Genomic DNA, 836,006 nt, shown 5'->3' with positions numbered 1-836,006 from the left:
GTATTATCCGGTATTAGCCCCGGTTTCCCGGGGTTATCCCAGTCTTACAGGTAGGTTGCCCACGTGTTACTCACCCGTCCGCCGCTCGTTCCACGAACTTCCTCCCGAAGGATTCCGTTCGCTTCCCGCGCTCGACTTGCATGTATTAGGCACGCCGCCAGCGTTCGTCCTGAGCCAAGATCAAACTCTCAATAAAGTTGTCTTGCGCACAGTTTATCAAACTGGCTTGTTTCATGTTTCTATCATACTGGTTGTTTTGTTCAGTTTTCAAAGATCAATACGCCGTTTTTTGGCGACCTCTTAAATATATCATTTCCACATATATAAGTCAATACTTTTTGTGAAAATATTTATAGAAGTTTGTTGCTTTTTGAAGCGACCTAAAAAGAATAACATGTTATTGATGTAACATGCAATAGTTTTTTAAAAGAAATGTTTTCCAAGGGGATCTCTTCTTATAAAAAAGACCTCCCCCGAAAACAATACTTTCACTAAACTTGTACCCAGGTGTACTTCACGCCCCAACTCTCTTTTGCTAAACTTTCTACCTTCTCAATGTGTTGATTATCAACTGCATATGCATCCCCTTGTTCATAAGGATTATAATGAAACGCATATAATCTAGAAACAAATTCATGAAAGGGCAATGAGGATTCACCTGGTATTTCTCCGTGATCTTTAACGGTTGGTGTAATTCCTTGTCCCCAAACTTGTGCACTATCATTATTAGGATTATAGAAGTAGATGCGAAATTTACCTTTCGAATCTCTAGCTACACGCTGGATGGAGACAGCGTGTAAACCTAACAAGTTGCCAAATGAATTGGTAATAAAAATTCCTACAGGATTTGGATAGATCAATTCATAGCCATTATTATATTCTGGGTGATGCGTTGCATAAAAAAGGCGAACAAATCCTGGATAATCCGCAACAGAACCTGTTAATGGATCAATGGTAGAACTAAAACCTCTAGAAATCCAATCACCGTAAAAGGCTGGATTCACCCACTTATGGACATCATCCCCTCTAAATTCAGAACGTCTTACAAGTTCTCCATAAAGTCGATCAAGATGTGGTACTAAAATAAGAGAAACTGGATCTAACTCCTCATGTAGATTATCAACTAAACCTTCTTGTAAATGCTTGGAATGAATCATCTGCCCTTCGAATTGAATGTCAATATCACCATCCCGTGCAGCACGTGGAATTAATTCTAATAAATAACCAGGTGCATGTAGAGACCACAAACTAATCCCTCGAGCGGTTTGACATGTAGGATTCATTCCTTGTCCAATCCCTAACGGTTGACCAAGGACACTGATGACTCCTGCCAACATAATATCATTTGCAGTAATTCCTTCATTATGATTAATAGAATTCAATAAAATTTTTCTAATATCAGGCTGAAGGTCGAGTTCAATCAGACGTTTCAATCCTGGAATTACCGGAGTAGATGATAAAACACCTCGTTCTAACATACAGGCAAGTCCATACAAAGCTTGTCTCATTGGAGGGTGAATGGCTACCGTAATCAAATCGCTTATTATATCTATATGTTCTTCCAAGTTCGCATTACCTTTCTTATTCAACTGTAATGCTTCTCGGATCAGTTTTTGATTATTTCGATTTAAGTAACGAAGTAATACAACATGATGTTTGCTAACCAAACCAGTTTCTCGCATACTTTTTGCTAAGGTTTTTGCCTCTTCTTCTAATTCCTGATCAGACATTTCTTTTAATTGTTTACGATAGTCACACAGTTCGGGGTACTTCTTACTTTTTTTAGATGGACCGGATAAGGCACTAACATAACGTTTAATTGCTCGTTTATCTTTTTCATCAATTGTTTTTTTTAGTAACTTTTTGGCATCTTGAATCATATTCATAATACGATTCACCATTATAGGACGTTGGGCAACCAAGTCATCTATTTCTTTTAGCAATGTACTTGAAATGGATGCTAACGATAATTCCTCTGCTAAAAATTGAAACAGCTTTTCGGCACGATTCTTTTCCTTTTGTTTGCCTTCAATCCTTGCTGCCTCCGTTTCTTCTGGAAAAAGAATATCTACATTTAACGCGAGCACTTCATCCAGGAAATTTTTCGCTTCATCCTTTGTTACGTGTTCGTGTTTGTATTTACCCTTAGCTATCGCTACCATCCGTAATTCGCTAAGGATTTCAACGATAGATGTCATACCACTGTCCATCAACGAGCCTGTTACCAAGCGCGGTTCCAGTTTAGCCGGCTCTGCCCACGGTCCCCCTTCAAATACACCAGCTTTATCAAATCGATTTGCTTCTTGATATAACAACGACATTCCATCCTGACTATCCATCACACGTGCAGCTGCCTGAAAAAGGTCTGCTTGATACATTTTTTTTGCGTATGGCACAGCCTCCTCCAAAACATCTAAGGCTTGACGGAAAGACTGACTCTGATTTACCTCTACCTCTGTACTCATATTATATATGCTCCTTTACATAAAAAAATCATGTTCTACATAGTCAGTTAATGGTTGTTTAACATGTTGATAATCTTCATGATGGAAAAACACTGTGCCAAAATGATTTCCATAGCCTTCCTGATCTTGGACTTTTTGCTGCATTGGTTTGAATAATGTATGTTTATCAAAGCCTGGATGATCTTCTAAATCATCAGGAATATTAACACCTTGTACTAAGTTTTTCTTCGGATAGACTAAAAAACTTCCAGCATGGCCATTTGTCTTATTTTCTTTTGGAAAGAAATCCTTCAACTCTTCCTCCGTAGTATTCGGATCACAGCATAAGATATGCCCCTCATATGGATTAAAATTATATGTTTTTTTCATTAAATCAAAAATATGTCCTCCCGGAATTCGGTACGCTACCTCACCAAAATATACTTCTTCATCCTCTGTAATAAAAAATTCCGGATGAATGATACCATACTCTATATCAAATGCATGCACTAACCTTTCCACTTCTTTACGAATTACAGAACGATACTTCTCGATTTCTGGTGAAGGGGGGACCATCATCGAATAACCAAAAACAACATATTCCGTGATATTTAGAAATAATAATTCTCCCTGATGGATAAATGCTTCACATGAAACTTCTACACCCTCTAAATGACTTTCCATTATACAAGGGAAATTGTCATCATTAATCTTTTCATCAATATCCGCTTCCGAACGGATCATACGGTGACCAGCTGCACCAGCCTTATTCAATGCCTTTACGTGTATGGGATCTGGTTCTGTTTCATGATGTCGTAACAATGATGCATTTACTTTTCTAAAAAACTGACGAACTTGTTCTTTATTATTTGCCTCTTCAAACACTCCAACCTTTAAGCCACCAATATGTGCTCTTCGTTTCATCATTGCTTTATCACGGAATAGGACAGAATGATGGAAAAGTTTTGGATCATTTCTGAAATAAGCATTCAATGCCCCTGCCCACTCTACTGTTTCTTCAAAAAGTGGTATAGCTTGATCTACATCCAGCTTTTGTAATGCTTTAGATAAATCTTCAGCCTTCTTAAATACTTGCTCGTAATCACTATCTTTATCAAATTGCCACGCAAAAAAAGGAATGTCATGCTCAGTAGCATATTCTTGAAAATCAGGAAGACTTACCACAACATATGGTCGACCTATGCGATCCATTGCTTCCATTGTTGGAATACTCCAACCGATTAAAGCCATTTTCTTTCCTTTTGCTGGTTTTTGATGTTGCAACTTTATCGGTCCTGTTTGTTGTTGCTGGATCATTTTACGATCACTTTGATCATTTACTTTGAATGTTGTATCTTGGAGTGGTAAATCAAATGTCATTTATTATTCTTCCCTTTCCTTGATGTTGTGATCTGTTAAGTATCTTGTACCAAATATTCATATTTTCAAAATTACCGGAAATGTTGCTGTTTCGAATCATTTTTCCACCATAGTGAAAACCGTGTTTTGCATTCACTAAATTCATTCCCATCGAAATGGCTCGTGAATAAGAAAACAATACGTTAATGCCCATTTGTTGGACCTTCGGAATTAATTGAAATACTTGATAAGATAGCAATTGTTTACCTCTATGCTCAGGGTATGTGGCACAATCGGAAAGTTCTGCAGCCTGATATTCAGGTAAGATATCAGCAGAGCATGCACTTACAACGGAACCTTCCTTTTCAATTAATGAGAAATAAACATGGTCTTCCATCATCTCTTTAATAAATTCAGGGTCATTCATCGGTGTAGGATAGGATTTAAAAACGGTTTTATATAATAGTGCCATTTCAAAAACATCTTTTTTCTCTGCCCATCGCATTGTATATCCATCTGGCAGTACAAATGCTGAAATCGTCTTGTTTCGCTGTTGAACAATGTCTAATACTTGGTTCTCTTCTTCAGAAAATTCTATTCGATCCTCTTTTGAGGTTAAGAAAATGGCATATATATAAGCTGTTTCTCCATTAAAAAAACCCTGAATCATCCCTTCATATTCTGCATGATAGGAGTGCATTATTTCTCTTTGGTCAGGTAGCACATAAAAAATTAACTTGTCACATTCCGTTTCATTTGCCAACCTTTCCAATCGGATCATAAAATCTTCTAGTTCCAATTCCTGTGGAAGTTGATACACTTTCACTCTTTTACTAATTGGTTCTACCGTGATATTGGAGCCAAAGAAAGATAGACCATATGATGATTTTTGTATCATTTTCATTCACTAGTACACTCCTTTTAAGTTTGTCTTACTCATTGAAACCTAAAACTTAGTGTATTTATTTCGGAAATAGATATACGCACAAAGTCATTTTTTATAAAAGAAAGTATCAATTATAAAAAAATGACCGAGACACAATCATCATCTACCTCACTAAAATGAACAAAATACTAGATGTGCAAAAGAATGAAAGTACGACATAACATGGTGGCAGTTTTGACATGATATATATGTGTAGTATCCGCTTTGGCTTGCCCACTTCGCTTTCCGGGGGCGCGTCTTCAACTAACTTTTTAAAGCGCACTTTTCTTTAAATAGTTAGCTGAGATGAAAAAACTGCGGAAAGGCCGGAGCGGTTTTTATGCAGTTGTAATATCTCATAATTACCACCGTAGTTATGTCATATAATCCTTCTTTTATACACAAAGAAAATCCAAACGATATCGAAATGTAATCGATAAATCGTTTGGATTTAAGTAGTGACAAGATACTTCTATGCAAGTCTATATATATTTGATTATACGATGAAGACGCTTATTGCTGTTAAACAAGCAATACCTGGAATTCCTAATAGGCCAACTATCATGGCAGTAAATGCATTGATCGGGATGTGTAAACCAAAAGATGCACCAAACAAATTAAAGAAAAATAAGAATAAAATACCTATTGTAACCTTCATTACAATTTGTCCACTACTTTTGACGACATTTACCGGAATTCCTTTTATTAATAACACAGCAATTAACAATATGATCCCTGCAATAATCCACCAGTCCATAATACTTGTCCCCTTTAACATATAAGAGTCTTACTCTATTTATATGTGTAAGGGAAAAAAATAGACTATTTAATAGCTGATAAGTTTCTGATTTTTGCTTCTCTTATAAGATAGAAGTATTTTGCTTTTGTAACAGCTAGATCAAATTGGCCCGACTCACTTGGTTCAACACTCCGATCCAAAATACCTTCTAAATAAGACCATTCTTTTCTTAAATGAAATATAGTATCTAATATCTCTTTATCAAATACATCTTTTTTTATCTTTTTGGAACGAAACATCTCTTTCACCTACTATTATACTTCTCGTCTACCTTCTAGTGCTTTTGATAGTGTTACTTCATCTGCATATTCTAAATCTCCACCCATTGGTAGACCGTGAGCAATTCTTGTTGTTTTAATTCCAGAAGGCTTAACAAGTCGGGAGATATACATAGCAGTTGCTTCGCCTTCGATGTTTGGATTTGTTGCTAATATTAACTCTGTGATTTCTTCATCCTTCAACCTGTTAATCAGGGATGGTACATTAATATCTTCAGGACCTATGCCATCCATTGGTGAAATGGCACCATGTAATACATGATATTTTCCATTAAATTCTTTCATTTTTTCCATGGCAATTACGTCTTTAGGATCTTGAACAACGCAAATCAATGCTTGATCACGCATGTCATCTTGACAAATAGCACAAGGATCCTGATCGGTAATATGCCCACAAACACTGCAATGTGTCAACTCTCGTTTTGCATTAGCCAGAGCTTTAGCAAAATCCAGCACATCGTCTTCTTTCATATTTAAGACAAAAAAGGCCAGGCGCACGGCAGTCTTGGGACCGATTCCTGGCAATTTTGTAAAGCTGTCAATAAGCTTTGATATCGGTTCAGGATAATACATGAGACGCCTCCTAGAACATGCCTCCAGGTAAATTTAGTCCTTTAGTGAATTTACCCATTGTATCATTTGTTTTTTCTTCTACTTCTTTTAAAACTTCATTTGTTGCAGCCAAAATTAAATCTTGTAGCATTTCAATGTCATCAGGATCTACAACTTCTTCGTTAATTTCTATGTCTGTAAGTTCCTTTTTACCATTAGCCACTACTTTTACCATTCCACCACCAGCAGTTGCTTCAAACGTCATTTCCTGTAATTCATCTTGAGCTTTCATCATATCTTTTTGCATTTTTTGCATTTGTTTCATCATTTTATTCATATTTCCTCCACCACGCATGGTAAATCCCTCCTATAAATAGATAACATTAATCATGTATTTCTAATATTTCATCGCCAACTAATTTTCTTGCTTCTTCCACCATCGGATCTTCTTCCTTAACATCTGCTTCTGAAGATGCTTCCGGATCTTGCTCTTGTTGCCGCTGTTTACGAACATACTCTTCACGCAAACTACTCCATTCCGCTTCTGGAATCGGAATAAACGACATATTTTGTCCAGTAGCCTCCGATAACATTAATTCTATCGTTTGTTTATGCTCTAATGCAAGTGAACAGTGAATTTCATATCGAAAAGCGATAATGACAACCTCTTCAGATGCTGCGCTTGGCTTACTATTTTGTATCGTAGCATGTGCTGGGGCACTTTGTTTCTTCAGTGCCTCCATAAATGTTGGCCATTGGGAACGCACTTTCTGAATTGCTGGCTTTGATGCATCATTCATTACATTTCGTATTCGGTCAAACGGAACTTTATAACTGTTTCGATTGGCTGATACATTTCTTTTTGGCGCACTTGTTGGTTGGGTAGATTGATTCGTTTGACTCGTTTGATTTTTCATTTGCTGCAGTTGCGTTTCTAATTGATTGATTTTTTCATTTAATTGTTCTACTGCAGGAATGGAAACATCTTCAACATGTGTGTTCTTCTGATGACTACAAATTTTTAATATAGCAACCTCGATAAACACTTTCGGGCTATTCGTCCACTTTATTTCTTGCTGGCATTGATTGAGCTCTCTAATCGCCATTTGAATCCAATCAGCATCTAATTTCTGAGCCATTTCTTTAAACGTCTCATCCACAATAGCTCTTTCTAATACATTTTCTAAGGACGGTGCTGTTTGATATAATAAAAGGTCACGTAAATAATAGATAAGATCAAAGACGAACCTTCCAGGATCTTTTCCTTCTTGTATGATTTGATCGATTTCTAACAGTGCCGCTTTCACTTCATTTATATGCATATCATCTACGACTTTTGCAAGCCTTGATTGTGACACTGAGCCTGTAACAGCTAGCACATCATCAATGGTTACTTGATCTTCACTATAGGAGATAGCTTGATCTAATAAACTTAAAGCATCTCGCATTCCACCTTCAGCAGATAGAGCGACTGCTTCTAACGCTTCTTTTGTCACATCGATTTCTTCTGCTTCAATTATTTTTTGCATTCGGTCGACCATAGCGGATTGGGCAATTCGTTTAAAGTCAAAACGCTGGCACCTTGAAATTATTGTTAATGGTATTTTGTGTGGTTCCGTTGTCGCCAAAACAAAAATAACGTGTTTTGGTGGTTCTTCTAAAGTTTTCAAAAGTGCATTGAAGGCACCAATTGATAACATATGAACCTCATCAATTATATATACTTTATACGTAACAGCACTTGGTGCATATTTGACCTTATCACGAATATCTCTAATTTGTTCAACCCCATTATTGGAGGCTGCATCGATTTCTACAACATCTGAAATAGAATTGTCCATGATACCTAGACAGGCATCACACTCATTACAAGGCTCTAACGATGGCCCATTTTGACAGTTTACTGCTTTTGCAAATATTTTAGCAGCACTTGTTTTACCCGTACCTCGGGGACCTGAAAAAAGGTACGCATGGGTAAACTTATCTTGCATAATAGCATTTTGCAATGTGCGTGTAATATGCGCTTGCCCAACGACATCCTCAAAATTCTTCGGACGCCAGACACGATATAATGCTTGATAGCCCATAACCGATCCCCTTTACTAATAGTTTAACATGATATTCCTCATTTTATTGTAGCAAATCCAACGTTAAAAAACGAGTCTAAAGTTAGTGAACAAACGCAGGATTATGCGACATAACTCTGGTGGTAATTATGAGATTTGAGAACTGCGTAACAACCGCTTCGGCTTGTCGGCTTCCCTTTCCGCGGGTTTTTCTCCTCAGCTAACTTTTTAAGCAAAGTGCGCTTAAAAAGTGGATCTTCAGATAAAAACATCCCGCAGGAGTGGAAGCCGACGCCTGCGCTTTTTTATACTCTACAACTAAAGCAAGAGAAATCATTTTTGCTATAATAACTAGCTTTTGTGGTAAATAATTTTAGAGATAATCCAAAATATTAGCATTTGCAAAAAATGTAGAATTTCATTGAGCGTAGGCGTCCACTTCGACTCCTAGGGGATCAGCGTGATCTGAAGATCCACTTTTGTAAAACGAACTTCTTTACAAAAGGTAGCTGAAGACACGCCCCCTGGAAAGCGAAGTGGGCAAGCCGAAGCGAATACTTACCACATAGATCATCTCAAAATGACCACAAGAGTTATGTCGTATTGTCCTCCTTATGTTCATCTACTCCGTTCCTTTATTGTGCTTTTCTTTATTTATAAAAAAACCTCTTGTAATCCAATACAAGAGGTTTAATAGTTATATGTAACGCCGTGCACCAAGCTTCGATGACGCTACATTAAGCGTTACTTAAGTTGATAGCTCGACCCAGGCTTCCCCGCGGCACACAGAAAATTTCGCTTAATGCTGCTTCCTTCCGGACCTGACATGGTTCACGAGTTTCTGTTGCGCGGGACCCGAGCGTCAACACTACTCCCTTAAGGCAGACCTTAACGTAGCGGCACCTCAGCAAGGTATTCAGTCTCGCTATAGCGGATTGCGAGTACAGGGCACCGCTACCTCCCCACCTAGCACGGCAAGTTTACTAATATATTCAGTTGCGCAATTAAAGCGCATTTATTAGTATAACCTTTTTTATATAAAAATGCAATTGTTAATCCACTTTATTGCTATCCATTTTTTCCCGTTTTTTCTTCAATCGTAATTGTTTAAAAAACGAAGTTAACAATTGACTGGACTCCTCTTCTAACACCCCTGAAGTTACCTGCACTTGATGATTAAAACGCTCATCTTCCAACAAATTGAATAAAGTACCTGCACAACCAGCCTTTTCATCTTTTGCCCCATAAACAACTCGAGAGATTCTAGATTGCAAAATTGCTCCAGCACACATTGGGCATGGTTCGAGGGTTACGTATAAGCTACAATCCTCCAAACGCCAACTACCTATTACTTCATTCGCCTTATCAATGGCTAACATCTCAGCATGTGAAGTAGTTGTTTGCAGCTTCTCTCTTAAATTAAAAGCAGTAGCAATCACTTCATCTTGATAGACAATAACCGCGCCAATCGGTACCTCACCTAATACTTCCGCTTTTTTTGCTTCATCGATTGCGATTTGCATATATTCTTGGTCTGTCATGTTTATCCCACACTTTTTTAAAAACGTTTAATTATATAGTGAACAAAAAATCCATTTAGTTCAAGTAATTGATGCATGATTTGAGAAATTATAGGGTATCTTGTCAACAGAGACAAAAATGAGGTGAAGAATATGAAAAAAACGGCTCTTTTAATGATTGATATAATTAATGACTTTAATTTTCATGAAGGGGACCTACTTTTAGATAATACGAAAGAAATATTACCGAACTTATCCAAGCTCAAAAAATATGCTAAAAAAAATAATTGTCCGATTATTTATATTAACGATCATTACGATACATGGGATACAGACTACAAACAAATTGCTCAAACATGTTTATCTCCTAAAAATGAAGACATCATTGAACATGGTATACCAGGAAAAGAAGATTATTTTATTATGAAACCACAAATGTCTGGTTTCTTTCGTACTCCCTTGCGATCGTTATTAGAACAACTAGAAATTCAACATCTCATATTAGCTGGAGTAGCAGGAAATATCTGCGTTCTTTTCACTGCTAATGACGCTCATATGCGAGGCTATAGCCTTCATGTACCCGAAAATTGTGTAGCTTCCAATACAGATAGACATAACCATGAGGCATTAAAATTAATGGCGGAAGTATTTAATGCTGACACAAAAGCGATTTAGCTTGCTTTTTCCTCTCTTCTCAGCCCTTTTATAGCCTATGAGTACGATCTATTCGTTCTAATTTTTGCTGGCTATCATATGGTAAATAGAGATAATCTTTTTGAGAGGAAAGGGGAACCATTCGTGCAAATTTATATCGTCAAACAAGGGGACAGTTTATATTCGATCGCCAATCAATATGGGACGTCCTTTGAAGCTATTGCAAATGCAAATGAATTAGATCCACAACTTCCTTTAGTTGTAGGGCAAGCACTCGTTATTCCAATATACGGACAGTTTTATACCGTCACAGCTGGAGATAGCTTATATACGATCGGACAGAAATTCGGTATTTCGGCAGCAGAACTTGCCAATGTTAATCAAATTAATATCTATCAGCCACTTTCGATTGGAATGAGGCTATACATTCCCGAGTCAGCCAAAACGGAAATTGTCACAAATGCCTACATTGAACCGACTGGTGGTCAAGTCTCTGAAACATTAGAAAATGCTGCCAGAAAGCACGCAAATAAACTAACGTACCTTGCTCCTTTCTCGTACCAATTTGATCGACAAGGAAACTTGATTGCCCCACCTTTAAATCAATTTGCCACCATCGCCAATGAAAATAATGCCACCTTAATGCTTGTTATCACAAATCTTGAAGAAGGCTCCTTCAGTGCCGATTTAGGTCAAGCGCTCCTCACAAATGAAGAGGCTCAAAATAATTTACTAAACCAAATTATCCAAACCGCTCAAGAAATAGGCTTTGGAGATATCCATTTTGATTTTGAATTTTTACCACCAGAAAATCGAGAGGATTATCGTGCCTTCTTAGTCAAAGCTACCGATCGTCTACATCAAGAAGGATTATTAGTATCTACTGCCCTTGCACCCAAAACAAGCGCTGACCAACAAGGAGAATGGTATGAAGCACATGATTACAAGGCACATGGTGAGATCGTTGATTTTGTTGTTTTGATGACATATGAATGGGGATATAGCGGTGGCCCTCCAATGGCTGTATCACCAATCGGACCAGTCCGGGATGTTGTCAATTACGCCTTAACGGAAATGCCCGCACAGAAAATTTTATTAGGACAAAATTTATATGGATATGATTGGACATTACCGTATGAGCCTGGTGGTGAATTTGCCAAAGCTATAAGTCCACAACAGGCGATTCAAATAGCGCGGGAAAATAATCAAGCCATTCTTTTTGATGAAGAGGCGCAAGCTCCCTATTTCTTCTATGAAGATGAAGATGGCGCGCAACATGAAGTATGGTTTGAAGATGCTAGATCGATACAAGCTAAATTTGATCTAATAAGAGAAAAGAATTTAAGAGGGATCAGCTACTGGAAACTCGGATTATCATTCCCGCAAAACTGGTTACTATTAGAGGACCAATTCACAATAAGAAAAAGTGAAGCTACTTAAAATGGACATTTGATTTTAAACAGAGGGGAAGCTCGTTTAGGTATTCTCCTCTGTTATTTGCATCAATTCTCTTAAATCATCTTTATTTTCGATTAAATCTGCTAGTGTATATTGATTCAACACCTGAAAGAATGCCTTCATCGCCTCACCTACTACAGTTCGCAACTTACAAGCAGGGGTAATCACACATTTATTATGTTCCCCATCAAAACATTCTACCAAATAAAAATCATTTTCCATTAGACGAATAACTGCACCAATATTGATGTCATTTGGTTCTTTTGCCAAAATGATTCCACCATTTCTGCCTCGTGTCGTTTGGATGTACCCATTCACACTTAATTGATGGACCACTTTTCTAATGTGTTCGGTTGATATATAAAAAGTATCAGAAATTTCTTTAATACTCACTTTTCGTTCCGTCGTACCCGTATATATTAGCACGCGCAATGCAAAATCCGTATATTTTTTTAGCCGCATGGTCATTCTCCTTCCTTCATACATTCTACAGAAAATCCATTACAATCGCTAGAAAGCTTTTAACAATATTGTCATATATTCCGTTGATATGCTATTGAAATGACTTCTAAATCTTTTGTACAATTAAACATGTATTAAAAATACATGTTTAATAGGAGTGTTATTATGACAACCACAACGCAACTTGATGTTAAAACAATTGAGACAGTTAAAGCAACGGTTCCCGTATTAGCAGAGCATGGTACGGCTATTACCTCAAGATTTTATCAATTACTATTTACGAACCATCCAGAATTAAAAAATATTTTTAATCAGTCCAATCAAAAGAAAGGAAAGCAACCAGAGGCATTAGCAAATGCTGTATATGCAGCAGCCGCTAATATTGATCAATTAGAAAATATCTTACCTGTCGTGAAGCAAATTGCCCATAAACACAGAAGCCTTAATATTAAGCCAGAGCATTACCCTATTGTTGGTGAAAATTTATTAAAAGCGATGCAAGATGTATTAAAAGAGGCAGCTACAGATGAAATTATTTCGGCTTGGGCAAAAGCATATGGAATAATTGCAGATGTTTTTATTGACGTTGAAAAAGAGATGTATCAACAAACTGAAAATGCTTTAGGTGGGTGGATTGGTTATCGTAATTTTAACGTGATTCAAAAAGTAAAAGAAAGTGACGTGATTACCTCTTTCTACTTAAAGCCGACCGACAATAAACCAATTCCGACGTATCAAGCTGGACAATACGTAACAGTAAAAGTGGATATTCCTTCCATTCCTTACACTTGTCAACGCCAATATAGTTTATCCTGTAAGCCAAATAGTGAATATTTCCGTATTAGTGTAAAAAAGGAAGAAGGGGTAGCTAACCATCCTGATGGAGTTGTTTCGACCTACCTACATGAATCAGTAGAAGAAGGGGATCGTATTGCCCTTAGTGCACCAGCGGGAGATTTTGTTTTAAATGATGAAAAGAAACCTTTAGTTTTATTAAGTGGTGGGGTTGGTTTGACTCCTTTAACAAGTATGTTAGAAACAGTGGTGGAACAACAACCTAATCGCGAAGTTTATTATATCCATGCTGCGCAAAATAAGGAGGTTCATGGATTAAAGGATGCTGTAAAACAGGTAGCAGATCAACATGACAATGTGCGTTCCTTCATTGTTTATGAGAATTGTGATGATCAAGGTGCCTGTGACAAAGTCGGTTTTGTAGACTTGCCTTGGTTACAATCGGTATTACCATCAAACGAAGCATCTTTCTACTTCTGTGGCCCTGAACCATTTATGAAGGCAATAAACAAGGCATTAAAAGAATGGAATGTAAAAGACGAGGACATTCATTACGAATTCTTCGGCCCACAAGGCGACCTAAACTAATCTAAAATGAACACATTAGACACAAACTACGAACTTGTTACGATTATTATAAAGAATTTAGATGAGTGTAAATCCAACGCTACGGAAAAACACTCCCTTTCCGGGGGCACGGCTTCAGCTAACTTTGGAAAGAAAACCACTTTCCAAAGTGGATCTTCAGCTCGCGCTTTTCCCCCAGGAGTGTCGCATTTTTCCTCCGCTTTGTGCAGATGTCTGTTCAAGTACGATGAAATATGAAATGACATCAATAGTCTAGCACTTACTTTATTTATTGAACATTACTAAAGCGTAGTCCATTTACGTAGACTCTTGCGGGATCAGCGTCTTCCGAAGACCCCGCAGGAAAAGCGCCCTTTGCTTTTCTGAGGAGGCTGAGGTGACGCCCGCAGAAAGCGAAGTAAATGGACGGAGCTTTTGCATGCCCCTCATCATAATTTCAAAGTGAGCAGGGATTTTACTTCGCAGTTTAGATAAATTGCGAACTTCTAGTAACCGAAGATAATGACAAGAGGCTAGCACGTTTACATGTGCTAGCCTCTTTTTATTACTCCTCTAATGTAGATGTATCACCTGTTGGTAGTCCTAATTCCCAAGATTTTAGTAGTCTACGCATAATTTTACCACTACGCGTTTTTGGAATACTGTCCTTTATTTCAATTTCTCGAGGGGCAGCATGTGCACTTAAACCTGTTTTGACAAACTGACGAATATCTTCTAATAACTCATCAGAGCTTTCATAGCCAGGATTTAAAGTAATAAATGCCTTAATAATTTCCCCACGTTCTGGATCTGGCTTACCTATGACACCAGCTTCTGCCACTGCTTTATGCTCAATCAATTTGCTCTCCACTTCAAATGGTCCAACACGTTCTCCAGAAGTGTTAATGACATCATCCAAGCGACCTTGGAACCAGAAATAACCATCTTCATCCATATAGGCACTATCACCAGATACATACCAGCCATTGATAAAGTAGCTCTCGAATTTACCTGGATTTTTCCATATCGTGCGCATCATTGATGGCCAACCTTTTTTTATCGCTAAATTCCCCATTTGATTTGGAGGCAATTCATTTCCTTCATTATCTACAATAGCAGCGTCTACCCCTGGTATTGGTCTGCCCATCGAACCAGGACGAATTTCCATGCTTGGTAAATTAACAATTAACATCGCACCGGTTTCCGTCATCCACCACGTATCATGAATGCGCAAGTCTAACACTCTTAAACCCCATGTAATCACTTCTGGATTCAGTGGTTCCCCAACACTCATTACATGACGTAGACTCGATAGATCATACTGTTTGACTATTTCTTCACCAGCACTTACAAATTTACGGAGAGCTGTCGGCGCTGTATACCAAATCGTTACATTATGTTTATCTAACGTTTCATACCATGACTCAGGTGAAAAACGACCACCTCTAATTACATTTGTTACCCCATTTAACCATGGTGCAAATATCCCGTAACTTGTACCTGTTACCCATCCTGGGTCAGCCGTACACCAATAGACATCATCGTCTTTAAAGTCAATGACCCACTTACCTGTGGCATAATGTTGAATCATGGCATTGTGTACATGATAAACACCCTTTGGTTTACCAGTAGAACCTGACGTATAATGAATCAGCATACCATCTTCTAAATCTACCCACTCTATCTCAAATTGATCGGATGCCTGTTCCATTTCTTTATTAAAATCAATATACCCGTCACCCTTAACATCATCAGCACCTACTAATACAATTTGTTTTAGATTTGGCAAATCATCGACAGGCACACGTTCTAACAATTCTGGTGTTGTAATCAGCATTGTCGCTTCACTATCCTCTAAACGATCGCGAACTGCTTGCTCCATAAATGCCTCGAATAACGGTCCAGCAATTGCACCGACTTTAAGAATGCCAAAGAAATTTGCATAAAACTCTGGGCTCCTCGGCATAAATAAAAAGACACGATCCCCTTTTTCTATACCATATTTTTTAAATATATTTGCAGTTTTATTACTCTGTTTACTTAACTGTTCAAAAGTGACGCTCTCTTCTCGATCTGGAGCTGAATACAATAATGCCACTTGGTCTTTTTTAGCAGGATCTTCTGCATGTCTGTCAATTGCTTCGTATGCAGCATTTACCTTTCCTGTTTGATACCAACTAAAGTTTTTCTTTATTTCTTCCCAATCAAAACCTTTTCGTAATGTATCAAGATCCTTTACATTAGGCTTTTCGGATCTCGCCGGCACTTTTGTCATATCCATTTTATCACCTCTTAAATAATTGTTGGCGCTTTCAATTTTATTAACTTATTTTGTAATCCCTTACATTAATATTGTAACGAATTCAGAAAAGAAAGCAAGTCATTTAATGTGCGGTTTTGTTCAACTAAGGCTTATAGTCCTGCTGATTGTTAGCAAAACTTTGGAAGTACATAATTATACGAATCCTGTATATATTAACAACTAGAAACTATGAATGAGGTGCTTGTATGGTTCGCTTTTTTAAAAAATCGTCCGAATCTCCTTCTTCTATCGAACAAAAGAAAGTTTCCAATTCTCTTGAAAGCAATATTCAAGAAATGAAGTATCTCTTTTCTTATAAACACAACAAAGATTTTTCGATGAGGTCAATCAAGATACAGTTCAATAATAAAGAAGGCTGTCTTTTTTATTACAGTTCAATAGTGGATGGCTCGAAAATTAATATGCATGTGATTAAGCCATTACTAGAAAATGAAGGCAGTACTGTTGCGAATGTTGTTTCCATTGAAAATATTAAAGAAACAAAAGAGTTTAGTAAAGTAATACAAAACATGAATAGTGGAAAAGTTATTCTTTTTATCGAAGAAGATGCTTCAGCCTATGCGATGGACGTTGCTGATTTTCAACACCGCTCTATTTTTAAATCAGAAAATGAACCTACTGTTAAAGGCCCACAAGATGCCTTTACAGAATCATTAAATACCAACCTATCTTTAATTCGAAAACAACTTCATAATAACCAATTAATAAACGAAGGAATTCAAATTGGTGAACGTTCCATCAATGAAGTAAACATGGTTTATATTAAAGATTTGGTCAATAATGACATTTTGGAGCAAGTTAGAGAGAAACTTAAGGATATTTCGGTTGATAGTATCCGTAATGTAGAAATTTTGGAGCAATACATCGAAGAACGACCATATTCCGTTATTCCGACCGTTCTATATACAGAGAGGCCTGATAAAGCTACCGCTTATTTAGAAGACGGTTTTATTGTGCTATTAATGGACAGTTCCTCAGCTTGTCTGATTGTTCCGGTTACTTTTTGGTCTTTTTTTCATTCACCAGAGGACCGTTATTTACGGTTTTTATACGGGAATTTCACTCGCGCGATTCGTTTGCTTTGTTTCTATTTAACGTTACTGATTTCTGCTTCCTATGTAGCTATATCGAATTTTCATAGTGAAATGATTCCCCCTGACTTATTGCTAGCAATCACAGCATCACGAGAACGTGTTCCATTTCCACTAATATTTGAAGTGTTAATTATGGAAATAGCCTTTGAGTTAATTAGGGAGGCAGGTCTCAGAATACCAAATCCTTTGGGGCCTACGATTGGTATTGTTGGTGCATTGATTTTAGGCCAAGCTGCAGTGGAAGCAAATATTATCAGCCCTATTATTGTTATAGTTGCCGCTTTATCTGGTTTATCTTCTTTTGCTTTAGCAGATCTGAATATAAACTTTATGGTTCGCTTAATGCGCTTTGTATTTATTCTAGCAGCGGGAGCATATGGAATGCTTGCCTTAACAGGGGTATTTTTATTGTTTTTTATGTATGCTGCTTCTGTTAAATCGTTCGGTGTTCCTTTCTTCTCACCGATGTCACCACATTTTCTTTCTCCAGAAGATACGGTGTTTCGCAAACCTGTAAAAAAAGAGCTTTTTCGTCCAGGTTATTTATATCCAAAAGATATTCAAAAGAAGTCTAAATCCTAAGGTATGGGGTGAAGCATCATGCAAAACAATGGATATTTACGAATAAAAGAAATAGCAGCAATGACGCTTCTTTTAGTTGGCATTAAATTATCTGACTCTACGCCGTCTTTATTAGCACAAGAAGCACAAAATGGTTTCTGGCTGATTCCACTGTTATCTTTTATTTGTATGTTTCCAGGTTTTTTAATTATGCTTTATCTACTAAAAAAATACCGCGATAAAAATCTCGTAGAATTAATGGAAGCCATTACCGGGAAATGGATAGGTAAAATATTAGGGTTATTCATTTTTTTATTCGCCTTTTTCACTATCACGTTGGATAGCCGTAATTATATCGAACAAATAAAACTGCTGTATTTCCCTAAATCTCCTACAATAGTTATATTTTTCATATTCATCGGCATCGTATTTTTTGGGGCTAAGAAAGGCATAGAGGTAATTGGAGAAACGTCATGGATTTTCTTAACCGTTATAAAAATTTCTGCTTCATTGGTCATCCTACTTTCATTAGGAGAGATCGTTATGCAACGAGTATTCCCTATTTTTGGATCAGGACTTTTCAATATCGTAACGGAAGGCGTAAAGAAAGCATCTCTTTTTGCCGAATTGTTCTTCTTATTAATCGCCTATAAAGTAACAAAGTCGTCCTCGATGTTCTCTAAAGGCATCATCATTGCTAGTATCATTACTATTTTTGAAATTACTTTATTTTACTTTGTCTACATCACCGTCTTTGATTATAATTCTATTGGAAAAATCGCATTTCCTTTTCATGATTTAACACAATTTTTAAATTTTGGCCGCTTTTTCACCAATATTGAAACACTTTTTATGGTATTTTGGTTGTTCGCTGCTTTCTTAAAATTTATCATTTTTATTTATCTTGCCACATGGATATTCGGCGAGCTATTTGCGATTCGTAATTTTGAACCACTCTTGCTACCTTTTAGTTTTCTGGTCATAATGCTCGGTCTATTACCCTTTAATGCGGTAATCAATGAATTAATCCTTCGTGAAACATTGCTAACGATTATGTCACCCTTTTTTATTGTTCTTCCATATTTGTTATGGGGGATTGCCTGGGGAAAGGGAGATTTAAAATGAGAAGAATAATCGTTTTTTTTATATTTACTTTGCTTTTATCAGGATGTTTTGACCGTATTGAATTAGAACAGCAATCCTATGTCATAGCAATTGGTATTGACAGTACAGAGCAAAAAGGGGTTTATTCATTTACTTATCAAATTGCAAATCCTGAAGTAGGGTCTGCTTCTGTGCAAAGTGGACCCGATGAACCTCCGACAGAAATTGTTACAGTCAATGGCGCTGACATCTTAAGTGCAACCTATACGGCTAATTCTTTTGTATCTAAAAAAATTACCTTGGATCACACGAAAATCATTGTCATCTCAGAAGAATTAGCTCAATCAGAAGATTTCATGCGAGTGATTCAATCTGCCTCTAGAACACCACAAATAAGACGTAGTGTACAAATGTTGGTTTCAAAAGAAAAGGCAACTGATTTTATCAACAATAACAAACCGATCATGGAAAAACGACCACATAAATATTATCAATTCATGCTGAATAGAGCGGTACAAACAGGAATTATCCCAGAAGCCACCATACACCGTTTCTTTCAAATTACGGAGGGGGACGCTGATTTATTTTTAGCTATTTATGCAACAACAGAACAATCCGACCAAAAAAAGAATACAGAGGGATTTGAGGATAAATATATTGCAGGTGAGATTCCGCAAATAGGTGGGTCACCTACACAATTTATGGGTTCTGCTGTATTTAAAGAAGGACAGATGATTGATATTATTAATGGAGAAGAAACAAGATTAGCCCAAATGTTGGATCGAACGTTAGATATGGAGGATTATGTGGCAACTATTCCAGACCCTAAAATGCCTGAATATCGTATTTCCTATGATTATTCTCAAAAAAAGGAACCTATTATTAAGATGAATTATTACAAGAATAAACCAACTGAGATTGACGTGAACATTTCCTTTCAAGTAGAAGTTATTGCTATTCCGAGTTTAATAAAGTACTCACAGAATCAAGAAGATCAACAAGCATTGGAGGAAGCAATTGTACAAAGGTTGGAGGAAAAAACGAATGCATTAATTAAGAAAACACAGGAAATTTATAAATCTGATGCTTTTTACTGGTCTTTATATGTTAGAAAACATTTCAAAGACATAAAAGAATACGAAGATGCAGACTGGCATAAAAATATTTATCCAAATGCTAAAATCAACGTTACGTATGAGATGGACAAGTTGGAATTCGGAAAAATGATTAATGATTCAAACTTAGGTGATGTGAGGGATTAAGATGCCGCTTATTCTTATAATAATTATCATGTTATTTGTAATCTATCGAAATATCGTACATGGTTTAGAAACGTTAAAAGAAGGAAATAAAACAGGTAGTATAGCTATATTTTCCGTAATTCCTTTTGTCTTATTTATTTTTGTATGCTTTTATATATGGAGATAATCACAATTGGGTGGACCTATTAAAAAGGAGGTAGTCACTTATGAGTCTCAAGTCTAAAATATACAGGCTACTTAGAGTTTATAATGATGTAAATGCCGTTCGAAAAGGTAGAGTAAAACATCGAACGGGAAGACGTGTAGGGGGGAAGATCACTGGGAGATTGCTTAGGAAACTGTTTAAGTAATGCTTCCAGCAAATAATTCAAGAACTTATTCAATTTAAAACGGCCCTAGCAGGATTCGAACCTGCGACGCATAGTTTAGGAAACTAACGCTCTATCCCCTGAGCTATAGGGCCTTAATAACGCTACAAAAGATATTATGAAAGAAACGAAAAGAAAAAGCAAGACTTTGGTGTTATTTTTCAAATAATTCACGTAGTTCTTTCGATCTCTCTGTTGCTTGATTTAAACATGCTTTAATTGTTTGCTGGAAGTGATGATCCGCCAAGGTTTGCACACCTGCTTCTGTTGTGCCACCAGGACTGGTGATTTTTTCACGCAACGTTTGTGGAGAATCTTCTGAAACGTCCAGCATTTTTGCGACACCTTTAATCGTTTGTACCATTAATGGTTTGGCAATTTCCTGATCAAGTCCTTTTTCATCTGCAAATTGCTCGATCGCTTCTACCATAAAATAATAGAAAGCTGGGCCACTACCCGCTAAAGCAGTAAAAGCGTCCATATCCTCTTCATTAATTACCGTTGTCGTACCGATAGCTGTCATTAACTCTTCGATCATGTGGACTTGTTCCTTGCTTGCATGCAATCCAGCAGCAATCGTTGTTGCAGATTCTCCGATCATTGCAGAGGTATTCGGCATAACACGTATCACCGGATTTTTTGTTTCTAATTGTTGTTCAATAAATGAAGTCGAGATACCTGCTAACAGCGAAACAATAATTTTATCCTCGGTTAGTAATGGTTTTAACTCTGTTGTAGCTACTTTAATATCCTTCGGTTTCATCGCTAAAATAAGGACATCACTTTGCTCAATCACTTCTTTTCTGTCTTGTGATGTTCTAATCTGGTACATCTTTGCTAATTCTGATAGTCTGCTCTTGTTGGAGTGATTCGTTGCCACTATTTGCTGAGCTGGTACAATTTTATTAGATGTCATGCCAGCAATGATTGCTTCAGCCATCGATCCAGCACCAAGAAATGCTACGCTTTTTTCCATTATAAATCATCCTTTATTTATGTATAGTGGTTATGAGTACATTATAGATAATAAAAAAATCGTTATCCAGTGATAACGATTTTTGTTATATATAATCTCCAATTTTGTGTTCAGATAAATGGAGGAGGAAGAGGGATTCGAACCCCCGCGGGCTTTGACACCCCTGTCGGTTTTCAAGACCGATCCCTTCAGCCAGACTTGGGTATTCCTCCTTGATTGCTAACGACAAGTAATAATATAGCATACACATTAAAAAGAGTCAATGGAATTCTCGCGATTATCTGAATTTTTTTTGATAATCGCGAAAATATTTATCAGAGTGCTAATGATCGTTGAGTCTCACTCTATTTGATTACTGTTTTCCCACCCATGTAAGGAACTAATACTTCTGGTATTTTAATGGTACCATCTACTTGTTGGTAATTTTCAAGAATCGCAGAAACAGTTCTACCAATCGCTAAACCTGAACCATTTAAGGTATGGACAAATTCTGGTTTTCCTTTTTCCTCACGACGGAAGCGAATACCTGCACGTCTTGCTTGAAAATCTTCAAAATTAGAACAAGAAGAAATCTCACGGTAGGTCTCATTACTTGGCATCCATACTTCAATATCGTATTTCTTGGCAGCTGTAAATCCTAAATCACCTGTACACATACTCATCACGCGATAAGGTAAGTTTAATAATTGTAACACTTTCTCCGCATGACCTGTTAACTCTTCTAATACATCATAAGAATCCTCTGGTTTCACAAATTGAACAAGCTCTACTTTATTAAATTGATGCTGACGAATTAATCCTCGTGTATCTCTTCCTGCAGAACCTGCTTCTGAACGGAAACTCCCACTAAATGCAGTGAACTTTTGAGGCAACACTTCTGCTTTTAGAATTTCTTCACGATAATAGTTGGTTACAGGCACCTCTGCTGTTGGTACCAAGAAATAGTCCCAGTCCTCTAGTTTAAAAGCATCTTCTTCAAATTTAGGTAATTGTCCTGTTCCTGTCATGCTTGTGCGATTCACCATATACGGTGGCAGCATCTCTTGATAGCCATGTTCATCGGCATGTAAGTCCATCATAAAATTCATGAGCGCACGTTCTAATCTAGCACCTAATCCTTTGTAGAAAACAAAACGGCTTCCGGTTACTTTTGCTGCTCTTTCAAAATCTAAGATGTCTAATTCTGTTGCTAAATCCCAATGCGCTTTTTCTTCAAAGTTAACGTTTGGAACTTCTCCCCATTTTCGTACTTCTACATTATCATCCTCTGTTTCACCAATTGGTGTTGATTCATGTGGAATATTTGGGATTGATAACATAAGTACTTCTAATTCGTCTTCTACCTGTTTAAGTTCCTGATCAATGGTTTTTATGCGATCCCCAACTTCACGCATTTCTGTGATCATACCATCGGCATCTTTCTTTTCCTTTTTTAGCTGTGAAATTTTTTGGGATACTTCATTTCGTTTCGCTTTTAGTTGCTCAGTTTCTGCGATTAATTCCCTTCTTTTCGCATCTAAGTCACCAAAGCGATCTAAATCACTTAAGTTCTCCCCTCTATGCGCCAACTTCTCTTTCACCTCAGCAAAATTCTTACGTAACATTTTCATATCTAACATATAAAAAACCTCCTTTAGTATATTAACATCGTAATGAAACTAAACTGCGAAGTACCTGTACTGCTCACTTTGAAATTTTGATGAGTGGAATGAAAAAGCTCCGTCCATTTACTTCGCTTTAGTAATGTTCTACAAATAAAGTAATTGCTAGAATATTGATATGAATGCTTATTTCATCTTACCTGAACAGAGATCTTTACAAAGCGGAGGAAAAATGTGACACTCCTGGGGGAACAGCACGAGCTGAAGATCCACTTTGAAAAGTGTCTTTCTTTTCAAAGTTAGCTGAGGCCGTGCCCCCGGAAAGGGAGTGTTTTTCCGTAGCGCTGGTAATCCACTCATCATTATTCTTTACATGACAAAGTTTTCATTACTTCGCAGTTTGTGTCTACTTACTGCTTCAAAATCATTACTGAATATAAAAAACCCCCATCCTTACTAATATTATTAGTAGGGACGAGAGTTTTCCCGCGATACCACCCTGATTGGAGAATAGACTTCTCCCGGCTTCGTTTTGGATAACGGTTTGTCACCGAATATACGTACTTGATTTTTCCGTATACTACTCAAGGATGGATTCACTTATTTTTTATACCGATTCACACCAGCCACCGGCTCTCTTGAATAAAAAGAATAAGTTACTGTTTCCTTTCATCGCTTTACATTATATTGTTATTAATATCTTATTAGTTTTTCACCATCTTGACAAAATATTCAGTTAGACGATGATCATCTGTTAATTCTGGATGGAAGGCACTACATAAGTAATGACCTTGTCGTGCTGCTACAATGTTATCATTATAAGTAGCTAACACTTCCACTTCTGGACCTACCTCTGCAATATATGGGGCACGGATAAAGACTGCTTCAAAATCGTCAGCTACACCTTTTATCTCAAGTTCTGTTTCAAACGATTCTTTTTGTCGTCCAAACGCATTTCGTTCAACTTTGATATCCATTAAAGCAAGATGATTCGTTTCTTGTCCAACAATTTGATTAGCAAGTAAAATTAATCCTGCACATGTTCCAAAAATAGGCTTGCCATTTTTGCCGAAATCTACTAAAGCATCAAAAAAGTCATATTTATCGATTAAGCGTCTCATCGTTGTACTTTCGCCGCCAGGGATGATCAATCCATCTATTTCGTCTAATTGTTCTTTATGTTTGATAACCATAGCTTGTGCGCCTGTTGCTTCCACAGAACGAACATGCTCTGGAATAGCCCCTTGTAAGCCTAATACTCCTATTTTAACCATTACCTTTTACTCCTCACTACTTACCAACCACGATCTTGCATACGTTCTTCGGGAGCAATTGTGCCGATTTCTAAACCTTTCATCGCTGTACCAATTCCTTTTGATACTTTTGCAATTAATTCGTAGTCTTCATAATGTGTTGTTGCTTCTACAATCGCTCTTGCGAAGTTGGCAGGATTATCTGATTTAAAGATACCAGATCCGACAAATACACCATCAGCACCTAGTTGCATCATTAATGCAGCATCTGCTGGTGTTGCAATACCACCTGCAGCAAAGTTAACAACAGGCAAGCGACCATTTTCTTTAATATCTAATAAAACTTCATATGGTGCACCTAATTCTTTAGCATATGTCATCACTTCATCTACTGACATATTTACGAGTTGGCGAACTTGTCCATTTACTTCACGCATATGACGAACTGCTTCCACGATGTTTCCTGTACCTGGCTCACCTTTTGTACGTAACATCGAAGTACCTTCACCAATACGGCGAGCTGCTTCACCTAGATTTCGACAACCACACACAAATGGAACCGTGAAATCTCTTTTATTTAAATGGTATACTTCATCAGCAGGTGTTAGTACTTCACTCTCATCTAAATAATCGACACCCATTGATTCTAGTACACGCGCTTCTACAATATGACCAATACGAGCTTTTGCCATTACTGGAATAGACACGGCATTCATTACTTCTTCAACAATAGTTGGGTCTGCCATACGAGCAACTCCACCTGCTGCACGAATATCTGATGGTACTCGTTCTAATGCCATAACGGCTACTGCGCCTGCTTCTTCAGCGATTTTTGCTTGTTCTGCATTAACAACGTCCATAATGACGCCGCCTTTTTGCATTTCTGCCATACCTCTTTTTACTCGATCTGTACCTATTTTAGACATTCTTTTGTTCCTCCTAAATGATCTCTACTCTATATAAATACGTTGTATTCCTAATACATTATATAACAAATATTTCTCAAATGCCAACTGCTTCCATAGGATTTATATTAAGCAAATAGACCTTTAAAGAAATCTACTACAGTTGAGAAAATAGAACTAAAAAAGTCACCGATAGCTCCTAAGGATAACATAAACCAATTGGATTTCTCTACGGCACTTGTAGTAACTAAATCAACTCTTTGCTCGCTGCCATCTCCTTCTACATAACCGTTATCTACATCACCGGAATACTGAAGAATGGCCTCTCCAATTTTCTCACCAGATTCAATTGGTGCGATTAAGCTTCCGTCTTCATCTAGCTTGTCCTCATCAATTTGATAATTAATCGTATATTGCTCTTCTTCTCCACTTTTAATCATTGTTTCTAAAGGTTCAGCAGTTGCTATTTCTACTTCTTTTTCTTTACCTTTTGCAACAGGTAGAATAGACTCTTCTTCCAGTTGATAGCCTGCTGGAAATAATTCTGTTGTTTCGAATTGCGTAAAACCATATTCCATTAATTTTTGAGTTTGTACAAAGCGAGAACCTTCTGAATCAGCTTTCATCACCACTGTAATTAAGCGACGATCGCCTTGTTGCGCTGTTCCTGTAAAACAGTAACCAGCCGCATCCGTATGACCTGTTTTTAATCCGTCTATACCTTCATAATAATATTGCGTAAAGTTGTTATCTTCCCAAGGTAGCATCCAGTTCAGATTCTGCAATTCTCTATTGTCCAATTCAGATCGCATCGTACTTGAAAAATCCAAAGCTTCTGGATAATCTTGGACTAGGTGATATGCTAACAAAGCGGCAGATCTTGCTGAAAGTAAGTTGTCTGCATTTGGCTCTGTTCCTTCAGGATGATATTCACCTAAATCTGGATTAGATAACCCTGTAGAGTTAACAAATTTATATTCCTGAAGTCCCATTTCTTCTGCTTTTTCATTCATCATTTTAACAAATTCGCCTTCCGATCCTACCACTAACTCTGCTAAAGCAACCGTTGTAGCATTATCGGAAATAATCGCCATTCCTTCATACAGCTGGCGAACGGTATAGTTTTTATCTTGAATTAACCCAATACCGGAAAAACTAGTATTGGATGATAGCCAATACGCATAATCACTAATTTGAGTAGTTGTTTCCCAGCTGATTTGACCTTCATTAATTGCTTCTAATACTAAGTATTCTGTCATCATTTTCGTCATACTAGCTGGAGGTAATTTTAAATCAGATTGTTTCTCATATAAAATCTTACCTGTTTTGGCATCCACTATAATAGCAGATTCCGCCTCTACTTCAATAGTCTCTGCAGCCTGTACTGAAATGTTAGTCATTGAATATGTAGTAAGCATTAATAATGTAATCATTATCAAAACACTTACTTTTTTAAAAAAATCCTTCACTCTCTCCTACCTCCACCTATTTTTTTGCATGCAATTATTTTATCACAACTAAACCAAATAGAAAATAACGCTTTATGACTATTATGCGTCAATTAGGAGGAAAAAGGTCGGAACATAAAAAAGATGCAATTTGTATTGTTGCGTAATATAAGGATACTGCGCAACAAATGATGTGGTAATTTTGAGATGAAGTTTGTGCTTAAAACCGCTGCGGCTTGTCCGCTTCTCTTTCCACGGACACTTCTTTAGCTAACTTTGGTAAGCAAAGGTCGCTTACCAAAGTGGATCTTCGGATAAAAACATCCCGTTGGAGTAGAAGCGGACGTCTACGCTAATTTGATATTTTACAACGCTAGTATGAGGTAACATTATGCTATTCCTCTCATGTAAAAAATTCGTTGATTGGAGTAACAGCTCAAAATGCTAATTGTTACAACAATTGTAGAATATTTTTATAGTGCAGGCCGTCCACTTTCACTCCTGTGGTAACTTTTTACCTGAAGATCCACTTTTTCGAGCGACCTTTGCTTGAAAAAGTTAGCTGAAGGTAACAAACCACTGCATAGAAAACACTACGAAAGCTTGCTTGAGTAGATGTTGCACTTGTGCCCGTGGTAAAAGGGAAGTCGGCAGCCGGAGCGGATGTTAACCAGTTTAAACTATTTCAAAATTACCAAACAGTTTATCGCATAGTATCTTCCTTGTATGAATAAAAATCCAAACGATCTATTTGTATCGTTTGGATTTTTGTGATTTTAAGATATAGAATAGTTTGGTGATTCTTTTGTAATTTGAACATCATGTGGGTGACTTTCTCTTAGTCCTGCTCCCGTCATGCGGATAAAGACTGCATCATTTCGTAATCCATCTATATCTGCAGCACCACAATAGCCCATTCCAGATCGCAATCCACCTAGCAATTGATGAACAGTGTCCGCTAATGGTCCTTTATAAGCTACTCGACCTTCAATTCCTTCCGGTACTAATTTCTTCGCATCTTGAGAATCTTGGAAATAGCGATCTTTAGACCCAGACTTCATTGAAGTTACAGATCCCATGCCGCGGTAAACTTTATATCTTCTACCTTGGAAAATCTCTGTTTCTCCAGGACTTTCTGTAACACCTGCAAACAGACTTCCAAGCATAACTGCATGGGCACCTGCTGCAATTGCCTTAGCAATATCACCAGAATATTTAATGCCACCATCGGCAATAACAGGAATATTATGCTTTTGTGCTTCCATCGCACAGTCATTAACTGCAGTAATTTGAGGAACACCAACACCTGCAACCACTCTTGTCGTACAGATAGATCCTGGTCCAATACCGACTTTGATAATATTAGCACCAGCTTCTATTAATGCTTTGGTAGCTTCAGCTGTGGCCACATTACCTGCAATAATATCAATATCTGGGTATTTATTTCTGACTCGTTGAACTTGTTCAATAACGCCTTTGGAATGTCCATGTGCCGTATCGATAACAAGCACATCAACACCTGCTTCCACTAGTTTATCAATACGCACCATTGAATCTGCAGTAACACCAACTGCAGCACCTGCTAATAACCGTCCTTGTTTATCTTTTGCAGAGTGAGGGAATTCGATCACTTTTTCAATATCTTTAATGGTGATAAGGCCCTTGAGAACTTTGTTGCCATCTACTAATGGGAGCTTTTCAATTTTATGCTCTTGTAAAATCTTACTAGCTTCTTCCAAAGTGGTGCCTACTGGTGCCGTTACTAAGTTTTCACTTGTCATTACATCCGATATTTTAATCGAGTAATCCTCAATAAAACGCAAATCACGATTGGTTAAGATTCCTACTAGTTTTTGCTCTTCTTCATTATTGACAATCGGCACACCAGAAATACGGAATTTTCCCATTAAATGTTCAGCATCAAATACTTGATGATCCGGCAATAGGAAAAATGGATTGGTTATTACCCCACTTTCAGAACGTTTTACACGATCGACTTGTTCCGCTTGTTCTTCAATAGACATATTTTTGTGTATAACGCCAATACCACCTTGTCTGGCAATTGAAATAGCTAGTTTGGCTTCAGTTACAGTATCCATCCCTGCACTAATGAATGGAATATTTAGTGTAATATTTTCTGATAATTTTGTTTTTACAGATACATCTCTTGGCAATACATTAGATTCTGCAGGTAATAAAAGTACATCATCAAACGTTAATCCTTCTTTACTAAATTTGTCTGTTCTCATCGGTGAGCCTCCTTGAATATTTATATTGAATAATTATTGAAGAAAAAAGTGGAATTTAAGTCTCTATCACAAGCATTTTCTCTTTATATTAGGGCTTATCTACTTAACTATTGTTAATTACAATACGATATGTTTCATTGTTTTTCAACCTTTTTTTTTGCGTATTCAAATTACTATATTTCATAATATTATTAAATCAATGATGTAAGAGTTTACATGATCCAAAAAAGAAATTTCACACAAACAAACCTCAAATTAATCAGCCAGCTAAAATATAAAAAATGAAACACGAGAACCGTCCCCGTGTTTCAGTGTTAATCAGTTATAATACTGTCGATAAATATTGCTGGTTTATCTTTTAATTCGATTATTTCTGTGCTGTCCATTAGGCGCACCATTGGTCTTGTTGGGGCGTTTTGATCAATAAATACAATAAATGCTTCTTTTCCAGTTGAAAGCTTTACGCGTGTTCCTATCGTATAATTCATTAACGTATCCACAAATTTTTGAAGCACTGGATAGTCAAATTTTTGATATTTCATCTTTAACATTTCCTCGACAACTTTAAATGGAGATTGCTTTTTTCGATAGACTCGTTCTGAAGTCATCGCATGATATGTGTCACTGACAGCAATTATTTTAGCAAAGGTATGGATTTTTTCCTCTTTCACACCTATAGGATATCCACTTCCATCGATTCTCTCATGGTGTTGAAGTATAGCAAGCTTCATCTCTTTCGTTACAGATGGAATATCTTCTACCATTCGATAAGACAATGTTGGGTGTTTTTTAATTTCCTCATATTCTGCAATAGTAAGTCTGGATTCTTTCAATAACCAATTTTCACTAAGCTTAGCCATCCCGCTATCAGCCAAAATCCCAGCGATACCAACTTGAGTCCATTCTTTTTCATAGCCCATTTTTTTGGCTAGATGTGCGGATAATAAGGATACTGCTACTCCATGATGATAAAAATAATCCTCTTTGGTAGCAAATTTATGTAATAAAAATAAATCTAAACTAATATCCTTTAAATATTCAAATAAGGGCATCATAATTTTGCGTACCAAATAAATATCGACTGACCCTCCACCTTGCCATTTTTTAAACATTGATTTGTAATCGGAAACCGCTTGGAGGTATAAAGTATCAAAGGAAGTTTGTGACTCCCTTTGTACTTTACTTTCATTAAGGTCATTCTCATCATAGGATTTTGGTATATAGTCACTGCCTGATTGTAATTTGGCCGAAACTTCTACCATATCAATGTTAAAGTGTTCCAATGCCTTGATATGCTTTTCTTCCACTACTGTATTTTTTTCGATGATCGGATGTTTGGATTTGCCTATAACGGCTTTAGTAATTATACACCCAGTTATTAATTGTTGTGGATGCACCTGCAATCGGATCACACCCCTATATTATTTTTCTGTTTCTTCTGCTTCCTCAATAATTTCTTCTATTTCATCCTCAGGATCGACTTTTGCAACAGTTGCGACTCTTTCTTCTTCCTGTAAACGAATCAGACGGACACCTTGCGTATTTCTTCCTGTCGTGGAGATACCTTCTACTTGCATCCTGATTAAAACACCTGAAATCGTCATAATCATAATATCTTCATCTTCTGTTACAGTTTTCACTGCGACAACCCTACCTGTTTTTTCGGTAATATTACATGTAAAAATACCTTTTCCACCACGGTTTGTTCTTCGGTAATCCTCAACAATAGTTCGTTTTCCATAACCATGCTCGGTTACGTTTAGAACATATTGATTTTCTTCAATAATTTCCATGGAGACTACTTCATCATCTGCACGCAAGGAGATACCTTTTACACCTGCAGCCGTTCTTCCCATTGAGCGAATTTGACTCTCTTCGAATCGGATGACATAGCCATTTTTTGTACCGATTAAGATATCTTTATTTCCATCCGTCAATCTTACAGAAATTAATTCATCTTCATCCCGTAAATTGAGTGCAATAAGTCCACCTTTACGAATATTTGCAAATTGAGGAAGTGCAGTTCGTTTGGAAATTCCATGTTTGGTTGTGAAGAATAAATACCAGTCTTCCTTGTATTCCTTCACTGTAATTACCGCATTAATCCACTCGCCTTGTTCTACTTCTAACAAGTTAATAATTGGAATACCTTTTGCTGTACGGTTGAATTCAGGAATTTCATAACCTTTTGCTCGATATACCTTCCCTTTATTCGAGAAAAATAACACTGTATCATGGGTAGAACACGATACTAAATGTTCCACAAAGTCATCATCGTTTGTGCCCATTCCTTGTACACCACGTCCTCCACGACGTTGTGCTCTATAAGTAGAGGCTGGCAGTCGTTTGATGTAACCTCGGTGTGTCAAGGTGACGACAATGTTTTCCTCTGGAATTAAATCCTCATCTTCAATAAGGTCTACTCCACCTGAAATGATTTCTGTTCTTCTCTCATCATTAAACTTTTCTTTAATTTCTAATAATTCTTCACGGATAATTTCTAAAATCTTTTCTTCATCAGCTAAAATAGCTTTTAACTCTTCAATTAATTCCATGATTTGATTATACTCTTCTTCAATCTTATCTCGTTCTAATCCAGTTAAACGTTGCAAACGCATATCTAAAATAGCTTGTGCTTGTTTTTCGGATAACTTAAACTGATTCATTAAGCCTTCACGGGCAATTTCAGTAGTTTGTGAACCACGAATCAATGTTATAATCTCATCAATATGGTCTAATGCGATACGTAAACCTTCTAATATGTGGGCACGAGCTTCGGCTTTATTTAACTCATATTGTGTTCTTCTTGTAATAATCTCTTTTTGATGTGCTAAATAATACTCTAAACATTGCTTTAAATTTAATACTTTTGGTTGCCCATCGACTAAGGCGAGCATATTAATACCAAAAGAGGTTTGCAGCGATGTTTGCTTATATAAATTATTTAAAACGACATTTGGATTGGCATCTCTGCGTAATTCAATCACAATCCGCATACCATTACGATCCGATTCATCTCGTAAATCTGTAATTCCTTCAATACGCTTATCTCGTGCTAAATCAGCAATTTTTTCAATCAATTTTGCTTTATTGACTTGATAAGGAAGTTCAGACACTAGTATTCGTGACTTGCCATTGGCTTGTTCTTCTATTTCTGTTTTAGAGCGGATCGTAACTGATCCTTTACCAGTTTCAAAAGCTCTGCGAATACCACTTCTACCTAATATTTGTCCAGCAGTTGGAAAATCAGGTCCAAATATATATTCTTCCATCAATTCTGTAATAGAAATTTCAGGATTTTCACTGATAGCTAGAATAGCGTCAATCGTTTCACCTAAATGATGTGGTGGAATATTTGTTGCCATCCCTACTGCTATACCAGATGCACCATTTACTAAAAGATTGGGAAACTTTGCTGGTAACACTTTTGGTTCTCTTTCTGAACCATCATAATTATCGGTATAATCAATGGTATCTTTACTGATGTCTCTTAACATTTCCATTGAAATTTTAGACATTCTTGCTTCGGTATAACGCATTGCTGCTGGTGGATCACCATCAACTGAACCAAAATTACCGTGACCATCTACAAGCATATAACGATAACTGAAATCCTGAGCCATTCTTACCATGGCTTCATAAACAGCAGAGTCACCGTGTGGGTGGTATTTACCGATTACATCACCGACAATACGCGCCGATTTTTTGTATGCCTTATCTGCATGCATACCTTGATCATTTAATGCATATAATATTCGACGATGCACAGGTTTCATACCATCTCTAACATCTGGCAAGGCACGAGCGACAATAACACTCATGGCATAATCTAAAAAAGATGTACGCATTTCTTGCCCTAAACTAATTTCTTGCACTTGTGGACGATTATGATCCACCATATTTAATTACCTCCTATTTCACTGCAGGAAGACGTGAACTTTCGCTAGTGATTCTATCTATTGTTTAAATATCTAAATTTTTCACATAAACGGCATTATCCTGGATAAAGTTTCGTCTCGGCTCCACTTTGTCCCCCATTAACATGTCAAAAACGAGATCCGCTTCCATCGCATCTTCTAAACTAACTTGTAACAATGTTCGTTGGTCAGGGTCCATTGTTGTTTCCCAAAGTTGGGTTGCATTCATTTCCCCTAAACCTTTGTAACGCTGTAAGCCAGGTCTTGGTTGTTTAGGTAATTCCGCTAATAAAAGATCCAATTCTTTATCTGAGTAAGTATAATGGACCGCTTTTCCTTGCTTCACTTGATAAAGAGGCGGCTGTGCAATATAGACATAACCATAATCAATTAACGGTCTCATAAAACGAAAGAAAAAGGTTAACAGTAACGTTCTGATATGTGCTCCGTCTACATCGGCATCTGTCATGATCACAATTTTATGGTAACGTGCCTTTGATATATCAAATTCTTCACCAATGCCTGTTCCAAGCGCTGTAATCATCGAACGAATCTCATTATTAGACAAAATCTTATCTAACCTTGCCTTTTCTACATTCAGAATTTTACCTCTAAGTGGCAGAATCGCCTGGAAATGACGATCTCTACCCTGTTTGGCAGAACCACCAGCAGAGTCACCCTCTACGATATATAACTCACTAATCTTCGCATCTCGTGAAGAACAATCTGCTAATTTACCAGGAAGGTTGGATATCTCAAGAGCTCCTTTTCTTCTGGTTAATTCTCTCGCTTTCTTAGCTGCAATTCGAGCTCGAGAAGCCATTAAACCTTTATCGACAATAATTCGGGCAGTATCTGGATTCTCAAAAAGGAATTTCGAGAATAACTCACTAAAAGCTGAATCCGTAATAGTTCGTGCCTCGCTATTTCCTAATTTTGTTTTGGTTTGTCCCTCAAATTGAGGATCAGGGTGCTTAACGGAAATGATCGCAGTTAGACCTTCTCTGACATCATCCCCTGTTAAATTAGGATCATTTTCTTTAAATAAGTTCTTCTTTCGAGCATAATCATTGATCACACGTGTTAAACCTGTTTTAAACCCAGATTCGTGCGTCCCACCTTCATGAGTACTGATGTTATTTGCGAACGAATAAATATTGCTTGCAAAACCATCATTATATTGTAAAGCAACTTCCACTTGAATATTATCTTCTTCTTTCTCTGCGTAAAACGGTTCATGTAAAACCTCTTTTGATCGATTTAAATGTTCTACATATGAACCAATTCCACCTTCGTAGTGAAAGGTTTCTAATTCTCTGTCTTCTCGTTTATCTTGAATGGAGATCGATAAACCTTTATTTAAAAAGGCAAGTTCTCGTAACCTGGTAGCTAAAATATCATACTGGAACTCAATGGTTTCAGTGAAAATATCCGGATCTGGCTTAAAATGAGTTTTGGTACCAGAGATATCTGTTTCACCGATTACTTGTAAGTCATTATTTGGCTTACCTCTGTTAAAACTCAAATGATGTAATTGTCCATCACGATGAACATAGACTTCTAATTCACTTGATAGGGCATTTACAACCGAAGCCCCTACACCGTGCAGCCCACCAGATACTTTATAACCACCGCCACCGAATTTACCCCCAGCGTGTAATACAGTCATAATTACTTCTACAGCAGGTCGTCCTGTCTTTTCATGTGTACTAACAGGAATCCCACGACCATTGTCGGTAACCGTTATACTATTGTCCTCTTCAATAAAAACTTGAATATGATCACAATATCCTGCTAATGCCTCATCGATACTATTATCGACAATCTCCCAGACTAGATGATGTAACCCTCTTTCATTAGTAGACCCGATATACATACCTGGTCTTTTTCGTACTGCTTCTAAGCCTTCTAATACTTGTATTTGGTCCGCATCATAGGCTTGCTCTATTGGTAAATTTTCTTCCATTGTCATTTAAAATCACCTGCATTTTCTCTTTGATTATCTATTCTTCGTCACTTGCTTCTGAGTAATCCTCTAACCGACTAATTGTTGAAATCATACTTGCTCGTTTCTTCAATGTTAAAACAGATAAAGGACTGTAATAAACTTGATCAGCAGTTATCACTACTGCCTTTGTAAGCTCTTCATCAGACACAACGACTTGCTCTTTTGCTTTTAATTGTTCAAGCATTTCCTCATTTATCGTTGAGGACGTTACTAAACTATAATCAATGATTCCAATCACATCTTTAGATTGGATGACATGGTCATCTCCAATGTGAATAAACATGATATCCCTACTTTTTACTCAATTATTTTTCCTTTATCTATTTTAAAAATCTCTGCCTTTTCTAGTGTTTGATGATCAATACCGTCCACACTAGTTGTGGAGACAAAGGTTTGAACTTTCCCTTCAATCGTATCTAATAAATGAGATTGCCTAAAATCATCCAATTCGCTTAACACATCATCTAAAAGCAAAATCGGATAGTCATTTATTTCTTGGTAAATAAGTTCAATTTCTGCCAGTTTTAAAGATAGTGCTGTTGTTCTTTGTTGGCCCTGTGACCCATATGTTTGCACGTTTTTATCGTTCACATAGAATAGCAGATCATCTCGATGTGGGCCTATTAACGTTGTTCCGCGTTCCACTTCTTTATGCTCAATTGTAGTAAATGTTTCTTGCAACACTTCTATTATTTTTTCCTTATTGTCATCCTCTGATACATCAATGGTAGCAGCATATTGAAGATTCAGTTCTTCTATGCCTCTACTAATCCCTTTATGTATTTCAAATGCCCATGATCGTAAACGTTTCATAAATAGGAAACGTTTTTCTAAAATAATAGCGGCATGTTCGATCATTTGGTCTGTTAAAACCCGTAGCATTGTTACATCATTGTTTTTTCGTTTTTGTAACTGTTTAAGCAAATGATTTCTTTGTTTTAAGATTTTGATATATTGTCCAAGGTGATAAATATAAATGGGTTGAATTTGTCCAATTTCCATATCAATAAAACGCCTTCTGATTTGAGGACTACCTTTGACAAGGTTAAGATCTTCAGGAGCAAACATAACAATGTTTAATGCACCAATGTAGTCACTAAGGCGTTTCTGTTCGAGATGATTTAATTTAGCTTTCTTACCTTTGTTATTAATTTGTATCTCTAATGGGAATTTTTGTTGTCTCTTAAATATACTACCTTCTATTTTAGCATAGTTTTGCTCCCACTGAATTAATTCTTTATCTTTTGTTGTACGATGTGATTTTGAGAAACCTAATACATAGATCGCTTCCATGAGGTTTGTTTTACCTTGAGCATTTTCCCCAATAAAGACATTTATTTTATCATCAAAATCAACAGATAATTGAGGATAATTACGATAATTGGTTAAACTTAATTGTTGTATATGCATTCGAATTTCCTTTCGAATTTAACCTTATTGCGCACTTTTTGATACCACGAACGTACCAACATCTTCGACAAAGACTGTATCCCCCGGATAAAGTTTTTTACCTCGTCTTGTTTCTAATTCATCGTTTACATAGACACCATTTTCTTGTAAAAAAACTTTAATCATGCCACCAGATTCTAAAATGTTTGCTAATTTTAGAAGTTGACCGAGTTGGATATACTCTGTTGATATTTCAATGTTTTCTTTCATTTTTCCACCTACTTTTAGTTAACAAAGATATTGATAATTAGTATAGCCCTTCTATCTATTTTACTAAACATTTGTCAATTAGAAAAGTAAACCTACTAATTTTCTATTTTTATTCTTTTTAAACAGTAGAAAGAGGAACAAATGGTTTGTTCCTCTTTCTTGTTAAAACGTTCGTACAGGTAAAATTAATTGTAATATTTGATCATGATCAATCGGTTTGATAATAAATGGCCTCATTGCTCCAGTAAATTCTATTTTCACTTGATCGCTCTCCATAATCTTTAACGCATCGATCATATATTTTGAACTAAATGAAATTTTAAGTTCTTCCCCATCAATTTTAGCTACAGTTATTTCTTCTTCTACTTTTCCGATTTCTGGAGAGTTACTAGATATTTCAACCGTTTGGTTATCTTTTGTTTGTAATCTAATCACATTATTATGGTTATCTTTGGCTAATAATGATGCACGATCAACTGCTTGAAGCAGTGTTTTCGTGTCCGCATGAATGACGGTTTTACTTTCTTCAGGAATTAAACGAGATGTTTCCGGATATTTTCCGTCCAATAGTCGAGAAAGAAAATATAAATGGTTCGTTTGAAATGCTATTTGGTTTTCTGAAATACTTATTTGAAGTTTATCTTCTGTGTCATCTAATATTTTGCTTAATTCAGTTAAACTTTTCCCAGGGATCACAACTTGATCAAAAGGAAACTCACCGATTGTATCATTCAAGGGTAATTTGTTTGCTGCTAAACGATGGCTATCTGTTGCTATAAAATGCAAGTGATCGCCTTCTACTTTTATATTCACCCCTGTTAAGATTGGCCTTGTTTCAGAAGTTGAAACCGCAAATACCGTTTGTTTAATCATATCTTTAATTAAATTGATTGGTAATTCAAAATTTGTTTCTGTCTGTATCTGAGAAATTTGCGGGTATTCATCTGCATCCTGTCCATTTAAATGAAATTCAGCATGTCCTGATTGAATAGTGACCTGTAAGTTTTCATCTGCATTAATTTCTACAGTTGATGAAGGTAGCTTACGGATAATCTCAGGGAAATACTTAGCATGAACAATGATCTCACCTTGTTCGATTTCATCAATAAATTGAATGCCTTCTTCCTCTATAGGTATAAAGGATTCAATCGTAATATCTGAGTTGCTTCCAGTTAAAGTAATACCATTAGCAGTTGCTTGTACTTTTAATCCAGCTAAAATCGGAATCGCCGTTTTAGAGGAAATCGCTTTTGTTACATGTTGAATACTTTCTATTAATTTATCTCGATTAATTACAATTTTCATTCTTATCCTCCTTGAGGAATATATTTATTTATTATTAATATAATACCGTAATAATAGTAATAGGGCCTGTGATTATGTGGATAAGTGGATAAGTGTGATGGAAGGCAAGTTATTAAGATGTGGATAAAATGTTTGCGCCTTTGCATTAATTATCCACAATTCACACAACCAATGTTAGCTCACTATTAATTACATTGACTTCAATTGTTCCTTTATTTCTTCTATCTCTTTACTTAATAATTGATCGCTTCCCATAAGTTTTGTAATTTTTTCATGGGCATGAATAACAGTAGTGTGATCTCTCCCACCAAACTCTTCTCCGATCTTAGGTAAGGAAAAATCCGTTAATTCTCTAGATAAATACATAGCAATTTGCCTTGGAAATGCAATCGACTTTGTTCGCTTTTTCGCCGTAAATTCCTCAAGTTTTACGTTATACCTTTTACCAATCTCCTCTTGTATATGTTGAATAGTGATCACTTTAGGTCTTGATGAAGGTATAATATCTTTTAAGGCTTCAGCAGCTAAAGAAGCATCAATATCCTGATTAATTAGTGAAGAATAAGCGACAACGCGTATAAGAGCCCCTTCTAATTCTCGAATATTCGTATCGATTTGATTTGCAATGTATAACATGACTTCATTAGGAATATCCAGTCCTTCAGCTTTTGCTTTTTTTCTAAGTATTGCAATTCTAGTTTCCAAATCCGGAGGGGTTATATCAGTAATTAATCCCCATTCAAAACGCGAACGTAATCGATCCTCTAATGTAGGTATTTCTTTCGGCGGTCGATCACTAGAAATAATAATTTGTTTATTTTCTTCATGTAATGTATTAAAGGTATGGAAAAATTCCTCTTGTGTTTGTTCTTTTCCTGCTAGGAATTGAATATCATCTATTAGTAGGACATCTACATTTCGATATTTATTTCGAAAATTGACAGCTTTATTATCACGGATCGAGTTAATAAACTCATTGGTGAATTTTTCAGATGACAAATATACCACTTTTGCTGTTGGATTATGATCCAATACATAATGGCCAATTGCATGCATTAAGTGTGTTTTTCCTAAACCAACACCACCATATATAAATAGAGGATTGTAGGCTTTTGCAGGTGCTTCTGCTACAGCTAATGAGGCAGCATGAGCAAATCGGTTTCCAGATCCGATAACAAATGTTTCAAATGTGTATTTATCATTTAACATCGATTTTGGTGACGATTCATTGTTTTGGCTTGGAACGGTTTTTTTCTTTTTCATTTGAGTAAATTCTTCTGTTGTTTCATCTAGACTTTCTGGAATTACAAATTTAACGGTTAATTTAGCTCCTGTTAATTCATATAAAGCTTCGGCAATAATAATAGTATAGCGAGATTCTAACCAGTCTCTAGTAAATTCATTTGGAGCGGAAATAATAACAGTGTCTTCTTTTAATTGATCTACTGAAGTATTTTTTAACCACGTGTCATAACTGGGTTTGCTAACTTTTTCTTTAATAATTTCAAGTGTATTTCTCCATAAATCTTCTATGTTTTCCACGAAATTACCTCCTTTCAACTGCTGGAAATACAAGCACTACATGTATAATAACATGTGGATAGAATGACACTGATAAAAAAGCGGAAAACCTAAAAATTAAGTTTTCCACATGGATGTGTATAAACTAATATACAAGCTGTGAACTTTTGTCCACACATTATCCACAGACTGTGGATAAGAGTTACTTTGAATTATATTATTAACAAACTAAAACACAAATATAATATCAAATTCAGACAAGAATTGCAATGATTTATGAAGAGTTATCCACAAGTTAGACAACATGTGCACTTTTTTCCTACACATGTTCTTATTTTGTGGGTAAATTGTCGACAGAGGGAAGATTAAGTCGGTTTATGCTTTCAATGTTATCCACAGTTATGTGTTATAGTACAATTTTCGTGATGAACTGTTATGGTACAGAGGGCGATAGTTTAAAATGGAGATTATGTATAAGAAAGATAATTCGCTTAGTAACTAAACTGCGAATTACCTGTACTGCTCACTTTGAAATTTTGATGAGTGGATGCAAAAGCTCCGTCCATTTACTTCGCTTTCCGCGGGCACGTCGGTCTGCTTCCTCAGAAAAGCAAAGAACGCTTTTCCTGCGGGATCTTCAGCTCGCGCTGTTCCCGCTGGAGTCTTCGTAAATGGACTACACTTAAGTAAAGTGCGACAAAGTTAATAACAGCTATAATATAGTTAATAAAGGTTATTTCATCATATTTGAACAGAAATCTGTACAAAGCGGAGGAAAAATGCGACACTCCTGGGGGAACAGCACGAGCTGAAGATCCACTTTGGAAAGTGATTTTCTTTCCGAAGTTAGCTGAAGCCGTGCCCCCGGAAAGGGAGTGTTTTTCCGTAGCGGTGGTAGTTCACTCATCATTATTCTTTATGTGATGAAGTTTTCATTACTTCGTAGTTTGTAGATCGTTATTTTTTATGTTGTAGGCATTGACATTTGAGTTTATTTATCAGTATAATGAGTAAGACTGTCTAATCGATTATGATTTTTAAATTCCTCAGGGAGGTGCAATATATAATGAAACGTACATTTCAACCAAATAATCGTAAACGTAAAAAAGTTCATGGATTCCGTACTCGTATGAGCACGAAAAATGGACGTAAAGTACTTGCTCGTCGTCGTAAGAAGGGTAGAAAAGTATTGTCTGCATAGGCCACTGATACACTCAGTGGTCTTTTTCCATGTAAGGCATTATTGGGAATTTAGTATGTTTGCTTTAATGGAGGCGCACGAAAATGAAGAAAGCATGGAGAATTAAAAAAAATAGTGAATTTCAAGAGGTCTTTAAGAAGGGCGCTTCTTTTGCTAATCGACAATTAGTGATCTACTATTTACATAAAAGTGAGCAGAATCATTATCGAGTAGGTTTATCTGTTAGTAAAAAAATCGGTAATGCGGTAGTGCGTAACCAAGTAAAGCGCTATATTAGACAAGTTTTTATCGAATTAGATCTAAATATAAAAAAAAGTTATGATATAATCATTATTGCAAGGAAACCGACAAAAGAAATGGACTTTCACCAAACAAAAAAAAGTGTGAACCATTTATTATATAAAACGAATCTTTTAGAAAAGAAATGAACATTTTGTTAATTGATAAGTAGTTTATTTATTTTTATTCTATTATTGCTAGCTTGTTGTTAGCAAGTAGTGGTAAAATGTAAAACTATAAATAACGTGTATGTAAAGGAATTAAGGAGGATAAAGATGCGTAAGAAGCTCCTATTATTATTGGGTTTAGTTGGTGTAATACTTTTATTGTCCGGTTGTACTGAAATCGACCAGGACATTACACCAGAAAGTGAAGGGATTTGGAATAAATACTTTGTATACCCTTTATCATGGTTAATTGTAAATGTAGCCGAATTTTTTAATGCTGAATATGGCTATGGCTTATCCATTGTACTGGTAACTCTTTTAATTCGTTTCATTTTATTACCACTTAATATAAAACAATTGAAAAGTTCAAAAGCAATGCAAGCAATTCAGCCCGAATTACAAAAGGTAAGAGAAAAATACAGTTCTAAAGATCAACAAACACAACAAAAGTTACAACAGGAAACAATGGAACTGTTTCAGAAGAATGGTGTTAATCCACTAGCAGGTTGTTTACCAATTATTGTACAAATGCCGATTTTAATTGCTTTCTATCATGCAATTATGCGGACAGGAGCACTGGACGGCCATGTGTTTTTATGGTTCCGATTAGATTCACCAGATCCTTACTATATATTACCTGTTTTAACAGCAGGTTTTACTTATTTACAACAAAAGTTAATGATGGCTGGTACAACAGCAACACAAAATTCTATGATGCCTCAAATGACAATGATGCTTTACTTGATGCCGATTATGATCGGGGTATTTGCAATTTTCTTCCCATCAGCATTGGCACTGTATTGGGTTGTAGGTAATATCTTTATGGTATTGCAAACATTGTTGATTAAAAACCCAATGATGAAACGTGATGAGGCGGATGCAGGAGGCACAAAATAGTGAGACAACTAACTGCTACTGGACAAACAGTTGAAGAAGCGGTCCAATCAGCTTTAAGGCAGTTAAACATCACAGAGGACCAAGCTAAAGTCGAAGTCATTGATGAAGGTAAAAAAGGTATCTTTGGTCTATTTGGATCAAAACGAGCAATTGTGAAAGTATCAAAAGATGAAGATCCAGTCGAAAAACTTCAGAAATATATAGAATCGATTATTTCTGAATTTAATGTGGATGTTAAAATCACGATAAAGGTGGAGCAAAATGTCGTAACCTTCCAATTAACTGGTGAAAGAATAGCATTATTGATAGGAAAACGAGGACAAACGTTAAATGCTATTCAATATCTAGCACAATTGGCGATGCATCAATATGCTGATAAATATTATACGGTAGTAGTCGATGCAGAAGGATATCGTGAAAGAAGAAAAGAGACATTAATTTCGCTAGCAGAGCGTCTAGCTGAACGAGCATCTCGAACGAATAGAGATGTTAAGATCGAACCGATGCCATCCTACGAGCGTAAAGTGATTCATACGGCATTGCAGCAAAATAATGCAGTAGAAACAGATTCACAAGGTACCGAACCAAATCGGTATGTGGTGATCAAACCTAAATAAGAAGAAAAAGCACGAGTAATTATTAATGATTACTCGTGCTTTTTTTGTACGTTAGGAAAGCATAAAATTTTAGCGACGAAGTAGTTCGGCGAAGAAAAACTTGAAGTTGTGAATGTTTTTGGTTTTTAAAAGTTATTCACATGTGGATAAAATATTTTGAAAGAAAAAGTAGAAACTAAGTGTGGATATCTTTTCAATTGGTATAGTTTTGTGCTATTCTAATAAGTTAGTGACACTAAACGATAAAAATGAGTGATTAATATAGAGAGACTTAAAAAATGGAGGTGAAAATATGGAGAAAGATACGATAGCAGCGATTTCTACGCCAATTGGAGAAGGAGCGATAGCCATTGTTCGATTGAGTGGGGAAGAAGCTGTAACAATAAGTAATAAACTTTTTGAGGGTAAAGACCTAGAGCAGGTGGAATCACATACGATTCATTATGGCAAGATGATTGATCGACAAACAGGTGAAATGATGGAGGAAGTAATGGTCACGGTAATGCGTGCACCCAAAACCTTTACCAAAGAAGATGTGGTAGAGATCAATTGTCACGGCGGTCTGGCATCTGTTAATCGCTTGTTAGAACATGTATTGTTGCATGGGGCACGTCTTGCAGAACCTGGTGAATTTACCAAACGTGCTTTTTTGAATGGTAGAATTGATTTGTCACAAGCAGAAGCTGTCATGGACTTGATTCGTGCTAAAACAGATAAAGCGATGAACATTGCACTTAAACAATTAGATGGTAAATTATCAAAACTGGTACATCAATTACGACAAACATTAATAGAAACTGTTGCACATGTGGAAGTTAATATCGATTACCCAGAATATGATGATGTCGAAGAGATGTCCCATCAGATGTTGAGAGAGCGAACTCAAGAAGTATATCAAGAAGTTGAAAAACTTCTAAGCATGGCGAAACAAGGGAAGATTTTACGTGAAGGAATTGCCACGGCAATCATTGGCCGCCCGAATGTTGGAAAATCCTCCTTGTTAAATGCGTTTGTTCAAGAGACAAAAGCAATCGTTACCGATATTCCAGGTACCACAAGGGATGTTATTGAGGAATATGTCAATGTTCGCGGGATTCCGCTTAGATTAGTGGACACTGCAGGTATTCGAGAAACGGAAGATATTGTAGAAAGAATTGGTGTCGAACGTTCGCGTCAAGCTTTAAAAGAATCGGATTTAATTTTGTTAGTGTTAAACTATGGGGAAGAACTTACAGAGGAAGATCGTAATCTTTTTAAGGCAGTCGAAGGATTAGAATATATTGTGATTGTGAATAAAACCGATCTTGAAGCGAAACTGGATGTAGCGGAAGTAAAACAGCTCGCAGCTGATCAAAAAGTAATCACTACTGCCTTAATTGAAGATAAAGGGATGGACGATCTAGAAGAAGCGATTGCAGATACTTTTTTTGAAGGAGAATTAGATGCTGGTGATCTCTCCTATGTATCCAATGTTCGCCATATTCAACTGTTGCAACAAACGTTAACAGCTTTAACGGATGCAGCAGAGGCAATGGATGCAGATATGCCGATTGATTTAGTGCAGATTGATGTAACAAGGGCTTGGGAATTGTTAGGTGAAATTGTTGGAGATACAATGCAGGATAGTTTAATTGATCAATTGTTCTCCCAATTTTGTTTAGGAAAATAAGAAAATTAAAGGAGGATCAGCAATGTCAACTTATGAAGCTGGTCAGTATGATGTGATCGTAATCGGTGCAGGACACGCAGGGGTAGAAGCTGCTTATGCTGCTGCCAAAAGAGGTGCGAAAACATTAATTTTAACATTAAATTTAGACATGATTGCCTTTATGCCATGTAATCCATCAATTGGTGGCCCTGCAAAAGGGATTGTTGTGCGTGAAATAGATGCGTTAGGCGGTTTAATGGGCAAAGTGATAGATAAGACCTATATTCAAATGAGGATGCTTAATACTGGTAAGGGACCCGCAGTAAGAGCGTTACGAGCACAAGCAGATAAACCATTATATATTCAAGAAATGAAAAAGACGTTAGAACAAGAAAAGAATTTGACGCTTCGTCAGGGAATGGTGGAAGAACTGCTTGTTGAAGATGGTGAGTGTAAAGGTGTTATCACAGAAACGAAAGCACTGTATCGTGCTAAATCTGTCATTATTACGACAGGTACTTTTATGCGTGGACGTGTCATTACTGGTGATATTTCTTATGAAAGTGGTCCGAATAACCAACGTGCCAGTGTGAAATTAGCAGAAAATCTTGAGAAAATCGGTTTTGATCTGGTTCGTTTTAAGACGGGAACGCCACCAAGGGTGAATAATCATACGATAGATTATTCGAAAACAGAAATTCAGCCAGGGGATGACAATCCACAACATTTTTCCTATGAAACTACAGAAGAAATTGTCGATCAAATTCCTTGCTGGTTAACGTACACTAATGAAAACACCCATGCAATTATTAATGACAACTTAGGATTATCTGCGATGTATTCAGGGATGATTAAAGGCACAGGACCTCGATATTGTCCATCAATTGAAGATAAAATTGTTCGCTTTCACGATAAACCACGTCATCAAATTTTCTTAGAGCCTGAAGGACGGAACACAGATGAAGTGTATGTCCAAGGGTTATCTACTTCATTACCAGAGTATGTTCAACGAGAAATTTTACGAAGTATACCTGGTTTAGAAGAAGCGGAAATCATGCGTGGTGGTTATGCGATTGAGTATGATTCAGTAGTACCAACTCAATTATGGCCTACATTAGAAGTTAAAAATGTCGAAGGACTTTATACAGCTGGACAAATTAATGGAACATCGGGTTATGAGGAAGCAGCAGGGCAAGGTCTGATGGCCGGTATCAATGCAGCAGCAAAGGCTTTAGATGCAGAGACGTTAATTTTAGATCGTTCTCAGGCTTATATTGGTGTGTTAATTGACGATCTTGTAACAAAAGGTACAAATGAACCATATCGACTATTAACATCTCGTGCCGAATATCGTTTGTTATTACGCCATGATAATGCGGATTTACGACTAACAGAAATTGGTCATCGTATCGGTCTGATTTCGGAAGAACGTTTTAATCGATTTGAAGAAAAGAAACAACTTATAGAAGAAGAAAAAGAGCGATTAAGTAACATCCGATTAAAACCGACAGAACAATTACAGCAATTAATGGAATCGATTGGTGGTACAAGGTTGAAAGATGGTATTTTAGCGTATGATTTATTAAAAAGACCTGAAGTTACCTATGATGTAATTCAGCAGGTGGCTCCTTCTGAGAAAGAGTTAGCGTATGATGTGAAAGAGCAAGTCGAGATTCAAATTAAGTATCAAGGGTATATTTCAAAATCAAATCAACAGGTAGCGCGAATGAAAAAAATGGAGAATAAAGTGATACCTGATAACATTAATTACGATGATATTAGCGGATTAGCAACAGAGGCACGAGAGAAACTAAAACAAGTGCGACCGTTATCAGTCGCGCAAGCTTCAAGAATTTCAGGTGTAAATCCTGCAGATGTATCGATTTTATTAGTTTATATTGAACAAGGGAATGTAGCTAAAGTATCGAATGAATAAAAGAGGAGTGGAAGAATGAATCTCCAGTCTTTCCAAGCATATTTAAAGAAAGAAGGCTTCACGCTTTCCGATCAACAATTACAACAATTTGACACATATTTCCATACATTAGTTGAGTGGAATGAAAAAATGAATTTAACAGCTATAACAGAACGAGAAGAAGTATATGCTAAACACTTTTTCGATTCATTAACAGCAGCATTTTATTTTGATTTCTCGAATGAATTACATGTATGCGATGTGGGGGCTGGGGCAGGTTTTCCCAGTATCCCCTTAAAAATATTGTTTCCAAATTTAAAGGTGACGATTGTTGACTCATTAAAGAAACGAATTACTTTTTTAAATCACTTGGCCTCAGAATTAGAATTGGAAGGTGTGTCCTTCTATCATGACCGTGCTGAATTGTTTGGCATTAATGATAAATTCAGACATAAATTTGATGTAGTGTTGGCCCGTGCAGTTGCAAGAACATCAGTTCTGTCTGAATTATGTTTACCTTTACTCCGAACCAATGGAACGTTTATTGCGATGAAAGGTTCTAATATTGAAGAGGAATTAAATGATGCGGAAGATGCTATTGAGTTACTTGGTGGCAAAATAAATAAAGTCGAACATTTTATTCTACCGGAAAATAATGGGGAACGAAATATATTAATTATCGATAAAAAGAGAAAAACACCTAAGAAATTTCCGCGGAAACCAGGTGTTCCGAATAAAAATCCTTTATAATACCCCGTGACAAATGTTAATTTTTAAAAATAATTTATATTTTTTATCGCTTTTTGTATTTTTGTGATAAAATGATAGTAACAGATTACTAGTTATGTTCCACGTGAAACATTTTGGAATATAAAACGGCTTCAATGACTTGCTTAAATCCCTGTTTTAAGCAAGTTTTCCCATTTTATACTTTAATATATATTAATTGTGCAGGTAAAATAGTTTTTTATTTTTATAAATTAGGTGAAGAAAAAAAAGGTGGTGTTGATTATGTTACACCCATTTGGTCGTATTTTTGGTATTGGTGACAAAGTAGAAGAGGACTTTATAGAAGATACAGAGAGTTTACAAGATGAAGTATTATTCTTGAAGATTGACTCAATTGAAGCAAATCGTTACCAACCAAGATCAATATTTAATGAAGAAAAGATCAAAGAATTAGCACAAACGTTACATACACATGGTATGATTCAACCGATTGTCGTTCGCCCAATCGAAAATGAAATAGACAAATATGAAATTATTGCAGGTGAAAGACGTTGGCGTGCAGCAAAAAGTCTTGATTGGGAAAAGATACCTGCCATTATTCGTGAAATGACGGATAAGGAGACCGCATCGGTTGCATTAATAGAAAACCTGCAACGTGAGGAACTGACAGTAATCGAAGAAGCTATTGCCTATGATAAATTAATCGAAATGCACGAATTAACACAAGAAGCACTTGCACAACGGTTAGGGAAAAGTCAATCTACGATAGCGAATAAAATGAGACTGCTAAAATTACCTGATGAGGTGCAACAGGCAATTTTACAAAAAGTGATTACAGAAAGACATGCACGAGCGTTAATCGGTTTAAAAAGCGAAGAGCTTCAATTAAAAGTATTACAGCAAATCATCGATAGAGATTTAAATGTGAAGCAAACAGAAGCACAAATTGATCGATTAATGGCAGATAAAAAGAAGCCTAAAAAACCGCGTCTTAAAGGAATCAATAAAGATATGCGTATCGCTATGAATACAATCAGGCAATCCTTAGACATGGTGTCTGATACAGGTGTTGATTTGGAAACAGATGAACAAGATCATGAGGACTTTTATCAAATAACTATTAAAATCCCTAAGAAAAAATGATGTTAGAACAGACCCATCTTTAAGAAATCACAAAGATGGGTTGTTTTATGATAACAATAGGATCTAGTAGTTATCGTTTTTGAATCAATAGAACTATTTATTAACTTTTTATAAAAACAATTATTTATTTGTTTGAATTAGTGATAAAATAAAAGGAAATGAAGCAAGAGGTAGGTGGCATCATGGGAAAAGTAATAGCCGTTGCAAACCAAAAGGGTGGCGTCGGCAAAACAACTTCTTCAGTTAACTTGAGTGCAGGATTAGCACATTTCGATAAAAAAATATTATTAGTAGATATCGATCCGCAAGGAAATGCTACTAGCGGTGTAGGGGTTAATAAAGCAGATGTTAGCCACTGTATTTATGATGTATTAGTAGATGATATAGAAACTAGTAAAGTGTGCATACATACGGAAATTCCTAATTTGGATATTATTCCTGCTACCATTCAGTTAGCTGGAGCGGAAATTGAACTAGTATCGACAATTTCACGTGAAGTGCGATTAAAAAAAGCAATTGATAATATAAGAGATCAATATGATTTTATTATTATAGATTGTCCTCCTTCACTAGGGTTATTGACCATCAATGCGTTAACCGCATCTGATACTGTCTTAATACCTGTGCAATGTGAATATTATGCATTAGAAGGTCTTAGTCAATTGCTAAACACCATTCGTTTAGTACAAAAGCATTTAAACAAAGAATTAATGATTGAAGGTGTTCTACTAACAATGTTAGATGCCAGAACGAATTTAGGTTTACAGGTAATAGAAGAAGTAAAGAAATACTTCCAGGATAAAGTCTATCAAACTGTAATACCAAGAAATGTTCGCTTAGGAGAGGCACCAAGTCATGGGCAACCAATAATAACATATGATTCTAAGTCGAGAGGTGCAGAAGTATACCTTGATTTAGCGAAGGAAGTGATTGCGGATGGCTAGAGGATTAGGGAAAGGATTAGATGCCTTTTTCCCTGAAATAGAGGAAAAAGAGTCCGATAATATTGAAGAGGTTGAATTAAAAAAATGTCGACCAAATCCATATCAACCTAGAAAAGTCTTTGAAGCTGATGCAATTGAGGAATTAAAGGAATCTATTATTCAGCATGGTATATTGCAACCACTTATTGTCAGAAAAAGTATTCGAGGTTACGAAATCGTTGTTGGCGAAAGACGATTCCGAGCAGCAAAAGAAGCTAATTTAGAAGTTATTCCTGTTGTTGTCAAAGATTTAACAGATGAGCAAATGATGGAATTAGCGCTATTAGAAAATATTCAACGTGAGGATTTATCACCAATTGAAGAAGCGACAGCATATGATCGTCTCATTAATGAATTAGGGACAACCCAGGATGAATTGGCTAAACGGCTGGGGAAGAGTAGGTCACATATTGCGAATCTAGTACGCTTGCTAAGTTTGCCTGAAGATATTATTGCTCAAATAAGTCATGGTGAATTATCGATGGGACATGGGAGAGCACTTTTAGGCTTAAAAGATAAGCAAAAAATCAAACCTGTGGCAAAGCGAATAACAACAGAGAAATTAAACGTTCGTCAAGTTGAAGCGCTAATCAATGAGTTAAATAATCAACCCGTGAAGCAAAAGAAAAAGAAAGAGATAAAAGACGTTTTTATTGTGGAAAGAGAAAATCATTTAAAAGACTTCTTTGGGACAAACGTTAAAATAAACAAAGGCAAACGCAAAGGAAAAATAGAAATCGAATTTTTCTCGGATGATGATTTAAATCGTATTCTGGATAAAATGGATTAAGTAATGGTCTGATTGTTTGCTAAACACAAATAATCAGACCTTTTCATTATAGTGGAAGAAGGTGAAAAGAGTGTGGCATTATTAGGAACATTAATCAATGGGTTATGTATTATTATAGGAACTGTTTTAGGACTTGTTTTTACAAATATACCAGAAAGAATGAAAACAACTGCATTGCAAGGCATAGGGTTAGTAGTTTCGTTAATAGGAATACAAATGGCGATTCAAGCTGAAAATATTGTCTTGATTCTATTAAGTCTATTAATTGGAGCAGTAATCGGATCCGGTATTCATCTCGAAGATAAGTTAAATATCATCGGTGAAAAAATAGAACGAACAGTGAATAAAAAAGGAAAAAGTAATTTAACAGAAGGTTTTATTACGGCTAGCTTAATATTTGTTGTCGGTGCTATGGCTATTGTAGGAGCGCTTGATGGTGGATTAAGAGGAGACCATGAGGTACTAATCACCAAAGCTTTTTTAGACGGCTTTATGGCAATGGTATTAACGACAACATTAGGTTATGGTGTGATTTTCTCGGTAATTCCTGTAGTACTTTATCAGGGCTCTATCGCTTTGTTAGCAGTACAAATTAATAAATGGCTACCCCAACAAGTCTTAGATGGCTTTATTAACGAAGTGACGGCTATTGGTGGCTTATTAATACTAGTAATCGGCTTAAACATTCTAAATATCACAAAAATCAAAATAGGAGACTTCCTGCCAGCTATATTTATTTTTATCCTATTTTATTTTAGCTATTCTTTTCTCATTTAAGTTAAAAATTTATCACATACCTTTGTCCTCTGTCGCATATTTTTAATATATCTAAAGCTTTTTGGAGGCAAAGGTATGTGGAAATCAGGCTTGAAATGGATGTTCTTAATCATCGGAACAATGGTAGGGGCAGGATATGCGTCAGGAAGGGAGTTATGGCAGTTTTTTGGACATGAAAGTGGACTAGCTATCCTATTGTTTACCATATTATTCATCTGTTCCGTTACGATTACAATGATGGTTAGTTATCAGAATAAAACTGAAAATTATTATAACTTATTAGAAATTATATTAGGAAACAAAGTAGCTAGATTTTATGACGTTCTCATTTTCTTTTATTTAATGTCTACTACTGTAGTTATGATCGCTGGCAGTGGAGCAACATTTGAAGCGATTTTCCTTTCCAAATGGGTTGGAATTCTATTTATTGTTGTTTTTATCATCATCCTATTTGTAAAAGGTATCAATGGTATACTTACTTTCAATGTTGTCATTTTACCTTTGTTGATTGTTGGTTTGTTATCTATTCTATTAATTTATACGTTTGATCAAAAATTAACCTTTTTATTAGCGCTTGATCATCAAGCAAATTGGACGGCTGCATTTACTTTCACTGCATTAAATATTTTATCTATTTTGGCTGTGATAGGGGCAGTAGGAGACAAGATAAAATCAAAAGGGGAAATCTTCATCGCCAGTATTGGTAGTGGTCTCATACTTGGCCTTACTTCGTATTTATACAACAATAGTTTAATTCAAATATCCGAAATCATTATATTATATGAAATTCCATTGTTTGCGATATTAAAAAATTACCCTAACTATACGTACATCATCATGACAATTTTATTATGGTTTGCCATTTTCACAACAGCGATATCTAGTATGTTAGGACTTGTTACAAGATTGGCTCGATTTCTTAAATATAAAATGTGGCATATTGCCCTTGTTGTATTAGTTCTATTAACACCTTTAACAAAAATCGGGTTTTCAACTTTAATTGCATTGTTATATCCGATATACGGAATCGTGAATTTATATTTACTTTGCGCTATCTTACTATTTCCATTTTATAAAAAAATCTAATATAATAGGGGATGAATAACATGGGCGTTGAAGAGGTGATAAGATGGAACGAAAAGAATTTCAGTTACATGATATAGTAGAAATGAAAAAACCTCATCCATGCGGTGAAAATCGCTGGAAGGTGATTCGCATGGGGATGGATATCCGGGTGAAATGTGAAGGTTGTGGACATAGTGTCATGATCCCACGCAAACGATTTGAACAAAAAATGAAAAAAGTACTTGTACATGCGGAATAAAAAATGTTTCACGTGAAACAAATTCTCTTTTTCTACTAGTTGTTTTTATACAAAATTGCTTTTTTATATAAAAGAAAGTTAAAAATCAAGGGGCTAAAACCCTTGATTTTCGTTTATTAATAACTTGTCAATTAGAGAAAGTATCACTATAATTGGTATGACTGATACGTTCATATGGACGGAATCCTTAAGGAGTGAAAGTTACATGGCATTAACAGCAGGAATTGTTGGTTTACCTAACGTGGGTAAATCAACGTTATTTAACGCAATAACACAAGCAGGTGCAGAATCAGCAAATTATCCATTCTGTACGATTGATCCCAATGTTGGGATTGTAGAAGTTCCAGATGAAAGACTGCAAAAATTAACAGAACTAGTAAAACCGAAAAAGACCATTCCAACTGCATTTGAATTCACAGATATTGCTGGGATCGTCAAGGGTGCGAGTAAAGGGGAAGGACTTGGTAATCAGTTCCTTTCACATATTCGTCAGGTTGATGCGATTTGTCATGTTGTTCGTTGTTTTCAAGATGACAATATTACCCATGTGTCTGGAAAAGTAGATCCTATTTCAGATATCGAAACCATTAATTTAGAGTTGATCCTAGCTGATTTAGAAACAGTATCAAAAAGAATTCAACGTGTCGAAAAAATGGCAAGACAAAAAGACAAAGAAGCAATGGCCGAATTAGAAGTCCTTACTAAATTAAGAGACGGATTTGAAGAGGAGATCCCCGCTCGTGCAGTAGAGTTTAATGAGGAACAACAAAAATTGGTGAAGGGACTCCATTTACTAACAAGTAAACCTGTCATGTATGTAGCCAATGTAGGTGAAGATGAATTATTAGAAGTGGACAACAATCAATATGTACAGCTAGTGAAAGATTTTGCTAGGAAAGACGAAGCAGAAGTTATTGTTGTTAGCGCAAAAGTAGAATCGGAAATTGCTGAATTAGATGGTGAAGAGAAAGAAGAGTTCTTAGAAGAGTTAGGTATAGCGGAATCAGGATTAGATCAATTGATTAAAGCTACCTATCAATTGTTGGGATTAGCAACATACTTTACAGCAGGTGTGCAAGAGGTACGAGCATGGACCTTTAAAAAAGGTATCAAAGCACCACAGGCAGCAGGTATTATCCATAGTGACTTTGAAAAAGGCTTTATTCGTGCAGAAACGGTATCTTACGATGACTTGGTTGAAGCTGGGTCCGAACAAGCTGCCAAAGAAAAAGGGAAAGTACGATTAGAAGGTAAGGATTATTTAGTAAAAGACGGAGACGTTATGCACTTCCGTTTCAACGTATAACAGGATCACTTTCGACAAGTTAACTTAATTAATATTTGCATTGATTAAGAAAAATTGGTATAATATCTTATTGTGAGTAATGAGACTATTACTCCTTGCTCTATTTACCAAAATAGAGCCGCCAAGACCAAAAGGAGGTGTAAACGGATGAATAAATACGAAATCATGTACATCATCCGCCCAAATATCGAGGAGGAAGCTCAAACAGCTTTAATAGAGCGTTTCAGTGGTTACCTTACGAACAATGGAGCGGAAATTGAGAAAGTTGAAGAAGTAGGTAAGAAACGTCTTGCTTATGAAATCAACGATCACCGTGATGGATATTATGTAATTATTAACTTTAAAGGTGACGAAACAGCAATTAACGAATTTAATCGTCAAGCGAAATTCTCTGATGACATTTTACGTTACATGGCAATTCGCGAAGACGAACAATAATAAGGAGTGGTTCTGATGTTAAATCGTGTCGTGCTTGTCGGCAGGTTAACGAAAGATCCTGATTTACGTTATACACCAAATGGCGTAGCCGTAGCTAATTTCACAGTAGCTTGTAACAGACCTTTCTCTAATCAACAAGGTGAGCGAGAAGCAGACTTTATCAACTGTGTAACATGGAGAAGGCAAGCGGAAAATCTTGCAAACTACATGGGTAAAGGAAGCTTAATCGGTGTAGACGGTCGAATTCAAACTCGTAGCTTTGATAATCAGGAAGGTCAGCGAGTCTTCATGACAGAAGTAGTAGCAGATTCAATCCAGTTCTTAGAATCAAGAGGTGGATCTGGTGGTGGACAACCTAATACACAGGGATCTCAAGGATATAATCAAAATCCGAATCAGAACCAACCGAGTCAAGCAAACCAGAATCAATTTAATCAGAATAATAACAATCAAAACAATAACCAAAATAATCAAGGAAATAATAGTGGCGACAATCCATTCCAAGATAGTGGAGAGCCGGTAGATATTTCTGATGATGATTTACCATTTTAATTTAAAGGAGGTTTTTGATTATGGCAGCTCGTCGTGGACGCGCAAAGCGTCGTAAGGTGTGTTTCTTTACAGCGAACGGTATTACACACATCGACTACAAAGATGTTGATCTATTAAGAAGATTCGTTTCAGAACGTGGGAAGATTCTTCCTCGTCGTGTAACAGGAACTTCTGCAAAATATCAACGTAAATTGACAAGAGCAATTAAACGTGCTCGTCAAATGGCTTTATTACCTTACGTTAATGACTGATATTGAAGAAGAAGCACTATAGAGATCTCTCTATAGTGCCTTTTTTATAATAAGCAAGGAAAGTATATGATCCGCGATATCAACGTATTTTCAATGTAGCCATTTTGAATTGTAGCGTATATGAAGCCACCACTACGGCTGTCCACTTCCCTTTCCACGGGATTTTCGACTAAGCTAACTTTAGTAAGCACAGATCGCTTTCTAAAGTGGATCTTAGGCGAAAATCATCCCGTAGGAGTGGAAGAGGACGGCCTACGCTATAATGAGCTTTTCCCGGTTTTTCTTAAAAATTTAAATATCAATGTAGAATTGGAAATTGGAACAGGTGCAAGTAAAAGGTTCTTCTTTGAGAGCTTTGAAAAATATCTATGCAATTATATTTAAGCATATGATTGATCAAGTGGATCATTTTTTAAAGTAGTACTCATTTTCCGTACGTAGAGCTCTGCTACAAGAAGATTCGGTACCCAACATAACCAAGATATGATTGTATAGCTTGTTTCATAGTTTTCGATCCCAGCGGTTAATACGAATAAAGGAAGCCATAGCCTAAGTGTGACCGCAGCAAAGGTTAATAAGTAATTCCGAATCATCCATTTACGGTGCTGCTGGACTTTTCGTTGTTTGATCTTATAAAAAGCCATACCACCAGTTAAAAGCCAGAAAAATGCTAGGAAGCCAAATCCTAAAGTAGATATTAGGCCACCTGTTGCTTCAAAGGATAAATAAAAACCAGTCATTCCCCCAAATAATATACAAGTTAAATACACTTTTCCAAAAAGTTTATGTCTTTCTCTATTTTTATTTCTTATTTTCCTAGATAAAAGAAAAGGTCCTAATGCTAAAGCAAGTAAACTTGAGAATGCATGAATGTATAACATAATGTACCAAAATTGGTTTAATACGTCGCCCATTTGAATTTTTGACATAACAAATCCAGACTTACTAGGTCCTAATACAAAATACTGAACTAAAGAATACCCAGAAATGCAAAGAGCAAGAATCGTACCTATAATCCAAATTGCATTTTTCAATTTATTCCCACCTTTTATTTAATAATTCCATTCAGATAAGTATTGATATGAAAAGAAATAAGATCTTGCTTTTGTTTCCAAGGAAATGTCTGGAATGAAATTAATAAAGATGCTATCCCATGTAAATGAGCCCAAATCGATTGACTTATGATTACTGCGTCCTTTTCATTTATCCAACCTTCCTTTATACAATCTTCCACTTGATCAACTAAAAGTTGAAACCCTCTTAAACGATCACTTTCCATTAAAGATATATGATGCTGATTTTCAAGATTTTGAACAAAAATTAATTCGTAATATTCAGGGGAGTCTATGCTAAATTGAATATATGCATGTAGGAGTTTTTTTAATCTGATAGGTGTGTCCTCATCCTCTTGAATAGGGGCCTTTAGAGCTGAATAAAATAATTGATAGCCATCTTGTAGTAGATGGAAAACAAGTTCATCTTTATTTTGAAAGTAATTATAAATATTTGTTGGAGAGTACCCAACGGTGTTTGCAATTTTTCGCATAGATACTTGGTGGTAGCCTTCTGAGATAAATAAAGAGCGGGCAGCATCTATGATTTTTTGTTTAGCTTCTTCACCATTTGACTTCTTCATTATTAACCTCCTTTTATATTAACGGTGTTAACTTAACAGTGTTAATATACCAAAAATATACAAAACTGTCAATTTTAATTTAGAAATAATTGCAAATGAATGGAGCTAAAGATATGCATAATTTGTAAGTTTAAAGGCTTATATATGGTTAGAGACAAGAGCAATTAAACGTGCTCGTCAAATTGTGCTTTTACCTTATGTAAATGATAAATATAAAAAATGCTGCTATCTAAACAGCAACATTTTTTAAGTGTTATTGGATTTTAACTCGGCATATACCACGAGTCTGTCAACTCTTCCTTGGATTTCTTCGTCAAACCGCCCTTCACATGTAATCAAATTCAGCATACTACGATAAGTGAAACCAAACACTTCTTCTAATGGAGCATCTTCTCTAGGATATACTTCATTCCTTTGAACGACAAAAGTTATTCTAGCGCCCTTATCATTTTCTAAATAAATTTCGTCACCTTCAGATAGTTTATTTAGATCATAGAAAACGGCAGGATTAACTGTATCATCGACATGGCCCGCAATGACTGCATTACCAGGGCTTCCTGGGAGGGTTCCATCTTTATACCATGCAACATTATCTGGACCATCGGGTACACCCATTTTGCCATTTTCCAGTAATCCTACATATTCAATAGAGGCATCAACTTCAATAGCGGGAATAATAATTCGTGTTGGTTTCATACCTGTTCTTTTATCTTTTATGATCGGTTTCGGATCTAGATTAGCAGTTTGATTGCTATCTTTTGATGGAGTAGGAGTTTCCATTTCGTTGGCATTTTCTACTTGTTTGGTATTTGAGGGGTTCGCACTAGCTGTTTTATCTGATTCTGTAGTGGAACATCCTACTAATATTGCTGTGATCAAGAGAAAATAGATGATTTTTTCCATAAGGTTCACCAACTTTTTATAAGAATATCCGGTTAAGTCGTCTAACTTAACCGGATTTTTCTTACTATTTTTCTGCATTTCTTCTATTGTAGTAATATCCTCCACCTGCAACTAAAACTAGTAATCCAGCGATTGTCCATAATGCTGTGAAATTGTTGGTTTCAGTCGGTGCAAGTCCAGTTTTAGGCATTTCAGAAGGCATGTTATCTTTAAAGTTTTCAGGGAATTGATCGACAAAAGCTCCTGATAATCCTTTTGCTGGTATAAACATATGAGCATAAGCTTCACGAACATGATCGTAAGCTTCCTGATAGTTACCTTCTACATAGTTATCAAAAGCGCCGATTAATTGCTCAACATGCATTTGAAGTCCTTCTGCTAAACCATCTGCCGCAACACGACCTTCAGTAGCCGTATCGATAAACTGTGAAAATTCCTGTCGGTAATCAGCTAAAGCGTCTAATGCAGCTTGTTGTGCCTCTTCATCTTCTGCACCGGTAGCTTCTACATAGTCTACAAAGTTGCCGATGTGTGCTGCCCACATTTCTTTGAACTGTTGTCCAGCTTCGTCTCCATAGACAGAGGCAATCGCGTCAGCTAAATCTTCGGTATTGGAATTTAACGCATTCGCGGATGCATCAAAATCGGGAGCACCGTCAATACCATTTTGCATTGCAATTACTGCTAGTCCAGCATGTTCTGATAACAAGTAATTGAGTTCACTTCGTAAGTCATTTGCAGGTGTTACAGCTTTTGTTTCATCGAATTTTTCAGGGAATTGATCTGTAATGGCATCAGATAGGCCTTTACTTACCATATACATATGATGCATTGCTTCTCTTTCATATTCGTAAGCTTTTTCGTAATCTTCCATCACATAGGCTTCAAAAGCACCTACTAATTGATCCACGTGCATTTGAAGTCCTTCTGCAAGGGCATCCGCTTCTAATCTTTCTCCAGTAGCACTTTCTAAGAAGTTAGAAAATTCTTCTTGGTATTGAGAAAGGTTATCTAGTGCTTCTTCTTTACCAGCTTCATCTTCTTCACCAGTAGCTACGACATAGTCGACAAAGAAGCCGATATGGTTGGACCACATCTCGTTAAATTGCTGCCCAGCTTCATCTCCATAGACAGAAGCAATCGCATTTGATAAATCATCCGTGTTTTCATTTAATGCATTGGTGGAAGCGTCAAAGTCTTCAGCACCCTCAGCACCTTTTCTCATTGCTTCAATCGCTAGGTAAACGTGTTCACTTAATAAATGATCTAAGTCTGAACGTAATTCACTGGCTGGTGTATCTACTGTCGGCGACGGATGGTCCTCAGCATGAACAGCTCCAACCAATCCAATCCAAATAAGTAAAACAACAGACGTTAGCGTTAGTGATTTTTTCCAAAACATGTTATAACACACTCCTTTAAATTTTTATTTCACCAAGCATACGGAAGAAAAAATCATTTGGATCACAAAAAAATAAAATTTTCTAATTTTTTTGGTAAGTAGAAGTATATAACCGTTGGTATTACAGCATTTTGGTATCCAATTCCCGTTTTAAATATGAAACAAAGTAAGATATAGTTGATTAGTTATGTTATTTATTATGAGAGTTATCGTGTGCAAGGAAATCGCTCCGGCTGTCCACTTCCCTTTTACCACGGGCACAAGTGCAACATCTACTCAAGCAAGCTTTCGTAGTGTTTTCTATGCAGTGGCGTTTTCCCTTCAGCTAACTTTTTCGAGCACAAACCGCTCAAAAAAGTGGATCTTCAGGGAAAACGGATGCCACAGGAGTGGAAGCGGACGGCCTACGCTATAAAGTGGTTCTACAACGTTTGTGACAGCTAACTTGTCGAGGTTTATAAATAAAAGTCGCCATATCACTACTTACACCCATTGTAGCGCATTATGTAGCGCAGGCGGCCACTTCGACTCCTAAGGGATCAGCGTGATCTTCTTTACAAAGTTAGCTGAAGACACGCCCCTTGGATAGCGAAGTGGGCAAGCCGTAGCGGGTGTTAAATCTATTATCCATTTCAAAATTACTACTAAAAGGACCGGGGGGCTTCCCGGTTTTTCTTAAAAAAAGTGAGGTTTTTAATCAGTGGGATATCGAAGACGTTTTGCGTTGTAATAAAAACAGAGGCTACCACGTATGGTAACCTCTGTTTCTTATCCTTCTATACCAGCGGCTAATATAATATCGCCTTCAGGTGTTTGATTATTGGGGTTAGGTTCAAGTGTGATCGCAATTGTATCCCAATTGACGTCAGCTTCCTCTAAATCTGTTAGTGAGAATGCTACAGCACCATTTCCGTTATCATTTGGTACAAAGGTACCTGCTCGATGAGGTGTTTCGCCTTCTAACAACCATACCTGATAAGCTTCTTCCTTATCGATGTCACTCAAGTTTTCTGCGTGAACTACTAATAGTTTCTCCTCTCCATTTTGAATGAAGGAGGCTTGACCTGATGCATCCATGATCTCTGTATCTTGTAAGGAAACAACATTTAAGATTTGATCAATCGCTTCCTCTTGTTCTGTAGAAGTTCCATTAGGCTGATTGAGAAGATAGATATTCCCTATTAAAGAGAGTACCAAAGCAGCAGCCAGACCATTTTGGATAAAAGAGGAATATTTTCTCTTGAATTTCGACTTGTTTGTTTCTTCTGCTAGTGGCTTTTCTAAGACAGTTTTTGCATCTGTTTCCTCTTTCGTATTTTTTTCCGCTTCTTCTTGTGGTTGAGTTACCACGTTATTTAAAACTCTATTTTTCATACCTTGATTGGGTGTAATAGGTTCAGATATAAATGGTAAGTCTTCTGTTAATGATTGTAATTCAAGTAATTCCTGTTGACAGGTCTCACATGATTCTAAATGTTCTTCAAATCTCTGTTGTTCATCTATATCTAATTGATGATTAAAATAATCAATTAATTGTTCACATTGCTTATTCATTTATATCCCCCCTTTGATCCAAGGCTATGATATGCTTTTTCATATGTTGGAGTGCTAGCCTGACTCGACCTTTCACAGTTCCTAATGGTATATTTAACTGTTCTGCAATTTTTTGTTGAGACAACGCCTTGAAATAAAATAAGGTAATCACTTTCTGCTGATCCTCATTTAATTGTTGCATCGCCTTCTTTATATTTTGACTTTCTTCTTTCCATTCTAATTCTTCTTCCAAGGAAGGCGCCTCATTTTGTAATGCATCTCTTTCTTCTATAGAGTAATGGCTTGTTTTCTTTTTTCTCATTATATCGATAGCAGCATAGCGTGAGATTGTCAGGAGCCAAGAAGAGAATTTCCCTTTAGAAGAGTCGTACATCCCTTTTTTTGTCCAAACCTTTAGAAAGACTTCTTGGATAACCTCTTCGGTTATTTCACGATTATTGGTTATTTTAAAAATAAAAGAAAATAATAACTTTTCGTACTTATCATATAAGGATTCTAGTGCAGTTTGATCCCCATGCTGAATGTTTTCGTATAATTTTACGTCTTGTTCATTCATGGCCTTCTCCTTTGCTGTAAGTTTTATCTATTATAAAAGAGAAAAAGAGCAAGAACAAATATTTATATAGCTAACGGAAAATTTACACTTTTGGATGTGATATTTTTTCTAAAAGCAAGCAAGGAATATATATAGACGAAATATAGACTAGAAATTTTAGTGAATGTTCGTAATTTGATCAAAAAAAGCATCGATATTAATAATAAAGATCATTAAAAACAACTAAACACGATTAATGCCCTTGACATTATCACGAATTTTGCTATGATTGAAGGATAAATTGAGTAGTAATAGAGGAAATAAAAGTGCTATAATAGATGGAAATGGATAGTAGATAACTTTTTTAGTGAAAATATTCACGAATTAAATGTTATAATTTAAATAAGTGAATATCAAAAAGAAATTACCATTAATAATGGAGGGGACAACCATGGCTTTTAAAGTATTAATCAGTGATCCGTTAAGTGAAGATGGAATCCAACCGTTACGTGAGGCAGACAATATTGAAGTGGACGTTCAGACAAGTTTATCAGCTGATGAATTAGCAGAAAAAATTGGTAACTATGATGCATTACTTGTACGTAGTCAAACCAAAGTGACTAGAGATATTATTAGTCAAGCATCTAATCTTAAAATCATTGGTCGTGCAGGTGTAGGTGTTGATAACATTGATTTAAGTGCAGCAACTGAATATGGTGTAATCGTAGTAAATGCACCAGATGGTAATACCAATTCTGCTGCAGAGCATACGGTTGCGATGTTGATGTCATTAGCACGTAAAATCCCTCAAGCCTTTTTAGCATTAAAGAATGGAAAGTGGGATCGTAAAACACATGTAGGGGTCGAATTGAAAGGTAAAACATTAGGTGTTATTGGTATGGGGAGAATTGGCGCAGAAGTAGCTGCACGAGCGAAAGGCCAACGCATGAACATTATTGCGTATGATCCTTTTTTAACAAAAGAAAGAGCGGATAAACTTGGAGTAGACTTTGGCTCAGTAGAAGATGTCATAGTAGCTGCAGATTTTATCACAGTACATACGCCTTTGATTAAAGAAACAAAACACTTATTAAATAAAGAAGCGTTTGAAAAAATGAAGGATGGAGTACGCCTTATTAACTGTGCTCGTGGTGGGATTATCGATGAGGATGCTTTATATGAAGCAATTAAATCAGGAAAAGTAGCAGGAGCGGCATTAGACGTATTTGAAGAAGAGCCTGCAACAGACCATCGCCTGTTAGAATTGCCAGAAGTAATCGCAACACCACACTTAGGTGCAAGTACGGTAGAAGCACAGGAAAATGTAGCGATCGATGTTAGCCATGATGTGGTACGTTACTTAACAGAAGGAGTAGCGAAAAACCCTGTTAATTTACCTGCAGTGCCAAAAGAAATCATGAACAAGATTGAACCATATTTCCATCTATCTGAGAAATTAGGTACTTTCTTAACATACTTAACGAGCGGTGTAATCGAAGAGATTAACATTTCTTATTCTGGTGAATTAACGGAAATGGAAGTAGCACCACTAACCCGTAATACAATTAAAGGTTTACTAAAACGTCATCTTGGTGACCATGTTAATGATGTTAATGCTTCTTATTTAGCAGAAAAACGTGGCATTCAAGTCAATGAAAATAAATCTTCTACACCAAAAGGATTCACCAATCTACTTAAAGTAGAAGTGAAAACCAAAAATGTCACACGTTCTATTTCTGGTACATTACTGAATGGTTTAGGACCAAGAATTGTACAAGTAGATGCATATAGTGTTGATGTTGTACCCGAGGGTAACCTTGTTGTCATTAAGCACAATGACCGACCAGGTGTAATTGGTAAAGTTGGTAGTATGTTTGCAGAAAAAGGGATCAACATTGGCGCCATGCAAGTAGGACGTTCAGATGTAGGTGGAGAAGCTATCATGATCTTGACTGTAGATAAATACCTTGAAGAAGATGAAATTAAAGCTTTACAAGAAATAGACGAAATCGAAAAACTAACAGCAATGGAATTATAAACTGCAACAAAATAATTCGATAATTATAAAAATCCAAACGATGTGACTTCGTTTGGATTTTTATGCGTAGTAGGGACATATTACGCTATGCATTGTAGTAATTTTGAAACCAATAGTGTGCTAACATAGCGCTCCGGCCGCTATATTATGCAACAAAAAATATAGCATCATTCGAGTTTAATAAAGTAATAAGTATGTCTCAGTCTCTTTTTGCATCAAAATCTGCCCAATAGTAATTAATATACTAAGTATTGTTTATAGCAATGCGAATAGTTCTTCTAGGTGTTTGATTTCGTATGTTGGCTCTACTTCATTCTTCTCTTTATCCTCGCGATTAATCCAGACACTTTTAATTCCGGTACGATTCGCTCCTAATATGTCTGTCATTAAATTATCGCCAACCATCAACGCTTCTTCATTTGAAACCTCTGCAACCTCTAATACATGCTCAAAAATACTAGGGTCAGGCTTCCCTTTACCAAATCCACCTGAAATAATAATATGATCAAAATAATCATTAAGTTCAGGGGTGATCGTTAACTTAGTATTTTGCAGATCAGGAGATCCATTTGTTAACATAATTAATTGATAGTTCTTTTGTAATTTCTCTAATATCGAAAAAGTTTCCTCGTACACAAACGGACTGTTTTTACGATGAATGGGAAACTGTTCCGCTAAATAAGCACCAAATTCCTTATCTTCAATACCTAGCTGCTGTAAACCCTGTGTCCAGGCATCTCTGCGATAGTTAGGCACAATTTCAGCCATTTTCTTAAAATAGGTATGGTCATCTAAGAAATTCCCCCATAATCCTTCAAACGGATTAATGCCAATCATTTGCGTGAATTCATATGTTTCATAACCTTGATATAGAGTTCGAGCTTGTTCACGAACAGCTTCTTCTAACTTGTCAGGATCGACACCATATTTTTCTTTCGCTAATTGGCAGGTTGTTTCAAATGCTGTTTTCACACTTTTTTTATCCCATAATAAAGTATCATCAAGATCAAAAATTATAGTATTAATCATTTAGTCTACCTCCTCATTTGATTCCATACTTATTATACTGGAAACAAGGTAGAATCGTATATCATTTTCACATAAAAGCTTTAATTTGTCGCTACTACATAGTTCGTATATAATTAGAATAGAAATCAATGGTATGGAGGAAAAGCACAGCGCTTTCTTGCTGTGCTTTTTCGATCAAATAGAGCAAGTCAAAGGTGGTTTAAGCGATGAATCAACAACCGATTAAAAAAGATTTTTTCATCTATATAGGGGTTTTCTTCTTACTTATATTATTAACGGTACTAGCACCGTTTTTAGCGGGCATATTTTTATTTTTATTACCTATTCCGATTATTTTATTAATGAAGGAATACCCTCTAAAATGGACAGCGCTAGCAATAGGGATCATGTTTCTTTTTTCTTTATTGGTGTTTCCTTTCCTATCCGTTCCTTTAACAATCATAGCATTTATTAGTGGAGGGATGATTGGCTGGTCGATTACCAAACAACAACATCCATATGAAATATGGGCAAAAGGGACAGCTGGTTTTGTTTTAGGATTGGTTTTTGTTTACGCTTATATTGAAGTGGTACTTCAATTTTCGATTATGGAGAATTTCGAGAAAACCATTGATGAATCATTAAAGATGACCGAGGGTTTATTTCAAAGTGTGGGGATGGGCCAGCAAGATTTCGAAATTATACGAGAGCAGATGATGAATACGTTACAATTGATGCCGGTAATTTTGGTAGTTGTATCGATGGCGTTAGCAATCTTAACTCAGTGGTTATCTTTTAAAGTGATGAATAAATGGTATAAAGAGAAGTTTTATTTCCCTGCTTTTCGTAAACTACAATTGCCGAAAATTATATTATGGATCTATTTCTTTACGTTAATTATTTCGCTTTTTGTAGCGGATGATTATTCCACGCTTGCATCTGTTGTAGTATGGAACATCTATCATTTGGCAGGAATCCTGATCGCTTTACAAGGTTTATCCTTTATCTTTTTTTACAGTCATACAAAAGGTCAGTCAATGGCATTACCTATTATTAGTGTTCTGTTTGTAGTATTTTTTCCGCTAATAGGTCTTTATTTGATTAGAATCTTAGGTATAATTGATTTAGGGTTTGAATTAAGAAAAAGAATGGCAAAGTAAAGAGGTACTTTAGTTAGGAGCTGACAACAATGCCAAAATTTACAGATAAATCAGTTGTAATGGGACGGCATATAATAGGTATTTATCTATTATCCTTTCTGTTACTTATATTTCTGTTTTATTATCACTGGGTCCTTGGGATCATCATGGCGATATTCTTTACTGTGTCATTATATTACAGTATTAACCGTGAACGAAAACTGGTAGATCAAACAGAGGCATACATCTCGACACTTTCTTATCGGGTTAAAAAAGTTGGTGAAGAGGCTTTATTAGAAATGCCAATTGGAATCATGTTATATAGTGATGATTTTCAAATTGAGTGGGCAAACCCCTATTTGAATGAATTTACCAAGGCAGAAACCATAGTTGGCGAGAATTTAGAAGTTTTATCAGATAAAATCGTTTCATATTTGAAAGATAATAAGGAGTCCTTTTGGTTAACGATTGATGATTACGATTTCCAGGTCTACAATAAGAAAGAAGAGCGACTACTCTATTTGTTTGATCGAACAAAACAGACCGAGTTACATCAGATGTATCAAAATGAAAAAACGGTGTTAGGTATCATCTTTTTAGATAATTATGAAGAGATCACCCAAAACATGGACGATACGGCAAAAAGTCAAATAAACTCTCAGGTGACAGCAACGCTTAACAAATGGTCGCAGGAACATGGTATTTATTTGAAACGTACGTCACAGGAACGCTTCATGGCTGTGATGAATCAAAATATATTAGGGCACTTGGAAAAAATAAAATTTGAAATACTAGATGAAGTTAGGGAATTGATTACCGACAAAAATGTTCCATTGACATTAAGCATTGGCATCGGGTTGGGTAGCGAGTCGTTACCAGAATTAGGGGAGTTAACGCAATCAAGCTTGGACTTAGCGTTAGGACGAGGTGGAGATCAAGTCGTCATAAAAGATGATGAATCAGGTAAAGTTCGTTTTTATGGTGGTAAGACAAATCCAATGGAAAAACGAACAAGAGTTAGAGCCCGTGTTATCTCCCATGCCTTAAAGGAATTAGTGAAAGAAAGCGATCAAGTCTTGGTAATGGGGCACAAGGCTCCAGATATGGATTCAATTGGTTCCTCAATTGGCGTATTAAAGATTGCACAAGCAAATGATATTGAGGCATATATAGTACTGGATGAAAACGATATTGATACAGGCGTGCAGCGACTAGTAGAGGAAATGAAGGAGAAAGAGGAGCTATGGTCGCATTTCATTGACCCTGATTCGGCATTAGATATCGTCTCAAAAGACACCTTGTTGGTCATTGTCGATACGCATAAACCATCCTTGGTACAAGAGGAAAAATTAATTCATAAAACAGACCATGTGGTGGTTATTGATCACCATCGCCGAGGCGAAGAGTTTATAGATCATCCAACCTTAGTTTATATGGAACCATATGCCTCCTCAACTGCGGAGTTAGTGACAGAATTATTAGAATATCAACCAAGCAAGCTCACCTTAAATATGTTAGAATCTACAGCATTATTAGCAGGTATTATTGTTGATACCAAAAGTTTCACATTAAGGACGGGTTCTCGTACCTTTGACGCAGCTTCCTATTTGCGCTCAAAAGGGGCTGACACGGTACTTGTGCAAAAATTCTTAAAAGAGGACTTAGATATATATGTGAAACGGAGCAGGCTGATAGAGAACACGAATATTTATCGAGGCAATATCGCAATCTCTGTAGGGAATTCGCGCGAAGCCTATGGTCCTGTCGTGATCGCACAAGCTGCCGATACACTTTTAACGATGACAGGTGTCGAAGCATCCTTTGTTATTTCGGAAAGAAAGGATGGTCGTATCGGAATTAGTGCGAGATCTTTAGGGGATATAAACGTCCAAGTGCTTATGGAAAAAATGAATGGTGGTGGCCACTTAACCAATGCTGCTACCCAATTAGATGATATGGCTGTTATCGATGCCTATGAATGGTTAAAAGATATTATTGATGAATATTATGAAGGAGGAGATTCAGAATGAAAGTGATTTTTACCAAAGATGTGAAAAATACAGGAAAAAAAGGGGAAGTAAAAAACGTATCGGACGGATATGCACGTAATTTCCTGCTGAAAAATAATCTAGCGATTGAAGCTAATCAAGCAAATATGAAAGCATTAGATGCGAAGAAAAATAAAGAGAAACAACTAGAAAAAGAAGAAGTAAACGAAGCAAAACAGCTAAAAGAAAAGTTAGCGAATTTAGAAGTGAAATTAACTGCAAAATCAGGTGAAGCAGGCCGGTTATTCGGTTCGATTACAAGTAAACAAATCGCTGAAACGTTAAAGAAAGAACATAACATCAAAATGGACAAGCGTAAAATCGAACTTGATCAGCCAATTCGTACGTTAGGATATACGAATGTTCCAGTGAAAATCCATCCTGAAGTAACAGGAACAATAAAAGTACATGTTGTTGAAGTATAAGAGATAGGGGAAGGCTTATTGCTTCCCTTTTTCTGTAAGAGGGTTTAAGGCGTAAGAAGGGGTGCAAGGATATGACAGATGCAATTCAAGGACGGACACCACCACATAATATGGAAGCAGAGCAAGCGGTACTCGGAGCCATCTTTCTGGAGCCAGATGCAATCTCGAGTGCTTCTGAGATATTAATTCCAGAGGATTTTTATCGTGCAAGTCACCAGCAGATATTCCGCGTGATGTTAGAGCTTGCTGACAAAGGTGAACCGATAGATATTGTGACCGTAACGACATCTTTGGCTAATACACAACAATTAGATGACGTTGGTGGTGTTTCTTATTTAAGTGATTTAGCAAGTGCCGTACCGACTGCTGCCAATATGGTTTATTATTGTAAGATCGTCGAGGAGAAATCGATCCTTAGAAGGTTAATCCGGACTGCTACGGATATTGTGACAGACAGTTTTTCCAAAGAAGATGAAGTTGAAGAAGTACTGAATGAATCAGAGAAACGTATTTTAGAAGTATCCAATCGCAAAAACGCTTCTGCTTTTAAAAATATTAAAGATGTTTTGATGGATGTTTATGATAATATCGATCAATTACATAAGAATAAGGGCGAAGTGACGGGAATTGCCTCTGGATTCCGTGATTTGGATCGCATCACCTCAGGGTTCCAGCGCAATGACCTGATTATCGTTGCCGCCCGTCCTTCTGTAGGTAAAACCGCATTTGCTTTGAATATTGCCCAAAATGTAGCAATCAAGACAGAAGAAAATGTCGCGATCTTTAGTTTGGAGATGGGAGCAGACCAGTTGGTTTCCCGTATGTTATGTGCAGAAGGAAACATTGATGCCCAGCGCTTAAGAACCGGTGCTTTGGAAGAAGAAGACTGGGGACGTTTATCAATGGCAATGGGGAGCTTGTCTAATGCGGGAATTTTTATCGATGATACACCAGGTATCAGAGTAAGTGAGATTCGTTCAAAGTGCCGCCGTTTAAAGCAAGAGCATGGTCTTGGAATGATATTAATTGACTATTTGCAACTGATTCAAGGTAGTGTTAATTCAAAAGAGAACAGACAACAGGAAGTATCGGAAATTTCCAGGTCCTTAAAGGGCTTAGCAAGGGAATTGAATGTGCCACTTATTGCGTTATCACAGCTATCGCGTGGCGTGGAATCTCGTCAGGATAAACGACCAATGATGTCCGACTTACGTGAATCAGGAAGTATTGAGCAAGACGCAGACATTGTCGGCTTCCTCTATCGTGATGACTACTATGATCAAGAATCAGAAAAGCAAAACATAATCGAAATCATCATCGCAAAACAACGTAACGGCCCCGTCGGCACAGTCGACCTCGCCTTCGTAAAAGAATACAACAAATTCGTCGACCTAGACCACCGCTACCAAGGCAGCGACGTACCACCAGGATGAATGAGTGAAACACGGGGACGGTTCTCGTGTTTCATTTTTTTATAGGGAAAGTATATAAGCCTTGTCATGTCTAGCTCCGAGCAACCCAGAAACTAGGCGACTTCACGAATCGCCTTACGATAAAGAAGACTTGCCGATTGGTGAAACCAGAGGCTTAGTCGCACTTATGCCTTCAGGTGAAAGTCATCATCGGCTCGTAAATTCACCGTGATTCCTTTATCTCAGTTGATGCCGAAGTCGCTACGTTTCTAAGTGGGTGCTCTGGACTTTTCTTATATTGCGTTAATCGGTCCATTCCTTTCTAAAAATGTTAATTGTTTCGCCATATAGTGTGGGGAATAGGTCATTCCAGTTTGTACCCAGTATTTGATTAACCCAATACTTGCGGCTGCTACATAATGAACAACAATTTCTCGTGGAACCTTGGCGTTACTTTCATTTGGAGCCAGCTGTGCTAACGTATCGGATACAAACTGCTGGATACTAGTCGTCATTCGATTATGAAATAAAGTGACGCCATTTTCACCTAGCATTGTTTTAAAAAAAGATTGATGCTCGTACACGAACTGAAAAAGTTGTAAGTAAACATTGTTCGTTTCATCTTTGTCTGTAACTAATTCTTCCCGTTTATTTGGTGCAACTGCTTCAATAAAATCCCTTAGCATAGTTTCAATTGTTTGTTCTAGCAATTCATATTTATCATGGTAATGTTGATAAAAAGTGACCCGGTTTATTTCTGCTTTCTCCGCGAGATTTCCAACTGTTATTGCTTCAAATCCCTTCACCTCGATTAAATCTATTAAGGCCTCTTCCAAAAACTTTCGTGTTTTTTTTACCCTTGGATCCATTTTTTTCATTACAATTTCCCCCTAATTGTTAAATATTGCAGACAAAATTCACACTACCTTTCATTGTGTTGTTTTTACTACAATATGCAGATAATCATCTATTGTACGATCGTTATGGTCTATTTATAATTAAATTATACAACATGTTGTAGTAAAAATATACACAGTGTAAATTTCATTAAAAGGAAAAGAGGAGAATATACCATGAAGAAAGTACAAACAGATGTGATTGTAATTGGAGCCGGTCCGTCAGGTTTGATGGCAGCGAATCAATTGAGGCATTATAAAATCGACTATGTTTGTATCGAAAAGCAAAAGAATCGCTCCGTATTTTCAAAAGCAATGGGCATTCATGCTAGGACATTGGAAATGCTAGATTTACTTGGAATGGCTGAGCCCTTTATCGAACGTGGTTATCCAGCACATGGTGCTAAACTGTATATGGGCGAACAAAAGCAATCCATATTAGCTTTGCATCACATTGAAAGCAGGTTTCCCTATATGCTTGCTATCCCTCAAACAGAAACAGAAGAGATACTTGAAAACCATCTTAATAATAACGGTGGAACGATTAATAGAGGTGAAGAACTAATAGATGTGACAAATAGTGATGAAGGTGTTCGTGTAACGGTAGAAAAAGATGGTGAGACAATCGAGTATCATGGCCAATATTTACTAGCTTGTGATGGTGCCCATAGTAAAGTACGAGAGCAATTAGCGGTTGAATTTATCGGGGAAAAGGAAGGCAAGACATTTTTTCTTGGAGATATAGCAACATCTACAGTAGATCATTCCATGATTACTGGCTTTATTAATGAAAGAGGTGCAATTGTCTTTTTTCCATATCTGAATGGAACATTTCGATTAGTAGGCCTAGATCTTTCCATACAAGGGAAGAGACAACATCAGGATAAACTTTCATTACAAAAATTAAATCAACGTATTGATCATGTAACAAATAAATCAATTGATATCACGGATGCAAATTGGCTCACTTATTTTGGAACCGCACATAAGCAAGTGAAAAATTATCAGTATGGTCGAGTATTTTTTGTTGGAGATGCAGCACATATTCACAACCCGCTCGGAGGACAAGGAATGAATTTGGGTTTACAAGATGCAGCGAACATCTGCTGGAAACTTGCAACTGTCATTAAAGGTTATGCAAAAGCAAAGATACTTGAAACCTATGATCAAGAACGACGCCCGATAGCAAAGGATATTTTACAACAGACCAGTCGCTTACTAAGGTTTATATCGACAAAAGCAACAGTTGGAAAGGTTCGAAATTATGTGACAAAAGGGTTGTTAACCAGTTCCAAAATTCAATATCGTATTGCCAATAATTTATCCCATATTAAATACCATTATGATACCTCACCTTTTAATAAGAAATTGTCAGACTCCCGCTTAAAAAAGGATAGTTTACAAGCTGGTGAAAGAATTCCAGATGTTTCGTTTTTATATAAAGAGATACCAGATCGAAGGTTATATCAGTTGCTGCAAACACAGCCATTTCTATGTTTAGTCTATATGGAAGAACAAACAAAAGAAATCATTCAGTATGCCAACCTTTTGGCAGAGCAAATAACCAGTAAATACGGTGACTTGGTAAAAACTTTACTTGTAGTCAAAGGAGGAATTCCAAATATGGAAGGCAATCAACTACCGGTTATTTATGATGTATATAGGGAGTTTGAACAGAAATTCACGCTAAGTAATGGTCATACCATGTTGATCCGTCCTGATGCACATGTAGGATTTCACACAAAAGCACAGAACAATGAAGCCCTCATCGCTCACATAAACACATTTTTTAATAAGGCCTGAAACAACGAAACACGGGGACGGTTCTCGTGTTTCTTTTTTATTGTCAAAGTATAAATGAAACAGCAGAACCGTCCGGGATCAGTGAAAAAGTAATGTTTTTTATTGGAGATAGTAAAGAAGGGATTCTAAACAAAGCCAAAAATTGTTTTTGTATGAATTTTCGGTAATTTTTTAGGGGTATTTGAGGCTATTAGGCGGATGCTATTGCTGCTATCCGCTTAATGTTTGTTGCTATTGCTGCTAACTTTGATTGTTGAGACACGCTGAATAGACCATATCCCCTTGCTCGAGCTAGGCCATGGAATCGTTTAAGCTCCGCATTTTTCCCTTCAATAGAAGCTCTTTTTTTATATTTTTCTTTAAATTCTTCTCTCTTTTGATATTGAGATATGTCGTAGAACTCTGCCGTATTTAAACCAACTGTTAGAATTCTACGTGCTGCTTTTTTAGCGCACAAATCATGTAACGGACATGCTTTACACTGCTCGATATCAAAATAATACTTATATCCTTGCCTTTCCCCGTCCTTGTTTTTTGATGTGAAATATTTCTTTTTGACCGTGGTATTACCTTGGCTACAGGACCATTCATCCGAATCTTTGTTATAAGTAAAATTAGATTCATCTATACGATATACGGTAGAACTAACTGGAATAAAAGGTTGTGCCTCTATGGCTTCAATTGCTTCTAATATTGGTTTTCTAAAGTAAGCTTTGTCTCCATATACTTCTTCGATAGTCATTCCGCTTTTAAGTGTTAATTCCAATATCTCGTTCATGAAGCTACCATCCAAATAAGCACCGTGTCCCGTACGAACGGCCGTAATAATGCGTTCCACAGTAGTCATCATAAATTCTGCTTTAAATCCATAAAACGATTCTGTTTTACTTTTGCGACCTACCCTTGCATCTTCATCCACAATGGAGCGAACCCCTTTTTGATTTATAAATTTAGGGTCATAAAGAATGTCCTTCGCCTTCTGAATCCAGGAGCTGGTAAGCTCATGATCGGTTTTCTTAATTGTATTTGCCATAATGTGCGTGGCATCTATGCTCACACTACTCCCTTGTAATATGCCGTTTTCCACACATTGACGTACCATTTCTGTGAGGATACCATCAAGTGTATCCTCTCCAAGACGATGTGTTCTAAATTTGGAAAGAAGACTCTTGTCGGGTAATTCATCTTCAGGATTAATGCCTATAAAGTACATGAAAGCTAAATTTAAACGAGCTTCTACTTGTACTTTTTCGTCCGATAAATTGTATAAGTGTTGAAGAAAAAGTAGCTTACACATCATTTCCGGTTCTTTTGCTGGACGCCCAAAATCTTTACAATAGGTGTCTTCTAGCAATATATTAATAAAGCTAAAATCAATGACAGAAGAAATGACTTTTAGTATATGATTTTCTGGAATTTTATCGTATAATACAGAGTGAAAACTAGATTGCTTTGAATGATTTCGAAGCATGAAGAAAAACCCCCTAATGGTTTGGTATTTGGACGTACTAATTATACCATTTAGGGGGTTTTTATAGTGACATATCTTATTAAAATGTCACAAAAATCTATTATTTAATGACTTTTTTAAAATACAGGGGAATTCGGTGACTTTTTCACTGGTCCCGAACCGTCCCTGTGTTTCATTTTTCACGAACGATAATAATAATAACTACTGAAATTGTTCGTATATAAAATTGACATTGGTCTTTATCGGTGGTAAAATTAGTTTGGAATCCTGAGTTTTACAGTGGAATTAGACAAAAACACCCCTTCATCCCTTGGCGCACAAAGGAAGAAGGGGTATCTTATTTTTCAACTTTTCATCGTGAAATAGACCCTTTTTTCGTCTTCCCTAAAATTTTTTTAATTTCTCCTAATTTCCTATACCTTTTCGAGAAATCGATGTGAAATTTGGTTCCTAATTCTTCTAGAATGTCATCATAATAATCAAATAAATAATAATTCTGAGTGAGTTCCGTGCATTCCGCCTGACGTAAACTATCCAATAAATTGGCGACGCTATGCTTGCCGTCTGATTCTACCTGTAAAATACGCGCAAGCACAAGGGAGACAAAGCACGTAAGAAAATGGGCTTCAATGTGTTCTTTTCTGGATACGTAAACCGGTCGTGCTTCTAAGTCACTTTTGGTAATACGAAACGTTTCTTCAATTTGCCACAATCCCCGATACATATCAATAATCGCATCATCAGCTTCCCTGTATTCGCTTGTAATCAGCACATAGTACCCATCTAATGCTTCTTGTTCTTGTATTTTCTTCTCATTGAGGTGCAGTTGTTTCTTAGGTGTTAAGATTTCTCCTGTCGTTTTGTCGAACGCAATATCTTTAATATAGTTGCTTGCTCCAACGGATGTGGCTCTCTTATAAGCGCCAGGATTCTCCATTAATGCTTTCGCTTTTTGAATGACTTTCTCTCGTTCATATTTGGCTTTTTTGGCATATTTCGCACTCCAAAATACCACTTGTTTTTCATGTACTTGCTTTTTCATTTTGGATCCATTTTTCGCTGTTACCAGAATATCTCTTGGGTACAATCGGGACTTTCGCTTGTATTCCTTTCCAACCCATTGATAGTCTGCTTCGTTTTTGACATATTCTTTTAATTCTTTATTGGCACCACGTACCGACATACTGAATACATAGCCGTCTTTTGCTGATAAGGTAAACCAGATATTATCCCCCGTTGTCATTCCCTTGTCCGCCACAACTACGGCTCGTTTTATACCATAATCCAGTTTCAATTTTTTTAAGTTGGGACGATACGTCATACAATCATTGGTGTTGCCAGGGAATAGTTGATAAGTGATCGGTATTCCCTGGTTATCCATAAACAATCCCATCTGCACAATCGGATTCGGTCGATGCTCTTTCGACACTCCTTTACGCCGCATGTCTGTTTCATCGATCGTATCGGACTCAAAATAATAATTGGTCACATCATAAAAAACACGAGTGGTATCCCGTCCATATTGACTAGTCACTTGGTTATGTAGCCATTTCAACAAGTCATCCTTTTTTTCATGAAAGAAGGTGAGTGCGCGGTATACATCCGCCAATTCAAAAGTGTTTCGTTCAAAAAATAAAGAACGAGAGGCAAACGACTTCGCCTTGGAACCGGGATACAATAATCGCGTAAAAATTAATAATTTGAAAATAATATTAGGGTCAAAGGCAAAGGAGCGACGTCTGGCACGATTTTTCCAAAAGGTATCTAGCTGTAACTGATGATAAAGTTGGCTCAGGATCACGTGTCCAAAATTTTTGCGATAGTCCTTCTTCTTTTTTATCTTTTCGTTCGGAGAAAGTTCTAGTTGTATCGGTTCTTTTTGTGCTGCTTTCGCTTTCTTTAATTCCTCTACTCGTTTTTTAAAATGAGCAATCGGGTCGTCGTATTCTTTTTCTAATTCATCCAGATATCCCAAACTTTCTATGGTTACCTGACGATCATATTTTTTCTCTTTATCATAATAAGAATCCACAATCGATAAATGGATACGGCCTTTTTTGTTTTTCGTTTTTTTCAGATACACGTTATCACCTGTTTCGTTACTCGTTTTTATACTTATTATATCATGTTCCGTCATAAAACGCTATTAAAATATGACGAAAAATAAAATAAAAAAATAGCGCTCTAGGTTGTTAGAGCTACTTTTGCGCGACTTGTATGTGAAAGAGTACTGTAAAACTACCGTGTTTCATTTTTCACGAACGATAATAATAATAACTACTGAAATTGTTCGTATATAAAATTGACATTGGTCTTTATCGTTGGTAAAATTAGTTTGGAATGAATGAAATGAATAAATTGATAAGGCGGAGGTGCCGTTTATGTCTTCAGTAGTCGTTGTTGGAACACAATGGGGAGACGAAGGAAAAGGTAAGATTACTGATTTTCTTTCACAAAACGCAGAGGTAGTAGCACGTTATCAAGGTGGAAATAATGCAGGACACACTATAAAATTTGATGGTATTACATATAAACTACACTTAATTCCTTCAGGGATCTTTTTTGAAGATAAAGTGTGTGTACTTGGAAATGGAATGGTTATTGATCCCAAGGCAATGGTCGAAGAATTAAAATACTTACATGACAAAGACGTGAGCACAGATAATTTACGAATTAGTAACCGTGCCCATGTCATATTACCTTACCATTTAAAACTTGATATTTTACAAGAAGAAGATAAAGGTGTAAACAAAATAGGAACAACACGCAAAGGTATCGGTCCTGCCTACATGGACAAAGCGGCTCGTGTTGGAATTCGTATCGCAGATCTATTAGATAAAGAAGCATTTCGTGAAAAATTAGAAAGCAATCTAAAAGAAAAGAATCGTCTGTTTGAAAAAGTATATGAAACAGAACAAATTCAAGTAGAAGACATTCTAGAAGAATATTATGAATATGGACAGCAATTGAAAAAATATGTAGTAGATACATCTGTTGTGTTAAATGATGCATTAGATGATGGACGCCGAGTTCTATTTGAAGGTGCACAAGGTGTTATGTTGGATATTGACCAAGGTACCTATCCTTTTGTTACTTCGTCAAACCCGATTGCAGGTGGCGTAACGATTGGATCTGGCGTAGGCCCTTCTAAAATTGATCATGTCGTAGGTGTATCAAAAGCATATACAACTCGTGTTGGCGATGGACCTTTCCCAACAGAATTGCATGATGAAGTAGGCGATCAAATCCGCGAAGTAGGTAATGAATATGGCACAACAACAGGCCGAGCTCGTCGTGTTGGTTGGTTTGATAGTGTCGTTGTACGCCATGCTCGCCGTGTAAGTGGTATTACCGATCTTTCACTAAATTCTATTGACGTCCTAACGGGAATTGAGAAGTTAAAAATCTGTACTGCCTATAAATATAAAGGCGAAATTATGGAAGAATTTCCAGCAAGCTTAAAAATCCTAGCAGAATGTGAACCTGTTTACGAAGAATTACCAGGTTGGAAAGAAGACATTACAGGAGTAAAAAGTTTGCATGAGTTACCAGAGAATGCCCGTCATTACTTAGAACGTATCTCACAATTAACAGGTATTCCGCTGTCGATTTTCTCAGTAGGACCAGATCGTTCACAAACGAATATTGTAAGAAGTGTTTATAGTTAAATATTAGAAAAACCAGGCATTCGCCTATATAAATCAAAAGTCACTCAAATTAAAATTGAGTGACTTTTTTTACGGTCATTGTAAAATTATGGCTTTTATTATACAGTTTTGTTACATTACGATTAAAATTATTTTATCATAGTTTAATATATGATAGATTAGGTAAGGTAGAAAAACTCGAATTAAAGATAATATAAAGAAATGTTTTGGGGTTATAGGAGGAAGTAGGTATGCGAAGTAATGTAAAAGGGTTAGTCAAGCGGTTAACGATCGCTGGCGTGGTTGCAGCAGGTCTAACATCACAAGTTGTCTTGGCTGATGAGGCAGACTTAAGAAATGTCTATCATGTTTATGTAGATAATGAACATGTTGGGATGGTCGACAACAAAAGAGTCGTGGAAAGTTATATCACGGATAAACTCTCTGAACATCAAGAAGATAATGATTATACATATACAATAAATGAAGAGATTACCTATGTTACGGAACAAGTATTTTCTTCAAAAGCAGACAACCAAGAAGTATTGGATTATCTAGAAAATGACATAACAGTTGGTGTAGAAGCAAAAGCCTTAAAAATAGGCGACGAAGTAATTGGTTATTTTGAAGAAGAAGAAAAGGCAGACCAAGTTATTCAAGCCTATAAAGAAAAATTCGTTAGTGCTGATGTTCTCGAAACATTAGATAGTGATACAGAAGAAACAGAACCATTATCTGTAGGTGATTCTAATATTATAGACGTATCACTAACAGAAGAAGTTACACTTGAAGAAGAAAAAGTTTCAGAAGATAAAATTTTATCTGTCGAGGAAGGCATTACTTTATTAGAAAAAGGAACGTTAGAAGACAAAAAACATGTTGTCGATGCGGGTGATGTATTAGGCTCGATTGCAAGTGAATACGAACTATCATTAGATGAATTACTAGAACTGAATCCAGATTTAAATGAAGACTCTTTGATCCAAATCGGTGATGAGCTTCAGGTCACTTCCTATGAACCATTTGTAAAAGTAGTAGTTGTAGAAGAAAAGTTAGAAGAAGATGAAATTGCATATGAAACAAAAGTAGAAGAGTCTGAAGAAATGTATAAAGGTGAAGAAGAGGTAAAACAAGAAGGTGAAAATGGTACTGTTGAAACTCATTACCGAATTGAAAAAGTTAATGGTAAAAGTGTAGATATGGAAATCGTTGAAGAAAATATAACGAAAGAACCTACTAAAAAGATAGTTGTCAAAGGAACTAAAGTCGTTCCATCACGTGGTTCAGGCCAATTTGTGCGGCCGGCAGTTGGTGGTTATATTTCAAGTCATGTTGGCGAACGTTGGGGTTCTTACCACAAAGGAATCGATATTGCTGGTGTAAGTGATCGCTCTATTTTAGCAGCAGATAACGGTACAGTCACCTCGGCTGGATGGGACGATGGCGGTTATGGCAATAAAATTGTTATCAATCACAACAATGGCTATCGTACAATTTATGCTCACTTAGCATCGATTAACGTTTCATCAGGTCAAGTAGTAGAAGCAGGACAAAAAATTGGTGTTATGGGTACTACTGGCTTCTCTACAGGTATTCATTTACACTTTGAAGTTTATAAAGATGGTTCACTCGTAAATCCAGCTAATTTATTTTAACTCTATATAAGATATACCCAAAACTAAATATATTAAAACCCTTGTTACAAAATAAAATGGACCCTGTAAAACAGACACTGATAAAAAACTACCTATCAGTTCTGTTTTGCAGGGTTCTTTGTCGTATAATTATTTTATAATCATAAGTGAGGTTGATAATATGGGTGTGCATTATTTCTCGGATAAGCAAGCTGAAGAATTGAGAAAAAATCCTTATGTTGATAAGGTTTCGAACAAAGCTATTACTTATTCAGACGTCTTCAAACAACATTTCAAGAATGAACTAGATCTTGGTAAATTTCCTACGCAAATCTTTAGAGAAGCTGGATTTGATACGAAGGTGGTGGGGCAAGAAAGAATTAAATCGTTTTCTCATAGAGTGCGGAAAATGGCAGAGAGAGAAGCTGGTTTTACAGATTTACGTGCCCATCATTCTGGCCGAGTTTCAACGAAAGAGCGCACACCTGACGAGGAAATCGCCTATCTTAAACATCAAGTAACTATACAAAAACAACAAATTGAAGCTTTAAAAAAAATGAATTTTATCGATCGCAAAGCAGCCAAAGCTTTGCACAAGAAAAATATCAACTTATCCAAACATTAACGGAACGAGATCATAACCTCTTAAATATCAAGTGGCTATGTGAGATTGCACACGTTTCTCGCTCAGGTTATTATGCGTGGTTTAAGAATGAAGAAAGACGTAATGAGCGAGAAAGGCAAGATCGTGCTGCTTTTGAATCCATTCTGGAAGCGTACCAACATCGTGGATATAATAAGGGCTCAAGAGGTATTCATATGCGTTTGCTACAAACAGGAATCGTGATGAATCGTAAGAAGATTCGACGATTGATGAATAAATATCATTTGATATGTCCGATTAGAAAACCCAATCCATACAAACAAATGGCAAAGGCAAAACAAGAAAACATGACAAAGCCTAACCATTTGAATCGTCAATTTAAAGCTCACGGTCCCAAAATAGTTCTACTTACAGATATTACATATTTGTTCTTTGGACAAGGCAATAAAGCTTATTTAGTAACGATTAAAGATGCTTACACCAACCAAATTCTTTCGTATGTGCCGAGTGAATCGTTGGAAGTAGACTTTGTTTTGACTTGTATGGAACAATTGGTAGAAAACCATTCTATTCCTAAAAGCCAAAAAACCTTGATCCATTCCGATCAAGGCATACACTATACAAGTATGAAATTTCAATCTCTACTAAATGACAAAGAATTACGTCAATCGATGTCACGGCGTGGGAACTGTTGGGACAATGCACCGCAAGAATCTTTCTTTGGTCACATGAAAGATGATTTGGGAAGTCTGAAAAACGTCAATACGTTTAAGGAACTTTGTGTAAAAATGGATGACTATATGGATTACTACAACAATGACCGTTATCAGTGGAATCTCGCAAAATTATCCCCAAACCAATATGCGGAATTTATTCAAACGGGAGATTATCCTCTTGCTCATCTAGTGAAGACACCGGAGGTTCCAACGGTTCAAAAACAGAACTGAAATCTTCTTTAAATCGTTGCCCATATTTTTTATGCAGTTCATCAAATCGCCCTGATTGAAAAACATCATTTACAGAAAAATCAGGGTCCAACATTGCCTGTACATATAGGTCGTACTCTAATTCAATGGATGAATGTTTCAAGATCCATTTTAACTGATCAATGAAGTACGATGTAGAAATCATTTGGTAGGTTACCTGTCGATATTCTAAAAAGTATTGCCATTGTTCTTTTTCTGAAAGGATTTCAAAATATCTTACCATCCAATTTGGATAGGTTCCTAACCTGTGCTCTTCTTGGAAAACGGAAAACTCTAGTGTGATTAAACTTTTAGAATAATTCATCATCATATTGGATGACAAAAGCACACGCTCTCGGTTTTGAGCGTGTGCTTTGACATGTCATCGCTCCTCCTATGGAACAAGTATAAGAGGTATGAGTGATGAAAGTTAGTGGTTTTTTTCAAAGTGTCCTTGACATAGGGTCCACTTTAAAAAGTAGCAAGGGTTTTTTTCACACTTTAGTAAAAATAGTGATTGGAACAGCTTCAGCACTAACTAAAGGCTAAGCGAATGCAAGGTTTTCTTAATAAAAACCAACATATCGCCCAAACCAAGCGGAGAAGAGGCAGTCTAATGTCCGATAAACCAATATATCGCCCAAACCAAGCGGAGAAGAGGCAGTCTAATGTCCGATAAACCAATATATCGCCCAAACCAAGCGGAGAAGAGGCAGTCTAATGTCCGATAAACCAACATATCGCCCAAAACAAACGGAGAAGAAGCACTCTTCTGTCTGATAAACCAATATATCATCTAAAACAAAGAAACTAGCGCTTCGTTTTTCAAATAAACAGCGTACAATACGATAAGACATTTTTGCTATTTTCGGTTAGAATAGAACATGAAGGAAAATTTAATTTTAAAAAGGACGTGCTTTTATGAGTCAAAAAATATTAGTTGTAGATGACGAAAAGCCTATTGCAGATATATTAAAATTCAATTTAGAAAAAGAAGGTTACGAAGTTTTATGTGCCTATGACGGTGACGAGGCAATTGAATTAGCAACTACTAAAGATCCAGATTTAATTCTGTTAGATATTATGTTACCAAATAAAGACGGCAATGAAGTATGCCGTGAAGTAAGAAAAACGCATAGTATGCCTATCATTATGTTAACAGCGAAAGACGCTGAGATCGATAAAGTGTTAGGACTAGAATTAGGTGCAGATGACTATGTAACAAAGCCTTTTAGTAACAGAGAGTTAGTGGCAAGAGTGAAGGCGAATCTGAGACGACTACAAGTAGAGCCAGCCAATCAAAAAAGGGATACAAAAGATATTTCGATCGGAACATTGGTTATTCATCCAGATGCCTATACCGTTACCAAAGATGGCGAATACATCGAATTAACCCATCGTGAATTTGAATTACTTCATTATCTAGCACGTCATATTGGACAAGTCATGACAAGAGAACATTTGCTAGAAACTGTTTGGGGTTATGATTATTATGGAGATGTGCGAACGGTAGATGTCACCGTTAGAAGGCTCCGAGAGAAAATTGAAGACAATCCGAGTAATCCTTTATGGATCGTTACTAGAAGAGGTGTCGGCTATTATTTGCGTAATCCTGAACAGGAGTAATGTCTTATGAAAAGAGTTAGCTTTTTTCAGTCGATTCGGCTAAAAATTATTGTTATTCTCACTTTATTTTTGTTATTAGCAATTCAAGTAATTGGTACCTATTTTGCACAAAAATTAGAGGATAGTTTATATAACAACCATTATCAGAATGTTGAGGAAAGATTAAATGTATTGGAAAGCAATTTAGAGGAGGCCTTTCTAAAAGAACGATCAGATGATGAAGAGAGTCTAACCTTACAAGAAGAAGTACGGAATATAACCTCAAGGTATTCTGGATCAACATATTCTGGTGAGATTTTTTCTGATTTAAAAGTGATCGATTCTCAATTTCGTGTACTTGGTGCCAATCGCCTTGATATGATAGGCAAAAAAATATCGGGTAATACAAGTATTCGTTTAGCTGTCGTTCATGGACAACAAAAAGAGGATATAAAAAGGAATGCCAAGGATCGAGTTTTAGTTCGGACGATACCTATCATGGATGGAGATGTTCCGGTTGGTGCTATCTATACCGAATCCTCCATTGAAGAGGTATATACGCAACTAGAAGAAATTAATCGTATTTTTCTTAATGGCACGATTCTAGCAACATTCGTATCTATCATTTTAGGGGTTTTGGTAGCTCGCACCATTACCAAACCTATAACCGAGATGCGAAAACAGGCAATGGTAATGGCAAGAGGAGATTTCACAAAAAAGGTAAATGTTTATGGGCAAGATGAAATTGGCCAATTGGCAATTACATTTAATGATATGAATGATCGTTTAAAATTAGCAAATCAAACAACAGAAGAAGAACGAAGAAAGTTAAGTTCCGTCCTTTCTAATATGTCTGATGGTGTGATCGCAACTGATGAACATGGAAGGATTACGTTAATGAATGATCCTGCTACCCATCTCATTGGTATGACACTCCATGAAGCTAAGGGACAACCGATCGTGGAAATTCTGCAGATAGAAGATAAAGTAATTAATGTACAGGAATTAGAAGAAACAGGTTCTTTGACAATTGATTTTAGTGATGAGGATCAATTATTTTTAATGAAAGCAAACTTTTCCATCGTACAAGATGAAGAAGGCAACTTTTCGGGATTAATTACGGTGATCAGTGATGTTACCGAACAAGAGAAAGTGGATCGCGAACGGAAAGAATTTGTTTCCAATGTTTCACATGAATTAAGAACACCATTAACCACAATGAGAAGTTATTTAGAAGCGCTGACAGATGGTGGTGCATTGGAAGATAAAGAATTAGCACCACAATTTATACAAGTAACTCAAAATGAAACGGAAAGAATGATTCGGTTAGTTAACGATTTATTACAATTATCTAAAATGGATCATAAGGAAAGTGCAATTTTCAAAGAAAAAATCGATATTGTCCCTGTCTTACACCATATTCTAGATCGATTTGAAATGAATAAGACAGAACTAATTGATTTTGAACGTAAAATCCCGAATGAACGGATATTTGTTTGGGTTGATCAAGATAAAATAACACAAGTAACAGACAATATTCTATCGAATGCGATTAAATATTCACCAGAAGGCGGAAAAATTTCCTTCCAAGCTGTAAAAGAACAAAATCGATTACGAATCAGTATTAGTGATCAAGGGTTAGGGATAGCCCGTGAAAAATTAGATAAAATATTTGAACGTTTTTATCGTGTAGATAAGGCAAGATCACGTGAACTTGGAGGAACTGGTTTAGGGCTAGCTATTTCCAAGGAAATAATTGACGTACACCACGGAAAAATTTGGGCAACTAGTAAAGAAGGACAAGGAACGACTATTAATTTTACACTACCGCTCATGAACAGAAAGCGAGGTAGTAGAAGATGAAAATAGAACTGCTAAAAACGGTGTTGCTCGTCTTTTTAGTTTCATTAAGTTTGTTATTAACGTTAGGTATATGGAATTACCAGGGGAATTATGAAAATTCTAGAAGAGATCAAGCAGCAGATGCTCAATTAAATGGTGCTGAATTAACAAAAAACGACTTGATTCAACCCTCTCAAATTGTTATACATGATAGAGATTCTTTAATGGGTTTTACGGAAAAAGAAACCGAATTATCTGTGTTTAACGATATTTCAGAATGGTCTCTTTATGATTTTGAAATGATTTCAGAGGAAGAGGAGTTTAATAAAGAGGAAACGGAAAAGATGATTGAAATTATTTTCCCAACCTCGCTTCCTTCTTCCCAAATAAATGAAGTATTTTCAACAGATGATAGTATGGTGATCGATAGTAAATTCAAAAAGGTTTATTTGGTTGTAGATGAAGATGTGACAAATCAGCAAATCGTTTTTGATAATAGTGAATCGGATGGAATTGATATTCGAGCTAATGTTCAAAATATGTCTGAAGTTGCAGAGTATTTTAATCGTCTCCATTTAGTTCATGATTTTACTCCTTATCTAGAAGTAGAGTTAACTAATAATATAGTCTATATTCCAACAGAACCGAATATTATGGGGCGTAAGTTTCGTTATGAGACAATTAACCCTGATTCGCTAAATTTCCTAGAGATCTTTTTCCCGAATACTTCTAATGTTGCAAGCTCACCAAACTATGAAGGCGGTGAGGTATACAGTGATGGCTACAGAGAGCTAGCTGTAAAGGGACATGCCATGGAATTCACAGATCCGACTACATCGGAAAATTTGCAAGACCAAGGCATGCAACAACAGAATGGAAATAGTAATATTGCTGATTATCTTCTTTCCAATTCGATTGAGTATATTAATGCTCATAATGGTTGGCTAGTAGATCAAAGTATTCAATATCGCTTGTATAATTTAAATGAAATCAGCAATTGGATTGAATATCGAATGGTTTATGACAACTATCCGATTTTCTCTAATCAAGGTTTCGCATCAATGTCTGTGGAGTATCGAAACCTAAGTGAATATCAATATGCGCGCCCTCTCATGCAATTAACGTTTTCTTATGATCGTACACCTACTTCTTTAATGCAAGGGGAAGAATTAATTAAGTACTTAGAGCGAAGTGAGGATATTTCCTATAATCAGATTTTAGATATTCAACTAGGTTATCGGATTGAACAAGGAGGGCAAGTTTTCGATTTAATCCCAACTTGGATTATTGAAACACATGCTGGATGGGAATATGTAACCAGTGATGCTACTTCTGCTAGTCAAGGAGGGAATACAAATGCAATGGGGACAAATTAAAACACTTTTCATTCTTTGTTTTCTTATCCTAAATATATTTTTGTTAAATCATTTTTTAGAAAATTTAACAGGTGATTTACCTTTAATAGAAGATATGTCAAGAGAAGAAAATGTCAGAAATAATGTGAATGGTTTAGATCATATTCCCGAGGAACCTCCAGCAGAGGAAGCAATGTTATATGCTCAACGTAAGGAATTTACCGAAGAAGAAACGAAAGAAATAATGGAGTTGCCCGATCAAAATAATATAGTTATTGATAATCATTTGATTATTTCACAAATGGAATCTCCCTTAGCAATAAGTGTCGAAGAAAATACAGAAGCATTGAGCGAACATATTTGGAATTTCGACAGCTATCAGTATTTTGGAAAAGATGAAAAGACGAATACGCACATATTTTTCCAAACAATTGATCGTCCAATCTATTTTAATTTGAGCGGTGTCTTGTTAATTCAGGAAAATGAACAAAATGAAGTGGTTCATTATGTACAAACAATGTTGGAAAAAGCGGACGAGGAAACCGAACAAGAGGAAATTAATAAACCATTTGATGCACTTACTGGATTGTATTTTAGTGAAGGTAATATTGTATCAGGTGATGAAATTACCAAAGAAGTAAGGCTTGGTTATCACAACTTATTACCATTACCAAATGGTGTGCAAATGCTAGCTCCTACCTGGGAGTTTGAAGTAAATAATGACGAACATTTCTATGTGAATGCTGTTGAAAGTCATTATACAATCAGAGAGAAGAATGAATTTATCATCGAAATGAAGGATCAGATAGCAGAATATTTTGTTGAAGGAAGTTCAGCTGTCATCGAAGCAAGCAATGAAGATTGGGAAGAAGAAGATTTAGAACAACTTTTAGAAAGACTACTAGACAATATAGAGTTAACAAACGGAGTGGAGTAAGAAATGACTTTTCATTTTAGTGTATTAGCATCCGGTAGTACGGGGAATGCTTTTTATATCGGGACCGAGAAAGAAAAGATATTAGTGGATGCGGGATTAAGTGGTAAGGAAATGACTCGTTTATTTTCAGAAATTAATGTAGATCCAAATAGTTTGTCGAAAATATTAGTAACACACGAACATAGTGACCATATTAAGGGTCTGGGCATATTTGCAAGAAAGTATAATTTGCCGATATATGCCAACGAAAAGACGTGGAAGGCAATGGATCATGCAATCGGAAAAATTGAATTGGATCAAAAGTTTGTCTTTAACATGGAAGAAACGAAAACATTTGGTGATATCGATGTAGAATCCTTTGCTGTTTCGCACGATGCGGCAGAGCCAATGTTTTATACCTTCCATCATAATGGAAAGAAAGTGGCCCTTGTAACGGATTTAGGGTATGTATCGGAAAGAATCAAAAAAACCGTACAAGGAGCAGACGCGCTTATTTTCGAAGCAAACCATGATGTAGGAATGCTGAGAATGGGGCGCTATCCTTGGAGCGTCAAACGACGTATCTTGGGCGATAGTGGTCATGTTTCAAACGAAGACTGTGCGATCGCATTAAAGGATATCATTGAAAATGAAACTAAACGTATTTATTTGGCCCATTTAAGCAAAGATAATAACATGAAGGATTTAGCAAGAATGTCAGTGGAAAATGGTTTAACGGACTATGGTTTTGCACTTGGCGATCAATTATCACTACATGATACAGATCCAAAAGTACCAACGCCGATCTATGAAGTAGTGTAATTTAGTAAAGAAGGTGAAGTAATGGGCTACTATGATGACCATTATTTGTCCAGACAAAAACAAAAGAAAAATAAATGGCTGATGCCTTTTATCATTGGTGTTGTATTAGGGGCGTTTTTATTTGCGGTACTGTTACCGTCTTTGGTCACCAACAACCTCCTGCCATACCAAGTAATTATCGGCAGTGATCCTACAGAGTCATCGTACAGTAGTGAAATAGAGGGTAACACCCCGTCACCAACAAGTGTGACAAATGTAGCAGTGGATATATCGACTAGAATCTCAGAAATTGTCGCAGAAGTATCTCCAGCAGTGGTTGGCGTTACCAATATTCAAAATCAATTAGATTTCTGGCAACAGGAAGAGTCTGGCGAAGAAGGAACTGGATCTGGTGTCATTTATAAAATCGAAGGCGATCGTGCGTTTATTGTGACCAATTATCATGTCATACAAGAAGCTGATCAAATTGAGGTTGTCCTCTCAGATGAAGAAAAGGTAGAAGCAACAGTTGTCGGTAGTGATTTATACACGGATTTAGCCGTGATTGAAATGGATGCTAGTTATGTAACGAAAGCAATCGAATTAGGTAATTCCGCAAACGTTCATGTTGGCGAACCAGCAATCGCGATCGGAAATCCGCTTGGAATGCATTTATCTGGTTCGGTAACGCAAGGTATTATTAGCGGAAAACAACGTGCTATCCCACAAGATTTTAATATGGATGGTAGAGCGGATTGGCAAGCGGAAGTTATTCAGACAGACGCAGCGATTAATCCTGGTAATAGTGGTGGGGCGTTATTAAATATGGAAGGGCAATTAATTGGGATCAATTCAATGAAAATTGCACAATCTGCCGTTGAAGGTATTGGTTTTGCCATACCAATTGATGACGCCATACCTATTATTGAGGAACTTGAAAAAGATGGAGAAGTTAATCGTGCTTATTTAGGGGTAGAAGCCTATTCGTTAAACGACATCGCACAAGTAGAGTGGGAACGTAGCTTAAATCTGCCTGAGAGTGTAGAGGGTGGCATTTATATTAGAAGTGTTGAGCCGATGTCACCGGCTGACAAAGGTGGACTTGAAGCCTATGATGTAATAACCAACCTTGACGGCGAAGCCATTGAAAATATTGTCGATTTAAGAAAACATCTCTATTCAGAAAAAACAATAGGTGATAACTTAACGATTACCTATTATCGTGATGGAGAGCAACGTGAAACAACAGTAGCATTATCATCTTTATCGTATTAATAATGTGTGGATAACAATTTTAAAAGTTGTTATCCACATTTTTTATGAGTTATTCACATCTTGTGGATTGTGTTTTGGGTTAAATTCTATATATGGTGGAGAACATAAATTCCGATACGATATATACGAAAAAAATGTGAGTATGTGTATAAGTTTGTGGATAAGCCTATGATTTTGCTGTAGATCTGTTAATAACTGTTGATTTTCGTGCATTGGGAACAAAAATGTGGATAAAGTAATAGATATAAATTGATTTTACATATAGAAGGTAGTATCTTTTTAGTAAGATAGAACAGAAACGATAAGGGAGAGTCTATTTATGTATCAAGAACCAATTTTTCTGCAACCGAACTTTCAGGAACGGATTTGGGGTGGACAAAAGCTACATACAGAGTTTCAATACACCATTCCCTATCAAAGAACTGGTGAGGCATGGGCGATCTCAGCACATGAAAACGGACCAAGTAAAATCGTAAATGGTGAATTAAAAGGCAAAACGTTATTAGATGCATGGAAAAACCACGGGGAACTATTCAATAAGGCTGTGGATAACACCGAAGCTTATCCACTGTTAATAAAAATATTAGACGCAAATGATAATTTATCAGTGCAAGTACACCCAAATGATCAATATGCAAGAGAAGTAGCAAATGAAGCATACGGAAAAACAGAATGCTGGTATGTATTAAGTGCTGAAGATGATGCAGAATTAATCATCGGTCATCATGCCCAATCAAGACAAGAATTAACCGAAATGATTGATCAAGGGAAGTGGGATCAGTTATTACGAAAAGTAAAAGTAAAGAAAGGCGATTTTGTTTATGTACCAAGTGGAACGATTCACGCTATTGGTAAAGGAATTGTCATCCTAGAAACACAGCAAAGCTCAGACATAACCTACCGAGTATATGATTATGATCGAACCGATTCAGAAGGAAACACAAGAGAATTACACTTAAAGCAAGCAAAAGAAGTAACCACTGTTCCACATGAAACGCCGGAACTAACGCAAACCATTGAAGAAAAACAAGGCTTAACGGAAAAGAAATTAGTTGAAGAGAAATACTTTACAGTCTATCATTGGGATCTTAACGGTTCTGTAGAATTAGTAAGAGAAGCTGATTTCTTACAGGTGAGTTTGGTAGAGGGTGAAGCAACGATAACAGTCAATAACCAATCGTTTGATATTAAAAAAGGTGATCACTTTATCGTACCAGCTACTATTCAAGATTATCGTCTGGAAGGAAAAGCAGAATTTCTTGTTTCGCATACATCTTAAGCAACTGTTTTTAAGCAATACAAGTGTAAAACTTGTATTGCTTATTTTTGTTGGAACAATTGATTTCTTACGGACACAATTTTAAAAAAAGAAAATTTTTGTCCGTAACAAGCGATCTTATGGACAAAAATACGCTGATCAGTCAATTATTGTCCATAAGAATTAATCTTACGGACATAAAATCAAAATTTAGAGATCTTTTGTCCGTAAGAAAGGATCTAAGGGACAAAAAATTAATATCTTTCATATTCTGTCCGTAAGATTTGTTGCGGGTTTAATGAATTTAGTTAATAGAGCACGAGCGATTGGACCAACAATCAGTAACTGTGTTGGAAGTGCTACAATAAAGTTTAAACCAACTAATTTTAAGTAAACTGTTAAAAGCGATCCTTCAATTCCTATCGTTAGTGCCGTTATAATAAGGCCATACACTGACATAATCAAAACCATTAGTGGAACCATACAAAAACCAATTGCGACAATAATGTTGATCTCTTTCGTTTTGTCATATGGTAGTGATAGTGCTAGTTTACGCGCGTGTGGTTCAACTAACGATTCTGCGATAAAAGCAATTATAAATGTTACAGCAAATTGGATAAGTACACTAGTTACTGTAAGTGATGAAAATCCATGCAAAGCTAGATTGTAGACCGACATGATCGTAACCATTCCAATACACATAAAAACTCCGAAAATAATACCCTCTTTTTTATTACTTGGCAAATTAAAAACTTCCTTTCTTTTTAAACAGATACGTGTAATTATATAGAAAATGAAATTGCTTCATAAGTGACAATTTTGTGAACAAATATTTTGTTTCATGTGAAACAGAGATAACGTTTTATCACCAATTTTGTTATGATAGTATCAGAAGTAAATAAGGAGAAATCGATATGTTTAATAAAAAAATTCCAGGGGAAGTTCATCCCGATTTTAAAAAGAAAGAAATCATGATAAAAGAATCTGGAGAAAAATTGATGAATGTAAAAGACTACAAATCACAACGTATTATAGAAGAACCGATGTATAGCCATTTAAACATCACAGGAGCCTTGTCACATTGTTATCTAAGAGAGTCTGTTCTAGATTTATTAGAAAAAGCGGCACAAAAATTGCCCTCCGGTTATCAATTTGTGATTTGGGATGGCTTTAGACCATATCATGTTCAAAAAGCAATATATGATCAATTTTTTGAACAAATCAAAAGAGAAAACCCACATGCTTCAAAAAAAGAATGGTCGGAGAAAACCGAAAATTTTGTTTCATGGCCTTCCATTGATAAAAACGCGCCTGCTCCACATACAACAGGCGGAGCAGTTGATCTGACGATTATTAATGAATTTGGAGAATATCTAGATTTTGGCACGGAATTTGATGATTTTTCCGAAATGGCTAATACCGCTTATTTTGAAAAGAAAGCAACAATACAGAAACTAACATTGCGAGAACAAAATATTTTAGAGAATCGTCGTTTGTTGTATCATTCCTTAATCGAAGTTGGATTTAGCAATTATCATCAGGAATGGTGGCATTTTGATTATGGGAATCCTTGGTGGGCTCAAAATAAAGAACAGAGTACGGCTATCTATGGTGTTGCGGATTTAGAGGGGGAAGCATAAGAATGAAAAAGGAAGACAGGACATTATTAAATCGCTCTTTTAAAAATGTAAGTATTTTATTCTTTTTTGTCGTATTGTTATTATTATTTGTTGTAATATTAATCAATGTTCTATTAGGCATTTATTCGTGGGATCGTTTGTACATTGATATGATTAATGCATTAGTAGGGGTGATGATCCCGCTTGTACTGTTTAATTTCCTGTATGACTATTTTACTCAAAAGCAAAAAGACCGCGAGTTGTCGGAAAAGATGACCGAAACGATGATGCTGGATCAACAAATTATTGATAATTTTTCAACAGAATCAAAAAAGAATTTTATTCAAAAGTCGACAGAATCCATTTTAGGAAAAACAGTAGGCAGCATGTTGTATGAAACACTGATAAAGTCCTATTTAACCAAATCCTATCAATATCGTCATCGTTTTAAATATTATATATCGTACATGGACACAAAAAAAGAGCCGATCTATCAAGTGAATGACAACAAACGATTTGAATTTGATCAAGACACGTATTATTTTGTGCGCCAAGACTTATCATTTGAACGCGACTTAATTAATTATAAACAAAGTGAAGACGTTCGGATCGGCTTTTCTTATAAAGAAAGTACCTTGGATGGATTATACCAAAGGGCAGAATTTTTGTTTCGTGAAAATTTATGGGTGAGTGACATACATAATGAATTATTAAAACAATTAACAGACCAGGAATTAGAACAATTCGTTCAAGACTTCTTGCAGTTCTCGATTGAAATTAACGGCCAGGCATTACCATATAAAGTAGTAAATAATCAAGGGCATGAAGGATTTCATTTATTATTAGATATACCAAACGATATACCTGAAGGCGAGCTATCCAAGGTTCATATACGTTTCCAAATGCCACAATTAAAAAGTCAGAAAAAGTTTATTGTGATGATTTCTGAACCAACCGAAGATGTAGAAATTATGTTTATGCATTTAGAAGACAAGATGGAAGTCGAAGCGATTCCTTTCCTCAATGAAGCAGAATCAATTACACGATTGCCAAATGATACGATTAAAATTGATATTCATGATTGGATTTTACCAAGGGCTGGTGTCGTGTTTGTTTGGAATGACAGAGGGGAAAAGAAAGAATTAAAAAGCCCGAGCTAGCACTTGGGCTTTTTAAGTTAATTCAATATATCATCAATTGCATGTAGTTCTTCTTGAGAAAAGGTGGCGTTATTCAAAGCACTTACATTTTCTTCAATTTGGCTCACTCTGCTTGCTCCAATTAAAGCAGATACCACAGATTTTTGCTGTAATACCCATACTAACGCCATTTGAGCTAAGGTCTGGCCACGTTCTAAGGCAATCTCATTCAAGCTTTTTATTTTTTGCATTTTATCAGAGGAAATATCTCGTTCATTTAAGAAAGGTATGAACTCTTTCGCGGCCCTTGACTCTTTTGGAATACCGTTTAAATATTTACTGGTTAACAGACCTTGTGCTAACGGTACATAGGCAATACAGCCAATGCCATGATCCTCTAGGATATCTGTTAAACCATTTTCAATTGTTCGATCTAACATTGAATATGCGGCTTGGTGAATGATAAAAGGTGTGTTTTGTTTTTTAAGAATTTCAACAGCCTGTTGTGTTTGTTCCGCATTATAATTGGAGATACCGACATAAAGTGCTTTTCCTTGTCGGACGATTTGGTCAAGTGCGGCCATTGTTTCTTCAAGAGGTGTCTCTGGGTCTGGACGGTGGTGATAGAAAATATCTACATAGTCGAGGTCCATTCGTTGTAAGCTTTGGTCAAGACTTGAGATTAAATATTTCTTGGATCCCCAATCACCGTAAGGCCCGTCCCACATTCTAAATCCTGCTTTTGTAGAAATAATCATTTCATCACGGTAATTTGAGAAGTCTTCTTTGAGGATACGCCCAAAGTTTTTTTCAGCAGCTCCTACCGGTGGTCCATAATTATTGGCAAGGTCAAAATGGGTAATACCTAAATCAAAAGCTTTCATGAGCATTCTTCGTTGATTTTCTAGTGTGTCTTCCCCTCCGAAATTGTTCCATAAACCAAAAGAGATAGCCGGAAGCTTAATTCCTGAGTTGCCACACCGGTAGTACGGAATTTCGTGATAACGCTTGGCATTCGCTATAAACGTCAATTAACATTCCTCCCCATATACTTTTTTAATAACCTACTTCTACAGCTGCATTGACAATGTACATCAGGTCATTTTTATCTTCTTTATCTTCTAAAATAATCCCTGATGTGGTTGCCATGCCCCCATTGATAACTTCTACCGTTACTGTTCCATATGGAATCTCTTGTTTAACAAGTTCGATGTCGACTTGTTCTTGATCCATTGGCACAGCAAGTTTTACATTAACTTGCATGTTGTTAAGATCTTGTTCCGGTAGATACTCTCTTATACCAGGCATTGAATTATAGTGGATCGCGTTTTCTACAGCGCGAAGGCAGGCTTTGGTCACATTTTGTCCGTGAACATCAATCCCAGTTCCTGTTTCAATAAAGATGATTCGTTCCATGTTAACGCCTCCAATGAAAGTGGGCTGATTAAAAAAATTATCCCTACTGCTAAGGTTAAGTTATAATGGAAATAAAATCAATATTGAATAGTCCTTGCGTTTTCTAAACGCTTTTGTAGAATGATAAAAAGAGAAGTAAGTGGAAGGATGAAGAAATCTTGAAAATAACCATAATAGCGGTCGGAAAATTAAAGGAGAAATATTTAAAACAGGGTATACAAGAGTATATGAAAAGATTAGGCGCTTATGCTAATATGGAAATAATAGAAGTAGCAGACGAAAAAGCACCAGAGAATATGAGTGAAGCGGAACAAGTAGAAGTGAAGCGGAAAGAAGGAGAAAAAATCCTGTCGAAAATTTCCCCAGATGCATACGTTATTTCCCTGGAAATAATCGGTCAAATGATCACCTCTGAGAAATTTGCCGAAAAAATCGAGCAGTTAATGATTCATGGTAAAAGTAAAATCGTTTTTGTTATTGGTGGATCGTTAGGGTTGAGTAAAGAAGTCAGCGATCGCAGTGATTATGCCTTGTCTTTTTCGAAGATGACATTTCCCCATCAGCTGATGCGGTTGGTTTTGTTGGAGCAGGTTTATCGGGGGTTTCGGATAATGAAGGGGGAACCGTACCATAAATAGAGGCATAAGCAAGGAGTATGATTGGATTTCAGAGTAGAAACCTTCTGGTAAATGTACAGTACCAAACCAATGTAGAATGTGGGGAATCTACTGCTTTTTACAGTTTATGGAGCAAGGTAATTGCTATTATTAAGTCAACGTGGACAAGTCTTTCAATAGGAGGTATCGCTACTTTGCTGTAGGCTGTTTAAACACTTCTTTCTGCCACATTTGATACAGATAGATGATAATTGCAAAACCAACCATCATAGCAACAATCGCTATTGTAGGCAAAGTCGATTCACTCGAAACAAGCCCAATCCGTTGCCATATCGGGTAAACGATGTACATAAATAACCCATCTAAAAGTACATTGACAGTCAAATACATCCAAAATTTCCCGAAAGTAAAGTGGAATACCCAAATAACAATAACTAAATATGCTCCATACACCCAAGGAATTGGGACGACTTTATCCCACCCGAACAGACTGGAACCTGTCTCTTTCCACCATCCGTAATGATATGCCGCTTGATATGCCAAGGTATGAATAACGGTCATAAATAGAGCGACCGGCATGTACCTGCGTACAGTATCCATTTTCAAAAAAAACAAGGCCGCCCAAGGCAATATCAAGAGTGACCAGAGAATAATCTGTTTCATGTCATTAATACCCCCACATTAGTTATATGGATAGTGTTAGTCTCGGTTCATATATTTATTCAATGTATCCAATAAAAGAAGCAAGGGGACAAAGGGACCTGTCCCTATGTCCCCCAAAAATGTTATTATAAAAGTGAAAAAATTAAACAAAATACATAGAGACATTAATCAGGGGAATGCTAGAATGAGATATCAAACACTTAAACTATTAATATGTACTTCTATTCTTATATCCATCTCTACTATCCCCCTCGGACCTCAACAATTAATCCCTTTTTTTTGAATGAAAATATAGTAAACCACTCTAGAGGATTAGAGGTAGGCTAAATGTCCATCAGCTTAGTAAAGTTTCTCTTGCGTCGGTAATAGTTCCACCTTCATCCTAATGAAAGGAGCAGAAGTATGTACAGGATTGCCATATGTGATGATGATGGCAGGCAGAGGGAACAGGTAAAACAGATGCTGCTAGCCTTATCGATCAAGTCCGGGATCGATTTCGAGGTTGCAGAGTTTGATTCGGGAGAAAATTTAATTGAACACTATGTGACTCAAAAGGATGCTTTTCATATACTTATCCTTGATATTGAAATGACTGGATTGGATGGAATTCAGACCGCTCGGAAATTGAGAGAGATGAAGCGACATCACGAACAAATTATATTTTTGACGAGTTATACCGCGTATATGTTGGATAGCTTTGATGTGGTTACTTTTCAGTATTTAATCAAACCAGTGCGAGCGGAGGTTTTTGAGGCGAAACTGCTAAAGTTGTGCAGGTATTTTGAGGAGACTAAGCAAGACATTCTAATTATTAAATCAGCATATGATGAAATTGTGCTTTGGAAAAGGGATATTGTAGCCATTGAGGCGGCGAAAAGTCCGACAGTGAAGAGCAAACTGAAAATTACAACAGTCGATGCCATATATGACGGCAAGGGATTGATTTCAAGTTATGCATCGACATTAAAGAAGAGTTATTTTTTACAAATTCATCGATCCATTCTCATTAACCTACATCACGTTCTTAAATTTTCCGGTAGTAAAGTTGTCATGTCCAATGGAATAGAACTACCAATCGGACGGTCCAAGATCAAGGAAGTCAAGGATACTTGTACAAAATTTATGATTATGAAGGCGGATTGAAGCAATGGATCTTTGGTTACTGTTGTTGAATGTGGGTATCGCATTAGTCATGGTTGTACAAGTAAACTTCTATTTCAATTCTGTTTTTGGCAAGGAAAACAGCAAATCGAGGAAATGGATATATTGGATTGTATTCTTTTCGATAGATTTTGTGTATTTGACAGTAAGTCTTTCACCTATCTGGTCTTCACTGCTTGCACTGGCAGTTATTTTCTGCCTGTCGCTAGGGTATGAAACGGATTTTCGGTTGAGGGTTATGTTTTCTATCCTGTATACGGTACTACTGACGCTTATGAATACCTTTTGCGTATTTCTAATTGATTCTTCCGCTTCCGTAACTGTAGACGTCTCTAATTTATCAAAAGAAATGGAACAACTACTCTTTCTGATTAGCTGTATAGCCATGTTTGTAGTTGTCCTAATCATAGGGTATGTCACCAAGGGTAGAAGATATACTCTGAATTACCGATATTATTTATTGTTTCTCAGTGTACCGATCATTAGCATTTATCAGGTGACTGTACTCTTGACCTATGGTGAGAAAAATATTCATTATTTCGTGCCTGTGTTCGGTTTTATCATTTTGAACGTCCTTGTCGTCTATGTTCTCGATACGGTGTTTGCCAGATATCAACTTCAGCATGAGAACGCCCAGTTGCAAAAGCAGATGGATTACCAGGAAGCCAACTACGAAAAAACGGTACACAGCTTTACAAAAATTAAAAGCATTATTCACGACACGAACCAGCAGTTTCTGTATGTGGCGGAATGTATCGATCGGAATAAGATAGATGAGGCAAACGAGCATATTAGCATTACATTGAACAAGATTGAAGAAGCTTATCACAAGATAAACACTGGAAATCTGGTGATTGACGCGTTGGTGACAAATGCACTGAATATCGGACAGGCCAATGGGATCCGAATGGATACGGAGCTGAATATGTTTGACCGTGTGTTTCCAATTGAGCGCTATGACCTGTGCGTGGTACTTGGAAACATGTTGGACAATGCGATCGAGGCTTCGAAAAGAGTAAAGATTGCAGATGATCGACATATTAGTGTTCACATCCGTTCAAGTGAAACTGCGATATTTATACGAATTCGTAATCATACGGATAGAGAAGTAACGGATTTGCATAGTAGAAAAAACAATGCTGATTATCATGGTTTTGGACTTATGAACATCAAGCGGATCTGTGAAAAATATGGGGGACATATGACGATTGAAACGGCATCTCAAACCTTTGATAATATGGTCGTTCTTCCGTTTGGTGTAGATGAAGAATCCTAAGCTTCATGCAGTTCAGGGATTCTTTTTTTCGTTTCGGGGTCTTTTTTTATTTTCTCCCACTATAAATTATATGATGAGGTAAGTAAGTATGAAAACTATTTTTGGAGGGATTAATAATGGCAAAAGTTAAGGTTGGAAATGAAAATGGAAATTCAATTGAGCTTCATTATGAGGATGTAGGTTCAGGTAAACCAGTTGTGTTGATTCACGGGTGGCCATTAAGTGGTAGATCTTGGGAGAAACAGGTATCAGCATTGGTGGAAGATGGATATCGAGTAATCACTTATGATCGTCGTGGGTTTGGACAGTCTTCTCAACCGTGGAATGGTTATGACTATGATACGTTAGCAGCCGATTTACATAAGCTTATTTTACATTTAGGTCTTAGCGACGTAACACTCGTTGGCTTCTCAATGGGTGGCGGCGAGGTTGCCCGTTACATCGGCACCTACGGAACGGAGCGAATTGCCAAAGCAGTACTTGCCGGTGCGATTCCACCTTACCTGTACAAATCCGATGAAAACCCAGATGGAGGGCTTGACGATGCGACAATTAAAGGGTTTCAAGAAGGAGTGAAGGAGGATCGCTTGGCGTTTCTTGATTCATTTACTACCACTTTTTTCGCCTCGGGTGACAGAACTGATTTGGTTAGTGAAGCGTTCCGTTTGTATAATCGGGATATTGCAGCTTTTGCATCGCCAAAAGGTACGCTTGATTGCATCTCGGCGTTCAGCTATACAGATTTCCGTGAGGATTTAACGAAATTTAACGTGCCCACACTTATCCTCCATGGTGATGCTGATGCGATTGTACCGGTAGAAGTAAGTGGTCAAAAGGCACATGAGCAAATTGCCGGTAGCAAACTTGTAGTGATAGAAGGCGGTCCGCACGGTTTTAATGCGACACATGCAGAGGAATTTAATGAAGCTTTGTTACAGTTTTTGAAAGCCTAATTTCTATAACATAAATTAATGAGAATAAAAGAAATTAGGAGGAGAAATAAATGAGGACCACAAAAATACTGAATAATCAAATTGCTAATTTGAACGTAATGTATGTCAAATTGCATCATTACCATTGGTATGTCACAGGTGAACAGTTCTTCACGTTACATAACAAATTTGAGGAACTTTTTGGCGAAGCGGCTATACACATTGACGAGTTGGCTGAACGATCACTTGCTTTAGGTGAAAAGCCGGTAGCAACCATGTCAGGTTATCTCGAATTAGCGTCTGTTCAAGAGGCTAAAGGAGACGAATCGGCTAGAAGTATGGTGGAAATCGTCTCAAATGACTATGCTCAAATTATCTCGGAACTGAAACAAGGAATGTTAGCGGCAGAGTCGGTGAACGATGAGACCACCGGAGATATACTATTAGCAATTCACTCCAGTCTAGAAAAGCACGTTTGGATGTTAAACGCCTTCTTAGAATAGGGACAAAGGGACAGGTTCCTTGTCCCTTTTTTCTTATGATAATACATTTTTAATTTCCTGAAAAAAATCAATATCTTGGCAGGTTTCTAGAAGTTTTTGTCGAATAATAATTATATAAAGTCCTCTCTTACATTTTTAATTCATATCTTTTTTCTTCGATATCTTTAGTATGTATGCTAAGGTATCTATTTTCTCTAATTGCCACCTTTTTTTCAACCATATCCCTATAAATCCAATTTTTTCTTCAACCATTGTGAGGTGATAATCATTGCCAAGAAAAGCAAGAACAAAAAGTAGTACAGGTGTCTACCATATAATACTTAGAGGAATTAATAAACAAACCATTTTTGAAGATGAGGAGGACAAGAGAAAGTTTATTAAGACACTGGCGAAATATAAAGAAATAAGCGGTTTTGAATTGTACGGGTATTGTTTAATGGATAATCATGTCCACCTGCTATTGAAAGAAATAAGAGAGTCCTTAGCCACTATATTAAAGAGAATAAGTTCTAGTTATGTTTATTGGTACAACGAAAAATATGAGAGAATTGGTCATTTGTTTCAGGATAGGTATAAGAGTGAAAATGTTGAAAATGATACTTATTTTCTAACAGTATTAAGGTATATACATCAAAATCCGTTAAAAGCAGGATTAGTGAAAAGTGTTTGGGATAGTAATTGGACAAGTATTCATGAATATGTGCATAACATAGAATTTGTAAATATTGATAAGGGTTTTCTTTTATTTTCTACTAACCGAAAAACGGCATTGGTAAAATTTATCGTTTATATGCAGGAAACTAATGATGATCTATGTCTGGATCTAGAGAAAAGAGCAAAACTTTCTGATGATCAGCTTAGAGAATGTCTGTTTGAGGCCGGCGTTACGCACAATAGTATGCTTCAGCAGATGGACCGGAGAAACAGGAATGTTGTGTTAGCTAATCTTAAAAATCTGGAGGGTGTATCTATCCGGCAAATTTCAAGAGTTACCGGAATCTCAAAAAGTGTGATTGATCGAATTAAGTGAAGGAATTTCAATGAGTGGGAGAGGGAGGGACAAGGGACCTGTCCCTATGTCCCTAGTTAGTGTTTTCATCACTTCTGTATTCTAAGATATCTCCGGGTTGACATTCTAATGCCTTACAAATTGCATCTAAAGTTGATAATCGAATGGCTTTTGCCTTTCCATTTTTCAATATAGAAAGGTTTGCCATCGTTATTCCGACTCGTTCCGAAAGTTCAGTTACGCTCATTTTCCTTTTAGCCAACATCACATCAATATTGATTATAATCGCCATTATTTTCACCTCAGACCGTTAAATCATTTTCTGATTTTATATTAATAGCTTCTTGTAAAAGCCTTTGGAGAACAGCAGCAAATACAGCGATAACCATGGAAGCACCAACGATAACCATTCCGATTAATATCAGACCAGGTGCATCATCCCACTCTGCTATAATGTAGACGAGCGGTAAGGATACTACATACAAGCCGCTGATTATGATGGCACATTTTTTAATTTTATTTAGAGACCTAACAGATAATTGTGAGAAAGCTTGGTTCTCGTCTATATACTTTAAAAGTCTAAATGCTTGATACAATGCAAAATAAAAGGGAATAGTTGATCCGTACATTATAATTAACATGCCAAATACAACATAAGCCAACTCGGCCCCGTTTTTTGCTTGCTCAATAGCTTCCATCGCTATCTTAGGTAACAATAATATACACAAAGCTAGAACTGGGATTCCAATAAGAATAATAGCTATTTTTAAAAACAGTGTTGATCCTCGTTTCATCAAAAACACCTCACTAATTTATTTTCGATTTGAGTTTAGCACAAAATTTATCGATTAACAATAAATTTTTATTAAATAGTATAATTTTTTTATTGTATGTATTAGGGACAAAGGGACAGGTCCCTTGTCCCTTTTATCTATCCATCGAATCTCTAGAGTTACTGGGATATTGAAAAGTGTGATTGATCAAACCGAACTAAGTGACGGAATTTGAAGGAGAATGTGGGACAAGGAACCTGTCCCTGTGTCCCAAATTTGAAATGAATATTAGCAAGCGTAAGAAACACCAACAATAATTAACAAAATGAACAATACTACGATTAGCACGAAATTACTGCCATAACTAGAACCACCATGACTCATTAATATCCACCTCCTCTAATTCAGTTAATATATACTACTCAACTTGTTAGTTATTTGTTTATGATAAATGCCTAAATTTTCAGGATCGTTAAAAAGTGCTAGTGTTGGCTTAGAAAATAAAAATAACTTTAAATATTATAAAGGATAAGTGGTTAATTCCGTTCCATTACTGCGAAATAATTATCTTCATTATCTGCAATGTTAAACACTCTGCCGGTAGGTGTCGTGACAAGCTATCCAACTGCTACTTGGTTGTCTGAAAGGTTTTGATATAAGTGATCAAGGTCTTCTGTACAGAACATTAATGAAGGGGTATCAAGATTCATTTCAGGCTCCATTTTAGCTATGAGCTCTTGATTATGAAGGACAATGCTCGTTTCTGCATCTTCTGTTGGAGCAATTTCAAACCACTTCATATCCCCATTGCTTCCATCTGTAATGAGATAAAAACCCACTTTCTCTGTCCAAAATTTCAATGACTCTTGATTATTTACATACAATATAACTTGACAAAGATTTTTAATCATTTTCATTTCTCCTTCGCAGGATTATCAAGATTGTTGAACATTAGTTTCATCCATAAGGAATACTTCCCAAATATGGCCGTCAAGGTCTTCAAAGCTTGGCTGATACATAAAGCCATGATCTCTTGGATCTGAAGCAGGACGAGCACCAGCTTCATGAGCTTTCTTAATTAATTAATCGACTTGTATCCTGCTTTCCACCGCAAAGGCAACTAATACTTCTGTACTATTAGAAGCATCCGCAACCGTTTTTTAAGTGAAATTTTTAAAATGGTCCTTTGTTAAGAGCATTGCATAGGTTTGATCGTTAATAACCATGCATGCTGCAGTGTCATCAGTAAATTGCAAATTGAAGGAAAAACCGATGTGTTTGAAGAATGTGATTGCCTTTTGTAAGTCTTTGGTGGACAGATTAATAAAGGTTTTGATTGGATTGACATTCATACTTAATCCCCTTCCAAATTATTAATTAACTTTACAAGAGTAAAATTATAACTGAATAAGATTAGCGAGTGGCTCTTCAAACAAGACTGATTGGGACAAGGAATCTGTCCCTATGTCCCATTATATCTGATGACCAGGTTAGAGAATATATGTGCGATTTAGGTGTTACAAACAATAGTATGGTTCAGCAGATGGACAGGGAACACAGGAATATGGTTTTAGCTAATCTTAAGAATATGGAGGGTGTATCTATCCGGCAAATCTCAAGAGTTACCGGAATTTCAAAAAGTGTGATTGCTCGAATTAAGTGAAGGGAATTCAATGAGAAGGAAAGGGAGGGACAAGGGACCGATGTCCCAAAGGAAGTAGATTGATTATTAAAGCCGGCTATGCATATAGGTTGTATCTATCATTTAAAATAACCATAAATAGAGTTTCTAGATCTAAAAAAGTAGAACTTTCTGATGATCAGGTTAGAGAATATCTGTATGAAGCCGGCGTTATGCACAGTAGTATGCTTTAGCAGATGGACAGGAAAAACCGGAATGTTGTTTTAGCAAATCTCAAAAAGCTAAAGGGTTTATCTATCTGTCAAATTTTAAGAGTTACTGGAATATCAAAAAGTGTGGTTGTTCGAACTTAGTGAAGGAATTTTAATGAGAGGAAAGGGGGAGGGACAAGGGACCTGTCCCTATGTCCCATACACGACTGACTCATATGGTCGAAGTGTTATTTTTCCTGGACCTTTCTCTGAATCTTCATAATTTGAGATTAGTATTTCAGCGTGTTCTATTGGAAGTTCAATAGAAACTTCTTCACCATAAAAGTTATTCACGACCATTAATTTTTCGTTCTTCCATTCTCGTGTATATGCAAAAATTTGTGGGTGATCTGCTAAAAGAAGTTGATAATCCCCATAAGTAATGATATCGTATTTTGTCCTTAACTCAATTAGCTTTTGATAATGACGGAAGATCGAGCTGGGATCTTGACGTTCTTTTTCTGCGTTAATGTGATAGTAATTTGGAGCTGGTTCTATCCAAGGTTTCCCGGTAGTAAAACCAGCATTCTCTTCATCCGACCACTGCATTGGTGTTCTTGCATTATCACGTGACTTTTGTTGTAAAATTTCAAGGATTTCCTGCTCTGGCTTTCCTTGTTGTTTCAGATTTTCATATGCATTCAATGATTCGACATCACGATATTGCTCAATCGATGTGAAACCTGGATTTGTCATACCAAACTCTTCGCCTTGATAAATATATGGTGTTCCCTGCATCATGTGGATCGTCGTTGCCAGCATTTTGGCTGATTCCTTATGATACGTTTTGTCATCACCAAATCGGGAGACGACACGTGGTTGGTCATGGTTACACCAGAACAAGGCATTCCAGCCGCCACCTTCATACATTCCAGCCTGCCAATGAGATAGAATTTTCTTCAGTTCTACGAAATTAAACGGTGCTTTTGTCCACTTTTCCCCATCAGGGTAATCAACCTTTAAATGGTGAAATTGGAAGGTCATATCTAATTCATTTCGTTCTGGCTGTGTATAAAGAATACAATTTTCTAAATTAGTCGATGACATTTCCCCAACGGTCATCATGTTATAGGGCGCAAAAGCTTTTTGATTTATTTCATGTAAGTATTCATGTACACGTGGGCCATCGGTATAAAATTTTCTTCCATCACCAGTGGAATCGTTCGGAAAACGTTGATCCTTGGAAATGAGATTAATGACATCCAGTCGAAACCCATCGATGCCTTTTTCCGCCCAAAATCGAGTCACTTCTGCTAACTTCTCTCTAAGCTCAGGATTTTCCCAATTGAGATCAGCCTGAGTGACATCAAATAAATGTAAGTAATATTGTCCAGTTTCTTCATCAAACTGCCAGGCAGAACCGCCAAACTTCGACTGCCAATTGTTCGGTTCCTTGCCATCAATAGGGTCTTTCCAAATATAATAATCACGATACGGATTGTCTTTTGAGGCTGCTGCTTGTTTGAACCATTCGTGTTCTGTTGAAGTATGGTTGATCACTAAGTCCATGATTAATTTCATCCCACGCTTATGGGTTTCATCTAACAATTGCTGAAAATCATCCATTGTCCCATAAGTAGGTTCAATATCAAAATAATCACTTATGTCATAGCCATTGTCCTTTTGTGGTGACTTGTAGACAGGTGTCAACCATATGACGTCAACACCTAGTTCCTTCAAGTAATCAAGCTTTTCAATAATTCCTTGTATATCACCCATGCCGTTTCCTGTTGTATCGTTAAAGCTCTTAGGATATATTTGATAGATTGTTGACTTTCTCCACCATGCTTCACTCATTGCGTTCACTCCTAGATTGTTTTGGTTCTTCTTGAATCCATCCTATAACTTTCGTTTTGCAATAAGATACGTAATGATAAAAGGTATAACGATAACAATCAGCATTCCAATTAAGAAAGAAATCCAACCTGCTGGCTCAATCGATAATGGAGCTGGAATACCACCAACACCAATGGAAGTTGCTTGTACGCCTTGGAAGGTAATAAAAGCACCTGCAATTGACGTACCAATCACTGCAGCAATGAACGGATATTTATAGCGTAAATTGACCCCAAACATCGCTGGCTCTGTAATTCCAAGCCATGCAGAAATACCTGATGTACCTGCTAACCCTTTTAGTTTTTCATCTCTGGTAACGAGCATCATTGCAAAAACTGCTGCACCCTGTGCAATGTTTGATAGTGCCAGAATTGGCCATAAGAACGTCGATCCAGTACTGCCAATCAGTTGTAAATCTACTGCAAGGAACGTGTGGTGCATTCCTGTAATAACAAGCGGAGCATATATCGCACCATACAGTAGCCCACCAATTACTGGTAAGGTCTCAAATATCGTAACTAATCCGTCAGTAATCCAGTTGGCAATCGTAAAGGTAATTGGTCCAATGATAATAAAAGAAAGAAAGCCTGTTACAAGTAATGCAACGGGAGCAACTACCAATAGCTGCAGGGAATCATGGACTCGTTTACGCAGGAAAATATCTATTTTTGCCAATACCCATGAAGCAACTAGTACGGGTAGCACTTGTCCCTGGTAACCTATTTTTTCTACTTCCAAACCAAATATGTTCCAGACTGGAATATCCCCTTCATTTACAGCGCTACTGTAATCCCATGCATTCATTAATGCGGGATGTACAAGTATTAAACCAAGGACAATACCTAATAACTCACTTCCGCCAAACCTCTTGACCGCAGACCAGCCAATTAGTCCAGGCAAGAACGTAAAGGCTGTATTTGCGATGATATTAATCATATCCGCAATACCAGCCCATTGTGGGTATGTTTCTATAAGTGCAGGTGCTCCTCTACCGAAGATTCCTTCGTTCGCTAAAATATTATTAATACCCATTAGTAAACCGGCTGTTACAATCGCAGGTAAGATCGGAATAAAAATATCTGCTAATGTTTTAATACCTCTCTGTAGGGCATTTTGTTTTTGTCCGCCAGCAGCTTTAACGTCATCCTTGGATGCTTCCTCAATACCTGTTTCCGCAACCATCGCTTTATAGACTTTGTCAACGGTACCTTGACCAATAACGATTTGATATTGACCATTTACTGCAAAGGATCCTTTGACAATGCTCATTTCTTCTAATGCTGCCTGGTTTACTTTGTCTTCATCATTTAGTGCAAAACGCAAACGGGTCACACAATGTGTCGCGGCATTGATATTTTCTACCCCACCAATTGCAGCAACAATGTCTAATGCTTCCTCCCCATATTGCAGTCCGCTTGAAGATGTTTGTGCTTCTTCTTTTTGCTCTGGTTCACCTGTTTCTGACGTTTGAGCTTTAATTTTTGTACCTAAAAGAACGGAATCTAAAGCAATGACTTCCTTTTCTTCTGTTTTCTTTAATGGTTCAAACTGATCTCCATTTGTCACAATGATTGGAGTGATATGACTTTCTGCTTTTTTCTTAACAAAATCCACATCAAATGTTACTAATGGATCTCCAACCTTTACCTTATCACCTTGTTGGACATAGGCTTCAAAACCTTCTCCATCAAGTTTCACAGTATCAATCCCAATATGGATTAAAAGTTCCATTCCAGAATCAGTGACAAGCCCAATTGCATGCTTCGTTGGAAAAAGTTGAACCACTTCCCCGTCAACTGGCGCGACTACTTTTCCATCGATAGCGTCAATCGCAATCCCGTCACCCATCATTTTTTGAGAAAACGTAGGATCTGGGACCTTATCCAAAGGCACAACCTTACCACTCATAGGAGCATAAATTAATATTTCATTTTCTGTATTAACCATGAAATAAACCTCCTTATCTTCATTTGGCGACACCAATATCATTATTTCCTGTATATACCCTTATATACCCAGAGTTTTGCAGTTGAAACAAGGGACGGAGGGACAGGTCCCTTGTCCCCGTCCTTTTCTCAAAAAAGGGAATGATACCATTGCAGAATGAAACTAATGTTCTAATCTATCAAAAGAAGATGGAGACACAAGAATAGATGTTAGATTGGAGAATGAAGCGTAAGTTACGCATTTCTCTCAACCGATCATCATCCATTGCAAAACCTTTGACATCACGTTCAACCTCTCTTACCTTTAAAATTGAACTATTCGGCTTTTCCGAATAGTTTTCGATTCTAGAAGTTCTCCATCTTTAAATATATTTCTTAATGTGCTCATTAATTGTATTTACATCTTTTTGGTACAGCTCTGCTATTGCCTTTTGGGTCTTGCCACAATCATGGAATAAAATGGATTTGATTTTCTAGTAAAATAGTGATAAGTTATTTTCAATAAAATAAAATTTAAAAGCATAGATAGAGAAGAGTAAATATTTAGGAAACTGAAGAGAGCTGGTGGTTGGTGAGAACCAGTGTGGAATAAATATGGAATGGGCTCTTGAGCAGTAACCTGAATGTCATAAGTAGGGTTGACGTGAAATCCACACGTTACAAATACCAAACGTCGTATAATAGTATACGGCTAAAGAGTGATTTAATATATGATAAACATATTAAATAAATATGGGTGGTACCGCGGTCCAATCGTCCCTTTTCTAAGAGGCGATTGGACTTTTTACATATTTGTAATCAAATAAGATCCTAGAAAACACTCTTCAGATAGAATTTTCAGAATTATGAAAAAAGTAAATAGTCTGAACGATAATAAGGAACAGGAGGCAGTTTTATGGATGACAAATTTACACTTTATAACTTAAAAGTAGAGGTAATCGCTACGGACAAGCCAATGGTATGCAATCATAAGGAGGGTTCTTATTTCTTAGTGGAAGGAGAGGACATTATCTTCCCAGAACATAATGCCTTTTCCATGTATGCATTAAGCGCGATTTTACCATTAATTCCTGCAAAACAGCGGGTTCTGCATAAAAATGATTGGATGTTGTCTGACAGTCTCATTGCCTGCCCGGACCCAAACTGTGGGGCAAGATTTAAAATTACTAGAACCGAGACAAAAGAATTCAGCCATGCGGATTGTACAATAGAACCTATACATAAAGGAGATACGGAAAATGGCAGAGAGATTTGAACTAGCAAAAGACTATACAATTAGTAGAGTGATCAATGGCTGCTGGCAGTTATCTGAAGGACATAGCTTAAAATCAAAAATAGATAATAAAGATGTCATGAAGGCTTTTCATATGCTTGCGGAAAAAGGTTTTACGACATTTGATTGTGCAGACATTTATACAGGAACGGAAGAATTACTTGGTGAATTTCAAACAGAACTAAAGTCAGGAAGCACACTGTCGCCACATGATATCCAAATACATACTAAATATGTTCCAGATATCAATTTGCTTGATAAGGTTGATTATAGTTACACCGAAAAAATCATCGATCGAAGTCTCAAGCGTCAAAAACGAGATGTATTGGATCTTGTCCAGTTTCATTGGTGGGATTACAGTGTGCCCGGTTATGTGGAGACAGCTTACGATCTCTTGAAACTTAAAGAAAAAGGAAAGATTCGTAATCTTGCAGTTACAAATTTTGATACGAAACATTTATCCGAAATGGTCGATGCAGGAATACCGATCGTGTCTTGTCAAAATCAATATTCGGTTTTTGACAGACGTGTAGAAAAAGAATTATTACCATACTGTAAAAGTAACGGAATCCATTTATTATGCTATGGTACATTATCAGGCGGGTTATTAGCTGAGAAATGGATCGGTAAAAAACAGATTGATCCTGATAATCGTTCACAAGTTAAATACATACAGGTAATGGAAGAAACGCTAGGATGGGAAGGCTATCAAGAATTGTTAGTCATGCTTGAACGAATGGCACAAAAGTATTCGGTCTCACTTGCTCATATCGCGACCAAATATATATTAAGTCAAGAAGGTGTAGGTGCTTCTATTATTGGGGTTAGAAATAGCAAACATGTAGAAGCCAATTCACAGATTTTTTCTTTTGAACTTGATCAATCGGATATCGATGAAATTACACAATTTCTAAGTAACTTTACGACATTGGAAGGGGAACCTTTTGAATTAGAACGTACCGAGGGTTCGAAGTTTCGAAATATTATGAAAATGAATTTAAATGAGAATTAAGTAAGTCGATTTGATAGAAGGATCGACATTTAATTGAGAGATGGAGGGTTTACGATGAATCAAAAGCTTGAATTTAGGGGTGGTTGGGGAACTGCGTTTGTCCCTGTTGCAATTTTTCTATTTTTCTGTGTATTATATTTTATTGTTTTTAAAGCGTTCGAAATGCATGCACTAGGCATGGGTGCTTTAGTTGCTTTAATCATCGGTGCTATTTTTGTCAAAAAAGGGAACTATGAGCGTTATTGGAATTCGGTATATGACGGAGTACGAGAGGCTGTGCCTATTATCGTCCTCTTGCTCGTTATTGGAATGTTCGCCGAGTTGATTAAAACGACGAATATTTCAGGTGGGTTTGTATGGATTGCTAATTTGCTGAATGTCGATGGTGGATTGTTCACTGCGTTAACGTTCTTAGCCGTATGTATCATTGCAACGGCTACCGGATCATCAATTGGAACGATGTTTACTTGTTTTCCGATCTTCTACCCAGCAGGCGTATTATTGGGATGTGATCCCGCCCTGCTTGCAGGTGCCATTGTTAGTGGTTCTATTTTTGGTGATAACTTAGCACCTATTTCGGATACTACGATAATCTCAGCAGGAACACAATATTATACGAAGAAAAAGGGTATTGCTGAATTGGGTGGTATTGTTGCCTCACGATTCAAATATTCCTTCGTTGCAGGTATTATTTCTTTTATTCTGTTTTGGATTTTAGGAGGTTCTGGAACGGTGAGTGGGAATGCAACGGAATTTCTTGTTGAAAATACAAACCCAATGACTCTGGTGATGCTCATCCCTGTAGCGGTCATGTTAATCGTTGCCGTCAAATTCCGGAATATGTATATAGCGATTACCGTTGGGCTTGTTTTAGGTACGGTTACTGGTTTAGTAGCTAACCTGTTAACGTTAGATGATATTATTTCTGTGGCCGATGGTGTACCTGCAGGATACTTAGCAGGTGGTATTAGTTATATGATGGGAACTGTAACATTAGTACTTAGCGTTTATGGGATCATGGGAGTACTTAATGGTGCGGGTGTAATTGAAAAAGTAACCAGTGGTATCCTCAATAGTAAATTGTGCAGATCGGTCCGTGGTGCTGAAATAGCTATGATGTTAGGCATTTCATTCACTACGTTGAGCTTTGGTGGTGTAACAAGTGCTTCCATGGCGACATTTGGAAAAGTACAGAATGAGATTGGCAAACGTGTAGGGCTGCATCCATACCGTCGTGCGAATTTATTAGATGGTTTTGCTAATTCACTTGTGTTAGTTGTCCCATTCCTAAGTGTATTTGTTTTCATTGGTGCTTTATTGACACAAGGATATGATTTTGTAGAACCACTCTTATTAACAGAAGTCAGTAGTGGATTAATTTATTGTATGATTCTGTTCCTCGTTCTATTATTCTCGGTAATAACAGGCTGGGGTCGTGAATATGAAGGTCCAGATGGAAAGCCAGTCAGTCAACCTGTGGAAAAGTAAAGATAAAAAGATCAGGCTCTTATCCTATGATGAGAGCCTTTTGACTGATATTTAGATTTTTAGATGAAAAATGATGAAAATGTACTTTCTTATAATCAACTCAGTAAGATAACGTCAATACCTTTAATTTTCAAACTAAAGCCTATACCTTTTTTAGTTTTTTATAAACGCAAGTCTGCTAAAATTTAGTCGACAGAAAAGTAAGCGTTTTCTGAGTGGAGGAACTTAATTTAGAAGGTGGAGGTATTAGAATGGGACAAACAAATAATTTGGCACATAGAATGGCGAGCAAAAGTATTAAACTCGTTGATCCATCAGGGAATCCTATAGTAGGAAAGAACGTTGAGATAAAGCAGACGAACCATCAATTTTTATTTGGTGCCGGGATCTTTGACGCCCTCGATGTAGCGAACAAAAATGTACCAGCAGACAGACTTGCATTTCAAGAGGAAAAACTGGATAAATTTTTAGATATATTTAACGCCGGTACATTACCCTTTTATTGGGGGAGATTTGAACCGGAACAAGGAAAACCGCAAACAAAAGAATTACAAAGAGCAGCTCAGTGGTTAAAAGAAAGAAACGTAAGTGTGAAAGGCCATCCACTTTGTTGGCATACCGTAACGGCGCCATGGCTTCTTGAAATGAGTAATGAAGAAATTCTGAAAGCACAGTTTGCGAGAATCGAACGAGATGTAACAGATTTTAAAGGGCTTGTCGACATGTGGGATGTCATTAATGAAGTAGTGATCATGCCGATTTTTGACAAATATGATAATGGTATTACCAGAATAAGTAAAGATCTTGGTCGTGTCGGAATTATAAAAGAAATGTTTGCCAAGACTCGTGAATTTAATCCAGATGCAACCTTATTATTGAATGACTTTAATACATCGATTAATTATGAAATATTAATTGATGGATGCTTAAATGCAGGTGTCGAAATCGATGCGATTGGTATTCAGTCACATCAGCATCAAGGATATTGGGGACGAGAAAAGTTAGAAGAAGTGTTAGAGAGATTCTCCCATTTTGGAATTCCTATTCATTTTACAGAAAACACATTAACTTCTGGACACACTATGCCGCCTGAAATAGAGGATTTAAATGATTATCAGATTCCGGAATGGCCATCCACACCAGAATTCGAAGAACGGCAGGCAAAAGAAGTTGAAGAAATGTATTCTATTTTGTTTGAACATCCTCTTGTAGAAGCGATTACGACATGGTCCTTCAGTGATGATGGTGCATGGCTGGGAGCTCCAGCAGGATTTGTAAGGAAAGATAATAGCACAAAACCATCCTATGATGTATTAAAGAAACTAATTAAAGGGGATTGGTCTACAAATAAACAAGCACAAACTGATGCTAACGGTTTGTTAACGTTTGAAGGATTTCTTGGCGAGTATGAGCTTTTATGCGATGGTAAAAAGGTAAGTTTTTCATTAGAAAAGAGCGAAGGAACGATAAAATTGGTACTGTGAGTCGGAGGAATAGTTTTTTCAATACTTCCTGCTAGTTTTCAATTGTTTGTATGTTACAAGCAAGCAGGAAGAAGTTCAAAAATACGGAAATACCTTTTGGAAGTCAATACTAAAAACAAGAAGGGACAAGGGACCTGTCCCTATGTCCCAAATTGGATTTCTAGCTCCAGTTTTTGGGCGTCTTTAGGTATATTAAAAGCGTCTGTAATAGTTTTTAATACCTCATCTTCCGTCGTGTTTTGATCAAAGGTAAAGGAAGAAAAAATACGATCGAGTTCTTCCATTGCCACTTCTCCATTTAAATCTATATCCTGTGACTTATCTTTATAAGACGCTTCCATTTCGTCATTCTGTTCATTTTCATATTCGACTTCAAGGGTATCATTGATGTCTTCAAAGTCCGCCTCAAGTTCTAATTTTGTAAAACTGTATTTAGTAGAAGGGTTTGCATCTGATGCCTTCATCGGTTCTCCAGTAATTTCATCTGTTGGTTGAACTTCGTCATTATCACCACAAGCAACAAGTAATATTAATAACTCAACTTTCGCACACTGAAATAGGCAGGTAAGCCCTGATATAGCTGGGTAAGCCTGCAATCCATTGTTGGACTTGACTTTTGATTAATTTTTGTACCTTTTTGTTGCTCATTTTCAAGGCATCTTCAAGAAGCTCGATCAACTGCTGAAGTGCCACAGCCCAATCGAGATCACTAACTTCATCACATAATTCATAAAACATGCCGCCAAGTGTTCGCTCGTCTGTGCTACATCGGTTTTGCCACGAGAGAACAATATATCGTGTGAATACGATGGTCGTATGACTAATTAAGCCGTCATACGAACGACTTTGGAACTCTTTTTGAAGTTTTAAGAGAGATTTTGTTGTTTTGAAAAAAACTTCAATGTCCCATCGCATCCCATAAATACGAATGATTTCTTGATCACTAAGTGTACAATCGGTGCTTAGAATAGCTAACCATTCACTCTTTTTATTTCGATTACGAACAAAGACAACTTTAATAGGAACGCCATTCGCTTGTGTGGTATGAATCGAACGAAGAATGCCTTTCTTTCCATCTGTTGGTTTCGCAAAACGATATAGTTCCTTTAAGCTTACACGTTGGCCATTCACAAGGTAACGCTGTTTCAAGTTCTTTACCATGCCAATGACATCGAGTCCTTGCTCTTTTATCTCCTTAACGAGAGGCTGATACGTGAACCAAGAGTCCATCAGCACATAGGAAGCATCGATACCGGCATTCATCGCGCGTTCCACCATACCTGGTATTTGCTCAGGTGCGGTTTGTAATGCTTCTACTCTGCGTTTATAACCGGAACTACGTTTATCAACTTTTGATGATATGCCATTAATTTGGCTTTTCTTCGAGCTTAATAAAGAAAAGTCCACTGGAATGAATGTGGCACCATCTGACCAACCAAGCGTAAGCATACGAAACCCTTTATAAAAGCGCATTTTTTGGGATGCATGGTCAAAACAGCGAGCTAATAATTCAACCGATTTACTGCGGTTACGATCATACGAAGAATCATCTACAATCAATACTTTGGGGCGATCATGACGCGTTAAGTTGGTTACTTTTCCAATGGTATGAGCGCTTAGAAATAATAAAAACCTTCTCCAAGCAAAGGTAGATTTGTTTAAAAAGCGATAGACGGCATTCTTCTCTGGACAATCATTCGCTTTGTTACTTTGAAGTACTTGATACCAGTTCTTATTTTCAAAGATCAAACAAAAAATCAATTGAAAAAGATAGGCACAAGTAAAGCCGACAGACTTTGTAATACCAGCTTTTCTAAGATGCTTATACACGTTTAATTCTTTAAAGATGGAAGAAAGTTCATTTGGTAGTTGATTATTTTGGTCATTATTCGCTATCATATAGGAGACACCTCTTCTGTATTGGTAGTGTTTTCTAGTCAATTACACTATACCAAAAGTTGAGGTGTTTTTTTATACCTATTTCGATTGTCAATGACCATATTTAAACAGTGACATGCTTTACAGCTAGTTATATTTAATGCTTTTTTCTAGCTGCGAAAGTTGAGTTAATAATAAACTTCCCATCCAAATAATTCTTTTGGTCATTTAAACATCGCTCCTTTATCCTTGGTAGGTATATTCTTTCCCAAAATGAAAGGACTAATCATTTTTATGAAAACATTCAAGTAGCAATTATAATGTTATACTATGGTAAATGATTACATCGATTTTACAGTGAAAAAGGAGTTAGCAAGATGACGAGTTATAAATTAAATTATGAAACTGTGAAAAGTGAAATACTACCACCGATTTCGCTTCACTTGCATGATTCACATACCACTGCAATATACAGTGATACAGATATGCAGGCAGAGTTAATAGATAAAATCCTTCGTAATGGGGATATAACCATCTTTGACCGCAAGGATGGATTATATGAGCGGTTAACCGTAGGCGATAATGTGACGTTCTACCATAAATGGTTTGGCTGTACAATTCCGTTGCCTGAAATTTTGGTAATGTTCGAGTTGCATACATGCACTAAAAAACCTTTAAGGAAATGCACCCATTCTGAACTTGCTCGTGTATATTATGCAAGATACTTTATGACGAATACGTATCCTAAGGTATTTCAAGAGCCTATTCAAGGTGTCGATATCAAAACGATCAATATTTTTCTTAACATGCTGCAAAAGCTAACAGAAAATAAGACGCCAACACTTATTTTAGTATCCAATATGGAACATGCACTGTTACTAAGTGATGTTGCCTATCGCTTGCAGGACAAAGGTCTGCTGAAAATTGAAGTGGATGCGGAGGAGAAGGAAGAGGATACAGATGAGGAAGAACCAGCGCCAGCATTATCCACTGCAAAGTTATTCAAGGTTCCTGCAAAGATCGAGGATAAAGTGATTTTGTTCGACCCAACGGAAATTGATTATATTGAAAGCCAGGATGGTAAGGCAATGATTGTTGTTAATCACGAATCCTTTTCACTGGACTCAACACTTACTGAAATAGAAAAGACATTAGAAGTATATGGATTTTACCGCTGTCACCGATCCTACATCGTAAATCTGCAAAAAGTACGTGAAATTATTACCTGGTCAAAAAATACATACTCACTAAGGATCGATAACCAGGAAAAATCAACGATTCCGTTAGCTCGTACAAAAATTCAAGGAATCCAGGATATGTTCAACCTGAAATAAGTACAGTTCAACTTTTTTATGAAAAGGGGAGCCTTTTTTTAACGATAAAAGAGTACAATTGAACTTCTCTTTAGTACATCTCACCTTGATATTACTGCATTCAGAGGCAATCCGTTATACGATAGGTTCAGATCAGCAAAGGAGGAGTTCAATTGGAACACGCAATTAAAGTTACACAGCTTAGAAAGGTATTCAGTCAACATACAGCTATTGAAGATATCAGTTTCGCTGTGAAGCCAGGAGAAATTTTTGGATTATTAGGACCAAGCGGATCTGGCAAAACAACGACGATAAAGATCTTGACAGGTGAGCTTGGACAAACAGCAGGAGAGGTAAACGTATTAGATACAAATGCTAGGTCATTTGGTACAGCTGCATTTAAATCGAGAATCGGAATACTATCTGATAATAGTTCATTATATGAAAGGCTCACTGTCGATGATAATTTGAGGTTATTTTGTAAGTTATATGATGCGCCATTAGACCAAATTGACGTGATGCTGGATGAAGTGAATTTGAAAGACGCACGCAACAAAGTCGTATCCAAATTATCGAAAGGGATGAAGCAGCGAGTTTTGTTGGCAAAAGCACTAATTCATCGTCCTGAACTCATCTTTTTAGATGAACCTACTTCCGCTTTGGATCCTGGCAATATGGCACATATCCATCGTGGGTTGCAGAAATTAAATGAAGCAGGAACAACGATTTTTATAACCACACATGATATGGAGGAAGCAACAGAATTGTGTCACCGTGTGGCCTTTTTGAACAACGGTAGTATACAGGAATTAGGAAGCCCAGAGGATCTGCGTTATAAATATTCGACACATGCTTTTCACATTGAAACGTTCGATGGTGAGCGTTTGGTAATTGAAAATGAGGCCGAGAATGCGAATGAAATAAGAGATCTAGTTGCAAGCGGTCAAGTAAAAGCGATCCATTCAGACAATCCGACACTTGGTCAGATCTTCTTAAAAGTAACCGGGAAGGAGCTGGTATAATGAATACACAACGTATAGGTGCCATTTTTGAAAAAGATTTAAAAGATTTCATGAAGAATATGATGCTTTTGACGATGCCAATCATCCCTATTATCTTAGCGTTAATTTACAGTCGATTGGGTGATGGAGAAGGTCTTCCGATCCCGATGTTATATTTAATTGTCGGTGTCACCTTTTCTTCTGTAACAGCGAGCTCGATGATGACGATGATGGCGGAGGAAAATGAGAAGAAGACATTACGAGGGCTGATGCTGTCACCAGCTTCATTTATGGATATCATCATTGGTAAAAGTCTAGTAGTCGGACTCATGACGTTGATAGCATTAATGATCTCTCTAGTACTTGTCGGCATTGATCCATTCTTGAATGTACAGGCAATCATCGGGTTAATCCTATTATTTCTATTCTTTTTATTCTTGGGAATTGGAATCGGATTATTCACAAATTCCATTGCTGCCACATCTGCCTATTTAATGCCGGTTATGTTTTTATTTGGATTCACACCGATGATTGATTTTCTCGGTCTCGGCGAAGACAATATCGCCATCACAATAGCGAATTACTTTCCAATCATGCAGTTAATCGACATGCACGACACGAATTCATGGACACCGATAGGAATTGTAGCGATATGGACGCTTGCTGCCGCGATATTTACTTATATCTGTTTTAAAAAAGAACGAATGGATGACTAAGTGAAAAGGTAAATTTACTACTGGCAGGCAGACATATTCTGTATAAGTGAATACGTCTGCCGTTTTTTGGTCAGAAAAGAAGATAGGTAACGGATATAAATCTTTCATTATTCGCCACTCCTGGTCAGATATTAGATTTTACAGTTTAGTAGATGAGAGGCTCCATTTTGCTTAATGATTAAGAACTAAATAGCTTATCAGGATTCATAGTGATGTAAATTTCATTAATAGTTTCATCCTGAATATAAAAGTTGATGATACTCTGCAACTTGCCATACATATAAATTAAAATGGCTGGCTGTTGATTGACGGTCTTTACATGGAACTGAAAATCTGCCGGTGCTTTTTTGGAGATGCCAAACAGAAAAGCGAGCACATTGGAGAAGGATTCAATAGGACGTACAGCAGCATGAACCTTTCCACCCCCATCAGAAAACAGTGTAACCTTTTCTGAAATGAGCTCTAATAACACATTGGTATTCTGTTTTTGAAATGCTTCAATAAAACGGTTAACAAGATTCTTATTCCTTTCGTAATCCAAACTTTCTCCTTCTACTGCTGAGATTTTTTGCTTAGCCCTACTAAAGATTTTTCTGCAGTTTTCCTCTTTCTTTTCGATGGTGTTTGCAATTTCTGCATATGGGAAATCAAAAACCTCCCTTAAAAGCAGGACTGCTCGTTCATCAGGTTTTAGATGCTCCATCATCCTTAGATAAGCAACACTTAATCCTTCCTTCTGCAGTAATAATTCAGATGGATCAATCGCATGTAAGTGATCCAGCATTAATGGTTCAGGGTTCCAGGGACCAATATAATCATTTCGTCGTGAACTGGACTTCAAAAGATCAAGACAGCGGTTCGTCATCATTTTGCAAAGATATGCTTTTTTGTTTTCTATGTTTTCTTCATTGATTAAGGAAGCTTTTAAAAACGTTTCCTGTAACATATCTTCTGTCTCCACAACGGAACCTAGTAACCTGTAACCTAAAGAAAATAACAATGGTTTGTAATGCTGATATTCTTCATTACTAATTAGCACGTTTTTCCCTCTTTTCATTTAAAATAAGTTCCTCTGCAGCTTGTTTTCCGCTGCTGACTGCTCCTTCTGCCAATATCGAGTCAGAAGAAGCCCAATCTCCTGCTAGATATATGCGTGGAAGGGAAGATTTAAGAGCTGACAATTTCTGTTTATCTCCTAATTGTGGCAGGCGTTGATTGACTGTTATATGAGGGAGAAAACGTTTTGTTATCAAATATTGCTTCCACCCTGGCTGCAGTTTATCTAAAAATTGCTCTAGTAATATATTATCATGGGTACTATCAATCTGCTCATCTGGATGGTGATATTTAAATACATGGAGAACGACATTATTGGAATTTTCAGAGAGTCTGGCATAGGCAGAGTGCACCGCATAATAGAGTGGATCAGAAATATCCATTGCAAAGAGCTTCTTTGGAATAGGAAGCTGAGATAATGCAACATCTAATGCCGCACCTTTTATTGCGGTCATTTCGTTGAGAAAGCTGATATTCTTATCGAGGAACATTCCTTCGAGTTCTTGTGGACCAGCTGTCCAAATCACATTTCCCGCTATAATTTCTTCGTTCGAGGAGGTAACCAATTTGACTTGATCCTCCTCTTTCAGCAGTTCTATTTGTCTGACGGCTGTTTGGGTCTGAACCTGAACACCTGATAGAATTGCTTTGTTGTGAAGCTGGTCAATGATTGTTTGCCAACCACCATCCAGATAAAGTACCCCCTTTGTAGCTATTTTAATATGGGAGATCATTACTTTAGCACTCATTTTTTCTGGCGCATGACTGTATGTGGCGAGTCTGCCAAGCGTGTATAATAATTGCTCCACCTTTTTAGAATGAGTAACATCACTCACCCACTGGGAATAGGTTTTCTTTTCCAGTTTGTCCGGGTTTACGCTCATTATCTTTAATAAAAGTCTCATCCATTCAATACGTTCTTTCCCATTTAAAAGCTTTGTTGTAAAAAGATTCAGAGGTGTAAATGGAGCAGGGTATTCAAGGTTATTCTCTATTAGGTTGCCATCTAATTTAGGTGATTGACCATGAAGCGTGATGTTTAATTCTTTAAGAATAGTACTTGCCTTTCCATTTTTATAAAGCGCATGCGGTCCTAAGTTTAAATATTGCTGCTTTACCTTATTTGTCCTGGCTCTACCACCCACTACTTTTCCCTTCTCTAAGAGCAATACAGATAAGTCTGTTCTTGCTGCATAATTAGCTGCCACATAACCAGATAATCCACCACCGACAATAACAACATCCCAATTATGATTCATAAGAAAACCTCCTAAAGATAAATTCATCAAACAAGACGATAAAGTTTAATATTTGTGACACATGGGGACGGTTCTACTGTTTCATTCATGATAAGGAATATCCACACGTTAACCGAACAAGAAGCGACTGATTTTCAATACCAACGCAAACGCTTTGCCAAACACGCACGCAAAAAAGTAATGACAACAGATAAATGGTTGCATCATGCCTACTTCCAAGATCATGAGCCAGCAGTTATTGATCGCTTAGGGCAGACAGAGCAGCTGGATTTGTTTTAGTGACTAGAAAAGATAGCTTTTGATCGATAGCTGTCCTTAACATGTCTGTCCCATTGTACAACCTGTGCTATACTTGAAAGAAAAGATATTAATGGGGTTTTATGATGCAAAAACGACTATCTGATAGTGTAGCAGATGACTTAATGTCAATGATTACAATAGAGAAAAGGTTTCTTCCAGGTGATAAGCTTCCGAATGAAAATGAATTATCAGAAGAACTAAATATCAGCAGAACAACACTTCGCGAAGCGATTCGCATATTAGTTACCAATGGTGTAGTGGAGATTAGAAGAGGGAAAGGCACCTATATAAAAGATGATATTGATCCGGAAAATTTAGAATCTTTAAGCTTTCTTACCGATGCTAAAATTAATGCGAAGGACTTATACGAGATGCGCTTAATTTTTGAACCAGAGGCAGCTTATTATGCAACAATTCGAGCGAGCGATATGGAATTAAAGCGTATTTTAGAGTATGGAAAACAAATAGAGCAAAGAATTAAACGGAAAGAAGATCGGACCGACGTAGAACAAAATTTTCATAAATCGATCGTAAAGGCAACGCATAATGAGTTTATGGAAAAGTTAATGCCCGTTATTTATCAAGCGATCGATAAGGGCGTGATTCTCTCTCAAAAAAAAGAGCTCGCTATTAAAGATACGATAAACGATCACAAGATGATTATGGAATTTATGAAAAATCGCAACCCAGAAGGGGCAAGAAGTGCAATGAAAATTCATATATTGCATGCGATGGATGAATTAGGAATTGAATAAGAGTTAAATGGAGACATCTTGGTAATTGCCAAGGTGTCTTTTTTAGATCATACAACTAATTTGACAGCAGACAACATACAATATAAAATACATTATACAACGAAGAGAGGTGTGAGTAAAAATGAGAAGAAGTGATACGATTAAAATGGGGGTAGATCGTGCTCCTCATCGTAGTCTTTTGTATGCTACGGGGAAAGTGAAAACCAAGGATTTAGGTAAACCGTTTATCGGTGTTTGTAACTCTTATATTGATATTATTCCTGGTCATGTCCATTTACGTGAATTTGCCGAGGTCGTAAAAGAAGCGATCATTGAAGCAGGTGGTATTCCATTTGAGTTCAATACGATTGGGGTGGATGATGGCATTGCGATGGGACATATCGGTATGCGCTATTCCTTACCAAGTCGGGAACTAATTGCCGATAGTGCAGAAACCGTAATAAATGCACATTGGTTTGACGGAGTATTTTACATTCCAAACTGTGACAAAATCACACCTGGTATGTTAATGGCCGCTGCCCGTACAAATGTACCTTCTGTATTTGTTTCAGGTGGACCAATGGAAGCTGGTACAAGCTCTAGCGGTAAACAACTATCCTTGTCATCCGTTTTTGAAGGTGTTGGTGCCTATAAATCGGGTAAGATGACAGAAGAGGAATTTAAAGATATTGAGAACAATGCTTGTCCCACTTGTGGATCCTGCTCGGGAATGTTCACTGCCAATTCGATGAACTGTTTAATGGAAATGTTGGGCTTAGCATTACCTGGAAACGGTTCTGTAGTTGCTACAAGTGAAAAACGTAAAGAATTGATTTTCGAAGCTGCGAAACATCTTGTTCGCATGGTGGAAGAAGATGTAAAACCAAGAGATATCATCACAAAAGAAGCGATCGATGATGCATTTGCATTGGATATGGCGATGGGAGGATCTACTAATACCGTACTGCACACACTAGCCATTGCTAAAGAGGCAGGGATTGACTATAATCTCTCGGAAATAAACAATATTGCAGAACGTGTTCCTTATCTTGCAAAAATTATGCCTGCATCTGATATCTCCATGGATGATATAAATAAAGCTGGTGGTGTGAGTGCCATTATTAATGAGCTAACTAGGATTCCAGAAGCCATTCACCCAGACCGGTTAACGATTACTGGAAAGACAATGGGTGAGCTTGTTAGCGAGTATAAAATTACCAATAATCAAGTTATTCGCTCGAAAGATAACCCATACAGTCCTGTGGGCGGATTATCTATTTTATACGGAAATATTGCACCAGAAGGAGCGGTTATTAAAGTAGGTGCTGTTGATCCTAATATTAGTGTGTTTGAAGGAGAAGCAATCGTCTTTGAGTCTCAAGAGCAAGCACAAGAAGCGATAGATAATGGAGCTGTACGAGAAGGACATGTGTTAATTATCCGTTATGAAGGGCCAAAAGGCGGACCAGGAATGCCAGAGATGTTAGCACCTACATCAGCTATTATGGGACGTGGTTTAGGCAGTAGTGTAGCACTTTTAACAGATGGCCGTTTCTCAGGTGCTTCCCGTGGTATTTCAATTGGACATATCTCACCCGAAGCAGCAGAAGGTGGACCGATTGCGTTAATTGAAAATGGCGATAAAATTAGCATTAATTTGCCAAAAAGAACATTGCATGTAAACCTATCAGATCAAGAATTAGAAAAACGAAGAAAACAACTAAAACCTTTTGAACCAAAAATAAAAAACGGCTGGTTAGGCAGATACTCCAAACTAGTAACAAACGCATCCAATGGCGGCGTGATGGACTGAAACATGGGGACGGTTCTACTGTTTCACAAAGCTGAAGACATAACAGTCTTCAGCTTTGTTCATTGTTTAAAAATACTATTTCCATATATTCATATACTTTTTTCTGTATTTTTGGTCGTCAACTGTCTCAATTAGATTTAGGGCAGTTTGTTTGATGGTTTCATCATTAGAATAGTCATAGATATTTTTCATATTTTGCATGATGTCATTACGAATTAATGTATAGTTTTTTGCCTCTGTACCGTTTTCAAAACGATCCACCATATATTCCATCACCATTTCCTGTTGGGGCGTTCCAGCAATTCCGACTTTCCATATCGATTGAAGGCTGTGTCTGGCGGTGACAAACTTTTCATCTTTTGTTACTTCCCACAACTTCGAAAAATCCTTCATCATCCTCATGTCTGGATCATTTTTAGCCAAATTAGCTAAATATTGGGCGGCACGAGAGCGCTGATGGTTATCTTTATGTGACAAGTCTTCTAGTAGCTGGTCCCACACCTCATATGCCCAATCCACTTTTTGATCTGTTGCTTTTAAAATAGTTTGATAAGCTTGAAAACGTTCCTCTTTGTCACCTGTTTTAGATTTTTCGAATTCTATTTTCATTTGATTATCCAATTAACATCACCTCATGTTTTATAGATTTGTGAGTAAATCTGTAATCTCAATCTATCCTACAAGTATAACATTCAGAATAAAACGATTCATTCACATTTTTTATTGTAAAAGTAACCGCAATAGATTACATATACATTACCGTATACATGTAAACAAAGTAGCACACACTGCTTGCATAAAAGGTTTACAAGTACACAAAACCGTAAACATGTTGAGATGAAAGAATGTATACAAATATTGCATACATCTGATGCAAAAATGTATACAAATTCGCTACTTTTCAAAAAGATTACGATTATCTTTCTTTTCAACGAAAGGCATTGATGAAAGCCTTGATATCACATATCCTTTTTCTAAGACTTTTATTATAAATAGAAGTCTGAATGTAAAAGGTAGAAAGGATGGAAACATATGAGTCAATCAAGAATAGCAGCAATTGATGTGGGAAATGATTCCGTTAAGGCGATATTTGGAGAAATGGAAAGAGAGTTCAATCTGCCAAATATTATGGCTAGAGATACGGAAGACCGTCCTGTAATCGGAATAGAAGAATTAGACCAAAAGGATCCTATAGAAGGGTTACATATTCGTATACATTCACCTGCATTGAAAGAAAACAATGCGATTTATCGGGTAGGACATTTAGCGGCAAAAGCAAGCAATTCAACAGAGCTTGATCCAGGTAGCAGTAAATCCCAGGAAGACCAAACATTAGTCATGCTTTTTGCGACGATAGCATTAGATGCAGTAAATGCCTTTAAACTAAATAGTAATCAAGTGATTGATGCCAATTATACGTTGGGAACAGGTTTGCCTTTGCGTGAAGTAAAAGAAGGAAAAGATGCAGGGTATCGCTCCAAGCTGATCGGTTCTGTTCATCAGGTCGAATTTTTAGTTACTCCCCAACACCAAGGTAAAAAAGTGAACATAAAGTTTGATGAAGCGAAAGTATATCCGGAAGGGTTTGCCGCGTTTATCAATCTTGTGATGGATCAGGATTTAAAAATTATCAATAAGAAATTGATTGACAAACAAATCTTAATTCAAGATATTGGTGGTTTATCAACAGATATAGCAGTAATTAAAAATAGAACCGTTGATGATGATAAAGCCCAAGGGTTTAATCTTGGTGTGTCCGAGTCGCTTGAGCTTATCCGGGAAGAAATATTCTCAAAACATGGTGTCGAATTAGACAGTCGTCGTGACGTCGTGGACATTATTACTAGAAAAAATGACCGTAATCATATAATGGTAAAAGGGAGCAGAACGAACGTCCATGAATCCACAGATCGAATTTTATTAGAATTAGCGAAGAAACAATACCGATTGTTGCGAAATGTATGGCAAAAAAATTCACAAACAGAAATTTGTTATTTTGTGGGTGGTGGATCGAATGTATTAAAAGAATACTTGAAAACATTAAACAATAATTTAGACGGATATAACATTGAATTTTTTGAAGATGAAAAGGAAAGCATATGGATGATGGCAAATGCTTATTATAAACTGATTGCGGAACATATCAAGAAGTCTGGTAAGAAGGAAGAGAAAAAAGTCTCACAACAATCATAAGGTGATTATATGAAGAAAAATAACCAAGTCAATAGAGGTCAAACAATATCATTTCGGATACCATCAGATACACCTGATTATATTCTAAAGGAATTGCAGCGTTTAAAAGAAATAGAGCGTCGTAACTTTTCCAGTAAAATAGCTGAGTTTGTCATAAAAGGTGTCAACGAGGGAACTTCGAAAGAGCAGGAAACCATTACAGTGCCTATTCCTAAACGTTTAACCAAAGCACAACGTAATTGGATTAAACATGAACATTCTGAAGCGTTGTTAGGAAGTATCATGTACCAGCTCCTGAATGATCCGGTTCGTTCCACTTCCTTGTTAGCGTCACTAAACAGCAATGCAACAGATATCGATGAAGCACTCTATCTACAGGAAGAACCTCCAGAGGAAGCAGATAGGCAAGAACCTTTGGAAGATGAAAACAAGGAAATCCCTTCAAGTAACCAAGAACCAGAAGATGATTTAGATTCAATTGATTGGAATCAAGCATTAAATCAAAACCGCGACACCAACGAACCCGAAGAAACCGAAGACGAAGACCTCGATGATCTGTTAGGAGACTTTTTGGATAAAATGAATAAATGAAACATGGGGACGGTTCTCGTGTTTCATATGAATAGAATATAACTAAAACTAGGTAGAAGGAAAAGCTTCTACCTAGTTTTTTAATAAACATCGAAAGTCCCCCAGTTTTCTTGTCTTGCAAACTGTGGGTAGGCGGATATAAAGTTAACGATGATGAAAGATTGATTTAAGTGTGGGTGTTTGTTGAATAAAGCTCTATCTCCGTATCGAATAGCGGTTAAGGCAAGTGGTAATTCACGTACAAATATTTCATTACGTTTTGTGGCTGCATTTATGTCATATTCGCCTTGATCAATATAGAGGTGAACACAATAATAAAAGGTATTTCCACTCTTGTGTCTCCATTCACCTAAGACTTCATCTCTCATTTCATTTATATTTTCCCAGGCATACTGAATGCCAATCGTTAAAAAAAGCTCTCCGGTAACATCAGAGTGTGTAAGGGTGTATTTTCTAGGAATAACTGGTGTGGTAGCTGTGACATCACCAGTGTAGATAACAAATAATTTTTCGGGGTTAAAATCACTCAAGTAATCAACTCCTATCTGTTAATTACTTAATAAATATGATCATTTTCATTTTTTCATACTTAAAAAGTAAAGGTGGGTTAATCAAACGATTGAGCAGACAACTTCTTCATGTTTAATCCAGGGTGAAAGTGGAAAATGATTCATATAGCTTCATAATTGAAGGAGGAATTAATAGATGATGACATTAGAGCAAGCGCTTAATCATAAAGTAGGTTACGGCACAGCACCATTAGGTAATATGTTCAGAGACGTGCCAGAAGAGGAAGCACAGAAAACGATACAAACCGCATGGGATCAGGGGATTCGTTATTTTGATACTGCCCCTTTTTATGGAGCAGGCTTAGCAGAAATGCGATTAGGCGAGGCGTTGTCAAAATATGATCGGGATGACTATTTAATAGGCACAAAAGTGGGACGTTATATGACGGATGAAAAAGAAGAAAAGGAAGGCATTTTCCAATATGGTCGACAAAATAAAATAATTACGGACTATTCAGAGGAAGCTACCCTAAAATCGATTGAGCAAAGTCTAGAACGGTTAAATACAGACCGCTTGGATATAGTTTATGTGCATGATATTTCCCCGGATTTTCATGGCGATGAATGGCTTGCCAAATTTGAAGAGGCTAGAAATGGTGCCTTTCGTGTCTTGAGTCGTCTGCGTGAAGAAGGGGTGATTCAATCCTGGGGAGTTGGTGTCAATACAACCGAACCCATTGAACTGGTGATGGACTTGGAGGAAGCTCAGCCTGATGTCTGTTTATCTGCCACGCAATACACGCTTTTACAGCATGAGCATTCCTTAGAGCGCATGATGCCAAAAGCGGAGGAAAAAGGAGTAGACATCATTGTAGGAAGTCCATTTAATTCTGGTGTGTTGCTTGGAGGAGATCATTTTAATTATGCAAAAGCTGATGCTGAGATATTGAATAAAGTGAAACAGCTAAAAGAAATTGCTGAAAGCCATGACGTAAGCTTAAAAGCAGCAGCATTACAATTTTCAACGGCACATCCTGCAGTAAAAGCAGTCATTCCTGGCTCTACTCGCCCAGAACATAATGCACAAGATGTCGAAATGATTAAAAAAGAGATCCCACAATCTTTTTGGAGAGAATTAGTGGATAAAGGATTTATATCAGCTCAAGCGCCATTACCGACTAAATGAAACATGGGGACGGTTCTACTGTTTCATAAAGCTGAAGATTTTTATGGCTTCAGCTTGCTTTATATATATTGGGATTATTTCCATATTTTTTCGACAGGTGCCTGGCACCTGTCGAAGTTAAAATAACCATTATGCTTTTTTATTAACTTGATAAGAAGAAGTGAAATTCACTGTATTTTCAATCGTATCTCCTACAGGGCAATGAGCTTCAAGGAACTTCACAAACTCCGCTACTTTTTCCTCAGAGGCACTGGTTTTAATAAAGTAAGTTGCTCGAATATCTGAGTAACCTGGACGTACATCTGCTTTATCAAAGAAACCATCTAAATTGATATCACCTTCTAATTCTACTTTAAAATCTATTAGATCAATATCAAATTTTTCTGCATAGGTACGTGCCACAATCGATTGGCAAGATCCTAAGGCAGAGAGTAAAAGTTCTACTGGGTTCATTGCTTCGTCCTTACCGCCTAGTGAAGCAGGCTCATCAACTAGAACGCGATGTTGCCGTGCAGAATTCTCCACTAAATAATTTTCCTTTAACTGTGAACTTGCTTTAAATGTTTGAATTGACATGTGATTCTCTCCCTTTTCAATCAATAGTTTTTTTATCACAACTCAATCCATAATAAAACCCCTTCTCACAAAGAACGAGAAGGGGTTGCTTATTCGGATGCAACGTATCTTCTCATCTTTAAGCATATCTATGCTTCTGAAATTGGCACCTTGCTTATAATAAGCGGTTGCCGAGAGTTCTTAGGGTCAGTCCCTCCCTCTCTCTGGATGAGTTGTAATCAATATGAAATTTAAGCAAATATACCATGTAGAGGATAAACTGTCAAACTACTATTTCACAGTTTACAAAAAAGCAAGCACAATAAATTATTGAAATGACATAATCGCCCCGTCATACAATAATGAAATTAATTTCGAGCTAGCCCTCTTTCAAATGCTGCTAAATGGTTTAAGGAAGCATTGCGAAGTTGAGTAAAAACAGTTCTTACATCATTAGAAATATTTAATGATAAGAACCTTTCATACATAGCTATGTTATCTATTTCTCCTTGAACACCAGCAGCATATGCAGCCTTAAGGTTTTCCGGAGTTGTCACAAAGGATGCCGAAATATCATTTGGTAAGGATACTTGATAACGTTCAAAAAGTGGTAATAATGCACTGATATGTCTTAATTCAGCTTCCCTAATTTGTACAAACGTTGGAATGTTACCAAATGTTCCGATAATGTTATTGTATCTCGCCTGAGCCAAGTACTCATCTTGAAGAGCGTAGGTTAACATTTGAGATAAAGATAATGAAGGAGCATTTAAAGCACCAATCGCCCCATAATCCTCGATTTGCCTTTGAACAGGTTGTATTGACGGATTATTTGATTGAAAAAATAAAAACCATACCGCATGATTTTGTTCATCCGATGCCGCACGCCGGAATCGATCTTTAATAGTGGGATGCTCTGCTCTATCAGAGATGTTCAAATAAAAATCAACCGTCTCTTGTTCATCTTTAAAAGCGAACTCAATACCTGTCTTGTAATTGTCAGGACATTGCTCGCTGATTTGATAAGATGGAGATTTCCCTGTCACTTGATAAAAAATGCTGCTAAATTCTTCGAGATGTCGTTTTTCATCATTCTGTATTTCTCGTATTTTGTCCCTTTCATCTTGTGTAGGTGCCATCTTCGCTAACTTCTCGTAACAAGCAATGGCACTATACTCAGCATTAATGGCTTGCTGGATATCTGTTATTAGCTGGGTATCCGATACACTTCGATAAAAATCATGATCATATGGTGGATTGGAATACATTGTTATCCTCCCTAAGTGGAATAGTCTATATATCTTATGACTGAAACATGGGGACGGTTCTACTGTTTCATAAATCTGAAGAATTTTGTGTCTTCAGCTTACTTTATATTAGTGTATAGTTTTTTCCTCCATACAATTTTCAAAGCGACATCATCATTTCCTGTTGGGACACTCAGGCAATTGTGACTTTCCTAATAGATTGCAAGCTGCCGCTAGCTGTAATGAATGTTTCATCTTTTGTTACTTCCCGCAGTTTAGGTGAATTATTGATCATTCACATTTCTGGGGATAAATCATCTATTTGTTGATCCCTACCTCATACGTCCAACCTACTTTTTCCTCCGTGGATTATAAAATGGTTTGAAAGGCTACATAAGGTTCATCTTTATTGCCTGATCTTTTTGAATTCTAACTTCATTTGATAATTCATTTAATTCTTCTCATTTTCTAAAAATTTACTAGTAAAAAGTTAAGATTTCATCATGAAGAGTGAAACACAAGAACCGTCCCCTGTGTTTCATGAATTTTTAAAAAAAGATTGAATTTTTTAAAATAATAGTTTAATATCATTAGTGAAACCGTTTTCCTTTGTGTTAACTGTTTTTTTGTTACCTATTTACTAACGCGTGTTAGTTAATTGTTAACAGCTGTTATGAAATGTTAGGTGAAAACTTTCAAAAACATCAACAATGTATAAACAAGCTCTGAGAACTCAAAAATTCTAGCCTTTTTCCAATTCCACTAATCGAATGGCCAAAATTGTGCACAATCGTTCCCCATTAAAGGAGGTGGTGTGTGTAAGCGCAATCTATATCAAAAAACCTTAAAAAAATTATTAGGAGGATAGGTTAATGATGAAGTTTAAAAAAATCAGCATTGTTTTACTAGCGGTTATTCTTATTGTTTCTAATTTTAGCTTTATCGGTAGTGTTTCCGCTAATGAAAATAATTCAGACGATTGGAAATTACGTTGGTCTGACGAATTTGATGGCAACGAAATAAATATGGATAACTGGAGTTATGATGTACCTACAAACGGCAGATGGAATGGTGAAATACAATCATATACGGAAAATAACGCTTTTATTGAAGATGGATCTCTTATTCTTGAAGCAAGAGACGAAGAGATTACGGAGGACGATGGGCAAACATATGACTACTCTTCTGCTAAGCTCATTACAAAAGGGAAACAAAACTGGACGTATGGGAAAGTGGAAGTAAGAGCAAAAATGCCTACTGGACAAGGGATTTGGCCAGCCATTTGGATGATGCCTGAAGATGAACCGTTTTATGGCACCTGGCCGGTAAGTGGAGAAATCGATATTATGGAATTGTTAGGACATGAACCGGACACCATCCATGGAACAGTACACTTTGGAGAACCACATCAGCAAATTCAAGGTACGTATCAGTTACCTGAAGGCCAAAGTTTTGGTGACGATTACCATGTATATAGCATAGAGTGGGAGCCAGGTGAAATTAGATGGTATATCGATGGTGAATTATATCATACAGCAAATGACTGGTTTACGAAACACAATGACAATGCAGATGAATACACATACCCAGCTCCGTTTGATCAAGATTTCTTCTTAATTATGAATATTTCCGTTGGTGGGGGATGGCCAGGAAATCCAGATGAAACAACCGTCTTTCCACAACAAATGGCTGTTGATTATGTGAGGGTTTATGAGAAAGATGAATACCCGATCCATGAAAAGCCTATTAGTGAAGAGGAAGACCAAGTGAGAGAACCTCTTGAAGATGGAAATTATGTTTATAATGGGAGTTTTGACACGGATGACCCTGCTGTAGACGGCGTAGAAGGGGTTCCGAATACGGATTATTGGACATTCTCAAAAGCTGGAGGGGCTGAAGCTAGCCTTGCCGTGGATAATGATGTGTTGGATGTAAAGATAGAATCAGGTGGCAACGTTGAACATGGCGTACAGTTACTTCAAGACCCGATACACCTTGTTAAAGGAGCGAAGTATAAAGCCTCTTTCAAAGCAAAAGCAGACGCAGAAAGACCGTTAAAGGTGAAAATCGGTGCAGACGGTGATCGCAGTTGGGTCGATTATGCGGGTAAAGATCCGTTCACGATCACGTCAACTTGGGAAGAATATGAGTTTGAGTTTACGATGGAACATGCAACAGATGTGAAAGCCCGCTATGAATTTAATATGGGACTTAACGACAGCAGTATCTCACTTAATGATGTCAGGCTAGAAAAAATCGCGGATCCAGATCCAGTTGATCCTTCAGAAATAGTAAGGGAACCCCTCCCAACAGGAAACTACATCTATAATGGTACGTTTGATCAAGGTGCTGGAAGAATGGGATATTGGGAATTCAATACCGATGAAACCGCCGAGGCAACCAAATATATTGGAAGTGCAGTAGATGAACGAAGATTTGAGACACGCATTACCGATGGTGGTGACAATGCTGATTCTGTGCAGTTAAGACAAAGTGATTTCAGATTAGAAAAAGATAGACAGTATCAGCTAACGTTTGACGCAAGTTCAGAAACGGAAAGAGATATTCAAGTAGCCATTAAAAACACTGAATCGGAAGTAGTTTATGAAGAGACGATCCAATTAACAGAGACTACCAATGAATATACGGTCGATTTTGCGATGGAAGCTGAAAGCGATAATAATTCCCAGCTGCAGTTTAATATTGGCGGCAATGAGAACGATGTCTACATTGATAATGTATTTTTGAAAAAACAGCCATTAGAACAGGTAGAGGGAAACCTTATTAAAAACGGTATCTTTGACGGACTAGAAAGCTGGAGAGCAGAAGCATTTAACCCAGGTAAGGCAAATTTTGAAATAAATGAAGAGGGACAAGCAAAAGCAGCTATTACAGATATAGGAAGTGCTGATTGGAATATACAGTTATTTCAAAATGGAGTAGAAATCGAACAAGATGCTACCTATGAAGTATCGTTTGATGCAAAATCAACGGTTGATCGACCATTACGTTTACAAATTCAACATAATGGAGAAGAAGATGACGATTGGACAGGCTACTTTGATCAAACGGTTTCCTTAACAGACACAATGGAAACGTACACGTTCACATTTGATATGACAGAACCATCTGACCTTGCGGCTAAATTCGGTTTTGCTTTAGGAAAAGATGCGGAGGGATTGACTCCATCAGAAGCACATGATGTCGTTATTGACAATGTTTTATTGAAAAAGGTAGAAGATGAAGAAGAAGATACAGACGAACCAAATCCAGAGAAATCCGTAATTACCGATGTGAATGACTTAGAATTAGTTGATCATGTGTACAAAACAAATACAGCAACAAAAACGACAGTGGTAAACAAAGAAGTCATCGATCAATTGGATGAAAATGCTGCGGTTGCATTTACGTATCAAGGAGTTACAGCTACTGTTCCAGTAAGTGTGTTACAAACTGGGGAGGATATCACATTCGAATTTGGTGATGTATCGGAAGAAGTGAAAGAGAAAAATTCCGATGCAGTCAGTGAATTGTATGATTTCCGATTAACTTCAAATGGAGAAGCAATTGATTTTGATGAACCGATTACACTTACATTCACAGTGGATTCATCTAAGATAACGAATTGGGATGACTTACGAGTAATCTATATTAATGATGATGGTGAGAAAACAGACGAGGTCATTCAACCTGCTTCCTATGACAAAGACAACAAAAGAGTAGTTGCTGAAGTATCACACTTTAGTATTTATGGAGTATTTGAAGTGGAAGATACAGAGGAGCCGGTTACAGAAGATCCAGAAGCAGAGAACCCAGGCACAGAGGACCCAGTAACTGAAGATCCAGAGACAGATACAGATAACCCGAGTAACGACGGGACAGAAACAGACGAAGATAGTGAAGAAACAGAAGCTGGAGACAATCAAGGTTCTAATGATAATGACAGTGAAACCTTACCAGATACAGCGACTTCGCTATATAACTATCTATTAATTGGTCTATTAGTGCTTGCAGCTGGTATTTTCTTTTACGTTAGATCAAGAAAAAAAGTAACAGATAAATAGTAGCAAGATCATTCAAATCTTAATTAGGAGTGATGACAATTAGAGTGAAAAGTATGATTCGACTGGTAATACTGACGCTATTAATGATGTCTTTTACAATGGTGACTTTTGCGCAAACCGCATTAGCAGAGTATCATTCCTTCGACAGTCATGATGGGCAAAACTGGCAGATGTCAGATGGCTGGAAGAATGATGACCCTTTTTTCGGATGTCACTGGAGTGCAAACAGAGTTAATTTTAATGGTGGTGAAATGGAATTATCACTTCGTACCAATTATTCGTACGAAGCACCGTATAACTATGAGTGTGCAGAGTATGCGACAAGTGATTTCTATGGGTATGGTTTGTACGAAGTATCGATGAAGCCAGCAAATATATCGGGCGTAATCTCTTCTTTCTTCACGTACACCGGTCCATCTTACGGGGATCCTTGGGATGAGATTGATATTGAATTTCTCGGAAATGACACGTCCAAGGTTCAATTCAATTACTACACGAACGGTGTCGGAGGAAATGAAATAGTGCACGATTTAGGATTTAATGCTGCGGATAGCTTTAATACCTATGCTTTTGATTGGCAGGAGGACTATATTAGCTGGTATGTTAACGGTCAATTGGTTGCTACTGCTACTGAAAATATTCCGACTAACCCGAGTAAAATCATGATGAATGTATGGAATACGTATGGGATTGATGAATGGGCAGGCCCCTATTATGGAGAAGACGCCAATGCTTCTTATGAATGGGTTCGATATACACCGAATAGCGGAAACCAGTCTCCTTCACCAGCTTCAGATTTTCAATTACAGGCATGTAATTTTTCTGATTCAAGCGGGATAACATCATGGGAATGTGGCGTAGGATCTTTTCACTCTGGTAATTGGATTAAATTTGATGATGTCGATTTAGCTACAGGATATAATGCTTTCGCGGTCAGCTATGCATCGCCGGAAGGTGGCAGTTTTGATATTAGAATTGGCAGTCCGAATGGGCAAACTATTGGAACGGTAGACTACCCAGCAACTGGTGATTGGTCCACCTATCAGTGGAGCGGCACTCCCTCATTAGATGCTTCAGCACAGGGAACACAAGATATATTTATGGTGTCCACCAGCGGTGCTGCAAATCTTGGAGAATTCTGGTTTAAAAACGAATAAGTAATGTTAGCTACATGTTATATAAAAATAAAAACGGAGGCTGTCCAAGGGTTTTGGACAGCCTCTTTTTATAAGAAAATTGATGAATAACACTCTCTTTTTGATATAATGGGATAAATAGTAATGATTAGGTGGAGAATGTATGCGCAGTGAAGACTTAGCGAAGCTTCTGGGCTTATCCAGAAGTACCATATCAAGAGTAATTAATAATTATCCAGATATACCCCAGGCAACTAGAGACAAGGTGTGGAAAGCCATCGAAGAACACAACTATGCTCCCAATGCTTCCGCACGTAATTTAGCTGGTGTAAAAAATAAAATGATTGCTATCATTCTGTTAGATATAAACGATAATGAGGAGCCTCATCATGTGAAAACCACAGAGGATACGATCATCCATGACAACCCATTTTTTTCTCCAGTTGTGAACGCTGTCAGTGACCAGGCGAATAAAATGGATTATTATGTCCTTGTTTCAATCGCCTACTCGAAAAAGGATTTAAAAAAAGTACAAAATATTTTTCATCAAAAAATAATAGACGGTGCCATTTTTGTCGGGACACAGGAAGCAGAATATGAGCTGATATTTAATCTAATTGAACAAAATCATAAAATTGCAATGATTGACACGAGTGAAGTGTATGACACCGACCACGATGCGATCTATATTAATGCGGATAACTATGAAGGTAGTGTGAAGGCGGTATCGTACTTATTGGAGCTCGGACATACTTCTATCGGTATTATCACTGGGAACTTAAATAAATTGTCTGCTATCGAAAGATTGAAAGGCTTTGAAGAAACGCTCACACAGCACGGAATCGAAAGGCATAATGATGCTATTTACCATGGTGATTTCACCGAGGACAGTGGATACGCCGGGGCAAAACATATATTGAGTGGGCCCAATCCACCGACAGCTATTTTTGTGAGTAATGACACAATGGCCATTGGAGCCTATAAAGCAATAAATGAACTAGGACTTCGCATTCCGGAAGATATATCGATTATTGGATTTGATAATTCCTTTTTTTCACCTTATCTAAATCCAGCTTTAACAACCATAGAGATTTCCTTTTCAGATATAGCAAAAAGAGCCACCACACTTCTGATTGAATCGATTGAACAGGAACAACAGCGCAGGATTGTGGAAAAAGTAAATGCTACTCTTATTAAAAGGGAGTCTTGTAAGGCTATAAAGTCTAAGGAATCAGGATGCATTTAATAGGCATTTACACACATTCCAACCCCCAAGAATACAATGAGTAAAAACAGGAGGGGATGGATGATGATGCCTTATACATTTCCGGTCGATATAGAAACGCATAAAATCAGCGACGGTTACAATAAAACCGTTTATTACCCCCAAGTGGCTGCATTAAAAAATCAGCAATTGGAAAGGTTAATTAATCACGCGATTATAGAACAAACTCAACAACTGATAAACGAACAAATTGGAAATATGCCAACAGCAGTGGAAGAAATGATTGGATTATATGAAGTAAAAAACAATCAGCGTCAAGTACTTAGTTTGTCACTTTCCAATTATACGTATCACTACCAGGCGGCACATGGGATGACATATATCAAATCGCTAACATTTGATTTGGAAAAAGGAAAGAAGTGTGAGCTGAGTGAGTTATTCAAGCCAGGGAGTAATTATGTGGAGAGACTCTCAAATCTAGTAGCTCAACAAATAAAGCAGCGGGATATCCCACTGTTAGGTGAATTTACAGGTATTCGACCTGATCAAGACTTTTACATTGCCGACAAAACGCTTGTGATCTACTTCCAACTATATGAAATTACTCCCTATTATTTCGGATTCCCGATGTTTCCAATTTCAGTATATGATCTACAGGATATAATCGTTGAAAATGGACCACTTGGACGACTGTCTGTAAACAATTAATCATGAAACATGGGGGACGGTTCTACTGTTTCATAAAGTTGAAAATATTTAAATACTCTTTTCTTTAAAAATGGAAGCATCCATGAAGAGTGAAACACTAGAACCGTCCGGGGCCAGTGAAAAGTAAAGGAGATAAAATGTCTCACTACCTTCCAAACGTTGTTTAGAAACGATCCTAGAGCCTTGTTTTTTCTGTGTAAAATTTTGTTTAAGTAAACCGGACTTTTTCACCGGTCTCAACCCCCCTATGTCTCCATATATTCAGCTAGAATTTCTTTCATATATGCATTTATGTTTTGATTGATTTTCATGCGTTCAATAAAGTTAAATCCTTCGGTAAAGAGGATTAGCTCGACTTTTTTTCCGTTGTTGTCTTCTACGTATAAGGCTTGGTTTATAATGAATGCTGTTGAGCCACCTTTTGCTCCAAAATGGGCATACTTTTCACGATTGGATTGGTGCATTTCCATTGGCCATTCCATTATATCACGAAGGATGTCTTCTCCTTCTGGCACTGTTGCTGTATTGTTTGAGATAGCTTGCATGACTTTCCCATAATCGTCAACCGTTGCATTCGGTAAGCGATCAGACCAAACTTTCTGCAAATCCATAGGGACAGAAACCGTTTCATCAAAGAAATCAGGTTCACCTTGTTTCAACTCATCGTGAATCTGCCAAACCAATTCTCGGTATTCTTCTAGTGACATTGCCTGAAGCATATCCTCTAATTCTTGATCACTTAGATTTTCATCATGTTGATGATTTAAGTACACAGATGTCAATAGAGCGGACACCAGTGGGTATACGGGATCATGATTGTCTAAGTCCAAGGTTTCTATAACACGGTTAATAGATTCGACGCCTAACTTTTCTATTAAAAAATCAGTATTGGCATTGGAACTGTAATGAATCATTCCTTTGGCCACTTGATGGAGAGGAACCTCATCGTTTACGATTTGTTCATTAGCTTTCATGTCGTCTAACCACGCTGGATGTGCCCCTCCATCGGTATTTTCCAGGTAATATTTTCCTAGTTCGGATAATGGTATTTGCTGATCAGGATCGATTTTACCTTCTGTCACCTGATTGGCATATTCTATTGCTATGACAGTCTTTACTACACTTGCAAGAGGTCGTTTTACGTTAGCTTGTTGGCTGACAACCGTTTCTCCATTAACATTAATCTGTATGGAAGCTTGTTCAGGGTTGTTATCGATATATTTCTGAACGTAATCAGGATCATCGTGAAATAAATAATAAGCTCCCGCAGCAAGAAGAAGTAAGACTACTCCAGTGATAATAAGCCCAGCTTTCGTATAAGTTGATTTGTCAGTAAGAAAGCTAACGATCACAACTAGGATGAGCGGTACTAATGGAGGAATTTGTAATAGTTCGATTGCTAATATGACAAGAATAACGGTAGCTGTTACCACAACCGCTTGAGTAATTTTCCACTTTGTTCTATTTTTCGAGGATAAAAGTGGTAATGTTGATAATAATATAAATCCGGCAAAAACAATCCATAAAAAAAGATACATCTGTACAATTCCTTTCTAAATTTAAAAATAAATAGAGTGTAGGAGCATGAAAAAACGAGTTAGAGAGTGTTAATGAATTCTATTTTCAGAACTCTGTCATTCTATTACGTTATGACACTGGGAGGCTGATGATTGGTCATCATTCCCAAGTTATAACCTGGATTTTGGAACCTAACAATAAATTAATTAGCTCTCATCTAAAGTCATAATTTATCTTTTGACTCTTTTCTATCAACAGGCAACAAAATCCGAATTGTCGTCCCTTTCCCAGGCTTACTCTGCACGCTGATCGATCCATTGTGGAGTTCAATCAATTGTTTGGAAATTGCCAATCCCAGCCCTGTTCCGTTATCTGAATCTGTTGTATTAGTGCCTCGATAATAACGTGTGAATAGGTGCTGTACGGTAGCTTTATCCATTCCGACACCATTATCTGTAACTTTTATGACAATTAAATGTTGTTCGATCAGTTCGGTCGAGACCGTAATAATGGTGTTTGGCGGATTATATTTCAGAGCATTTGCGATCAAGTTATCCATAACCCGTTGAAACCATTTTGGATCAAACGATGTAATAAGTTCGGTTTCTGTAGGTTGGAATCGAAGCTCTTTGTCACTATAAATGGATTCATTGAAAAAGTGGAGAAAGCTTCTGCGAATACATTCATTGATATCGAAAAGCTCTTTTACCATAGATAATTCCTGGTTCTTCAACTGATAGGTTAGGTTCAAGTCATGAATTAGATCTTTCAAGTATGTTGATTTTTCACCAATAATAGTGGCGAAACTTCTAATTTCTTCTTCGCTCCAGGAATAAGTATCCGATTCCATCATATTTGCATACCCTTGAATGGAAGCGAGTGGTGTTTTTAAATCATGTGAAATGCCACTGATCCATTCTTCTCTTGATTGAGAAGTTCGCTTACGCTCGAATTCACTTTCTTTCAAGATCGTTGTCAATTGTTTCAAAGTAAATATTAAATCCTGATAGAGATGATAATTTCTTTTTAATTTTCCATTTTTATTTAACAAAACAGATTGTCCTGTTTTTGGATTTACTGGCTGTTCATAGATACCTTGTCTTAGGTTTTTCAGCCACTTCATAAAGGTAATTAATGGAGAGCTGAACTTATGGGCATACCAAAGCGTAGCTAATAGTAAAAATAAAATGACGAGTATAGAAATGACAATAACACTATTATTGATCGAGCCCTGAACATTGGTTGCCAAGCTGGAAGGCACAGGTGTTTTTCCTACAATTAATCTAAGCTGGGAAGCTTGATGGAAATAGCTTGTTGTATTCGTTCTGTGTTGACTGGAGTTGGTGGCTAGCAAATCTTCCGTATCATAAGCAGAAGGAGCTTCTATTCCAAAGCTATCTAGTACGGTTCCTGAGCGATCAACAAGGATCGTCCAACCTTCATAATTATTTAAGTCCTCTTTTTCAGATAATGAAAGCCCTAACTTCTGATTCTCCCAATTTACATTTTTCTGTATAGATTGCAGGCTGTTTTCTTGCCAGTCATGTGTACCAAATATGACATAATAGGTAGAATCAGTGAGCTCCTGCAACTTCCAATAAGTAATAATATCGGACTGATTCTGAGACAAAAAAGTCTGTAAATCGTCTGCTTCTAGATTTTCCTGAGCTTGAAAGCTGCTAATAATTTCCCCTTTGTCCGATACAACAGCAAGCCACCCATCCTGTTCCTCTACTAGTACTTTTAAATCGTGATCATAGTTTGCCGTTTCCCCCGCTATTTCTACTCTAGATTCAATATATGAGTCACTAGCCTTTGTTAGATCGTCGAACGTTTCCGTTTGTTCTAAAAAATAGCCAATTAACGCAAAAATAGTTCCTGTTAATACAAAGAAAAAGAACAAGAGTACAAGTAGTTGAACGAGGAATTGCATGACAAACCGTTTATGTGTTTTCATGCAAATCACCGTCTGGTACAAATTTATAACCAAGTCCTCTAACCGTCACGATATAGTTAGGCTTGCTTGGATTTACCTCTATTTGCTCTCTAAGTTTGCGTATGTGAACCATTACTGTATTGTCTTCTCCTAAGTATTGATCTTTCCATACTTGCTCATATAGCTGACTTTTACTAAATACTTGATTAGGATGTTCGCAAAAAAATACTAACAGATTGTAGACTTGCGCTTGCAGCATCACTTTTTTTCCATTAATCGTAACCTCTGCCGTTAACGTATTCAGGTGTAAGTCGTGATATTTAAAATAGGTTGTTTGTTGCTGGGGAATTCTTTCATGATTTCGTCGTAAATGTGCTTTCATCCGGGCCACAACTTCTAGTGGATTAAATGGTTTGGTAATATAATCATCCGCTCCTACGGCAAACCCAGATAATTTATCCAAATCTGTTGTACGAGCTGTTAAAAAGAAAATAGTGGCATTGGAGGTAGCCCTTATTTTGGGACATGCATCGAACCCATCCTCACCAGGAAGCATGACATCTAATAAAATGATGGCGTACTGCTTGTGTTTACAAAGTTCTAATGCTTCCTCGGCGGTCGTAGCTGTATCAATCTGTGTAAAACCTTCTTTATTTAATATGGTTTGAAGCATTTGTAAGATTGCTTGTTCATCATCAACAATTAATATAGGTGACTGTTGCATAGTGGCACTCCTAAATGTAGTATTCTATATGATTATCATACCACTTCTTAAAAAAATGAGTGGCTAATTAAGGAAAAATTAAGGTAGCATTTCTTCGATGTTAAGGAAGTGACTATATAATAGAATTAGAAAAGAAAGAGGAGGAAGTGAAATGCTTGCCATTTGTAAACGAGAATTTATTCAATCATTTAAAGGGATTAAATCGATTATTGTGATCGCGATCTTTTTAATAACAGCGTATTATTCAGCTGATTTTTCAAATTTGTTTCTATCATTAAGTAATGATTTTACTAGTGAGGAAAAGGAAGTTATTCATACCATTGGAATTTCTATTCTGATTATGTTTTTTGGGATGCTGTTTGTGATGGGACTTTCACACGATACAGTGAATCGGGAAATCCATGAGCGGACAATTAGATTTTTAGTTACACGTACATCACGTGCATCGATTATTTTCGGGAAATTTCTAGGGATCGCGCTATTTTGGTTTGTTTGCCTACTGACTTCATTTGTGATCATCAGTATATTCGTCCGAGATTTTGATTTAATTATCTTTTTCCAATCTACAAGCTTGGCAGTCTATTATAGTGCATTTACAGTGTTAATGTCTGTACTGTTGCCAAAGCCAAGTCTAACCATGTTTTTAAGTATTGTTATTGGTTTAGCGTTCCCTATTTTTACCGGCTGGGTCTCGTTAACTTCTAATGTATGGATAAGCTGGCTAAAGTATGTATTACCATTTTATTATACAGAAGATCAAAACTTTGAATTTCTTGTCATTCTATTATTAGCCGGAGTTATGATATATATCGCATTACTTGTATTCAGAAGGAGGGAATGCTAAATGTTGGCTATTGAAACAAAGCAATTATCGAAATCATTTTGGAGAAATAAAGTCGTAGATAATATCGATCTAGAAGTTGAAACAGGAGAAATATTAGGCTTTTTAGGGCGCAATGGAGCGGGGAAGTCGACATTTATTAATATGTTAACAGGAATTATCCAACCTAGCTCAGGTTCTTATACCTTATTAGGGGTGAAAGGGCCTAATGATTCTATTAAAAAGGAGCTAGGCGTTATGCCTGATTACTCCTCCTTATACGGGTCAATGTCAGCGATAAAGCATCTTCATTATCTAGCAGATGTCTCAGGTAAGCCGGTAACTCGTCAGCGTTGTCTCGATGTGTTAAAGCATGTCGGACTTGAAGCACATGCAAATAAAAAAACAGCAAAATTTTCATTCGGTATGAAAAAGAAGCTCGCAATTGCTCAGGCAGTTATCCATGACCCGCAATTAATTTTCTTAGATGAACCGACCTCAGGGTTAGATGCAGAATCGGTTATTCATATTCATCAATTGATTCGACAGTTACATCAACAGGGAAAAACAATTTTTATGACCTCGCATAATTTAGATGAAGTAGAGAAGGTGTGTTCTCGGATTGCTATTATGAAAGATGGAAAAATTAGAAAGATGGGTTCAATGGAAGAACTCCGAGCATATTACCAATCAACCATTACGGTTACAATTAAACACGCACCGATTCGATCTGCAGACTTGGATACGATGCAACAATGGCTTCAGCAAGCAGGGAACCAATTAGATATGAAAGACGCTCAGTTCACACTCCAAGTAGAAAGCGAGCAAAAAATTGCCGAAATCATACGCGCCCTAGGTACATATAAAATAGATATATACCGAGTCGACGTCGAAGAACCTTCATTAGAGGAGATTTTTTTAGAGGAATGAAACACGGGGACGGTTCTCGTGTTTCAAAACAATTTTTTGGACGAACAGACTTTACAAAAATAAGGTATTACGCATAAGAAAACCACTATCCTTTCTGATCAGATTGGGTAGTGGTTTTCTTCAATTAATTGACGTAAGTCTTGCATCTATTAATATATATTACTTTGCAAATCGTGATTATTACGAATCAAAATTTAAGTGCTAATTTTGTTTTTGCTTTAGGGATAGATGAGGAAGGATGAGGTGGTTATTAAAAATGTTTTTTTCATACTTTAGGTTTAACTGTGATCGACAACGAAAAAATTGCTATAATGAGACTAGGTGATGAGGATGGATAATAAAAAGTTCTTATCCTCGTTATACAAAAAATCCATGGAATATTATGTCGTTCATCGCACATTTAATTCAATACATATAACGACATGCATATAAACGAACCTATCTAAGAAATTAGGTGATTATTGAATGCGCTCTTCAAATAACAATAAATACTTTGCAAATAAAGAGAATAAAAAACAGTTGTTAGAGAAAGTCCGTAAACAACAAGAAACTCAGCCGACAAGTATGAATGAAGAGACTGCCGTTGATTACAAACAACTGTATCGAAAAACAAAAAGACGGCTAAATAAATTAGAAACAAATCAAAACAAACACACGAAAGAAACTATTCATAGCCGCGAAATAATTAGAAAAAAAGATATAGAAAACATGCAATTAAAGCAAAAACTTCATGATTTAAGTGCGAATAACAGCGAGCTTAAACAAAAAAACACGCTACTAGAGCAAAAGCTCAACATAAACCAACATAAATATAGTGAGCTATCAGAAAACGTTTATCAAAAAGAACGAGAATTGGAATTGATGTCAGTCACCGTCAATAAATTACAAAAGAAGCTCGCAAACACGCATAATACAGTAAAGAATCAGCGGGACCAACTCTATCATCTTACTAAAGATCATCATGAGAAATATACAAAAAATATAGAAACTCTAGAGCGGAAAAATAAGGAGTTAATGAGCCAACTGCAAAACCTCAAAGATACCCACCAACAGCTAAAACAGACCGTCTACTCGTATGAAACATTTGACCCAAAATCACTATTAAATATGCTGTATGACAAGCTAACCTTATCTAATTATCGATCCTTCCATTTTGTTAATCTATTAAACCGTAAATATGTGTTAACGAAAAAGAATGCTGAAAACCGTAGGAAGCAAGTTGCAGAGGAGGAAATAGGGTTATATGGGTGGATTGGTGACAACCAGACTATCTTTGTGGATACAGAAGGCAATGAGTATCTCATCAATAAATATCCGAAAGTAAAGGTGAAATCTAAGGATGCTGTTGCGGCCATTTTAAATGATGATCAAACAGTTGATATCTATTGGGTGTATGAAACAGAACAGATGATGAATATAGATAAAAGAATAAGCAAACAAAGCAAACCTCTAGATTTAAGTCAAGATGTCCAAAAGTTCGATGATTTAGGCGATTACAAAGTGTTAATTATTACGGCAAATGACGGCAATAAATACAAGCAATTGTTACGCAAACATGGGTTAAAAGCATATTGGCTCGACCCCTTTGAAAAATCACCTGTACATGCAGAACAGCTAATGGAATCCCATGACATAGTGCTCATCTGTCTCGATAGCATCCCTCATCATATCACTAAATTAATTGGACAAGCTCCAGGTTCTAAATATCAATATCTTACACATCATAATGAAGAGATTATATATAATAGAGTACGGCTTGTTATTAAGCAATATGAAACACGGTGACTGTTCAAACTTAATTTCTAACCTAATTTGGAAATGCGCGATTAAACCTAACAAAAAGTAAGGCTCGTCTCTTAATTGAATAGAAGTATAAAGCGCAATGATTAAAAATAAATTGTACAATAGAGGTGTAAGTAATGATAAATAATACAGTTGCGAAAATATTACAGATCCGACAACCAATTATACAGGCCCCTATGGCAGGTGGCGTAACAACATCTGAGTTGGTAGCTGAGGTTTCTAACTGTGGAGGCCTTGGAATGATTGGAGCAGGCTATATGACACCAAATCAAATGGAAGAGCAAATTAGAGAAATAAAAAAATTAACGCAGAACTTTTTTGGTGTGAATCTTTTTGTTCCTAACGACTTTAAAGTAGATGATAATGAAATTAAAACAGCCAATCAACTACTAAATCCGATTCGCGCAAAATTGAATGTACAGGATGATAACACAGAAATTCCAGCAACTAAAAAAATGGTTGAGACCTTCCGTCACCAGGTGAAGGTTATTCTTGAGGAAAAGGTTCCCGTTTGTTCCTTTACATTTGGAATCCCATCAAGAGAAATAATTAATGAATTGAAACAAAATGGAACTGTAGTTATAGGCACAGCAACAACCGTTCATGAAGCAGTTGAAATCGAAAAATGCGGAATGGATATGGTAGTGGTTCAAGGAAGTGAAGCAGGTGGACACCGTGGGAATTTTTTAGAAGGTCATCAAGAAAGTCAAATAGGTTTATTTTCACTTGTACCACAAGTTGTAGACAAGGTAAGCATACCTGTGATCGCTGCTGGAGGAATTATGGATGGAAGAGGGCTACAGGCTGCGATTTGCTTAGGTGCAAAGGCGGTCCAAATGGGAACAGCCTTTTTAACTTGTATGGAGAGTGGCGCTAGTGAGATACATAAAGATGAAATTCTTCATACATCTGAGGATCAGACAGTATTTACACGCTCCTTTTCTGGGAAATGGGCAAGAGGAATAAAGAATCGTTTTATTTCAGAGCTGGAAAATAGGGGAGAATCCATACCCGATTTCCCCGTACAAAACAAACTCACTAAAGAAATTAGAAAAGCTGCCACCCAACAAAATAATCGCGAATACATGTCACTCTGGTCAGGACAAAGCCCAAGACTAGCCAAAAAGCAAACAGTTAAATCACTTATCGAAAGCATAATGAAGTGAAACACGGGGACGGTTCTCGTGTTTCATCCAGAATAGTTTAAGGAGGATTTATTCATGCAGACAATCGTAATTACTGGAGCAAGTGATGGTATTGGTGCGGCATCTGCTCGCCAGTTAAAAGCTAAAGGTTACAATGTTGTAATTATAGGTCGTTCCAGAGAAAAAACCGAAAAGCTTGCAAAAGAACTTGATGCTCCATCTCATGTAGCTGATTACTCACGGTTAGCCGACGTTAAACGACTTGCTTCGGAGTTAAAACAATATCATCATATTAACGTATTGGTAAACAATGCAGGCGGGGTAATGGGAGATAGAGAATTGACCGAGGATGGGTTCGAAAAAACATTTCAGGTGAACCATCTTGCTCCATTTCTGTTGACGAAACTACTAATGGAGCAATTGATTGAAAGCCAGGCAAAAATCATCCAAACTTCCAGTGCTGCCGCAAATGCGTTCGGAAAGAATTTTGACGTAGAGGATCTTAATAACGAAAAGAATTATGCCCCGCTTAAAGCCTACGGTTATGGCAAACTAGAAAACATCCTATTCACCCGTGAACTCGACCGACGCTACCAGAAAAACGGCATCTCAACCGTAGCCTTCCACCCAGGGGTGGTACGTTCCAATTTTGCTAGTGAGACCAATCACTTTATGCGGTTTTTCTATCACACACCGTTAAAGTATTTGATCACTATAAGTCCGGAAAAAAGTGCCCGTATGCTAACAGCGCTAGTAGAGGGAAAACCGGGTACCGATTGGAAATCAGGAGAAGTCTACTCCAAAGGCAAGCCAATGTCCGTCGCATTTAAAGATGATGGTACAGTGGCTCGTGAACTATGGGAGCGTAGTGAAGAGTTAGTGAATACAGTTCTATAATGTGTCTATGCTTGAACATTGGCTTGAAAGGCTCTTTCCCTGTTAGGCTTAATTAGCAACTCTAATCCTATCTATACTTATGAATCAAAAAGCCCCAAGTAATAGGTAAATACTCGGGGCTTTATCATGTTAGTAAATTCTTTAATTTCTTATCAGAAGTATATATTTCATAGCCTTTCACCTTACGATATGCATATAACAAAGTATCAACAAAGTCTAAACGTCTTCTACTAAATAACAAAAAAGCTTCTTCGATAACTTCTATATCGTCTACAATAATATTGGTAAACTTAATAAGATCCAGAAGCGTGTCACATATCTCATCACTTTTTACTTTATATACTTTTTCAAGTACGTATACAATTTCTGCAATTACTTCATTGGGCAATAGTACTTCATTGTCTTCAATAATCTTGTTTGCTTGATCAGACAACACTTCATGGTCATTAAGCAAATATCTAAGAATGATATTTGCATCTGCTATTTTCGTATTTCTCCTCCACTGCTTTAGACCAAGCGTTATTTTCCTTTACTTGAAGCTGTTCGTTTTTGTACTTTGATAAAGCTCCTCTCAAGCTCTTCTTTTCGGTTTCAGCTATTTCTAAATTATCTTGATAAGGAAGAATAATTACTTCTACTTTTCTCCTTCTTAATTCTTCAGGTATATCGAGGAAGTCTACAAGATCCTCACTGTTTTTTACTAATCGTAAGAAATCCATATACTTTTTCTCCTTTCAGTTAAAGTATATATTTATCTAATTGCATTATATCATGCAACCAATATTTGGTGTAACACGGGGACGGTTCCACCGTTTCACAAAGCTGAAGACTTTTGTATCTTCAGCTTCTTTTTTTGTGTTTATCTTTATCAACTGTATCTATTAAATATAGAGCGATTAGGTTAAAGATCACATTGCTTTTCATGTTTTGAAGGATGTCATTATGAATTAATGTATTGTTTTTTTATCTCTTTCATCCATAACAATACTTTATGTTCTATAAATCTTTGAGGAAAGCTGTAATCTTAAACCATGAAGAATGAAACACTGGAACCGTCCCTGTGTTTCATAGTTTAAACCGTAACGGTCATTTTTAGTAAACGATTTGCAGAATCTTTCACTTCTTCCATGCCTGCTGTAATGATTTCTTGCGCTTTATCAGGCATTGCATTGTGACCTTCTATAATCACCTCATCGATAATTTCCATACCGAAGATGCCACCAAATACGTTACGCATATAGTTAACCGCCATTTCCATTGGAGCCGCTTCTGGTGCGGAATAAACTCCACCACGAGCATTTAGAAAAATGGCTTTTTTATCGGTCATTAATTGAATCAGATTGCCTTCAGGGTCATATTTAAATGCAAATCCTGCAGCATAAACATAATCGATGAATGTTTGTAATTTAGCCGGGATTGTTAAGTTCCATAATGGGAATGCGAATACGACGACATCTGCAGCTGATATTGCATCCATTGCTTTTTGTTTTGCGGCTAAAAGTCTTGATTCAACATCAGTTAATTCTTCACCATTTTGTACCTTGCCAAAAGCGTTAAAAGCATCTTGACCGAAGAAAGGTGTATCTTCTTCATACACATCATACGTTGTTACGTTTACGTCTTTACCTTCTAATTCAGCCATGAACGTTTCATACATTTTACTAGAGATTGCCTCTGTGGAAGGGCGATTATTTGCTTTAACTATTAAGATATTCATATATAAAGAACGCTCCTTTTATGTCTATTTGTTTAATTGCGAACCTTCAGTATAAATTAATAAAACTCTCGTTAAAAGTAGGCACTTAAAAGTGGTTTAGTATCTTTAAGGATACTATTTAGGCTGGATATTGGAAAAATTCAAATGTACTAAGACACATTCTAGTAAAATGATCGTAGAAGTTTGATTTTTCCAACAAATGTAACCTATGATAAACTGAGATTATTAGAATACACCCAATAGTAAAATAATCCCTTTTATACACTAATAGAGAGGAGGAAGCGATGTTGAGCAAAGCTGGAGAAGGAAATAGAAAGTTTAAGGTGGTTTTCCATTCTATCATTCTGCTTTTTGGTATAACACTTATTGTAGCTTATACATTTGGTATGGATGAATTGGAAAGAGGATTACTTTATTTAATATTAGGAATTTTATTAACTATAGAAAGCATATTCGTTTTATATAAATATTTTAAGCTGAAAAACTTTAAGTAAATCGATCTATAATTAAGTGGTTCTGAAAAACAATATTCCATAGTTTGGAGGGATGAAAGTGAATGAAATATTAAAGAAATATATGTCTCGGTTTACCACGCTTCAAGAAGCAGAACAGCAAGCAATTATTGATAGTTTAGATATAGCTGAGGTGAAGAAGGGAACAGATCTGCTTAGACAGGGGGATACGCCCACCAAGTGTTATTTTGTTTTGCAGGGGTGTATAAGACAATATTCACTTGACGAAATGGGAAAAGAAACGACATCCAATTTCTACACAGAGGAACAGGCTATTTCTCTGTTCAATCACGATAAAGAGGCAACCTTTTCTGCCTACACTTTTACAAGTTTAGAAGATTCTATTCTGGTAGTTGGCGATTTAGATCAAGAAGAAGAAATGTATAACAAGCACAATCAGTTAGAGACGATGACACGAAAAATGATGGAGGAAGCATTTGGTCAAGCTCAGGATAATTTTGCAACCTTCATCTCTTTGTCACCAGAAGAGCGCTATCAATCAGTGTTAGTGAAGCAGCCTACATTAATTCATCGGGTGCCCCAACATCAATTGGCAAGTTATCTCGGCATGACACCCGAATCTTTAAGTAGAATTAAAAAGCGTGTCGATAATCGTACTAGTTAGGACCTAATAAAGACTTTCCCTCCTTTGAATAATAACCATAATCCGAAGCCTAATTCACCAGCAATCATGGGCAGAATAAATATAAATTCTAGAATGGAAAGGAACCCATCCCATTCTGGAAAAAAGGTTATGCACAACTGGATAACGATATAACCTACGGAAGCAAGAAGTAATAGAATGCTAATAATTTTTGGTATGACAGACGATTGAAATGCAATGTAACCAACGATTAATAAATGAATTCCAAAAATGATCAACCCAAAATTCCACACGGCATCAAAAGTCTGTAAATAGAACATGGTGTGGAGTGGTGTTTGCTCAGTACCTATTAACCCTTCCGTACTTGTTAAAAGCAGTACCATTAATAAATGCAGGATAGCAATGGCTAATATAGCTGTATATAGTAATCTGAACCATGCACCAAGTAAGGACAGGGATTTATTAATGGGTCTTAGTACAATATAAAATCCCCAGGAAACCACTATATCTGTAATAAGGATAACGAGCCAACAAGCAATTCCAATTTTAAAAAGTACTTGGGAAGTTACGATATGTTGATAGGTCGTATGAGGATCCCCTTGTACAATAAGTCTTTCATTTACCACCCCCGTAGCGAAAAATGCAGCAAAAGCCATCATTAATAAAGATAATCCGATAATAAGCGTTACTATCCGTTGGTTTCTTAATTCCTTTGTAACCATTTTTTACATCCCCCTTCTTTTTTTATATTTTATTTGTTTCAAAAGAATCACGCATTGACTTAAGTCAATGACCATCCATAAAAATAATGGTAAAACATAGGAAACCGTTTGTGTGTGGAGGGGGACAGAATAATATGAAAGCAATTGTTTATGAAAAGTATGGATCAACAGATGTCCTGAAGCTGAGAGAGGTGGATAATCCGGTAATTGAAGATCATCAAGTACAGGTTAGAATACATGCTGCATCGCTGAATTATGGTAATCTATTAATGGTAAAAGGAAAACCGTTGGTGGCTAGACTATCATATGGTTTATTAAAACCTAGGCATGTCATACCTGGCGGTGATATTGCGGGAGAGGTGGAAGCGGTAGGTAAGGCAGTGAAACAATTTCGTGCAGGTGATAAGGTGTTTGGAGATTTAGCGAATTTTGGTTGGGGCGGCTTTGCTGAATATGTATCTGTTTCTGAACATGCATTATCCATAAAACCTAGCAATCTATCATATGAAGAAGCGGCAGCTATACCAACAGCGGGAGTAACTGCCTTACAAGCCTTACGGGATAAGGGTAATATTCAAGCAGATCAAAAGGTGCTGATCTATGGGGCGTCTGGCGGAGTAGGATCCTTCGCTGTACAAATTTCCAAATTATTTGGAGCAGAGGTAACAGGAGTTTGTAGTACTAGGAATACAGGCTTGTTAAAAAAACTTGGAGCAGACCATGTGATCGATTATAAGAAGGAGAGTTTTCACTCTTATAAACACAAATATGATCGGATTCTTGCCGTTAATGGTTACCAGCCACTTTCCAGATATCTACATGCTCTAAGTCCCAAAGGTATCTTTGTGCACGTGGGAGGATCAGGGGGACAGATGGTACAGGCTATGATGCTTGGACCGATTATTTCCAGATTCACCACCAAAAAAGTGAAAAGCCATATCCAACAACAGAGTCAAACAGATCTCATCTTCTTAAAAGACCTTGCAGAGGCAGGGAAGATAAATTTATTTATAGATAAACATTATTCATTAGCTGAAGTTCCAGAAGCCTTTCATTATTATGAGCAAGGCCATGCTCAAGGGAAAATAGTGATTAAGATGTAGTATATAATTAGAGGAAAGCAGAGATTTCCCGGGGAATAATTTAGAAGCAATGCTTTTGGCTGTCAGTTTGAAACAAAGGAAAATCTGAATTTCTAGAAAGAGAACTAGATGTACTTAGAATATCTTACTGGATGTAAGATTCAAATCTAACCTTGTCAGAATTTTCATATGGTTACCACTTTCAATTGAAAATGTGATAAGATTACACCGAATTAGCTAAATGTAAACGCTAAAATAATATTGAGAAAATGCCGATAGGGGAAATTTAATGTGAAGCCGAAAATTTCAGATGTTGCGAAAGTTGCTGGTGTATCACCTACAACTGTTTCTAGAGTGTTAAATAATCGAGGTTATATAGGAGAAGAGACCAGAAAGAAAGTAAATGATGCGATGAAACATCTTAATTATTTTCCTAATGATGTTGCCAGATCGTTGTTTATCAAGAAAACATTCTTAATTGGTGTTGTTTTTCCTACGACATCGAATCCATTTTATGGACAACTTATTTTCCATATCGAAAATATCGCAGCCTCTCTAGGATATAAGATTTTATTGTGCAATAGTCAAGGGCAAGAAGATAAAGAGAGAAGTTATTTGAGGATGCTTCAAAGAAATCAAGTGGATGGAATCATAGCCGGGGCTCATAATCGGGGAGTGAAGGAATACGATATACCAACCCTCCCAGTTGTTGGAGTCGACCGTTACTTGTCGAAAAATATTCCAGTAGTTTCAAGTGATAATTATGATGGTGGAAGACAAGCTACCCAATTATTAATAAACAAAGGCTGTCGTAACATTATTCATATAAATGGTCCGAGTTATTTAGAAACGCCAGCCAATCTAAGAAGAAAAGCATATGAAGATGTGATGAAGGAAAATCAATTGACTCCGATCACCTATGAAACAGCGGGAGATAATCAAGCGGTCATACAACAATTATTCGATGAAAACCCACTCGTTGACAGTATTTTTGCCAGTGATGATCTGATCGCTTCAGCAGTAATAAGAGAGGCAAAGTTGAGAAAAAGAAATATACCTTCTGATTTTAAAGTTATCGGCTATGATGGGACAGAGACAACGAGATTATTACTACCTGAATTAAGTACGATCCAACAGCCAATACGTGAAATTGCCCAAAAAACAATTGATATTTTAATTAAAGAAATAAATGAGGAAGAAAATCATAGTGAGATGGAAACCATCTTACCTGTTAGATTGATAGAAAGCGAGACAACCTAACAGTAAGGTGGTCTATTTTTTAAAATTATATGTCATCCGGTTGACATATGAAACCGGATGACATATAATTTCGTTGTACACGGTTACATATTATTTTTAGGAGGTTATTTGAAATGAAAAGGATTATGATTTTATCGGTTCTAATGTTGATGGCAATTATAGTTACAGCTTGTGGTGGAGATGGTGAATCATCAAGCGCTAGTGATAATGAAGTATCTCTTTGGGTCCACACTTCAGACGAAACTCCTGAAGGCGAAGCAATGCAAAGTATTATTGATCGATTTAATGAAGAGAGTGAAGGAACGTATACCGCTAAGATTGAGTTTATTCCGAGAAGTGGAGCTGGCGGCGGATACGAAGATAAAATTAATGCCGCTTTAACAACAGATACATTACCAGATGTTTTAACATTGGATGGACCTAATACAGCGGCATATGCAGAAGCAGGAATGATTGCACCAGTCGGTGATTATATAACAAATAAAGATGACTTATTACCAAGTATTATTCAACAAGGTACTTATAACGATCAATTATATGCGGTTGGGTATTCAGAATCTGGGGTTGGAATTTTCTATAATAAACAGATGTTTGAAGATGCAGGTATTGACTTATCTACGTTACCAACTGTGGAAGAACCTTGGGATTGGAATCAATTTATGGAGCTTAGTGAAACGTTAGTTAATACGTATGATACGGCAGCAATTGATATGGGCTTTGATGATAAAAGTGAATGGTTAATGTATGCCTTCTCGCCATTCTTATGGTCGCAAGGTGGAAATTTAGTATCAGAAGATGGTTCAACTGCAGAAGGTCATTTTAATGACGAAAATTCAGTCAAAACATTTAGCTTTATTCAGGAAATGGTCAAAAAGGGATACACGACAATTACGCCAGTTGAAAAAGGATTCCATACTGGAGAGTATGCAATGAAATTCGGTGGTTCATGGACAATTGCTGAAATGGAGGATTATCCAGATGTGGAATATGGTGTTATGCCATACCCGACATCTCCAGATACAAAGGAGTTAGTTTCTCCTTCAGGTAGCTGGCAATATGCGATGGCTGCTTCATCTGAAAAACAGGAAGCTGCTGGTGCATTGATTGATTTTATGACGTCGACAGAATCCTTAACGGAAATTACTTTAGCAAATAGTGTACTTCCGGCAGCACATTCTGTTGTGGAAGAGGTGCAAGATCAAGTTTCAGATCCAATGAATGTTTTAATTCAGCAGAACCAAAACTCAGCACATGCTAGACCCGTTTTACCTAACTATCCACAAGTAAGCAGAGTTTTCCAACAAACAGTCAGTGATGCTGCTTATTATGAAGAAAATAGTGATGTACAGCAATTATTAGATGAAAAAACCGAACAAATGGAAAAAGCGTTGAAATAAGATAGGTTACTCCGACTTGGTTAATCCAAGTCGGAATCTTTAAAAGGAGTTTTGACCGATGAACATTAATAAAAGGGAGAATCTATCAGCATATTTATTTTTAACACCTGCTCTAGTATTATTAGGAGCTTTCCTGGTTATACCTGCCTTAATGGCTATTTATTATGCATTTACGGATTATTATTTATTAACACCGGATCAGCGACAATTTATTGGATTGCAAAATTTCATTGAAATCTTTAAAGATCCGATTTTTATTCAAAGTTTAAAAAATATCGTCCTGTTTGTTGTTTTCGTTATTCCAATCCAAATAGGTGCAGCCTTAGGATTAGCGTTGTTAATTAATAAACCAAGAAAAGGAAATATGTTCTTTAAGGTTGCCTACTTTTCTCCGGTAGTCTTGTCATTGGTAGTTATATCAGTCCTGTGGTTGTATCTATTAAATCCATCTGAAGGTTTGATTAATAGCGTACTAACCAATATCGGAATCGATGCTCAGCCATTCTTAAGCAGTCCAAAGCAAGCAATGATCACGATTGTGTTTGTTTCCGCTTGGCAGGGTGCAGGTTATCAAATGTTAATTTTCTTAGCGGGGCTTCAAAATATCCCAGCTACTGTATATGAAGCAGGTAAAATTGATGGGGTTAACAAATGGCAGAACTTTATTCATATTACGTTGCCTTTGTTAAAGCCGACTTCTGTTTTAATTATGATTACAACGTTAATCTCCGCATTTAAATTAATCATCCAGCCAATGGTTATGACACAAGGTGGACCAATGAATTCTACGATGACACCGGTTTATTATATTTACCAAGCAGGGTTTTCAGATCGAATGATTGGATACGCGAGTGCAATGACGGTTATTTTTGGTATCATCATTGGAATTATAACATTGCTGCAAAGCAGGTTAACGAAGGAGGATGACATGTAATGAACAAGAAACTTAAGATATCAATTGAATATTTTTTCCTTATTCTGTTAGCTTGTATATTCCTTTTTCCGATGTTATGGATGGTCGTTTCCTCCATGAAACCTGAAGGCGAGATCTATCTTGATATGGACAACATCCAGGCCTTACTTCCATCACTTGATGTTTCACAGTGGTTTTTAACCTATAAAGAATTATTCTCTAGATTTAGTATCCCACAATATGTGATCAATAGTGTTATCTATGCAGTAACGATTACGATAGGTTCTATTATAGTGAATGCGATGGCAGGATTTGCTTTTGCAAAATTTGAATTTAGAGGTAAAAAGCTGTTATTCGGTTTATTGCTAGTTCTGTTAATTGTGCCGGTGGAAACCATCATTATTACCCAGTTTACAGTTGCACATACATTAGGCATTCTTAATTCACGAATAGCGGTTGTATTACCGATGATTGGGAACATGTTTTTCATATACTTATTTAGAAACTTTTTCAAGGCAGTACCAGAAGAAATTATTGAATCGGTCAAACTAGATGGGGCAAACAATTGGACTATTTTTTGGAAGATTGTATTACCAATGTCTAAACCTGCAGTGGCTACGGTCGGAACACTATCCTTTATCGCTAGTTGGAATGACTACTTATGGCCGTTAATGGTATTAACAGATACAGAAAAGTTTCCACTCCAGGTAGCTATTACAAATATCAATACAACCGAGCCTGTTTATACCAATCAGGTAATGGCTATCCTTACGATTTCAACAATACCACTAATTATCGTTTATATAGTTGCTCAGAAATATATACTTCAGGGACTTGGTGGCTCTGGAACTGGAATTAAATAGAGAAAATTAAAAGGGGGATTATAATGTACACACTACAACAAGCAAACAACTATATTGAGGAAAATAGAACAAGTGTGATAGCTGACTATAGAAATGACTATCATGTAATGGCACCGATTGGATGGATTAATGATCCAAACGGATTTATATACTATAAAGGTGAATATCATTTATTTTATCAATATTATCCGTATAAAGCGGTATGGGGACCGATGCACTGGGGTCACGCAAAAAGTAAAGATTTAGTCACATGGGAAACAGTTCCGGTCGCACTAGCCCCTGATCAGCCCTATGATAAAGATGGTTGTTTTTCGGGAACAGCGATCGAAAAGGATGGCAAACTCTATTTGATGTACACGGGCCACATTGAAGGTGAGTCAGAAGAAGATTTAAGGCAAGTGCAATGTATCGCTGTGTCCTCTGATGGCATTCACTTTGAGAAAGTGAAACAAAATCCAGTTATAACGGAAGCGGATTTGCCGGAAAATGCAAAACCACAAGACTTTAGAGATCCGAAAGTAGTGAAAAAGGGCGATTTCTACTATTCTCTAATTGCTTCCAAGCAGGAAGAAGGTGGCGGACAAATTCTTTTGTATAAATCGAAGGATTTACTGGATTGGGAGTTTGTTTCTGTCATGTTAAAAGGGGATAAAGAGGAAGGTCCAATGTGGGAGTGCCCTGATCTATTCGAATTAGACGGTAAGGATGTTCTGCTGTTTTCCGTTGAAGGATTACCTAAAAAAGAAAATAATTTCCTCAATACCCACTCTGTTCTCGCTATGATAGGAGAAATGGATTGGCAAAAAGGAATTTTTCATAAAGAAACGGTGGAAGAGTTGGATTATGGTCTTGATTTCTATGCGCCACAAACGATTGAAGATGACAAAAATAGAAGAATCATGATTTCCTGGATGCAAATGTGGGGAAGAAACATTCCAACCGATACGGAACAACATGGTTGGGCAGGTTCGATGACATTACCAAGGGAACTTTTTATAAAAAACAATCACGTCTATCAGCGACCTGTTGCTGAAATCAAAAAATACTATACCAATAAACAAAGCTACAAGACGATTAAAGTATCTGATGAAACAAAAGCGCTTGAGGGATTATCAGCTGAAGTGAGTGCGATCGAAGTAGTAGTAGATGTAACAGCTGGGAAACGAATTGACCTAGAAGTTCGTTCCAATCAGGTGGAGAAAACACTAGTAAGCTATGATTGTGAAACAGGTTTGCTAGAATTAAATCGGATAAACAGTGGTATCGAGCTTGTAGGTAATGAAGAGGAACATGTATATAAACGCTCTGTTTATTGTGAACCCGAAAATCATAAAATCGAATTAGAGATTTTCCTTGACCGGTCCTCCATAGAAGTATTTGCAAATCAAGGAAAATACACATTAACGTCTACTATTTATCCAACCAAAAAGGCGGATCAAATATTAATCAGCGCTGAAGGTGACATAGAGATTGATCGTTTAGATAAATGGGATATCGAGGTTTAATCATGAAAAAGGTATATACAATTGGAGAGGCTTTAATCGATTTTATTCCTCATGAAGTAGACGTGCCGATGAGTGAGGTCGAAAGTTTTAAAAAAGTACCTGGAGGCGCACCTGCTAATGTTGCAGCTACCATTGCAAAATTGGGAGGCAAGAGTGCTTTTATTGGTCAAGTTGGTGAAGATATGTTTGGCTACTACTTAAAAAATGTATTAGCTGAGAATAGCGTAGATGTGACCCACATGCTACACACGAATAAAGCCAACACAGCATTAGCATTTGTTGCGTTAAAAAAGGGCGGCGAGCGAGAATTTGCTTTTTATCGGAAACCTAGTGCTGATATGCTTCTAGATAGAAAGTATATAGAAACGATTCCCTTTACGGATAATGATATTTTACATTTTTGCTCTGTCAGTTTGATTGAAAGCGAAGTGAAATATGCGCATATCGAAGCTATTAAAAAAGTAAAGGAAGAAGGCGGATTAGTAGTTTTTGATCCTAATGTAAGAAAAAATCTTTGGGAGGATCAAGTAGTATATGCGCAAACGATTCAAGAATTCATTCCATATGCGGACATTTTAAAAGTAAGTGATGATGAGCTAAGGTTTATTACAGGAGCAGATACAGAAGAAGAAGCAATTAATCACCTATTGTCTCAACCGATTCAGTTATTAATTCTAACAAAAGGTAAAGAGGGAGTGACGTTTTTTATAGGTGACAAGAAAATAAATGTGCCAGGATTTGATGTGCCATCCATTGATACAACAGGCGCAGGGGATTCTTTTATCGGAGCCTTTTTATATCAATTTTCATTAATGGATAAAAAGCTTATCGACTTAACACCAGATGAATTAGGTGCTATGGGGAGATTTGCTAATGCTGTAGCAGCAATGGTTACAACGAAGCATGGTGCGATTAGTGCTTTGCCAACGACGGAGGAAGTGGAAATTTTTATGACTGAAAGTAAGAGATAATAATAAGGCCAGGAACTATCTTAGACAAATGTCTTTTGTGGTTCCTGGTTTTTTATTGATGGCAAGCTGATTCTGATGAGTAGTTTATTTAAAAGGAATTAATTGACTATCGTGCTTTTCCTAATTGCTGAATTCACGGGTGTGACCTCCTAATACGCCAACTTATACGTTAACTCTTTAAGAATGCTCACCATTAAATTCCACTTGATCCAAGAAAAACAATGTTGGGAACTTGCTAAGGAAAAATATAAGAACAGGTAGATCCGTCAAAATTAAATGGATTTACCTGTTCGGTTTAATTAGTAATATTGATAGGCATCTCTTTAACATTTCCTAACTCAAAATCGTGATCATGCTTCAGATAGTTATTGAAAAATTCTAATTCAATACCAGTGATACGATGGAAAAATGAAGTTTCCACCATCCAATCTTTATCCATCATTTCACGTATGTCAACTAATCCTTTATTAACAACTAAATCAATAATAGATTTTATCTTTTGAGGCTTTTGGATCGCTAGAGATTCATCTAATGGTTCCCTCTCTAAATACCCTTTTCGATGAAGAGCTGCATAAAAGTTCCGATGTTTTTTTGCATCTAATACACCTAAATGAGCAGCTCGATAACCTAAAACCTGAAGAGAAACTTTCCATTTTTTCTTTAAATCTATATATGCATCAGGATTTGTAGGGTAAGCAATAGTTTGCATATCCTCTAAAAACGTCTCTTCAGGTAATAAAAAGGCACCAGCAAAGAGGTTGGCTTCATTCTCTATAGCCTTGTGCTCTTTTCGATTCAGGTTTGTAAATTCCACTTTATAATGGAGTAATAAATGAGCGAGTTCATGTGCAATATCAAAGTTTCTGCGCACTGCTGAACATTTCATGTTACCTAATATAATAAAAGGTCGATCTTGTTTTGTCCATAAACTATAGGCATCTATTTCTTCACCAATAGCCTTTTCAAAAATAAACACACCACTTTTTTCTATTAAAAACATTAAATCTTCATTTGAGTCAGTTTGAAAGCTCAGTTTTTGTCGCGCGAGCTTAGCAACAATGTTAATTTGCTTGTTTCTTTCGTCTGTTGAGGAGTTCAGGTAATTAACTACTTCGTCTCTTAATTGAATAATTTTTAGTGTGGGAAGATTTAATTGAGCTGTTGTATAGTTAACAAAACTATCTAAATATTCAACGTGTTTCGCTTCAGTTTGTGTTTTTGAGATAACATTGATTACTTTTGAACGATATGCAATATTCATAAAAGGAATATTTTCCGATGTGAAATAACGATTTAGAACATCCTTATTGTAAAAGTATTTACTTTTCACATGAAAGATTGATTTTAAATCATTCACAATTTGCATTTTAGGAGTTGTGTAATTATTTTCATATTGCCAAATCGCTTGTTCCGTTAGATTTAACTTTTCAGAGAGCTGCTTACGTGAATATCCATGCATGATACGAAGATTAGTTAAATTTTCACCAATAAACATAACGCGCCCCCTTATCTAAATTTTACTCTAATTGCTTTCTTCATCCTCATCCTCGAGAATGCCGATATCAAAAGCTGCAGGATCTATTATACCACTGTCTTGTTCTGGTGCAATAATTTCCCGTTCTTCATCTGTTAACTCTGAACCAGAAATATATTCGGAAAGATCTTCAATTCTATATGCTATATTGTTCTCTGGGTTAGGTAAAAAATGCATAATCTCAGAAATTTGACGTGCATCATCAATTTTGTAGGTAAGAATGTGAAATTCGCTATAAGTATCTTGAAATTGTTCCAATTCATCTTTTATCTGCTTTTCAGGCACAAAAAGGGAGAGTTGTTCGCCTTGTCGACCAGAATTTGAAAATTGCAATGGATTATCACATGTAAATTCGAGATCTTGATTTATCTTAGACAGTTCATGTAAGTATGTTCGATCTCGGCCTTTACTTTTCTTTTTATTTGGTAATAATGCTTGAGAGAAACAATCTTCATTGAAATAGGCTGCATTCTTGATAAGAAAAAGTTTCTTCGTATCTCCATGAATGAATTGTAAGTAATCCCAAGTTAGTCCGGCTTTGGCTGTTTTATAAGTTAAATTAAGTGTAGGGCTCATTTCTGCAATTTTACTCTCTATGAAGTTTCCTTTAGTCCATGCGAAGGCAGAGCTAATAGTCATCTTTTCATAGCGGTCTTTCCGGTGTTCAACATAATCACGGTATCCATCCACAATAGCATTTACAATCGTTTCACTAACTTTAGGCTCAAATTTATATTGTTCCATATCTACCACCCCTTTTAACTTCTTGGTATTATTATACATTAAATAGCATGTAAGATATATGATTTTTTTTAATATTTTTAAAGTTTTAATGATAAAGTCATTTACCATTAAAGTTTTATCAAAGAAGCAGAATGGTTACCAGAACACACATTCCGTTTGTTTGGGCTTGCTAGTTTAGGAGTGATTACACAGATATTATTCAATGGAGAAATGCAAGGAGAAAATGTTTTGGCCAATAATGGAAGTGTCTGTGCGACTACAGAATTCACTTGCTTAATATCCGTGTTTAGTTCGAGAAGGAGACACGGGTAATGCTGTTCAGCAAATCCAACAAAAACTAAAAGACCGCGGTTATTCTTTAGGAACAGTTGACGGTATATTTGGCCCTATGACCAGTCGTGCAGTGGAAGCATATCAACATGATATGGGGCTAGATGTAGACGGTATCGTAGGGAGTATGACATGGAATTCCTTATTTTCCACTTCTCATCCTGGAAATAGTGGAGGATCTGGGGGAGGCTCGGCCCCTGCGGGTAAATTAAAGAAAATAATTATTGACGCTGGACATGGTGGGCACGATCCAGGTGCAGTAGGACATGGTCTCAGAGAAAAAGATTTAGTTCTACAAATTTCAAAACGTCAACAAGAATTGCTGTTTGAAGAAGGTTATATCGTTGGAGTAACTCGAGCTGAGGATAATTTTATATCCTTATCAGATAGAACAAGAGCAGCAAATAATTGGGGAGCAGAGTTATATATATCCAACCATATTAATGCTGGTGGAGGAAGAGGCGCAGAAGTGTTTCATAGTATATATGGAGGACCTAGTAAGACACTAGCAGAAGAAATTATGAAAAACCTATCCAATATTTTTGTAAGTAGAGGGACCAAATCGAGACAGGGTGAAAATGGAGATTATTATCATGTTATTCGAGAAGCAAACATGCCATCGGTATTAATTGAACATGGTTTTATTGATAACTCTATAGATGCGAATATTTTAAAAGACCAAGATAAAATTGAAGAAATGGCAAGGGCGACAGTAGATGCAATTAAAGCCATTTTTCCACCTGAGAATGAAGAAGTTAAAATTAAACCTAGTTCTTTTATCTCTAGAGCTTTTAATGTTGTAGATGAGCTATCTGAGTCTAATCCTATCTTGCCAGGAATCGAATCGCCTTTTGAAGTTGGTGGGGTAAAGTTTAAATACCAGGCTCACTTAGAGAAAGAGGGAAGTGTCAATTGGAATTTAAAATCATTTCAAGGCTTTACTCCAGAGGATTTATTTGACTCATTTGCAGCAAAAGGATTAGACAAAATGATGGAATTTTATACGTCTGCTGCAGATAAAGATGAAGTTGCTGCGATGTCGGACACATTCCTAAAATTAACAGATAATATCGAGGAAATACGTGTTTCAGTATTAGAAATCAGTCCGAAATTAAGTGGTTTTGTAATTAAACCTTTTGAAATGGAGTTTTTAACAGACACAGGACATGGAGAGTGGAAGATAAGGGAAATAATCACCTTAGAACATGAAATGCATATTACCAAAGAAACTCTAGATGCTCTTGAAAATGCTGCATTTACTTTCGTGGCTGTAATAGTTATTGCTGCGTTATGTTACGCTGTTCTTGTCTTTGGAGCAGCATTGTTAGGTGCTTTAGGATTTGCAGCAGCGTTTATAATAGGTTATACATTGGGGAGAGAGGTTATTTCTCCAGTAACATCTTAGTCAAGGGTTAATACTGATATTAATAAGTGCACCACATCTTAATGATGTAGTGCACTTTTCTTATTCGTTCCAAAAGTGTGAGAATTTTTATAGCAATTATTATAAAGAGTGGATATTGAAATTTTATTTTTTAAGATTTATTTTATTAGAATTTTCAGAAATGAGTTTTTTGAAAGAACTAATATCGTCGTTCGACTCGAAATATCTTTTGGGTAATAGGATCGCTTTCATATTTGATATATACAGGCAAAACATATCGTTATGTTCATATCCTTTTATAATGTTTTCCCATTCAATATAAACATGGGATCTTCCTGATTGATAGTTTATTCCCTGACTATTAATTGTATATCTTATTTCTTTTGTTGCAAGGTGATCGCTATAGAACTCTCTATAGGATCGTTTTTGTATAGTTTTGTATAACAGAATAGTAAATAGCCCTGAGGCAAAAAGAGAGATACTTATATAAAAAACCAAAGGTAAGTTTTGTATTTGCTTTACGAGCAAGCAGAAGCATATTTCTAACAAAAATGTAATGAAAAAGAAGCCAATCAATAATCTCCTTTGATGGTACATATTGTGTTTTTTAAACTCGTTATAAGTTATCGTTCCTATAGCTGTTATGTCCTTAGTTTGATTCAAATAATAACCTCCCAGGGATTTAATATGATATTTTCTGTACCTTCTTTTGTGTATTTTTAAAGTCTCAACATTTTAGATAGCTTGAAAGGTTGTATCCAAGCTTTGTTTTTACACAGGCAGAGCATGTGGTTTGAAGACGTAATAAAAAAATATAGTCAAGGAGGTAACACCCATTCGACTATAGTACAACTCAGTGTATTAGGCAAAAATTTTGAAATTTATGTCTGGGTCTATTTATAATCACATATCATGTTGACTAATCATTCTCAAGGACCCGCACCAGGTTCAAGGGCGCTTACAAATTTGCTGATATTATTCATTCCGTTTTCGTAAAATAAAATAGCTTCTTCTCGCTCATCATTAAGTAAGTGTTTAGCTTTTTCAAAATAACCTATGGTTGAAGTCATCCAATTCATAATTGGTTCATATGGATGGTTGTAATTTTTTAATCTATTTAATACATCTAGTTTATGATTAATGTCATTTGGATAATCAATTCCAAAAGGCTCTTTTGTCCCTATCGGTTTATCTTTTAATTCTTCAATATCTCCTTTTATTGCAGCTAAGGTTTGATCACTAGTTGGATTGATTGACTCTCCTTCCTTGTCAACTGGCCAATGGGCTATAGACTTTGTATCTTGTACAATTGAAATACCATTATTGTAGTAAATGACACCATACTCCTCATCTATATAATCTACTTCTTCTCCTTCCATTGGTGGCTCATAATTTTGATAAATCTCTACGATTTCTTGGTATTGTTCTTCTTTGAAATCAACTATCGTCTCTTGCTCTTCATACTCATTAACTACCTCCTCATTTCCTTCTCTCGCATTGCTATCTGTATCTGATGCATTATTCATCTCTTGATCAGTTAGGGATAGGATAATGATCGTAAATAATAACAAGGTAGTGATACCGGCAATACCTGTAGTAATTTTCTTCCTCAATATTTGTTTGGGCTTATTATTTTCGTTTTTTCCTGCAATGTTCATTAGATGATCATGCATTAGCTTTTGGTTTTTATTATTAATACTCGGAGTGGGAAGTGACTTTATTTCATCAATTAATTCTTTAAAACGCTCGTTCTCTTGCATCATGCAGCTCCTCCCTTTTTTTCGCTAATTTCTTTAATGCGCGATGGTAAGTGATACGCACTTTGTTTTCACTACAGTTTAAAATACCAGCTGTTTCTGAAACAGATATTTCCTTAATAGCACGAAGAATAATTACCTCTCTGTAATTAGTTTTTAAGGAGAGTATCACTTGGTATAGATGCAGCTTATTTTCTTCTAAGTAGAGAATTTCCTCGGGTGTTTTCTCGTCTCTAGGTTCATGATTTGTTATAGCTATTTTATTCTTAATAAGTTCTCTCTTTCTTTTTCTTATTTCATCTATTCCAACGTTTCTGGCAATAGAAAGAAGCCATGTTTTTGGACTTGAATCTTCTCTATAGCTATTTAGTCCTTTAATTGCTCGTATAAATACTTCTTGAACTAAATCTTCTATGTCACCAGAACCAACATAATAAAGTAACTCAACTTTCGCACACTGAAATAGGCAGGTAAGCCCTGATATAGCTGGGTAAGCCTGCAATCCATTGTTGGACTTGACTTTTGATTAATTTTTGTACCTTTTTGTTGCTCATTTTCAAGGCATCTTCAAGAAGCTCGATCAACTGCTGAAGTGCCACAGCCCAATCGAGATCACTAACTTCATCACATAATTCATAAAACATGCCGCCAAGTGTTCGCTCGTCTGTGCTACATCGGTTTTGCCACGAGAGAACAATATATCGTGTGAATACGATGGTCGTATGACTAATTAAGCCGTCATACGAACGACTTTGGAACTCTTTTTGAAGTTTTAAGAGAGATTTTGTTGTTTTGAAAAAAACTTCAATGTCCCATCGCATCCCATAAATACGAATGATTTCTTGATCACTAAGTGTACAATCGGTGCTTAGAATAGCTAACCATTCACTCTTTTTATTTCGATTACGAACAAAGACAACTTTAATAGGAACGCCATTCGCTTGTGTGGTATGAATCGAACGAAGAATGCCTTTCTTTCCATCTGTTGGTTTCGCAAAACGATATAGTTCCTTTAAGCTTACACGTTGGCCATTCACAAGGTAACGCTGTTTCAAGTTCTTTACCATGCCAATGACATCGAGTCCTTGCTCTTTTATCTCCTTAACGAGAGGCTGATACGTGAACCAAGAGTCCATCAGCACATAGGAAGCATCGATACCGGCATTCATCGCGCGTTCCACCATACCTGGTATTTGCTCAGGTGCGGTTTGTAATGCTTCTACTCTGCGTTTATAACCGGAACTACGTTTATCAACTTTTGATGATATGCCATTAATTTGGCTTTTCTTCGAGCTTAATAAAGAAAAGTCCACTGGAATGAATGTGGCACCATCTGACCAACCAAGCGTAAGCATACGAAACCCTTTATAAAAGCGCATTTTTTGGGATGCATGGTCAAAACAGCGAGCTAATAATTCAACCGATTTACTGCGGTTACGATCATACGAAGAATCATCTACAATCAATACTTTGGGGCGATCATGACGCGTTAAGTTGGTTACTTTTCCAATGGTATGAGCGCTTAGAAATAATAAAAACCTTCTCCAAGCAAAGGTAGATTTGTTTAAAAAGCGATAGACGGCATTCTTCTCTGGACAATCATTCGCTTTGTTACTTTGAAGTACTTGATACCAGTTCTTATTTTCAAAGATCAAACAAAAAATCAATTGAAAAAGATAGGCACAAGTAAAGCCGACAGACTTTGTAATACCAGCTTTTCTAAGATGCTTATACACGTTTAATTCTTTAAAGATGGAAGAAAGTTCATTTGGTAGTTGATTATTTTGGTCATTATTCGCTATCATATAGGAGACACCTCTTCTGTATTGGTAGTGTTTTCTAGTCAATTACACTATACCAAAAGTTGAGGTGTTTTTTTATACCTATTTCGATTGTCAATGACCATATTTAAACAGTGACATGCTTTACAGCTAGTTATATTTAATGCTTTTTTCTAGCTGCGAAAGTTGAGAAAGTAAGAAATGATAAATATCTTTGTTATAATTATAAAACCAATGGGACATCTTACTACGCGTCCTCATATTCTCTTTCCTCCCTTATTAATTAGTCGATTTTCAACTTAAATATATTTCACTTTTAATTCAATTTTTTATAACAGATACAGATGCTTACTTGGAAAGAATGGTAATTTATTATAATTGTCACGTTTGGGAAAAATAAATTACGTTATATAATAGTGAGGTGGTGCTATAATTAAGGTATTAGGAGGTGTGTGACATGAATAAGTTATATTCAGTCATTTTAGATCTATATGGATACGATGAGCCTGTATTTACGAAGGATCTAAAAAAGCGTGTAAACATGTCGGATGAATCCATACGTCAAAACATAAAGAGACTGTCTGATAATGGATATATAATTAAAGTGAAAAATGGCATATATTACATCCCAAAAGCTAACAGTGTGCTAAACAAACAACGGGTAAACATAGATAAATTAATAGGAAGAAAATATATTAAACCGATTGATAAAAAGGTCATTGGATATATTACGGGAACGAACTTTGCAAATCAACTTGGCTTAACAACACAAACAGCATGTATACTAACCATTGTAACGAATGAAGCAGGTAGACTTGAACGTGAGGTAACAATTGGAAATAGAGTTGTTAAATTAAAGAAGCCAAGAGTTAAAGTGAATGATCAGAATTATAAGCTGTTACAAGTATTGGACCTATTAAATGATTACGATCGAGTAAGTGAAATCCCATTAGAAAAAGGGTCAAGGTTGATAAAAAAGTATTTACAAAATTCCGATATCACCATCAGTGAATTAAATCAGTATCTAAAAAAATATCCTAGAAAAACATTGGAAAATGTAATAGAAATGGAGCGTTACAACGAACTTGCACGAAAATAAGAAGGTATTCGGGGAAGTCGTTGAAGCAGCAGCTGATGAGTTTATGTTTCACTATTATTGTCAGGTGCCTGGTACCTAACGATAATGTGACCTCTATAGCGACGCCCAACGATTAATTAAAAAACTATATAATGTCCCCAACCTCACCTTTATAAACTTCCTTCACATGCCAATAAATAAATTCCTCTTTTGGAAAATAGCTCTGTTGTAATGGCTTGTGCAGGGCTTGCTTATCATACCGCTTCACATAATCATAAAAAGTCCCATTTCCAACTGCTTGATCTGACACATGTATTTGATGATCATGCGAAATAGCAAATACACCTCTGTCGAATAATTTATGATGCAAAGCGCATAACGCTAATCCATTTTCTTCTCGATCAGGACCGCCAATGTTGTGCCACTTGATATGAGCCGCCTCAAGACCAATCACTTGTTGATTAAGTTTTACTTGAAATCCGCATATCGCACATTGATGCTGATAGGCGCTTAGAACTCTTTCCCTAAATTCAGGATCTCTTTTTCTTCTTCGATAATACGTTAATTGTAAACTGACTGCTTGTAAAATCTCATTATGTAATGTTTCAGGGAAATGTAACTCTAATAATAGATTAGCAACTTGATCAATCAGAGCACCATCTGTTTCTAGAAGTTGATACACTTCTGGTGTAAACCCTCCTGATACATGATAGTCAATCAACGCCTTATTAAAAGAACTACTCATCAGAATCGGTTTATCCAATTCCCAAATGCCATCGCGCTCTAATCGAACAAAAGGCTGTTCAGGGTGATATGATTTCCGTTTCGGACCATATTCGATTAGTAATTCCACTAATTTCGGTCTAGCATTTGCATATAAGAAACGCTGCTGACGAGTTAACTGCCATTGACCTAATGCATATAAAATCAGCAATGGTTTATGTGGTGCTCGTTGATCTCCTTTTTTCCAAACTGCCAAATGTGATATGCGCTCTAATAATTCAGCTTTATTCACAGGTGAGACCTCCTATTACTCCTACTTAGAACTTTCACTATCCCAAAGCTCCCATTATCAAATTCAACCTGATCTAAACACAATATTCCTTGAACCGTTACATCACTATTCAATAAGTACCTTCCTTTTCGATCCTTCACCAAATAAAGATACTCCACCAGTTCTTCTAATCCTGTAGTTGCATACTCAACCCTTGACGTATTCTTTACTTCACCAATGGTCAGCTTCGTTAATTTATTGGTAGTTTGATCATACGATTCGATAAGGAAATCTGGTCTTCCTCGCCATAAATGACTAGTAACATTACGTCCAAATATGCTTTGTGCTAAATCTTTGGTTGCTTCTAAAGATTGAACTTTTTGCTTTAGATAGGCATGCCCACTACCTTCAATTTCACTGGTTGGAATATGAAAAATAACAGAATCAGAGCCACTTGAATCGTGGTACAGGTGATGGATATGAGAATCATCCTCCCATGTTGCTACTTTATTCTGTCCACCGTCCATTAGATGTAATTGACTCTTTTCCGTATTTTGCTTCATGATCTGAATAATCCAATATAGTTCAAATAAGACATCTTGATTTTCTGGAGCAATAAAGGTTTCACGGAGTAAAATTTTTAAATCCTCTTCGTTGTACTGACCTTTTATTATTTTGCGATAGGATACTAATAATTGGGCCGCTTCACGATATAATCGATTTCTGTGACTCTGTGTTTTTTGAACGGTGCGGTCACTGACATGTGCTGAATGGACTCGCTGTAAATATATATTCTGCTTAAATGCGTATTCTATATTAGATTTTAACTCTTGCCATTCTGAGAACCATGCAGCCTTTTCAAATCCCTTCAGATAGGAATCATGAAAAAGAAGTCTGTAAAGTATCCCTAGTAATTCCTTTAATACTAGATTTTCTGGTGTGTCATATGATCGAACATTTTCATTCGTCGAAAATATTGTCCGATCTTTATGATTTCTAGCCAAACGACGCTTCGTGGTTTCTGCCCAATCAATTTCTCCTCGTACTTCCCCGATGTTTGTTTCTGTACGTGTAGCTGTTGTGGTTTTAAAACGCTTGAGTAAAAAAGGTAATCTTTGAACAAAAGTCTTTGTTTCCTTTAATAACAGAAAACGTATCGTTAATAATTGCTGCAGATTAGAGATGTTCACATTCGTTTTGGATAAAAAGGAGTTAATTCTTACATTTCCTGATTTCAAATAACCATGTAGAAACCCAGAAATCTCCTCTAAAATGGCCTCTTCTTTTTCACTCATTCCAGTCCACCAGCTTCAAAAAAGTCATTCACAAAGTCAGTGAGATATTCTTTATCAATGATGGCGTCTGTTTGTTCATCAAGTTTGGTGATAAATTCATTCATTTTGTATATAGGTAACCCTTCAAACTGTGGCAACACATATAAGATAATCGCTGACGTAAAATCATCATTGAACTGTGTATGCTTCGCAATGTCTGAAACGATAGCCGGTCCAATTTTTCGATAGTTATTAATTAATTTCCATATACTCGTTAAGGTATCAACATTTGGATAGGTATCCATGTTCCAAGCATCTAAATACTGTTGAACTAAATTCGGCGTAATATTTTTCGGTAGGGTAACGGGAATAAAAGCGAAACGACGCATAAAAGCATAACTCATTTCATATAAAGACGCTTTATCAACCGTATTCATCGTTGCGATAATCCGCCAGTCATTAGGAATGACATAAGTATAATCATTTGTTTCGAAATCGTTTTCCTTACCCTGTGGTTTCATCACGATAGAATCACCACTTTCTGACTCAAAGGGAAGTGTTATTTCATCCCCTGTTAAAACAGAAAATAAAGAACCAAACGCTTTATCGATATCGGCTCGATTAATCTCATCAATAATCAACCATTTATTTGTGGGCTGATTGGTAGTTGTATCCTTGACACACTTTAAGAAGATTCCTTCATTAAAATGTAAGTTTCCGTCTTTGTCTGGCATATATCCACCAATCGTTTCATAGGTTGACCAATTAGACGATGCCGTTACCATCGATGATTGAACCTGATACATGTCGCAAATTTTGCTCGCTAGCTTCGACTTCCCTGTGCCTGGAGGACCTGTTAGAATGATATGTTTTCCATTCTGAATGGAAGTCATTACTTGATTAAGTAGAAGGTCCACATTTTCAAATACTAATCCTTCTAGTTCCTTTTCAATAGACCCTATATTCAAAGGATCATCAATTTCCTGCTTCTTCATATCATTGCCCTTATTTTTGGTTGGGTCTGGTTTAGTTTTTTCCTCTTGCCAAACCTCCGCAATTTCAGGTGTTTTATAAAAATTGATTTGATCATCAGGAGATTGCTCTTGAAGTGTTTCTCTGATCATTAGAAGCTGTTCATCGGTATCTTCAACGGAAGAATCTGTTATATATGAAGAAAATGCTTTTACAATTTTCCCTTTATGTCCCCAACTAGCAATCGATTCAAAGTATTCAGGTAGCAACAAGTGCAAAAATATATGTAGTGTTTGTACGCGCTTACCAAGTCTTTGCCGGATATCATCTGCATGTCGTTTCAATTGTTTTGGATCATGTAAAATTTCTTTTCGAATATCTAATGAGAGTCCTTTTAGCTTTTCTACAGCTAAAAATAGAAAGGATATTTCGAAATATTTGCTAGTATTATAGAAAGTCCCAGTAGCCCCAAGTCCGTCTTTTAATGCCTCAAACACTTCTAAAGAAGGATCAAGTTTTATTCTTCCCCATGAAGCGATCATTTCCAGTTTTTCCATCTTCGTTTTATAACTCACTGATCCTCTATAAGGAAACAAATAATAGATAAACATTATTTCGATCGCAAATTTATACACGCTTTCGGACTCATTTTCTAGCTGTTTTTTTAACTTGTCATCGAAACTGTTACCTGAAGCGTCTGGGTTTTCTATAAAGATAACTCGAAAGCGGTTCATGTTTTGCTCTGTCCAAATGTGTTCTCCGTCCCAAATGATCGACTTATTATTTAATAGACACTCATTCTTCCACTTTTCTGCTATGTTATAGATTATTTTTCTGTCGTCTGTATGCTTTTCGAAATATATAGCCAATTTTTTCACCCTTTTTGTCTGAATATAAGTTTGTGATATTCATAATTGTACCATTAATAAAGGGCGTATTCTTTACTCAGATATCTGTATGGTTTGAATTTTCACTATACCAAAAGCTGAGGTGTTTTTTATATCTATTTCAATTTTTATTAACCATATTTAAATAGTGGCAGAATTTACAGCTTATTATCTTGAACGCTTTTCTCTATTTGCGAAAGTTGAGTAAATAATAAAATAAAATCGAAAAATATTTGTAAGAGTCCTTCTCACTAGCATTGTTAAAATTATATAGATGTGTATCAATAAAAGATCTCTTAGAAAAAAAGGAAAAATAGTATTTTTGTCGAATTTATATTATATAAGGCTCTTATTCAAATATTATTTATGTGCTTCAATTCAAATAGCTATCAAATTATTTTAAAGAAAGCTTTAATTGATGGTTAAGTGAATTTATTGTCTGAACTAGTGTTTAATGGATAGGTGATGTTAATGAGCAAATTAGATGAAGCGAAACAAAATATTAACTATAATAAACTTACCGATGAAGAATTAATAGATTTGATTCATAATGGTGAAAGTACGGCGCTTGATTACCTGATTTATAAATACCAGCCGTTTGTGAATGCAAAAATTAGGTCTTACTATATGATTGGAGCTGAGCGGGAGGATCTTTTACAAGAAGGAATGATCGGTTTATTTAAAGCTATAAAAAATTTCAATAAAGATAAAACAACCATTTTCAAGTCATTTGCTGAACTCTGTATAAAAAGACATATTATAACCGTTATAAAAACAACTACTAGACAAAAACATACTCCTTTAAATTCATATATATCTTTAGATAAATCAATATATACAGAAGATTCGAATACTACACTTATGGATATTATAATAAATTCGAAAGTATTAGATCCAGAAGAAGCGTGTATTAACAAGGAAGCTTCACTTGATTTGCTTGTTAAGATATCTGGGTTGTTCAGCCCTCTTGAGCGACAAGTTCTTCCTTTATACTTAGAAGGTAACTCTTATCAAGAAATTTCTTCAAAATTAGGTCGATCTATTAAAGCTGTTGATAATTCAATAACTCGTATAAAAAGGAAACTAGAAAGGTATACCGAAGTTATGAAAACACATTTAATTGAAAAATAGTGATTTAAATTTAACCACTTTTATCTTCGTTCTCTTTTCGCTATAATCTGTTTCTATACAGTTCAATTCTATCCTCCAACAAGTAATTCTAAATAAATCATTATAAATATATTAAAAGCACTCGTCTTTTCTGTGTCAGAGTGCCTTTTTGTGCGAACTTATATTCTAATCACCCAATGTTTTTATTGAAAAATTAGTATTATATCAATATAATTTAAAGGTAAGTTAATTAGAATAGTTAAGCAAGACGCAAAAAACAAAGGAAGTAAATGTAAAAAAATAATGTAAGAAAGTTGAAGATAAAATGACACATAAAATAAAAGAGAAACACCATAATTCCAATTTTAGAGAAAATAAGATAGGAAATGTTGATTTAGGAATGGAGAAATTACTCGACGTTTTAGATATAAACAATAATAATAGGTTTACTGTATTAGATCTATTTTCTGGTGCTGGAGGATTATCAAAAGGATTTCTCGATGCGGGGTATGATGTATTACTGGGTGTGGATTTTGATGACAAGGCTTTAGAATCCTTTGAGAAAAATCATGGCAATGCAAAAGCTATGAAATTAGATTTGTTTAATCATGATAATATAAAGTATATTGAACGTTTTGTTAAAGAAGAAAATGTATCGATAGATGTATTGGTAGGTGGTCCACCTTGCCAAGGTTTCTCTCTTGCTGGACCACGAGATGTGGATGATGAAAGAAATACGCTGTATACAGCGATGGTAAAAGTTGCCGATAAATTAAAACCTAAGGCCGTTATATTAGAAAATGTTCCTGGGCTTTTAAAACTTTATAATGGTAAGGCAGCAAAGCGAATAATTGAAGATTTTAGTAATATAGGTTATAAAATTAAACCTCAGATTTTATATGCGCCGGAATATGGAGTTCCTCAGATCAGGAAACGTGTATTCTTTATTGGGTTATTAGATTCTGAGGAGTTTTTTGAGTTTCCAAAACCAATTTACTCTAAGCAAGATTTTATTACATGTGAACAAGCTATCTCTGATTTGCCAGCTTTAGAGGGTATATACGGTGATGAAATACAAGAATACCCCATAAAACCGCAAACACCGTATCAAGAACTGATGAGATTACAGTCATCTAATATTCTTAACCATATTGGTACAATTCATAGTGATAAAACAGTTAAACTAATTTCTATGGTTCCTGAAGGAAAAAATTATAAATCATTACCAGAAAAATATAGGTCTCAATTTAAGTATAACGAAGCGTTAACTCGGTACCATAGTAAAAAGCCTTCACTGACAATAAATACAGGACATAGATCTCATTTTCATTATAAGTACAATCGGATACCAACAGTTCGAGAGAGTGCCAGGTTGCAGAGTTTTCCTGATGATTTTATATTTTTTGGAACTAAAACCCAACAATATAAGCAAGTTGGTAATGCTGTACCTCCGATTCTAGGTTATCACATTGCCAAGAAATTAAAGAAATACTTAGAAAAGGTGAGGGAAAATGGGGAAATTCAATATAATTGATTTGTTCGCTGGATGTGGTGGATTGATGGAAGGATTTTTGCAAACTGGTAAATATAATGATGTTGCATCTGTTGAATGGTTAAAACCACAAGTAAATACTTTAATTAATCGACTAGAGACCAAATGGGGAGTAGAGGATGCAAAAGACAGAGTTTTACATTTTGACTTACAACGTGACGTAGAATTATTTAAAGGTTGGTATAATGACGATAAATATGGGAGTAGTAAGGGTCTTGATCATTTTGTGGAATTGGCTGGAAAGGTCGATATAATAATTGGAGGACCACCATGTCAGGCGTATTCAGTTGCTGGTAGAATCCGAGATGAACACAATATGAAAAACGATTATCGAAATTACTTGTTTGAGTGTTACTTAAAAGTAGTAGAGCGTTATCAACCTACGTTATTTGTATTTGAAAATGTTCCAGGTATGTTGAGCTCCATGCCTGATGGAACACCTATTACAAAATTAATAAAAGAAGGGTTTAACAGTATTGGTTATGAAATTGTAGATAACATTAATAAACATGCACTTATTAATGTTAGTGATTATGGCGTTCCACAAAATAGAAAAAGAGTTATTTTAGTTGGTATAAATAAAAAATGCAATATTAATATTCAGAAAATCTTAAAATATTTTTATGAAGTAATTTTACCTGAGAAACAATCAAAAAGAAAAGTAACTCTAGAAGAAGCAATAGGAGATCTACCACCCTGTAACCCAATAATAAATGAAGATGCAAAGCTACAAAAGAGAATTTCTCATCAAACACCAGTATGCGATATTTCATGGCATAAACCACGTTATCATAATGCCCGAGATATGAAAATATTTCACATGCTGGCAGAAGATTTACAGTCAGGGAAATGTGAGTTTACTGATAGTAAAAAACTAAGCGAACTTTACGAAAAGGAAATAGGTTCTAAGTCTCCAATTCACCGATATCATGTTCTCAGACCAGATAAACCAAGCACAACTATTATTGCCCATCTTTATAAAGATGGATTGCGGTATATTCACTATGATCCAACACAAGCTAGGAGTATTACAGTTCGGGAGGCAGCGAGAGTTCAATCATTTGATGATGATTTTAACTTTATAGGATCGCAAGGTCATGCCTATCAAATGATTGGAAATGCTGTTCCACCTTTGTTTGCTAAGAAGCTGGCTGAAGCTATTGATGAATTAATGGATATAGTTAATAAGGGTGCCAGGATCGTAAAAGAAGGATAATGTATAAAGAGTCGGATTTTTCATTGTGCAATCTCAAAAATTATGGTCTATCCGTGTAATATTCAACTTTTACTTAATACTACGCATAATAATTATAAAGATAAAATCTAAGTACTTATGGAAGGTGTAATTTTATGTATCGCTATTTATTTACAAATGATCTCCGTATATCGGGATTAACTGAAAAGATGAAGGAAACTGCCAAATTATTTCTTGATGATGATGTGCCTAAGGCAGATGAAAATAAATCAGCAAATAATAATGCGAATACTCTGGGTTTTTTTTTCAATTTAAATAATTGTGGTGCTTGTACACAAGAAGCTGCAGAAGGTAATGTAAGAAAAGTAGTTTTAAATTTCATAAGGAAATTTCAGTATCCAAATCCTAGAACTAAAGAAAGCTATTACAAGAGTGTCGAGGATGGGGTTAAAATTGCACCTCTAAGAAGTATCTTGAAGCTACTCTTTGTGGCAAGAATGACTGATGGAATTGAAGGGTTTTTAACAAAAAAAGAAATATTAGAGTTTATTTTCTTTAACGATAGTGTAGCTAAATGTGACAACGTAAACTACAATAAAATCTATTCTCAGATTATTAAATTTAGAGATACTAATGGTAAAGAAATTCCGTCTTCGATCGCACCTATAGAAAAACGTGAATGGAAGCAACAAGATAGACAGGTGAAAGAAATGCTTAGGGTCCTTTCTTGGTCTGGTTTTGTAGAGGAAAAAAATAGAGATGAGCTTACTTTGAAAACAAATCAAGATTCTAATGAAAGTGAAAAAGCAGAATTGATGGATATTATAATGGAAGAGGTTTTTTTTGAATGGACGGGAGACAATTTCGATCAATGTAAGGAACTGTATTCTAATTTCATGGATGAAGGAGTTAGCGAGAAGAGGATACCTGATTATAAATCCATCACTACTATCAATGAAAATAATAAAAATAAAAGGAATGAAAATTTACAAACTATTTATTATGGACCACCTGGAACCGGTAAGAGTTATAAGGCGACAGAAACTATTAGAGAAAGTTATTCAACTTATGGTGGTTTTAATGATGATTCCCCATTTGTTTTTAGAACTACTATTTACCCAGATTATTCTTACAATGACTTTATCGGGAATATAATGCCTAAAATTGATAAAGAGAAAGATAACTCAATTACCTATGAATTTATGCCGGGAATATTTACTTTAGCATTATCAACTGCTTTCAATAACCTGGATAAAGATATTTATTTAGTTATAGAGGAGATGTCGAGAGGAAACATAGCAGCTATTTTTGGTGATATATTCCAATTGCTTGATAGAGATTCATATGGGAAGAGTGAATATATGATAAAAAATGAGCTTATCGGCAAATTATTAACTGAAGAAAAGGTTAATGTTGTTAAAAATAATAATATTTATTTACCGGAAAATTTTCATATAGTGGGTACAGTAAATACAAGTGATCAAAACGTATTTGTAATGGATACTGCATTTAAGAGAAGATTCGAATTTGAGTATGTTGATCTTGAACCACGAACAGATTCAAATAGTAACAATTTAAACAATTATAACTTTAAGCTTGGGGAATATGAAGTGAATTGGATAGACTTTTATCAGGAATTAAATAAATTTATTGTTAAAGAATTAGAGCTTCCAGAAGATAAACAAATAGGACAATTCTTTCTAAAATTTGATAGATCGGACGAAAATGCAAATTTTAGACAAATACTTAATAAACTTTTGCAATACTTGTGGCATGATGTACAATCAGTAAGCATAGCAGATGAAAAATTGTTTAAAAGTGAACTTAACTCTTTTGCGGAAGCATACAAAGCATTGAAAAATAGGGAAAACATATTCAATGAGATACTTATGAAGCCTTTTTTAGATCAGGAAAAAAAACCTAAAACAATGTACAATTTAAATGGTGATGAGTAAATGAACTCTGATTTTATGGTATTAAGAGATGGTGGAGTTATCGATTCAGAAATAGTGAAAAAATATCAATTAGAGAACTTTTGTACTGATCGAAATGGTGAGTGGACAGTATCTTTTGTTGGTTTTATTTTATTGAATAAAATAAATATCGCCGCTTTTCCAAAACATTATTATGAACATCAAAATGAGATTAGTAAAGATGATTTTAGATTATTATCAAAAGTCTTAAGATTAAAGACGAAATTATATGGAGTGAACGAGCAAGTAAATCATAGCACTAACTTTCCTCTGAAATCATATTTAGGTATTTGTGATTATTATATCAAATATGGAATTTATAACAAAAATGAGACTTACAAAGCCAGAGGTTATTCTGGTAAGGTCAATTGGACTGAAACAATAAAAAAAAGTAATAAGGTTATTTCTGCAAAAAATTTGGTGTTTTTACCTTTTTACATTACAAAAAAGCAAACTAAAAATGTTTTTATATCTGAATGTATGTCTTTTATCTTAAATGATGGTTATGAACGTTTTGGAAAGGTGTTTAATCTAGGTGTTAAGTATAAACACGCAAATAATAATCCCATTTTTGATCGAGAAGATCTTGTTATAAAACAGCTTAATAACATTAAAAGAAATTATTTTAAAGATTCTGAAAGGATCTTAATAAATAATATAATAGATTACTTTAAATGGAAATCTTCAACTTCTAACAAAACACTATTTGTCACAAAGAATTTTGAACAATATTGGGAAAAGGGAATTGAAAAATATTTAAATAATAATTTATACTACATAGATGATAATGACAAAATGTTTTTCTCTAAAGGATGCAATAAATTTAAATTCAGAATTCACTCAGAGCATCTAGAAAGTAATAAAATTCGTAAGGATAACAAAACTAGGCAGTTTAGTGTTATTTACGATCATTTAGATAATGATGAAAACATTACTTATCTATTGGATTCTAAGTATTACTTTAGCGTGAGTGAGTTAAACTATAAACAAATGGCTTATTATTATATCTTAATTTCAAGATTAAAATATAATAAAAAAATAATTAACGGCCTTATGTTGCCCACTTACGGAAAATACAAAACAAAACTCCACATAGACAGGAGAGATATTGATGGATTATATATAGTTGAGCATTATTTAAATGTGAAGGAAGTTTTAATGAACTTTGTGAACTAGTAATTAACAATTGATACACATTATTCGTCAATGCATTCAAAAAGTTTTCAAGCAACAAAGAATGATTTTGATAAAGATGCATTAGTTATCTTTTTGTTTGTTGCGCATCTAAAAGAGATATTAACACACGCATTGGAAACTTTTCGTCATATTCTTATGGATTTCAATTTCGGAGAATTATTACTTGGTGCGGGGCACTATTCAATCGTGTTAAGCTTTTATTTGCGGTATTTAGAGGATGGGGAAGTACGTAATCAAGAAGAGCAAGCTATGCTCAATATGTTATATTACACTATTTACCGTAAAAGTCCTGAAAAATTGGAAGTTGCTTCGATTGCAGAAGGTTTACACGAGGTATTAAGAATTAGTGAGATGAAGAAAGAAATCCAAGCCATCTTCACGTATAATTACCGTCATTTAGAACTAGTGGAAAAATCTCATGATCTATCTTTCACTACGCCATTACGTGTTCATTCTAGTTATTCCACCGATCAAGTTTTGGCTGCTTTAGGTTATTATAATGAAGAGCGACGTCCTGAGTTTCGAGAAGGTGCCATCCATTTGAAGGATAAAAATGCAGATGTCTTTTTCATCACGTTAAAAAAATCGGATAAAGATTTTTCGCCTTCTACGATGTATGATGATTATGCAATGAATGAGTGGTTATTTCATTGGCAATCCCAAAGCAGAACATCGGTTACCTCTGAAACGGCCAAGCGCTATATTCATCATCGCGAGCGCAATCATTAAATCCTGTTGTTTGTGCGAGAATATCGACAAGAAAACGGATATGCGGTTCCATTTACTTTCTTAGGAACTGCTGAATATGTAAGGCATTCTGGAAGTAAACCGGTTAGTTTTGTTTGGAAGCTACATGAAAAAATGCCAGCAAAGCTTATTGTTCATGCTAATAAGCATATCTTATAAATGACGACTTGATTAGTGGCGTTGGTATACGTCTGATAATCATTATATTCGCTGTAATAAAAAGGTCTTCCTCGTGCTATGAGGAAGACCTTTTATCTTCCATGATTTTTTCTACAGCAGGAATATCTGCCGGTGCCCAAATAATCGAATCAAGGTTCTCTTTTGGTAACCAAATTAATTTGGCATGCTCAGTTGCAACAGGCGTTCCGGCGACAATATTTGCTTCCAATGCAATTAAATTAATAATAAAGCTGTCATATTCATGTGTATGATCATAAATCACATTACCCGCTTTAATATTACATTTTAATTCTTCCTGAATCTCACGCTCTAAAGCCTCCTGCAAATTCTCGCCTTCTTCTACCTTTCCACCAGGAAACTCCCATTTGTTTGGGATAGACATATCATGGGCTCTTAATGCGCAGAGCACTTCTTCTTGATCGTTTTCTATTACAGCAGCTACTACTTTTACTTTCTTTTTCATAGGAAACCTCCAACATTAATGGTATTTATTTAATTTTAGCATGGACTGGGTAGATCGACTAGAAACCTGGAATCCTCTTTGAATTGATTTAATAACATTCAATCCCCTACCCAAAAAACCCTCAACTTTTCACCAACAAAACGACACCTTTCCCACTCTCAAACTGATTATAAAGATGAACAGAAAATTGGACCAATCTAAGTCCCATTTATCATCTTTATAAGGAGAGGATTACCAATGAATTATATGAAAGAACTAAATGCGTTTCGAGAGTATGTATTAAGGTTCCACCTTCCCACCAGTGCGGTTGTTTTATGGTATACGTTGATGCAGGTTAACAATTCAACCGGATGGAAACCTCGGTTTGAAGCATCGAATTCCATCGTCAATCAGTTATGCGGCTTATCGAAGCAAAGTGTTGCGAACGCTCGGACGATTTTGATTGAGAAAGGGCTGATTGATTATACGCCAGGTAAAAAAGGAGTCGCTCCGATTTATCAAATGTTATCGGTAGTGGACCAATTACCTTACGCAACGAAAGATGCCTACACTAGTTCTAATGCTGAGCAAGCCCAAGAACATAACACAAATCCCACCACAACCAATGACCCATCCTTTGACCAATGTGAGGACGAAAAGTGGAACAAACCTAAAGAAATACCTAAACAAAAAGAAAGAAGAAAAGAAAGTAAGAGTGAAGAAGATGCTTTTATCGTCTATGAAGCGAATTTTGGTATGCTCAGTCCAATTGCTAGAGAGAGTTTGCAAGAGTGGATTGCCGACATGGGAGATGCGATGGTTATTGCTGCGATGAAACTTGCGATCAAAAGTGGTGGGCAGACGTTTCGTTATCTCGAGAAAATTTTGCAAGAATGGTCGCGGGCGAAACTGGAAACCGTTGAGCAGTTAAAAGTGTATCAACAGCGGAAAGAGCAACATAGAGCAAGAGGTTCTTCGTCTCAAGCTAAGGCAGATCAAAAAGGTGCCGTATTTGCGAAATTGCGAAAGGGGTCAGCACATGACGAGAGATGAAGCAATCGATGTATTGGAAAGTATTGCGGCCCTCTATCCGAACTTTGAAATGACAGAACGGAAAGGGAATTTACTTATTCCCGTGCTTTTGAAAATGGACTATCAAGGTGTGCTCAAGCAGCTTTCTGACTATGCGGCAAGTAACCCTTTCCCTCCCACGGTTGCTGCTATTGCTGCCTATCCACCTGAAGACAATGTGTATTTAACAAGAATCAAGCAATGGAAAGAAGAAGCTGGCAACGTACCACGAGAGGTAAAGCAACGATTTCGAGCCCAGATGCAGACGCTGATCAAGGAGAAGGCGAAATCATGACTGTTCTTGTCAATTATGAAGCAGAGGTTGCCGTGCTTGGTGCTGTCTTAGTCGACGGGACATTGATCAAAGATTTGGAGTTAGAAGTTAAGCATTTTTATCATAAGAACCATCAACTGATTTACCGGTGTATGCAAAAGGCGTCAGAGCAACAGGAGTTTATCGATATCCCTGTGCTGACGACACATTTAGGCAAGGCGATACACCAGGTCGGGGAAGTTTCCTATTTGGTGAAAATGGTAGAGTCTGTAGCAACGACAGTCAATATTAAACATCATGAACGTTTGATTAAAGATGCCTATCGGATTCGCAAAGGACGGGAAGCGGCACTGAAATATACATCAAATCCTTCGGAGGAAGGGATGGATGCGCTCATCAAGAATTTACAACATTTCCGCGAAGAAGGGGCGAACAAAGAGGAGAAGACGACCTATGATTACTTAATCGAATTAAGCGAGGATATGTATGCAAGCGACGGACCGACTGGATTTATGTCCACCTATCAGGAATTAGATGATATGACAGGTGGCTGGCAAAAAGGGGATTTAATTATTGTTGCTGCCAGACCATCTGTTGGGAAGACTGCCTTTGCTTTAAATCTGGCAGCGAGCCATTGCAAGAACGGTGATGCAGCAACGATTATTAGTTTGGAAATGGGCAGTAAACAGCTGTTACAACGAATGATTTCTGCTGAGGCGCGTGTGAACGGACAGAAGTGGAGAACGTCTTCCTTTTCCGAACAAGATTATCAGCACGCAAGTCTTGCGGTGGGTGAAATATCTAATTGGGATCTGACTATTTTTGATAAGAAGCGGACGATTAGTGAAATACGTTATGCGATAAGGAGGCAAATCCATCAGAATCCTGATGCTAAACACATTATCATTGTTGATTATCTGCAAATGATCATACCAGCAAAGCAATATGATCGAGAGGATATTTCAATTGGTGAAATGACGCGTGAATTAAAGCTGTTAGCGATTGAAATGGAGGTGCCGATCCTGTTACTATCGCAATTATCAAGGGGCGTAGAGGCAAGGCATAACAAACGGCCGCTCATGTCGGACTTAAGAGGATCTGGCAATATTGAACAGGATGCCGATTTGATTATGTTTTTATATCGTGAAGATTATTATCAGAAGGAAACAGATAAGGCGGATGTCATGGAAGTGATTCTTCAAAAGCATCGGAATGGACCAGTTGGTACTGTCGAATTGGGGTTTTTTAAGGAATATGGGCAGTTTGTTGGGAGGGGGTGAGGTTTTTACATACGAACAATAGGTAGGGCCAATTTCTGTATCTGGCAGCTACCCTAAGGATGAAGAAAGCAAAATATGGGAGTCAATAGCTGAGCAAGTATTTTTAATATAATGTTGTCGTTCCTTTTATTAACTTGGTACCTGCTTGATTGCATTATCTACATGAATCGTTTCCTTGACCAATTTTTAAATATTCATAACCTTTTTCACGTATTTTGGTAAGTATATGTTTACCCGTTGTTCCTGCTAAAGCTTGAGCTCTAGTTAAGTACTAGCCAGGAAGCTCATGTTTATGATGTCGCCAAATGACGATTAAGTATAGATTGAGAGGCGAATTTTCCTTTTTTAAAGTTTGTGTTGTAGCTTATTTTCATATTTATTATAGTGCAATGTCTGAATATGTCGAACATTTCATACTATTAGCCCATATAAATTTATGGGAATGTTTGGTGGTTTGGTGGTGAAAACACCTTTTATTTCTTTTTACGGAAATAAAAACTAATTTTATTAGGAGGAGTTCTCATGAGTTATTTTAAGAATCAATTGTTTGGAAAGGGTTTTGTGTTGTTAATCAGTTTTGCAATGATATTTACACTAATAGGACCTTCCGTAAGTGCTTCAACTTCTGCAACAGAAAAACCAAATGAAGAATTGAAAGAATTTAATCTCAGTGATATTGAGTTAAGTCAAAGTGAAGAAAAATTTCTCAATAAAGTTAATTCGGTTGGGGAGTTTTTTAAGCCTAACAAAAAAGACGACACATTAGGAATTAGCTTGACAAAGGAAGAATTAATTAATGACTACAACTTTTCTGAAGAAGAGTAACAAAAGTTAAATGACGATGTTTTAAATTATAAATTACCTCAAAGCTCAGAAGGAACAGTGACACCTCAATTTCATGTAAATAATGGAGCTTTATATATTAGTCATACTGATTTAGTAGGAGGAGCGTTTGGTTTAGTTACGGCAGCTCAAGCCGGTCCTTATGCATTACAGGCAGCTTTAGTCGCTCTTGGAACTGCAACATCTGGTCCTGTGGGCACAGTTATCACTACAATTCTGGGGATTCTTTCAGTACCATCTTTGACTACTTTATCTGGAATGATTATTTGGGCACTAGGAAGTGGACAGGGAGTATATATTAAGCCAGTTTTTAGTTATCCACCTTTAGAACTTGGATATTGGTAAAGATGGGAGAACTATTTCTCTATAAATAAAAGAGATCCCTAAGGGGTCTCTTTTATTTAACAAGTGTTTATTTCATTGAATAAACGTTCACTTCTACTATGTTAGTATATAAATACTAAGGATTGGAGGGAGATTTGTATGGGGAAATATGTACTTAAAAAAAACAAAAGATCATTACACATAAATTCTTGGCTCGGTTATGTGTTGGTCGCAGCTAGCACAGCTGGTTATTTTGGGTACTATCTACCAAATGAAGATGCGTTTATATGGCAGTGGATAATATTAGCGTTAGTAGGTGTTTTTTTCTTGGGTTATAAAAATACCAAACTTGAAAAAAATAAATTTAGAACAATAGTTTTAGACTTATTATATATGATTGTTTTGCCATTAATTGCTAGCATCCCATGGCCAAGGGGACTATCAATACTTCTAATGATTCTTGTGGCTGGCCTCTTAGTTCCTGCTTTAATGCATCTTGCATTTCAGCCATGGTCAAAAAAAACTGATATAAAGTAATTAATTTAAATCTTTTGGTTTATCTAATCAAAATCGTCCTTAAATGTTATTAAGAACGATTTTGATCCTTTTTAACTTAGGTGGAACATATATGCGCCATTCACTAATAAAATTCCAACTGTAAAGAATGCTAACTTTATTATTCAAAACTGCTTAATATGGACTCCTCCCTTTATATTCCTAACCAGCACTTAGTATTGATACGACTTAAAGTGAAGATCAGTAATAAGTGATTCGTAAACCATTCGATTCCGGTGATTACCTATATCTAATTCACCATTTTCATAATGCTTTTAATCACTTTTTCTGTATAATCTCGAAGGGTGAACTCATCCTTAGTTGCTAACTTTGAACCTGATATGGCACCACGAATGATCACCGCAATCACCTTTGGATCGAAATTGCCAAACTCTTTCGCTTTTTCCCGTTGTGAAGAATTTCATTTAACAGTTCACTTAACACATCTTATTCGTCAATATATGATCTCATATTAAGTTCTTAATAGAAAATTTTTTGAAAGTAAATCTTGTATCTTCTAACAAAATGTTTTACAATAAAAAAAGAACATACGTTCGCGCGAAGTCATCATTTTTCTAAGAAAGTAGTTGATTATGATGACCATTCAAAATCCGCATGATAAGTTTTTTAAGGAAACTTTCTCAAATGTGGATGTATCTAAAGATTTTTTTCTCAATTATTTACCTCCGCCTATTGTTAACCTCATAGATTTGGAAAGTATTGAACTACAGAAAGACAGCTTCATTTCAAAGGATTTACGAGAATATTTTTCCGATTTGCTTTTTCACCTACAACTTAATGAAACTGAAGGTTATTTGTATGTATTACTGGAGCACAAAAGTTATCCCAGTAAAATGGTCGCTGTTCAATTATTACGATATATGGTTGAAATATGGGAAGCAAAATTAAATAAGGAACATGCTCCAAAGCTGCCGATTGTTATACCTGTTGTTATTTTTCATAGTGAAAGGGAATGGAGTGCTTCCAAATCTTTAGGAGAGATGCTTCAAGGCTTTGACCACTTGCCTGAAAATATTCAACAATATGTCCCAGATTTTGAATACATTTTAATTGATGTGTCAAAATATAGTGATGAGGAAATAAAAGGCATTGCACAACTGAAAGTAATACTTACCATTTATCGAGATTTAACAACGAAAAGTGAAAAGAATTTACGTAAAGCTTTGAAACGATCGTTATATTATTTACAGCAACTAGAAGATCAGGAAACAGCTATACAGTATTTAGAGACCTTGATACACTACATTTTCCACCTAGATCGCCAGCTTACAAAAAAAGACTTTCATGATATTATAGAATATGTAGAAGGTACTTACTTTGAAAGGAGTGAAATGGTAATGAGCTTAGCGGAATTATTTCGGGATGAAGGAAGGCAAGAAGGAAGACAAGAAGGCAAGTTAGAAGGCAAAACGGAAGCATTAGCTAATACCACGATTCGCTTAATCACAAAGTTCGTCGCTCCTGTACCAGCTGAACTACAACAAGCCATATACGAGCAAGACAGTAAAACATTAGAATCGATTATTGATCAGATAGATAAATTTACCACGATCGATCAAGTAAAGCAACATCTAAAATAATAGCCATACATTACGGTTTAATTTGTAAATGGAATAGGTCGATTAGATATAGTATTAATGGGGAATTTCATCGTAAAAAGGTTGTGAAAAAGCATCTCTATTTTTTGTACCACGGAGGGATTGTCTGTGGTATTTTTTATTTATAGTATGTAGAAGGTACTTACTTTGAAAGGAGTGAAATGGTAATGAGCTTAGCGGAATTATTTCGGGATGAAGGAAGGCAAGAAGGAAGACAAGAAGGAAGGAAGCAAGGCAGGCAAGAAGGCAAATTAGAAGGCAAAACGGAAGCATTAGCTAATACCACCATTCGCTTAATCACAAAGTTCGTCGCTCCTGTACCAGAAGATCTACAACAAGCTATATATGAGCAAGACAATGAAACATTAGAATCGATTATTGATCAGATCGATAAATTTAACACGATCGATCAAATTAAACAGTATATGAAATAAAAAGCCACGAAGTCGTTTTCGTGGCCTTTTCAGGTTTAAAGCGGGACAAGGAACCTGTCCCATTGTCCCTAAGCTTTACAAACTTTAACATTTGAGATCATTCTTCCGTCTACTTCTTCTATCTTGAAAATGAGTTCTTCAAATTCAATGGAGTCGGTGTCTCCTACGGAGGGAATACGGCCGATCTGACCAATGATAAATCCGCTTAATGTTTCATATTCTTCAATAGGGAGTGCTACGTTGAAGTATTCGACTACTTCATCCAAATCGATGCTTCCGTTGACGAAGAACGTGTTGTCATCTATTCTTGTGATATCTGTAATAACCTCATCATCTTCATCAAAGATTTCTCCGACAATTTCTTCTAATAGATCTTCAAGGGTAACAATACCAGCTGTTCCTCCGAATTCATCTATGATAATGGCAATATGAATTTTGTTTGTTTGAAAATCTTTGAATAATTCATCCAGTGTTTTAAACTCAGGTGCGATATATGGTTTCCTGCAGAAGTCCATTACATTAAAATCTTCTGGATTATTAGAAGCATTTAGGTATTGGATAAGATCTTTAGCATGTAATATTCCAACTACATTATCTATACTGTCTTCATAAACAGGTACTCTTGAAAATTTTTCTTCATCGACAACAGAAACTACTTCCTTTAATGTTGCTTCAGAAGAAAGGGCAATAATCTCGGTTCGATGAGTCATCACTTCACTTACCTTGACAGCCCAACGTTTAATAGTGCCTTGGATGATTTTATTCTCATCTTCTTCAAAAACACCTTCTTTTGTACCTACATCTGCCAACATAGCTAACTCTTCTCTACTTGTAGTTGTTTGACCATCAGAATTCTTGGATATTATTTTTGTAATGTATTCCGATACGATCACTAATGGATATGTAAGATAAATTAAGTAATGAATAATTTGTCCAGATCCTAAAGCCATACTCTTCCAGTATCTGGCACCAAGTGTTTTTGGAATGATTTCTGAAACGACAAGGATAAGTATGGTTAATATAGCTGATACCACTCCAAAATACGCCTCACCAAAAACTTTGGTTGCTTGGGCCCCGACACCGGACGCACCAATCGTATGGGCGATCGTATTAAGTGTCAGGATTGCGGAAAGGGGTCGATCCACATTTTCTTTCATATTAAGAAATAACTTGGCGCGTTTTTTCCCGTTCTCTGCTTGTACATTCAAATACGAAGGGGTTGTCGAAAGAAAGACTGCCTCAAGAATGGAGCAAAGAAAGGACACACCTAATGCCAAGAATAGGTAAAAAAACAGAAGTACCATATGATTAGTTTAACCTCTTTCTGCTTAGTAATTATCTACTAGAATTTTTTATCACATTATTATTTAGTATATCAAAATAAATTATTAATTAATATATATTCATATCTTAACCTATACAGCGACTTATACTGTAACGTACCCTGTCATGAAAAAATAAAACTTACTCAGAAATAGAGAGAGGTAGGCATTATTATCGATGTTCGTCCTGGAATTTAGTAAAATTAAATAAAACAGGTATGAAAGCGTTTTACAGGAAAAGAAGGACGAGGAGGAGAAATAATGCTAAAAAGAAAAATCGGTAAAATGGATTACGATGGATCTGTTGTTATGTTTGGTGCTGCTAGTTTAGGAAACGTAACACAGGAGGAAGCGAATCAGTCGATTAGACATGCTTTAGCTCATGGTGTAAATCATTTTGATGTTGCTGCGGATTATGGAGATGCAGAACTCAGGCTCGCTCCCATTATCAGCGAAGTAAGAAACGATATATTTTTAGCGACAAAAACAGGCCAGCGTAGAAAAGATAAAGCAAAAACAGAAATTTATCGCTCATTGGAACGAATGAAGGTGGATTCAGTTGATTTGTTACAACTACATGCTGTGGGAACAATAGACGAATTAGATAAATGTACTGCGAAGGACGGAGTGCTTGAGGCAGCGATCGAAGCGAAAGAAGAAGGGATAATTGGTGAAATTGGGATTACTGGTCATGGACACCAGGCACCAGCGACTCATTTAGAGGCTTTAAGAAGATATCCTTTCGCAACGGTCTTGTTACCACTTAATTATTATATGTACTCCATACCAGAATATCGTGCTGATTTTGACGCATTGATGGAGGAGGCAAAAAAACAGGAAGTGGCGGTTCGAGTAATTAAAGCAATTGCAAAAAAACCATGGGAAGAAGATCAGCAACGAGATTATGCCACCTGGTATGAACCATTTGATCAACAGGAAATCATTGATGCTTGTGTGCATTTTGTTCTATCTTTTCCTGGTCTTGCTGGCTTTGCGAGTGCTGGTGATATCCATCTATTCCCGAAAATTGTGGATGCAGTGGAGCGTTTTGGCAGTATGAATGACGAAGAAGCAGAACAAATCCTTCAAGCTATCAATGGTTATACAACGGTTTTTGGAGCGAAAACGTCTATTGATTGATATGAATGTAGAAGAACTCGGTCCAACAGAGTACTTAGTGTATGTGATATGATCCGATTTAACAACAGCTTTGTTTTGTAAATAGGAAAATCTTAACGAACTTATATGTAAATATTATCGTAATAGGTAGGTACTGTTGACATAATAGGTGAAATAATTCAAATTAGGGTATAAGGGAGGAATTAAATTGAAAGGGAATGGCGCGATGAGCGGTATATACGCTTTTAGTGTATGGATTATGAGGTTTTCCTCAATTAATATACTTTGGTTTTTGATTAATTTACCTATAGTATTTATTTTAATTAACATTCTTTATTTAAAACAAATGGAATATCTGATTGTATTACTAATTCCGTTAATTGTGTTACTTCCAGGGCTCTTTTTTCCAGCAACAACGGCTATGTTTGCATCTACTAGGAGTTGGGTGATTAACGAGGACGAGCAATCACTTATTAAGCCTTATCTAAGATATTTTAAAGAAAATTTTAAAAATAGTTTTTTAGGAGGCATTCTAGTAACGGGATTATGGTTTATACTGGGTATTGACTTTTACTATTTTAGTGAAATAAATAGTGTTTTAATGTATAGTTTTATCTTATTCGGGGTTCTGTTGTACGTATTTACCATTAATTTTTTCTCAACACTGGTTCATTATAATATGAAATTGCTGAGTATATTAAAATACACTTTACTAGCAACAATAGGAAGTCCTCTTTTGTCTTTTAGCGTACTGATTAGTAATGGTGCTATTATATACATAAGTGTAACAAATTTTTCATTTTTAATTCCATTCTTTACTGGATCATTAATCGCATTTCTATCGTTTTCTGCTTTTTATAGAATGTTTCTAAATTCAATAAAAAAACAGAGTCAAGACGCTGATAAGTGAGGGTGTATAATAGAAAAAGAGACCGGTTACAAAAAAACTATTGAAATTAAAAATACATCATGCTAAACTTGTAACATAAGTTACGAGTTTAGCATGTGAAGTAAACAAGGAGATAGTAAACATGGTAATCAAATCAATTGAAAGTGAAAATAAAGTGGATCAAGTTTTCTACCAAATGAAGAGGAAAATTTTGGACGATTCATGGGGTTTAGGAGATAAGATTCCATCGGAAAAAGAATTATGTGATATGTTTGGCGTGAGTAGAGTGAGTGTTCGAAGTGCTATTCAAAAGTTAAGATCTGTAGGACTAATAGACACATTTCAAGGTAGAGGTTCATTTGTTACTAAAAAAATAGATATTACGAATAGTGTTTTTCCTAAGATGACAATAGATGAAAAAGACTTTAAGGACATTATTGAATTTCGGGAGTTGATTGAATATAAAAGTATTGAATTAGCTGTTGAAAATGCGGACGAAGAAGATATTAGGAATATGGAAGATGCATTAAATCGAATGTTGAGTAATAAAAACGATTATGAAAAATATTCTATTGCAGATTATGAATTTCACTTTGCTATTGTGAAGGCTTCAAAAAATAAAATTTTTTATACAGTGATGGAAAGTATCAGTAGTATCTTTCAATACTATCTTCAAGAATTAAATAGAGTCTTTGGAATTAACGAAAAAAGTACTCAAGGACACAAGAATCTACTAGAATCTATTAAGAACAAAGACGCAGATACAGCAAAGAAAATAATTGAAGAAGGTATTGAAGATAATTTTTTAAAATTAAATAGATAAGGATCTATTTATCTTTATGCCAACTTGTATCATATGTTACAAGTTACTCCAATAAAATTAAAGAAATGAGATGACCCTGAAATGATCACAATTCAAAATGTTAAAACAATCCTAACAGCTCCAGATGGGGCTAATCTAGTAGTTGTAAAAGTGGAAACTTCTGAACCAGGTTTATATGGTCTAGGATGTGCTACTTTTACCCAACGCCACCTAACAGTATATTCTGCGATTGAAGATTACTTAAAGCCATTTTTAATTGGCAAAGATGTTCACCGTATAGAGGATATATGGCAGTCAGCAATGGTAAGTGCTTATTGGCGTAATGGCCCTGTGCTTAATAACGCAATATCTGGCGTTGATATGGCTTTGTGGGATATTAAAGCTAAACTTGCCAATATGCCTCTATATCAATTGTTAGGAGGCAAGGCCCGCGATGGTGCATCAGTCTATGTACATGCTGATGGAAGAGATAAATATGAAGTAGAAGAAAATGTTAGTTTGTTAATGGAAAAAGGCTATCGTTACATACGAGCGCAACTAGGAGTGTATGGTGGACAGAATCATCAAATGATAAAACCGGAAAATGCACAAGAGGGTTCTTATTATAATCCCAAATTATACATGAGGGATACTGTGGAACTTTTTGACCATTTAAGAAGTACTTTAGGCTATGAATTAGAGTTGATTCATGATGTTCACGAAAGATTAACACCGACAGATGCAATTACATTTGCAAAACAGTTAGAGCGATATCAACTTTTCTTTCTTGAAGACGCTTTACCGCCTGAACAAATAGAATGGTTTAATATGATTCGAAACCAAACAGTTACACCAATAGCAGTTGGAGAGTTGTTTAACAATCCTAATGAATGGATTAATCTCATAAAAGATAGATTGATAGATTATATCCGAATTCACACAAGTCAAATCGGCGGAATAACGCCAGCGAAAAAATTAGTGTCTTTCTGTGAAACCTTTGGTGTTCGCACTGCTTGGCATGGACCAAAAGATGTTTCGCCTGTTGGACACGCTGCCAATCTCCACCTAGATATTAGTAGTCACAACTTTGGTATTCAGGAATTTAGCGGGTTTAACGAAGCTATTCAAGAGGTATTCCCAGGCTGCCCAGAAGTGAAAAATGGCTACATGTACCCTAATGACAAACCTGGATTAGGTATCGATATTAATGAAGAATTAGCAGCAAAATACGAATGCAAAGAAAAGTTACCTAGTTGGATGATGGCAAGGATTCCTGATGGGACAGCGGTTAGGCCATGAAGTGTTGAATATTCACTTTTAGGAGGTGATTGTTAAAACTAGAGATAATTAAATTAGTAAGTATTGTTTTTATATTTTTTTAAAAAATAGTATTAAATTTTTTATAAAGGAGAATAAAAATGAAAAATAAAAAAGGGTACTTAAAATTGCTTCTTTCTATACTGATTTCAGGAGCAATATTAGTTGGATGTTCATCAGCTGACGAAGGTGAGGGAGATACTTCTGCGACAGAAGATCAAGTAACGATTGATGTATTTAATTATAAGGTTGAAATGAAGGATCAATTCCAAACACTTGTAGATCAGTATACAGATGAAAATCCTGATGTGGAAATAAATGTTAAGACTGTAGGTGGGGGAACTAATTGGGAATCGACGTTAAAAACCACTTTTGCCTCCGGAGAAGAACCTGATGTATTTCCTGTAGGAGGTCCATCTCAAGTTGCTGAATATCGTGATTCATTAGCAGATGTATCAGATACAGCTGCCGCCGAAGCGGCTCTAGATGGAACTTTAAAAAGTGTCATTGATGGGGAGGAAGTTCTAGGACTCCCATTTAACCAAGAAGGATTTGGAATCATTTATAATAAGTCAATTTTTGAAGCAGCAGGCGTTAATGCCGAGGAATTACTGACATTTGAAGACTTTGAGAATGCTTTTAAGAAAATTGATAGTCAAAAATCAGATTTAGGTATAGATGCAGTCTTTGCGTTTCCTGGAAAAGAAAAGTGGATTATGGGAAATCATATAGCAAATGCTTACTTGTCTCCTGAATTTGAGGGAAATATTGTAAACGCTTATAATGCAGATACAGTAGCATTCGAAAAAGGCGATGAATTAAAAAGGTTTCTTGATTTAAAAAATGAATACGCTGTTCAGCCAGTACTTAGTTTGGATTATTCGCAACAAGTAGAAGAATATTTCTCATTAGGACGAGTTGCGATGATTACACAAGGGAACTGGGTATACCCTACAATCAATGAAATGGATTCAGAGTTTGCAGAAAATGAAATTGGCATACTTCCACTTCCTATGGAAGGTTTTGAAGGAAAAATACCTATTGATGTTCCGATGTATTGGGGAATTAATAAAAACAGTGAAGATGATGTAGTTCAGGCTTCAAAGGATTTCTTTGATTGGATGTACACATCAGAAGAAGGGAAACAACTAGTATTAGAAGAACTTAAATTTATGCCTGCTTATGAAGGATACGATGTTTCAAAGATATCCGATCCTATTTCACAGGAGTTATATGAATATTCAACAGAGGGTAATACTATTGGTTGGGTATATAGAGGAGCTCCACAAGGATGGCACGAAGAGACATTAGGTGCAAATATGCAAAAGTACCTAAGTGGTGAAATGTCATGGGAAGAATTAGAAGAAAAGTCTAGAAAGGAATGGGAAAATGCAAGACAATAAATTTCATTAAAAACTATGCAGCTAATAAATTATTTACATTAATTTATTAGCTGTAAGTTAAATAACCGTTTTAAACTCAGAACACAGATAAAAATACCTTAATATAAATCGGATTGGAGGTTTTATGATGCGAAATCGAGATATATCTTTTTGGTTTTTTCTAGCACCAGTTTTTATAGCTTTAGGTGCAGTATTGATTATCCCGTTTTTGTACGGGTTTGTTTTTTCCTTTACTAATTGGAATGGGCTTACCGCAACAGAGTTTATAGGTTTTAAAAATTATATTAATTTGTTTCAGGACCCTGAGTTTGGATCATCTATGTGGTTTACAATTAAAATTGCTTTTTTCTCTATTATTTTAATTAATTTTTTTGGTTTAAGCTTAGCTTTAATTGTAACTAGTAAAATTAGATCAAGTAATTTACTAAGAACCATTTTCTTTATGCCAAACTTAATTGGTGGTTTGATCTTAGGATTTATTTGGCAATTTATATTTGTTAGTGTATTTAAAGATATAGGACTAGCTTTAGGAATTGATGCACTTACAGGGTGGTTATCAACGTCGGAGACTGGATTTTGGGGGCTTATTATCCTAAACACATGGCAGTGGGCAGGGTATATAATGATTATTTATATTGCGTATTTACAAAATATACCACAAGAACTAATCGAGGCGTCGGAAATTGATGGTGCTAATAGTTTTCAAAAGTTTAAGAGTATTACTTTTCCACTCTTGGCTCCTGCTTTTACAGTAAGTTTGTTCCTCACCTTGTCTCATTCGTTTAAAATTTATGATCAAAACTTAGCATTAACAAATGGGGGACCTTTCAATTCAACTAAGATGATAGCAATGGATATTTACAATACGGCCTTTATTGAAAATCAAGTATCCTATGGCCAATCTAAAGCCGTTATATTCTTTATTTTAGTAACTTCTATTGCATTATTACAGACATATTATAATAAAAAACGAGAGGTTGAAATGTAATGAAGGAAAAAAAAAGACGCCTATTCTTAATTACAGCTATTGGTATGATACTGGGCTTATTATGGCTAACTCCCTTTTATTTAATGATTGTGAATGCATTTAAAACAAAAAAAGGAATCTTCACGGATGTATTAAGTCTCCCTCAAGAATGGACTTTCACTAACTTTAGTCAAGCTTTTATTGAGTTAGATTTCATTAGATCATTTTTCAATTCATTATTAATTACGGTATTCAGTGTGGCATTAATTATTATATTTGCCTCATTGGCTGGCTATGCATTATCGAGAAATAAAAGTAAATTAAGTAGCACTATATTTTTTGTTTGTATAGCATTAATGTTAATCCCGTTTCAATCTATTATGATTCCTTTAGTAACTATATATGGAAAGTTTGATATGTTAAATCAAGGTGGAATAATATTTATGTACTTGGGATTAGGTTGTAGCATGGCTATCTTTTTAGTCCACGGTACAATGAACAGTATTTCCGTATCACTCGACGAGGCTGCTGAAATTGATGGTGCGAACAAATTCCAAATATTTTGGCGGATTATTTTTCCTCTATTAAAACCAATAGCAGTGACTATAGGGATTTTAAATGTAATTTGGATTTGGAATGACTTCCTGCTACCTTCATTAGTATTAGGTGATCCAAGTCAACAAACAATTCCATTAAAAATGTTTTTATTTTTTGGGCAATACACAAAACAATGGCATTTAGCACTTGCAGGATTGACCATTGCTATCATTCCAGTAATAATTGGTTACTTTATAGCACAAAAGCACATTATTAAAGGAGTAGCAGATGGAGCTGTAAAATAATAAATCTAGTGAAATTAGTTAATCACGTTATCCAAAACAGATATAAATGAGGTTGGGAAATATGAAAAAAACTGAGATATTAAATCGATTAGTTCATGTAGGGATTATTGCAGTAGTTCGCGGTGAAAGTAAAAAAAGAGCTATTGAGGTTTCAAGTGCATGTATAAATGGTGGGGTTAAAGCTATTGAGATTACATATACTTTGCCGGAGGCTTCTGATGTTATAAAAAAGTTGAAAGCAAACAATGAAGACAATAATGAAGTTGTTATTGGAGCTGGGACCGTTCTAGATTCGCAAACAGCACGTTTAGCGATTTTATCGGGTGCAGAATTTATTGTTTCTCCATCCTTTGATTTTGAAACTGCTAAATTATGTAATAGATATCATATTCCTTATATTCCGGGGTGCATGTCAATAACAGAAATTGTAAAAGCTTCTGAAGCTGGGTGTGATGTTATTAAGCTATTCCCTAGCCGCTTTTTTACGCCAGCAATTGTAAATGATATTAAAGCGCCTCTTCCTAATGTTGAAGTAATGCCCTCAGGTGGTGTGAATTTAAACAATATTGAAGAATGGATTAATAAAGGTGCAATAGTTGCTGGAGTTGGTGGTCAATTAACGAATGGTACATCGAAGGAAATTATAGAAACTGCTGAGAAGTTTGTTAGAATTGTCAAGGAAGCTAGAGGTGTTCACCAATGAAAAAAGTGGTAACTTTAGGAGAGATTCTTCTACGTCTATCTCCTAATGGCCATAGCAGACTAGAGGAAGTGCATAATTTGGAAGTTAATTTCGGTGGAAGTGAGTACAATATTGCAGTAGCTTTAAGTGGTTATGGTGTGGATGTTAGTTTCATTACAAGATTACCAAATAATGATTTAGGAAAAGCCGCGAGAAAGCAAATGAATCGTTATGGTATAAACTCTTCCGATATCATTAATGGTGGCGATCGGATGGGTATTTACTTTTTAGAAAATGGATATTCTATAAGACCAACGAAGGTTGTTTATGATAGAAAGGACACTTCCATGGCAACCTTGAACATATCTGAATTTGATATAGATTCTATATTAGAAGGGGCAGATATTTTTCATGTATCAGGTATTACTTTAGGAATTAGTGAACAGGCAGCAGAATTGGCAAAGATATTTATGATGAAAGCAAAAGAAAAAGATATAAAAGTTAGTTTTGATTTTAATTATCGCAGTAAAATATGGACGTTAAAAGAAGCAACAGTAAAATATAAGATGGTACTTCCTTATGTAGATATTTTGTTTGGGAATCATCTGGATTTTTGCAATTTACTAGAAAAGAAGCCAGAAAATTTAAACGAAGTAAATATTAAATCGTATTATCAAAACTTGTACATTAAAATGGAGCAAACTTATAATATTCCGCATTTAGTTACATCGATTAGAGATGTCAAGACGGCTTCTAATAATGATTATCAAGGAATTCTTTATTATAATAACCAAATATATTGTTCAAAAAAATACTCAATCGATATCATTGATCGGGTTGGTACAGGTGATGCCTTTTCAGCTGGTTATTTATATAGTTACTTAGCAAATAAGAAAGCAGAAGAAACAATTGAATTTGCAGTGGCTTCTTCAGTTTTTAAACACACCATACCTGGTGATGTGACCATAGCAAACGTAAAGGAAATTGAAGATATAGTAAACAACCAATCTTTTGGTGTTCAAAGATAGTAAGATGGGGATAATATCCCTGCCTCCGTGCAGACAGGCACTTTTCCTATATACAGGTTTCAAGTGGACAATGGGACTGTCCGAGACCAGTGAAAAAGTCCGGTTTTCTTAAAACGAAAATTCATACAGAAAAAACAAGGCTCTAGGATCGTTTCTAAGCAACGTTTGGAAGATAGAGAGACATTTATGACCCCCTAAAAATCGTCACTTTTCAAAAACAACTACTTTTTCACTGATCCCGGACTGTCCAACTGTTTCAGAAGCCTTGCAGGCATATGGACCACACCCTGCACACCAAGCGTTTGTACAATAGCTTGATAGCATCATTGATGACGTGATCGTGGTTGATTATGCGATTTGATTTCTAGATGAAAAAAGAAGAAACATGGGGAGTAGTTTAACCATCCCCATGTTTCCTATTATTTCGGTAACCATTCGCCATATTGAGGTAGCGATACTTTTTGTGTATACTGGTCCACTTTTTGAAGAGATTGTACGACATCAGGCATATTCAATGCATCGACAATGTCGTTGATCACTTTGACACCAGCTTCCGCTAATTGTACTCGATGTTCTTCAGACTTAATCAATGGTGAATAGGTGTGATCGAGTGCTTCATCGAAGTAATAACCGACTGCACCAGATTGAAATGCGAATTTTCCTAAAGGTGTAGCTGGATGTTCTTGATTTTTCTTCATTACTTTTTCGATATCATAGCTAACGGAATTGTTTTCCTCCATTTGTAAAGGTACATCCTCTAAACGGTCTAGAATCGCATATCCGCCAACTAACATATTATTGAATTCTTCCAACAAATCATAGGACAGGTTCGCAGCTTCAATCGATTTAACCATATCCATATATAAAATAGGTGCCTTGGTTCGATCAAAGAAGTCACGAATCATCGGACTGACGGTCAAATAAGCAGGGCCGTGAGAGGTGATGTAAACCTGACGGCGAAAGCCTTGATTTAATAAGGATTGTGCCAACCTGTCCAAATAGGCCATCCCGTCTTTAATACTCATTTGCACTGTGCCACGTCCAATAGGAGTTGCACCTGCGAAAAAGTAAGGTAAATTGTGAAGTACGAGTCCATTTGTTTTTTCTGCTATTTTTAGTGCAAATGCTTCCGCCAGTACGGTTTCACAATCCAGTGGTAAGGCACCATGTGTTTCTGTCACACCAACAGGAATAAAAATCAAATCATTTTGTTCCAGATAACTCTCTACTTCCGCATTGGTTAATTTAGATAAAAATCTTGTTCTCATTATAATTCCTCCCTGATTAAACTCTTTTAGCTTCCAGTTCTGCGTACATGTTGTCTGTTCGTTTTCTATTTAAATGATAGATGGCACCGACCCCAATAATGATCAACATAAAAGCAATCACAGGGATTCCTGTATATAGACGATACATATTGGTTGCCACTTGTTCTGACTGAGAGTCAGCTCCAGATACAAACCCTACCCAGCCTAAAGCATAACTACCAATGGCTGAACTAACACCCATTCCTACTTTACGGGAGAAGGAATAAATTGCGAAAAGCGTCCCATCATAACGTCTGCCTTCTTTTAATTCCGTATAATCCAGGCTGTCAGTGACAAGTGCCCAGACGACCATCACAAACATCATTAAACCGAAAGTTGCAATATTATATAGTACAATAAATACATAGACATTACTGATTGTAACAAGTGTTAAAATAGCGGTTGCTATCAGGCTGAACGTAGAAGTAGCGATTACTAGATTACGTTTTTCGAATCTTTTTACTAATTTCGGCAAAGATATAAACACGAATATCGTGATTACCATTTGTGCGATTGCATTAATCGAAAACGCATCTGGCTGGTTATAAAACTCAGCAAATACCATTGGTGCTAATTGATAGACCCCATTAATAATGATCAGGGAACCAATTGAGGCAACCATCATGCCGATTAGTGGACGATTCTTGAAAGCTGCTTTTAAGGCATCTTTAAATTGATAGTCAATCTGATTATTTTTAGTATCTTCATCTCGTACACGTTCTGTTGTCATTTTTACAAGGCCAGTGTAGGCAAGTAAACATAGAATGCTAAAAACGATTGCAACGTTCATAAATCCTTGTGGGATCACATTACCAGCATCATCATAGATAAACATAGGTACAAGTGAGATTGCACCGATTCCGACAATCATGCCGCCAATGGCACGGGCTCTTGATAATTTTGTCCGTTCAATTGGATCCTGAGTAATTACAGCTGCAAGTGAACCATATGGAATGGAATCCGCTGTATAGGCAACACCGTAGAATAAATAGACAGCTACCACCCAGATATGCACGATTGTTGAGTTAAAACTCGATACATCGGCAAAAGAGAGCAGTACAGAGGCTGCTAAAAACCATTTTGCAATACTGATATAGGGTAGAAACTTATCGCCGCTCTTCCCGATTTTCCAGCGATCAGGAATTTGACCCATAATAATATCTGTAAAGGCATCCACAAACCGCGCGACAAGGAAAAGTGTCCCCATGAAAAAAGCGCTTACGCCTAATACATACGTAGCAAATACTAGAAAAAAGGAACCTATATATAAGTTGACGAAACTTCCGCCAATATCTCCGAGTGCATAGCCGACTTGGTCTTTGACACCGAATTTTTTCTGTTTCATTGTAAACCCTCCTGGTTGTATATTGTTTTATTAGCTTAAGTATATGGTAACGTATTCATGATAGAAAAAATTGATGTAAAATGACATATTTTTATACTATAATTGCATTTGGAGGGATGGTTATGAATGAAAATCAAATGAAGGAGCAAGAAATTGTCAACCAACATCAAGAACGCGAACGGCTTTTGGAAGCGATTAGACTAGGAAATCGCGAGGATCTTGAAATTTTTGAAAAAAAGTTGTTAGAGATGGTCCAACAGGATAAGTTACAGATATTCAAGCGTATTCCTGATAATAAGCTGCGTTCTTATAAAAATTTTTTGTTATCCCATAATACATTATACAGCTATAGTGCGGAAAAAGGTGGCTTACACCCAGCCTTGTCTCATTATTTATCAGAAAAATATGCAATAATGATTGAACATACACATCAGATGGATAAATTAGATGAAATACATGTGGCAATGATTGAACAGTATGGTGATCTATCCTTACGGTATCACAAAAAAACACATCCATCTTTAGTTAACAGAATCGAAGAATATATTGATATTCATTTTTCAGAAGATAGTACTATCGCGGGAATTGCTAAAAAATTGCATGCGCATCCCTCCCATTTAATGCGAACATTCAAGAAGGAGAAGAACATGACGATTAGCCAATTCCGTAATGAAAGAAGGTTAAAAGAAGCAAAAGAATTGATTATGCATTCCCACCTAACCATTACAGAAATTGCATTAATGGTAGGCTTTAGCAATGTGCAATATTTTACAAAATTATTCAAAGAAAAAGAAGGAAAGACGCCTAAAAGTTTTCGATAATATCATAGATTTTTATAATTAATTGAACTGAAAATGTTTGAAAAATGGTAATAAAGGTATTGTAAGGATGTGAAGTTAATTAAACGAAAAGTAGAAAGGAGAATGAATAATGAAAAATTTAAATATCATTGCTTTAATATTATTAATTGTCGGGGGATTAAACTGGCTTTTAGTTGGACTATTTCAATTTGATCTTGTTGCAGCAATCTTCGGTGGAGAAGATGCAATTCTCGCAAGAATTATTTATATCGTTGTAGGTCTATGTGCGATATACGCCCTGACGTTTATTGCAAAAGTTAAGTCTAATTAAGTATGACAGTGGATAAAATAGAAATACACAAAAAAGCCATCAAATCGATGGCTTTTTTGTTCGTTTGATTAACTTTAAACACATAGACTCAAACAGCATTACGAGACGAAAAAAGGAGACGGTAACGGAATGAAACAGTAGAACCGTCCCCCTGTTTCATTTTCCTTTGGTTCTGAGTTGCAGCCGCATCCGTCGTCACCGGCGGCTTTTGCGTTTGCGTCCTCGACACAGCATGCGTCTGCGTCCGTTGGGGCTGGACCTCCACAGCAACCTTCTGTATCGTTTGTTTGGAATGTTTTTTCTAATTCTTTGCTCATATTGATTCCCTCCATTCGTTTTTGTAGGATGTTACACCTTATAAGACGATGGATTTTAAAAAGGACGCATGAGGAAGCTAATGACATTCACAGGTTTTCTCTGAACCACAAATATCCTTACTATGATCAACCTTTTGATAATCGATAATATTCCCGTAACAATCAGCCTCAATGTGACAACAAGCGGTAAGTAACTCTTTTAATTTCTGCCGACCACGTTGGACTCTCGATTTTGCTCCAGAAAAGGACATATTAAGCTGTGTACTTAATTGTTTTTGGGTCATCCCTTCTAATTCGGTTAATTTAATAGCTTCTCTGTAGATGTCAGGTAATTGCTCGATCATCGACTTGAAACAGGACGTTAATTCATGGGATAAGTCTTGCTCTTCCTCTTTATCGTATATTTGTAAATTTTCAGGGAGTTCAACGGTAGGCTTTTGTTTTCGATAGTAGTCAATAATCGTATGTCGGGTAATTTGGTAGATCCACGGGCGTACTTTTTGTGAATCCTTCAGTCGAGAAATATTGGTATCTATTTTAATAAAGACATTTTGTAAAATGTCGTCAACGTCAGCTGGATTATTCACGCGTTTAGCGACAAAACTTTTTAGTGGGTGGTAAAATTCCTCCCAAATATGCTCAATATTCATAAGAAGATTCCTCCATAACTGTTTGTTATATACAGGACGTATCCATTTAGAAAAGGACGCAATTTAATCACAGATTGCGTCCTTTTTATTATACCATCGTCCTCTCATACGAACACTCAAAAAAGCGCTAGGAGGAAAATATATGTCACGTTCATTTCCAATTGTCATTATTGGTGGAGGTCCAGTCGGCATGGCGGCTGCGGCACACTTAGTTAAAAGAAATAAAAGCTTTATTTTAATTGAAAAAGGGGAACAGGTTGGATCTAGTCTTCTGCAATGGAAGCATGTACGACTTTTTTCACCTTGGGAATATACGATTGATCGCACCGCTGAAGAACTGCTTATCTCACATGGCTGGACGTCACCGCCAAAGGAAGAACTACCTACAGGAGGGGATATGGTTAGGGATTATTTACAACCACTTGCGCAATTGCCAGAAATCAATCACCATATCATCACTGAAGGTCGCGTGATTGCGATCCAACGTTATGGCATTGATAAGATCAAAACAAGAGGAAGAGAAACATTTCCATTCGAAGTGATTTATCAAAAAGAAGGGGAGATTCATCAGGTATTTGCTTCAGGTGTTATAGATGCAACGGGCACGTGGGAATCACCGAATCCTGCAGGTGCAAGTGGAAATGTCGCGATCGGAGAAAAAAATAATCAAGCACATATCTATTATGGAATTCCCGAGGCAACGGGGCAGCATCGCTCACGATACGCCGGTAAAGTCGTAGCTGTTGTAGGAAGTGGTCATTCCGCTATTAATTCTTTGCTGGAGTTGGATCGTTTAAAAGAGGAAGTGCCAGAAACGAAAATTTTATGGGTATTGCGTAAAAAAACAGCGAAGGAAGCGTACGGTGGAGGGGAAGATGATGCACTTCCAGCCAGGGGTGCTTTGGGGACAAAGGCGCGATTACTGGTCAAAGCAGGTCGTGTTCACGTTCATTCCCCTTTTCGTATCGATGGGATTAAATCAAAAGGTGACAAACTTCAGATAAAAGGGTTGACAGGTCATCAAAGGGCACTGATTGAAGATGTAGATGAAATCATTGTTAATACCGGGGCTAGACCTGATTTCTCCTATCTTCGCGAACTTCGCTATCAGGCGGATCAGGCCTTGGAAAGTGTACCTGCTCTAGCTGAATTAATTGATCCGAATGTCCACAGTTGTGGGACCGTTAGAGCACACGGTGAAGCGGAACTGAGACAGCCTGAGAAGAATTTTTATATTGTGGGGTCTAAGAGTTATGGGCGCGCACCTACCTTTTTAATGGCAACCGGATACGAACAGGTTAGAAGTATTGCAGCGGCTTTTGCAGGTGATTGGGAAGCTTCCCGTAAGGTAGAGTTACATCTGCCGGAAACAGGGGTGTGCGGTGTCCCTGAGCGCTAAAAGGGAGGATCATATCGTATCAAAGACCCACATTAAGTTGATTGCTTTTGTTTCAGCGGTGAGTTTATTGGGGGATTCCATGCTTTATGTCGTCCTTCCGATCTTCCCTGAGCAATTCGGATTGAATTCGCTTTGGGAGGTTGGGGTTTTGCTTGCGGTAAACCGATTCGTCCGTATTCCCATTCATCCTTTTGTCAAAATGTTTTATCAGAATTTTACGATCCGACAAGGCTTGTTTATTGGATTGATCTTATCCATCTTTACCACACTCTCCTATGGTTTGTTGGAGACTTTCCACTGGCTATTAGTCTCAAGAATCATATGGGGAATTGCTTGGTCCTTCCTCAAGCAAGGAGGACAGCTATCTGTGGTGAGTGCTGTTGGAGCATCCGATCAGCAATTAGCCTCAGGTCAGTTGACAGGACTCTATAATGGTATATCAAGAACCGGCAGTTTGGCAGGCATGCTGCTTGGTGGAATTGGGGCAGGCTTGTTTAGCCCCGAAACACTATTTTTTGTTTTTGCGAGCCTGGCAACCGGTTTAGTACCATTTTTAATAAGAGACATGCGCAACGAACAGGACCTCGTTTTTGAAAAAACAGAAAGCCACCAACCGATTGTTGTCGAGCAGACGATAAGAAATCGCACATTCTTCTTTTTACTGACAATGGGTTTGCTATTATCCATGATCTATCAAGGGGTGTTAACCTCAACATTAGGCTACTGGATTGTTTTTCAGGAAGATTTAACAACTGTCTTCTTAGGTGGTTTGGGCGCAGCTGCTTGGACAGGGATATTACAAGGTTTCAGGTGGGGATTAGAACCGGTGATAGCACCCTGGATTGGACGAAAGGCAGATAAAATAGGGTCTAAGTTGATCCTTCTAATACCAACACTGGTAGTGGCGTCTCGTTTGTTTTTATTACTCCCTATCTCTTCCATTCCAACCCTAGTGTGGTTATTTGCTGTCATTATTCTGTTAGTCACAGCTACTTTCGTATCGACGTTGTTGGACGCTTTCGTTACAGATTACACCGTACATTTTAAAAAAAATGCCATCATCTCTCATTATTTAACAGCGTCAGATCTTGGAGCAGCATTAGGACCTGCTTTGGGCTTTCTATTAATCGAAATGGCTGGGGAATATTCTGTCGTTATTGGCGGAGCGGTGATTCTCATGTTTACAGCAGTACTTGCCAGCTGGGAATATTGGTATACGATAAAGAACAAATAAATCGGAGCGTTATAAAGGATCAGTTTTTATTGTGATCCTTTTTTTGTTGCAAATGGAATAAATATAATGTAAAGTAAACATAAACATTTTTGTTGTATTTGCAACAAAAAAGAGGAGGACGATATGAGTGAAATACTGCGCGAGATTGGAATGATTGCGAGGGCATTAGATTCAATCAGTAATATAGAATTTAAAGAATATGAGCTTGCGAAGGGGCAATATTTGTACCTGGTGCGAATTTGCGAAAATCCAGGCATCATACAGGAAAAGGTAGCGGAAATGATAAAAGTAGACCGAACAACAGCAGCTCGATCGATAAAAAAGCTTGAAATTAAAGGTTTTATTGAAAAGAAAGAGGATCAGCATAACAGAAAAATAAAGAAGCTCTTTCCTACAGAAAAAGGAAAACAGATCTATCCTTTTATAAAGAGAGAAAATGATTATTCCAATACTGTTGCATTAGAAGGATTATCCGAAAAAGAAATAGAAACCGTATCAAATCTCCTTCAAAGAGTAAGAAAAAATATAGAAAAAGACTGGGAATATGTAAAAAAAGGGAACAAGAGAAATTATTGATGGTAAGGAGCGACTGGTAGAAATGACGATGAAAATAAGAAAGTGCACTCTTGAAGATTCTATCCCACTTCAGAAAATTAGCTGTGATGTTTTTAGTGAAACATTTAAGCATCAGAATTCTCCTGAAAACATGGAGGCTTATTTAAATAGTGCGTTCAACTTAAAACAGGTAGAAAAAGAACTGTCCACGATTTGTTCTCAATTCTTTTTTGTTTATTTTGATAATGAGATCGCAGGCTATTTAAAGGTCAATACCGATGGTGCTCAGTCGGAAGATATGGGTAAAGACGCACTTGAAATTGAACGAATTTATATCAAGAAAAAATTCCAAAAAAACGGAATAGGTAAATTGCTACTAAATAAAGCTACAGAAATTGCAATACAGCATAATAAAAAGAAAATCTGGCTAGGTGTATGGGAAAAAAATGAAAACGCCATAGCCTTTTACAAGAAAATGGGATTTATCCAAACTGGAAAACACCCATTTTATTTAGGAGACGAAGAACAAACAGACCTCATTATGGTGAAACATGGGGACGGTTCTCCTGTTTCATTCAGCCTTGAATAAATAGAAGCACCCAATGTTAAACTATCCTTTAGATGTAAGAGCACCTAGTTGTTTTTAAGTTTAACCCGAAATTATCACAAGAAAAACAACAAATACTTATCAATCAGTTGAAATCTTTAAAAGATGCAATTCTTGGCAATATCGAACTAACAACAGGACATAATGTAACAGAAGAAATTGATCGTGCCAATGGTTATTCCATGGACCGCACCCTGCACATCAAGAGTTTGTTCAGCAGCTGCACGGCATCATTCATGATGTGATCCTGGTTGATTGTGCGATTTGAGGATTAGCAAAAACAAGAAGAAACATAGGACCGGTCGCAGTACTAAATGAAACAGCAGAACCGTCCGGGATCAGTGAAAAAGTAATGTTTTTTATTGGAGATAGTAAAGAAGGGATTCTAAACAAAGCCAAAAATTGTTTTTGTATGAATTTTCGGTAATTTTTTAGGGGTATTTGAGGCTATTAGGCGGATGCTATTGCTGCTATCCGCTTAATGTTTGTTGCTATTGCTGCTAACTTTGATTGTTGAGACACGCTGAATAGACCATATCCCCTTGCTCGAGATAGGCCATGGAATCGTTTAAGCTCCGCATTTTTCCCTTCAATAGAAGCTCTTTTTTTATATTTTTCTTTAAATTCTTCTCTCTTTTGATATTGAGATATGTCGTAGAACTCTGCCGTATTTAAACCAACTGTTAGAATTCTACGTGCTGCTTTTTTAGCGCACAAATCATGTAACGGACATGCTTTACACTGCTCGATATCAAAATAATACTTATATCCTTGCCTTTCCCCGTCCTTGTTTTTTGATGTGAAATATTTCTTTTTGACCGTGGTATTACCTTGGCTACAGGACCATTCATCCGAATCTTTGTTATAAGTAAAATTAGATTCATCTATACGATATACGGTAGAACTAACTGGAATAAAAGGTTGTGCCTCTATGGCTTCAATTGCTTCTAATATTGGTTTTCTAAAGTAAGCTTTGTCTCCATATACTTCTTCGATAGTCATTCCGCTTTTAAGTGTTAATTCCAATATCTCGTTCATGAAGCTACCATCCAAATAAGCACCGTGTCCCGTACGAACGGCCGTAATAATGCGTTCCACAGTAGTCATCATAAATTCTGCTTTAAATCCATAAAACGATTCTGTTTTACTTTTGCGACCTACCCTTGCATCTTCATCCACAATGGAGCGAACCCCTTTTTGATTTATAAATTTAGGGTCATAAAGAATGTCCTTCGCCTTCTGAATCCAGGAGCTGGTAAGCTCATGATCGGTTTTCTTAATTGTATTTGCCATAATGTGCGTGGCATCTATGCTCACACTACTCCCTTGTAATATGCCGTTTTCCACACATTGACGTACCATTTCTGTGAGGATACCATCAAGTGTATCCTCTCCAAGACGATGTGTTCTAAATTTGGAAAGAAGACTCTTGTCGGGTAATTCATCTTCAGGATTAATGCCTATAAAGTACATGAAAGCTAAATTTAAACGAGCTTCTACTTGTACTTTTTCGTCCGATAAATTGTATAAGTGTTGAAGAAAAAGTAGCTTACACATCATTTCCGGTTCTTTTGCTGGACGCCCAAAATCTTTACAATAGGTGTCTTCTAGCAATATATTAATAAAGCTAAAATCAATGACAGAAGAAATGACTTTTAGTATATGNNCGGGATCAGTGAAAAAGTAATGTTTTTTATTGGAGATAGTAAAGAAGGGATTCTAAACAAAGCCAAAAATTGTTTTTGTATGAATTTTCGGTAATTTTTTAGGGGTATTTGAGGCTATTAGGCGGATGCTATTGCTGCTATCCGCTTAATGTTTGTTGCTATTGCTGCTAACTTTGATTGTTGAGACACGCTGAATAGACCATATCCCCTTGCTCGAGATAGGCCATGGAATCGTTTAAGCTCCGCATTTTTCCCTTCAATAGAAGCTCTTTTTTTATATTTTTCTTTAAATTCTTCTCTCTTTTGATATTGAGATATGTCGTAGAACTCTGCCGTATTTAAACCAACTGTTAGAATTCTACGTGCTGCTTTTTTAGCGCACAAATCATGTAACGGACATGCTTTACACTGCTCGATATCAAAATAATACTTATATCCTTGCCTTTCCCCGTCCTTGTTTTTTGATGTGAAATATTTCTTTTTGACCGTGGTATTACCTTGGCTACAGGACCATTCATCCGAATCTTTGTTATAAGTAAAATTAGATTCATCTATACGATATACGGTAGAACTAACTGGAATAAAAGGTTGTGCCTCTATGGCTTCAATTGCTTCTAATATTGGTTTTCTAAAGTAAGCTTTGTCTCCATATACTTCTTCGATAGTCATTCCGCTTTTAAGTGTTAATTCCAATATCTCGTTCATGAAGCTACCATCCAAATAAGCACCGTGTCCCGTACGAACGGCCGTAATAATGCGTTCCACAGTAGTCATCATAAATTCTGCTTTAAATCCATAAAACGATTCTGTTTTACTTTTGCGACCTACCCTTGCATCTTCATCCACAATGGAGCGAACCCCTTTTTGATTTATAAATTTAGGGTCATAAAGAATGTCCTTCGCCTTCTGAATCCAGGAGCTGGTAAGCTCATGATCGTCTGTCATTTGCTTTTCCACATGATCGATCACTTCTTCCAAGTAAGATTTCATACGTGCTTTTGCTTCTCGGTGATCGGATAATTCTTCATAATTTGGTATTTCAGGTAAACCATCAATTTGTTTTCCTGTTTCTGTTTCATATGCATGAACAATCATTCGTGCTAAATGCTTCATTAAACGCTCAGGCGTTTTCTTAATTGTATTTGCCATAATGTGCGTGGCATCTATGCTCACACTACTCCCTTGTAATATGCCGTTTTCCACACATTGACGTACCATTTCTGTGAGGATACCATCAAGTGTATCCTCTCCAAGACGATGTGTTCTAAATTTGGAAAGAAGACTCTTGTCGGGTAATTCATCTTCAGGATTAATGCCTATAAAGTACATGAAAGCTAAATTTAAACGAGCTTCTACTTGTACTTTTTCGTCCGATAAATTGTATAAGTGTTGAAGAAAAAGTAGCTTACACATCATTTCCGGTTCTTTTGCTGGACGCCCAAAATCTTTACAATAGGTGTCTTCTAGCAATATATTAATAAAGCTAAAATCAATGACAGAAGAAATGACTTTTAGTATATGATTTTCTGGAATTTTATCGTATAATACAGAGTGAAAACTAGATTGCTTTGAATGATTTCGAAGCATGAAGAAAAACCCCCTAATGGTTTGGTATTTGGACGTACTAATTATACCATTTAGGGGGTTTTTATAGTGACATATCTTATTAAAATGTCACAAAAATCTATTATTTAATGACTTTTTTAAAATACAGGGGAATTCGGTGACTTTTTCACTGGTCCCGAACCGTCCCCATGTTTCATTCCTTGATCCTCCGTACTATCCTTAAATTAGCTAATAGGATGAGGAATAGGATGGGATATAATACGGCGGAATACCAAAGTTTCCATGTGGTGTAATAGAAGAAGCTGGTCTGTAATGAGATCCATTCAAAAACAACAGAAAATACAGACCACGCAACGATGTAAAGTGTTTTTGCTGTTGTATTTTTAGTGAATGGAAAGTAATTTAAGAATAAAATGTTAATAGAAGGGTAAATCAGAAGTTGTGCCATAACTCCTAAATAAGAAACTCCTTCTGTCAAAAAGCCATACATGTTGGATTTGAAATCCAAAAGTATATCAACAACAAATCCGAAGCAAGTGGCAAAAAGTGCCGTAGCATAGATCTCAATTTTTGTTAATCGCTTAGGCATAAAAAACGCAATTATGTTAAATAAAATTAAACAACCAAATATTAAAATCATTCATTATCCCACCTTATATTCGATTACTTCATATTCGTTATTTTTATATCAAAAATAACGAATAGAGAGAGTATAACTACAATTGAGAGTGACCAAGCTAGGAGAGGGCGTTTGTGGTGTATCGGTAAAATGACAAAAATAACCCCTGTAAATAAGCAAGACCACACAAAATTCCATCCATTATGATAGGTGATAAATCCTAATATATTATTTATGAATTCAATGATGATATAAATCCCAGACCACAATAAGAACCATAGAAAACGTTTTTTCCACCCTTGAGGAAATCTTCCAAGATAAATCAAAACGGTTGCGGAATAAGAAACAAACATAGATAAGATGGTAATAAAGGTATGATTAGGTAATATTGCATCATGAAAAACCCACATGGAGTCATTATAAAGTATGAAATTATATAGAAAATCGCCAATGATGAAGAATAAGATAGTTGGATAGTACTTTTTCCAGTTTTTCCAATCTCCCCATAAATAACCAGCTATTATATAAAGAAAATTAATGAGAATGTACATTTAATCACTCCACCGGATTCAAGTAGTACTATCTTTCTCAAATTAAATAAAAATAATCGGTTTAAATTCATAATATAAGCAAACCATAAGCCTAAAAAGGAGTTGGATGCATGACAAACATTGGTGAATCACTTACAAATATCCTGAAGACCGTTACGGATGATGTACCTAAAAACCCATTACATGTAGGGGAAGTAATGAATTTGTGGACGTATTTAACGTTACTGGAGGAGGCAAATCGTTTTGCCGAAATTGGTTTAAATACAACATCTGATGACGAATTACGAGAAGCGATAAAACATAGTTGGGATGATTGTGACAAGCAAGCCAAAAAAATTAAAGAGTTATTTAGGGAGGAAGGCATTAGTTTACCGCCAACAACTGAACCAAAAACGAATTCAGATCCTAAGGATATTCCGTTAGGTGTTAAATTGACGGATGATGAAATTGCGAATGGGGTGGTGATGAAATTAACAACGGCGATTTCAATATGTGGAGTTGGCCTAAGTCAATCTTTACGAACGGATATTGGTGCAATGTGGTATGACTTTTTAAAAACCCGAGTAAAGTTTAGTGCCTACTATATGCCAATTATGCGAAAAAGAGGTTGGATTAAAGTCCCTCCCTATTATGTTCCTAATGGGCATCCTAACCAGTAGGCTTTGTTAAAACTGACTCGAAAAGAAGAGTCGGTTTTTCTTTTTGAAAATCAATAGAATGTATGTTCTTATTTTATGTTATACTATTTAAGGAAAGCTTTAAGGAAAAGAGGTGTCAAATGAACACACAAGTAAAAGAAACAAATGCTAAGAAAATATTAACAGAGGCAAAAGGATATTTAGATGTCGGGTTTACTCATTCGCTAAATCCCTATAGTGGCTGCGGTTTTTCATGTCTGTACTGCTATGTGAGAGAAATGCCGATCCAACGATTCAAGGATCTTCCTTGGGGAGAATGGGTCGATATTAAAACAAACGCTGCAGATAATTATATAAATGAAATTCAGAAGTTGCGGAAAAAATCGAAGCCGGTAAATATTTTTATGTCGTCGGCCACAGATCCATATCAGCCGATTGAACGAAAGGCGGAGATTACGCGCGGATTACTAGAGGCGATAATTGATTATCCGCCAGATTTTCTCCAAATTCAAACAAGAGGTCCGTTGATCAAAAGGGATCTGGACCTACTAATTAAGTTGAAAGAGAAATGCAAACTCCTTATATCGATGACAATTGAAACAGACAGAGAAGATATAAAAAGGATATTTGCTCCCTATGCACCAGGAATTAAAATACGTTTAAATGTGATGCAGGAACTTCATGATGCCGGCTTGGAAACGCAAGCGTCGATTTCTCCAGTTTTACCATTCACACCAGACTTTCCAAACGTATTAAAAGGAAAGGCTGACCATATTTGGATTGATACTTTAAGCATAGGAGACGGATCGATGGGAAAGCGGTCAGCACGATTAGGTATGCCTAAGTTATTTCAAGAAAATAACTTAGAAAAATGGTACCAGAAAGATTTGCATATTAAGGTTGAAAAGTATTTTAAGAAGTATTTCTCTGACGAAATGATAAGAGTCTCTAAAGAAGAGGCATTTCCCCGATAAAATCTGTAAGGGGGAAAGCCTTACTTCCGCAAAATCTTCTCCATCGCTTTACCTTTTGCCAATTCATCGATAAGCTTATCCAAATAGCGGATCTCTTGCATGGTAGGTTCTTCGATATCCTCGACTCGGACGCCACAGACTACCCCTTTGATCAATTGCCGTGCAGGATTCAACTGGGGAGCTTCCGCAAAGAACGTCTCAAAGTCTGTCTCATTTTCGAGCTGAGTTTCGAACGCTTCCTGACTATATCCAGTTAACCAACGGATAATTTCATCAACTTCCGCTTTTGTTCGTCCCTTTTTCTCTGCTTTTGTGACATAATGAGGATAGACTTTTGCTACACTCATTGTATAAATCTTATGTTTGGGCATGATAGAGCCTCCTTTAAAGAGATATATTCCTATTATACACGAGAACCTGCCTGGCATTAAATTGAATCAACTGTTACCTTTAAAGCTGATTGGGTATAGGTAAAGAGAGAAAGTGATGAAGGAGGATGAAAATGAGCGTATATACAATAGGGCATTACAATCATTCAAAAGAAAAGTTTCTATCATTACTACATTCTAAAGAGATTGATTGTGTAGTGGATGTTCGTTCAATGCCGGGAAGTAATAGAAATCCTCATTTCAATAAAGATCAGATAAAAGAGTGGTTGGCGAAGGCGTCTATTAAGTATTCACACATTCCGAATCTTGGTGGCCGAAGAAGTAGGTCAGGTGAAGTTGGTAAAGTGTTAAACGCAGGGTGGAATAATCAATCTTTTCATAATTATGCAGATTACACATTAACAAAGGACTTTCAACGGGCAATAGAAGGGCTGAAGTCACTAATAAAAAGTTATCGTGTTGTGATAATGTGCTCAGAGCGCCATCCTTCAAGATGTCATCGATTAATCATAAGTAATTACCTGAAAGCAAATAGTTATCCTGTTATTCATATCATTCCTGATGCAGAAGCGAATCCTGAATACGTGGAACACCAATTAGGACAGTGGGGAGCCATGCCTGTCATAGAAGAGGATGGAACGGTTGTTTATCCAGATTTATATTAATATCATATACGAGGAGAGTTGAACATGTCAGAGCCGATCACGAATATCCCGATTCCTGCTATTTTAGAGATAAATAAAGGTGCTATTTTTCAAATAGAGAAAATACTGCAAAAACATGGCTTTCAGCGTGTTGCTGTTTTATTTGACGATTTTACTTATGAACATTATCAACCTACCGTTAAAACATCCACCTCACAACTTAAACTGGAAATGATTAAAATGCCATCTGATCTAGATATTCAAGCTTTAATTGCACAGGCATTTGATATGGAACAATATGATGTAATTGTTGCAATTGGAGGTGGTTCGTTAATAGATTATGGAAAGTATATCGCTTATTCCCGACGTGTCCCATTTATCAGCTTTCCAACTTCTGCTTCCAATGACGGGTTTGCTAGCAGTAATTGTTCATTAATCGTCAATAATAAAAAAACAACCGTGCCAGCAAAGGTTCCCTACGGTATTATCGTGGATTTAGATATCATTCAACAAGCACCAGCAAAGTTTATTTTAGCAGGTATTGGCGATTTAATGTCAAATATTACAGCTTTATATGATTGGAGTTTTGAAGAAAAGAACCAATCTGTCACAGTCAATCACTTTGCTGCCATGTTAAGTAAAAAAGCAGTCAATAGTTTTATCCGTACCCCGATGGAAGATATCCAACAGCCTATTTTTATAAAAGAGCTAGTGAGCTCCTTAACGATGGGCGGAATTGCTACCGTCATTAGTGGAAATAGTTCTCCTATAAGCGGATCTGAGCATTTAATTTCACATGCGTTAGATAAAATAGCAGAGGTACCTGCTATGCATGGTATTCAAGTAGGAATAGCTACATACATTATGTCCAATGTTCAAAACCACCGTGCAGAAAGAATGCACAAAGTCTTTACACGTACAGGCTTTTTTGATTATGTGAAAAAAGCAGGTTTACAGAAACGAGAATTCCAACAAGCTGTAGAGTATGCACCTCAAATTAAGCCAAATCGTTATACCTATTTGCATGAGCAAAAATATCGCCAACAAGCATTGGAATTTATCGACAGTGATCCGATACTGCAAGAGCTCCTTCAGTGAATGTTTCGTTTAACAACCCGTTTAAAAACAATGACGAACACAACGACAACAATAGAGCATCCCAATATTACTGCTGCCAACATCCCTAAACCAATGCCATACCAAGCATCAATTGTTATGGCTACAATAATACTTGCGATAAATGTTAACACGGCAATCGCAAAGCTAATAATCGAGGCTAAATACGTTTTTTTAGGATAATAATACAGGAAAAATACACTTAATAATCCCAGCAAAACAATATATAGAGCAGCAATCGTGAATCCGTTGATGGACATATCGATCCATTGCATTACCCATTTTTTACCTGTTGGATCGGTAGTGTCTAATGCAATTGTTTCAAGGTTTTGAGTAGATAAATCAATCGTCATCAACTCATATTCTGCGGGATCTTTTGCCCAGTTTGTGTTTGCTAAGAAAGCAATTGTATGCTGATTATGAAAAAAAGTAGGTGAAGAAATCGATTTTTGCAAGTCTGTTAATTTTTCAATAGATTGTTCCTTTATATCTAGCAAAAATAATTCGTATTCAAATGTTGTGCTCTCTTCTTCATTCGCAACTTCCGTAAAAGCCAACAGATTGCCATCTGAAGACAAATGAGGGTTATAAAAAGATTGGTTTGCTAATAACTTTTCAGGAATTAGATTCGGTTTCTCATGTGTTGTTTCTTCATTAAGAGAGTAAGAATAAATCCGTTCTTCCTCTCCATCAAATTCACTAAAGAAAATCTCTTGTCCATCTGATGAAAGAAACAAATGATTCATCGAAAAATGATCAGCATCTGTTAATTGCTTTATAGTGGTCCCATCTAAATCAGTGATAAACAAGTCAAATCCTTCTCTAGATTGTTCACCTTTTTTAAATTCTGCAGATTCCATCGCAATGAAATAAGTGTTTTTTCCATCCTGTGAAAAAATGGCGTCCGTAACATGCAAATCATTATTCGTAAGTGTTGTTTCTTCGCTGCCATCATGATTGATGACTCGAAGCGATTGAATGTTTTCTTTATTTTCACTCATATAAACAAGTTTTGATCCATCTGGTGAATAAGATGGATTTCGATCTCGCATATTCATATTGTTCGTTAATTCTTTAACATTATCCCCATTCGGATTTACCGTATAAATCGATTCTTCGCCTTCGGTAAAATAGGAAAAAGCTATTTCTGAATCATCTGGAGCTATACTAATCTCTGAACCAAGCCCAGTGAAATATTGGTATTGATCATTATCGGATAACATCGCATAGGAAATGGCACCTCCTAATAATAAAAATGCCAGTCCAATCGCTATCAAAAAAGTAGATTTCCGCTTCAAAGTCTATCATTCCTTTTCAAAACTTATTTCTTACGGACAAAACGTGAGATAATTATAAATTTTGTCCGTAAGAATGGATCTTACGGACACTTTTAATGGATTTAGTTTTTTTTGTCTATAAGAATCAATCTTACGGACAGAATTTTTAGTTTTGTGAGATTTTGTCCATAAGAATGAATCTAACGGACAAAATATAGGGATATCTCACTTTTTGTCCATAAGAATAGAGCTCCTTAAATTATTCTGCTATATATTCTTGAACTAACTCATAACACCTTTCTTTAGTTAGCTCTGCAAGCATTGTTACATATTCTAATTGTTCCATTGTCCCGCCTTCATATTTTAAAGAGGCTTGTTTAGCAGTTTCATCTCTGACTATTATCCATTCACGCTGCTTTTCTCTCAATTTGGCCATTTCTGCATCCGATAGAAGGTTTTCTAAATCACCATAAATCTCATTTAACAATCCATCCCACTTATCAAACTGGTCACTTGCTACTTTTTTCAAAGCATATGTAGAGTTATCTATTGGTTGCATTGCTTCCGTTTCTGCTTTTGCTTTGTTTAATTGGTTGAGGTATTCTTTTTGTAAATTAGTAGTAGCTTTGTTTTCAGCAGAGGTATTGCTCGCATTATTCAACTCCATCATCATTTTATCTTCCTTCGAGAGATCAGTGTATGTATGTTCATTTGAGTCGCGATTCGATTGAGCAGCTGAATTCTCACAAGCTGTTAATAGAATAACGAATAGTATAAGAAATAAGGTTATCAAAAAGGTTCTGTATTTTTTCATAAAAGTGATTCCTCCGTAAGTCTAGATGTACTGTATCTTGAAAAGGTGACAATATAAAATCTAACATAATTTTCCTTTTAGTATAAGTGGAAAAAGTGATGTAATCAAAAACGAAGAGGCTTCATCAAAAGCCATGATTCCTTAATGACATACTTATTGATCAAAAATATAGCAATATAGAAAATAATGAAATTAACAAACAGACCAGGTGATACACTTGCACCTGTTATTTCTTGTGACAGAAGATTCAATATCAATAATTCCTCTCCGTCTTCCGTATATATGGTTACATATTCAAAAGGAAATCCGTAATTATAGGCATATTTTTCTGTGTGAATTTGTGAAGGAGATGGATCTGGAATAAATAAGGACGTGACCATCACAAGACCAATAGCAAACAGAAAACTGGTTAATTGGATCACACCCTGCCCCCATCTTTTCCTCCTATATAATACAAAAATAATAATCAATCCAATAATCATGGCAGTCCACAGATAGTTTTCGGCGTTGATGCTGACCATTGACAATACGAAATATGTTGGGATTAATAATAGCAGTGGAACAATAAAAAATAATAAAGCAAACCTTACTGTCTCAATCAACATGGACATTGGACCAGATCGTTGCAATTTGTTCAATGTCATTCACCTCTTAAAAAATTTTTCCTTACCATATAAGACGATACACAACATAAAAAGGTTCGCTATTTTCTAAAGAAAACGAAACTCTTCACGGATGCTACCAATCACTAAATCAATATATAGTGATATAAATCACTTAAAAACACAATATATAGTGTTATCCTATATTGAGTAAATACACGCTTTATAAAAAGGAGAGATTTGTATATGTTTAAAAACACAACAGAAATCATTAACCAATTTCTGTCACAACAAGACAATAAACAAACCGATTATCTCAAGCATGAAAACAGCAATTATGTTTATTCCTTGCCACTTTTGAGGCATAACCTCACCAATCATGCTGAAGAACAATTTCTGATGAATCACATTCTTCCACCAAAAATAAAAGAATTGTATGAGCAGGGTATTGTTTATGTCCACGACAAGCAGCTTGCCCCCTATTGTGTATCGATTAGCTGTATCGATATAGCGACAAAAGGTATCCCATCGTTGGCTAAAAATATGATCTCATCGAAACCAACGAAGCGAATGTCGACGTTGATCCGCCACTTTAGTAATGTCGTTACCTTAATATCACAGCAAGTCTCAGGTGCTGTGATGTTAGCACAGCTATCTACCATTACAGCTTCTTATTTATTTGATGAGGAAAAAAGAGGAATTACATACACAGATGAAGAACTTCAGGAACTCTTCCAAAGTCTTATTTGGGAATTAAACATGCCACTTAGGTCTGGAGCGCAAAGTAGTTTTTCTAATATTACCTTAGAGTTTGGAAAACCATCAGAGGAAATAAAAGATCAATATATCGTAATTGGAGGAGAGGGGCGAAATATTCAATATAAAGACATACCTGCCATCTGCTTTGATCGCATTAACCAGGCGATTATTGATGTGATGAAAAAGGGAACAGGAAATGATGGGATTCCCTTTACCTTCCCGCTACTAACGGTACAAATTGATGATGATTTTAATTACCAAAATCCATTATTTATCGAACTACTAGATAAAATGTATCATTGGGGTGGTGTCTATTTCGAAAACTTTAAAACCAAGCCATTTGAAGATCCGTATTATAAAGCTTTGAATCCACTCATTCAGGCAAAAGACTCTGAAGTGAGCAGAAGTCTCTGTTGCAGGTTGCAGATCAACTTAGGAACTTTATCTAAAGCAGGTGGTGGCGTGTTCGGATCGTCAACAGGATCGACTGGTGCTGTACAGGTTCTTAATCTAAACATGAATCGAGTCCTTTTAGAATTTGGAGATGATCTCGATCTAGCCAAAGAGAAGATCCGCGAATATATGGAAGTAATGCAAGAAGCACATATGGAGAAACGAAAATGGCTGGAACAGAACAAGGAATTGTATCCGACTTTCTTTGCTTTTAATAAAGACCTGAAAAACTATTTCAATGTGTTCGCTGTGACGGGAATGAATGAAGGTCTGATTAATTCAGGCTATAAAAACGGAATAAAAGATAAAGAAGGTAAAATGCTTGCACACCAATTAATGCAATATATGACCGAGATCGTCAATGATTTCATTGTTAGAGATAAGGTCGCTTGTGGAATTGAGTATGCTCCAGCTGAGAATGCTGCGATCAAGCTTGCGCGTCATGATCTAAAATGGGCAAAAGAAAATAATCGGGAAATTTTCGTCCAGGGTGAAGGCGAGAATCCATACTTGACTAGCGGCTGTATGACGCCTTTTTCAGAAGAAGACTTTCTTGACCAATTAGAAAACAGTGCAGAATTTCAAGGATATGCTACGTCAGGTAGTGTCTTACACCATTTTCTAGAGGCAAAAGTAAAACCAGAAACTTTAGCTTCGTATTTGGATAAGATTTTTGAGAAACCGATCAATTATATTACATTGACACCAACAATTACATCCTGTATGAGCTGTGGACAAAAGATTATTGCAGAAGATGCAAAGAATATTCATATGTGTCCTGTTTGTAAGTCACAAGATATTGCGACGTTCAGCAGGGTGATTGGTTACTTGAAGATGATTGCAAGAAACAATATACATGTCGATGAACAGGGGTATTATCAAGGGAAGTATAACTTCTGGTCAAAAGCGAGAAGACATGATTGGACAATACGCAAACGTTTAAAAGAAGATGTGTTACAGGAGGTTGTTCACCGTTAATGAGCGGTAAACAGATTACTATGAAGTTATACAACAACTTTATTCGCACCTTTAGTGACCTTCCCAATCATACAACATTACTTGTTCATTCATTGTCAGGCTGTCCGCTTCATTGCTACGGTTGTCTCAACTATGACGAAATCATTGCGAATACGCCAAAAGACTATAAAACGACAGAGGATTTATACGACTATTTGATCAAAAGCGGTTATTTGTTTGATGCTGTGATGTTCAGTGGAGGCGAATTTTTAATAAACCCCTTTAATGAAATTCGTGAACTTTTACAAAACGCAAAAGAAATTTTCGCTGGCAAGATTATTGTAACAACAAGTGGTATCTATTTTCGCAAAGTACGAGCGTTATATGACGAAAATCTCGTCGATGGAATCCATATTGATATGAAATTACCGTATCATATATTGGATGTGAAAGAAGATGCAAAAATTTATCAAGATATTATGGGGATCACTCCTAATAAAAAACTCGTCGAAGAATTGATTGCGAGTGTTGACGCAGTGATTGAACATAATACTCTTTTTGACCAAGTGCGCACGGTGAAATACCCATTATTAGATGAAGCGTTTTTTCAAGAGATCGAGCATTTTATTGAAAAGAGAAAAGTTTATCATCAAAGCATAGTACCCTATTTTTTAAATGAATTTGTGATTCCTAACAACTAGGATATGGAATTCAACCAATCAAGGTAGGGGCCCTTTGAGGGTTGAATACCCATTTTACGTAATATGCAATTTCAGGTTTTCTATATAATGAAACATGAAACAGTTAGGGAGAGTTAAGAGCATTCTACTCTCCAAATAATTGCTTCTACTGCAGTCATAATTTTATCAAAACACTAAATCTGCTGGAAAGATACCAACATAGTGTTTGGTCATTGTATTACATAGGCTTTTTGGTATTATTGATAAATATAACCTCTGCTGAATTCGCTCTAAAAAAATCGATTTCATTTTCCACCCTGAACGTTTCAACCATACGTGGAGTTCCACGCATGGAATCGATATTTTAAAAGAAAAGTACAGCACAGAAGCAGTAACCTAGATATAAGCACCATCTATTCCATACCAAGTAATAAGACCATTTTTTTAAGGGAGAGAATAATATGCTCATTCAGTCTACGAAAGCTTTGCAAAAGTACCTAAAAGTAAATCCAGAGCCAAGACAAGAACTTGCTGATCCATTACAAGGGTGGCATGCCCATTTTAAAAAAATTAATAGAAAAAACACCATTATTTTGGTACATGATCTCAGTCTTTATACCATAGTGTTGTATGGACTAAAAGCTAAGGATGTTCGTGATTTTGCCTCAGTAGCAAAACATGCAATTGTGGAAATGCTGAAAAAAGATGGATGTAATGATCAAGTCGTCTATCCGGAATTGCTGGGGGAAAGTGTATCCTACACAACAACAAAAGACAGGAAATCTGTTGCTAAGCTCAATCGCATTGCACAAGAGATAGAATTTTTTATGGACGAGGTGGATACGGATTCTCTTTTACAACCAGGCATAAGCGATTTGGTAAATAGAAATTTGTATAAATCAAGTTCAGGGGGTTACATGAAACCTATTAAGTCCTTATATCATCTTTTAGAAAACAAGATCGGATCTGAAGCATTTCAGCAGAGGGCGATTCAAGTTAAAATAACCTTGAAATTAGAGGGTATTCCAGTTTGGCGAAGGTTAGTTATACCAATAAATCGTACGTTTCGGAATTTTCATGATATAGTACAAATTGTCTTTAATTGGACGAATAGTCATCTTTATGAATTTAATCTGTATCATCAGAAACCGACCTTAACGGGTCATTATCTGCCAGCTGCTGATCTACTTCTTGTTGCACATCAGGAATCTTTTGCTTATCAAAAAGAAGGACAAACTATGAGATATGCTCATCAATGTACGTTAAAGGATGCATTAGACAAGTATAAAAGTATGGTTTACACGTACGACATTGGGGATGACTGGCAACACGTAATAGAATTAGAGAAATGGCTGGAGGGTTATGATGGGAGGTATCCCGTTTGTCTGGATGGTGAAGGAGCTACCCCACCGGAAGATGTAGGTGGAAGTGCAGGTTATCATCATTTTCTGGAAGTCATTAAATCAGAGGAAGATCCAGAGCGGGAGCAGATGCTAAATTGGGCAAAATCAGCAGGCTATCAACCATTTGATAAAGAAAAAGTGAATGAAGAATTAATAAGGAGAACATAAGAGGTCGTCGGCTTATGTTTCCTCTTACTTTTTGTTGTACAGTAGAAGATGACTTCCATTGATGGATAGAGTATTGGCGTCCGTGTATTCCTCACCTAGTTTTTTCGAGAACTCGAATCCTCAATTGAGGTACTGTGAATAATTACACCGTGATAAATTATTGGATATTATATTAATTTTCTTGTATTTTTAAGTTTGATATCGTGTGAGATAATCCTTTTTGTAAGCGATAACAAATGGGAGGTTATTAGATGAGAAAGCTTGTACTTTTAGGATTTGTATTTTTATTGATTGGTTTCTTAGCAGCATGTTCAGGAGATAGTGAGGAGGGATCCTCATCAGATGGTGACTCAGCTAGTGAAGATGCAGTTGAGCTAACATTTTGGAAGTCTGAAGATATTGGTCGGGCAGACTACGAGGCATTTATGGATGTGGTAGAGAAATTTAATGAAGAACATCCAGACATTGACCTTCAAGTAGATACAACACCGAATGCCGATTATCGAACACGCTTAAATACACAAGCAGCCGGTGGACAATTACCAGATGTTTTTCAGGTTTGGCCGGGAGCTGAGTTAGAACCACTTGTGGAAGGCGAAGCAGTACAACCAATTGATGATATTGTCAGTTATTGGACAGAGGAAACAGGGTTATTGGATGAAGAAGATTTCGAAGACTTTTCTGTTGATGGCAATCCATATGCGGTGCCAGCCAACACGAATCCAACACACATGATTTTTTATGATAAAGATATGTTAGCGGACGCGGGATACGAAGAATTCCCAACGACATATGATGAGTTTCTTGGGTTAGTAGATGAATTGAATGCCAATGATATTACACCAATGGCACTGGGTAACTCAGATGCATGGGTATTACAATCTGTTTATATTTCTACGATTGCCGATCGCTTTACTGGAAACGATTTCTTAGAAGGTGTTGCCAATGGCGAACGAGCATTTACAGATGATGATTTTGTCCAATCATTAGAAGTCATTGATGAATTAGTGAAAAAAGAAGCTTTTAATGATGACTTGAACACGATTGACAGTTCCCAAATGATCGATTATTTCCTACAGGGAAGAGCAGCAATGGTAATGGATGGTAACTGGGGAATTTCAGCCATCTTAGAAAATATGCCAGAGGACAAAAATGTTGGAGTTGCGATGATGCCATTGAATGACAAGAAAACAATAGCATCCGTAGCAGGAACTGGTGTTGCGATTAATAGTGATTTAGAAGGGGAAAAGCTGGATGCAGCACACACTTTTCTGAAATATGTCTATAATGAAGAACTATGGGAAGAGTTGATTAAAGTTGGTCGACCGATTATTGCCAATGTAGATGTACCAGAAGATGCAGATCTTCATCCCTTGCAGGAAGATATGCTGGAATTAATCGCAGAATCGGAACCAGCTCCAGTATATGATGCAACATTGATACCGGCAGTAAATGATCAATTAGAAAATGAGCTCCAGTCGATAACGGTCGGTGGTTCGACTCCGGAAGAAGCCGCTGAAAATATTCAACGTGTACAAGAAAGTGAACAGCAGTAGTTAATGTGAAATGCAGATTAGTAGAGTGTCTTACGAGATGCTCTACTTTTTGCGCCTGTGAAAATGGTATACTTTAAGTTAACTAACGATCACAAAATGGGAGTCATTACATATGCCACTTATACACTATATTAAAAACAGCCTAAAATGGAAATCGGTTATTATCTTTTTACTGCTTGTTACCATTCCCAGCGGTATCATTGGATCGATTGTTCTCTATCAATCTAATAAAATATTGAAAGAACAGATTATTACGACAACCCATCAAAATCTAGGGAACATGGAGTCGCAGCTTACCAATGTAATAGAGGAGATTGAGGATATTTCCAGATATATGATTTACAGTCATGAATTTCGTGATTTTATGACATCCCCTGCCATGTCTGGAGCAGATTATAACCATTTAAATCAGGTGCGTAGTAATTTAAGTGGATTTTTTGTTTTTCATCAGTCCGAGAAAGACTACTTTCATTCGGTCCAAATTGAAGGAGAAAATAAGCAAGTTCTGAACGTTGGAGAAACTGTAGAAGGAAATGAAAAGCAATGGATAGAAAGTGCGAAAGAGTTGGAAGGAGAAATGCTGTGGAGCACACCTTATCAGATGTATAACCAACGTACCGGTCAAGATGAAGAAGTGGTTAGTCTGTTTCGTGTGATTAACAATTTATATAACATTACAGAGCCGATTGGACATGTTAGGATTCGTCTTGACCTCCAAGCATTGTACCAGCAAGTGACAGACGGCTTTACCACAAATCAGCACCAGGCTTTTCTTGTGCATAACGAGGAAGAAACGATTACGTTATCTAATTCTGGACCAAATTTTAGTTATCAGGCATTTATTCGAAATATTCATAGCGAAGGCGAAAGTTTCCAGCTGGAAGAAAATGGTGACGTTTATTATGGTGTTTCGCGATATATTGAACCGATTGATATGCATTTAGTATCGGTTGTCAGTGAGACCTATATTCTCTCGGAAATGAAGGATATCCGATCGACCTTTGGCTATATGATTTTGATCGCCGTCTTGATGGGATTAATGACATTTGCAGGATTTGTTGTCTTTGTTGTCCGTCCGATTTTGGAGCTAACAAGAGAAACGAAGCGTCTTGAACATGGCGATTTCAAAGCGCAGGTACAAGTTCGTTCAAACGATGAAGTCGGTCAATTGGGCTATCGTTTCAATTCGATGGTCGAGCAGATCCAGCGATTAATTGATACTAAATATAAGCTCGAAATTCAAAATAAACATTCAGAATTGAAAGCGTTACAAAGCCAAATTAATCCCCATTTTCTATATAATACCTTAGACATGCTACGCTGGACAGCTCGGTTAGAAAATGCACCAGACACAAGTAAAAGTATTGAGGATTTATCGACACTGTTCCGAATTAATCTTAGTCAGGGCAAAGTATGGATTCCGTTAGAAGATGAATTAAAATATGTCAAAAGTTATATGGAATTACAGAAAAGACGGTTAGGTGATAGTTTTCATTATGCTATTTTTATAGAAGCAGGATTAGCAAAAAGTATTGTTCTAAAATTAATGCTGGAACCACTCGTGGAAAATAGTTTTAAGCACGGCTTTCGACAATCACAGCAAAATAAAAAGATTATGATTCGTTGTTATTTAAAAGAGAATGATATGGTAATTGATTGCTTGGACAACGGTATTGGCATCGACTTGGAAAAAGTTCAACAATTATTTGATGCTACTGAAGAACACGATAGTTATGCGTTAAAAAATGTGCAGGACCGCATTACCAATGCGTTTGGCAAATCGTATGGGATTGAAATTGTTGAAACCGAGACAGGGGCATGTGTCCGTATCAAGGTTCCTTGGATCAAGGATAAACAAATACTGAATCAGCTGATAGAAGGAGAGGACAGATGAAATGACATTAAATATGTTAATCGTAGATGATGAACCGTTAATATGCCAAGGTTTAGCGAATACGATTCCTTGGCAAGAGATGGATATCGAAGTTGTTGGGTCTGCGATCAATGGTAAGCAAGCATTGGAAATTATTCAACAAGAACCAGTGGATATTGTGATTACAGATGTCTATATGCCTGAAAAAGATGGCATCCAGTTATCAAAAGCAATCGTCGAACATTTTCCTCATGTAACCATTATTATGATCAGTGGTTACGAGGAGTTTGAGTATGCTCGACAAGCAATTAGGATTGGTGTAGAAGATTATTTATTAAAACCAGTCGATATCGATGAATTATGGGGATTGGTTGGAAAAGTAAAAGAGCAAATAGAAGAGAAAAGACGGCAGCAACAGACCCAGAATGAATCGATCCTGACCAATTATTTATCACAGCAATTATTTCATTTACCAGATTCCTACCATCTATCAGAGAAAATCAAGAGTCATCAATATGCTTTTCGCTTAATGCTAGTTGAAAAAAGAGACTATTATAAAACAAATCAGTCAGCATTAACTTATGACAGTTTGAAGGAAATGATTGATCAAATAGATGTCTCTTCTATTGGGATTGAAATGCATGAGAATCAGTTAGCGCTGTTTCTATATGATCAGGAGGGCATTTCAACTGAAAAGATACAGCTCCTTACATCGGCGATGCAGACCTATTTTAATAACGAGGTTTCATTAGCTATTTCCAGCTGCTATCGAGACATGCATCAATTAGCCAGACTGTATCAGGAGTTAAATACACGCTTAAGTTTCTACCGAGGAAAACAAAAGCAGGTGGTTACGGATGCTGAAAAGCTTCCACCTGTAAAGAATTTCGATGGCAACAAACAACAGATCGCTGATTTAGCTGATGCTGTTTTTCAACAGAATCAGTCGGAAGTACGGAAAATAGTAAATGAATTGTTTCGAGATTTTCAAGATAAGGCCTTAACCCTTCAACAAATAAAAAAGCAATGTCTTTTTCTGCTTGGATCAATCAAAGAAAGAGCACAGGAATCGATGTTCGAACAGCTTGATTTTCGATTAAATGAAGAGACGGATTTACTTGTTTTTAATAGTGTTAGTGCCCTTCAAGATTTTTTATTAGCGGATCTCGATAGCATGATTGATTTTGTAGAGCAATCGAATGATAGCCACTGGATTATTCAGCAAGCCAAGCAATATATCGAGAAAAACTATCAACAGGATATTAAAGCAGTAGAAGTAGCGGAAGCACATTATATTACACCTAATTATTTCAGCATGCTGTTTAAACAGGAAACAGGTCAAAATTATTCCGAATATCTCAATACGATACGAATTAATAAGGCAAAAGAGTTGCTCAGCGACACGTCGAACAAGGTTTTTGAGATAGCTGAGTATGTTGGTTACCGGGAATATAAATATTTTGTTCAGGTATTTAAGAATTATGTTGGGATTACACCTACACAATTTCGCAAACTCCATTCTATAGAAAAGTAGATATAATGTTAACTTTATAGGATTTCAGAAAAATGAAAGCCCTTTTATAATAGAGAAAAGTTAACAGTTGGAGGGAGTGGTCACATGCATTTACTTAAAAAGCCATGGATTATCGCAGTAGGTGTGATACCTGCATTAGTGATTTATCTGATTTTCAGCATTGTTCCGATCTTTATTTCCTTTTATTATTCGACGATGTCCTGGAATGGTTTTTCAGATATGCAGTTTGTTGGACTGGCAAATTTTCAGGAAGTATTGCAAGATAAAGTGTTTTGGTTATCGGTCAGAAATAATATATTAGTCGTTTTAGCCTCGGTATTTGGACAAATACCGATTGCCTTAGCCTTAGCGTTATTATTGAATCGAAAAATAAAAGGGGCTAAATTTTTCCGAACGATTGGTTTTATGCCGGTTGTTATCTCAACCGTTGTTATTTCGATCACATGGCGGATGATTTACAATTCCGAATATGGGATGATCAATAACTTTTTAGAAGCAATTGGATTAGGTTCTCTGCAGCAAAACTGGCTAGGGGATCCGACGTGGGCAATGGTTGCCGTATGTATTACGATTATTTGGCAGTTTGTTGGACTTTACTTTATTATTTTTCTATCCGCTTTGCAAACGGTGCCAAGTGAAATATTAGAAGCTGCGGATTTAGACGGGGCATCTGAGTGGCAGAAGACGATTCATGTTGTCTTACCATCGATTTGGAATATCATCTTAATATCGGTCGTTTTATGTATTAGTGGTAGTTTAAAAACGTTCGATTTAATTTTCGTGATGACTTCAGGTGGGCCTGCCAATTCAACAGAGGTTATGGCAACGTATATGTATGATAAAACATTTGAGGGGCTTCGTTACGGATATGGTAGTGCTATATCTGTTTTAATCTTTGTCTTTAGTATCGCCCTTATTTTAATCACAACGAAATTACTCCGCAGAAAAGAGGTGTAGGTAATGAGTGAATCAACGGTTTATTATGATAAGATTTCAAAACAGGCACGTTCGAAAAAACGAGTGAAACGCAGCACGATTTATTTGATTTTGTTTTTGTTTACGATCGTTAATGCATATCCGATTTTTTGGATGATTATGAACTCCTTTAAAACAGGTCAGGAATTTTCCTTCGATCCGTTTGGTTTGCCTAACGACTGGGTGTTTGCCAACTATGTAGAAGCATGGGTAACCGCTAATATTGGCTCCTATTTCTTTAATAGTTTATTAGTCGGGATTGTCGCGTTACTGATTTGTATCATGGTAGGTGCATTTGCCTCGTACTTTTTAGCTCGTTTTCAATTTAAAGGAAGAAATATTTTATATGGTTTTTTTGTGATCGGTTTACTAGTGCCGATTCATGCGACATTGGTTCCGATGTTTATCTTAATGCAAAAGCTAGGATTTCTTAATACGCATTTGGCATTGATTTTCCCATATGTAGCATTTAATTTGCCAATTACGATTTTCTTATTAACAAGCTTTATGAGCTCGTTTCCAAAAGAGATTGAGGAGTCGGCGATTATGGATGGCTGTGGACCATTTCGAATTTTCTGGTCGATTATTTTACCGATGAGTCGTCCCGCATTAGCGACAGCGATTATCTTAAACTTTATTAATAACTGGAATGAATTCTCGTTTGCTTTAGTATTGATTAATGATGACGCCTTAAGCACATTGCCGTTAGGGCTGGCAAACTTTGCAGGCGAGTATACGACGAATTATACGGCACAAATGGCCGGGTTAACGCTCGTATTAATTCCAACGATTCTCTTTTATTTAGTGATGGAGAAACAAATTGTAAATGGCATGACACAAGGTGCTGTTAAAGGTTAAGAGGAGGAACATCGATGACAAAAACACTACTATTTTATGATGAGCAATTTCCATATGAGGGTGCAAGACCTACGAAAGAATGGCTCGAGCAGCTTGATGATACGATTGAGGTGGTAGGTGCCAATCAACTGGAGGAGGCTTTAACTGATCCTTCTTATAGTAGCTATGTCCATTTACATGGTCCCTATTTTCCGAAAAAAGCATGGCCGAGATTGTTGGCATTCTTCAAAAAGGGCAAAGGCTTGCTTCATATCGGAGGTGCTCCATTTCGCAACCCGGTTCATCTTTCTGAGCAGGGAGAGTGGAAGATAGAACGAGCACAAACAGCTTACCATCGCCAGTTGCAGATTCATGAAGTACTACCCGTTGATCCAGCGCCAATTGTGAAGCTACAAGCGGACAAAAAGATCCCATTGCTCGATGGAAAAGAACAGTTATTCTCGGTTGAACCGACACATAATTTGATTCTACATGTAACAAAACATAAAGATCGTCCAGAGGAAAATGGTTCAAGCGGCCCAATGGATGCCCATATCTATCCGCTTTTAAAAGGAATGTCCAAGGATGAACGGGAAGTTGCTGCACCAGCCGTTTTACTGGAAAACACGAAAGGTGATTTTGCTGGTGGCAGGTGGATTATGATTAACCAAACGATAGCGGAATCTTTTTGGCAAAAAGGCGGATTGGAAGCTTTGATGGAATGGTCTGATTTTGTTAAAAAAGCTGTAACCGAAATCTGGGTCAAGCCTAATTATGCCATGTATCAGCCGGGTGACCGTGCAACGATTACGATTCAAATCGAAGAAATCCGTAAGCAGTCAGCAAACTGGCAATTTGAGTTAGTCGTTACCAAGGAAACAGAGGTTGTCTGGACGGGGCGAGAAACGATTACAGCGACAGATGACCTGCAATTTCTTCAAGTGCCAATTGATGTCGCAATTGAAAAAGGTCAGTATCTAATCGAATGTCTTGCTACTTCAGAGTCAGGAGAAAAACGAATATTCACTCAGGGATTCTGGGGAAATGATCCTCACCTTTTACAAGAAGGGACTGTGATGGAAGCGGGTAGAGATTATTTTATGAAGGATGGCAGACCTTTTCCGATCGTAGGCCAAACCTATATGACGTCAGATGTGGCACGTAAATTTATTTTTATGCCAAACGTAGCGGTATGGGATCAGGATATGGCAACGATGAAAGAGGCAGGCATTAATTTGATTCGGACCGGTCTTTGGACAGGTTGGCGTCACCAAATGTTCATCGATGGACATCCGTCAGAAGATGTACTGCGTGCCATTGATGCTTTTCTGCTTACGGCCAAAAAATACGACATCGAAGTTACTTTTAACTTCTTTGCCTTTACACCGATTGCCTATGAAGGAGAAAATCCATATTTGGATCCTCGCAGTGTAAAAGCACAGAAACGCTTCATTCGTGCGCTTGTAGCGAGACACGCTAACACGACCAATGTACAATGGGATTTAATTAACGAACCGTCGATGTTTGATCCGAATCGTATTTTTCAAGGACCACGCTCTGCCCATGATCGCTTTGAACATACGGCCTTTGTAGAATGGCTTGAAGAAAGGCATGTATCGATCTCTGCCTTGCAAGAACGCTGGGATACGACGACAGAAGAATTACCGGACTTTGCGTCAGTATCATTACCTGAACAGGAAGAGATTAATTTTGATATAGAAGATATGAAGCAACCGAAAAAAGGTTTGCGCTGGCTCGACTATACGCTATTTACGATGGACATGCATAACAAATGGGCGAAGGAATTGAGTGATACGATCAAGTCACTGAATCCGAAACAGCTTGTTACTGTTGGTCAGGATGAAGCAATGTACAGTCAGCGTCCGACACCATTTTTCTATCAGGAAGTGGTTGATTATACGACCGTGCATTCATGGTGGTTAATGGATCAGTTAGTTTGGGATGGCATTTTCACTAAGACACCATATAAGCCAAACTTGATCCAGGAAACAGGCATGATGTATGTCGAAACCGCCGACAGTAAAGCAAAACGTTCTGAAGAGGAATTGCGCAATATTTTAGAGCGGAAATATGCGTACTCCTTTTCAACAGGTGGAGCGGGTGCGGTTCAATGGTTATGGAATACCAACTTTTACATGGATAATACCAATGAATCCAATATTGGCGCCTTGCGTGCAGATGGTACGCAGAAGCCGGAAGCAGACGTCTCCTATGATTTTGGACGATTTATCGGAGCGATTCGTGATCTGTTTGACGAGCGTCAGTTAGAGGATGTCGCGGTTATTTTTCCGTACTCGAATGATTTTTCAAATCGAAAATTCGCTTTTGATGCGACCACTGCTTTAACAAGGGTGCTAGCTTATCAAATGAATGTCCCTTTCCGCGCAATGGGAGAGTATCATCTAGAAGCTTTGGAAGAACAGCCAGCTAAATTAGTGATCGTACCTAGTGCTCATAATTTTAGTAAGGAAGCAAGAGAGAAAATAGTCAATTATGTTAAAGTGTCAGGTGCTACCTTATTATGGACGGGACCGATTGGGCTTGATGCATATTGGGAACATTCGCAGCCGTTAACAGACGAACTAGGAGACTATCATTTGTCTAATGTAGTTCGCGAAGAGTTACTTACCATTGATGGTGACGAATACCCGGTGTCATTCGGTGATCGTCGAATTGGAGAAATAAATAAAGAAGTAGTTTTAGGGCAAAAGGATGGTAGTTTAATCGAGGTACAATTGGGTGAAGGAACATTACTATGGTCTCCGCTCCCAGTGGAATTAAATGAACGGACAGATGTATTAACGGATTTATATCGGAAAGCATTAAAGCATGCCGCTGTTGAAGAAGATTTGCGATGGATCGAAGGTGGTAACCTGCCAGGCATTTATGGAAGAAAGTTAAGCTTCCGTGATGGGTATCTGTATACCTTTGTTTCGGAATTTGTAAAGGATACAACGATAAAAATACAAGATGCTGCAACTGAGCAGGTTTATCAATTTACATTGAAGAAGGAGCGGTCTGTATTATTTGCGACAGATAAACAAGGTAGGGTTAAGGCGTCCTATCGTGATCAGAATATCATGATTTGACGCACTCTAGTACTGAAAAATTCCTCCATATATATTAGGAAATGAAGCATAGAAATGACTCTATGCTTCATTTTTTATTTATAATGAGGTTACTTTTATAAAAATGGTAGTTTGTTGTTGGAAAGAAAATAAAACGTTTCTTAATTAGAAAATATCGTATAAAATGAAATATATAGAAAATGTGTCGATTGTGGGGGTTTTATGTCAGAAACTGTTAGTAATACTAAACAAGCTTTAATAAATCAAGAGAAAAAAGCTACCATATTATTTTTAATTCTCTTCTATATTTTTACCTGGGGTTATGATTTTTATGATCACTACATAATGCGAGAAATGAAGGATTATGGACAAGTTGGGTTAATAGAGGGTAGCTTAGGAATTATTCCTTATCTCATTCATCTCGGTTTACTATTCGTAGCTTTATATTGTTTTAAGAAAGATAAACCGCATCTTATTAAATATATTTACATTATTGTTTATATTGTAGTTGTTATGATTAATGATGTAATGATCTTCTTATCAAGTAATGATATTAATTATAATTATCAGAGTGGAAATATTATTGAGGTTTTACTCGTCCTATTTTCCCCTATTTTTGTTAATAAGACCTATTTTTGGATTGTTTCGTTAGGAATGGTTTTTAAATATGCGTTTGCCGGAATGGTAACAGGTCAAATGGAGAATGTGTTAACACCAATCATGTTAATTATTATTCTAGCTATGGTTGCCTATTTGTTATTAACACGTACTATATCGTATATTACAGCTATTAAGAGTGCTTATGAAGAGTTGCAAAAGTCTGAAAGGTTAGCTGTGGTAGGTGAAATGGCAGCTGGTGTAGCACATGAGATAAAAAATCCATTAGCTTCTGTAAAAGGCCTTCTAGAGTTGCAACAAACGGACAAAAGTTCTGCTGGCCGATACACGCCGATAATCCTTGATGAGGTTAATAGGATAGATACGATTGTAAATGATTTAATGATTCTTGGGAAACCAAAGTCTCAGAATTTTGCTTTAGAAAATGTCCGAAATATTTTAGATTACGTTCTAGAATTATTAAAACCTTTAGCTGCAAAAAATAATATTAATCTAATCACAAAAGTTGAAGGTGACCTTCCAAATATTTATTGTGATGAAACCAAAATAAAACAAGTCTTTATCAATCTCTTAAAAAATGCAATTGAAGCGATGGAAAAAGGTGGATTCATCACTGTTGCAGCAAACCTTTTTAAGAATAACATAGTAATCGAAATAATTGATCAAGGCGGAGGAATACCAAAGGAGAAATTACCTAAGGTTGGTGAACCTTTTTATACAACGAAAGAAGCAGGAACAGGCTTAGGGTTAATGGTGAGCTTCAAAATAATTCAGGAACATGAAGGACAAATTTCAATAGATAGTGAGGTTGATAGTGGAACTAGTGTAACCGTCGTGTTACCAGCAAATTAGTTGGGCAAAGAAGAGAATTAGAAAAAAGAATATGAACTAACTTTTAACGACGCTAATTGCCTGTATAAAAAGGAACTTCCGAAACAATCGGGAGTTCCTTTTTAGCATGATAATTATATTCACTTTTCCGAGGAAAACTTCTCTCAACAGTAAACTGTAAACAAATAGTTCAGCTGAAATTTAACTTTGTATGGTTGCATTCAAAGTTTTTTCTCCCTTGCCTTGTCTGCCTCTTGTTAATGAAAAGACTGCACAAAGTAAGGAGATAATAACAAGTGCACCACCATACCAAGCAATATAGGAAACAGATCCGGTTTGACTTAATACAATGCCACCAAATCCCGATCCAAAGGAAATACCGATTTGTAAGGCAGAGTTATTAAAGCTTTGCTGAATGTCAGATGTAGCAGGATCGGTTTCAATCAAATAGCTCTGTTGCGGTGGAGCTAAACTCCAACTTAATGCTGCCCAAACCATCATAATCGGTATAAATACAATCAGTGAAAAAGTAGTGACTGGTACTAAGAATAGCACAATGGCAAATAACACAATTACCGTAAGAATGCTTTTATGCGTGCCAATCGAATCGGAAAGGGCTCCCCCGAATGCTCCGCCACTTACTGCTGCAATCCCGAATAATAAATAACAAATGCTGATCCATGCGGAATTCAGCTGAAGCTCTGTTTCTAAAAATGGAGTGAAGTATGCATAAAGTGTATAATGCCCTGCTAACATAAACATTGTTGCGAGATGGGCACTTCCTAATTTAAGACTACCTACTGCTTTTAATTGTTTGGTAAGTGGAATTGCATTTCCTCCGGGAACTAGCTCTAAATAGATAGAAATAAGAATAAAGGAACCAATCGATAAAACAGCAATCCCTAGAAAAATCACGCGCCAGCCAAATGCATCGGAGACTAAAATGCCCAGTGGCACGCCTAAAACAAGTGACGAACTAATACCCATGTAAATGAGGCCGAGTGCCTTTGCTCGGTGTTGCGGTGAAACAATCTTGGCAGCGATCGTTAATGAAAGTACAACAATAAGTGCTGTACTCATAGCGGTCAAAACCCTGGCAATCATCATAAAGGTAAAATTCGGACTGAAGTAAGTCAGGATATTCCCGATAAAGAAAATAAATAAGGAAATGAGATATAACTTTTTTCGCTCTATTTTGCTAGTGAGCACTAATAACACAGGGCCAGAGATGGCATACACAAGTGCAAAAACTGTGATCAGTTGCCCAGCAGAGCTTATTGTGATATTTAAATCATTGGCGATCGTTGGGAGTATTCCTCCGACAATTAGTTCTACGAGTCCAACGGCGACCGTTGATAATGCTAGTATAAAAACTTTTAAATTCATCGTATTTACGTCCTTTCTAAATAAAAAATCCTGATTACAAAAAATGAACAGTTCATTTTCTGTAATCAGGATTTTTTGGTTCCTGGTAGAGACCCTCAAGCCATATTCTGAGGTTATACAGGTAAGTATAAAATTTTTTTTTGAATACTTTGAATAGTTTACTAACAATCAGCGGATTTGGCAAGTGTTAAATTTTAGAAATATTATATGTACACATTTGTATCTTAATGTGCAAAAGATAATAAAAAATTAAATTTTTCATGAAAAAAAATGAAATATGTTGAAATAAAAGGTTCTCAAAAGTGAATTTTATGAAAAAAAATGAGTATATATTTAATAAAAATGAATAAAAATGAAAAAATATGATAAAAAGTGTTGATTTTCGAAAATCAACATGCTAGAATTTCATTTGAAAGCAGTTACAAATTAAATTGGTAGGGGTTGAGACAAATGAAGCTTGCATCTAGGATCAACTCGATACTTCCTTCAGTAAATGGAGATATACTAAAGGCATTAGATAAACTAGCTAATGTAGAAGGTATCACAAGTGTCGATTTGAATTACCCAGAACATTTTGAACAGTACAGTGTGAAAGAAATTGAAAGAAAAATAAAAGAACTGAATTTAGAAGTTAATGGACTCGCATTACGTTTCAGAAAACATTTTTTGAATGGTGAGTTAGGAAACAGCAATCAAAGCATATCCGAAGATGCGAAAACACTATGCCTTGAAGCGGTTGATACATGTAGAGCATTAGAGGGCAAAGTGATAACCGTATGGTTAGGTTTTGATGGTTTTGATTATCCATTTCAAATGAATTATGAACAAACATGGCAACAAGTAAAAGAATATTTGCAGCAAGTAGCAGATTATGCACCCGAACTAAAAATAAGTATCGAATATAAACCATATCAAGAAAGATCTTATGCATTAATTGATAGTATAGGTACAACAATGCTTATGGTTAAAGAGATTGATCGTAAGAACGTAGGTGTAACAGTCGATTATTGTCATATGTTAATGAAAAGGGAAAATCCTGCATACGGGATGAATATTGCTCAAGTAAGAGGAAAGTTATTTGGAGTACACCTAAATGATGGATATGGTACACATGATGATGGCCTTATGTTAGGTACAGTTTCTCTCATGCAAACACTCGAATTTCTTTATTATTTAAAGAAAGAGGATTATAAGCAAGTGATTTATTTTGATACATTCCCAATAAGAGAAGAGCCAATTGCGGAAATTACTCAAAATGTGAAGATGATTAAACAGTTAGATCGATTATTGGACAATGTAGGAATGGATTATATACAAGAAGTTATTTCTCAAAATAATGCGATTGATGTCAATGAGTTATTTTTAAAATGTCTAAAAGGGGAAGAAGTCGAGAATTTAAGAGTGTAGTATCTTAAATTCTTGAGTTGATTGAAAGCGATTTATTAAAAAAGAGGAGGCAATAAAATGGTTAAAATGAAAAGAAGTCTAATGGTATTATTTTTATTATGTATCTTTTTCACACTGGTAGCTTGTAGCAGTGCGAGTAACTCAAGTAACAGTGAAGGTGAAGAAGGATCTGGTGAAAATACTGGATTTAATCCAGATGAGGCAGATGGTCAAACTGTTGATGAGGTTCGTTCGGATTTAGGACCCGTCCCAGTTACCTCTGACAGTATTCAATTAGGAGCTGTAGCAAAAGCGTTCGAGAATGAATATTGGAGAACGTTAAAGGAAGGTATGGAAACAGGTGCAAGTAAATTTAATGAGGCAGGATTTGACTTAACAATTGATGTGAAGTCACCTCAAGGTGAAGCTGATGAGGAGGGTCAATTAGCAATTGTACGAGACATGATCAACAAGGAATATACAGCATTATTATTATCACCTATCTCTGATAGTAATTTAGTTCCAGGAGTGGAAGATGCTTTAGAAGCTGATATTCCTGTACTTAATGTGAATGACGGTATCATTGAAGAAGCACCATCTTTCGTCGGTCCAAAAGCTAGTGAAAATGGTGAAAGAGCTGCTGAATGGATTGCTGAACAAATCAATTCTGAGGGAAAAGTGGCGATTGTAGTAGGTATGCCGAAAGCTTTCGCTGCAAGACAACGTACACTTGGTTTTGAAACTTGGATTGCAGATAATGCTCCTGATATGGAGATTGCAGAAAAACAAAATGCTGATTGGGATCGATCGAAAGCAAAAGATATTGCAGAGACATGGATTAAGAAACATGATGATTTAAAAGCAATATTTGCAAACAATGATACGATGGCTCTTGGAGTTCAAGAGGCTGTGAACGCATCTGGTAAAGACATTCTAGTTGTGGGGGTAGACGGCATTGGTGAAGCGTATGATTCGATCCGAGCTGGTGAGCTTGATGCGACAATTGATTCTTTTCCATTATATAAAGGCCAAATTGCTATAGAGATGGCGTTAAGAAATTTGGGAGGGCAAGAATTACCTCGTGTTATCTGGACACCACAAGCATTAATTGATGCAACCAATGTAGATACACCAGCTGAAGAAATAATTGGTTGGTCAGAAGCAGAATTAGAATAATAGGATAAATAAACTTTCACTTGCCAAATTATTACTGTAGTCGGATCGTAAAATTGATTCGACTATAGTATCTACAAAAGGGGGAAATTCGAAAATGAGAGAACACAATGAGCCGATTATTCAATTTCAGAATGTGACGAAGGTTTTCCCTGGTGTCAAAGCGCTAGAAGAAGTAAGTTTTGAGGTAAAAAAAGGTGAGATCCATGCTCTTTTAGGGGAAAACGGTGCTGGAAAGTCAACATTATTAAACATCCTTCATGGTGTATACACAGAATATGAAGGAAGTGTCCGATTAAAAAAAAATATTGCACAATTCAAAAGTGCTAATGATGCGATTGAGCAAGGTATTTCGAAAGTGCACCAAGAAGTTAGTATTATTCCAGAAATAACAGTTGGCCAGAATATTGTACTCGGTTATGAACCAAAAAGGGGCTTTTTAATCGATTATAAGACATTGCACGAGAAAGCAAATCATATACTGTCACGATTAAACTGTAACTTCAAAAGTGAAGATATGGCTAATACTTTAAGTACGGGCGAGATGCAAATGGTCGCAATTGCAAAGGCTATATATCATAAGGCGGAAGTTATCTCTTTTGATGAGCCTACAGCATCTTTATCAACCAAAGAAACAAAGGCATTATTTAAAATTATTAATGAATTAAAAAATGATGGGATGACTATTATTTATGTGAGCCATAGATTAGAAGAAATATTTGAAATATGTGATCGTGCATCGATTTTAAGAGATGGCAAATTTGTCGATTCATTATCTGTTAGTGATATCACAAAAGAAGAATTAATTAAGAAAATGGTAGGAAGAGATGTTTCTTCTTTTGCAGTTCGTAATAAGCAAGGTTTGGTCAAAGATGATGAGGTTGTTTTAGAAGTAGAAAATTTAACGTTGTCAAACGTTTTTGAGAATATATCTTTTCAATTGAAAAAAGGCGAAATTCTAGGATTTTCTGGTTTAGTAGGATCCAAACGAACAGATGTCTTACGAACAGTCTTTGGTGCAGAGAAAAAAACAAGTGGTTCCATCAAGCTGAATGGTAAAGAAGTAAATATTGCGTCTCCAGAGAAAGCTGTGCAATTGGGGATCGGTTTAATTCCAGAGAACAGAAAGACACAAGGATTTGTTAAATACTTTGATAATGCAAATAATATAGGATTAACAAAATTAGAAAAGTTTACAAAATTTGGTCTTCTTCAGCATAACAAAAAAACTAAAAATTGTGAACATTATGTAAATGAGATTAATTTACGACCAGTTGACCCACATTATATGACCGTTAATTTAAGTGGTGGGAACCAACAGAAAGTTGTTATCTCGAAATGGTTATCGTCCGATGCAGAAGTATTGATCCTTGACGAACCAACAAAAGGTGTTGATGTTGGTGCCAAAGCGGAGATTTATAGGGTGTTGGAAGAGTTACTTGAAAAAGGAAAATCAATTATTATCATTTCTTCAGAGTTGCCGGAAGTACTCGGAATGTCGGATCGAATTATCGTGATGAGAGAAGGAAAGAAAGTAAAAGAATTAGACAACAAACAATTGACAGAAGAAGATATACTTCAATATGCTATGGGGGTAAACAATCATGAGAGCAAAATTGGCTAGTCGTGAATTATATTTGATTATTGCGATTTTATTAATGGTCGTCGTTTTTTCAATTATTGAACCAATTTATTTGAGTTCCGGAAATTTACTAGATGTTGTTGACCAAACAGTTATTAATGGTTTGCTTGCATTAGGTATCACATATGCGATTGTTACGGGTGGTATTGACTTATCAGTAGGTTCAACATTCGCAATTGTCATTGTAATTGTAGGTGATTTGTTAGTTAGAGGTGTCCATCCAGTTATTGCACTAATAGTAGGGATTGGTCTTGGGTTAATTTTGGGAATTGTCAACGGGATATTGATTACAAAATTGAACTTGCAGCCGTTTATAGTTACGCTAGGTACGATGAGTGCATATAGAGGTATTGCTTATGTGTATACAGGTGGTTGGCCGGTGCTTGATATTCCCGATAGTTTTAGAAGTATGCTATCAGGAGATATAGTTAGTGGTGTGTCGATTTCAATAGTTGTTTTACTAGCTTTTACTGTATTCGGACATATTGTGTTAAAATATACTAAATTTGGGACATATATATATTCGATTGGTGGAAATGAGGAGGCAACAAAGCTTTCTGGTGTTAATGTGGACAAAACGAAGATTTGGGCTTATGCATTATGTGGTGTAGGTGCTGCACTTGCTGGTATGGTATTATTAGCTCGTCTAGGATCAGGAGAGCCTGCAGCAGGACAAACATATGAGCTGAATGCAATTGCAGCAGCGGCAATTGGCGGTGCAAGCTTAGCTGGTGGTAAAGGGAATATGATTAGTACACTTTTAGGTGCATTGTTATTATCTACATTAAAAGTTGGACTTGTTGTTGTCGGTGTAGATACATTCTGGCAATATATCGCTACAGGGGCTATTATAGTAATTGCAGCGTATTTTGAGAATATTCAAGATAAACTAAAGAAAGTCAAAATTACTAAGAATAACAACAATGCTAAGGTGGCGAGTTAAAAATGGACCGTAGAACAGTAGTAATTGGAAGTATCAATTATGATATAATTATAAAACAAGATCGGTTACCGAAAATTGGAGAAACAATTTCTGCAAATAGTGTATCCATGTCTGGTGGGGGAAAAGGTGCCAACCAAGCTGTTCAATGTGCTAAATTAGGATTAGATACCCATATGATAGGAAAAGTTGGTAACGATCATTTCGGAGATGAGCTATTAAATGGCTTGGAGAAATATCATGTCCATACAAATTTTATTAAGAAAGCTGATACGAATTCAGGTTTAGGATTTGTCAATTCATTCCCTGATGGCAGACTACTATCTACTATTGAAAAAGGTGCTAATTACAAACTTCAGATCAAAGATATTCAAGATGCAGTATCAATAATTAAAGAGGCATCCATTGTGGTGATCCAGTTAGAAATTCCAATCAAAGTAGCGGAATATGCGATTCAATTAGGTAAAAAACATGGGTGTTATATCATTTTAAATGCTGCTCCTAGTGTTCCTATATCTGCAGATGTATTGAAACTTGTAGATTGCTTCGTCGTAAATGAAGCGGAAGCAAGCTATTATGCGGGAACAGAAATTGAAACAGCTGAGCAAGCATTAGCAGCCAGTGATCTATTGCAAAACATGGTTGCGCATCTTGTTTGCATTACATTAGGAGAAAAAGGTAGTGTTCTATTTGATGGGAAGGAAAAACAATATTTCCCTGCTGAAAAAGTAGACGTAATAGAGACGACAGGTGCTGGTGATTCCTATATAGGTGGGATAGCCTACAGCGTATTAAATAACTTCTTGATAAATGAAATGGGCAAATTCGCATCAAAAGTAAGTTCGAAAACCGTAACGAATATAGGTGCACATGAAGCAATGCCTTCATTAGAAGAAGTAATTATGTAAATCATAGTCAATGGAGAGGTTATACAATGATTCCATATATACGACAAAAGAAAATAATCGAAGCATTGGAAGAGAAAGAAATAATTTATATTGAGGAATTCTTGGATACTTTTCATGATATTTCTGAGTCGACACTTAGACGTGACCTTAAACTTCTAGAAGAAGAAGGACAAATCATTTTACTTAGAGGTGGCGGAGCAAAGCTTAAAGTAAATGCATTAGAATTACCAGTCGGCACGAAAAAATTTCTATATAAAAATGAAAAAGAAAAAATTGCTCGATTCGCTGCCTCTTTTGTCAAAAACGAAGAGGTTATATACATTGACTCTGGAACTACTTGTTTAGGGATCGCTAAATACATTAAAGCAAAGGATGTAAAAATAGTTACATCGAACATCCAAGTATTAAATGAGTTAGATAACCCCAATATTTCTGATTGTATAATTATCGGAGGAGAGGTCAATAGAGATCTTGATTCGGTCAGTGGCCCATTAACCGACGCAACTCTTAAAAATTTGTTCTTCGACAAATCATTTGTTGGTACTACAGGATTCGGAATAAGAGAAGGAATTAATACCCCTGATTTCAGAGAAGCAAGTAAAAAAACAATTATCAATAGTAATTCGAAGAAGTGCTATATAGTAGCAGATAGCTCGAAAAATAAAAAAAGTTCTCTATGTAAAGCCTTTGAATTGAATAAGTGTACGTTAATTACGGATAAAAAGATCGAAGAATTGGACGGGCAAGTTGAATATTATGTTGCAGAGTAGCTAAATTATTGCGACGATAAAAACATTTGTTGAGGTAATTACAAAAAAGATGGACAGTGTGACAGAGCTTTTTTAGATCCAGTATATTATGTTTTCAGTATACAAGTCTCTCTTATAAGTATTAGGGTTAAATTTGCTTTAAAGTAAGAGTGTGATGTCATTTTAGTTGCGTTCTTCAAAATGATAAGGCTTTAAAGGAGTGTTTGCGACAAGTAATTACGTGTGGGCTCTAACACTTTACATACTTTTATTCTCAGGGATTTAAGCTAATCTCTTCGGATGCTTTAAACTTTTCTTGTTTTGTATATATTTTCTAAATGGAATGTGTGTTTTGACAACATTTACAATAGCGAAATAATCCCTACTATTTGCTAAATAGCCTAAAGGTGTTTATTTTTGTCATTAAATTCTATTATTGCGTGATAGTATCCAATTTTTTTATGTATGATCAATAATGAGGGCGATCTTCTCATTTCTTCGGATAAAAAGATTGAAAAATGGGCAATTTCTATCCGAAGAACCAATCTAATAGACAAAATTGCAAGTATAATCCAAAACCATCCATAAGAAACGTTTCTTATGGATGGTTTTTTCATTATTGGATATTAATGTATATAACAATGAGTATTATAGGCATAAAATTAAGTATAGTCATTTTTTTGTCTGTAATTAAAACGATGTAAACTTATCCTACATTTTAGTTACATTAAATCATACACAGAATCTTCGAAATAAAGCCAGTGAAAATATTCAATCTGAGCGTCTGTCATTTGATAAATTGCCTCTTCTGTAAATTTTTCTTTCGCTAACAAATTTATTGTTTTTTCATTTCTTTCTATTAGGCTCATTGGTGATCCTCCTAAATTTATGATTGTTTAAGTAAGCGATTTCATTTGTATACCTTAATTATACATCTGTAAATGAGATGATACAAATATCAAAATGAGAACAATCCATTCAAACTTATGCAGTTGTAGAATGTATGAAGAATTAGATTAACACGATTACATAAGAATATAGATCTAAGTAAAAAGAATTAGATAAAAGTATTCAAATTCTTCAGAAAATGACGAAATATATAGTAGAGGGTATTTTATCTTGAGGGGGAAATTATGTTTACATCTTTGAAAAAGCAAACCGTTAAAAAGAAATTAATGATAACATCATTGCTGTTATTAATTCTACCATTAGTTATTTTAGGCTATTTAACATTTAATCAAAGTCAACAATCATTAAATGAACTTGGGGAAACGAACCTGAAAAATAGTGTCGTGATGACACTGGAAATGATTGATGCTTTGAATAAAGAAGTAGAACAAGGGAATTTGGAACTAGAAGAAGCGCAAGAACAAGTGAAAGAATCAATATTAGGTGAAGTACAAGAAGATGGCACAAGACCTATTAACAGGGACATCGATATCGGAGAAAATGGTTATATTTTCATTACAGACGAAGAGGCAACCATGCTTGCGCACCCTAATTTAGAGGGAGATAACTTTTGGGAAGCACAGGATTCAGAAGGAAACTACTTTACTCAGGAATATACTGAAAAAGCGTTGAATGGTGGCGGTTATACCTATTACGAGTGGCCATTACCAAATGACGAAGACCGCTTAGAAGAAAAAGTAGTCTATTCCGCATATGACGAGAATTGGGGTTGGGTGATAAATTCTAGTACCTATTTAATGGATTTTAATGCGCCTGCAACCACGATTTTATATCAAATTATTGCGCTCACCGTCTTATTTGTCGTAATTGGTATCATTCTTATCTGGATCTTTTCTAATAGTATCACTAAACCACTTACACAAGTTACCAACAGGATGCGAGAATTGGCAAATGGCAATTTATCAAATGAACCAGTTGTTGTAAAGACGAAGGACGAATTAAACACACTAGCTACAGAGATGAATCAGATGCAGGACAATTTAAATGGAATCATTGCTAATATTGCCAATGCATCTCTTTCATTAAACCAGCAAAGTGATGCACTGAATCATTCGTCAAAAGAAGTGAAAGAAGGATCTGAACAGGTTACAACAACGATGCAAGAACTGGCTTCTGGTGCCGAGATTCAGGCAGAGCATGTCAATACTTTGTCAGGCATGATGGAGAACTTTAAAGAAATCGTGTCAGAAACAAATCAAGAAGGAATAAATGTTGGGAATGCTTCGATTGAAGTGTTAGATAAAGCAGAGTCAGGCAGTAATTTGATGCAATCTTCAGCCAATCAAATGCAAAGAATTGATGAAATTGTAAAAAATGCCGTAGATAAAGTAAGAAGTTTAGATTCACAGTCACAAGAAATTGGCAGACTAGTAGCCGTTATTCATGATATATCCGAACAAACCAATCTATTAGCATTAAATGCAGCGATTGAAGCAGCAAGAGCCGGTGAGGCAGGAAAAGGGTTTGCAGTAGTAGCTGACGAAGTGCGTAAATTAGCAGAACAGGTAGGCGAATCGGTATCAGACATCACTGGAATTGTATCAAGAATTCAGACTGAATCTACAGATGTTTCGAGCTCTCTTGAGGAAGGCTATCAAGAGGTAGAAAAAGGTACTTCACAAATCCTTACTACCCAAGAGACGTTTGCAGAGATTAACCATTCGGTAAAAACGATGACAGAACGCATGAAAAATGTCTCTAATAACTTGGAAAATGTGTCTGGTCGAACCGAAGAAATGAACGAATCGATTCAGGAAATTGCATCAACTTCTCAAGAATCTGCAGCGGGAATTGAAGAAACATCAGCTTCAGCAGAGCAATCAAGTAGCTCAATGGAGGAAGTCTCCAACCAAACAATGAAATTAACGCAATTATCAGCAGAACTGCAAAAAATTGTGCAGCGATTTCAGTTGAAGAAATAAGTGTAACGGCATGGATAAAAGAAAAATCCGAATGTTTTGCAAATTCTATGTTAGAATTTGTGATCATTCGGATTTTTTAAAGGAAGAAACGTAGAGCGTAAGTTAACCACATTTCTAGTAACACAGTATTTTTAAATGTTGCTTATCATTTATTAAAGCCATGGACGGTTACTTCTACCCGACGATTTTTCTGTCTACCTTCAGGATTATCAGAACCATCACTATTTGTATTTTTTGCAATTGGTTCCGAAGCACCTTTTCCTTCAGCTGTCATACGATTCTTTTCAACACCTTTATCTGCTAGTGCATTAAGAACAGCATTCGCACGGTTTTCTGACAGTTCAAGGTTATAGCTATCCTGGCCTTTGTTGTCTGTATGGCCAACGATTGTTACATCATCTTCGGTTGTATCTATCACTTGTGCGAGTTGCTCAATCGCTTCATCTGCTTCAGGACGTAATTCGTCTGAATCAAAATCAAACAAAATATCTTCTGGTAATGTTAATTTTGCGCCATCCGCAGTACCTACTGCATTAAACTCAGTTAATGTTTCCATCACTTCTTTTTCAAAACTAGAATCCATATCAATACGGCTTATTAAAAAAATAGATCCAATAGGTATCTCCGTTATGGTAAATTCTGATTGTATATTTAGTTCTTTTATGGAGAATTCCGAATTAGGTATATTTTGTTCATTCTCTGAATCGCTTTCTTCATTATCGATCTGGTCTTCATTTGCTGAATTGTTTTCATCGTTTGATGCAATAGGATCTTTCGATGATTCCGAATTATCTTCTTCTGCATTCGTACAAGCAGATAATAATACCACACATAAAATAAGAGGGAAAAAATGAGTCATCTTTTTAAAAATGGAATGCAATGAGGATACTCCTCTCCAAAAATAAATTAAATACTACCATTCGATCTGAATATCTTCAAAAGAAAATTTCAAACTTCTATCAGGATTAAATACTAAGGTTAAGGATGTGGCATCTTCCTGAATTCTCCCCGCAAAACTAACAGTTCCAGTAACTTTTTCTTGATCTTCAAGCTCTATTCTGTCTGAGTCTTCATCAGCAATATATCGATAGTCAAAACCTGTGTCATCCTCTAATGTGATACCACCTAAATTTTGACCTTTGGCTCTTCCGGCACTTGCTAGATATTGAGAATATCCGGTGAAATTTTCGGCATTAAAATCTACGGTAATATGATCTTCTTTAAAGTTGATTTGCTCAAGCGTAAAAGTAACACCTTCCTCGTGTTGAATTTGTTCATCTATCACAATGGTTTCCGGCAGTTCTTTGTTATTTGAAGAAGCACTGTCACTAGAAGAATCTGATTGCTCATCTTCTTCATTCGTTTGATCATTTGAACTATCATCTTCATTTACAGAGTCACTTCCATCATCGTTCTGTGTGCTATCAGTATTTGTCTCATTTTCTTCGTTCTCTGAATTGTTCTCTTGATTTTCATCTTCATTTGATTGGTTTGATTCCACTTCGTTATTTTCCGCATCATTATTACTGCTTTGGTTGCTGCATGCAACAGTAATAAATAATGTGAAAACAAATGTTAAAAATAATAGAATAATATTTTTACTCATAAAAAAGTCCTCCTCAAATTTTGGATAACGCCATACTTTTTATACAATAATTTACCACTTTTGTCAAAAGTATATGTCGATCCAAAGGTAGCAGTTATTGCACTATAATAATAGAGAAGGTCGTAACAGTTAAATCGTTACGACCTTCTCAATAGTGCTAGGTTTAAAGCTAGTTTGCAAAGTAATAAGCAGGTAACCCTTTTACTCCAGGCTTCACCGAAAATAGACTACCTGACAATGGAAGGGTCTCTAATTCCTGGTCTGTCATCCCTATTCGTGCGGTTGTGATGTATAATGTATCAAGGTCTTTTCCACCAAATGTACAGGATGTAATGTTTTTCGCTGCTAGTTTAATGGTAAGTAACACTTTTCCTGTGGTAGGGTCCCATCTACTTACTTGACCAGATCCCCAGCCTCCTATCCACAACATACCCTCAGAATCGATCGTCATTCCATCAGGAGCTCCAAAATCCTCAGGGAATGAAAAGGCAACACGCTGCTGACTGATATCACCTGTTTCCTTTTTATAATCGAAGACGTAGATATTACGTGTGGGAGTATCGATGAAATACATACTACTTTTTTCAAGGTCCCACGCCATCCCATTTGATATTCGTAACCCCGACAATTTTTCTTCAATTTGATGATCTGCTGACAAGCAGTACAATGCCCCTCTTGGTTGTGTGTCATTTTTTTGCATTGTACCTGCCCAAAACCGTCCTGCAGGATCCACTTTTCCATCATTAAAACGGTTATCCAAGTTGCCTTTTTCAGGATCGCTAATCTCAACTAATTCATTGGTTGTAATATCATAATAGTAAAAACCATGTTCGGCAGCTAAAACTAATCTTCCATCCTCTGCAATAACAACTGCACCAACCATCTGACCAATCGAAAAAGTCTTGTTCTGTTTTGTTTCTGGATCAAATTGATGAATGACGTTTCCTGAAATATCGGTCCAGTACAGAAGGTTATTTCGTGTATCCCAACAGGGACCCTCGCCAAGGGATGCTTTGATCTTGTATGCCAATTCTGCCTCCATCCTATTACTCCTTTCCATAATAGATTATATGGATAATGATACCATTTCTATTAGTGAAAGTGTTGATTTTTTAATAGTTGGGGGTAAGATACAACTCTCCTAATACTTCGTTTCTTTCATACGCATTCGCATCCAGTTCCTTATCAATAAAGGATGCAAGCTCATCTTCCTGAAGATCATACAGCGCTTCTATTTCTCTAGCAAAAAGAAGTTTTTCTTTCTTTAAAATGTCTTCAAGTGATGGTAGAGTGCTAGCCTGAAGCTCCGTGTTCGCTAGCATCTTTTCCAAAGCTTGTACGAACTCTTCCAGAGAGCGATTACCGACTAGTTTAATTCCCTGGTTCTCTTCATTAATCATCACGATGGTAGGAAAGCCTCGTGCACCTAATTGTTTGGTAAGGTCAAAATTTTCCGATAATAATGTCTTGCCAATCGTTTGATTAGCTTCATCGACCATTGCTTTACCATCAAGGTTCATATTAGTAACAATTTCTGATAAGACCTCATCCTTGCCAATGTTTTTATTGAAAATGAATAGCGCTTCTCGAGCACGTCTCAGGAAATTGGAGGCAGTTTCAGCTCCATGATGTTTCTGGATGATTGCAAACACACGTGAAGAAGGATAGGATGATTCAACATGGTCAGTTTTCATCAGACTACCGTCGATTGGCATCCGGTATTGTTTTCCAACCTCTCGCCAATGTTTCACTACATCTGCTGGCTGGTAGATGCCATTAGCGGGATCAATTGGACCATCATGCCATTTTTCCAATAAGCCACCCATAACCGTATGAAAGCGGAAATAGTCTCCGTATTGTTCGGTGAAGCGTCGAAGTACCGGTTCCAATGCCCAACAATGAGAACAAATCGGATCTGTCACATAATATAAGTCAATCTTTTTTTGAGGACGCTGGAAGTTGATCAATTCGATATTATCTCCATCCGTTTCCCCACAAATCCCTGTATTTATATCACACATCATATTTTTATTGTTTGTCATTCAATTTTCCTCCTTAAACATGATTTTGGTATATTTATTTAGTTTGCTATACAATCAATAGTACAAGTACGCAACACATTTTAATACCAATAAAACCATTTGAATGTTGTATATCCAACATAAATAATAAAGTGTTGTAAAAATAGGAGGAACACCATATGTCTCAAACAGATTTCGATCCAAGAATAGTAAGAACGAGGCAGCTGATTACCGATGCGTTTATAGAGCTTTCGAGTCAGAAGGAATTTAAGCAAATTACAATCAAGGATATTACAACAAAAGCAAATATTAATCGCGCTACCTTCTATTACCATTTTCAGGATATATATGACTTATTAGAAACGGTATTAGCTGATGTTTTATTGATTAACTTAAAACAGGAAGCCTATCAGAAGAAGGGGCTGGATGAAGAGGAAATGGTACAATTGTTTATCGCTATTACCAATTTCCAGCGTTCATTATCCCAGCGTTGTCACCGTGGTTATGAAGAGACCATTGCCCGTATCATTAAGGATCAGCTTTCCATTATCTTTAGCAATAAACTAACGATTCATTATCCGACTGAATCAGAGAAAACCATTCACACGATGGCAACGATGTTAAGTTGGGGATTATATGGAGCATCAGTGGAATGGAGTAACGGCAATCAAACACTTTCTCCAGAGGAGTATATTCGAAAAAGTGTTTCCTATCTGTTGCACGGATTTGGACTAGATAAAAAATCCTCATAATGAATTATGGGGATTTTTATTTGGATAACGTATTGCTTAATCATGTCAACACTCCCTATCACTCCGATAGGCAACTCTATTTAATAGAGATCTATGTAAAAATAGTACCTTAGGAATATTTTCTCTATATTTTACCATATTAAGAGAGAATAATTGAAAAGGAGTGAAAGTTATTGAAACGATTTCAAGATAAGGTAGTCATCATTACTGGTGGGGGCTCAGGACTTGGTGCCGCCTCAGCTCTTCAAATGGCAAAAGAAGGTGCTAACCTTGTACTAGTGGACATTAATGAAGACGGTTTAGAGGAAAGTAAACAGGCAATTATGGATGTAGCACCTGATGCAACGGTGGAGCTAGTAGAAGCTAACGTAGCAAAAGAAGAAGATGTAAAAAATTATATCCAGCATACAGTGGATAAATTCGGAAAAATTGATGCCTTCTTCAATAATGCCGGTATTGAAGGGAAGCAAAACCTAACAGAAGATTATGGTGTGGATGAATTTGAGAAAGTCATCAACATCAACTTAAATGGTGTCTTTTATGGCATGAAGCATGCGCTTGCTATCATGAAGAAACAAGGATATGGCTCGATTGTGAACACCGCTTCCGTCGGAGGAATTCGTGGTGTTGGTAATCAATCAGGTTATGCAGCAAGTAAACATGGAGTTGTCGGACTAACCCGTAACTCAGGTGTTGAATATGGAGAGTTCGGTATAAGTATTAAAGCAATTGCACCAGGCGCGATTATGACACCAATGGTTGAAGGTTCTCTCAAGCAGGTCGGTGGTGATAACTGGGAAGAAGCTGGTAAAGAATTTGTCAGTGCCAATCCGATGAAACGTTTTGGTAAACCGGAAGAAGTCGGTTATTTAGTTGCCTTCTTATTATCTGATCAAGCTAGTTTCATTAATGGTGCCGTTATTCCGATTGATGGTGGCCAATCCTACAAATATTAAAGATTATAATCAAACAGTTGTAACATGCAATGCTTCTAAAGACTTACGGGCAAAAGTTGAGAAAAATAACATTTTGTCCGTAAGCATCTTTGGGATAAACAAGTTAACGTCACACGTAATAGTAAGCTATTAGAAAAAGTTCAAATAGTATATCTTAATACTCCACACCTTAACCTTCCCAATGTTATGAATCTAGACAAATAATTCTCTCAGTTGTAATTATTTAAATTGTTTCATCAATTGCTGAGCAAGTGCCGGACATAGTCTATTTAACCAATAAAGAATTTTTGTTTTATCGATTTTAGGCGAGAAGACTCCTTCCTCAAAACGCGAAGCGTTTAGGTGGGAGATGAATCGCCTTTTTTTTGAAAAATAGTCATGTTATCCTTTGTGCGAATATTTGTTCGGTGGTATAATAGAAAATAGATAAAAACGGAAGGAGTGAACAACCGATGGCTATTCAACACAAAGCATATCAATATCGTATTTTTCCGAATAAACAACAACAAACCTTCATGGTGCAGTCTTTCGGTTGTTCACGTTTCGTGTTCAATCATTTTCTCGAAAAAATCAAAAATAGAGATGAAGAAAATCAAAAAACATTACAAGTGAATGCGTTTAAGAATGAACTAAAAAGCATGAAAACAGACTATGTTTGGTTGAAGTTAGTCGATAGCATCAGCTTGCAGGCAAGCATTGAGCATTTGAACGATGCAATGGTTCGTTTTTTCAAGAAGCAAAACCAATTCCCACAATTCAAAAGTCGCAAACATCCGGTAAAAAGCTACACCACCAAGTCAGTGAATGGCAATATCAAAGTGACAGAAACACATATTAAGTTACCAAAAGTAGGATGGGTTCGATACGCTAACAGTCGCCCTATCCCGGATAGTGCGGTGATTAAACACGTAGTAGTACGTCAAAATGCAGCTGATAAGTATTTTGTATCTATTAATGTAAATGAAGAGGTTAAAAAAAGAGATAAAACTAACCAAACCATCGGTTTGGATATGGGATTAACTCATTTCGTTATTGATTCAAATGGCAACAAAATCAACAACGAACGTTATTTTCAATCTTTAGAGAAAAAGTTGGCTAAAGCTCAACGTTCTCTTTCTCGAAAACAAAAGTTTTCGAATAATTGGCACAAACAGAAGAAAAAAATAGCTACTATTCATGAGAAAGTAGTGAATAAAAGAAAAGACTTTCAACATAAACTGTCTTCTGAACTAGTCCAACAGTATGATGTCATTGCCATCGAGGACTTATCTGTTTCTGATATGTTGAAGGATAAATCATATAGCAAATCCATCCAGGATGCTTCCTGGAGTGAATTCGCTAAGATGTTAGCTTATAAATGTGATTGGTATGGCAAAGAACTTGTAAAAGTAGGGAAGCATTTCCCTTCTACGCAAATATGTTCTTCTTGTAAACAGAAGCATCCGATAACCAAGGATACTTCTATTCGAGTATGGACATGTCCGACTTGTCAAACTAATCATGATAGAGACATCAACGCAGCTGTAAATATTCTCGAAGAAGGTATGCATCTTTCAACCGTCGGTGCGACGGGGATAGCCTGATAAATTTAGAACCATTAGGTTCTATGACCCAGGAATCCCCTTCCTCAACAAGCTTTAGCTTGTAGGAGGGGGTAGTTCAAGCAGATAGACTTCCTTTTTATGGTTGATGATAGCATCGATAGTCTTCTTCGCAACCATTTCCGGTGATATCTTCTTTCGACCTCTACCAGCAGTCATAGGTGTATCTACAACAGTTGGCAAGATTTCAATGACACGTAAAGTTTGTGGGTCATATTGAATGCGTAAAGCCTTCGAGAAAATGTGCAGACCTCCCTTGGTACCACAATAAACAGCAGATTTATACTTTGGCACTAAAGCTAAACCTGATGACATATTCACTAAAACTGCTTGCTATTGTTTTGTTAGTACAGGTAGCAACCATCTTGTTAACAAAAGCGGTGCAAGAAAATTGGTATTTACCTCTGACAAAATTAATTCACTCGTAGACGTTTCTTCATCAAACCGTATATTATGTTGAATACCGGCATTATTAGTAAGCACTTGTAAATTAGGGTGATGTTGACTAACCTTTTCGGATAAACGGATTACTTCTTGAGGATTGGATAGATCACATGCGTAGACACTGTCGACCGGCTGATCCTGCTTTAATAGTTGAAGCTTTTCTTCGTTTCTGCTCACAACGATAACCTTTGCCTTTTCACGAATAAGTTCGTCCACTAACTTTAAACCAATTCCAGATGTGCCTCCCGTAATCAGTACTTTCACACCACGAAGGTTCATTGTATCTTCTCCCTTTTAGAAAATGTAGTTTACACTAGCATAAATCTAATTTTTTCCATTATCATTAACATAGGTTAATCTCTAGGGAGGTTGTAAAATGAATCTTCAAGCTATTTTCAAAAGTTTGAGTCAACTTACGGATATTCCAGAATCGGAGTGGGACTATTTAAAGTCTAAAAATAAATGGCATTCAGTGGAAAAAGGGAATTTACTCATACGTGCAGGTGATGTGAGTGATCGAATTTATTATTGCCAATCTGGTGTCTTTCGCATGTTTTATCTGAAAGAAGACGGGGATGAATTTAATAAAAGTTTTGTGAGTGAAGAACAATTTTTCACTTCCTATAGCTCTGTCATACGGTCAATTCCTTCGTATTTTGCGATTCAAGCGCGGAGAATGCTGTGGTGGCTTCCTTTACCTATAAGGTGTTGTTACACCTATATGAACGTCACCATTGTTGGGAAGTGGTGGGCAGGAAATTAATTGAGCAGCTCTATATCAAAAAGGAAACAAGGAAACGTCAGCTTTTGCTTCATTCTGCAGAAGAGCGCTATCATCTTTTTTTAGAAGAATTCCCAGGCTTAGAGGATCGTATTACACAATATCACATTGCTTCCTATTTAGGAATCAGTCCAGTTTCATTAAGTAGAATACGAGGTAAGCTATCTTGTAAAAGTTCACTATAATCGGTATAGCGTAAATTAACTGCTGTTTTGCCATTGATTGCTTGTGTTTCTATTAACAATTTACTTTGTAAAAGTCTCCTTAGGAACAATAGTCACGCATTTGGTTAACTGATATGTTAATCAAAAACGACACAATAAAAATTAGTTTGTTAATTTATTTATTTTACATCTTGTGAATTGTATTTTTTTATAGTAACATTATTTTTGAAAGCGATTTACAAACGCTGAATCTACTTATTTTAAAAGGAGGTTAGTGTCTAAATAACTAATTCAAATGTCATGGTAATAGTTAATGAAATAGTAAAATAAATCAAATATTCAGTATGAAATCCTCTGTTTTCATTAACGTTATATGTATTTAAAGTAATGTATTATTGTTCGAGATTACGCATCAAAATGGATTAAAAATAATGATTACGTTTTCATTCCGATTGGAGAGAGGGGAAGAAAAATAGTGAAATATCTAATTCAACTAGGTTTAATTGCATTTCTTGTATTACTTTTATTCATACCAAGTACCGTTTTGGGTGAGGAACAAACGGATTCCGAGCCGATAGATTTTGAACGAGTATCTGTTCATGATCCATCTATTATAAAGGCAAAGGATGGTACCTATTATGTGCATGGCTCGCACATTGCTGCAGCTAAGTCAACCGATTTAAGTAATTGGACTTCATTAGTGGAAAGTGAATACCAAACACCTGAGAATAATCCAATATACGGAAATCTATCAGAAAATCTTGCTGAGTCGTTTGAATGGGCTGGGGAAGATGATGCAGATAGTTCAGGAGGATTTGCGGTATGGGCGCCAGACATCTTCTGGAATAAAGATTTCGTCTGGGACGATGGATCAACAGGTGCGTATATGATGTATTACAGTGTTTCTTCAACTTATAATCGCTCTGCCATAGGTATTGCGGTATCAAAAGATGTGGAAGGACCATTTGAATATACAGATACGATTATGTACTCTGGTTTTACGGATCATGAAGCCTATGATAACAACAGTGATGTCAATAAGCATTGGGAAAATACCAATATATCCGATCTTATTGATGAAGGTGTATTTGATGAACCGAATCCAGACTGGTTTACAGATCGTGGAACCTTTAATAACGCCTATTATACGAACGCAATCGACGCCAATATTCTCTACGATAAAAATGGCGCCTTATATATGACTTATGGTTCCTGGTCTGGTGGTACATTTATCTTAGAATTAGATAAAGAAACAGGTACACCGATCTATCCTGGAGAAGACGGAGAAACCTCAGATGGTAGAATGATCGATCGATACTTTGGTACAAAAATTGCCGGGGGATATGGAAGATCTGGTGAAGGAACATACGCAGTTTATGATGAGGAAACGGGTTATTACTATCTTTATATCACATATGGTGGGCTTGCTTCTGATGGTGGATATCAAATGAGACAGTTTAGATCAGAAAATATTGATGGTCCTTACGTAGACGCAGCAGGAAGAGAAGCTGTTTTCCCTGAAAGCTTTTATATTGAGGGAGAGTACCCTGCTAACTTCCCTGGTAATGACGATCACAAGGAAATCGGTAATAAAATGATGGGTAATTTCTTATTTAAGAGAGATGCGGGAGAAGAAGGTACTGGGAATGGTACTGGTTATATGTCGCCCGGGCACAACTCTTATTTAATTGATGATGATGGAAAAGAGTTTATTGTGACACACGTGCGTTTTCCTGAAGGTGGAATTCATGAAGTTCGCGTACACCAAACATTTAAAAACAGTGACAAATGGCCAGTTCCAACACCATATCACTATGCTGGGGAAACAATCGAAGCTGTGTCAGAAGAGGATGTAGCTGGTAATTACAAATACATTAACCATGGTAAAGAAATTACAGCTGAATTAACAGAATCGACGTGGGTAGCCCTAAATGAAGATCATACGGTTAGTGGTGCTGTTTCAGGTACATGGGAATTATATGATGACTACCGAGTTGAATTAACGGTGGATGAAGAAACATATGATGGTGTCTTTATTCGTCAATATGATCCAACCTCCCAAAAATGGGTGATGACTTTCAGTGCAATGTCTAATGATGGAGTTGTGATCTGGGGTAGTGCAGGTGATACAAAAGATAATCAAGAAGTAGTAGATGCGGTTAAAAATGATCTGAAATCAAGTATTCCATCAAGTGTGATTACAGACATTAATTTACCTACTACAGCAGCACAGGGGACAGAGATTAAATGGGAGTCATCTGCTACTGACATTATTTCAAATGAAGGTGTGGTAGTCAGACCATCATTTGGTTCGTATGATGCAACAGTAGAATTAACAGCAACGATTACTTTAGGTGATATTACCGAAACGGAAACAATTACGGTTACTGTTCCAGCTCAATCTGAAGGTGGATTATCTGCTTTCTACGATTTCAGTGACGGATTTAAAGACCGTTCTGGAAATAGAGCTGAAGCAACTGTAACTGGTAATCGAATTGATAATACTGGCGGTGAAATTACGCTTACTGATGGCGTTGTAGGTCAGGCAGCGAAGTTTGACGGTAATTCCGGTCTATTACTAGATGAAGGTTTGATAGCAAGCAACACCTACACTGTTTCGTTATGGTTAAAACCTGAGGAACTGACAAACCATACAACTTCATTCTTCGGAGGGAAAAGCAGTTCTAGCTGGATTAGTATTTTACCTTATTCAGCTTGGGCCAATACCATGGTATGGTCAGACAATGGTGGCACCTATACGGATCTAGGAACAGATACAACGATTCCGCTTGATGAGTGGTCACATGTTGCATTAACAGTAGAGGAAGGTGAGGCAGTATTCTATATAAACGGTGAAGCAAAAGCCACGAGTGAAGACTATCCGGAGATATTTACAACACTAGATGGCACGTTTGCTTTAGGTGTAAACTACTGGGATACTCCTTACAAAGGGTTAATGGATGAGGTACGAGTTTATGATGGGGTTGCTCTTCCTGAAGAAAACGTTCAATCCCTTTACAACAATCCAGAAGAAATAACAGCACATTACAGTTTTGAAGAAAATCTAGAGGATGAATCAGGAAATAGTGAGCCGGGAACCACTACTGGTAACCTAATTGACAATACAGATGGTTCGATCACATACTCAGAAGGTATTGATGGACAAGCCGCTGAATTTGATGGTGAATCAGGTATTCGTTTACCAGACGGTTTAATCTCAAGCAATAAATATTCTGTTTCTTTATGGTTAAATCCTTCAGAAATCAATGAATTTACTACATCTTTCTTTGGCGCAGAATCTGAAGGTAGCTGGTCTAGTCTTGTACCAAATGGACACGGTGTTACAAAGATATGGTCTGGTGAAGACTGGTATGACGCATCGATAGGCGAAATTATACCGACTAACGAATGGACCCATTTAGCATATACGGTTAATGAAGGTGAAATTACTGTTTATGTTAATGGAGAAGCAGCATTTACCGGAGAAGGATTCCCGAATATTTTTACAACAACAGATGCGAAATTTGCATTAGGTGTCAATTATTGGGATGCTCCATATAAAGGTTTAATGGATGATTTGAGGATTTACGGAAATAAAGTGCTTTCTTCTACTGAAGTTAGCGATTATTTTACTAGTATCACCTCCCCGGAAACTGACCCAGGAGACGGAGATGGATCTGGAGACGAAGGTGACCCAGGAGACGGAGATGGATCTGGAGACGAGGGTGAACCGGGAGACGGAGATGGATCCGGAGATGAGGGTGACCCAGGAGACGGAGATGGATCCGGAGACGAGGGTGATCCAGGAAACGAAGATGATTCTGGAGACAAAGACAAGGACAAGGACAAAAATAACAAAGACAAAAATAAAACTAAGAAAAAACTTAAAATAAACAACTTAAATAAACTTCAATTAGAAGATAATATTTACAAAATTAAAGATACCGCCAAAAAAGTGACGCTCACCAAAAAAGTGATTGATCAACTGGATGAAAATGCTTCTATCGAGCTGGATGGTGAAAATGTAACCGTAAATATTCCAGTTTCCATTTTAAAAGATAAAGAGGACATTGAATTCGAGTTTGACGATGTAAGTGAAGACGTGGCGTCTAAAAATACGGATGCTTTAAGTAGTCTGTATGATTTTAAGCTATTATCTGAAGGAAAGGAAATTAGCTTCGACTCACCAATTACAGTAACCTTTACTATTGATCCAGATAAAGTTGAAAACTGGGATAATATAAATGTCGTTTATATTGATGATAATGGTGATAAAAAAGAAGTGATCGTTCCGAATAGTATCGTTAAAACGACAGGTGAAGTTGTTGCTGAATTATCCCACTTTAGTATATATGGTGTATTTGAGCTGGCAGACGAAGAAATAGCACAAATTGAAGATGCAGAGAATACTTTGCCAGATACTGCTACCAACCAATATAATTGGTTAATATTAGGATTAGTATTAATGGCTGTTGGAGGTAGTATTTTCTTAATTGTAAGAAACAGAAAGAATACAGTTAGATAAAGTGATACTTCAATCATTGGGAGTTTTAGGGACGATTACACCGTGATAAAATGTAAACCCTTTGCTAAGATTTTAGCAAAGGGTTTATTTTTATGGTCTTTGAAAACCCCTGGCTATGCCGGGGGTTCCATAGAGCTTATAGCGTGGGGTCAAAAAAAGCCTCTCTTCATGGTAAGATAAGGTTGGTTTCCCGACCACCAAATCTCACCAAAGAAGGAGGCATGTCCCATGCAGGACAAGAATAGTTTAGCACATACACAGTGGAGATGTAAGTTCCACATCGTATTTGCTCCAAAATATAGAAGGCAAATTATCTATGGAAAATATAAAAGAAGCATTGGAGAAATAGTAAGAGAACTTTGTGAGAGGAAAGGAGTCGAAATACACGAGGCGAATGCATGCAAAGATCATATTCATATGTTAGTAAGTATTCCACCAAAACTAAGTGTATCTCAATTCATGGGATACTTAAAAGGCAAAAGTAGTTTAATGATTTTTGATCGTCACGCTAATTTAAAGTATAGATACGGTAATCGCAAATTTTGGTGTCGAGGCTACTTTGTAGATACAGTGGGGCGAAATAAAAATCAAATTCAAGAATATATTAGAAATCAGCTTAGAGAGGACTTTATGAGCGATCAGTTAACCTTATTCGAAGAATTTGATCCGTTCACAGGAAAGAAAAATAAGAAGAAATAAGAAATTCTTTAAGAATTAGTGAGTAAGTGTGGTGCAGAAGGGAAACCCATTCAGTGGGCCTTTTAGGCCGAGGCCGGTAACAGAGGCTTTCAGCCGCAGAGCAAACCACCAGTTCACACTGGTGGTTTTGATTCGTATAAGAAGAAATATTTTGAAAGTAATCGAAAACTGTTTAACTAATGTATGAAATGGCAATTGTATAAATAGAACATAAAAACTAGGTTTAAAGAATTAGGAAACCTGTTTGGTTCTCTTATTTATTAGCCGCTCTACAAATACATAATTTTTGTAAAATGGAATAAAAATTACATGTGGTGTGGTGTGTTTTATAGACAGCAGTGTAATCCCTGATTTGTTGTATTGTATAGTGGGAACTCTACATCATTTCAATAGGATAGTAATCATTTAGATATGACTAGTCATTGACTAGTTAAAATAATAGGGAGTGAGGCATAGAATGAATTTAGCTCAAACACAAGGCATTATAAAAGAAATGTTGCAGAAATTACAAGAGGAGGAGACGTTCTTCACTGAATTGAAAGGAGAACAAAGGGAAAAAGCGTTTGAATCAGCTCAGGAGATACTTACGACTACCGATAAGATCATCAAAAGTTATATTAGAGTATCCAAAGACGATGGCAGAATTGTCAGAATCCCAGCTTATCGAATTCAGCATAATAATATTGCTGGTTTTTATAAAGGTGGAATACGCTACAGTGAAACGGTTAGTGAGGAAGAGGTTGAGAATTTGGCAGTGTTGATGACACTTAAAAATGCCCTCCACGAACTTCCTTATGGTGGTGCAAAAGGCGGCGTGGTCATTAATCCTAAAGACTATTCAGATCGAGAACTAAATTTCGTCTCAAAGAAATATGTACAACGATTTGCACCTGATCTTGGACCTACACATGACATACCTGCACCAGATATGGGTACAAATGAAAAAATAATGGATTGGATGGTGGGAGAATACAAGACGATTCATCCAGGTAAGAACTATTTGGGAGCATTTACTGGAAAAAGCATTGATAATGGCGGTGCGAAAGGTCGGAGAGAGGCAACAGGGAAAGGAACCTTTTTTAGTTATTTTTGGCTAGTTCATGAGTGGACAAAAATGCAGAATAATCTAAGTTTTAATGATGGTGATGAAATGCACAAAACGCAGTATCAGAAACTTCAATCTCTTTATAACAAGCATACTCAAAATAAAGAAATATCGATAGCGGTTCAGGGCTTTGGTAATGTAGGGTCTGTTGCTGCTTTAGAAGCGTACACAAGTGAGAAATTGAAGCATCGTGTAGTGGCTGTTAGTGATCAGAACGTGACGCTTTACAATCAAAATGGTATTAATATTCCGGAATTGGTACTTTTTCAATCAGAGAATGGGAACTTGCCTCAGTCACCAGCTGAATTAGAAAAGATTGGTGTAGAGGCAGAGATTCGAGATCGAGAAGATATCTTAACTTTGGATGTGGAAGTGTTGATTCTAGCTGCTACGGAAAGACAGATTACGAAACAGAATATGCAGGAAGTAAAAGCGGATATTCTAGTAGAAGGAGCCAACTCACCAATAACAGCTATGGCAGATGATTATCTCAATGGGCAAGGTAAAATTGTCATTCCTGATATTCTTGTCAATGCAGGGGGTGTAATGGTTTCTTATTTGGAATGGAAACAGGATAGAATTACGCAATTATATACAAACGAAGAAACATTGCATGAGATGTATGGACAAATGTCTCAAAGCTGTGAAAAGGTTTTTAATGAATACTTTGAACGTAAGCTAGAAAGCATCCGTCAAACTTGTTTTCGTTATGCTACCCAGAAATTATTTACACTTCTCTATAAGCATGGGAAATTATTCTAAAATAGGAGCATCGTGCATGATATATTGAATTAATTCTTGGTATTTAATCAAAATAAAAAAATGTGATTATAACAGGACATAAATATTGTTAGAGATGAAAGTGTTTTCTTCTTCACGGGAATTAACTCGCGCTTGACGGGAATTCAATCTCTCTTCACGGGAATTGTCTTCAGCTTCACGGGAAAAAAGCATAATTCCCGTCAAGCGAACTATGGATTCCCGTAAACAGCAACGCAATTCCCGTGAAGATATCCCTCTATAAGCAAGCACTTCACACTTTTTTGATAATAAACATAAAAATCCAAACGATTTGAAATCGTCTGGACTTATCTAATTAAAGAATTTTTGCCCCAATCACTTTTCAGAACTTATAATCGGTTTTTCTTCACATTCTCCACTCCACTTACCATCATTTCCTGTCCTGCTGCAATAGCCCCATTTCGTAGAGAAATAGCGATTTTACTCAAGAGGATAGTGGGGGACTGGTTTACACCACTTACCGCATGATTCATTTCGTCACTGATTCGATTAGCTCCAGTTACCAATGCGGAGGCAATGATAGGCTGGGATTCTGTTCGGATTTTTTTAGCGAAATTCTTAATATCCGCTTTAGTCATACTAGTCACCTCCTTTCACGGTGATTTCCCTCCCTATCTGTTATGTTGTTACATTAACTGCTGTCCTCCATTGTGAGGGTCCTCGTTAGCAGTCTTGTTAGGTTTTGTTGCCAATTGTTGAAGCTCATTTCCAACAGCACGAACTGTTTTTCTTATCAAAATGGAAGTAGGGCTATCGGTGTTTGGGATATGCACAACTGCTGGTTTTCCTTCCAATTTACCGAGTTTAAGTTCAAGTAAGTGCAGGAAATCAGGATCTTCTGTTTCATTCAACAATTTCCTCCAACATGTGGCAGCTTCTTGGTTTTGTCCTATTCGATAGTATACTTCTCCAAGTTCATAGCGAAGTTGCAAGTAATCATATTTTCCAAGGAAACTTTCTTGTTGATTGATGAGAATTTTGTAATCTTCAATGGCTGTGTCTGCGCGGTGGAAATGTTTTTCAGGAAGCATGTAGGCCGTTTTTCCTCTTAATAGACGAATCATACTATGATCAGGTGCAGCATTTACCGCTCCATCCAGAAGCTTGAGCCCGGCTTTAGACAACCTTAATTTATCTAATGGATTTGTTCTATCTCGCGCGATTAAAATCATCGTGTTGCCGTGATATGCGTCTACTAACGGAATGTCTGAATAAGTGGAACGTGCTTTCTCTAATAGTTGATCCATATCAGCGGTTGCTGTTTCATTACCTTTGACCGCTTCCTTGTGTAGTGGAATAACCTTGTCTAGTAAATTTTTGATATCTTTCTCTCTAGTACCTACCAATTTGTCATCCTCCTTTGTCTGATTCTTTGTTACACGGAGATAAGCTAGTTGTTTTTGGCATTTTGTTGGGCTGTATGAAGATCTTTTGTAATTTCCTGGACCTGATCAGTAGTAAGGTAAGTGGAATCTTTTTTATAGCGATTTAATAGATATGTGAGGTCTTCAATTGCTGTTTGTGAGCAATGAAAATAGGATTCTGGCAATCGTAAACATACTTTTGCACGCAATAAGCGAATTTCTTTATTTTTAGGATTGATAGAAACTGCTCGATTCAGTGAATCTAATCCTTCTTGCGCGTTATCTGCTTTTTCAATAGGTTCGACAGCATCACGTGCTAATAGGGTAAGTGTACTGCCGTAATAGGCTTCAATAAGTGCATTGTTTGCTTCCGCTTTTCGAAGCCCTAAGAAAATGTCATGTGCTTCTTTCACGGCTTTTTTATCCCCGTTTACACCTTTCATCATGATTCTTTTACCTTCATCGAATTGATTTGTATCCGAACGTCTTTTTCTCAAAAAATCAACCTCCTAGCAAATTAAGATTATCTAGATAGATTCCTCAAGTTCATAACATTTCTAACACTACATGCTAGTTACAATATGTGTAGTTGATAGAAACAGTTTGGATACAATCATCATTTTCAAAAAAATATATGTTTGTCCGAGTCAATACGGATTTCGTTCGCATTGGATAGAGAGTAAAGGAAGGGAGAGAAGTAGCAAATTGATAGGGAGTTATCCTATTTGTTCTCAATTGAAAGATAAATATAAACGGAATGGAGGAACATGATGAAAGTTCAAACACATAAAATGACCGTTTCCATTGATAATCAATCATCCCATTTAGAAGTATTCAAAGAATTTTATCAGCAATTAGATGAGCAAGGGAAAACGATTGAAGTACTTCCTCGTAATGAGAAGGAGGAGTATCAGTTGCAAGCAGTGAACGCCACGCTTGCTCATGTTTGGAAGCAAAATAAATACTACCGTCAAAGGCTGGAAGAGGCTGGTTTTGAAGAACCTAGAATCGATAATCTTGAACAATTGACTGCCGTGCCAATGCTTGAGAAAAACGTTATTAGAGGGGATAAAGAGAAGCTGTTATGTGTGGACTCAAAAGAAATAGGCCAAGTTCACCTCACTAGCGGGACATCTGGTAAGCCTATTTATACTGCTTATACACTAGCGGATCAATATGTATACGATTTGCTGCCGAAGTATCTGGAACTGTTTAAAGAATCAGAAAATGATGTTGCGGCGATTGCACTTCCTTATGAGTTTGCTTTACCTGGTCTAGGTTTTCAGCGCTTATTTCAATTTGCATTTGGCACAGCAGTTTTATCGCTTGGTAAAGGTGGTTATATGGCTCCGGTGGATAAATCGTTGGAGTTAATGAAGGAATATCAAGCGACCGTTCTTACGACAACCCCATCATATGCAGCACTATTAGCAGAAGAAAGTGAGAAGGTTGGTATAAAAATCGGCGAAGATATTAACCTGAAAAAAATCTGGTTAACTGGTGAAGGATGTTCTCCTGCCTTTCGAGAACGCTTGGAAAAGTGGTGGGGCTGTGAAGTCGCCTTTTTCTATGGCTCAACCGAATGCGGTGTTATCGGAGTAGAGTGCAGTAAGCATAAAGGCTATCACGTCATGGAAGGTCATGTAAAAGTGGAAATCATCGACCCGGACTCAGGAGAAGTACTGCCAGCTGGTAAAACAGGTGAAATCGTGGTAACGACACTGCTTCGTGAAGGGATGCCGATGGTGCGCTATCGAACCGGAGATCTTGGTAATTTGAAAGAATCGAATTGTGATTGCGGCACGACAATGGATGTTTTGCAACTAAGAGGCCGGATGGAACACATGCTTCGTCTAGGCAATCACGATTATTCTCCGTTTTTGATTGAGCATTTTTTGATGGAGATTCCCGAAGTTGGCCTTTGGTATCATCTTAAGTTAAATCAAGGTGTTTTAACCATCGAAGCAGAGAAATTCCGTACCACATTAAGTGACGAGCAGTTGTCAACAAAAATCAAGCAACATATGTTGGAGCGGATAGGTGTTGAATGCAACGTTGTCATTCGGGATGATATTCCTCGTACATTCGGCAAAGCGCAGCGGGTATTTACCTAAAAATATTTAACTTTTCAAAAGAAGGGAGGATCGTTATGACTGATATCAAAAAAGAGAGAGCATCAAAGTTCAACGAGATGTATCGACGAATCCTAAAGTCAACACTTTATCAGAAAAAATTAGCAGATCACCCGCAGCATGATGTCACATTAGATCAAATCGCTACACTTCCATTAACAACGAAACAAGATTTACGTGATGTCGGTATCTTTGGTCATCTTGCTGTCGATAAGGAGAAAATAGCTCAATATCATGAATCGACCGGCACGACTGGTGAGCCTTCTGCTTCCTGGTTTACGCAGGATGACTTGATTGTTGGTGGAAGACAATTAAAAGACTGCGGGGTTCAATTGACATCAGAAGATTTGGTGCTTATTCGTTTTCCTTATGCAATGGCACTACCTGCTTTTCTCATGCAACAGGCAGCCTGGCAGACTGGAGCGGGAGTGGTTCCCGCGAGCGGGCGCACAGTTGTTATGCCTTATCCTAGAGTATTAAATCTAACACAAAACCTTTCTGTAACGGTTTTAGCGGGACTTCCGCGGGAGATGGAGCTGTTGGCAGAAGCGGCTCGACTTAGTGGTTTGGATACGAGAAAAGATTTTCCATCTTTACGGGCGATATGTGTTGCAGGTGAATTAATGAGTGATCAGCGCAGGAAACATATAGAAGCTCTTTGGAATGTACCAGTTTTTAATATGTACGGTTCAACGGAAACCGCCAATATTGCCACCATGTGCGAATTTGGCACGATGCATATTGTAGAACAGGATTTTTTTGTAGAAGTATTAAATAAAGAGGCATCTCGTGCTGTAGCAAATGGTGAAAGAGGATTTGCTGCGATTACGACACTTTCCCACCAAGGATCCCCATTGCTTCGCTACTTTAATGAGGACATTATTTCTGTAGAACCTAGCGCTTGTGATTGTGGCCGGACGGGTGCAAAGCTGATTCATTACGGCAGAAGTAAGGATCGAATCGAATTTGATAACAAGGTCCTAGATGCCTTTGATATCCAAGAAGCGGTCTATTCGTTATCCCCTGTTCCAGACGCATGGGAGCTGTTTGAGCAAGAAGACAGACTGCACCTTGTAATCGATTCTCATGCTGCTGAAAAATGGTCAGAGGAAAAGATCTCATCTTTATTAACATCACTACTTCATGTTCTTGTCAGTGTGGAAATTACTTCATTACTTGATCGTGAGGAGCTTGTGAAAAATGTTCCATCCGTTAAGCCTGTATATATTAAAAAACGAAAGGACGGTTGATAATGAGTAATCAACAAGGAAAACCACGGCTTCTTGTAAGCCGAGATCATAAAAATGACGATACGATTATTAAAGTAAAGCAAGCTGTCTTTGGAGGTACATCACCTATTCTGATCGCTGGTCCCTGTTCCGTTGAATCAAGAGATCAGCTTTTAACAGTTGCTTCCGCCTTAAAGAAAAAGGGTGTAACAGTTTTACGTGGAGGTGCTTTCAAACCGAGAACATCTCCTTATGACTTCCAAGGACTAGGTGAAGACGGATTAAAAATAATGAAGCAAGTGGCAGATGAAACCGATATGGTCACCATAAGTGAAATTATGAGTCCAGATCAAATCGATATCGCATCCAACTATATCGACATATTTCAAATTGGTGCACGAAACATGCAGAACTTTGAGCTGTTAAAAGCGGTTGGCCAAAGCAAGAAGCCCGTATTATTGAAGCGAGGTGCCTCCGCTACTTTGGAAGAGTTTAAGCTCGCGGCAGAATATATTTTGGATCAAGGAAATGACCAGGTTATGCTAATCGAACGTGGTATTCGTACCTTTGAAAAGGCAACCCGTAATACACTCGATATTTCAGCTGTTCCCATTTTAAAAAAGGAGACCCATCTTCCAGTATTTGTCGATGTCAGTCACTCAACAGGAAGAAAAGATATTCTATTACCTTGTGCAAAAGCATCTCTTGCTGCTGGTGCAGATGGAGTGATGGTGGAGGTCCACCCAAATCCTCCTGCAGCTCTTTCAGACGCAAAACAGCAAATCGACATCAACGAATTCCAAAGCTTTTGGCAGGGGCTCACGGATTCCGGATTATTCCTTTTATCATCACGATGTAATGAGGGGAGGTGAGAGAATGAGTGACTCCCAATTTGAACGCGAAGTGCTGCAACGTTTATTATTCGACCTTTTATTAGTTACCGATGGCCGAACTACGGATATACTAGAAACATTATTAAATGAAAAAGTTAGAGTAGAAGTGATTCGACAAGAACAAATAGCAAATGAAGATATCAACTTGCTCGGTGAATCCTCAGGAGGACCCTATTACATTCGAGAATCCATTTTAGTTGGTGAAAAAAGTGGCTTAGTGGTGTCACACAACATTGCCCTCGTTTACTCAAAGCATGTGCCAAAAGCTCTTTATGAAAGTCTTACACATCGGCAAGAGGGGATTGGAAAAGCAATCAACTCCCTAGGTGTTCGTACTTTTCGCAAAGTGTTGGACTCGGGATTTATGAACAGAACAGACACGATAGACTTATTCCAGCGTCCCGTCACCATCAATTTTGCTAATTCTGACCAACAACTTCCTTATAAAAGATATTATATTTATTTCGGACGTTCCCCGGGAATTCAGATGCTTGAATATTATCATCCCAATCTGATCAGCCATCGTCTAGAGCAAGAGCTGAAGAAAGAGTAAGTAACTCTTGAAACGCTGGCCTGGGCAGTGACTAAACACTGGCAGGCTTTCTTATTTATCGCTTGATTTCTTCATTTTTTCAAACATATCAATAACAAAAACAATCATTTCTACACCAGCATGCTGTACCCCTTTTTGTACAGCTTTCAGGAATTTCTCTGTGACACTGTCTGTTGATGGATCACGTTCTTCTACCGCTTCGATAATATCATATTTTGCTAAATCGGCTCCTTCCTTAACGGATGTCATATAGCACAAGGTAAAGTGTCTAAAACTTTGCTTGATTTTCTGTAATATATCGGTGAAAGTTTGATTAGCTTTTGAAGACGTCTGGACGTCCTTCTCATCGTCTATAACGGGATCAGTAGCTGACTTTTTCTTTCTTCTCTTCGTCTCACTAGCTGGGACGAACAAGGCAACGATAACCCCCGCAACTACGACAAAAACAATAACACCACACAAACTCATACCGAGAATATATAGTATTTTATCTCTTAAATCTAGCTTTTTGATATCCATCCTATGTTCACCCCATCTCTACATGGTTCAGTATATGAATAAATATCCCGGGTCATATAGGTGAAGGACTATTATTTGATGAATTCCACGTACGTCCAAGAAAGAATGGTTCTGAAACATAAAGATAAGAAGAGTGACTAAAATCTTAATATAAGGGAGGTCTCTATCCATTGGAGCAGAAAAGAAGGAAAAGAAAAAGGTTCGAAATGAAGGAAGAGGAAAAGGTGCTTCCATCCACTTCAGACCAGACAGGTGATCTGGAATGGAAGGAGTTTATCCAACAAGAGTTAGAGAAGCTAAAAACCGAAGAAAAAGAGGATGGAGAAATAGATTCAAAAAGTACAAAGTCTCCTGAAACAGAGCTTACGCTTAGTTCCCTAGTAGAAAAAATACCTGTAGAAGACTTAATTGATACAGCAGTTCGTAAATTTGTTAAGAAAACAAAACCGGCAAAGAAGACAATACCAGAAAACAGAGTAAGACCGAGGAATGGTCGGAGAAATGTATACAGATATCGCGATAAATGAGATAGAAGGACTATCCGATAGCTTTGTTTCCTGTATAATGAAAGTAATTCATTTTACTAGTTTTACCGTTGTTTACTGATCAGGCGACCATACATTATAACGACAACTGCTATTATTTAATCGATACGCCTGGTCATGTTAATTTTTCACTAGAAATTACAGGAACCCAGGCGGAGGATGAAATGCACTGTCTGTAAATGTGGTGATTATTAACTTAGAGGAGGAATATTTTATGGTCTATCAAAAAGTGAATTGGGGTATTATCGGATGTGGCGATGTGACAGAAGTGAAAAGTGGACCAGCCTTTCAAAAAGTTGAAAATTCAGAGTTGGTGGCTGTTATGAGAAGAACGGGTGAACTAGCTAAAGATTATGCGAAGAGACACCATGTTCCAAAGTGGTACGATGATGCCGATGCACTTATTAACGATCCTAATGTCGACGCTGTTTATATTGCAACACCTCCTGGGTTACATAAAGAATATACGATTAAAGTTGCTAAAGCAGGCAAGCCAGTTTATGTAGAAAAGCCGATGGCACTTAACTTGGCAGAATGTAAAGAAATGATCACAGCTTGCAATGAAGCTAGTGTTCCTTTGTATGTCGCTTATTACCGTAGGGCTCAACCTCGATTTCTGAAAATAAAAGATTTGTTGGAAAACAATGAGATCGGAGAGATTCGTTTTGTATCCACCACCCAATATCAAAAAGCAACGGAAGACGTGAAGGACGCCGATCATCTCCCGTGGAGGCTACAACCTGAGTTGTCAGGGGGTGGACTGTTTTTTGATTTGGCCAGCCATACGCTGGATTTATTAGATTTCTTTTTGGGACCTATAAAGCATGCTCAAGGTTTTGCTTCCAATCAGGCAGGCCATTATCAAGCGGATGATATTGTCACGGGTAACTATCAATTCGAATCGGGAGTACATGGGGTCGGTAATTGGTGTTTTTCTGCATTTGAGGATGTAGATGTAAATGAAATTGTAGGAAGTAAAGGGAAAATCACCTTTTCTACGTTTGGAAATTCGCCAGTTATTTTGACAACGACTAGTGGAACAAAAGAATGGAATTTTGAATCACCTCAGCATGTTCATCAACCTCTCGTCGAACAGATTATATCAGAATTAACGGGAAGTGGTGTACAAGCCTCAAGCACTGGAATTACGGCTGCGAGAACCAATTGGGTCATGGATGAATTAACTAGAAGACCCCCTTTACTTTGATCAAAGAAACGAAGTGGGGGATAAACGGACGCTAGTTTCTTAATATTTTTCGTTAACAAGCAGTGGGAGTTTCAAACCCCCACTGCTTGTTATTAACCAAAGCAAGAGAGTTATTTTTTCCAAAGAATATACAGTAGCACAAGCATCACAATATCTAATCTTGCTTCAAATGCAAATTGAAATATTCCGGAAGCAAGTAGAGGTATTTTTGTTAGAATTAACGCAGTAATCATAATGATTAGTAACGGAACAACTGCTCTTTTCACATAGTAATTAAAAATGATAAATAGACCTGCTACTAATTCGGTAATACCTACAATTAAAACTGCCATTTCAGGAAAAGGAATACCCAAATTAGCAAACACACCAGTAAAATCGCTAATGACCAATTTCATGAGAGCAGAGGTGATAAAGACATATCCGACCACATATCTAATAAGTTGGTGGGACGATACAGGTTTAGTCATAATCAAGCTCCTTATTAGTTGATATTCTATATGTATGCAATCGATCGGACAAACTATGCAAAAGAGTAGATTTTTTTCAGTGAAAGCTCTCTTTTAGTTTCTTTACGTTAAACGTCAATTAATGACAGCATTTTACTGCCTAGCTTTAAATTAACCTATAACTGATATATAATAATAGTAGGTTGTTTTTTTACGTGAAAATACTACATCTAAAATGAAAACGGATAAAAAATTCTACAAATCTATTTATATAAGGAAGGTAACTATGAGTGACACACATAAGCAAACAGACGTTATTTTAATTGGTGCAGGTATTATGAGTGCGACATTAGGATCGATGTTAAAAGAACTAGCGCCAGATTGGGACATTACTGTGTTTGAAAAGCTTGGAAGTGCAGGAGAAGAAAGCTCCAATGAATGGAATAATGCTGGAACGGGTCATTCAGCGCTTTGTGAGCTCAACTACACGAAAGAATTGCCAGATGGATCGATCGATATTAGTAAAGCATTAAAAGTCAATGAAGAATTTCAGGTTTCGAAACAGTTTTGGGCACATCTCGTAAATAGCAATCTAATAAGTAATCCGCAAGACTTTATTATGCCTTTACCACATATGAGTCTTGTACAAGGACAAAAGAACGTTAATTTTCTAAAAAACCGCTTTGAAGCGTTAGTAAACAACCCATTGTTTAAAGGAATGGAATATACAGAGGATACGAAAGAGTTAACGGAATGGATGCCACTGATCATGCAGGAAAGACAGCAAGGTGTTCCGATTGCCGCAACCAAAATTGACTCTGGGACTGACGTTAATTTTGGTGCATTGACACGTAAGTTATTTGAGCATTTAGAGGAGCAAAATGTTAACGTTCAATATAAACATCAAGTGGACAATCTCACGCAGACAAGTGATGGTTCTTGGCAAGTAAAAGTACGTAATGTGGACACTGGGAACGTGGAGCAACACACTGCTAAATTTGTCTTTCTTGGAGCAGGTGGTGGTAGTCTCCATCTATTACAGAAATCTGGTATACCGGAAGGAAAACACATCGGTGGTTTTCCAGTGAGTGGTCTCTTTTTGTCATGTAACAATCCTGACGTAGTCGAGCAACACCATGCTAAAGTATATGGCAAAGCAAAAGTAGGAGCACCACCAATGTCTGTTCCTCATCTTGATACGAGATTTATTGATAACAAAAAGTCATTATTATTTGGACCATATGCTGGCTTCTCACCGAAATTCCTAAAAACAGGATCGATGATGGATTTGATTAGCTCTGTTAAACCTAATAACCTTTTTACAATGTTATCGGCGGGTGCTAAGAATATGCCATTAACAAAATATTTGGTGGAGCAAGTGATGTCTTCAAAAGAGCAGCGAATGGAAGAATTACGTGAATTTGTCCCAAATGCTAAAAGTGAAGATTGGGATATCGTAGTTGCAGGCCAACGTGTGCAAGTAATCAAAGATACCGATGATGGAAAAGGTACCCTGCAATTTGGTACCGAAGTAGTAAACTCAGAAGATGGTTCGATTGCGGCATTGTTAGGTGCTTCTCCAGGTGCATCTACCGCCGTCTCCGTCATGTTGGAAGTAATGGAGAACTGTTTCCCTGATCATATTAAAGAGTGGGAGCCTAAAATCAAAAAAATGATTCCATCTTACGGTGTAAGATTGTTAGATCATCCAGAACTTATCGAAGAAATACATGTAACAACATCTGACACATTAGGTCTAGAGCGTGAAATATAAGAAAAAAACCGAACTTCACTGTTCGGTTTTTTTGTGGTAGCTCGTTCAAATTATGCTTCACGGGATAACTACTTCGCTTCACTGGATACCACTCTCCCTTAACGGGATAATTAGACTTATCCCGTCAAACGAGCTATATATCCCGTGAAGAAAATACTATCGGTAAATAATTACCATTTTTGTACTATTGTGTTTCGAATTTAAGCTTTTCTTCTATAATAAATGAAGAATAGCAAACCTGTAAGCAGTACAACTAATCCAGCTAATAGATAATTGTAGCTGTTCGTTGCCGTGTCTGGAAGCTGATTTTGACTTTGCTCAGCTGAAGGTTGTTCTTCATCTCCCGTTTCGTCTTCACTATTCTCGATTTCAAAGACGGTAAATGTACTAAAGTGATCGGTTTCCACCGTCACAACACCATCCTGATAATTTCCGCCAACTAATTCCCATTCTTCTGTTTCAGGGTTCCAATAAAATACTTTTACATGATCAGGGTTCGTAACATTGCTTGTATCCACTTTAAATGAAAGTGTAACATTAGCATCAAACTGGCTGATTTCTTGGTTACCCTGGATAATTTTAAAGTCGTATACAGCACTTAACGCATCTTCAATGTCTTTCATTTTTTGAAGGGTGATTTCTACTGCTTCGTTACCGTTTGTAAAATTAGATGCAGCTATTTGAATACTTACATCTTGTTTGTTAATGGTAATAACAGCATTTTGCTTTTTAAGCTGCTGTACTTGATCTTTAGAGAATAAAATGGATACAGTACCATCCTCATCACTTAAGTCAATAATCAATTCACCATTTTCTTTAACTTGTTCAACTATGTCATCTTTCACCGTTGCTTGCTTATCTTTTACTGTCGGCTTTGTGATGACTGGATCTGTTGTATTTGGCCGTTCCGGATCCTTTGGTGTTTCAGGATCTTTCGGTTCTTCAGGTGTTGGTTCTGGTTGATCGGATGCCAATAGTGTTAGCTCACCAAATACGGTGGTATCTTGGTATCCCACCCCAGAAGTGTCATTCCAAGTTGCTGCGCTTTGGCGTGCTCCGTCAACGGCATCATTGATTTGTACATCAAAACCGATTGTATGATCTTTCTCAGGTGTAACGGTTTTAAATGGAATCTTCAATTCGACCGTGTAGCTACTCCCGGATTGATGTGTAGACGATTCAAAGCCTTCTGCAATTGCTTCAGGGTTAAAGGATGTTTCATTGTCAAAATTTACACGATACTGACCATCGTCGTCTTCATAAGAAGGAGTTTTTCCATTATTCTCATCGACAAAGACTTCAATGGAATCTTGTTCCCAAGGATTTTCATTGGATTTGTCAAAGCTTGAGTCGTTAACCTCCACTAAAACATATAAATTTTCTTCATCCCATAATGCTTTAGCAGTTCCTGTTGAACCTGACCATGCGGTCTGATAACGATTGACCGGAAGTTCAGCTGCCTCGCTCCATACTTCATCAATATCTCCATCAATGACAGGTGTTCCATAGGAAGCTTCACCTTGATTAACTTCTTGTTCAATTGGATCATAATTTTCAATAAACGTATCAGGGTCTACGACAGCGTAGTATGCAGGCTTTGCTTGTAAGTCTTTGTCAAATAATAATGGACTTTGCTCTGCTCGCCAACTGGTTGCATCGTTTAGTCCCCAGAAGGTGACACGAGAAATGTGATCAGCGTGTTCTTTGTATAGTTGAAATAATTGAGCATATAAATAGGCTTGTGCATTTGCTTCTTCCTCTGTCTGCTCATTATTACTTCCACCTGTGATATCAAGCTCTGTCACACCGACTTCTACACCAAGGGAAATGAATTTTTCCATGGAACTTCTTACATTCTCCGGATTTGTATTTAAGTTATAGTGTGCTTGCATACCAATTCCATCGATAAGCAGCTCACCATTGTTTTCTGCTGCATAATCTTCATTAATTTCTTTGACCATTTGATAAATGGCCTCTGCTTTGTTTTGATTATCATCATTATAATCGTTGTAATAAAGTTTAATATCCCAGCCATTTTCATCAATGACTTCTTTGGCTGCCTTGAAGGATTCTTCAATAAAGTCTGTTCCGACTGCATGATACCAGCCTGATTGACGCAGGGATGCTTTCCAGTCAGATGGATTTGGAGGGTTGTCATTCATTGCTTCATTAACTACATCCCAAGAAATCACATCATCACCGAAATGTTCTACCGTTGTTTTAATATGGTTTCGTAAGTTTGCTAGCGCTTCTTCCCTTTCTAATGGATTACCATCTTCGTCAGAGTGTAATCTTTCATTGGATTGCTGGTGCCATACCAACACATGACCATGGATGTTTAATCCTTCATTCAATGCTTTCTGTACAAGATCATCTTCTGCATCAAAATTAATTTCGCCATTTTCATCATAAGCATAGCTTGGTTTCATTGCGTTTTCGGCTGTAACCAGATTATGGTGCATGTTTAAAAGTTCGAGTCTTTTTCCTTCAAATTCACCGGCAGAAACAGCATTTCCTATCAAGAAGTCATCTTTGTAGACATCTTTAATAGGTTGTAAGTCTTTTTCGATTTCGACGACGCCTGAATCCGTTGGTTCAAAAGAAACGTCATCAATGTAAAAGGTATCCGAACTATTTGAGCTTTCTACATAAATAGTTAAGTGCTCGCCTCCAATACTGCTATAACGGTAAGTGCCTTCCAATTTAACCCAGCCATCTTCTTTGGAAACGGTTGTTCCCTGGATGTTGTTGTAGCTTGCTCCATCACCTTCTCCTACTTGTGTGGATAGTTGTAATTCTGCAGAATCAGGAGAAATCAATTTAACCCATGCAGAAATATTATATTCCTGTCCCTGATCTACGTATTCCTCCACTCGCAGTGACGGACCATGCCATGTATCCCCTCGGTCTTCCACCTTAAGTGCATAAGCACCGTTTTCTGTATGATTTGCCTCATCGGTGATCGTTAACGTTTCCTCGCCGTTTCTACCTTCAAAACCACTTAGTGCTTGGTCTTCAAAATCAATCGTGGTGAATTCCTTTGCTTCAGGTCTGTCTGGATTTGGTTCTTCTTCCTCTTCCTCTTCTTCTGTAGTACCTTCTCCTGTAATTAGGATGTTCCCGATATGAAATGGTACTTCGCTGCCTGGATCATTTGATTGAATACGAAGAGCAGAATCAACACTTGTATCAACAGTATATTGTCCTGTTAACGTAAAAGCTTGTCCAGCAACATAATCGGCAGACAGATACAAACCATTATAGCTGTCAACATTTTGTAATAAAGCTTGTGCGTCGTCAGGAACCGTTACCTCTTCATTCACATAACCATTCACAGTAATCGTGTAAGTCTTACCATTTTCCATCCCTACATCAGTAAAAGGTATATCGATCCCGTCATAGTTATTACTTCTATTCGTAACATGGACAGTTTTACCATTATCATTTCCTTCAAAAACAACGTCAGATGCAGGTTGTAATTGTGCGTTCCCTGCTTGTGTAGCTATTCCTAACCCATTTTCAAAGGTTTCATTGTAAATTACTTCACTATCATTTGGCTCGTCCTCTGGATCAGAATCCACCTCAGGCTGAGGTCCGCCGATCCAATCTGCAATCTCCTCTATGGTCGTATCTATCTTTACATAGTGACGTCCCACAGCATACTCACCATCATCTGGATATCCTACTTTAAATGCATAGGAGATACCATTTGCTTCATTGACTTCTTTGGTCACTTCATTATAGCTGCCATAAGGATATGCCATAAGAGCGGGATCTTCACCAGTAATACTTTTTAGATAAGTATTTGACTCGGAAATTTCTTGCTCGGCTTGTTCTCTTGTAATTTCACTTACTCTACTGCCATCCATGCCCCAAAGATCAGGATCATGTGATTGCGTGTGATTTTGTAGACTAACATGTTCTTTATCTACTAAACTTTTTAACTGCTCCTCAGACATACCGGCATCTCCGTCAATCCAGTCAGAGATAACAAACAAAACAGCATTCATATTATAATTCTCTAGGATAGGAAGTGCATTGGTGATAAAATCTGGAGTTGCATCATCAAAGGTTAACAAAATAGGATTTTCAGGAGCTTCCTCATTCCCTTTCATGATGCTTACATATTGTTCCGCTGTTAAGGTGTTGTAACCAGCATCATTAAGATATTTCATTGTTTTCTCAAATTTCTCAATGCTGGTATCTGTCCACTCATTGGATGGGTTTTCGACTATTTTGTGGTATAACAGTACAGGAATATCCGGTGTCTCTGCTGCTTTAGCAACTGATGGTATGATTGCTGGTTGAATAACTAACATACATACAAGAAATAATGAAACCATTTTTTTAAAATTACTATTCATTGTTTGCATTCCTCCAAATAATATATTTACTTTAATAAAGCGCTTCCAACCTCCTTCCACTTTTGATTGTAACGGTTACTTTTAGAATCTATAACCCTTAAAATAAAGGTGATTCTTTGAAAATTTAATATGTTTTGAAAAAAGTTAGGGATAATAAATAAAAAAACTAGATAGAAGTCATAACTCTACCTAGTTTTTATACTATATTGATTTTTCAATGACGAACACATTATAGAATGGCCAGAATTAAAAACTGACTAAATCTACAAATCTGCTTTTACAGCTTTATTGATAACAGCATATGCTATAACAAATCCAGAGACACCAAGAATAATAGGTACGAAAACAAAAGAAAATAGATTTGTTCCATTGTCTGTTGATGAAGATAAGATCGCGACAATAAGGATAGATGAAATGACGGTTGCGGATACGGAATGTTTTATCATTCCAAAAAGTAACGGGATCAATGACATTCCAGCACACGCTATGGAAATTACAAATATATGAATAGCTTTTTCCATTAATAGATCTTGCGTCAGTGGAGCTGAAATATAATGAAGGTTCGTATTTAGATAATAAAAGCTTAAAAACACTATAATATTAGACATACTTACAAAGAAAAAAGTGATGAAGCTTATAATCGTCAATTTTGATAAAAGTATTTTTTTGCGGTTAACCGGGTACATAAATAACACGGTAATGGTTTTATCTTTGAACTCTTCTATGATCATACTTGAGAGTAAAACAGATGCATATATGACACTAGCCGCTACTACAAACATTTCAATTAACATGAATACACTCTCATAACTTGTTAAGAATTCTGAAGCAGCTTCAGGATCAATTCCGAGTAGGAGTAGTAAGCTGATAATACCGAGATTGATACCTATAAAACTGAGTAAAACACTTCCAACCTTCATTTTTTTGATTTCCAATTTTATAAGATTAAGCATCCGTTTTACCCCCTTTAATTAATTGTAAGAAGTAGTCCTCTAGCGATTGATTCCTTTTATTAATCGAACCAATTTCTATTTCGTTTTTAACCATGGCATGAATGATATCGTTTTGAGAAACTTGGTTATCATATATATGGATTAAGCCATCTTTTTCTTTCACCTTAAAATGAGTCACATTCAATTCATGCTCTAAAACAAAAGCAGCTTTTGAATAATCCGTAATAAACAGTTCTAAGTGATCTACATGTTTTTTGCGGATCTTATCCATGGAAGACTCTTCTATTAAATTGCCGTTCCGTATAACGCCAATCGTATCTGCTACCTGTTCTATTTCACCGAGAATATGACTGGAAATTATCAGAGTGATGCCATATTGTCTGCTAAGCTTTAAAAATAAGTCGCGTAAGTCGCGTATTCCAAGAGGATCTAGTCCATTAACTGGTTCATCTAATATAAGTAACTCTGGTTTAGTAATGATTGCGCGTGCAATGGCTAATCTTTGCTTCATTCCGAGGGAAAAATCTCTAACTAATTTGCGTTCCAAGTTAACGAGATTGACTAATTCTAATGTCTCAGATATGGATGCCTTATTATAATAACCCATATATTCACAATGAAGCTCGAGGTTTTTTTGGGCTGTCAGTTTTTCATAGAATATTGGGTATTCTATAATACTCCCCATTCTTTTTAAAACTTCAAAAGAGGAAGGTAGTAACTTTTTTCCTAAGATCTCTATCTCTCCTTCCGTCGGTTTTACTAGATTTGTGATCATTTTCATAACAGTAGTTTTACCAGCACCGTTAGGTCCAAGAAATCCATAAATTTCCCCTTTTCGGACATTCATATTTACATTTGATACAACTTCGTTCCCTTGATATGTTTTCGTTAACTTGTGTGTTCTAAGAATATATTGCATACTTATTGCCTCCTTGTGGGTATGATGTAACTATATCAAAGGGAAATGTCTTTTTTCTTACATAATTCTTAAGAAATTCTTAAGCTTCCTAGGTGAATTTAAATTTTTGGAAATATAAGGGTGAAGGTCGTTTGGTGATAAGGTGTGCTAGAGAATTTAATCTCGCCATTCATTTGATCGACTAGCCGCTTGGCGATTGTAAGGCCGAGCCCACTTCCTTCCACAGAAGAATTTCTGGCATCCCCTGCTCTGTACAAGCGTTCGAAAATTTGGTGATATTCGGTTGGGTGAATACCTTTTCCGCTGTCCCAAATATCTATACATACCGAATTATCTTTTTGATACAAGGCTAAACCGATTTCTTTTCCGTCTTTTCCATATTTAATCGCATTTGATAATAAATTATTCAAGACTCTTTCTAGGGAAGATAGATCTGCCTTAATATAAAACGGCTCCTTAGGGATCTCTAGTATTACTTCAAAACCTTTGCTCGTTAAAATATCATAGTATCCGATCATTACTTTTCGGCAAGTTTCATTGATGTGAATCTGATCCATTGCTAATTTCCAGTCACCTGATTCAAGTTTTGCCAAATCGAAAAATTTATTAATTAAGCTCGCTAATTCGATCACTTTTCCATGCACCTTTTCCAATAGTGCATCACGCTCTTGAGAGGAATCGTGTTTATCATGTTGAATCGTCTCTATATATCCCAAAATTACGGTGAGCGGTGTTTTTAAGTCATGTGAAATATTAGATAACATTCGATTCATCGACATTTTTATTCGATAATTGTCAGCTATGTAAGATTGATGGTAATCAAGCAGTCGATTAATTTCTACTAATAGTTCTCTAAGTTGCATGTCGTCGGTTCTTAATAAAATCCGTTCAGATGAATGGTTGGCTTGGATAGTAGTAATCTTTTCTGAAAGATAACGTAGGTTTTCGTTGTACATTCTTTTTGCCCGAAATTGCTGATAAATTATGATAAGTAGAAAAAGGATAATACCTATTAAAATATAAATCATGAATTCAACTCCATTTTATATCCAATTCCCCAGATGGTTTTTATGTAGGTTGGTGCAGATGGGTCATCTTCAATTTTTTTTCGAAGTCTTCTAATATGCACATTGATCACATTATCATCTTCGTAATATGTATCTTTCCAGACCCTTTCAAAAAGTTGCCCTTTGGTAAACACTTGGTTTGGGTTGGTTGCTAATAAACTAAGGATTTGAAATTCCTTTGCAGTCAAATTCATTTTTTCGCCTTTCTTTAATACGTAGAAATTATCCAAGTCAATGATTAGATCAAATACTTCTACTCTGTTTGCTTGTAACTTTGACGGTGAATATTGATTGGAACGTCTTAAAGCCGCTTTAATTCGTGCTGTCATTTCAATTAATGAAAAAGGCTTTCCGATATAATCATCTGCACCGACGCCTAGTGCTAGTGCTTTATCAACATCGCTATCTTTAGCAGACATAATAAGAATTGGTATCATACTCTCTTTCCTGATTTTTTTTAAGATATCTATTCCATCGGTAGCAGGTAACATTAAATCAAGGATAACTAAATCAACTTGTTCTTGAGAGAAAAACTGAATAGCATCAAGACCATCAAATGCTGAAACAACTCGGTAGCCCTCTTTGGTTAAATGCTTAGCAACTATTTCATGAATCTGATGGTCATCTTCAACTAGTAAGATTGTATCGCTCAAATTACTTCCCCCTTGCCATTTTTCTATTAATTATATTTATTATATACTCAACTTTCGCAGCTAGAAAAAAGCATTAAATATAACTAGCTGTAAAGCATGTCACTGTTTAAATATGGTCATTGACAATCGAAATAGGTATAAAAAAACACCTCAACTTTTGGTATAGTGTAATTGACTAGAAAACACTACCAATACAGAAGAGGTGTCTCCTATATGATAGCGAATAATGACCAAAATAATCAACTACCAAATGAACTTTCTTCCATCTTTAAAGAATTAAACGTGTATAAGCATCTTAGAAAAGCTGGTATTACAAAGTCTGTCGGCTTTACTTGTGCCTATCTTTTTCAATTGATTTTTTGTTTGATCTTTGAAAATAAGAACTGGTATCAAGTACTTCAAAGTAACAAAGCGAATGATTGTCCAGAGAAGAATGCCGTCTATCGCTTTTTAAACAAATCTACCTTTGCTTGGAGAAGGTTTTTATTATTTCTAAGCGCTCATACCATTGGAAAAGTAACCAACTTAACGCGTCATGATCGCCCCAAAGTATTGATTGTAGATGATTCTTCGTATGATCGTAACCGCAGTAAATCGGTTGAATTATTAGCTCGCTGTTTTGACCATGCATCCCAAAAAATGCGCTTTTATAAAGGGTTTCGTATGCTTACGCTTGGTTGGTCAGATGGTGCCACATTCATTCCAGTGGACTTTTCTTTATTAAGCTCGAAGAAAAGCCAAATTAATGGCATATCATCAAAAGTTGATAAACGTAGTTCCGGTTATAAACGCAGAGTAGAAGCATTACAAACCGCACCTGAGCAAATACCAGGTATGGTGGAACGCGCGATGAATGCCGGTATCGATGCTTCCTATGTGCTGATGGACTCTTGGTTCACGTATCAGCCTCTCGTTAAGGAGATAAAAGAGCAAGGACTCGATGTCATTGGCATGGTAAAGAACTTGAAACAGCGTTACCTTGTGAATGGCCAACGTGTAAGCTTAAAGGAACTATATCGTTTTGCGAAACCAACAGATGGAAAGAAAGGCATTCTTCGTTCGATTCATACCACACAAGCGAATGGCGTTCCTATTAAAGTTGTCTTTGTTCGTAATCGAAATAAAAAGAGTGAATGGTTAGCTATTCTAAGCACCGATTGTACACTTAGTGATCAAGAAATCATTCGTATTTATGGGATGCGATGGGACATTGAAGTTTTTTTCAAAACAACAAAATCTCTCTTAAAACTTCAAAAAGAGTTCCAAAGTCGTTCGTATGACGGCTTAATTAGTCATACGACCATCGTATTCACACGATATATTGTTCTCTCGTGGCAAAACCGATGTAGCACAGACGAGCGAACACTTGGCGGCATGTTTTATGAATTATGTGATGAAGTTAGTGATCTCGATTGGGCTGTGGCACTTCAGCAGTTGATCGAGCTTCTTGAAGATGCCTTGAAAATGAGCAACAAAAAGGTACAAAAATTAATCAAAAGTCAAGTCCAACAATGGATTGCAGGCTTACCCAGCTATATCAGGGCTTACCTGCCTATTTCAGTGTGCGAAAGTTGAGTTATATAATAAAAACCTTTCTATTTCTTTCCATTTCGCTTATGAGATAAGGTTTGTGATTGTTAGACTTCACAGGATTGCAGTAAAAATATTCTAGCCTTATAATATAGTCGTAATTAATATCAGCGTAATACATATAAATTTTTCTTTATTAAGGAAGGGACAGGGCACATGGACATCAAATTAAATTCGAAAATCATAAAAGAATTGTGCGGAACGATCTCCTTCAAAAGAGGAAGCGCTTTTTATCGAGCAAATAAAGTAGCGATTGAAACGTATACTTCAGATAGATGTGAAGCAACGGTTGCAGCTACAGAAGATTTCCATGTCACCATTGAAAGTAAGGATGGTGGAGACTTTCGAACGGAATGTACGTGTCCGACATTGCCTTCCTTTCAAAATGATTGTCAGCATATCGCAGCTGTTTTGCTTATGATTCATGAATACCAGCGTAAAGGAATTATACCTCAAGTTGATACATCTACAAATCAAAATTTGACGGAAGGACTAATGAACATTTTTCAAAAAGGTCCTACTCGCGGGAGCGGTCAGCAGCGTCATTTCGAAAATCGTCAACAACTTAATTTAGTATTTACGTGTAAACCCATGACCATAGATAAACAACAATATCTGTTCGGAATTGAAATACATATTGGACCGATTAAAATTAAAAACATTCGGAATTTCCTGACACAAGTGAAAAAGGGACAACCATGTCAGTTATCACGGTTATTTCGTTATGATCCTGCTTCACATTATTTTCAAAAAGAAACAGATGCTGTTATTCAACAGCTAATTCATGTAATACGAGATGAGCAAATTTATCTTGATGCTCTAGAACAAGCGGATGAAGCTATCGATACAGATATTTTATTAGTGCCACCATCTTCAGGAGAACGACTAATTCCTCTTCTAACAACTGCACCACTTGTGAAATTAGAACATCAAGGCAAAACATTTGAGGGCCTTCCTATAATAAATGCGCCATTGCCATTAACGTTTAATTTTTCAGAAACGGATGAAGGGGAAGTTGAACTGAAAATAAAAGGATTGAACAAGATGGTTGTAATGAATGCATATCGTCTTGTTTTACATAATGGAAAATTAATGAAGTTGGATAAAGAACAAAACGAACAATTGTCCAATCTTAAGCAGATGCTGACTACATCAAGAACAGACCGAATTCCGATTCCGCCAGAACAAATGAATGCTTACATGGAAAAAGTTGTTCCAGGTTTGAGAAAGTTGGGAGAGGTAACATTAGCTCGTACAATAAGAGACCAATTTGAAAAAACGCCGTTAATTGCAAAGCTGTATCTCGACCGAGTCAAAAACCGTCTGCTCGCCGGTCTTGAATTTCATTACGAGTCTATTATCATTCATCCATTGGAACAGGACGAAATAACTAACGTGCCTATGCTAGTTCGCGATACAGAGAAGGAAAATGAGATATTGAAGTTGATGGATAACAGTGGCTTTGCCAAAACAGAAGGCGGTTATTTTATCCATAATGAAGAATTGGAATATGAATTCTTACAACATTTTATACCTGAATTGCAAGGTCTTGTCCAAATATATGCCACTACTGCTGTAAGAAATCGAATTTTCAGAGAGAAATCCCATCCGAAAATCAGGGTGAAATTAAGAAGAGAAAGAACAAATTGGCTTGAATTTAAGTTTGAAATGCAGGGTATTCCAGATCAGGATATTCGAGAACTGTTACAGGCGCTAGAAGAAAAGCGCAAATACTATCGATTGCGTAATGGATCGTTGATGTCTTTGGAAACAAAAGAATTTGAAGAAATTAGACGTTTTTTAAATACCGTTCCTGCTCAAGATGATGACCTGGAAAACGGCCTGCAGGTACCAATTATTAAAGGTCTAAGGTTACTAGATGTTGTCGATGATCGCAACACTTTTACAATAGAAGAAACATTCCGAACCTTTTTAGACAAACTTAAAAATCCAAACGAAGAAGCATATGAGGTCCCGGAAGGATTATCAACGGTATTGAGGGACTATCAAAAACATGGCTACAGATGGATGAAAACAATGGCGAGCTATCGATTTGGCGGGGTCCTTGCAGATGATATGGGATTAGGAAAAACCATACAAAGCATCGCATTTATTTTGTCAGAACTTGAAGATATTCGAGGGCAGCAACGTCCAGCATTAATCGTGTGTCCCTCTTCGTTGACTTATAATTGGTTCAATGAAATGAGTAGATTTGCTCCGAATCTGAATGTGATCATTATCGATGGTACGAAAGTGGAACGCAAGCTTTTACAAAATGAAATAAAGGGTATCGATGTGATTATTACTTCCTATCCACTGTTGCGTAGAGATATCGACTGGTATGCTAAGCAAACCTTTCATACTGCTATTTTTGATGAGGCACAGGCTTTTAAGAATCCGCACACCCTAACAGCAAAAGCAGTGAAGAAAATAGAAGCTGACTATCGATTTGCTTTGACGGGCACTCCAGTAGAGAATTCATTGGAAGAACTATGGTCGATCTATTATGTAGTATTACCTGAACTTTTCCTTGGATTAAAAGAATTTAGTAACTTAACAAGGTCGAAAATATCTAGAAGAGTGCGTCCTTTTATGCTGCGCAGAAAAAAAGAAGATGTACTTGAAGAACTTCCTAAGAAAATAGAATCGATAGAATCCATGGAATTACTTCCTGAACAAAAGAAATTATATGCCGCCTATTTGGCGAAATTAAGACATGATACGTTAAAGCACTTAGATAAAGATACATTACGAAAAAATCGCATTAAAATTCTTGCTGGGTTAACCCGATTACGACAGATCTGTTGTCATCCATCGCTATTTGTAGATGGATATAAAGGAGAATCGGCTAAATTTGAACAATTGAAACAAATCTTAGAAGAATCACAACTTGCAGGAAGAAGGGTACTGATTTTTTCACAATTCACCAAAATGCTGAAGTTGATTGGAAATGAATTAGCAAGACAAGGACTTTCTTTCTTTTACCTTGATGGGCAAACTCCATCAGAGGAACGAGTGGAAACGTGTCATCGGTTTAATGAAGGAGAGCGAGACTTGTTTTTAATTTCCTTGAAGGCTGGTGGTACAGGTCTTAATTTAACTGGTGCCGATACGGTAATCTTATACGATATTTGGTGGAATCCGGCAGTCGAGGCACAAGCTGCTGACCGTGCACATAGAATAGGTCAACAGAATGAGGTGCAGGTGATCAAATTAGTTGCCCATGGTACTATTGAGGAAAAAATGAATGCACTGCAAGAGAAAAAGAAACATCTCATAGAAGAGATCGTTGATACGAAAGCACACACGCTATCAACACTCACTGATGAAGATATTAAAGAGATATTAATGGTCTAAAGAGTAGCAGCCTTACAGGTTGCTACTTATTTATTTCTCTATGAGTAGATTTTTCATTTTTGTAAATGATAAGGGATGAAAAAATAGGGAGGAATCTATATGCCAATTCAAAACGGTCATGAAATCGAACAGTTAGCAAAAACATCCTTACAATTAGAAGAAGCAACACGTAACGCTCGAAATTCTGCAGACTCTCAAGTGATTGAAGAATTGCAGCAACAATTACGTGAGGTACAAGGTCAAATTCAAGATGCACGAGGAAAAGCGATAAACGGAAGTGGTACCTCGACGGAACCGCTTTTTGAAGCACAAGTTCGCGTAGAAGAATGCCAACATACTTTACAAAGAGCACTAGTGAATGTAAAAGCAGGGCAAGACAATATTTCACCGTGATAATGGTCGCGGTGAAACATTTTTGTATAATACCCCAGAAGTCTCCCGATATATATTTGAGAAAGGTGATGGTTATGAGAGATTCTAAGATAAAAGAAACCTTAGCCGTGAAAGTTAGTCATGTGTTTCCACCGGATACGAACAATCATGGAACCCTTTTTGGCGGGAAATTAATGAGTTATATTGATGATATTGCTTCTGTATCTGCGATGCGACATGCCAGAAGTCTTGTTGTTACCGCCTCAACGGACTCCGTAGATTTCTTAGCACCAATTCGCACAAATCAGTCCGTCTGTTTAGAATCATTTGTTACATGGACAGGTACCAGCTCGATGGAGGTATTTGTCAAAGTCTTGGCAGAAAATCTAATCACAGGAGAACGAACAATTGCAGCTACCGCATTTTTAACTTTTGTTGCAGTAGATGAAGACGGACAATCCGTTCCTGTTCGCAAAGTTATACCGGAAACAGAGGAGGAAAAGCATTTACATGAAACTGCTAAAATTAGGGTGGAAGAGCGAAAAAAACGAAGAAAGGCAAGCAAGGAATTAGCAAGTTTTATTCCTATGAAAAAACCCTGGGAATAAAATTTGCTGTTAGGGTTACTTTCTGTAGAATTTTCGACAAAATCGCCATCAATCAGTATACTGTAGTTAAAAAATGAATCAGGTGATAACGTGAAAAAATTAACAGAACCTGAAATTATGGCGATTTTACGAGCGGCTGATGAATTGATTGGAGAAGGCGGTCGAAATCTCCTCGCAAAAATATTAAAAGGTTCCAAGGAAAAGAAGCTTTTAGCACTTCATTTAGACAAGTGTCCAGTTTATGGTTATTTTCATAAACTAAGCCTCGCAGAAGTTATTGAAAAAATCGACTGGATGATCAAACACGATTTTTTAGAAATTCAATACTCTGGAAGGCTCCCGATGATTGTGTTTACAGATCGAGGGTGGGAGTTGGAAAGAGATCAAAGAGCGGACGAAATTTTAGCGGAATGGTATCAATGGATCGAGCAAGACGATTTCTCTCATGACATGACTTACCTTAAAGACCGTAATCGAGGTATGATTCTTATACTTTTAGATAAAATCAAGGAAACTGGAGAAAGAAGATTCATTCCCTTGTTAGAAAAGTGGGGAGAAATTGATTATAAGAAGGTTAGAAAAGAGATCCGAGCGACCATTTCACATATTGTTAAAAATAAAGCAACGGAAAGTGATGAGAACTGGCAAATTATCCGAGCAGAGCTGTTAAAAGGTAGGAACCCTAGAGATGTCGATTTGAAATGTATGAAATGCGGCAATATCTTTCCGTTTCGTACTTTTGAAAGGTATATGTATTTTACGAATCAATGGCGCTACCCAAGGCTCTGTCCTGAGTGTGATCAAGAAAACAGGTAAAAAATAGAATCCAAATAAAGATATTGCATGAATATACAAGTGGTGTTATATTAATACTTGCTGAAAAAATACGAACAACAATGATAAACGGGGAGAACAACATGAAATCAACTAAATTTACAGCAGGTCAATATACAAAGTTTTGGTTGCCATCACTTATTGGGGTATTATTATTCCTTGTTCCTATATCTGTAGATGGTAAGGTTACGATTGGTTTAGGAGTATTAGCAGATGGTTTGCAAGCCCTGCTAGAGGATTATATTCCTTTAATTATGACGATTATTTTAAGTGTGTCTGCTATTGGTAGTCTAATAACGAAGATGATAGACATCCCTTTTTTGAAGAAAAGTCCTTTTTTAGATAGTTTATTTAATATTCCATTATTATGGGTTATATTGCGTTTCTTTGGTGCACTATTTGCGATTTTAACATTAACAGAAACTGGTCCAGAATTTATTTGGTCAATGGCAACAGGTGGCACCGTTTTGCATGATTTAATTCCAGTCTTAATGGTATGGTTCTTCTTTGCCTGTCTATTTATGCCACTGTTATTACAGTTTGGTTTGATGGATTTTATTGGTACGATCGTAAGGAAAATTATGCAACCATTATTTAAATTGCCAGGACGTTCTTCGATTGATGCGTTAGCGTCATGGATGGGAAGTGGAACGGTAGGCGTATTACTTACGACCCAACAATATGAATCTGGTTATTATACAAAACGAGAAGCAGCAGTGGTAGCAACGAACTTTTCGATCGCGTCAATTGCCTTTAGTTTAGTCATTGCTAGATTTTTAAGTATTGATCACTTATTTGTCCAGTTCTATTTGACCGTTATTGTTGCAGGTGTAATTGCTGCTATTATCGTACCACGAATACCACCGTTATCACGTAAAGCGGATGTGTATTACGAAAAGGCAGGAAAACAAATAAATGAAGACGTGCCAGACGGTGTATCTAGTTTTAAATGGGGTGTCGAAAAAGCAGTAGAGAAAGCAGGTCAGGTGAAGAGCTATCGAGGTGTGATCAAAAGTGGTGTATTGAATGTTATTGATATTTGGTTTGCCTTGATCCCTCTCGTAATGGCGTTAGGAACCATAGCACTTATTATTGCAGAAAAAACTCCAATTTTTAATTATTTATCTTATCCGTTCATACCATTTTTGCAATTGTTACAGATTCCAGAGGCAGAAGCAGCGGCACCCGCGATGATTGTTGGGTTTGCCGATATGTTCTTACCCGCTGTGATTGGTAGTGGGATTGAATCGGAATTGACTCGCTTTGTGATCGGGGTTATGTCCTTAGCACAGCTTATTTATATGTCGGAGATTGGTATTCTCTTACTAAAATCTAAGATCCCGATCTCGCTTTTCCAATTGTTCATTATCTTCTTGCAAAGAACAATTATTACGTTACCAGTGGTAGCATTAATGGCACATCTTTTATTTTTTTAACGAATAGGTCATAATAAAGAGAAGCATTGGTTGATTGCCAATGCTTCTTACTGTTTAAAGGAAAGGTGAATTACAAACATGAAGATGGAAGCTTTTTATTCCAATAATATAAAAAATGCAATACAAAACGATCCACCTGGTGAATGGATGCCATATATACCAGCGGACTGTATTCGTCTAAGTTCAGGTTTCCCTGCACCAAGTCTTGTACCAGTCAAACAACTAAAAGAATCGGTTGGCCAATTACTTGATGAGGAACAAGATCTGCCACTTCATTACCTTGGCACTCCTAAAATGGACCAATTAAAACAGCAAATTATTGAACGATTAGATGAACGTGAAATGAAGTTTGCGATGGAAGAGGTACTAGTTACTGCAGGGGCTTGCCAAGCAATTGATTTGATTGCACGGATTTTTATTGATGAAGATACAGTGGTGGCAGTCGAATCACCAACCTATATGGAAGCTTTAGAAATTTTTCAAAATTATACAAATTCTTTTATGGAAATTCCGATTGATGAAGACGGATTACAAACAGAAAAACTGGAAGATCTTTTAACGGAACGACAAGGTAATGGTCTTCCACTACCAAAAGTGTTATATACAATCCCTACCTTCCATAATCCAACAGGAACAACATTGACAGCTGAACGGAGGACACATCTTTTAAAATTAGCGACTCAGTTTGATTTTCTAATTGTAGAGGATGATGCTTATGGAGATCTATACTTTGATGACCAACCTACTCCGTTAAAGGTGTTTGACAAGGATGGTCGAGTCCTTTACCTAGGGTCTTTTTCAAAAGTAGTTGCTCCAGGATTACGAATTGGCTGGGTAGCTGCAACAAAGGAAATAATCGAAACGTTATTTTGGTTTAAGAAAGATTTAGACCATCCCTTTGCACAGGCGGTTATGTCAACTTACTTAAGAGACTATCCATTAAAAAAACAATTAAGCCTGCTACATAAATCGTACAAAGAAAAGTGTGATTCGATGATCGATGCGTTAGCTAAATATATGCCAGATTCTGTATCATGGTATGTACCAAGGGGAGGCTATTTTGTATGGATGAAAGTACCTGGTGAAGATACGTCGAAGCTTCTTGAGCAGGCAACGCAGAAGGGTGTGTCGTTTTTGCCAGGCAAATACTTTTTCCTAAATCAACAAGATGGTAAGGAGTGGCTTCGTCTCTCCTTTAGTTATGAAGAACCAACAGCTATTGTAGACGGAGTAAAGAAGTTAAGCGAGATCATCTGAAAAATAAGTCAATGTGATAAAACGGAACCATCGTAATGATTTGGTTCCGTTTTGTATTTACTTTGCTTGTTTGAATCAGGCATAATAGGAAATATAATCTACGAGGAGTGTGAGTTATGGACTTGGTAATGATGGTGCTATTAAATGGAGTAGTGGGTATGTTTATCCTTTATGCTGTGATTAAAGCAGCGGTAAGGCAAGGTATAAATACGTCGGTAATCGGTCAACACTTCAAAGAGAGAAATAATTACCAAATGAAAGATTTCAGGAATGATTTAGATGATCAATAAGTAGACTATTAAAATGTGAAGGCTTGAGATAATTACGGCATAACCGTTCATCATGCCCCGATTTAAGTTTCAATTTGAGGAATAAATGGAAAGTTAAAGATATGTTTCACTTTATAAATTTGAGGGAGGACACACGATGCATATTATCATCCGTCTTGAAATGGAAAAGAAAAAAGTGAATATTGGCAAGGTTGCTACCTTAATTCATCAACATAAGGCTGACTTAGTAGCTATTGATGTCATCCAAGAAAAGCCTGATGTAACCATTCGCGATATATCGATTAAAGTTAGTGATGAATCGATACAATTGAAGGTCATTCAGGGATTGAAGGATACAGAAGGACTTACCGTCAGACATATATCGGATCGCACCTTTCTGATACATTTAGGTGGTAAATTAGACATTCGCCCCAAACTGGACCTTCAGAACCGAGAACAGCTTTCACATGTGTATACACCAGAAGTGGCAAGAGTAAGCCGTGCAATCGATGAGAAGCCAGAATTAGCACATAATTTAACGATAAAAAATAATACGATAGCGATTATATCGGATGGTACTGCGGTATTGGGATTGGGCACCGTTCGACCGGAAGCGGCCATGCCTGTTATTGAAGGGAAAGCGATGCTACATAAACGCTTTGCAAATATTAATGCCTATCCGATAAGTCTCGCTACACAAGATCCTAAAGAAATTGTACAAACCATTAAAGCAATCAGCCCAGGGTTTGGTGGAATTCATCTAGAGGATATAGCATCTCCTCAATGTTTCGAAATAGAAGACACTTTAAAAGAAGAATTAGATATTCCAGTCTATCATGATGATCAGCATGGAACAGCTATTGTTGTGTTAGCAGGTATTCTAAATGCATTAAAGTTGGTTAAGAAAAGACTAGAAGATGTAAACGTTGTCGTATGTGGTGTGGGGGCAGCGGGTATTGCCACAACCAAAATGCTTATGGCAGCGGGTGTTGGAAATATTGTAGGTGTAGATAAAGCAGGTATTATTTCATCAAATAACAATTATGATAATGCGATGTGGCAATGGTATGCAGCTAATACGAATGCCGATCAAATAGATGGACCTTTAGAAACAGCTCTAGAGGGTGCAGATATCTTTATTGGTGTATCCAGTGGTGGTGTTTTGTCAGTTGAAGGTTTGAAAAAAATGGCAGATGATGCGATTGTGTTTGCCCTTGCTAACCCTGAACCTGAAATTTCCCCGGCTCCTGCACAGGAACACGTGCGTGTGATGGCAACAGGAAGGTCTGACTATCCGAACCAAGTCAATAACCTCTTATGTTTTCCGGGAATATTCAGAGGTGCTTTAGATGCGAAGGCAACAGCAATTAATGATGAAATGAAAGTAGCAGCAGCTAAAGCAATTGCGGCAACGATTCATGAAGACGAATTAAGTGAAGATTATATTATTCCAGGTGTATTTAATGAAAAAGTGGTGAAACAAGCCCGAAATGCTGTTTATCAAGCAGCCATGGATAGTGGAGTTTCCAGGAAGATATAGCATTTGACAAATTTTTTGAATATCAATTTATGTTCATAGATACATGTGTGCTTCTTGGCGAGATAACATCTATTATCTCGCCAAAACTCAAACACCACTAAAAATATAAGCGAAGATTTTATTTAAACGCCTCTGGTATCATAGTGAATCCATCTACAACTGTGTCCTCTTCCACTTCAATCATTAAATAGCGTCGTCCATCTAATTGTACTTGTCTTACATGGCGTAAATCTTCTGGACTGACTGCGATATTGGCAACTTTCGTATTTATTTTAATAGATTTAGAGTTATACTTAGGTACAATATTCCGTGCTTTCAATTCATAGCTCGTATCGTCAATTACATTTTTAAAAGCTGTTTCCATTTTTTCAGTATCGACCTCTTCTACACCACTGGATTTCAACACACGTTCGACATCTTTATAATCTAAAGTCGGTGTTTCTTCCTCTTCGTTATCTTCTGTCATTCGGTGGATTTCTTCATATACATTAGCAAGGGTTGAAGAATTAATTTGGTGTCCTACCGCATCACGAACCACTTCTTCGAAAACTATTTTGTCTTCCTTTGCTGTCATCGTTTCTTCCGCGTTTAGGACATCTTCAACAAATCCTTCATCCGGTTCATTGGCCTTCCCTGCTGCGTAAAGTATATGGTTGACGTCTGCTGCATTATCGGTGAAACAAGGGAATAGGAATCCTCCGATTGGTGCGTTTAAATTAATCACAGGGTCGACCACCACGTTGTATTTGAATTGTTTTTCGACATAGTCAAAATGCAGTTCCTTTTTGGGATCTTGTGTTTTATTAATACTGCCAAGAATAAAAGAATGGGAATAAACCGAATCAAGTTCACTTTCTTCAGACTCTTCATTTTTACGCTTGGCCGGTTTTACGTATTCTCCGCGAATAAAAGTGATGACGATATCCATCTCATAAAGTCTGTCTTGCAACATTTTCTCTACAATTTGAAGCATTTGCTCTTTCCAATCTTCACTCTCAGCAGTAAGCAATCCTTTATGTAAAATAAGTTGGGTCGGATTATCGACGTCTGATTGGAATTTTAATTCAAACAATTTTTCATCAAGCTGACCCGTTAAGACTTTTTTAAAATTCGTCATAAATAATTCTTGCTCATCTTGATCCAGCATGCTAAAGACTTGGCTCTGTTGATGATAAATGTCACTGGATTCTTTCATAATATAGACGTTAAATATCTCATTAATTTTCATACGATCATTATCTATTTTAAATTCTTTTCGAATACTGGCTATATCTTTTTTGTTCATGCTTATTTCACTCCTACTTCCATCTTTTATATCGCTTTTCATATTTTAACATACAGATTAGCATGGTGAAGAGAAAATAATAGAGAACCGTTTCGTTTTCTGAAACTTATGACGAATAATTTAATATATAAATCATAATGAAACCGCTTTATAATATAGAGTGTGAAAAGTTTATAAAATTAATTTATAAAGAAGGAGGCTGTTTAGTATTTCTTCTCAACTAGATTGTACATCTTCAGATGAAAAGAATAAAAGGGTGAAAGGAAGGTTAAGATGAACTTTATAAAAAAGATCGGAGTATTAATAGTCGCAATAGTTCTTATTGTTAGTACTTTCTCATTTAACAATTTAATAGAAGTGGAAGCTAATGCAGAAGATAATTTAATAGTTAATGGGGGATTTGAAAGCGATTTATTTGAAGATGGCTCATGGGAAATAGATCCTATCGATTGGGACGCAGTAGCTATAAATGCAGTAAAAGCAGATGCTGCAAATTCAGGGAATTATTCATTTAATTATTTTGTAAATGAAGGATTTGGAAGCCAAACTTTTACACTTAGTCAATCATTGGACAGCTTATCAGCGGGTAGTTATCAATTATCTGTACAATCGATGGGTGGAGCAGATGAATTAGCAGGCAATATTGAATTATTTGCTGGTTCACATTCATCAGGAACTGTAGCAACAAACGGTTGGGATGATTGGCAAGAGATAAGCATTCAATTTGAAGTTGAAGAAGACTATGAAACAGTTGAGGTTGGAGTGAATGCCTCTGGAGATTCTGCTGGTTGGGGATATTTGGATAGTTTTCGTTTAATTGCCTTAGATAGTGCAGACGAAGATGAATCAGAAGAACAAGATACAGATCCAGTGGAAGCAGATATTTTTGTCGAAAAAGTACCAGGTCTTGATGATGATTTCATCAAAGGTGTGGACGTTTCCAGTATTCTAGCATTAGAAGAAAGTGGCGTTAATTTCTATAGTGAAGAAGGCGCAGAACAAGATATATTTACGACATTAGCCGATTCGGGTGTCAATTATGTTCGCGTACGTGTTTGGAATGATCCATACGATGATGATGGTAATGGTTATGGTGGTGGAAATAATGACATCGATAAAGCGATTGAAATAGGAAAACGAGCAACAGAGAATGGAATGAAAGTACTTGTTGACTTCCATTATTCCGACTTTTGGGCGGATCCAGCAAAACAGCAGGCACCAAAGGATTGGAAAGATTTAAACTTCGAAGATAAAAAATCGGCATTGTACGATTACACCAAAAACAGTTTGCAACAAATGATCGATGCAGGTATCGATATTGGTATGGTACAGGTCGGAAATGAGACAAATAGTAAATTGGCAGGAGAAGATGATTGGGATAAAATATCACAATTATTTAATGAGGGCAGCAAAGCGATAAAAGAAATAGATGACAATATATTAGTTGCCTTACATTTTACCAATCCAGAATCGGCTGGGCGCTATGAAACTCTTGCGCAAACTTTGGAGGATAATCAAGTAGATTATGATGTGTTTGCTAGTTCTTACTATCCATTCTGGCATGGAACTTTAGACAATTTAACTTCTGTATTAAAAAACGTCGCTGATAACTATGATAAGCAAGTGATGGTCGCAGAAACATCTTATACGTATACAGAAGAAGATGGGGACGGTCATGGGAATACCGCTCCACAGGATTCTGGACAAACGATCAATTATCCAGTAACTGTCCAAGGTCAAGCAACGGCTGTCCGTGATGTCTTTGAAGCAGTGGCAAATGTGGGCGATGCTGGTATCGGTGTCTTCTATTGGGAACCGGCATGGCTACCTGTAGGAAATCCAGATAATATCGATCATGACCAAAATAAGCAGATATGGGAAGAGTATGGATCTGGATGGGCAACAAGCTATGCGGCAGAATATGATCCCCATGATGCTGGTGAATGGTATGGTGGTAGTGCAGTTGATAATCAAGCGTTATTCGATTTTCGTGGTCACCCACTCCCGTCCTTAAATATATTTAAGTATGTGGATACAGGAGCTAAAGCGCCGTTAGCCATTGATCAAGTGAATAATGTCTCTTTATCGGTCACACTAGGTGAAGAAGTCAGATTACCTGAGACTGTTACGGCTATGTATAACGATGGCAGTGAAAAAGAAGTTGATGTTACTTGGAACGAAGAACAATTGGAACAAGCTATTGAAAATGGCGAAGGTTCCTATGTTATTGATGGTACGGTAGAAGGTGATCATTCGGTAAAAGTAACTCTATCTATTCAAGCCGAAAATTTCGTCCTTAATCCAAGTTTTGAAAATAGTGATACAGATATGTGGGATATTGCATTTCCAAACGGGGTATCATCACATGCGTCTGTACAGGATAATAAAGCTGATTCACGTACAGGTGATTATTCATTGCATTTTTATTCAGATTCACCAGTAGATTTTAAAGTGCAACAAACCATCACCGATTTAGAACCTGGATACTATAATCTATCCATGTTCATCCAAGGCGGAGATGCAGAAGAGTCTGATATGAAACTATTTGCCACTACCAATGACGACGAATTTAGCACAGCTACTCATGTTGATGGATGGGCAAACTGGGTGGAGAGCAAACTTGAAGAAATATTAGTTACCGATGGTACGATTACGATCGGAGCAACGATTAAAGCAAACGCAGGTGCCTGGGGAACGTTAGATGATTTTTACTTGTATAAGGTAAAAGATTATCAAGCCCCAGAAGAGCCAAAAGATGAGGATTCAGATAACAGCGATGATAATAGTTCTGATAATTCATCTGATAAAGAGAATGAAAATTCAGATTCAAATACAGACGATTCAACTGACACCGATAATGAAAAAGATAAAGAAATTGAGAATGAAGAAACGGTTGAGGTCAAAATTACTGATGCTAAGCAATTAGAAAAAGCAGCTAAGAACACTTATAAAACAACGAAGGAAGCACGTAGTACCTCGATAAGTAAAGAGGTTATTAATCAACTGGACGATGAAGCCCAAATTGAACTGACGAAAAACGATATAAAAGTAAGTCTTCCAGTTTCTATTTTAAAAGGAAAAGGTGATATTCAGTTTAGCTTTGGAAAGGTATCATCAGATATTATTTCAGCACATGCTGACAGTTTAAGTACTTTAATCGATTTTACGTTAACTGCAGGTGGCGAAACAATTAACTTTGATACGCCAGTTACCTTAACCTTTACAATAGATCCAGATAAAGTAAAGAATTGGAATAATGTAAAAGTATACTATATTGATGAAAATGGTGAAAAGAAAGAGGAAGCAACCATTGTCTCTATTGATAAAGATACTGGTGAGATTGTGTCTGAAGTCGATCATTTTAGTATATATGGAGTATTTGAAGAGGATTCAAGTGGCGATAGGCTACCAGATACAGCAACTAGCCAATATAATTGGTTAATGTTGGGCACTGCGTTTCTGTTGATTGGTTTATCAACTATTCTTTTAATCCGTAAACGAAAACAAGATTAATCAAAAACACCCTTTAGTCAGGATAATACTAAAGGGTGTTTTTACATTCTTTAAATAGGGTAAAACTAACTAAAACAACGTTTAGGAGGTAAGAGCGATGCGTGACACATTTAAAAAAGGAATGACCCTTGGCCTTGGATTGGCTACATTAAGCAAAGAACAAGCAGAAAAAGTGATTGATGAATTAATGAAAAAAGGAGAATTATCCAGGGAAGAATCAGATGGTATTTTTCAAGATTGGGAACGAAAAGGAGAAGAAAGCAAAAATTACATCGATGACATGATGAAAGAAAGAGTTAATAAGTTGTTGGAAGAGTTAGAAGTTGTGACTAAAAGAGATTTACGTGCATTAGAACAACGAATTACACAATTGGAAAACCAACTGAGAGAAAAAGAATAGGCTATCATGCCATTCATTGAAAAAAGGGGGGGATTATTATTTTCAGGAAACAAATGAGACATATTCAGCGATACAGAGAAATAGCAGTTGCATTTTCAAGAAATGGATTTGGTTATATTGTCAAAGAACTTGGGATGGATCAATTGTTTCCCCTGCCTAGAAGGTTAATAGTAAAGCGAGAACAAGAGAAGACAACGAAATCAGTTGGACAAAGAATGCGCTCCTTTTTAGAAGAATTAGGTCCAACATTTATCAAAATGGGACAAATGGCAAGTACACGTCCAGATCTTATTCCACCTGATGTTATAAAGGAATTAGAAATGCTGCAAGATCAGCTATCTCCTGTCCCTTTTGAAAAAGTACGCCTTATTATCGAAGGAGAGCTCGGTTCGCCGCTCGAAGAGTTTTTTAAAGATGTAGAGGAGAAACCTTTAGGTGTTGCCTCTATTGGACAAGTGCATAAAGCAACATTGATATCAGGAGAAAAGGTAGCGATTAAAGTCAAACGGCCCAACGTAGAGAAAGTTATACATACAGATTTGGAAATATTACATGAACTAGCTATACGAGCAGAACAGCGGCTGAAATGGGCAGAGCGATATCAAGTTTCGGATATTGCCAACGAATTCTCTAAAGCAATAAAAGAAGAATTAGACTTCGTTAATGAGGGTAGAAATGCAGACTTAATGGCAAGACAATTTAAAGATGACAAAGATGTTTCGATACCATCTATATATTGGGAATATAGTACGGATAGCATATTAACGATGGAATTTATAGAGGGTATCAAACTAAATGATTATGGCAATTTAGAAAAGAATGGATATGATACAGAAAGGTTAGCAGAGACAGTCGTACAAACTATTTTTTATCAAATTTTTAAAGATGGTTTCTTTCACGCGGATCCCCACATCGGAAATATTTTAGCAATACCTGGTGACAGAATTGCTTTGATGGATTTTGGAATGGCAGGACGCTTATCTGAAGACATGAAAAGACATTTGGCATCTTTAATCATCGCAACAGTGAAGCAAGATTCACAAGCTATGATCAGGGCTATTACCAAGATGGGTGTTGTACCAGAAGAAGTTAATAAGCATGAACTGCAAGGAGATATTGATAAGTTTATTATTAAATATTATGACATTCCATTAAGTGAAATGAGTTTAGGTGAGGCTATTACAGACTTGTTCTTCATTGCAAATGAGCACAAAATAACTATTCCCACTGATTTAACACTTGTCGGTAAAACATTATTAACGATGGAAGGGGTAGTGGAGCCCTTAGCGCCAGACCTTAGTATCATGGATGCAGCCGAACCGTTTGGTAGGGAGTTGATCAAAGAAAGGTACCATCCTAAAAAAATTGCCGAGGACATCTACGATCAATTGAATGATTACAGTGATGTATTGCATGATATGCCAGAAATCGTCCAGGAATTAACTGCTATCGTAAAGAAACGGAAATTGCCAATCGAAATCTCGATTCCTGCAGCAAACTCGTTTTTCGACAAGTTAGATCGTGTTAGTAACCGGTTATCATTTAGTATTGTATTATTAGCATTTAGTTTAATAATGGTTGGTCTGATTATAGGTTCCGCTTTAGGGAGACAATCTTCATTATTATGGGAAATACCAGCGATCGAAATCGGCTTTGTCATAGCGATGTTAATGTTCGCCTGGTTAATTTATTCGATATTTAGATCTGGTCGTTTTTGAATGTAGGAGTAAGTGGTTTACATGCCATTTACTCCTTTTTATGTAGGGAGAAAGCATATAATAAGTGGTGTATGTCTAGCTTCGAACCCTCAGAACCAGCAGTTGGTATAACTAGAGGATTAGTCGACTGGTTTTCGAGAATCCACAAGTGTAAGAATTCTAAACTGCATTTGTTTAATTTCAAATTATTAAAATTAAATGTTTTATTATGGTTAAAATGGGAAAAGGTTTCTGTAGTGAGAATTCAATCTTCACAAGGAGGAGTATAATTGAAGAAAAAACATAACGTGAATGGTGGTACTAGTAAAGAGGAACAATTAGAACAGTTTACATCTGATGATCGAGGTAAGAAGATGACAACCAATCAAGGTGTGAAAGTGGAAGAAGATGAATTTTCCTTAAAAGCTGGTGAACGTGGACCTACTCTAATGGAAGATTTCCATTTCAGAGAAAAGATGACACATTTTGATCATGAACGTATTCCCGAACGCATTGTCCATGCTAGAGGGTTTGCCGCACATGGTGAGTTTCAAGTTTATGAATCAATGAAAGAATTCACAAAAGCGGATTTTTTAAATGATCCATCTAAAACAACTCCTGTATTTGTGAGGTTCTCAACAGTAGCAGGTAGCAAAGGTTCTGGTGAATTAGCTAGAGATGCCAGAGGTTTTTCTACAAAATTTTATACGGATCAAGGAAACTATGATTTGGTAGGTAACAATATTCCAGTCTTTTTTATTCAGGATGCAATAAAATTCCCCGATTTAGTACATGCTTTAAAGCCTGAACCACATAATGAAATGCCACAGGCCGCATCAGCACATGACACTTTTTGGGATTTTATAGCTAACAATCAGGAATCCGCTCATATGGTAATGTGGGCGATGTCAGACAGGGCGATTCCACGTAGCTTTAGAATGATGGAAGGTTTCGGTGTACATACCTTTCGTTTTGTGAATGAAGAAGGCAAATCCCATTTCGTTAAATTCCATTGGAAACCTGTACTAGGTACTCATTCGGTCGTATGGGATGAAGCACAAAAAATAAATGGAAAGGATCCTGACTTCCACCGTGGGGACCTGTGGGATGCAATTGAAAATGGAGATTATCCCGAATATGAATTAGGTGTCCAATTGATTTCTGAGGAGGATGAATTCAGATTTGATTTCGATCTATTAGATCCGACAAAGCTATGGCCAGAAGAAGACGTTCCGGTAAAGATTGTAGGTAAAATGACATTAAATCGAAATGTTGATAACGTATTTGCTGAAACAGAACAAGTCGCCTTTCACCCGGGACATGTTGTGCCAGGTATTGACTTTTCCAATGATCCTTTGTTACAAGGTCGTCTCTTCTCATATACAGATACTCAATTAATACGTTTAGGTGGACCTAATTTTCACGAATTACCAATTAATCGTCCTGTTTGTCCCTTCCATAACAATCAAAGAGATGGTTATGGTAGACAGACTATCAATCGAGGTCCAGTAAGTTATCATAATAACTCACTTGCTCAGAATACACCTGAAACAACTCCTGAAGATCAAGGGGGATTCAAACATTATCAGGAGAAAGTTGAAGGACACAAAGTTCGAGCACGAAGTGAGAGTTTTAAAGATCACTTTTCTCAGGCAACCCTTTTTTGGAACAGTATGAGTGATGCTGAGAAAGAACACATTATCAATGCATTTAGTTTTGAATTGGGTAAAGTAGAGAGTAGATCTGTTCAAGAACAAATAGTTGATATGTTTACTAATGTAAGTTCTGATCTAGCAAAGAGCTTTGCTGATGCAATAGGGGTCGAACCTCCAGAACATAAAGAAAATGATATAATTAAAACCTCCCCTGCACTGAGTCAAGAAAACACAGTACACTCAGTTGCCACCCGAAAGGTAGCTGTCCTTATGGGAGGTGGATTTCAGGATGCAGAGACTGATAAGGTTATTAATCGATTGAATCAAAAAGGTATAAAAACAGAAATAGTAAGTGATAAGCTTGGAAAAGTAATAGGTATGAATGGGGCAGAATATAAAGTAAACCATACCTTTTTGACAGCAGATTCAGTTCTTTTTGATGCAGTATATGTAGTGGGCTCGAAAGAAGATAAGCCTTTTTATAAAAAAGCAGCTTTGTTTATACATGAAGCCTTTGTCCATTTTAAACCTTTAGCGGCTACCGCAGAAGGAGAAAAGCTTTTGGAAGTAGATGAGATGAAAGATAGTCCTGGCGTAGTAAGGGGGACTAAATCCGATAACTTTACTGAAGAGTTTATAGAAGCAATTGCTGCCCATAGACATTGGAACCGTAAAGTATTGTAAATAATAAATAAAGATGATCATAAGTTTATAGCACAAAAAAATCTGCAGTCATTGTTGAAAAAAGTGAGACAACTGCAGATTTTTTTGAAAATATACTAAGCTTTAGATTTTAATTTATCCAACAGACCAATTTTCCCAGTTCCTTCACATGTTGAGCAAGCTAATTCTCCTTCGCCACTACATGTTTCACATTTGTGAATTCCATAGTCAATTCCTTCGCCAGAACAGTCTGAACAACGCACTAAACCTTCTCCACTACAGCTTTTACATCTCATAATAATTCCTCCTCAAATTTTTTGGAGCAACAGATATTTAGATAAGGCTATAGGTAAGACATGGTGCAAGTTGCTTATCCTACGCAAGCTCCTTGTGCATTAATATATAGAAAAATGAATTAATGCCCTGATAATTAGAAGCGCAGCAACATAAGAACTGGGTTATTTTTACAACCTCTATCAAAAGTATACCATGTACTCCATTCTCTTTAAAGCTCTTAAGGCGCCTTTTTCATGATAACTTCTCTCATATTCTGGGTGTTAAAAAACTCTACTGATAATCTTTTATTTTACTTACAACACCATATTATGAATATGTTAATTATTAAATACCACCGATGCACGGTTTTAATCATAAAAAGCAAGAAATTAATAATTTGTAATCAAAATGTAATGTAATGGAGACTCCTGTATCGATGCAAAAAAAATTGAACTGAGCAAACCCAGTCCAATCTTGATTAGGAGGATGTCCATGATCCACCATTAATATGAATCGCTTGACCTGTCATATAGGAAGCTTCATTAGAAGCAAGCATTACATAAGGCCATGCATGTTCAGAAGGTTGTCCAGGTCTTCCCATTAAGCCATCCTGTCCAAACTTCTCTACACCATCTTCATCAAAAGAAGAAGGGATTAAAGGGGTCCAAACCGGCCCAGGCGCCACGGAATTTGCACGAATGCCTTTTTTGGCAAGACTTTGAGCAATACTACGAGTGAAGGCAGTAATTGCCCCCTTAGTCGCAGTGTAATCCATTAATATACCATTTCCTTTATAAGCGTTAATAGATGAAGTGTTTATAATACAATCACCAGCTTTCATATGCCTGCAAGCTGCTTTAGTAAGATAAAATTGAGAGAAAAAATTGGTTTGAAAGACCTCTTCAAATTGTTCATTAGATATATCCACAATATCTTCTCTTATATATTGAATTGCGGCATTGTTTACTAAAATATTTATGGCATTGAAATGGGAGACTGTTTCTTCTACTAGCTTTTCACAATGATTAGGATCTTTAATATCTCCCGGTAACAAGATACATTTGACCCCTTCTTCTTCCACTAGCTTCTTAGTTTCTTGTGCATCTTCATGTTCGTCTAAATAGGAAATAGCGACATTTGCTCCTTCTTTCGCATAGACGATTGCTACAGCTCTGCCAATACCACTATCGCCCCCAGTGATAAGGGCAGATTTCCCTTTTAATTTATCTGATCCTTTATAATTTAAGGGCTGATGTGGCAGTGGATTCATTTCAGATTCGATACCTGGTTGTCTATTTTGCTTTTGTCTAGGTGTTTTTCCATTTTGCATCTCTTGTGGTTGCATGTCTACCCTCCATTATTTTTCGGTAAGCTCTGTCACATCTACTTCAAATGTTTCTTCGGATTGTTTAGTATATCTAACAAGCGCTTTTTGGGTGTCATCATTCACATCTTCTATATAGACGTATCCTCCGTTATAAACAACATCCTGCATTACTGGATCATCTTTTATCTCTTTGGCACGCATTAAATTCATTACTTGTTACCTCCTTAAATTTTCTTATGTTATTCTCTTACCGTTCCTCACGTATCTTAAACATTTGCTTCCAAATTGAAAAGAAATTGTAAAAGTAATCGGAATTAAATTTCGATTTTTCACAAAGTAGAAAATTTTAGGTGGATAGACCTAATGATAGGTGTATAATGGTTATAACATCCTACGTATGAAACTGATAAAGGGCGGGAAGTCTATGGTAAAAACTCGACCAGAAAATTTTAATGATCAATTATGGGCAGAAAAAATATTATATATCTATTGGATTATGGTATTGATTGCTTTTGTTGGTCAGGTTATTGGGTTAATTACGACTATCATTTATTTTCCTGGATATGTAATCGAATTTATTTTTAATAAGTTATTATTACCGACAGCTATTCAACTATTTATTTTGTTATTAGCTAGCTATGTGATAAAAGTTAGAAAAATTCATAGTCCGAAATTACTAATGTTTACAGGTACAATTGCAGCCCTTGTAACTGTCGCTAACCATCCTACTGTACCTGGTTTACAAATACTTTTCTTATTAGCTATGGCGGTTATTTTAATCTTTTTTGATAAAAAGAAATTACGGTTTAGTTTGTATATTAATCTTATTGCCTTAGCTTCTCTGTATGTATTGCCTTCTGTAAGAGCGTCTGCAAATGAATATGAGTTTTTCGCATATTTCTTTGTATTATGGGCTGGTTATCGAGTTTATCTAATTGTTCTGGAAAGAGGCAATGAAGTATTGTACTTCTTGCAAAGAGCTACAGATAAAGAGAAGGAGTTAATTGTAAAAAGTGCCATGATGGAACGGTTATCTAAGGTTGATGCGTTAACGAACCTTTATAATCATAAAACATTTCATGAATATTTAGATTTTTTACATGAGCAAAGCGTCTCGTATGATATGCCTTTACAACTTGCCCTTATCGATATTGATGACTTTAAATTAATTAATGATCAATTTGGGCATAGTAATGGAGATGTTGTGTTAAAAAGAGTGGCACTAGATATAGCTGATAAATTAACAGAAAATGATGTTGTTGCAAGATACGGTGGTGAAGAGTTTGCTGTCTTACTTACAAATAAAAGTATAGATCAAGCCCTCGAAAAAATGGAAGAAGTACGGTCGCATATCGCTTATCAATACCACGAGGAGTTACATGGAAATATAACGGTAAGTATAGGATTAAAAAATCTGAATAAAAGTATGTCGAAAGAAGCGTTGTTCAAAGAAGCGGACGAATTACTTTATGCTGCTAAACGAAATGGTAAAAACCAAGTAATGTATGATGAAAGAAAAGAGGTTATCCAGTAAAAATATTAAAACAGGTTTCTATCCTAGCTTCAATCTCGATTCGACCAGGCTCAATGGGGGTGGCTACTCCACCGACCATTTCTGTGCTTGATAACAACTTATAGGGAGTCGGTGGTGGCATAGTAGATTGTTCTATTGTAGTAATAGGTGTCGGATCGAGAGATACTCTAAGTGTTTGAGAAATAGTTTCTGCCTTGCTATAAGCATTATAAAGAGCCAATTGTAAGGCTTGTTGATAATAAGCATCCGGATTGGTGACCGCAAATGAAATATCGGTCAATCTATTGATTCCATTGAATATTGCAGTATCTATCACTTCACCAATGTGATCAATGCTTGTGGTTACCGATAACATGTTGGTTACTTGGTAACCTGTGAATTGTTGGAGATTGTTGACATAGTCATATTGAGGAAAAATCGAATAATCTACAGTTTGAATATTTTCTTTTGGAATACCAATACTTTCGAGAGATTGGATCACTTGCTGTACGATCCTCGCATTTTCTTGTTGTGCGACTGTTGCCTCTATGTTTTGAGTAACCACTCCCATTCGAACTTCAACAGCATCTGGCTCAACAAGTATTTTCCCTATTCCGTACACCTTAACGTTTCTTTTGATCATTTGGTTTGCTTTAGTGTGCATTCTTTTTCTCCTTCCTTCCATAGAACATCCTTACCTTCATCAAATGCTCCACAGAAGAAAAATATGCATCTTTTCTAGCATCGAAGAAACGAATGTAGCGTGAATAGGGAATACCTGTTTCTGTTAGTAGGTTGTAAACATGGTGATTTTCTGCAATGTATAACCAACTCTTTTGACAAAGGGTAATGAATCAGCATATTTATCATAATCGTCTGTGTATATACCATCTTCGTTATTCCAAATGCGATGAAAATAGTCTTCCACATCTTTTATAATGGCTACATCATTCGAAGCAGTCACATATAAATCTGTTTCTAAATTATAATTATCGATGTTGCGTGAGGTAAAATTACCAGATCCTGCGACAATTTTACTAGCATCTTCTGTTTTAACAAAAAGAATTTTAGAATGATACTGTTCTTTGCTAGTGTTATACCATTTGACGGTAAGATTTTCTCGGTCCTCTGCTACCAATTCACTTGCAACAGGAATATTTGGTAACCCTAATTTTTGATTGCCGAATGCATTTTGATTAGGATCAAGAATGATATGAATATCGACATCTCTGTCTGCAGCTTCTTTTAGTGCGTCTACTATATCTCGATCTGCCAAATAAAACATAGCTAACCAAATTTCATCATCTTTTTTTGCAGTATCAATCGATTCTGTCGCTGCCTTTTGAATTTGTTGTTCTGTTACTAATTGCATTTTTGCAGTCTCTTCACTTGATTCTTGGGACTCTGAGTCGATAGCATTTAATTCTTGTTTATCAGGAAATGCATCAAGATTACCTCCTGAGAAAGAAGCCACTGCTTTTTCAGATTCAATAATATCTTTTTGAATATTTCCTTTTACTTTAAATCCAATATTGGAATGAAAACCACTAGCATCGTGAGGGTTAGCTGATAAGATTAAACCGTTATTTTCACTAACTACTACTTTGCGATGATTCGCTTTAATATTTAATAATTCCAAGTAAGATCTGGCTGTGACATCTGGTAATTCTGAACCAAACGGATTGGCTAACCAACCTTTTCCTTCCTGGCCAAACCATTGTAATGCCATTCGCCATATACCAGAGTATAAAGGATTAGGATCTCTTAAACGTTCTAAATCGGTATATATTACTTCAATGCCAGCATCCTCTAAAGGTTTAATATGTTTGGCAGAATGGGAAGAATAAGTCGTGTTGATTCGGTCTGTAATGAAAACTATTTTCATATCTGGAAATTTTTCTTTTTGTTGGATCAATTTCTGGCTAATTGTTTCGCTAATTTCAGGAAAATCTCGGCTCGAGCTTGAGGATTCATTCATCATAAAAAAATCAAGAATGAGGAATTGCTTTGCTTCTTCAATTGTTTGATATACTTCATCAAAAATCTGTTGATCGTATTTTTCACTTCCATCTTTTTGGTAGGTTAAATCATATAAAAACTCAATATCGTTGTTACCCACTTCATGCCAATCACCTCGATAGGAAGTGTTATCTGGTAATGGTTTGAATTGTTGATAAGCAATAACTGATGCATAAATAAGGATCAATAAAATTGCCCAATATCGTTTCTTTTTGTACCATCTTTTCATGATGTTATTCTCCTTAGCTGAGTTTAAAGTATCGTTACAATACCTTAATACCCTATTAAGAAGAAGTTAATGTTTGATTGATGGAATATTTATTACTAATTCATCATAAAGAGATATCTGTAGTTCATTTTTATAATTGATAGAGGCGAAAAAGATATCATTTACAGATGTTATTTGTTTCTGATGTAATTGTTTGTGTAGCCAGTCTTCATCGAGGTTTAAAGCATGTAATACACTGTGATCAACTTCTCCCTCGATTATCACTGGATAGGCAATAGAGGAGGGTGAATCCGTTATTTTTAAATCTTCTCTTGTTACAGGTTTCTTTTCGCTTTTTTTTAAAACACTTAATGATCCATTTGCCTCGATAATCGCGATATCTACTTCTGAAATCTCAAAGACATCTTTATCTCGTAACATTTGCAGTATATTATCAATGGAAAATCCAATCTTCTTTAGATTCTGATTCAGAAAAGTTCCGTCATAGACGACAACCGTTGGCTCAAATGTGAGAAGCTTCCCGATTTTTCGGTTCGCAATTTTCAAATGGGATACCACCTTTTGCAATAGACCAATCATAATAATCGCGACAATTGTAGGGAAATGTTGGATATCAGGATCTGCAATATCTGCTCCAACAACAGATGCTAAGGTAATGATGACGAGGAAATCAAATACAGGCAGTTCACCTATCGCTCTTTTGCCCATAAACAATGTAATAAATAAAAGTAAAGGAAGAATCGTAATAATTCTTCCTACTACAATGAGAAGGTCTGATAATAATGCCAATGTACTCACTCCCGACCGAAATAATGATCCTATTTTTCCCGGGATGTAAGCATTGATACATATAATTAGCATAGATACACAAAAATGAAAATTAGGGTTGTAAAATCACCTTAATACAATTGTCCTCTTTTCGATTAAATATATCATAACCATGTGCAGCTTTCTCAAGTGGAAGTTGATGGGTAATAATCTGAGTTGGATCTATTTCGTTATTAACGATTTGTTGATACAAGGGCTGCATATAAGTACGGGCATGAGCCTGTCCCGTTTTTAATTGAATATTTCTTGAGAAAAAGGCTCCAAGCGGAAACAGATTATAATTGCCGCCATATACGCCAGTTATTTGTACGGTTCCACATTTTTTTACTGCTTTTGTTGCTATTTGAATAGGACCTAATGTACCACCTTGTAATTTTAGTTTCTGTTCAATAAATTCCAGAGGTGATTTTTTACCGTCCATTCCGACACAATCAATCACAACATCTGCTCCACCTTTCGTTATTTCTTTAAGATATTCACCAATATCATCATGTTTGGTGAAGTCATACGTTTCTGTTTTATTGATTTTTTTTGCGTGTTCTAGTCGATAGTCAATGTAATCTACTGCAATCACACGTTCAGCACCTTGATTCCATGCAAACTGTTGCGCCATCAAACCAACCGGTCCACAGCCTAAAACAATAACGGTATCGCCTTCTTTTACTTCTGCATTCGTGACACTCCAGTAGGCAGTTGGGAGCACATCTGAAAGAAACAAAAGAGAGCTATCGTCTAGTTCACAATCTTGTGGAATGAGAAAAGGTGTATAATTACCAAAAGGAACTCGCAGGTATTCTGCTTGCCCTCCTGGATAGTTTCCGAACTTTTCTGAATAACCTAAATATCCACCAGAATCATAATGAGGATTGGCGTTATCACATTGGCTCTCATGGTGATTATCGCAATACGGGCATTTACCGCACGCCATTGTAAAGGGGATAACTACCCGATCCCCTTTCTTTAATTTTGTTACACTTGGCCCAACTTCTTCGACAATGCCCATTGGTTCATGACCAATTTGATAACCGATTGGCAATGGAAAGTTACCTTGATACAGGTGTAAGTCTGACCCGCAAATGGCAGTAGAAGTAATCTTAACAATAATATCTTCTGGGTCTTGAATAGAGGGAAAAACTACTTTATTTACGGCAATCGCATGTTTTCCTTGATAAGTAACAGCCTTCACGACATTCACTTCCTTTTAACATTTTTATCTTATTCTGCCATTAGTATGGTTTGTTATACAAAGGGATGTCATAATAAAAACCCAAACGATTATTCGAATAATCGTTTGGGATTAGTGTAAAAGGAATAAACTGTGCAACAAATTAATGATTTTTGCCAAATTCAAACATCGCTGCACTCATGAACGAGGCTAATCCTTCTCCGAATTGATCAATGTTCTTCGTAAAACGATCGTCTTGCACATACATCATCCCTAAACCTTGAAAGCTTTCAGGAGAATAGGTTGTAAAATGTTGATTCAGAAATTCATACCATTTTTGAATAGCAGTTTGTGCTTGATCAGACTTTGGATCGATATCACGTATCTCAGCCAAATCACGGTAAATTTGATTCATTTCCTCTTGAAGACCTGGAGTCATATTACCAGCGTTTTGTTTAGCCTCATCCACTTTTTGATCCCCCCAGCGTTGTCTGGCTTCTTTTTCATAAGGATTGTGGCTAAAATCAAAGCCCTTGAATTTTTCATTATTACTCATTTGATAAACTCCTTTCTCATTTTGTATCGTTTTTTGAATGGTTTCGAGCATCTCATCCAATTTCTGTCGCTGCTTTAATAATAGTTTTTCTTGCATTTCTAACGCCTCTAATTGGTTATAATGAGAGTCAGACATAATTTCTTTAATTTTCTTCAATGGAAAATCCAGTGCTCGAAAAAATAATATTTGTTGAAGAGTGGATAGATCATGATCGGTATAGATGCGATAGCCTGAATCACTGGACTTTTTCGGTGATAAAAGTCCAATTTCATCATAATGATGTAAGGTGCGCACACTTACACCACTGATAGTTGCAACCTCTTTTATCTTCATCTGTTTTCCTCCTCGTATCTAGACTAAAGTATAACGTAACGTAAGAGTCAAGAACTTTAATGAAACTTTTTGTGGTATACATTCGTATTAACATTAAATGACTTGTGAGGGAGATATACGATGAATCAATATGAACAACAAGCATACCAGGAGATGCTGAATTGGGAACGAAACATCTTAAAGAAAAAAAGCCCATTTCAGCAGCTATCAAAAAATGTGCAAAATAAAATAAATAGTTACGTTCCTGAAAAAGCACATGAAATAGTAACAGAAGCGATTAAACATATGGTGAAAACAACTTTAGTTGGTTCTGATTTTACTACGAAGAAAAACCAAACAGTTGGAATGAACTTAGAGGAAAAAGAGAAGATCGTACAACAAAAGCTTGAAAGTTATCGCAAAACAGCAACGATTGAAGGCGCGGGAACGGGGGCTGGCGGAATCTTTTTAGGATTGGCCGATTTTCCATTATTATTATCGATTAAAATGAAATTCCTATTTGAGGTAGCAAGTATTTATGGCTTCGATACGAAAAAGTATGACGAAAGGTTATTTTTATTACATGTATTCCAGCTTGCCTTTTCAAATGATGATAAACGCAGGGAAACCTTTTATTTTATTAAGCATTGGGCAGAGGAGAAAACACGCTTGACAGATATGGATTGGCGAGAATTTCAACAAGAGTATCGCGACTACATTGATTTAATAAAACTATTTCAAATGATCCCAGGACTTGGTGCAATTGTTGGAGCTTATGCAAATTATAATCTGCTAGACCAATTAGGGGAAACGGCTAAAAATGCCTATCGAACAAGAATATATGACAGTAACGAAGAAAAGCTCATCATCCCATGATTGGGAGAGATGAGCTTTTGAAGTTAGTCTTCACCATTTTCTAAGAGTTCGATCATTACTTTTAAAGGGTCTTGGGTGTCCATATAAGCATATCTGCCACCTTCATATTCGCCTTTTTGGATAAGTGGCATGTTTTTTGTTTCTAGTCTTGAGATCACTTCATTCATTCCTTTGACCACGAAGGCAATATGGTGAACACCTTCACCATGCTCTTCTAAATGTTTTCTCCATGTACTAGGATGTTCGTCTGGTTCAATTAGTTCTAATTGTAATGAACCCATATCAAAAAACGCTAATTTAGCACGTGCTTCCGTAGGCTTACCACGATATTGTGCTTGAGTCTTTTCATATGGATCTGTCGTAATAATGTTAGGTTTCTCAAGTCCGAAAAAATCCGCATAATTTCCGGAAACGCTTTCAATATCCTCTACAATAATAGCCACCTGTGTAATTACATTTGAGCCAAGCATGTTTTTACTCACATTTATTACCCCCTTAATGTTGGTTGCGATGTTACCGTTTAAAAATACCATGGCACTCTAACAAATACAAAAGATTAGCTTGGATACAAGAGGACAGACTGTTGGCTTTTAGACTATGCCTATCCCTTTTTATGTTTCCACATGATAAAACGATAGCGGATTGTGCAGCCGATGCAGTATCCAGCTAATGCTAATCCAGAAGCAAGGATGACCATGATGCCAAAGAGGTACGCTGCCCAGTGAATGCTTATACTGAAAAAGAGAATGGATAGAGCAACACAAATAGTAGCAATCCATTGATTGAATAATTGCTGTTGCTTGTCCTCTTGTCGGTAACTTTTCATTGGTTTTCTCAAAAAACGTTTGCCCAATAGTATAACAGGATTTGATTTAGTCACTAAGGTTATAATGCCTATTGTCAGTGGCAATATCAAAATATATGGAGATATTAGTAAGCCTGATAATACGGTCACTAATATAAAAAGTTGATTAAGTTGTACGAGTGGTTTCGGTATCGACATGAAAATTCCTCCTTCTTTGTATTCTGATTATACACAGTAATTTACTAGGAATAAAGAAAAAAGCACACCAAGTGTGGCATGCTCTTATATGATTTGTTCTTTCTTTGTGTAAACATAATAAATAACTAGTGCTAGCAAAGAAAGAAGGATACCTGCAACATATGGTAAATAAATGGCTAAGCCATACAGTATTCCACCGAGTGGAGGCCCGATAATTCGACCGAGTGAATCAAAAGAAGATAGTAATCCGGTCGTCTGGCCATACCCTGATTTTGCTTTTCTTGTTAGCAGTGAGGACACACTAGGGCGAATGAGGCCGTTACCTAAGCCGAAAACGGTTAAAAAGATAGCTGCGGTAAGGAAGTTGTTTACCAATAATATCAAAGCGAATCCAATTGCTGAAACAATAATCCCAATTTGAATGACATTTCCTTCGCCCCATTTTTTCGTCATTCTTCCGACAAGACCACCTTGAACCAAGGCGCCAGCTAGTCCCATTATCATAAATATATAACCGAGCTCAACGGTTCCAAGTCCGGCCCGATCAAAAGCAAAATAGGCAAAAGTAGCCTCAAGCCCTGCTAAGGATACCGAAACAAACCACTGTAGGATAAATAAATTTGCTGTTGGTTCTTTAAACGCCTGTAAAATCGATGGCCGTTTGTTTTGCTCGACTAATTCATTTGCATTAGGTAGTGATTCCTTCAAAGCAAAGGTGACTAATAAAAAAGTGATTATGGAAGATGCACCAGCTAAATAGAATGGAATCGTAAGGTTTTGTTCAGAAAACACGCCACCAATTGCTGGGCCAAAAATAAAGCCTAGACCAACTGCAGCTCCTATGATCCCCATTCCTTTTCCTCGATCTTCTTCACTCGTGATGTCAGCAACGTAGGCCATAACCGTCGGCATATTAGCAGCAAAAAAAAAACCGCCGATAATTCGAGCAGCAAAAAGCATCCATAATTGAGACGCAAATGCTAGCAAGAAGAACGACAATGCTAATCCAGCGATACCGATCATCAAAACAGGCTTTCTTCCGATGCGATCTGAAACTCTTCCCCACATCGGGGAAAAAATAAATTGCATGAGTGAATAGGTGGCCATCAATAAACCTAGTGCTAAGGGAGAGGCCCCTAACTCCTCTGCATAAAATGGTAAGACGGGTATAATGATTCCAAACCCGACCATTACTAAAAACATAACGGCAAATAAAATGCCTAAGACTTTTCTTGATTCCAAAGCGTTTCACTCCAAGTATGATAAATGACCTTCACACATCACTTATTAGATTTTTCCTTTTGTATAAAAGATTTTAATTCATCAATAATTTCTGTTGATTTTTCTTCTTCAATCAACAGTTCGATTCCGTAATAATAACCATCATGGTAATCTTCATCCTGCCAGACGATATTTCCGTTTACTACGTGTTCTGACTCTAACTCAAAAGTAAGCTGGATGATAATTTCATTTTTTTTATAGTGCAAATCAAACTCTGTTGCTATTTTAGCACCACCAGGGCTAAGGTCGTAAAAAAAAGCTTCACCAGGATTGCTTTCAACTTCTTTTTCATTTACTTTTATAATTTGAAGTGTTCCAACTAATGGTTTTTTAAACACATAACGAAATCCTTCTTCACGTTTGTATCTCATTTATGCTTCCTCCATCACATGAAAAATGGGTAATAAATCATTGGGGTTTTGAATGATATAATCGGCTTGGTAATTTGAGTCTGGCTTTTCTCTGGAGCGATGATTCATCCAGATTGCTTTCCAGCCAACCTGTTTAGCACCAACAATATCATTTTCGAAAGAATCCCCGATATATATCGTGTTGTCTTTGCTCAACTTTAATTTTTCTTCTAAATGTTCAAAAACTTTATGGCTTGGTTTAGAGTGACCAACTCCTGCAGAAACAAAAATATTTTCTTTTGGAATCCACTTTGTAATACCAAGCTGATCTACTTTCATCATCTGGTGATCGACTTCTCCGTTAGTCAAAACCGCTAATTGGTAATGATTGGATGATAAATGATTTAGTAGCACTTCTATTTCTGAAAACAGGCTAATTTGATTTTGTTCGCGTAAATAAGCTTCCTGAAAAGCCACGGCTTCCTGATAGGATAAGTTCAGACCAAAGTCCTTACACGCTTGCGTAATTCGATAGGTTTGCAATTCAAGCGCTGTGATTTCCCCGTTCATATGTTTTTCAAAAACATTATCACTATATTTTCTACTCGTTAGATATAATGATTCAACTTGTTTTTTACTGTATGAAGCGTTTAATTGCTGATGAACAGCATTACGAAATGGTTGTAATTGATCATATAATGTATCGTCGACATCAAAAATAATAGTTTCCATTGTTATCTCATTCCTTTAGTTAATCCTCTGTAATACACTGATAAGTTTCATAGGAGTATATAACTTCTAGTGATTGAATAGCTTCGTTAGACATTTTACCATACTTTGAGGTTACTATCTGTTACGAAATGGCAACTTATTTAGTTAGCGTTATGCCTTAATAAAAATTTTACAGTAATTTCGATTGAAATGTTGTTAGAATCTTGTTATAATTTTCACAAAGTTAAACGACTATGTGTAACTGGCGAGGTGCGGATCGAACCGCAAGGGAGCACATAGTGTCGATAGCCGCTCGCCTGGGCAAAAGGTAAGGATATAGTCCTTACCTCTTTCTGTTTACAAAAATTAATAGGAGTGTGGTTAGATGAAACGAGTACACAATTTCTCAGCAGGTCCGTCAATGCTTCCATTAGCAGTTTTAGAAAAAGCACAAGCAGAATTACCGAATTACAAGGATTCTGGTATGTCGGTTATGGAGCTAAGTCACCGCTCGGGTTTGTTCACGGAGATCATTACCGATGCTGAAAACTTATTACGCGAATTGATGAATATACCAGATAATTACAAAGTGTTATTTGTTCAAGGTGGTGCGTCACAACAGTTTGCGGCAGTGCCGCTAAACCTAAAGAAGAATGGTAAGGCCGATTATGTTAACACTGGTTCATGGTCGAAAAAGGCGATGAAGGAAGCTAAGAAATTTATCGAGGTAAAGGAAATTGCTTCTTCAGAAGATGAAAATTTCACATATATTCCAAATATAGATGTAAACATGATTAGTCCTGATGCTGATTATGTGCATATTACAACCAATAATACGATAGAAGGAACAGCATTTCGTGCCATCCCTAATACAGGAGATGTACCATTAGTTGCGGACATGTCTTCTAATATTTTATCTGAAGAGGTCGATGTATCTAAATTTGGTGTCATTTATGCAGGGGCACAAAAAAATATCGGGCCTGCAGGTTTAACAGTCGTGATCGTTCGCGATGATCTAATTGGAGATGCATCAGACATATGCCCAACTATGTTAGATTACCAAACGCATAGTGAAAGTGGCTCCCTATACAATACACCACCAACTTATGGGGTTTACATGGCGAAATTAGTGTTTGAATGGGTCAAAGAATTAGGCGGTTTACAAGAGATTCAAGCACGTAACGAAAAGAAGGCAGAATTGCTTTATGATTATGTGGAACAATCTGATTTCTATGCTTCTCCGGTTCAGAAAGATAGCCGTTCGATTATGAATATACCTTTTATTATTCCAGGTCATGATTTAGATGGTGACTTTGTTAAACAAGCACAAGCAGAAGGATTGGAGACATTAAAAGGCCATCGCTCTGTAGGTGGTATGCGTGCAAGCATTTATAATGCAATGCCGATTGAAGGTGTAGAGGATTTAATTAGCTTTATGGAAAAATTTGAGAACGAACATAAATAATACAAAAGAAGCTGCCTGTTATATTAGGCAGCTTCTTTTGTATCATCGTCCGCAAGTTAACTTTATCAACCAAATGGAAGCGATATAAATGCTCGTTTTGGGCGATAAATTAGTATATCACCCAAAAGAGAGTGCATGGAATCCGCTTTTTGGTAGATATATCATTATATCGCCCAAAACAAGTATTTTTAAAAGGTGTCTTTGGCAGATAAAAAGCAAAAATTATTTGCCCTCTTCTTTAGTAGGCCCCATAACACCTGGAACCGTTAAACCTGCTTGGCGCAATAATACGGTCATTTGACCACGGTGGTGTGTTTGATGATCAATTAAAGTCCGAAGCATTGCACCCCTTGTTGTCGTCATACCCATGCTATCAATCTCTTCATTTAATTTTTCGTCCGTTAATTGATTCTGAGCCTCTGTGCGGATATCATGCACTATCTTTTTATATTCTTCTACAATGGTAGAGGCATTATCAGGGATTTGTTTGGGATCTGAAGCTTTAACTTCCAGTCCTACAATACTAGCAAAAAAGGCAGGCGAAGTGGCTAAATGCCATCCGAGCCATCCTAGAGTATTGTGTCCTTCCACAATTGCCTGATCTAATGTTTCATTTGTCAGTGATTCTAAAACTTTTGTAGTTCCTTGGGCTGCATTATCCCAATCATTGATAAAGTCATTTATTTTGCGATACATTTCTGTCACTCCTATTAAAGTACTACATTATAACTGTAACAGATGTAAGCTACATTTTTCATGCAAAGTGCCTTCAGAAACAGAAAGTATTTCTTCTATTTTTGCTTGTATGTGAATGTTCGCCAAATCATTTCTATCGGTCCCATCCTATGATAATGCAACCAAAGATGACTGTATCCGATTTGGACTAAAAAGATGAGAATTGTAATGCTAAAAGATGCTATGAGATTTAATTGTCCAAATAGTCCTAGACCAAAACTATAAAAAATCAGTAGGCAGATAAAGGTTTGCATCAGATAGTTTGTGAGAGCCATACGTCCAACTGATTGTAAATAATACAATCGTTGTCGCCAAATTTTATTTTGGAGTAAAAGTAACAAGCTAGTCATATAGAAAATAGCAAAAACAGGTCCGCTAATTACCTGACTCATATATTGGATGAAATAGAATGGTGAAGTAATCGTTTCTATCTGTTCATCTGCCCAAACTGCTAAAAAAGAAAATATCATACCGGTCAATCCACTATATTTTCGGGTTTTCTGTAGTTCCCTTTTATATGTACTTATTTGTGTGATATATCCACTTTTCCATATATACATACCTAATAAGAACATTGAGAAAATAACCGGTATCATCAAAACGTAACCTTGGTAGATGTATGCGATATCTATTAGTCGTTGTTTAAATATATCAACTACTGTCCCGTTAGCATAATAATAGATAGCATGTTCATAAATACTCGCTATCTGTACCGTAAAGGTAGAAAGGATGTTATTTCGAAAAATCATCCCGAAAGTAAGCATTAGAATTGGGAGGAGAGGTAAAGAGATGATCCATTTCAGTAGCACCTTTGGTTTGGTGTCGACAAACAAGAGTAATAGAAATCCTAGTAGTGCATAAATCGTCAAGATATCACCATACCAAAAGAAGAAAAGGTGTATCAACCCAATTATAAGCAAGAAGTATAATCTTCTTTTAAATAAAGTATTAACAGAAATCCCACGTGTTTTTAATCTGGTTAGAAATAAAGAAAAGCTAACACCAAACAGTATGGAAAATAGACTGACGAATTTAAATTCAAAAAAGAAAATCGTGATCCACTTTAGCCACTTTTCTGGAAGAGTAAGACTTTCGCTCATGTGAAACATGTCAGCATACAAAGCTGGTGTAGAAAAGTAATTAATGTTCACAACTAGAATGCCAAACAGGGCTATCCCCCTGATTACATCAAGTTCCACCAGTCGGTCCTTTTTATTCGTTGGAATGATCGCTTTATTCATTATGGCCTCCTTATTGTAAAAGTTATCCTAAATGAAAAGATGCGAAATTTATCAAAGAAGGTATGTGGGATAAATGGACGCTAACTTCCTGATAAGTTTCGCTATCAATAAGTGGAAGTCTTAGCTCCCACTTATATGAAGCCTATATATAAAGAAAATTCGTATCGATTAGCTATCCCTATTAGCAATTATAAAAGCATTCTAATGAAAATATATCCCAGTATTATGGGAGAGAAGGAAAACGGAAAAGAAAACACAGAAAAAGCAAGCACTACTTTTACAGGTGCTTGCTTTAAACATTAACTCGAATATTCTCTGATAGCTTCTGTTGTTAATTCAATTCCGCCACGGGCAGTTTGATGGACAATTACTTTGACTGTAGCTGCCTCAATTGCCCACATGATATCATCGGCAATTTGTGCTGCAAGTGATTCACAAAAAGCACCATGATCACGATAAGACCAAAGATAAAACTTTAATGATTTTGATTCGATACATTTGTCGCGAGGTGTATAAGAGATTTCTACGGTTCCAAAATCAGGTTGCCCCGTTTTAGGACAGACAGCCGTGAATTCTTGTGCACGAAAAGAAACATTTTGCACATTTGGTGCATCAAAAGCCTCTTGTTTAAGTACTTCTCTACCTTGCTCAACATTTTCCGGACGCGGCATTGGTCCCGAACGTGGTAAGTAATAATTCTCAGACATCGTTAATTTCCTCCTAGTTTTGATAAAGCAGGATGGTTTCGAACTGCTTTGAAAATTTAGTATATCAAACTACAAACTGTTGTGGCAAGGCTGTTAGCTAGATTACGTCTATGGATCCCTTGTCTAACTTGTAACTTTTTTTGGTTTTTGTTACTTGTAAATGTAATTGATCAGCATTTTGTGTGAGACTAAAGATTTCTTCAATGTGATAAATTTTATGCTCGAAATTATTTTCAATTAATGCCTGTGCGACACATGTGGCAACATTTGCTGTTACAGTTGCTTCTTCTTCGCTGCTGAATGTTAAATGGTTAGACCCATTTGTATCAAGTCCTTCCACTTTTACGATACATTGCTTAGACCCGTATTTCCAATTCTTTAGAAAGGTTAAAAATAGTTTGTTTAGCAACGGGATTTTAAGTAATTGATTCATTCTACTTTTACAAAGCCAATATAATGCTGTTGTCATTATGCTAGAGTCAAAACAGACCCGTGTTGAAATGGTTGGAACCTCTAATGTTTGATAAAGTGTTTGTTGATCTGGAAAGGGAAAGCGATACGTATAATGTTTTGTAGAATTGCCATCAAAGAAAGTTGCTTTTTTATCAGAAAAAGGTGTTTTCTTTATTTTTTGCCCATTTTGATAGATGGTAAAAGGACGGTAGGTTTGCATCAACATCCATTGCAGAGCTGCTTCTCCGTGTTCATCCCCGAGTCCAAGCAAGACATCAATATCTAGCCGGTGAATAGTGGGATACTGTTGTTGTATTCTACTAGCTAGTAGATTTGAAATGCCTGGAATGAACCCGACACTTAGAATAGCTGGAGCTGTAAATGTATCATTATTAAACTTATTTGCCATCGTTAAAAAATGCCGGTTTGCTGTTATATCAACGTAAGCAACGCCATTTTTTAAGCACTGTTCCATAAATGTTGTATCCTGTTGATCGATACAAACAATCACAAGTTTGATCTCTGAAAACCAATCTTCACTAATAGCTTGTTTCATAGAAAAGACAAGCGGCTTTACTTTGTTATTCGTTTCTTGGGCGAATTTTTCAGCCTTTGCTTTACTTCTTCCAGCGGCATAAACCTTGCCAGCAAATACTTTTGCCAATCTTTGAGTAATGATGCTACCGACATTACCATATCCGCCTATCACAATGATTTTATCCCTCATTTATTTCACCGTTCCTTCTTTTAGTACGATTGCGATTAGTTGATGTATTAGTCGATGCTTTTTTAGTCATGCCAATAACCTCCCTATATGATATAATTAATAATCATTCTCAATTATAATCAAACCATTGAATAAAACTATCCCATAAATAAGGGAGGGAGTTAGATGAATGAAGCAACTGTGGTGAGAGAAAGAGTCCGACAAAAATTGTATGCTCTTTGTTCGTTTGATGCTTGCTGTATTAGAACCGTTGATCCTAATAATTTGTTAACGACAGGTGCTTTGACCGATTCCGATATTGAAGAAATACATCCGCAATTATTTGTGAATGAATACTTGGAAGGAGATATTCATTCACAAGAGGAAATGGTGGTTTCTGGCATTCCTGTTAAGGTGTTAAGTAGTTCCATCTATGTTAAGAAAAGCAAACGACTACGAATGATTTTGCAACCAGCTGGGTTTAAAGATGAAATGAGAATTGCTTTTGTAACAGGGGATACATGCCTTGGATTTGCTAGTTTATATAGAAGACATCTGGCTTTTCACCTGGATGAAGTGAAGAAGATTCAGAAAAACATTAAAAATATTGTAAACATTCTAAATGAACATCTTTTAACTGCGACACATAAAGCAGCTCCATTAGCTATTCAACCGATGTTGATTATGTCGGAAACATTTACGATAATGTATCAAAATGATGAAGCGAGAAAATGGATTCATCAGCTTTGTGAGGAAGAGTCTATTAATAACAACCAACTTCCTCGTTCAATTCGTTCCATCTCTTATCGATTACTGAAAGAACATCAGCAATACACAAAGATTATGATGAGGGATAGTATAGGATTCTTATATGCTTTAGAAGCCTCGCGATTAACAGATTATGATGGGAAAACGGTAATAGTAATTAAGAAAAGTCCGATGTCACATGAGGATTGGTTTTTATATTTAACAAAATGTTATAAATGGACAGCTAAAGAATCAGAAATTATTCGTTATCTAATCAAAGGTGACACTACCAAAGAGATTGCCAAGCAATTATCGATTTCACCATATACCGTACAAGATCACCTGAAATCAATATTTTTCAAAACAGATATCAACACTAGAAGTAAATTAATCAGTATGGTAAATGGAAATTAGGATAAGAGAATTCAAAAAAAGAAAGCGTTTTATTTGGTTGTGACAGCAGTGATTCGTTACACTAAGAACATAAGATAATCCATCTTTAGGAGGAATAGAAAAATGAGCAGACATGAAGAACTAGTCCAAACCTTTACAAATCGTCACCCCTTACCACCATTAAAACCAGAGAACATTTGGAATGAGGAATTAAGCCAAGAAATCATGTCCTTAAATGATCAAGAGGTAACAGGAACAAACAACCCTTCATCTCTAGCAGTAAGTGCTACTAGATCAGGCTTATTATTGTGGAATGATGATTTGTATGGATCGCATACTATATCACAATCGATAAAAGAACCTGTCGGTAGCTACTGGCATGGCATTATGCATCGACAAGAAGCGGATTATGGAAACGCAAAATATTGGTTTTCAAATGTTGGAGAACATGAGGTTTATTCATCGCTTTATCAAGAGGCAATAAAAATTTTACCAGAAATAAAAGAATGGGGCAGTTGGAATCCAAATCTGTTTATTGATTTGGTGGAAGAAGAAGTATCGAAGAACAACGAACAGAGTGAAAAGGCGGAAAAGTTAAGACAAATCCAAGCAGTAGAATTCGCATTATTATTAGAGTTTAGTCGTTCGATATGATAAAAAAGGCAGACCGCTGTTAGAAGATTTTTGAAGCGGTCTGCATCATATTATATTAATAAGTAAGCTAATAAAATTCCAATCCAACCAAACACAAAGGAATAGATCAGATTATAGTAGGTAATATAGTATGGACTCTGCTTTAAACTCATGGAAATAATCGTAACAACAAGTCCATATGTACCAATCGGAACCGTTGATACCCCGCCAATAATTAAAATCACCGCAAGACTCATTGGACTTAATACATCCATTAACAACGAACTTATCCCACTAAGTATCCCTATTGTTGCAACAGGGTGAACCCCAAACATACTTAAACATACAAATAATAATTGAATCATGATTAAAATAACGATCGGATAATCCGCAAACAGAATGATTGGCTCTTGAGCGATCATTAATGCAGGAGATTCATTTAAGGTATTAGTAAATAGGGCAAGCGTAACAAATAAAACGATAAAATTGTGCATATTATTCATGCTATTTTTCCAACGTGTTGTACCAATCACCCAAAAGCTTTTCCAGCGTTTCATGACTAACGCCCAGACACATGCAAAAGGAAATACTAACAATGTGACGATCAGGATAAAATCGATATCAAGCAGATTGCCTAGCAAGATTACAAAAGCAAGAAAAGAGCTTAAAGCAATCGACAATTGTATGATCTTTGACCGTTTTTGATCGTTTTGCTTACGTTTAGGTGTAGCTTCTAGTGATGGATAATCATATTTGCGAAAGAACCAGCGTCCCCACAAACTATCGAGTGCATACATCAGAATAGTAATGAAGATCATCCAAGGTAGTAAAGCTGCGTAATTAACCCCGGTTATAAAGATCGCCATTGCTAATAATACTTCCAAAGGACTCCAAGGTAAGGCCAGTGAATAACCTCTTAAGGTTGTCATCATAATAAATTTATTGGCTATATTTTTCTTGAAAGGTTTAAGGTTATCAACCAGAACATCCTGGGCAATAGTGGCGGAAGATACATTTAAAAAGGCTGTTAAAGACATCATAGCAGTAGTACTTCTTTGATAGAGCTGTCCCAAATGTTGGACATTTCCTTGCAGTAGATGCTGCATCAGCTTATCAAATCGTCCCGCAGCAACCACACTATTCATCCAAGGCAAGACGGAAAGTAGAGCTAATAAGGACAAGTTTCTACCTAACAATGGAATAACCTCTACCCAGGTTAGACCTGTAGAGAAAAACAAGATAATGCCAATGGTGATAAAACCTGTCCCTAAAATTTGAAATAATTTTGATGCACGAAGAAAGCTGGTCATAAGCATGATCAGTGCTAAAAATCCTAAAGTGTATGAAAGTAGTGGATTCGGAAAAAATACAGAAATAATATGTAACAGAAAAACAATAGAGAAAAACCAAATCGTGTGCTTCATATGTTGTCCTTCTTTCATCAGGTCATGTACCTATGATAACATATCCCGTTTTAGTAGATGATGATCAAGTTTGGTTATTTATGATCGATTGTGATTGACAATGATCGAAAACGATTGTATACTGTGTGTAAGCGATTTAAAGTTGGGCGTAGGGAGATGAAAATGATGTTAACAGCAGAACGTCATGAGAAAATTTTATCCTTATTGAAAAAGAAGGAGATTATGACGGTAAAGAAAATCTGTGAAGATACACAGGCATCTGAATCCACCATTCGAAGAGATTTAACAGAACTAGAAAAGAAGCAATTGATTAAACGAGTGCATGGCGGTGCTTCTTTGCTAAAAAAGAAACGGGATGAACCTTCGTTATTAGAAAAAACAAGCAAAAATCAGCAAGCTAAAAACGCCATTGCTAAAAGAGCAGCAAATTTAGTAGAAAATGGTGACACTATATATCTTGATGCAGGTTCATCAACGATAGAATTAATCCCTTTTCTGAAGGATAAAGCAGTAGTGGTCGTCACGAATGGTATTCCCCATGTCCAGCTGTTAATTGAATACGGTATTGAAACATATGTCATTGCAGGTAAAGCCAAGAAAGGTACGGCAGCTTTAGTAGGTACTAAGGCGGTTGATGCGATTAAAGAATATCGTTTTGACAAATGTTTTTTAGGGATAAATGGTATCCATCCAGAACACGGCTTAACAACTCCAGACCCAGAAGAAGGTAGTGTCAAGCAAATGGCGCTTCTGCAATCACAATCAAAATTTGTGTTAGCAGATCCTTCGAAGTTTGGCGAAATAGCTTTTGCTAATGTTGGCGATGTTTCTGATGTGCATATTATTACATCCGAAGGGATAGAAGATGAACTAATCCAACAGATTAAAAACTTATCAACAGTAGAGGAGGTTCAAGTATGATTTATACTGTGACACTAAACCCGGCAATCGATTACGTTGTACAAGTGGAAAAGTTCCGTGCGGGTCAAGTAAACCGAAGCAAAGCAGATTATAAAGAAGCAGGGGGAAAGGGAATTAATGTTTCTCGAGTCCTGGATCGTTTTGGCGTATCATCGACTGCTTTAGGATTTGTCGGAGGTTTCACCGGTAAGTTTATTACAGACTATCTCACCAGTATGGAGATTCGTCATCGGTTTGTCGAATTAACGGAAGATACCAGGATTAATGTAAAAATGAAATCAGAAGCTGAAGAAACGGAGATGAATGGTGTGTCTCCTACGATTGAAGACAACCATTATCAAGAATTGTTAAACCAATTAAAAGGATTATCGAGCGAGGATATCGTTGTTTTAGCTGGCAGTTTACCGCAATCACTTTCCAAAAGTGCTTATCGGGATATGGTAGCAATGCTAAATGAGAAAGGTGTTCCAACTATTTTAGACACAAGTGGTGCTCCACTTACAGAAGCTATTCAAGCAAGTCCCGCTTTTATTAAGCCGAACCATCATGAACTAGCCGATTTATTTGATGAAGAAATTAATAATGATGAGGACATTATTGCCTTAGCAAAACGTCTTCATAACGAGCAAGAAATCGAGCATGTATTAGTATCGATGGCGAAAGACGGTGCGATCTATGTTGGAAGTGCAGGTGTTTTCAAATTGAGTGCACCTAAAGGACATGCTGTTCATTCGGTTGGGGCAGGCGATTCTGCCGTAGCTGGATTTATATATAAATGGCAAGAAACAAATAATGCACGTGAAGCAGCACAATTCGCAGTAGCAGCAGGCAGTGCAACAGCTTTTTCGAAAACATTATGCACGAAAGCAGAAGTAGAGGCGTTACTGCCACAAGTAGTAGTAAAAGAAATAGAATAGTTTCCATAACAAACGCGTGCATGATGAACAGAGGGCACCTTTTAGAGAATAAAAATACATGAGAGGATGAGGAACATGAAAATAACAGAGCTTTTGCGAAAAGACATTATGTTATTGGACGTAAATGCCCAGTCAAAAGAAGCGATTATTGAAGAAATGGCAGGCCAATTGGCTAAAGGGAATTATTTAAATGATCAACAACAATTTGTTCAAGCGATCTGGGATAGAGAAAATCAAAGCAGTACAGGAGTCGGAGATAATGTAGCCATTCCCCATGCAAAAACGAATGCAGTAGCTACTCCGGCGATTGTATTTGCAAGATCTAAATCAGGTTTAGATTATGATTCATTAGACGGTAAACCGGCACATCTCTTTTTCATGATTGCAGCGAGTGAAGGTGCGAACAATGACCATTTACAAACCTTATCTCGATTATCAACATTGCTTATTGATGAAGATTTCCGTAACCAATTAATGGAAGCGGATTCTGAGGAACAAATATTACGTATTATTGATGAAAAAGAGGAAGAAAAGTTAGGAAAAGAAGAAACAGAAGCAAGCAACCAATCATCTGGACCAGAAATTCTTGCGGTAACTGGTTGTCCTACTGGTATTGCACATACCTATATGGCAGCAGATGCCTTAAAAGATAAAGCAAAAGAGTTGGGTGTCTCGATAAAGGTAGAAACAAATGGCTCAGATGGTGTCAAGAACAGACTAACAGATGCTGATATTGCCAATGCGAAGGCGATTATCATTGCAGCTGACACTAAAGTAGAGATGGACCGTTTTGATGGAAAACAAGTATTAAGAAGAGGTGTCACAGACGGAATTCGCAAGCCAGAAGAACTTATTAATACGGCACTAAGTGGAGATGCACCGATTTATGAAGGTGATGGGAGTGGCAGTTCTGGTTCAAGCGGTGAAAGAACTGGTTTTTATAAACACTTAATGAATGGTGTTTCGAACATGCTTCCATTTGTTGTCGGTGGTGGTGTTTTAATTGCAATATCATTCTTCTTTGGTATTAATTCAGCAGATCCTGAGAGCTCACAGTATAATGCCTTTGCAGCTGCTATAAATGAGATCGGTGGGCAATATGGTTTTGGTTTAATGGTTGCTGTTTTAGCAGGTTTCATCGGTATGAGTATAGCTGATCGACCAGGTTTTGCCCCAGCAATGATCGGTGGTTTTATGGCATCGACAGGCGGAGCAGGTTTCCTTGGTGGTTTAATTGCAGGTTTCTTAGGTGGTTATGTAGCTGTAGGTGTGAAGAAGCTTTTAGCAGGTATGCCGAAGTCTTTTGATGGTATTAAAACAATTTTATTTTATCCAGTTATTAATATATTTGTTACCGGCCTTATCATGTTTATCATTATTGAACCAATTGCCAATATCATGACAGGATTAGAATCATGGTTAGGTGGATTGACAGGTGCTAACGCGCTATTGTTAGGTCTGATTTTAGGTGGAATGATGGCAGTTGATATGGGAGGTCCTATCAATAAGACAGCATTTACCTTTGGTATTGCAATGATCGAAGCAGGTAATTTAGGACCACATGCAGCTGTTATGGCAGGTGGAATGGTGCCACCATTAGCATTGGCACTTGCAACTACTTTCTTCCGTAACAAATTTACGAAAGAAGAACAAGATGCAGGTAAAACCAATTATGCCTTAGGTTCCTTCTTTATTACAGAAGGTGCGATACCGTTTGCCGCAGCAGATCCGGGCAGGGTTATTCCTTCCATTATTGTCGGTTCATCGGTAGCAGGTGGTTTAGCATTATTATTTGGTGTCGGTTTACCAGCACCACATGGCGGAATTTTCGTTATTCCTACTGTAGAAGGAAGCTGGTTGATGTATATTATCGCCATCTTAATTGGTGCGATCATATCAGCGCTAATGATTGGATTTTGGAAGAAACCAATTGATAAAAAATAATAGATCAAAGCTATTTCCTTTTGGAGGAATAGCTTTTTTCTTTTTATGTAAAGTGGATGGACATAGATAAAGTATGTTTGTTATGATAACGTAAAAATAGGAATCCACTTTGAAAAGGAGCTCGTTGACGATGCCAAAAGCTAAAAATTATGAACAAGGGTACAAAAAATATACATCTAAGGCAAAAGAGTACTTTCAAAATAAAAAGAAATCAGAAAACCTTTTAAATGAAGCAGTGAATAAAGCCAATCAGAAAAAGGGGCGACTTGAAGAAGTATGGGAAAAGCTCCAATTACTTTTAGAAATGTTCCGATCATGGATCAAAGGAGAGTATAAAGAAATACCCAAAGGCTCTATTATTATGATTATTGCAACTATTTTATATTTTGTTTCTCCGATCGACTTAATACCGGACTTTATCGTTGGCTTAGGTTTCTTTGATGATGCAGCAGTTATAGGATTTGCCATCAAACAAATTTCAGAGGATATAGACAGGTACATTAATTGGAAAAATAGTAAGAAATTTATTGAGCAGGATACTGAGGAATAATTTTTAAAAAATCTGCAAGAAGAGCAGTGAGAAATGCAAGAAGGAGAGGAAATTTGCAAGAAGAGCGGTGTGAAATGCAAGAAGGAGAAGAAATCTGCAAGAAGAACAAAGTAAGATGCAAATAAGAAAAATCCGAACCCTCAGAAAGCTCGGATTTTTCTACTATTATCCACTTACAAGTAATTTCTTATCTTTAAATACTCTAGCACTTCTGCGACTGCTTCTTCCACAGACTTACTTTCCGTATCAATTACTAACTCAGGAGCGATCGGTTTCTCATAAGGCGCATCAATACCTGTGAAACCTTTAATCTCACCGGATCGTGCTTTTTGATAAAGACCTTTTGGATCGCGCGCTTCACAGCTTTCCAAACTACACTTTACATATACTTCGATGAACTCGCCATCTGGTATTATTTGTCTAACATTATCCCGGTCTTCCCTATAAGGAGAAATAAAGGCTGTTAATGTGAAAAGGCCCGCATCATTTAATAGTTTGGAGACCTCACCAATTCGTCTAATGTTCTCTTTCCGATCGTTAGGAGTGAAGCCCAGGTTAGCGTTTAATCCATGGCGAATATTATCTCCATCTAGGCGATAAGAACGAACCCCTCTTTCATGCAATGCTTTTTCCAAAGCGACTGTGAGTGTGGATTTTCCAGAGCCAGATAAACCTGTAAACCACAATACCGGACTCTGATGGTTGTTTTGTTTGATGCGATCCTGCTTGGTGATTACAGAGTCATGCCAAACGATATTTTTTGTTTCTGTCATTGCTTTGAACCCCTTTGTAATCCTTTGATTAATACTTCTGCCACCTCTGGTCTAGAGAATTGTCGCGGTAAAGACTCGCCATTACGTAACATTTCTCTCACTTTGGTTCCACTTAAATGAACGTGCTCAGACTTATCATGTGGGCAGGTTTTTTGAGAGGCCATATTCTCACATTTGTTGCAATAAAAGGCATGCTCAAACTTGAAAATCTGAATACCTAATTCATCTTGATATTTTGAGATTAATTCCTGTGCTTCATAAGTACCATAATAATTACCGACTCCTGCATGATCTCGACCTACAATAAAATGGGTACATCCATAATTTTGGCGAACAATTGCATGTAAAATTGCTTCGCGAGGTCCAGCATAGCGCATCGCAGCAGGGTAAATGACTAATCTAGTACGATCTTTCGGGTAATAATGCTTTAAAATCGTTTGATAGCTCTCCATCCGAATATCTGCTGGAATGTCATCTGACTTGGTCTCACCAACTAAAGGATTTAATAATAAGCCATCAACCGTTTCTAACGCACATTTTTGAATATATTCATGTGCGCGGTGGACAGGGTTCCTTGTTTGAAATCCGACAACTGTTTTCCAGCCTAGATCTTGAAATAATTGTCTCGTTTCAGTAGGGTCGAGATGAAAATCTTTAAATTGATCATGCTTAGGACGATTCACTAAAGCAATCGGTCCTGCTAAATAGACATTACCTTTCTCATAAAGCTTTTTAACTCCTGGGTGTGCTTGATCTGTAGTACCATATACGGAAGCTGCTTCTTTTTGTTTATCATACCTATATTTTTCCTGTAGATCTAAGGTACCATAAAGAATACCATCCTCGCCGTACAGTGCAATCGTTTCTCCAATATTTAATGAGTCTGCTTCTTTCTCTGTTACTGCTAGAGTAATAGGAATACTCCAGACGTTGCCATCTTTTAAGTGGAGGTTATTTACTACTTCTAAATAGTCTTCTTCTCCCAGGAAGCCTGTCAGTGGACTAAAGCCACCAATTCCGATCAATTCCAAATCAGAGATACTCCAGGCATTGATGGTGAGGGAGTTAAAGTTTTTCGCTTCCGATAAAAGTTTTTCTCTTTCTACCCCTGTTACTTCACGATTGACGAGACTACCACCATGTGCGGAAATCGTCTCATTTAATTTTTCCTTAATTGCTACCATTATAAAGCTCCTTTCTGCTCGCGATGAAATTGTCTACCATCATATACTTCCTCTACATATCCTTTGCGGACCACAAAATCTCCAAAGTATTCTTTCTCTAAGCGGTTTGTTGCAAAGTCGTGAAATAAATCTTTTAATAGTGAGAGAATTTCAGCTTCTCCGATATTTTCACGATATAATTGATTTAATCTGTCACCAATAAAACTACCACCTAAATAAAAGTTGTATTTTCCTGGCGCTTTACCAATAAAAGCAATTTCGGCAAGAGCAGGTCGTGAACAGCCATTGGGACAACCGGACATTCGAATCACGATTTCCTTTTCCTGGATTCCTTCTGCTGCTAAGAGCCCTTCAATTTTGTCGATTAAAGAAGGTAAATAACGTTCTGACTCTGCCATGGCCAACCCACACGTGGGTAGTGCAACACAAGCGATTGAGTTTCGGCGTAATCCAGAATAATGCTTACCATCAGTGATGCCGTACATTTCGATAATTTCCTGGATTTTTTTCTTTTTTGGTGCTGTCACATTCGCAAGCACTAAATTTTGGTTTGGTGTTAATCGGAAATCACCAGTATGAATTTGAGCAATTTCACGTAATGCTGTCATTAATTGATAGTCATCTGTATCTTTTACTCGGCCATTTTCAACAAAAAGGGTGAGGTGCCACCTGTTTTTGCCCTTTATCCAGCCATATCTGTCACCATTATGATCAAAATGATAGTTCTTCGCTTCCTCAAGTTCCCAGCTTAATCGTTCTGCCAATTCTTGTTTAAACCAATCCAGACCATAGCGATCAATCGTATATTTGAAGCGCGCATTTTTACGATTCTCACGGTTTCCATAATCACGTTGAATGGTCACTACTTTTTCGGCAACTTCAATGACGTCTTTTTTATCACAATACCCGGCGATTTTCCCTACTTGAGGATAGGTCTCCGTATTTCCATGGGTAGAGCCCATACCGCCACCGACCACGACATTGAAGCCTTTTACTTCATTGTCATCGATAATCGCGATTAATCCTAGATCTTGCGAAAAGACATCGACATCATTCGAAGGGGGAGCAGCGATTCCAATTTTGAACTTTCTAGGTAAATACGTTTTTCCGTAGATTGGCTCGGCTTCTTGTTTGGAATCTATTATTTTTTCCTGATCCAACCATATTTCATGATAGGCGCCTGTTTTTGGTGAGAGATGATCGCTGATTTTTTGTGCCCAATCCTGAATTTCCTGGTGAATCTCCGATTGATACGGATTTGGATTACACATGACATTTCGATTGACATCACCACAGGCGGCGATTGTGGTCATTAATTCATCGTTAATTGTTTTTATCGTATCTTTTAAATTCCACTTCAAAATACCGTGTAATTGAAAAGCTTGACGTGTCGTTAATTTAATTGTTCCGTCTCCATATTTTTGCGCTAACTCATCTACCGCTAACCATTGTTTAGCTGTTGAGACACCACCTGGAATGGCGACCCGCAGCATAAATTGGTAGGCTGGTTCTAACTTTTGTTTGCGTCTTTCATCCCGAATGTCGCGATCATCTTGTTGATAACTGCCGTGAAATTTCAACAGTTTTGTATCATCGTCTGAGATCGATGCGGTAATTGGATCTTGTAACCCTTCTTTAATGGTCCCCCGCAAAAACTGACTATCTTCTTTTAATATTTCAATTGGATCTAATTTTTTTGATTGATCTGCCATGAGTTTCCTATTCCCCCTTTAATACACGTCTCGTTGATATCTTTTCTCTGCTTTTAATTTATTTACAAAATCTTTTGTTGCTTGTTCGTCTAACTTACCTTCCTGTGAAATGATCATGTGTAATGTTTCATGCACATCTTTGGCCATTCTTTTTTCATCCCCACATACGTAAATATGTGCGCCTGCCTCGATCCACTCATATAATTCTTGCGCTTTCTCCAACATACGATGTTGAACATATACTTTTTCGTTACTATCACGTGAAAAGGCGACATCCATTTTGTTGAGGTATCCTTTTTTAAGCCAATTTTGCCAGTCGACCTGGTATAGGAAGTCGGAACGAAAATGTTGATCACCAAAAAAGAGCCATGTTTTTCCTTTCAACTCTAATTCTTCTCTTTCCTCGATGTAGCCTCTAAAAGGTGCAACTCCTGTACCTGGTCCAATCATAATGACAGGTGTTTCTTCATCAAAAGGAAATTTAAAGTTAGGATTTTTATGGACATAAACATTTAGTAAATCACCAGGCTTAATCCTATCAGCAATCTCTCCTGTACAAACACCACATCGATCGCGTCCGTGGGTGTGATACCTAACTGTGGCTACGGTTAAATGTACTTCATCAGGGTTTGCCTGATGACTGCTTGAAATCGAGTACTGCCTTGCGGGTATTTTTCGTAAGATTTGCATAATAGACGAAGGCTCGAGATTTTCTGGTGGATAGTCAGTAAGTAAATCTAACCAATCTCGACCCTCTAAGTATCTTTTGAGTTCGTCTGTATTTTTTATTAACTGGGATAAATGATCGTTGTTAAAAAAGTTTGCTGCTTTTTCTAATAAGCCTTTCGTCAGTCTAGTAATCTCAAAAATAGAAGTGAGCGCCTCTTGAATCGAACGAATTTCGCCTTGTTTATTAATTGGTATCGTTTGTTCAGGATTCCAGCCAAGTTTCTCAATAATTTCCTTCACTAGATTCGGATCGTTTTTGGGATAAATGGCTAAACAATCACCAGGTTCATATTGCAGATTTGAACTATCCAAGGAAATTTCAATGTGTCTCGTTTCTTTAGTCGAACCTTTGCCACTCAGTTTGATGTTATCAAGTACTTCTGCTGAAAAAGGGTTACTTTTAGAATAGATAGGCTGTTCAACAGGGCTGGTAGTTACAATTTCTTGATTCGTATCAGCACTGGACTCTTTTTGTAGAAATTGACATACACCATCGATCCATTCTTCTGCTAATTCCTCATAATCGACATCACAATCGATCCGTGGGTGAATTCTTGTTGCCCCGAGTTCTTCTAAACGTTTATCAAAGTCTTTCCCTGTTTGACAGAAATGCTCATACGATTCATCACCAAGAGAGAGGACAGAATATTGAACTTTCTCTAACTTAGGTGCTTTTCTACTGTGTAAAAACTCATGAAATAAAATGGCGTTATCTGGCGGATCCCCTTCGCCATGTGTTGCCGTTATAATAAGCAAATCTTCTGCTTCCTTCAGCTTCTTTGGTTTATAATCATCCATGCTAGAAATCGTGACAGTTCGGTCGATTGTTTTTAATTGTTGTGAGACTTTTTCAGCTAGTGATTGACTATTTCCGGTTTCTGATCCATATAGAATGGTCACTGTTCGTGTTTTTACTTTTACAGAAGTTTTTTCGAGCGGCGTATCCTGTTTTGTAGCCGCTTGTGAAGCTGCTAGATATCCTGCTAGCCAATTCTTTTGTGCATCTGTTAATGTTGGTAAGACTTGATTTAATATCTCCGTTTGCTTTTCATCAAACGGACTATTTACCACTTGTAGAGTCATTCTATTCACCTCTTTTTTTGAAAGTTTTTATTTGCATTAATCCGATAGAAATACTTAGATAAAGCAATAAAAAAAACGTTTAATTTGTAGATGAAGCTGAACTAGCGTGTAGGCCACACTCGGTTTTCTGAAAATCGGCCCATCTGCCAGCCCGTTCATCGTCATTATTTAACACTTTTGTAGTGCATGGAATACAACCAATACTTGGATAATTTTGATCGTGTAGTTTGTTATAAGGTAAGTCATTTAATTCAATGTAGTCCCAAACATCTTCCCATGTCCAATGAATGAGCGGACATATTTTGATGGATTGAAAGCGATCATCTTTGTTAATGAAGTTTGTGTTAGCTCTTGTAGGCGATTGTGCTCTTCTTAGACCTGATATCCAAGCAGTTGCCCCGGATAATGCTTCTTCAAGCGGTTTAACCTTTCGAATATAACAACATTGGTCAGGATTTCTTTTCCATAAGGCAGCACCATATTGTTCTCGTTGTTCATCTACTGTTATTGAGGGCTTTTTTAAATCAATATTTAGTAATGGATATCGTTGCTGCACTTCTTCAATTAAGTCATATGTTTCTTGAAAATGCAGGCCGGTATCTAGAAAAACTAATGCTGCATCTTTTTTAACCTTAGCAATAAGGTCAATAAGCACCATACTTTCTGCACCAAAACTGCAAGCGTAGACTAGTGAATCACCATAGTTATGATAAGCCCATTCAATAATGTTTAAAGCTCCTTTTGTGGGATCATCTACTGTTGGGGTTTCCTCATTTAATGGGCTTTCCATATAATTTTTGTACGTAATCATGTGTTTCCCCCTTTATTGTTTCACTTCATAACACAATAAAAATCCTCCTTATCGTTTTTGATAAGAAGGTAGGCATTTTTGACGTTCCTCCTTATCTTTCGGGTTTCAACATTAGTTGTCCCGCAGGATTTGGCACAGTGTTCTACTAACGAACCTGTTGCCGAGATTTCTTAGGGCCTGCCCCTCCATCTCTCTGGATAAGAATTACATTTATTAACATTTAATATAATAATAACCTTTTATTCTATAGATGTCAATGATTTCTATTGTAAATATTGTAAAAAATATTTGTGGATATCAGACTATCTATAATATGTTTTCTGAGCTCTTACTTAAAGAAATAACAGCATCCCTAACCGTATGATAGACGTGTTTTTTGGAAAGATCCATGTTAAGTAATGCAGATGACATGGCTATTTGACTTCGGATACCTGTAAAAATTATTGTGGTCCCTACTAATTCCATGGTGCTTACAGCTTTGAATAATTGTTGTAATCCCGAATCTTCGACACTTCCAATTCCCGTAAGATCCAATATGAGATATTCAATTTTTTTGTCTACTACATTATGAACGGTTTTATTCATTAAGATAGTAGCCTTTTCGGCGTCAATTTCACCAATTAAAGGACACACACCAATATGATGGTCAATTTTAATAATTGGCACTGAAAGCTCCATTAATTCTTCCGATAAATGTGTATCCACTTTTGTTTGATGAAAATGAAGATATCCACATATATAGCCTGAATTAAAATGTAAGATCATTTCGTCTATTTTTTTTAATAGTATATAGTATTCGTCGTGACTTATAATGTGATGGTCCATTTTTTCTTTTAAAATACTAGTAATTGACTGACTAACTAGAGGAAAAAGGTCCACTGTTCTTATAAAAATTTCTTGATCTAATGTCATGTTTCCGTTTTTAAAACCAGTGTTTTTAAACTCTGTTAATGCTTTTTTATTAGTGATGTTTTCCAAACTTTTACTAAGTAAATACATCAAATTTTCTATAAATATATAAATTTGTGGATACTTGTGTTGATTAGAGATTGACTTGGCAATGGTGCTGCTGTGGGTAGAGATTATTTGAGCTGCATGTTTAATATGTTTTTTTTCTAGCATTATTCTAATGTCCTCCTCAGTTTATATAAAAAAATGATACTAATTTCAGTTTATTGGATTAAGATAAGATTAAAAGAGGTATATTTATTTATACTAAGGGGAGATATATATGGACAAAGATTTGGAAAATACAAAAGTTGTGTTAGATGTAGTATGTGGAAAATGGAAAGCAGTTATTTTACTGAAGTTATTTGAAGGGACACTTCGGTTCGGAGAGATCAAAAGAAGCATTCCATTAATTAATCATCAAACATTAATAAAGCAATTAAGAGAGTTAGAAGAGGATGATCTGATCTCAAAAAAATCCTACCCAGTTGTCCCACCATGGGTGGAATATTCGTTAACCGAATATGGAAGAAGCCTTAAGCCATTATTAAATGAGATGGTGGAATGGGGAGAGAAACACAACAACAAAGACAAAGACAAAACGCCTTCATAATAAACATCATTTCTCTACAATAGTTGAATATAAGTATTTTCTCAACTTCAAACACGAACAGCGCAATATGAGGAAGGTACGACATAAATGAAGTGGTAATTTTGACATGATATAGGTGTGTGGTATCCGCTTCGGCTTGGCCACTCCCCTTTCCATGGGGTTTTTTCTTCAGCTAACTTTTCCATGCAGAAACCGCATGAAAAAGTGGATCTTCAGTAAAAACGAGTCCCATAGGAGTTGGAGTGGCCGCCTCCGCTCAATGAGATTCTACAAATCTTGCAAATGCTAGTATTTTGGTTTATTTCTACAAATGATTATCACAAAAGATAGTGATTAAAGCAAAAATGTATCCTCTTGCTTGAACTGTAGAGTATAAAAAAGCGGACAAGCCGGAGCGATTGCATAGCACATATGAAATCTCATAATTACCCCAAGGTTATGTCGTACTTTCTTTCTAATTATAATATTTTTTGTCTCAGCCTCTTTTTTGTTTGATTATGCCAGAATATCCTCTACTTTTGCTAATGTTTCTTGTGAAAGGGATATTCCTGAGGCTTTTGCATTTTCTTCGATTTGTTCGGGTCTGCTTGCACCAATTAATGCACTGGAAACATTATCTTGACGTAAGATCCATGCGATTGCTAATTGTGCTATTGATAAATTTTCGTTGGCAGCAATTCCTTTTAAAGCCTCCACTCTCTCTAAGTTCGCTTCTGTTAAAATCCGAGATAGGTCTAGGTCTTTTTGAGCAGCACGACTATCACTAGGAATCGCTTCTCCTTTTTTGTATTTACCAGTGAGTACACCCTGAGCCAAAGGGGAGAATACAACTTGCCCAACTCCATTTTTATCGCTAACCGGGATTACTTCTTTTTCAATATAACGATGGAACATACTATAGTTCGGTTGATTGACCACGATTCGGTCCAATAGCTTCTTATCAGCAATACGAACAGCTTCTGTCATTTGTTCGGCAGTCCATTCGCTAACCCCAATATATAGAATCTTACCTTGTCTAACTAAATCATCCAACGCTCTTAATGTTTCCTCAATAGGCGTGTCTGCATGATAACGGTGACAATAATAGACATCGACGTAATCTAAGCCTAACCTGTCTAAACTAGCATTACATTGCTCGATAATATGCTTTCTAGATAACCCTTGGTCGTTTGGACCATCTCCCATTTTACCGAAAACTTTCGTCGCTAACACATAAGAATTCCTTGGGTATTTACGCAAAGCTTTACCAACAATTTTTTCTGCTTCACCACGCATGTAGACATTTGCCGTATCAAAAAAGTTGATCCCTAAATCATAAGCTTTATCGATCGAAGCCTCTGCCTTTTGTTCTTCCACATAACCTCCGTAAGTTAGCCAGCTTCCTAGACTAATTTCACTAACTTTTAGACCAGTATTTCCTAAATGACGATATTGCATAAATCTGTTCCCTCCAATTGTTAAGCGTTTACATAATTATAAATGAATTAAAAATGAGAAGCGAATAATCTGTTCTGCATTGCTGTAGAAAAATATGCTATATTGTTAATAGATTACTCAGGTAAAAAGTGGGGGTGTTTATTTGCGTTTTTCTTTTTGGATTTGGTTGGTATTATGGATAGTAACTTGGGCTTTCGCTATATTAGTTGAGGTAAGTGCGAGTCCAGAACGAATTACATATTTAATCGGGATGTCCGCTTTGTTTTTCATTTGCTTTTTCTTTACCTCTATAGCTAACAAAAGTCGATCGGTACTATGGGTTTTTATTATCATTATTATCACTATTAGCTTTTTAATGCCCTTAAATAATGAAGTTAATCCTTTTACTTGGATCATGTTAGGCTTGATTCTTGCCGTTACTATCAATCACTCAGCAGGTCTAAAACTATATGGTTTGGTTTCACTTAGTATCTTGTCAGCAATTATGTTACATATTGAATTCTTGTCCCCTTTGATAGGTTGTTTCTTCTTTATTTTGTCTGTTTCTGTTCTGACTGGTACGTATTTCTACCAACATCATATCGTCAGCAACAGGGGGATGAAAGAACGTTATCAAGCATTATTACAAACCTATCGAAAGCTTAAAAGAGATACGGTGACAAATGATCAGCATACTAGACAGCAAGAGCGCATCATGATAGGTCGAGAGATCCATGATAGAGTCGGTCATACGTTGACAAACTTGTTAATGCAAATTGAGATATTAAGATTACAAGATAATAGAGCAGACTTGGATCTATTAAAGAATTTAGCTCAAGAAAGCTTGTCTGAAACAAGAAAAGCTGTAAAGGCACTTAAAGAAGATAATGTAACAGGGATTGCAGCGGTGATTCACCTGATTCGTAAACTAGAGGCTGAACAGTATGTGTCTATTTCGTTCTCAACAAGGCAAAATGCGTTATCCGTTTCCTTAAGCCCGAAACAGGCAACGGTTGTTTACCGGGCTATTCAAGAATCGTTGACCAATGTGATGCGTCACAGTAAGGGAAAGGAAGCAACCATTATATTAGAAGCGCCAGGTACGACCCATTTTCGTTTTGAGGTTATTAATCCAACAGAAGGCAACATAGAGTATAAAGATGGTTTTGGATTGATATCAATGAAAGAAAGGTTGGCACAAATAGATGGGGAATTAGATGTGCAAACATACAACAATCAATTTATCGTACGTGGGTTGTTTCCAATAGAGGGGGATAGAAATGACTGATATATTACTTGCGGAAGATCAGGCTATTGTCAGACAAGGAATTAAGATGATGTTAGAGACAGATCCTCAGTTAAAAGTAACAGGTGAGGCCAAAAATGGACGTGAAGCACTTGCTTTGCGTGAAAGAAATCATTATGATCTAGCAATATTAGATATTCGTATGCCTGAAATGGACGGTCTTGATGCAGCTAAGGAGTTATTGCGTCGTTTTCCGCAAATGAAAGTGCTTATGTTAACCACATTTAATGATGAGGAATACGCCATACGCGCACTAAAGATGGGGGTTCGCGGTTATCTATTAAAAGATGCAGAAGCAAGCCAATTGATTCATGCGATAAAGGATTGTTTAGCCGGTGGCCTGCAGTTACCAGGAGAAGTAGCAAAAAAGGTGGTGCCACATTTATTAGAAGGAAAACAAACGATCACTAAGAAGACGAACACGACAATAACCAAGCGAGAATCGGATATTTTGTGTTTGTTAGGTGAAGGGAAAAGCAATAAAGAAATAGCTGAAGTCTTGGCACTATCGGTCGGCACCGTTAAGAATCACATTACACACCTTTTAGATAAATTAGAATTAAGGGACCGGACACAGCTTGCCATTTACGCTATCCATAATGGCTATATCTGAAAAAGTGACGGAGGTCATGTTTTTAAGTAAAAGAAGTGACTAAGGGCAGTGTGCAGACTGCTCTTTTTTTATTACACTAAAGATAACATAAGTGAAACTAAAGGATGGTGACTAAATTGTTGGAAACGGAAGCTTTACGAAAGGCATTTAAAAAGCAAGTCGCAGTCGATGATGTTAATTTATATTTGAAAGAAGGTGAATCTGTAGGGTTGCTCGGACCAAATGGAGCAGGGAAATCAACATTGATCTCGATGATTTCTACCTTAGTGAAACCAACTTCAGGTATTGTTACATGGAATGGTCAGGACATCATTCAACAACCGAACCATATTAGACCGATATTAGGCGTGGTTCCCCAAGAAATAGCTTTATACAAAGAATTATCAGCATATGAAAATGTAAAGTTCTTCGGGAAAATATATCGACTTCGTGGTAAGGAATTAGAAGTAAAAATCCAGGAAGTTTTAGAATTAGTTGGATTAAAAGATAGACAAAAAGAAGTAGTTAATAATTATTCTGGTGGGATGCAGCGAAGAATTAATTTAGCAGTAGCTTTATTACACGAGCCAGAAATTCTGATTATGGATGAACCAACTGTAGGGATTGACCCCCAATCTAGAAATTACATTTTGGAAATGGTTAAAAAACTAAATGAAGAAAAGGGGATCACGGTCCTCTACACCTCACACTATATGGAAGAAGTCGAAAGATTGTGTGACCGGATCTATATAATGGATCATGGCAAAGTGATTGCAACAGGTACCAAAGATGAGTTGACAAGTATATTATCAAGTGAAGAAACGATCCAATTAGAACTCGATCAATCCTCACAAAATTTCAAGAAATTACTTTCAGAGCAAGAAAATGTTCTTAAAGTTACAGAATGGGAAAAAGGGTTAACATTAATTGTTTCTAAGAATAATCGAAAGCTTGCGCATATTTTTCAATTAGCAGAACAAGAAAAGGTCGCCATTATTAGTGTAGACGTAAAAGTTCCATCCTTAGAAGATGTGTTTTTGCATCTAACAGGCCGGAGATTAAGAGATTAGGAGGTGGGACCGTTGTTTGATTTCTTGATGAAGGATTTAAAAATACTATGGCGTGACCGTAGCGAATTACTGATTATTTTTCTTATGCCATTTGTACTTATGACCATTCTCGGGTTCGCTCTAAGTGGAGTAATGAGTGGGAGTCCAGGTGAAATTAAAATCGATGTAGCCGTTGTAGAAGAGGATCAGCCAGAAGAGGGTCTTCAACAATTCAATGAAGTTGTATCGAATCAATCGATTCCAGCTCAAGCACAAGAAGGTTTAATGCAAGCGGCACAACAATTAAATCCTAATGCTCTTATAAAAAAACTCATTAGTGAGGAATTAGCCGATATTGTCACATTAACGGAATTAACGGAGGAAGAAGCGAATCAGCAATTAAGTGAACAGGAAGTAGATACTGTGCTGCTTATTCCTGAAGATTTCAGCTACGATACATTGCAAAATATGTTGTTAGGTGAGGAAGTAACAAGTACGATAACGATTCGAAAAGGGGAACATGCTCATTTTGAAAGTGATATCTTTCAAAATATCATGGAACAGTTCACCAATACGATGACGGTAGAATCAGCTGTGGCAAAAGTTTCAGGAAGAGCGGAGTCATTAGATGTGGAGATCGAAAGTTTTGTCCAAGAAGAAACGGTGACAGATAGAGACCCAGTTAGTTCTATGGAGTATTACACAATTGGAATGGCTGTCATGTTTGCTTTTTTCATCTGCGCTACAATGGCATCTAAGGCTTATACAGAAGTGAACCAGCAAGTGGTAGATCGAATGATGTTAACAGGGATTCATCCCATTTATTTTTTATTAGGTAAAGGTGCAGCAGTTATTATCATGGCCTTTGTTCAAATAAATATATTATTTATTCTGTCTACTTTCATTTTACAATCCTTTCAACCGTTTTCTCTATCCATATGGCTTACATCATTGCTAGTTACTTTATGTTATGCAACGACAATAGGAGCGATTGGCAGCTTACTAGTAGCCTTAACGATAAGGTCCGGTTCTAACTCGATATCAGATGCGTTTGCTAGTGGGTTTGTCAGTGTCTTGGCTTTATTAGGAGGGAGTTTCATCCCGACTGATGGTTTTCCAGCTATTTTTCAAACGATTGGAAATTGGACACCAAATGGTATGGCTCTACGCTCTTATATGTTGGTAAATCAAGGTTTGCCGATCGATAGTATTGTTCCTTATCTATTCAGCCTATTATCGATTACGGTGGTTATCTTTAGTATTAGTGTACTGATCTTTCCGCAAAGGAGGTCAAAATAATGTTCCACATATTTACTTTACAATGGCAACGATTCAGAAGAAAGCCCCTAATGGTATTGGCGATGATGGCGATGACAGTTGTCTTTATCCTGTTTATTGGTGGTGCCAATAGTGAACCGAGAACAATGACGATACCAGTAAGTTTTTCCGATGAAATAGTCGATACAGAAAAGTCCGAGTGGATCAATCAGTTGAATGAATTAGATGGTTTTAAATTTGCTGATACAGACTATGAACAATCAAAAGAAAGTGTCGCATTAGGGAATGCCAGTTTTGGAGTGATTATTTCAGAACAACATTATACATTTTTAGTTGGTACAGAAACACCTAACCAGTCTATTGTCGAACAATTTATCAGTACTCTTTATTGGGAAAAGGAGCGAATTGATTTGGCGGTATCTGCCTCAGATGATGCTGAAGCACGCACGAAAATCGAGAATGGTTTAAAAAATCCACCGATCAAAGTAGAAAGTGTTATTGGTGAATCGCAAAAAGACTTCTTTATTTTCGATAATCAATTACAAGCTCTATTTGGTATGACCCTGTTCTTTGCCATTTATACCATTGTGTTCAGCTTGAGTGAAGTGGCAGAGGAAAAGCAGAGAGGAAGCTGGGATCGGCTTATTTTATCTCCTGTCCGAAAATGGCAGATTTACTTAGGTCATTTGAGTTCGGCTTTTGTAATAGGAATGGTGCAAATGACTGTGATTTTTCTAATGTTTCAAGTATTATTTGGATTTAATATAGGGGACAAATGGTTGGAAATACTGCTTATCTGTGCTTTCTATACGTTTGCGATTGTTGCCTTGGGGATGCTGATCATTGGTTTTGTTAATAAGGCTTCCCAGTTAAGTGCGATTGTTCCGATTGTTGCGGTAAGTATGGCGATGTTGGGTGGTGCTTATTGGCCAATCGAAATTGTTAGTAATAATATGGTGCTAATCGCTGCTAAAGCTGTTCCAATTACGTATGCAATGGACGCATTAAAGTCGGTTACTATCTACGGGAATGAATTAACAGCAATTACTCAACCACTAGTAGTACTCTTTTTCATGGGCGTTCTGTGCATGGGAATCGGCATCAACCTAATGGAAAGGCGCTAGCAACAAAGTAAGGCCGGTTTGATAATCAACAAACTCCAAACGATTCAAATACCATTCGTTTGGAGTTACATAAATAGAAGGAGGATAAGGTGTAATAAACTGATGTATATTTATTAGCCAAATTGGTAATTTTGATATATTTTATTTACTAAATATCCGCTCCAGCTGTCCACTTCCCTTTTACCACGGGCACAAGTGCAACATCTACTCAAGCAAAGCTTTCGTAGTGTTTTCTATGCAGTGGTTTTTTACCTTCAGCTAACTTTTTCAAGCAAATATCGCTCGAAAAAGTGGATCTTCAGGTAAAAAGTTACCACAGGAGTGAAAGTGGACGGCCTGCGCTAATATATTGGTTCTACAACTACTGTGACAGATAGCATTTTGAGCTGTTACTCCGATCAACGATTTTTTTACATGAGAGAAAGAGAAATACCATAATGCTACCTCATACTAGCGTTGTAGAATATCAAATTAGCGTAGGCGTCCGCTTCAACTCCTACGGCATGTTTTTATCCGAAGATCCACTTTGGCAAGCGGTTTTTGCTTTCCAAAGTTAGCTGAGGAGAAAAAGCCGTGGAAAGGGAAGCGGACAAGCCGTAGCGGTTCCTACGTACAAACATTATCTCAAAATTACTACATCATTTATTGCGTAGTTTCCATATAGTGTACAACACCAAGTTTTATTTCGGTCGTTTTTTAAGTGAAGAACAATAATACGTTTAGGTTCATCATTCATTATTTTTTTGTTCTAAATGTTTCACGATGAAAAAAATGATTGCAATGATAAGGAAGATGGCGGCGCTGTAGGCTGTCCATGCAACGCTTGTATACTCAGAGCTATTTTTCACACCAATACCAATGAAGGCCCAAACAAACACAAGCGCATAAAAAATATCCTTTTCTCGCCAAATAAAAAGAAGTGCTAATGCAGTAGCAACGACTATCATTACGATCGTCCAAAAGATACTGACCGCTTCATTTTCTCCAAGTCCAAGATAAACCAGGTAGTAACTTATATTAGCAATCGTTGCGACGCTTATCCAACCCAAATAAACGGAAAAAGGTAATAGCTCTAGTTTAGAAGCATTCACTTTCTTTGCTCTTAAATAGAGAGCTATCAAGGTCAATAATAAGCCAATCATGATAATGTTACTCAATAAAAATAATTGATAATGCCACGTTAAAATCCATGCCACATTTAACACAGAACTTAACCAAAACAACTCACTACATGCCTGATAAATCGGAGCATCACGGCGGATTTTGGGTAATTGCGCAAATACCCAAATTGCTAGTAATAGATAAATAAATCCCCAAATGCTGAAAACGTAACCTGCTGGAGTAAAAAGTACTTCTAATTGATTGGATATTTCACCTGTTGTCATGCCGTTAATGGGTATAATATTTGCCAAGGCATTAACAACGATAACCAATAATAAAGCAGTAAGGTTTACCCAAAAATTTCGCAACTGTTATTTCTCCCCTTTTTTCATCCTTTGGAATGCTTCTAATGCCCGTTCACGTGCAAGCTTATGCTCTACTATGGGTGCGGGATAATCTTGACCAATTTCAACATTTGCCTGTTTTAAAACTTCTTTTGGTGCTTCTGATGGTCGATATAAATGCTTGGTAGGTAAATCTTTTAATTCTGGAAGCCATTTTCGAATATAAATACCGTCTGGATCAAATTTCTCGGCCTGGTTTATCGGATTGAAAATACGAAAGAATGGCGACGAATCGAATCCAGTTCCGGCCACCCATTGCCAACCAAGTGTATTGTTGGCTATATCATGATCTACTAATTGCTTTTCAAAAAAGGCTTGTCCCTCTAACCAATGAGTTAACAAGTGTTTAACTAAGAAAGAAGCAGTTACCATCCGAACGCGATTATGCATATAGCCTGTTTCATTAAGTTCGCGCATCCCTGCATCAACCAGCGGATAGCCAGTTACGCCATTTTTCCACTTTGTAAAAAGTTCCTCCTCTTTTTTTAACCATGGAAAAGTAAGATAAGCAGGTTGTAAGGGTTGATCGATAATATGTGGGAATTCCACTAACTGGTGGTAAGCAAAATCACGCCAAGCCAATTGCTTTAAAAATGTTTCAACGCTCTCTTCATGTCTATGTGGTAACCCTTTTTCCATACCTATTATTTCAAGCATTTCTTTCGTTTCATGCCATATTAATCTTGGTGTTATTTCTCCTTGTGCTAAATGTGGTGATAACAGGGAAGTAGCATCAATTCCTGGGAAATCTCGATATTCTTTATAATCTGCTATCTGATTTTGCAAAAAATCCCGCCACTTTTTTAATGCTTCTGTTTCGCCTGCTTTCCAGTAACTTTTTAGTCTCGTGTTTGTTTCTAAATTGATTTCTTCGGTTTTGCTTTGGTACCAACTAATCGTTTCAGGTGGAAGTAGTGGTTTATTAATAGGTAAGGTCCTCATATTTTTCCAAAAGGACGTAAAGACTTTGTAGGGATTTCCTTGTTTATTTAAAATCGTACCTGGTTCAGTTAGCAAACCTGAATGGAAACGTTGAACAGGGATTTCAATGTTTTCATATATTTTTTGATCTGTCTTACTTTCGGCAGGTCCATAGGAATAATTAAAATATAATGCATCGGCATCTACTTTTTTTATAATTTCAGTTAAGATGGTTAGAGGATTCCCTTTCCGTACTAGCAATGTACCACCTTGCTGTTTGATCATTTGCTGAAAAGCTAACACAGCTTGATTATGATAAAGCTCGCTATTAGTTGGTTTATCGGTACTTGATGAAGGTTTATCTATGTAAACAGGAATAATACTTCCATCCTGAGCTGCATGGTATAGAGCAGGATTATCAAGCAAGCGAAAGTCTCGCTTAAACCAAACAACAATTTTTTGTGTCATTTTTTACACCTCGCTTTAAAAGTAGTATACCCGTTTTGAGTGGATCAAAATCTGAAATAACGAAAGGGATAGACAATGGAACTAAAAATTTATGAAACGTATAAACATATAGTCTTAGTTGAATTGGATAGCTTAAAAAAAGATGGAAGTGTAAAAGCATTAATTGCTTTCCAAACTCGTCATAAATATTTATTAATGGCGTTCCACCCGTCTAATCAAAAATCTATCGGACGTATAATTGCGAATCACAGAAATCGAGAAAGGGATCAATTATTACATAAAATAGAAGATTTACTTGAGGAAACAATCGAGGTTGCACCCTCTGATGGATCTGTAATTAATGCGTTATCTCATATGTTTGGTTATTTTCGAGGTCAATTAACTTCAATAGAAAAAGAGAAGTTTCTATTACTATTAGAAGATTTTCGGCACGGTCAGACTAGGCTGCAAGAGATACTTTTAACAATGCTAGAATGGGCGCAGTTATATAACGAACATTATATTCTGAATCAATCTATTTTAGATTTAGTAAGACATAAATAAGTGATACTTTTTGAAGAAATTTTATAATTTAAAGACCAAACGATCAGAATAGACATTTCGAGATCGTTTGGATTTTTCTGCGTAGTGGGAAGGTACTGCGACATAGCTGAAGTGGTAATCATGAGATTTTATATGTGCTTTGCAACCGCTACGGCTTGCCCGCTTTCCTTTCCGCGGGTTTTTACCCTAAGCTAACTTTTTAAGCCAAGTTCGCTAAAAAAGTGGATCTTAGGGTAAAAACACCCCGCAGGAGTGAAAGCGGATGCCTTCGCTCTAAATGGATTCTACAACTGTTGTCACAGTTATCATTTTGAAGTTTCTATAAGTATTTCGTTTACATTATGCGATAGTAGTCTTTATTTCAACTCTTGCATCTGTTGTAGAACTTTAATTAGCGCAGGCGTTCGCTTCCACTCCAATGGGACTCGTTTTACCTGAAGATCCACTTTTCCATGCGGTTTTTGCTTGGAAAAGTTAGCTGAAGGGAAAACCCCATGGAAAGGGAAGCGAACAAGCCGTAGCGGTTGTTACGCACAAATTTACTGTCAAAATGACTACATCACTTACTATGTAGTATCCGTTTATTACGCAACAATAAATACTTCATCATTTGTGTTTGTAGTTAAGCGAAATATTTTCGTTCGGTTCTCTTCATGCGCTTCTATTAATTCGATAAAGTAATGCACCAAGTAATAATCCAAAATATAATAGCAGTGCACCGAGGGTGTATAGATACATAATCGGCTGTTCTTGAACAAAACCAACGACAGGGATATTTAATATCAATAATAATGGAAAACCAAACAATAGGGCAGTTCCGCTTCCCATTACGAGATTATCTGTGGTATTGGATTTGAATTTTGGGTCGACTGCTTTTACCAACGCCATTCCAGTAGAGATTGTACCTGTTTGCATCCCATAAAAGCCAACAATATTTGGGAGTGCATCATTTGGAAATACTTTCGGAATGATCCAAACAAAAAATATAATCGTTACAAATCCACCGGCAGTCGTAATCAGTAGCACAGGAACTAAATAATCTTGTAAGGTAAAAATTGAAATAGCTGTAATGGCGGCAGCAATCATATAATCGAAAGAAAAGCCAGCAATTCTTTGTAACAAATAATTATTAGGTGTATGTTCTAACTTAATACCCTTTGTATGTAGTTTGTTAAGAATGATACGAAATAATACGGCATAAAGGCTGCCAATAATAAAATGAAATCCGATTAATAGTTGACCTAAAGTCTCACCAAATGCACCAATAGGCGTGAGGAGATCATTTAATCCAACAATAGTTAGATAGGTAATGAAATAAATCGTACCTATTAGAGCAATTTGAAATGTAAGTTTATCAATCGCGTCACCTAACGGAATCTCATCAGGCTCGATTTTTTCTGTAATCTTAACATTTTCTTTTGTGTTCTTATTGTCCGATTGAAATGTGAACTTCTTGGATAATAGGTTCATAATAATGATACCAACTACGGTAGCCCAAATAAAGCCGATGCCAGCAATTGTTAATCCAAGGTTTCCTCCTCCAATCACACCTAACTCTTCCCATTGTGTGCCAATCGAGTAGGCTTGGCCTGGACCTTGTCCAAATCCGAGAGGTAATAAAAGACCGATCCCTGGAAAAAAATCAGAATAAAATGTTTGAACCAATACTAGAAAAATACCAAAACCAACGATCCCTTGAATCACATACCCAGTAACAATTAGCATGCCCGCATTCATGATGGAAGGTCTATTTTTGATATTACGTTCCTTTAAAGAAATAGCTATAAAACCAATCGCCATAAAATGGTAAACAAGGTTACCAAGCATATCTTGGTCAAAAGGGATAATCCCTAATAATTCGGTACCGAGTAATAATCCTAAAAAGCCCGCGATCATTGAAGTTGGGATAATTAACTTGCTTAAGTACGGTATTCTTGTTTTTAAAACAGTAGCAACCGCTAAAATAATCGAGATAAAGATAAAATCCATTACAAAAGTCCATGTATCTATCAAGATGATTGCTCCTTTAAAAGGTCTTTTTCTTTTATGATTTGAATGAATTGAAGCCACATATAAGCAGAAGCTCGTGGGTTTGTGAAAATAATGCGATATAGTATATCATCAATAAAGAAATCGAGCTTATGGTGAAAGTGTATATTAATTCCTTCCATGTCAAGTAGTGAAAAGGAATAGGCTGTTCGGTCCGATTTTACAATATCTAGTTGCGAGTTCGGTAAGATGACACTACCTTCACATATTTTTTGAAAAGGCTCTTGATTGTGTGATTGATATAAAGTCACAGTTTCTTTCATATTTTGCAGTGCTTTTTTAAACCGACTTGGTTGCTTGGAGAGTTCATTCAGAAAAGATAACTGCCACATTTTCCATTCGTGTGGTGTTTTAAAATGAAGGATATCTTGTGAATGAAAATGTCCTTGTTCCGTATAGATTGCATAATATTCGCAATTAGTACATCTAAATAAATCTCCTTCAGAATGCATCGTATTAATCGATTTACAGCCAGGGCAAGTGAATAACAACCTTTCAAGAAAATGAGCTATGTTAGTTCCTTTGAAAATATAGTTGTTTATTGCTTGCCAATCGTGTTCGTTATGGGATAACGCTGCTGTTAGATGTTGGTGAATTTCGGAAACAGATAAATCTTGTAATTCACTTCCGTTCCAAATCTTTTCATAACTTATTTCTATCGTTCCTTTTCTATCACTATCTGCCCATCTCGGATGTGTTAAATAACCTCCTTTAATTTTGGCGGCAACGACAGGTGTTTTTAACAGTTTAAGAAGTTTAGCTGTCGAATAAATGATAGGTTCTGTAACACCATCCCAATTGCGGTTACCCTCAGGAAACAGCCCAATTACACGATTATGTTTTTTTGCCTTGATCAGATTTCGGATTGTACTCGTGTCATTTCTGAATTTAGTCTTTCGAATCGCACCGGTATATTGGAGTACTTTTTTTAATTGAGGATGACGAAACAGAGGTTCACCTGCTACAAATGCAATCGGTTCATCCACGAATAGGTTGATGAACAAAGGGTCCCAATTGTTCACATGATTACTGACAATTAGATAAGGCGGCTTTAGCTGTTTCGTTTCATTTTTTGTGACGATGAATGTAGTTTTTCTTTTAAGATAGAGATTAATAGCTTTCAATAATAGTCTAACGATCCAATTAGCTGGTTTTTTTTCAATACTCATGTACTTCCCCTTCTTTTATAATAGTGTGATTCAGATGAAAAAGTTCGGTTTAATGAATCAGCATGAGTTTCTTGATCTCTACCATTTCGTTTTGACTCATATAAGGCATAATCTGCTTTTGCTATGATCGAATCGGTATTATCCACATGAGAAAACGTTGCAATTCCTAAACTAATAGTTAATTCAATCGTATTCCAGGTAGCTTTTTTTACCTTGTTTCTTAATTGTTCTGCATAACTTATAGCTTGATAAGATTCTATCTCTGGCATCAAGATAACAAATTCTTCACCGCCAAATCGAGCAACTGTGAATTTATTGGAAAACATTGATACCATAGTATCTGCTAGGTTTTTAATCATATCATCGCCAACGTTATGCCCCCAATTGTCATTTACTTGTTTAAAATGATCTATATCTATTATACATAGTGAAAAAGGAACATGGTTATTATAAAAAGATTGTACATAAAGATCTAGTTGTTCGACAAATACACGACGATTATATAAATTGGTAAGTGGATCACGAGAAGCAAGCAATTGTAATTGTTCGTTTAATTCTACTAATTTGGCTTGATGTTGTTGTAATTTATCATGCAACATCGTCTTTTCCTCTAATGTTTGCGTAAGTTTCTTATTTATCTCACGAATTTCCTTTTCGTATTCAATTCGATTTTGAATCGGTATCACAATACAATCAATTAAAAATTGTGAGTCCACTTCAAACATGTTTGCGTTAAATATGATATTTATAATGGAATGATCTTTTTTCCTAAGAGTTAAATACATCTCTTGAATGGAGCCGGAGGTACGAATTTTTGGATAAAGAATAGTATGAAAGAACAATTTATTGGCATTATTGAGTAATAGTTCAATATGATTGTTCTCTAATTCTTCCTTCGTAAAGCCAACAAGATTAGAAAAGGTATTATTAATAGATATGATATGGCCTTGTAAATCGATGGTTAATAGTCCACAGGCTGCATTATCCAATCTGTCGTGCATCGCATTTACCTCCTCACAAGTGTTTTTTTAATGTATTGATCGTTTCCTCTGGGTGACTTACATGAGGATAATGTCCTTTTGCGCTCAGCACATGTAATTGACTTCTAGCAATATGTTTATTCATATAGTTGGCAACGTCTATAGGGACAAAACTATCCATAGAACACTGAAGAATAACTGTCGGTACGGTAACTTCTTTTAACATTTTTCGATAGTCAGAAAGTAATGTCGCTTGTAAAAAATCATAAGTGTAGGAAGGATCATTACTTTGAAATTGTGATTCAAGTAGTTTTGTTTTTTCTGCACCTTCGCTTTTAGGGAGAGCAACCGGTGCTAGAAAACTTGCCCATCCAATAAAATTCATTTCCATCATTTCAAGTATATCCTCTATTTCTTGGCGTTCAAATCCACCTCTATATTCAGGAAAATCATTCAAATAACGCGGGGAAGCACCGATCATTACTAACTGTTTAACAATATCAGGTCTTTTAATCGAGAGCAGTAATCCAATCATTCCTCCAACGGAGTGACCAACAAAATGTATATTTTTCCATTCAAAGTAATCGCATATTTCGACAATGTCTTCCACGTAGCCCTCAAGAGATTGATATTTATGTTTATTATAAGCACTTTTGTCTGAATTACCAGAGCCTACATAATCTAATAAAATAATAGTGTGATCGCTCTCAAAAGCAGGAGTAATCCACTTCCAAGTTGTTTGATCAGAAGCAAAACCATGGGCGAATAAAATAATAGGTTCACCTGTTCCAATGATACGGATGTTGTTTCGTTTTGTTAGTTTATCTGTCATTTGATCACTCCTATATGAGAAAGGTAAATATTCTTATCACTATAGTACTACAAAGAATAAGGAATTGAAATCTTGATGTTTAGTTGATATTTTTTGTATGCAGGACTTAAGTCATAGATAAAATTAAAGTAAAGTGATAAAATATAATTACAACTAAGAGATAAAGGGTGATTTTGGACGATGAGCTGCCGGAACTGTGTAATTGGAGAGTTAGAAATTGATGTGATGTTTGAAAATGATAATGAGGAGAGATGGATCAATCAAGTGTATCATTATTTGAATTTTCATTATCAAGTGAAAAAATCCAATAATATTTTATCAGTATCAGAAGAAGCCCTTCGAGACTTACATGATTTTTGTCAAGATCATATGAATCCGAATGAGGTGTTTTTTAGAATAGGAGATCAATCATGGAAACCGATCACAGAATTTGAGGAATTAATCAATGCACACTGGATTGATGATGTGATTAAGAATAAGCAAGTGGTATCCTACTATCAGCCGATTATATCCAGCGATAAAAAAGTGTATGCATATGAATTGTTAGCTCGATTTGTTGACAAAGAAGGAAACATCATTTTTCCAAACGAGATCTTTTCAGCAGCACGATTAAGAGGCAGGCTATATGCGCTTGATCGCTTATGCCGAATGACAGCAGTGAAGTATGCTGCGCGAATCGAGAATGCCAAAGCATTTATTAATTTTATTCCAACTTCTATTTATTCACCGGAGCATTGCCTGAAATCAACAACAATGCTAGCGCAGCAACTAAAAATAAAACAAGATACACTCGTGTTTGAAGTAGTGGAAACAGATCAGGTCGATGATGTAGAACATTTGAAATCTATCTTAAATTACTATGATAGTAAGGGTTTTTCTTATGCACTTGATGATGTTGGTGAAGGTTATAGTACAGAATCTATGCTTAAAGATTTAAATCCTCGTTATATGAAGCTAGATATGAAGTATGTTCAAGGAGTGTCACAATGTGATGAAAAGCAACAACAAGCAACTCGTCTATTGAAGGTAGCTCAAGACATAGGATCTGTTCCGTTAGCTGAAGGTGTTGAAACTAATGAGGATTTTGAATGGTTAAAAGAAAGAGGTTACCAATTGTTTCAAGGTTATCTATTTGGAAAACCTGCGCCTGAACCAAAAATGGCAGCTATTTAACAAGAAATGTTCACAAATAATAAATAAAAAATATCCCGTTTCGAAAACGGGATATTTTTGCTATATTAAATGACACCTTGTGCTACCATTGCATCTGCTACTTTAAGGAAACCAGCGATGTTGGCACCAACTACTAAGTTTCCAGGCTGACCAAATTCTTCAGCAGCTTGGACACTATTTTTATAAATATCTTCCATGATTTCTTGAAGTTTTTCGTCCACTTCTTCAAATTTCCAAGAAAGTCTTGCACTATTCTGAGCCATTTCAAGTGCAGAAACTGCAACACCACCAGCGTTAGCAGCTTTTGCTGGTCCGAATAATACTTCTTTTTCTAAGAATACATCAATTGCTTCTAATGTAGAAGGCATGTTGGCACCTTCACCAACTGCTTTTACACCGTTTTCAACTAATGTTTTTGCAGCATCTTCATTTAATTCGTTTTGTGTCGCACATGGAAGTGCAATGTCACAAGGAATATTCCAAATGCCTTCAAATCCAGCAGTATATTCAGCTTCTGGATGTTCATTAACATATTCTTTAATACGTTTTCTTTCTACCTCTTTAAGGCGTTTAACGGTTTCTAAGTTAATGCCATTTTTATCATAAATATAACCACTTGAATCACTACATGCAACAACTTTTGCACCTAATTCCGTAGCTTTTTGAATCGCGTAAGTCGAAACATTACCAGAACCTGAAACAACGACAGTTTTTCCTTTGAAGCTGTCTCCTTTACCTTTTAACATTTCTTGTACGAAATATACAGTACCAAAACCAGTTGCTTCAGTACGAGCCAAGCTTCCGCCGAAGTTAAGACCTTTACCAGTTAACACACCAGCTGGGTTTCCGCCGCGCATTTTCTTATATTGACCAAATAGGTAGCCAATTTCGCGAGCGCCAACACCGATATCACCAGCAGGAACGTCCGTATCTGGTCCGATATGTTTCGATAATTCGCTCATAAAGCTCTGGCAGAAACGCATAATTTCGCCATCAGATTTACCTTTTGGATCAAAGTCAGATCCACCTTTACCGCCACCAATTGGTTGGCCAGTTAAAGAGTTTTTGAAAATTTGTTCGAAACCTAAAAATTTAATAATACTAGCGTTTACAGAAGGGTGGAAACGAAGACCACCTTTGTAAGGTCCAATTGCACTGTTGAATTGTACACGGAAACCGCGGTTAACTTGTACTTTTCCTTCATCATCTACCCATGGTACACGGAAAGAAATGATTCGTTCTGGTTCTACCATTCTTTCTAGAATGTTTTCTTCCATATAGACTGGTTGTTTTTCGAATACAGGAACTAAAGAATCGAAAATTTCTTTTACAGCCTGATGGAATTCATTTTCACCTGGGTTACGTTTTTTGACAGTTTCGAACACGTCGTTAACATAATTTTGAGCTACTTGATTTGCATTTGTCATATCTTATTTGTTCTCTCCTTACTTTTTTTATATAGTTAAGCATAAGCGTGACACCAAAATTGTTCTATTCTTTATATCTTGTCTAATTTTTGCGAAAATTATTTCGCTAATTTCAAGTGTATTATATCAAATCGGTCTAAACAATGCTCATACGAGATGCAATTGATATCATTTTGAGATAGGTTGGGTGTATTCGTCAAGTTTTTTGTCGCTTGGTACAAAATAAAGAATAACCATACCAATCAAAAATAATACAATTAAACTAAGAATACCTGCATTCGATTTACCAGTAATTTGTGCAGTAGCACCCAATAGGAGTGGGCCTGTAATGGAAGCGAATTTACCGAAAATGTTGTAGAATCCAAAAAATTCATTGGCATTTTGCTTAGGAATTAATTTAGCGAAATAGGATCTACTTAAAGCTTGTATCCCACCTTGTGAAGAAGCAACTAACATGGCAATAATCCAAAAATCGATAGCAGTTTCTAGAAAATAGCCATATACACAAACGACCATATAGACGCTAATCCCAACATAGAGCATGACCTTAGCTGAGAATCGATTAGCTAACTTGCCGTAGATAACAGCAAATGGGGCTGCGACTACTTGAGTAACCAATAGAACCACTAATAAAACGGTAGAACTTAAACCTACATCTGTTCCGTAGGCAGTAGACATTGAAATGATAGTGCCCACCCCATCTATGTAGAAAAAATAAGCAATCAGGAAGATGGTTAGATATTTATATTGTCGAATATTTCGTAATGTTTGGAGCAGTCTTTTGAAGCTTTGTTTAATTGGTTTAGGTTCTCTTTCTATATAATGTAGTTGTTGAACGTTTTTTATAATCGGAATTGCAAAGATAGCCCACCATAAGCAGGTAATCAGGAATGCAATCTTACTTGCGGTGGTGCTGTTAATCGGTAAGAAACCTTGTTGAGCTAGTAAGATAATCGTAATACTCAAGACAAAAGGAATCGAACTACCAATATATCCAAGACCAAACCCGCGTGCTGACACACTATTCATGCGCTTGTCTTTCGTAACATCGACTAGAAATGCATCGTAGAATACATTTGCACCTGTCGATCCTAATGAGGCTAATGTAAAAAAGATTAGTAGTAAGAGCCATTGACCTTCAGGTACAAACACTAAAGCAAAGGTTGAAAAGATACCCAGTCCCATAAAGCTAATGAAAAACCTTTTCTTAAGGCCGCGATAATCTGCGATCGTACCTAAAATAGGTCCAAGCATTGCTAATATGAAAGTAAAAATCGCAATGGTATAACCTAAATATGCGGTAGAATTAGCTCCTGTTATTCCTGCTTCTGTAGCTTGTGCTTTATAGTATATTGGAAAAATGGCAGTGGTAATGATCACGGTAAATGCAGAACTTCCCCAATCATAAATCATCCAACTATTCTCTTCTTTCGTATACTTTCGCATAGGGACACCATCCTTTGATTGCAGTCTCACTTCATTGTACTTGAGCTAGACCAAAAAATCCTATAAAAAAGAATAAATCTTAACATAAGTTTAATATTAGTGAAAACGGGTACATTAAAATCAGATAATAAATTAATTGGAAAGGATGATGATCATGTATAAAGCAATTCAAGCATTCTTTAAAGAGGAAGACGACGCGGAAACGGTGAAGGCAGATTTAAATAAACTTAAGGTAAATAATATTCGAGTAGACAAGCTACCAGAAGCAGGAAGAACATTAATGTTAACGCCATTAACGTATGCTGGAAATGGCGCTACAAATTCTGGTGGGGGTGCAGGTGCTGGTATTATTGGAGCCTTCACTAGGGATAATGAGGGTGCAGGTATAAGTAAAGATAACAGTTCCCGCGAATATACAGTGGAATGTGAAGTAGAGGAAAGTGATTATCAAGAAGCCTTAAAAATCATTATGGAACAAGACGGACATATGGATAGGGATGCATTAGATGATTAAGATTTAGTACGCTAGGAAAAGTTAACTTCTTAAATGAAATGAAGAGGCATCATGGAATTTAATCGCACATTCCATGATGCCAATTTTACGGTGCACAATCTTAAACTTATCTAATGATTACTACATCCACTTATTTTTACCAGAAAAATAATGGTAAAAATGCGATAGTAGCGATGGCTCCAAGTGCGATACCAACTCCTAGTCCCCACCTGTATCCTGGTCTATATCCGTAGTATCCCATCCCGTAGCCACCCATTCCTCGGTTTTGTCCAAATGGATCTATAAATACTTGAGATTGATTAACACGTCTAATCACACCTCTATGAACTTCTCCTTGGCGAGTGACTATTTTTACAGGGCGACCAACATTCTGGCGACAAAAATTATAATGCGACATTTTAACTCTCCTTTCCATACAATGCCATACAGCATTACTACTATATAAGTTATGCGATAAACTCAGTTAGGTATGGTCAGGTGCCAACGGACATTTTCATCATTTTTAGCCTGAAGCAAGATCCGCGGCAGAAAGAAATTGTTGATTTTTAGTTTTTAATATTTCCTTTGCATGTTGTTTATTTTTTTCCATGTACCGAAGCACAATGTTATAACCAATTACATAACCGAGGTTTTTTGGGATGCCTCTATTCCCGTACATAAGCATGTCATGTTTATGGTTCGTGCGTTTTATGTTTTGATGAGGCATGATCCATCGTTCCCACAGTTCAACTAACTTCTCATCTGATAAATGTTCTATCCGTTTATTACCATAAGACTTACCTACCATCTTTCGCACGAGCCATTCTGCGATTCCTTCTAATATCACAGCATCTAATAATGTATAGTCAAATTCTTTCTTTGGGAAGTTGCGTAACCTGCAGGTGTGGCTATACTCATGGATAAACAATGCGGCGATTTCTTTGGTGCTAGCAGTAGATGATAAAAATAAAAATAATTTATCTGGATAACTTAGCCCGGCATTACTATTAAACCAAGTTTTCAATTCTCGAATGTCTTCATTTGATGGTAATATGAAAATATCTGTAGAAGGACCCTCCCACGCATCTTTGCATTTTTGATATAGCTTTTTCACTTTTGTATTGTAATCTCTTTTTAACCAACCGGTGAGGAAAGCAGCCGAAGATTCGGGAGAGAAAAGTCCGTGCCTTAAAAGATGCTCTTGGATATTTTTTTGATTAGCTTCCGAAAAAAAAGTGGACAGGGGATCACATATAGCAGAAAGATGGATTTGATATTTTTCATTATTCGTGTGATTAGCTGCTTGGTCTAAACTTTTTATGAGTTGTTCGAGCCACTTATCAGTAGCGTGGACTGTCATCTCGCATCCCTCGCTTTGTGGCAGTAATTAAATAGGCTAATAATTGTTTCTCATAATCGATATTTAATTGCAAATGCTCGTTTAAAATATCTAAACTTGTTTCATCTAGTGTTTGATCAAGCAGAACAGTTGAACTGGATTTATTTACTTGATGAAATACAATGTCCTTAAATTGATGGTCAGATAAACACTTTTTCCAATCTGTTAACGAATAAAGATTTGGTGATTGATAAAAATGTTTAATTTCATCTTGAGCTTTTGGAGAAAGATCTTCTGTGCGCACCATTTCCAATAGAATAAACTTTCCATTAGGCTTTAAACATCTTGTTATTTCAAGCATGCTTTCGTTTATTTGAGTAAAGGTAAGTACCGATTCTGCTATGATGAGGTCAAATGATGAAGCTGCAAATGGTAGTGAGGTAACATCGGCTTGTTTTAGTTTTACGTTAGGGAGATCTTTGGTATGAATTTTAGCGATATCAATCATTTCAGAAGATATATCAATGCCATAGAGGCCTGCTGAGGTTTTTGAACGCAAATGCCGAATTGTTTCACCGACACCACAACCAACTTCTAATATGGTTTTCATGTTCGATATATCCAGTTTTTCTATCCAAATTTTTGTCGTCTCCCTTCCGCCTGGATGTGCATAGGCTATCCTTAACTGGGTTAAAAGATCATGATAAGGATTCATAGGATCATTCCTTTCAGATTGTTTTGAAAGCTTTCTATTTGGGTTTAATTGTAGTATGATTAAGTATTAGTAAGTATAAATAACAGTTGTAAACAGTTTATACACAATGTCTAAAGAAGGTGAATGGATTGGAAGAAAAAGAGATTGAATTATTGAAATTATTAGAAAAAAACGGGCGAATTGATACAGATACGATAAGTAAAATGTTGGATGTACCACCGGCCATGGTGGAAGAAATGATTCAAAAGTTAGAAAAAGACCATACCATTCTGGGCTATTCCACTTTAGTAGATTGGTCCAACGTCTATGAATATGAAGGCGTAGCCGCACTTATAGATGTGAAAGTAACACCTGTAAGAGGAGTTGGCTTTGATAAGATTGCGTCTCGTATTTACAGATTTCCGGAAGTAAAAGCTGTGTATTTAATGTCAGGTGCATATGACCTTAGTGTATCTGTGGAAGGAAAAACAATGATGGAAGTTAGTCGATTTGTTTCAGATAAATTATCCACTTTAGATACCGTTTTGTCGACCACTACCCACTTTATCTTAAAAAAATACAAACACGACGGCATTATTTTTGATGAGGATGACGACGATGACAAAAGAATTATGGTGACGCCATGAGTACTTCCTATTTAGCTAAACATGTCGAAGAATTAAAACCGTCAGGAATTCGTAAGTTCTTTGATTTAGCATCAAAAATGGAAAATGTCATCTCATTAGGGGTAGGTGAACCGGACTTTGTAACACCGTGGAATGTGATCGAAGCAAGTTATCATTCTTTGGAGCAAGGTTATACAGCTTATACAGCAAATGCAGGATTGTTAGAATTAAGAGAAGAAATTAGTAAATACTTATATGACACATTTTCGTTACGTTATAATCCTGAAAATCAACTTTTGGTGACTGTTGGAGCGAGCCAAGCAATTGATTTAGCTTTAAGAGCTATTATCGATCAAGGGGATGAGGTCATCGTTGTAGAGCCATGTTTTGTCTCCTATAGTCCAGCGGTATCGTTAGCTGGCGGTGTGCCAGTTACTGTAAGTGCAACCGCAGAAAATGAATTTAAAGTACTACCAGAGCAAGTGGAAGCAGCAATTACTGCTCGCACAAAAGCAATTGTATTATGCAGTCCCAACAATCCGACCGGGACGGTATTAAGTGAGCGAGAATTAGCTGGTATCTCAGAAGTAGTGAAAAAGCATGACTTACTTGTGTTATCTGACGAGATTTATGCTGAATTATCTTATGATGAAATGGCAACGAGTATTGCAGCCGTGGAGGGCATGATAGAACGTACGGTGGTTATATCGGGTTTCTCTAAATCGTTTGCTATGACAGGATGGCGTTTAGGTTATGCAGCAGGACCTGTAGAAATTATCGAAGCAATGACCAAAATTCATCAATATACGATGATGTGTGCACCTACTATGGCACAACATGGTGCATTGGAAGCATTGCGTAATGGAAATGAAAGTGTAAGAGAAATGAAAACCAGTTATAAACAGAGACGTAATTTTGTTGTGAAGGCTTTAAATGAAATGGGATTGTCGTGCCATTTACCTGGCGGCGCCTTTTATGTGTTCCCATCGATAAAGGAAACAGGCTATAGTTCCGAAGAATTTGCGCAAAAATTACTGGAAGAAGAAAGAGTGGCAGTTGTACCTGGACACGTTTTTGGTGATAGCGGAGAAGGCTATATACGTTGCTCCTATGCTACATCGATAAAACAACTGGACGAGGCGATGAAAAGAATGAGTCGTTTTGTACAAAAGCACTGTAAATAAAAACAAGAAGCTGAAACAAACGAATGTTATCATTAAAAAAATCCAAACGAGTGGAATCGTTTGGATTTTTATGCGTGTTTGAAGGAAAGTGCAACATAACTCTGGTGGTAATTTTGAAAGGTTATATGTTTGTGATAACCGCTTCGGCTTGCCCACTTCCCGTTCCGTGGGGTTTTCCATTCAGCTAACTTTTCCAAGCAAAAACCGCATGGAAAAGTGGATCTTCATGGAAAACGGTCCCACAGGAGTGGAAGTGGCCGCCTCCGCTGAGTGAAACTCTACAACTAATGCAAATGCTAGCATTTTGGACTGTTACAAATATATGTTTATATTGCTAATAATGATATGTAATTCTAGAACCAATTTATGATCGATATGGAATAAATCCAACATTTCTATTCTGACTTCAGTTGTAAAGCAATAACAAGCGCAGGCGTCGGCTTCCACTCCTGCGGGATGTTTTTATCCGAAGATCCACTTTTTAAGCGCACTTTGCTTAAAAAGTTAGCTGAGGAGAAAAACCCGCGGAAAGGGAAGCCGACAAGCCGGAGCGATTGCAAAGCGCATATATTATCTCATAATTACCACTACAATAGTGTCGCACTTTGCCATTATTGCGCGTTAATCTTTTTTACTGGATTAAATTTTCATAAAACACAGTTGTTAGAATAAGTCGATATAATATTGGTGTAATTGTGTAGTTGTAAGTACAAGTGGTCTTGTATATAATAGAGGGATAGAAGATAGAGAGGATGTCAGCAATGGAAATAAAGCGTATACACGATGTTGAAATTACAGTATCAAAAGATGACCAAGTTGATTTACCAAAGCGTGTCAATGTTGAATTAGATGATAACGTTTCTGCTGAGTTTGATGTTAACTGGGAACAAGTTAACCAAAAAGAATTAGAGGAAAAAGGAAGTATTGAAATAGAAGGTGACATCGTTCATAAAGACTATCCAAAACCTTTTATTGAAAAACGAGCAGATCCCTATTTATATAAGCATACAGATGGATATTATTACTTTACTGGTTCCTATCCGTTGTATGATCGTGTCGTTTTAAGAAGAGCAAAAACAATTGAAGAGCTTCCTGAAGCAGAAGAAAAAGTAATTTGGTGGAAGCATGAATCAGGAATTATGTCGGAACATATCTGGGCGCCCGAAATTCATTATATTGATGGCAAATGGTATGTCCATGTAGCTGCCGGTGATAAAGATGATGTTTGGGCTATCCGACCATATGTTTTAGAGTGTGAAGCTGAAAATCCACTTGAAGGTGAGTGGGTAGAAAAGGGGCAAGTTAATACGGAATTTCAGAGTTTCTCGCTAGATGCTACCACATTTGAACATAATGACAAGCGTTATCTTGTCTGGGCGCAAAAGGTAGAAAATGATACAATCTCCAATTTGTATATTGCTGAAATGGAAAACCCATGGACAATCAAGAAACAGGTATTTCTTTCAAATCCAGAATTAGACTGGGAAGTGATTGGATTTGATGTCAATGAAGGACCTGCGATGATTAAGAATGATAAAAGGCTTTTTATTGCCTTTTCTGCAAGTGCCACAGATGAAAATTATGCAGTTGGTTTACTTCATGCTGATATTAATAGTGACTTGTTAGATCCTGATTCTTGGACGAAAGAGAAGGAGCCAGTCCTTGTTTCAAGTGACCAAACAAGTGAGTATGGACCAGGCCATAATAGTTTCAGTGTGGATGAGAATGGATATGAATTGATCATCTATCACGCTCGACCATATAAAGGATTTAATACAGAAAACCCGTTATATGATCATAATCGCCATGCACGTATCCAACGCTTGTTTTGGACGAACGACGGTTTTCCATATTTCGGTGAACCTGGATACCAATTAGATTTCACCAACTATAAAGCAAAAGCAAAGATTACATTAAAATAAAAATCAATCAAAAAGCCTAGTGTCATAAATTATGCGCTAGGCTTTTTGTGTATGGAAAGGTTGGTGTTATTCGATTATATATTCAATCTCATCGATTTTTCTTGAGTATTTAATATGGAAGTTCATATCGTTGAAGTACCATAGGTCAGATTCTTCTACAAAAAAATGTATCCCCTCTTCTGTAACCTCTGCTCCTGGATTATTTGGTTCTGTTTTTTCTAAAGCTAATGAAAACCCCTTATGTACACCGCCAAATCCGCCGTATCTAGCAAAGAAGCGGATGGAATCTTGTTCTTTTAAATCCAGCTCATTGATAAACCATTTTACTGCTGGTTTGGTTATCGACATTTTCATTTGATTCATCCCCTTTTTGTGTCTCCTTTTATAGTACCGAAAACAAGAACATGATGCTAGCAGTAAGCCTTTTATCACTGTGATAAGTCTCACTTCATAAACATTGTAAGATTATCTGACAAATGTTTGTTCAAAGTCAATTTAGAAATGTATAATTCTAGTAAGGTCATATTACAACGGTAAACGAATTTAGGTGGTGTATCATATGACAGAAGGTCCGTCATACAAGGAGAGAAAGGTTATTACGATTGGAGTTGTCAGTGAATTAACTGGTTTATCTGAACGTCAAATTCGCTATTACGAAGAGAGAAAACTTGTATATCCAGAACGATCACCAAAAGGTAATAGAAAATATTCCTTTGCAGATGTTGAACTACTCATAGATATTGCGAATAAGCGTGAAGAAGGGGTTCAAACGTTTGAAATAAGACAGGATATGATTCGAGCGGAGAAAAGAAAAGAGAAAAAAATGCGAAAACAGTTATTGCGAGGCGAAATCAACGCAAGATTTGGTATTCAAAAGGAAAGATAATCGTATGTTTTTTTATACGCTATATTTTTATTAGCGATGCTGATTATAATTTACTTAATTCAAATGAAAGAGAAGCCTAATGGAAGTCAGGCTTCTCTTCTTTTGGTTGTGGGTTATATCGAGTGAATTTGAGTGCATTTTGTTTTTCGAATTCCAGACAAAATTTTTCATAGTCGTGTACAATCTCACTGATAGGTTTGTTGTAAAGCTCTTGATCATCCTTATCCACTACACCACTTGCCACCAGCTGTTGAATCAAATAAACTTTTTGTTTCTCGACTGCTTCCCGTAAAAAAGCCATATGATTAGCCTCCTAAAAATTAAACTTGTTTTTCACTATTCATGAAAAGTATTACCATCTTTGTTATATGTTATACAAAATGACTTCATGTCAATGTAGTAAAAGTGTGTCTGAAATGTATAGATTTTGTAATATAGTCAGAAACGAATGATTTTTGAGAATTAGTAGATTGATATATAATGTAGGAATAGTAAAGGTATGGATGGGATGTAAAGTAGATTATGTCTTTACTATATGCCATCATTTTATCTTTGTCATGGCGTATGTCAATAAACTTTACATACAATTTATTGAATCTTATTGAGGTGTTTACAAATGTCACAGGAGAAAGTGTCCATTATTGTTACAACGTATAATCGAAAAGTTGCGTTAGCAGAATTATTGGCTGCCTTAGTGGAGCAAACTTATCAATACTTTGAAGTCATTATCGTTAACGATGCTGGTGAAAAAGTAGAAGATGTTATTAATTTATATCCAGAATTAAAAGTGAAATTAATCAACTTGTCAGAAAATCATTATCATGTCTATGCGAGAAACAAAGGATTAGAGAAAGCAACTGGAGACTATATTATGCTGATGGATGATGATGATTTACCTTTACCAACTCATTTAGAAAAAATGATAAACGCTATCGAAGGCTATGACCTTGTCTATTCAGATGTCGAAATCATTAATTACCATGAAACAAAAGAGAGACGGATACCTCTCGATCACCATTTATTTGCGTATACGTTTGACATAACCGCAATGCGAACGTTCTCCACCTATGTTCCGTCCGGTAGCTTATATAGAAGGTCGATACATAATGACATTGGAAAATTTGATGAAACAGTCAGAAATTATTGGGATTGGGATTTCTTTTTAAGAGTTGCAAAAAATCACCGAATCCAGCGAGTACCAATAGCAAGTGTTCTCTATGAATTTTCTGAGTCTGGAAATAATCAATCTAAGAAATTGGATCAAATGAGGTATTATTTAGATCGTTTATCGGAGAAACATCAATTAGGTCACCTGCCAACCAAGAATTTCTATTTATTATTAGAGGAGCCTGATATTAAAGAACGAGAAGCAGAAAGTGAACGACTTTGGACTGGTGACATGCCACAGTCTCGTTTACAACTATAGGGGGAGCTTTTGTTGAGAAGACAGCGTGATTTTACACAAGGAAGCATATGGAAGGATTTATTTTATTTCTCCTCACCGATTATGTTTGCGCAATTATTGCAAGTGTCCTATCAATTTATCGATAGCCTATGGGTCGGAAACTTAATAGGAGCAAATGCACTAGGATCTGTAGCAGTATCAGGAACGGTGATATTTACGATATTATCTTTTATTATCGGGATGAATAATACCACATTAACTGTGCTATCTCAACAAAAAGGTAAAGGCAATGAACAAGGAGTACAAACCTATGTAAATGCTTTTGTTGTTACTTTATCTGTTTTAGCGGTGATGATGGGGATTTTAGGGTTTTTATTTGCTCCTGCCGTGCTTGCCTTATTAGGTACACCGGAAGCAATGATGACAGATGCAGTTATTTACTTAAGGATCAATGCAGCTGGTATTATATTTTTAGTAGGCTATAACTTTATTAGCACAGCTTTACGGGCTGTAGGTGATAGTAAGACACCTCTAAAATTTGTTGCGATTGCTGTCTTATTAAATATTGTATTGGATCCATTATTCATTTCGGTTTTTGAACTTGGTGTACAAGGTGCAGCAATAGCAACTATCTTGTCACAAGGCTTTTCATTTATATATGGTATGGTTTTTGTTATTCGTAAACAACTAATTCCAATAAAGTGGCCAACATTGCCTGCTTGGAGTGAAGTGAAGTTAATATTAAATCTCGGCATCCCTTCCGGATTGCAGATGGCGGTGATTTCTGCTGGGGCTGCAGCTATCATAAGTGTCGTTACTTCACATGGGGAAGCAGCTGTAGCTGGATATAGTGCCGCCCAACGATTAGATAGCTTATTCTTATTGCCAGCGCACGCATTAGGTGCGACGGTAAACAGTATGGCAGGACAAAATATTGGTGTTGGTCAGTGGCAACGTGTTAAAAAAATAGCCACATACGGTGTGCTATATAACACGGTGGTAATGCTTGTTTTTGCGGGCCTTATAGTCTTGTTTGCCGACTTTGGCATTCAATTATTTATTCAAGAACAAGCAGCAGTACAATTCGGTGCGCAATATCTACTTATCATCGCATTCTTTTATCCGTTTCTGGGCATCAACTTTGTGTTAAATGGAATTGTCCGTGCATCAGGTGCGATGTATCAAGTGCTCATCCTAAATTTGATCTCGTTTTGGCTACTTCGTTATCCGCTGGCATATCTTTTTTCTGAGCTAATGGGTGAAGATGGAATTGCTTATGGAATTGGTGTAAGCTTTATGTTAAGTAGTGTGATAGCGTTTTTATATTATCGATATGGCAAGTGGCGTGAGAAGAAAATTTTTTCGGATTAATACGAGGGAGTGAAAGAAATGGTTAAGGTTGGTTTTATTGGAACAGGTGGATTTACCAGACATCACGTCAACATTTTAAGTGAATTGGATAATGTTCACGTGGTGGGGTTTGTTGGTTCGAGTCAAAAAAAAGCAGATGCATTTGCACAACAATATCCCGAAGCATCAGGATATGATAGTCTGGAAGTGATGATAACACGTGAACAATTAGATGCTGTATATATTTGTGTGCCACCAATGGGACATGAAAATTATGAGGAGATATTAATTGAGCACAATATTCCGTTTTTAGTGGAAAAACCTTTAGGGGTGAAGGAAGAAACTGTGCGTGAGATCAAACAGAAAGTAAAAGATACTAATCACCTGACATCTGTTGGCTATCATTTTCGTTATGCAGATATTATCGCTACATTCAAAGAATTGTTAAAAGAACAGAAAGTCGGAGCCGTTTCCGGAAAATGGATGGGGTCGATGCCTGGGGTTTATTGGTGGAAAAACCAAGAGCAATCCGGAGGACAGTTTAATGAACAGACGACACATATCGTGGATTTAATACGGTATTTATTTGGGGAGATTCAATCTGTTTATGCCCAAGAAGTAAATGCAGTAACCGCAAAAGCTGATCCTTCCGTTACCGTGGCAGACGTCGGACTATTTATTTTAACATTAGAGAATGGTCTGATTGTGCAAATAAGCAATACCTCTGTGATGCCAGATGGATTAGGAGATGTTGGCATTCAGGTTTATACAGACACAAGTATGATCGAATGGAAAATGGGTCATTTAGAAATGAAAAAGGTGGATAAAGTAGAACGTTTTATCGCAAAGAAAAATCCTTATTTAAGTGAATCAAAAGCATTTATTCATGCTGTAGAGACAGGTGATCGTTCAAAAATTCTTTCCGATTATGAGGAGGGGTGGCGCTCCTTCAAAGTAGCCCTTGCTGCAGAGAAGTCCGTTACCGAAAAAAGAGCAGTTCCTATTAGTGAAATTGTCGAATAAAAAAATCTGTTTCGTACATAGTAAGCCTACAGGAAAAAATAAATCCTAGAGGTGATACAAATGTACAAATATCTGATTTTATTTGTAATGTTTAGTTTGTTAATAGGCTGTAATGAATCCTCCTTAGAACCGGAGGATGAGAATATACAACCAGAGAATGTAAGCTTTGGTGGTGACAATAGTGGCAGGAACCAAGAGATGAGGGAAGAACGCATCCAAGTTCCGGTAAATCCAGGACGGGAACAAAATATTTTTGAAGATGCCAACCCAAATCAATGGTTCCGTCAAGGTGATGGAAATGATCAAACAAATCAACCATCAGAACAACAAAGGCAACAAGAGCAACAAGGTCAGCAACAACCTCCAAATCAACAAGACCAACAAAATCAAGAGCGTACCAACCAAGAGCAAAATAATCAAACACCATCATCTGACGGTGAGTCGTTAGATCAATTTAGACAAAAGGTTATTGAATTAACAAATGAGGCTAGAAGCGAAAATGGAGCACAGGAACTGAGTTTAGATAAGAAGTTAGCAGATGTTGCGCAGACAAAGTCGGAGGATATGGCAGAGAATAATTATTTCTCACATACTTCTCCAACATATGGCTCACCATTTGATATGTTGCAACAATTTGGAGTTGACTATACTAAGGCATCAGAAAATATTGCTGCAGGCCAACAATCGCCTGAGTCCGTTGTGCAAGGTTGGCTAAATAGTGAAGGTCACCGCAAAAACTTACTCGACGCAGACGTCACCCACATAGGTGTAGGATACACCTCAGACGGCAACTACTGGACACAACTATTTATCAAAAAATAAACAAAAAGGGATTAACCATAAAACAGGTTAATCCCTTTTCGCAATCAAATGCATCATTAAACTAAACTGCGAAGTACCATACATAGGATTATTAACAAAAGTATTGAGATGAGTGCTAATCCAACGCTACGGAAAAACACTCCCTTTCCGGGGGCACGGCTGAAGCTAACTTGGTAAAGAAAAGCACTTTACCAAGTGGATCTTCAGCTCGTGCTGTTCCCCCAGGAGTGTCGCATTTTTCCTCCGCTTTGCGAGAGATCTGTTTAAATACGAGGAAATATGCTGTGATAGCAACATTCTAGCTGTTGCTAAATTTGTAGAACACTATTGAAGCGTAGTCCATTTACGTAGACTCCAGCGGGAAAAGCGCGAGCTGAAGATCCCGCAGGAAAAGCGGTTTTTGCTTTTCTGAGGAAGCTGAAGCCGTGCCCGCGGAAAGCGAAGTAAATGGACGGAGCTTTTGCCTAGCACCCAACCAACTTTCAAGATTGTCACTAGTTCGCAGTTTTTGGCTATTGTTTAATCATACGGCTTTCTTTTCTTTCTAATAAGTTCTATAATTGAAAGTTATTAGTACAACTTGAGAAGGGAGCGAACTGAGTGGCACGTGGAGAATCGACCATACCGTTAAAGATGCTCTTATTTTGCTTTCATGGAGCCAATACAATAATCGTTAGTTTTTTACCTTTATATCTGCAATTCAAAGGTCTTACGGGAACAGAGATTGGTTGGGTTATGGCAATAGGACCATTAGTCGCTATATTTTCTCAACCATTTTGGGGATATACCAGTGATAAATATCAAACAGTAAAAAAAATACTGATGTTATGTTTAATTGGACTTATAATTAGTAGTTTAGTCTTTCTGCAGATGGATACATTACCGTTATTATTGACATTTGGAGCTACATTCTTCTTCTTTGCTGCACCAATCGGGGCGTTAGGGGACAGTTTATCACAAAGAAGAGCTGATCAATTGGGGATATCCTTTGGTTCGATAAGAACGTGGGGATCTATCGGGTTTGCGACATCATCCTTAACAGTTGGAGCTATTTTATCGAATGTAGGCATTCAATTTATCGTTTGGCCCTACTTAGTCTTAGCTGTCGCTGCCTTTATTGTCAGTACAAGATTAGTCGATGTGAAAGTGGAAACGCCGCCTATTCAATTTAAGGATATTGGTTTACTCGTTAAGAAAAAACCTTTTGTTATCTTTTTAGTACTGATAACACTTATTACAATTTCCCATCGTGCCAATGACAGTTTTATTGGTATTTATATCGCTTCACTTGGTGGATCGGAAGACTTAATTGGGTTTGCTTGGTTTGCTGGTGTTGCAAGTGAAGCGATTGTTTTTGCAACAGCAGGATTATGGTTTCGAAAGTTTCATCCGCTCATTTTTATAATTGGAGCAGGTATTTTGTACTCGATTCGCTGGTACTTCTATGCTGTTTTTGAAGACCCGATGTTGATCGTTGCCTTGCAATTTTTACACGGACTAACATTTGGTGTGTTTTATTTAACAGCCTTTCAATATGTGACTCGAATTATTCCGAAGATGTTACAATCGACCGGTCACTTAGTATTTGTCTCGACCTTTTTTGGGATCTCCGGAATTATCGGCTCTCTTATCGGTGGAGTAATTATGGACAACTTAGGAGGTTCTTCCTTATATTTATTTATGGGAATTTTAACGACCTTTGGAACGTTGATGATGTTGATTTATCATTGGCTGCCATTTGGAAAATCATAATATAAACAGGTGATATAAAATGGAATTTATCGGAGTATTGATTCCGATTTTTAGTATTTTTGCAATTGGATATATCGGAACTAAATTTTTGAAGATTGATATTAAGTCGATTTCCACGGTGACGTTGTATTTGATGTCGCCGTTTTTAGCTTTTAGAACCTTTTATGAAAATGATTTGAATACGGATTACCTTTATTTGGGCAGTTTCTTATTAATGTTATCGATGATTAGTATACTGCTTGCTTATCTGATAGGATATTTTAGAAAATGGGACCAGTCTGTAAAAAGTGGTTATATTCTGGCATCAGTATTCATGAATAATGGGAATTATGGTACGCCACTAGTTTTGTTGGTATTTGGTGAAGAGGGTTTTCACTATGCTATTATACTCATGGTGTTACAAACGTTGATCATGTGTACAGTTGGTATCTATTTTGCGGCAAAAGGTGGGTCACAAGGACGCCGTGTGCAGATTTCACCTCTTAAAGATGTTATAAGAGTACCGATTATATATGGAGCCATTTTAGGTATTATGCTTAATTTATTTGGAATTCACTTAAATGATCAAATGATGACAGCAATAGATATGGTATCGGATGCTACTATACCAACCATCATGATTGTGCTCGGCATGCAACTTGCTCAAATTAAGTTAAGTGATGTAGAAGTAGGTCGAGTATCGTTAGCGGTTAGCTTTCGGTTAATACTGGCTCCAATCATTGCGTATTTCTTAACATTACCATTACCCCTCGATGAAATGATAAAAGATATTTTAATTGTGATGGCTGCGATGCCAACTGCTGCTAATACGACAATGTATGCATTGCAGTTTGGCTCAAGGCCAGGCTATGTCTCAAGTGTCACACTGATCTCCACGCTATTAAGTATTATCACATTGCCAATATTATTATTTATATTAGTATGAGGACAAAAAAGAGAGGGATATTAATAATACCCTTTCTTTTTTTGTATCAAATAATAAAATGATAATTATACAAATTTTCAGAATTTTTTTAATATAAAAACATTAATAAAACCTATTGTAATCAGGTGCTCTGTACTATATTATAATGATTATAAAATGTATAAATATAAGTTTGGAGTGAATATTTATGAATAAATTAATAAAAGGAATAATGATTTTACTTTTAACAGTTTTAGTGGCGTGTGGGACAAGTGATGAGAAAGAGCAATCAGACGGGACAAACGGTTCGAATGATAAACCAACTTTATCTGTAGTGACAGAAGCAGGGTTTATGCCTTTTACCTATTTGGATAAAGGAGAAGTTGTGGGTTTTGATATTGATTTGTTAGCAGCAGTGATGGATGAAGCGGGTTATGATTATCAATTAGAAAATGTTGGTTGGGATGCAATGTTACTCTCTGTCGAAAAGGGAGAGGCTGACCTTGCGATTGCTGGAATTACTGTAAATGATGAGCGTAAAGAATCCTACGATTTTTCATCAGCTTACTTTGAATCAACCCATAAAGTAGTCTTCCGAGAAGGAGAAGGTATTACAAGTGGGGAAGATATTAAAGATCTTAAAGTTGGGGTCCAGTCAGGTACAACAGGTGCAGAAGCTGTAGAAAAGATTTTAGGCAAAAATCATGAAAATATCTCAAAATACGATTCCAATACATTAGCACTTATGTCCCTTCAATCAGGAGATGTAGATGCTGTAGTAACGGATAACGTAGTAGCTGATGAATATGTTGCGAACAATCCAGAGGCGAATGTTGAAATGATTACAGACCCTGATACGTTTGAATCAGAATTCTACGGTATCATGTTTCCAAAGGATAGTGACGTGAAAGAAGATATTAATGCTGCATTACAAACAGTTATTGATAATGGAACATATTCTGAAATTTATCAAGAGTGGTTTGGAGCAGAACCAGACACAGACGTGCTAACTCAGTAGATTTTAATATAGAATTTTGTACGAATTACAAAGCGTAGCGACGTCGTTACGCTTTTCGTTTTTGATCGTTTAAAAAGAATAAAATAGGGTAGCGAAAAGCAAAGTATAAGTAAGAAGGGAGAAAACAACATGGATTTTAGGTTTGATATTATTGTCGAATACTTTCCGTTCTTTATGGAAGGTATGGGGTTGACTATCTTAATGTCAGTAGTCGGGGTTTTAATGGGTTGCATACTTGGGTTCTTCATTGCGCTCGGAAAAATGTCCCCTTTGGTTTTTGTAAGGTTGCCATTTGTTTGGTACATTAATTTTTTAAGAGGTACACCTCTATTAGTGCAGTTATTTTTATTTCATTATGCGGTATTACCATCTATACTAGGGTCAACGACTCCAGTTCTTTCGGTGATGGTTACCTTATCACTGAATTCTTCTGCATATGTGGCAGAGATATTCCGTGCTGGTCTACAATCGATTGACAAAGGTCAAGCAGAAGCGGCTCATTCTTTAGGAATGAATAAAATCCAAGTTATGCGTCACGTCCTTTTACCTCAGGCTTTCAAACGCTCGATTCCACCATTAGGTAATGAATTTATCGTGTTATTAAAAGATTCCTCTTTAGGTGCGATGATTGCAGCACAAGAGCTTCTTTATTGGGGAAGAGCGGCATCTGGACAATACTTAAGAGTGTGGGAACCATATTTAATGGTCGCACTTGTCTATTTAGTACTAACACTAAGCTTAACGTACTTATTAAATTATATGGAAAGAAGGTTGGATGTAAAATGATTTCAGTTAAACATTTAAAAAAATCCTTCGGTGATTTAGAAGTATTAAAGGATATAAACGTAGAGATTGATCCAAAAGAAGTGGTTGTCGTAATTGGTCCTTCGGGATCTGGTAAGTCGACCTTTCTTAGATGCTTAAACCTTATTGAATCCGTAACAGATGGAACAGTAACAATAGACGGAGTAGAGTTAACAGATAAGAAAGTGGATATTAATAAATTGCGGGCCGAAGTTGGAATGGTTTTTCAACAATTTAATCTTTTTCCTCACAAAACGGTAATGGAAAATATCACTTTGCCAATTGTTACAGTAAAGAAATGGAATAAAGCAGAGGCTGAAAAAAAAGCAAAAGACTTATTAAAAAAAGTCGGTTTATTAGAAAAAGCAGATGCGTATCCTGAATCATTATCAGGTGGACAAAAGCAACGTGTGGCAATTGCTAGGGCGTTAGGGATGGAACCGAAAGTGATGCTCTTTGACGAACCGACTTCCGCATTGGATCCAGAAATGGTTGGCGAAGTATTAGAAGTAATGAAGCAATTAGCAGAAGAGGGAATGACAATGGTGGTTGTGACGCACGAAATGGGCTTTGCGAAAGAAGTAGGAGATCGTGTGATTTTTATGGATGAGGGGTATATTGTGGAAGAAAATGAGCCAAAACAAATATTCGATGCACCAAAACATCAGAGAACAAAAGCTTTTTTAAGTAAAGTGTTATAACATTAATTTTAGGGACTCTAAATGTTCGGGAAGCGCTTTCTGTGTTAAACTAATAGTACCGAATAAGGAGGAGATCACCTATGAAATTAGTCAATTATCGTTTGAAGTACCCTTTTGCAACAAATCGGATCGGGATCATCAATGATCAAGAAATCATCGATGTACATAAGGCACATGATTACGTAGCGAATAAAACCAATTCTAACGAGCTTGGTACATTACTCCCGGCCGCCCCAAATGAATTTTATCTAAATGCTAATGCCAATATCATGACGGTAGAGCGTTTGTTTAGTCAAATTCAGGATCTGCCTGAGAATATTGTATTCCCAAGATCAGAGGTTGTCTTGGAGACTCCGATTCCGAATCCTTCAAAAATTATCTGTATAGGTACGAATTATGCGGATCACGTTAAAGAGATGGGTGGAGAATTACCTGAGTATCCAGTTTTGTTTTCGAAATTTAATAATGCTTTGATCGGACCGGAAGATGACATCCATAAGTCAGCTGTGACGGAAAAATTAGATTACGAAGTAGAACTTACTGTTGTGATCGGTAAAAAAGCTACAAAAGTAAAAAAAGACAATGCGCTTGACTATGTCGCAGGTTACACAATAGGTAACGATATTTCTGCACGAGATTTACAAAAACGCACACCACAATGGTTACAGGGTAAATCGTTAGATCATTCAACACCTGTTGGTCCGTGGTTGGTGACCACTTCAGAAATTTCCGACCCAAGTCATTTACAGGTTCGTTCCTATGTTAACGGGGAACAAAGACAGTCCTCTAATACCGAACAATTAATTTTCGATATTCCTTTTCTAATCGAATTTATATCAAACATCATGACACTAGAACCCGGTGATATGATTTTAACAGGTACTCCCGGTGGTGTAGGCTTCGCCATGAACCCACCAGCGCTTTTAAATGACGGAGACAAAGTAACGTTGGAAATTGAAAAAATAGGAACCCTTGAAAACAAAGTGGTAAAGGCATAATTAGTTAAGATGGTGTGTCCATTAAAAGAAAAGCCTTTGTGAAACATTCGACAGCATAACATATCAAAATGTACCTTTTTTACCTACAGAATCTAAGCTGTAGGTATTTTTGTGTCTGCGATTATTTTAATGATAGGCACAAAAAGAATTATCCGACATAAATCTGGCGGTAATTATGAGATTTTAGAACTGCGTAACAACCACTCCGGCTTGTCGGATTCCCTTTCTGCGTTTGTTTCTCCTCAGCTAACTTTTTAAGCAAAGGGCGCTTAAAAAGTGGATCTTCGGATAAAAACATTCCGCAGGAGTGGAAGCCGACGCCTGCGCTTTTATATGTACTACAACTAAAGTAAGAACAGACATGTTGGCTTTAAGTACTATGGTCTACAATTTTGTGATTAGATTAGCATTTACAACCTTTGTAGAGCATCATTTAGCGCAGGCGGCCACTTCCACTCCTGTGGGATCGTTTTCCCTGAAGATCCACTTTTTCATGCGGTTTTTGCTTGGAAAAGTTAGCTGAAGGGAAAACCCCACTGCATAGAAAACACTACGAAAGCTTTGGCTTGAGTAGATGTTGCACTTGTGCCCGTGGTGAAAGGGAAGTGGGCAAGCCGAAGCGATTGTTACGCAGTTATCAGCTATCAAAATATGCTTCACAGCAAAAAGTTATGTCAGATTATCATCCTTCTCCTACAGGTTTCTCATTTTTAAAGTCATTAACTTGTCATATCAGTGGACTTTGATACAATAAAGTGAGACTTTAATCACTAGGTATTTTTGACTTCTAGTGATTGTTGGCGAAACTTATCAGGTTGTATAGTGTCCGTTTACCTCCACACTACCTTCTGTAATGAATGCTCACAACTTGGTATTGCGGACGATTACGCTGTGATACAACTAAATCAATATACTTACCTTTCAGTCGTTTTATATAAAAAAAGGGGAAATGAAGATGGACAATTTTGTCGAAAAAAAAATGCCGATAGCGATATTAATAACTCAACTGATTATGTTACCCTTATTTGCGTTAGATGATCAGGCAAACCTTATGTTGCTTTATTCGTTTGTTAGTATTTATGTTATTATTCAGTATCTAAGAGATTTTATTTTTCGAGTTAATTTGGATAATCAAATCGGTGTATATTATTTGATTGCCCAGCTTCTTTTACTAGCAGTGATCATTAGTGTCGATCAATCCTTTATTTCGCAAGTTTTTTTACTAATATTAATTGGGGAAATGGTATACCATCATTCTCTTTCTTCTAGTATTATATTTGCGAGTTTTGCATACATTAGCTTTGTATTAGGCAAATGGATAGCCTTTGATTTCCCCGCATTATCATCTATGACATTTATCATCCCAAGAATAACAGAATTTTTAGTTGTCTTTACATTCAGCTACTTAGTGAAGCTATCAATCTCACAGAAGCAACAATTACAAAAGGCATATGAGAAAATGAAAACATCCACTTTACAATTAGAAGAAAAAACAATTATGCAGGAACGAAAGCGTTTTGCCAGAGAGATGCATGATTCGATCGGTCATTCCTTCTCGACTTCCCTAATCGGGTTAAATGCTGTTAAAACCTTGATTGTTTCAGAACAGGATCAGGCAAAAGACATGCTTAATCAAGTTTATCGTAATTTAGAATTAGGATTACAGGAAGTTCGAAAATCGGTACGTGATTTACAGGAAAGCCATTTTTTTATTGATTTTTATCAAGCCGTTTCCTCATTAATACAAGAGACAATTGAACAAACTGGAGTAACGATTGATTCAGAAATAAATGTGCAAGAATATTCGATGACTCCAAAGCAAGAAATCGTGATCTTTCGGGCGTTGCAAGAAGGCTTAACCAATGGTTTGCGACATGGACAAGCAAATCAATTCTATGTGTATCTAGTAACAAATAAAGAAGGAATCTTATTTAGGCTAAGTGACAATGGTAACGTGATGGAGAACTTTGAGGAGAATCTAGGATTTGGTTTAATGGCAATGAAAGAAAGAGTGGAAGAGCTTGATGGCGTAATAACCATTCAATCAAAGAATACAACAATGGGTGGAGCGGACATTATCATTGAATTGCCTCCTCAAGAAAACAATAATGCCAAATCTCATGAAAATGCAGGGTGAATATAGATGAATACAATTAAAGTAATGATAGCCGATGATCAGAGAATTATTTGCGATGGATTAGCTGTAATGTTTCATCAACAAGCGGATATGAAAGTGGTGGCAACAGCTACAAATGGTGAAGAAGCGATAAATAAAGCAAAAACAGTGAAGCCTGATGTAATTTTAATGGATATTCGCATGCCGTTTATTGGTGGAATTACCGCAACTAAAATAATCAAACAAGATCATCCATCTATCAAAATTATTATGCTTACGACATTTTCACAAAATGAATATATATTGCAAGCATTAAAAAATGGTGCAAGTGGTTATTTGTTAAAAGATGCTGATTTACAGCAATTAGTGGATGCGATCTATCAATCTCTTAGAGGGCAGATATTAATTCCGGAATCGATTCAATCGATGTTAATGCAGCAGTTAGATGCGACATCGGACAATAAACCAGCGTCTTTTGCCTCAAGTGTCAGAGCTTTAAAGGAAAGGAACATTCAACTGACTCCCACGGAACTACATGTATTGGAACTGTTAATGGAAGGAAAATCTAATCAACAAATCGCAGAGCATATGTATCTCTCTGTCGGTACGATCAAAAATTATGTAAGTAAAATTTATCGAAAAATCGGTGTATCAGGACGTTCTGAAGCGATTTTATTCATCAAAAGTTTAGTGTAAAACTAAAATATACTTTTTCCTAAGGAGTTAACGGACACGATCCTTTTGGTGAAATCCGCTATTTCCATTTTTAATTTGATTCACTACAGGTAAACGTTTGAGAAAAGATTGAACTTCTTCTTTTGTTAATCCTTGTTGCTCGGCAATGTAGATAAGACGTAACCATTCGGCATCAAGTTGCTTGGGATGGTCATGATATGCAGACAACGTACTCACTCCAATATAAGTTAATATAAAAAGAATATCTTATTTTTTGTTCGTTATAAAGGTAACTCGCGTCATTTTTTACTTTGAAATAGTCATAAAAGTCATAAACAAAAAGTACTATTAAACAACGATCTTTTTTATAAGTAAGGAAAGCATGTAATCTGTGGTATTAAGGCATTTGTTATCAAAGTAGTCATTTTGAAATGTAGTGTATATGAATCCATCGCTCCAGCTGTCCACTTCCCTTTCCGTGGCGTTTTCCCTTCAGCTAACTTTTTCGAGCACAAACCGCTCAAAAAAGTGGATCTTCAGGGAAAACGGATGCCACAGGAGTGGAAGCGGACGGCCTACGCTATAAAGTGGCTCTACAACGTTTGTGACAGCTAACTTGATAAGGTTTATGAACAATATGAAATAAAAGTCGTTATATTACTACTTACAATCGTTGAAGCGCATTATTTAGCGTAGGCGGCCACTTCGACTCCTGGGGGATCAGCGTGATCTGAAGATCCACTTTTGTAAAGTGAACTTCTTTACAAAAGTTAGCTGAAGACACGCCCCCTGGAAAGCGAAGTGGGCAAGCCGAAGCGGGTATCACACCTATTTTCTATTTCAAAATTACCACTAAAAGGACCGAGTAGGTTTTCTCGGTTTTTCTTATTGATCGTTTGATAAAGTTAATTTTTGTTCGTGGATATTTATACATTATAATGAATAAAATAATGGATAAAGGATTAGGGTGGAAAGATCATTGTAATTTGTTGTTTCTTTCGTGTATTTAGATGAAGATTCTATGGATGTAAGAAAAGGAAAAAAGAATAATTTGAATTTTTTTATAAACAATATTGCATGAAAATACAAAATAGAGTATAATTATAAACTAATCATATACGGAAATTAGGAGGAACTGTTGTGGATGTAGCAATTATAGGTGGAACGGGTTATGGAGCGGTTGAATTAATACGATTTTTGCATAACCATCCACATGTTCAAGTGACTAAAATTATATCACATTCAAATAGTGGTACAGACTTATCGGAAGTTTATCCACATCTAGTAGATATTATCGATCTTAAAATGACGGCGTTAAATGTGGAGGAAATAGCAAAGCAAGTAGAATTAGTCTTTTTTGCCACACCATCTAACGTGAGTAAACATTATATACCTGCATTAGTGGATAAAGGGGTGCGTTGTATCGATTTATCCGGTGATTTTAGGTTGCGCGATGGTGAAATCTATCAAACTTACTATGGAGAAGAAATGGCTACGCAATTGTATATTGATCAAGCAGTATACGGATTGCCAGAAATCAATAAAGAACAAATTAAACAAGCTAGTATTCTAGCAAATCCTGGTTGTTATCCGACGGCAACTACGTTAGGTTTACTGCCTGTATTAGAAAATGATTTAGTAGAACGCAAATCGATTATTATTGATGCCAAAACAGGTACATCAGGTGCCGGTAGAGGCCTCTCATTAAATGTTCATTTTTCAGAAATGAATGAAAACTTTAAGGCATATAAACTAGGTGTGCATAAACACATTCCTGAGATTGAGCAAATGTTAACGGAACGTGCCAAAGAAGATATTCAAATAACGTTCACCCCTCATATTGTACCAATGACAAGAGGGATTATGAGTACTATATATGTTGATTTGAAAGATAAGCAGTCAACAGATTATTTAATCGACGTTTACCAAAAATATTATAAGAATCATCCGTTTGTTCGCGTCCGACAAAACGGTGCCATTCCATCAACAAGAGAAGTGTATGGTAGCAACTATTGTGATATTGGTTTATATGCAGATGAGCGGACTGGCAAGCTTATTATTGTATCGGTTATCGATAACCTGGTTAAAGGAGCATCGGGTCAAGCGGTGCAGAATATGAATATTATGTGCGGATGGGACGAAACAACTGGTATCAATCAGTTACCTATTTATCCTTAAGGAGTGAAAACAGGCATGGGAGATCAACAAGAACATTTTCAAATTATTAAAGATGGTAATATTGCCACTGCAAAGGGATTTCAAGCGGGTGGTTTACATTGTGGATTACGTAAGAAAAAAATCGATTTAGGCTGGGTCTATTCAGAGGTTCCAGCTCAAGCGGCTGGTGTTTACACAACTAATTCTTTTCAGGCAGCGCCGTTAAAAGTAACACAGGAAAGTATCGCCAAAGAAAATCAATTACAAGCAGTGATTGTGAACTCAGCTATAGCGAATGCTTGTACAGGCGAGCAAGGACTGCAAGACGCCTATGATATGCGTAAACTTTTTGCCGAAACAATCGGTGTCGAAGAACATTTAGCAGCCGTTGCGTCTACTGGTTTAATTGGTGAATTATTGCCGATGGATAAGTTGCAAAAAGGGATCAGTCAAGTAAATGATCAAACACATACTGGAGCAGAAAAGTTTGAAACAGCAATTTTAACGACAGATACCAAAGAAAAAGGAATTGCAATCGAATTAGAAATTGATGGCGAGACAGTGACAATTGGCGGAGCGGCAAAAGGTTCTGGTATGATCCATCCGAATATGGCTACAATGCTTGGTTTCGTCACAACCGATGCAACCATTTCCTCTAGCCATTTAACAGATACGTTGAAGGCTATCACTAATAAATCGTTTAACATGATTACAGTAGATGGTGATACAAGTACCAATGACATGGTTTTAGTGTTAGCAAATGGTAAAGCAGAAAACAAGGAGCTAACCCCTGACCATAAAGACTGGGAAACTTTTTATCAAGGATTGAAGTTTGTTTGTGAATATTTAGCAAAAGAGATTGCAAGAGACGGTGAAGGTGCAACTAGATTAGTAGAAGTAAATGTAGAAGGAGCCTTTACGGATGAAGCAGCAACAGGCATTGCTAAGTCAATTATTTCATCTAACTTGGTGAAAACTGCCATTCACGGTGCAGATGCAAACTGGGGACGGATCATTACAGCGATCGGCTATAGCGGAGAGTCTTTAGATCCGGATAAAGTAAGTATTTACTTAGGAGATATTTTAGTAGTAGAAAACGGTGTCCCACATCCTTTTGATGAAGAGGCTGCCAAAGAACACTTATTAGAGGACGAAGTGAAGATACTGGCGAAATTAGGGGATGCCAATGGAAGAGCTACAGCATGGGGCTGTGATTTATCGTATGAATATGTCAGAATTAATGCTTCTTATCGCACATAAGGAGGTCGTCAAATGAATTATGTCGTGATCAAATGTGGTGGTAGTGTCTTTGAACAACTGCCTCCTTCTTTTTATCAAAATATAGTCGAAATTCAAGCGCAAGGAGAATGGCAACCGATCATTGTACATGGTGGCGGGCCATTGATCTCTCAACTATTAGAACAAACAGGGGTAGAGACTACGTTTGTTGATGGATTACGTGTTACCACAAACGAAGTATTAGATGTGGTAGAAATGGCACTAAGTGGTTCTATCAATAAAGGAATTGTTCGTGAGCTTTCAAAAGCAAATGGAAATGCGATCGGTGTCAGTGGTGTAGATGGAAATTTACTAAATGCGAAACCAGTTAACGAAGATGGGCGATTAGGTTTCGTTGGCCAAGTAACAGATGTAAATACAAGCTTACTAGAGAACTTTTTTAATCAAAATCTAATTCCTGTTGTTTCTCCAATTGGAATAGACAAAACGGGGCAACGCTTCAATGTTAATGCCGATATGGCAGCTTCAGCGGTAGCGCAGGCTTTAGGTGCAAAATTGTGCTTTATTAGTGATATTCCAGGGATTTATCATGAAGTAAATGGAGAAAAGGAAGTCTTTCATCAATTAAATGAAACGAAAATAGAAGAACTTATACAACAAGAAGTTATTTTTGGTGGGATGATACCGAAAGTGCAATCAGCTTTAGCAGCCTTACACCAAGGTGTTATGGAAGTCTCGATAGTTAATGGAACACAGGAACACGGATTGTTAGAATTTATGCAAGGGAAAGAAATCGGAACAAGAATATCTTTGAATCAGGAGGTGCCACATGTCTAATCAAAGTGTAAATCCCGTGATGCATACATATGGTCGTTTCCCTATTACACTTGTAGAAGGGAAAGGAAGTTATGTGTGGGATGACCAAGGTGAGAAATATTTGGATTATTCATCAGGTATAGCGACATGTAATTTAGGTCATGTGCCAGAGGTTGTGGAAAAAGCAGTACAAGAACAATTATCGAAATTATGGCATTGCTCCAATCTTTATCATATTCCCACACAAGAAAAACTAGCGGAAGCCTTAACGACAAACAGTTGTGGAGACCAAGTGTTTTTCTGTAATAGTGGGGCAGAAGCAAACGAAGCAGCGATTAAACTAGCTAAAAAGTATGGCCATGAGGTGCTCGGTCAAGAGAATCCAACCATTATTACATTTAATAATTCATTTCATGGGAGAACAATGGCAACATTGTCTGCAACGGGTCAAACGAAAATTCAAGACGGATTTGCGCCATTAACACCTGGTTTTGATTACTTACCTTTTAACGATGATCAAGCATTAGAGGAATTAAAGAAAAAGAAACCTGTCGCCGTGCTTCTTGAATTGGTGCAAGGTGAAGGTGGAGTGATTCCTGCTGATGTGCAATGGGTAAAACAGTTAGAAAGCATTTGTAAAGAGCATGGTATTTTATTAATGATTGACGAAATTCAAACAGGGATCGGAAGAACGGGTAAATTATTCGCTTATCAGCATTATGGAATCGAGCCAGATGTGATTAGCATTGCTAAGGGGTTAGGATCAGGTTTTCCGATTGGTGCGATTATAGCAAAAGAGCATGTATCTAACGTATTCTCTCCTGGGACGCATGGAAGCACCTTTGGCGGGAACCCAATTGTCACTACTGCAGGATTGGCAACGATTAATCATCTTACTCAAACAAACGTATTAGGGGAAGCGAACGAAATTGCTGAATATATATGGGCAAAGTTAGAGCAATTAGTGTCAGATAAACCAGAAGTCAAATCAATCCGTGGAAAGGGATTGCTGATTGGTCTTGAGGTAGAAGGAAAAGCAATTGATTATGTAAATAAGGCAAGAGAAGACCACCAATTATTGATTATTGTAGCGGGGCCTCACATCGTCCGTATTTTACCACCGTTAACAACTACCAAAGAAGAAGTGGATGAATTTATTGGCAAGATCAATAAAATATTTCAATAGATCGTGTTTGATCACTTGACCCACCTCGGAAACGTGATAAAGTATTATTGAATGACACAAATAAAGAGGGATCAAGATGAAGAGTTATATACAGGAAAAGTTAGACACATTTAAGAAAATCAACAAAAATAGAGCACGTCTTTTAATCAATTGTGCTGATCAGCCAGGTATCGTTGGAGCTGTATCGCAATTTTTATTTGAGCATGATGCAAACATTCTCGAATCAAACCAATACTCAACAGACCCACATGGTGGGGAGTTTTTTATCCGTATTGAGTTTGAGATCGATAATTTAAAAGAAAAGGCAACACAGTTAGAGGAAGATTTTCAGGAAATTAAAAATAAATTTCAAATGGAAGCAACCTTTAAATTTGTTGACCAGGTAAAAAAAGTAGCGATCTTTGTATCGAAAGAGCCGCATTGTTTATTAGAGTTACTTTGGGAATGGCAAAGTGGTGATTTGATGGCTGATATCAGTCTTGTCGTAAGTAATCATGAAACGTCGAGGGAATTTGTTGAGCCATTGGGCATACCATATTATTATATTCCAGCAAATAAGGATATCCGCAAACAAGTGGAAGAACAACAGATTCAATTGTTACAAGAACACAATGTCGATGTGATTGTATTAGCACGTTATATGCAAATCTTAACACCTCATTTTGTTGAAACATTTAAAAACAAAATAATTAATATTCATCATTCGTTCTTGCCTGCCTTTATTGGGGCGAAACCATATGAGAGAGCCTATCATCGTGGTGTGAAATTAATTGGTGCAACCTCTCACTATGTGACAAATGATCTTGATGAGGGACCGATTATTGAGCAAGACATCAGTCGCGTGGACCACCGCGATAACGTTGAAGCGATGAAAAAAATAGGTCAATCCGTAGAACGTAGTGTACTGGCAAGAGCAGTGAAATGGCACCTAGAAGACCGTATTATCGTCTATGGGAACAAAACCATCGTATTTTAAGGTGAATTGTGAATATTGCTTTCTTCACGGGAATAGTGATGCGGTTGACGGGAATTATCGTTCGCTAGACGGGAATTATGTTTTTTTTCCTTTAAGCAGAAGATAATTCCTATCAAGAGAGACATAATTCCCGTCATGCGAGGATCGATTCCCGTGAAGAAATCTGAATTTTTCCTATTCATTAAGATATCAACGTGAGACCTATAAGAATGTGACAAGTTTGTGGATGATAAAGCATGCTAATCTTAAATGAAGATTGGTGTGCTTTTTTTGTTGAGAATGTCTCAATTTTGTCTTATTTCTCATATGTTAATATGAGGTGATTTCCCAAATGAAGAACTATTTTAGTATGTGGAAAAATCAAAATATTATCTACATGAAACCAAATGTAGAACTTATATATTATAAAGTCTATGAGAATAATAGATTGGTCACAAGTAATTCTGGTTCGGAGGGTAGTTATATAGCTTTACGCCAACAAAAACCTTCTACCACTATCGTAATTGAATATTACCATGACAATGCACTGGAAAGAGAGCAATACTCCTTAAGAAACTATTATGCAAACAGAAAACGTAATTTCCAGGCAGGAGACATATTAGTCGCTAGTGATAATGTGAAGTCTGAACTGACTGGTTATATGGGTCATACTGCAATTGTCATAAATGAAAATGAATTAATTGAGTCACCTGGGAGTGAACCAGCGATTGTACTAGAACCAATCCAACAATTTATAGATAAGCATCCGGTTCATGCACAATTCCGACCGGTGGACAATGATATAGGGACCAAAACGGCAAAATATGCTACAGAGTATTATGAAAAATATCAAAATAATTTAAAGAACGGTTTATCAAAACCATCCTTTTCTTTTAATCTATCACAGGCTTTAGATGACCCGTGGGATAAAATATATTGCTCGAAATTAATTTGGATTTGTTATCATTATGGTGCGGATTATACGTTTGAAAACGACTATTTATGGTTCTCGCCAGAAGATTTATATCATCAACTAATAGAAAATAAAGATTTCGAAATAGTATATCAACATGAAAATGTAGAATTTTTAATTGATTTATAATGCAAACAGTTGACCGAATCAAGAGCAAACCTAATATACTGATAAGTTTCACTAAAAAATAAGGTTGGGTCAAACGAATTTCATATAAGTATTAGGAACATCCTACGCATTAGCTGTTGTGGTAATTTTGAAATTGTTTTAACTGGTTAACATCCGCTCCGGCTGCCCACTTTCCTTTCCGTGGGGTTTTTCTCTCAGCTAACTTATTTAAGCAAAGAACGCTTAAATAAGTGGATCTTCAAGTAAAACGTTCCCACAGGAGTGAAAGTGGGCGGCCTACGCTAATATCTTTTTCTACAACTACTGTGACAGATAGCAATTTGAGCTGTTACTCCAATCAACGAATTTTTTATGTGAGAGAAATACCATTATGCTAACTCATACTAGCGTTTTAGAATATCAAATTAGCGTAGGCGTCCGCTTCAACTCCTACGGGATGTTTTTATTCGAAGATCCACTTTGGTAAGCGTTTTTTGCTTACAAAAGTTAGCTGAAGAGAAAAACCCGTGGAAAGGGAAGTGGACAAGCCGAAGCGGTTTCTAAACACACACATCATGTCATCATTTGTTGCGCAGTACCCTCATATTGCGCAACAGTACATTATGAAAAGTTTGTTTTTGGTATAAAAAAATATTATTTGCGTGCATTATTAAAGTTCCATTTATTATAATTTTTTAAGAAAAATGTGCAAAAATTTATTAAATTACTATTTATATATTGAATGTACGTACGAATTATATTATTATAAAAGTAAATATTTTTACACATACGTACAAGGAAAAAGCGGATATTTATAAGAAAGGTGGAAGACAAGCATGCTTGAAGAACTAAAACAGCAAGTATTAGAAGCAAACCTTGATCTACCTAAGTATGGTTTAGTCACATTTACTTGGGGCAATGTAAGCGGTTTCGATAAAGAATCAGGTTTGATGGTTATTAAACCAAGTGGTGTTCCGTATGAAGAATTGAAAGTAGAAGATTTGGTTGTTTTAGACTTAGATGGAAACATTGTCGAAGGTGATTTAAAACCATCTTCTGACACACCAACCCATCGTTTGCTTTATAAGAAATTCCCAGGTGTTGGTGGAATTGTTCATACCCATTCACCTTGGGCTACAAGCTGGGCGCAAGCAGGTAAAGGTATTCCGGCTCTTGGTACCACCCAAGCGGACTACTTTTATGGGAAAGTTCCCTGTACAAGACGTATGACAGAGGAAGAAGTGTCAGGTGAATATGAATGGGAAACTGGAAATGTTATTGTTGAAACTTTTAAAGATATCGACCCACTTCAAATTCCAAGTGTATTAGTGCATAGTCATGCACCTTTTAACTGGGGCAAAGATCCACATGAAGCGCTTCATAATGCAGTTGTATTAGAAGAAGTTGCAAAAATGGCATTGCATACTTATCAAATTAACCCTAACGCTGAAGACATGGATCAATTTCTATTAGATAAACACTATCTAAGAAAACATGGCGCAAATGCCTATTACGGACAAGACAAAAAGTAATACTATCTCAATGGATTAATCTCTAGATTAGTGTGATAGGGACTATATAAATTATTAAAAACAATAGGAGGAAAACATTATGTTAGAAGTACGCCCATATAAATTTTGGTTTGTTACAGGAAGTCAGCACCTTTATGGTGAAGGTCCATTAACAGAAGTAGCAAACAATTCAAAAGAAGTGGTAGCAGGATTAAATAAAGAAGGTAATTTGCCTTTTGAGGTGCAGTTTAAGGAAGTATTAACGACATCAGATGACATTCAGCGTTTGATGCAACAAGCAAATACCGATGAAAATTGTGCTGGTGTGATTACATGGATGCACACATTCTCTCCAGCAAAAATGTGGATTGCTGGGCTAAAATCCTTACAAAAACCATTATTGCATTTGCATACCCAGTATAATCGTGATATTCCATGGGAAAGTATTGATATGGACTTCATGAACTTAAACCAAGCAGCACACGGGGATCGTGAGTATGGCTTTATTGGTACACGTATGGATGTATCTCGTAAAGTAGTTGTTGGTCATTGGCAAAGTAAAGATGTGACAACAAAGATTGCGGGATGGATGAAGACTGCAGTTGCAGTTTCTGAAGGATCAAATATTCGTGTTGCTCGTTTTGGTGATAATATGCGAAATGTTGCTGTTACAGATGGAGATAAAATTGAAGCACAAATTAAATTTGGCTGGGTAGTCGATTATTACGGTATCGGTGATCTTGTGGAAGAAATGGACAAAGTATCTGAAGCAGAGATTGATGAGTTATATAAAGAGTACCAAGAATTGTATGATATACCAAATAACGAAGGTAATGTAGAAGACTCTATCCGTTATCAAGCTAAAATCGAACTAGGTTTAAAATCCTTTTTGGAAAAAGGTAATTATACAGCTTTTACAACAAACTTCGAAGATTTACATGGAATGAAGCAATTACCAGGACTTGCTGCACAGCGTCTAATGGCTGAAGGCTATGGATTCGCTGGTGAAGGGGATTGGAGAACCGCTGCGCTTACACGTTTCATGAAGATTATTGCTGATAATAAAAATACTTCTTTCATGGAAGATTACACCTATCATCTGGAACCAGGAAATGAAATGATATTAGGTTCTCATATGTTAGAAATCTGCCCGACAGTTTCTGCTACAAAACCAAAAATTGTAGTTAATCCATTAAGTATGGGAGATAAAGAAGATCCGGCACGTTTAGTTTTTGATGGCAAAGGTGGAGATGCTGTTAACGCATCCTTAGTGGAAATGGGTGGTCGCTACCGTCTAGTAATTAATGAAATTAAAGCAGAACAGCCTAAAACAGAAACGCCTAATTTACCTGTTGCTAAAGTATTGTGGAAACCACAGCCTTCTTTAAGTGAAGCAACAGAAGCGTGGATTTATGCAGGTGGGGCGCACCATACGGTTTTCTCTTTTGATGTCACGACAGAACAACTATATGACTTTGCCGATATGGCAAAAATCGAATGCGTAGTAATTGATGAAGATACCAAATTACGTCAATTCCGCAATGAATTAAAATGGAATGAAGCAATTTATCGCTAGAGTGTTAAAGCAGAGGCCTTTTCAATCAAGGGCCTCTGTCTTATTATTTTGCGGTGGTACATGGTAGGGTCACATCAGAGATTCTATGCATCGAAAAATAGCTGCTCTTGACAGTTTGTATTAATTCTATATGCTTAAATTAGGGCATTTTATAAACTAAGTAATGAATTTGTAGGATTATTGAGGTGTATATAAAGATGCAAACAAAATATAGTATAGTAAAACAAGCAATAAAATCTCAAATATTAGATGGTACTTTTCAACCTCATCAAAAAATCAGTTCTGAAAGCGAACTAATGAAACAATTTGGTGTTAGTCGACATACAGTAAGGTTAGCAATTGGCGATTTAGTGAATCAAGGCTGGTTATACCGCGAGCAAGGTGCTGGGACATTTTGTGCAGATCGTTCTAAAGAGGATAATGCTTCCTTAATACAACAAAAAAACATCGCAATTATTACCACATATATTTCAGACTACATCTTTCCATCCATTATTCGTGGAGCAGAATCCCACCTTAGTGAACAAGGGTATCAAGTTAGTCTTTTTAGTACCAATAATGATCATAATAATGAACGAAAGTTTTTAGAGAAAATATTGACGCAACATTTTGATGGCGTAATTATAGAGCCTACACGCAGTGCGATAACAAATCCGAATATTAACTATTATTTAAATTTGGAAAGGCAAAACATACCCTATCTGATGATTAACGCATTTTATGATGAACTAGAGCCTTTTCATATTGTAATGGATGATGAAAAAGGTGGAACAATTCAAACGGAGCATTTAATCGAATTAGGTCATATAAATATTTTAGGTTTCTTTAAAAACGATGATATTCAAGGAACTAAACGACTGAAGGGTTATTTAAAAGCACATCGTAAGCACCAAATTGAAATTTTGCCGAATAATATCATCACCTATAATACCGAGGAAAAAAACACAAAACCCGTCGAAGTGTTACGTAAAATGTTGCAAGAACCAAAGGAAAAAAGACCAACAGCCATTGTTTGTTACAATGATGAATTAGCAATAAAATTACTGGATGCAATTCGGGAAGCACAATTAAAAGTTCCGGAAAATATATCAATTGTCGGATTTGATGATTCTTTTATGGCTGAAGTTACAGAGGTGAAACTAACAACTGTGTCTCATCCCCAAAGTGAAATGGGAAGATTAGCTGCGAAAGTAATCTTAGACATGATTAAGCAGTTAAAATCACCTAACAAAGAACAACAAAACTTGGCGAAAGATCTTATTCGTTTTGATCCTGAGCTCGTTGTCCGAAATTCGACAGCACCAATTAAATAGCAAATCATTAAAGTAGAGCTGCTACTTGTGTTATAGGCACAGAGTGGCGGCTTTTGTTTTGAATAGATTAGTAGATGATCACAATTATGTTTAGCTAATCTGAAAGGGTTGTAAATAAGCTGAAATTTGATATACTAGTAGTACGTACAATTATATAAAAATGTAAACAATAACAACCAAAAATGAAAACGTTATCAAATTAAGGATTTAAATTGTTAATTGCGAGATTTAGCTCGACAACTTAATTAGTTTTGTTAATAAAGTAAGGAGATAGAATATTTCATGGGGGGTGTTCGGTGATGGAAGCTAAGTATAAAAAGATAAAGCAATCGATTAAATCGAAAATTTTGGAAGGACTTATTATTCCTCACGAAAAAATTAGTTCTGAAAGTGAATTGATGGAGCAATTTAGTGTTAGCCGCCATACTGTTCGGCTAGCATTAGGAGAGTTAGTAAACGAAAATTGGTTATATAGAGAACAAGGAGCGGGTACATTCTGTCAAGATCGATCAAAAATAGAGAATAATCAGCAATTTGAACAGCCAACTAAAAACATTGCGATCGTGACATCTTATATTTCAGAATATATTTTCCCTACTATTATAAGAGGGGCAGAGGCTTATTTAAGTGAGCAAGGGTATCATGTTAGTATTTTTAATACAAATAATAAATATGAACAAGAAAAGAAAATTTTAAGCAATATTTTATCAGGTAATTATGATGGTGTTATTATCGAGCCTACTAATAGTGCCTCTTCTAATCCGAATTTGAACTACTATCTTAAATTAGAAAAAGAACAGATACCTTATGTAATGATCAACGCAACTTATGAAGAGTTAGAACCACCTAGTTTTATGTTAGATGATGTAGAAGGAGGTTATTTACAAACCAAGCACTTGTTAGATCTTGGACATACATCCATAGCGTGTATGCATAAAACGGATGATGCTCAAGGTCAGAAAAGGCTTAAAGGATATATTAAAGCACATCGAGATTATAAAGTCTCCATTAATCCTAAAAATATGATTACTTATTGTACAGAAAATGAGCATACCAAACCATTTGAATCTTTAAAACAACTAATTGAAATAAAAAGTGATAGACCAACAGCTATGGTCTGCTATAATGATCAACTTGTACTTAAATTAATGGATGTCTTAAGAGAGGGGAAAATTAAAATACCAGAGGACATATCATTCGTAGGCTATGATGATTCCATGTTGGCAGAGATATCTGAAGTGAAACTAACATCGATCATCCACCCAAAAAGTCAACTCGGGTTAGATGCAGCAAAAGCAATGATAGATATGATAGATAAAAAGGGTGTACCGTTTGATAATGTATCATTATCAAAGTTATATAAGCCTGAAATAAACCGCCGGCAATCCACAACAGCTATTAAAAAAGGATTAATAATCTCATAACTTTCAAAGCAAAGTATTGATAAAGATACCTTGCTTTTTATTATTTTTGTTTCGTGAGTTTATATAAATAATAGTACATAAATATTGTATCTGAAAATGAGTATGAAAGCCTTGACAAATAGATGATAATTTCATAATCTTAATATACGTACAATTACTCAAAAACAAAGAAATACTTATGAGATGTACGATCAAGTATTTAATTATCAAAAGTTTGAAAGCGTTTGAATTTTGAGGGTAAGTCATGTGTATTGAAGATAATAGAAAGGATGATAGTAATGGCAAAAGAAACAGTGAAGGCAAAAATGGTTGTAGACAAGGAGTTTCAAATTTCGGAGATTGATCCTAGGGTTTATGGATCCTTTATAGAACACTTAGGTAGAGCTGTCTATGGTGGTATTTTCGAGCCGGATCATCCAACTGCAGATGCAAATGGCTTTAGACAAGATGTAATTGATTTAGTAAAAGAATTACAAGTACCGATTGTTAGATATCCAGGTGGTAACATGGTTTCTGCCTATAACTGGGAAGATGGAGTTGGACCAAAAGAAGAACGTCCCAAACGATTAGAGCTCGCTTGGAGAGTTACGGAAACAAATCAAGTAGGTACGAATGAGTTTGTTGATTGGGCAAAAGCGGCTAATTCAGATGTTATGATGGCGGTGAACCTCGGTACAAGAGGTATAGATGCTGCGAGAAACTTATTAGAATACTGTAACCACCCAGGTGGAACCTATTGGAGTGATTTAAGAAAATCACACGGTTATGATAATCCACACAATATAAAAACATGGTGTCTGGGAAATGAGATGGATGGGCCATGGCAAGTTGGTCAAAAAACAGCACATGAATATGGGCGTTTAGCATATGAAACAGCCAAAGCAATGCGCCTTGTGGATCCCGAGATTGAATTAGTGACTTGTGGTAGCTCTAATTCTCAGATGCCAACTTTCCCTAGTTGGGAAGCAGAGACATTAGAACATACGTATGAAGTAGCTGACTATATCTCACTTCACCAATATTATGGTAATAGAAGTGGAGATACGGCCAACTTTTTAGCGAAATCTATGGATATGGAAAATTTTATTCAGACAGTTATTGCAACATGTGATTATATTAAGGCAAAGAAACGCAGTAAGAAGGATATGTATTTAAGTTTTGACGAATGGAATGTTTGGTTCCACTCTAATCAACAGGATAAGGAAATTGAGCCTTGGACAGTAGCGCCACCACAATTAGAGGATGTTTACACATTCGAGGATGCATTGCTAGTTGGTAGTATGTTAAATACAATGTTACGTCACTCAGACCGTGTCAAAATTGCATGTATGGCACAGCTTGTAAATGTAATTGCACCAATTATGACTGAAAATGGTGGAGCAGCTTGGAAACAAACAATTTTCTATCCTTATTACTATACTTCTGTATATGGAAGAGGGGTTGCACTAAATCCAGTAGTAAGCTCGCCGAAGTATGACAGTAAAGATTTCACAGATGTACCATACTTAGACCCTTCGGTTGTATATAACGAAGAAAAAGAAGAGCTAGTAATTTTTGCAACTAACCGTCATCTAGAAAAAACGCTAGAAGTAGACATTGATGTGAGGGCTTTTGAAGGGTACGATGTTGTAGAACATGTAGTATTAGAAAATGAAGATGCAAAAGCAGTAAACATTGTTGGTCAGGAAAATGTAACACCACATTCTAATGGTGAATCATACGTAGATGATGGTAAATTAGTAGGTATCTTCCCTAAATTTTCTTGGAATATGGTTCGTTTACAAAAGAAATAATTAATTGAAATGATGTAAAAGTGGAGAAAGATCAATACGGATGCTTTCTCCACCTCTTTTATGAAAGTATAAAATTATAATGAGGTGAGAGTATGACAAATAGGGCAATTATCAATGCTGATGTAACGAAGGGAACAATTAATAAGAATATTTATGGTCATTTCGCAGAACACTTAGGACGTTGTATTTATGAAGGGTTCTGGGTTGGTGAAGACTCTGAAATACCAAATACGAATGGTATAAGAAATGATGTTGTCGAGGCATTAAAAAATATTAAGATACCAGTACTTCGTTGGCCTGGTGGGTGCTTTGCAGATGAATATCACTGGAAAGATGGTATTGGACCTAGAGAAAATAGAAAACGTATGGTTAATACCCACTGGGGTGGTGTTATTGAGAACAACCACTTCGGTACACATGAGTTTTTTATGCTTTGTGACATGTTAGAAACAGAACCATATGTATGTGGAAATGTAGGTAGTGGAACTGTTCAAGAAATGTCTGAATGGGTTGAATACATGACATTTAACGGTGAATCACCAATGGCAAATTTACGTCAAGAAAATGGTAAAGAAGAGCCTTGGGCTTTAACTTATTTTGGTGTAGGTAATGAGAATTGGGGTTGTGGTGGTAATATGCGTCCACAATATTATGCAGATCTTTATAATCGCTTCCAGACGTATGTAAGAAATTACGGTGAAAATAAAATCTACCGTATTGCTGGCGGTCCTAATGTTGATGATTATAAATGGACAGATGTGCTCATGCGTGAATCAGCTCAACACATGGATGGCCTAAGCTTGCACTATTACACGATCCCAGGTGAATTCTGGACTGGAAAAGGTGCTGCAACTAACTTCCCTGAAGATGAATGGGATGTAACCATGCAAAAAGCATACCATATCCAGGAACTAATTGAAAAACACAGTACTATTATGGATAAATATGACCCAGAAAAACGTGTCGGCCTAATTATCGATGAGTGGGGAACATGGTTTGATGTGGAAGAAGGGACAAATCCAGGGTTCCTTTACCAACAAAATACGATCCGTGATGCATTGGTTGCAGGTGTATCATTAAATATTTTTAATGATCATAGTGATCGTGTTCAAATGGCAAATATTGCTCAAACTATCAACGTGTTACAGTCTATGATTTTGACTGATAAGGAGAAGATGATCTTAACTCCAACCTATCACGTTTTTGAAATGTATAAGGTTCACCAAGATGCAGCAAAAGTAGCTTTAGATATTACCTCTGACACGTTTAAAGTTGGAGAAAAGGAAATGCCTCAAGTAACAGCTTCTGCATCTAAAGCAAACGATGGAAATCTTAATATTACGTTGTGTAATGTAGACAGAGCAAATGTAGCTGACCTTACTATTGACTTGCGCGGAATCGATGTAAACCAAATCACTGGTCGAGTATTAACTGCAAATGAAATGGACGCTCACAATACATTTGATAATCCAGACAATGTAAAACCAATTGACTTTACGGATTTCCAAATCAACGGAAATGAATTATCTATTAATTTACCATCCAAATCCGTTGTAGCATTGTCCGTAAAATAAAGTAATATTATTATTAAATATTAAAGAGACTCAAACAAAATAATTTTGAAATTAAAAAAAATCCAAATGATTATTCGAAAATAATTTCGATGTCGTTTGGATTTTCTTCATAGTAGGACCATACTGCGATATAGCTGAAGAGGCAATTATGATATTTTATATGTGCTTTGCAACCGCTCCGGCTTGCCCACTTTCCCGCAGGAGTGAAAGTGGACGCCTTCGCTTTGATATACTCGACAACTTAAGCAAGAGTATTCATGAAAGAATGCGATTGGTATCGAAAATTTAAAAAAAGTTGTATTAAAGATTTTAGAGATTATGAACTTGTTGTGTTTTACGTAATAGTTTCATATTGGAAATTGTATAGTTATATCGTATAAGCAAGAGGAATAATTAACCATAATATTCATTGTAAATACAGTTTATTAATCATTTGAGGTTATGTTTAATAGTAAAGTGAAGTTATATTCTTCCAACTAGTATATTGAAATATTTAAGTTAAGAAAAGTCTGTATTTTTTTAAGAAAATGATTGAAAAAACTTATACAGTTATATATAATAGAAACATCCAATACTTATACGTACGTTTGGTAGCGATTACTTGAAAGATGTTACTAAGCTGTATATAGTTCTAAGTAATCTTTTAGAAGACTATAATTATTGAAAGCGTATTCAGTTCGTTCAAACTTTAAGGAGGGGTTACAGTGGCAACAAATCAAACAGTAGATACAAATAAAGGTCCAAGCCCATTTATGAAATTCCTGAATTCTAAAAAAGTAGTACCTTACATTTTTGTATCACCATTCATTATTTCTTTTTTGATCTTAACCGTATACCCAGCAATTCGCGGTATCATTATGAGCTTTCAAAGTGTTCTGCCCGGGCAAGTTAATTTTATTGGGTTACAAAACTACGAAAGGGTATTCAATCCTACATTTTATACGGCGCTCATGAATACTACTATTTACGTAGTGTTAACAGTTACAATTTTAACGATATTACCTATTATTTTAGCGGTAATTTTAGATTCGAAATTTGTGAAATTGAAAACGCTATTTCGGGCTTCGTTATTTATGCCTGCACTAGCATCTACAATTGTTGCAGGTATGATCTTCAGGCTAATGTTTGGGGAAACAGATACTGCAGCAGCGAACCAAGTGTTAAATTGGCTAGGAATGAGCTCAGTAGATTGGAGATATAATGCTTGGTCAGGGATGTTCTTGATGGTTATGTTATGTGTATGGCGTTGGTTAGGGGTAAACATTCTCTACTTCTTAGCAGCCTTACAAAACGTACCTGATGAATTATATGAAGCTGCTGAAATTGACGGGGCATCTATTTTGCAAAAGTTTTGGTTTGTAACATTACCATTCTTAAAACCTGTAACTATTTTTGTTGTAACGATATCTATAATTAATGGCTTTCGAATGTTTGAGGAGAGCTTTGTATTCTGGGAAGCAGGTTCACCAGGGAACATTGGTTTAACTGTAGTAGGTTATATTTATCAACAAGGTATTCAACGAAATGATATGGGCTTTGGTGCCGCTATCGGTGTAATTCTAATGCTTATAATCTTCGTTATCAGTTTCATACAGTTAGTTCTAACAGGTGCATTCAAGCGAGGTGACGAATAATGAAAAGAGAGACTAATAGTGCAGCAAAATGGGTTATGAATATTGGAATGGTTTTAGTTTGTTTAATTGTCTTATTTCCGTTGATCATGTTACTAATATCTTCTTTTAGGCCTTCATCGGAATTGCTACGTACAGGTATCAGTTTAGCGTTTGATTGGAGTTTGCTTAACTCAGATAACTATAATTATATCTTTACACAGGCAGGAAGTTATTGGACATGGTATATGAACAGTCTTATAATTTCAGCCGTTACAATAGTGTTATCCTTGTTTTTCTCTGCAATGGTAGGTTATGCATTAGCAGTATACGACTTTAAAGGAAGAAATTTATTCTTTACATTTGTAGTATTTATTTTAATGGTACCATTTGAAATTTTAATGCTACCGTTATTCCAAATGATGATTACAGCACAGTTAGTCGATTCCTATATAGGTGTAATTTTACCAATGATTGTAGCACCAATCGCTGTGTTCTTCTTTAGACAATATGCATTAGGATTACCTGTCCAATTAATGGATGCAGCAAGAATCGATGGAGCGACAGAATATGGTATCTATTTTAAAATCATGCTACCTTTAATGGGACCATCGCTAGGTGCAATGGCAATATTACAAGGTCTTGGAAGTTGGAATAACTTCTTATGGCCATTAATTGTATTACGTTCGAATGATATGTTTACTTTACCTATCGGTTTGGCAACACTATTAACACCATATGGCAACAATTATGATGTATTGATTGCCGGATCAGTTATGACAATAGTACCAATCATTATATTGTTTATCTTCTTCCAAAGATACTTTGTAGCTGGTTTAACGACTGGTGGAGTGAAAGGATAATAGTAGGTTAACTAGGATGTGACAAAGATGTTTGGACAGCAAATAGTAGGCTCATTAGATCGCTTCTTGAGAATAATATTGCAAGTAGCATGGCTGAATTTTCTCTGGATAGGATTTACATTAGTAGGCCTCGTAGTAGGTGGGATATTCCCAGCTACTACAGCTGCAATTGCGGTAGCAAGAAAATGGGTGCAAAAAAAAGAAGAAGTCCCTATTTTTAAGACTTTTAAACAAGCTTATAAAAGGGAATTTATTAAATCGAATATCATTGGAATTATTTTAGCTGTAGTAGGCATAATGTTAGTCGTGAATTATCAAATATTACTGCAGTTAGGCGATCAAATCTCGATCATTGCTGTTTTTTTATATTACTTTGTTATATTCCTGTATGGAATACTTGTATTGTGGATTTTTCCGTTGCTAACTCATTATAATTCTAGCGTATTTCAGTATTTCAAGAATGCCATAATTATTGGTATAACTAAGTTGCCGATAACTATTTTACAAGGTTTAATAATATTTTTCATATTGTACTTCTCATTAAAATTACCAAGTATGTTAATCTTTTGCACAATAAGCTTAATTACGATAACTGTAGCTTTTTTTTCAGTGAAAGTTTTTGAAAAAATAGATACTAGTGAATGAGTCATGTACGTACTAGTTTTCTGTGATTTAATTAATATTTCAATTAACTTATATATTTAAATTTAATACCAGAAAAACTTATTGACAAATTAGAGTCAAAATGATATCTTATAGTTAACAACAACGTAAATGATAACGAAGTAACCATTTGTTGAAACTTAATCTTGTACGAACAGGTTAAAAAGCAAATAACTTCGTTTATTATTTCAAACTTGTTGAAAGCGGTTACCGTGTTTTTGAAATAATTATATTATAGGGGGTAAAAAAATGAAAAGAAAAAGTTTATTGGCTGTTTTGTTTGGTCTAGTTGCCATGTTCCTAATTGCATGTGGTGGTGGAGATGACAGTGGTGACGGTGCTAGCGGTGAAGCAGATGATGTATCAACAGTTGGCGATGATCTAGAAGATGCTACTGAAATAAGTTTGTGGACCTTTGCTGCACAACACGTTGATTTTTATATTGATGCAGCAGAAAGATGGAACGAAGAAAATTCAGACCGACCAATTCAGTTGACAGCTGAAACATATCCATTTGATCAAATGCACAATAACTTACTATTAGCATTACAATCTGGTGATGGTGCTCCAGACATTGCAGATATTGAAATTGCACGTTTTCCTAACTTTATGGAAGGTGAACCACAGTTAGAACCAATGAATGAATATGTAGAACCTGAGTTAGAAAACTTTGTCGAGTCTCGTTTTGATATTTATTCGAAAGATGGAAATTACTATGGAATGCCTACACACGTAGGTGCATCTGTAATGTATTATAATACAGAAATTATGGATGAAGCTGGAGTAGATATTGAATCTATTAAGACGTGGGATGACTTTATGGCAGCTGGTGAAGAAGTTGCAGCAAATACGGATGCGGTGATGTTTAACTCATTCCCAGGTGATTACTTACCATACTTCCAAATGGTTTCTCAGCAAGGTTCAGATTTTATTGATGAAAATGATAACATTACAATTAACAGAGAAGAAAATGTAGAAGCTTTACAGTTACTAAAAGACATGCAAGAAGCTGGTATCGCTGAAGTAGCACCAGGTAATGAACCACATGCGGAAGAGTATTATTCATACATGGGTGAAGGTGGAGCAGCAGCAATTGCAATGCCGATCTGGTATATGGGTAGATTCACAGACAGCATGCCAGACCTAGAGGGTAAAATGGTAGTACGTCCTTTGCCAGCATTTGAAGAAGGTGGAAACCGTTCAGCTGGTATGGGTGGTACAGGTACTGTTGTAACCAACCAATCGGAAAATACAGAATTAGCGAAAGAATTCTTAGCATATGCGAAGCTTTCAAAAGAATCAAATATTAAAATTTGGACAGTATTAGGATTTGACCCAGTTCGTCATGACGTATGGGATGATCCAGCTGTACTAGAAGATAATAAATACTTCCAATTCTTTGGTGATGATATTTTTGACACATTAACAGAAGTTCAAGATGAAATTAATGCAATCAATGTTTCACAATACACGCCAGACGTTGCGACGGAGCTTAACACCAATACGTTGAACAATGTTTTACGTGATGGGTCAATGTCTCCACAAGAAGCATTAGATGCAGCGCAAGAAGCAGTTGAATCACAAATAGTAGAATAATATACTATTTATTAGAAAAGCTATCGAATCAGATAGCTTTTCTTTTGTTTACTTAAATGGTAAGGAATAAATGATGAATATAAGTTATAATCAGATTATATGAAAAATTAAATTAGAATGACGGGGGACAAGTATATGAAAAGAATAATCTATCTTGATTGTTTTTCGGGTATTAGTGGGGATATGACCATTGCAGCATTACTTGATACAGGTATCTCTTTTGATTGGTTTGAATCAGAATTGGCTAAGCTTAATTTCTCTCAAGAGTATAAGCTTCAATTACATAAAAAAATCAAAAATGGAATCAATAGTAATAAATTTGATGTTATTGTTAATGAAGAATCAAATCATCATGATCACAGTCATACGCATGATCATCATCATGGTCACCATCATCATCACCACCGTACATATAAGGATATTGTAAAAATGATTGAGCAGAGTGAATTAAACGATTCGGTTAAAAAAATGTCGATAGATATGTTTACAGTGATAGGTGAGGCAGAAGCAAAGATTCATGGAATGGATTTAGAACATGTCCATTTTCATGAAGTAGGTGCGATTGATTCTATTATAGATATCGTAGGGGTAGCTATATTAATTGATCACCTTAAGGTGGATCAAATTATTGCGTCTCCAATTCCTGTAGGTTCAGGCCATATTCATATCGATCATGGTATTTACCCAGTACCTGCACCAGCTACCTTAGAAATATTAAAAGATGTACCACTTAAAAAAAGTACGATAACGGGAGAACTGACAACACCAACAGGAGCTGCAATTATTAAAACATTAGTTTCTGAATATAGCGAAATTCCGAATATGCAAGTTAAACATATCGGTTATGGAGCAGGTACGAAAACATTCCCTGATCATCCTAATGTGTTACGCGTATTAATTGGAGAATAAAAAGAAACTGGCCAAAAGGATTTTATGCGTATTAGGAAGATACTGCGCAATAACTGATGTGTTAACTTTGACAGTTATTATGAGCGTATCAACCGCTCCGGCTTGGCCACTTCGCTTTCCGAGGGGCATGCTCTTCAGCTAACTTTGAAAAGAAAAACACTTTTCAAAGTGGATCTTCAGATCATGCTAATCCCTCAGGAGTCGAAGTGGACGCCTACGCTACTTTGATATTCTACAACGCTAGTATGAGGTAGCATTATGATTTTTCTCTCATGTGATAAATTCTTTGATTGGAGTAACAGCTCAAAATACTATCTGTAACAATAGTTGTAGAACAAATATATTAGCGCAGGCCGCCCACTTTCACTCCTGTGGGATCGTTTTACCTGAAGATCCACTTTTTCAAGTGATTTTTGCTTGAAAAAGTTAGCTGAAGGTAAAACCCCACGGAAAGGGAAGTGGGCAGCCGGAGCGGGTATCTAGTAAATAATACATTTCAAAATTATCACCCCATTTGTTGCGCAGTATCCTGATTATGCGTAACAATATATATTTTATCGTGAATGTTTTACATTAGAAAAATAGTATTTATCAGCCTCTATGTTCATTTTTTATGCTTCCTTGGTTTTATATTGGGTTCTGTACTTCCCTGGTGTTATTCCTTCCATCTTTCTAAAGGAACGGATGAAATTTTGTGAGTTATTATATTTTAATTTTTCTGCTATTTCTTTTACGGACATATTGGTCGTGGTTAACCATTCTTTTGCCTTGTTTAAACGATAGCGTAACAAATAATCACTAAAAGAATACCCTGTCTCTTTTTGGAAAATACTACTCAGATAGTTAGGATTATAATGTAATTCTGCTGCAATTAAATCTAGAGAAATGTCTTTGTCATAATTATTGTGAATTATTCGGATCATCTTGTCAGAAATTTTCTTATTCTTAGAATCATCTCTAGCATCTACATTATCAATAAGCGGAAGGATAATCTGGTTACTAACCCAGTCATGTATCGCTTCAATAGATCTGAAACTTTGATAATATGTAATCATATCCGTAGATTGGAAACTCTCGACATTTGCTCCTAACAACTCTTTTAATTCGTATAATTCATATAAGAATCTTGATAATATAATTTCTAATTGCTGATGATGGATATCGTGACGATCTAAGTAATCAAAAAACTTAGTAAGTTCTATCAATGCCTGATCTTTATCACTTAATTTTATCGCATCGAAAATTTTGTTTTTAATAGCAGAAGGGTATGGAGCAACACTGGAATAACGTCGATTTAAATTTTCATAGAAAATAATAGACGATTCGCCCATCTTCAAGCGGTATTTTAACGCTTCTTTGCTTTCCCTGAATCCACTGTTAGCATCTTCTAAATCACCAAAACGTGTACTGATCCCAACACTAACAGATAAATGAAAGAGTTCTTTTACTTTTGTTTGTATGAGTTTCACTTTTTGGTTAATGGTATGTGTATAATCCGCTTCATTATCACATTCCGTAATAATTATGGTGGATTGTGTATCGTTTATCACTACTGGTGTAAATCGTTCGTTCGTTGGAATTAAGTCTTCTATTAAGTTATTAATCGCAAACAAAATAAGATCCTGATCATTGCTATTAAATCGATCTTGGTCAATCTCATCAATCTTTAATGAGAAAATAGTAATCCATGTCCAGCTTTGGCTAAAATGAAAAGATTTCAATTTAAGCGGTAATTCACTTTTAGTTACTTTTCCTTGAAGCAAGCGGATCATAAATAATTGTTTTAATTGGGTAACTTGGCTTTGCACACGTTTTTCTAACAAATGATTTTGATTCAATAATTTTTCGATATGTGTTTCAATCAAATCAAATTCATTTGTTGTTTCAGTAGGTGTGGTATGTTTTTCACCTGTTGAATAGATTACATCTTTGAGTTTTTTTACTGGTCGATACAATACCTTGCTGCCAATGAATGCGATGCATAATGAAATAATTAATAAAATAGATACGATCGACAATGTTAACCAGCCGATAGAACTTGAGCGCATATGTAAATCGCTTAATTTTACTAAAGATATATAGGTCCAATTATTATAATTTGAAGTTTGATAGGAAATCTTAAAATCTGTACCATTAATTTGATATTCAAATTGTCCTTCTAATTCTTCGCGATCAATTTCATTAAATAATGCATCTGGTATATAACCATCTTCACCCATATATTCCGTGTTACTATGAGCGATTGTTTGATTGTTCTCGTCAAGAATAATAAATGACTCACTCTCGTTACTTTGTGCCATAATTTCATTTAGTTCACAAATAGGGACAATAACAGAAATTAATCCCTCTGGCTTTGAGGATAAAATAGGTAGTTTTTTTACTAAGTTAATATAGTGTGAACAACTCTTCTTTGTTGCATTTGGTATAGGAATCTGATCTGCTTCCTCCATTAGCCAAGCGGATTTCTCCGGTATGCTTAAGTAATTAGTGTTTATTTGTTCATACGTATCCCCATCAAGATTTACAAGTCCATTGTTATTAATTAGCCATCTATTTTCGAAGCTTACTAATACAATATCTTCAATACCCGTCTCAATTGTTTGTAAATGAATAAGGTCCTTTCGTAGTTTGTGAAAATCACTGAAGGAACTGGCATTCATATCTTGATTAATAAATTCCCTCGTTTGTGCAGATCGTATGAAATAAGTTGTAGATAAATCAATATAACGGAGAACTTGTTCCACATTTGTTTGAATTTGATAAATATTTTGTTTCTTTTCATCATTCGAATAGTCAACAATAGCTTTGGATGATTGCCAATACGAAAGGCCACCCGTAATAATAACAGGAACCGTACTTAATATAATTAAAAAAGCAATAAGCTTAAAATAATGTTTTGTTGAAAATTTTTTCATAAGTATACTTCCTCATATCGATATATTTTGTGTAACTTGTATAGCGCTAGGAAGTTAAAATGGTTGTCTCTTCTATCTGTTCTTGTTGCTTCTTTAATAGCTGATTAAAACCAATATTTATAATAAACATGCTGACATAGGCACTAACACTAAAACTAAAAAACAGGGTAATACCAGGAATTTTTAGTGAAGTGTAATAAATGCCAGCTAAAACAGTTAGCGCGCAGATCGAGTAATGTAAATTAACTGCACCTATTGATACCGCATAACGAATATATTGCCAAAAACCGAGTTCATAATGGACAAATACCGGTGCAATATAAAGGATGAGTAAAACATAGAATACACTTGATAATATAAATATGCCAAAAAGTATCGGATATAAATCACTTTCACTCATCATTCCTGTATATTTTAAAAACACAGATAAAACGTACCCGATGACATAAAGAACGATACCAAATAAATTAGAACGAAAGAAGTTACGTTTGTATTCTTGAAAAAATGTTTTATGAACAGGGAAATCAACTTCTTTTAAAACCCACTTCCGAACAACTGCAAACATAGCAACCGTAGCAGGCATGATCCCAAACAAGATAAAACCAATTAAAGTAAAAATGATCCATAGTAAGTTTAACCATGCAAATCGAGTAATCCATACACTAATTCGGTAAAAACCGCCCCATATACCTGTAAATTCCATTAAACCCCACCTGCTTCTGTAAAATAAATGTTAATATATATAGAATAACTGTTTCTTGTACATCCGTAAATAGTGCAAATGAAGCGCTTTCACAAAAATAATCATCATGTTAGTTTGGAAAGTACAGATATCTCAAGGACTCTTAACCTTTTACATAATCAAAATAATCATTTTTGCAGATGATTATGAACTAGAATAAATAATGATTATTTTCAAAATAAATTAAAAAATTAGCGCTATATAGGTAAGCGTTTACAAGACGCTCTGATTAAGTGATTATATACAAAGAATTTCTAAATCCTTACTATTAATGGTGTACACGAGATTCAGTTGTACAAATCAAATAAAATTTTTGGAGGGTGGTTAATTTGAGGAATTGGAAAAAGTTAATGGGAATCATGTTTTTACTATTACTGCTAACATTAGTTGCATGTAATAGTGACAGCGCATCTGAGGATGATGGTGACAATACCACTTCAGAAGAAGATGCAACAAATGAGGAAACAAATGATGATGATTCAGAGGCAGAGGAAGCGGAAGAGCCATACGCATTCACGATTATGGCAAACTTACACACACCAGAAGTGCCTAATGAAAAAGTATTAGAAAAAATTGAAGAGGCAACAAACACAGACATTGAGATTCAATGGGTACCTGATAACAACTATGAAGATCGCCTGAATACAGCTTTTGCAACGAATTCATTGCCAGAGGCAGTCTTTCTTAAAAACCAGGCTACATTTATTCAATTCCGTGACGCAATGGAAGATGAACAATTTTGGGAAGTTGGACAATATTTAGATCAGTTCGAAAATCTATCAAAGCTTAAAAGTAATGTCCTTGATAATACACGAGTAAACGGAAATCTTTATACATTATATCAAGGTCGTCCATTATCAAGACAAGGTTTAATTTATCGTAAGGATTGGGCAGATAATCTAGGATTAGAAGCACCAACCACAACAGATGAATTCATGGAAATGGCTAGAGCCTTTACAGAAGATGATCCAGACGGAAATGGAGAAGATGATACATTTGGTGTAACAGACCGTAGTGATTTAATATACGGGGCATTTAAAACAGTTTCTTCATGGTTTGGTACTCCGAATAACTGGGGTGAAAAAGATGGCCAGCTCTTACCTGAGTTTATGTTTGATGAGTACAAAGAAACAATGAACTTCTTTAGAGAAATGCATGAAAACGGATACATCAATCAAGATTTCCCTGTAACGAGTAAACCTGATCAGCAAGAGTTCTTTAAAAATGGAACAGCTGGTATGTATGTAGGCTCCATGGGTGATGTAGGAAGTCTTAATAATGATGCAGTTGCTATTAATCCAGATGTAGAATTTGATGTCCACAATAATATCCAAGGACCAGACGGTGAATTTGGGATTTGGGCCATTCCTGGTTATGGAAGTTTAATGATGTTTCCGAAAAGTGCTGTAGAAACAGAAGAAGACCTGTTAAAAATCTTAGGATTCGTTGACCAACTAATGACACCAGAAGTGATGAACTATGCTTATTGGGGAATTGAAGGTGAGCATTACGAAGTTCAGGAAGACAGTGCACTACCAACAGATGACCAATCTTTATTTGATCGTGAGGTTAAACCATATCAAGCACTTGAAATTGGTGAGCCAGAGACAAACGGAAGATATGAAGGATTCTTCGACTATGAAGTAAAAGCAAAATCAGAAGAATTGTTTAAAGAAAATGAAAACTACCTAATCGAAGATCCAACTGTACCGTTATATTCTGAAACATATGTAAATGATGGTGCTATCTTACAAGAAGGCATTACAGATGCAACGTACCAATACATTTTAGGTCAAATTGATGAAGCAGGTTTCGATGCAGCTGTTGAGAAATGGAGAAACGAAGGTGGAGATGCAATTATTGAAGAATTCAATGCCTCAAACTAACTAAGTACAGAACGAATAGGGCTCTTAAAATATATATTTTAAGAGCCCAATCTATATCACGACAGAAAAGAAAGCATAAAAAAACTAAGATTATAAATTAAATTGATTTTTATAAAAGGGATACTACGTAATAACTTTTTGGTATTGTAGTAATTTTGAGAAAATAATACTGCGGAGCAATCGCTGCGGCTTGTCCGCTTCCCTTTCCACGGGTTTTTCTCCTCAGCTAACTTTGATAAGCCAAGATCGCTTACCAAAGTGGATCTTCGGATAAAAACATCCCGCAGGAGTGGAAGCGGACGCCTACGCTAATTTGATATTCTACAACGCTAGTATGAGGTAGCATTATGTTATTTCTATTATGTGGAAAGCTAGTTATAAAGATAATAGCTCAAAATGCTACTTGTCACAATAATTGTAGAAATATATTAGCGGAGGCCGCCCACTTTCACTCCTGTGGGAATCGTTTTTCCTGAAGATCCACTTTTCCATGCGGTTTTTGCTTGGAAAAGTTAGCTGAAGGAAAAACCCCACGGAAAGGGAAGTGGGAAGCCGGAGCGGATGTTAACCAGTTAGAAAAATTTCAAAATTACCTCGTCAATTACTGCACCGTTTCTTTATATTACGCAGGCTGTTTGCGATTGATTCTTAAGGATGTAGGTGGGAGATGATCATTATGTTATGTTAGTTGCTTATACAAACAATTACAAGCACGTAAATGTCCATATGACAGCGACTATGGCAACTCGTAAGATAATGATTATTTACGTTATATATCCTTTAACGTACGATTTGAATAAGCCAAGACAACTGAAAAGAAAATGAAGAGAAAGGATACTGCTTATGGAATCAACTACACTTACTGCAAAAGAAGAATCAAAACAAGTAAAAAGAATGAAACGATCCGAAACATGGAGAAAAGTGAAGCGTAACAAAATGATTTATTTAATGATTCTGCCTGGTTTAATTTACTTTTTAATTTACAAATATTTACCGATGTATGGTCTGATTATTTCATTTCAAGATTATAAACCATATAAAGGTATATCAGAAAGTGAATGGGTAGGATTTGAGCATTTCACAAGGTTATTTACAAGTTCTGAATTTTGGATGATTTTTAAAAACACTTTAGTATTATTTGGTCTTCAAGTATTTATCTTTTTTCCAATACCAATCATTATTTCCTTAATGTTAAATGAAGTTCGCCATAGCTTTTTTAAGAGGGGTGTACAGACGCTTATTTATATACCACATTTTATGTCATGGGTAGTTATTGTGTCGATCTCTTATGTAATGCTGACACTTGATGGTGGAATTGTAAACGCTATCGTAGATTCGTTAGGTTTTGAAAAAATCAACTTTTTACTAAACGATACTTGGTTCCGGCCAATGTATATTTTACAGGTAATATGGCGGGAAGCTGGTTGGGGTACGATTATTTTCTTAGCAGCGATAACTGCGGTCGATCCTCAATTATATGAAGCAGCACGTATGGATGGGGCAAATCGGTTCAGACAAATGTGGCATATTACAATACCAGCTATCCGAAACGTGATTATCGTCTTGTTAATTCTGAAAATTGGTGACGTTCTAGAATTAGGGTTTGAGCATGTCTATTTATTACTAAATGCTTCTAACCGTAATGTGGCAGAAATTTTTGACACCTATGTTTATGTGGCCGGTTTGCAACAAGGTCAATTTAGTTATAGTACTGCAGTCGGTTTCTTTAAAGGTATAGTCGGTTTAATGATGGTTGTTTTTGCGAACTGGCTAGCGAAGAGATTTAATGAGGAAGGCATTTACTAACAAACACAACAATAAGTGAGGTGTATACCATGGCAAAACAACAAAGAATCTCTGCAGGGAGTAGAACATTTGATTTCTTTAACTATTTTTTATTGGCACTATTAGCCTTGATAACGATCTTACCATTTATTCATGTAGTTGGTAGTTCATTTGCTACAAGTGCAGAAGTTGCCAACACTAAATTTTTATTATTTCCAACAGAATTTTCATTAAAGGCTTACGAGTATATTTTTTCAACAGATACTATATTTAGAGCTTTAGGCGTATCGGTAATAATAACGGTAGGTGGAACGTTATGGAGCATGTTCTTTTCTACTTTAACCGCATACGGATTATCAAGAAGAGATCTTGTTGGACGACGTGCGATCAACTTTATGATTGTTTTCACATTATTATTCAATGGTGGAATGATTCCAACTTTCTTGGTAGTTCAACAAACAGGTTTATTAAATACATTATGGGCACTTGTCATACCTGTTACGATTAATGCGTTTAATATGATTATATTACGAAGTTTCTTTATGAATTTACCAGCAGGTTTAGAAGAATCAGCAAAGATAGATGGTGCTAATGATTTCAGTATATTATTTCGAATCGTTATTCCAATTTCATTACCAGCGATTGCAACCATCTCTTTATTTTATGCAGTAACCTATTGGAACACCTATATGCATGCGATTTTATACTTAGCGGATGCAGATAAATGGCCCGTACAGGTGTTGCTAAGACAAATTGTGGTGTTGGCGAGTGGAATGAACTATGACGCTGAGGCTTATTCGGATGTACCGCCTCCAGAAGTAACGGTGAAAATGGCGACAATTGTAGTAGCGACTGTACCTGTACTACTTGTATATCCATTTTTACAAAAATACTTTGCGAAAGGTGCATTGTTAGGATCTGTCAAAGGTTAATGGTGTCAAGGAGAGGAAGTATCAACAATGAATTGGCGAGAACAGCAGCAATTGAAACTAGATGGTATGTTTGATGGATTATTCTATTGGCTGCAAAAGCAGTTTGATCCTGTCACAGGTGGTTTTTATTATGCAAGGAGTTCGGTAAGTGATGGCCGATTTACACCCGATATAGAATCGACAGCACAGGCGCTCAATATTTTATTGAGGTATAACCTTTTGAAAGGGATGCCTTTCGCAACTAAAAGTAAGGTTATTCAGTACTTCCAGTCGAAACAGGAGGAGCATACCGGTTATTTTTATGATAATAATCCACAAATGCCAAAAGACGAAGTAATGGTCCACCGGGCATTGAATTATGCCTATCATTCTTTGAAAAGACTTGGAGCTGAACCGTTATATAAGATGCCAGTAGAGGTAAGGAAAGCACCCGCCTATACGAAATCATTAGCGGCTTACCAGAAGAAATGGGAAAGCATTGATTTACGAAACAGTTGGCGTGGTTGTGATCTATTAGCTTCTTCCACCGTTTACATCGCTCAAATGGAGGAAAACGATCGAAAAAAATATGTGCAGGCAATGGCGAAGTTCCTAGCAGAAATACAAGATCCCAAAACAGGTTTATGGGGAAATGGTTCGTTATATGTAAAAATTTCCGGCACTTTTAAATTGCACACCTTTTACCGGAAATATAAGATACCGATGCCAAACCAGGAAAAGATTTATCAAAGTATCTTAGCATGTTTGCGAACCGAAGATGCAGTAGATATGTGCTATATTCGTAATCCGATTGATTTATTATCGTATCTTCAAAAAGAGATTACTGAGCAGGAATTAGAAGAGATTACAAGAATTACAATTAAAAATATGGAACGATTAAAAAGAAAGGATGGGGCATTTTCCAGGGAATTAAAACACTCTCCCAAAGCACCAAATGTCGCACAAGTAAAAGCGGATGATTATTATCCGAATATGCCTGAGCCTGTTGAAATAGGATTAGGTCTTTATGAAGGTGATATGAATGCAACGACTCAAGCTACATTAATTCGTCAACAGTTACATCATTTATGGGGTAAAACTCCAGATCAATTAATAAGTAATGAACTATTTTGGGAATTATGGTGAGTGCGATTTAAAAAAGCTGACAGAAAGAAGTGTAACGCTTGATTCAACAGATCAAACAGAAGCCAGAAAAAAGACTATCAGCACATGCTGTCAATATTCTAATTAATCATGCTATTTTTCAATTCGGTAGTTCATTATCGATTATATTTGTGAACTTATATTTGTGGCGCTTGACGAATAGTTTATGGGTAAATGGCTTGTATAACTTAATTGCGATTTTAATTCAAGCAGTGACCACTTTTTCGATTGGGAAAATGTCTAAGAAAAAAGGCAGAACGACGATTTACCGCTATGGCATTATGATGACAGCGCTGTTTTATTTACTTATTGTTATGGTGCAAGAAGAGATTGTTACGTATTTTTATTTGTTCGCATTACTTCGTGGTATTGCTCAGGGCTTATATTGGGTTGCTTATTTTACGATCGTCCATGAAGTGTCATCTAATGAAAATAGGCATCGTTATTTAGGTTGGAATCAGATGGTAATGGGATCGACGAATCTAATCGCCCCAGCATTAGCTGGATTTATGATCGGTCTTTTTAATGGATTGGCAGGGTATTTACTCGTTTTTTCGATAGCCTTCTTGATGTTTTTTGTGGCAACTCTTAGAAGCTTTCGAATTAAAAAGGAATCGATTCGCCATCGGAATTATTATATGAAGTATCTGGGACAAATTGTGGAACGAAATAAAGCATTTCGGAATGCATTGTTTGGCTGGTTTATTATAGGCTTTCCGCAAGGGATTCTCATGTATATACCAGCGATTTTAATATATAGTATTTTTGAAAATGAAAGTATTGTCGGTTATTTAAATGCTTTGTTTTTAGCGGTATCAATACTCGCAAGCTTTATTATTTCTCGTTTTGCCAATATTCAACAAACGAAGAAATATCTATGGATAGCAGCTACCGGTTTTTTTGCATCTGGATTATTTTTAACATGGGAGATTGCGATTGTCACAGTCATTCTTTTTATGGTAACTCAGAATATATTTAAACCGTTACAGGCAAATGCATATGCAGCCTATTATTTCGAGTGGTTAGATCGGATTCCCTTAGGAAATGAATTCCGTGTAGAGTCAGTCGTGTTGCGTGAAACGATCATTAACATCGGAAGAGGATTAGGAATTATTGTATTTATGATTTTTTCAAATGAAATTGATACAAATACAGTAGTGTATGTGATTGTACTAGCGATGTCGATTCAATTTATTTTACCGGTCATTACTAAATTGAAGGAGGAATAATAATGGCAATTAATCAGTGGGAACAGGCAGAACCAGGAGTGAAAAGAAAGATCCATACACCTGGAAAGCAAGTAATGATGATGGAAGTAGTATTTGAAAAAGGGGCAAAGGGGTCAGCCCATAGTCATCCACACGAACAATTGACGTATTGCTTAGCAGGTAAGCTTGCTTTTCATATCGATGGAAAAGAAATCGTGATCGAAAAAGGGGATTCACTTCATATCCCCTCCAATGCTGAACATGGAGTGACGGCTTTAGAAGATAGTGAGTTACTCGACGTGTTTACACCATTACGAGAGGATTTACTAAGTAACGATCAGTGAATGAAATCTCTTTAGGTAGGTGAGTGCATGAAAACATTTAAAAATCCAATTATACCAGGTTTTTATCCTGACCCCTCTATTTGTAGAGTTGGCGAGGATTATTATTTGGTAACCTCAAGTTTCGAATATTTCCCAGGTGTACCTATTTTTCATAGTAAGGACCTTGTTCACTGGCGGCAGATTGGTCATGTCCTGGATCGCCCGGAGCAGCTGAATTTAGATCAAACACCAAATTCGCGGGGAATTTATGCTCCAACCATCCGTTACCATAACGGTATCTTTTATATGATTACTACGTTTGTTGTCAGTAAGAAAGGTGCAAGACGAAACTTTTATGTAACCGCAGAAGATCCAGCAGGTACGTGGTCAGACCCAATATGGCTGGAAGGTGCTCCAGGGATTGATCCGTCGCTCTTTTTTGATGACGATGGAAAAGTTTATTATACCGGTAATCGTAAACCACCCGAAGGTCAGCGCTATCTAAAGCATAATGAGATTTGGTTACAGGAACTTGATTTAGAGAAAAAGCAATTAGTTGGACCAACGTATAGTTTATGGGATGGTGCTTTGAAAAATGCCCATGCCCAAGAAGCGCCACATCTATATAAAATAAATGGCTGGTATTATTTAATGATTGCTGAAGGTGGCACAGGGCATACACATGCAGTCACGATCGCACGAAGTCGAAATGTTACAGGCCCGTATGAAATGACAGAGAACAATCCAATCTTAACACATCGGCATTTAGGGAAAAATCACCCGATCGTAAACGTCGGTCATGCCGATATTGTCGAGACACAAAATGGAGATTGGTGGATGGTCTGCCTTGCTTCAAGACCATATGGGGGATATTACCGGAATCTCGGTCGTGAAACCTTTCTTGTTCCGTTCGTCTGGGAAGATGGCTGGCCGATTGTTAACAAAGGAAAAGGGATGATTGAGTCGAGAACAGAAATTCCGAACTTGCAAGAACATAAATGGCCGGATACTTCTTATGTCGACTCATTTGAATCAGCACAGCTGGATTACAGATGGAATTTTTTGCGAACGCCTAGAGGAGATTTCTGGTCACTTACGGAACGTCCAGGTTATGTACGATTAAAGGCTAAAAAAGAAACAATTATGGAAGAAGAAAATCCTGCCTATATCGGAAGAAGACAACAGCATATTAATTTTTTCGCACAGACCGTAATGGAATTTCAGCCAAAGACCGTAAATGAAACAGCAGGAATCGTTTTATTGCAAAACCAGGACTTTCAATTTCGTGTAGAAGTGTTATTGGAAGATCAGCAGCCAATGATTCGATTAATAAGAAGAGAAGCTGGAGTGGAACAAGTTATAGAAAAACAACCAATAGAAGCTAAGAAAATATATATGAAAGTAGAAGTAATTGGTCAAGATTATCGTTTTTATTACACAACTGAACCTTTTGTCTGGAAGAAGCTCGCTCATAATGTCGATGGGAGAATTTTAAGTACAGATGTTGCAGGTGGATTTGTTGGAGCATATATCGGCATGTATTGTTCTGGCAATGGAAAAGAAAGTGAGAATTACGCTGATTTTGATTGGTTTGAATATCATGGAATAGAGGAGTGAGAGACGGATGACGGTACAACAATTAACAGCATTAGATTGGGCTAAAGCAGCATGTGATACATTAATGAATCAGTACCAGCCAGTTAAATTACCGCCGGCAGACCGTTGGCATTATCATCAGGGTGTTTTTCTTTGTGGAATGCAGGATGTCTATACGTACACAGGTGAAGAAAAGTATTTTGATTATTATAAGGAATATGTAGATCGTTTGGTAGATGAGCAAGGTAACTTTTATTTTGCCAGAAGTGAATTGGATGCGATTCAACCAGGACTGCTACTATTACCTTTATACGAAAAAACGAAGGAAAAACGTTATAAAATTGCAGCTTCGAAACTAAGACATTTACTAAAGACCTTAAATAAAACAAAAGAAGGCGGTTTCTGGCATAAGGACAAATATCCTTATCAAATGTGGCTTGATGGTTTATATATGGCAGGTCCATTCGCTATCCAATATGGACAAATGTTTGATGAGCCTGAATTAATCGAACTTGTAATGGAACAAGAACGGTTAATGCGTACGTATACTAAGAAGAAAAATGGTCTCTATTATCATGGTTATGATGAAAGTAAACAAACACCATGGTCGACAGTAAAAGGTCATGCGCCAGAAATATGGGGAAGAGCCCTAGGCTGGTATAGCATGGTGACAACGAATTTTATCGAAATGTTACCAGTTGATCATCCAAAGCGGGAGGAATTAAAACAGGTGGTAAAAGAGTTACTCGATGCCATCATTACATTCCAGGATGAACATACAGGTTTGTGGTATCAAGTTGTGGATAAAGCAAGTGAACCGGACAATTATTTAGAAAGCTCCTGTTCTTGTTTGTTCACCTATGCAATAGCTAAGGCAGTGAATATGGGTTACATTGACAAAACGTATTGGAAAGCTGCCGAAAAGGCATACCAAGGATTAATAGAGCATAAGGTGGAAGTGGATCAGCAGGGACGGTTCCAGTTAAAAGACATTTGTATTGGCACATCTATCGGTACCTATGATTATTACGTGCAACGCGAAACAAGTACGAACGATTTACATGGAGTCGGTGCATTTGTATTAGCGAGTATTCAAATGCAAATCGGAAATGAGGATCGGTAAATGCAATTATTATTAGCTGGTGACTCGACAATGGAAACGGTTGAAGAATCAAAATATCCTAGAATGGGATGGGGGCAAGTATTGAGTCAATATTTCACCAATGATATCCAGGTGAAAAATCATGCAGCCTCTGGTCGAAGCACAAAATCATTTATAAGTGAAGGTAGATGGGATAGGTTGGAGCAAGATTTCAAAAAGGGTGATTATGTGCTGATTCAATTTGGCCACAATGATCAAAAGCAAGATCGAGAACGGGCCACAGCACCTTTTACAAGCTATCAGGATAATCTTCGTTTTTTCATCAGTCGAGCGCATAGTTTTGGAATGACGCCTATTCTTTTAACGCCCATAGCCAGAAGACATTTTGATAAAGAAGGGCACCTATTAGAAACGCATGGGGTCTATCCACAAGCTGATCGGGAACTTGCAAAAGAAGAAAATATCATATGCATTGATATGTTGGCTCGAACAAGGAAAGTATTACAACAAGCAGGTGATGATCATTCGAAAAAGTGGTTTATGAGGTTAGAGCCTGGTGAGTATACAGCATACCCTGATGGAGAAAAAGACGATACCCATTTAAGCGAAAAAGGAGCACATCAGCATTGTCACCTTTTTGTTCGTGAATTAGTACGTCTGGATCATCCACTTGCAGCATTCGCAATCGGAAATGAGGTGAGCCCATGAAAAAATTAAATGTTTTAAGTAATCTTAAAGCACAAAGAATCGTAGCAGTGATCCGGACAGATACAGTGGACCAAGCAATAAAGGCAGCAGATGCCTGTATCTCAGGTGGTATAAAAATAATAGAATTAACCTATTCCATCCCGAAAGTTGAGACGGCAGTGGAGAGCCTGCAGCAAAACTATCAAGATGATCCGCAAGTGTCGATTGGCGTAGGAACGGTGCTGGATCCATATACAGCGAGACAAGCAATTTTTGCAGGGGCGACTTTTATCGTTGGGCCATCTTTTGATAAGGAAACAGCTAAACTTTGTAATTTGTATCAAATTCCTTATATGCCCGGATGTCTAACGGTGACAGAAGTGAAGGAGGCAATGGAAGCAGGAGCAGATATCGTAAAAATATTTCCGGGAAGTAATCTAGCTCCAGCATTCTTAAAGGCGCTTCACGCACCACTTCCACAAGCAAATATGATGCCTACTGGAGGGGTGGATCTCGAAAATGTCCAAGAATGGTTGAATCATGGAGCTTTTGCAGTAGGAATTGGTGGCAATTTAATAGCTCCAGCTAAAGATGGAGATTATCAAAAAATTATCGAGTTAGCGAAAGAGTACGTCAGAAAAGCAAAAGAGGTTACGCCATGAAGGTGTTAACATTTGGCGAAATGCTACTCCGGTTATCATCAGATCCGACTGTGAAATTACCGCAAACCAATCAGTTATTCTTTTATTATGGTGGTGCTGAAGCAAATGTTGCCGTTTCTTTAGCTCATTTAGGAATACCAACAGAGTATCTGACGAAGGTTCCTGATAACAATATTGGAGAGGGCTGTAAACAATACTTATTAGCAAATCAGGTTTCAATAAATCATCTATTGTTTGGTGGCGCTCGACTTGGTCTATATTTTGTAGAATCAGGAATTGCAAATCGGGCAAGTAACGTCACGTATGACCGAAAATATTCAAGCTTTTCTAAAGTGAAAGTAGAAGAGTTTAACTGGGATACAATTTTAGCAGATGTCGACCTTTTTCATACAACAGGTATTACATTAGCATTATCGCAGGAATTACGTGATATTACGTTACATGCGATGCAAGCTGCAAAAGAAAAAGGTATAAAAGTTAGTTTCGATTTTAATTATCGTGCTAAGCTCTGGTCACAGATAGAGGCGAAAAATGCATTTGAGCAGGTTTTAGACTATGTCGATATAGCATTTTGTAATCATATGGATGCGATCTATTTATTAGGTATCACACAAGCGGAAGCAGGTTGGGAAGAAGAACAGCAATTAAACTATTATTATCAAAATATCCAAAAGAAATATCCATCTATTCGTTATCTTGCATCCACTACAAGAAAAGTAATTTCTTCTTCCAAACATTTATTACAAGGGAATCTATTTGCTAATGGCAGGTTATATCGAAGTTCAGAATATGCGATCGAGCCAGTTGTTGATCGAATTGGTGGGGGGGATGCCTATGCAGCAGGGATCATCTTTAGCTACTTAAATCAATGGCAGGAAAACAAAATGGTCTCCTTTGCAATTGCAAATGCTGTCTTAAAACATAGCATTAAAGGAGATGGTAATGTGTTCAAAGCAGAAGAAGTGGCGCAATTTATGGAAACTGTAAATCAAGAGATTAGTAGATAATCTTAATAGGAGGAATGAATCATGGAAGTACGTTATGCCAATCACCCAGAGGAAATAAAAAGATATAATACCGATGAATTAAGAGAAAAGTTTTTGGTAGATAAATTATTTGAAGCAGGCAAAGTTCATTTAACCTATACGCATGTCGATCGTATGATATTCGGTGGCGTGACACCTGCTTCAGAAGAATTAACGATTACACTCGATAAGCAACTGGGAGTAGATTATTTCCTAGAGCGGAGAGAATTAGGAATTATTAATATTGGTAATCCTGGTTACGTTGTCTTAGATGGAGAAAGGTATGAGATGAAACGTCATGACGGCTTATATGTTAGTCGTGGTACCAAAGAAGTTTGGTTTGGTTCTAACGATCCGGCAAAGCCTGCTAAATTTTACACGTTATCATCGCCCGCACACCATACTTATCCAACAGTGAAAATTGATATAAAAGACATTAAGCCGCTAGAGTTAGGAGAATCCGGAACCTTAAATGAAAGAAAAATTCATCAATATATTCATCCTAATGTATGTGAAAGCTGTCAGCTGCAAATGGGCTTAACCATGCTACAACCGGGAAGCGTCTGGAACACGATGCCTGCACATACGCATGATCGTCGTAGTGAAGTCTATCTCTATTTTGATATGGAAGAGGATACACGTGCCTTTCATTTCATGGGGGAACCAAGTGAAACAAGACATCTAATTCTCAAAAATGAACAAGCGGTCATTTCGCCAAGCTGGTCGATTCATTGTGGAACAGCAACAAGTAATTATACGTTTATTTGGGGAATGTGTGGCGAGAACATTACCTACACGGACATGGATCATATAAAAATGGAGGATTTACGTTAAGGAGGATGTTTTATGGGTGAAGAATTACAAGATTTTTCATTAGATTATTTTTCTCTAAAAGGAAAAAATGCGATTATTACGGGAGGGAATACAGGATTAGGTCAAGCCTATACCGTTGCACTTGCGAAAGCTGGAGCCAATGTATTTGTCGTAACGCACGGCAACAATTGGGAAGAAACCAATGCACTTTTACGAGATGTGGAAGCTAAAGTGGAATTCTATCAGGCAGATTTAACGGATCGTGACCAACTTCAAAGAATCGTCCCTGCATGTGTTGAGAAGTTTGGTTCTGTAGATATTCTAGTCAATAATGCCGGTACAATTCGTAGAAATTCGATATTAGAATATAAGGATGAAGATTGGGATGAGGTATTGACTTTAAATTTAGATGCGGTCTATTTATTAAGTCAGGCAGCTGCCAAAGTGATGGTTGGACAAAAAATGGGAAAAATTATTAATATAGCCTCGATGCTTTCTTTTCAAGGTGGTAAATTCATTCCACCGTATACCGCAAGCAAGCATGCTGTCGCAGGTTTAACCAAATCATTTGCCAACGAATTGGCAGAACACGGTGTTCAAGTAAATGCAATTGCACCAGGATATTTTGCCACAAAAAATACTGCCCCTATTCGAGAAGATGAGAAAAGAAATGCAGAAATTTTATCGCGCATCCCTGCAGGTTACTGGGCAGATCCAAGTGATTTAATGGGCACCGTTGTTTACTTAGCAAGCAAAGCCTCGGATTATATGAACGGCCATGTGCTTGCTGTCGATGGAGGCTGGCTGGCAAGATAAGTGTAAATGACTAGCTTTATCAGAAGCTAGTCATTTCTATATAATCATGAAAGTGCCCGGAAAGTGATTGGAAGTGCCCGAAAAACCATGAAAAGTGCCCGGAAAAAAGGAGCTGGTGTAATATGAAGCTGAACTTAGGAATTCGTGGTCATGACATCGATTATCAAGACCCCAATCAAATAGCAAAGGCAATAGCTGCAAAAGGATTAGGAGTTGCTCAACTAGCACTAGCGAAATCTTTTCCAACGATCCCAACCAATACGGGCTCGTTAAGTCCAGGATTTGCTAAATATATTAGGAATGCTTTTAGACAAAATCAGGTAGATATTGCTGTAATAGGATGTTATATTAATATGATTCATCCCGATCAAGAGAAACGTAAGCGATTACTCGATAGATTTAAAGAACATATCCGTTTTGCCAGAGATTTTGGCTGTAGTATTGTCGGATCAGAAACTGGAAACGTAAATGAAAAAATGGGATACACAGAGAATAATTTTACTGACGAAGCCTTTTGGAAAGTTGTTGACAGTGTTCGGGAATTAACTGCTGAAGCAGAGAAGTGGGGAATAATTGTTGGAATAGAAGGTGGTATTAATCATCCGATCCATACACCCGAGAAGATGAAGCGGTTATTAGATGAAGTCAATTCCAATCATCTACAAGTTATCTTTGATCCGGCTAATTTTATGTCGATGGAAAACTATCAGAATCAGGAAGAAGTATTACAAGAATCATTTCAATTATTTGGTGATCGGATTGTAGCTATCCATGCGAAAGATTTTGTCATCGAAGATAATTGGATTAAGATGGTGCCAGTAGGAAAAGGTCTTCTGCGATACGATCTACTTTTTACATGGTTAAAAAAGCATAAGCCATTTATTGAAGTGTTGCTAGAGAATACAAAGGAACCGTTCATCGATGATAGTATAGATTATTTAAATGAGCAATATCAGAAAGTGAATGATTGATCATGAAGTCATTCGCTTCTTTTGTCAATTTTGTTATAATAGACAAAAACATAAAGGAGTTACAACATGAATGGTACAAAAAGAGATAACATTACAATAGGTGCAAAAGTAAGGGTGGTCCAAAAGCAGGATCAACGCTCTGGCAAATTAACCGAAGGCACTGTATCAAAGCTACTTACCAACTCTGCAACACATCCCCACGGAATAAAAGTTAAATTAGAAGATGGTACAGTTGGCAGAGTAAAAGAAATAATAGACTAAATGAGGTGATGTAATGAGATCACACCCTCCTGATCAGGAACATACCGATGAGCACATGATAAAAGTGGAAGTGAACTTAGATGATACGCCAGGTGAATGGCTCGGGTTTGTCATGGATAAATTATTTGAAGCAGGTGCAAATGATGTATATTACACGCCTATTTATATGAAGAAAAACCGTCCAGCAGTTCAACTGCAATTATTGTGCAGTCAATCAAAATTTGAAGATATCAAACAAATTATTTTATCAGAAACAACCACTTTAGGTATTCGTTATTATCCGATTACCGTCTTTCGAATGGAAAGACGAACACGAGTGATCGAGACCGAATATGGAAACATAACCGTTAAAGAGGGCTTGCAAGATAATCAGGTAATCAAGTCATCGCCAGAATATGAAGATTGTAAGCAATTAGCAGAAAAACATCAGGTACCGTTGAAAGATGTATATGCTGCTGTGTGGCGTAAATTAAAGTAAATCAAAACAAGATATCTTTCATTGTCTTGTTTTGATTTTATTATTTCTTTTTACTAATTCGCTAATAAATTTCTGCTTGTTTTCTGGAGAAATTTTAATGCTTCCCCAAAATCCACTCTTGTAGAAAATTTCGATGCCATTTTTGGACGATAATATACGATAGCCTGTCCATATGTCGTGATTATCCGTTATCTTTGTTATATTTTCATAAGGAATTTTACTTCGAACAGGTCCCCCGATAATTAACAGATATTGTTCAGATAAGATGTACTTAATTTGTAAAAACGGCCAAAATATAAGTATTACTGATAATAGGAATGTCATCGATAAGATAATGATTGCCTCTAGTGGAACCTTTGAAATGAATAGGATCGGTACTAAGGTAACCCCTGCCAAAATAAAAATAACGACAGTTAAAAAAATCTTTACAGTACGATCCATTTTTGAGCGAAATATCAATAATTCCACCTCCCATATTCCATACGATTGTTATGAGAAATAGGTTTCGTATTATTCATACTGAGGGACAGGCCCTGCACTTTGTCGCTCTGTTAGAGAAGGTGTCAATTTTTTAACTGCTTCCCCACCCTCATCTAATTCAATTCGCTCTATAATAGCATTGACAATTTCCTCTGCTAATTCATCAACCGGGACACCGATGCATGTCATTGGGATTTCCATTGTTTCCATTTGTGGAATATTATCATAGCTAACTAATGATATTTCTTCAGGGATTTGTATGTTTTTCTCTTGCAGTGCTCGAAGAACCCCGCCACTTATATCATAACTACCCCCAATAATCGCTGTTGGACGTTTTTTACTAGTAAGTACATCAGCCACTGTACGATAGCCATCAAACCAGTTCAAGCCATCAGTATTAAAAGTTTGAGTCAGTAAATTTAACTGCTTCATCGCTTTTTGATAACCTTCTACCTTTTCGTTTTGCAAAGCATCATCGGTATCCGTTAATCCTACATAGGCAATATTACGGTGGCCGAGTTCATAAAGATACTGTACTGCAATCTCCATTGATTTTTCATGATTTGCATCAATAATTGGATAATTGACTTTACTTTTTCCTGAAACACCATAAGCAACAAATGGAATCGTATCCTGTGTAATCATTTGACTTGATTCAGCAAAGACAATCATGCCATCAACTTGGAACTTTTTAAAGGTATCCATTGCTGTTTCAACACCATCTACGGATAAAATCATGGAATAGGGTGTGGTTTCAAATGCTTTACTGATATTGGTGACCAATGTAGCTAAAACAATTCTTTCTATTGTTGGCCATAGTAAACCAATTACTTCTGTTTTTTTACGAACCAATTGTTTAGCAGCTAAATTTGGTTCATAACCCATTTCTTTAGCCACTCTTAATATTTTTTGTTTCGTTATTTCTTTTACTAAAGGACTATTATTCAAAGCTTTAGATACCGTTGAATAACTAACATTTGCTTCTTTTGCAATATCTTTAATGGTCACACTCATCTATCATCACCTAATTCTTTCTTGAAAAAAATTATATATTTGTTGTGTTCTATTTTTAAATAGTATATCATAAAAATAACAACGTTGTTATTATTTTGTTAAATAAAATGAAACCGTTCACAATAATAACGGAAAATAATTCAAAGGAGTGGAGAGTATGGAGCAATTTCAGGGAGTAGTAGCAGAGTTAGTAACAGGAAAATTACCACAGCCGACGGATAATGTCACTATTTATGAAAGTTCTTTCGAGAAAATCGAGGGATCAAACATCATTATGACTAAATCGGGAACAGAAAAGTATTTAGTCGTAGCAGGAAATGGTCCGCTTTATAATGAGCTAGAAGGAGAAAGTGTTGGAGACGGAAAAGTTTGTGCGTTAACACATCATAACAGCAAAGTATTGAATAAACACTTTGAATATACGAAGCCACAGGCATTTGGTACAGAGATTGCAACAATGGGTCTGGGGGATCGTTTAGGTGTAGCTTCACCAGGACATATTGAAACGGTAAAGAACAGAAAAGTGAAGCCGATTTTAGCACAGCAAAGTATTCGTGAACTAACATTATTAAATAGAACGATGACAGATATATTAGACGCTGCCACTTTTGCAGTGTTCCAGGAAGGGTATAAAGATGGTTATGGCGCCGATGCTGATCATATTAAGTTAGAAAAGGATATTGAATATGCATTAGGTCTTGGTTTTTCGTTTCTTACATTGGATTGCTCTGAACAGATTCGCAATGATATTGAAGGAGCAACAACAGATGATATTCATAAAGAGTTTGCTAGTCTTCCAGTAGATCGAAAAGAATATTATAAGAATCATTATTTAAATAAATCTTTTGAAGTTCAGGGATTAGAAATTAGCTATGATGAGGCAAATCTTCATAAAAATGTATTGGTTTATGGTGAAGCGATAGATTTTATGGAACACGTATATACGGAATATATTGCGAAAGCAGATAGAGCAATAGATTTTGAGATTTCCATTGATGAAACAGAAACGGTGACTGCTCCAGAAGCACACTTTTTTGTAGCAGAAGAATTACGCAGAAGAGGTGTCACCGTTCAAAGTTTGGCTCCAAGATTCTGTGGTGAATTCCAAAAAGGGATTGATTACATTGGTGACATTAATCAATTTGAAAAAGAGTTACATGAACATGCAGAGATAGCAAAATACTTTGGCTATAAATTAAGTATTCACTCTGGTAGCGACAAATTCAGTGTCTTCCCTATTATCGGTAAATACACAGAAGGTTTATTACACATTAAAACAGCAGGAACAAACTGGTTAGAAGCTATTCGAGTAATTGCGCAAGTCAATCCAGATCTTTACCGCCGCATGCATATGTATGCAGAGGAGCATTTTGAGGAAACATTGAAATATTACCATGTAACACCTGACCTGAATAGTGTCGCACCTCTTGCAGAAACAGCTGATGCTGATTTACCAAGCTATATGGATCATGATGCTTCACGTCAATTGTTCCATGTTACGTATGGTATTTTATTAACAGCGAAAAGCAGTGAATCTGGTTCAGATCTATTCCGTACCGAATTCTTCACAACCTTAATGAACAACGAAGATGCATACAGAGCATCTTTGGTAAAACATATTGGTAGACATCTGGATTTGTTAGGATTGTAATAATATGTGATAAATAAATTTCCTATAGTTATTTTCACGGGAATTGCATTGCTGTTGACGGGAATTATTGTCCGCTAGACGGGTAATATGCTTTTTTCCCGTGAAGTAGAATACAATTCCCGTCAAGAACAAGAGAATTCCAGTGAAGAGAGACTGAATTCCCATTAAGCGTGTGTAGATTCCCGTGAAGAGGAAACTTATAATCGTCATTGGTTCAAAATTGTGAAGTAACGTATGCTTTTTAATAATTAAATTTAATGAAAGTGGGGATATAATGAAGGGATTTATGGATGATAATTTTGTACTAAATAACAAAACTGCAGAGAAGTTATACCATGATTATGCAAAAGACTTACCAATTATCGATTACCACTGTCACTTAAGCCCACAGGAGATCTATGAAAATACACAGTTTGAAAATATTACAAAGGTTTGGCTATATGGTGATCATTATAAATGGAGAGCGATGAGAGCGAATGGCGTTGAGGAGAAATATGTTACTGGAGATGCCAGTGACTATGATAAGTTTCTCGCATGGTCTAAAACTGTTCCACAATTGATTGGCAATCCACTTTATCATTGGACACACTTGGAGTTAAAGCGCTACTTTGGTGTGGAAGAGCCATTAAATGAAGATACAGCACCAGCCATCTGGGAAAAAGTAAATATCCTATTAAATAGCGGGGAATGGAATGTACGCGATTTCATCGTCAAATCAGGTGTAGAAGTAGTCTGTACAACAGATGATCCGGTCGACTCTCTGGAATATCATAAAAAACTAAAAGCAGATACAGAGTTTGATGTAAAAGTCTTACCAAGTTTTCGTCCTGATAAAGGATTAGAAATCAATCGAGATGGATTCAATGACTGGGTGAATAAGTTGTCAGATGCTTCAGGAATAACGATCGATTCTTATCAATCGTTATTAGAAGCACTAGCTAATCGAATCGATTTCTTTCACGAGATAGGTGGACGCGTATCGGATCATGCGCTTGATAGCATGATGTATGAGGAAGCAACAGAGGAAGAAGTGGCAGCCATTTTCAAAAAGGCATTAAATGGCGAAAAAGTAACGATCGAAGAAGAGAAGAAATACAAGTCATTTACGCTTACCTTTTTAGGGAAAAAATATCATGAAAAAGGCTGGGCGATGCAATATCATATCAATGCCCATCGTAATAATAATGGACGAATGTTCAATCAATTAGGTCCAGACACTGGCTTTGACTCGATGAATGATGATTTAATCGCTAAGCCTTTAGTCAAATTGTTAGATTCATTGGACCGTGCAGATGCATTGCCTAAGACGATACTTTATTCATTAAATCCACGAGACAATGTAACAATTGCTACTATAATAGGCAGTTTCCAAGGCGGTGGCGTTCCTGGTAAAATGCAATTTGGTACGGCATGGTGGTTTAACGATACCAAATTAGGAATGATCAACCAAATGGAAACCTTAGCAGATATCGGTGTATTTAGTCGCTTTATCGGAATGCTCACAGATTCTAGAAGCTTTTTATCCTATACCCGTCACGAATATTTCCGACGCATCATGTGTAATTTAATCGGTGAATGGGTGGAAAATGGTGAGTATCCTAATGATGAGGAAACACTAGGTAAGATTGTTAAAGACATCTCTTACTCTAATGCAAAAGCATATTTTGATTTTTAATGATGAGCGCTCAGTATTTTGCTGAGCGCTTTTTACTTATTGTGAAACTTTTCTCCTCGAAAGGTCGTTAATACTAGTAAGAGAAAACGGATGGTATAAAAGTTAAAAAATTCAATAAAGCACTTAATGAAGTTTGTAGACGAATTGCTGATTTCTTTAGCGCCGTTTTACGAAGAACGGCGACGAGTATATAAAGGAGTGAGAAAGTGATAACAGAAGCTGTGTTGCTACAAGTGAAACAAGGGATGGAAGAAGAATATGAACAGGCATTTAAACAAGCATCAACTATAATCTCTTCCATGAAAGGGTATATCTCTCATGAATTGCAACGGTGTTTAGAAGTGAAGGGAAAATACTTGTTGATCGTCCGCTGGGAAACGTTGGAGGATCACACGATTGGGTTTAGGAAGTCCGAAGAATATCAGGAATGGAAAAAAATACTTCATCATTATTATGATCCTTTTCCAACTGTCGAGCATTTTGAGACTATCTAACTTAACTTATTAAGAGGAGAGAGAAAAGAGATGTATACGCAAAATGAATTGATAAAAATAACACAAAAACAGTTAGCATTGGATTATAATTGCGTTATTACCGATTTTGCAAAAAAGGGGAATACTATTACTAAGAACAACTTATTAAATGGAAGACGTCTATACAGTTATGATGGATGTCAACTGAAAATAGTATGCTATCGTGGTAAGGCGATTATTACGACTGATGAACAGTTACTTCCTTGGGTAGAGGAAAATCTTAAAAAAGAAGATGCGAGCTGGCTTTTCGAGTATCCGAAGCTTCGATTCATTGATAAAAAATTAAATGATTTTGGACACGAAATTGCCGATATTCATCATTACTATATTCCTGATGCTAAGGCACAGTTCTTTACACCCTTATTTGATATCAAATGGTATGAGCACCAGGATATCCATCAATTTAAAAATGACGACAGGTTTAATGAAGCCTTGGCATTTGAAGAAAACCATCCTGATATGCTAGCAGTTGCAGCTTTTGAGGGTGACCGAATTATGGGGATGGCTGGAGCGAGTGCAGATAGTAAAACAATGTGGCAAATTGGTATAGACGTGATTCCAGGATATCGAGGAAAAGGTGTTGGTGCGAACCTTACCGCGTTATTAAAGCAAGAGATCCTAAAACGAGGTAAGGTCCCTTTTTACGGGACAGTGGAGTCACATGATATCTCTAAAAATATCGCTTTTCGTGCAGGGTTTTTGCCTGCATGGTCAGAAGTCCACTCGCAAAAGAAGGAAAGTTAAGAATAATTACTAGGAAAGCTGCTAATGCAGCCTTCCCTTATCCTTCCATTACTTTTACATGAAATTTGCGATGTCGTGGTCCGTCAAACTCGCAGAAATAAATACCTTGCCATGTACCAAGTACCAACTTTCCGTTTGATAGAACTAGAGTCTGATTATGACCTACTGTGCTAACTTTCAGATGGGCAGCGGTATTTCCTTCCATGTGTCTGTCCTTTGGATGTTCCCAAGGATAAACTTCTTGCAGTCGACGTAAGAAGTCTGTCTTTACATCGGGATCGGCATTTTCATTTACCGTAATTCCAGCGGTAGTATGAAGCGAGGATACAATGACGATACCATCCTGTACATTTTGTTCGCGTAAATAACTGGCAACTTCTGAGGTAATATCAAGCATTTGATCATGGTGAGTCGTTTTTAAATTAAATGTTTTTTCCATCAGTATCATCCTTTTTAAAAAAATGTTGTTATAATTATTCTACTAAAAAACGTTTCTATGTTAAAATTTTCTGTAAGTAAAAGATTGAAAGGAAGCGATAAAATGGTAAAAGCAATACATACAGATAAAGCACCCCAGGCAATAGGCCCTTATTCTCAGGCAATTGATGTTGGAGATTTAGTATTTGTATCAGGGCAAATTCCACTGAATCCTGAAACAATGGAAGTAGTTGAAGGGGATATTGCTGTGCAAACAGAGCAAGTAATGAAAAACCTTGATGCTATATTAACAGAGGCGGGTTTAACCTTTGCCAATGTAGCTAAGTTCACAATTTATATTACCAATATGGATGACTTTGCTACAATTAACGAAGCCTATGCCAAATTCCTACAAGAACCATATCCTGCAAGAGCTACAGTAGAAGTTAGCCAGTTGCCTAAAGGTGTAGGTGTCGAAATGGATGTCATCGCAAAAAAATAATAATCTAAACTCCTAGACTAAAATAAGCTAGGGGTTTTTTATTATATAAATTCTCGCAATTATCGTTTAAGAACAACTATATAAGGAAAAAGTATAGAAAAAAGCCAAAATTTCTTCCCATATTATCAAAAAACTATCATAATATAGGAGTAAGTATAATGTGAAAGGGAGTTAATCTATGAAAAAGATAACATGGATGCTTGTTGTAGTTTTACTATTAGGACTAGCTATGGCACCGGCTGCTTTTGCAAGTAATGGTGAGGAAGAAGACGTTATTGACGAGAGATATGGCAAACCGAAAGTAGTACTCGGCGAAGCATTATCTGATTCTGATAAAGATAAGGTAAGGGAATTATTAAGTGCAACAAATCCTGATCAAGTAGAAGAATATACTGTTACAGCAGAGGATCTTGTTAATTACATTGGGGGCGATCCAAGCTCTAATATGTATTCCTCTGCGAAAATCACACGTAAAGATGAAGGACATGGTGTGGTTGTTCAAGTTGTAAATCCTGAAAATATAACGCAAGTAACAAATGAGATGTATGCGAATGCCTTATTAACGGCAGGTGTGGAGAATGCTTTGATTGAAGTGGCATCCCCGTTAAAAGTTACCGGACACTCTGCCTTAACGGGTATATACAAAGCGTTTAATGTCGATGGGGAATCGTTAGACCAAGATCGTATGGAAGTGGCGAATGAGGAACTAGATGTAGCGACAGATTTAGCGGAAGATGCAGGTATAGACCAGGAAAAAGTCAGTGAGTTATTAAGTGAAATCAAACGTGAAATTTCTGAACAAAATCCAGCGACGAAAGAAGATGTAGAACGAATTGTAAGTGAGCAATTGGAACAGTTGAATATTGAATTGAGTCCAGAGGATCGTGAAATGCTTACCAACCTTTTTGAAAAGATGCGTAATCTTGATATTGATTTCGGACAAGTTGCAGACCAGCTAGAAGGGATCGTCTCTGACATTCAAGGGAAGTTAGATGAAGTAACAGGAGAAGATGTGGAAGGATTCTGGCAAGGAGTAAAAGACTTCTTCCAAAATTTAATGAACAGCGTCAAAGGCCTATTCAACTAATTTCGGATATATACTAAATACGAAATGAATGTACCATTTAATTGCTAATTTCTCCATAATCTCAACTTTTTGGAGAACTATCTGCTGAATATAAAAGAACCGCCATCGTTTGATAAACGATGGCGGTTCTTTTTAGACTAATCTCTTTCTGATGAAACCGGATATTTGATCAATAATGGTCACGGTGATGATGATGACTAAAAGGATCATTCCGACCTCTTCCCAATTCCTGTTCATATAAGCAAAAGTAATAAGTGTACCAATACCACCTGCACCGACAATACCAAGTACAGAAGATGCCCGAACATCGATTTCAAATCGATAAATGGCATAAGATAAAAACTCCGGCAATACTTGCGGCATAATACCATAGAACAGTATTTGCATCTTATTTGCTCCACTTGCTTCCAATGTTTCAATCACATTCATATCAATCGATTCAATAACCTCAGAATATAGTTTACCAAGCATACCAGTAGAACCGATCGCAATTGCCAATACACCAGCAAATGGGTTAGGTCCAACTGCTGCAACGAAAATAATTGCTAGCACGATCTCTGGAAATGCTCGTACTGCGCCCAAAATCCACATTCCAATAGTGTTTAAAAATTTGTTCTTTACCATATTGGAAGCACATAAAAAGGCTAATGGAACAGCAATTACTGCTGCTGCCAGAGAACCTGTGTAAGCAATGAAGATGGTTTCAAACATCATTTCCAAAATGGAACCTGTTTCTTCAAAGGCAGGTTGAAAAAAACGTGGGATAATTCGATCAATATTTTCTAATGTCCGTTCACTGAAAATCGTTTCCCAACGAATGCTTATACTAGAAAAGGTCCAAATATAGATCAGTACAATTGCAATTAAAGCAATGATTCGCTTCACTAATTTGAGTTTACTTTTTGGTTTTTCTGGAAGGGTTAATGGCTGATTTGTCATTATACAAGTCCCTCCCTTAATTTACCGCTAATATAATCAATGATGACAACAACGGCAAATACAATAATAATAATCGTGCTTACAGCGGGGTAGTTCATGAAATTGATCTCTTTATTTAATAGTTGACCGATACCGCCCGCTCCAACTAGACCTAGTACTAGTGAAGCCCGTATATTAATCTCAAATACATATAAACTAAAGGAAATAAACTGTGGCAGTACTTGTGGAACAATTGCAAAACTTATCGTTTGCAGCCCATTACCTCCTGATGCCCTAATTGCTTCTGTTGGATTCATGTCAATTGTTTCGATAACTTCACTCATCAATTTCACTAGAATACCTATAGCAAAAATAATCAGTGCAATAATACCCGAAAAGGCACCAATTCCAAATAAACCAACAAACACAACTGCTAAAATAATATCTGGAATGGTTCGAGTGATATTTAATAGAAAACGCATGAATTGGTAGATCCATGTATTTGTTGTTACATTATTTGCTGTCAGTAAAGAAAATGGAATACTGATGATGACAGCAATGGTTGTAGCAATTATCGCCATATGTATTGTTTCAAATAACTTGGGCCAAACTTGATCAAGATAGCTCCAATCAGGTGGAAAGAAATCACCAATAAGTCCGATAACATTGGGAAACTTCACAAAAAAATGCCAAATAAATGATTCGGTTCTGATCGAACTAATTAAATAAAAACTAATGACAACAATCAATGATAGACTGATGATCAGTTTTGTTTTGAAAGGATAAAGCCCCTTAGGGACATAGGAAGATTGTTTATTCATCCTCCACCCCTCCTCGGCGATCCTCATCACGGATAGAACGACCATAGATCTCTTCAAACGTTTTTTCTGTTACTTCACTTGCAGGGCCATCAAATACCACCTCACCTGCGCGCATACCAATGATTCGATCTGCATACTCCATCGCCATGTCAATAAAATGCAAGTTGACAATCGTTGTAATTTTATCTTCCTGATTGATTTGTTTTAAATATTTCATGACTTGGTGTGAAGTAGGTGGATCCAAGCTTGCTACAGGTTCATCTGCTAATATTAGTTTTGGTTTTTGAGTTAATACCCGAGCAATACTTACACGTTGTTGTTGACCGCCACTTAACTCATCTGCCCGATTATATAATTTCCCCTCAATATTGACACGCTTTAAATTTTCATATGCTAATAGTTTGTCCTCTTTAGAAAAAATATTTAAGATACTCTTTAATGTACCGGTATAACCTAATCGTCCTGAAATCACATTTTTAATAACCGTTGAGCGCTTTACTAGGTTATAGCTTTGAAAAATCATACCAATTTTCGTTCTTAAGCGTCGCAGACCTTTTCCATTTAGTCGGAGGATGTCTTCATCTTGCACTAACAAGGCCCCATTTGTAGGAGTTACTAAGCGATTTATACTTCGAATGAAGGTAGATTTACCAGCACCTGATAAACCTACAATGACAACAAATTCCCCTTCATTTATTTTCACATTTATATTTTTTAATCCTTCTGTTCCATTTGGATAAACGAGTGAGACATCTTGAAATTCTATCAAAGCTTCTTGCCCCTTTCTTTATATGGAAACAGGAGAGAGCATGCTCTCTCCTGCGTAATTATTATTCATCTAGACTGATACTGTCACCGAATTTGTTATATGTGCTACGTACCACATCATATTCACTATCTTCTGCTTCGATAATGGCATCCCAGCTGTACACATCATTCATGATTTGGATCATTTCTTCATCATCATTAAAGCTAAGGAATGCATCTTTAATTGTTTGAACTAATTCATCACTTAATTCTTCTGTAACAGAAATCGTATCATTTGGAATTTCGTCTGTATAACCTAGAATTTTCGTTTTGTCCATGATGTCTGGATACTCTTCTTCAAGTTCTCCACGAACATCATCAAAGGTAGTAGCTACATCTGCACGTCCTTCATAAACTTCAATAGCAGAGTTATCATGACCACCAGTTTGGAATGCTTCAGAGAAAAACTCAGTTTCTGGGTTCTCTACTTCAAACTCATCCATGATTTGAGCAGCAGGGAATAAATAACCACTCGTTGATGTAGGATCGCCATATGCCCAAACAGCACCTTCAAGATCTGCTAACTCTTCATAATCAGAATCTGCACTAACAATATATTGCGCTTTATAAGTACCACTGCCATAACGTTCAGATTTCAAAATAACTTCTACATTATGTTTGTCATTAGCTAATACGTAAGCAAATGCAGGAATGAAACCAATTTGTACTTCATTTGTACCCATAGCTTCCACTAATGCTGTATAGTTTGTCATAACTTTACCTTCAACAGGAATACCTAATTCTTCTGACAGTTGATCAGCTAAAGGAGCAACTGTATCTGCAATGGTTTCAGAGTCTTGTGAAGGAACAAATCCCATGATGATTTCTTCTGGCATATCTGTTTCTTCACTCGCTTCTCCTTCACTTGCATCCGCTTCATCTGTATCTTCTGTTTCCTCACTTGTATTTTCTGTTTCTTCATTTTCACTATCACTTCCATTTGTATCATCGCTTGAACCACAAGCTGTAATAACAAACATCGTCAATAGTGCTACGAATAATAGAACTAATTTTTTCATTTTCTTCTTTCCCCCTTGGAAATTTTTATGTTGTGCAAGAATAGTATCTAAGGATACACTGAAAGAATCTATTAGATTGACAACAATGCTAACAGTGTATTTGATAGATGATATCTCGCATCGTCATTATCTATTTATTTTTTGGAAAAATCTATATGATTTACCGAAACAACACAATTTTATAAGTGTATTTACAAATTTTACATTGCCTTTATACAGATGAATGGAGTAAGCGTTTTAAATTAGCTATAATGAAGTAGAGATAGTAAAATAAAACGTATCAGAATAGAGCTATTAAGCCCAACTTTAAATACCGTGTATTAGTTGAAGTCTGAATTCTGGCAGACGACACCGTGATACAATGGAGGCACATAATGAAGACAATCTTTAAATATGCGGATACATATCGAAAAGCAATGGTTATTGCGCTAACTTTAATGATCGTAGAATTAATAGTGGAACTTATCCAACCGATTTTGATGGCGAAAATAATAGATGATGGTATTCTATCAGAAGATATGAGCACCATTTATATTTATGGTGCAATTTTAGTAGGTCTGACATTGTTAGCATTTACGGCTGGTATTGCAAGTTCTTTTTTTGCTGCGGAAGTGAGCCAAGGTGTTGGACATGATTTACGAAGAGATATGTTTCGCAATGTTCAAATGTTCTCTGCGATGAAAATTCAGCAATTTGCAACATCTACATTGCTGACGAGAATGACGAATGATGTGACACAGGTGCAGAATCTATTATTTGCGTTTATGCGTATTATGCTCCGAGCACCATTATTTATTATTTTTGGTATTGTGATGTCTTTTACATTGAATATACCGTTAGCATTTATCTTGTTGGCTACGATACCACTATTAATGATCGTTATGTTTTGGTTAATGATCAGAGGGATGCGACTATTCAGACAAGTTCAAGAGCGAATTGATCAAGTTAATAACGTGATCAGAGAAAATTTGTTGGCCATTAAACTTGTAAAAGCATTTCATCGGATGACATTTGAAAATAACCGATTCGCTAGTATTAATACTACTTTGAAGGATAAAAATAAACAGGCATTATGGGTGATGGAATTCGTTATGCCTATTGTAATGCTGATTATGAATATCGCGATGATCGGCTTGTTATGGTTAGGGTACATTCAATTAGATGCAGGGACCGCTCAAGCAGGTGAAGTTGTCGCCGTTATTAACTATGCAACAAGAATGCTAGCTTCGTTTGGTGTCTTTTCATTTTTATTAATGAATGTATCTCGTGGTAGAGCTTCAGCTAAAAGGATCAATGATATCTTGGATCAACCAAAAGATGACATTGTCAATCTCAATCAAAATAGGAAAATGTTAAAAGGGGATGTCCGTTTTGAAAAGGTATCCTTCCAATATCCAACAATAGAACATAATGTACTAAAAGATATTAGTTTTGACGTACGGTCAGGTGAAAAAATCGGGATTATAGGGGAAACAGGATCAGGAAAGACCACATTACTAAATCTTATTCCTTATTTATATTATCCGTCAAAAGGAGATATCTATATAGATGGTTATCCTTTGAAACAATTAGGAAATACGGTGAGGCATGATGTGACCTTAGTACCCCAAGAAGGGTTCTTATTCTCAGGTACTATTCAAGAAAACATTACATGGGGTAATGAACATTTAGCTTTTGACCAAGTCATAAAAGTTGCCAAAGAAGCACAATTACATGATTTTATTATGACGTTACCAAATGACTATCATACATTAATCGGCCAAAGAGGAGTAAATTTATCAGGAGGACAAAAGCAACGATTATCAATAGCAAGAGCCTTAGCAGATAATCCTCAAATTCTATTATTAGATGACAGTACTAGCGCACTTGATGCAACCACGGAATCACGAGTATTACGTGCGATTAGATACAGACGCTGTACAACGTTCATTGTCTCCCAGAAAATCAGTTCGGTGTTGGATGCTGATCAGATCATTGTCTTAGAAAAAGGTAACATAGCAGGAATTGGTAAACATAAACAATTAGTAGAGTCCAACTCGCTTTACCAAAAAATCTGGCGTTCACAACAAAAAGAAGAGGTGATGCTTGATGAAAACGAATAAAACAGATGTTAAAGCACCCCAACCTTCATCAAGGCATCATCCACCTATTGGAAAAAAGCCTAAAGTTAAAAATTTCAGAGCAACGATTACACGGATATGGAGCTACATCGAAACTGATAAAGCGATGTTTTGGTTAGTATTAGCAATGGTTTTTATAAGTTCTGTTTTATCGTTGTTAGGCCCGTATTTTATAGGGGTTGCAGTTGATGTAATGACAGGTTCAGAGTTTGTATTTTCTTTTACAACGATCTTAATTATTCTGGCTATGGTATTCATATTGCATTCGGTTACCTTGGCATTACAAAATTACTGGATGATCGATGTGTCCCAAAAAACCGTTTATGCGATGCGTAAAGATTTATTTGAGCATGTGTTACGGTTGCCAGTAATTCAATTTCAAAAATCGCAAAGCGGTGATTTGATGAGCCGCTTAACCAATGATATTGAAAATGTGAGTCGTACGCTCAATACTGCGGTTATTCAACTATCGACAAGTATTCTCACCTTAATTGGTACACTAGCCGTGATGCTATGGTTAAGTCCGTTACTAACATTGATGACGGTAGCGATTGTTCCATTAATGTATTTCGGTATGAAATGGATTACGAATCGTACGAGTTATTATTTTAAAGAGCAACAGAAAGAATTAGGTGACATGACAGGATTTCTTGAAGAAACCCTTTCCGGCCATTCGATGGTGAAGCTCTTCCATCAAGAACATCGAGTGATCGAGCAGTATCGTACCCGTAACGAACAATTAAGAAAAGTGGGATACTGGGCACAAGTGTATTCGGGCTTTATTCCAAAATTAATGAATAGTTTAAACAATTTCAGCTTTGCTATTATTGTCGGGCTAGGTGGTTGGATTGTCCTATCTAGCAATGCTACTTCTATTACGATTGGGATCATTGTGACGTTTACGACATATGCTCGTCAATTTACTAGACCACTAAATGATTTAGCAAACCAGTTTAACACGATTTTATCGGCAGTAGCTGGAGCAGAACGCGCGTTTGAAGTCATGGACCAGGAAGAAGAAGAACTCGATAAAGCTAAAAAAGATATTAAACAGGTAAAAGGAGACATTGTCTTTCGTAATGTAACTTTTGCATATAAAGATGAAGATGTTCTAACTGATATTTCCTTCCATGCCAAACCAGGTCAAACCGTTGCATTAGTTGGACCAACTGGTGCGGGGAAAACAACAATTATTTCATTATTAGCAAGGTTTTTTGAAGAAGTGAGCGGTGAGATCTTATTAGATGGCCAATCGATGAAAACTCTAACGAATAAAAGTATTAGAAACCACTTGGGCATGGTTTTACAAGATTCGTATTTATTTGAGACATCGATTAGAGAGAATATCCGTTATGGAAATCTCGATGCTACTGATCAAGAAGTAGAAGAGGCGTCAAGATTAGCAAATGCACATTCTTTTATTGAACAATTGCCTAAACAATATGATACATTATTAGAAGGAAACGGCCAAGGTATCAGTCAAGGGCAACGCCAGTTAATCGCTATCGCTCGCGCAATGCTTGCTAATCCAACGATACTTATATTAGATGAAGCAACGAGCAGTATCGATACGATTACGGAAATCAAAATTACAGATGCTTTAGAAAAACTAATGAAAGGCAAGACGAGCTTTGTAATTGCTCATCGCTTGAATACGATTGAGAAGGCTGATATTATTCTTGTTTTAGATGAGGGTCAAATCATTGAAAGTGGCAACCATTCGTCATTAATGAAAGAAAAAGGTTTTTATGCTAATCTAGTCTCAACACAGAAAGTGAATGAGTGACAAATCATATAGTTTTAAATTTTTGGAATATACTATATAACAACAGATAGATGTCATGGAGGTGGAATCAGTGACAGACAGTCAAGAGGATAAAGACTGGCAACACGAAAAGAAACGCGTAACAGATGTAGTACAAGAAATAACGAAAAAAATGACGGCATTAAGATCCCGGGTTAAGCATTTAAAAGAAGATGTCATTGATATTAGGCGTGACTTTTGGGAAGATGTCACCGTAAATATAGAAGAAATGGACGATAAAATAGAAACAGAAGCTAGTATAAAACAACAAGCAGAATTTCTTTCAGAACGTGAAAGAAGTCATGGACAAATTAGTGAGCGATTAGACATTTTAAATCGATTAAAAGAAAAGCCATATTTCGGAAGAATCGATTTTAAAGAAAAAAATGAATCGACGGAACAACCAATATATATTGGTTTGGCATCCGTAATGGATGAGAATGATGAAAATTTCCTTGTCTATGACTGGCGAGCACCGATTTCGAGTATGTATTACGATTTTCCACCAGGACCAGCAAGTTATGACACAATTGACGAAAATATTTCCGGGGAAATAACATTAAAACGTCAATATATGATACGAAATGGTGAATTAAAGGGAATGTTTGATACGGGCTTAACAATTGGCGACCACTTATTACAATCTGTATTAGGAAATCAAGCCAATACTAAAATGAAGAGTATCGTATCAACCATTCAAAGGGAACAAAATCAGATTATTCGTAATGAAAAAGCGAAAGTACTGATTGTTCAAGGTGTAGCTGGTAGCGGAAAAACGTCTGCAGCTTTGCAACGAGTGGCGTATTTATTATACCGTTACAGAGAAACGTTGACCTCAGAACAAATTGTGCTTTTTTCACCAAACCCGTTATTCAATAGTTACGTTGCCACAGTCCTGCCAGAACTTGGTGAGGATAACATGCAACAAATGACATTTTATCAGTATTTACACCGTCAATTAGACGATAGCTTTCGTTTGGAAACACCATTTGAGCAAATGGAATTTTATTTACAGAAACAAGATGAAAGATATCAAGCAAGAGTAGAAGCAATGCATTATAAAGCAAGTCTCGCTTATAAGGAAGTGATTGATCATTTCTTAGCTATGCTGTCTAAAAAGGGATTAGTGTTTCGTAACATCACGTTTAGAGGAAAAACGGTGATACCAAAGGAAACGATTAAGAAATATTTTTATCAAACAGAACAAAACCTATCAATCCCTGATCGGTTAGAAAAAGTGGCAAACTGGATTTTATATCAATTAAAGAAATTAGAACATATCGAAAGAGAGAAAGATTGGGTATTAGAAGAAAGTGAATTATTGGATAAGGCAGACTATGTAGATGTCCATCAGACATTGCAAGAAGAAAATCGTTTTTCGGAAGATTCCTTTAATGATTATGATCGTGAAGAAGAACTATTGCGGAAGCGGGTAGTCGCATGGCGCCTTCGTCCTTTACGGAAAAAGGTGAAGCAATTAGCATTTGTTGATCCTTTAAAAACATTTCGTCAGCTATTTTCTAATGCGAATTGGTCAGCTAATGCCAGTGAATCATTACCGAGTGAATGGGAAGAAATATGTCGAATAACGGACGAAGATTTAAAACGAAAATTTTTAACGTGGGAAGATGCGCCAGCTTATATTTATTTTGAAAAAAGTATTTTAGGATTTGATGCCCAAAGAGCGATTCAACATTTGTTTGTCGATGAAGCACAAGATTATACCCCTTTCCAGTTTTCGTTAATGAAAAAAATGTTCCCAGTCAGTCGTATGACATTATTGGGAGATATTAATCAAGCTATCTATGCGCATGCTTTAAAAGATGAAACATTATTGTCAGATAAGTGGCAAGAAAAACATGAAAAAATCGTCTTAACCAGAAGTTATCGCTCTACTAAACCGATCGTTCAATTCACAAAATCCTTTATGCCTAATGGCGAATTAATTGAACCTTTTGAAAGGGAAGGTAACCTACCAACTTTGCTAGAAGTAGAGCAACAAGAAATAGCAAATGAAAAAATTATTGAACAAATCGAATACTATCAGCAGCAAGGTCATGAAACGATTGCTCTCATAGGGAAAACACTTGGAGAATGTAAAGCAATCTATCATCAAATGAAAGATCGCTTGGAAATCGAATTAATCACACAGGAAACCCATATCTTTGGCAAAGGTATCGTGGTAATACCTGCTTACCTTGCAAAAGGAATAGAATTTGATGCGGTTATCATTGTTGATGCTTCAGACCGTAATTTTCATGATGAGTTAGAACGTAACTTATTCTATACAGCATGTACTAGAGCAATGCATGAGCTCTCATTATTTTCAATCGGGGAGCCAAGTAAGTTTATTAAAAATGCAGCCCTTTCCCAATACAAACACTATAAGATCCATCAGATTTTAATAAATCATGATTAAAATAGTAGTATTCAGGGAAAATGACATAGTACAGTAAAAGTAATCAAGGAGGAATTATTTTGGTAAACAATCTACAATCAACAACAACATTGCATAATGGCGTGAAAATGCCATGGTTCGGTCTTGGTGTTTTTCAAGTAGAAGACGGTGAAGAGGTTTATAATTCGGTTAAATGGGCCTTAGAACACGGTTATAAAAGCATTGACACGGCAGCAATTTATAAAAATGAAGAAGGTGTAGGTAAGGCGATCAAAGATTCTGGCATTCCCCGCGAGGAGTTATTTATTACCTCAAAATTATGGAATGCAGATCAAGCATATGATGATGCTCTACAAGCTCTTCAAACAAGTTTAGACAAATTAGGTTTAGAATATTTGGATCTCTATCTCATCCATTGGCCAGTTCCTGAGCAAAACAAATATAAAGAAGCATGGAAAGCGATGGAGAAGTTATATAAGGATGGTAAAATCCGTGCAATTGGTGTCAGTAACTTTAATGAACATCATATAGAAGATTTATTAAAAGAAGCTGAAGTCGTACCAATGGTGAATCAAGTAGAATACCATCCACATCTTCAGCAAGAAAGCTTACATGCGTTTTGTAAACAGCATAATATTCAACTTGAGGCATGGTCTCCATTAAAACAAGGTCAAGTCTTAGCGGATCCAACCTTAACCGATATTGCAAAACGTCATGGAAAGTCAACAGCTCAAGTCATTTTGCGTTGGGATCTCCAACAAGGTGTTGTAACGATTCCGAAGTCGGTTAAGCAGCATCGTATTCATGATAATGCAGATGTTTTTGATTTTGAATTAACGGACGAAGAAATGAAGCTGATTGCAGACATGAATAAAGATGAACGTATCGGACCTGATCCAGATACTTTTAATAAAAGGTAACAGACTAAAAGTATCTAGCATTCAGCTAGATACTTTTTAACGTCACAAAATCACTAAATCCGCTTATTCGGTTCTTCACGGGAATAGTGAAGCTGTAGACGGGAAATAGGCTGCGCTTGACGGGAATTAACCTTTTTTCCCGTCAACTACGATATAATTCCCGTCTACAGGAGGAGAATTCCCGTTAAGAGAAAGGCAATTCCCGTGAAGAATGACATATGAACACATAAGTGATCAAATACAAAATAAATTATGCTTCCTTAATAGCTATTACTTTAAATTAAACCCACCAAAATATATTATGATTAAATAATAGGCTGAAACACTTGCATTTTTTGTCGAGAATGCTTTATTCTATAAGGTAGTTCGAAACTATCTAGGGGGATATGAGAATGGCATTTGTTATAACAGAACCGTGTCAGATGGAGAAGTCTGGAGAATGTACAACGGTTTGTCCAGTAGATTGTATTGAGGAAGGTCCAGATCAATTTTATATAGATCCAGATGTATGTATCGATTGTGGTGCTTGTATGGCAGTTTGCCCGGTTGACGCAATCGAAGAAGAATATGATCTTACACCAGATCAAGAAGTATATTTGGAAAAAGCCGAAGCATTCTTTGGTAATGATTAGCAAAAAGCGACCATATCATCATGGTCGCTTTTTGTTATTTGTTCGAAACCGCTTGTTGCATGATTGAAGTATTTTTTACTCTGGATAAAATTAATAAACCAATAATTGCTCCAGTAACACTACTGACGAGAAACCCAGGTAAGAAAGCAAGAGCTCCAACAGGTGTATCCATTAAAATTTTTGCGTATGGTACGGATAATAATGCTCCAATCACACCAGTTCCAATAATTTCACCTACCCCAGCTAATGTACGCTTTTTTGTCCATTGATATAATACTCCAGCAAGAAGTGCGCCAACCATTCCTCCTGGAAAAGCTAATAATGTACCGAGTCCTAATAAATTTCGCAATAAACCAATAATAAAGGCAATAATTACAGCTGGAATTGGTCCTAGTGTTACAGCTGCCATTACATTTACAGCGTGTTGGACAGGATATGCTTTAGCAATTCCAGTCGGAAACCACAAGAACTGCGAACCAATTGTACCAATTGCAATAAAAACAGCCATTGTGGTTAATAATAATGTGCGATTCATTCTTTTTCCTCCTTTTTGAAAATAATGTGTAATCATGACCTTCGAGGAGAAAAGAAAAACCAGATCCTTTAAAAAAAGGACCTGGCTATACCATGTTAGTAGTTTAGCTACTTCCCTCCGCTGGCATAAACCAGATCAGGTCCTTAAGAGTTGAAAAGCTTTTTAGCGCTTTCCTCTCAGCCTATACTGATAGGCACCCCTAGTAGTGAATACACGTATTAACTTACAAAGATTTTACCAAATAACACGGAAAAGTCAAGAATAGTAATAGAAAGCTCTCTTTATCTTGGATTCGAGATAATCAATCGTATATAATAGAATTAACATCTTTGGTAAACGAGGAGGATAACAAATGGAGCTAAAAGGAATCCATCATGTTTCAGCTATTACAGCTAATGCACAAAAAAATTATGATTTTTATACAGATCTATTAGGGATGCGATTAGTAAAAAAAACGGTTAATCAGGATGATCCAAGTATGTATCATCTATTTTACGCAGATGAAGTCGGTCGCCCTGGTACAGACTTAACTTTTTTTGAAATTAAAGGAGCGGGCCACACATATCCAGGAAATAATAGCATTTCGTTTACATCGTTAAGAGTAGCAAATGATCAAGCACTACAGTATTGGGAGCAACGATTGGATCAATTCGATGTTGTTCACGATGGTATTTCTGACCAATTTAACCGAAAAGTATTGCCTTTTCAAGATCATGAAGGACAGCGAATGGTACTGGTTTCCGATCAATCGAATCAAGGAGTAGAGGCAGGGATGCCATGGGATAAAAGTACAGTTCCACAGGAATATGGGATTACAGGTTTAGGACCTGTACGATTAACTGTGCCAGATTTAGCGCCAACCAAACGCGTATTGCAAGATATCTTAGGTTTTCGTCAAAGCGGCTCATATCAAAGTTATGAAAAAGGACAACCAGATGTTCAAGTTTTTGAAACAGGCCAAGGTGGCACAGGTGCAGAAGTACATGTAGAAGTGCAAAAGGATGTATCAAAAGAACGACCTGGCCGAGGTAGTGTACATCATGTCGCCTTCCGTGTTGCTGATGAACAGGAACTTGCTGATTGGCGGGATAAAATTAGCAAGGAGAGACTACCTAATTCAGGTATAGTAGATCGATACTATTTTCAATCGCTCTATTTTCGTGAACCAAACGGCATTTTAATCGAATTAGCGACAGATGGACCAGGCTTCGCTACAGATGAGGACGTAAATCATCTTGGAGAGAGTGTCGCGTTACCACCATTCTTAGAAGAAAAAAGACAAGAAATTGAAGATAATTTACAACCCATTAATACATCCAAATAATAATGTCCTCAACAAGCTCACAAATTATTGTGAGCTTGTTTTTATACAGCTGCAACCATCAGTAATACTTCAACTGCTTCAATTATGACTTCATGCTATAATAGATTCTGCTAACTATTAAGGGGGACAAATACATGACTTTTTATCCTAAAGCTATTTGTTTAGATATGGATGGTACACTACTAAACAATCAGAACCAATTAACAGAACAAACATTAGATATTATTCAACAGATTCGAAAACGTGGAATTCGTATATTTATCGTAACTGGGCGTTCGTATAATGAGATCTTTGATTCTGCACCGAGAAATATAGAATTAGATGGATTTGTGACAGCGAATGGTATGATCACGTATCTGGAGGGTGAAAAATTATTAGAACATACTTTATCCACAGGACTTGTGGATAGCGTAATACAGTCTGCCAGAGAAAATAAAATTTACTATGAAGCACATCCAAATGATGGAGAAAGGCTTGCTTTAAAACAAGATCAACCCTATATGAGTCATTTGATCAGTGGTGTTAAACCTGAAGAAGTTGAGATAAGTGAATGGTTAGAAAGACAAGCTGCCATCAAGGATGATATTTTGTGGACGGAAAACTTACCAAAACAAAAGTATGCAAAAATGTATTGCTTTCATAGTGATTACCAAACAATGAAAGCATGGATTAGGATATTAGAAGAAATGAAAAAACAAAAAGATTTTACTACTTCCTCATCTTCTGCTCATAATGTAGAAGTGATGGTGGAAAATGTCAACAAATCAACAGGTATACAAGCATTATTAGATCATTATCAAATTAATCCAAAAGAAACAATGGCAATTGGAGATAGCAATAATGATATACCAATGATGAAATATGTGGGATATCCTGTTGCCATGAAAAACGCAACAGAACAAATTAAAAGTTTAGTGAAAGATCAGACAGAATACACCAATGACCAGCAAGGCGTTTACCACTATTTAGAGACCTTTTTCAGAAGTTGAGACAAAAATGATTGGATAAATCAACAACCCAAACGACAATAAAAATCAACAATAATTAGAATGTACTATTTTATGAAGTTCTTTCACATTAGGAGAATACTATGTAGTAAAACTATAGTGGTAATTTTGAAATAGTTTAAACTAGTTAACACCCGCTTTGGCTGCCCACTTCCCTTTTACCACGGGCACAAGTGCAACATCTACTCAAGCAAGCTTTCGTAGTGTTTTCTATGCAGTGGTTCTTCCCTTCAGCTAACTTTTCCAAGCAAAGATCGCTTGTAAAAGTGGATCTTCAGGTAAAAACCCGTGGAAAGGGAAGCGGACAAGCCGTAGCGGTTGCTAAACACACATATCATGTCAAAATTACCACATCAGTTATTACGCAACAATACATAGTACATCGTTCTTGTTTGTACAGAGTGAATATGTTGTGCCTCAGTTTCTTTATTTGTTTTTGTTTTTATCTGTGGTAAACTATAAACAAACACAAATAAAAACAAAACAATTATTTGTATGCGTTTCCAATCATAAAGGAGGAGATAGGTATGGCTCGTTATATGTTTATTATGGAATGTAAAGAAGGTTCGGAAGAGGAATATAAAAGACGACACCAGGCAGTCCATCCAGAATTATTGAAAGCTTTAAAAGAAGTGGGAATTAGTAATTACAGTATTTTTATGGATGGCACCAAATTATATGCTTATATGGAAGTAGATGATTACCATCGAGCAATGAAAGAGTTAGAAACAAATCCTGCCAATCGCAAATGGCAAGAATATATGAGTGATATTTTGGCAATGGATGAAAAAGGTGACCCGAAAATGTATCTAATCGATCAAGAAGTATTTCACTTAGATTAACGAATAACTTGAATTATTGCTAATTATTCCATATAGTCAGTAATAGAAATGTTTCGAATGAAGAAGGCAGGAGAATTGAATGTTAGTTGCGCAAAGACATCAACGAATTGTAGAAGTCGTCAATCAGAAAAAAAGTATTCGGGTATCAGAGCTCGCGAAATTTTTTTCAGTAACAGATGAAACCATTCGTCGAGATTTAGAGAAGCTAGAAAAGGAGAAAAAGTTAGCTCGCAGTCATGGTGGGGCAGTCAGTATTGAAGTCACTAATGACGGACCTGAAATTCCTTTTCAAGAACGCGAAGTAATGTATGTGGAGGAGAAAAGGGAGATAGCTCAAGAAGCCGTTAAACATATTGTGGAGTCAGATAAAATCTTGTTAGATGCAAGTACAACGGCATGGTATGTTGCAAAAAATTTGCCGAATATACCAATTACCGTTTTAACAAATGCTGTTAATGTTGTTTTGGAATTAAGTAAGAAGAATCAGGTAACCGTTATTTCTACAGGAGGGACACTGCTTGCTAAATCTCTTTCTTATGTGGGGCCTTTAGCAGAGCGTTCGCTTGATTTATATCATGTAAACAAAGCATTTTTGTCGAGTAAAGGAATTCATTTTGAAAAAGGGATTAGTGAGTCTAATGAACAACAAGCTAGAGTGAAACAAAAGATGATCGATATAGCAGATACTACGTATATATTAGCAAACCATCAAAAATTTCATCTCCAAGCTTTTGCCTATGTGTCTCCACTATCAAATGTGCAACGTATTATTACCGATAGTAATGTATCCGAACAAGACGTGACTGATTTAAATGAAATAGGATTAGAAGTAATAAAAGCACTACGTTAAAAAATCATTAACGTAGTGTTTTTATTTTAGCAAGAAAAGCATATAATCCGCGGTATCAAGGCATTTTTTATCAAAGTAATCATTTTGAAATGTAGTGTATAGGTATCCACCGCTCCGACTACCTAGTTCCCTTTTCGCGGCATTTTCCCTTCATCCTCCTCTGAAAGTAAAGTTCACTTTCCAGAATTGCCTATTCATAGTATAATAATACCACTACTTAGGATATCGAATAAACAAAGTACACCAAATCATGGAGTGTTAAACATGGTCAATTATATTAAAAAATGGAATACGTTACGAAACCAGTTATTGGTTGTCTATTTACTTGTGATGTTTATTGTCTTATTTATTGTAAGCACAATCACCTATATATTAGTAGAGGATTTGCTACAAGGTAATGCAGAAGAGCAAATAAAACAGACAGTAATTGAATCATCAGGACGTTATGATTCGTTATTTGAACAATTAAATATGGTTACAAAGCAAGTGTTAACAAATGAAGAAGTGCAAGATGCCTTATTAATGGAATCAAAAGGAGAGATAACCTCGTTCAATAATAGGCAGTCGTTAATAAGTACAACTAACTTAATTCAAGCAAATGCGGACGGTATTTATTCGATTGAGTTATACAATAAAGCATACCAAAGAATTATTCCGATCGATTCTACCGTTTTATTAGACCGAGTTGATCCTCGTTGGATTATTCGAGCAAATGATCAAGGCGGGCAATTAGTATGGTTGGGTGAAGACCCATTGGACCAAAACTACTTTTTGGTTGGCAGGCAAATTAATTTAATCGACGATAATTTTAGGCATGGTGGTTATATTATCGCTCGAGTCAATCGGAATTATTTCCAATTAAATCCTAACCAACAAAATGGTGAAACGGATGATATTACTATTTTAGTAGATGAAATGAATGAAAAAATTGTTAGTAATTATCATGGAGAAGATTTTGAAAAAATATTGGAAACAGAATCTGAAAAGATCGATATTAATGAACAAGAATATATGTTAGTTAAAGAAACGTCACCATTAACAGGCTGGACGATGTATAACTTGTCACCAGTCAATCAGTTGACCTCAGGTATTTCTACTGTGCAGTCAGGGATATTGATCGCTGGGCTTATTGGATTAATAATCTTTTTTATTTCGTCATTCTTTTTGTCTACGTTTATCACAAAACCGATCACGAGACTTACTAAAACGATGAGAACAGCTGGTGAAGGGGTACTTGCCCATAATCCTGTTGTGAATTCTACGAATGAAATTAATGAATTAAATCAGACTTATAATCAATTAGCAGAAGAGACAAATTATTTAGTGCAAATGGTGTATGAAAAGGAAATTATTAAAAATAGAACCGAGTTGAAAGCGTTACAGGCCCAAATTCATCCTCATTTTCTGTTTAATACGTTAGATGCATTGTACTGGTCTTTAGATGAAAAAGAGGAGGAAGAACTTGCGAATGTTGTGTTGGCAATGTCAGAGTTATTCCGATATACGATAACAAAAGAAAATCAAGATGAATGGGTAACAATTAAGGAAGAATTAGATCATATTGAACGATATATGAAGATTATGCGAATGCGTTTTGGTGACCGACTAAACTGGGAGAAAGATGTCGATCCAGAATGGTTAGATGTAAAAATACCTAAATTAATGGTACAACCTTTTGTAGAAAATGCGATCTTACATGGAGCTGGTAATGTCGTCGGTAATAGTCATATTACTGTAACGATTGAAAAAATACCTCATGTTAATAGATTAAGAATCGTAGTAGCTGATAATGGTCCAGGGATGAGCGATAAAAAATTAGCGGAAGTGAAGAAATTGATGGAGGGCGGTATGCATCAACAAAAAAAACATGGCCTAGCCTTGCAAAATGTGCAACAACGCTTAAGGATGTATTATGAGTCGGAAAGATGTCGTGAGATTACTATTACAAGTGAAGAGGGCAAAGGAACCATGATAAGTTTCGAAATTCCAGTATAAGGAGGTTGTTAATGTGAATGAAAAAGTAATTCTCGTGGTAGATGATGAACCTAGAAGTCGACAAGGTATTAAGAAAACAATTGAAAGATCTATCGAACATCAATATCAAGTCATCACGGCAGAAAATGCTGAAGCGGCATTAGATCTTATTAATCACGAAAAAATACATGTACTTATAACAGATATACGTATGCCTGAAGTTTCAGGTTTAGAGTTATTAAAGCAACTCAAAGAAAAGGCGCAAGATCCGGTAGTAATTGTTATTTCTGCCTATTCAGAATTTGAATATGCACACGAGGCACTAGAACTAGGAGTAGTCAATTATTTGTTAAAACCGATAGCGAAAGAAAAACTGATGGAAGCAATTGAGAGAGCCATGGATATTGATAAACAACGAGAGAAAACAGGTATTTTTAATAAAATAGTAGATGACAAACTCATCGAGATGCAACAGTTAAGTAAGTATAACAGGGGTGTTAAAGAAGCGATGGATTATATTGATCAGCATTTCAATCAAGAGTTAACATTAAAAAAAGTTGCTAGTGAAGTACATTTGAATGCCAGTTATTTAAGTGCTTTGTTTAAAGAAGAGTTAGAAGTGACATTTAGTGAGTATTTAACAAGAAGAAGAATACAAGAATCCAAAAAGTTACTACTTTCAACAAATCTGACAGTGTCTGAAATTGCGGAGCAGAGCGGTTATCAAACCTCCAAATATTTCATTAAACTATTTAAACAGTTTGAAAACACAACACCAAATGGGTTTAGGAAAAAGAATGTAAGCGATTCCTAAAATAAGTGGTATTTTACCTAATCGTTGTTACCTTACGAGAAAATCCCCATGGTGCTACACTTTAAGAGTACTTAAAAAACTTATTCTAAATGGGGGTATACACAAATGAAAGATCTATCGAAAAAATTATTATTTTCGTTTGCTTTAGTTTTATTGTTTGCGCTTGCAGCATGTGGTGGAGATTCTGACAGTGATCAAGAAGCGGGTGGAGAAAACACGGATTCAGAATCAACCAGTGAAGAAAATGAAAGCGATTCAAGCGGAGAAGAAAAAACAATCGAGTTTATGCACTTATGGCCTGAAGGAAGTTCAAAACAACACCATGATATCGTAAATGAGATTATCGCAGATTTTGAAGCAGAAAATGAAGGTGTTTCTGTTGAAGTAGAAATTTTAAGTAATGAACAATATAAAGAAAAATTAAAAGTATTATCGACTTCTAATGAACTACCTGATGTTGGTATGACTTGGGCAGCAGGATTCTTAGAACCATATGTAAGCGGTAATATGTTTGCTTCTTTAGATGATTTATTAGAAGGACCACTAAATGACATGTTCGTTCCTGGTACAGCAGAAGCTTATGCTTTAGACGGAACAACTTATGGTTTACCTTTAGAGCTAAACATTACACCTCTATATTACAACAAACGTATTTTTGAAGAAAATGGGGTAGAGGTACCTGAAACATTTGAAGAATTCAAAGAAGTTTCTCAAACATTAGTAGATAATGGTGTAACACCTATCGCACTTGGTAACAAAGATCGTTGGACTGGTTCGATGTGGTATATGTATCTAGCAGATCGTATTGGTGGAGCTGAATTATTAAATGATGCGATTCTAGGTGAAGCAAGTTTTGAAGATCCAGCTTTAATTGAAGCTGCAGAAGAAGTGAAAAGCTTAGTAGATATGGGAGCATTTCTAAATGGATATAACGGTTTAGGAAATGATGAAGCAAAAGGGTACTTCCTTAATGAACAAGCAGCAATGTATCTAATGGGATCATGGGATTTACCTGAATTTACAACAAGTGAAGAAAATTCACAAGAATTTAAAGATTCAATCGATTATATGAAATTCCCACTAGTAGAAGGTGGAAAAGGTGATCGAGATAGTTTTGTCGGTGGTCCTGGTGTTGGTATGTTTGTTGCTGAAAACTCGGAAGTAAAAGACGAAGCAAAAGAGTTTGTTTCATTCTTCGTACAGAAATGGGGAGAACAGTCTGTTGAAAAAGCAGGTGTTATTCCAGCAACTAAAGTGGATACAGAAAGTGTAGATTTACCACAAATGTATGTAGACGTATTAAATGATTTAAATGAATCATCTAATATCACGCTATATGCTGATGTTCAGTTAAGTGCTGCTGCAGCGGAAACGCACTTGGATATGATCCAAGCACTGTTCGGTGATGCTGTTACACCTGAAGAATTTGCACAAAATCATGAAGAAGCAATATCTTCAGGAGAATAATTAAAAGAGCGAAAAAGGACATATTTCAAGGATGAATATGTCCTTTTTCTGCCTTAAAACACTAACAAGCAGTGTGCAGTTGAATTGGAAAACGAAGGCGATATTACGACATAAAGGAGCAATAGCGATGAACAAGGTAATGTCAAATAAGGCAGTCATTGCTTTATACGTTCTGCCAGCACTTGTTTTGGTAATGGCTGTTATCTACGGGCCTATGCTAATAACAGGGTATTATGGCTTGATGGAATGGAACGGTATTGGAGAAATGACATTTATCGGATTAGAAAACTATAAAGTATTAATTCAAGATGCGAAGTTTTGGGAAAGTGCTTGGCACTCATTCTTGTTAGCAATATTTTCAACAATAAGTTTAGCAGGCTATTTAATCGTATCTTTGATATTAGCAGGTAAAATAAAAGGTTCCAATTTATTAAGAAAAATATATTTAATTCCCATGTTGCTTTCCTCCGTTGCGATCGCACAGTTATGGGTGAAAATTTATGATCCAAATAATGGGGTATTAAATAGCTTATTAACTTCATTTGGTATGGAGAATCCACCAGCTTGGTTAGCTGACACCGATTTAGTTTTATACGCAATTTTTGTTGCCATACTTTGGCAATATGCTGGTTTTTATATCATCATTTATTATGCTGCACTCAAAGGTATTCCAGAAGAACTAATCGAGGCAGCACGTATTGATGGTGCTAACCCAGTTCAAATTGCATATAAAATTAAGGTTCCTTTAATTTCTGGTGTTATAAAAGTTACCATCGTATTAGCAATAGTAGGATCATTAAAATACTTTGATTTAATCTACGTTATGACAGGTGGAGGGCCAAACGGTGCAAGTGAAGTAATTGCCTCTTACATGTATAAAAAAGCATTTGATACTTTTGATTTCGGTTATGGTAGTGCAATTGCCTTTTTCTTACTAATTATTACGTTAATTGTGACATGGATTACCCGCAAACTTACTGCGTCGGAAGATGAAGTTCAATACTAGGAAGGATGGAAGACAGATGGCTCAGATTCAAAACGGGGGGCAAAGTGAAAAAAGTATGTTGGCTAGAATCGGGATGATTCTTCTCTATATATGCTTGATCGTTGTTGCCCTTTTTCAATTATATCCATTAATATGGCTTGCAATGTTTTCATTAAAGACAAATACAGAAGTCTTTGGTTTATCACCTTTTGCTTTACCACAGGATCCTCAATGGGTGAATTACCTGAATGTTTGGGAAAATGGTAATATAAATGTCTACTTTTTTAACAGTGTATGGATTACCGTTACTTCAGTAATATTGACATTACTGTTAGCTAGTTTTGTGACATTTGCGATTACCCGTATGAATTGGAAGTTAAATAAATTGACTTTAGGTCTATTTATGGTCGGATTAATGGTGCCGATTCACTCCGCTCTAATTCCGTTATTTTCATTTTTCCTAGAGCTGAATATAGTGAACCACCCATTATCCTTAATTTTAGCTTACACAGCATTTAATTTACCATTGACGATTATGATTTTGTTAGGTTTCTATTATACCTTACCTAAAGAAATTGAAGAGGCCGCTGTTGTAGATGGTTGTTCTGTACACCGGATATTTTTCCAAATTACATTGCCGATGACTACACCTGTAATGGCAACAACAGCGATCATTAATATGATTTATAACTGGAATGAATTCGTTTTTGTTAATACCTTTATTAGTTCAGATAAATGGAAGACCTTAACGGTAGGTATTCAAAACTTTATTGGTCAGTATTCGACAGACTGGGGTGCAATTGGTGCTACACTAATGATAAGTATCATACCAGTATTAATTGCCTTTTTAGTATTAAGTGACCGTATTGTAGAGGGTATTGCGGCAGGTTCTGTAAAGGGATAGAACAAAATCAAAAATTATGTAAAAGAACGAGGCCAGAACTAAAGAATGTTATAATTAGAAAAATCCAAACGATTGAAATTGAATCGTTTGGATTTTTATGCATATTAGGAAGCTACTACGAAATAAACGGCATGGTTATTTTGAAATGAGTATTGTGCTTGCAAATCGCTCCGGCCGATTGCTGCGCTTTCCGCGGGGACGGCCTCAGGTGCGGCCGAGCATAGGTCGTAACATATAGCGGGTGGGATTCCCGCCAAGAAAGAACTAACCATTCACTTGTAGCGAGTCTTGGAGGGCAAGTGGTAACACATTGCCTTTAAGCGTAGACAGTTAGGTAACGGGCCGGAAAACCATAACGGTTGAGGGATAGAGCTCCGAAATGTCCCCAAAGATGAGAAGGTCGATGTGTTCTGAAGCATAGAAGACAACAATACGGTTCTCGTTAGAGGTGAGAGAATGCTATCTTCTCCGGAGTCGAAGACCCTGGCACGTTACACATTGATATGTTGCGGTAACTCGGGAGGTCCTTTAGGTCTTTCGGATAAAGAAAGTAATGACGAACAAGCGATAACAAAGTGAGGGCTGTCAAATGCCTAAAGGAAGTCGGATAACGGCGTAGTACTGATGAAGTTGGGTAATGCCGATGGAGGAAAGGCCGTTACCTGTCATCACCCTTGATAGGGAAACATAATCCATACCCAGAGGTGGAACGTATTATGGAAACGAAACTTAATAGGATAACAGAATTGGCGAAATCGGATAAAAAGCTTGTCTTTACCTCTCTTGTACATTTACTAAATGAAAGTAACTTGAAACAGTGCCATCACCAATTACCTAAAGGTAAAGCAACCGGTGTGAATGGCACTACCAAAGAAATGTACGAAGGGAATTTAGACCAAAATATCGAAGGCCTAGTGAAACGAATGAAGAAAATGGCTTATCGACCGGTACCGGTAAAGCGTACCTATATCGATAAGCCAGGTTCCAACAAGAAACGGCCACTAGGTATTCCCGAACATGAAGATAAAATCGTTCAAAAGGGTATTACGAAGATTTTGAATGCCATTTACGAAAATGATTTTCTCGATTGTTCCTTCGGTTTTCGTCCGAATAGAAACTGCCATGATGCATTAAAGATCTTAAATGTATACATGGAACAACGGAAAACCAATTATATAGTAGATGCGGATATCAAAGGATTCTTTGATCACGTGAGTCATGATTGGACGATGAAGAGCCTCCACGATCGTATCAACGATCCCAACTTACTTCGCATTATAGCCCGATTTCTAAAAGCTGGCTATTTGGAAGAGGGGAAATATATCGATACAGACCGAGGAACCCCGCAAGGGGGCAACATTTCACCGGTTCTAGCGAATATTTATCTTCACTATGTGTTGGATCTATGGTTTGAGAAAGTTGTAAAGAAACAATGTAGAGGTCAAGCCTATATGGTTCGCTATGCGGATGACTTTGTGTGTTGTTTCCAATACAAAGAAGATGCCAACCGATTCTACACGAATCTGATTCAAAGGTTACGTAAGTTTCATCTAGAAATTGCAGAGGATAAAACGAAGATTATCTCGTTCGGTCCTTATGCCTGGAAAGATGCAAAGCGTAACGGACAGAGGAAACCATCGACGTTCGATTTTCTTGGCTTTACGCACTATTGTAGCAAAAGCAAGAAAGGTACGTTCCGTGTGAAACGGAAAAGTAGCAAGAAGAAAATCCGTGCCAAACTTAAACAACATAAAGCTTGGCTAAAGGCAAATCGAACGAGGGATATCCAAGACATCATGCGCCGAATCACACAATCGCTAGAGGGCTACTATAATTATTATTGTATCACGGATAACTATAAAGAAGTCCTCTACTTTCTGAACAGCATTGAACAACTACTATTCAAATGGATGAATCGAAGGAGTCAACGGAAATCATTCAGTTGGGAGAAGTTTCGATTATTCCTAGAGAAATATCCGTTGCCGAAACCGGTAATTAAAATGAGCATATATGATCTGAGATATCATATATCCTATATTCTGTGAATGATGATAGGAAGAGCCGTGTGCGTGAATAGCGCATGCACGGTTCTGTGAGGAGTGAGGAATACAATTTATTTCATGCGCATTCCCGCTTACTCGACCTAATTTTTCAAAACAAAATACATTTTATTTTGAAAAATGGATCTTCGGCTCGCCCTGTTCCCGCAGGAGTCTACGCAATCGGCCTCCGCGATAAGAAATGTTCTACAATGCTTGTAACTGCAATAATTTTTAGCTGTTACTTCAAGTAAAGAATTGTTCAAATGATAGAAATACCTATAAGCTTGCTCATGCTATCGTTGTAGAACAAAAAATTAGCGAAGGCGTCCGCTTCCACTCCAACGGGATGTTTTTCTCCGAAGATCCACTTTGGTAAGCGGTTTTTGCTTATCCAAGTTAGCTGAGGAGAAAAAACCGTGGAAAGGGAAGCGGACAAGCCGAAGCGGTTTCTAAGCACACACATCATGTCAAAATTATTACATCATTCGTGTTTTCATTTGAAAAAACATTTATGTCCCAGCCTGTTTTTCTACTATTGTTTCCTTTTTTGCTGCTACTTTTCTAAATGCATGATAACAGGTCCCCATTATAATATAACCGACTAAACTAGCACCAAAAAAGAACAAAGCTCCTGGAAACGAATACATCACGTATAATACAGCACCAGCACCAACTACCATTGAGATATTGTGCAGTGGATGAATAAGCATAACAAGAAAAGCATTTTTCCAAATATCTAAGAAACGTAGTTCATAATGAACAAATGTTGGTATAATATATATCAATGTTAAAGAAATTGCTAACATAAAGATATATAATGGTACTTTAACAACGTTATAGAATCCACCTTGATAAAATTGAATGAACTGAAAATTAATATAAAAAAGTAGACTGATTACATAAAACACTAATCCTATCAAGTTGCTTTTGAGGAATTCCTTTTTATAGGTTTGCCAAAAACGGGTGAAGACAGGTTCATCTGTATTTCCCATGATCCATTGTCTGATTAAAGTAAACATTGCAACGGTTGCGGGAAAGAGTCCAAAGATACCAAGCCCTATTATAGTAAAGGCCATCCATAAAATATTGACATAAGCGAAACGGGTAATCCATTCTGTTGCGGCAAATAATGAGTTTCTCATGTTTTCTCTCCTAAAATAGTAATCTCTATTTATTTTACCATAATAAGAAGAACATCTAAACGTTGACGTTAAACTATTATAAACCTTATTATAGGAGGAACTTATAAAAACTTACGATACGCAAAAATATCTAAACAAAAGTGAGGAAGGACTCGTCCAATAATTGAAAATGATAGGAGATTATAACATGAATCGAGAACTATTAAGAAGTGTCGCACTTGGAGAAACGGAAGCAGATATTGTTATTCGCAATGGAACATTAGTAAATGTGATGACGAAAGAATTGCAAGAAAATATCGACATAGCAATAAAAGGTGAGAGGATTGCCTATATAGGTAACGCAAGTCATGTAATTGGTAATGATACGAAAATTATTGATGCGACCGATCAATATATCGCACCTGGTCTAATGGATGGACACATGCATGTAGAAAGTACCATGTTATCAGTGACAGAATTCGCAAAGGCAGCATTACTCAAAGGTACAACTGCTATTTTTATGGATCCACATGAAATAGCTAATGTATTAGGGACAGAAGGGGTTCGTTTAATGCATGAGGAGGGGCAACAATTACCTTTAAAAGTATTTACGACGTTTCCTTCTTGTGTTCCTGCAACAACTGATTTAGAAGATGCAGGGGCAGCGCTTGATGAAAAGGATATCGAAGCTGGTCTTCAATGGGATGGCGTGGTAGGACTTGGAGAAGTTATGAATTTTCCTGGTGTCGTCTATAATGACCCTAAGATGATAAAGGAAATAGAAGCCACAATGGCAGCAAGAAAAACAGTTACAGGTCATTTCCCAGATGGTCCCACTGAAATGTTACAAGCATATATTGCATCTGGAGTGGATTCTTGTCATGAAGCGGTAGCGAAGGAGCAAGCATTAGAGAAAGCTAGGCTCGGTATGCATATTATGATTCGTGAAGGGTCAGCTTGGCAGGATGTCAAAGAGGTTATTAAGATCATAACAGAGGATGGTATTGATTCTGCTAATGTTTCCCTTGTAACAGATGATATCTATCCAGAAACATTAGTAGAAAAAGGGCAAATCAATCATGTGGTTCGTCGGGCCATTGAAGAAGGTGTCGATCCAGTAACGGCGATCCAAATGGTTACCATTAATGTAGCAAGATATTTTCAAATGGACAAACAATTGGGTAGTATTACCCCGGGTAAATATGCAGATATCATTTTAATAGACGATTTGAATAAAATGGAGCCTAGTACAGTAATTACAAATGGTGAGTTGATAGTTTCTGATAATGAATTAGTCAAGATGATTCCTGAATTCCAGTATCCAGAAAGTGCTAAAAACACGGTGAATTTAAGAGATACACTCTCGGCCACCGATTTTAGATTAACAACTACTAATAAACAGAAAGTAGATATTAATGGGATTCGTGTCATTGAAAATAGTGCACGTACAGAAAAAATGACAACCACTTTAGAAGTGAAAGATGGTGTTATTAAAGCAGATTTAGAACAGGATGTTATTTTGTTAGCATGTATCGATCGTCATCATGGTACAGGTCAAATATCTTTGGGATTTGCACAAGGATTTGGGTTGAAATCTGGGGCGGTTGCTTCGACCGTTGCACATGACAGCCATAATTTGTTAGTGATGGGTGTGAATGAGGAAGATATGGCTTTAGCTGCAAACACGTTAGCTGACTATGGTGGTGGCATGGTTGTAGTAGAAAACGGTGAGATTTTAGCACACGTACCGATGGTGATTGCAGGTTTAATGTCAGATCAGCCATTGGAAATCGTGGTGGAACAAGTTAGGAAATTGGAGGCAGCATGGAAACAACTTGGTTGCAAAATTCATGCGCCTTTTATGACCTTTTCACTAATCGCCTTACCAGTTATCCCAGAAGTAAGAATTTCCAACAGAGGATTAGTAGATGTAACCAAATTCGAACTAATCGATGTAATCAAAAACTGATTGTGGGATTAATCGGCGATTCCCGTGAAACACATTGAATTCTCCATTAAAAAGGTGAAGCAGGGGTTATCCCAGCTTCACCTTTTTTTCAACCTTTTACAGAGCCCATCATACCGGCTACGAAGTGTCTTTGCATCAAGAAGAAGACAATTGCAGTTGGTAATGTAGCAATAACGATAGCTAGCATAATAACACCATAGTCAGGCGTGTAACCTGCACCTAAGTTCGAAATCAATAATGGTATCGTCTGTTTGTCAGGAGACTGTAGAACTACTAATGGCCATAAATAGTTATTCCAACTATTCATAAAGGCAATAATAGCTGCAGCTGCATAAGTCGTTTTCATCGTAGGTAAATAAATTCGGAAAAAGATACCGAGTTCACTGAGTCCATCAATACGACCCGCTTCCACAAGTTCTCTCGCAAACATTTTTGTATTTTGTCTGAAAAAGAAAATGAAGAAAGCTGTAATGATAGTTGGTAAAAACGCAGCCGCTAATGTATCTAAACCAATTAATGGCGCATCGTTTGAAATTTGACCAAATAGTCGATACAAAGGAATCATAATCGCAGCAAAAGGAATCATCATTGACAAGATTAAGATATTAAATACCGTATCTTTCATTTTAGATCGATATATTTCAAAACCGTAACCTGCTAATGAACCTATCAATAAGGTTAAGAAGGTTGTAATTACAGCAATTACAAGAGAATTCCATATTGCTAACCCTATCTGAGTTTGATCTAACAAATTTTTGAAATTCTCAATTAAGTGCGTTCCTGGTATTAAGCGGCCAGCTGTAACGTCTACCGATTTATTCGTCATACTTACAAGCATCCACAAAAATGGGAAAATCGATATGATAGCTGCAGTGCTTAAGAATAGGTAAATAAATACTCTTTTAAATTTTTTCAATCTCGATCACCTGCCACTTTAAATTGGATAAAGGATAGAACGACAACTATGATCAGAATTACATAAGAAACCGTAGCTGCATATCCGAAGTCTGGTGTATACTCAAATGATAAATTATAAATATACATTGATATTGTCATTGTTGCATTACCAGGTCCACCGCTTGTAATATTCATAACTTCATCAAATAACTGTAACGTACCTATGGTTGATACGATTGATGTAAAGAGAATAATTGGTTTCAATAGTGGAATTGTTATAAAGAAAAATTGTTGTAGGGCAGAAGCTCCATCAATTCTAGCCGCTTCATACATTGACTTATCCACGTTCTGTAATGCAGATAAATAGAAGATCATATTATAGCCAGTCCATCTCCAAGTAATAGCTAAGATGATGGTTATCTTTGCCCAAAACGAATCTGAAAGAAAGGATATTGGATCAGAAACAAGGTTTAGACTCAACAGTAAATCATTTACGATTCCGTCATTTCCAAATAAATACTTAAAAATAACTGCGTATGCTACAAGTGAAGTTACTGCAGGTAAGAATATTGCGGTACGGAAAAAACCTCTGAATTTTAATGTAGGATCATTTAATAACACGGAAAATATTAAAGCTAATACAATCATTACTGGGACTTGAATTAACAAGTACAATATTGTATTCGTTAATGCTGTAATAAATGTCGGATCATTAAATAATCTTACATAGTTGTCAAAACCAACAAATTCTAAATTAGCTCCCATCCCGGATTGAAGCGATAGAATGAAGGCTTGAACCATAGGATAAAAGTAAAAAAGGCTGATTCCCACTACTGATAATAGAATGAAAATCCAACCAATATAATTCTTTTTAAAACGTTGCATAAACGTAGGTTTGACTGTATTTGATAGTTGACTCAAGATGTTCCCCCTCCTCGTATTTCTTAATATAGAAGAGAAACCCTAATTAAAGGGTTAGCTCTTCTATTTAAGATTAAAATGCTAAATTACTTAAACTGGTTTTCAGCTTGTGTTTGTGTATCTGCTAAGACATCATCTAATTCTTTTCCATCCAAATATTGTTGAATTTCAGCAGATAAAATATCTTCGATTCCATAAGTATTCATTCCATAATCAACTTGTGGTATTTCTTCCATCCATTGAGAAATTTCATAAATAACTTGTTGTCCACCGAAAAATTCGTTTTCGTATTGATATGCATCACCTTCAGAAGCTGGTTTATACGTACCAATTGCCCCTACTTCTGTAAGTAATTCCTGGTAGAAGTCAGAATTAGAACCAAATGTGCTTCCAAGAAATTCTGCTGCTGCTTCTTTTCCATCGATATTCAATACATACCAAGAACTACCGCCTTGGTTGGATGCATTTGCAGCACCTTCCATGTCTAAACGAGGAGTTGGAGCAACTCTCCATTGACCTGATTGAGACTCTTCTGCTTCAATACTTGGAGCGATCCAATTACCAGCAGGAACAGATGCTACATCACCACTGTTAAAAGCTGCTAGATATTGACTCCAGTCAGAAACTAATTTCACTAAGTCATTGTCCATAAGTGTTTTGTAATGTTCTAAAGCTACTTTTAGCGGTTCATTATTTTCGATATTGATCTCACCATCTTCAGTTGTATACCATGTACCAGTTGTTTGCATCATAACTCGTAGAATTCCTAAATCATTAGGGTCAAGTGCAAGCATTGGATTACCTGTTTGACCTTTAACATCTTGTGCAATTGCTACAAATTCATCCCATGTAATATCTTCTAAATCTTCCTGAGCATAGCCTGCTTCTTCTAAATAATCTGTACGGTAGAAGAAACCTGTTGCACCAGTATCGAATGGAAGACCATATTGTTCTCCATCAAAACTTGTTGGTGGAATTTTATATTCGGCAAAATCATCTGTGTTGAAATAATCACCGATCGGATAGAATGCATCTGGATAAGACTGTAAGAAACTTTGTGCACGCTGATCTTCAATTAATACAATGTTAGGCATACCTTGCATTGTTCCAGAACTTAAACCAGTGTTTAATTTTTGTACAATATCATCTTGAGCATTTTCAATAATTTCCATTGAATAATCTTCATTGTCATAATGTTCAAGTGCAAGCTCTAATGAAGCAATGTTGAAATTAACATCCCATGCCCATGCTGTTATATCGGCACCTTCATCACCAGCTGTTTCTCCACCTTCATCACTGCCACCTTCACTACCTTCTTCTGCAGCATCGTCATCTCCACCAGAGCATGCTGCTAAAACTACAGTAGTTAATAGTGCTACCATTAACAACCAAAATTTCTTAGTAAATGTTTCTCTCACTATAATAACCCCCTATATATTTTGTGTAGTGTTGAAATCGTTTTCAGCACTGTAATGAAATTGTAACAAAAAATACTAAAAACCTCTTGGACGATCTTTAGTAAAAAATGAGATTATTTTTAGAATGTACTATTCTTTCTAAAAATATTAGTATTTTTTTTAGATTCGGTATTATATTTAGAATTTAAAGATTTTTTTATAAGTAAGGAAAGCATATAATCTGCTGTATCAACATGTTTTCAATGTAGACATTTTGAAATGTAGTGTATATGAATCCACCGCTATGGCTGTCCACTTCCCTTTCCACGACACATCTTAAGCTACCTTTAGTAAGCACAGCTCGCTTACTAAAGTGGATCTTAGGCGAAAATCATCCCGTAGGAGTGGAAGCGGACGACCTACGCTATAAAGTAGTTCTACATCATTTGTGACAGCTAACTTTTCGAACTTTCTTAACATGTGTAATAAAATCCGGCAAGCCGGAGCGGATGCTAAATTTATTATCCATTTCAAAATTACTACATAAAGAACCGGGTGGGCTTAACCGGTTGTTATTACTAAATTAATTACGGATTGGCAGTTTTATTAATACTTTTGTCCCTTGAAATGGTTCGCTTTCTATTTCTACACCATAGTCTTTGCCATATAGTAGCTGAATTCTTTCATGTACGTTTTTAACACCAATCCCACTGAAGAGCTGACGTTTCTCTTTTGTTTTAATGGTTTTATTATCTAATTGATCAGAAATCATCCCATCACCATTATCAATAATTTCACAAATTAGATTATCTTCACGATTGGCAATCAGTATTTGAATGAAGCCAGTCTTTTTTTTCGTAAACGCATGAAAAAATGCATTTTCGATAAAAGGCTGGATCACTAGTTTTGGTATCAACAGATCTATGCAATCTGGAGAAATTAAGTAATTTACTTTAATACGCTCTCCGTAACGGGCCTGATTAATTTGCACATAGCTTTTTAAATTTTCTAATTCTTGTTTTACAGTAATCGTTTCATCCACATTGCTTAATGAATTTTGTAATAGTGATATAAAAGAATCGATAGTATTTGATGCTGTTTCTTTCTTCTCTTGTCGTATCATGAATTTTATCGAAGCCAATGTATTATAAATAAAATGTGGATTTATTTGGTGTTGTAGTGCTTCTAATTCAGCCTTTCGTTGCTTATCCTGTGTGTTCATTAAAATCTGCACGTAATCTTGTAATTCATTTAACATATAATTAAAGGCCTTAGCAATTTTGCGTGTTTCATATCCACCAGCTTCTTTTAATGGTTTATTAAACTGATATCTTGCCATGTCGGATATTTGTCGAACTAATTGACTAATGGAAACAGTCATCTTACGCAAAATTAAAAAGGCAACTAATACAGCCAAACTTACTATGGCGATAGCAATTAATAAAATATCACTCGCATTAATGACATTATCTGCCACTACCTCCTGGTCGATTAAATTTACAAGGTAGATATCCATGCTAGGGATATACTGTGAAAGAAACACAAATTCTTGTCCAAACACATTAATATTACGATATTCTAAACTTTCTCCTTTAACTCCTTCTGCATAGCTCAACAGTTCTAAAGAGGAGTCGCCAATAAGTTCCTCTTGATTACTGGATATAATTTCTCCTTTTGGGGTCATTAATAAGACATTATTTCCTGCACTTGTATAGCTCTCATAGAACTTTTTTAAATCGGGCTCTGTCAACGAAAAGAATAAATAGCCATATATTTCATCTGACCTTAATTTTAAAGCTTTTGAAGCAATTACCATCGGAACCCCATTTGTTACCTCAGATTGCTCAAATTGATAGACAATATCCGTGTCACTCTTTTCTACGCGATCAATAATATCATGATTAGCCAATAATTCTCCATCAACTGGCCATTTAATATAATTCATATTAAAAACATCTTGTTGGTTACTTAAAATAATCATATTGGCATCATTTGGGTCAACTTCTGCAAATATCCGCTCCATTTCATATGTCATATGATAATAATAAGGCGATTGTTCACTAGCGGTTTCATGATCAACTTGTAATAATTGTTTAATCGTACCGTTTGTATCCACTTCAAGAGAGGCAGAAACGATCGAATTGGTAAACAAATTAAATCTTTCTGTAATTTGGTCCATGATCTTGGAATTAGTTATACTAAAAGTATCAAGAAATAAGTTTGTTGACATGCGAATACTGTTATATGTGATCATAATTGATACTGCAATAACACTAACCACCATAACTAAGAATATTTTAATAAATAAATTATTTGCTTGAAAAATACGAATGAGTTTCTTCATTTGAGATGTCCTCAATTCTGTCGTTTGTTTTCTTTTCGGTAGGTACTAGGAGAAGTGTTTGTCACTTTCTTAAATACTTTTGTGAAATAGCTAGGATCTGAGTAGCCAACTGCTTCACTTATAGAAGAGATAGACTTATCAGTAGATTCAAGTAGCTGCATTGCATTTTTGATTCGAATATAATTTAAATAATCGCTAAAGCCTTCTTTATGATGTTTGCTAAAGTAACTCGACAAATAAGAAGGGTTAAAATGAAAATGCCTTGCTAATGTACTTAATGTAAGATGATTATCATAATTTTCTTCAATATAATCCAGTAATAATTGAATATTAGACATTGCTTCAGCATTTTCTGGTAAAACTTTTTGCTCTACTTTGGATAGAAATTGGTCAAATGTAGATATCGCTTCTCGTACATTAAAAGCTTCATTAATCTCTTGGAAATACTGGTATTTCTCTTTTTCGAGTTCCTCAATGCCATAGTTCATGTTGCCAAGTAATACAATAATGTTAAAGATTATGTTTTCCAACCATGATTGAAACTCGAAAACGTCAGTATTGTATTGATTCGATAATAATCCAATGTGTTTGTTTAAATAAATAAAGGCTTCTTGGAATTGCTTTCTTTTGAATAAGTAGATCATATGATTTAAATCAAATTCAGTATTTACGATTTCTGATTCCGGTAAATTATCATAGAAAAGAAAATTCACCTCAGGCAAATAAAAATGATATTGTATAATTTTTTTATGAGTTATTTCATAATTAGTTTTCAGATCTTCCAAAGAATCAAAAGGATTACTTATCACCCATTTTAATTGGTTAGCAGATATATTTTTACTACTATTATATACCGCTTCTTTCAGCTCATTTATCGACATTTCTGAGAAATTGACTAAATAGAGTGCACTATTCTCTTTAAAAGGTACGCTGCGAAGTATTGCATTACTAAGCCTATTTTCTAATTGATTTGTAATAATATGATGGGATAATTGCTGATCTGTTCTTTTATTCCAAAAAGATTCAATGAGGATAAATGTATCTTTAGATAACTGTTCACGAGCATAATCCATTTCTCGAATGGATTGATATCCAGCTATTATTTTTTGCAAAATTTCCTCTATAGAAGGTTGTGACTCTTTAGATTGAGTCGTTTTCTTTTGTGATTTTGTCACTCTGTTTAATGTTTGTAAAAGTTCATCTGTTTGTAATTTTGGTTTTAAGATATAATCAGCAACGCCATTTTGAAAGGTCTGTTTAACATAATCAAAATTTTCAAAGCTACTTAAAACAATGATTTCTGTTTCAGGATAAGAATCTTTTACGTTTTTTACTAACTCTATTCCATCCATCCCCGGCATCACAATATCTGTAATGATAATATGGGGGTGATGAGTCTCCATTAACTGCATGGCTTCCACACCATTAGAGGCTTCCCCAATAATTTTGTACCCTTCATTTTCCCATTCTATATAATTAATAATGCCTTGGCGAATCAACATTTCATCATCTACAATTAATACTTTATAAAATTCTCTCATTAATATACTAGTCCTCCTTTTAATAGGATTGACAGGTTTCGATATTTTTACTTTCGTATTCTCTATCATACCAAATCATATCCTATTGAGCGATAAAATATAAAAATCTCAAATAGTATTTTCAGATAAGCTCAAGCGGATTCTTTTTCAACTTCTATAAAAGAGAGTACAATACAATATGGAAGCGTAAACAAAATTGGAAGGTGGCATCGTTATGACAAAAGTAGTAATTACAGGTGGAAGTGGTAAATTAGGACCTTCTGTTGTCCAAGAGTTTTTGGATCATGGTTATGAGGTAGTAAATGTTGATCAGAAGCATCCTGAGAATCCACTGTGTAAAACTATTATCGCAGACTTAACAAACCTAGGAGAAGTGTATGGTGTATTAGAAGGTGCAGACGCCGTTGTTCATTTGGCAGCAATACCAGTAGCATATTCCCATCCTAATGAAGTGACATTTCAAAATAATGTGATGTCTACCTATAATATATTAGAAGCGGCAGGCTCACTTGGAATTAAAAAGGCAGTGATTACGTCCAGTGAATCTTCTTACGGCCTTGTCTTTACCAAGCAAAACCTTCAACCGTTATATGTACCGATCGATGAAGAGCATCCACAAATGCCGGAAGATAGCTATGGGTTATCCAAAATAGTTAATGAAAAAACAGCGGAAATGATCCATCAGCGTACAGGTATGCAAGTCGTTTCTATGAGGGTAGGCAATGTGATTGCGCCAGACATGTATGAAAACTTCCCGGACTTTATTGATAAGCCAGAACTGAGAAAGCCAATTCTTTGGAGTTACATAGATGCTCGTGATGCTGGTGCAGCGTACCGATTAGCAGTAGAAAAAGATGGATTAGGAACTGTGGAACTAAATCTAGCAGCGGATAATTCAAGCATGGATATTACAAGCAAGGAACTAATGGAAACCTGCTTTCCAAATGTAGTGGATATTCGTGAACCAATTGATGGGTATGAAACATTATTAAGTAATAAGAAAGCTAAAGAACTATTAGGTTGGCAGCCTGTCCATAATTGGAGAGACTACGTGAAAACGAATAAATAGTAAACGAAAAGGAGAGATCATATGCAATATCGTCAGTTTGGAAAAACCGATATGAAAATAAGTGAACTAAGCTTTGGTACATGGGCAATTGGTGGAGCTTGGGGACAGACGAATGATAAAGAGGCACTAGAAGGATTAGCACGTGCTATGGATGCTGGTGTCAATTTCTTTGATACAGCAGATGTCTATGGTGATGGACATAGCGAGGAATTATTAGCAAAAGCGACAAAAGGTAAAGAAGATAAAATTCATATTGCGTCAAAATTTTGTCGTGCAGGTGATATCCATGATCCAAAAACATACTCAGAAGAGTCTGTTACAAATTATGTGGAGAATAGTTTAAAAAGATTACAACGTGATCAACTAGACTTAATTCAAATCCATTGTCCTCCAATTGAAATTTTGCGTGATGGAGCAGTATTTGAAGTATTGGATAAATTACAACAACAAGGGAAAATCCGTCACTATGGCGTAAGTGTAGAGACGGTTGAAGAAGGTTTGTTATCGATGGAAAACCCAAATGTTGCCGCAATACAGGTGATCTTTAATATTTTCCGTCAAAAACCAGTAACAGAATTATTCCCGGTTGCACAGGAGAAAAATGTTGGTATTTTAGCAAGAGTACCATTAGCAAGTGGTTTGTTGACAGGTAAATTCTCAAAAGGTCATACGTTTGAAGAGGATGACCATCGTAAGTTTAATAAAGATGGTGAAGCCTTTAATGTAGGTGAAACCTTTGCTGGTTTACCTTTCGAAAAAGGTGTAGAGCTAAGTGAACAATTAAATTGGATTGCGGATGGTCGTGGCAACATGACTCGTGCTGCATTGAAATGGATTTTAAGCCATGACGCGATTTCTTCTGTTATTCCTGGATTTAAAACAGTTAAACAGGTGGAGGATAACTTGGCAGCACTGGATGTCCCAGACTTTTCCGCTGAGGAGCTAGCTAAATTAGAGTCTTTTTATCAAAAAGAAGTACACGATCACATTCGTGGACCATATTAATAAGAAGGAGGTATGGAAACTCTTCCATACCTCCTTTTACATACCATAAAAAAGCATCATCCCAACTTAAAATGTATATTGTCACACAGATACTGAATAAAAATAGAAAAGTACGACATAACAGAAGTGGTAATTTTGACATGATGTACGTGTGTGGTATCCGCTACGGCTTGGCCACTCCCCTTTCCATGGGGTTTTTCCTTCTAACTTTTCCAAGCAAAAACCGCATGGAAAAGTGGATCTTCAGGAAAAACGAGTCCCATAGGAGTTGGAGTGGCCGCCTACGCTCAATGATGCTCTGCAAAAATGCAAATGCCTAATATTATGGATTGTTACAAATTTAAGCTTATATTTCTAATAATGATAAGTAATACAAGGACAAATTCATAGTCATATTGAATAAAGTCAATATTCTTATTCTTACTTTAATTGTAAAGCATTAAAAAGCGCAGGCGTCCGCTTCTACTCCTGCGGGAAGTTTTTATCCGAAGATCCACTTTTTAAGCGCACTTTGCTTAAAAAGTTAGCTGAGGAAAAAACCCGCGGAAAGGGAAGCGGAAAAGCCGGAGCGATTGCAAAGCACATATAATATCTCATAATTACCACTAAAATAGTGTCACATAATCATTCTTATATACATCTATATCACTACTTCATCTGGGGGAAGTCTTTTAGTGCAATTGAATATTATGGTATACTTATTAAAGTATATTAAGAAAGTTGGGGGAAACATGCAACGTGGTAGTTTTCAATGGATGAAGTCATTAAATAAATCAATTATATTAAATAAAATACGCTCAACAGGATCCATTTCTCGAGCGCAAATTGCTAAAGAAACACAACTTACACCACCAACAGTAGGAACAATTGTCAAGGAGTTATTAGAACAAGACCTTATCAAAGAAAGTCAGTTAGGTATTTCACAAGGTGGAAGAAAACCTACAATGTTAGTGTTAAATACATCTGGTTTTCATATTATTGGTATAGATGCAGGCCCTAGTGATGTACAATTTATTATTTCAGATCTTTCAGGTAAAATAGTGGACAAAATTGAAAAAACGGTAAGTGTAGGAATTGAAGAGGATGATTTTTTGCAAATGCTCGTAACAGGAGTAAAGCATTTAATTTCACAAAATAAATCTTTAAAGTTTATAGGTATTGGTGTCGCTATGCATGGTGTAGTTGATTCTGAACAGGGTATAGCCATTTTTGCACCAAACCTAAAATTACGTAATATGGATATTAAATCCGAACTAGAATCCACTTTTGACATGGATGTAAAAGTAGAGAACGATGCAAAAGCATTAGCACTAGGAGAAGCGTGGTTTCAAAATCAAACAGCGAATACTAGTATGATTGCGATCAATGTAGGAAGAGGGATTGGTGCGGGATTAGTGATAGATGGAAAGTTATATAGCGGGGAACACGGCATAGCTGGTGAAATTGGTCATATGACGATCGATATACATGGCGAAACATGTACATGTGGGAATGATGGTTGCCTTCAGACAGTTGCTTCAGGTCCAGCTATTGCACAAAAAATGGTGAAGATGATTGAGCAAGGGAATTCTACTATTCTATCTGAATATAATAATAATGGAGATTTAACAGCAGAAAAGGTGCATCACGCAGCCATAGAAGGGGATAAACTATCAATTGATATTTTAGAAGAGGCAGGAACATACTTGGGTATTGCTTTAACAAATTTAATTCATGTGTGTAATCCAAGTACCATTATTCTTGGAGGAGGTGTTTCTAAGGCTGGTAAGTTCATCCTCGAACCAATTAGAGACACTATTCAAACCAGGGCTATTTCAGAGCAAGCCCAACAGACACCTGTCTATGTATCAAAGTTAGGAGACCATGGATCCTCCCTTGGCGCAGTAGCATTAATCCTAAGTGAACTATTCGAACCAGCTATAGACTAAACTACTATCTATTGAGATAGTAGTTTTTAATAATACGCATTAATTATAAATCACCATCAATTCCTGCACGTAAGAAGGACAATGCGACATGACCTGATGAAAATTCTGACATGATGTGTGTGCTTAGTAACCGCTACGGCTTGTCCGTTTCCCTTTCCGCGGGTTTTTCTCCTCAGCTAACTTTTTAAGCAAAGTTCGCTTGAAAAGTGGATCTTCGGATAAAAACATCCCGCAGGAGTGGAAACGGACGCCTGCGCTTTTTGATGCTTTACAACTTAAGTACGAATAAACATGTTAGGCTTTTAATCCATATCGTCCACATATTATGAATAAAAGGTAAAAAGTTTAGCTGATGGATTAATTGTCATTGATCCAAAATGTTAGCATGTGCAATCGTTGTAGAGTTATATTCAGCGAAGTGGGCAAGCCGGAGTGATTGTTACGCAGTTATCAGCTTTCAAAGATTATTTCACAGCAAAAGTTATGCCGCATAATACTTCTTATACCTATGCAGTGATAGGGTGAATTTGGATTTGCTCGGTTTACTGTTTAGTAGAAATATACTGTTTTGCGATTAAGAGAATATCATTTATAATATAGATAAATATAACTATTTACTATGAAAGTAGTGATAAAGTGGCTGAGAAAAAACGATTTACTTTTTCTGTTTCTGAAAACCCCTTGCCCGTGTACATCGAAAGTATCGGTTATAATCCATATGAATTGGATTTTGATCGCCAAGAAGGTTATCCATATTACCATTGGTTACAAACAGTTAAAGGCGAAGGTGTCATAGAATTAGCCAATCAAGCATTTTCTTTACCTGAAGGCAAAGGTATTTTATTAACACCGTATACCCCGCATAAATATTATTCCGATCATAATGCAACAGTCCATTGGGAAACATATTACATTACCTTTACTGGAGCAGCGATAGAACCAATACTTAATGCGTTAGATATGAATTATTCTGCATTTTATGAAGAAACCGATAATATTTCGTTTGAAAACCATATGGAAAAAATGATAGTAAAATTAGAAAATTATCAGGACCCACATCATTTATCCCATGAAATTTCTGCCGATTTATATCAATTTCTAATGCATTTAAAAAAGTATGGCCAAATGAACAATAAACTGTCAGTCCTTCAATCCTTTGAGAAAATCAAAGCGATAGTAGAATGGTTAGAACAAGTGTATTCTCAAGATATTGGATTACTAGAAATGTCTGAGAAAGCACAAGTGAGTTCTCAACATTTAAATACGATGTTTCATGATACATTCGGTATAAGTCCCTATTCTTTTTTAGTTCAATTAAGAATTCGGGAAGCGAAAAGAATCTTAATCACTATACCAGATTTATCTTTAAAAGAAATTGCAAAACAAGTTGGGTTTAACGGAGTAAGTCATTTCGTCACAACATTTAAAAAACGTGAAGGGGTCACACCGAGTACTTATCGAAGCCTGCATCAATAAATGATGCAGGCTTTGTTTCGTTTTTTGAAAGTAGGCTAGAATAATTTGATATATCTATCAAGTTGAAATCGCTTTATAATAAAACTTGTAAAGATAATTAATTTAATTTATTAAGGAGGTCATGAAGTTGATTAAAAACAAAACTTTATGGGGTTTATTATTAATGGTATCATTTGTTCTCTTACTTGCAGCATGTGCACCAGAACGTGAGGGAGCAGAAGAAGCTACAGAAAATGAAAGTAGTAGCGAAGAGAATAATGAAGAAAGTCAAAGTACAGAGGAAGATAAGCCAGAAGAACTAGTAGTATGGATTAATGATGAAGATATTGCAGAAGAAGTATCAACCCAAATGTTTGATAAATATACAGAAGAAACAGGTATTGAAATTAAATATGAACGGGTAGCTATTCCAGATCAAGTTCAAGAATTATCTTTAGCTGGTCCAACTGGTGACGGTCCAGATTTATTTTTCCAACCACAAGATAGTCTAGGGGACATTGTGGCACAAGGTTTAGCAATGCCAATTGAGTACACGGATGAGGAAGCGGGCGCTTTTACAGATGTGGCAATGGACGCGTTCTTGTATGAAGGCGAAAACTACGGTGCTCCAGTAGCAATTGAAACATATTTTGCTTTTTATAATAAGAGTTTAATTGACACTGCTCCAGAAACAATTGATGATGTGCTAGCTATGTCACAAGACTTGACAAATCCAAGCAATGATGAATATGGATTTTTAATTTCACCTGAATTCTACTATTTATATTCCTTTATGAACGCATATGGTGGTTATGTATTTGGTGAAGAAGGCGGAGTATATGACCCTACAGATATCGGATTAGATAATGAAGGATCTATCGAAGGTCTACAGAAATATAAAGAATTTATTGATGAAGGTTTGCTACCTAAAACGTTAACAGTTGACGTTTTAGATGGATTGTTTAAAGAAGGAAAAGTAGGAATGGTAGTTAGTGGTCCTTGGAATATGCCAATTTACAAAGAAGCTCTTGGTGATGATCTAGCTACTGCACCACTACCAAAAATGAACGGTGAAGTGGCACCATCTTTTGTAGGTGTGAAATCTTGGTTAGTATCTTATTATAGTGAGAATCAGAAATGGGCAACAGATCTTGCTAAATTTATGACGAATGATGAAAACTCTCAATTGTACTATGAAGTTACGGGTGAATTACCACCAAGACCTGAAATCTTAGATGCAGTGGAAGATCCAATCTATGCAGGTTATACCGAACAAGTTCCACATGGTACTTTAATGCCAAATGTCCCTGAAATGTCACCAATTTGGGACATGGATATTGCGATTGAATTGATTAACAATGGTTCAGATGTAGAAAGTGCTGTTAAAGATACTGTTCAATCTATTAAAGATAAAATTGGTACGATGGGTACTTCAGAATAAGACGGAAGAGTGGAAAAGATGTTTCTTTTCCACTCGACCATTTATGTATATGAAAGAGGTGGAATAGATGGCTCAAAATGAAGAAAATAATGGACATCTACCAAAGAATCAGAAAAAATTAAATCCGAATGTTGCAATGGTACTATCCATTTTATTAGCCGGATTAGGACAAGTATATAACAAGCGCTATATGAAGGGAATTTCTTTTATAATTTTGGAAATTGCCTTTATCTTAGCGACTTTTGATTTTCTTTGGTTAGGTCTGTGGGGAATTACTACGTTAGGTACCATTCCTGGTGTCGATCACTCTATTTATTTGCTTGTATATGGAATTGTCTCCTTGCTTTTAATAGCACTGGCAGCTGTTTTTTATGTGTTTAATGTGATCGATGCTAAAAAGCAAGCACAAAAAATTAATGATGGATGGGTTGTTCCAGGTATTAAACAATCGCTCCAAAATCTCTATGATAAAGCATTCCCATATATTATGACTGCTCCGGGATTAGTACTATTAATCTTTACAGTTGTATTTCCGTTGCTATTTGCGATTGCTTTAGCTTTTACAAATTATGATTTGTATAATTCACCACCACGTAATTTAGTGGAGTGGATTGGCTTTGGCAACTTTATGGATTTAGCTACAGTGCCCATTTGGCAGAATACATTTGCAAGTGTTTTTGTTTGGACGATTGTTTGGACAATTGTAGCTACTTCGTTTCAGATTGTCGTTGGATTAATCCTTGCTGTTCTTGTAAATGATAAACGTGTAAAATTTAAGAAAACAATTCGAACAATTCTCATTTTACCGTGGGCAGTACCGGCGTTTGTCTCCATTCTCATTTTTGCAGCGATGTTTAATGACGAATTTGGTGCAATCAATCGAGATATTATTATTCCATTGATAGGTGGGGATGGACTGCCGTGGCTGACAGATCCTTTTTACACAAAAATAGTCTTAATTATGATTCAGACATGGTTAGGTTATCCATTTGTATTTGCCTTATTTTCAGGGGTTCTTCAAAGTATATCCTCTGAGTGGTATGAAGCAGCAGAAGTGGATGGGGCTACAAGATGGCAAAAATTCCGCAACATTACGTTGCCACACGTTTTATTTGCGACTGCTCCATTATTAATTATTCAATATACGACAAACTTTAATAATTTTAATATTATTTATTTGTTTAATGAAGGTGGACCAGCTGTGCAAGGGCAAAATGCCGGAGGTACTGACATCTTGATATCTTGGGTATATAAGCTAACATTTGAAACAAACGATTACAGTATGGCTGCAGCTATTTCATTAATCATTGGTTTAATGGTTTCGATATTTGCCATTTTCCAATTTAGACGAACTAAATCATTTAAAGAGGAGGGTAATATATAATGAGTCCAAAGTTAAAATCCAATTTAGAATTATTGGGCATCTATGCAATCTTTGCGTTTATGTCCGTAATCATTATATATCCGATTATTTGGGCATTAGGAATGTCGTTAAACCCTGGAAATAGTTTATACTCGGCAACCATTATCCCGGAAAATTGGTCCTTCGAACATTATAAGTGGTTATTTACAGACCCTAATAGTAATTATTTACTATGGTATAAAAACAGTATGATTGTGTCCGGTAGTACAGCTGTGCTATCTGTTATCATGACGTCTTTTGTAGCATATTCTTTTTCCAGATATAACTTTGTTGGGCGAAAATCTGGATTATATACGTTTCTTATTCTACAAATGTTCCCTGTTATGATGGCGATGGTAGCATTGTATATCTTCCTGCATTTAATTGGTCTGCTTGATTCATTAACGGGTTTAATTCTGATTTATATTGGTAGTCAGATTCCATTTAATGCCTGGTTAGTAAAAGGGTACTTAGATACGATTCCAAGAGGATTAGATGAAGCTGCAAGAATTGATGGTGCTGGACACTTTACAGTATTTATTAAAATTATAATGCCTTTAGCTAAACCGATTTTAGCGGTAGTAGCGCTCTTTAATTTTATGACACCGTTATTTGATTTTATTCTACCTTCGATCATTTTAAGGAGTCCTGAAAATTTCACGATCGCTCTAGGCTTGTTTAACTTTATTAATGATCAATTTTCGAATAATTTTACCAGATTTGCAGCTGGTGCTATTTTAATAGCCATACCAGTAGCAATTATTTACTTGTTTTTACAACGATTTTTAATATCAGGTTTAACTGCAGGTGGTACAAAAGGATAATTATTTGCATGGAGGAAGTTAATTATGACACAAGAAAAATTTATTAAGGGTGTCGATTTGTCATTTGTTGATGAAGTGGAAACAGAGGGCGGCGTTTATTATGAGAATGGAAAGCCTGCCGATGTAATCGATATATTGCATCGGGCAGGAGTTAATGCTGTTCGACTTCGCTTATGGCATACACCCACTGGGGGATATACTAATCTAGAAAGAACGTTGAAAATGGCAAAAAGAATAAAGGAATACGATATGGATTTTTTGCTAAATTTTCATTATTCCGATTATTGGGCAGATCCTGGTAAACAAACGAAGCCTAAAGCATGGCAATCATTAAGCTACGATGAGTTAGTAAAGGCTGTCTATACGTATACAAAAGAAGTCATTGAAGCATTTGATAAAGAAGATATACTACCTGACATGGTGCAAATCGGTAACGAGATTACAAACGGCATGTTATGGGAAGAAGGTAAAATATATAAAGAAGAAAATAGCGAGAAGGTTGAAAACTGGGACGGTATTCTACCGCTTATTAAAGCGGGTCTTGATGGAGTAAAGGCTGTCACTAGAGAAGAGAATACGGTTAAAACAATGATTCATATTGATCGCGGCGGAGATAATGCAGGGACTCGCAAATTTTATGATCAAATCAAGGATTATGAACTCGAATACGATGTGATCGGTTTATCCTATTATCCTTGGTGGCATGGACCCTATGAAGATTTTGAAGCCAATTTAGCGGATACAGCTAACCGTTACCATAAAGAGATCATGGTAGTCGAAGTCGCATATCCATGGATTGTACCGGATGAGATTCCAGTAGTGGACGATGCACCAGATTTCCGTGAACATCTCGTACCAGGGTTTCCTGCTTCAGTGGATGGACAGAAAGCTTATTTAGAAAAACTGATAGAAACTGTCAAACAAACCCCACACAACCTAGGAACAGGCATCTATTATTGGGAGCCCTGCTGGATTCCTTCTAAACAGGAGTGGTCAGTAGGTCATGAAAATAATTGGTCTCATTTAACCCTTTTTGACTATGAAGGCAATAAATTAAAAGGGCTTAATGCATTTATAGACTAAAACAACAGGAAAGAGTTAGGTGATAATATGAAATTCAATCCAGTAAGTGAAAAAATACCAAAAATGCTGCATGGAGCGGACTATAACCCCGAGCAATGGGTGAAGTATCCGGAGGTATTAAAAGAAGATATTCGATTAATGAAACTAGCAAATTGTAATGTAATGTCTGTCGGGATTTTCTCATGGGCAAAACTAGAACCAGAAGAAGGCAAGTTTACCTTTGAGTGGATGGATAAGTTACTCGATACTTTTCATGAGAATGGTATCTATGCTTTTCTAGCAACACCAACTGGTGCTAGACCTGCATGGATGTCGGAAAAGTACCCCGAAGTTTTACGTATAGGTGCAAATCGTGTACGAAATCTGCACGGTATGCGTCATAATCACTGTTATACGTCACCAGTCTATCGAGAAAAAACGAAAATAATCAATAGCAAACTAGCGGAACGGTATGCAGATCATCCAGCAGTAATTGGCTGGCATATCTCGAATGAATATGGTGGCGAATGTCATTGTGATTATTGTCAAGATGCATTTCGTAACTGGTTGAAAGACAAATATAAAACATTAGATGCTTTAAATGATGCTTGGTGGACAACGTTCTGGAGTCATACGTACTCAAGTTGGTCTCAGGTAGAGTCACCTGCACCACATGGTGAGACGATGGTCCATGGACAAAATCTAGATTGGAAACGTTTTGTTACGGCGCAAACATTAGATTTTTATCGTCAAGAAGTGAAACCTTTAAAAGCGGTTAAGCCAGAAATGCCCGCAACAGCTAACTTTATGGAGTTATTCGAAGCATTAGATTATTCCAAAATGGCAGATGATATTGATATCATCTCTTGGGACTCCTATCCAACATGGCACGATACACAGGATGAAAATTTTCTTGCGGCTTATACAGCGATGAATCACGATTGGTTCCGTTCTTTAAAAGATGGCCAGCCTTTCTTGTTAATGGAAAGTACACCAAGTTTAACGAACTGGCAACCGATTAGTAAGTTGAAAAAGCCTGGTATGCACGCTTTATCTTCGCTTCAAGCAGTGGCCCATGGTTCAGATTCGGTTCAATATTTTCAATGGCGAAAAAGTCGTGGATCGAGTGAGAAGTTTCATGGTGCGGTAGTTGATCATGTCGGACATGAACATACCCGTGTTTTCCAAGATGTGAAGAATTTAGGTGAAGATTTATCTAACCTGGATGAAGTAGTGGGAACTACTGTGAACGCAGAAGTAGCGGTTATTTTTGATACCGAAAATCGCTGGGCGGTAAAAGACGCTCAGGGACCACGGAATAGTGGTGTTTACTATGAACGTACTGTAGTTGAACATTACCAAGCATTTTGGGAACAAGGGATTGCAGTAGATGTGATTGATTCAGAAAAGGACCTCTCTAAATATAAGCTTGTTGTAGCACCAATGTTATATATGGTGAAACCTGGTGTTGGCGAGCGCATTCAGCAATTTGTCGAAAACGGTGGAACTTTTGTTACTACCTATTGGTCTGGTATTGTTGATGATCATGATTTATGCTTTATCGACGGTTTTCCTGGACCATTGCGTAAAACGTTAGGCATCTGGTCTGAAGAAATTGACGGTTTATATGATGGAGAAACAAATCAAATAGAAACTGTCGGGAACAATCAATTAGGAATTAACGGACAGTACGAAGCAAGGGAATTATGTGACTTGATCCATCTTGAAGGTGCAGAAGCATTGGCCTATTACGGTAATGACTTTTATGCAGGACGTCCCGCTTTAACAGTTAATCAATTAGGTGAGGGCAAGGCATATTATATAGCTTCAAGAAATGATCATGCCTTTCATCAAGACTTTTTTGTTACATTAGCGAATGACTTGCAATTGAAGCGAGCATTGAACGGTCCGCTTCCAGAAGGTGTTAGTGCACAAGTTCGAACCGATGGCAAAAATGAGTTTGTTTTCCTGATGAACTTCTCTAGTCAGGCTAAAGAACTTAATTTGGATCAATCGTATCAAAATATATTAACAAATAAGCAGGAAGCTGGAAAAATCACAATAGAACGCTTCGGTGTAACGATATTGAAAAAATAACCGTCAAAACGAGCATGCTCAAATAAGAGTAGTGCTCGTTTTGTATATAAAAAAATAAAATGATTATCGTAAAGTTATATCACGACTGAACAAAAACAGGATTACGCGACATAACTTAGGAGGTAATTTTGAGAGTTTATTTATACTTTGTAACCGCTCCGGCTTGCCCGTTTTCCTTTCCGCGGGTTTTTACCCTAAGCTAACTTTTTAAGCAAAGTGCGCTTAAAAAGTGGATCTTAGGGTAAAAACGTCCCGCAGGAGTGAAAAGAGGCCACTGAAAAACCCCCTTCCTTTTTAATCAATAAAAATACAATCCCAAAATTCATACTAAATATCATATGAAAGTGGGGAATAATATGCATTTTCAATAGTGTTTCGGGGGTTAAAGTGGGGAAAATAATTTCCATAATATGTTTTTCAGTGGCCTCGAGTGAAAAAGGCCGCCTACGTTTGTTAATGCTTTACAACTAAAGTCATAATAAAAATGTTGGCTTTATTACATATCGATCATAAATGGGTTCAAGAATTACTTATCATTATTAGCAATATAAGCTTATATTTGTAACAATCAAAAATACTAGCATTTGCAACAGTTGTAGAGTTCCACTAAGCGTAGGCGGCCACTTCCACTCCTATGGGATCATTTTCCCTGAAGATCGACTTTTTCGAGTGGTTTTCGCTTGAAAAAGTTAGCTGAAGGGAAAACCCCATGGAAAGGGAAGTGGGCAAGCCGAAGCGGTTATCACAAACATAAAACCTTTCAAAATTACTACCTAAGTTATATCGCATCATCCTACTTATGTGTCTCAAGGTTTATAGAGTTTGCTATTTGCTGATCGATACTTGACGAGAGAGGGAGGGATTAGGTAAACTATAAGTGTTCCAAGATGAAGAATATTGTTCCGTATTATGGAACGTACAGGGAGAATTATTATGTCACAAGTACAATCTGTTGAACGCACATTATCTATTCTCGAATTATTAGCAGAATATCCAGAAGGACTTCGTATATCCGAAATAACGGCACAAATGAACCTTGCCAAAAGCACGATTCATCGCTTGTTACAAACACTAGTCAGTAGAGGTTATGTCCACCAAAATTCAGAGAATGGACACTATCAACTAGGGACACAGTGTCTTGTTTTAGCAAGTTCGTTATTGAATCATATGGATATACGTACCTTAGCAAAAGACGCATTACAGGCATTAGCAAAACGTTCTGAAGAAGTGGTCCACCTTTGTATTCATGATAAAAATGAAGTCGTTTACATCGATAAGGTAGAAAGTAATCAAACACTTCGCATGTATTCGCAAATTGGTCGCCGTGCCTACATGCATTGTACGGGGGTAGGAAAAGCAATATTGTCCGATTTTTCCGAAGCAGAAATCGATGAATTAGTAGAGGAAAAAGGATTGCCTGTTTTTACTAATAACACGATTACCACGAAGGAAGCATTAAAACAAGAACTAAGAACGATTAAACAACAAGGCTATGCCATCGATGAAGAAGAACATGAAAATGGCATTCGTTGTATTGCGGCACCGGTCTTTGATCATGAAGGCAAGGTAGTAGCTGCTATTAGTATTGCTGGTCCAGTTGAGAGAGTGACGAAGAATAGAGTTAACGGGGAATTAGCGAGTGAAATTTTAAAACAGAGTAAGTATATATCTAATAAATTAGGACATATCAAACAATAGAAGGGATGGAAGTTATGAAGATTACAAAAATTAATACATTTATAGTCTCACCAAGATGGTGTTTTGTAAAAGTGGAAACAGATGAGGGAATCACAGGTTGGGGAGAACCCGTTGTCGAAGGACGTGCCGCTACTGTCGAGGCTGCAGTGCTTGAATTAGCTGATTATCTAATCGGTAAAGATCCACTTAAAATTGAAGATCACTGGAATGTCATGTATCGTGCTGGCTTTTATCGTGGAGGTCCGATCCTAATGAGTGCAATCGCTGGTCTTGATCAAGCACTATGGGACATTAAAGGAAAATACTTTAACGCACCTGTTTATCAACTTTTAGGTGGTGCTTGTCGTGAATCGATTCGGGTCTATTCATGGATTGGTGGCGATCGCCCGAGTGATGTCGGAAGTGCTGCGAAACAGGTAGTGGATGCAGGGTTTACAGCAGTGAAAATGAATGGAACAGAAGAAATGCAATATGTTGATTCCTATGAAAAAATTGATCGAGTGGTAGAACGAATTGCTTCTGTTCGTGAAGCAGTTGGGGATTATGTCGGAATTGGTATCGACTTTCATGGAAGAGTTCATAAACCGATGGCAAAGATTCTGGTAAAAGAGTTAGAGCCATTTCGTCCGATGTTTATTGAAGAACCTGTGTTGCCAGAAAATAATGAAGCTCTTGCTGAAATAACCAAACATACAAGTATTCCGATTGCTACTGGTGAACGTATGTATTCTCGTTGGGACTTTAAGCCTTTATTTGAAGCGGGTTATGCCGATATTATTCAACCAGATTTATCACATGCAGGCGGGATTACCGAAGTGAAGAAAATTGCCTCAATGGCAGAAGCATATGACATTGCTGTTGCCCCACATTGTCCATTAGGTCCGATTGCTTTAGCGGCATGTCTACAAGTTGATGCAACGGCACATAATGCTTTTATTCAAGAGCAGAGCTTGGGTATTCATTATAATAAAGGAAACGATTTGCTAGATTATATTACCGATAAATCCGTATTTGATTATCAGGATGGCCATGTCAAAATTCCACAAGGACCTGGATTAGGCATCAATATCAATGAAGAAAAAGTGATCGAAATGGCGAAAGAAGGTCATCGTTGGCGAAACCCGGTATGGCGTCATAAGGATGGAACGGTTGCAGAATGGTAGGAGGGATTTCAATGGATGTCGTAACAATAGGGGAAAGTATGGCATTATTCACGCCGGATACATCTGGAAAAATGAGATATGCAACAACTTTTTCCAGAAAAATTGCTGGTGCCGAAACAAATGTGGCGATTGGTTTGCAACGTTTAGGTTATCAGACAGGCTGGATTAGTCGAGTTGGAGATGATGAGTTAGGTCAAGCACTTGTCTCATTTATAAGGGGCGAGGGTGTTGACGTTTCACAGGTTACTCGTGATGAAAAGGCATCAACCGGTCTTTATTTTAAAGAATTACGAAAAGCAGATGATGTCAGGGTTTATTATTATCGTGCGGGATCAGCAGCAAGCAAATTAGAACCAGAACATATTGATGAACAATATATTGCAAGCGCAAAGTACCTGCATCTTACCGGGATTACACCTGCTTTAAGTGAAACGTGTTATCAAACGATTATGCATGCTATCGAGATAGCAAAAAAACATGGGGTCACTATTATTTTTGATCCTAATATTCGTGAGAAACTTTGGACTTCGAAGCAAAAGGCGAGAGATGTTCTGTTAGAAATTGCTTCAGAAGCAGATATCGTTTTGCCAGGGGTTAGTGAAGCAAAATTCTTCTTCGGTGAAAAAACAATTGCTGAATATGCGCAGCTTTTTAAAGCAAATGGTTCCTCCGTTGTTATTTTAAAAGAAGGAAGTAAAGGTTCACATTATTATACAGAGAATGAAAATGGATTTGTAGCTAGCTTCAGAGTTGATCAGGTTATCGATCCGATTGGAGCTGGAGATGGCTTTGCAGCCGGTGTTATTTCAGGCTTATTGGAAGAATTACCACTAGAAGAGGCAATTGCGCGTGGAAATGCGATCGGTGCTATCGTGACGATGGTAAACGGAGATGTTGAAGGGTTACCAGATAAAGAAGAGATTGACCGTTTTCTTCAAGACGATAAAGAAGATGTAAACAGGTAGAGGAGGAACCAACTATGGAAACCTTACAAAAGATTTATGAAAATAAACTAGTTGCAATTATTCGTGGTGTGCCATCTCATCATGTGTTGGATGTAGCAAGAGCTCTTTATCAAGGTGGTATCAAAACGTTAGAAATAACAGTGGACACACCGAATGTATTACAAGCAATTACACAAGTTAGAGAAGAGTTTGCAGATGAAATCATTGTTGGTGCTGGAACCGTATTAGATGCGGAAACAGCTAGAGCCGCGATCATGGCGGGCTCACAGTTTATTTTTTCACCGACAGTTGATATCGATACGATTAAACTAACAAAACGATATGGTGTTGTTAGTATCCCAGGTGCGATGACACCGACAGAAATATTAACTGCCTATGAAAATGGTGGGGATGTTATCAAGGTATTCCCTGCAACCGTTTTAGGTCCTAACTATTTAAAGGATATTAAAGGTCCGTTACCACATATTCCTTTGATGCCGACTGGTGGCGTCAATATTGACAATATATCCGACTATTTTAAAGTTGGAGCAGTTGCTGCAGGGCTAGGGAGTGCTTTAGTGAAAAAGCAAGATTCCTATACAGCAGAAGATTTAGCTGCATTAACAGAAAGAGCAAAGCAGTTTGTCAGTCAAATCTAGAACAGGAGTGAACAACATGACAAAAGACTGGGAACAATTGTCTGTTCTACATCGAAATCGTGAAGATGCGAGAGCGTATTATATCCCTTTTTCAAATAAAGAAACAGCAAGGACTCATCAAAGAGTTCATTCTGACCGGTTTCAATTATTAAATGGTACTTGGAAATTTGCCTATTTTGAAACCCCACAGGAAGTGCCTGAGCATATTGAGGAATGGGATCAATTAATAGTTCCTTCTAATTGGCAAATGCATGGTTATGGCATACCGCATTATACGAATAAGCAATATCCGTTTCCGATTGATCCGCCTAACGTACCGACAGAAAACCCAACCGGTGTTTTTCAACGAGAATTTGACATCGATTCCTCATGGGAGCAGGAACAAATTTTCTTGCGATTTGAAGGAGTCGATAGTGCCTTTCATCTTTGGATAAATGGAAAGGAAGTCGGTTATAGTCAAGGAAGCCGTATCCCTGCTGAATTTGATATTACTAACTACATAAATGTTGGAAAGAATACCGTTACAGTTAAAGTGTATCAGTGGTCAGATGCTAGTTATATCGAAGACCAGGATATGTGGTGGCTAAGTGGTATTTTCCGTGACGTCTATTTGTTAGCACGCTCCAAATATCATGTCAGAGACTTTTTTGTTCAAACCGTGTTAGATGATCACTATAAGGATGCTTCATTGCAAATAGAAACCGTTTTGAATGATCGCCCAACAGAGGATTACCAACTGCAATATCAATTATTTTCGGCAGATGGTTCCCTTGTGAATGAAAAAAAAGTAAAGGCTTCAGAAGAATTTGCACACATGGAGATTTCTAATCCACATAAGTGGTCTGCGGAAGATCCATATCTTTATCAGTTATTTATTTCTTTGTTAAAAGACGGGGAGCTTGTCGAAATCATCCCTGAAAAGATCGGATTTCGATCTGTCGAATTAAAAAAAGGTTTAATGTTAGTTAATGGTAAAGCGATTAAACTAAAAGGGGTTAACCGTCACGATCATCATCCTGATCACGGAAAAGCGGTACCGTTAGATTGGATGATCGAAGATATTAAGATGATGAAGCGACATAATATTAATGCCGTACGAACGGCGCATTATCCTAATGATTCTCGATTTTATCAACTCTGTAATGAATACGGACTTTACGTTATTGATGAAGCAGATTTAGAATGTCATGGCTTTGAATATATCGGACAGCCTCATTTAATCAGTGATGATCGGGAATGGCAAGAGGCTTATCTCGATCGTATGATTCGGATGGTAGAACGAGATAAGAATCAACCTTCTATTATTATGTGGTCATTAGGGAACGAGTCAGGATATGGAAAAAATCATGATGCGATGTATCAATGGGCGAAGGATCGGGATCCATCGAGGCTTATCCATTATGAAGGAGAATGCCGTACCATCATGAATACAAGTGATAAAGATCCACAAAATGATCCCGTTTCATCTGACGTTTTCACAACCATGTATACCGACATCGATATATTAGAACGACTAGGCAAAAAGGATTTTCTGAAGACACCACACATTGTGTGTGAATATGCACATGCGATGGGGAACAGCCCTGGGGCATTGAAGGAATACTGGGAGACCTTTTATCAATATCCTCGCCTTCAAGGTGGTTTTGTATGGGAGTGGATGGACCACGGTATTAGAAAAACAACAGATGATGGCAAAGAATATTTTGCATATGGTGGCGATTTTGGTGATCAACCCAATGACTCCAACTTCGTAATGGATGGACTTGTTATGTCGAATCACACACCATCTCCTGCATTACTCGAATACAAAAAGATTCTGGAGCCTGTTAAGATAGATTTGATTAACTGGCAATCACAGAAGCTTCAGATTACCAATCGTTATGATTTCATTACACTTAATCATCTCAACTTAGTATGGACACTTGAGGCAGATGGGAAAGTAATAAAAAACAGTACACAAGCCCTTGCCGATATTAAAGCTGGTGAAACAGAAGAAGTAAATATACCTTTTTCATTACCTGAGAAGGCAGATTTTAAGACCGACTATTATCTCAATGTGAAAGCAGTATTAGCAGGAGATACCAATTGGGCTGAAACAGGATATGAAGTAGCATGGTCCCAGTTCGAGGTGCCAGTAAATTCTGTAGGAAAGCCAATTGAACGAGTACAAAAAGGACAGTTGCAAGTAAAGGAAGAACAAACTTTCATTACAGTGAAAGGTAATAACTTTACTGCAACATTTAACAAAATAAATGGGTTACTAGATAAATGGTTGATGGAAGGTTCAGCTATGATCAACGAAGCACCTAAATTGAACTTCTGGAGAGCACTAATTGATAACGATATCTATGAAACCAATCAATGGAAGCCTGTTAGTAATAAAAAATACTGGGAACAATATGGAGTACATTGGTTGCAACATCGATTAGATGATTTCACATATGATATCCAATCGGATCAGAAGAAGGTTGTTGTTAAAGCAACAGTACGTATCGCACCACCAAAATTGGCATGGTCATTATCAGTTGTATATACCTATGAAATATTCGCAAGCGGAGATATTACAGTGTCAGTGGATGGTGCTTTTTTAGGCGATATTCCAGAAACATTGCCTCGTATCGGGTTGCAAATGAAAATACCTGGTGTTATGGATCAGGTGAAATGGTATGGAAGAGGACCAGGTGAAGCATATGTAGATAGCAAACAAGCTAATCGATTCGGTATATGGACAAGTAATGTAGATGATTTATTTACGAACTATGCGGTACCGCAAGAAAATGGTAATCGACATGAAGTTAACTGGATGTCGATTTCTAGTAATTCCTATGGCTTATTGGCGATTGGTCAACCAAAATTTGATTACAGTGCACATCGATATCCACTCGAAAATCTTGATCAAGCAAGACATACGTATGATTTAGTGAAACAGGATGAGATTACTTTAAACATAAATTATCAACAACATGGCTTAGGCTCAGCAAGTTGTGGACCAGACGTATTAGAGAAATATAATCTAAAAACCGACAATTTCCAATTCAACGTGCGATTAGTACCATATCAGACACATGATAATCCGGTTCATTTAGCTAAAACGTCTATCATGGACATGTAAATCATTTTATTGGCCACTTTTGATGTATTACTGGCCACTTTTAGACGGTTATTGGACACTTTTAATACTTTGCTGGACACTATGCACGGTTTATTGGACACTAACAAAAATCCCCCCTCGCTTCAAAATTTAGCGAGGGGGATTTTGATTATAGACCGCATTTCAATTGTGCACCACAGTTGGTACATGTGTTACAGCCGCCAATGTCTTCGATGCTTCCTTGGCGACAAACTGGACAGGTATCGCCAACTTCAGAACCGATCGACATATCTGTCTTATCAAGCTCATTGACTGTATCGACGATAACCACTTTCTTTTCTTCTTCTTCAAACAATTCCGTTTGTTCAGAACGGTTGTTTTCCTCTGCTTTGAGTGTTAAAACTTGGGAGTCACGGCTTCCGTCGACATAAACCGTACCACCTTTAGCACCTCCACGATAGAGACGACGGTATACTTGTTCTACTTGATCAACTTTATAGCCTTTTGGTGCATTTACTGTTTTGGAAATCGAACTGTCTACCCAACGTTGAATCACGCATTGCGTATCAGCGTGTGCTTCTGGTGATAGACTCATTGCCGTTACAAACCATTCTGGTAAATGGTCAGGGTCCTGATCAGGATTACGATCCAGATATTCTTGAACAATATCTGCTTTTACTTCGATAAATTTACCTAAACGTCCACTTCTATAGTAAGTAAAGGAGAAGTATGGTTCAAGTCCTGTTGACACACCCACCATTGTACCTGTTGAGCCTGTTGGGGCAACGGTTAATAGGTGAGAGTTTCGAATACCATATTTCAACACACCTTCTCGAATATCTTCTGGCATTGATTGCATATAGCCGGTAGATATGAAGTTTTGGCGTAAGCTTTGTGTTTCTTCTTCCGTTTCTCCGATTAGGAATGGAAAACTTCCTTTTTCTTTTGCCAATTCGATTGATGTGCGATAAGCAGTTGTAGCAATCACTTCAAAAAGTTGATCGACTAACTCGTTACCTTGCGTAGAGCCATATTCTGTTTCACAATAGATTAGTAAATCGTGAAGTCCCATCACGCCTAAACCGATACGACGTTCACCTAAAGCTTGTACTCGATTTTCTTCTAAGAAGTAAGGTGTTGAATCAATTACGTTATCCTGCATACGTACACCGATTTCAACGGTTTGTTTTAATTTTTCGAAATCAGGAGTTTTACTATCTTTATCTGCCACATTCGCTAAATTCACAGCTGCTAAATTACATACAGAAAATGGTGCGAGTGGTTGTTCTCCACATGGATTGGTTGCTACTACTTTTTGTCCATAAGCTGTTGCATTTGTTTTATTGTTGGCGTTATCGATAAAGAAAATGCCAGGTTCAGCAGAATAGGTCGCACAAACGTTAATTAAATCCCACAGTTCTTTTGCTTTGATACGCTTGTACACTTTCACACCAAATCCGAGCTTTTCCCATTCACGAACATCACCAAATTCATGCCAATGTTTATTGTAGTAATCCATTTCTTCTTCCGTATAATTTTCTACATCTGGAAAACGAAGATCATATTCCTGATCGTTTTCTACAGCTTCCATGAATTCGTCTGTAATACAGACAGAGATATTAGCACCTGTTAAAAATTCAGAGTTATGAACAGAATAGGAGCCGCCATCTCTTAATTCAGCTTCAGCTTTTTCAATGTTGGCATCTGTGAAACCACCTTGACCAGGCATATTTTTAAAATTCACAACACCTTGATAAAGTTGTACTTCATCATTCGAAAGTGGTGTGAAATTTAACTTGTCGCTTGCTAATTGCTTGATGGTTTCATCTTCGGTATTTTCCATTAAATATCGTAAAATTCTTGGGTTTTGCATCTTAGAGATGATAAATTCAATCACATCAGGATGCCAATCGTTTAACATGATCATTTGAGCCTAAAAAACGTTACGTTGATTCGTTACATCAACTCTCTAGGTCACCCTAGAGTTCAGACCATATCTTGTATCTAAATAATAGATACCCTCGCGCTTCGAAAGCACTTGCTTCCTACTCTACTACCTTCCACGAATAACGTGTGGTTTCGCTGGTCGTTGAACCTTCTCCATTTCACAGGAGCTTGGCTGCTGATTGTCTTTTTCAACTTGTTGTTTTTGAGCATTCACGTTTACTGTTTCCAGTTGCGTTGTAGCCAACAAGTTAAAGAGTTCCCAGCAATTCACGAGGTTTATTTATAGACGAGGCACTCAAACCTATTTACCACGTCTTGACCCGCCTTGTTCCACCAAATGTGTCAATTTAGCGATGTCATCTAACCAGGAAACAGATCCTGACGATTTACCATTTACTCCTCTAGCTAGTGCATTACGAGGTCTTAGTGTTGAACCATTTGTACCAACACCGCCACCACGCGACATAATTTCCATCACTTGTTTACGGTGATCACTGATGCCTTCACGAGAATCTCGCACAAATGGCATCACATAACAATTAAAGTATGTTACATCTGTGTTAGAGCCTGCTCCATATAGTACACGGCCTGCCGGAATAAAATTTAATTGAGATAGTTCTTGATAAAACTGTTCGAACCATTGATTTTGTTTTTCTTCTGTTTCCTCAACCGATGATAAACCTGTAGCATTACGTTTCGCGATTTGCTCATAATAGACCTCTAATGGTTTATCCATAACACTTAGCGAACGTTCAATAATACCAGTTTCTCTTTCTTCTTCTGTCTCTAAAACATGGACAAAGCTTTCTTCAACTTGAATGCGAGCTTTTCGTTTAAGATTGTCAATCTCTAGAATAAAGCCAGTACCTCTTGCAGGGAATTTAGGGTCCTCTTTAATCGTTAAAACCACAAAGTCTCCTGTTTTTAGTGTCTTTTTCTCTGTGTCCTTAAATGCGTAACGATCAAGCATGACAAGCCGGGATACACCTTTATGAGTGGTTTTCATATCTGGTGTAATCGGATGAACCTGTGGAAATTCTTTGATGTCTTCATTTAACTGATCCACATTAATGGCTAAGGACTTTTCTTTCGTTGATTGCATCGATGGATAGCCTCCTTTATCTATATCAAAAATAAAATAATACCAATTTTTGTTCCTTTCTAGCTTATCAGAAACGAAAGGTATAATCAATATATTGTGATACTTGAAGCGCTATAATACTATATGTGGTGTGTAGCGCAAAAAAGCACTCTCCTCAAGGGTGAAGAGCGCTTTTTATATTATAACCATTATTCGCTTTTAAACAAAACAATCTACTCTATTGTATCAAAAATAAAGGTAGTTTTGGCAAAATATTTTTCGTCTTTATCGAGCCAAATTGATGGAAAGCCATCATGGTGAATCGATGCGGGTGATCCTTGCGTTTCTAAACATAGGCCTAGATACTGTACAGAATCACGCTCACGCAATTTCAAACCTTCAGGTAGATTGTTAGAGGTATACATGACAACACCTGGTTGATCTGTTATAACCGTTAATTGTCTACCACTCGTTTCTTCACAAACGATCGCACTTTCTTTCTTGTTATGATCAAAAATGAAATAATGATCATAGCCATGATTCGCAACTAAGTTTTGCTTGAACTCAGATGTAACGCCATCTTTCATCGGACGTCCATTACGGAAATCATATACGGTATTGTTGACATCGAGAATTTTTCCCGTAGGAATCAATTCTTCATCAAGTTCAACAAATTTACTACTATCTAGTGTGATTTGATGGTCTTGGATATCTGATTTTAAGTTACCGCTTAAGTTAAAATATGAGTGGTTGGTACTTGTTAACACCGTTTTATGATCCGATACCCCTTCATAGGTAATTGTAAAGGCATTATCGTTATTTAACGTATACGTAACAGTCATTCTTAAATTACCAGGATATCCATTTTCTAAATCTTTACTTTCAAGGGTAAGCGTTAAGCCTACTTCTTCATTATTTTCAAAAGGAACAACTGTCCATATGGTATTATGGAAACCTGGATTTCCACCATGTAAATGATGTTCTCCTTCATTTTTAGGAAGCGTATAAGGCTTACCATCGATTTCAAATTGGGCATTTTCAATTCGACCAGCAACACGACCAATTAATGCCCCAAAGTAGCCAGGATTAACGAGGTAATCTTGATAATTTTCAAAGCCGACTACAACATTTTCTAGTTTTCCATCACGGTCTGGTGCTAAGACTTTCGTAATAATGCCACCGAAATCAAGAATAGAAACAGTCATTCCATTGTCATTAACCAGTGTGAATTCTTTCCACTGTTGATCTTCTACTTTTATTACGTCCGTTTTTATTTCCATTAACTCGTTTCCTCCTACTTATCCTTCATTAAGATTTGCTAAAAAACGTTTGAATGCTTGGCGTCCAACTTTATCTGTTTTATACACACCAGCATCTTCTAGAACGCGTGCGAATTTTTCTCCTAATTCGTTTTCGACGATTTCGTCTGCGTTTTGTCCTGTGATGTTTTTATGCTTATCTTTTATTGATTGTACCCAATCCTGATGATATTCTGCAACCGTTACCTTTTCACCTAGCAGATATTTCTTAATAACGGAAAGTTCATCTTTTAAACGAGGAGGAAGTACTGCTAGACCCATTACTTCAATTAAACCAATATTTTCTTTTTTGATATGATGAACATCGTCATGTGGATGGAAAATGCCCATCGGATGTTCCGTTGATGTTCGATTATTACGTAATACTAGATCGATTTCAAATAGATCACCACGCTTGCGGGCAATTGGAGTGATCGTGTTGTGCGGTGTGTCATCCGAATAAGCAAAAATATCTGCATCGGGATCACTGTAATCACGCCATTTTTGCAGGATGTATTCAGAAGCATCGACAAGTTTGTCGCGGTTAGAATGACGCAAACGAATAACAGATAGTGGCCACTTGACCACAACTGCTTCTACATCGTCAAAGTCATTTAATGTAAAACTGAATTCCTCTTCCGCATTTGTCATCGCAAATGTATAGTGACCAGCTTGATAATGATCATGTGACAAAATACTACCGCCAACAATTGGCAAGTCTGCATTAGAACCAATAAAGTAATGTGGAAATTTCTCCACAAAAGCAGTTAATCGAGCAAAAGAATCACGGTTAATTTTCATTGGTCGGTGTTCTTTGGCAAACACGATACTATGCTCATTGTAATAAACATATGGTGAATATTGTAGAAACCATTCTTCATCTTCTAATGGCACCTCAATGATACGATGATTGGAACGAGCTGGGTGACCAATACGTCCGACATATCCTTCATTTTCAGCGCATAGCAGACACTTAGGGTAAGCGACATCTTGTTTCATTTCTTTTTCGCGTTTAATTTGTTCCGGATCTTTCTCTGGTTTTGATAAGTTAATGGTAATGTCTAAATCACCATACGAGGATGCTGTTTTAAACTGAATGTTATTGGCAATTCTTTTTGTTTGAATATAGTTGCTATCTTTACTTAATTGATAAAAGTAATCGGTCGCTTTAACCGGTGAATCTTGATAGCTTCTGTAAAATGCTTCGTTTATTTCGGAAGGTTTTGAGATAAACACATCCATTATTTTGGCTGTTAATTGTTCGCGCTCATCGAGCAGATCCTCGATTAGTCCTCTTTCGACGGCATCGTCTGCTATAGTGTCTAATAAATCTGGAATGTCTTGCTCATTACGTGCAGCCTCTTCTTGATAATTTGCGATATCTAAAAGTCCTAAGATTTGATTGCGCGCATAAATGCGATCACTGGACTGGATTAACTTTTTGTCAATTGCCTTTTCTACAAGGGTGTTGACTAAAGATGAATGGTCTACCATGTTTACTCCTCCTCGTTGTATCCTTTAGGATTCGCTTGATGCCAATTCCATGCATCTTGGATAATTCGATCGATATCTGTTCTGGTTGGGTTCCATCCGAGTATGCGTTTTGCTTTATCGGATGCCGCAATTAAGGTACTAGGATCTCCAGCTCTACGAGGCGCTACTTTTGCAGGAATGTCATGTTTAGTAACCTGACGAGCTGCATCAATGATTTCTTTAACAGAGAATCCTTGACTGCTTCCAAGGTTGAAGACATTACTGTCGCCACCCTCTTTTAAATATTTAAGTGCTAAAATATGAGCATCAATTAAATCTTCGACATGGATATAGTCACGAATACAAGTACCATCTGGTGTATTATAGTCATCACCAAAGATGGAGATATGTTCCCTTTGATTTAAAGCTACTTGTAATACGATTGGAATTAAGTGTGTTTCCGGGCGATGATCTTCACCAATTTCACCGGTACCACGCGCACCAGCTACATTAAAGTAACGAAGCGAGACATAACGAATATCATGAGCTGCTTCTGTCCATTTCATCATTTTTTCCATCGTTAATTTTGTTTCACCGTACGTATTGGTCGGTTGTGTTGGCATCGTTTCGGTAATTGGTACTTGTTCTGGTTCTCCATATGTTGCCGCTGTAGAAGAAAAGACAATATTTTTAATATCAAATTCAGTCATTGCCTGCAGTAGTACCTGTGTACCATAAACATTGTTATCAAAATATTTAAGCGGATCTTCCATTGATTCGCCAACCAATGAATTGGCTGCAAAATGAATCACACCATCGATTTGCTCGTGTGAGAATACTTCACGTAAAAATTCAATATCGCGAATATCTCCATTATAAAACGTTGCTTCTGGATGAATTGCTTCTTGATGTCCTGTTAACAAGTTATCGATAACAACCACTTCATTACCTTGATCGATTAATTGATATACTGCATGTGAACCAATATAACCTGCTCCACCTAATACTAAAATACGCATAATTAAACTCCTCCTTATATTGAAATTTCTTTCGCACCGTCACCAATTGCTGCTACATAGAATGTTGGGAGGTACCCAATCTTGTCTTCGTATGCTTGTTGGATAGCTGTTTTCACATTTTCTACTTCTTCCTTTTCTACAATGGCAATGGCACAGCCACCAAATCCAGCACCTGTCATTCGTGCACCGATGACACCTTTTTGTTGCCATGCTGTTTGGGCAATTGTGTCTAACTCAATACCTGTAACCTCATAATCATCACGTAATGACACATGTGATTGATTGACCAATTCACCAAATCGTTCTAAATCACCGGACTGTAGCTTTTGAAGGGCTTCAATGGTGCGAGCATTTTCGTAGATAGCGTGTTTTGCCCGTTGTTGATTCGTTGGATCTTTGATTAAAGAACGATTCTCTTCAAATTGTTCTGGCGTTAGCTCTCCTAAGCTTCGGATATCTAATTTGGTTTGTAAGTCTGCTAAAGCTGCTTCACATTGGCTACGTCGTTCGTTATATTTAGAATCTGCTAATTCTCTTCGTTTATTGGTGTTTATGATAATGATATCATGATTTTCCAATTTAATTGGAGCATATTTGTAATTTAAGGTATCACAGTCCAACAACATGGCGTGATCTTGTTTTCCCATACCGATCGCAAACTGATCCATGATTCCGCTGTTCACACCAATATATTGATTTTCAACTTTTTGACCAATTTGCACTAGGCGAATACGATCGATATCGAGTTGATACATATTTTCTAATAAAACACCTGAGACAAGCTCGATGGACGCAGACGAGGATAAGCCAGCTCCATTTGGAATATTTCCGTAAAATAACACATCAAATCCTGATGAAATATCATATCCTTCTTCTTTTAAATAATAAATCATTCCTTTAGGGAAATTGGTCCAATCATCCTCTTTTTTATAAGTAAGGTCAGCTAAATTACTTTCGAATATCCCTTTTTCGGGAAAATTTTCAGAATAGAAGCGGATTATATTGTCTTCACGTGGTGTGGCAATGGCATAGGTTCCGAATGAAATTGCTGCTGGAAAAACGTGTCCACCATTGTAATCGGTATGTTCCCCAATTAAATTAATACGCCCTGGAGCAAAGAAAGCCCTAGGTTGTGTCTTTGTTTGAAAAGTATCTTGGAATTTGTTCTTCAATTTATTTATATCCATACTATGTTCCTCCTTTGGGACAATTTGTCGACTTAATTAAATTAATTTACTAAGAATATTGTACGTCATTTTTGTGACAGTTACAAGAAAAATACTGTAACTGTTTTTATGATTAGATTAACAAAAATTAACAAAGACTTTACTATCCATTTAATCATTTAATATTTCTACTTGCTAGAATTAACAGGTAAGCAATTTAAAATTCAGGGAGGTAAATCAATGAAGCGTCAAAAAAGTGTAAAAAGAGCTAGTATATTATTAGCAATAGTACTAGTTTTTACTCAACTATCAAGTGCATTTATGCCGATTATGCAAGTGCAAGCAGCAGAAGAGACAACAGTTGTTTCTGTATCAGAAGCTTTATCGGAAAGTCAGGGTACAGAGGTAACAATGGAAGGATACATAGTCGAACCTTTCAATAGTCAGTATGCAATTAGAGTGGCTGATGAGAACAATCAAGAAGCAACATCTATCATTGTAAAACTAGAGGCAGATCAACGAGAAATGTTTAGTCCCGAGTTGAACAAAGAAGCAATTGGGAAAAAGGTTATTATAACGGGAACAAGGGACGAGTATTCAAATCAAGAAGCAGTTGAATATGTGACAAGTATCCAATTTGTCGAAGAGGATAATGGAATATTAAGTGTTGAAGAATCTTTATCGGAAAGTCAAGGTACAGAGGTAACAATGGAAGGTTATATCGTAGCACCTTTCAATGGTCAGTATGCAATTAAAGTGGCTGATGAGAACAATCAAGAAGCAACATCTATTATTGTAAAGCTAGAACCCGATCAGCGAGAAATGTTTAGTCCCGAGTTGAATGAAGAAGCAATTGGAAAAAAGGTTATTGTAACGGGCACAAGAGATCAGTACTCAAATCAAGAGGCAATTGAAGGTGTAACGAGTATTGAATATGCAGACGGAGATATTATTGAAGAAGAACCACCGCAAGAACAGACAATTGCAGAAGCACGTCAACAATCAGATGGAACAAGTGTTACAATCGAAGGTATTATAACGGCTGATAACTTAGCAGATCCATCCGGTGATCAATTATCTACCTACATACAAGATGAGACAGCAGGTATGAATATTTTCGCGTTTGATGGATCGGATTTACCTGAATTAAATGAAGGCGATCGGATTATCATCACGGGAGAGCTTGATACTTACAATGGACTAAAAGAAATTATTCCAAATAGTGCTGCAGATATTGAAATTCTAGAAGAAGGTGCAGCAATACCTGAAGCAACACCAATTGAATTATCAGATTTAGCTGATGAAACTGTTGCAGAACCGTTAGAAGGACAATTGGTTTCTGTTAATGGTTATCTGCAGGATATTCCATCCAGTCCTGCTGGTGGTGGTTATAACCTATCTTTTATAGATAGTGATTTTAATAGTACCACCTTAAGAGTGATGGAAGGAACATTAGACATTTCTGAACTAGAAGAAGGAAAATGGTATGATATTACAGCAGTTCTTAGCCAGTACAATAGCTATCAGTTATTAACAAGATCTATTAACGATTTTACGGTAGCAGCAGAACAGCCTGAAGCACCGAGTGCAAGTGGTGAATACACATCTACTGTTCGTTATGTTACAGATGGTGATACCATTCGTCTAGAAACACCTGTTTTAGGTGCAGACCGTGTTCGTTTTATTAACATTGATACGCCTGAAACGAGTGTAGCAGGTTCTAACGGTGTCGATGAAGCGAATCAAAAAGAACATGGGGAATATGCAACAGAGCGGTTAAAAGAATTATTACAGGAAGGCGATCAAGTTACCTTAAAAATTGGTGAAGAAGCAACCGATGATTATGGCCGCTTGTTAGCGGAAGTCATCAATAAAGACGGTGTCAATACGAACTTGCAAATGGTGAAAGAAGGATTGGCAACCTCTTACTTTATCTGGCCAATCGGTGATGAAGAAAACTATCAAACTTATCAAAACGCTACAAAAGATGCAATCGATGCAGAATTAGGTATTTGGAATCCTGAAAATCCATTAAAAGAATTACCTTTTGAGTATCGTGCAATCTCTGAAGGCGGAGATTTTCATCGTTATGTAGGGAACTCGAACACAAATGAATATGTGGAGCCAACAGAATATGAACAAGTACCTGTAGAAGCACGTATATTTTTCGCGAGTGCAGAAGAAGCAGAAGCGCAGGGTTATACAGCAGCATCAGAAGAGCCTGTTGGAGATATACTAGAGCTTCAACTTTTAAGTATGAATGATCTTCATGGAAAAATAGATCAGGAATACACATTAGATCGAACTGGTGAAGAAGCAGTTTATGGTCGTATGGATTATACAGCACAAGCAATTAAAGAAAGAGAACAGGAAAATGAAAACACGTTGCTAGTCCATGCTGGTGATATGATTGGTGGAAGTTCCCCTGTTTCTGCGTTGTTGCAAGATGAGCCAACGGTAGAAATTATGAATGAAATGGGTTTTGATGTAGGAACGGTTGGAAACCATGAATTTGACGAAGGATTAGATGAATTAAAGCGAATGGTAAACGGTGGCGATCATCCAGATGGACTTGGCACTACTGGATATCAAGGCATGAATTTTGACGTACTCTGTGCCAATTGTATTCAAGAAGATACTGGTGAGAAATATTTACCACCATACGCCATTCAAGAAGTTGATGGAGTAGAAGTAGGTTTTATTGGAGTTAACACACAAGATACAATGAACATGGTAATGCCATCTTCATTAGAAAATGTGGCATTTACAGATGAAGTAACAGCAGTAAATGATGCAGTAGATGACTTGCAAGCACAAGGTGTCGAAGCGATTGTTGTCTTAGCACATATGCCTGCTACCCAATCTGGAAATGAAGCAACAGGTGCATCAGCAGATTTAGCACGTAATGTAGATGATGCAGTAGATATCATTTTTGCTGCACACAATCACCAAGAAGTCGATGCAGTTGTAGATAATAAATGGATTATTCAAGCATCAGAATATGGTAAAGCTTTTGCAGACGTTGATATTCAAATCGATCGTGAAACAAAGGATATTCATGATGTAGAAGCGGAAATTGTTTTTGTTAACCAAGCGGATTATCAGCCAGATCCAGCAGTGAAAGGAATTCTTGATAAATATGCTGTAGAAATTGAGGACATTGTTAATGAAGTAATTGGCTACAATGCTCAACAGTTAGAAGGACAATATACAAACGATGGTGATCATGGTTTAGGTAATTTAATTACAGACGGTATGAGGTGGGCAATGGATGCGGACTTTGCGATGCATAATGGTGGTGGCATCCGTGATATCTTAAACGAAGGTCCAATTACATGGGGTGAAGTGTTTAATATTCTACCTTTTGCCAATACGGTGATGTCAGTGGATATTAAAGGGGAAGATTTAATTCCTATCCTGAATGATAATTTATCAAGCTATGGATCTGATTATAGTGTGTCTGGCTTGCATTACACGTATAATTACGATTATCAGCATGTGGTAGATGTTACATTTCCAGATGGGACACCAATTGATCCAGAAGCAACCTATACCTTAGCAACAAATAACTATATTGGCACACAAGATGGTCCGATTAGTAATTTAGGAACAAATGAAACAATGGGACCAGTAGATGTAGATGCAGCGGTTGATTATATTAAGCATTTAGAAACAACAGAGGATAATCCCCTTGTAATTGGTTCAGAAGGTCGGATTGCTCAAACAGACGAGGTCCCAGATGTAGAAGAGGATGGAGACGTCATTGGTTACAATGGACAAAATCTAATTGGTACTTATACAAATGGAAAGGACCATGGCTTAGGTAACCTAATTACAGACAGTATGAAATATGAAATGGATAGTGATTTTGCTGTTACAAATGGTGGAGGAATTGGTTCTTCTTTATTAGAAGGTAATATTACTACATCATCTTTAGAAAAAATTCTTACCCATGGTAATACTTTGGTGAAAATGGAAGTGACCGGGGAAGAACTAGAAAATATTCTAAATGCTCAACTTTCAGAAAATGGGTCAGATTATAGTGTCGCAGGGTTTAGCTACCGTTATAATCAAAAGTCACAAAAAGTCATATCGATAACATTGCCTAATGGTAAAAAAGTGAAGAAAAAGGATACGTACACATTAACAACAAATAACTATTTAGCTTCTCGTGGTGTTTTTGCTTCGATTGAATCGGAACGAGAAGAAGGGCCAGTTGATGTAGAAGCTCTTGAGAACTATATCATGTCTTTAGAAACAACCGAAAATAATCCATTAATCTATGGTTCAGAAGATCGGATTTCTATTGTGCCAAACGTTTCAGTTAACAAAGTAGAAATTGATGATAGTATTTTTACTAATGTAGATATGGATGGAAATGTTACTATTGACTTAGAAGGATTAGAAGATATTAATGAAAATAAGCCAGTTGAGATTTCTTTAACATCCAATCAAATCGCAACATTGAAAGAAAAAAATGCGACATTAACCATTAAAAAGAAAGGTGTCACCCTAGATTTTCCGTCATCTATCTTTAGTGGTGAGCAAGATACATCCATTATTATTGAAAAGCTCCCTGCAGTTAAGGGCTCAAAAAGTGCTGTATATAACTTTTCCATAAATGAAGGTGGAAATCTAGTTACTGATTTTTCGCATGCGGAAGGTGTGCAGCTAACGTTTTCTGTTACAGAGGAAGAAGTTGAAAACACTGATCTGCTTAAAATCTTCTATTTGAATCCTGAAACAGGAGAATGGGAAGAAATCGGTGGAACCTATCAAGATGGTGTGGTATCTGCAACTACTGCTCACTTCTCTACTTTTACTGTAATGGAAGCTAGTGAAGAAGAGGATCCTGGTGAAGGTAACGAAGGTGGAGATGACACCAATAACGGCTCTGAGACAGATGACGGAGGAAACGGCAACACAGGAGATGATTCCACAAAAGATGAAGAACTAGGTACAGACGAAGAAAATAATCAAGATCAAGAAGAGTCTGGACCTAATAATGATAAAGAAGAAAATGCATCTGTAGAGAACAATGAATTACCAGAAACGGCAACTTCCATGTTTAATTACTTATTAGTAGGTCTAGTGATCATCACACTTGGATTTGTGTTGTATATCCGAAACAGAAAAACAGTATAAGAAAAAGCTGCTATCAACTGAGGTTGATAGCAGCTTTTTTGATCATATCTACAGCTGAAAAATGTTAATTCTGTTTAATAGATACATATTTTTCTCGTGTCAGCTTGGCGGCTTCGACCATTTTTTCAAGGGCTGCAATGGTTTCCGCTTCTTTTCTCGTTTTAAGACCACAATCAGGGTTGATCCAAAATTGTTCTACCTCAATTGTTTCAAGAGCACGCTTAATGTTGGCTTCCAATTCAGCAACACTAGGTACGCGTGGACTATGAATATCATAAACACCTAAGCCAATATCTTTTTGATAATTATTGACTTCAAATGTTTCGACCATTTCCCCGTGACTACGGGATGTTTCAATCGAGATTACATCCGCATCTAATCCATCAATAGCTTCATATATTTCGCCAAATTCTGAATAACACATATGGGTGTGGATTTGTGTTTCAGGCTTCACTGTTGCAGTAGCTAAACCAAACGCACGAACAGCTGCATCAAAATAGGCTGGCCACTTTAGTTTATCCAATGGTAACCCTTCTCGTAACGCCGGTTCATCTACTTGGATGATTTTCACACCAGCTTCTTCTAAAGCTAATACCTCTTTTTCAAGCGCTAAGCCGATTTGATCTTGCACGGTAAAACGTGGAAGTTCTTCATGAACAAACGACCAATTCAAAATCGTCACAGGCCCTGTCAACATACCTTTTACCGGTTTTTCTGTGAGCGATTGGGCATAGGCTATTTCTTTAACTGTGATTGGGTTTTCCCATTCCACATTTCCTGCTAACAATGGCGGTTTAACACATCTGGAACCATAGGATTGCACCCATCCAAATTCTGTAACTGCAAATCCTTTTAATTTCTCTCCAAAATACTCTACCATATCTGTTCGTTCAAATTCGCCGTGAACCAGAACATCTAAATCTAAATCTTCTTGGATTTGAATCCATTTTCTAGTTTCCGCTTGAACAAATTGATTATATTGCTCGTCTGTTAATTCGCCTTTACGCCATTTAGTACGTGTTCTTTTCACTTCCGCAGTTTGAGGTAGACTGCCAATCGTTGTAGTAGGTAATAAAGGTAAATTTAAATCTGCTTGCTGTTGTTTTTTTCTTACTTCAAAAGGAACATTACGTTTCACATTTTCTGTGGTAACTTCCACCGATTGGTTACGATAATCCGATTGATCTAATCGATTTATCGCGTTTTCGCTAGCCTCAAATGCAGATGCTACAGATTGTTTCCCTCCTTTTATAGCGGAAGTTAACACAGAAATTTCAACTAACTTTTCGTCGGCGAAGCTAAGTCCGTCTTTTACCACAGTGTCGAGCTTTTCTTCTAATTGTTTGGTCACGGGCACATGTAATAAAGAACAAGATCCTTGAATGATCAATGTTTGTGGATTCGCTGCTTCCTGAATCGCTTCTAATAGCTGATATTTATCCTCCAGGTTCGCTCGCCAAACATTACGTCCATTAATAATACCCGCACCCAATACTTTATCAGCAGGAAATCCATATTTCTGAATAAGCGCTAAGTTATCGCCATGTACAAAATCTAAACCGATTCCATGAACAGGTAACTTTACAATCCGCTGATAATGCTGTACCGTTTCGAAATACGTTTGTAAAATAAGTTGAATTCCAGATACGTTATTATCTAGTCTTTGATATACTTTTTCAACAAGTTGCAATTCTTTTTCGGAAAGGTTGGTGCCTAGAATAGGTTCGTCAATTTGAACCCAACGTGCGCCAGCCTCTGCTAATTCAGTTAGAACTTGCTCATATAATGGTAATAACTGGTCGATCCAAGTCTCTAGTTCATTCTCTTGATATCCTTTTGCAAGCTTTACAAAGGTCACCGGTCCAACAATTACTGGTTTTCCATCGATATTTAACTCTTCTTTTGCTTCTTGATAATAATAAAGTGCACGATTTTCTACAAGTCGAGGTGAAACATCAGTTAATTCTGGCACAATATAGTGATAATTGGTATTAAACCATTTTGTCATTTCAGCTGCTACAGCATCCTTTTCCCCGCGGGCAATTGCAAAATAAGTAGATAACTCGCTAGGATTATGATGTTGAAACCTTTTAGGAATAATGTTAAAGGCAACCGCTGTATCTAAGATATGATCGTAAAAGGAGAAATCCCCAACCGGAATTAGCTCTATCCCTTGGTCTTTTTGTTTCTTTAGATTTTCTAACCGTAATTTTTGTGTTTGATCTTTCAGTGTTTTATCGGTAATGTCACCCTGCCAAAAAGCCTCAATTGCTCTTTTCCATTCTCTTTTTTCACCGATTCGTGGATAACCTAAATTGGAACTTAAAATTGTTGTCATGTTAATAACTCCCTTATTTATATTTTAGTGACTAAATGTGTCTTCTCATGAACATATTTGGTTAACGCTACTGTAGACGGGTAATGCATAAATGGGGTAATAATGTATACTCCATGAAAATAATTAATCGTCGTATCAATTAATTCTTTCGCGATTTCAATTCCTTCACGCAAACTATCCTGTCGGTTGGTCTGTTGTTGCATTCGTGCCCTCACTTCATCAGATAACTTCATTCCAGGAACTTCATGATGTAAAAATTCGGCATTACGATGGGACGTGAGCGGCATAATCCCTATGAATATTGGTTTATCAATTTCTTTAGTCAAACGGTGTAATTCAATGATTTTTTCATGACTAAATATTGGTTGAGTTAAAAAGTAATCTGCACCATTTTCAATTTTCTTTTTCATCCTTTTTACTGCTTTTTCAAGATTAGCGACGTTTGGGTTAAATGCTGCCGCAACTTGAAAGTTGGTATTTGTTTTTAGTGAACTTCCCGAAAACGATAGCCCATCGTTACACTGTTTAATCAGTCTTGTCAGTTCAAAAGAAGTGACATCAAAGACAGATGATGCACCAGGGAATCCACCAATTCTAGTAGGGTCACCAGTGATCGCAAGAATTTCACGGAAATCTAAGGTATGTAACCCCATTAAATGCGATTGCAGCCCAATTAAATTTCGATCACGACAAGTTAGGTGTATTAGTGGAGTTACCTTGGAACCAGCTTGTTTCATTTTGACTGCCATCGCCAGGTTGCTGATTCTTGGAGTGGCTAACGAATTATCTGCTAGAGTGATCGCATCGACACCAGCTTTTTCTAAAGAAAATACGCCATCCATAAATGTATCTGTGTCTAGATGTTTAGGTGCATCTAACTCAACGATAACCGTGTGTTGTTTTTTTGCTTTTTCAGCCAATGAGTCTTCGTTATTTCGCTGTGAATGACCATTGTTTTGTTTAGTCAGAATTGGTTTTGTTTCTTTGCTTGTTATCGGTGTTAGACCAGTGACACCATCTTTCAGTGCACGAATATGCTCGGGTGTTGTACCACAGCAACCACCAATTAAACGGACTCCTTGATCTCTAAAGGCTTTCGCGCTCTGCTGAAAATAATTACTATGTTGATTGTATACGAGCTTTCCGTTTTGATAAGCCGGAAGACTAGCATTCGGATAGGCGGCTAAATAAGCATTTTGCAATAAAGGAACCGATTCTAATGCTTTGATCATATAATGAGGACCTAAGTGACAATTAACGCCAACTACATTAGCCCCAATATCGTCAAGTGTTTGCAATGCGGTTGGAAGTGCAATACCGTTTTCCATTACACCTGGTTCGTGCATTGATACATTGGTGATAATAGGTAGATTTGTTTCCTTTCTAGCAATCTCGAGTACCTGTTTAATTTCATCAAAATCATAATAGGTTTCTAGTATAATCCCATCGATACCTTCTAATAGAAGAGAGAAAAGTTGTTCCTTAAAACTTCGGATAATCTCTTTTTTAGATGTTACTAATTTTTGAACTCCTCTAATGCCGCCTATAGTACCGAGGACATAAACATTTTCCTTTGCCACGGATTTTGCAATCTGAACAGCTTTAGTGTTGATTTGATGTACGTTATCTTCTAATCCAAATCGATTTAATTTTATATAGTTAGCACCATACGTATTGGTTTGAATCACTTCAGCTCCAGCATCGATATATGATTGATGTACGTTTAAGATTTCATCGGGATGTGTTAGATTATAGGATTCGAAACATCGATCGACCCCATGAGCGTACAATAAAGTTCCCATCGCTCCATCTGCAATCATGATATTATCTTGTAACTTAGTTAAAAGTCCTGACATTTTTTCACCTCTTTTCTTAGAAAATAAAAAACTCCGTCTACTAAAAAGACGGAGAATCATTTAAAAAATCTCTCATCTTCCAAGCATCATTGCGCTTGCTGGAATTAGCACCTTGTCTTTATAGACGGTTGCTGAAGTATCATAGGGCCAGCCCCTCCACCTCTCTGGATAAGTATCAATTATTTAATTAGTAACATTTGTAAGTATATTACAGTAAATAGGGAATTATTACAAGTCTTTTTTGGAAAATAATAGAATTTACCTATATGAGCATCTTGACAGCCTTTCTTCATATGATATGATAAAATGTAGTTGAAAATGATTATCATTAACATAAGGGGGATTTCCTCATGGAATTGCGACAACTTATTAAAGAACGTCGATCGATATCGTCCTATCAAGATAAAGAAGTCTCTAACGAACTAATTGAAGAGTTATTAGATACCGCAGTTTGGGTTCCTAACCATAAATTAACCGAACCATGGCGCTTTGTTTTTATTCAAGGAGAAGCAAAGAAAAAATTAGCAGAAATAAATCGACAAGTAGCTTTGTCAAAAAGTAATAGTAACTCAGATGAAGAGTTAGAAATAGTAGGAAATAATGCTTATCAAAAAATTATTAGTGTGCCTTTTTTATTTTTTGTAATTAATAACTTGCATCCACAAGAAAAACTAAGAGAAGAAGATTATGCATCGACGAGTTGTGTGATTCAGAACTTTAGTTTATTAGCATGGGAACAAGGACTAAGTACCTTCTGGAAGTCAGGAAAGTTAGCTTATTGTGAAGAAACGGCAGAATTAATTGGCTTAAAAGAAAATGAGAGAGTAGTAGGCCAAATACATGTAGGCTACCCCGCAAAGTCACAATCACCAGTTCCACGAGTTCCTGCTAAAGAGCGAATAACGGTAATTAAATAGATATCTAATAGTAGAGAATCGGGTTCATGACAAGAGCCACGATTCTTTTTTTGTTGTAAAAAAACTGACATTGTATTATTGACAAAAGTATTGGGATGAGTGCTAATCCAACGCTACGGAAAAACACTCCCTTTCCGGGGGCACGGCTGAAGCTAACTTGGTAAAGAAAAACACTTTACCAAGTGGATCTTCAGCTCGTGCTGTTCCCCCAGGAGTGTCGCATTTTTCCTCCGCTTTGTTAGATATCTGTTCAAGTACGAGGGAATATGCTGTGATATCAATATTCTAGCTGTTTCTAAATTTGTAGAACACTATTGAAGCGTAGTCCATTTACGTAGACTCCGCACGTGTTCAGAGTCTTCCGAAGACCCCACAGGCAGTGATTTTCTGCCGAGGAGGCTGAGGTGACGCCCGCGGTATAGGAAACACTTTGAAAGCTTGCTTGAAAAGATGTTGACTTATGCCCGTGGTAAAAGCGAAGTAAATGGACGGAGCTTTTACCTAGCATTCATCATACTTTCAAAATTGTCACAACTTCGCAGTTTGTGTCTGTTAATTATGTTAACAATCGAAAAGATTAAATAGATGTCTTGGTAATATAATAGATAGTAGGTACAAAAAAGAATGCCGATGAGATAGTTCATCGGCAAAAGAAAAAGGGGCTATCATTTTGTGAGAAAGCAATCTTTGCAGCATTGCTCAATTTGGAACACTTTAACTATAGCAAATCAATGAAAACTGGGTGTTAAATCCAAGTAAAGATATTGTAAACTTTTTCCTAAATAAGAAAAAGATCGTTATAATAGACGAAAAGGGGGATAATCTAGATGAAACTATCAATATGTGTAACTAGCGATATACATGGCTATATTACACCTAGCAATTATCGTAACGGTGAAGAAGAAAATATGGGATTAGCGAAAGTAGCTTCACTAGTAAATAAAATTAGAAAAAATAATGAAACCGTCCTAATAGATAATGGCGATTTTATCCAAGGAAGTCCGTTTACTTATTATTTTGCTAAAAAGGCAACAGATCAAAAAAATCCAATGATTAAGGTTGCAAATCAATTAAAGTATGATCTTGCGGTAATTGGTAATCATGAATTCAATTATGGTATGGACTTTTTACAAACAGCTGTCAGTGAATCAGATTTCCCTTGGTTATCTGCAAATGTAGTAAATAAAAAAGATCAAGAACCCTTTTTAGGAAAGCCTTATGTGATTAAGCAAATTGCCGACATGCGAATTGCTGTATTAGGCATGACAACACATTATATTCCTAATTGGGAAGATCCCAATCATATAAAAGATCTATATTTTGAAGACGTATGTGAGTCCACAAAAAAGTGGGTGCCATTGATTCATGAGTTAGAAAAGCCAGATTTGATGGTGGTTAGTTATCATGGTGGGGTGGAGCGAGATCCTAATACAGGAGAACCTACAGAAGAATTGACAGGTGAGAATCAAGCCTATCAAATTTGTCAAGAAGTAGAAGGTATTGATTTGTTGATAACGGGACATCAACATCGCTTTTTAACTGGAGAAATTAATGGCGTTCAATTTGTACAAGCTGGGAACAATGGGCAAGCAATTGCAGAGATAAAAATTGAGTACGATAAAAAAATCAAATCTATTACACCGACACTTCACTACGTAGATAACGAAACAGAGGCGGATCTTCATATAATCGAGCTAATAAAGGAAGATGAAAAACAAGTTCAAGACTTTCTGGATCAAACAATCACGACAGTTGAAGGTGATATGGAAATAACAGATCCGATGGCAGTTCGTTTGAATGGTCACCCATTTATTCATTATATTAATCAATTACAAATGAAGGTAGCGGAAGTTGATATATCTTGTACAGCTCTATTTCACGATAACTCCCCCGGTTTTCCGAAACAGGTAACAATGAGAGATATCGTATCAAATTATATATACCCTAATACTTTAAAAGTGTTAAAAGTGAGTGGCCATGATATCAAAGCGGCACTAGAAAAAGCGGCTAGCTATTTTCAAGCAGAGGGTGGGGAAATAGTGGTAAGTCCAAGCTTTTTAACCCCTAAGCCACAACCCTATAACTATGATATGTGGCAAGGTATTTATTACGAAATAGTGGTATCTAATCCGATCGGTGAGCGAGTGATAACAATCGATTATCAAGGTAAATCTATGGATATGGATCAAACTTATCATGTTGTAATGAATAATTATCGTGCAAGTGGCGGGGGGGACTACTCCATGTTTAAAGGCAAAGAAGTAGTGAAAGATATTCCATTGGATATGACAGAAGTAATTGCAAACGACCTCTTAAGCAGAGAAAAATTAAAAGCAGAAAACGAAAAACACTTCCGAATATCCCTGAACTAATGCAATCCTGTATTAAATGATGAAATTAATTCATTGATAGATCTTCACGGGAATAGTGATGCTGTTGACGGGAAATATGATTCGCTTCACGGGAATTCACTTTTATTCCCGTGAAGAACAGAAGGATTCCTGTCAAGAAAGAAGGAATTCCCGTCAAGAACTTTTAAATTCTCATATATATTAAAGTCACCGAGTTCAATGTTTGCGTCTATTAATAAAAGTGGTATTTTTATAGAAAATATTACGAAAACATGTATAAAATCTATTAATGTTGCCCCATAATGACGAATGTGACAAGCCATTGTAATATAGTAACTTTTGTTACAGACTCTTAAACTCTCTGTAACCACAAGGGGTATTAATCTGTGTTATATTGGTCCTTGTCAACACGAAAGGAGGCAACATTGATGAGAAAATTTTTAGTGTCAATGGGTTTTGTTGCAACTAGCTTCTTTATTGTGCTACCACTTTCGGCAGCAGAATATGAAGTAGAAAAGGGAGATAGTTTGTGGAAAATCGCAGAAGAACATAATACATCAGTTGCAGAACTTAAGGAGATTAACAAACTAGATTCAGAGGTCATTCAACCAAAACAAATATTAGAGATAGATAAAGAGATCACTTACATTGTGGAAAGAGGAGATTCATTAAGTAGAATCGCAGAAGAACATAATGTGACAGTCGATGAAATAAAAGAATGGAATAACCTTGAAACAGACTTGATCATTATTGGTGAAAAATTAACGATCAAAGAAGTAGAAGAAGATCAGTCTGAATCTAATCAAGAAGCAGAAGAAACAAGTAATCAAGAAGAAACACCGGAAGCATCTGAACCAAAAGTAGAGAAGAAAGAAGCAGAAGAATCAACTAAAACTAAAGAAGAGAACAATAAAGAGGCTAAAGAAGCTTCTTCAAGTCAAGATGGTGAAACTATAACAGTGTCAGCAACTGCTTATACAGCAAAATGTGAAGGTTGCTCAGGAATCACTGCAACAGGGATTAACTTGCTAGAAAATCCTAACATGAAACTTATTGCTGTCGATCCAAATGTCATTCCGCTAGGAACTAGAGTGCATGTGGAAGGATATGGTGAAGCAATTGCAGGAGATACCGGTGGAGCCATCAACGGCAACAAAATTGACTTACACGTTCCAACAAAAGACGAAGCATATGCTTGGGGTAGAAGAACAGTAGATGTAACAATATTAGATTAACAATGTAAGTTGAAACTCTCTCGTTGTAACGGGAGAGTTTTTTGTTTGGAAAAAGTGAACCTCTTTTATCCAAAAAACACGAAAACAAAAATTATTAGATTATAAGTTGCTATTTTAAGATTAATATTTTATAATTTTAACAACGTTGTTATTTTAAAATGTGAACGATTTCAAAAATGATTAGGGGTGTTCGAATTGAAGAAGAAATATGTATTGATTGGAACTGGTGGCCGTGCCGAATTTTTTTACGGGGCAATGGTGCAGGATTTTCAAGACACGTGTGAATTGGTAGCGTTTTCTGATTCGAATCAAACAAGGTTAGATTATGCGAATACGTTATTGGAAAATAAATATCGCGTAGAGAAAATAAACACGTATACAGCAGACCGTTTTGATGAAATGATCGAAACAGAGAAACCAGACATTGTTATTGTAACTTCTATGGATAGAACACATCATCGTTACATTATACGAGCAATGGAACTAGGTTGCGACGTCATTACGGAAAAACCGATGACCGTTGATGCGGAAAAAACACAAGAAATTATTGATGCTATTGAAAGAACTGGTCAGAATGTTCGGGTAACATTTAATTACCGATATGCACCACACAATACCAAAATTCGGGAGTTAATCCGTGATGGAGTAATTGGTCAAGTCAATTCCGTTCATTTTGAATGGGCGCTAGATACTCAACATGGTGCAGATTACTTCCGCCGTTGGCATCGAGATAAACGTAATAGTGGTGGTTTGCTCGTGCATAAGTCAACACATCATTTTGACTTAGTCAATTTTTGGCTGGATACAGAGCCCGATGTGGTATATGCTACGGGTGGTCTTCGTTTTTATGGGAAAGAAAATGCTGAGGAACGTGGGGTTACACAGTTTTATGAAAGGGCACACGGAAGTGACTATGCGAAGGAAGATCCGTTTGCCATTGATTTAGAATCAAATGAACACCTTAAATCCATGTATCTGGATGCTGAAAAAGAAGATGGCTATCATCGAGATCAGAGTGTATTTGGTGACGGGATCAATATTGAAGATACGTTAGGTGTCAATGTAACCTATAAAAACAAAGCAATTTTAACCTATTCTTTAAATGCTTATTTACCTTGGGAAGGATTTCAAATTGCATTTAATGGAACGAAAGGTCGAATTGAAGTGCAAGTACGTGAACAGTCCTATATAAATTCTGGTGGAGAAAAAAGTGACGAAGGTAAATTAGATGAAAAAACACTCCGAGTATTACCGATGTTTGGCGAACCCTATGAAGTGGAAGTAGAAGAAAAAGAGGGTGGCCATGGTGGTGGTGATCCTGAATTACTAAATGACTTATTTGGTGTACCAGCAGATGACGAGTTTAATCGTGCAGCCTCTCATGTTGACGGCGCTATATCTATCTTAACAGGTATTGCCGGTAATAAATCACTAGCAACAGGGCAAGCCGTAAAAGTCGATGATTTAGTTGATCTTAAAAGAAGATAAAGATAGAAAAGAAGAACATAAATTGCTCTTAACTTAAAACACGCACAATCCGCTATGCGTTGTTACGCAATAAATGGAAAGTACTACAGTTTTGTGGTGGTAATTATGAGATGTTGTAAGTGTGTAGAATCCGCTTCGGCTTGCCCACTTCCCTTTCCGTGGGGTTTTCCATTCAGCTAACTTTTCCAAGCGAAAACCGCATGGAAAAGTGGATCTTCATGGAAAATAATCCCACTGGAGTGAAAGTGGCCGCCTACGCTTAATTGAGTTGTACAACTTTTGCAAATGCTAGCATTTTGGAGTGTTACAAATATAAGCTTATATTGCTAATAATCATAAGTAATTCTAGAAGCCATTTATGATTGATATGGAATAAAGCCAACATGATTATTCTTACGTAAGTTGTAGAGCATTAACAAGTGTAGGCGTCGGCTTCCACTCCTGCGGGATGTTTTTATCCGAAGATCCACTTTTTAAGCGCTTTCTGCTTAAAAAGTTAGCTGAGGATAAAAACCCGCGGAAAGGGAAGCCGACAAGCCGGAGCGATTGCCAAGCACAAATAAACTCTCAAAATTACCTCCTAAGTTATGTCGCATAATCCTTCTACTACGAATAAAATCCAAACGATCGAAAATAGCTTTCGAAATCGTTTGGATTTTTCTAATTTGAGAATTCTTTTGTCTCAATCTTTTGTTGTTTCTTCTATTTTTCCTGCTCCATTTCGATAACATCGTCGTTTACAGAATGGGTACTCGTGCTGTACCCAACTACACTGAAGCCAACAATCAATAGAAGAAATAACACTACTAATAACTTGCGCATAGTTACCCTCCCATTTGTAAATCCAAGATATATTGTATATGATTATCGTTATGAAAGCTATGTAATTTCTGTGGAAAAAGGCACAAAATTATGAACGGAGGTTAAAATGTGGAAAGTAACCTACAAGAAGCTGAAATCATCCGCATTGAGTCAATTGGAGAAGGATCCCGAGTCTGCTTAGATTTTGTTGATCATTTAGAGCCGACAGAAGGCATTCTGTTAGGAAATACAGGCCATGGTTATCTATTTGTCTTAGCCGAAAATCGCACAACTGATACGTATCCGGCCAGACCATTTCGTATTAATAGTGGAGCGATCCATCATTATGTCGTAAAAGAAGCTTCAAAGACAGCCTATTTAGCCGAATTGAAACCTGGTGACAAAATTACAGTCTTAAATGCAAATGGTGAAACACGTCAGGTTGCACTTGGTCGAGTAAAAATAGAAAAGCGTCCATTAATGCGCGTCGTTACCCGTATTGCTAACATTGAAGTTTCAGCAACCCTTCAAGAGGCGGATAGTGTCCATTTGTTAGCGTCAAATTATAAAGAAAAACAAGCAATATCGCTAGTAGAGGGTGATCGAGTTTTAGTGCAATTAGATCAGCCTGGTCGTCATCTAGGTGAAAAAATCGAAGAAGAGATCATCGAATACTAAAGATCCGTAAATTTTCTGAAAATTTAATGGAAAGTCGTTGACAAAACCATGTGAGCGTACTATGATAGTAACAACAATTTAAACGAATTGGCATTGACGAAGAGAAGTAGCTTATCGCCTGCACAAAAGAGAGCTGATGGTTGGTGTGAATCAGTGTGCAAGATTAAGTGAATGGACTTCCGAGCCCCAAACCGAACGTATGTCTAGTAGGCTTTGGCGAGAGATCCACTCGTTGCAAAGGGATAGTGTTAAATAATTTTTATTTGGCATGAAAAGTGAGCTGTTTTAATAGCTAACAAAGGTGGTACCACGGGTTTCCTCGTCCTTTTAGGATGTGGAAACCCTTTTTGTATAGGTAATTATAACTTAAATCAATGAGAAGGATTAGTACATTTTCCCGCTGTAGACAAGAGAGCCGGAATTGCTGGAAACCGGTATACAAGGAAATTGGAATGGACCTTTGAGAGTGCTCTAGAAACAACAGTACAGAGCAACGGCTTATCCTCGTTAATGGATCAAACAAGTGGAAGGCGAGGTAATGGCCTTCAAATAGTGGTGGCACCACGGTAGAAATAACCGTCCCTATTCCATACATCGATGTATGAATAGGGACTTTTTTAATACAAGAAATTAAATAAAGGAGTCGAAGCAAATGGTCAACTATAAAAGTACGGCACTTAACGGTGATACGATCACACCTATCTCAGTCTATAATCGGATCGAAGGAAAGAAGAAATTTTTACTGGAAAGCTCTGTTAATCACGGAGAAAAAGGACGTTTTTCGTTTATCGGGTTAAATCCTTATAAAGAAATAATTGGCAGCGCAAATGAAACAACAGTAATTAATCATACCAAAGGGACCAATGAAAAAGTGCAGCAAAAACCTTTGGAAGTTGTAAAGGCGCATATCCCAAAAGAAGAGTTACCATTACCCTATGCCTTTTACGGTGGAGCAATTGGCTATATCGGTTACGATGCGATTCGTCAATATGAAGATATCGGCACTCTATTAGAAGATGAAATTGACATGCCAGATGTTCATATGATGTTTTATCAAGATGTGATTGTGTTCGACCATATGAAACAAAAAATCACAATGATGACAATTAATTTAGACGGTACAAGAGACGATGACACACTAGATGAAAAATTGCATCAGCTTCAAGATCAAATCTGGACACCAGAAACGACCATGTCTGATGAAGAATTACATGTCAGTTTCAATCCATCGATTGCAAAAGAAACCTATTTAAAAATGGTTGAAACAGCAAAACAACATATAATCGACGGTGATATTTTTCAAGTGGTATTATCACAACGTATGAAGGCGAGCTTTGATGCAGATCCGTTTACCTTCTATCGTAGATTACGAGTATCCAACCCATCTCCATATATGTATTTTATCGATTTTGATGACTATATTGTATTGGGGGCATCACCTGAAAGTTTAATAAAAACAACGGGTAAGCATGTGGTAACAAATCCGATTGCAGGTACAAGACCAAGAGGAAAATCAGAAGCAGAAGATCAGCAATTAGCAACCGAATTATTAGCGGATGAAAAAGAATTAGCAGAACACAAGATGTTAGTAGATTTAAGTCGTAATGACCTTGGGCGTGTTTGTGAAATTGGTTCGATTACGATCCCTAAATATATGATGATTGAACGTTATCAACATGTGATGCACATTGTCTCCGAGGTTCACGGGGAATTAACAGCAGATTATACAGGGTTAGATGCATTGATATCTACTTTACCCGCTGGAACAGTTTCAGGGGCACCAAAAATTCGAGCGATGCAAATTATTAATGATCTTGAAGACAAGAAACGCGGTGTTTATGCAGGAGCAGTCGGTTACATTAATATGAACGGCGACTTGGACCTGGCGTTGGCCATTCGAACAATGGTGATCAAAGGACAGAACGCCTATGTACAAGCAGGAGCGGGCGTTGTTTATGACTCTGACCCCGAATCGGAATACCAAGAAACCTTAAATAAAGCCAAATCGTTATTGGAGGTAACTAAGAGATGATTCTTTTAATCGATAATTATGATTCCTTTACGTATAACCTGTTTCAATATATGTCAGAGCTAGGAAAAGAAATTGAAGTGGTTCGAAATGACAAAATAACATTAGATGAAATCAGACAAAAAAGTCCAGAGGCCATTATTCTTTCACCAGGACCAGGAACACCAAATGAGGCTGGTATTTGTATCGACATCGTTAAACATCTAGCAAGCGAATTTCCGATTCTAGGTATCTGTCTAGGCCACCAGGCAATTGGTGCCGCATATGGTGCAACGGTAACACACGCTCGCCAAATCAAACACGGAAAAACATCAATGATCCGCCATCAAAATGATGAGATTTTTAATTATCTCGAGCAACCTTTAGAAGTGATGCGTTATCATTCTCTAGTGATTGAAAAAAATACACTACCTGATGAACTATTAGTAACAGCAACCGCCATGGATGATCAGGAAATTATGGCTGTAAAACATACCTATCTGCCAGTTTATGGACTGCAATTTCATCCAGAGTCGATTGGAACGGGAAAAGGCAAGAAGTTATTAAATAATTTCTTTGAAGCGATCAGAAAGGGGCAAAAAGCATGAAACAATTTTTGAAAAAAGTGATGGAGAAAGAAAATTTGACACTAGCAGAAATGGAAGAAGCAGCAAGATATATTTTTGCAGAAGATACAAGCGATATTGCAATCGGCGCATTCTTATCGGCATTAAAGACAAAAGGAGAAACAGTTGATGAAATTACCGGTTTAGTAAACGTTATGTTAGAAATCTCTCCACTTGCGTTGCCTGATGAGCTGACAGATGCTATGGATAACTGTGGTACAGGTGGGGACGGTTCGCAGAGTTTTAATGTTAGTACGACATCCGCTTTTGTTATTGCAGGTGCAGGAATCACGGTAGCGAAACACGGTAATCGCAGTATATCAAGTAAGACAGGAAGTGCAGATGTATTAGAAAATTTGGGTGTGCCATTAGAATTTACTCGACCAGAAACGTATGAGATATTAAAAGAAAACGGTATTGCCTTTTTGTTCGCACCAAATGTTCATCCAGCAATGAAACGTGCAATGAAAGTTAGAAAAGAATTAGGTGTTCCAACCATTTTTAATGTAATTGGACCATTAACGAATCCAGTTAAGTTAACCTCCCAATTAATGGGGACTTATCGTCGTGATTCATTAGAAACAATGGCAGCCGTGTTGCATAAGTTAGGTCGCAAGCGAGCATTGATTATTAACGGTGCAGGTTATATGGATGAAGCCTCTTTAGCTGGTGAAAATCATTTGGTATTATTAGAAAAGGGAGAAATAATGAAATTCACCCTAAAACCAGAGGAAGTTGGTTTGCCAACAGTAGATAATGAGCAAATTAAGGGCGGCGATTCCAAGGAAAATGCTGAGATTTTACGAAATGTCTTGGAAGGAAAACAAGGACCACACAGAGATACCGTATTACTAAATGCAGGGTTAGGCATTTTCGCCAATGGAAAAGCAGAAACCGTACAACAAGGTGTTGAGCTAGCGCGTGAGTCGATTGATTCAGGTGCAGCGTTAGCGAAATTAGATAATCTGATCACCATTAGTAATCGAATTAAACAAGAGGTGTAATATGACCATTTTAAATAAAATTTTAGCGGAAAAAGAAAAAGAAGTAGCAGATTTAAAGCAAAATTATCAGCCTGGCTCAATTAAAGGGAAAAAAATAAAGGTCTCCTTATATGAAAGCTTTATGAAATCAGACAAAATGAGCATTATTGCTGAAATGAAACGTGCTTCACCTTCAAAAGGGTTAATCAATGATGGGGTCGAACCAGCTGAACAAGGACAGCTTTATCAAGCCTGCGGAGCTGGAGCCATCTCCGTATTAACCGATACACCTTTTTTTCAAGGGAAGATGGAAGACATGCAAGCAGTCAGAGAAGTCGTAGATATACCGGTTCTAAATAAGGATTTTATCATTGATGAGATTCAAATTGACCGTGCCTTTGATGCCGGTGCCAATCTGATATTATTAATTGCAGCAGCTTTGCCTGAAGAAAGGTTAGCCACACTATACAACTATGCATCTGAAAAAGGATTAGAAATTTTGTTCGAGGTGCATAACGAAGAAGAATTAGCGGTTGCACAACGAATCGGTGCCAACATTATTGGTATTAACAACCGCGATCTCAAAACCTTTGAAGTAGATCTTGCTGTCACAGAAAAGTTGGCAGCAAAAATAGATACGACGAAAACCCTTTTGATCAGTGAGAGTGGTATGAAGGAAAAAGCGGATGTTGAACGGGTGAAACGAGCTGGTGCAAGAGGTATACTTGTTGGAGAAACAATGATGCGCTCGGTTGATCTAAAAGAAACGTTTGATATCTTAAGAGTGCCGTTAGGAGAATAGTTATGGTACAAGTAAAAATTTGTGGACTCCGTAATAAGGAAGCGATCCAAGCTGCAGTAGAAGCTGATGTCGATTTTATCGGTTTTGTTTTTGCCGAAAGTAAGCGAAGAGTTACCATGGAGGAAGCGGTAGATCTTGCGCAATATGTACCCGATCAAGTTAAAAAAGTAGGCGTCTTTGTTAACGAATCAATCGAGACAATTGAGGAAATTGCAGAAGCAGTCGGACTGGATTATGTGCAGTTACATGGTGACGAGACACCTGCCTTTTGCGAGCAACTAGAATTGCCAGTGATTAAGGCTTTTGAAGTAAAGACTGAAGAAGATCTGGATCGTGTCGCAGCATATAATTGTGCCTATTATTTATTAGATAGTCCAGGAGGTAAATACCGCGGTGGTAGTGGTGAGACCTTTGATTGGTCTTTGGTACAAAATAACAACTTTTTAACGAAAAAAATCTTACTTGCAGGTGGTTTAAAAGTAGACAATGTCGAAGAAGCCATTAAAGAAGTAGTGCCAGCTGGAGTGGATGTTTCCAGTGGTGTTGAGACAGATGGTGTCAAAGATTTAGAAAAAATAAAAGCATTTTTAGATGCAGCAAAGAAAGGTGATACGAATGGCGAAATATAATGCACCAAATGAAACCGGCCATTATGGCGATTATGGTGGGCGTTTTGTACCTGAAACCCTAATGCCAGCCGTTTTAGAATTGGAGAAAGCCTATAAAGACGCAATCCAGGATCAAGCATTCTTAGACGAATTCGATTATTACTTAAAGGAATACGTTGGACGAGAAACACCACTTTATTATGCAGAACGTTTTTCAAAAAAATTAGGTGGACCGAAAATTTATTTGAAACGAGAAGACTTAAATCATACCGGTGCCCATAAGATCAATAATGCCCTCGGTCAAGCATTACTAACCGTTCGTATGGGTAAGAAAAAAGTTGTAGCCGAAACTGGAGCAGGTCAACATGGTGTTGCAACGGCAACTGTCTGTGCTTTACTAGGTTTAGAATGTGTGATTTTTATGGGGAAAGAAGATGTGCGTCGTCAAAAATTAAATGTGTTCCGTATGGAATTATTAGGCGCGCGTGTTGAAAGTGTGGATCAAGGTAGTGGAACATTAAAAGATGCCGTTAATGAGGCATTGCGATACTGGGTTAGTAATGTTGACGATACCCATTATATTATCGGATCTGTAGTAGGTCCGCACCCATTCCCGCAAATTGTACGTGATTTCCAGAGTATGATCGGATCAGAAACCAAAAAACAAGTACAGAAAATAGAAGGCCGCTTGCCAGATGCTGTAGTCGCATGTATTGGTGGTGGAAGTAATTCAATGGGCATGTTCTATCCTTTTGTGGAAGATGAAGAAGTTCGCCTATATGGTGTCGAAGCAGGTGGTAAAGGTGTCGATACCGATCAACATGCCGTGACCTTAAGCTACGGAAAAAAAGGTATTCTGCACGGTACCATGACTTACCTTTTGCAGGATGATAATGGGCAAATTCAAGAAGCGCATTCGATTTCTGCTGGTTTAGACTATCCTGGTGTAGGTCCTGAACATAGTCACCTGCGTGATATCGGCCGTGTCAACTATGTCGATATTACCGATCAGGAAGCTTTGGAAGGACTGCAGGAACTTTCAAGAGCAGAAGGAATCATTCCAGCGCTTGAAAGCTCTCATGCAATTGCCTATGCGACGAAACTTGCAAAAGAAATGAAAGAAGAAGAAATCATGGTGATCTGTCTCTCCGGTAGAGGGGATAAAGATGTCGAAACGGTAAGAGAAGCGTTGGGTGGTGAAGCAAATGGGTAAAGCAAAAATAGATCAGGCGTTTAAGCAAGTATTTGATCGAGGAGATAAAGCCTTTGTTCCTTATATTATGGCCGGCGATGGAGGCTTAGATCAATTAGATGAGCAGTTAGCGTTTTTAGAAGAAGCAGGGGCAACCGTCGTTGAACTAGGTATTGCTTTTTCTGATCCAGTAGCAGATGGTCCAACCATTCAAGAAGCGGGTCTGCGTGCATTAGCTGATGGTGTATCTTTAAGTGCGGTATTAGAAACACTGAAAAAAAGCAAAACAGAACGTAATATTCCAATCGTTTTGATGACTTATATTAACCCAATTCATACGTATGGAATCGAAGCATTTGCAAAAAGTTGTGAGGAAGCTGGTGTCGATGGATTAATTATTCCTGATTTGCCATTAGAGGAAGAAGGTTTGATTGTACCAACCTTACAAGAAAATGAAATAGCGTTGATTCGTTTAGCAGCTTTAACGAGTACAGAAGAACGTTTAACCGAAATAGCAAAACGAACAGAAGGTTTTCTATATGCGGTAACAGTAACTGGAACAACCGGTGCACGTGCATCATTCCAAGACGATTTAGGTGCTCACCTAGCTGCATTAAGAGAAAAAAGTAATGCACCAGTTCTAGCAGGATTTGGTGTATCAACTCCAGAGCACGTCCGCTCATTAACGGAGCACTGTGATGGAGTAATTGTCGGTAGTAAAATTGTCGATTCATTATATAAAAACGATCGCCAAACCATCCAACAATTAATCGCATCAGCTCGCCAATAAAAAAGCCGCTTGAGGGCCTCGTCCTCAAGCGCTTTTTTATGGAAGAAGAGCGCCCAAAATGCAAGAAGAGCGCCCAAAATGCAAGAAGAGCGCCCAAAATGCAAGAAGAGCGCCCAAAATGCAAGAAGAGCGCCCAAAATGCAAGAAGAGCGCCCAAAATGCAAGAAGAGCGCCCAAAATGCAAGAAGAGCGCCCAAAATGCAAGAAGAGCAGCACCAAATTACAATAAGAACTACAAAAAAGAGCTAGCAACAAGCTAGCTCTTCCATTTACGCATACATTGCAGCAATTTCTTTTTGTAATTTACGATCTGCCACATACTCATCATAGCTAATTTCCTTATCGACAATTCCATTAGGAGTAATTTCGATTAGGCGATTCGCAATACTATTAATGAATTGGTGGTCGTGTGATGTAAACAGAATCGAACCTTTAAACTTAATTAAACCATTGTTAACAGAAGTGATCGACTCTAAATCCAAGTGGTTAGTCGGTTCATCCATTACTAACACATTGGAATTACTAAGCATCATTTTTGATAACATACAACGCACTTTTTCCCCACCAGATAAAACATTTGCTTTTTTCAATGCTTCTTCTCCAGAGAATAGCATACGTCCAAGGAATCCTCGCAAGAATGTTTCCGTTTGATCATCTGGAGAATATTGACGGAGCCACTCCACTAGAGTCATATTATTTCCTTCAAAGAACTTGGAATTGTCTTTAGGAAAGTAAGACTGTGAAGTAGTCACGCCCCATGTATAACTTCCTTCGTCCGGTTCCATTTCGCCCATTAAAATGTCAAACAAAACAGATTTTGCCTGTTCATGTGGACCGATAAAGGCTACTTTATCATATGGTTTTAACGTAAAGCTAACATTATCTAACAACTTCACACCATCAATAGTTTTGGAAAGACCTTCTACACGTAATAAGTCATTACCAATTTCACGACCTGGTTGAAATGCTACATAAGGATAGCGGCGAGAAGATGGTTTAATATCATCTAACGTAATATTATCCAGCATTTTCTTGCGAGAAGTTGCTTGTTTTGATTTAGATGCATTCGCACTAAAACGAGCGATAAAGTTTTGTAGATCTTGTATTTTTTCTTCTTTTTTCTTATTTTGATCTTTTGCCATTTGTAGAGCTAATTGGCTTGATTCGTACCAAAAATCGTAATTTCCAATAAACATTTCAATTTTCCCATAATCCACGTCCGCTATATGTGTACACACTTTATTTAAAAAGTGACGATCGTGAGAAACAACTATTACCGTATTTTCGAAATTAATTAGGAATTCTTCTAGCCATTTTATTGCATGGATATCCAAGTGGTTGGTAGGCTCATCTAATAATAAAATATCAGGGTTACCAAATAATGCTTGAGCAAGTAATACTTTTACTTTCTCTGAACCAGACAGATCTGCCATTTTTTTCGTGTGAAGAGCTTCCTCAATCCCTAGCCCTTTTAATAGAATAGCTGCATCAGATTCTGCTTCCCAACCATTCATCTCAGCAAATTCACCTTCTAATTCAGCAGCACGCATGCCGTCTTCTTCGGTAAACTCACCTTTTGCATAAATCGCATCTTTTTCCTGCATTACTTCATATAAACGAGTGTGACCCATCATCACCGTTTTTAATACTTCATGTTCCTCATAAGCAAAGTGGTCCTGTTTTAAAACAGCGAGTCGCTCGCCTTTTCCTAATGAAACATGACCAGACTGTGGATCGAGTTCACCAGATAATATTTTTAAAAAAGTTGATTTACCGGCGCCGTTTGCACCAATCAGTCCATAACAATTTCCTGCGGTAAACTTAATATTGACATCTTCAAATAATTTTTTATCACCAAAACGTAAACTTACATTCGTTGCTTGTAGCATATTTTCATAATTCCTCCATTATCTCATATCATAAAGCAAGCTTAAGCGATTTGGAGAGGTAAGTCAATTAAAGGAGTGATTTTCTCGGAAAATTCGTTATGATAGAGAGAAGGGAGTGATCAAATTGCTATCTTATTCACAACATAGTTCATACGGATTTCGGTTCAAAGGACAGCACCAAGAACGAGTCGCTGGACTACATTCAATAGGGAAGGAAATAAGAACTAACCATAGTTATAGATGGGACGGACTAACTAGAGGTGAGTATGGAAGAGTCGTATTTCAATATACCTTAAGTGGTCAAGGTGCTATCCAGATTGGAAACAACATATATTCGCTGAAAAAAGGGGAAGCTTTCTTTGTAAAGTTGCCAAGTGATCATTGTTACTTCCTTCCAGATAATTCTGACAAATGGGAATTTGTTTATATAACTGTTTACGGAGAAGAAGCTCTGCAAAATTTTGAGTGGCTTACAGAAAAATATGGCCACCTTTTCAAAATGCCGAGCCATTCGCGTCCGATAAAACACATACTAAGAATGCTTGAAATTACTGAAACTGTCGGGATTAATCATAGCTATGAAGCATCAGGGTTTGCATACTCATTTTTAATGGAACTAACGGAGTATTTAGAATACGAGCAACAAAAAAAAGGAGATTTACCGCTCGCTGTAGCAAAAGCAGTAACCTTTTTGGATACTAATTATACAAAAGATATTAGTCTAAATGATATCGTAGCAGTTTCTGGACTGTCAAAGTATCATTTTACACGGTTATTTTCCAATACATTAAACGAAACACCTATCCAATATTTAACGAAAATACGAATGGAGCGTGCCTTGGATTTATTACAACATACGGACCAGTCAATAGAGCATATTGCTAGATCTGTCGGTTATTCTAGTAGTAATTATTTTAGTAAAGTATTTAAAAATGCTCTAAAAGAAACGCCAAGTAGTTACCGTCAGAATAAGTCAGTTATGCCAGTCGATCGCTTATTTATTGATTAAACGAAAAAAGCAATATTTTACTCATATTAAAATTATTTACGATTGAAAACGCTTGTTTATCTCTTTAATATAAAAGTATATGATAGCAATATTATATTTTTATAAGGAGGAAATCATATGTCTAAGATTACATTTCTAGGTGCTGGTAGTACGGTTTTTGCAAAAAATGTTTTAGGTGATTGTATGACAGTTGAGGCTTTACAGGATTTTGAATTTGCCTTATTTGATATTGATCAAGAACGATTGAATGATTCAGAGAAAATGCTGAATAATATGAAGAAAAGTCTGAAATCAAATGTAACGATAAAAGCTTATCATGATCGTAAGGAAGCATTACGAGGAGCAAAATATGTGATCAATGCTATACAAGTAGGTGGTTATGATCCGTGTACAATCACTGATTTTGAGGTACCTAAGAAATATGGACTACGCCAGACCATTGCCGATACATTGGGGATTGGCGGTATTTTCCGAAACTTACGTACAATCCCTGTAATGCAAGCTTTTGCTCGAGATATGAAAGAAGTTTGCCCAGATGCTTGGTTCTTAAATTACACGAATCCAATGGCAGTTCTTACCAATGTGATGTTACAGGAAGGGATAAAGACTGTAGGACTTTGCCATAGTGTACAAGTATGTGCCGACCACTTGTTAGATTCATTATATATGCCAAAAGATAATGTTCAATGGAAGATTGCAGGTATTAATCATATGGCATGGTTACTTGAAATCACTCGAAATGGGGAAGATTTGTATCCGGAAATTAAACAACGAGCAAAAGAAAAACAAAAGGAAAAACATGCAGATATGGTCCGTTTTGAATTAATGGATAAGTTTGGCTATTATGTAACCGAATCATCTGAGCATAATGCAGAATACCATCCTTACTTCATTAAAAGTCGGTACCCAGAATTAATTGACCGATTTAATATTCCGCTAGATGAATACCCACGTCGTTGTGTCAATCAAATAGAAGATTGGAAAAAGATGCGTGATGACTTAGTCCATGACCAGAACTTGCAACATGAGCGTACTCATGAATATGGATCGTATATTATTGAAGCAATCGAAACCGATAAGCCTTTCAAAATTGGCGGAAATGTGCTAAATACAGGACGCTTGATTAGCAATTTACCAGAAAATGCAGTAGTAGAAGTGCCATGTTTAGTGGATGCAAGCGGAATTACACCAACCTACGTGGGAGATTTACCGGAACAGCTCGCTGCTTTAAATAGAACCAATATTAATACCCAATTATTAACGATAGAAGCTGCACGCACCCAAAAGAAAGAAAAAATATATCAAGCAGCGATGTTAGATCCACATACAGCAGCCGAATTATCGATGGATGATATTATCGCGTTATGTGATGATTTGATTGAAGCACATGGTGATTGGTTGCCAAACTATCAATAAGAGATAAAGGAGAATCAACATGGCAATAACGTTCAACAAAAAAACAAATGAATTTCACTTACAAACAAATAACACCAGTTATATTTTCACAGTACTCGAAAATCAACAACTAGGACAGCTTTACTATGGTAAAAAAATCAGACATAAAGATTCCTTCCAACATTTACTTGTCAAAGGTAATCGCCCTAATACGCCTTATTTAAAAGAAGGTGATATGAATTTCACCTTAGAACAAACCAAACAAGAGTATCCGAGTTATGGTACAACAGATTCTCGTGAACCAGCCTTTCAATTATTACAGGAAAATGGCAGCAGAATCACTGATTTTCAATATAAAGAACACAAAATCTATTCAGGAAAACCGAAATTAACGGGTCTCCCTGCAACGTATGCGGAATCTGGAGATCAAGTCGAAACACTAGAAATCACACTATATGATGCACTAATTGATGTGGAGTTAACATTATTATACTCCGTCTTTGAAGAGATGGATGCGATCACGAGAAGTGCAAGATTTGATAACAAAGGATCAGAAAAAGTCAATATTACAAGAGCGATGAGTGCCAATCTTGATTTATTTGACGCAGACTATGAAATGATCCAGCTTTCAGGGGCTTGGGCGCGGGAAAGACATGTAAAAACACGCAAGTTGGAAACAGGTATTCAAAATATCTCTACAGCGCGAGGTACAGCCAGTGGCCATAACAACCCGTTCTTTGCTTTGAAACGACCAAATACGACCGAATTCCAAGGAGAAGTATTCGGCTTTAGTCTAGTATATAGTGGTAATTTTCTTGCACAGGTAGAAGTGGATTACTTAGATGTTGCCCGTGTTAGCTTAGGAATCAATCCATTCGATTTTAATTGGTTACTTGAAGCAAAACAAAGTTTCCAAACACCAGAAGTAGTGATGACATATTCTGATCAAGGCTTGAATGGCATGAGTCAAAACTTCCATCATTTATATCAAAAACGTCTCGCACGTGGAAAATGGCGTGATCAAGTTCGCCCGGTTTTAACGAATAACTGGGAAGGAACTTACTTTGAATTTAATGAAGAAAAAATTGTTGAAATGGCAAAACAATCGAAAGAATTAGGTGTTGAATTATTTGTGCTGGACGATGGTTGGTTTGGTAAGCGTGATGACGATACCACTTCACTAGGTGATTGGTTTGTCGATAAGCGAAAACTTCCAAACGGAATTAAAGGCTTAGCAGAAAAAGTAACGGCTCTCGATATGGATTTTGGACTTTGGTTTGAACCAGAAATGGTCTCCAAAGTAAGTGAATTGTATGAAAAACATCCAGATTGGATCATTCATGTTCCGAATCGTAATCACTCACATGGACGTAATCAATATGTCCTGGACTTTTCGCGAAAAGAAGTAGTTGATGCACTGTATGAGATGATGTCTGTGATCTTACGAGATGCGCCAATTTCTTATGTGAAATGGGATATGAACCGTTTTATGACCGAGATTGGCTCTGCTGCACTTCCTGCTGACAGACAACAGGAAGTAGCACATCGATATATTTTAGGTGTGTATGATTTATATGAACGACTGACTTCTGAATTTCCTGATGTGCTATTTGAGTCGTGCGCGAGCGGTGGTATGCGTTTTGATCCAGGAATGCTCTATTATGCACCACAAGCATGGACGAGTGATGACACAGATGCCGTGGAGCGTTTGAAAATTCAGTATGGAAGTTCCTTAGTTTATCCTTTAAGTTCAATGGGGGCACACGTCTCTGATATACCTAATCACCAGGTAGGTCGTTCTACAAGTTTGAAAATGAGAGCAGAAGTTGCGTTCTTTGGTGCATTTGGATATGAATTAGACGTAACAACGATGAATGATCAAGATAAAAAAGAGATGAAACAACAAATCGAATTTTTCAAAAAGCATCGTTCATTATTTCAATTTGGTACCTTCTACCGTATCGAAAGTCCTTTTGAAAAAGACGGTAATCGTACCACATGGATGGTGGTAACAGAAGATCAATCAAAAGCAATTGTTGCCGATTACCATATACTCTGCCGTCCAAATGAAAGGTTTAAACGTCTATTATTAAAAGGTTTAGACTCTGAAGCAACGTATCAAATTGAAGGATATGAAGGGTTTTATTATGGAGATGAACTAATGGAAGTTGGTATTCAATTAGACCATCACATCTTCCGCGAACTGGATGAATTCGAAGTTCCAGGAGACTTTTACTCACGTTTATTTATATTAAACAGACAATAACAAACAAAGAGAAACCGATCGATACAAATTTTAGGGTGAATTTGTTATCGACCGGTTTTTTGTTATGATAAGATATGATAAAAAGAGTACTATTTATGTGCTGGTATTGGTGTTAATTTCTCTTCGTTGTTTGCTTCAAGCATTGGCTCTGCTACTTTGATACGGAAGAACTGAACTAATGGACCAGTGAAGAATGCAAAGATAACGGTAGCAACTCCAACTATCGCACCAAATGAAAAACCAATGATTACACAAGTGATATCCGTCATTATTCTAGCGATGGCAAAAGGAATCTTCCTATTTGTCACCTTCTCAACAACAAAAGCTAAGGCATCGTATGGAGCCATGCCTATCTTCGGTGTAATATATAAAGCCACTCCTGAACTCGCAAATAAAACCGCAGCCAACATCATGATGATTCTGACTACTAATAACTCAATATTTTCGAAAAATAAATGGTAACTATACACAAAAAAGTCTGAAACAAAGCCGATGCTCACCATGTTAATGATAGTACCGATACCGATTGAACTTCGATAAAACAAAATAACAATGATTAATAACAAAAAATTAAAAAGTAATTGGTAGACTCCAAAAGATAAGTTGAAGAAATTACTTAAACCAAGATTAATCGTTGTAAAAGGATCTGTTCCCAGTGTGCTTAATCGCAAAAATGAGACGGCAATCCCAATAAATAAGTTTCCGATTACAATCATGATAAGTTTCTTCAGTAGTTGCTGATTCATTACGTTGTCTCCTTCTATGTTTACAAATAATATTATTAGGAAAAATATATTAGTAAGCTGTATTTATCTAAATAAATTTAACTTAATAAGAGAACAAATTGCTTGTGTTCCTTCTTGATTATATCGAATTAAAGTACTTATGAATAGAAGTTATGCCTGAAAATATAAGTTTTTATTGTAATTGTGAATAGAGTTAGAACATATTCAATCCAAGTCTTAAAAAAACATTTTGAAAAAGAGGTTGACATAGGACATCATATTTTGTATAGTTATACCCACAGGGGTAATTAAAGCTGTTTTAAACATTGAAAAAGGTCATATTTTTTTAAAATAAAATATACCCTAACAGGTATTTAGGAGGTACTAATATGGAAAGCATAAAAACAAATCAAGTATTAGACGCAAAAGGTTTAGCATGCCCAATGCCAATTGTTAAGACAAAGAAAGCAATTAACGAATTAGAAGCAGGTCAGGTCATCGAAGTACAAGCAACAGATAAAGGGTCCACAGCAGATATTGAAGCATGGGCGAAAAGCTCAGGGCATCAATATTTAGGAACAAAAGAAGATGGAGATGTTTTAAAACACTATCTGCGCAAATCTTCTGATGAAGAGACAACAGAGAAAAAACACCCACACACCGTAACAAACGACGAATTAACCGAAAAATTAACAGCCAATGAGGACATTGTAGTGCTAGATGTAAGAGAAGAAGCGGAATATGCATTTGGTCATATACCTGGCGCTGTATCTATTCCTCTTGGTGAATTAGATGAACGTCAACAAGAGCTAGATAAGGACAAGGACATTTATGTTGTGTGTCGCACAGGTAGTAGAAGTGATTTAGCTTCACAAAAGCTATCAGAAAATGGTTATGCTAATGTTGTTAATGTTTTACCAGGCATGAGTGAATGGAATGGAGAAACAGAATAAATAAATATTGCAAATAGGAGGAAATGAACATGAGTGAAAAAGTAGCAATTATCGCAAGTAACGGTGGTTTATTTGACGCTTATAAAGTATACAATATAGCAACTGCAGCAGCGGCTTCAGATAAAGAGGTAGCGATTTTCTTTACATTTGAAGGATTGAATTTAATTCATAAAGAGGCACATCACAATCTGCCAATGCCAGAAGGAAAAGAACATTATGCAGAAGGGTTTCAAAAAGCAAATGTTCCTTCGATCCCTGAATTAGTGGAAATGGCAAAAGAATTAGGTGTGACATTTATCGGATGTCAAATGACAATGGACGCAATGCAATTAGAAAAAGAAGACTTCATTGATGGAATTGACGTAGGTGGCGCAGTATCCTTTTTAGAATTTGCCAAAGACGCGAACGTAAGCCTAACTTTCTAATCAAAAAACGTAATGGAGGTATCAATAAATGACTTTTCAACCAATGAAAGCTAGTGAAGTAACAAAAAAAGTTTTTAATAAAGAAGAACTATTTATTTTAGATGTAAGAAATCAAGATGCATTTGAAGATTGGAAAATTGAAGGAGACAACTTTGATTATTTAAATATACCTTATTTTGATTTAATCGATGGTGTCGAGGATATTTTAGACAAAATTCCATCAGATAAAGAAACACTTGTTGTATGTGCAAAGGAAGGCTCATCTGTAATGGTAGCAGAAATGTTATCAGAGGCTGGAAAAGATGTTTATTATTTTGAAGGCGGAATGAAAGCATGGAGCGAACACTTAGAACCTGTAAAAGTAGGTGACCTTAAAGACGGTGGCGAGATGTATCAATTCGTACGTATCGGGAAAGGCTGTCTATCCTATATGGTGGTATCAGAAGGTGAAGCAGCGATAATCGACGCAACGCGGATGACAGATGTATTTACCAATTTTGCCAAAGAAAAAGGTGTTGAAATCAAGCATGTTTTTGATACACACCTACATGCTGACCACATCTCTGGTGGACGTAAATTAGCAGAACAAACTGGTGCAACTTACTGGTTACCACCTAAAGATGCTGGTGAAGTTACGTTTGAATATGCTGCACTAGAAGATGGTAACAAAGTAACAGTAGGTAATACAGCAATTGATATCAATGCCTTGTATTCACCAGGCCATACGATCGGGTCTACTTCATTTGTAGTAGATGAACAATACTTGCTATCTGGTGATATTCTATTTATTGATTCAATCGGGCGTCCAGACTTAGCAGGTAAAGCAGAAGACTGGGTAGGTGACTTAAGAGAAACCTTGTATTCTCGTTACAAAGAACTTTCAGAAGATCTAGTTGTACTTCCTGCCCACTTCATGATCATTGACGAACTAAATGAGGATGGAACAGTAGCAGAAAAATTAGGAACACTTTTTGCAGAAAATCATGGATTAAACATTGAGGATGAAGATAAATTCAGAAGCATTGTAACCGAAAACTTACCACCTCAACCGAACGCGTATCAACAAATCCGTGAAACCAATATGGGTAAAATTACACCAGAAGAAGAGGAACAACGTGAGATGGAAATCGGTCCAAATCGTTGTGCAGTAAGATAAATCAATCAATTAATTAATATATTTAAAGGGGAGATCGTATAATGAACGTAAAAAAAGTATTAGATGCAAAAGGATTAGCATGTCCAATGCCAATCGTAAAAACAAAAAAAGAAATGGAAACAATCGACTCAGGAGAGATTTTGGAAATCCATGCTACGGATAAAGGTGCGAAAAGTGACTTAACAGCATGGGCAAAATCAGGTGGTCATGAATTATTGCAAGATTCAGAAGAAGATGGCGTACTGAAATTTTGGGTGCAAAAAGGATAACATGTGATAATACTGTAAGACGCAAGAACAGAAATATCATGAAATTAGTAAAATCCAAACGGTAAATCGAACAAATTTCGATACCGTTTGGATTTTGCTTACATATAATCAAAATGTTCAAGATTTGTTCATTAACATGGACGAAGAGTAATATATAATGATAGAAGGAGGGATGACATGCCACAAGCCTTTATGCTCGGATCACTCGTAATTAAAACAGAGCTCATCATCACTATCGCAAGCTTTGTGATCGGGTTTATTCTATTCTATTTTCTCTCACCTTTCGAGAAACAACGAACAAAACAACTGTTAGACACTGTCTCAAATATCTTCCTTACACTTATTATTTCTCTATGGATAGGAAAGATTTTATGGAACATTGACGTGTTTGTGAAAGATCCGATGGCAATCTTAACGTACCCCAGTAATACGTTGGCATTGTATCTTGCTCTCATTCTAACGATTGGATATACATGGTGGAAATGGATACGTACATTTGCAAGTTATCAAGACCATTTATATGTATTTACCACGATATTTCTGTTAGCTAGCTTTCTAAACAGCTTTATGGAGCAAATTTTCTTTCAGACAAATTGGCAATATTTAGTGGGGTTATTGATTCTTCTTAGTTACCTAATTGCGTTCAGTGGTAAGAAAGCTACTGCAGTGTTAGCGAATACGATGTTAGTAGGTTGGGGGATATTGCAAATCTTCATTGATGCTCATGTTTTTCAATTTGCGCCAGACCTTATCTTTTACCTACTGATTGTTCTGCTTGGCGTACTGCAAATCGTTCTATACTATCGTAACGGAGGTCGACGATTGTGAAAAAATGGATCATCGTAATCTTGTTAATAGCCATGATGGCATATGCTGTTATCGATTTTTTGATAGAAGATCAAGATTCAGAAGAAGCAGCAGAGAATGCAGAAGTAGGTCTGGATATAGGCAATGTAGCACCAAATTTTGAATTGCAAACGCTAGCCGGAGAAACGGTATCGCTAGCTGATTTTCGTGGTAAACCGGTAATGCTTAACTTTTGGGCGACCTGGTGTCCACCGTGCCGGGCGGAAATGCCAGATATGCAACAATTTCACGAAGATACAGATATCACTATTTTAGCGATTAATCTTACTACTACAGAAGCAAGTGAAGAGGATGTTCCCGCCTTTAAGGAAGAATTCGGTCTTGACTTCACAATACCGATGGATCGAGAAAATAAAGTCTCTGACCTCTATCAAATCAGACCTATTCCAACTTCGTATATTATTGATAAAAACGGAGTCATTAAATTTTACACATACGGCCCACTCAATTATGAACAAATGATGCTAGAATATAATAAATTACAATAACATCAAACACATTGATAGGAAATAACAGGAAACTACGCAGTGAATTTTTTGCGTTGTAGTAATTTTGAGATAATAATAATACTTAGCAACCGCTTCGGCTTGCCCAGGAGTAGCCGTCAAGGCTGAGAATCTAATGGAGTGAAAGTCTCCTGTCATCAATTGACCGGTTCGGATGACTAGTATATCCAATGCGTGGTGAGGTAACGAGTCACGTTCTGCTTGGAAGTAAAAGTCACTGCGGCTCAACTTTACGCAGAGAGAGTATGGGTCGGAACAGCTAGAGTGGCGAGCAAATCTAGAGGCTAGAAGGCTTTAACGAATACTGCAGCTCCGAAATCGAGCGCCCTTCAGAAGCTGTTGAAGGGATGTCTGTGATGCGCCGACCTGGTTGGGCAATGGGGAAGGCCGATGTTCTATGGGAAGTAACGGTCAAGAGCACCATAGAAGCAGCCGGAGTAGGGGTTCTGGCATCTAGAGAAAGATTTTCAGAGATAACGACGGGAAAGTCCTACTTCCAGCTGGGATGACAACAACCAGCAAAGACCAACCATATAAGTGACAAGCGAAAATGGTTAGGAGGATTTAGGATGGACGCATGAGGTCGTAGTAGCGAAGAGGAAAGGGTAATGCCTTTCTAAGCTTATGGAATGAAGCTTCTACAAAGGTAACACCAGAGTAGAGCGAAGGACCTCTGGGCGACTGGGCGTCCGTGTCAAAGAATAAACAGAACACAGAGTCTGTTGAATGATTGGCATAAGACTAGCATATAAGTAAACTTATGTATCAATGGGTGAACATGCGTGTCAGCATTTAAACCTGGGATACATAAGGAAGGCTTATATAGCGATAGAAACCCAGTGTCAGAACCGGACTCGGGAAATCCGACCGTCCGGGATCGTATGGGGGCTGCAGGAAACGTGGTTTTATTGAATGCGCGCGCCTGCCATCTACCCGACCTTCGCTTTCCGGGGGCGCGTCTTCAGCTAACTTTATAAAGAAGACCACTTTACAAAGTGGATCTTCAGATCGCGCTGATCCCCCAGGAGTCGAAGTGGACGCCTGCGCTAGGTGAAGTTCTACAATAGTTGCGAGACTTAAAATAACGACTTTTAACTCATTATTTCAATTAAATTCATATAGACAGATCAGAATGATAACTTTCCCAACCGTTGTAGAATCTATTTATAGCGCAGGCCGCCCACTTTCACTCCTGTGGGAATTTTTACCTGAAGATCCACTTTTTCAAGCGATCTTTGCTTGGAAAAGTTAGCTGAAGGGAAAAAACCACGGAAAGGGAAGTGGGCAGCCGGAGCGGATATTTAGTAAATATTATATTTCAAAATTACCACTTTGGATTTTTCTAATTACGAAATTCTTTTGTTTTAGTCTCTTTTGGTTGTTTATCGCTGTGATAAAAATACGCACTCATTGCGGCGGTGATTGGGATTACTAATGCGATTCCTGTATTGGCCATTAAGATCGCAATTAATTCATCACTAAACACTTTAGCATTCACCATTTCTCCAAGACTATAATCGAAATCCTTTAACCAAATTAATAATCCCAAATAACCACCGAAAAAGGCGAAAAACAGCGTGTTGGTACTTGTCCCTAAAATATCTCGCCCAATCGACATGCCAGATTTGAAGAGATCCTTTCTGCTAATCATTGGATTTTGCTGGTGAATTTCTTGCATGGGTGAACTAATTGCAATAGCAGTATCTAAAATTGCGCCAATTGTACTCATAATAATAACGGATATTGTAATTTCGACAAAATCAAGTCCAATCGCAAGTGAAAAAAGATACAAACCATCTGCTTCTTCTGGACCAAATCCTTGGATCATCGAACGATCTGTAATGACAACAATGAATAACAGTAATAAGATGGTGGTGGCAATCGTAGAAAAGAAAGCCATCACCATTTTACGGTTAACCTCATGGATAAAAAAGAGCGTAATCATACTGATAACGATACTGGCTATTAACGAGAGTAGCACTGGACTTGCGTTCGGATCATTCATTATTAATATCGTCACTAATAATACGCCGAAGTTGAGAAATAGAGCTATAAATGTTTTTACCCCTTTTTTTCCGCCGATAAGTGTCATCAGAATAAATAAGATCAGTGATAATAAAATTAATGCATTCATGTCAATACCCTCTTTCTTTTAATCCAACGAAATCATTTATAGTTTTTAGCGTCTCTCTTGATAAAAAGTAACGTGATGTAGATCGCAATTGGGATGGTTAAGACGATACCAATTCCACCTGCTAGGGCTCGGGCCAATTCAATGGAAAGATTAACTGTTAAGGTAAAGCCTAAAGGTGTGTCATTCTTTAAATATAAAAGCATCATCGGAATAGAACCACTGACATATGCGAAAAAAATGATATTTGTCATCGTCCCCATAATATCTTTACCAATCTCCAAACCTGATTGCCTCAACTTTTTTACTGAGATTTGCTTGTTTTTTTCATATAATTCAAACAAAGAGGAGGACATCGTGATCGCAACATCCATTACCGCACCTAATGCACCTATTAATAACCCAGCCATAAATATAAGCTGAGGGTTACGAGTACTAATTGACATTTCTTCGTAACGCAATCCCTGTTCACCTGTTATGTTTAATACAAAGTAAGCAATTACCAGCGAACTTAAAGTCCCTACTATTGTCGCGATTATGGCAGCATATGTTTTCTGATTTCTTCCATTTACTAACAAAAGGGATAGTATCGTAAAAAGAACAACGCTTATCCCTGAGATCCATAACAAGCTGATATCCGAGTTGTGAATGTAAATATCTAAGGCAAGCGATAGTATAAGTGCATTGACTGCTAAACTGACAAAGGATAGTACCCCTTGCTTTTTGCCAACAGCAATTAAGATCAATAGAAAGATCCATAAAACGAAAATCACGTAAATATCTCTTTTTACTTCCAGTATTTCGCCTGTCTGATTTTCTGAGTCGACAGAAACAAAAAACTCGTCACCAGCTTCAAAGTGGTGGTCGATTGCTTGAGACTTTGTGTAGCGATTGTTAATTGTCAATAAAGTTCCTTTGTATTCACCATTTAATATTTCTGCCTTTATCTCTTGTGTTACTTCTGTATCGCTATTGTCGTGTTGATCGATCGTTTCTGTTCGTTCTAGCTCTGTAGTCTCTACTACTTTAGCAATGGGGCGATCATAGAAACTGTGATTATTCTGGACAAAAACGAGTGATGCTGTAAAGCAGATTAATAGTAAAAGCGAATAGATAATATGTTTTTTGGTTATTTTTTCTTTCCATTTCTTCAATTCAGATCACTCCGTGGCGTATTAAGCGACGCAATTATTGTGCTATTCATGGTATCATGATAGTAGAAAAAACGAATGTATGCTAGTCGAAAGGGTGAAAAATGTGGCAACACCATTAAAAGAAATGTATAATCTAGCATTTTTTGAAGATCTATCGTTAAAAATACAACAAGCATATCCAGCCTTTAATAATGAGCGTTTTGTAGATCTTATCTACTCAAAAGACTGGGATCAGCTCGAATTAAAACAACGAATCAGACATATCACAGAAACTTTAGGGAAGCTATTACCAGATAAATATGAAGAGGCGATTTTGATTCTAGAAGAAGTGGCGCCAAGCTGTAGTGGGTTTCCATATTTATTTTTTCCTGATTTTGTCGAACGATTTGGACAAGATAATTGGGAGATATCGATGCGAGCATTGGAAATTTTCACAAAGTACAGTAGCTCAGAATTTGCTGTTCGTCCTTTTATCATGAAAGATACAGACAAAATGATGAAGCAAATGTATCAATGGTCACTGCATGAAAATGAGCATGTGCGCAGGTTGGCAAGTGAAGGCTGTAGACCGAAGCTTCCTTGGGCGCAACCTTTAAAGGAATTTCAAAAAGACCCATCAGCGATACTTCCGATATTGGAGCAGCTCAAAGAAGACCCTTCACGCTATGTTCAGAAAAGCGTGGCAAACAATCTCAATGATATTTCAAAAGATCACCCTGGCATTATCATCGAATGGCTTCAACAGAAAAAAGCGAAACATTCAATAACAGACTGGATTTTACGACATGCAAGCAGAACCCTTCTCAAAAAGGGGAATAAGGACGTTTTACGATTATTCGGCTATCAACAACCGACCTCTATCACTGTTCGTTCTTTAGAACTTAGCCGAGATACGTTAACAACTGGAGATACGCTTCATTTTTCTTTCAATTTAGAGAATCATTCACCAGATTCTCAGCTATTGCGTGTCGAATATGCGATTGATTACCAAAAAGCAAATGGCAAAGTGATTCGTAAAAAATTTCATTTATCGGACAAGCATTATGCTAACGGCAGTCACCTTTTAAAAAGTAAGCAAAGCTTTGCTAATCTATCTACTCGAAAGCATTATAGTGGTCAGCATAAATTGATTATTTATGTGAATGGGGAAGAATTGGAGCAAAAACAATTTATGCTGTCTCGTTAGTAGAAAAATAATTTAAAAAGTGTGATCTTAATCATACCAATTTCTAAGGAATGGTGCTATAATCTCATTATACCCCTTAGGGTATATCAATAAATGGAGGTTATACTGATGAAAAAAATTATTATTATCGGTGGTGTTGCCGGTGGTGCAACTGCAGCAGCAAGACTTAGAAGGTTAGATGAGAAATCGCAAATTATTTTATTTGAAAGAGGAGAACACGTATCATTTGCGAACTGTGGTCTTCCATATTATATAGGTGAAACAATAACAGATCGTAACAAACTATTTGTTCAAACGGTCGAAGGTATGAGTAAGAAATTCAATTTAGATATTCGAAATTTGACGGAAGTTACCAAGTTAGACCGTGTTAATAAAAAGGTGGAAGTGACAAACTTAAACACTGGTGAAACCTATCAGGAAAATTATGATACGCTTATTTTATCACCTGGTGCGAAACCAATTTTCCCACCAATTCCAGGAATAAAAGAAGCGGACAATATTTTTACACTAAGAAATATTCCAGATACAGACAAAATTAAAGACTATGTGGATAATAGAAGTCCGAAAGAAGCTGTTGTTATTGGTGGTGGATTCATTGGTTTAGAAATGGCTGAGAATTTAGCAGATCGTGGAGTGAACGTTACACTAGTAGAAATGGCAAAACAAGTGATGGCACCATTAGACTTTGAAATGGCTGCAATTGTACATCGTCATCTTAGAGAGAAAGGTGTAAACTTAATTCTTGAAGACGGTGTTAAGGCCTTTACAGACAATGGAGAGAAAATAGTATTGACTAGTGGCAATGTAATTGAGACAGACATGACCATTCTATCAATTGGTGTAAAACCTGAAAATACTCTAGCAGTTGATGCAGGTTTGGAAGTCGGGGAACGCGGCGGAATAAAGGTAAATGAAAAGTTGCAAACAAGTGATCCAGCCATCTTTGCTTTAGGAGATGCTGTTGAAGTAACTGACTATATTAATAGTCAACCTGCCATGATTCCTTTAGCTGGACCTGCAAATCGTCAGGGAAGAATCGTTGCCAATAACGTTTACGGAAAGAATGAGGTTTATAAAGGAACATTAGGCACTGGTATTGCGAAAGTGTTTGATTTAACGGTGGCAACCACAGGAAATAATGAAAAGGTGTTAAAGCAAAAAGGAATTCCATACAAAGTTGCTCACATACATCCTGCCTCCCATGCAGGGTATTATCCAGGGGCAGCACCAATTGCCTTAAAGCTAATCTTTGACGAACAAACAGGTAAAATTTTTGGTGCGCAAGCAGTCGGTACGGATGGCGTGGATAAACGTATTGACGTCATTGCAACTGCAATTAAAGGTGATTTGACAGTACATGATCTAACGGAAGTAGAGCTTTCTTATGCGCCACCATTTTCATCTGCGAAAGATCCAGTTAACATGGTTGGGTATGTAGCTTCTAATATGATTGATGAAGGAATAGAATCCGTTCAGTGGGATGAAATTGATTCAATTGTAGAAGAGGGCGGATTACTAATCGATGTACGTGATCCGATCGAAAGAGAAGCGGGATTCATTAAAGGATCCATAAATATACCATTAGCAGATATTCGAGAACGGTTGGATGATATTTCAAAAGAAAAAAACGTGTATGTATCATGTCAAGTTGGTTTACGTGGCTATCTAGCAACTCGAATTCTAACTGCCAATGGTTATAAAGTAAAAAATCTGGACGGTGGCTGGAAAACATATGCCGCAGTTTTTCAATCATAATGATTTCCATAGGTAAACAAGTCTCCCTTTTTCCTGAAGGGGGCTTGTTTTTTATAATTTATGGTTGACAATATACCTGTTGGGGTATATTATGGAGTATGTGTCAGATGGATAGTATCATTCATTTGAAAGAAGAGGGTAGAAACCCGCTTTTTATTTTGTTTAAAATAATACCCTTGTGGGTAATTTAAATCATAGGAGGATAAACATGTCAGAAAAGAAAAAAACAACAATAGTATTATTTAGTGGTGATTACGATAAGGCAATGGCAGCATATATAATTGCAAATGGTGCGGCTGCTTATGATCATGAAGTAACGATTTTCCATACGTTTTGGGGATTAAATGCGTTAAGAAAAGACGAAAATATCCAGGTAAAAAAAGGTTTTATGGAAAAAATGTTTGGAAAAATGATGCCAAGAGGCGCAAACAAAATGGGCTTATCGAAAATGAATTATGCAGGATTTGGACCGAAAATGATCAAAGATGTTATGAAAAAGCATAATGCTATTCCATTACCTAATTTAATTGAAATGGCACAAGAACAAGATGTAAAGCTTGTAGCTTGTACAATGACGATGGATTTATTAGGTTTACAAAAAGAAGAACTATTAAATGATATCGATTATGCAGGTGTTGCAGCCTATCTTGGTGATGCAGAAGATGGAAATGTCAACTTATTTATCTAATAATAACGATTAGTTGGGGGACGTTAGAATGGAATACGTTAAATATATTTTATATGCTTTAGTAATATTCTTGATCGTAAAACGTTTTTTGCCAGTTAAAGGGATCAAAAATATCTCAACAGCTGAACTAAAAAAAGAACTAAAGGATAAAAATAAGCAATTTGTGGACGTCAGAACTCCAGCTGAATTTCAAAGGAATAAGATAAAAGGCTTTAAAAATATCCCACTTCATACAATTGCGAAAAGTGCCACAGACGAACTTGCAACAGATAAAGAGGTAGTGGTCATTTGTCAAAGTGGGATGCGAAGTCAAAAAGCAGCAAAGATTCTAAAAAAACAAGGATTCACCAATGTTACAAACGTTAAAGGTGGTATGAGTGCCTGGGGTTAATTACGATACAGGAGTAAAAATATGAAAGAGGAGTTGGTTAAATATGAAAGAGATATCAACAAAAGAATTACAGAATTTAGTTGAAGCAAATAACGAGCTGAATATAATCGATGTTCGTGAGGTTGATGAAGTAGCAACTGGGAAAATAAAAGGAGCAGTAAACATTCCACTAGGCTTACTTGAATTTCGCAAGCAAGAATTAAATAAGTCAGAAGAATACATTATGGTTTGCCGTTCAGGTGGTAGAAGTGGCCAAGCGACAAAATATTTAGAAGGCCAAGGATTTAATGTTACGAATATGACTGGCGGTATGTTGTCGTGGGAAGGCGAAGTTGAATAATTTTTTTGTTTGTTAAAATACCCCCTTCGGTAAAAAGCGAAGAAAATGAAGCATTAAAATGTCGAAATAAGAAAAACTAAAAAGGGAGGGAAATAGATGGATATGGATTTAGGCTTTATTATTATTATATTTTTGATTGGTTTTGTTGGTTCGTTTATTTCGGGAATGCTTGGTATTGGCGGCTCGATCATTAAATATCCAATGCTCTTATATATCCCGCCATTGTTCGGTTTGGCTGCATTTACAGCACATGAGGTATCCGGAATAAGTGCTGTTCAAGTATTGTTTGCAACGATAGGTGGTGTATGGGCCTATCGAAAAGGCGGTTATTTAAATAAATCGCTGATTATCTATATGGGTATAAGTATTCTTATCGGAAGTTTTATTGGGGGTTATGGCTCCAAATTATTGTCTGAGGGTGGAATAAATCTAACTTACGGGATTCTAGCATTAATAGCTGCAGTTATGATGTTTGTTCCAAAAAAGGGAATTGATGATATCCCGTTAGATCAGGTGAAGTTTAACAAAACAGTGGCAGCCTCCTTAGCTTTAATTGTCGGCGTTGGAGCAGGAATTGTCGGAGCAGCCGGTGCATTTTTATTAGTTCCGATTATGCTTGTCGTTTTGAAGATTCCTACTCGTATGACAATTGCTTCATCTTTAGCGATTACGTTTATTTCTTCAATCGGTGCGACGATCGGAAAAGTTTCAACAGGACAAGTGGAGTATTTTCCAGCTGCAATCATGATTATAGCTAGTTTAATTGCCTCCCCATTAGGGGCAAATGCTGGTAAGAAAGTGAACACCAAAGTGTTGCAAGTTATACTAGCTGTGCTAATAGCTGGAACCGCCATTAAGATATGGATCGATATATTTTAATAAGTAGTTACACAAAGTATCGAAGCATTTAATTTTGATAGACGATAAAGGTCACATACCTTTATCGTTTTTTATTTACTTTCATCAAACTTTAACATTACTTTTGTATTCTGTTAAGGAAGGTTTAGTTGAGTTTTTTTAACCAATGAATCAGCAAAAAATTATTTCAGAAAGAGGGTTGAACAATGATTGCAGCAGTTGATATAACAATATGGCTTGCTTTGGGCGCAGGGATTCTTTCTTTTCTTTCACCTTGTACACTCCCTATTTTCCCAGCGTACTTATCCTATATTACTGGAATGACAGTCAAAGAAATACAAGGTCCACAAGAGATAAAGGTACGAAGAAAATTATTGACCCATGCCATTTTATTTTTGTTGGGTGTGTCCATGATTTTTATTGGTTTAGGTGTAGGTGTATCAATGCTAGGCCAATGGGTTCAAGGTTTATTATCAGGTCAATCTGGTGTTTTCCTTCAACGAATAGCAGGTATTTTTGTTATCATTATGGGTTTGTTCGTTGCAGGTTGGATTCAATGGAAAGGGTTAATGAAAGAGAAAAGATTTCACTTTAATAAAAAGCCTGTGGGGTATTTAGGTTCTATATTTGTGGGAATGGGATTTGCAGCTGGCTGGACTCCATGTATTGGGCCTATCTTTGCATCTATTCTAGTAGTTGCTGGGAGTAACCCGACACAAGGAGCTATCTATACCATCATGTATGTGATAGGTTTTGCCATACCATTTCTTGTATTGACCTTCTTCATTGGTTCAACAAAATGGCTTGTTCGCTATAGCCAGAAAATAATGAAAGTCGGCGGAGCGATCATGGTAGCTATGGGGATTCTGCTTTTCACTGGACAATTAGCCAGTATTTCCAACTTCTTATTAAAACTGGTACAGGATAGTTGGTTCGCTAATTTAGGTTAAGGAGGTAGTAGTAAATGAAAAAAATAATAATTACGGTTGTGCTTTTGTTGATGTTTGGTTATGCTATATTCGATTTAACAAAGAATGACGAGAGCAAGCAACGGAGGAAGAAATAATAGTAAGTAAAGAAAAGGAAGATACATCTGAAAAAGATACATTATCGGATATACAAGAAGGTCTTGAAGTAGGAGATGAAGCTCCGGATTTTCAACTACAGACATTAAATGGGGAAACAGCTAAATTATCAGATTACAGAGGACAAAGAGTAATGCTCAATTTTTGGGCAACATGGTGTCCACCATGTCGTGCGGAAATGCCAGACATGGAAAAGTTCTACCACAACAAAGATGTTGAGATCTTAGCTGTTAATTTAGCTGAAACAGAGGCAAGTGTAGAAGATGTGCATGATTTTGTAGAGGAATTTGGTTTGTCCTTTTCTATTTTATTAGATGAAGGTAACCAAGCAGCAACAACCTACCAAATCCGCCCTATTCCAACTTCTTATATGATAGACTCTAAGGGAATCATTAGCTACAAAGCCTATGGTCCATTAAACTATGAAATGATGGAGACTGAATTTGAAAAAATGCAATAAGAATAGGTGATTTAATGAAGCAAACCATTTTAATTGTAGAAGATGATAAAATGGGGTATTCGGATTTTATGGTGGAAAAGGGCTTATAAATCACCCTTCTCCAAATTCTTAATAAGTGTGGAAAAATCGACACCAAAGTTGTCTGTAATGTTATGATCATTCACTTCATACCAATTGAAATTATCGTGTAACATAGCTTTATTGAAAGCACTTGAATTAAATCGTGGCTTACGCTTTTTATGGAGCTTCTCATTGAAAAGGATTTTGGCTCGTAAGGCATCAAACGAGTAACCTCTACCCATTCGCTCTACCTGCCTAATAATGCTGTTAATTGACTCCGTATAAGCGTTAGTGAGCCTTTTATCAAAGTAGTTGAATATTTCGACATGCCAGTTGTCTACGGCTCTCACGAGGTCTTTATATGCATCTTTAGAGTTACTGGACATACAACGGTGTCTCCATTGACTATAACGAAGACGACCTTCATCTGAATCAGGAGTATCCCATATCCAGTAAAACTCTTCTTTGAGTTCATAGGCTTCTTTTAAGGCAGGAAGATTACCTAACCAAGTCTCTAAGAGGAATGATTCACGTTCATTTAGATCGTGTTTACGCTTTAGAAGGATAAACCTTTCACGCATAAGGGTACGTCTTTCTTTTTGGCTCATATGAGCTTTCAAAGACTTTCTGACGTTATCTAAGGCTTGATTAGCCATTCTAACTACATGAAACTTATCTACGACCACTTTAGCGTGTGGAAGGATAGTGTTCACTGCGTCTTTGTAGGGCTTCCACATATCCATTGTGACGTACTCAATATAAGTCCTGTCACTAATTTCTGAAAGACGTTGGATGACTGTTTCCTTGTTACGGTTAGGCTTGATGTCATAAATAGTCCTGCGTTCAATATTAGTCAATACAAGCCGAGGTCTTCGGATAATATGTATCTCGTCTATCCCAAGCCACTTAGGAGTTTCAAACTGGTATTCACGTTCTTTGAGTGCCACATAGTCCTTAAAAACGTTCCTAATAGTTTTCTCGTCAACGCCAACGCTTTCTGCGACTTCTACAAAGGTCTTAGACATGGATTGCTCTTGAATAGACTTTAAAAGCCTTTTGGTCATACTACGCTTTTCATCTACAGATACTAGGCGTTCCCAGAAGGTAGATCCGCATTCACGACACTTGTATCGTCTACGGTTCAATTGTAAGCCCACTCGCTTTAAACGAATGGGCAAATCCATAATTAGTTGATTTCTTGAACTGTGTTTGTACAACTTGTCAAAACCACATTCAGGACAACGTTCAGGTGGTCCGACTGCTTCAACTTTAAACATCATATCGGTTTCATTTTCTTGTGGTGATTCTATTGTTTTAATGTCTGGTAGGGATAATAAGTCTGACATATTGTTCATCCTTTATTACTCTGCGGTGTTAAGGTATCAAATATAGATTTGATGTCGAAATCATCAGTGTTAAATTATTTTTGTGACCACAAATGCACTTAGAAAATCCCTTAAAGCATTTATATAATGGGTGATCGCAAAATAGTGTATGAAATCCTTTTGTAGACTTTGCTAAACTACTGCACACTTTAGTACAGTATTAGCTGGTTCACTTGAATAGGGAATTGTAAAAAAAGTTCCCTTAGACTGCACAACAAGATAATTTCGAAACATTTTTATCGAACGTAAGTGCAGCTAATTTTAGCCCTTCAGCCATTGTTAAATATGGTGCTAGGGTTTCTGTTAAATCTTCTATCGTTAAGTTAAATTTAACAGCTAATGATGCTGCATAGATGACATCTCCTGCATTCTCAGATACAATATGAACCCCTAATACTTTTAGTGTTTCTGCATCTGCTACTAGTTTAAATACACCGGTTGTTTCACGGTTTACAATTGCTCTTGGAACAGCATCTAAAGGTAATACAGATGTCTTCACATCATACCCTTTCTCTTTTGCTTGTTCTTCTGTTAAACCAACCGTTGCAACCGTTGGATTCGTAAACGTAACAGCAGGAACTACCGATAAATCTATTTTTTTGTTTAACCCACCGATAGCATTATCAGTAATAATTCCACCTTCATAGGCTGCTACATATACAAATTGCGGTCCTAACGTCACATCTCCTGCTGCATAAATCTTTTCATTACTTGTTTGACCAAAATCATTGATCAGGATTTCATTATTTTTTCCGGTTTCAACACCTGCCGCACTTAAATTTAAAGAATCCGTATTTGGTTTTCTTCCAGTGGCAACAAGTAACTGATCTGATTCAATAACTTCTTTACTGCCATTTACTGTTACGTAAACCTTTTTTATCTCTCCACTTTGTACAACACGCTCAAAAGTTGCCCCTTTGACAAGGCTTATCCCCTGTTCAATTAACGCTTTTTCAACTGACTCTGAAATCTCAGGATCATACTCCTTTAAAAGTCGCTCACTTCTTTGCATAAGCGTTATTTCTGAACCTAAATGATGAAATAGTTGTCCAAGCTCCATTCCAATGTATCCTGAACCAATTACAGTTAATCGTTTTGGTATTTTCTTTAACTCAAGAAGTGTTGTACTAGTTAAATAGTCCATTTCTTCAAGTCCTGAAATTTGGGGCAATGAAGGAGATGCACCTGTTGCAATTAAAAAGCGTTTTGCAGATAACTTTGCCCCATTGACCTCAACCGTACTAGCATCAACGAATTTTGCTTCACCTTTAATTAAATCAAAATTATATTCATCAATTAAATCCACATATTTTTGATTCCGAAGTTCGCTCACCAATTTATCCTTTTGCGTGATTAAACTAGCTAAATCCACTTCTCCAGCGGATGTTTGTAAACCTATAAACGGGTTGTCTTTTGATAAATGATTGATTTCCCCTGCCCTAAGAAGAGTTTTTGACGGAACACAGCCAATATTCACACAGGTTCCCCCAACCGTTCCACGCTCAATCATTCCAACTTTTGCACCGTATTCTATAGCTTTAATTGCCGATGAAAAGGCAGCAGCACCAGAACCAATAATAAGAAGGTCATAATTGTCTTCATTACTTAACGCCACGTTTTCTAGTGATGATACTTCTTCAATTTCTCTGGCTTTGTAATTTGCTTCATCAATCGCCTTTATTGCACTTTCAACCTCAATTTCATTGGGTAGTTCAAATACTGCTTCACCACGACGAAAACTAGACTCAATATTTTTAGCACCTATCTTTTCAAGTGCTGATTCAACGTGTTTTTCACAACCCGCACAGGTCATTCCTTGAATGTTTACCTTAAATTTATTCATAATAAAGCCCCTTTCGTTAATCTCTCATGTTAATGTTTCTATTATTGGACACGAATGTAATTGCTTTTCATCTGGACATCGTTGTTTTAAGTCGTCTAACATAGTTTCAATTCGTTTTAAATCCTCTATTTGTTTTTGAACTTCCATTTGTTTTTTAGAAACAAATTCGAACATATCTTGACAACGAACTTCATCTTTATCTACAACACCAAGTAATTTATAAATCTCGTTTAAAGAAAATCCAAGTTCCTGTATTCGTTTAATAAACCCAACACGCTTAACGTCATCATATGAATATATCCGATAACCAGCTTCCGTTCGGTGAGGTTCTTGTAGTAAATTTTTTCGCTCGTAATATCTAATCGTTTCTTTATTAACGCCACATTTTTCTGCAAACTCACTAATGCGGTAAATCATCTTATTTCACCCCATGAATATTATAAACCGTGTACCATAGTACACGGTCAAGTAAATTGGACTATTTTATTTTTTTCCCAACGTATCACTCGTATGTGATTGATACTTTTATAATACTATTGATTGTCCTAACATCCCACTAGAAAATCCGATTTAAACACCAGTTGTTTTTAAACTATTAAAAAAGTAATTCCACTATATATTCCGAAGACCCATAAAATGATCCGAGAACTTATATCGGTCTATTTAACAAAGGCGGGTTATGAGGTAAAAGAGGCGGAAGACGGGGAGTCAGCAAAAGAAGCTTTCTTAACTTATCATCCATGCCTAATCATCCTTGATCTAATGTTACCAAAAATGAGCGGAGAAGAATTTTGTACATGGGTACGTGAACAGGAGCGAAATGAAGTTTCTATCATCATGTTGTCGGCAAAAGTACGTACTGCAGACAAAATAAATGGCTTAAAGCTAGGAGCTGACGATTATTTAACAAAACCTTTTGATGCAGATGAGCTTGTTGCACATGTGGAAGCAGTTCTTCGTAGAACAGGTCACTTTTGTCAAAAGCTAACCTATGATGGTCTTTGTATCAAACCAAGAAAAGGAGAAGTAATCCTTTATGATAATCAAGTTCATTTAACTAAGTATGAATTTAATTTGTTATATTTCTTGATGGAGAATCCAAATATTGTTTTATCAAGAGAACAGTTGATTGATCAACTTTATCCTAATGCTGATAAGACCATCTTAGATCGAACAATTGATGCCCATATTAAGAAACTTAGAGAAAAAATTGAAGATAATCCAGCTACTCCCGTGCGCATCCAGACTGTTAGAGGAATGGGGTATAAATTTGTTCAGTAAACAAAGAAAATGGTTACCAAAAAAGTTTATTTTAAAGCTAACATTATTAAACATCATTCTTGTCACAACTTTTACTTTAGTTACAAGTTGGGCACTCTACAATACTGCCTGTTATTTAGTTGAGGGTATGCCGATGCAAGAACAAATGCAAAATCAGTTTAGGTCTACATTGTTTGATTATTTACTACTATTTAGTATATTTGCTGTAGTCATTGGCAGCACTCTTCAATTTTATTTTAACCGAAAATTAATCAAACCATTAAAAGAATTAATTGAATCCACACGAAAAATAAAGGAAGGCTCTTATCCTAACCCAATTGAAGTTCATACAAACGATGAAATGGGAGAATTAATTACTCATTTTAATCAATTGACACACCAGCTGAAAATAAATCAACAGCAACGGCAAAGGCTTGTATCTGATTTATCTCATGAATTTCGTACCCCTTTATCTAATTTAAATGGTTACCTTTCCGCTTTAAAAAACGATGTGATAGAAGGGGATCCAAAACTGTATCAATCGCTTTTAGAAGAATCGAAGCGAATAACGAAATTGGTTGCCCAAATGGAACAATTAAAAGAATGGGATATTGAATCAACGCTTCCCTTATCAGACAAAGAATATATAAATATAAAAGCATTGATGGAACAATCAATCGAAATGTTTCGATGGTTACTAGATAAAAAAGAGATTCCGTATGAAATGAAAATAGATAATCAAAATATTAGTGTCAATACTCAAGGTATTACACAAGTGATAAGCAACTTAGTAGATAATTCGATTCGATATTATGAAGGAAATGATCCGATTATCATTAAAGGTGAATGCCTTGAAAAAGTATATAAAATATCAATCATTGGTGAAGGACAGCAAATACCTATAGCGGAGCAAAAAGATATTTTTGACAGATTTTATCGAGTCGATCACTCCAGAAGTCGTGAATTAGGGGGAAGTGGACTTGGTTTAGCTATTTCAAAGGAAATCGTGGAAAGACATAGAGGGGAAATCGGCATGACTTCTAATGGTGAAATTCATACTTTTTGGTTTACGATACCTCTTTAAAAAATTACCTTACCTATTTCAATACTGACTAAATAATAGTGGCACACCAAAATTTAGAACCTATGGTGTGCCTTATGAATGGATTATTATAGATTATTAAATGAAGATCATTTTACTGGTTCTAATTCATCTTCGGTAACCCATTTATGGTTAGTAACCTTCTCTCCAGAGGTCGTTAATTCAAAATCTACCATATATACAGTTGTTTCTGTGGCAGAATCAATTTCGGCCGTGGCTCCATTCATTCCTTTCATATGGTCAGCGATTACAGTTGCTTCTTCTCCTGTTACTAAAGGTTTCTCCCCTGGATTTTCCAACTCTTCATGAATGACCCATTTATGATCGGTTACTTTTTCACCACCGTTAGTAGGGGTATACGAAATGGTATAAACAGTCGTATCATACGCGCCAACAATGGTCGCCTCAGCACCTTTCATACCTTTCATATGATCTGCATTAATAATAGCTTGACTACCCTCTGGATAAGTTGGATTGGAAGCATTCTGTAGATCTTCTGGAACTTCACCAGACCCGGACATATTCATGTCAGAGTGATCCATTCCATCGGTTTCTTCATTGGAATCAGAATCGTTTTCCTCTTCTGTAGAAGAATTTGGTTCTGGAGTACTTTCTGGATCTGTCTCCTCAGTTGTATTACAAGCAGCTAATATGAAGATAGTTAACAGTAATGTAAGCAAGGTTTTGAATTTTGTCATTTTAATTCCTCCAATTGGTTATTTATTCATGAAGTTGCAGAAAATATGGAATCATCCCAAATATTACCTAACAGTAGTTTATAAATAATATCTACTGAAAATAGTACTTCTATTCATAGAATGGTAATAGTATGTAGCGATAAACGTCACTAACTACCATTGATATTCAATCAAAATAGTGAGAGTACAAAATTACGAATTATTTTTAAGCTTTTGAATAAACCATTTTTCACCAATAAAGGTCAGAATTAATACAACAAGGGACACAATCACGATTAATAGATCTGATTGTATTTTCACCCAGACAAATGCTGACAAGACAATGGCATCGAGCGTAAAAGCTGCCCCCACAACGAATAGATTAGCTTCTACTTTTTCTTTTAGTTTTGTAAGTAGTCCCCAATGAATGATCATATCCATAATTAAATAGAGAATAGCACCCATTGAAGCGATTCTGCTTAAATCAAAAAAGATCGTTAATATCATCGCGATTACTATTGTATACACGAGTGTATGGCGTTGAATACTACCAGGCATGCCAAAATGACGATGAGGGATTAACTTCATGTCAGTTAACATCGCTAACATACGAGATACCGCAAAGACACTAGCGATGATACCTGAAATCGTAGCAATGATCGCGATAATAACTGTAAACCAAACCCCAAGGTTACCTAAAGCAGGTTCAGCTGCTGCAGCAAGAGCGAAGTCTTTCTTTTCTATTATTTCTCCTATTGATAAGTTGCTTGAAACAGACCAAGCAATAAGAATATAGACAAACAAACTAATTAAAATCGAAAATAAAATAGCTCTACCAACATTTTTTTTAGGATTTTCAATTTCTTCCCCTTGATTGGTGAGTGTTGTAAAACCTTTAAAAGATAATATCGTTAATGCAATGGCTGCAATAAAGCTAGTAATGGTAGTTTCAGGTGACTGACCAGAAGTTTCAGCAGGTTGAAAAGAAAAATTCGCAACAATAAGCCCTGCTCCGGCAAAGATTAATAATCCAATAATCTTAAGTAGCGAAATGATCGAAGTAAATGATTGGATAAATGTATTACCAGAAATATTCACTAGAAAAGCAAAAATCAGTAATCCAACACCTAGAATCGGTACCCAGATACTGTTTTGATTGATATCGAATAATTGTAACGTATAAGTACCAAAAGTTCTGGCTACTAAACTTTGATTAATTACCATTGAAAAAGCCATTAATAAGGCTGCAAAAGCTGCTAGTGTCCCTTTACCGTACTCTTTTACCAGATACATGCCAATCCCGCCAGCAGAAGGATAAGCTTGACTTAATTTTTGATAGGAATAAGCGCTAAAGCCAGTAACAATTCCGCCAATGATGAAGATGAAAGGAAAATATTTTCCTCCTAATTCAGCTACTTGACCAAGTAAGGCGAAAATCCCAGCACTAATCATCACACCAGTGCCTAATCCAATTGCACCTAATAACTTTATACTATTCTTTTTATATTGCGACATGGTGAAATTTCCTCCTTGTTGATTGCTATATAATATTTTTACCCGTAAAATTTACAGGTCATGCGTACAATAATTATATTTAAAACAAAAAGTCTTTCTGCTCTGAAAATCATGCCTACAATTATTTGAAATTTTTGTTGACATTTCAAGCAATGAGGAGTAATTTTATCAATATTAAATAGGAAAATAAAAATATCAATCCTTTAATCGCTGAATCTTTAAAGAGCGGGGGAACCATTACTGGTAGTGAAACTACTATCTTGGGGTGAATCTTACACTGTAAGAAGGGATACTCTCAATTCCTAATCCGACAGCTAACCTCGTAAGCGTTTTTTATTTCGAAGAGAGAAGGGTCCGCTTTTAGCAAACGGCCATTCTTTAGATTGGTCTTTTTTTGTGCGTTAGAAAAACATAAATTACAAACAATTATCAGGGGGAACACAGGATGAAAATACTACGCATAGATAATTTAAGACCATCACAAATAATTGTTTTATTTTATTTGTTTGCGGTGATTGTTTCTGTTTGCTTATTAAGTTTACCAATCACAGTAAAACCAGAGGTTGATTGGACATTTTTAGATGTATTATTTACCGCAGTTAGTGCAATTAGTGTGACTGGTTTTACAGTAGTGTCAACAGCTGATACGTTCAGTACGCCTGGAATATTTATTTTATTATTTATTCTTCAATTTGGCGGTATTGGTATCATGACACTCGGAACGTTTTTTTGGCTTTTAATTGGTAAGAAAATAGGACTTAGGGAAAGGCGTTTAATTAGTACAGATTAAAATCAATCGCATCTTTCAGGACTTGTAAAATTAATGAAACAGATTCTAGGCATTATTGTTTTAATTGAATTCATCGGTACTATTATTCTAGGAACTTATTTTTTGAATTACTTTGAAACGTGGCAGGAAGCATATTTACAAGGGTTGTTTGCTGCGGTCAGCGCCACAACAAACGCAGGGTTCGATATAACTGGAAGCTCGTTAATTCCTTTTGCTAATGATTATTTTGTACAAATAATTAACATCATTTTATTAACTCTCGGTGCTATTGGATTTCCTGTGTTACTTGAATTAAAGGATTATTTAAAGCATAAAAAGATCTATCAACGAAGCCATTTTAGTTTATACACGAAATTAACAACAGTTACCTTCTTCTCATTAATGTTATTCGGTACTTTGGTTATTTTATTATTTGAGTGGAATCATTTTTTTGCAGATAAATCGTGGCATGAATCGATCTTTTATGCGTTTTTTCAATCTTCCACAACTAGAAATGGAGGTTTAGCAACAATGGATGTTAGCGCGTTTTCTAATCCCACTTTACTAGCGCTTTGCTTTTTAATGTTTATAGGCGCTTCTCCAAGTTCGGTTGGTGGAGGAATAAGGACAACAACATTTGCGGTTATATTGCTCGTCATTTATTCCTTTTCTAAAGGTCAAAAAGATATTAAAGTGTTTAGACGTGAACTTGATCCTGAAGATATTCGAAAATCAGTGGTTGTTACTTTTCTGGCAATCATGATTTGCTTCATTGCTTTGGTTATATTATCTGCAACAGAAAGCTTTACACTGATGCAACTAATGTTTGAAATTAGCTCTGCTTTTGGAACAACAGGTCTCATCACTCCTGAATTAAGTAGTATCGGAAAAATGGTTGTCATTGCTCTTATGTTTATCGGGAGAATTGGAATATTATCCTTTATATTTATTTTTCATCACAAAGATCATGAGGTCAATTATCATTATCCAAAAGAAAGAATTATAGTTGGTTAATCTTATAACTAGAAAAAGTCAAAACAATCAATGAAACAGTCGGGCAAGTGTTCATTTTGAATTAATATGTTAAAGTAGAAGGAATGAAGTATTAGGAAGGTGTAGTCAATGAGCAAAACAGTAGTGATCGCAGAAAAACCCTCTGTGGGACGTGATATAGCACGCGTATTGAAATGTAATAAAAAAGGAAACGGCTATATCGAAGGTCCAAGTCATATTGTAACATGGGCGCTTGGTCATCTCGTTACATTAGCGGATCCAGAAGCGTATGATAATAAATACAAAACATGGAAGTTAGACGAACTGCCTATGTTACCTGACAATTTAAAATTAGTAGTCATAAAAAAAACAGGTAAACAATTTCAAGCAGTGAAAAGTCAGGTAATTCGTAAAGATGTAAAAGATATCGTAATTGCTACCGATGCCGGGCGTGAAGGCGAGCTTGTCGCAAGATGGATACTTGAAAAAGTTCGAGTGAATAAACCGGTCAAACGTCTTTGGATCTCGTCTGTCACAGATCAAGCTATTAAACAAGGCTTTCAAAATTTAAAACCTGCTAAACAATACGAAAACTTGTATCAAGCAGCCGTGGCACGTTCTGAAGCCGATTGGTATGTCGGCTTAAATGCGACTCGAGCCTTAACAACGAAATTTAACGCACAATTATCAAGTGGCCGTGTTCAAACACCGACCCTTGAAATGATAGCAACAAGAGAAAAAGAAATTAATCAATTTAAACCGAAAAAATATTATCAAATTAAAGCGAAAACAAATGATGGGATTACGTTATCATGGCGAAATTCCAAAAATGAATCACGAATTTTTGATCAGTCCAAAGCACAACAATTACTTTCAAGCTTGAAAAATAAAGATCTATCCGTTAAAAAAATAGAAAAAAAGAACAAAAAGACGTTTGCACCAACGTTGTATGACTTAACAGACTTGCAACGTGATGCCAATCGAATTTTTGGGTTCTCTGGAAAACAGACCTTATCGATCATGCAAAAGCTATATGAGCAGCATAAAGTATTAACCTATCCGAGAACAGATTCGAAATATATCTCAACCGATATTGTACCTACTTTAAAAGAGCGAGTTGCTAGCTGTGGGGTTGGACCCTATGCAAAAGCTGCCAATAAAATAAAGAAACAACCGATTAAAGCGCACAAATCATTTGTCGATAATAATAAGGTGTCCGACCACCATGCGATTATTCCGACAGAAGAGCCTGTCTATTTATCAAAGCTATCGGATCAAGAACAAAAAATCTATGATCTAGTCATAAAACGCTTTTTAGCAGTATTATTACCACCTTTTCAATTTGAACATATTCAATTAACGGCTGAAATTGCTGGGGAAACTTTTACTGCAAGTGGGAGAAATGTATTAGATCAAGGTTTTAAAGCAGTCTATGTTCATGATACCGAAGAGGTAGATGAACAAAAGATCTCTAATATTTCAGAAAAACATGTATGGAAAAATCCAAATTTAACACTTGTTGAAGGAGAAACAAAACCGCCTGAACGATTAACAGAAGGTACGCTTCTACAAGCAATGGAAAATCCAGCTAAGTTCCTACAACAAGACGAAAAACATGCCAGCAAAACATTGCAACAAACCGGTGGATTAGGGACAGTAGCAACCCGCGCTGATATCATTGAAAAACTATTCAATACTTTTTATATGGAAAAGAGAGGGAAATACCTTTACTTAACCTCAAAAGGTAAACAGTTATTGGACCTTGTACCATCTGATTTACGTTCCCCTTTATTAACGGCAGAATGGGAGAAAAAACTGACACAGATTGCCCAAGGACAATTGAAAAAGACTGCATTTATTAGTGAAATAAAAGGTTACACAAAACAAGTCGTCCATCAAGTGAAAACAAGTGACGCTAGGTATAAGCATGACAATATGACAGGTACTAAATGTCCGAGTTGTGGCAAATTGATGTTAGAAGTGAATGGCAAAAAGGGACGTATGCTTGTTTGTCAGGATCGTGAATGTGGCGAACGAAAACCAATCGCCAAAAAAACAAACGCACGATGCCCAAATTGTCATAAACGAATGGAAATGCGCGGTCAAGGAGAAGGTCAAACATTCTCCTGTGTCTGTGGTTATCGGGAGAAACTATCCACTTTCCAAAAACGAAAAGAAAAACAAGGGAAAAACAAAGCAACGAAAAGAGATGTAAATAAGTATATGAAAAAGCAAGATGACGATTTTGCCAATACAGCGTTGGCAGATGCACTTGCGAAATTAAAGGAAAAATGATTAAAGTAAAAAGTGGTGGACATACTTCCACCACTTTTTATTTAAAAAATTATCGGGTAATGTAAAATCTATTTAGTCCAAAACAAACCGAATTTAAATTTTCTTTTCTTTTACTAGCTAAGGAAATGATGAAAAAACCAAAAAAATGTGTGTAATTGCACAATTCTTGCAAATCTTTTGGTTAAAATAATACCAAGGGGGGTAAGTTGATGAGGCAATTAATTGGTTCCATTATAATTGTATTACTATTATTGATACTATATGGAGGATATCAATGGTATCAAGGTGCAAATTTTTCAGATACTAAACCAGATTTACAAAATGGTGAGGTTAATATTGAAGAGTTATATGATTCCAATTTTGAAGATAGGAATGTGACAGAATATAATCTAACAGCAGAACAAGTGAGTTGGGCTATTAATTCTGATACGACTATTGAAGCATGGACATATAACGGAACTGTTCCGGGTGAGCCATTACGAGTAAAAGAAGGTGATGTATTAAAAGTTAATTTGCAAAATGATTTAGATGTACCAGTTACGATTCATTGGCATGGTTTGATACTTCCTAATGTTATGGATGGTGTCCCAGATTTAACACAGGAAGCTGTACAACCCGGTGAAACTTTCACTTATGAGTTTATCGCAAATCATCCTGGAACGTATTGGTACCATTCTCACCAAGATAGTGCTTTGCAAGTGGACAAAGGCTTATATGGTTCATTAGTGATAGAAGAAAAGAAAAGCGAACGGAACAATGAAAATGAAGAAATTTTAATTTTAGATGAATGGTCAACAGATGGAGAACGTGAAAGTGTAACAAATATGCCAGGTATGATGATGGGAAGTATGAGTGGAGATGGTGAAGCAGATACGAAACAAATGTATGACACTTATACAGTAAATGGAAAGTCTGGCGAAAGCATAAAACCAATCATAATCAAAGGTGGAGAAAAATCATTACTTAGAGTAATTAATGCAGGCTATCAAATTCATAGATTGAAATTTCCTGAGAATGTTGCGAAGGTGATTGCCTTTGATGCTGCAAAAACGATAGATAAAAATAATCAAGTAAATGTTATAGAAATTGCTCCGGGTGAAAGAGTAGATATAGAAATTGAAAATAAATTTACAGAACCTTGGTATATTGAAGATGTTTCAGAAACAGGAAATGGAGATCAGTCAAATGTTAGTATTCCAGTTGTAATAGATGAGAAGGTAGACTTTAATAAGGTTTATCAAGATAAATCGGATAAGAATTTAAAAGCGGATGTTGATGTTGATGGAGCATCTATTGGTAGTGAGGTACTTCTTTTTGATAAAACTCCTAAAAATCCAGATGTCGATTATACGATGGATCTAAATATGGGAATGCAAATGGGGGAAGGAATGGTATTTCAAATTAACAATGAGATATATCCTGATACGCCTCCAATCGAAGTAGTAGAGGGAGATATTGTTAAAGTTACGCTAACTAACAATGGTCGATTGAATCATCCTATGCATCTACACGGACATCGTTTTCAAGTAGTGTCGAAGAATGGTCAATTGTATGATGAACCAATGTTGAAAGACCTTATCAATGTCGAACCAGGCGAAACATATGAGATTTATTTTAAAGCGGATAATAAAGGTGAGTGGTTATTTCACTGTCATGATAATAATCATGCTGATCGTGGAATGATAACCGTTGTGGACTATCAAAGCGTGTATTCTCCATTTGTAAACTAATAAAAGAGGTGATTTATTATGATGAACGGAATGAATGGAAGCGTGGGTTTTATGGGAGGAGGAATTGTTTTCACCTTATTCATAATAATTATCATTGTCTTAATAGTGATGGTATCCATATGGATGTTCAAAACGAATAATAAACAGAATTATAAAGAAGGGAATGATAATGAATCTTTGAATATACTGAAACAACGTTTGGCCAAAGGAGAGATTTCAGAAGAGGAATATGATCGCCTAAAAAACAAACTAGATAGATAAGTGGGTGTCAGTCATCTTTTGGATTCATTCTACTGTACAAGAGCATAGCTTATTAGAATAAAGAGAACTCTATACAAAATTATAAGAAGGCACACCAAGTTTTGAAATTACGGTGTGCCTTTGGCATGACAATGAAAGTGTTAGGAGATCACTCGGCAGGTGCAAGTTCATCTTCGGTAACCCATTTATGGTTCGTAACCTGCTCATTAGAAGTTGATAATTCAAAATCAACCATATATACCGTTGTTTCTGTTGCTGAATCAATTTCTGCAGTTGCTCCACTCATCCCTTCCATATGGTCAGCGTTCACAATAGCCTCTTCTCCAGCTACTAACGGATCATCTCCCGGTTTCTCCAATTCTTCGTGAATCACCCATTTATGGTCGGTCACTTTTTCACCACCATTAGTTGGAGTATATGAGATTGTATATACTGTGGTATCATATGCACCAACAATAGTCGCTACAGCACCATTCATCCCTTCCATATGATCAGCTTTAATAATAGCTTGACCACCTTCAGGATATGTTGGATTAGAAGCCTTTTGTAGATCTTCTGGTACTTCACCAGATCCTGACATGTTCATATCAGAATGATCCATCCCATCCATTTCCTCACTTGATTCAGAACCTGTTTTCTCTTCTGTATTAGAATCTGATTCTTTAGCGTTTTCTGGATTCGTCTCTTCTGTTTCACTACAAGCAGCTAAGACAATGAAAGCTAACAGAAAAGTTAGTATTATTATAAATTTTTTCAATTATTATCCCTCCAAAATAATTAATCATATATAATATACTTGGTTAAAATGCATAATTTGTGCAGATATCAATTTAAAGCAATTTTTTTTAATATGACCTAAAAATGGTGGTTCTATTCATTTAAAAGGTAGTTGTGTTTTGTGATAAATGTGACCTACAACAACTAATATGAATGTTCCAATCAAATGAACAATGGATATTTGTTTGATATTTATTTTCGCTTCTTGTTCTTTTGTTTCGCTATCGCTAGTTTGGTTATCAGTTGGAATCTTATTTACCTCTATTGCATTATTGTTTGAATTGGTTTCTATCTTTTGTTTTTCTAACTTGTGTGTGCTAAGGATTTCATCGTTGTCAACTACAATTTCAAGTGTACCTTCTTGTGTAACTTGATGTTGAATGTTACTTCCAAAAGGATAAGTAAAAGCTAGTTTTTGGGGAAGAATATATGAGTCTGTTTCATTTGAAAACGTAGCCTCTTTTTTGATATAGGAAGTCTCAAAATGATCAAATCCAAAGTTTAACAGTTCTATTGTGTCATCATACGCAAGTTTATCAGTAGAGCTATTCAATGTAATCACTATTAAACTTAATCTTTCTCTTTCTGCAGTAGTCGCTAGTGTATATCCGGATTGATGAACAAAACCGTTTTTTCCACCTGTTATACCTTCAAAGGGGATTTCCCCTTTTAATAATTTGTGATGAGTAATAAGAGTTGTGTCCCAGGATAATCCCTCCCATGCAAATTGTTTAGCACCAAAAACATCCTTAAATGTTTCATTTTTTAAAGCATATTGTATTATCTTAGCCATATCCTCAGCAGTGGTGGTATGGTTTGGATTGAAAAGGCCGTGTGGATTCGTGAAATTTGTATTATGAACTCCAATTACATCTTTAAGATAAGTATTGATATCCTTGACAAATTGCATTTCAGATCCACTTAAATGTTCAGCAATGGCTACACCTGCATCATTACCAGAGTTGATTAATAAGCCGCGTATCAAAGTATGAAGAGCCACCTTCTCTCCTTGTTCTAAAAAAACAGTTGTTCCTTCTACGTTTTTAGAGCTAGCATTACTACTAATTGTAACGATATCTTCTAGCTTTCCTTTTTCTATTGCAAAAATGGTTGTTGCAATTTTTGTTAAGCTTGCAGGATACATTTGAGATGTTGAATTTTTCTCAAATAAAATTTGTCCAGAGTCCTTTTCCATTATGATGGCACCTTTACTTTGGATGGATGGAAATGAATTAGTTTCTGCATTAATTGGAAAAATGAAAAAAACATTAGATAGTATTATTGTTAAAATAATGAATATGAATTTGTGCATTGTTATTTTCTCCTATATAAATTGTTATAGTAACAATCATATATTTATCATGTGGAGAAAGTTTGCAGATTTAAATTTGTAATATGTTCTTAATATAGTGTAATAATTGCAAGGAAATTCAAGAAGCTTCGAGCATAATCAAACAAGTATTCCATTTAAGTGTTTATTTATTGAAATAATCACTTCTTCTCTTTTGGAAATACATAATTTCTCTCTGATATACTTTGGTATAGTTATTGTATTTCTCTTATTTATCATACAGAACATACCTGTCCTAATCAGATGTTCATGTCGTTTTAATCGATAAGGGAGTTCAGACATATCGCAACACCTCTAGTATCATGATTAATTATAATAAATCAAAAATATCAAGAAATATTGCAGAATTTTAATTTATTTACTAAGCCTATTAAAAATTACGAATTAAGTTTTTTAACATACCATTTTTCACCAATGAAAGTAAGTACTAAAACAAGAAGTGAAACGATAACGATTAATAGATCTGATTGTATCTTCACCCAGACAAATGCTGTTAAGACAATTCCATCGAGCGTAAAAGCTGCACCGACAACGAATAGATTTGCTTTTACTTTTTCTTTTAGTTTAGTAAGTAGTCCCCAATGAATGATCATATCCATAATTAAATAGAGAATAGCACCCATCGAAGCGATTCTACTTAAATCAAAAAAGATCGTTAACACCATTGCGATTACTATCGTATACACAAGTGTATGCCGTTGAATACTACCAGGCATGCCAAAATGACGATGAGGGATTAATTTCATGTCAGTCAACATCGCTAACATACGCGATACCGCAAAGACACTAGCAATGATACCTGATATCGTAGCAATGATCGCGATAATAACTGTAAACCAAACCCCAAGGTTACCTAAAGCAGGTTCAGCTGCTGCAGCAAGAGCGAAATCTTTCTTTTCGATTATTTCTCCTATCGATAAATTGCTTGAAACAGCCCAAGCAATAAGAATATAAACAAACAAGCTAATTAAAATCGAAAATAAGATAGCTCTGCCAACATTTTTTTTAGGATTTTCAATTTCTTCCCCTTGATTGGTGAGTGTTGTAAAACCTTTAAAAGATAAGATCGTTAATGCAATAGCTGCAATAAAACTAACAATGGTAGTCTCAGGTGATGGACCAGAACTTTCAGCAGGTTGAAAAGAAAAATTCGCAACAATAAGCCCTGCTCCGGCAAAGATTAATAATCCAATAATCTTAAGTAGCGAAATGATCGAAGTAAATGATTGGATAAATGTATTACCAGAAATATTCACAAGAAAAGCAAAAATCAGTAATCCGACACCAAGAATAGGTACCCAGATACTGTTTTGATTGATATCGAATAATTGTAACGTATAAGTACCAAAAGTTCTGGCTACTAAACTTTGATTAATCACCATAGAAAAGGCCATTAATAAGGCTGCAAATGCTGCTAGTGTTCCTTTACCGTATTCTTTTACCAGATACATGCCAATCCCGCCAGCAGAAGGATAAGCTTGACTTAATTTTTGATACGAGTAAGCGCTAAAACCAGTAACAATTCCGCCAATGATGAAGATAAAAGGAAAATATTTTCCTCCTAATTCAGCTACTTGACCAAGCAAGGCGAAAATCCCAGCACTAATCATCACACCAGTGCCTAATCCAATTGCTCCTAATAATTTGATGCTATTTTTTTTATAAGTCGATGAAGACATAGCTGAAATTCCTCCTTATTCAAAAATGATTTACAATAGTATTACCCACTAAATATGCAAGAAATGTGCAGAAAAGGTCAGAATTTTGAAAATGCCAAAAAAAACACCTATTTCTGCACGAAATATTAAAAAAGATTTGATAATATATGACGATAAAACAAATGGAGGGGTAAGTAATGAAAAAAATATATATAACAATGTTTGTGTTTCTTTTGTTTTTAATACTAATTTCCTGTTCCGAAAAAGATACTAAAACACCATTCATCAAAGAACTTGAAGAAAATATATCCCATGTACACGGGATGGGTTTTAATGAAGAAGGGGACCGAATACTTTTTGGGACACACCTAGGGCTTCGCATATACGAAGATGGAACATGGTATGAAACCACAGATCAATTAAATGATTACATGGGATTTATTGCCGTTGATAAAGGTTTTTATACTTCCGGTCATCCAGAGATGCAATCTGACTTGCCAAACCCTATAGGTATTCAAAAGAGCGTTGATGGAGGTAGAACATTAGAAAGTATAGGTTTTGTCGGGGAAACGGATTATCATTTCATGGCGGTAGGTTATAATAGCCATGACATATTTATTTATAATCCTGATAAGAATTCTATGTTGGAAAAAGGCTATTACATAAGTAAAGATGATGGCGAATCATGGGAAAAAGTAAAGGCTTCTGGAATTGAAGGTGATTTAATCGAAGTAGCTATTCACCCGAAAGATTCTGATTATATAGCTGTTTCGACTACGATTGGAATTTTCTTATCGACAGATGGTGGTCAACAATTCTCCTTATTATCAAAGCAATCCCAAGGAATTGGAGTTTATTTTAGTGATGAGGAATTATTTTATTCGACATACGCAAATAAAGCTAATTTATATTCTCTTCACTTAGATTCAAATAAACAAACATCGTTATCGTTGCCTGAATTAGCAGAAGATGCGCCATTATTTATGGCACAAAATCCTGCCAATCGAAAAGAATTTGCATTTTATACCATGAATGGTCAACTTTATATTAGTCAAGACGGAAACAAATCATGGAAACAAATACTGTATGATGGAAGTGATCATTAGAATATGATAAATAAAATATCCTTTAAAATAGGAATGCTGTTTTTCGTTTTTATCTTATTTGTAGAAATTCTATTATTTGTGATTCTTTATTTGAATCTAGCTAATACTCAAGCTAATGAAGTGATGGACAACTTATTAGCTAGAGGGAACACCCATCGAGATGTTTTAGAAGATCATTTTAATGCTTCTACAATAGATCATGTTGGCATGATGGAGTCTGCTTCAGATTTTACGGTCGTTATAACGGACCCCAATGGGAACGTTATTGTAGATTCAAATCATATTGAAGCAGAAATGAAAGCGGTCATACAAAAAGCGTTACAAAACCCAATACAATCAGATGGAGAGATCATTTCTAGTAATTGGAAAGAAAATCAGTATATTGCGTCAAATAGTATTATAATGACTGGTAATGAAGTAAAAGGTCATGTTTTTATGTTTGCTGAAACAAATAAAATTAAACATGTATTAAATGAAATGGGTAAGCAATTTAAACTAATTGGATTGTTAACCTTCATTATAACTATTGTTACCATATTTATTTTATCCAAATTAATAACTGTCCCACTTATAAGAATGAAAAAAGCTACAGAAAACATTCAAAAAGAAAAAGGAGAATTGCCATTAGATATAAAACGCAAAGATGAATTAGGTGTTTTAGCAAGAACAATTAAAGAACTTGCGGAAGACTTAACCCACTTAAAAACAGAAAGAAATGAATTTTTAAGTAGTATCTCTCATGAATTAAGAACACCCTTAACATATATAAAAGGCTATGCTGATATCTTAAGTCGTCGTGAAATTAATAAAACGGATACTCTAAAATATAGTACCATTATTAAAGAAGAAGCAGAACAACTTTCTATTTTAATCAAAAACTTGTTTGATTTAGCCAAAGTAGATCAGCATAATTTTGTCATTAATCAGGAATGGATATTATTAGATGAAATTATTCAATCGGTAATAAGGCGTATGAAACCAGCCTTTGACAATAAAAATATATCAGTTGTAGTCCAATGCCAAGAAAATTTAAAGGTGTATATTGATAATGCACGTATGCAACAAGTTTTCATTAACCTATTAGATAATGCCCAGAAACATTCACTTCACAACACGTCCATTCTGTTAAAAGTTGTGGAACATAAACGTTCTTTGGAAATTATAATACAGGATGAAGGAGAAGGTATTCCGAATGAAGAAGTTCCAAAAGTATTTAATCGATTGTACAGAGTGGAAAAATCGAGATCACGACTGAATGGTGGATCTGGAATTGGTTTAGCGATTACAAAAGAAATTATTGAATCGCACGGAGGTAACATAAAGATGGAGAGCGAATTGGGAAAAGGGACAAAAGTCATTATTACATTACCAAAGGATGAAAAATGAATGTATAAAGTTTTAGTTATTGATGATGAAATTCGTATGTTAGAGTTAATTGAATTATATTTAGAACCGTATGCATTTGATTGTTATAAAACTACTGATGCAAATGAAGCTTTAACTCAGCTGATTCAGAACAGAATCGATTTAGTTATATTAGATATTATGATGCCGAAAATGGATGGATTTGAGCTATGTGAAAAAATCAGAGAATTCTCATCCGTTCCTATTATAATGTTAACAGCCCGTGAAGAACAAGCAGATATTATAAAAGGCTTGAAACTTGGAGCGGATGATTATATAACAAAACCTTTTGATGAAAATGAATTGATTGCCCGAATGGAGGCTTTGCTGAGAAGAGTTCCTCCAAAAGAGATGGTTGAAAGGAATGGGCTAATTTGGAATAAAGAAAAATATGAGTTGAGCTATCTAAACCGTGTGATTCCTTTAACGCGCAAGGAGTTTGAATTAATTGGATATTTAATCAAAAACCCTAATAAAGTTTATGAAAGAGAGATGTTAATAGAATTAATATGGGGTTATTCAGCTGAAATTGAAGGTCGTACTGTCGACTCTCACATTAGAAATATTAGAGAAAAGATTGGAAACGTAGAGTTTCCAATAGAACAACATTTAAAAACTGTGTGGGGGGTTGGATATAAATGGATAGAATAAAATAACAGATTTCGTAAGTATAATGGTAATTAGTTTATGTTATTTATATAAAAGCAGATACATCAATTTTGTTATCACATCATAACATATGGTAATACTACATTCTCAAGATTCTAATATAAGAGTAATGGGATACGAGACATTTTTATGTTGATAGCTTTCACTTGTCAAATTAACCTTGCGCAACGATATAAAATATACTATAGTTAAAATACAGTGAAATAGTATTTTTTTCCACATGGACGAATAAAATTTCCATGTCAGTAAATGTTTGCAAGGGGTGGATGAAGTGAAGATGAGAAAAATATATCTTCTTTTCACAGATACGGGCACGATGTTATCACGAATGATAAACCTTTGTACAAAATCCACACTTAATCACTCATCAATTGCCTTTGATTCATCTTTGACAGAAGTGTACAGTTTTGGACGTAAGCAAGCCTATAATCCTTGGAGTGGAGGCTTTGTGAAAGAGAATTTGCGTACGCCTTTTTTTAGCCATTCCAAATGTGCCATTTATCAATTGACGATTACCGATGAAATGTATCAATTGTTATGGCAGCGGATTAAAAAGATGGAGGTAGAAACGGAACAATATCGATATAATTTACTAGGATTAATCGGTGTACTTTTTAACATGGAATTACACAGGCATCATGCATATTTCTGCTCGGAATTTGTAGTCACCGTGTTAAAAGAAGCTGGAATTTATCTCAACGATAAACCAGCTTGTCTCATAAAACCTCAGGATCTAAAAGAGTGGCATGCTCTAAAATTAACGTATCACGGTGATTTACCTGTGTACCTACAACAACACGGTGGATACGAAGTGCAAGTACCGTTATGGAAAAGAATTTATAATTAACAGCTATTATTTATATCATACCGAAAAGACCTTTATGTTCCTCATAAAGGTCTTTTTCTTTTCATACGAGAGAACATCTGACAGATTAAAACTAAACTGCGAAGTACCTAGCGTTGAATTATTGGCAAAAGTATTTTGTTGAATGCTAATCCAGCGCAACGGAAAAACACTCCCTTTCCGGGGGCACGGCTGAAGCTAACTTTGGAAAGAAAACCACTTTCCAAAGTGGATCTTCAGCTCGCGCTGTTCCCCCAGGAGTGTCGCATTTTTCCTCCGCTTTGAGTAGATTTCTGTTCAAGTAAGATGAAATATGCAATGCACCAACGTTCTAGAAGTGACTTTAGTTGTAGAACATCACCAAAGCGAAGTAAATGGACGGAGCTTTTGCCTTGCACTCATCACACTTTCAAAATTGTCACAACTTCGCAGTTTGTGTCTACTGCATAATACAATTTTTGTTTTTAGGTGACTGTCACAAAACAACTATTGGTGTACATAAACTATTCTGAATAACTGATTTTCAGTAGGAGGAATAATATGTACTCAAATTATGAATATGGATACCCTTACCAGGGCTATTATCCATACCCATTTTCACAAACTCAAGCATCATATCAAGGTCACCTAAGACAAAATTATATGAAGGGACAGGCGACATGGACAGAAGGAGGAGCGATGACACAATGTAACCTTCCTTGGTCCTACAATCAATACATGACAGCGGCTGTTAGTAGCAATTCTCCTTATCAATGTGGGCAATCGATAAAAGTGAAAAATCCACAAACCGGAAGAGAAATTATTGTAACAATTGTCGACACTGTACCTAATGCACCTGCCACAAATATTAATTTACACCGTAGAGCGTTTGAAGCATTAGGAGCAAATCCATCGGTTGGCATACTTGCCATTGAATTTCAACCATCCCCTGAACTTGAGCAAGAAAAGTGGGGGAAATATTTACTGGAAGTAACCCAAACAGCTTATCCTAACTACAATGTTACCGATTATCTTTTTGTAGAAAAAACGCAGCCTGCTTCTAATCAAATTAAAGAAATCTATGATTATACGCTACAGTCACAACAGGAAAGAATCAAAGTAAGAGGTACTGTAGTCTATAATCCAACTACAGAAAGAGTAATTTCTTTTGATATTAAGGAGTTATAATACTAAATTCCCGGATATCAGATGAAAGTGCCCGTATTACGCCTAAAAGTGCCCGAATTATGCTGAATAGTGCCCGGAATATATCAAAAAGTGCCCGAATAATAGATTAAAGAGCTGGTCATCGAACTAGCTCTATTTTTTTTGCGTGTAAAAAATAAGCCTTGAGTCTTAGAGGAAAATATATCTTCAGGCCGTTATCTTAATTTGTTAGACAAGCTATCATTAAGATATGGAAGGAGGGAACACAAATGAAAACATTTTTACTCATTTGTTTAGCGGTTATTGCATCCATTACTTTATTAGCAAACTTAGGTCCAATGATTATGTTACTGATTAGTGTTGCTATTGCATATTATGGTGTACGAAAATTTGTTGTAGCAGACACAACTGGCAAAAAGGTAGGATGGGGGATTGTGATATTAATTGGTGTTTCGATGTCATTATCAAATATCCCGGCACTAATCGGAGTTGTTGCCTTAGTCGTTTTATATTACACCTATAAAAAATGGCAACAAGAAAAAAACAATTACTATAAAGATGACTACTTAACATGGGACAAGCTTTAATTATATAAAAGGAGGAAATTAAAATGACAAACTTATTTACTCGTATTAAAGATTCAGTGATGGCAGATTTACATGATTTAATGGACCAAAAGGAGGAGCAAAATCCGATTGCACACGTCAATCAATATATTCGTGAATGTGAACAGGAAGTAAAGAAAATCAAACGACTGGTAGAAAAGCAATATGAGATCAAACAAGATATCTCAAAAGAATTAAATCAAGCCAAAATGATGGTGGAAAAACGCAAACGTCAATTCCAACTTGCTGAAGAAATGCAAGAAGCAGAATTAGCGCAGGAAGCAAAATCCGAGTTAGATCAATTCGAAGTAAGAGTGACCCAACTAAATGAAATGTCTGATAAAGCAATTAAAGATCTGGAAATGTTAGAAAACAAATACGTACAAATGAAACAAAAACTAAAAGATTTATACGTCAAATGCTTAGAATTAAAAAGCAGAGAAAATGTTGCCAGGACCAAACAAGGTATGAATAAAGTATTAGAAACAGAACTTGTTTCAAAAAGCGCTTCTAAATTTGCAGAGTTAGAAAGTTATATTGAACGAATTGAACAGCGAGTACAATCAGAATATCGATTGCACACATTAGATGCACGTTTTCAAGATTTAGAAAAAAAAGCTACAAATTCTAACTAAAAACATGCTATCCTATAAAGTAGGATATTACGGACGGTTAGCAACGTGATAAAAAGGTGCAGGAAAATCTGTACCTTTTTATTAAATAGTGAAAATACCATTTAGAAGGAGGCCTATTCATATGTCGAAAAAAACAAGTTCAGATCTTTTGCAATTATTAGTCATTATTGGCTGTGCTCTCTTACTTATTGAATTTATATTTTTGGATACCGGTCTCCTTTTTCTTGCTGTATTAGGAGCTTTTGGACTGTACATCGGAAAAAAATCGTTTAACACTACTACTGGAAAGACAATCTTTTGGGGTGGTGCCTTTTTCATATTCCTGGCAGTGATCAATACGTTTGTGATCCGTTTTTTTATTTTTGTCGTTATTATCTATTTTGTTTGGAATTGGTATCAGAATAAAGAAAAAGAAAAAAATCGTCCAAAATTCATCGATATCACAGAAGAAACATTATATGAGGACCGTGTTATTAAAAATAAATGGTTTGGAAAATATCATACTACGGAAGAAGCTTTTGCTTGGCAGGATCTTAATATTCAATCCGCAGTCGGCGATGTTGTCGTTGACTTAAATAATACGATGTTGCCAAGAGAAGAATCTGTTATGGTCATTCGCCATCTAATCGGAAATATTACGATGATCGTACCATATGATGTGGAAGTAACAATCGATCATTCGGTTGTTTTCGGTGACATTGAAGTCTTTGACCACCTAGAAAAAAATGCTTTTAATCGAACACTTCAATTACAAACAAAAGGGTATCAAGAAGCACCTCAAAAAATCAAAATATACACACAATTGATTGCTGGAAAGCTTGAGGTGAGAAGAGGATGAAGTTATATACCAGAATTATTTTTACTAGTATATTATTCTCTTTCTTATTATTTATCATCTTAAGTATCTTTTTTTACTTGGCCTTTCCGTTAGAAGATATTCGTTTATTATGGACAATTAAGGTGTTAGAGATACCTTTTATTATCATGCTTCCGACAGTGACAATATTGTTTGGGTGTATCATTGGTGTAGTGATGGCTACTTTTTGGCAAAAACGAATAACTTTTTTAGAGAAAAACTTAAGCAGATTACTGAAAAATCAATCATTTCAAGATCCACTATCATATGAAGAAATGAAGATTGTATTAGATCGCTTAAAAGAAGTGCAGAATTATATTCAAGAACAAACTAAACGAACACAGAAATTAATAGAAGAGAGAGCTAGTGCCCAAGAGGAAACGATTAACCAGGTGATTTCTGAAGAGCGAAATCGTTTAGCAAGAGAGCTCCATGATTCGGTTAGTCAGGAATTGTTTGCTGCTTCTATGTTGGTTTCAGCTGTTTTGGCTTCTGATCCGGACCAAAGCGAAGTGAAAACAAAACAGCTACATCAAATTGAAACAATGATTCAACAAGCTCAACTTGAAATGCGAGCATTACTGTTACATTTGAGACCTGTTTTACTAAAAGACAAGTCATTAAAAGAAGGAATGGAGCAATTGCTGGAGGAATTACATGCAAAAGTTCCAATGTCGATAACGTGGCGAATTGAAGAAGTTGAGATTAATAAAGGGTTAGAAGACCAACTCTTTCGAATTTTGCAAGAAGCTTTATCTAATGGATTAAGGCATGCACAAGCTGAAAATATTGATGTGCTATTAATTGAAAGAGACGCGTTTTTAATCTTGCGAATTGCAGACGATGGTATTGGATTTAATTTAGAAGAGAAACGAGAGAGCTCTTATGGACTCACCAATATGTATGAACGGGCAGCAGAAATTGGCGCACATCTTAAAATCGTAAGTATTCCGAACGAAGGAACGAAAATTGAAGTCCGTGTTCCATTAATAAGTGAAGGAGGGGACCAAGAATGATTCGAGTGTTATTTGTCGATGACCATGAAATGGTTAGGATCGGGGTAAGCGCATATCTATCGACTCAAGAAGATATCGAAGTTGTTGCAGAAGCAGACAACGGGAAAAGTGCAGTTGAATTAGCATTAGATTTGAAACCAGACGTGATTTTAATGGATCTAGTGATGGAAGAGATGGATGGTATTGAAGCAACTCGTCTCATTATTGAAAAGTGGCCAGAAGCAAAAATATTAATTGTTACTAGTTTTATTGATGACGATAAAGTTTATCCCGCACTAGAGGCTGGAGCTTCGAGCTATATATTAAAGACATCAAAAGCAGATGTGATAGCAAAAGCGATCCGTGATACGCATGCAGGTGAAGCTGTTTTTGAAAAAGAAGTGACTGCCAAAGTGATGGCGAAAATGAGAAATAAGCACACCCCTGTTTTACATGAGAGTTTAACCAATCGTGAAATGGAGATTTTATTATTAATTGCTCAAGGCAAAACAAATCAGGAAATAGCGGATCAACTTTTTATTGCACTGAAAACAGCGAAAGTTCATGTTAGCAATATTTTAAGTAAATTGGAAGTTCAAGACCGCACCCAAGCAGCGGTCTATGTCTATCAAAATGGATTATCTGAGTAGGTAAACAAAATGCAAAGCTGGCGCCTTTTTTATAGGATTTTATAACCCTAAAGTTTTGTTTGGTATTTTGATTCGAAACGATATGTTATCATTCTCAAGGTCGATTTGTTGTGCTCTGACACGAAAGTTACTTCTTAATTCCATTTGCGTCAGGGCAATGTATATTTGCTCTTCTTTGGGATCGATGGTAATCCATTCAGGCGTTTCGACACGGCTATTGACATATTGTAATATCCGATCTTCAGGTAAACGCAAAAGTCCGAGTGACATACCAGTTGCACGTAAAATAATATCGCCATTTTCCTGAACAATTGGTTCGAACGTAATATTTACAGGTACTTCCGTTGAGAAAGCTTCGACAGCCCCCATTAAGTTTACTTCCTCATCCAATTTAACAGCATACTGAATATTAGAAGGTTGTGGCAATTTATCGACATAAGCATTTACTAATTCGTTTAAATTCTCTTTGCTCGATTGCACGGTGAATTCTGCACCTGCTTCGTCTTCAAGAAAAACCTTCTCTGGAAGTTCTGCTGCAGGTGCAGGCAAAAACAGAAAAAGTATGATACTTATTGCGATAATAGCATTAACTAGTACTAAAGAAAGGAATAGTTTTTTCCAATTGGTAATTTTAGACTCTTTCATATTGTGTCATCCTTTAATTTTGAGCTTCTTGTATTTCATTTTCTAAATAAGTAATCACGCGTTCTGCAATCAATTCATACCCTTTGCTATTGGGATGAAAATGATCTTCGGCAAATACATTTTCTGTTTCATTTTGATAAATATCTTGCATTGGAATATAGTTTACTTGCTCATATTGATTCGTCACTTCTAAACTTTTGTTACTCCATCGAGTCAATATTTGTTCTAATGCTTTGATATCACCAAAATATTTTTCGAAAGGGTTAAAAAAACCTAATAAATAGATATCTGTTTCTGGATTTACAGAAAGGATATATTCAAATATTTCAGATAAACGGTCACCATACGGCTCGCGTTCCTGCATAAAGGGTTCTTCCGTTAAATTCATAAAATTATCTTTCATAATTTGCATGATATCATTAGCGCCAATGGTGATAAGTACCATATCTGCCTTTTCAAGCGATTCGGTGATTTCAGGTTCTTCATTTAATCTTTTTAATAAATGATCGGTTCGGTTCCCTCGTTTTCCAAAGTTATCAAAGGTGACATCGTAATCTTGTTCATTTAAACGATCTTCTAAAATGCCAACATAACCTTGATTATCGGTTTCATCACCAACACCTTGTGTAAGAGAATCACCGATAGCGACGATATGAGTATCTTTTTTAAAAAAGTTAAGAGCATCAATAACTTCTTTTACACCATCTTGAATATTTTGTGATATAGTGTTTTGTTCCTCTATTTCTTCTGATTCTTCTGTTGAATCTTCTTCTGAAATTTCTTCTGATGACTGTTCATCAGGCTGATCCACTTTCTCGGGTGATGGATCCGATTGTATAAATGTTAAAAATACAGCTAAAAAAATAGCGATAACAATGATTAGAAGTATGATATATGTCTTTTTATGCATGAACAACACCTACATTATAATTTCTCTTACATAATTATACCCGTTAATGAATCACAGTTAACATCATCTCCACTGTGTTATACAATATGCAAACACTTAGGATATCATGCTGGAACGATAGTGAAACTTATCTAGAGTTTTACGGGTGGTTAAATTAGGGATAAATGATATGTATTGTAGCATAAGATTGTTTGAAAGGTAAATAGGTAATTCGATTGCAAAAAGAATAAGACCACAAACCTCGAAAGGAATGTGGTCTTACATATATATATTTATCTTGGGGAGATAAATAACAATAGTCAGGGAGAAGTTCTATTCTCCACGGCGTAAGCGATCGGCTTCCTGGAAAGGACATTTATTTTCAACAACAATCTGTCCATTCGCTTCCGCCTTACTTTTTACATTTTCCTCTGTTTCACCTTCAGCAAACCAAACAATTTTTGCTTGATCAGTATAAGCATTGGCTGCTTCATTACGGTCGACAACAAATAAAATGTCGATTTCGCCTTCTACAGTTTTTGCTGGTGTTACGTTATATCCTAATTTTTGCAATTTCGCTAATGCATCCGATTTCTCGATTGCTCCAGCGGCTGCAATAGTCTTAGGACGAATATCTCCATTTTCTCTAGCTAATGGAGAAGACAATGCCCAGCTAATCGCTTTATCAGCGTCAGCTTTAATTGTTGGTTCACTGTTAGTAGCTGTAGCAATTGCTTGGTCTAAATCAGCGATAATGTCATCTGCTGATTCAATACCAACAGAAAGGCGAATTAATTCTTCCGTTACACCTGAAGATTTTAATTCTTCTTCATTTAGTTGTTGGTGTGTAGTTGATGCGGGATGGATAATCAATGATTTTGCATCCCCTACATTGGCAACATGTGACCATAATTTTACATTATCAATCACTTGTCTTCCAGCTTCTCTTCCACCCTTAATACCAAAGACGATCATAGAACCAAAAAGGTTACAGAAAAAATATTTTTTTGCTAAATTATTTGATGGATGGTTTTCAAGACCTGGATATGACACCCATTCTACTTGTGGATGATTTTCTAAATAATTTGCAACTGTCTTGGTATTATCACTATGCTGTTTAATACGTAAATGCAATGTTTCCAGACCTTGCAAGAAATAAAAAGCATTTTGTGGGCTTAGTGATGGTCCGATATCACGAAGTAATTGCACACGTAATTTGATCGCAAAGGCCGGTGGTCCAATATCAATTCCAAAACGGATACCATTATAAGATTCATCCGGTTCAGTAAAGCCTGGGAAACGTTCACTATTCCAATTAAATCGACCACTGTCTACTACAACACCACCAATGGAGGTACCGTGTCCACCAATCCATTTCGTTGCAGAGTGCACTACGATGTCTGCTCCCCAACTAATTGGTTTACATACATATGGAGTAGCAAATGTATTATCAATAATTAAAGGGACCCCATTTTCATGGGCAATATCTGCAACAGTTTCAATATCAAAGACATTTAAACTAGGATTTGTAATCACTTCTCCAAATATTGCTTTTGTTTTAGCAGTAATCGCTGTTCGGAAGTTCTCAGGATCTGTACCATCAACAAACTTCACATCAATTCCATATTTCGGTAAGGTTTTGTTGAATAAATTAAATGTTCCGCCATATAGATTACTATCTGCAATTATTTCATCGCCAGCATTCGCTAAATTTAAAATAGCTAAAGTGATAGCAGATGCACCTGAGGCTGTGCCTACCGCTGCCACCCCATCTTCAAGAAGCGCAATACGTTGTTCAAAGGCATCAACCGTTGGGTTCATGATTCGCGAATAAATGTTACCCATTTCTGCTAATGCAAAAAGGTTTTGCGCATGTTCGGTATCATTAAACACATAGGAAGTAGTTTGATAGATTGGGACAGCACGAGCATTTGTAGTCGGATCTACTTGTTGCCCACCATGTAATAGAGTTGTTTCGCTTTTTGGAAATTGAAAATTTGTCATTATGTACCCTCCTAAATTAAATTAAAAAACCTCTTCATTACTAAAAGTAAGAAGAGGTTGTATGTACAAAGTTCGTCCTCCTCTTATCTTTCAGGTCTAACCTGTAGGATTTAGCACCTTTTCAATTTGATGCTTCAAACTGACGGTTGCCGGGCTTCATCGGGCCTATTCCCTCTGCCACTCTAAATAAGAGTCTTGCTAGATTCAATTGATTACATTATAAGGTATATTTTGGATAGAGTCAATTGAAAATTCAGATAATTCCAAAATGAGCAATTGGTATAGATCTGCATAATATATAGTTGAAGAATATATCGAAAGGAGTGACACCATGACACAACAAAAAGGGAATATCCCAGAATGGGGAGAAGAATTTATTAAAAAGTTAGATGCTTTTTTGTATGAGAAGCCAACTCGCAATGTTATGGAGAGGATGGATAGTTTTTTTGAACAGGCAAAAATATCGAAACAAATACCTGTCGATGTGGTGGAAACGGCTGATGAATGGATCGTGAAGATAGACCTGCCAGGAGTAAAAAAAGAACAGATCGAATTACAACTACTAGGAAATCAAATAACGGTTACCATTAACCATAGTGAAGAGACAGAAAAATTCGATGAATCTTATCATTATTATCATAAAGAGAGAAGAAAGCAACGCAATCAACGGACCATTACACTTCCTTACGCAGTGGATAAAAAATCTGCAAAAGCAAGTTTTCATAATGGTGTGTTAGAAATAAAAGGACCAAAAACACAAACAGACAAAGGCAATATAACGATCGACTAGCTACCTTATTCACCCCATAAACAGAGGTGTAGAATAAGCAATAACTTGTTCATATAAGAAGGACTATACAACATAACTTTCGTGGTAATTATGACATTTTAGAACTGAGTAACAACCGCTCCGGCTTGTCCGTTTCCCTTTCCGCGGGTTTTTCTCCTCAGGTGCGGCCGAGCATAGGTCGTAACATATAGCGGGTGGGATTCCCGCCAAGTAAGAACTAGCCAATCACTTGTAGCGAGTCTTGGAGGGCAAGTGGTAACACATTGCCTTTAAGCGTAGACAGTTAGGTAACGGGCCGGAAAGCCCTAGTGGCTGAGGGATAGAGCTCTGAAATAAAACCAAAGCTGAGAAGGTCGATGTGTTCTGAGGCATAGAAGGCAACAATAGGATTCTCGTTAAAGGCGAGAGAATGCTATCTTCTCCGGAGTCGAAGACCCTGGCACGTTACACATTGATATGTTGCGGTAACTCGGGAGGTCCTTTAGGTCTTTCGGATAAAGAAAGTAATGACGAACAAGCGATAATAAAGTGAGGGCTGTCAAATGCCTAAAGGAAGTCGGATAACGGCGTAGTACTGATGAAGTTGGGTAATGCCGATGGAGGAAAGGCCGTTACCTGTCATCACCCTTGATAGAGAAACATAATCCATACCCAGAGGTGGAACGTATTATGGAAACGAAACTTAATAGGATAACAGAATTAGCAAAATCGGATAAGAACCTTGTCTTTAATTCTCTCGTACATTTACTAAATGAAAGTAACTTGAAACAGTGCCATTACCAATTACCGAAAGGTAAAGCAACCGGTGTGAATGGCACTACCAAAGAAATGTACGAAGCGAATTTAGACCAAAACATCAAAGGCCTAGTGAAACGAATGAAGAGAAAGGCTTATCGACCGATTCCGGTCAAGCGTTCTTACATTGACAAGCCGGGTTCCAACAAGAAACGGCCACTAGGTATCCCCGAACATGAAGATAAGATCGTTCAAATGGGTATTACGAAGATTTTGAATGCCATTTATGAAAATGATTTTCTCGATTGTTCCTTCGGTTTTCGTCCGAATAGAAACTGCCATGATGCATTAAAGATTTTAAATGTATACATGGAACAACGGAAAACCAATTATATAGTAGATGCGGATATCAAAGGATTCTTTGATCATGTGAGTCATGATTGGATGATGAAGTTTCTTCGCCATCGTATCAATGACCCCAACTTACTTCGTATTATCGCTCGATTTCTAAAAGGTGGTTATATGGAAGAGGGGAAATTTATCGATACAGACCGGGGAACCCCGCAAGGGGGTATCATTTCTCCGGTTCTAGCGAATATCTATCTTCATTATGTGTTGGATCTATGGTTTGAGAAAGCAGTAAAGAAACAATGTAAGGGTCAAGCCTACATGGTTCGCTATGCGGATGACTTTGTGTGTTGTTTCCAATACAAAGAAGATGCCAACCGATTCTACACGAATCTGATTCAAAGGTTACGTAAGTTTCATCTAGAAATTGCAGAGGATAAAACGAAGATTATCTCGTTTGGTCCTTATGCCTGGAAAGATGCAAAGCGTGACGGAAAGAAGAAACCATCTACGTTCGATTTTCTTGGCTTTACGCACTATTGTAGTAAAAGCAAGAAAGGTAATTACCGTGTAAAACGGAAAAGTAGTAAGAAGAAAGTCCGGGCCAAGATTAAACAACATAAAGCTTGGTTAAAAGCAAATCGAACGAGGGATATTCAAGACATCATGCGCCGAATCCAACAATCGCTAGTGGGCTACTATAATTATTATTGTATCACGGATAATGCTCACGAAGTCCACTATTTTCTGCGTTGTATAAAAAATTTACTATTTAAATGGATGAATCGAAGGAGTCAACGAAAATCCTTCAGTTGGGAGAAGTTTGAATTATTTTTGGTGAAATATCCATTACCAAATCCGAGAACGAAAACGAACATATATGACTTGAGACGGCATATATCGTATATTCTGTGAAAGGTGATAGGAAGAGCCGTGTGCGTGAATAGCGCACGCACGGTTCTGTGAGGAGTGAGGAATACTTTAAGTAATCAAGTATTCCCGCTTACTCGACCTAACTTTTTAAGCACAGTTCGCTTAAAAAGTGGATCTTCGGATAAAAACTTCCCGCAGGAGTGGAAACGGACGCCTGCGCTTTTTAATGCTCTACAATTAGAATAAGAATAATCATATTGGCGTGATTCCATATCGCCTATGAATTTTTCTTTAGATTACTTATCATAATTAACAAGGTATGTTCATATCTGTAACAATCCAAAATGCTAGCATTTGTAATATTTGTAGAGTTTCAATCAGCGGAGGCGGCCACTTCCACTCCTGTGGGATCGTTTTCCCCGAAGATCCACTTTTCCATGCGGTTTTTGCTTGGAAAAGTTAGCTGAGGGGAAAACCCCACGGAAAGGGAAGTGGTCAAGCCGGAGCGATTTTCACGCAGTTATCAGATCTCAAAGATTATTTGGGTTATGTCGTATAATCCTGCTTATCCACACTAAGTTGCTTTGGCAATCTATAGAAAGGTGCAAAGTTTATTAATATAAGTATATGAGACCAGTTTTTGGAAATGCAAACTCTGATTAAGGGAAGTGGATCACGTCGTCATTGAATTGGATGTTCTGCTATTTTCCAGTAAATATGCTATATTAGGTGTAGGCAAGACATTGAAGGGGGGGCTTTGATTGGAATTAACACAACTGATTATAAGCTTTGTATTAATTTTTAATATTTTACTTTCACTAACGATTATTTTCTTAGAGCGCAAAAATGCCACATCAACATGGGCATGGATCATGGTATTAACGTTTATTCCTATAGTTGGATTTATTTTATATCTTATATTCGGAAGAAAACTTAGCAACAAAGCGATCTTTACCTGGGATACCAAAAGTAAACTGGGTGTAAAAACAGCGGTACAACATCAACTGCGTGAAATTGAAAATGGAGATTTTTTTATAAATGATCCACGTATGTACTATTATAAAGATTTATTTTATTTACACTTGCGTAACAATGATGCGATTTATTCACAAGATAACAGTGTCAATGTTTTTACAGATGGGAATCGTAAATTTAACTCATTATTGGAAGATATTGAACAAGCAACAGATCATATTCATATGCTCTATTATATTGTAAGGTCAGACAATCTAGGTAATAGATTAGCAGATGCCCTCATAAAAAAGGCAAAAGAAGGCGTAGATGTACGTTTTCTTTATGATGACCTAGGATCACGTACCATGAGTCGAAAGTTAATTCGGAAAATGCGACATGCAGGCATAGATGTCGAAGGGTTCTTCCCACCACTGATACCGAAAGTGAATTTTAAAATTAATCACCGTAATCACCGGAAGTTAGCAATCATGGATGGCAAAATTGGCTATATTGGTGGCTTTAATATTGGAGATGAATACTTAGGCGAAGATAAACGCTTTGGTTATTGGCGTGATACCCATTTAAGGATTATTGGTAGTGCAGTTAAAAATCTACAGACAAGATTTATTCTTGATTGGAACCAAGCCTCTCGTCATGATATCGAATATGATGAGCGTTATTATAATGCAATCCCTTCCGGACATACAGGAATGCAAATTGTCTCTAGTGGCCCGGACTCTGAATGGGAGCAAATTAAACATGGTTATATCAAAATGATTATGTCTGCTAAAGAGTATATATACATACAGACACCTTATTTTATTCCAGATGAAAGCTTATTGGACGCATTGAAAATCGCCTGTCTTTCTGGTGTTGATGTCCGAATTATGATTCCTAATAAGCCAGATCATCCTTTTGTTTATTGGGCAACCTATTCCTATATTGGCGAGATGTTAAAAGCAGGTGCAACCGTTTATATTTATCAAAAGGGATTCTTGCATGCTAAAATGATCGTAGTGGATAACAAAGTTGCATCGGTTGGGACGGCGAACATTGATGTAAGAAGTTTTCGTTTAAATTTTGAAGTCAATGCCTTTTTATATAATGAAACGTTAGCAGAAATGCTTGTAGATGAATTTGAAAAAGATATGGAAGATGTAACACAACTCACTTATTCCTTGTACCAGCAACGATCTTTATGGATTCGCTTCAAAGAGTCGATTTCAAGACTGATTTCACCAATCTTATAAAGTGCGACAGCAATCAGTGAGAATATTCCAACCGATATAAATAAAGCTCGTTTTCTCCTAGAAAGGATAGATAAAATGCGTGGTTTGAAAGTAGAGAATTTAGTCAAGACATATGGGGAGAAATCCCTGTTTGATAACATTTCCTTTTCGATTACCAATACAGACAGAATTGGTTTAATTGGTGTCAATGGCACAGGAAAATCAACTCTTTTAAAAGTGCTGGCAGGTATCGACCATGCCGAACAAGGAAAGATCGATCATCCGAATGATTATCATATTGAATATTTAGATCAAGATCCCCAATTGACAGAGGGAGATACTGTACTGAATCAAATATATTATGGTGATGCTGCTATAATGGTGACATTACGGCAATATGAAGCTGCTGTATTAGCACTAGAAAAAGAACCGGATAATCAACAACAACAAAATCAATTATTACAAATGCAAGAAAAGATGGACCAACAAGAAGCATGGGATGCGATGACCATAGCGAAAACGATCTTAACTAAACTAGGTGTTCCATCATTTGATAAAAAAATCGAAAATTTATCTGGTGGTCAACGCAAGCGTGTTGCGATTGCCAAAGCATTAATTCAACCAGCAGATTTATTGATATTGGATGAGCCAACGAACCACCTGGACAATGATTCAATTGAATGGCTTGAAGAATACTTGCCAAATTATGATGGGGCAATATTATTGGTAACCCATGATCGTTATTTCCTAAATCGTATTACCAACCGTATTTTTGAACTGGATAAGGGTAATTTATATACATATAGCGGTAACTATCAAACCTTTTTAGAACAAAAGTCGTTGCGGGAAGAACTAGAGGTCCAGGCAGAACAGAAGCATAAAAATATTCTCAAAAAGGAAATTGCATGGTTAAAGGCTGGAGTAAAAGCAAGAACGACGAAACAAAAGGCCCGAATTGACAGAGTAGAAGATATGAAAGAACAGAAATTTGATACGAATAAACAAGACGTTAGCTTCTCTGTAGGATCAACTCGTTTAGGCAAAAAAGTAATTGAGATTGAAGATTTAAAGAAGTCTTATGATGGCACTATTTTATTCGAAAATTTCTCTTTTTTAATAAAACCTGGAGATCGACTAGGGATCGTTGGTGCAAATGGTAGTGGAAAAACGACATTGTTAAATATTCTGGCTGGAAGAGCTGAAGCCGATCAAGGCATGATTGATATTGGAGAAACAGTCAAGATTGGTTATTATACACAGGACCATCCACCACTTGATGATTCTGTAAAAGTAATTGATTTAGTCCGTGATGTTGCAGAAGTAGTCCATACGATCGATGGAGATGTTATAACAGCAGAGCAAATGCTTGAGCGTTTCTTATTTTCACGATCGCAACAGTGGACCTATGTTCGTAAACTATCAGGTGGCGAAAGACGAAGGCTCTACCTTTTGACGGTATTAATGAAAGAACCCAATGTATTGTTCTTAGATGAACCAACAAATGATCTAGATACAGAGACGCTAGCTGTTTTGGAAGATTATTTAGACCAGTTCCCCGGAGTAGTCATCACTGTGTCGCATGATCGTTACTTTTTAGACAAAACGGTAGAACAGATTATTGCTTTTACAGGTTCGACATCGTTAACGAAATTTTACGGGAACTATTCGGAATTTCGTCAGCAGCAAAAAGAGCAAGAAGTGATCTCCAAGCAAACTAAACAAACAAACCAGCCACCAAAAAGAAAAAAGAAGAAATTATCTTATCATGAACAAAAAGAGTGGGATACGATCGAAGAGGATATTACCAAGTTAGAATCGGAATTAGAGCAAATAGCACTAGAGATTGCTGAAGCAGGTAGTGACATTGGAAAAATCCAACCACTTTATACGAAACAAAATGAAGTCGAACAGCAATTAGAAGAGAAAATGGAACGTTGGGAAGAGTTGTCGCTTATGGTAGAAGAATTAAAGGAGGAATCTTGATGGCAGATCAAAAACTATTAGAAAAATATGCAGAACTTGCGTTGAAAACAGGTGTTAACTTACAGAAAGATCAGGCCTTAGTAATTAATTCGTCCATTGAAGGAGCGGATTTCACAAGAATTGTCGCTAAAAAAGCATACGATCTAGGTGCGAAAAATGTCCATATTAATTGGACAGATGATGAACTAACCTTATTAAAATTTCAATATGCATCAGAAGGTGTACTTACGGACATTCCGGAATGGCAAGTAGCGAAACATTTAGATTTTGCTGAAGATGGTGCGGCGCTTTTAGCAATCCGTTCCACAAATCCAGATTTATTAAAGGATATAGATCCAGGAAAAGTTGCCAAAGCGAACAAAGCTAGTGGTGAAGCAATGAAAGAATTCCGTCAGTATACAATGAATGATCGTATTCCATGGTCGATCATCTCCATTCCAACCGGTGATTGGGCACAAAAAATATTCCCTGATAAATCGAAGGAAGATGCAATCGAGAGTTTATGGGATCAGATTTTTAAAATCGTACGAGTAGATCAAGAAGATCCAGTATCAGCATGGGATCAGCACAACAATACCTTGAAAAAAGCTCGCAATTTTTTAAACAAAAAATCGTATAAAGCACTTGTTTTCAAATCAGAGGGTACCGATATCCGCTTTGAATTACCAGAAGGACATATTTGGAAAGGTGGGGCTGCCCAGACGCCAAATGGAAATGCATTTAATCCGAATATGCCAACCGAAGAAGTGTTTACCGTACCACATAAATACAAAGTGGACGGAAAAGTAACTGCCACAAAGCCACTTGTTTATGGTGGTAATATGATTGATGGTTTTACCTTAACATTTAAAGAAGGAAAAGTAGTCGATTTTGAGGCAGAACAAGGCTATGAAACATTAAAGCATTTATTAGAAACCGACGAAGGTGCTACAAGGCTAGGAGAACTCGCACTGGTACCACATGCATCACCAATTTCACAATCAGGTTTGATTTTTTATAATACCCTGTTTGATGAAAATGCTTCATGTCATATTGCATTAGGAAAAGCATATCCTACCAACCTTGAAGGTGGATCTGATATGGATGAGGAAGCGTTGGATAAGCATGGGGTCAATGATAGCTTAACACATGTTGATTTCATGATCGGTTCAGCCGATCTAGATATTGATGGTGAAACCAGCGACGGATCAACCGAACCAGTTTTCCGAAAAGGAGCATGGGCGATTGACTTCAATGAATAAAAATAATTCCGCTTCTCTTTTATAGAGGAAGCGGAATTTTTATAAGAATATTTCGCTCCGAATGACCAGAAGCTAGATAGCTCTACGATGAATTTGTGTATCGCCCAAAAGAGTGTCACAACAACCCCAGTTTTGTCCGATAAATCCATATATCGCCTAAAAGGAGTACTCCACGCCCCTGGTTTTGTCCGATAAATCCATATATCGCCTAAAAGGTAGACTCCACGCCCCCAGTTTTGTCCGATAAATCCGTATATCGCCCAAAAGGAGGGTTCCACGCCCCTGGTTTTGTCCAATAAATCCATATATCGCCCAAAAGGGGGCACCACAACCATGCTTTTGTCCAATAAATTCCCTTTTCGTACAAAAGAATTATTCCAGTCCAGTCTTTGAATCAAAACTATCTGTTATTGTTGTTCCATCAAACATTCTAAAAAAATTTCTCCATATTGCTCGAATTTTTTCTCCCCAACACCGTGAATTTGTAGCATTTCATATTGAGACTTAGGTTTGGCTACAGACATTTCTCGTAAAGACTTGTCCGAAAAGATAACATATGGAGGCACCGCTTGTTCATCTGCAAGGGATTTTCTAAGTGCTCGTAATTGTTCAAAGACTTCTTCATCATATTCGATCACTTCTTTTTTCTCGACTTTTGCACTTTGTACGAATACTTGCTCTTCTCCTTTTAGAACATCAACTGCCCGAGTGCTCAACTTCAATACTGGAAAGCGTCCACCTTCTGCTACTAAAAAGTTCTCAGCAACAAGGAACTGGATAAATGAAACTAATTCTTTTTCGGTAAAATGCTTTAATAAACCATATGTAGTCAGTTTGTCAAAACGGAATTGCTTCACTTTTTTGTCATTAGAACCTTTTAAAACTTTAGCAACTAAACTTGCACCAAATCGCTCGCCCATCCTTTTTACACAGGATAATACCATTTGAGCTTCCTTTGATCGATCAACTTTTTCCAAATCATTATTACAATTGGAGCAGCGTCCACACTCTTTATGATCCGATATCGTATCATTGAAATACTCTAAAATATATTGTTGTAAGCATTGATCGGTATGACAATAATTGATCATCGCTTGTAATTTGCCGTATTCCCCAGTCTTCTTAGCCTCATCCATTTCAGATTGGTCAATTAAATACTTTTGCAAGGTGATATCCTGACCAGAAAATAGCACAATACACTGACTGGGTTCACCATCACGACCTGCACGACCGGCTTCCTGATAATAGCTTTCTATATTTTTCGGGAGCGCATAATGTATGACATAACGAACATTGGACTTATCAATCCCCATACCAAATGCATTGGTTGCAACCATTACCCGAACATTATCGTAAATAAAATCATTCTGAGCTTGTTTACGGGCATCTTCTGGCATACCTGCATGATATTTCTGAACAGAGACACCTTTTTCTTTTAAAATATAATGTAACTGATCTACTTGCTTTCTTGTGATCGCATAAATAATTCCAGCATCATCCTTGTGGTTGTTAACAAAGTCGACCACATAGCGATTACGATCATGACCTTTTACCATTTCAAACGTTAAATTATCTCTTGCAAATCCGGTATTGACTATGCATTCTTCATCAACAAGTAATAATTGTTGTAAATCTCGAATAACTTCTTTCGTTGCGGTAGCGGTTAAGCCGATTAAAGTTGGTTGATTTTGCAATTTAAATACAGCTTTAATGACAGTTCGATAGCTTGGACGAAAATCGTGCCCCCACTGGGATATACAATGAGCTTCATCAAAAGCAATCAATGAAATATCGAGTGAATCAATCGTTTGAAAGAAACTGTTTGAATCAAAACGTTCAGGTGCGACATAGACAAACTTGTATTCGCCATTTCTAACATCAGCTAAGCGTTGATATTGTTCACTTGTTGTTAAGGAACTATTAATATAGGTTGCAGAAACTCCTAAAGCTTTTAGTGAATCAACCTGGTCCTTCATTAATGATATAAGTGGGGAGATCACAACTGTAATTCCCTCTGATGCAAGTCCAGGGATTTGATAACAAATCGATTTTCCGCCGCCAGTCGGCATGATCGCAAGTGTATTTTTTTGATGTAGTATATGTTGTACTATTTTTTCCTGACCTGGGCGAAAGGCTTCATAACCGAAATAGTCTTTCAAAAGAGTTAACGTTTTAAATACCAATTAAATCATCCTTTTTCATTTCTCATGTTTTTTTATCATAACATTTTTACTAGGGATACAATAGAAAAGCTTTAACTGAGATAAATATATTTACATCGCTCTAGTTAACCTTTAAAATAATCCTATCTTGTCGGAAAAAAGTGAAAGAGATAGCTATGTGGTAGAGGGGGAAAATAATGGATTCATTATTATTAATATTAATGCTTATTGCTGTACTCGGTGTCGGGTCTCAATGGGTAGCGTGGAAATTTCAATTACCAGCTATCGTCGTGATGTCAATTGCCGGACTGTTAGCAGGGCCAATTTTTGGTCTGATGAACCCTGAAGAAGCATTCGGGGATTTATATCGTCCGCTTATTTCGATAGCTGTTGCGATAATATTGTTTGAAGGAAGTTTGAATTTAAATTTCAAAGAAGTCAGAGGCTTGGGCAAACCAGTATTTCGTATCGTAACATGGGGAGCTTTCCTCGCATGGATATTAGGTTCATTGACAGCACATTATGTCGCTGGATTATCTTTAGCGGTTTCGTTTGTCATTGGTGGTATTTTTATTGTAACAGGTCCGACTGTCATTTTACCATTATTAAGGCAATCGAAATTAAAACCAACCCCCGCCAAAATCCTAAAGTGGGAAGGCATTGTCGTTGATCCTTTTGGTGCCTTATTAGCATTATTTGCATTTGAGATCATTTTATTTCTCTCAGCAGATGGAAGAGATGCAACAGCGCTGTTGTTTTTCTTTTTAGCATCGATTTTTGCAGTTGTGTTGGGAATTGTTTTCGGAAAAGTGAGTGGCTGGATGTTCGAGTCAGGTCACTTACCAGAGTTCTTAAAGTCACCAGCAGTATTTGCGGCAGTGACCGCATGTTTTATTATTGCTGATGAAGTAAAACATGAAACAGGATTATTAGCCGTTACCGCAATGGGGATGACATTAGCTAATTTAGGAATCTCTTCGATCAAAGATATGCGTCATTTTAAAGAAAATATCTCGATCTTGCTTGTGTCGACAGTTTTCATCTTATTAACAGCTTCACTAACAAGAGATACGCTAATTGATGTATTTAGACCGGAAATTATAGGGTATGTCCTATTGATGCTTTTTATTGTAAGGCCGTTGTCTATTTTTCTATCAACGATCAATTCAGGACTCTCCTTACGTGAAAAAACATTAGTAGGCTGGATTGCACCAAGAGGTATAGTAGCTTTAACCGTGGCTAGTTATTTTGCGACAATACTAGCAGACGAGGGGTTTGAAGGTGCATCGCTTGTTACTCCGTTAACATTTGCATTAGTTTTCTCAACAGTTGTTGTACATGGGTTTTCAATAGGTTGGTTGGCAAAAAAATTAGATTTATCCTCTGAAGGTTCACCAGGAGTATTAATTGTTGGCTCCAACCGTTTTACAAATTCAATAGCGAAGGTGATGAAAGAGTTAGAGATTCCAACTGTTGTGGTCGATTCATCATGGGATCGTTTGAATCGTGCTCGTAAAGAAGGAGTTCAGCATAATCATTGTGAGATTTTATCGGAACAAACGGAATATACCATGGATTTCACACCATATGATTATTTATTGGCAGCAACCGAATATGATTCATATAATGCATTAGTCTGTTCAACGTTCTTACCGGAATTCGGCCGAAAAAATGTATTCCGCTTGCCAAAACAAAGTCATAGTGGCGATCATATTGTCGATATCGATCATACGATTGGTGGAAAAGAAGTTTTTGTACCAGCTGAAGGTATCGAAGAGTTAAAATACAAACTGAAAAGTGGTTATGTATTAAGAAAAACAACGTTAACAGATAAGTATTCTTTTGAAGATTATAAAAATGACCGTGATGATGAGACAATCTTATTGTTTATACTGAAGCAATCGAAGCAAATTGAATTTTTTACTGAGGATATGGATTCAACTTCATCGGCAGGAGATACGATCGTGAGTATGACACCACCGAGTAAAGAATTTAATAAAATACAAGAAAAACTAGAGGAAAAACGAAATGAAAAAAGCTAGCAATCTTTGTTGCTAGCTTTTTTGCTGTTGCAATTGTTGACGTAGTGAAGCTATTTGTTTTGCGATACGTTCCAATTCCTCTTCATTATGTTCGGTTCTACCACCTACATAAACCAATTTTTCTAAATCAGCAGAAAGTCTTGCATAATCTGCTTTAAGATCTTCAATTTCCGCTTCCATTTCTTGAGGCGTCATCTATGTCACTCCAATTGTATTTAATGTTTATGTTTTAGCTTAAATCAATCCTTACATATTAGCAAGTAACTAAAAATGTTGGATTGAAAGCGTAAACCACTAGATATCTAGTATTAAATAAAACCATTTTAAGAGGATTATAGATCATTTGTAAGCATGCGCCATTATATATCCATGATTTGCTAACATTTTTTTTATTCGCGAAAATATGTCGTTTAATTGTTCTGAATCAGGGTATAGTAAATTTGTGAAGTTTGAAACATTTTTGTAACATAAAGTATAACTACTTTAGGAACGGTAGAAGAAAGAGGGGGCACATTGTTGAAAATTTTTCAATGGATTGATAAAGCATTTATGAAATTTGAAGAATTTATATTAAGTTTTGCAATTATACTAATATCTATAATGGTTATAGGTAACGTCATTGCTCGTGAAGTATTTAAATCAGGCGCATTTGGATTTTATGCGGAAGTAAGTCAATTTGCTATTATTGTCGCTACCTTTATGGGAATCGGATATGCTGCGAGAAAGGGTCGACATATAAGTATGTCTGCATTCTACGACTTTGCACCTTTTATCGTTAGAAAAATAATGATGATCATTATAAATTTAGTGACAGCGATTGTCATGTTTGTTATGGCGTACTTTTCATATAGTCTGGTTCGATATCATATTGACTCCCAAGCTTTAACATCAACCCTAGAAGTACCGGTGTATTTTATGTCCATAGCTATTCCGCTTGGCTTTTTGGTGGCCGGTATTCAGTTTCTCCGAAACACATATATTAATTTCACAACTAAGGCAAAAGACACTGTATATCTAGGAACAGATGCCGCTGATTACAATGACACTGAAAATCGTGAAATTAAACAAGAAGATTTATCGTTATAAATTCTAATTATTGTATAGAGGAGAAAGAATATGTTAGGTACATTGATGCTCATAATGGTTATTTTTCTATTATTAAATTTTCCTTTAATGATCCCATTGATCCTTGGACCATTATTGATTATGTTAATATACAATCCAAATGTAAATATGGATTTATTAATGGGACAATTAATCACTGGTATTGAGTCACCGGTATTATTGTGTGTTCCACTATTTATATTTGCTGCAGATATTATGACAGCAGGTAAAACGTCAGAAAAGTTATTGGATTTCGTTGGTGCTTTTATTGGACATATTCGTGGTGGATATGCAGTAACTACTGCAGCAGCCTGTTCATTATTTGGAGCGATATCAGGTTCAACACAGGCAACCGTTGTAGCGGTTGGTAGACCAATGAGAGAAAGACTCTTAAAAGTCGGATATAAAGATTCTAAAGCAATGGCTCTAATTATCAACGCAAGTGATGTGGCATTATTAATTCCGCCAAGTATCGGAATGATAATTTATGCACTAGCAGCAGGGTCAGGCGTATCAGTAGCCGATTTATTTATTGCAGGTATTATTCCTGGTTTAATCGTATTCTTAACGTTTACTGTATACAATGTTATTTATGCAAAGGTAAAAGATATACCATTAGCTGATAGAGTTAGTTGGCCAGAAAGATGGAAATATTTTAGAAAAGCCTTATTACCTCTTGGTTTTCCAATTGTAATTGTAGGTGGTATTTATACAGGTACATTTACACCTGTTGAAGCATCGGGTATTTCAGTATTGTATGCTTTTATATTAGAAGTATTAATTTACCGAACTATATCAATTAAAAAAATCCCAAGCCTTGCACTATCAACAGGGTTAGTGACTTCCGTAGTATTTATATTAGTTGCTGGTGGACAATTGTTTACTTGGGTGCTTGGTTATGCAAGAATCCCGCAAGAAATTACACAAGCAGTTTTAGGGTCTGATCCAAGTGCAGCATATGTCTTAATAATGGTTAGCATATTTTTCTTTGTTGGCTGTATGTTTGTCGACCCAATTGTTGTTATTCTAGTATTAACTCCAATTTTTGCACCAGCTGCTGAAGCTGCCGGTGTTGACCTTGTACATTTAGGTATCATTATTACATTCCAAGCAGCATTAGGTTCAGCCACACCACCATTCGGAGTGGATATATTTACTGCTAGTGCAGTCTTTAAAAAGCCATATTTGGAAGTTATTAAAAGTACACCACCGTACATTATCATGTTATTACTAATTGGTATATTGCTAATATTTGTGCCAGAACTTTCAACTATTTTAGTGAAGTAATTAAAGTTGGCTAATATACTTTAGCTACTTTAAAATATATTTAAAATTTTTTAGGGGGTAATGATCATTTTTAACAAAAAATATTTAATCATGTTACTTTCTATCCTAACACTAAGCTTTTTATTAGTTGCTTGTGGTGGGGGAGATGAAGAAGAAGGAACAGACGAGGGTACTACAGAGGAAGATACAGGTACAGAAGATTCTGATTCTGAAGGAAGCGAAGATACTGCAGCAGATTTTGAAGAACAAGAATGGCGTTTTATTACAGAAGAATATCAAGGTGAAGTTCAGTATGTGTATGCGGAAGAATTCGCCAAAAGAATTGATGAAAAAACCGATGGTGCTATTACTGTCACACCTTACGAATTTGGTGCATTAGGTAGTGAGGAAGATCAGGCGCAACTTATTATTCAAGGTGGAGCAGAATTAGCGATTATGTCTCCAGGTTTTACTGGTGGGCAAGTTCCGGATGGACAAATTTTCTCACTTCACTATTTCTTCCCGGCTGATCCAGCTGAGACTCAAGAAGTTTTAACGAATAGTGAAGCATTAAACACAGATTTAAGAGCTAAATATGAAGAACACAATATTTCACCTCTAGCGTATTGGACAGAAGGTTCTATGATGTGGACTTCTAATGTAGGTATTGAATCACCTTCAGATTGGGAAGGGTTAAACCAACGTGTTCAAGCATCTCCATTAATGCAACAAACTTATGATGCATATGGTGCAACTGTACAAAACATCAGTTGGGGTGAACTTTACACAGCTTTAGAGCGTGGTACAGTAGATGCTCAGGAAAACCCTGCTTTCTTTATCTATTCAGCAGATTTTTATCAAGTACAAGATGCGCTAACTATTTCTAATCACAACAACTATGTTGCAATGACAACAGTTAGTACTAGCTGGTATGAAGGTTTAAATGAGCAAGAACAACAATTAATTGATGAAACTGTTGAAGAAATGCAAGATTGGATCTTTGAAGAGCAAGAGCGTCAAAACCAAGAAGGTATTGAAGCTATTGAAAACGATGAAGAATATCCAACAGAAATCATTGAGCTAACAGAAGATCAAATCGCTGAATTTAAAGCAGTAGCAGAACCGGTACATGAACAATATCGCAACAATGAGATTACCGAAAGTGAGATTGATTCAGATCTTTATGATAAATTAGAATCTGAAATTGAAGAAGTAAGTGGTGAATAAACCACTACCAAAAAGCCTTAGCACATCGTTGCTAAGGCTTTTTTTACGTTAAGAAAGCATAAAATTTTGAATGTACAAAAGTATAAGAAAAACTTCGGCATTAGCTAATTGACGAGGCGAATGCTGAATTTCTCTAATTACAAATTCAAAAAAGTGCAAAATGTGAATGCGCTTCCTTTGACGTATGAGCAATTTAACCATATAATTGAAATTACTATGGGATAGTTATCTTTTTAAAAGGAGAGGATATAGTGAGGACAGATATAAAAATATGTACACTAGAAGATTTACAGTTGTTACAGCAAATTGGAACAGAGACGTATAATGAAACCTACAGTCATTTAAATACACCGGAAGATATTAATGAATACTTGGAAAACGCCTTCAATACCGAACAACTTCAAAAAGAATTATCCAATCCATCATCAACCTTCTTATTTCTATATGTAGACAATATCATAGCAGGGTATCTTAAAGTAAACGAAGGAGGTGCTCAAACCTTTGAGGTTGATGATAATGCGTTAGAAATCGAACGAATCTTTGTAAAAACCAATTTTCACAGTAAGGGATTAGGGAAGTTCCTATTGAAGAAAGCGATTGATATCGCAAATGAGCGAGATAAAAACACGATCTGGTTAGGAGTATGGCGGAAAAATAAAAACGCTATCGATTTCCATAAGAAAATGAGATTTGAAACAAGAGGGTCCTACTCGACTTATATAGGTGACGAAGAGCAAATCATGTATATTATGGCCAAAGCATTAAAATAACATGAAAAGAAGGCTTTCGCTATCATTATGCGAAAGCCATTGTAAGCGAAACTCAAAATAAATCTGGATCCTTTTCAGGTTGTTTTTGTTGCCATTCATGATAAAAATGCGAAATAATTGTTTTGATTACCGCATATGCTGGAATAATAAACAACAAACCAATAAATCCAGCAATACCACCAGCAGCTAAGATTAAAGTGATAACTGTTAATGGGTGAAGAGATAATGCTCTTCCCATTACATTTGGTGAAATGAAATTACTTTCAATCTGCTGTGCCACCACCATAACAACCGTTGCCCATACTGCCAACATTGGATCTTGAAAGAACCCTACTATAATTGCGGGAATGGCAGATAAGAATGGGCCCACAAATGGTATGAAATTCATCACTAAACCAAATAATGCTAGTGTTAAAGAATAATCCAAGTCTATAATCAAATAGCCGATATAGAGCATAGCGCCGACACATATACTTACGATGAATTGACCCTGGATAAAAGATGAAAGTGTATGATTAATATTTGCTGTTAATGTTTTAAAACTTTTAGCTTTAGAGGGGCTTAAAAATTTTGTGATAAAGGGAACGAATTTATAACCATCTTTCAACATAAAAAATAAGAAAAAAGGAATTAAAAAAATGGCAAAGACAAAACTGAAAATCTGACCAATTACCCCAATAATCCCTGATGTTATACTTTCCGCATAACCACTTAAGTCATCTATCATATTTTGGATCGTATTTTCAAATTGTGGTGGAATAATATTTTGATTTTCCTGCCACATCTCAAAAAGGTTAATGGTGTTATCAACCATTTTTGGCACACTATCGACAAAGTTCGAGAATTGTCTTTGAACAATTGGTGCAATAAATTGAATCACAATCGCCACTAAGCATAGAACTAATAGAAATACTATAAACGTACCAGCTATTCGAGGCACTTTCTTTTTTTCTAGCCAATTAACGATTGGATTGGTGATATAAAAAATAACGCCCGCTCCAATTATTGGCACAGCAATAGCAGTTAAATAAGCACCGACCGGTTCAAAAATGAATCTGGTTAAGTATATAAGATAGACTAGCACGAAGATTAAAATCAATGTAATTAAGATACGTATACTTCTTTTTTGGAACAACCACTCCACAACCTTTTCTACTAAATGTATTTTCATTTTATCATATAAAAATGGACTTATGGAAATAGTTGTAACAATTAAAATAGAATTCTAAAATGAATCTATTCATATAGGTTAAGATTAGAAACGTTTGAAAGACTATGCTACTATATATATCATATATAATGATGTCTTTAAGGGGGAAATCAAATGTCTTGGCAAGATACATTAAAGAAATGGACTTCTTTTACAGCACTTGATGAAAATTTATTAAAACAATTAAATGAGTTATCTAAGAATGAAAAAGATTTAGAGGATTCGTTCTATAAAAACTTAACCTTTGGTACTGGTGGAATGCGCGGTATGTTAGGACCAGGTACAAACCGAATGAATATTTATACGGTCCGCAAAGCTGTAGAGGGTTTGGCTAATTACATAATAGACAATGTCAATGATGCAAAGAATAGAGGAATCGTTATTGCCTATGATTCACGATATATGTCACAAGAATTTGCGGTAGAAGTAGCTAGAGTGCTAGGTGCACATGAAATAAAGGCGTACGTATTTGAATCACTGCGACCTACGCCATTATTGTCTTTTGCTGTACGACATCTTAAAACAGCAGCGGGAATAATGATCACAGCGAGTCATAACCCACCAGAATATAACGGATTTAAAGTATATAACGAAGACGGTGGACAAGTACCATTAAAAGAAGCAGCAGCCATTATTGAAGAAGTAAATAAAGTAGAAGATGAGCTACTTGTTCCTGTAAAAAGTCAAAGCGAAGTAGAAGAAGCTGGCCTTTTAGAATGGGTAGGTGAAGCAGTAGACCAAGCCTATTTAAAAGAATTAAAATCCATTCAGAAACAAAAAGTGGATAGCCAAGTGAAGATTGTATTCACTCCTTTACATGGTACTGCTTATGATTTAGTGATGAAAGGACTCACGCAAAGTGGTTTTGAGAATGTGGAAGTGGTAGAAGAACAAGCAAAACCAGACCCTGAATTTTCTACCGTTTCATCCCCAAACCCAGAGGAACATCAAGCATTTGAAATGGCGATTGCCGAAGGAAAAAAGAAAGATGCGGATATCCTAATTGGTACAGACCCTGATGCAGATCGTCTCGGTGTTGCCGTAAAAGATGGGAAAGGATCTTATCAAGTGCTTACCGGAAATCAACTAGGCTCTCTTTTATTGGATTACACATTATCACAACAAGACCCAGCAACATTGAAGAATGGTCAAGTAATCAAAACAATTGTAACTACGGAAATGGGACGAACAATCGCTTCTCACTACGGTGTAAATACAATAGACACATTAACAGGGTTTAAATTTATCGGTGAAAAAATCAAACAATTTGAATCCGATGACAAGCATTTCCTTTTTGGATATGAAGAAAGCTATGGTTATTTAATAGGTGATTTTGTGCGTGACAAAGATGCTGTTCAAGCAGCTGTAGCAGCCTGTGAAGTAGCAAGTTATTGGAAGGCTAAAGGCAAGACATTACTCGAAGCACTAGATACACTATATGCGCAACACGGTTATTACCTTGAGGGCATGAAATCCTTAACCTTGAAAGGTAAAGCTGGTGCTGAACAAATTCAGTCGATTATGAGCGATATTAGAAAACAACCTTTTGAAAGATTAGGTGGTTTAGATGTAATTGCTGTTGAAGATTATCAAATCAGTGAGAGATCACTCCCAATGGAAAATAAACAGGAAGAGATTATCTTACCAAAAGAAAATGTTATGAAATTTTTGTTAGAAGATGATGCATGGGTTTGTTTCCGTCCATCAGGTACAGAGCCAAAAATTAAAAGCTACTTTGGAGTAAAAACGAATAGTGCAGAAAAAAGTAAATCTCTATTAGAAAAAGTTCAATCGGAAGTAGAAGATCGAATTGATACAATAATTAATGCATAAAGCTTTGTTAACAAGAAGAACCTATGACTATCTGACGGATGGTAATGGGTTCTTTTTTATGTTAGAAGTAAATATTGACTTCTCCACATAAAAGAGCTATAGTAAAAACATACATAAAGGGGAGTAGCTGCACAATAAATGTCGTCATTTCGAGAAAATTCTCCGGCATTATTGGCAACTCTACGTTGTTAGCGAGACCTTTACCATCCATGGTAAAGGTCTCGTTTTTTTTGTGTGATCTTTACCAATGGGTGGAGATTATTTTTATTAACAAGGAGATGGAGACGAATGGAATTACTCATAGAATATGGGTGGGTATTAATCGTATTAATTGGTTTAGAAGGAATTCTTGCTGCAGACAATGCGCTAGTTTTAGCGATTATGGTGAAACACTTACCAGATGATCAACGAAAAAAAGCACTATTTTATGGTCTGGCAGGTGCCTTTGTATTACGTTTTGGCTCATTATTTATTATTTCTTTCTTAGTCGATGTATGGCAAGTGCAAGCGATTGGGGCAGCGTATTTATTATTCATTTCAATTAAACACTTATATGATACATTTAAGAAGAAAAATAAAGAAGAAGATCTGATTGAGGAAGGAAAAGAAAAGCAAGGCAGCAGTTTTTGGATGACGGTATTCAAAGTAGAAATGGCGGATTTAGCTTTTGCTGTCGATTCTATATTAGCGGCAGTTGCACTAGCGGTAGCACTTCCTGCGACAGGATTAGGAACGATCGGTAGTCTAGATACAGGACAATTTTTAGTAGTGCTAGCTGGGGGTATGATTGGTTTAATTATCATGCGTTTTGCAGCAAATGTATTTGTAAAATTACTCCATGATCGACCAGGGCTTGAAGTAGCGGCGTTTGTAATTGTCGGATGGGTTGGTATCAAACTAGTTGTAAGTGTATTAGCACATGAAGATGTTCATTTATTATCACATGACTTTGCTCATTCCTTACCATGGAAGTTAACCTTCTATCTAGTGCTTGTTGGTATAGCTGTAGCAGGTTGGTTTTTATCCAGCAAAAAAAATCAAGAAGCAGCTTAAACAAACTATTTTGTCCTACTGATTGGCACATATATAATTGTTGCTAGGAAGGGGGATAATATATGACTTTGCATCAATTTTCGTTACAAGCTACCTGGCCTGGTGGTCGAAATGAAGTAGGATACATTGAGGCAGGTAATTTACAGACAAAAATATCAATACCGCCTGAAATGGATGGGCCTGGTATTGGCACAAATCCAGATGAAATGTTATTAGGTGCTGCTGCTACTTGTTATTTGATTACAGTAGCAGCGATGATTGAAAGAGCAGAAATACCTTTAAAATCGTTAGAGCTAAGTTCTGTTGGAGATGTAGATGTCACAAACGGAGTATTTACTTATAAAAGAATTACCCACAGACCCACAGTGGTGTTGAAAAGTAATGCCACTGATAAACAGTTTTCGCGTTTACAAGAAATCGTAAAACAGGCAGAATCCTCGTGCATGATCTCCCGTGCCATCAAAGGAAATGTCGAACTTGTTTTAGAAGAAGACATATCAGTGGATAAATCAAAATGACATTGTGACAAGAAAAGCCCGAACGATTAAATCATCGTTCGGGTTTTTAATTTCATAAAAGATAGAAAGCCCGACATAACCTTGGGGTAATTATGAGATTTTATATGTGCTTTGCACCCGCTTCGGCTTGTCCGCTTCCCTTTCCGCGGGTTTTTACCCTAAGCTAACTTTTTAAGCAAAATTCGCTAAAAAAGTGGATCTTAGGGTAAAAACATCCCGCAGGAGTGAAAGCGGACGCCTGCGCTATTTTATACTCGACAACTTAAGCAAGAGGATACACCTTTGCTTCAACCACTATCTTTTGTGGTAATTATTCGTAGAAATAATCCAAAATGTTAGCATTTGTAAAAGTTGTAGAATCTCATTGAGCGTAGGCGGCCATTCCAACTCCTATGGGAATCGTTTTTCCTTCAGCTAACTTTTCCATGCGGTTTGTGCATGGAAAAGTTAGCTGAAGGAAAAACCCCATGGAAAGGGGAATGGCCAAGCTGAAGCGGATATTCCACACGTACATCATGTCAAAATTACCACTTCAGTTATGTCGCATAATCATTCGTTTGTGACATGATGGATACTTTTTAAAACTGGTATGCAATTTTTTTTACGTAAATCATATGATTGACATAGGGGTGAAATAATAGTAATATAATCAGAGTATTTCAATCGGATTAATCAAAGAGGGGGAAAGAGAATGGATACATTATTTATTATTATTAATATTGCAATAATGCTATTATTTATAGGTATTTTAATTGGGATGCAAAGGAAGTTTGTATCATTCAGTAAAAGAGTATTCGCTGGTTTAGGTCTTGGTATTCTACTAGGTGCTTTTTTACAGATTGCTTATTCAGTAGATTCTGAGGTTGTTAGTTCCACCACAGATTGGTATAACATCGTAGGTAGAGGGTATGTCAGACTATTAATGATGATTGTTATTCCACTTGTAATGGTTTCTATTATCCAATCGATTATTAACTTAGAGAAATCATCAGAATTAGGAAAAATGTCAGCATGGATTATTGGGATTTTAGTTTCTACAGCCATGGTTGCGGCAGTGGTAGGTGTAGCAAGCTCATCTATCTTTAATTTAAGTGCAGATCAAATTGAGATGGGTCAAGCAGAAGAGGACCGAGGGTTAGCATTAGAAGAGAGATTAGGTTCCTTAGAAGGAATGTCGACACCAGAAAAAATTCTTGAATTTATTCCATCTAATATCTTTTTAGATATGACAGGGGAACGCGCAACTTCTGTTATCGCTGTAGTTATTTTCTCCATATTAGTTGGGATCGCTGTATTAGGGATAAGAAGAAAACAACCGGAACAAGCAGAGAAATTTGTAGATATTGTCAATACACTTTACACAGTTGTGATGAGAATTGTTACGATCATCTTACGTCTTGCTCCATATGGTATTTTAGGGTTAATGGCCAACACAGTAGCACAAACGAATGTGGCAGGTATCATTGAACTCGGGAAATTTGTGGGTGCTTCCTATGTAGCGTTAATTGTCATGTTTATTATCCACTTGATTATTTTGGCGATTTTCGGATTAAACCCAATGACATATGTCCGAAAAGTATTGCCTGTATTGAGTTTTGCATTTACATCGAGATCAAGTGCAGGTACGATTCCATTAACAATCCAAGTACAGAGAGAAAGCCTTGGAGTGCACAGTGGTACCGCAAATATGTCAGCATCATTTGGCGCAACAATTGGTCAAAATGGTTGTGCGGGTATTTATCCTGCGATGTTAGCTGTGATGATTGCACCTACTCAAGGTATTGATCCATTATCACCAGGCTTTTTAGTATCATTGATTTTAATTATTGGTATTAGCTCCTTCGGTGTAGCCGGGGTTGGTGGTGGTGCCACATTTGCGGCACTTATCGTATTATCATCAATGAACTTACCTGTAGCATTAGCAGGTCTCTTAATTACAGTAGAACCGCTAATCGATATGGGACGTACGGCATTGAATGTAAATGATTCAATTCTTTCAGGAACACTAACATCGAAAATAATGAAAAAATTAAACATCAAAAAATATAACGATAAAGAAGCAGTCAACAAAGACATCGCACTATAAGAAAAAATCCCTCAAGCGAAAATAGCTTGAGGGATTTTTTGTATTATAACTAAGCCGTGAAGTAACTATAAGACTAGTTGAAATCGATACTAAGTAGACATAAGCTGCTGCGAAGTAATGACAATTTTGAAAGTTCGATGAGTGTTAGGCAAAAGCTCCGTCCATTTACTTCGCTTTCCGCGGGCGTCACCTCAGCCTCCTCGGCAGAAAATCACTGCCTGTGGGGTCTTCGGAAGACGCTTTTCCCGCTGGAGTCTACGTAAATGGACTACGCTTCCATAGTGTTCTACAAATTTAGAAACAGCTAGAATGTCGATATCACAGTATATTTCATCGTTTTTGAACAGAAATCTAATCAAAGCGGAGGAAAAATGCGACACTCCTGGGGGAACAGCACGAGCTGAAGATCCACTTGGTAAAGTGTTCTTCTTTACCAAGTTAGCTGAAGCCGTGCCCCCGGAAAGGGAGTGTTTTTCCGTAGCGCTGGATTAGCACTCACCTCAATACTTTTGCCAATAAACTTATGTCACGGGTGTTTTATTTTTCTTTTTGGAACTGATTCGGTCCATTGTAATATAAAACGCCGGTAACAGTAATAAGGTTAATATTGTCGAGAAGATAATGCCTGATACGATCGATACGGCTAATGGCTTGAACAAGACATCTCCCATAAAGATGATCGGGGTTAAAGCGGCGATCGATGTCAGTGTCGTTAGAATGATTGGCCGCAATCTTGCGCGTCCAGCGGCAATGATTGCCTCGACAATATTGTTATCATATTTCTCCTTATTTTGTTCAATAAATTCAATAATTAAAATCGAATTTCGAACGACAATACCTGATAGCGATACAATACCTAAAACAGCTAAGAAACTTAACGGTTGGCCACTTACAAATAAACCAACGATAGCCCCGGTTACCGCTAAAAAGACCGTGCTGGTAATTAAGACTGGCGTCAATAATGAATTAAACTGAATAGCCAGTGTAATATAAATTAAAAACAATACGACTACAAATAGTTTGGCCACTTCTACAAAGAACTCTGTTTCCGCACTTGCTTCCCCGTCTTGGTTTAATGCATAGTCTCCATTTAAGGAAGCCAGTTCAGAACGCATATTATCTATAACTTCTGTGGTATCAGCAGCAAAGTCCCCCGTTTCCGCTTCATAGGCAGAAATCGTAATCGTTCGTTCCCCATTCTCATGTGTAATTGCTGCAATTTGCTCATCCGTATTGATCGAGATAAACTCATCATACGTATAGAACTCAGGAACTCCTTCGTCTGATGTTACAACTGCAGTTAATGCACTTAGATCAATAGCGTCCTGCTCTCCTTCATTCAAAGTCAGTTCCATGCTGGTTCGTTGATTATCTACTTCAATATCTGATAATGGAAGACCTGAATTCGCTAATTGCAGGGTGCCGGTTATTTGACTAATTGGAATATTATTTTCTGCTAAAAAGTCACGATCGATATCATATGTTTTTACCGGCTGACTTGTACCTGCATTAACAGTTGCAATCTCAACCGAATCAAGTGCATTTAATTCTTCTTTTAAAGTTGTTGCGTTCTCTAATAAAGTATCTAAATCAGGCCCTTGTAACTTTAATTCTAATGCAGCAGATGGAGGCGGTCCGGAAACGATCGTTTCTAAGAATATCTCTCCATCAGGAAACTGGTCACGTAATTCTTTCTGATATTTATCAATAAACGCACTAGCAGAAGTGTTGTCTCGATCAACGCGCACTACAATCTGACCTGTATTTTCACCTGATCTGTTTAGACCAGAATTAAAAATGTTTGGCAAACCTCCACCTGTATACCGAGCTGTTTCATTGATGTGGTCTGCATTGTTTATAATATAATCTTCAATATCTCCTAAGTACTGATCGGTCTGATCCATCGGAGTCCCCTCATCTAACGTTAAGGAGAGTGTTACTTCTTCGCGATCCGCAGCAGGGAAAAATTCAAAAGGTACTTTAATTGCTAATAATAATAATAGGATACAAGCGATCACACCACTAATTACGGTTAACCAAGGCTTTTTGATCGTTGCCGGCAGTATCGTTTTAGCATAGCGATCTTCCAACCAACGGAAAAAGTTTGTCAATAATCCAATTCGACGCTTTTTCGAGCGATAAATCGCTAATTGTCTCGTATATTGTACAGTAGGTACCACCGTTAGTGCTAATAAAGTGGAAGCAATTATCGTTCCCATTAGCGCAATAGGCAAGGCGCGAATAAAGGCACCATTACTACCAGATAAGAAAGTTAAAGGGAAAAAGCTAAAAACAATCAATAGAGTCGATGTTACAATAGACACACCTACTTCTTTTACCCCTCTTTTTGCGCCTTCTAATGGAGCGTCACCTAATTGATAACGGCGCATAATATTGTCATTGACGACAATCGCGTCATCAACGAGGATCCCAATGGCTACAATGATACCGATAATTGAGATTTGATTAAGATCGACTCCTGTATATGGTAGCGGGATTAATCCGACAATTATCGAAATTGGGATAGCAAATGCTACTAAAATAGCAGATGATAATGGTAAACCTAATATCATTATTACAATAACGGCGAACAAGGATATCGCAAATGATATTATTAAATTGGTGTACACTTCATCGATAACCGTACTTTGAGAATAAAAACGTTCTGCTGATACCTCTTCAGGCAACTCTTGCTTTAATTCGGTCACCTTTTCATCTATCTGTGATTGAAGACTTGTAATATTGACACCATCTTCTGCAAAAATAGTTAAGGACAAGGCGGCTTGTTCCTGATAGGCAATCATATCTTCTAATGATTCATTTTCAACAGAGATAGATGCTACATCTGATAATTCAACTTCTTCCTCATTTGAAGTAGTAATAGGTATTGTATCTAGTTGACTAATTTCATCAATTGATTCAATATTCAATAAAATATTCTGCTGCTCATTTTTTTCGGTTCCTAAAGCGGTCGGACTCAGCTCGTTTTGAAGTGTTTCAATAACTTGATTTGGCTGAATTCTTTGCTCTGATAATTCTTCTTCATCAAGAGAAATAACAACCTTCTGATCTGGTAATCCTTTTACCGAAACAGAGTGAACACCACTGATCGCTGTAATCGTTTCTTTCCATGTATCGATCTGGTCTCTGATTTCGTATAGTTGCTCTCGATTATCGCTCAAAAGATGATAGGTAGCAACACTAGAAGTAACAAGGTCTGTGGTCACATCAGGGGATAATGCTTCATCTGGAAAATTTTTTTGTGCATCCTGGACAGATTGTCTAATCGTGGAATACACGGAATCTGTATTACTGGTGTCATCTAGTGTGATCGTAACAGTAGAAAACCCATTGGTAGAGGCAGATGTAACTTGATCTACACCTTCAATATCGATTATTTGATCCTCGATCGGAGTTGTGATTACTTGTTCGACTATTTCGGGGTTTGCACCTGGATAAACGGTGGAAACTGATGCGATGTTTTGTTCAATTTCGGGAATATCTCGTTTGGGAGTTTGTAAGTATGTGAATATTCCAGTAATAATAAATAATAGTACGAAAATCCAAACAATTTTACGGTACTTTAGTAATGTCTCCAATTCATTCACCTCATCTATAAAATCTCTATTTCTATTAATGCCACACGGGGTCTAAGAAGTAAACAAATAAGTCTAGTATTTGCATTTTTCGATTAGTGAGGTAGCATATTATAATAGTACACTAAATCGAGGAGGATCAAACATGAATTTATTGAAGAAATACGCACAATTAGCATTACGGACAGGCGTCAATCTACAAAAGGATCAAGGGTTACTAGTACAAGCACCAATCGAGGCAATTGAATTTGTTAGAATTGTTGTTAAAGAGGCCTATCAAATCGGTGCAAAAAATGTTCATGTCGAATGGAAGGACGATGACTTAACCTATTTGAAAATGAAACATGCACCAATGGAAGTGTTAGAGACTTTTCCCAAATGGCGTAAAGATGCAATGATTGGGATGGTAAAAGACGGATATGCCGTATTAAATATATATGGAGAAAACCCGGATTTATTAAAAGATATTGACGGTACCCGAATGGCCGCTGTCACTATGGCAAGTTCAAAAGCATTAAAAGAGTATCGTGATTATATGATGAACGACAAAGCAAGATGGTCAATTGTAGGCTATCCAACAACAGAATGGGCAGAAAAAATATTCCCAAAATTACCAGCAGATGAAGCAAAGGATAAATTATGGAAAGAAATATTCCGTATTGCGCGTGTCGATCAAGAAGATCCGATCGACGCTTGGAAAAAACATAACCAATTGCTAAAAGATGCTCGTGAGTACTTAAATCATAAGAATTATCAGAAACTACATTTTCAGGCAGAAGGTACGGACTTAACCATTGAATTACCTAAAGGTCATATATGGCACGGAGGAGCAGCGAAAGCTACAGATAACGTAACATTTAATCCAAATATACCGACAGAAGAAGTATTTTCAATGCCGCATAAATATGGCGTCAATGGTAAAGTGACCAGTACAAAACCGTTAAGTTTTCAGGGACAGTTAATCGAAAATTTCACATTAACATTTAAAGATGGAAAAGTTAGTGACTATACCTGTGAAAAAGGAGAACAAGCACTGAAACAATTACTAGAAGCAGATAATGATGGCGCATCTCGACTTGGGGAAGTTGCCTTAGTGCCGCATGAGTCCCCGGTATCCCAAGCAGGCATTATTTTCTATAATACGTTATTTGACGAAAATGCCTCATGTCATATTGCGTTAGGAAAAGCTTATCCAACCAATATTAAGGGTGGGTCAGATATGAATGACAAAGAAATGGATCAACATGGTGTCAATGATAGTATCGTTCACGAAGATTTTATGATTGGTTCAGCTGAAATGGATATTGATGGCATTACTGTTGATGGTGAAAGGGAAGCGATTTTCCGGAACGGGGCATGGGCGGTTATTTTTTAACATTTCTTTTAAAAAGGTAACAGCGTAATTACATTTCGTTAACAATAACTTGATTTACTTTTTGTTCTTCCTTTTAGAGGGTATTATTGAATAAAAGCGTACAAAGGGAGAATAAAACATGCAAAGAGAAGCTTATTTTGACAATGCGAAGCTCCTGTTTATATTTTTGGTTGTATTTGGTCATTTAATTCAACCATTAAAAAATCATATTGAATTGGTTGATGTATTGTATCAATGGATATATATTTTTCACATGCCAGTTTTTGTTTTAGCAAGTGGATTTTTTGCAAAAGGATCAAGTGATAAAGGATATATCATCAAATTAGCAAAGCGGATTTTAATTCCATACTTTTTGTTCCAAATTTTTTATTCGATCTATTTTTTAGGTATTGGTAAAAGCAGTTGGGATAATACCTTGTATGACCCACATTGGGGACTATGGTTCTTATTAAGTTTATTCAGCTGGCATCTTTTATTAATTGCCTATCGTAAGCTGTCGCCATGGTTAGGTATCTTTACTGCCTTCTCAATCGGTATTTTGATTGGGTATGTACCTATGATTGGACCAGACTTTAGTTTATCTAGGACACTTGTTTTCTTTCCATTTTTCTTAATTGGGTATTGGTTATCGAAAAAACAATTGTTCAGCTGGCGAACGGCCAATAAGAAAGCAATAGCGGTTGGTATCTTAGTAGCTGTATTTGTTGTAAGTTATGTTACACCGACGATACCAGCACAGTGGTTATTCGGTTCACAATCTTATCAAACATTAGATGCTGCTACGAGTGGTGGACTGTATAGAGCTATTCTGTATGTAGTTGCAACCTTAATGGTGTTTTCGGTATTGCTATTAATACCACGACAACGATATTCATTTACGCCTTTAGGGCAAAATACAATGTATGTCTATTTATTGCACGGTGTCATTATTCAGTATGGTCGCCAAGCAAATTTACTCGCTGTTGACCATAACTTGGACACAATTGGTTTAGCAGTAATAGCAGCAGCCATTGTCTGGTTTTTATCCTCTAAATGGGTGGCGTTGTTCGCGCAACCTATTGTAGAAGGAAAGACAGATGGCTTGCATCGATGGTGGGAAGAACGAAGTAAAAAGGAAACGTATAATTACAAAGAAAAGTCATCGTAATGATGGCTTTTCTTTGTCTGAAATTAAGAGTAAGTATATAGAAAGTGTTCTTCACGGGATAACATGATGGGTTAACTGGATATCAAGACTTATCCCGTCAAGCGATCACTATATCCCGTGAGTAGGAAAGATTATCCCGTCTACAACATTACATTTCCCGTGAAGTACTATTGTCACAAATTTGCAGTTGCAGTCTTTTTCTATGGATTAATTAAGCTGTATAATGTTTAAGTATACGATCAACACTGGTGCCATAGCTTTCACCGAACAGATTTAAATGCACCATTAGGTAGAACAATTGATAAAGCGGTTTGATATCCTCATAATAATCCTTTAATGGTAAGGTCGATTGATAGCTAGCATAAAAATCTGCTGGAAAACCACCAAATAGTTCGGTGAAGGCTATTTCAAATAACGGATCACCATAGACAATCGAGGGATCAATCAGATAAGGCTTCCCGTTTAATCCTGCTAACCAATTTCCACCCCATAAGTCACCATGTAATAGCGAGACACGAGGTGCGTGCGGCACGTATTGATCAAGCCTAGTTAATAGCTGTTCCATTCGTTTTAGACGTTTACCAGTCATGCTGCCGTTTGAAATCGCTAAATTCATTTGCGGTTGTAAACGTTGCTCACGATAATAATCTAGCCAGCTATCAAAAAGAAGATTTTCTTGTCTGATTTCACCGACAAAGGTCGATCTGTCCAAACCATATTGATCGCCAACATTAGTGGAGTGGAGTGCCGCTAGATCTTCCCCTAACCATTTACCGGTTGAAGCATGTTTTGCACCTTCCACCCATTCCATTATCAAGAATATTTCTTCGTCATTCTGTGCAACATCATAATGAAATACTTCAGGCACATTGATCGTTTTCGTTGCGCGAATTCTATCTAAACCTTCTGCTTCTGCTTGAAAAAAGGTAGCAGATACCTGTTTATTGGATTTAATAAAATAGGTTTGTGCTGCAGTTTCAACAAAATAGGCTTGATTAATGTCACCGCCAGAGACCGACTGGATTGTTTTTATTTTTGAGTGATCACCAATTGAGCGTAATTTATTTTCCATTTTTCCACTCCTTTAACAACGATTCTTCTGTAAAGTATACCATCATGAAAACAAGGTAGAAAAGGATACTATGATCGTGTACAATAGGGAAGGCTTTATAATAATAGAGTGAGGTGACAGAAATGCAACGAGAAAATTGGGCATCTAGACTTGGCTTCATGTTAGCGGCGATGGGCTCAGCAGTCGGTCTTGGAAATATATGGCGTTTCTCCTATGTCGCAGGTGAAAATGGTGGAGGCGCATTTTTAATATTATATATTATAAGTGTTTTAGTAATCGGGATTCCGTTATTGTTAGTGGAAGTGAGTATCGGTAGAAAAGCACAACAGGATATAGTTGGCTCTTATAAAAAATTAGCACCTACACAACCATGGTTTATGGTTGGTTATCTAGGGGTAGCGAGTGCCTTTTTGATACTAAGCTTTTACAGTGTTGTTGCTGGATGGGCCCTTTATTATTGGTGGGGCTATGTCACTGGTGTAATGGCTGAAATGCCTGATATCGGTTATGGCGGTTCTTTTGACGCCTTCATTACACAAGATTATGCGCCATTATTTTGGCATGCTTTATTTATGGGAATTACCATGTTAATTGTATTAGTAGGCGTAAAAAAAGGGATAGAACTTGCCAATAAAATATTAATGCCTATTTTAGCATTAATGATGATTGCACTTGCGATTTATAGTGTGACATTACCTAATGCAAGCGCGGGGTTAGCCTTTTTGTTCCAACCTGATTGGTCTGTGTTAGAGGACCCCTCTGTTTATATTGCGGCTTTAGGACAAGCATTCTTTTCTTTAAGTCTTGGTGTAGGTACAATGATGACATACGGTAGTTATTTATCGAAACAGCATCAGCTGCCAGGCGCCACAGTGGGAATTGGGGTAATGGATACGTTATTTGCAATTATTTCAGGTGTCGTGATTTTTCCAGCGGTATTTGCGTTTGGCATTGATCCAAGCTCAGGACCACCACTTGTTTTTATAACGTTACCAGAGATTTTTTATCAAATGAACTATGGGGCTATAATAGGATTGGTTTTCTTTACAGCTTTAAGTTTAGCTGCTGTATCATCATCAATCTCTTTATTAGAAGTACCCGTTGCCTATGTGATGCGGGCAGCAAATATGTCACGAAAACTTGCTTCCATATTAGTTGGTATTGTCGTCTTTATTTCAGGTGTGACAGTATCTTTAGGGATGGGACGATGGAGTGGAGTGACTTTGATCGGGGATCGGAATATTTTAGATTCAATGGATTTTCTTTCATCTAATGTCTTTTTGCCGATCGGTGGTGTAACGATGGCACTGTTTGTAGGATGGTATTTTACGAAGCAAGAAGCATTAGAAGCGTCCGATTTAACTAATCAATCTATTGGCCAATTGTGGTATATCTTAGTGAAATTTATCGCACCGCTTATCATTGCTATCATTTTCTTAAATTCGTTAGGGATTGTATAATAGCATCAAAGGGGATGAACAACAATGGCGATTACTAATCAGAAGATTTTAAGAAAAATTATTGCAGAATGTGAACAAGCATTGCAAAATGAATCAAAAGTAAGAGAGCATGCAAAAGCGGTTCATTCATTAACAGACTTATTACTAGACCAGGATAGCCCTACTCAAGCTTCATCAGCTACTTCTATAGATGAAATAGAATGGCGTAAGATGGTCGGAGAACAAGCACCTAAACAGGAAATAAAACAAGAGAAAAAGATAGAAGCAGACGGTGCAAATGGTGATTCATTGTTTGATTTTTAAAAGAGAGAGGGGATTAGGATGAAAATCTTTTTATTGTTAGGTATTATCAATGGTTTTCTTGCAGTGGCGTTGGGAGCTTTCGGTGCCCATGGCCTAGAAGGTAAGTTATCAGAGAAAATGTTAGCAACTTGGGAAAAAGCAGTAAACTATCAAATGTTTCATACGGTGGCGTTATTAGCAACAGGATTATTAATGCAAAAAATAACAGCGGGTTCAATTGTTTCCGCTGGCTGGTTCTTTTTTGCGGGAATTATTTTATTCTCAGGAAGTCTGTATCTTTATTCCACTACATCAATCAAAACGTTTGCGATGATTACACCAATTGGTGGTCTAGCATTTTTGATTGGCTGGGTACTGTTAGGGTATGCTGTTGTCAAATATATATAAGTGATAATGACCCTTTGACGAAAGTGAAGGGTCATTGTATTATTATAAGGTGTTATATTTTGGAAAGGAGGATGAATCGATGGAAGAGCCGCAACGCGTAGTTGTTGAACAACCTGAAAGTAATGGGATCGCTGTAGCTGGTATGGTTTTAGGTATTATTGGTGTTGTATTAAATATTATTCCAGTATTCCCATATATTCTTGGTGTGTTAGCAATTATTTTTGGTATTGTAGGGCTAAATAAGCCAGTCAAACGGGGTATGGCTAAAGCTTCTTTAATTTTAGGTATCGTTACACTGGCAATGAAAATTATTTTTTGGGTAATTGTAGTACTATTCAGTGCTGCTGGGAGTGGGATGTAGAGAGATAATAACACCCGATCCGGCCTTGTTCGCTTCTCTTTCCACGCCGCCCTCCGGAAAGAGAAGTGTGCAAGCTGGATCGGGTGTTATACTCATGATTTCCTTCAAAAATACCTCTTATATGATGAAAAATACCAAGATTAAAATAGCCCATACAGCTATTCCCCTTAGCAAATATTGGGAGAAGAAAAAATGATTACCTTGTTTTCGTTCTTTATAAGCTTCAATAAAAAGGTTACCGCTCAAGCTAATAAGAGCAAGTAGCCCAAATAATATCGAGTTACTTCGCCAAGCAAGCACAGTAAATACAAGAGTAATGCTAAAAGATGCAATGGTTATTTCATGAATAGTGGCCTTATTGTTCATAATCAAATCCTTTCAAAAAAATGACACAAGCAAGTTTGCCTGTGTCAAAAGTAAACTATCTAGGTGAATAGGAAGCCATTTGATTATATGGATAATCGTAAGCTATTTCTTCATCAAACGTAATATAATCTAAGTACACCATTAATAAAATATACCTTTTCCCTGTTTCTGGATCACTTAAAATAATATGGTCACGTCCAGCTGCTTCGACAATTCCTTTAAATACTTTAGCATTCCAACGTTCATTATTCTCAAACGTCATGTACACTGTTGCCTTTTTACCCTTATTCAATCGTAAGATATTTTCTATATATGATTCTTCGACTGGTAACATGCCAGGTGTGTCGGATACTTTTGGCTGTTGTTGTTGCATTTGCCCCATTTGATTCATTTGACCAGCACCAGGATATTGATATCCCCCTTGTTGTCCGTAAAAAGCCTGGGGATTATACTGTGGTATGCTTGCCCCTTGTTGATAAGGCTGTTGCCTGTTTTGATTTAGACTCATCCGTGTGTCTCCTTTCTTGATCGGGAATTAAATTCGAGCTTATTCCTACTAGCCATCTATATGCAAAAGCAAAAGTAAACATGCATAAAAAAAGTACACGTCTAAAACGTGTACTCAGTTAAATAGCTAAAAATTCTGGAATGGCATCTGTTTTTAAAATATTGCCGACATAGAAAGGTCCGAACTCTCCATAGCGTGCACTAACCACATCAAATCTCATCTCATAGACAATTTTTTTCAGTTGCAGTACATCTTTTGCAAATAGAGTAACACTCCATTCCCAATCATCAAAGCCCATCGAACCAGTAATGATTTGTTTGATTTCACCTGCATATTTTCTTCCTGTTAAACTGTGCTCATACATCAATTGACGGCGTTCATCCATCGGCAACATGTACCAGTTGTCATTACCTTCCCGACGCTTGTCCATTGGATAAAAACAGATGTGATCCCAATCAGGTAATTTTGGTTTGAGTCGAGCCCGAACACCAGGGTTTTCCTCAGGGTTGTCCCCTTCTTTGGACATATACTTCGATAATTCGACCACAGATACATAGGAATAACTAGGTGTGGTGAATTCAGCGAACTTTGATTTGTTAAAACGTAATTCGATCTCACTTAGTTCTTGCATGGTTGGACGAAGGATCATTAAAATAAAATCCGCTTTTTGACCCATAATCGTATAAAAAGCATGGCTTCCATCTCTTGCTTCTGCAACATCTTCCCATTGATAAAGCATCGATTGTAGTTCATTAACCGCTTGCTGGCGCTCTGCTTCTGAAGCCTTTTTCCATTTTGTCCAATCTATTTTACGTAAATCGTGTAAACAATACCAACCATCCATTGTTTCAACTGCTTCTGGCATATTAAGTCCACTCCTTTTAAATGCTACTTTCGTTTAATATAACATATTTGGGGAAAAATACTTATTGAAACGCAATGTCTCTTGTCCAATGTTTGACAAAATGTTGAACGTTAAAAAATTTTTTCTAAGAAAAACGCATTCATTATATCTTACACTTTCATTATTACACAAAAAGGCGTATCATATAATACAGATACTAATATGGAGGGTTTAAATCATGAGTGATTTATTTGCGGATATTAAAAGTAGAATGGGAGGAAACGCTAGAAAAATCGTGTTTCCTGAAGGATTAGATGAACGGATATTAACAGCGGCTAGCAAGTTAAAAAAAGAAGGATTAGTCAATCCTGTATTAGTCGGAATTAAAGAGAAAATAGAACAGAAGGCAAAAGAAATTCAAGTTGATATTTCAGAAGTAGAAATTTTAGATCCGAGTACGTATTCGGAATTTGAAGAGATGGTCACGGCATTTGTAGAACGACGTAAAGGTAAAAACACAGCAGAAGATGCACGCAAGATGTTATTGGATGAAAACTATTTTGGTACAATGCTTGTCTATATGAATAAAGCGGACGGCTTAGTAAGTGGTGCCGCTCATTCAACTGCAGATACTGTCCGACCTGCATTGCAAATTATTAAAACAAAAGAGGGCGTAAAGAAAACGTCTGGTGTATTCATCATGGTTCGTGATGACGAGAAATATGTATTTGCCGACTGTGCGATCAATATTGCACCAAATAGCCAAGACCTAGCAGAAATCGCGATCAGCAGTGCCGAAACAGCACGTCTTTTTAATATTGACCCACGTGTAGCGATGTTAAGCTTCTCGACAAAAGGCTCAGCCAAATCAGAAGAAACAGAAAAAGTTTCAGAAGCCGTATCAATTGCTAAAGAATTGGCACCAGACTTAACGTTAGATGGTGAATTCCAATTTGACGCAGCTTTCGTACCGTCCGTTGCCGAGAAAAAGGCACCTGGTTCTGTATTAAAAGGGGATGCCAATGTCTTTGTGTTCCCAGGACTTGAAGCAGGCAATATTGGATATAAAATCGCGCAACGTCTTGGTGGTTTTGACGCAGTTGGACCAATTCTCCAAGGTTTAAACAAGCCTGTTAATGACCTGTCTCGTGGTTGTAGCAGTGAAGATGCCTACAAATTAGCCTTAATCACAGCAGCACAAGCAATAGAAGCACAGTAGATTTCTACTGTGCTTTTTGCTATACTTTTTGAAAAAGGAAAGGAGTGGAAAAAGTGATTCCACCATCCTCACTAAAGTGGCAGCAATACCAGGCACTCCTCGAACTGCTTCCAGAACAACATCCTACACACCCTCAAATTGTCGAGAAATTTCGAATCACAGACATAGGAGAAACAAGTGAAGACAGCCTCGAATTCTTCCTCAGACAAGCAAATGTACCCTCATTAACCTTTATTAAAAGACTCAGAATCGAAGAAAATATCCCTTTTCAAATCGATTGGCTCGTTTTAGCTTCAAGTTTTCGTGTCCTATTTGAAGTGAAAGGACACAATGGAGAAATTCATTTTGATGCAAAAGCGAATCAGTTAACACGAAGTAAAGAAGGAATCACAGAGTCTTTTACTGATCCTATTTTGCAAGTGGATCGCCAGTATGCGAATCTTAGAACATTTTTGATCGACCAGCAAAAGGAGAGTTTGCCCACATATCGATATGCTGTTTTTGTTAATCCTCGAGTAATCTTGAAGTTAAACGACTATCCCGAATTTGCACGTGTAATAACTGGACAAGCTGTTCCTTTCGTATTAGAAAAACATTCGCAAAAACACCCTCCCATTGATCCTAAAGTTAGCAACCAACATCTAGCTGCATTACTTATCCAACATCATCATGAAAAATTGAGTCCGATACTGGAAAAACATCATATTTTGTGGGAAGATCTTAAGAAAGGCATCCCTTGTCCTCGCTGTCAAAATCGTGCGATGATTCGTGAACGGATGCGTTGGCAATGCATCAAGTGTGAGCACCGCAGTACCGATGCGCATATTCCGGTCTTGTATGCTTTAGCGCTACTTACGCAAAACAGATTAACATCAAAGTTAGTTCAAGATTTTTTGCAATTAGAATCATTAGAAGCTACGAGGAAGCTAATCAAGAGAGCAGGATATATAAAGTTTGGTGTGAAAAAGGCAGTTTATTATGCTCATCCAGAGTTATTAACGATCACGAAAAGTAAAAGTGGCCATAAAAGTATCGAAAGTGGCCATAAAGTATAAAAAAGTGGCCATAAAAGTACGGAAAGTGGCCATAAAAGTATCAAAAGTGGCCATAAAACACATTAAAGTGGCCATAAAAGGAGCCGCTCATAATGCTAGCTTTCAAAAAATTAAGGATTCATCGATTTAAGATGCCACTTAAGTATCCATTTGCGAACAGCTTAACAACTATTAAAGAAAAAGATGTGATCATCACTGAATTGATTGATCAAGAGGGAAGAAAAGGCTATGGTGAATCTGTGGCATTTGATTCACCTTGGTATACAGAGGAAACGACAGATACGGTCCAACATATGATCGAGCAGCATCTGTGGCCATTGATCAAAACACAAAGAATAGAACATCCTCAAGAACTCGAGCTTCATCAAGTCAGGCGCAATCAGATGGCGAAAACAGCAATAGAGGGAGCGGTCTGGGATCTTTACGCTAAACAACAAAAAAAACCGCTCTATCAAGTTATAGGTGGTACAACGAATAAAATTCCCGTCGGAGCAGCAATAGGCGTCCAATCAAACGATCAGCAATTGCTCACTAAAATTCAACAAGCACTAGACAACGGCTATCAACGAATAAAATTAAAAATTAAACCAAGTCACGATCTTTATTTATTAGAAAAGGTACGCGAGCACTTCCCGACAATACCATTAATGGTCGATGCTAATTCTGCGTACACACTGAAAGATATCGACCATCTAAAAAAACTCGATCAATTCAACTTGATGATGATCGAGCAACCTTTAGCACATGATGACTTTATTGATCACGCAAAGCTGCAAGAACAGCTGACAACGCCAATTTGTTTAGATGAGAGCGTAAATACTTTAGCAGATGTGAAAACCGCAATCGAACTAAAGAGTTGCAAAGTGATCAGCATCAAGTTAGCAAAGGTCGGAGGTTTCACAAATGGGATTGCTATCCATGACTATTGTCAGAAGCATAACATTCCCGTCTGGTGCGGGGGCATGCTCGAAGCGGGTGTTGGACGCGTACAGTCACTAGCATTAGCAACCTTACCAAACTTTCAATTCCCAGCAGATCCTGGTGCATCGAACCGATATTGGCATCAGGATATCATCAGACCAGAAGTGGAAGTGCATGATGGTTATGTCACCTTGCCAGATCAACCAGGCATTGGCTATCAGGTTAACTTACCAACATATCAAAAAGCACTCATTTGAGTGCTTTTTGGTTGCGATCGATCATTTGCTGCATCCTTTTTTCAAAAATCGTCAATTCGTCACCCGATAAATCTTCAAAAACAACATCACCTAACATTTTCAAAACACGTACAATACTATTTTCTACCGTCATCTCTACACCTACTAATTCGGATAGGGAACGCATCGTATCTGGCACGACTTCGGGATAATCAAACCGCTCTACCTCACTAGCACGACCTTCCCTATAGAAATCACGCACCATCTCTGCTCGCTCAACACCACTGCCACGCAAACACAAATAAATTTGCACGGCAATTCCTTTTTTGACACGGCGTTGCGAGATACCAGCAAATTTCTTACCGCCGATACTTAAATCATAATCACCCGGACAATAGGAACCAACCACTTCAAACGCTTCAATTCCGTCGGTGACATCCCGGTACATATCCTGGACGAAAGCCGTCATCAACTCATAACCAGAATGAATCCCCATCTCTTTTGAATCCGGTAAAATAAACGAAAAATTCAACACATCCTGATCCAATACCACCGCAAGGCCACCCGAATTACGAACAACAACATCAAATCCTTTTTCTTGTAAAAACAGGACTGCGTTGTCCACGTCAGGTAATCGACTATCTAATATTCCCAGAACAACCGTGTTGTCATGGACCCAGAATCTGCACGCTACCTGGTCAGCGCTTCGCCCAACGCTTTCGCACAACGTATCATCGACCGCAAAAGATGCCATCGCTGTCCCTAGTATTTCTGGGTCACGATGGTCAACGATCCTTACCTTTTTATCTTTAAAAAATTGCTGCCAATCTTTCATCATTATCCTCCAACCATAATTGTTCATCTAATATTTAATAATAGTATAGATCAATAGAGATGAAAAGCTGGTAACAAAAAAAGGTGAAACGATTGCTTTGTAATTTCTACTTTTTTGGCATTAGCTGAAGGTATTTATCGATGCTTTCTTTATGGAATCCAATGATTTGATCTTTCTCATTAATAATGATTGCAGGAGTCAAATAGATATTCATTTTCTGTAATTCATGTAACTCATCTTTGTTAGCCGTTACGTTTTTTATTTGAAAAGCAATATTTTTTTCATTTAAATAAGTTACTAATTGTTCACATTCTTGGTTGTTTTCACTAATATAAACCTTGATTTTGTGTGTCATAATACTCCTTTCCTGTTAAGTAATATATGTGTACTATCCCTTAACATGAGGGGAAGTAAACATTTATTTTGGTCATTTTCAAATTAGAAAATAAAAAAAAGCACTTATAGCGTGCTTTTTAATCTAGGAAAGGCTATTAATAAATTTTAATGCTGATTTAACATTAGCAAACGTATGTATCTTATTTACAGTATCAACGATTCCGGCCGTTTTTAATGCTAAATTAGGACTGATACCTGATAAAATGGTTTCTTTACCCATCAAAGATGCGAGTTGACTAATTTGAAAAAACCTTGATACGACATATGTATCCATTTCATAAAGTCCTGACAAATCGATAATAATATAATCTTCTTCAGCTGATTCTAAATAAAGAGATAAGCGGGTACTCATGGAATCGAAACGCTTGTCCGTGAAATTTCCTATTAAAGGAAGGACTAGAGCGTTATCCGTAACAGGGACGATCGGTGTTGAAATCGTATCAATTTCATGTAACGTCTTTTCTAACATTTGCGTTTTTTCTTTTTCTTGCGTAACGTCTTTTTGGATACCAATGAAATACGTTTTTTGTTCTTCTTCTATCCACACAGGATCAATGCTTAACTCATTCCAAAAACCAGTACCATCTTTTTTATAGTTAAACAATTGAAGTTCGACGCGCTCGGTATTCTCAAGCGCACTTCTAATTTGGTTCACGCTCTCTTTACTAGTTTTTTTACCTTGTAGAAAGCGACAATTTTTTCCGATAATTTCCTCGCTTGTATATCCTGTTAATTGATGAAACCCATCATTAGCAAATATGATAGGGTTGTCTTTCTCTGATGGATCAGTAATCGTAACTCCAACTCTAGTATGGTTGATTGCTTCCTCAAATAAAGTTTGCTTTTTCGTGAGGATCTCCTCCTGCTAAATTGACATATAACTTAATTTTATCACGTTTCTTTCTTATAATTCAAACTAGAAATATAAGGATATATCTGCATTAAATGTGTAGTTGCCTTTTCGGATATTTAATAGTAAAGTATTGGTATAATAAGGTTTTAAACATAAGAAAAAACCTTGATTGCAGGAATAAAAGAGGAAGGTATTTGCCATGGCTTATAAAGATGATCAGTTACATGAGGAGAAAGTGTTCAAGGATCCTGTCCATCGCTATGTACATGTAAGGGATCGTGTTATATGGGATTTAATCGGAACCAAAGAATTTCAACGATTGAGACGGATTAAACAACTAGGTACATCCTTTTTAACGTTTCACGGTGCAGAACATAGTCGATTAAATCATTCGCTAGGTGTTTATGAAATCGTTCGGAGAATTTTAATTAATTTTGAGGACAGGCCTAAATGGAACCGGGAAGAACGGCTTTTATGTTTATCTGCCGCATTATTACATGATCTTGGCCACGGACCTTTTTCCCATTCGTTTGAAAAAGTATTTAAATTAGATCACGAAGAATTCACAAGAGCAATTATTTTAGGGGATACAGAAGTTCACCAAGTATTATCAAAAGTAAGTAAAGAATTTCCTCAAAAAGTAGCAGATGTCATTAATAAAACGTACCACGACAAACTAGTAGTCAGTTTGATCTCCAGCCAAATTGATGCAGATCGGATGGATTATCTGCAACGAGATGCTTATTTTACAGGTGTAAGTTATGGCCATTTTGACATGGAACGCATTTTGCGAGTAATGCGCCCTGTCGAAGACCAGGTGGTCATCAAAGAATCTGGCATGCATGCGGTGGAAGATTATATTATGAGTCGCTATCAAATGTATTGGCAAGTTTACTTCCATCCCGTGACAAGAAGTGCGGAAGTGATCTTGACGAAAATACTTCATCGTGTTAAAGAATTGTATGGTCAAAATTACAAATTCAAGGTAAAACCAACACCATTTATTTCTTTTTTTGAAGAAAAGGTATCATTAGTTGACTATATACGTCTTGATGAAGCAGTGGTTTTATACTACTTCCAAATGTGGGCAGAGGAAGATGACCCAATCTTGAGTGATTTAGCCTATCGTTTTGTCAATCGCCGTTTATTTAAATATGCTGAATTTAATCCCAATCTGCAAATGAATGATTGGATGGAATTATATCAACTTTTTAAAGATATAGATTTAGATCCTGATTATTATTTAGTAGTAGATTCTTCTTCGGATTTACCATATGATTTTTACAGGCCAGGCGAAGAAGAGGAACGCTTACCAATCCACTTATTAATGCCCAATCAGGAGTTGCGCGAATTATCGCGTCAATCTGATATTGTGGAAGCTATTTCAGGAAAAAAACGAACCGATCATAAGCTCTATTATCCGAAAGATCTAATTGAAAGATTAGCAGACGATCGTCCGGAAAAAGCGAAAATACAAAATATATTAAATAGAAAAGAACGTTAAAGAAACTGGGGTGTTTTCATTGCTAGATAATCATGCAAAGCTTGTCAAGGTCATTGCAGCATCTGATGGAATCGTAGGACGGAAGAAGTTACAAAAAATCATCTATATTTTAAAGAAATTAGGACTGCCATTTGAAGAAAAATATACTTTTTATTTTTATGGCCCATACTCAGAGGAGCTTAGCCTTCGTATTGAGGAACTAACCAATCTCGGATTTGTAACAGAAGTAAAAGAACAAAAAAGTAATTACTACCAATATCGCTACCAGGTAACCGATCAAGGCCAAGACTTTCTCGAGCATTCCAATGCAGATGTTCCAATAGTAGAGTCGATTGTCCGAGACATGAAAGAACAGAGTTCACGTTTTTTGGAATTAGTTGCTACCATGCTTTATTTCGATCATTTACCAAAGGATGAAATCGAGCAAAAAGTACAGGAAGTAAAGAAAAAATCGAATTATACTTCCGATGATATTGAAGAGGCATGGTCATTTTTAAAAAATATTAAGCTATCATAAACCATTCAGAAAGCGAGTATGAAATCACAAGGATTTTATACTCGTTTTTTTGTGAAGTATGTGATATTTATTACTTAAATTTACTAAAAGAATCTTTGAAATTGTTTTAAAAGTTATCGATAAAAATAATGCATGAAGTTTTAGCATTAGTAACATTATACGAGTGATAGATGACAATAAAGACTATGAAAAGATGACTAAAGTAACATATTATGAAAAGTTTTCAGAATTTTCTTGATCTTTAATTTGGGATGTGCTTTTATTATAGTTAATCATACCTAATAAGCTCGTTTTATATGTATCGATTAAATACTATTTTTATGGGAGGGAATGTATGAATAGAAAGAAACTTGTCATTCTGGTTGTTGTATGTACAGCTGTTATACTAACTGCAATAGGTATTAATGCTTTAATGTCATTTTCAACTGAATCTAATACTGAAGACACCAGTGAGTCTGAGCTAACAGTTGCTGTAAAGGATGAACTTACTTCAGAAGAGAATAATTCAGATGATGCAAATGATGAAACGGTTAGCAATACAGTTACATTATCTAATGTTACCGGAGATGTTGTTGTTACCAGAGAGGATATCGAATTAGAAGTCACCTCAGATACTGAATTAGTCACAGGTGATAAAGTAGTATCAAAAGAAAACGCATCAGTGGAACTAATCGTTAATCCTAATGAATCAGCAATCTTAGGCGCTAATACAGAAATAGAAATAATAGATATTTATTCGAATGAAAAAGGAATTAATCTTTCGATGCGCCAATTAGCAGGTAACATATACCACTCTGGTAAACATAATGACTATTCAGTGCAAATGGGTGGTATTCAGGTAGATGCTGAAGGTACGCACTTTATAACGTCAATTGATCCGGTAGTTGGGGAAACCAGTATTTTTGTTGCCTCAGGAATAGTTCGTGTCACAGATTCATTGACTGAATCTCCTTCGAGTACTGGTTTACCCATCTATCCTTCACAACAGGTTAATTTTATTAATAATGATAATGAAATGTCTCAGGTTCTTGTTAATGATGTAAATATAACTAATTTAGTTGAATCGACAGATCAAAGTATTATTGAAGCGTTGCTGCGAAATAAAACAATCATAGATCAAGAGAATAAAGATTTAATAGACCGAATAGGACAAGACGGAGAAATACTTGAAACAATCGGTTTAAATGCTAATACTGATATGGCACGTTTTCAGGAAAATCTCAACAATTTAATTGGAAGTATTGCTAATGTGGCTGTCAATCAAAGTAAATTAAGTGAAGAAGAAATTGGTCAGATTAATGATCAGATAAATCTAGATCAAACTTCTTCAATGAGGGATGTTTATGAAGAGAGAACAGCAACTGCTTTAGAAGAAATTAGAAGATTACAGCGGATGAAACAAGCACAACAAGAGCAGCAACGTCAAGCACAAAAGCAACAACATAATGGACTATTACAAAAAATTAAGGAAGCACATGAGAAACAAAAAGAGCAAAATGAAAAACAGATAAATCAAAAACAACAACAAGCGGAAGAGCAGGTTAAAGAAATCCTCAACGATCAACAAAAAGAAAGACTTCGCAAGCAACGAGAAGAACAACGTAAAGAACAAGAGAGACAAGAACAACTCCGTTTGGAAAAAGAACGAGAACGCGAGCAACAACTTCAACTAGAAAAAGAAGAAGCGATTAAAGCAGATATTCAATCAATAATAGATCAAAAGATTCAATTGGAAAATGGAATAAAAACTCTTGAGTTAAGTGATTTTTTCACAATAGAACAATCGATAACATATGCAATACAGTCAAACGATCAAAGCGTTGCAGTGGGAGAAGTTGATGGTACACAATTAAACATAATACCTAAAAAGAATGGTCAAGCCACATTCATTTTATCTGTTGGTCTAGGCTCTTTCAAAACATCAAAAGAGTTTACGGTTACTGTGGAAAGTAGACCATTACAAGCTCCGGAAGCGGTACAATTTACTGATGACGACCCTTTATATAATAAAATAAGGGGGATTTTAAAGGTCAAAAAAGCTGTAAACGAATCCAACATAAGCCACTATGGTTTGTATTGGGCAAATAATAGTCAAGACAAGATTGGTGAACCTATCACGAAAATTGCTAAAACTGGAGAAGACTTGACTTATAATTTCCAAGATGGGTCTGTTATACCTGAAGGTGCAACTGGAATTATTGCATTATCAATCAATAAATTTGGACAGTCTGAGAAATATGTATATACTCCTATTCAGGATTTCAGAGAAGCTTGGATTAAAAATGCAATACCCAATGCCACGTTGCTTTTAAATGAAAGTTATCATTTTAAATTTGAAAATTATTTCATTGATCCATTTGGACAATCTATCGATAGTTTTAATGAAGACTATGATATTAACATAAGAACTGTTGATCCCGCGATTGCAGAAGGTGGAATCGATGGTGATGTTTTCTATCTAAATGGAAATTCTGAAGGATCTACAAAGGTAATAGTAACTCTTCTAGAAAGTGAAACTAATGAACAATTGCTATCCATCACATTCGATGTAACGGTAAAAGCCTTACCATTACCTGATGCACCGACAGCTATTCAATTTAAAGATGAAAACCCATTAAGTGGTCAGGTAAGTGGAACAGTGAGCGTTATCAAAGCAGTAAATGAATCCTATGTGTCAAGCTATGAATTATACTGGGTAGATGAAGAAGCTCAAAAAATAGGAGATCCGCTCACAATATTGACACCGAAAGGAACGGATTTTGAGTATGATTTGGCCAATAATACCCCGATCCCAGAAGGCGCAACAGGCATAGTTGCTGTATCTAGAAATACAACAGGGGCATCAGAAGATCATGCCTATGTGGAAGTGGAAGATTTTAAGAGTATTTGGATCAACAACACAATTCCGAATCAAGTAATTACAGAAGGAAAAGTAAAAGGGATAGAATTGATCGATGTTTTTAAGGATGAAAATGGAGAGCCGATTTCTGCATTTTCAAATTCCTATCAAGTAACAGCAACAAGTAGTGATGAATCGATCGCAAGAGCATACAATGATGGGGGTATTTTCATCGAAGGAAATGGAGAAGGTGTTGCCACTATTACGCTCAATGTTCATTCATGGCAATCAGAGGACATAGTAGCTTCGACTACCTTTGAGGTAGCGGTAAATGCCTTACCATTACCTGATGCGCCGACAGCTATTAACTTTAAAGATGAAAACCCATTAAGTGGTCAGTTAAGTGGAACCGTGAGCGTCATCAAAGCAGTAGATGAATCCTATGTGTCAAGCTATGAATTATACTGGGTGGATGAAGAAGCTCAAAAAATAGGAGATCCACTCGCAATATTGTCACCAAAAGGAACGGATCTTGAGTATGATTTTGTCGATAATACTCCAGTTCCAGAAGGAGTGACAGGCATACTTGCTGTATCCAAAAATACAACAGGAACATCAGAAGATCATGCCTATGCGGAAGTGGAAGATCTTAAGAGTGTTTGGATCAACAATACGCTTCCGGATCAGGTAATTACAGAAGCAAACGTAAAAGGGATAGAATTGATCGATGTTTTTATGGATGAAAATGGAGAGCCGATTTCTGCGTTTTCAAATTCCTATCAAGTAACAGCAACAAGTAGTGATGAATCGATCGCAAGAGCATACAATGATGGGGGTATTTTCATCGAAGGAAAGGCAGAAGGTGTTGCCACTATTACGCTCAATGTTCATTCATGGCAATCAGAGGACATAGTAGCTTCGACTACCTTTGAGGTAGCGGTAAATGCCTTACCATTACCTGATGCGCCGACAGCTATTAACTTTAAAGATGAAAACCCATTAAGTGGTCAGTTAAGTGGAACCGTGAGCGTCATCAAAGCAGTAGATGAATCCTATGTGTCAAGCTATGAATTATACTGGGTGGATGAAGAAGCTCACAAAATAGGAGATCCAATCACGATATGGACACCTACAGGAACAGATTTAGAATATCATTTGTCTGGTGAAATCCAAATGCCAGAAGGCGCAACAGGCATAGTTGCTGTATCTAGAAATACAACAGGGGCGTCAGAAGATCATGCCTATGTGGAAGTGGAAGATTTTAAGAGTATTTGGATCAACAACACAATTCCGAATCAAGTAATTACAGAAGGAAACGTAAAAGGGATTGAAATACCGGATGTTTTTATGGATGAATATGGAGAACCGATTTCTGCATTTTCTAATTCCTATCACGTAACAGCAATAAGTAGCGATGAATCAATCGCAAGAGCATACAATGATGGTGGTATTTTCATCGAAGGAAAGGCAGAAGGTATGGCCACTATTACGCTAAATGTTCAATCTTGGCAATCAGAGGAGATAGCAGCCTCGACTACCTTTGAGGTAACGGTAAATGCTTTACCATTACCTGATGCACCGACAGCTATTAACTTTAAAGATGAAAATCCATTAAGTGGTCAACTAAGTGGAACAGTGAGTGTCATCAAAGCAGTAGATGAATCCTATGTGTCAAGCTATGAATTATACTGGGTGGATGAAGAAGCTCAAAAAATAGGAGATCCAATCACAATATTGACACCGAAAGGAACGAATCTTGAGTATGATTTGGCCAATAATACTCCAATCCCTGAAGGAGTGACAGGCATAGTTGCTTTATCCAGAAATACAACAGGGGTATCAGAAGAACATGCCTATATCGAAGTGGAAGATTTTAAGAGTGTTTGGATCAACAATGCGGTTCCCGATCAGGTAATTATAGAAGGAAGCACGCAAGGGATTGAAATGCTGGATGTTTTTATGGATGAATATGGTGAGCCTATTTCTGCATTTTCTAATTCCTATCAAATAATAGCGACAAGTAATGATGAATCGATCGCGAGTGTATCCAATTATGGAGGCATAAACATCGAAGGAAATGGAGAAGGTGTGGCGAATGTTATAATACATGTTACATCCTGGCAATCGAACGAAATACTGGCCTCGACATCATTCGAGGTTACTGTAGAATCATCTTCCTTACAGTAATCAAATCAAAATTAATTAGTTTAACGACTAACAAACCAAGTGGCTCTATATTAAAGAGATCCACTTGGTTTTTTGTTTCATTTGACTAGTGTACAATTGAATTAACACTAATTGTAACGTTCATCTCCTCATTGGAATTAAAATTATTCTTTTCATTTACTTTAAAATTCAAACGTTAACACAACTAGTTCGTAACGAGTAGCTATTATAATAACAAGACTTAGGTGGCTAGGATAAGAAATTGCCATTTAGGACCAAATGAGAGGAGCAGCAGTATTGAACAGTAAAGAGTATACGGAAGCAAACAGATAAGCTTGGAATCAAGTTAATCATAGACATCAAAATAAGAAGGAAGAGAGTGGAAAGTTTAAGAAATTTGGACAATCAGGATATTCAACATTAGATAACTTAATAACTGAAAAATTATCGTTCTATGAGTTAAAAGGCAAAGATATAGCTCAAGTTTGTTGTAATGATGGTGAAGAAACAATCTCACTAAAGAATTTGGGTGCAAGAGAAGTGGTTGGTTTTGATATATCAGACAATGCAATTGAGTCTGCTCGTCTTTTATCTAAAAAAGTGGATGTAGAATGTGACTTTATTCAAACAGATATTTATGACATTTCTGATGATTATAACAATCGCTTTGACATTGTATACATTTCAACGGGGAGTTTGATGTGGTTTCCGGATATATCGAAATTCTTTAAAGTAATTAACCGTATTTTAAAGGTTAATGGGTATGTTCTTATCTATGAAATTCACCCTTTCTTGTTATTATTAGATGAAGATAACCACGATAATCCTTATGAATTAAGATATCCATATTTTAGAAAAGAACCACTTGTCTTTAATGATGGATTAGATTACATTGGTAAAGTAAAAAATGAATCCGCTTTACCAAGTTATAATTTTGACCCTACTTTGTCTCAAATAATAAATGGATTAATTCAAAATAAGATGAGTATCGATCAATTTGAAGAATACGATCACGATATATCCTCTTTATTTGGTCATTTAGAAAATGATGAAATTCAAATTCCGAAAAGTTTTTTTCTATGTGGGGAGAAGGTAAGTGATTAAACAGGATGAAAATCCGTTTAGTTAAAAAAATAGTTGCAAGGAGAGATAAAGATGGGAATTGATTTTCATAGTAAAGAGAATAGTATTACGTATACAACTCGAGAGGCAGATCATTCATGGATAGAATCGATAAAAGGTCTAATACCTGTAGAAAATATTAGTAAGGCTCTTGATATTGGTTGTGGCGGTGGTATTTATTCTAAAGCCCTATCAGATATGGGAGTAGAAACAGTAACAGGTGTTGATTTTTCTAAAGCTATACTTGAAGGCGCACGTGAAAACTGTAAAAACTACGATAATATTAGTTTTGTAAACGGCAATGCCTATGAAACCAATTTAAATAGTCAAACGTACGATTTAATACTTGAAAGAGCGCTGATACATCATCTCAACGATTTACGTTCTTGTTTTTTAGAAGCATTTCGATTGTTAAAGGATAATAGTTTTTATATTTTACAAGACCGAACGCCAGAAGATTATCTTTTAGAAGGCGATGAAAATCATATTAGAGGATATTTTTTCGAACTTTTTCCTCGCTTAGTTGACAAGGAATCCAATCGTAGGTATAAGAGCCAGTTTGTGATCGAAATGTTGCAAGAAGTGGGATTTAGTCATATTGAAGAAGTTAAGCTATGGGAAACCAGAGCCATTTATGAAGACAAAGCGCAATTATTAAAAGATATAAGTGATAGAACTGGGAGAAGTATCTTGCATGAATTAGACGATAATGAACTGAAGTTGCTCATCAATCATATCGATAAGTCGTTATCAACTGATACTAATATAATCGAAAAAGATAGATGGATGATTTGGAAAGCTGTAAAATAAAACTTACAAAAATTTAGAAGTTCAAAGCATTAACTTTGAACTTCATAGTCTTTTAATATTTAGACTAAACAATTTATGATGAGGATTTGCCATTTGTTTCGTTTAATAGCTTATCCAGCTTTTGTTCGACGCGATCTAGTTGTTTTTTTGTCCGAGATTTTGACCGTATAATGATCAAGACAAATATAACGATTGCTATCATAAAGAACAGGAGGAAGGAAAAGAACAAATCTCCACCTTGTAGTCCACCTATCTCAGCGTAAATCATTAGCAACACCCCTAGTCTATTAGTCGTTTACCGCCAACACCATAGTTGCGTTTATCAATATCTTCAATGAATACTACTACCTTTTCACGAGAGGCACCAGTTGTCTCCACTACTGCGTCCGTAACTTTTTCAATTAACGCTTTACGTTGTTCATCTGTTCTACCTTCTAACATCTCGACTGTTACATATGGCATATGTATCTCTCCTTTAGCATGAATATAATCTTATTGTATCGCAAATAACAAAAGAGGGAAACACAGAAGATGAAACCACCATTTCAATCATGATACAATGAAAATTAGAAACAATCTGCGTTTCATTCGGAAATTAGGTTCTTAACGGGATATCTGTTGCTCTTCACGGGATATACACAGTTGTTGACGGGATACTTGCTCGGCTTCACAGGATACAGTGATTTATCCCGTTAACAAAATTAGTTATCCCGCTAACAGCCTACCTTATCCCGTGAAGAGCAGTATAAAACTAAGAGGAAGTTCGCAGCATTTAAAAAATCTAATTTTAATATTAAATCTAGTATAAATTAGGAGGCTTTGTCATGAGTGAAGAAAAGAAAAAAAAGTCAAATGCGTTTACGATTATGAAAGATGATTCTACTGATGGTCATGGGGGATATGGTGTTGGTTCTGTCAGTTTGGAAAATATCTCACCAGTAATTGTAGACCCAAATGAAGATCGTGCCTTTGTCGACATGGGGGCAATGCATGCGCGCAGTGAAGTAGAGCGACGTGTGAAATTTATTCCAGATCGAGAAGTAGTAAAAAATGGGAAATTATATTGGATTGTTTGGGTAACGGTAGAGCGTGGAGAGAATGGACCTCATTATTATGGCGTTACGGGTTGTGAAATTGTAGTAGACCGTTCGATTAAGCGTGCATATAAATCAATGCCAGAACATGTGAATCATATGGACAAATCGATGAAAGGTCATGTCATTGTTGATCACATGGACGATAAGTCAAAAAAATTATTAGCTGATTTTTTACGTGAATTTGATGCAGAGATGTGGAAAAATTCAACAGACGAATTAAAACAAGCATTACCTGAATAATGAACATTTTGTGAACTTTGTCAAAAAATGAACAATTATACTTGTCCTAATGGATCATTGTTTATAAAATGAATACACATGGTAACTCTTAGTTACTAGGACCGGAAAAGGCTGGGCATTCGCCCAGCCTTTTTCCGTTCTGATAAAAGAAGATCCTGGCATTGCCGCTTTTTGCGCATCAAACAATTAAAGATTAAGGCATCAGTTTGTGCATAATAGAAGGAAAGTGCGACATAACCTTGGGGTAATTATGAGATTTTATATGTGTTTTGCAACCGCTGCGGCTTGCCCGCTTTCCTTTCCGCGGGTTTTTACCCTAAGATCCACTTTTTAAGCAAAGTTCGCTTAAAAAGTGGATCTTAGGGTAAAAACATCCCGCAGGAGTGAAAGGAGGCCACTGAAAAACATATTATGGAAATTATTTTCCCCACTTTAACCCCCGAAACACTATTGAAAATGCATATAATTCCCCACTTTCATATGATATTTAGTATGAATTTTGGGATTGTATTTTTATTGATTAAAAAGGAAGGGGGTTTTTCAGTGGCCTCGAGTGAAAGCGGGCGCCTGCGCTTTTTTATGCTCTACAACTAAAGCAAGAATAATCATGTTGGCGTATTCACTAATTCTCATCAATTTATCATTAGATTACATATCATAGATATCAATACAAACTGATTTATTGTACATCTTCTCCTGTCCATAACCATTCCCACCAATTGTCTATAAGATCATCTTCGGAGATGATTTCATCAAACTCTTCGGGATGTTCATGTTGATATTCCTCTAAATGTAAGGTGCAATATTTTGTTGGTTCCGTGCCTTTGACAAATAATAAGGTCGTCGTATCGGTACAAGCCTCTGATGCTAGCAAACCTGTATTCAAGTCGATCGAAGCTTCTACCACATTTTCAGGACGAACGACTCGCTCAACCGGAATATCTCCATGCGCTTTTTCCATAAAACTAGCCCATACTTCTTTTGCGTATTGGTGATCACTTGTCTTCACAATCTCTCGATTATCATCATAACCGGTCCAAACACCAGTTGTAAGTGATGGACTAAAACCAATCATCCAATTATCAACATTAGTTGTTCCTGATTTTCCAGCGTATTCATGCGTCAATTTATTAGCGATCGATGCACCTGTAACACTCATATAGCCATTCAATTCTTCATTAAACATGCCTTTCATCATCTCAGTTAAAATATAGGTATATTCTTTATTGAGTATCTGATTATTATTTTGTTTGGAAAACAAACTCCAGCCTTTATCCTCTGATTCGTTCTCTTGACGGTCATATAATACCTCACCATGAGCATCTGTAACTTTTGAAATCGTGTAACTATCGATCTTTTTCCCGCCGTTAGCAAGCATACTGTACCCTGTCACCATCTCCTTCATCGTAACGACTTCAGTTCCTAATGCTAAAGAAGCAACAGGTTCTAAATCGCTCTTTATATTAAATTTATCTTTTGCTACGCGAACAAATCGGTCTGGTGTTACATACATGTTTGTTTTAACAGCGAAAACGTTATCAGATAAGGCAATCGCTTGAGCCATTGTGATCGGTTGGTTGGCATAATAGTCATTGTAATTACTTGGTTGATAGAGCTTTCCATCTGCTAATTCAAATGTGGTTGGTTTGCTCATCAATGTTGTGGCAGCTGTCATACCTTGTTCTAAGGCGGTATAATAAAGAAACGGCTTAAAGGAAGATCCAGGCATTCGTTTCGCTTGTGTCACACGATTGAAAGAGGAATCTTGATAGTTTCTCCCACCTACGAGAGCTTTAATTGCACCTGTTGTGGGGTCCATTGCCATAGCACCGATTTGTATTTCGGGGTTATCGATTAAACGATCTGAAGCCGACTTTAATTCTTGTTGTTGTTCGACGCTAAGAGTAGTATAAACCTGATAACCACCAGACCTAACATCTTCTATAGTAACCCCTAATACATCTTTCAGTTCCTCTACTACCAGGTCTTGATAATAAGGAGCGAGGCCTTTTGTTGTGATCGTGCGTTCTTCAGAAAAATCTAGTGTTTCGTTTATTGCAGTTTCATATGTCTGGGAGTCAATAATTTGTTGATCATGCAAATTTTTCAAAATTAATTCCTGTCTCGATTTCGCTTTATCATAATCATGAAAAGGTGAGTAGTGGGAAGGACCTTTTGGAATGCCTGCCAGCATAGAGGCTTCGGCCCACGTTAAATCGGCAGCAGACTTAGCAAAGAAATATTTACTGGCTGCTTCAATTCCGTAAGCACCATGGCCATAATAAATTGTATTTAAATATCCTTCTAGCAACTCATCCTTATCGTAAAACATCTCTAAACGTATCGTATAAAAAGCCTCATATAATTTTCGTTTCCATGTCTTTTCATGTGTTAGAAAAAGGTTGCGAGCATATTGTTGAGTAATCGTGCTGGCCCCTTCTTTTAGCGACATTGTTTTCAAATCCTTCCAAATAGCGGACGCAAGGCGTTTGAAATCAAAACCAAAGTGATCATAGAAATGTTGATCTTCCGTCCAAATCGTAGCCTGCTCTAAGTTATCATCGATTTTATCTAACGTCATCCAGTATCTTTTTTCAGCCCCGAACTCCTCGCCAATCACTTCTTGATCTTCGCTATAATAAATGGTATTTTGAGGACGGTCTAAAGACGGGGGGCCAAGTAAAAAGCTAGCAATTAATAAAACAGCGGAGAAAGATCCAACTAAAAAAAATATAAAAACAAAAAACTTCCATAACCGTCGCTTCCTTCTCCGACTCCTCCGACCCATAAGACACCCTCCTAAGAACAAAAAATAGAAAAACATATTGCGATCTTCACGGGAATACTGACGCTGTTGACGGGAAATATCGTTAGCTTTACGGGAATTAGCCTTTTTTCCCGTGAAGCAGAAGACAATTCCCGTCAAGAGGAAGACAATTCCTGTGAAGAGAGCACCAATTCCCGTGAATAGCATCGAAATCTATAATAATCGCGGTTTGCACATCATTCGTTATTAGCATTATGGTTCAAAAAAACAGGGTATAAACATAATAAATAAAGAATTACTTGATTTTTTGGTAAAAAACTCTAGAATAGTATTATTTACAATAAAAAAAGTAAATCGATATAGATTAAAGGAGCCGATCAAATGGGAATATGGTTTACTGAAAAACAAACCGAAAATTTTGGCATCACTGCTAAAATCAATAAAACGCATCATAGTGAAGAAACAGACTTTCAAAAGCTAGATATGGTAGAAACAGCGGAATGGGGAAATATGCTGTTGTTAGACGATATGGTCATGACGTCAGAAAAGGACGAATTCGTTTATCATGAAATGTTAGCGCATGTACCATTATTTACCCACCCCAATCCAAAAGAGGTGTTAGTAGTTGGTGGTGGTGATGGAGGTGTGATCCGAGAAGTACTGAAGCATCGATCCGTTCAAAAAGCAGTATTAGTCGATATTGACGGAAAAGTCATTGAATATTCAAAAAAATATTTGCCAACGATCGCAGGAAGTCTTGATCATCCCCGCGTCGAAGTTCGTGTAGCAGACGGATTTATGCATATTGCAGAAAGTCAAAAAGCATACGATGTGATCATGGTCGATTCAACGGAACCAGTAGGTCCTGCTGTTAACCTTTTTACTAAAGGATTCTATGATGGCATTTCAAAAGCTTTAAAAGACGATGGTATTTTTGTCGCCCAGACAGATAATCCGTGGTTTAAAGCAGACCTCATTCAACAAGTGTTTCAAGATGTAAAAGAAATTTTTCCAGTAACACGCCTTTACACAGCAAATATTCCCACCTATCCAAGTGGATTATGGACGTTTACGCTGGGAAGTAAAATTCATGATCCATTAAAAGTAAAAGAGGACCGATTCTTTGAGTTGGAGACGAAATATTACACAGCTCCATTACATCAAGCGTGTTTTGTATTACCTAAATTTGTCGAAGATTTAACGAAATAGGAGGGCTAAAAGATGCGATTTGACGAGGCTTACTCAGGAAAAGTATTTATTATGTCGCGCCCGACACATGAAGAGGCTGATGCCATTATTTATGGAATGCCAATGGACTGGACCGTCAGCTTTCGACCAGGCTCACGCTTTGGCCCGAATCGAATTAGAGAGGCTTCGATTGGTTTAGAAGAATACAGCCCATATTTAGACCGCCACTTAGAAGAAGTCAACTATTTTGATGCCGGGGATATTCCGTTACCATTTGGCAATGCAAGTAGGAGCCTTGAAATGATTCATGACTATGTGGAACAAATTTTAGCAAAAGGTAAATTCCCGTTAGGACTGGGTGGCGAACATCTTGTCAGCTGGCCGATTATCGAAGCGATCTATCAGAAATACCCAGAACTTGCCATTATTCATATTGATGCACATGCTGATCTACGCGTGGAATATGAAGGGGAGAGCTTGTCCCACTCGACACCAATCCGAAAAGCTTGTGAAAAAATTGGTGCCGAAAATGTTTATTCATTTGGCATTCGCTCTGGAGATCGGGATGAATTTCGTTATGCGAAAGAAAGTGGGATGTATATGGCGAAATATCAGGTCGTGGAGCCATTAAAGGAAATGTTACCGAAACTGTCCGGTCGACCGGTTTATGTGACAATTGATATTGATGTCCTCGACCCAGCATTTGCTCCAGGAACAGGTACAGCAGAAGCTGGTGGTATTTCGTCTACCGAATTACTAGCTGCAATTCACGCTATCGCGAATTCCGATATAAAAGTTGTTGGAGCAGACCTTGTTGAGGTTGCGCCAAATTACGATCCAACCGAACAAACTGTAATAGCCGCCAGTAAATTTGTCCGTGAAATATTATTAGGCTGGGTTAAGTAAAAAAGAGAAATACATGTAACAAGTCCCTTAAGTATGATAAAATATGTAACGACTTTATAAAGGGACTAATCGTCTCTGACGTTTCGCTACACTGTTAGTAGCCGCACTTTATTAAAGATTAGGGGATTGGAATGAAAAGAAATCAAATTGTGAGTGACTTTTTGGCAAATGATACCGAGATGCCATTACACGTTATTTATCAGCAGCTTAGAGGACAGTGCCATGAGTTGAAAGATATGACAGAAATATGTTTAGCAACCGAAAATGAAGAGAATCAGCGAACTGCCATGGAATATTTATATGTGAATGGCTTATATGATGAATTAAAAGTAATGATCGATAAGATAAAATATGCAACAAATGATGTAAATCGCAAATCAGCTCGAATCTACCAAATTATGTATGAACGTAAAACGATAGCAGCAACACAATTAAAACCAGATACACCATCCAAATATATTAAAGCTGTCAATCGTCTGAAAATCAATGAGGAAGATATTACGGTAAGAATCCTCAAAGATCTTGTGCATATCTATGGCTATTTTGATATGCATCAGTACGGCAAGATAGGAACTTTTAATGAAAGTATTAAAAGACTTTTGATCCAGGTAAAAGATCCGTTACTATATGAATTGTTTGAGTCTCGTTTAAATGAAGCTTTATTTATTTATCATTGGAAACGCAATGAATTAATATTATCAAGAAAATATGGCTATCAACTATTAAAAGAAGCAAATAACCCTCGTAAACAAATTGATATTCATAATATTTTGGCACAAGGATACTTGTTTGACAGTTATGAACAGGCGATGCATCATATGTCCGTAGCCATTGAGATGGCAGAGCAATTATCATATGAGCGAGCAACATACGGTTTGAAAAACTATACCCTTCCATTTATCTCAGCCTATTATAAAAAAACAGAGGGGATTACGAGTTTAGATTTAGCTGAGCAAGCACATATTGCCTTTGCTGAAGGTAATAATGAAACATGCATCGAAATATTAGCTGATTTTGAACAATTAACACCTTTTCAGCAATATTATTTAGGACAAGCTAAACAAGACAAGTACTTATTACGAACGGCATATCAACGATTTATTGAAGAACGAGATGATTATTTTTATGCTAGATTACCTCTCGAGGCGTTAAACGCCCTTGATCAATAGAAGGATGTTTGATAACGTGATAAAATCTCAAGTGAACATTAAAATGACAATGGAAATTGTCGATCAGGGAAAACAGGATATTACAATTGTTGAGGAAAAAGGTCAACTATTAGAAAAAGCCGATACCACGGTATTGACGTTTAGTGAAGAGAATGAAAATAACGAACAAACAAATTCACTGATTACCATTCATCCAGATAAAGTCAGTGTGAAACGATCTGGAGCAGTATCGATGCTACAGAAATTCGATAAGAAGCAAATAACGGAAAATGTCTACCGCCATCAATTCGGCACCATTCATATGGAGACAGAAACAGAGCAAATGACCTATCAACCACCACAAGCAAATAAGAACGGAAAATTATTTATTAGCTATTCAACAAGTTTAAATGGTGATAAACCAAGGCGTCATCAATTAACGATCTTGGTAAAAAAAGAAGACTAATGGAGGTAAAATCATGAACGTGATGCAACAAATGCAGGAAACCTTGAAATCAGAAATTAAACAAGCCGTACTAGCAGCCGATTTAGCATCAGAAGCAGAAATACCTGCAATTGTGCTAGAACAGCCAAAAGATAAAGAGCATGGTGATTATGCGACTAATATTGCGATGCAACTTGCCAGAATCGCAAAAAAAGCTCCACGACAAATTGCCGAGGATATCGTGGCGCAATTAAATCAGGCAACAGGATCAATTAAAAGTGTTGATATTGCTGGGCCAGGTTTTATCAACTTTTTTATCGATAACCAGTACTTAACCAAACTAATACCGACCATTCTTGAACAGAAAGAAAATTATGGATCTTCTAATACTGGTAAAGGTGAAAAGGTTCAAATAGAGTTTGTCTCAGCCAATCCAACCGGTGATCTGCATTTGGGACATGCACGTGGCGCCTCTGTTGGTGATTCGATGTGTAATATTTTAGAAAAAGCGGGTTACGATGTTGCCCGTGAATATTATATTAATGATGCAGGTAATCAAATCAATAATTTAGCACTATCTGTTCAAGCTCGTTACATGCAGGCACTGGGTAAAGAATTTCCAATGCCAGAGGATGGTTATCACGGAGCAGATATTATTGGAATCGGTGAGACGTTGGCAAAAGAGTATGGTGAACAATTACTAGATAAGTCAGATCAGGAACAACAAGCATTTTTCCGCGAATACGGCTTGAAGTTTGAATTGGATAAATTAGCGAAAGATTTAGAACAGTTTCGTGTAACATTTGATCATTGGTTTTCAGAAACATCGTTGTATGAAGAGAATAAAATCACTCCAGCGATTGAGTTATTGAGAGAAAAAGGTTATATCTATGAGGAAGACGGTGCGACATGGTTCCGTTCGACAGATTTTGATGATGACAAGAATCGTGTATTAGTCAAGCAAGATGGTTCCTACACCTATTTATCTCCAGATATTGCGTATCACAAAAATAAATTAGATCGTGGTTTTGATAAATTGATTAACATATGGGGAGCAGACCATCATGGTTATATCCCACGTATGCGTGCGGCGATTCAAGCGCTAGGTTATGATGCTGATACGTTAGAAGTGGAAATCATCCAAATGGTCAACCTTTTTGAAAATGGCGAAAAGATCAAAATGAGTAAACGTACTGGTAAGGCGGTCACGTTACGTGAATTAATGGAGGAAGTTGGCATTGATGCGATGCGTTATTTCTTCGTGATGCGTTCTGCAGATTCCCACTTGGATTTTGATATGGACTTAGCGAAGTCCCAATCCAACGATAATCCAGTTTATTATGTACAATATGCCCATGCTCGGATTTGTACGATGATAAAACAGGCGGGAGATAAAGGGATCGATTTTGCGGAATATGACGCAAGTCTCCTGCAATCGGAAAAAGCAGAAGAGTTATTGAAAAAATTGGGCGAATTTACTCAGGTGGTGGCAGATGCAGCGACTAATCGTACGCCACACCGGATCACACAGTACATTTTTGACTTATCAGCAAATCTGCACAGCTTCTATAACGCAGAAAAAGTCATCAATGAGGACAACCTTGAAGCAACCAAAGCGCGTCTTGCTCTAATGGAAGCCGTGCGCATTACCTTAGCAAATGGCATGAAACTAATCGGAGTAAACGCACCAGAGAGTATGTAAATATACGTATCATCAGAAAAGCTGGATTCTTTCCAGCCTTTTTGTTTGCTAATAAATAAAGACTAATTTAACGAATGAAAGCAGGAACGTACGACATAAATGAAGTGGTAATTTTGACATGATGTACGTGTGTGGTATCCGCTTCGGCTTGGCCACTCCCCTTTCCATGGGGTTTTTTCTTCAGCTAACTTTTCCAAGCAAAAACCGCATGGAAAAGTGGATCTTCAGGAAAAACGAGTCCCATAGGAGTTGGAGTGGCCGCCTACGCTTAATGAAGTTCTACAAAAAATGCAAAAGCTAGCATTTTGGATTTTTACAGTAGGATCTTATTTGTTATTGATGTTAAGTAATCTAAAAACAAAGTCATAGCTGATATTGAATAAAGCCAATATGATTATAGTTGCTGGAGTTGTAGAGTATAAAAAAGCGTAGGCGTCCGCTTCCACTCCTGCAGGAAGTTTTTATCCGAAGATCCACTTTGGTAAGTGGTTTTTGCTTACCAAAGTTAGCTGAGGAGAAAAACCTGCGGAAAGGGAAGCGGACAAGCCGGAGCGGTTTATAAGCAGTTAAAATATTTCATAATTACCATTTCATTCATGTCGCTCTTTGTTTCTTTGATATACTTTTAAAAAAATGCTGGATCCAGTCGAATAGGCGGAATCCTAAGTAGATGCCGACTATTCCCATTACTCCTGCTAATGCAGGTGGGGCGGGTATGGGTAGTTTTAACCAAGCGAAAAGAAATCCAACGACTAAACCAGTGATAAGTGCTAAAAAAATTTGCAAAGTGATCAACCTCCATTCTTTAGAGTAATGACCGGAAAGGCATCGTCAACCACATCAATAGCCTTAAAAGAACAGGCTGATGTTTGATCCATCCGTCGGTCATTTTTTTGCTAATAGAAAGGTCTTTCCTAAAAATACTCTGCATTTCGTGGAAAATAGCATGTTCTTTCATTACAATGATATTTAATTCTTGATTAAGACTGAGACTTCGCCTGTCAAAATTGGCTGTACCAAAATCACAAATAGCTTGATCAAAAAACAACACCTTTCCATGGAAAAAGCCATCCTTATATAGATAAATATCTGCCCCATATTTCTTCATCTTTTTGAAATATGCTAAGGCTGAAGCTTTCGTTAATAGATGATCGGCTTTATCCGGGACTACCACAGTCAGCGTAACACCTCTTTTTAATGCTACTATAAGTGCTTTTTCAATTTTTCTAGTTGGAATAAAATAAGGAGATCCAATTTCAATCGACTCCTTTGTTTGCGAAATCAGTCTGAGAATTTCGTCTTCTAAAACATTTCCTTCGGTAGATAACACTTTGACATCTGCATTTTTTTGAGTATCAGTTCTGTCTAATGTTTGTGCTTGAGAATCCCAATCGAGATTAAAGGATGACTGCAATACTTCGATGATGTCACCAGTCAAACGTAAATGGTAATCCTGCCATCTACCTAGTTTCTTATCTTTTCCTACATATTCATCGCCTAAGTTAAATCCGCCAATATAACTAACGTTTTCATCTACAATCAAGACTTTGCGATGATTTCTTTGTTGAAGGTGATAGAAAAAAGGAAAAGTGGGACGATTCATTTTGCGAAACGACACTTTATCCTTCAACCATTTATTACGAAATCTCAAACTGCCCACCCAATCTGCCATCACTCTTACTTTTACCCCTTCATTTTGTTTTCTAACAAGTAATGAATAGATTTGGTTGGAAATTCGATCATTCCGAATGATAAAGAACTGCATATCAATTGAATATTTGGCAGCTTCGATATCGATTAGCATTTGCTCAAATAGCCGGTCCCCAGAAGTGAAAACGTCAACTTGATCCGTATTTGTTAACCATGTATTGCTTTTATTTCGCTTAGCAATTAACCATTTCCCTATCTGGAAGTCAATGATTAAGAGAAGTATTATTCCAATTATAATAAACATACGCTATTCCCTCATTTCATCTTTTAATGTACCCAAATATCTTTAAAATCATGAATCACGGTGTAAGCGTCGGTAACACTTTAACTTTCTGATAAGTTTTGCCAAGCATAGAGGCTTTGACAAAAGCTTGTTATGCGTTTTAGGAATGTAATGCGACATAGCTGAAGTGGTAAGTATGAGATTTTATATGTGCTTTGCAACCGCTGCGGCTTGCCCACTTTCCTTTCCGTGGGTTTTTACCCTAAGCTAACTTTTTAAGCAAAGTTCGCTAAAAAAGTGGATCTTAGGGTAAAAACATCCCGCAGGAGTGAAAGCGGACGCCTTCGCTTTAAAGGGATGCTACAACTGATGTCACAACTATCATGTTGATCTGATCTATCTTTAAGTATTTTGTTTACTTTATGCGATAGTAGTCATTATTTAAACTCTTGCATCTATTGTAGAACTCTAATTAGCGTAGGCGTTCGCTTCAACTCCTATGGGACTCGTTTTCCCTGAAGATCCACTTTTCCATTCGGTTTTTGCTTGGAAAAGTTAGCTGAAGGGAAAACCCCGTGGAAAGGGAAGCGAACAAGCCGAAGCGGTTGCTAAGCACACACATAATGTCAAAATTACTACATTATATATTGCACAGCATTACTAACATACATATTGCATCGCTCTTGTTTGAAATTAAGAGGAATATGTAAGTCTCACTTAATCACTTAATGGATGCGTTTTTCAGTAGAATACGTTAACATATAGAAGGAATAGATAATTTAAAAGAGGTGGATGTCGTGCAAAAGTTAGTATTTTTTGTAGGAGTAGCAGGTACTGGTAAAACAACCGTTGCAGAAAAAATTTCAGAAAAGATTCCATGTGCTTTTCTTGATCGTGATACAGTAGGAGGACGGTTTGTAGAACGTTTTCTCGAAATGAATGACCTTGATCCGAATGATCGTGACTCTGATTTTTATAAAAAAAATCTACGAGACTTAGAGTACGATACAACAAAAGATATATGTATTGAAAACTTACGCGTTGGACAAAATGTTTTTATGATTTCTCCATTTACAGCAGAGCTTAAAAATAAAGAATGGATCGAAGAAGTCATCGCAGCCAGCGGAAAAACAAAAGATGATATTGATGTCAAAGTAGTAGTGGTTACCTTACAAGACATTGAGCAACAACGGAAACGTATTGAAGAGCGTGGAACAGTTCGAGACACATGGAAACTTGATAATTGGGATTCCTATGAAACACGAGTAGACTTTGTGCCTACTATTAATTGGGATATTCCTGAGGAGAATATCAACATTTTTGATAATGCAGGAGATTTAACCAATGAGAAAGTAGAAAAATTAGTATCATTTATCACGAGGTAACTGTCTGTATTAAAAAATAGCACCTTGAAAGATTGTTGCAATTCAAAGAACAAAGCCATATAATATGATGGTAGAACGTAACTGGTCATTGGAATTTGTTTACATATTGATTGAGATAAAAGGAGTGCTATAACGTGAAATTAAAGGAATTAAATCAAGAAAAAATAGATAATATGGCAATGATTGATATTGCAACAAAAGTGTTGGAAGAAGAAAATAAAGCAATGGATTTTCGTGACATTTTTGATCGTGTCGCAAAATTAAAAGGTTTTTCTGAAGCAGATAAAGACTTATGGATCTCTCAGTTTTATACAGACTTGAATATCGATGGACGGTTTATGACAAAGGGATCGAACCTATGGGGTTTGAAAAAATGGTATCCAGTCGAAGAAATTGATGAAGATATTACGCCTGAACCAAAGAAAAAGAAGAAAAAGAAAAAAGCAGTGAAGAAAAAAGCTCCTGTCGAAGAAGTAGACGAAACAGAAGATCTAGATGAAACTATTGTTGATAAAGATGTTGTTGGATTCGATGACGATGATTTAGATACAGACACCGACATTGTAGACGATGATTTTGACTTCGATGATGATGACTTAGACGATGATGTCGACGATGACTTTGACACAGAAGATGACGAAGAAGAAAAATAGTTCGAAGAGATACTTGACTTTCAGATAGCTTCTGAGTAAAATTTTTATTGGGCTCCATAATTTAATGGATAATATACAGCGTTCCCCTGCTTAAGGGGAGCGCTTTTTATTTTTTTACCAACTATTTAAACAAGTTTAGTATTACATAGAGATAATAGAAAGATGAATACTAAGCAATAGATAGAACAATTATAAAAGAAAGAGGGATACAGTGTGACGAAATATATCTTTGTAACTGGTGGTGTTGTTTCTTCTATTGGAAAAGGAATTACAGCCGCATCTTTAGGACGTTTATTAAAAAACAGAGGATTAAAAGTAACGATTCAAAAATTTGATCCATATATCAATGTCGATCCGGGAACGATGAGTCCCTATCAGCATGGGGAAGTTTTTGTTACAGATGATGGTGCAGAAACTGATTTAGACTTAGGGCATTATGAACGTTTTATCGATATTAATCTAAACAAGTATAGTAATATTACTACAGGAAAAATTTATTCTACGGTTATTAAAAAAGAGCGTCGTGGTGATTATTTAGGTGGAACGGTTCAGGTAATTCCACATATCACCAACGAAATTAAAGATAAAGTGTTCCAAGCTGGTAAACAAACGAATGCAGATATCGTCATTACTGAAATTGGTGGTACTGTCGGTGATATAGAATCACTTCCATTTATCGAAGCGATTCGCCAAATTAAAAGTAATATCGGTAAAGAGAATGTGATGTACATTCACTGTACACTAGTACCATATATTAAAGCAGCGGCGGAATTAAAAACAAAACCGACTCAACATAGTGTCAAGGAATTGCGTTCATTAGGAATTCAGCCAGATGTGATCGTATTAAGAACAGAACATGCGATTAGTCAAGAAATGAAAGAAAAGATAGCATTATTCTGTGATATTAATGAAAAAGCTGTGGTCGAATCCGGAGATGCCGACACACTTTATCATGTACCATTAGCGATGCAGGAACAAAAATTAGATCAATTAACATGTGATCACTTTGGCTTAGATAGCAAACAGGCAGATATGACGGAATGGAATGCATTAGTGGAACGAGTTTTAAACTTATCGAAAAAAATTACGATTGGCCTTGTCGGAAAGTATGTTGAATTACCGGATGCCTATATTTCTGTAGTAGAAGCTTTAAAACATGCAGGTTTTGCTCATGATGCTGATGTAGATATAAAGTGGATAAATGCGGAGGAAGTATGTGCAGAAAATGTTGCAAATGAATTAAAGGATGTTGATGGTTTACTGGTACCAGGAGGATTCGGTGATCGTGGTATAGAAGGCAAAATTGAAGCGATTCGCCATGCTAGAGAAAGTAAATTGCCTTTCTTAGGTATTTGTTTGGGTATGCAACTTGCTACAGTTGAATTTGCTCGTAATGTGTTAGGGCTTAGAGGTGCGAATTCTGCTGAAATTGATCCAAAAACACCATATCCAATCATTGATTTGTTACCAGAACAAAAAGATATTTCAGATTTAGGTGGAACCTTGCGTCTTGGACTTTATCCGTGTCGTCTAAAGGATGGTACCAAAACAAAAGAAGCCTATGAAAATGAAGATGTAGTATATGAACGTCATCGTCACCGTTTCGAATTTAATAATCAATACCGTACACAAATGGAAGAAAACGGCTTTATTTTCTCTGGTACAAGCCCAGATGAAAAATTAGTAGAAACGATCGAACTGGATGATCACCCGTGGTTTGTCGCATCCCAATTCCACCCAGAATTTAAGTCGAGACCAACCAGACCACAACAACTATTCAAAGGATTCATCAACGCAGCAAAAAAAAATGCAGTAAAATAATGTAAAAAATCCCGCCACAGCATTAAGTTGTGGCGGTTTTTTTATAAATAGAGAATAGGAAACATTGCATCTCTTAAAGAATATAAGGGAGATACTAAGTAATAAATGATGAAGTAATTTTGACAGTAAATATGAGCGTACCAACCGCTACGGCTTGCCCACGTCGCTTTCCAAGGGACGCGTCTTCAGCTAACTTTGTAAAGAAGATCACTTTACAAAGTGGATCTTCAGATCGCGCTGACAAATGCGAAGTTGAAGTGGACGCCTGTGCTATTTTGATATTCTACAATGCTAGCATTAGGAAGCTTATTGGTATTTCTATCATTTTATGAATTCATTATTTGGAAAAGCTCAAATTGCTACCTGTCACAGTAGTTGTAGAACCAATATATTAGCGCAGGCCGCCCACTTTCACTCCTGTGGGAATGTTTTACCTGAAGATCCACTTTTTCAAGCGATCTTTGCTTGGAAAAGTTAGCTGAAGGGAAAACCCCACGGAAAGGGAAGTGGGCAGCTGGAGCGGGGGTTAACCAGTTAAATAATGTCAAGATTACTACATCTTTTATTGCATGGTATCCATATTATGTGTAAGTGCGAAGGGTTGGTTTTTTGATTGTCATGAGTAGCCTTTCGTGACTTTTGGTAATGTTTGGATATTTCTTTAAAAAAGATTTTTGCAGGATTTTTAAGTATAATATCGAAATATAAGTAGAAGGTCATAATACAAAAAGCTATCAATTCGCAATATATGACAAATTCAACCAGTTTATTCATCCACAAGAAATAAAGAGATAAAAGGAGCTGACAATACATGAGTAAAACAGTATTAGTGGTCGATGATCAAATCGGGATCAGACTTTTACTAGAAGAAGTAATCCATCAAGAAGGCTACAATGTAGAAGTCGCGATAAATGGAAAAGAAGCATTAGATGCTATAACTACCAAGCAACCTGACCTTATTTTATTGGACTATAAGCTACCAATCATCGATGGTCCTTCCTTAGTAAAGAAACTAGAAGCACAAAATATTTCTGTGCCAACGGTCGTGATGAGTGGACTACCTGATAAAGCAAACGATCAAATGAAAGACTTTAACTCAGTAATCAAAACAATCGGAAAACCTTTTCAATTAAATGATATTAGAGAAATGGTCCATGATATTTTAAAATAATTTAATCTATTATTTTCGAAAAATTCAACAGGAAAGCGGTTACCATTGATTGTTTTGTTGCACCTTTCGTTTGGAATTGGTATTCTATAAATGGGTGCAATCTTTCGCAGTAGGATCGATTGACAAAACAATTTTATATACATACCTTAAAGGAGGAGCAACTATGCCATTAGTATCAATGAAAGAAATGCTTGAAACAGCTAATAAGAATCGTTATGCTGTAGGTCAATTTAATCTTAATAACCTAGAGTATGTACAAGCTATTCTTCAAGCTGCAGAAGAGGAAAAATCTCCAGTAATTCTTGGTGTATCTGAAGGTGCCGGGAAATACATGGGAGGTTTCAATGTAGTAGTAGCAATGGTGAAGGCGACAATGGAAGCACAAAGGACAACAGTTCCAGTAGCAATTCATTTAGATCATGGTTCAAGTTTTGAAGCTTGTGCAAAAGCAATTCATGCAGGATTTACATCAGTAATGATCGATGCATCACATGATCCATTTGAAGAAAACATCGCAGTAACTTCTAAAGTAGTAGAATTAGCACATTTCCATGGAGTATCTGTGGAAGCTGAGCTTGGTACAGTAGGTGGAGAGGAAGATGGTGTACAAGGTGGTATTATGTATGCCGACACGAACGAATGTAAAGAGCTAGTTGAACGTACTGGTATTGATTGCCTTGCACCAGCATTAGGTTCTGTTCACGGTACTTACCAAGGTGAACCAAATTTAGGTTTCAAAGAAATGGAAGAAATTAATACGGTAGCCGGTGTACCTCTAGTACTCCACGGTGGTACTGGTATTCCGATCCATGATATTCAAAAAGCGATTTCTTATGGTACTTCTAAAATTAACGTGAATACAGAAAATCAAATTCAACAAACAAAAGTAGTACGTGAGGTATTAGAAGCAAACCCTAAAATGATCGATCCTCGTAAATACCTAGGACCAAGCCGAGATGCAATTAAAGACACTGTAATCGGAAAAATGCGTGAATTTGGTTCTTCAGGTAAAGCAGAATAATATAATTAGTAGAAAACCCTGTTGCATAGTCAACAGGGTTTTACTTTTGGCATCCGGAGTTGCCAGTAAAACTCTCGAAGTTGCCAGTAAATCAGAAAAGTTGCCAGTAAAACTCTCGAAGTTGCCAGTAACCCCTCAAAAGTTGCCAGTAAACGAACCCATTTCGCGTCAAAATATTCTTCTGTTTTAAATCAATCTTAAATAAGCTATAATAGGACTAACTGTAAAAAAACATTACATAATTTTGGCAGAAACGTACAAGCTAACATTACAGTGACAACTATGCCAAAAGTTATTAGGACTCCTTGAAAGCGAGGGAATAAAATATGCAGAAGTTGCTTATAGAAGGCGGACATTTGTTAAACGGAAAAGTTCGAATAAGTGGTGCGAAAAATAGTGCAGTAGCATTGCTTCCAGCATCGATATTAGCTGATTCTAAAGTAATTATTGAGGGTTTACCAGATATCTCTGATGTAGAAACATTGAGCTACTTATTAGAGGAAATCGGCGGAACAGTTGAAAGAAGAGGACAAACCGTACATATTAATCCAGCAGACATGACAGCTATGCCATTACCTAATGGTCGTGTGAAGAAGTTAAGAGCTTCTTATTATTTCATGGGTGCCATGCTTGGACGATTTAAGGAAGCCGTAATTGGTTTACCAGGAGGATGTTATCTTGGTCCTCGTCCGATAGATCAGCATATAAAAGGATTCGAAGCACTAGGTGCAACGGTAACAAATGAGCAAGGCGCTATCTATTTGCGTGCTAACGAATTGCGAGGCGCGAGAATTTATCTTGATGTTGTTAGTGTCGGTGCAACCATTAATATTATGCTTGCAGCTGTTAAGGCAAAAGGTCGTACCATTATCGAAAATGCTGCCAGGGAGCCTGAAATTATTGATGTGGCTACATTGCTAACTAGTATGGGAGCAAAGATTAAAGGAGCAGGAACAGACGTCATTCGGATTGAGGGTGTTGATGAATTAAGTGGTTGTATGCATACGATTATTCCAGACCGGATTGAGGCAGGTACTTATACAATCATGGCCGCTGCTCAAGGCGAAAAAGTCTTAATTGATAATGTTATCCCTCAGCATTTAGAGCCGTTACTTGCAAAGCTAAGAGAAATGGGAGTACATATCGAAGAAGGCGAAGAACAATTGTTAATTCATCGTAGTGAAACATTAAAAAGTGTCGATATTAAAACATTAGTCCACCCTGGTTTTCCAACAGATCTACAGCAACCATTTACTGCATTATTAACAAAAGCACAAGGTACAGGTGTCGTCACAGATACGATCTATCAAGCCAGGTTCAAACATATTGACGAACTTAGACGCATGAATGCTCAAATTAAAGTAGAAGGTAGTTCTGCAATTGTACAAGGTCCTAATCAGCTTGAAGGTGCCAAAGTAAAAGCTAGTGATCTCCGGGCAGGTGCTTCCTTAATAGCGGCAGGACTAATGGCGAACGGAATTACAGAAATAACCGGTCTAGAGCATATTGATCGAGGGTATGCCAATATCACCGAAAAGTTAGATGAACTTGGTGCCAAAATATGGCGCGAAGAAATGACAGAAAAAGAAATCCAACAATTTCAAAATTCTTAAAAAGAGGCTAAACTAGTCTCTTTTTTTACGCTTGGAAAGATTAAGTGGTGTTTCAGGAGATAGGAAAATCTTTATTTCTTGCTAGAAAATAAGTTTTTTCTCAGAAAAAAGTTGAATATCTAGTTGTAACCGTGTACTATATAGAAAGAATATCAATCACACATTTCTTCCTGAAGAATGTGTACTTCAAAAGTATCATCAGTACTGAGTAAAGTATTGATGAAGCATGCTTCCATCTCATACTCTTCTTGAGATTTCAAGCGATCTCGGTGCTCCATATTGAGTTTCCAAAGCTGATTGGCCAATGTTAGATACGATAACTTCATCAATTTTTTTGTACAAACGAAAGGATCAATGAGTCAATTATGCTACGATTCCCCACGTTTATAAAATCTACAATTGTTAATCTCGAAAATTAAAATGAAGATGGAAAAATATAAATAATGAATAGGTGTGGTGATTTTGTGAGTGAAGTAACAATTAAAGAATTAGAATCAATGACATTAAAAGACCTTTATGCGCGAGCAAAGGAATATAAAGTGTCTTATTATGCCAAATTAACAAAAAAAGAGTTAATTTTTTCGATATTAAAAGCCCAAGCTGAAAAAAGCGGATATCTTTTTATGGATGGTATCTTGGAAATAATTCCGACAGAAGGTTTCGGTTTCTTAAGACCGATTAATTATTCTCCGAGTGCAGAAGATATTTATATTTCCGCATCTCAAATTCGCCGTTTTGATTTGCGTAATGGGGACAAGGTATCAGGTAAAGTACGCCCTCCAAAAGAAAATGAACGGTATTATGGGTTATTGCATGTTGATGCTGTAAACGGAGAAGATCCAGAAGCGGCTAAAGAACGTGTCCATTTCCCTGCGTTAACACCATTGTATCCGGATCGTTTAATGAATCTCGAAACAGATACTAAATTAATCTCTACTAGAATTATGGACTTGCTAACACCGGTTGGTTATGGTCAGCGTGGCTTGATTGTAGCTCCTCCTAAAGCAGGGAAAACCATGCTTTTAAAGCAAATCGCTAATAGCATCGCCAAAAATCATCCGAATACGAAATTAATTATTTTGTTAGTAGACGAACGTCCGGAAGAGGTAACCGATATTGAACGTTCGGTAGATGAAAATGTAGACGTAGTAAGTTCTACTTTCGATGAAGTTCCAGAAAATCATATTAAAGTGGCGGAGCTTGTATTAGAGCGTGCGATGCGACTTGTTGAACATAAAAAAGATGTCGTTGTACTTATGGATAGTATTACACGTTTGGCTCGTGCTTATAACCTCGTTATTCCACCAAGCGGTAGAACGTTATCAGGTGGTATTGATCCAGCGGCATTCCACCGACCAAAACGATTCTTCGGTGCAGCTCGTAATATCGAAGATGGTGGAAGTTTCACCATCCTAGCTACGGCGTTAGTAGAGACCGGTTCACGTATGGATGATGTCATCTACGAAGAGTTTAAAGGAACAGGAAACATGGAATTACACTTAGATCGTCATTTAGCACAGCGTCGTATTTTCCCAGCGCTTGATATTCCGCGCTCTAGTACAAGAAAAGAAGAACTATTACTTTCAAAAAATCATGTAGAAAAAATGTGGGCCATTCGCAAAAGCATGCAGGATTCTCCGGAATTCGTTGAAAGATTTTTACGTAAGCTACGTTCGACGAAGAATAATGAAGAATTCTTATCCGTACTTGAGGAAGAAATGAAACGAAAAGGCACTGCTAAAAAATCAAACTAATCATCTTTTTGTAAATACTTCTTGCAAACCGGATGTGAGATTGATATAATGCTTCTGTGCGAAAAAATGCTTACAGGCATTAATCTAACTCTGTTTCCTAAGGATTCAGGGCAAAAGGAGTGGACATACATGAAAAAAGGCATTCATCCAGAATACCAAAAAGTTGTATTTCTTGATACAAGTTCTGACTACAAATTTCTAGGCGGATCTACACAATCGTCCGAAGAGACAATTGAATGGGAAGATGGCAATTCTTATCCATTAATCCGTGTAGAAATCAGCTCAGCTTCTCACCCGTTCTATACTGGTAAGCAAAAAGCTGATAAAGTCGGCGGTCGTGTTGACCGATTCAAGAAAAAATACAACATGGGTTAATTGGTATTTTTTACTTGAACGAAATAGAACAGGATAATAAATCCTTAGAAACAGGCAAATGCACCACAAATTTGCCTGTTTTTTATTTGAAATAGTATATGAAGGACAAAAAAGGCGGAACCAGGCAAGTTTTGTCTCTCATAAGCCGAATGAAGGACAAAAAAAGCGAGACCAAGGAAAATCTGTCTCTCATAAGCCAAATGAAGGACAAAAAAAGCGGAATCAAGCAAAATCTGTCTCTCAAAAGCTGAATGAAGGACAAAAAAAGTGGAATCAAGCGAAATTTGTCTTTTATTAAATTAATCATACCCTAGACAAAGTTGATTACATATTACTACGTGAAAAATGGTAAAATGATTAGATATAAAGTGAGATTAGAGTCAGTTTGTATTTGAGCTTGACTGACTATTAGCGAAACTTATCAGGGTGTTAGTGTCTGAGGGAGTTATATCGCTATGAAAAAGAAACATTACTGTTGGAAGGGGCAACATCATCATGCATATTATGAAACATGCCGGTTGGATCGAGCTTATTTGTGGGAGCATGTTCTCTGGTAAGTCAGAAGAATTAATTCGCAGAGTACGTCGCGCTACCTATGGCAATTTATCTGTTGCCGTATATAAACCACAATTAGACAATCGATATAGCGACGATTGTGTCGTATCCCATAATGGGCAAGAGGTAGTAGCAAAACCGGTAGAAAGAGCAATGGATATTTTGAAAGATGTCTCAGAAGATATCGAGTTAATTGGTATAGATGAAGTACAATTTTTTGATGAGGATATCATAACAGTTGTAACGGAATTGGCAGATAAGGGGCATCGGGTCATCTTAGCTGGTTTGGATACAGATTTTCGTGGAGAACCATTTGGACCAATGCCAGAGCTGCTTTCAATAAGTGAATTCGTCACAAAATTAAATGCAATCTGTCCTGTTTGTGGTTCTCCTGCTAGCAGAACACAGCGATTAATCGACGGTTCTCCAGCTTCATATGACGACCCTATTATATTAGTAGGAGCAAAAGAAGCATATGAGCCAAGGTGCCGCCACCATCATGAAGTACCAAACCATCCCAAAAGCAAATTAAAAGTTCATCCAACCTAATCGAATTTTGACGGTACCTTCAACTTTATATATACTGTTTAATAGAGAGTTTTGCTAATTGTAGAAAGAGGTGACGTACGTGTTAGATCGTTTAGAATCGCTAGAAGCACGTTATGATAAATTAAACGAATTATTAAGTGATCCAGAGGTTATTAATGATTCCAAAAAATTAAGAGAATATTCAAAAGAACAATCCGACTTACAGGACGTTATTACCGCATATCGTGAATATAAAGATGTTTCAAGCCAACTAGATGATGCTAAAGAAATGTTAGAAGATGATCTAGATGATGAAATGCGTGACATGACGAAAATGGAGATCAGTGAACTGTCTGATCAGAAAACAGAGTTAGAGGAACGTTTAAGAATATTATTGTTACCTAAAGATCCAAACGACGACAAAAACGTAATAATGGAGGTCAGAGGAGCAGCAGGCGGTGATGAAGCAGCCTTATTTGCTGGAGATCTCTTCCGTATGTATTCGCGTTACGCCGAATCAGAAGGTTGGAAAATCGATATTATGGACTCCAATACAACAGGTGTTGGTGGCTTTAAAGAAGTTGTCTTTATGATTAATGGAAATGGAGCCTATTCGAAATTAAAGTTTGAAAATGGCGCACACCGTGTCCAACGTGTTCCTGAGACAGAATCAGGCGGACGTATCCACACTTCTACAGCAACCGTGGTAGTTATGCCAGAAGCTGAAGAAGTAGAAGTAGATGTTCATGAAAAAGATATTCGTGTTGATACCTTCACGTCCAGCGGTCCTGGTGGGCAATCAGTAAATACGACAATGTCTGCTGTCCGTTTAACACACTTGCCAACAGGGATTGTTGTATCGATTCAAGATGAAAAATCACAAATTAAAAATAAAGAAAAAGCAATGAAAGTATTAAGAGCGCGAATCTATGATAAATTCCAACAAGAAGCCCAGGCTGAATACGACCAAACACGTAAATCAGCAGTTGGTTCAGGTGATCGCTCTGAACGTATTCGTACTTATAACTTTCCGCAAAACAGGGTGACCGATCACCGAATTGGTCTAACGATTCAAAAGTTGGATCAGATTTTAGAAGGCAAGATGGAAGAAATCGTTGAAGCCTTGATTATTGAAGAGCAAGCAAAGAAAATGGAACAAATAGGTGAATAACATGACTCCACAAACCATTCACGAGGCCCTAAACTGGGCTTCTTCTTTTTTAGAAGAACATGATACAGAAGCAAAAATAGCAGAGATTCTGCTCTTGCATGAACTGAAGTGGACTAAAACAGAACTGATTAGTAATTTGCGTGAGAATATCGATCCTTCCATATTAAAACAGTATCAAAGCAAGATCGAACAACTCGCAACAACAAAAGTTCCTATCCAACATCTAACAGGTGTGGAGGAATTTTATGGGCGAAGCTTCCATGTGAATAAACATGTATTAATACCAAGACCGGAAACAGAAGAACTGATTCACCATCTGCTAACAACCGTAAAAAAGCAGCCCGTTTCTTGTGTGGATGTAGGAACAGGTAGCGGTGTAATTGCGGTCAGCTTAGCGAAAGAATGGCAGAAGGAAGTAATCGCCACAGATCTTTCACCAGAAGCCCTGCAGGTTGCCAGAAAAAATGCCAAAAAGCATCAAGCGGACATTCTTTTTTATCAGGGTGATTTTCTAAATCCGTTAATCGAACGAGAGAAAAAAGTAGACATGATCGTTTCGAACCCACCCTATATTGCCTATCAAGAAGCGGATTCCCTATCAGACACTGTAAAAAATTTCGACCCCGAAATGGCCCTTTTTGCAGAAGAAAATGGGTTGGGTGCTTATCAAAGTATTATCGAGCAAGCGCCTTTGGTTCTGAATAAACAAGGAGTGCTAGCATTTGAAATTGGTCATAGCCAAGGAAAAGCTGTCACTTCGATCATTAAAAAGACTTTCCCAAATAGTGATGTCAACGTAATCCAAGATATCAATCAGAAAGACCGAATCGTAGTTGCGACCATCATTTAATAAAAATTAATAGATTAACAGTTTAAAAGTTTTCGTAGTTGTCCACACTGTGACTAGCAAATGCTAATAACAGGGGGAAACAAAAATGCGAAAACTTATTTTATTTTCAGTACTTATTTTTCTTATTATCGGTTTTTTTCCGCAAAAAGTAGAAAGTAATGAACAAGACTATCAAGTGATACCAGACGAAGCGATTCGTTTACGAATTTTAGCCAATAGTGACCAAGAACAAGATCAGGCCATTAAACACGCTGTCAGGGATGCTGTCAACGAAGAGGTTACCAAATGGGTAGAAGAAATGGATGATATAAAAGAAGCAAGAGCACTGATATCCGCTCGTATTAAGGATATAGATCAAATCATTGCAGATGTTCTAGCAGAAGAAAAAGTAGAGATGGAATACAATGTGGACTATCGAAAAGATGTGAAATTCCCGACGAAACTATACGATCAATACCTATATCCTGCTGGTGAATATGAAGCTATTTTAATTACATTAGGGCAAGCACAAGGGTCTAACTGGTGGTGTGTAGTGTTTCCACCATTATGTTTCCTCGACTTTTCCTTTGGTACAACCGTGGAAGCGGCAGAAGAGGAAGAAGCTTCAGAAGAAGAAATAGAAGAAGACGAAGAAGAGGTAGAATACACATTTTTCTTTTTAAAATGGTTTAGTTAATCATAAATCTATCATCTTGTCATAGAGTAATAGTAAGACGAAGACAAGAGGTGAGGCGAATGGAACTACAATCAACGAACGGACTGACACAACAAGAGTTTGATGCTTTTTTTAGCGATCACATTCCAGATTTTAATCAAGCAGAGATGAAAAAATATGGATATTTTCTCTATCAAGAGCATAGCCCGACAGCATTTTTTTCATTAGTACCTGTTGATAGTAATGCCTATTGGTTACGAATGCTTGTGATGAAAAAAAGTCCAACGATCACGTTGCCTGTTACCATCATACAGGCAGCAGAAAAATTAACCCAAAGTTACGGTGCAACAAATTTATTTATCCACAGTAAAACGGAAAACCTCAATCAATTATTAGTGCAATTAGGCTATAAGTCAGCAAATAAAGCATTAGATCCGGAGATAAAAGCGGATTGGTGGATAACTAGTCTTGAATCTGTGGATAAAAAGGCGACTTATTCACAATGAGTTAATAATTTGTGGATTATTATGTGAATAGAACTGATGAATATATATCAAACGCCTATAAAAAGTGGATAAACTGTGTATAAATAATGTTTTTATGCACAGTTTATTACGGTCTTGGAAAACCCCTGGCTATGCCGGGGGTTCCATAGAGCTTCTAGCGTGGGGGCACAAAAAAGCCTCTCTTCATGGTAAGATAAGGTTGGTTTCCCGACCACCAAATCTCACCAAAGAAGGAGGCATGTCCAATGCAGGACAAGAACAGTTTAGCACATACACAGTGGAGATGTAAGTATCATATAGTTTTTGCGCCAAAATATAGAAGGCAAATTATATATGGAAAATATAAAAGAAGTATTGGCAAAATAGTAAGAGAGCTTTGTGAAAGGAAGGGAGTTGAAATACACGAGGCAAATGCATGCAGAGATCACATTCATATGTTAGTAAGTATTCCGCCAAAACTAAGTGTATCTCAATTCATGGGATACTTAAAGGGTAAAAGTAGTTTAATGATATATGATCGTCACGCCAATTTAATATTCAATACCGTAATCGAAAATTCTGGTGTCGAGGCTACTTCGCAGATACAGTGGGAAGAAATAAAAATCAAATACAAGAATATATTAGAAATCAGCTTAGAGAGGACTACATGAGTGATCAGTTGACTTTATTCGAAGAAATTGACCCGTTCACTGGAGAAAAACATAAGAAGAAATAAGAGATTCTTTTAGAATCAGTGAGTGAGTGTGGTGCAGAAGGGAAACCTATTCAGTGGGCCTTTTAGGCCGAGGCCGGTAATAGAGGCTTTCAGCCGCAGAGCAAACCACCAGTTCACACTGGTGGTTTTGATTATTTATTTGTGGAAAAGTGTGTGGGTATGTAGTTGTGAGTTGCACAAATCGTAGAAATTCTTCATAATACGTGTATACGTTAGCAGGCAAGCAAATAAATTTCGGCACTGAAGCGAATGCCGTTTTTCTATGAACATAAAGATCGAGGGATTAAAATGAAAACAGATTTCTTAGATGCAACCAAACAGTCATTAAAAATAGCGGCAGATTATTTAAAGAAACAAGAAGTAGTGGCGTTTCCGACCGAGACGGTTTATGGATTAGGAGCCGATGCTACTAGTGAAGTAGCCGTTTCCAAAATATTTAAGGCGAAAGGACGTCCGGCTGATAATCCACTGATCGTCCATGTACATCATCCACAACAAATCAACCACTATGTAACAGAGATACCAGCGATCGCTCAAAAGTTAATCGATACATTTATGCCAGGCCCTTTTACTATTATTTTAAAAAGTAATGGTAAAGTTGCCAGCACCGTGACAGCAGGTTTAGATACGGTTGCTATTCGCATACCGGATCACCCGATTGGTCGTGCACTTATCCAAGAAGCAAATTTACCACTTGCAGCGCCAAGTGCTAATTTATCTGGAAAACCGAGCCCAACAACCGCTAAGCACGTTTTTCATGATTTAGACGGAAAGATTGCTGGCATTATTGATGGGGGTGCAACCGGAGTTGGTTTAGAATCAACGGTTGTCGATGCTACAGGTGATATCCCTGTTATCTTACGGCCTGGTGGCATTACCAAACACCAAATTGAAAAAGTCATCGGCTCTGTCGAATTGGCTAGTGCCTTGAAAGAAGAACAACCAAAGTCACCTGGAATGAAATATAACCATTACGAACCAGATGCACCTCTGTATCTGGTAGACGGCGAGCACGATTTTTTTCAAGAAAAAATTGATCATTTTCAAGCCCAAGGAAAAAAAGTAGGTGTGATTGCAACTAAACCGTTAATCGACCAAATAAATGCAGATATTTGTTACGCCTGTGGTAATAGAAATAACTTATCAGAAGTAGCAGCCAAACTCTACTTTGCACTTCGCTATTTTAACGACACGAACGCAGATATCATTTTAGCAGAGACATACCCGAACCAAGAGATTGGCGAAGCGATCATGAATCGACTTAACAAAGCCGCCACAAACCATCTAAAACAAAACATATAAACCATTTTCTCGCATATAAATGGGACAAGGGGACAGGCTCGCTGTTCCACTTGTCTTTTTTTAATGAGGGGGCTTTTTTATTGTGTCGGCAATAGGGGAAGTACTATCGATACTTTGTTTAGCATTCGCGCTGGGGATGGACGCATTTTCTGTTGGTTTAGGAATCGGTATGCAGGAAATCCGTTTAAAAAGAATTTTTCTGATCGGTTTAATAGTAGGGTTATTTCATATATTTATGCCATTTATCGGCTTATTTCTAGGAACATTTCTTTCCAAACAAATGGAAGGAATCGCCATGATCGCTTCTGGTTTATTATTATGTGCCATTGGATTTCAAATGATCTTTCACACCTTTATCAAAAAAGAGTCACAAATATTAGCACCAGTCGGTTTTGGCTTGATGGTTTTCGCTTTTACGGTCAGCTTAGATAGTTTTTCGATCGGTATCTCGCTCGGTTTATCCGGTGTAGCGACTGCCTTTGCGATTATGATGTTTGGACTTTTTAGTACTCTATTAACTTGGCTGGCATTGTTAATCGGCAGACGAACCCATCATTTATTAGGTGCATATAGCGAATTTTTAGGAGGAGTAATCCTTTTCGGCTTTGGACTTCATGTGCTTTTTTAATCGTTCTCTCGGTAAGCTATAGTCTCGTTTAAAAGAATATATCGGCGAAAACAAAAGTAAAGGGAGAGTGCTTTTGTCTGATAAACGAATATTTCGGCGAAAACAGAAGTAGAAGGAGCATGCTTTTGCCCGAAAAACGGATATATCGGAGAAAACAGGAGTAGAAGAAGTGTGCTTTTGTCCGATAAACGAATATATCGGCGAAAACAGAAGTAGAAGGAGAGTGCATTTGTCCGAAAAACGGATATATCGGAGAAAACAAGAGTAGAAGAAGTGTGCTTTTGTCCGATAAACGGATATATCGGAGAAAACAGGAGTAAAGGGAGCGTGCTTTTGTCCGATAAACGGATATATCGGAGAAAACAGGAGTAAAGGGAGCGTGCTTTTGTCCGATAAACAAATATATCGGCGAAAACAGAAGTAGAGGGAGAGTGCATTTGTCCGATAAACGGATATATCGGAGAAAACAGGAGTAGAAGGAGAGTGCATTTGTCCGAAAAACGGATATATCGGAGAAAACAGGAGTAGAAGGAGAGTGCTTTTGTCCGATATGCATATCTCAGCATAAACAAAAGAAGAAGTGCGCTATTGTAAAAAAAATGAATGGAAGTTGCCACGCTAATCAACTGGTGTACCAAGCTTAAGTTATAGTGTGATATAATGGGGATAAGTACATAATAATGGAGGCAATTACTAACATGAATATATTGTTCGTATGTACAGGTAATACATGTCGAAGCCCGATGGCGCAAGCAATATTACAACAAAAAACAGACCATGCTGTACAGTCAGCAGGCCTTTTTGCAGGAGTTGGTATGCCTGCTTCACAGGGTACAACAGAAGTGTTGACAGAACAAGGTATCAGATGTGATCACCAGTCACAGCCAGTAACAAGTGAGTTGATGGCATGGGCTGATTTGGTTTTAACCATGACGCAAAGTCATCGTGATCACTTAAAACAAACCTACCCAACAGAATTTCATAAAATATATACATTAAAAGAGTACGCAAACCCTGAATATGAAAAAGCGTGGACGGAATTAAAAGCAGCCTATGCCCAGTTAGAGGAGACTAAATTAACAAATTCAAAAGAAAATATTACAATACAAGAAAAGATTCATCATTTAGAAGGAATAGTTCAAAAGGTTGATATAATTGATCCGTTTGGCGGTAATTTCATGACTTATAAAAAAACTTATCAAGAATTAGATAAGTATCTTGCACTATTGATCAAAAAGTTGGAAAATAAAGATAGATCATAAGTCATGAAATGAAGGGGAGTACGTCAAATGCAAAAAACAAAAAAAGGGGTAAGTCTGCGCGTCAAGCTTGTAGTTTTCACCACGTTATTAGCTATTATTACCTACACCACAAGTGCTTTTTTTATTTACTTTTTGCAAGAAATGATTCAACCATATATTCAGGTACAAGAAGTATGGTATGTATTAGGAGTATTACTATTAGGTATTTTTTGGTCCGGTATTTTGGCTTTTGCTGCGGCAGGATTTATTACCAAGCCTTTGATTAAATTAAAGGAAATAGCAGCAAAAGTAGCAGAAGGTGATTTGAATCAAGAAATCGAATCACCACGAACAACACATGATGAAATCGGATCATTGACGCTTGCTTTTCAAAAGATGGTGACACACTTAAAGACAGTGTTAATCGATATTGAAAACCATGCAACTGAAACCTCAGAGTCGGTACACAAAATGAAAGAAGCAGCATCAAAATCGAAACAACAGACCAACACACTTGAAGATACCGTTGGTCAAATCTCAACAGGTGCTGAAGAAGCATCAGAAGCGATTCAACAAACTGCGGAAGCGATTGATAATTCGACAAGACTAGCAACACAAGTCGACGAAAAAGCGGAAGATTCGCAAAATAAATCAACAGAAATGGTCGAACAATTAAATCAGTCGAAAGAAGTTATTAGTACGCTTGTTTCGGGAATTACACAACTAGCTGACAATCAGAATGTAGCTTTAAATGACGTAAACCGCTTGTCGCAAAAAGCGAAAGAAGTCGAAAATGTTATATCATTAGTTGGAGATATAAGTGAACAGACCAACCTTTTAGCACTAAATGCCTCGATTGAAGCATCACGTGCAGGTGAAGAAGGAAAAGGTTTCGCCGTTGTAGCAGAAGAGGTTAGAAAATTAGCGGATCAGAGTTCAGAGGCGGTAAAAAGCATATCTGACTTAATTCAAGCGATGCAAAAAGACGTAGAACTGGTTGTTAGTAATATGCGTACACACGTTGAAGAGACGCGCGGTGAAGTGACCAAAGGCGAGCAGACAAATGAAGTGATTGATAGCATGTCTTCATCTGTTCACCAAGTGGCAACCGCTATAAAAGAAATTTCTCAGCTAGTAGACAACCAATTGCAAGAAATAGAAGCCACCCAAAGCAAATCGCAAAATGTCGCAGCAATCGCCGAAGAAACATCCGCTGGTACCGAAGAAATGCGGGCAACTATTGAAGAACAAGCAGATTTTGCTGAAAACTTAGAAGAATTGGCGATTTCATTAGATAAACAAGCACAAAACTTGAAAATCAAAATCGAGCAATTTAAGCTAAGCTAAACAACGTTTTTAAAAAAAGGAGCATGTAAAAATGAAGGTTATTTTAGCATCTGACCACGGTGGGATTAATCTTTCCAAAGAAATTATATCATTATTAGAAGAATTAAATATTGAATATGAAGACACCGGTTGTAATTGTGAAGATTCAGTCGATTACCCAGATTACGGGATTCCAGCAGCAGAACGTGTAGCGAATGGTGAGTTTGATCGTGGGATTTTAATTTGTGGTACTGGTATCGGCATGTCGATTGCCGCTAATAAAGTAAAAGGTATCCGTGCAGCCCTTGTGCATGATGTTTTTAGTGCGAAAGCAACACGGGAACATAATGATTCCAACATGCTGACAATGGGTGAACGTGTCGTCGGTCCAGGACTTGCAAGAGAGATCGTTCAGACATGGTTAGGTACGGACTTTCAAGGTGGACGTCATGCCAATCGAGTTGGAAAAGTAACAGATTACGAAAATAAATAACAATTCAGAAAGAGGCGAATATCCATGAACCTTGATCAGTGGGCATTAGATCTAAGAGCAATTGTTGATGAATGGATATCACACGATTATCTATCTGAAGGTGATTTATTCGTTGTAGGTTGCTCGACAAGTGAGGTAGCAGGCGAACGAATTGGTACAGCAGGTAGTGAAGAAGTAGCCGCGATGATTTTCCAGGAGTTACGTCGCTTGCAAGAACAAACAGGTATCCATCTATGTTTTCAAAGTTGTGAACATATCAATCGTGCCATTGTTTTAGAAAAAAAGGTGATGCATGAGCATAAACTTGACCAGGTATCTGTTATGCCAGTACGAAAAGCGGGTGGATCAATGGCAGCTTATGCCTACCAACACCTTGATAATGCCGTAGTAGTGGAAAACATCCAGGCAGATGCCGGAATCGATATTGGTGAGACGATGATTGGTATGCAGTTAAAGCCTGTAGCAGTACCACTTCGCTTTGAAAAACGCTATATAGGTCATGCCAGAACCTCACAAGCAAGAACAAGACCAAAATTAATAGGTGGTCCACGAGCGGTATACCCTTGATTAACGAATGTATAAAATAGGAAATATGTCCCTTTTTTGTTTAATTACGAATAAAAGGGCATATTTCCTTGTTTTTATTCGTAAAAAGGTATAGAATTATTTGCAAAATGATGTTATTTTAGAATGGGATTAAGTAAATACGAATATTGAAAACATATCTACCAAAAATATTAGGGGGAACAAACGATGGATCACGTTAAAAATTTTGATGCAGAAATTTTTCAAGCAATGGAAGACGAAAGAAAACGCCAGAACGATAAAATTGAATTAATTGCTTCAGAAAACTTTGTTTCAGAGGCAGTAATGGAAGCACAAGGATCTGTTCTGACAAATAAATATGCGGAAGGTTATCCAGGACGTCGTTATTATGGCGGATGTGAACACGTAGACGTTGCTGAGGACTTGGCACGCGATCGAGCGAAACAATTATTTGGAGCAGAACATGCCAATGTCCAACCACACTCTGGTGCTCAAGCTAACATGGCCGTTTATTTTACGATATTAGAACCAGGGGATACGGTTTTAGGCATGAATTTAAGTCATGGCGGTCACCTCACGCACGGTAGCCCGGTGAACTTTAGTGGAAAACTTTTTAATTTTGTTGATTATGGTGTGGGCGAAGATTCCGAACAAATCGACTATGATGCCGTTCTTGCAAAAGCAAAAGAAGTTCAGCCAAAACTGATCGTAGCAGGTGCAAGTGCTTATCCACGTCAAATCGATTTTGCCAAATTCCGTGAAATCGCTGATGCAGTAGATGCGTACTTAATGGTAGACATGGCACATATTGCAGGACTTGTAGCGACAGGCTTGCATCCAGATCCAGTGCCACATGCACATTTTGTAACGACAACTACTCACAAAACATTACGTGGTCCACGTGGTGGAATGGTGCTATGTAAAGAAGAATTTGCAAAGAAAATTGATAAAACAGTATTCCCGGGCATGCAAGGTGGTCCATTAATGCATGTGATTGCAGCTAAAGCAGTTGCCTTTAAAGAAGCATTACAACCATCGTTTAAAGAATATGGTGAAAACATCATCAAAAATGCCAAACGTTTTGGCGAAGTATTAGAAGCAGAAGGTGTACGTACTGTATCTGGTGGAACCGATAATCACTTATTATTATTAGATGTACGTGGTTTAAATTTAACAGGTAAAGTCGCGGAAAAAGCATTGGACGAAGTAGGGATTACAACAAACAAAAATACAATCCCATTTGATCCAGAAAGTCCATTTGTCACAAGTGGAATCCGTGTTGGTACAGCAGCAGTAACTTCACGTGGATTTGGTGAAGCAGAAATGGAAGAAGTCGCAAAAATCATTGCGTTAACGTTAAAAAATCCGGAAGATGAAGCAACATTAAAGGCAGCAAGCGAGCGCGTAACTGCTTTGACAGCTAAATTTCCTTTATATCAATAATTTTGGAAAGCTAGACATTTTCGTCTAGCTTTTTTCTATTGTGGCAATTAGAGGAGTGTCCAATAAATGGCTAAGAGTGTCCAATAAAATGGAAAAAGTGTCCAATAAACATCAAAAAGTGTCCAGAAAACGGTAGAAAGTGTCCAATAACGTATCAAAAGTGTCCAATAAAATAAAATTAGTCATTGGAAACGAGATATTTCAAGAAATTATTTGATCTTGCTTGAAAGCTCTCCTAATTTTCAGTACAATTTTAAGGATGAACATTTTCGAATTTGACATAATAATAGTAAAAAAAGGAGAGAGTCCCATATGAGCAATGTTTTTGTATTAGATCATCCGTTAATCCAACACAAGTTAACGTACATAAGAAATAAAAATACCGGTACAAAGGAATTCCGTGCATTAGTAGATGAAGTATCCGCATTGATGGCGTTCGAAATAACCAGAGACCTGCCACTCGAAGAAACAACAATTGAAACACCTGTAATGGAAGCAACAACAAAGGTTTTAAGCGGGAAAAAAATCGGTCTTGTCCCGATTTTGAGAGCAGGTCTTGGAATGGTAGACGGTATTCTACGCTTGATTCCAGCTGCAAAAGTTGGACATGTCGGTTTATATCGTGATCCGGAAACATTAAAACCGGTTGAATATTATATTAAATTACCAACAGATATCGAAGAACGTGAACTGATTGTGATTGATCCAATGTTAGCAACGGGCGGTTCCGCAAATGATGCGATTCACTCCTTGAAGAAACGCGGTGCGACGAATATTAAATTAATGTGTCTGATCGCAGCGCCAGAGGGTGTAGAAGTAATCCAAAACGAACACCCTGACGTTGATATTTACCTTGGCGCACTTGACGAAAAATTAAATGAAAAAGGCTATATCATCCCAGGATTAGGCGATGCAGGTGACCGGCTTTACGGCACCAAGTAGTTAATAAAAAAGCTGTCTCTAAATAAATAGGGACAGCTTTTTTCAATGAATATCTTTTCCCCCCTAAACAAACAATACTCCTACTATCTGAAAAAGGGGTTCAATCTTATGTCCTTTCTATTATCACTCTTACTACTCACCAGTATCCATACTCCTCAAGAATCCTCTTATATAATTGAAGTCGAGGAAAATCCCCATGTGTTTGCTGAGCAAATTAGAACTTATCATCCACAGGTAGAAATACTGGCGATTTACGATACGATCTTTAATGGGGTGGCGATTAAAGCAAATCAGCGAAATCTCGAGCAAATAAACAGGAGAACAGATATCAAACAAACATACCCTACTCAAACCTACAGAACCCAAAAACAAGCGGAAAACATTAATAACAGTATCCCTTTTTTAATACCGGAGACACTTCCCTATACAGGTGAAGGTGTAAAAGTAGGAGTAATTGACACTGGAATCGACTTTAGCCATCCAGATCTACAAGCAAATTACAAAGGTGGTTATGATCTGGTTGATTTCGATAATGATCCGATGGAGACAATCCCAGAGCAAGGAATGCCAACCTTACATGGTACCCATGTGGCAGGCGTTATCGCAGCCAATGGAAAAATGAAAGGTGTCGCACCAGAAGCAGAACTATACGCCTATCGTGCGCTCGGACCTGGAGGCAGTGGCACATCGGTGCAAGTCATGGCAGCTATTGAACAGGCGGTTAAGGACGGCATGGATATTATTAACTTGTCATTAGGTAATACGATTAATGGTCCAGATTGGCCAACGAGTGTTGCAGTTAATCGTGCCACAGAGAAAGGTGTTGCGGTTGTAATAGCTAATGGAAATACAGGACCAGATCTCTGGACAGTGGGTTCACCTGCAACCGCTGATCGCGTTATATCGGTAGGTGCTTCCACTCCTGCATTAAAACGACCCTTTTTATATGAGGACTTTCAAGATAAAAAAATTGAAATCGCACCACTGCAAGGTTCAGTAGATTGGCAATTCACGCGTGATCTCGAAGTAACACATGATAAGAAACAAGCAAAGGAAAAAATGTTAGTGCTGGAACGAGGTGAAATCCCATTTGGCCAACTGGCACTGGAAGCAGAACAGCAAGGAGCAAAAGCGGTATTGATTGCAAATAATCAAGAAGGGATCTTTCAAGGTGCGGTGGAGGCACAGGTTTCCATACCAGTGGCAGCCATTAGCAAGGAAGATGGCGAGTGGCTTCAAAACAATGCAAAATATTTAGAAATCAAGTACGAACATATTCAGGATACCATCACAGATTTTAGTTCGCGTGGTCCTGTTACTGTTAATTGGGCGATTAAACCAGAGATTGTGGCACCAGGTGCGAGCATTGTCAGCACAGTCCCTAATGGCTATCAAGCGTTAAGTGGTACCAGTATGGCAGCACCACATATTGCTGGTGTTCTCGCATTATTAAAAGAAGCACACCCAGACTGGACGCCAGAGCAATTAAAAGCGGCAATCTTGACAACAGCAAAACCTTTCACAGAATTTGTGCCAACAGAACAAGGAGCCGGAAAAGTGAATACCAAAGCAGCGATAGCAACAGATACATTGGTTTACCAATCTTTTTTAGAATTCGGTAAAATAGCGAAACAAAATTCACAAAAAACAGAAAAGATAATAGTGGAAAATATTTCAGATCAAACCAAGCAATATTCCTTCTCTTTACCTAAGCAGCAACAAGATGTTCGCTTTCAATTACCGAAAAGTTTTACGTTAGCCCCAAATGAAAAAAAGGAAGTAGAAGTAAAAGTAACAATTCGAACCACTCAAGTAGAGGAAAGCATCAAACAAGGATATCTGTACTTAAATGATATCCCGCTTCCATATATGTTTTTGACCGAAACGGACGAGATACCGAAGGCGATGGGACTTGAATTAGCTATTACCCCATTAGATGATAGCTATCAATATCAATTATATTTAGTGGAGAATGCGGAAAAACTAACGATTGATCTGTATGATGCGAAAACATTCGCCTTTGTCACAACAATGGATGAGATCAATGAGCCCGCATCAGGAGTTATTGAAGGAAAAGTGGAACTAAATGATCAGTTAAAAGGGGAGTATATTGCCAATATCAAAATAGAAAGCGAATCAAAAGAAACGTATGACTATCAAACATTAATATGGCTAGAATAGAAAGAATTACCGATTGTTTCGGTAACCGAATTAACTGTCACAATTTGTTCGAAATACAAGAGAATTCAAGAGATTACCACCATCAATAGGGGTTTAGCGGATAATCTTTGATCATGTACGTATATTATTGTTTTTTGTCTGTTAAATGGATTGACAAGAGGTTACCCCTATTGTATGCTAATTTAGTGTGGATGATAAGGGTTACAGTAGTGTGATGAAAATCACTGCAAAAAAACAAGCTTTATGCACATGCTTTTTTTCTACTGTTTACATATCTTTTATGCTTTATATTATAGGAGTGATCACATGTCACCGCCTAATAGAAAAAGCCCTTATTATGGATTGGCCATTTATAGTGCCATTTTGTCACAAATTGTCGGTGGGCCATTAATTGGTTTATTTATCGGCAAAGCATGCGACAACTACTTTTCCACATCACCACTTTTTTTAGTGATCGGACTACTTTTAGGTTTAGGAGCCGGTTTTTACGGAACATTTCATTACGTAAGAGAATTAGCGGGAGACGAGTAACCATGAATCAATACAAAAAAATGATAACCCGTCAACGTAAATGGATGTTCTACCTTCTAGCACTATTTGTTCTTGGCTGGGGATTTACACCATATCCAAGAATATTCCTCGGACTCCTCCTGGGAACAGCATTAAGCTTATATAGTTTATGGGTAATGCAGCGTAAGATCGACCGATTTGGACAAGCTGTTCAAGAAGGTGGTCGAATCACTGGAATTGGTACATTCACCCGACTAGCCACTGCAGCATTAGCGGTAATCATCGCAATGCGTTTCGAAGAACATTTCCATTTGATGGCAGTAATTTTGGGATTAATGACAACTTATGTTGTTATTATGATAGATTTTGCACTATTTAGAAAACAAGACTAGCAAAGGGAAGTGAGGTGAAGGAATTGGATCACGAATCACCGCTGTTGCACGATCTGTTTGGGATACCTTGGTTAGATTTTAACTTATCCACTACATTAATGACCTTTATTTCTTCTGTGATTGTATTTATTATATGCACATTAGCAGCGAGAAATCTCCAAATGAAACCAACTGGCTTTCAGAACTTCATGGAGTGGGTAGTCGATTTTGTTAAAGGCATTATTGGAGATACCATGGATTGGAAAACAGGGAAAGTATTTTTACCACTAGGTTTAACATTACTAGTGTATATCTTTATTAGTAACATTCTAGGTGTCATTACCATGGGGGTATGGGGACATACGCTATGGTGGAAATCACCAACCTCAGATGCAACACTTACGCTATCATTATCAGCGTTGGTTATTGTGTTAACACATTATTATGGGGTGAAAGTGAAAGGTTTCAAGGAGTATGCCAAAGATTATGTACGACCTGTACCTTTTCTACTACCATTTAAAATTATTGAAGAATTCACAAACACCTTAACATTAGGTTTACGTCTCTTCGGTAATATCTTTGCTGGTGAAATTTTATTAGGACTTATTACAAAAATGGCGTTCATCGCCGCACCAATTACATTTATATCCATCATTCCGATGATGGCATGGCAAGGATTTAGTTTGTTTATTGGTGCTATTCAAGCATTTATTTTCACAATGTTAACAATGGTTTATATGTCTCATAAAGTGAGTTCAGACCATTAAAATAATAAAAAATACTTATTTATACATTCTAAAGGAGGAAACAAATAATGGGAGCTTTAGCAGCTGCAATTGCAATTGGATTAGCCGCACTTGGTGCAGGTTTAGGTAACGGTATGATCGTAAGTCGTACAGTAGAAGGGATTGCACGTCAACCAGAATTAAGAGGTGCACTTCAAACAACAATGTTTATCGGGGTAGCGTTAGTAGAGGCGATTCCAATTTTCGCCGTAGTAATTGCCTTCATGGTAATGTAATTATACGTAAATCAGATAGAATGGCGAAGTTCGTCCAAGACAACCTTCGCCATTGTTTTGCGAGTTCAAAAGCGAAAGTGCTCGTTTAGAAACGTATGACCTGGACTGAAGCGTAGGAGATAAAGGAATCACCGTGACGAAGGAACGGATGATGACTTATCGTACGAAGCTGAGGGAAGGGCACTAGTTTCTGAGCACTGTAGCTGGATGTGATCATACATCACTATAGTTGAGAAACAACTTAAAGTTTTCACAATTTTAATCGAAAATGACGAACGAAATTTTTCAATATCAAATCAGAACGTAATGAAAGTGAAATAGATGACGACTAATCGTGGGAAGGAGTGAACACTGTGCAACTTTTAGAGAGTGGGCTCATCATTCAAGCGTCAATCGGCGGTTTGCAAGGTGGAGACATGGCATTTGCCATTATCAGTTTCTTAGCACTATTATGGCTACTTAGAAAGTACGCGTGGGGACCATTAATGAACAAGATGGAAGAACGTGAGAACCATATTGCCAATGAAATTGATACAGCTGAGAAAAATCGCGCAGATGCAGAAAAAGCATCCCTTGAAGCAAATGAACAGTTAAAAGCGACGCGTCAGGAAGCACAACAAATTATCGAAGACGCTAAAAAAGCTGGTCAAGATCAGGAAAAAGCAATCATCGAAGCAGCCAATCAAGCGGCAGCCCGTTTGAAAAAATCTGCAGAAGAAGATATTGCTCGCGAGAAAGAAAAAGCAATCGAAGCATTACAAGCACAGGTGGCAACATTGTCTGTACAAATTGCTACTAAAGTGATTGAGAAAGAAATCAACGCTGAAGATCAAGAACAGTTGATCAGTGACTACATTAAAGAGGTAGGAGAAGAGCGATGAGTAATACAAATGTAGCAAAACGTTATGCAGAAGCTCTTTTTCGGATCGCTGTAGAAAAGGAAACCCTTGATTTCCTTGAAACTGAATTAACGACAGTGAAAGAAGTCTTTCAAACGAACCAACAATTTCTTCAATTTTTACAACATCCAAAAGTAGATGCTGATAAGAAAAAGCAATTACTTAACGAAGCGTTCGCAGGCTTTTCGAAGGATGTATTACATACACTTTCGTTACTTGTAGATCGTCATAATGAATCTATTGTTCCAGAGGTTGTCGATCACTTTATTACCTTTGCTAATGAAGCGAATGGTGTAAAGCAAGCAACTGTCTATTCTGTACACGCTTTGTCCGATGCAGAAAAACAGGAAATTACCAACGTGTTTACAAAGAAATGGAATGTGAAACAATTAAAAATAAACAATAAAGTCGATCCTGAAATCATTGGTGGCGTCAAGATTAAAGTTGACAATACGATCTATGATGGCTCTATTAAAGGCAAATTGGATCGCCTAGAACGAAAAATTGTAACAGCAAATTAAGAACGATAGGGGTGAAATGGCATGAGCATAAAAGCTGAAGAAATCAGTGCACTGATTAAACAGCAAATCGAAAGCTATGACTCAGACATCGAAGTGAGCGATGTAGGTACAGTTATCGAAATTGGTGACGGTATTGCACGTGCACACGGTCTAGACAACGTTATGTCTGGTGAGTTAGTAGAATTTTCAAACGGTGTCATGGGTATGGCACAAAACTTAGAAGAATCAAACGTCGGGATTGTAATCCTTGGACCATATTCTGAAATTCGTGAAGGTGATGAAGTTCGTCGTACTGGTCGTATTATGGAAGTGCCAGTAGGGGAGGAACTTATCGGTCGTGTTGTAAATCCACTGGGACAACCTATCGACGGTAAAGGATCTATCGAAACATCTAAATCACGTCCAATCGAATCACCTGCACCAGGTGTAATGGATCGTAAATCAGTTGATGAGCCATTACAAACTGGTATTAAAGCGATTGATGCACTAGTGCCAATCGGTCGTGGTCAACGTGAGTTAATTATCGGGGACCGTCAAACAGGTAAAACAACCGTAGCGATTGATACGATTTTAAATCAAGCAGATCAAGATATGATTTGTATTTATGTAGCGATTGGTCAAAAAGATTCAACTGTACGTGGAACAGTTGAAGTTCTTCGTAAACACGGAGCACTTGACTACACAATCGTTGTATCTGCCGGCGCAAGTGAGCCTGCACCATTACAATACCTAGCACCATATGCAGGGGTATCGATGGGTGAAGAATTCATGCACAATGGCAAACACGTATTAGTAGTATATGATGATTTAACAAAACAAGCGAACGCATATCGTGAGCTTTCCTTATTATTACGCCGCCCGCCAGGTCGTGAAGCATTCCCAGGGGATGTATTCTACTTACACTCTCGTTTACTTGAGCGTGCAGCTAAGCTTAGTGATGCAAAAGGTGGAGGTTCTTTAACAGCACTTCCATTTGTTGAAACACAAGCAGGCGATATCGGTGCCTATATTCCGACAAACGTAATCTCGATTACAGACGGTCAAATCTTCTTACAGTCTGACCTGTTCTTCTCTGGTGTACGTCCAGCGATTAATCCAGGTTTGTCCGTATCACGTGTTGGTGGTTCTGCACAAATCAAAGCGATGAAAAAAGTTGCAGGTACACTACGTCTAGATTTAGCATCATTCCGTGAGCTAGAATCTTTTGCACAGTTCGGTTCTGACTTGGATAAAGCAACACAAGCAAAACTAAACCGTGGTGCTCGTACTGTAGAAGTATTAAAACAAGGTCTTCATAAGCCAATTGTCGTTGAAAAACAAGTAATGATTATCTTTGCTTTAACAAAAGGTTTAATCGACGATATTCCAGTCGAAGACATCACTCGTTTCGAAGACGAATTCTTAGCATGGTTAGACCAAAACAAAAAAGAATTACTTTCAACGATCCGAGAAACAGGTGCTCTTGCAGATGATAATGACATGCGCGGAGCAGTAGAAGAATTTAAGAAAACATTCGTTGTTTCTGAATAATAAAGAAAAGCGAAAGTGTCCGTTAAGAAACGTATGACCTGGACAGAAGCGTAGGAGATAAAGGAATCACCGTGACGAAGGAACGGATGATGACTTATCGTACGAAGCTGAAGGAAGGTAACTAGTTTCTGGACACTCCGAGCTAGACAAGAAAAGCGAAAGTGTCCTCATTGGGCACTTTCCAAAAGCTAACGTCAACCTTTTATGAAAGGGCGGTGAAACATTGTGGCATCTCTTAGAGATATCAAAACACGAATTACTTCCACACAAAAGACAAAGCAGATCACAAAAGCAATGCATATGGTATCAGCATCTAAACTAAGCAAAGCTGAAGATTTTGCGAAAGCCTTTGATCCATATAGTAATAAAATCAAAGAAGTAGTGACAAGTATCGCTGGAAGTGGACAAGATGCAGAACATCCTATGCTTCAAAAGCGGGAAGTGAAAAAGACAGCCTATTTCGTCATTACATCTGATCGTGGTCTTGCTGGCCCTTTTAATAGTGGGATACTTCGTGACGTATATCGCACCATCCACGAAAAACATCAATCAAAAGATGAATATGCTGTAATTGCGGTAGGGAAGATGGCAAGTAATTTCTTTAAAAAGCGTAATATGCCAATTCTAAACGAAATTACAGGTCTATCGGATCAACCTAATTTTGCGGATATTAAAGATTTAACATCTGAAACAGTTCAACTTTTTATTGATGGTGAAATTGATGAGTTGATTATTTGTTATAATCATTTTATCAGTGCGATCACACAAGAAGTAACGTCTAAAAAACTATTACCACTTACCGAGCTTGCTAACGAATCGAGCAACTCAACTAGTGCGTATGAATATGAACCAAACCAACAAGAAATATTAAATGTATTATTGCCACAATATGCAGAAAGCTTAATTTTCGGTGCGTTATTAGATAGTAAAGCAAGCGAGCATGCATCGCGAATGACTGCTATGAAAAGTGCAACAGACAACGCAGACGATCTTATTGACGATCTGTCATTACAATATAACAGAGCAAGACAAGCTGCGATCACACAGGAAATCACTGAGATTGTTGGTGGAGCTGCTGCATTAGAGTAACAGTATCGATTAAAGGAAATCATTAGTTAGGAGGGAAATCGATGGCAAAAGGACACGTTATTCAAATTATGGGGCCGGTTGTCGACGTTAAATTCGAAGATGGCCATCTCCCTGAAATTTATAATGCGTTAAAAATACAGTATAACGCTGCAGGTGAAACGCAAGAGCTTACAGTAGAAGTAGCACTTCACTTAGGCGATGATTCTGTACGTACCATTGCAATGTCATCTACTGAAGGTGTTCAAAGAGGTGCAGAAGCAATTGATATGGCTGCACCAATTTCAGTACCAGTTGGTGATGAAACATTAAGTCGTGTCTTCAATGTATTAGGTGAAAAAATTGACCTTGATGAAGATCTAAGTCCAACCGTTCGCCGTGATCCAATTCACCGTGAATCGCCTAAATTTGATGAGTTAGCAACTGAAACAGAAATACTAGAAACAGGTATCAAAGTTGTTGACTTACTAGCACCTTATATCAAAGGTGGTAAAATCGGTTTATTTGGTGGTGCGGGTGTAGGTAAAACCGTACTTATCCAGGAATTGATCAACAACATCGCACAAGAACATGGTGGTATTTCCGTATTCGCAGGTGTTGGGGAACGTACACGTGAAGGAAATGACCTTTACTATGAAATGAAAGACTCGGGAGTAATCTCGAAAACAGCAATGGTGTTCGGTCAAATGAACGAGCCACCTGGAGCGCGTATGCGTGTAGCACTAACTGGTCTTACAATGGCGGAATACTTCCGTGATGAACAAGGTCAGGACGTGTTATTATTCATCGACAACATTTTCCGTTTTACCCAAGCAGGTTCAGAGGTATCCGCATTACTAGGTCGTATGCCATCTGCCGTTGGTTACCAGCCAACACTTGCAACGGAAATGGGACAACTGCAAGAGCGTATTACATCAACTAATAAAGGTTCTGTTACATCTATTCAAGCAGTATATGTACCAGCCGATGACTATACAGACCCGGCACCGGCTACAACTTTCGCCCACTTAGATGCAACAACAAACCTTGATCGTAAATTATCTGAGCAAGGGATCTACCCTGCTGTGGATCCATTAGCGTCCACATCACGAGCTCTTGACCCAGCGATTGTTGGGGAAGAACATTATAATGTAGCACGTGAAGTACAGCAAACGATCCAAAAATATAAAGAATTACAAGATATTATCGCAATCTTAGGTATGGATGAATTATCTGATGAAGATAAATTAACGGTATCTCGTGCGCGTCGTATCCAATTCTTCTTGTCACAAAACTTCCACGTTGCCGAACAGTTTACTGGACAAAAAGGTTCTTATGTACCTGTTCAAGAAACGGTACAAGGATTCCGTGAAATCCTAAACGGGAAATATGATGATCTTCCAGAGGATGCATTCCGTCTAGTCGGACGCATTGAAGAAGTAGTAGAAAAAGCAAAACAAATGGCATAATAATGGGACAAGGGGACAGGTTTAATGTCCCGGCTCCCTTTTTCCGAGTTAATCAAGCCTAAGGAGGGGTTCTGTTGAATACACTAACAGTAAGTGTTGTTACTCCGGATGGCCCTGTTCTGGAAAGTTCATTTGAAATGGTTAGCTGTAAAGCTGAGAGTGGAGAACTCGGGATCTTACCAGGTCACATTCCGCTCGTTGCACCGTTATCGATTAGTTCAGTACGCTTAAAAGGAGAGAATCCTCAAAGAATTGCCGTTAGTGGTGGTTTTCTGGAGGTTCGTCCTGATAAAGTGACAATTCTTGCACAATCAGCAGAACGACCTGATGATATAGATGTCAAGCGTGCGCGGGCAGCGAAAGAACGAGCAGAACGACGTTTACAAGCTAAGCAAGATGAAATTGATTTCAGAAGGGCAGAACTAGCACTCAAACGTGCCTTAAATCGAATTGAAGTCGTAGAAAATAAATAAGACAGTAATGGAAGGGACTGTCTCAATCGATTAGATTGAGTTCAGTCCCTTTTCAAACTTTAAGCAATTTTCTTACTTTTACGACAAAATAACTTTAAATTTCCCGGGAAATATCGAATCTTACTAGAAAGAGACGAAAAGACATAGTATATGTTAGAATAGATTAAAATGGTTAAAAACGAGGGATTTATAATGATGCAGAGTTTAGCACAAGAAGGTTTAATAGGAATGTTGTCACACTTGATTTTTATCATCATAACGTGGCAAGTACTCCAATCATTAAACTTTGATGAATTATTTCGTAAGCATAAAGTTTTTGAAGCTCGAATATTAATTATTTTCATTACGATCGCTATTGGTTCAACCGTGAGTAATTTCTTTTTAGATTTCTTGCAATGGGCACAACAGTTGATTTATTTATTCTAAATGGCCACTTTTACAAAAAAAAAAGAGTTCAAAGACGCAGGTTATTTAGACTTAAGAACATACATTTACTAGAAAATAAAAAATACATGTAACCAATAAGTATAAATACTTCATTCTCCGCTAATACTTGAAGTAAAAAAGGAGTGCGGGAAATGAAGTATTTATTTTTATGTTTATTTACCATTAGTAGTGTTTTTGCAATCGGAATGCCTAACCAGTTAAGTACGAACAATGCAATATTTTCTGGTAGAGAAATAGATGACATGATAGATATAATCGATCAACAACAATTAAATCTATCAAACTTGCAAACTACAATTAAAGAAACAAAAAAAATAAATGATATAACTAGTTTTGAAAAGAAGTTAAGAGGGTATCAATTGAACATGGTCGAAAATGACTCCCACATAAAATATCAATCCAACACCCAAGAAAGAGGAGGTATCAACGAAACAGTATTAATAGTGCGCACTAGCTCAGAGAAAAACAACTATCAAGTAATTTATACTATTTCATCATCTGATACAACGACAGAAGTACTAGATATTTATAAATCTAGACTAGAGACAATTACTAATGACTTATTTACAGGGAAAGCTCAAAGTTTTTCTTGTGTTGAAGCTTGGAAAAATGGTATTATAGATATTGTTTGTTTTATAGAATTTGTAAAAAAGAGTCTAGATATGACAATAATCGACGAAATAAAAGAATCTCATTTTTATACATGGACTGGCTTTACGCCTAAATGGGATCAAAAATTAATACAAGATACCGAAGAATTTAACTTGCAGATCGCTGTAAGAGAAGGGGTAGGGGACAGAACAACGGTTACAATAGGAACACCTATCCTAATAAATGAATACTAATAATAATGAATATGGTATACAGAGGAGAATGAGCCTTGGAAAATATTATCGTTCGTGGTGGGAGGCAATTAAATGGCACTGTCAAAGTTGAAGGTGCAAAAAATGCCGTTTTACCTGTCATCGCTGCAAGCATAATTGCGAGTGAAGGAAAAAGTACAATACATGAAGTACCTGCCTTAGCAGACGTACACACAATCAATCAAGTATTATCAAGTATGAATGCAGAAGTTTCTTATCAAAATAATACAGTAACAGTTGACGCTACAAAACCATTATTAACGGAAGCCCCTTTTGAATATGTTCGTAAAATGAGAGCATCTGTATTGGTTTTAGGTCCACTTTTAGCTCGTTATGGTCATGCGAAAGTAGCACTGCCTGGCGGATGTGCAATCGGATCACGGCCAATTGATTTACATTTAAAAGGATTCGAAGCAATGGGTGCTGATGTCCATGTTGGTAATGGCTTTGTTGAAGTATCGACAAATGGAAGATTAACTGGCGCAAAAATTTATTTGGATATGCCTAGTGTTGGAGCGACAGAGAATATTATGATGGCAGCTGCTCTAGCAAATGGAAAGTCCATTATTGAAAATGCAGCAAAAGAACCCGAAATAGTAGATTTAGCAAATTTCCTTAATAAAATGGGAGCTAACATTGTAGGCGCTGGTACAGAAACAATTAAAATAGAAGGTGTCGATAAACTTCTTGGTACGGAGCACACGATTATTCCTGATCGAATTGAAGCAGGAACATTTATGGTCGCTGCAGCAATCACAGGTGGAAATGTGTTAATAGAGAATGCGGAGATCGAACACATTCGTGCCCTTGTTTCAAAAATGGAAGAAATGGGTGTCCGCATTATTGAAGAGAAAAACGGTATCAGAGTAATTGGACCGAAACATTTGAAAGCAACGGACCTTAAAACTTTACCACATCCTGGTTTTCCAACAGATATGCAGTCTCAAATGATGGCACTTATGCTCTATGCATCAGGTACAAGTGTCATAACAGAAACTGTATTTGAAAACCGATTTATGCATGTGGAAGAGTTCCGTCGCATGAATGCCAAACTAAAAATAGAAGGCCGTAGTGTTATTGTAGAAGGTCCGGTAAATTTACAGGGTGCAGAAGTCGCGGCAACAGATTTACGTGCCGGAGCAGCGCTTATATTAGCAGGCTTGGTGGCTGAGGGTTATACAAGAGTAACTTCACTTCACCACATTGATCGAGGCTATGTGGATATTACTGAAAAATTTGCACAGCTTGGTGCAGATATTGAACGTGTTGCACCAGTTGAGACTTCATTTGTAGCCGCAGAACCAGAAGTAATCATAGCAAATCAAGTAGAAGTACAATAATAGAAAGAGGACAGCTTAATAGAGCTAGTCCTCTTTTTCTTTTGTTCTATTCCCCTATTAATGTGAATAAGATAGAGTAGGATTGAAAGAATGAATAGAGGAGGTTATCCATGTCCAAATGGAAACAGAATCAAAGCCAGACTAATTGGAAAATACCACTAATGATCGGAATTACTTTTTTATTAGTGTTGATGTTTGTGATCCCAACAATTATTGTAATCCCGTTTAAGGGAAGCGAATCAACACAAGCATCGATCGAAACGGAAAATACTACCGCATCTTCCCAAGAAGAAACAACAGCCTTACAATCTCCTTTTGATGTTCATGTTTTACGCACAGCTGAAAATACAGTGGAAGATATCCCTTTAGAGGATTATGTAGTACATGTGGTTGCCTCTGAAATGCCGGCTGATTTCGAATTAGAAGCATTAAAGGCTCAAGCACTTGCAGCTAGAACGTATATTGTCCGTTTTTTGCTTCACGATACAAATGAGGATCTTCCTGGTGGTGCAGATGTAACCGATACGATTCAGCATCAAGTTTTTAAAAATACAGAGGAACTAAGGCAAGTATGGGGAAGTGATTATCATTGGAAAATAGAGAAGATTACAGAGGCGGTTAAGGTTACGCAAGGTGAAATCATTACACATGGCAATCAACCAATCACACCGGCCTTCTTTTCGACTAGCAACGGCTATACAGAAAACTCCGAAGATTATTGGGAAAGCGAGCTGCCATATTTGCGAACGGTAGAGAGTCCATGGGATGAAGAAATATCACCTAAATTCTTAGATCAGAAAGTATTTACTAAAGCAGATTTGGAAAACAAATTAGACATATCATTAAACCAAATAAGTGAGTTCCAGTTAACCAGAACAGAGAGTGAACGAGTTGCTTCCGCTACAATAGGTGATGCAACCTTTACTGGACGTGAAATTAGAGAAAAACTAAACTTACCATCGAATGATTTTACCATTACCAAGAAAAATGATCACTATGTATTTACGACAAAGGGCTATGGCCATGGTGTAGGCATGAGTCAGTATGGCGCAAACGGGATGGCTAAAGAAGGAAATAGTTACAAAGAAATTGTCGAACATTATTATCAAGGGACACAAATAAACACGTTAGAACAGGCAACACCTACTCTTTTAGTAAAAAAATAAGAAAAATCTAACAAACTATGTATAAATTTTCCTCTATTTGATCACAATGGTAGCTGAGGTGATGCATAATGGAGGAAAACAAGAACGTTTCAAAAAATAGTTGGAAACGTATCTTCAAGAAAAAATGGTTCTTTCCTGCTGTATATTTAGCAGTAGCTGCTCTCGTCCTGACAGGAGTGTTGTGGTATCAAAATGCTATTAATCAAGCACCAGATATCGCAGAAGATATGGAAAATCAATTAAACGATTTATCTGGTGATCAAACAGAGCAGGATGAAGAAGATGCTACAACGGTAATGCAGCAACAGGAAGTACTACAGATGCCCGTTCCAGAAGACTTGCAAGTAGAAATTGTGACCAAATTTTATGATTATGGAGCAGACGCAGAAGACCAAGAACAAGCGCTTATTTCACATCAAAATAAATTCTATCAAAGCGATGGAATTGCGATCTCAACATCTGATCATCAAGCATTTGATGTAAAAGCTTCATTGTCAGGTCAAGTAGTAGAGGTGAAACAAGATCCACTACTTGGAAATGTTGTCAAAATGGAACACGAGCAAGGTATTTCCACTTATTACGCAAGTTTAGATGAAGTACTAGTGGAAAAAGGAACAGAGTTAAAACAAGGTGATTCGATTGGAACTGCTGGTCAGAATGTGATGGGTCAGGATAATGGTGTCCATGTTCATTTTGAAGTAAGAAAAGATGGTACACCAGTTAATCCAGAAAATTTTGTGAATCAACCAATTCACAAAATTATCGCACCGGATGAATCAGGTGAAGACGAAGAACGAGCAGAAGACACCGAAGAAAACGAAGAAAATGATGACACAGAAGAAGACGCAGACGAAGAGCAAGAAGATTCCGAAGAAGAAGCAGAAGAAACAGAAGAAACAAACGAATCATCAAGCGCAATGGAACGAACATAAAAAAAATCTCCTTACCATAACAAATGGTAGGGAGATTTTTTTGTGAACCTGAACCAAAACAGGAAAGTACGACATAACACTTTGAGGTAATTATGAGATAATATATGTGCTTAGCAATCGCTCCGGCTTGTCCGCTTCCCTTTCCGCGGGTTTTCCTCCTCAGCTAACTTTTTAAGCAAAGTGCGCTTAAAAAGTGGATCTTCGGATGAAAACTTCCCGCAGGAGTAGAAGCGGACGCCTGCGCTTTTTTGTATTCTGCAACTCAAGCAAGAATAATCATGCTGGCTTTATTCACTATTTCCTATCAAATTGTCATTAAATTATTTATCATTGTTATCAATCTATGCTAATTTATTGTCTAATTGTAAAAATCAAAAATATTTGCATTTGTAATATTTGTAAAGGTTCATTCAGCGTAGGCGGCCACTTCGACTCCTATGGGATTGTTTTCTCTGAAGATCCACTTTTCCATGCGCTTTTTGCATGGAAAAGTTAGCTGAAGAGAAAACCCCATGGAAAGCGAAGTGGACAAGCCGAAGCGGTTACCACGCAGTTATAAAATCTCATAATTAACACCTGAATTATGTCGTATAACTCTTATACCCGTAATGATGATATGAAAGGCATGATTATGATATGATACATTTCCACTTTTTTCTGTATAATTTTACTTGCAAGCTATGAAAAAGCGACTGAACTTGTCGATATCTCTAACTATTTGACGAACGATTCTAGTAAAAAAAGTATTGCATAATTTCTCGAATATGAAATAATTAATAAATGTGAAAGGAGATAAATTATGGAAATTACAAACACAATGCAAGGGATAATCCTGGAACATTTTGAATCAGAAAAACAACTTCAATTAACGCAATTTTTAACAATGGTAAGCTTAGATAATAATGAAGCAACAGAGCTTGAGATTACGAAGGAATTTTTGCTGCAAAGCAATTCAGACTTGGACAAGCGCTTAGCCTTAGAATATTTTTTTATAAATCATAGTTATCCAGAACTAAAGTATTTTATTCAATTAAATAGTGAAAGTAGTAATGCCCTGAATAAAGAAATGGCAAAGCTATATCAATTGATGCTAGACTTGAGAAATGGCAAACCTGTCCATGAAGTTAGGACATATGCACAATCGGTTGCCACCTTTCATCCAGAACTAACTTGCTTAAAATACTTTTTATTTATAGCAATCGATCTCAACGTATGTAACTATGACCGCATCGGTTATTTTCTTAATAAAGTTCAAAAAAAATTACACCAAATCGAAAATCCTCTTTTAATTACTTTCTTCAACATAAGAAAGCAATTATTATTGTTTATCTACTATTGGAAACGGAATGAGTTAATTTTAGCTAGAAAACACGCCTACGAAGCACTGCAAATGCCTCACCATGTTAAACAGAAAGCACAACTTCACCTAGATTTAGCACTTAGTTATATATATGAAGATTTTGAATCTAGTCTCTATCATATTGAAGAGGCTAAGTATATAGCTTCCTCTCTTCAAGATCAACAGACGTTAAACAAAATAGCAGATTATACGTATCCTTTTATTTGTGCCAATTTTGGTAAAGTAGATGGCGTAACCACCAATGATCCGATTGAAACAGCACACTTGGAAATCGTCAAAGGAAATACCCGTCTTGCCAAAGAAATATTAGAAGAGTTACCAGTCTCCACGCCATTTACAAAATATTATTTAGGATTAGCCACCAAGAAGCAACATTTCTTTATACATTCTTATCAACACTTTATGGAAAAAAGGAGTGATCACTTTTTTGCGAGATTACCACTCAGAGCAACAGAAGGGTTAGGAATCTAAAATAAAAAAAGGGAATAGGAGAAGAATGTCTAAAATGAGAAAGCAACTAAATGATACGGATCCAGATTATGGGGATATAGGTTAAAAAGCGATGGAGAAAACCATCGCTTTTTCTCTGTACGGGATCCGCACCTTGGAATTTAACTGTCATAATAGGATGAATTGCTTAATATGATGGTACAAATTATCTTTTATTTGTCTGGGGTGAGGATGCGATGGATTTAGAATGGATGGATAATTTTATAAAGTAATACTTGTCTCTGTTCACACCTTGGACCGACAACTTTTGGGAGGCGAGTGAAGTGCATGACTACATCAGAGAAAGAACATTAAAGATTGGCAGGTATATTGTAGAAACAAAAAAAACTGTAAGAGTAATTGCTAAAGAGTTTGGAGTCTCAAAAAGTACCGTACACAAAGATTTAACGGAACGCTTACCAGAGCTGCATCCCGAATTAGCAAACGAAGTTAAGATTGTTTTAAGTCATCATAAAGCAATTCGCCATTTGCGTGGAGGTGAAGCAACAAAAATGAAATACCAACTCCATAGTAAGAAGACATCACCTGAGTCTGAACAACTTTTGACAAAATAAGTTTCGAGCATCCTCTCTAATTCATACATACCCTTCATTACAACTCATACTTCTAATTATTTTCTAATATCTGATAAAATCCAACAATATATTTGAAATTAACTGACATTTTTATTGGAAAAATGTAACGACATTCTTAATTTTATGATATTATATATAATTAGAGGTATTCTGTACCATAATAGTATAGTCAACTACTTTAGAACTACATACAAACCAAAACATATTGACATAAACTTAAGCATGGTAATGAAATAGGGAGGATCAACATTCATGTTTTCAAGAGATATTGGAATTGACTTAGGAACGGCAAACGTATTAATTCATGTAAAAGGTAAAGGAATCGTCTTAGATGAGCCATCAGTAGTGGCAATGGATCGTAATACAGGAAAAGTATTAGAAGTTGGGGAAGAAGCTCGTCGAATGGTAGGACGTACACCGGGTAATATCGAAGCAATTCGACCTTTAAAAGACGGTGTGATTGCAGATTTTGATGTAACGGAAGCGATGTTAAAATATTTTATTAATAAAATTAATGTGAAAGGTTTCTTATCTAAACCTAGAATGTTAATTTGCTGCCCAACCAACATAACAAAAGTGGAACAAAAAGCAATTAAAGAAGCTGCCGAGAAATCAGGCGGTAAAAAGGTATACTTAGAGGAAGAGCCGAAAGTAGCTGCAATTGGTGCTGGCATGGATATTTTCCAACCGAGCGGGAACATGGTAGTAGATATTGGTGGTGGTACAACAGATGTTGCTGTACTATCCATGGGTGATATCGTTACTGCTCAATCCGTCAAAATGGCCGGAGATAAATTTGATGAAGAAATACTTCAATATGTGAAGCGTAAATATAAATTACTAATTGGTGAACGAACGGCAGAAGATATTAAGATTAATGTTGCTACTGTATTCCAAGGAGCACGTAGTGAAGAGATTGATATTCGTGGGAGAGATATGGTAACAGGTTTACCAAGAACCATCACGATTCGTTCTGAAGAAGTTGAAGAAGCGTTGCGTGAGTCGATTGCATTAATCGTACAATCAGCTAAAATCGTTTTGGAAAAAACACCACCAGAATTATCGGCAGATATTATCGACAGAGGGGTAATCTTAACCGGTGGCGGTGCATTATTAAATGGTCTTGATCAGTTATTAGCAGAAGAATTAAAAGTTCCTGTTTTATTAGCAGAAGAACCAATGAATTGTGTAGCAAAAGGAACAGGTATAATGTTAGATAATATCGATAAATTAGAACGTTCTATTGTGTAATATATACATATAAAAGGATCGCTACATAGAGAGGAGTGCTACAGATGCTTCGAGGTTTTTATACAGCAACAAATGGAATGATGGCACAGCAGCGTAGGCAAGAAGTGTTATCTAATAATATTACCAACGCACAGACGCCGGGGTACAAACAAGATCAAGTGTCACTAAGATCTTTTCCAGAATTGTTGATTCAACGGATGGAAAATCGTGATTTCCCGAATTCCCAGAATCGAACCGTACCAACGATGACCGAAATAGGGGCGATTAATACAGGTGTATATGTACAGGAAACGATTCCTGATTTTGTACAAGGTTCCTTAAGAGAGACAGGTATTTCTACTGATGTCGCTTTAGTACAAGGAGAAACACCTGATGAGGAAGGTTCGATCTTCTTCAATGTACAAAACGATGAAGGCGAAGTACGTTATACGAGAAATGGTAATTTTACATTAGATGGTCAAGGTAATTTAACGACAAATCAAGGTCATTATGTATTAGATGAGGCCGGTAATCCGATTAATACAGATGGCTTGGATTTCACGGTGACACCTGAGGGCGTTCTATTATTAGATGGTGCAGAGATTCCGTTAGCTGTTTCATATACGGCTAATCCGAACGACTTAGTGAAAAACGGCCAAGATTTACTTGAGTTAGCTGAAGATGGTGCAGCTTTGGTAGATGCTAGAGGTGTTGCAGGATTGCAATTTAATGTCCAGCAAAATCATTTAGAAAACTCAAATGTCGATGCAGCCCAAACCATGACAGATATGATGCAAGCATATCGTAGCTTTGAAGCAAATCAAAAAGTGGTTCAGCAATATGACCGCAGTTTGGATAAAGCAGTCAATGAAATAGCAAGACTTGGATAAGAAAAGAGGTGAACATGCATGACTAGAATGACCTTTCAAGCTGCCGCAACGATGGGGCAATTACAAAAAAGACTCGATAATATTGGGAATAATATCGCCAACTCCAATACGACAGGATATAAAAATCGTGATGCTAACTTTTCATCTTTATTATCACAGCAGATTAATACGGAACCAGATCCAACCAACCCAGCAGGACGGCTAACACCTGATGGACTGCGTGTTGGGTCCGGAGCAAAGCTAGGCCATACCAATATTAATTTTGATCAAGGTTCTTTACAACGTACCGACCGAAATCTTGATGTAGCATTGTTAGAAGACAATCATCTTTTTCAAGTGGCGGTGAATGAAAATGGTGAGGAAGAAGTGCGTTATACGAGAGCTGGTAACTTTTATTTAACTCCATTGGAAGATGATCAAGTGATGCTTGTTACTTCTGAAGGAAACCCTGTGCTAGGACAAGGTGGCGATCCGATTGTTTTAGCTAATAATATGGATGACCTTAAGATTGAGGAAAATGGACAAATTAATGTTACGAGAGATGGTGTGCAAATGGTGGAAGGTGAGCTTGCTGTCGTTGAAGCGGTTCGACCGCGTTTATTAGAAGCAGCTGGAAATAATTTGTTTCGCCTTTCTGAACAATCATTGGAAAATTACCCACTTGACGAAATTATCAATGGCGTTGGGTTTGCTGATGTTAATATGGAAAGTGGAGCACTAGAAGCATCAAATGTTGATATAGGTAAGCAACAAACAGACATGATTGAAACACAAAGGGCCTACCAGTTTAATGCAAGAACGATTTCCATGCATGACCAAATGAAAGGTCTTATTAACCAATTAAGATAAGTAAGTTTTTATGAATAAGGAGACACTTGTATGTCAAAGGATGCCAAAGCAAATAATACAACTAAAACCAAATCAGAAGAAAAGAAGCAAATAAAAAAACAGTCTTCAGACAAAAAAGAAACAAGAGCGGTTAAAAAGGCAGAAAAGAAAGCCGAAAAAAAATATATCCGCAGATTTGTTCCGATTTGGATGAAGGTTCTGATTGTGATTGTTTTAAGTTTATTTGCGTTAATGATCGGTCTTATTATCGGTTTCAGTATACTAGGCGAGGGAAGCCCGCTCGATGTACTTAAGTGGGAAACATGGCAACATATAATCGATTTTGTGCGAGACGTGTAAAAGAGTGTGAGACATTAGAATGCAATTAGAAAAATCCAAACGATTCGATCGTTTGGATTTTTATGGATATTAGGAGGAAAGTGCTACACTATTGTGTTGGTAATTATGAGATAATATATGTGCTTGGCAATCGCTCCGGCTTGTCGGCTTCCCTTTCCGCGGGTTTTTCTCCTCAGGTGCGGCCGAGCATAGGTCGTAACATATAGCGGGTGGGATTCCCGCCAAGTAAGAACTAGCCAATCACTTGTAGCGAGTCTTGGAGGGCAAGTGGTAACACATTGCCTTTAAGCGTAGACAGTTAGGTAACGGGCCGGAAAGCCCTAGTGGCTGAGGGATAGAGCTCTGAAATAAAACCAAAGCTGAGAAGGTCGATGTGTTCTGAGGCATAGAAGGCAACAATAGGATTCTCGTTAAAGGCGAGAGAATGCTATCTTCTCCGGAGTCGAAGACCCTGGCACGTTACACATTGATATGTTGCGGTAACTCGGGAGGTCCTTTAGGTCTTTCGGATAAAGAAAGTAATGACGAACAAGCGATAATAAAGTGAGGGCTGTCAAATGCCTAAAGGAAGTCGGATAACGGCGTAGTACTGATGAAGTTGGGTAATGCCGATGGAGGAAAGGCCGTTACCTGTCATCACCCTTGATAGAGAAACATAATCCATACCCAGAGGTGGAACGTATTATGGAAACGAAACTTAATAGGATAACAGAATTAGCAAAATCGGATAAGAACCTTGTCTTTAATTCTCTCGTACATTTACTAAATGAAAGTAACTTGAAACAGTGCCATTACCAATTACCGAAAGGTAAAGCAACCGGTGTGAATGGCACTACCAAAGAAATGTACGAAGCGAATTTAGACCAAAACATCAAAGGCCTAGTGAAACGAATGAAGAGAAAGGCTTATCGACCGATTCCGGTCAAGCGTTCTTACATTGACAAGCCGGGTTCCAACAAGAAACGGCCACTAGGTATCCCCGAACATGAAGATAAGATCGTTCAAATGGGTATTACGAAGATTTTGAATGCCATTTATGAAAATGATTTTCTCGATTGTTCCTTCGGTTTTCGTCCGAATAGAAACTGCCATGATGCATTAAAGATTTTAAATGTATACATGGAACAACGGAAAACCAATTATATAGTAGATGCGGATATCAAAGGATTCTTTGATCATGTGAGTCATGATTGGATGATGAAGTTTCTTCGCCATCGTATCAATGACCCCAACTTACTTCGTATTATCGCTCGATTTCTAAAAGGTGGTTATATGGAAGAGGGGAAATTTATCGATACAGACCGGGGAACCCCGCAAGGGGGTATCATTTCTCCGGTTCTAGCGAATATCTATCTTCATTATGTGTTGGATCTATGGTTTGAGAAAGCAGTAAAGAAACAATGTAAGGGTCAAGCCTACATGGTTCGCTATGCGGATGACTTTGTGTGTTGTTTCCAATACAAAGAAGATGCCAACCGATTCTACACGAATCTGATTCAAAGGTTACGTAAGTTTCATCTAGAAATTGCAGAGGATAAAACGAAGATTATCTCGTTTGGTCCTTATGCCTGGAAAGATGCAAAGCGTGACGGAAAGAAGAAACCATCTACGTTCGATTTTCTTGGCTTTACGCACTATTGTAGTAAAAGCAAGAAAGGTAATTACCGTGTAAAACGGAAAAGTAGTAAGAAGAAAGTCCGGGCCAAGATTAAACAACATAAAGCTTGGTTAAAAGCAAATCGAACGAGGGATATTCAAGACATCATGCGCCGAATCCAACAATCGCTAGTGGGCTACTATAATTATTATTGTATCACGGATAATGCTCACGAAGTCCACTATTTTCTGCGTTGTATAAAAAATTTACTATTTAAATGGATGAATCGAAGGAGTCAACGAAAATCCTTCAGTTGGGAGAAGTTTGAATTATTTTTGGTGAAATATCCATTACCAAATCCGAGAACGAAAACGAACATATATGACTTGAGACGGCATATATCGTATATTCTGTGAAAGGTGATAGGAAGAGCCGTGTGCGTGAATAGCGCACGCACGGTTCTGTGAGGAGTGAGGAATACTTTAAGTAATCAAGTATTCCCGCTTACTCGACCTAACTTTTTAAGCAAAGTTCGCTTAAAAAGTGGATCTTCGGATAAAAACATCCCGCAGGAGTGGAAGCCGACGCCTGCACTTTTTTATGCGCTACAACTTTAGTCAGAATAATAATGTTGGCGTTATTACATATCGTTTATGAATTTGTCTTAAGCTTACTTATCATAATTAACAAAATATGCTCATATTTGTAACAATCCAAACTGCTAGCATTTGCATTAGTTGTAGAATTCCATTGAGCGTAGGCGGCCACTTCCACTCCTGTGGGATTGTTTTCCATGAAGATCCACTTTTCCATGCGGTTTTTGCTTGGAAAAGTTAGCTGAATGGAAAACCCCACGGAAAGGGAAGTGGGCAAGCCGAAGCGGTTATCACAAACATATAATCTTTCAAAATTACCACCAGAGAATGTGTCGTACTTTCATTCTACTGCGTAACAATAAACTTACATCTTTTTCTAGTATATAAATTAGATTAATATTGTCTTTCTAAAAATCTTCTTGCTTAGCTGCTTTGCACAAATGATTGTCTTAATGAATGGATTTCTGTTTGCAAGTCCTCTGTTTCAGCTAATTCCTTCTCAAGTGATTCATTCATTTCCATTATATGCTGATTTGTTTTTTCCGTATTAGATGTTAGCTCGTCCATCGTTGTGGTAATTTCAGAACTGGATTCGGCAATGCCTTGTGTTTCAGCATTAATCTTTTCCGTATGCTCGATGTTTACTACGATATCATCAATCATTTCTTTGAAATCATCATTTAAGGTTAGAATACTAGCGGCCTCTTTATTGATATGATCGGCTCTACTTTCGGATTGATTGGCAATCTCATCGACATCCGTTAAGATACGCTCAACCGTAGCAGTAATTTGTTCTGTTGCTTCTACCGAGCGCTCTGCTAATTTTCTAACCTCTTCAGCAACGATGGAAAATCCTTTACCATGTTCCCCAGCGCGAGCAGCTTCAATGGACGCATTTAAGGCTAACAGATTTGTTTGTTCCGAAATATCATTAATCAATGTTACAACATCTTTAATTTTTAGAATTTCATCTGATAAAGTAACAATCGAATCTTTTGCTTGTTCTGAACGCGTAGCTATCGTACTCATCATTTCAGAAGAATTCGCTATTTTCGATACACCAGCTTCAGCTCTGTTTTGCATTTTCTTGAAGCTCTCTGTTACTTCTTCTAATTCATGGGCAATTGTTTGAAAGGCACTATTCATATTATCAGTGATCGAATTAGTTTCCTCGAAAGAGCCAACATTTTGTTGAGAATAGGCTGTAATATTTTCCTGAGACTCATTCAATTTTGTTAATGCGCCTGTGAGCTGGTTTACTTTGTTTGAAATAATCTTTGATTTTTGTTCCACAATATCGATTTGCGTCTGTTGTTCAGACTGGTAATCCGATACTTTTGAAAAAAGTCGATTTAATCGTAAACCCAATATAGTTATTTCGTTATGATGATTTTTCTCTTTAAAGCGAACATCAAAATCACCTTTTTCAAATTGCGTCATTTTTTGTTCCATTTTTTTGATAGGTTGCAAAACTAAATATCGAACCAGTAGGCTAATTAATATTGTCGCCACAATAATATTCATAAAATTATTTAGCCAGATCCCGATAATACCTAGATCAATACCTGTCATATCGATTAAGGATATGATGAAATTTGAAATTACTGTATTTAAAAGTAAGACAATAATTAAAGCTATACTAATCCTAACTTGTAGTCTTTGCCACATTGGTATTTTTTTCTCCATTAAAAACATCCTCTTCTAATTCTATTTTACTAATCAATTTAAGTCTATTTCCCTAATAAAGAAAAATAAAACATTAAATTCGACAAAACACAACATTATACATGAATCGATTATACCGTTTGTGTTACGAAATAGCTATTAAAATGAGGTTAGGATTTTTCTGGTCGTTTTGATATACTTTACATGAGATAAAGAAAGGAGTTACATATAATGGACATTGAACAAATTAAAGAAACAATACCCCATCGATATCCTTTTTTATTAGTGGATGCAATCACTGAACAAGATGAAAAACGAATAGTAGGAAAAAAGAATGTAACAATCAATGAACCTTTTTTTCAAGGGCACTTCCCGGACTATCCCGTTATGCCAGGTGTGTTAATTGTCGAGGCATTGGCACAAGTTGGAGCAGTCGCTATCCTAAGTAAAGAGGAAAACAAAGGGAAAATCGGCTTTTTAGCAGGAATTGATAAATGTCGATTTAAGCGTCAAGTCAAACCAGGTGATACCTTAAACTTAGAAGTAGAAATTATTCGAATTAAAGGTCCTATCGGAAAAGGTAAAGCCATCGCCAAAGTAGAAGGCGAACTAGCGTGTGAAGCAGAGATAACATTTGCAGTGAAATAAAAGTACAAGAAGCTTAACCTCGTGGTAAGCTTCTTTTTTATTTCAAAAAATTATCTGAGATGGTGGAAAAGTGCCTGGATTTTAATCAAAAGACCCTAAGAAAAGATCAAGCTATTCTTATACAAAGTCTTTATTATTTACCCATGTATTCTTTTGAAACATTTTAATACGTTTGGCATATTATGTAGTTTATTTGGTTATGCTAGCATTGAACAAGAATTTAAGGAGGACATCTAATGGAACTAAAATACGTAAAGTATCTCTCAGCATTCTTATTATCACTTGCCTTTTTAGTTGGTTGCGCGCAAAGTGAGGATGAAGAAGCACCACTAGAAGAAGAGCAACCACAAGAAGAACAGCAGCAAGATGAGCCGCAAGAAGGACAAGGGAATGAAGAAGCACCAATGGACGGTGAAGAAGGCGGTAATGGTGAAGATCTAGGAGAAAACGTCGAAGAGAATATGGATGAAGCAGAAGAAAATATGGAAGATGCTGTTGAAAACGGTGAAGAAGAAATGAACGAGGAAAATAAAGAAGAATAGGCAACTAATGATATAAGGTACGTTTAAAGATGGTTTCCTGGCATACAGCGAACCATCTTTATTTTGTAGGAGGCTTGAAATCTTTCTCTCATCGGCAAAACAGCATCCCTCAAGCCCGAAAGTGCCGACGAGGAGCAGTCTCATCGGCAAAACAGCATGCCTCAAGCCCGAAAATGCCGACGAGGAGCAGTCTCATCGGCAAAACAGCATGCTCCAAGTCTGAAAATGCCGACGAGGAGCAGTCTCATCGGCAAAAAAGCATGCCCCAAGTCTGAAAGTGCCGACGAGAAGCAGTCTCATCGGCAAAACAGCATGCTCCAAATCCAAAACTGCCGACGAACAACAAATCACCTGTCATTCAGTATAAATTAACCCTTATATCTATTTAGCTTAATGTGTTCCCTTTAAGTAATCATTTCCACGAACGAGCCCCCAATTTCGCTTATAAGCATTCCTATTTGCAATCACAAAACAATACTGATAAAATCATTTTGTGACTGACCAGTCATTCTTATAAAAAGTGAAACCTTTTAAATAGTCAAATCGTAGGAAAGTAAGTGAGGTGTTCCATGGAATGGACGATAAAAAAAAGCGCATGATAGAAGAAAGTATGAAGTTATTCTCGGAAAAAGGATTTCATTCTACCTCCATCCAGGAAATAGCGGATAAAAGTGATGTATCTAAAGGTGCTTTCTATCTTCATTTCCAATCAAAAGATGAATTAATGATAGAAATCTATAAATATTATTCAGAAGTGATCTTAGAGAAAATGGGGTCCATTAATAGCAGTAGCCAAAATCCTTTGGAACAATTCACTGAACAAATCGCAGCATTTCTCGGTTTATTCAAAGAGCATAAAGAATATTTGATGATGCATGTCCGTGATAATATCAATCTTGGTGATAAGATGAATGAGCTAATCTTTAGCTTACATAAACAATCGTATGACTGGATAGAAAGTCAAATTACCCTCATCTATGGTGAGAAAGTCCAGCCATATATAGTCGATATTGTCATTCAAATTGATGGTATGTTAAGTGGTTATTTTAAATGGATCGCGATTCATGACCTGAAGTTCAATAACAAAGAACTGGCGAACTATATTACCAGTAAAGTAGATGTAATCGTCCAGTCGATACTTCATGAACATAAGCAATCGATTTTTCAATATCAAGATTTATCCATGTTCAAAGAGCCAAATGCACAAGAAATAATCCAGCAAATCAAAAAACAAATTGAAAGGAGTGACAAGCCTGAACTGATCGAAGCGATTCACGTATTAGAAGAAGAATGGAATAAACAAGAGCCGAAGAAAATTATTATTCAAAGTATGTTAGAACATTTAGAGGCAAACGCCACGATAAAAGAATCGATACGCACGTTAAAAAAGTATCTATAAAAAAGAGTCGAGAGGGGACAAACAAATAATGAAGCGTTTATTATTGTTGCTGTTAATTGCAATCATCACACTGGTTGCTTGTTCAGAAGATAACAACGAAGAAGAAGAGCAAGTCGAACGTGTGACACCTGTTGAAGTAGGCGAAGTAACAAAAGGTGATCTTGTCATGGAACGAAACTTTTATGGTCGTACTATGCCAAATCAAACGACACCAATTATCCCGTCAGTAGCAGGCGAGATTGACGAATTACAAGTGGAAAATGGAGACAAAGTAGAAGAAGACGATGAAATTGCGACGATCTCAAGTCCACAAGGCACAGTCGAAGTCGAAGCACCAAGCACCGGAATTATTACCGAACTAGCGGCACAAGAAGGCTCCATGGTATCCAACCAAGAGCCATTAGCGGTCATCATTGATTTAGAGCAACTAACCGTACAATTGCAAGTACCAGATGTGCAACTAGAATTATTTGAAAAAGGTAAAGAGGTAACCCTTTTATTAGAAAGTGCAGAAGAGGAAACACATGAAGCAGAAATTGAATATGTAGCAGATTCAGCTAATGAGGCTGGACTTTTTCCGATAGACCTATCGTTTGATAATGAAACAACCCATTATAAAGCAGGTGTGATCGCAACGGTCGTATTAGAAGATACGGTGATTGAAGATTCATTACTGATTCCAACAGCAGCGTTAGTCGAAGATAATGATGAAACATACGTCTTTACTACCGATGGCGAAACTGCCACAAAGGTTGATGTAACGGTACAGGCGACACAATCACAAACAACTGCTGTACAAGCGGAACTAAATGAAGGAGATCAAATTATAACAAGTGGACAATTAACACTTGTAGATGGTAATAAAATTAATGTGATCGAGGAGGATTAATCATGAAACTAGTCAATACATCTGTAAAACGACCAGTCGGGGTCATCATGATTGTCCTCGCTATTATTGCAATGGGCGTTATTTCAGTTCGAAATTTAGCGATTGATCTTTTTCCTGAAATTGACTTGCCAATTGCAGTGGTTGCGACTAGCTATCCAGATGCAGCACCTCAAGAAGTCGAAAAATTAGTATCAGAACCAATGGAGGGTGGACTTAGCTCGATAGAAGGGGTTAATTCGATTCAATCACAATCCCAGTCAGGATCATCCCTCGTGATCATTATGTTTGAAAATGGTACCAATTTGGATAATGCACTCCTGGAAGTAAGGGAAAGTGTCGATCAGGTAAAAGGATTCTTGCCTGATGGTGCGAATGATCCAAGTGTATTAAGATTCAACCCTAACCAGATGCCGATTATGTGGGTAGGCTTAACTGGTAGTGATATAACTACCTTACAATCAGTAGCAGAGGATACCGTTCAACCATATTTTGAACGTCAAAGTGGTGTTGCATCTGTTAGTATTGAAGGTGGAGAAGAGCGGGCGATTGAACTGGAGTTAGATCGAGCTGCCATGACACAATATGGTGTATCGACACAATTAATTCAACAGGCATTAGCAGGAGCCAATCAATCTGCTTCAGCCGGTTCGATTCAACGCGGGGATCAAGATCTCCAGCTCAGAATTGATGGTTCCTTTAATTCGGTCGATGATATAGCCAACACGATTATTCAAACACCGCAGGGCGCACAAGTAAAAGTATCGGATGTTGCCGAAGTGAATGACACCTTGCAAAAGAATGGCACCACACTGGTTAATAATGAATCAGCAGTTGTCTTAAGTGTCTTAAAACAATCAGATGGAAATACTGTTGATGTTTCTGATAATATTTTAGCTGCCGTTGAAGATCTTAACAAAGATTTACCATCAGATGTTAGCTTAGATGTAGTCGTCGATACTTCTGAATTTATTAAACAATCCATTAATTCAGTAATCCAGAATATGATTTTTGGTGGGATTTTCGCCTTACTTGTATTACTTTTATTCCTACGAAGCGTGAGAGCTACATTGGTAATTGGTGTATCGATTCCAATTGCGATTATCTCTACCTTTGTACTGTTGTATTTTACAGGTGAGACATTAAACGTATTAACTATGGGTGGTCTTGCACTCGGTATCGGGATGATGGTCGACAGTTCGATTGTTATTCTCGAAAATATCGTCTCCTACAGGCAGCAAGGCTATAAATTGAAGGAAGCAGCAATTAAAGGGGCATCTGAATTAGCACCTGCTGTTATCGCTTCAACGACAACGACATTAGTGGTATTTTTACCAATTGTCTTTGTTGATGGGATAGCATCCGAATTGTTCACCCCATTAGCCTTAACGATTTCGTTTGCACTCGTCGCATCGTTAGCCGTTTCGATTACATTAATTCCGATGTTATCGTCAAAACTATTAACGAAAGCAATGGAAGACCATGGCAGACGTTATTGGTTTGATCGCGTATTAAACAAATTGATTGCAGGTTATCAACGCGTCTTGGAAAAAGCATTAAAACTAAGAAAAACGACGATCGCGATTACAATTGCAGCGATTATTGGTAGTTTAGCGTTAATACCTTTTATCGGAACTGCCTTTATTCCTGAAGGCGATCAGGGACAAGTAGGAATAACGGTTGAGACACCGACTGGAACAAATGAAGAAAAACGTCTTGCGATCACAGAAAAAGTAAATGAAAAACTTGCTGAATATGATGATATCATTGATGTGAGTTATGTAACAGTTGGAAGCAGTAACCCAGAACAAGCAGTGATGTCAGGCGGATCAGCAGCATCCTATCAGATTCAGTTAGTAGCAGCGGATGAACGATCAGAAACGACTGCCTCTTTTGTCCAACAATTAGATGAAGACATGCAAGATATACCTGGAGCTGATATTACAGTAACAGAAGCGAGCTCCGGTGTAGGGGGCCTAGGTGATCCGATTCAAATTCAAATCTCTGGACCTGAAACAGATGTGTTACAAGAATTATCGGATCAAGTCTTACAAGTGTTAGAAGATACAGAGGGTATTTATAACCCAACTTCTTCTTTAGAAGATACACAGCCAGAGATGAACATCCAAGTTGACCGTGAATTAGCGGCACAATACGGATTGACCTATCAAGAAGTAATGAACCAGGTGCAAATTAGTTTCACCGGTCAGACGGTGATGCAGTACCGTGAAGATGGTGATGAGATGAATGTGACTTTAATGTACCCGGAAGATTCAAGAACAACCATTAACGATTTAGAAAATGTCCGAATCCAAAACCAACAAGGTACATCGATACCATTAACAACCATTGCTGATTTTGAACAAGTCCAAAGTGCAGCAACAATCACAAGACAGAATCAGCAACGCCAAGTGAATATCACATCCGGTATTGAGGGTATGGATCTTGGAACAGTTTCAACAAATGTCGAAACAGCCTTAGATGGGATGCACTTCCCTGAGGACTATGATTACTCAATCGGTGGTCAAGCAGAAGATATGACAGAGGCCTTTGCAGACTTAAGCTTGGCACTTATCTTATCAATATTCTTAGTGTATGCCGTAATGGCAGTACAATTTGAGAATTTCTTGTTCCCGTTAATTATCATGTTCTCGATGCCAGCAACGGCAGTCGGTGTGTTTGGCGGACTATTTATCACAGGCCAACCATTATCGATTACAGCCTTCATTGGGGTGATCATGCTCGCCGGTATTGTCGTCAACAATGCAATCGTACTTGTCGATTACATTAATATTCTAAGAAGACGTGGCATGGATCGTCATGAAGCAATCGTCGAAGCCGGAAAAACAAGAATGCGTCCAATTTTGATGACAACCTTGACAACGATCCTTGCGATGGTACCACTAGCCCTAGGTTACGGCGAAGGTGCCGAAATGCAACAACCAATGGCAATTACCGTTATCTTTGGTTTAGCAGTATCCAGTCTGTTCACGTTAGTGTTGATTCCTGTTGTTTATACGTATTTTGATAACTTGTCAGAGCGTGTGAAGGGATGGTTTGGGAAGAAGTCGAAGAAAGAGAAAGAAGTATAAGTATAAACCCTGAGGTTATCAGTCACTAACCTCAGGGTTTTGTTTAAAGTAAGGCTCAAAACAATTGCAGTTTTTTAAGTGGAATTTATCAGGATGTTAGCATCTATTCACCTGTGATAAAAGAAAAATTGTTACAAATTGTGTAATATTGGATTTGCTGATTGCCATACGATATTATTTATCGTAAAATGTAATATTGTGATAGATAATAGAGTGCCTCTTAATATAGGAGATTGACCAATGAAAAAGAAGGTTTTAATAATAACTCAGAATTTTTATCCTGCGATTGGGAGTGCAGGTAATCGTATGAAAAATATCTTCCAATTATTATCGCAAGAAAAGATTGATGTAGAAGTTTTAACAATAGAGCCATCCTACCCTAATAAAAATATGTATAAAGATCGAATGTTTTGGGACGAAGAGGATGTTAATCAACAAGAGGATAAGATTACAAGAGTACCGATTAAGAGCAGGAAGTTTACAAATAAGTTGTTAAGTAGACTCTTTTTTTATTTAGAAATCATGTATCGTTTCATATTGGAGTTATGGAAAAGACGCAAAGAGGATTATGATTATTTATATGTGTCTACTCCACCTATTTTCATCGTATTATCAGCATTAATAGGAAGAAAACTAATTCGATCAAAACTGATATTAGAAGTGAGAGACTTATGGCCAGACAGCCTGCTTGGGGTAAAAAGCTTCGATAAAAAATGGATTATTAATATTTTTCGTTTTTTAGAAAAAAAGATGTACCGAACGGCAGATATAATAGTAATCAACAGTCAAGGTTTCAAGAAACATATCGAAGAAAAGTTAAAGAAGCCAAAAGATATTATATACTTGCCGAATGGACCACGAGAAGATGAATTACAAGCAAAAAAGCTAAATCATACCAATTTCAAAGTAATCTATGCTGGTAATTTAGGTTTAGCACAAGATATTGATAGACTAAAACAAGTTGCAAGCGAATTAAATAAACATCAAATCCATTTTGATGTACTTGGTTATGGAATGAGAACCACTGAATTTAAAGAATTTATTGATCAAGAACACTTAACATATGTTGAAATGCATGAACCTACCACTAGAAAGCAAAGTTTAAATTTAATCAGAAATGCTGACTTAAGTATCGCCTTTTTAAATGATGAAGAGGTCTTTACAACAGTGTTACCTGGTAAAGTGCTGGATTATATGACGTGTGAAACACCTATCATCGCTGGAGTAAAAGGGATAGCAGCAGATTTAATAAAAGAAAATGAAACAGGATTTGTTTACAATTCAGTGGATGCTTTACCATTAATAGAGAAGATACTTGAGATTAGAGAAAATCCAGTAATATTAGAGCAATTGCAAAGAAATTGTACCAATGTTGTTACACAACACTTTTTATGGGAGCATAATATAAAAAGGTTGGTCGATATTATTAAATGAAGAGGGTTATGAGATGAAGCGAGTAGGAATGTTCGTTTGGAATCACTTTACAAATGATGCGCGTGTAATGAGAGAAGGTACGTCCTTGTCTCAAAATGGTTATGATGTAGAGCTAATTTGTATAGATGATCCAAATGATCCGAATATAGAACAATATGAAGAGATAAATGATCATTTTCGTGTTTACCGTATGAAACGTTATCCAAGCCTTTTGTTATTTATGCAAAGAGCATATCGGTTTGCATTTGGTAAAAAGTGGCCACTAATTCCGATTGCATTGATTTGGGCTTATTTAGTATATTTAATACCCTGGATTGTATTACCCTTAACACTGATAGCTGTGCTTATGCTGAAAACAAAAGTAAGAGTGCTATGGATTAGAGGAGCTTTAATCTTAAGAATGATGTGGAAAGGTCATAAGGGTAATTATGATATATACCATTCCAATGATTTAAATACAATGCCACAAGGATATGTTAGTGCTAAATGGAGATTCAATAAGAAACCACTTATTTATGATTCACATGAAGTACAAACAAGTAGAACAGGATATGATAGTCCATGGTATGAGAAATTCGAGAAATTTTTTATAAATCGAATGGATTCCATGATGGTAGAAAACGCCACACGAGCGAAGTATAATGAAGATTTATATGGTTTTTATCCAAATGTACTACACAATTATCCGACAGAAGAAATAAGTATAGAAAAGGATACAGTTGATTTACATGATATACTTGATTTACCAAAAGAAGAAAAGATTTTGTTATATCAAGGTGGTATTCAAATGGGAAGAGGCCTTGAAAATATCGTTGAAGCCTTCCCACAATTTAAAGAAGGTACGTTAGTGTTTATCGGTGATGGGAAAATAAAAGACAAACTACAAAAAATGGTAAAAGAAAAGAATTTAGAAGATAAAATTAAGTTTATCCCGAAAGTACCATTAAAGGAATTGCCGAAATATACTAGAAATGGCTATTTAGGCTTCCAAGTATTAAATAATGTTTGTTTTAACCATTTTTCGGCATCTTCAAATAAACTTTTTGAATATATGATGGCTGAAGTACCTATTGTCGCATGCGATTTTCCAGAAATAAAGAAAGTAGTCGAAGAAAATCAAATAGGTGTGACGATTGACCCTCATATACCGGATGAAATAGCAAAAGGTGTTAACTATTTGTTAGATAATCCAGACAAGCGTGAGGAATTTAGCAAAAATTGTATTCCTGCCAGAAAGCAGTATAATTGGGAGAAGGAACAAATTAATTTACTAGAAGTTTATCGACAATTTTAAGACCTGAATGAAAGGAAAGTGCTAATATGAAATTATGTACAGTAGGATTAGGATATATTGGGTTACCAACATCTATTATGTTTGCGAAACATGGAGTAGATGTAGTTGGGGTAGATGTTAGTCAAAATGTGATTGATTCATTAAACAATGGTAAAATCCATATAGAAGAGCCGGGCTTACAAGATGCATTAGAAGAAGTAATTGAAAAAGGAAACTTCAAGGCACAATTACAACCAGAAAAAGCAGATACTTTCATTATTGCTGTACCAACTCCAAATAATGATGATGAACATAAATCATGTGATCTAACTTATGTGCTTTCAGCAGTAGAGAGCATCTTGCCACATTTAGAAAAAGGGAACACTGTTATTGTAGAATCTACGATTGCTCCTAGAACAATGGACGATAATGTGAAGCCGAGATTAGAAGAAGCAGGATATACGATCGGAGAAGATATTTATTTAGTTCACTGTCCAGAGCGTGTGTTACCAGGACAGATTATGCATGAGTTAATCTATAACAATCGAATTGTTGGCGGTATTACAGATGCTTGTACGGAAAAAGGCGCTGAAGTCTACGAAACGTTTGTTCAAGGTGAGATCATCAAAACACAAGCGAAAACAGCGGAAATGTCAAAATTGATGGAAAATACATTTCGTGATGTGAATATTGCGCTTGCTAATGAATTAGCTAAAGTATCAACCGAGTTAGGGATCAATGCATTAGATGTAATAGAAATGGCTAATAAACATCCACGTGTTAACTTGCATACGCCTGGGCCAGGTGTCGGTGGACACTGCCTAGCAGTTGATCCATATTTCATTATAGCTAAAGCACCTGAGTCGGCCAAATTGATTAACTTATCAAGAGAAATTAACAATTCTATGCCAGAATATGTGGTAGAAACTGTTGAGAAACTATTAGCTAAAAATAATGGTAAGAAAATCACCGTATTTGGTTTAACTTACAAAGGTAATGTCGACGATATTAGAGAAAGTCCAGCTATGGATATCTATGAAGAATTACATGCGAAACCACAGTATGATGTAGTGGCATTTGATCCACATGTTCAATTAAGTTTCGTGGAAAAAGATTTAGAAAAAGCTTTAGATGGATCTGACTTGGTGTTAGTTTTATCAGATCATAGTGAATTTAAAAAATTAACGAGTGATCATTATGCTAAAATGAATACACCGCAAGTGTTTGATACGAAAAATGTTGTAAAAGAATATACAGATGATATAAATTATATGAATTATGGGAATTTGTATAAATTCTTGTAAAAAAAAGGAAGCTTGTTTAAATGAAGAATCCAGTAGTTCAAATTCTTAAAGAGCAAACAAATAATTGGGACTTAATTTATCGAATGGCAACTTTTGAAATAAAGGGAATGTATCAAATCCACTATTTAGGTGCTTTTTGGCAATTTTTAAGTCCCGCAATCCAAATTACAATCTATTGGTTTGTATTTGGCCTAGGATTGAGAGGTGGGGATGATGTAGATGGTACGCCGTTTTTTCTTTGGTTAATAATAGGTCTAATACCATGGTTTTTTATTAGCCCTTCAATTATCCAAAGTTCGAATAGTGTTCACCAAAAAATTGGACTTGTATCAAAAATGAATTTTCCAGTCAGTTTGTTGCCTACAATAAAATTAGTGAGTAATTCATTTCAATATCTAATCATGACTGGTATTCTTTTGTTTATAATTGTTCTGTATGATGTGGAATTTTCAATATATATGTTCCAATTTTTCTATTATCTATTTTGTTTATATGTTTTTTTATTTTCATTTTCGCTTCTTAGTTCAACCATAGCGACTTTAGTAAGAGATTATCAAATGTTTCTTCAATCAATGATGAGAATGTTACTTTATCTAACACCAATTTTATGGGATACAAGTCTAATAACTGATAGATTTGGACCTACTATAGAAAATATACTTAAATTAAATCCGTTTTTTTATATTATAGATGGATTTAGAAATTCTATTTTGGGCGGAGAATGGTTTTATGAAGATGTTGTATATAATTTATATTTTTGGTCATTAACAATAGTTCTTCTTTACTTTGGCTCTAAGATTCATTTGAAATTCAGAAAAGACTTTGTAGATTATTTATAGTCAAGGAGATCTTAATGTGGAGAAAAAAGTAGTATTTAAAGATGTTGTGAAAATTTTTGAACTGTATAGTAAAAAATCTGATAAAATTACAAAACTTCTATTACCTAATAAAGTTGCAAACAAATACTTTGTAGCTGTAAATAATGTATCATTTGAGGTCTATGCAGGTGAAACGATAGGAATTGTTGGTTTAAATGGATCTGGGAAGTCAACAGTATCAAATATTTTAGGTGGAGTTATTCAGCAAAGTTCAGGAAAAGTAGAATTAAAAGGAGAGCCTTCTCTGATAGCAATTTCTGCAGGTTTAAATGGAAGTTTGACAGGTGCTGAGAACATTAAATTAAAATGTATGATGCATGGACTAACTCATAATGAGATTGAAAACGTGTTTCCAGAGATCTTAGAATTCGCTGACATTGGGGATTATATAAATCAACCTGTTAAAAATTATTCAAGTGGAATGAAATCGAGACTAGGATTTGCAATTTCTGTCCATACAGATCCTGATATTTTAATCATTGATGAAGCTTTATCAGTAGGAGATTCTACATTTACAAAAAAATGTCTAAATAAAATGGAAGAGTTTAAAGAGAAGGGCAAAACAATATTTTTTATAAGTCACTCTGCAAGTCAAATGAGGGAGTTCTGTGACAGAGTTATTTGGCTTCACTATGGTTCGGTTAAAATGATGGGAGATTCAAATGAAATAATCAATGAATATGTTCGCTTTACAAAATGGTTTAATAAACTTTCAAACAATGAAAGGAAAACACATAAGAAAAAAATGTTGAGCGAACAAATTCAAACTGAAATTATTAACCAAATAGATAAACCAAAATCCAATTATCTAAACATATTCAAAAATATGTCAATTTTATTAGTTCCACTCGTATTAGCAATTTTATTAATATTAGGAGTGTGAAGATGAATTTTATAAAAGATTTTAATATGAATTACACTGTTTGTTTAAATGATACGGATTATACTAAAGAAATTGATAACCATCTTATAACAAAAAAAAATGATGGGACCGTAACGACCGAGTTATTTCTTGAAGGAATAAATTACTTGAAATTGAATTTAATGATTAATGATAAAAACAATTATATTCATATTAGAGGCAATATGATTGAGATATTTAAAGATGATAACAAAATAATTGAAATACACGTTACTAGTTCTCATCTTGATAATATTTACCAAAAGAAAAACTCTGTTATAATCATCTTACATGGATGTGATATTAGCGGAGTACTAACCTTTAGAAAAAAAGAATTCCTAAATAAAAGATTACAATCACCGGAAAAATTCGAAACAACTTTTGAGACACATCATAACTTACGTTATCATTATATAGAAGCTACTGATAATAATCTTAAAGATAACTTAATAGTTGTATTCTCGGCTTTCTCGGCAGAATATACGTATAATTTTAATTATGTAGATACCTTAAAAGAGATAAACACAAATAAATTATTCATACTAGATGATTTTGGTGCAAAAGGTTCTTATTATCTTGGTAGAGAAAAAAATTTTAGTATTGAAAATTCAATTATCTCTTTAATTTTATATATTGCTTCTAAAAATAATATAAATATGAAAAATATTATATCAGTTGGGTCTTCGAAGGGAGGTTATTCAGCATTATATTTTGGAATGAAATACTCTTTTGGAAATATAATCACGCTAGCGCCTTCATTATATTTAGGTAGTTTCCTTAAAAAATATCACCCGGAAATGTTAGATTATATCTTAGGAAGTAATTCAGAAGCAGATAAGATATATTTGGATTCATTAATCTATCGAATTCCAACAGCCAATCAAGAACTGAATTTAAAAATAATGGTAGGAACAAAAGATTCACGCAAAGAAAAGCATATAGAGCCTTTTATTGAATATTTAGAAGATATTGGTTATCCCTATGAATATGATTTAATTGAAGGAGTAGATCATTCCCAGTTGCAATACTTCGCACCTGATTATATAAAAGTTCAATTATCAAATATTTTAAAGATACCAAAAATATCTGAAATGTATCTTACAGCATTGAATTTCACTATCGAAAATAACACTGCAAAAGTGAATATTGAAACTATAGGTCAAAATTTGGAGTATGCATATTATTGGTATTGTGATAATATAGTATTGAAAAAAGTGCTATATAGTAATGAGAAACAGTCTGAAATTCCTATAACTGAGAGTGGGTCCTATCGTGTAAGAGTTTTTTTAAGGGATTCAGACAAGATAATTATTACGAAATCTAGTCGTACAATTAATGTAAATCATAAGGGGGAACTATAAATAGTGATTAAAAAAAATATCTTACTTTGGTTGATGTTTTCAGTATTATTTTTTGTTGTGCCGCATAGTATAGAAGCTCAGAATGAAGGCCCTTTTTTATATCAATTAAAAGAAGAAATAAGCGTCGAGAAATATACTATACCTAAAGACTCTTATATAGTTGCTTATCAAGAAGAAAATACTTATTATACCTCTATTGGTAACGAAACTATTAATCTTAATAATTTGAATGTTAGCAAAGCGGATAATATCACAGAGTTTGAAGAATCTATTGAATTAGCTAAAAAGTTAATGAAAAGTGAAAGTGCTGTTGATACGATTTCTGTTGATTCCAAATTAAATTTTAGAGACGTAGTAATTACTATAGAGAATTCAAAAGAATTTAACATCTATTATCTTGATCAAGATAAATATGTAATAATTGGTAATCTTCCATATAAAATAGAAAATCCTAATGAAGCAGAATCTAATACAGAAAATACATCTAGTAATGATAACCAACTTGAAGATAGCAATAAGAGTAACAGTTCTGAAATAACTGAAGAGTCCCCAAATTTGGAAGACACTGATGTTTCTAAGGAAAATATTGAGGTAGATGAAGCGAAAGAAAATACAGACTCGCTTCAAGATAAGGAAGAATCTAAAGACTCTTCCGAAAAAGTAGTTAGTTCAAACGTAAACCAATCTAGTTCTTCTAATTTATTGATGCAACAGACTAATGACGTGTGGTCACAAAACCAAGCGAACTACTTTAAAGTGAATGTTTATAGTTTACCAGTTTATATAAGTGACAATAATACTTTAATAAAGAAAGCAGAGCTTAGACAAAACCAAGTTTATGAAATCCAGGGCGAGCTTGGAAATTGGCACATAATAGATTATGGTGAAAAATCGGGTTATGTATGGAAGGAATCTACTACACCTTATAATGGAAGTTTACCAAGTAACTCTACAAGTTCAACAGATTATGGGAATATTAGTATTAATATCAATAATAATGCTGTTGTGTATGATAATAGCAATGGATCATTGGAACCGTACGGAATGATAGTAGAAGGAAATGAATACTCTGCTATAGCTAAAGTAGGGAATTGGTATAAAGTAAATTTTGTAAATAGAATAGGGTATGTACACCAAAATGGTATCGAGAGAGAATTCACTCCTAGTGATAACTATTTTAAAGTAGACGTTTATAGTTTACCAGTTTATGAGAGTCAAAATGGGGAATTGGTTAAAGTTGGTGAAATGAGAAATGGAGAAGTTTATAAACGTACAGGAACAGCTGGAAATTGGCATGGTATACAATTCGGTAACAAAACAGGGTTTGTGTGGTCAGATGATACCGTACCAGTTTCAAGAGATAAAGCCAAGCCAAACTCAGATTCAAATAATATAGCTGGAACATTTACTACAACATCTCATGCTGTTGTTTATGATAATTCTTCAGGAGAGATGATAGCAATTGGTCAAATTAATCAAAATGTCACATATCCTTATGAAATAATAGCAGGAAATTGGATTAAGGTGTCATTTGGAAATAGATATGGTTATGTATACAAAGAATGGGTCAATTTTAATTTTAATTCAAATGATGAATACTTTAGGGTGGAAAACGATTACTTACCTGTTTATCATAATATAAGCGGATCACTTGAAAAAGTTGGTCATTTATCCATAAATCAAGTTTATCAACGTACTGGTTCTAAAGGTGATTGGCATGAAATTAATTTTGGAAATAGAACTGGATATGTCTGGAGCAAATCAACTCAACCTTCTTCTAGAACTGCAGCAAAAAACTGGAATGTTAATTTAAAAAATTCAAGTTCCCAACTTATTGCTAGTCATGGCTTGAAGGTTTATGACAACTCAAGTGGAATGATTTTATTCGGTCGGATAGAAGAAGGGGCGATTGTCCCAGTAATAGATAAAGTCGGCAGTTGGTATAGAGTACTTATTGGAGAAAGAATTGGTTATTTATATGAAACTGGTGTATCAAAACATGTGTATGACTATAAAACATATAATATCAATTTTGCTGACATAGTGAATCGTCAATTGAGTCTCAATCCACAAACAGATGATCACACTTATGCGTATGTTCATAAGGATTACATTGCAAAATCTGGTGATACTGGCACTGTATCTGCAACAAGTTTGCATGTGAGAGATATTCCAGGAGGTAATTCTTATGGTAAGATAAGTTCAGGAACAAAAGTCCAAATAATTGGGACAAGTTCAATGAATAATAATTGGTATAAAATTAAAAATCCATATAAAAATTATTATGGATGGATGAAAGCAGACAAAGATCAACTGAATTATTATATGAATCCTAGTAATTTTAAAGATCTGCCTGCTCAGCGCCTTCAATTTTTAAAATTAGACTTATATACAGGGATAAGTGTAAAGGAATTATCAAAAACACTTGTTAATAAAGGGATTTTAACAGGAAAGGCATCAGCATTTTCAACAGCAGCACGACAAGTTGGAATTAATGAAATATATTTAATAGCACATGCATTATTAGAAACTGGAAATGGTAGTAGCCCACTAGCTAAAGGAATACCTGTAATGGTGGAAAGAGACAAATATGGGAATCCAATTAAAGAAAATGGAGAAATACAAATAAGATTTGCCACCTCTTATGAAAAACCGGATGCTACTGTTTACAACATGTACGGCATTGGGGCATATGATAACTGTGCAAAGAAGTGTGGAGCCCAATATGCATATAATGCTGGTTGGAACACTGTTGATAAGGCAATAGTAGGTGGTGCAGAATTTATTAGCGAAGATTTCATAAAAAGTCCGACCTATAGACAAAATACATTATACAAAATGAAATGGAATCCTAGATATTTTGTAGGTGAGACTAGATCACCTCATCAATACGCCACTGATATCGGTTGGGCTTATAAACAAGTCGGTAGAATTAGCCAATCATATAGCTTGTTAGACAATTATAACTTACACCTTGAAATTCCGTCATATAAGTAATATTTTAATATCGAATCTATTTTAGATTCGATATTAATTTTTGTATAATAAATTCTATTTTGTAGTGTTAGACTAAAGTTTTATGATATAATTCCGATTGATTAAAGAAAATATTGGAGGTAAACATGAATTATTCTAATTTCGCAACTCCTAAAGATAAATATATATTAATTACAAATGCATATCCCCATGAAGATCAATTATATAGAAACGGGTTTATTCATCGAAGAGTTAAAGCCTATCAAGAGAAAGGAATAGATGTAGAAGTATTTGTACTTCATGGTGCATTTAAAAATTACGAGGAATATAATTTTGATAATGTGAATGTTATGAGAGGTCAAAAAAGTGATTTATATGTAACATTGGGAAACGGAGAATATAAAAAAATCTTAATTCATTTTGTATCCACAGATATGATAGATACTATAATTGATGTAGCTTCAGATATTCCTGTAATCGTATGGGTCCACGGTTTTGAAGCTGAAGCATGGCATAGAAGATGGTTTAATTTTTTAAATAGTAAAGAAGAATTAAAGCGAATTTTGAAAATGAAAGATACTTTTTATGCTAATCAATTAAAATTAATGAATTGGCTATATTTAACAAATGAATTAAACTTACAATTTGTACATGTATCAAAATGGTTTAAAGAACATATCGCAGAATGTGATGCTAGAGCTGTAAGTCAAAATGCATCAATAATTCCGAATATTATTGATAATAAATTATTTAGATATAACAAAAAGGATAGCAATCAGCGATATAAAATTCTTTCGATAAGGCCTTTTGCCTCACATAAGTATGCGAATGATCAATCTGTCGATGCAGTTTTAGAACTATCAAAGCGACCAATTTTTGATCGTCTAGAATTTGCTTTCTTTGGAGAAGGTAAATTCTTTGATAAAACCTTACTTCCATTAAGAAATTTTGATAATGTAAGTATAAATAAAACATTTTTAAATCAAAATGAAATTGCGGACTTACACAAAAGTTATGGTGTATTTCTTTGCCCAACTAGATTAGACTCACAAGGAGTATCTATGTGTGAAGCAATGTCAAGCGGTTTAGTACCTCTTTCTTCTAACATAACTGCTATACCGGAATTTGTAGAGCATAACCATTCGGGCTTATTGGCAAACCCAGAAGATCCTGTTGATATAGCTGATAATATAGAAAGATTATTTTTTAATGAAAGCTTGTTTCAAAATTTATCTCAAAATGCTTCTGAAAGTATAAATGATAAATGTAGTCAAGAAGTGGTTATTAATAAAGAATTGGAGTTGATTTTATCTTGACTAAGGAAAAGAATCATCAAGAAGAGAGTAATAACAATAATTATCAGCAAGATGCAGATTATTGGAGGAAAATGTATGATGAGCTTGAAGAGCAAATGTTTAAGATGATGGAAATGACAGCTGATTTGTTAGATAAAGAATCTCCTATGGATGAAAGAACGTATAAAAGAATTAAAGAATTAGAAATACAAATAAGAGAACAAAAATTATTTGAACATAGAGTTAAAGTAACTTGGGTAGGAAAAGTAACATTAAAATATATATCTATAAAAAGAAAACTTAAAAGCTTGATAAAGTGAGCGGAGGATAATTACATGAGTGTTATTGACAGAAATAAAAGTAATCGAATAAAAATATTGCTTTTTGGATACATTAATATGAATGTTATGGATGGCTCAGCTGTCTTTATATCGAGTTTAGCTACTATGTTATCCAAAAATCAAAATATCAGTGTGGATTTAGTTTTAGCTAATCCCATCAGAAGAGATTTGTTATTACAACCACTATATGAATTAGACAATGTAAATATTATTACTCCCTACAGTGATCCAGATTTTTTAGATGAAAATCATAGTTGGAAAAATAAAAATAGAATGAGCTATAGTCAAGCTTGTGAAGTAATAAGTCATTATTGGAATAAAAGTCAATACGATTGGTTTATTATTAGAGGAATTGAAGTAGCTATTAAGTTAGCAGAAATTAATCCTGAAATAATTAGAAACTCAATGGTTTATATGACAGGTATCACTCATTCGACACAAGAAATTACCGTTCAAAAGAAAAATGAATTTGATAAATTAAAACAATTAGACGCATATATATTGTGCCAAACTGAAGAGATGAAAGTATTTTTGTTAAAACAATTAAATTATGCAGATTTTGAAAAAAATATTATACCACTTAACCCTATGGTACCCGATACTGTTGAAGATTTTGAAGAGGTTTTTGAGGAAAAAACTAACTATTCTACGCTTTGCTATACGGGAAAGTTTGATAAAGGATGGAATTCACTATCGATGATAGTTGGGTTTAGAGAAGTTTTAGAAGAAATTTCCTATGCAACTCTTGAGATTGCCGGAGATAAATTTAATGTTGACAAAGATAATCCAAACTATATAAGAGATTTAAAATACTTGCTTAATTCTACTAAGAATTTAACATGGCACGGAGCAATTTCAAGAATACAATCACGACAATTAATCAAAAACAGTGATATTGGAATAACTTGGCGAGATAAATCGATGGATACAAGTTTAGAGTTATCTACAAAATTACTAGAATATGGAACATTAGGAAAAGCAGTTATTCTAAACCCGACAGATATGCATATAAACATATTTGGGGAGGATTATCCACTTTATGCTGAGACTATGGAGCAATATATAGAAAAAGTCAAACTGGCAATTAATGATCCAATAATATATAAAAAAGCCGCTAAGATAATGTTTGAAAAAAGTAAAAATTTCACGTTTTCAGAGATCCTAAATAATTTATTACCGTATTTAATAAAAGGAAAAGTTCATACCATTATAAATAAAGAACTTAAAAATACAGACGAGAAGTTTGTAGAAGAACTAGTGGAAAAAGTTCACAAATGTGGAGAGTTTTATTATTCATTTAGTGAGGAGAAAAGTCTTCTAGTAAAAAACCTTAGAAATATTGAAAGTTATTTTGAGATGGTTTCAGTTATAAGTAAATACGGTATCGTGAAAAAATATGAACAAATAGGGAAGATGGTTTTTCTTTTTATTGAACACAATAAAGATAATTTTTATGAAAATTACTATAATAATATTAGCATAGATATATTGAAAGTAATTAATTCACATAATACTAGGAAATCGAATAACAATATATCACTTAATAATACTACAACTAAAATTAATACACCATTAGAAAAGAATAGAGGATCTAAAATGAACAAAAAATATATGGTGTTAGAGAGTCGATATAATGCACTTGCAAATTCTAAGTTAGGGAAGCTACAATTAAAATATTGGAAACTAAAGAAAAACTAATTATAAAAAACCTAGATCTATTGATTTAGGTTTTTTATAATAAAAATCGATTATATTGATTATTATAAGGTTATCTGCAACTTTGATGAAGGGTATTATCATAAAACTAAGAATTGTTGTATAAAAAAACGAAGTTATGTAACTGTAACACTTTCTCTAATTCAACCGTCAAATATTATAAGTGAGTGACAAATTATATATATATGGTAAAATGATTGAATGATGGTTATATTAATACCGAGTAGGTGTAAACAATGTATAATATTTTAGAGTTAGTTACAGCTTTTATGATTTCAGGAGTTGTAGCTTTTTTATCCACTCCGATAATTAGAAGATTAGCAGTGAAAATAAATGCAGTAGATTCTCCAGATGAGCGAAAAAAACATGATGGCGAGAAAGCTAGGATAGGCGGATTAGCGATTATATTAGGGGTAGCGGCTGGTTTGATTTATTTGCAACCTCAACATCCGCATATGACTGAAATTATAATAGGTGGATTAATCATAGCATTAACTGGATTATTAGATGATTTAATTTGTTTGAAACCCTATCAGAAGCTTATCGGCCAAGTAGCGGCAGCATCTGTTGTAGTTTCATCTGGTCTTGTGATCGATAAAGTCACCATGCCTTTTTTCGGAACAGTTGAATTAACTCAGTTTGGTCTGGTGTTAACGATCCTGTGGATTGTAGGGGTTACAAATGCGATTAATCTAATTGATGGACTAGATGGCTTAGCAGCAGGTGTATCAGCGATTGGGTTAACTAGTATCTTAATTATTGCCATCACAGATTATCGTATTATAGTCGTTTATTTAAGTATCGTAGTAGTGGCAAGCTGCTTAGGATTTCTTTATCATAACTTTTATCCTGCCAAAATATTCATGGGAGATACGGGAGCTTTATTTCTTGGTTATGCCATATCTGTTATCTCAATGTTAGGTTTATTTAAAAACGTAGCTTTATTTAGTTTTATTATTCCGATTATCATTATTGCCATTCCGATTTTTGATACGATTTTTGCAATCATTAGAAGAATGATCAATAAACAAAGCATTGGACAAGCGGATCGTAAGCATATCCATTATCAGTTAATTGATATGGGATACAGTCATCAGACGGCTGTGCTTATTATTTACGCATTCAGTGGATTTTTTGGGATTATGGCAATTATTTTTAATAGTGCAACGATGTTAACATCGCTTATTATTATAGCTTTAATCGTGCTCGCTATTCAAATTATTGCGGAACTATCAGGTATTGTATTAAATGGTCAACAACCTGTATTGAATAGTTTAAGAAAATTAATAGGAAAGAAACAAAATATATAAGAAGAGCCAACATTTTTAATATGTTGGCTCTTCTTCTGATTCTTGTGAATATTCGCTTGTTTGATTAGGTTCTTCTAACTCTAAATGAACTCTTAATTCATGTTGGGCATCTGCTAAAGATTGTTCATCAAGAACATAATAGGATATGTTTCCGATGTACTGACTTGTTCCCTCTAAGGTGACTTCGTCAATATTAGAAGTACGGAAGTCAGAGTATTTCCTTAAAAAGTTAATGCCATCACCCATCTTAAGGTTCGTTTCTACATTTGCACCTAAATCCTCTCCGAGATCGTCAATCTTTGTCAGAGTCGAAACTGAAGTTATTTCTTTAATAATGGCTTCTATAACTTCTTTTTGTCTTTCGTTTCGTCCAATATCACCTCGTGGATCCTCTAATCTCATTCTGGCATATGCTAATGCATAACGACCATCTAATTCCATTTCACCTTCGTAAAATTGAAGTTTCTCTGCAACTCGATCATCACTGTTTTGTTCAAAATCAAAGGGAACATCTACGGTAATTCCTCCTACCGTATCCACAATACTCTTGAAACCATCGAAATTGACAGTAGCATAATAATCAATCGGTATATCTAACAATTCCTCAACCGTTTTAATTGTTAATTCTTTTCCACCAAAAGCAAAGGAATGATTAATCTTGTCTTGTCCTTCTCTGCCAGGGATCGTTACATAAGAGTCACGAGGAATACTTAATAATTTTAATTTTTCATCCCCAGGATTAAAAGTTGCAACCATCATGGTATCCGATCTACCATTATCATTGTCTGATGAATAATCCTCCACACCCATTAACAATATCGATATAGGATCTTGACTAATAGTGACGACTTCTTCTCGTTTCTCAGATTTTTCTCCTCGATCCAATTCATCATAAGTGTCGCTAGCAGCCTGATATGTTTCATATAAAATGTATGCGCCTAGTCCTATCCCTAAAACGATTGCTAAACCAAATATGAGCAGAAAGATTTTTAGTCTTTTTTTAGTTTTTTGTTTCTTCTTTTGTTTACGCAGTTCCTTGCGTTCCATACGCATTCCCCTTAATTCTATAATAATTCACTTTGTCTATTATAATGAATGGATTTTGTTTTGGCAATGTGTGTAGCAAACATTATCAAATATTGTAATTAAAATGTAATAAATTACATTGTTCTAACATATCATTTCATGATAAATTATGCTATGATACCAAATAGAATATATTCCTATATTGGAGGAGAAAGTTGTGGAAGAATTAGAGAGAGACAAGCACCAATTGCTAACAATTTTGAAAAATGCATATACTAATGGCAATAATGGAGCTAATTTAGAAACAATATTGAAAGATATGCAAAAACAGTTACCAACTATCCTAAAATCAAAAAATAGATAAAAAACTGAATTTTTGGAGTGATAAAACATTAAATTGTTTAATGACTTACCAAAGTCTTTAAAGAAAACAATTAGATATATCTATCAAGATGTAAATTCCCTTGAGGAATTGGAAGAAATTGAAAATATTCTTCAAACGCATATACAAAGTAAAAAAGAGCAATTAGAAAATAAATGTTAAGGTTAAGAAAGAAAGTTTAATCTATTTTAATTTTGTTTAAACAATTGAAAGGTAGTGACAGTAAAAATGAAAAAAGCCATGGTCGTTTTTGGGACGAGACCCGAAGCGATAAAAATGTGTCCATTAGTAAAAGAATTAGAAACACGAAGAGGATTAGAAACGATTGTCTGTGTAACGGGGCAACATAAAGAAATGTTACAGCAAGTATTAGATGTATTTGATATTGAACCTGATTACAATTTATCGATAATGAAAGATAAACAAACGTTATTTGATGTTACAACAGCTATTTTAGAAAAAATGAAAGACGTATTAGAAGAAGTAAAACCAGATGTGGTACTTGTACATGGAGATACATCGACTACTTTTGTTACATCACTTGCTTGTTTTTATTTGCAAATACCTGTTGGTCATGTGGAGGCTGGCCTTAGAACATACAATATCTATTCCCCGTATCCTGAGGAGTTTAATCGTCAAGCAGTTGGTCTTGTAGCAAAATATAACTTTGCACCAACCGATATGTCGAAGGAGAACCTTTTGAAAGAAGGAAAGGATCCAGAATCCATTCATGTTACAGGAAATACAGCAATCGATGCTCTTAATACTACGGTTCGTGAAAACTATACCCATGAACAATTGGAGTGGGCGGCTGATAGTAGGTTGATCATGATTACAGCTCACCGTCGTGAAAATCTCGGGGAGCCGATGCGAAATATGTTTAAGGCGATTAAGCGTATTGTGGATGAGTATGAGGATATCAAAGTCATTTATCCGATTCATATGAATCCAGTCGTTCGTGAAGCGGCCAATGATATTTTGGGGAGTAATGATCGAGTACGAATTATTGAACCATTAGAAGTGATTGATTTTCATAACTTTCTTTCACAGTCTTACATGATATTGACAGATAGTGGTGGAATTCAAGAAGAAGCACCAAGTCTTGGAAAACCTGTTCTTGTAATGCGTGATACAACAGAGCGTCCAGAGGGTGTTGAAGCTGGTACCTTAAAGCTAGTTGGTACAGATGAAGAAAATATATATACGCACTTTAAACAGCTATTAGATGACAAAGAAGAGTATCAAAGAATGAGCAAAGCGAGCAATCCGTATGGTGACGGTTATGCTTGTAAACGCATTGCAGATGTATTAGAAAATGAATAATCTAAAAAAACCATCCATATAGGGTGGTTTTTTTATTTTACCCGACACCTTTCCCTTCCACTTATTGATTATAAAAGTGAAGGGAGGTGATCAAATGGCTCAGGCGGAACGTATTGATTCCAGACTGCAATTAACATTTGAAAATGGAGTGGATCCCATTTCAGGTGATCCGGTTTATAAGTCAAAATCCTTTAACAATGTCAAATTGGATGCGACAGCGGATCAGCTTCTAACAATCACAGAAGCACTTGCTCCATTGCAACAGCTTGTCCTTTATTCGGTAAAACGAAATGACACAGAATTAATTACAGAAGATTAATTTTTTTAAACGAATAAAAGAAGGAGGTGCCATAGATGAAAAAGATCGAATTGAAATTTGAAAATGAGGACGGTAAGACAGTAACGATCGGATTGGATAATCCTGTAGAACCTGTTGATGCAGTTGCAGTAAATGATGCGATGGATACGATCCTTGCTCAAAATGCTTTGTTCTCATCAGGTGGAGATCTAGTTGCCAAGAAAAGTGCCCGCATCGTCGAACGTAATGTAACAGAAATCGAAATTTAACGGAGTAAAGGGGGGCTTATGCAGCTCCCCTTTTTCTTAACGGGAATTAAGCTTTGCTTGACGGGGAAAGTTACTCTCTTCACGGGAATTATTGCGCTATTGACGGGAATAGTGCATGATTCCAGTGAAGGGCAAGACTTTTCCTGTGAACAGGACAACGATTCCCGTAAAGAATACGTTAATTCCCGTGAACAAGAAGACTTTTTGAAGAGGAGTTGAAAATATGGAAGAAACATGGATATCTTTAATCACGGATGTTGGTTTTCCGGTTGCGGTCACCTTTTATTTGTTGCATCGCATCGAAACAAAGCTGAATACATTAATTGAATCCATCGTTGCCTTGCCAGAAAAAATGCGCTGACTCATAAATTAACCTCAGCTAACCATTTGTTAGCTGAGGTCATTAAAGAAGGTTGTCAGACGGTCGGTTCGAATGTTTGGCAATCTGTTTCTTTCTCATTGGCAGCACTTTTTCCGGTATGGCTGACAACACAGATGCTACTTGCAATACAATTATTGCCCTCAGCCCAATACTTACAGTTGTTAACCTCACATTTAACGTCTTTCGCCATCTTACCCACCTCCTATACAGGTAGTGTAAGTCAACTAAATAAAAAAATGTGTGGGTAATCATGGAAGATTATTTCTGTGGATATTTAGCTAAGATTTCATTGATCAAGGAATCCCCACCCGTAAGATAAAAATAATTGGATGATTTCTTATAATGTTGTAGGGAGTGATAGATAGCACCGAGAAGCGCGTGACAAAAATTCACTTCTACTTGATCACCAGCTTGTATAAAGTATGGTATTATTTCTTTTTTCATTTTCTGTAAAAATTCGATAGATCCACCCTTTCGTTCAAGAATTTGTTGCAATATATATAATTTATAGGAGTACTTTTTGCTTTGATTTAGTCGTAATCCGCTCTTTATGTAAACGATTGCATTTTGAGGATCTTCAATTAAAGCAAAAGTAGTAGCTCTCAAGTATAGGTATGCCATTTTTAGTGCGGGACGTTGTTCACTCAATATCGCTGTTCTACTATATTTTAATGATGATTCATAATCTTTAACAAGAAAATAACCAAAACTAAGTATATATTGAATAAAGGAATAATTCATGCTTTTGGGATTGTTGTCTAAAATATAATGAAGGGATTCAATCGACTCATAGATCTTACCATGCCACATAGTATTAATGATCATAATAATACGAGTCAGCAAAATGTTTTCCAAATTCATCGTTCTCTGAAATAGTGTGTTGGCAATTCGAGCGTGGTGGTTAGAATCAATAATATTGATTGCTTTGCTGTAGTTGATGGCATGGTATAAGTAGATGTCACCATCATTTTGAGAGGATTCTTGGTTAAGTTGTGTTGCAACATGGAGGTGTGCTAGCGAATTTTTTATCTGATCCTGTAACATATAGAACCTAGCGATCGTCTTATTATATTGATAAGGACTTTCTGATGTAAGATGGAATGCTTTTTGTTGAATAAGGTCAAAATGAGAACCGGCTTTTTTAAGGTCGAAGCATAGTAAAAAATGTTGAAAGCTATGAAGTAAATAAATACTTTCGTAATGAACATAATCACTAGTGGGAAGTTTGTTGATTTGCTGATAACATGCCTGTGATTCGGCAATATTGTTACTAGTAATTACTTTTTGCCAAGCTGATAATTGGATGTACATCGGATCTGTTTTATCATGAACTAACTCCTTTATTTTTAGTATATCCTGAATAGCTTTCAATAAATGTTCTGGTGGTTGATACTGATCTGATTCAATTTTGCTAATTGTTGCTGCAGAGTAACCTACTGCCTTACCTAATTGCTTCTGGCTCATGTTCATTTTTTCTCTGTGAAACTTAATTATTTTTCCGATTTCACGCAATCGATTCATCTCACTTTCGAATAATTTATGGTACTATTTATATAATTCGATAGTATTGGTGAAAATCCTTCAATAAATTTGAAAAAAATCTATTTATTTACATAAAAATTCAACAAAAAATCCTAAAGTGAGCAAAATTAGAAGCATTATAAATGTTTTGAGCCCGATTAAAGGTACCACAAATAATAGCCATGGCACCAAAATAAGAAATCCAATGATCATGATCATACAAAAATAGATGAACCCTTTCATGTTTTTGCTCCTTTTACTTATTATTTACTATAAAATATGACAAGAGCCCATTAAGCGTGATTTTTGAGATAACGATGAGTATGTTTTATAATGAGTGCTTAGAGGGGGAGATGCATTGTGAAAAATATAAATATCAATGAATACCGTGAAGCTACCTATCCAATCGATGATATGTTTTTAAATCGTTGGTCACCGCGTTCGTTTGCTGATAAAGTGGTAGATGAAGCTACGTTAATGAGTGTGTTGGAAGCGGCTCGTTGGGCACCATCCGGAAGTAACAAACAACCTTGGCGTTTTATTGTTGCTAGAACAGAAGAAGACCGCCAAAAATTCAATTCCTTTATTATGGATGGAAATCGTGCGTGGAGTGATAAAGCACCAGCATTTGCTTTAATTATTTCAGATAAAGATGCCGGTGGGTCCCACGCATTTGACGCGGGAACAGCATGGGGATTTCTTTCGTTACAAGCAATGAAAAATGGATTAATCACACACGCTATGGGTGGATTTTATAAAGACCAGGCACGTGAAGTCCTAAACATTCCTGAGCAGTATGATATTCACGCCGTTGTTGCAATTGGTTACCAGGATGAAAAAGAACGACTAGAGGAGAAATTTCAGGAGCGGGAAATACCTTCTCCCAGAAGGCCATTAACAGAGACAGTTATGGAAGGCGCCTTTAAAATCTAAATACTTTTTTATAGTGCTAAAATGGATTTTCGTTTGAACGAAAATCCATTTTTTTATGTAACGATTTACCTCGTATAACCTAAGTGCAAGAAGAAGCGCACGATCTGCAAGAAGAGCAGGCGAATTTGCAAGAAGCCACTTCAAATCAACAACAAAGATGAGTCGCATTTTTTATTTGCGAATAGACAAAAACAATGTAAATGCTTACAATCAAATAAGATAGGAGGCGAATCACTATGTATTATATAAAAAAGATCTTATTACTTATAGTATTCCTTATTCCACTTAGTCTAATGCTATATTTTGGGAAAGAGACGTTTTATATTGAGGATCAATTGACAGCGGGTGATCCCTATGATTATCATTTTGTCCTGATCACTGAAGAAGTGGGAAATGATTATTGGAGATTGATTGAACAAGGTGCAAAAGAAGCGGCTGCTGAGCATAACATATATTTAGAATACATCGGACCTAAAGTAACCGATAATGACGAGCGACTGGCAACATTGGATCGAATGATTGCCGCTGATGTAGATGGCATTATTACCAAAGGGATGAATGATGAAATCTTTTCCCAACTCGTTCAAAAAGCTTCGAATCGGGGAATTCCAGTCGCAACTATTGATACCGATAATGAGAAGAGTGATCGTCAATTTTATATCGGAACTGACAATTATCATGCAGGATTTTTAGCTGGTCAGACATTGATTGAACAAACCACAGGCGAACAGAAGGTGGCTGTTATTATCGGACTTGCCACTGCGCAAAATCAATTGGAGAGGCTCAATGGATTCCAGGAAGCAATCGCTGCATCGAATCGAATAGAGTTGGTTGATGTTGCAGAATCGAATATTACTGAATTAGGAGCAGCACAAGCAACCTATGAATTATTGAAAGTCCATTCGGATATTACTGCTTTTTTGGGTACCAGCGCATTAGATGGAATCGGAATTGTCCAGGGAATAGGAGAAAGAGAGCCTGATGAGCGTCCTTATGTAATTGCTTTTGATATTTTACCGGAAACCGTAGAAGCAATTGAAAAAGGCAACATTGATGCCACAGTTGTCCAATATCCAGAAGAAATGGGTAAACGATCAGTAGAATTAATGCTCAAAATACATAAAAATCAGACCGTGAATCCCATTCATTATACAGATACAGGGATTGTCAAAGCTTCTCATATTCATAATGGAGAATTAATTGCTCCTATTAAAGAAGGTGAAAGGCCATGAGAAATTGGTTTTACAAACATATCAGCGGAAGAACGATTCAATCGAAACTCACCTTGATTTTTGCTGCTATTATGATTTTATTTAATATTGTGACGATTTCGATTTATGTCAGTTCCAGCCAACTTCAACAGCAATACCATGATAGCTTTGAGTCACTTTTGCGATTAAATACGATTTCTCAAACGGCGATCAAATTGTCCGATACTACTAAAACGTATGTATTGGAACGCGACGATCCCAGTTTAGAGCAATATTATCAAAATCGCACCACACTAAAACAACAGGTTGAACCGTTATTAACAGATTCCACCCCGATTCAATATAAAAATTATATCAATATGATTGATGCGTTGATCTATCAATCGGAATTAACAGTTGGCTTCGTCCTGCGTGATGATATGGAACAATATACGGCACATATGAAAGAAGTCCAGAGTACGGCAAACTATATTCAACAAACCACTTTAGAATTGCTCGATACCTCGTTAACAGATTATCAAACTCTATATTTAGATATGCAAAAAAGGAACGAGGCCTTTAAATATTTTACAATTTCTCTGTTAATTACAACGATTATGTGTGGTGTCTATCTTGCGATTCGGTTTGGCCGCGGTATTCATCGGCCGATTCAAATGCTCTCTAAAGCAGCTAAAGAAGTATCAAGTGGAAAGTTTGCGGGGGAACTGGTAGTGATTGAATCAAATGACGAGTTTCGATTATTAGGGGATTCCTTTAATACAATGCGTTCCAACATTCAAAGTCTTATTAAAGAGATAAAGGATCAATCAGAACAGGAGATGTTAATGAAGGATTTAGAGTTAAAACATTTACAGAATCAAATCCATCCACACTTTTTGTTCAATACATTAAATACGGTTTCAAAAATGGCATATTTAGAAGATGCACGCTCGACATCTAATTTGATCGATTCACTCGCGTCGATGATGCGTCACAGTTTAGGGGATTTAAAGAAATTTGTTCACTTACAGGATGAATTAAAAATGGTGACCGATTATGTCCATATTCAGCGGATGCGCTTTATGGAGCGGATTGAATTTCATGTTGATCCTCTAGCAGATCATTTAAATGTAGCAATACCGAGGTTGACGTTACAACCGCTTGTCGAAAATGCCTTTATCCATGGGTTAGAAGCGCTTGAAGATGGAGGGAGAATTGATGTGCTCATCCATGAGAGCGATACAGTTGTTGTTATCGAGGTCTGTGACAATGGAATAGGCATTAGTCCCGAGAAACAAGCGAAATTAATAAAAATGGAAGATGATCAGCATATCGGGCATGTTACAGGGATTGGACTTGCCAATGTCATCAAACGACTGCAACTTTTTTATCAAAAAGAGAATGTATTAGAGATAGAGTCTGAGGTGGGAAAAGGTACTGTGATTCGCCTCAAGATTCCCAAATATCGAAAGGGGGAAGTCGCATGAAAGTGATCATTGCAGAAGATGAGCTGCTCGAAAGAAAGGCGATGCGTAAATTTTTAGAAGAGCATTTCACGGACTTAGAAGTAGTCGGAGAAGCTGTTAATGGCCGCAAAGCGATCGAACTTGCAGAATCGTTTCTTCCAGATATTATGCTGATGGATATTAAGATGCCTGGCCTAAGCGGTATAGAGGCAATGGAACGGATTCATCAAGCAAATCCAAGCATTAAATTCATCATGGTAACAGCGTATGATTCGTTTGATTATGCCAAAAAAGCGATGAAGCTTGGGGTCCGTGAATACATTTTGAAGCCAAGCAAAAAAGAAGAAACGATTCGAGCGATTCTCCGTGTAAAAAAAGAAATTGATCAGGAACAACAAACATTGGACAATCGCCGTGCCTTATTTTTAACAAAGCTCATACAAGGGGAAGATGTATCAAGATTAAAGCTAAATCTCTTTACGAAGATGCAAAGTGGTTTCTTTTTTGTAATGAGCGAAATGGTGAAATTACCATCAGAATATATTCAGCATGATAAAATTGGCTTTTATCCATCCAATGTAATCTTAGATAATGGCACTGTTTTGAAGAAAATCCAAGCACTTCAACTTGAGTTAGGAACTGTTTATATAGGCGTGGGTCATCCTTATGCCAACTTAACAGAACTAGCTACTTCTTATTATGAAGCGAAGCAGGCATTGCGACACTTGGTTGAGGCAGGTCAAAAGAAATACGGTTTCCCACCAAAAGTGGAGGAAAGCCCAGACATCGATGGTTTTCTCCAAGTATTAAAAGAAGGGAATGAAGATAGCGTCTGGGCGCAATTTGATGAGATCTGTCATCAATTAGACATGGAGGCCTACTATAAAATCAAGCAAGTCGTTGAGGATAAAAGTCTGAAATTTCCGGAATGTCCTTTTGAACAATTAACTACTAGTGAAGATTGGCGTGATTTTTTACAAATGGTTTGTCTTGAAATTCGTCATCATTTTCAATCACAAACTAAAATTGAAAGGGCGAAACAGTTTATCAAAGAACATTACCAGGACCAGATAAGCCTGGAGGATGTTTCAGAATATACCGATTTAAGCATGAATTATTTATCTAATTTATTTCGTGAAACAACAGGAAGAACCTTTAGTGATTATCTGACATCGATTCGGATTAAAATGGCCAAAGAACTTCTCCAAGAAAATCAAGCATCATTAAAAGAGATCAGTTTTGAGATAGGGTATCGTGATCCCAATTATTTTAGTCGTGTTTTTAAAAAGTATGAAGGAATATCGCCAAAGCAATACCAAAATCAAATCGTAAAATAGTGCAGAGAATCATAAAATACTACAGAAAATCAAATACATTTAGTAAGCGCTTTCGTTATATAATGATAGTCGAAAGCGCTTATATTATTTTAAGGGGGTAAAAAACATGTTTAAAAAAGGCTTAGTACTATTATTTATGATGATCTTTTTGTTTGCATTAGTGGCTTGCGGTGGAGAGGACTCTGCTGAAAAGACAGGCGGAACAGATGATGTAACCGATGATGCTCCAGCAGAAGAAACAGAAAGTGAAGAAGAATCATCGGGAGATGGCGGAACGGTAGAAATTTTCAGCTGGTGGACTGGTGCAGGTGAAGAAGATGGGTTACTCGCACTGATCGATTTATTTGAAGAAAAACATCCAGATATTGAAGTGGAAAATGCAGCAGTTGCAGGTGGTGCGGGTACCAATGCCAAAGCAGTATTAGCTGCAAGGATGCAGGGAAATGACCCACCATCCACTTTCCAAGTGCACGGTGGAGCAGAATTAAATGAAAGCTGGGTAGCAGCAGACATGATGGAGCCGTTGAACGACTTTTATGAAGAATACGATTTAATGGACAAATTCCCACAAGAATTAATTGATCTCGTAAGTAAAGATGGCAATATTTATTCGGTTCCTGTTAATATTCACCGCGGCAATGTCATGTTCTATAACAAAGCGGTATTTGAAGAACACGGAATTGAGGAACCAACGACATTAGATGAATTTGTTGAGGTATTAGGTCAGCTTCAAGATGCTGGAGTGACACCACTGGCATTGGGTGATAAAGAAGCGTGGACGGCAACACAAATCTTTGAAAATTTATTACTAGCAACCTTAGGACCAGATGATTACCGTGCACTTTGGTCAGGAGAAGTTGGCTTCGACGATGATCGTGTTCGTGAAGCAGCAGAATATTTTGAAAAAATCCTTGGTTATGTAAATGAGGATCATGCTTCCCGTAACTGGCAAGATGCTTCCCAATTAGTAGGTGAGGGTGAAGCGGCAATGACGAACATGGGCGACTGGGCAAAAGGTTACTTTTCTAATGATTTAGAATTAGAAACAAATGTTGATTTTGGATACTTTCCGTTCCCTGGGACAACAGAAGACTTTATGGTAATCACTGATACATTCGGTCTGCCAAAAGGAATTGAAAATCCGGATACAGTAAAGGAATTCTTAAACGTATTAGCATCAGTGGAAGGGCAAGATGCCTTCAACCCATTAAAAGGATCGATTCCAGCACGCGTCGATGCAGATCCATCAAAATATGATGAATATGGAACAGACACGATGGAAGACTTCCAAAACAGCAATCTAGCTCCAAGCTTAGCACACGGATCAGCGGCATCCGAAGGTTTCCTGACAAAAGCAAATCAAGAGGTAAACATTTTCGTAACACAAAAAAACATCGATCAATTCATCAAAAAATTACAAGCAGTAGCCGGAGATCTATAATATAGGCTCGCCTAGCGCGAGCCCTCCTTTTGGAAATGCAAGAAGAGCAGGCGAATTTGCAAGAAGATAACGCTGAACTGCAAGAAGAGTAGTTGGAAATGCAAGAAGGAGTGCTGAATTGCAAGAAGAGTAGTTGGAAATGCAAGAAGGAGCGCTGAATTTGCAAGAAGAACAGGCAAATCTGCAAGAAAGAGCGATTGAACTGCCAGAAGAACCACCAAAATGCAAGAAGCGCTCACCATATGTATCAACAAAGATACTTTTTTTGACGGGAGGACAATCGATATGAGAATTACAAAGGATCAGATGATGGCACTATTGTTCTTAACTCCCTCCTTTTTGCTCATTATTATTTTTGTATATGGGTTTATTGGTTGGACGGGTTGGGTTTCCCTTAGTAATTGGAATACGCTGATGCCAGATATGTCGTTCGCTGGCTTGAAAAATTATATCTATCTATTTGGGGACTATCGTTTCCAAGCGGATTTACGTAATACGGTATTTTTTACGATATTATTTATTGGTTTTGTTATTTTGTTAGGGTTAGGATTAGCGATTTTACTTGACCAAACGAAAAAAGCAAATGCAATCTTTCGCAATATTTTTTTATTTCCGATGGCACTATCTTTTGTTGTGACAGGGGTCGTCTGGCAATGGCTATTAAATCCTTCAACAGGCTTCAATCAATTTCTGCAAGTATTCAACATCCAACCAAAATGGTATACCGATACAAATATTTTGGCGGGATTCCAGTGGGGAAGTATTGAATTTGGTTTACCTGTTGCGATGATTGCCGTTGTGATCGCAGCGGTCTGGCAAATGACAGGATTTTCACTTGCGATGTATGTGGCAGGACTTACTGGAATTCCAGATGAACTACGGGAAGCAGCAAGAATCGACGGTGCAAGCGAATTACAAATTTATCGAAAAGTTATTTTACCGATGCTGACACCGATCACGATGAGTGTGATCATCATTATGGCCCATATTTCATTAAAAATATTTGATCTTATCTACGCGATGACAGGATCTGGTGCTAATTTTGTAACTGATGTACCAGGGGTTTACATGTTTGAAACGACCTTCCGTGGTAACTACTATGCAAATGGGGCAGCGATTGCGATTATTATGTTGCTGCTAGTAGCGGTATTCATCGTGCCATACTTGATCAATAGTAGAAGGGGGGCATCTTGATGATAGCGAGAAAAATATTGAAATATGCTGTATTGATCGCAGTCGCCATTTTTTTCCTGACACCGGTGTATGTGATGCTGATTACTAGTCTGAAGCCATTAGAAGAAGTATCGCTCTCAGAAATGTGGGCATTACCATCAGCGATTGACTTCTCGAGTTACATCGAGGCATTTTCAGAGCTTGGGCCCAATTTCATAAATAGCATATATTTGGTGATTCCGGCAACATTACTTTCAGCGATACTAGGTGCGATGAACGGCTATGTTTTATCAAAATGGAAATTTAGAGGCTCAGAAGTAGTCTTTACGGTCATTTTATTTGGAATGTTTATCCCGTACCAAAGTATTCTGATTCCATTAATCCAATTTTTAAATACAATCAACCTTTATAATTCAATCATTGGGCTGATTTTTACACATGTCGTATACGGCTTACCAATAACAACTCTAATGTTTCGCAACTTTTATGCGAACATACCCGATTCGATGGTTGAGGCAGCAAAAGTGGATGGAGCAAGTTTCCTAGGGATTTTCCGCCGAGTTATTTTACCATTATCGATCACTGGATTTGTCGTAGTCGCTATTTGGCAATTCACAAATATTTGGAACGAATTCCTTTTTGCCGTAACGATTACCAACAATGATGCCCAACCGGTAATGGTAGCCTTGCAAAACTTATCCGGTAGCCAGATCGTACAGTGGAACGTACAAATGGCCGGTGCATTACTCGCGGCCATGCCAACATTACTTGTCTACATTTTATTAGGAAAATATTTTGTTCGCGGCTTGTTAGCGGGTTCTGTAAAAGGATAATAGCAGCTGTTGGTGAGGTAGTCTGTTCTGTTCGAGAGATAAGACGTGATATCTCGTGAAGGGGCCCAGGAATCTCGTGAACAGAGTAGGATATCTCGTGAACAAGCACAAGAATCACGTTGACGGCGTAACATTATGTGCAAAAGGATCTGTTGACGAGATAATGGTTTCTCTTCACGGGATAATAGTTTTTCTTGGCGAGATTCTCCATTCTGTTCACGAGATAAGTCGTGATATCTCGCGAACAGAGGTGGTTATCTCGTGAGCAAGCACAAGAATCTCGCCACCAGGCTTATCTTTTCTTCAAAAAGTACACCCTTCCTCGATTCTCACCCTTCCAATCTAAAATTCCGCAATTATTCAAGAGTGTTCGTGCTGTATGGACATTTCTGATACCTAAAAAATCCCGGCATTCTTTATTTGTCATAGTAGGTTTAACAAATACAAAGTAATCGAATAAACTCAGTAAGTGAGCATGGCGATCCCGACCACCACAATGCGGGCATTCCCAAATTACGCGCAGACGAGTCATTCCTAATCGGTTACAAAAAGGGCACAACACTCCCCTAGCAACATCCCTGTCTTGTAAATCGAACTTTTTCCAATAATATAACACTGGTTTACAATGCGCTTTAGCCAACCGGCGACCAACCTCCACTAATTGATTCATTTGAAAAAAAGATTCAATAAAATTCCCGCTTGCCTCTTTTAATCTAATCTTTAATAAGTCAAAAGGCATCACACGATCATACACCCATTCGCTACTGGCATCAGCCATCACCTCTGCACCTGGATCTGCTAATGCTGTCACTGAAACCATTGTGTATTTGCTCCATTCTCCACCTAACCAATTTATCAGCTGATCTTCTTGTTCCTCTACTTGAGAAACGGGATGTTTCATACCGTATTTGGTGCCGTGTAATTGGTAGTGGAATTTGCGTGCGTTATGCTGGAAAATAAATTGGCCAGCTTGACTTTTTACGTCAATGATGAAGCCAAAATAAGGTGTAAGGAGAAGGGAATCAATTTGGAAAAAGGTCTGCCCGTCAGCAGCCGGTAGACGAATGTCCTGAAGTATTACCATTTGAGTGGAGAGAGCCATACGGTGGAGATAAAAATCAAGCTTCATTTCTGATTGATAGCCTTTTTCCAAATTCCGAAGCTCGAGCTGAATTTCCTGACGATTCTTTTTACACCGTACCAACCCTCGTTTGAGAAAAAGGATGCTTTCTGGTTCATTTCGTTTCTTTAATATCATCTATTAACACCGCCTTAATAGCTAAGTACGACATTTTTGGGTAAATTCCTTTAAAATATGACAAATAAATAAGAGTTTGTTCGCAACTAGTGGAATTTGCAAGTTAAAAAATATCAATGTTAATCTTTTTAGAACTTATGTTTCTCAGTGATTTAGACTCCATAGAACCACTTGAAAATAGCTTGATCAATCCAGGCCTCCAAGAACAATTTTTCAGAAAAGAAGAGTTATCTGAGCAATAATACACCTTTTCAATTACTTAAATACATGATGAAAATATGGGAAAAGAAAGCCATTAAAGAAAAAACTGATAAATTGCCGATTATTATTCCACTTGTTGTCTATCATGGCGAAAATCAGTGGAACCTTCGCACGTTTTTGGGTTCCTGAAGGGAGCGATATCGTGATGACCTTGACAGAACGCTTGGAACAAAAGGGGTGAGAAGAAGAAGCTTCAACTACTTTAGCGAACACGGCGATTAAGCTCATTGAAAAATATATAGAAGCCGTCCCTGCCGAAATGATCCAACAAATAAAACAACAAGACATCGCAACCTTAGAAAAGATAATCGAGAACGTATATGAACACAGATCATTAGATGAAATAAAGCAATACTTGAAATAAGAGGAACATGCATAATGCCCCTCTCATTTCTTCCGCAACAACAAAACAATAAAATAAGGCGCACCAATCAATGCTGTCACAAGCCCAGCTGCAATACCTTCAGGCTCAACTGCATTACGCCCAATTGTATCTGCCACAAGTAACAACAGCCCTCCCATCAACATCGCAATCGGAATAAAAAGATGATTTCTGGGACCGATCAGTGATTTAGCAATATGGGGAGCCATTAATCCAATAAATGAAATCCCGCCCGTAACAGAAACAGCGGCAGCGGCTAGGGCAACGGCTGCGATCAGTAATAATAATCGTTCCTTTTCAACCTTGACGCCGACACCTACAGCAACAGGCTCACTAAAAGCTAACAAATCTAATTTACTGGCCTTATAAAAAATAAATGGAACCAGCAGAACTAGCCATGGTAATAAGGCAACAATAAACGGCCAATCTGTTCCCCAGATCGAACCAGCAAGCCACTTAGCGATAAAATCCACCTTTTCATCAGCAGCAGATGAAATCATCACAACCATCCCACCTGAACATGCAAGTGAAAAACCGACACCGACCAAAATCAACTTAATCGGCTGAATCCCGCTACCTTTTGTATAAGAAAAAATATAAATCAACGCAGCGATTAACAGTGCACTGACAAAAGCAACAATTGGCAAGACATAGACAAAACTACCTGCTTCTATTGGAAAATATAAAAAGAAGACCGCTACACCGATTCCCGCACCAGCATTGATCCCAATAATTCCAGGGTCTGCTAAGTCATTTCGTGTAATACTTTGCAAAATAGCGCCAGACAACGCCAAAGCCATTCCTGCTAATATCGTAATAAAGATCCGAGGCAAACGAACGGAAAAAAGTACAAACTCTTCTTTAAAAGTTCCATCACCGAATAGTGTAGGAATAATCCGTCCAAAAGAGACCGAAGAAGCCCCCATACCTAAACTCAACAGCGCCGTTAACACAAGCAACGTCACGAGTACTATAATAATCGCTCGTTGTTTTTTGATTCGGTTATCGATCATACCGCTTTCGCCCCTTTCCTAACGATAATTAAGAAAAACGGCAAGCCGACAATCGACACAATCGCTGCGACAGATGTTTCATAAGGCGCATTAATCGTTCTTCCTACTGTTTCCGCCAAGACCATAAACGTAGCACCAATCGTTATCGACAATGGAATGATGCGTTGATAATTAGAGCCAACCACCGCACGAACGATATGAGGAATCATTAATCCGATAAATGCTAAGTTTCCCACTAGGGCAACAGCAGCACCAGCCAAAATACTAATCAACAAAAAAAAGACCGTTTTTATCAAAATAATCGATTGTCCTAATCCGACTGCCACATCTTCATCCAAACTAAGGATCGAGAGTTGCCGTGTCAATAATAAGGCAACAACAAGGCTGATCACAATAAAAGGCAGGATCACTTGTAATTGATTCCAATTGGCACCAATAAAGCCACCAGCCGTCCACATGGAAACGTCTTTTGAAATTTTGAAGTAAATGCCAATTCCATCAGCCACTGCATAAAGAAAGGCAGAAACCGCTGAACCTGCCAAGACAATTCGTAGCGCGGAAAAGCCGGTTTCACTGATCGAGCTGATTCCAATCACTAGCAATGTCCCGATCGATGCGCCGATAAAACAAGCGATCATCACCATGAAATAATTAGCAGAAGGAAAAAGAGCAATCGTGAAAGCAAGTGCGACATTAGCACCTGCTGACACACCAAGTATTCCGGGGTCTGCTAAGGGATTTCGTGTCACCCCTTGCATAATCGCCCCTGCCACCGCTAAAGCAGCCCCAACAAAAATCGTCGCCACTACCCTGGGAAAACGGATTTCCTGAAGTATTATAATCGTATCTGACTCCTGACTTCCGGTCATCGCGAACCAAACATCTTTAATCGAAGTGTCCGCAGCGCCAAATCGCATCGCTAACAAACTAGCAAACAATAGTAGAAGGATACTAGCCATTAATTTAATAGAAAAAAAACGATTAGTTGTCATCACTTTACTCTGCTAAAAAGCTTTCCGTAAAAAAATCTAATTGGTTATCCAATGTGATCGGGTCATTGAAATAAAAGGTTTCCGCATCCGCTACAAATACCTGATCATTTTGAACAGCAGGAATATTGTTATATGTCTCTGTTTCCATAAAAGAAGATTCGGTTTCCTCTGTCTTACTGATCACAAGATAGTCACCAACATAATCAGGGAGAACTTCTAAAGATAAGGTATAATAACCATCTTCAAGTGCGACTTCTTCCACACTCTCAGGCATCTTTAGTCCCATTGCTTGATAAAGTATCTCTGTTCCACGTCCCCAGTTATCACCAAATACATATAATTCTTTATCAAAATTCTCAATAACAGTCACGGTAGCATCTTCGCCAATCTTCTCTTTAATATCCTCGCCTGCTTGTGCTGCACGCTGCTTGAAATCATCCACCCATTTTTGAGCTTCCTCTTCTTTATTTAACACTTTACCCACTTCAATATGACGTTGTAAATAATCATGTTCATTGTAAGTGAAAGTAACCGTTGGCGCGATTTCGCTCATTTTCTCATAATTTTTGATCGTACTTGGGCCAATAATCACATCTGGTTCCAATTCAATAATCTTTTCTAAATCTTCATCGGAAACGACTTCGACACCTTCCAAATCGAAACTAGGATTATCTTTTCCCCAGGAATCAACACCAACTAATGGCACATCTAAAGAAAGAACATCACCAGCATAACCACCTGCTAGTACAACCACACTCTGTGGATCGGCTGGCAGTTCAATCGGACCATTTTCCGATTCATATGTAATCGTATCTTCCTCTTTATTTGCATGTGCAGATTCATCACTATCTCCACAGGCAGCAAGAAGAAGGGTCGATAATAATAACAAACTCATGAACTTTTTCATTTTTTCTCCTCTTTTCAGAATTATTAATTGATATTGAGAATCAATTTCATTTATAATAATAATAGCAAGTTAAATCGTTGTCAATATTTTCTGAAAAATGGAGGCGTCACAATGAATATATTCGAAGTAACCATAATAGGTGGAGGACCTGCTGGATTATATTCCAGTTTTTATAGTGGATTAAGAGAGATGAAGACGAAAATCATCGAATTTCAACCGAAGCTAGGTGGAAAAATACATGTCTATCCGGAAAAAATGATCTGGGATGTCGGGGGATTACTTCCAGTGACTGGTGCACAATTAATCGATCAATTAGTAGAGCAGGGGAAAACCTTTAAACCAACCGTCGTTCTCAATGAAAAAGTGGAATCAATCACAAAACGAGCAGACGGTATCTTTGAATTAACAGGGAGTTCAGGGGAAATCCACTATTCGAAGACAGTGATCATCGCAACCGGAAGCGGCATCTTACAGCCACAAAAGTTAGAAATAGCGGGTTCGGAACGCTTCGAGTTAACCAACTTACACTACACCGTGCAATCTTTTCAGAAATTCAAAGATAAAGTTGTCGTCATTTCAGGAGGACGCGATGCCGCGATTGATATGGCCAATGAACTAGAACCGATTGCCAAAAAAGTATACCTTACCTATCGAAGAGATCAGTTACAAGGCCATGAAGCAGCGATCACGCAATTAACCAACAGCAGTGTGGAAATCTTTTTTCAGACAATGATTAGCAAACTACATGCACAAAACGATAAGACAAGAATCGACCAAGTCGAACTGACCAATACGGTGACCGGAGAAACAACGTCCGTTCAAATTGATGAAGTATTAATTAACCACGGCTTCGACCGCGATGCTTCGTTACTGGAAAATAGTGATTTACCGATTGATTTGATCGATGACTTTTACATACCAGGCGACAGCAATGTTCCCGGTCTATATGCAGCAGGGGACAAAGTAAAATACGACGGCAAAGTCCACCTCATCCTAGGAGCCTTCAATGACGCAGCTAAAGCAGTCAACAGCGCAAAGAAATACCTCAATCCAGATGCAAGAGAGGTCGCGATGGTCTCTTCGCACAACGATATGTTTAAAGAAAAGAACAAACAGCTTGTCCAGGAATTGCTTAAATAAGTCAAAAAGCCAGTCTGTTCACGGGAAAAGTGGCTCTCTTGACGGGATATCCTCTACTGTTCACGGGATACTTGCTCCTCTTCACGGGATAAATGGATATATCCCGTGAAGCGCACGACTTATCCCGTCAAGCCGAACCTTTATCCCGTCAACAACACCACTTTTCCCGTCTAACTCCACAAAAATGCCTGCAAAATGAATCGTTAAGTAGATTCATATGAGCATACGTTTGCTCAAATAATAGTTTAAATATATCAAAAAATCCTCATAAACTAAAATCAAATAAATCCCTTACACAACAACGAATAGACAATAAAATACTGGAATGATGGCAACAATTACCCCAAATTAATTGTTGTTTTTTCTATTATCCTATGATACTCTTATTTATGAAATTGATGCAATCGTTTGCGCAATCAATTTAAACTATTAAATAAAAAGGGGCGTAATGATCATGAAAAAGTTTTTATTCGTTTTAATGATGTTGATAGTTACTGTTGCTTTAGCGGCATGCAGTGGTTCAGATGAAGAGTCTGGCAATGCAAATGAAAGCGAAGGATCAGATGAACAAGTATCGATTGATATATTTCAAGGAAAAGTAGAATTTAAAGATCAGTTTGAAAATCTTGTTGCACAATATCAAGAAGAAAATCCAGATGTATCAATTTCTGTGAAAACAGTTGGTGGCGGTACGGATTATGATCCAGTACTTAAAACAGAATTTAATTCAGGTGAGGCACCACACATTTTTAATATCGGTGGTCCACAAGGTGTAGAGGATTATCGTGAATACTTAACTGATTTATCAGACACAAAAGCAGCGGAGGCGGCATTAGATGGTACGCTATCAACTGTTAAAGATGGTGAAGAAATTCTTGGCTTACCTTTTAACCAAGAAGGTTATGGTCTTATTTACAATAAACGTATTTTTGAAGAAGCTGGGATTAATCCAGATGAGCTTTTAACATATGAAGATTTGGAAGAAGCGGTTCAAACACTTGATGGCATGAAAGAAGATTTAGGAATTGACAGTGTCTTTGCTTTTCCTGGTAAAGAAGGATGGGTTATTGGTGACCATGCTGCCAATGCTTACCTATCACCAGAATTTGATCAGGACGTAATGAAAGCGTATCAGGCAGAAACGCTAGCATTTGAAAGAGCAGATGAGTTCAAGCGTTTTATTGATCTACAGGCAGATTATTCAGTTGGTCCTGTTCTAAGTCTTGATTATTCTCAACAAGTAGAAGAGTACTTCTCACTTGAGCGCGTGGCGATGATCCAGCAAGGAAACTGGGTGTATCCTTCCATTCAGCAAATGGATGAGGAAGTAGCACAAAATATTGGTATTATTCCAATCCCTGTAGAAGGTCATGAAGGTAGTATTCCGGTTGGTGTGCCAAACTATTGGGCAGTGAACAATGAAGGAACAGATGAAGAGATCCAGGCAGCGAAAGATTTCTTGGATTGGATGTATACTTCAGAAGCTGGTAAAACAGCAGTATTGGAAGAATTTAAATTTATTCCTGCTTACGAAGGATATGACACAGATAAAATTGTCGATCCATTATCAAAAGAAGTATATGAATATTCAGAAGCTGGTAACACAATCGGATGGATCTTCTCTGGTTACCCAACAATGTGGGGGCAAGATGCTTTAGGTTCAAATATCCAGCGTTACCTTGGTGATGAAGCGACATTTGAAGAAGCAATCGATGCAGCAATTGCAGAATGGGAATCAACTAGACAATAAAATAAAGAGACGCATAGCAAGCATCCGTTGCTTGCTATGTGTATTTACATCAATAGAATGGAGGGGATGAAGGTGCGTAATCGTGATCTTTCCTTTTGGTTATTTCTCTCTCCGGTATTGCTAGCTTTAGCGCTTGTTGTAATTGTTCCATTACTTTACGGAACGTTCTACTCTTTTACCGACTGGGATGGACTCCGGGCAACAACGTTTATCGGTTTTGAGAATTATACACGTTTAATACATGATACAGCATTTCTAAATTCATTATGGTTTACCATTAAATTTTCAGTAGTAACAGTGATTCTGCTTAATTTCTTTGGTTTATCTTTAGCTTTAATTGTGACACGTAAATTGAAGTCAGCCAACCTGCTTCGAACCGTTTTCTTTATGCCAAACTTAATTGGTGGTTTGATTCTCGGGTTTATCTGGCAATTTATCTTCATTAGCGTGTTTTCAGATATTGGGGAAGCACTCGGTATTGCAGGCTTGCAAGGCTGGTTATCAACGACAACTACAGGTTTTTGGGGGCTAGTTATTTTAACGGTTTGGCAAATGGCTGGTTACATTATGATCATTTACATTGCTTATTTGCAAAACATTCCGAACGAACTGATCGAAGCTGCCAAAATTGATGGAGCAAACAGTTTCCAACGCTTCAAAAATATTACCTTTCCACTTGTTGCACCAGCGTTTACCGTAAGTATGTTTTTAACCTTATCGACATCATTTAAAATGTATGATCAGAACCTTTCCTTAACGAACGGGGGACCATTTGAATCGACACAAATGGTGGCAATGGAAATTGTAAAAACAGCGTTCAGTTCAAACGAGATGGCTTACGGACAAGCAAAAGCCGTTGTTTTCTTTCTGATCGTGGCGATTATTTCCTTAACACAAGTCTACTACAATAAGAAACGAGAGGTTGACATGTAATGAAAAGAAAAACATACATTGGAGAAATTTTCGCATTGTTACTTGGTCTCGTTTGGATCGCGCCGTTTTATTTAATGATCGTCAATGCTTTCAAGTCGAAGAAAGAAATTTTTACTGACGTATTAGGCTTGCCACAGGAAGTACAGACAAGTAACTTTGTCGAAGCGTTTATTGACCTTGATTTTGTCCGTTCGTTGACCAATTCGATCATCGTATCTGTCGTAAGTATTGCGATTATCGTCTTTTTCTCATCGATGGCAGGCTATGCGCTAGCACGTAACAAAAGTAAATTAAGTTCGATTATTTTGCTTATCTTTGTCGGAGCGATGCTGATTCCGTTCCAATCGGTCATGATTCCATTAGTATCACTTTTTGGAAAAGTTGATATGCTAAACCAGGCAGGTCTGATTTTTATGTATTTAGGCTTTGGCTCGAGTTTATCAATCTTCCTTTATCATGGTGCGATGACCGGAATCTCGAAATCACTCGATGAAGCAGCGATTATTGATGGGGCGAATAAATTCCAGACCTTCCGTCATATCATTTTTCCATTATTAAAACCGATCTCAATGACGGTTGGGATTCTGAATGTCATCTGGATTTGGAATGACTACCTTTTACCATCATTAGTCTTGAACGAAAATAACGCTACAATACCGTTGAAAATGTTCTATTTCTTCGGTCAGTATACGAAGCAATGGCATTTAGCTCTAGCCGGCTTAACGATTGCGATCATTCCGGTTATTATCGGTTATTTTATCGCGCAGAAACAAATTCTTGCCGGAGTATCAGAAGGTGCCGTTAAGTAGAAATGAGGTGGGATCAATGACAGGTGTCTATAAAGTAGCGGAATGGATCATGCGTTTTTCGGTCGTTAATTTATTATGGCTGGCCTTTCAGCTGCCGATCGTCTTTTTAGTGCTCGGTGCCTTGTTCACAGAAGGCCGATCGATTCCACTACTATTTACACTAATCGCGATTCTCATGCCTTTTCTACTGTTTCCTGCAACAGCAGCAATGTTCGCTTCGGTACGAGACTGGATAGTAGATCGTGAACAAAAGTCGATCATGCAGGCATTTTTAAGACACTACCGCGATAATTATAAGGTAAGCATGAAGATTGGTTTTCTGCTCACGCCTCTGTGGGCGATCATGATAGCTGATGTCGTGTACTTACAAGCAGACCATACCGTCTTGTTGTTTGCATTTATCGTTTTCGGTGTCGTGCTTTATGTCTATACATTGACCGTAATGTCGGTGATGGTACATTATGCTATCGCGATACGTGCTGTTTTGAAAAAAGCACTCTTTCTTACCTTTGGCAGTCCGGTCTTATTTTTGGGAACGATCGGTACCAGTTTTCTGATCATCTATGTCAGTGTAAATGGTTTACCTTTTCTACTACTATTTTTCACAGGTAGTATGATCAGTTTTATTACTTTTTCACTTTTCTACAGAATCTATCAAAATTTAACGAAATCTGGGGGATAATTATGTTAAAAAAATGGTGGAAGGAAGCAGTGGCATATCAAGTATATCCGCGTAGCTTCATGGACGCAAATGGGGACGGCATCGGAGATATTCAAGGTGTGATCCAACAGCTTCCCTATTTAAAAGATTTAGGAATTGATGTGATCTGGATGAGTCCGATTTATCAATCACCAAATGATGATAATGGCTATGATATTAGTGATTATCAAGCAATTTCGGATGAATTCGGGTCGATGGAGGATTTTGATGCATTGTTAGAAGCGGTTCATGCATCCGGTATGAAATTAATTATGGACCTGGTCATCAACCATACATCGGATGAACATCCATGGTTTATTGAATCTCGTTCATCAAAGGATAATCCGTACCGCGATTATTATATTTGGCATCCCGGCCAAGATGGCAAGGAGCCGAACAATTGGGAGTCGATTTTCAGTGGCTCTGCATGGCAATATGACGAGGAGACAGGCGAGTATTATCTTCACGTTTTTTCCAAAAAGCAACCTGACTTAAATTGGGAAAACCCGAAAGTACGAGATGAATTGTATGATATGGTGAACTGGTGGTTGGATAAAGGAATTGATGGTTTTCGTGTCGATGCGATTTCTCATATTAAAAAAGCAGACGGTTTTCCCGATATGCCAAATCCAGAAAACCTTCGTTATGTGCCATCGTTTGATCGCCATATGAACCAGCCAGGCATTGATACGTATTTAAGCGAATTTGCGGAAAAAACACTTCGCAACTATGACATTATGACCGTCGGCGAAGCAAATGGTGTCAAAGTCGAAGAGGCAGACCAGTGGGTTGGCGAGGATAACGGTTATTTCGATATGATCTTCCAGTTCGAGCATTTAAATCTATGGGGTACAGGTGACTCTGGGTTACTGGAATTACCGGAATTAAAGAAAACCTTAACCAAATGGCAAAAAGGGCTCGACGGTGTTGGTTGGAATGCCTTATTCCTAGAAAATCATGACCAACCACGTTCCGTATCGACATGGGGAAATGATCAAGGCTTACGCCAAACATCCGCAAAAGCGTTAGCAACTTTTTATTTCTTAATGCAAGGTACACCTTTTATCTATCAAGGCCAAGAAATCGGCATGACCAACGTCCGGTTCAATGACATTGAAGACTACAACGATGTCGCGATCCGAAATTTATATAGAAAAGAACGAGAAGCAGGCAAGTCACATCAGGAGATTATGAAGGGCATCTGGAAAAGCGGACGTGATAATTCCCGTACACCAATGCAATGGTCAACAGCAGAAAATGCCGGCTTCACCAAAGGCACACCATGGCTAAAAGTTAATCCAAATTACGGTGACATCAATGTCGAAAACAATCTAAACGATCCAGACTCGATCTATCATTATTATAAAAAGTTAATCAAGCTGCGCAAGGCAAGTAACACCTTAATCTATGGAAGCTACGACTTAATCGCAGAGGATCACCCACATATCTATGCCTATACACGCACATTAGACGGGGACTGTTATGTTGTTATAATAAATTTATTTAATGAACAAACTCGTTTTGATTTTAAAGAAGAAGGTTTAGTAGGAAATCTGGAGTTAGTGCTTGCGAATTACCAGCTAGAGGACCAAATCGCGACTAGCTTTCGACCGTATGAAGCGAGAGTATATCATTTTAACAAATAACATGATCTTTATAGGATACCCCTTTTCGTAAATCGGGGTATCCTTTTTCTTTACGGGAATCCGCCTCCGCTTCACTGGAATCGATGACTTCTTGACGGGAATTCCATCCGTCTTCACGGGAATTAACCTTAATTCCCGTGAACAGCTCGATAATTCCCGTGAAGCGAGTAATGATTCCCGTCTACAACAAGGGAATCTAACTCCCTCTTACAAATCCTTTTGTATTGATATCAATATTTTGATAAAATATGTATATAAAACTACAAAGAGGTGAGTAAATAATGCCTTCGATTCGACCAAGTTCAGATCTTAGAAATAAATATAATGAAATATCTAAATTTTGCCATGAGCACTCAGAGCCCGTATACATTACCAAAAATGGTGAAGGAGATTTAGCGGTCATGAGTATTGAAACGTATGAGAGGTTAGTTGGAAAGTTTGAGTTATATCAATTACTTGATCAAGGTATGGAAGCAGAAAAACAAAATAAAGTAAAACCATTCCGCGATGTTGTGACAGATATTCAGAAGGGATTGTCAGAGTGAACGTATATCACTTGGTCATTACCAATCCTGCAGAAACTGATTTAAAAGGGATCGCTGATTACATTGCGAAAGAATTACAAGAATCAGCAACAGCTCAACTGTTAGTATCAAAAATAGCAGAAGCCATTTATAAATTAGAGCATGTTCCAAAAAGGTACCCACTTGTTAGAGATGAACGTCTTGCCAATCAAGGTATCAGAAAAATGATGGTAGAAAATTATATCGTTTTTTACACCGTGTCACAAGATAATCAAGTGGTTACCATCATCAGAATTCTTTATTCAAGAAGGAATTGGTTGGATTTATTGTAAGGTATTTTTTAAAAGCTTTCTTCACTGGAATTCGTCTCTGCTTCACGGGAATCGATGACTTCTTGACGGGAATTCCATCCGTCTTCACGGGAATTAACCTTAATTCCCGTGAAGCGAGCAACAATTCCCGTCTACAGCGCCATGATTCCCGTGAAGAATCCATCATCAGATTACTTCAAAAAATAATATCTCCCCCTAGTACTCCCACGAGAATCAAGCAGATCATGATTGGTCAACAAAACCCGAGTCTGGTGCTCATTCTCCAAATGTAAAAAATGCCGGCATTCTACGTTTGTCATCCGTGGGGCGACCAGTGCGAAATAATCACGCAATGCATTCAAGTGAGCGAAACGATCTCGACCTTTACAATGCGGACACTCCCAAGTCACGCGAAGTCGCCTCATCGCTAACTTCCCACACAATGGACAGATGACTCCCGTCCGCACATCCGAAACATCCAAATTCCACTTTTTCCAATAATGAAACTGCGGGCGACAGTCGGCATTCGCCAATCGATAAGCATGTGCTGTAACTTCGCTATTTGAAAAAAAGTCATCCTGATTCTTCCCGCAAATCTCTTTCCATTTCGTTTTAATCCATTCAAAATGCATCACAATATCATGTACCCAGGCACTGCTTTCATCTGTTTCAACCTGTGCTCGTTGGTTGGATAAGGCGGATATCGTATAGATTGGATATGCATCTCCTAACCAGTTCTTCAGCTGATCCTTTTGTTCTTCTAATTGGGTAATCGGATGGGTCATTTCATATTGCTTTCCATGCAAGTGGTAACGAAACTTTCTGGCATGATGCTCGAAATACAATTGTCCTGTCAGACTTTTTACATCGATGATTAAGGCGAATGCGGGCGTGAGAATAAGTGAATCGATTTGAAAAAAGGAAAAGCCATCAGCTGCGGGGAGTCGGAGATCTTGAAGGATCATGTTCGAGGAGCTATCGAAACCGATACGAGATAAATAAAAGTCGAGCTCTTTTTCTGCTTCGTATCCTTGTTCGATATCCTGTAATTCTTTGTTAATTTCTGCACGTTTACTTGGAATACGTACTAATGCCCGTTGTAGATAAGCAATACTTTCAGGCTTGGTACGCTTCTTAATGATCATTGGCATCACCACCTTCTATAACTATTTCGACAAGAAAAGAAATATTCCTCTAACAAATTTTGAATAGTATTAATTACCTATTTTAAAAAGTTACTTTTTTGTTACTCTGAACGCCTTTTTTGACCGGTTCACTTGTTTTAAACTAAAGATAATACTCTTAAATAAAGGGGAATCAAGTATGAGTGACCGGACTTTTTCTAAACGGATTTATCAATTATTATGTTTACTATTAATCTGGGGATCTATTACCTCGACAGGCATGGTCAATGTAAGTGCGGCCCCAATTGCAGGAGAAGGAACACAAGCGAATCCTTATATGATTACCAACCGAGCACAATTAGAAGATCTCAATCATTTCTTAGGACAAACAGATGTCTATTTTCAATTAGCCAATGATATCGATTTATCAGGAAGTAAATGGCAACCGATTGGAACCACTGATGATCCATTTATGGGGCAATTTGATGGTGATGGGCATACCATTTCGGGGATGATGATTGAAGGAGAAACAGAGTTAGGATTATTTGGAGTTTTACAAGATGGCATGATAGAAAATCTTAATTTAGATTTGGCAAATGTATCATATAATGATAATTATATGTCAAGCGGAACTAAAATTGGTAGTTTAGTGGGTTTAAATGATAATGGAACTATTAAAAATATTTCCGTTTCTGGAAGCACTAATATTGTTGATGGTGAAAGTCAAATCGGAGGATTAGTCGGAGAGAATAACGGAACAATATCTGACTCTTCCGTAAATGTCGAAGTGAAAGGTGAATCAAACGTAGGAGGGTTGGCCGGAGTAAACAATGGAACAATTACAAATTCTCATGCAATAGGTAACGTTAATGCAGTATATTCTGAAGCTGGAGGATTAGTAGGAAATAATTTTGGAGGAATCGAAAGTTCTTATGCGGTTGGTGATGTTAACACTTCTTCTGAACTAGCTGGCGGTCTAGTAGGTGTTAATGAAGTGGGAGGTGCCATCAGTGAATCTTTTGCAACTGGAAAAGCAGAAAGTGCTTATTACATTGGTGGCTTAATAGGTAAAAATGAAGGCGGAGTTGACTATGCCTTCGCGGTTGGTGATGTGACGATAAATAATGAACACGGAGGTGGCTTAATCGGTGAAAATACAGGTAGTGTTCATCAAACGTATTCGGTTGGGCTAATCACAACTAATCCTGGTCAACCAAATTCTTTCGGCGGTTTTATAAGTCTTAATAGTGGGAGTGTTGATAAGTCTTTTTGGGATATAGAAAAATCTGGTGCTTCATCCTCGAACGGTGGTGAAGGTAAAACAACAGAGGAATTCGCAACCACTAGCACCTTCCAAGATTGGGACAGCACTGTTTGGGATTTCAATCCAGGCCAATATCCCAAACTAAAAGCAATCGAATTCGATGATAATTTCGACGTTATGGCTCCGGCAAAACCAACTGCATCAAGTGAAGGGGGAAATTACACTGCCCCACCAACCATCAATCTAACTGGAGAAGCAGGAGCAACAATTTATTACACATTGGACGGTACAGAACCAACGGATGGCAGTAACATATATACATCGCCAATTACTATAAATGAAACAACGATATTAAAAGCGATCCAAGTCGACGAAGCAGGTAATACCTCTCCTGTTTTGACAGAGGAATATGTTATTCAGTCAAATGTACTTTTTGAATCAAATGGGGGCTCATCAGTTGAGCCAATCGCAGTTGAAAAGGGAGGCCTAATCGACCGACCAGACACACCGACCAAAGAGGGATATTCATTCGCAGGCTGGTACCAAGACGATTCCTTTACTGAAGCTTGGGATTTTGAAGCAAACACGGTAACGGAAGACATCACATTATATGCAAAATGGCAAAAAAACGAATACAATGTAACATTTGAATCCAATGGTGGAAATGATATCTCTATGCAACAAATTCAATATAATGAGCATGCATCAGAACCAGCGCAACCAGAAAGAGAACATTATCAATTTATAGGCTGGTACTCAGATGAGGCATTAACAGAAGCTTGGGATTTTGAAGCAGACAAGATAACGGAAAACATCACATTATATGCAAAATGGGAGAAAAATATATATAATGTAGTGTTTAATTCCAATGGTGGAGGAGACGTTTCTTCCCAGCAAATTACGTATAATGAACAGATTTCAGAACCAGAAGAACCTGAACGAGCACATTATCAATTTACAGGTTGGTATCAAGACAAAGAACTAACGAAACGATGGAATTTTGAAGAAGCAGTTGTAACAAAAGATCTGACATTGTATGCAGCTTGGGAAAAGGTTGAATATGAAGTCACGTTTGACTCCAATCACGGAAGCACGGTTTCTTCTCAACAAGTTAAATATAACGAGCAAGTATCAGAACCAGAAGAACCCGAACGAGCGCACTACCAATTTGCAGGCTGGTACAAAGACGAATCCCTAACCGAACAATGGAATTTTGAAGAAGAAACAGTAACAGAAGAACTAACCTTATATGCAAAATGGAATATCAATCAATACTACGTAACTTTCATCAACTATGGCGGTGAAACGATCCAGACAGAAACCGTCAATCACGGGGAATCAGCAACCTCACCGGAAGATCCGATTCGAGTAGGTTACACCTTTACAGGTTGGAGTCATTCTTTTGACAACATTACCAGTGACTTAACGATCCAAGCAGAATATGAGATCAAAACCTACACGGTTTCATTCAAGGACTATGATGGAACGGAATTAAAAACAGAGACAGTAGCACATGGTGAATCAGCAATTGCGCCGGCATCACCAACGAGAACAGGCTATACCTTCGTGGATTGGAATCAACAATTCGATAACATTATCGCTAATCTTGTTGTAACAGCTACCTATGCAATGAACAGCTATACGATAAGTTTCGATAGTAATGGTGGAAGTGAGATCGATGCTATAACAGACGATTACGGTAAGGCTATCGATGCCCCAGTTGATCCGGTTCGTGAAGGGCATAGCTTTCACGGGTGGTACGTCGATGAAGAGCTAGCACAAGCTTTCAACTTTCAAGACGCTAAGATGCCGGCAGAAGATCTAACTTTATATGCGAAATGGGAAAAAAATCAATATCATGTAACGTTTAATTCGAATGGTGGCAGTGACGTCACCTCTCAACTAATCGCATATAACGAGCAAGTATCAGAACCAGAACAACCTGAACGAGCGCACTACCAATTTGCAGGATGGTATAAAGACCAAGCTCAGACAGAAGCTTGGAATTTTGAAGAAGACGTCGTAACAAAAGACCTTACCTTATACGCAAAATGGAACATCAATCAATACGACGTAACCTTCATCAACTATGACGGAGAAACGATTCAAACCGAAACCGTAAATCACGGGGAAGCAGCAACCGCACCAGAAGATCCGATTCGAGTAGGATACACCTTCACAGGCTGGAGTCGATCATTCGACAACATCACCGGTGACCAAACGATTCAAGCTGAATATGAAATCAAAACCTACACGGTCACATTCGAGGATTATGATGGAACGGAAATCAAAACTGAAACAGTAGAACATGGTGAATCAGCGACTGCCCCAGTATCACCAATCAGAACAGGATATACCTTTGTGGATTGGGATCTAATATTCGATAACATCACCGCCAACACTGTTGTAACGGCTGCATATGCCATCAATAGCTATACTATAAGTTTCGAAAGTAATGGTGGAAGTGAGATCGATGCTATAACAGGCGATTATGGTAAAGTCATCGAAGCCCAGGTCGATCCGGTTCGCGAAGGGCATAGTTTTCAAGGTTGGTACTTCGATGAAGAGCTAACACAAGCCTTCAATTTCCAAGACGCTACGATGCCAGCAGAAGATATAATTTTATATGCAAAATGGGAAAAGAACGAATATCATGTAACGTTTAATTCCAATGGTGGAAGTGACGTCACCTCTCAACTAATTGCATATAAAGAGCAAGTATCAGAACCAGAAGAACCTGAACGAGAGCACTACCAATTTGCAGGATGGTACAAAGACCAAGCTCAGACAGAAGCTTGGAATTTTGAAGAAGACGTCGTAACTGAAGACCTAACCTTATACGCAAAATGGAACATCCATCAATACGACGTAACGTTTATCAACTATGACGGAGAAACGATTCAAACCGAAACCGTAAATCACGGGGAAGCAGCAACCTCACCGGAAGATCCGATTCGAGTAGGTTACAACTTTACAGGTTGGAGTAAATCGTTTGACAACATTACCAGTGACTTAACGATAGAAGCCGAATATAAGATCAAAACTTACACGGTCACATTCGAGGACTACAATGGAACGGAATTAAAAACAGAAACAGTAGAACATGGTGAGTCAGCAACTGCACCGGCATCACCAACGAGAACAGGCTATACCTTCGTGGATTGGGATCAACAATTTGATAACATTATCGCTAATCTTGTTGTAACAGCCACCTATGCGATCAATAGCTATACGATAAGTTTCGATAATAATGGTGGTAGTGAGATTGATCCTATAACAGAAGATTACGGTAAAACTATCCAAGCACCTGTCGATCCGATTCGTGAAGGGTATGCTTTTCAAGGCTGGTATACAAATGAAAAACTGGCTGAATCGTATAGTTTTGAAGGTGCTACAATACCAGCTGAAGATATGACGCTGTATGCAAAGTGGACAATCAATGAATATAAAGTAACTTTTAATTCCAACGGTGGGAGTACTGTTCCTTCCCAACAAATCATATATAACGAGGAAGCATCTGTACCAGAACAACCTGAACGAGCGCACTATCAATTTGCAGGCTGGTACAAAGACGAAGCCCAAACCGAACGATGGAATTTTGAAGAAGACGTCGTAACAGAAGACGTAACCTTATACGCAAAATGGAACATCAATCAATACGACGTAACCTTCATTAACTATGACGGAGAAACAATCCAAACCGAAACCGTAAATCACGGGGAAGCAGCAACCGCACCAGATGATCCGATTCGAGTAGAATACATCTTCACAGGCTGGAGTCAATTATTCGATTACATCACTAGTGATCAAACAATCGAAGCAGAATATGAGATCAAAACATACACCGTCACATTTGAGGACTACGACGGAACAGAATTGAAAACCGAAACAGTAGAACATGGTGCAAAAGCGAGCGCCCCTACGTCACCAACAAGAGAAGGTTACTTGTTTAATGGTTGGGATCGCACATTTAATGAAATCACAGAGAACCAAATCATAACAGCGCAATATACGAAAAAAATCGATGCGAGCGCGCCAAACATTACAACGCAGCCAACAAACGTAGAAATTTATCAAAAGCAAAATGGTACATTATCAGTAGCGGCTCATTCAACAGATGACGGAAAAATAAGTTATTAGTGGTATCAAACTCCAGACAATACCGACAATGGACAACCTATCACCGGAGCAGATCAAGCAACTTTTCAAGTACCAAGTGATCAAGCTGGCACCAATCATTATTATGTCGTGATCACCAATACAAACGAAAACGCGACAGGGAAAAAAGTCAGCACGATAACTAGTGATATAGCAACTGTTACAATTAAAAAGTTATCCAGTAATACAAAACTGAGCGATTTAATCATTAGTAACGTAAATCTATCGCCATCCTTTGACCCGGAGCATGATCAGTATAGCGTAAATGTAGAAAACGAAGTCGATTCGATTAAAGTAACAGCAACTCCGGCTAACAAATATGCGAATGCACAGGTGCAAGGTCTGGAAAATGAAGAAATTACGCTAAACAACGGAAAAAATCAGATAAACATTATAGTGACAGCACAAGATGGAACTGAGCAAAAATACATTATTGAAGTAACCAGGTTGGTACCAGAAAAAAACGCCACACCGATTCTTGAAGATAACAGAATACTCGTAAATAATGATGATGTCTATATGTTAGATCAAAACGGGACGTTAAAAATGCCAATTTCATCCGATCTAGCAACAGTACAAGATATCCTATTATCAGCGGATCAAATCAACTATTTACAGGAAAAAAATGCATCGATCCATGTGGAGCGGAGTGATGCAACCTTAAAAATCCCCGCTGCCAATTTCCCGGGTAAGCAAGCCCTTACCATCAAGATGGAAAACCTAGCTAAAGACCCAGAAGTACTACCTCAGTCAGATTTATCAGTAGGAACAATCTATGATTTCACACTACAACAAGGCGATCAAAAGCTGCACAATTTTGACCAGCCAATCGAATTAATTTTTCCAGTAGGTGAAACTACCGAAGAATTAAAGATCTACTATTGGAATGAAGAAACGAGTGAGTGGGAAGTAATTGGTGGCACGTATCAAGATGGTAACATCCATGCCACAACCAACCACTTTAGTACATTCGCTGTTTTCAATCCAAGCGATTTAGCAGTTGAGCCGGAAGAAGAGGAAGACGATCCAGCACCAACAGACAAAAAGGAACCATCAAAAGAAACAAATGAAGATAAAGAACTACCAAATACAGCAACCCATATGTATCAAATTCTATTATTCGGATTATTGTTGCTCATCATCGGCAGTCTATTCTATCTCAAAATTAGACGTACTAAATAATAGAAAAAAACCTATAGAGAAGTCTTTCTAAAAGACAATCTCTATAGGTTTTTTAAATGTTACAAAAGCTTCACGGGAATTCCCCTTCTCTTCACGGGAAAAGTTCCTCGCTTCACGGGAATAAGCACTAATTCCCGTGAAGCCAACGATAATTCCCGTGAAGAATCAATCAATTCCCGTCTACAGCACAACAATTCCCGTCAACAACAGTAGAATTCCCGTCAACAAATTCCATCATCCGATACAATCATCCTATCTTTTTCTCGTTGCGAAACGAAGTGTAGCACACATGAACGAAAACACTGGTCCTATTTTATCATTATGTTTAGTTTATGTTTAGTTACGTTTGTTAGTATAAAGACCTATACATTTTATGAAAGATTTACCTAAAAAATAATAATTCTAGTAATGGGCATAAAAAAACTCTCTATTATCATTTATAATAAACTAATAAAGATACACGTAAGAAGGAGAAAAAGGTATGGCAAATAATACAATAGAACCATCACATATGACATCGATGTTCAAAGAGGAACAAATGGATCAATTATTTATGATATTATCGGCAAATGTGGTGCGGTCCAGGTCGGTTTTAACGGTTGTATATATTCGAGTTTATGATCGGTATGAAGAGACGGATTCTGATTTTTATCTAGAATTGACCAATTTGCTTGAAAATGAAGTAAGAAAGACAGATATCATGTTCCAAACACCGAGACATTTAGAATGGGGAGTGCTACTGTTTCAATCAGGTGAAAAAGAAGCAGTCGCATTTATAAATAGATTGAAGCAAAAAATGGAAGTGTCACTCCTATTCTGTCTGACAGAAGTTAGAAGTGATCACCGGTCTTTTGATCAATTGCAAGAAGAAAGCAGTCAAATGCTAGAATATGCAAAGCAGCAAGGTCCATGGTCGATCAAGGTTGTGAGCTCTTTCCAAAAGCCAACCAAGGAAAAAATCATTATCAGTATTATTGAACCTGATCCGATTTTCAAAAAGGTCTTATACCGTACGATTTCAGCGCTCAAAGATAGCCGATTTGATCTAGAAATACAATCGTACCAGGATGGATTTGAGTATTTGGATGCTAGAATCTATCAAACAAGCTATACACAAATCGTGATCATGAATGATATCCTTCCAAGGAAAAATGGATTAGAAATCTTAACAACATTGCGAGACATACCCAATAGTCAAAAAATAAAAATTTTTATGATGACGAAAAGAACATCTGAGCAAGAAATGGTTTATGCATACCAAAAAGGTGTGAATCGCTATTTGATAAAGCCTTTTAATCTCCAGCTCTTTGAAGCACAACTAAAAAGGACGTTGGAGGATTTGTGGTTATGATCGATTTGTCGATAGAATTTCTCATGTATACCATCGTTGTTGCGTTATTTTTACTTGGATCTATTTTGAGCTATTTAGGCAGTAAGTCCATCCAACTCGTCCATAAAAATAAAAAAATAGAAGAATACGTAACCATCCAACAAGATCAATGGTATGACGTTTTGTTGAATAAATCGCCTTTTTCCGTAACATTGATTCCCAAGCGCACAAATGAAATAGAGGCTGTCGAGCGAATCTTGTTATCTTACATTCATCATATTTCTGATCAACAAATTATTGAAAGAATTGAGAGATTTTCTAATCAGTATTTATTCAAGCATTATCAATCTTTATTAAAAGTGAGCAACTGGAGTACTCGAATGAATGCATTATACCGTGTCATCGACTTTCGAATCGACCGTCTGCTTGCCGACTGTATTCAATTGGAAGATCAGAAAAAGGTGTCAAAAGATGAGTACTTTTTGTTATTAATTATCTATTCCTTATTTGATAAACAACGATTTATCGAAAAAGTACTTTCTAATGAACTCAACTTTTCTGTTTATCAGTATAAGAAACTATTTACATCTATTGAAGAGACGGTACTAACAGAAATCCGTCATCACTATTTTGCGGAACTTGAAGACAATGGCAAATATGCATTAATTGATATTATTGCTTTTAAGCGGAACTGGAATGATCTGATCTGGCTTGAAAGTCAGCTGCAACAAGCGGAACCTGAAATCAGAATCCGTTCCTTAAAAGCAATGAATGAAATAGGTATATTGGGAGAGAGTCAATCATATCTGCGCTTTGTTGATTCAAAGATATGGCAAGAACGATTAATGGTCGCGAAATTATTGCAATACCTACCATTTGAAGAGGCAATGCCTTATTTGAATCAATTAATACAAGATGAATCGTTTGTCGTTCGCGCGCAAGCTGCAGAAACATTTAGTAAAAGTGAAGATGGCAGGAACTATCTGGCAGAAGTTGATGCTCGGCTGAAGGATCCGTATGCTATTGATATTGCTAGAGAATATATGTTGAAAGGATCGTAAATAAATGTTAGAACTTCTCATGATCTTCTTCGGTGGAATGATCCTGCTTTATATGGTGCTTACCATCTTGACCTACTTGTTCATGTTATGGAAAGCCTCAGTAGAGTTGAAGAAGCAGTACCAGTTAGATAAACAAGAATTAGATGAGGATTATATCCATGATTTATTCACCAAGCCTGTTTCGATTATTGTGCCAGCATACAATGAAGAAGCGGGCATTGTTGATAATGTACATGCCTTACTCAATCTTCACTATCCTCAAACAGAGTTGCTTGTAGTAAATGACGGCTCTACAGATAGTACCCAAACAAAACTTGTCAAACAATTTAAAATGAAACAAGTTCACAGGGTAATACGAGAACAAATAGACACGAAAAAAATAATAGCCGTTTATCAATCCACAATTTATCCACACCTCTGGTTAGTGGAAAAAGAAAATGGTGGCAAAGCAGATGCTTTAAATGTCGGTATTAATATGGCAAAGTGTCCCTATTTTTGTTCGATCGATGGGGACTCGTTACTAGATGATAAATCCTTGCTTCGTGTGATGAAACCGATCAACATGTCCAATGATCAAGTGGTGGCAGCAGGTGGCAATGTGCGAATAGCTAATGATTTTGATATTCGACTAGGCGCTATCTACAAGTTCCAGTTATCAAAAAATCCGTTGATCGTCATGCAAATTGTCGAATATTTACGAGCGTTTATGATGGGTAGAATCGCGTTAAGTAAATATAATTTAATTTTAATCATTTCCGGTGCTTTTAGTGTTTTTTCAAAAGAGTGGGTGATCAGAGCCGGTGGATACTCTACCAATATCATCGGGGAAGATATGGAACTTGTCGTAAAGCTTCATCGATTATTAAAAGAACAAAAACAAAATAAAAGAATTGAATTTGTGCCAGATCCTGTTTGTTGGACAGAAGCCCCAACGAAACTTTCGGTATTACGCAAGCAAAGAAGAAGGTGGAGCCAAGGGTTATTAGAAAGTCTATGGAAACACAAAAAAATGACGTTTAATCCTAAGTATCGACAAATTGGTATGATTTCTTTTCCTTATTTTTGGATTGTTGAATGTTTAGGTCCAATCATTGAATTAGGTGGCTATATGTATGTAATTGTCGCCTTTTTTCTAGGGGATATTTATTTCGAGTTTGCACTACTATTAGCTTTACTCTTTATCCTGTATGGTTCAATTCTCTCCGCTTTATCCGTTTTATTAGAAGCGTGGATGGTGAATACTTATCCTCGATTTAGAGATGTGTTGCGAATGGTCTTCGTTTCGTTGACCGAAGTATTCTGGTATCGGCCGTTAACATTAATTTGGCGTGTGGAAGGTTTTATTCGATTCCTATTACGCAAGAAAGACTGGGGAAACATGCAACGAACAGGCTTAGCAAAGAAAGGATATAAACAATGAAAAAAATATACGTGTTGATGACGATGATTCTACTGTTATTTATCATTCCTATTTTTTGGTGGAAATTGACCCCACATCAACCTTTAGATGTGGCGATTATCGATCAGACGGTACCAGACAATTCCTATCGTGAACATCAGGGGATTACGTGGTTTTTGAATCATTTTAAATACACGAATAAGGACAAACAAGCATATAGCGTAGAAAATGATTATTTAGGTTATGACGCAAATCGTAATGCAGAAGGTACTTTGCCGAACGATTACGATGACTATGATTTGATCTATTTAGCGGATACGTATGGTGTTTATCAAGATGACGTGCAAACGAATGAAGCGTCAAGAGAAGGCGCACGATCCAGCAAAATTGCAGGCGGTCTTAAAGCAAAGGAATGGCAAGCAATTAAAGAACGGTTATTGAAAGATGACAAGAGTACTTTGATTGCGGAATATAATACGTTTGCATCTCCAACAGATCGAACCGTTATGAAAGATGTGACAGACTATTTAGGGATCGAATGGACAGGTTGGACGGGACGTTATTTTGATGAATTAGATCTAAACGAAAATCAAGAGATACCTAAATGGGTAATGGATGAATATGGTGAAGAGTGGGATTATTCCGGTGCAGGTTTTCTATTGGTAAATGACCTTGATTACCAAGTGATTGTACTGGAAGCGGACAAGCACTTTGAAGGTGAGGGGATCGATATTTCCTTTACTGAGGAAGGTCAGGACTTGTTTGGATTGAATAACAGCCAAGAGTATAACTATTGGTTTGATATTATTGTGCCAAAATCTACTACCACCGTACTTGGGGAATACAATTGGAATCTCAAGGAACAGGGCGAAGAAGTGTTAGAACAACACCAAATTCCAAGTCAATTTGCTGCTGTTACAAAATCAGATTTCGGATCATCATCTAGTTATTATTTGGCTGGGGATTTTAATGATGTCAACCAGTTACCCAATTTCTATCAAGCAAAAGGCTTATCATCCTTTTACCGGTTAGCTCAAATGTTCTCAGATCAAGCTTTTTATTGGGACGCCTATATTCCAATGATGAAGGCAATCGTAGCTGAATTTCAAGAACGTTCGAATCAAGCCGAAAATAGTGAGGGATCATTGCAATACCCATCACGTATAAACGAAAATAAAATGGAAGTCTTAAAAGAGGATGAATGGGTCTCGATACCGATTAAAGGCGTAAATATGGGGATGGCAAAGCCAGGTCGTTTCCCTGGGGAAGCCGCGATAGAAGAGGAAGAATATTATCGTTGGTTCCAACAAATTGGCGAAATGAATGCCAATACGATACGTGTTTATACGCTCCACCCACCAGGTTTTTACGATGCGTTAAAACGTTATAATGACAGTCATGAAGACCCTATTTATGTCATGCACGGTGTATGGATTAATGAATTACAATTAGAAGAAACGCTAGACGCATTTGATGAGGAGACCGTTACAGATTTTCAAGCTGAAATGAAAAAAATTGTAGATGTCATCCATGGGAATCGATTGGTAGAAGATGAAGTGGGACATGCTTCCGGCGTTTATCGTGCAGACATTTCCGAATATGTGATTGGTTGGATCATAGGAATTGAGTGGTATCCATTTATGGTGGAGAATACCAATGAAGAACACGCGGAAATAGGTGACTATAGTGGAACGTATTATCAAACGGAAAATGCACAACCCTTTGAATATTGGCTTGCAGAACAAATGGATCTGTTAACATCTTATGAAATCGATCAGTATCAATCGATTCGTCCGATGAGCTTTACCAATTGGGTAACGACAGATATTTTAGAACATCCATCAGATTCTACCGAACAAGAGGATATTGTCAGTGTAGATCCTAATGTGATTTTTCCAAAAAAAGAGGCCGAAATAACGGGACAATTTGCGTCCTATCACATTTATCCGTATTATCCTGATTTTCTGAATTATGATCAGAAATATCGAACCTATATCGATCACCGCGGAGAAGAAAATAACTATGCTGGTTATTTGCATGAATTAGACGAAGCACATCGATTACCGATATTAGTCGCAGAATTTGGTGTGCCAAGTTCCAGGGGCTTAACACACCGAAACCCGTTTGGATGGAACCAGGGATTTTTATCAGAACAACAACAAGGTGAGATTGTCTCACGCTTATTTGAAGATATTATGGAAGAAAAAATGTTAGGTGGTTTAATTTTTACCTGGCAAGATGAGTGGTTTAAACGAACGTGGAACACAATGGAATACGATAACCCAGATCGACGCCCGTATTGGTCCAATGCACAGACAAATGAACAACAATTTGGCTTATTAAGTTTTGATCGTCACAAAATTCAAGTGGATGGAGAAATAGCAGATTGGGAGCAAGAACCCCTCTATCAAAAGCAAGAAGGGAACTTAGAAGCGCTATATGTCGACCATGATGAAAGGTACTTATATGTAAGGTTGGATTATAATCAAGAAGCAGGATACCCAGTCCTACTACTAGACACCGTTCCACAACAAGGGAATCGCTTTTTTCAAGAAGATTCAGAGCTCACCTTTTCTAATGGTGTGGAATATCTGATAAACCTTGATCCAGAGGAATCCAGAATGCTTATTGACACGTATTACGATATTTTCACGTACCAATATGGTTATTTACTCGATATGATCGATGTACCACCAGAAGAACCGATCGATAATAGTGGGACATTTTCGAAGATTGAATATGCCTTAAACAAACCGTATTTTCTACCAGACCAAGATCGTACGATTCCATTTGAATCATACGAAACGGGTATATTAATTGAAGGAAACGGTAATCCAGAGGCAGAAAATTATCATTCATTAGTCGATTTTAATAGAAATGCAGAAAAAGGTAGGATCGAATTACGAATTCCATGGCTATTAATTCAAGCCAAGGATCCGAGTACAAAAGAGTTTATTGGAGACCTTTATCAAGAAGGGATGGATGCAAGTGTCATCATCGATCAAATCAACCTGGGTGTTCTTTATTATAACAAAGAGAATAATCTGATTGATTCACTCCCTGCCCTTCAAGAAACAAAACTTGAAGAAATGAAAGGATATACATGGGAAGAATGGCAGCAACCACTAACAGAGGAACGTTTAAAACAGTCATACTTTCAGATACAAGACTTATTTAGTTCATATGATTAGCAAAAATCAAAGCTAGACAGGAAACCACTTGCTCTTCACGGGAATTCCCCTCCTCTTCACGGGAAAAGTTCCTCGCTTCACGGGAAAAAGCACTAATTCCCGTGAAGCGAACGATAATTCCCGTGAAGAATCAAACAATTCCCGTGAAGAATTCAATCAGGTATGAAAAGATGAAATTCAGACTTGAGATTAACCACAGAATCCTTTACCATAAAAAGTAAGAGGGGGTAGCCCATATGCTAAAAAAACTACTAAAATGGACAGTTGTTACGATCGGCTCTTTATCAGTCTGCTTAGTCACGATTACTATTATGGCAATCATCACCGATACAGAAGATAAGTCCATTCATCAACAAACCAATGCTGAGAAACCAATCAGAACTGAACTGGAAAGAAAGAGAGATAATCTGAAATACCTTATCAAAGACGATAAACCTTTAATATTTGAAGGGGAATATGATTTGGATTTTTTAGAGTTGTATAATGATGAGTGAAATGATGGAATACTTTTAACTTAAAAGGAAGCACCATTTTCCATCAAAAATAAAAACAGAGTACAGTAACTATTTATCTAGCATCAAAAATAATTCGATGCTAAGACTGTTCCCTATTTTCATTTAAGTCAGAAAAAAGTTCTTTAACAGTAGTATAGTCTTGGCTATAGGCATCAGCAATTAAATCATTTAAAGCAGGTTTAAGCTTCTCTTTACGAATTTTAAATTCTTCAAGCAATTGCTCCATCGAGTATCCATCTTGAATAAGATCTGCAAGAATTTCTTCCGAGAAATCACCGAATCCTTCATGAACAGGCTTTATGACAAGTCTATTATTTAATAATTCAGCTAATACTTCATCTCGAATATTAGTGGCCTCACAAAAATCCTGAGGAATACGTATTTGGCGATTAGAAGAAACTGAAATACGTCTGATTTTCTTGTGAACATAATCCATATCTTTCAAACCCTTTCCATTTAAATCTCGTACCGTTATTATAACACCGTTTAAGTGTTCGATATATCGAATATAAAGACAATATAACTCCCGCCACGCTAAAACCGCACAAAAGATGACAAAAAATAATAACCAAATTAATATCCACTATACTCTCAGTATCATATTAAGGTACAATTTCCTAAAGATTTCTCGAAAATAAATCAAAAATTACAACAAGGAAAGAAAACCCTCTTCTATAAACAAACATAATCCAACTTAATTCGACACAATGCAACAAGCTGACACCCCCTAAATCACCCACCTAATTTCAAATAATTACCAATTAAACCACCTAAAGATTCATTTTATCTAAACCTTTTTACTTTATATTGAAATTGAACTAGTAAAACAGTATCATAAGAGGTAGATAATTACATAAATAGAAAAAAGGCAAACCGTTTGAAAAAACGGGACGCAAAGCTTAGGGTCTAAGGGAACGAATACAATCTTTCCTATGATCGCCTGGTTACCTAATCATAACTACGTCGTTTTAGGCTATTTCTGTTGCACGCAGAAATAGCCTTCTTTTATGAGTGAAGAATTTATATAAGCGGCGTCATGTCTAGCTTCGAGCGCCAGAAACTAGGCGACTTCACGAAATCGCCCTACGATAAAGAAGACTTGCCGATTGGTGAAACCAGAGGCTTAGTCGCACTTATGCCTTTAGGTGAAAGTCATCATCGGTTCGCTTTTCTCAGTGATTCCTTTATCTCAGTCGATTCCGAAGTCGCTACGTTTCTAAGCAGGCGCTCTACGCTTTTCTTAATTACAAGGAGGGAATTTATCATAATGCGTATTGCTGTTATGAAAGAAGCGTCGATCTACAGAGAAGGCTTAGTCGGGGTTTTATCCAATCAACTGATCAATTATGATGTGATCGCAATCGAACCGAAACAACAGGAGAAACTCGACGATTATATTATCGATCTTCTTATTATAGATATCGACACACAGACTGACACAATGCCACTGATCCAACGTTACGCCAATAATAATAAGCGAGTGATCATTTGGACAGAAAATCCTGACCATCCCGAGCTCACCAACTTATTTAAAATGGATCTTCATGGTTATTTCTTCAATGGAATGGAAAAAGACGAACTGCTACATGCTATTAAGAAAATCTTATTAGGTGGACATTATTTACATGAAGATCTTGCTCCGATTCTATTAGGGGATTATCGTCAAATTCATAAGCGTCAAGCCAAACGACCGGTGGGTGTCTTCACCAACCGTGAGTGGGAAGTAATGGAGCTTTTAACACAAGGTTACAGTAACAATCGCATCAGTAAAAAATTATACATCACAGACAAAACGGTCAAAAATCACATTAGTTCGATCTTGAGAAAACTAGAAGTGCCAGACCGTACCAATGCTGTTATTACAGCTTTAAAAAATGAATGGTTTCAAGTATCCTAATCAAGTGAGACTTTAATCAATCAAAGCCTGTGTATATACATGCATAGGCTTTGTTTATTTGCTCTCATAACAATATTTACCAAAAATTTCACAAAAAAAATACCAATCCTTTATGTCAAATGGAAAAGGTTTATGTTATAATTTCGATTATGGTGTGTTCCGAAAGTACAAACAAGAATTCATCAGATAAAATGAAGAATGATATTCGGAGGTAACAATGTAATGGAAGAAACTATATCACTGAAAGAAATATTTGAAGTCCTCAAGAAACGTATGTTACTGATTATCTTACTAGTAATTGGTGCAGCTGGAGTAAGTGCCATCATAAGTTTTTTTATTTTAACACCAAGCTATCAATCTAGTACACAATTTATTGTGAATCAGGATACTAATGAAGCAAGCAATGTCGATCTCAATCAAATTCGTTCTAATGTCGAAATTATCAATACATATAATGATGTCATTAAAAGTAACCGAATTCTTGATCAAGTAGTCGATGAAATGAATCTAACAATCACGGCTGGGGCATTAAGTAATAAAATATCTTTATCTAGTTCTCAAAATTCACAAGTAGTAACTTTAACTGCTACAGACTACGATCCATCTATAGCAGCAGAAATTGCTAATACAACGGTGGAAGTCTTCCGTGAGGCTTTACCAGAGTTAATGAACGTAAACAACGTAAGTGTCTTATCAGAAGCAGTCGTGTCAGCGAACCCAACACCAGTTAATCCAAAGCCAATGCTAAATATCGCAATTGCGATCGTGCTTGGGGCAATGGTTGGGGTAGGTTTAGCCTTCTTATTGGAATACTTAGATAACACGATCAAAACCGAACAAGATGTAGAAAGTAAATTAGAGTTACCGATCTTAGGTGTGGTATCCCATATTGATGAAAAAGATATGCTCTCGACCATGGGAAATCCTACGGCGATTAATTCAAAAAGAGAGAGGGGGAACGTAAATGGCCAAAGGAAAAAAACAGTCTAAATTAGCGAATGTTAGACATTTAATTACAAAAATGAACCCGCGTTCTCCTATATCAGAACAATATAAAACGATTCGTACTAACTTGCAATTTTCTTCGGTCGATGGAGAGTTGAAAACTATGCTCGTTACCTCTTCTGGACCATCAGAAGGGAAGTCATCCACTACTGCGAATCTAGCGATTGTCTTCGCCCAACAAGGAAAAAAGGTACTCCTAATCGATGCCGATATGCGTAAACCAACCTTACACTATACCTTCCGTATCGATAACCGCAAAGGTTTAAGTAGTGTATTGGTAGGAGAAGCGAATCTAGCAGACTCAATTGCTAATAGTGATGTAGCCGGATTGGATCTATTATCCTGTGGGCCGATTCCACCAAATCCGTCTGAACTATTAGGTTCAAAAGCAATGGAAACGATGATTTCAAATGCAGCCTTAGACTATGATCTCGTTCTATTTGATACACCACCAGTACTAGCAGTAACCGATGCGCAAATTCTTGCCAATATTTGTGACGGTGCTGTAATGGTAGTCAGAAGTAATCAGACTGAATATGATGCAGCAACAAAAGCGAAAGAATTACTGGATGTAGGAAACGCGAAACTATTAGGTGTTGTTCTAAATGACCGTGAACAGAAAAAAGGACATTATTATTATTATGGAAATTAAAAGAAGACCTTTCGACAAGATTACATCCGTCGAAAGGTCTTTTTAGTTATATTCACCTAATATTTCTAAAAAAATACTCAAAAAAATAAATTATCTTGAATTCAACCTTTTCAAATTATAACGAATATGATATTCTTTATATAGAACGAACGTTATAAAGAACGAGACTAAAGTCTCATATAAATGAAAGGGTGGTTTGAATGTTGGATATCAATCCTTATATTCTACCGATTAACAGAGAAAGTGTTTCAGATATCGCCTCTTCCATTGCGTTAGCGAAAGAAGCAGAGAAAGCAGGCGTTACTGAAATCATCGCTGCACCAAGATACATACAAGGGAAACTAGAAACAAAGAAAGATACGGTTATTAACCTAGTAAAAAAAATAAACGAGAAATTAATCACAGAAAAAGTAAATGTTACACTAACCGCCGCACAGACAATCCGAATCACAGGAGATTTAGAACAAGCGTTAGAAAACCAAACCCTATTAATCCATGGAAAAGATCCCAAATATGTGTTGATCGAATTAATGTACGACCACATTCCTGCCTACATGAAACAGCTTTGTTATGACATCCAGTTAAAAGGGTATAAACCAATACTCGTTCACCCAGAGAAAAATACTATCATCCAAGAAGATCCCAACAACTTATATAGTTTAGTAAAAAACGGTGCATTGGTACAAGTGAGTGCCAAAAGTCTAATCGGAAAAAAAGGTAAAAAACTGCAAAAAACGACGCTGCAATTATTACATCATAATTTAGTGCATTTTATAGGTTCGGATACGACAGAGACGAAAAACTATTATATCGAACAAGCCTGGCAGACATTAAAACGAAACATATCGATCGAGCAACTATATGAACTTCAAGACAATATGAATCTATTAGCAAACGGGAAGATGATTCAAGGAGAAGAACCATTACGGATCAAAAAGAAAAAAATCTTGGGGATCATCTGAGAATATAACAGTTAATATAGAGAAAATAGTAAGAGTTTACAGAAAATGAAGCCTTTTCGACAAAACTCGTCTACTTTCTCCTATTTTCATTTCTATACATACCTGTTATACTTCTAATAGAGATCTGAGACTTGAGTAGCATACATGAGAAAGGCGATGAATGAAGATGATAGATATTCATTGTCATATCCTACCTGGAGTAGATGATGGGGCAAAGCATATGGAAGAAAGTGTATCAATGGCGAAATCTGCCGTTTCACAAGGAATAAACACAATTATTGCCACCCCACATCATTTGAATGGTAGTTATGATAACTATAAAGAAGATATAATCGTAGCAGTCAATCGATTGAATGATAGATTACAAGAAGAAGATGTACCACTCACCATTCTACCTGGCCAAGAAACACGAATAAATGGAGAGATGATCACCGACTTAGAGAATGGACAACTACTTCCACTGAACAATACAAGTGGATATTTATTCGTGGAACTTCCATCCAACCATGTTCCGCGTTATACAAAACAACTGATGTTTGATTTGCAATTACAAGAAATCAAACCAATTATCGTGCACCCAGAACGTAATAAAGAAATCATGGAGAATCCGAATATTTTATATGATCTTGTTAGTAATGGCACCTTGACACAAGTCACGGCTGCAAGTCTATCAGGTCATTTTGGTAAGAAAATTAAGAAACTGAGTTTACAACTTGTTGAAGCAAATTTAACACATTTTATTGCCTCTGATGCGCATAATACTAGAAGTAGAGGATTTGTTATGCAAGAAGCCCATACCGTTATAAAAGACGAGTTCGGCACATCGATGGTTTATTGGTTTATGGAAAATGCTCAATATTTAGTCAATGGTGATACAGTAGTCGGAGATATTCCAGAAAAAATCAAGAAAAAGAAAATTTTAGGTATTTTTTAGTTGAAAAGTACTATATAGTGATATATACTTTTAAAAGTGTATTTTAGATGTACGTTTATTAATCACTATGGGGGATGGAATTTAATGAAAAAAGTAAGAAAAGCGATTATCCCGGCAGCAGGGTTAGGGACACGTTTTTTACCAGCGACAAAAGCAATGCCTAAGGAAATGCTGCCGATTGTCGATAAACCGACGATTCAATACATAATCGAAGAAGCTGTGGCTTCAGGTATAGAAGACATTATTATTGTAACTGGAAAAGGTAAAAGAGCAATAGAAGATCACTTCGATAATAACTTTGAATTAGAAGATAATTTATTAAAAAAAGGGAAATATGAATTGTTAGAGAAAGCTCAACAACCAGCAAAAGTTGATATTCATTACATAAGACAAAAAGAACCTAAGGGATTAGGACATGCCATATGGTGTGCGCGAAAATTTATAGGTGATGAACCATTTGCTGTACTGTTGGGGGATGACATTGTTGAAAGCAATACTCCTTGTTTAAAACAATTAATGACCCAGTATGAAGAAACGGAATCCTCCGTAATCGGTGTGCAACAGGTATCTAATGAAGAAACGCATCGTTATGGAATTATTGATCCAGGTCAAAGTGATGGCCGGCGTTACCAAGTAAATAATTTTGTTGAGAAACCTGAACGAGGCATCGCACCATCCAATCTAGCAATTATGGGACGATATATTCTAACTCCGCAGATTTTTAGATTTCTAGAAAAGCATGAAGTAGGTGCCGGTGGTGAAATTCAGATTACAGACTCTATACAAATGTTAAATCAAATTCAGCGAGTGTTTGCTTATGATTTTGAAGGTACACGACATGATGTTGGGGAAAAAATAGGTTTCATAAAAACGACAATTGAGTTTGCTTTGAAAAATGAGGAAATTGGTGAAGAAGTTGAAAATATATTATCCCAATTAATAACTCAAGAAGTGAAGTGAGATAATTAGATTATTATATAAGTGATTATAAGATTCACCTATATAATAGATTAAAATGAAGGTGAGGATAAGACATGACAGAAACTCAAACAAGTGTAAGTAAGAATGATTCTATGAATAAAGGTATTCATGTTCTCCACAGCAATCCCAACTATACCCCTATACTATAGCGATACCGCCAATTTATGAAGCTGATCTCATTTCTGATTGAATTCATGACTAAAAATATTGAAGTATATCGTTTGTCTTTTACTACGATTCATAAAGAAAGCTTTGAGGGAGTAGAAGTCATCTAATTATTGCAGTCAGAACAATGAAAAGGAAGCTGGTTCTATGAATTTAGCATTTGTTGAACAAGCGGCGATAGATATTGCTACGGGTGTTGATGAAAATCCTATTGTTGTAACAAAAAGTACAGTACCTATTGGAACCAACTATAAGAAAAAAGTAAATTAATACTCTAATTTAGTACATGATGTACAAGTAGAGGTTGTTTCTAGTCGAAGTTTCTTAAAGAAGCATCTACTTGCTATAAGTCCTTTAACGGTTGATTGTATTCTAATTGGTCCTGATTGTGAAGACGCAGCTTTATAAAAGGAATTAATCAAACGTTAGGTAGTAACAGTTATCCATGAGTGATAGATGGGAAAAATGGCTTTATGTTATAGAAGACAAAGAAGCATACTATAAAGTATCATTCTGTTGAAAGACTATCGATAGAATTTTTTAAAAAAATAAGAAGCATCTTTTTAATAAATTACGATTGTGGGTGAAGTTTAAAATGAGTAAAAATAGTTCAGAAGTAAATTCAAGGTCTCCATATCTAGCTACTACTTACACAAGTATATCAATGACTAGGGTTTCTTATTTTTATCTAATAATCAAACGTCTTATGGATCTAGCAGGGTCTCTAATTGGTCTTATAATTACCTCACCACTTTTCTTGGTGGTCAGTATTATGTATTTTTTTGGGGATGCTAAAGGACCATTATTCTTTAAACAACAAAGATATGGTAAAAATGGAAAAATATTTTACATTTATAAGTTTAGATCAATGGTAATGGATGCTGAGAAAAAATTAAAAAATAACAAGGACTTATATCAAAAATATCTTAGTAATAATTACAAATTAGAACAAGAGGAAGATCCAAGAATTACAAAATTGGGTAAATTTTTAAGAAAGACAAGTTTAGATGAATTACCACAATTAATCAATGTCCTTAGAGGCGACATGAGTTTAGTGGGACCAAGACCAATTGTTGAAGAGGAACTATTAGAATATAAAAATAAACGAAATGATTTTTTATCGGTAAAGCCGGGAATAACAGGGTACTGGCAAGTTAGTGGCAGGAGTGAAATTGGTTACCCCGAAAGGGTCGATTTGGAACTTTATTACGTTTACAATCAGTCAATATACATGGATATTAAAATAATTATCCAAACTTTAATAGTTGTCTTATTAAAGAGGGGTGCCTATTAAAATAATGGTTGAGAAAACACTTAATTACAAAAAGATTGGTGAGACAATATGAATGCAGACAAAAAACAGATTAAAAAATTAAATATAGTATTTGCAAGTCATACATTCATTGGAGGAACGTTTGTGGTGGGTTCTCACCATCTTGCCAGAGAATTTTCTGAACTTGGCAACAACGTATTGCATATTAGTACACCATTATCACCACTACATTTCATAAAGCTAAATAATAAAATTGTTAGGACTAAGTTTAAAAGGGCTTTCTTCAATCCATCAATTAAGATTGGACAGAGTTTGATAGATTTAATACCATTTACTTTATTGCCATGGCAATTAAACAAATACTTAAAAATTAGTGAAAATCCCTCATTGCAATTTCTAACACCTAGTATTTCGTATTTAATGAGGAAAAATGGTATGGATAATGTTGATGTTCTCTTGATAGACCAACCTAGTTTTCAAGGAATAGAAAAATATGTAAAACCCAAAATTATAATCTATAGAGCAACTGATTTGTATAGAGAATTAACTGGTAATAATGAAATCCTAACTTACGAAAAGAAAATAGCTAGTATATCAAATGGAATAGTTGGAACGTCTCAACCAGTATTAAACCATCTTAAAAGTTTAAATGATAAAATACCATCAAAAGTATTAGAAAATGGAGTCGAATACAATCATTTTGCTAATCAAACTACTCAACCAAAAGAGTATAATGGAATTACTGGATTAAAAGTAGTTTATGCTGGAGCAGTGGACGAACGGCTAGATATTAGCGCTATAGAATTCCTCGCTCAAAAACTAACCAATGTAAGTGTAATAATAATCGGTCCTGATTCTAAAAATAAGTTAGATAAATTGAGAAAATATAATAATGTACATATATTAGGACCCAGACCTTACAGTAAGCTACCTGCTTATTTGGAGCACGCCGATATCGGGATCTTACCGCTAAGTGATCATTTCTCAAATACTGGAAGAAGTCCTATGAAATTATACGAATATGGAGCTGCAGGAATTCCAGTAGTTGTAACTGCAACACCCGAATTACTTAGAAGAAATGAAAAATTCATATTTCATTATTATGATTATGAGGAATTTATTTCAATTGTCTCAAAATTAGATATTGAAAAATTAGATTCGAATATGATTAAAAAAGAAGTGAAAGTTCATTCATGGGAAAGTAAAGCAAAAGAATTACTAGATTTTATTATGAATATATAATTGCTTTAAAGTCTAATAGTAAATATAGTAATAATAAAGTCAGAGTTAAGTGGTGAAACCAATGAAAATATACACTTTGTTAAAACCAATAAATTTATTAATGTTTATGTTAATAATACAGTTATTTATCTATATATTGTATCTATTTTCAATAATTCCGTCTTATAGAATTAATTATATTAGTGATAACTATCTTGGTTACTTTCACTTATTTACTTTATATATTGTATTGTTCACTATATTAATAATAAATAGAAATAAAACACCGAGAAAAATAAAAGTTGAAATATTTGATAAAAAGATTCTTCTAAGAATGAGTATATTGATAACTTTATTTACTACAGTCTATATGGTAGTAGGATTTAAAGATATTTTTATAAATGGATCATTTAATTCTATATATGAAATCTTTGTACAAGGTCAACAAGGTGGATTGAAAAAATTTAAAGAAGATGGTTCAGGTCTAACACTAATCCATATATTCTACATCTTATCAAATATTTTACTTGTATTGCTTATAAGTGTAAGGAAATCAAAAAAATATATTGCATTGATATTAATAAATTTTTTAATGATTTTTATATTATCGACTCTTTTGATGGCAAGGTTTATCCTTGTACAATCCATAATAATTCCATTGGTATTATATTTAAGATTAACAAATACGATATTCACATCAATAAAAGTAAAATATATTATTGGCGCATTTATATTATTATTTTTTTTATTTCTAACTTCTGGAATAAGAGATTATGAAGATATTGGGTATAAATATACTGATACAAGTTTATCATGGGGATTTTCAAGAATCACTGACTACTTTATATCAACCTTTAATTACACTGTTGAAGCATTAGGTACGCATATTGATTTTTCAACGTTCCCAAAAGGGATTATAGGTATATTGTCATATTTTCAAGATAGTAATATTGATTATATTGCGAATGTTTGGAATGACAGGAATGTATACGCGGCAATAGATTATACAAATCTAGGATCGTTCACTACCATTTATAACTCTGCATATTTTTTTACACCTTTCTTTATGATCTTATTAGCATTACTATACAATTATTTTTGGAATGGATTTATATCAGGAAATCTAACAAAAATAATTATATATCCAGTATTTTTATATAACATACTGGAGACAACAAGAGTTTTTTTTCTAGGTTCTGTAGCAGGCAATATATGGATAATAACTCTTCTTCTATTTTTGGTTTTTATAAGGAGATATATAAGAATTGTGAAAGATGAATAGCAACGGTTTTTTTATATGGATTTGTAATTAATATTATTTCATTTGGATAAACTCAATAAGTTATCCAAATGAAATAAACAACAAAATAAATATATGATGAAAAAGTGGTGAAAACTTCATATGCGCATTGGAATAAATGCAACAATATTAGATAGCAAACCAACTGGACTTGGAAATTATACATTAAACATTATATATGAGATGTGTCAAAATTTAAGTGAAAATTTGGAGATAGTAGTTTTTACATCAGAACCAAGTTTTTTCTCTGAACTTCCGATTACTGTAGTAAAAGTATCCGAGTTAGTACAACCAAAGAAAGGGAAGGTAGGAGGATTTAGTAGATTCTTATGGACTCAAATTAGACTCCCGATGTTATTGAAAAAGTATAGCGTTGATATATTTTACTCTACAACACATCACGGTGCATTTTTCACTAGTAAAAAACAAATAATCACTATACATGATATTTTACCAATAAAATATCCTAAACAATACAAACTTCAATATAACTATTTTAAAATTATTTTACCAATATTACTTAAAAAAACTACAAAACTAGTTACTGTTTCAAATAATACAAAAAAAGACCTAAATAATTTTTATGGTTATAGGTTGGATGATATTAAAGTGATTTATAACGCTTATAATAAAGATGATTTTGTGGAGATTCCTAATAATTCTAATAAGGAAAAGTATATCTTATTCGTAGGCGCCTCATATCCACATAAAAATTTGACACGTTCTTTAGAAGCTTTTATTAAAATTAAAGACAAATACCCTGACTATAAAGTTATAATAACTGGTGGAAGAAAAGAATACTTAGATGAGGTAAAAAAATCATTTCAACAAATTAAAGATTTTGATGATAAAATACAGTTTATAGATTATGTCCCTTACAAGCAATTACCAGATTTATACAGAAGCGCAGAGTTACTACTCTATCCATCTTTATATGAAGGATTTGGAATACCTCCTTTAGAGGCAATGGCATGTGGTTGTCCTGTAATTACATCAGACAATTCATCTATACCTGAAGTATGTGGAGATGCTGCAATATATGTTAATCCATTAAATAGTGTGGAAATTGAACAAGCTCTTGAAAAATGTCTTTCAGATGAAAAACTACGCAAATTAATGATTGAAAGAGGATTGAAAAGATGTTCGAGTTTTGATTGGAATTTAAGCGCTAGGGAATTAGTTAGGTTTATAGAAGAAACTATTAACTAATTTATTTTGGAATACCTAGTCTTTAATTAAAATTAAGTTGAATACTAAAATTAATATATTTAAGGAGTTAGTGTATGGATAAGGTATCAATTATTTTGCCTCTATTTAACGGAGAAAAGTATATAAAAAAACTAATCAGTAGTATAAGAGAGCAAGATGTTAATTTTGAACTTGAAATAATTGCAGCAGTAAGTAAGTCAACTGATAATAGTTTTTACTTAGCAGAAAAACTATGTGATATTGTTTATCAAGTTGAGATTTTCAATCATGCTAAAACCAGACACGAAGCAGCACTTAGAGCTTCCGGTGAAATACTAGTCTTTATAACTCAGGATATAATACCATTCAATAATTACTGGTTACAGAATTTAGTTACTCCATTAAAAGATAATAATAATAATATTGTAGCAACGTATTCTAAGCAAGTAGCACACCCTGACGCATCCGAAACTGAAAAATTAATCAGAAAATTTAATTATCCAGACTACAATAGACTCTGTAATAATAAAACAAAGTATAAGTGGGGAAGGAAAAATATATTTTATTCAGATACTTCTTCTGCAACTATAAAGGGAGTATTTTTAGAACTTGGCGGATACAATTTTGAAGTGGGAACTAATGAAGATGTAATTTACGCGCTAAATGTAATTAATAACGAAAAAAGTATTTTATATAATTCGGAAAGTATTGTTTATCACAGTCATGATTTTAAAATAAAAAGTGCATACAATAGGTACAAACTTATAGGAGAGTTTGAAAAAAAATATATTCATGAATTAAAGTCATATTCCTCATTAAGTGAAGGTAGGCTTTTGTTAAACTTTTTGCTTAGGAACTTAATAAAGAAATTTAAATTGAAAGATTTAGGTTTACTAGGAATCGACTTATTAATTAGGTATTTAGCTTATAGAAAAGGATATAAGAGCATTTAGATTCAAACCCACAAACCAAAAATCATAACGATAATTATTCATGTAATGATAATTAACTAATAATTAATTTTGGGAAGTAATTCAATATTATGTGGAAGGAGAAAAACACTTGAATATATGTATTGTTAATGAACAATTTAATATGGGCGGTGCACAAAGAGTTGCAATCGAACTAGCTAATACTTTACAGGAAAAGAGCAATCAAGTAACTTTAATTGATTTTTCAGGAAAAAATAACTTTCATTATAAAGTTAACACTAATATTGAGATTAATAAGAATATAAGTTTAAGAAGTATAAGAAGAAAAATAATAGGTAAATTACTTAACATTAAATTCACAATGAGTGATATACCAGTAAATACATATGACTTATACAAAGAACAGATTGATCAATTAATAGAAGAGTTACAAAAAAATAAATACGATGTCGTTATTATGTGTCAAGGAATCCTGACCTCCATAATCCCATTAATCAAAACTGTATGCCCAAATCAAAAGATAATAGCCTGGCAACATAACGAATTTGATATATATATAAATCATTATAATAAATTATTTATAAATGACTATGTTTCTGGAGTTAAACAATCTGATTTAGTAATTTGCTTGACAGAAGCTGATAGAAATAAGTTTAAAAAATTAAATAGAAATACATGTTACATATATAACCCTTTGACAATAGACTCTTATGACAAAAATAAAAGTGAATTGAACAATAAGCTGATTTTGTATGTTGGTAGACTTAATGTTAAGCAAAAGGGATTGGACTATATAATAGAAATAGCGAAAAACACCGAGAAAGATTGGAAAATATTAGTTGCCGGTGACGGGAAAGATAGACGAAAATTTATAAAGATGATTAACGATAATGATTTAAAAGAAAAAATTATACTAGAAGGTAATCTAAATACTAAAGAATTAACTGAATTATATTTATCAAGTTCTGTATTCATATCAACGTCAAGATGGGAAGGGTTTGGTTTAGTTATAACTGAAGCAATGTCTTTTGGGTTGCCAATAATCAGTTTTGAAAATAATGGACCAACCGAGATATTGAAAGATGGAGAGTATGGAGTTCTAGTAACAAAAAATAATGTAGCCGAATTCTCAAAGAAATTGAATGATTTAATAAATTCTCTTCCTAAAAGAAAATATTATCAAAACAGAAGTTTAGTTAGAGTAAAAGAATTTAAAAAAGAAGAAATAGTAAAGGAATGGGAATATAGATTAAAAAAACTAGTTGAATAGTTAATGTCATTTATAGGCATCTTATTATATTAGATGTTATTGATAACTTTAAAAAATGTATTGGTTCTAAAACTCCCACTAAATAAATATTAGGTGAAAAGGAGCGTATGAATATGACTAATAAAATATTTATCACTGGAGTGCCTAGAAGTGGTACAACCTTTTTAGGTAGAACTCTTGCTTTCTCAAAAGACATAATTTATTTATGGGAACCTTTTAATGAAAAATATAGGAAAGGCATCCCAGATTACTATCCATTTATCTCTAAAAATAGTAGTGAGTCAAAACTAAGGATATATAACAAATTAATAGATAACACAATAAATTTTAGAGAACTAAATTCTAATGTGACAGTATATGAAGGAGATGGTTTTCTTAAAAAAAATCTGAAACAAATAGGATTGGATTGGACATTTTTTCGATATAAATTGGCAATGATTAAAAAGTTTTTTATGAAAAACCGAACTACTTTAATTAAAGACCCTATCGGAATTTTTCTAACAGAACATTTAATATCTGAGTATGATTTTAAAGTAGTAATTACAATGAGGCACCCTGCTGCAATAGTGAACGCAAGGAAAAAGCTGAAATGGGAGTTTGATTTTAATTGGTGGGAGCAGCAAAAGGATTTGAATAAAGAACACTTTTCAAAAATAAAAAGTAAATATATAGGCCATTTAGAGGAAGAAAGGTTAGATGTTTTAGATCAATCAATTATTCACTGGGTGACTTCCTATCAATATATAGAAAATCTTAAGAGTAAATATCCTGATAATATATTTTTAGTAAGACATGAAGATCTATGTATAAATCCTCTTACAGAGTTTGGAAAAATATTTAGCTTCTGTGGAATAGAATTTAATGAAAAAATTAAAAAGAAAATAACTAAAATTACAACTGGTGAAACAATTGAGAAAAAAACAAATGTATTGGCAAATTTAGAAAGAAGAAAAGCAGAAGATCTTGTTTACAAATGGAAAAAAAATACTACTGAAGCGGACTTAAATAGAATAAAGAAGTTAACTTACCCAATAGGTGTTAAGTATTACAATGAGAAACATTATTGGGAATTATAAACTTACAATTGTTAAAAAAATGATTCTTAAATGAATTAATTAATATTGATGTACTGCCATTAATATTAATTTTAAAAGATTATAGTGAATGGGTAGATAAAATTTTATTTGAATAATATTAGTTTTCAATTCTACCTAAAAGTTAAGGGGATGTAATTTTTTTGGATGTAAAACAAAAGTTAAAGAAACTTAAGTATTTCAAATTATATGATAATACAAAGGGTATATTAAAAAAGAACCCTAAATATCCATTATATTATTCTGATTATAATAATTTTCAACCATTTTTTATTGTAGGATCAGGTAGATCAGGTAATACTTTACTACGAAGTATGCTAATTCATGCACAAGGTGTAGTAATCCCTCCAGAGTCATACGTGCTGGGAAGTACAATTCGGAAGTATTATAATTTCTCACACCAAGACAAAATAAATTGGAATGAATTATGTGCATTAGTACTTGCTTGTTTTGATAGTCATGAGGATTTTAAATATTGGAATGTTCAATTGCAACCGATATATGAAAGATTAAAACATATAGGCGAGGAGAAAAAAAACCTAGCCTATATTTTAGAACAATTATATAAAGAATACGCAATACAAAACAACTTAGAAATTTCAATATGGGGAGATAAAACGCCATTAAACACTTTCCATTTAAATTCTATCATTGAAATATTTCCTAATGCAAAATTCATTCATACTGTAAGAGATGGAAGAGACGTTGCATCATCTTATGTTAGGGCAAGATTATATAATTCATTAAAAGATGCATGCAAACGTTGGAATAAAAGTATATCTCATATTCAGGAGTTCTCTTCAAATATTAGTAAAGAACAAATACTTACTATTAAATATGAGGATTTAGTAAATGAAACTGAGAAATCCTTAAAAGGAATCTCAAGTTTTTTGGGGATCGAATATAACCAAAACATGATTACAAGGCCTACTAATAAGCATTTAGGTGACGTAGATAGTTTGGCTCATCATAATAATGTAAAGAAAAACATAAATAGTTCTTCTATAGGTAAGTGGAAAACTAATTTAAGTAGGGAAGAAAAAATAATTGTGAATAAATTATGTTATAAAAATTTAAAAAAATTAAATTACTTAGATTAATTTGATTAAAGTATATAAATTTATTCGATATTTGCAACAAACAAATAAAGTGAGTTTTATCTACTTATGATAGAAATCACATGTGCATAGTTAATTTGCCTTAAGGTTTCTGTTGGAGGAAATATGAAGAAAATACTAAATACTCAACTTGCAAAAGGATTATCCGGTAGCTTTCTCATTAAAGTTATTGGGACTATTCTTTCATTTATAATAAGCGTCATATTGGCAAGAAAACTAGGAGCAGAACAATATGGTTACTATGCATATGCCCTAGCATTAATTACTATGTTAAGTATACCAACTACAATGGGTATCCCAAATGTAGTGGTTAAATACGTAGCAAAATATAAAACAAAGTCCGAATGGGGTTCTTTCAAAGGGTTAATTAATATTTCAAATGTAGTCGTATCTTTAATCTCGCTGACTATCTTGTTTATTGCATTCCTTATGACTTGGATCTTTACTGATAATCTGAGTTCTATCATGAATAAAACATTTTTGATATCATTAATTTTATTACCTATATTAGCGTTAAGTTCACTAAGGTCGGCAATACTTAGAGGAATAAATAGAGTAGTGCTTGGTCAGTTACCAGAAAATGCTATTACACCAATACTCTTTTTTGTTTTTATAATTATTTATTTAATTTATGATGACATTAATTTTAACTCTCAAATAACTATGGTGATAAGAGTAATAGCAGTTTTTATAGCATTTATAATAGGTAGTATTATGCTACGATATAATTTGCCATCCCAGTTAAAATTAAAGGAGCCAAATTTTGAAATTAAAAATTGGCTTAAAAGTACTATTCCCTTATTATTTGTTGGAGGAATGATGTTAATAAACAATCGTTTTGACATTTTTATGTTAGGCATAATGCATACGTCAAAAGAAGTTGGTATTTATCAAGTTGTAATGCGATCTGCAGAATTAATTATATTTGCGTTGACGGTTATGAACTCAGTATTAGCACCAAAATTCTCAACTACATATACTAATAAGGATATGAGTAAGTTACAAAGAATTGTTACAATGAGTAATAGGGTAGTATTTCTAGTATCACTTCCACTTTCCTTAGTTTTTATTTTTTTTGGAAATTGGTTGCTAGACTTTATATATGGTACAGAATACTCTTCAGGCGGAACAGCTTTAGGGATTTTGGCATTCGGACAATTAATAAGTACCGCTTTTGGCTCAGTCGGTACTTTATTGAATATGACAGGTTATGAAAAATATAGTGCATATGGCGTTGCATCTGCTGCTATTTGCAATATAGTACTCAACCTACTGTTCATCCCGAAATGGGGAATTAATGGTGCTGCACTTGCAACTACAGTTAGTTTAATTTTTTGGAATTTACTTTTAGCATACTGGGTGCGTAAGAAACTTGATATTAACACTTCAATCTTTTGGAGTAATAAATGACATACAATAAGATTAATGTAGTTCAAGATTTAATTAAGATAAAATAATGAAAGAAAGGAGTTATCTAAACAATGGTTGAGTCTCTTTTCTTGAGTATCGCAAATCATTTACCAAGAATTAAATATTCAGATAGAATCAGATCAAAGTTGATTAAAATTGCTGGAGTAAAGATTAACGGAAATGTTACTATTTGGGATTCGTTTGAAATTAAACCATTGGGTGCTGCGAATAGAATTGAAATTGGTAATGGAACATTTATAAATAGTAAAGTTCGTTTAGCTTGTCATAATGATGCCAAAATTATTATAGGGGAAAATGTATTAATAGGTGCTGGTACTCAATTAGAAACTACAAATCATAGTATAAATTTGGACTCTAAAGATAAGCGACCGGCCTATGGAGAAAGTATAATAATAGAGAATAATGTTTGGATCGGAGCAAGAGCAATAATCTTGCCGGGTGTAGTAATAGGAGAAGGTAGTATTGTCGCAGCAGGAGCAATTGTAACAAAAAATGTTCCTCCAAATGTAATTGTTGGAGGAGTACCAGCAGTCTTAATCAAAGAAATCATATAGTAACGGTTTTAATATAAAATTAAAAATCATTAATTATTAGAACAATGTTACGAAAATTGTAAATGGTATGATATAAGTTTGGGGGTTTCAATCCACTAGGTGGTACGAAGGAATTTAAAAAGTAGAACGGTGAATTCACCTATTAAAATCTCATTAGTTGAGGTAAGAATCCAAAGGTTGGTGTTATCAATGCACCTGTATTAGACACGTTATATAACGAAAAGCAAGAATAGAGTTCTAAATGTCGTGGCTAGCTCATTGAAGTTCTGTCTAGTTGTTGAAGGAAAAGCTGATTATTTTCTAAGCTATGCAGCGACAATGGAATGAGACACTGAAGCAGGGTAAGCAATCATAGAAGCAACAGGTAGTAAAATACATAGATATGAAGATTGGGGACGATTTTATTAAAATCGTGAAAATTTGAGAATTGGTTGGTTTTTAGTGGAGGTAGGTATAGAGGTTAAGTGGTGTCATTAAAAAACACCGCTAGCTATTTAATAAGTCTAAATATAAAATGGGGGAGTATTGGAATGAAAGGAATAATTCTTGCTGGTGGAAGTGGTACAAGATTATATCCATTAACAATGGTGACGAGTAAGCAATTGCTACCTATATATGACAAACCTATGATTTTTTATCCTTTATCTACATTGATGTTGGCGGGGATAAAAGACATTCTAATTATTTCAACTCCAGAAGATACTCAACGATTCAGTGCCTTACTCGGTGATGGTTCACAATTTGGAATCAATTTGGGATATAAAGTTCAACCAAGTCCTGATGGATTGGCACAAGCATTTATTATCAGTGAAGAATTTATTGGCTCAGATTCTGTCGCAATGGTACTGGGTGATAACATATACTATGGTAGTGGATTAAGATCCATATTAAAAAGAGCTAGTGCTAAGAAATCAGGAGCAACCGTATTTGGTTACCATGTACCTGATCCGGAGCGTTTCGGTGTAGTTGAGTTTAATGAGAAGGGAAAAGTAATTAGTATCGAAGAGAAACCAGAAGTTCCAAAATCGAGTTATGCTATAACAGGACTCTATTTTTATGATAATCGTGTAGTAGATATTGCTAAAAATGTAAAACCATCCGAACGTGGGGAACTTGAAATCACGTCAGTTAATGAAGCATATTTGCATTTAGAAGAATTGGACGTTGAGCTCCTTGGACGAGGCTATACATGGTTAGACACTGGAACACATGAAAGCTTAGTATCAGCAACCAATTTTGTGAAAACGGTAGAAGAGTATCAAGGAATCAAAATATCAGCTCCCGAGGAAATTGCTTATTTAAATGGTTGGATATCCCAAGATGAATTACTTGAATGTGGAGAGAAATTAATTAAAACTGGTTACGGCAAATATCTATTAAAAGTAGCTAATGGGGATATTAAATATTAGAAACTAGAGGTGATACGATGAAAGTAATAGATACAAGACTATCTGGCGTAAAAGTCATTGAACCTGATGTATTTGGTGACCACCGTGGCTGGTTTTCGGAAACATATAGTGAAATGAAAATGAAAAAAGCAGGCATAGATATCCATTTTGTGCAGGATAACCATTCATTCTCTGCTCAAAAAGGAACCCTTCGTGGACTACATTATCAATTAAAACCAAAAGCACAAACTAAACTAGTTCGCTGCACACGGGGTTCAATTTTTGACGTAGCAGTAGATATAAGAAGAGGTGGGCCAACATATTTAGAGTGGTTTGGCATTGAACTTACAGCAGAAAATAAGAAGCAGTTATTAGTTCCGAAAGGTTTTGCACATGCTTTTATGACATTAACTGAAGATGTGGAAGTACAATACAAAGTAGATGAAGTGTATGCTCCCGATTGTGATCGTGGGATTTTGTGGAGTGACCCAACAATTGCGGTACAGTGGCCAATGGATATTAAACCAGTTTTATCTGAAAAGGACGAGCATGCACCATTATTAAATGAAACAGATAATAACTTCGAGTTTGAGGGGTAGTATAATGAATATTTTGGTAACGGGTTATTCAGGTCAGCTTGGATACGATGTTGTTAAAGAAGGTTTAGCTCGTGGATTGACTATGTATGGTGTAGGTCAGAAACAACTAGATATTACAAATGAGCAGGACGTTTTTGACTTAGTGGAAGAGGTAAAACCAGACGCTATAGTTCACTGTGCAGCCTATACTGCCGTAGATAAAGCAGAAGATGACCGGGAGCTTTGTTGGGATGTGAACGTCAACGGTACTAAGTATCTGGCTAAAGCTTCAAAGGCTGTCGGTGTTCGGTTTATGTACATAAGCACTGACTATGTGTTTGAAGGAACTGGAGTGGAACCTTTTAAAGAAACCGATCTAACAAATCCAATGGGGTATTATGGATTAACGAAGCATGAAGGTGAAAAAATCGTTAGAGATCTTTTAGATGAATGTTTTATTGTTCGGATTTCTTGGGTGTTTGGGATTAATGGTACCAACTTTATTAAAACAATGCTTCGTTTGGCAGAGACACGTGATGAGTTAAATGTTGTCGGAGATCAATATGGTTCACCAACTTATACGTTTGACTTAGCACAGTTGTTATTGGATATGATTTTGACCACTAATTTCGGCATTTATCATGCATCTAATGAAGGTTTTTGTACGTGGGCAGAGTTTGCGGATGAAATTTTTCGACAAGTGGGTAAGGAAGTCAAAGTAAATGCCATTACAACCGAGGAATATCCTACTCGTGCTGTACGACCGAAGAATTCTAGAATGTCGAAGAATAAATTAGTAGAAAACGGATTTAATAGACTACCAAAATGGCAGGAAGCATTATCACATTATTTGAATGACTTAAATCAAGGGGGGAAATAGATGACGCGTAAAAAAGTGTTAGTTACTGGTGGAGCAGGGTTTATAGGTGGAAATTTTGTTCAGTATATGGTAAACAGGTATCCAAATTTTGACATATACAATTTAGACTTACTCACCTATGCGGGTGACTTAACGAAGCACAAAAATATTGAGTCTAAGGATAATTATCACTTTATGAAAGTGAATATAGCAGATCATCATGCGATTATTCCTTTATTCGAACAGGAAAAATTTGATTTTGTCGTACATTTTGCTGCCGAAAGTCATGTGGACCGTTCTATTTCGGATCCAGGCGTGTTTGTCAGGGCAAATGTATTAGGGACACAAGTGTTGCTTGATGCTGCCAGAGCGGTTGGAGTAACAAAATTTGTCCATGTTTCTACAGATGAAGTTTACGGAGAATTAGATTTTGACCCAGATACATTTTTTACAGAAGAAACACCTCTTCAACCAAACAGTCCATATAGTGCGAGTAAAGCTTCCTCGGATTTATTAGTGCGTGCCTACTATGAAACATATGGTTTGCCAGTGAACATTACGCGTTGCTCCAATAACTATGGACCATATCATTTTCCAGAAAAGTTGATTCCATTAACCATTTCAAGAGTATTGAATGATGAAAAGGTGCCTGTATATGGTGATGGACGTAATATTAGAGATTGGTTACATGTATTAGATCATTGTTCTGCAATAGATTTAGTTTTGCATGATGGAGAGATTGGTGAAGTTTATAATGTTGGAGGTCATAACGAGCGAACTAATCTTGAAGTAGTTAAAACAATTATTAATACCTTAGGAAAATCAGAAAACCTAATTGAATTTGTTAAAGATCGATTAGGACATGATAAACGCTATGCGATTGATCCAACTAAGCTTGAGCTGTTAGGTTGGAAACCAACTTATACTTTTGAAACTGGGATTGCAGATACTATTGAGTGGTATTTGGAAAATAAAGAATGGTGGGAACAAATAATTAGTGGGGAGTATCAAGGGTACTTTGCTAAGCAGTATTCTCTTTAAACAGCGAGAAAGTTATATAATTAGTGAAAGGGTGGAATTACCGTGCATTTAGTTTTATTATCTGGTGGATCTGGAAAACGTCTTTGGCCATTGTCTAATGATGCTAGATCGAAGCAATTTTTGAAAGTGTTGCAGAATGAGAATGGACAGCAAGAGTCGATGGTTCAAAGAGTGTGGAGACAGTTGACGAGACATGATTTGGCAGACAAAGCTATTATTGCGACAAGCAAGTCTCAAGTGGACATGATTCATAATCAAATTCGCATGGATGTTCCCATTGTAACGGAGCCATCACGCAGAGATACATTTCCTGCCATTGCACTATCAGCAGTTTATTTGTACTCTATACAAGGGGTAGAACTAAATGAAATAGTAGGTATGCTCCCAGTTGATCCATATGTAGAAGATGGCTTTTTTAAACGAGTAAAAGATTTAGAGACTACATTACTAGCTTCTAATGCAGAACTAGCTTTAATGGGTGTAACACCAACTTTTCCTTCCTCTAAATACGGTTATATCGTACCAGCCAATGAATATAATGATGGATATGTAACGGTTGACTCATTCAAGGAAAAACCGGACGAAGCAACTGCTCAAACATTAATTAAAAAGAATGCACTATGGAACTGTGGTGTTTTTGCATTTAAACTTGGCTACATTATTGATTTACTTTTAGAAAAGGGCTTGCCTATCCAATATGATGAATTATTAAATCAATATAGTAGTATGGCAAAGAAGAGCTTTGACTTTGAAGTTGTAGAGAAAGCTAAGGAAATTGTTGCGCTTCCTTATGAGGGATGTTGGAAAGACCTGGGTACATGGAACACATTAACCGAAGAAATGGCTACCAATTTAACAGGTAAAGGTATAATGAGTGAAGGTGTCGAGAATACTCACATTATCAATGAATTAGATATACCGATTACTGTGCTTGGCATCAACAATGCGGTTATTGCAGCGAGTCCTGATGGAATTCTCGTGACTGATAAAGAAAAGAGTCCAAAAGTGAAGGAGTACGTTGGTGACTTTGATGGACGGCCAATGTACGAAGAACGTCGTTGGGGTTGGTATCGCGTGTTAGAGCATACGAAATATTCTGAAAGTAATGAAGTTTTAACTAAGCGTATTGGTATTATTGCAGGAAAAAACCTTAGCTATCAAGTACACTACAAGCGAAGTGAAGTATGGACCATTATTAAAGGTCAAGGCGTATTCGCGTTAGATGGACAGCTGCGACATGTACGAGAAGGTGATGTTATCCAGATTCCACTAGCTGCGAAACATGCACTGAAAGCTACTACGGATATGGAAATTATTGAAGTTCAAACTGGTAGTGAATTAGTAGATGAAGATATATTCCGATTTGAAATGGACTGGGAAAAAGTCTTTCGAGAACTAGAAATTAATTGAAAAGTATTATGATTAAGAATTTCTGTATTCATGTTGTTATAGTTAGTGGTTTGATTTTATAGCATCGGTTTAAGTATTCTAAACATGATATAATTATAAATGAATTCCATATAAGGGGGCCATAAAAATGAAACAACTCTCACACCTCGATCAACTCGAGGCAGAAGCAATATATATAATAAGAGAAGTAGCAGCGGAATGCGAAAATCCTGTTATGCTTTATTCAATTGGTAAAGACAGTTCTGTTATGCTACATCTAGCAATGAAAGCTTTTTATCCGGAGAAACCTCCGTTTCCTTTCATGCATATTAATACAACATGGAAGTTTAAAGAAATGATAGATTTCCGTGATCGGAAAGCAAAAGAATTAGGTATTGAAATGCTAGAACACACCAATCAAGAAGGTGTAGAACAAGGCATTAACCCATTTGATCATGGTTCAAGTTATACCGATATAATGAAAACTCAAGCACTTAAGCAGGGTCTTGATAAATATGGTTTTGATGCAGCGTTTGGTGGCGGTCGTCGTGATGAAGAAAAATCACGTGCGAAAGAAAGAGTTTTCTCTTTCCGTAATAAGAACCATGCATGGGATCCGAAGAATCAGAAGCCTGAAATGTGGAAGCTTTATAATACCAAGATTAATAAGGGGGAAAGCATGCGTGTATTCCCTCTTTCTAACTGGACGGAAAAAGATATTTGGCAGTATATCCGTAAGGAAGAAATAGATATTGTTCCATTATACTTTGCGAAAGAGCGTCCAATTGTTGAACGTGATGGCAATATTGTCATGGTGGATGATGATCGTTTGAAGTTGGAACCTGGTGAAGAAATTCAGTATAAGAAAGTTCGCTTTCGTACATTAGGTTGTTACCCTCTTACTGGTGGTGTAGAGTCAGATGCAGATACGTTAGATGATATTATTGAAGAAACGTTAGGTGCGGTTTCTTCTGAACGGACAAGCCGTGTGATTGATCAAGAAGCTGCTGGTAGTATGGAACGCCGTAAGAGAGAGGGGTATTTCTAGAATGAAGGGTTTATTGAAGTTTATTACATGTGGTAGTGTCGATGACGGAAAATCAACATTAATTGGGCATATGTTGTATGATGCCAAACTATTATTTGCCGATCAAGAAAAAGCTTTGGAACTAGATTCCAAGGTCGGTAGCCGTGGCGGGGAAATTGATTATTCTCTATTACTAGACGGTTTAATGGCTGAACGTGAACAAGGGATTACTATTGATGTAGCGTATCGTTATTTTACAACAGACAATCGTTCGTTCATTGTTGCTGATACTCCAGGGCACGAAGAATATACGCGTAATATGGCAGTTGGGGCATCTTTTGCGGATTTAGCGGTTATCTTGGTGGATGCAACAAAAGGTGTGATTAGCCAAACAAAACGACATGCGCGTATTTGTGCCTTAATGGGAATTAAACATATTGTACTAGCTGTTAACAAAATGGATTTAGTAGGCTATGATCAAAAGCGTTTTGAAGAGATTAAACATGATTTCCAACAGATGACCTATGGTTTTAATTTGGAAAGTATTCAAGTGATCCCTGTATCTGCAACAGAAGGCGATAACATTACCAAGAATTCAGACCATACACTTTGGTATGATGGCAAGGCATTATTGCCATATTTAGAAGGTATAGAAGTAATCGACGATGCTGCTCAACAGGAATTTGTAATGCCAGTGCAGCGTGTAAGTCGTCCTAATCATACCTTTAGAGGTTTCCAGGGACAAATCGAAGCTGGAAACATTAAAGAAGGCGATGAGATCATTTCACTTCCAAGTCAAGAAAGAGCCAAAGTGAAAAGTATCCTCGTTACAGATTATGAAGTATCTGAAGCAGGTGCCGGGCAACCTGTAACGGTTCAATTAGATCGCGAAGTCGATGTCTCCAGAGGTTGTGTCTTAACTACTTCTGAAAATGTACAGGTAACCGATATGTTTTCTGCTTCAATTCTTTGGATGGATGACGCGGAACTAGTAGAAGGTAGAAACTACTTGGTTAAAGTCGGAACCAAAATGTTACCAGGAACCGTGATGTCGATTAAACATAAAATTGACATCAACACAGGTAAAGAAGTTCCAGCTGATAAAATCTTTAAAAATGAACTGGTAGAATGTGATATATCATTATCAGAGAATATGGTGTTCGATAAATTCGAAAATAATAAAGCATTAGGTGGACTTATTTTAATTGATCGGGTTACCAATATGACTTCTGCATGTGGTGTGATTGAACATGCTTTACGTCGTTCTACTAATGTGGTATGGCAGGAAACAGACATTACTAGAGAAGTACGAGCTCAACAGAAAGGGCAAAAACCATTAACATTATGGTTTACTGGACTATCTGGATCTGGTAAGTCAACACTTGCTAACGAAGTGGAAAAACGCCTTGTAGCAACAGGACATCATACTATGTTATTAGACGGGGATAATGTTCGCCATGGTTTGAATAAAAACCTCGGTTTTAAAGAACAGGATCGTGTCGAAAACATCCGTCGTATTGCGGAAGTTGGTAAATTAATGAATGATGCCGGTCTTGTTGCATTAACATCTTTTATTTCACCATATGAGAGTGATAGAAAAAATGCACGAGATATTATTGGAGATTCTTATATTGAGATTTTTGTAAGCACTCCTCTAGAGGTTTGTGAGCAACGTGACGTAAAAGGACTATATAAAAAGGCTCGTTTAGGTGAGATTCCAAACTTTACGGGTATTTCCAGTCCATATGAGCAACCAGAAAATCCAGAGATTGAAATCGATACAAGTGACCACTCTTTGGAAGAAGCTACAGATTACGTTGTAAAAGAAATCATGAAATATATGGACTAATAGTTGGAAAGCTACTATCAAGTGAACATGGTAGTAGCTTTTCCGCTTTAAAAGGGAGGTGATTCCTCATTGACACTTGAAATGGGTTTTGTATTAGTGGTTATTGTCGTCATGTTTGTAGCCTTGTTATTAGAACTTGCTCGTCCTGATATGATTGTGTTTTCTGCTTTAGTTATTTTTGTCTTAACTGGACTATTAACTCCAGAAGAAGCATTTAAGGGTTTTTCAAATCAAGGGATGCTTACAATTGCTTTATTATTTATTGTGGCAGGAGCAGTACAAAAACATGGTCTACTGGAACAGATGATGAAGCAGTGGTTGAGTAAAAGTAAGAAGGTTAGAGGTTCTATGTTTCGTTTTTATTTACCGATCTCTTTATCATCCGCTTTTTTGAATAATACGCCGATAGTGGTTACCTTTACACCAATGATCAAGAAGTGGTGTGAAGAAAGAGGAATCGCCCCCTCCAAATTCTTAATTCCACTTTCCTATGTCACCATTTTAGGTGGAACGATTACGGTGATTGGTACATCGACAAACTTAGTCGTTCACGGTATGCTTTTGGATTATGGTTTAGAGGGTTTCACTTTATTTCAATTGGCAGTAGTTGGTGTACCTGTTTTAATTATCGGATTTATTTATTTGTTTACGATAGGTTTTAAGTTACTCCCTCATAACAAGGGTTTTAGTGAACAAGTGAAAAAGGACAGCCGTGAGTATATCGCAGAAATGACGGTGTCTAGCAGTTTCGCTTTTATTAATGAAACCGTGGAAAATGCTGGATTACGTGAGTTAAAAGGATTATATTTAGTGGAAATTATTCGTGAATCTGAAAGGATTTCACCGGTAAAGTCGACAACGATCGTTCGTGCTGGAGACCGACTTATATTCACCGGATTAATCTCGACGATTGCAGAATTACAACAGTTAAAAGGGCTCCAATTAGAAACAGGTACACATTTAGATTTGGATGACTTGAAGAATGGTGATGTACAGTTAGTAGAGGCAGTAGTCTCACATCAATCTTCGTTGTTATCAAAGTCTATTAAGCAGTCACAATTTCGTTCCAGGTTTGATGCTGGTGTTTTAGCCGTACACCGAAATAATGAACGGATCAAAAGTAAAATAGGAGAGATTATCTTAAAGCCTGGTGATGTATTATTATTACTAGCTGGCTCAGATTTTGTACGAACTTATCAACATTCGAATGACTTTTATGTGGTATCTTCCATGGAAACACCGAATCATTTAAATGAGAATCGTAAAAAAGGCTGGTTTTCTATAATCGTACTTATTATTATGATTCTAGCAGTAACATTAAATGTGTTATCGATGTTTAAGGCCATGCTTTTAGCTGTATTCATTTTTATTATTACCAAGATTATCAGTCCAGAGGAAGCAAAGAAGAAAATACAGTTTCATGTGTTGCTGTTAATTGCTAGTGCCTTTGGTGTAGGAACGGCTATGACCAAAACAGGCCTTGCATCATGGATGGCAAATGGCCTTTTAGAAATAGGGGAACCACTTGGCATTATTGCGATATTAATCGCTGTATATATTTTGACCAACATTTTCACAGAGTTGATTACAAATAGTGCAGCAGCCGTCTTAATGTTGCCTATCGGTATCGAGATGGCAGAGGTGCTGTCCTTAGACTATATGGGATTTGCTGTGACAATCGCTATTGCAGCTTCTGCAAGTTTTATTACACCAATAGGTTATCAGACCAATTTAATTGTGTATGGACCAGGCGGATATACCTTTAGTGATTATATCAAAGTTGGAACCCCGTTAAGTATCATTGTAATGCTCATCACCGTAACCATCGTGAATATGTTGTGGTTTTAAAAATAGGAGGAGGAAATTTAATGCATACATATATCAATGATTTGTTCAAGATTTGTTTAGCAGCCGGAAAAGAAATAATGGATGTCTATCAACAAGATTTTGAGGTGGAAGTAAAGAAGGATGACTCACCTTTAACGATTGCGGATAAAAGAGCCCATAATGTAATTGCAGAAAGTCTAAGTAAGATAGATGCGACCATACCCGTGTTAAGTGAAGAAGGTAGGGGAATTCCATTTGAAGAGCGCAAGAACTGGGAGCAATTTTGGTTAGTGGATCCTTTAGATGGCACGAAAGAATTTATTAAGAAAAATGGTGAATTCACGGTAAATATCGCACTAATTGATGGGCATTATCCAATCCTTGGCGTTATTTACGCACCAGCATTAGATACTTTTTATTTCGGTGTAAAGGGTGAAGGTGCTTATAAACTAACCAATGCTTCTCACGTAAATGTAGCGAACGAAGAAGAGTTGGTTAATCAAAGTGTTCGGTTACCTGAAGTGAATGAGTCTGAGGCTATTAATGTGGTTGCTAGTCGTTCTCATATGTCGAAAGAGACGGAAGAGTTTATTGATCAACTAGATGGTAAGGTAGAGGTTGTTTCATCTGGTAGTTCCTTAAAGTTTTGTTTAGTAGCAGAAGGAAAAGCAGACTACTATCCAAGGTATGCTCCAACGATGGAGTGGGATACAGGTGCAGGTCAAGCTATAGTTGAATCATCAGGTGGATTAGTTATCCGCCATGAAGATGGTGAGCGATTTTATTATAATCGAGAGAATCTGCTTAATGGTTGGTTTTTAGTGAAGGCTAAATAAACATTTATTTACAATAGATGAAATAGTTGTTGTTTCAAGATGATAAAGTGTTACAATTAAATTGTTCATTAAACAAGTTGTATCTGTTAAAGAAGATAAGATAAAGGAGAAATCATTTTGCAAAAAAGAACACAACAAAACAAAAAAACAAAAAAATGGCTAAAAATCTTATTGTTAGTATTTGTAGTAGTTATATTGTCAATAGCAGGTTATCTGTATTCCATTTATAATAATGCTCAAAAAACAGTGGAAGAAAAAGTTCACAAAGAAGTAGAAACGATTGATACAACAGTGACCAAGAAGAAAGTAGAAGCCCAAGAGCAACTGAATGTACTGTTGCTTGGAGTAGACCAACGAAGTTCGGATAGTGGCCGTTCGGATGCGTTAATGGTATTATCTCTAGATCCGGACAATGATTCTATGCAGTTGGTAAGTATTCCGCGTGATACCAGAACAGAAATTGTTGGTAAAGGAATGAATGATAAAATTAATCATGCCTATGCTTTTGGCGGTGTTGATATGTCAATAAATACTGTTGAGAATTTCTTAGATATAGAATTAGACTACTACGTTCGAATGAACATGGAAGGCTTATCAGACCTAGTTGATGCCTTAGGTGGTATAACGGTTAATAATAAATTGGATTGGAATGACAGTGGTTACTACCAAAAAGGTTATCATTATGCGAAAGGTAACATACAATTAAATGGGCCTCAAACAATGGGATTTGTTCGTATGAGATATCAAGATCCTAATGGTGACTTTGGCAGAACAGAACGTCAACGTCAGGTGATCAAGGCAATAGTTGATAAAGGGGCGAGCTTTAATTCCGTTGGGAAAATCAATGACCTGATCGAAGTATTAGGAAATAATGTGGTGACCAATATGGAGTTTAGCGATATGACAGATCTGTTTGCTAATTATCGCAATACAAGACAGAACTTTACCAGTTATATGATGCAAGGCAATGGAACAAAGATTGATGGAGTCTATTACTTGCAAGTAGGAGAAGATGAAGTTCAAAAAGTGCATGATATGATCGTGAAAGAAGAATCATAGAAAAAGTTTATTTTTATCATTTTTAGAATGTGGTAAGATTGATCTGTATAATTGGAAATAGTTAATTTTATCCTATTAAACTTGATGGAGGAATACCAATGAAAAAAATAAGAAAGGCGATTATCCCTGCAGCAGGATTAGGTACACGTTTTTTACCGGCAACAAAAGCAATGCCTAAGGAAATGCTGCCGATCGTAGACAAACCTACTATACAATATATAGTGGAAGAAGCTATTGCATCAGGGATTGAAGATATTATTATCGTAACAGGTAAGGGGAAACGTGCGATTGAAGATCACTTTGACCATAACTTCGAATTAGAAGATAATTTAATAAAAAAAAGCAAATTTGAACTCTTAGAAAAGGCAAAAGAACCTTCTCAAGTAGATTTGCATTACATCAGACAAAAGGAACCTTTAGGATTAGGACATGCAGTATGGTGTGCCCGTAAATTTATTGGCGATGAACCATTCGCTGTGTTACTAGGTGATGATATCGTAAAAGCAGAAAAACCATGTCTTAAACAAATGATGGAACAATACGAGGATTCTGGTGGATCTATATTAGGTGTTCAGCAAGTCCCAGATAATGAAACTCATCGATATGGAATTGTCGATGTAGCCAACAAGAATGGTAACCTATATGGTATTAATAACCTTGTCGAAAAACCAAAACAAGGTACTGCACCATCAAACTTAGCGATCATGGGTCGTTATGTCTTATCACCAAAGATTTTTGGTTACCTAGACGCGCAAAACATCGGCGCAGGTGGCGAAATTCAATTAACAGATGCTATTCAACAATTGAATGTAAGCCAAAGCGTATTTGCCTATGATTTCGAAGGTAGAAGATACGATGTAGGAGAAAAGTTAGGTTTTGTCAAAACGACAATTGAATTCGCATTACAGAATGAAGAAATCGGTACTGAAGTTAGAGAGATGTTACAAGATATTTTAGAGGCTAATATGCAGAAGTAAGTGAATTTTTATAATAGTACTCGGATTTTATGAAAATATAATTCGGGTTCTATTTGAAATTAACATATGTATATATGATCATTTGTTTTTTTGAGGAGTAAGGACATTAAATACAGTGCTGTTTGAAGTTGATATTCACATAAATTGAGACTGTTTTTGTTAAATATAGTTATCTAATGATCAATTATTGAAAGATCGCCACTATAAGGATGAACAATGCTATTTATTTGCGGAAGTCTTGGATGACCGTATTGAAATTAATATTCTCATAAAGATAAGTATATATATTTTACTTTCTTATCATTAAGATGGGAATCTAGTATACTATAATGAAAATCTTTAAATTTGCTTACAGGCTTCGAATCTTATTATATTAAGGCGGTGTTTATAATGGAATTACAATCTTTTCCTAAAGCTGTTTATTACTATTTTAAAGAGTGGCAAGAATATAAAATGGAGTTACATCAACATATGGCAATTGAAATCATGTATGTAATAAAAGGGAAATGCAAAATAGAAATTGAGAATCGAAAAGTAGTGTTGCGTAAGAACCAATATATTTTTATACATAGTAATATTCCACATCGACTAATTGTTGAAAAACATTCACCTTCTCGGATGCTAAATGTTGAATTTGAATGGAACAAAGATGATAATCACTTTACCAATATCCAGTCATTAATGAAATATGATGAGCGTTTGATGGAAATGTTTGTTGCAGATGAAAAGTACTTCTGTTTAAAAGATGTTGACAATATTTACTATAACTTACGCTCACTCGTATTGGAATTAGATCATAAGACACCTGGTAATGAATTAATAATAGATAATTTATTTATTCAATTACTCACACTGATTGCAAAAAATAGGGAAGATCAAAAGAAGCAAACGTCTTTAGCGAATGAGTATTTTATAAATCAAGCATTGACGTATATTCATGAGAATTATGATTATGAAATAAAAGTTCATGACATAGCACAAACCGTACACCTACATCCAGGCTATTTACATCGAATTTTCAAGCAATCTATGAATATGACTATTAATGAATACATAACAAAAGTCCGAATCGATAAGGCTAAAATGCTGTTAGAAAAAACGGAAATACCTGTAACAGAGATTTCTAGTTATGTTGGTTTTAGTACAAGCCAATATTTTAGTAGTACATTTAAAAAAATCACAGGATTAACACCTTCTAAATATAGAATATATTTTCATGATGTTAAAAGTTAGTATTTTATACATTAAGGGCAGTGAATTATCAGAAAATTGAAAGCGTTATCAAATTTTAGATGATATAGTATTCCTAACTTAATCATAAGGAGGGAGCTATTATTAAATTTAAAATTGCTTTTATAGGTGCTGGTAGTATCGGTTTTACAAGGGGATTGGTTAGGGATATTTTATCTGTTAAAGAATTTAAAGAAATTGAAATTTCTTTTACAGATATAAATGAAAGAAACTTAGAAATGGTAACAAAACTTTGTCAACGTGATATTGATGAAAATGGACTTAATATCACTATCAAATCTACAACTAACCGACGTGAAGCATTAAAAAATGCTAAATACATTTTTAATGTAGTGAGAATCGGAGGATTAGAAGCTTTTAAACATGACATTGAAATACCATTAAAATATGGTATCGACCAATGTGTAGGTGACACATTATGTGCCGGTGGGATTATGTATGGACAACGCGGTATAGCTGAAATGCTAGAGATTTGCAAAGATATTCGAGACGTTTCAGCCTCTGATGTACTGTTGCTTAATTATGCTAATCCTATGGCGATGTTGACTTGGGCTTGTAATAAGTACGGTGGTGTAAACACTGTTGGTCTTTGTCACGGGGTACAGAATGGTCATAAACAAATAGCAGAGGTGTTGGGAAGAGAAAAGAATGAAGTCGATATCATTTGTGCTGGTATCAATCATCAAACTTGGTATATTCAAGTGAAAACAGACGGAACAGATCGCACTGGTGACCTTTTGGCAGCCTTTCAAGAACATCCAAAGTATAAAGTAGAAGAAAAGGTACGTATCGATATGTTAAAGCGCTTTGGATATTTCAGCACAGAATCAAATGGACATTTAAGTGAATATTTGCCTTGGTATCGTAAAAGGCCAGAAGAAATCAATGAGTGGATTGATCTAAGTAAATGGATCAATGGGGAAACAGGTGGATATTTACGAGTTTGTACTGAAGGAAGAAATTGGTTTGAAACAGATTTTCCTAACTGGTTAAATGAACCAGCCTACGAATTTAAAGAAGAAAATAGAGGACAAGAGCATGGTTCATTTATTCTTGAAGGACTTGAAACAGGAAGAACTTATAGAGGTCATTTTAATCGGATCAATAACGGGATTATACCAAATTTACCAAGTGATGCAATTATTGAAGCTCCAGGTTATGTAGACCGTAATGGAATTAGTATGCCTTACGTAGGTGAGTTACCTTTAGGTCCCGCTGCCGTATGTAATATGAGTATCTCTGTCCAAAGACTGTCAGTTGAAGCAGCAATAAATGGTGATGACTACTTATTAAAGCAGGCAATGATGATGGATCCTTTGGTGGGAGCTGTATGTAATCCAAATGAAATTTGGCAAATGGTAGATGAAATGTTAGTAGCTCAAAAAGAATGGTTACCACAATATAAAAAATCAATTGCAGAGGCAGAAGATAGATTAAATAAGGGTGACTTAATTCCGACTCAATATAATGAAGGAGCAGCCAGGTTAAAAGTCAAAACAGTAGAGGAAATGGCCGAAAATCGTCAAGAAGCTAAACGAAATTCTGGTGAAGCAGATAAGGGGAATTTTTAAAATCTGGAGGTGCTTAGAATGAAAAAGTTAATCAGTGTATTATTAAGTATATTATTTATTGTTGGTTGTTCTTCAAGTGATGAAACTAGTGGTTCAAATGAACAAGAGGAAAGTAAAACTACATTAGAGATATGGTGGAATGTTGATGAGGCAGAGGACCGATCTGGGTATTACGATGCTATTGAGAAGTATGAAGAGATAAATCCAGATGTAAATATCGAAGTTCAGGTTTTACCATATGAACAATTAAAACAAAAAATTACTACTAGTGCTGCAAACGGTAATCCGCCAGATATAGCGCAAGGACTTGCTGAATGGATGGCAGATTTTAATTCTATGGAATCACTATACCATCTGACTGATTTTGTAGAAGAATGGGAAGGGAAAGACAGTGTACCACAAGCTGTTTGGGATAGTGTAACAATGAATGATGAAATAGTGTCTTTTCCAAGCTATATAGGAACTAGAGCAAGAATGTATCATGAAGACATACTTAATGAGGCTGAAGTTGAAGTGCCTGAGACGTGGGACGAATTGTTGACCGTGGGGAAAAAATTAAATGATGCAGGAATAGAAAATCCATTCGGGATAAGTGCAACATCAGCACGCGCACCTCAAGAGTTGGCCGTATATTTATGGTCCAACAATCTGAATTTAGTGGAAGAAACAAGTGATGATATGTATCGGAATACATGGAAAGAAGATGAAGATCAATTAGCTCGAGCTGCAGAGGTCTTCCAATTTTACAAAGACATGTTAGATCAAGGTGTCATTTCACAAAACCAGACTAGCTGGGGATATCAAGAATTAGATCAAAACTTTGCTCAAGCCAATGTTGCAATTGCTCAAAATGGTCCATGGATTAAAGGGTATGAAGAGGAACAACCTGAAGGAATGGCAGATGTGAAAGTAGATGGAGTGCCACCTTATAAAGAGACTCCGACAACATTTTTAGAGGTAGCTCAATGGTATGTATTTGAAGATTCAGACCAAAAAGATGAAGCGTTGGAATTTTTAGAATGGTTAGGTTCTAAAGAAGGACAAAGTATTTATGCTAAAGGGAACAGAACAATTCGAAATGATATGGACATAGAAGGAGAATGGAATGTAGCTTTTTCCGAGATTGCTGAACACGGGCGTGCTTGGCCAGCGATTCCAATGGGAGGAATTATTGATTCAATGTCAGAATCAATTCAGCAAGTGTTAATAGGGGGCACATCTCCAGAGGATGTAGCTATATGGTTATCTGATCAAATTAACGAATCTCTAGATGATAACGGTTTATTGGGTGAATAAATAGTGTCGATACACTTCAGAAAATAACTGAAGTGTATCATTTCCTTATAACGAAGGAGCGTTGTGAACATGGTCAGATTTTTTAAAAGACATACAATTGCATATGTATTTATGTTACCGGCAGTAATATTTCTGGTTTTATTATTATTAGTGCCAGTGATAAATGTCTTTATTAATAGTATGTATGAATCCAATCTCCTGATTGTTGGGGATGATGTATTTGTTGGTTTCGAAAATTTTTTAAATGTTATACAAGATCCTCTTTTTTGGACAACAGTAAAAAATAGTTTTGTTTATACATTTGGTTCTGTTGGTGGCGAGTATATAGTTGGTTTAAGTACCGCTATTCTACTTAATCAAAAAATTAAAGGACGAGCTCTTTTTAGAGGGATTATGATTATACCATGGGTTGTACCTATTGTAGTTGCAGGTATGACTTGGAGATGGATGTTGAATCCAGAATACGGTATAGTTAATGTTCTATTAATGAATATTGGTTTAATTGATCAGAGTATAAATTGGTTAGGTAGTGAATCTACTGCCATGTTCTCTGTAATATGGATAAATGTTTGGAGAAGCTTCCCATTTTATACTATTTCTTTCTTAGCTGTTTTACAAACTATTAATAAGAGTGAATTAGAAGCAGCAGAAATTGATGGTGCAAATATGTTTCAAAAGTTTTGGAAAATTACTTTTCCAAAATTAGGTGGTATCTCCATTATATTAATCGTATTGCATTTAATTTGGACATTTAATAATTTCGATTTCATATGGATACTTACAGAAGGTGGTCCATTAAATGCTACTGAAACTCTAGCGATAGCAACTTATAAAGAGGCATTTATGAAATACCACTATGGATCAGCATCCGCTATTTCTGTTTTAATGGTTGTTATTTTAACAGGTATGATGGCGCTTTATTTCTGGTTGCAAAATAGAAAAATAGAATAGAGGAGGTACTAACAATGAAACTTACTCGAAAAACTAAAAGGAAGTTACTTAATGTTGTAACCTACTTTTTTCTGATAATAGCCAGTATTTATAGTTTGTTTCCAATTTTATGGGCGTTTTTAACAGCGATTAAACCGGCAGATGAAGTTAGATCAGCGAATCCTAGTCTGTTAACATCGAATCCTACTTTTGAAAACTTTCGTTCTGTTCTATTTGAAACACAATTTCCGAGGTATTTCTTAAATAGTGTAATTGTTTCATTTGGTAGTGTATTATTGTCCATCTTTATTGGTGTTCTAGCGGCATATGCTTTGAGTAGATTAAGTAAGGCACCAGGTGTGAAAGCGCTGGGTGTAGGTATGCTATTAGCACAAATGGTTCCAGTGGTCCTATTAATGATTCCATTATACAGAATTATGATGAATATGGGACTACTTGATTCGTATTTAGGTTTAATTATTTCTTACACTGTTTTTGCTGTACCTATCATTACCTGGATGTTAAAAGGATTCTTTGATACCATTCCGGTTGAAATTGAAGAATCTGCAATGTTAGATGGTTGCAGCAAATTCTATTTAGTAATTCGAATTATGCTCCCATTATCGGTGCCTGCTATTGTTTCAGCTGGTATTTATGCATTGGTTCACGCTTGGAGTGAGTTTGTATTAACTTTTACATTTGTTTCAGACGATTCAATGAGAACGCTATCCACTGGTGTATTTAATTTTATGGGGTTATGGATTGTAGATTGGGGTCGTTTGATGGCAGCGGCGATTTTAATTATTATCCCGATAGCAATTGTATTTACATTTATTCAGAAGTATTTGGTTAGTGGCCTTACTGCTGGTTCCACTAAGGGTTAATGGGTGAGAGGTGAGACCTTATATAGAGGTCTCCCCTTGATATTATGAGTAGAAAATATGCTTAGTAATCATATTCTGTAAAAAATATCGTCGTATAGTAATTTTGTTATTACATAACTATGTTGAAATTATCTTTTGGTTTGCGACAATGTACAGCGTACTTATTTATAATTATGATGTCCAATCGATGGATTTTTTACAAATGTTGCATTACAGCTTCCTGAGTATGGCAAGTTTTAATACAACTTACGCCCAAAAAAATCAATTGGATTAATTTTGATCGTTACACAATCTTTTGTAGTCTTTTTATGACGCTTATAAGTATGGCAAGGTTTATTTCGTTGTTTCCATTGCCGAAGAGAAGGTGCTTTTGATTGATAATCTTTCTAATGGAATAACAAGTATGTGAACAAAAGGGGGTCTAGATATGAAGGATAAAATTATAGAGATAGAATTAAGAAGGCAAGAAAGTCGTTTATTAACAATTACACAGAAATTTAATAATAGTAACTCTCAATTCAAAGTAGAGAATGAGTTACCTCCAAAGAATATTTGTGGTTTATACTGGATTTATACATCTTACACTGACGAAGATTTACTCCAATCTATTCATTCGGATAAGATAGGAGCAGTAAATATTTCTAAGTTGGCTAGGAGAAGAATGAACTTGAATAATGTTTGTAGAATAAAAAAAGATGGATTCAGGATTGTTTATAATGGTATTGCGAGCAATTCCAAAAAAAGTAATTATGATTTACGGGAACGTATCTATCAAGAATTTAGAAACAATGGAATAACAGGATCTTTAAAAATTAGTGGTACGAATTTAGATGATTTAAGCAAATGGAGGTATAGCTATATTGACTTAAACGAACATGAATATGTTGAAGATGCGATAGCGCTAGAAGTGGGATGGAGATTGGAATATGGCTGGCCAATACTATCAACCAATTGATGAGTGCGATTTAGTGGGGTTAGCGGTAGTAAAACTCCACTAAATTCAGCTAAAGCGTCGCAAAAACCGTTTTACACATTCCAGCTCTATGGTGTTGTTTTTTCAATGTATGATAGGAAATATTAACAGTGATGCTTTGTTCGTTGATGAAATGGATGCGTGTACGTGTGAAAGGGTGTTGCCCTTTTTCGATATGGATAACGGCATGATACAACAGCCAAATACAGTCATAGGCTGAAGGTGATTGAGCAGGATAGGCGTAGAGCCCTTTTTCTGTATGAATTGGAATTGGTGTCTTCTGTTGATAATCCAAGTGGTGTCGTACCGATATTTGGCGACCATGATAGTTTGCTCCATAGTGGATGCAGTTCTCTTTGATAATATTTATGGCTTTTGTTTTAATTGGAATGGTTTCGTTCATTTCAAGGATTTTTGACTGATAATAAGGATTATAAGCAGGGAGTATGGCTAAAGTGTTAGAGGTAATACGGTAGCTAGTCGTCATCATGTTCACCCAAGCGGTTCTTGTTATAGTTGGCAATTCCTTTTTCATAGTTTGCAAATAAGGTGTCCAAAGAGCAGTTCAACACCTTAGCAATCTTTCCAACGGTAACAAAGGAGGTCTGCGGATATTTGCCACGCTCGATTTTGCTGTAATGTTCTGGATCTAATCCTGCTGCTTCTCCAACATAATGTTGCGTCCACTTCGGATCTTGCTCCTGCAACTCCTCACGGGACTGTCTAATACACTGCCCAAGTATTCTACCATTAATCTCTCCAACATCTCTCACAACAAAACCCCTCAAAACCCTTTTCTCCATTATCTAAAAACAAGAATAGCCTGAATACGTGGAGTATCACGTATTGAGAAGAGTGAAACATGGGGAAACATGGGGACGGTTCTCCCGTGTTTCATTCTTCTTTTTGGAAGTGAATTCCAAGGGAAGCTTCAAGGATAAAAGTCTTAATTCTGGCAATTCAACACGGGGCATTGGGTGCTAAACGTTCAATACAATCAATTGTACGAGTAAACTTCCATTTGGATATTCGAAAATCTGATTTTCATAATAGAAAATAGCTAAAACTGTTAACATTTTGAGATTTTCATAACGTTTTTTTGAAATACGTTGATATGACTGTTAGGTTCAACTTTTATATGATCGGTGTAATGAAGTTCAGGACATAGCCTGAATTGCCATCCAATCAAAAAGGGAGAGTGAATCGATATGGCAAATCCTCAAGTGGAGAAAGGGTACATACGCATTGCGAATGATCTTTGGAATGAAGTGTTACGACGCGATTTTACGAAACGGCAAATGAATCTGATTTTACTTATTTGGCGACTATCTTATGGCACAGGACAGAAAAGTTGCAAAGTGCCGAATTTGATTGCATTTGAGCAGGTAGGTATGTATAAGCAAGATATTAAGAAAGAATTACTTTTTCTCAAACAGTGTGCGGTTTTGGATTGGGATGAAAATGTAATGGAATTTCAGATTAATAAAGAGTATCATCTTTGGCAAGTTACACCGAACAAGCAGTGGGATCAGGAGAAATTTAACCGACTTATTCACGCGAATTTGAAACGAAAAAGAGAGAGTGAGCCAAGGCCTTCTCAGCAAAGACAAGCAGATCAAGTAAGTAAATCACCTACTACTTCCAATCGTCCAGTTCGTAAAACACGAACCCTTAAGTTAGTAAAACACTTACCAACAATCGACGGAAAGCCAATGAAGATCAAGGATGCAGCATTCTTAAAGAAAGGTTTAAAGACATTAAAGCTTAAAGACATAAAAGAATATAATAATAGTCAACGTGATCATCGTTTTCGTGAGGTGATCGATTTTTATCGAGACAATTTGCAAAAGGGGATCACCGAATCGCCCTTTAATTACGAATTGATTACACAGTGGTACGATGAATTTGGTTATGATTTAGTATTGGAAGCGATGAAAATTGCAGCAAATAGAGAAGCTAAAGGGGTGAGATACATAGAAGGCGTACTGAAAAATTGGCAGCAAGCAAATGTCAAAACCTTAGAAGATCTCAAGGTACTTAAAAAACAATCCCAAACAAAGCGAAAGTCCGTCTTTTCTAAGAAGAGAAATGCTGCTTCGAAAAAGGATATTGTGCCGGAATGGTATCGCCAACACAAACAAGAACGCAATCAAATTGGCAAACAGGAATCAATTGAGGAAAAAGAGAAAAAAGTGGAAGAGATTGATCAGATGTTGCAGGAGTATCTGTCGTATAGGGGGCAGATACGGTAAAAAACAAGGGGTTGCTGAAATACCGATGGGCCTGCTTCCCATTGGTAGTGTATAGGTGACAGCTTTCTTAAAAGGACAATTGTTACGTATGAAGGACAATAGTTATATATGAATATGGTCCTTATCTTGGTTCCATTCGACCAATGTAATATTATATTTTTTACTCAACACACAAATTTATATTACTCTTATCGTTCAAATTCATTGAGAGGCTTTTGAGATAGTGTAATAATAAAATAGAATTCACACCTAATTATGGGAATATATGTTACCATTAAATAGTATAAGTTAACTGACTATAATACAGAGGAGTGATTTCTTGATGGCTACCGAAAACGTTATAGTAAATGGCATTCGGACTTTGGATGATTTTAAAAAATTTCATACTTATCATTTTGAAAAAATAAAAAGAAACTATGTCCTTTTTACAACTATATTAACAATGCTGCTTTACTTCATCGTGATACAAATGATTTTTTCTTATGTATTTGATTTCAATAATGTGTGGCTTTTGTCATTTGTTGTTGCTCTAATTTTATCTCTACTTACTGCTGCCGCATCAATCTTCTTTATGAAAGTAGCAGTGAATTACCGTTCCGTTAGTGAATACAAGAGTGATCCAACACTACAATACGAAATCATTTATCACTTTAGCAAGGACGTTATTAAGCAAGAAAAAGGAAGGTCAATCGAATATTTCAAATGGAATGAGATTTTTTCAGTAAATGAGCACCAAGATATGTACCTACTTTATGTTTCTAAGTATAAAGCAAGTATTGTAGCTAAAAGATTTTTTGAAACAAGAGATGAAGAAGAATTGTTTAAGCTGCTTGTCAGTAATAATATTCCCGCATCGAAAGTGAATTGGATATAGGGGGGCAGTATAAAAGGACAATTGTTTGCATGTGGAGAACGGTTTTGGGAATGTAATAGTCTTTTTCCATGTTGTCACAATTTTTTAGTCATTGTAGTATGGACGTCTTGAAATCCAATTTGTTTATATATTTTTTTCGCAAGGTTATTTGCAAAAACATTAAGTCGTATTTCATTGTAACCGCGTTGTTTATTAGCATCGATGGCAGCTTGTAGTAAATGTTTAGCTATTCCATAATTTCGATATGGGGGCAAAACATATAATTCAAAAATATATGCATGTGGCTGATTGTTAATAAGATCTATATTTTCACCGATTAGAATCCAGCCAGCGATCGATTGATCTGAATTGCGATAAACTAAGTAATGGGCACCCTCTTCCAATATCATTCTTACCATTTGTAATGCTTGTGCCTGACTGATCACATTTTTCTGTAAAACCCCTTCGTTCGCTGAATCCTTTGCTCTTGCTAAAATAAACCGCAAATCACGATCTGTTGCCACATCAATCATCACAAAACCCCCTGCAAAAATTTCTTACTAAAGCATATGCAAGTTTTAGAGTATCGGGACTTCTAAACGTGAACAATTATCTTTGCGAGGGGGCTGACACCAAATACAGACTTCTCTTTTTATAATGCTAGAAGTCAATATGGTGCAGGAATTAAAGCATTATAAATGGAGTAACTAATTTGATGAACTCTGCAAAAAATGTAAAAATTAGCAAATGACACGCTTAGCAATTTGTAGTAAGATAGGTATAACAACTAATGAAATGTTAACCGCTTGTGCATTCTTTTATAATGAAAAGGAGAGGTATAATGGAAAATAATGAAGTGAATATGATACTTCAAGCCATTAGAGAATTATCGGAAAAAGTAGATCAAAATCAAGGCTCTCTTCAGCAATTGTCAGAGAAAGTAGATCAAAATCAAGGCTCTCTTCAGCAATTGTCAGAGAAAGTAGATCAAAATCAAAGCTCTCTTCAGCAATTATCAGAAAAAGTAGATCAAAATCATGCTGAATTAACAAAACGCATGGATAACATGGAAGATAAGATGGACTATATTCAGCATAAATTAACAGAGCATGATGAGGAAATTTATAAATTAAAACGAAAAGCACAATGAAATATGTGTTAGATCCCTTGAAGATACAATTGTTCACTTATGGTGGACCGTTGGTTAGATAAGGGTTATTTTTTTGTGGATCAATGTGAAATAATGAGCGTAATAGAACGCTTATTTTCGGGAGCCAAACTCTAACAAAGATAGCTAAAGTGTCGCAAAAATTGTTTTATGTGTAGGTATCAACGCAAGACCTTCTCGTTTGCCATATAATGTGCTCTTGCTAAAATAAAACACAAATCATGATCTGTAGCCAAATCAATCATGCCCCCCCTCCAGCAAAAATTTCTTACTAAAGCATATGCAAGTTTTAAAGAATCGGGACTTCTAGCATGATAAAAGAGAAAATACTATAGATTATTTTGTTGAAATGAACATAGAAGGTATGTGGGAATTAATTAAGTGGAATTACCATAAAGAATGAACTAGATTGGCAAGGAATTAATACAAGGGAGAACTTCATTTCAATTTTTATGTCTTAAACATAGTAAGTATGAATAAATTGAAATTTAGAAGTATTTGTAATTTTTTCTTGTTAATTGGTTGTATTTTATGTTATTTATTGTTAATATTATCTTAATTGAAAAACTCAGAGATTATACGTGAATAAAATGACAAACATACTTTCATTCTCTGAACTTCAAGCGTAATTAAGAATTATAGAAAATAATCATGCTGTAATATAGGCGTGATTTTTAAAAACACCAAGGTTCTTAATAAAGAACATAAACTGAGTATATTTTCTAAGTTGTTCTCCTTATTAAACTAAGGTGGATAAACTACTATGATAGGAATGGAAGCAGAATTGAATTTTCAAGAGGTTGAGCAGATAAGGAGGAGGGTGACAAATATGAAACGGGTCATTGATGAGTTCTCTAAAGAATTGAATCTGTTGTTAGCGATCATAAAGCTAGATAATAACCCTAATTATTTGCTAGAAAATAATGAATTACTAGTCGATATAGATTGGAAAGAGTTTATTTACTTAGCAAAACATCACCGAATCTATCCAACAATCTATGAAAATGTCATTAATAAAGATATAAATAATATTCCTGAATCGGTAATTAATACTTTACATCACCTATGTTCTAAAAATACGGTAAATATGCTGTCTTTAACAGCAGAAATGGGGACAGTATGTCAAATTCTAGAGAATAATAATATAGAATCTTTAGTATTAAAAGGTCCCGTACTTGCTGATTATCTGTATGGCGATATATCTAAACGTACATCAAAAGATTTAGATATATTAGTACCAATCAACAAAATAGAGAAAGTAGAAGAACTTCTTTATAGTTTAGGTTATCAATTAGAATCTTATCATCCGAGAATTCTTAAGGATTGGAAACGCACATTACAACATCTATCTTTTGTTCATCCAATTAAGCATATTCAAGTAGAAGTGCATATATATTTAAATATTGATATGGGACTAAAACCAACGTTTAATTCCTTATGGGAGCGAAGAAATGAAAGTTATATTGCTGGGAAACCAGTTTATTCTCTAGGAACAGAAGATTTGTTTTTGTATCTTGTTTCACATGGAGCGAAGCATGCCTGGTTTAGATTAAGGTGGCTTGTAGATATTGATAGAATGATCACAAAAGAATTTAATTATAAGTCTTTATTTGAATTATTAAAGAAATATCAAGCTAACATATCCTTTGGACAAGCTCTCACCTTATGTTTATCTTTATTTGATACTAAAATAAAAAAAGAATTTAAAGAGTTCAATAGAGAGAATAAACATCAGATTAAGCTATTAAAGAAAACGATCTATTTTATAAATCAAGGTTTAATACCTCATTCACAAGAGAATTCAAAGAAATTTAGAAAACACTATAAAAAATATTTGAACTCTATAAGAACAAAACGGCAAAATTTATTAATATTTAAAAATCGATTGTACCCAAATTGCCATGATGCAAGTGTTTTACCATTACCGAAGCCTTTGCATTTTCTTTACTTTCCTTTGCGCCCTTTTACCTGGTCATTTAGGAAAATAAAGAGGATGAGGTCAGTAGCTTAATACACAGAATATACATGATGAATGAGGGATTACATTGAGTACAATTGCAGGTATCTTAAATTTAAATCAACACTCTATAAATCTGGAACATTGTAATAGGGTGATGTACAAATTAAGTCAATATGCGGTAAATGAGACCCGTGTATGGACGGATGATTCGATTGTTTTAGGTTGTGCATTACAATGGATTACGCCTGAGTCTGTAGATGAACTACTGCCTTATTATGATAGTGAAAGGCGACTGGCGATCACAGCTGATGCAATTATTGACAATCGGAAAGAATTATTAGAAATTTTACAGATTGATACAAGAAAAAGAAAGATAATTACAGATAGTCAATTAATATTATTAGCCTATTGTAAATGGGGGGAAGCAACTCCTAAGTACTTAATTGGTGATTTTGCCTTTTTTATATGGGATGAAAGGCAACAAAAACTATTTGGTGCAAGAGATTTTTCTGGAATGCGGACACTATATTATTATAATGATTCAGAACATTTTGCATTCAGTACTACTATAAAGCCATTATTACAATTACCATATATTCAAAACCAGCTTAATGAAACTTGGCTAGCTGAATATTTGGCTATTCCAGATATGATTGACACGATGGATTCTTCTCTGACGGTCATAAGTGATATTAAACAACTTCCACCTTCACATTCCATTACGGTTACACCTGAACAAACAACAGTCAGGCGTTATTCTCCATTACAACTAGATAAGAAGATAAAATTTAATAAAACGGAAGATTATGTAGAATCTTTTCGGGAAGTGTTCCAAAAAGCAGTTGATGCCCGGATCCGTTCCATTGGTCCTGTCGGAGCACAATTAAGTGGTGGATTGGATTCTAGTTCTGTTGTTAGCTTTGCGAGAAGAGCACTGAAAGAAGAAGACAAGCCTTTATATACCTATAGCTATGTACCTGATAAACAATTTGAAGATTGGACGCCAAAATATATGATCGCGGATGAAAGTGATTTTATTAAAGGCACTGTTGAATATTGTAGTGGTATTCAAGCAAACTACCATTCATTTGAAGGAAGAAGTCCCTTAACAGAGCTTGATGAATGGCTCGATATTATGGAGATGCCCTATAAATTTTTTGAAAATTCATTTTGGTTAAAAGGCATACATGAGCAAGCACATAATCAGGGTGTCAAGGTCTTATTAAATGGAGCAAGAGGTAACTTTACCATCTCTTGGGGAAAAGCATTAGAATACTACAGTAAATTAATGCGACAACTCAATTGGATCAAACTTTCCAAAGAAGTGAAGTTATATAGTCGAAATACCTCGGTAAGCCAGAAACGTGTCATTTCAACGATTGGTAAAAAAGCTTTTCCATTTCTTGCATCAACTACAGATCCGTACACATTTCCAAAATTGATCAATGATAATTTTGCTGCAAGAACAGATGTATTTGAAAGAATATCCGATCTAAACAATGATGGATTAAGTAATAGTGAAATTAGGCAGAAGCATTTTCAAAAACCATTTATTTGGAATGTAACTGGTACATCTGCTACAAAATTATCCTTGAGATATGGAATGTGGGATCGAGACCCAACCAATGATTTACGTGTTATTCAATTTTGTCTGTCTTTACCTGATGACCAATTCGTTAACAACGGTATGGATCGTGCATTAATACGAAATGCAACAAAAGGATATTTACCAGATAAGGTTAGACTAAATCAACGAGTACGTGGTATCCAAGCGGCAGATTGGCTAGATCGGATGAAACCAGTATGGGGAGAATTGATCGAAGAGTTTAACCAATTAATTAGTGATCCCATCTGTTTTATGTATTTAAATATGGACTTACTAAAGAAAATAGTAACTAAAATGGAGAAAGGACCTCGGACAGAAGAAGCATTTGATCCTGAATACAGGATCATGATGCGAGCGCTAATTGTATACAGGTTCTTAAAAAGACTTGAAACAAAAGGAGGTGATATATATGAAACAAGAATGGCAAACACCCCAATTGGATGTACTTGATGTAAACCAAACGATGATGGGTCCAGGAAATGATTACGTTGATTTAACATTCCAAGATGTAGACGAAACAGCTGAACTTCATAGAAGCTAATTAATAAGATTTAGAATACCAATATATTCAGAGAAGGCAATTGCTCTAAATAATCTAGTAAATACAAGCATTAATTTTTTGCGAATTTATAAAGAAATACGAGGTGGTGATATAAATGAAGCAAGAATGGAGAGAGCCACAATTGGAAGTACTTGATGTCAATAAAACAATGTTGGGACCGGGTATGGCCAATGTCGATTTTACTCACTCAGATGATGATGAAACAATTGAACTTCATAGAAGCTAATCCAGTGTCTATGGCATCAACCTTTAGAAACCCTTCTGTAAAAAAGTCAGAAGGGTTTCTGTTAAAGAGAAACATGTAAATAAAATACTAGTAAGTAATTTTCCTAATATAACGAAGTTCGACAAAAACTCCTATTCCTATGTTTGTTTATAATTGTTATAATTATTTTGTAATTTTGTTCTTTATAGTGAACAATGGTGGTGAATATAAAACAAGGGGTGAAATGATGATAGATATTTATAGTCATATTTTACTGTGGGATAGTAGTGGTGCAAAACACATGCCGGAGAGTTTATCAATCGTTCGTAAGGCAAATGAACAAGGTATTAAGAAGATTATAGCTACACCTATTATGGATGTAGGGAATCATAAAAAGGATATAACAGAAAAAGTTCAAGAGTTAAATAAACTTATAAGAAAAGAAGGTATTCCAGTAACAATTTTTCCGGGACAGAAGGTGAATCTTGTTGATGATGTTCTGACCGGCTTCACTCAAGACCATATATTGCCCCTGAATAATTTCATATTTATAGAACTACCAACAGATCATATTCCACTCAATGTTAGAGAACTATTCTTTGATATTCAAGTACGTGATTATCAAATTATTATCAGTCATCCGGAAACAAATAAATTATTCATCGAAAATTCAGACCTTTTATATGAATTTGTAAAGAATGGTGCATTTATACAACTATCAGCTTCTAGTGTAGTTGGGAAAAACGGAAGAAAAGCACAAAAGTTTGCCAGAGAAATGATCGAAGCTAATCTTGCTCATTTCGTTGCCTCTAATGCAAAAGTGAACGCTGGTATATACCTAGAAAAGGCCTACGAAAAGATAGAAAAAAAATTTGGCATTGAAAAAGTATACTTTTTCAAAGAAAACACGCAAGCAATCATAGATAACTCCTCCATTATGGTAGAACAACCAATACGGTTAAGAGGAAAGATGAAAGTTTAAGGTCTTGTTGTTCTTAATAAAGAATAGAATTATAGATTAATTAGTAAATACCTTTTTAATTTTCTATTTTAATAAGATGATATCGATAAGGGTGAGAGAAAAAGTGAAGAAACTAGTTAAATTCTTATCTTTGCCACTGAAAAGAAAGCTTTTATTTATAGAAGCCTTCTTACATTTAGGACGAGCCAGAATATTAAAATCCTTACCTTTTAAAAAAGTGGCTAAAGGACTAGGAGAAAAAGCCATAGAAACCACAACTAACACGAGCGATGATCGGTCTAAGATTAAAGATGTAGCCACAGCAATTCATATTATGAGTAAACACACGCTATGGGAAAGTGCATGTCTGGTACAAGCAATAGCTGCAATGAAAATGCTAGAGCGCAGGGGTATAGAAAGTACCATCTATCTCGGTACTGCAAAAGATAAAAAACAAAAAATGGTGGCACATGCCTGGTTAAGAAGTGGTCCATATTATGTTACTGGGGCTAAAGGTATGAACCGTTTCACAGTTGTCGGGATGTTCGCTAAATTGTTGGATAAAAAAGGGCAGACTTAAGAAGGCATGCTTTTAATTTTAATGGTTTTGATTGGAGGGTTTTGATGATTCGTAAAGGAAAAAGGCTTTATCATGCATTCGGATTAAACATTGTAAGTGATCTCCTCCTGCCTGAGTTAATAGTTATGAATACTTTGGAAGGAGTGGATGTAACTATAGAGATAAAAGAAATGGACAAATGGGATGAGTTAGCAGAAACAACAAGTCATTTCGTTGTCAAAGAAGGCAGCGTATTGTTTCACGTACCAGATACGGCCGTATATCTGATTGAACATGGTACAAAGATTACTATCTCACCTTTGGACGAAACAAAACAAGATAACATACGCCTTTACCTGCTTGGTACATGTATGGGGGTGCTACTGATGCAACGGAGAACAATCCCTTTACATGGCAGTGCGGTAGAAATAGCTGGCAAAGCATATGCGTTCGTTGGCAATTCTGGAGCAGGAAAATCGACACTTGCTTCCGCATTTATGGAAAGAGGTTATCGATTGTTAAGTGATGATGTTATCCCAATAGTTTTCTCTGATAAAGAAAAACCAATTGTTATTCCGTCATACCCTCATCAGAAACTATGGACACAGACACTGGACCACTTTGGCAGAGGTACAAGCAACTTGAAACCAATTATATTTCGGGACGCCAAATTTGCAGTACCTGTTATGGATAGCTTTCAACCTAAGCCATTACCTTTAGCAGGGGTTTTTGAATTAACCAAAACAGCAAGTGATCAAATAAGCATTAGCCCAGTGCTTCAGTTACACCAATTTTATTTGCTTTATCAGCATACATATAGGAATTTCCTTATTCAACGTTTTGATCTAATGGATTGGCACTTTCAAACGGTGACCAAAATTGCCCAAAACATTGAGTTGTTTCAAATAGAACGACCAATCACCCGATTTACAGCAGAAGAATTAACAGACGTAATATTAACAATAATTAACAAGGAGGAATTGGTATATGAGTAAAGTAGAGGAACTTTCCCTTCGACTTACAGTCAAACAGATGGAAGGGAACATTGTGAGCGATATGAATGGAGAAAAAGTGATGTTAAGTGTCAAAAATGGTAAGTATTATAACCTTGGAACAATGGGAGGGGTAATCTGGGATCAGATCAAGGAGCCTAAATCGATAGAAGGTTTAATAGCTATACTTATGGAGAAATATGAAGTGGAAAAACATCAATGTGAGGAACAAATAATCGCTTTTCTTCGTCAATTAGTAGAAGAAGGATTAGTAGAAGCGAAATAATAGGAAAGATATCAACGGAGATGGGGGTGAACGACATCAAACATGTTTTCTATTTCCTTAAACAAATTCATTCACATACAGGCGCAGTATTATATATAAATATACTGGCCATGACGGGAATCGGATTGTTGAATGGAGTTAGTATATTGCTGCTTATTCCGATGATTAGTATGAGTGGCATTATCAATATGGATACGAATGAATTGCCATTTATGGGGGTATTTCAATTTTTAGATTCGTTTTCAGTTACTATCGGTTTGCTCATCATTCTAGCTATTTATATTGGTATTGCAATCGGTCAGATTTTACTTCAACGTCATATCACCATTCGCAATGCAGAAATACAGCAAGGTTTCTTACGCTTTTTGCAAATTGAAACATATCAGTCTTTATTAAAAGCAAATTGGGACTTTTTTATAAAAAAACGGAGGTCAGACCTCGTTCATATCTTAACAGCGGAAATTTCGCGTACCAATGCAGGTACACAATCATTTCTGAAGTTAATGGCTTCTTTTATTATTACATTATTACAGGTTTTTCTAGCCTTTTGGTTATCCCCTTCCATTACATCGTTCGTCTTATTGTGTGGTGTCTTCCTTATTTTTATTAACCGAAAATTCTTAAGACGAACACTAGCTCTAGGGAAACAGAATGTCGAGTTAGGGAAAAACTTTTTAGCAGGTATTACAGATCAAATCAATGGTATGAAAGACATTAAGAGTAATTCATTAGAAGAGCCAAGGATGGATTGGTATCGTTCGATGACAAAGCAGATACAAGATCAACAAGTGAATTATACCCGTGTAAAAACCACTTCACAGGCTTATTATAAAATTGCCTCAGCCGTTTTCATTGCGGTGTTTGTTTTTGTGGCCATACAGTTGTTCTCAGCCCAAGCAGCACAGTTAACCTTGATTATTCTCATATTCTCTCGTTTATGGCCAAGAGTTTCAGGGTTTCAGACTTCCATGGAGCAAATTGCGATGTCACTGCCTTCTTTACAAATTGTACAATCCTTACAAAAACAAACAAGTGAAATGACAGAATTTGATAAAGAATTCGATCAATCTGTTGAACCCTTACAAATTGAGCATGGTATAGCGTGTAACAATGCTTCATTCCGTTATGATAAACAGAAGGAAGTATTTGCTTTAAAGGATATTCATTTATTTATCCCAGCTAACAAAATTACAGCTATTGTTGGTAAATCTGGGGCAGGTAAGAGTACGTTAATCGATTTACTGATGGGACTTAATCTTCCAGAGACAGGAGAAATCAAAGTAGATGGTATGTCATTAACATCTGATCGAATCCTGTCATTTCGGAGTTCCCTAAGCTATGTTTCACAAGATCCCTTTTTATTTAATACGACAATTAGAGAGAATCTCTTAATTGTGGCCCCTCATGCAACTGATGAAGCATTGATGGAGGCATTAGAATTTGCTTCCGCAGCCGAATTCGTTAACCAGCTGCCAATTGGACTAGATACAGTAATTGGTGACAGAGGTATAAAATTATCAGGTGGAGAACGTCAACGAATTGTATTAGCCCGTGCCATTTTGCGTAAACCATCTGTACTTGTATTAGATGAAGCAACAAGTGCCCTTGATACAGAAAACGAATCTAATATACAAGAAGCAATCGGACGCTTAAAGGGGAAGATGACCATCATTGTCATTGCCCATCGCTTGTCTACTATTCGTGATGCAGATCAAGTGGTTGTGTTAGAAGGTGGAAAGATTATTCAGCAAGGCGAGTACAACCAATTGTCTGCTGCTAAGGGTGTGTTTAGGAAGATGCTTCATCGGCAGTTGGTGGGGAGTTGAATTGGTATAGGAAGTTATAGCGCGAAAAAAAGCCAAGGGCAATCGAAACCTTTCGATGATTTTGTTTGAAAAGTAATAATATTTAGCGAAGGATAGATAGGTACAGGAGTTTTTTGGAAAAAATCTAAATGATGACGAACTGCATGTATACGCCCATCATAACTTGAACCATAGTGAAGACAATTTTCTTATATGATTTCGAGAGGTGCATCGTATGATAGCACCTCTTTTTCTGTTTCTAATATCTTTGTTTGATGATAAGGTGTAATAGCTAATGTCTTATTTGTGATACGGTACATAGCCACCCCTCTGCATTACGATTGGTTTTGATCACTATAAGCACGATAGATTTGTTGTAATTCATTTGCATCCAGGTTTATGGCGTTGCAAATTTTCACAATACTTGAGAAAAAGGCATTCCTTTTTACGAGAGAACTTTTGTTTTAGTGATCGGTAAATTATTCTACTATTCAGAAACATTATATGGTAAAATGTATGGAAGTTACTTAGTCTTATTTATCTAGGTTAAAATTATTAATTATTTACCATTCATCATATTTTATTAGAACAGTAGTCGTGGAGGGTATCTATGCATTGGTTTATTTTTCTATTTGTTTCATTGATATTTTTATTTTCTCCTTATCAAAAGGGATTATATTTTGATTCTGATTTTTATTCTTTACATATTCTAATTTCCGCTCTAACTATATTATTAATTTTGACAGCCTTTCGATTTCGGGAAACATTGGCTTGGAAAGACATTCATATTATTATTCTTATTCCGATTTTATACATGATTTCCATTACATATGCAGTGTATATAAATGGTGCTTTTGCTATGTTTTTCAAGTGGACCAGCTATATTAGTTTATTTTACTTATTATATTGGACTATTAAAAAGAGTGATGTAATTAGGGAATTATCTGTTTATATTTTTTATTTATCAGGGACAATGATAGGAGTTCACATGTTGTTGAATTATTACGATATCCTCTCCTATCCCCATGTCTTTATTAATGATCGTTTTGCAGGAGTATTTCAATATCCTAATACTTTTGGGATGGTAGTAATCGCATTTTATATGTTTGGGTTAATCCAACTTTTGCAAGATAAAATAAAATGGTATCAGATTTGGTTTTACACATTACCTTTGACCCTTTTCATACTTATATTTATCGAGTCATATTCCCGAGGTATGTTCTTAGTTTTTCCGATGGTAGCATTCATTGGTTTGTTTTTTATGAAGTTTCATATGCAAATTTCCTATATTATATACGCTTTTATAACGATATTGGGAGGTTTCATTTCTTATATTCTTTTACAAGTTGGTAATGATATCGTTAGTGCTTTGAGTATAATAACTGTGATGCTCTGCACTAGTCTAATGATCTATTGGTTAAAAACTCGAGGTTCTTTGTCTAATTATTTTAGAAGTTATAACAAAAAAAATAATTTTATAATCCTACCCATTGTAACGTTGTTGCTAAGTGGTTTGTTCGTGTTAGATATTGCATATAAGGGCATTATTTATCAACAGTTACCTGAAACATTACAAGACAGAATCTCCAGTATTAATGAAAGTCATACTGCAAGAGAACGAATATTGATCTATGAAGATTCGCTGGAAGCTAGCCAAAACTCACCCATTTGGGGTTATGGGGGGAACGCATGGGAATCGATTTATCGTGCTTATCAGCAGTTACCATATCAAGCAAAGCGAATACATAATGAATATTTAGAAATGATTATCGATTTAGGTTATCTAGGATTTATGATTATGATTTCCGTTATTATTTACTTCGTGTATGTCATTTGGAGAAGGTATACAAATAATCATGAGAATATGCAGAATGTTGCCATTATATTAAGTTTAATGACTATTTTTGCACATAGCTTTTTAGATTTTAATCTTGCCTTTGGATATGTAGGATTTATGATTTTCTGGTTAATAGCTATGGGAATAAAACCAAGTAGTACATTTCGAATAAAGCCATTATGGAGTTATTTGACACTAAGCATTTTATTGGTTTTATCTTTGGTTACTGCTATTTTTTCTTATCGCTTTATGCAAGCTGATAATATGGAAGATTATGCTCAGAATACCAATGATCTAGCTAGTAAAGAACAATATATAACAGAGGCAATACAATGGAATTCTTTTCAACCAGCGTATTACACATCTCTTATCCAGACACTACTTCGTGCTGATAATAATGATCGAGAGGAAATCTATGCACTTACTAATAAGATGATAGAGGTAGAACCATTGAATTCTTCCAATATATATAAGGCTGCCCGATTCCAGGAGATGATAGAATTTAAAAAAGAAGCACTAGATAACTATCAATTAGCTGCACGAATGGATCAATATGATACTAGAATATATGCATCGGTTATTTCGCTTTCGATAGAATTAGCAGGTCAAACTGGTGATGATCATTTTATTGAATTAGCTCATGAAACTTTTGAGGAATTTGATAATATATTGGCTACATTTAACGAAAATTCTTTTGCAGAGCGACATAACAGCCGTGAGTTTGGTGAAACAGAAGAGCTTAAGAGGCTAAGAGAGGAATTAGTGAAAATAATAGATTAAAATAATTCTATTAGTTCAGGAATAAGTGTTCATGTAATTGACATTTTTGTTAAAAAAAGTTAAGATAGATGTATTCTAGGCAAAAAAACCTATAAAAAGGAGGTGAAAATACCTTAAAGGTCATACTAGAATAATAGACTAGAGAGGGTTATGCATATGAAAAAGAAAAATTTAAGCTTTATTAGTGGATTGTTAGTTTTTACATTATTTCTTTCGCCATTTAGTGGTGTAACTGTTTTTGCAGAAGAAAGTGTAGATAATGAGAATGTAACAAGTGATACATATCATGATAATACACGTGAAGATGTTTATGATGATGAAAACATCACTGATGACGTCTATGAAGAAGAAAGTACACGAGATGATGTATATGGGGATTCAGACGAGGAAGAGAGTACACGAGACGATGTTTATGGTGACGATTCAGACGGAGAAGGAAATGTTCCTGGCGATGTCTATGGTGACGATTCAGACGGAGAGGGAAATGTTCCAGGTGATGTCTATGGCGACGATACCAACGAAGATGAATCTGCTACTGATGAACCAAGTGTAGCTGAAACTGTATATATTACAAATGATGATATTGTTCAGTCTTCTGGAGATGATATCAAAGTAAATTCTAATGGACATGTAAGAGTATTTTCTTGGGATATCGAACAATTTATGATTGCAGAAAAAAAATCATTGGTGATTTCTGAAGAGACTGTATCAATCAGTTATCCGATTGGACTTTTTAAATCTGGAGCTATAGTTGATTTTATTCATGAAAAAGTTGCAACCAACAATTATCCTGCATTAAATGGAATTAAAACCGTAGGAGATTTCTATGATTTTAATCTATTAATTGACGATGAATACCAAGGTGATTTATCAAGCCCTGTTTCATTAACGTTTGATATCGACCCAAGTGAAGTGGATGATGTAAATAATCTACGTTTGGTATTTGTTGATGAAGATGGAAACATTGAATATATTGAAGGAACTTATGATGCGGATAATAACCAGTTTATCGCTGAAGTAACACACTTTAGTGTATACGGTGTTGTTGAAGTTGAGAGCAGTGAAGAGGAAGAAAAGACACAAGATTCAACTAATTCTGAAGTTGCTTCTAGTGGAAGTAACGACGGAAATGGAACTGCTAGTGGGAACGAGTTACCTGATACGTTCACAGGGTTTACAAACCTTGCAGTAATGGGAGCTATTCTTTTACTTGCAGGTATGTCTTTATTATTTATTCGCAAACGCCAAACAGCATAATGAACTGAGTCAGAGGTATTCCCTCTGGCTCATTTTTATTTTAGAATTTCGCAGTTATTTTTCCACTCTCGCAATTAAATAAGGTTTCTTCATAATTTTTGGGACAAAAGGGTCAGACCCATGAAAATACAATTGCCCACGTTTATATTTTGAGGTCTGACACATTTCCTCATTATTTCATTGATGATATTGAACTTGATTGCGTCCTTTATCTTTCGCTATGTAGAGTGCTTGATCGGCTAGGTCAAATATTTGCTCTGAATCCATAGGTGTAGCATCCTTTTGTCGGTCTGTTGTTGCAACTCCTACACTAACGGTGACGAATCGGCTTATCTCTGACATTTCATGTGGTATTTCTAATTCTTCTATTGCTACGCAGAGTCTTTCTGCTAAGGCTGCAGCATCTTTTTCAGTAGCATTTGGCATCATCACACAAAACTCTTCACCACCGATCCTATACACATTATCACCTTTTCTTATAGTATGTGCTAGCTTATTGGCCACGGTAATTAAACATTGATCACCTTCTTGATGACCATACGTATCGTTATATTGCTTGAAGAAATCAATATCTATAACTAATAAAGCATAACCGTGTCCCTCTTGTGTATATTGTTGATGGATTTGAGAATAAAAGTATTGGAAAGAGTGTCGGTTTAATATTCCGGTTAAAGCATCCGTTATTGCAATTGTTTGTAATTTGTCTTTTTCTTTTTCCAAATCTATTAGCTGATTTTGCTTTTCAGTCACATCTCTGGAAATACTAATGACACTAAGACCATGTTGCTTTACCGGTTTAATGAATTTGAATTTCGATTCAATCCAAATATATTCCCCATCCTTACGACGCATACGATACGTGTTTGTATAAATAGCTTCTGTTAGCGCTTTGAATTCATTAAATATAGTCACTTCCTTACGATCATTAGGGTGCATAAACTCATAGATGGAGTGACCTAGCATCTCGTTTTCATCATAGCCTAATAAAGATAAGCTCATTGGCGATACATACGAATACTCACCTATAATGGTATGAAGCGTAATTAAGTCTGTTGAATGCTCCGTAATGTGTCGGTACAGTTGTTCATTTCTCTCCAGTTGAAGTTCTGTTATTTTACGATCTGTAATATTAATATGTGCCATGACCACTCCTCTACTATTTTCAAGCAGGATTGGCGTTACTCTCAATAAAAACCATCGCAGGTCATTATTTGAATGGCAAGGATATTCATAATGGAAATATTCCTTTTCACCATGTAAAACAGAAAGTATACCCTTTTTCAACATTTTCGGACAAAATTTCAAATAATTATTACCAATACCTGTGTATTTCAAACTACCTCCATTATCATTGGAAAAATCGATCCAGCTTTGATTAATTTTAATAATTGTTCCTTCCTCGTTTAGCAGTGCTATTTGATCATGAATAGAATCTAAAATAGATTGAGCTAACCCACTCATGGGATCAAGTCCTTTCCTATCTCTAGTTGACGAATTCTTGATGAAAATGGTATGACTTTATATCAATTTACTTAGGTCATAGGTAACTTTATTATTACTTTATATATCAAAAATTACAAGTAAATGAGTCAGCCCTGGTGATAATAAATGAGGATGCTGTTCACGAGAATTGATGGTATTTCCTTTGAAGATGGAGAAGATTTCCGTGAGGCGGAGGTTAATTCCCGTTAACAGGAGTAGACTTCCCTCACTCACATTTTGATCGATTATACCTATCTATTCGTGGTATAATGTCATCGGGATATGTCTTTTTCGTGAAAGTCTAGTAGAAAAAATAAAAAGGGGAGTGACTTCAATGGCATTTGATTATGGATCAGATTCACTAGATATTAAAAATCCCTTTAAAAAGGAAGGCTTGCTTTATCTAATCAGTGGTACCGTCATTTTGTTAATTGGAATTTTATCAGTATTTACACTAAGGATGAATATTGCTGGCAATGAGCAATTAATTGGCTGGTTTAGTCTATTAGTTTGCCTCGTTTTGGTATCAGGAGGGGTTAGTTACATTGCGAAGGGATTAATAAAGATTTCACGATTTTATGTAGGACGCGGTGTACCTACAAGTTTGTCGAAAAACCAAGCAAAAAGCGAAAAACATACTAGTGAACCAAGTGTTACCTATCAATCGCAGACACTTGAACAAATGATTGTTGGACGAAAAAATCCAACCTTCAAAGAACCGGTATCATTATTGGAACGTGCCGTATATAGTATGTTTCCAAAATTTATTTTCTTACCGTATGCGATGCGGAATTTCATTAATGTATATATTCGCAAAATAGGATATTCTCTAATCGGTTTTCTTTTTTACATATTAGCGCTATTATCTGGCGCTGTAGGATTAACTTTTTTAAGTCAATCATCTTTTGCCAATTGGATGGGGATTGGACTATTACTCTATTTAGTTGTGATATGGGTGTTTAAGCCTATTCGAAAAAAAGAAGTTATTCAAGATAAACAGTTAAGTCAGGGACGAAATGGCCATATCGTTTGGGCAATTGTATTATCTATTTTATTACCAACAGTTATAGAATTACTATTAAGACAGGGAATTACATTGCCAGAAGCACCATTTAATCCAACATTTGCACTTGTATTATTTTTATTATTAATGACTTTAGCTTTTGTTGCTAGTCTTTTGTTAACAAGAATAAGGGCTGATATCGCAGAACCGATTACGGAGACATCCGAATTTCGTGAGCATTGGCAAGAAAATGTTCACCCAAAAGACTTTTTTAGAGCGCTCGATATGGAGATGATGGAGCTTCGTTACAAAGAGATACCGAACAGAATCTACCGTGAGTTAAATCCTAATTTACATATGGAAGGTAGTATGGATAAAGGGAGTTTTGCTGGAGATACCATCCAAGAAACGCAACCTGTCTATCAAGAAATGGATTATCCAGATAATTTAAAAACGTTCCGATTAGGCTCCGCAATTGCTGGTCATCTTTTCGTTGTGATTGCAGCATTTTTACTGTATTTTGCCATGCCGACTGAATTAAGCTTAAGCGGACTTTTTCCAAGTTTGTTGTTTCCGTTAGTCTTGTATGTTTTTGGAGCTTCTTTATTGTTGTTAGCCCATTTATATTGGGGAGAAATTCAATTTAAAAGTTATTTGATCCAATTTCAAGGGGAAGGAACTTATTCGGAATCGAAGCTATCTGTTGGGATGTCTTATGATGACTCGACAAGAAGTGAGAATACTGTAGTACGCACCTCGTACACTACCTTCTTCTTAGTATCTCAAATTATTTCAAGTACGCAAGCACAATCTGGTGCCAATGCATTTCGAAATGCTAGATACGTTATTAGTCTTAATAAGGCAGATAATATGATGGATCATTTGGTGGATCGAATTAAATATTTCTTAGAGGATCGTGAATTTATTGCTTCAACTGTCTCGAAAAAAGATGGGGAAGCAATGAAACAGATTTTTGCGATAAATGAAGCTGCTGCATCAAAACAAAAGCTTACCGATCAAACAGAAAAAGAAAAACGTTTAAATCAAAAATTACATGATCAATAATAAAAAATCCCTCACTTTTTGATAAAGTGGGGGATTCTGTCTCTGAAATTAAATGTATTCTTCTTCCTTAACAATTAATTCTTTTGCATTAATATTTTTCTTCAGGTACTGTACTAATTTTTGTCGGTCTTTTTCCATTGGTTGAAAAGGTGGTTGAAACGTTTGAAGAATATGTATCAGTTCATCCCAACTACGCGCCACCGGAATTTTCTTTGTATGATACGTTAAATTGGGATCCGGAATATAAACACAAGCCTGAACCCAAATCGGCATTCCTTCACTTTTCCACATTTTAGATCCATGCCATACTTGCTGTCTTAGAAAAGAAAGTCCTGTCATCATACGACTGGTAACTAATTTCCCTCTTTTTTGATATGTCATCTCCATTACTTCTCTTTCTGTATCTAAATGATAGGTAGCATCGCTAGAATGGTTAGTGCCAAGTTGAGTATCAATAATAAAAGCAGCCTGAGGTCCTAAAACGATTAACGGTACATGATAGCCACGCTTTTCATAACGAACAGTGACACCTTGGAAAATAGCATAGTCATCAGGAAGTTCTTTAAATTGTGCAAGAAACTTTTCATGGGCTTTTTGGCTTTTCTTATTCTTTCGTTTCACATATATACTGATCAAAATAATACCTAATAAAAAAACAAACGGAATGAGTCCATAAACCGATGTTATTGTCCCATACTGACTAGCAATCAATGAAACGAAGAATATCCAAACAAACGTCAAAACTATGTTTCGTATCATCTTAAAAAAATTTGGTAGTCTGTCTCTAGTTGATAGGTAAACTCGTGCCATTTCTTTCCCCCTAGTTGAAGTCTATGTAACTAGTATTATAGCACTATTCGCGAAGGAAGAAAATAGTGATTATGGGTGAGGTTCGAATTTTGAAATAGCGCAATTATTTTTCTAATTTCGCAATATAATTAGTATTTTAGCAAATAACAAAGCATACTTGTCAATTCTTGGGTTCCCTTCTATTAACCATAATGAGAGCATGAAAGTACGACATCAACTTATAAGGAACTGTTCTCCTCGTCCATTGTTTTTATATTTAGGTTGATGTAAAATATGAAGTGACATAGTATGAATTTACTATATGTTCAAAAACACAATAGGATAATAGTAACGATTTTTTATTGTTCAGAGGGGGCGAATATAGTGAAGCTTAAATTCATCATCTTATTGTTTTTAGGATTAATATTACAAGCATGTAACGCCCCGGATCAAAACGAGCTAAAAACCTATACAGCGAACGAAGGTGTCATTGATTTATCAGATTGGCACCAAGAAGATAACTTAATTCCGTTAGATGGGGAATGGGAGTTGTATTGGAAGCAATTATTAGAGCCGAACGATTTCCCTAGTGGCTCTTCCATTAGTGGCGGTAGTGTTATAGATTTACCGAAAATTTGGGATGATCATATTGTAAATGGTGAAGCATTACCTAATGAAGGTTATGCAACATATAGATTAAAGGTTTCAAATGCTACATTGAGTGATGTGTTAGGACTTCAGATCCCTTATATGTATTCTAATTACAAATTGTGGGTGGATGATCAACTGATTGCAAAAAACGGACAGGTTGGAATGGATGGTAGTATGAGCCGTCCTCAAAAACGTCCTCAAGTGGTATATTTTTCACCCAAAGATAACACATTTTCCATTACCTTGCAGATTTCCAATTACCATCATATCGATGGGGGAATACTCGATCCGATTACGCTTGGATCATCACAAAGCATAAATACCAGTCATGTGAAAGATATTGCTTTTCAATCGATATTAATTGGATTTTTAGTGTTAGCGGGAATATATCACCTTGGACTTGGATTTTTTCGCAAAGTAGAGCCATATTTCTTTTATTTTGGAGCGCTTTGCTTAGTGGCTGCATTCCGTCATTTAATGGTTGGAGATGTTTTCTTTACGAAGATATTTCCAAATGTTGATTGGAATTTTGCGGTTAAGTTAGATTACATCAGTTTATATTCACATGTTCCGTTGTTAGCGATGGTATTATATCGTCTATATCCTAAAGAAAGTTATAGATGGTTTACAATCACAACGATTATATTTGCTATCACATTCAGTTTGCTTACCATTTTAACACAACCGAGAACGTTTTTATTATTTGAAGTCTATTTTCATTTTTTTATGATTCTATGTGTTTGCTACACTATGGTGGTCGTCGTAAGGTCATTGAAAAGCAAACATGAAGAACGATATTACCTTATCATTGGTATTGTATTATTAATGGTTACTATTTTATTAGATATTGCCGTGAAATTTCTTCGCTTACCCGATGTGGATTTATATCCGATTGGCCTGGTCTTTTTGATGATTTGCCTGTCTTTGGTTATTTCAAGAAGATTGTCTAACTCTCTAGATCTTTCGAAAAAGTTGGCGTACGACTTAGCACAACTAAATAGTGGTCTGGAAGCACAGGTTGAAGATCGTACAAAACAATTACAGCAATCGAATAAAAAGCTTGAGGAACTAAATAATAAACTTAAAAATATGGCATTGATTGATGGGCTTACGAAGATACCGAACCGAAGACATTTTGACGAGTACTTTCAAGAGCAATATGAAATTTGCTCTAAGGAGAATATACCACTCTCGATATTGTTTTTAGATATTGATTATTTTAAGCACTATAACGATTTTTATGGGCATCAAAAAGGAGATGAGTGTCTTCAACAAGTGGTTCAAGAATTGGATAAGCAAATTGGTGCATTGCCTAATGGATTAGTGGCTAGATATGGTGGGGAGGAATTTGTTTGTCTGATTCCTAAGTTAAGTCAAGCAGAGGTAGAACGGATTGCAAATGATATCAACCATGGGATTGAGAATTTAAAAATAGATCATGAAACATCTCCAATTTCCAATTATGTCACGATTAGCATTGGCCAATTTACAACCAATCCTAATCCATATGTAGATATAGACACCTTCTTAAAAAAAGCAGACGAAGCCTTATATCAAGCAAAAGCAGCAGGGAGAAATCAAATCGTGCCTGTTTCCTCCCAGGTTTTGTTGAACGAAAATAAGGATCGGTAAATGTCGGAGTTGTAAACATGATGAAATTAGAGAAATACGTTTGGTGTTTAAGCTGAATTATAGATGCTTTATTCTTAGAGGCGTTGGCCATTTTTTCTTAAATAGTTAATGCAACAAATAAATCCCTCACTTGTAACAGTGAGGGATTTTGCTGTCGGTTTTCCAATATTAAGGAATTTGCTGATAAGTTCTCTTCACGGGAATTGTGTCGATGTTGACGGGAATAATCGTTCGCTAGACTGGAATTATGCTTTTTTCCTGTGAAGAGAGGATGAATTCCCGTTAAGAAAAAGGTGATTCCCGTGAAGCGAGCGAATTCTTAGTTTGGTATTCTTGTCGTGCATATATAAATCCATTGTGTACGGATAATTGATGCCAAAGCTTATCCCTTTTTACTGCTTTTAAAACGAGGAAATCCAATGAGAATTGCGATAACTCCACAAATCCCAAGTAATACCGGATAGAATGAATACGGCATTATCGTTAAAGGTGATATCGAAGCAAGCCCAGCTACTGCCAGCATTTGACCACCATAGGGAACGATACCTTGCCAAGCAGCAGCAAAAATATCAAGGATACTCGCTGATTTTCTCGGATCGACGTGGTATTCATTCGCGATATTTTTGGCTAATGGTCCGGTCATAATAATGGAAATCGTATTGTTAGCAGTGCTGATATCAGCTACACTGACGAGCCCTGCTATTCCGAACTCTGCACCTTTTTTTGATTTGATTCGATTTTTTACAAAGTGTAAGAGGTAATCAATACCACCATTATGTTGAATGATCCCAACGATCCCGCCGATAAACAAGGCAACGATCGCAATATCTTCCATGTTCATGATCCCTTGTGAAATAGACTGAATGAGTGATGTTCCAGAATAAGAGCCATCAATTAAACCGATCACTCCAGCGAAAATCGTTCCGCCAATTAATACAATCATTACATTTACACCTAGAATGGCTACGATCAGCACGGTGAGGTAAGGTAGAACTTTTACAAAATTGTATGAATAATCGCCAAGTTCATTCAATTGGTTACCAGATGTAATCACCCAAAGGATAATTGCGGTGATAATGGCACCAGGAATGACGATAAAAAAGTTGGTTTTGAATTTGTCGCTCATCGATGTGTTTTGCGTTCGGGCTGATGCAATCGTCGTGTCGGAAATCATTGATAAATTATCTCCGAACATTGCGCCACCAATAACGGTAGCCATTGCTAGTGCCATCGGGATATCGGTTTGTTCAGCAATGCCGATTCCGATTGGTGCAAGTGCGACCACTGTCCCCATCGATGTCCCCATTGTAATCGAGATAAAACACCCGATAATAAATAATCCTACCATTAGTAGATTAGCAGGAAGCAGGGAAAGACCAAGATTCACTGTCGCATCAACAGCTCCCATTCCTCTTGCAACTTCTGAGAAAGCTCCGGCTAATATAAAGATAACAACCATTAGAATAATATTCTCGTGACCAGCGCCTTTGGTGAAGATTTCTATTTTTCTGGATAGTTTCTCCTTGCGATTCATTGCAATTGCCACCGCAGAAGCTATGATAACTGCCACGTTAAGCGGCATATTGGAGAAGTCCTGTGTAATGACTCCGGTTCCGATAAATAATAATATGAATATAAGTAATGGTAATAATGCGAAAATATTACCTTTTGATTGTTGTGTCACGTTTAACCCTCCTGAAATTTAGTGCATCGTCATGCCACCTGTAACATTGATTGCCTGCCCTGTCATATAATTTGAAAATTTAGAAGCAAGAAAAATGACGACATAGGCTATATCTTCTGGTGTTCCTGTTCTGCCGAGTGGTACCTGTGAAATGTCTTCTTCTTTAATGGCATTTCCGTCCAAGTTTCGTAGTTTACCACCAAGTTCTCGTTCACGGTGTTTCATACTGGTTTCGACAATCCCCGGACACACAGCATTGACATTTATTTGGTCGCTGGCAAGCTCTAATGCCATCACTTTGGTCAATCCAATAACGGCATGTTTAGAAGCAACATAAGATCCCATTAAGCGATAGCCATTTTTGCCAGCTTGTGAAGCGATGTTGATAATTTTTCCACCATCACCTTGTTGCTTCATCTTTTTTGCAATTGCTTGACTGCATAATTGGACGCCTTTTGCGTTCACATCCATCGTTTTGTCCCAATCCTCTTCACGGATATCTACAAAATAATCCATTGTGGAGATCCCGGCATTATTCACTAATATATCAATCCTGCCAAATGTGTCGATCACCTGATCTACCATTTTATTAATCTCGCTTTTTTGCGTAACGTCTGCTTGAATGTACAATAGATCGTTATCGGTTTTTTGCTGATTTGGATGTACATCTACTACAGCAACTTTTGCTTTTGAGTAACGTAATGCATCCACAATGGCCTTACCAATTCCGTTAGCGCCACCTGTTACTACCGCAACCTGTCCGCTAAGATCCATCGTAAACATCTAAGTCCCTCCTTTTTAAACAAATAAAACCTCTTCTAAATAAGAAGAGGTCGATAAATCAATATATTCTCTTCTTATCTTCTGCTAATGCTACTGGAATTGGCACAATGCTTTTTTGAAAAGCTGTTGCCGAGATTTCATAGGGCCAGTCCCTCCACCTCTCTGGATAAGAATGGTATGCAATTGTAAGTATTAATTTACAATTAATAGGTAGTAAAGTCAAGTGAATAGGTTGGATATAAGGGTTCAATTTGATATCTGTAATCATATTTGAATATTTTTTGCAAGGTACTTCAATTTCACCATTTTTGCTAACTTTAAAGTGCCATTTTTATTTCCTCGTTTAGCAAAAGCTCAATTAGACTGTCTCTCTAACTTACAAAAAACTGTGTTAGTTTTTATTACAGGTTATTAGGCTTATAAGTGTTTTCTTTGTAAAGTAATATGTATCGAAAGGGTTATGTCAGACTTAATTTTAGAAGGAGTGTGGTTATGGGATGAGTTTTGAGACGGTGACTGTGGAGAAGATTTCTCAGACTATTGTTACTCAAATTAGGAAGCGGCTTGTCGATGGAGAATTAAAACCTGGAGAGTCTTTGCCGTCCGAATTAAAGTTAGCGGAAATGTTTGGTGTGAGTAGGAGTTCAGTTAGAGATGCGATGCAAATATTAGAAAGTACAGGATATATAAACAGACGTAAAAAAGGTGGAACTACGATTCGAAAGGTAACTTTTGAAGATATAGCAAATATTTATATACCTAAAGCGGAAAAGGATGCACTATATGATTTACTTGAAACGCGAGAAGTGTTAGAAACATCAGTAGTTCAATTTGCCATAAAAAGAGCAAATGAACAAGATATCGATGAGTTAGAAAAAACAATTGATTGGATGATTGAAAAACCTGATCAAGCAGCTGAGGCAGATATTGTATTTCATATCACATTAGCGCGTATTAGTCAGAATCAAGTGATGTTAAATATTATTAAATCTTTAGAGGAGATTATGAATAAATTGCAGGAAAAAACGATTTATTATCCTGGAAGAATAGAAGAGATCGTAACAGAACATAAACAAATAGTGGCAGCAATCAGAACAAAAGATGAAAAATCAGCAGAACGATATATGAGACTGCATATTCAGAAGATTGGTGACATATTGGAACATGTTTAAAATCAGCATTGAAAATTAATATGTCAGACAATAAGACATAAAAAGAAAACATTAAAAGGTTAGGAGAGGTGAATGACGAATGAACTTAACAATTGAAGAAGTCAATAAATCATTTGGGGAAAAGGAAGTTCTTAAAAATGTCAATCTTCAAATAAACCCCCACGAGATTATCTGTGTTTTAGGGCATAGTGGATGTGGAAAATCTACATTGTTGAATTTAGTAGCTGGTTTTTTGAAAGAAGATACCGGTGCAATAAAAGTAGATGGCGTTCCTATTGATGGTCCTTCAAAAGCTCGTGGAGTCGTTTTTCAAGACCATGCTCTTTTTCCTTGGTATGACGTGATTACCAATATAGCATTTGGTTTGAACGTCCAAGGAGAAGAAAAAGCAAAAGCTATTGAAAAAGCAAGAGAATATCTAGTTTTAGTAGGATTAGAAGAGTATGAGAATCATTATCCTGATGAACTTTCTGGTGGGATGAAACAACGAGTTGGTATTGCCAGAGCGCTTGCGAGTGGACCAGATATTTTATTAATGGATGAGCCCTTTGGAGCACTTGATATATTAACACGTGATATTATGCGTAAAGAATTGCTTCGTATATGTCAAGAGCTACATCCAATGGTGATATTTGTAACCCATAGTATTAGTGAGGCTATTCATTTAGGGGATAGAGTAGTGGTCATGAAAGGCGGTGAGGTTGCAGGTGATTTTGAAGTAGGAATTGACCATCCAAGAATGTATGAACACCCACGTTTTAGTCAGTTAATGACTGAGATTGAACAAATTTTGATGGGTGAAGAAGAATTAATGCAAGTCATTAGAGATTAAGGAGGGGAATATATGAAACCATCAACGGTGATAAATGCAGGGCCAGTATCGAAAAAAGAAAAAATAAAGAAAAAACCTAATAATTTTAATATTATGATACAAAAAGCTTTGCCTATTATCCTATTTTTTCTGGTATGGGAAGCATTTGGAAGAATAAATCAAGATTTTAATTGGATTAATCCTCTCTTTTTACCGCCACCGACGCTCATTTTGCAAGATGGCTGGATATTAGCACAAACAGGTATCATTACAAGCAGTATTATTGCCAGCACACTTAGAATTTTAGTTGGATTTGGTTTGGGGTGTATTTTTGCAATAGCTGTTGGTGTTATTATGAGCCAATTTAAAGTGGTGGAAAATTGGGTAGCTCCCATTATTAATTTGGTTGGACCTATACCTGCTTTAGCCTTGCTTCCACTTTTTATCATTTGGTTTGGAATTGGTGAGTTTCCGAAAATATTGCTAATCGCTTGGTCTACCTTTATTCCAGTGTTTATTTACACCTTAGACGGTTTAAAATCGGTGAACTCCACTTTAGTAAGATCAGCGCTCAGTCTAGGCGCCAATCAAAGGCAAATATTTACCCGAGTAATCATACCTTCAGCTATTCCGAATATTTTAGTTGGAATTGAAGTGAGTTTAGGTCTTTCATTTTCTGCACTTGTTGTTTCTGAAATGATGGGAGCTGAAACAGGTCTAGGATATATCATTGTGGATGCAAGAAACTATTTTAAAATATCCAATATGTTTGTGGCGATTATCTTAATAGGTATAGAATATAGCATATTTGCTTATTTAATAAAAAAGATTAAAGAGAGAATTCTATTTTGGCGTCAAGGTGGAGCAAATGAAGCAATAGAAGGATAGTTTTTAATTAAAATTTACAGAAAATTCTGAATATTGATGGAGGGTTTATGTTGAAAAATTTAAAATGGCAATATCTGATAATTATTGTGATGATGACGTTGATGGCTTGTAGTAATAATACCAATACCTCTGAAGCGCAATCACCACCAGGGGATCAGGAAGAAAGTGAAGAACTCGAGATGAGTGAATTAACCCTAATGGGTGTACGTGATCCACAAATATCTGCAGCACAGATTATTGCAGATGAATTAGGCTATTTTGAGGAAGAAGGCTTGGACGTAACGAATCATTTAATTGAAAATGGGCCGGAAATGGGATCGATGATTGCCGGGGGGAGTGCTCCGATAAGTCTTATGTCCAATTTTCTATCGATTACGCTAAAATCATCGGATGTCCCGATTAATGTTGTAGCGGTGTTAGACCAAATGGCAGGAACACAGGCAATGGTCGGATCGGAAAATCTTGAATTAGAAAGTGCAAAAGATTTGGAAGGCTTAACTATTGGAATGCCCAATGGAGCAGAAGTGAGATATGCCATTGAAAGCATGGGGGAAGAGCTTGATGTTGATGTCGACAAAATCAATTTCGTTAATATTGGTCCAAGTGATGGACTGGCAGCATTACAACGAGGTGACCTTGATGCATTAGCTGCATGGGAACCATTTATCACAAAGGGAACACAAGCAGGTGGTGAATTTATTCTTAGTGGCAGAGAAAGTAATTTACCAGAATTAAAAGGAGATGTTAACTGGTTAAGTGTTCATTCTACTTTGATGGCTACCGACGAATTTTTAGCGGAAAATCCGAATACGATTAAGGCGATCATTCGTGCATTAAAGAAAGGAACAGACTATATTAATGAAAATAGAGAAGATGCCATAACCACTCTCGCTCCTATCTTGAGATTAAGTGAAAGTGAGTTAAAGGAAATTATGAATCGTAACGTCTATTCCATGGAAGTTGATAACACGTATTGGAATGAAAGTAATAGTGAAGGGATTATGGATTACTTTATGAGAGTAGGAAATATTCAGTCAAAACCAGAAGTGACATCTTATCATGATTTTAGTTTATTACAAGAAGTTTTTCCAGACTTAATTACGGCAGATGAATTACAAAACTAACACAATTTAATCAAACACTTTAAAGGATAGGGAAGTAATCTGAGGTTGAAGTCTTAGAAAAAAGGAGAATTCATTCATATGACTACAAAAGTAATAAAAAACGGCATTATTGTAACACCTGTTCATCAATATAAGGGCGATATTTTAATTGAAGATGAGATCGTAAAAGCAATCGGTAAAAAAGGTGAATTTGCTGCAGTAAAAGCAGAATTCATCGATGCTGATGGTTTATATGTCATCCCTGGTGCTGTTGATGAGCATACACACATGTCGATGCCAAGTCCTGATACTTATTCCATGCCATGGGAAACCGAGACCATTGCAGCAGCGGTAGGTGGAACTACAACGATAGTAGACTTTGCCATTCAAGAAAAAGGAAAAACCTTAACTGAGGCAATTGATACATGGAAGAAAAATGCGAATAACAATACGGCAATAGATTATAGCTTGCATATAGCGATTACGGATTTAAATGAAGATATCATCGCGGAAATACCTTCCGCGGTGGAACAAGGTGTTACCACTTTTAAACTATTTATGGCCTATAAAGATGACAAAATGGTGGATGACGCAACTCTTTACCGTGTGTTAAAGCAATCGAAAGAGGTGGGCGGGTTAGTAATGGTTCATGCTGAGAATGGAGATGTCATCTCTATATTACAAGATGAATATGTAAAAAGTGGTAAAACGGAACCCTTTTATCATGCGATTACACGACCTATCGAAATCGAAGCAGAGGCAACCAGAAGAGCTATAGCTTTGGCTAACATAACAGATGCGCCAATTTTTATCGTACATGTATCTGGTGAGGAACCAGCTGAAGAAATTCGAAAAGCACGGATGAATGGTCAAGCAGTCTTTGGAGAAACTTGCCCACATTATTTGTTTTTAGATGATAGCTATCTTCAGCTACCAGGTTTTGAGGGTGCAAAATATGTCTGTTCACCTCCTCTTAGAGAGAAGACACATCAGCAGAAGTTATGGAATGCTATTGCAGATGGAACATTACAGACAATCGGTACTGACCATTGTTCATTTAATTATAAAGAACAGAAACATAGAGGAATCGATGACTTTTCCAAAATTCCTAATGGCGGGAATGGAATAGAGAATTGGCTTCAAATGTTATATTCCTATGGTGTGAAGAAAGAAAATATGACAATTGAAAAATTAGTGGAATTGACAGCTACTAATCCAGCGAAATTTATGGGATTATTTCCGAAGAAAGGTACTATTTCGGTCGGTAGCGACGCAGATATTGTTTTATTTGATCCCAATAAAAAACATACGATCAAAGCCGAAACACAATTGCAAGGAAGTGATTATAACTTCTACGAAGGCTTTACTATTGAAGGTAGTGCCCAACATGTCTTTTTGCGCGGTGAGCATATCGTGAAGGATGACAAATATATTGGACATCTCGGGCAAGGACAATTTATAGAATCCAAGCCATATGGAGCAGCATATGATTCCATTCGTACAAATGATAAAGGGGTAGTGTAATGAAAATTAACAAAAGGCGTTTACAAGAACACTTTGAAATAATATCAGAATACGGAAAAATAGGTGAAACAGGTTTATGTCGTCCAGCTCTTTCAGAGATTGAGAAAGAAACATTCCAGCTTGTTTCTAAATGGATGCAAGAGGCAGGCATGACAGTACGAATAGATAATGCAGGAAATCTTATCGGGAGATTAGAAGGGGAAAATCCGGATGCACCTATATTGATGATTGGCTCTCATCTTGATTCCCAGCCATATGGTGGGCGGTTTGATGGTACCTCAGGCGTATTAGCAGGCGTAGAAGTTGCTATGACCATGAAAGAACAGAATGTAGTACCAGCATCACCAATAGAAGTAGTGTCCTTTTGTGATGAAGAAAGTTGGCGTTTTAAGAAAGGTGTGTTCGGTTCCAGAGCAATGGTGGGGCAAATAGATCCAGAAGAATTAGAACGTAAGGATAAAGATGGAATTTCCAGAAAACAAGCCTTATTAGACTTTGGATGTAACCCCGATAAATTGGATGAAGTGGTTTATCCTGATGGTGCAATTGGGGCGTTTCTCGAAATGCATATTGAACAAGGCCCATCTTTAGAGGCGCAAAACAAACCGGTCGGAATCGTGTCAGCCATCGCTGGACCAATGTGGTTGACTGTGACTTTGAAAGGATTTGCAGGTCATGCAGGGTCCGTCCCAATGGATATGCGTCAGGACGCATTGTTAGGAGCATCTAGAATGATAGATGAGATCAATCAGATTGTAAGACACGATCCTCACACTCCAACAGTGGCAACCGTTGGTAGTTTACAAGTATTCCCGGATTCTCCTAATATAATTCCGGAGAAAGTCGCCTTTTCTATCGATCTACGCGATATTGATTTGAAAAGACGAAATAATATAGAAGAACAAATTCGTTCCATGATTCACCAAGTATCGAAAGATTGTCATCTGACATATCACATCCAAAAAGATACAAATCTAGATCCAGTAAGCTGCGCTGAATGGATCCAGAATATAATGGTAGACGAAAGCGAGAAAAAAGGATGGAAGAGTCCAACAATGGTAAGCGGACCATTCCACGACGCAGTGGTTATGGCAAATACATGTGATATCGGAATGATTTTTGTTCGGTGTAAGGACGGGATTAGTCATAATCCTGCAGAGTTTGCAAGTTATGAAGATTTAGCGCAAGGAACAGAATTGTTATATCATACGGCGATAAGTGTCTCTGCGAAAATAAATGAGCAAGTAATATCTAAAACGTTAACTTCCAGATAGATTTTGATTCAATTTACAAATAATAAGGTGTAAGGAGGAAGGTTTTATGGCTGTTTTAATCACTGGTGGATCAGGATTTGTTGGTATTAATATTATTGAAAAATTGCTGGATGAGAACCTTAATGTAGTAAATTATGCTACATTTCCTGTTCCGGAAGAAGCAGAAATTTCGTTTGAAAGAAGGCAAGGTACATATCAATTTATGGAGGGGGATGTATTAGACGCCACTTCATTAGATGATGTAATGGAAAAATATGATATTAGTATGGTGATTCATGGGGCAGTCATCACACCTGATTTTAAGCAAGAAAAGGCGAACAGCAAGCACATCACTAATGTTAATTATATGGGAACGATTGAAGTACTGGAGGCGGCAAGGAGACACCAAGTGAAAAAATTCATCTATATAAGTTCGGTTTCGGTATATGGAGACGCCGCCTTTGAAGATGAAGTCTTGCATGAAACACAGTCAGTGCCAATTCCTCGAACCTTGTATGAGATTACTAAGTATGCAGCCGAGAGTACTGCATTAAGATATAAGACATTATTCGGCATGGAAGTGATGGTTACAAGAGTGGGCCAGGTATTTGGACCTTGGGAAAGGTATACAGGGATCAGGCATACTCCCTCTGGTCCTTTCCAAGCAACTAGAAATGCTCTATTAAACCGAGAAATAAAGATGCCAAGACCTGGTGTGCGAGATTGGGTATATAGTAGAGATGTAGCAGAAGTAATTTGGCGTCTTTTACAAAAACATACTTATCAATATGATATCTATAACATTGGACCTGGCCACCAGTGGACCATTGAACAATGGTGTGACTTACTCCAACAAGAAATACCAAACTTAACCTATTCAGTTGCAGCACAAGAGGATATGAATATAGATTTTTTTGTTCCAGTGGATGCAGGAATGTTAGCAATTGAAAGATTGAATGAAGATCTTGACTTCCAGCCGCAATATAGTATGGAGGAAGCTTTTAAAGATTATATGGAATGGATAGCAACTACAAGTGATTTTTGGTTGTCAGAATCAACATAACACCTGTTTAATTTTTCTGAAAAATACTATTAACTTAATCAGCAAGGATGTGTATATAGTGTCAAAAATATTTATTTCAGGGGAAATTCCTCAAGTAGGGTATGATTTACTTTCTGATCATCAGGTAAACATTTATGATAAAGATGTTTTGATAACAGAAGAAGAATTAATAGCAAATGTCAGAGAAGCCGATGCTCTACTTTGTCCACTTTCAACAAAGGTTTCAAAGAAAGTAATCGATGCAGCACCAAATCTACAAATGGTCGCTAATTTTGGTGCGGGATATGATAATATAGATGTTGCTGCAGCGAAGCAAAGAAATATAATGGTGACAAACACTCCTGAGGTGTCAACAGAAGCAACAGCCGAATTGGCAATAGGTTTGTTGCTGGCATTGTCAAGACGCATTGCAGAAGGAGATCAATTGTGTAGAACGACAGGCTTTAATGGTTGGGCTCCATTGTTTTTTCTTGGAAGAGAACTAACGGGAAAAAAGCTTGGTATAGTGGGGATGGGGAAGATTGGTCAAGCAGTAGCAAGACGTGCTAAGGCTTTTGGTATGGAGGTTTATTATACAAGTAGAACTAGAAAATCTCCTGAGATAGAACAAGAATATGAAGTTTCATACTTGGATTTTGATGAGTTACTTCACACTTGTGATGCTATTTCTGTCCATACTGCCTATAACAAGGATACCTTCCATCTATTTACCAATGAAAATTTCAAACAAATGAAAAAAGAAGCATTTTTCCTTAATTTATCAAGAGGTCCTGTCGTTAAGGAAGTTGATTTAATCGAAGCTATACAAAAAAATGAAATTGCAGGTGCGGCTCTTGATGTTTTTGAATTTGAGCCGAATATAACAGACGAGCTGAAATCACTGAAGAATGTAGTGCTTACACCACATATTGGTAATGCGACCATAGAGACTAGAAATGCGATGGCAAAACTATCCGTAGAAAATATGTTGAAAGTTCTAGAAGGAAAACCAGCATTAACCCCTGTTTATTGAACGGAAAAGTAGACGCTTAGAATTCTGTATGAAGAAAGGTTAACGTATAGTTTTAAGTGTTGGAAGTAAAAAAAGGGTGTTCCAAAAGTCTAACTTTTGGTGACATCCTTAGAAGATAATTTTTATTGGTATAATTAAAGTACCACCAATAACTAGACAATCGTAACAATTTTTAAGATAAATAATCAATTGATCAAGGGTCAACCTCTTGCTGGCAATAAAAAATCTTGAAAAATTGTAATATAAAAGTGAATAACCAATGATAATGTTCAACTCCTTAAACTCCTCACTATCAGTCTAATAAAATGATCAAGTATCCTACTGTTTATCTATACATGATTTGCCACATGAAAATTTATACCCTCTATGTTTACAACAAACAAAAGTAAGAATCCTTAAATTTCCACTAATTGGTTAGAAAATCAGGATTATTACTAGTGTCATTACATTTTCTCCTTAGTCTTCAAATATAATTAACTAATGCATAATAATTGATTAATATAACTTTATATAATGGGGGAATATTCCATTAGTTGGTGTTTCTTATAGGTGTGTGTGCTATAATAAGTGTGATATCTCACCATATTAAATGCGTATGGAAAAGAGGACTTTTAATTTGAATAACCCTAACATATCAATGTGTGTAGTAACTGGGTCAGCTGGTTTTATTGGCTATCATCTATCTAAACGGCTATTAGAACAAGGTGCGAAAGTTGTTGGCGTCGATAATCTTAACGATTACTATGATGTGACATTGAAAGAGACGCGATTAAACAGTTTGCAAATACATAATAATTTTACGTTTATTCATGCGGATATTTCTGACAAATCAAAAGTAGAGTCTATTTTTGCAGAATATCGACCAAATGTAGTCGTGAATTTAGCAGCACAAGCGGGGGTTCGTTATTCAATTGAAAACCCTGATGTATATATGCAGAGCAATGTGATTGGTTTTTACAACATATTAGAAGCTTGCCGTCATTATCCGGTCGATCATTTAATTTATGCATCATCGAGTTCTGTCTATGGTGCCAACAAAAAAGTTCCATTTGAAGAAACAGACGTTGTCGACCATCCAATCTCTTTGTATGCTTCAACGAAGAAATCAAACGAATTAAGCGCCTACACGTATAGTCATCTTTATGGAATTCCAACGACAGGTTTACGTTTTTTTACGGTGTACGGACCAATGGGTAGACCAGATATGTCCTACTATATTTTTGCGAATAAATATTTTGCAGGGGAACCGATTCAAATATATAATAATGGTGATTTTGAAAATGACTTATATCGTGATTTTATTTATATTGACGATATCGTAGAGGGAATTATGAAAGTAGTGCCAAGAATTCCAAGTGGTAACGTACCACACGACCTATTTAATATTGGGAATAATAACCCGCAAAAATTAATGGATTTTATTACATTATTAGAAAAGGCATTTAGTAATACGTTGGGAAGCCATATAGAATTTATCAAAGTATATCAACCAGTTAAACCTGGAGATCTACCTAAGACGTATGCATCAACAGAACGTTTACATAAAGCAGTTGGTTTTCAACCGAAAACATCGATAGAAAAAGGACTACAGCATTTTGCTGATTGGTATGTTGATTACCATAACTTGAAAACGTAGTGGAGGGAAGTAGATGAAATGTATTATTCTCGCGGCAGGCTATGCAACACGACTTTATCCACTTACGAAATATAAAGCCAAACCCTTATTAGAAGTGGCGGGAAAACCGATATTAAATCATATTATCGAAAAGGTCGAAAAAGTAACCGAGATTGACGAAGTTTTTATTGTCACCAATGAGAAATTCACACCAAGCTTTGAGGAATGGGCGAAAGAATACAGTGGAGAGATACGGATCACGGTGATTAATGATCATACCACAACCAATGACAATCGCTTAGGTGCTATTGCGGATATCGAATATGTAATTAAGCAACAAAAAGTAGACGAGGATATCATGGTATTGGCTGGTGATAATCTGTTTGAGTTTGAACTTGTTGATTTTGTCGATTTTTATCATCGGGTGCAAGCAGATAGTATTACGACCCATGAACTAAACGATATCGAGGAAATGAAAAGAACAGGAATTGTTGAAGTGAATGAGGGTGGAGTGGTAACTTCATTTGAAGAAAAGCCGGAAGCACCGAAATCGAATTTAGCGGTACCACCTTTTTATATTTATCAACAAGAGACATTAACGTTGATTTCCGAGTATTTACAAGAAGGAAATAATCCAGATGCACCGGGGTATTTTATCCCGTGGTTGATTCAACAAAAACAAGTATATGCCTTTCCATTTGAAGGGTTAAGATATGATATTGGCACGATTGAAAGTTATCAAAAAGTTCAGGATTTATTTTAAGGAGGAGAACAGAGAAAATGAAAATAGCAGTAGCGGGGACAGGCTATGTTGGATTATCGAATGCGATCCTATTAGCGCAACACAATGAAGTAGTAGCATTAGATATTATTGAAGAAAAAGTCGAGATGATTAATAACAAGAAATCACCAATTATCGATAAAGAAATTCAACATTACTTAGAAACAAAGGAATTAAATTTAATTGCAACAACCGATGTTGAAAAAGGCTATCAGGATACTGATTTTGTGATTATTTCGACACCAACAAATTATGATCCAGATCAAAATTATTTTGATACAAGCAGTGTCGAGAATGTCATCGAAACGGTACTAGACATTAATCCAAATGCCGTGATGATCGTGAAGTCAACAATTCCAGTTGGTTACACGTTAGAATTGCGCGAAAAGTATAAGACCGATAATATTATTTTCTCACCAGAATTCCTACGTGAAGGCCAGGCATTGTATGATAACCTTTATCCATCACGAATTGTGGTCGGTGAACGGTCAGAGCGAGCTCAAGTTTTTGCTGGATTATTGGCTGGAGGTGCTATTAAAGAGGATATCGACATCCTTTTTACCGATTCCACTGAGGCCGAAGCAATTAAGTTATTTGCCAATACCTATCTTGCGATGCGAGTAGCCTTTTTTAATGAATTGGATTCGTATAGTGAAGTACGCGGCTTAAATGCTAAGCAAATTATCGAAGGTGTCGGATTAGATCCTCGGATTGGTTCACACTATAACAACCCGTCATTTGGATATGGTGGTTATTGTTTACCAAAAGACACGAAGCAATTGCTGGCAAACTATGAAGATGTGCCTAATAATATTATGGCAGCGATCGTGGATGCGAACCGTACGCGTAAAGATCATATTGCCAATTCGATACTCGACAAAAATCCGGATGTTGTCGGTATCTACCGTTTAACAATGAAAACCGATTCGGATAACTTTAGACAATCGGCTATCCAAGGCGTTATGAAACGAATTAAAGCGAAAGGTGTAGAAATCGTGGTCTATGAACCTGCTATGAAAGAAGAAGAATTCTATGGTTCACGAGTAGTGAAAGATTTTGCTGAATTTAAAGAAATCGCAGACGTGATTGTCGTTAATCGATTGACGGATGATATTAAGGATGTACGGGATAAGGTTTATACGAGGGATTTATTTAGTCGGGATTAATTTGGGAAGGGGATTTGCCTCCTTCTCTTTTTTTGTTTGTAGGTGTTCTGTTGACGGGAATTGTTGTGTTGTTCACGGGAATTGATCTACTGTAGACGGGAATTATCGCTCGCTTCACGGGAATTAATGTTAATTCCCGTGAAGATGGCGCAGATTCCCGTGAAGCGGAGGTTAATTCCTGTTAACAGGAGCAGAATTCCCGTGAGGGATTTCAAATTTAAGATTGGATTACTATCTTTTGCTGTTTAATCACTTTCTATTCAGATGGGTTTTAACGAATGCTTTGCGATATTCTGTGGGTGTCATTTTTTCATATTTTCGAAAAAGTCTCATAAAATACTTTTCATCGTCTATTCCGACACGTTGCGCAATCACTTGAATATTTTGCCTAGTACCTACTAAAAGATCTTTTGCTTTTGAGATGCGTAGGGCGTGGATGTAGGATTGTAATGTTTTACCTGTTTTTTTCTTGAAATACCTTGATAAGTAATCCTTGTTGTAATTAAAGCGATCGGCTATATCTGATACAGAGATACCTTCAAAGGCATTAATTCTTGTCCATTCTAATATTTCATTGATATTAATGTCATTTTCTGAAATCAATGTTTCTCTTTTTGATGAGTGGACAAAAGTCTGTTCAGATAATTCGATCAATAAGGATGTCATCAGGTAGTTCATACTCATTCGTGTGTAATAGTTTGAATTATCTACGTCGAGTAGTTGATTTGCTAGTATATTTAAGCGCTCACCGGCGACAAGTTGTCCATATACAGGGAAATAAATATCCTTGATCGACCGGCTTGTTTCTGGATTGGTACGTATTTTTAATACTTCTGTGTTATTCAATGTCTTGCCTGCAGCTATTTCATCTGTTATAAAATGAAACCAATAAAAGGAGACATGTTTACTGCATGTTTTATATCCTCTATGACTAGAGTCGGGTAAGATAAAAAGCACTTCACCTGGTTTTACTTCGTATTTAATCTCATCTTGTTCAATGTAAAGTATATCATTGACTCCGATAATCATTTCATAGCTATCAATTGTCCTCTTCTCATGTTGCCACTTATCATTCGTGACAAATCGTCCACCTGAGATATAATTTGCAGGTTTTTCAATATTCATTTTAATATAATCCATAAATTTAACATCCTTTAATTATTGATATATCAATGTTTACAGATATTATAATACGTTTGACTCTTTAATAGAACAAGGTATTTTTTTAAGGTTGTCAAAAAAGTCCACCTTTTGTTGGAATTCAACTACTTACAAAATGAAAACGCGGTGCTAATATGTATTCAAGAAAGCGCTTTCTATTTTCAATGTTTTTGCCTCATTAAAAGTGAAATTTGGGAGGGGTCATGAATGATGTTGAAAAGAAACATTTGGTTAGTTGGTGTTGTATTCTTATTGCTTATCTTATTTGTTGGCTGTAGTAACGATGATGAAACAGGAGGGTCTGATAATGATGGTGAATCATCAAGTGGGGATGTAGTTGAAATTGAATTTATGGGTTGGGAAGCGAGTCCTTTAGAAACGGAAAGTGTTAAAAATGGGCTGGAGCAATTTATGAACGAAAATCCTAACATTAAAGTAACGTATACTCCTGTTCCGAATGAACAATATCATTCCAAATTATTAACGATGCTAGCTGGTTCTTCTGCTCCGGATGTTTTCTTTTTAGGCGCTGAAGAATATCGGGATTTTCAAAGTAGGGATGTTTTGATGGAGATTACCGATCTGTTAAGTGAGGATCCAGAGTTATCTTTAGATGATTTTATTGATTCATCAAAGCAAATTATGGAAGTGGATGGCGGCGTATTTGGAGTAAGTAGTACGACGGTGTCTCCGGTATTGTATTATAACAAAGATTTGTTTGATGACGCCGGTCTCGAATATCCACCCAGTAATCCAGAAAATGCATGGTCCTGGGAAGAATTTAGAGATGTTGCAAGTCAATTAACGATTAAGAATGGTGATGATACCGAACAATTTGGTGTGTATGGGTTAGAAACTCTCTACATGAACATTCCATTGATTTTAGGTAATGGTGGTGATGTATGGGCAGATGATGGATCGGTAGCCTTAAATAGTGATGTCACACGTGATGTATGGCAAAAGGTGAAACAGTTACGTTACGAGGATGGTGCTAGTCCAGCGGCTCAAACGTTAGAAAATATTGGAATGAATGCTTCGCAAATGTTGCAGACCGGCAAAGTCGCTATGATCGTCGAAGGGTCCTGGGCATTACAAGAACTGGCAACGATGGGCTTTCCAGTAGGAGTTGCTTCGTTACCTAAGATTGGAGATGAGGCAGTTACACATGGGCAAGCACATGTCCACGCTGCATGGAATAATACCGAGCACCCAGAAGAAGCTTGGGAACTTATTAAATTTTTATCATCAGCACAGTATCAAACAGAACTTATTCATGAGGGACTTTGGATGCCAAACCGTGTCGATATGTATACGGAAGAAGGTGTGGCAGCTTGGCATAATGAAGCTGTCCATCCTGAAGGCTTTTTAGAATTAGCACCTTTCTTTAAAAATGCTCAACCGTATCCAATTGTACTCGGTACAAAAATTGCTGTTCGTGACGCTATTACAGAAGAGATGGAACAATACTTTAACGACGATAAATCCTTAGAGGAAGCATTAGAAAATATTGATAAACGTAGTGCTGAAGCTTTGTCAAAATAAAGCATTGACATCTTTTATCTTGAATTTAGCAACTCTATCAATGGTTATTATGGAACTATTGATAGAGTTGCATTAAAAAGAGGTGAGGCTATTGCTTCAAAATAAAGAAGAATTAACGGATAAGGAAATATTAGTAGAAGGACCTGTTAGAAAGGAAGATTCAAGTAAGAAAAAGATAAATAAACTTTTTTATAAAGATAGTACATGGGCGATCATCTTTTTATTTCCACACCTGATTTTATTTTTAGCATTTATGTTATTTCCCGTAATAGGATCTTTTGTATTAAGTTTTGCAAGCTGGGATCTAATTGGGGAACTGGAGTGGATCGGATTTGGTAACTATGTGGAACTATATAATGATGAAATTTTTGTGGAGGTCTTTTGGAACACGGTTATTTTTACAGCCGTTTCCGTGCCTGTTGGTATATTTATTTCATTATTGTTAGCGGTGGCCCTCAATCAAAAGATAGGTGGAATAAAGTTTTATCGAGTTGCTTATTTTTTACCTGTTATTTCATCGATGGTGGCCGTTGCTATTATCTGGCAATGGATCTACAACCCAGAGTATGGATTTCTAAATTTTTTATTGGATCTAGTAGGTATTGATGGACCAAATTGGTTAAGCAGTCAGACATGGGCGTTGCCGGCGGTGATTATTACAACGATATGGAAAAACTTAGGTTTTAACATGCTGATCTTTCTTGCAGGTTTACAAGGGATTTCAGATAGCTATTATGAAGCGGCAGAGTTGGATGGAGCATCTGTTATCCAGAAGTTTCGTCATATCACGGTACCTTTATTGTCTCCAACTACATTTTTTATTACGATTATGGCGATTATTAACTCGTTCCAAGTGTTTGACACGGTCTATTTAATGACTGGCGGTGGGCCAGGTCGAGCCACATCTGTCATCGTTCATTACTTATACCAGAATGGATTTGAATATTTCAGAATGGGTTATGCAAGTGCGATGGCTTATGTCTTATTCTTCTTAGTGTTTATCCTAACGATTATTCAATTCTTGCGTCAAAAACGTAATAGTATTTATTAGGGAGGAGGATAACCGATGCGCACGACCACGAAAACAAAGGTATTGTCGCATATTATACTTGGCCTTGGTGCCATTACCATGATTTTCCCTTTCGTTTGGATGATAAGCACCTCATTAAAGGATATAAGTGAAGTGTTTACATTTCCACCAACATTATTTGGTGAAGCCTTTCAATTTCAAAATTATTTAGCAATATCTGATAGATTTCCATTTGCACAATTTTTCTTAAATAGTTTAAAAGTTACTACGATTGTTGTGATTGCACAGTTAATAACTGGATCAATGGCAGGGTTTGCATTTGCGCGATTAGAGTTTAAAGGAAGAGACCTCTTGTTTCTTTTGTACTTAGCAACATTAATGGTTCCACCTCAAGTAACCATGATTCCTAACTTTATTACGATGAGCTATTATGGTTTGGTAGATACACATGCTTCCTTATATTTACCACAAATGGCAAATGCATTTAGTACCTTTTTATTGAGACAGTTCTTCTTAACGATTCCGAAATCATTAGAAGATGCTGCAAAAATTGATGGATGTACACCATTCGGGATTTATTGGCGGATATTTTTGCCGCTATGTAAACCTGCACTTGCTACTTTGGGCGTTTTTGTCTTTATGTTTGTATGGAATGATTTTATGGGACCTTTAGTCTTTATTAATACAATTGATAAAATGACACTGCCGTTGGGGTTAGCTTCAATGCAAGGTATGTATTCAACAAACTGGCCTGTTTTAATGGCAGGGACGGTTGTAAGTATTATGCCGTTAATCATTTTATTTTTATTAGCGCAAGATTTCTTCATTAAGGGAATTACGTTATCCGGATTAAAAGAATAATAGAGGAGTGGATGTATCGATGAAAACGAAAAAAAGAAACTTAGCTAAAATGGAAGCGATTGAGCTAAAAAATGTGAAAGTGAATGATTCATTCTGGAATCCGTGGGGCAAATTAGTAAAAGAATCGATTATTCCTTATCAATGGGATGCCCTAAATGATCGAATTCCTGGAGCTGATCCAAGCCGAACCATCACGAATTTTGAAATTGCGGCAGGAAGAAAAGAAGGTAAGCATTATGGTATGGTTTTTCAAGATAGCGATTTATATAAATGGATGGAAACCGTAGCATTTTCTCTGCAATGGGACCGTGATGAAGAATGGGAAAAGATTTTTGATGAAGTAGTCGATCTTATTGAAGATGCTCAAGAGAAAGATGGCTATTTAAACACTTATTTTTCTGTTAATCATCCGGATAAGAAATGGACAAATTTAAAGGATGATCATGAATTATATTGTGCCGGACATTTAATTGAAGCAGCAGTTGCTTATTATGATGCGACAGGGAAGAAACGTATTATTGAGGTGGTAAGCCATCTGGTAGATCATATAGCCTCCGTATTAGGAAAACAGGCAGGTCAAAAAGCCGGTTATCCAGGTCACCCTGAAATTGAATTAGCATTAATGAAACTGTATAAAATTACAGAAGATCGAAAATATGTAGACCTTTGTCAATTTTTTATTGAGGAAAGAGGAAAGCGAAATCCAGAGCATTATTATGATATAGAATTAGAAAAGAGAGGAAAGTCTAATAAATTAGATACTCGTGAATATGATTACTTTCAAGCACACTTACCTGTTAGAGATCAAAAAACAGTGGAAGGGCACTCGGTTCGTGCTACCTATTTATACAGTGGTATGGTGGATTTAGCGAATGAACTAAAGGACGAGGAGTTATTAGAAGTTTGCCGGGTGTTATGGGAAAATACCGTAAATAAACGAATGTATGTTACGGGTGGAATTGGTTCTTCCGCCCATGAAGAACGCTTTACCGTTGATTATGATTTACCGAATGATCGAGCATATACGGAAACATGTGCAGCAATTGCTTTAATTATGTGGGCACATCGTATGGTGCAAATTGAAGCCGATCATAAATATACAGATGTATTAGAGAGAGCTTTATATAATGGGGCATTAAGTGGTATTTCTTTAGATGGAAAGGGGTACTTTTATGTGAATCCCCTTGAAGTTTGGCCACATACTGCCAACTGTCGACATGACATGCGCACGGTAAAACCGACCAGACAAAAGTGGTTTGGGTGTGCCTGCTGTCCTCCTAATATTGCAAGATTGCTTGCTTCGTTAGGTCAGTATATTTATTCTGCTAATGATTCAGAAGTTTACGTTCATTTATATATAGGTGGTGAGACTTCCTTCAAAGTCGATGAGCAAACAGTAGGTCTTACCCAAAAATCGAATTACCCATGGGAAGGCAGTACCAAATTAACCATAGATTTAGAAAGTCCTGCCACCTTTACTGTGTCACCGAGGCTTCCAGGTTGGTGTCGAAATGCGCAAATTCTAATAAATGGTGTGGAAAAAGACATTCCTGTTGAGAAAGGCTATGCCAAAATAAAGCAGGAATGGAAAAATGGTGACACGATCGAATTACTTTTTGATATGCCTGTTGAAATGATCCGGTCCCATCCAGAAGTTCGTGCAAATGCTGGTAAAGTGGCATTACAGAGAGGTCCTATTTTTTATTGCTTAGAGGAGGTTGATAATGGAGCGAATCTTCAAGATATCAGGTTAAACACGAATCAATCCTTCGAAGTAAAGCATGATAATTCTTTATTAAATGGCGTTACAGTTATTAAAGGAAAGGCAGTTGCTACCGATATGAATGCCATTGAGGATACATTATATACTACATCCACTTATCCAGAAGTAGAAAGAGAAATCAAAGCTATCCCTTATTACGCTTGGAGTAACCGTGGAGAAAATGAAATGACCGTTTGGATTAGGGAAAAATAAATTTTTTATGGAGAGAAGTAAATGTAGTCTAAGCACTAGGGATTTAATATTTCTAGTGCTTTGTAATCTGTTTTGGGATGCTGTAGACAGGAAATGTTGCGCTGTTCACGGGAATTGATCTACTGTAGACGGGAATTGTCGCTCGCTTCACGGGAATTAATGTTAATTCCCGTGAAGCGGAGGTTGATTCCCGTTAACAGGAGCGTAATTCCCGTGAAGAAATTCAAGTACCAGGATATTTAGATCTCACGACATCATTCAAGGCATACATATCGAAACAGAAGAAAAAATCCAATTCACACTATAAAAATCATGCAAAATAGATCAAGTTTTCCTTTTTCTTAATGAAGTGCCAGACGTATGCTGATATGCTATTTAATGAAAACTCCGATAGGCTTAAGTTACCGCGGAATACATGGTAGGCGCTTATCCTATTGGAGTTTAGGATGCAAAGTATCGAATCTGTTTTACAAGAGTATGATCGGATGATTCATCATCTGATCCAAAAGTATCGAATACGCGATACGGAGGGTGAGTTTTTTCAGGAAGGATTGATTGCGGTTTGGCATGCTTTTCAGACATATGATGAGACAAAATCTAAGTTTTCTACTTATGTGTATAGCTGTGTTGCGCGTCGTTTTCTTAATAAAATTCAGAAAGATAACCGAGAGAAAACACAGCTCCAATCTTGGCTGAACCAAGTTACAATGGATGATATCGTCACAGAAGATCAGTTGGATGTAGATACACAGATGTTACTCGATATTCAGGCGGTGCTGTCACAGAATCAATGGTACTGGTTTGTCGAGTTTGTTCTACGAGATCAAGCTGTCCAGGATATTGCGGATAAATATGAGGTGACGAACAATGCTGTTAAGAACTGGGGGAAGTTAGCGAGACCGAAAATACAAAAGGTATTGCGGTCGAAAGAGTATCTGTAATAAATAGATGTCGGTAAAAAAGTTAGAGCAAAACTTAAAATGGCACCAATTATCAAATAAAGATAACTGGTGCCATTTCTTGGTTCTCTTAGTTGTTTGGGCGGATTTTTCGTTGAGTGAAAAAGATCAGTAATCCTGCCAACATTATAATACAACCATATCCTAATAAGCTATACATATTCGTTGCAGTGTTTGGTAATTCATTTTCATTATCTGTGTTTTTATCAGCCGTGTGAGTCTCAGTTGGTAGGACTTCGTCTGATGTATGATCATTATTATATTGAAAAACACCGTACGTACTAAAGTGTGTTGTTTTAGCAGTTACTATACCTTTGCTCTGATCAAAGGTACTGTTCCCGATCACTTCCCACTCTTTAGTTTCCTCATTAAAGTAAAATGCTTTGACTTCACTTGGATCCAAATCAGCAATTAAGGTAGGATTAACTGCGAATGTTAATGTAACTTCTTCTCCATTAAAATCATTGATTTCCTTTGATCCAGCAGTAATTGTAAAGTCATAAACGGATCCTAAAGCGTTCGGTTCTTCTTGTTTCACAAGTTTAATGTTCACTTGCTTATTATCTGCTGCTGATTCGATTTGTTTCAAAATAGTTTGTGGAATATTCAAATTTGCATCACTTTTGTCAATGACAAGATCATTATTATTTTTTGTTAATTTTGAAATAATAGAAGTGTCCAAATTGACATTTAACTCTACTTGCTCTCTTGCCTGTTCAGGTTTAATTATAAGGGTTTCCTCATTACCTACTTGTTCAATATCGTCGGTATCAACTGTCGCAGTAATTCTCTTGTTTTTTTGATCGAGTTGAGTTGTAGGTTTTACAACTACCTGTTTCGGTCCCTGATCGTTTTGTTGCGAATCCTCAGTTTCAGTTTCTTCTGGTGCTTGTTCAGGTTTATCTGTAGTCTTGTCTTCTGTTTCTTCTTCATCAGGGGTTGGAGGCTCTTCATCTGTTACAGGTGGTTGTTCTGTTTCCTCAGGTTCTTCCTCTTCTTCATCATCAGCAGGTACTTCTTCTTCATTAGGGTCATCCGAATCAGTTTCAGTTTCTTCTTCTGTATTGTTGTTTTGTTTTAAGGTCAATGTCATTAATTCTTGGTAGATACCGAAATTAACCGTAGAAATCAGTGGACGAATGAAAACGAATATATAAAAAATATTAAACAGTTTGTTCCCAACCTTTTCTATTCCAAAAATGAAGAGAAAATCATGAAAGTTCTTCACATGTATCAGCAATTAGATTATAGAGCTTATTTAAACTATTTTAATTTATAATTGTTTACCAGAAAACTCGTTACTTTAGTGATGAGATGAATGGTGAACGGTTTTGACAGATCGTTTGTTCTGGTATATAATAATAAAAAGGAACATATGTGTGTGTGTTTGTTGAGTGCTACTAAAAAAGGAGAGGTGAAGAATGTGTACCGTACGCAACAGATTCGCATTAAAAAAGGGCATCGGCTCTATCCTTATTGTGACCAACTCACGTTTTTAGCGAAAAATCTGTACAATGCCACCAACTTTCACATCCGTCAAATTTTTACCGCCTTTGGTGAAGGAAAAAACCTTCAACCACTGCAACAAGAAGTGTTCTACCTCATTGACCAACATCTTCCACAAATGAATGCCATCAAAAGAAAAACAGTAGAAAAGAAACGGCAAAAAGAATTAAAAAAGCCCGTGGACGAGCGCCAAGAGATCCAAGATGCTGTGTTATTCGAGTATCCATCTGCCCAACAGAAATGGCCCTCTTATGCCTTTTTGGACAGCTTATTTAAAGTGTCGGAGAATGTGGATTACCTGGCATTACCCGGTCAAGTCAACCAACAAGTCATGAGACGGGTGTTTCAAAATTGGAAGGCTTATTTTGCCAGCCTGAAAGAGTACCAAGTCCATCCACACAAATACACCGGAAGACCAAAAATTCCTAAGTATGCACCAAAGAATGGAAGAATAGCTTGTGTCTTTTCCAATCAGGTATGTAAGGTGAAGGACGACAAATACGTCAGGTTTCCCCATACGAAAGAAAGATTGAATATCGGAAAGTTAGGTCTTAAGGGGCCATTACAACAAGTAAGAATGATTCCGACCTATGGCGAATATACGATCGAATTGGTGATCAGGAAAGAGGAAGAGAAACCACTCGTAGAACTGGATGAACAACATATCATGGGTATCGATCTCGGTGTTGATTGTTTGGCAACCATCGTCGATAATACAGGATCTTCACCTGTCATTATCAAGGGCCAAGCAGTAAAAAGTATCAATCAATATTATAACAAACAACGTGCCCATTATTCCCGTGTTTTACGACACGGAAAGGGACCGAAAGAGGGTTCCTTCCAAAGTAAACGACTGCAGCGACTCGACCAAAAACGTTTCTTTAAGTTAAAGGACGCCTTTCATAAAGCAAGTTTCCATATCGTTCAGTTGGCATTGGCTCGCAAAGTCAGCACGATTGTTATCGGTGTGAATAAGGGATGGAAACAGAAAGTGAGCCTTCGTAAGCAGGATAAGCAACACTTTCAAACGCTCCCCCATGCGATGCTGATTCGTATGATTGCATACAAAGCGGAAGCGTATGGCATCCACGTGCACCAACAAGAAGAAAGTTACACATCAAAAGCAAGTTTGGTGGACATGGATGAATTGCCCCTCTATGAAAAGGGTGTTCCAGCGAAGGTTAGGTTTAGTGGTCAGAGAGTAAAACGAGGGTTATATCGGACCAAAGAGAACACGTGTATCCACGCTGATGTGAATGCAGCGGGAAATATTATAAGAAAAGTAGTCCCTAACGCTTTTGCCAAGGGGATAGAGGGCGTTGTGTCCCGCCCACTAATGTTAAGCATCGTTTGACGTTGATACATTAGGAACTCGTCACTTTAGTGATGAGAGGTTCATAAGGAATTATTGGAAATATTAAGTGATCAGGGAAGTAAAGATTATTTGTTTTATTTAAAGAAATATCAAATGTTGATCGAATAAAATAGACTTTTTATGTATACTTATTGGTACAACTTGAAAATAAAGAAGGGTAAACAATGAAAATAGCTATTATTGCAGATGACTTAACAGGTGCATGCGATACAGGGGTCCAGTTTGTCGATTATGGTTTGGATGTCGCATTAGCGGTTCAAAGTGAAACGCTCGATGCAAATAAAGATGCCATTATTTTTAATTCGGACTCTAGAGCTATGAAAAGTGAACAGGCGTATGAGGAAGTTCGTGACATTTGTAAGCGTATTAAAAATTGCGCTTTTGATATCGTTTATAAAAAAATCGATTCCACGATGAGAGGGAATGTTGGCTCAGAACTAAATGCTATAGATGATATCTTTCAACCAGATTTTATATTTATTACTCCGGCTCATCCTAATAACGGACGAACAGTAAAGAATCGGATCCATTACCTTCATGGTACAAAGTTAAGTGAAACAGAAGTTGCCAATGATCCAAAAACGCCTGTTAATGAAGCGGATATAAGTGAAATAATTAAACAATCGTCAGGTAAACGTGTAAAGCATTTAAGTTATAGAGATTTGCGTAAGGGAGAGGAGTACCTCTTACCCCTATTATCGGAATGGAAACAACAAAAAATTTCATATATTACCGTTGATGCTGTTTCTGAGAGTGATTTGAAATTACTAATGGATGTAGTACATTTAAGTTATTCCTCTATATTGTGCGGATCGGCAGGCTTAATTAATTATTTACCTCAAGCATTAGGATATGACAAGTCTCAGCAGCGAGAAGAAATATTGCCGAAGCCCAGTCCTATGTTATTTGTCGTGGGAAGTATTAGCAAGGTCGGAAGGCTACAGCTTGATAACCTTTTGTCACAAACTGAAGTAGTTGGGGTAGAGATGGATGCCATGAAGATGCTTGCTAGTGGTATCGTTAAAGCTCAAGAAATAGAGACGATTCAATCGAATGTTCAGTCAGCAATTAAAAATGGCAAAAGTGTTGCCTTGTATTCCTCCGCTAATCTCGCAGCAACCAAAGCAGTCGCAATAGAAAAAGGAATCACTGTTATTGAAGTGAGTGATTTGATCTCAGATTGCTTAGGTGAAATTGCGGTGTCCACGATAAAATCGTTAAACATTCAGCATTTATTTTTAACAGGTGGAGATACAGCACAACAAGTATTTGCTAAGCTTGAAATTAACGAATACCAATTGATTGGCGAATTAGAATTAGGGGTTCCGATTGGTAAAATAGCTAAGACAGATGAAATAATTACGATCACAAAAGCGGGTAGTTTTGGAACACTGGAAGTAATGACAAATGCATTCAAAATTTTACATCACGGCATCAAAAACGATAAGGAAGTGAATCGATGATACCAACGATTGGAATTACGATGGGTGATGCTGCTGGAATTGGACCAGAGGTTATCATTAAAGCGTTAGAAGAGCCGACGATTTACGAAATTTGTCGACCAGTTGTCATTGGGGATGCAAAAATTTTAAAGCGTGCGGCGACTATTTTAAATTCAAAAGTGGAAATCTGTACAATCGATGATCCGGAAGAAGCAAGGTTTGAACATGGAATCGTAGACTGTATCGATTTAGATCTATTACCAGAAGATATTGCATTTGGTAAAGTGTCAGCAAAGTCCGGTGACGCTGCTTTCCAATTTATAGAAAAAGCGATTACGTTGGCTAAGGAAAATAAGATTCAAGCGATATGTACTGCTCCGTTAAACAAAGAAGCATTGGTAAAAGGTGGGCACGATTTTCCAGGCCATACCGAAATATTAGCAACCTTAACGGAAACAAGCGATTATTCGATGATGCTGAGCTCACCAAAGTTAAAAGTCATTCATTTAACAACACATGTCGGTTTGAAGCAAGCAATCGATATGATTAACCCAGAGCGTACCTATACTGTAATCGAATTAGCCGATACAGCCTTAAAACGTGCTGGATATGAAGAACCAAGAATCGCTGTTTGTGGTATTAATCCACATGCAGGAGAGAATGGGTTATTTGGTGAAGGTGAAGAAGAAGAAAAGTTAGTGCCAGCTATTCAAAAAGCTCAAGCTCAAGGGATAAATGTCAGTGGGCCACATCCAGCGGATACTGTATTCTTTCGAGCGGTACGAGGTGACTTTGATATAGTAGTTGCTTGTTATCATGATCAAGGCCATGTACCGATTAAAGTATTAGGTTTAGAAGAAGGGGTAAATATTACAGTTGGTCTGAATTATGGAATTATCCGAACTTCAGTCGATCATGGCACTGCTTTTGACATTGCCGGTAAAAATATAGCGGATAATCGAAGTATGGTTGCTGCATTGCAATCTGCTGCCGAACTCGCACCAAAGTAGTTTTTGGGATTTCTAAGTAGTACTGTTGACGGGAAATGTTGAGTTGTTCACGGGAATCATGCCTCTGTAGACGGGAATTAATGTTTTTTCCCGTCAAGAAGGAGATGATTCCCGTGAAGCGGAGAGGTTTTCCCGTCAAGACAAGGTCAATTCCGGTGAAGAAGAAGACATTTCCCGTCAAGTCTTGAAATCTGCTAGTCAATTACTCCTGTTTCCGTTATTCGCACTTTGAAATTCACTTCTATTTCTAAATTCGGGTATATTTCTTTCCATTTCTTTTCATCCCATGAGCGATCACGGCTTTTTAATTTTGCGCCTATTCCGAGTGGATCGATTCCTAATTCTTGAAACTCTTTAATAAATTCATTTGCCTGATTTTCTAATTGTATTGTTGCGCTTTTTTCTAATTTTTTTAATGTGCTTTTGTCTATAGTTTTGCCCGAATATTCTCTCTTAGTCGCATCCATCTTAAGGTTAATAACCAGTTTTGAAGGATTTTTGTCGTTATCGAAATTATATTTGTGTTTTGTATTGATATTAAGTAATGAAGCAAAATCAGCTTGTTCTATTGCATCGTCTTTTAGTCTAATTAGAACCGTATTTCGATCTGATTTCTTTTCAAACAAAGTTTTGAAAGTAAAAAGCAGGTCTTCTGGAATCGTTTTAACCATTTTATCCTCTTTAAAAAGAGCGAACCCCACTATTTTCACTGTATCTCCTACACTTTCTATAATCGGCAAAAAAGGGTCGGCACCTTCCTGGTAATAGGTGGTTAAGAATAGATGTAAGTTGGTTTCAGGCAATACTCCAGATTCGATGTTTTGATCAAACATGTCTGATAAGTAGAGACCATTATCCTGCTCACTAATTTGTGTGCTTAATAAGCTATTTACGTTCCCGTCTACAATTGCTAAAAAAACACGGGAACCTACAGTAGGGTCTCTATGTAATGTATCCAGTAATGGTAATATGCCTTGTTCTGCAAGCTCTTTATTATACAAAGCAATTTCGATTTTTCCACTAATAAATGGTTTAGATGACTGTAAATTTAATTTCGATCGTATTCCCTTACTTAAAAATCCTGATTCTGTGTAAGTTCTATTTTTGACGGATTTATCTGTTTCAAAAATGGGAACCCCAGCTGTTAATTCTAATTCCTCTTCATTTTTTAAATCATAACCTAAAACAGTTGCTAACCGAATCTCATCTAGAATTTCCTTTTGTACACAACCGATTAATAGTAGAAAGGAAAACAGAAATAGTATACGTCTGATTTTCATGAATCCTTCCTCCTCCATTTAAAATAAGAAAGAATCAATAAACAAGGTACATAAAAGGAGCAGAGATAAAGTCCTGTTAAAGATACGTATTTACTCAATAATTCAATCTGTTCTCTCTCTTTTAAAAACAATAAGATAATTAGGGATACTACCATCATGCCAATTAATGCTTTTCTTTGGCTAAATCGAAATACTTGTCTTATCCCTCTTGAAGACGCCCAAAATGCTAAGCAAACATTCGGTAGAATAATAAGAGTCCATGAGGATATACCGATATATTCAAATCTTTCGACAAATGGTAATTCTACTATTTTCCACATATTTAAAGTTGGCCAAGTATTATGGATTAAGTGTCTTACATCAAAATATGTGATGGATATTATCATAATAAATGTATAAAGCAATAAGGATAAAAAACTACCTAATTGTGCCCATTTTATCGATCTTCTTGGGTGTTTTATATAGGGATAGAACATAAACAAAGTACTAAATCCTAAGTAACTTAACGTCATATCTTTTGTAGCTTCGAAAATCTCGTTAGGTGAGTGATTCCATATAGGAAGTAGATGTCGAAATTCAGAATAACCAACTGGATAAATAGCTGTTAAAATCAAATAGAAGGGAATAACTACCCCAAGAAAACAAATGCCTGTAACAGTTCTGAATCCGCCTATAATTAAATACATAACGAGAACAAGAAAAGCAAAGCTGAATTGTTACACACTGATATCGGGAAACATCCATACTTGAACAATTTCGATAAAGCTCCTAAGTACTGTAATACCAATTAGCCAAAAATAGATGATCCAAACAAGACTAAGTAATCCGCCAAGCCATTTACCAAATAAATCATAGTGAATCGTTATCAGATCACCATTGCCGTATCCTAAGATCTTATATATGAACCAAATGTATACATGGACAATAATTCCGGCTAAGATGACTGGAATCCAGGAGTCATTTCCAGCACTTTCTGCGACAATTCTTTGGAAACTTAAAATGCCTACCCCAACCTGGATGGAATGTACTAAGAAAAAAGCGAGAAACGGACTTACTTTGTATTTTTCATCTACCGTTCTTTGTAAAGTCCTCATCGAATCCACCTATTCATCTATTTCTTGTTTTTCCTTTGACTTTTTTTTGCTGAATTTCATCGTATCTTCAGTCTGTAATGCGACAGGACGCTTGGATTGAAAAGAAAGTGGTAATCTAATAAAAGCATCTTTAAGATCTGTTATTCTCGGTGGGTAAATTGGCTCTAAAAATGGTCTTCCTAATGATGTTAACCGTAATAAGTGAGCTAATACGTAACAAAAACATAAAGCAACACCTAATAATCCCCATAGATGTGCAAAAAATAAAAATGGAAAACGAAGCAGACGAATCGTATTACCCATCTTATATACTGGTGTGGTAAACGATGCTAATGTAGCGAGTGCAACAATAATTAACAACACATTACTTGTAAGGCCTGCTTCTACTGATGCGGTACCAATAACAATACCGCCCACAATACCAATGGTCTGACCTACTTTTGTCGGAAGTCTTGCCCCCGCCTCTCGTAATAACTCAATCGCTAATTCTAAAAATATCGCCTCTAATATCGGAGGAAGAGGAATTTCACGGCGAGAAATAACTAAAATACTCACTAAGTCCTTTGGGATCAGTTCATAATGATAAGTTAATACAGCAACATACAAAGGTGTAATCAATATCGAGAACATGACGGCAAATAATCGAATAACCCTAAAAAATGAAGCCGTAATCCAATTCAAAAAGTAGTCCTCAAAAGCGGAAAAGAATTCTACAAAAGTGGTTGGTCCTAGAACTCCATGTGGCGCACCATCTACTAAAATGGCTACTTTTCCTTCAGCTAAGACAGAAGCGATACGGTCAGGTCTTTCTGTATCAATTAATTGAGGAAAAGGAGAATTCTGATTATCTGTAATGAGTTGTACAATATAGGAGCTATCATTAATCGTGTCTATCTCTATGTCTTGAATCCTTTGGGTTACAGTATTGACGTTTTCTTTATTGACGATTCCTTCTATGTATAACACCATGACTTTGGTTTTGGATAATTTGCCAACTTTAAACTCCTCAAACTGAAGCTCGGGTATTGGAAGCCGCTTTCTGACCAAATTTAAGTTCGTATCTATTGATTCTACAAACGCTTCTTTAGGCCCTACCACACTAAATTCAACTTCAGGAACAGAGACTTCACGAGCTTTCTTCATTTCCGCGCGAATTAATGCTACCTTATCCGTGTTTCCATCCAATTGAATCATGATCGATCCATTTAGTAGTTGGTTTTCAATTTTTTTAAGATCACTAGTAATTTCAATGTTTTCAATCGGTACTTCCACTTGTACCTTTTCTAATGAGGTAATAGCTTCTCTATTTAAATAAGGAAGGATATCCCGATGTAAAATTTCCGTATCTACCAATGACATAAAATAGTTAATATAAAAAGGGTTTGGTGATTGCTGGTTTTTATAATGAATAAAATCATTCGATTTTTTCATTTGATTAACAAGGCTTTTTAAGGAATCATCTATTTCAGGATTGACATTTTTTTTAGATGACTTTGGTTTGTTATGACTGTTTCGTCTCCATCTATTTATTCTCATTGATTCACACCTTTGGACCGCATTTTTACTACTAGTATGAGCAATAGTTCTTAGGATATACTCGATCACTGGGATTAAAGAAAGTCAAAATCATTATGAAGATTTCTTCATGAGGTAACTATTGTTGTAAACGGGAATAGTTGAGTTATTGATAGAAATTATTTCACTGTTAATAAATATTCATTTAAAAGGGTATAGATACACTTCTTTGTAGTTAGATGATGATATACTATAGAAAAACAATCACTAGACCCGTGGAATGATTTGTTGGCCAGGTGGATGTTGTTGTTAGGAATAGTGGATCATCGTAAGGGAAAGGTTTACGAAAAAATTTTTCATGAATTGGAGGAGATCGCTATGAAAGATGACACATTAAAAAATGCAATCCAAGGATGGGATATTTTGAAATCGACTCGTGAAGAGTTATTAGCTTATGAAGCGCGCTTAAAATCTGTTATGGATGAAGAATCAGCAAAGGTCGAAGCGGAGTTGAGAGAGAAAGAAGCACTTAAAGAAGGTAGAGAGAAAGGTATAAAAGAAGGAATAATAGAAGGCAAAGAAATAGGCATAGAAGAAGGACGTGCAAAAGAACGAAATGTGATAATTGGTAGAATGCTGAAGCAAGAACTAGCTCTGGAACAGATTGCCGAAATTGCAGAAATATCTGTGGAAGAAGTGAAGAAGCTTAAGGAAGAGTTGTTGTAATATATATATCAAAGTGTTTTCTTTGTAATAAACAAAGGGGTACTCGTTATTTTGATGGGGCTCTTATTTCTTTTGATCGGATTGGTCTTGTTTCTATTGTTAAAGCGTCGAATCGATTAGAAAAATTGGATAAATTTGAAAACCACTTATATTGACGGGAATTGATGCTCTGTTCACGGGAATTAACTCACTGTAGACGGGAATTATGGTTCGCTTCACGGGAATTAACGTTAATTCCCGTGAAGGTGAAGATATTTCCCGTCAAGCGGAAGTTAATTCCCGTTAGCATTGATTGAATTCCCGTGAAGCCGTCCCTCTCTTCTCCATTACTCCTTATGAAATTAAAACCTATTTAGTCGAAGTTAAATATTCATCAAATCATTTATCAGGAAAAAAAGTATCCGCTCTGACATGTGAAAAAGGGATGCGAATCAGATTAGATTCGTATCCCTTTGTGAATTTTACCAAGCATATTCTTTTGGTGCTTCCGCGTAACCGGGGAAAATTTCGTCTAAACGGTCAAGTGATGATTGATCCAATTTAATTTCTACTGCACGTAAAGATTTTTCAAATTGCTCTAATGTACGTGGACCGATAATTGGCGCATCTAATGCTGGATTGTGCAGTACCCAAGCGAGCGCTACATCTGCTTCATGTTCTCCCAGTTCTTTGCAAAAGTGAGAGAACGCTTCTAATTGTGAACGGTGTTTTTCAATTTTTTCAGTTTGACCAGCAGTTCGAGAGCCTTTATCTGGATTTAATGCATTGCCGCCAAGCAATCCACCATCCAACGGACTCCAGGCAATCACACCGATTCCCTGGTCTTTCGCTGCCGGTAATACTTCCAATTCTGGAAGACGACATAATAAACTGTATTTATGTTGTTCCGATACCAGACCTAAGAAATGGCGTTCTTTCGCGGCTGCCTGTGCTTTAATTAGATCCCAACCTGCGAAGTTACTTGAACCAACGTAGTCAATTGTACCTTTTTGTACTTCTGCCTGAAAGACTTCCCAAAGTTCTTCCCAGGATACATTACGATCAATATGGTGCATTTGATATAGTTCCACATGATCGGTTTGTAACCGCTTAAGTGAACCTTCTAAATGACGACGCACCTTATATGCGGAAAGAAATCTTCCGTCATTCGGTCCGTCGTTCTCATCTCCCATGTGATTATATACTTTGGTAGCAAGTACAGCCTTTTCCCTGCGATTTCCGCCTTGGGCAAACCAGCGGCCAATAATTTCTTCTGTCCAGCCGTGGCGACCTTGACCACCATATACGTTTGCAGTATCAAAGAAGTTTAAGCCTGCATCGAGGGCCGCATCCATAATTTTGTGTGCTTCCTTTTCTTCCGTTGCCGGGCCAAAATTCATAGTCCCTAAGCATAATTTACTGACCTTCATGCCGGTACGACCTAGATTAGTATATTCCATTTAGTTCCCCTCCTATGTAGTTGATCTCACTCTTAAATTATAGGAGGGTTGGATATTTTAGGCAAACAACTTGTTTGATGGTTTTAGACGAGAATAATGGAGCTGTTTACTATAAAAGCAACTGGCTTGACTTGTATCAATACTTATTCCAATCAAGAAATCCGAAAGCCCATCGGATTACTGGAAAAGTTGATACGCATCACTGAACAGATTCCGATCCGTTTCGTTTAAAGGAAAAGTAAAAGAAAGCCCCGTTTAAAAGTGTCAAAACGATTAGACCAGCGAACACGTTACTGTAAATCATTGCATGGTTTTCAGCGATGGCAAAAGGATTAAGGCTAAACGAGCTATTGTAATCTAAAATTTTTCCAATAACAGCTCCACCGAATGCACCAGCCATGAAATTAAATAAGTTATAGATTCCCATGCCCACCCCAATTTCACGTTTGGGAAGCACGATCGAAAGCAAATTAGCAGTGGCAGTTTGAATAAATGGGAAGGCAATATAACTTATAATGATCACTATACTTAATACCCAGGCCGGACTCCCGATCAAGCTCGAGATAAGAAAGAAACCGATCATCATTAGAGCAAACGCCATAAATACCACCTGTTTGCTTCCTTTTTTTTCGGTTAAAACGCCAGCAACTCTGCCTGTAAATGCAGCTGCCATCGCTCCCGGAAAAAGGACTAAACCAATATAGAGTGCATTTAAATCATTGACTTCACTTAACATTAGCGGCAGCATAAACATCATGCCAAACATCGCCATGATTGCTAGAAATGCAGAAATTACGGTTGTTCGGTAAGGCGCATTTCCAAACATCTCAGGATTGACAAATGGATCTTTGCTGTGAAAAATTCTCCAGGCAAATAAAGTGAAAAATACAATGCTTATGATGATGTACCACCAAACAAGTAACGTTACAAAAAGAAGCAGCGTAGCTACTGCAATGGCAACAAATGCAGCGCCAAGGATATCGACCTTTCCTTCTTTCTTCTTTTCATCAGGCATCCATTTCCAAAAGAATGGAATTGTAATTAAGACACAGGCAGATATTAAAAATAAATATTGCCAGCTTAATACACCTGTAATAAAACCGCCGATCACCGGGCCAATCCCAGACGCGAACGCCATGGTGCTTGAAACAATCCCCAACACTTTTCCTCGTTCATTCGAAAAATATCTGGAGGGTATAATAAAAACCGTCGCAACAATAGAAGAAGCTCCTGTTGCCTGAATCATCCGCGCAACGACAACCATTATGAAATTTGGTGAGAAAAACCCTATAATCGAACCTGCAGCAAATAAACTGAGTCCTACTGCCAACAAATACTTCAATGGATAGATATCTGCTAATTTACCGTACATCAAGGCACCGATTGCATATAGAATGATATACCCTGTCACAATCCAGCTTACTTCTGAAGGCGATAAAGAAAATGACTTTGCCACGTCAGGTACAGCAATCATGAACATAGTTCCATTCATGACTGAAAACAATAATACAGAAGATATTAAAAAAATAATCTTTCTTTTATCTGCTTTCGTTAATTCTTTTTCAATATCCTCTTCTTTCATCGTTGTCGTCATTTCAAATTCCTCTTTTCCTGTAAATAACCTAAATACTATCGTAAACAGGACAGTAGTGAAAAGCTAGTAAACTGCTTACCTATAGAGTACTTCGTCATGTATAGAAAACGGAAGTCAATTCGAGTGAAGCCGATTTGGCACTTATCCATATTACATATAAAGTATTCTGATATTGAATTTTGTATAGACAAAGTAGTAGCCATAAAAATAAAAATGATGAAGTTTTGAGTAAGTTCTGATAACATGGATGTAATACTTGTTGATTTGGAAAGGAAGAATTCTATGATGAAAACGAAACGCATCACTTCAATACTAGATTATGTTCAAAAGAAGCATTCTGTTTCGTTAGATGATTTAGTAAAGGAATTTAATGTTTCAAAAAACACAATAAGAAGAGATGTGCAAGAATTAGTCGATCAAAAAAAATTGCAAAAAGTGTATGGTGGTGTTTCGGTCCCTAAGCCTTTAACGGTTCCGTATCATGACCGGAAAATTCAGAACTTCAAAGAAAAAGCAGTCATAGCTGAGTTAGCAGCAGATTACATTGAAGATGGCGATATCATTTTTTTGGACTCGGGTACAACGACAGGTGCGATACTCGAGTTCATTAAAAATAAAAGCCTTACGATCGTTACCAATAATATGGACTTCACATTAGATGCTACGCCATATCCACAATTGCAAATCTATGGAACAGGTGGCGTCTTTGAACGGTCAACTCGCTCTTATGTTGGCATGGATAGTGCGGAAACAATTGCGAAGTATAACTTTAATAAAGCGATCATGGCAACGACTGGGTTATCGCTTGATAAAGGGTTTACGAACTCGTCACCACTCGAAACGCAAATTAAAAGAAATGCAATGGAAAAAAGCGAAACGGTCTTTGTCCTAGCAGATCATAGTAAATTTGATCGCTATTCGATCACAACGTATGGATATTTTGATGAAATTGATTATATTATGACAGATCGAGAACCGCCAAAGCATTATGTTGATGCTGCTTCAGAACATAAAAATCATATCATCTATCCGAAATAAAAATATGAAATGGTTAACTTTTTGTAAACTTTTTATTAACTCATGAATAACTTTGTGATATACTATCGTTACAGAAACCGAATCAAAATCCTACAACTTTTTTTCGAATGCTTGTAGTGAAGCAAATAGGAGGATGAATAATGGCTAGAAAACTTAAAAATTTTATTAATGGTGAATGGGTTGCGAGCAAAACAGAAACCTACGAAAAAGTATACAATCCTGCAACAAAAGAAGTGATCGCTGAAGTACCTATTTCAACAAGTGAAGATTTTGAAGAAGCAGCGCAATCTGCACAGAAAGCATATGAACAATGGAAAAAGGTGTCTGTCTCAAAACGGGCTCGTATTCTATTTAAATATCAAAACATTTTACTAGATCATACAGAAGAATTAGCAGAATTAATTACCAAAGAGAATGGTAAAAGCAAAAAAGAAGCACTTGGAGAAGTGCAGCGTGGGATTGAAAATGTTGAATTTGCCAGTGGTGCTCCGTCATTAATTATGGGCGATTCACTTGCATCGATTGCAACAGATATTGAAGCGACGAATTACCGCTATCCGATCGGTGTTGTAGGTGGGATTTCACCATTTAATTTCCCAATGATGGTACCATGCTGGATGTTTCCGATGGCGATTGCAGTCGGAAATGCCTTCATTTTAAAACCATCCGAAAAAGCACCACTTTTAGCAGAGAAGTTAGCGGAATTATTAGATAAAGCAGGTCTGCCAAAAGGTGTATTTAATATCGTTCATGGTGCTCACGATATCGTAAATGGCATTTTAGATCACCAGGTTGTAAAAGCTGTATCATTTGTTGGGTCTAAACCAGTTGGTGAATATGTATATAAACGAGGAAGCGAGAATCTCAAGAGAGTCCAAGCATTAACAGGTGCGAAAAACCACACAACCGTTCTCAAAGATGCGGATTTAGATCTTGCTGCTAGAGATGTGATCAGTGCAGCCTTTGGTTCAGCAGGTGAGCGTTGTATGGCATGTGCCGTTGTAACGGTTGAAGAAGACATTGCAGATGAATTTGTAGCAAAATTAAAAGAAGCTGCTGACAATATCAAAATGGGTAATGGCCTTGATGATGGTGTCTTTTTGGGTCCTGTGATCCGAGAAGAGGCGAAGGAACGAACACTGCAGTATATTGAAAATGGTGTCGAAGAAGGCGCAACATTAATTCGCGATGGTCGACAAGAACAGCCGGATGATGGCTTTTTTGTAGGACCTACTATTTTTGAAAATGTAAAAACAGATATGACGATATGGCAAGATGAAATTTTTGCTCCTGTTTTATCAGTAATTAGAGTGAAAAACTTAAAAGAAGCAGTGGAAACGGCTAATCAATCCGAATTTGCTAATGGAGCTTGTATCTTTACGACAAGTGCATTATCTGTTCGTTATTTCCGTGAAAATATTGATGCCGGGATGATTGGCGTTAATTTAGGTGTACCAGCACCAATGGCGTTTTTCCCATTCTCAGGCTGGAAGTCCTCTTTCTTTGGTACATTGCATGCGAATGGAAAAGACAGTATTGATTTTTATACACGTAAAAAAGTAGTGACAGCTCGTTATCCTGAACCAGATTTTGAATAAAATAGTAGCTTGCACAGATTATTAAGATCTCGTGCAAGCTGATTCCGAATATGGAGGTTTTAGTGTGACAGAATTACTAAGAAAACCAAATGATCAGACAATTGACGGTATTACACTTCTACATGAAGTAACAAAAGCGAATTCCAATTTGCAATATGTATCGTTTAAAACAGTTGAAATGAAGGCTGGTGCGACTCTAACGGAAAGTCTTAGCGATTTAGAATGCTGTATCGTTGCTTTAACAGGAAAGATTACCGTTTCGGATGGTGAAGAAACTTTTGCCGAAATCGGAAGAAGAGAAAGTGTTTTTGAAATGGTTCCAACAGATAGTGTATATATTTCAAATGATAAAATACTCGAAGTTAAAGCGGATACCGATGCTCGAGTTGCTTTCTGCTATGCACCTTCTGAGAATTCGTTACCAACGTGTTTGATTAAAGCGGAAGATATCGAAATCGAGAAACGTGGAAAATATAACAATCAACGTCTTGTGCATAATATCTTACCTGACTTTGATCCGACTGCAAATAGTGTCTTGGTTGTAGAAGTGTTCACGGAGTCTGGAAATTGGTCCAGCTATCCTCCACACAAGCATGACCAAGATAATCTACCAAATGAATCATTACTAGAAGAAACCTATTATCATGAAATGAATCCTTCTCAAGGTTTTGTTTTCCAAAGAGTTTATACAGAAGACAGAAGTATCGATGAAACGATGGCTGTTGAAAATAAAAATGTTGTCATCGTACCTTCAGGTTATCATCCTGTCGGGGTGCCGGATGGATATACTTCCTATTATTTGAACGTGATGGCAGGACCAAAACGAGTTTGGAAGTTTCATAATGAAGCAGATCATGAATGGATTATTGATCGAAACTAACAATAAAAGGAGTCAATAATGATGGCGATTACATTTAATGCAGATAAAGCGTACGACATTATTGCAATCGGTCGTGCTTGTATCGACCTTAATGCGAATGAATACCACCGACCGATGGAAGAGACGATGACATTTACCAAATATGTTGGCGGGTCTCCTGCTAATATTGCGATCGGCAGTGCAAAATTAGGATTAAAAACAGGTTTTATTGGAAAAATCCCTGAAGATCAACACGGGAATTTTATTAAACAATATATGTCGGAAAAAGGTGTCGACACCACGAATATGGTATTTGATACAGAAGGACGTAAAGCGGGACTTGCATTTACCGAGATCCTAAGTCCTGAAGAGTGTAGTATCTTAATGTACCGTGATAATGTTGCAGATTTATATTTAGATCCAGCAGAAGTGGATGAGAACTACATCAAACAAGCTAAGGTCTTGCTTGTATCAGGTACAGCATTGGCGAAAAGTCCATCACGGGAAGCCGTTTTTAAAGCGGTAAGTCTTGCTCGTAAAAATGATGTGAAAGTGATCTTTGAACTGGATTATCGTCCATACACATGGAAGTCACAAGAAGAAGTCGCGATTTATTATTCGGCTATTGCAGAGCAGGCGGATATCGTAGTAGCTACGAGAGATGAATATGATGTGATGGAAAATAGAGAAGCAAACGGCAATAATCAAGATACCGTTAACTATTTATTTCAGCATCATGCAGAATTAGTCGTTATCAAACATGGTGTCGATGGCTCGTATGCCTATGAAAAAGATGGAACTGTTCATCATGGCAAAGCATATAAAACACAAGTGTTGAAAACGTTTGGTGCAGGTGATTCCTATGCGTCTGCTTTCTTATATGCGCTGATGAATGGCAAGGATATCGAAACAGCGCTTAAATTTGGTGGTGCCTCGGCAGCAATAGTTGTCAGTAAACATAGCTCCTCTGAAGCAATGCCAACTGTAGCTGAAATTGAACAATTAATCAAAGATCAATCGGTTGAAAGGAAGTAGTGCTATGAGTAAAACAATTCGACTTACTACCGCACAAGCTTTGGTTCGTTTTTTAAATAATCAATATATCCATGTGGATGGTGAAGAATTTCCGTTTGTCGAAGGCGTCTTTACTATTTTTGGCCATGGTAATGTTCTCGGTATCGGTCAGGCGCTCGAACAAGAAGCCAATCAATTAAGCATTTATCAAGGTAAGAATGAACAGGGAATGGCACATGCGGCAATTGCCTACAGTAAACAAAAATTACGTCAAAAAATATTTGCGGTGACAACGTCGATTGGTCCCGGTTCAGCAAATTTAACGGCGGCAGCGGGTACTGCTTTGGCAAATAATATTCCCGTATTATTTTTACCTGGTGACACCTTTGCTTCTAAACAACCAGATCCAGTGTTGCAACAAGTTGAGCATGAAGACAGTTCGAACATTACGACAAATGATGCCTTAAAAGCAGTCTCTCGTTATTGGGATCGTGTCGTTCGTCCAGAGCAATTAATGTCAAGTATGATTCGTGCCTTTGACGTATTGACAGACCCTGCTAAAGCTGGACCTGTCACGATTTCAATCGCTCAAGATGTCGAAGGTGAAGCCTATGACTATGATGCATCCTTTTTTGAAAAAAGAGTTCATTATCTTGATCGCAAAGAACCGACATCGCGTGAATTAGCAGGCGCAATCGAGCTAATAAAATCGAGCAAAAAGCCGATCATTTTAATTGGCGGTGGTGCTAAATATTCCGAAGCGAGAGAACTCTTAATGAAGCTTTCGGAGCAATATCATATTCCATTAGTCGAAACGCAAGCAGGTAAAGCAACAGTGGAATCTACTTTTGAAAATAATTTAGGTGGTCTAGGTGTAACAGGTACGCTTGCTGCCAATAAAGCGGCTAAGCAAGCTGATTTAATCATCGGTGTCGGTACGAGATATACAGATTTCTCTACTTCTTCCAAAACGGCTTTTAATTTTGAAGAGGCCAAATTTTTAAATATTAATGTTAGTAGAATGCAAGCATATAAGTTAGATGGTTTCCAAGTCGTAGCAGATGCCAAGGCCACACTTGAGAAAATTCTACTTGGCTTAAATGGCTATCAATCCGAATTTAAAGAGCAGATAAAAGAATGGAAAACTGAATGGAACCAAGAGCTTGCTCGTCTAGGAAGTGTTGCATTTAATAAGGATTCCTTTGATCCAGAAGTGAAAGGTCATTTTACTCAAGAAATATTAAATGAGTATGCCGAAGCTTTTCAATCTAATTTGACCCAAACCGCTGCCTTAGCAACCATTAATCAGACGATCGATCCTGATAGTATCGTCGTTACTTCCTCAGGGTCACTACCCGGAGACATGCAGCGAATGTGGGAAGCGAAGGCGCCTAACACCTATAATGTTGAGTATGGCTATTCCTGTATGGGCTATGAAGTTTCCGGTGCCTTAGGAGCCAAATTAGCGGAGCAAGATAAAGAGGTTTATTCGATGGTTGGGGATGGCAGTTTTCTTTTATTACACTCGGAATTCGTAACCGCGATTCAATATAACAAAAAGATCAATGTCATGCTTTTTGATAATGCTGGGTTTGGTTGTATCAATAATTTACAGATGTCCAATGGCAGTGGCAGTTACCAGACCGAATTCCGTAATTCCAATAATGAAATTTTAAACATTGATTATGCAAAAATCGGTGAAGCATACGGTGCAAAAGTCTATCGTGCTCATAATGTAGAAGAATTAAAAGAAGCGATTCAGGATGCCAAACGCCAAACACAGTCAACGCTGATCGAAATGAAGGTTCTGCCGAAAACGATGACAGATGGATATGAAAGCTGGTGGAATGTCGGTGTTGCAGAAGTAGCTAATGATGATAAGGTGACAAAGGCATCAGACGAACGTAAGAAAGTTCTCGATCAAGTTGCAAAACAATACTAAAGATATGCAAAGACGGAAAAGAGTTGTGATAATATGCTTGTCTCAATGAAAGACATGATAGTAGAAGCCAAGAAAAATCACTATGCGGTAGGACAGTTTAATATTAACAGCTTTCAGTGGGTGACAGCGATCCTTCGAGCTGCGGAAAAAGAGCGGTCGCCTGTGATTATAGCTTCTACCGATCGAATTGTAGAATATCTTGGCGGATTGAAGCTGATCGCCAGCACTACTAGAAAGATAGTAGAAGAAATGCAAATTACCGTTCCAGTCGCTCTCCATTTAGACCATGGATTTACGGTGGAACAGTGTAAACGAGCAATTGATGCTGGTTACAGTTCGGTGATGATCGATGGTTCAAAATACTCGATAGACGAAAATATCAAAATGACGCAAGAGGTCGTGGATTATGCAAAGAAATTTGGTGTTTCAGTAGAAGCAGAAATAGGATCGGTTGGTGGAACAGAAGATGGTGTAGTAGGTGGCATCAAATATGCAGATCCTGATGAATGTTTTCGAATCGTTGAGGAAACAAAAGTTGATGCGTTAGCAGCAGCATTAGGTTCTGTACACGGTGAATATAAAGGAGAACCGAAATTTGCCTTTGATTTGATGAAGGAAATATCGGAAGGGACAGATATTCCGCTAGCCTTACACGGTGGATCAGGCATACCAGATCACCAAATTGTTCAAGCAATCGAGTATGGACATGCCAAGATAAATGTCAACACAGAATCGAATAAAGCATGGGCAGAAACATTACGAAAGCTCTTAACCGATGATCCAAAATTATTTAGTCCGCCTGATATATTAGGACCCGGTATGGATGCGATCACACAGGTTGTACAAGAGAAAATGAGATTGTTTGGTTCGAGCAACAGAGTGTAGTATACCTTAGTTCTTCTAATGAAAAGAGGTAGATTATTAAAAAAAGTATTTGAGATTTATCGCTTAGAAAAAGAAATAAAACGCTTTCTTTCATTTGTAAATAATAATTCCATATGAGTAAAGTAAAGGAGTATGCATATGCGGAATGTTAAGGTTGGAATCATCGGAGCGGGAAGAATAGGACAATTACATGCGAATAATATCCTGCGCTCCTCTCAAATAGAATTAAAAGGAATTTGTGATATTAATATTTCACATTTAAAGGGAACTAATTTGGAAAAGTATGTACCAGTGATAACAGAGGATGTCTCTGTTTTAATAAACGATCCAGAAATTGATGCTATCTTTATTTGTTCATCTACAGATACGCATTGTCATTATATTTCAGAATGTGCCGATGCAGGTAAGCACATCTTTTGTGAAAAACCGATTAGTTTTAGTTTAGAAGAAACAGAAAAAGCATTACACAAAGTAAAAGAAGCTGGCGTTAAATTGCAGATTGGTTTTAATCGTCGCTTTGATACACATTTCAGTAAAATTCATCAGTTAATAAATGATGGGAAAATCGGTAATACCCATATGATCAAAATTACTTCACGGGATCCAGAACCACCAAATGAAGCATATATTAAGTCCTCAGGTGGCATGTTTTTCGATATGACGATTCATGATTTTGATATGGTGCGTTTTTTGTCAAACAGTGAAGTGAAATCTGTTTCAGTTGTTGCTAGTAATTTAGTGGATCGTGTATTTGAAAAATATAATGATGTGGACACTGCTATTATAACTCTTACATTTGAAGATGGTACATTGGCAACAATTGATAATAGTAGAAAAGCAGTATATGGTTATGACCAACGAATAGAAGTATTTGGGGAAAATGGTTTGTTGCTTGCGGAAAATGAGCGTAAGTCAAATGTACAAATAGCAACAAATGAAGCGGTTACCATTGATCATCCGAAATACTTTTTCTTAGACAGGTATAAAGTTGCTTTTGAGAAAGAAATTGAAGAATTCGCTCAAGCCATTCTAGCTGATACATCATTATCTTGTACAGGTGAAGATGGATTAGCGGCTCAAAAGTTGGCAATTGCCGCTAAAAAAGCATGGGTAGAGAAACGCACTGTTGATATGAATGAAATTTAACTGAAAAAGGAGTGGGCTTATGCTATCGAAAGAACTTATTCAATTAGGAATTGCACCGATTGGATGGACAAATGATGACATGCCTGAATTGGGTGGTGAGATCACATTTGAACAATGCGTAAGTGAAATGGCACTTTCAGGATTCTCGGGAACAGAAGTCGGCAATAAATATCCGAACAATGTTGCTGAGTTAAAGAAAGCCCTTCAATTAAGAGGATTGTCAATAGCTAGTGCCTGGTTCAGTGCCTTTCTAACGACAAAACCTTATACAGAAACGGAAAGTGCATTTATCGAACATCGTGACTTCCTATCTGAAATGGGTGCACAAGTTATTGTTGTCTCCGAACAAGGAAAGAGCATTCAGGGTAATATAGACACGCCGTTATTTGAAGATAAACCAGAGTTTAATGAAGAGGAATGGCGGAAATTAGCGGATGGTTTAAACAAATTAGGAGCATTAGCGAAAGAAAAAGGAATGAAACTGGTCTATCATCACCATATGGGGACGGGTGTACAAACTGTGGATGAAATAGATAAATTAATGGAAACTACAGATGAACAACTGGTTTATCTACTGTTTGACACGGGGCATCTTTACTTTTCCGGAGAGGATCCTGTGGCTGTTTTGAAAAAATATATTGATCGAATTAAGCATGTTCATTTAAAAGATGTGCGCGATTCGGTAGCCAAGACTGTTCGCAAAGATCAATTAAGTTTTTTAGAAGCTGTCAAAGCAGGAGTTTTTACTGTTCCTGGGGATGGGTCTTATGATTTTACAACTGCTTTTAATGTGTTATCTGATGGCGATTACAAGGGATGGTTTATAGTAGAAGCTGAGCAAGATCCTGTAAAGGCAAATCCTTTTGAGTATGCACTTATTGCTCGAAATTATATACGAGAAAAAGCAGGGATATGACATGCTTATATTTTCAAAAGATGAGACTTTGGTTATATAATACCTAGCCTTCTCTTCTTTTAGATTACAGATGAATCTTTGTTATTTTACGATTTTAGTTAAAATAAGATATTCAAATGGTGAATACATAAAACAATAAAGTCGATCGAATATAAATTAATTGTAAACATAGGAAGCTAATAAAAATAGTAATTGTTTGAAAATGTATAACTCTGAATCAAAGTTTCGGAAATTAGATCAATGTTTTTAGCGGCGAACCAATAGATTATCTATTGGTTCGCTTTACTGATTTAATAACAATTGACTGCTTCGAAAGCTCCTATACCTAAAAAGTGAAAATATTAATTTTAAACATTTTTTTATTTTGAATCTAAACTTAATTATTTATACTAAAACAACTTTATAAATGTTACCGATAACCGTATTATATAGTAAGGTGAAACTTTGACTCGAAACATTTTCTTGTTGTTTATTCTCTGTAATCGAGGATTCTTATTTATTAGGTCTTAAAAAACCTTGAGAAAAGTATTGCTTTTGTTTTTATAAGATGCTAATATAATGTTAGCGCTAACAAAAAATGCATCTAGATGTGTAGAATAATTTTAAGGGGTGTTAATAATGAATTTAAAGAAATTTTTGATGTTTGCAATTATTTTGATGTGTGTTTTTTATTTGACAGCCTGTAATGATAGCGATAACAGTGGTGAAGAACAAAGTGATTCTAATAATGAAAACGCTTCAAATGATTCGGGGGATGATAGTGAAGAGACTGTTACTCTTGAATGGATGATGTGGGCGGATAACGAGAGTGAAGCTCAGGTTTGGGAGGATATGGCAAATGAAATTAATGAAGAATATCCGAATATTGTTGTGGAATTAAATACTCTATCATTTAATGATTATTGGACAAGATTACAAACAATGGTGGCAAGTAATGAAGCACCTGATATTATTTCAATGCAAAGTTTAAGGATGCCTGGATTTGGAGCTGTCTTACATCCGTTAGATGAATTTATTGAAAATGATGAAGAAATAAATATTGAAGATTTTGATCCTTCAATATTAGAAAATATGCATTATGAAGATGCGGTTGCTGCTTTACCTTATGATGTTGGGCCATACCTTTTATATTACAATAAAGATTTATTTGATAAACATGGGGTTTCTTATCCTGATCCAGGTTGGACAATGGATGATTTTGATACAACAATTGAACAGTTATCAAAAGAAGAAGATTACGGTGTGATAATGAATAATACAAATTTAGAATATTATATTCCATATATCTATTCTAATAGCGGAGAATATTTAGATGAAGATGGCGGATATAAAATGAATGGAGAAAATACAATTGAAACAATGAATCATTTGTCAGAATATGTTGCTAATGGACAAGCACCAGAATTAGTTTCACAAGCTGCTGGAAATTGGCAAGCTGAACAATGGTTGAATGGTGACATAGGTATGTTGCTAGATGGACCTTGGAACATTTTATGGTTTTTAGATGAAACAGACTTTGACTATGGCGTTGTTCCGGTACCGGAGGGTAGTAATGGCTCAGTAACAGTATCAGCTGGTTCTGGTTTTGGTGTTTCTAATGATACCGAATATCCTGAAGAAGCATATAAAGCTGTTAAATATCTTACGAACTCTAAATCACTAAATAACTTGGCTAGCATGGGGAGAGCTTATCCTGCAAGGACATCAGCTGTAGACTCATTCTATGAAAATGTACCCGAAGAATTTAAAGCCTCTTTAGATTATGCAAGTGAAAACTCTGTGCCTTTTGAAATTACAAATACTTGGAATAGAGCGCAAGATATATTCACATCTAATTTAGTACCAATAATGAATGGTATGGTAGATGCTGAAGAAGGTATGGAAGCACTTCAAGAAGAGTTAGAAGCTATTGAAGAATAAAAAAGAAAGTATAGAACTCTTTTAAGAGTTCTATACTTTCATAACAAATGAGGAGGGGGATAAATGGCAAATGTAAAAAAAAATAAAAGTGATTCAAAAAACACTTATAAAAAATTATCCAAAACAAATCATGGTAGAACAGCGTTTCTATTCTTATTACCTAATCTTTCAGGTTTTTTGATTTTTACATTATTCCCTATAATGGCAGTATTTGTATTAAGTTTATTTGAATGGTCTTTGTTATCCGACCCTAAATTTGTGGGTTTGCAAAATTATATAGATTTATTTACCAATGATAATAATTTTATAAGAGTGCTATTAAATACAATTTTTTTTACGGTTGTGTATGTTAGTTTAAATTTGCTAGTTGCGTTAATATTCGCTGCATGGCTCAATCAAAAAATAAAAGGGATTGGTGTCTATAGAGCTATTTTATTTTTACCTGTTTTAGTCCCTCCAGTTGCTATCGCCTTGATCTGGCAATTTATGTATGAACCTCAGGTAGGTTTAATTAATAACTTGTTGGAATTAATTGGGTTTGAGGGTGTCAATTGGTTGGGGAATTCTGATTACGCTATGTTTGCTTTAATAATTATGTGTGTATGGCAACAATTTGGATATAACATGCTGATATTTTTAGCAGCATTGAAAGGAATACCTCAAACTCTATTAGAAGCGGCTTCTATCGATGGGGCAAAGCCTTTAACAAGGTTTATTAGAATTTCTTTACCAACGATTAGTCCTGCTATTCTATTTGGAACCGTAATGACATTAATTACTTCCTTTCAAATTTTTGATCAAGTTTTTATATTGACAAACGGAGGACCTGGTTATGCTACTGAAGTGTTAGGTTTATATATCTATAAAAATGCATTTGATTGGTTTCAAATGGGGTATGGAGCAGCGTTGGCTGTAGTATTGTTTGTGATAATCTTAACGGTGACATTGATTCAATTGTTACTTCAGAAAAAGTGGGTGCATTATGAAACAAAATAAGAAAAGAATTCTATGGTTTTTAAACAGAGCTGGTTTGATAGTTGCATGTACGATTGTTTTTATACCATTTATTTGGATGGTAGCTACATCTTTGAAACCTGATAATGAAATAACTAACGGTAGTTGGATAGGATCACAATTACAATTTGAAAATTATTCCCGAGCAGTTGAATTCTTTCCCTTCTGGCAATATCTATTTAACAGTTTGTTAGTCACTCTTCTTGGTACTCTAGGCGTACTAGTTACTTCAAGTTTGTCAGCGTATGCTTTTTCTCGGTTGCGCTTTAGAGGTAGAGAGTCAATGTTTGCCGGATACTTAGCAACCCTAATGGTTCCCCAGCAAGTAGTAGTAGTACCTATGTTTCTACTAATGAGAGAATTAGGCTGGTCAGACAGTTATGTAGCATTAATTATCCCATTTGCATTTACAGCGTTTGGAACGTTTTTACTTAGACAGAATTACCTAACTATTCCATATGAGGTGGACGAAGCGGCTATTATTGATGGTTGTAATCATTTTCAAGTATATTGGCGAATTTTGCTTCCGATGATTAAACCAGGCTTAGCTACCTTAGCTGTATTTACATTCATAACATATTGGAATAATTTCTTGTGGCCTTTGATAATACTAAATGATCAAAGTTTATATACACTACCTATAGGTTTACAAGCTTTTCATGGACAATATTCAACAGCATGGAATTTACTAATGGCGGGTGCAACTATGACTACTATTCCATCGTTTATCTTTTACTTATTTGCACAACGATTTATAGCAGATGGTATAGCTACTAGCGGTCTTGGTGGAAGATAACAATAATTGATAATTTGTAAAATAAAAATAGACATTCAGAATATTAATTAAGAAAATGGAGGAACTACCATGGAAAATATGAGATTTAGACAAGTTCATTTGGATTTTCACACATCACCAAAAATACCTGACGTAGGAGTAGACTTTGATGCTAATCAATTTGTCAATACATTGAAAAAGAGTCATATTAACTCAGTGACTGTTTTTGCGAAATGTCATCACGGTTATTCGTATTATCCAACTGAGGTTGGGACTATTCATCCTACATTAAATAGAGACCTATTAGGAGAGATGATTGAAGTCTGCCATAAAGAAGGTATAAAAGTTCCGGCTTATACTACTGTTGTGTGGGATGAATTAGCGGCTGAAAATGCTGACTGGAGACAAATTGATAGAGAAGGTAAATTAGTTGGACGACCACCTTTAGGTAATCATGATAACGATGAACCTGAAACTGCTTGGAAATCATTATGTATGAATAGTCCATATATTGATCATTTAGAAAAACACACAGAGGAATTTGTAAAAAAATATGATATAGATGGTGTGTTTTTTGATATTGTGATGCAAACAAGGCCAGGATGTGTCTGTAGACATTGTCTCAACTCTATGCAAGAAATTGGATTAGATCCAGAAAATGATAATGATTTAACTAAGCATAGTTTGATCGTAGAACGTAAATTTATGGAGAGAATGACAAAAGTGGTTAACTCTATTAAACCTGATTTGCCGATTTTTTACAATGGTAGAATACGTGTAGATTCAAATGTAGAACGAGGTATTAGACCTGAACTAGATTTGATGACCCATATAGAAATTGAATCCCTACCATCAGGTATTTGGGGTTATAACCATTTTCCATTATTCAGTGC

General features: G+C 36.6%; 720 protein-coding genes, 2 tRNA genes, 1 rRNA gene, 1 other RNA gene, 18 pseudogenes, 10 riboswitches and 4 other annotated features (1 of these 756 only partly in view). Of the genes and pseudogenes, 515 read left to right on the top strand and 227 right to left on the bottom strand.

The features are described 5' to 3' along the window. The 11 genes from BN3107_RS19225 to tadA all read right to left on the bottom strand — a co-directional run. Positions 1-196: ribosomal RNA gene (locus BN3107_RS19225) — 16S ribosomal RNA — on the bottom strand; the annotation flags it as partial. A 295-nt stretch (positions 197-491) separates the two neighbouring features. Further along, positions 492-2,465, bottom strand: a complete 1,974-nt coding sequence (locus BN3107_RS19220; protein ID WP_058309228.1) for a hypothetical protein — start codon at positions 2,463-2,465, stop codon at positions 492-494. Between the two features lie 15 nt (positions 2,466-2,480). Then, entirely contained in the window at positions 2,481-3,824 is a 1,344-nt protein-coding gene (locus BN3107_RS19215) for an ATP-grasp domain-containing protein (protein WP_058309227.1), read from the bottom strand. Beyond that, a complete protein-coding gene (ablB, locus tag BN3107_RS19210) occupies positions 3,814-4,707 on the bottom strand; it encodes a putative beta-lysine N-acetyltransferase (protein WP_058309226.1) in 894 nt (297 codons plus the stop codon). The genes BN3107_RS19215 and ablB overlap by 11 nt, the downstream gene beginning before the upstream one ends. 517 nt (positions 4,708-5,224) lie before the next feature. Next, complete coding sequence (locus BN3107_RS19205) at positions 5,225-5,485, bottom strand: pro-sigmaK processing inhibitor BofA family protein (protein WP_058309225.1); 261 nt, start codon at positions 5,483-5,485, stop codon at positions 5,225-5,227. Between the two features lie 65 nt (positions 5,486-5,550). Further along, on the bottom strand, positions 5,551-5,766 hold the full coding sequence (locus BN3107_RS19200) for a YaaL family protein (protein ID WP_058309224.1): 216 nt from the start codon (positions 5,764-5,766) through the stop codon (positions 5,551-5,553). Between the two features lie 15 nt (positions 5,767-5,781). Then, the gene (gene recR / locus BN3107_RS19195; RefSeq protein WP_058309223.1) at positions 5,782-6,378 is read right to left on the bottom strand and encodes a recombination mediator RecR; all 597 of its coding nucleotides are present in this window, start codon (positions 6,376-6,378) and stop codon (positions 5,782-5,784) included. A 10-nt stretch (positions 6,379-6,388) separates the two neighbouring features. Then, complete coding sequence (locus BN3107_RS19190; protein ID WP_058309222.1) at positions 6,389-6,712, bottom strand: YbaB/EbfC family nucleoid-associated protein; 324 nt, start codon at positions 6,710-6,712, stop codon at positions 6,389-6,391. A 28-nt stretch (positions 6,713-6,740) separates the two neighbouring features. Beyond that, on the bottom strand, positions 6,741-8,444 hold the full coding sequence (gene dnaX / locus BN3107_RS19185; protein ID WP_058309221.1) for a DNA polymerase III subunit gamma/tau: 1,704 nt from the start codon (positions 8,442-8,444) through the stop codon (positions 6,741-6,743). A gap of 688 nt (positions 8,445-9,132) precedes the next feature. Further along, positions 9,133-9,398, bottom strand: an RNA gene (gene ffs / locus BN3107_RS19545) — signal recognition particle sRNA large type. Between the two features lie 77 nt (positions 9,399-9,475). Continuing rightward, entirely contained in the window at positions 9,476-9,964 is a 489-nt protein-coding gene (gene tadA, locus BN3107_RS19180; protein WP_058309220.1) for a tRNA adenosine(34) deaminase TadA, read from the bottom strand. Between the two features lie 132 nt (positions 9,965-10,096). On the opposite strand from tadA, the gene BN3107_RS19175 reads away from it, so the two are divergent. After that, positions 10,097-10,618, top strand: coding sequence for an isochorismatase family cysteine hydrolase (locus BN3107_RS19175; RefSeq protein WP_058309219.1), 522 nt, complete (start codon positions 10,097-10,099; stop codon positions 10,616-10,618). 123 nt (positions 10,619-10,741) lie between these two features. Then, complete coding sequence (locus BN3107_RS19170) at positions 10,742-12,037, top strand: glycoside hydrolase family 18 protein (protein ID WP_058309218.1); 1,296 nt, start codon at positions 10,742-10,744, stop codon at positions 12,035-12,037. Between the two features lie 36 nt (positions 12,038-12,073). Here the strand turns inward: BN3107_RS19170 and BN3107_RS19165 are convergent, their stop codons facing one another. Further along, complete coding sequence (locus BN3107_RS19165) at positions 12,074-12,517, bottom strand: RrF2 family transcriptional regulator (RefSeq protein WP_058309217.1); 444 nt, start codon at positions 12,515-12,517, stop codon at positions 12,074-12,076. A gap of 165 nt (positions 12,518-12,682) precedes the next feature. On the opposite strand from BN3107_RS19165, the gene hmpA reads away from it, so the two are divergent. After that, positions 12,683-13,900 carry an NO-inducible flavohemoprotein gene (hmpA, locus tag BN3107_RS19160; RefSeq protein ID WP_058309216.1) on the top strand — a complete coding sequence of 406 codons (1,218 nt, stop codon included), beginning with the start codon at positions 12,683-12,685 and terminating at the stop codon, positions 13,898-13,900. Between the two features lie 544 nt (positions 13,901-14,444). Here the strand turns inward: hmpA and acsA are convergent. Next, positions 14,445-16,160 carry an acetate--CoA ligase gene (acsA, locus tag BN3107_RS19155; protein WP_058309215.1) on the bottom strand — a complete coding sequence of 572 codons (1,716 nt, stop codon included), beginning with the start codon at positions 16,158-16,160 and terminating at the stop codon, positions 14,445-14,447. 227 nt (positions 16,161-16,387) lie between these two features. Here acsA and BN3107_RS19150 point away from each other — a divergent pair, with 227 nt between their 5' ends. Genes BN3107_RS19150 through BN3107_RS19140 form a run of 3 tightly spaced genes read left to right on the top strand, consistent with a single transcriptional unit; the run spans position 16,388 to position 20,223 of the window. After that, positions 16,388-17,878, top strand: coding sequence for a spore germination protein (locus tag BN3107_RS19150; RefSeq protein WP_058309214.1), 1,491 nt, complete (start codon positions 16,388-16,390; stop codon positions 17,876-17,878). A gap of 18 nt (positions 17,879-17,896) precedes the next feature. Beyond that, complete coding sequence (locus BN3107_RS19145) at positions 17,897-18,982, top strand: GerAB/ArcD/ProY family transporter (protein ID WP_058309213.1); 1,086 nt, start codon at positions 17,897-17,899, stop codon at positions 18,980-18,982. After that, positions 18,979-20,223 (top strand): Ger(x)C family spore germination protein, encoded by a 1,245-nt coding sequence (locus tag BN3107_RS19140; RefSeq protein WP_058309212.1) that lies wholly within the window; start codon positions 18,979-18,981, stop codon positions 20,221-20,223. Before BN3107_RS19145 ends, BN3107_RS19140 begins: the two co-directional genes overlap by 4 nt. A 390-nt stretch (positions 20,224-20,613) precedes the next feature. Here BN3107_RS19140 and BN3107_RS19135 read toward each other — a convergent pair. The 16 genes from BN3107_RS19135 to dnaA all read right to left on the bottom strand — a co-directional run bounded on the left by BN3107_RS19135 (position 20,614) and on the right by dnaA (position 39,454). Further along, positions 20,614-20,686: transfer RNA gene (locus tag BN3107_RS19135), tRNA-Arg, on the bottom strand. Between the two features lie 59 nt (positions 20,687-20,745). Beyond that, complete coding sequence (gene proC, locus BN3107_RS19130; RefSeq protein WP_058309211.1) at positions 20,746-21,567, bottom strand: pyrroline-5-carboxylate reductase; 822 nt, start codon at positions 21,565-21,567, stop codon at positions 20,746-20,748. Positions 21,568-21,686: 119 nt separating this feature from the next. Continuing rightward, positions 21,687-21,779 (bottom strand) — tRNA-Ser (locus BN3107_RS19125). A 132-nt stretch (positions 21,780-21,911) separates the two neighbouring features. Beyond that, a complete protein-coding gene (gene serS, locus BN3107_RS19120) occupies positions 21,912-23,186 on the bottom strand; it encodes a serine--tRNA ligase (protein ID WP_058309210.1) in 1,275 nt (424 codons plus the stop codon). A 449-nt stretch (positions 23,187-23,635) separates the two neighbouring features. Then, positions 23,636-23,850 (bottom strand) — a binding site (T-box leader). Positions 23,851-23,872: 22 nt separating this feature from the next. After that, positions 23,873-24,442 carry a pyridoxal 5'-phosphate synthase glutaminase subunit PdxT gene (pdxT, locus tag BN3107_RS19115; protein ID WP_058309209.1) on the bottom strand — a complete coding sequence of 190 codons (570 nt, stop codon included), beginning with the start codon at positions 24,440-24,442 and terminating at the stop codon, positions 23,873-23,875. A gap of 20 nt (positions 24,443-24,462) precedes the next feature. Next, the gene (gene pdxS, locus BN3107_RS19110; RefSeq protein ID WP_058309208.1) at positions 24,463-25,347 is read right to left on the bottom strand and encodes a pyridoxal 5'-phosphate synthase lyase subunit PdxS; all 885 of its coding nucleotides are present in this window, start codon (positions 25,345-25,347) and stop codon (positions 24,463-24,465) included. Positions 25,348-25,454: 107 nt separating this feature from the next. Beyond that, on the bottom strand, positions 25,455-26,795 hold the full coding sequence (locus BN3107_RS19105; RefSeq protein WP_058309207.1) for a D-alanyl-D-alanine carboxypeptidase family protein: 1,341 nt from the start codon (positions 26,793-26,795) through the stop codon (positions 25,455-25,457). 755 nt (positions 26,796-27,550) lie between these two features. Then, on the bottom strand, positions 27,551-29,023 hold the full coding sequence (guaB, locus tag BN3107_RS19100; RefSeq protein WP_058309206.1) for an IMP dehydrogenase: 1,473 nt from the start codon (positions 29,021-29,023) through the stop codon (positions 27,551-27,553). Between the two features lie 314 nt (positions 29,024-29,337). Further along, positions 29,338-30,420 (bottom strand): HD-GYP domain-containing protein, encoded by a 1,083-nt coding sequence (locus BN3107_RS19095; RefSeq protein ID WP_231735457.1) that lies wholly within the window; start codon positions 30,418-30,420, stop codon positions 29,338-29,340. A 24-nt stretch (positions 30,421-30,444) separates the two neighbouring features. Continuing rightward, positions 30,445-32,922 (bottom strand): DNA gyrase subunit A, encoded by a 2,478-nt coding sequence (gene gyrA / locus BN3107_RS19090; protein ID WP_058309204.1) that lies wholly within the window; start codon positions 32,920-32,922, stop codon positions 30,445-30,447. A 64-nt stretch (positions 32,923-32,986) separates the two neighbouring features. After that, complete coding sequence (gyrB, locus tag BN3107_RS19085) at positions 32,987-34,912, bottom strand: DNA topoisomerase (ATP-hydrolyzing) subunit B (RefSeq protein WP_058309203.1); 1,926 nt, start codon at positions 34,910-34,912, stop codon at positions 32,987-32,989. Between the two features lie 31 nt (positions 34,913-34,943). After that, positions 34,944-35,231 carry an extracellular matrix regulator RemB gene (remB, locus tag BN3107_RS19080; protein WP_058309202.1) on the bottom strand — a complete coding sequence of 96 codons (288 nt, stop codon included), beginning with the start codon at positions 35,229-35,231 and terminating at the stop codon, positions 34,944-34,946. Between the two features lie 14 nt (positions 35,232-35,245). Continuing rightward, on the bottom strand, positions 35,246-36,358 hold the full coding sequence (recF, locus tag BN3107_RS19075) for a DNA replication/repair protein RecF (RefSeq protein ID WP_058309201.1): 1,113 nt from the start codon (positions 36,356-36,358) through the stop codon (positions 35,246-35,248). 24 nt (positions 36,359-36,382) lie between these two features. Then, positions 36,383-36,607 carry a S4 domain-containing protein YaaA gene (yaaA, locus tag BN3107_RS19070; RefSeq protein WP_058309200.1) on the bottom strand — a complete coding sequence of 75 codons (225 nt, stop codon included), beginning with the start codon at positions 36,605-36,607 and terminating at the stop codon, positions 36,383-36,385. 162 nt (positions 36,608-36,769) lie between these two features. Next, on the bottom strand, positions 36,770-37,912 hold the full coding sequence (gene dnaN / locus BN3107_RS19065; RefSeq protein WP_058309199.1) for a DNA polymerase III subunit beta: 1,143 nt from the start codon (positions 37,910-37,912) through the stop codon (positions 36,770-36,772). 189 nt (positions 37,913-38,101) lie between these two features. After that, positions 38,102-39,454, bottom strand: a complete 1,353-nt coding sequence (dnaA, locus tag BN3107_RS19060; RefSeq protein WP_058309198.1) for a chromosomal replication initiator protein DnaA — start codon at positions 39,452-39,454, stop codon at positions 38,102-38,104. A 1,045-nt stretch (positions 39,455-40,499) separates the two neighbouring features. On the opposite strand from dnaA, the gene rpmH reads away from it, so the two are divergent. The 17 genes from rpmH (at position 40,500) to rpsR (ending at position 54,450) form a co-directional block, all read left to right on the top strand. Then, a complete protein-coding gene (gene rpmH, locus BN3107_RS19055) occupies positions 40,500-40,634 on the top strand; it encodes a 50S ribosomal protein L34 (protein ID WP_058309197.1) in 135 nt (44 codons plus the stop codon). A gap of 83 nt (positions 40,635-40,717) precedes the next feature. Continuing rightward, entirely contained in the window at positions 40,718-41,062 is a 345-nt protein-coding gene (gene rnpA, locus BN3107_RS19050) for a ribonuclease P protein component (protein WP_058309196.1), read from the top strand. A 126-nt stretch (positions 41,063-41,188) separates the two neighbouring features. Beyond that, on the top strand, positions 41,189-41,977 hold the full coding sequence (gene spoIIIJ, locus BN3107_RS19045) for a YidC family membrane integrase SpoIIIJ (RefSeq protein ID WP_058309195.1): 789 nt from the start codon (positions 41,189-41,191) through the stop codon (positions 41,975-41,977). Then, a complete protein-coding gene (gene jag / locus BN3107_RS19040; RefSeq protein ID WP_058309194.1) occupies positions 41,977-42,594 on the top strand; it encodes an RNA-binding cell elongation regulator Jag/EloR in 618 nt (205 codons plus the stop codon). Before spoIIIJ ends, jag begins: the two co-directional genes overlap by 1 nt. A 292-nt stretch (positions 42,595-42,886) precedes the next feature. Next, on the top strand, positions 42,887-44,263 hold the full coding sequence (gene mnmE, locus BN3107_RS19035) for a tRNA uridine-5-carboxymethylaminomethyl(34) synthesis GTPase MnmE (protein WP_058309193.1): 1,377 nt from the start codon (positions 42,887-42,889) through the stop codon (positions 44,261-44,263). A 22-nt stretch (positions 44,264-44,285) separates the two neighbouring features. Then, positions 44,286-46,178, top strand: a complete 1,893-nt coding sequence (gene mnmG, locus BN3107_RS19030; protein WP_058309192.1) for a tRNA uridine-5-carboxymethylaminomethyl(34) synthesis enzyme MnmG — start codon at positions 44,286-44,288, stop codon at positions 46,176-46,178. Positions 46,179-46,193: 15 nt separating this feature from the next. Beyond that, positions 46,194-46,907 carry a 16S rRNA (guanine(527)-N(7))-methyltransferase RsmG gene (gene rsmG / locus BN3107_RS19025; RefSeq protein WP_058309191.1) on the top strand — a complete coding sequence of 238 codons (714 nt, stop codon included), beginning with the start codon at positions 46,194-46,196 and terminating at the stop codon, positions 46,905-46,907. A gap of 261 nt (positions 46,908-47,168) precedes the next feature. Then, on the top strand, positions 47,169-48,029 hold the full coding sequence (noc, locus tag BN3107_RS19020; RefSeq protein ID WP_058309190.1) for a nucleoid occlusion protein: 861 nt from the start codon (positions 47,169-47,171) through the stop codon (positions 48,027-48,029). Positions 48,030-48,211: 182 nt separating this feature from the next. Continuing rightward, positions 48,212-48,973, top strand: coding sequence for a ParA family protein (locus tag BN3107_RS19015; RefSeq protein WP_058309189.1), 762 nt, complete (start codon positions 48,212-48,214; stop codon positions 48,971-48,973). Continuing rightward, positions 48,966-49,802, top strand: a complete 837-nt coding sequence (locus BN3107_RS19010; protein ID WP_058309188.1) for a ParB/RepB/Spo0J family partition protein — start codon at positions 48,966-48,968, stop codon at positions 49,800-49,802. The genes BN3107_RS19015 and BN3107_RS19010 overlap by 8 nt, the downstream gene beginning before the upstream one ends. Positions 49,803-49,874: 72 nt before the next feature. Continuing rightward, positions 49,875-50,579: a DUF554 domain-containing protein gene (locus tag BN3107_RS19005; RefSeq protein WP_058309187.1), complete on the top strand. Its 705-nt coding sequence runs from the start codon at positions 49,875-49,877 to the stop codon at positions 50,577-50,579. Between the two features lie 75 nt (positions 50,580-50,654). Next, positions 50,655-51,665, top strand: coding sequence for a YkvI family membrane protein (locus BN3107_RS19000; RefSeq protein ID WP_058309186.1), 1,011 nt, complete (start codon positions 50,655-50,657; stop codon positions 51,663-51,665). Positions 51,666-51,708: 43 nt separating this feature from the next. Further along, positions 51,709-51,903: a DUF951 domain-containing protein gene (locus BN3107_RS18995; protein WP_058309185.1), complete on the top strand. Its 195-nt coding sequence runs from the start codon at positions 51,709-51,711 to the stop codon at positions 51,901-51,903. Positions 51,904-52,108: 205 nt separating this feature from the next. Then, on the top strand, positions 52,109-53,209 hold the full coding sequence (gene ychF, locus BN3107_RS18990; RefSeq protein ID WP_058309184.1) for a redox-regulated ATPase YchF: 1,101 nt from the start codon (positions 52,109-52,111) through the stop codon (positions 53,207-53,209). 147 nt (positions 53,210-53,356) lie between these two features. Then, complete coding sequence (gene rpsF, locus BN3107_RS18985) at positions 53,357-53,647, top strand: 30S ribosomal protein S6 (protein WP_058309183.1); 291 nt, start codon at positions 53,357-53,359, stop codon at positions 53,645-53,647. 15 nt (positions 53,648-53,662) lie between these two features. Then, positions 53,663-54,199 (top strand): single-stranded DNA-binding protein, encoded by a 537-nt coding sequence (gene ssb / locus BN3107_RS18980; RefSeq protein WP_058309182.1) that lies wholly within the window; start codon positions 53,663-53,665, stop codon positions 54,197-54,199. A 20-nt stretch (positions 54,200-54,219) separates the two neighbouring features. Further along, positions 54,220-54,450 carry a 30S ribosomal protein S18 gene (gene rpsR, locus BN3107_RS18975; RefSeq protein WP_058309181.1) on the top strand — a complete coding sequence of 77 codons (231 nt, stop codon included), beginning with the start codon at positions 54,220-54,222 and terminating at the stop codon, positions 54,448-54,450. Between the two features lie 380 nt (positions 54,451-54,830). Here the strand turns inward: rpsR and BN3107_RS18970 are convergent, their stop codons facing one another. The 6 genes from BN3107_RS18970 to BN3107_RS18945 all read right to left on the bottom strand — a co-directional run bounded on the left by BN3107_RS18970 (position 54,831) and on the right by BN3107_RS18945 (position 60,501). Continuing rightward, positions 54,831-55,484, bottom strand: coding sequence for a DUF2306 domain-containing protein (locus BN3107_RS18970; protein ID WP_058309180.1), 654 nt, complete (start codon positions 55,482-55,484; stop codon positions 54,831-54,833). Positions 55,485-55,498: 14 nt separating this feature from the next. After that, positions 55,499-56,086 carry a TetR/AcrR family transcriptional regulator gene (locus BN3107_RS18965; RefSeq protein ID WP_058309179.1) on the bottom strand — a complete coding sequence of 196 codons (588 nt, stop codon included), beginning with the start codon at positions 56,084-56,086 and terminating at the stop codon, positions 55,499-55,501. 246 nt (positions 56,087-56,332) lie between these two features. After that, complete coding sequence (locus BN3107_RS18960) at positions 56,333-56,989, bottom strand: class F sortase (protein WP_077065182.1); 657 nt, start codon at positions 56,987-56,989, stop codon at positions 56,333-56,335. Between the two features lie 64 nt (positions 56,990-57,053). After that, the gene (locus BN3107_RS18955; RefSeq protein ID WP_058309177.1) at positions 57,054-58,391 is read right to left on the bottom strand and encodes an LPXTG cell wall anchor domain-containing protein; all 1,338 of its coding nucleotides are present in this window, start codon (positions 58,389-58,391) and stop codon (positions 57,054-57,056) included. A 768-nt stretch (positions 58,392-59,159) separates the two neighbouring features. Next, positions 59,160-59,945, bottom strand: coding sequence for an anti-sigma factor (locus BN3107_RS18950; RefSeq protein ID WP_058309176.1), 786 nt, complete (start codon positions 59,943-59,945; stop codon positions 59,160-59,162). Continuing rightward, entirely contained in the window at positions 59,938-60,501 is a 564-nt protein-coding gene (locus tag BN3107_RS18945) for an RNA polymerase sigma factor (protein WP_058309175.1), read from the bottom strand. The genes BN3107_RS18950 and BN3107_RS18945 overlap by 8 nt, the downstream gene beginning before the upstream one ends. Positions 60,502-60,931: 430 nt before the next feature. On the opposite strand from BN3107_RS18945, the gene serA reads away from it, so the two are divergent. After that, on the top strand, positions 60,932-62,518 hold the full coding sequence (gene serA / locus BN3107_RS18940) for a phosphoglycerate dehydrogenase (RefSeq protein WP_058309174.1): 1,587 nt from the start codon (positions 60,932-60,934) through the stop codon (positions 62,516-62,518). Between the two features lie 255 nt (positions 62,519-62,773). Here the strand turns inward: serA and BN3107_RS18935 are convergent, their stop codons facing one another. Beyond that, the gene (locus tag BN3107_RS18935) at positions 62,774-63,547 is read right to left on the bottom strand and encodes an HAD family hydrolase (RefSeq protein WP_058309173.1); all 774 of its coding nucleotides are present in this window, start codon (positions 63,545-63,547) and stop codon (positions 62,774-62,776) included. A gap of 206 nt (positions 63,548-63,753) precedes the next feature. On the opposite strand from BN3107_RS18935, the gene BN3107_RS18930 reads away from it, so the two are divergent. From BN3107_RS18930 to dnaB, 4 genes are all read left to right on the top strand, one after another. Continuing rightward, positions 63,754-64,686 (top strand): YybS family protein, encoded by a 933-nt coding sequence (locus BN3107_RS18930; protein WP_058309172.1) that lies wholly within the window; start codon positions 63,754-63,756, stop codon positions 64,684-64,686. A 29-nt stretch (positions 64,687-64,715) separates the two neighbouring features. Continuing rightward, on the top strand, positions 64,716-66,695 hold the full coding sequence (locus tag BN3107_RS18925; RefSeq protein WP_058309171.1) for a DHH family phosphoesterase: 1,980 nt from the start codon (positions 64,716-64,718) through the stop codon (positions 66,693-66,695). Then, a complete protein-coding gene (gene rplI / locus BN3107_RS18920; RefSeq protein ID WP_058309170.1) occupies positions 66,692-67,138 on the top strand; it encodes a 50S ribosomal protein L9 in 447 nt (148 codons plus the stop codon). The genes BN3107_RS18925 and rplI overlap by 4 nt, the downstream gene beginning before the upstream one ends. A 71-nt stretch (positions 67,139-67,209) precedes the next feature. Next, entirely contained in the window at positions 67,210-68,571 is a 1,362-nt protein-coding gene (gene dnaB, locus BN3107_RS18915; RefSeq protein ID WP_058309169.1) for a replicative DNA helicase, read from the top strand. Between the two features lie 272 nt (positions 68,572-68,843). Here the strand turns inward: dnaB and BN3107_RS18910 are convergent, their stop codons facing one another. Continuing rightward, positions 68,844-69,428, bottom strand: coding sequence for a TetR/AcrR family transcriptional regulator (locus BN3107_RS18910; RefSeq protein WP_058309168.1), 585 nt, complete (start codon positions 69,426-69,428; stop codon positions 68,844-68,846). A gap of 195 nt (positions 69,429-69,623) precedes the next feature. Between BN3107_RS18910 and BN3107_RS18905 the strand changes: the two genes are divergently transcribed. Next, positions 69,624-71,249 (top strand): FAD-dependent monooxygenase, encoded by a 1,626-nt coding sequence (locus BN3107_RS18905; protein ID WP_058309167.1) that lies wholly within the window; start codon positions 69,624-69,626, stop codon positions 71,247-71,249. Between the two features lie 193 nt (positions 71,250-71,442). On the opposite strand, the pseudogene BN3107_RS18900 reads toward BN3107_RS18905, so the two are convergent. Both BN3107_RS18900 and BN3107_RS18895 read right to left on the bottom strand, forming a co-directional pair. Continuing rightward, a pseudogene (locus tag BN3107_RS18900) lies at positions 71,443-72,720 on the bottom strand (IS1182 family transposase); the annotation flags it as partial. A gap of 352 nt (positions 72,721-73,072) precedes the next feature. Next, positions 73,073-74,803 carry an IS1634 family transposase gene (locus BN3107_RS18895; protein WP_058309165.1) on the bottom strand — a complete coding sequence of 577 codons (1,731 nt, stop codon included), beginning with the start codon at positions 74,801-74,803 and terminating at the stop codon, positions 73,073-73,075. Positions 74,804-75,101: 298 nt separating this feature from the next. Here BN3107_RS18895 and BN3107_RS18890 point away from each other — a divergent pair, with 298 nt between their 5' ends. The 4 genes from BN3107_RS18890 (at position 75,102) to BN3107_RS18875 (ending at position 79,552) form a co-directional block, all read left to right on the top strand. Further along, positions 75,102-76,388 carry an adenylosuccinate synthase gene (locus BN3107_RS18890; RefSeq protein WP_058309164.1) on the top strand — a complete coding sequence of 429 codons (1,287 nt, stop codon included), beginning with the start codon at positions 75,102-75,104 and terminating at the stop codon, positions 76,386-76,388. Between the two features lie 230 nt (positions 76,389-76,618). Further along, on the top strand, positions 76,619-78,022 hold the full coding sequence (locus BN3107_RS18885; RefSeq protein WP_058309163.1) for a peptidoglycan DD-metalloendopeptidase family protein: 1,404 nt from the start codon (positions 76,619-76,621) through the stop codon (positions 78,020-78,022). Positions 78,023-78,182: 160 nt separating this feature from the next. Continuing rightward, positions 78,183-78,626: an HTH domain-containing protein gene (locus BN3107_RS18880; protein WP_058309162.1), complete on the top strand. Its 444-nt coding sequence runs from the start codon at positions 78,183-78,185 to the stop codon at positions 78,624-78,626. After that, entirely contained in the window at positions 78,614-79,552 is a 939-nt protein-coding gene (locus BN3107_RS18875; RefSeq protein WP_058309161.1) for an IS3 family transposase, read from the top strand. The genes BN3107_RS18880 and BN3107_RS18875 overlap by 13 nt, the downstream gene beginning before the upstream one ends. On the opposite strand, the gene BN3107_RS18870 is transcribed toward BN3107_RS18875, so the two are convergent. Then, complete coding sequence (locus BN3107_RS18870; RefSeq protein WP_058309160.1) at positions 79,476-79,913, bottom strand: hypothetical protein; 438 nt, start codon at positions 79,911-79,913, stop codon at positions 79,476-79,478. The two genes, BN3107_RS18875 and BN3107_RS18870, sit on opposite strands and share 77 nt — an antisense overlap. A gap of 578 nt (positions 79,914-80,491) precedes the next feature. On the opposite strand from BN3107_RS18870, the gene yycF reads away from it, so the two are divergent. The 7 genes from yycF (at position 80,492) to manA (ending at position 88,643) form a co-directional block, all read left to right on the top strand. Continuing rightward, positions 80,492-81,196 carry a response regulator YycF gene (yycF, locus tag BN3107_RS18865; RefSeq protein ID WP_058309159.1) on the top strand — a complete coding sequence of 235 codons (705 nt, stop codon included), beginning with the start codon at positions 80,492-80,494 and terminating at the stop codon, positions 81,194-81,196. Between the two features lie 6 nt (positions 81,197-81,202). Further along, positions 81,203-83,038, top strand: coding sequence for a cell wall metabolism sensor histidine kinase WalK (gene walK / locus BN3107_RS18860; protein ID WP_058309158.1), 1,836 nt, complete (start codon positions 81,203-81,205; stop codon positions 83,036-83,038). Beyond that, a complete protein-coding gene (locus BN3107_RS18855) occupies positions 83,035-84,393 on the top strand; it encodes a YycH family regulatory protein (protein WP_058309157.1) in 1,359 nt (452 codons plus the stop codon). The genes walK and BN3107_RS18855 overlap by 4 nt, the downstream gene beginning before the upstream one ends. Next, a complete protein-coding gene (locus tag BN3107_RS18850; RefSeq protein ID WP_058309156.1) occupies positions 84,374-85,309 on the top strand; it encodes a two-component system regulatory protein YycI in 936 nt (311 codons plus the stop codon). The genes BN3107_RS18855 and BN3107_RS18850 overlap by 20 nt, the downstream gene beginning before the upstream one ends. Before the next feature lie 3 nt (positions 85,310-85,312). Continuing rightward, positions 85,313-86,110 (top strand): MBL fold metallo-hydrolase, encoded by a 798-nt coding sequence (locus BN3107_RS18845; RefSeq protein WP_058309155.1) that lies wholly within the window; start codon positions 85,313-85,315, stop codon positions 86,108-86,110. A gap of 21 nt (positions 86,111-86,131) precedes the next feature. After that, positions 86,132-87,364 carry a S1C family serine protease gene (locus BN3107_RS18840; protein WP_058309154.1) on the top strand — a complete coding sequence of 411 codons (1,233 nt, stop codon included), beginning with the start codon at positions 86,132-86,134 and terminating at the stop codon, positions 87,362-87,364. Positions 87,365-87,683: 319 nt separating this feature from the next. Further along, the gene (gene manA, locus BN3107_RS18835) at positions 87,684-88,643 is read left to right on the top strand and encodes a mannose-6-phosphate isomerase, class I (protein ID WP_058309153.1); all 960 of its coding nucleotides are present in this window, start codon (positions 87,684-87,686) and stop codon (positions 88,641-88,643) included. A 243-nt stretch (positions 88,644-88,886) separates the two neighbouring features. Here manA and BN3107_RS18830 read toward each other — a convergent pair whose 3' ends face one another. Next, entirely contained in the window at positions 88,887-89,366 is a 480-nt protein-coding gene (locus BN3107_RS18830) for a DUF2798 domain-containing protein (RefSeq protein ID WP_058309152.1), read from the bottom strand. Positions 89,367-89,536: 170 nt separating this feature from the next. Between BN3107_RS18830 and BN3107_RS18825 the strand changes: the two genes are divergently transcribed. Further along, the gene (locus BN3107_RS18825; RefSeq protein WP_058309151.1) at positions 89,537-90,262 is read left to right on the top strand and encodes a M15 family metallopeptidase; all 726 of its coding nucleotides are present in this window, start codon (positions 89,537-89,539) and stop codon (positions 90,260-90,262) included. A 2-nt stretch (positions 90,263-90,264) separates the two neighbouring features. Beyond that, on the top strand, positions 90,265-91,401 hold the full coding sequence (locus BN3107_RS18820; protein WP_058309150.1) for a hypothetical protein: 1,137 nt from the start codon (positions 90,265-90,267) through the stop codon (positions 91,399-91,401). Positions 91,402-91,418: 17 nt separating this feature from the next. On the opposite strand, the gene mgrA is transcribed toward BN3107_RS18820, so the two are convergent. Together mgrA and BN3107_RS18810 are read right to left on the bottom strand one after the other, a co-directional pair. Beyond that, complete coding sequence (mgrA, locus tag BN3107_RS18815) at positions 91,419-92,411, bottom strand: L-glyceraldehyde 3-phosphate reductase (protein ID WP_058309149.1); 993 nt, start codon at positions 92,409-92,411, stop codon at positions 91,419-91,421. Between the two features lie 25 nt (positions 92,412-92,436). Further along, on the bottom strand, positions 92,437-92,796 hold the full coding sequence (locus BN3107_RS18810; RefSeq protein ID WP_058309148.1) for a Lin0512 family protein: 360 nt from the start codon (positions 92,794-92,796) through the stop codon (positions 92,437-92,439). A gap of 158 nt (positions 92,797-92,954) precedes the next feature. Between BN3107_RS18810 and rlmH the strand changes: the two genes are divergently transcribed. Then, positions 92,955-93,434 carry a 23S rRNA (pseudouridine(1915)-N(3))-methyltransferase RlmH gene (gene rlmH, locus BN3107_RS18805; RefSeq protein WP_058309147.1) on the top strand — a complete coding sequence of 160 codons (480 nt, stop codon included), beginning with the start codon at positions 92,955-92,957 and terminating at the stop codon, positions 93,432-93,434. Between the two features lie 168 nt (positions 93,435-93,602). On the opposite strand, the gene BN3107_RS18800 is transcribed toward rlmH, so the two are convergent. Next, positions 93,603-94,076: a hypothetical protein gene (locus BN3107_RS18800; protein ID WP_058309146.1), complete on the bottom strand. Its 474-nt coding sequence runs from the start codon at positions 94,074-94,076 to the stop codon at positions 93,603-93,605. Between the two features lie 402 nt (positions 94,077-94,478). On the opposite strand from BN3107_RS18800, the gene BN3107_RS18795 reads away from it, so the two are divergent. From BN3107_RS18795 to BN3107_RS18775, 5 genes are all read left to right on the top strand, one after another. After that, complete coding sequence (locus BN3107_RS18795) at positions 94,479-95,219, top strand: LytR/AlgR family response regulator transcription factor (RefSeq protein ID WP_058309145.1); 741 nt, start codon at positions 94,479-94,481, stop codon at positions 95,217-95,219. A 4-nt stretch (positions 95,220-95,223) separates the two neighbouring features. After that, positions 95,224-96,513 carry a sensor histidine kinase gene (locus BN3107_RS18790; protein ID WP_058309144.1) on the top strand — a complete coding sequence of 430 codons (1,290 nt, stop codon included), beginning with the start codon at positions 95,224-95,226 and terminating at the stop codon, positions 96,511-96,513. A gap of 116 nt (positions 96,514-96,629) precedes the next feature. Further along, positions 96,630-97,466 (top strand): alpha/beta fold hydrolase, encoded by an 837-nt coding sequence (locus tag BN3107_RS18785; protein WP_058309143.1) that lies wholly within the window; start codon positions 96,630-96,632, stop codon positions 97,464-97,466. A gap of 50 nt (positions 97,467-97,516) precedes the next feature. Next, positions 97,517-97,948 (top strand): Dps family protein, encoded by a 432-nt coding sequence (locus tag BN3107_RS18780; protein ID WP_058309142.1) that lies wholly within the window; start codon positions 97,517-97,519, stop codon positions 97,946-97,948. A gap of 268 nt (positions 97,949-98,216) precedes the next feature. Then, entirely contained in the window at positions 98,217-98,978 is a 762-nt protein-coding gene (locus tag BN3107_RS18775; RefSeq protein WP_058309141.1) for a transposase, read from the top strand. A 52-nt stretch (positions 98,979-99,030) separates the two neighbouring features. Here the strand turns inward: BN3107_RS18775 and BN3107_RS18770 are convergent, their stop codons facing one another. The 7 genes and pseudogenes from BN3107_RS18770 to treP all read right to left on the bottom strand — a co-directional run bounded on the left by BN3107_RS18770 (position 99,031) and on the right by treP (position 105,406). Beyond that, positions 99,031-99,249, bottom strand: a complete 219-nt coding sequence (locus BN3107_RS18770) for a helix-turn-helix domain-containing protein (RefSeq protein ID WP_058309140.1) — start codon at positions 99,247-99,249, stop codon at positions 99,031-99,033. Positions 99,250-99,259: 10 nt separating this feature from the next. Beyond that, on the bottom strand, positions 99,260-99,751 hold the full coding sequence (locus BN3107_RS18765) for a DUF2975 domain-containing protein (protein ID WP_058309139.1): 492 nt from the start codon (positions 99,749-99,751) through the stop codon (positions 99,260-99,262). Between the two features lie 267 nt (positions 99,752-100,018). Further along, positions 100,019-100,114, bottom strand: a complete 96-nt coding sequence (locus BN3107_RS19540; RefSeq protein ID WP_077065159.1) for a YjcZ family sporulation protein — start codon at positions 100,112-100,114, stop codon at positions 100,019-100,021. 152 nt (positions 100,115-100,266) lie between these two features. Beyond that, positions 100,267-100,641 (bottom strand): annotated as a pseudogene (locus tag BN3107_RS18760) (VOC family protein). 249 nt (positions 100,642-100,890) lie between these two features. After that, on the bottom strand, positions 100,891-101,082 hold the full coding sequence (locus BN3107_RS20300) for a VOC family protein (protein ID WP_316245040.1): 192 nt from the start codon (positions 101,080-101,082) through the stop codon (positions 100,891-100,893). Positions 101,083-101,773: 691 nt separating this feature from the next. Further along, positions 101,774-103,420, bottom strand: a complete 1,647-nt coding sequence (treC, locus tag BN3107_RS18750) for an alpha,alpha-phosphotrehalase (RefSeq protein ID WP_058309138.1) — start codon at positions 103,418-103,420, stop codon at positions 101,774-101,776. Between the two features lie 42 nt (positions 103,421-103,462). Then, positions 103,463-105,406, bottom strand: a complete 1,944-nt coding sequence (gene treP, locus BN3107_RS18745; RefSeq protein WP_077065158.1) for a PTS system trehalose-specific EIIBC component — start codon at positions 105,404-105,406, stop codon at positions 103,463-103,465. Between the two features lie 512 nt (positions 105,407-105,918). After that, positions 105,919-106,169: a binding site (T-box leader), on the top strand. A gap of 131 nt (positions 106,170-106,300) precedes the next feature. Here treP and BN3107_RS18740 point away from each other — a divergent pair. The 4 genes from BN3107_RS18740 (at position 106,301) to BN3107_RS18725 (ending at position 110,662) form a co-directional block, all read left to right on the top strand. Continuing rightward, positions 106,301-106,660: a TIGR04076 family protein gene (locus BN3107_RS18740; protein WP_058309137.1), complete on the top strand. Its 360-nt coding sequence runs from the start codon at positions 106,301-106,303 to the stop codon at positions 106,658-106,660. Then, on the top strand, positions 106,644-107,690 hold the full coding sequence (locus BN3107_RS18735; protein ID WP_058309136.1) for an aldo/keto reductase: 1,047 nt from the start codon (positions 106,644-106,646) through the stop codon (positions 107,688-107,690). The genes BN3107_RS18740 and BN3107_RS18735 overlap by 17 nt, the downstream gene beginning before the upstream one ends. A gap of 54 nt (positions 107,691-107,744) precedes the next feature. Next, a complete protein-coding gene (locus BN3107_RS18730; protein WP_058309135.1) occupies positions 107,745-109,178 on the top strand; it encodes a Na+/H+ antiporter NhaC family protein in 1,434 nt (477 codons plus the stop codon). A gap of 251 nt (positions 109,179-109,429) precedes the next feature. Then, a complete protein-coding gene (locus tag BN3107_RS18725; protein WP_058309134.1) occupies positions 109,430-110,662 on the top strand; it encodes an endo-1,4-beta-xylanase in 1,233 nt (410 codons plus the stop codon). Between the two features lie 140 nt (positions 110,663-110,802). On the opposite strand, the gene BN3107_RS18720 is transcribed toward BN3107_RS18725, so the two are convergent. Together BN3107_RS18720 and BN3107_RS18715 are read right to left on the bottom strand one after the other, a co-directional pair. Beyond that, positions 110,803-111,126: a YusW family protein gene (locus BN3107_RS18720; protein WP_058309133.1), complete on the bottom strand. Its 324-nt coding sequence runs from the start codon at positions 111,124-111,126 to the stop codon at positions 110,803-110,805. A 73-nt stretch (positions 111,127-111,199) separates the two neighbouring features. Continuing rightward, positions 111,200-112,561 (bottom strand): IS4 family transposase, encoded by a 1,362-nt coding sequence (locus tag BN3107_RS18715; protein ID WP_058306262.1) that lies wholly within the window; start codon positions 112,559-112,561, stop codon positions 111,200-111,202. A gap of 356 nt (positions 112,562-112,917) precedes the next feature. Here BN3107_RS18715 and BN3107_RS18710 point away from each other — a divergent pair, with 356 nt between their 5' ends. The 3 genes from BN3107_RS18710 to BN3107_RS18700 all read left to right on the top strand — a co-directional run bounded on the left by BN3107_RS18710 (position 112,918) and on the right by BN3107_RS18700 (position 115,570). After that, the gene (locus BN3107_RS18710) at positions 112,918-113,874 is read left to right on the top strand and encodes a LytTR family transcriptional regulator DNA-binding domain-containing protein (protein ID WP_058309132.1); all 957 of its coding nucleotides are present in this window, start codon (positions 112,918-112,920) and stop codon (positions 113,872-113,874) included. A 152-nt stretch (positions 113,875-114,026) separates the two neighbouring features. Next, positions 114,027-114,875 (top strand): ABC transporter ATP-binding protein, encoded by an 849-nt coding sequence (locus BN3107_RS18705; protein WP_058309131.1) that lies wholly within the window; start codon positions 114,027-114,029, stop codon positions 114,873-114,875. After that, positions 114,875-115,570 (top strand): ABC transporter permease, encoded by a 696-nt coding sequence (locus tag BN3107_RS18700; RefSeq protein ID WP_058309130.1) that lies wholly within the window; start codon positions 114,875-114,877, stop codon positions 115,568-115,570. Before BN3107_RS18705 ends, BN3107_RS18700 begins: the two co-directional genes overlap by 1 nt. 178 nt (positions 115,571-115,748) lie before the next feature. Here BN3107_RS18700 and BN3107_RS18695 read toward each other — a convergent pair whose 3' ends face one another. Further along, entirely contained in the window at positions 115,749-116,609 is an 861-nt protein-coding gene (locus tag BN3107_RS18695) for an RNA polymerase sigma-70 factor (protein WP_058309129.1), read from the bottom strand. Further along, the gene (locus BN3107_RS18690) at positions 116,599-117,885 is read right to left on the bottom strand and encodes an FAD-dependent oxidoreductase (protein WP_058309128.1); all 1,287 of its coding nucleotides are present in this window, start codon (positions 117,883-117,885) and stop codon (positions 116,599-116,601) included. The genes BN3107_RS18695 and BN3107_RS18690 overlap by 11 nt, the downstream gene beginning before the upstream one ends. 54 nt (positions 117,886-117,939) lie before the next feature. On the opposite strand from BN3107_RS18690, the gene BN3107_RS18685 reads away from it, so the two are divergent. From BN3107_RS18685 to ilvD, 3 genes are all read left to right on the top strand, one after another. Beyond that, positions 117,940-118,164 carry a hypothetical protein gene (locus tag BN3107_RS18685; RefSeq protein WP_148434782.1) on the top strand — a complete coding sequence of 75 codons (225 nt, stop codon included), beginning with the start codon at positions 117,940-117,942 and terminating at the stop codon, positions 118,162-118,164. A gap of 101 nt (positions 118,165-118,265) precedes the next feature. Continuing rightward, complete coding sequence (locus tag BN3107_RS18680) at positions 118,266-118,940, top strand: FadR/GntR family transcriptional regulator (protein WP_058309126.1); 675 nt, start codon at positions 118,266-118,268, stop codon at positions 118,938-118,940. A 121-nt stretch (positions 118,941-119,061) separates the two neighbouring features. Next, the gene (ilvD, locus tag BN3107_RS18675; RefSeq protein ID WP_058309125.1) at positions 119,062-120,732 is read left to right on the top strand and encodes a dihydroxy-acid dehydratase; all 1,671 of its coding nucleotides are present in this window, start codon (positions 119,062-119,064) and stop codon (positions 120,730-120,732) included. A 75-nt stretch (positions 120,733-120,807) separates the two neighbouring features. On the opposite strand, the gene BN3107_RS18670 is transcribed toward ilvD, so the two are convergent. Continuing rightward, a complete protein-coding gene (locus BN3107_RS18670; RefSeq protein WP_058309124.1) occupies positions 120,808-121,353 on the bottom strand; it encodes a hypothetical protein in 546 nt (181 codons plus the stop codon). Between the two features lie 411 nt (positions 121,354-121,764). On the opposite strand from BN3107_RS18670, the gene BN3107_RS18665 reads away from it, so the two are divergent. Next, the gene (locus BN3107_RS18665; RefSeq protein ID WP_058309123.1) at positions 121,765-122,925 is read left to right on the top strand and encodes a ParM/StbA family protein; all 1,161 of its coding nucleotides are present in this window, start codon (positions 121,765-121,767) and stop codon (positions 122,923-122,925) included. Between the two features lie 9 nt (positions 122,926-122,934). Continuing rightward, positions 122,935-123,516 carry a hypothetical protein gene (locus tag BN3107_RS18660; RefSeq protein WP_058309122.1) on the top strand — a complete coding sequence of 194 codons (582 nt, stop codon included), beginning with the start codon at positions 122,935-122,937 and terminating at the stop codon, positions 123,514-123,516. An 80-nt stretch (positions 123,517-123,596) separates the two neighbouring features. Here BN3107_RS18660 and BN3107_RS18655 read toward each other — a convergent pair whose 3' ends face one another. Beyond that, entirely contained in the window at positions 123,597-124,046 is a 450-nt protein-coding gene (locus BN3107_RS18655; RefSeq protein WP_058309121.1) for a staygreen family protein, read from the bottom strand. Between the two features lie 175 nt (positions 124,047-124,221). Between BN3107_RS18655 and BN3107_RS18650 the strand changes: the two genes are divergently transcribed. After that, a complete protein-coding gene (locus tag BN3107_RS18650) occupies positions 124,222-125,211 on the top strand; it encodes an aldo/keto reductase (protein WP_058309120.1) in 990 nt (329 codons plus the stop codon). Between the two features lie 129 nt (positions 125,212-125,340). Here BN3107_RS18650 and BN3107_RS18645 read toward each other — a convergent pair whose 3' ends face one another. Both BN3107_RS18645 and BN3107_RS18640 read right to left on the bottom strand, forming a co-directional pair. Continuing rightward, positions 125,341-125,787 (bottom strand): OsmC family protein, encoded by a 447-nt coding sequence (locus tag BN3107_RS18645; protein WP_058309119.1) that lies wholly within the window; start codon positions 125,785-125,787, stop codon positions 125,341-125,343. A 109-nt stretch (positions 125,788-125,896) separates the two neighbouring features. Further along, positions 125,897-126,001: riboswitch (SAM riboswitch) on the bottom strand. A gap of 133 nt (positions 126,002-126,134) precedes the next feature. Continuing rightward, positions 126,135-127,034, bottom strand: a complete 900-nt coding sequence (locus BN3107_RS18640) for a ferritin family protein (protein ID WP_058309118.1) — start codon at positions 127,032-127,034, stop codon at positions 126,135-126,137. An 851-nt stretch (positions 127,035-127,885) separates the two neighbouring features. Here BN3107_RS18640 and BN3107_RS18635 point away from each other — a divergent pair. The 5 genes and pseudogenes from BN3107_RS18635 (at position 127,886) to BN3107_RS18620 (ending at position 134,146) form a co-directional block, all read left to right on the top strand. Beyond that, complete coding sequence (locus BN3107_RS18635; RefSeq protein ID WP_058309117.1) at positions 127,886-131,077, top strand: carbohydrate binding domain-containing protein; 3,192 nt, start codon at positions 127,886-127,888, stop codon at positions 131,075-131,077. A 32-nt stretch (positions 131,078-131,109) separates the two neighbouring features. Beyond that, a pseudogene (gene bglS / locus BN3107_RS20295) lies at positions 131,110-131,841 on the top strand (beta-glucanase); the annotation flags it as partial. Between the two features lie 54 nt (positions 131,842-131,895). Next, a pseudogene (locus BN3107_RS20290) lies at positions 131,896-132,234 on the top strand (carbohydrate-binding protein); the annotation flags it as partial. Between the two features lie 142 nt (positions 132,235-132,376). Then, the gene (locus BN3107_RS18625; protein ID WP_058309115.1) at positions 132,377-133,459 is read left to right on the top strand and encodes a LacI family DNA-binding transcriptional regulator; all 1,083 of its coding nucleotides are present in this window, start codon (positions 132,377-132,379) and stop codon (positions 133,457-133,459) included. Positions 133,460-133,525: 66 nt separating this feature from the next. Continuing rightward, a complete protein-coding gene (locus BN3107_RS18620; RefSeq protein WP_082631379.1) occupies positions 133,526-134,146 on the top strand; it encodes a DUF3298 and DUF4163 domain-containing protein in 621 nt (206 codons plus the stop codon). 245 nt (positions 134,147-134,391) lie between these two features. Here BN3107_RS18620 and BN3107_RS18610 read toward each other — a convergent pair whose 3' ends face one another. The 3 genes from BN3107_RS18610 to BN3107_RS18600 form a co-directional block, all read right to left on the bottom strand. Further along, positions 134,392-135,684 carry a serine hydrolase gene (locus tag BN3107_RS18610; protein ID WP_058309113.1) on the bottom strand — a complete coding sequence of 431 codons (1,293 nt, stop codon included), beginning with the start codon at positions 135,682-135,684 and terminating at the stop codon, positions 134,392-134,394. Between the two features lie 203 nt (positions 135,685-135,887). Further along, positions 135,888-137,621, bottom strand: coding sequence for a sensor histidine kinase (locus BN3107_RS18605; protein WP_058309112.1), 1,734 nt, complete (start codon positions 137,619-137,621; stop codon positions 135,888-135,890). After that, a complete protein-coding gene (locus BN3107_RS18600; protein WP_058309111.1) occupies positions 137,608-138,324 on the bottom strand; it encodes a response regulator transcription factor in 717 nt (238 codons plus the stop codon). The genes BN3107_RS18605 and BN3107_RS18600 overlap by 14 nt, the downstream gene beginning before the upstream one ends. A gap of 151 nt (positions 138,325-138,475) precedes the next feature. Between BN3107_RS18600 and BN3107_RS18595 the strand changes: the two genes are divergently transcribed. The 5 genes from BN3107_RS18595 (at position 138,476) to BN3107_RS18575 (ending at position 143,919) form a co-directional block, all read left to right on the top strand. Continuing rightward, complete coding sequence (locus tag BN3107_RS18595; protein ID WP_058309110.1) at positions 138,476-139,168, top strand: ABC transporter permease; 693 nt, start codon at positions 138,476-138,478, stop codon at positions 139,166-139,168. After that, positions 139,169-140,074: an ABC transporter ATP-binding protein gene (locus BN3107_RS18590; protein ID WP_058309109.1), complete on the top strand. Its 906-nt coding sequence runs from the start codon at positions 139,169-139,171 to the stop codon at positions 140,072-140,074. 465 nt (positions 140,075-140,539) lie between these two features. Further along, positions 140,540-141,859, top strand: a complete 1,320-nt coding sequence (locus BN3107_RS18585; RefSeq protein ID WP_058309108.1) for a hypothetical protein — start codon at positions 140,540-140,542, stop codon at positions 141,857-141,859. Positions 141,860-141,993: 134 nt separating this feature from the next. Further along, positions 141,994-143,043, top strand: a complete 1,050-nt coding sequence (locus tag BN3107_RS18580; protein WP_058309107.1) for an NAD(P)H-dependent flavin oxidoreductase — start codon at positions 141,994-141,996, stop codon at positions 143,041-143,043. Between the two features lie 54 nt (positions 143,044-143,097). Further along, on the top strand, positions 143,098-143,919 hold the full coding sequence (locus BN3107_RS18575) for an SDR family NAD(P)-dependent oxidoreductase (protein ID WP_058309106.1): 822 nt from the start codon (positions 143,098-143,100) through the stop codon (positions 143,917-143,919). Positions 143,920-144,043: 124 nt separating this feature from the next. Here the strand turns inward: BN3107_RS18575 and BN3107_RS18570 are convergent, their stop codons facing one another. The 3 genes from BN3107_RS18570 to BN3107_RS18560 form a co-directional block, all read right to left on the bottom strand. Beyond that, positions 144,044-144,355 (bottom strand): PIN domain-containing protein, encoded by a 312-nt coding sequence (locus tag BN3107_RS18570; protein WP_231735419.1) that lies wholly within the window; start codon positions 144,353-144,355, stop codon positions 144,044-144,046. Positions 144,356-144,377: 22 nt separating this feature from the next. Continuing rightward, entirely contained in the window at positions 144,378-144,638 is a 261-nt protein-coding gene (locus tag BN3107_RS18565) for a hypothetical protein (protein ID WP_058309104.1), read from the bottom strand. Between the two features lie 353 nt (positions 144,639-144,991). Further along, a complete protein-coding gene (locus BN3107_RS18560; protein WP_058309103.1) occupies positions 144,992-145,636 on the bottom strand; it encodes an FMN-dependent NADH-azoreductase in 645 nt (214 codons plus the stop codon). A 284-nt stretch (positions 145,637-145,920) separates the two neighbouring features. Here BN3107_RS18560 and BN3107_RS18555 point away from each other — a divergent pair, with 284 nt between their 5' ends. Continuing rightward, a complete protein-coding gene (locus BN3107_RS18555) occupies positions 145,921-146,130 on the top strand; it encodes a hypothetical protein (protein WP_058309102.1) in 210 nt (69 codons plus the stop codon). 58 nt (positions 146,131-146,188) lie between these two features. Beyond that, a complete protein-coding gene (locus BN3107_RS18550) occupies positions 146,189-146,773 on the top strand; it encodes a Crp/Fnr family transcriptional regulator (protein ID WP_058309101.1) in 585 nt (194 codons plus the stop codon). Here the strand turns inward: BN3107_RS18550 and BN3107_RS18545 are convergent. After that, positions 146,770-147,474 carry a DUF4386 domain-containing protein gene (locus BN3107_RS18545; protein WP_058309100.1) on the bottom strand — a complete coding sequence of 235 codons (705 nt, stop codon included), beginning with the start codon at positions 147,472-147,474 and terminating at the stop codon, positions 146,770-146,772. The genes BN3107_RS18550 and BN3107_RS18545 overlap by 4 nt on opposite strands. 134 nt (positions 147,475-147,608) lie before the next feature. On the opposite strand from BN3107_RS18545, the gene BN3107_RS18540 reads away from it, so the two are divergent. From BN3107_RS18540 to BN3107_RS18510, 7 genes are all read left to right on the top strand, one after another. Next, the gene (locus BN3107_RS18540) at positions 147,609-148,577 is read left to right on the top strand and encodes an NAD(P)-dependent alcohol dehydrogenase (RefSeq protein ID WP_058309099.1); all 969 of its coding nucleotides are present in this window, start codon (positions 147,609-147,611) and stop codon (positions 148,575-148,577) included. A gap of 270 nt (positions 148,578-148,847) precedes the next feature. After that, positions 148,848-149,816, top strand: coding sequence for a LacI family DNA-binding transcriptional regulator (locus BN3107_RS18535; RefSeq protein ID WP_058309098.1), 969 nt, complete (start codon positions 148,848-148,850; stop codon positions 149,814-149,816). 113 nt (positions 149,817-149,929) lie between these two features. Continuing rightward, entirely contained in the window at positions 149,930-151,213 is a 1,284-nt protein-coding gene (locus tag BN3107_RS18530) for an ABC transporter substrate-binding protein (protein WP_058309097.1), read from the top strand. A 58-nt stretch (positions 151,214-151,271) separates the two neighbouring features. Continuing rightward, positions 151,272-152,147, top strand: a complete 876-nt coding sequence (locus tag BN3107_RS18525) for a carbohydrate ABC transporter permease (protein WP_058309096.1) — start codon at positions 151,272-151,274, stop codon at positions 152,145-152,147. Further along, entirely contained in the window at positions 152,147-152,989 is an 843-nt protein-coding gene (locus BN3107_RS18520; protein ID WP_058309095.1) for a carbohydrate ABC transporter permease, read from the top strand. The genes BN3107_RS18525 and BN3107_RS18520 overlap by 1 nt, the downstream gene beginning before the upstream one ends. A gap of 23 nt (positions 152,990-153,012) precedes the next feature. Then, the gene (locus BN3107_RS18515) at positions 153,013-154,494 is read left to right on the top strand and encodes a glycoside hydrolase family 32 protein (RefSeq protein WP_058309094.1); all 1,482 of its coding nucleotides are present in this window, start codon (positions 153,013-153,015) and stop codon (positions 154,492-154,494) included. Positions 154,495-154,496: 2 nt separating this feature from the next. After that, complete coding sequence (locus BN3107_RS18510) at positions 154,497-155,465, top strand: carbohydrate kinase family protein (RefSeq protein WP_058309294.1); 969 nt, start codon at positions 154,497-154,499, stop codon at positions 155,463-155,465. A gap of 295 nt (positions 155,466-155,760) precedes the next feature. Here BN3107_RS18510 and BN3107_RS18505 read toward each other — a convergent pair whose 3' ends face one another. Together BN3107_RS18505 and BN3107_RS18500 are read right to left on the bottom strand one after the other, a co-directional pair. Continuing rightward, the gene (locus BN3107_RS18505; RefSeq protein WP_058309093.1) at positions 155,761-156,960 is read right to left on the bottom strand and encodes a spr1629 family repressor/antitoxin; all 1,200 of its coding nucleotides are present in this window, start codon (positions 156,958-156,960) and stop codon (positions 155,761-155,763) included. Positions 156,961-156,987: 27 nt separating this feature from the next. Beyond that, entirely contained in the window at positions 156,988-157,743 is a 756-nt protein-coding gene (locus BN3107_RS18500) for a spr1630 family ClpXP-sensitive toxin (protein ID WP_058309092.1), read from the bottom strand. Positions 157,744-158,059: 316 nt separating this feature from the next. Here BN3107_RS18500 and BN3107_RS20255 point away from each other — a divergent pair. Then, positions 158,060-158,206 (top strand): annotated as a pseudogene (locus BN3107_RS20255) (peptidoglycan-binding domain-containing protein); the annotation flags it as partial. Further along, on the top strand, positions 158,201-159,478 hold the full coding sequence (locus BN3107_RS18495) for an N-acetylmuramoyl-L-alanine amidase family protein (RefSeq protein ID WP_262359976.1): 1,278 nt from the start codon (positions 158,201-158,203) through the stop codon (positions 159,476-159,478). The pseudogene BN3107_RS20255 and the gene BN3107_RS18495, both read left to right, overlap by 6 nt. Positions 159,479-159,601: 123 nt before the next feature. On the opposite strand, the gene BN3107_RS20365 is transcribed toward BN3107_RS18495, so the two are convergent. The 4 genes from BN3107_RS20365 to BN3107_RS18475 form a co-directional block, all read right to left on the bottom strand. Further along, positions 159,602-160,054: a YcxB family protein gene (locus BN3107_RS20365; protein WP_392389068.1), complete on the bottom strand. Its 453-nt coding sequence runs from the start codon at positions 160,052-160,054 to the stop codon at positions 159,602-159,604. 332 nt (positions 160,055-160,386) lie between these two features. Then, the gene (locus BN3107_RS18485) at positions 160,387-161,220 is read right to left on the bottom strand and encodes a hypothetical protein (protein ID WP_058309089.1); all 834 of its coding nucleotides are present in this window, start codon (positions 161,218-161,220) and stop codon (positions 160,387-160,389) included. Beyond that, the gene (locus BN3107_RS18480) at positions 161,195-161,716 is read right to left on the bottom strand and encodes an RNA polymerase sigma factor (protein WP_058309088.1); all 522 of its coding nucleotides are present in this window, start codon (positions 161,714-161,716) and stop codon (positions 161,195-161,197) included. The genes BN3107_RS18485 and BN3107_RS18480 overlap by 26 nt, the downstream gene beginning before the upstream one ends. Next, on the bottom strand, positions 161,658-163,019 hold the full coding sequence (locus BN3107_RS18475; protein ID WP_058306262.1) for an IS4 family transposase: 1,362 nt from the start codon (positions 163,017-163,019) through the stop codon (positions 161,658-161,660). Before BN3107_RS18475 ends, BN3107_RS18480 begins: the two co-directional genes overlap by 59 nt. Positions 163,020-163,452: 433 nt before the next feature. Here BN3107_RS18475 and BN3107_RS18470 point away from each other — a divergent pair, with 433 nt between their 5' ends. Beyond that, positions 163,453-164,094 (top strand): DUF6088 family protein, encoded by a 642-nt coding sequence (locus BN3107_RS18470; protein WP_058309087.1) that lies wholly within the window; start codon positions 163,453-163,455, stop codon positions 164,092-164,094. Between the two features lie 124 nt (positions 164,095-164,218). On the opposite strand, the gene BN3107_RS18465 is transcribed toward BN3107_RS18470, so the two are convergent. From BN3107_RS18465 to BN3107_RS18455, 3 genes are read right to left on the bottom strand one after another with little or no spacing between them, the layout of a single operon-like run. Next, positions 164,219-165,088 (bottom strand): phosphorothioated DNA-binding restriction endonuclease, encoded by an 870-nt coding sequence (locus BN3107_RS18465; protein ID WP_058309086.1) that lies wholly within the window; start codon positions 165,086-165,088, stop codon positions 164,219-164,221. Further along, a complete protein-coding gene (locus BN3107_RS18460; RefSeq protein WP_058309085.1) occupies positions 165,085-166,362 on the bottom strand; it encodes a hypothetical protein in 1,278 nt (425 codons plus the stop codon). Before BN3107_RS18460 ends, BN3107_RS18465 begins: the two co-directional genes overlap by 4 nt. Further along, the gene (locus BN3107_RS18455) at positions 166,359-168,182 is read right to left on the bottom strand and encodes an AAA family ATPase (RefSeq protein WP_058309084.1); all 1,824 of its coding nucleotides are present in this window, start codon (positions 168,180-168,182) and stop codon (positions 166,359-166,361) included. The genes BN3107_RS18460 and BN3107_RS18455 overlap by 4 nt, the downstream gene beginning before the upstream one ends. A gap of 489 nt (positions 168,183-168,671) precedes the next feature. Here BN3107_RS18455 and sigH point away from each other — a divergent pair, with 489 nt between their 5' ends. The 6 genes from sigH (at position 168,672) to BN3107_RS18425 (ending at position 175,956) form a co-directional block, all read left to right on the top strand. Next, entirely contained in the window at positions 168,672-169,331 is a 660-nt protein-coding gene (gene sigH / locus BN3107_RS18450; RefSeq protein ID WP_058309083.1) for an RNA polymerase sporulation sigma factor SigH, read from the top strand. Positions 169,332-169,635: 304 nt separating this feature from the next. Then, on the top strand, positions 169,636-170,844 hold the full coding sequence (locus tag BN3107_RS18445) for a DNA cytosine methyltransferase (protein ID WP_231735417.1): 1,209 nt from the start codon (positions 169,636-169,638) through the stop codon (positions 170,842-170,844). Continuing rightward, the gene (locus BN3107_RS18440; protein ID WP_058309082.1) at positions 170,822-172,078 is read left to right on the top strand and encodes a DNA cytosine methyltransferase; all 1,257 of its coding nucleotides are present in this window, start codon (positions 170,822-170,824) and stop codon (positions 172,076-172,078) included. Before BN3107_RS18445 ends, BN3107_RS18440 begins: the two co-directional genes overlap by 23 nt. Before the next feature lie 134 nt (positions 172,079-172,212). Next, the gene (locus BN3107_RS18435; RefSeq protein ID WP_058309081.1) at positions 172,213-174,012 is read left to right on the top strand and encodes an AAA family ATPase; all 1,800 of its coding nucleotides are present in this window, start codon (positions 172,213-172,215) and stop codon (positions 174,010-174,012) included. Next, positions 174,013-175,206: an LlaJI family restriction endonuclease gene (locus tag BN3107_RS18430; RefSeq protein ID WP_058309080.1), complete on the top strand. Its 1,194-nt coding sequence runs from the start codon at positions 174,013-174,015 to the stop codon at positions 175,204-175,206. It begins immediately after the preceding gene. A 30-nt stretch (positions 175,207-175,236) separates the two neighbouring features. Then, positions 175,237-175,956, top strand: coding sequence for a DUF3427 domain-containing protein (locus BN3107_RS18425; RefSeq protein WP_058309079.1), 720 nt, complete (start codon positions 175,237-175,239; stop codon positions 175,954-175,956). Between the two features lie 253 nt (positions 175,957-176,209). Here BN3107_RS18425 and BN3107_RS18420 read toward each other — a convergent pair whose 3' ends face one another. Continuing rightward, positions 176,210-176,617: a (deoxy)nucleoside triphosphate pyrophosphohydrolase gene (locus BN3107_RS18420; RefSeq protein ID WP_058309078.1), complete on the bottom strand. Its 408-nt coding sequence runs from the start codon at positions 176,615-176,617 to the stop codon at positions 176,210-176,212. Between the two features lie 237 nt (positions 176,618-176,854). On the opposite strand from BN3107_RS18420, the gene BN3107_RS18415 reads away from it, so the two are divergent. The 3 genes from BN3107_RS18415 to BN3107_RS18405 are packed head-to-tail and all read left to right on the top strand — an operon-like array spanning position 176,855 to position 179,221. Next, on the top strand, positions 176,855-177,649 hold the full coding sequence (locus tag BN3107_RS18415; RefSeq protein ID WP_058309077.1) for a DnaD domain protein: 795 nt from the start codon (positions 176,855-176,857) through the stop codon (positions 177,647-177,649). Next, positions 177,636-177,962, top strand: coding sequence for a replicative helicase loader/inhibitor (locus tag BN3107_RS18410; RefSeq protein ID WP_058309076.1), 327 nt, complete (start codon positions 177,636-177,638; stop codon positions 177,960-177,962). Before BN3107_RS18415 ends, BN3107_RS18410 begins: the two co-directional genes overlap by 14 nt. After that, entirely contained in the window at positions 177,869-179,221 is a 1,353-nt protein-coding gene (locus tag BN3107_RS18405; RefSeq protein ID WP_082631362.1) for a replicative DNA helicase, read from the top strand. The genes BN3107_RS18410 and BN3107_RS18405 overlap by 94 nt, the downstream gene beginning before the upstream one ends. Before the next feature lie 199 nt (positions 179,222-179,420). On the opposite strand, the pseudogene BN3107_RS20360 reads toward BN3107_RS18405, so the two are convergent. Continuing rightward, positions 179,421-179,574 (bottom strand): annotated as a pseudogene (locus BN3107_RS20360) (SAR2788 family putative toxin); the annotation flags it as partial. 169 nt (positions 179,575-179,743) lie between these two features. Between BN3107_RS20360 and BN3107_RS18400 the strand changes: the two are divergent. The 5 genes from BN3107_RS18400 (at position 179,744) to BN3107_RS18380 (ending at position 182,996) form a co-directional block, all read left to right on the top strand. Then, complete coding sequence (locus tag BN3107_RS18400; RefSeq protein WP_058309074.1) at positions 179,744-180,046, top strand: hypothetical protein; 303 nt, start codon at positions 179,744-179,746, stop codon at positions 180,044-180,046. A gap of 57 nt (positions 180,047-180,103) precedes the next feature. Further along, entirely contained in the window at positions 180,104-180,409 is a 306-nt protein-coding gene (locus BN3107_RS18395) for a hypothetical protein (RefSeq protein WP_058309073.1), read from the top strand. Positions 180,410-180,547: 138 nt separating this feature from the next. Then, a complete protein-coding gene (locus BN3107_RS18390) occupies positions 180,548-180,925 on the top strand; it encodes a hypothetical protein (protein ID WP_058309072.1) in 378 nt (125 codons plus the stop codon). Between the two features lie 611 nt (positions 180,926-181,536). Next, the gene (locus BN3107_RS18385) at positions 181,537-182,544 is read left to right on the top strand and encodes an Rpn family recombination-promoting nuclease/putative transposase (RefSeq protein WP_231735416.1); all 1,008 of its coding nucleotides are present in this window, start codon (positions 181,537-181,539) and stop codon (positions 182,542-182,544) included. 185 nt (positions 182,545-182,729) lie between these two features. Then, complete coding sequence (locus tag BN3107_RS18380; protein ID WP_058309071.1) at positions 182,730-182,996, top strand: RpnC/YadD family protein; 267 nt, start codon at positions 182,730-182,732, stop codon at positions 182,994-182,996. Between the two features lie 68 nt (positions 182,997-183,064). On the opposite strand, the gene BN3107_RS18375 is transcribed toward BN3107_RS18380, so the two are convergent. Then, positions 183,065-184,300, bottom strand: coding sequence for a hemolysin family protein (locus BN3107_RS18375; protein ID WP_058309070.1), 1,236 nt, complete (start codon positions 184,298-184,300; stop codon positions 183,065-183,067). 279 nt (positions 184,301-184,579) lie between these two features. Between BN3107_RS18375 and BN3107_RS18370 the strand changes: the two genes are divergently transcribed. The 9 genes from BN3107_RS18370 (at position 184,580) to BN3107_RS18330 (ending at position 193,367) form a co-directional block, all read left to right on the top strand. Continuing rightward, positions 184,580-185,458, top strand: a complete 879-nt coding sequence (locus BN3107_RS18370; protein WP_058309069.1) for an aldo/keto reductase — start codon at positions 184,580-184,582, stop codon at positions 185,456-185,458. Positions 185,459-185,645: 187 nt separating this feature from the next. Beyond that, positions 185,646-186,347 (top strand): YesL family protein, encoded by a 702-nt coding sequence (locus tag BN3107_RS18365; protein WP_077065155.1) that lies wholly within the window; start codon positions 185,646-185,648, stop codon positions 186,345-186,347. A gap of 121 nt (positions 186,348-186,468) precedes the next feature. Further along, entirely contained in the window at positions 186,469-187,149 is a 681-nt protein-coding gene (locus BN3107_RS18360; protein ID WP_058309068.1) for a FadR/GntR family transcriptional regulator, read from the top strand. A gap of 81 nt (positions 187,150-187,230) precedes the next feature. Continuing rightward, positions 187,231-188,427 (top strand): D-galactonate dehydratase family protein, encoded by a 1,197-nt coding sequence (locus BN3107_RS18355; RefSeq protein WP_058309067.1) that lies wholly within the window; start codon positions 187,231-187,233, stop codon positions 188,425-188,427. A 119-nt stretch (positions 188,428-188,546) separates the two neighbouring features. Continuing rightward, positions 188,547-189,848 (top strand): ABC transporter substrate-binding protein, encoded by a 1,302-nt coding sequence (locus BN3107_RS18350; RefSeq protein WP_058309066.1) that lies wholly within the window; start codon positions 188,547-188,549, stop codon positions 189,846-189,848. Between the two features lie 127 nt (positions 189,849-189,975). Further along, positions 189,976-190,836: a carbohydrate ABC transporter permease gene (locus BN3107_RS18345; RefSeq protein WP_058309065.1), complete on the top strand. Its 861-nt coding sequence runs from the start codon at positions 189,976-189,978 to the stop codon at positions 190,834-190,836. Next, positions 190,836-191,657 carry a carbohydrate ABC transporter permease gene (locus tag BN3107_RS18340; RefSeq protein ID WP_058309064.1) on the top strand — a complete coding sequence of 274 codons (822 nt, stop codon included), beginning with the start codon at positions 190,836-190,838 and terminating at the stop codon, positions 191,655-191,657. Before BN3107_RS18345 ends, BN3107_RS18340 begins: the two co-directional genes overlap by 1 nt. A gap of 61 nt (positions 191,658-191,718) precedes the next feature. Beyond that, positions 191,719-192,360: a bifunctional 2-keto-4-hydroxyglutarate aldolase/2-keto-3-deoxy-6-phosphogluconate aldolase gene (locus BN3107_RS18335; protein ID WP_058309063.1), complete on the top strand. Its 642-nt coding sequence runs from the start codon at positions 191,719-191,721 to the stop codon at positions 192,358-192,360. Beyond that, the gene (locus BN3107_RS18330; protein WP_058309062.1) at positions 192,357-193,367 is read left to right on the top strand and encodes a sugar kinase; all 1,011 of its coding nucleotides are present in this window, start codon (positions 192,357-192,359) and stop codon (positions 193,365-193,367) included. The genes BN3107_RS18335 and BN3107_RS18330 overlap by 4 nt, the downstream gene beginning before the upstream one ends. Before the next feature lie 419 nt (positions 193,368-193,786). Here the strand turns inward: BN3107_RS18330 and BN3107_RS18325 are convergent, their stop codons facing one another. Together BN3107_RS18325 and BN3107_RS18320 are read right to left on the bottom strand one after the other, a co-directional pair. Next, complete coding sequence (locus tag BN3107_RS18325; RefSeq protein ID WP_058309061.1) at positions 193,787-194,635, bottom strand: creatininase family protein; 849 nt, start codon at positions 194,633-194,635, stop codon at positions 193,787-193,789. A 16-nt stretch (positions 194,636-194,651) separates the two neighbouring features. Further along, complete coding sequence (locus BN3107_RS18320; protein WP_058309060.1) at positions 194,652-196,019, bottom strand: MFS transporter; 1,368 nt, start codon at positions 196,017-196,019, stop codon at positions 194,652-194,654. A 122-nt stretch (positions 196,020-196,141) separates the two neighbouring features. On the opposite strand from BN3107_RS18320, the gene BN3107_RS18315 reads away from it, so the two are divergent. Both BN3107_RS18315 and BN3107_RS18310 read left to right on the top strand, forming a co-directional pair. Further along, positions 196,142-196,840: a helix-turn-helix domain-containing protein gene (locus BN3107_RS18315; protein ID WP_058309059.1), complete on the top strand. Its 699-nt coding sequence runs from the start codon at positions 196,142-196,144 to the stop codon at positions 196,838-196,840. A 109-nt stretch (positions 196,841-196,949) separates the two neighbouring features. Next, entirely contained in the window at positions 196,950-197,150 is a 201-nt protein-coding gene (locus BN3107_RS18310) for a DUF378 domain-containing protein (protein WP_058309058.1), read from the top strand. Positions 197,151-197,544: 394 nt separating this feature from the next. On the opposite strand, the gene sigZ is transcribed toward BN3107_RS18310, so the two are convergent. Next, a complete protein-coding gene (gene sigZ / locus BN3107_RS18300; protein ID WP_058309056.1) occupies positions 197,545-198,117 on the bottom strand; it encodes an RNA polymerase sigma factor SigZ in 573 nt (190 codons plus the stop codon). Between the two features lie 142 nt (positions 198,118-198,259). Here sigZ and BN3107_RS18295 point away from each other — a divergent pair, with 142 nt between their 5' ends. The 4 genes from BN3107_RS18295 (at position 198,260) to BN3107_RS18280 (ending at position 201,894) form a co-directional block, all read left to right on the top strand. After that, positions 198,260-199,516, top strand: a complete 1,257-nt coding sequence (locus BN3107_RS18295) for an NAD(P)-binding domain-containing protein (RefSeq protein WP_058309055.1) — start codon at positions 198,260-198,262, stop codon at positions 199,514-199,516. Continuing rightward, positions 199,500-200,750: an MFS transporter gene (locus tag BN3107_RS18290; RefSeq protein WP_262359973.1), complete on the top strand. Its 1,251-nt coding sequence runs from the start codon at positions 199,500-199,502 to the stop codon at positions 200,748-200,750. The genes BN3107_RS18295 and BN3107_RS18290 overlap by 17 nt, the downstream gene beginning before the upstream one ends. Positions 200,751-200,873: 123 nt before the next feature. After that, complete coding sequence (locus BN3107_RS18285) at positions 200,874-201,326, top strand: MarR family winged helix-turn-helix transcriptional regulator (RefSeq protein WP_058309053.1); 453 nt, start codon at positions 200,874-200,876, stop codon at positions 201,324-201,326. A gap of 22 nt (positions 201,327-201,348) precedes the next feature. Continuing rightward, complete coding sequence (locus tag BN3107_RS18280) at positions 201,349-201,894, top strand: GNAT family N-acetyltransferase (protein ID WP_058309052.1); 546 nt, start codon at positions 201,349-201,351, stop codon at positions 201,892-201,894. A 471-nt stretch (positions 201,895-202,365) separates the two neighbouring features. Here BN3107_RS18280 and BN3107_RS18275 read toward each other — a convergent pair. The 4 genes and pseudogenes from BN3107_RS18275 to BN3107_RS18260 form a co-directional block, all read right to left on the bottom strand. Then, a pseudogene (locus BN3107_RS18275) lies at positions 202,366-203,616 on the bottom strand (transposase); the annotation flags it as partial. 83 nt (positions 203,617-203,699) lie between these two features. Next, a pseudogene (locus BN3107_RS18270) lies at positions 203,700-205,166 on the bottom strand (IS1182 family transposase); the annotation flags it as partial. Between the two features lie 172 nt (positions 205,167-205,338). Beyond that, a complete protein-coding gene (locus BN3107_RS18265; protein ID WP_058309050.1) occupies positions 205,339-205,785 on the bottom strand; it encodes a CBO0543 family protein in 447 nt (148 codons plus the stop codon). Between the two features lie 23 nt (positions 205,786-205,808). After that, positions 205,809-206,315: a CBO0543 family protein gene (locus tag BN3107_RS18260; RefSeq protein ID WP_058309049.1), complete on the bottom strand. Its 507-nt coding sequence runs from the start codon at positions 206,313-206,315 to the stop codon at positions 205,809-205,811. Positions 206,316-206,425: 110 nt separating this feature from the next. Between BN3107_RS18260 and BN3107_RS18255 the strand changes: the two genes are divergently transcribed. Next, positions 206,426-206,974: a DUF3231 family protein gene (locus tag BN3107_RS18255; protein ID WP_058309048.1), complete on the top strand. Its 549-nt coding sequence runs from the start codon at positions 206,426-206,428 to the stop codon at positions 206,972-206,974. Between the two features lie 119 nt (positions 206,975-207,093). Further along, positions 207,094-207,927 (top strand): SPL family radical SAM protein, encoded by an 834-nt coding sequence (locus tag BN3107_RS18250; protein ID WP_058309047.1) that lies wholly within the window; start codon positions 207,094-207,096, stop codon positions 207,925-207,927. A gap of 20 nt (positions 207,928-207,947) precedes the next feature. Here BN3107_RS18250 and BN3107_RS18245 read toward each other — a convergent pair whose 3' ends face one another. Next, entirely contained in the window at positions 207,948-208,298 is a 351-nt protein-coding gene (locus tag BN3107_RS18245; protein WP_058309046.1) for a DUF2200 domain-containing protein, read from the bottom strand. A 131-nt stretch (positions 208,299-208,429) separates the two neighbouring features. Here BN3107_RS18245 and BN3107_RS18240 point away from each other — a divergent pair, with 131 nt between their 5' ends. Both BN3107_RS18240 and BN3107_RS18235 read left to right on the top strand, forming a co-directional pair. After that, complete coding sequence (locus BN3107_RS18240; RefSeq protein WP_058309045.1) at positions 208,430-208,981, top strand: DUF488 domain-containing protein; 552 nt, start codon at positions 208,430-208,432, stop codon at positions 208,979-208,981. Between the two features lie 24 nt (positions 208,982-209,005). Further along, the gene (locus BN3107_RS18235; RefSeq protein ID WP_058309044.1) at positions 209,006-210,058 is read left to right on the top strand and encodes an iron-containing alcohol dehydrogenase family protein; all 1,053 of its coding nucleotides are present in this window, start codon (positions 209,006-209,008) and stop codon (positions 210,056-210,058) included. Here BN3107_RS18235 and BN3107_RS18230 read toward each other — a convergent pair. The 3 genes from BN3107_RS18230 to BN3107_RS18220 form a co-directional block, all read right to left on the bottom strand. Further along, positions 210,052-211,374: a TolB family protein gene (locus BN3107_RS18230; protein WP_058309043.1), complete on the bottom strand. Its 1,323-nt coding sequence runs from the start codon at positions 211,372-211,374 to the stop codon at positions 210,052-210,054. The two genes, BN3107_RS18235 and BN3107_RS18230, sit on opposite strands and share 7 nt — an antisense overlap. Before the next feature lie 238 nt (positions 211,375-211,612). After that, a complete protein-coding gene (locus BN3107_RS18225; RefSeq protein WP_058309042.1) occupies positions 211,613-212,167 on the bottom strand; it encodes a lysozyme inhibitor LprI family protein in 555 nt (184 codons plus the stop codon). Between the two features lie 104 nt (positions 212,168-212,271). Then, positions 212,272-212,805: a hypothetical protein gene (locus BN3107_RS18220; protein WP_058309041.1), complete on the bottom strand. Its 534-nt coding sequence runs from the start codon at positions 212,803-212,805 to the stop codon at positions 212,272-212,274. A gap of 210 nt (positions 212,806-213,015) precedes the next feature. On the opposite strand from BN3107_RS18220, the gene nrdD reads away from it, so the two are divergent. The 10 genes from nrdD to BN3107_RS18170 all read left to right on the top strand — a co-directional run bounded on the left by nrdD (position 213,016) and on the right by BN3107_RS18170 (position 228,523). Then, on the top strand, positions 213,016-214,959 hold the full coding sequence (gene nrdD, locus BN3107_RS18215; RefSeq protein WP_058309040.1) for an anaerobic ribonucleoside-triphosphate reductase: 1,944 nt from the start codon (positions 213,016-213,018) through the stop codon (positions 214,957-214,959). After that, positions 214,959-215,639 carry a 4Fe-4S cluster-binding domain-containing protein gene (locus BN3107_RS18210; protein WP_231735414.1) on the top strand — a complete coding sequence of 227 codons (681 nt, stop codon included), beginning with the start codon at positions 214,959-214,961 and terminating at the stop codon, positions 215,637-215,639. Before nrdD ends, BN3107_RS18210 begins: the two co-directional genes overlap by 1 nt. A 440-nt stretch (positions 215,640-216,079) precedes the next feature. Next, the gene (locus tag BN3107_RS18205; RefSeq protein WP_058309039.1) at positions 216,080-217,189 is read left to right on the top strand and encodes a plasmid pRiA4b ORF-3 family protein; all 1,110 of its coding nucleotides are present in this window, start codon (positions 216,080-216,082) and stop codon (positions 217,187-217,189) included. Between the two features lie 251 nt (positions 217,190-217,440). Then, the gene (locus tag BN3107_RS18200; protein WP_058309038.1) at positions 217,441-218,745 is read left to right on the top strand and encodes an extracellular solute-binding protein; all 1,305 of its coding nucleotides are present in this window, start codon (positions 217,441-217,443) and stop codon (positions 218,743-218,745) included. A 112-nt stretch (positions 218,746-218,857) separates the two neighbouring features. Next, positions 218,858-220,639 (top strand): cache domain-containing sensor histidine kinase, encoded by a 1,782-nt coding sequence (locus BN3107_RS18195; RefSeq protein WP_058309037.1) that lies wholly within the window; start codon positions 218,858-218,860, stop codon positions 220,637-220,639. 1 nt (position 220,640) lies between these two features. Further along, positions 220,641-222,152, top strand: a complete 1,512-nt coding sequence (locus BN3107_RS18190; protein WP_058309036.1) for a response regulator transcription factor — start codon at positions 220,641-220,643, stop codon at positions 222,150-222,152. Positions 222,153-222,236: 84 nt separating this feature from the next. Next, on the top strand, positions 222,237-223,109 hold the full coding sequence (locus BN3107_RS18185; RefSeq protein ID WP_058309035.1) for a carbohydrate ABC transporter permease: 873 nt from the start codon (positions 222,237-222,239) through the stop codon (positions 223,107-223,109). Positions 223,110-223,112: 3 nt separating this feature from the next. Next, entirely contained in the window at positions 223,113-223,985 is an 873-nt protein-coding gene (locus tag BN3107_RS18180; RefSeq protein WP_058309034.1) for a carbohydrate ABC transporter permease, read from the top strand. A 14-nt stretch (positions 223,986-223,999) separates the two neighbouring features. Next, on the top strand, positions 224,000-227,074 hold the full coding sequence (locus tag BN3107_RS18175) for a beta-galactosidase (protein ID WP_058309033.1): 3,075 nt from the start codon (positions 224,000-224,002) through the stop codon (positions 227,072-227,074). A 201-nt stretch (positions 227,075-227,275) separates the two neighbouring features. After that, positions 227,276-228,523, top strand: coding sequence for an ATP-binding protein (locus BN3107_RS18170; protein WP_058309032.1), 1,248 nt, complete (start codon positions 227,276-227,278; stop codon positions 228,521-228,523). A 180-nt stretch (positions 228,524-228,703) separates the two neighbouring features. Here the strand turns inward: BN3107_RS18170 and BN3107_RS18165 are convergent, their stop codons facing one another. Then, entirely contained in the window at positions 228,704-229,888 is a 1,185-nt protein-coding gene (locus BN3107_RS18165; protein WP_058309031.1) for an MFS transporter, read from the bottom strand. A 42-nt stretch (positions 229,889-229,930) separates the two neighbouring features. Next, a riboswitch (purine riboswitch) is annotated at positions 229,931-230,029 on the bottom strand. A gap of 309 nt (positions 230,030-230,338) precedes the next feature. Between BN3107_RS18165 and BN3107_RS18160 the strand changes: the two genes are divergently transcribed. From BN3107_RS18160 to BN3107_RS18135, 6 genes are all read left to right on the top strand, one after another. Continuing rightward, positions 230,339-231,295 carry a sugar phosphate isomerase/epimerase family protein gene (locus BN3107_RS18160; RefSeq protein ID WP_058309030.1) on the top strand — a complete coding sequence of 319 codons (957 nt, stop codon included), beginning with the start codon at positions 230,339-230,341 and terminating at the stop codon, positions 231,293-231,295. 57 nt (positions 231,296-231,352) lie between these two features. After that, positions 231,353-232,450: a sugar ABC transporter substrate-binding protein gene (locus BN3107_RS18155; RefSeq protein ID WP_231735412.1), complete on the top strand. Its 1,098-nt coding sequence runs from the start codon at positions 231,353-231,355 to the stop codon at positions 232,448-232,450. 94 nt (positions 232,451-232,544) lie between these two features. Further along, positions 232,545-234,071, top strand: coding sequence for a sugar ABC transporter ATP-binding protein (locus BN3107_RS18150; protein WP_058309029.1), 1,527 nt, complete (start codon positions 232,545-232,547; stop codon positions 234,069-234,071). Then, positions 234,052-235,032: an ABC transporter permease gene (locus BN3107_RS18145; protein ID WP_058309028.1), complete on the top strand. Its 981-nt coding sequence runs from the start codon at positions 234,052-234,054 to the stop codon at positions 235,030-235,032. The genes BN3107_RS18150 and BN3107_RS18145 overlap by 20 nt, the downstream gene beginning before the upstream one ends. Before the next feature lie 2 nt (positions 235,033-235,034). Continuing rightward, positions 235,035-235,937, top strand: a complete 903-nt coding sequence (locus tag BN3107_RS18140) for a ribokinase (RefSeq protein WP_058309027.1) — start codon at positions 235,035-235,037, stop codon at positions 235,935-235,937. Positions 235,938-235,963: 26 nt separating this feature from the next. Further along, positions 235,964-236,707, top strand: a complete 744-nt coding sequence (locus BN3107_RS18135; RefSeq protein ID WP_058309026.1) for a DeoR/GlpR family DNA-binding transcription regulator — start codon at positions 235,964-235,966, stop codon at positions 236,705-236,707. Positions 236,708-237,408: 701 nt separating this feature from the next. Here BN3107_RS18135 and BN3107_RS20050 read toward each other — a convergent pair. Continuing rightward, on the bottom strand, positions 237,409-237,555 hold the full coding sequence (locus BN3107_RS20050; protein WP_187371044.1) for a hypothetical protein: 147 nt from the start codon (positions 237,553-237,555) through the stop codon (positions 237,409-237,411). Between the two features lie 264 nt (positions 237,556-237,819). Here BN3107_RS20050 and BN3107_RS18130 point away from each other — a divergent pair, with 264 nt between their 5' ends. Next, positions 237,820-239,577, top strand: a complete 1,758-nt coding sequence (locus tag BN3107_RS18130) for a methyl-accepting chemotaxis protein (RefSeq protein WP_058309025.1) — start codon at positions 237,820-237,822, stop codon at positions 239,575-239,577. Between the two features lie 145 nt (positions 239,578-239,722). On the opposite strand, the gene BN3107_RS18125 is transcribed toward BN3107_RS18130, so the two are convergent. The 4 genes from BN3107_RS18125 to BN3107_RS18110 form a co-directional block, all read right to left on the bottom strand. Next, positions 239,723-240,457 (bottom strand): OmpA family protein, encoded by a 735-nt coding sequence (locus BN3107_RS18125; RefSeq protein WP_058309024.1) that lies wholly within the window; start codon positions 240,455-240,457, stop codon positions 239,723-239,725. A 33-nt stretch (positions 240,458-240,490) separates the two neighbouring features. Then, entirely contained in the window at positions 240,491-241,183 is a 693-nt protein-coding gene (locus BN3107_RS18120) for a hypothetical protein (RefSeq protein ID WP_058309023.1), read from the bottom strand. Positions 241,184-241,352: 169 nt separating this feature from the next. After that, positions 241,353-242,225: an SMP-30/gluconolactonase/LRE family protein gene (locus BN3107_RS18115; RefSeq protein ID WP_058309022.1), complete on the bottom strand. Its 873-nt coding sequence runs from the start codon at positions 242,223-242,225 to the stop codon at positions 241,353-241,355. A 70-nt stretch (positions 242,226-242,295) separates the two neighbouring features. Beyond that, positions 242,296-243,225, bottom strand: coding sequence for a DsbA family oxidoreductase (locus BN3107_RS18110; protein ID WP_058309021.1), 930 nt, complete (start codon positions 243,223-243,225; stop codon positions 242,296-242,298). A 158-nt stretch (positions 243,226-243,383) separates the two neighbouring features. On the opposite strand from BN3107_RS18110, the gene BN3107_RS18105 reads away from it, so the two are divergent. The 3 genes from BN3107_RS18105 (at position 243,384) to tnpB (ending at position 246,495) form a co-directional block, all read left to right on the top strand. Continuing rightward, positions 243,384-243,956: a TetR/AcrR family transcriptional regulator gene (locus BN3107_RS18105; RefSeq protein WP_058309020.1), complete on the top strand. Its 573-nt coding sequence runs from the start codon at positions 243,384-243,386 to the stop codon at positions 243,954-243,956. Between the two features lie 173 nt (positions 243,957-244,129). After that, positions 244,130-244,912, top strand: coding sequence for a glucose 1-dehydrogenase (locus BN3107_RS18100; protein ID WP_058309019.1), 783 nt, complete (start codon positions 244,130-244,132; stop codon positions 244,910-244,912). Between the two features lie 452 nt (positions 244,913-245,364). Continuing rightward, positions 245,365-246,495 (top strand): IS200/IS605 family element RNA-guided endonuclease TnpB, encoded by a 1,131-nt coding sequence (tnpB, locus tag BN3107_RS18095; protein WP_058309018.1) that lies wholly within the window; start codon positions 245,365-245,367, stop codon positions 246,493-246,495. A gap of 54 nt (positions 246,496-246,549) precedes the next feature. Here tnpB and BN3107_RS20190 read toward each other — a convergent pair. Further along, positions 246,550-247,236 (bottom strand): annotated as a pseudogene (locus tag BN3107_RS20190) (SDR family oxidoreductase). Between the two features lie 97 nt (positions 247,237-247,333). On the opposite strand from BN3107_RS20190, the gene BN3107_RS18080 reads away from it, so the two are divergent. The 4 genes from BN3107_RS18080 to BN3107_RS18065 all read left to right on the top strand — a co-directional run bounded on the left by BN3107_RS18080 (position 247,334) and on the right by BN3107_RS18065 (position 254,993). Beyond that, entirely contained in the window at positions 247,334-247,720 is a 387-nt protein-coding gene (locus tag BN3107_RS18080) for a Crp/Fnr family transcriptional regulator (RefSeq protein WP_058309015.1), read from the top strand. A 657-nt stretch (positions 247,721-248,377) separates the two neighbouring features. Further along, positions 248,378-252,427: a LamG-like jellyroll fold domain-containing protein gene (locus tag BN3107_RS19535; protein WP_077065152.1), complete on the top strand. Its 4,050-nt coding sequence runs from the start codon at positions 248,378-248,380 to the stop codon at positions 252,425-252,427. A 228-nt stretch (positions 252,428-252,655) separates the two neighbouring features. Then, positions 252,656-253,126: an IS200/IS605 family transposase gene (tnpA, locus tag BN3107_RS18070; RefSeq protein ID WP_058309014.1), complete on the top strand. Its 471-nt coding sequence runs from the start codon at positions 252,656-252,658 to the stop codon at positions 253,124-253,126. Positions 253,127-253,583: 457 nt separating this feature from the next. Beyond that, positions 253,584-254,993 carry a Glu/Leu/Phe/Val family dehydrogenase gene (locus tag BN3107_RS18065; RefSeq protein ID WP_058309013.1) on the top strand — a complete coding sequence of 470 codons (1,410 nt, stop codon included), beginning with the start codon at positions 253,584-253,586 and terminating at the stop codon, positions 254,991-254,993. Between the two features lie 368 nt (positions 254,994-255,361). Here BN3107_RS18065 and BN3107_RS18060 read toward each other — a convergent pair whose 3' ends face one another. From BN3107_RS18060 to BN3107_RS18050, 3 genes are read right to left on the bottom strand one after another with little or no spacing between them, the layout of a single operon-like run. Further along, the gene (locus BN3107_RS18060) at positions 255,362-255,610 is read right to left on the bottom strand and encodes a hypothetical protein (protein WP_058309012.1); all 249 of its coding nucleotides are present in this window, start codon (positions 255,608-255,610) and stop codon (positions 255,362-255,364) included. Positions 255,611-255,658: 48 nt separating this feature from the next. Next, the gene (locus BN3107_RS18055) at positions 255,659-256,378 is read right to left on the bottom strand and encodes a tetratricopeptide repeat protein (protein ID WP_058309011.1); all 720 of its coding nucleotides are present in this window, start codon (positions 256,376-256,378) and stop codon (positions 255,659-255,661) included. Positions 256,379-256,422: 44 nt separating this feature from the next. After that, positions 256,423-256,893 carry a hypothetical protein gene (locus BN3107_RS18050; protein ID WP_148434777.1) on the bottom strand — a complete coding sequence of 157 codons (471 nt, stop codon included), beginning with the start codon at positions 256,891-256,893 and terminating at the stop codon, positions 256,423-256,425. Between the two features lie 270 nt (positions 256,894-257,163). Between BN3107_RS18050 and BN3107_RS18045 the strand changes: the two genes are divergently transcribed. The 4 genes and pseudogenes from BN3107_RS18045 to BN3107_RS18030 all read left to right on the top strand — a co-directional run bounded on the left by BN3107_RS18045 (position 257,164) and on the right by BN3107_RS18030 (position 261,203). After that, positions 257,164-258,510, top strand: a complete 1,347-nt coding sequence (locus tag BN3107_RS18045) for a phenylacetate--CoA ligase family protein (RefSeq protein ID WP_231735399.1) — start codon at positions 257,164-257,166, stop codon at positions 258,508-258,510. A gap of 35 nt (positions 258,511-258,545) precedes the next feature. Beyond that, positions 258,546-259,778, top strand: coding sequence for a phenylacetate--CoA ligase family protein (locus BN3107_RS18040; RefSeq protein WP_058309009.1), 1,233 nt, complete (start codon positions 258,546-258,548; stop codon positions 259,776-259,778). Further along, positions 259,775-260,629: pseudogene (locus BN3107_RS18035) on the top strand (bifunctional 3-deoxy-7-phosphoheptulonate synthase/chorismate mutase); the annotation flags it as partial. The gene BN3107_RS18040 and the pseudogene BN3107_RS18035, both read left to right, overlap by 4 nt. A 4-nt stretch (positions 260,630-260,633) precedes the next feature. Then, positions 260,634-261,203 carry a chorismate pyruvate-lyase family protein gene (locus tag BN3107_RS18030; RefSeq protein WP_058309007.1) on the top strand — a complete coding sequence of 190 codons (570 nt, stop codon included), beginning with the start codon at positions 260,634-260,636 and terminating at the stop codon, positions 261,201-261,203. Positions 261,204-261,254: 51 nt separating this feature from the next. Here BN3107_RS18030 and BN3107_RS19650 read toward each other — a convergent pair whose 3' ends face one another. Then, positions 261,255-261,722 carry a hypothetical protein gene (locus tag BN3107_RS19650; protein ID WP_058309006.1) on the bottom strand — a complete coding sequence of 156 codons (468 nt, stop codon included), beginning with the start codon at positions 261,720-261,722 and terminating at the stop codon, positions 261,255-261,257. A 170-nt stretch (positions 261,723-261,892) separates the two neighbouring features. On the opposite strand from BN3107_RS19650, the gene BN3107_RS18020 reads away from it, so the two are divergent. Next, positions 261,893-262,249 carry a hypothetical protein gene (locus BN3107_RS18020; protein ID WP_058309005.1) on the top strand — a complete coding sequence of 119 codons (357 nt, stop codon included), beginning with the start codon at positions 261,893-261,895 and terminating at the stop codon, positions 262,247-262,249. Between the two features lie 232 nt (positions 262,250-262,481). Beyond that, complete coding sequence (locus BN3107_RS18015; RefSeq protein WP_058309004.1) at positions 262,482-263,474, top strand: Gfo/Idh/MocA family protein; 993 nt, start codon at positions 262,482-262,484, stop codon at positions 263,472-263,474. A gap of 110 nt (positions 263,475-263,584) precedes the next feature. Here BN3107_RS18015 and BN3107_RS18010 read toward each other — a convergent pair whose 3' ends face one another. Beyond that, positions 263,585-263,941 (bottom strand): DoxX family protein, encoded by a 357-nt coding sequence (locus BN3107_RS18010; RefSeq protein ID WP_058309003.1) that lies wholly within the window; start codon positions 263,939-263,941, stop codon positions 263,585-263,587. A 214-nt stretch (positions 263,942-264,155) separates the two neighbouring features. Between BN3107_RS18010 and BN3107_RS18005 the strand changes: the two genes are divergently transcribed. Next, a complete protein-coding gene (locus BN3107_RS18005; RefSeq protein ID WP_077065151.1) occupies positions 264,156-265,694 on the top strand; it encodes a malate:quinone oxidoreductase in 1,539 nt (512 codons plus the stop codon). A 200-nt stretch (positions 265,695-265,894) separates the two neighbouring features. On the opposite strand, the gene BN3107_RS18000 is transcribed toward BN3107_RS18005, so the two are convergent. The 5 genes from BN3107_RS18000 to BN3107_RS17980 all read right to left on the bottom strand — a co-directional run bounded on the left by BN3107_RS18000 (position 265,895) and on the right by BN3107_RS17980 (position 273,650). Then, positions 265,895-270,058, bottom strand: a complete 4,164-nt coding sequence (locus BN3107_RS18000; RefSeq protein ID WP_058309001.1) for an endo-1,4-beta-xylanase — start codon at positions 270,056-270,058, stop codon at positions 265,895-265,897. A 263-nt stretch (positions 270,059-270,321) separates the two neighbouring features. Further along, positions 270,322-271,011, bottom strand: a complete 690-nt coding sequence (locus BN3107_RS17995) for an ABC transporter permease (protein ID WP_058309000.1) — start codon at positions 271,009-271,011, stop codon at positions 270,322-270,324. After that, complete coding sequence (locus tag BN3107_RS17990; RefSeq protein ID WP_058308999.1) at positions 271,004-271,930, bottom strand: ABC transporter ATP-binding protein; 927 nt, start codon at positions 271,928-271,930, stop codon at positions 271,004-271,006. Before BN3107_RS17990 ends, BN3107_RS17995 begins: the two co-directional genes overlap by 8 nt. A gap of 98 nt (positions 271,931-272,028) precedes the next feature. Beyond that, the gene (locus BN3107_RS17985) at positions 272,029-272,958 is read right to left on the bottom strand and encodes a sensor histidine kinase (protein WP_058308998.1); all 930 of its coding nucleotides are present in this window, start codon (positions 272,956-272,958) and stop codon (positions 272,029-272,031) included. Continuing rightward, positions 272,955-273,650 carry a response regulator transcription factor gene (locus tag BN3107_RS17980; protein ID WP_058308997.1) on the bottom strand — a complete coding sequence of 232 codons (696 nt, stop codon included), beginning with the start codon at positions 273,648-273,650 and terminating at the stop codon, positions 272,955-272,957. The genes BN3107_RS17985 and BN3107_RS17980 overlap by 4 nt, the downstream gene beginning before the upstream one ends. A 213-nt stretch (positions 273,651-273,863) precedes the next feature. Here BN3107_RS17980 and BN3107_RS17975 point away from each other — a divergent pair, with 213 nt between their 5' ends. The 9 genes from BN3107_RS17975 to BN3107_RS17940 all read left to right on the top strand — a co-directional run bounded on the left by BN3107_RS17975 (position 273,864) and on the right by BN3107_RS17940 (position 284,913). Further along, positions 273,864-275,225 (top strand): IS4 family transposase, encoded by a 1,362-nt coding sequence (locus tag BN3107_RS17975; protein ID WP_058306262.1) that lies wholly within the window; start codon positions 273,864-273,866, stop codon positions 275,223-275,225. A 171-nt stretch (positions 275,226-275,396) separates the two neighbouring features. Further along, on the top strand, positions 275,397-278,597 hold the full coding sequence (locus BN3107_RS17970) for a DEAD/DEAH box helicase (protein ID WP_058308996.1): 3,201 nt from the start codon (positions 275,397-275,399) through the stop codon (positions 278,595-278,597). A gap of 99 nt (positions 278,598-278,696) precedes the next feature. Then, positions 278,697-278,990: a hypothetical protein gene (locus BN3107_RS17965; RefSeq protein ID WP_058308995.1), complete on the top strand. Its 294-nt coding sequence runs from the start codon at positions 278,697-278,699 to the stop codon at positions 278,988-278,990. A 74-nt stretch (positions 278,991-279,064) separates the two neighbouring features. Next, on the top strand, positions 279,065-279,577 hold the full coding sequence (locus BN3107_RS17960; protein ID WP_058308994.1) for an acyl-CoA thioesterase: 513 nt from the start codon (positions 279,065-279,067) through the stop codon (positions 279,575-279,577). 90 nt (positions 279,578-279,667) lie between these two features. After that, positions 279,668-280,393, top strand: a complete 726-nt coding sequence (locus tag BN3107_RS17955) for an RQC-minor-1 family DNA-binding protein (RefSeq protein WP_231735397.1) — start codon at positions 279,668-279,670, stop codon at positions 280,391-280,393. A gap of 101 nt (positions 280,394-280,494) precedes the next feature. Next, positions 280,495-281,847: a YjiH family protein gene (locus BN3107_RS17950; protein ID WP_058308993.1), complete on the top strand. Its 1,353-nt coding sequence runs from the start codon at positions 280,495-280,497 to the stop codon at positions 281,845-281,847. A 78-nt stretch (positions 281,848-281,925) separates the two neighbouring features. Then, complete coding sequence (locus BN3107_RS17945) at positions 281,926-283,104, top strand: aminotransferase-like domain-containing protein (protein ID WP_058308992.1); 1,179 nt, start codon at positions 281,926-281,928, stop codon at positions 283,102-283,104. 116 nt (positions 283,105-283,220) lie between these two features. Beyond that, the gene (locus BN3107_RS20045) at positions 283,221-283,394 is read left to right on the top strand and encodes a hypothetical protein (RefSeq protein WP_187371043.1); all 174 of its coding nucleotides are present in this window, start codon (positions 283,221-283,223) and stop codon (positions 283,392-283,394) included. Positions 283,395-283,530: 136 nt separating this feature from the next. Beyond that, positions 283,531-284,913, top strand: coding sequence for an NAD-dependent malic enzyme (locus BN3107_RS17940; protein WP_058308991.1), 1,383 nt, complete (start codon positions 283,531-283,533; stop codon positions 284,911-284,913). A gap of 118 nt (positions 284,914-285,031) precedes the next feature. Here the strand turns inward: BN3107_RS17940 and BN3107_RS17935 are convergent, their stop codons facing one another. After that, the gene (locus tag BN3107_RS17935) at positions 285,032-286,198 is read right to left on the bottom strand and encodes a DUF4317 domain-containing protein (RefSeq protein ID WP_058308990.1); all 1,167 of its coding nucleotides are present in this window, start codon (positions 286,196-286,198) and stop codon (positions 285,032-285,034) included. Positions 286,199-286,471: 273 nt separating this feature from the next. On the opposite strand from BN3107_RS17935, the gene BN3107_RS17930 reads away from it, so the two are divergent. The 4 genes from BN3107_RS17930 (at position 286,472) to BN3107_RS17915 (ending at position 294,147) form a co-directional block, all read left to right on the top strand. Continuing rightward, complete coding sequence (locus BN3107_RS17930) at positions 286,472-289,711, top strand: glycosyl hydrolase 53 family protein (protein WP_058308989.1); 3,240 nt, start codon at positions 286,472-286,474, stop codon at positions 289,709-289,711. 97 nt (positions 289,712-289,808) lie between these two features. Further along, complete coding sequence (locus BN3107_RS17925; protein WP_058308988.1) at positions 289,809-290,111, top strand: phasin family protein; 303 nt, start codon at positions 289,809-289,811, stop codon at positions 290,109-290,111. Positions 290,112-290,164: 53 nt separating this feature from the next. After that, a complete protein-coding gene (locus BN3107_RS17920; protein ID WP_231735395.1) occupies positions 290,165-291,829 on the top strand; it encodes an ABC1 kinase family protein in 1,665 nt (554 codons plus the stop codon). Between the two features lie 269 nt (positions 291,830-292,098). Next, entirely contained in the window at positions 292,099-294,147 is a 2,049-nt protein-coding gene (locus BN3107_RS17915; RefSeq protein ID WP_058308987.1) for a catalase, read from the top strand. Between the two features lie 95 nt (positions 294,148-294,242). Here the strand turns inward: BN3107_RS17915 and BN3107_RS17910 are convergent, their stop codons facing one another. The 3 genes from BN3107_RS17910 to BN3107_RS17900 all read right to left on the bottom strand — a co-directional run bounded on the left by BN3107_RS17910 (position 294,243) and on the right by BN3107_RS17900 (position 295,939). Then, the gene (locus BN3107_RS17910; RefSeq protein ID WP_058308986.1) at positions 294,243-294,422 is read right to left on the bottom strand and encodes a DnaJ-like cysteine-rich domain-containing protein; all 180 of its coding nucleotides are present in this window, start codon (positions 294,420-294,422) and stop codon (positions 294,243-294,245) included. Positions 294,423-294,880: 458 nt separating this feature from the next. Further along, entirely contained in the window at positions 294,881-295,747 is an 867-nt protein-coding gene (locus tag BN3107_RS17905) for an SDR family oxidoreductase (protein WP_058308985.1), read from the bottom strand. A gap of 12 nt (positions 295,748-295,759) precedes the next feature. Then, the gene (locus BN3107_RS17900; RefSeq protein ID WP_058308984.1) at positions 295,760-295,939 is read right to left on the bottom strand and encodes an H-type small acid-soluble spore protein; all 180 of its coding nucleotides are present in this window, start codon (positions 295,937-295,939) and stop codon (positions 295,760-295,762) included. A 214-nt stretch (positions 295,940-296,153) separates the two neighbouring features. Here BN3107_RS17900 and BN3107_RS17895 point away from each other — a divergent pair, with 214 nt between their 5' ends. Then, entirely contained in the window at positions 296,154-297,263 is a 1,110-nt protein-coding gene (locus BN3107_RS17895) for a GGDEF domain-containing protein (protein WP_058308983.1), read from the top strand. On the opposite strand, the gene BN3107_RS17890 is transcribed toward BN3107_RS17895, so the two are convergent. The 5 genes from BN3107_RS17890 to BN3107_RS17870 all read right to left on the bottom strand — a co-directional run bounded on the left by BN3107_RS17890 (position 297,253) and on the right by BN3107_RS17870 (position 302,372). Further along, positions 297,253-297,906: an SIMPL domain-containing protein gene (locus BN3107_RS17890; RefSeq protein ID WP_058308982.1), complete on the bottom strand. Its 654-nt coding sequence runs from the start codon at positions 297,904-297,906 to the stop codon at positions 297,253-297,255. The two genes, BN3107_RS17895 and BN3107_RS17890, sit on opposite strands and share 11 nt — an antisense overlap. 123 nt (positions 297,907-298,029) lie before the next feature. Then, on the bottom strand, positions 298,030-299,490 hold the full coding sequence (locus BN3107_RS17885; protein WP_058308981.1) for a phospholipase D family protein: 1,461 nt from the start codon (positions 299,488-299,490) through the stop codon (positions 298,030-298,032). Between the two features lie 66 nt (positions 299,491-299,556). After that, the gene (locus BN3107_RS17880; protein ID WP_058308980.1) at positions 299,557-300,279 is read right to left on the bottom strand and encodes a DUF421 domain-containing protein; all 723 of its coding nucleotides are present in this window, start codon (positions 300,277-300,279) and stop codon (positions 299,557-299,559) included. A 91-nt stretch (positions 300,280-300,370) separates the two neighbouring features. Continuing rightward, a complete protein-coding gene (locus BN3107_RS17875) occupies positions 300,371-301,504 on the bottom strand; it encodes a zinc-dependent alcohol dehydrogenase (RefSeq protein ID WP_058308979.1) in 1,134 nt (377 codons plus the stop codon). A gap of 142 nt (positions 301,505-301,646) precedes the next feature. Beyond that, entirely contained in the window at positions 301,647-302,372 is a 726-nt protein-coding gene (locus tag BN3107_RS17870) for a MerR family transcriptional regulator (protein ID WP_058308978.1), read from the bottom strand. A gap of 120 nt (positions 302,373-302,492) precedes the next feature. Here BN3107_RS17870 and BN3107_RS17865 point away from each other — a divergent pair, with 120 nt between their 5' ends. Continuing rightward, positions 302,493-303,227 (top strand): EcsC family protein, encoded by a 735-nt coding sequence (locus BN3107_RS17865; RefSeq protein WP_058308977.1) that lies wholly within the window; start codon positions 302,493-302,495, stop codon positions 303,225-303,227. Positions 303,228-303,250: 23 nt separating this feature from the next. Here BN3107_RS17865 and BN3107_RS17860 read toward each other — a convergent pair whose 3' ends face one another. From BN3107_RS17860 to BN3107_RS17840, 5 genes are all read right to left on the bottom strand, one after another. Then, entirely contained in the window at positions 303,251-303,709 is a 459-nt protein-coding gene (locus BN3107_RS17860; RefSeq protein WP_058308976.1) for a VOC family protein, read from the bottom strand. A 119-nt stretch (positions 303,710-303,828) separates the two neighbouring features. Further along, the gene (locus BN3107_RS17855) at positions 303,829-304,230 is read right to left on the bottom strand and encodes a DUF4395 domain-containing protein (protein WP_058308975.1); all 402 of its coding nucleotides are present in this window, start codon (positions 304,228-304,230) and stop codon (positions 303,829-303,831) included. An 84-nt stretch (positions 304,231-304,314) separates the two neighbouring features. Further along, positions 304,315-305,472 (bottom strand): MFS transporter, encoded by a 1,158-nt coding sequence (locus BN3107_RS17850; protein WP_058308974.1) that lies wholly within the window; start codon positions 305,470-305,472, stop codon positions 304,315-304,317. A 38-nt stretch (positions 305,473-305,510) separates the two neighbouring features. After that, positions 305,511-305,882 (bottom strand): PilZ domain-containing protein, encoded by a 372-nt coding sequence (locus BN3107_RS17845; RefSeq protein ID WP_058308973.1) that lies wholly within the window; start codon positions 305,880-305,882, stop codon positions 305,511-305,513. After that, on the bottom strand, positions 305,883-306,593 hold the full coding sequence (locus BN3107_RS17840; protein ID WP_058308972.1) for an HAD family hydrolase: 711 nt from the start codon (positions 306,591-306,593) through the stop codon (positions 305,883-305,885). Positions 306,594-306,820: 227 nt separating this feature from the next. Then, a riboswitch (ZMP/ZTP riboswitch) is annotated at positions 306,821-306,902 on the top strand. A gap of 55 nt (positions 306,903-306,957) precedes the next feature. Here BN3107_RS17840 and serC point away from each other — a divergent pair. Continuing rightward, a complete protein-coding gene (gene serC, locus BN3107_RS17835; RefSeq protein ID WP_058308971.1) occupies positions 306,958-308,037 on the top strand; it encodes a 3-phosphoserine/phosphohydroxythreonine transaminase in 1,080 nt (359 codons plus the stop codon). Between the two features lie 222 nt (positions 308,038-308,259). Here the strand turns inward: serC and BN3107_RS17830 are convergent, their stop codons facing one another. From BN3107_RS17830 to BN3107_RS17815, 4 genes are all read right to left on the bottom strand, one after another. Further along, on the bottom strand, positions 308,260-308,733 hold the full coding sequence (locus tag BN3107_RS17830) for a DinB family protein (protein WP_058308970.1): 474 nt from the start codon (positions 308,731-308,733) through the stop codon (positions 308,260-308,262). A 95-nt stretch (positions 308,734-308,828) separates the two neighbouring features. Continuing rightward, positions 308,829-310,013, bottom strand: coding sequence for a DUF418 domain-containing protein (locus BN3107_RS17825; RefSeq protein WP_058308969.1), 1,185 nt, complete (start codon positions 310,011-310,013; stop codon positions 308,829-308,831). Between the two features lie 299 nt (positions 310,014-310,312). Beyond that, entirely contained in the window at positions 310,313-310,720 is a 408-nt protein-coding gene (gene queF, locus BN3107_RS17820) for a preQ(1) synthase (protein ID WP_058308968.1), read from the bottom strand. A gap of 97 nt (positions 310,721-310,817) precedes the next feature. Beyond that, entirely contained in the window at positions 310,818-311,900 is a 1,083-nt protein-coding gene (locus BN3107_RS17815) for a saccharopine dehydrogenase NADP-binding domain-containing protein (RefSeq protein WP_058308967.1), read from the bottom strand. A 165-nt stretch (positions 311,901-312,065) separates the two neighbouring features. Between BN3107_RS17815 and BN3107_RS17810 the strand changes: the two genes are divergently transcribed. Beyond that, complete coding sequence (locus BN3107_RS17810; RefSeq protein ID WP_058308966.1) at positions 312,066-313,040, top strand: helix-turn-helix transcriptional regulator; 975 nt, start codon at positions 312,066-312,068, stop codon at positions 313,038-313,040. A 102-nt stretch (positions 313,041-313,142) separates the two neighbouring features. Then, complete coding sequence (locus BN3107_RS17805; protein ID WP_058308965.1) at positions 313,143-313,673, top strand: hypothetical protein; 531 nt, start codon at positions 313,143-313,145, stop codon at positions 313,671-313,673. A 50-nt stretch (positions 313,674-313,723) separates the two neighbouring features. Here the strand turns inward: BN3107_RS17805 and BN3107_RS17800 are convergent, their stop codons facing one another. Then, entirely contained in the window at positions 313,724-315,076 is a 1,353-nt protein-coding gene (locus BN3107_RS17800) for a hypothetical protein (RefSeq protein ID WP_058308964.1), read from the bottom strand. Between the two features lie 165 nt (positions 315,077-315,241). Between BN3107_RS17800 and BN3107_RS17795 the strand changes: the two genes are divergently transcribed. The 4 genes from BN3107_RS17795 (at position 315,242) to BN3107_RS17780 (ending at position 319,408) form a co-directional block, all read left to right on the top strand. Next, a complete protein-coding gene (locus BN3107_RS17795) occupies positions 315,242-315,997 on the top strand; it encodes a DeoR/GlpR family DNA-binding transcription regulator (protein ID WP_058308963.1) in 756 nt (251 codons plus the stop codon). Then, on the top strand, positions 315,994-316,914 hold the full coding sequence (pfkB, locus tag BN3107_RS17790; protein ID WP_058308962.1) for a 1-phosphofructokinase: 921 nt from the start codon (positions 315,994-315,996) through the stop codon (positions 316,912-316,914). Before BN3107_RS17795 ends, pfkB begins: the two co-directional genes overlap by 4 nt. Positions 316,915-316,989: 75 nt before the next feature. After that, positions 316,990-318,858, top strand: coding sequence for a PTS fructose transporter subunit IIABC (locus BN3107_RS17785; RefSeq protein WP_058308961.1), 1,869 nt, complete (start codon positions 316,990-316,992; stop codon positions 318,856-318,858). 130 nt (positions 318,859-318,988) lie between these two features. Further along, positions 318,989-319,408 carry a YkvA family protein gene (locus BN3107_RS17780; RefSeq protein WP_058308960.1) on the top strand — a complete coding sequence of 140 codons (420 nt, stop codon included), beginning with the start codon at positions 318,989-318,991 and terminating at the stop codon, positions 319,406-319,408. A 173-nt stretch (positions 319,409-319,581) separates the two neighbouring features. Here BN3107_RS17780 and cysC (BN3107_RS17775) read toward each other — a convergent pair whose 3' ends face one another. The 6 genes from cysC (BN3107_RS17775) to BN3107_RS17750 all read right to left on the bottom strand — a co-directional run bounded on the left by cysC (BN3107_RS17775) (position 319,582) and on the right by BN3107_RS17750 (position 326,822). Then, entirely contained in the window at positions 319,582-320,181 is a 600-nt protein-coding gene (cysC, locus tag BN3107_RS17775) for an adenylyl-sulfate kinase (protein WP_058308959.1), read from the bottom strand. After that, positions 320,178-321,365, bottom strand: a complete 1,188-nt coding sequence (sat, locus tag BN3107_RS17770) for a sulfate adenylyltransferase (protein ID WP_058308958.1) — start codon at positions 321,363-321,365, stop codon at positions 320,178-320,180. The genes cysC (BN3107_RS17775) and sat overlap by 4 nt, the downstream gene beginning before the upstream one ends. Beyond that, positions 321,365-323,077, bottom strand: a complete 1,713-nt coding sequence (cysI, locus tag BN3107_RS17765) for an assimilatory sulfite reductase (NADPH) hemoprotein subunit (protein WP_058308957.1) — start codon at positions 323,075-323,077, stop codon at positions 321,365-321,367. The genes sat and cysI overlap by 1 nt, the downstream gene beginning before the upstream one ends. Before the next feature lie 18 nt (positions 323,078-323,095). After that, on the bottom strand, positions 323,096-324,889 hold the full coding sequence (locus BN3107_RS17760; RefSeq protein ID WP_058308956.1) for an assimilatory sulfite reductase (NADPH) flavoprotein subunit: 1,794 nt from the start codon (positions 324,887-324,889) through the stop codon (positions 323,096-323,098). A 79-nt stretch (positions 324,890-324,968) separates the two neighbouring features. Next, the gene (locus BN3107_RS17755; RefSeq protein WP_058308955.1) at positions 324,969-325,700 is read right to left on the bottom strand and encodes a phosphoadenylyl-sulfate reductase; all 732 of its coding nucleotides are present in this window, start codon (positions 325,698-325,700) and stop codon (positions 324,969-324,971) included. 88 nt (positions 325,701-325,788) lie between these two features. Further along, a riboswitch (SAM riboswitch) is annotated at positions 325,789-325,904 on the bottom strand. Between the two features lie 102 nt (positions 325,905-326,006). Then, positions 326,007-326,822 (bottom strand): STAS domain-containing protein, encoded by an 816-nt coding sequence (locus BN3107_RS17750; protein WP_058308954.1) that lies wholly within the window; start codon positions 326,820-326,822, stop codon positions 326,007-326,009. A gap of 109 nt (positions 326,823-326,931) precedes the next feature. Here BN3107_RS17750 and BN3107_RS17745 point away from each other — a divergent pair, with 109 nt between their 5' ends. Then, positions 326,932-327,261, top strand: coding sequence for a winged helix-turn-helix transcriptional regulator (locus tag BN3107_RS17745; RefSeq protein ID WP_058308953.1), 330 nt, complete (start codon positions 326,932-326,934; stop codon positions 327,259-327,261). A gap of 495 nt (positions 327,262-327,756) precedes the next feature. Here the strand turns inward: BN3107_RS17745 and BN3107_RS17740 are convergent, their stop codons facing one another. Then, the gene (locus BN3107_RS17740; RefSeq protein ID WP_058308952.1) at positions 327,757-328,698 is read right to left on the bottom strand and encodes an aldo/keto reductase family protein; all 942 of its coding nucleotides are present in this window, start codon (positions 328,696-328,698) and stop codon (positions 327,757-327,759) included. Between the two features lie 142 nt (positions 328,699-328,840). Here BN3107_RS17740 and BN3107_RS19525 point away from each other — a divergent pair, with 142 nt between their 5' ends. The 5 genes from BN3107_RS19525 to BN3107_RS17710 all read left to right on the top strand — a co-directional run bounded on the left by BN3107_RS19525 (position 328,841) and on the right by BN3107_RS17710 (position 334,026). After that, positions 328,841-329,965: a sensor histidine kinase gene (locus BN3107_RS19525; protein WP_077065150.1), complete on the top strand. Its 1,125-nt coding sequence runs from the start codon at positions 328,841-328,843 to the stop codon at positions 329,963-329,965. After that, positions 329,958-330,596: a response regulator transcription factor gene (locus BN3107_RS17725; RefSeq protein WP_058308949.1), complete on the top strand. Its 639-nt coding sequence runs from the start codon at positions 329,958-329,960 to the stop codon at positions 330,594-330,596. The genes BN3107_RS19525 and BN3107_RS17725 overlap by 8 nt, the downstream gene beginning before the upstream one ends. Before the next feature lie 116 nt (positions 330,597-330,712). Next, positions 330,713-331,645 carry an ABC transporter ATP-binding protein gene (locus tag BN3107_RS17720; protein WP_058308948.1) on the top strand — a complete coding sequence of 311 codons (933 nt, stop codon included), beginning with the start codon at positions 330,713-330,715 and terminating at the stop codon, positions 331,643-331,645. Between the two features lie 12 nt (positions 331,646-331,657). After that, on the top strand, positions 331,658-332,923 hold the full coding sequence (locus BN3107_RS17715) for an ABC transporter permease (protein ID WP_058308947.1): 1,266 nt from the start codon (positions 331,658-331,660) through the stop codon (positions 332,921-332,923). Beyond that, entirely contained in the window at positions 332,923-334,026 is a 1,104-nt protein-coding gene (locus BN3107_RS17710) for an ABC transporter permease (protein WP_058308946.1), read from the top strand. The genes BN3107_RS17715 and BN3107_RS17710 overlap by 1 nt, the downstream gene beginning before the upstream one ends. 728 nt (positions 334,027-334,754) lie before the next feature. Here BN3107_RS17710 and BN3107_RS17705 read toward each other — a convergent pair. After that, complete coding sequence (locus BN3107_RS17705) at positions 334,755-335,495, bottom strand: TspO/MBR family protein (protein WP_058308945.1); 741 nt, start codon at positions 335,493-335,495, stop codon at positions 334,755-334,757. A gap of 3 nt (positions 335,496-335,498) precedes the next feature. After that, positions 335,499-336,920, bottom strand: a complete 1,422-nt coding sequence (locus BN3107_RS17700) for a cryptochrome/photolyase family protein (RefSeq protein ID WP_058308944.1) — start codon at positions 336,918-336,920, stop codon at positions 335,499-335,501. 75 nt (positions 336,921-336,995) lie between these two features. On the opposite strand from BN3107_RS17700, the gene BN3107_RS17695 reads away from it, so the two are divergent. Next, complete coding sequence (locus tag BN3107_RS17695) at positions 336,996-337,463, top strand: DUF1722 domain-containing protein (RefSeq protein ID WP_058308943.1); 468 nt, start codon at positions 336,996-336,998, stop codon at positions 337,461-337,463. A 651-nt stretch (positions 337,464-338,114) separates the two neighbouring features. Here BN3107_RS17695 and BN3107_RS17690 read toward each other — a convergent pair. Genes BN3107_RS17690 through BN3107_RS17675 form a run of 4 tightly spaced genes read right to left on the bottom strand, consistent with a single transcriptional unit; the run spans position 338,115 to position 342,493 of the window. Beyond that, entirely contained in the window at positions 338,115-339,476 is a 1,362-nt protein-coding gene (locus tag BN3107_RS17690) for a sodium/glutamate symporter family protein (protein WP_058308942.1), read from the bottom strand. Beyond that, on the bottom strand, positions 339,473-340,681 hold the full coding sequence (locus tag BN3107_RS17685; protein ID WP_058308941.1) for a lysophospholipid acyltransferase family protein: 1,209 nt from the start codon (positions 340,679-340,681) through the stop codon (positions 339,473-339,475). Before BN3107_RS17685 ends, BN3107_RS17690 begins: the two co-directional genes overlap by 4 nt. Further along, on the bottom strand, positions 340,678-341,682 hold the full coding sequence (locus BN3107_RS17680; RefSeq protein WP_058308940.1) for a sensor domain-containing diguanylate cyclase: 1,005 nt from the start codon (positions 341,680-341,682) through the stop codon (positions 340,678-340,680). Before BN3107_RS17680 ends, BN3107_RS17685 begins: the two co-directional genes overlap by 4 nt. 13 nt (positions 341,683-341,695) lie before the next feature. Then, the gene (locus BN3107_RS17675) at positions 341,696-342,493 is read right to left on the bottom strand and encodes an alpha/beta fold hydrolase (RefSeq protein WP_058308939.1); all 798 of its coding nucleotides are present in this window, start codon (positions 342,491-342,493) and stop codon (positions 341,696-341,698) included. 180 nt (positions 342,494-342,673) lie between these two features. Here BN3107_RS17675 and BN3107_RS17670 point away from each other — a divergent pair, with 180 nt between their 5' ends. Continuing rightward, positions 342,674-343,666 carry an EAL domain-containing protein gene (locus BN3107_RS17670; protein ID WP_058308938.1) on the top strand — a complete coding sequence of 331 codons (993 nt, stop codon included), beginning with the start codon at positions 342,674-342,676 and terminating at the stop codon, positions 343,664-343,666. 65 nt (positions 343,667-343,731) lie between these two features. Here the strand turns inward: BN3107_RS17670 and gdhA are convergent, their stop codons facing one another. Further along, a complete protein-coding gene (gene gdhA / locus BN3107_RS17665) occupies positions 343,732-345,093 on the bottom strand; it encodes an NADP-specific glutamate dehydrogenase (RefSeq protein WP_058308937.1) in 1,362 nt (453 codons plus the stop codon). 168 nt (positions 345,094-345,261) lie between these two features. Beyond that, positions 345,262-346,539, bottom strand: a complete 1,278-nt coding sequence (locus BN3107_RS17660; protein WP_058308936.1) for an MFS transporter — start codon at positions 346,537-346,539, stop codon at positions 345,262-345,264. 154 nt (positions 346,540-346,693) lie between these two features. Here BN3107_RS17660 and BN3107_RS17655 point away from each other — a divergent pair, with 154 nt between their 5' ends. After that, positions 346,694-347,053 (top strand): hypothetical protein, encoded by a 360-nt coding sequence (locus tag BN3107_RS17655; RefSeq protein WP_058308935.1) that lies wholly within the window; start codon positions 346,694-346,696, stop codon positions 347,051-347,053. Between the two features lie 136 nt (positions 347,054-347,189). On the opposite strand, the gene BN3107_RS17650 is transcribed toward BN3107_RS17655, so the two are convergent. The 3 genes from BN3107_RS17650 to BN3107_RS17640 all read right to left on the bottom strand — a co-directional run bounded on the left by BN3107_RS17650 (position 347,190) and on the right by BN3107_RS17640 (position 348,981). Continuing rightward, positions 347,190-347,450, bottom strand: a complete 261-nt coding sequence (locus tag BN3107_RS17650; protein WP_058308934.1) for a hypothetical protein — start codon at positions 347,448-347,450, stop codon at positions 347,190-347,192. A gap of 105 nt (positions 347,451-347,555) precedes the next feature. Further along, positions 347,556-348,392, bottom strand: coding sequence for a DUF2268 domain-containing protein (locus tag BN3107_RS17645; RefSeq protein WP_058308933.1), 837 nt, complete (start codon positions 348,390-348,392; stop codon positions 347,556-347,558). Beyond that, positions 348,373-348,981, bottom strand: coding sequence for a class I SAM-dependent methyltransferase (locus tag BN3107_RS17640; RefSeq protein WP_187371042.1), 609 nt, complete (start codon positions 348,979-348,981; stop codon positions 348,373-348,375). The genes BN3107_RS17645 and BN3107_RS17640 overlap by 20 nt, the downstream gene beginning before the upstream one ends. A gap of 233 nt (positions 348,982-349,214) precedes the next feature. Between BN3107_RS17640 and BN3107_RS17635 the strand changes: the two genes are divergently transcribed. From BN3107_RS17635 to BN3107_RS17625, 3 genes are all read left to right on the top strand, one after another. Continuing rightward, positions 349,215-349,712: an Lrp/AsnC family transcriptional regulator gene (locus BN3107_RS17635; protein ID WP_058308931.1), complete on the top strand. Its 498-nt coding sequence runs from the start codon at positions 349,215-349,217 to the stop codon at positions 349,710-349,712. Next, a complete protein-coding gene (locus tag BN3107_RS17630; RefSeq protein WP_058308930.1) occupies positions 349,709-350,875 on the top strand; it encodes an aminotransferase in 1,167 nt (388 codons plus the stop codon). Before BN3107_RS17635 ends, BN3107_RS17630 begins: the two co-directional genes overlap by 4 nt. Positions 350,876-351,636: 761 nt before the next feature. After that, on the top strand, positions 351,637-352,797 hold the full coding sequence (locus BN3107_RS17625; RefSeq protein WP_058308929.1) for a family 43 glycosylhydrolase: 1,161 nt from the start codon (positions 351,637-351,639) through the stop codon (positions 352,795-352,797). Positions 352,798-352,863: 66 nt separating this feature from the next. Here BN3107_RS17625 and BN3107_RS17620 read toward each other — a convergent pair whose 3' ends face one another. After that, the gene (locus BN3107_RS17620; protein ID WP_231735388.1) at positions 352,864-353,160 is read right to left on the bottom strand and encodes a HesB/YadR/YfhF family protein; all 297 of its coding nucleotides are present in this window, start codon (positions 353,158-353,160) and stop codon (positions 352,864-352,866) included. A gap of 196 nt (positions 353,161-353,356) precedes the next feature. Here BN3107_RS17620 and BN3107_RS17615 point away from each other — a divergent pair, with 196 nt between their 5' ends. After that, positions 353,357-353,683 carry a MerR family transcriptional regulator gene (locus tag BN3107_RS17615; RefSeq protein ID WP_058308927.1) on the top strand — a complete coding sequence of 109 codons (327 nt, stop codon included), beginning with the start codon at positions 353,357-353,359 and terminating at the stop codon, positions 353,681-353,683. 76 nt (positions 353,684-353,759) lie between these two features. On the opposite strand, the gene fbpA is transcribed toward BN3107_RS17615, so the two are convergent. Then, entirely contained in the window at positions 353,760-353,984 is a 225-nt protein-coding gene (gene fbpA / locus BN3107_RS17610; protein WP_058308926.1) for a Fur-regulated basic protein FbpA, read from the bottom strand. 315 nt (positions 353,985-354,299) lie between these two features. On the opposite strand from fbpA, the gene BN3107_RS17605 reads away from it, so the two are divergent. The 12 genes from BN3107_RS17605 (at position 354,300) to BN3107_RS17550 (ending at position 367,272) form a co-directional block, all read left to right on the top strand. Further along, positions 354,300-355,109 (top strand): glycosyltransferase family 2 protein, encoded by an 810-nt coding sequence (locus BN3107_RS17605; RefSeq protein ID WP_058308925.1) that lies wholly within the window; start codon positions 354,300-354,302, stop codon positions 355,107-355,109. 12 nt (positions 355,110-355,121) lie between these two features. Beyond that, complete coding sequence (locus BN3107_RS17600) at positions 355,122-356,459, top strand: MATE family efflux transporter (RefSeq protein WP_058308924.1); 1,338 nt, start codon at positions 355,122-355,124, stop codon at positions 356,457-356,459. 18 nt (positions 356,460-356,477) lie between these two features. After that, positions 356,478-357,461, top strand: coding sequence for a Gfo/Idh/MocA family protein (locus tag BN3107_RS17595; RefSeq protein WP_058308923.1), 984 nt, complete (start codon positions 356,478-356,480; stop codon positions 357,459-357,461). Positions 357,462-357,521: 60 nt separating this feature from the next. Continuing rightward, positions 357,522-358,283: a CAP domain-containing protein gene (locus BN3107_RS17590; protein ID WP_058308922.1), complete on the top strand. Its 762-nt coding sequence runs from the start codon at positions 357,522-357,524 to the stop codon at positions 358,281-358,283. A 600-nt stretch (positions 358,284-358,883) separates the two neighbouring features. Beyond that, positions 358,884-360,035 carry an MFS transporter gene (locus BN3107_RS17585; protein WP_058308921.1) on the top strand — a complete coding sequence of 384 codons (1,152 nt, stop codon included), beginning with the start codon at positions 358,884-358,886 and terminating at the stop codon, positions 360,033-360,035. A gap of 19 nt (positions 360,036-360,054) precedes the next feature. After that, positions 360,055-360,960, top strand: coding sequence for an AEC family transporter (locus BN3107_RS17580; RefSeq protein WP_058308920.1), 906 nt, complete (start codon positions 360,055-360,057; stop codon positions 360,958-360,960). A gap of 187 nt (positions 360,961-361,147) precedes the next feature. Beyond that, entirely contained in the window at positions 361,148-361,957 is an 810-nt protein-coding gene (locus tag BN3107_RS17575; protein ID WP_058308919.1) for a basic amino acid ABC transporter substrate-binding protein, read from the top strand. Positions 361,958-362,086: 129 nt separating this feature from the next. Then, complete coding sequence (locus tag BN3107_RS17570) at positions 362,087-362,743, top strand: amino acid ABC transporter permease (protein WP_058308918.1); 657 nt, start codon at positions 362,087-362,089, stop codon at positions 362,741-362,743. Next, positions 362,740-363,462, top strand: coding sequence for an amino acid ABC transporter ATP-binding protein (locus BN3107_RS17565; protein ID WP_058308917.1), 723 nt, complete (start codon positions 362,740-362,742; stop codon positions 363,460-363,462). The genes BN3107_RS17570 and BN3107_RS17565 overlap by 4 nt, the downstream gene beginning before the upstream one ends. A gap of 80 nt (positions 363,463-363,542) precedes the next feature. Next, complete coding sequence (locus tag BN3107_RS17560) at positions 363,543-364,460, top strand: fumarylacetoacetate hydrolase family protein (RefSeq protein ID WP_058308916.1); 918 nt, start codon at positions 363,543-363,545, stop codon at positions 364,458-364,460. A gap of 955 nt (positions 364,461-365,415) precedes the next feature. Beyond that, on the top strand, positions 365,416-366,597 hold the full coding sequence (locus BN3107_RS17555; protein ID WP_058308915.1) for a sensor histidine kinase: 1,182 nt from the start codon (positions 365,416-365,418) through the stop codon (positions 366,595-366,597). Between the two features lie 6 nt (positions 366,598-366,603). Continuing rightward, positions 366,604-367,272 (top strand): response regulator transcription factor, encoded by a 669-nt coding sequence (locus tag BN3107_RS17550; protein ID WP_058308914.1) that lies wholly within the window; start codon positions 366,604-366,606, stop codon positions 367,270-367,272. Positions 367,273-367,299: 27 nt separating this feature from the next. Here the strand turns inward: BN3107_RS17550 and BN3107_RS17545 are convergent, their stop codons facing one another. Beyond that, positions 367,300-367,479, bottom strand: coding sequence for an anti-repressor SinI family protein (locus BN3107_RS17545; protein ID WP_058308913.1), 180 nt, complete (start codon positions 367,477-367,479; stop codon positions 367,300-367,302). 912 nt (positions 367,480-368,391) lie between these two features. On the opposite strand from BN3107_RS17545, the gene argC reads away from it, so the two are divergent. From argC to larC, 17 genes are all read left to right on the top strand, one after another. After that, positions 368,392-369,429, top strand: a complete 1,038-nt coding sequence (gene argC / locus BN3107_RS17540; protein ID WP_082631355.1) for an N-acetyl-gamma-glutamyl-phosphate reductase — start codon at positions 368,392-368,394, stop codon at positions 369,427-369,429. Between the two features lie 15 nt (positions 369,430-369,444). Then, on the top strand, positions 369,445-370,668 hold the full coding sequence (gene argJ / locus BN3107_RS17535) for a bifunctional ornithine acetyltransferase/N-acetylglutamate synthase (protein ID WP_058308911.1): 1,224 nt from the start codon (positions 369,445-369,447) through the stop codon (positions 370,666-370,668). A gap of 12 nt (positions 370,669-370,680) precedes the next feature. Next, complete coding sequence (argB, locus tag BN3107_RS17530; RefSeq protein ID WP_058308910.1) at positions 370,681-371,484, top strand: acetylglutamate kinase; 804 nt, start codon at positions 370,681-370,683, stop codon at positions 371,482-371,484. Continuing rightward, positions 371,477-372,649: an acetylornithine transaminase gene (locus BN3107_RS17525; RefSeq protein WP_058308909.1), complete on the top strand. Its 1,173-nt coding sequence runs from the start codon at positions 371,477-371,479 to the stop codon at positions 372,647-372,649. The genes argB and BN3107_RS17525 overlap by 8 nt, the downstream gene beginning before the upstream one ends. Positions 372,650-372,725: 76 nt before the next feature. Beyond that, positions 372,726-373,625 carry a formyltetrahydrofolate deformylase gene (gene purU, locus BN3107_RS17520; protein WP_058308908.1) on the top strand — a complete coding sequence of 300 codons (900 nt, stop codon included), beginning with the start codon at positions 372,726-372,728 and terminating at the stop codon, positions 373,623-373,625. 331 nt (positions 373,626-373,956) lie between these two features. Next, positions 373,957-374,706, top strand: coding sequence for a C40 family peptidase (locus BN3107_RS17515; RefSeq protein WP_058308907.1), 750 nt, complete (start codon positions 373,957-373,959; stop codon positions 374,704-374,706). A gap of 815 nt (positions 374,707-375,521) precedes the next feature. Then, positions 375,522-376,217 carry an L-ribulose-5-phosphate 4-epimerase gene (gene araD / locus BN3107_RS17510; protein WP_058308906.1) on the top strand — a complete coding sequence of 232 codons (696 nt, stop codon included), beginning with the start codon at positions 375,522-375,524 and terminating at the stop codon, positions 376,215-376,217. 79 nt (positions 376,218-376,296) lie between these two features. Then, on the top strand, positions 376,297-377,772 hold the full coding sequence (araA, locus tag BN3107_RS17505; protein WP_058308905.1) for an L-arabinose isomerase: 1,476 nt from the start codon (positions 376,297-376,299) through the stop codon (positions 377,770-377,772). A gap of 197 nt (positions 377,773-377,969) precedes the next feature. Next, a complete protein-coding gene (locus tag BN3107_RS17500) occupies positions 377,970-379,085 on the top strand; it encodes a GntR family transcriptional regulator (protein ID WP_058308904.1) in 1,116 nt (371 codons plus the stop codon). Positions 379,086-379,384: 299 nt separating this feature from the next. Next, complete coding sequence (locus tag BN3107_RS17495; protein WP_058308903.1) at positions 379,385-380,509, top strand: GntR family transcriptional regulator; 1,125 nt, start codon at positions 379,385-379,387, stop codon at positions 380,507-380,509. A 278-nt stretch (positions 380,510-380,787) separates the two neighbouring features. Then, a complete protein-coding gene (gene arfA / locus BN3107_RS17490; RefSeq protein ID WP_058308902.1) occupies positions 380,788-382,302 on the top strand; it encodes an arabinosylfuranosidase ArfA in 1,515 nt (504 codons plus the stop codon). A 92-nt stretch (positions 382,303-382,394) separates the two neighbouring features. Further along, entirely contained in the window at positions 382,395-383,876 is a 1,482-nt protein-coding gene (locus BN3107_RS17485; RefSeq protein WP_058308901.1) for an alpha-N-arabinofuranosidase, read from the top strand. A gap of 752 nt (positions 383,877-384,628) precedes the next feature. Then, on the top strand, positions 384,629-385,510 hold the full coding sequence (locus BN3107_RS17480) for a carbohydrate ABC transporter permease (protein ID WP_082631378.1): 882 nt from the start codon (positions 384,629-384,631) through the stop codon (positions 385,508-385,510). Further along, positions 385,510-386,349, top strand: a complete 840-nt coding sequence (locus BN3107_RS17475; protein ID WP_058308899.1) for a carbohydrate ABC transporter permease — start codon at positions 385,510-385,512, stop codon at positions 386,347-386,349. The genes BN3107_RS17480 and BN3107_RS17475 overlap by 1 nt, the downstream gene beginning before the upstream one ends. A gap of 27 nt (positions 386,350-386,376) precedes the next feature. Then, complete coding sequence (locus tag BN3107_RS17470) at positions 386,377-386,994, top strand: YesL family protein (protein ID WP_058308898.1); 618 nt, start codon at positions 386,377-386,379, stop codon at positions 386,992-386,994. Between the two features lie 267 nt (positions 386,995-387,261). Beyond that, positions 387,262-388,608, top strand: a complete 1,347-nt coding sequence (locus BN3107_RS17465) for an ABC transporter substrate-binding protein (protein WP_058308897.1) — start codon at positions 387,262-387,264, stop codon at positions 388,606-388,608. 135 nt (positions 388,609-388,743) lie between these two features. After that, entirely contained in the window at positions 388,744-389,517 is a 774-nt protein-coding gene (gene larC, locus BN3107_RS17460) for a nickel pincer cofactor biosynthesis protein LarC (protein WP_058308896.1), read from the top strand. 611 nt (positions 389,518-390,128) lie between these two features. Here larC and BN3107_RS17455 read toward each other — a convergent pair. Together BN3107_RS17455 and BN3107_RS17450 are read right to left on the bottom strand one after the other, a co-directional pair. After that, the gene (locus BN3107_RS17455; protein WP_058308895.1) at positions 390,129-392,432 is read right to left on the bottom strand and encodes an AraC family transcriptional regulator; all 2,304 of its coding nucleotides are present in this window, start codon (positions 392,430-392,432) and stop codon (positions 390,129-390,131) included. Between the two features lie 46 nt (positions 392,433-392,478). Then, entirely contained in the window at positions 392,479-393,135 is a 657-nt protein-coding gene (locus BN3107_RS17450) for a YesL family protein (RefSeq protein ID WP_058308894.1), read from the bottom strand. 368 nt (positions 393,136-393,503) lie between these two features. On the opposite strand from BN3107_RS17450, the gene BN3107_RS17445 reads away from it, so the two are divergent. The 16 genes from BN3107_RS17445 (at position 393,504) to larC2 (ending at position 408,862) form a co-directional block, all read left to right on the top strand. After that, positions 393,504-395,060: an extracellular solute-binding protein gene (locus tag BN3107_RS17445; RefSeq protein ID WP_392389065.1), complete on the top strand. Its 1,557-nt coding sequence runs from the start codon at positions 393,504-393,506 to the stop codon at positions 395,058-395,060. An 894-nt stretch (positions 395,061-395,954) separates the two neighbouring features. Then, the gene (locus BN3107_RS17440) at positions 395,955-396,866 is read left to right on the top strand and encodes an ABC transporter permease (RefSeq protein ID WP_231735450.1); all 912 of its coding nucleotides are present in this window, start codon (positions 395,955-395,957) and stop codon (positions 396,864-396,866) included. A 29-nt stretch (positions 396,867-396,895) separates the two neighbouring features. Next, a complete protein-coding gene (locus tag BN3107_RS17435; RefSeq protein ID WP_058308892.1) occupies positions 396,896-397,777 on the top strand; it encodes a carbohydrate ABC transporter permease in 882 nt (293 codons plus the stop codon). A gap of 27 nt (positions 397,778-397,804) precedes the next feature. Beyond that, positions 397,805-398,902, top strand: coding sequence for a prenyltransferase/squalene oxidase repeat-containing protein (locus tag BN3107_RS17430; RefSeq protein ID WP_058308891.1), 1,098 nt, complete (start codon positions 397,805-397,807; stop codon positions 398,900-398,902). Between the two features lie 38 nt (positions 398,903-398,940). Beyond that, complete coding sequence (locus BN3107_RS17425; protein ID WP_058308890.1) at positions 398,941-400,149, top strand: MFS transporter; 1,209 nt, start codon at positions 398,941-398,943, stop codon at positions 400,147-400,149. 2 nt (positions 400,150-400,151) lie between these two features. Continuing rightward, complete coding sequence (locus BN3107_RS17420) at positions 400,152-400,472, top strand: cupin domain-containing protein (protein WP_058308889.1); 321 nt, start codon at positions 400,152-400,154, stop codon at positions 400,470-400,472. A 27-nt stretch (positions 400,473-400,499) separates the two neighbouring features. Further along, positions 400,500-402,068, top strand: coding sequence for a glycoside hydrolase family 43 protein (locus tag BN3107_RS17415; RefSeq protein WP_058308888.1), 1,569 nt, complete (start codon positions 400,500-400,502; stop codon positions 402,066-402,068). 7 nt (positions 402,069-402,075) lie between these two features. Further along, on the top strand, positions 402,076-403,170 hold the full coding sequence (locus tag BN3107_RS17410) for a glycoside hydrolase family 88/105 protein (protein WP_058308887.1): 1,095 nt from the start codon (positions 402,076-402,078) through the stop codon (positions 403,168-403,170). Beyond that, complete coding sequence (locus BN3107_RS17405; RefSeq protein ID WP_058308886.1) at positions 403,171-403,857, top strand: rhamnogalacturonan acetylesterase; 687 nt, start codon at positions 403,171-403,173, stop codon at positions 403,855-403,857. It begins immediately after the preceding gene. Further along, entirely contained in the window at positions 403,854-404,498 is a 645-nt protein-coding gene (locus BN3107_RS17400) for a bifunctional 2-keto-4-hydroxyglutarate aldolase/2-keto-3-deoxy-6-phosphogluconate aldolase (RefSeq protein ID WP_058308885.1), read from the top strand. The genes BN3107_RS17405 and BN3107_RS17400 overlap by 4 nt, the downstream gene beginning before the upstream one ends. Then, positions 404,495-405,505, top strand: a complete 1,011-nt coding sequence (locus BN3107_RS17395; protein WP_058308884.1) for a sugar kinase — start codon at positions 404,495-404,497, stop codon at positions 405,503-405,505. The genes BN3107_RS17400 and BN3107_RS17395 overlap by 4 nt, the downstream gene beginning before the upstream one ends. Before the next feature lie 21 nt (positions 405,506-405,526). After that, a complete protein-coding gene (gene kduI / locus BN3107_RS17390; RefSeq protein ID WP_058308883.1) occupies positions 405,527-406,357 on the top strand; it encodes a 5-dehydro-4-deoxy-D-glucuronate isomerase in 831 nt (276 codons plus the stop codon). A gap of 12 nt (positions 406,358-406,369) precedes the next feature. Continuing rightward, positions 406,370-407,152 carry a 2-dehydro-3-deoxy-D-gluconate 5-dehydrogenase KduD gene (gene kduD / locus BN3107_RS17385; RefSeq protein WP_058308882.1) on the top strand — a complete coding sequence of 261 codons (783 nt, stop codon included), beginning with the start codon at positions 406,370-406,372 and terminating at the stop codon, positions 407,150-407,152. Between the two features lie 122 nt (positions 407,153-407,274). Next, entirely contained in the window at positions 407,275-408,123 is an 849-nt protein-coding gene (locus BN3107_RS17380) for a sugar phosphate isomerase/epimerase family protein (protein ID WP_058308881.1), read from the top strand. A 66-nt stretch (positions 408,124-408,189) separates the two neighbouring features. Then, entirely contained in the window at positions 408,190-408,384 is a 195-nt protein-coding gene (locus BN3107_RS17375) for a YwbE family protein (RefSeq protein ID WP_058308880.1), read from the top strand. A 13-nt stretch (positions 408,385-408,397) separates the two neighbouring features. Further along, positions 408,398-408,862, top strand: coding sequence for a nickel pincer cofactor biosynthesis protein LarC2 (gene larC2, locus BN3107_RS17370; protein WP_058308879.1), 465 nt, complete (start codon positions 408,398-408,400; stop codon positions 408,860-408,862). Positions 408,863-408,880: 18 nt separating this feature from the next. Here the strand turns inward: larC2 and BN3107_RS17365 are convergent, their stop codons facing one another. Next, the gene (locus BN3107_RS17365) at positions 408,881-409,321 is read right to left on the bottom strand and encodes a PH domain-containing protein (protein ID WP_058308878.1); all 441 of its coding nucleotides are present in this window, start codon (positions 409,319-409,321) and stop codon (positions 408,881-408,883) included. A 51-nt stretch (positions 409,322-409,372) separates the two neighbouring features. Then, positions 409,373-410,356: a LacI family DNA-binding transcriptional regulator gene (locus BN3107_RS17360; protein WP_058308877.1), complete on the bottom strand. Its 984-nt coding sequence runs from the start codon at positions 410,354-410,356 to the stop codon at positions 409,373-409,375. A 157-nt stretch (positions 410,357-410,513) separates the two neighbouring features. Here BN3107_RS17360 and BN3107_RS17355 point away from each other — a divergent pair, with 157 nt between their 5' ends. From BN3107_RS17355 to BN3107_RS17340, 4 genes are all read left to right on the top strand, one after another. After that, positions 410,514-412,007: a tagaturonate epimerase family protein gene (locus BN3107_RS17355; protein WP_058308876.1), complete on the top strand. Its 1,494-nt coding sequence runs from the start codon at positions 410,514-410,516 to the stop codon at positions 412,005-412,007. Between the two features lie 274 nt (positions 412,008-412,281). Then, positions 412,282-413,682: a glucuronate isomerase gene (uxaC, locus tag BN3107_RS17350; RefSeq protein WP_058308875.1), complete on the top strand. Its 1,401-nt coding sequence runs from the start codon at positions 412,282-412,284 to the stop codon at positions 413,680-413,682. Between the two features lie 206 nt (positions 413,683-413,888). Beyond that, positions 413,889-414,176 (top strand): antibiotic biosynthesis monooxygenase family protein, encoded by a 288-nt coding sequence (locus BN3107_RS17345; RefSeq protein ID WP_058308874.1) that lies wholly within the window; start codon positions 413,889-413,891, stop codon positions 414,174-414,176. A gap of 30 nt (positions 414,177-414,206) precedes the next feature. Continuing rightward, the gene (locus tag BN3107_RS17340) at positions 414,207-414,959 is read left to right on the top strand and encodes a GNAT family N-acetyltransferase (protein ID WP_058308873.1); all 753 of its coding nucleotides are present in this window, start codon (positions 414,207-414,209) and stop codon (positions 414,957-414,959) included. 37 nt (positions 414,960-414,996) lie between these two features. Here BN3107_RS17340 and BN3107_RS17335 read toward each other — a convergent pair whose 3' ends face one another. Then, on the bottom strand, positions 414,997-415,398 hold the full coding sequence (locus tag BN3107_RS17335; protein ID WP_058308872.1) for a secondary thiamine-phosphate synthase enzyme YjbQ: 402 nt from the start codon (positions 415,396-415,398) through the stop codon (positions 414,997-414,999). A gap of 102 nt (positions 415,399-415,500) precedes the next feature. Here BN3107_RS17335 and BN3107_RS17330 point away from each other — a divergent pair, with 102 nt between their 5' ends. Then, positions 415,501-415,878: a RidA family protein gene (locus tag BN3107_RS17330; RefSeq protein ID WP_058308871.1), complete on the top strand. Its 378-nt coding sequence runs from the start codon at positions 415,501-415,503 to the stop codon at positions 415,876-415,878. Between the two features lie 178 nt (positions 415,879-416,056). Next, complete coding sequence (locus BN3107_RS17325; RefSeq protein WP_058308870.1) at positions 416,057-416,965, top strand: DUF1002 domain-containing protein; 909 nt, start codon at positions 416,057-416,059, stop codon at positions 416,963-416,965. A 132-nt stretch (positions 416,966-417,097) separates the two neighbouring features. Here BN3107_RS17325 and phnE (BN3107_RS17320) read toward each other — a convergent pair whose 3' ends face one another. The 4 genes from phnE (BN3107_RS17320) to phnD all read right to left on the bottom strand — a co-directional run bounded on the left by phnE (BN3107_RS17320) (position 417,098) and on the right by phnD (position 420,530). Next, on the bottom strand, positions 417,098-417,904 hold the full coding sequence (gene phnE, locus BN3107_RS17320; protein ID WP_058308869.1) for a phosphonate ABC transporter, permease protein PhnE: 807 nt from the start codon (positions 417,902-417,904) through the stop codon (positions 417,098-417,100). Continuing rightward, positions 417,904-418,704 carry a phosphonate ABC transporter, permease protein PhnE gene (gene phnE / locus BN3107_RS17315; protein WP_058308868.1) on the bottom strand — a complete coding sequence of 267 codons (801 nt, stop codon included), beginning with the start codon at positions 418,702-418,704 and terminating at the stop codon, positions 417,904-417,906. The genes phnE (BN3107_RS17320) and phnE (BN3107_RS17315) overlap by 1 nt, the downstream gene beginning before the upstream one ends. Next, on the bottom strand, positions 418,697-419,473 hold the full coding sequence (phnC, locus tag BN3107_RS17310; RefSeq protein WP_058308867.1) for a phosphonate ABC transporter ATP-binding protein: 777 nt from the start codon (positions 419,471-419,473) through the stop codon (positions 418,697-418,699). Before phnC ends, phnE (BN3107_RS17315) begins: the two co-directional genes overlap by 8 nt. 61 nt (positions 419,474-419,534) lie before the next feature. After that, positions 419,535-420,530, bottom strand: coding sequence for a phosphate/phosphite/phosphonate ABC transporter substrate-binding protein (gene phnD, locus BN3107_RS17305; RefSeq protein ID WP_058308866.1), 996 nt, complete (start codon positions 420,528-420,530; stop codon positions 419,535-419,537). A gap of 374 nt (positions 420,531-420,904) precedes the next feature. Between phnD and BN3107_RS17300 the strand changes: the two genes are divergently transcribed. The 5 genes from BN3107_RS17300 (at position 420,905) to BN3107_RS17280 (ending at position 428,404) form a co-directional block, all read left to right on the top strand. After that, the gene (locus tag BN3107_RS17300) at positions 420,905-422,632 is read left to right on the top strand and encodes an ABC transporter ATP-binding protein (protein WP_058308865.1); all 1,728 of its coding nucleotides are present in this window, start codon (positions 420,905-420,907) and stop codon (positions 422,630-422,632) included. Then, entirely contained in the window at positions 422,619-424,436 is a 1,818-nt protein-coding gene (locus BN3107_RS17295; protein WP_058308864.1) for an ABC transporter ATP-binding protein, read from the top strand. Before BN3107_RS17300 ends, BN3107_RS17295 begins: the two co-directional genes overlap by 14 nt. 70 nt (positions 424,437-424,506) lie before the next feature. Further along, on the top strand, positions 424,507-426,873 hold the full coding sequence (gene helD, locus BN3107_RS17290; protein WP_231735386.1) for an RNA polymerase recycling motor HelD: 2,367 nt from the start codon (positions 424,507-424,509) through the stop codon (positions 426,871-426,873). A 56-nt stretch (positions 426,874-426,929) separates the two neighbouring features. Next, complete coding sequence (locus tag BN3107_RS17285) at positions 426,930-427,772, top strand: aldo/keto reductase (protein ID WP_058308862.1); 843 nt, start codon at positions 426,930-426,932, stop codon at positions 427,770-427,772. Positions 427,773-428,164: 392 nt separating this feature from the next. Beyond that, the gene (locus BN3107_RS17280; RefSeq protein ID WP_058308861.1) at positions 428,165-428,404 is read left to right on the top strand and encodes a DUF362 domain-containing protein; all 240 of its coding nucleotides are present in this window, start codon (positions 428,165-428,167) and stop codon (positions 428,402-428,404) included. A gap of 34 nt (positions 428,405-428,438) precedes the next feature. Here the strand turns inward: BN3107_RS17280 and thiW are convergent, their stop codons facing one another. Then, positions 428,439-428,939 (bottom strand): energy coupling factor transporter S component ThiW, encoded by a 501-nt coding sequence (gene thiW / locus BN3107_RS17275; RefSeq protein WP_058308860.1) that lies wholly within the window; start codon positions 428,937-428,939, stop codon positions 428,439-428,441. Between the two features lie 95 nt (positions 428,940-429,034). Further along, a riboswitch (TPP riboswitch) is annotated at positions 429,035-429,150 on the bottom strand. 141 nt (positions 429,151-429,291) lie between these two features. On the opposite strand from thiW, the gene BN3107_RS17270 reads away from it, so the two are divergent. The 10 genes from BN3107_RS17270 to ltrA (BN3107_RS17225) all read left to right on the top strand — a co-directional run bounded on the left by BN3107_RS17270 (position 429,292) and on the right by ltrA (BN3107_RS17225) (position 441,151). Continuing rightward, positions 429,292-430,263 carry a ring-cleaving dioxygenase gene (locus BN3107_RS17270; RefSeq protein WP_058308859.1) on the top strand — a complete coding sequence of 324 codons (972 nt, stop codon included), beginning with the start codon at positions 429,292-429,294 and terminating at the stop codon, positions 430,261-430,263. Positions 430,264-430,397: 134 nt separating this feature from the next. After that, on the top strand, positions 430,398-431,252 hold the full coding sequence (locus BN3107_RS17265) for a Cof-type HAD-IIB family hydrolase (RefSeq protein ID WP_058308858.1): 855 nt from the start codon (positions 430,398-430,400) through the stop codon (positions 431,250-431,252). A gap of 545 nt (positions 431,253-431,797) precedes the next feature. Beyond that, the gene (locus BN3107_RS17260; RefSeq protein ID WP_058308857.1) at positions 431,798-432,112 is read left to right on the top strand and encodes an L-rhamnose mutarotase; all 315 of its coding nucleotides are present in this window, start codon (positions 431,798-431,800) and stop codon (positions 432,110-432,112) included. Between the two features lie 79 nt (positions 432,113-432,191). Further along, a complete protein-coding gene (locus tag BN3107_RS17255; RefSeq protein ID WP_058308856.1) occupies positions 432,192-432,962 on the top strand; it encodes a DeoR/GlpR family DNA-binding transcription regulator in 771 nt (256 codons plus the stop codon). Positions 432,963-433,226: 264 nt separating this feature from the next. Beyond that, entirely contained in the window at positions 433,227-434,957 is a 1,731-nt protein-coding gene (locus BN3107_RS17250; protein ID WP_058308855.1) for a sensor histidine kinase, read from the top strand. A 13-nt stretch (positions 434,958-434,970) separates the two neighbouring features. Next, on the top strand, positions 434,971-435,750 hold the full coding sequence (locus tag BN3107_RS17245) for a response regulator transcription factor (RefSeq protein WP_058308854.1): 780 nt from the start codon (positions 434,971-434,973) through the stop codon (positions 435,748-435,750). Between the two features lie 105 nt (positions 435,751-435,855). Beyond that, the gene (locus tag BN3107_RS17240; protein ID WP_058308853.1) at positions 435,856-437,217 is read left to right on the top strand and encodes an extracellular solute-binding protein; all 1,362 of its coding nucleotides are present in this window, start codon (positions 435,856-435,858) and stop codon (positions 437,215-437,217) included. Positions 437,218-437,344: 127 nt separating this feature from the next. Further along, positions 437,345-438,223, top strand: a complete 879-nt coding sequence (locus BN3107_RS17235; RefSeq protein ID WP_058308852.1) for a carbohydrate ABC transporter permease — start codon at positions 437,345-437,347, stop codon at positions 438,221-438,223. A 16-nt stretch (positions 438,224-438,239) separates the two neighbouring features. Further along, complete coding sequence (locus BN3107_RS17230) at positions 438,240-439,106, top strand: carbohydrate ABC transporter permease (RefSeq protein WP_058308851.1); 867 nt, start codon at positions 438,240-438,242, stop codon at positions 439,104-439,106. Between the two features lie 716 nt (positions 439,107-439,822). Then, positions 439,823-441,151, top strand: a complete 1,329-nt coding sequence (gene ltrA, locus BN3107_RS17225; protein WP_058308850.1) for a group II intron reverse transcriptase/maturase — start codon at positions 439,823-439,825, stop codon at positions 441,149-441,151. Between the two features lie 506 nt (positions 441,152-441,657). On the opposite strand, the gene BN3107_RS17220 is transcribed toward ltrA (BN3107_RS17225), so the two are convergent. Next, complete coding sequence (locus BN3107_RS17220; RefSeq protein ID WP_058308849.1) at positions 441,658-442,290, bottom strand: YesL family protein; 633 nt, start codon at positions 442,288-442,290, stop codon at positions 441,658-441,660. Between the two features lie 187 nt (positions 442,291-442,477). Here BN3107_RS17220 and ade point away from each other — a divergent pair, with 187 nt between their 5' ends. After that, on the top strand, positions 442,478-444,238 hold the full coding sequence (gene ade, locus BN3107_RS17215) for an adenine deaminase (protein WP_082631354.1): 1,761 nt from the start codon (positions 442,478-442,480) through the stop codon (positions 444,236-444,238). Between the two features lie 88 nt (positions 444,239-444,326). Here the strand turns inward: ade and BN3107_RS17210 are convergent, their stop codons facing one another. The 5 genes from BN3107_RS17210 to BN3107_RS17190 all read right to left on the bottom strand — a co-directional run bounded on the left by BN3107_RS17210 (position 444,327) and on the right by BN3107_RS17190 (position 451,338). Further along, on the bottom strand, positions 444,327-445,154 hold the full coding sequence (locus BN3107_RS17210) for a carbohydrate ABC transporter permease (RefSeq protein ID WP_058308847.1): 828 nt from the start codon (positions 445,152-445,154) through the stop codon (positions 444,327-444,329). Then, on the bottom strand, positions 445,151-446,020 hold the full coding sequence (locus BN3107_RS17205) for a carbohydrate ABC transporter permease (RefSeq protein ID WP_082631377.1): 870 nt from the start codon (positions 446,018-446,020) through the stop codon (positions 445,151-445,153). The genes BN3107_RS17210 and BN3107_RS17205 overlap by 4 nt, the downstream gene beginning before the upstream one ends. 122 nt (positions 446,021-446,142) lie before the next feature. Further along, on the bottom strand, positions 446,143-447,438 hold the full coding sequence (locus tag BN3107_RS17200; protein ID WP_058309284.1) for an ABC transporter substrate-binding protein: 1,296 nt from the start codon (positions 447,436-447,438) through the stop codon (positions 446,143-446,145). A 598-nt stretch (positions 447,439-448,036) separates the two neighbouring features. Then, the gene (locus BN3107_RS17195) at positions 448,037-449,797 is read right to left on the bottom strand and encodes a sensor histidine kinase (protein WP_058308845.1); all 1,761 of its coding nucleotides are present in this window, start codon (positions 449,795-449,797) and stop codon (positions 448,037-448,039) included. An 11-nt stretch (positions 449,798-449,808) separates the two neighbouring features. Then, positions 449,809-451,338, bottom strand: a complete 1,530-nt coding sequence (locus BN3107_RS17190; protein ID WP_058308844.1) for a response regulator transcription factor — start codon at positions 451,336-451,338, stop codon at positions 449,809-449,811. 214 nt (positions 451,339-451,552) lie between these two features. Between BN3107_RS17190 and BN3107_RS17185 the strand changes: the two genes are divergently transcribed. The 14 genes from BN3107_RS17185 to BN3107_RS17120 all read left to right on the top strand — a co-directional run bounded on the left by BN3107_RS17185 (position 451,553) and on the right by BN3107_RS17120 (position 471,197). Continuing rightward, entirely contained in the window at positions 451,553-452,407 is an 855-nt protein-coding gene (locus BN3107_RS17185) for an NAD-dependent epimerase/dehydratase family protein (protein WP_058308843.1), read from the top strand. A 21-nt stretch (positions 452,408-452,428) separates the two neighbouring features. Next, on the top strand, positions 452,429-453,412 hold the full coding sequence (locus tag BN3107_RS17180; RefSeq protein WP_058308842.1) for an aldo/keto reductase: 984 nt from the start codon (positions 452,429-452,431) through the stop codon (positions 453,410-453,412). 731 nt (positions 453,413-454,143) lie between these two features. Further along, on the top strand, positions 454,144-455,340 hold the full coding sequence (locus BN3107_RS17175; protein ID WP_058309283.1) for an ROK family transcriptional regulator: 1,197 nt from the start codon (positions 454,144-454,146) through the stop codon (positions 455,338-455,340). Between the two features lie 636 nt (positions 455,341-455,976). Then, on the top strand, positions 455,977-456,816 hold the full coding sequence (locus BN3107_RS17170; RefSeq protein ID WP_058308841.1) for an AraC family transcriptional regulator: 840 nt from the start codon (positions 455,977-455,979) through the stop codon (positions 456,814-456,816). Between the two features lie 127 nt (positions 456,817-456,943). Then, positions 456,944-458,236: a sugar ABC transporter substrate-binding protein gene (locus BN3107_RS17165; protein WP_082631351.1), complete on the top strand. Its 1,293-nt coding sequence runs from the start codon at positions 456,944-456,946 to the stop codon at positions 458,234-458,236. Between the two features lie 67 nt (positions 458,237-458,303). Next, positions 458,304-459,620, top strand: coding sequence for a carbohydrate ABC transporter permease (locus BN3107_RS17160; RefSeq protein ID WP_058308839.1), 1,317 nt, complete (start codon positions 458,304-458,306; stop codon positions 459,618-459,620). Further along, positions 459,620-460,462, top strand: coding sequence for a sugar ABC transporter permease (locus tag BN3107_RS17155; protein ID WP_058308838.1), 843 nt, complete (start codon positions 459,620-459,622; stop codon positions 460,460-460,462). Before BN3107_RS17160 ends, BN3107_RS17155 begins: the two co-directional genes overlap by 1 nt. Positions 460,463-460,486: 24 nt before the next feature. Further along, positions 460,487-461,545, top strand: coding sequence for a glycoside hydrolase family 53 protein (locus BN3107_RS17150; protein ID WP_058308837.1), 1,059 nt, complete (start codon positions 460,487-460,489; stop codon positions 461,543-461,545). 27 nt (positions 461,546-461,572) lie between these two features. Further along, positions 461,573-463,621 carry a beta-galactosidase gene (locus BN3107_RS17145; RefSeq protein WP_058308836.1) on the top strand — a complete coding sequence of 683 codons (2,049 nt, stop codon included), beginning with the start codon at positions 461,573-461,575 and terminating at the stop codon, positions 463,619-463,621. Positions 463,622-464,554: 933 nt separating this feature from the next. Then, the gene (locus BN3107_RS17140) at positions 464,555-465,319 is read left to right on the top strand and encodes an IclR family transcriptional regulator (protein WP_058308835.1); all 765 of its coding nucleotides are present in this window, start codon (positions 464,555-464,557) and stop codon (positions 465,317-465,319) included. Positions 465,320-465,333: 14 nt separating this feature from the next. Next, positions 465,334-466,482 carry a galactonate dehydratase gene (dgoD, locus tag BN3107_RS17135; protein ID WP_058308834.1) on the top strand — a complete coding sequence of 383 codons (1,149 nt, stop codon included), beginning with the start codon at positions 465,334-465,336 and terminating at the stop codon, positions 466,480-466,482. A gap of 11 nt (positions 466,483-466,493) precedes the next feature. Further along, the gene (locus BN3107_RS17130; protein ID WP_058308833.1) at positions 466,494-467,447 is read left to right on the top strand and encodes a sugar kinase; all 954 of its coding nucleotides are present in this window, start codon (positions 466,494-466,496) and stop codon (positions 467,445-467,447) included. Between the two features lie 14 nt (positions 467,448-467,461). Then, positions 467,462-468,085 carry a bifunctional 4-hydroxy-2-oxoglutarate aldolase/2-dehydro-3-deoxy-phosphogluconate aldolase gene (locus BN3107_RS17125; protein WP_058308832.1) on the top strand — a complete coding sequence of 208 codons (624 nt, stop codon included), beginning with the start codon at positions 467,462-467,464 and terminating at the stop codon, positions 468,083-468,085. A 16-nt stretch (positions 468,086-468,101) separates the two neighbouring features. Continuing rightward, on the top strand, positions 468,102-471,197 hold the full coding sequence (locus tag BN3107_RS17120) for a glycoside hydrolase family 2 TIM barrel-domain containing protein (protein WP_058308831.1): 3,096 nt from the start codon (positions 468,102-468,104) through the stop codon (positions 471,195-471,197). Positions 471,198-471,345: 148 nt separating this feature from the next. Here the strand turns inward: BN3107_RS17120 and BN3107_RS17115 are convergent. The 7 genes and pseudogenes from BN3107_RS17115 to BN3107_RS17090 all read right to left on the bottom strand — a co-directional run. Continuing rightward, positions 471,346-473,109: pseudogene (locus tag BN3107_RS17115) on the bottom strand (vitamin B12-dependent ribonucleotide reductase); the annotation flags it as partial. Positions 473,110-473,229: 120 nt separating this feature from the next. Further along, positions 473,230-473,370 (bottom strand): hypothetical protein, encoded by a 141-nt coding sequence (locus BN3107_RS19915; RefSeq protein ID WP_156416125.1) that lies wholly within the window; start codon positions 473,368-473,370, stop codon positions 473,230-473,232. A 60-nt stretch (positions 473,371-473,430) separates the two neighbouring features. After that, a pseudogene (locus BN3107_RS17110) lies at positions 473,431-474,225 on the bottom strand (ribonucleotide reductase N-terminal alpha domain-containing protein); the annotation flags it as partial. 212 nt (positions 474,226-474,437) lie between these two features. Continuing rightward, positions 474,438-475,484 carry an aldose epimerase family protein gene (locus BN3107_RS17105; RefSeq protein ID WP_058308830.1) on the bottom strand — a complete coding sequence of 349 codons (1,047 nt, stop codon included), beginning with the start codon at positions 475,482-475,484 and terminating at the stop codon, positions 474,438-474,440. 18 nt (positions 475,485-475,502) lie between these two features. After that, positions 475,503-476,996, bottom strand: a complete 1,494-nt coding sequence (gene galT, locus BN3107_RS17100) for a UDP-glucose--hexose-1-phosphate uridylyltransferase (RefSeq protein ID WP_058308829.1) — start codon at positions 476,994-476,996, stop codon at positions 475,503-475,505. 2 nt (positions 476,997-476,998) lie between these two features. Further along, positions 476,999-477,994: a UDP-glucose 4-epimerase GalE gene (galE, locus tag BN3107_RS17095; RefSeq protein WP_058308828.1), complete on the bottom strand. Its 996-nt coding sequence runs from the start codon at positions 477,992-477,994 to the stop codon at positions 476,999-477,001. A 14-nt stretch (positions 477,995-478,008) separates the two neighbouring features. Then, positions 478,009-479,181 carry a galactokinase gene (locus tag BN3107_RS17090; RefSeq protein ID WP_058308827.1) on the bottom strand — a complete coding sequence of 391 codons (1,173 nt, stop codon included), beginning with the start codon at positions 479,179-479,181 and terminating at the stop codon, positions 478,009-478,011. 219 nt (positions 479,182-479,400) lie between these two features. On the opposite strand from BN3107_RS17090, the gene BN3107_RS17085 reads away from it, so the two are divergent. Then, positions 479,401-484,305: a 5'-nucleotidase C-terminal domain-containing protein gene (locus tag BN3107_RS17085; protein WP_231735379.1), complete on the top strand. Its 4,905-nt coding sequence runs from the start codon at positions 479,401-479,403 to the stop codon at positions 484,303-484,305. Between the two features lie 64 nt (positions 484,306-484,369). Here the strand turns inward: BN3107_RS17085 and metE are convergent, their stop codons facing one another. Both metE and BN3107_RS17075 read right to left on the bottom strand, forming a co-directional pair. Then, on the bottom strand, positions 484,370-486,643 hold the full coding sequence (gene metE, locus BN3107_RS17080) for a 5-methyltetrahydropteroyltriglutamate--homocysteine S-methyltransferase (RefSeq protein WP_058308826.1): 2,274 nt from the start codon (positions 486,641-486,643) through the stop codon (positions 484,370-484,372). A gap of 17 nt (positions 486,644-486,660) precedes the next feature. Beyond that, positions 486,661-488,499 (bottom strand): bifunctional homocysteine S-methyltransferase/methylenetetrahydrofolate reductase, encoded by a 1,839-nt coding sequence (locus BN3107_RS17075; protein ID WP_058308825.1) that lies wholly within the window; start codon positions 488,497-488,499, stop codon positions 486,661-486,663. 69 nt (positions 488,500-488,568) lie between these two features. Beyond that, positions 488,569-488,674, bottom strand: a riboswitch (SAM riboswitch). Positions 488,675-488,849: 175 nt separating this feature from the next. Between BN3107_RS17075 and BN3107_RS17070 the strand changes: the two genes are divergently transcribed. From BN3107_RS17070 to trpA, 12 genes are all read left to right on the top strand, one after another. Continuing rightward, positions 488,850-489,416 carry a nitroreductase family protein gene (locus BN3107_RS17070; RefSeq protein WP_058308824.1) on the top strand — a complete coding sequence of 189 codons (567 nt, stop codon included), beginning with the start codon at positions 488,850-488,852 and terminating at the stop codon, positions 489,414-489,416. Positions 489,417-490,243: 827 nt separating this feature from the next. Then, a complete protein-coding gene (locus BN3107_RS17065) occupies positions 490,244-491,788 on the top strand; it encodes a bifunctional metallophosphatase/5'-nucleotidase (RefSeq protein WP_058308823.1) in 1,545 nt (514 codons plus the stop codon). 407 nt (positions 491,789-492,195) lie between these two features. Further along, positions 492,196-493,002 (top strand): 3D domain-containing protein, encoded by an 807-nt coding sequence (locus BN3107_RS17060; RefSeq protein ID WP_058308822.1) that lies wholly within the window; start codon positions 492,196-492,198, stop codon positions 493,000-493,002. A gap of 195 nt (positions 493,003-493,197) precedes the next feature. After that, entirely contained in the window at positions 493,198-494,490 is a 1,293-nt protein-coding gene (locus BN3107_RS17055; RefSeq protein WP_058308821.1) for a Gfo/Idh/MocA family protein, read from the top strand. Between the two features lie 930 nt (positions 494,491-495,420). After that, entirely contained in the window at positions 495,421-495,969 is a 549-nt protein-coding gene (locus BN3107_RS17050) for a 3-dehydroquinate synthase II (protein ID WP_058308820.1), read from the top strand. 84 nt (positions 495,970-496,053) lie between these two features. Next, positions 496,054-496,299: a binding site (T-box leader), on the top strand. A 35-nt stretch (positions 496,300-496,334) separates the two neighbouring features. Next, positions 496,335-496,556 (top strand) — a binding site (T-box leader). A 65-nt stretch (positions 496,557-496,621) separates the two neighbouring features. After that, positions 496,622-498,001 (top strand): anthranilate synthase component I, encoded by a 1,380-nt coding sequence (gene trpE, locus BN3107_RS17045; RefSeq protein WP_058308819.1) that lies wholly within the window; start codon positions 496,622-496,624, stop codon positions 497,999-498,001. Beyond that, positions 497,998-498,585: an anthranilate synthase component II gene (locus BN3107_RS17040; protein ID WP_058308818.1), complete on the top strand. Its 588-nt coding sequence runs from the start codon at positions 497,998-498,000 to the stop codon at positions 498,583-498,585. Before trpE ends, BN3107_RS17040 begins: the two co-directional genes overlap by 4 nt. Next, a complete protein-coding gene (gene trpD, locus BN3107_RS17035; RefSeq protein WP_058308817.1) occupies positions 498,582-499,607 on the top strand; it encodes an anthranilate phosphoribosyltransferase in 1,026 nt (341 codons plus the stop codon). Before BN3107_RS17040 ends, trpD begins: the two co-directional genes overlap by 4 nt. Before the next feature lies 1 nt (position 499,608). Next, positions 499,609-500,388 (top strand): indole-3-glycerol phosphate synthase TrpC, encoded by a 780-nt coding sequence (trpC, locus tag BN3107_RS17030; protein ID WP_058308816.1) that lies wholly within the window; start codon positions 499,609-499,611, stop codon positions 500,386-500,388. A gap of 2 nt (positions 500,389-500,390) precedes the next feature. After that, positions 500,391-501,017 carry a phosphoribosylanthranilate isomerase gene (locus tag BN3107_RS17025; RefSeq protein WP_058308815.1) on the top strand — a complete coding sequence of 209 codons (627 nt, stop codon included), beginning with the start codon at positions 500,391-500,393 and terminating at the stop codon, positions 501,015-501,017. Beyond that, positions 501,004-502,209, top strand: coding sequence for a tryptophan synthase subunit beta (gene trpB / locus BN3107_RS17020; RefSeq protein WP_058308814.1), 1,206 nt, complete (start codon positions 501,004-501,006; stop codon positions 502,207-502,209). Before BN3107_RS17025 ends, trpB begins: the two co-directional genes overlap by 14 nt. Next, entirely contained in the window at positions 502,202-502,978 is a 777-nt protein-coding gene (trpA, locus tag BN3107_RS17015) for a tryptophan synthase subunit alpha (protein WP_058308813.1), read from the top strand. The genes trpB and trpA overlap by 8 nt, the downstream gene beginning before the upstream one ends. Before the next feature lie 269 nt (positions 502,979-503,247). On the opposite strand, the gene BN3107_RS17010 is transcribed toward trpA, so the two are convergent. Next, a complete protein-coding gene (locus BN3107_RS17010; protein ID WP_058308812.1) occupies positions 503,248-504,867 on the bottom strand; it encodes an ABC-F family ATP-binding cassette domain-containing protein in 1,620 nt (539 codons plus the stop codon). A 124-nt stretch (positions 504,868-504,991) separates the two neighbouring features. On the opposite strand from BN3107_RS17010, the gene BN3107_RS17005 reads away from it, so the two are divergent. The 3 genes from BN3107_RS17005 to BN3107_RS16995 all read left to right on the top strand — a co-directional run bounded on the left by BN3107_RS17005 (position 504,992) and on the right by BN3107_RS16995 (position 509,537). After that, positions 504,992-505,876, top strand: a complete 885-nt coding sequence (locus tag BN3107_RS17005; protein ID WP_058308811.1) for an AraC family transcriptional regulator — start codon at positions 504,992-504,994, stop codon at positions 505,874-505,876. A 117-nt stretch (positions 505,877-505,993) separates the two neighbouring features. After that, a complete protein-coding gene (gene melA / locus BN3107_RS17000) occupies positions 505,994-507,292 on the top strand; it encodes an alpha-glucosidase/alpha-galactosidase (RefSeq protein WP_058308810.1) in 1,299 nt (432 codons plus the stop codon). Between the two features lie 19 nt (positions 507,293-507,311). After that, positions 507,312-509,537: an alpha-galactosidase gene (locus tag BN3107_RS16995; RefSeq protein WP_058308809.1), complete on the top strand. Its 2,226-nt coding sequence runs from the start codon at positions 507,312-507,314 to the stop codon at positions 509,535-509,537. An 89-nt stretch (positions 509,538-509,626) separates the two neighbouring features. Here BN3107_RS16995 and BN3107_RS16990 read toward each other — a convergent pair whose 3' ends face one another. Continuing rightward, the gene (locus BN3107_RS16990; protein ID WP_058308808.1) at positions 509,627-510,283 is read right to left on the bottom strand and encodes a YczE/YyaS/YitT family protein; all 657 of its coding nucleotides are present in this window, start codon (positions 510,281-510,283) and stop codon (positions 509,627-509,629) included. Between the two features lie 368 nt (positions 510,284-510,651). Between BN3107_RS16990 and BN3107_RS16985 the strand changes: the two genes are divergently transcribed. The 6 genes from BN3107_RS16985 (at position 510,652) to BN3107_RS16960 (ending at position 514,420) form a co-directional block, all read left to right on the top strand. After that, the gene (locus BN3107_RS16985) at positions 510,652-511,215 is read left to right on the top strand and encodes a sulfurtransferase TusA family protein (protein ID WP_058308807.1); all 564 of its coding nucleotides are present in this window, start codon (positions 510,652-510,654) and stop codon (positions 511,213-511,215) included. A gap of 29 nt (positions 511,216-511,244) precedes the next feature. After that, a complete protein-coding gene (locus BN3107_RS16980; protein WP_058308806.1) occupies positions 511,245-511,640 on the top strand; it encodes a DsrE/DsrF/DrsH-like family protein in 396 nt (131 codons plus the stop codon). 28 nt (positions 511,641-511,668) lie between these two features. Next, positions 511,669-512,796 carry an MBL fold metallo-hydrolase gene (locus BN3107_RS16975; RefSeq protein ID WP_058308805.1) on the top strand — a complete coding sequence of 376 codons (1,128 nt, stop codon included), beginning with the start codon at positions 511,669-511,671 and terminating at the stop codon, positions 512,794-512,796. Positions 512,797-512,837: 41 nt separating this feature from the next. Continuing rightward, positions 512,838-513,065, top strand: coding sequence for a sulfurtransferase TusA family protein (locus tag BN3107_RS16970; RefSeq protein ID WP_058308804.1), 228 nt, complete (start codon positions 512,838-512,840; stop codon positions 513,063-513,065). A gap of 177 nt (positions 513,066-513,242) precedes the next feature. Then, positions 513,243-513,893, top strand: a complete 651-nt coding sequence (locus tag BN3107_RS16965) for a hypothetical protein (protein WP_058308803.1) — start codon at positions 513,243-513,245, stop codon at positions 513,891-513,893. Beyond that, positions 513,890-514,420, top strand: coding sequence for a peroxiredoxin family protein (locus BN3107_RS16960; RefSeq protein ID WP_058308802.1), 531 nt, complete (start codon positions 513,890-513,892; stop codon positions 514,418-514,420). The genes BN3107_RS16965 and BN3107_RS16960 overlap by 4 nt, the downstream gene beginning before the upstream one ends. 1,360 nt (positions 514,421-515,780) lie before the next feature. On the opposite strand, the gene BN3107_RS16955 is transcribed toward BN3107_RS16960, so the two are convergent. Together BN3107_RS16955 and BN3107_RS16950 are read right to left on the bottom strand one after the other, a co-directional pair. Then, positions 515,781-516,572: a YibE/F family protein gene (locus BN3107_RS16955; protein WP_058308801.1), complete on the bottom strand. Its 792-nt coding sequence runs from the start codon at positions 516,570-516,572 to the stop codon at positions 515,781-515,783. Positions 516,573-516,604: 32 nt separating this feature from the next. Next, complete coding sequence (locus BN3107_RS16950) at positions 516,605-517,723, bottom strand: YibE/F family protein (protein WP_058308800.1); 1,119 nt, start codon at positions 517,721-517,723, stop codon at positions 516,605-516,607. A 103-nt stretch (positions 517,724-517,826) separates the two neighbouring features. Here BN3107_RS16950 and BN3107_RS16945 point away from each other — a divergent pair, with 103 nt between their 5' ends. From BN3107_RS16945 to BN3107_RS16910, 8 genes are all read left to right on the top strand, one after another. Then, a complete protein-coding gene (locus BN3107_RS16945; RefSeq protein WP_082631350.1) occupies positions 517,827-518,909 on the top strand; it encodes a DNA alkylation repair protein in 1,083 nt (360 codons plus the stop codon). A gap of 108 nt (positions 518,910-519,017) precedes the next feature. Beyond that, positions 519,018-520,664 carry a CoA-disulfide reductase gene (locus tag BN3107_RS16940; protein ID WP_058308799.1) on the top strand — a complete coding sequence of 549 codons (1,647 nt, stop codon included), beginning with the start codon at positions 519,018-519,020 and terminating at the stop codon, positions 520,662-520,664. 208 nt (positions 520,665-520,872) lie between these two features. After that, positions 520,873-521,352, top strand: a complete 480-nt coding sequence (locus tag BN3107_RS16935; protein WP_058308798.1) for a DsrE/DsrF/DrsH-like family protein — start codon at positions 520,873-520,875, stop codon at positions 521,350-521,352. Between the two features lie 28 nt (positions 521,353-521,380). Next, on the top strand, positions 521,381-521,743 hold the full coding sequence (locus BN3107_RS16930) for a rhodanese-like domain-containing protein (RefSeq protein WP_058308797.1): 363 nt from the start codon (positions 521,381-521,383) through the stop codon (positions 521,741-521,743). A 43-nt stretch (positions 521,744-521,786) separates the two neighbouring features. Then, positions 521,787-522,083, top strand: coding sequence for a rhodanese-like domain-containing protein (locus BN3107_RS16925; protein WP_058308796.1), 297 nt, complete (start codon positions 521,787-521,789; stop codon positions 522,081-522,083). A gap of 102 nt (positions 522,084-522,185) precedes the next feature. Further along, entirely contained in the window at positions 522,186-522,962 is a 777-nt protein-coding gene (locus BN3107_RS16920; RefSeq protein ID WP_058309281.1) for a sulfite exporter TauE/SafE family protein, read from the top strand. 185 nt (positions 522,963-523,147) lie between these two features. After that, the gene (locus BN3107_RS16915) at positions 523,148-523,891 is read left to right on the top strand and encodes a cytochrome c biogenesis CcdA family protein (RefSeq protein ID WP_058308795.1); all 744 of its coding nucleotides are present in this window, start codon (positions 523,148-523,150) and stop codon (positions 523,889-523,891) included. Positions 523,892-524,003: 112 nt separating this feature from the next. Then, positions 524,004-524,486 (top strand): redoxin domain-containing protein, encoded by a 483-nt coding sequence (locus BN3107_RS16910; protein ID WP_316245041.1) that lies wholly within the window; start codon positions 524,004-524,006, stop codon positions 524,484-524,486. 83 nt (positions 524,487-524,569) lie between these two features. Here the strand turns inward: BN3107_RS16910 and BN3107_RS16905 are convergent, their stop codons facing one another. From BN3107_RS16905 to merR, 3 genes are all read right to left on the bottom strand, one after another. After that, the gene (locus BN3107_RS16905) at positions 524,570-525,892 is read right to left on the bottom strand and encodes an ISL3 family transposase (protein WP_039671354.1); all 1,323 of its coding nucleotides are present in this window, start codon (positions 525,890-525,892) and stop codon (positions 524,570-524,572) included. 241 nt (positions 525,893-526,133) lie between these two features. Then, a complete protein-coding gene (merA, locus tag BN3107_RS16900; RefSeq protein ID WP_041094406.1) occupies positions 526,134-527,774 on the bottom strand; it encodes a mercury(II) reductase in 1,641 nt (546 codons plus the stop codon). A gap of 24 nt (positions 527,775-527,798) precedes the next feature. Next, positions 527,799-528,191, bottom strand: a complete 393-nt coding sequence (gene merR / locus BN3107_RS16895) for an Hg(II)-responsive transcriptional regulator (protein ID WP_020220203.1) — start codon at positions 528,189-528,191, stop codon at positions 527,799-527,801. Between the two features lie 219 nt (positions 528,192-528,410). Here merR and BN3107_RS16890 point away from each other — a divergent pair, with 219 nt between their 5' ends. Together BN3107_RS16890 and BN3107_RS16885 are read left to right on the top strand one after the other, a co-directional pair. Continuing rightward, positions 528,411-529,055: a response regulator transcription factor gene (locus tag BN3107_RS16890; protein ID WP_148434774.1), complete on the top strand. Its 645-nt coding sequence runs from the start codon at positions 528,411-528,413 to the stop codon at positions 529,053-529,055. Beyond that, positions 529,045-530,118 carry a sensor histidine kinase gene (locus tag BN3107_RS16885; RefSeq protein WP_058308793.1) on the top strand — a complete coding sequence of 358 codons (1,074 nt, stop codon included), beginning with the start codon at positions 529,045-529,047 and terminating at the stop codon, positions 530,116-530,118. Before BN3107_RS16890 ends, BN3107_RS16885 begins: the two co-directional genes overlap by 11 nt. 107 nt (positions 530,119-530,225) lie before the next feature. On the opposite strand, the gene BN3107_RS16880 is transcribed toward BN3107_RS16885, so the two are convergent. Then, positions 530,226-530,834 (bottom strand): YdhK family protein, encoded by a 609-nt coding sequence (locus tag BN3107_RS16880; RefSeq protein WP_058308792.1) that lies wholly within the window; start codon positions 530,832-530,834, stop codon positions 530,226-530,228. Positions 530,835-531,026: 192 nt separating this feature from the next. Continuing rightward, positions 531,027-532,328: an APC family permease gene (locus BN3107_RS16875; RefSeq protein ID WP_058308791.1), complete on the bottom strand. Its 1,302-nt coding sequence runs from the start codon at positions 532,326-532,328 to the stop codon at positions 531,027-531,029. 198 nt (positions 532,329-532,526) lie between these two features. Next, positions 532,527-532,673: riboswitch (cyclic di-AMP (ydaO/yuaA leader) on the top strand. A gap of 100 nt (positions 532,674-532,773) precedes the next feature. Here BN3107_RS16875 and BN3107_RS16870 point away from each other — a divergent pair. The 4 genes and pseudogenes from BN3107_RS16870 (at position 532,774) to BN3107_RS16855 (ending at position 538,376) form a co-directional block, all read left to right on the top strand. Further along, a pseudogene (locus tag BN3107_RS16870) lies at positions 532,774-534,111 on the top strand (TrkH family potassium uptake protein). A gap of 108 nt (positions 534,112-534,219) precedes the next feature. Further along, on the top strand, positions 534,220-536,385 hold the full coding sequence (locus tag BN3107_RS16865; RefSeq protein ID WP_058308790.1) for a DNA topoisomerase III: 2,166 nt from the start codon (positions 534,220-534,222) through the stop codon (positions 536,383-536,385). Between the two features lie 209 nt (positions 536,386-536,594). Then, entirely contained in the window at positions 536,595-538,115 is a 1,521-nt protein-coding gene (locus BN3107_RS16860; protein ID WP_058308789.1) for a multicopper oxidase family protein, read from the top strand. An 18-nt stretch (positions 538,116-538,133) separates the two neighbouring features. Then, positions 538,134-538,376, top strand: coding sequence for an SHOCT domain-containing protein (locus BN3107_RS16855; protein ID WP_058308788.1), 243 nt, complete (start codon positions 538,134-538,136; stop codon positions 538,374-538,376). Between the two features lie 148 nt (positions 538,377-538,524). Here the strand turns inward: BN3107_RS16855 and BN3107_RS16850 are convergent, their stop codons facing one another. From BN3107_RS16850 to BN3107_RS16840, 3 genes are all read right to left on the bottom strand, one after another. After that, positions 538,525-539,133, bottom strand: a complete 609-nt coding sequence (locus BN3107_RS16850; protein WP_058308787.1) for a DUF1541 domain-containing protein — start codon at positions 539,131-539,133, stop codon at positions 538,525-538,527. A gap of 117 nt (positions 539,134-539,250) precedes the next feature. Beyond that, on the bottom strand, positions 539,251-540,465 hold the full coding sequence (locus BN3107_RS16845) for a D-alanyl-D-alanine carboxypeptidase family protein (protein WP_058308786.1): 1,215 nt from the start codon (positions 540,463-540,465) through the stop codon (positions 539,251-539,253). Between the two features lie 416 nt (positions 540,466-540,881). Next, positions 540,882-542,183, bottom strand: coding sequence for an APC family permease (locus tag BN3107_RS16840; RefSeq protein ID WP_058308785.1), 1,302 nt, complete (start codon positions 542,181-542,183; stop codon positions 540,882-540,884). 176 nt (positions 542,184-542,359) lie between these two features. On the opposite strand from BN3107_RS16840, the gene BN3107_RS16835 reads away from it, so the two are divergent. The 10 genes from BN3107_RS16835 to BN3107_RS16790 all read left to right on the top strand — a co-directional run bounded on the left by BN3107_RS16835 (position 542,360) and on the right by BN3107_RS16790 (position 551,072). Further along, positions 542,360-543,268 carry a F510_1955 family glycosylhydrolase gene (locus BN3107_RS16835; protein ID WP_058308784.1) on the top strand — a complete coding sequence of 303 codons (909 nt, stop codon included), beginning with the start codon at positions 542,360-542,362 and terminating at the stop codon, positions 543,266-543,268. A 3-nt stretch (positions 543,269-543,271) separates the two neighbouring features. Then, positions 543,272-544,654: a sensor histidine kinase gene (locus BN3107_RS16830; protein ID WP_058308783.1), complete on the top strand. Its 1,383-nt coding sequence runs from the start codon at positions 543,272-543,274 to the stop codon at positions 544,652-544,654. Next, positions 544,655-545,323, top strand: a complete 669-nt coding sequence (locus BN3107_RS16825; protein ID WP_058308782.1) for a response regulator transcription factor — start codon at positions 544,655-544,657, stop codon at positions 545,321-545,323. 295 nt (positions 545,324-545,618) lie between these two features. Then, positions 545,619-546,188, top strand: a complete 570-nt coding sequence (locus BN3107_RS16820) for a hypothetical protein (RefSeq protein ID WP_058309280.1) — start codon at positions 545,619-545,621, stop codon at positions 546,186-546,188. A 537-nt stretch (positions 546,189-546,725) separates the two neighbouring features. Next, complete coding sequence (locus BN3107_RS16815; protein WP_058308781.1) at positions 546,726-547,352, top strand: DUF3889 domain-containing protein; 627 nt, start codon at positions 546,726-546,728, stop codon at positions 547,350-547,352. A gap of 248 nt (positions 547,353-547,600) precedes the next feature. Further along, positions 547,601-547,918 carry a lmo0954 family membrane protein gene (locus BN3107_RS16810; RefSeq protein ID WP_058308780.1) on the top strand — a complete coding sequence of 106 codons (318 nt, stop codon included), beginning with the start codon at positions 547,601-547,603 and terminating at the stop codon, positions 547,916-547,918. 23 nt (positions 547,919-547,941) lie between these two features. Continuing rightward, positions 547,942-548,571 carry a PspA/IM30 family protein gene (locus BN3107_RS16805; protein WP_058308779.1) on the top strand — a complete coding sequence of 210 codons (630 nt, stop codon included), beginning with the start codon at positions 547,942-547,944 and terminating at the stop codon, positions 548,569-548,571. A 121-nt stretch (positions 548,572-548,692) separates the two neighbouring features. Continuing rightward, a complete protein-coding gene (liaF, locus tag BN3107_RS16800; protein WP_058308778.1) occupies positions 548,693-549,409 on the top strand; it encodes a cell wall-active antibiotics response protein LiaF in 717 nt (238 codons plus the stop codon). Beyond that, a complete protein-coding gene (locus BN3107_RS16795) occupies positions 549,406-550,443 on the top strand; it encodes a sensor histidine kinase (RefSeq protein WP_058308777.1) in 1,038 nt (345 codons plus the stop codon). The genes liaF and BN3107_RS16795 overlap by 4 nt, the downstream gene beginning before the upstream one ends. Beyond that, positions 550,440-551,072, top strand: a complete 633-nt coding sequence (locus BN3107_RS16790) for a response regulator transcription factor (protein ID WP_058308776.1) — start codon at positions 550,440-550,442, stop codon at positions 551,070-551,072. The genes BN3107_RS16795 and BN3107_RS16790 overlap by 4 nt, the downstream gene beginning before the upstream one ends. Positions 551,073-551,111: 39 nt before the next feature. Here BN3107_RS16790 and BN3107_RS16785 read toward each other — a convergent pair whose 3' ends face one another. From BN3107_RS16785 to BN3107_RS16775, 3 genes are all read right to left on the bottom strand, one after another. Next, entirely contained in the window at positions 551,112-551,717 is a 606-nt protein-coding gene (locus BN3107_RS16785) for a YpmS family protein (RefSeq protein ID WP_058308775.1), read from the bottom strand. A gap of 13 nt (positions 551,718-551,730) precedes the next feature. Next, on the bottom strand, positions 551,731-552,627 hold the full coding sequence (locus tag BN3107_RS16780; protein WP_058308774.1) for a GDSL-type esterase/lipase family protein: 897 nt from the start codon (positions 552,625-552,627) through the stop codon (positions 551,731-551,733). Between the two features lie 312 nt (positions 552,628-552,939). Beyond that, positions 552,940-554,610 (bottom strand): PLP-dependent aspartate aminotransferase family protein, encoded by a 1,671-nt coding sequence (locus BN3107_RS16775; protein ID WP_058308773.1) that lies wholly within the window; start codon positions 554,608-554,610, stop codon positions 552,940-552,942. Between the two features lie 80 nt (positions 554,611-554,690). Then, a riboswitch (SAM riboswitch) is annotated at positions 554,691-554,803 on the bottom strand. Between the two features lie 138 nt (positions 554,804-554,941). Between BN3107_RS16775 and BN3107_RS16770 the strand changes: the two genes are divergently transcribed. The 5 genes from BN3107_RS16770 (at position 554,942) to BN3107_RS16750 (ending at position 562,763) form a co-directional block, all read left to right on the top strand. After that, entirely contained in the window at positions 554,942-555,400 is a 459-nt protein-coding gene (locus BN3107_RS16770) for an Hsp20/alpha crystallin family protein (protein ID WP_058308772.1), read from the top strand. A gap of 669 nt (positions 555,401-556,069) precedes the next feature. Continuing rightward, a complete protein-coding gene (gene ltrA / locus BN3107_RS16765) occupies positions 556,070-557,398 on the top strand; it encodes a group II intron reverse transcriptase/maturase (RefSeq protein ID WP_058307430.1) in 1,329 nt (442 codons plus the stop codon). 719 nt (positions 557,399-558,117) lie between these two features. Further along, on the top strand, positions 558,118-559,560 hold the full coding sequence (gene cls / locus BN3107_RS16760) for a cardiolipin synthase (RefSeq protein WP_058308771.1): 1,443 nt from the start codon (positions 558,118-558,120) through the stop codon (positions 559,558-559,560). Positions 559,561-559,635: 75 nt separating this feature from the next. Continuing rightward, positions 559,636-561,522 carry an ABC-F family ATP-binding cassette domain-containing protein gene (locus BN3107_RS16755; protein ID WP_058308770.1) on the top strand — a complete coding sequence of 629 codons (1,887 nt, stop codon included), beginning with the start codon at positions 559,636-559,638 and terminating at the stop codon, positions 561,520-561,522. After that, complete coding sequence (locus tag BN3107_RS16750) at positions 561,522-562,763, top strand: aminopeptidase (RefSeq protein ID WP_058308769.1); 1,242 nt, start codon at positions 561,522-561,524, stop codon at positions 562,761-562,763. Before BN3107_RS16755 ends, BN3107_RS16750 begins: the two co-directional genes overlap by 1 nt. A 407-nt stretch (positions 562,764-563,170) precedes the next feature. Here BN3107_RS16750 and recQ read toward each other — a convergent pair whose 3' ends face one another. Then, a complete protein-coding gene (gene recQ, locus BN3107_RS16745) occupies positions 563,171-564,946 on the bottom strand; it encodes a DNA helicase RecQ (protein ID WP_058308768.1) in 1,776 nt (591 codons plus the stop codon). 176 nt (positions 564,947-565,122) lie between these two features. Between recQ and BN3107_RS16740 the strand changes: the two genes are divergently transcribed. Beyond that, positions 565,123-566,967 carry a cation:proton antiporter gene (locus BN3107_RS16740; RefSeq protein WP_082631348.1) on the top strand — a complete coding sequence of 615 codons (1,845 nt, stop codon included), beginning with the start codon at positions 565,123-565,125 and terminating at the stop codon, positions 566,965-566,967. A 12-nt stretch (positions 566,968-566,979) separates the two neighbouring features. Here the strand turns inward: BN3107_RS16740 and BN3107_RS16735 are convergent, their stop codons facing one another. Then, positions 566,980-567,162, bottom strand: coding sequence for an SE1832 family protein (locus BN3107_RS16735; RefSeq protein ID WP_058308766.1), 183 nt, complete (start codon positions 567,160-567,162; stop codon positions 566,980-566,982). A gap of 321 nt (positions 567,163-567,483) precedes the next feature. Between BN3107_RS16735 and BN3107_RS16730 the strand changes: the two genes are divergently transcribed. From BN3107_RS16730 to BN3107_RS16715, 4 genes are all read left to right on the top strand, one after another. Further along, positions 567,484-568,053 carry a TRAP transporter small permease gene (locus BN3107_RS16730; RefSeq protein WP_058308765.1) on the top strand — a complete coding sequence of 190 codons (570 nt, stop codon included), beginning with the start codon at positions 567,484-567,486 and terminating at the stop codon, positions 568,051-568,053. Between the two features lie 30 nt (positions 568,054-568,083). Further along, entirely contained in the window at positions 568,084-569,358 is a 1,275-nt protein-coding gene (locus BN3107_RS16725; protein WP_058308764.1) for a TRAP transporter large permease, read from the top strand. A 60-nt stretch (positions 569,359-569,418) separates the two neighbouring features. Beyond that, positions 569,419-570,564: a TRAP transporter substrate-binding protein DctP gene (gene dctP, locus BN3107_RS16720; protein ID WP_058308763.1), complete on the top strand. Its 1,146-nt coding sequence runs from the start codon at positions 569,419-569,421 to the stop codon at positions 570,562-570,564. Between the two features lie 251 nt (positions 570,565-570,815). Next, positions 570,816-571,334 carry a GNAT family N-acetyltransferase gene (locus tag BN3107_RS16715; protein ID WP_058308762.1) on the top strand — a complete coding sequence of 173 codons (519 nt, stop codon included), beginning with the start codon at positions 570,816-570,818 and terminating at the stop codon, positions 571,332-571,334. Between the two features lie 52 nt (positions 571,335-571,386). On the opposite strand, the gene BN3107_RS16710 is transcribed toward BN3107_RS16715, so the two are convergent. After that, positions 571,387-572,469, bottom strand: a complete 1,083-nt coding sequence (locus BN3107_RS16710) for an AI-2E family transporter (RefSeq protein WP_187371041.1) — start codon at positions 572,467-572,469, stop codon at positions 571,387-571,389. Positions 572,470-572,658: 189 nt separating this feature from the next. On the opposite strand from BN3107_RS16710, the gene BN3107_RS16705 reads away from it, so the two are divergent. The 4 genes from BN3107_RS16705 to BN3107_RS16690 all read left to right on the top strand — a co-directional run bounded on the left by BN3107_RS16705 (position 572,659) and on the right by BN3107_RS16690 (position 578,034). Then, on the top strand, positions 572,659-574,377 hold the full coding sequence (locus BN3107_RS16705) for a phospho-sugar mutase (protein ID WP_058308760.1): 1,719 nt from the start codon (positions 572,659-572,661) through the stop codon (positions 574,375-574,377). A 288-nt stretch (positions 574,378-574,665) separates the two neighbouring features. Next, positions 574,666-575,430, top strand: a complete 765-nt coding sequence (locus BN3107_RS16700) for a TerC family protein (RefSeq protein ID WP_058308759.1) — start codon at positions 574,666-574,668, stop codon at positions 575,428-575,430. Positions 575,431-575,492: 62 nt separating this feature from the next. Continuing rightward, complete coding sequence (locus tag BN3107_RS16695; RefSeq protein WP_058308758.1) at positions 575,493-575,948, top strand: OsmC family protein; 456 nt, start codon at positions 575,493-575,495, stop codon at positions 575,946-575,948. A 691-nt stretch (positions 575,949-576,639) separates the two neighbouring features. Beyond that, positions 576,640-578,034, top strand: a complete 1,395-nt coding sequence (locus BN3107_RS16690) for an L-cystine transporter (RefSeq protein WP_058308757.1) — start codon at positions 576,640-576,642, stop codon at positions 578,032-578,034. A 521-nt stretch (positions 578,035-578,555) separates the two neighbouring features. On the opposite strand, the gene BN3107_RS16685 is transcribed toward BN3107_RS16690, so the two are convergent. Continuing rightward, positions 578,556-581,633 (bottom strand): efflux RND transporter permease subunit, encoded by a 3,078-nt coding sequence (locus tag BN3107_RS16685; RefSeq protein ID WP_058308756.1) that lies wholly within the window; start codon positions 581,631-581,633, stop codon positions 578,556-578,558. A gap of 142 nt (positions 581,634-581,775) precedes the next feature. On the opposite strand from BN3107_RS16685, the gene BN3107_RS16680 reads away from it, so the two are divergent. Next, positions 581,776-583,005, top strand: a complete 1,230-nt coding sequence (locus tag BN3107_RS16680; protein ID WP_058308755.1) for an aminopeptidase — start codon at positions 581,776-581,778, stop codon at positions 583,003-583,005. Positions 583,006-583,123: 118 nt separating this feature from the next. Continuing rightward, positions 583,124-584,152 (top strand): acyltransferase family protein, encoded by a 1,029-nt coding sequence (locus BN3107_RS16675; protein WP_058308754.1) that lies wholly within the window; start codon positions 583,124-583,126, stop codon positions 584,150-584,152. A gap of 211 nt (positions 584,153-584,363) precedes the next feature. Here BN3107_RS16675 and BN3107_RS16670 read toward each other — a convergent pair whose 3' ends face one another. After that, positions 584,364-585,224, bottom strand: a complete 861-nt coding sequence (locus tag BN3107_RS16670; protein WP_058308753.1) for a fructosamine kinase family protein — start codon at positions 585,222-585,224, stop codon at positions 584,364-584,366. 122 nt (positions 585,225-585,346) lie between these two features. On the opposite strand from BN3107_RS16670, the gene BN3107_RS16665 reads away from it, so the two are divergent. From BN3107_RS16665 to BN3107_RS16650, 4 genes are all read left to right on the top strand, one after another. Continuing rightward, entirely contained in the window at positions 585,347-586,684 is a 1,338-nt protein-coding gene (locus BN3107_RS16665) for a sodium-dependent transporter (RefSeq protein WP_058308752.1), read from the top strand. 24 nt (positions 586,685-586,708) lie between these two features. Next, positions 586,709-586,987 carry a YwdI family protein gene (locus tag BN3107_RS16660; protein WP_058308751.1) on the top strand — a complete coding sequence of 93 codons (279 nt, stop codon included), beginning with the start codon at positions 586,709-586,711 and terminating at the stop codon, positions 586,985-586,987. An 18-nt stretch (positions 586,988-587,005) separates the two neighbouring features. Further along, entirely contained in the window at positions 587,006-587,374 is a 369-nt protein-coding gene (locus tag BN3107_RS16655; RefSeq protein WP_058308750.1) for a DUF423 domain-containing protein, read from the top strand. A 79-nt stretch (positions 587,375-587,453) separates the two neighbouring features. Continuing rightward, positions 587,454-587,735, top strand: coding sequence for a DUF4190 domain-containing protein (locus tag BN3107_RS16650; protein ID WP_058308749.1), 282 nt, complete (start codon positions 587,454-587,456; stop codon positions 587,733-587,735). A gap of 421 nt (positions 587,736-588,156) precedes the next feature. On the opposite strand, the gene gerQ is transcribed toward BN3107_RS16650, so the two are convergent. Continuing rightward, positions 588,157-588,609, bottom strand: a complete 453-nt coding sequence (gene gerQ / locus BN3107_RS16640; RefSeq protein ID WP_058308747.1) for a spore coat protein GerQ — start codon at positions 588,607-588,609, stop codon at positions 588,157-588,159. Positions 588,610-588,727: 118 nt separating this feature from the next. Next, positions 588,728-589,474 (bottom strand): hydrogen peroxide-dependent heme synthase, encoded by a 747-nt coding sequence (gene hemQ / locus BN3107_RS16635; RefSeq protein ID WP_058308746.1) that lies wholly within the window; start codon positions 589,472-589,474, stop codon positions 588,728-588,730. Between the two features lie 217 nt (positions 589,475-589,691). On the opposite strand from hemQ, the gene pta reads away from it, so the two are divergent. The 3 genes from pta to menC all read left to right on the top strand — a co-directional run bounded on the left by pta (position 589,692) and on the right by menC (position 592,905). After that, on the top strand, positions 589,692-590,672 hold the full coding sequence (gene pta / locus BN3107_RS16630) for a phosphate acetyltransferase (protein WP_058308745.1): 981 nt from the start codon (positions 589,692-589,694) through the stop codon (positions 590,670-590,672). A gap of 53 nt (positions 590,673-590,725) precedes the next feature. After that, complete coding sequence (locus BN3107_RS16625) at positions 590,726-591,727, top strand: nuclease-related domain-containing protein (protein ID WP_058308744.1); 1,002 nt, start codon at positions 590,726-590,728, stop codon at positions 591,725-591,727. Positions 591,728-591,819: 92 nt separating this feature from the next. Beyond that, entirely contained in the window at positions 591,820-592,905 is a 1,086-nt protein-coding gene (gene menC / locus BN3107_RS16620) for an o-succinylbenzoate synthase (RefSeq protein ID WP_058308743.1), read from the top strand. Here menC and BN3107_RS16615 read toward each other — a convergent pair. The 3 genes from BN3107_RS16615 to BN3107_RS16605 form a co-directional block, all read right to left on the bottom strand. After that, the gene (locus tag BN3107_RS16615) at positions 592,898-593,722 is read right to left on the bottom strand and encodes a lipoate--protein ligase family protein (RefSeq protein WP_231735376.1); all 825 of its coding nucleotides are present in this window, start codon (positions 593,720-593,722) and stop codon (positions 592,898-592,900) included. The two genes, menC and BN3107_RS16615, sit on opposite strands and share 8 nt — an antisense overlap. A 103-nt stretch (positions 593,723-593,825) precedes the next feature. Continuing rightward, a complete protein-coding gene (locus BN3107_RS16610; protein WP_058308741.1) occupies positions 593,826-594,074 on the bottom strand; it encodes a glutaredoxin family protein in 249 nt (82 codons plus the stop codon). A 123-nt stretch (positions 594,075-594,197) separates the two neighbouring features. After that, the gene (locus tag BN3107_RS16605; RefSeq protein ID WP_058308740.1) at positions 594,198-594,971 is read right to left on the bottom strand and encodes a PAS domain-containing protein; all 774 of its coding nucleotides are present in this window, start codon (positions 594,969-594,971) and stop codon (positions 594,198-594,200) included. Positions 594,972-595,167: 196 nt separating this feature from the next. Here BN3107_RS16605 and BN3107_RS16600 point away from each other — a divergent pair, with 196 nt between their 5' ends. From BN3107_RS16600 to BN3107_RS16580, 5 genes are all read left to right on the top strand, one after another. Further along, entirely contained in the window at positions 595,168-596,472 is a 1,305-nt protein-coding gene (locus tag BN3107_RS16600) for an HD domain-containing protein (RefSeq protein WP_058308739.1), read from the top strand. A 19-nt stretch (positions 596,473-596,491) separates the two neighbouring features. Then, positions 596,492-596,989, top strand: coding sequence for a YwgA family protein (locus BN3107_RS16595; protein WP_058308738.1), 498 nt, complete (start codon positions 596,492-596,494; stop codon positions 596,987-596,989). Between the two features lie 334 nt (positions 596,990-597,323). Then, on the top strand, positions 597,324-602,015 hold the full coding sequence (locus BN3107_RS16590; RefSeq protein WP_058308737.1) for a hypothetical protein: 4,692 nt from the start codon (positions 597,324-597,326) through the stop codon (positions 602,013-602,015). A 411-nt stretch (positions 602,016-602,426) separates the two neighbouring features. Next, positions 602,427-603,098 (top strand): class I SAM-dependent methyltransferase, encoded by a 672-nt coding sequence (locus tag BN3107_RS16585; protein ID WP_082631347.1) that lies wholly within the window; start codon positions 602,427-602,429, stop codon positions 603,096-603,098. A gap of 51 nt (positions 603,099-603,149) precedes the next feature. Beyond that, positions 603,150-603,926: a class I SAM-dependent methyltransferase gene (locus BN3107_RS16580; RefSeq protein ID WP_058308735.1), complete on the top strand. Its 777-nt coding sequence runs from the start codon at positions 603,150-603,152 to the stop codon at positions 603,924-603,926. Positions 603,927-603,999: 73 nt separating this feature from the next. Here BN3107_RS16580 and BN3107_RS16575 read toward each other — a convergent pair whose 3' ends face one another. Next, positions 604,000-604,194: a hypothetical protein gene (locus BN3107_RS16575; protein ID WP_058308734.1), complete on the bottom strand. Its 195-nt coding sequence runs from the start codon at positions 604,192-604,194 to the stop codon at positions 604,000-604,002. 11 nt (positions 604,195-604,205) lie between these two features. Next, positions 604,206-604,388: a 2-hydroxymuconate tautomerase gene (locus tag BN3107_RS16570; protein WP_058308733.1), complete on the bottom strand. Its 183-nt coding sequence runs from the start codon at positions 604,386-604,388 to the stop codon at positions 604,206-604,208. Positions 604,389-604,750: 362 nt separating this feature from the next. On the opposite strand from BN3107_RS16570, the gene BN3107_RS16565 reads away from it, so the two are divergent. Further along, positions 604,751-605,263, top strand: a complete 513-nt coding sequence (locus tag BN3107_RS16565) for a YwhD family protein (protein ID WP_058308732.1) — start codon at positions 604,751-604,753, stop codon at positions 605,261-605,263. A gap of 679 nt (positions 605,264-605,942) precedes the next feature. On the opposite strand, the gene BN3107_RS16560 is transcribed toward BN3107_RS16565, so the two are convergent. After that, entirely contained in the window at positions 605,943-608,051 is a 2,109-nt protein-coding gene (locus BN3107_RS16560) for a transglycosylase domain-containing protein (RefSeq protein WP_058308731.1), read from the bottom strand. 360 nt (positions 608,052-608,411) lie between these two features. On the opposite strand from BN3107_RS16560, the gene speE reads away from it, so the two are divergent. The 5 genes from speE to argS all read left to right on the top strand — a co-directional run bounded on the left by speE (position 608,412) and on the right by argS (position 613,419). Next, positions 608,412-609,239: a spermidine synthase gene (gene speE / locus BN3107_RS16555; protein WP_058308730.1), complete on the top strand. Its 828-nt coding sequence runs from the start codon at positions 608,412-608,414 to the stop codon at positions 609,237-609,239. A 12-nt stretch (positions 609,240-609,251) separates the two neighbouring features. Then, positions 609,252-610,124 carry an agmatinase gene (gene speB / locus BN3107_RS16550; RefSeq protein ID WP_058308729.1) on the top strand — a complete coding sequence of 291 codons (873 nt, stop codon included), beginning with the start codon at positions 609,252-609,254 and terminating at the stop codon, positions 610,122-610,124. 131 nt (positions 610,125-610,255) lie between these two features. Then, complete coding sequence (locus tag BN3107_RS16545; RefSeq protein ID WP_058308728.1) at positions 610,256-611,293, top strand: AimR family lysis-lysogeny pheromone receptor; 1,038 nt, start codon at positions 610,256-610,258, stop codon at positions 611,291-611,293. Positions 611,294-611,309: 16 nt separating this feature from the next. After that, the gene (locus BN3107_RS16540) at positions 611,310-611,738 is read left to right on the top strand and encodes a DUF1934 domain-containing protein (RefSeq protein WP_058308727.1); all 429 of its coding nucleotides are present in this window, start codon (positions 611,310-611,312) and stop codon (positions 611,736-611,738) included. Between the two features lie 13 nt (positions 611,739-611,751). Further along, positions 611,752-613,419, top strand: a complete 1,668-nt coding sequence (argS, locus tag BN3107_RS16535) for an arginine--tRNA ligase (RefSeq protein WP_058308726.1) — start codon at positions 611,752-611,754, stop codon at positions 613,417-613,419. A 594-nt stretch (positions 613,420-614,013) separates the two neighbouring features. Here the strand turns inward: argS and BN3107_RS16530 are convergent. Both BN3107_RS16530 and BN3107_RS16525 read right to left on the bottom strand, forming a co-directional pair. Next, positions 614,014-614,205 (bottom strand): XapX domain-containing protein, encoded by a 192-nt coding sequence (locus BN3107_RS16530; RefSeq protein WP_058308725.1) that lies wholly within the window; start codon positions 614,203-614,205, stop codon positions 614,014-614,016. Between the two features lie 19 nt (positions 614,206-614,224). Then, positions 614,225-615,373: a phospholipase D-like domain-containing protein gene (locus BN3107_RS16525; protein WP_058308724.1), complete on the bottom strand. Its 1,149-nt coding sequence runs from the start codon at positions 615,371-615,373 to the stop codon at positions 614,225-614,227. A gap of 776 nt (positions 615,374-616,149) precedes the next feature. Between BN3107_RS16525 and BN3107_RS16520 the strand changes: the two genes are divergently transcribed. The 45 genes and pseudogenes from BN3107_RS16520 to ltrA (BN3107_RS16295) all read left to right on the top strand — a co-directional run bounded on the left by BN3107_RS16520 (position 616,150) and on the right by ltrA (BN3107_RS16295) (position 660,600). After that, positions 616,150-616,737 carry an AAA family ATPase gene (locus BN3107_RS16520; RefSeq protein ID WP_058308723.1) on the top strand — a complete coding sequence of 196 codons (588 nt, stop codon included), beginning with the start codon at positions 616,150-616,152 and terminating at the stop codon, positions 616,735-616,737. Positions 616,738-616,871: 134 nt separating this feature from the next. Continuing rightward, positions 616,872-617,390, top strand: coding sequence for a DNA-directed RNA polymerase subunit delta (gene rpoE / locus BN3107_RS16515; RefSeq protein WP_058308722.1), 519 nt, complete (start codon positions 616,872-616,874; stop codon positions 617,388-617,390). Positions 617,391-617,603: 213 nt separating this feature from the next. Beyond that, a complete protein-coding gene (locus BN3107_RS16510) occupies positions 617,604-619,211 on the top strand; it encodes a CTP synthase (RefSeq protein WP_058308721.1) in 1,608 nt (535 codons plus the stop codon). An 811-nt stretch (positions 619,212-620,022) separates the two neighbouring features. Continuing rightward, positions 620,023-620,382: a response regulator gene (locus tag BN3107_RS16505; RefSeq protein ID WP_058308720.1), complete on the top strand. Its 360-nt coding sequence runs from the start codon at positions 620,023-620,025 to the stop codon at positions 620,380-620,382. Positions 620,383-620,545: 163 nt separating this feature from the next. Continuing rightward, complete coding sequence (gene fba / locus BN3107_RS16500) at positions 620,546-621,403, top strand: class II fructose-1,6-bisphosphate aldolase (protein ID WP_058308719.1); 858 nt, start codon at positions 620,546-620,548, stop codon at positions 621,401-621,403. A 326-nt stretch (positions 621,404-621,729) separates the two neighbouring features. Beyond that, positions 621,730-623,016, top strand: coding sequence for a UDP-N-acetylglucosamine 1-carboxyvinyltransferase (locus BN3107_RS16495; RefSeq protein ID WP_058308718.1), 1,287 nt, complete (start codon positions 621,730-621,732; stop codon positions 623,014-623,016). A gap of 464 nt (positions 623,017-623,480) precedes the next feature. Continuing rightward, positions 623,481-624,770 (top strand): transcription termination factor Rho, encoded by a 1,290-nt coding sequence (gene rho / locus BN3107_RS16490; RefSeq protein ID WP_148434772.1) that lies wholly within the window; start codon positions 623,481-623,483, stop codon positions 624,768-624,770. Between the two features lie 129 nt (positions 624,771-624,899). Continuing rightward, a complete protein-coding gene (locus tag BN3107_RS16485; RefSeq protein WP_058308716.1) occupies positions 624,900-625,145 on the top strand; it encodes a type B 50S ribosomal protein L31 in 246 nt (81 codons plus the stop codon). 495 nt (positions 625,146-625,640) lie between these two features. Next, on the top strand, positions 625,641-626,249 hold the full coding sequence (locus tag BN3107_RS16475; RefSeq protein ID WP_058308714.1) for a thymidine kinase: 609 nt from the start codon (positions 625,641-625,643) through the stop codon (positions 626,247-626,249). A 79-nt stretch (positions 626,250-626,328) separates the two neighbouring features. Continuing rightward, on the top strand, positions 626,329-627,399 hold the full coding sequence (gene prfA, locus BN3107_RS16470) for a peptide chain release factor 1 (RefSeq protein WP_058308713.1): 1,071 nt from the start codon (positions 626,329-626,331) through the stop codon (positions 627,397-627,399). A gap of 1 nt (position 627,400) precedes the next feature. Further along, on the top strand, positions 627,401-628,249 hold the full coding sequence (gene prmC, locus BN3107_RS16465) for a peptide chain release factor N(5)-glutamine methyltransferase (RefSeq protein WP_058308712.1): 849 nt from the start codon (positions 627,401-627,403) through the stop codon (positions 628,247-628,249). An 85-nt stretch (positions 628,250-628,334) separates the two neighbouring features. Next, the gene (gene spoIIR / locus BN3107_RS16460; protein WP_058308711.1) at positions 628,335-628,925 is read left to right on the top strand and encodes a stage II sporulation protein R; all 591 of its coding nucleotides are present in this window, start codon (positions 628,335-628,337) and stop codon (positions 628,923-628,925) included. 59 nt (positions 628,926-628,984) lie between these two features. Continuing rightward, complete coding sequence (locus BN3107_RS16455) at positions 628,985-629,410, top strand: hypothetical protein (protein ID WP_058308710.1); 426 nt, start codon at positions 628,985-628,987, stop codon at positions 629,408-629,410. Positions 629,411-629,655: 245 nt separating this feature from the next. Then, positions 629,656-630,125 (top strand): annotated as a pseudogene (tnpA, locus tag BN3107_RS16450) (IS200/IS605 family transposase). Between the two features lie 288 nt (positions 630,126-630,413). Next, complete coding sequence (locus BN3107_RS16445; protein ID WP_058308709.1) at positions 630,414-631,427, top strand: L-threonylcarbamoyladenylate synthase; 1,014 nt, start codon at positions 630,414-630,416, stop codon at positions 631,425-631,427. A 79-nt stretch (positions 631,428-631,506) separates the two neighbouring features. Continuing rightward, complete coding sequence (locus BN3107_RS16440; protein ID WP_058308708.1) at positions 631,507-632,055, top strand: manganese efflux pump MntP; 549 nt, start codon at positions 631,507-631,509, stop codon at positions 632,053-632,055. A gap of 698 nt (positions 632,056-632,753) precedes the next feature. Next, a complete protein-coding gene (locus tag BN3107_RS16435; protein WP_058308707.1) occupies positions 632,754-633,317 on the top strand; it encodes a low molecular weight protein arginine phosphatase in 564 nt (187 codons plus the stop codon). Between the two features lie 27 nt (positions 633,318-633,344). Beyond that, positions 633,345-634,643, top strand: a complete 1,299-nt coding sequence (locus BN3107_RS16430) for a methyl-accepting chemotaxis protein (RefSeq protein WP_058308706.1) — start codon at positions 633,345-633,347, stop codon at positions 634,641-634,643. A 31-nt stretch (positions 634,644-634,674) separates the two neighbouring features. Continuing rightward, the gene (gene rpiB / locus BN3107_RS16425) at positions 634,675-635,115 is read left to right on the top strand and encodes a ribose 5-phosphate isomerase B (RefSeq protein ID WP_058308705.1); all 441 of its coding nucleotides are present in this window, start codon (positions 634,675-634,677) and stop codon (positions 635,113-635,115) included. 24 nt (positions 635,116-635,139) lie between these two features. Next, positions 635,140-635,682 carry a TIGR01440 family protein gene (locus BN3107_RS16420; RefSeq protein WP_058308704.1) on the top strand — a complete coding sequence of 181 codons (543 nt, stop codon included), beginning with the start codon at positions 635,140-635,142 and terminating at the stop codon, positions 635,680-635,682. 186 nt (positions 635,683-635,868) lie between these two features. After that, the gene (locus tag BN3107_RS16415) at positions 635,869-637,104 is read left to right on the top strand and encodes a serine hydroxymethyltransferase (protein WP_058308703.1); all 1,236 of its coding nucleotides are present in this window, start codon (positions 635,869-635,871) and stop codon (positions 637,102-637,104) included. A 312-nt stretch (positions 637,105-637,416) separates the two neighbouring features. After that, a complete protein-coding gene (gene upp / locus BN3107_RS16410; protein ID WP_058308702.1) occupies positions 637,417-638,046 on the top strand; it encodes a uracil phosphoribosyltransferase in 630 nt (209 codons plus the stop codon). 108 nt (positions 638,047-638,154) lie between these two features. Continuing rightward, positions 638,155-640,227 (top strand): S8 family serine peptidase, encoded by a 2,073-nt coding sequence (locus tag BN3107_RS16405; protein ID WP_058308701.1) that lies wholly within the window; start codon positions 638,155-638,157, stop codon positions 640,225-640,227. A 306-nt stretch (positions 640,228-640,533) separates the two neighbouring features. Beyond that, complete coding sequence (locus tag BN3107_RS16400; protein WP_058308700.1) at positions 640,534-640,758, top strand: AtpZ/AtpI family protein; 225 nt, start codon at positions 640,534-640,536, stop codon at positions 640,756-640,758. A 2-nt stretch (positions 640,759-640,760) separates the two neighbouring features. Then, positions 640,761-641,129: an ATP synthase subunit I gene (locus BN3107_RS16395; protein WP_058308699.1), complete on the top strand. Its 369-nt coding sequence runs from the start codon at positions 640,761-640,763 to the stop codon at positions 641,127-641,129. Positions 641,130-641,152: 23 nt separating this feature from the next. Continuing rightward, complete coding sequence (atpB, locus tag BN3107_RS16390) at positions 641,153-641,875, top strand: F0F1 ATP synthase subunit A (protein WP_058308698.1); 723 nt, start codon at positions 641,153-641,155, stop codon at positions 641,873-641,875. 47 nt (positions 641,876-641,922) lie between these two features. Next, positions 641,923-642,129 (top strand): F0F1 ATP synthase subunit C, encoded by a 207-nt coding sequence (atpE, locus tag BN3107_RS16385; RefSeq protein WP_018930781.1) that lies wholly within the window; start codon positions 641,923-641,925, stop codon positions 642,127-642,129. Between the two features lie 353 nt (positions 642,130-642,482). Beyond that, positions 642,483-643,010: a F0F1 ATP synthase subunit B gene (gene atpF, locus BN3107_RS16380; RefSeq protein WP_058308697.1), complete on the top strand. Its 528-nt coding sequence runs from the start codon at positions 642,483-642,485 to the stop codon at positions 643,008-643,010. Next, positions 643,007-643,549 carry a F0F1 ATP synthase subunit delta gene (locus BN3107_RS16375; protein WP_058308696.1) on the top strand — a complete coding sequence of 181 codons (543 nt, stop codon included), beginning with the start codon at positions 643,007-643,009 and terminating at the stop codon, positions 643,547-643,549. Before atpF ends, BN3107_RS16375 begins: the two co-directional genes overlap by 4 nt. Positions 643,550-643,570: 21 nt before the next feature. Continuing rightward, positions 643,571-645,079 carry a F0F1 ATP synthase subunit alpha gene (gene atpA / locus BN3107_RS16370; RefSeq protein ID WP_058308695.1) on the top strand — a complete coding sequence of 503 codons (1,509 nt, stop codon included), beginning with the start codon at positions 643,571-643,573 and terminating at the stop codon, positions 645,077-645,079. A 225-nt stretch (positions 645,080-645,304) separates the two neighbouring features. Further along, positions 645,305-646,168: a F0F1 ATP synthase subunit gamma gene (locus BN3107_RS16365; RefSeq protein ID WP_058308694.1), complete on the top strand. Its 864-nt coding sequence runs from the start codon at positions 645,305-645,307 to the stop codon at positions 646,166-646,168. A gap of 41 nt (positions 646,169-646,209) precedes the next feature. Beyond that, positions 646,210-647,613 carry a F0F1 ATP synthase subunit beta gene (gene atpD / locus BN3107_RS16360; RefSeq protein WP_058308693.1) on the top strand — a complete coding sequence of 468 codons (1,404 nt, stop codon included), beginning with the start codon at positions 646,210-646,212 and terminating at the stop codon, positions 647,611-647,613. Between the two features lie 74 nt (positions 647,614-647,687). Beyond that, entirely contained in the window at positions 647,688-648,086 is a 399-nt protein-coding gene (locus BN3107_RS16355; RefSeq protein ID WP_058308692.1) for a F0F1 ATP synthase subunit epsilon, read from the top strand. 192 nt (positions 648,087-648,278) lie between these two features. Next, complete coding sequence (locus BN3107_RS16350; RefSeq protein WP_058308691.1) at positions 648,279-648,512, top strand: DUF1146 family protein; 234 nt, start codon at positions 648,279-648,281, stop codon at positions 648,510-648,512. A 152-nt stretch (positions 648,513-648,664) separates the two neighbouring features. Further along, a complete protein-coding gene (locus tag BN3107_RS16345; RefSeq protein WP_058308690.1) occupies positions 648,665-649,378 on the top strand; it encodes a YwmB family TATA-box binding protein in 714 nt (237 codons plus the stop codon). 35 nt (positions 649,379-649,413) lie between these two features. Next, complete coding sequence (gene murA / locus BN3107_RS16340; RefSeq protein WP_058308689.1) at positions 649,414-650,736, top strand: UDP-N-acetylglucosamine 1-carboxyvinyltransferase; 1,323 nt, start codon at positions 649,414-649,416, stop codon at positions 650,734-650,736. Positions 650,737-650,846: 110 nt separating this feature from the next. Further along, the gene (gene spoIID / locus BN3107_RS16335) at positions 650,847-651,902 is read left to right on the top strand and encodes a stage II sporulation protein D (RefSeq protein WP_058308688.1); all 1,056 of its coding nucleotides are present in this window, start codon (positions 650,847-650,849) and stop codon (positions 651,900-651,902) included. Positions 651,903-651,970: 68 nt separating this feature from the next. Further along, positions 651,971-652,834 (top strand): M23 family metallopeptidase, encoded by an 864-nt coding sequence (locus BN3107_RS16330; protein WP_058308687.1) that lies wholly within the window; start codon positions 651,971-651,973, stop codon positions 652,832-652,834. 799 nt (positions 652,835-653,633) lie between these two features. After that, positions 653,634-654,665 (top strand): AimR family lysis-lysogeny pheromone receptor, encoded by a 1,032-nt coding sequence (locus BN3107_RS16325; RefSeq protein WP_058308686.1) that lies wholly within the window; start codon positions 653,634-653,636, stop codon positions 654,663-654,665. Positions 654,666-654,967: 302 nt separating this feature from the next. Next, positions 654,968-655,258, top strand: a complete 291-nt coding sequence (spoIIID, locus tag BN3107_RS16320) for a sporulation transcriptional regulator SpoIIID (RefSeq protein ID WP_058308685.1) — start codon at positions 654,968-654,970, stop codon at positions 655,256-655,258. A 273-nt stretch (positions 655,259-655,531) separates the two neighbouring features. Beyond that, the gene (mreB, locus tag BN3107_RS16315; protein WP_058308684.1) at positions 655,532-656,530 is read left to right on the top strand and encodes a rod shape-determining protein; all 999 of its coding nucleotides are present in this window, start codon (positions 655,532-655,534) and stop codon (positions 656,528-656,530) included. Positions 656,531-656,574: 44 nt separating this feature from the next. Beyond that, the gene (locus BN3107_RS16310) at positions 656,575-657,399 is read left to right on the top strand and encodes a flagellar hook-basal body protein (RefSeq protein WP_058308683.1); all 825 of its coding nucleotides are present in this window, start codon (positions 656,575-656,577) and stop codon (positions 657,397-657,399) included. A gap of 18 nt (positions 657,400-657,417) precedes the next feature. Then, positions 657,418-658,248 (top strand): flagellar hook-basal body protein, encoded by an 831-nt coding sequence (locus BN3107_RS16305; protein ID WP_058308682.1) that lies wholly within the window; start codon positions 657,418-657,420, stop codon positions 658,246-658,248. Positions 658,249-658,278: 30 nt separating this feature from the next. Continuing rightward, positions 658,279-658,587 (top strand): DNA-directed RNA polymerase subunit beta, encoded by a 309-nt coding sequence (locus tag BN3107_RS16300; protein ID WP_058308681.1) that lies wholly within the window; start codon positions 658,279-658,281, stop codon positions 658,585-658,587. A gap of 684 nt (positions 658,588-659,271) precedes the next feature. Next, positions 659,272-660,600, top strand: a complete 1,329-nt coding sequence (gene ltrA / locus BN3107_RS16295) for a group II intron reverse transcriptase/maturase (protein ID WP_058307430.1) — start codon at positions 659,272-659,274, stop codon at positions 660,598-660,600. 603 nt (positions 660,601-661,203) lie between these two features. Here ltrA (BN3107_RS16295) and BN3107_RS16290 read toward each other — a convergent pair. Next, positions 661,204-662,466 (bottom strand): methyl-accepting chemotaxis protein, encoded by a 1,263-nt coding sequence (locus tag BN3107_RS16290; protein WP_058308680.1) that lies wholly within the window; start codon positions 662,464-662,466, stop codon positions 661,204-661,206. A gap of 210 nt (positions 662,467-662,676) precedes the next feature. Here BN3107_RS16290 and fabZ point away from each other — a divergent pair, with 210 nt between their 5' ends. From fabZ to BN3107_RS16210, 16 genes and pseudogenes are all read left to right on the top strand, one after another. After that, positions 662,677-663,093: a 3-hydroxyacyl-ACP dehydratase FabZ gene (gene fabZ, locus BN3107_RS16285; RefSeq protein ID WP_058308679.1), complete on the top strand. Its 417-nt coding sequence runs from the start codon at positions 662,677-662,679 to the stop codon at positions 663,091-663,093. Positions 663,094-663,329: 236 nt separating this feature from the next. Then, entirely contained in the window at positions 663,330-663,635 is a 306-nt protein-coding gene (locus tag BN3107_RS16280; protein ID WP_058308678.1) for a hypothetical protein, read from the top strand. A gap of 574 nt (positions 663,636-664,209) precedes the next feature. After that, positions 664,210-665,034, top strand: coding sequence for a TetR/AcrR family transcriptional regulator (locus BN3107_RS16275; protein WP_058308677.1), 825 nt, complete (start codon positions 664,210-664,212; stop codon positions 665,032-665,034). A 28-nt stretch (positions 665,035-665,062) separates the two neighbouring features. Continuing rightward, a complete protein-coding gene (locus BN3107_RS16270; protein ID WP_058308676.1) occupies positions 665,063-665,923 on the top strand; it encodes an efflux RND transporter periplasmic adaptor subunit in 861 nt (286 codons plus the stop codon). A gap of 2 nt (positions 665,924-665,925) precedes the next feature. Next, complete coding sequence (locus BN3107_RS16265; protein ID WP_058308675.1) at positions 665,926-669,012, top strand: efflux RND transporter permease subunit; 3,087 nt, start codon at positions 665,926-665,928, stop codon at positions 669,010-669,012. 240 nt (positions 669,013-669,252) lie between these two features. Then, positions 669,253-670,446 (top strand): glycosyltransferase family 4 protein, encoded by a 1,194-nt coding sequence (locus BN3107_RS16260; protein ID WP_058308674.1) that lies wholly within the window; start codon positions 669,253-669,255, stop codon positions 670,444-670,446. Positions 670,447-670,459: 13 nt separating this feature from the next. After that, positions 670,460-671,740, top strand: coding sequence for a glycosyltransferase (locus tag BN3107_RS16255; RefSeq protein ID WP_231735375.1), 1,281 nt, complete (start codon positions 670,460-670,462; stop codon positions 671,738-671,740). 26 nt (positions 671,741-671,766) lie between these two features. Further along, entirely contained in the window at positions 671,767-673,023 is a 1,257-nt protein-coding gene (locus BN3107_RS16250; RefSeq protein ID WP_058308673.1) for a nucleotide sugar dehydrogenase, read from the top strand. Between the two features lie 20 nt (positions 673,024-673,043). Then, on the top strand, positions 673,044-673,862 hold the full coding sequence (locus BN3107_RS16245; protein WP_058308672.1) for an ABC transporter permease: 819 nt from the start codon (positions 673,044-673,046) through the stop codon (positions 673,860-673,862). 16 nt (positions 673,863-673,878) lie between these two features. Beyond that, a pseudogene (locus tag BN3107_RS16240) lies at positions 673,879-674,661 on the top strand (ABC transporter ATP-binding protein); the annotation flags it as partial. Positions 674,662-674,786: 125 nt separating this feature from the next. Next, the gene (locus BN3107_RS16235; protein WP_058308670.1) at positions 674,787-676,163 is read left to right on the top strand and encodes a hypothetical protein; all 1,377 of its coding nucleotides are present in this window, start codon (positions 674,787-674,789) and stop codon (positions 676,161-676,163) included. A gap of 3 nt (positions 676,164-676,166) precedes the next feature. Further along, complete coding sequence (locus BN3107_RS16230; protein WP_058308669.1) at positions 676,167-679,160, top strand: glucosaminidase domain-containing protein; 2,994 nt, start codon at positions 676,167-676,169, stop codon at positions 679,158-679,160. 125 nt (positions 679,161-679,285) lie between these two features. Further along, a complete protein-coding gene (locus BN3107_RS16225; protein WP_058308668.1) occupies positions 679,286-680,455 on the top strand; it encodes a glycosyltransferase family 4 protein in 1,170 nt (389 codons plus the stop codon). Next, positions 680,452-680,754, top strand: coding sequence for a hypothetical protein (locus tag BN3107_RS16220; protein WP_058308667.1), 303 nt, complete (start codon positions 680,452-680,454; stop codon positions 680,752-680,754). The genes BN3107_RS16225 and BN3107_RS16220 overlap by 4 nt, the downstream gene beginning before the upstream one ends. 15 nt (positions 680,755-680,769) lie before the next feature. Next, the gene (locus tag BN3107_RS16215) at positions 680,770-682,473 is read left to right on the top strand and encodes a glycosyltransferase family protein (RefSeq protein WP_058308666.1); all 1,704 of its coding nucleotides are present in this window, start codon (positions 680,770-680,772) and stop codon (positions 682,471-682,473) included. A gap of 254 nt (positions 682,474-682,727) precedes the next feature. Further along, on the top strand, positions 682,728-683,801 hold the full coding sequence (locus tag BN3107_RS16210; RefSeq protein WP_058308665.1) for a glycosyltransferase family 4 protein: 1,074 nt from the start codon (positions 682,728-682,730) through the stop codon (positions 683,799-683,801). 15 nt (positions 683,802-683,816) lie between these two features. On the opposite strand, the gene BN3107_RS16205 is transcribed toward BN3107_RS16210, so the two are convergent. Beyond that, positions 683,817-684,848 (bottom strand): LCP family glycopolymer transferase, encoded by a 1,032-nt coding sequence (locus BN3107_RS16205; protein ID WP_058308664.1) that lies wholly within the window; start codon positions 684,846-684,848, stop codon positions 683,817-683,819. Positions 684,849-685,044: 196 nt separating this feature from the next. On the opposite strand from BN3107_RS16205, the gene BN3107_RS19910 reads away from it, so the two are divergent. The 5 genes from BN3107_RS19910 to BN3107_RS16180 all read left to right on the top strand — a co-directional run bounded on the left by BN3107_RS19910 (position 685,045) and on the right by BN3107_RS16180 (position 687,460). Beyond that, positions 685,045-685,191 (top strand): hypothetical protein, encoded by a 147-nt coding sequence (locus BN3107_RS19910; RefSeq protein WP_156416124.1) that lies wholly within the window; start codon positions 685,045-685,047, stop codon positions 685,189-685,191. Positions 685,192-685,437: 246 nt separating this feature from the next. Further along, the gene (gene wecB / locus BN3107_RS16200; RefSeq protein WP_058308663.1) at positions 685,438-686,532 is read left to right on the top strand and encodes a non-hydrolyzing UDP-N-acetylglucosamine 2-epimerase; all 1,095 of its coding nucleotides are present in this window, start codon (positions 685,438-685,440) and stop codon (positions 686,530-686,532) included. A 94-nt stretch (positions 686,533-686,626) separates the two neighbouring features. Next, complete coding sequence (locus BN3107_RS16195) at positions 686,627-686,851, top strand: DUF1659 domain-containing protein (protein WP_058308662.1); 225 nt, start codon at positions 686,627-686,629, stop codon at positions 686,849-686,851. 35 nt (positions 686,852-686,886) lie between these two features. Further along, a complete protein-coding gene (locus BN3107_RS16190; protein WP_058308661.1) occupies positions 686,887-687,099 on the top strand; it encodes a DUF2922 domain-containing protein in 213 nt (70 codons plus the stop codon). A 223-nt stretch (positions 687,100-687,322) separates the two neighbouring features. Beyond that, complete coding sequence (locus BN3107_RS16180) at positions 687,323-687,460, top strand: YvrJ family protein (RefSeq protein ID WP_058308659.1); 138 nt, start codon at positions 687,323-687,325, stop codon at positions 687,458-687,460. Between the two features lie 55 nt (positions 687,461-687,515). On the opposite strand, the gene BN3107_RS19515 is transcribed toward BN3107_RS16180, so the two are convergent. Both BN3107_RS19515 and BN3107_RS16175 read right to left on the bottom strand, forming a co-directional pair. After that, entirely contained in the window at positions 687,516-687,671 is a 156-nt protein-coding gene (locus tag BN3107_RS19515; protein WP_077065143.1) for a DUF1540 domain-containing protein, read from the bottom strand. Positions 687,672-687,739: 68 nt separating this feature from the next. Further along, positions 687,740-689,002 carry a helix-turn-helix domain-containing protein gene (locus BN3107_RS16175; RefSeq protein ID WP_082631345.1) on the bottom strand — a complete coding sequence of 421 codons (1,263 nt, stop codon included), beginning with the start codon at positions 689,000-689,002 and terminating at the stop codon, positions 687,740-687,742. A 360-nt stretch (positions 689,003-689,362) separates the two neighbouring features. On the opposite strand from BN3107_RS16175, the gene BN3107_RS16170 reads away from it, so the two are divergent. The 8 genes from BN3107_RS16170 to BN3107_RS16140 all read left to right on the top strand — a co-directional run bounded on the left by BN3107_RS16170 (position 689,363) and on the right by BN3107_RS16140 (position 697,375). Beyond that, entirely contained in the window at positions 689,363-689,935 is a 573-nt protein-coding gene (locus tag BN3107_RS16170; RefSeq protein ID WP_231735373.1) for a nitroreductase family protein, read from the top strand. Between the two features lie 236 nt (positions 689,936-690,171). Then, a complete protein-coding gene (locus BN3107_RS16165; RefSeq protein WP_058308657.1) occupies positions 690,172-691,167 on the top strand; it encodes a sugar-binding protein in 996 nt (331 codons plus the stop codon). Further along, positions 691,164-692,612, top strand: coding sequence for a sensor histidine kinase (locus tag BN3107_RS16160; protein WP_058308656.1), 1,449 nt, complete (start codon positions 691,164-691,166; stop codon positions 692,610-692,612). Before BN3107_RS16165 ends, BN3107_RS16160 begins: the two co-directional genes overlap by 4 nt. Further along, positions 692,609-693,928: a response regulator gene (locus BN3107_RS16155; RefSeq protein ID WP_058308655.1), complete on the top strand. Its 1,320-nt coding sequence runs from the start codon at positions 692,609-692,611 to the stop codon at positions 693,926-693,928. The genes BN3107_RS16160 and BN3107_RS16155 overlap by 4 nt, the downstream gene beginning before the upstream one ends. A gap of 106 nt (positions 693,929-694,034) precedes the next feature. Further along, positions 694,035-695,369, top strand: coding sequence for an ABC transporter substrate-binding protein (locus tag BN3107_RS16150; protein WP_058308654.1), 1,335 nt, complete (start codon positions 694,035-694,037; stop codon positions 695,367-695,369). Positions 695,370-695,508: 139 nt separating this feature from the next. After that, on the top strand, positions 695,509-695,658 hold the full coding sequence (locus BN3107_RS19905; RefSeq protein WP_156416123.1) for a hypothetical protein: 150 nt from the start codon (positions 695,509-695,511) through the stop codon (positions 695,656-695,658). Continuing rightward, positions 695,655-696,563: a carbohydrate ABC transporter permease gene (locus BN3107_RS16145; RefSeq protein ID WP_148434768.1), complete on the top strand. Its 909-nt coding sequence runs from the start codon at positions 695,655-695,657 to the stop codon at positions 696,561-696,563. The genes BN3107_RS19905 and BN3107_RS16145 overlap by 4 nt, the downstream gene beginning before the upstream one ends. Then, on the top strand, positions 696,563-697,375 hold the full coding sequence (locus BN3107_RS16140; protein WP_058308653.1) for a carbohydrate ABC transporter permease: 813 nt from the start codon (positions 696,563-696,565) through the stop codon (positions 697,373-697,375). The genes BN3107_RS16145 and BN3107_RS16140 overlap by 1 nt, the downstream gene beginning before the upstream one ends. Before the next feature lie 292 nt (positions 697,376-697,667). On the opposite strand, the gene BN3107_RS16135 is transcribed toward BN3107_RS16140, so the two are convergent. After that, on the bottom strand, positions 697,668-698,633 hold the full coding sequence (locus BN3107_RS16135) for an NERD domain-containing protein (protein ID WP_058308652.1): 966 nt from the start codon (positions 698,631-698,633) through the stop codon (positions 697,668-697,670). A 189-nt stretch (positions 698,634-698,822) separates the two neighbouring features. Between BN3107_RS16135 and BN3107_RS20250 the strand changes: the two genes are divergently transcribed. Next, positions 698,823-699,023, top strand: a complete 201-nt coding sequence (locus BN3107_RS20250) for an Rpn family recombination-promoting nuclease/putative transposase (RefSeq protein WP_082631344.1) — start codon at positions 698,823-698,825, stop codon at positions 699,021-699,023. Positions 699,024-699,281: 258 nt separating this feature from the next. Here BN3107_RS20250 and BN3107_RS16130 read toward each other — a convergent pair whose 3' ends face one another. From BN3107_RS16130 to BN3107_RS16120, 3 genes are read right to left on the bottom strand one after another with little or no spacing between them, the layout of a single operon-like run. Then, the gene (locus BN3107_RS16130; RefSeq protein WP_058308651.1) at positions 699,282-700,289 is read right to left on the bottom strand and encodes a FecCD family ABC transporter permease; all 1,008 of its coding nucleotides are present in this window, start codon (positions 700,287-700,289) and stop codon (positions 699,282-699,284) included. Further along, on the bottom strand, positions 700,286-701,281 hold the full coding sequence (locus BN3107_RS16125) for a FecCD family ABC transporter permease (protein ID WP_058308650.1): 996 nt from the start codon (positions 701,279-701,281) through the stop codon (positions 700,286-700,288). The genes BN3107_RS16130 and BN3107_RS16125 overlap by 4 nt, the downstream gene beginning before the upstream one ends. A gap of 4 nt (positions 701,282-701,285) precedes the next feature. Beyond that, positions 701,286-702,188, bottom strand: coding sequence for an iron-hydroxamate ABC transporter substrate-binding protein (locus BN3107_RS16120; RefSeq protein WP_058308649.1), 903 nt, complete (start codon positions 702,186-702,188; stop codon positions 701,286-701,288). A gap of 111 nt (positions 702,189-702,299) precedes the next feature. Here BN3107_RS16120 and BN3107_RS16115 point away from each other — a divergent pair, with 111 nt between their 5' ends. The 8 genes from BN3107_RS16115 (at position 702,300) to BN3107_RS16080 (ending at position 710,022) form a co-directional block, all read left to right on the top strand. Beyond that, positions 702,300-703,328, top strand: a complete 1,029-nt coding sequence (locus tag BN3107_RS16115; protein ID WP_058308648.1) for an NAD(P)/FAD-dependent oxidoreductase — start codon at positions 702,300-702,302, stop codon at positions 703,326-703,328. A gap of 454 nt (positions 703,329-703,782) precedes the next feature. Beyond that, entirely contained in the window at positions 703,783-705,078 is a 1,296-nt protein-coding gene (locus BN3107_RS16110) for an ABC transporter substrate-binding protein (RefSeq protein WP_392389064.1), read from the top strand. Between the two features lie 72 nt (positions 705,079-705,150). Continuing rightward, entirely contained in the window at positions 705,151-706,011 is an 861-nt protein-coding gene (locus BN3107_RS16105) for a carbohydrate ABC transporter permease (RefSeq protein ID WP_058308646.1), read from the top strand. Next, positions 706,011-706,820: a carbohydrate ABC transporter permease gene (locus BN3107_RS16100; protein ID WP_058308645.1), complete on the top strand. Its 810-nt coding sequence runs from the start codon at positions 706,011-706,013 to the stop codon at positions 706,818-706,820. The genes BN3107_RS16105 and BN3107_RS16100 overlap by 1 nt, the downstream gene beginning before the upstream one ends. Before the next feature lie 16 nt (positions 706,821-706,836). After that, positions 706,837-707,502, top strand: coding sequence for a YesL family protein (locus BN3107_RS16095; RefSeq protein ID WP_058308644.1), 666 nt, complete (start codon positions 706,837-706,839; stop codon positions 707,500-707,502). Between the two features lie 2 nt (positions 707,503-707,504). Then, entirely contained in the window at positions 707,505-709,166 is a 1,662-nt protein-coding gene (locus BN3107_RS16090; protein ID WP_058308643.1) for a glycoside hydrolase family 13 protein, read from the top strand. 281 nt (positions 709,167-709,447) lie between these two features. Beyond that, positions 709,448-709,711, top strand: coding sequence for a type II toxin-antitoxin system Phd/YefM family antitoxin (locus BN3107_RS16085; protein ID WP_058308642.1), 264 nt, complete (start codon positions 709,448-709,450; stop codon positions 709,709-709,711). After that, the gene (locus tag BN3107_RS16080) at positions 709,708-710,022 is read left to right on the top strand and encodes a type II toxin-antitoxin system RelE/ParE family toxin (RefSeq protein WP_058308641.1); all 315 of its coding nucleotides are present in this window, start codon (positions 709,708-709,710) and stop codon (positions 710,020-710,022) included. Before BN3107_RS16085 ends, BN3107_RS16080 begins: the two co-directional genes overlap by 4 nt. 170 nt (positions 710,023-710,192) lie before the next feature. Here the strand turns inward: BN3107_RS16080 and BN3107_RS16075 are convergent, their stop codons facing one another. After that, positions 710,193-711,146: a nuclease-related domain-containing protein gene (locus tag BN3107_RS16075; RefSeq protein ID WP_058308640.1), complete on the bottom strand. Its 954-nt coding sequence runs from the start codon at positions 711,144-711,146 to the stop codon at positions 710,193-710,195. A gap of 178 nt (positions 711,147-711,324) precedes the next feature. Here BN3107_RS16075 and BN3107_RS16070 point away from each other — a divergent pair, with 178 nt between their 5' ends. From BN3107_RS16070 to BN3107_RS16040, 7 genes are all read left to right on the top strand, one after another. Continuing rightward, positions 711,325-716,529, top strand: a complete 5,205-nt coding sequence (locus tag BN3107_RS16070; RefSeq protein ID WP_058308639.1) for an InlB B-repeat-containing protein — start codon at positions 711,325-711,327, stop codon at positions 716,527-716,529. Between the two features lie 108 nt (positions 716,530-716,637). After that, positions 716,638-717,729: a cadherin-like beta sandwich domain-containing protein gene (locus tag BN3107_RS16065; RefSeq protein WP_058308638.1), complete on the top strand. Its 1,092-nt coding sequence runs from the start codon at positions 716,638-716,640 to the stop codon at positions 717,727-717,729. 481 nt (positions 717,730-718,210) lie between these two features. Next, positions 718,211-719,080, top strand: a complete 870-nt coding sequence (locus BN3107_RS16060; protein WP_058308637.1) for a response regulator — start codon at positions 718,211-718,213, stop codon at positions 719,078-719,080. Next, positions 719,077-720,120, top strand: coding sequence for a HEAT repeat domain-containing protein (locus BN3107_RS16055; protein ID WP_058308636.1), 1,044 nt, complete (start codon positions 719,077-719,079; stop codon positions 720,118-720,120). The genes BN3107_RS16060 and BN3107_RS16055 overlap by 4 nt, the downstream gene beginning before the upstream one ends. Before the next feature lie 4 nt (positions 720,121-720,124). Continuing rightward, the gene (locus tag BN3107_RS16050) at positions 720,125-721,540 is read left to right on the top strand and encodes a glycosyltransferase family 2 protein (RefSeq protein ID WP_058308635.1); all 1,416 of its coding nucleotides are present in this window, start codon (positions 720,125-720,127) and stop codon (positions 721,538-721,540) included. Then, positions 721,537-724,710 carry a hypothetical protein gene (locus BN3107_RS16045; RefSeq protein WP_058308634.1) on the top strand — a complete coding sequence of 1,058 codons (3,174 nt, stop codon included), beginning with the start codon at positions 721,537-721,539 and terminating at the stop codon, positions 724,708-724,710. The genes BN3107_RS16050 and BN3107_RS16045 overlap by 4 nt, the downstream gene beginning before the upstream one ends. 236 nt (positions 724,711-724,946) lie before the next feature. Continuing rightward, entirely contained in the window at positions 724,947-725,204 is a 258-nt protein-coding gene (locus tag BN3107_RS16040) for a hypothetical protein (RefSeq protein ID WP_058308633.1), read from the top strand. A 100-nt stretch (positions 725,205-725,304) separates the two neighbouring features. Here BN3107_RS16040 and BN3107_RS16035 read toward each other — a convergent pair whose 3' ends face one another. Continuing rightward, complete coding sequence (locus BN3107_RS16035) at positions 725,305-725,661, bottom strand: AbrB/MazE/SpoVT family DNA-binding domain-containing protein (protein ID WP_058308632.1); 357 nt, start codon at positions 725,659-725,661, stop codon at positions 725,305-725,307. A gap of 421 nt (positions 725,662-726,082) precedes the next feature. Continuing rightward, positions 726,083-726,177: riboswitch (cyclic di-GMP riboswitch) on the top strand. Between the two features lie 315 nt (positions 726,178-726,492). On the opposite strand from BN3107_RS16035, the gene BN3107_RS16030 reads away from it, so the two are divergent. The 34 genes and pseudogenes from BN3107_RS16030 (at position 726,493) to BN3107_RS15870 (ending at position 762,919) form a co-directional block, all read left to right on the top strand. Next, positions 726,493-727,122, top strand: coding sequence for a LuxR C-terminal-related transcriptional regulator (locus BN3107_RS16030; protein ID WP_058308631.1), 630 nt, complete (start codon positions 726,493-726,495; stop codon positions 727,120-727,122). Positions 727,123-727,344: 222 nt separating this feature from the next. Beyond that, positions 727,345-728,112, top strand: a complete 768-nt coding sequence (locus BN3107_RS16025; protein ID WP_058308630.1) for a YveK family protein — start codon at positions 727,345-727,347, stop codon at positions 728,110-728,112. After that, positions 728,087-728,779: a CpsD/CapB family tyrosine-protein kinase gene (locus tag BN3107_RS16020; protein ID WP_058308629.1), complete on the top strand. Its 693-nt coding sequence runs from the start codon at positions 728,087-728,089 to the stop codon at positions 728,777-728,779. The genes BN3107_RS16025 and BN3107_RS16020 overlap by 26 nt, the downstream gene beginning before the upstream one ends. Positions 728,780-728,979: 200 nt before the next feature. After that, positions 728,980-729,741, top strand: a complete 762-nt coding sequence (locus BN3107_RS16015; RefSeq protein WP_058308628.1) for a tyrosine-protein phosphatase — start codon at positions 728,980-728,982, stop codon at positions 729,739-729,741. A gap of 166 nt (positions 729,742-729,907) precedes the next feature. Then, the gene (locus BN3107_RS16010; RefSeq protein WP_058309276.1) at positions 729,908-730,675 is read left to right on the top strand and encodes a tyrosine-protein phosphatase; all 768 of its coding nucleotides are present in this window, start codon (positions 729,908-729,910) and stop codon (positions 730,673-730,675) included. Positions 730,676-730,759: 84 nt separating this feature from the next. Continuing rightward, positions 730,760-731,635, top strand: coding sequence for a UTP--glucose-1-phosphate uridylyltransferase GalU (galU, locus tag BN3107_RS16005; protein WP_058308627.1), 876 nt, complete (start codon positions 730,760-730,762; stop codon positions 731,633-731,635). A 330-nt stretch (positions 731,636-731,965) separates the two neighbouring features. Then, a pseudogene (locus tag BN3107_RS20245) lies at positions 731,966-732,091 on the top strand (hypothetical protein); the annotation flags it as partial. Positions 732,092-732,485: 394 nt separating this feature from the next. Beyond that, a complete protein-coding gene (locus BN3107_RS16000) occupies positions 732,486-733,115 on the top strand; it encodes a sugar transferase (RefSeq protein ID WP_231735441.1) in 630 nt (209 codons plus the stop codon). A gap of 48 nt (positions 733,116-733,163) precedes the next feature. Then, positions 733,164-734,336 (top strand): glycosyltransferase, encoded by a 1,173-nt coding sequence (locus BN3107_RS15995; protein ID WP_058308625.1) that lies wholly within the window; start codon positions 733,164-733,166, stop codon positions 734,334-734,336. A 61-nt stretch (positions 734,337-734,397) separates the two neighbouring features. Beyond that, positions 734,398-735,597 carry an O-antigen polymerase gene (locus BN3107_RS15990; protein WP_058308624.1) on the top strand — a complete coding sequence of 400 codons (1,200 nt, stop codon included), beginning with the start codon at positions 734,398-734,400 and terminating at the stop codon, positions 735,595-735,597. Positions 735,598-735,717: 120 nt separating this feature from the next. Continuing rightward, a complete protein-coding gene (locus BN3107_RS15985; protein ID WP_058308623.1) occupies positions 735,718-736,824 on the top strand; it encodes a glycosyltransferase family 4 protein in 1,107 nt (368 codons plus the stop codon). A 74-nt stretch (positions 736,825-736,898) separates the two neighbouring features. Continuing rightward, the gene (locus tag BN3107_RS15980; protein WP_058308622.1) at positions 736,899-737,756 is read left to right on the top strand and encodes a glycosyltransferase; all 858 of its coding nucleotides are present in this window, start codon (positions 736,899-736,901) and stop codon (positions 737,754-737,756) included. Positions 737,757-737,865: 109 nt separating this feature from the next. After that, positions 737,866-739,005 carry a glycosyltransferase gene (locus BN3107_RS15975; protein WP_058308621.1) on the top strand — a complete coding sequence of 380 codons (1,140 nt, stop codon included), beginning with the start codon at positions 737,866-737,868 and terminating at the stop codon, positions 739,003-739,005. Between the two features lie 113 nt (positions 739,006-739,118). Next, positions 739,119-740,081, top strand: a complete 963-nt coding sequence (locus tag BN3107_RS15970) for a sulfotransferase family protein (RefSeq protein WP_058308620.1) — start codon at positions 739,119-739,121, stop codon at positions 740,079-740,081. Between the two features lie 161 nt (positions 740,082-740,242). Further along, entirely contained in the window at positions 740,243-741,199 is a 957-nt protein-coding gene (locus BN3107_RS15965; RefSeq protein ID WP_058308619.1) for a sulfotransferase family protein, read from the top strand. Between the two features lie 123 nt (positions 741,200-741,322). After that, complete coding sequence (locus tag BN3107_RS15960; protein ID WP_058308618.1) at positions 741,323-742,627, top strand: flippase; 1,305 nt, start codon at positions 741,323-741,325, stop codon at positions 742,625-742,627. A gap of 71 nt (positions 742,628-742,698) precedes the next feature. After that, positions 742,699-743,202, top strand: coding sequence for an acyltransferase (locus BN3107_RS20240; protein ID WP_058308617.1), 504 nt, complete (start codon positions 742,699-742,701; stop codon positions 743,200-743,202). Between the two features lie 530 nt (positions 743,203-743,732). Then, positions 743,733-744,611: a glucose-1-phosphate thymidylyltransferase RfbA gene (rfbA, locus tag BN3107_RS15950; RefSeq protein ID WP_058308616.1), complete on the top strand. Its 879-nt coding sequence runs from the start codon at positions 743,733-743,735 to the stop codon at positions 744,609-744,611. A gap of 17 nt (positions 744,612-744,628) precedes the next feature. Further along, positions 744,629-745,189 (top strand): dTDP-4-dehydrorhamnose 3,5-epimerase, encoded by a 561-nt coding sequence (rfbC, locus tag BN3107_RS15945; protein WP_058308615.1) that lies wholly within the window; start codon positions 744,629-744,631, stop codon positions 745,187-745,189. Between the two features lie 4 nt (positions 745,190-745,193). Beyond that, positions 745,194-746,048 (top strand): dTDP-4-dehydrorhamnose reductase, encoded by an 855-nt coding sequence (rfbD, locus tag BN3107_RS15940; RefSeq protein ID WP_058308614.1) that lies wholly within the window; start codon positions 745,194-745,196, stop codon positions 746,046-746,048. Then, positions 746,049-747,068: a dTDP-glucose 4,6-dehydratase gene (gene rfbB, locus BN3107_RS15935; protein WP_058308613.1), complete on the top strand. Its 1,020-nt coding sequence runs from the start codon at positions 746,049-746,051 to the stop codon at positions 747,066-747,068. It abuts the gene before it with no gap. Positions 747,069-747,110: 42 nt separating this feature from the next. Beyond that, a complete protein-coding gene (locus BN3107_RS15930) occupies positions 747,111-748,478 on the top strand; it encodes a sugar phosphate nucleotidyltransferase (RefSeq protein WP_058308612.1) in 1,368 nt (455 codons plus the stop codon). A gap of 127 nt (positions 748,479-748,605) precedes the next feature. After that, positions 748,606-749,505, top strand: a complete 900-nt coding sequence (gene cysD, locus BN3107_RS15925) for a sulfate adenylyltransferase subunit CysD (protein ID WP_058308611.1) — start codon at positions 748,606-748,608, stop codon at positions 749,503-749,505. A gap of 1 nt (position 749,506) precedes the next feature. Further along, a complete protein-coding gene (gene cysC, locus BN3107_RS15920; RefSeq protein WP_058308610.1) occupies positions 749,507-751,333 on the top strand; it encodes an adenylyl-sulfate kinase in 1,827 nt (608 codons plus the stop codon). 69 nt (positions 751,334-751,402) lie between these two features. After that, positions 751,403-753,181, top strand: coding sequence for an SLC13 family permease (locus BN3107_RS15915; protein WP_058308609.1), 1,779 nt, complete (start codon positions 751,403-751,405; stop codon positions 753,179-753,181). 20 nt (positions 753,182-753,201) lie between these two features. Continuing rightward, complete coding sequence (gene cysQ / locus BN3107_RS15910; protein WP_058308608.1) at positions 753,202-753,996, top strand: 3'(2'),5'-bisphosphate nucleotidase CysQ; 795 nt, start codon at positions 753,202-753,204, stop codon at positions 753,994-753,996. A 117-nt stretch (positions 753,997-754,113) separates the two neighbouring features. Next, a complete protein-coding gene (locus tag BN3107_RS15905) occupies positions 754,114-755,055 on the top strand; it encodes an LCP family glycopolymer transferase (RefSeq protein ID WP_058308607.1) in 942 nt (313 codons plus the stop codon). 98 nt (positions 755,056-755,153) lie between these two features. Beyond that, positions 755,154-756,032 (top strand): UTP--glucose-1-phosphate uridylyltransferase GalU, encoded by an 879-nt coding sequence (gene galU, locus BN3107_RS15900; protein ID WP_058308606.1) that lies wholly within the window; start codon positions 755,154-755,156, stop codon positions 756,030-756,032. A 390-nt stretch (positions 756,033-756,422) separates the two neighbouring features. Further along, positions 756,423-757,265 (top strand): AraC family transcriptional regulator, encoded by an 843-nt coding sequence (locus BN3107_RS15895; protein WP_058308605.1) that lies wholly within the window; start codon positions 756,423-756,425, stop codon positions 757,263-757,265. A 101-nt stretch (positions 757,266-757,366) separates the two neighbouring features. Further along, entirely contained in the window at positions 757,367-758,854 is a 1,488-nt protein-coding gene (gene melA, locus BN3107_RS15890; protein ID WP_058308604.1) for an alpha-glucosidase/alpha-galactosidase, read from the top strand. Positions 758,855-758,872: 18 nt separating this feature from the next. Continuing rightward, positions 758,873-760,150, top strand: a complete 1,278-nt coding sequence (locus BN3107_RS15885; protein WP_058308603.1) for an ABC transporter substrate-binding protein — start codon at positions 758,873-758,875, stop codon at positions 760,148-760,150. Positions 760,151-760,219: 69 nt separating this feature from the next. After that, a complete protein-coding gene (locus BN3107_RS15880; protein WP_058308602.1) occupies positions 760,220-761,101 on the top strand; it encodes a carbohydrate ABC transporter permease in 882 nt (293 codons plus the stop codon). A 14-nt stretch (positions 761,102-761,115) separates the two neighbouring features. Then, complete coding sequence (locus tag BN3107_RS15875) at positions 761,116-761,964, top strand: carbohydrate ABC transporter permease (RefSeq protein ID WP_058308601.1); 849 nt, start codon at positions 761,116-761,118, stop codon at positions 761,962-761,964. Positions 761,965-762,391: 427 nt separating this feature from the next. Further along, positions 762,392-762,919, top strand: coding sequence for a hypothetical protein (locus BN3107_RS15870; protein ID WP_058308600.1), 528 nt, complete (start codon positions 762,392-762,394; stop codon positions 762,917-762,919). Between the two features lie 49 nt (positions 762,920-762,968). Here BN3107_RS15870 and BN3107_RS15865 read toward each other — a convergent pair whose 3' ends face one another. Together BN3107_RS15865 and BN3107_RS15860 are read right to left on the bottom strand one after the other, a co-directional pair. Further along, positions 762,969-763,427, bottom strand: a complete 459-nt coding sequence (locus BN3107_RS15865; RefSeq protein WP_231735370.1) for a competence protein ComK — start codon at positions 763,425-763,427, stop codon at positions 762,969-762,971. Further along, positions 763,414-763,710: a helix-turn-helix domain-containing protein gene (locus BN3107_RS15860; protein WP_058308598.1), complete on the bottom strand. Its 297-nt coding sequence runs from the start codon at positions 763,708-763,710 to the stop codon at positions 763,414-763,416. The genes BN3107_RS15865 and BN3107_RS15860 overlap by 14 nt, the downstream gene beginning before the upstream one ends. Before the next feature lie 435 nt (positions 763,711-764,145). Between BN3107_RS15860 and BN3107_RS15855 the strand changes: the two genes are divergently transcribed. Together BN3107_RS15855 and BN3107_RS15850 are read left to right on the top strand one after the other, a co-directional pair. Then, a complete protein-coding gene (locus BN3107_RS15855) occupies positions 764,146-765,189 on the top strand; it encodes a replication protein (RefSeq protein ID WP_058308597.1) in 1,044 nt (347 codons plus the stop codon). A gap of 322 nt (positions 765,190-765,511) precedes the next feature. After that, on the top strand, positions 765,512-766,063 hold the full coding sequence (locus tag BN3107_RS15850) for a YcxB family protein (RefSeq protein ID WP_058308596.1): 552 nt from the start codon (positions 765,512-765,514) through the stop codon (positions 766,061-766,063). A 74-nt stretch (positions 766,064-766,137) separates the two neighbouring features. Here BN3107_RS15850 and BN3107_RS15845 read toward each other — a convergent pair whose 3' ends face one another. Further along, the gene (locus BN3107_RS15845; RefSeq protein WP_058308595.1) at positions 766,138-766,575 is read right to left on the bottom strand and encodes a GNAT family N-acetyltransferase; all 438 of its coding nucleotides are present in this window, start codon (positions 766,573-766,575) and stop codon (positions 766,138-766,140) included. Positions 766,576-766,883: 308 nt separating this feature from the next. Between BN3107_RS15845 and BN3107_RS15840 the strand changes: the two genes are divergently transcribed. From BN3107_RS15840 to BN3107_RS15795, 10 genes are all read left to right on the top strand, one after another. Further along, the gene (locus BN3107_RS15840; protein WP_058308594.1) at positions 766,884-767,192 is read left to right on the top strand and encodes a hypothetical protein; all 309 of its coding nucleotides are present in this window, start codon (positions 766,884-766,886) and stop codon (positions 767,190-767,192) included. A 781-nt stretch (positions 767,193-767,973) separates the two neighbouring features. After that, positions 767,974-769,221, top strand: coding sequence for a nucleotidyltransferase domain-containing protein (locus BN3107_RS15835; RefSeq protein WP_058308593.1), 1,248 nt, complete (start codon positions 767,974-767,976; stop codon positions 769,219-769,221). Between the two features lie 34 nt (positions 769,222-769,255). After that, positions 769,256-771,226 carry an asparagine synthase-related protein gene (locus tag BN3107_RS15830; RefSeq protein ID WP_077065142.1) on the top strand — a complete coding sequence of 657 codons (1,971 nt, stop codon included), beginning with the start codon at positions 769,256-769,258 and terminating at the stop codon, positions 771,224-771,226. After that, positions 771,186-771,317, top strand: a complete 132-nt coding sequence (locus tag BN3107_RS19900) for a paeninodin family lasso peptide (protein ID WP_058308592.1) — start codon at positions 771,186-771,188, stop codon at positions 771,315-771,317. Before BN3107_RS15830 ends, BN3107_RS19900 begins: the two co-directional genes overlap by 41 nt. A gap of 115 nt (positions 771,318-771,432) precedes the next feature. Beyond that, on the top strand, positions 771,433-771,564 hold the full coding sequence (locus BN3107_RS19895) for a paeninodin family lasso peptide (protein ID WP_058308591.1): 132 nt from the start codon (positions 771,433-771,435) through the stop codon (positions 771,562-771,564). A gap of 223 nt (positions 771,565-771,787) precedes the next feature. Continuing rightward, on the top strand, positions 771,788-772,525 hold the full coding sequence (locus tag BN3107_RS15815) for a tyrosine-protein phosphatase (protein WP_148434764.1): 738 nt from the start codon (positions 771,788-771,790) through the stop codon (positions 772,523-772,525). 76 nt (positions 772,526-772,601) lie between these two features. Further along, positions 772,602-773,084: a lasso peptide biosynthesis B2 protein gene (locus BN3107_RS15810; protein WP_058308589.1), complete on the top strand. Its 483-nt coding sequence runs from the start codon at positions 772,602-772,604 to the stop codon at positions 773,082-773,084. 41 nt (positions 773,085-773,125) lie between these two features. After that, positions 773,126-774,058, top strand: a complete 933-nt coding sequence (locus BN3107_RS15805; protein WP_392389063.1) for an aldolase — start codon at positions 773,126-773,128, stop codon at positions 774,056-774,058. Then, positions 774,051-774,341, top strand: coding sequence for a lasso peptide biosynthesis PqqD family chaperone (locus BN3107_RS15800; protein ID WP_058308587.1), 291 nt, complete (start codon positions 774,051-774,053; stop codon positions 774,339-774,341). The genes BN3107_RS15805 and BN3107_RS15800 overlap by 8 nt, the downstream gene beginning before the upstream one ends. A 35-nt stretch (positions 774,342-774,376) precedes the next feature. Then, entirely contained in the window at positions 774,377-776,167 is a 1,791-nt protein-coding gene (locus BN3107_RS15795; RefSeq protein ID WP_058309275.1) for an ABC transporter ATP-binding protein, read from the top strand. A gap of 14 nt (positions 776,168-776,181) precedes the next feature. Here the strand turns inward: BN3107_RS15795 and BN3107_RS20355 are convergent. Together BN3107_RS20355 and BN3107_RS20175 are read right to left on the bottom strand one after the other, a co-directional pair. Then, positions 776,182-776,340 (bottom strand): annotated as a pseudogene (locus tag BN3107_RS20355) (competence protein ComK); the annotation flags it as partial. Positions 776,341-776,355: 15 nt separating this feature from the next. Then, positions 776,356-776,466: a competence protein ComK gene (locus BN3107_RS20175; protein WP_222860163.1), complete on the bottom strand. Its 111-nt coding sequence runs from the start codon at positions 776,464-776,466 to the stop codon at positions 776,356-776,358. 290 nt (positions 776,467-776,756) lie between these two features. Here BN3107_RS20175 and BN3107_RS15790 point away from each other — a divergent pair, with 290 nt between their 5' ends. Then, positions 776,757-778,763, top strand: a complete 2,007-nt coding sequence (locus tag BN3107_RS15790) for an O-antigen ligase family protein (RefSeq protein WP_058308586.1) — start codon at positions 776,757-776,759, stop codon at positions 778,761-778,763. A 156-nt stretch (positions 778,764-778,919) separates the two neighbouring features. After that, positions 778,920-780,020 (top strand): hypothetical protein, encoded by a 1,101-nt coding sequence (locus BN3107_RS15785; RefSeq protein ID WP_058308585.1) that lies wholly within the window; start codon positions 778,920-778,922, stop codon positions 780,018-780,020. Positions 780,021-780,197: 177 nt separating this feature from the next. Here BN3107_RS15785 and BN3107_RS15780 read toward each other — a convergent pair whose 3' ends face one another. Next, positions 780,198-781,481 (bottom strand): sensor domain-containing diguanylate cyclase, encoded by a 1,284-nt coding sequence (locus tag BN3107_RS15780; protein WP_058308584.1) that lies wholly within the window; start codon positions 781,479-781,481, stop codon positions 780,198-780,200. 355 nt (positions 781,482-781,836) lie between these two features. Between BN3107_RS15780 and BN3107_RS15775 the strand changes: the two genes are divergently transcribed. Beyond that, entirely contained in the window at positions 781,837-783,570 is a 1,734-nt protein-coding gene (locus tag BN3107_RS15775; RefSeq protein WP_058308583.1) for a hypothetical protein, read from the top strand. Between the two features lie 48 nt (positions 783,571-783,618). On the opposite strand, the gene BN3107_RS15770 is transcribed toward BN3107_RS15775, so the two are convergent. Further along, the gene (locus BN3107_RS15770; RefSeq protein WP_058308582.1) at positions 783,619-784,380 is read right to left on the bottom strand and encodes a hypothetical protein; all 762 of its coding nucleotides are present in this window, start codon (positions 784,378-784,380) and stop codon (positions 783,619-783,621) included. A 363-nt stretch (positions 784,381-784,743) separates the two neighbouring features. On the opposite strand from BN3107_RS15770, the gene BN3107_RS15765 reads away from it, so the two are divergent. Beyond that, a complete protein-coding gene (locus BN3107_RS15765) occupies positions 784,744-786,642 on the top strand; it encodes a sensor domain-containing diguanylate cyclase (RefSeq protein ID WP_058308581.1) in 1,899 nt (632 codons plus the stop codon). A gap of 382 nt (positions 786,643-787,024) precedes the next feature. On the opposite strand, the gene BN3107_RS15760 is transcribed toward BN3107_RS15765, so the two are convergent. Both BN3107_RS15760 and BN3107_RS15755 read right to left on the bottom strand, forming a co-directional pair. Further along, a complete protein-coding gene (locus BN3107_RS15760) occupies positions 787,025-788,326 on the bottom strand; it encodes a Na+/H+ antiporter NhaC family protein (protein WP_058308580.1) in 1,302 nt (433 codons plus the stop codon). Between the two features lie 18 nt (positions 788,327-788,344). Next, positions 788,345-789,109, bottom strand: coding sequence for an SDR family NAD(P)-dependent oxidoreductase (locus BN3107_RS15755; protein ID WP_058308579.1), 765 nt, complete (start codon positions 789,107-789,109; stop codon positions 788,345-788,347). 71 nt (positions 789,110-789,180) lie between these two features. After that, positions 789,181-789,282: riboswitch (SAM riboswitch) on the bottom strand. A gap of 324 nt (positions 789,283-789,606) precedes the next feature. Here BN3107_RS15755 and BN3107_RS15750 point away from each other — a divergent pair. The 11 genes from BN3107_RS15750 to BN3107_RS15700 all read left to right on the top strand — a co-directional run bounded on the left by BN3107_RS15750 (position 789,607) and on the right by BN3107_RS15700 (position 801,497). Then, positions 789,607-790,281 (top strand): FadR/GntR family transcriptional regulator, encoded by a 675-nt coding sequence (locus tag BN3107_RS15750; RefSeq protein ID WP_058308578.1) that lies wholly within the window; start codon positions 789,607-789,609, stop codon positions 790,279-790,281. Between the two features lie 79 nt (positions 790,282-790,360). After that, positions 790,361-791,113 carry an ABC transporter ATP-binding protein gene (locus BN3107_RS15745; protein ID WP_058308577.1) on the top strand — a complete coding sequence of 251 codons (753 nt, stop codon included), beginning with the start codon at positions 790,361-790,363 and terminating at the stop codon, positions 791,111-791,113. A 12-nt stretch (positions 791,114-791,125) separates the two neighbouring features. Continuing rightward, positions 791,126-791,980, top strand: a complete 855-nt coding sequence (locus BN3107_RS15740) for an ABC transporter permease (RefSeq protein WP_058308576.1) — start codon at positions 791,126-791,128, stop codon at positions 791,978-791,980. Between the two features lie 47 nt (positions 791,981-792,027). Next, positions 792,028-793,104, top strand: a complete 1,077-nt coding sequence (locus BN3107_RS15735; protein ID WP_058308575.1) for an ABC transporter substrate-binding protein — start codon at positions 792,028-792,030, stop codon at positions 793,102-793,104. Positions 793,105-793,182: 78 nt separating this feature from the next. Beyond that, positions 793,183-794,607 carry a dihydropyrimidinase gene (gene hydA, locus BN3107_RS15730; RefSeq protein WP_058308574.1) on the top strand — a complete coding sequence of 475 codons (1,425 nt, stop codon included), beginning with the start codon at positions 793,183-793,185 and terminating at the stop codon, positions 794,605-794,607. Next, complete coding sequence (locus BN3107_RS15725; protein ID WP_058308573.1) at positions 794,607-795,881, top strand: M20 family metallo-hydrolase; 1,275 nt, start codon at positions 794,607-794,609, stop codon at positions 795,879-795,881. Before hydA ends, BN3107_RS15725 begins: the two co-directional genes overlap by 1 nt. Before the next feature lie 46 nt (positions 795,882-795,927). Continuing rightward, the gene (locus tag BN3107_RS15720; protein ID WP_058308572.1) at positions 795,928-796,923 is read left to right on the top strand and encodes an NAD-dependent epimerase/dehydratase family protein; all 996 of its coding nucleotides are present in this window, start codon (positions 795,928-795,930) and stop codon (positions 796,921-796,923) included. 58 nt (positions 796,924-796,981) lie between these two features. Beyond that, the gene (locus BN3107_RS15715; protein ID WP_222860162.1) at positions 796,982-797,935 is read left to right on the top strand and encodes a 2-hydroxyacid dehydrogenase family protein; all 954 of its coding nucleotides are present in this window, start codon (positions 796,982-796,984) and stop codon (positions 797,933-797,935) included. 637 nt (positions 797,936-798,572) lie between these two features. Beyond that, complete coding sequence (locus BN3107_RS15710; RefSeq protein WP_231735439.1) at positions 798,573-799,571, top strand: SDR family NAD(P)-dependent oxidoreductase; 999 nt, start codon at positions 798,573-798,575, stop codon at positions 799,569-799,571. A 13-nt stretch (positions 799,572-799,584) separates the two neighbouring features. Then, positions 799,585-800,313, top strand: a complete 729-nt coding sequence (locus tag BN3107_RS15705) for a nucleotidyltransferase family protein (RefSeq protein WP_058308570.1) — start codon at positions 799,585-799,587, stop codon at positions 800,311-800,313. Between the two features lie 17 nt (positions 800,314-800,330). After that, complete coding sequence (locus BN3107_RS15700) at positions 800,331-801,497, top strand: nucleotide sugar dehydrogenase (RefSeq protein ID WP_058308569.1); 1,167 nt, start codon at positions 800,331-800,333, stop codon at positions 801,495-801,497. A gap of 249 nt (positions 801,498-801,746) precedes the next feature. On the opposite strand, the gene BN3107_RS15695 is transcribed toward BN3107_RS15700, so the two are convergent. Next, complete coding sequence (locus BN3107_RS15695; protein ID WP_058308568.1) at positions 801,747-802,637, bottom strand: AraC family transcriptional regulator; 891 nt, start codon at positions 802,635-802,637, stop codon at positions 801,747-801,749. Between the two features lie 228 nt (positions 802,638-802,865). On the opposite strand from BN3107_RS15695, the gene BN3107_RS15690 reads away from it, so the two are divergent. The 5 genes from BN3107_RS15690 (at position 802,866) to BN3107_RS15670 (ending at position 809,007) form a co-directional block, all read left to right on the top strand. Next, complete coding sequence (locus tag BN3107_RS15690) at positions 802,866-804,200, top strand: ABC transporter substrate-binding protein (protein WP_058308567.1); 1,335 nt, start codon at positions 802,866-802,868, stop codon at positions 804,198-804,200. A gap of 175 nt (positions 804,201-804,375) precedes the next feature. Continuing rightward, the gene (locus BN3107_RS15685) at positions 804,376-805,251 is read left to right on the top strand and encodes a carbohydrate ABC transporter permease (protein ID WP_058309273.1); all 876 of its coding nucleotides are present in this window, start codon (positions 804,376-804,378) and stop codon (positions 805,249-805,251) included. Between the two features lie 15 nt (positions 805,252-805,266). Beyond that, positions 805,267-806,091, top strand: coding sequence for a carbohydrate ABC transporter permease (locus BN3107_RS15680; protein WP_058308566.1), 825 nt, complete (start codon positions 805,267-805,269; stop codon positions 806,089-806,091). Between the two features lie 19 nt (positions 806,092-806,110). Continuing rightward, a complete protein-coding gene (locus BN3107_RS15675; RefSeq protein WP_058308565.1) occupies positions 806,111-808,066 on the top strand; it encodes a glycoside hydrolase family 127 protein in 1,956 nt (651 codons plus the stop codon). A 446-nt stretch (positions 808,067-808,512) separates the two neighbouring features. After that, the gene (locus BN3107_RS15670; RefSeq protein WP_058308564.1) at positions 808,513-809,007 is read left to right on the top strand and encodes a sigma-70 family RNA polymerase sigma factor; all 495 of its coding nucleotides are present in this window, start codon (positions 808,513-808,515) and stop codon (positions 809,005-809,007) included. An 88-nt stretch (positions 809,008-809,095) separates the two neighbouring features. Here BN3107_RS15670 and BN3107_RS15665 read toward each other — a convergent pair whose 3' ends face one another. Next, the gene (locus BN3107_RS15665) at positions 809,096-810,112 is read right to left on the bottom strand and encodes a hypothetical protein (protein WP_058308563.1); all 1,017 of its coding nucleotides are present in this window, start codon (positions 810,110-810,112) and stop codon (positions 809,096-809,098) included. Between the two features lie 288 nt (positions 810,113-810,400). On the opposite strand from BN3107_RS15665, the gene BN3107_RS15660 reads away from it, so the two are divergent. The 3 genes from BN3107_RS15660 (at position 810,401) to pdxA (ending at position 814,358) form a co-directional block, all read left to right on the top strand. Then, complete coding sequence (locus BN3107_RS15660) at positions 810,401-811,885, top strand: RNA-guided endonuclease InsQ/TnpB family protein (RefSeq protein ID WP_058309272.1); 1,485 nt, start codon at positions 810,401-810,403, stop codon at positions 811,883-811,885. 185 nt (positions 811,886-812,070) lie between these two features. Continuing rightward, positions 812,071-813,369 (top strand): four-carbon acid sugar kinase family protein, encoded by a 1,299-nt coding sequence (locus BN3107_RS15655; RefSeq protein WP_058308562.1) that lies wholly within the window; start codon positions 812,071-812,073, stop codon positions 813,367-813,369. Next, on the top strand, positions 813,366-814,358 hold the full coding sequence (pdxA, locus tag BN3107_RS15650) for a 4-hydroxythreonine-4-phosphate dehydrogenase PdxA (protein ID WP_058308561.1): 993 nt from the start codon (positions 813,366-813,368) through the stop codon (positions 814,356-814,358). The genes BN3107_RS15655 and pdxA overlap by 4 nt, the downstream gene beginning before the upstream one ends. A gap of 194 nt (positions 814,359-814,552) precedes the next feature. Here pdxA and BN3107_RS15645 read toward each other — a convergent pair whose 3' ends face one another. The 3 genes and pseudogenes from BN3107_RS15645 to BN3107_RS15630 form a co-directional block, all read right to left on the bottom strand. Then, positions 814,553-815,638, bottom strand: a complete 1,086-nt coding sequence (locus tag BN3107_RS15645; protein WP_058308560.1) for a Ger(x)C family spore germination protein — start codon at positions 815,636-815,638, stop codon at positions 814,553-814,555. After that, positions 815,635-816,732 (bottom strand): annotated as a pseudogene (locus tag BN3107_RS20170) (GerAB/ArcD/ProY family transporter). The gene BN3107_RS15645 and the pseudogene BN3107_RS20170 overlap by 4 nt, the downstream one beginning before the upstream one ends. A gap of 9 nt (positions 816,733-816,741) precedes the next feature. Continuing rightward, entirely contained in the window at positions 816,742-818,268 is a 1,527-nt protein-coding gene (locus BN3107_RS15630) for a spore germination protein (protein WP_082631334.1), read from the bottom strand. 357 nt (positions 818,269-818,625) lie between these two features. Here BN3107_RS15630 and BN3107_RS15625 point away from each other — a divergent pair, with 357 nt between their 5' ends. Continuing rightward, entirely contained in the window at positions 818,626-818,973 is a 348-nt protein-coding gene (locus BN3107_RS15625) for an RpnC/YadD family protein (protein ID WP_148434762.1), read from the top strand. A gap of 461 nt (positions 818,974-819,434) precedes the next feature. Here the strand turns inward: BN3107_RS15625 and BN3107_RS15620 are convergent, their stop codons facing one another. Further along, positions 819,435-820,412 carry an aldo/keto reductase gene (locus BN3107_RS15620; RefSeq protein WP_058308556.1) on the bottom strand — a complete coding sequence of 326 codons (978 nt, stop codon included), beginning with the start codon at positions 820,410-820,412 and terminating at the stop codon, positions 819,435-819,437. Positions 820,413-820,611: 199 nt separating this feature from the next. Further along, positions 820,612-822,006 carry an MFS transporter gene (locus BN3107_RS15615; protein ID WP_058308555.1) on the bottom strand — a complete coding sequence of 465 codons (1,395 nt, stop codon included), beginning with the start codon at positions 822,004-822,006 and terminating at the stop codon, positions 820,612-820,614. A 282-nt stretch (positions 822,007-822,288) separates the two neighbouring features. On the opposite strand from BN3107_RS15615, the gene BN3107_RS15610 reads away from it, so the two are divergent. From BN3107_RS15610 to BN3107_RS15555, 12 genes are all read left to right on the top strand, one after another. Then, complete coding sequence (locus BN3107_RS15610; RefSeq protein WP_058308554.1) at positions 822,289-823,044, top strand: DeoR/GlpR family DNA-binding transcription regulator; 756 nt, start codon at positions 822,289-822,291, stop codon at positions 823,042-823,044. Positions 823,045-823,184: 140 nt separating this feature from the next. Then, positions 823,185-824,642 carry a CoA-acylating methylmalonate-semialdehyde dehydrogenase gene (locus BN3107_RS15605; protein ID WP_058308553.1) on the top strand — a complete coding sequence of 486 codons (1,458 nt, stop codon included), beginning with the start codon at positions 823,185-823,187 and terminating at the stop codon, positions 824,640-824,642. A 64-nt stretch (positions 824,643-824,706) separates the two neighbouring features. Next, entirely contained in the window at positions 824,707-825,522 is an 816-nt protein-coding gene (gene iolB / locus BN3107_RS15600; RefSeq protein ID WP_058308552.1) for a 5-deoxy-glucuronate isomerase, read from the top strand. Between the two features lie 21 nt (positions 825,523-825,543). Continuing rightward, positions 825,544-826,536 (top strand): 5-dehydro-2-deoxygluconokinase, encoded by a 993-nt coding sequence (iolC, locus tag BN3107_RS15595; RefSeq protein ID WP_058308551.1) that lies wholly within the window; start codon positions 825,544-825,546, stop codon positions 826,534-826,536. Positions 826,537-826,540: 4 nt separating this feature from the next. Next, positions 826,541-828,457 carry a 3D-(3,5/4)-trihydroxycyclohexane-1,2-dione acylhydrolase (decyclizing) gene (gene iolD / locus BN3107_RS15590; protein ID WP_058308550.1) on the top strand — a complete coding sequence of 639 codons (1,917 nt, stop codon included), beginning with the start codon at positions 826,541-826,543 and terminating at the stop codon, positions 828,455-828,457. Between the two features lie 33 nt (positions 828,458-828,490). Then, positions 828,491-829,342, top strand: coding sequence for a class II fructose-1,6-bisphosphate aldolase (gene fba, locus BN3107_RS15585; protein WP_058308549.1), 852 nt, complete (start codon positions 828,491-828,493; stop codon positions 829,340-829,342). Between the two features lie 138 nt (positions 829,343-829,480). Then, a complete protein-coding gene (gene iolG, locus BN3107_RS15580) occupies positions 829,481-830,488 on the top strand; it encodes an inositol 2-dehydrogenase (RefSeq protein WP_058308548.1) in 1,008 nt (335 codons plus the stop codon). Between the two features lie 19 nt (positions 830,489-830,507). Further along, complete coding sequence (gene iolE / locus BN3107_RS15575) at positions 830,508-831,404, top strand: myo-inosose-2 dehydratase (protein WP_058308547.1); 897 nt, start codon at positions 830,508-830,510, stop codon at positions 831,402-831,404. 618 nt (positions 831,405-832,022) lie between these two features. Next, positions 832,023-833,324, top strand: a complete 1,302-nt coding sequence (locus tag BN3107_RS15570) for an ABC transporter substrate-binding protein (protein WP_058308546.1) — start codon at positions 832,023-832,025, stop codon at positions 833,322-833,324. A 63-nt stretch (positions 833,325-833,387) separates the two neighbouring features. After that, a complete protein-coding gene (locus tag BN3107_RS15565; RefSeq protein WP_058308545.1) occupies positions 833,388-834,320 on the top strand; it encodes a carbohydrate ABC transporter permease in 933 nt (310 codons plus the stop codon). Beyond that, positions 834,307-835,134 carry a carbohydrate ABC transporter permease gene (locus BN3107_RS15560; RefSeq protein ID WP_058308544.1) on the top strand — a complete coding sequence of 276 codons (828 nt, stop codon included), beginning with the start codon at positions 834,307-834,309 and terminating at the stop codon, positions 835,132-835,134. Before BN3107_RS15565 ends, BN3107_RS15560 begins: the two co-directional genes overlap by 14 nt. 69 nt (positions 835,135-835,203) lie before the next feature. After that, positions 835,204-836,006 carry the 5' end (the start) of an alpha-amylase family protein gene (locus BN3107_RS15555; protein WP_058308543.1) on the top strand. It continues 1,210 nt past the right edge of the window, so only the first 803 of its 2,013 coding nucleotides appear in the window; it begins with the start codon at positions 835,204-835,206; its stop codon lies beyond the right edge, outside the window.

Origin of the sequence: Gracilibacillus massiliensis, assembly GCF_001458115.1 — a bacterium.
GTDB classification, from domain to species: domain Bacteria; phylum Bacillota; class Bacilli; order Bacillales; family Amphibacillaceae; genus Gracilibacillus; species Gracilibacillus massiliensis.
This window is presented reverse-complemented; position numbering and strand designations above follow the sequence as displayed.

Excerpts from the sequence above, each read along its gene's own strand:
- BN3107_RS19220 (WP_058309228.1), bottom strand. The coding sequence starts at position 2,465 with ATGAGTACAGAGGTAGAGGTAAATCAGAGTCAGTCTTTCCGTCAAGCC.
- BN3107_RS19215 (WP_058309227.1), bottom strand. The coding sequence starts at position 3,824 with ATGACATTTGATTTACCACTCCAAGATACAACATTCAAAGTAAATGAT.
- ablB (WP_058309226.1), bottom strand. The coding sequence starts at position 4,707 with ATGAAAATGATACAAAAATCATCATATGGTCTATCTTTCTTTGGCTCC.
- BN3107_RS19205 (WP_058309225.1), bottom strand. The coding sequence starts at position 5,485 with ATGGACTGGTGGATTATTGCAGGGATCATATTGTTAATTGCTGTGTTA.
- BN3107_RS19200 (WP_058309224.1), bottom strand. The coding sequence starts at position 5,766 with ATGTTTCGTTCCAAAAAGATAAAAAAAGATGTATTTGATAAAGAGATA.
- recR (WP_058309223.1), bottom strand. The coding sequence starts at position 6,378 with ATGTATTATCCTGAACCGATATCAAAGCTTATTGACAGCTTTACAAAA.
- BN3107_RS19190 (WP_058309222.1), bottom strand. The coding sequence starts at position 6,712 with ATGCGTGGTGGAGGAAATATGAATAAAATGATGAAACAAATGCAAAAA.
- dnaX (WP_058309221.1), bottom strand. The coding sequence starts at position 8,444 with ATGGGCTATCAAGCATTATATCGTGTCTGGCGTCCGAAGAATTTTGAG.
- tadA (WP_058309220.1), bottom strand. The coding sequence starts at position 9,964 with ATGACAGACCAAGAATATATGCAAATCGCAATCGATGAAGCAAAAAAA.
- BN3107_RS19175 (WP_058309219.1), top strand. The coding sequence starts at position 10,097 with ATGAAAAAAACGGCTCTTTTAATGATTGATATAATTAATGACTTTAAT.
- BN3107_RS19165 (WP_058309217.1), bottom strand. The coding sequence starts at position 12,517 with ATGCGGCTAAAAAAATATACGGATTTTGCATTGCGCGTGCTAATATAT.
- hmpA (WP_058309216.1), top strand. The coding sequence starts at position 12,683 with ATGACAACCACAACGCAACTTGATGTTAAAACAATTGAGACAGTTAAA.
- acsA (WP_058309215.1), bottom strand. The coding sequence starts at position 16,160 with ATGGATATGACAAAAGTGCCGGCGAGATCCGAAAAGCCTAATGTAAAG.
- BN3107_RS19150 (WP_058309214.1), top strand. The coding sequence starts at position 16,388 with ATGGTTCGCTTTTTTAAAAAATCGTCCGAATCTCCTTCTTCTATCGAA.
- BN3107_RS19145 (WP_058309213.1), top strand. The coding sequence starts at position 17,897 with ATGCAAAACAATGGATATTTACGAATAAAAGAAATAGCAGCAATGACG.
- BN3107_RS19140 (WP_058309212.1), top strand. The coding sequence starts at position 18,979 with ATGAGAAGAATAATCGTTTTTTTTATATTTACTTTGCTTTTATCAGGA.
- proC (WP_058309211.1), bottom strand. The coding sequence starts at position 21,567 with ATGGAAAAAAGCGTAGCATTTCTTGGTGCTGGATCGATGGCTGAAGCA.
- serS (WP_058309210.1), bottom strand. The coding sequence starts at position 23,186 with ATGTTAGATATGAAAATGTTACGTAAGAATTTTGCTGAGGTGAAAGAG.
- pdxT (WP_058309209.1), bottom strand. The coding sequence starts at position 24,442 with ATGGTTAAAATAGGAGTATTAGGCTTACAAGGGGCTATTCCAGAGCAT.
- pdxS (WP_058309208.1), bottom strand. The coding sequence starts at position 25,347 with ATGTCTAAAATAGGTACAGATCGAGTAAAAAGAGGTATGGCAGAAATG.
- guaB (WP_058309206.1), bottom strand. The coding sequence starts at position 29,023 with ATGAGAACAGACAAATTTAGTAAAGAAGGATTAACGTTTGATGATGTA.
- gyrA (WP_058309204.1), bottom strand. The coding sequence starts at position 32,922 with ATGGTGGATCATAATCGTCCACAAGTGCAAGAAATTAGTTTAGGGCAA.
- gyrB (WP_058309203.1), bottom strand. The coding sequence starts at position 34,912 with ATGACAATGGAAGAAAATTTACCAATAGAGCAAGCCTATGATGCGGAC.
- remB (WP_058309202.1), bottom strand. The coding sequence starts at position 35,231 with ATGTTTATTCACATTGGAGATGACCATGTCATCCAATCTAAAGATGTG.
- recF (WP_058309201.1), bottom strand. The coding sequence starts at position 36,358 with ATGCATATACAACAATTAAGTTTAACCAATTATCGTAATTATCCTCAA.
- yaaA (WP_058309200.1), bottom strand. The coding sequence starts at position 36,607 with ATGAAAGAAAACATTGAAATATCAACAGAGTATATCCAACTCGGTCAA.
- dnaN (WP_058309199.1), bottom strand. The coding sequence starts at position 37,912 with ATGAAAATTGTAATTAATCGAGATAAATTAATAGAAAGTATTCAACAT.
- rpmH (WP_058309197.1), top strand. The coding sequence starts at position 40,500 with ATGAAACGTACATTTCAACCAAATAATCGTAAACGTAAAAAAGTTCAT.
- rnpA (WP_058309196.1), top strand. The coding sequence starts at position 40,718 with ATGAAGAAAGCATGGAGAATTAAAAAAAATAGTGAATTTCAAGAGGTC.
- spoIIIJ (WP_058309195.1), top strand. The coding sequence starts at position 41,189 with ATGCGTAAGAAGCTCCTATTATTATTGGGTTTAGTTGGTGTAATACTT.
- mnmE (WP_058309193.1), top strand. The coding sequence starts at position 42,887 with ATGGAGAAAGATACGATAGCAGCGATTTCTACGCCAATTGGAGAAGGA.
- mnmG (WP_058309192.1), top strand. The coding sequence starts at position 44,286 with ATGTCAACTTATGAAGCTGGTCAGTATGATGTGATCGTAATCGGTGCA.
- rsmG (WP_058309191.1), top strand. The coding sequence starts at position 46,194 with ATGAATCTCCAGTCTTTCCAAGCATATTTAAAGAAAGAAGGCTTCACG.
- noc (WP_058309190.1), top strand. The coding sequence starts at position 47,169 with ATGTTACACCCATTTGGTCGTATTTTTGGTATTGGTGACAAAGTAGAA.
- BN3107_RS19015 (WP_058309189.1), top strand. The coding sequence starts at position 48,212 with ATGGGAAAAGTAATAGCCGTTGCAAACCAAAAGGGTGGCGTCGGCAAA.
- BN3107_RS19010 (WP_058309188.1), top strand. The coding sequence starts at position 48,966 with ATGGCTAGAGGATTAGGGAAAGGATTAGATGCCTTTTTCCCTGAAATA.
- BN3107_RS19000 (WP_058309186.1), top strand. The coding sequence starts at position 50,655 with ATGTGGAAATCAGGCTTGAAATGGATGTTCTTAATCATCGGAACAATG.
- BN3107_RS18995 (WP_058309185.1), top strand. The coding sequence starts at position 51,709 with ATGGAACGAAAAGAATTTCAGTTACATGATATAGTAGAAATGAAAAAA.
- ychF (WP_058309184.1), top strand. The coding sequence starts at position 52,109 with ATGGCATTAACAGCAGGAATTGTTGGTTTACCTAACGTGGGTAAATCA.
- rpsF (WP_058309183.1), top strand. The coding sequence starts at position 53,357 with ATGAATAAATACGAAATCATGTACATCATCCGCCCAAATATCGAGGAG.
- ssb (WP_058309182.1), top strand. The coding sequence starts at position 53,663 with ATGTTAAATCGTGTCGTGCTTGTCGGCAGGTTAACGAAAGATCCTGAT.
- rpsR (WP_058309181.1), top strand. The coding sequence starts at position 54,220 with ATGGCAGCTCGTCGTGGACGCGCAAAGCGTCGTAAGGTGTGTTTCTTT.
- BN3107_RS18965 (WP_058309179.1), bottom strand. The coding sequence starts at position 56,086 with ATGAAGAAGTCAAATGGTGAAGAAGCTAAACAAAAAATCATAGATGCT.
- BN3107_RS18960 (WP_077065182.1), bottom strand. The coding sequence starts at position 56,989 with ATGGAAAAAATCATCTATTTTCTCTTGATCACAGCAATATTAGTAGGA.
- BN3107_RS18955 (WP_058309177.1), bottom strand. The coding sequence starts at position 58,391 with ATGTTTTGGAAAAAATCACTAACGCTAACGTCTGTTGTTTTACTTATT.
- BN3107_RS18950 (WP_058309176.1), bottom strand. The coding sequence starts at position 59,945 with ATGAATAAGCAATGTGAACAATTAATTGATTATTTTAATCATCAATTA.
- BN3107_RS18945 (WP_058309175.1), bottom strand. The coding sequence starts at position 60,501 with ATGAATGAACAAGACGTAAAATTATACGAAAACATTCAGCATGGGGAT.
- serA (WP_058309174.1), top strand. The coding sequence starts at position 60,932 with ATGGCTTTTAAAGTATTAATCAGTGATCCGTTAAGTGAAGATGGAATC.
- BN3107_RS18935 (WP_058309173.1), bottom strand. The coding sequence starts at position 63,547 with ATGATTAATACTATAATTTTTGATCTTGATGATACTTTATTATGGGAT.
- BN3107_RS18930 (WP_058309172.1), top strand. The coding sequence starts at position 63,754 with ATGAATCAACAACCGATTAAAAAAGATTTTTTCATCTATATAGGGGTT.
- BN3107_RS18925 (WP_058309171.1), top strand. The coding sequence starts at position 64,716 with ATGCCAAAATTTACAGATAAATCAGTTGTAATGGGACGGCATATAATA.
- rplI (WP_058309170.1), top strand. The coding sequence starts at position 66,692 with ATGAAAGTGATTTTTACCAAAGATGTGAAAAATACAGGAAAAAAAGGG.
- dnaB (WP_058309169.1), top strand. The coding sequence starts at position 67,210 with ATGACAGATGCAATTCAAGGACGGACACCACCACATAATATGGAAGCA.
- BN3107_RS18910 (WP_058309168.1), bottom strand. The coding sequence starts at position 69,428 with ATGAAAAAAATGGATCCAAGGGTAAAAAAAACACGAAAGTTTTTGGAA.
- BN3107_RS18905 (WP_058309167.1), top strand. The coding sequence starts at position 69,624 with ATGAAGAAAGTACAAACAGATGTGATTGTAATTGGAGCCGGTCCGTCA.
- BN3107_RS18890 (WP_058309164.1), top strand. The coding sequence starts at position 75,102 with ATGTCTTCAGTAGTCGTTGTTGGAACACAATGGGGAGACGAAGGAAAA.
- BN3107_RS18885 (WP_058309163.1), top strand. The coding sequence starts at position 76,619 with ATGCGAAGTAATGTAAAAGGGTTAGTCAAGCGGTTAACGATCGCTGGC.
- BN3107_RS18880 (WP_058309162.1), top strand. The coding sequence starts at position 78,183 with ATGGGTGTGCATTATTTCTCGGATAAGCAAGCTGAAGAATTGAGAAAA.
- yycF (WP_058309159.1), top strand. The coding sequence starts at position 80,492 with ATGAGTCAAAAAATATTAGTTGTAGATGACGAAAAGCCTATTGCAGAT.
- walK (WP_058309158.1), top strand. The coding sequence starts at position 81,203 with ATGAAAAGAGTTAGCTTTTTTCAGTCGATTCGGCTAAAAATTATTGTT.
- BN3107_RS18855 (WP_058309157.1), top strand. The coding sequence starts at position 83,035 with ATGAAAATAGAACTGCTAAAAACGGTGTTGCTCGTCTTTTTAGTTTCA.
- BN3107_RS18850 (WP_058309156.1), top strand. The coding sequence starts at position 84,374 with ATGCAATGGGGACAAATTAAAACACTTTTCATTCTTTGTTTTCTTATC.
- BN3107_RS18845 (WP_058309155.1), top strand. The coding sequence starts at position 85,313 with ATGACTTTTCATTTTAGTGTATTAGCATCCGGTAGTACGGGGAATGCT.
- BN3107_RS18840 (WP_058309154.1), top strand. The coding sequence starts at position 86,132 with ATGGGCTACTATGATGACCATTATTTGTCCAGACAAAAACAAAAGAAA.
- manA (WP_058309153.1), top strand. The coding sequence starts at position 87,684 with ATGTATCAAGAACCAATTTTTCTGCAACCGAACTTTCAGGAACGGATT.
- BN3107_RS18825 (WP_058309151.1), top strand. The coding sequence starts at position 89,537 with ATGTTTAATAAAAAAATTCCAGGGGAAGTTCATCCCGATTTTAAAAAG.
- BN3107_RS18820 (WP_058309150.1), top strand. The coding sequence starts at position 90,265 with ATGAAAAAGGAAGACAGGACATTATTAAATCGCTCTTTTAAAAATGTA.
- BN3107_RS18810 (WP_058309148.1), bottom strand. The coding sequence starts at position 92,796 with ATGGAACGAATCATCTTTATTGAAACAGGAACTGGGATTGATGTTCAC.
- BN3107_RS18800 (WP_058309146.1), bottom strand. The coding sequence starts at position 94,076 with ATGAAACAGATTATTCTCTGGTCACTCTTGATATTGCCTTGGGCGGCC.
- BN3107_RS18795 (WP_058309145.1), top strand. The coding sequence starts at position 94,479 with ATGTACAGGATTGCCATATGTGATGATGATGGCAGGCAGAGGGAACAG.
- BN3107_RS18790 (WP_058309144.1), top strand. The coding sequence starts at position 95,224 with ATGGATCTTTGGTTACTGTTGTTGAATGTGGGTATCGCATTAGTCATG.
- BN3107_RS18785 (WP_058309143.1), top strand. The coding sequence starts at position 96,630 with ATGGCAAAAGTTAAGGTTGGAAATGAAAATGGAAATTCAATTGAGCTT.
- BN3107_RS18780 (WP_058309142.1), top strand. The coding sequence starts at position 97,517 with ATGAGGACCACAAAAATACTGAATAATCAAATTGCTAATTTGAACGTA.
- BN3107_RS18770 (WP_058309140.1), bottom strand. The coding sequence starts at position 99,249 with ATGGCGATTATAATCAATATTGATGTGATGTTGGCTAAAAGGAAAATG.
- BN3107_RS18765 (WP_058309139.1), bottom strand. The coding sequence starts at position 99,751 with ATGAAACGAGGATCAACACTGTTTTTAAAAATAGCTATTATTCTTATT.
- BN3107_RS19540 (WP_077065159.1), bottom strand. The coding sequence starts at position 100,114 with ATGAGTCATGGTGGTTCTAGTTATGGCAGTAATTTCGTGCTAATCGTA.
- BN3107_RS20300 (WP_316245040.1), bottom strand. The coding sequence starts at position 101,082 with ATGAATGTCAATCCAATCAAAACCTTTATTAATCTGTCCACCAAAGAC.
- treC (WP_058309138.1), bottom strand. The coding sequence starts at position 103,420 with ATGAGTGAAGCATGGTGGAGAAAGTCAACAATCTATCAAATATATCCT.
- treP (WP_077065158.1), bottom strand. The coding sequence starts at position 105,406 with ATGGTTAATACAGAAAATGAAATATTAATTTATGCTCCTATGAGTGGT.
- BN3107_RS18740 (WP_058309137.1), top strand. The coding sequence starts at position 106,301 with ATGGATGACAAATTTACACTTTATAACTTAAAAGTAGAGGTAATCGCT.
- BN3107_RS18735 (WP_058309136.1), top strand. The coding sequence starts at position 106,644 with ATGGCAGAGAGATTTGAACTAGCAAAAGACTATACAATTAGTAGAGTG.
- BN3107_RS18730 (WP_058309135.1), top strand. The coding sequence starts at position 107,745 with ATGAATCAAAAGCTTGAATTTAGGGGTGGTTGGGGAACTGCGTTTGTC.
- BN3107_RS18725 (WP_058309134.1), top strand. The coding sequence starts at position 109,430 with ATGGGACAAACAAATAATTTGGCACATAGAATGGCGAGCAAAAGTATT.
- BN3107_RS18720 (WP_058309133.1), bottom strand. The coding sequence starts at position 111,126 with ATGAAGGCATCAGATGCAAACCCTTCTACTAAATACAGTTTTACAAAA.
- BN3107_RS18715 (WP_058306262.1), bottom strand. The coding sequence starts at position 112,561 with ATGATAGCGAATAATGACCAAAATAATCAACTACCAAATGAACTTTCT.
- BN3107_RS18710 (WP_058309132.1), top strand. The coding sequence starts at position 112,918 with ATGACGAGTTATAAATTAAATTATGAAACTGTGAAAAGTGAAATACTA.
- BN3107_RS18700 (WP_058309130.1), top strand. The coding sequence starts at position 114,875 with ATGAATACACAACGTATAGGTGCCATTTTTGAAAAAGATTTAAAAGAT.
- BN3107_RS18690 (WP_058309128.1), bottom strand. The coding sequence starts at position 117,885 with ATGAATCATAATTGGGATGTTGTTATTGTCGGTGGTGGATTATCTGGT.
- BN3107_RS18680 (WP_058309126.1), top strand. The coding sequence starts at position 118,266 with ATGATGCAAAAACGACTATCTGATAGTGTAGCAGATGACTTAATGTCA.
- ilvD (WP_058309125.1), top strand. The coding sequence starts at position 119,062 with ATGAGAAGAAGTGATACGATTAAAATGGGGGTAGATCGTGCTCCTCAT.
- BN3107_RS18665 (WP_058309123.1), top strand. The coding sequence starts at position 121,765 with ATGAGTCAATCAAGAATAGCAGCAATTGATGTGGGAAATGATTCCGTT.
- BN3107_RS18660 (WP_058309122.1), top strand. The coding sequence starts at position 122,935 with ATGAAGAAAAATAACCAAGTCAATAGAGGTCAAACAATATCATTTCGG.
- BN3107_RS18650 (WP_058309120.1), top strand. The coding sequence starts at position 124,222 with ATGATGACATTAGAGCAAGCGCTTAATCATAAAGTAGGTTACGGCACA.
- BN3107_RS18645 (WP_058309119.1), bottom strand. The coding sequence starts at position 125,787 with ATGTCAATTCAAACATTTAAAGCAAGTTCACAGTTAAAGGAAAATTAT.
- BN3107_RS18640 (WP_058309118.1), bottom strand. The coding sequence starts at position 127,034 with ATGTATTCCAATCCACCATATGATCATGATTTTTATCGAAGTGTATCG.
- BN3107_RS18635 (WP_058309117.1), top strand. The coding sequence starts at position 127,886 with ATGATGAAGTTTAAAAAAATCAGCATTGTTTTACTAGCGGTTATTCTT.
- BN3107_RS18625 (WP_058309115.1), top strand. The coding sequence starts at position 132,377 with ATGCGCAGTGAAGACTTAGCGAAGCTTCTGGGCTTATCCAGAAGTACC.
- BN3107_RS18620 (WP_082631379.1), top strand. The coding sequence starts at position 133,526 with ATGCCTTATACATTTCCGGTCGATATAGAAACGCATAAAATCAGCGAC.
- BN3107_RS18610 (WP_058309113.1), bottom strand. The coding sequence starts at position 135,684 with ATGTATCTTTTTTTATGGATTGTTTTTGCCGGATTTATATTATTATCA.
- BN3107_RS18605 (WP_058309112.1), bottom strand. The coding sequence starts at position 137,621 with ATGAAAACACATAAACGGTTTGTCATGCAATTCCTCGTTCAACTACTT.
- BN3107_RS18600 (WP_058309111.1), bottom strand. The coding sequence starts at position 138,324 with ATGCAACAGTCACCTATATTAATTGTTGATGATGAACAAGCAATCTTA.
- BN3107_RS18595 (WP_058309110.1), top strand. The coding sequence starts at position 138,476 with ATGCTTGCCATTTGTAAACGAGAATTTATTCAATCATTTAAAGGGATT.
- BN3107_RS18590 (WP_058309109.1), top strand. The coding sequence starts at position 139,169 with ATGTTGGCTATTGAAACAAAGCAATTATCGAAATCATTTTGGAGAAAT.
- BN3107_RS18585 (WP_058309108.1), top strand. The coding sequence starts at position 140,540 with ATGCGCTCTTCAAATAACAATAAATACTTTGCAAATAAAGAGAATAAA.
- BN3107_RS18580 (WP_058309107.1), top strand. The coding sequence starts at position 141,994 with ATGATAAATAATACAGTTGCGAAAATATTACAGATCCGACAACCAATT.
- BN3107_RS18575 (WP_058309106.1), top strand. The coding sequence starts at position 143,098 with ATGCAGACAATCGTAATTACTGGAGCAAGTGATGGTATTGGTGCGGCA.
- BN3107_RS18565 (WP_058309104.1), bottom strand. The coding sequence starts at position 144,638 with ATGGATTTCTTACGATTAGTAAAAAACAGTGAGGATCTTGTAGACTTC.
- BN3107_RS18560 (WP_058309103.1), bottom strand. The coding sequence starts at position 145,636 with ATGAATATCTTAATAGTTAAAGCAAATAATCGCCCTTCCACAGAGGCA.
- BN3107_RS18555 (WP_058309102.1), top strand. The coding sequence starts at position 145,921 with ATGTTGAGCAAAGCTGGAGAAGGAAATAGAAAGTTTAAGGTGGTTTTC.
- BN3107_RS18545 (WP_058309100.1), bottom strand. The coding sequence starts at position 147,474 with ATGGTTACAAAGGAATTAAGAAACCAACGGATAGTAACGCTTATTATC.
- BN3107_RS18540 (WP_058309099.1), top strand. The coding sequence starts at position 147,609 with ATGAAAGCAATTGTTTATGAAAAGTATGGATCAACAGATGTCCTGAAG.
- BN3107_RS18530 (WP_058309097.1), top strand. The coding sequence starts at position 149,930 with ATGAAAAGGATTATGATTTTATCGGTTCTAATGTTGATGGCAATTATA.
- BN3107_RS18525 (WP_058309096.1), top strand. The coding sequence starts at position 151,272 with ATGAACATTAATAAAAGGGAGAATCTATCAGCATATTTATTTTTAACA.
- BN3107_RS18520 (WP_058309095.1), top strand. The coding sequence starts at position 152,147 with ATGAACAAGAAACTTAAGATATCAATTGAATATTTTTTCCTTATTCTG.
- BN3107_RS18515 (WP_058309094.1), top strand. The coding sequence starts at position 153,013 with ATGTACACACTACAACAAGCAAACAACTATATTGAGGAAAATAGAACA.
- BN3107_RS18510 (WP_058309294.1), top strand. The coding sequence starts at position 154,497 with ATGAAAAAGGTATATACAATTGGAGAGGCTTTAATCGATTTTATTCCT.
- BN3107_RS18505 (WP_058309093.1), bottom strand. The coding sequence starts at position 156,960 with ATGTTTATTGGTGAAAATTTAACTAATCTTCGTATCATGCATGGATAT.
- BN3107_RS18500 (WP_058309092.1), bottom strand. The coding sequence starts at position 157,743 with ATGGAACAATATAAATTTGAGCCTAAAGTTAGTGAAACGATTGTAAAT.
- BN3107_RS18495 (WP_262359976.1), top strand. The coding sequence starts at position 158,201 with ATGACATGGAATTCCTTATTTTCCACTTCTCATCCTGGAAATAGTGGA.
- BN3107_RS20365 (WP_392389068.1), bottom strand. The coding sequence starts at position 160,054 with ATGTACCATCAAAGGAGATTATTGATTGGCTTCTTTTTCATTACATTT.
- BN3107_RS18485 (WP_058309089.1), bottom strand. The coding sequence starts at position 161,220 with ATGATGCAAGAGAACGAGCGTTTTAAAGAATTAATTGATGAAATAAAG.
- BN3107_RS18475 (WP_058306262.1), bottom strand. The coding sequence starts at position 163,019 with ATGATAGCGAATAATGACCAAAATAATCAACTACCAAATGAACTTTCT.
- BN3107_RS18470 (WP_058309087.1), top strand. The coding sequence starts at position 163,453 with ATGAATAAGTTATATTCAGTCATTTTAGATCTATATGGATACGATGAG.
- BN3107_RS18460 (WP_058309085.1), bottom strand. The coding sequence starts at position 166,362 with ATGAGTGAAAAAGAAGAGGCCATTTTAGAGGAGATTTCTGGGTTTCTA.
- sigH (WP_058309083.1), top strand. The coding sequence starts at position 168,672 with ATGAGCAAATTAGATGAAGCGAAACAAAATATTAACTATAATAAACTT.
- BN3107_RS18445 (WP_231735417.1), top strand. The coding sequence starts at position 169,636 with ATGACACATAAAATAAAAGAGAAACACCATAATTCCAATTTTAGAGAA.
- BN3107_RS18440 (WP_058309082.1), top strand. The coding sequence starts at position 170,822 with ATGGGGAAATTCAATATAATTGATTTGTTCGCTGGATGTGGTGGATTG.
- BN3107_RS18435 (WP_058309081.1), top strand. The coding sequence starts at position 172,213 with ATGTATCGCTATTTATTTACAAATGATCTCCGTATATCGGGATTAACT.
- BN3107_RS18430 (WP_058309080.1), top strand. The coding sequence starts at position 174,013 with ATGAACTCTGATTTTATGGTATTAAGAGATGGTGGAGTTATCGATTCA.
- BN3107_RS18425 (WP_058309079.1), top strand. The coding sequence starts at position 175,237 with ATGCATTCAAAAAGTTTTCAAGCAACAAAGAATGATTTTGATAAAGAT.
- BN3107_RS18420 (WP_058309078.1), bottom strand. The coding sequence starts at position 176,617 with ATGAAAAAGAAAGTAAAAGTAGTAGCTGCTGTAATAGAAAACGATCAA.
- BN3107_RS18415 (WP_058309077.1), top strand. The coding sequence starts at position 176,855 with ATGAATTATATGAAAGAACTAAATGCGTTTCGAGAGTATGTATTAAGG.
- BN3107_RS18410 (WP_058309076.1), top strand. The coding sequence starts at position 177,636 with ATGACGAGAGATGAAGCAATCGATGTATTGGAAAGTATTGCGGCCCTC.
- BN3107_RS18405 (WP_082631362.1), top strand. The coding sequence starts at position 177,869 with ATGGAAAGAAGAAGCTGGCAACGTACCACGAGAGGTAAAGCAACGATT.
- BN3107_RS18400 (WP_058309074.1), top strand. The coding sequence starts at position 179,744 with ATGAGTTATTTTAAGAATCAATTGTTTGGAAAGGGTTTTGTGTTGTTA.
- BN3107_RS18390 (WP_058309072.1), top strand. The coding sequence starts at position 180,548 with ATGGGGAAATATGTACTTAAAAAAAACAAAAGATCATTACACATAAAT.
- BN3107_RS18385 (WP_231735416.1), top strand. The coding sequence starts at position 181,537 with ATGATGACCATTCAAAATCCGCATGATAAGTTTTTTAAGGAAACTTTC.
- BN3107_RS18380 (WP_058309071.1), top strand. The coding sequence starts at position 182,730 with ATGAGCTTAGCGGAATTATTTCGGGATGAAGGAAGGCAAGAAGGAAGA.
- BN3107_RS18375 (WP_058309070.1), bottom strand. The coding sequence starts at position 184,300 with ATGGTACTTCTGTTTTTTTACCTATTCTTGGCATTAGGTGTGTCCTTT.
- BN3107_RS18370 (WP_058309069.1), top strand. The coding sequence starts at position 184,580 with ATGCTAAAAAGAAAAATCGGTAAAATGGATTACGATGGATCTGTTGTT.
- BN3107_RS18360 (WP_058309068.1), top strand. The coding sequence starts at position 186,469 with ATGGTAATCAAATCAATTGAAAGTGAAAATAAAGTGGATCAAGTTTTC.
- BN3107_RS18355 (WP_058309067.1), top strand. The coding sequence starts at position 187,231 with ATGATCACAATTCAAAATGTTAAAACAATCCTAACAGCTCCAGATGGG.
- BN3107_RS18350 (WP_058309066.1), top strand. The coding sequence starts at position 188,547 with ATGAAAAATAAAAAAGGGTACTTAAAATTGCTTCTTTCTATACTGATT.
- BN3107_RS18345 (WP_058309065.1), top strand. The coding sequence starts at position 189,976 with ATGCGAAATCGAGATATATCTTTTTGGTTTTTTCTAGCACCAGTTTTT.
- BN3107_RS18340 (WP_058309064.1), top strand. The coding sequence starts at position 190,836 with ATGAAGGAAAAAAAAAGACGCCTATTCTTAATTACAGCTATTGGTATG.
- BN3107_RS18335 (WP_058309063.1), top strand. The coding sequence starts at position 191,719 with ATGAAAAAAACTGAGATATTAAATCGATTAGTTCATGTAGGGATTATT.
- BN3107_RS18330 (WP_058309062.1), top strand. The coding sequence starts at position 192,357 with ATGAAAAAAGTGGTAACTTTAGGAGAGATTCTTCTACGTCTATCTCCT.
- BN3107_RS18325 (WP_058309061.1), bottom strand. The coding sequence starts at position 194,635 with ATGAGAACAAGATTTTTATCTAAATTAACCAATGCGGAAGTAGAGAGT.
- BN3107_RS18320 (WP_058309060.1), bottom strand. The coding sequence starts at position 196,019 with ATGAAACAGAAAAAATTCGGTGTCAAAGACCAAGTCGGCTATGCACTC.
- BN3107_RS18315 (WP_058309059.1), top strand. The coding sequence starts at position 196,142 with ATGAATGAAAATCAAATGAAGGAGCAAGAAATTGTCAACCAACATCAA.
- BN3107_RS18310 (WP_058309058.1), top strand. The coding sequence starts at position 196,950 with ATGAAAAATTTAAATATCATTGCTTTAATATTATTAATTGTCGGGGGA.
- sigZ (WP_058309056.1), bottom strand. The coding sequence starts at position 198,117 with ATGAATATTGAGCATATTTGGGAGGAATTTTACCACCCACTAAAAAGT.
- BN3107_RS18295 (WP_058309055.1), top strand. The coding sequence starts at position 198,260 with ATGTCACGTTCATTTCCAATTGTCATTATTGGTGGAGGTCCAGTCGGC.
- BN3107_RS18285 (WP_058309053.1), top strand. The coding sequence starts at position 200,874 with ATGAGTGAAATACTGCGCGAGATTGGAATGATTGCGAGGGCATTAGAT.
- BN3107_RS18280 (WP_058309052.1), top strand. The coding sequence starts at position 201,349 with ATGACGATGAAAATAAGAAAGTGCACTCTTGAAGATTCTATCCCACTT.
- BN3107_RS18265 (WP_058309050.1), bottom strand. The coding sequence starts at position 205,785 with ATGATTTTAATATTTGGTTGTTTAATTTTATTTAACATAATTGCGTTT.
- BN3107_RS18260 (WP_058309049.1), bottom strand. The coding sequence starts at position 206,315 with ATGTACATTCTCATTAATTTTCTTTATATAATAGCTGGTTATTTATGG.
- BN3107_RS18255 (WP_058309048.1), top strand. The coding sequence starts at position 206,426 with ATGACAAACATTGGTGAATCACTTACAAATATCCTGAAGACCGTTACG.
- BN3107_RS18250 (WP_058309047.1), top strand. The coding sequence starts at position 207,094 with ATGAACACACAAGTAAAAGAAACAAATGCTAAGAAAATATTAACAGAG.
- BN3107_RS18245 (WP_058309046.1), bottom strand. The coding sequence starts at position 208,298 with ATGCCCAAACATAAGATTTATACAATGAGTGTAGCAAAAGTCTATCCT.
- BN3107_RS18240 (WP_058309045.1), top strand. The coding sequence starts at position 208,430 with ATGAGCGTATATACAATAGGGCATTACAATCATTCAAAAGAAAAGTTT.
- BN3107_RS18235 (WP_058309044.1), top strand. The coding sequence starts at position 209,006 with ATGTCAGAGCCGATCACGAATATCCCGATTCCTGCTATTTTAGAGATA.
- BN3107_RS18225 (WP_058309042.1), bottom strand. The coding sequence starts at position 212,167 with ATGAAAAAATACAGAACCTTTTTGATAACCTTATTTCTTATACTATTC.
- nrdD (WP_058309040.1), top strand. The coding sequence starts at position 213,016 with ATGTTTAAAAACACAACAGAAATCATTAACCAATTTCTGTCACAACAA.
- BN3107_RS18210 (WP_231735414.1), top strand. The coding sequence starts at position 214,959 with ATGAGCGGTAAACAGATTACTATGAAGTTATACAACAACTTTATTCGC.
- BN3107_RS18205 (WP_058309039.1), top strand. The coding sequence starts at position 216,080 with ATGCTCATTCAGTCTACGAAAGCTTTGCAAAAGTACCTAAAAGTAAAT.
- BN3107_RS18200 (WP_058309038.1), top strand. The coding sequence starts at position 217,441 with ATGAGAAAGCTTGTACTTTTAGGATTTGTATTTTTATTGATTGGTTTC.
- BN3107_RS18195 (WP_058309037.1), top strand. The coding sequence starts at position 218,858 with ATGCCACTTATACACTATATTAAAAACAGCCTAAAATGGAAATCGGTT.
- BN3107_RS18190 (WP_058309036.1), top strand. The coding sequence starts at position 220,641 with ATGACATTAAATATGTTAATCGTAGATGATGAACCGTTAATATGCCAA.
- BN3107_RS18185 (WP_058309035.1), top strand. The coding sequence starts at position 222,237 with ATGCATTTACTTAAAAAGCCATGGATTATCGCAGTAGGTGTGATACCT.
- BN3107_RS18180 (WP_058309034.1), top strand. The coding sequence starts at position 223,113 with ATGAGTGAATCAACGGTTTATTATGATAAGATTTCAAAACAGGCACGT.
- BN3107_RS18175 (WP_058309033.1), top strand. The coding sequence starts at position 224,000 with ATGACAAAAACACTACTATTTTATGATGAGCAATTTCCATATGAGGGT.
- BN3107_RS18170 (WP_058309032.1), top strand. The coding sequence starts at position 227,276 with ATGTCAGAAACTGTTAGTAATACTAAACAAGCTTTAATAAATCAAGAG.
- BN3107_RS18165 (WP_058309031.1), bottom strand. The coding sequence starts at position 229,888 with ATGAATTTAAAAGTTTTTATACTAGCATTATCAACGGTCGCCGTTGGA.
- BN3107_RS18160 (WP_058309030.1), top strand. The coding sequence starts at position 230,339 with ATGAAGCTTGCATCTAGGATCAACTCGATACTTCCTTCAGTAAATGGA.
- BN3107_RS18155 (WP_231735412.1), top strand. The coding sequence starts at position 231,353 with ATGGTTAAAATGAAAAGAAGTCTAATGGTATTATTTTTATTATGTATC.
- BN3107_RS18150 (WP_058309029.1), top strand. The coding sequence starts at position 232,545 with ATGAGAGAACACAATGAGCCGATTATTCAATTTCAGAATGTGACGAAG.
- BN3107_RS18145 (WP_058309028.1), top strand. The coding sequence starts at position 234,052 with ATGAGAGCAAAATTGGCTAGTCGTGAATTATATTTGATTATTGCGATT.
- BN3107_RS18140 (WP_058309027.1), top strand. The coding sequence starts at position 235,035 with ATGGACCGTAGAACAGTAGTAATTGGAAGTATCAATTATGATATAATT.
- BN3107_RS18135 (WP_058309026.1), top strand. The coding sequence starts at position 235,964 with ATGATTCCATATATACGACAAAAGAAAATAATCGAAGCATTGGAAGAG.
- BN3107_RS20050 (WP_187371044.1), bottom strand. The coding sequence starts at position 237,555 with ATGAGCCTAATAGAAAGAAATGAAAAAACAATAAATTTGTTAGCGAAA.
- BN3107_RS18130 (WP_058309025.1), top strand. The coding sequence starts at position 237,820 with ATGTTTACATCTTTGAAAAAGCAAACCGTTAAAAAGAAATTAATGATA.
- BN3107_RS18120 (WP_058309023.1), bottom strand. The coding sequence starts at position 241,183 with ATGAGTAAAAATATTATTCTATTATTTTTAACATTTGTTTTCACATTA.
- BN3107_RS18115 (WP_058309022.1), bottom strand. The coding sequence starts at position 242,225 with ATGGAGGCAGAATTGGCATACAAGATCAAAGCATCCCTTGGCGAGGGT.
- BN3107_RS18110 (WP_058309021.1), bottom strand. The coding sequence starts at position 243,225 with ATGACAAACAATAAAAATATGATGTGTGATATAAATACAGGGATTTGT.
- BN3107_RS18105 (WP_058309020.1), top strand. The coding sequence starts at position 243,384 with ATGTCTCAAACAGATTTCGATCCAAGAATAGTAAGAACGAGGCAGCTG.
- tnpB (WP_058309018.1), top strand. The coding sequence starts at position 245,365 with ATGGCTATTCAACACAAAGCATATCAATATCGTATTTTTCCGAATAAA.
- BN3107_RS18080 (WP_058309015.1), top strand. The coding sequence starts at position 247,334 with ATGAATCTTCAAGCTATTTTCAAAAGTTTGAGTCAACTTACGGATATT.
- tnpA (WP_058309014.1), top strand. The coding sequence starts at position 252,656 with ATGCAGGACAAGAATAGTTTAGCACATACACAGTGGAGATGTAAGTTC.
- BN3107_RS18065 (WP_058309013.1), top strand. The coding sequence starts at position 253,584 with ATGAATTTAGCTCAAACACAAGGCATTATAAAAGAAATGTTGCAGAAA.
- BN3107_RS18060 (WP_058309012.1), bottom strand. The coding sequence starts at position 255,610 with ATGACTAAAGCGGATATTAAGAATTTCGCTAAAAAAATCCGAACAGAA.
- BN3107_RS18045 (WP_231735399.1), top strand. The coding sequence starts at position 257,164 with ATGATGAAAGTTCAAACACATAAAATGACCGTTTCCATTGATAATCAA.
- BN3107_RS18040 (WP_058309009.1), top strand. The coding sequence starts at position 258,546 with ATGACTGATATCAAAAAAGAGAGAGCATCAAAGTTCAACGAGATGTAT.
- BN3107_RS18030 (WP_058309007.1), top strand. The coding sequence starts at position 260,634 with ATGAGTGACTCCCAATTTGAACGCGAAGTGCTGCAACGTTTATTATTC.
- BN3107_RS19650 (WP_058309006.1), bottom strand. The coding sequence starts at position 261,722 with ATGGATATCAAAAAGCTAGATTTAAGAGATAAAATACTATATATTCTC.
- BN3107_RS18015 (WP_058309004.1), top strand. The coding sequence starts at position 262,482 with ATGGTCTATCAAAAAGTGAATTGGGGTATTATCGGATGTGGCGATGTG.
- BN3107_RS18010 (WP_058309003.1), bottom strand. The coding sequence starts at position 263,941 with ATGACTAAACCTGTATCGTCCCACCAACTTATTAGATATGTGGTCGGA.
- BN3107_RS18005 (WP_077065151.1), top strand. The coding sequence starts at position 264,156 with ATGAAAACGGATAAAAAATTCTACAAATCTATTTATATAAGGAAGGTA.
- BN3107_RS18000 (WP_058309001.1), bottom strand. The coding sequence starts at position 270,058 with ATGAATAGTAATTTTAAAAAAATGGTTTCATTATTTCTTGTATGTATG.
- BN3107_RS17995 (WP_058309000.1), bottom strand. The coding sequence starts at position 271,011 with ATGCTTAATCTTATAAAATTGGAAATCAAAAAAATGAAGGTTGGAAGT.
- BN3107_RS17990 (WP_058308999.1), bottom strand. The coding sequence starts at position 271,930 with ATGCAATATATTCTTAGAACACACAAGTTAACGAAAACATATCAAGGG.
- BN3107_RS17985 (WP_058308998.1), bottom strand. The coding sequence starts at position 272,958 with ATGATTTATATTTTAATAGGTATTATCCTTTTTCTACTTATCATAATT.
- BN3107_RS17975 (WP_058306262.1), top strand. The coding sequence starts at position 273,864 with ATGATAGCGAATAATGACCAAAATAATCAACTACCAAATGAACTTTCT.
- BN3107_RS17970 (WP_058308996.1), top strand. The coding sequence starts at position 275,397 with ATGGACATCAAATTAAATTCGAAAATCATAAAAGAATTGTGCGGAACG.
- BN3107_RS17965 (WP_058308995.1), top strand. The coding sequence starts at position 278,697 with ATGCCAATTCAAAACGGTCATGAAATCGAACAGTTAGCAAAAACATCC.
- BN3107_RS17960 (WP_058308994.1), top strand. The coding sequence starts at position 279,065 with ATGAGAGATTCTAAGATAAAAGAAACCTTAGCCGTGAAAGTTAGTCAT.
- BN3107_RS17950 (WP_058308993.1), top strand. The coding sequence starts at position 280,495 with ATGAAATCAACTAAATTTACAGCAGGTCAATATACAAAGTTTTGGTTG.
- BN3107_RS17945 (WP_058308992.1), top strand. The coding sequence starts at position 281,926 with ATGAAGATGGAAGCTTTTTATTCCAATAATATAAAAAATGCAATACAA.
- BN3107_RS20045 (WP_187371043.1), top strand. The coding sequence starts at position 283,221 with ATGGACTTGGTAATGATGGTGCTATTAAATGGAGTAGTGGGTATGTTT.
- BN3107_RS17940 (WP_058308991.1), top strand. The coding sequence starts at position 283,531 with ATGCATATTATCATCCGTCTTGAAATGGAAAAGAAAAAAGTGAATATT.
- BN3107_RS17935 (WP_058308990.1), bottom strand. The coding sequence starts at position 286,198 with ATGAACAAAAAAGATATAGCCAGTATTCGAAAAGAATTTAAAATAGAT.
- BN3107_RS17930 (WP_058308989.1), top strand. The coding sequence starts at position 286,472 with ATGAACTTTATAAAAAAGATCGGAGTATTAATAGTCGCAATAGTTCTT.
- BN3107_RS17925 (WP_058308988.1), top strand. The coding sequence starts at position 289,809 with ATGCGTGACACATTTAAAAAAGGAATGACCCTTGGCCTTGGATTGGCT.
- BN3107_RS17920 (WP_231735395.1), top strand. The coding sequence starts at position 290,165 with ATGAGACATATTCAGCGATACAGAGAAATAGCAGTTGCATTTTCAAGA.
- BN3107_RS17910 (WP_058308986.1), bottom strand. The coding sequence starts at position 294,422 with ATGAGATGTAAAAGCTGTAGTGGAGAAGGTTTAGTGCGTTGTTCAGAC.
- BN3107_RS17905 (WP_058308985.1), bottom strand. The coding sequence starts at position 295,747 with ATGCAACCACAAGAGATGCAAAATGGAAAAACACCTAGACAAAAGCAA.
- BN3107_RS17900 (WP_058308984.1), bottom strand. The coding sequence starts at position 295,939 with ATGAATTTAATGCGTGCCAAAGAGATAAAAGATGATCCAGTAATGCAG.
- BN3107_RS17895 (WP_058308983.1), top strand. The coding sequence starts at position 296,154 with ATGGTAAAAACTCGACCAGAAAATTTTAATGATCAATTATGGGCAGAA.
- BN3107_RS17890 (WP_058308982.1), bottom strand. The coding sequence starts at position 297,906 with ATGCACACTAAAGCAAACCAAATGATCAAAAGAAACGTTAAGGTGTAC.
- BN3107_RS17885 (WP_058308981.1), bottom strand. The coding sequence starts at position 299,490 with ATGAAAAGATGGTACAAAAAGAAACGATATTGGGCAATTTTATTGATC.
- BN3107_RS17870 (WP_058308978.1), bottom strand. The coding sequence starts at position 302,372 with ATGAAGATAAAAGAGGTTGCAACTATCAGTGGTGTAAGTGTGCGCACC.
- BN3107_RS17865 (WP_058308977.1), top strand. The coding sequence starts at position 302,493 with ATGAATCAATATGAACAACAAGCATACCAGGAGATGCTGAATTGGGAA.
- BN3107_RS17855 (WP_058308975.1), bottom strand. The coding sequence starts at position 304,230 with ATGTCGATACCGAAACCACTCGTACAACTTAATCAACTTTTTATATTA.
- BN3107_RS17845 (WP_058308973.1), bottom strand. The coding sequence starts at position 305,882 with ATGAGATACAAACGTGAAGAAGGATTTCGTTATGTGTTTAAAAAACCA.
- BN3107_RS17840 (WP_058308972.1), bottom strand. The coding sequence starts at position 306,593 with ATGGAAACTATTATTTTTGATGTCGACGATACATTATATGATCAATTA.
- serC (WP_058308971.1), top strand. The coding sequence starts at position 306,958 with ATGAAACGAGTACACAATTTCTCAGCAGGTCCGTCAATGCTTCCATTA.
- BN3107_RS17830 (WP_058308970.1), bottom strand. The coding sequence starts at position 308,733 with ATGTATCGCAAAATAAATGACTTTATCAATGATTGGGATAATGCAGCC.
- BN3107_RS17825 (WP_058308969.1), bottom strand. The coding sequence starts at position 310,013 with ATGAATAAAGCGATCATTCCAACGAATAAAAAGGACCGACTGGTGGAA.
- queF (WP_058308968.1), bottom strand. The coding sequence starts at position 310,720 with ATGTCTGAGAATTATTACTTACCACGTTCGGGACCAATGCCGCGTCCG.
- BN3107_RS17815 (WP_058308967.1), bottom strand. The coding sequence starts at position 311,900 with ATGAGGGATAAAATCATTGTGATAGGCGGATATGGTAATGTCGGTAGC.
- BN3107_RS17810 (WP_058308966.1), top strand. The coding sequence starts at position 312,066 with ATGAATGAAGCAACTGTGGTGAGAGAAAGAGTCCGACAAAAATTGTAT.
- BN3107_RS17805 (WP_058308965.1), top strand. The coding sequence starts at position 313,143 with ATGAGCAGACATGAAGAACTAGTCCAAACCTTTACAAATCGTCACCCC.
- BN3107_RS17800 (WP_058308964.1), bottom strand. The coding sequence starts at position 315,076 with ATGAAGCACACGATTTGGTTTTTCTCTATTGTTTTTCTGTTACATATT.
- BN3107_RS17795 (WP_058308963.1), top strand. The coding sequence starts at position 315,242 with ATGTTAACAGCAGAACGTCATGAGAAAATTTTATCCTTATTGAAAAAG.
- pfkB (WP_058308962.1), top strand. The coding sequence starts at position 315,994 with ATGATTTATACTGTGACACTAAACCCGGCAATCGATTACGTTGTACAA.
- BN3107_RS17785 (WP_058308961.1), top strand. The coding sequence starts at position 316,990 with ATGAAAATAACAGAGCTTTTGCGAAAAGACATTATGTTATTGGACGTA.
- BN3107_RS17780 (WP_058308960.1), top strand. The coding sequence starts at position 318,989 with ATGCCAAAAGCTAAAAATTATGAACAAGGGTACAAAAAATATACATCT.
- cysC (WP_058308959.1), bottom strand. The coding sequence starts at position 320,181 with ATGACAGAAACAAAAAATATCGTTTGGCATGACTCTGTAATCACCAAG.
- sat (WP_058308958.1), bottom strand. The coding sequence starts at position 321,365 with ATGGTAGCAATTAAGGAAAAATTAAATGAGACGATTTCCGCACATGGT.
- cysI (WP_058308957.1), bottom strand. The coding sequence starts at position 323,077 with ATGGCAGATCAATCAAAAAAATTAGATCCAATTGAAATATTAAAAGAA.
- BN3107_RS17760 (WP_058308956.1), bottom strand. The coding sequence starts at position 324,889 with ATGACTCTACAAGTGGTAAATAGTCCGTTTGATGAAAAGCAAACGGAG.
- BN3107_RS17755 (WP_058308955.1), bottom strand. The coding sequence starts at position 325,700 with ATGATTACGTACAAAAATTATATGGAAAGCCCATTAAATGAGGAAACC.
- BN3107_RS17750 (WP_058308954.1), bottom strand. The coding sequence starts at position 326,822 with ATGCTAGAAAAAAAACATATTAAACATGCAGCTCAAATAATCTCTACC.
- BN3107_RS17745 (WP_058308953.1), top strand. The coding sequence starts at position 326,932 with ATGGACAAAGATTTGGAAAATACAAAAGTTGTGTTAGATGTAGTATGT.
- BN3107_RS17740 (WP_058308952.1), bottom strand. The coding sequence starts at position 328,698 with ATGCAATATCGTCATTTAGGAAATACTGGTCTAAAAGTTAGTGAAATT.
- BN3107_RS17725 (WP_058308949.1), top strand. The coding sequence starts at position 329,958 with ATGACTGATATATTACTTGCGGAAGATCAGGCTATTGTCAGACAAGGA.
- BN3107_RS17710 (WP_058308946.1), top strand. The coding sequence starts at position 332,923 with ATGTTCCACATATTTACTTTACAATGGCAACGATTCAGAAGAAAGCCC.
- BN3107_RS17700 (WP_058308944.1), bottom strand. The coding sequence starts at position 336,920 with ATGACACAAAAAATTGTTGTTTGGTTTAAGCGAGACTTTCGCTTGCTT.
- BN3107_RS17695 (WP_058308943.1), top strand. The coding sequence starts at position 336,996 with ATGGAACTAAAAATTTATGAAACGTATAAACATATAGTCTTAGTTGAA.
- BN3107_RS17685 (WP_058308941.1), bottom strand. The coding sequence starts at position 340,681 with ATGAGTATTGAAAAAAAACCAGCTAATTGGATCGTTAGACTATTATTG.
- BN3107_RS17680 (WP_058308940.1), bottom strand. The coding sequence starts at position 341,682 with ATGCACGACAGATTGGATAATGCAGCCTGTGGACTATTAACCATCGAT.
- BN3107_RS17675 (WP_058308939.1), bottom strand. The coding sequence starts at position 342,493 with ATGACAGATAAACTAACAAAACGAAACAACATCCGTATCATTGGAACA.
- BN3107_RS17670 (WP_058308938.1), top strand. The coding sequence starts at position 342,674 with ATGAGCTGCCGGAACTGTGTAATTGGAGAGTTAGAAATTGATGTGATG.
- gdhA (WP_058308937.1), bottom strand. The coding sequence starts at position 345,093 with ATGACAAATGCAAATCAAGTAGCTCAAAATTATGTTAACGACGTGTTC.
- BN3107_RS17660 (WP_058308936.1), bottom strand. The coding sequence starts at position 346,539 with ATGCGAAAGTATACGAAAGAAGAGAATAGTTGGATGATTTATGATTGG.
- BN3107_RS17655 (WP_058308935.1), top strand. The coding sequence starts at position 346,694 with ATGTATAAAGCAATTCAAGCATTCTTTAAAGAGGAAGACGACGCGGAA.
- BN3107_RS17650 (WP_058308934.1), bottom strand. The coding sequence starts at position 347,450 with ATGTCGCATTATAATTTTTGTCGCCAGAATGTTGGTCGCCCTGTAAAA.
- BN3107_RS17645 (WP_058308933.1), bottom strand. The coding sequence starts at position 348,392 with ATGACAGTCCACGCTACTGATAAGTGGCTCGAACAACTCATAAAAAGT.
- BN3107_RS17640 (WP_187371042.1), bottom strand. The coding sequence starts at position 348,981 with ATGAAAACCATATTAGAAGTTGGTTGTGGTGTCGGTGAAACAATTCGG.
- BN3107_RS17630 (WP_058308930.1), top strand. The coding sequence starts at position 349,709 with ATGAGTACTTCCTATTTAGCTAAACATGTCGAAGAATTAAAACCGTCA.
- BN3107_RS17625 (WP_058308929.1), top strand. The coding sequence starts at position 351,637 with ATGGAAATAAAGCGTATACACGATGTTGAAATTACAGTATCAAAAGAT.
- BN3107_RS17620 (WP_231735388.1), bottom strand. The coding sequence starts at position 353,160 with ATGAATCAAATGAAAATGTCGATAACCAAACCAGCAGTAAAATGGTTT.
- BN3107_RS17615 (WP_058308927.1), top strand. The coding sequence starts at position 353,357 with ATGACAGAAGGTCCGTCATACAAGGAGAGAAAGGTTATTACGATTGGA.
- fbpA (WP_058308926.1), bottom strand. The coding sequence starts at position 353,984 with ATGGCTTTTTTACGGGAAGCAGTCGAGAAACAAAAAGTTTATTTGATT.
- BN3107_RS17605 (WP_058308925.1), top strand. The coding sequence starts at position 354,300 with ATGTCACAGGAGAAAGTGTCCATTATTGTTACAACGTATAATCGAAAA.
- BN3107_RS17595 (WP_058308923.1), top strand. The coding sequence starts at position 356,478 with ATGGTTAAGGTTGGTTTTATTGGAACAGGTGGATTTACCAGACATCAC.
- BN3107_RS17590 (WP_058308922.1), top strand. The coding sequence starts at position 357,522 with ATGTACAAATATCTGATTTTATTTGTAATGTTTAGTTTGTTAATAGGC.
- BN3107_RS17580 (WP_058308920.1), top strand. The coding sequence starts at position 360,055 with ATGGAATTTATCGGAGTATTGATTCCGATTTTTAGTATTTTTGCAATT.
- BN3107_RS17575 (WP_058308919.1), top strand. The coding sequence starts at position 361,148 with ATGAATAAATTAATAAAAGGAATAATGATTTTACTTTTAACAGTTTTA.
- BN3107_RS17570 (WP_058308918.1), top strand. The coding sequence starts at position 362,087 with ATGGATTTTAGGTTTGATATTATTGTCGAATACTTTCCGTTCTTTATG.
- BN3107_RS17565 (WP_058308917.1), top strand. The coding sequence starts at position 362,740 with ATGATTTCAGTTAAACATTTAAAAAAATCCTTCGGTGATTTAGAAGTA.
- BN3107_RS17560 (WP_058308916.1), top strand. The coding sequence starts at position 363,543 with ATGAAATTAGTCAATTATCGTTTGAAGTACCCTTTTGCAACAAATCGG.
- BN3107_RS17555 (WP_058308915.1), top strand. The coding sequence starts at position 365,416 with ATGGACAATTTTGTCGAAAAAAAAATGCCGATAGCGATATTAATAACT.
- BN3107_RS17550 (WP_058308914.1), top strand. The coding sequence starts at position 366,604 with ATGAATACAATTAAAGTAATGATAGCCGATGATCAGAGAATTATTTGC.
- argJ (WP_058308911.1), top strand. The coding sequence starts at position 369,445 with ATGGGAGATCAACAAGAACATTTTCAAATTATTAAAGATGGTAATATT.
- argB (WP_058308910.1), top strand. The coding sequence starts at position 370,681 with ATGAATTATGTCGTGATCAAATGTGGTGGTAGTGTCTTTGAACAACTG.
- BN3107_RS17525 (WP_058308909.1), top strand. The coding sequence starts at position 371,477 with ATGTCTAATCAAAGTGTAAATCCCGTGATGCATACATATGGTCGTTTC.
- purU (WP_058308908.1), top strand. The coding sequence starts at position 372,726 with ATGAAGAGTTATATACAGGAAAAGTTAGACACATTTAAGAAAATCAAC.
- BN3107_RS17515 (WP_058308907.1), top strand. The coding sequence starts at position 373,957 with ATGAAGAACTATTTTAGTATGTGGAAAAATCAAAATATTATCTACATG.
- araD (WP_058308906.1), top strand. The coding sequence starts at position 375,522 with ATGCTTGAAGAACTAAAACAGCAAGTATTAGAAGCAAACCTTGATCTA.
- araA (WP_058308905.1), top strand. The coding sequence starts at position 376,297 with ATGTTAGAAGTACGCCCATATAAATTTTGGTTTGTTACAGGAAGTCAG.
- BN3107_RS17500 (WP_058308904.1), top strand. The coding sequence starts at position 377,970 with ATGCAAACAAAATATAGTATAGTAAAACAAGCAATAAAATCTCAAATA.
- BN3107_RS17495 (WP_058308903.1), top strand. The coding sequence starts at position 379,385 with ATGGAAGCTAAGTATAAAAAGATAAAGCAATCGATTAAATCGAAAATT.
- arfA (WP_058308902.1), top strand. The coding sequence starts at position 380,788 with ATGGCAAAAGAAACAGTGAAGGCAAAAATGGTTGTAGACAAGGAGTTT.
- BN3107_RS17485 (WP_058308901.1), top strand. The coding sequence starts at position 382,395 with ATGACAAATAGGGCAATTATCAATGCTGATGTAACGAAGGGAACAATT.
- BN3107_RS17480 (WP_082631378.1), top strand. The coding sequence starts at position 384,629 with ATGAAATTCCTGAATTCTAAAAAAGTAGTACCTTACATTTTTGTATCA.
- BN3107_RS17475 (WP_058308899.1), top strand. The coding sequence starts at position 385,510 with ATGAAAAGAGAGACTAATAGTGCAGCAAAATGGGTTATGAATATTGGA.
- BN3107_RS17470 (WP_058308898.1), top strand. The coding sequence starts at position 386,377 with ATGTTTGGACAGCAAATAGTAGGCTCATTAGATCGCTTCTTGAGAATA.
- BN3107_RS17465 (WP_058308897.1), top strand. The coding sequence starts at position 387,262 with ATGAAAAGAAAAAGTTTATTGGCTGTTTTGTTTGGTCTAGTTGCCATG.
- larC (WP_058308896.1), top strand. The coding sequence starts at position 388,744 with ATGAAAAGAATAATCTATCTTGATTGTTTTTCGGGTATTAGTGGGGAT.
- BN3107_RS17455 (WP_058308895.1), bottom strand. The coding sequence starts at position 392,432 with ATGAAAAAATTTTCAACAAAACATTATTTTAAGCTTATTGCTTTTTTA.
- BN3107_RS17450 (WP_058308894.1), bottom strand. The coding sequence starts at position 393,135 with ATGGAATTTACAGGTATATGGGGCGGTTTTTACCGAATTAGTGTATGG.
- BN3107_RS17440 (WP_231735450.1), top strand. The coding sequence starts at position 395,955 with ATGAAACGATCCGAAACATGGAGAAAAGTGAAGCGTAACAAAATGATT.
- BN3107_RS17435 (WP_058308892.1), top strand. The coding sequence starts at position 396,896 with ATGGCAAAACAACAAAGAATCTCTGCAGGGAGTAGAACATTTGATTTC.
- BN3107_RS17430 (WP_058308891.1), top strand. The coding sequence starts at position 397,805 with ATGAATTGGCGAGAACAGCAGCAATTGAAACTAGATGGTATGTTTGAT.
- BN3107_RS17420 (WP_058308889.1), top strand. The coding sequence starts at position 400,152 with ATGGCAATTAATCAGTGGGAACAGGCAGAACCAGGAGTGAAAAGAAAG.
- BN3107_RS17415 (WP_058308888.1), top strand. The coding sequence starts at position 400,500 with ATGAAAACATTTAAAAATCCAATTATACCAGGTTTTTATCCTGACCCC.
- BN3107_RS17410 (WP_058308887.1), top strand. The coding sequence starts at position 402,076 with ATGACGGTACAACAATTAACAGCATTAGATTGGGCTAAAGCAGCATGT.
- BN3107_RS17405 (WP_058308886.1), top strand. The coding sequence starts at position 403,171 with ATGCAATTATTATTAGCTGGTGACTCGACAATGGAAACGGTTGAAGAA.
- BN3107_RS17400 (WP_058308885.1), top strand. The coding sequence starts at position 403,854 with ATGAAAAAATTAAATGTTTTAAGTAATCTTAAAGCACAAAGAATCGTA.
- BN3107_RS17395 (WP_058308884.1), top strand. The coding sequence starts at position 404,495 with ATGAAGGTGTTAACATTTGGCGAAATGCTACTCCGGTTATCATCAGAT.
- kduI (WP_058308883.1), top strand. The coding sequence starts at position 405,527 with ATGGAAGTACGTTATGCCAATCACCCAGAGGAAATAAAAAGATATAAT.
- kduD (WP_058308882.1), top strand. The coding sequence starts at position 406,370 with ATGGGTGAAGAATTACAAGATTTTTCATTAGATTATTTTTCTCTAAAA.
- BN3107_RS17380 (WP_058308881.1), top strand. The coding sequence starts at position 407,275 with ATGAAGCTGAACTTAGGAATTCGTGGTCATGACATCGATTATCAAGAC.
- BN3107_RS17375 (WP_058308880.1), top strand. The coding sequence starts at position 408,190 with ATGAATGGTACAAAAAGAGATAACATTACAATAGGTGCAAAAGTAAGG.
- larC2 (WP_058308879.1), top strand. The coding sequence starts at position 408,398 with ATGAGATCACACCCTCCTGATCAGGAACATACCGATGAGCACATGATA.
- BN3107_RS17360 (WP_058308877.1), bottom strand. The coding sequence starts at position 410,356 with ATGAGTGTGACCATTAAAGATATTGCAAAAGAAGCAAATGTTAGTTAT.
- BN3107_RS17355 (WP_058308876.1), top strand. The coding sequence starts at position 410,514 with ATGGAGCAATTTCAGGGAGTAGTAGCAGAGTTAGTAACAGGAAAATTA.
- uxaC (WP_058308875.1), top strand. The coding sequence starts at position 412,282 with ATGAAGGGATTTATGGATGATAATTTTGTACTAAATAACAAAACTGCA.
- BN3107_RS17340 (WP_058308873.1), top strand. The coding sequence starts at position 414,207 with ATGTATACGCAAAATGAATTGATAAAAATAACACAAAAACAGTTAGCA.
- BN3107_RS17335 (WP_058308872.1), bottom strand. The coding sequence starts at position 415,398 with ATGGAAAAAACATTTAATTTAAAAACGACTCACCATGATCAAATGCTT.
- BN3107_RS17330 (WP_058308871.1), top strand. The coding sequence starts at position 415,501 with ATGGTAAAAGCAATACATACAGATAAAGCACCCCAGGCAATAGGCCCT.
- BN3107_RS17325 (WP_058308870.1), top strand. The coding sequence starts at position 416,057 with ATGAAAAAGATAACATGGATGCTTGTTGTAGTTTTACTATTAGGACTA.
- phnE (WP_058308869.1), bottom strand. The coding sequence starts at position 417,904 with ATGACAAATCAGCCATTAACCCTTCCAGAAAAACCAAAAAGTAAACTC.
- phnE (WP_058308868.1), bottom strand. The coding sequence starts at position 418,704 with ATGAATAAACAATCTTCCTATGTCCCTAAGGGGCTTTATCCTTTCAAA.
- phnD (WP_058308866.1), bottom strand. The coding sequence starts at position 420,530 with ATGAAAAAATTAGTTCTATTATTCGTAGCACTATTGACGATGTTTGTT.
- BN3107_RS17300 (WP_058308865.1), top strand. The coding sequence starts at position 420,905 with ATGAAGACAATCTTTAAATATGCGGATACATATCGAAAAGCAATGGTT.
- BN3107_RS17295 (WP_058308864.1), top strand. The coding sequence starts at position 422,619 with ATGAAAACGAATAAAACAGATGTTAAAGCACCCCAACCTTCATCAAGG.
- BN3107_RS17280 (WP_058308861.1), top strand. The coding sequence starts at position 428,165 with ATGGCATTTGTTATAACAGAACCGTGTCAGATGGAGAAGTCTGGAGAA.
- thiW (WP_058308860.1), bottom strand. The coding sequence starts at position 428,939 with ATGAATCGCACATTATTATTAACCACAATGGCTGTTTTTATTGCAATT.
- BN3107_RS17270 (WP_058308859.1), top strand. The coding sequence starts at position 429,292 with ATGGAGCTAAAAGGAATCCATCATGTTTCAGCTATTACAGCTAATGCA.
- BN3107_RS17265 (WP_058308858.1), top strand. The coding sequence starts at position 430,398 with ATGACTTTTTATCCTAAAGCTATTTGTTTAGATATGGATGGTACACTA.
- BN3107_RS17260 (WP_058308857.1), top strand. The coding sequence starts at position 431,798 with ATGGCTCGTTATATGTTTATTATGGAATGTAAAGAAGGTTCGGAAGAG.
- BN3107_RS17255 (WP_058308856.1), top strand. The coding sequence starts at position 432,192 with ATGTTAGTTGCGCAAAGACATCAACGAATTGTAGAAGTCGTCAATCAG.
- BN3107_RS17250 (WP_058308855.1), top strand. The coding sequence starts at position 433,227 with ATGGTCAATTATATTAAAAAATGGAATACGTTACGAAACCAGTTATTG.
- BN3107_RS17240 (WP_058308853.1), top strand. The coding sequence starts at position 435,856 with ATGAAAGATCTATCGAAAAAATTATTATTTTCGTTTGCTTTAGTTTTA.
- BN3107_RS17235 (WP_058308852.1), top strand. The coding sequence starts at position 437,345 with ATGAACAAGGTAATGTCAAATAAGGCAGTCATTGCTTTATACGTTCTG.
- BN3107_RS17230 (WP_058308851.1), top strand. The coding sequence starts at position 438,240 with ATGGCTCAGATTCAAAACGGGGGGCAAAGTGAAAAAAGTATGTTGGCT.
- ltrA (WP_058308850.1), top strand. The coding sequence starts at position 439,823 with ATGGAAACGAAACTTAATAGGATAACAGAATTGGCGAAATCGGATAAA.
- BN3107_RS17220 (WP_058308849.1), bottom strand. The coding sequence starts at position 442,290 with ATGAGAAACTCATTATTTGCCGCAACAGAATGGATTACCCGTTTCGCT.
- ade (WP_082631354.1), top strand. The coding sequence starts at position 442,478 with ATGAATCGAGAACTATTAAGAAGTGTCGCACTTGGAGAAACGGAAGCA.
- BN3107_RS17205 (WP_082631377.1), bottom strand. The coding sequence starts at position 446,020 with ATGCAACGTTTTAAAAAGAATTATATTGGTTGGATTTTCATTCTATTA.
- BN3107_RS17200 (WP_058309284.1), bottom strand. The coding sequence starts at position 447,438 with ATGGTAGCACTATTAACTACTGTAGTTTTAGCAGCATGCTCTGGTGGA.
- BN3107_RS17195 (WP_058308845.1), bottom strand. The coding sequence starts at position 449,797 with ATGAAGAAACTCATTCGTATTTTTCAAGCAAATAATTTATTTATTAAA.
- BN3107_RS17190 (WP_058308844.1), bottom strand. The coding sequence starts at position 451,338 with ATGAGAGAATTTTATAAAGTATTAATTGTAGATGATGAAATGTTGATT.
- BN3107_RS17185 (WP_058308843.1), top strand. The coding sequence starts at position 451,553 with ATGACAAAAGTAGTAATTACAGGTGGAAGTGGTAAATTAGGACCTTCT.
- BN3107_RS17180 (WP_058308842.1), top strand. The coding sequence starts at position 452,429 with ATGCAATATCGTCAGTTTGGAAAAACCGATATGAAAATAAGTGAACTA.
- BN3107_RS17175 (WP_058309283.1), top strand. The coding sequence starts at position 454,144 with ATGCAACGTGGTAGTTTTCAATGGATGAAGTCATTAAATAAATCAATT.
- BN3107_RS17160 (WP_058308839.1), top strand. The coding sequence starts at position 458,304 with ATGGCTCAAAATGAAGAAAATAATGGACATCTACCAAAGAATCAGAAA.
- BN3107_RS17155 (WP_058308838.1), top strand. The coding sequence starts at position 459,620 with ATGAGTCCAAAGTTAAAATCCAATTTAGAATTATTGGGCATCTATGCA.
- BN3107_RS17150 (WP_058308837.1), top strand. The coding sequence starts at position 460,487 with ATGACACAAGAAAAATTTATTAAGGGTGTCGATTTGTCATTTGTTGAT.
- BN3107_RS17145 (WP_058308836.1), top strand. The coding sequence starts at position 461,573 with ATGAAATTCAATCCAGTAAGTGAAAAAATACCAAAAATGCTGCATGGA.
- BN3107_RS17140 (WP_058308835.1), top strand. The coding sequence starts at position 464,555 with ATGTCACAAGTACAATCTGTTGAACGCACATTATCTATTCTCGAATTA.
- dgoD (WP_058308834.1), top strand. The coding sequence starts at position 465,334 with ATGAAGATTACAAAAATTAATACATTTATAGTCTCACCAAGATGGTGT.
- BN3107_RS17130 (WP_058308833.1), top strand. The coding sequence starts at position 466,494 with ATGGATGTCGTAACAATAGGGGAAAGTATGGCATTATTCACGCCGGAT.
- BN3107_RS17125 (WP_058308832.1), top strand. The coding sequence starts at position 467,462 with ATGGAAACCTTACAAAAGATTTATGAAAATAAACTAGTTGCAATTATT.
- BN3107_RS17120 (WP_058308831.1), top strand. The coding sequence starts at position 468,102 with ATGACAAAAGACTGGGAACAATTGTCTGTTCTACATCGAAATCGTGAA.
- BN3107_RS17105 (WP_058308830.1), bottom strand. The coding sequence starts at position 475,484 with ATGGAAATAAAAACGGACGTAATAAAAGTAGAAGATCAACAGTGGAAA.
- galT (WP_058308829.1), bottom strand. The coding sequence starts at position 476,996 with ATGGTAGACCATTCATCTTTAGTCAACACCCTTGTAGAAAAGGCAATT.
- galE (WP_058308828.1), bottom strand. The coding sequence starts at position 477,994 with ATGCGTATTTTAGTATTAGGTGGAGCAGGTTATATTGGTTCACATGCA.
- BN3107_RS17090 (WP_058308827.1), bottom strand. The coding sequence starts at position 479,181 with ATGGATATAAATAAATTGAAGAACAAATTCCAAGATACTTTTCAAACA.
- BN3107_RS17085 (WP_231735379.1), top strand. The coding sequence starts at position 479,401 with ATGAAGCGTCAAAAAAGTGTAAAAAGAGCTAGTATATTATTAGCAATA.
- metE (WP_058308826.1), bottom strand. The coding sequence starts at position 486,643 with ATGACAACAATTTTAAGTTCCAATTTAGGTTATCCACGAATCGGTGAA.
- BN3107_RS17075 (WP_058308825.1), bottom strand. The coding sequence starts at position 488,499 with ATGTCAGGACTTTTAACTAAGTTACAAGATAATATCATGATTGCAGAT.
- BN3107_RS17070 (WP_058308824.1), top strand. The coding sequence starts at position 488,850 with ATGGAATTGCGACAACTTATTAAAGAACGTCGATCGATATCGTCCTAT.
- BN3107_RS17065 (WP_058308823.1), top strand. The coding sequence starts at position 490,244 with ATGAAACTATCAATATGTGTAACTAGCGATATACATGGCTATATTACA.
- BN3107_RS17060 (WP_058308822.1), top strand. The coding sequence starts at position 492,196 with ATGAGAAAATTTTTAGTGTCAATGGGTTTTGTTGCAACTAGCTTCTTT.
- trpE (WP_058308819.1), top strand. The coding sequence starts at position 496,622 with ATGGTCAACTATAAAAGTACGGCACTTAACGGTGATACGATCACACCT.
- BN3107_RS17040 (WP_058308818.1), top strand. The coding sequence starts at position 497,998 with ATGATTCTTTTAATCGATAATTATGATTCCTTTACGTATAACCTGTTT.
- trpD (WP_058308817.1), top strand. The coding sequence starts at position 498,582 with ATGAAACAATTTTTGAAAAAAGTGATGGAGAAAGAAAATTTGACACTA.
- trpC (WP_058308816.1), top strand. The coding sequence starts at position 499,609 with ATGACCATTTTAAATAAAATTTTAGCGGAAAAAGAAAAAGAAGTAGCA.
- BN3107_RS17025 (WP_058308815.1), top strand. The coding sequence starts at position 500,391 with ATGGTACAAGTAAAAATTTGTGGACTCCGTAATAAGGAAGCGATCCAA.
- trpB (WP_058308814.1), top strand. The coding sequence starts at position 501,004 with ATGGCGAAATATAATGCACCAAATGAAACCGGCCATTATGGCGATTAT.
- trpA (WP_058308813.1), top strand. The coding sequence starts at position 502,202 with ATGGGTAAAGCAAAAATAGATCAGGCGTTTAAGCAAGTATTTGATCGA.
- BN3107_RS17010 (WP_058308812.1), bottom strand. The coding sequence starts at position 504,867 with ATGCTACAAGCAACGAATGTAAGTTTACGTTTTGGTGATAAAAAATTA.
- melA (WP_058308810.1), top strand. The coding sequence starts at position 505,994 with ATGTCTAAGATTACATTTCTAGGTGCTGGTAGTACGGTTTTTGCAAAA.
- BN3107_RS16995 (WP_058308809.1), top strand. The coding sequence starts at position 507,312 with ATGGCAATAACGTTCAACAAAAAAACAAATGAATTTCACTTACAAACA.
- BN3107_RS16990 (WP_058308808.1), bottom strand. The coding sequence starts at position 510,283 with ATGAATCAGCAACTACTGAAGAAACTTATCATGATTGTAATCGGAAAC.
- BN3107_RS16985 (WP_058308807.1), top strand. The coding sequence starts at position 510,652 with ATGGAAAGCATAAAAACAAATCAAGTATTAGACGCAAAAGGTTTAGCA.
- BN3107_RS16980 (WP_058308806.1), top strand. The coding sequence starts at position 511,245 with ATGAGTGAAAAAGTAGCAATTATCGCAAGTAACGGTGGTTTATTTGAC.
- BN3107_RS16975 (WP_058308805.1), top strand. The coding sequence starts at position 511,669 with ATGACTTTTCAACCAATGAAAGCTAGTGAAGTAACAAAAAAAGTTTTT.
- BN3107_RS16970 (WP_058308804.1), top strand. The coding sequence starts at position 512,838 with ATGAACGTAAAAAAAGTATTAGATGCAAAAGGATTAGCATGTCCAATG.
- BN3107_RS16965 (WP_058308803.1), top strand. The coding sequence starts at position 513,243 with ATGCCACAAGCCTTTATGCTCGGATCACTCGTAATTAAAACAGAGCTC.
- BN3107_RS16955 (WP_058308801.1), bottom strand. The coding sequence starts at position 516,572 with ATGAATGCATTAATTTTATTATCACTGATCTTATTTATTCTGATGACA.
- BN3107_RS16940 (WP_058308799.1), top strand. The coding sequence starts at position 519,018 with ATGAAAAAAATTATTATTATCGGTGGTGTTGCCGGTGGTGCAACTGCA.
- BN3107_RS16935 (WP_058308798.1), top strand. The coding sequence starts at position 520,873 with ATGTCAGAAAAGAAAAAAACAACAATAGTATTATTTAGTGGTGATTAC.
- BN3107_RS16930 (WP_058308797.1), top strand. The coding sequence starts at position 521,381 with ATGGAATACGTTAAATATATTTTATATGCTTTAGTAATATTCTTGATC.
- BN3107_RS16925 (WP_058308796.1), top strand. The coding sequence starts at position 521,787 with ATGAAAGAGATATCAACAAAAGAATTACAGAATTTAGTTGAAGCAAAT.
- BN3107_RS16920 (WP_058309281.1), top strand. The coding sequence starts at position 522,186 with ATGGATTTAGGCTTTATTATTATTATATTTTTGATTGGTTTTGTTGGT.
- BN3107_RS16915 (WP_058308795.1), top strand. The coding sequence starts at position 523,148 with ATGATTGCAGCAGTTGATATAACAATATGGCTTGCTTTGGGCGCAGGG.
- BN3107_RS16905 (WP_039671354.1), bottom strand. The coding sequence starts at position 525,892 with ATGTCAGACTTATTATCCCTACCAGACATTAAAACAATAGAATCACCA.
- merA (WP_041094406.1), bottom strand. The coding sequence starts at position 527,774 with ATGAATAAATTTAAGGTAAACATTCAAGGAATGACCTGTGCGGGTTGT.
- merR (WP_020220203.1), bottom strand. The coding sequence starts at position 528,191 with ATGATTTACCGCATTAGTGAGTTTGCAGAAAAATGTGGCGTTAATAAA.
- BN3107_RS16890 (WP_148434774.1), top strand. The coding sequence starts at position 528,411 with ATGATCCGAGAACTTATATCGGTCTATTTAACAAAGGCGGGTTATGAG.
- BN3107_RS16880 (WP_058308792.1), bottom strand. The coding sequence starts at position 530,834 with ATGACAAAATTCAAAACCTTGCTTACATTACTGTTAACTATCTTCATA.
- BN3107_RS16875 (WP_058308791.1), bottom strand. The coding sequence starts at position 532,328 with ATGTCGCAATATAAAAAGAATAGTATAAAGTTATTAGGTGCAATTGGA.
- BN3107_RS16865 (WP_058308790.1), top strand. The coding sequence starts at position 534,220 with ATGAGCAAAACAGTAGTGATCGCAGAAAAACCCTCTGTGGGACGTGAT.
- BN3107_RS16860 (WP_058308789.1), top strand. The coding sequence starts at position 536,595 with ATGAGGCAATTAATTGGTTCCATTATAATTGTATTACTATTATTGATA.
- BN3107_RS16855 (WP_058308788.1), top strand. The coding sequence starts at position 538,134 with ATGATGAACGGAATGAATGGAAGCGTGGGTTTTATGGGAGGAGGAATT.
- BN3107_RS16845 (WP_058308786.1), bottom strand. The coding sequence starts at position 540,465 with ATGCACAAATTCATATTCATTATTTTAACAATAATACTATCTAATGTT.
- BN3107_RS16840 (WP_058308785.1), bottom strand. The coding sequence starts at position 542,183 with ATGTCTTCATCGACTTATAAAAAAAATAGCATCAAATTATTAGGAGCA.
- BN3107_RS16835 (WP_058308784.1), top strand. The coding sequence starts at position 542,360 with ATGAAAAAAATATATATAACAATGTTTGTGTTTCTTTTGTTTTTAATA.
- BN3107_RS16830 (WP_058308783.1), top strand. The coding sequence starts at position 543,272 with ATGATAAATAAAATATCCTTTAAAATAGGAATGCTGTTTTTCGTTTTT.
- BN3107_RS16825 (WP_058308782.1), top strand. The coding sequence starts at position 544,655 with ATGTATAAAGTTTTAGTTATTGATGATGAAATTCGTATGTTAGAGTTA.
- BN3107_RS16820 (WP_058309280.1), top strand. The coding sequence starts at position 545,619 with ATGAGAAAAATATATCTTCTTTTCACAGATACGGGCACGATGTTATCA.
- BN3107_RS16815 (WP_058308781.1), top strand. The coding sequence starts at position 546,726 with ATGTACTCAAATTATGAATATGGATACCCTTACCAGGGCTATTATCCA.
- BN3107_RS16810 (WP_058308780.1), top strand. The coding sequence starts at position 547,601 with ATGAAAACATTTTTACTCATTTGTTTAGCGGTTATTGCATCCATTACT.
- BN3107_RS16805 (WP_058308779.1), top strand. The coding sequence starts at position 547,942 with ATGACAAACTTATTTACTCGTATTAAAGATTCAGTGATGGCAGATTTA.
- liaF (WP_058308778.1), top strand. The coding sequence starts at position 548,693 with ATGTCGAAAAAAACAAGTTCAGATCTTTTGCAATTATTAGTCATTATT.
- BN3107_RS16795 (WP_058308777.1), top strand. The coding sequence starts at position 549,406 with ATGAAGTTATATACCAGAATTATTTTTACTAGTATATTATTCTCTTTC.
- BN3107_RS16790 (WP_058308776.1), top strand. The coding sequence starts at position 550,440 with ATGATTCGAGTGTTATTTGTCGATGACCATGAAATGGTTAGGATCGGG.
- BN3107_RS16785 (WP_058308775.1), bottom strand. The coding sequence starts at position 551,717 with ATGAAAGAGTCTAAAATTACCAATTGGAAAAAACTATTCCTTTCTTTA.
- BN3107_RS16780 (WP_058308774.1), bottom strand. The coding sequence starts at position 552,627 with ATGCATAAAAAGACATATATCATACTTCTAATCATTGTTATCGCTATT.
- BN3107_RS16775 (WP_058308773.1), bottom strand. The coding sequence starts at position 554,610 with ATGACAAATTTTCAATTTCCAAAAAGCGAAACAACTCTATTACATGGT.
- BN3107_RS16770 (WP_058308772.1), top strand. The coding sequence starts at position 554,942 with ATGACACAACAAAAAGGGAATATCCCAGAATGGGGAGAAGAATTTATT.
- ltrA (WP_058307430.1), top strand. The coding sequence starts at position 556,070 with ATGGAAACGAAACTTAATAGGATAACAGAATTAGCAAAATCGGATAAG.
- BN3107_RS16755 (WP_058308770.1), top strand. The coding sequence starts at position 559,636 with ATGCGTGGTTTGAAAGTAGAGAATTTAGTCAAGACATATGGGGAGAAA.
- BN3107_RS16750 (WP_058308769.1), top strand. The coding sequence starts at position 561,522 with ATGGCAGATCAAAAACTATTAGAAAAATATGCAGAACTTGCGTTGAAA.
- BN3107_RS16740 (WP_082631348.1), top strand. The coding sequence starts at position 565,123 with ATGGATTCATTATTATTAATATTAATGCTTATTGCTGTACTCGGTGTC.
- BN3107_RS16735 (WP_058308766.1), bottom strand. The coding sequence starts at position 567,162 with ATGACGCCTCAAGAAATGGAAGCGGAAATTGAAGATCTTAAAGCAGAT.
- BN3107_RS16725 (WP_058308764.1), top strand. The coding sequence starts at position 568,084 with ATGTTAGGTACATTGATGCTCATAATGGTTATTTTTCTATTATTAAAT.
- dctP (WP_058308763.1), top strand. The coding sequence starts at position 569,419 with ATGATCATTTTTAACAAAAAATATTTAATCATGTTACTTTCTATCCTA.
- BN3107_RS16705 (WP_058308760.1), top strand. The coding sequence starts at position 572,659 with ATGTCTTGGCAAGATACATTAAAGAAATGGACTTCTTTTACAGCACTT.
- BN3107_RS16700 (WP_058308759.1), top strand. The coding sequence starts at position 574,666 with ATGGAATTACTCATAGAATATGGGTGGGTATTAATCGTATTAATTGGT.
- BN3107_RS16695 (WP_058308758.1), top strand. The coding sequence starts at position 575,493 with ATGACTTTGCATCAATTTTCGTTACAAGCTACCTGGCCTGGTGGTCGA.
- BN3107_RS16690 (WP_058308757.1), top strand. The coding sequence starts at position 576,640 with ATGGATACATTATTTATTATTATTAATATTGCAATAATGCTATTATTT.
- BN3107_RS16680 (WP_058308755.1), top strand. The coding sequence starts at position 581,776 with ATGAATTTATTGAAGAAATACGCACAATTAGCATTACGGACAGGCGTC.
- BN3107_RS16675 (WP_058308754.1), top strand. The coding sequence starts at position 583,124 with ATGCAAAGAGAAGCTTATTTTGACAATGCGAAGCTCCTGTTTATATTT.
- BN3107_RS16670 (WP_058308753.1), bottom strand. The coding sequence starts at position 585,224 with ATGGAAAATAAATTACGCTCAATTGGTGATCACTCAAAAATAAAAACA.
- BN3107_RS16665 (WP_058308752.1), top strand. The coding sequence starts at position 585,347 with ATGCAACGAGAAAATTGGGCATCTAGACTTGGCTTCATGTTAGCGGCG.
- BN3107_RS16660 (WP_058308751.1), top strand. The coding sequence starts at position 586,709 with ATGGCGATTACTAATCAGAAGATTTTAAGAAAAATTATTGCAGAATGT.
- BN3107_RS16655 (WP_058308750.1), top strand. The coding sequence starts at position 587,006 with ATGAAAATCTTTTTATTGTTAGGTATTATCAATGGTTTTCTTGCAGTG.
- BN3107_RS16650 (WP_058308749.1), top strand. The coding sequence starts at position 587,454 with ATGGAAGAGCCGCAACGCGTAGTTGTTGAACAACCTGAAAGTAATGGG.
- gerQ (WP_058308747.1), bottom strand. The coding sequence starts at position 588,609 with ATGAGTCTAAATCAAAACAGGCAACAGCCTTATCAACAAGGGGCAAGC.
- hemQ (WP_058308746.1), bottom strand. The coding sequence starts at position 589,474 with ATGCCAGAAGCAGTTGAAACAATGGATGGTTGGTATTGTTTACACGAT.
- pta (WP_058308745.1), top strand. The coding sequence starts at position 589,692 with ATGAGTGATTTATTTGCGGATATTAAAAGTAGAATGGGAGGAAACGCT.
- menC (WP_058308743.1), top strand. The coding sequence starts at position 591,820 with ATGCTAGCTTTCAAAAAATTAAGGATTCATCGATTTAAGATGCCACTT.
- BN3107_RS16615 (WP_231735376.1), bottom strand. The coding sequence starts at position 593,722 with ATGATGAAAGATTGGCAGCAATTTTTTAAAGATAAAAAGGTAAGGATC.
- BN3107_RS16610 (WP_058308741.1), bottom strand. The coding sequence starts at position 594,074 with ATGACACACAAAATCAAGGTTTATATTAGTGAAAACAACCAAGAATGT.
- BN3107_RS16600 (WP_058308739.1), top strand. The coding sequence starts at position 595,168 with ATGGCTTATAAAGATGATCAGTTACATGAGGAGAAAGTGTTCAAGGAT.
- BN3107_RS16590 (WP_058308737.1), top strand. The coding sequence starts at position 597,324 with ATGAATAGAAAGAAACTTGTCATTCTGGTTGTTGTATGTACAGCTGTT.
- BN3107_RS16580 (WP_058308735.1), top strand. The coding sequence starts at position 603,150 with ATGGGAATTGATTTTCATAGTAAAGAGAATAGTATTACGTATACAACT.
- BN3107_RS16575 (WP_058308734.1), bottom strand. The coding sequence starts at position 604,194 with ATGATTTACGCTGAGATAGGTGGACTACAAGGTGGAGATTTGTTCTTT.
- BN3107_RS16570 (WP_058308733.1), bottom strand. The coding sequence starts at position 604,388 with ATGCCATATGTAACAGTCGAGATGTTAGAAGGTAGAACAGATGAACAA.
- BN3107_RS16565 (WP_058308732.1), top strand. The coding sequence starts at position 604,751 with ATGAGTGAAGAAAAGAAAAAAAAGTCAAATGCGTTTACGATTATGAAA.
- BN3107_RS16560 (WP_058308731.1), bottom strand. The coding sequence starts at position 608,051 with ATGGGTCGGAGGAGTCGGAGAAGGAAGCGACGGTTATGGAAGTTTTTT.
- speE (WP_058308730.1), top strand. The coding sequence starts at position 608,412 with ATGGGAATATGGTTTACTGAAAAACAAACCGAAAATTTTGGCATCACT.
- speB (WP_058308729.1), top strand. The coding sequence starts at position 609,252 with ATGCGATTTGACGAGGCTTACTCAGGAAAAGTATTTATTATGTCGCGC.
- BN3107_RS16545 (WP_058308728.1), top strand. The coding sequence starts at position 610,256 with ATGAAAAGAAATCAAATTGTGAGTGACTTTTTGGCAAATGATACCGAG.
- argS (WP_058308726.1), top strand. The coding sequence starts at position 611,752 with ATGAACGTGATGCAACAAATGCAGGAAACCTTGAAATCAGAAATTAAA.
- BN3107_RS16525 (WP_058308724.1), bottom strand. The coding sequence starts at position 615,373 with ATGTTTATTATAATTGGAATAATACTTCTCTTAATCATTGACTTCCAG.
- BN3107_RS16505 (WP_058308720.1), top strand. The coding sequence starts at position 620,023 with ATGAGTAAAACAGTATTAGTGGTCGATGATCAAATCGGGATCAGACTT.
- fba (WP_058308719.1), top strand. The coding sequence starts at position 620,546 with ATGCCATTAGTATCAATGAAAGAAATGCTTGAAACAGCTAATAAGAAT.
- BN3107_RS16495 (WP_058308718.1), top strand. The coding sequence starts at position 621,730 with ATGCAGAAGTTGCTTATAGAAGGCGGACATTTGTTAAACGGAAAAGTT.
- BN3107_RS16485 (WP_058308716.1), top strand. The coding sequence starts at position 624,900 with ATGAAAAAAGGCATTCATCCAGAATACCAAAAAGTTGTATTTCTTGAT.
- BN3107_RS16475 (WP_058308714.1), top strand. The coding sequence starts at position 625,641 with ATGCATATTATGAAACATGCCGGTTGGATCGAGCTTATTTGTGGGAGC.
- prmC (WP_058308712.1), top strand. The coding sequence starts at position 627,401 with ATGACTCCACAAACCATTCACGAGGCCCTAAACTGGGCTTCTTCTTTT.
- spoIIR (WP_058308711.1), top strand. The coding sequence starts at position 628,335 with ATGCGAAAACTTATTTTATTTTCAGTACTTATTTTTCTTATTATCGGT.
- BN3107_RS16455 (WP_058308710.1), top strand. The coding sequence starts at position 628,985 with ATGGAACTACAATCAACGAACGGACTGACACAACAAGAGTTTGATGCT.
- BN3107_RS16445 (WP_058308709.1), top strand. The coding sequence starts at position 630,414 with ATGAAAACAGATTTCTTAGATGCAACCAAACAGTCATTAAAAATAGCG.
- BN3107_RS16435 (WP_058308707.1), top strand. The coding sequence starts at position 632,754 with ATGAATATATTGTTCGTATGTACAGGTAATACATGTCGAAGCCCGATG.
- BN3107_RS16430 (WP_058308706.1), top strand. The coding sequence starts at position 633,345 with ATGCAAAAAACAAAAAAAGGGGTAAGTCTGCGCGTCAAGCTTGTAGTT.
- rpiB (WP_058308705.1), top strand. The coding sequence starts at position 634,675 with ATGAAGGTTATTTTAGCATCTGACCACGGTGGGATTAATCTTTCCAAA.
- BN3107_RS16420 (WP_058308704.1), top strand. The coding sequence starts at position 635,140 with ATGAACCTTGATCAGTGGGCATTAGATCTAAGAGCAATTGTTGATGAA.
- BN3107_RS16415 (WP_058308703.1), top strand. The coding sequence starts at position 635,869 with ATGGATCACGTTAAAAATTTTGATGCAGAAATTTTTCAAGCAATGGAA.
- upp (WP_058308702.1), top strand. The coding sequence starts at position 637,417 with ATGAGCAATGTTTTTGTATTAGATCATCCGTTAATCCAACACAAGTTA.
- BN3107_RS16405 (WP_058308701.1), top strand. The coding sequence starts at position 638,155 with ATGTCCTTTCTATTATCACTCTTACTACTCACCAGTATCCATACTCCT.
- BN3107_RS16400 (WP_058308700.1), top strand. The coding sequence starts at position 640,534 with ATGTCACCGCCTAATAGAAAAAGCCCTTATTATGGATTGGCCATTTAT.
- BN3107_RS16395 (WP_058308699.1), top strand. The coding sequence starts at position 640,761 with ATGAATCAATACAAAAAAATGATAACCCGTCAACGTAAATGGATGTTC.
- atpE (WP_018930781.1), top strand. The coding sequence starts at position 641,923 with ATGGGAGCTTTAGCAGCTGCAATTGCAATTGGATTAGCCGCACTTGGT.
- BN3107_RS16375 (WP_058308696.1), top strand. The coding sequence starts at position 643,007 with ATGAGTAATACAAATGTAGCAAAACGTTATGCAGAAGCTCTTTTTCGG.
- atpA (WP_058308695.1), top strand. The coding sequence starts at position 643,571 with ATGAGCATAAAAGCTGAAGAAATCAGTGCACTGATTAAACAGCAAATC.
- atpD (WP_058308693.1), top strand. The coding sequence starts at position 646,210 with ATGGCAAAAGGACACGTTATTCAAATTATGGGGCCGGTTGTCGACGTT.
- BN3107_RS16350 (WP_058308691.1), top strand. The coding sequence starts at position 648,279 with ATGATGCAGAGTTTAGCACAAGAAGGTTTAATAGGAATGTTGTCACAC.
- BN3107_RS16345 (WP_058308690.1), top strand. The coding sequence starts at position 648,665 with ATGAAGTATTTATTTTTATGTTTATTTACCATTAGTAGTGTTTTTGCA.
- spoIID (WP_058308688.1), top strand. The coding sequence starts at position 650,847 with ATGTCCAAATGGAAACAGAATCAAAGCCAGACTAATTGGAAAATACCA.
- BN3107_RS16330 (WP_058308687.1), top strand. The coding sequence starts at position 651,971 with ATGGAGGAAAACAAGAACGTTTCAAAAAATAGTTGGAAACGTATCTTC.
- BN3107_RS16325 (WP_058308686.1), top strand. The coding sequence starts at position 653,634 with ATGGAAATTACAAACACAATGCAAGGGATAATCCTGGAACATTTTGAA.
- mreB (WP_058308684.1), top strand. The coding sequence starts at position 655,532 with ATGTTTTCAAGAGATATTGGAATTGACTTAGGAACGGCAAACGTATTA.
- BN3107_RS16310 (WP_058308683.1), top strand. The coding sequence starts at position 656,575 with ATGCTTCGAGGTTTTTATACAGCAACAAATGGAATGATGGCACAGCAG.
- BN3107_RS16305 (WP_058308682.1), top strand. The coding sequence starts at position 657,418 with ATGACTAGAATGACCTTTCAAGCTGCCGCAACGATGGGGCAATTACAA.
- BN3107_RS16300 (WP_058308681.1), top strand. The coding sequence starts at position 658,279 with ATGTCAAAGGATGCCAAAGCAAATAATACAACTAAAACCAAATCAGAA.
- ltrA (WP_058307430.1), top strand. The coding sequence starts at position 659,272 with ATGGAAACGAAACTTAATAGGATAACAGAATTAGCAAAATCGGATAAG.
- BN3107_RS16290 (WP_058308680.1), bottom strand. The coding sequence starts at position 662,466 with ATGGAGAAAAAAATACCAATGTGGCAAAGACTACAAGTTAGGATTAGT.
- fabZ (WP_058308679.1), top strand. The coding sequence starts at position 662,677 with ATGGACATTGAACAAATTAAAGAAACAATACCCCATCGATATCCTTTT.
- BN3107_RS16280 (WP_058308678.1), top strand. The coding sequence starts at position 663,330 with ATGGAACTAAAATACGTAAAGTATCTCTCAGCATTCTTATTATCACTT.
- BN3107_RS16275 (WP_058308677.1), top strand. The coding sequence starts at position 664,210 with ATGGACGATAAAAAAAAGCGCATGATAGAAGAAAGTATGAAGTTATTC.
- BN3107_RS16270 (WP_058308676.1), top strand. The coding sequence starts at position 665,063 with ATGAAGCGTTTATTATTGTTGCTGTTAATTGCAATCATCACACTGGTT.
- BN3107_RS16265 (WP_058308675.1), top strand. The coding sequence starts at position 665,926 with ATGAAACTAGTCAATACATCTGTAAAACGACCAGTCGGGGTCATCATG.
- BN3107_RS16260 (WP_058308674.1), top strand. The coding sequence starts at position 669,253 with ATGAAAAAGAAGGTTTTAATAATAACTCAGAATTTTTATCCTGCGATT.
- BN3107_RS16255 (WP_231735375.1), top strand. The coding sequence starts at position 670,460 with ATGAAGCGAGTAGGAATGTTCGTTTGGAATCACTTTACAAATGATGCG.
- BN3107_RS16250 (WP_058308673.1), top strand. The coding sequence starts at position 671,767 with ATGAAATTATGTACAGTAGGATTAGGATATATTGGGTTACCAACATCT.
- BN3107_RS16245 (WP_058308672.1), top strand. The coding sequence starts at position 673,044 with ATGAAGAATCCAGTAGTTCAAATTCTTAAAGAGCAAACAAATAATTGG.
- BN3107_RS16235 (WP_058308670.1), top strand. The coding sequence starts at position 674,787 with ATGAATTTTATAAAAGATTTTAATATGAATTACACTGTTTGTTTAAAT.
- BN3107_RS16225 (WP_058308668.1), top strand. The coding sequence starts at position 679,286 with ATGAATTATTCTAATTTCGCAACTCCTAAAGATAAATATATATTAATT.
- BN3107_RS16215 (WP_058308666.1), top strand. The coding sequence starts at position 680,770 with ATGAGTGTTATTGACAGAAATAAAAGTAATCGAATAAAAATATTGCTT.
- BN3107_RS16210 (WP_058308665.1), top strand. The coding sequence starts at position 682,728 with ATGTATAATATTTTAGAGTTAGTTACAGCTTTTATGATTTCAGGAGTT.
- BN3107_RS16205 (WP_058308664.1), bottom strand. The coding sequence starts at position 684,848 with ATGGAACGCAAGGAACTGCGTAAACAAAAGAAGAAACAAAAAACTAAA.
- wecB (WP_058308663.1), top strand. The coding sequence starts at position 685,438 with ATGAAAAAAGCCATGGTCGTTTTTGGGACGAGACCCGAAGCGATAAAA.
- BN3107_RS16195 (WP_058308662.1), top strand. The coding sequence starts at position 686,627 with ATGGCTCAGGCGGAACGTATTGATTCCAGACTGCAATTAACATTTGAA.
- BN3107_RS16190 (WP_058308661.1), top strand. The coding sequence starts at position 686,887 with ATGAAAAAGATCGAATTGAAATTTGAAAATGAGGACGGTAAGACAGTA.
- BN3107_RS16180 (WP_058308659.1), top strand. The coding sequence starts at position 687,323 with ATGGAAGAAACATGGATATCTTTAATCACGGATGTTGGTTTTCCGGTT.
- BN3107_RS19515 (WP_077065143.1), bottom strand. The coding sequence starts at position 687,671 with ATGGCGAAAGACGTTAAATGTGAGGTTAACAACTGTAAGTATTGGGCT.
- BN3107_RS16175 (WP_082631345.1), bottom strand. The coding sequence starts at position 689,002 with ATGAATCGATTGCGTGAAATCGGAAAAATAATTAAGTTTCACAGAGAA.
- BN3107_RS16165 (WP_058308657.1), top strand. The coding sequence starts at position 690,172 with ATGTATTATATAAAAAAGATCTTATTACTTATAGTATTCCTTATTCCA.
- BN3107_RS16160 (WP_058308656.1), top strand. The coding sequence starts at position 691,164 with ATGAGAAATTGGTTTTACAAACATATCAGCGGAAGAACGATTCAATCG.
- BN3107_RS16155 (WP_058308655.1), top strand. The coding sequence starts at position 692,609 with ATGAAAGTGATCATTGCAGAAGATGAGCTGCTCGAAAGAAAGGCGATG.
- BN3107_RS16150 (WP_058308654.1), top strand. The coding sequence starts at position 694,035 with ATGTTTAAAAAAGGCTTAGTACTATTATTTATGATGATCTTTTTGTTT.
- BN3107_RS19905 (WP_156416123.1), top strand. The coding sequence starts at position 695,509 with ATGCAAGAAGGAGCGCTGAATTTGCAAGAAGAACAGGCAAATCTGCAA.
- BN3107_RS16145 (WP_148434768.1), top strand. The coding sequence starts at position 695,655 with ATGAGAATTACAAAGGATCAGATGATGGCACTATTGTTCTTAACTCCC.
- BN3107_RS16140 (WP_058308653.1), top strand. The coding sequence starts at position 696,563 with ATGATAGCGAGAAAAATATTGAAATATGCTGTATTGATCGCAGTCGCC.
- BN3107_RS16135 (WP_058308652.1), bottom strand. The coding sequence starts at position 698,633 with ATGATATTAAAGAAACGAAATGAACCAGAAAGCATCCTTTTTCTCAAA.
- BN3107_RS16130 (WP_058308651.1), bottom strand. The coding sequence starts at position 700,289 with ATGATCGATAACCGAATCAAAAAACAACGAGCGATTATTATAGTACTC.
- BN3107_RS16125 (WP_058308650.1), bottom strand. The coding sequence starts at position 701,281 with ATGACAACTAATCGTTTTTTTTCTATTAAATTAATGGCTAGTATCCTT.
- BN3107_RS16120 (WP_058308649.1), bottom strand. The coding sequence starts at position 702,188 with ATGAAAAAGTTCATGAGTTTGTTATTATTATCGACCCTTCTTCTTGCT.
- BN3107_RS16115 (WP_058308648.1), top strand. The coding sequence starts at position 702,300 with ATGAATATATTCGAAGTAACCATAATAGGTGGAGGACCTGCTGGATTA.
- BN3107_RS16110 (WP_392389064.1), top strand. The coding sequence starts at position 703,783 with ATGAAAAAGTTTTTATTCGTTTTAATGATGTTGATAGTTACTGTTGCT.
- BN3107_RS16100 (WP_058308645.1), top strand. The coding sequence starts at position 706,011 with ATGAAAAGAAAAACATACATTGGAGAAATTTTCGCATTGTTACTTGGT.
- BN3107_RS16095 (WP_058308644.1), top strand. The coding sequence starts at position 706,837 with ATGACAGGTGTCTATAAAGTAGCGGAATGGATCATGCGTTTTTCGGTC.
- BN3107_RS16090 (WP_058308643.1), top strand. The coding sequence starts at position 707,505 with ATGTTAAAAAAATGGTGGAAGGAAGCAGTGGCATATCAAGTATATCCG.
- BN3107_RS16085 (WP_058308642.1), top strand. The coding sequence starts at position 709,448 with ATGCCTTCGATTCGACCAAGTTCAGATCTTAGAAATAAATATAATGAA.
- BN3107_RS16075 (WP_058308640.1), bottom strand. The coding sequence starts at position 711,146 with ATGATCATTAAGAAGCGTACCAAGCCTGAAAGTATTGCTTATCTACAA.
- BN3107_RS16070 (WP_058308639.1), top strand. The coding sequence starts at position 711,325 with ATGAGTGACCGGACTTTTTCTAAACGGATTTATCAATTATTATGTTTA.
- BN3107_RS16060 (WP_058308637.1), top strand. The coding sequence starts at position 718,211 with ATGGCAAATAATACAATAGAACCATCACATATGACATCGATGTTCAAA.
- BN3107_RS16055 (WP_058308636.1), top strand. The coding sequence starts at position 719,077 with ATGATCGATTTGTCGATAGAATTTCTCATGTATACCATCGTTGTTGCG.
- BN3107_RS16050 (WP_058308635.1), top strand. The coding sequence starts at position 720,125 with ATGTTAGAACTTCTCATGATCTTCTTCGGTGGAATGATCCTGCTTTAT.
- BN3107_RS16045 (WP_058308634.1), top strand. The coding sequence starts at position 721,537 with ATGAAAAAAATATACGTGTTGATGACGATGATTCTACTGTTATTTATC.
- BN3107_RS16040 (WP_058308633.1), top strand. The coding sequence starts at position 724,947 with ATGCTAAAAAAACTACTAAAATGGACAGTTGTTACGATCGGCTCTTTA.
- BN3107_RS16035 (WP_058308632.1), bottom strand. The coding sequence starts at position 725,661 with ATGGATTATGTTCACAAGAAAATCAGACGTATTTCAGTTTCTTCTAAT.
- BN3107_RS16030 (WP_058308631.1), top strand. The coding sequence starts at position 726,493 with ATGCGTATTGCTGTTATGAAAGAAGCGTCGATCTACAGAGAAGGCTTA.
- BN3107_RS16025 (WP_058308630.1), top strand. The coding sequence starts at position 727,345 with ATGGAAGAAACTATATCACTGAAAGAAATATTTGAAGTCCTCAAGAAA.
- BN3107_RS16020 (WP_058308629.1), top strand. The coding sequence starts at position 728,087 with ATGGCCAAAGGAAAAAAACAGTCTAAATTAGCGAATGTTAGACATTTA.
- BN3107_RS16015 (WP_058308628.1), top strand. The coding sequence starts at position 728,980 with ATGTTGGATATCAATCCTTATATTCTACCGATTAACAGAGAAAGTGTT.
- BN3107_RS16010 (WP_058309276.1), top strand. The coding sequence starts at position 729,908 with ATGATAGATATTCATTGTCATATCCTACCTGGAGTAGATGATGGGGCA.
- galU (WP_058308627.1), top strand. The coding sequence starts at position 730,760 with ATGAAAAAAGTAAGAAAAGCGATTATCCCGGCAGCAGGGTTAGGGACA.
- BN3107_RS16000 (WP_231735441.1), top strand. The coding sequence starts at position 732,486 with ATGACTAGGGTTTCTTATTTTTATCTAATAATCAAACGTCTTATGGAT.
- BN3107_RS15995 (WP_058308625.1), top strand. The coding sequence starts at position 733,164 with ATGAATGCAGACAAAAAACAGATTAAAAAATTAAATATAGTATTTGCA.
- BN3107_RS15990 (WP_058308624.1), top strand. The coding sequence starts at position 734,398 with ATGAAAATATACACTTTGTTAAAACCAATAAATTTATTAATGTTTATG.
- BN3107_RS15985 (WP_058308623.1), top strand. The coding sequence starts at position 735,718 with ATGCGCATTGGAATAAATGCAACAATATTAGATAGCAAACCAACTGGA.
- BN3107_RS15980 (WP_058308622.1), top strand. The coding sequence starts at position 736,899 with ATGGATAAGGTATCAATTATTTTGCCTCTATTTAACGGAGAAAAGTAT.
- BN3107_RS15970 (WP_058308620.1), top strand. The coding sequence starts at position 739,119 with ATGACTAATAAAATATTTATCACTGGAGTGCCTAGAAGTGGTACAACC.
- BN3107_RS15960 (WP_058308618.1), top strand. The coding sequence starts at position 741,323 with ATGAAGAAAATACTAAATACTCAACTTGCAAAAGGATTATCCGGTAGC.
- BN3107_RS20240 (WP_058308617.1), top strand. The coding sequence starts at position 742,699 with ATGGTTGAGTCTCTTTTCTTGAGTATCGCAAATCATTTACCAAGAATT.
- rfbA (WP_058308616.1), top strand. The coding sequence starts at position 743,733 with ATGAAAGGAATAATTCTTGCTGGTGGAAGTGGTACAAGATTATATCCA.
- rfbC (WP_058308615.1), top strand. The coding sequence starts at position 744,629 with ATGAAAGTAATAGATACAAGACTATCTGGCGTAAAAGTCATTGAACCT.
- rfbD (WP_058308614.1), top strand. The coding sequence starts at position 745,194 with ATGAATATTTTGGTAACGGGTTATTCAGGTCAGCTTGGATACGATGTT.
- rfbB (WP_058308613.1), top strand. The coding sequence starts at position 746,049 with ATGACGCGTAAAAAAGTGTTAGTTACTGGTGGAGCAGGGTTTATAGGT.
- cysD (WP_058308611.1), top strand. The coding sequence starts at position 748,606 with ATGAAACAACTCTCACACCTCGATCAACTCGAGGCAGAAGCAATATAT.
- cysC (WP_058308610.1), top strand. The coding sequence starts at position 749,507 with ATGAAGGGTTTATTGAAGTTTATTACATGTGGTAGTGTCGATGACGGA.
- cysQ (WP_058308608.1), top strand. The coding sequence starts at position 753,202 with ATGCATACATATATCAATGATTTGTTCAAGATTTGTTTAGCAGCCGGA.
- galU (WP_058308606.1), top strand. The coding sequence starts at position 755,154 with ATGAAAAAAATAAGAAAGGCGATTATCCCTGCAGCAGGATTAGGTACA.
- BN3107_RS15895 (WP_058308605.1), top strand. The coding sequence starts at position 756,423 with ATGGAATTACAATCTTTTCCTAAAGCTGTTTATTACTATTTTAAAGAG.
- BN3107_RS15885 (WP_058308603.1), top strand. The coding sequence starts at position 758,873 with ATGAAAAAGTTAATCAGTGTATTATTAAGTATATTATTTATTGTTGGT.
- BN3107_RS15880 (WP_058308602.1), top strand. The coding sequence starts at position 760,220 with ATGGTCAGATTTTTTAAAAGACATACAATTGCATATGTATTTATGTTA.
- BN3107_RS15875 (WP_058308601.1), top strand. The coding sequence starts at position 761,116 with ATGAAACTTACTCGAAAAACTAAAAGGAAGTTACTTAATGTTGTAACC.
- BN3107_RS15870 (WP_058308600.1), top strand. The coding sequence starts at position 762,392 with ATGAAGGATAAAATTATAGAGATAGAATTAAGAAGGCAAGAAAGTCGT.
- BN3107_RS15865 (WP_231735370.1), bottom strand. The coding sequence starts at position 763,427 with ATGATGACGACTAGCTACCGTATTACCTCTAACACTTTAGCCATACTC.
- BN3107_RS15855 (WP_058308597.1), top strand. The coding sequence starts at position 764,146 with ATGGCAAATCCTCAAGTGGAGAAAGGGTACATACGCATTGCGAATGAT.
- BN3107_RS15850 (WP_058308596.1), top strand. The coding sequence starts at position 765,512 with ATGGCTACCGAAAACGTTATAGTAAATGGCATTCGGACTTTGGATGAT.
- BN3107_RS15845 (WP_058308595.1), bottom strand. The coding sequence starts at position 766,575 with ATGATTGATGTGGCAACAGATCGTGATTTGCGGTTTATTTTAGCAAGA.
- BN3107_RS15840 (WP_058308594.1), top strand. The coding sequence starts at position 766,884 with ATGGAAAATAATGAAGTGAATATGATACTTCAAGCCATTAGAGAATTA.
- BN3107_RS15835 (WP_058308593.1), top strand. The coding sequence starts at position 767,974 with ATGATAGGAATGGAAGCAGAATTGAATTTTCAAGAGGTTGAGCAGATA.
- BN3107_RS19900 (WP_058308592.1), top strand. The coding sequence starts at position 771,186 with ATGAAACAAGAATGGCAAACACCCCAATTGGATGTACTTGATGTAAAC.
- BN3107_RS19895 (WP_058308591.1), top strand. The coding sequence starts at position 771,433 with ATGAAGCAAGAATGGAGAGAGCCACAATTGGAAGTACTTGATGTCAAT.
- BN3107_RS15815 (WP_148434764.1), top strand. The coding sequence starts at position 771,788 with ATGATGATAGATATTTATAGTCATATTTTACTGTGGGATAGTAGTGGT.
- BN3107_RS15810 (WP_058308589.1), top strand. The coding sequence starts at position 772,602 with ATGATATCGATAAGGGTGAGAGAAAAAGTGAAGAAACTAGTTAAATTC.
- BN3107_RS15800 (WP_058308587.1), top strand. The coding sequence starts at position 774,051 with ATGAGTAAAGTAGAGGAACTTTCCCTTCGACTTACAGTCAAACAGATG.
- BN3107_RS20175 (WP_222860163.1), bottom strand. The coding sequence starts at position 776,466 with ATGTACCGTATCACAAATAAGACATTAGCTATTACACCTTATCATCAA.
- BN3107_RS15790 (WP_058308586.1), top strand. The coding sequence starts at position 776,757 with ATGCATTGGTTTATTTTTCTATTTGTTTCATTGATATTTTTATTTTCT.
- BN3107_RS15785 (WP_058308585.1), top strand. The coding sequence starts at position 778,920 with ATGAAAAAGAAAAATTTAAGCTTTATTAGTGGATTGTTAGTTTTTACA.
- BN3107_RS15780 (WP_058308584.1), bottom strand. The coding sequence starts at position 781,481 with ATGAGTGGGTTAGCTCAATCTATTTTAGATTCTATTCATGATCAAATA.
- BN3107_RS15775 (WP_058308583.1), top strand. The coding sequence starts at position 781,837 with ATGGCATTTGATTATGGATCAGATTCACTAGATATTAAAAATCCCTTT.
- BN3107_RS15770 (WP_058308582.1), bottom strand. The coding sequence starts at position 784,380 with ATGGCACGAGTTTACCTATCAACTAGAGACAGACTACCAAATTTTTTT.
- BN3107_RS15755 (WP_058308579.1), bottom strand. The coding sequence starts at position 789,109 with ATGTTTACGATGGATCTTAGCGGACAGGTTGCGGTAGTAACAGGTGGC.
- BN3107_RS15750 (WP_058308578.1), top strand. The coding sequence starts at position 789,607 with ATGAGTTTTGAGACGGTGACTGTGGAGAAGATTTCTCAGACTATTGTT.
- BN3107_RS15745 (WP_058308577.1), top strand. The coding sequence starts at position 790,361 with ATGAACTTAACAATTGAAGAAGTCAATAAATCATTTGGGGAAAAGGAA.
- BN3107_RS15740 (WP_058308576.1), top strand. The coding sequence starts at position 791,126 with ATGAAACCATCAACGGTGATAAATGCAGGGCCAGTATCGAAAAAAGAA.
- BN3107_RS15735 (WP_058308575.1), top strand. The coding sequence starts at position 792,028 with ATGTTGAAAAATTTAAAATGGCAATATCTGATAATTATTGTGATGATG.
- hydA (WP_058308574.1), top strand. The coding sequence starts at position 793,183 with ATGACTACAAAAGTAATAAAAAACGGCATTATTGTAACACCTGTTCAT.
- BN3107_RS15725 (WP_058308573.1), top strand. The coding sequence starts at position 794,607 with ATGAAAATTAACAAAAGGCGTTTACAAGAACACTTTGAAATAATATCA.
- BN3107_RS15720 (WP_058308572.1), top strand. The coding sequence starts at position 795,928 with ATGGCTGTTTTAATCACTGGTGGATCAGGATTTGTTGGTATTAATATT.
- BN3107_RS15710 (WP_231735439.1), top strand. The coding sequence starts at position 798,573 with ATGTGTGTAGTAACTGGGTCAGCTGGTTTTATTGGCTATCATCTATCT.
- BN3107_RS15705 (WP_058308570.1), top strand. The coding sequence starts at position 799,585 with ATGAAATGTATTATTCTCGCGGCAGGCTATGCAACACGACTTTATCCA.
- BN3107_RS15700 (WP_058308569.1), top strand. The coding sequence starts at position 800,331 with ATGAAAATAGCAGTAGCGGGGACAGGCTATGTTGGATTATCGAATGCG.
- BN3107_RS15695 (WP_058308568.1), bottom strand. The coding sequence starts at position 802,637 with ATGGATTATATTAAAATGAATATTGAAAAACCTGCAAATTATATCTCA.
- BN3107_RS15690 (WP_058308567.1), top strand. The coding sequence starts at position 802,866 with ATGATGTTGAAAAGAAACATTTGGTTAGTTGGTGTTGTATTCTTATTG.
- BN3107_RS15680 (WP_058308566.1), top strand. The coding sequence starts at position 805,267 with ATGCGCACGACCACGAAAACAAAGGTATTGTCGCATATTATACTTGGC.
- BN3107_RS15675 (WP_058308565.1), top strand. The coding sequence starts at position 806,111 with ATGAAAACGAAAAAAAGAAACTTAGCTAAAATGGAAGCGATTGAGCTA.
- BN3107_RS15670 (WP_058308564.1), top strand. The coding sequence starts at position 808,513 with ATGCAAAGTATCGAATCTGTTTTACAAGAGTATGATCGGATGATTCAT.
- BN3107_RS15660 (WP_058309272.1), top strand. The coding sequence starts at position 810,401 with ATGTGTGTGTGTTTGTTGAGTGCTACTAAAAAAGGAGAGGTGAAGAAT.
- BN3107_RS15655 (WP_058308562.1), top strand. The coding sequence starts at position 812,071 with ATGAAAATAGCTATTATTGCAGATGACTTAACAGGTGCATGCGATACA.
- pdxA (WP_058308561.1), top strand. The coding sequence starts at position 813,366 with ATGATACCAACGATTGGAATTACGATGGGTGATGCTGCTGGAATTGGA.
- BN3107_RS15645 (WP_058308560.1), bottom strand. The coding sequence starts at position 815,638 with ATGAAAATCAGACGTATACTATTTCTGTTTTCCTTTCTACTATTAATC.
- BN3107_RS15630 (WP_082631334.1), bottom strand. The coding sequence starts at position 818,268 with ATGAGAATAAATAGATGGAGACGAAACAGTCATAACAAACCAAAGTCA.
- BN3107_RS15625 (WP_148434762.1), top strand. The coding sequence starts at position 818,626 with ATGAAAGATGACACATTAAAAAATGCAATCCAAGGATGGGATATTTTG.
- BN3107_RS15620 (WP_058308556.1), bottom strand. The coding sequence starts at position 820,412 with ATGGAATATACTAATCTAGGTCGTACCGGCATGAAGGTCAGTAAATTA.
- BN3107_RS15615 (WP_058308555.1), bottom strand. The coding sequence starts at position 822,006 with ATGACGACAACGATGAAAGAAGAGGATATTGAAAAAGAATTAACGAAA.
- BN3107_RS15610 (WP_058308554.1), top strand. The coding sequence starts at position 822,289 with ATGATGAAAACGAAACGCATCACTTCAATACTAGATTATGTTCAAAAG.
- BN3107_RS15605 (WP_058308553.1), top strand. The coding sequence starts at position 823,185 with ATGGCTAGAAAACTTAAAAATTTTATTAATGGTGAATGGGTTGCGAGC.
- iolC (WP_058308551.1), top strand. The coding sequence starts at position 825,544 with ATGGCGATTACATTTAATGCAGATAAAGCGTACGACATTATTGCAATC.
- iolD (WP_058308550.1), top strand. The coding sequence starts at position 826,541 with ATGAGTAAAACAATTCGACTTACTACCGCACAAGCTTTGGTTCGTTTT.
- fba (WP_058308549.1), top strand. The coding sequence starts at position 828,491 with ATGCTTGTCTCAATGAAAGACATGATAGTAGAAGCCAAGAAAAATCAC.
- iolG (WP_058308548.1), top strand. The coding sequence starts at position 829,481 with ATGCGGAATGTTAAGGTTGGAATCATCGGAGCGGGAAGAATAGGACAA.
- iolE (WP_058308547.1), top strand. The coding sequence starts at position 830,508 with ATGCTATCGAAAGAACTTATTCAATTAGGAATTGCACCGATTGGATGG.
- BN3107_RS15570 (WP_058308546.1), top strand. The coding sequence starts at position 832,023 with ATGAATTTAAAGAAATTTTTGATGTTTGCAATTATTTTGATGTGTGTT.
- BN3107_RS15565 (WP_058308545.1), top strand. The coding sequence starts at position 833,388 with ATGGCAAATGTAAAAAAAAATAAAAGTGATTCAAAAAACACTTATAAA.
- BN3107_RS15560 (WP_058308544.1), top strand. The coding sequence starts at position 834,307 with ATGAAACAAAATAAGAAAAGAATTCTATGGTTTTTAAACAGAGCTGGT.